This window comes from Achromobacter anxifer, assembly GCF_903652925.1.
Lineage (GTDB): Bacteria > Pseudomonadota > Gammaproteobacteria > Burkholderiales > Burkholderiaceae_B > Achromobacter > Achromobacter anxifer.
Window position 1 is genome coordinate 332,813 of sequence record NZ_CAHLAR010000001.1, and the last position, 821,244, is coordinate 1,154,056.

Consider the following 821,244-nt stretch of genomic DNA (forward strand, 5'->3'; position numbering starts at 1 on the left):
ATGGGGGAACCGTGATGGGCGGCCAGAGACGCGGCGATGACGGCCAGGTCGGCCGAAAGCTCCTGCGGCCCTTCATAGGGGGCGGCGGCGACGGTGCTGCGCCGGGCCAGGTCCTGGCCGGTCAGGCGTTGCGCGGTGGCGGCCAGGCGGGCGTAGACGCCGACCAGCGCGCGGCGGTAGGGCTCGTCGCGGCGGTGGGGCGAGTCGTCGCCGCTGGCATCGGCCAGCGCCAGCAGTTCGGCGTTGACGCCGATCAGCAGGGTGGTGACGGACAGTTCCGCGCCCAGCGCGTGGACCTCTTGCAGATAGTGTTCGAACAGGACGGTGGCCTGGCGCAGCAGCGCGCGTTCCAGCGTGCCGGCGTCCACGTTGGGATTGCCGTCGCGGTCGCCGCCGATCCAGCTGCCCATGCGCAGGAAGGGTTCCAGCGGCGGCGGCGGAGCCGCGAAGGGCTTGGCGGATTCGCGGCTCAGCAGCTTGGACAGGTCGCCGTAGACGCGCGGAATGACTTGCAGGAAGGTGCTGCGGTAGTACGACAGCGCGTTCTCGATCTCGTCGGCCACCGTCAGCCGCGTGTAGCGCAGCATGCGGGTCTGCCACAAGGTGGCGACGCGGCCCAGCAGGGACGCATCCAGGTCGGCCAGCTCTTCCGGGGTGAGCGTGCCTTCGCGTTGCGTCAGCGCGCTGGCGATCTCGCGGTGTACGTCCAGCGTGCTCTTGCGTTGCACTTCGGTGGGGTGCGCGGTCAGCACCGGCATCACGCAGGCCTCGGCCAGCAGGCGGCGGATGCGCGCCACGCCCACTCCCTGGCGGCCCAGGGTCTGCACGGCGTCGCGCAGGCTGCCGCGTTCCGGCGCGCCGCTGGCGATGGCGCGGGCGCGCTGGCGGCGGTTCTGGTCGCGGTCCTCGGCGATGTTGGAAAGGTGCAGGAAGTAGCTGAAGGCGCGCGCCACCGAGTTGGGGTCGCTGCCCTGCAGGCGCTTGACGCGCTGCTCCAGCAGCTTGCCGTCGGCGTCGTTGCCTTCGCGGCGGAATTTCACGGCCGTGCGGCGCAGGGTTTCGATGGTGTCGAAGACGCGCTTGCCTTCGCATTCCTCTATGACGGTGCCCAGTAAGCGGCCTAACAGCCGGATATCGTGACGCAAGGGTTCTGCTGAATCGGACTGCGGGCGCATGGCATTCATCTGGCGGGGATCCGTCGAGGCTGCTGAAGGGAAAGGAAGGAAGTAAAAGGCGTTGCAGGTAAACCGGGAAAAAGAATCTGACCGACGATTTTACGCAGCGATCCTTACGGCGACGCCCGGCCGCTGCGGTAAAGTCCGACTTAGTCCCTTCGTCTTTTCCAGAAGCCCCCTTTATGCAAAATCATCAACGTCGCGCGCTCGTGCTGTTTTCGGGCGGCCAGGATTCCACCACCTGCCTGGCCTGGGCGCTGGACCGCTATGCCCATGTGGAAACCGTGGCGTTCGATTACGGACAGCGCCACCACATCGAACTGTCCGCGCGCCTGAATGTGCTGCGCGAAATTCGCGGCAACTTCCCCGATTGGGCGCCGCGCCTGGGCGAAGACCATCTGCTGGACCTGAAGGTGCTGGGCCAGGTGGGCGACACCGCCATGACCAGCGACCGCGCCATCGAGATGCATGCCAACGGCCTGCCCAATACCTTCGTGCCCGGCCGCAACCTGCTGTTCCTGACACTGGCCGCGGCCCTGGGCTATCGCCGCCAGTTGGACGTTCTGGTGGGCGGCATGTGCGAAACCGATTTCTCGGGCTATCCCGATTGCCGCGACGACACCATCAAGGCGCAGCAGGTGGCGCTGGGCCTGGGCCTGGGTTCCCGGGTCACGATCGAAACGCCGCTGATGTGGATCGACAAGTCCGAAACCTGGGCGCTGGCGCATCAGCTGGGCGGCGACGCGCTGGTCGAGACCATCGTCGAGGAAAGCCATACCTGCTACCTGGGCGAGCGCGGCGCGCGCCACGATTGGGGCTATGGCTGCGGCGAATGCCCGGCCTGCAAGCTCAGGAAGATCGGCTGGGAAAAATGGGTGGTCGCGTCCGCGGCCGAAGGCTGAGGCTAGCCGGCGCCGCGCCGCCGGCGACGATGGAGACCCTATGTTTGAACACGACGCTGCCCGCAACACGGGGCAGGCATCGCGCGGCGGCATCCCGGACGGGAACGCCGCCGGAGAGCCGGCAGACGTTTTCACGATTGTGGCTCCGATCGACCTGGAGGTGCGGATAGCGGCGGCGCTCTACGCCTTTGCCGACATGTTCGCGGCGGCGCGCAGACGCCTGCTGTACCTGCTTGGGCTGGTGGCGCTGCTGATGCTGCTGGCGGTGGGCGTTTCCACCTGGCAGAAAAGCGTGCGGGAGGGGGCGGACGGCTTTGTTCCCGCCTTTTTCCATGAGCTGTTCGGCCCGGGCGGCATTGCCATACTGTTCGTTGCCATACCGACCCTGATCTATTACGCGCTTCAGCCCGCGCTGGTGCGCAGCCGCTTGAAACGCTGGTGCCGCGACGAGCATCTCGACCGGCCCATCACCGTGACTTACCGCTTCGGGCCGGACGGCCTGAGCGTGACCCAGCCCGGACGCAATACCGTGCTCGCCTGTCCGCGCCTCGACGGCGTGGCAGAAGCCCATGGGCATCTCATCATCCGGCTCAGGAACATCGAGGATGCCTACGCGCTGCCGTTGAGCGCGCTGTCCGCCGCGCAGGTCGCGGATATCAAGGCGTGGGCCGCGAGCTGCCATGCAGGCGCGGGCGGGGCCGTCGGACTTCCGCGGGAACAGGACACGGCTGCCTCCTCGCCGCCGTTGTTCACGTCCCGGTTCGCGTATACCGAGGAAGACCGCGTCGTCGCGCTGCGCTGGCAAATGGAGCGACCTGGCATGCAGCGTCGCCGCCGTCGCGGCTATTTGCTGACCTTCCTGATCACCGCGCTCCTCGTCCCGCTGTTCTTCATCATGCTTTGGCTGCTGGATCCGGCGAGGGTGCCGTTCCGCTACGCCTTTCCGCTGTTCGTCGAGATGTTCGCGAGCACCTTCTGGCAGTATGCGCTCGGTCTCTGGGCGTTTGCCGCGGCCGTCATCGTCCTGCAACCCTGGGCGCGACGCCGGCAGGCGCAGACGCTGGCGCGGCGGCTGCACCAGCGGATGCAGGCCGAGGAGTACGAGCTGCGGCTGCACGAGGACAGGCTCGACGTCTGGCAGAGCGACTGGTGCAACAGCTTCGACGCGGCCAGCTTTGCGGGCGTCCAGCACCATGGCGAGCATCTGATCCTGCTGCGGCGCGAAAGCGAACCCCTGATCCTGCCCCTGCGCGCACTGGACGGCGGCCAGCTCGCCCTGCTCGAGCGCGTCGTCGGCCGCCGCGCCGGCGGAGCAGGCGGTCAGACGGAGCAGAACGCATGAACAAGCCGGGCGTCATCCATCTTGCCGCGCTGTGCACCGCGCTGGCGCTGGCGCTGGCCGGGTTGGCGAAAAGCGCCAGCGCCGAGAGCGTGGCCCTGCCCCAGGGGGGTTCGATCGAACTGCCCGAAGGCTGGGTAGTGGATGGTCCGCCGGAGGGCGAGCTTTCCAGGAGCGGCCTGCGCCGCGTGTGGTTCGCCTGCGAAAGCGAGGCCTGCGAGCAGACGCAGGAGACCTGCACCATCCTGATGAGCGCCGAGCCCCTGGACGGCGAGGGGGATGCCGGCAAGCTGCGGGAAATGTACGCGTCGCCGCTCAAGCGCTACGCCCGCCTGCGCGCCGTGCTGCAGGGGAGCGGCAGGGACGCCCAGATACGCAAGCCTCTGGAGCGCGTGCGCATCGGCGAGCGGGACTGGTATCGGGTCGAGACGGATGCGCGCCACAACTACAAGTCCGGCCTGTATGCCGAGACCGTCATCGACGGTCTCTATGTCGGCGCGATCTGCAAGTCCTGCGAGACCGGCGAGGAACGCCATTCGGCCGCTTTGCAGATCCTGCGGAGCATGACGCGGGACGTCGCGCCACGCTGAGGCGGGCACCGGTCAGCGACGCGCCACATCAAGGCAGCCGCAGGTCAACGGTCGCGCTGAGGCATCTGCCGGTCAACAACGCGCAATGAACTTGCATCGCAACGCGAACGCCGCCGCGCAGATCACCGTTGCCAGGCCCAGCGACAGCGCCATCGCGCCGCGCGAGCCGTGGCTTGCGGCCATGTAGGCATACGCCACCGGCGCGGCCGCGGTCAGCAGGAAGCTGGGGACCAGCAGGGCGCCGACCAGCGCGCCATAGCTGCGGAAATCGAACAGCGCCAGCGGCAGGGTGCCGCGCGTGATGGTCAAGAGGCCGTTGCAGGCGCCATAGAGCAGGGCGTAGGCGGCGCTGGCGTAGAGGTTGCCGCCGGACAGCAGCGCCAGCAGAAAGCACAGCGGCAGCACCACGCAGACCGCCAGCGTCAGGGTCAGCGGATGCAGGCGCGACCCCAGCGCCACGTCGGCCAGCCGGGCCGCGAACTGGCCCACGCCCCACAGGGCCGCGACGCTGACCGCCGCCGCCGCGGCCAGTCCCAGGCCGGACAGCAGCGAAATCAGGTGGGCCGCGTTGCCCGCCGCCAGGAAGTTGGTCAGCATGGCGATCAGCGCATACAGCACGCCCGCCAGGCGGCGTTCGGCGGCGTTGCGGGCGAGGCCCGCCGACGTCTTGTCCTTGCCGTCCGCTTTTGCGGCGTAGCGCTGGCGCGGCAGCGCCAGGTATAGCGGCAGGGTGGCCAGCGCCAGGCCGGCATAGGCCAGCACCGCGCCGCGCCAGCCCAGCCACTCCGACAGGGCATGGCCCACCGGCCACATCACCGTGGACGCCAGTCCGCCGAACAGCGTGATCTGCGACATGGGCCGGCGGGCGGTCGGACCCGCGGCGCGCGCCAGGGACGCGAACGCCGCGTCGTACAGGCAGAGCCGCATGCCCACGCCGAGCACGATCCAGGCCAGGAAGTACAAGGGGACGGCATGCGCCACCGACAGCGTCGCGCAGCCCAGCGCGCTCAGCGCCGCGCCGACCGGCATCACTCGATGCCCGCCCCAGCGGTCCACGGCCCGGCCGGCCAGCGGCGACACCAGGGCCATCACCACGATGGCGGCGGAGAAGCCGCCATAGACGGTGGCCGCGTTCCAGCCCAGGTCGGCGGCCATGGCGGGACCCAGGGCGCCGATCAGATAGAACGTCACGCCCCAGCCGACCAGTTGGGTCAGGCCCAGGCAGACGATGGCGCGCGGCGGGATCACGGCCGCTGCGGCGGCGTGGCGTCGCCCTCGCCCAGCGCGCGCTGCATCAGCACCGTGTCGCGCCATTCGCCGTGCTTGTGTCCCACCGAGCGCAGGGTGCCGGCGGGGTGGAAGCCCTGGCTGGCGTGCAGGGCCAGGGACGCGGCGTTGCGGCTGTCGCCCACCACTGCCAGCATCTGGCGCCAGCCGGCGGCGGTGCAGCGTTCGATCAGCGCGGCCAGCAGCTTGCCGCCTATGCCCAGGCCGGAGCGGCCCGCCTTCACGTACACCGAATCCTCCACCGTGTGCCGGTAGGCCGGGCGCGGGCGGTAAGGCGTGACGTAGGCATAACCCACGACCTCGCCGTTGATTTCGGCCACCAGGTAGGGCATGTCCTTTTCCAGCACGCCGGCGCGGCGCTGGCGCATTTCCTGGATGGACGGCGGATCCAGCTCGAACGAGGCGGTGCCGTGCTGCACATGGTGGGCGTAGATGGTCTTGATGGCGGGGAGATCGGCTTCCGCGCTGTCGCGGATGAGGACGGTGGGGGCGGGGGACGACATGATCGGGCGGTGTCAGTGTGAGTGCGGGAACAAGCTGCCAGTGTCGCGCAGGCTTATTTATTAATAAAGCTTTGGTCTATTATGATTTTCATAAGTGAAACTTTTGATACAGCGATGCGCGGCCTCAATCTGGACCATCTGCGCACCTTTGCGCAGGTGATCGAACTGGGCAGTTTTTCCGCCGCCGCCGAACGGGTCGGCGTGACCCAGCCTGCCGTCAGCCTGCAGATCCGCCAGCTGGAGCGGCGCTTCGGCCTGAAGCTGGTGGAACGCGTGGGCCGCCGGGCCGGCCCGACCGCGGCCGGGCTGGAGCTGCTGGAGCACGCGCGGATCATCGACGCCGCGCTGGCGCAGGCCGAACTCGCCATGACCGCGCACGCATCCCAGGTGTCCGGCCGCATCCGGCTGGGCACGGGGGCCACCGCCTGCACCTATCTCCTGCCGCCGATCCTGGCCGATCTGCGCCGGCGCTTTCCGGCCCTGGACATCGTGGCCAGCACCGGCAACACGGCGGACATGTTGCGCGGCCTGGAGAACAACACGCTGGATATCGGGCTGGTGACCTTGCCCGCGCCGGGACGCATGTTCGAGGTCACTCCCGTGCTGGAGGACGAGTTCGTGGCGATCTTCCCGGCGGACGATTCCGCGTCCATCCCGGACGCCGCGACGCCGCAGGCCCTGGCGCAACTGCCGCTGGTGCTGTTCGAGCCCGGCGCGCGCACCCGCCGCCTGGTGGACGACTGGTTCGAGGAGGCCGGCGTGGCCGTCAAGCCGGTAATGGAACTGGGCAGCACCGAAGCCATGAAGGAGATCGTCGCGGCCGGCCTGGGCTGCGCGATCTTGCCCAGGCTGGCGGTGTCGGGCGCGGGCCGGCGCAAGGCGCTGGCGGTGCGTTCGCTGACGCCGCGCCTGTCGCGCAGCCTGGCCATCGTGCTGCGGCGGGACAAGCCGCTCGGCCGGGGGCTGCGGCATCTGCAGGAGTCGCTGCTGGCCTTGCGTGGGTGAACGCTGGCGGCGTCGATCCGGCGCAGGAGGGCGGCAAGCGCGGACGGAGCGGCGCGCGCGATGGGTACACTGGCGCAGACCATCTCACGCCATTCGAATCGCAATCATCGCAAAATGGACAAACCCGCTGCCCGCAAGCCCTACAAGCCCGCGGACCTGGATCTGTTTCCCTACGAATCCTCGCGGCGCCCGGTGGCCGGGCTGGCGGTGGACTACGAGGACGGCCACCGCGTCCGGCGGCACCGGCACCGCCGCGCCCAATTGCTCTATGCGATTTCCGGCGTGATGGTGGTGGATACCGACGCGGGGATCTGGGTGGTGCCGCCCACGCGCGGCGTCTGGGTGCCGGCCTGGGTGTCGCACGGCCTGCGCATGAGTGGCGAGCCGCGCATGCGTACCGTGTTCGTCGAACCTGGCGCCGCCGCGCACCTGCCGTCCAGCTGCTGCGTCCTGTCGATTTCGCCCCTGCTGCGCGAGCTGATGGTCGCGGCGGCCGAGGTGCCGCTGGACTGGGCGCCGGACACGCGCGACGGCCGGCTGATGATGTTGCTGCTGGACGAACTGCGCCAGGAGCCCGTGCTGCCGCTGCACCTGCCGCAGCCGACGGAGCCGCGCCTGGCGCGCATCTGCCGCGCCATCGTGCGCCACCCGGAACGCCAGGACGGCGCGGCCGACTGGGCGCGCGCGCTGGGCGTGGACCCGAAGACGGTGCACCGCCTGTTCCTGCGGCACACCGGCATGACCTTCGGCCGCTGGCGCCAGCAGGCGCGGCTGCTGGCGGCCATGGAGCGGCTGGCGCGCGGCGAGCGCGTGCTGGAGGTGGCGCTGGACCTGGGCTATGAAAGCCCAAGCGCCTTCGCGGCGATGTTCCGCAAGGCCGTGGGCGAGCCGCCCAGCGCCTTCGCGGCCCGGGGCGTGGCGTCCGCCTGATGGCCGCGAGGGCGTCCCAGGGGCGGCCGCAGGGCGGGGGCGCCCGGAACCAGCGTATTATTTAACGTTTTGCCGCCTACGCTAACAGCTACAGCCAGAGACAAACCATGCCGCACTACCGCTCCCGCACCTCGACCCACGGCCGCAACATGGCCGGCGCCCGCGCCCTGTGGCGCGCCACCGGCATGAAGGACGGCGATTTCGGCAAGCCGATCATCGCGGTAGTGAACTCGTTCACGCAGTTCGTGCCGGGCCACGTGCACTTGCGCGACCTGGGCGCGCTGGTCGCCAAGGAAATCGAGGCCGCGGGCGGCGTCGCCAAGGAATTCAACACCATCGCCGTGGACGACGGCATCGCCATGGGCCACGGCGGCATGCTGTATTCGCTGCCCTCGCGCGAACTGATCGCCGACTCGGTCGAGTACATGGTCAACGCGCATTGCGCCGACGCCATGGTCTGCATCTCGAACTGCGACAAGATCACCCCGGGGATGCTGATGGCCGCGATGCGCCTGAACATCCCGGTCGTGTTCGTGTCGGGCGGACCGATGGAAGCGGGCAAGGTCAAGTCGCCCACCGATGGCAAGGTCATCGCCAAGATCGACCTGATCGACGCCATGATCAAGGCCGCCGACCCCACCGTGTCGGACGCCGACGTGGCTGAAGTCGAGCGCAGCGCCTGCCCGACTTGCGGCTCCTGTTCCGGCATGTTCACCGCCAACTCGATGAACTGTCTGACCGAAGCCATCGGCCTGGCCCTGCCGGGCAACGGCACCATCGTCGCCACGCACGCCTGGCGCAAGGGCCTGTTCGAACAGGCCGGCCGCCTGGTCGTGGACCTGTGCCGCCGCTACTACCAGGAAGAGGACGAGTCGGTCCTGCCGCGCAACATCGCCACCAAGAGCGCGTTCCAGAACGCGATGGCGCTGGACGTGGCCATGGGCGGCTCGACCAACACCGTGCTGCACCTGCTGGCCGCGGCGCAGGAAGCGGGCGTGGACTTCACCATGGCCGACATCGACCGCATTTCGCGCAAGGTGCCGTGCCTGTGCAAGGCGGCGCCCGCCACCGACAAGTACCACATCGAGGACGTGCACCGCGCCGGCGGCATCCTGGGCATCCTGGGCGAACTGGCGCGCGCCGACCTGCTGGACCTGTCCTGCGGCAACGTGCACAGCGGCACGCTGGGCAACGCGATCAAGCAGTGGGACGTGGCTGGCGGCGCCGGCGAGGAAGCGCAGAAGTTCTACCGTGCGGCGCCTGGCGGCATCCCGACCACGGTGGCCTTCAGCCAGGACGCGACCTTCCTGACGCTGGATACCGACCGCAAGACGGGCTGCATCCGCAGCAAGGAAAACGCCTATTCGAAGGACGGCGGCCTGGCGGTGCTGTATGGCAACCTGGCTGAGAAGGGTTGCATCGTGAAGACGGCGGGCGTGGACGAGTCGCAATGGGTCTTTACGGGCCGTGCGCGCGTGTTCGAAAGCCAGGACGATGCGGTGGAAGGCATTCTGGGCGACAAGGTCGTTCCGGGCGACGTGGTGGTGATCCGCTACGAAGGCCCGAAGGGCGGTCCGGGCATGCAGGAGATGCTGTATCCGACGTCGTACCTGAAGTCCAAGGGCCTGGGCAAGAGTTGCGCGCTGTTCACGGATGGCCGTTTCTCGGGCGGTTCGTCGGGTCTGGTGATCGGCCATGCCTCGCCGGAAGCGGCGGAAGGCGGCACGATCGGCCTGGTGGAAGAGGGCGATGTGATCGAGATCGATATCCCGAACCGCAAGATGCATCTGGCCGTTTCCGATGAGGAACTGGCGCGCCGTCGCGCGGCGATGGATGCGCGTGCGGACGGCTGGGAGCCGGTGGGGCGTGAGCGCGTGGTGTCGCAGGCCTTGCAGGCTTATGCGGCGTTGGCGACTTCGGCGGATCGTGGGGCTGTGCGGGATTTGTCGCAGCTGAAGCAGAAGGGTAAGCGGTGATTGTTGCTTGCTGACGTTTTGAGAAGAGCGGCGCTTTTGGGCGCCGCTTTTTTTTGTGTGCTTGGTTTGGTGCTGGTGCGAGTGTGGGGCAGGCGTGGCTGTAGATGCCCGTGCCGGCGTTGCTCTCGGTGCTGTGGCCGTTGTGCTTCGTAGGTCGCCCGTCGTCGCGGACGGCTGGGTGGCGAGCGCCCACGATTGCGGTCCGGAGCCTTCGCTCCGGACTGCCCCTTCGTCATCTTCGTCAAGGCCTGCGGCCTTTCCTTCAGATTCCCTCGGGCGCATCGAGGTTGCTCGCCACCCAGCCGTCCGCGACGACGTGCTGCGTGCGTTTTGGCCTGGTGCGCTGCTGGAGCTGTGGTCGGGGGCGAGTCTTGGGTTGCCCGTCATTATCGGCCGCCCGGGCGGCCGAGAATGACATACGTGATTTATTGGATTGCTATTGTGGTCGCTGGCGCGGATGCGGGCAGGCGCTTGCTATTGGTCTTCAGCGCCAACCTTGGCATCGTAGGATGGGTGTGGCGCAGGCGAGCCGGCGCAAGCCCGATTGCCGGGCGCGCGTAACCCGTCGCTCGCTGGCAAGCCAGCATCTCGCAAGCTTTAAGCCCAAGCCCAAGCCCAAGCCCAAGCCCAAGCCAAAAGCGTCCCCATTTATTCCCCCCAAACTATCTAGATACTTTCCCCATTTGCACCCCGCCATCTTCAGGTATATATTTCAAGCCTAAACTATCCAGGTTTAAATATCTGCGGCCCCCAGCTCCAGGAAGACAGAGCGGTCGTCGCGTACCACGGAGCGTTACGGCAATGAAAATAGTCTGCATCGGCGGCGGTCCCGCCGGCCTGTATTTCGGTCTGCTCATGAAGCTGCAGGACCCGGCCAACGAAGTCACCGTGATCGAGCGCAATCGACCGTACGACACCTTCGGTTGGGGCGTGGTGTTCTCGGACGCCACCATGCAGAACCTGCGTGAAGCCGACCCCGTTTCCGCCCAGACTATTGGCGATGCCTTCAACCACTGGGACGACATCGACATCAACTTCAAGGGCCGCAGCATCCGCAGCGGCGGCCATGGCTTTATCGGCATTGGCCGCAAGAAGCTGCTGAACATCCTGCAGGCGCGCTGCGAGGACGTGGGCGTGAAGCTGGTGTTCGAGCAGTTCATCCAGGACGACCAGGCCATCGCCCGCGAATACGACGCCGACCTGGTCATCGCCTCGGACGGCATCAACAGCCAGGTCCGCACCCGTTACGCCGACACCTTCCATCCGGACATCGACCAGCGCCGCTGCCGTTTCGTGTGGCTGGGCACGAAGAAGGTGTTCGATGCCTTCACCTTCGCCTTCGTCCAGACCGAGCACGGCTGGTTCCAGGCGCACGCCTACCGCTACGAAGACGGCATGTCCACGTTCATCGTGGAAACGCCCGAGGAAACCTGGCAGGCCGCCGGCATCGAGCAGATGAGCCAGGAAGAGGGCATCGCCTACTGCGAAAAGCTGTTCGCGCCCTGGCTCGACGGCAATCCCCTGATCAGCAACGCCACGCACCTGCGCGGCTCGGCCATCTGGATCCGTTTCCCGCGCGTCATCTGCAATACCTGGGTGCACTGGAACAAGCTGGAAACCGCCCGCGGCCAGCGCCGCGTGCCGGTGGTGTTGATGGGCGACGCCGCCCACACCGCCCACTTCTCGATCGGCTCCGGCACCAAGCTGGCGCTGGAAGACGCCATTGAACTGGCGCGCTGCCTGAGCGGCGCCGAAGGCAGCGTGGAAGCGGGCCTGAAGCACTACGAGGAAGTTCGCAGCGTCGAAGTGCTGAAGATTCAGAACGCCGCCCGCAACTCCACCGAATGGTTCGAGAACGTCGAGCGCTACGCCGACCTGGAACCCGAGCAGTTCGCCTATTCGCTTTTGACCCGCTCGCAGCGCATCTCGCACGAGAACCTGCGCCTGCGCGATCCGGCCTGGCTGGAAGGCTTCGAGCGCTGGATCGCGGAACGCGCCGGCGCTGCGGCTGCGCCCGGCCAGCGGCCCGCCATCCCCATGCTGACGCCGTACCAGGCGCGCGGCGTGCGGCTGAAGAACCGCATCCTGGTGTCGCCGATGGCCATGTACTCCTGCACCGATGGCGTGCCGGGCGATTTCCACCTGGTGCACCTGGGCGCGCGCGCCATGGGCGGCGCGGGCCTGGTCATGGTCGAGATGACCTGCGTGTCGCCGGACGGCCGCATCACCCCGGGCTGCCCGGGCCTCTGGAACGACGAGCAGCGCGACGCGTTCGCGCGCATCGTGGGTTTCGTGCACGGCAATAGCGACGCCCGCATCGGCGTGCAGCTGGGCCATGCCGGCCGCAAGGGTTCCACCCAGCTGGGCTGGCAGAAGATCGACCATCCGCTGGCCGAAGGCAACTGGCCGCTGATGTCGGCGTCCGCCCTGCCGTACATCGAGGGCGTGTCGCAGACGCCGCATGCCATGACGCGCGCCGACATGGACGACGTGCGCGACAACTTCGTCGCCGCGGCCCGCCGCGCCGGGCAGGCCGGCTTCGACTGGCTGGAGCTGCACTGCGCCCACGGCTACCTGCTGTCCAGCTTCATTTCGCCGCTGACCAACCATCGCGACGACGAGTACGGCGGCAGCCTGGAGAACCGCCTGCGCTACCCGCTGGAGGTGTTCCACGCCGTGCGCGCGGTCTGGCCCGAAGACAAGCCCATGTCGGTACGGATCTCCGCCAGCGACTGGGTGGAAGGCGGCATCACCGCCGACGACGCGGTGGAGATCGCGCGCCACTTCAAGGCTGCCGGCGCCGATATGATCGACTGCTCGTCCGGCCAGGTCAGCAAGGAAGAAAAGCCGGTCTACGGCCGCATGTTCCAGACCCCGTTCGCGGACCGCGTGCGCAACGAGGCCGGCATCCCGACCATCGCGGTGGGCGCCATCTTCGAGGCCGACCACGCCAACGGCATCATCGCCTCGGGCCGCGCCGACCTTTGCGCGCTGGCGCGTCCCCATTTGGCTGACGCCTCCTGGACGCTGCGCGAAGCGGCGCGGGTGGGCTACCGTGATGTTTCGTGGCCCAGCCAGTACTTCGCCGGCAAGCGCCAACTGGAAACCAACTTCGAACGCGCCGCCGCCATGGCGCAACTGGATATCAAATGAACGCAATCCCGCTCCCGCTGGCCGGACGCCACGCCCTGGTGACGGGCGGCGCCCGCGGCATCGGGCTGGCCTGCGCCCGGGCGCTATTGCAGCGCGGCGCCCGCGTCACGCTGCTGGGCCGCGATGGCGCGGCGCTGGACGCGGCGGCCGACAGCCTGGCCAGCCTGGGCCAGGTGCAGGCCGTCAGCGCCGACATCGCGGACGAGACCTCCGTGCGGGCGGCCTTTGCCCAGGCCGAGGCCGAGTTCGGCCCGGTGCTGGTGCTGGTGAATAACGCCGGCCAGGCCGTCAGCCAGCGCTTCGACCGCATGGACGCTGCCTTGTGGCAGTCCATGATCGCCGTCAACCTCACCGGCACCTACCACTGCATCCAGGCCGCCTTGCCCGGCATGCTGCAGGAAAAGTGGGGCCGCGTGATCAACGTGGCCAGCACCGCCGGCCTGATCGGCTACAGCTACGTCAGCGCCTACTGCGCGGCCAAGCACGGCGTGATCGGCCTGACGCGCTCGCTGGCGCTGGAAACCGCGCAGAAGGGCGTCACGGTCAACGCCGTGTGCCCAGGCTACACCGAGACCGACATCGTGCGCGGCGCGGTCACGAACATCGTCGAGAAGACCGGCATGACGCCGGACGCCGCCCGCGCCAAGCTGGCCGAGCGCAACCCCCAGGGCCGCCTGGTGCAGCCCGAGGAAGTGGCCGAGACGGTCGCCTGGCTGGCCTTGCCGGCCTCGGCCTCGGTCAACGGCCAGTCCATCGCCGTAGACGGCGGCGAAGTGATGACCGGCTGAAGCCGGCGCCCCATCCACCCCGAAATCCACGAACGGAGACACCATGAGCACCCAGCCCGAAGAGCACACCATGAAGCACCACAAGCGTCCGTTTGCCGGCTACCAGGCGAAGGCGTTCCTGTGGCAGGTGTCGGCCGACGGCAAGATCGGCACGGTGACGCTGAACCGTCCCGAGCGCAAGAATCCGCTGACGTTCGATTCCTACGCCGAACTGCGCGACCTGTTCCGCGCGCTGGTGTACGCCACCGACATCAAGGTCGTGGTGGTGACGGGCGCGGGCGGCAACTTCTGCTCCGGCGGCGACGTGCACGAGATCATCGGGCCGCTGACCAAGATGAGCATGCCCGAGCTGCTGGACTTCACCCGCATGACGGGCGATCTGGTCAAGGCCATGCGCGCCTGCCCGCAGCCCATCGTGGCGGCGGTGGACGGCATCTGCGCCGGCGCGGGCGCGATGGTGGCGCTGGCGTCCGACATGCGCCTGGGCACGCCCGCCGCGCGTACCGCCTTCCTGTTCACGCGAGTGGGCCTGGCCGGCGCCGACATGGGCGCTTGCACCCTGCTGCCGCGCATGATCGGCCAGGGCCGCGCCTCCGAACTGCTTTACACGGGCCGCGCCATGACGGCGGAAGAGGGCGCCAGCTGGGGCTTCTTCAATGCCCTGCATGAGCCGGCCGCGCTGGCCGACGCCGCCCAGACGCTGGCGGCGCAGCTGGCCGCGGGCCCGACCTTCGCCCACGGCGTCACCAAGAAGCTGCTGCACCAGGAATGGAACATGGGCGTGGACGAGGCCATCGAGGCCGAAGCCGAGGCCCAGGCCATCTGCATGCAGACGCGCGATTTCCGCCGCGCCTACGAGGCCTTCGTGGCCAAGCAAAAACCCGTTTTCCAAGGGGACTGAGCATGCGCGACGCAAGCTGGCTGGATTGGCCGTTTTTCGACGGTGCGCACCGCAAGCTGGCGCATGAGGTCGACGCCTGGTGCGAGGCGTCCCTGGGGGACGTGGATCACCATGACGCCGACGGCGCCTGCAAGAAACTGGTGCGGGCCATGGGCGAGGCCGGCTGGCTGCGCTACGCGGTCGCGGGCGGCCCTGGCGGCGCCTGGGGCGGCGCGCTGCCGGAAGTGGATTCCCGCGCCGTCTGCATCCTGCGCGAAACCCTGGCGCGCCACGAAGGGCTGGCCGATTTCGCCTTCGCCATGCAGGGCCTGGGCAGCGGCGCGATTTCGCTGATGGGCTCGGACGAACTGCGCCAGCGCTACTTGCCGCGCGTCGCGCGCGGCGAAGCCATTGCCGCCTTCGCGCTGTCCGAACCCGATGCCGGATCGGACGTGGCTGCGCTGGCCTGCGAGGCCACGCTGGACGGCGACCATTATGTGCTGAACGGCGCCAAGACCTGGATTTCCAACGGCGGCATCGCGGACTTCTATTGCGTGTTCGCACGCACCGGCGAAGCCCCGGGCGCGCGCGGCATCAGCGCCTTCGTGGTGGACGCCGACACGCCGGGGTTCGAGGTCAGCGAACGCATCGAGCTGATCGCGCCGCACCCGCTGGCCACCATCACCTTCGACAACTGCCGCATTCCGGTGTCGCACCGCCTGGGCGACGCGGGCCAGGGCTTCAAGCTGGCCATGATGACGCTGGACATCTTCCGCGCCTCGGTGGCGGCGGCGGCATTGGGCTTTGCGCGCCGGGCGCTGGACGAAGGCCTGGCGCGTTCCAAGTCGCGCCGCATGTTCGGCCAGACCCTGGCCGACCTGCAGCTGACGCAGGCCGCGCTGGGCGACATGGCAACTTCCATCGACGCGTCGGCGCTGCTGACGTATCGCGCCGCCTGGATGCGCGACGTGCTGAAGCAGCGCACCACGCGCGAGGCGGCCATGGCCAAGATGACGGCCACGGAATCGGCGCAGACCGTGATCGACCGCGCGCTGCAGATGTTTGGCGGCGCGGGCGTGGTGTCGGGAATGCCGGTGGAAAAGCTTTACAGGGAAATACGAGCGCTGCGGATTTACGAAGGCGCGACAGAAGTGCAGAAGTTGATCATTGCCCGTGAACTGCTGAAGGCGTAAGGAAGCCACCGAGCTCCGTCGTCCCGGCACAGCAAAAACACCGCACCAGCCAAGGGGAATTTCATGGAAGCATCCGCCCACATCGACACTTTCGCCCGGGACAATCTGCCCCCGGGCGAACAATGGCCAGAGTTCCTGCTCGACGGCCCCGACGTGGCCTATCCGAAACGCTTCAATTGCGCGGTCGAGCTGGTGGACGCCATGGTCGAGTGTGGCCACGGCGAGCGCGTCGCCCTGCGCTGGAGCCAGGACGGCAAGCCGGCCACGATGACCTATCGCGAGCTGGCCGCGCTGAGCAACCGCATCGCGCGCGTGCTGAGCGAGGACATGGGGCTGGTGCCCGGCAACCGCCTGCTGCTGCGCGGGCCGAACAACCCCATGATGGCGGCGTCCTGGCTGGCCGCGATCAAGGCGGGGCTGGTGACCGTGCCGACCATGCCGCTGCTGCGCGCCAAGGAGCTCAAGCAGATCATCGACAAGGCGCAGATCCAGGCCGTGCTGTGCGACATACGCTTGAAGGACGAGGTGGAGTTCTGCGCGCAGGCCACGCACGAGCATCACTGCCCCGGCCTGACGAAGATCATGTATTTCAACGACACGGCGCCTGCCGCGCTGGACGCGCTGGCCGCGGCCAAGCCGGACGACTACAAGGCCTGCGACACGGCGGCCGACGACGTCTGCCTGATCGCCTTCACCAGCGGCACCACCGGCGCGCCCAAGGGCTGCATGCACTTCCACCGCGACGTGCTGGCGATGTGCGACCTGTTCCCCAAGCACGTCATCAAGCCGGGGCCGGACGACATTTTCTGCGGCACGCCGCCGCTGGCCTTCACCTTCGGCCTGGGCGGACTGCTGTGCTTCCCGCTGCGCGTGGGCGCCAGCACGGTGCTGGCCGAGAAGCTGTCGCCGGAAAGCCTGCTGCAGCTGATCCAGGATTTCCGCGCCACCATCGTGTTCACCGCGCCCACCTTCTATCGCCAGATGGCGGCGCTGGTAGACAAGTTCGACCTGTCGTCGCTGAAGAAGAGCGTGTCGGCGGGCGAGGCCCTGCCGGACGCCACCCGCCAGCTCTGGAAGCAGGCCAGCGGCATCGAGATGATCGACGGCATTGGCGGCACGGAAATGATCCACGTGTTCGTGTCCAGCCCGCCGGAATCGGTCCGGGCCGGGGCCATCGGCCGGGTGGTGCCGGGTTATGTGGCGCAGATCGTCGATGACGACATGAATCCCGTGCCCAACGGCACCGTGGGCCGGCTGGCGATCAAGGGCCCCACCGGCTGCCGCTATCTGGCCGACGAGCGCCAGCTGCGTTTCGTGCAGAAGGGTTGGAACCTGCCGGGAGATACCTTCCTGCAGGACGACGACGGCTACCTCTTCTATCAGGCGCGCAATGACGACATGATCGTTTCGGCGGGCTACAACATCGCCGGACCCGAGGTCGAGGACGCGCTGCTGCGCCACGAGGCCGTGGCGGAGTGCGGCGTGGTAGGCGCGGCGGACGACGAGCGCGGCCAGGTGGTCAAGGCTTTCGTGGTGCTCAAGCCGGGCTATCAGGCCGGCAGCGAACTGGTGGCGACGCTGCAGCAGTTCGTGAAGGCGAATATCGCGCCCTACAAGTATCCCCGCGCCATCGAGTTTGTCGACGCGCTGCCGCGCACCGAAACCGGCAAGCTGCAGCGCTTTGCGCTGCGCAAGATGGCCTGAACCGGCAACAAGGAATTTCCATGGCAGCCCCTTTCATCAGCCAGGTCGAAGTCCGCTTCCGTCATTGCGACCCGGCGGGCATCGTGTTCTACCCGCGCTATTTCGAGATGATCAATGACTTTGTCGAGGAGTGGTTCGACAAGGGCATGGGCCTGCCGTTTCATGCGCTGCACGTGGAACGGCACATCGGCACGCCGATGGCGTCGGTGCAGTGCGATTTCAGCGCGCCCAGCCGCTGGCACGAACGTTTGCGCCAGGTGCTGGAAGTGCAGCGCATCGGCGGCGCGTCGTTCAAGGCGCTGGTGCGTTTCGAGGGGCCGGATGGCCAGTTGCGTTTGTCGGCGACGCTGACGATCGTGACGGTGGATTTGCGGACCATGAAGTCCACACCGCTGCCTGCGGATCTGCGGGAACGCATGCAGGCTTATCTGGTTCCCGCGGCGTAAGCGGCGGGGATCGTTTGCTTTACTCAAATATAGGATGACGTTATGAAGATTCTGCAACCGCCGGATTGGATGGCGCCCCGGGGCTATTCGAATGGCGTGCTCACCGAAATGCAGGTGGGCAGCAAGCTCGTGTTTGTGGGCGGACAGGTGGGGTGGAATGGCCAGCAGCAGTTCGAGTCGGACGATCTGGCTGACCAGGTGCGCCAGACGCTGGCGAACATCGTCGCGATTCTGGCCGAGGGTGGCGCCAAGCCTGAGCATATCGTCCGGATGACGTGGTACGTGACGGACAAGAACGAGTATGTGGCGGCTTATCCGGCCATCGGCAAGCACTACCGCGAGTTCATCGGGCGGCATTTTCCGGCGATGACGGCGGTGGAAGTGGCGGATCTGGTCGAGGACCGCGCCAAGGTGGAGATTGAGGTTACCGCCGTGGTGCCGGCGCAGTAATCGCGGGTTGCTCCTGAGCGCCGACGGCCAGTCGTGTTCTGGCCGTCGGCGTTTTTTTGGCTGCCCGGGATGCCCCGGGCGCATTCCTACTTGGCCGCCACGGTCTCGGGCGGCACGGGATTTTCCCAGCCGCCGCCGATGGCGCGGATCAGGCCCACGGCGGAGCGGGCCTGTTCGCCGCTGAGCTGCACGGCGACGCGCTGCTGCAGCAGCACGCTGCGGTCGGCTTCGATCACGTCGAGATAACTGATCGAGCCTTCGCGGTATTGCGTGTGCGAGAGCTTGGCGGCGCGGGCGGCGGCGTCGACGGCAGCGTCCTGAGCCTTGGTCTGGTCGGCCAGGATGCGCAGGTTGGCTAGATTGTCTTCCACCTCACGGAACGCGTTCAGCACGGTCTGGCGGTAGACGGCCACGTCTTCCTCGTAGACGGCGCGGGCGCGGTCCAGGCCGGCCTGGCGGCGGCCGCCGTCGAAGATGGGCATGGACAGGGCGGCGCCGACCAGGGGACCCAGCAGGAAGGTGCGGCTGGACCACTGGAACAGGTTGCCGAGTTCCGAGGACTCGTAGCCGAAGGCGCCGGTGATGTCCAGGCGCGGGAAGAAGGCGGACTTGGCCGCGCCGACGCGGGCGTTGGCGGCGGCCATGGCGCGTTCGGCGGCGGCGATGTCGGGGCGGCGTTCCAGCAAGGTGGACGGCAGGCCGGCCGGGATCGATAGTGCGACCTTCTGGATCGGCTGCGCGGGCATGGCGAAATCCGCCGGGGCGCGGCCCAGCAGCACGGCCAGGGCGTGTTCGGACGCGGCGCGGCGGCGGTCGATGCCCAGGGCCTCGGACTGCGCGCTGGCGAGCTCGGCCTTGGCGCGGGCCAGGTCGAGCTCGCTGATGTCGCCGGCGTCGTAGCGGCGCTGGATCAGTTGCAGGGTGTCGGTGCGCAGCTTGACCGTCTGGCGGTAGAGCTGCGATTCGGCGTCCTGTTCGCGCACCAGGAAGTAGGTGGTGGCGACGTCGGCCTGCAAGGCCAGCAGCACCGAGCGGTACAGCGCCTCGCTCTGTTGCGCATCGGCGCTGGCGGCGTCGTAGGTGGAGGCCACGCGGCCGAACAGGTCCGCTTCGTAGGACACCGCGCCCTGCACGCGCCAGGTGGTGACGGCGTTGGTCGGGGTGCCGTCGGGCAGGCCCTGCGACACGGCCGAGGGGCGCTGGCGGTTGGGGCCGAAGGCGGCGTCCAGGTTGGGGAAGAAACCGGCGCGGGCCTCGCGTTGCAACGCGCGCGACTGGGTCAGGCGGGCGGCGGCGGCCTGCAGGTTCTGGTTGGCCTTCTGGGCTTCTTCCTGCAACTGGTTCAGGCCTTCGTCGCCGAAGACCTTCCACCAGGCGCCGCGCAGCGCGTCCTCGGACGGCTCGGCGGTTTTCCAGGTGCCGGCTTCAGAAGCGGGCAGGGCGGCTTCCTTGAAGGCCGCGGGCACCGCGGCCGAGGGCCGTTCGTAGGTGGGGCCCGCCGCGCAGCCGGCCAGCACGAGCAGGACGGCAAGCAGGGCGGAACCGCGGGTCAGTCTTTTGATCATGATGACTATTCTCTTGTGGGCGCCTTCCGCCGCCGGGGGCGGAAGGCGCTGGCTATGCTTCTTCTGGTCTGCCGGCTCAGGCGTGGGGCTGCGGGGCGGGCGGCGCGTTCGGGTCCAGGTGCGGCACGCACACCGGAGCCTCGTGCGGCGCGGCGGAGTGCAGCTTTTTGCCGCCCAGCGTGCGCAGCAGCACGTAGAACACCGGCGTCAGGAACAGGCCGAACAGGGTCACGCCCAGCATGCCGAAGAACACGGCGATACCCATGGCCTGGCGCATCTCGGAGCCCGCGCCCGAGGACAGCACCAGCGGCACCACGCCCATGATGAACGCGATGGACGTCATCAGGATGGGGCGCAGGCGCAGGCGGCTGGCTTCGATGGCGGCTTCGAGCGCGCTGCGGCCGTTCATTTCCAGTTCGCGGGCGAATTCCACGATCAGGATCGCGTTCTTCGCCGACAGGCCCACCAGCACCATCAGGCCGATCTGCGTGAAGATGTTGTTGTCGTTGCCGGTCAGGTAGACGCCCGTCAGCGCGGCCAGGATGCTCATCGGCACGATCAGGATCACGGCCAGCGGCAGGGTCAGGCTTTCGTACAGCGCGGCCAGCACCAGGAACACCAGCAGCACGCTGATCGGGAACACCCACAGGCCGGCGTTGCCCGCCAGGATCTGCTGGTAGGTCAGGTCGGTCCATTCCATCTTCATGCCGCGCGGCAGGGTCTCGGCGGCCACGCGTTCGGCCGCGGCCTGGGCCTGGTCGGACGAATAGCCGGGCGCCGGACCGCCGTTGATGTCGGCGGCGGTGTAGCCGTTGTAGCGAACGACCATTTCCGGACCATAGGTCTGCTTGACGGTGACCAGCGAGGACAACGGCACCATTTCGCCGGCGGCGTTGCGGGTCTTCAGTTGCAGGATGTCGTCGGAGTGCGCGCGGAACGGCGCGTCAGCCTGCGCCCGCACCTGGAAGACGCGGCCGAAACGGTTGAAGTCGTTGACGTACATCGAGCCCAGGTAGATCTGCATGGTGTCGAACACTTCCGTCACCGGCACGCCCAGCTGCTTGGCCTTGACGCGGTCCAGGTCCACGTCCAGCTGCGGCACGTTGATCTCGTAGCTGGAGAAGGCGGGGCCCAGTTCCGGCGTCTGGCGCGCCTTTTCCAGGAAGGCTTGCTTGGCCTTGTCCAGTTCGGCGTAGCCGGCGGCGCTGCGGTCCTCGATCTGGAACTTGAAGCCGCCCAGCGTGCCCAGGCCCATCACGGGCGGGGGCGGGAACACGGCGACGAACGAGTCCTGGATGGCCGAGAACTTCTGGTTGAGCGAGCCTGCGATGGCGTTGCCCGACAGCGCGGCGCCCTTGCGCTCTTCGAACGGCTTCAACATGACGAACACGATGCCGGCGCTGGAGCTGTTGGTGAAGCCGTTGATCGACAGGCCGGGGAAGGCGATGGTGCTTTGCACGCCCGGTTCCTTCAGGGCGATGTCGCTCATGTGGCGGATCACCGCGTCGGTGCGGTCCAGCGAGGCGCCGTTGGGCAGCTGCGTGAAAGCGATCAGGTACTGCTTGTCCTGCGCGGGCACGAAGCCGCCGGGCACCAGGTAGGAGACGCCGAGGGTGGCGGCCACCAGCACCGCGTACACGCCCATGGCGCCGGCCTTGCGGCGGATCACGCGGGTCACGCCCGTGCCGTAGGACTCGGACGCGCGGCCGAACATATTGTTGAACCAGTTGAAGAAGCGGCCGAAGACGCGGTTCATGCCACGGGTCAGCCAGTCGGGCTTGTCGTGGTGGCTCTTGAGCAGGATGGCCGACAGCGCGGGCGACAGGGTCAGCGAGTTGAAGGCCGAGATCACCGTCGAGATGGCGATGGTCATGGCGAACTGCTTGTAGAACTGGCCGGTCAGGCCCGTCATGAAGGCCAGCGGCACGAACACCGCGCACAGCGTCAGCGCGATGGCGATGATGGGGCCGCTGACTTCACGCATGGCGCGATAGGTCGCGTCGCGCGGACTCAGGCCCGCCGCGATGTTGCGTTCCACGTTTTCCACCACCACGATGGCATCGTCCACCACGATGCCGATGGCCAGCACCATGCCGAACAGCGACAGCGCGTTGATGGAGTAGCCGAACATCAGCAGCAGGGCGAAGGTGCCCACGATGGACACGGGCACCGCCAGCAGCGGGATGATGGAGGCGCGCCAGGTCTGCAGGAACAGGATCACCACCAGCACCACCAGGGCGATGGCTTCCAGCAGCGTGGTCACCACGGCCTTGATGCTGGCGCGCACGAACTGGGTGGGGTCGTATTCGATGCGGTATTCCACGCCCGGCGGGAAATCCTGCGACAGCTCGGCCATCGCGGCGCGCACCTGGCTGGACACGTCCAGCGCGTTGGCGCCCGGCGACTGCATGATGCCCATGCCCACCGCCTGCTTGTTGTCCAGCAGCGAGCGCAGGCCGTATTCCTGCGCGTCCAGCTCCACGCGGGCCACATCCGACAGGTGCGTCACGGCGCCGTCGGGCGAGGTCTTCAGGATGATGTCGCGGAACTCCTCTTCGCTTTGCAGGCGGCCGCGCGCGTTCACGTTCAGCTGCAGCGGCACGTCGCCCAGGGTCGGGGACGCGCCGATCACGCCGGCGGCGACCTGCACGTTCTGTTCGCGGATGGCGGCGACCACTTCGCTGGCGGTCAGACCGCGCTGGGCGACCTTCTGCGGGTCCAGCCAGACGCGCATGGAGTAGTTGCCCGAGCCCCACACGGTCACTTCGCCCACGCCCGTGATGCGGGCCAGGCGGTCCTTCACGTTCAGGATGGCGTAGTTGCGCAGGTAGGTGATGTCGTAGCGGTCGTTGGGCGAGATCAGGTGCACCACCAGCGTCAGCGTGGGCGAGCTCTTGGCAGTGGTCACGCCCAGGCGCTGCACGTCCGGCGGCAGGCGCGGCAGCGCCTGCGACACGCGGTTCTGCACCAGCTGCTGGGCCTTGTCCGGGTCCACGCCCAGCTTGAAGTTCACCGTCAGGGTCAGGTTGCCGTCGCTATTGGCCTGCGACTGCATGTACAGCATGTCCTCGACGCCGTTGATGGATTCCTCCAGCGGCGAGGCCACGGTTTCGGCGATGACCTTGGGGTTGGCGCCCGGATACTGCGCGCGCACCACGACCGAGGGCGGCACCACTTCCGGATATTCGGAGATGGGCAGCTGGAACATGGCCAGCAGGCCGCCCAGCAGCACCAGGACCGACAGCACGCCGGCGAAGATCGGCCGGTCAATGAAGAATTTCGAGATATTCATGGACGTTCTCGTTAGACGCGCCGGCTCAGTTCAGATTGGCCGAGGCGGTCTTGACCGGGTTGCGTTGGGCCGCAACCATGGGGACCACGGTGGGGGTCACGGCGTCGCCGGGACGGATGCGCTGCAGGCCGTTGACGACGATGCGCTCGCCGGCGGCAAGGCCGGAATCGACCACTCGCAGGCCTTCCTGGTTGGCGCCCAGCTTGACCTGGCGGTAGACGGCATGGTTCTTGTCGTCCAGCACCAGCACGTAGCGCTTGTCCTGGTCGGTGCCGATGGCTTTTTCATCGATCAGCACGGCCTGGCGCGGCTCGCTGCCGCCCAGGCGGACGCGGGCGTACAGGCCGGGCAGCAGCAGGCCGTCGCTGTTGTCGAACTCGGCGCGAACGCGGATCGTGCCGGACGTGGCGTCCAGCCGGTTGTCCACGGATTGCACGACGCCGGTGCGCGAATAGCCTTCCTCGTTGGCCAGGCCCAGCTCGACCGGCACCGCGCCGTTGCGGCCGTTGCGCGCCGGGTTCACGTAGCGCAGGAAGGTTTGTTCGTCCACGTCGAACGAGGCGTACATCTTGGACACCGACACCAGGGTGGTCAGCGGCACGGACGCGGCGCCAGCGGCCACCACGTTGCCCACGGTGACTTCGGCGCGCGACACGCGGCCGGCCACGGGGGCTTCGATGCGGGTGTAGCCGAGGTTCAGGCGGGCATAGTCCAGCGCGGCCTGCGCGCCCTGCAGGTTGGCGGCGGCCTCGCGCGCGGCGTTCTGCTTTTCCTCGAAGTCACGGCGGGCGATGGCGTTGTCGGTCAGGAGGCGCTGGCCGCGGGCCAGTTCGCTGGCGGTGTACGAAGCGCGGGCCTTGGCGGCGGTCAGGGCGGCGGCGGCGCGGTCCACCTCGGCCGCGTAGGGGCGCGGGTCGATGGTGAAGAGCACGTCGCCCTTCTTGACGATGCTGCCGTCCTGGAAGTGCACGGCGGTCAGGGTGCCCGACACCAGGGGGCGGATGTTGACGCGGTCGATGGCTTCCAGGCGACCCGAGTAGCGCTGCCAGTCCACGATGGTCTTGTTCAGGACCTCGGCCACCTCGACGGACGGGGCGGAGGGAGCGGTTTGCGCCTGGGCGGCGTTGGCGCCGGCCGGGGCGCGGAACAGGGCGTAGCCGCCGCCGGCGGCGATGACGGCTGCGAATACGGCGAGAACAGCAATGCGATTGCGCGAAACCATGGTGTTTCCTTGAGAGATGATGGGGCGAAAGCGCGCTTGCCTTGGGGGGCCTGGGGGCGGGAGGCGGCTGCGGCGGCGGGGGGCAGGCCTGTCCTGGGGATCCGGCGGGAATGCTGCGATGCAACATGCAGCGGGGCTGCGCATCCCAGGCAAGGGCGCCTTGGCGGGGCGGGTCCTTGCGGGTACCGGAATCAGAGGATAGGCATGCCCTTTGATGACGCCTGGCGGCAAGGGCACTTCAAGATGGTTTGCATTCTGAGTGCTTTACGGGGTCGGATAAACCCTTATGTTTCGGCAACACTAGTCGTCAGAATCGACTAATCGATGTGGAAATCGGGTTATGCTCCGTCCACACCGACTTATTCCCAAAAGGACACCGTCGCCATGGACCGTTTTCAGGCTATGCAGGTGTTTGTGCGCGTCGTGGACGCCAATAGCTTCACCCGGGCGGCCGACAGCCTCTCGCTTCCGCGCACCACCGTCACCACCATCATCCAGAATCTCGAACGCCTGCTGGGCGTGCGTTTGCTCAACCGCACCACGCGCCGCATCGGGCTGACTCCGGACGGCGCGGGCTATTACCAGCACTGCGTGCGCATCCTGGCGGACGTCGAGGAAACCGAGGCCTGCTTCCAGGAAGCGGCGCTGCGCCTGAAGGGCCGGCTGCGCATCGACGTGCCGACCTGCATCGGGCGGCTGATCCTGATTCCTTCATTGTGTGATTTCCACGACAAGTACCCCGACGTGGAGCTGGTGCTGGGCCTGGGCGACCGCCCGGTGGACATGGTGCAGGAAGCCGTGGACTGCGTGATCCGCGCCGGCGACCTGGAGGATTCCAGCCTGGTCGCGCGCCGCATCGGCACCCTGCAGAGCGTGACCTGCGCCTCGCCCACCTATGTGGCGCGCCACGGCCTGCCGCAGACCCTGGACGCGCTGCGCGACCACCACGCCGTGCACTATTTTTCCAGCCGCACCGGGCGCAACTGCGCCTGGGATTTCAAGGTGGACGGCAAGCACCAGGAAGTGGAAATGAAGGGCACGGTGTCGGTGAACGAGGCCGGCGCCTACCTGGATTGCGGGCTGAAGGGCTTCGGCCTGATCCAGACGCCCCGCTACATGGCGCTGCCGCACCTGCAATCGGGCGAACTGATCGAAGTGCTGCCGCAGTGGAAGCCCAGCCCCACCGCGATCTCGGTGCTGTATCCGCAAAGCCGGCAGCTGTCGCCCAAGGTGCGCGCCTTTGCCGACTGGACCGCTGAATTGTTCGCCAGCTGCCCGTTGCTCAGCGGCCGCGACGAGACCGATCCGGCCGCCGCCAGTTGCGGCGTCTACGCGCGCCAGGTCAGCCAGGCCGGCACGCTGGCATCCACCGCGCCCAGGCCGGCGCTGGAGGAATACATGCCGCCGCGCCGCCGCAGCGCGCGTGAAGAGGCCGCGGAGTACGCGCTATAAGTATCCGGCGTGGAGGGCGGGCGCGCCCTCCACCCAGGGGAACACGGGAAACCCCGTAGTAAATACAGGCCTTGCGTCCCTCGAATTAAACGAAACGTCTGTATAGTCCGACAGTCAAAGCCTACAACAAACTTACTGTCGGTCCGCTCCATGCAGCCTGTACTACCCGCTTACCTGATCGCCCGTTGGCTGTTGTTGCTCGTGCTGTTGGCGGGGGTGTACTTCCTTAGCGGTTTCCTGGTCCCCGCGCTTGCCGCGCTCATCATCGGCCTGGCCAGTTGGCCCCTTTACCAGCGCCTGGTCGCCCGTTGCGGCGGCCGCACCGCGCTGGCCGCCTCGCTGGCGCTGCTGGTGGTGATCGTCGTGCTGATCGTGCCGATGTCGTTCGCGCTGTCCTACGCCATCAAGGAAGCCAGCACCTTCTTCGCCTGGGCCATCGCGGCCAACCGCCATGGCGTGGACGTGCCCAACTGGATCACCTCCATGCCCGTGGTGGGCGAACGCCTGGGCCAGTACTGGGAAGCCTATATCGGCCAGCCCCACGCGCTGGGCGCGCTGGTCGAGGCCGTCAGCGGCGAGCACCTGGGCAACATCTACCGCATGGTCCTGGCGGCCACCGGCAACGTGTTCCAGCTGCTGCTGACGGTGCTGTTCATGCTGATCACGCTGTTCTTCGTCTACAAGGACGGCATCCGCATGGTGGCCCAGCTGGACGTGCTGGGCGAACGCATCCTGCCCGCGCGCTGGCAGCGCTTCTCGCGCGTGGTGCCGGCCACCATCAATTCCACCGTCACCGGCATGGGCCTGATCGCCCTGGGCGAAGGCGTGGTGCTGGGCATTGCCTACTGGGTGGCCGGCGTGCCGTCGCCCGTGCTGCTGGGCGTGGTCACCGGCTTCATGGCGCTGATACCCGGCGGCGCGCCGCTGTCGTTCACCTTGGTGTCGCTGTATCTGGTGGGCTCGGGCCATCTGGTGGCGGGCATTGCCCTGATGGTCTGGGGCAGCGTGGAACTCTTCATCGTCGACAAGACCCTGCGCCCGCGGCTGGTGGGCGGGCCGGTCAAGCTGCCTTTCCTGCCGACCTTCTTCGGCCTGGTGGGCGGCGTGAAAACCATGGGCATCGTCGGGCTGTTCGTCGGTCCGGTGCTGATGGCCCTGCTGGTGGCGGTGTGGCGCGAATGGGTGCACCATGAAGTGCAGGAGCGCGACGCCGCCCGCATCAATCCTCCTGCGAGTCCTCCCGCGAATCCTCCCGCGACCTGAATGCCATGTTATTGCCTGATGATCAGATAGCCGTCCTGCGCGAGCAGGGCTTCGTGGTGGCGCGCCAGTTCGCCAGCCCGGAACAGGTGGCGGCGCTGCGCGCCGTGGCCGAACGCCATTTGCGCGACCACGTCGCGCCCATCGAATACGAAGCCGACCTGCGCTATCCCGGCGCGCCCGAGTCGCGCGCCGCCGAGGGCGGACTGACCGTGCGGCGCCTGCTCGGCGCCTACGGCCGCGATCCCTTGTTCGCGCAATGGGCCGCCGATGCGCGCATCGGCCAGTGGCTGGGACGCTACTTCGGCGAGACGCCGGTGCTGTCCACCGTGCACCACAACTGCGTGATGACCAAGCACCCCGCCTATGGCAGCCTGACGGGCTGGCACCAGGACATCCGCTACTGGTCGTTTTCCGATACGGACCTGGTGTCCACCTGGCTGGCGCTGGGCCCGGAAACCCGCGCCAACGGCGGCCTGTCCTTCATCCCGGGTTCGCACGCCGCCGCCTTCGCGCCGGAACAGTTCGACCAGCAGAAGTTCTTCCGCGACGACGCGCCCCAGAACGCCGAATGGATCGCCCGCGCGGTCTGTCCGGAACTGCAGGCGGGCGACGTGGTGTTCTTCCATTGCCGCACCCTGCACGCGGCACAGGGCAATGCCAGCGACCGCGTAAAGCTGTCGCTGGTGCACACCTACCATCCGCAGTCCTGTCATCCGCTGCCGGGCACGCGTTCGGCCAGCCAGCCGGGCGTGCCTTTGCCTACTAGGGCAGCCTGACGTAATGGGCAGGCGCCGCGTTCAGCGGCGCCGCCCTGTCCATCCTGGGCCGCATCCGCGGCGCCATTTTCCCGCCCGCCATTGCGCCGGGCGCGGCCACTCATGAATTGATCCCTGCCTGGGGCCGGACTCGCGCCCGGACGGGGAACGACCCTCTTTTTTTCTTCCGCATTGCGCGTCAAGGCGGGCCTGATCGCGCGCGTCTTTCGCAGGGGCTGGCGAGACTGTATTCACAAAATGGGCCTAGTCCTATGTCTTGCGCGCATCGGAGCGGACTAGCCCGATGGGCGGCCAAAGCGGCGAAATCTACGATGCAGTTGTTGAGTACGCGAACTGAAAAAGGCCAGTCCCCAACAGCCCTGCATCTGGAGTGTACGCAGCAAGGAACTGCCCGAAACGGCGATTTCTCCTCACCTCAAAACCCCAACTCAAAAGACTCATCATGAAAAAGACTCTCCTGACCGCCGCCCTGGCCATCGCCGGCCTGGCCTCCTTCGCCAGCGCCCACGCCGCTGACGGCACCATCGAATTCACCGGCAACATCACCGCCAACACCTGCTCCATCAACGGCGGCAACGGCGGCGAAAACTTCACCGTGGCGCTGCCCACCGTGTCGACCAAGGCGCTGGAAACCGCGGGCTCCACCGCCGGCCGCACGCCGTTCAAGATCGCGCTGAACGGTTGCACCACCGACCAGCCGGTTTCGGTGCACTTCGAAGGCGGCCCCACCGTTTCGCAGGAAACGGGTCGTCTGACCGTTGACGCAGGCGGCGCCACCAAGGTCGAACTCGGCCTGCTGAACGACTCGTTCGGCGAAATCAAGGCCGGCGCGGCCATCGGCCAGCAGAACTCGCAGACGGTGAACCTGGCCAACGGCAAGGCTGACCTGGACTACTTCGTCGAATACCACTCGCTGGGCGGCGCCACCGCTGGCGCAGCCAACTCGCGCGTGCAGTACTCGATCTCCTACCAGTAATGCGCCGCCTCGGCGGCCGCTTCCCGGGGCCGCCGAGGCAGGTGTTTCCCTGCAAGCCGTCTCACCCCGCTCCCCGAGACGGCTTGGAAGGAAACCGACCATACACGCAGCATCCACCACCAAGGGCTACATCATGAAAAATCTACGCCGCACCCTGATGGCCACCGCAGCGCTCGCAGCGGGCTGTTTCGCACTCCAGGCGCAGGCCAGCGTCGTGATCGCCAGCACGCGCGTGATCTATCCGGCGCAAGAGCGCGAGGTCACCATCAAGCTGAGCAACGACGGCCGCACGCCCGCGTTGGTCCAGTCCTGGCTGGATGACGGCAACATCACGGATGCGCCGGAAAAGCTGAAGGTTCCCTTCATGCTGACGCCCGCCATCTTCCGCGTGGACCCCGGCAAGGGGCAGACGCTGCGCCTGATCCATACCAAGGAAGCGATGGCGCAGGACAAGGAAAGCCTGTACTGGCTCAACGTGCTGGAAGTCCCGCCCAAGGCCCAGGCCGGCGAAGACGCCAACCGCCTGCAGATCGCTTTCCGCACGCGCATCAAGGTGATGTACCGCCCGCAAGGCCTGCCGGGCCTGGCTGAAGAGGCGCCGGCGCAGCTGCGTTGGGAGGTGGCTCCCGCCGCGGCGGGCAAGGGCTACGCGCTGAAGGCCAGCAATCCCACGCCCTACGTCGTGAATCTGGGCAAGGTGAGCCTGCAGTCGGGCGGCCAGTCCTTCGACGCCGGCGCCGGCTACGTCAAGCCGGGCGAGTCCGCGCTCTTCCCCATCGCGGGGATGACGTCCGCGCCTGCCGCCGGCGCCCAGGTCAAGTTCAACAGCATCAACGACTGGGGCGCCAATGTCGAAGGTTCGCTGCCTTTGACGGCGGGGCCCGCTCCCGCCGCGCGCTAAGTCGGCCTGCCGCGCAAGCGCGCGGCGCCACCTTCCAGAAAACCTCTTTGCGATGGATGCCGGCAACGGCATCCCGGGGAGGGGTTTGCCCAGCGTTTTCACCGACACCACTCTTTCAACGCCGCCATCATGAAGCAAATCCTTTCAAAGCTCCTGCATACGCGAGATTGCGCCAGCCTGCGCTTGACGCCCTTGTGCGCGGCACTGCTGGTGGCCCTGGCAGCGCATGACCAGGAGGCGCGCGCCGCCGACACCGCCGCATCCGGGAACATGGTGGCCTCGGTGGAGTTCGAGGACGCCTTTCTGATGGGGGGGGCGGGCCAGCGTACCGACTTGTCGCGTTTTGCCAAAGGAAATGCGGCGGCGCCCGGCAACTATTCGGTGGACCTGTTCATCAACCAGGGCTATGTCGGCCGTGTGGATGTGCCGTTTGCGCCGGTCGCCGGCGAGGCGGCGGCGCAGCCCGTGTTCGACCGCCAGCTGCTGCAACGCATCGGTGTCGACCTGGGCAAGCTGTCCGCCGAGGCGACCGACAAGCTGGCGCAAGGCGACAGCCTGCGTCTGGACGACATCGCCGCCGGCGCAGGCAGTGATTTCGACTTCGGCGACCAACGCCTGGACCTGAGCATTCCCCAGGCCTCCATGAGCCGTCACGCTCGCGGCTATGTCAGTCCGGAACTGTGGGACTCGGGCGTGAACGCGGCCATGCTGAATTACGACTTCAATCTGTACAACTACCGCAACAACGCCTTTGGCGGCACGCAGCGGCAGGGCTATCTGGGCCTGCGCGCGGGCGCCAACCTGGGCGACTGGCGCCTGCGCCACAATGGCTCCTACTCTTTCGATTCCCAGGGCCGCCGCCAATATCAGAACGTCTCGACCTACGCGCAGCGCGAGATCGTGGCGCTGTCGTCCCAGTTGACCCTGGGCGAAGCCTACACAAGCGGCGAACTGTTCGACTCCACGCCCTTCAAGGGCGTGCGCCTGGCCAGCGACGACCGCATGCTGCCCGACTCGATGCGCGGCTACGCGCCGGTGGTGCGGGGCGTGGCCAATAGCAACGCGCGCGTCACCATCCGCCAGAACTCGGCCATCATCTACGAAACCACGGTGGCGCCTGGCGCCTTCGAAATTACCGATCTGTACGCCACCGGCTACGGCGGCGACCTGGACGTGTCGGTCCAGGAAGCCGATGGCAGCGTACGCACGTTCTCCGTGCCCTACGCGGCCGTGCCGATGTCGCTGCGTCCCGGGGTGAGCCGCTACAGCGTGGCGGGCGGCGCCGTGCGCAACAAGCAGCTGTCGAAAAGCCCGCATTTCGTGCAGGCCACCTACCAGCGCGGTCTGTCCAACCTGGTGACGGGCTATGCCGGCGCCACCGTGGCGCAGAACTACACCTCGGCACTGCTGGGCGGCACCCTCAATACGTCCTTCGGCGCCGTGGGCCTGGACGCGACCCAGTCGCGCCTGTCGATGAATGGCGCCACGCATACCGGCACCAGCATGCGCGCCAGCTACGCCAAGAGCCTGCCCGCCACGGGCACCAACGTCTCCATCGCGGCGTACCGCTATTCCACTGGGGGCTTCTACGGCCTGAACGAAGCCATGAATTCGCTATACGGCTACGGCCAGTACCGTTATTCCGGCGGCATGGTGCGCGAGCGCAACCGCGCTTCGCTCGTCATCAGCCAGCAACTGGGCGGAGAGCGCGGCAGCATCAACCTTACCGGCTCGGCCGTGGACCATTGGAACCGCGACGGCCGCGACGTGAACTACAGCATTGCCTACGCCAACACCTACAAGAGCATGGGCTACAACCTGACCGTCCAGCGTCAGCGCGACAGCCGCCAGCAGATGGGCACCGCGGTGTATGCGACCTTCAGCATTCCGCTGGGCAAGAGCAGCCCGCTCAGTCTGTCGACCAATGCTGGACGCGATTCCAACGGGCGCATGCAGCTGCAAAGCACGCTGTCCGGCTCCACGGGCGAGGATCATCAGCTGTCATACAGTCTCAGCGCCGACCACGCTTCCGGCGGCTCGGGCGGCAGCATGAACGGCGGCAGCGCCAGCATGCTTTACCGCGCGCCGGTCGCCGATTTCATGGGCAGCGCGGGTGTGGGGACGGGTTATTCGCAAAGCTCGGTCGGCATGCGCGGGGCGGTCGTCGTGCATCCGGGTGGTCTCACGCTGTCCCAGCCGCTGTCGGAAACCTTCGGCATCGTCGAAGCGCCTGATGCGGAAGGCGCGCGCCTGCCCAACGCCTCCGGCGTGCGCGTCAACAGCCGCGGCTACGCCGTCGTGCCGCATCTGACGCCGTATCGCATGAACACGGTGGATATCGATCCCAAGGGCCTGTCCACCGACGTCGAGCTGCAGGTCACCAGCCAACAGGTGGCACCGCGCGCAGGCGCGGTCGCGATGCTGCGGTACGCCACGGTTTCGGGCCGGTCAGCGATGTTGCAGGTCCTGCGGGCCGACGGCAAGCCGCTGCCCTTCGGTGCCAGCGTGCAGGACGAGCACGGCGTCGAGGTCGGGCTGGTCGGGCAGGCCAGCCGTATCCTGGCCCGCGGTCTGCTGGACATGGGCCAATTGACTGTCAGATGGGGCGAGCAGCCTGACGACAGTTGCCGCATGAACTATGAGCTGCCAGTCATGGAAAAAGACACGCGTTCCGACGGCTATTGGCAGGTCGAAACCCGCTGCAATTAGCAGTTCCTCTCTATATCTATCGTCGATCGGAATCGCAAAATGAACACGTTTCGAAAGCTACTCTTACTTGGCGCCACGCTACTGGCGTTGGTCTTTTCCTCCAACGCCGCCGCTGATACTAGTTGTTTCAGGACCTGGCAAATGGGGTTGGTCCTTCCCGCCGAACTTGAGCTCGATCCCAACGCGGCTAACGGTGAGGTGCTGTGGTCAAGCACATTTGTCCCTCCGGTACTTAAAGTAGGCCTGTGCTCCTCGAGCGGCGAAAGCACCCTGACTTTCCGCGCCGCTCAGGAGTCGGGTCAGCCGGAGGGTGTCTACTCTTCTGGAATCCCGGGAGTAGGCGCACGCTTCAAAGCGAAATTTAGGAATTGTCCTCAGGGTTACTGGCCGGTAGTTTGCATAACCACCCTTAAGGAGGACCCAGGGCCGATCGAACTCTACATCGAACTGATCAAGATTGGGCCGTTTCGCCCAACGGTAGTTTCGTGCTGCGGGCCGCCGGTGGCTCTCTTGGACCTTCCCTACCCGGAAGCTGCTTACGTGGCTTTCACCTATGCGGGGAGAGTCTCCGTAATAATGAAGAGGCAGCCGACTTGCTCATTTCCATCGAACAGCAGTATTCAGGCTTCATTGGCCACTGTCTCCGCGGGCAGTTTTAGGGGTGTCGGTTCCACGTCACCTGAACGGCCCTTCAAGATTGATCTGACCTGCAAGGGTGGAGATGGCGTAACACCAATGGATGCGTACGTCACACTGACGGACGCCACCGATCCCGGCAACCGTTCCAACGCATTGACGCTGTCGCCGGAATCTGGCGCCAAAGGCGTCGGGGTCGAAGTCTTGAGCGGGACCACGGTGCTGGGATATGGCGCGGATTCGAATGAGCTTGGTAACCCGGGTCAGTGGAAGGCAGGCACCGTATCTCCCGGGACCAGCGTCTTTTCCATACCTTTGACGGCACGCTACGTGCAGACGGAATCGGTCGTGACGCCAGGAACCGCCAACGCCCGCGCCACCTTCACGATGAGCTATCAGTAGCGGCCTGGCCTGCTGGCGCGCGGCGGCCCAGCCGCCACAGCAGCGCCGCCGCGGCCAGGATCGCCGCGACGTTGAAGTGCATTGCGCTTGCGAACGCTTGCGCATGGCGTTCGGCGGCGCTTGCGTCGGCGTAGGCTTCCAACGTTCCGCTGAACAGCATGCCCGCCGCCGACACGCCCAGCGCCGCGCCCACCTGCTGCAAGGTGGACACCACGCCCGCCGCCATGCCGGCCTGCCGGTCCTCGACGAAGCCCAGTGCCAGGTTCACCAGCGGCGTATTGACCGCGCCCTGGGCCGCGCCCAGCCATACCAGCGCGGGTAGCAGCGACCACGGCGCGAGGCTGGCGCCAGCCGCGCCGACCTGCAGCATCAAGGTCGCGGTCGCCCCGCCGTACAACAAGGCAGCCAGCGCGATGGCGCGCGTGCCGAAGCGCGCCACCAGCCGCGGCGCCGCCATCGACCCGGCCACGAAGCCCACGCTGGCGGGCGCGAAGATCAGGCCCGCCGTCAGCGCGTCCAAGCCGAAGCCCGTCTGCACCAGCAGCGCATAGCAGAGGAACATGGCGCTGGCGGTGGAGAACACCAGCAACACCAGCAGGCAGCCCGCCGCGAAGCGCGGCTGCGTCAGCAAGGCCATGTCGACCAGGGGCGCGCCGCCGCGGGCCGCGATGCGGCGCTGCATGCGCGCGAACCACGCCAGCGCGACGACCGCGGCCGCGCCGCAAGCCAGGGTCCACGCGGGCCAGTGCCGCGAGGGGCCTTCGATCAGCGCCAGCAGCAGCAGGGTCAGGCCCGCTCCCGCCAGCGCCGCGCCGGGCCAATCCATGCGCGCGCCCGTAGGCTCGCGCGATTCCGGGATATGGCGGGCCAGGCGCCACGCCAGCAGGCCCACGGGAATGTTAAGCAGGAAGATGCTGCGCCATGCCAGTCCGAACAGGTCCGCGTGCACGATCCAGCCGCCCAGCACTTGCCCCGCGATGGCCGCCAGCCCCAGCGTCATGCCCAGCAGGCCGAAGGCGCGCTGTCGTTCATGGCCTTGGTAGCTGACGCGGATCAGCGCATACACCTGCGGAAACAGCATGGCCGCCGCAGCGCCTTGCAGCACGCGCGCGGCGATCAAGGCGTCGGCCGTGGGCGCGACACCGCACAGCGCCGAGGCCAGCGCGAACGCCGCCATGCCCAGCATGAACAGGCGCCGCCGGCCATGGCGGTCGCCGAGCCGGCTGCCCGCGATCAGCAGCACGCCATAGGCCAGCTCGTAGGCGGCGATGATGAAGCTGATCTGCGCGAAGCTGGCGGACAGGGTGGATCGCATGCTGGGGATGGCGACGTTCACCACGAACAGGTCGAAGATCGTGATGAAGCCGCCCGACAGCAGCACGGCCAGGCCCAGGCGGCCCAGGACGGGTTGCCGCTGCGCGGCGTGCAAATCAGGACAGGGGAGTGTGGAGGAAGACATGGAAAGCGCCATCGGAGTCTGAATGGGCGCTATTCTGGAGAGGCTTTTAGCCTTATACAATTTAGCTGCTTATGCTATTACTGGGTGCAATAGACTCATGACCGCGACCGTAGCCCCGAAGCGCCTGGAGCGCACCCGCGCCGATCTGTCCGAGTTCCTGCGGCTGCGGCGCGAACGGCTCAGTCCCGCCGAACTGGGGCTGCCCGCCGGCGGTCGCCGGCGCACGCCGGGCTTGCGCCGCGAAGAGGTCGCCGCGCTGGCCGGCGTGGGCCTGGCCTGGTACACCTGGTTCGAACAGGGCCGCAACATCAGCGTGTCGGCGGACTTTCTGGAAAACCTGGCGCGCGTGCTGAAGCTGGACGCGGCCGAACGCCGCCACCTGTACCTGCTGGCGCACCAGCGCCCGCCGTCGGAACCGGGCCGCACTTGGTGCACGGTGCCCGCGCAGGTGCGCCGCCTGATGGACGACCTGCCCGCGCGCCCCGCCTACGTGCTCAATCTGCGTTGGGATGTGGTGGTGTGGAATGCGGCCGCGGACCGCGTGTTCAATTTTTCCGCGCAGGCGCCGGGGCGCAGAAACCTGCTGTGGATGCTGTTCGCGGACCCGGCGATGCGCGAACTGTTCGTGGACTGGCCGGCGCAAGCGCCCGCCATGCTGTCCACGTTCCGGCGCGACTTCGCCAGCGCCGGCCGGGCGCCGGACGTCGGGGAACTGGTGGACGAGCTGGAGCGCGTGTCGCCGGACTTCAAGACCTGGTGGCGCGAACACGATGTGCACGGCTCCTGCATGGGCCTGCGCAGCCTGAGCTTGCCGGCCCTGGGCGAGCTGGCGTTCGAGCACTCCACGCTATCGGTGGACGAGAGCCGGCATTTGCGGCTGGTGGTCTACGCACCCGCGCCGGATGAACCGAAGACGAAGGATTTCGAACGCTGGCTGCGAGCCGCGGCGACGCGGCGCGCCAAGGCCGCGCGTGGCACCAGCGAATAAGCGCGCCGTGGGTCTACGGAGCTGCCGCGCGCGGCTCCTATAGTCGGGTCTTCCCCGCATTCCTGCGTCCTGGCGGACGCATTCTTCGCTCATGTCCACCGCCACGCTTTCCCGCCGCCACGCCTTGCTGCTGTTGGGCGTGGTGGTGCTGGCCTGGGGCTTCACCTGGATCGTCAACAAGCTGCTGCTGCATTACATGACGCCCATCTGGGCGGCCGCCGCGCGCAGCATCGCCGGCACGTGGGCGCTGCTGGCGCTGGGGCTGGCGTTGCGCCGCGTGGCGCGGCCGGTCAAGGCCGACATCCCCGTGATCCTCAGCGTCGGACTGCTGCACATGGGCGCCTTCGCCGCGCTGGTCAGCCTGGGCATGCTGTACGTGCCGGCGGGCCGCTCGGCGGTGCTGGCCTACACCACGCCGCTGTGGGTGATCCCTGGCGCCTGGCTCTTTCTGGGTGAATCCGTGGGCCGCGCGCGGCAAGCCGGATTGGCCCTGGGCCTCCTGGGCCTGGTCGTCATCTTCAATCCGCTGGACTTCGACTGGAGCAATCGCGACGCGCTGGTCGGCAATGGCCTGATCCTGCTGGCGGCGCTGTGCTGGGCGGCCAACATCGTCTACGTGCGGGCGCACCGCTGGGTGACGCCGCCGTTCGAACTGGCGCTGTGGCAGGCCTTGCTGGCCTCCATCGTGCTGTCCGCCGTGGCCTATGCGGCCGAAGGCGCGCCGCGGGTGACGTGGAGCGCGGAGCTGTCGTGGCTGCTGGGCTATGCGGGCGTCTTCGGCATCGCGGTGGCGCATTGGGCCGCCGTGAACGTGAACCGCTCGCTGCCCGCCGGGGTGACGTCCATCGGCCTGCTGGGCGTGCCCGTGTTCGGCCTGCTGTGCGCGGCCGTGGCCCTGCGCGAGCCGGTCAGCGTCTCGCTGCTGGCGGGCATGGCGCTGATCGTGGGCGGCATCGCGGCCGGGGTGATCGAACGCCGCGCTTGACTGCCGGACTATCACGGATATATCGTAAGATATATATCGTAAGATACATATCCGGAGATAGACCATGCGCGACTCCCAATTCATTACCGCATTCGTGCGCCGTGCCCGCCAGAAGCAGCAGGGCCACCATGGACATCCTCATCAACACCGCCATGGGGCGGAATTTGCGCATCACCGCCACCACGGCGAAGGCCATGCCCATCACCCGCGCCATGCCGGCGCGGGCGGCGACTGGTGTTCCGGCCCGGGCGACGAGCGCGGCGAAGGCGGCGGCTTTGGCGGAGGTTTCGGCGACGACGGCCGAGGCTGGACGCGCAGCCGCAAGGTCAGCGCCGACGATTTGCAGCTGATGCTGCTGGGCCTGCTGGAAAAGAACCCCAGCCACGGCTACGAGCTGATCAAGGCGCTGGGCGCGCTTAGCAACGGCTTCTACACGCCCAGCCCCGGCATGGTCTATCCCGCGCTGACCTACCTGGAGGAACTGGGCTACGCCACCGTCGAGCAGGAAGGCGCGAAGAAGCGCTACCACCTGGCGGAGCCGGGCCGCGCGCACCTGGACGGCAACCGCGAGCGCCTGGCGCTGATGTTCAACAAGCTCAAGCACGTGGCGCGCAAGATGGACTGGATGCGCCAGGCCTGGAGCGGCCAGCCGCGCAGCGTCGGCCCGGAAGGCGAGGACACCGCCACCGGCTGGCTGCCGGAGTTCGTGGCTGCGCGCCAGGCGCTCAAGCGCGCGCTGCTGGACCGCACCGACGCCACACCCGCCGAACAGCGCCGCATCGCGGCCATCCTGGCCCGCGCCACCGCCGAAATCAACGGCCAGGCCTGTTCCTGATGCCCCTATTCCTGGAGTTCCCATGACCCGCAACGACCTGAATGTCGAACGCGTCCGCCACGACCTGAAGATGCGCAGCTTGACCGTGGCCCGCGTCGAGCGCATCGCCGGCCTGCTGGCCCGCGTCACCTTCACCGGCGACGATCTGCAGGACTTCGTGTCCGCCTCGTTCGACGACCACGTGAAGCTGTTCTTTCCCGCCGATCCTGACCAGCCGCCGGCGCTGCCGGTCGCGACCGCGGACGGCATCAAGTTTCCCGAAGACGCGCCCAAGCCCGCCGCGCGCGACTACACGCCGCGCCGCTTCGATGCGGGGCGCAAGGAACTCGTCATCGACTTTGTGCTGCACGGCGATGGCCCCGCGTCCACCTGGGCCGAACAGGCCAGGCCCGGCCAACAGTTGGGCATAGGTGGGCCGCGCGGCTCCTTCGTGGTGCCCACGGGTTTCGACTGGCATGTGCTGATCGGCGACGAGACCGCCTTGCCGGCCATTGCCCGCCGGTTGGAAGAGCTGCCGGCCAGCGCGCAGGCGCTGGTGCTGATCGAGGTGCCCGACGCCTCCAACGAAATCCCGCTGCAGACCCGGGCCCAGGCTACCGTGCGCTGGCTGCACCGCAATGGCACCGCGCCGGGCTACAGCACCTTGCTGCTGGAAGCGGCGCGGGAATTGGCGCTGCCGGCGGGTGAAGGCTATTCCTGGGTCGCTGCGGAATCCGCCGCGGCCAAGGCCGTGCGCGAAATCATGGTGACGCAGCATGGCGTCGACAAGAGCCGCATCCGCGCCGCCAGCTACTGGAAGCGCGGCGCCACGGCCGTGCACGAGTCGCACGAAGGCTGAGCCGTTCCGACGCTGGTGTCCGATACCCTTGCCGCCCGGGTGTCTGGCGCCCGCGACTGGCGGCAACTAGGCCCGCCCGCTATCCCGCCGCCAGCGCCAGCAGGTTGCGCACGCGTCCGCCCGCGCCCTGTTCGCGCACGGCCAGGCCCAGCACCGCGCGCGGCCAGTCCAGCGCGAAGGGGCGGTACACCACGCCGTCGGGACGCAGATGGCGCAGCGATTCCGGCACGATGGCCACGCCCATGCCCGCAGCGACCAGGTTCACCGCCGAAGACAGCTGCGGCGCGCGCTGGCCGATCCGCGGATTCAACCCATGTTGGCGGCAGGCCGCCATGATGTCGGCGCTGAGCCCGTAGCCGGACTTGCGCGAATACAGGATGAAGCTTTCCTGCGCCAGGTCGGCGGGCGCCAGCCGCTTGCGCCGCGCCAGCGCGTGGCCCAGCGGCAGCGCCACCACCAGGGGTTCTGCCGCCAGTTGCGTAAAGGACAGGCCGCCGTTCAGCGCGAAGGGCGGGCGCACGAACGCGGCGTCGATGGCGCCGCTGCGCAATTGCGCCACCAGCGTTTCGCTATCGCCTTGCGACAGCGTCATCTCCACGTCGGGATACTGCTGCCGGTACAGGCGGATCAGCTCGGTCACCACGCCGCTGAAGGACGCGGACTCCGTGAACCCCAGCGTCAACTCGCCCACTTCGCCGCGCGCCGCGCGTTGCGCCGTCAACACCGCTGCCTGCGCGCGTTGCAGGATGTCCTGCGCGCAGACCAGAAAGGCACGGCCGGCGTCATTCAGCGCCACGCCGCGCCCCGTGCGGTCGAACAGCGGCGTGCCGACTTCCTGTTCCAGCTGGCGGATCTGCTGCGACAGCGGCGGCTGCGCCATGCCCAGCTGTTCCGCGGCGCGGGTGAAGTGCTGGGCTTCGGCGGTGGCGACGAAGTAACGCAGGTGGCGCAGTTCCATATCTGTACTTAAAAAGTATTGATCGTCAATTTTCCATATATTGGACATTCTAGTCCCGCAGGCCGATGATGGATGCATCGCTCAACGCCTGCAAGGAATCCGCATGAATGCCTCCGTCAAACCCAGCACCCTGTTGCGCCAGCACCTGGCCCAGGACATCGTCGTGGCGCCCGGCGCCTATGACGGCATGTCGGCGCGCCTGGTCGCCATGGCCGGCTTTTCAGCCGTCTACGCCAGCGGCGGCGCCATCGCGCGCGCGGCCGGCTATCCCGACATCGGCCTGCTCAGTTTCAGTGAAGTGATGGACCGCGTGGAGAAGATCGTGGACGCCAGCGGCTTGCCGGTAGTGGCCGACGCCGACACCGGCTTCGGCGGTTCGGCCAACGTGGAGCGCACCGTGCGCATCATGGAACGCGCCGGCGTGGCGGCCTTCCACATCGAAGACCAGTCCTTTCCCAAGCGCTGCGGTCACCTGGACGACAAGAGCCTGATCGATGCCGAGGAAATGTGCCGCAAGGTGCACATCGCGCGCCAGACCCTGAGCGACCCGGACGCACTGGTGATCGCCCGCACCGACGCCATCGCGGTCGAGGGCTTCGAGGCCGCGCTGTCGCGCGCCGAGCGCTACCTGAAAGCGGGCGCGGACATGATCTTCGTGGAAGCGCCCGAGACGCTGGAGCAGATCCGCGCCATCGCCGAGCGCCTGCCGGGCCTGAAGCTGATCAATATGTTCTACGGCGGCAAGACGCCGCTTACGCCGCTGCCCGACCTGGCGGCCATGGGCTACCGCCTGGCGATCATTCCGTCGGACCTGCAGCGCGCCGCCATCCATGCCATGCAGGCCACGCTGGCGGCGATCAGGCAGACGGGCGATAGCAGCGCGCTGGCCGATCAGCTCACCAGCTTCAAGGAGCGGGAAGAGATCGTGCAGACGCGCCGCTATCTGGCGCTGGACACGCAGTAGGCGCTAGCGGGCGCAGCGGCTGGGCAGCGTCAGCGGCCACAGCCGCTGGTTGTGCGAGCCGTACAAGGTCCGCACCCCGCATTCCATTTCCACGCGCGCCACCTGCTTGCCTGCGGAATCGATGATCATCGACTTCTCCAGCGTGGACACCACGGCGCGGCCGTTGTGGAACGGCCCGACCGCCCGGTACTCGGCGGGGATTACCAGCTTGCCCTGCGCATTGACGTAGCCAAAGCCATCTTCGGTGCCGGCCGGCGCCAGGCCTTCGCGCATCGGACCCAGCGTGTCGAACGCGGGGCCGACCAGCGCGCCCTTGTCGTTGATGGCGCGCATGCCGCGATTGGACACATGCGCCACGGCGAGGCCTTCCGAATAGCTGGAGGCATTGCCTTCGACGGAGAGCCGCTTCTTGCCGTCCAGGCCGACGTAGTCGGTCATTTCACGGTTGCCGGTGTAGTAATGCCGCAGCAGCGCATCCGAGCCTTCCGGCCAGCTCCATTCGCCGGTGGGCAACGTAACCACGGCCTGGCCCTGGTCGTCGATCAGGCGCGCGCCGCCTTCGCCCGTGAGCAGGGCGCGGGCGGGCTGGCCGCGGAACGTGCCGGCGGTCGCGGCCTGGGGTGCGATCTGCCACTGGCCCTGGCTGTCCAGATAGCCACTGCGCGGCGCGCGGCGCTGCAGCGTCCAGTCGCCCAGGCGCATGTAGTCCGTATCCTGCATGTCCACCGCGTCCGCGCCGTCCGGCGAGATGACCCAGCGCTGCTTCTCGTCGCCGGCCGCGATCGTGCCGTCGTCGTCCACGCCGACCGCCAGGCCGGGCCGGAAGCCGGTCAGCGCGCGGCCCTGCGCATTGAAGACGGCGGCGGGGCGGCGGTATTCCTCGTCCTGCGGGCCGGCCTGCTGCACTTTCCACACTTGGGCGGCGACGCGTTCGGCGCCGTGGTGGCTGGGCGGCACGATCCATTTGCCTTGCAGGTCCACGACGCCGACCCGGTCCGGGCCCAGCGAAGCCACGGCCTGCCCGTCCTGGAACACGCCGATGTCCGCGTACTCGGCCGGGGCGATTTCCTTGCCCGCGATGAAGTCGTACAGGCCCCAGGGCGAGCCTTCGGCCGCCGTCTTAAGGAAGCGCACCACGCCGGGGGCGACGACCTGCGCCTCGAAGAAGGCAGCGGGCAGGTCATAGGTCTTGCCGTCGCGGTCCAGCATCCGGCTCGCGCCGTTGGCGTAGGCCAGCGCATAGCCGTGGCGGAACGGGCCGATGTGCTGCTGTATGGGCAGGTTCATGGGCTTGCCGGCGGCGTCCAGCAGTAGCATGCCTGTGGCGGTCTGCGCCGCGTAACGCAGCTGTTCCGCCTTGAGCCCGGCGGCTTCCGCTTCGGCCTGCGCGCCGTAGTCGTCCTCGGATCCGTCCAGCGGAATGATGTCGCGCCAGGCAGGGTCGGAGGCGATGCCGCCGTCTGCCAGCAGCAGGCCGGCGCCGTCCTCGGAGCACTGGCAATGTTCCTGGCCGATCAGGCCCAGCGCGCTGCCCGGCACGTTCAGCGGCAGGCGCTTGAGCGAGCGGCTCTGCGCGGCCGCCACGGTTTCCGGCTTGAGCAGCACGCGGCCTTCGTCGTCCAGCACGTTGAGCAGGTCGCCTTCCTGTTTGAAGAGCCACAGCTTGCCCTGGCTGAACTCCATCCTGCCGACCTCATCCAGCCAGGAAGGGGCGGTCGCGCCGTACAGCCAGGCGCCCTTGGGCGTCAGCAGGCCGACCGGCAGCTGCTCCTGGCTGCTGAACAGCACGTAGCCTTGCAGTTCGTCGGCCGCGGTCAGGCCGGCGCCCAGCGTCAGCGGTTCCGCGCGCCCTGGAATCAACGCCACCTTCTTGTCGCCGGAGCGGTAGACGATGGCATCGCCGTAGCGGTGGGAATTCTCCGCCTCGCTGGATTTGAGCTTGGCCACCTGCGCGCCGGCGCGGTCCAGCACGACATAGTTGCCGCGGCCCAGTTCGGCGCTCCAGAAGGCCTTGGTCACCGGCATCAGGCCGCGGTAGCCCTGGTCCGCGCCTATGGTCTTGCCGTCCGCGTCCAGCAGCAGCTCGTTGCGGTCGGCATAAGCGACGGCCATCGAGCCTGCCTCGCCCGGCACCGAGATCTCGTGATAGGTGGGTTCCAGCACCCACTTCCAGTTCCGGTCCACCAGGCCGTACTGGCCGTCCGCGTTGGTGGCGATGTACAGGCCGTTGCCGTAGGCCCGCACGAGGCTGACGCCGCCGTCGTTGTAGCGGCGTTCGCCCGTGCTGGAGCGGTACTCGGGCTTGTACACGACCGTCGCCAGCGCCGGCACGCCGTCGTCCAGGCGGATCGCCCGCACGCTCTCGTCCAGCGGTTCGCCCACCGGTTGGCCCTTGCGGTCGATCAGCTGGAGACGGCCGTCGAGCGTGGCCACGGCCAGTCCGATCTCGGAGTAGTCCTGCACCGCGTCGTAGCGCGGCGCCACCGCCATCCGGCCCTTGGTGTCGATGAAACCCCACTTGCCCTTCCACTTCACCGCGGCCAGGCCATGGCGGAAATCGCCCACCGCTTCGAAGATGGGCGAGATCGCCAACCTGCCGTTCTGGTCCAGGAAACCCCAGGCGTGGCGGCGCAGCGATTCGTCGGCGGGCATGCGGCTGGTGTTCACCAGCGCGGACGGCAGCAGCACCGCGGCGCGCTGATCGGCCAGGGCGCGGATGCAGAGGTTGGCGTAGGCGCCGCCATCGTCGTAGTACGCCGACGGGCTGCTGCCCTTGTCCTCGATGCAGTACGAATTGCCGTATTGCGCCTGCGCGGACAGGGACGCGCCCAGCGCGGCCAGGGCGCAGGCAAGGCGGGTGGTGCGTATCGCGCGTGACTTCATGGTTGTTTCGCCTTGGCGTTGTCGGGGGCGAGCTCGATCTTGTCGGCCGCGGGGCAATCCATCTTCTGCAGCGGCCAGGTGATCCTGCCCTGGTCGTCCAGGATCGTCACCGTGTCGCACACCCAGGCGAAGGTGGCGATGGGCGCGCCCTTGGTGTCGATGTACTGCGTGTTCCTGTCCTGGAAATTGCTGCGCACCAGCGCGCGTTCCTCGCTGAAGTCCCCCGCCCAGGTAAAGACGGGCGGAATCGCATAGCGGCCGGTCAGGTCGACGTAGCCGTAGAGCTTGCCCGAGTACTGCAGGCGCCGGGCCGTGGCCAGGCCATTCTTCAGCGGACCCAGCGAATCGAAGTGCGGTCCCACGATGCGCTTGCCGTCCGCGTCGATGAAGCCGAGCCTGCCGTTGCCGGAACTGCTGCGGTAGGGCGCGACGCCTTCGCTGGCGTTGCGGTCTTCCACGCTGTACGTGCCGTCGATGCGGGTGATCTCGCGGCCCTGCAGGTCCGTCATGATGCTGACGGAGTTGTCCGAATCGTGGAACACGATGCGTTGCATCGTGGCCAGCGGCGAGCCGTCGCCCAGCTTGGGCAGCACTGTCTTGCCGTCCTGGTCGATCACGCGGTAGTCGGACCCCGTGTAGGCGCGCGCCAGGCCCTCCGGCTGCGCGAAGAAGGGATTGAACTCGCCGTAGATCGCGGGGACCTTCATGTTGCCCTGCGCGTCGATGGCGCCTTGCCGGTCTTCCTGTTCGACGTAGATCCAGTCCTGGTACATCTCCTTGCGCTTGGGCCGGCCGTCGGCCACGCGGGTGGCGTTGCCCTTGGCGTCGAACAGCACCGCGCCGGACCCGGCCAACTCGCCCAGGTAGCGTCCGTCCTTCATCTGCTCCGGCTTGCCGCTCAGCAGTTCGCTGGCGCGGCCGGTGCGCAGATTGACCAGGCGGTAGACCGTGCTGGAATAGCCGCCGCGGCGCTTGCCGGCGTCGGGATCCTCGACCAACATGAGGCCGTCGCCCAGGTAGTCCAGCTTGTACGAGCTGTCGAGGGTGGCGGGCACCATCCATTTGCCTGCGCGGTCGATCACGCCCCAGCGCTCCTTGTACTGGGCCTTGGCCCAGTCGTCCTCGAACTTCTCCATGCTTTCGTAGATCGGCTGGACCGCGGGCGCGCCCTTGGCGACGTTCCAGAGGCCCCAGCGGTTCTCGCGGTTCTCGTCCCGTGCGCGGTACTGGATCAGCTCGCCGTCGAATTCCATGGCGCCGTCCAGCACCGCGGCGGGGATCGAGGCGGTCTTGCCGCGAGCGTCCACGACCATGCCGTCGTCGCGGCGGCTGCGCTCTCCGCTTGCCATGGTGTAGGCGCCGTGGAACGGGCGGATGGAGCCGAAGCGCGGCGCGATGGCCCAGTTGCCGTCGGCGTCGATCGCGCCGGTCTTGCCGTTGGCGGTGCGGACCGGCAAGGGCAGTGCGGCATCGTAGCTGGAGATGTCCTCCCAGTCCGGGTTGGTCACGATCCTGCCCTTGGCCGTCAGGATGCCCTGGGGCTGCGTGTAGTCCAGCGGCTGCAGCAGCGCCAGCGGCAAGCTGTTCGCCGTGCTGCGGCCGCGGGCGGATTTGCTCGGGGACAGCGCCCTGATGTCGTAGGCCTGCAGCCGCGCGACGGTCTCGGCATTCAGCAGGGGCTTGCCGTCGCGGGCGTAGATCTGCAACAGGCCGCCGCCCACGTCGGCTGCGGCTGCGGCTTCGACGCCGGCCGCTTCCGCGGCGGCAGCGGCTTCCACCGCCGCGGAGGCCGCTGCCGCCCTGGCGGGCGTGGCGACGTCGACGGCCACGGTTGCGTCTATCGCGGCAGCGGCCGTCGCGTCATCTGCAGCCGCATCATCGGCCGCTGCCGCAGCGGCGGCAACGGGGCCGGCCGTCACGACGTCGGCTGCGGAGGCATCGGCTGCCGCAGTGCTGGCGTCATCCAGGGGAGCTCCCACGGCCGAGGCTTCCACCGCGACGCCGGGATCATCGCCGCCTGCCGCCATGGTGCCGGCCTCGGCGGCTTCCGCAGCCATTGCCGCGGCATCGGCGGCCGAGGCTGCTGCGTCGGCGGCGCCATCGGCGGCGCGCGCGGGCACGGAGGCCGTGATCCAGGCCTGCCCTCTGCTTATCTCCACGCGGCCATTGCGCGCCGCGATTTTCTGCAATTTGCCGGCGGGGTCGATCAGCAGCACGGTCGCGTCGTCGATCATGGAGCGCCAGCCGTCCTGTTCGTCCAGGCCGACATAATCGGCCGTGAACGCATGTTCGACGCCGAGCTTGGCGCCCAGCAGCAGCGCCTTGCCCGCGCCTTTCTGCTTGACCAGCCACAGCCCAGGGCCGGCCAGCTGGACGTGCTCGTAGCGTTGCTCATGGATCGCTTGGCCTTGCGGATTGACGAATTCCCAGCCCTCGTCGCGGCGCACCGCCAGCACGTTGCCGTCGCGCAGCGGCGCTTCCTGCGCGCGCAGCACGTCCGGCGTGATCGCCCAGCGGGCCTGGCTGTCCAGCAGCCCCCACCAGCCGCTGTAGCGCGAATCGCGCAACTGGGCCGGCAGATAGCCGCCGCTGGGCGCGCCCAGCGCCATCACGCCCGCGGGCAGCGTCGCGGCCTTGCCCGTGGCCGCGTTGAACAGACTCGGCGGCACGGGCATTTCCATCGAGGCCAGCTTCTGACCCCGCTCGAAACCCCAGGAGCGCGTGCCCAGCGGGAAGGTCTTGACGACTTTCCCGCTGCGGTCGATCAGCACGTCGTGCCCTTGCTCTTCGGCCAGGGCGGTGCCTTCGGCGTTGAAGCCGGTCGCCTCGCTGAAGCGCGGCTTGATGGCCCATTGGCCCTGGGTGTCGATATAGCCCCAGAGACCGTCCTGGCTGACAGCGGCCAGGCCGTTCTGGAAGGACTTGGCTTCCACGTAGGCCGGCGCGATGGCCATGCGGCCTTGCTTGTCGAGATAGCCCCAGCGGCCGCTGTCGTCGCTGGCCGCGCCGGTCAGCACGGCGGCCAGGCCGTCGCTGTAGCCCAGTTGGCAGTTCAGGTCGGTGCCGCCGTAGTCGTTGAAGCCGGGGGCGCAGCGGTCCGTCCAGCCGGCCTGCGCCGCGCCGGGGACGGCGGGCAGGGCGGCCAGCGCCAAGACCAGCGCCAGGGGTCTGAGGGCGAGCGTTGTCTTCATCGTGCAGCGGCGCGGGCGTAAGCCGCGCAAGCGTAGAGGCCGAGCCGGACGTGCCACATGGTCGTATGCCTGCCAGGAAAGTATGCGAAGGCAGCACTGTAACCACCGACGCCAGGCAATGGCGTGGCAAATGTAACTTTGAAAAACAAAGCGTTAACAAGCGCGGGCATCGGACCTGGACGCGCCGCTTTTCGCAGCGGCTCTGACATTCCCGCAGCGCATGCAGCGGACAAAAAATAATCGGTTGATGCGTTGGCTTCATCGCCCTGTAATGGATGCCTGTGCCTGCCTGAAAGGGGGCGACGTTCCACTGCCGAGGTTCGCCATGCCCGTGTCGCGCAAGTCTTCCCTGGATGCTTCCCAGCTGTGGCTGCTGGTGCTGGCCGGCGGCATCATCATGGGTCTGGCGCTGGGCGTGCGCCACGTGCAAGGCCTGTTCCTGCTGCCCGTCACGATGGACCGGGGCTGGAGCCGCGAGACCTTCGCCATGGCGCTGGCGGTGCAGAACCTGACCTGGGGCGTGGTCCAGCCCTTCACCGGCATGATTGCCGACCGCTACGGCTCGGCCAAGGTGATCGCGGCCGGCCTGGCGTTCTATGCGCTGGGTCTGGCGGGCATGGCGCACGCCGCCACGCCCGCGGGGTTCATGTGGACCGCGGGCGTCTGCATCGGCATTGCGCTGTCCGGCACCGCGTTCGCCACGATCTACGGCGCCTTGAGCCGGCTGGTGGCGCCCGAACGCCGCAGCTGGGCGCTGGGCGTGGCCGGCGCGGTGGGCGGCCTGGGCCAGTTCACCATGGTGCCCGCCGCGCAATGGCTGATCAGCGGCTGGGGCTGGGTCGCGGCCCTGCTGGTGTTCGCGCTGGTCCTGTGCATGCTGCTGCCCCTGGCGCTGCCGCTGCGCGAGCCGGCAGCGCGGCAGCCCGGCGCGGGCGCGGCGGATGCGGGGCTGTCCCTGTCCGACGCCATCCGCGAGGCCTTCGCCCGCCCGGGCTTCTGGCTGCTGAACCTGGGTTTCCTGGCCTGCGGCTTCCAGCTGGCCTTCATCGGCACGCACCTGCCGGCGTACCTGATGGACAAGGGCCTGCGTGCCTCCGACGCCGTGGCGGGCCTGGCCATCATCGCGCTGACCAATGTCATGGGCACCTACGTCTGCGGCGTGCTGGGCGGGCGGCATCGCCGCAAGTACCTGCTGGCGGGTATCTACCTGCTGCGCACGGCGGCCATCGCGCTGTTCGTGCTGGTGCCCTTGTCGACCTGGAGCGTGTACGTGTTCGCGGCGGTCATGGGCTTCGTCTGGCTGGGCACGGTGCCGCTGACCAACGGCCTGATCTCCCAGGTGTTCGGCGTGCGCTACATCACGACCCTGTTCGGCTTCGTGTTCTTCGGCCACCAGCTGGGTTCCTTCCTGGGCGTGTGGCTGGGCGGCGTGGTGTTCGAAGCCACCGGGTCCTATGACCTGATCTGGCTGGGCGCGATGGCGCTGGGCGTGCTGTCGGCGGCGCTGCACTGGCCCATAGACGACCGCGAGATCGCGCGCGTCCGAGCGGCGGGCGCCGCGGGCTAGCGGCGCGGGTTGGCGTGCGGGTTGGTCCGCACTACAGCGGCCGGTGCTGCGTGCCCGCGCCCATGGTGATGTGCAGCATGCGGCACGGGCCGGCCACCTTCAGCGTGTGCCAGATGCCCTTGCGGATGACGTAGGCGTCGCCCGCCTGCATCCGCACTTCCTGGATGCCGGTGGGCCATTCCAGCAGCAGATCCGCGGTGCCGGCCATCAGCCGCACGACCTCGTCGGCCTCGGGATGCATTTCCCATTGCGGCCAGTTCTTTTCGAAGGCGAACTCGGACACCAGCCAGCCGCGGCCGAATCTCTCCAGTTCCTCTGGCGGCTGCGACCAGAATGCATTGCCGCCTTCGACCGTGGCGCTGGCGCCCGAGGCGTCCAGCAGGACATAGTGGGATGACAGATCGGTAGTCATGGTGCGCTTCCTGGGTGTGGGGGCGTCGGGCCAGTGTAAAGCGATATCATCACGATCATCGGCTATAACAGGAGTGGGCGATGCGCCAGGGATTCGATGGGGTAAGGCCCGCGTCCGAGTCTTCCATCGAGATCGGTTTCTTCTACGAAGGCCGGCATTGCGTCGAACGCATCCGGGCCAAGCCCACCGCCGCCAACCTCAAGCGCGCCGCCGACCGGCGCGCCGCCATACTCGAGGCCATCGCGCGCGGCGAGTTCGACTATGACGCCGAGTTCCCCAAACGCGGCGGCGCCACCAAGCCATCACAGGGTTCCGCATGACGAGCGACAAGCAACTGGACATCAACGATCTGACGCCGGACGCCTTCAGGGCCTACGGCTGGATGCTGGGCAAGCCCATGCCGGACGGCCACGGCGTGCCGCTGTTCTCCAACCAGGCCACCGACTTCTGGCAGGAGCACCTGTTCAACACCGGCGCCGGCGGCGACGCCGAGCTGCTGTGGGTCAATTACCGCAGCCAGTCGTTTGAAATCGCCAGCCTGGAAAAGCATCTGCTGACGCAACAGGCCATCGTGCCGCTGACGGGCGAGATCATCCAGGTCGTGGCGCGCAGCGCCGCCGACGGCAGCCCCGACCTGGCCACCCTGGCGGCGTTCCGCGTGCCGCAAGGGCAGGGCGTGTGCATGCGGCCGGGCTGCTGGCACGCCACGCGCGTCACGGACGAGGAAGTCACCTGCCTGATGCTGACCCGCAGGTCCACCACGCTGGACCTGATCCAGCACCTGACCACGGACGCCGCAGCCAGCGAAAGCGCAATCGTGGCCATCCCCGTGCAGCGGCTCGAAGCGCAGGCCCAGACGGCTTGAGCGCAGGCGGGGGAATATGCCAGAATCCCCCGGAAATTCACGCCTTGCATGCGACGCCGCCATTCATGGGCGTTGCCGACATCACGAAATGTTGGAGCATTGAATGCGCGATCGTCAGACTGGCACCGGATTCTCTTGCGCGGCCCGGCTGCTGCTGGCGGCGCTGCTGATCGGCGGCGTGGCGGGATGCGCCGTCAATCCGAACGACGTCAGCGGGTCGCAATCGGTAGGCATACCTGGCGTCACCGCGCAGCAGGCGCGAAGCATTGCGCGCGAAGCCTATGTGTACGGCACGCCCATGGTCGCCAGCTACCAGACCATGCATGCCTTCAGCATCGACAAGAGCAACCCGCAGTACAAGGGCCCGTTCAATACCGTCAGCAACGTCGCGCGCGTCTTCACGCCCGAAGACACCGCCTTCGTCACGCCCAACGCCGACACGCCGTACACGTTCGCGGTCCTGGACCTGCGCGCCGAACCCGTGGTCATCAGCGTGCCCGCCATGGAGCCGCGGCGCTACTTCGTGCTGCAGCTGATGGACCTGTATACCTACAACTTCGCCTACATCGGCAGCCGCAGCACCGGCAACGGCGGCGGCAGGTTCCTGGTCGCCGGCCCGGGCTGGAAGGGCAAGGCGCCGGCCGGCATCACCAAGGTGATCAGGTCCGACACGGAACTCGTCAACCTGGTGGGACGCACCCAGCTCTTCAGTGCGGCCGACCTGCCCAACGTCAAGCGCATCCAGTCGCGCTACCGGATCCAGACCCTGTCCGCCTACCGCAAGCAGCGCGCGCCCGAACCGGCGCCGGCCGTGGACTGGATCGCGCCCGAGCCGTCCGCGCAGCTGCGCAGCTCGCTGGAGTTCTACAACCAGTTGGCCTTCCTGCTGCAATTCGCGCCGCTGCTGCCGGCGGAACAGTCGCTGCGCGAGCGCTTCGCCAGCATCGGCCTGAAACCTGGCGGGTCTTTTGACATGGCCAGCATGAACCCCGTCTTGCGGCGCGCCTTGCAGGAAGGCATGCACGACGGCCAGAATGACATCGACAAGAACCGCGAGGCCTTGCGCGGCAAGACCGACGGCCTCTTCGGCGACCGCAACACGCTCAAGAACGACTATCTGGCGCGCGCGACCGGCACGCAGGTCGGCATAGGCGGCAACAGCCGTGAGGAAGCGCTGTATCCCGTGCTGGAGAACGACAAGGCCGGCCTGCCGCTGGACGGCCGCAACCAGTACACCTTGCGCTTCGCGCCGCGCAGCCTGCCGCCCGTCCACGCCTTCTGGTCCATGACGATGTACCGGCTGCCCGAACAACTGCTGGCGCCCAACCCGCTCAAGCGCTACCTGATCAATTCGTCCATGCTGCCCTCCCTGAAACGGGACCCCGACGGCGGGGTGACGATCCACATCCAGGCGGAGTCGCCGGGCAAGGGCAAGGAAGCCAACTGGCTGCCCGCGCCGGCCGGTCCCTTCATGGTCACGATGCGCTATTACTGGCCCAAGCCGGCGCTGCTCAACGGCAAATGGACCTCGCCGGAGATCGAGCGTGTCAGCGAGGCGCCGCCGCGGGGGCGAAATTAGGGTGAGTCCCTGACTGCAATTGGCAGCTTGCGCGCACTGCATCGGAACCCTGGCTGGACTACAATTTCCCTAAGCCGGAACGCCCGTTCCGATGGCTATCCGATTACGCCGAAATCGCCTCCCCATGCTTGATATTCCGACCTTCCGCCCGCTGCGGGCCATGCAGCCCGGGCGCGGCCTGATCCGCCTGACGCAGGTGTCCGCATGAGCTACGTACTGGCGGTGGATCTGGGCGGCACGCGCTTTCGCGCCGCGTTGGTGGACGCGCGCGGCGCCATCGCGCACGCGAGTTTCATCGACAGTCCGGGCGCCGCGCCGGCGCAACATCCGGGCTGGGACGAGATCGACGCCGATGCCTGGTGGCGCGGCCTGCAATCCCTGGCGGACGCGCTGTCCGCGCAGGCCGGGGCCGCATTCGACGCGGTGGAGGCCATTGCGATCTGCGGCGTCACGCGCACGCAGGTTTTCATCGACGCGCAAGGCGCCGCGATCCGGCCCGCGATCACCTGGCGCGATACGCGCGCGGCGGCGGACGTGGGCGCGTGGCTCGCGTCCATGCCGGCGCCCCATCCCGAACATGCGCAGATCAACGCCTTCCATCCCTGGGCGCGCCTGGCCTGGCTGCTGCGCGCCGAGCCGCAGCATGCGGCCCGCGTGCGGCACGTGCTGGAACCCAAGGACTACCTGAATTTCCGCCTGACCGGGCGCGCCGCCAGCGACACGGTGTCGATGGCGCGGCTGGCGGCGGCTGCGGCGCCCGCGCCCGGCTGCGCCGACCTGTTGACGGCGGCGGGCGCCGATCCGGCCTGGGTGCCGCCCTTGCTCGATCCGCTGGACGTGGTCGGGCCGGCGCAGGCCGGCTTGCCGGGCGCGCTGGCGCGGCTGTCGGGACGCCCGGTGGTGGCTTGCGCCAACGACACCTGGGCGGCCGTGGCTGGTCTGGGCGCGTTGCGGCCGGGCTATGCCTACAACATCTCCGGAACCACCGAGGTCTTCGGCGCGGTGGGCGCCGAGCCGGTGCAGGCGCAAGGCCTGATGACCGTGGACTGGGGCGGCGGCCACCACCAGATCGGCGGGCCGGGCCAGAACGGCGCGGACACGGTGGCGTGGCTGCTGCCCTTGCTGGGCCGCCTGGGCGACGAAGGCATGGCCGGCGTGGGCGAGGCCATGGACGCCTTGCTGGACGCGCCGCGCGATCCGCAGCCGGCGCTGTTCCTGCCTTATCTGCAGGGCGAGCGCGTGCCTTACTGGGATCCGCATCTGCGCGGCGCTTTCCTCGGCCTGAACCGCCGCCATGGCCCCGGCGACCTGGCCTGGGCCGTGCTGGAAGGCGTGGCCTTCCTCAACCGCATCGTGCTGGAACGCGCCGAAAGCGCGCTCGGCAGCCCCGTGGGCGAAATCCGCTTCGGCGGCGGCGCGGCGTCCAACGCCCAGTGGTGCCAGGTCAAGGCGGACATCTGCGAACGCCCTCTGGTTGTCGGCCAGGCCGAGCAGCCTGGCGTGCTGGGCGCGGCCGTCGCCGCATGGACGGGCCTGGGGCGCTACGGCAGCTTTGCCGCGGCCCAGGATGCCCTGGTGCGCGTGGCGCAACGCTATGAGCCCCAGGCCGAACGGGCCCACGCCTATCGCCGCATGTACGGCCAGTTCCGCGCGGCCGAGGATGCGCTGGCACCCGTGTCGCGCGCGCTGGCCGGCATCCACATGGGCTGAGGCCGGGCGCCGCAGCGCCATCCGGCGTTCCTGCCCGGCGCACCCGGGTATAAACTACGACGCCATCGAGGCCGGGCAGGCGCGCGGCACAGGGGCGACGAGTGCGCCCGCACAATAATCATACGCAGCAAGGGTTGAGTCGATGCGCGGCATCCTGGAAAAGTACGGCACCGCAATCGCGGGATTGGTCCTGGTGGGCTTCTTCGCATTGGCGGCCCCGAATTTCGCGGCGCCCAACAATCTTCTGAATATCGCCAAGGAAACCAGCTTCCTGGCCATCATCGCCATCGGCTTCACGCTGGCGCTGGTGACGGCCGAACTGGACCTGTCCGTGGCCGACGTCGCCAGCCTGGCGGCGGTCGTCACCGGCGCCCTGGTGCATACCGGCCAGCCGGTGCTCCTGGCCATCGGCGCCGGCCTGGGCGTGGGCCTGCTTTGCGGGCTGGTGAACGGCATCGCCGTCACGCGGTTGCGCGTGCCCTCGCTGATCGCGACCCTGGGCATGGCGGCCATGGCGCGCGGCTTCGCCTTCATGCTGACCGACGGCGTGTCCTATGTGGGCCGCTGGCCCGCCGCGTTCACGGACCTGGCGCGCGGCAAGCCCTTCGGCATCCCCGCCCTGGTGCTGTGGATGCTGGGCGCGGTCCTGTTTGCGTTCTTCCTGGTCAAGTGGACCCGCACCGGCGCCCGCATGACGGCCACCGGAGAGGCCGGCGAATCCGCGCGGCTGGCCGGCATCAATATCCGCGCCATGAAGAGCATCGGCCTGGCCCTGTCCGGCCTGTGCGCGGGCCTGGCTGCCGTCCTGCTGACGTCCAGCCTGTCGTCCGCCGCGCCCAACATGGCCGGCGACTACTTCCTGTACGCGATCGCGGCGGTGCTGCTGGGCATGACCATGTTCAATCCCGGCCACGCCAACATTCCGGGCACGCTGGTGGCCGCGCTGATCCTCAAGGTGCTGGGCAACGGCCTGGTCCTGATGGGCGCGCCATATTACGTGCAGGACATCGTCCTGGGCTTCATCATCATCGCATCCGTCGCGGTGTCATCGGCCGTGCTGAAGAAAGCGGCTTTCAAATTCTGATCGGAAGGGGAAGAGAACCATGCGTAAATCCTTGCTGCGCAATCTGCTGTTGGCCGCGTTTTCCGTGCAGGCGCTGGCCCTGGGCGCCGCCGCGCACGCCTTCGACGTGGGCGTCGTCGCATTCCAGATGTCTTCGGAAACCCATGCGCGCGTCGCCAACGCGGCCGCCGAAGCCGCTCGCGCCAAGGGCTGGACCGTCACCCAGCTGAACGCCGAAGGCTCGCTGCCCAAGCTGGCCGAACAGCTCGACACCCTGGTCAACAAGAAGGTCGACGCCATCGTCATCGCCATGGGCAAGCCGGTCGAAACCGACGCCCAGCTGCAGGCCGCCAAGGAAAAGGGCATCCCCGTGGTCGGCGTGATGTCCGGCGCCAGCCCGCACATGCTGTTCGACGTGGAAGTCAACGAATACGCCACCGGCGCGCAGTCCGTGCTGTACCTGCTGGGCAAGATGGGCTACCAGGGCAACATCCTGTCCGCCCGTTTCGACGGCAACTCCGGCACCCGCATCCGCGGCAAGATGCTGGACTCGGTGTTGAGCGAGAACACGGCGGTCAAGGACCTGGCCAAGTTCAGCATGGCCCGCACCCAGAGCTGGCGCGACGATGTGCGCAACGGCATGCAGGCCCTGTTCCTGCGCCACCAGGGCCAGTTCAAGGGCGTCTGGGCCTCGTTCGACGGCCAGGCCTATGTCATCGACGATCTGCTGCAGGCCCAGGGCCTGAAGAAGGGCGACATCACCCTGGTGTCCGTCGACGGCAGTCCGGAAACCTACCGTCGCATCGCCGATTCCAACAGCCTGGTCACCGCCACCATGATGATTCCCTTCGAGCAGATGGGCGCCAAGGCCATCGACTCCATCGACCGCATCGTGGTCAAGAAGGAGCCCAAGGAAACCGTCGTCGCCGGTCCCTACCTGTTCATGGACTCCGTCCTGGTCGACGCCAGCAACGTCCAGAAATTCCTGCAACCCGCCAAGTAAGAGCCAGCAGCCATGACCGCCGCGTTGTCGCTACGCCAGATCAAGAAATCCTATGGCGCCGTCGAAGCCCTGAAGGGCGTGGACCTGGACGTGCCCCAGGGCAAGGTCATGGCCATCTGCGGCGACAACGGCGCGGGCAAGTCCACGCTGATCCGCATCATCTCCGGCGCGCAGGAGCCCAGCGCCGGCGCGCTCAGCCTGAACGGCAAGCCGGTCGTGTTCGGCTCGCCCCATGACGCTCTGGTGCAAGGCATCGCCACCATCTACCAGGACCTGGCCTTGGCCCCGCGCCTGTCGATCTGGGAGAACATCTTCATGGGCGCGGAGCTGGTGCGCCGCGTGGGCCCGCTCAGCATCCTGGACAAGCGCCGCATGGCCCTGGACGCCCGCGGCTACCTGCAGCGCCTGTCCGTACCCATCGAGGACATGGAACGGCCGGTGGAGCGCATGTCCGGCGGCCAGCGCCAGGCGGTCGCCATCGCCCGCGCGCTGCGCTGGGACGCCCGCGTCGTCATCATGGACGAGCCCACCGCCGCCCTAGGCGTCAAGGAAACCGCGCTGGTGCTGAACCTGGTGCGCAAGCTGCGCGAGGAAGGACGCACCGTGATCCTCATCAGCCACAACATGGCCGACGTGGTGGCGCTGGCGGACCGGGTCGCGATCCTGAAGAGCGGGATCAAGGTCATCGAGCGCGACGTCGCCGGGCTGGACGCGGATGCGTTGGCGCATATGGTGATGACGGGCAAGGAGTAGGGCCGCGTTTGGCCTCAAGGGCCAGACGCATGAAAAAGGCCGTCGCCAGGACAGACCCGGCGGCGGCCTTTTTCACATGACGGCGGATTCAGACCGGCGCTTCGTCCGCGTTGTAGCTGAACAGCCATTCATAGCGTTCGCGCACGCGCGCTTCGTTCCACTCGCGGTCCACGTAGTCGGCGGCGCCCTGTGCGTGCTCCAGCGCGGGGTTGTGGAAACGCCGGGCGTTTTCGGCCGAGCCGCGCACCACGCGCGAGGCCCGCTCCACGCGCACCGCTTCGTAGCGCTTGAAGGCCAGCGGAATATCGTCCGGATGCGCCTCCAGCGCGCGCGCCAGCACATAGCCGTCCTCGATCGCCATCGCCGCGCCCGAGGCCAGCATGGGCAGCGTGGGATGGCAGGCGTCGCCCAGCAGCGTCACGCGGCGCAGCGACCATACCGGCAGCGGTTCGCGCAGCATCAGCGCCCATTTGTAGGGTTCGTCCAGCGCCTGGATCAACGTCTGCACGTCCTCGTGCCAGCCCGCGAAGTCGCGCGCGCATTCTTCAACGCTGCCGCGCTCGGTCCAGGACTCTACCTGCCAGTCGTCGCGCTCCAGGATACCCACGAAGTTCACCAGCTTGCCCTGTCGCAGCGGGTAATGGATGACGTGCGCGCCCGGGCCCACCCAGTTGCAGGCATAGGGCTCGCGCAGATGCGCGGGCAGCTTCTCGGCCGGGATCACGCCGCGCCAGGCGACGGTGCCGGAGAACGTTGCCGCATCGGCGCCAAACAGCGCGGCGCGTACGTGCGAGTGCACGCCGTCGGCGCCGATGAGCGCCGCGCCTTCGATGCGCTCGCCCGACGCCAGCACGGCCGTGACGCCCGTGTCGTCCTGGGTGAACTGAGCGACCTTCGCGCCCAGCGTGATGGCTTGCGGATCATTGGCCTGCACCGCCTGCGCCAGGATCCGGTGCAGGTCGGCGCGATAGATGGTCAGGTACGGATAGCCATAGCGGGCCACGGATTCCGCGCCCAGGTCGAAGAGCGGCCAGGTCCGTCCGCTGGACCACAGCCGGATACGCTTGCCGGCCGTGGGACGCGCGACTTCCATCAAGGCGTCCTCCAGGCCCAGTTGATAGAGCACGCGGTTGGCGTTGGCGCTGAGCTGGATGCCCGCGCCGACTTCGCGCAGTTCGTGCGCCTGCTCCAGCACGCGCACGCGCAGGCCGCGCCGCTGCAGGGCCAGCGCGGCGGTCAGGCCGCCCAGGCCGGCGCCGGCGATGAGGTATGGGGGGATGGCGTTGTGGGACATATGCTGCGTGAGTATGGGTTAGTCAGGCTTGATGCCGGCTTGCTTCACGACCTGGGTCCATTTGGCCAGGTCCGTGCGGATCGATTGCGCGAACTGCTCCGGCGTATCGCCCACGGGCTCCAGGCCCAGGTCGGCCAGCTGGCGCTTGACCTCGGGATCGCGCGCCGCGGCAGCCAGCGCCTTGGTCAGGCGGTCGATCACCGGCTGCGGCGTGTGGGCGGGGGCCATCAGGCCGAACCAGGAATAAGCCTCGAAGGGCTTGCCCAGCACTTCCGCCACCGTGGGCACGTCGGGCAGCTGCGGATAGCGCTGTGCGCCGGTCACGGCATAGGCGCGCAGCTTCTGCGCCGCGATCTGCGGATACAGCAGCGTCACCGTGTCGAACAACAGATCCACCTGGCCGCCCAGCACGTCGCTCAGCGCAGGCGCGCCGCCGCGGTAAGGAATGTGCAGGATGTCCACGTCCGCGCTGCGATCGAACAGCTCGGCCGTCAGATGGCCGACCGAACCCGTGCCGGCCGACGCCACCGTCAGCGGCTGGCGCCGCGCCAGGTCGAGCAGCGTCTTGAGGTCCGTGCTGGGCAGGGCGGGGCGGCTCACCAGGATGAGCGGGCCGCGCACCGCCATGCCGATGGGCGTGAAGGAGGCGATGGGGTCATAGTCCAGCTTGGGATAGAGCGCCGGCGCTACCACCATGCTGCTGGTGCCGCCCCACAGCAGCGTGTAGCCATCGGGCTGCTCGCGCGTCACCGACGTGGTGCCCACCGACCCGCCCGCGCCCGCGCGGTTCTCCACGATGACCGGCTGGCCCAGCTGTTCGGCCATGGTCTTGCTGAAGAGGCGCGCGCTCGTGTCGGTCGGGCCGCCCGGCGGAAACGGCACCACCAGCCGGATCGGCTTCTCGGGGAAGCCCGCGGCCTGGACGGCGGATACGGGCACGAGGGCCGCGCACGCAATGGCGAACGCCGAAGCAATTCGCAGAGGGAATCGGAACATGCTTGTCTCCTGTAGGCGCATTTGCGCTTTTGTTTTGGGCCTGTCCGGACGGAAGGCGGCGTATTCCGCAATTGCAACGCAAACGGATAAACAAGTAAAACTGCGTTATCTTGTTCATTAACAAGGAATATTTATGAATTATCTGGTAGCCCAAGCGTGAATTTCTCCCTGCGCCAGCTGCGCGGCTTCCTGGCTGTCGCCGAACATGCCAGCTTCACCAAGGCCGCGGCCCAACTGCATCTGACCCAGGCGGGCCTGAGCGCCATGGTGCGCGAGTTCGAACAAAGCATAGGCAGCCGCCTGTTCGAACGCAGCACCCGCGCCGTGCTGCTCACCGATGCGGGACGAACGCTGCTGCCCGTCGCCCAGCGCATGGTCGAAGAATTGGGCGGTACGCTGCGCCAACTGGCCGCCGCCAACACGCCGCAGGCGCGCGTGCTGCGCATGGGCGTCACCCCGCTCATCGCCAGCAGCATCCTGCCGCAGGTGCTGCGCGCCTGTTCCGAGGCGCAGCCGGAATGGCGCGTCGAAGTCGCCGATATGGACCGCAGCCTGATCCAGCAGGGGGTGGAAGATGGCACCCTGGACGCCGGCTTCGGCGCCTTCTTCCAGAAGACGGCCGGCCTGCGCCGCCGCAGGCTGTTCCCGGCCGAACTGGTGCTGGCCCAATCGGCCGAACATGCCGCCCGGACCCGCCGCGCACCCTTGCCCTGGCAACGCCTGGACCCCGCCAGCCTCATCGTGCTGCCTCCGGGCAACCCCATCCAGCAGCTGATAGACCGGCACGTCCCCCGCATGCCAGATACCCCGGGCATTCCGCCGCGCCGCGTCTACAGCCACCTGGAGACCATCCTGGCCATGGTCGAATCAGGCCTGGGCCAGGCCGTCGTGCCCTCGTTCGCCGCGCTGACCGGCACGCGCTGGCGCGTACAGCTCAGGGCCCTCACACCCCGCGTCGCCCTGGACTACGCCATCGTCACCCGCAGCGGTCGCCGCGACAGCGCCGGACTGACCGCCTTCGTGGATTGCCTGCGGGCGGCGGCGCAGGCGAGCGAACCATGAAAAAAGCCGCCGCCAGTTGCCTGGCGGCGGCCTTCCTGGGATACAGCGGCGGGACTTAGTCCTTGCGGCTGGTCACTTCAACCAGGTGATAACCGAACTGGGTCTTCACCGGACCCTGGACCACGCCGACCGGAGCGCTGAACACCACGGTGTCGAATTCCTTGACCATCTGGCCCGGGCCGAAGGAACCCAGGTTGCCACCATCGCGCGAGGACGGGCAGCTGGAGTTTTCCTTGGCCAGCTGAGCGAAGTCGGCACCGTTCTCGATGGCGGTCTTCAGTTCGTTAGCCTTGGCTTCGGTGGAGACGAGGATGTGACGGGCGGAGGCTTGTGCCATTTGATGGCTCCTTGCGGACTTGAATTGGGGAGGGGGAGAGTAACGCATTCAGCGGACTGGCGCTGGAATGGCTAGCGTAACTCGCGGATGATGAAGCGCTTGCGACTGTTGTGTATCCCTTCAATACAAGATGCCTGGACGCCTGTGCAACAGGCTTTTTTGTCACATATCCATGGGCCACTTTGGCCTATGGATATGCTCAAACTGCAGGCCTTTCAGGTCCAACGCCGCCGACCCCGGCGCATCCGCATAAATCACATGCCGCGCCACCTTCGAAAACGAAGCCTGGAAGTGCTGCGCGGACTTCACCACGATCAGCGCCTTTTCCTCCAGCTGGCATCCCAGCTGGGTGAATACATCCGTATCCAGCGCCTGGGCGCGCACCGTGATCAGCACGATTTCGATGCCGTCGGCCTCGATCAGGGCGGAATTTCCGACCACGGCCGGCGAGCCTGACAGCCCGGTCATGACCATGTCCGGCACCAGCGCCTTGACCGTGCACATCAGGTCCACGGGCTCTCCCGACAGCGGACTGATCTTGCCGCCGATGCGCAAGGGCAGGCGCGCGCCCACGCCGGCGCTGAAGGCGATGCGGACGGCGACGGGGTCCCACATGGGACCTATTGCCGCGTTGCGCACGCCGCGTTCGCGCAGGCGGCGCAGCAGGAAGGTGGAGTCGCCCGCGCCGCCGCCACCGGGATTGTCGGAGGCATCGGCGATGACGACGGGCGTGGCGTCATGGGCCAGCGCCAGGTCTATGGCTTCGTCGGGCTTCGGGTACGCGGGCGTCAGGACCTCGCGCATGCCGATCAGCTCGTCGGCCAGTTGCCGTGCCAACGCCTGGGCGGCCTGCGCGTCGCCGTCGGCGTAGACCAGCAGCTTGGTGCCCATGTCGGGCACGTCGCCCCAGGCGAAGCTGTGCACGACGGAGACGGAGAGGATGCCGTTCTGGCCTTCCAGCGCGGTGATGCGGTCGATATAGCTGCGGGCCGGTTCTTGCGGCGTGCGGATGGTGACGACCATTTCGCAGTCGGCGACGGCGGCCACCGGCGCGATGCGGCGTTCGACGATGGCGGCGCAGAAGTCCACCAGTTCCAGCGCCCGCTCGCGGATGTCGGTGTGGGGGTATTCCTTGTAGGCGACCAGCATGTCGGCGTTCCCGACCATCGCATCCGACAGGTGGCAATGCGGATCGAGTTCGGCGCCGACGACGACATCCGGGCCGACGATGGCGCGGATGCGCGCCAGCAGGTCGCCTTCGCAGTCTTCATAACCGTCGGCCACCATGGCGCCATGCAGGCCCAGCACCACCATGTCGACGGGCAGGGCCATGCGCAGGTCTTCCAGCAGTTCCTCGCGCAGCGTTTCGTAGGCGTGGCGGGTCGTGATGCCGCCGGGCTGGGCGCCGGCGGCCATGCCTTCGATCACGGTCCAGCCGTGTTGCGCGCCGCGCTGGCGCGCCGCCCACAGAGGTCCGCTGAAGATGGTCATCTCGGGTGGATGGGTGCCAGCGGGGTAATAGCCCCGGTCGGCGAAGTCATCCAGCGAGGTGGGCAGCGGAGCGAACGTATTGGTTTCCGTGGACAGCGAACCGGTGAAAACGCGCATGGTACGAGGGCTTAGTCCACGGTTGCGCCAGAGGCCTTGACCACTTCGGCGTACTTGGTGATTTCGGAGGCGACGTGCTTGCGCAGTTCCTCGGGCGTGCCGCCGCCGGGCGTGGCGACCATGCCGGCGAGCTTCTCCTGGGTGTCCTTCTCTTCCAGGATCGCGTTGACTTCCTTGTTCAGCTTTTCGACGATGTCCGCGGGCGTGCCGGCGGGCGCGAACAGCGCATACCAGGAGGTCATCTCGTAGCCCTTGACGCTGGCGTCGATGGTGGGGATCTCGGGCGCGAAAGGCTGGGTGTTGGCGCTGGTGACGCCCAGCGCGCGCAGCTTGCCGCCCTGGATCAGCGGCATGACGGAAGGCGCGGTGTCGAACATCACCTGGATCCGGCCGGCCATCAGGTCGGTGAGGGCGGGCGCGCTGCCCTTGTACTGGACGTGCTCCATTTCCACGCCCGTCATCATCTTGAACAGCTCGGCCGACAGGCGGGTCGACGAGCCGGCGCCGGACGAGGCGAAGAAGATGCCCTTGGGATTGGCCTTGGCGTAGCTGATGAACTCCTGCACCGTTTTCACGGGCACCGTGTTGTTCACCACCATGATGTTGGGGAAGCGGGTCAGCAGCGCGACGGGCGCGAAGTCCTTCTGGAAATCGAAGGGCAGGTCCTTGTACAGCGACACGTTGATGGTGCTGGCGTTCGAGCCCAGCAGGATGGTGTAGCCGTCGTTGGGCGAGCGCGCCACGGTGGTGGCGGCGATGTTGCTGGCGGCGCCGGGGCGGTTCTCGACCACGAAGGTCTGGCCCAGCTTCTCCGACAGGCGGCTGGCCACCAGCCGGGCCACGGCGTCGGACGAGCCGCCCGGCGCGTAGCCGACAACGACCTTGACGGGCTTGTTCGGGTAGGCGGCGTCCGGCGCGGCGAAGGCGGCCTGTTGACTGAATACGCTCAGGGTTGCGGCAGCGAGGATCGAAGCGAAGAGTTTCATGCTTTAAGGCTCGAAATGGGCGTTACCTCGCATTGCCGGCCGAGGCTGGCTAGCAGCGTTCGACCGCAACCGAGCGGATTTGAAAGTACGCGCATTATTCGCAATCGCGGCCCTGTAAATCAATGTAAGCTCAGGGGAATTTTGTTGCCAAAAAGGCAACGGTTTAAGGAAATCGTGGAAATGGGAGTGGGAATGGACGGGGGCTTGAGCGCGCGGCGCTTGCAGTACTTCTTCGAGGCGGTCACCACCGGATCGGTGCGCGGAGCGGCGGAGCGCCTGGGCGTGGAGCCGTCCATCGTCAGCCGCCAGATCCAGTTGCTGGAGACCGAGCTGGGCGTGGCGCTGCTGGAACGCAAGGGCCGCGGCATCGTGCCCACGGACATGGCCGCCATCGTGATGGACCATTGCCGCGACCGCCAGGCCAGCGAGCAGGCCCTGCGCGCCCGGCTGGACGAGGTCAACGGCCTGCAGCGCGGCGATATCCAGATCGTCGCCAGCGAGGGCTTCGTGGACCTGCTGATGAGCGGCGTGGTGGACGAGTTCTGCCGGCAGCATCCGGGCGTGCGCGTGTCCTTGAAGGTGGCGGGCGCGTCAGACGCGGTGCGCGCGGTGGTGCATGACGATGCGCACATCGGCGTGGTATTCGGCGCGCCGGCGGATCCGGGCATACGCGTGGTCCACACGCGTAACCATCCGCTGTGCGTGATCGCCTGGCCGGACCATCCGCTGGCGCGGCAGCGCAAGCGGCCGGCGCTGAAGGACGTGGCGCGTTATCCGGTGGCGCTGATGGGGCCGGGCTTCGGCCTGCGCCAGTTGATCGAGATGGCGGAGCTGTCGGAGAACATCGTGCTGTCGCCCAGCTTCATCGCCAATTCGGTGGTGACGCTGAAACGCTATGTGGAGAGCCGCCTGGGCCTGACCTTCACGTCGGCGAATTCGGTGGTGAAGGAAGTCGCAAGAGGCGAGCTGGTGGCGCTGCGCACCACCAATCCCATCTTCGAGGCGGCGCAGACGCGCCTGATCGTGCGGGCCAACCGGCCGTTGACAAGCGCGGCGCGGGGCATGCTGGAACGGATCCAGGCATCGCCGCTGTTCCTCGGCGCGAAGCCGCAGCGGGCGATGCCTGGCAAGGCGTAGCAGTCCGCTCAGCGCACCGGCCAGCCGTACATCAGGCCGCCGTCGCGATAAGAGGCGTTCAGGCCGCGCGGCAGCTTCAGCGGGCTGCTGGGGCCCAGGTTCTTCTCAAAGCTCTCGCCGTAGTTGCCGATGTTCTTGATGATGTTGTAGGCCCACTTGTCGTCCACGCCCAGGTTCTTGCCCATGCCCGGCGTCACGCCCAGCAGTCGTTGCACGTTGGGGTTGGTGCTCTTGAGCATTTCATCGACGTTCTTGGAGGTGATGCCGTATTCCTCGGCCTCCAGCATGGCGAACATGGTCCAGCGGACCACGTTGAACCATTGCTCGTCGCCCTGGCGGACCATGGGGCCCAGCGGCTCCTTGGAGAAGTTCTCCGGCAGGATGTCGTACTTTTCCGGATTCTCCAGATTGCTGCGCGCCGCGGCCAGCTGCGACTTGTCGCCGGTGAAGGCATCGCAACGGCCCACCGCGAAGGCGCGGATGATCTCGTCCAGGCGTTCGACGACCACGGGCTTGAAGGCGATGTTCTGCGAGCGGAACCAGTCGGCCAGGTTCAGTTCGGTGGTGGTGCCGGGCTGCACGCAGACCGTGGCGCCGTCCAGCTCCTTGGCGCTCTTCACGTTCAGGGACTTGTTCACCATGATGCCCTGGCTGTCGTAGTAGTTCACGCCGACGCCGATCAGGCCCAAGGTGGTGTCGCGGGTCAGCGACAGCGTGGTGTTGCGCGGCAGCACGTCGACTTCGCCGGATTGCAGGGCGGTGAAGCGCTGCAAGGCGCTGACGGCCATGATCTTGGCCTTGGACGCGTCGCCAAACATGGTGATGGCCAGCGCGCGGCACAGGTCCACGTCCAGGCCGATCCAGCCGCCCTTGCTGTCGTTCACCGAGAAGCCGGCGACGCCGGTCGACACGCCGCATTGGACGAAGCCCTTGTTCTTGACGGCATCGAAAGTCACGCCGGCATGGGCGGTCCAGGACGAAATGAATAAGGCAGTGCCTGCCGCGGCCAGTTTGAGTGCTTTCATGATGTCTCCGCGCCATCCGGCGCATGTATGGCGATCAGCCGAAGGCTGAGGTGCGGCGAATGGTAGCCATCGGCACCAGGGGGGAGAATCAGGGAATTCCCGTTAAATCCGTGGGGCGGAATTTGTCCGGTCTCCGTCCGTAAGGGCCGGGGCCGGATTGCCGGTCCAGGGGCGATCGCCCATACTGGGCAGGCGCCCGGATCGTCATGCGGCGAGGCCGGGCGCGGAATTTCTCACCACACCGATCCATGGACAAGAACCAAGAACCCTCGGAGCGAGGCCCCGCTGCCTGGCGCGGATACGCCTGGACCCGGGCGCGGCTGCTGGGCATTTGGCGCGAACTGATCCGGGTCAACGCCAGCGACCGTCCCTGGGAAATGCCCCTGGCTGCTGCCCTGTCCTCCGGGCTGCCCCTGCTGGTGGGCGCCTATTTTGGCCGCATGGACTACGGCCTGATGTCCAGCCTGGGCGGCATGGTGTTCCTGAGCCTGCCCAATTCCTCGCTGCAGCACCGCATGATGATGTTGCTGGCGGCGTCCTTCGGCATGGTGGCCTGCTATGCCGTGGGCGCGCTGACGCAGTTCTGGCCCGCGGTCATGCTGGTGGCGCTGACCTTCATCGCCATGGTGGTGAACATGGTCTGCCGTTGCTACCGGCTGGGGCCGCCGGGCAGCCTGTTCTACATCATGGCGACCGCGATCGCGGCCTACACGCCGGGGCGCGTGGAAGAAATTCCCACACGCGTCGGCATGGTGGCCCTGGGCAGCCTGGTCGCGTGCCTGGTGGCGTTTGTGTACTCCCTGCACATGACGCGGGTCGCGCCGCCACCGCCTGAAACCGCGTTGCCCAGGCCCACGTTCGATTTCGTGGTCTACGACTCCGTGATCATCGGCCTGTTCGTGGGCGTGTCCCTGCTGGTGGCTGAACTGCTGCAGTTGCCGCGCCCCTACTGGGTGCCCGTGAGCTGCCTGGCCATCATCCAGGGGGCCAGCCTGATGGCGGCCTGGAACCGCCAGCTGCACCGCATCCTGGGCACGGCCGTGGGCCTGTGCGTGGCGTGGGCCCTGCTCAGTCTGCCGCTGAACGTATGGACCCTGAGCCTGGTGATGATGGCGTTGTCGTTCGGCATAGAAACGCTGGTGGTGCGCCACTACGCCAGCGCGGTGGTGCTGATCACGCCGCTGACCATCTTCCTGGCCGAGGCGCCGCACCTGGGCCAGGGCTATCCCGCGGCCGTGATCGAGGCGCGCTTCCTGGACACGGTGGTCGGCGCCTTCATAGGCGCCGTGGGCGCGGTGCTGCTGCACAACCAGCGCATCCGGCCGCGCCTGTCGCGCTGGATGCGGGCGGTGCTGCCCAAGCGGGTGAATTGAGGATGCGCGGCCTGCTCAGGCAGGCCGCTTGGCCAGTACCACCAGGGCGATGCCCAGCAGGATCAGCGCCGAGGAGGCCATCAGGATGCCGGTCACGGGCTCGTCCAGGAACAGGGCGCCGGAACCGATGCGGATGGCGACGAAGGTGGCGGGATCGATCGCGGTCTGCTTGAGCGCGAGGCGGCACAGCAGCGAATTGCCGGCAAAGGCCAGCATGGCAAGCAGGGTGAGCGCGAACAGGCGGGGTGTCATGGCGCGGTGTTTCCCTTGGGCGAGCGTTTCGCGGATCGTGGCTGAGACCGGATGCAGCGATGGCCAAATCGTAACGCGGAGCACCCGCCTGAGGGCTGGAGCCATGCGGCGTTGCGTTTCAGCCCTCGCGCGCCTTGGTGGATGTGTTGGAATGCGAGCCTGAGTTCACGTGCTTCCACAGCGCGCCGACAGCGACGGATTGCGTTCCCGCGGCGGAGCGCACCAGCCCGAACTCGCGGAGTGTCGCCGGCGCCAGAGGCAAGGCCCGCAATTGGCGCATGTCCGCCGGCAGGGTGGACTCGGGTACTACCGCAACCCCCATGCCTTCGCGCACCAGCGCGCAGGCGCTCGCCCAGTCGCGGACCGTGACGCGGATATCGCTGAGCGCCAGCCCGGCCTTGTGGGCCAGGCTCAGGCCATTCAACGCGCAGCCGCCGGTCGCCAGAATGAACGGCTCATCGGCCAGTTCAGCCAGCGCGATGCCGCGAGATGACGCGCGTCGGCTGTACGGGTGTGCGCCGGGCAGCAGCGCCATCCAACGGTCGCGGCCCAGGATCAACGCTTGCCTTGGCGGCGCGGGGTTCATCACCACGCCCAGATCGATGGCGCCGCTGGCCAGCCAATCTTCGACCTCCTCGTCGGTGCCTTCCAGCGCCACGACCTCGATGCCTGGGTGACGCTGTCTGAAGCCGTGCAAAAGAGGAGGCAGCAGCGTCGAGATGACCGAGGGAAAGCTGCCCAGGCGGATGCGGCCCTGCCGCAGTCCCTTGCTGTCGTCGGCAAGCGCGCGGATGGACTCCAGGTGAGACAGCATCGCGCGGGCGTGATCGATGACCTGCTCGCCCAGCGCCGTTACCGTCACTTCCTTGCGGGATCGCGCGAAAACCTGAATCCCCAGCGCTGCCTCCAGCTGCGCAATGGCCTGGCTGGCGCCGGATTGGGTAATGCCCACGCGCTCGGCCGCGCGGGAGATGTTGCCGGTGTCGGCCGTCGCAACGAGCAGGCGCCAATGTCCCAGGTTCAACATAAGCTGAGCTAATGATATGAAATTCGAGCATTAATTTTACCCAGGCACGATGGCGCGAGAGACTTCCCTGCTGTTCCATCGGAGATGCCATGAAGCTCTACTACGCCCCGCACACCTGTTCGCTGTCGCCGCACATCGTCCTGCGCGAACTCGACCTGCCGTTCGAACTGGTCAGGGTGAACAACCAGACCAAGCAGACCGCGGACGGCCGCGATTTCCGCGCCATCAATCCCAAGGGCTATGTCGCCGCGCTGGAACTGGACGACGGCGATGTGCTCACTGAAGGACCTGCCATCGTCCAGTATCTGGCGGACCTGCGGCCCGGCATGCGGCTGGCGCCGCCCAACGGAACGCGCGAACGCACGCGGTTGCAGGAATGGCTCAACTTCATCACCAGCGAGATTCACGCGGGATCGGCGCCCCTGTTTCAGGCGGCTTTGCCCGAAGCTGTCAAGGCGCATTTCCGCGAACGGCTTTTTAAACGCTTCGATTATCTGGACGGCATTTTGGCCGCGGGCAGCTACTTGATGGGCCAGCAGTTCAGCGTGGCCGATGCCTATCTGTTTACCGTGCTGGGTTGGTGCAGGTTCTTCGCGATCGACCTGGATCGCTGGCCATCCCTGGCGGCATACGCTGCGCGCATCGGAGAGCGCCCTGCGGTGCAGGCCGCGCTGCGCGCGGAGGCGCAGGGTTGAACGTCATACGGTCACGGCAATGGATGCATTAGGCTTGCTGGCGCGTGGCCGCCAGCACGATTTCACGCACGCACACCCCGTCCGGCTGTGCATAGGCGTAGTGGATGGCGTTGGCCACGTCCTCGGCGGCTAGCACCTTGCCGCCCATCTCGGCCTTCCAGGCTTCGTAGCCCGTCTTGATGTCCGCGTCGGTGGTATGGCCCAGCAGCTCGGTTTCCACGGCGCCTGGCGCGATGGTAGTCACGCGCACGTTGTGCGCCGACAATTCCTCGCGCAGGTTTTCCGACAGGCCGTGCACGGCGAACTTTGTCCCCACGTAGGCCACATGATTGGGGAAGGTCTTGCGCCCGGCTACCGAGCTGATGTTGATGATGCTGCCGCGCTTGCGCTGGACCATGCCCGCGGCGACCGCATGCACGCCGTTCAGCACGCCTTTGACGTTCACGTCCAGCATCCTGTCCCATTGATCCGGGTCCTGGCGCGTGATGTCGCCCAATAGCATGACGCCCGCATTGTTGATGAGCGCATCGGCCGGACCGAAGCGCGCCTCGCCCTTCTGCACAGCAGCGGCCAGCGCGGCGCGGTCGGTCACGTCGACGGATAGCGCGAGGGTGTCGGGCAGGGTCAGCGCCTGCATTTGTTCCAGCCGGCGGGCCAGTAGCAGCAACGGGTGGCCATGGGCCGAGAACAGGCGGGCGGCGGCCAGGCCTATGCCGGAACTGGCGCCCGTAATGATGACGAGAGGCTTTTTCGAGGTGGACATGGCGGACTCCTGGTATCGGTTTTATGTATGCTTGAGTGTTGGGAATCATTCTATTCCTGGGGATTTCCCCTGAGAAATGGTTTATTCCTTTGGAAGAAATCGGAAAATCTTATGGATAGCCGCCAACTCAAGGCCTTTGTCGCAGTCTTCGAAGAGCGCAACATCACGGCCGCCGCGCGTCGCCTGCACCTGAGCCAGCCCGCTCTGTCCGGCACGATCAAGAGCCTGGAGGACTTGCTGGGCACGCAATTGTTCGCGCGGCAGGCGCGGGGCGTGGCCGTGACGGAGGACGCCCGTATCCTGTATCCCCAGGCGCGCCGCATCCTGTCGCAAACCGACTCGATGACGCATCAGTTCCGCCATGGTTCGTCTGTGTCGCGCATCGAAATCGGCGTGGAGGCGGATATTGCGAGACAGGACATTGCCGCCTTCATGCGCGCGGCGCGGGAGGTCGTGCCGACGCTTTTCGTGAGTCTGCTTGAGGGGTGCCATGGCGATGCCCGGCTGGCGACCGAAGACGAGCGCTGCGAGGACGAGCTGTTCCTGCCGTTGTCCGTCGATCCCTACGTGCTGGCCAGACCGGCAGGCAGCCGCGCCGACGCCGCGTTGCCGTGGATCGTGTGTCCGGATCATCCGACGCATCAGCGTCTGCTTCCCTACTATGGCGCCGGGGCAAACACGCCGGCCGCGCACGCAGGATCGTTGCGCTTGGCATTGGCATTGACCGCAGCCGGCGCAGGCATTTGCGTGGCGCCGGATTCCCTCGCTCGCAGTCAGGCCGGCGTGGAGACCAGATCGCTGGAAGGGCTGGAGATGTCGCGGCGCATCGGGCTTTGCTATGCGGTGCAAGCGCTGGACAAGTCCGCCGTGGCAACACTGGTGGAGCGGTTTCGGGATCATGCGCTCCAGGCCACGCACGCGACATGAAAAAAGCCGGCCGACGCAACCGAGCGTCGCGGAAAGAAGGGCGCAGGACTGCAACTTCACTTGTTAAGTTGTAGTCTTGCGCCTTTCGCCAATAAACGTGGCCGCGCAGCGGCCGATAAGGGAGGAGATAACTATGACGTTGCTATCCGGCGCCAAGCTGGGCAGGACGGTACTGGGGCTGACGTTGGCCGCCGCGGCGCTTGCCGCATCGGTCTCCAATGCCTACGCGGACGACTATCCCACGCAGCCGATCAAGCTGATCGTGCCCTTTGCCGCCGGAGGCGGCAATGACGGTATCGCGCGTCTCTTGGGGCAGCTGCTGTCCGATGGCCTGAAGCAACCCGTGGTGGTGGAGAACCGGCCCGGTGCGGGCGGCAAGCTCGGGGTGGAGCAGGGCCTGAGGTCGGCGCCCGATGGCTACACCCTGACCTTGATTTCCAACAGCTATTCGGTCAACCCCAGCCTGTACAAGCTGCCGTTCGATCCCGTGGAGGACATGACGCCGATAGGCATGATCGCGCGCGCGCCGTTCTTTGTGTCGGTCAATCCCAATGTGCCGGCGGACAGCCTGGGCGATCTGGTGGCCTTGGCCAAGAAGAAACCAGGCGGGCTGACCTATGCCTCGTCCGGCACGGGCGGGATTTCGCATCTGGCGATGGAGGCCTTCCTGAAGACGGCCGGCATTTCCATGATCCACGTGCCCTACAAGGGGTCCGCGCCGGCCTTGACGGACACCGTCTCAGGCCAGGTCAACGTCATGCTGACCACCGCGGGCTCGACCCTGCCTTACCGCGAGGACAAGCGCCTGAAGGTATTGGCCGTGACCTTGCCGCAGCGCGTTTCCTCGGCGCCGGACATCCCGACGGTGCGCGAGGCCGGCGTGCCATACGACGTGACGGTGTGGTACGGCATCATCGCGCCCAAGGGCGTGCCGCCGCAGGTACAGGCCAAGCTCAACGCCGCGATCAACGCGGCCGTCGTGATGCCCGAGATGGCCGACCGTCTCAAGGCCACCGGGGAAGAGGCCGCGCCGGGCAGTCCGCAGGACTTTCGCGATCAGATCGTGAAGGAGATATCGCTGTGGGGCGATGTGGTGCGCGAGGCGGGCGTGACGGTGAATTGATCTGCTTTGCCGCGTGCGTGGATCTGGTGGTGTGCGGTCACGGACGCAAGGCAGGCATCCGTTCAAGTCGGCGTTGGTTGACGGACGCTTGAAGCGAGGTTTGGCCGGAACATGAAAAAAGCCGTTGACGGTAAACGTCAACGGCTTTTTGAATTCTGGTGCCCGGGGCCGGAATTCAAACTCCCTCCTGCGGCACCATCTTTTCCCTTATAAATCAAGGGAAATCAAGACCTTAGCAGTATCTGAGGGTGTTTGCGTGTGGTAATCTTTGGGGTTACCAGACGTGAGAGCTACCTTCGGCATTATCCAAGTGACAGTACCGTATACGTACCAGCGCGGGGGCACGATCTACTATCAGCGGGGCATCCCCGATGACCTCCAGGACCGCTACGGCGCGAAGCGGATCAAAGTCAATCTTGGTACTTCAGACATTCGGGTCGCGGCTAAGCGCGTCGAGGCTCTCAATCGAGAGGTCGAGGCCGAGTGGACCCTCCTCAGGGCCAGTCCGGAATCATCCCCTAAGGCGCTCAAGAAGCACGCTGAGGAGCTTCTCAAGAAGTGGGGCCTATCGCCCGCACCGACTCCGAATAACCCGGACGCGGTTGACCTCTTCCATGACCATTTGGAGCGGAAGCGCGAAGCCTACGCGGGAGACGATGAGGTAGCGTACCGGGAGGCTACGGGGGATGAGTATCTCAACCCGGTTGAAATCAAGGCCGCGCAACTCCTCGCGGGGACCATCAAGCCGCTCCTCAGCGATGCCCTAGAGCTTTACCTCGCGGTCCACCCGAAGCGCGACGATGAGAAGTTCGTCACGTACACCAAGCGCGCGTTCGACACGCTTACCAGTGCTATCGGAGACAAGGCGATTGAGGACCTCTCGCGAGAGGATGCGCACAAGTACGTAGCGGCTCAGACCAAGAGTGGAGCGAAGACCACCACCATTCGGCGGCGCTTGAATGTGGCACGGGTTGTTGTCGAGACGTGGTTTCGCGAGAAGGACATCAACCGCAAGAATCCATTTGCGCAGGTCCCGATTGCAGCCGAAGGGGCGGACGCTAAGAAGCGCGAGACATTCACCACCGAGGAACTCAGGACGCTAATCGCTGAGTGTAGGGCGAAGGATGATGATGTCCGTTGGCTCGTCGCCATCCTGGCAGACACGGGCGCACGGTTGGCAGAGGTTGCGGGCCTTGCCCTTGATGACATCGTTCTTGATGCGGAGACTCCACACATTGTCATTGAGGCCAGACCGTGGAGGGGCATCAAGAACACCGATAGTGCCCGCTCAGTGCCACTGGTAGGGGCCGCTTTATGGGCAGCACAGCGGGTCAAGGAAGAGGCCGCTGAAGGACAGCGTTTTGCTTTCCCGAGGTACACCAGCGCGGAAGAAACCAAGGCGGTTCACGCATCCGCGACGATTGCAAAGTGGATACGTAGCCTGAAACTGGATCACACCGCGCATGAGCTACGGCACACTATGGCGGATCGATTGAGGGATGTTCAGTGTCCCGAAGACATCCGCTTTGCTATCGGCGGATGGGCCTCGAAGGGTATTGGCTCGAAGTACGGCAAGGGCTACACGCTGCGAGTTATGGCGGAGTGGCTAAGCAAGGTGGTTGTGGATTGATTAGGAGGTCGAAATGACCGTCATTCTTCCCTGTGAGCGATGCGCGGGTACAGGTTACCTCACCGCTCAGCCTGATGATTCTCAACACAACGCACGCTGTCCGGCGTGCAACGGGAGAGGCTATATGGAAAGCACAGAGACACCTCCTCCCGATATTGGGACGCCTAAGGAGGTTCAAGCTAAAGTCAGCGCGCAGGTGCCTTCACGGCATTAACGAGCCACGACCTGTAGCCGTCCAACCCCTTGTCACCACCGTAACGAATAATGCCTCTAGTGAGAGAATCCAGGACGAAGGCAATATGCTGCGTGAAGAATACGAGCCACTGAACATCATTGGCAGGCTCCGGCCTCCCGGAGGCGGCACGCCATGGGCCGAAGCATGTTTTGATCGGCTCAATATCGGACGGCTCTATTTGCGCTTTCAGGTCGTGCGCAATCTTGTTTCGGAGACTATTGAGTGCGACCACCCCCGACCCGTGCAATTCAAGCAGACTCGCGGGGGGAATCCGCTTTATCTCCCACTTCTTGGCAAATCCCATCCGCTTTTTTTGTTTTGCTGTGAGGCCAGGATTAGCGACGGTCAAGTACCGATCCAAGAAGTGGTCAAGGATGAGGTGCGATAGCAAGACCTGCCCAATTAGGTCCCGATCCTTTTCAAGGTAGTTCAGGTACTCGCTATTGAACGCCGCTACTGCCTGTTCGTGATGGTGCGCATCCTCCAGCATGGTCCGGACGAATGCGGAGTTTAGGAAAGGCTTTGTTGATTCTTCAGATTCCATTTGTCGGCAAGCGAATCTCAGTGACGCAAAAATTTGAAAGCCCGACTCGATCCATGCCTTAGGACGGTTCCCCCCGTGGGGTGGTGGTCCCGGTGACCGAGATGCCACCAAGGAAAAGATCGCGCAAATCGGTAGGCATTGCACGGCGCGCCGTAGGTGTGCATAGCATTAGCCTAGCCGCTACATCTTGAATCCTCTGGGTCAAGTTTTGCAGTTCCTCCAGTTGAACCGGCTGGCTCTTTGGTGGCTGACCCATCTTGCCCTTTACCAGATTCGATATTCCGAGTCCGTTGTCTCCGGCTCCCCACTGCCAGTGAGCAAACTTGTTTCGTTGTTCGGTCAGTTGCCTAAGCTCCCTAAGTGCGGCCTTGAGAGTGGCATCGGCCTCAGCGTCATCAGACACCCTCAAGTCCAACAATTGCTCCGTAATGGCGGGCATGTCGGATACCTTGATCTTGCCGACATTAATGATGACGCGCGCCTGAGCCTCCTCCAGCCCGCAACAGTCCAAGAACACAGAAAAGACCACGGCCTCAGCCAGCGAATGCGCAGCAATCATTTGTCCGAGTTGCTGGGCATATTCGGGGGTTATGGCGTTGAAATGAGATGTCGTCATGGTTGTTGTCCCGCAGCTAGTTATGTTTTTAGCGAGATTATGCCGGCTAACGGCGGGTGGAGGGCCAAACGGTAATCCCGCTACGTGTCCTAAAGGGATCACTTACGTACACTCCGTTCAATGCATGTACGAAACTGAGGGTTGCATTGTTCCGTACACGTTGTATTATTCGTACATCCCTTTCGTACATAAGCGGCACAGCCGCCAAGAGAGCCCATCATGTCCCGTGTCTTCGCCTACTGCCGCGTGTCCACCGCTGACCAGACCACAGACAACCAAGTCCGAGAGATTGAGGCGGCAGGCTTTGCCCTCACTCCGCGCCGCACAGTCACCGAGCATATCTCCGGGTCTGTGTCCGCAATGGAGCGGCCCAAGTTCAAAGCCCTCAGCGAGAAGCTGGAGGATGGCGATGTCCTGGTGGTGACCAAGCTAGACAGGCTGGGGCGCAATGCGATGGATGTACGCTCTACGGTGGAGGCCCTTGCTACTGAAGGCGTCCGGGTTCATTGCCTTGCCCTCGGTGGCGTAGACCTCACCAGCGCAGCGGGGCGCATGACAATGCAGGTCCTCGCAGCAGTGGCGGAGTTTGAGCGGGACCTCCTGATTGAACGGACCAATGCCGGTATCAAGCGGGCCAAGGCGGACGGAAAGACGTTTGGCAGGCCCCCAGCGTTGACCCCGGAGCGGCAGCAGGAAGTGCGCCAGAAGTTGGCCGAGGGTGTCCCTGTGGCGCAACTGGCGCGGGACTACAAGACGACCCGGCAGACCATCATGCGGGTCCGGGAAAGGTCGGCTTGACGGGGCAAAACGTGTCTCCGCAACGCTTTGATTTATTTGATTATTTTTCATGGTGGCACAATAGGAAGGAGCCGCTTTATCCCGCCACACTAGGAAAGAGCGGCTTTATCTGCCAGGGCGCAATTGTCATCCCGGCACAATAGGACAGAGAACTCGCAGGTCTTGTCCATGATGGAATGGTTGCGGTGGCTATTCGGAGAGGCTTAGCCGTGGCGACCTGAAAGTGGTCCGCAGGGGGAAACCCTGTGGGCCATTTTTTATGTCCGTCTCTTTTCTCGTTTTCACGATGCGAAATGTTGCTGTCCGCGCTTGCGGGTAGCAGTTCGCACAGGAATTTTCTTTGGACCAACTAGGCACAATCATGACGAATGCTCCAACTATTCAGTACAGCAAGCGCCGCCCTCGGGGGACCGGCACAGACCAACTCAAGGTCACTCTCGAAGCCCCCCTAGCAAACGCCTTGCGCATTGCCCAGGACACCCCTGGACTCATCATCAAGGGGAGCCGCAAGCCTTCCCGCTCGCTCATCTGCCGCCGTGCATTGACGATGTACACCGCGTATCTCTCGCGGCTTACCCCGGAGCAGCTTCAGCGGGAAAGCGGCGAGCTTCACAAGCTGGCGTGATAGGTCGGTCCATATGCCGACAACGACACGAACGAAACTTGATGGGCCTATCGGCCTTGCTCATCCCGCACTGGGGAAAGCTGAGAGAGTCAACCTCGGGGACCTTAGGGTGGACCCTGAGCGGTTCCAAGTGCGGAATCCCCAGGCGTGCAGCTATGTCCTAGGAATCCTCAAGCAGCAGGAGTCGGCAGAGCTTGCCGGGTCTCTGCGACAGTTGATTGAGGATGGAGTTGATCTTGATCCCCTCATCGTATGGGAAGACCCTCAGGGCTCCCTATGGGTCCTCGACGGACACCACCGCATGGAAGCCCTCAGCGAGGCGGACGCGCCTCCTGATCTGAAGGTGTGGGTCCAACGATTCATCGGGACCAGCAGTGGCTCATCCCCCACTGAAGCGGAAGCCCGAGCGTTTGCCCTGGAGGTGAACAAGCGGCTTCACCTCAACATGGACCCTAAAGAGATTCGTGAAGCGTACTGGCGTGGTCTCCTCTGTGGGGAGACTCATGGCAGCGTGCGGGGTCGAGTGAAGCAGTACGGAATCAGCAAAAGCACGATTGAGCGGATGGACAAGGAGAAGCCCAAGGTCCTTGCTGAGTTGCAGCGATTGGCAGACTCCCAAGGCGTCCCGCTAGACCCTTCATTTATCCGCAGTAACGCGCCCCTTTGGAAACACCTAGCCGAATGGCGAGAGAACCCGGATGCGATGAAAACGGAAGACTTGGATAAGAAAGCGATTGAGCAAGTAGTCAGGACCCTCACGGTACGCCTTGGGGCTGAGGCGAGGGCACAGCCCATGACCGTAATCATGGCGTTCGAGCAGTTCATGCAGGAGGCCACAGGAAAAACGGTCTCTGTCAGTGTCCCTGATGCTGACTTCTGATACCCCGAGGTGTCTTCCTTAGGGTGTCCTCTTTGAAGACACCTTCACGACCACAGTAGCCCGCCATGAGCGGGTTTTTTCATGCCTGAAAACACGACATGCACATCACCACCGAACCTGTCTTGAAGCAGGACTGGCTTGACCGCGCCTTATGGGGTCGTCTTTACCGGGAGGCTGGTGTCCGCCAACCGCCTCACCGTCTCCCATGCACCCCGCGTCTCATGCGCCGATACCTGAAGAGGGTTGGCGTCAGCGTGGAGCAATACCGGGAAATAACCGGGTTTAGCACGCTGAAAGCCTTTCAGGAGGCAAACCCAAGCATTCCCCTATGGGCGTTCATTGGAATGGTTTTGGAGGCAAAAACTCCCTGTGAATACAGCCCATGACATCACCACAGCGAAGGCTCAGCATCCTCTATGCGATGCGCCAGACATACGAGCAGGTAATCCCCATAGCGTACCGGCCCCTTTTCATTCGGGACATTGACCGGCGCATCCGAAATATCGAGGGGGCACTACAGGGACTCCCCCAGTTGCCCACCCAAGGAGACAGCTTTGACGGCATCAACCAGTGAGGCCACAGCAGCCCCCAAGGAAAAGCGCAAGGGCAACTATCGGGGCCGACCGCGCACACCCGAGGATCACAAGGAAGTGCTCAAGCGAGTCCGGGAGTTCCTCGACAACCCCACCAGCCACGAGAAGCTAGCGAATGTCGTGGCGGTACTCATCAACCACGAAATCAAAGCCCGATTACCCGGCGCATCGCGCCATTAGGGCAGATAACCGAGCAAGGAAAATCATCATGCCGCATTACACCCCAGCCGAATTGATCGGCTTCCACCAAAAAGGGCTGCGCTTCTTCGTAGTCAACGCTGATGGCTCTTTCGGGGCAGCCTATGCAGACTTCGGCAGTGCAGCCAAAGCGGGCGGTCTCCCGACCCACGATGTTGCAGTTGTCAATTCTGAGGGGGCCGCAGTCGTATATGACCGCCAAGCGCCGGGCTTCTATGACTTCGGACAGCCGCGCCCTGTCGTTATCGAAACTCCCCATGAATGAAGACACGGTAGCCACAGTTAAGGGGGTTACCGCCAGCATACGGACGCTGGAAAAGCTGGGTCTTGTTAAACGAGCGGGCGGTTCATGGATCACGGCAGACCGCTACAGCACTCCGCTAGTCCCCGCAGCTATCCCTCAAAGCACCTTCAAGCCAGACCCCTATAGCCTGATCGGGCTGCAATTGCGCGGCTTCAGAGTCCTCCCCGGCGAGATGGCAGAAGACCATCGGGTAGAGATTGCAGGCGCATTTATCCGCATCACAGAGGCCCGCAAGAACGGCCTCATCTAATCAATAAGGAAATCATCATGGGCAATTTTCAATCGTATTCCGTTCATCAAGACACCGCCGATGGCCAGCCGGTAGATGCCATTGACACTAGCGGCTCACAGACCATTGGCAACCAGAGCGGCGTTCACTCGGTCACCATCCAAGGCGGCGAGATTGTCTCGTCCACCTCTGGTGTCTCCAGCTTTGACGCTGGCAAAGACTTCTCCCCGTATGCTCGGGAAGATTGGCGCAGCACTGCGCGGACCTCTTACGGTTCACCTACGAATGACATTGACGGTGACACTGTGGTCCGCATCGGTGGCGTGTCCGCCAAGGTGAGCAACTTCGTACAGACAGGCATCCTCATCAAACAGGGTGACGGCTACGTCCTGGCAGGCGGCGAAGACCAACAGCCGCGAGGCGCTCAGCTGGAGCAGCAGCAGGACCAAGAGCAAGGGCAGCATGATCCCGATTTGGCGGTGATGCCTGAGGAAGTTGTGAGCGGCATTGACCAAGCCGCAGCAGGCATCCCGCAAGCAGCGATTCAGAACGGCATGGCGTCCGCTATCGCTGGCGCGATGGGCGACATTCCGATGGAAGACATCGCGGTCGGTCTGGCACAGAACACCGGCATGGAATTGACCGAGGCGCAGGGACGGGCTCAGTTCATCATTGACGCCTATCAGGCACAGGCGGACACGTTCCTGACTTCTCAGATGGGCCTGTCTTCCGGCGAGCTTCAGGACTTCTACGAGTTCGCCCGTGAGCCCGGCAATAAGGACGCCCTCAGGGTTGCCCTTGAGGGGCAGCTTTACGGGAACAACATGGCGGGCTGGCGTCCGCTGATCACCCGCTACATGGACCAAGTTGCACCCAGCGCGGAGGCCCTACAGGTCCGAGGGTTTGAGACCAGGGTGTCCCCTGAGGGTGAGCAGATGGTACGCATTCAGGGAGTCTGGATGAGTACCCGAGCAGCAGCCCGAGCGGGGCTCATCTAAAGCGTAGAGCGGGGGGTGAGGGCTGTGGTAATCTGCGTGGTAATTTCACCACTGCCACACTCCACCCTCCAGTATTCATGCGGCTTTGCGGGCCGTTATGAGGTCAGTGGTGCCCGGGGCCGGAATCGAACCGGCACGCCTTGCGGCGGGGGATTTTGAGTCGGAGCGAGGCAGGCTTTGTTTAGGAACGTATGGCGTAGCTGAGCGTAGGTTCAAATAGGTAAAAGTAATTATAGATCAGCAGGTTAGCGTAGCTTCACGAAATTGGCGAAAGCTGATGTATGTACCGGTACTGTACCGAATTTAGACATCGAGGTGGAGATTCTTGCATCGCGCATTCTCCGCTAGAAGTCGAGATGTTTGCCACAGTGACCTATGACTAGCCGCCTTTCTGCGCCAATCCACTCGAAGTGAATTCGTAACGTCTCCGCAACACTATCCTTAATGCCGATCTTCAGATGACGCTCCATCAAGATATCGACACCTTGGTAGGTGAATGTCCGACGCTTTTTCCCTGGGTTACTCAGTGCTTGGCCTTCATTTTGCGCGTAATCGTTGGCACCAAATACGCGCTTGCCGATCAAGTCACCTTGTCCATTGGCCAACGCCGTCCAATAGTCGTTTGCGAGGCTCCACAGAAGATCGAAGGCCCGCCTCCCATACATGAACTCCTTCGAGTCTCGAGCCGACTCGTAGGCTGAGTCGAGCACTACGACTCGATCAGGGAAGAAAGTGCTAATGACAGTCAGTGATTGTTCTAACGACGGATTTCCGGCGACAAGACTAGTCACGGCATCGCGCAGAGGGCGCATGGCTTCAAGCTCATCTTCCGAAGCATCCCCCGAGGACCGCTGGCCTCTCAAGGCATGCTTCAAACCTAGAATGTCAGCTTGAAGTTGATGAACCTGCAACGCCCTCGCTTCTAGGTCTTGTTGAAGGCTATCGACCTCAATGTCTTTGGCGAGTAGTTCCTTGTCCGCTTCTCCAAGCAACTGGGCGTACTCGTGGGCATCGTCGCTGCTTTTTGCCTTTTGAATGCTCGCCGTAAGCTGACCGCGCAAGACCGCCTGGCTGACGACTTCCAGGGAAATATGCTTCCATGAGCAGGGCAGGTTCGTACGGTGAGTAACGGTCGCCAAAATTTCAGCGTCGATATTTTTTCCTACCGTTGTGAGGTCAGCTAGGTCTGCAGGTAGGTACAGAGTCCTGTCACAATAGACACCGCGGTCTCCAGTACGAGCCTGGAACAGAACGTTGATCGCGCCACCCCATGCACCATAGCGGCGGCTCACGATTTCTTCGATTTTGAAAGTATCAACGCCAGCCGGAACCTGCACGACTTCAGCGATACCTGCAAGCAGTGAACGTAGGCGCTCAGGCTGCACCGCGTAGTTGCCGTCGCGATTCGCACTGACGACGACAATGGGATACTGTCGTGCTTCGCGTTCAACCTCTACTACGAATGCTGCGGCACTTGATTCGTCCAGTTGCTTCACTCGAAGGCCAGGAGTGTTGGAGCTCGGCTCGCACGTTTCCATTAAGGTTTGGACGATTCGTGGCCGAGTCACCTGGATCTGTGCTGTTACTCGAGCACTGATTTCTTCGGTTCGAGACAGAACCGTACATTCGACTGGGCCGTCTTTCTCCAATTGTCGTAGGCCGATCTCGGTCAACCATCTGCGTCCAGCTACTTCGCTGTCGCCATGAGAGAGTTGTGCGCAGAACAAGAATGGATGGGTGAGGGCCGTTGCTGTATCCGAAGTCGTACGTGAGACGGCCATACTGCCATCTCTCAAGCGCTGCCTGAGACCTCCAATGAGTTGCTTGCCTTCAACAAAGCCCCCTGTCCGCTTACCCATCCATCGCGCAATGCAATCCACAATCTGCGTAGGACCATCTTTGGGTTCAAGTTGAAACCGATTGCTGTAGATCAGCATGTTCGCTTCTGCCGTTGGATTAGTTGTTTTTCGGAATGAACCCATGGCGTCCGTGCGACGCACCCGTGAACCGAATCGCGTTCACATCATCCCCTAAGTCGACGGGGGGATCTTCATTCTCGAATACGATGACTTGGGATGTTTGAAAGCCTCCGGCGATGGATCGATAGAATGCATCCTTTACGTCATGCGAGAAACCGCCTTCATCTGTGTCGGGCTCCCTATAGACGACAAGTGGGGAGTCCACAAGTACAAAGCCGGGATGTGGCATCTCCTGATCCACGCAGAGTTTAAGAAGCGCCAAGTTGAAGGCGGCATGGGCGATTGCTCGGACGCCTTTGCCGTGGCTTGCCCGGGGGCGACCAGATATCACGATATCTTGATCCCCCTCACTAAAGGTGACTCGATCTAGTCTCGGGAAATGCCAAGCACGCAGTAAAGACTCGACTGCTTTGCTAAAAGATTCAGCCTCGTTTGAACGGATACGGGCTGATTCAAGCTCAGAACCTTTGCCAGAGAGTGGCATGCCAATTTCATTCATCAGGCCCTGTAGCTCGCCTACACGCCCATGCAGTTCAAGTGCATGACGATAGGTGTCTCTTGTCGCTTGACTTTCACGCAAATTGAGCAACGCAACCTCGACCCGTGGTTTCAATTTATCCGTGAGTTGTGACGCGACCGAGCGGACGCGGTCCCGCGTTTGCTCGCAAAGGATTCGGAGGCGCTCAATCTCCCTATCGTTGCCCTCCTTAGTCAAACGCAAGTCTGAAATCAAACCTCGGATCTTGTCTGCTTCGGCGATACATGCCTGAGCTACGTTCTCGACGCCTATGTCCGCTACTTGGTGCTCGTGATCATGATGCTCTGCAATTGCACCGCATACAGGGCAACGCTCCTCGCTCATCTGATCCAAACGAAAGCCTGCCTCCGCAATGCTCTCGAGTCGCCGAAGATCTGAAAAATATTGTTGATCAAGCAAAGAGAATCTGCGCTGCAACTCAAGCAAGACGCTCGATCTCGATTCAAACTGGCGTAAGCGATTTAACTCTGCCCTGCGCTGATCTTCCAATATGGCAGCGTTCTGCTGTTCCGCAGCAAGTTCCTTTTGTGCTGCGTCATATAGAAACTCAATCTCCGACAACTTTCCCTGCCAAGCAGTCACATCACCTTCCAATTGCATTTCTACAATGCGACTCCTGGCTTTTTCTTGGAGAAACTCCAACATCTCTAACTTCCCCGCCACCTTCCCGCTGACAACTTTCGGGTCTTCGTTGGATACCAATTTGCTGTCGTCGGTGCCTGTCAGCAGAAGTCGAAAGACCGCACTTTCCGCTGTTGCGGTGGTGTACTGTCCAGTCAAGATTGGGGATCTTTCGCTGATAATGGTCTCTTCATCGACTAACACGAGTCGTGCGAGATCTCGAAAGCTCACATCGCGAGTGACCCCTTGTTTATTCCTGCGTACTTTCTTTCCGGTTAAACCGGATAGGCTCAGAAAATACTGTGATACGGAATCCTTGTCGCCAGCACTGTGTTTCGCAGAAAGTTTTTTCTCAGATTTCCCTTTGCAGATGAGTCTAAAGTTGCCGCCACGAATTGAGCGTTCCAGGATTGCTTCGCCATCTTCTGGCGACGTAACCGTGAGGCGAACCGTCTCATACCCCTCAGATTCCGGTATGGGCTTGGGAGCATCCTTGCTACCCAACATGAAATCAATGCATTGAACAATGAAGGTTTTCCCAGTGTCCGAGGGGCCTGACACAATATTCAGTCCTTCAACGAACCGAATTTCTGCATTGGGCTTTCCGTTCCCGATCAATGTCAAGGCGCGAAGCTGAAATCCATTTATTGCCATTCGGCATCCTCCACTTTCAGCACCGACTCCATTGCAAACTCAGCGCCCCACTCTCCAATGTGAGAGTTGGTGATTTTCAGTAATTCCTCATCCGAGGTTTTCGCAAATAATGAAATGAGCCATGCCGCTCTTTCTCTCAAAGTCAGAAAATATTCGGATGACAACGCATCCAAGAAAGAGGCTGTACGTTCTGTTGCTGAGAACGTCACCCCTGTTTCGGTATAGTGACGTTCAAGCAAACCTCTGCTTTGGTACAGCATTAAGCCCTGTTCCAGCACGGCACGGCGCACTAATAATTCGCTGCCACGATGTGGTGTCTTTGGGTGTAGGCCTGGTGGGCCGTCTGGCAGATCATCGGAATGGACGAGCAAATAGTCCGAAACGACGAGCCGCTGAAGCGAGCACATTAATGGATAAGACTCACTCAAGAGAGCCACAGCTCGCAAGCCAATTTCAATCGGACCATTGAACAGGGGGAGCATCCCACCATTAGTCGATTCGGTCATTTCACCCACTTGACCTTTCCATTGTTGGCGAGTTGATGGCAAATCCCCCCCCGATCAAACGAGGACAAGCGCTCCTTGAGCGCGTGGTCGGTGATCGGTAAGAGCTTGGCTGTTTTGACTACAGATAGGACCCGCCGATAGCCATCTTGATGATCGCCCCGGATCTCATCTTTGATGCCACCATGTACCTCGTTTTGTAGATCCTCAAATGCGCCAGGCGGCAACGTATCCCGAGAAAATGACCGTAGCGCCTCTGCGCTATAAAACTCCAGCCGAGCATCATTGAAGTGCTCTTGGGCATCGTTGTGGGCGGCTAGTGCGTCCACAGTGGGTATTGCGCATTTCAGGTGATCACCATACGCGTCTAACAGATGGCGGACATACGTAACTTCATTGTCAGCAACTGTTGCGGGAGGTGGGGCAATCTTTGGTCGGCTTGGAAGCCCACCACCAAACCGGGTCACATGCCAGCGTGTTTTTGCGTGCTGGTCAATGATTCGCAATGGAGACATTGCCTCGAAAATCGAGAAGTCCAGCTTGTTCAGATGCGCACGTAGATCAACATCCAGTTCGACATTGATCTTTGATGTTATTTCCGTTTTGCAGTGCTTATCCCAGTTCTCAATCAACTGTTCCTTCAGCTTGTCCGCTTTCCTTAGTAGATTTGAAAGTTTGGTACCGGCCCCTTGGGGCGCCATAAACACATACCTTCTCGGGTATGTGTATTCCTCGACGTAGGTGTAGTACACAAGCTTTCCGAGTTCGACCCAGATGTCACCAGGCGTCAAACCACTCTTGTAATGTTTGCACTGATAGTTATCCCAAATCGCATCGTCCGCCTTGTCAAAGGCAATGATGTCCCGCCCCATGTCCCCAGACCCGCCACATCGCTCAACAGAGTCATAAAGCTCTTTAAGCGAGTCGGCCCATTCGAGGATGAAGTCTTCCCATTGATCGGCGCTAAAGATCCGTATCCTTTCAATGGGGGGAATGGGAAGTCCAGATGCAACGACGTCGGCAGTCGGTGATGTTCCCCAAGATGGGGGAGGAAGAGGGTTCGATGAAATCATGCGGCTTTAAAGACGTTCATGGCCTCATCAGCCGATTGATTCGTGCAAGCGCACTAGGTATAGCCTTCCCGTACGCTGGCAGAAAAATGGAAGTATTGCAAAAAATAGTAACAGATCGGAGACATTGGACAACAAGCACGGGTGTGACATCTGCCGGCGACAGCCTATCCTGCACTAGTCCCCAAATCCTAAATTTCTTCGTCATGACGAAGACTTTGGGAGCGCTAAGGCGTCAGCGCGCGGCTGCACAAACTCTTGCAGGCTTATCTGACCATCGACGAAACGCTGAGCGTGGGCCTCATCTGCTTCACTGAGCGAGAAACCTTCTAGACCGACGGAGGCCCGCGCATAGTTAACTGCCGATTGCCGGCGGCTGCGTTCGGTATCCGATATGGTTTTGCGGGGCTGTTGCCTGCATTTACCCTTGCCAGCCATGGTGTCTCCTTGCCGTAGGTAACTCGATCTTACAAGAAGTACGGGTAATTTGGTTTAGGTACGCGCAGCCATAGAGGTGGTGCGCTGAAATTGTCTTGTTTTACCTGCTATGGACGCCAATATCGGCTGCGTGCTAGCCGTAGTTTCCAAAGAGGCGTTGCCTCTCTGGACTCTCCACCCTCGCCGGCGGGAGCCTCGGGAGCAGGGGTTGCGGGCCTTTGGCCCGGAACTCCTGCCCCCGGCATAGCGTGGGGCGCTCCTGCCGCGTCAAGGGGCCGTGTCCTCGCCCTGTGGGCTGCGGGCCGCACCAACCCCTTGACCCGTCATCCGCTTGACAGCACCGCTACTGACGCCGTTTGGCCGGAAGAGGCGTCAAGGGCGGGACCGGAAGCCGCAGCCCGAAGCGCAGCGCAGGGAACGGGTGAGGATCCCGGGCGAAGCCTTCACCCTTGATGCCTCTGGAAGCCATGCAGCCTGTCGGCCAGGGGAGGAACAAGGCGAAGCCGCTGGGCCTGCCCCCGCGGCCAGTCCGGCAAGAACGGACGCGGGATGCAACCGAAGGGGTTGCCCAAGCGTAGCGCGGAGATATGTGCGGCCATAAATGAAAAGGCCTCGCTGATGGCGAGGCCGATGCGGACGCAACATGCACATCACTTACCGTTGACGGAGCCGCCCGTTGCCGATCCCCAGTTCTTGCCCATGTTCTGCAAGACGTGTTGCCGATAGGCTGGGTTCCACATGGTGTTGCCTGCGATCATGTGGTTGGTTCGGCCAGCAGTAACCATCATGCCCGACTGCATATCGCGGCGAGTCGTCTTAGGATTCACCACGTTGCCAATACCCTGCGCCATGCTCCTGAATGTCACAGCGTCAAAGGCGATGCCGCCAGCCAGTCTCGCCCCTAAGCCGCTCGTTTTTCTCTGCGCGAAGAAGATGATCAAGGCAAGAACGATGATCTGCACAAACGAACTGATGGGATTGTCCGTGGTCGTACTTATTATCCTATCGAACAGCGCCTTGAATAGCGCCACACCGACAGATACGACAACCATTGTGATGGCAATTTCAAGTATGTAGGCTAGTGCCTGCTCAAACCATTTGTCGAACCATTTCGCGGTGGCTGGAAACATTAGCGCCGCGATAAACAGTGGTCCGAGACCAAGCATTATTCCGAGACCGAGCTTTGCCATGATGATGGTCGCGGCCGCAGGCAAATGAATAAGAAACACGGCAATGGCCATCATGAGTGCATTCAGGGCATCCCAGAACATATGACCTAGCTCGTAGAATTCGCGTTTTGCGACTTTGCCTAGCATGTCGTAAGCCACGTTAAGCCCTTTGTCCGCTGAGTTATCCAGCACCCGGTAGATGCTTGTCGCTTGAGCGTTAGACGTGAACATGATGTCGGCCAGACCTGTCTCCAGGCCTTGAATGGCCGAAACAACAGTGGCGGTGTAAGCATCAGCCGTCATGCAGAATGCGGTGATGATGAGGATCTTCATGCACTGCTTGATGAAGGTTTGAAACGGCGCCTCAACTACTCCTGTACTGATGGCGTAGCCAGTCAAGGTGATGTACAGCGTGACGCCGGTCAGCATCAGCATTTGAAAGCCGAGGATGACGTTCGAAGCGGTTTCCGATACGAAGGTGTTCAGCATCGCATCGACGCTGCTGCCTATCCACTGGAATAAGGCGAATCCCATGCTATTGCCCTCCCTTGAGCGGATTGATAGGTTTCAGGTCGAAATAGCCTCGCTTGTCGACTGCCAGATGGTTTGCTGCTGTCTTCGCGTTGATGCAGTTGGCGGACGCTGCGAGTTCTCCAGGACTGGCTTCGCATTTCGCGATCATCGCGTTGCGTTCAGGGGTGTGCGCCTTGTACCAATCGACGGTCTGAACAGGGGTGTTGTCGCCGCAAGCTGCAAGTGTGAGAACGATGAAGAAAGGGAAGAGGATGTTTTTCATTTGTGCGCCTCGCGTGCGTTGATGATGTCGAGTGCGTGGGCCACTTCGGCGGCCTCAATGATGCGTAACGCTGCAAGGGTTCGTACGACGCTTTCGCGCATGCCGCCCCATGTCGGCTGTGTGAAGCGATTTGGCGCGTTTATCCAAACGATGCCGATGCACGCAATGGAAGTGACGGCAGACAGGGTGATGTTCATCCAAGGCGGCAACGGTTCTTCATCAATGAACGGCAGTGTGAATCCAAACCAGCCCATAGCGGCGTAGTAGGCCGTGAAAGCGGCCATACCGATAGCCACGACATCAAGGGTTCTCATCAGCGGCGCGCGCCGCAAAAGCTCTCGGTAATACTCGGGACTCAGGCGGCGAGCGCAAGCCCAGAAGCGATAGATGGCAAGGCATAGCGTTACCACTGGAACCAGTGTGATTGCGTAGAACGGAGCCATGATGTTCTCCTTAGCGTGCAAGCGGGTTGAAGACTTGAAGAGTGGGGTAGCCCCGTTGATCCACAATCTTTGCGTTGATCTCCTTCCGCCGTTGCTGCTGTAGGCGGTCTTCGGCTGCCGCGACCATCTGGTACATCTGTAGCTTGGTCTGCTCGTTCTGAATCATGGCCTGCTCGGCCGCGATGCGGCCTTGCAGTTCAGCAATGGCTTTCGGGTCTTGTGTCTGGTTGATCTGCCGCATCAACTGGTCGATTTGGCTAAGGCGATTTTTCGCGGCGTCGTAGGCATCGAGTGCAAAGGCTTTGTCTTGCGCACCTTTGACGGCTTGCGCTTCGCAGCTCGTGCGTTGCTCCGTCGAGGCAAAGCCGGCGCAGGCGTCATACACCTTGTTGTCGTTGTAGATGGACTCAGCGCGCCCGCTCAGGCCAGCATAGCCGCCTGATTTGACGGAGTCGTAGACGCTTTGCCAATCGCGCGGCAGGTAGTCCCGCAACTGCGGGCTGTTGAACAGTTCGCCCATGCCGCGTGCGCCGGTGACCGCAGCGTATTGCTGTTTCATCTGGTCGATCTGGCTGACCATCTGGTCGTACTGCATCTTCCACTTCGCCATCGTTTCGATCTGGTTTTCCACGCTCTTGGCGATGGAAGCGCCATCTGTCACGGGGATTTGTGCGAAGGCGGCCGACGACGCGGCAATGCTGACGGCCAGAATGCAAGAGGCTGATAGTTTCTTCATGTTCGCCACTCCTGAGAGGTTGAGGGCGAACGTAGGACCGTGCTGTCCGGTCTGTCGGTCTGTTCAGGGACCGCGCCCAGTACGACTGTGCGTCCTTGGGGCGACTAAGCGGCCGATCTGCTCTCGGCGGTCGGAACCCTTCTTTTCGGGTCGGCACCCGGTACGCTAGGCGTCCTTGGGGCGGTGCAACGTTCGTTGTGGTTAAAGGTACAACCGAAGTTGATTGTACTTACGGTTAATGCAAAGTAGTTTCCGACTACGGCGACCACGCGCGACGGTCAATGATGATGCGGTCCGATAGATACGAGATGTTCGCCAGTTCCGCCAAGGCCATTTCTACTGTTCGGAATCGGTACGGTCGGCCTTTGTCGTCCATGACGTGGTGCTCCGTAGTGCCGTCCTGCACGGCCAGGGAAAAGCCCTTCCAGTAGTGCGCATACAGAATGACCTGCACGTCACCAGTGCGCGCTGGATCATCGCAGTAGTCTTGCAGGGCGTCGTAGCGTAAAGCCATCTTATGGTCCTTCTTGCGCAATCAATCAACGGCTCAGGTCGCCAGTGTCTGGATGGTTGATCCCATCCAGTCGATGGGCGTCCTTGGTCACTTCTGTGCTGCGCTGACTACGCTGTGGGACCTGTAGCGTTCTGTCCTGCGAGGGATCAAGGAACCGGACAATTTCCAGGGCGAGCGATTTGTCCTCTATGTCACCAGCGGCCAAGGCTTTCGCAATGTGCCCATAGCCATTTCTGATGGCACGTGAAACGCCGGAAAGCCCGCGTTGTTCCCGCTCGGCCGCTTTGGTGCTCTTACCACTCTTGGCGGCATGTCGCGTCGCCTGCTTGACCGTAGTGTGCGTGTTCGACCGTACCCTACGCGGTGTGGCGTTGGCCTCGATGCCTTGTTCACGCAGTGCCTCGGCGAAGCGCTCCCTCCAGCGTTGCAGGTCCGCTTTTCGTGGATTGAGCCGGCTGCCGTCGAGACCCAGCGCCTTAACGCAAAGGTGGCCGTGGGGATGGGCTTCATCGTCATGGATGGCGAAGACATACGCGTGGTTGGCGCCGAACTCCGTTTTCGCGAATGCACGGATAGCGTCATTCACTGCGCGTCGGTCGGTGCCGGGTGGCATGGACAGCACGATATTGAATGTTTCGCGGCGCGAGCCGTTATAGGGCAACCCGTACTGGCCGCTTTTCCATTCGTCGCGCACGTCCTGCACTGCCTCACGGCCAAGGATGATTTCACCGTCTTCGTTCTCCAACGCTACCAGGCCGTTGCGCGATATGTAGTCGAGGTGTGCTTTCACCTGCGCGATGCCTTTGCCGCCGCCGGAGATCTTCACCATGACTTCGGGCGCTTTGCGAGTGGTCAGCATCAACTTGTCGCGGACCCGAGCGCTGCCGGTCAGCAGCAGAGGCTTAGAGGGCGGCGAAGTGCGTGATCGCGTCACTGTGCGCTTTATGCCTTGGCTGGTCACGGGCTTGGTATAGATGCGTTCGCCCCAGTCCTTCAAAATTCCATCAATGACCAGACTCATTCCAACCTCCAGCGGTCAATGTTGGCGCGCATGATGTCTGCCACCCGCGCGGTGTGGGTTTTGATATGACGGGTCAGTGTGTCGATATGTTCAGTGGTTACCACCGTCTCCAGCGCGCGTCCTGCGTTCATATGCCGGGCGATCTGGTTCAGGTTGCGGCCGATGGCCAACAGCCGTGAATTCGATTCGCCCAGCGTCCGTAGCTCTGTCATGCCGAACTGTGGTTCCCCGCTGAGATTGGCCCGTATCAGGTGGATGACCCAGCGATTGGCGGACATGCCCTGCTGCAAGGCCAGTGCTTCGATACGGGCATATTCCGTCTCAGTCAGGCGGAGTTCCAAGCGGCGACGCGAAGTATCGGGCTGCTCATGTGTTGATGGAGTGGGCGAAGTTTCCGTTGGCGAACCGTTGAGAAGGCGGACAATGATCTGCCGCAGGCCGTCGCTGGGCGTGCTGCCTTGTCGAAGACAAAGTGCCTGCCAGCGCCGCTTCAGATCACCATCCAGGCGGATGCTGAGTGTGGTCTTGCGCGTCATTTCGGCATCCTTGTATGCAGCTCCAGTTGGGCTTTGATTTCTTGAAGCCGGGCTTGAGATTCAGCTTTGCTGAGTGGTGCTGATTCCGAAGCACGCGACATATCTTGGGTCGCTGCCAGGCGTTCCCTTCTGGTTGCTATCGAGATGCCAGCAGACGGCACGAATCCCCCTGTGCGGTGGCGTTCAAGGATTCCTTTGAAATAGGCGACCTTTGTCTTCCTGATGGTTCCGGGCGTCTTGATGGCTCCGTCCAGCTCGTCAAGCAATGCTTGCGCATCAACTGATTGGACGTCGGTAAGCAAGTTTTGGATCGACAGTTTCTCAGCGGGGACCAGCGCGGTAGGGTACTGAAGACCGTCGTCGGTCCTCGTTGTAGTAGTAGGGTTATAGATAGGGTTAGTGTTAGTAGTAGTGTTACCCGGCCCCCTGCCCATACCCTGGAGATAGGCTGTCGCTGCGGTATGCTCGTTGCTAATTGATTGATTTCTATGGATGTCTTTTGATTCGGCCGAAATGGACGTCCGGCCGTCGTCGGGGCCCGCATAGGGTGTCGATAGCCTATATGGACCGTATCCAAGGGCTTTGGCTACCGTATTGCGCAGCGGACCCTCGGTAGGCAGTCGATCGATAAAGTCATTCACGTAAGCGTCACGCCAGCCTCGGGGCAGTGCCGCTATTTGCTCGAGTGTCTTTTTCCTAAGGGTCGTTGCCACTGCCATCTTGGCGGAGTTGTGGTCCCACCAATCTTTGATCCAGATGTAATTCGCCTGCGGGTCAAAATCCAAGATGCCAGCATCGATGAGACGACGCATCACTGGCATCAGTTGTGAATCGGGGTCCCAGCCCATTTCTGAGGCTGCAACGCGAATAACGATTTCATAGGCGCCGATGACATTGCTGAATGGCGAGGTCAGGAAGTAGAACAGCGCATAGCGGTCTTCGACCGTGCAGCCTGACAGGCGATTTGAGCGCCATATCTGGTCGTTGATGGTTCTTTGTCGACTCATGAGCGAGGCCCTCGCGTAGCGGCCTCTGCGGGCGTGATTTCATCGTCTGCCGGTTGTTCCAGATTCAGGGCTTCCGTGATCTGCAACGTCCGAAAATAAACGCGGCGGCCGACCCGTAGCATGGCTGGTTTCAGCTTGCGCGAAAAGTCGGTATCGGTATAAAGCGCAACGCGGACACCATCGGGAGATCGGCCTAGCAAGGTGGCGACGTCAACGATGCTCATCAACGGTCCAAACCGTCCCAACAAATATTCTCCAGTAGTCATTCATATGCCTCACAAGTTCACCGTAGGTAATGCCAGTCTTTACCGTGAAGGCATGGATGTCAAACTTAAGTCATTGATTTTAAAGACCAAAATGGGGTGTCTATGAAAACCAAGATTAGGCATCGCCAAATGCCAAGATATGGCGCATTGGTGTTCTTGCGATGAAGCGATCAAGCAAAATTAATCTAGAAATCATGGGCTTAGGCGCGGTCAGAGATGTGCTCTGATTTTGGCGTCTGAAGCGTCGGTGGATAGGGAAAAATTTTGTGGAAAATTACCAACGATGTGAGCATGCTCACACTGTTGGCTCGCATTCGAAGTGATGGCACTAGGATCAGCGGATTACGTGTCACGCTGTAGGGAGGAGCCAAGTATCATGGGGCATGCATGACAAGTCGTTAGGGAGCTATATGGAATCTTGGAATGACGCCCGGTAATGTCCGAGTCCGGCGCTTTCAATTGAATGCCAACGGCCGTGATTTTGCGGTGGGTGACATCCATGGTCATTTTGGTCGGCTTGAGGTCGCGCTGGCTGCCGTAAAGTTCTCGCCAGAAAAGGACCGATTGTTTTCCGTAGGGGACCTTGTGGACCGAGGCCCTGAGTCAGCCGATGTTCTGAAATGGTTGGAGCGCCCTTGGTTTCACGCGATCTGTGGGAATCACGACCTGATGACGTGGCGACGGGCGATGGGCGATCCAATTCCGGATGTCGATCATCGCGTCCACGGCGGTGGATGGTTGGATGCCTGCGTTGGTGAGGTTCGTGAACGCATTGCGGCCAGCTTGAGCGCCTTGCCGCTGGCTATCGAGGTGGAAACGCCGAGTGGCGTGGTCGGTATGGTTCACGCTGACTTCCCGTATGACGATTGGCAGGCCATTCTCGGCGCTACCTTCAGTCCAGAGGACGAGGATGCCTGCCTATGGTCCGTAGATCGCTATCGAATGCAGTATTCCCAGCCTGTCCGCACTGTACGTGCGGTGGTCCATGGACATATGACGCTGCGCAAGCCTGCGCAGCTTGGCAATGTTTACTACATCGATACAGGTGGATGGCAGGATGCGGGGAGGTTTACGTTGCTGGACTTGCATACGCTTAAGTCGTGGCCGCGCTAGTTCCACTCTCCTACCTCTTAATACATGGCGCAGCCTCTAAAGGTCCGACATACGGGCAGATGAGAGAAGTGATCGGACAGGGCAAAAGAAAAGGTTCGTCGCCGACTTCTGGGGAAGGTTTCTCGCGTGACGTCTTCGAGATTACGCAATAGCAACCAGCGCGAGGACCTGATGATCTTGCGCGCCACTCCGTCGCCGCGTAGGTGGGGATGATTCGCTCAGGAAGACATAAGGCCGAGTTCGGCCAGTAGCGGTCAATCGCACTCGACCGATGTGATAACACCGGAGAGGAGATATCAAGAACGGGCCATCGCAGGGCTTACGTACGGATGCACTTTCACCAGTATTCGGCCAACTTCACGCGCTTGCTGCGGGGCTGATCGGCGACCAATGAACTTTCATTATCGGTGCCTCCGAATCTCAAGTGAAATCGAAAAATTCGGCCAATACAAGGTCGTTTCGCCTGCGATGCCGCCCGTCTACGCACACGGTTTCCAGTCGCTTGCCAATTCGCTGCAAAACGCCTAGCGGATCCTCTACACCGTCTGAACCAAAAATATCGTCATCGTCACAATGGTGGCTCGGCCACAAGGGCAAGGCCTGCACCCGCTCCGGGTCGAAATATTTGATGAAATTTCGAATAGCGGAAGCTGCGGTCGGTATATTTTTTAGCGGGTAAGGGTGCCGCGGACCATCGAAGCACCAACACCCATCGACCATCTTACCCTTTGTCTTTCCAATAAATTCACCTAGCATTTCTCCAGCCCTATTAGGCGAACTCAGGCGCCAATATAGCCGACGCTCGACACTGAGCCGGACGGCGTCACGAAGCCCCACGCTTTAGGTATTTCACCATTACTCCGAGCCGAGAATCATTGAACATTTACCGTAGCAAAGTGCTCTTTCCGAAATTCATACGCGTGGGGAGTATTCACAGAAGAAAACTGCGCAAAGCCGCATCATCTGCGGTACGTGGTGCGCAGTTCATCTAACGACGCGGACACCTGGCGCAATACCGGCCCCCAGGCTCGCGGCGCTGGCTGGCGAAAAAGGCGCATAGTTGGATACCAAGGCGAATCGGCGCGGCCGCGCAGCCAGCGCCAGTCCGGCGCGAATGGCAGCAGCACCCATACGGGGCATCCGAGCGCGCCGGCTAGATGAGCGGGCGAAGAGTCCACGGTCACCAGCACATCTAGCAGCGTAATGATTGCCGCGGTGTCGTCGAAGTCGCGGATGTCTTCGCGCAGCCGCAACAGCGACATGACCGCAGGCGGCCAGCCGGTTTCGGCGGCCGCCGGGCCCATTTGCAGGCTAATGAAGCTCGTGTCCGGTCGCGCCAGTGGCGCCAAATCGGCCAGCGCCATGGAGCGTTGCGCGTCATTGGGATGGCTGGGCCGGCCGGCCCACACCAGCCCGATCCAGGGCCGGGGCAACGCCGCCAGGCGCGCGCGCCAATGCGCTACCCGTTGCGGATCCGCGCGCAGATAGGCGATGCTGACGGGCAGATCGTGAAGGCGCAGTCCCAGGGCCAGCGGCAGGCTCATCAGCTCGCAGTGGCAATCGAATGCGGGCGGCACGGTGCCTGCGGGAATGATCAGGTCGAAACCGCCGCTGCGCGCGGCCAGCGCATGGCAGGCGGCGTTAACCTCCAGGATGACCCGGGCCCCGCTGCGCGCGCGAGCCAGGGCCACCAACCGCAGGAACTGGAACGTGTCGCCAAAGCCCTGTTCGTCGTGGATCAGCAAGGTCTGGCCCGCAATGGCCTGCCCTTCCCAACGCGGCTGCTGCATGGGGCGGCCCCGCATCACGGTATGCGGCATCTGATAGCGGAAGCGGTATTCGCGCCAGCCGGTCTCGAATTCGCCTTGCAGCAACAGCACTTCGGCCAGATCGAAACGGGCCCCCGCATCGCCTGGCGTGGCCGCCACTACCCTTTCCAGGATGACCCGCGCCTCATCGTCCCTGCCCAGCGCGCGCAGGGCCGCGATCCGTTGCCGCCAAAGCGCAATCGGACCGGTGCCGTCCGCCAGCGCCTGTTGCAGCAATGCCTCGGCGTCCGCGTGGCGCCCGGTCAGCAACAGGGTCTGAGCCTGCGCGTGCACGGCCTGAAAGGGCGCCAGCGCCGCCGGTTGCTGGGTGGCCGCGTACGTCGTTTCGAGGCTGGCGAGGATCTGGTGGGCTTGGGGCATCAGCGGGTCGACGTCGATGGCGCGCCGGACCGCGGCCAACGCCGCCTCATATTGGCCTTCGTCGCGCAGAAGCGCCGACAGGTTGCACAGCGCCAATACGTAGCGCGGGTTCAGCGCCAGTGCATGCTGGTAGTGCCGCAGCGCCTGCGCGTTGTCGCCCAGGAGCTTGCATGTGTTGCCCAGATTGTTGTGGGCTTCGGCGCTCTCCGGCAGCAGCGCGGCAACGCGTTGCAGGCATTGCAGGCTGGCGGCCAGTTGGCCTGCTTCCTGAAGGATGATGCCCAGGTTGTTCCACCCCTCGGCCAGATACGGGTCCACCGCCACGGAGCGCCGCGCCGCCCTTTCCGCTTCGTCGAGCAGGCCTTGCTGACGGCACATTTCGGCCAGGTTGCTGCAATAGAGGGCTGGCGCGGATGCGGGCCGGCAGGCCACCCGCAGGTGCGCAATGGCCAGGTCGGCCAACCCATAGGCATGCGCGATCACCCCCAGCAGATGCCGTGCGTTGGGCTGGTCTGGCGCACCTTGGAGGATCCGCAGGCAAAGCTGCTCGGCTTGGGGCGCCTGGCCCGCATTCCAATGCGCGTGCGCAGCCTGCAACGCCGCCGACAGCGTCAGCGGGGGAACAGCCGGATCGTTATGCTTGCCCACGCAAACAGCTCCACGGCGCTCAGGCGCGGCCAGAAAAGCGCAATTATCGCCGTAGAGCGGCGACGTGGTGCCAGACGCAAGACGGTGGGGCGCCGTGCCCAGGAACAGCGTGCTGGCCGCCCGCGCCAGGGGAGGTCGCCCGGCCAAATCGCCGAAATAGACGGCAAATTTCCCCGTTTTCTCTTGATCGACGGCATCGTAGACAAGTTATTAATTGACCCGGATTCACCCCACACATCAGCCGTCATTCCAGAAGCTTTGGTGCGCCTCTCTTGTGCAGGCGCGCTTTGGGGCCCGCGCTCGCCGCCGGCACACTGCCCGTGCACCCAGGAATGCCGCCATCGCCCCTGGAGAGCCCCGTTTTGAATCACACTTACCGGCTGGTATGGAATCGCAAGCTGCGCGTCTGGCAAGCGGCATCGGAATTGGCGGTGCAAGCGCGCGGCGGACGCTCGTCGTCAGGCGGGCGGGTCAGCGCGCGCGCGCCGCGCTATGCCTTGAGCGTGGCGCTGGCCATGGGGCTATCCAGCTTGAGCGCAGCGGTTCAGGCCACCTGTTCGCTGGTCGGCAGCAACGCCGTGTGCACCGGCGCCGCCAATCCGCTGTTTCCCGGCTACGCACTGGCTATCGACGGCACCGTCACGGTGGAGCAAGGCGCGACGGTAGGCGTTATACCGGGCGCAGGCGGCACGGCGATGAATCTGACCGGCAGCACCGTCACGCTGACCAACTCGGGCTGGATCGACCCGACCATTCTGGGCCCCTCTTCGGTCGTAGCGGCCGGGGTGGCCATGGGCAATGGTTCGGCCAACACCCTCAGCATCGTCAACACCGCGACGGGCACGATTGGGGGTGTCGTGGGGGGGGAAACCAGCCTGCCCGACCTGTCCAGCCTGGCCATCGCCGTGCACAACGGCGCGGGCGGCACGACCCGCCTGAGTAACGCAGGCTTGATCCGTAGCGACCCCCGCTCCGGACTGGGCATGGCACGCGCGGATATGCCGGTGATCGCCGCCTACGGCGGCGGCCAGGTGATGTTCGAGAACCTGTCCTCAGGAACCATCATCGGACGCATCGCGCTGGAAGCGGTCGCCACGTCCGGCCTGGGCCACAGCGTCGCCAATGCGGGCACGATCGTCGGGGGCATATCGTTCGGCCAGGGAAGCAACAACACTTTTACTGCCGTCTCGGGTTCGACGGTGTTGCGCGCATCGGGCACGGCGATGGCGGACCTGCCTGTGGACACAATTCCGGGGTTGTTCTTCGCACAGCCTGGCAGAGTCGATGGCGGCGCGGGGGCAAACAACACCCTGGTGCTGCAATCGGTGTTGCCGTCTGCCGGCACGGGCAGCGGCGCGGGCGGCTCCCCGACCGAAATCTCGGGGGACATGTACGTCAATTTCGACAATCTGGTAATCAATAGCGGCACCTGGAACCTGACCGGCCCCGCCGTGGTGGGCAGCGCCGTCACCCTGAACAGCGGCCTGGCCAATATCACCAACAACGACGTGCTTGGCAGCGCGCAGATCACGGCAAATGGCGGCACCATCACGGGCCCGGCCAGCGGCCTGCTCCTGGACAACGATTTCGTGCTTGGCGCCGGTGGCCTGACCCTGGCGGGCAACAACGACATACTGCTGGACGGCACGATTTCGGGCTCGGGCGGCTTGACCGTAGCAGGGCCGGCCGTGGTCGTCATGAATGGCCCCAACACGTACACCGGCCGGACCACCATCCAGTCCGGCTCGGCACTGGATACCGGCACGCAAAGCGTGCGGGGTGACATCCTCAACAATGGCTACCTGATGTTCCGGCAAGACACGAACGGCACGTATGCCGGAGACATCTCCGGCGCCGGCGGCTTGGGTAAGTCTGGAACCGGCACCGTGACCTTGACCGGCGCAAACTCTACCGGGACCTCAGTCTCCATCATGGCGGGCACGCTGGCGATCGGCACCGGGGGCAGCTTGAGCGCCCCGGCGGTCTCTCTGTCCATGGGTAGCACCCTGGATCTGTCCGCCGCAGGCAACCAGACCCTGGGCGCGCTCCAGGGCAATGGGGCCGTCCAGCTTGGCGCCAGCACGCTGACCTTGGGCAGCAACGCCAGCTACAGCTTCTCGGGGATCATATCGGGCGCGGGTTCGCTGATCAAAACCGGCACGGGCACGCAGACGCTGTCGGGGGCCAATACCTTCGGAGGCAGCGTGGCGATCAGCGGCGGCACCCTGGCGCTGGGCGCGGGAGGCAATCTGGCTCCGGCGGCAGGCGTTACGGTGAACGCGGGCGGCACGCTCGACCTGTCCGCCGGTGGTAACCGGGCCCTGGGATTGCTCTCGGGCTCGGGCACGGTTGCGCTGGGCGCCAATACGCTGACCCTACAAACGGGCAACTTCGCGGGCACGATCTCGGGCACTGGCGGCCTGGACAAGGCCGGGCCCGGCGCGCTGACCCTGTCGGGCATCAACACCTACACCGGCCTGACCCGGGTGCTGATGGGCGGCACCCTGATGGCGAATGGCACAATCGGCGGCAGCGTCGCGGTGCAGGACAACAGCACACTGGGTGGCTCGGGCCGCATCAACCAAAACGTCACGCTGACCGGCGGCATGCTGCAAGCCACGCAAGGCCAGACGCTCACAATCGGCGGCAACCTCCTAATGGACGGCACCAGCCGCGTCAACGTCAGCCTGGGCGCGGCCTCGACGGGCGCGCTCGTTCAGGTGGCTGGAGACCTTGGCCTGAACGGCACGCTGAACGTTGCCGACCAGGGCGGCTTCGGGGCGGGGGTGTACCGGCTGTTTGACTATAGCGGCACACTGACCGGCAACACCATGAGCGTCGGCGCCACGCCCAGCGGCATCGACGCGAGCGACCTGCGCCTGCAGACCGCCGTGGGCGGGCAGGTCAACCTGCTGTCGACCGCCGGCGCGACGCTGAGCTTCTGGGACGGCTCCAACGCGGCGCAGCGCGACAATGGCCTGATCGATGGCGGCACGGGCGCATGGCGCGCCGATGGCATGAACTGGACGGATGGCGATGGCGCGATCAACGGCCGGTTCCAGCCCAACCCGACCTTTGCGGTGTTTCAGGGCGCTGGAGGCACGGTGACGGTGGATGACACCGCGGGCGCCATCGGCGTGACGGGCATGCAGATCGCCACCGATGACTATCGCATCGAGGGCGACCCGATCGCGCTGCAGGGCGCGGGCGGCGAAAGCATTATCCGCGTGGGCACGGGCATGGCCGCGAGCGCCGGCATGCGCGGCACCATCGCCTCCAGCCTGAGCGGCGCCAGCACGCTGGTGAAGTCGGACTTCGGCACGCTGGTGCTGGCCGGCAACAACACCTATACCGGCGGCACCGAAGTCCGCCAGGGCACGTTGTCCGTGTCCGCCGACGTCAATCTGGGGGCGACGGCCGGCAGCGTCACGCTTAACGGCGGGACGCTGGCCACGACCGCCAGTTTCGACAGCGCGCGCGCGGTGTCGCTGCTGCAGGACGGCGTCATCGATGTCGACGCGGGCACCACGCTGGGCCTGCAAGGCAACATCAGCGGCGCGGCCGACCTGCAAAAGCAAGGTGCCGGCACGCTGACGCTGTCCGGCGCCAACACCTACGGCAACACGCGCGTAGAGGCCGGCACGCTGGCGGGCAACGCCAGCGCCATCCGGGGCAATCTGCTGAACAATGGCACGGTCGTATTCGAAGAGGCCGCCGGCGCGTCTTACGCCGGTCAACTGACGGGCACGGGCAGCCTGGTAAAGACCGGTGCGGGCCAGCTGCAATTGCTGGGCGACAGCCAGGCATTCGCCGGCCAGACCCAGGTGCAGGCGGGCACGCTGCGCGTGGCCGACGCGATGGGCGGCTCGGCCAGCGTCACGGGCGGACGCCTGCAAATCGATGGTCTGCTGCGCGGTAATGCGGCCGCCAGCGGCACCGGTGCCATCGCGGGCGCGGGCACCATCACGGGCAACGCCGCACTGACCGGCGGCGTGCTGGAAGGCGCACAAGGGCAGATGCTGACCATTGCGGGCGACTTGTCGCTGACCAACGCCAGCCAGGTCAATGTCGCACTGGGCAGCGCCCCAAGCGGTGGCCTCTTCAGTGTGGGCGGCGATCTCACCCTCGCCGGCAGCCTCAACGTCGCCGACCAAGGCGGCTTTGGCGCGGGCGTCTATCGCCTGTTCGACTATGCCGGCAGCTTGACCAACAACAACTTGGCCATCGGCAGCGCCCCTGCGGGCGTGGACGTCGATGCACTGACCGTGCAGACGGCCGTTGCCGGCCAGGTCAATCTGGCCTCGACCGCCGGCGCCGCGCTGGGCTTCTGGGATGGCGGCAACACCGCGCTGCATGACAACGCCGCCGTCGATGGAGGCGGGGGCACATGGCGCGCCGACACCCTCAACTGGACCAGCGTGGACGGCACGCTCAATGGCGTGTTCAAGCCGAACCCGACCTACGCCGTGTTCCAGGGGCAGGCCGGCACCGTGACGGTCGATGACACGGCGGGTGCCATCGGCGTGACCGGCCTGCAGATCGCCACAGATGGCTATCGCATCCAGGGCGACTCGATCACGCTGCAAGGCGCGGGCGGCGTCAGCATCGTCCGCGTGGGGACGGGATCGATCGCGGATGCGGGCATGACCGGCACCATCGCGTCGTCGCTCGAGGGCCACAGCACGCTGACCAAGACCGATTTCGGCACGCTCGTCCTGGCGGCGGACAACACCTACACCGGCGGCACCGACATCCGCCAGGGCACGCTGTCCGTGTCGCGCGACGCCAACCTGGGCGCGGCCTCGGGCGGCCTGATGCTGAGCGGCGGCATGCTGACCACGACGGCCAGTTTCGACACCGCCCGCGCCGTCAAGGTCTCTGCCGCCAGCGGCCTCGCGGTAAGCGCCGGCAGCACCCTGGGCCTGGGCGGGGCCATCACCGGCAATGGCGAACTGACCAAGTCGGGCGCGGGCACTTTGCGCATCTTCGGCAGCGGCAGCGCGTACACCGGCAACCTGCTGGTCGAAGCCGGCACACTGGACATCGCGTCGGCCGCCACGCTGGGGGGCTCCCTGGCGGTGTCCAGCGGCGCGCAACTGCAAGGCGCGGGCCAGGTCGGAACCACCACCCTGCGCAGCGGCGCCATCCTGGCCCCGGGAAACCTGGGCGGCGTCCTGACGGTGGCGGGCGACCTGACCTTGCTGCCGGGCTCCACCTACCAGGTGGCGGCGGATCCCGCGTCGTCCGACAGCGCGCGGGTAGCTGTCACAGGCGCCGCCAACCTGGCTGGCTCTGTCGTTCATATCGGCCCCGAGGGCGGTTTCGACAACACGCGGCAATACACGATCCTGACGGCGGGCGCCATCAATGGCCAGTTTGATACCGTGTCGTCCAATTACGCCTATCTGGCTCCCACGCTGCAATACGCCGCGCAAAACGTCACGCTGCAACTGGAGCGCAAGCAGGTGCCGGTCAATCCCGTCGACCCCGCCACGCCGCCACGCCCTATCGCCTTCGCGGATGCGGCGCAAAGCAGCAATCAACGCGCCGTGGCCAATGCGCTCGACAGCCTGCCCGCCGGCAACCCCTTGCATGAGTATGTCCTGACCTTGCCCGAAGGCGCGCCGCCCGCGGTCTTCAACAGCCTCTCTGGCGAAGCGCACGCCAGCGTGGCGTCCAGCCTTATGGGGGCCAGCGCCGCGACGCGCGCGCTGCCGCTGTCGCACCTGCGCGCCAACCTGAACGCCGGCATGCGTGCTGGCGCGCCCACGGCACAGGCCGGCGGCACCTTCCCCGCCTCCGCCCTGCCCTCATCCAACGCGCAGCCTGCCTGGGCCGAAGTCGTGGGCAATTGGCAAACGCTGCAAGGCGATGCCAACACGGCGCAGGTCCGGCAGCATACGGGTGGCGTCTTTGCGGGCGTCGATCACGCCGTGGGCAACGGCTGGCGCCTGGGAGGCGCGCTGGGCTACACAGACAGCAAGATCCGCGTCGATGGCCGCGCATCGCAAGCCGACGTGTCCGGCTACAGCGCCAGCGTGTACGGAGGCAAATCCTTCGCAGCCGGCGCGGGCAAACTCAACCTGCTGGCCGGCGCGGCCTACACCTGGCACGACGTCAGCACCGAACGCCATGCCACCGTGTCCGGCATCGAGCAGAAGCTAACCGCGGATTACGGTGCCAGCACGGCCCAACTCTTCACCGAACTGGGTTACGCGATGCCGCTGTCCGAACGCGCCAGCATCGAACCATTCGCCGGCATTGCCTGGAGCAATCTGCGCTCGCGCAGCTTCTCGGAATCTGGTGGTTCAGCCGCGCTGCACGGCCAAAGTAGCAGCGACAAGCAGACCAGTTCCACGCTGGGTCTGCGCGCCCAGACGGCCTTCATGCTGGGCCGCGCCGAAGGCCGCTTGCACGGCACGCTGGGCTGGCGCCACGCCTTCGGCGACGTGGCGCCTCAGTCAACCCTGGCGTTCGACGGCGGTCAGGCCTTCACCGTGTCCGGCACACCAATCGCGCGCAACGCGGCGCTGGCCGAGCTGGGCGCCGAAGTGGCCATGTCCGCCAACGCCGCGCTGGGCCTTTTCTACAGCGGGCAATATGGCGGCGGCAATCGAGAACACACCGGTTCCTTGACCGTGCGCTGGCGCTATTGATTCGGGGGAAAGACAGGAGAAAAGACACCAAGGGCGCCGTCCTTTGGCGGCCATCCATTGATCGAGGTGCGGCAAGGTTCAATCTTCGACTGAAGAAACGTTCCCCGTCGGGCCGGCAGCGATGGTCCAGATGCGCTCATAGTCAGCATGCCGCGCGCCGTCAAGCCCCTTGCCGTTCTAGTGAATCGTCCCGGCTTTCGCGGAGGCCATTTGGATAAATTAAACCGGCCTCGTCGACAGGCTTGCCGAGTTGGTTGCAGCTCTTGGCCTAAGCCCCATTTGCAGGCCCACGCTAGTACCGCAATACTATTGCAAGCGTTATCGAAGGCGCTCACCATCGCCCTTCCGCCCACCATTCTTTTGGAGGAACGGCAATGCATCCCGATGACATCGAAAAGCTCGGAGCGCAAGCTGCTCGCGACGGCTTTACTTTGTGGGATTGCCCTTACTTACTATCGGGCAACCGAAATGCCTGCCCACACTGGCGAAACCATTCCGAAATGGCGAGAAAAGGTTGAGGCATGGGAACGCGGCTGGCGAAAGCGCAGCGCGGTCGTATTAGTGGCCGCCCAAGCGAGTGCATATTTCAGTCACCGCGCAGATCTCCCCGCAGATAATCCTCCGACCCGTGCCAGGGTCCGGTAAGCCGACGCCCCAACGCTAACCAGTTGGTCACACTCTTCCTCGCGCACTTTCGGTTTGACCGCCACGATGCAATCGGCGAACTCGGTTAGCACCCTCCCCAATCGTCAAGGTTGCGATAAGGAGCAGGCGACCATTTTTGCAAGAAGCTCGTCTCGTAGCATTACGAACACCTCTGAGTTGTCAACCATGCACACCGCGGCAATTCGGATGCCCGAGTACGTCGATATTCGACTGGCGTGCCCGCATCGCTGCAGCGCCATGGTGCACGAGCACCTCTATTCATTAATGATTGGGAACAGCACTTGCTGAAAGACACGTTCTTACAAGGAGGATTCGCATGTCAGACGATCTAACGAACCGGGGCGGCCAGAAGCGGACGTCGATGAAGCACCACCGACAGTCCGCTTCGAAGGGGTTAGCCGCCGTCCAGTTCTCGCTATGACAGGAGAATTCTTGACGGCTTGAAGTGGCTACGTCATACGAAAGCTGGTTTGTCGCCGTCGGTATTGGGTTTGTTCACACCCACGTTGGCCCTTACCAAGGTATCGGGATGCTCAATCAGTTTTGTCACCAGCGCCGCTACGCTCTTGCGCGAGACTTCGGTGCCCCTGAAAAGTTCATCGCGACCGGTAATCTCGTAGTCCACCTCATCCTCGTCCTGCAGCCACGCAGCACGCAGGATGGTGTACTCGATATCGGAGGCCTCAATCAGATCTGCCGACTGGCGGTACGGCGGCAGATACTGGCCGATCTCCTTGCGGTTCCACTCGCCAAACTTGCCCGGAACTTCGTCGTAGATGCCCAACGAGTTGACGAAGATCAGGCGTTTGACGCCCTTGGACTTCATCACCGCAAGGACGTGGGCAGTCTGTTTGTCCACGTCGCCCGCCAGATTGGCGTAGACCACGTCCTGTCCTTCCATAAGCTGGGGCAGCAGTTTCTTGTCCATCACATCGCCGATGGCGATCCTGGCATTGGAGGGTTCGTTGCTGGTCAGCTTCTTGGGATCGCGCACGAGCAGAGTTTGCTCGACATCCTGGCACTCGCCCAGCATCTGCACGGCATGGCGAGCGATCTGGCCAGTTGCGCCCAGGATCAGTACTTTGGTTTTAGCTTTGGTCATGATGTAGTTCTCCAAAACAGATCGGCCATGCCGTTCCGGGCAGGGCCGATGGCTGTTTCATCTTCAGAAGGAGCCGGGCTGGGCCTTACAGGTTTTGCTGATAGAAGGGGATCAGCTTGGCCAACGCCTGACCGACAGGGCCCGGTTGGTCGTACAACTCGTAGTGCGAAGCACCCTCGACAACGACCAGTTCCTTAACCTTCGATGCGGCGCGCGCGTAGATCTCCAGCCCATCGCGATAGGCACCAAAGCCGCCCGGCTTGTCGCCGACCACCACCATCATCGGCGTCGTCAGCAGCGTCTCGGCCAGATGGAAGGCATCCCAGGCGGCAGAGGCAGCGCGGCGCGAAAACAGCGCGCGCGTGCCGGCGTTGTCGTTGATGCAGCGGTTACGGTAGTAGTCCGTGGCACCGAGTACATCGACGTCCGTGATGCCCGCCTGGGCAACCGCATCCATCGAAGGCGGAACGAACAGGTCAACCTTGAGCGCCTCGCCCCGAGCCTCTGCGGTGCGTTGCCGGGCCACGGCCTCCATCTGGCCAATCGGATCGAAGCCGCTGAAGCCTTCGCGGCACAGGCGGCCGTAGTTGACGCCGGTGATGCTGACCAGGGCCTTGATGCGACGCTCGATCATGGTCGCATTGATGGCATAGCCGCCACCGCCGCAGATGCCCAGCACCCCGATGCGGCCGGCATCCACATAAGGCAAGGTAACCAGGTAGTCCGTGACCCGACTGAAGTCTTCTACGGCCATCGCCGGGTCTTCGATGTAGCGGGGCTCGCCGCCGCTCTGGCCTTGCGTGCTGCGGTCGAAGGCGATGACGACAAAGCCGGCTTCTGCCAGTGCCTTGCCATAGACATTTCCAGCGGTCTGCTCCTTGCAACTGCCGATGGGGTGGGCGCTGATGATGGCCGGGTACTTCTTGCTCTGGTCGAAGTTGGGTGGGAAATGCAGATCTGCTGCTATATCCCAGTAGGTGGTCTTGATCTTGACGCTTTGCATGAGGGCTCCTTGTGGCCGCTGATTGGCCGCTGAGTGGAAATGGCCTGGTCATTGCCCTCCGGAGGCGTGCGGCCAAACACCGATGGATGAACTGTAGGCCGATCATTGGATTTCTCATAGCCATCAATCCGTAATACAGTTGTATTTTGAAATTGACAATTAGAATCCTATGGATCCGTCTCTGCTTCCCTCGCTGGCCTGGTTCGCCCATGTGGCCCACCACCGCAGCTTCACCAAGGCAGCGGCGGAAATGGGCGTCTCCCGCGCCAACCTGTCACAGAACGTGAAGGCGCTGGAGCGCCGCTTGAACGTCAAGCTGCTGTACCGCACGACGCGTGACATGTCGCTGACCGAGGAAGGCCAGCGCCTTTATGACGTGTGGTATCCGGCCCTGATCGCCGTGGAGCGCACGGTGCGCACCATGCATGACGCAGGTGACGAACCTTCGGGCCTGGTGCGCGTCAACACCTCGCGGGTGGCAGCCAAGACCCTGCTGGAGCCGCATCTGGGAGAGTTCTGTATGCGCTACCCCAGGCTGCAGCTGGAATTGGTCATGGACGATGCGCTGGCCAACATCGTGGCCGACGGCTGTGATGCAGGCATTCGCATCGGCGAGAGCCTGGCCGAGCATATGGTGGCTGTACCGATCACTCCGGCGCTGGAAATGGCGGTGGTGGCGACACCGGCGTACTTCGAGCAGCATGGGGTACCAAGTACTCCGGCTGATCTAGCCCATCACAACTGCCTGCGTTTCAGGCAGACGAGCGGTGCGATCCATGCCTGGGAGTTCACCTCGCCCGAGGCGGGTGGACACACCTTCATGGTGGAGCCAAAGGGCCGCATCATCACCAATGATGATGATGGGATGATCCGCGCCGCCCTGCAAGGGGCGGGCCTCATGCAGCACATCGACATTGCGGTGCGGCAGCATCTGGACTCCGGGGCGCTGGTGCGGGTGCTGCAATCCTGGTGTAAGCCCTTCGCGGGCTTTTACATCTATGCCCCGACCCGGGCGCAAATGCCTGCCAAGGTGCGGGCATTGATTGATTTTCTGGTCGAGAAGCGCGAGAACATGGCGGCCCTGCAGCAACCGCCTTCCAAAAAGCAGAGAGTGCGCTGAGCGACGCTCCCAGTCGTCATTGTCAATCTGAACTGAATACTGTTGTATAGATTGGAAATCTTGGCGTGCGGTCGCTTTGGCCTCAGATTGGAAGCCTTGTGACCTTCTTTTCTAAGCGCCTGCGCTGCGCCGAGACTTCTCCATGACTTCCAAATGCACCACCCTATTCCAAACCTTTGCCTTCGACAACGGCCTGACACTTCGCAACCGCGTAGTGATGGCGCCCATGACCACCTGGTCTGCCAATCCCGATGGCTCCATCTCGGATGCTGAACTGGACTACTACCGCCGCCGCGCCCAGGGGGTGGGCATGGTCATCACCGGCTGCACACATGTAGCGGAGAACGGCATCGGATTCACTGATGAGTTCGCCGCCTATGATGACCGCTTCATTCCCAGCCTGCGCCGATTGGCGGAAGCTGCCAAGAGCGGCAGCGCTCCAGCCGTCCTGCAAATCTTCCATGCAGGCAACAAGGCGGTGGTGGAGGCTGTGCCTGGCGGCGAACTCGTGAGTTCCAGTGCGGTCAATGCGCTGGCTGCCCCCTTCAACCGGGGCGACGTGACGCCCCGGGCCTTGTCGCATGTAGAGGTATCGGAGATGGTGCACGCCTTCGGAGAGGCCACCCGCCGTGCGATCGAGGCTGGGTTTGATGGCGTGGAATTGCATGGCGCGCACGGATTCCTGCTGCAGAACTTCTTCTCACCGCGCTACAACCAGCGCGATGATGAGTGGGGTGGCTCGCAGGACAAGCGCATGCGCTTCGCGCTGGCCGTGATCCGGGAGGCCAAACAGGTGATTGCAACGCATGCCAAGCGTCCGTTCTTACTCGGCTATCGCATCTCGCCCGAGGAGCGCGAGGACGGTGGCTATCGTGTGCCGGACATCTGCAACCTGGTAGATGCGCTGATCGCCGAAGGCATCGACTATCTGCATGTTTCTCTGAACGACGTTCTGGGAGCTCGGCCGCTCGGCACGGATACCCGGCTCACGGTGGAGCAGTTGATTGCGCACGTAAGTAACCGTGTACCGGTCTTGGCGGCAGGCATGCTACGTACACCCGAGCAGGCCCAGGCCGCCCTGAATCTGGGGCTGTCGCTGGTGACCGTGGGTAAAGGGTTGGTGATGAACCCCGATTGGGTGGGATTGGCAGAGTCAGGCTGTGGTTTTCAAATCCGCCAGGAGTTGGACCTCAATGAGCGCGAAAAGCTGTCTATCCCTGACGGCTTGTGGCAGGCTATCGCGGCAGCGCCAGGATGGATTCCAACAGGGGAGCTGGCCCCGCAGGTCAGCTAGTTTCAACGAGCTAACCGCATCCATGCGTGCGTGTGTGCGTGCTTGTAGACCAAAGCGCTGATTCGATGCTTTTCCGCGACTGGCACCGCCATCCTTTCCGCTCAAATAAAAATCAACGAAATTGACTTTCGACAGCACGAAAGAACCGGAGGATGCAGAAGATCAAGCGCCGATGCTCATCTTCGGCGCTCGCCGAAATCGAGAATATCACTATCGGCCGCGCACCCTGTCCCTCGCCTACCTCCGCGTCATCGATTCCAACTTCGATCTGCGCAAGAATCTGGGAAGCTTGTAAAGATTGGTGGATATCCGCTTTTCCTGCCCATCGTTGCCAAGCTTCTCGAAGTTCCAATGGCCACAATGTGGTCATTGCAAACTCGTCATTTCGAAGTGTCAGATCCAATCTGCTTAAGCACTGATTCTCTTCGATTCTCGCTTTAATACACAAGATTCTGAATATGCCGTCCTCCGCGCCTAGATGCTCGGAAAGCACACGAAAGCCGTCTTCTAAAAGATCGCCAGCTTTGATAACTTCGAATCCTCGCCGCGCGAGGCCACGCGTTTCTTGAAATGATGTCCGCATTCCGACAACCTCGACAGATCACTTTATTAAGCGCAATACATACGTCCTAGGAGTGGCTTGGAATCAGTTCGAGGGCAGCGCCTTATGGATTGGACGAACTAGACTTACTGCGCTTATGCGAGGCTGATGCAGTGCACGAGCAATAGCGCAATGCGAGCGGCCGTTTGCCATAACCACAGTTTCAACAGCCTGTCGGCAAATAGGCGGCGTGTGGCCTCATAGAAACTTGCTGGACCACAAGCTAAGAACAGCAGTACCAAGCAGGCCGTGAATTACCAGGAACCACACCTGAGCTTCGATTGTTTGTACGGCTCCTCACACTCACAACACTCGGGCTTCCTGTGCGCATTGTTGTAGAAATGATACCCCTTGTTGCCCTTCAAAAAAGTTACATATCGGCACACTAACCCAATCGGAACCTTACAAACAGTTGAATTTAAAGAATATTTTCATATTAATGAACATACAAAAATACAGAAGTGAATGACATTCACCAATTTAGGGTAAACCCTACCAATAGAATTCGTTGATGCATTAATTATTCCTCTGTGCACTGCAACTTATGCGGACTAGACGCAGATGGACGAGACAACTTCCTATCTTCCTCAATGTATTTGAGGTTGCCCTGGATTAGCAGGGTTAGAAGGAAACGAGCAAGTACAGTTCTTTCTTTGATGACGAAAGCATTACCGAAACGCAATGCTCGAGGGGAAAAACTCGTCTGTTGCGCATCAAACTGTGGGCAAAGAGATAACAATCCAATGGGAATTAACTGCGCCCTCTAACCACTGATCGTTATACGGCATTGTGGGGAAAATCCCTCCGACCGGGTTGATCAAGATAATGATCATCCTCTAGCCTCGTCAACCTTGATCAGAGGCGATCCTAGATGGCGAACGCAATGCTAATCGGCAATCAGTTTTGGACGGAAATGGCATTGCGCGAGGTTGTGAGTCAGCGGCCAGTCCCCTTTGCCACCTCAAGAAACTCGTACGGCTGACTGGCTGGCCGGAACTTCGCATGAAGAATACCGCACTGAGGCTCTGGCTCAGCAGCGTCGCAATGCCGCCATGCGAAACACGCGGAGAAAAAGCGCCTTGATCATTTCAAACGAGAATGTAGAGCTCTGGAAAATTCTAGAACATCTCCCTACAGAGGTGGTGTGGCTCAATCCAAGCTTACGTTGCAAATACGCTAATCTTCCCTTCAGCGATGTCTGCGGATTGTCGCAGCCTGAGCTGAAGGGGCAGCCCGTTCTAGGAGCATTACCCACGGAATGGCAACTCGCGCTTCTACCTGCCATCGAAAATGCCATTAACGGAAGAAGGTCGAGCGTCGAGTTTACGACTCAAAGCTCGCAGGGCGTCACAATGCACAAGCAGGCGGCTGTACTGCCGCAGCCGCGCGGGGAGCAAAGTTCCCAGTGCGACGTTTTGATATTAGTATCAGACCATACTGAGTCCGCCATGATGCGGCAGGCTCTGCGCACTTCAACCGATGCACTCGCAGATCTCAAAATCGCGTTGGACGCACACGCGATTGTGGCGGTGACGGATTCGCGAGGAATTATTACGTCCGTCAACGATAAGTTCTGCGCTATTTCGCAATTTCCGAGGCACGAGCTAATCGGAAAGACGCACCGCATCGTCAACTCTGGGATGCACCCGCCCGCCTTCTTCCGCGAGCTTTGGACAGCTATCTCTAGTGGGAAGATTTGGAGCGGGGATATTTGCAATCGCGCAAAAAATGGTTCCATCTATTGGGTGCAAACCACAATAGTCCCCTTTCTCAATACCTCCGGCAAACCGGTTCAGTACATCGCCCTGCGGGTCGATGTCACGCAGCGAAAACTTCTAGAAGAAGAGAGTGCTCGGCGCGCCTCGCTCGACGACCTGACCGGCATGCCAAACCGCCGGCTCATGAAGCAACGCCTGCAGGAAATGAAGATAGCCTGTTCTCGGACAGGATCGTTTGGCGCCTTGATGTTCTTGGACCTAGACAACTTCAAGGAGGTCAACGACACGCTCGGACACGAAAGCGGCGACGATTTGCTTATGCAGGTCAGTCAGAGGTTGGTGACCATACTCGATGACGCAGATACCGTCGCCCGTACTGGTGGAGACGAGTACGTCATTATTGCGGGCAATATGGGCCCCACAGAAGAGACTGCTGCCAACAGGGCTACTGCTCTAACGCAGGAAATACTTGAAGAATTTAAGCGACCATTCTATCTCCACCACGCAGAGGTTTATTCCTCCGCGAGCATTGGAGTGGTCTTGTTCTGCGACGACTCCATCTCCGACAGTGAAATCCTGAAGCATGCAGACATGGCGCTATATCAGTCGAAACAGCGCGGAAAAAATCAGTCGAGCCTTTTCGATCCCCAGCTCCAACAGCGCGTGCTGGAACGCGCCTCCATCCTATCCGATTTGCGAAACGCGACCGCGAATGAACAATTCCGGCTCTTTTACCAACCCGTCGTAGATATAGAAAGCAAGGTCATCGGTTATGAAGCGCTAATCCGTTGGTTCCATCCAACCCGGGGCGTAGTAATGCCCAACGACTTCATTCCCCTGGCTGAACAAAGTGGCCTTATTGTCGAGATTGGGACATGGGTTCTCCACAACGCGTGCGCACAATTGGGGCGATGGAGGGAAGGCCCTGAGAGCGCGCACTGGACGCTCGCTGTGAATATATGCGTCAGACAGATTAGAGATCCAAATTTTTTCTCAATCGTCACTCGTCTGATTGAGCAATATGGGATAGAACCCAGCCAGCTACGGCTTGAATTGACTGAGTCGATGTTTCACTCTCGCCCGGAACAGCTTGTGGAAATGATGGCCAAGCTCAAACAGATTGGGATTCGATTTTCGATGGATGACTTTGGCACGGGCTACTCCTCCCTCGCATTTCTCAAGGAAATGCCGTTTGACCAACTCAAGATTGACAGAGCATTCGTGACCGACCTTATGACTCATTCGAGAGGTAAGGCCATTGCGCAGATCATCCTTGACCTCGCCTATGCGTTGGACTTGCATGTTGTGGCGGAAGGCGTGGACTCGATCGAGCAGTTCCAATTCCTGAAAGAGCATGGCTGCCAAGCCTTTCAAGGATATTTCTTTGGCCGACCGGAGCCGCTACATGATGGATCCATGGCGCGATGACCCGTTCGGCAACCAAACGTAAGTTGGTCTGGACCGAACTCGCAGCGCACTGCCAATCGAAATCTCCTACTACAACGACCGCGCTGCATCCGCCAAATTCAGATGGTCAGCAACTCCGGAACTTTCGCGGTGTGCCGCCGTTAACACTAGTTCCGACCGAGACGTTCGTATCAATGCTAAATGACAATATCCGCGTACGCTGGCCGAAATTGAGCCACGAACTCGTACAGCTTGAGCATGTCCTCACATTGAAAGGACCGCAGGCGCAACTCCTCGTGCCTCAACACTTAGTTTATCCGGTAGCGGCGAGCATGACTGACCTGCGTAATCGTGGTGTCCATTGCGAGCCAATCCTTTCGTCAATCCGTGTCGATACAGCGCACTCAAATAAACAGATTGAATAGAAACTCCTTGTCACAGGAATATCGACATGAAGCGCCCAGAGGCCGCCCTATTTGATCAAGAGGTGATCAGTGAGTAAATAACGAATAAGTCCATTGAAATCAGTCGGATTCAACCGCACTTTCCCGCGCAGGTGGCTAAAACTCTTTTAGGGTCAAATTATGATAGAAAAAATACGCATCCGTACCGGGCTCGCTTGGGCCTTAGGGCTTTTCTTTGTTGCTTTGATGACCTCCACGCTCTTAGCGTCGTATGACTCAATGAAGTCGTACGAAGGCGTACGGCAGCTAAATCTTGTGTCCGTCGAACAGGTCGACCCGTTGTATGAAACGTATGGGCTTCTACTGAGATCCAGGGTTGCACTTGCGGGAGGGTTCGTCGAAATGACAGAGGGTCAGATGGATCGCTCCAGGGTGAGTTTGGAGCGCGCGACTGCGTTTCTTCATCAGGCGAAAGATTTTATCGAAAAATACATGGCAGTACCAAAAAGCGACGAAGGCAACCGTAGGGCGGGGGAAGTCGAGCGCACGTATAAAGCATACTCGGCAGCTATCGAAGGACAGGCTCAGGCCTTGGGAGCACGCTCCTCCTCCCAATATATCGCAGCGAATCTTCAGGCTCGCGAGGCGAATATCAACTTCGAGAAAGCAATGCGCCACTATTTCGAGCGCACTCAGGCGGTCAGTGAACATGAGCTGACCGATGCCGAACGTAGATATGACACTAGCCGGTTGGTCACTGTAATTCTCATCCTATTGGCCCTGAGCTTGGTGACGGCCTGTACCGTGTTTGTCCGTCGCGGTGTTCTGCAGCCGTTACGTAATGCTGCCTTGCAGTTCGACCGAATTGCACAGGGAGATCTTAGCGCCCATATCGCGCTGCGCTCCAAAAATGAGATTGGTGAGTTATTGACGGCCCTACGCCGTATGCAAGAAGGATTGAGCCGCACCATATCGCATGTGCGTCATGCCGCGCAGGAGATTGACATCGGCTCAGGCGAAATTGCGTCCGGAAATACCGACCTTTCTTCTCGGACAGAACAGCAGGCAGCGTCGCTGGAAGAGACGGCGGCGAGCATGGAGGAGTTGGCGTCAACAGTGAAGCAGAATGAGGAGAATGCTCAGCATGCCAATCAGCTTGCTATGCAAAGCAGTGGAGTTGCGATGCGCGGTGGCGAGGTCGTAAAGCAGGTTGTTAATACTATGCATGACATCTCAACCAGTTCACAAAAGGTAGCGGAAATCATAGGTGTGATAGACAGCATCGCGTTCCAGACCAATATCCTGGCCCTGAATGCAGCAGTTGAAGCGGCACGTGCTGGAGAACAAGGGAAAGGCTTCGCGGTGGTCGCTAGCGAGGTGCGCTCGCTAGCGCAACGTAGCGCCCAAGCGGCAAAGGAAATCAAGCAGCTAATCGACGAATCCGTCGCAAAGGTGGAGATTGGCTCGGCCCAAGCGGAAGAGGCAGGAGTCACGATGCAAGAGATTGTGGGATCTGTGCAGCGGGTCACAGACATCATGGGCGAAATCTCCGCCGCCTCGGAAGAACAGGCCAGCGGCATCAACCAAGTGAACGTTGCCGTATCGCAAATGGACGCAGTGACACAGCAGAATGCGGCACTTGTCGAGCAGGCGGCTGCCGCAGCCTCCTCGCTCAAAGATCAAGCCGGGGCCCTCGTGAGTGCAGTCGCCGTCTTCAAGCTCCCTTCGGCGCACGTCATCGATGCCCCCGAGGAGATCTCGGCGGCGGTTCCAGGCCATCGGGTTGCGGAACTCTCGATGCGTTAGGCGGCTCTGGGTTCATCGTCCTACACCCGATGAACCCCCGCGCCTCTCCTAGGAACACAGCTGAACACGGCCTGCGGCCGCAACGGCAACGCAGGTCGTGTCCTCCGTACCAACTCGTGGGCGTCGTCTTCCGCTGCAATCCCATACTTTCAATCCCTCGCACTAATGGTCGGACATGGACTTTTCAAGACTTCCTCAGCTGGCGACCTTCGTCCAGATCGCATCTCATCGGAGCTTCACTAAGGCCGCAGCCGAATTGGGAATAAGCAGAACGGCGGTCTCTCATAGCCTCGCCTCATTGGAAAAACGACTAGGCGTGAAGCTACTACAGCGGACCACACGGGACATGTCGCTCACAGATGCAGGAAAGCTGCTCGTCGAACAGCTACGCCCCGCACTCGCGGCCATTGATTCGGCGTTGCACAATATCCACGCCACTCAAGAGACACCGTCCGGGATTTTGAAGGTCAATACATCCCGTAGCGCGGCAAAATACTTTATCGAGCCCCATATGGGAGAATTCCTCGATAGATACCCCTTTTTGAGTATAGAACTCATCATGGACGATGGATTGGCGAACATCGTTGCCGAGAGCTGCGATGCAGGCATTCGCCTCGGGGAGAGCCTAAGTCCCAACGTAGTAGCCGTACCCATAACCGAAATGATGGAAATGGCAGTCGTCGCCTCGCCTGAATATTTGAAGCAGCATGGGACTCCTAAAACCCCCGCCGATCTCGCTACACACAATTGCATTTCGTACCGCCAAACTACTAGCGGTCTAGTCTTCAATTGGGAGTTCCATGAGCTGGGCGACGATGGGCGAGCGTTCACAATAACCCCCAATGGGCGCCTGGTAACAAACGATGATGAGTGTACGATACGCGCAGCATTACAAGGCCGGGGGGTAGCTCAACATATAGACTACGCAGTTCAGCAACATGTTGCGCAAGGTACGCTGGTGCGAATTCTGCGTTCTTGGAGCAGGCCTTTCCCAGGATTCTATCTATATACCCCCTCGCGAGATTTGCTTCCTCAGAAAGTCAAAGTATTGAAAGACTTTCTGATAGAAAAGCGTGAGGAGCGCTCTTCGAGTCAACGTTAACGAGGAAGATCGGTGCGAAGTACCGTTGACATACACTGAAACCCATCCAATTTTTTTCAAAGCTACTACGCCTGATGCAGTAAGATATTTCGCGCAAAGCAGCGGCTGGGCGCTGGTTGATATTCAGTGAACTCGTCGCGTAAATGCGATGGTGACGTTACACATGAAGATTACCAACGAATGGCTACTTCACTGGTAGACGGTCCGCGGCGCCTATACGAAGCGGCAGCTCGCTTTGTTGAACGTCTGCTGGCCCCCTAGGCGCGGCTGGAAACATGACGTTTTAGGAAAGGAACTCCCGGATACCGGTGCGCGCGAATTCGAATTAGCTTCCGGTAGAGTGACGGACATAGCAATCTGATCCGGCTGCTGAATATCTCATGTGCCTCGGGAGGTACTCGCGAAGATGCTGGCAGGAATTCTGACATTCCACGACCACAGGCCCACGTGACGTGTCTATCCAAACGCCCGCCTTCCAGCCATTTCTTGCCCTCTCTATGATCGCATCGAGGCCGAGCTGGCCGGCAGCTTCAGCTGCCGCCTCTTTCGCACGCTGATCCAAGTACTTTCCGGAGCCCGCCGCATTTTCCCGCAGCATACGCGAAAAACTGTAAACCGAGCGGTGAGATCGTTAGTACAGCCGGAGCATCACAGCACACCATAAGCTGCTCGCTATCTCGGCATCAAGGTCGACGATGCTCTTGAGATGGAAGAGCAAACCGAGGTTTGATGCGTCCTGGCCCGCGAACGGTCGCTTGTCGAACATTGCATGCGACACTGATTGATCCCGTCAGCTCAAAAATGACCGCGCTCATCCGGTCGCTTCCGGCCAGTTCCGGTCGTCCGCTTCAAGTGTAGCGATCGTTGTCAATCGTTACTCGGTTGGACGGGACCACTTATGCCGGGTCCATCTAACGTTTTCCAACGAGCTACTGTGTTAGTGCAATGGATGACGCCGGTGCCGTGTTGGCGATATTAAGGCCCATCGACAAACAGACCATTAAAAGCCGGAGGCGCATTGTCGACAACTGCTGAGATCACTTTTCCGCATACCACTCTTTAAAGTGATGACTGAATCGATGAGTCCCCTTGATTCCGTCAATACGGGTCTTGTGGATTAGGTGCCCGTTATTGGTGCGGATTTCAAACTCATACTGCTCTCGATCAACCAAGCCGGGAATGGACACCAAAATCACTCGATAGTCTTCAACATAAAGATTTTGATAATCATCGTCAAGATATCGTGGCTCTTTCTGATTTTCTTCCCGAGTCGGCCACCAGTAGGAATTGTCAATGGGATTTAGGACGTTTGGTTTGAAAATTCGGAAGAGGCGGTTGGGATTTCTGGTCGACTTGAATACAGCAAAGCTATGGATGACAGATGCAATGGAGCCTGGATTGAAGAGCACCAGCTTGACCAAGAAGTGTCCGTCCAGTTGTTCAGCGTTAATGTATTGGAGGACGATATTGCTACTTCGATGAAGTGCGCGGGTGACGCGATATGCTGACACTTGTGTCACCCGGTTCTTGATGGAGATGTAAAGCACGTAGAGGGAAATAAGCAAACCGATGATTGCGATGGCGAGCGTGATGAATTGCTGTGTCTCTTGATTCACGATGCGTAGTTAAACGGTTGATTGGCAGGAGCCTCGGGGAGCTCGTTGAATTAATCGGCGAACTTGTAGAAGTTCAGGATTATTTAATACGCGTTTCGAATATGCAAACGTGAACATTAATTTTCCTCCCGATTAATCACTGAGCGTCTGCTTCGGGTCGTTCCGTGACCCCTAACCACCCCGCAGATCGGCGTAGACCTAAAGAAAAGGCCCTTCACTCATAGGTGAAAGGCCTTTCGTTTTAGAACTGACTCAGAGCAGTTTATCCGCGTTTGAACAGGCGCTCGTGCATCCATCCATCATTGGTCAGGATGACTGCCGCCTTACCCTGTATCTCTCCCTGAGTCTGTTCCGCAAAATTCTTGTAATTGGCACGCAAGCCTTCCGATTTGGCCCAGTCATCTGCGCCTTCTACCTTGTAGCGGTAGTTCACCTGCGACAGCTTCACGCCCATCATGTCGCTGGGTTCAGTGAAGTTGCTCACTTCCACAACGGTGTACTTGCCGGTGCAGAAGGCATCTTGTCCAGCCATCGTGTTGGCACCATTGGCGACGAGGAATTTCTTGCCGGTGTCAGTGACTTGGTACTCGGTGGCCGGCTCCATCTTGTTGCCAAACATGGCTTTGACTTCGGTGTCTCGCTTCGTCAGCAGCCCGGCATCGACCAGCGCGTCAGCGCGCTTCTTGCTCTGACCGCCCAGCATGTCTTGATTCGCCAGGGTGAACGGCAAGCCCTTTGCAGGAATCGCAGCGCACAGGCCTTTCTGAGTATCCAGATATGCCTGTATGGCCTTGCTGAAGTTGCTCTTGTTGGCGTCCTTGGCGCTGCCGCACGCGGCAAGGGTAAGGGCAAGGCTACTGATGGCGACGATCTTGATTGCGGTTTGCAAAACTAGCTTCCTCCGTAGGTTAAGATAATCGGTTACTCATTATGGCAACGCGATGGAGCGATTATGCGTTGTTCTCTGTTTGGGAGTCGGCCTCACTCCGTTGTTTAGAAGTGGACGGCGCGCGACGCGCGAGGCGGTCCAGCTTCTGCACCAGGTCTTCGGCCCGCAGGTGCGTATAGCGCTTGAGCATCTGCATCGACTTGTGGCCGCTGATGGCCGACACCTCCTGATCGCTCAAGCCGGCTTCCACGAACCGGCTGACAGCTTCGTGTCGCAAGTCGTGAAAGCGGAAGTCTTCAAGGCCCGCTGCTCGCTTGGCATCGGTCCACGCTTTGTCGAACAGGTAGGGGCGTCGTATGCCATCCCGGCCGGGTTCGCCGAAGAACACCAGTTCGGTTTCGGCAGGTCGCAAGGGGTTGGCCAGTGCCTCGGTGAACACGCGCGTTGCCTCGGCAGTCAGTGGGACGGTGCGGGGCGAAGAGTTCTTGGTGTGCTCCAGCCGCACGACGCGCCGCTGGATGTCCACTTGCCGAATGCCTAGCGTCGCAATTTCGGACAGCCGCATGCCGGTCTGGACGGCAATACGGACGATACATCCGAACATCGGGTTCGAGTGCTTATCGACGGCTTGCAGCAGACGGTTCTGCTCTTCAGGAGTCAATCGCCGGTTGCGGCCCGAGCCGGGGGCCGGGCGGCGAATGTTGGACACGGGATTGAAGGGCAGGCCGATGCCCCATTCTTTGATCGCGACGGTGAACAGGTGGCCTAGCAGGGCCAGTTCCAAGCGTACCGTGTTGTTACTGCGAGGCCGTGGCTTGTCATTTTTGTCCGGGTCACCAGCCAGTCGCATGTCACGGAACTGCGCCACGATCTCGGCGTTCAATGCGGCCAGCGAGTACTTGCCAAGATGCCGGATGATGACCTGCGCCTTCTTGTGCTCGCCGGCTTGGGTCGAGGCCCGCTTGGTGGGTGTGACTTCTTTGAGGTAGCGGGTCAGTGCCGCTTCGACGGTCATGCGCTCGGCGGGTGCGCGCTGGATATATACGCCGCGCACCATTTCGTCTTCGGTACGGCGCGCCCAGTCTTCGGCGTCCCGCTTGGTACGGAACGTCTTGGCCGTGGCTGGCCAGCCGGTCTTGCGAATGAGGGCTTTCCAAGTGCCCGAGGAAGTCTTAACGATCGTAGCCATGAGTACTCCGTATGGGGCTAGCGCCGCATCACTGTACCGAAACTGTACCTGACCACAATTTTAGGAAAATCCCCCGGTGCGGGGCTTGTACTGCGAAATCTTCTAATGGCTTGAATTAGCAGAAGATTTGGAGATGGTGCCCGGGGCCGGAATCGAACCGGCACGCCTTGCGGCGGGGGATTTTGAGTCCCCTGCGTCTACCAATTTCACCACCCGGGCAAGGAGGTCGCGGACTCGTCCAGGTGACGGTCGCGGGAGAAGCGAAGACGGCGATTATATGCGGTCTGGAAAAAATTGTCAGGCGGCCAGGGGATCTGCCGCCTGACGGCGCCAGGTCCCGACGCTGCCTGCGGGCGTCTGCCAGGACCGGCGTTCTGGATGAAGCCTTACTTCTTCTCAGGCAGGAACCAGTTCATCACCAGCGCGCAGATGCCGCCGGTGGCGACGCCCGATTCCAGCACGTTCTTCACGGCGTGGGGCAGGTGGGACAGGATTTCCGGCACTTGCGACACGCCCAGGCCCAGGGCCAGGGAGACCGCGATGATGAGCAGGGCGCGGCGGTCCAGCTGGATGCCGGCCAGGATGTTGATGCCGGATGCGGCGACCGCGCCGAACATGACCATGGCGGCGCCGCCCAGCACGGGTTCGGGCACGGCCTGCAGGAGGCCGGCGACGGCCGGGAACAGGCCCAGCAGAACCAGCATGCCGGCGATCCACACGCCGACGTGGCGGCTGGCGATGCCGGTGAGCTGGATGACGCCGTTGTTCTGGGCGAAGACCGAGCTGGGGAAGGTGTTGAAGATGCCGGCCAGGAGCGAGTTGGCGCCGTTGACCAGGACGCCGCCCTTGATGCGCTGCATCCACAGCGGGCCTTCGACGGGCTGCTTGGAGACCTTGCTGGTGGCGGTGACGTCGCCGATGGCTTCCAGGGACGTGACCAGGTAGATGATCAGCATGGGAACGAACAGCGCCCAGGAGAAGCCCAGGCCGAAGTGCAGCGGGGTGGGGATCTGGAACAGGGCGGCCTCGCGGGCGCCGGTGAAGTCCAGGCGGCCCAAGTAGGCGGCGGCGATGTAGCCGACGGCCAGGGCCAGCACCAGGGCGGTGCTGCGTACCCACACGACCGGCACGCGGTTCAGCAGGATGATGGTGCCCAGCACCAGGCCGGACAGGGTCAGGTTCTCGGCGCTGGCGAAGGTGCCGTTGCCCATGGCGCTGTAGCCGCCGCCCATGCTGATGAGGCCAACCTTGATCAGGGTCAGGCCGATGAGCAGTACGACGATGCCGGTGACCAGCGGCGTGATCAGGCGCTTGACGAAGGGCAGGATGCGGCTGATGCCCATTTCGATGAAGGAGCCGGCGATGACCACGCCGAAGATGGCGGCCATGACGGTTTCGACCGGGGTGCCTTGCTTGACCATGACCGAGCCGCCGGCGATCAGCGGGCCGACGAAGTTGAAGCTGGTGCCCTGCACGATGAGCAGGCCGGCGCCCAGGGGACCGAAGCGCTTGCACTGGACGTAGGTGGCGATGCCGGAGATGACCAGCGACATGGACACGATCAGGGTGGTGTCGCGGGTGCTGACGCCGAGGGCCTGGCAGATCAGCAGGCCGGGGGTGACGATGGGAACCAGGATGGCCAGCAGGTGCTGCAGGGCGGCGACGAAGGCGACGGGAGGCGCGGGGCGGTCGTCGGGACCGTAGACCAGGTCGTGGCTGGGGTCGGCGTCGGACGCGTCGTGGGGGGCGGGTTGGGTCAGGGAGGCGGGTTGCATGGCGGATGGGCCGGCCAGGGGGCGGGGGGAGGGGGAGGAAAGTGCGGCATTTTAGCGGGGAAGGCCCCGCGCCGTCCGGGGACGGGCCAGGGAGGGATCGGGGACGGGCCGGGGTAGGGCTCAGCTGGGGGCAGGTTGAGGGCGGGTCGGGGCCGGGTTGAGGCCGATACCTCTGCCGATACCGCTGCCGCTGGTTAGAATCCCTGGTCGCCAATCAAGGGCCGTCAGCCTCCGCCTCTCCATGCAAAAACGCGCCAAGTGGACCGTGATTACCCTGGTCCTGTTCATCGTCGCGCTGCCGATGTTCCTGCTGTTCTGGCTGATGGACGGCGACGATTTCGCGGCGGTGGATCGCGGGCAGTCCTACGGCAACAGTATCTACAAGAACCATCAGGGCAACGTCTACGCCGCCGTTCCCAGCAACGGCTACTACCGCATGGACGAGGCCGAGCCGGCCAGTTTCGCGGTCTTCGATACGGGGGCCTTCGACGGCAGGCAGGCGGCCCGGGACCAGCGCCACGTGTATTGCGGCAACCAGGTCCTGCCGGATATGAAGCCGGCGACGACGCGCTACCTGGGCAACAGCTACTTCAGCGACGGCGCGGCCACGTATTTCTGCTCGATGCACAGCGTGCGCAACGAGGAGCTGGGCATGCTGGACGAGTTCTGGCAGAAGGTCCTGTACCGCGCGGACGCCGGCCCCAAGCCGCAGACCTACCTGTATCCCTACGTCGCCCTGCCGGCCAGCGCCCGGCCCTACCGGCCGCTGCTGGACCGCGAGCTGGCCACCGACGATGCGCGCGTGTTCTACCGCGGCCGTGAAATGCCACAGGCGGATCCGGCCTCGCTGCGCCGCCTGCCGGCGGGCAGGGATGGCGACGTGCGGCCCAGCGACGACTTCTTCGCCGATGGCCGCCGCGTCTATTTCCACGAGCAGTTGCTGCCGCTGCCGGACGATCCCGCGCTGTACACCTTCATGGTGGGCGACCTGTACCGCCAGCCCTATCTGCGTGACCCGCGCGACGGCATGGTGTACGTGGGCGCGCAGCCCTTCGACGCGGCGCACGCGCCGTACCGGCTGCTGAGTGAGCACGGCCGGCATGTTTACCAGGCGCTGTTCCGCAGCAAGGACGGCATCTATTTCTACAACTCGCAGACGCGGCAGGTGGAGCGGGCCGGCGACGATCCGTTGGCCTCGGGCGCATATGTCGCGCTGTCGCCCTACGTGTACACGGATGGCAGGCAGACGCTGTTCCTGCAGGCGCAGGAAGCCTGGGCCCGCAACTCTCGGGGCGGCGGTGGCGGGCTGGTGTCCCGCTCCACCTTGATCAACCAGCTGACGGATGCGCCGGCTGGCGAATGGAAAAAGCGCGGCGCGGTTTATCACAACTTCGGCACGGTCTGGCAGAAGGGCGAGACGCTCTATTACCTGGACGAGCTGGGGCCTACGCAGCTGATCTTCCATTCGATCTACAAGATCATGGACCGCGACGCGGCGGAGTTCCTGTTGGGCTCGCAAGAGACGCGGCAGATCACGACCAACGATATCCGCAAGCTGATCCGGGCAGGCAAGCTCGCGGTGCCGCAGAACGAAACCGTGCTGGAAGCCAAGACGCGCTACCGCAAGGTCTTCTCGATTTTCTAGGACAGGACAGGCGGCGATGAGTACGACGGTGCTTCTGTTTCTGATCGGGCTGGTGGCGCTGGGCCTCTGCGGCCCGCTGGTGGGCATGGCCGCGGTCAAGCGCGCCTATCCGTTCCTGATCAAGGACGGCCATCTGGTGGCGGGGCGCGTGGTCAGCAAGCGATACCCCCTGGGCGACATCGATCGCGTGGTGTTTTCAGCAGAGGGATCGGAGCGGGCCCGATACGTGGGTGTCTTCGTGGTCCGGACGCGGCAGGCCGGCAGCAGCGGGAAATACGTGTTCAGCGTGGACAACATCCGCTTCCGGCGCGCGCCGCGGGAAGAGCTGGAGGCCTATATCGAGACGCTGCGGAAGCAACTGGCGGACAACGGCATCGCCAGCGAGTACCGCGGCTGAAGCTGCCGGGGCTGCCAGGGTCCAATATTCGGGGTCGGATGATGGAGGCAGACGGCAGACGGCAGACGGATGGGCAGACAGGCAGACAGACGAGTGGACAGACAGGCGGGTAGGCAGGTAGGCGGGTAGGCAGGTAGGCAGGTAGGCAGGTAGGCAGGTGGAGGCGGCGGGCATGCAGCAGACAGGAACCGGATGGGCAGCAGATGAGCGCCACATGCGCCGCCCCTGCGCCGCCCACGGTCCGGCCCTTGAAAGTGCGCGATTGGCCCCCACATCAGTAGGGTTTCCCGGCGGCCGCGCGGGCCGAACGTCCCGGCAGCCAATCATTGTCCCCAATTTATTTACCTAGCCACGTAGAACTATGAGCCAAACCGCCACGCCTTCCACGTCCGAAACCCTGGGGTTCCAGGCAGAGGTGAAGCAGCTGCTGCACCTGATGATCCATTCGCTGTACAGCAACAAGGAAATCTTCCTGCGCGAGCTGGTGTCGAACGCGTCGGACGCCTGCGACAAGCTGCGCTTCGAGGCCATCGACCGCCCCGAGCTGCTGGAAGGCGACGGCGAACTGGCCATCACGGTCAGCTACGACAAGGCGGCCCGCACCATCACGATCTCCGACAACGGCATCGGCCTGTCGCGCGAAGAAGCCGTGGCCAACCTGGGCACGATCGCGCGTTCCGGCACGCGCGAGTTCTTCTCGCAGCTGACCGGCGACAAGCAGAAGGATGCGCAGCTGATCGGCCAGTTCGGCGTGGGCTTCTATTCCTCGTTCATCGTGGCCGACAAGGTCACGGTGGTCAGCCGCCGCGCTGGCGCCACGGATGCGATCCAGTGGGAATCCGACGGCCAGGGCGAATTCACCATCGCCGCCGCGGAAAAGGCCACGCGCGGCACAGACGTCACGCTGCACCTGCGAGCCGACGAAGACGAATTGCTCAACGGCTGGAAGCTGCGCGAGATCCTGCGCCGCTACTCGGACCACATCTCCCTGCCCATCCGCATGGCCAAGGAAGAGTGGGACCAGGAAAAGGGCGAGCAGGTCAAGACCGAAGAACTGGAAACGGTGAACCAGGCCAATGCGCTGTGGGCCCGCAACAAGTCCGACGTGACGGAAGAGCAGTACCGCGAGTTCTACAAGACGGTGTCGCACGACTACGACGACCCGCTGGCCTGGACCCACAACCGCGTCGAAGGCCGCAGCGAATACACCCAGCTGCTGTACGTGCCCAAGCACGCGCCCATGGACCTGTGGGACCGCGACGGCCGTCGCGGCGTGAAGCTGTACGTCAAGCGCGTCTTCATCATGGACGACGCCGACCAGTTGCTGCCCTCGTACCTGCGCTTCGTGCGCGGCGTGATCGATTCGGCCGACCTGCCGCTGAACGTGTCGCGCGAAATCCTCCAGGAAAGCCGCGACGTGCGCGCCATCCGCGAAGGTTCGGCCAAGCGCATCCTGTCGCTGCTGGAGGACCTGGCCGAGAACCGCAAGGACGACTACGCCACGTTCTGGTCCGAATTCGGCCAGGTGCTGAAGGAAGGCGCCGGCGAAGACCAGGCCAACCTGGAACGCATCGCCAAGCTGATGCGCTTCGCCTCGACCCACTCCGGCGACCAGGCGCAGACCGTTGCCTTCGCCGACTACGTATCGCGCATGAAGGAAGGCCAGGACAAGATCTACTACGTCACGGCGGACACCTTCGCCGCGGCCAGCAACAGCCCGCATCTGGAAATCTTCCGCAAGAAGGGCATCGAAGTCCTGCTGCTGTCGGACCGCGTCGACGAATGGATGCTGTCCTACCTGCGCGAATTCGACGGCAAGTCGCTGGTGTCGGTGGCCAAGGGCGGCCTGGATCTGGCCGAGCTGGCCGATGAGGAAGAAAAGAAGCACCAGGCCGAAGTGGCCGAGGACTTCAAGCCGCTGGTCGAGCGCCTGCAGAAGACCCTGGAAGACCAGGTCAAGGAAGTGCGCGTCACCCTGCGCCTGGTGGACTCGCCGGCTTGCGTGGTGGTGGGCCAGAACGAACTCAGCCCGCACCTGCTGCGCATGCTGAAGGCCGCCGGCCAGGAAGCGCCCAACGTCAAACCGGTGCTGGAAATCAACCCCGAGCACCCGCTGCTGGCGCGCATCCGCGCCGCCGAGGACGGCGAGTTCGACCAGTGGGCCCGCCTGTTGCTGGACCAGGCGCTGCTGGCCGAAGGCGCGCAGATCGCCGACCCGGCTGCGTTCGTGAAGCGGCTGAATGCGTTGCTGCTGAAGTAAGCGGGAAGTAGCTCAAGAAGAAAAGGCGCCTGTGACAGGCGCCTTTTTTTAATGGCCGGAACATGGCCATACTGTGAGGAGAAAACGTCCGCTTTTTTCGTGAGCGGCATGGGAAGGCGAGGTGGGCGGGCGGAACTGTGTGAGTATTCCCGCTCGGGAAGTTGCCACGGATTTCTTGATGGAAGTCCCCATCAACTGACCGTACGGTAATTTCTGGAGCTGCCGATGATCACAGAACCTCCTCTCCAAGTTTTCCCTGTCACGATCCGTACCTCGATCGAGGTAGGTGCATTTGTGAAGAGAACGCGCCGCTCGCAAGGCTTGCTGCAAATGGATCTGGCGGGCTTGTCAGGGTCGGGAAACCGGTATGTCGTGGATCTGGAAAGGGGCAAGCCCACACTGCAACTGCAGAAGGTGCTGGACATGCTGGATCTGCTGGGTTTCGAGGTGCAGGTAGTGCCCAAACGTGCGCGTCTGCCGTGATTGCAGGAGGAGGCGGAAAAAGCCGCGTCGCCGACCGCCTTCCTCTATCTAGATCCTCCCCGTCAGGACGCCTCCTCGCCCCGTATCACCACCGCATCCAGCGCCACCACCCCTTGCCCCTCGGGCAGCGCCAGCAAGGGATTGATCTCCATCGAACTGAAGTCCTCGCGGCGCGCGTGGGCGTAGCGGGAAAGGGCCGCCAGCGCGTCGGCCAACGCGTCGATGTCGCAGGGCGGCGCACCGCGCGCGCCTTGCAGCAGGGCGTAGCCCTTGATCTCGCGGATCATGGCCAGGGCTTCGTCGCGGCCGAAGGGGGCCAGGCGGAAGCTCACGTCCTTGAGCACTTCGACGAAGACGCCGCCCAGCCCGAACATGACGACCGGGCCGAACACCGGGTCGCAATGCACGCCCGCGATGCACTCCACGCCCTTGGGGGCCATGGGGGCGACCAGCACACCGTCGATGCGGGCGTCGGGCCGGTGCTGGCGCACGGCGGCCATGATGTCGGCATAGGCGCGCCGCACGGCGTCTTCGCCGCGGACGTTGAGCTTCACGCCGCCCACGTCGCTTTTGTGCGTGATGTCAGGCGATACCACCTTGAGCACAACGGGCACGCCGCCACTCGCGGCATCGCGGTCGGCCTCCAACGCGGCGACGGCGCGCACGGCCGCGTCGGCGTCGGCGGCCAGCGTGCAGGGCGAAGCCGGCAGGCCGGCCTGGCGCAGCAGCTCCATGGCCTGGACTTCGTTGTAGGCGTCCAGGAGCGGCGGCGTGTCCGCCGCCGCGGCCGCGGGGGATTCGTCATGCGCGTCGCTGTCCGCATGGGCAGCCAGCCCGGCCACCGCGCCTATGGTGCGGACGGCGGCGCTGGGATCGGCGAAGACCAGGCAGCCCAGGCGTTCCAGTTCGCGGCGGCGCGCGGGCGGAAACAGCGCGCTGATGGCCAGCGGCACGTCGGGGTGACGGGCCTGCATCTGCCGCGCGAAGGCCTCGAAGGTGGGCCACAGGGCTTCGGAAGACCCGGCGGCGGCCAGGAAGACGGCCAGGGCGTCGTAACGGCCGTCGGCCAGCATGTCGTCGGCGGTGGCCAGCAGCAGCCCGGGTTCGGACACGGCCTGGCCCGTGACGTCGACGGGATTGCGGCCGCTGGCGAAGGGCACGCGCTCCAGCAGGCGGGCCTGCGCGTCGGCGGCGGGTTCGGGCAGCGCCAGGCCGGTGTCGGCGGCCTCGTCGGCCATCAGCGCGCCCACGCCGCCGGAGATGGTGAAGATCCCCAGGCGCCGGCCTTGCGGCGGGTGCTTCCAGGTGTCCAGCGCATAGCCCAGGTTGAAGAATTCCTCGATGGTGCGCGCGCGCAGGGCGCCGTACTGGCGGAACAGCGCGTCGTACACCGCGTCGTCGCCGGCCAACGCGGCGGTGTGCGAGGCGGCGGCCTGCGCGCCGGCCTGGGTGCGGCCGATCTTGGTGACGACCACGAGCTTGCCGGCCGCGCGCGCCGCAGCCAGGGCGCGGCGCAGCTTGGCGCCGTCGCGGCAGCCTTCCATGTAGGCCATGATGACGCGGGTATCGGCGTCGTGCGTCAGCCAGGCGATGCAGTCGGCGACGTCGATGTCGGCCTCGTTGCCGGTGCTGATCCAGTGCGACAGGCCCAGGCCGCGTTCGCGCGCCATGCTGTAGGCATAGGCGCCGAAAGCGCCGCTCTGCGACACCATGCCGATACCGCCGGGAGCGACCACGCCGTTGGCGGGGGCGGGCGAGAAAGTGGCATAGACATTGCGCCGCACGTTCATGAAGCCCAGGCAGTTGGGCCCCAGCAACCGGATGCCGCGTTCGCGCGCGATGGCGCAGAGTTGCGCCTGTTGCGCGGCGCCTTGCGCGCCGGTCTCGGAAAAGCCGGACGTGAACACCACGGCGGCGCCGACCTGGCCGGGCCGCGCGCGCTCCAGCGCCTGCGCGGCATGGGCGGCGGGCACCGCCAGGATGGCCAGGTCCACCTCCGCATCCACGGCGTCCAGGGCCGCCACGGCGGGCAGGCCGGCGATGCTGTCCGCGCGCGGGTTGACGGGGATGATGCGGCCGGCATAGCCGTGCTGTTGCAGCAGGCTCACCGGCATCGCGCCGATCTTGCCGGGCGTGGCCGAGGCGCCGACGATGGCGATGGCTTGCGGGTTGAAGAGGCGGGAGAGCGAAGCGTCGGGAAGCTGGGTCATGGTGTGGCGATGAGCAATCAGGAGTAGCGCACGACGCTGCGGCCGGTGCTGCCGCGTTCGAGCATGGCGGCCAGCGCTTGCGGCAGGTCTCGGGGTTGGATGACGCGGGCGATCAGGTCCAGGCGCGCGGGGCGGTATTCGGCGGCGAGCTTGTTCCAGACCTGACGGCGCAAGGGCATGGGGCTGTTGGCGTTGATGCCCAGCAGCTTGACCCCGCGCAGGATGAAGGGGATGACCGAGGTCGGCAGTTCCGCGCCGCCGGCGTTGCCGAAGGCGGCGGCCACGCCGTCGGGCTTCAGGCTGGCCAGCGCGTGGGCCAGCAGCGGGCCGCCCACGGAATCGACCACGCCGGCCCAGCGCGCGCTCAATAGCGGCTTGATGCCGGCCGACAGGTCGGGCGGCGCGATCACCTCTTGGGCGCCCAACGAGCGCAGATAGGCTTCCGCGTCCGGCTTGCCGGACATGGCGCAGACGCGGTAACCGCGCTGGCTCAGGATGTCGATGGCGACGCTCGCGACGCCGCCGGTGGCGCCGGTGACCAGCACCTCGCCTTGCTCCGGCGTCAGTCCGCAATGTTCCATCCAGTGCAGCGACAGGGCGGCGGTATAGCCCGCCGCGCCCAGCACGGCGGCGTCGCGCAGCCCGATGCCGGCGGGCAGCGGCAGCACCCAGTCGTGGCGCACGCGGGCGTACTCGGCATAGCCGCCGTCGCAATCCACGCCGATGCCGAAGCCATGCACTACTACCTCCTGGCCCGGCGCCAGCGCCGGATCGGCGGAATGCACCACCGTGCCCGACAGGTCGATGCCGCCGATGCGCGGATACTCACGGATGATGCCGCCGCGTCCGGCCTGGGCCAGCGCGTCCTTGTAGTTGAGGCCGGCGTAAGCCACCTTGATGAGCGTGTCGCCCGCGGACAGCTGGGCCGCGGACAAGGTTTCGTAGCGGCCTTGTGGGGGCTGTCCCGCCGCGCCCGCGTGCAGGCGGTAGGCCTGGAATTCGGGGTTTTGCATAGTCGTCTCCTTGAGGGCTCAGGCCAGCAGCCGGCGCGCCAGCGTGGCGCGGTGCAGTTCGTTGGCGCCGTCGTAGATGCGGAAGGGGCGCATTTCCTGCCAGACCATGGACACGGGCGTGTCGTCCGACAGGCCCGATGCGCCCATCATCTGCACGGCGCGATCGGCCACGCGGTTCACGGCTTCGGACACGAAGACCTTGGCCATGGCGCTGTGCTGTTTGACCGACAGCCCTTCGTCCATGCGGCCGGCGCAGTCCAGCGTCATGAGACGGCTGGCGTGCAGGTCGATGTGCGAGTCCGCCACCATGGCCTGTATCTGCTGCAGATCGGCCAGGCGCGAACCGAAGGACTCGCGTTGCGTGACATAGGCCTGCGCCGTCTCCAGCGCGCGCCGGGCGCGGCCGATGTAGCGCATGCAGTGTGACAGCCTGGCCGGCTCCAGCCGCAGTTGCGCATATTCCAGGCCGTGGCCGGGTTCGCCCAGCACCGCGTCGCCGCCGACCTCGCAATCCTGCAGCACGATCTCGGCGTGGCCGCCGATCTGGTAGCCCGTGACCATGCCGATGTCGCGCACCACGCGGTAGCCCGGCGTGTCCGCGGGCACCAGGAACAGCGTGACGCCGCTCTCGGCGCGGGCCAGCACCAGCGCAAAATCCGCGCCCACGCCGCCGCTGATGAATTGCTTGTGGCCGTTCAGTACCCAGCGCGCGCCGCGCCGCTCGGCGCGCGTGCGCAGCATGGACGGGTCGGAGCCGGCGCCCGGCGCGGGTTCGGTCATGGCGAAGCAGGCCCGCTGCGCGCCCTGCACCAGCGGCGCCAGGAAGCGTTCCTGTTGCTCGGGATTGCCCAGGCGCAGCAGCGTCAGCATGTTGGGCTGGTCGGGCGCCGCGCAATTCAGCGCGGCGGGTCCGAGGAAGCCGCGCCCGGCTTCTTCCAGCACCTGGGCCAGGCTGCGCCAGCCGAGTCCCAGCCCGCCCCATGCCTCGGGCAATTGCGGCGTGTACAGGCCGGCCTCGCGGGCCTGTACACGCAGGCGGGCGACGCAGCGGTCCAGCGCGGCCACGTCGCGGGCGATGGCGGGGGACTCGGCGGGTATCGCCACCTCGTCGACGAAGCGGCGCACGCGCGCGCACAGGTCTTGCAGGGCGTCGCCGCCGTTGCGTTCTTGCTTGGACTGCATGGCTTATTCCTCGATCTTCACGCCGGCCTGCTTGACCACGGCGCGCCATCTGTCGGTTTCCTCGGCGATGTGCCGGCCAAAGGCTTCGGGCGTGCCGCCGGTGGCTTGCATGCCCAGCCCGGTGAAGTAGCTGCGCACCTCCGGATCGGCCAGCACGGCATTGATCTGCCGGTTCAGCAGCGCGATCACGTCTTGCGGCGTGCCGGCGGGCGCCATCACGCCCCACCAGGACGAGGCCGACAGCGGCACGCCCAGTTCAGTCAAGGTGGGCACGTCGGGCAACTCGGGGTTGCGCGTCTGCGCAGCGATGGCGACGGCCCGCAGGCGGCCGGCCTTGACCTGCGCGTACACCGGCGGCAGGTTGTCGAAGCTCATCTGGACCTGCCCGCCGATCAGCGCGGTGGCGGCTTCGCTGCTGCCCTTGTAGGGGATGTGGCGCAGCGCGATGCCGGTCTGGTGCGCGAACTGTTCACCCGCCAGGTGCGGGATGCTGCCCGTGCCCGCGGTGGCGAAGGTCAGGCCCTGCTGCTGCGCGGCGGCGCGTTTCAGGTCGTCCAGGCTGCGCCAGGGGCTGGCGGCCGGCAGCAGCAGGTAGACCGGCACGTCCGTGGCCCATACCACCGGCGCCAGGTTCTTCTTCACGTCATAGGGCAGCTTGGCGTACAGCACGCTGTTGGTCGCCAGGTTGGCGGTGCCCATCAGCAAGGTGTAGCCGTCGGGCGCGGCGCTGGCGACATAGGCGGTGCCGATCTGCGTGGCGCCGCCGGGCTTGTTTTCGACCACCACGGGCTGGCCCAGCAGGGGCGCCAGCTTGCGGGCGATCATGCGCGCCGCGGTGTCGGTGCCGCCGCCGGCCGCGTAGGGCACGATCAGGCGCACCGGCTTGTCGGGATAGGCGGCGGCCTGCGCCGCGCCGGCCGCGCCCAGCAGGGCGACCGCGCACAGCGCGCGCAGCGTACGGAGCAAGGGTTGCATGGCGCTCTCCCGGCGGGCTTATTGGATGCGGGTGCCGGTGGATTGCACCAGCTTGGCCCACCAGGCGGTTTCGTCCGCGATCTGCTTGGCGAACTCCGCCGGCGAGCTGGCCAGGGGTTCGGCGCCCAGCTCCTGGAAGCGGGCGCGCAGCTGCGGGTCCTGCAAAGCCTTGACCACGGCCGCGTGCAGTCGTTCGATGATGGCCGGGTCGGTGCCGGCCGGCGCCATCAGGCCTTTCCAGGCCATCACCACAAAGCCCTTCTGCCCGGCCTCGTCGAAGGTGGGGATGTCGGGCGCGGCGGTGGCGCGCTGGTCGCTGGGCACGGCCAGCGCGCGCAGCCCGCCCGCCTTGACCTGCGGCAGCAGCGCCGGCATGTTGTCGATCATGAAATCGATGTGGCCGGCCACCAGGTCCGTGATGGCCGGGCCGGTGCCCTTGTAGGGCACGTGTTCGGCCTGGATGCCGGTCTGCTGCTTGAGCAGTTCGCCGGCCAGCAGCGCGGGCGAACCGTTGCCGGGCGAGCCGAAGGACAGCTTGCCAGGGTTGTTGCGCGCGTACTGCAGGAACTCCTGCAGCGTCTTCACCGGCATGGACTTGGTCACCACCATCAGGTTGTGCTCGCGTTCCAGGCAGCTGATGGGCGCCAGGTCCTTGGCCGGGTTGAACGGCATGTTGGCGTACAGACTGGGGTTGATGACGGTGGGCCCCGCCGCCGCCAGCAGCAGCGTGTAGCCGTCGGGCGCGGCGCGCGCCACGAAGTCGCCGCCGATATTGCCGCCGGCGCCGGGCTTGTTCTCCACGATGACCGGCTGGCCCAGGATGGGATGCAGGGCCTCGGCCAGCAGACGTCCCAGGATGTCGGTCGAGCCGCCGGGCGCGAACGGCACGATCAGCCTCACTGGCTTGTCGGGATAGGCCGCGGCGGCCTGGGGCGGCAGCGCCGCGCAGGCGAGGGCGGCGGCGACGGCGCCGATCCACTTCGGCAGGTGCTTGTGCAGCATGATGGAGGTCTCCTTTGGTATGGCGGGCCGGAGGCTTCTTGTGGCCGCGGTCCCTGTGTGCCCTAGCGGCCGGGCGTGTAGCCCGCCTGGCTCAGCGTGTGGCGGGCAATGGTCAGTTGATGGATCTGGCTGGTGCCTTCGTACAGGCGGAACAGGCGCACGTCGCGGTAGAAGCGCTCGATGCCGTGGTCGGCGATGTAGCCGTAGCCGCCATGCATCTGCACGCAGCGGTCGGCGACGCGGCCGCACATCTCCGACGCGAAGTACTTGCAGATCGACGCGTTCAGCGTCACGTCCACGCCGGCGTCGCGTTCGCGCGCGGTTTGCAGCACCAGCGCGCGGGCGGCCTGGATCTCGGTCTGGCAGTCCGCCAGCATGGCCTGGATCAGCTGGAAGTCCATCAGCGGCTTGCCGAACTGCTGGCGTTCGGCCACGAAGCGCAGCGTGTCGTCCAGCATGCGGATGGCCGGGCCTATGCATAGCGCGGCCAGATGGATGCGCTGCTTGTTCAGCACCTTCATCGCGGTCTTGAAGCCCATGCCTTCCTGGCCGCCGATGATGTTGGCCGCCGGCACGCGGCAGTCCTGGAAGTGCACGGCGGACACGGGCGATCCGGCCTGGCCCATCTTGTCGTAGGGCTGTCCGGTGGACAGGCCCGGCGTGCCGCGTTCCACGATGAAGGCGGTGATGCCCTTGGCGCCTGCCGCCTGCGCATCGGTGCGCGCCATGACGGTGAACAGGCCCGCCAGCGGGGCGTTGGTGATGAAGCACTTCTCGCCGTTCAGCACGTAGTGGTCGCCGTCGCGCACGGCGGTGGTGCGCAGGGCGGTGGCGTCGGAGCCTGCTTGCGGTTCGGTCAGGGCAAAGCAGCCGGTCAGTTCGCCCGACGCCAGCAATGGCAGATAACGGGCCTTCTGCGCCTCGGTGCCGTCGGCCACCAGCGCCTCGGAACCGATGCCGGTGTTGGTGCCGACGCGGGCGCGGAACGCCACCGAGCATTGCGACAGTTCCATCGCGGCCAGGATCAGTTCCTCGGTCGTCATGCCGGCGCCGCCGTACTGCTCGGGGATGGAGTAGCCGAACAGTCCCTGGGCCGCCATGCCGGCGACCAGGTCCTGCGGCACCTCGTCCAGGCGGGCGACCTCGGCTTCGCGCGGCGCCAATTGCTCGCGCACGTAGCGGCGCAGCGAATCGAGGAATTGCGGGAAACCTTCGGGGTCCCTGATCATGGCTAGTCTCCGTTTCATCATGGGCGCTGATGCCTGCCGCGCCGTGTTGAATCCAGGCTAGCAAAAGGCCGCGGGATTTGAGACAAGTGTTTCGATATCTTGAATGCCTGCCGAGCTGCCGCTGCTCTATGATCGGCAGGAACGGAGCGCATTCCGCGCGCGCCGCGCCCAGGACTTCCGCCATGACCACCAGCCCCGGCCAGCGCCATGCCGACCCCGCCTTCGCCACCACGCTGGCGCATGGACTGTCGGTGCTGCAGGCCTTCAGGCATGGCGAACCCGCGCTCAGCAACCGCGAACTGGCGGACCGCACCGGCCTGTCCAAGGCCACGATTTCACGCCTGACCACCACGCTGATGCAGCGCGGCCTGCTGCGCTATGACAGCGGCCTGCGCCGCTACCGCCTGGGCACGGCTGTCCTGTCGCTGAGCTATCCGCTGCTGGCCAGCATCAAGGTGCGGCAGCTGGCGCGCCCGCTGATGAAGCGGCTGGCCGACGCGGCAGGCGGATCGGCTTCGCTGGGCATGCATCACGGCTTGAACATGGTCTATGTGGAAACCTGCCGCGGCCACGATGCCGTGTCGTTCCGGCCTGACATTGGCGCCTTGCTGCCGCTGCTGCCGTCGGCAATGGGCCGCGCCTGGCTGGCGCAGGCGCCGGCCGAAGAGGCGGAGCCGTTGCTGGCGGCGCTGCGGCGCCAGGAGCTGGCCGTGTGGCGCCGCCATGCGCCGGACTGGGAGCAGGCGCGGCGCGACTATGCGGAGCACGGCTATTGCGTGGGGCAGGGCGACTGGCATTCGGACGTGCACGCGGTGGCGGTGCCCATGTGCACGCGCGTCGATGGCCAGGCGCTGGTGTTCAATTGCGGCGTGCCGGTGACGCGGCTGCGTCCGGGCGACCTGCGCGGCCGCATCGCGCCGCGCCTGCTGACGCTGGTGGCGCGAGTGGAAAAACTGCTGGAGCGCCAGAATGAAGCATGAGCAGGACCGCGAATTCACCACCACGCTGGCGCGCGGCATCGATATCCTGGCCTGCTTTCGCGCCGACCGGCCGGTACTGGCCAACAAGGACTTCGCGCAGCAGACCGGCCTGTCGCGCAGCGCGGTGGCGCGCCTGACCCACACGCTGGTCGAGCTGGGCTTTCTGCAGCGCGAGGGCGAGCCCGCGCGCTACCGGCTGGGCGCGTCGGTGCTGGCGCTGAGCTATCCCTTGCTGGCCAGCATGCAGATCCGGCAACTGGCGCGGCCGCTGATGAAGCAGCTGGCCGACCACGCCCGCGGCGCGGTGTCGCTGGTGGTGCGCGACCGCTTGCAGATGGTGTACGTGGAAACGGCGCGCTCCAACGAGGCCCTGCAGACCCGGCCCGATATCGGCGCCGCGCTGCCGCTCCTGTCCAGCGCCGCCGGCAAGGCGTGGCTGGCGCGGGTGCCGGACGAAGAGCGGGCCGCCGTGCTGAACCAGTTGCGCGTGGCCGACGCCCGCCACTACGAGGCGCACATCCCCAATCTGGCGGCGGCGCGCCGCGACCTGGAGCGCAAGGGCTATTGCGGCAACAACCTGGAGTGGCGGCCGGACGCCTACGGCTTTGCCGCGCCGCTGGGGCGGCCCTACCAATCGCTGCTCTACGTCTTCAATTGCGGCGTGCCCTCGGGCGACGGTCCCTACCGCGAGCGGGCGGCCGACATCGGGCCGCGGCTGGTGGCCCTGGCGCGGGAGACGGAGCGGCTGCTGGGGCTGGCCTAGCCTCCTGCCCGGCGGTTACGCCCTTGGGGGCGCCCGCCATCGGCGTCGAAGACCTGGTCTGCCTCCGGAATTAATGACTACAGGTCAAAAGTGTTTCGCTGTTTCCTGGCTTTTTCTGCAAGGATGGCAGCGGCATACTGGGCGCCTGCTTTCCGATCGGGCCTTTCCGCAGCCCCGGCCATCCAGGCCGGTCCGCTCCCCAGTCTCCCCGGCCGGCGCAATCGAACCCAAGGAAACCCATATGCATCCCCAGGACTCCCAGCCGGCCAAGGCCGGCCTGCCATTGCTGGCGCTCGCCGTCGGTGCCTTCGGCATCGGCGTGACCGAGTTTTCTCCCATGGGCCTGTTGCCCGTCATCGCCGAAGGGGTGGACGTGTCCATTCCCAGCGCCGGCATGTTGATCAGCGCCTACGCCATCGGCGTGATGGCGGGCGCGCCGCTGATGACGCTGGCCCTGTCGCGCTGGTCGCGCCGCAACGCGCTGCTGGTGCTGATGGCGATCTTCACGCTGGGCAACGTGCTGTCCGCCTTGTCGCCCAACTACACGACCCTGCTGCTGGCGCGGCTGGTCACCAGCCTGAACCACGGCGCCTTCTTCGGCCTGGGTTCGCTGGTGGCGGCCAGCGTGGTGCCACGCCACAAGCAGGCCAGCGCCGTGGCCACCATGTTCCTGGGGCTGACCATCGCCAACGTCGGCGGCGTGCCGGCCGCGACCTGGCTGGGGCAGGCCATAGGCTGGCGCATGTCGTTCGCCGCAACCTCGGTGCTGGGCCTGATCGCGATGCTGTCGCTATGGTTCGCGCTGCCGGCCGGCGAGGCCGGGCGCCGTCCCGACATCCGCCGCGAGCTGGCCGTACTGAAGAGTCCGGTGGTGCTGGTGGCCTTGTTGACCACGGTGCTGGGTGCGGGCGCGATGTTCACGCTCTACACCTACGTGGCGCCGACCCTGGCCGAGCTGACCGGCGCATCGCCCAACTTCGTCACGGCCATGCTGGTGCTGATCGGCGTCGGCTTCACCATCGGCAATACGGCGGGCGGGCGCTTTGCCGACCGTTCGCTGGACGGCAGCCTGATCGCCTTCCTGGTGCTGATCATCGTCGACCTGCTGGCTTTCCCGTGGCTGGCCGCCACGCAGACCGGCGCGGCCATCGCGCTGCTGATCTTCGGTTTTGGCACCTTCGCCGTGGTGCCGCCGCTGCAGATGCGGGTGATGCGCGCGGCGACCGATGCGCCCGGTTTGGCCTCGTCGGTGAACGTGGGCGCCTTCAACCTGGGCAACGCGCTGGGCGCGGCGGCCGGTGGCGCGGTGATCTCGGCGGGCATGGGCTACGCCGCCGTGCCCGTGGCCGGCGCCATCATCGCCGCGGCGGGGCTGGGCCTGGTGCTGTGGCAGCGCGCCAGCAACCAGCGCCAGCGCAAGCTGGCGATGCAGGGCTGCTGAAGCTCGCCGTGCGATAAGAAAAAAGGGCGCCCGCACAGGCGCCCTTTTGCATGCGGGAAGCCAAAGCGCTCAGGCCTCGATCCGCTCCACCTTGCCCACCAGCAGGATGTACGACAGCGCGCCCAGCAAGGCCAGCGACGATACGTACACGATGGCGGGCGCGAAGCTCTCCTTCGTCACCAGGAAGCCGATCACGATGGGCGTGCAGATCGACGACAGATTGCCGACGAAGTTGAACACGCCGCCAGTCAGCCCCAGGAGGCGCACCGGGGCCAGCGTCGACACCAGCGACCAGGTGATCGAGGCCAGGCCGTTGCCGAAGAACGCCACCGCCAGGAAGAAGATCACCCAGGGCGTGGAGTCGGTGAAGTTGGCGCCGATCATAGACGTGGAGATCAAGAGGCCCAGGATGATGGGCAGCTTGCGCGCCAGGCCCACGGTGGCGCCGCGGCGGATCAGGAAGTCGGACAGCACGCCCGAGCACAGCACGCCGATGAAGGCCGCCAGGAAGGGCACCGACGCCAGGAAGCCGGACTTGATGAAGTCCATGCCGCGGTACTTGACCAGATAGGTGGGGAACCAGGTCAGGAAGAACCACAGCGTGGAGGTCAGGCAGAACTGGCCCAGGTACACGCCCCACAGCTTGCGCTTGCTCATGACCAGGCCCAGGTCGTTCCAGTTGAACGGGGCCTTCTTTTCCTTGACGCTGCGGTCCAGGTCGACCACGCCGCCGCCTTGCTGGATCAGCTCGATCTCCGCCGCGTTCGCACCCTTGAACTGGCGCGGCTCGCGGTAGATCATGAACCACAGCACGCCCCACACGATGCCCAGCAGGCCGGTGCTGACGAACACCATGTGCCAGCCGTAGTGGTGCTGCAGCCACGCCAGCACCGGCGTCAGGAACGCCAGGCCGACGAACTGGCCCGAGGTATAGAAGCCGATGGCGGTGGCGCGTTCGCGTTCCGGGAACCAGGTGGTGACGACGCGGTTGTTGATCGGATAGGCCGGGGCTTCCAGCGCGCCCACGGCCAGGCGCAGCACGAACAGGATGACGAAGCTGCCGGCGAAGCCCATGAAGAACGTGGCTGCCGACCACAGGATCAGCGCGGCCGCGTACAGCACGCGCGGCGACACGCGATCCACCAGCCAGCCGCCGGGGATCTGCATGGCGGCGTAGGTCCAGCCGAAGGCCGACAGGATCAGGCCTTCATGCACGGTGTCCAGGCCGAACTCGTCCTTGAGCGCGGGTGCTGCGATCGACAGGTTGCTGCGGTCCAGGTAATTGATGACGACGGTGATGAACAGCATCACCATGATGAGGTACCGGCTGCGCGTGGGGCGCTGGGCGCCCTGCAGGCCGGCGTGGGTGGCTGTAGACAAGGGATGTCTCCTCTTTCTCTTTATCTGTCGGCGGATTGCTGTCGGCTTACCATTCGGCGAAGCTGCCGTCGGCGTGGCGCCAGACCGGGTTGCGCCAGCGGTGGCCCACGGCGGCGCGTTCCTTCACGTATTCCTCGTTGACCTCGATGCCCAGGCCGGGGCCTTGCGGAATCGCGACCATGCCGTCTTCATAGGCGAAGACTTCGCGGTTGCTGACGTAGTCCAGCAGGTCGTTGGCGGCGTTGTAGTGGATGCCCAGGCTCTGTTCCTGGATGAAGGCGTTGTAGCAACCGGCGTCGATCTGCAGGCAGGTGGCCAGCGCGATCGGACCCAGCGGGCAGTGCAGCGCCAGCGCCACGTCGTAGGCTTCGGCCATGGCCGCGATCTTGCGGGTTTCGGTGATGCCGCCGGCGTGCGAGGGATCGGGCTGGATGATGTCCACATAGCCTTCGGACAGCACGCGCTTGAAGTCCCAGCGCGAGAACAGGCGTTCGCCCAGCGCGATCGGGGTGGAGGTCAGAGGGGCCAGCTCCTTCAGCGCTTCATAGTGCTCGCTCAGCACCGGCTCTTCGATGAACATGAGCTTGAACGGGTCCAGCTCCTTCATCAGCACCTTGGCCATGGGCTTGTGCACGCGGCCGTGGAAGTCCACGCCTATGCCGACGTTGGGGCCGACCGCGTCGCGCACGGCGGCCACGTTCTCCAGGCACTTCTCGACCTTGTCGAAGGAATCGATGTACTGCAGCTCTTCGGTGCCGTTCATCTTCACGGCGGTGAAGCCGCGCTCCACGGCGCTCTTGGCGGCCGCGGCGGTGTCGGCCGGGCGGTCGCCGCCGATCCACGAATACACGCGGATGCGGTCGCGCACGTTGCCGCCCAGCAGCTGCGACACCGGCACGCCCAGGTGCTTGCCCTTGATGTCCCACAGGGCCTGGTCGATGCCGGCCAGCGCGCTCATGTGGATGGCGCCGCCGCGGTAGAAGCCGCCGCGGTATAGCACGGTCCAGTGGTCTTCGATGTTGCGCGGGTCCTTGCCGATCAGGTAGTCGGACAGTTCCTCGACGGCGGCGGCGACCGAATGCGCGCGGCCTTCGACGACGGGCTCGCCCCAGCCGACAATGCCGGCGTCGGTTTCAATCTTCAGGAAGCACCACCGCGGCGGCACGATGTAGGTGGTGAGCTTGGTGATCTTCATGCTTGGGTCTCCTGGGCGGGATAGGCGCGTTGCCAGGCCGCGATGAATGCGCGCGCGTTCTGGCCGACTTGGGCGGCCGACAGGCCGGGTTTGTACAAGGCGGAGCCCAGGCCGAAGCCGCTGGCGCCCGCCTGGGCGTAAATGGCGATGTTGTCGGGCGTGATGCCGCCCACGGGCGCCAGCGCGATCGGCGGGCGCAGCACGGCGCGCCAGGCCTTCAGCACGGCGGGGCCGAGCTGCTCGGCCGGGAACATCTTCAGCACGTCGGCGCCGGCCGCCAGGGCGGCGAACGCCTCGGTGGGCGTGGCCACGCCGGGGCAGGAGGCCATGCCCAGTTCCTTGGCGCGGCGGATCACGGCGGGGTCGCTGTGCGGCATGACGATGAGTTCGCCGCCCGCCTGCTGGATGCGGGCGCAGTCGTCGGGGTTCAGCACGGTGCCCGCGCCGATCAGGCAATCGGTGGGCAGGGCCGCGCGCATGGCGCGGATGCTGTCCAGCGGGTCGGGCGAATTCAGCGGCACTTCGATCAGGCGGAAGCCCGCCGCGTAGAGTTCCTGCCCGATGGCTTCGGACTCGGCGGGGGTGATGCCGCGCAGGATGGCGATCAGGCCGCAGTGGGCCATGGCGGTTTGGAGGCCGGGATGGTTCATGTTCGATTCCTAAGCCGTGGTGGAAGGGGCGACCAGCCCGGCACAGACGGCCAGGTGCCAGAGGCCGCGCTCGGTGGCGTTCTGCGCCTGCTCGGGCGTGCCCAGGCCGTAGTGCTGCATGGCCTGGATGTAGCGCTGGCACAGCGCGGCGTCGCCGCAAAGCACGATGCGGGGCAGTTCGCCCTGCTGTTGCAGCATCTCGGCCAGCGCCGCGATCTCATGGCCGATGAGCAGGCCCGACAGGTAGTCGGCCTGCGATTCGGGCGCGAGTTCGCCGGTCAGGCCGAGCGCGCGCGTGCTGAAGATGGTGGACAGCACGCCGGCGCGGCCGGCGGGAGCGCCGGCCACCTTCAGGCCGCGCTCGAAGGCGGCCATGTCGGCGCTGGCGGCGTCGGCCATGGTCCGGCCCAGGATGGTGTGGCCACGCAGCGCGGCGTAGACCTCGCCGGTCATGAAGGTGTCGAAGTGCGTGACGCGGCCGCGGCGGGCGTTGACCCATTTCGAATGCGTGCCGGGCAGGCCGATCAGGACGCTGTCGGCGCTGCGGGCTGCCGGGTCCGCCATCACGCCGACGACCTGGGTCTCTTCGCCGCGCATGACGTTGGGCAGGCCGTGGCGCTGGATCAGGCCGGGCACGATGTGCACCGGCTGCGCGCCGCCGCGTTCGACCACGGTCAGCAGCGTGCCGATGCGTTGCAGGTCGACCGGCACGTCCAGGTAGGCGGCTTCCTGCCAGCCCTGGGCGCTGCCGACCATGCCGCAGGCGATCACCGGCAGGGCCGGCTCGGCCCGCAGCCAGTCGCCGCAAGCCTGTTCGAAGGCCAGCTCGAAGCCCGACAGCGTCGTGGTGGCGGCGCCGTCCTGCAGCGGCTGCGGCAGGCGCATGATGCCCCAGGGCAGATGGCGCGTATCCAGCGTGCGGCCGGCGGCGTCCAGCCGGTAGGCGCGCAGCGAGGAGGTGCCCCAATCCAGCGCGATGAGCGCCGCGCGGGCGGGAGATCCGGTAGTCATGAATCTGTCTCGTCTCTGGCGGCCAGTCCGGCTGCCGCTGTGCGCCGGGGGGCGGCGCGGGGCAGGGGGACTGGCAAGCCTTGTTGTCTGAAGCCCGCGAGGCGCGTAGGCGCGCGTAGCGGGCGATGGGAAAAATTCTAGATCAGCGCTTGAAAAATCTCAAAATATAGAATTAAATCCCACATACAGGGAATAATGAGACGAGCGACGGTTGCCGCGCCATGCTTTGAATTTCCTGAGGAATCGCGCGGAAAGTCCGCCTTTTCCCGGCATCCCGCCGCGATTGCGGCGGTTATGCTTGCATTCGTTCTCTTGTTGCCTGGCTCCGTTTTCATGACCCGTTCGCAGATTTCCGACCGTACCCCCACCCTGGATCCCGATGGCGCCGCACCCGCAGGCACGCAGACCTTGATGCGCGGCCTGGCCGTGGTGCAGGCCGTGTCCGGCGGCGCGCGCGACCTGAAGGAGATCTGCGCGCGCATCGGCGTGGCGCGCAGCACCACGCACCGGCTGGCCAGCTGCCTGGTGCAGGAACGCTATCTGCGGTCCCTGCCTGGCGTGGGGTATGTGCTGGGGCCCAAGCTGATCGAGCTGGGCTTTCAGGCGCGCGAGGCCTTTCCGATGGCGACGCTGGCGCGTCCCTACCTGGACAGCCTGGCGGAGCAGACGGGCGACACCATCCACCTGGCCGTGCGCGACAACGACGAGGTCCTGTACCTGGAAAAGATCCCCGGCAAGAAGGGGCTGGAAATGCGCTCGCGCGTGGGGCATCGCATGCCGCTGGCCGCCACGGGCGTGGGCAAGGCGCTGCTGCTGGATACCGAAGAGCCGCAATGGAAGGCGCTGTACCGCGTGGGCGCGCCGGTGTCGTCTCGCGCGGGCGGCGGCAGCCCGACCTGGGAGGCCTTCCGCGACCGCATGCGCGACTACGCCGCCCATGGCTATGCCTTCGACCTCGAAGACAACGAACCGTCGATCCGCTGCGTGGCGGCGCCGGTGCGCGACGCCTCCAGCGGCATCGTGGCCGCGATCAGCGTGTCCAGCACGGTGCCCTACATGTCGCTGGAACGCATGCGCGACATGGTCGCCGTGGTGCAGGGCGCCGCGGCGGGGATTTCAGCGGAATTGGGCTGGAAGGTGGACCGCGGCTGAGGCCGCGGTCCCGCGTTTTATTCCAGCGGCAGCGTCAGCACGCCCTGCGGGGCGGGACGCATCATGACGCGGCGGTACCAGGCCGACAGGGCCGGCGTATCGGGACGTTCGATCGGCAGGGCCAGCCAGCGATGCGCGGAACAGACCAGGGCGATGTCGCCCATGCTGAGGTGGCGGCCGGCGATGAACTCGCGGCCCTGCAGGGCCTGGTCCAGGATCTGGGCGCGCGCGTTCGAGCGCTTGACCGAATTCTCGATGGCGGCCAGGTCGCGCTTGTCCTCGGGCGTGCGGATCAGGCCCAGGAAGGCCGGGCCCATGGCGCCCTGCCATTCGGTGGCCTGCCAGTCCATCCAGCGGTCGGCGTCGGCGCGCATGCACACGTCTTCCGGCCACAGGCTGCCAACGCCGTAGCGCGCGGCCAGATAGCGCACGATGGCGTTCGATTCCCACAGCACGAAGCCGCCGTCGTCGATGACGGGCACCGTGCGGTTGGGGTTGAGCTTGGCGAACTCCGGCGTGCCGACCACGCCGAACGGGCCGCCTGCCTGGATGAAGGAATGCGGCAGGGCCAGCTCGCGCACCGCCAGCATGACTTTCTGAACGTTGACGGACGTCAGGCGTCCCCAGATCTTCAACATAACCAGTCCTTGTAGTGTCAGACGGGCGGCAACTGCCGCCGCGCAAAGTCGCTGTCGCGCGAGAAGCGCGTCCAGTTGAAAGCGGGTCCGGGATCGGTCTTGCGGCCCGGGGCGATGTGTTCATGGCCCCAGGCGGCCGCCAGCGGATGGCGCGCGCGCAGGGCCGGCGTCAGCTTGCGCAGCGCCAGATACTGCTCTTCGGCATAGGGCAAGGTATCCGTGCCTTCCAGCTCGACGCCGATGGAAAAGTCATTGCAGCGTTCGCGCCCCGCGTAGCGCGAAACGCCGGCATGCCAGGCGCGCTCGTCGGTCGATACGAACTGGATGATGCTGCCGTCGCGGCGGATGAAGAAATGCGCCGACACGCGCAGGCCGCGCAGCCGTTCCAGCCAGGGATGCGAACCGTAGTCCAGCGTGTTCAGGAACAGCCCCGCGACTTCAGGACCGCCGAATTGCCCTGGCGGCAGGCTGATGTTGTGCAGCACCAGCAGCGACACTTGCGCGCCGGCGGGGCGCGCGTCGCGGTTGGGAGAGGGCATGAGCGTGACACCCGGGGCCGGCGCCAGCCAGCCATGACGATCCAGAAGCAAGGCCATGGGAAGAGAGCATGCGTGTGGTTACCAACTACGCATTATGCCGTGCGGGGCGGCCAGCCTCTAATGGGCGGCCGGATCAGTGTTTGGCGGGTCCCAGCCGGGCGTGTTCCGCGCTGCACCAGGTCTGGCCGTTCTGCAGCAAGGCCTCGGAGCGCGGCAGATGGATGCCGCAATGGGCGCAACGCACCATGGATTCCAGGGGCGGGGGCTGGCGCGCACCGGCCTTGGCCTTCTTCGCGGCCTGCGCGCCGTCCTGCTTCGATGCCGCCATGCGCCCCGCCAGGCGGGCCACGAACAGCACCAGGATGATCAGAACAATCCAGAACAGCAACTTGCCCACGTCAACCTCGATGCAGAATCATTTCCAGCACGAACCGGCTGCCGGTATAGGCCAGAATCAGGAACCCGAAACCCGTCAGCGTCCAGCGCAGGGCCACGCGGCCGCGCCAGCCCCAGATGTGGCGGCCGGCCAGCAGCACGCCGAAGGTCAGCCACGACAGCAGCGTGAATACGGTCTTGTGGTCGAACGGCAGGATCTTGCCCGTCAGCTTCATGGACGCCACAGAACCCGTGCCCACGGCCAGCGTCAGCACGATGAAGCCGATCCAGATGATGCGGAACAGCAGCTGTTCTTGCACCAGCAGCGGCGGCTGGGAGTCCAGCACGCGGCCGATGATGCTGCGTTCGGCGGGAGCGTCCAGCGGGCGGTGCAGGTGGCGGTCCAGCAGCGCCATCATCATGGCGTGCAGGGCGGCGATGGTGATCAGGCCGTAGGCCGCCAGGGCGATCAGCAGGTGGACGCGCAGCCAGGAATCATTGGCGTGGGGCACGAACTGCCCCTGCGGGAACAGGGCGGCCAGAGCGCTGGCGAGGGCGGCGGCGGGCAGCAGCAGCAGTTGCAGGCCGTCTATGCGCACCAGCAGGCTTTCCAGCCAGAACACCACCATGCCCAGCCAGATCGCGGCGGACAGGGCCAGCGCCCAGCCGATGAACAGGTGCTGGGCCCCCAGCATCGATTGTTGCAGCCCGATTCCATGGAGAACCAGGGCTCCCAGCAGGCACAGGCGGGCGACCTTGCCCGTCTGTTCCACGCCGCCGGCGCCGGCCAGGCGGATCCAGAGCGACCCCCCGAGCACCGCGTACGCCAAGGCAGCCGCCGTGTGAAATACAATGCCTAGTGACATAGAAACCGTTGTCTGGATGGGGCCTGGGGGCGCATGCCGCCCGTAAGCGCAGAATCCGCGCCTGCGGCCACCGTTCAATCAATTAGTTTAAGCGGAAACGCCTCTCATGCTCGATAACCTAACTCAACGCCTGTCGCGCGTCGTCAAGACGCTGCGCGGGGAAGCCCGCCTGACCGAGGCCAATACCCAGGAGATGCTGCGCGAAGTGCGCATGGCGCTGCTGGAAGCCGACGTGGCGCTGCCCGTCGTGCGCGAGTTCGTCGCCCGCGTAAAGGAAAAGGCGCTGGGCGAAGAAGTCGCCAGCAGCCTCAGCCCCGGCCAGGCCCTGGTCGGCGTCGTCCACAAGGAACTGACTGCCCTGATGGGCGGCGACCTGGGCGCCGACTCCGGCGAACTGTCGCTGGCGGTGCAGCCGCCCGCCGTCATCCTGATGGCCGGCTTGCAGGGCGCCGGCAAGACCACCACCACCGGCAAGCTGGCGCGCTGGCTCTCCGAAGGCCAGCACACCCAGCACGGCCGCAAGACCGGCAAGAAGAAAGTGCTGGTGGTGTCCGCCGACGTCTACCGCCCGGCCGCCATCGACCAGCTCAAGAGCGTGGCGGCGCAGGTCGGCGTGGACTTCCTGCCCACCGACCCCAGCCAGAAGCCCGAGGACATCGCCCGCAACGCGGTGGACCACGCCCGCCGCCATCACTACGACGTGCTGATCCTGGACACGGCCGGTCGCCTGGGCATCGACGAGGCCATGATGCGCGAGATCCGCGCGCTGCATGACTTGGTCAAGCCGGTGGAAACGCTGTTCGTGGTCGATGCCATGCAGGGCCAGGACGCGGTCAATACCGCGCGCGCCTTCGCGGAAGCGCTGCCCCTGACTGGCGTGGTGCTGACCAAGCTGGACGGCGACGCCCGCGGCGGCGCGGCGCTGTCGGTGCGCCATGTCACCGGCAAGCCCCTGAAGTTCGTCGGCGTCTCGGAAAAGCTGGACGGCCTGGAGCCCTTCTACCCCGAGCGCATGGCGCAGCGCGTGCTGGGCATGGGCGACATCGTCTCGCTGGTCGAGCAGGCCCAGAAGAACATCGACATCGCCGAAGCCCAGAAGCTGGCCGCGAAGATCAAGTCGGGCAACAAGTTCGACCTGAACGACTTCCGCGACCAGCTCGGCCAGGTGAAGAAGCTGGGCGACATGGGCTCGCTGCTGGAAAAGCTGCCGGCCCAGTTTCAGCAGGCCGCGGGCCAGCTGCAGGGCGGCCAGGCTGAAAAGCAGCTGCGCCGCACCGAAGGCATCCTGAATTCCATGACCGCGGCCGAACGTGCCAAGCCAGAACTCATCAAGGCCTCGCGCAAGCGCCGCATCGCGGCCGGCTCCGGCGTGCCGGTGCAAGAGGTCAACCGCCTGCTCGCGCAGTTCGAGCAGATGCAGGGCATGATGAAGCAGATGAAGAAGGGCGGCATGGCGAAGATGATGCGCGCCATGGGCGGGATGAAGGGCTTGGGCCGTTTCGGCATGAAGTAAGGACCCCCACGCTTCGCTCACTGCGTGAGCTCTCTGCCCCCCGAGGGGGCGCTTTTTCCTTGGGGCGGCCCGGCGGAAAAAGGCCTTCTTGCATCGGACTGGAATGCCCCCTCCCGGGGGCATTTTTCATTGGGGATGCAGGCCCAAAAAAATGGCCAGACGTTGCGTCTGGCCAAGTACTCGCGGCTGGCAGGGGGCGCCTGCCGCGATGCAAGCCGGAAAGCGCATGGGTGCCTTCCGGCCTGTCCGATTCGGTGGTGATCAGGACAGCGGCGGGATGCGCAGCACCTGGCCCGGGTAGATCTTGTCGGGGCTGGTCAGCATGGGCTTGTTGGCTTCGAAGATCAGGTTGTTCTTCGCGCCCTGGCCCTTGCCGTATTGCGCCTCGGCAATCTTCCACAGGTTGTCGCCCTTCTGCACCGTGTACATCTTGGCTTCCGGCGCGGCCTGCTTCACCTTCAGTTGGTTGTCCACCTGGGCCACGCCCACGGTGTTGCCCAGCGCCAGAGTGATCTTCTCGGCGGCTTCCGTGCTGAGGGCCTCGCCCGCCACCGTGACCTTGTCGCCGTCGACCGAGATCTGCAGGCCGTCGGCATTCAGGCCGTGCTTATCCAGCTCTTTCTTCAATTCGTCCGCCGTCGCGGCCTTGGCCTCGCTGGCGCCGAAGAGCTTTTCTCCAACGTCCTTGATGAAATTGAGCAGACCCATAGTGTTTCCTTTATCTATGTTGCGGTGAGAGAAACAAGTGCCATCAGGGCTTTTGGCCCATGAACATCTTGCGCACGATGCCGGCGATCAAGGTCAGCACGGCGCCACCGACGCCGCCGCCGACCACGCTGCCGGCTATCGCGGAAAGATCCAATCCCGTGTTGCCTGCTGCAACCGCGCCTGCTCCCGCGGTAATCATCGGGGCCAGCCAGGAACCGCCCGCCAGGCCGCCGATGGCGCCCGCGATGGTGTTGCCCAATGGACCCAGATTGAATTGCTGGAGCATTTTTCCCAAGCCGTTGCCCCCGGCCGCGCCGGCGACAAGCTGGATGAGAAGGTTGATGATGACTGCGGTGTTCATGATGCCTCCTCTGCCCCTGGGGGCAATGTGCAACGTTAGAACAACAGCAAGACAAACGTACGAAACCAGCAAGAACGATTATGACTCGCACATTCGCCGTGCGACGAGGGGTTAACGTGTAACAGGTTGCTAGTCTTCTGGCAGACTACGCAAGAATGCTGGTCAGTTTGCAGGAATGGCGCGCGGCGGGTCTAAACCGCATCGGGTTCGCGGCCACATACGACTAGGGCCGCTATGCAGCGGCCCTAGTCTTTGCGGTGCTTCAGTGTGGTGCTGGCTTCAGCCGCCGCCCACGGCCACCACGATTTCGATCTGGTCGCCATCCGTCAGCGCGGTCTGCGCATGCTGGCTCTTGGGCACGATCTCGCCGTTGCGTTCCACGGCTACGCGCTTGCCGGCATAGCCCAGGGCTTCCAGCAGTTCATTCACGGTCGTGTCCAGGGGAAACTCCCGTGCGTCTCCGTTCAGGGTGATGTGCATGCAGGTCTCCTCAGTTATCGCGCGTAGGCGTCGGTGGCCGCGATCAGCCGCGCCAGCGTGCCGGGTTCATCGAAGGCGTGGCCCGCGTCCGGGACCAGATGGAAGTCGGCCTCGGGCCAGGCGCGGTGCAGGTCCCAGGCGGTGCGCGCCGGCGTACAGACGTCGTAGCGGCCCTGCACGATGGTGCCGGGAATGCCGCGCAGCTTGTGCGCGTCGCGGATCAGCTGGCCTTCGTCCATGAAGCCGCGGTTCACGAAGTAGTGGTTCTCGATGCGCGCGAACGCCAGCGCGGCGCGGTCGGCGGCGTGGCTTTGCTGATGGCGCGGGCTGGGCAGCAGCGTGATGGTGCTGTCTTCCCACTTGCTCCAGGCCTTGGCGGCGCGCAGCTGTTCGGCTGGATCGTCGCCCGTCAGGCGCTTGTGGTACGCCGCCACCAGGTCGCCGCGCTCGTCTTCCGGAATCGGCGCCAGGTACTCTTCCCAGCGGTCGGGGAACAGCCACGACGCGCCTTCCTGGTAGAACCAGCGGATCTCCGCCAGGCGCAATCCGAAAATGCCGCGCAGCACCAGTTCGCTGACATGGGACACATGTGTTTCGGCATAGGCCAACGCCAGCGTCGAACCCCAGGACCCGCCGAACACCAGCCACTTTTCCGCGCCCACGACCTCGGTGCGCAGGCGTTCGATGTCGGACACCAGATGCCAGGTCGTGTTGTTTTCCAGGCTGGCGTGGGGCTGCGAACGGCCGCAGCCGCGCTGATCGAACAGCAGCACGTTGTAGCGCTGCGGATCGAACAACTGGCGGTGCACGGGCGAGCAGCCGCTGCCCGGGCCGCCATGCAGGAACACTGCGGGCTTGCCCTGGGGGTTGCCGCAGAGCTCCCAGTAGATCTGGTGGCCGTCGCCGGTATCCAGCGTGCCTTGGCGGTAGGGTTCGATCGGGGGATAAAGCATCAGGCGACTCGCTTGAAGATCAGGTCCCAGACGCCGTGGCCCAGGCGCAGGCCGCGGTTCTCGAATTTGGTCAGGGGGCGGTAATCGGGGCGCGGCGCGTAGCCGTCCGCGGTGTTCGCAAGCTGCGGCTCGTTGCCCAGCACTTCCAGCATCTGCACCGCGTAGTCTTCCCAGTCGGTGGCGCAGTGGATGTAGCCGCCCGGCGCGATGCGGCTGGCCAGCAGCGAAATGAAGGCGGGCTGGATCAGGCGGCGCTTGTGATGGCGCTTCTTCGGCCACGGATCCGGGAAATAGATATGCACGCCGGCGAGCGAATCGGGGGCGATCATGTCGCGCACCACTTCGACCGCGTCGTGCTGGATGATGCGCAGGTTCTGGATGCTGGAGTCTTCAATGCGGCGCAGCAGCGAGCCGACGCCGGCGTTGAACACTTCCACGCCCAGGAAATTGTCGTCCGGGCGCGCCAGCGCGATCTTCTCGGTGGTCTCGCCCATGCCGAAGCCGATTTCCAGTACCGTCGGCGCCTGCCGGCCGAAGGCGGCGGCGGGGTCGAGGCGGCGCGGCGCATAGGGGATGGACCATTGGCCCATCAGGCGCTCGAGCGCGGCCAGCTGGCCCTGCGTAATGTGGCCGCGGCGGTGCACGAAACTGCGGATATGGGTCGCACCCGGGCTGTTGGGAGCGTGGGCGGTACTGGCCAGCGCCGCTTGCGTTTCCGGGGAAACGGCGGTCGACGAGGGCTCGCCGCCAGGCGCTGCGGGGGTGCTTGCGGCAGCCGGGGCCGGGGCGGCTGCGGGGTTGTTCTCGGGGGTGTTCGTATTCATAGCCCGAATTGTAGTGGCAGGCCCGGCGCGCCGCTGTCGTCCGGATGCACTAAATTGGGGACAGATTTGGTGCCTTCAGGTTGAGGCCTTGCGGGGGTGGGCGCCCGCGCAGCGCATTGCCATCCCTAGCTCCGTGTCCTGGTCAAAAAGTAATGGGCGGGCGAATCGCCGAAGGCGCGCCGGAACATGGCAATGAAGTTGCTGGGCGAGGCGTAGCCCAATTGTTCGGAAACATCCGTCACTGACGCGCCGTGCGCCAGCATTTCCAGCGCGTGGCCCAACTGCGCTTGCTGACGCCATTGCGCGAAACTCAAGCCTGTTTCGGACAGGATCAGCCGCCTCAAGGTACGGGCCGACATGGCGCCCCATTGTGCCCAGTCTTCCAACGTGCGCGGATTGCCGGGATCTTCCAGGATCGCTTGCGCCACGCGAGCCAGGCGCTGGTCGGAAGGCATGGGGATGTGCAGCGATTCGTGCGGCGCACGGCAGATTTCGTCGATGATGACCGCGGCGATGCGAGCCTGCTCCGGCGCCAGCAGCGCATGGCTATCCCAATTCTCGGCGCGCCGCACCAGGGCGCGCAAAACCTCTGAAATACCGATGACGCACGGCTGTTTCGGCAGCCGCCTTCCGCCATGCGGCGTGATGAGCAGGCTCCAGCCCGTCAGCGCGCCGCTCACCCGCACCTGGTGCGGGACGTTGGGCGGTATCCAGCCTGCCCGGTGCGGGGGCAGCAGCCACGAGCCATGCGGCGTCCTGACCTGAATCATCCCCGCGTCGACGCAGAAGACCTGGCCCCTCGCATGCTGATGCCAGTCGTACTCCCGCGTCCCCAGCTGGAATTCATTATCGGGGCTGTCATTGCCCCTCAGCGCGATAAGGGAAGGCCCTTCGAGCCACTCGCTGAGATCAACAGGCAGAGATGCGCGCACGGGTTCGGTCGTGTTGGCCATTTTTCACTATTTTTAGTCCATTTGCCGTTATATGAGTTTACCCGCCGTCCCACACAATGGCCTGTCCGCAGGTTGCACAACGATCGACACATTCGGGATCAGGCACACATGTCTTCCACCTCTACAGCAGTCATACCCCCATCGCTTTTGCGCGATGGAGTTTCAACCTGGGTTGCTACCTTGGTAGCTTGCCTGTGCGCCTTCATGGTGGTGATGGATGGCGCCATCGTGAGCGTTGCGCTTCCGGCAATGCGGGACGACCTGGACCTGTCCGCGGTACAGCTCCAATGGGTCGTCGACATCTATCTTCTGCTGCTGGGCGGCTTCATGCTGCTGGCGGCTCGCGCCAGCGACATCTACGGTCGCCGGAACGTGTTGCTATGGGGATTGGCCTTGTTCACCGGCGCAAGCCTGATGGGTGGCCTGGCGCAATCGGGAGCGGCCCTGTTGATCGCGCGCGCCGTGCAGGGGTTTGGCGCCGCGGCGCTGGCAACGTCGCCGTTGGCCGTGATCGTGGCTGCTCATCCCCGCGGAGCCAGTCAAGATCGCGCGATCGGTTGCTGGGCAGCGTGCGCCGCCATGGGCTCCGCTTTCGGCGTGGTGATCGGCGGTGCGTTGACCAGCCTGGTCGATTGGCGCTGGGTCATGTTCGTCAACGTGCCGCCAGGCTTGATCCTGTTCGCGATGGTCGCGCTCAGCCTGAGTCCCCAGCATCCGGACACGCTCCGGGCCAAGCTGGACATGCCGGGAGCCATCACGGTGACACTGTCCTTGGCATCATTTCTCTACGCGGTCTCGCAATCGGTACACGCAGGTTGGAACGACCAGATCGTATTCAATGCAATGGTTTTTGCACTGGTCATGTTCCTGGCCTTCGTGTTCAGGGAATTCTGCGCCAGGCAGCCGCTGATCCAGCTGGGCATTTTCCGATTGCGCAATGTCCCCATCGGCATGGTCATGGTCTCGGGGCTGGGCGCAATCCTCACGACCTCGACATTCTTCCTGTCCTTGGCGCTGCAACGCATTGATGGGCGCAACCCGCTTGAAACCGGCATGGCGCTGTTGCCGATGGCCGTCGCCCTGGCGATTGCAGCCATGGCATCACGCTCCTTGCGCGACGCCGGTTTCACGCGCTTGCCATTGATTGGCGGCTTGATCGCGGCAGCAGGGTTGATCTGGCTTTATTGGCTGCCCATGCATCCGGTGCATGCGACCGAATTGCTGCTGCCTACCCTGTTGGCGGGCGCAGGCAACGGCTTGGTGATGATGAGCGCGACCCAGGCCGTGCTGGCCGGAGTGCCCCGTCGTGATTCCGGATTGGCGGCGGGTCTGCAAAACACCTCACGCCAATTGGGCGGCGCCGTTGGCATTGCCGTTCTGGCTTCGGTGGCTCATGGCGTGACGACGGCCCGTCTCGCCGGTGGCGAGATGCCGCAAGTGGCTGAACTAGCCGGGTATCAAGCGGCATTCCTGATCGCGGGGCTGATCAGCATCGTCTCTGCCCTGGCCTCGTTGCTGCTTGATGTACGTCCACCGGAAGCTCAGTGATAAGCCTGCCGCGTCGAGCGTTGGCATTGCCCAGCGAAACGCGGTGCCGGAGTCATAGTGAAATGAAAAAAGGCGCGCTATAATCGCCGCCGCTGCTGCGGCTTTGGCCGCGGGCACGACACCCGAGCGGGTGTAGTTCAATGGTAGAACGGCGGCTTCCCAAGCCTCAAGCGTGGGTTCGATTCCCATCACCCGCTCCACTGCATCGTTCCAGGGAATTCTGAGGAAGTCCAAGAGGCATCGTAAGTCGTTGATTCTGTTTGAGTTTTCGACACCTCGATGTTCCAGTGGGCTCCACGGAAATCCACCTGAAGCCACGACGTTTATGTCCATTTTTGTGTCCATTTTTGCGGGCACGACGGCTTCCGGATTGTTGCTAGGGCGCTGAGGTCGATGGGTTAAGCATCTGGTTCCTGACTCATGTTCAGGAGCTAGAGCATGGCACTCTCAGACTTGGTGGTCCGCCAAGCCAAAGCCACCGGCAAGGCCTACACACTTCCAGACATCGATGGTCTCTCCCTGGCCGTGACGGCCACGGGCAGCAAGAGCTGGCACTTCCGTTACTACTGGATGAAGGAGCCCAAGCGCATGTCGCTGGGCACCTATCCCGAGGTGTCCCTTCGTGAGGCACGCGCCCTGCGTGACGAGGCGCGCGCCTTGGTGGCCAAGGACATCAACCCGCGCCTTCACCGCAAGCAAAAGCGCGCCGCGGTCAAACTCGCCGGTGAAAACACCTTCGAGGCGATCTACAAGAAGTGGCTTGCCCACCGCGAACTCGGCCTCAAGAAGGGCCGGCAGACCACCCTCTCGATCCTCCCTCGCGTCTTCGCCAAGGATGTGCTGCCCTTGCTGGGCAAGCGCTCGATCTACGACATCAAACGCCCTGACCTGCTGGAAGTGATCGCCAGGATCGAGCGGCGCAAGGCGCTCTCCGTCGCCGAGAAAGTCAGGACGTGGTTCAACCAGATGTTCCGCTACGCGCTGGTGGTCGTGCCGGGCCTGGAGCAGAACCCGGCTTCCGACCTCGACGTGGTGGCGCTGCCGCTGCCCCCGGTGAACCACAACCCGTTCCTGCGCATGGCCGAGTTGCCGAAGCTGTTGCAGCGCCTGCGCAAGTATCGTGGCCGGCTGCAGACCCAGCTCGGTCTGCGGCTGCTGCTATTCACCGGCGTGCGCACGGGCGAGCTGCGCCTGGCGACGCCGGATCAGTTCGACCTCGATCGCGGCCTCTGGATCATCCCGCCCGAGGTCGTGAAGCAGCTCCAGGTGGACATGCGCAGGAAGCGCCAGTTGCCCAAGGACATTCCACCCTACATCGTGCCGCTGTCGGTGCAGGCCATCGAGATCGTCCGGCACCTGCTCGAACAGCTCAAACCGGCCCAGCACTATCTGTTCCGCCACGACAGCGAGTTGAAGAAGCGCATGAGCGAGAACACGCTCAACGGCGCGCTCAAGCGCATGGGCTATCGCGACCTGCTGACCGGGCACGGCATCCGGGGCACGATGTCCACCGCGCTCAACGAGATCGGCTACCCGAAGGTGTGGGTGGACGCGCAACTCTCGCACGTCGATCCCAACAAGGTCAGTGCCACCTACAACCACGCCGAGTACGTCGAGCAGCGGCGGCGGATGATGCAGGATTGGGCCGACCGGCTCGATCTCTTCGAGCAGAACATGGTCGAGGCAGCGAGCATGCCGCTCACCATTCATTTGGAGGGCGTGCCCGTCCTCTCGGATGAGGAAGCCGCGAGTGCGCCACCCAAACCAGCGGCCGCGTCGGCGCCGCTCCTGATCGTGACCAGGCCGGGAGACGCGATGCCACTGGTGTCAGCCGAGACGCATCGGCTGCCCGCAGTGCCGTTGCCGCGTTCCGTCATGGAGGAACCGCTGTCCGACATACAGCGCCAGCGGATGGAACTGGTCGATGTCTTCGAGGCACCACACAACCTGCCAGTCGCCGAGTACGCGAAGATGGCGGGCAAGTCCCGCCGGTGGATCAGCTACGAGATCAAGGCCGGCAACCTGCTGGCGCTGAACCTGGGCAACCGTGGTCAGCGCGTGCCGGATTGGCATCTCGATCCGGTCAAGCACGCGCTGATCCAGGCGGTCCTCAAGCTGACCAGGGGCGCCGACCCTTGGCAGATCTACAACGCGCTCCTGCAGCCGCGCGCGAAGCTGCGCGGCGGCTCGGCTCTGGAAAGCGTCAGTGCCACAAATCTCGACAAGATCATCATGGCGGTGAGCACGACGGTGAAGGAAAGCGAGTGGTCCCCGCAGCAGGTGGCGTTTGCGTAGCGCGCCAGCGCCCAGCAGTGCGCGCCCCTGTCTCAGGACACGGAGCGCGCGCGGCGGGCGAATCTTTCCTGGGGCTCGGTCAAGGACGAGGACGGGCGAAGCAGGTAGGCCATCACGATGATGGGTGCGCCAGCCAATGGCCGCGCGGCGATGCCGCGACGCAGGTAGCAGGTCAGTCTCGCGGCGGGTGCGACGGCAATGCCGTAGCCCGCGGAGACGAGCGTCATCGCCATGTCGAAGGTGCTGACGGTCTGCTCATGGCCCTGCGGTGCATCCTCGACCAGGCCATGCGCCACCGCGCGCCACGGCTCGTCGGCCGTTGACTGCGCGCAGATCAACGGCTGCTTGAGCAGCTCTTGGCGAGGCACTTCACGGTAGGACAGCAGGTGCGAGCGCTTGGCGACGGCGACTGCCAGCGTGTCATGCCACAACGGCTCGCACACCCAGCCTGGCCACTCCCAGGCGGCTGTGGACAGGGCCAAGTCAAAGTTATCGTGCGGCAGTTCCTGCGCCTGCGCTGTGGAACTGCATCCGATCAAGGCGGTGGCGGTCTCTGGCTCTTCGGCGCGCTGCAACGCCAGCAAGTCGGCAAGCGGTGAAGGCACCCACTCGCCGAGCACAGCCACCCGGATTTCAGTGGAGGCATCGCTCGATTTCACGTCCAGTTCCTCCAGGCAGTGAACTCGCGGCGACCGATGAAGTCGCTTCTATTGAGTTAAGTTTAACGTGGTTTATATCGTGTCAATCCTCGACGCTTTTGGCAATGCAAAAGCGTTCGATTCAAAGAGGCCGGCCCACCGGGACAACAACCTACGAAGCGGAACCAGCCATCGCGTTTGGGGCCTCCGTGCGCGAAGAAAGAACCAGTCAAGGCATCGCCCAGGAAACGCTGGCTCATCTGTCAGGAATCGAGCGTTCGCACATGGGAAAGATCGAGCGTGGCGAGCATGTCCCCACGCTCCCCCTCATTCTCAAAATCGCCCGTGCGCTGAAATGCAGTTCTGCCCACTTGATGGCGCTGACTGAAGCCAAGCTGGCAGAGACGGCTCCGCCTAAATCAGCGGACTGAAGCCGGCCCGCGCCGTGGCTCCTTGTCTACCCCTGTTCGTTGTCGTTCTTATTACCGGCGGCTGAATTTTCGCGCTTTACGGCCTCGGTGAGGAGGCGCAGGTATGGATTGTCCGGAGGCATTTCCTGGAACAGCGCTTCGGGAGCGCTCAGCAGGTAGCCGTGCAGTCGCCTGGATTTGCGCGGCCCCGTGACTTCGCAGGTCCAGATATTCAGCCCGCTGGCTTGCTTGCGGTGCAGGCCTAGCTTCTCGAAACGCTTCTGCACCCACTGCCATCCCTCCAGGTTCTCCGGTTTCGCCAGTGCGGCGATTTGCAGATGTTCCTGCGCATAGCGCTGGAAGACGCCGGGGCTCACCAGGTAGGCCGTTCCGGCGACGCTGTGCACCAAGGCTTTGGCGTCGTTGATGATGAGCTTGTGCGTCTGGATGCCCTGACGCAGCCAGGCCATGAAATGCTCGCCGGATGGCTCCGGCCGATCCTGAAATGGCGCGAGGCTTATCTGCGGCAGCACCGTAGGCGCCGGTGGCGAGGCAGGCTCGGGTTCGCGCGGGGCCTCCGGCGCTACGGGTGGGGCCGTGTCACTCAGCAGATCGAGCAGCGCAGCCACGCCGTTGTCGGTGGGCATAGGGACGGTCGGCGCGATGCTTGGTGGCGCCGTATCGGCGCTTTCCAAGCCTGGCGCTTCGGATGCCGGTGCCTGCGGTGTCGGCGCCCCTTGTTCCTCGTCGGCCTGCACGCGACCCGCGAACGGCGCCGGCCGGTCGGCCGCATCCCAGACCATGGCCGGAGACAGTTTCAGGAAGGTGAAGCTGTGCGACCAGCCGGCATCGCTGGTGACGGTGGCCTTCCAGATCGCCTTGCCGTCCGGTGTGGCCAAGGCGATGCCGTGATCCTGCAGCACGTTGAACACCGCCGTGTTGCTGGCCGGGATGCCGTCGATGCCCTGCGACAGCAGATGCGCGCGCAGCTTGTCCGAGACGGTCTTGCTCACCAGCCAGAGCGCGTCCTGGGTCAGCCAGCCATCCGAGGCCTGGGGCTGGTTCAGCTTGAATTCTTCCTTCAGGAGGTAGCGCAGGCCATCGAGCAGCTTGCGCTGCAGTGCGTGCCGGGGCGCTGCCAGGGCCTTGCTCGGATCGCCGCCGAGTTCCTGGGCGACGGATGCCTGGTCCGCCTGCACGACCAGTTCGCCGAGCATGCCGGCGTGCTCGTACTGGCCGGCCAGGACGTACAGCAGCGCGGCCCACAGGTCGGGGTAGTCGGCGAGCCAGTCGAAGATGCCCGGATCGAGCAGCCGGGCGTAGAGCAGCCCGGTGGCGGCGCTGTGCAGCCGGTATTCGCGCTCCCTGCGGTAGCGGAAGCGGTACGGCCGCCGCAGCGGGCCGTGCCAGGGATGCCAGACCGTGCCGTCCGCGTACTCGACGTGCAGGTCGACCGCGATCTTGCCGATGTCGTGCAGCAGCGCAGCATAGGCGGTGCCTGCGGTCCAGGCCTCGGCCTGGGCGGCTTGCGCCTCCGGCGTGGCGCCGGCGGGCAGCAGATGCGACTGCCGCAGCTTGAGCGCGTAGGCGACGATCTCCAGGCCGTGGTCCAGCATGCCGCCCGGATAGGCGTGGTGATGGGCCTCCGACGCGGGGAATTGCTGGACCAGCTCGGCGTAGCGTTCCAGCGGGGCGAGGTACAGCGTGGCGAACTGCCGGCGCGACAGCGAGGTGCGCTGCCAGATGTGTTCCAGCAGCTTCTGCCGGCGCGGCGTCGCCAGCAGCGATGCGGCCGGCTCCGGCCGCATCAGCCCTTTGCCGGGCTCGGCGGGAGGTTTGGGCGGTGGCGCACTGGCGGCAGGTGGCACCCGTTTGCGTTGGAACAGCGAGAGCATGGCGAACCCCAGACGGCGGGCCGGTCGGGAGAGCCTTTTGGCCTTTTCGGGTAGGGCCTTTCCCCTTGGCCCCATTCCCTTGCCCCTTCCCCAGCCCTTTGGCCTTTACGGAAACCTTTGGATATAGGGCAACGACGCCTGCCGAACCACAACCAATGCGGGTTTGGCCCAAGTCGGATTGATGCGGGAAGGCTGGCTGTGCCGCCCCTACGATGGAGCCGTTTCATCGACCGGACGGAGCACCATGCACACCCAGATTGACAAGGTAAGGAAATTTCCTTACCATCCAGGCATTGCCATCAGGAGTGCCGCCATGCCCGAAATCCACGAAGTCGCGACGCTGACCTCCAAGGGTCAGATCACGCTGCCCAAGTCCATCCGGCAAGCGCTGGGCGTGGACACCGGCGGCAAGGTGGCGTTCGACCTGCGCGGCGGCGAAGTCGTCGTGACCCGCGCCGACGCCGACCATGAAGACCCGGCCATCGGCGCCTTCCTGGGGCTGCTGGAAGCGGACATCCGGGCCGGGCGGCACGTCCAGTCCCTGCCGGACGATCTGGCGCGGGCCATGCTGGCCAACGCGCACCACGCGGTGAACCTCGATGAAGACATCGAAGGCGAAGTGGCGCTCTGATGCAGCGGCACGGTTGGACGCTCCTGTTCCACGAGGGCGTGATCGAGCAGTTGCGCAAGCTGCACGCGGCCGCGGAACGGGCCGAACAGAACGACCCGCAGGGGTTCGAGAGCAACGCCAACGTCAAGCTGTTCCGGGCGTTGAGCCAGTTGATCATGGATGTCGTGCCGAGCGATCCTGCGCGCGACGAATTCCGCCAGGGCAACACCTTGGGGCCGGCCTACCGGCACTGGCGGCGCGCAAAGATCGGGAGGCGGTTCCGGCTGTTCTTCCGCTTCGACTCCAAGGCCAAGGCGATCGTGTTCGCCTGGGTCAACGACGAGCAGACCTTGCGGTCGTCGGGCAGCAAGTCCGACCCCTATGCGGTGTTCGAGAAGATGTTGGGACGCGGCAACCCGCCGGACGATTGGGCGGCGCTGGTGGCCGCAAGCCAGGCCGACTGGCGCGCAGCAGACAAGGACTAGACCGCGGTTGAAGAACAGCACAGGTTTCAATCGCGACACGGACAGGGATCACAGCCACACGACAGGATGAACATGAGGTAGCCACCATGAAGACCGCCGCACAGACCACCTTCGCAGAACGCCTCGGCCGGACACTGGGCCGGGCGTGGAGAGGCTGCGCGCGTCTGGATCGGCGGGCGCAGGGCTGGCTGCTCGCGCAGGGATGGGCGCCTGGCATTGCCAAGGCCGCGCTGCTGGCCGTCAAGCTCGCTGCGATCGGTGTCCTGCTCTACACCGCGTTCTGGCTGGCACTGCTGCTTGCGTTCGCGCTGGTCGGCGCCTGGGTAGTCCGCAACGACGATGGGAGCTACGACGAGGAACACAAGCCGGAATGGCGATACGGCCCTGCCGGGTACGGCCTCTACACCCATGACGATTACCGGATCGACCCCCACGATCCAGAAGACGAGCAAGCCTAGAGGCGTTACTTCGCTGCTTTCATAGCGACACCCGCACCCCTGCCGCCAGCAGCTTGGGCATCCCTGGTTCCTGCCGCCAGCCCTTGAATTGCCGTTCCCGCGCGCACGCCTACCCAGCCCAGCGCAGCCACCCAGAAGGTAGGCAGCACGATGAACATCGTCGCCATGACGAAGTTCAGCAGCATGTCGCCGAAGGCGTTGTTCAGGCCGATCAGCGGATCGAAGTTGCTGTGCGGCCGGTTCGCGCCGAACCCCCAGCCGTAGAGCGCGTCGAGGATCGTGCTGTCCAGCCAGCGCGCGAGCTGGAACCAGAAGTCCACGAAGAACAGCGCGAACTGCACGCAGCTCACCGCGACCAGCGCCTTCAGCTCGTAGGTGCCGAAGACCAGCACCAGCGGGATGCAGATCACCAGCGCCATCTTGAGCAGCGACAGCACCATCGGCAGCGCCTGGCGTACCACGTCCATCGCCGGAAAGAAGCCCAGCGAGCCCATGGTCAGCCCCAGGTCGCCGGCGCCGCGCGTCACGACGTTGGGCAGCGTCTTCTCGATCTGGCCGCCGTAGTCGGTGTAGACCGAGCCCTGGTTCATCTTCTGCTGCCGCGGCGAGACCACGGCGCGGATCACCGAGTCGTTCACCTCGCTCTGCGACAGGAAGCCCGCCCAGCGGCCGATGCGCGTCAGCAGGTCGGGATCGACCTGGGCCAGCAGGCGCGCGCGCAGGCCGCTGCCGCCGTCCGACCACCACTGCCGGCACGTGGGGTAGCCCCCGCCGCTATCCACCTGGGCCAGCCCCGCATCGCGCGTCGCGTCGTAGGGCCAGGCCGTGCGTGGCGTGTTCGAGTGGTAGGTGTCGTAGAAGCCCGCGTTGTTCAGGAAGTAGCTCGAACCGATCCAGGTCACGTCATTCATCTGCTCGTCGGAGAGCGTGGGCCGAGACATGAACAGCTTGGCGCGCGAGGGGCCGTAGCAGTCATGCACGAAGTCGCCGACCTCCTGGGCCAGCACCGGGTCATCGATGCGCGTGGCATCCACGTCCATGCGCATCTGACGCAGATCCGTTCCGCAGGGGATGGCCGCCACCGCGCCGCCCGTCACCGCCTTCGAGATGGCGTGCATGAAGAACCACCACACCGGCACCAGCGCGCTCTGGTTGTTGAGCGTGGTGTAGGCGTTCGACCAGCCCGTGTCGGTGGGCTGCGGGACGCTGACCTGGCATTGCGCGGAGCGCGTCGTGTCGAACTTGATGGTGCTGAGGTCGACCGGAATGAAGGGGATGCCGGCGAACAGGATGACGACGATCGCCACCCACACGCGGTTCTCGATGCGCATCGATGACAGCACCCCCTTGTTGCCCTCGTCCGCACCCTCGGCCCGCGCGCGCAGCCATTCCTGCACCACCATGACCACGAAGGGCAGCGCGAATACGCCGCTGGCCACGAGGATGTTCCAGATGCCGTTGCTGACGATCCACCCGACCAGGGTCAGGTAATACTCCAGGTAGTCCGTTGTGTTGAGCGTCATGGCGTTCTCCAGGGCTCAGCCATTGCGCAGTAGCTGGCTGCCTTCGAGCAGCACGAGGGTGGCGACGGCCGCGATCTCGGCGCGCAGCAGGCGCTGATGGGTCTCGGCCAATGGCTCGCGTTCGCGCAGGCGCCGACGCATCCACCACCAGCCGTAGGCCGTCGCCGCGTAGAGCAGCAGCCGCCAGACGAGGAAGTGGCCCGAGTGCTCGCGCAGCCACTGCTCCCAGCCGTCGATGCTGCCGACGATGTGGAGGCCGACGACGTTCACGCCGACCGCGATGCCCGCCACCAGCAGCACCCACAGCAGCACGATGCCGACGCGGCGGCCGAGCAGCCGTGCCGGCCGCAGCCAGGCCCGGCTGGTCATGGCCCGCTCCGCGGCTTCTGCACTTCCTTGAGCCGGTCGCGCGTCGTGTCGCCCTCGAAGATGCCGCGCGAGCCCGCGGCGCGGGTGCCGTGGCGCTGCACGATCGCCATCGCCGAATTGCCGGCCAGCGTGCGCCGCAGCTCCAGCTCGGTCTTGAGGTTGTTGATCTCCTGCTCCAGCGCGTTGTTCTCCTGATCGACCGCCTTCACGGCCAGCTCGTTGGCGGCGACGTTCGGCTCCTTCTTGCCGGTCAGCAGCGTGCGCTGCAACAGCAGGGCCTTCTCCAGCACGCTCGACAGCGCGGCTTCGGACGCCAGGCGCTTGCCGAGCAGGTCTTGATCGGGCTCGTCGCGCAGCGCCTCGATCACGCCGCGCGTGATCGGCAGCGAGTTGCTGCCGGCGGCTTCGAGGTTTGCCACCGTCATCGGCGTCGAGCCCGTCACGAGGCCCTGCAGTGCCTGCAGCTTGGTCTCGTACTCTTCCTGGATCACCGGCGTCAGGCCGACGCCAGGCGTGGTCTGCGTCTTGGTGCAGGTCTCGCAGGTGCGTTGCTCGCGCTCGCCGAGCACGCGGGTTGCGAAGTCCGCTGCGGCCTGCGGCGAGGACCAGGTTTGGCAGGTCAGCCGGTTGCCGCAGGACGCGCGCGGGATGGATGAGGTGTCGCTGACGCCGCGGCTGTTGAGCAGGTTGTAGCCGGCACGGGTCACGTCGCCGACCACCTTGATGGAACCCTGGCCCGAGCCGCCCGCGTTGCCGCCGCCCACCCAGGGCACGCCGTTGTTGCCCTTGTTCGATTCGGCCTGCTCGACGGCGGACACCGCATCGGTGCTGCTCACCGCATCGCGCAGCGCGAAACCTTCGGCGAGCTGATCCCACCCGGCCTGGCCGCCGGCCATGTCCGCCATCCGGTTGGCCATCGCCTTGCACGTCAACTTGCTGCGGTCGAAATCGAGCCGAGCCTGCAGCACGCCGTTGGTCAGCAGGTTGTAGAGGCCCGGATCGGCGCGCTGGATGATCAGGGCCGGCAGCGACGCCACGGCGCTGGTGGCGCTCTGGATCACCGAGGACATGATCTGCTGAAAGCCATTGGTGAGGCCGTTCAACTGGTTCTGCAGCGTCGTCGTGATGCTCATGTTTCCGCAGATCAGGTTGCTGTTCCAGCCGATGCCCACGCCGATGCTCTGCATGTTCCCGGCGCCGCCCATGGACACGGCCCGGCCGCCGCCGATGCTGTAGAGCACGTCGTCGCCGATGACGCTGCCGCTCACGCCGACGCCGGTGGGGCTGATGCGGGTCTGCGCCCACGCGACGCCGGCTGCGGCCGTGACGGCGCAGGCGAGCGCGATGCTGAGCGCGTAGGGCCTGGCGCGCTGTGCGAAACGGGAGAGAGACGCTTTCATCGGAATACCTCAGAGGAAATCGACGCTGCCGAGGAAGACCTGCCCGCGGCGCTGGCAGCAGGCATAGGGCCGCCACAGCGCCCAGGCGTAGTCGCCTTGCTGGGCCTGCACGCGCGTGTTGGAGTGGGGGAACACGGCGCAGGAGTTGGAGAGGGTCGGCGTCAGCTCCTGCCACTTGCCGGTGGAGGCATCGCTCTCCACCAGGGCGCCGGCCGGCCAATAGCCGTCGCTCGAACTCGCGAGCAGCGGCTGGTAGACGTGCGGCTGCATGCGCCGCGTGACGACATCGCCCGCGCGCTGCGCGACGACGGCGCCGCTCTTGTAGTCGTCGGTCTGATGCAGGAAGCCGCCGCGCGGATAGACGTTGCCCCACAGGTTGAGCGTCGTGCGGCCGCCGATCTCGCGCATGCCGGGGATCACCGCCTCGGGGTACACCATCTCCGGGACGTTGTAGCGCCAGGCCAGCGTGTCGAGGGTGCTCAGCAGGTACGGCATGAAGGCCGTGCCTGCGCCCTGGCAGGCGTAGCCGGACGCGCTGGCGAACTGGCTGAACACCGAACCGCCGGGATGCCCGATCACGTCGGCGTTCTTGAACTTCGCCAGGTTGTTCTCGTTGTCGTGGTTCGTCGTCCCGTCGCCGCCGGCCTGCGCCGTGGGATTGGGCATGCTCATGGCGCGCACCTCGATCCACGGGTTCTCGCCGGTGTTGCTGTAGCTCGACACCACCGCGTCGGGAATGTAGTGGCGCACCTTCACCGAGGTGCGCACCGTGCAGCCCGTCCAGGTGCAGAACAGCCAGTAGCAGATGCCGACGACGCGATATTCCAGGCAGTCGGGCGACAGGGCCGAGGACACGATGGTAGCCGTGTTCAGCGCGAAGCTCGAAGCGGCGCCGCCGAGCAGCACCGAAGCGATGGCAAGGCGGGCCCGGCGCGACGACGCCGACAGCAGGCGGTTCATGGCTGTGCCCTCCGATGTGATTCGATGCGTGCCACGGCGCGCGCGACATCGGGCTCGCCGTAGACCACGTAGCGGCGATCGACCACCACGGCAGGCACCTTGGCCAGCCCCAAGCCCCAGGCATCGGCGACGCCCTGGTAGGCGCTGCCGATGCGGCGCTGTAGTGCCTGGCTGCCATCGCGCAGGCGTTGCTGCACGAGCGCGGCCGCGCGGCCCGGATCGGCAGGCAGGCCCGCGGCCAGTTCGGCCTCGATGCGCTCGGGCAGATCCAGCTCGATCACGCGCGCGCCGGATGCGGACTGCACTGGATGGCGGCTGTCGGTCACGACCAGCACGTCGGCTGCGGATGCGTCCTGGCCGAGCAGGCACAGCAGCAGCCCTCCCGCGCAGGCGATGCGCGTACACCGCAGCCGCGGGATGGGTTTCAAGAAGGGAGCCGTCATGGCGGGCGTCCTGGGAATGAGAGCAAGGCTCTAGTCGAACGCCGAAGGCAGTCCAACCGCGACAAGGAATGCGCACCGCGCGCGCTCCGCTTTGGGCAGACAGGCGAAAGAAAAGCGGGAGCCGAGGCTCCCGCGGGGACCAGGCGGTCAGCGGCGCTACAGCAGGCCGGATTCGGCGAAGGAGTACGGCGTGCCCTTGCCGACGATGAAGTGATCCACCACCCGGACATCGACTATCGCCAGGGCGGCTTTGAGCCGGTCGGTCAGCGCCTGATCGGCGGCCGAAGGCACGGTCATGCCAGATGGATGCTGGTGGGCCAGGATGACCGCCGAGGCGTTGAGGGCCAGGGCGCGCTGCACCAGCACCCGCGGGTACACCGAGGTTTGATCGACCGTGCCCTTGAACATCGGCTCGTAGGCGAGGACTTGGTGCTGAGAGTTGAGGAACACGACGGCGAAGACCTCGTTGGGCTCCGCGACCAGCTTCAGATGCAGGTAGTCGCGCACGGCGGCGGGACTGTTCAGCATCGGGCCGGCCTTGAAGATGCGTTGTTCCAGCAAGGCGATGGCCTGGCGGATGATCCAGTCTTCGTGCTGGGCGGCGATCAGGCTGAGCGACTCGGGACGCGAGTCGGCGACGACATAGGACATGGCGAACCTCCACGGGATGAAGTCGGAGGACGCCTGTCCCGGGAGGGACAAACCCTCCGGGGACGATGAAGAACAAGCGGCAGAAGAGCGGGCATCCGCCACCGCATGCACAGTGGCTGTTCGCGTCCAGGGATGCGCAGCGAACGGGGTCGATCAGCACGGCCAAGCCGCGTCGTAGCCTTGAAGATCGTGGCTACCTGGGCATGTCTCCGAGAGACTCGGCAGGCATTTCCTTCGATGCGGGCTCGGCCGCTGCACTGGCCGCCAGCAGGTCGATCGCGGACAGCAAGGCATCTCCTTCGACCGGGCCGTGCAGCAGCAGCGTCTTGCCGGACTGGCGATCCTGCAGGCGCAGCGTGGGCGTGACCTTGATGCCCTCCTGCGCCGCGCTCGCCGACTGTGCGCGGATCAGCGCATTGGGGCGGTCGCTGTCGAGGCACTGCTGCGCGGCCGGCGTGAGGTCGGGATAGCGCAGGCCCTCGGGCAGGCCCTGACCGTCGCCGCGGGTGTGCGTGTAGACCCACTCGGCGGCCTGCCAGAACGCGGCCTGGCCGCCGGCCTCGCCGACGCACTCCACCAGGCGCGCACCGGCAGACGCGGCCGGCTCGTGCAACGGCAACGGCAGGTGATGCCATTGCCAGCTCACGTCCGGGTGCGCGTCGATCCAGCGCTTGAGCACTGCGAAGTAGGCGCGGCAGAACGGGCATTCGAGGTCGGCGTACTCGACCACCGTGAAGCGCGCATCGGCGCGGCCATAGCGCCAGGGCGGGCCGGCTGGTGCCGTTGCCGGCGCAGGCGTTGCTTCTGCCGAAGGAAAATCGGGTTCGGCGGGCGGCGACTGCGGCCGCAGGCCGAGCCATGCGGCCGTTGTCAGGGCCGCGGCCATCAGCAGCGCGACGACAAGGACGGTGCGGGACGGCGCGAAGCGAGGGATGCGCATCGTGGACTCCCCGTCACGCCAGCGCATCGAGCACCAGCGGCTCGATGCTGCGGGCGCGGTCGATCTTCTCGGCGATCTTGAAAGCGGCGTCCAGTTCGCCGATGCCGTACTGCTGCATCAACTGGAAACGCTCGGCCTTCTCTTCCGGCTCGGTCTGAGCCAGCGCCAGGTACAGGCTGGGCGGCACCGCGCGGAATAGCACTTCCATGCTCTTGGAAAGGATCACGCCCTCGCTGAACTTGCCGGCCTCCTTGCGGGCCGACAGCATCAGCGCCTTCTGCGCCGCGTTCAGCTCGCGAAAGCGCGCGATCTTCTCCACCTCGTCGGGCGGCATCGAGAGGCAGATCCACCACTCGATCATGTTGAGCATGGGCTCGGCGGCCTTGGGCAGGTCGTCGATGTTCTGCGTCGCCAGCCAGTACCAGGCGCCGAGCTTGCGCCACATCTTCGTGATCTTGACGACGTAGGGCGCAAGCAGCGGGTTCTTGGTGATGATGTGCCCCTCGTCCGTCACGTTGATGATCGGCCGGCCGAGGAACTGGTCGCGCTCGGCGATGTTGTTGACCGTGTTGATAAGGCTGATGTAGGCGATGGAAAGCTGCGCGTTGTAGCCCTCGCGTGCGAAGGTCGCCAGATCGACGATGGTGATGTCGGCCTCGGGCCAGGGCGTGCCGGGCCGGTCGAACATCTCGCCGTCCACGCCCTGGCAGAACATATCCATCGCGTCGGCCATTTCCAGCAGCCGCGCGCGCCGCACCTCGGGTAGTGCCGTATCGCGGGCGCGCTCGCGCAGCGCATCGCGCACGTCGCGCGTCAGGACGGTGCGCTGGTTGGCCACGCAACGCTGGGCCGCATCGAGGATGCACTGGCGGATCAGGCTGCGGTCGGCGCGCGTCATGCGCGCCTCTTCCTTGTCCTCGCCACCGGTGATCATCAGCCGCGCGGTGATTTCCAGCTCGCCGAGCACGTCGCGCTGCTCGTCCACTTCGTCGCTGCGGCTCGCCGCCTGCGCTGCGGGCTCCTGGTCCTCGTCCAGCGCATCGGCATCCAAGGTCTGCACCTGGCTGGGCGTATCGACCAGCCGGTGCGCGTCGGCGAACGGCGCGAGACTGACGCCGGCGCCGGGCGCGAGCTTCACGCGATGCACCTTGAGGCCGAGCCGCGTGGCGAAGTCGCCGAACAGACCGTAGCTATTGCCAGCCTCCACGATGAACAGCCTCGGCCGATAGATGGCCGTGACCTGGTTCAAGATGTTGTTGAGCGTTGCCGACTTGCCAGAGCCGGTCGGCCCGAACAGGAACAGGTGCGCGTTCATCTGGCGGTCGAGCCGGTTCAAGGGATCGAAGGTGATCGGCCCGCCGCCGCGGTTGAAGAACGTGATGCCCGGATGCCCCGTGCCCTGGCTGCGGCCCCACACCGGCGCAAGGTTCGCGGCGTGCTGCGCGAACATCAGTTGCGTGTACCACTGGCGCTTGTCCAGCGCCGGATCGAACACGCACGGGAGCCAGCGCAGGTAGCTGTTCAGCGGCGCCACCTCGTCTTCCTCGCGCACCGGCTGCAGACCGGCGTTGAGCATGACGTTGACCAGTTGCAGGCCGCGGGCGTCGAGCTGCGCCAGGTCGCGCCCGCGCAGGTAGAAGGCGAGCGCGCCGCGGTACAGCTTGTGCGCGCTGCCGATCAGCCCGCGCGCTTCCTGCACGTCGCGGCGTGTCTGCTCCGAGGCCAGCGTCTCGCCGACCGACTTCTTGCTCAGGTGGTTCAGGTGAGCTTCGAGCACGTCCTGCGGCGTCGCGACGACCGTCAGGCACATCACCGTGTCCTCGGGCATCTGGTCGAACAGCGCATTGACCGCATCGCCGCCCTTGCGGGTTTCGCCGGTGACGTGGCCGGTGGCGGGCGGCATGCGCAGCCGGTCCATCACGATGACCCGGTGCGGCATGCCGTCGAACACCCAGGTGCCGTTCGCCATGTCCGAGCGCGGCTGGCCGAAGAACAGGCGGTGCGCGAAGTCCCCGCTGGCCAGCTCGATCTCGCCTTGCTCGGTTTCCTCGGGGTAACGGGTCAGCTCGTAGAAGCGCTCGCGGTCATCGGCGCTGGGGCCGAGCAGCGTCGGGTGCGGGTTGAACCAGCGCAGCAGCCAGTCGTGGATGTCGTCGGCCGCCATGCGCCGGGACTTCACGCCCGCGTTGGCGAGGCCGCCCACGAGCCGGTCGCAGATCGTCGTCAGTGCCTGCTCGGGCGACTGACCGCGCCGCGATGCGGTCGTAGCGCTCGCACGCCGGTAGACCACCATGCGCACGCGCCGCACCTGGCCGCGCCACGGCAGGCGCGTCACCGTCGTGTCCTCGAACAGGCCGCCGGGCTTGGCGATGGCGCGCAGGTGATGGCCGAAGAAGCGCAGGTAGAAGTCGGTGAAGGCGCTGTCCTGGGCGCGCGGCCGAACGTAGTCGGCCAGCCCGCGCAGGTAGTTGTCCCAGCTCGATTCGTCCTGGGCATAGAGCTGCACCACCCAGGGGTTCTCGTCGAGTTCGTCGAAGGAGTCCTGCAGTGCGTTCTCCAGCGCATCGCGCGCCTGCCACAGCCAGGCCATCTCGCGGCCCTCGGTGCCCACCGGCGCCAGCTCGAAGAAGCCCGCCACCGACTGGCCGTCTTCCAGCAGCATGCTCTTGGAACCCGGCAGGTACTCCACCCAAGGCAGCAGGTCGGCGAAGGACGGCGCCACACCGTAGAGCGCCTGCTGGTCCGCCTCGGTAGCAGGACGGTGCAGCCGGTCATCCGCGACGGTGCCCGGCTCCGGGATGCCGTGTGCCGCCAGTGTCGTCACATGCCGCGACCAGGCATCCTCGTCGTGCAGCTCAGGGCCAGCCGATGCGAGGGCCTTGCGCGGCCAGGGCAAGGTCCAGGCCATCAGTAGTCCTCCAGGCGTTCGCCGGGCATGGCGTACTGGACCCTCTGATACAGGGGAAAGACGGTGGTGTAGCCAGGCACTGGCACCGGATCGCTGCCAGCCAGGTGCGGGAACACGTACATGACCAGATCGGGGTTGGGGAGCCGGTGGAACTGGCGGTAGATCTCGTTGGCCGCGGTGCGCGTGTAGGCGGTAGCGGCGGCGGGCGCCGCATGCACGTCGGCCTCCGTCAGCGGCCGGCGCAGGCCCTGGCGTGCATCGAGCAGTTGCCGCGCCGCTTGCCCGCCGCCGGCACTGCCGCCCGTCTCCTGGTTCCACACGTCGAGCATGGTGTAGTCGCCGTGCGGGAGTACCTTGTCCTTGCTGGTGGCGCAGCCGCCCAGCACCACGACCGCGCACAGCACCACGGCCGATTCAATCCAAATCCGACGCATGCTTGCCTCCGATGCGGTGATTGACCCGGCGCCCCTTGGCGTCGTAGTCGATGTTGAGCGGCTGCTCCAGGTGCACGGCGACCTTGGCGCCGGGGCGCACGTAGACGGCGGCGAAGGCCTGCCCGTAAAGCTTGTTGACCCAATCGGCCATGTCGCGCACACCGCCGGCCAGGATGCGGCCCATGGCCTCGTTGCCGGTAATGCCCACCGTGCCGAGCGAGCCGTTGCTGTTGGCGACCACGGCCACGCTGCCGTTGTCCGACTTGATGAGGGAGGCCGCACCGGCACCGGCCGCGGTGATGAGGGCCTGCGAACCGAGGTACTGCTGCGCGTTGCTGCGCCGTTCCCCGCTGACGCAGGGGACGCCGTAGGGGTCGCTGATCCAGCCCAGGCCGCCGTGCGTGGTGCTGTTCGCGTTGCCGCCCGAGCCGCCGTTCTGGTTGCGGTTGCCGTCCTCCGGCATGGTGCGCACCGTGCCGTCGTTGAAGACGAACGTCACCGAGCGGATTTGCCCGCGCACGCAGGAAAGCGTCCAGTCGCCCGAGGCCGTGCCGCTGACCACCGCGCCCGCCACGTCGGGAATGTCGATGCCGTTGGCGGTGAGGTTGTCCGGGCCGATCAGCACCTTGAAGGGGTACGGGTCGTTGACCGTGCCGTCGATCGGCACGCGGCCGATCAGCGCGGTCATCGCGATGGAGCCCATCAGCGTCGAGTTCGACGGCACCGTGTAGACCGGCTTGGACGACGTGCCCACGGCGCGGCTGCCTGCATCCGCGACGGTGCTGGCCACGTTGTCGGCCGTGTCGGAAAGCGTCTTCTGCGCCGGCCCGAAGCTGGTCGGAAAGTTCAGGCCGCCGCTGCTGCCGTTCTTCGCCGAAGGCTTCGCATCGTCCGGTTCCACCCAGCGCGTGCCGCTGGTGCTGCGCGCGGCGCCGCCCTGGCTGCCGCTGAAGCCCTTGCCGTCGCCGTCCTCCAGGCCGAGCCCGACCGGCAGATCGGCCTGGCCGCCCTTGCCGGAAAGCCCATCCAGGCGCCGCTGCAGGTCTTGCAGCAGGCCCTGGGTCTGCTGGCGGTCGCCGGCCAACTGCTCGCGGTCCTGCTGCAGGCGGCCGCGTTCACCATCCAGCGCGGACTGGATGCGCTGGTCGATCGCGCTTTCCCGCGCGCGCATACGCTCGTTCTCGCTCTTCTGGTTCTTGTTGTCGTTGAGCGCCGTCTGCAGCTCGTTGCGCAACTGCTTGACCTGGGCCACCAGTGTGGCAACGGTATCGCGCGGCGTGTCGCCCTCGATGCCCAGCGCCTTCATCTCTTCGGGCGTGAGCGAGTTGGCGCTGCCGGCCGGAACGGGCTTGGCGCCGCGATCCCCGGAGAACATCTTGATGCCGACGAACAGCAGCACCAGCGCCATCGGGATCAGCAGCCACTTCAGGAGGGGGTTACTTTTCATGGCGGGCACCTCCTTCGGCCTGGCCGGCCGCCGCGGCCGGCGGCAGGTTCACCGTCGCGTCGATCGGTGAGAGCTTGGGCAGCAGCGACTCGGCCAGGCCGTGGCCACGGGTCACGAGGTAGACCACCGTGGTGTCGGCGGCGCGGCCGGCCGGCGCCAGATTCGGGTGCTGGAAGGTCGCGGCGAGAAAGTCGCCCTGCAGCGCGCGGGGATCGAGGTCGAGCCAGCGCCCGGAGGCGTTGGTGAGCTTCACCGCCGTCACCCACTGGTCTTCGAGCCGCCAAGCGGCCAGCGCCTGCGCACGCACCGGCAGTGTGGGCAGCAAGGTGGAAAGCTCCAGCCCACGGCGCAGATTGACGCGGCCGAGGCCGGGAACGGGCTCCACGGTGCGCAGCGGCGCGTAGAGGTTCTGCGCCGCATAGCGCGTGAGCACAACCGCCACCGGCGTGGCGCGCTTCGCTGCGGGTACGGTGCGCTCCGCATCGTCGTCCGCCGGCTTGGCCGGCTCGCCGTAGCGCGTCGCCGGCACGTCGCCTTCGACGATGCGCACGGGTTCGAGTGCAGGCTGGCCCGCCTTCGCCGGCTCGGCCGCGATGTCCAGCAGGATCAGCGCGCCCGACTCCACGTCCTGCAGTTGCAGCCGTGTGGGCGGGATCGGCGCGCTCGCGCGCAGGTAGATCGCGCCACCAGCGCTCTGCACGCGCAACTGCTCGCCAACCGTGGGCGGCACACCGATGCGCACGTTGCGCTCGATGAACACCACGCGCTCCTGGCCGACCACCAGCGGCACCGCCAGCGGCAGGCGCTCCCAGCGCAGGATTTCGACGGCATGGGCCGCAGGCACGAAGGCCAGGCACAGCAGCAGGCCAGCCAGGGCCGCCGCAGATGAACGCTTCACGAGGGACTTCATGGGGTGTCTCCCTGCAAGTTGGAGCCGGCGCTTGCGGCCCGGCCGGGCGGCGCCGCAGGCGGCGGGGTCTCGATGCGCTCCGGCGCGCGTGCATGGCAGTCCAGCGCCAGGCCGAAGGGGTTGCGCTCGGGGTCCACGTCCATGCGCACAACCTTGAGTGCATAGCGCACGAGCGCGCGCTTGACCTGCTCGGCGCCCAGGTACTCGTCGGCGCTCACGTCCAGCGTGACGATCCAGTTGTTGGCCGACACGGTGCGCACGCGCATGGCCGGCTCGTCGCCGTAGCCGCGGCCGGGAATCTCGTAGATGCCGCGCACGCGCTGGCGTAGCTCGCCGTTGCTGCGCCGGAATTCGTAGTCCTGCTGCAGGAAGGCACGGCAGCTCGGCGTGAAGTACGCAGACAGTGCATGCAGGTTGCGCGGGTAGTCCTGCTCGCCATTGGTCGGCCAGCGCTGGGCCTGCTGCCAAATGTAGAAGGTGAAGGCGTAGACGCTCTCCGGCGGCACGTCCCACCACTTGCGCGTGCTGCCCGAGCGCAGGTCGGGTGGCACGTGGATGGTCAGGCTCTTGGGTGCGCTCCACCAGCCGAAGCCGAGCAGCAGCGCCACGACGAACAGTGCGGCGCCAGCCAGGCGCAAGGTCTTCACATGCGCCTGCAGGTGCGCGACCTCGTTCTTGAATCGGCTCATGGTCTACCTCGACGCAGGGACGGATCGGGCCGCAGGCGCCGCGTGGACCACCAGCCCGACCGGGTGATGAGCTGGCCCCCGCCCGCATGCGCAGCCAGCGCGGGGTAGCGCAGCGCGAGGCGCCACTGGAGCTGGCGGTACAGCCAGGTGTCGGGCCGGCCGCGCTTCCACCGCCGCAGCAGGCCGCCGCCCACGAAGACACCGACACCGATGCCGGCGACGATCAGCGTGGGCACCATCGCGATGCTGTGCGTCAGCCAGGCCAGCGGTACGCCGGCCACGAGACCGGCCGCGCCGGACAGCCCGGCGCAGACCCACAGCTCGTCGGCCGTGAGCCCGCGCACGACCACAGGGTGGCGGTTGAGGCGGTGCGGCAGGAAGGTCACGAGCCCGTCGCGCGACGGACTCTCCAGGGCGCCGGCCATCGTTGCCGGGCCTTACAGGACGCCGGTAGCCTTGGTCAGCAGCCAGATGCCGACGACCAGCAGGATCGCGCCCACCGCGACGGTCAACCCGAACTGCCCCCACGTTGCGCGGCCGGTGTGGATCTCGGCGTAGCGCGTGTAGGCGTGGTAGCAGACGCCGACGAACATCGAGGCGACGACGAGCAGCGCGATCAGCAGCACGATGTCGTAGCCGTAGTTTTGCAGCGTCTGCATGATGCCGCTGCCGGTGCCGCGCGACGGGTCTTCCAGCGTGGGAAGGTCGGCGAACGACGGCAGCGGCGTGGCGGCGATGCCCAGCGGGATCAGCAGCGCGGCGATGCGCGCGGCGGGCCGCGACGTGGGACGGCGAGAAGTAGCGGGAGCGTTCATGGCGAAGTACCTTTCATGGGGTCAGGACAGGAGGAAAAAGCCCAGCACCAGGTACATCGCGACGAAGCGCACGATGACGCCGAGGAACTGGCGTTGGGTCAGGTGGTGCTCGGCCCAGCCGACATAGGCAGTGCGCATCGCCCACACGCCCCACAGCAGCAGGATGGCGAAGACGAAGCCGAGCACGACGGTGGAGACGGCCCCGGGCGCGAAGCCGCCGTTGGCCGTGAAGGCGGCGACCTGATCGGCGGAAGGCGTCATGGCGACGGCGCCTCCTTGGGCGACGTCGCAGGCGCCGCGTTACTGCGCGTGTAGTCACCGGCCAGCGGCACGGGATCACGCGGCTGGGCGCGTTGCGGAACGAGGTAGTCGCGCACGCCGGTGCGCACGCGCTCCAGGTCGGCGCGCAGCCGCGCGTAGTCGAAGTGGTAGCGGGCGCGCTCCTGCGGCGCGGTGGTGGCGGCGTGCTCGGCGAGGCGGTCCAGCAGTTCGAGCTGGCGCGTTACCGCGGCGAGCATCTCGCGCTCCGCAGCGTTGTCGGAGGCGTCAGCGGCGATGGCGGGCTGCAATCCGGCAGCGGCAAGCAGCAGCGCGGCAACACGCACGGCCCAGGGTGCCTCGACGGCGAAGCGCCGAACCTGCGCGGGATTGCGAGTGGTTTCCATCGAGCCGTTCTCCGAGGGATGCGGATGGCTCGATGCTCAAACGGCCGGTCTTCCGGCGCCGCAATCAATCGGAACCGGCCAGCCACCGCTTTCCGCGGCAAACTCCGCTGCAGAGGAAGGAATTTCCCCGATGACGTCGTCTTTAATGCACTACCGTCTGAGTGGAGGTGCAAGTCAAGACGATGATGGTTGTTGCGCTATTGATCAGGCCCGTGCGTACTTGAATTTTTCTGCACCACCCTCAACTGGGATTCATGCAAGCAACCGACATGAGATCGCTGAGCCGCGAAGCGCGGCACGAACGCCGCGTTCAGGTCATCCGACTGCGCAAAGCCGGCAACACGTACGACGAAATCGCCGTACTCACCGGCCTGAGCCGCACGGGCGTCTTCAACATCTGCAAGCGCCATGAAGCGCTGGGCGCCAAGGCCTTGCACGACACCATCGGAGGCCGCAAGGTGGGAGAAAACCGCTTGCTCGATGCCGCGCAGGAGGGCCAGGTTCGCAAGCTCATTGCCGACAAGACACCCGATCAGCTGAAGATGCCCTACGCGCTGTGGAGCCGCGCTGCAGTGGCCCAACTCATCGAGCAGCGGTTTGGCATTCGATTGCAGGTGCGCACCATGGGCAAGTACCTGGCGCGCTGGGGCTTCACACCGCAAAAGCCGATGAAGAAGGCCTACGAGCAGTCACCGGCGGCCGTCAAGAAATGGCTCGATGAGGACTACCCCGCCATCGCCGCGCGCGCCAAGGCCGAAGGGGCGGAGATTCATTGGGGCGACGAGAGCGGGCTGCGCAGCGACGACGTGCGCGGCCGAGGTTTCGCGCCCAAGGGCCAGACGCCGGTGGTGCGGGTCAACAACAAGCGCCACGGCCTGTCTGTCATCTCTACCGTCACCAACAAGGGGCAGATGCGCTGGCGCATTTTTGACGGCGCGCTCAACACCACGATCCTGATCGACTTTCTGCGCCGCCTGATCAAGGGACAGACCAGAAAGCTATTTCTGATCCTGGACAACCTGCGGGTGCATCACGCCAGGCATGTCAAGGCCTGGCTGGCAGAGCATGCCGATGCCATCGAGGTGTTCTACCTACCGAGCTACAGCCCGGAGTTGAACCCGGATGAGATGGCCAATGCAGACATCAAGCAGGCGGTAACCAAGCAGGCGCCGGCGCGCACGAAGCTGCAATTGGTGAAGGCCGCCGCAAAGCACTTACGCAGCGTGCAACGCCAGCCCGAACGAATTCGCAAGTATTTCGAGCACGGCCCTGTTCGCTATGCAGCTTGATGCAAGTTCACAGGGGCCGGATCAATAGTGCTCTACTCCACGGGGAAGAATATCGACCCTTCGCCTGATCTCGGCACCAACTCTGCATACAGAGATCTACGCCCGATGATGACAGCGAGCACTGGCCGCTTGTCCCGACGCTGCGCTGCCAACAAAGTCCATTCAGATCTGTCAAGGCTAGAAGGCTGGGGATGGTCTTCCGGGTGGGTATGCCATTCGCCTAAATAGCGGACAGTTCCCTGACTCGCCGTCCATCGCGACAACGCAATAGCCTCATGACCAAACGGCATCCGCTCGAACAGATAGCGAAACCGCTTGTCCCACGCGGTAGGAACCGTCGCCTGCTCAATGAGCAAATGGGCTCCATGTACAGAACCAAGCAAGAGTCCGCCCGCTTCGCAGTCGGCATCACTAGCCTGGATATGCTGACTGAATGTCTCCAGCGTCTGGGTCGAAAAATGCAGCAACCTGCTCTTGTCGCCAGTTGCCCAGGACCCTAGGAATTGCATAGAGGGCAATCATGATCTCGCAGAGGATCGCAGTCAGGCGTGGCCAGATGATGGGTCTGGTCGATCAGCCGGGTCCGCAATGCAGGAGAGTGGACGCCCTTGACCCAATCAAGGGCCATCTCAGCACCCAAGCTGGCTGCCTGCACCGACACCGAAGCCGGAAATGGCACATACAAGCCCTCGCACCCGTGGCCTGCCAAGATGTTAGGCAGAGCATCAATGGTCGAGCGAAGTTCGCCTCTTCTGTGGCTCTGCCATAGGCATCGGTAGCACGCACCCGATGCGTTCGTTCTCAGGAGCGCACGCACAGCCGTTCCCGGCCCTTCGATCCAAACAGAAAGCATGGGCGTGGGAGCCCTGTAGCGGCCGCACAGCCAATGCCCGAGGGATTCTTCGCCGGTGGCATCGATGAGTAGGTCCAGCTTTCCCAGTTGGGCCTGTCTCACGTCCACGGGGAGCGCATGAACCTCGACGCCTGGCGACAAGCGCTTGAGTTCCTTCGCCATCGCCTCAGCCTTGTTCGACAACAGGTCCGGGAAGCCGAGCCGATGCCGTCCGATGTTCTGTGGAAGGAGGCCATCAAAATCCACCAGCGTGAGTTTCCCTCCGCATGATCCTGCCCCGGCCTTGACCAGCATGTCCGAGAGGTATCCGCCGATCGTGCCGCAACCCACAAGTGCGATTCGTTTCCCCGCCAACGTTTTCGACTTGGGGATGTTGCGCTGGGCCAGATACCGGTCATCGATCCTGATCACTGAGACGGGCATTACCTTCAGCCCAAAACTCGAATCCCTGCGATCAGCAAGCTTGGTCTTTTGACTCACTTGGTGGTCAAAGAGCACGGCAAAGCCGTAGGTCATCAGTGGCGATTCGATGATGATCAGGACGCCATTTGCTTTTTTGCTTTGCCCTTCCTTGATTCGTTCGTGAATCTTGCGCCGACACCGTGGGTCCAGGGTGCTTTGCCAAGCCAAGACGTCCCCCACCGTTTCGGGGGGCCAGTGGCTGGTTAGTGGGCGGGGTTGCGCGGTGGTCTTGACCCGGTATGTCAGCACCGTTTTATCAGTGACCTGGTAGCCGAGTGAATGCAACTTTCTTGTTGTTCGATCTTCGTTGTCGGTGATGAACCAGAGTGGATTCCCATTGGCTTGCGCAACGATACAGTTTTGTCGCCCCAGATCTTCGCCTTGCATGTCCACAAAACAAAGCCAGCCGTTCCAGTAGGCAAAGAACTCTTCGGCGAGATCTTCGATCATCTCGCCCTTCAAGATCTGCCCGAGCACCGCTGCCGCCCGTTGCAGGCACGCCAAGGACTGCCCTACAGGATCGTAGATGTCCAGCACGACAGTTCCCTTGGCCAGATAGCAAAGGCCGCCCTCCGCGCCAAGATGAGGAACTGCATTGGGCAGTTCAGGCGGAATTTCGAGCAGCCGAATGCGAGGCAGGTCGAAGAAGGTAGGGTCGAGCTGAACCTCACATGGAATGCCATCGTCCGCGCCGCACGGGATCAACGGCCCCCTCAGCTTGAACCAGCCGTCGTCCGTCTTGCCGACAAACTCGAAGCCTTGCAGCCTGAAGGCTTCGACCACATCGGAGACCACGGCGACGCTGCTCATCCGGCCTTCGTGCGCCCGACCAATTCGCTCGGACCAGCCGTAGCCGGCGCTGCGGCAATGGTGGCGACAACGGATACCACCTTGACCCGGTCCGGCTCGTTCGGAAAACGCGGACCGAATTCGCCTTGCATCCAGACGCAGGCCTGTGAAGGGCTGCCGGCGTTGGTGGCTCCGCGCAGCACTTTTTCGAATGCTTCGAACGCTTTCGCAGCCTCTTCGACGCCCTCTTTACCAAGGCGTGCAGTAAGCGACTCCGACTCATCAACGGGGTTGTTCACCCCCGCGCGCAGCCGGGCCGGCAATGCCGCGACGACATCCAGCAACGCCAGGTCGTCGCGCCGATCCCGCTTCTCGAATAGCGGAGCCGCAGCGGCCATCAACAGAATCGAAGCCGGTCCACCGCTCGACCACCGCCAATCGCGAAACGCCTTCAAGTAGCGAATCACGCGGCGGAACTGTTCGCCCTTGGCCTCCACCTCGCCCAAAAACCATTCCTTCACAGGCCTGGGGTCGGAGGGCATCCAGTTGCACTCGCGGTGAGCCAGGAGCACTTTATCAGCGGGCAATGCCGTCCAGGCATCCCGCTCTGCCATGTTCACCGCCTCCGTCAGCGAGTCATAGCCGTATCGCTCCATCGAGGCTTTCGCGAGCGTGACGAATTCTTCGTCGGGGATGGCGTACAACGGAATGTCGATGTGGGCATAGGCCGCAATGACAATCCGGATGCATGTCGGCTTGTCGGTGACAAGCTTCCAGTGCTTCTCCTCGACCAACAGCCTCAAGGCTTCTTCAGCAGCTGCAAAGAACACCGTTGTGGCCCTGCTGGGACGCTTCGTCTGCGAGACAAAACTCAACGGCAGATAGCAACCATCATCGACATCCGCCTGCTGGGGCCGTTGTGCCGGGCCGTTCAAGGTCTTGTACGCCCACGATCCTTGCGTGAAGAAGCGTGGCTGAGGCACGTCGTCCGTGTACCCGCGTTCGCGCAGCACGCGCGGAATTCCGGTGCGAAGGCAGTTCCTGACATCATTTCGGGCGCTGGCGATCCAGGCTCGTTGCTCGGGCGACAGATCCAGCTCGTCATGCATGCAGGATTCGTCATCGACGGTGGTAAAGAAAAGCGGGCTCAGGTTCAGCATTCGGCCTCCGGCACATTCTTGTTGGGGCCGTGATAGAAGGTGGGTGCGCCGGCCTGGTGCGCTCGAAACGGTTGGAAAAGAGGGTCGCCAAGCGCGCGCTGCGCTGCATGATTGCCGCGGTCCTTCAGCGTATTCGTGGCGCCGATGGAAACCCGGTCCAGCGCCTTTACGTCCTTGCTTTGATCGGGCGTGGCCTTGTCGTCGATCTGGAAGTAGTTGCTACCCAACGACTGGCGCAGCATGTAGTCCACCGACGACTCCTGGGCAGAGATCACCAGATCGAACAGCCCTCCGCGCCACTTGCCGAATCCGCGGTCGAGGCTGGCGCCGCCACGGACGGTTGCACCGATCGTCATCGTGCCGATGGACAGCACCCGGACCAGTGCATTCTGTTTCGGCGCGAGGAACGTATTGACTTCGTGCAGCCCGAACAGTCCTGGCGCATTGCCGACCAGTCCTCCATCCGCAAAGACGCCACGATCGTTGCGCGCTAGCGGAAAGTAAACGGGCGCAGCGGCGGTCGCCAACGCCACATCCACGATCCTCATGCGGTGGTCCATCTCAAATGAGGGATGGTGAGGCGTTTTGAAGAACTGGCCGCGCCCCGTCGAGTAGTTGACGGCTGGCACGAGAACGCGGTGCTTCAAGTTGCCGATCGTGGCGTCTTGAAAGCGCTCGGTCAGCACGCCCCGCAACCCTGCGGAGTCGTGCTTGGCGGTCAACCAGAAGCCCAGAAGGCGCCGAGCGAGACTTCGGCAACCAAAGATGCGGGAGCCCTGTCGTTCGAACAAGGCTTTGAGTTCAATGGCGGGGATTTCCGCGGCCAGCCCCAAGGCCAGCATCCCGCCTGCAGAGGTGCCGCAGATCAGGTCGAAGTGCGAAGCGATGGGGCGGCCTAGCACGGCTTCAAGCTCGGCAAGAACCGTCGCTGTGTACAAGCCGCGATAGCCGCCCCCAGACAGGGCGAGCACATGGTAGGTGGGCACGCCCATCATGGCACTCAGCCCTTCGGCGGGAAGGAGTCGTTACCGTGGCTGTCCTTGTCACGGATGCGACCGTCCGGACGGTGGATGACCAGTTCGGACTGCTGGTTGCGTGCGATGTCCCGCGCCGCGTCAATGGCCTGCTGCTGCGTATCGTGCACGGAGGTTGCCCGTTGATTGCCGGCACCCTTGACGGCCCAACCGTCCTGGTGAGGAACTACATGCTGATTTTTGCCTGTCATGGCGAATTTCCTAAAGTTGAACCATCGAGACCCCGGCCAGCCGGCCGGGTTGCCAATGACCACCGGTTGAAGCAAAATTCGTTGCTCTTGCAGACAACGGGCGAGTCAAGCCAAATCAACTTGCTGCAGTCGTAGAACTCACTTCTGTTGTCTGGCTGGACAACAATGTATCAGACTTGGTGCCAAGCTGCAAATGGTGGGCTTGGTGCCGCAGAACGCAACTGCTTCGGACCGGACACACACCGTTGTCCGCCGCAGCCACAAGGAACGGAACGGATGTCACAAACAGGCCTGGGCGTCGCCCTCAAGACGCTACGCGAGCGCAGAACCCTCTCATTGCGCGAAATCGGTCAACTGTCTTCGGTGGACCATGCCTATGTCCACCGGCTGGAGTCCGGCGAAAAGACAAATCCGTCAGTGGACTTAGTCGAGAAGCTGCTGAAGGTTCTCAAACCAGGTGAAAGAGATGCTGCGCTGGTGATGTGGCTTGTCGACCATGCGGAGGCCGATCCCCGCCTTGTTGAATTCGTGCTGAACGATCCTTCCATCAGCATCGACATCTTTTCGGCTGCAGCAGGCGTGAGGCATCGTGGAAATACAAGGCCCGATCCCGCGACACTGATCGCCCGGATACAGCGAGCATTCGAGGACGAGGACGACTGAATATGGATGAAGCGGATGTCACACAGAAAGCACGGGCCTTTGTTGCGAAGGTTGATGTGTCCGGCATCCGAGAAGACCTGACGCCCTATGTGGTCGCGGCCAACGCCAAAGTCAAGAAAGAGGAGCTTAGTGAGGGGGAGTCCGGCTACACGATCACCAAGCCGAATGGCAAGCACGTGATCACGGTGAATTCGCTGGAGACAGAAGAACGCCAACGCTTCACCATCTGCCACGAAATTGCGCATATCGTCCTTGCGCTGGAATCGAGCCACGAAGAGGTGCCGTCCTGGTCCTATGCGAAGCGGCATCCGAACGAAATCGCATGCGACACTTTCGCCGCCGAGTTGCTGATGCCGTATCAGCAATGGCTATCGCTTGTGCCCAAGGAAGAACCTTCGCTGGAGCTGATCCAGGGCATGGCGGCGCTTTTCAGCACATCATTTCCCGCCGCTGCGTCGCGGTTCGCCTCCCTCAGCGACATCCCTTGCGCCTTCGTCACCATGGAGCGCGGTGCAGTGCGCTACGCGGCACGCTCCACCAGTTTGCGACAGGCTGGGGCTTGGATATCTCCCAGGTCTGCCATTCCTGTCGGCTCTGTGGCTCACCGTCTCCGTTCTTCAGGCAGCAGTGCTGCCGACACAGATGAGGTTGCACAAGACATCTGGTTCGACAACTGGGAAAAGGGCCTCGATCTCTGGGAACTCTCCAGGCACTACGCACGTACTGACACCACGACCTCGCTGCTCTGGTTCGACAGCGACGATTTACCTGAGGTCGAAGTGAACCGCTTCGGTGTACGCGTCGAGGACGACGGTGGCTTGGCTGAACTCACTGGGCAGCTACCGTGGCCGGGACGCAGCAGGCGCCGCTGAGGCCATTTGCGTTCGTGTGTCTGAGTGGCCACATGGCCTCGAAGATGTAGGGTGGATGCAGTGTCAAAGGTCAAAAGATGTTTGGTGTCGATGAGTCGCCATGAAGAGTGAGACGGAGATTATCTTGAACCGCTTTCACAGATACTTCTTGAACGTCGCCGACGCGATGCACACCGCGACGCCGAGCAGCGCCGCGCTGGGCAGCAGGATCAGCAGCGGATGCACGCTGACCGGCAGCGCGAGGTAAGTGACCCAGGGCAGCACCGCCAGCGGCATCAGGCTGGCTCTCGCCCGGTGGTAGACGAAGCCCGATTCGCGGCCGGCGCCGAAGCCGCGCACGTCGCGGCGCACGAGCCCGTCCACCAGGCCGGTGAAGGCCGCCATCAGGAACAGCGGCAAGGTCAGGACCAGCACCAGCAGCCGCACGAGGAACACCAGCACTGTGTACGCCGAGGCGATCAGGTAGCTCTCGACATGCACGTAGAGCTGACCGATGTAGTAGCGGAAGTCCTGCGCCTGGCTGCGCGCGCCGGCACGCGATTGCGCCGCCGCGTCGCGTATCCAGTCCAGCAGGCCCGTTTTCACGAACAGTCCTTGGTTGGCCCACTCGACGAGCTGGAGGGCGCTGCGCCCCGGCTCCTGCACCAGCACGCTTTGCGTGAAATGCTCCGAGACCTGCGACAGCTCGTAGTTCAGCATGCCCTGCGCATGGCGCCAGCCCTGCTCGGGCCAGAAGAAGTGCATGCCGATGCACTCGATCGCGATGCACAGCACCAGCGAACCGGCCAACACCCCGAACAGCCGGAACGGGAGCGTGATGAGGCCTGCGATCAGGCCCTGCTGGCGAACCTGCTGGCGCTGGACGGCGACGGCGGGGTCGCTCATGCCGTGGCCCCTTCATCCGCGCTGGCCATCTGCTTGAAGTCGGCCAGCAGATCGTCGGGCAGCGCCTGGTCCTGCAGGCCGGGAAGCCCCTTGTTGTCCCACCACTCGCCGGCCTCGACGTAGTGCTGCCGCATGTAGCCGGCCAGTTCCTGCAGATCCTTGGGCATGGCCTCGTCGGGGTCGGGCGCCGGCAGTGGCATGCGCACCTTCCACAGGTGGCCGCCCTCGATCAGCGCGAAGCATTGGCCCTTGGGCAGGCCCACGACGTGCGCTGGTTCGATCAGCGGCACGCTGTTGCTGCTGATGCGGTCCTGCGTGTTCGACGTGAAGGCGGTGTTGCCGGTCGGGTCTGAGCTGTCGGTGGCGCCGCTCATCACCGTCGTCGTGTAGACCTCGACCTTGGGCAGTTGGCGCGTCAGCAGTTCGGCCGTGGTGGTCTCGCGCACGCGCAGCATGAACAGGTTGTTGAAGTTGCCGACGACCTGGCCCGCCTTCGCGCGGTTGCCGATGCGCGCCTCGATGTCCGAGAGGGTCTGCGTGTAGGCCGTGACCTGGACGCCCGCGCCGCCGCCCTTGTTGACCATGGGTATGAACTCGTCGCCCATGAGTTCGTTGAACTCGTCGGCATGGACGTTGATGGGCACCTTGATGCCCGTCGCGGCACCCGGCAGGCCGTCGTCGATGCCGAACTTGTAGATGTGACCCGCGACGGATACGAGGTCGGAGAACATCGAATTGCCGACCGCCGCCGCGACTTCCGCGTCCGACAGTGCATCGAGGCCGACATAGACCACGGCCCGCTTCCTGATGATCTGCATCCAGTCGAAGATCGGGCGTGGGTCGGCGAGGTCCGAATAGTTCGGCGCCAGCAACTGCGCGATCTTGCCGGTGGTCAGCTTCTCCAGCAGCGGTAGGAGCGATGCGACGATCTTGTCGAAGTACGTCCTGTCGTAGCGCACCGCGCTGCGCAGGCCGTCGAGCACAGGGTCGTAGATGCGCACCTGCGACAGGTACTGCTCCAGCGCGACGACGCGCTTCTCGCGGCCGATCATGTTGCGCGGGATGTTCTTGTCGTTCAGCTTGGCTTCGAGCTGGACGATGACCTCCCAGGCCTTGGGCTCGTTCCGGGCGAAGTAGTGCTGGGCGTACTCGATGAACAGCGCATCGATGTTGATGACATGGCGCTGGATCAGCAGGTAGTCGGGCCGCTGCCCCAGCTCGACCAACGCCCGCGCGATGATGTTGACGAAGCGCCAGGCGAACTCGCGGAACGCCGCGCTGTTGCCTTCACCGGAAAGCTGGCCGGCGATGCGCGTGGCAACTTCCGAGATGCGCCCGAAGCGTCCCACCGCGTTGTAGCGCGCGGAGATGTCCGGCCAGCCCAGGTGGAACACATAGAACTCGCCCTCGCGCCCGGCACGCTTGGCCTCCACGTACATGCGCTTCAGGAGGTCCGCATCGCCTTTGGGATCGAAGACGATCACGACCTCGTGCTGTCCGTTGAGCTTGCGCCGTATGTCCTGGGTGATGAACAGCTCGGCCAACCTCGTCTTGCCGACGCGGGTCGTACCTAACACCAGGCTATGGCCGACGCGCTCGGCCAATGGCAGCGTGACGTCGACCTCGTGCGGTTCGATACCGTGTAGCCGCGGCATACCGCCCACCGGCGGCAGCGGACGCGCCGGGTTGAGCGGGTTGTCCCAGGCCAGGGCCTTCGCCATCTTGGACAACGGGTACGGCGCGAACTCCAGGCGCTCTTCCATGCGCCGCGCCATCCGGTAGATCGCCGTCGGCTCGACGTAGCGTCGGAACTCCGGCCGGTAGGTCTGCATCAGCCGGTGCGTGTGGCGCTGGTCCCAGCGAAAGCCCCGGCCGACGAAGAGCCGCTGCTGGCTGACCGGCACGTCGCGGCTGGTCATCACATAGCGCGGCAGGCGCCGGATGTTGCGCCGGTAGCGCAAGATGGCCCAGGCGTCGTGCAAGCGCAGCGCGCCGAAGGTCAGGAAGGCCAGCGCGCTGCCCAGGCCCAGCAAGGGGCTCAGCGCGAGCGACCACGGGGCCACCAGGCACAGAAACGCGGCGCCCGCACAGACCGCGACGGTGTATAGCTCCACCGCTGGCCGCAGCAGGACTTCGACGGCTTGGGACTGGGCCATGGCGGGCGCTTCACGTCACGTCAGGGCTCGATGCCCGTGGCGGTGATCAGCACCGGGTAGTGCTTGATGCCCAGGCGTTGCGCCAGGTCGTCGCCCGAGACGGGCAACAGCACCAAGCCCGGCGCGAGGCGGCGCAGCGCGGCCAGTGCTTCGGGTGTCGCGACGTTGACCACCAGCCCCACGGCGCGCAGCGCCTGTAAGTCCTTGCCCCGCTGTTGGAGCCAGTCGCGCGAGCGGTCGTCGTCGCCGACCAGGAACAGCGGCGTCAGGCCCGGCGCGCGGATCACGCGGCGCGGCTCGTCGCCGGGTGTCAGCCGCATCGAGCGCACCGGCAGCATGGCCGCCTCGGCATCGGTCGGGCCGCCAATGCGCGGCCTGGATTGCGGCGCTGGTTGCGGCGTGGCTGGCTGACTGGGCTGCGCATCCTGCGGGTTCAAGGCCCGGTAGTGCGGCAGTGCCGAGCTGCCGCCCTTGTCCTCGACGACGATCAACGGCGGGGAGCTGCTCTTGATGACCGGGCCGCGGCCCTGTGCGTGGGCCGTGGCGGCCAGCAGTGCCGCCATGGCGGCAAGGAGGATGCGGTTCATGACATGGGGCTCCGGGCAGTGGGAAGTGCAGCGCCCGGCCCGAGCACGCGGGTCAGGTGCTGGTGGACACTGCGGCGGTAGCGGGCGGCAGGCGCCCCGCCCGCGGGGCGGTGGTAGCGGCCGATGGCGATCAACCAGTCCTCGCCCGGCGTGTGCTGCTCCTGCAGGATTTCCGCGGCGATGGCGAGGTTGCGGTACGGGTCGAGCAGTTCGCAGGGATGCTCGTAGCGCTGCGCGTGGTAGCCGAGGTTGACTTGGCCGAGTCCGGCGTCGATGCGATTGGCCGGCACGCGGGCGAGCGCCTGGCGAATGCCGGCGCAGGCCCCGGCCCGTGTGGCGTAGCGTTCGGCGCGGCCGGCGACGTTGAGCGTCCAAGGCCAGGGGATCAGGCGGCCACGCAGCCGCGCGCCGCTCTCCTGCAGCGCCACCGCGTACAGCACCGGCGACGGCACACCCGCCTGCTGGGCGGCGAGCTGGTAGGCGGGTGGTGGCACCTCCTGGCCGAAGGCGATGGCCGTGCAGGCGCAGAGCACCAGGGCCACTGCCGCGCGGCCGGCGCGGCGAGCCAAACTCGATGCCGCTATTGGCGCTGCCATTGGCCGTTGACCTCGCGCACCACGGCGGGCAGATCGCCGGGCAGGCCGAGTGACAGCCAGCGCCCGGCGTCATGGTTGAGCGTGATGGCGCGCGAGCGCACGCGGCCGGCGTCGATGCCAGCCTGCGTCGCCCACTGGCGGATGCGGGCGTCCTCCTGGCGGCTGCCGACCATGTAGAGGTCGAAGGCGGTGCCGGCCACCTGCAGCTGGCGCACGCGCTGCTCGCACGACGGGCACTCGGCCTTCACGAAAACCGCCAGCCGGCCCGAGCCCCGGTTGCCGGCGCCCGGCGCCTTCGCACCCGGCATGTTCACGCGCTGCTGTCCCGGATAGAGCCGCTTCCACGCCGCGTCGTAGGCCCGCTGGTAGGCCAGCGTCTTGCCCACGCGCTTCGATTCCGCCTGCACCTGCAGCTCCGCATAGCGGTTGCGTTCCTCGTCGCTGCGCGCCTCGATGCCCAGCGCCGTGAGCGGATCGAGGTTCGGGGAATAGATGCCCAGCGGCCCCTGCATCAGTTGGCGGTAGCGCGCCCACTCATCGGAGCGCAGGCCCCAATCGCGCGCCAGCCGTTCGTCCAGCGCGGCGTCGCTGCTGTTCTGAATCTGGGCGGGCACCGTGCGCGAGGACGCGACCGGCGCCGACTGTGCCGAGGCCGTGCCTGCCGTTCCTGCGACAGCGGCGAGGATGGCGGCGAAGCAGATCGCGGCGTGCTTCATGGCCGGCCCCTACGGCAGCGCGAGGCGCTGGGTCTGGCCGTCCACGCGGAACACGGCGGCGCGTGCCTCGATCGCCAGCAGATGCCACGCGCCCACGGCATCGCCTTCGCGCAGCAGCCACACGTCCAGCACCGACGACGCCTTGGGTGCCGTCACCGACAGGAAGCGCTCGCCGCCGCGCAGCTCCACACCCACGACGTTGAATGGCGGTTCGGGCACCTTGGGCTTGGCCGGCTCGGCGGTGCGCTGGGGTGCTGCGGCAGGCGCGGCGGTTCGCTTCATGCGGGCTTCGATGTCGCCCACGCGGGCCTGCAGCGCCTGCACGTCGCCGGCATGGGCGTCTGTGGCCTGGGCCTGCTCCACCTGTGCCAGGCGTTCGTCCAGCGCCTTGCGGGTGGCCTCGAAGTCGGGCTGGGTGACAGGCTTGGGCTGATTCTTCGAGGTCGCCGCCTGCTGTTCGAGTTCGGCGACGCGCGTGTTGAGCGCCTGCACGTGCGCGTCCTGGGCGCTGGCCTGGCTCTGCTCGCTCAGGCGCGACAGGCCCACGCTGTTGACCACCGCGAGGATGCTCACGAGCAGCAGCCACGCGGCCGCTGTGATCTTCAACCAGCGCGCGCGGCCGGCATTCTCGTCGGGAAGCTGCGGGATGGTCATGGCTGGGCCTCCTGGGGCACATGGGGATCGGCGGGTTCGTCGGCCGGCGCGCTCGGTGCCGGAGGCGCGGGAATCGGGCTTGCACTCGGCGCACGCGCAGTCGTCACGCGCGCGAAGCACACCGCGCGCGCAGCGTCATCGACGGACAACTCCCAGGCCGGCCCGGCGAGCGCCAGCAAGGCATCGCGCAACGGCAGTGGCCCGAGCCGCAGATGCGCCGCCGGCAGCGGCAGCGTGAACAGCGAAGCGGCGTCCGGCGCGTCGCAAAGGCGGTAGCCGGTGCGCAGCAGCACGTGCCGTAGCGCATCGCCGACGCTCGCGTCCAAGGTCGGCGGAATCGAAATCTCGATCACCTGCCGCAGCAGGTCGCGCTGCGCCGGCTCGGGCACCATCTCGACCAGCGTGTAGCGCCCGTAGCGCGCCACCGGGATCAGGTTCGGCTCAGACTCCGGGGCGATGGCCCTGACAAACGCCGAAGGCTCGGGCGCGGTGGCAGCGGCCGTCGGGGGATTCGCCACGCCCGTGGTGGCGCAGCCGGCCATCAGTACGCAGCCGGCGAGCAATGCAGGCACAGCCAGGCGGTGGGCGACGCAGGTGAGTGGTTGCATGGGGCAAGTTCCCTGGAACACGGAGCCCTCACCATCGCCGCCGCGAAGCGTTCGGGCAGCAAACAAAGGGAACTGGCAGGCGCCCGACTTCATCGCGCGCCATCGATGCACGGAAAAAAGAAGCCGGCGCCCCGAAGGGCAGCCGGCGTGGGTGGGTGGATCAGGCCGCGACGAGTTGCCGGGCCAGTGCTACCTCGACGGAATCACCGTCCTGGTTCAGCACGTCCAATCCCGACTCGGGCACGTCTCCCGACGTGCTCTGCGAGACCATGATCTTTCGCGCCATCAGCCCCAGGCAGGTCATCTGCGAGGAAGCCGCATAGCCGAGGTAGATCACGAGAACCGGCAGCTTCTGGCCGATGCGCCATGAGCGCCGGGCCGCCTGCTGCAGGCTGTAGACGTTGTAGCCCGACTGCATGAACACGATCGTCGGAAACTCCAACAGGTCGAGACCCGTCTTGACCAGCTCCGGGTTCGTGATCAGCACGTCGATGCCGCGGTCCAACTGCTCGGCGATCCAGTCCTCGCGGCGGGAGGCATCCACGCTTGCGCGCAGCACCGCCACCTTGAAGCCTTCCTGCTCCAGCAGCACCTTCAGGCGCGACGTGGTGTCGCGCGTGCCGGTGTAGACCGAATAGACCAGCGTCTTGCGACCCGCAGACTTCTCCTGCTTGCAGATCTCGATCAGCTCGCGCTCCTTGGGCATCACCTCCAGCTCGTTGAACTGAGCCGGAACGAAGGCCAAGGTCTGGCGCGTGCGCGGGTGCACCACCGCCTCCGACCGGAAGCAGCAATCCGGCCAGGCCAGCAGCACGTTGAGGACCACGCCGAGCAGCGTCGTGTCGCGCTTCGCCAGCGCTTCTTTCATCGCTGTGGTCAGCCGACCTGACAGATCGCGATAGGCCGCGGCTTGCGCCGTGTCCATCGCCACCTCGCGGAACTCCTCGTCGTAGGGCGACAGCACATTGCCGCCGATGTCCTTCAACTTGAGGAAGACCGTGAACGGCAGCACGCAACGCAGCACGCCCTTCGGGCCGAAGCCCGGCGCCTTGACGGTGCGCACCGAAATCTTGTTGCCCTTGGCCGTCTTGTGCGCCGTGCCGGTGCTCTCGGAATAGATGTCCTTGAGGACGCCGTGATCGCGCATGAACGCCATCGCGGCCGAGGTCATGCTGCCGCTCTTGGTCGGGCGGTAGCCATCTTCGATCATTCGCCCCGGCAGGGCTCGGAACAGCAGGTGGAAAAGGTCGTCGCCGTAGCCGCCCATCAGCGTGCCGGTGAGCAGCAGCGTCTTGCGTGCCTTGGCCGCCAACACCCCCATCGCTTGGCCCTGTGCGGAGCCGCCGTTCTTGTACTCGTGCGCCTCGTCGGCGATGAGCAGGTCGAACGTGCCTTGCGGCAGGTAGCGCTTGATGAACTCGGACGGCTGGTAGCCGCCCTCGCCGAAGCCGAACTCCATGTTCGCCATCGCCCGCTCCATGCGGTGCGCTTGGCGATCCGAGAAGACCAGCTCGCCGTTGGCATCCATGAGGTTGATGAACTCGTGGATGTTGTCGCCGAGCATGGACGCCAGGAAGGAGTCGCCGAACTTGCGCATCAGCTTCTGCGCGGTGACTTCCCCGATGGTCGGGATGCGCTGCAAGGCTTTGAAGACGGCCGTGGACTGGTCGCTGGCGGACAGGCTCCTCGGTCGCATCAGCGTCCACAGCGGTGCGGCGCAATGGCTGCACCGGCGGCGGTAGTCCTCGGCTTCGAGTTCGACCGGGTTGATCGGCTCGCCGTCGAGGTTGGTGATGACCTGGCCGCAGTCCGGGCATGCGCCTACTTCGCCGTGCCGCGTGCGCCGCACGTTGAAGACGGGCTTCCAGTGGAAACCCATGCGCATCCGCACGCGCCCGAGCACGAAGAACTCCTGGCCGCGCGCCGGTACGCCCAACTGCTCGCGCAGCTTGATGAGCTTGACCAGCGTGTCCGGGCCGTTGAGCACCCAGACCTTGGCACCGGCCACCGTCTCCTGGATTTCGCGGCGCCACTTGTAGACCAGGTGGGGCGGCGACAGCACCAGAGTGCGGCGGTAGCCTTCGGCGTGCAGCACGGCGGCCGTGGCGATGCCGACGGTCGTCTTGCCGCAGCCCATCTCGCCATTGACGATCGCGGCGCGTTCGCCACGGTCGGCCAACAGCTCGGTGACGGCATGTACCACCTCGGCCTGCGCCTGGAACAGCTTGCGCTTGAGACTGGCCAGCACGAGCTGGCGGTGCGACCGGGCCTGGCCGGTGTAGACGGGAGGGTTGGCGCGGTTGAGCGAATCCAGCAGCTCGTCGCCGAACTCGGCGACGAAATCCTGAAGGCTCAAGGCCAAGGGAGAAGCGGCCGCTTCGAGCAGGTCGCCCTGGATGGGCGTGCTGTCGGCGGCGGGAACAACGTCGGTATCGAGGGACATGGTGATGCTCCAAAGAAAATGGGGCATGCACCTCCCCTGCGGGGCGATGGCATGCCCCGGGGTGGGAAGAGGGGAACGGCGCGAAGCCGCAGTGGAAGAACAGATCGACGGCGAACCGTCAGGGAACAGCGATCAGCGGATGGTCAACACCTCGCCGCAGGTCGGCGAGCCTGGTGTCATGTCCCAGGCACGGATGACCGGCACGAACTTGTCGGTCAGGATGCGCGTCTCGGCCACGGAGCCGTCGTCGCGTTCGGTGTATTCCGTCTGCAGCGTCTTCTCCTTGTGGGTGTCGCCCTTGACGACGAGCACGCGGCCCGTCTTGGACTTCACCACGCCGGAGATCGCGCCGGCAGCAAGCGCCAAGGCAAGATGCCAGTGCGACAAGGCCCGCGCCGGAGGCCGCAGCGATTGCTGCGCGGCGCCCAGGTGCGTGTCGAGCGTCGGCCAGAGCCCTTGCAGCCGGCCGACTTCATCGGCGAACTGCTCGGGCTCCATCGTCACGCGGTAGAAGTGCTCCGGCTCGGCCGGGCTGGCAGGCACCGTGTACGGCAGGAACGGCCATTCGACCGGCAGCTCCTCCGCTTCGGCGTCGCCTTGCCCGATCTGCAGCAGCAGCGCGCGCGTGGCTTTGACCGAATCCGATGCCTGGTCGCGCTGACGAACACGGCGGCCGAAGATCACCACCTGCTTGAACTGCGCTTCCACCGCGCGGTAGATGCGCAGATCGGCGAAGTGCCGGGTCAGCCACCCGACCAGCTCGGCATCGAGCACGTAGTGCGGCACGATGTAGATCAGCACGCCGCCGTACTGCAGCAGTGGCAGCGCCTTTTGATAGAACAGCTTTTCCAGCCGCGCGCGGCCCTGGCCCTGGTAGCCGACGTTGCCGTTGGTGTCCTTGGCCAGGTCGCCATACGGCGGGTTGAGCCACAGCAGGCCGAAGCTCTGCCGACTGATCAGCGTGTCCATCAGGTCGCCGTGGATGCAGCGATCGACCAGTTGCCGGGCGTGGTGCGCACGCTCGGCCTCGTACTCGACGGCGAAGGCCTGGACCTGCTCGCGCCCGAGGGCGTGCGCGGCTTCGGCGATCGCCACGCCTTCGCCGGCGCAGGGATCGATGATGCACAGCGGCCCGTTCGAGGATTCGGCGGGCGCCAGTGCGGCGAGTGCTCTTTCGAGCGTGGGTTCATCCGTGGGGAAGTACCCGTTCTTGACGAAGTTGCGGGCGAGCCGCGGGAACATGAGGGCCATGGGAATCTCCTGGCATTGAAGATGAAGGGATGCGGACATGCGCGCGTGCATGTCCGATGCGAAAACCTCAAGCCACCGCTTCGAGCGGTCGTGCCGAAGGGGTGCGGCTGGCGGGTGTGCCCGCGACGAGCGCGCCGCTGCGGATCAGGCCGCCCAGCACCTGGGTCAGCGTCGGCACGTCGATGGCGAGTCGATGGCCCTCCAGAGGTCCGAGGGCGAACGGCAGGCGCGTCAGCATCGACTTCGCCTGCAGCAGCTCCAGCACGGGTTCGCGCCAGGGATCAAGAAGCGGCAGCGGGCAGGTATCCCGCACCAGCTTCCACAGCCGGTCGAGCCGGTGCGTGGAATCGCGAGGCAGGAGCGCCAGCGCGCTGGCGTTGGCCTTGTCGGGCTTGACGCAGCGCCGATCGAACAGCCAGATGTTGGTCAGCGAGCCGAACAGCGTGCGTCGGTAGGCGCGTGCGCTGCGCTTTTCCAGGTTCTCGACGTTGCTGACGAAGATCGGAATGCTCGCGCCCTGCTCGGTGATGAGGTGGAACTGATCCAGTCCCTGTTCGTCCCGGCCCAGGGTAAGGCGGGCCAGGAATTCCTGGACGGCGGTGTCGCGCGCCCAGAGGGAGATGAAGACCAGGTTGCCGTTCTCGTCACCGACGACGCCATCGGCCATCAGGTCGGGGCATTCGTCGATGCGATAGAGCGTCTTAGGGGAAGAAGGTGCAGGCATGGTGATGTCCTCGAAGTGAGCGGAGACAGCACCGCCCGCGAGGGCAGTCACTGCCCCAGGGGGATGGAAGAAGACGCGGTGAGCGTCGTGGTGAAGAATCAGACCGTGCGTCGCAACGCGCCGTAGCCTTGAAGGTCTGGGCTACCTGGGCATGTTGTCGGCAACGCCGACGGACATGGGACATAGCCTGCGCTAAGGTGCGCGTGTCGCGGGAGCGGAAAACCGACCCGGCGCGCAACCCTGTTTGCTCTGGCGCATCGCCCGCGGCGCCGGAAGGACGGCCACAAAAGAAAACCGCCCCGGGGACACCGAGGCGGCAAAGATGACTGCTTGGCTCAGGGAGGAAAAGCCAGGGAGGTATGCAGTCGAACCGCAATTTTCGCGGCGGCAGCGAATTGCCGCATTAGGGTTACACCGAGCCAAACTGAACGTGGTGCGCTGGCAGCACAGCGCCGCCAAAGAAAAAGCGGACCATGCCGCGAGGCACGATCCGCTTGTGGGTCAGGCTTTGAGCTGACGCAGGCCATCCGCGAGCAGCCAAAGCGCCCGGTTGAGCCGGACGTTCTGGTCGATGCCCTGAACGGGTCGCGTGCGCTGCTGGCGCCCGTTGGCGGCACAGCCGGTCAGGCCGCCCTTGACAAGGTTCTCCTGAACCCGGTTGAAGACCGACCAAAGATCGGCACGGTTGTCGTCGAAACGACGAGGCCGCAGGATCTGCGTCTCCGTGATGGGCAAGGCCTTGCCCGACTCGTCGTACTTTAAGGTCAGCGCCGACCTGGCGAAGACTTCGGCCTCGCCGTCGTCGAGGGTGATGACGCGCATGGCGTCGCGCGAGTCCTGCACGCGCTCGAAGCCGTGCAGCACCTCGTAGGCGCCTTCGATCACGTGATCGGTGACGTTGCCCTTGTGGGGCACGCGCACGTCGGCGAAGGTGTCGCCGCACACCAGACCGTTGTGGCAGACGAATCTGAACATGCCCGCGAGCATCTGGTAGCTGCTGGTGCCGTCGTGCGAGTTGAGCAGGATGATCTCGTTCGCCTCGGCGCCGTTGATCTGGCTGGCGTGGCGAAGGCGCAGCATGTGCTTGGTGTAGTCGCGGCGATCCTCGTGTCGCACGCGGGTCTGGCACACCATGAACGGCTGGAAACCTTCTCTGCGCAGTTCGGTCAGCACAGCCGCCGTGGGGATGTAGCTGTACCGTTCGGAGCGGCTTTCGTGCGGGGTGTCCGCGAAGATGGATGGGGCCACGGTGCGAATCTGATCGTCCGACAACGGATGGTCGGCGCGCAGCACCGGGGAACGAGGGGCGAAGCGGGATGCGAGTTGCATGATGATCTCCTTGCGGAATGGAGCAATCGGCATCCAGCGGCCGAGGCCGGATGCGCGCGATTGCGTAGGACGAAGAAAAGCCCTGCTGAACAGGGCCTGATGAAAGGGATGAAGAAGTGCGCCGCGTGAAGGCCGGCCTATGGGTTCGGAACCGGCTCCCAGCCGCGGCTGTGCGGGTTGAAGCAAAGCGCTTCCTGGCCTTTGAGGATCGGCGTGAAGCCGTCGAGGAAGACGTGTCGCAGGTACAGCGCGCGGTAGGTCAGTGCCTGCCACGCCTGTTCTTCGCTCAGGCCGTTGGCGATGAAGTGCTCGCGCAGTTCGTCGTCGTCGGAAACCTCGTTGTTGGCCAACTGGTCTTCGACGAAGCGAAGCAGCTCGGGCGGCAAGGACGACATGAGGGTGTCCATGTTCGCCTCAGTCGGTGGCTGCATCGCCGGCCGCTTTGCGCGTCGGCTGCTGGTGGAAGGCATGCACCCTTGCGCGCCAGGTGGCGCAGCGCTGCGGCGCCATGTCGAGATAGCGCAGCGGGCACGAGTAGTAGTACGGGTGCTCGGCCTCGACCAGGAACTTGTAGCCCCATTCGCGGCCCTCGCTTTCCAGCAGATGGCAGCCGATCAAGGTGGCCGACTCGCCGGGTGCGAGACCCAGGACGCCGGCCTGCTTGGCGGTGACGCGCGCCACCGTCCACAGCACGTTGCCGACCAGCGTGTGGTCGATGACCTCACTGCGCGACCGCTCGGTTTCCTCGGTTGCGGTCAGCTCGCGGATCAACTGATCGCGCGTCAATCGAACGAATGTCCAGCCCATGGAATGACTCCTGTGAGAAAGGGCCGGAGTCCTCCCGCCGGGGAAGGAGCCCCGGCGGGTGGTGGAAAGCCGCAGGCATGCGGCGTGAAATGGCGATGGGATCAGACCCTGGTGAGGTGCCAGTCCTGGGACAGCGGAGCGAACTCGTAGCCCAGGTCGCCGAGGCGGTCGCGCTGCTGACGCAGCACGCGCCGATCCACGGTGGCATCGAGCTTGACGACATCGCCCAGCGGCCAGAGTGTGCCGAACAGCGCCGCGTCGCCGTCGTCGTCCGCATGGGCCGTAGCCTCGGCAGACGCAGCAGCCGGCTCGCTGCCGAACGGCGTGGTATCGACCAGCGGGTCGCGCGAGCTGCGCGCCTTCTTCCGGCCGGCCGCCTTGGGGGCGGTCGTCGGCGTCGGCGTGGCGGTCTGCGCTTCCTCGTCGATCGGATCGACTTCCTGCGGACTCAGCCGGCGGGCGTCGTCACGGCTCAGGGCGTCGATGTTGGACAAAGTCATCCCACCCAGGAGGGCGCGGATCTCAATGACCATGCGGCCGTTGGCGGTGTACGTGGACGGGCGAATCTCCGCGATGGCGAAATCGCCCTCGTACTTGCCTTCGGCGTACTGGTCGAGTTCGGCGTTCTTCACGACGAACTCGCCGATGGAGGTCGCAAGGCGCCCGACGTTGAAGTCGCCGTTACGGCCGTGGATGGTCTTGATGGCCAATTGGCCGGGAATGGTGATCATGAAGAACTCCTGCGGACGAAGCTGCGATCACGCACACGGCCGTCATGGCGACGGTCGCATGCGCACGCGAGTGGGAAGAAGACAAGGCCCCAGGGGACGGGGCCTTGCGGATCAGAACGACTCGGCAACTTCCAATGCAGGCGCATCGGCAGTGGCTTCGTCGGCAGCTTCGGCGGCGGGCCTGGCGGGCTCGAACGCAGCGGCTTGCGGCTCAGCGAACGTCGCGGGGACATCCGTGTTACGCACGTCGCGTTCGTCGCGCTGGTCGGCATCGGTCGGCTTGGGCTCGGCCTTGTAGACGAGCTTGCCGTCGACCTTGATCCAACTGACGAACAGCAGGCGGGCCTTGAAGCTCACCCCCTGCTCGCCGGCACGCTTGCCCTTGGAGTAGGTGAAGGTGTCGGCCCACAGGTCGCCCAGACGGAAGCCGATCATCACTTTCTTCTCGGCATCGACCGCTTGGATGCAGCGGCGCACGAGGTGCTGCGCTTCGGAGCCCGAGACGCGCGTGTCGAAACGCACGTAGGCCACGTCATCGCTGGGGCCGTTGAGCGCCGCGATGTCGCAGGCCAGGAACGCATCGCCTTTCTTGGGCTTCACTTCGCGGATGCGATTGAGATACCCGAGTCCGGTGATGTGCAGGTCGAAGTAGGACTTGTCGGTGGAAGTGGTCATGGTGAATCTCCTGAGAACAATGAGGCGGAGACACACCCGACCCAAGGCGGGGAAGGTGTGGAACCCCCGCGTGGGTTGAAGGAACAGCTTGGGTGGCATCACCATCGGGAGAACCGATGGCTGTTCGCGCTGGGATGCCGGAGCGAACTGGTTGATCAACGCGGTCGGAACCGCGTCGCAGTCTTGAAGATCGAGACTGCCTGGGCATGCTGCTGACGGGCGTCAGCGGAACATGGCGGCAGCGTGGCGCCAGGCGCGCGCCCGCGCGAGCGGCAATCGGCACCGGCGGCTGTCCGCATTAGTGGCACCCTCTCGCCACCGGGTTGGGCAGGTACTGCCGCTTGCGGACCAGCATCTCGAAGGGCTCGCCCGCGCGGCTGGCGGTATCGAAGTCCACCACCACGAAGCCCGGTTCGATGGGCCGGTACTCCAGCCAGTGGATCGGCACTTGCCAGTGCTCGGCGCAGTCGCGCACGAAGCGCAAGGTGGCTTCCACTTCTTTTCCGGTGTTGGCGAAGCAGACGACGGCATCTGCGGGCAGGCCGCCGTTGGCTTGCAGCACGCGCCAGAGCATGTACGCGCTGGTGCGGCCGCCGCTGAAGCTGATGCAGGTCGGTTGCTCGATCTTGAACGGGTCTCGCATGCAGGCGTCACCAGGCGGTGGCACCGGCAGATGCCGGCGTGAGCGGCCCGAGCCGGACTGGAGACGAGCGCGTGCGATGCGGCCATGGGCCGCGGCACGAGATAAAGAGAAGCCCCCGTGAAGGGGGCTGGGAAGCAGTACGGTCAGTGGCCGGCCGGTGCAGCGGATACCGCCTGCATCGACAGGTGCGTGACCGTGGCCGACACTTCGAGGTCGTCCTCGCTGTGCAGGATACGGGTGAGGACCCGTTCCTGCAGGGCGAAGAACTCGCCGAAGTCGTCGCCGCCGAATTCGGCGCGCGCCAGTTCCCACCAGTCGTCGAACGCATCGACATCGGGGTTGCAGCCCACGGCGTAGGCGATGGTCTTGCGCCGCCCATCGGGCCGGCTCTCGCCGTGCTCGGCCATGAAATACACGCCCTGGTCCTTGACCAGGATGACGCGGCACTGGTTGGCCGCCGCCTCGGCAAGCACGGGCCGAAGCTCGGTGCCTTTGAATCGAACAGTCATGGAAGTGGTCTCCAACGGTGAAGGAAGAAGGTTTCCCGCCGCGAGGACGGGAAGCCGCTTGGGGACGTGAGGGGATCAGTGCTGGACGGGCTTGCGACCGGACAGGCGCTGTACGCGGATGAGGCGCCAGCTCCCGTCGTCGATCAGCCGCTCCAGCACCTGGCCCAAGGTGTCGAAGAACACTTCATCGACCCGCTCGACCAGCTCGCCTTCGCGATGCAGCTCCACCGCGTAGGTGTCGAGGCCGCGTTCGTAGAGCACGGTGACGCGCCCCTGGAACTTCGCCGAAGCGACGGTGAAGCCGATGGCCGGCGGCGTGGCGATGATGTTGCTGGGGCTCGGATCGACCACCGTGAAGTCCCGCGCGCCGGCATCCACCAGCAGGTGCGTGATGCGGCGGAATCCATCGGGCGCGGGCAACTGCTCCAGTTGGTGGATCAGCTCCTGCAGCTCGGGGCACTGCGGCTCGGGGATCGGCAGCTTGGCCGGCGCGGAACCCAGGATGAGCCGCTTCACCGTGTACGGCTGGCCGTCGGCGGTGAACTCAGTGCTCTCCTCGGGCGTATCCGCGCGCAAGCCGTCGAAGCGGCGCCGCGCATACGGTTCGACCTGCACCTTGGCGCCTTCGTCGGGCACGTCGGTGACGAGGGCCTTGTCGAGCACCGCGAACTCGGCCCGCCCCGTCTTGACGACGATGGCCTCGTCGGTGGTGGCGATGACCTTGCCCTCGAAGGGCTTGGGATCAACGTGGAAGCCCAGCGTCGAAACCTTGGGCTGGCCGTCGAAGATGTTGAACTTGAAGCTGCGGACGTTGGAAGGCACGTGGCCGCGAACCAGCGTCGGCATCTGTGCGCGGATGGCTTGGGTATCCATGGAAGACTCCTTGTGGCAACCAAGGGACTTCCGCCCGCAAGGGAGGTGTGTCCCTTGGGGGTGAGGTGGATGGACGCGACATGCGCCCGGAGAAGGAATAGCAACCAGCACGGCGAACCGTGCCGCAGCCTCGAAGGTCTCGACTGCCTGGGCATGCTTGCCGGCAACGCCAGCGAACATGCGAGCAGCGTGCGTCAGGCGTGGGCCAGCGACGCGGGGGAATCGGCACTGCGCGTCCACCGGCTTCGTCCAGAAAGAATACGAGCCCCGCGTGGGGGCTCGAAAGGTGGTGTCAGTCGTCGTAGATCGGCAGGCCGTCCAGCACCTGCGCATCGGCATCGAAGACCAGCATGCGCACGTCGGCGAGCGCGGCCAGGTGCAGCACGTGCATGAGGGATTCCGGCATGCCCTTCTTGCGATGCTCCTGCATCAGCCGCTTGGCCGTGATGCCTTCGACCACACGCAGGTTCTCGTCGGTCCAGGGCGTGGCGATCAGCTTCAACCCAATGGCCGGGCTGTACGGGATGCGGAAGGCGACGAACAGGAACAGCGTCGGCGTGGCGATGTCCGCCAGCTCGGCGAGGAAGCGATGCGCGTCGACGTCGAGGTGCGCGCTGCTGATCTCCCAGCACCGGCTGTAGTAGCCGGTCTCGAAGCGCAGGCGCTGCACGACTTCGCGGGCTGATTCCTCGGAGTAGGTATCGCCCACGTGCAGCGGCTTGCCTTCTTCCTCGGCCATGACGGCATAGACCACGTTGCGGGCGAGGCCGTGACTGCGGCATTGCGCTTCCAGCTCGGCAGGCACGGCCTGGTCTTCGGTGATTAGCGCGAAGTCGTCCGAGAAGACACAGCTACGCCGTTCGATCTGGCTGTCCGGTAGATTCGACTGCGAGGGATGCAGCGGCAGGTAGGTCAGTGGGCAGTCGTCATCGTAGGAGATGGCGAGCAGCCGCTCGACCGACAGGCCATCGTAGCCGCGGATAAAGGGATTGTTGTTCGAGTAGGACATGGGATTTCTCCAGCAGAGGATGGCCGAGGCGATCCCCTGCTGGGGATTGAACCCCAGCGGGTGGATAAAGTGGCAGCCGGTCAGTCGGCAGCGGTAGAGGACGGGTCGCCCAGCGCCTTCAACAGGTCGAGCAGGCCGCCATTCGCAAGCTGGTACAGGCGGTTGTAGTCGTCGCCGGTCGGCGCCTGCTCCAGGCGATCCAGCCGCGCATCCAGGTTGAGGATGCTCTGGTGCACGTTGCGGGCGATGCTCAGCGCGGAAGGTTTTCCGGCCGGCTTAGGTGCATCGAGCACCGAAAGGACTTCAGCGGGCGATGGGTAGCGGCAGTCGGGTCCGTACTCGACCGGGAACACCTCGCGCCCGGTCAATCCGGTATTCGGGGTTCCGCTGCTGACATGCAGCACATACTCGTCGGGCACATCATTGCCGGCGTAGTCGAGCACCACGATGCGCGGCTTGCGCACGTCGGCCGGCCAGCCTTCAAGGATGACCGCATCGATGTCGTCGTCGGTCACGAGCAGACCGATGGAAAAGTCAGGGGACATGAATCACTCCTTTCAAGAAAAGGAGGGACATGGCCCCATGCAGGGACGCATGTCCCTCGTGGGGTGGGAAGAAAAGAAGAACGTCGGCAGGCCGCAGCGCGGCTCACCAGCCGTTGTAGTTCAGCGTCAGGTCGGCGACGACCTTGCGCCGTTCCAGGTCGAGGCCGCCCAGGTCGGACAGACCCTCGAAGCCGCAACGCTTGAGCATCGCACCGCCCTCGCGGGCGTTGTAGAAGCTCACCATCGCGGACAGGAACATCCGCTGGCCGCTGCTCAGGACGCCGAGGGCATCGTTGAGCATCAGCAGCTTCGGCCGCAGATCCCACTTGGTGGTGGCACGCTGCAGGCCTTCGCGGGTGCCGTCGCCGAACCATTCGGCTCCGGCGATGTCGACGCCGCGTTTCCACGCCTCGAAGAAGGCTTGGGGCGCGGCGGCGAAGTGCTGGTGTTCCAGCTCGATCTGATCAAGTACCTCTTGAGGCAGGGCACGGTTCATGACATGGGCTCCTGGTGGTTGGACATCACGGGTGGAGGCGCTGCTGCCAGCGGCCCGTTTGCAGGGCGTGCTCGGCGGCGTGGTGCGAGCGGAAGTAGCTGACCGACTCCCGCGAGACCGGGCCGTCCGCATCGGCGGTGCCGATGTAGTGGCCGGCTGCGCTGCACAGCACTTGCAGGGGCAGGCGCTTGCCGACGCAGGCCAGGGCCTGGTAGCCGATGGATTCGGCTCGGGCCTGTTCAGCACTCAAAGGTGCCGATGCGAGCGCAAGGGACATGGTTTTCTCCTGTTGGTTGAAGACCGGGAGCACCACGCCCTGACGGGAGCGGATACCTCCCGAAGGGTTGAACATGAAAAGCACCCGCGTCGTGGCGACGCGCGTCCGCGGTGGTCGGTGCGAAGCGGACTGGATCGGTCAACGCGGCGAACCGCGTTGCAGCCTTGAGGACCGGGGCTGCCAGGGCATGGTGCTGACGACCGTCAGCGACACATGCGGGAAGAATGAAAGCGCGGCGGCACTCCGTCGCTGATCAAACGGAACCGAACGCCGTCCAGTTTGGGCCGAGCGCTGGCAAGAGCAGCGATGCACGATTCCGTTCGCCCACGACAAAGGCGCCGAAGCCTCGCAAGGCTTCGGCTGGAGAGAAATCAATCCACCTGTGGGCTGCAAGCAGGCCAGGCCATCGTCAAAGCCATTCGCTGCGTCAGCAATCTCACCCGGCCCGTTTCGTGGCTGGGGCCGGCATCCTCTGGCGTGTATCCACACACAAAGGGAACCCGTTGTTACGCCGGCGGGCACCGGCACCGAATACCGTCGACCGCAAACGGTCTCCTGACACCTCGCAGCCTTGCGGGCCAAGGCGTCAGGAGACCGCTCGCGGATGGACGGAAGCACGTCGATCAGCGGAATCGCGGCGAGCGCGATTCGATGGAACAATGACCTTCTCGCCCTGCCAGCCGTGATCGGCCCGTGCAGGACGCGCACACCGTTGCAGAAGGGAACGCGCGCTGGGGAGTCCCGCGAGGCGCGGGAGGTTTGCCCCGCCGTCGGCAGCAGCCGGCGTGGCAGAGGGAGATGGGGGCGTCAGTTCGCCCTGGGGCGCCGACGCGGTGGGCCTGATGCACGGCTGGATGCGCCGCGCTTGCCTGCTCCGGTATCTTCGACCGGCTGCGTGCCCTTGCAGTCCGGGTAGCGGCTGCAAGACCAGAACGCGCCGCTCCTGCCGCTGCGCTGGCGCATCGGTGCGCCGCACTGCGGGCAGCTCGGTGCGGGCGGCAGTTTGAGGTTCAGCGTGGCGCCGCGGTACTGCTGCACGAGCTGGGCGACCCAGCTCGATTGCTTGGCGATGAAGGTGTCCAGCGTCATCTGGCCGACCTCGATCATGTCCAGCGCCTGCTCCCACACCGCCGTGGTGCCCGGGTCGGCGATGGCCGCAGGCACGGCGTCGATCAGCGTGAAGGCGGCATCCGACGCGCGGATGGACCGACCCCTCTTCAACAGATAACCGCGGGCCAGCAGCCCGCTGATGATGTTGGCGCGCGTGGCCTCGGTGCCAATGCCCGTGGTGTCCTTGAGCTTCTGCTTCAGGCGCGGGTCGGTCACGAGCTTTGCGACGCCCTTCATGGCCTTGACCAGCTCGCCTTGCGTGTAGGGCTTGGACGGCAGCGTCTTCAACGCCTTCAGTTCGACCTGGCCGACCTGGCAGGCGGCACCTGTCTGCAGCGCCGGCAACACCTGTCCGCGCTGTGCATCCTCACCGTCACCGTCACCGTCACCGTCCTCGGGCTCAGGCGCCGCCAGCACCTGGCGCCATCCGGCCACCGCGATCTGCTTGCCGACCGCCACCAGCGACTGCCCGCCGCACGTGAGCTGCGGCACCGTCCGGTCGAACTCGTGGTGCGGCAGGAACTGCGCGAGGTAATGGGCGCGGATCAGCCGGTAGACGGCCAGCTCCTTGTCGCTCATTGCCGAGAGATTGGCCGGCTCCAACGTCGGAATGATGCCGTGGTGCGCCGTGACCTTGCCGTCATTCCAGGCCCGCGAACGCTGCTGGCGGTCCAGGCGGTCGATCAGCGGCCGCAGACCGGGATCGGTCTTGACCAGGCTGTCGAGGACGGCCGGCACCTCGGCCAGCATGCTCTCGGGCAGGTAGCCCGAATCCGAGCGCGGATAGGTCGTTGCCTTGTACGTCTCGTACAGCGCCTGGGCAATGTCCAGCGTCTCCTGCACGTCGAGGCCCAACTGCTTGGAACACACTTCCTGCAAGGTGCCGAGGTCGAACGGCAGCGGCGGGCCTTCGCGCACGCGCTCGGTCTCTACCGACAGCACCTGGGCGGTGCCGGCCGCGCGCAGGCGTTCGGCGGCCTGCTGCGCCACCGGCTGCTGCAAGCAGCGGCCGGCGTCGTCGGTGCTGCCCTGTGGCGGCGTCCAGCTTGCAACGAAGGACTGGCCTGCATGCGAGAGCGCGACCTCGATGGCCCAGAACGGCACCGAGACGAAGCGTGCGATCTCGCGATCACGGTCCACGACCAGCTTGAGCGTCGGCGTCTGCACGCGCCCGACCGACAGCACGCCGTTGTAGCCGGCCTGGCGGCCCAGCAGCGTGAACAGGCGGCTCAGGTTCATCCCGATCAGCCAGTCGGCACGCGATCGGGCGAGCGCGGAGAAGTACAGCGGCAGTGTCTCGGCGGACGGCTTGAGCGTGCCCAGGGCCTTGCGGATCGACGCATCGTTGAGCGCCGACAGCCACAGGCGCTGGATCGGGCCGCGGTAGCCGCACAGCTCGATGATCTCGCGGGCAATCATCTCGCCCTCGCGGTCGGCGTCGGTCGCGATCACCAGTTCGCCCGCCTTGGCGACGAGCTGCTGCACGACCTTGAACTGCGCCGCGGTCGCCGCCTTGGGCTCGACACGCCAACGCTCGGGAAGAATAGGCAGTTGCTCGATGCCCCAGCGCTTGTACTGCTCGCCGTAGCCTTCGGGCGGAACCGCTTCGACCAGATGACCGATGCACCAGGTCACGACGACACCCGCACCGCTGTAGCAGCCGTTGCCGCGTTGGCCGGCGCCCAGCACACGGGCGATGTCCTTGCCCTGGGACGGCTTCTCGCACAGGAACACGCGCATGAAGCCTCCTTGGAAGTGTGCGGTCATCGGATGGCCCCAGCTTGGCCGGGCCAGCGGATGACGGCAGCAAGGAAGCCGATTGGCGCAGACACCGCTTTGTGATCGGCAGGCGATGCGTTGCCGCAGCGGCATGCGCGAAGCCGCAACGGCTGGCGCAGCGGGAGCGTCGTTTCGGGAGGGCGGCTGGAACCCGGTGGAACACCCTGGAGCTATCCCCTGGGGATAGCTGGTGCATGGCGGGCGTCTGACGGTTGCTACAGCCGCCCCCTGCGGGGAATCAGCCCTTGGCCTTGGTTTCCTTCGACGCCTTCGTCCCCTTGGTCTCCTTCGGCGGCGGTACTGCGGCCTCGGGTTCCAGCGTCCTGGCGCTGAGGGTCACGGCCTGGATGCGGTACGGCAGAATGCCGATGCGGCGGGCCTCGATCTTGAAGGTCGTGCGCTCGTTGTCGTCGGCGTCCTCCCACTCGTCCTTCACCGTGCGGCCTTCTACCAGCACGCGCATGCCCTTCTGGTACAGGTCTTTCCAGTGGTCGGCGTCGCGGTGCCACAGCTCCACCGGCGCCCAGAAGCCGCCGCGGTCCTCGAATTCACCGTCCTTCTTTGGGATCGGGTTGTCGAAGTAGACGTTCAGGCGCAGCAGCCGGCGCGGCTCGTCGTTGCCGTTAGGGAATTCGCGATAGTCCGGCGCGGAACCGATGTTGCCCTCGCCGACGAAGTGCGTGCTCATGGAGACTCCTTGGGGGTGGTGGATGGAACCGACGCGGCATGCCCGTGGACACGTCGCAGGTAAGCCGCTTCGGCCTGCGCGGCCTTGCTGGCGCACTCCTGGGCCTGGCGGCCCAGCGTGTGAAGGAGGCTGATCTGCATGTTCAAAGCGATGCGCTGCAGCTCCATCGCGTACAGGTCGTCGATCAGCGAGGCCGGCGTCGCCGGGCGGTCGAGCAGCGATTCCCACAGCGCCACGCCCATGGAAGAACGGTCGTGGTTGCGCCAGCGCAGGAAGGTCGTGCCTGCGCCAGTGGTCTGCTGGGCCAGTTGCACGTCGAGCAGCGAGAAGGGGTAGGCCCGCGCCTGTTGCAGCACGCGCCGCTGCGCCAGCCCGATTAAGTCGTCGCGCAGCGCCGTGCACTGGTTGGCCCAGGCCTCCAGACTCCCCTTACCTTTAAAAGGCTGTAAAAGGCCTTTTAGGTAGGAGCCGTGTTCCAGGCGCTGGAAGTCCGCCTGTTCCAGCGGCAGGAAGCGCGCCGGTTGGCCGGTGGAAGACGATGCTGTCATGCCTTCGTGCCTTCGCCGTCATGGTCGTGGTCGTCGTCCGCCACGTCGGCTGCGCCAGCGCTGGGTGCGGCATCCGCGGCTGTACCAGGCTTGCCCGACCGCCGTGCGATCGGTGGCGCAAAGCGCGAGCGGCGCGTGCCTTCGAGCACGTCCTGCGGCAACTCGCCGAACTTCTCCAGCGCCGCCCGCGCCACCGCGTTCTTCGAGGCGAAGTCGTCGCGCGTCGCGCCGGAGTAGCGGTACTGCTGTGCCAGCGAGAACAGGCTGCGCAGCGCATGCGCGCCGTCGTTGAGCCAGCGTTCCAGCGTGCTGCGGTCGATCAGCGCGGTGTGGTGGGCGAGGATCAGCTTGCGGGCCAGGTCGTCGTAGTCGGCCAGCAGGTACACCGCCATGAAGCCGAGCTGCGCATTGACGAACAGCGGCAGCTTCACGGGCTGCACGTTCATGTTCTCGCCCAGCGACAGCGCGGGCGGCACGTCGGCCAGCGCCTGGTCCACCTGCTCACGCAGCGCCTGCAAGCTGTCCTTGGTCTGCGTCAGCTTGTCCTCGATGCGCAGCATCCAGAAATCCGAGTAGGGATCGTCCTGCTCGGCGCCGCGCTTCATCTTGTTCATCACGCTGATGTATCCGTTCAGGCCGATGATCCCGGGCCGGCCCTCGGCAGGCGCTCGGCCATGCCAGATGCGTGAAGCGTGGTGGGTGTGCAGCGTCAGCGACATCGCGCTGCGCAGCGATCCGAGATTCAACTGCAGGGGCGGCTGGGATTCATTGGCCATGGTGACGACTCGCGGTACGGGAACGAGCCGCCAGCATCGGCATCGCCCGGAAGGGCGTCAGTCAACAAACCGCAGCGGGTGCGCTCCCGGTTGTCGCCCCGGAAGGTCGCGTGTTCCGTCTATCCCCAGGGGATAGGTCCGCGCCGGGCTGCGACCGTGCGACGCATGACAGAACCGAAGCCGATGCCTGGAAGGCTTCGTGTCCCAGCTATCCCCTGGGGATAGCTGCTCAGGAATCGCCCAGGGTTGAACGCAGTTTCGCCAGGTAGGCCCGCGCTGCCTCGCGGCCAGGGCCGTTCGGCGCGGGCGGTGGCGGTGCAGACGGTGCCGGTGCGGCTGGCCGTGGCGGCGGCGCAGGCGGCGTCGATGGCGAACCGCCTTCGCCGGCCCAGGCGTTGAACTCGCCGCGGATCGCCTTCTGGATGATGCCGAACAGATAGCCGGCCGGGTTGCGTACCGCGCTGTTGCGGCAGCGCGCATCCCATTCGTCCAACACCGCCTGCCGCAGCGACTCGTCCACCTGCTGCAAGGCCACCATCGCGCCGCTTTGCTGCTCGTCCTTCAAGCGCAGCAGGCGCTCGGGCAGGCGCAGGTGCTGCAACGACTTCGCGCGCGGTACTGTACGTACTTGATTTATACGATCCATACGTACAGTACGGTCCTCCTTCGGATTCCGAAGTGAGCCGTCTGGCGCGGATTTCAGCCCTGCTTCGGATTCCGAAGACGGGCCTTCGAGATTCCGAAGCAGGCCGTCCTGGCCTTCTTCGGATTCGTGATCCACAGGCGCTTGTGGATAACTCGCGTCCGCCCATTCGTTGCGCGCCATGCGCTGTGCCAGCACCTGCAGCCGCGTGGGCAGCGTGCGGCCGTTGAGCATCGGGTCTTCGGCGATCTCGCGCAGGGTGTTCATGCCGACGATCTGCACCGCCTTCGCCGCATGGGTCAGCGCCTGGCCGACCAGGCCGAGGTAGTCGGGGTCGAGCTGCATCGCCTCGAAGGGTGTCAGCGGTTCGTCGTGCAGCATGTAGAGGTTGCTCAGGATGCGCCCGGTCTTCGGGTCGCGGCGCCGTCGCACCAGGCTCAGCCAGCGCGTCAGCCGCAGCAGCGTCAAGGCGCGCGCCACGGTCTCGTGCGAGGCCTGCGCCGCGCAGGGCATCGAGGCGAGGTAGGGGCGAAGCTGGTCGTAGGTCGGGAACGCCGTCACGCCGTCGCTCTGGAGCTGCAGGCGGAGCACCTGCCAGGCGTTGCGCTCCAGCGGCGTCAGGCGCCGGTCGAGGAACAGCGCACGCGGCACGCTCTCGTGCCGGTTGCCGCTGTAGAGGAAGCCGTCGCTGACCGGCGCGGCCGGCGATGCAGCAGCAGCGCCGCGCGGGGCTGGCGGTGTCGGTGGTGCCCGTGGCACCAGTTCCCGCAGCGCGTCGTCGAACAGTGCCGACAGCGCCACGGGGCCATCGCGCCGGGGTGCGCCGCCGGTCGCCATGGCCTACACCAGCCCCTGGTCGATCCAGTTGCGTATCGCCGACCAGATCACCGACATCGGCAGGTTCAAGGTCTCGGCCAGGTCCATGGTCAGCGTCAGCATCGCCACCTCATCGTCCAGCGCGATGCCGCGCTCCATGACGCCGGCCTTCCACTGCTTCCACAGCGCCGTGTCCTGCGCCTCGTCCAGCACCGGATGCCGCCCCTTGCGCTTGGGCAGGCCGAGGATGTCGCGGCGCAGGGCCACCTCCTGGTGCGTAAGCCCGTAGAAGCGGCTGACCATCTCCGTGCTGGCGCCCAGGCGCAGCATGCGGTCGACCGTCGCGATCTCTCGCTCCACGTCGTGCACTTGGCTCAGCAGCCGCTTCAGCACATCGCGGTTCACCGACACCGAACACCACGACACCGTGGCGTTCACCAGCATGCTCACGAGTTCGGGGTGCTTGAGCGCGTCCAGCTCCTCCTCGCCGAAGCCCATCGCCTTGCAGCGCCGCAGTTGCCCATTGCGCAGGTCGTGCAGCGCCTGTGCGATGACGGCCTGGTTGAGCGGATGCGGTGCCGACATGATGGCCTCTGCTCAGGCGCCGTGGCCGGGGTTGCTGGAGGCCGCGCCGGTCTCCAGATCCAGCAGCCGGCGCGCCATGCGCAGCAGCCGGAACAGCTTTACCAGCCCGGCATCGCTCAGGCGCGGATATGCGCCGCCGCCATGCAGCAAGGCCGCCAGGTCGTCGGCCAGCCGGGCGCCATCGAAGCCGGGGGCGGGTCGGGGCGCGGCGCACAGCGCATGCAGCAAGGTCAGCACCGCACACGCGAACGGAGGCAATGCGCGCACCGCCGGGGGCGCCACGCAGACGAAGCCCATGCCGCCTTCGCTGGGTTCGACCTGCCCGGCCACGTCGGCTTCCTCGGCGATCTCGCGCGCGAACTGCGCGATGTGCACCCGCAGCCGATCCGGCACATCCAGGCCGGGCTCGATGTACCAGACATCCGAGATGGGGTAGAGCCCGCCCGCCTGCACAGGGATCGCGCGCAGCGCGTCGGCCTCGAAGTCGGGCAGCTTGTCGCCCATCTGATCGGCCACCATGCGCTGGATGGATTGCAGGCGTTCGGTGGTCGGGGCCGGGGACACGATGTGACCCTGCAGGCGTTCGTCATCCTGCTGCATGCCCTTGTCGCTGGCGGCCGGCGTGGAACCGGCCTGCGCAGCCTGGCCAGGGCCAGGCTCCGACGACTGCACCGAGGGGCCGGGCGGCAGCGAAGGCGGTGACGGTGGTCGCGGTGGCCCGGCCGGCACCGCAGGTCTTGCCGCCTGCAGCGGCGCAGGATCGCTGGTCAATGCGCGCTGCCGGCTCTCGCTGTCGTCGATTTCCAGGCTCAGCGTGTCGTAGTCCGCTTCCAGCAGCTCGGCCATCTGGCCGACCAGCTCGTCCTGCACCCGCTGCGGTGAGAAGTTGTCGGGCTGCGTGTCGAACTGCGCCAGCACGTCCTGGAACAGCGTAGCGAAGTCCATCGACAGGTTGCGCCTCAGGGCACGCCGCTCCCAGGTGCGTTCGCAGGCCTTGCGCAGCACCGCGAGCCGTTCCACCTGATGCCGGCCGAGCCCGCCGTACAGCAGCGTGGGGATCGCCGGGAGCAGGTAGTGCACGGCGTCCTGCATGCGGCTGATGTGCGACTGCGGCAGCGGGAAGCCATCGGCCGTAAGCCGCCGCGCCAGCTCGCTCTGCGACAGCGGCTGGCCGCTGTCCCGCCCCATTTCCTGCTCGTAGAACTCGCGCGCCTTCTCCACGCCCAAGGCCCGCTCGATGAAGCTGAGCCCGCCGCGCAACTCGTTCTCGGCCAGGTGCCCGGTCAGCATCACCACTTCGCCGCGCTGCGGCCACGGGCGGAACAGGCAGGGGATGCGGAAGAACCGTTCGTCTTTCGTCTCGCTCCACAGCTCGCGCAGGATCGCCAGGCGCGTGTTGCCGCCGTTGCGGATGATGTAGTGCGGTTCGCCGGGCCGGCGCGTGATCGCGGGCGGCGCATCGAGCCCGCGTTCGCGGATCGAGGCCTTGATGTCCTCGTAGGCCGGGTTGCGCGTCACGCGCGGGTCGTGGTCGTAGGGGCGCAACTGGTCCAGCGTCACCACCATCGGCGTGTCGGCGATGGGGTCGCTCAGGGCCGCGACCGAAGGGCCGTTGCGCTCGAAGCCCGAGGCCAGCAGATTGGCGGCCATGTCCTGCGGCGTCAGGTCAGCCACGGCCATTCTCCTGAGATGCTGCAACACCCTGGGCCGCCTGTCGGTCGGCGCGGCGAAGCTGCGCACGGGCGTTGCGCTCGGCGCGGTGGTCGCTCGCCGTCGAGCTGGTGTAGATCGGCGCGCAGCCTTGCTTCGTGAACAGCAGGTGCCCGCCGCGGGTGCGCACCACCTTCCAACCTTCTCCCAGGGCGAACTCGATCAGCCCTCGCAGCCGCTTGTGGCCGCGGGCCAGGTCATGTGCGCTGGCCATGGCCGGCCCCTCCCGCGTCGCCTCGGCCGGTGACGAGCGCAAAGCGCTCCTGCCACGCCGGGAACAGCTCGCCGGCCAGCGCGCGCATGGTCTCCAATGCGGCAGGTGCCGTGCGGCCCGCCGGCTGGCGGTATTCCACCCGATGCACCGGCAGTCCGCGCGTCGCGGCGCGCTGATAGGCTTCAATCGCCGGCACGTCGGTGTCCAGCACGCGCACGCCAGGCTGCTCCTGGAATACCTGACGCAGCGCCTGCTGGATCAGCCGCGCATTCGACGACACCGGATGCACGCGGTTGATGAGCAGGTGCAGCGGCGGCGGCTCGATGCCGAGGTGGCGGTACGGCGCGATGTCCTCGATGAGTTGCAGCGTGCCGCGCCGCAGCTCGCGCGCCGCGAGGATTTCCGGCGTCACCGGCGAAAGCGCCAAGTTCGAGGCCAGCACCGCCATCTCCAGCAGCACGCTGCGCGCGCCCTGGGTGTCGATCAGCAGCAGGTCGTAGTGCGGCGCCAGCGTGGGCAGCAGGTGGCGCAGCCGCAATCTGCCATCGGGCGCGTGCAGCAGCAGCGTGTTCAGCTCGCCGCGGTCGTCGTTCGAGAGCACCAGGTCAAGCCGCTCGATCGCGGTGCGCGACACCAGTTGCTCGGCGCGCTGCTCGTTGTAGGCCAGCATCTCGTAGATGCCGGCCGGCGCGCGCTCGGCCAGCGTGAAGTAGCTCGACAGCGTGGGCTGCACGTCCAGGTCCAGCAGCAGCACGCGCAGCCCGGTGTCGGCTGCGAAGCCGCCCAGGTTGGCCGCCGTCGTGGTCTTGCCGACGCCGCCCTTGGTCGAAATGATGGACACCACCTGCATGGGCCTCTCCCGGTTGAATGGCATGTACCGAGGAAAAGCGTCAGGCGCGCTCATCGAGGCGATCGGCGATCCACTGCTCGACCTCCGCCGAGTCCCAGCCCACGGCGCGCACGCCCAAGCGCAGCGCCTTGGGGAACTTGCCTTCTTTCATCAGGCTGTAGATGTGCGCGCGCTTGAAGCCGGTTTTGGCCTCGACTTCGGCGCGACGCAGGATGCGGTGCTCGGCCGGCACTGCCGGCGCGGTGGTCTGCGAAGACATGAGAGACACTCCTTGACGCTCACTGGCGCTGTTCGGAAAGTGCCTCGTATTCAATACACCGCGGTCGCCGAAATCACTGCAATTGCAGAAGCAGCGACTGCAATTGCAGTGCGCCGCATCGGCATCATGCTGGCCGCGTCGTCAGCGCGACGCCTCCAGGTGGCGCCGCGCCTGCGCGAGCTTGCTCCACAGCGTCCGCTCGCTGAGACCCGGCCGCCCCTCATGGTGTGCGATCAGCGCGCTGACCACGGCATCCATGCTGCGGAACGACGAATAGGCCGCGCCTGACGGCGAATTGCCCAGCAGCAGCGTCAGCAGTCCGCCGATGATGTTGAGGTAAGTCGTCTCGCTGCGCAGGCCAGGCTCGCGCGCCTGTTCGTCGTTGGCCGCGCGCGTGGCATGTTCCTTCGCCAGTGCTTCGTGCGCGGTGCGCAGCGTTTCATGCACCAGGGCAAGTTCGGCAAGTTGCGACTTCGCTGCTTCGCGATCGGCCAGCAGAATGTTGAGCGTGTCCACGCTCACCGCCGGATGCACCGCGCGTTCGATGCCGTCAAACAAAAACCCCGGCCGATCGCCGGGGTAGAACTGCGACATCCACGCTTTCAAGTCCACGTGGCGCACGGTCAACTCGGGGTCGTCGAGCGCCGGCCGCTGCGAGTCCAGCACGATGCCGGCCTTGCCACCGGGCAATTCGCCATGCGTCAGCGCGTCGAAGATGCGCTCGGCATACAGGCGCAGCAGCGGCCAGCGCGGGAATTCGCCGGGCTCCGGCATGGCACGCTGCTCCAGCGCCTCCAGAATACGCTGCTCGAAGCGCAGGAGACCGCACCAGCGGACGGCCGCCTCGATCGGTCGGTAGTACGTCTTTGCGCCAAAGGCGTGGCTGCTCGATTTCGGCATAACGCGCTCTTCCCATCGTCGGATCGACACATGGCAAGCGCGCGCGGCCCACATGGGCGCAGCGATTGCCCAAAGAACCCGATAAAGCGCGAGCCGGTCGGCATCGTGGTGGACGTTGGGTGCGGCGATGTCGCCGAGCGTTACGCAGGGGGCAAACCTCCTTGCGGTGCCCGCTACACCTCAACCATAATGCACCTGCGAAAAATCTTGTTACCGGCGCAACGGTCTGAAAAGCCGCGCATCCAAGTTCGATCAGGAAGGGATGCCGCGCTTTACCGGAAAACCAGGGCAAAGTTTTCGTAGGAATACGGGCGGGGTAAAGCGCCAATGCGACTTCCGGCTGAGCCGGTTTGCATCCAGCAAGGGCTCATGCGTTCTGCGTCACTGCTGTGACCTCGACAGCTTGAAGGTGCCTTGCTTGATGCCGGGTGGATAGGCCCGATTCGCCATCCATGCCCGTGACGCAAAAGGTCGGCCGCCGATGCAATGCGGGTCAAGGTCCAGACCGAAAGGGAATCGTACCGTCCAAAATCCCCGCGTCACATCGGGCGTTGATCGGTGCCTTGCGGGCGTCCGACACGCTCCACGCGGTCGATGAACTGCCGCAGCGGCTCCATGATTTCGCCTTCGGGTCGCAGTAGATAGGTCGTCAGCGAAGCGGTCTCGTCGGCCAGCGGCCGCACGACGACATCGGCCTGATGGCAACCCGCCAGATGCGCCGCGCTCGAAAAGCCCACGCCGTAGCCGGCGGCCACGAGGGCCAGCATCAGGGAATGGGTCTTGACGTACTCGGCTACCGTCGGCTGCGCATCCACCGTGCGGAGCAGCCGTTCGCGCTGCCGGCTGCAACCTTCGCAGACCTGGGGATCGCACAGCACCAGCGGATAGCTCGCCACTTCCTCCAGCGGCACTTCCTTGAAAGCCAGCAGCGGATGCCTGGCGGGCAAAGCCACCACCAGCGGGTCTCGCCACACCGGCATGGCGACGATGCCGGCGTCCATTTCACCAGCCAATGCAAAACCTGCGTCATACAAGTCGTTGCGCAGTCCAGTCACCAACTGCGCCAGTGGCGTTTCAAATATCCGAATGCCGACCTGTGGTGCCTCCTCGCGGCAAAGCGCAAGCAACGCCGACAAGCGGGCCTGCCCCATGTCACCAGATAGTGCGATGCGCAACGTGTTCCGCTGGTTCGCTGCGGCGCGTGCCTTGGTCTGCGCTTGCTCGAAGGCCAGCAGTACGCGCCGGGCTTCTTCGAGGAAGACCTGTCCCGCCGGTGTGAGACGAACACTGCGTGGCAAGCGGTTGAGCAGCGGCACCCCTAAATCCGCCTCCATCTGGCGGATCGTGCGCGACAGTGGAGACTGTTCGATGTGCAGCCGTCGAGCAGCCCGGCCGAAGTGCAGTTCCTCGGCTACGGCGATGAAGCAGCGAAGATGGCGTAAGTTCATGCTTTCTCCCTACCGATGTGATCAGTCCATATCATCGTAGGGAGCCGAATAGTGCGGAGGATTCACCTCTGTATCGAGATGAGAGCCATCCTGGGGGGTGATGCTCGGATGCTTTTCGCCCATGTCGGCGCCTACGGCGAAGCTCTCGTTCGAGATCGCCCAGCTGCGACGCCTGAAGTTCGGCAAGAAGAGCGAGCAGCTCGATGCCGAACAACGCGCGCTGTTCGACGAGGCTCTGGACGCCGACCTTGCCGCGGCTGAGGCGCAGCTCCAGGAACTGCTGGGCAAGAAGAAGCCGCCGGCTACGCCTGGCGCGATGCCTAAGCGCACCGCCTTGCCGGCGGACCTGCCGCGCGTGGACTGCCACCACGAGCCCGAGAACACCCGCTGCGCGTGCGGCTGTGCGCTCAAGCGCATCAGCGAGAAGCTGGACTACACGCCGGGCGTGTTCACGGTCGAGTGCCACATCCGCAGCAAGTGGACCTGCGCATAGGTGCCGAACGCTGACCCAGGCGCCGGTCCCGGCGGAGATCATCGCCAAGGGCATCCCCACCTCCGGGCTGCTCGCGTAGGTGCTGGTCGCAAAGGACTCCGACCATCTGCCGCTTACATGGTCGTCCCTAGGCAAGCAGGAATAAGCTGCGTGAGTGAATCGGGAGGTTTGCGTAGCTGATGGCTGGCCAGCAGCGTCTGCGCCGGCGGCTTCACCGGCACGAAGCGCATGTGCGGGCGGGTTGCCGCCTCGCAGATCGCTGCGGCATCGGCCGCACCGTTCTTGCGTCCCTTGCCGGCCATGCGGTAGGGCGTGACGAAGTGGCCTGCAATCAGCCGCGCATCCAGCCCATAGCCGCGCAGCTTGCGTGCCCAGTGATGCGCACCGCCGCAGGCCTCCAGGGCCACCAGGCAGCCGGGAGGCAGCTCCGCGCACCAGGCCGCAAACTTGTCAGCGGCCAGCGCCTTGGCAACCACCACGCGCGCATCCACCGCATGCACCTAGATAACCCGCTTGGCCAGATCCACCCCGACTCGGGCAATCTCGTTCATGGACTTCCCCTTTCACATGGCTGCAGATTGATGACTTGGGGAGCACCATCGCGGTGGCAGCCAACATTTGTTTCCTGGCTGCTTACGATTGAGTCACATCAATCGGCCAGCAGGTCGCTGGATGTTGACTCTTGACTTTCGGCATATTAGGCGCAATATCTCGCAAAGTCTTGCAAGAATTTCCTCGAGCGAGGCCGCGTGACGACGGAACTTGTGGGGGTGGTATGACAGCGCGCCAGCAGGCGATCTTCACACTCGACGAGTTGGCTACCTACTTAAAGGTCGGCAAGCGGACGCTTTACCGGCTCGCCGCGCACGGGGAAATTCCGGCCTTCAAGGTCGGCGGGACGTGGCGGTTTCGTCAAAGTGAAATCGATCAATGGATCAATGATCAGATCCAAGCAGGCAGAAAGAAGGAGGTGATACGCACAGATGAGCAGCCGAAGTCAGCGAAACATCCCGTGTTGCCTGGGCGCGCTATCCATAGCCGCAGGCAAACGGATTGAGTGAGTCTTCAATTGATTTCTGGAGGTATGACATGGACATTGATTTCAAGAAATTGGCTCCCTGGAACTGGTTCAAGAAGGAGCAGGAAGAACAACAGAGCACTGCCTCGCTCCCGGTGCAGCGCAATGACCTGCCGGTGGCGGGTGGGCCCGTCAGTCCCATCCTGCAATTGCATCGCGAGATCGACCGCCTGTTCGACGACGCGTTTCGAGGCTTCGGCTTCCCGACGCTGGCCATGCCACGCTGGCCGTCGGACTGGCCGGGCATGCTGAAGCCGGCGCTGGACATCCAGGAGACCGACAAGCAGTACAAGATCGCCCTGGAAGTACCCGGCATCGAGGAAAAAGACATCCAGATCACGCTCGACAACGACGTGCTGCTGGTGCGCGGTGAAAAGCGTCAGGAGCAGGAAACGAAAGACGGCGGTTTCCACCGGGTGGAGCGCTCCTACGGCAGCTTTCAGCGCGCTCTGAACCTGCCGGCCGATGCCAACCAGGACACGATCAAGGCCGCTTTCAAGAACGGCGTGCTCACGATCACGATGGAAAAGCGCGAGGCCAGTACGCCCAAGCAGGGGCGCTCGATCCCGATCAACGGCTGACGCGGGGCAGCGCGTTTTTCTCAAAAACCACAAAGAGATGAGGCACCGTGATCGGCGGTGCCTCGTCAGATCAATCTTTACAGGAGCATCAGCATGGCCAGAAAACAATGCGAAGTCTGCGGCCAGCCCGCCACGGTGCGGGTGGAAGCCAATCTCAATGGTCGCCACAGCACCATGCTGTTGTGTGACGATCACTATCGCCAACTGGTGCGCCAGCAAAAGCGCACCGTCTCACCGCTGGAAGCCTTGTTCGGCTCGCGCAGCGGGCTGTTCGAAGACTTCCTTGGCAGCGACTTCTTCCGCATCGGTGACGACGCACCGTCCATGGCGGCCGATACCGACGAGGTCGTCGATGCCTCGTTCGGCGAACCCGCCCCGGCCGGTACGGGCACCGCGCGCCGTCGCGGCAGTGGGCTCGCCAGCCGTATCAGCGAACAGTCCGAGGCCCTATTGCAGGAGGCCGCCCGACACGCTGCAGAGTTCGGGCGCGCCGAAGTCGATACCGAACACCTGCTCCTGGCGCTATCCGACAGCGACGTGGTCAAGACCATCCTGGGGCAGTTCAAGATCAAGGTCGATGACCTCAAGCGCCAGATCGAATCCGAAGCCAAGCGCGGCGATAAGCCGTTCGAGGGCGAGATCGGCGTGTCGCCCCGGGTCAAGGACGCGCTCAGCCGTGCTTTCGTGGCCTCCAACGAACTCGGCCACTCTTATGTCGGGCCGGAGCATTTCCTGATCGGGCTCGCCGAGGAAGGCGAAGGTTTGGCGGCCAACCTGCTGCGCCGTTACGGCCTCACGCCGCAAGCGCTGCGCCAGCAGGTAAGCAAGGTGGTCGGCAAAGGGGCCGAGGATGGCCGCGCCGAGACGCCGACCAACACGCCGGAACTCGACAAGTATTCGCGCGACCTCACCAAGATGGCGCGCGAGGGCAAGCTCGATCCGGTCATCGGCCGCGCGCAGGAGATCGAGACGACCATCGAAGTGCTGGCCCGGCGCAAGAAGAACAACCCGGTGCTGATCGGCGAGCCCGGCGTCGGCAAGACCGCCATCGTCGAAGGGCTGGCGCAGCGCATGGTCGCCGGCGAAGTGCCCGAGACGCTGCGCGACAAGCGTCTGGTCGAACTCAACATCAACGCCATGGTGGCAGGCGCCAAGTACCGCGGCGAGTTCGAGGAGCGCGTGCAGAAGGTGCTCAAGGAAGTGACCGAGCACCAGGGCGAGCTGATTCTCTTCATCGACGAGGTGCACACCATCGTCGGTGCAGGCCAGGGTGGCGGCGAAGGCGGGCTGGACGTGGCCAACGTGTTCAAGCCGATGATGGCGCGCGGCGAACTGAACCTGATCGGCGCCACCACGCTCAACGAGTATCAGAAGTACATCGAGAAGGACGCCGCGCTGGAGCGTCGCTTCCAGCCGGTGATGGTGCCCGAGCCGACGGTAGCGCAGACCATGATGATCCTGCGCGGCCTGCGCGACACGTTCGAGGCGCACCACAAGGTCAGTATCACAGAGGACGCGATCATCGCCGCCGCCGAGTTGTCCGACCGCTACATCACCGCCCGCTTTCTGCCCGACAAGGCAATTGACCTGCTCGACCAGGCTGCCGCGCGTGTGAAACTGTCGGCCACGGCCCGCCCAGTGGCCGTACAAGAGCTGGAGTCCGAACTGCACCAGCTGCGGCGTGAGCAGGACTATGTGGCCTCGCGCAAGCAGTACGACAAGGCCGCCGAGCTGGGCAAGCACATCGAGACCAAAGAGGCCGAACTCAAGAAGCTTGTCGAGGAATGGGAACGCGAGCGCGCCTCGGGCAGCGCCGAAGTCAAAGCCGAGCATGTCGCGCAGATCGTCTCGCGCCTGACCGGCATTCCGGTTAACGAGCTGACGGTGGAAGAACGCGAGAAGCTGCTGCATCTGGAGCAGCGGCTGCACGAGCGCCTGGTGGGCCAGGACGAAGCGGTGCGCGCGGTGGCCGATGCCGTGCGTCTGGCGCGCGCGGGCCTGCGCGAAGGCGGCAAGCCAGTGGCCACCTTCCTGTTCCTCGGGCCGACGGGTGTGGGCAAGACCGAACTCGCCAAGGCGCTGGCCGAGTCGATCTATGGCGATGAAGGTGCGCTGCTGCGCATCGACATGTCCGAGTACGGTGAACGCCATACCGTGGCACGCCTGGTGGGCGCGCCTCCGGGCTATGTGGGCTATGACGAGGGGGGGCAGCTCACCGAGAAAGTGCGGCGCAAACCCTACAGCGTGTTGTTGCTCGATGAGATCGAAAAAGCGCACCCCGACGTCTACAACATCCTGTTGCAGGTATTCGACGACGGGCGGCTCACCGACGGCAAGGGCCGGGTGGTGGATTTCACCAATACCATCATCATCGCCACCTCGAACTTGGGCTCGGACATCATCCAGCGTCGGCTGAAGGCCCGTGGCGCCGCCGGCGAGGAATACGAGAAGACCAAGTTCGAGGTGATGGACGTGCTGCGCGGACACTTCCGCCCCGAGTTCCTCAACCGCATAGACGAAATCATCGTCTTCCACGCGCTGGGCAAGGAGGAGATCCGCCATATCGTCGGCCTGCAGCTCGATCGTGTGGCCCGCAACGCCGCCAGCCAGGGCGTGACGCTGACCTTCGATCAGACCTTGATCGATCACTTCGCGGAGGAAGGCTACAAGCCCGAGTTCGGCGCGCGCGAGCTCAAGCGGCTGATCCGCAGCGAGCTGGAGACCGCGCTGGCGCGCGAGATGCTCGGTGGCGGCATCGGCAAGGGCGATCACGCCAGCGCTCGCTGGGATGACAAGGCCGAGCGGGTGGTTTTCGAGCGTAAGGAGCCACCCGCGAAGCCGGCCGAGCCTGAGAAGCCCGATGCCGCGAACGCGGCCGAGACGCCGCCTAGCGACGCGAGCAAGCCTGCGCGCAAGAAGAAGTCAGCGGGCGGCGAATCTTGAGCGATGGGAGGCTGTCGTGTCCGACCCCAACGGGCTGACATGGGCAGCCACCCTCGTGTCGCTGGCGGTCGCTATCCCCACAGCGGGGCACGCGGTCATCTACAAGCGTGACCCTCGATCGGCCACGCTGTGGGTACTGCTGATCGCCTTGTTGCCGCTGGGCGGTTCGCTGCTGTATGGGCTGTTCGGCATCAACCGTTACCAGCGGCGGGCGCGGCGGCTCTTCCCGGGGGCAGATCCTGCTGTTCGGCAGGACCTCTCGCCCACGATGCCCGAGGCTGTATCGCCGCCGCTTGCCGGTCTGGCGCACCTGGTGGGACGCGCCACCGACCAGTCGCTGACCGGCGGCAACCGCATCGAGCCGCTTGTCGATGGCGAGCAGGCCTACCCGGCCATGCTCGCCGCCATCGAATCGGCGCGGTACAGCGTCGCCTTGGCCTCGTACATCTTCGACAGCCAAGGTATCGGGGCGCAGTTCGTCGATGCGCTGCGCCGGGCTCATGAGCGCGGCGTGCATGTGCGGGTGCTGATCGACGACGTGTATGCCCGCTGGACGCCCCGCAGCGCCTACCGCGCCTTGCAGCGCGCCGGCGTTCCGGCGGCGACGTTCAACCCGACGTTGATTCCCGCGCGCCTGCATGCCGCGCATCTGCGCAATCACCGCAAGCTGCTGGTGATCGATGGCGAGACGGGTTTCACCGGCGGCATGAACATCTTCAGCCCGTATTGGCGGCCCGATTCGCCGGGCCGGGCCTGTCACGATTTGCACTTTCGTCTGCGTGGGCCGGTGGTTGCGCATCTGATGCGGTGCTTCACCGACGATTGGTGCGATACCACGGGCGAGCGGCTCAACGAGGGTTTCTGGGGCGAACCGCCCGCAACGGCTGATGAGCAAGGAACCTCTTGGGCGCGCGGCATCGAGGCCGGTCCCGATGAGGCCCTGGACCGGCTGCGCTGGACCTTCATGGGCGCTTTGAGCGCGGCGAAGCATTCGGTGCGCATCTGGACACCTTACTTCGTGCCCGATCAGCCGATGATCGCGGCGCTGAGCACGGCCGCGTTGCGCGGCGTGCGTATCAACGTGCTGACGCCCGCAAACGGCGACCATCCCACGGTGCAATGGGCCGCACGCGCCCACTACTGGCAGGTGCTGGAGCACGGTGTGCGCATCTTCGAACGGCCGGGCCCGTTCGACCACAGCAAGCTGATGCTGGTAGACGGAGCGTGGTGCTGCCTGGGTTCGGCCAATTGGGATGCGCGCAGTTTGCGCCTCAACTTCGAGTTCAATGTGGAGGTGTACGACACCGCGTTGTCTACGCGGCTGTCATCCCTTTTTGATGCCGCTCGTGATGCGTCGGGCGAGATATCGGCGAAGGCGTTGCGGGCCCGCCCGCTGGCCATCCGCTTGCGCGACGGGGTGGCCCGTCTGTTCACCCCCATTCTCTAGCGACACGACTTGCGAGGAACATTGCCCATGGAAAAGAAAGATCAATGGAACATTGGCTACTGGATCGTCGCCGGCCTGTTGCTGCTGACGCTGCAGAACTACTGGCAGGCGGCCAAGACCGTCGAGCCCGTGCCCTACAGCGAATTCGAGAAGGCGCTGGCCGAGGGGCGCGTCGCCGAAGTGCTGGTGTCGGACCGCACGGTCACCGGGCGCCTGAAATCGCCGGACAGCCGGGGCAAGACCACCATCGTGGCCACCCGTGTCGAACCCGACCTGGCCGAGCGGCTGTCCAAGTACGACGTGCCCTATGCGCGGGTGGTGGAAAGCACCTGGCTGCGTGATGTGCTCTCCTGGATTCTGCCGGCCGTGGCCTTCTTCGGCGTCTGGTTCTTCCTGTTCCGTCGCTTCGCCGAGAAGCAGGGCATGGGCGGTTTCCTGAGCATCGGCAAGAGCCGCGCCAAGGTGTTCATGGAGAAGAACACCGGCGTCACCTTTGCCGATGTCGCGGGTGTGGATGAAGCCAAGGCCGAGCTGGTCGAGATCGTCGATTTTCTGAAGAACCCGCAGGACTACGGTCGTCTCGGCGCGCGCGTCCCGAAAGGTGTGTTGCTGGTTGGCCCGCCCGGCACGGGCAAGACCCTGCTGGCCAAGGCCGTGGCGGGCGAGGCCGGGGTGCCGTTCTTCTCCATCTCCGGCTCGGAGTTCGTCGAGATGTTCGTCGGCGTGGGGGCGGCGCGCGTGCGCGACCTGTTCGAGCAGGCCCGCGGGCAGGCGCCGGCCATCATCTTCATCGACGAGCTCGATGCGCTGGGCCGCGCGCGCGGCGTCGGCGGCCCCATCGGCGGCCACGACGAGCGCGAGCAGACCCTCAACCAGCTGCTCACGGAGATGGACGGCTTCGACAGCTCGGTCGGGCTGATCATCCTCGCCGCCACCAACCGCCCCGAAATCCTCGACCAGGCGCTGCTGCGCGCCGGTCGCTTCGACCGTCAGGTGCTGGTGGACCGGCCCGACAAGAAGGGACGGCTGGACATCCTGAAGGTGCACGTCAAGAAGGTTACCCTGGCCAGTGATGTCGATCTCGAACAAGTCGCGGCGTTGACGACCGGCTTTTCTGGTGCCGACCTAGCCAACCTGGTTAACGAAGCGGCGCTGGCTGCCACCCGGCGCAAAGCCCGTGCGGTCGAGCTGCAGGACTTCACTGCAGCGATCGAGCGCATCGTCGCCGGCTTGGAGAAGCGCAACCGTGTCCTCAACCCGAAGGAGCGCGAGACGGTGGCCTATCACGAGATGGGCCATGCCTTGGTGGCGCTGGCGCTACCAGGCGCAGACCCGGTACACAAGATATCGATCATTCCGCGCGGCATCGGCGCACTGGGCTACACGCTGCAACGCCCCACCGAGGACCGGTTCCTGATGACGCGCGCCGATCTGGAGCACAAGATCGCCGTACTGTTGGGCGGGCGCGCCGCAGAGAAGTTGGTGTTTGGCGAACTGTCGACCGGTGCCGCAGACGATCTGGCGCGAGCCACCGACATCGCGCGCGACATGATCACCCGCTTTGGCATGGACGAGGGGCTCGGCTACATCGCGTTTGAGGCGCAGCGGCCACGCTTTCTCGATACGCCGGAACTGGTCCACGGTGGCTGCCGGGTGGCTGAATCGACCCAGACGCGCATTGATCAGGCCGTCCGCGACATCGTGATGGGCGTGTTTGAGCGCGCCTACCGGATCCTCGACACCAACCGCGCGGTGCTGGAGCGTTGTGCGCGCGAACTGCTGGCGCGGGAAACGCTCGACGAGAACGACATCCTTCAATTGACCCAAGGACTTATTCTAGATAGAAACGAAAAGTAGTAGGCGCTATTCAGAGTGAGCCGGCGGCTCTGTTCGGTGCGTCATCCAATTCGCCGGCATTGTTCAAGGAGAACCGATATGTCTGCATTGACTCCGTGGGACCCCTTCCGGGAACTGGATGAATTGCACAACCGCCTGGCGACGATGTTGGGACGGACACCCCAGCGACAGGGCGCCCGTACCGGCAACGAAGCCATGACCACAGCGGACTGGGCACCAATGGTGGACATCAGCGAGGATGAGAACGCATTCATCCTCAAGCTGGATCTGCCGGAGGTCCCCAAGGATGCCGTGCGCGTCAGCGCGGAAAACGGCGTGCTCACCATCAGCGGCGAGCGCAAACTGGAAAAAGAGGAGCAGGGCAAGAAGTTCCACCGCATCGAACGTGCGTATGGCCGCTTTGTGCGCAGCTTTGTCTTGCCTGACAACATTGATCCGACCAAGGTGACGGCTTCGATGAAAGACGGCGCACTGGAAGTGCGGCTTGTCAAGGCCGAGCAAGCCAAACAGAAACAGATTGAAATCTCAGTCAACTAACTTTACTTAGGAGCCCAATATCATGAATATCAAACAGCCCCAATCAACCTTCTCCGCACTTGCCCTGGCGGTCGTCGTCGGACTGAGCGGACCGGCTCAGGCCCAATCGGCGGCAGGTTCTAGCCCAGGTGCTGCAGCACCCTCTGCCGCTTCCAAGGCGGCGCAGCCACAGGTAGATGACAAGGCCGCCCGGGAAGCCGAAAAAAAGCGTGCTGAGCTCACTCAGGACGCCATCACGGCGCTCACCAAGACCCAGGAGGCTTTGACACTCCTTGATGCAAAGAAGACCAAGGAGGCGCTCGCTGCGCTGGAACTGGCCAGCGGAAAGCTGGAACTGGTATTGGCACGCGACGCCAAACTTGCTTTGGCGCCGGTCAATGTACGCGTCATCACCCGCGATATCCACGCCAACGTGGAAACGGTGAAGAAAGCGGTCAAGTTGTCTCGGGAGCTGTTGGGTGATGGCGAGGTGCAAAAGGCCCGGCCCATCGTCGCCAATCTGGCCAGCGAAATCGTGATCGAAACCGACAACCTGCCGATGGCAACGTACCCGGCAGCGATCAAGTCGGCCGCACGGCTCATCGACAGCGGCAAGATCGACGACGCCAAGGCGGAACTCGCCCGAGCACTGAACACGCTGGTGGTGACCTCGGTCGCCCTTCCTCTGCCCGTGCTACGGGCTGAAGCCGCGATGGCAAAAGCTGAAAAGCTGGCCGAGACCGACAAGCGCGATGCCAAGCAGAACGAGGAGCTCAGCACCTTGCTGTCGTCCGTGCGCACGGAGATCGAAATGGCGCAGATCCTGGGTTATGGCAAGAAGGCGGATTTCAAACCCATCTTCGATCATGTGAAGTCCATTGAGCAAAAGTCGGCTGGTGGCAAAAGCGGCAAGGGATGGTTCGACGAGTTGAAGACGCGCCTCCAAAAGCTGTTTTGAGGTGATGAAGGGGCCGACTGTTCGGTCGGTCCGTCTCGCGATGTTCGCAGTCAGCCCCAATAGATTCGCCTATTTTCACTAACTCACACGAGGCATATCACCATGAATGAGCAAACATCGAATCCCAATGCGACGAACAAAGAAATAAACGAACAGGCCGCGGTAAGCAGCCTTCCTGTCAGTCCAGAGGCCAAGGCTGAAGTCGTCACGGAGGTACAGCCTGAGGTTCAGAAAGAAACGGACTCGCAGGCGGCAGACAAACGTAAACAAGTCCTCGATGAGGCCGTCTCGGCCTTGGCGCTGACCAAATCAGCGCTGGCCGCACTTGACGGCAAGGACGCTGCACGCGCATTGGCAACGCTGGCCGAAGTGACGGGAAAGCTGGAGCTGATCGTTGCGCGCGAACCCACGCTCGCCCTGGCCCCCGTTGATGTGCGCACCATCGTGCACGACTTGTTCGCCAACACGGAAACCATTGAGGCGATGACCGACGAGGCGCTGGATGCCCTCAAACATGGCGAGGTGCAACAGGCACGTCACGTGCTGGCTTTGCTGGCCAGTGAAATCGTGATCGCGGTCACCAACATCCCTCTGGCGTCCTATCCCGCAGCCGTGAAGGCAGTCGTGCCGCTGATCGATCAGGGCAAGATCGAAGAAGCCAAAGCCGCGCTGCAGTCAGCGCTCAGCACGCTGGTCGAGGAGCGCAGCGTGCTTCCGCTGCCCGTCCTGCGTGCGAAGCTGCTCCTGAAGCGCGCCGAGACCTTGGTAGAAGATGGTCAGCGGAGCGAAGCGTCCAATGAGCGCCTGGAGGCATTATTGAACGAAGCGCGGCAGCAGTTGGAAATGGCAGAACTGCTGGGCTATGGAAAGAAGAAGGACTTTGAGCCCCTGTATGCTGAACTCAAGAAAGTCAAGCAAAAGACGGCTGGGGGAGGCGGCGGAAAAGGCTGGCTCGATGAAATCAAGGCAAAACTGTCCAAGTTGTTCTGAAACCCCTGGATAGGGCGTAAGAGGGGCGCATAGCGCCCCCTCTCTTGTCCCATGAGTGTTTGATTTTTTATTTTGTATAGATCTTTAGGAGATATTGCATGAACACAGACACCATCGCTAATTCCAATGCGGATGACCCCACCAAAGCACTGTGTTCGCTGAGCCAAAATTGGTGGCTTTTTGTGCTGCGCGGTGTCTTGGCATTGATTTTTGCAGCCCTTGCGTTCTGGATGCCACAATCGGCTCTATTGGCCATGACCATCATGTTCGGCGCATTTTCCTTGGTCAATGGCGCTTTCAACTTGGTTGCAGCGGTGCGCCATATCCAGAAAAAAGAGCGCTGGGGCTGGCTGCTGTTCAGCGGCATTGTCGGCATACTTACCGGCGTCGTCGTCCTGGTTGCTCCTTGGGTCGCCACGATGGTCATGGCTTCTTTTTTATGGGCTAGCGTGGGGTTCTGGGCGATTTTCACCGGTGTGCTGGAAATATCCGCCGCCGTTCGGCTGCGTCAAGAAATCAAGGGTGAAATCTGGCTTGCCTTCAGTGGACTGCTCTCGATTGTCCTTGGCGCAATCGTCTTGTGGATATTTTTTTCCCGTCCGGTCGAGTCATTCCTGGCCGCAGGCTGGCTGTTGGGCTTCTATGCGGCAGTCTATGGTGTCACGCTTTTGTTCTTGAGTTGGCGTCTTCGCAAAACGCGCCAGGGATAAGAGCGGGTCAAACTAAATTCTATGGATATGAACATCCTCGATTCATACCTCCATAGAAATGACATCGAAGGAGTCATACATGCAGATGCAATATAGCTATCGAGCTATCGACAAAGAGTTTCATGAACCTTGGCAGAGAGCTTGGGGAAATGTGATCGAGCACGCCCTCAAGCCATTGCTCGACAAACACACTAAAGATTCAGTGCGACTTCAAATCGTCCTTGATCGCGACAAGACCAAGCGGCAATTTCTGGCCAGTGGCTATATGCACCTGCCCGGCAAAAAGATTGTCAGCGTTACTGCATCACATGACGAGCTGACGCCCCTCGCGCAGATGCTCGCACAGTCGTTGTTCCGTCAGGCCAAGAAGCATTTTGACCGGCTGCATGCTCAGGATCAAATCAAGCGCAAAGCACGACGCGAGCGCTTGCGCGAGCTCAAGGTGCGGATTGCCGCAAAACCCGCGTCAGCCGCCCATGAGGCCAAAGTGACCCGAATGCCTCTACTGTCGAAACTTGAGGCTGTCGCAAGGCGTGAGCTGGCTTATCTGCGTGCCGTCGGCGATTTACCGCGCGATTATCCGACGCTGCGCGACGTGGTGGATGAAGCGATTGTCCAAGCTGAGGTGGAATGGCAATCCGTGCCGGAAGAAAAAGCGGCTTACATCGGTCTTCTGAAGCATCTGTTCGCCGTCCTGGATCACGAAGTGGCAAACAGCCGGCAATTTGGCGAATTCGTTTCTCTGGACGCGCCGGTCGAAGCGGATGCCCAGGACGTCGCCGAGGCCATGGTGGAAGAGGAAGTCTTCGAATTTTATCAGCCCGATGACACACTCAGGCTGGCCGATATCATCGCTGACAGTCAGCATCCCGATGCCGCAACGATCGCGGAACAGGAGGAGCTAGTTGATCGGTCGAGCGAGTTCGCTTTTGCATTCGACCTACTGAAGGACATGCCGCGTTTGTGGCGGCGCATTTTTCTGCTTATCCGTGTGGACGGGCTGGATGCCAGCAGCGTCTCTGAAATCCTGCTGATTCCTGGTAAGGAAGATACTGTCCAAAGGTGGCTCGTGCAGGCCGAAGCGTTCATCGCTGCTCATTTGGAAGAGGCCGGAGTAAGCAAAGACGGGAACGATTGGCTCCAAGGCGTTGATTGGTCGGCATTGTCTGTGACCCGAAGCGAGACGGCCTCGCTGTTGTCCAAGGAGGCGAACCATGAAGAATGATCTTCACCTCGTCTGTCCGCATTGCCAGTCCATCAACCGCGTACCGACTGCGAAGCTATCGGAACATCCCAACTGCGGCCGCTGCCAGCAGCCCTTGTTCACGGGCGAACCCATCGAGTTGACCACGGCGACGTTCTCGCGCCACGTGGAGCGCAGCGACCTGCCACTGTTGGTCGATTTCTGGGCACCTTGGTGCGGGCCGTGCAAGATGATGGCCCCGCAGTTCCAGCAAGCGGCGCGCCAGCTCGAACCCAGGATCCGGCTGGCCAAGGTCAATACCGAGGCTGAGCCCCACCTGGCCGCGCAGTTCGGTATCCGCAGCATTCCGACGCTCGCCCTGTTCCAGGGCGGACGTGAGATCGCACGCCAGGCAGGCGCCATGGGCGCGCAGGACATCGTGCGCTGGGCATCTGCACATGTGGGACGCTGACCGATGCAGGATTTGCTCGGCACTACCCTGATCCTGCTGGCGGCGTGCAGCCTGGCGGCGGTGGCGACGGCGGCTTTCAGAGTACCCGCCTTGCTGGGTTACCTCGCCGTCGGCGCCTTGCTGGGCCCCACGGTCAGCGGTGTGATCGCGCCGGGAGAAGCGCTTGATTTTCTGTCCGAGCTGGGCGTGGCCCTGCTGCTGTTCATGGTTGGGCTGGAATTCTCCCTCGGGCACTTTTGGCTCACTCGCAAGACCGTACTGGTGGCTGGCAGTTTGCAGATGGTCGTTGTGGCTGCGCCACTGACCCTGGTGCTGATCGGGTTGGGTCAGCCAGCCCAGAGCGCTGCACTGCTCGGCGCTGCGGCGGCCATGTCTTCCACGGCGCTGGTCAGCCGGCAGTTGGCCGACCAAGGCGAGCTCACCACCCGCCACGGCCGCAGCGCCATCGGCGTGCTGGTCTTTCAGGACCTGGCCAGCGTGCCCCTGCTGGCCCTGCTGGCGATCTGGGCGCGCGGCGAGTCGCCGAAGATCGAGAGCGTGCTGCTCGAAGTGTTGGGCGTGCTGATGTTGTTCGCGGCAGCGGCCCTCGCCTCCCGTCGTCTGTTGCATGGCCTGCTGGGCTGGGTGGCGCGGCAGGGCCACGAAGAATCCTTCGTGCTGGTTTCCTTGTGCGTGGTGGTGGCTGCCGCCGCTGCTGCACACGCGGTCGGCGTATCCGCCGCCCTGGGTGCGTTTTTGGCCGGCATGGTGCTGGGCGAGAGCGACGTCCGGCACCACATGGAAAACCACCTCAAACCGTTTCGCGATGTGTTGTCGGGGGTGTTCTTCGTGACTGTCGGCCTGCAGCTGGACGGAGCACAGATTCTTTCGGCACCGCTGACGGTGTTGGCGTGGCTGGCAGTGCTGGTACCGGTCAAGATCGGGCTCAACACCCTGGCCTTGCGGGCGACGCGCCTGTCCGCCCTCGATGCCTGGCGCACGGGCATAGCGTTGGGGCATGGCGGCGAGTTCGCCCTGCTGTTGTTGGGCATGGTCTTGCAGCAGCATCTGATTCCCGCGACCGTCGTACAACCCATGCTGGTTGCGCTGGTGCTCAGCATGGCCTTGGCACCGCTACTGATCCGCCATCACGATGTACTTGCCCGGTTCTTGAGCCGCACCGGTGGCGTCATTCAGCCACCCCAGGCTGAAGAAGTCGAGATCGCCGCGCAGACGGCGCGATATCGAGACCATGTCATCGTTTGCGGCGCGGGCGAGCTTGGCCTGACAGTCAGCGAGATTCTTCGCCACGCCGGCGTGGCGCATCTGCTGCTGGAGGCGGACGCGCAGAAGGTCGAGGCCGCGAGTGCCGCCGGCGCGCCGGTGTTCCATGGCGATGCCAGTCGGCCCGATACCTTGCTGGCTGCCGGGTTGGCGCAAGCGCGTCTGGTGGTGCTGACGTTCGACCATGCCCAGCAAGCGTTGCGCATCGCCCAGGCGATTGCCGAGCGCCGTCCGGCGCTGACCTTGTGGGTGTCATGCAGAAGTACGACCGCGGCCGATGCATTTCGCGCCATGCCCAACGTGCGCGTGTACCAGCAATCCTTTGCCGCAGCTATTGGGCTGGCGGAACAGGTGATGTCGACGCTTGGCATGTCGACCGAGCTGATTGAAGGACACATCAGCGCAATGCGCCGCCGTCTCGACAGCAGCCGTTTTCCAGGGAGTCCATCTTCATGAAATCAACACGCCTCAACCCATTTCAGGTCTTGCGTGACCAATGGGCCATCATGAGTTTTTACGAGCGCTTCGAGCAGGTCGTCGCCCTCGTTCTGTCGGCAGTAATTGCCGTCATCATCGTGGTGTCGCTGTTCCAGCTCATCGCCATCGTCTTCACGCTGCTGGTCCTCGATGCCTTCAATCCCCTGGATCACAAGGTATTCCAGAGTGTGTTCGGCATGATCATGACGCTCTTGATCGCGATGGAGTTCAAGCATTCCATCGTGCGCGTGGCGCTGCGTCGGGACAGCATCATCCAGGTCAAGACCGTGATACTCATCGGCCTGATCGCGCTGGCGCGCAAGTTCGTGATCCTTGACCCCGAGGCGAGCCCCGCAAAGATAGCCGCGCTGGCAGGCGCCACGCTGGCTCTGGGTGCGACCTACTGGCTGCTGCGCGAGCGCGGCGACCGCGCCGCCGCGACCTCTGAGCATGACCCGTCATCATCCCAGTGATCCGCGCACGGCGCTGTTGCAACACCGCTGGCTCAACCGCCTGCAGACCGGGCTGTTGGTCCTGACCCTGGTCGGGATCGCAGCCGCCGCAGGAAGCCCGCTGTTCGGGAAAAGCGGCCTGTGGCTCGCGCTGTTTGCCGTTGCAGGCACGCTGCTGCTGGAACCGGCAGCCGCATCCGCCTTGACCTTGCGCCTGTACCGCGCACGGGCTTTGTACCCGCACGAAGCCCCCGAGATTTGGGCCATGTTGCGCGAACTGTCCGCCCGTGCCGGTTTGTCCGCCACGCCGGTGCCGCACTACGTGCCCAGTGCCGTCGTCAACGCCTTCGCTATCGGCTCGAAGCAGCATGCATCGATCGCCCTCACCGATGGCCTGCTGCGCAACCTGAGTTCGCGCGAACTGGCGGGTGTGCTCGCGCACGAGGTCGCGCACATCGCCAATGAGGATCTGCGTGTCATGGGGCCGGCGGATTCCGTCAGTCGCCTCACGAGCCTGCTGGCGATGGTCGGACAGATCGCTATTGTGTTCAGCTTGCCCGCACTGCTGGCCGGCGCGGTGGCGGTCAATTGGCCTGGACTGCTTCTGCTGGCCGCCTCGCCCCAGCTGGCCCTGCTCGCACAGCTCGGCTTGTCTCGCGTGCGTGAGTTCGACGCTGACCGCCTCGCGGCGGAACTGACCGGCGACCCGCAAGGGCTGGCGTCCGCGCTGGCGAAGATCGAGCGGGTCAGTCGCTCATGGCGTGCCTGGTTGTGGCCGGGACGGGGCAATCCCGAACCCTCCTGGTTGCGCACGCATCCGGCAACGCAAGAGCGCATCTCACGCCTACTGACGTTGGCGCCTGGGCCAGCATCAGCGTTGCCATTCCACGCGCCCCATTTCTTGCCGGAATCCGCTGTGACGCCGCGCCCGCCGCGCTGGCACCCGAGCGGGCTGTGGCGCTGATTGCCTATCAACAGGAGACTTCTCATGGCCTACCCCGACCCGTACCAACGTCCCGCGCCGGACCACTTCGTCCGGCGCTGGCTCTTCATCACCGCCTGTATTGCCACGCTCATGCTGGTGTGGCAGTTCCTGCCCGCCATCGAGGCCTGGTTCAGTCCGCGCGAGGCGGCAGATCGCACCGTGACGGCGCGTGGCGATCTGGCGGCGGACGAGAAAGCCACCATCGAACTGTTCGAAGAATCGCGCGCTTCGGTGGTCTACATCACCACCGCGCAGCTGGTGCGCGACGTCTGGACTCGCAATGTCTTTTCCATGCCGCGCGGCACCGGTTCGGGCTTTATCTGGGACGATGCCGGCCACGTCGTCACCAACTTCCACGTCATCCAGGGTGCTTCTGAAGCCACGGTCAAACTCGCCGATGGCCGCGACTACCAGGCCGCGCTGGTGGGGACGAGCCCAGCGCACGACATCGCCGTGCTCAAGATTGGCGTCGGTTTCAAGCGCCCGCCGGCCGTGCCGGTCGGCACCAGTGCCGACCTCAAGGTGGGTCAGAAGGTGTTCGCTATCGGCAACCCCTTCGGCCTGGACTGGACGCTCACCACCGGCATCGTCTCCGCGCTCGACCGCTCGTTACCCGGAGAAGCGGGCGGCCCGGCCATCGATCACCTGATCCAGACCGACGCCGCCATCAACCCTGGCAACTCCGGTGGGCCGCTGCTCGATTCGGCAGGAAGGCTCATCGGCATCAACACGGCGATCTATAGCCCCTCCGGCGCCTCGGCCGGGATTGGTTTCGCCGTGCCGGTGGACACCGTCATGCGCGTAGTCCCGCAACTCATCAAGACCGGTAAGTACATCCGTCCGGCGCTGGGCATTGAGGTGGACGAACAGCTCAATCAGCGCCTGCTTGCACTGACCGGAAGCAAGGGCGTGTTCGTGTTGCGTGTTACCCCTGGTTCGGCAGCGCACAAGGCCGGCCTCGCGGGTGTCGAAGTCACGCCGCAAGGCATCGTGCCGGGCGACCGCATCATCGATGTTGATGGCAAGGCGACGGACGATGTGGCCAAGCTGCTCGCGCGGCTAGACGACAGGAAGGTCGGCGATGTGGTGGTCTTGTCAGTGGAACGGGCCGGCAAATCGCGCGAGGTGCGTGTGGAGCTGCAACCCGGGAATTGATTGAACTGAACCTGTGGATCAGGCGGTAGTGCAGCGTCGCGGTGATTGAGGTTCTCAGGTCTTCGGCCAGGTAGCGTTCCGCCTCAACCTCCGTAATTTTCGGATGCGATCTGCCTATCCGAATAGGCAAGCATGCAACGCCGGAACCTCTTGCCAATCATCGAAGGAGAAAGCGAGGCGCAATCCGCATGAGGTGGACGCAGGCCAGGAACGAGGCAAACAGGAGGCCGCATTGGAACTCAGACTACTGCGCTATTTCGTTGCGGTCGCGGAAGAACTGCATTTCGCGCGAGCGGCCGAGCGCCTTGGCGTAGAACAATCGCCTGTGTCGCGCGCAATGCGCAATCTCGAAGCCACGCTCGGCGTGCAGTTGTTCGACCGCAGCGCGCACCAGACGCGACTGACCTGGGCCGGTCAAGTGTTCCTCGGTGAGTGCCGGCGTGTGCTGGCCACCGTGGAGCAGGCGGTGAGTGCCGCAAAGGCGGCGGCGCAGGGCTATCAGGGTTATCTGCGCATCGCCATCTGCGACAGCTTGGCGCAGCCCCACATTGCCACCTTGCTGGCGCGCAGCCGCGAGGAAGAGCCCGAACTGGAGATTCGCGTCTTCGAGCTGCCTTTCGCGCAGCAGCTCAAGGGCCTGCACAACGATCTGCTGGACATCGGCTTTGCGCTGTCGGACGCGGTGAGCGAAGGCCTTGTCGCCGAGCCCGTGTGGACCGATCCTCTGTCGGTGATCGTGCCCGTGCGCCACCCCTTGTTGGCGCACGCGGAAGTGCCATTGGATGAAGCCTTGAAGTTTCCGTTGGTACTGTGCCATCCGGACGCGGGATCGGGCTGCCACCACCAGATCCAGGCGGTGCTTCAAGGTGCGTCCAAGCCGCTCAAGCTGGTAGATCAGGTGACGAGCCTAGGCGTGATGCTGACTCTGGTCGGTGCCGGTTATGGCCTAGGTTTCGCCATTGCCTCGCAGGTGCAGACCCTGAACCGCCCCGACATAACCGTTCGCCCCTTGGCCGGCACGCCGCCCATGCTGTCCACCTACCTGCTGCGCCGCAGCGCCGAACCCTCTGAGCCCATGAAGCGGTTTCTGCAGCGCGCCCGCGAGGAGTTCCTGCCAAAGGGAGATGAACCGGCCTCGTGACGTTGAGCGCTCGGGTACATTGGCTACTGCTGGCTGTCCATGGCTCGCACTGGACTTGCTCGGAGCGCGCGTTGACCAAGCGTGGTTTTTCAGTCCATAATTATGTCCATCTCGGTTCGCCGAGTGCGGAAAACTCGTTATCAATCAACGAGTTGGGAACACGATGATGTTCCCTTCACCCGCTCCAAAATCCCTGATCTTCAAGGCTTGGTCCGTCATCGGGCGTATCGGCTGCTTCAAGGCTGCCACGACATGCCTGTCGATCCGGATGGACGGTGACGGAACGCCGGCTTCCGCCACACCCTTCCAGACCGGACGAACTACAGATGGAAATCGCCAGCGGCTTCGGGCTGGTAAAGCACTTTCCTGATCCCGATCCGGCGGGTCCGGTCCGAAATGCGCCAGTCGATGGAGTCCCCTTCCTGATAGCCCAGGATGGCGGCGCCGACGTCGGAGCATACGGAAAACTTCCCGGCGCTGCTGTCGGCGTCTTCCGGGTAGACCAGGGCCACTTCCATTTCTTCGTCGTCCAGTTGCAGCAAGGCCCTGGAGTTCATCGTGACCACGTTGCGCGCCACCTGCTGCGGCTTGACGACGATGGCTCGCTCAAGCTCGTGCTCAAGTTCGACTACGGCCGGTCCTTGCTCGAGTTCGATCAGCTCCTTGAGCCGCGCCTTGTCGATCTCGGTGATGTAGATATCGGTCGAGTCGACAATGACGCCTTCGCGCAGGAGCCGCAGATAGCGCCCTGCGGTCATGGCAAATGACTTCAGCGTCGGCGTTTCGCTTTCAAGCAGAAAGCCGCTGCGCAGAAAGGTCTTCAGCGAGCGCGCGTTGTCCGGATGGATCTTGGCGATGAGCTTCTCCGCCCGCATGTCGAGGAAGGCCAGCTTCATGCCTTCGCGGATCGTGCTGGCGCCCAGGTTTCGGCCCCAGTTGTCGCAGTCTCCGATGACCAGGACGATCTCGCAGTCCGGGCCGGTCTTGACGAGGCGGACGAAGCCTACCGGGGCGTCATGCCGGTCATAGGCCATGAAGAAGCGGCCGCCCTGGTTGAAGAGATGGGTCAGGATCGGCAGCTGGGTCCGATCGATGGCTTGCTCGATGAAGCGGGAGACGTTGCGCGAATCGCTCAGGTAGCAGGTAACGCGCTCGTCTTCCAACCAGTCCATCAGAGTCAGCGCATGCGCCCGAGTGATCTCCGGGCACAGCGAAATGAAAGGCTTGTTCATCTTCACCACACTTATTCGTAAAGGATGAAAGCCCTTCATGGCTACGGCCATGACGGTTCTTTCGGCAAACCGCGCATTTTAGGCCGGAATGCGATTGGATGCCGAAGAGCGCCGGGCAGGAGCAGCTACAGTCCGGTGCACCCACGGGTGCTAACGTAATCGTTGATGAGGCCAACGATCCGGAATTTCCGCACGACGCAATGGAGGACTCCAACATGACCGACGACGAAAAAGCGATCCGGCAAGTGGTAGAGACCTGGATGACCGCGAGCAAGGCTGGAGATCTCGAGACCGTCCTGACCTTGATGACCGACGATGTGGTGTTCTCGGTGCCCGGGCAGGAGCCGTTTGGCAAAGAGGCCTTTGCCGCGGCTTCGCAAGGCATGGGCGGCATGCGGATTGAGGGCAACAGCCACATCGTCGAATTGCAGCTTCTGGGAGACTGGGCGTTCATCCGCAACCGCATTGAAATGACGGCGACGCCGCCCGGCGGAAAATCCATCCGGCGCTCGGGATACACGCTGACGCTACTGCGCAAGGAGTCCGATGGAAAGTGGCGGCTTGCGCGTGATGCCAATATGCTGACCGTTCAGCCCTGAGGCTGGCCGCTGGCCAGTCTCCTGCATGTCCATGCGAGCTGCCGAAGTTTCGCAAGGGCGTGGAAGCTTCGCCAGTTCCTAGGCCTCGCTTCCGTACTTCTCCATCTTCCACCGCGCCCGCGGCCCCCGCTGCGTGTATTCGCGCCGGTAATCCGCGGGCGTCAGGCCGAACTTGCGCTTGAAGGCGCGCCGGAAGGCCGCCACGTCCAGATAGCCGCAGTCATTGGCAATGTCCTCCACCGAGCGCAGCGTCACCTCCAGCCACATCTGGCTCTTCCGCATCCGTATGTCGGTGAGGAACTCATGAGGCGTGGTCGCCAGGTGCAGCCGGAACAGGCGAGCCAGGGTTCTCTCGCTGACCGCCGCATGTTGCGCGGCGTCGCCTATGGTCACCGCTTCCTGCGCATGCGCCAGCAGCCATTGCACGGCCCGGTACAGCGGGCTGTCCCGCGTAAGGCCGCTGACTTTCTCTATGGGCAGGGTCGAAGCGATGAACTGCCGCGCCGGATCGAAGACGAGTTTGTCGCGCGACGCGCCTGCCAGCCCGGCGATCCCCGTTCGTTCCATCAATTCAAGCACGCAGTCATAGGCCAATGAGGGCGCGTTGGCCAGCAGGATGCGTTCGCCGGCCCAGACTAGCGGGTCATTGGCTATGGCCAGGTCCGGGTGGGTACGCGCGAAACCGGACTGGTAGGCCCATTGCACCGGCGCCTGCATCCGGTCCAGCACGCCTGCCGCCGCGACCAGCCATACCCCTGTGCCGACGGCGCAGACATAGCGTTTGTCCGCCACGGCGGCGCGGATTTCGCGCAGCACGGCTTCGTTGCCGGCCACGCAGGCGCGCAGTTGCGGCACCGAGACCGTTTCCAGGGGCGGCACGAAGATGGCGCGTTCCTGCGCGGCGTCCGGCGCGCCCGGCGGCATGAAGCGGAGGTGGTCGGCTGCCGGTTCCGTGTCCGCGGACGGCGCTTCGCCCGCGCAGCGCCAAGTCACCACATGGCCGGATGCCTGCCCGCTGCGGCTGCGGGCAATGCCGTTGGCGGTGCGGAACGTGTCGATCGCGGCGTGGATGGGGCCATTCAATCTGCCCGCGGGCTGCAGCAAGTCCACGTGTAGAGGGTAGTTGTCTGAAGCGGCACCCATGATGTCTGTTTGGAGCGCGGTCTTTCCGCAGGGGATCGAACAAAATCAATCCGCAAATATTAGATCAACCGACCCTTGCAAGGAGCCTTCCGTGCCATACGCAATCGCGCCCGACGACACCCGCATCTACTACGAAACCTATGGCGACGGCGCGCCCGTGCTGTTCATCCATGGCGGCGGCGGCAACACCATCTGCTGGTACCAGCAGGTGCCATTCTTCGCCAGCAAATACAAGGTCATCGTGATGGACCTGAGGGGCTTCAAGAACTCGCCCTGCGCGCCGGAACGCAATCATCCGCAGCATTACCCGGACGACGTGCTGGCCATTCTTGAACAGGAAGGCATAGGCAGGATCAATCTCGTGTGCCAGTCGCTTGGCGCATGGGCCGGCCTGCCGCTGGCCGTCAGACATCCCGGGCGCGTCCAGACGCTGTTCATCAGCGGTTCGCCGACGCCAGCCTATTCGCCGGAAACCTGGGAGATCCTGCGCAAGGCGGGCAAGACCTTCGATGACGGCCGTCACGACCTGCGCAGCAAGAGCATCGGCTGGAACCGCAAGAACGTCGAGGTCAGGCCCGAGATGCTGCACCTGTACGGCTGCATCAAGGCGCTCAACCCCAAGGGCTTCCTGGCGCTGACCATGCAGGCCGACGACGTCAAGATCCACCCGGCCGAGTTCGAAGGCTACCGCGTGCCGACCTTGATGACCGGCGGCAGCCACGACGATTTCCTGACCCCGGACAGCCACCATCTGGTGGCCAGGCTGCTGCCGGGCAGCCAGAAGTACACCTTCGAGGACTCGGGCCATTCCCCGTACTTCGAAACGGCGGACGAATTCAACCGCGTCGTGGGCGAGTTCCTCGACGCGCACAACTAGCCACTGCCCCGTGAATCCGCGGAGGAGACAAAATGAAAACCATCAAAAATACACTGAAATTCGGCCTGGCGTGCGTCATGGCCTTGGGATGCGCCGCAGCCATGGCGCAATCGGCCTATCCCGACAGGCCCATACGCTGGATCGTGCCATCGCCCGCCGGTGCGCCCATCGACGCCATCGGGCGCAAGCTGGGCGAGCTCATGTCCGCGCAACTCGGCGCGCCCATAGTGATCGAAAACAAGCCTGGCGCGGCCAGCACCATAGGAGCCGCGGAAGTCGCGCGCGCCAAGCCGGACGGCTACACCTTGATGCTGAGCGTGGGCGACGCGCTCATTTCTTCGGTCGTCACCATGAAGGTGCCTTACGACCCGCAGCGCGATTTCACCCTGATCAGCAAGATCGCCGCGTCCGGCCCGGTCCTCATCGTGAGCAAGTCGATGCCGGCAGGCGACCTGACCGCCGCGGTCCAGGCGGCGCGAACCGCGCAGATCCCGCTGGCCTATGGCTCGTATGGTCCGGGCTCGTATCCGCAGCTGATCATGGAGAGCCTGGCCAGACAGGCGTCGGTCAATCTCATCGAAGTGCCCTACAAGGGCTCGCCGCCCGCCATGACGGATTTGCTGGGCGGGCAACTGACGTTCACGTTCACCTCGACCAATCTGGCGGCGCCGATGGTCGCGGACGGCAAGGTCAAGGCGATTGCCGTCATCGGCGACAAGCGCTCGGCGCTGCTGCCCCAGGTGCAAACCTTTGCGGAAGCGGGATACGACAGCTTCGTCTTCAAGAACAAGGCCTGGGTCGGCCTGAGCGGCCCCGCGGGCATGCCCGCGGAGGTGGTGCAGAAGCTGGCCGCGGCGGCGCAGAAGGTGGTGCGTTCCCCCGAGTTCGGCAAGTACCTGGAGAACATCGGCTTCGACGCTGTGGGTAACACGCCAGAAGAGTTCCTGAAGGAATATCGGGAGGAGTATGCGGTCGTGCCCGGGCTCATCAAGGAGCTGGGCGTGGCGGCGCATTGAGGCCGCTACGCAAGGGGTGCCCTATGGTAACGTCTGGCTTTCATTTTCCGCCCTCGTTGCCTGCCCATGTCTGCATATGTCAAACCCAGATGGTTACGGGACACGCTGCGATTCCTGCCGCTGAAAAGCCAGTTCGTGCTGTCCGGCAATGTGCGCGATCTGCAGGCCTGCGAGGTTGCGCCGGGCCTGGTGGCGGCGCAGCCGCTCGTCAGCACTCTGGCCGACAACCTGCGCGAGGCCGGTTACGCCCAGTTGGTCGTCTGGAACCCCGTGACGGGTTTCACGGTGCCCGACAGCCGCGAGGCGCCGGCCGAGCCGCCTGACGAGACCTTGCGCCGGCTGGGCTTGACGCCGGCGGACGGCGCCGCGCCCGGCGGCATGGACGCGTTGACCGCCTGCCTGGAACGGCTGGTCGGCCTGGCAGGCCAGCCCGTGGCCTTGATCATCGATTTCGCGTCGCGCCTGGCCGTGCGCAGCGAGACGCTCAGCGCCGCGGAACATGCCTTGTTCACCCGGGCGCTGGTGCTGGCGCATAGCGCCGCCGCGCGCCCCGCGGGCGAGTCGCGGCGGCCGTTCTTCAATACGGTGATCTGGATCGTCGACAAGGAAGGCGATCTGCCCGACTGGCTGCTGATCGAGAATCCCCGCATTCGCCATGTCCCGGTGTCCAAGCCGGACAGCGCCGCGCGCCGCGCCCTGGCGGGCGCCTTGCTGCGCGGCGTTCCCGGCGCCAGGGACGCGACGCCCGAGGCGCTGGCCGAGGCCGAATCGGCCTTCGTGGATGGCTCGGAAGGCCTGCTGCTGGCGGACATGAACGCGATCGCCACGCTGGCGCGTGTGGAAGACGTGCCCATCACCAACATCGCGGACGCGGTACGGCGCTACAAGGTCGGCGTGACGGAAGATCTCTGGCTGCGCATCGACCGCGACAAGATCCGCAATGCCGACTCGTTCATACGCCGCCGGGTCAAGGGCCAGACGCATGCGGTGACGCACATGCTGGACCTGGTCAAGCGCGCCATGACCGGCGTGGGCACGCAGCGCAAGGGCAACCGGCCGCGCGGTGTCGCCTTCCTGGCCGGGCCGACTGGCGTGGGCAAGACCGAGCTTGCCAAGACCGTCACCAGCCTGCTGTTCGGCGATGAAAGCGCCTATATCCGCTTCGACATGTCGGAGTTCAGCGCCGAGCACGCCGACCAGCGCCTGATAGGCGCGCCGCCCGGCTATGTGGGCTATGACGTGGGCGGCGAGCTGACGAATGCGATCCGCGAGCGCCCGTTCAGCGTGGTGCTGTTCGATGAAATCGAGAAGGCGCATCCGCGCATCCTCGACAAGTTCCTGCAGATCCTCGATGACGGCGTGCTGACCTCGGGCCGCGGCGACCGCGTGTATTTCTCCGAGGCGCTGATCGTGTTCACGTCCAACCTGGGCATATACCGCCAGGACGAGACCGGCCAGCGCGTGGCGAACGTCCATCCCGGCGACAGCTTCGAGGATATCCAGAAGAACGTGCTGGGCGAGATCCAGCGGCATTTCAAGCTGGTGCTCAATCGCCCCGAAATCCTGAACCGTATCGGCGAGAACATCATCGTGTTCGACTTCATCCGCAAGGATGTGGCGACCGAGATCTTCGAGCAGATGGTGAACTCCATCCTGGCGGACATCGCTGCCCTGGGCATTACCGTGGAGCTGGCCGAGGCCTCGAAGGCAGCGCTGCGGCAACGCTGCATTGGCGACCTGTCCAATGGCGGCCGCGGCATCCGCAACCAGCTCGAAGCGCACCTGCTCAATCCGCTGGCGCGCGGCCTGTTCGATCAGGATGCGCAGTCCGGAGACCGCTATCTGATCTCGGGCCTGGACGCGGAGGCCTTTCAACTGGAAAAGCGCGGGCCATGAACATCCAGATCTCGCGCCTGCATTTTCCCGTGACCACGCTGGGACCAGGGCGCCGGATCGGAATCTGGTTCCAGGGCTGTTCCATACGCTGCCCCGGCTGTATTTCGATGGATACCTGGGCGCAGGCCGGCGGTGAAACCACGGTCGACGCCGTATTGGCGCAGTTGGCCGCCTGGCTGCCGCAGGCCGACGGCTTCACGGTTTCCGGCGGCGAACCCTTCGACCAGCCCGAGGCGCTGCTGGCGCTGTTGCGCGGCCTGCGGCGCCTGTCGGCGGGCGACATCCTGGTTTATAGCGGCCATGCGGCGGAACGGCTGGCGGACACGCTGGCCGATGCCGACGGCCTGATCGACGCCCTGATTTCCGATCCATTCGATCTGGCCGCGCCACAGACGCAGGCGCTGCGCGGCAGCGACAACCAGCGCCTGCATTGCCTGACGCCGCTGGGACGCCAGCGCTTTGCCGCGCTGCCCGCGGGCGCCAAGGCGCTGGACGTCATGTTCGACGACGACGGCAGCGTATGGCTGGCGGGAATCCCGTCACGCGGCGACTTCCAGCGCCTGCGCGAGCTATTGACCGGTCAGGGCCATCACGTCCGGACCAGCGCCGCCAAGGCGCCATAAAAACAAGACAGGAATCAGCAGTCATGATGCGTTTTTGCCCGAACTGCCACACCGAGCGCTCGGTGGACGAGTTCTACTGCGCCGGCACGGTCAATGGATCCTCTTGCGACTGGGACCTGTCGCTGGTGCCCATACGCGCGGATGGCTGGCGGCCGCAGGAAGTCAGGACGGCCGAGCCGCGGACGGAAGACCAGCCGGGTCCGGCCTTGGCGTGCGTCAACGGCCATCCCATGAACGAAGGCGATCTGATGTGCCTGGAGTGCGGCGCGGATGCCGCCGGCGCGCCTTCGGCCACGGACGAGGCCGCTACGGATCCCGGCGAGACCCGCATCGACGGCTGGCGGCTGCTGCGCCAGATATCGAGCACCGACGGCGTGCGCGAGCGCTACCTGGCGCAACAGCAGGACACCGCCCGCCAGGCCGTGCTGACGCTGTACCGCCCCGGCGCGGAACCCGACCCTGCCGTCTACGACGTGCTGCGCCGCCTGCCGACGGGCCACGTGCCGGAGATCATCGCTACCGGCCGCTGGGACGGCCGCGCCTATGAGGTCGCCGAAGAAATGAGCGGCGGCACGCTGGCCGATCTGGGCATTGCCATGCATGACGTCGAGGCGATCAGGCACGTCGTGGACGAGCTGGGCCGCGCGCTGCATGCGTTTTCCGAAGTCGGGCTGCGGCATCGCGATCTGCGGCCGGCGACCCTGCTGGTGCGCAGCCGCGATCCGCTGGACCTGGTCATCAGCGGCTTCGGCTCGGCGCGCCTGTCGGAGTTCGACCTGGACATCGTCTCGCCGCTGGAAACGACGCGCTACATGGCGCCCGAGGCCATCGCGGGCGGCGTGGCGGCGGCGTCGGACTGGTGGAGCCTGGGCATGATCCTGCTGGAACAGCTTACCCACGGCCGCTGCTTCGAAGGCATCAACCCGCACGCCTTCCTGATTCACGTGCTGGCCAACGGCGTGGCGCTGCCCGATGACCTGGAGCCCTCGTTGCACCTGCTGCTGCGGGGCCTGCTGGCCCGCGACCGCCACGAACGCTGGCAGTGGCCGCAGGTAAAGGCTTGGTTGGACGGCGCGCCGGTGGCAGCGCCTTCGGCCAGCGCCACGGAAGCCGATGCCGCGGAAGGCGCCACCATTGTCCTGGGCCAGCGACAGTTCCGCCGGCCCGCGGTGTTCGCCCTGGCGGCCGCGGAACGTGAAAACTGGGACGAGGCCCGCGACCACCTGAACCGCGGCGTGGTGCTGACCTGGGCCGAACAGGCGGGCGCTGGCGCCAGGACGCTGGCGGGATTGCGGCAGGCCATGCAGCTTGAGGGCGTCGACGATGACGGTCGTTTGATGGTTGCGCTGAAGCTGCTGAATCCCGACATGCCGCTGATCCTGCGGGGCGACATCGTCACGCCCGGCTGGCTGTTGCAGAACCCGCTGGAGGGCTACGACCTGGTGACCGGGCCGATCCCGGATTTCCTGGCCAAGCTGGATACGGAAAGCTGGATTTCCCGGATGCGCACGCGCGCGGAACAGGTGCGGCAACGCGCGCGCAATCTGGACATCCAGCTCGATGAGGACATGGTCCGCGTCGCCGTGTTGTCGACCTCGCGCGCCTTGTTGGCGGCGCAGTGGGAAGAGCGGCGGCTGCTGCTGCCGGATTCCGAGCACCCGGGCCTGTTGTCGCTGTCCGAGCGGCGCACCTTCAGCGAAGAGGACCTGATTGTCCTCTTGAGCGCCTCGATTTCGCAGTTCCGCTCGGTCGAGGAAATCCTCGACCAGGCGGCCGGCGCGGCGCAGCGCGAGAGCATCCTGCTGTTCGAGCGTGATGCCGCGCGCGCCTTGCTGGCGCTGTCCCGGGCCGATCTGTTCCGCGCCGTGGACGAGCGGATCGCCGGGTTTGCGCGCACCGGCAACCAGGCGCTGGACGACTGGGCGGACGAGTTCCGCCTGGAGCGCCGTCTGCCCCTGCACGAAGCGCTGGTCCTGCTGGCGGTGCCGTCCGAGCAATGGCTGGAGCCGCAGAAGCAGCAGTACGTGGCGCAAGTGCTGGATTTCTTCGAGAAGAAAGTCGCGACCACCGTGTTGCGCGGTCCCCTGGTGCGGATGGGCATAGGAAAGACCACGGCCCGGGTCGATTTGCGCGAGTTGAACGGCGACCGGGTTTCCAGCAGCGCCTTGCTGGATCATCTGGTGGGACGCAATGCCCAGTCGGTGACGGTGGACCCCGCCGTGCTCGGCGCGGCGCCCATGCTGGATAACCGCCTGCACGCGCTGTACCGCCAGACCTCGCTCTATAAGCGTGACACCGGGATAGATGGCCTGTACCTGGGCTTCCCGTTCCTGCTGTACCGCGAGCATCGTGCCACGGTCCGTCCTCGCATCGCGCCGGTGCTGCTGTGGCCCGCCAAGCTGCTGATGGAAGCGGGCGCGCGCGGACAGGTCGCGGTGGCCTTCGACGGCGAGCGCGAGGAAGTGCGCCTCAACCCGGCGCTGGAAGGACTGCTGGGCCGCGAGGCGGTCAAGGCCTGGCGGGCGGCCGCCGACGACGTGCTGGGGCGGTCGGCGTTGAAGGCGGGCGACGTGGTTGACGCCTTCGGCCTGCTGGCCGACGTGACCAGCCGCCAGCTTGGCGCCTTGCCGCCGCTGTCCCTGGAGATGCCCGCCGGCAGCGCCCGGATCGCCTGCGCGGCGGTGCTGTTCCATGTGGACTTCGCGGGCCAGGCCATCGGCGAGGACCTGCGCCAGCTCAAGCAGTTGTCGCCGTCGGGCACGGCGCTTGAATCCATGCTGCGGTTGAAGGACAAATCGGCTTACGGAGCGCCGGTGGCGGAGTCGGCCGAGATCGACCGCTACCTGACGGTGGCGAGCGACCCCTCGCAAGAGGCCGCCATCCTCCAGGCGCGGCAGGAGCCGGGCCTGCTGGTGGAAGGGCCGCCGGGGACCGGCAAGAGCCAGACCATCGTCAACATGGTCGCCGACTCGATCGGACGCGGCCAGAGCCTCCTGATCATCTGCCAGAAGCATGCGGCGCTGGATGTGGTCCACAAGCGCCTGGTGGCGGAAGGCCTGGGCGATCGCGTCGTGATGCTCAACGACGTGAACAAGGACCGGGAGCCGACCATACGCGCCGTGCGCGAACAGCTGGACGCGATCCTGCGCGGCACGGCTTTCGATCACAGCTGGATACGGCAGCGCGAGCGCATGGCGGCCAGGATCGAGTCGCTGGAAGGCGAGCTGGACCGCCAGCACGCGGCGCTGCATCAGGTCGACGCGCAGACGGGGCTGAGTTTTCGCGGCCTGCTGGGCGAGTTGATCCAGCTCGAAGCCGGAACGCCGCCCGTCAGCGTCCCGCAGCTGCGCGGCAAGCTGGCCGCGCTGGATATCTCGGCCTTGGCCACGCTGGAAGAGCAGTGCGCGCCGCTGACGCGCTATTGGCTGCCGGCGAAATTCGAAGGCAGCGCGCTGTCGCAGCTCCAGTCGTTTGCGACGGATGCGGCGACGCTGGACGGCTTCAACGCGCTGTACGCCGCGTTCCGCGAAGCGGAGCGTCTGCGCGTTGAGACGCTGGCCGCGCATCCGGCGCGTTTCGATATCGACGATCCCGTGCCCTACCACGCCTGGCTGGACGTCCATGCCAGCCGCCTGGTGGCTTTGGACGACACGCAACGCAAACGCTTGGCGCAATGGTTGCCTCTATTCCGGCCCGCCGGAAACCCGGACGCCGAAGGGCAGCGCCTGTACGCGGCCCTGGCTGCGCTGCATCGCGAGCTGGCGTCGCGCGCTACCGGCGATCACGATCCCGCGCTGTCGCCCGCCGTGGCCCGCCTGAGCGATCAGGAACTGGATCGCCTGGCGGGCAAGGCCGCCTTGGCGACGCGGATGCCCACCTTCTGGTCGCGCCTGAATCCGCTGAGCTATCTGCGCCGCGCCAGCCTGATGACTTTCCTGAAGTCCGCGGGCGCTGCCCAGGATGATGCTGGCCTGCGCAGGCTGCTGGCGGTGAGCCGGCTGGAGCAGGGCCTGCGGCCACTGCGCGCCGACCTCAATCGCATGAGCCGTGAACTGGGCCTGGATGCGGTGTCCCCGGACGAGGTGCAGGGCCTGGCGGACGCTTGCTTCACGCGCCTACGTCAGCTTGAAGAAATCCGCGAACTCGCCCAGCATCTTTCAGCCGCGCCGCGCGGCGACGAATTCGAATCCGCGGTCATGACGGGGAACCGCGAGCCGGTCGAGCAATTGATCGACGGCTTCGAGGCGGCATTCGTGCGCCACAACGCCCGCCAGCACAGCCAGGGAGCCCTGGCCGTGCTGGAGGAATTCCTGTCGCCGGAACTGGCCGCGGGCTGCCGCCAGGCCATCGCACAGAACATCAGCTATCAGGCGCCTTTGAACCGGATCGGCGATGCCTTGCCGACCCTGGCCGCCTATCAGCAGTTCCGGACCCGCGCGCGTCATCTGGGCGACGCCGCGCTGGAAGTGTTCGCGATCCTGCGCGGCCATGAGGAAGCGCTGGCGCAGGTGCCCGCCGCTGATCTGGACGAGGCGGTGCGCCGCCTGATCAATCGCGAGGCGCGGCTGGGCTGGAAGCGCCGCATGGAACAGGACAATCCGGAGCTGTTGCTGGACCAGACCGAGACGGAGGCCAAGGTCCGTGCGCTGGCCGAGGCGGACCAGAAGATGCGCGAGCTCAACCGCGAGGTGTTGCGCAACGGCATAGACCGTTCGCGCCTGGGCACGGCGCGCGCCTGGGAAGACGTGACGCGCCTGACCGGCCGGCGTTCGCGGCGCTTGCGCGAGTTCATCGAATTGGGCTCGGATCTGGGCCTGATGGCATTGCGGCCGGTCTGGCTGATGAATCCGGACGTGGCCAGCCGCGTGTTGCCTTTGAAGCCGGGCCTATTCGACGCGGTCGTCTATGACGAAGCCTCGCAGATGCCGGTCGAATACGCCATTCCGACCTTGTTCCGGGGCAGTCTTTCGATCGTCAGCGGCGACGAGAAGCAGATGCCGCCCACGGCCTTCTTCTCCAGCCGCGCGGAAAGCGACGAGGCCGAGGTCTACGACGGCGAACAGCCCGACGAAGCCGCGACGGAAGACGAGCGCGAGCGTTTCGAAGACACCTGGAACCGGCGCGAGATCAAGGATTGTCCGGACTTGCTGCAGTTGGCGCGCAGCGCCTTGCCGGTATCGACCCTGCAGATCCACTACCGCTCGGCCTATCGCGAGTTGATCGGCTATTCGAACGCGGCCTTCTACGAGAACAACCTCAGCGTGCCGGTGCGCCATCCCGACGCCACGGTGCGCGAGGTCCGGCCGCTGGAGCTGATCCAGGTGGATGGCTTGTACGAACAGCAGACCAACAGCGCCGAAGCGGACCGCGTGGTCGATTACCTGGCCGGCGTCTGGCGGCAGCCGGCCGCGCAACGCCCGTCGCTGGGCGTGGTTACCTTCAACCGCAAACAGGCCGATCTCATCCAGGAGCGGCTGGAATTGCGCGCCGAAGCCGACGCGGCTTTCCGTGATGCCTACCGCGCGGAGCTGGAGCGGATGGACCGCGGCGAGGACATGGGGACCTTCGTCAAGAACGTGGAGAACGTGCAGGGCGACGAGCGCGACATCATCGTGTTTTCGACCACCTTCGGCCGCAATGGACAGGGCACGTTCCGGCGCCTGTTCGGCGTGCTGGGCCAGCGAGGCGGCGAGCGGCGCCTGAACGTGGCCGTGACGCGGGCCCGCCAGAAGGTGGTGCTGGTCACGTCCATGCCGATACGCGAGATCTCCGACATGCTGACCACGCAGCGCCGCCCGGCCGCGCCGCGCGACTATCTGCAGGGCTATATGGAGTACGCGCGCGCCATGTCCAATGGCGAGCTGGCCGCGGGCCGCGCCCTGATGGGGCGGATGGGCAGCGAACGCGCGCATGCCAGGACGCGGCAGGGAGAGGCCGCCGATGGTTTCGCGGCCGACGTGCTCGCCTATCTGAAGACGCTGGGCGTTACGCCCGTGCCGGCGCAGGAAGGCGATGCCTTCGGCATGGATTTCGCCATCGCCGACCCCGAGACCGGGCTGTATGCGCTGGGCATCGAATGCGATGCGCCGCGTCATCCGCTTCTGATGCGAGCCAGGGCGCGCGAAATCTGGCGTCCGTCGGTGCTGGGACGCGCGATTCCAAGACTGCATCGCGTGTCCTCGCAGGCCTGGTATCAGGATCCCGAGGCCGAGCGCGCGCGGCTGAAGACGGCAGTCGAACTTGCGATGGTTCAGGAGGTGGCGGCATGAGTGGCCCGAAGGTAGTGGTGCTGGTTACGCGAGAGCAGATGCTGGAGATCGCGGACGGCCTGTTGAAGCGCCTGGACAAGGCCATCGCCGCCTGGATCACCGAGGGCCAAGGTTGCGGCATGCTGTCGGACGATGAAATCGCGGCGACCTGGCGGCGGCGAGCGGCGCTGGCCGCGCTGGTTGAAACCAGCGAACTGGTGCGGTTGGAGAAGGGCGTGCCGGATGAGATTGCCTTCCTCAGGGCTGACACGGCGAGGCGGCAACAGGCGGCAGCCGACAAGGCGGAGCAAGCCGCCCGGCGCCAGCGCCACACTCGCCATGGCGCGGCGACCGTGCTGGGTGCGCTCGAAGCGAAGGGCATCGCAGTTCCGGCGGAACTGGGCGCATCGCTGACGCGCATGCGCGATGGCCAGCTGCTGGATGACGCCGATGCCGTGTTGGCCCGGGCATTCGGGTTGTTGACGCCCGAGGCCGCGAAAACGCTCAGCGCCGCGCAGGAGAGCTTGGCCCGCGCCCTGGGTTCCGCTGAACCGGTCATGGAGCTGCAAGCCTGGAAAGCGGCTAATGCCGCGCTGGACCGGGATCCGGCGATTGCCCGGCTGGACCGCCATATCGGCGAGGCCGGCGTCCATCTGGGGCAGGCCGAGGCGGCTGGATACGCGACCAGGCTGGTGGCGGTGGAACAGGAAGCGAACGATGCCCGCCGCAGGCTCCTGCTGGACAGCTTGACCCTGGATCTGGCTGCCGCGATCGACGCGGCCCGCAAGCAGCGCGCGGCCCGCCAGGCGCTGGACGAACTGGGCGCCGAGATGAGCGCCTACGCGACGTCCGAAGCGGCGGCCTTCGTCGAGCAAGTCGCGCAGCTGGACCCGGCAGCCGCCACGCCAGCCGTGATGGCGCTGGTCGAGTCCGGGCAAGCGCTGCTTGCACAGGTCCAGCAACAACAGGCGGCCGCCGCCCGCCGCCGCGCGATCCTGGGCGGCCTGGCGAAATTGGGCTATGAGGTCCACGAAGGCATGGAAACGGCCTGGGCCGATGACGGCCGCGTGGTGGTCAAGAAATCCTCGGTGCCCGACTACGGCGTCGAAGTCGGCGGCCAGACCGGCCGCATGCAGGTGCGCGTGGTGTCCACCGACGCGAACCGCGACGTGTCGCGCGACCGGGACGTCGAGTCCATGTGGTGCGGCGAATTCGGCCAGCTGCAGGACCTGCTGGCCGCGCAGGGCGACGAGCTGCGGATAGAACGCGCGCTCGGCGTGGGCGCCGTGCCGCTCAAGGTGGTGGCCGAAACGGAAGGAATGCAAGGCAGCGCGAGTCTGGCTCGCGGTATGAGGTAGGCGTTTGAGGGGCTGCCTGATCTGATACCCATTCAGTATCAAAACTGAAATTCTTAATATTAGACAGCCCCATCATGCACGCATAAAGTCATCCGCTGGACCCCAAGGCCAGGACCGCCGTCTAGAGCGGCCGGCCATCCACCTAAGGAGACTTCCATGCTGCATCGCAGACAAATGCTGACGGCCATGCTGGCCGTTGCGCTGCTTGGCGCCGCCGGCCATCAGGCCGCCGCGCATGCCGACACCTTTCCTTCGCGGCCGATCAAGTTCGTCGTGCCGTTCGGCCCGGGCAGCGGCACCGATACCTCGGCGCGCTATTTCGCCCGCCAGTTGCAGGAATTGACGGGACAGCCGGTGGTGGTGGAGAACAAGCCGGGTGCCAATGGCTTCATCGCGGTGAAGAACGTGCTGTCAGCGCCGGCGGACGGCTACACGGTGTTCATCGGCAGCAATTCGACGCTGGCGGTCAATGCGGCGCTGTTCAAGGCGCTGCCCTACGATCCCGTCAAGGATTTCGCGCCGCTGACCATGATGATGCGTTCGCCAGCCATGCTGGCCGTCAGCCCGCAGGCGCCCTATGGCACCCTGAAGGACCTGATCGCCTATGCCCAGGCCAATCCCGGCAAGGTGAACTTCGGCGCGGGATCGGCGGGCTACCAGCTGATGGGCGAATTGCTGAACGACAGCGCCAGCCTGAAGACGGTGCACGTGCCGTTCAAGGGCGCCAGCGAAGCCATCACGGCCGTGGCCTCGGGCACGGTGGACTACACCTTCGCCGAGGTGACGGCGGTGCAGGAACTGGCCAAGGACGGCCGGGTGAAGGTGGTGGCGGTGGCCTCGGACCAGCGTGTCGGGACCTCGCCCGACGTGCCGACCGCGAGCGAAGCCGGGCTGCCTGGGTTCGAGGCCTACACCTGGGTCGGCGCGATGGTCAGCGCCAAGACGCCGGCCGAGCAGACCGAACGCCTGGCGGAACTCTTCACCCGCATTTCGAAGATGCCCGAAACCCGCGCCTTCTATGAACGCCTGGGCGCCACGCCGATGACGGGCGGCCCCGCGCAGATGCACGAGTTCCAGCAGAAGGAGATCGCGCTATGGCAGCGCATCGTCAAGAAAGCCAACGTTCCCCAACAATGACGGAAGAGGCGTCCATGACGGCACCAGCCCTGCGGAATGTGAAGGTGCTTGACCTGTCGCGCGTGCTGGCCGGCCCTTGGGCCGCCCAGACGCTGGGCGACCTGGGCGCTGAAGTGATCAAGGTGGAGCGGCCGGGCACGGGCGACGACACCCGTGCCTGGGGGCCGCCCTACGTGACCGATGCTGCGGGACAGCCCACGGGCGAGTCGGCCTACTACATGTGCGCCAACCGCAACAAGCAGTCGGTCAGCATCGATTTCACCAAGCCGGAAGGGCAGGAGCTGGTGCGGCGCCTGGCACGGCAATGCGACGTGCTGATCGAGAACTTCAAGACCGGTGGCCTGGCGCAGTACGGCCTGGACTATGCCTCGTTGCGCGAGCTGAATCCCCGGCTGGTGTATTGCTCCGTCACCGGCTTTGGCCAGGATGGCCCCTATGCGCACCGCGCCGGCTACGACTTCCTGATTCAAGGCATGGGCGGTCTGATGAGCATTACCGGCCTGCCGGACGGCGTGCCCGGAGGAGGTCCCATGAAGGTGGGCGTGGCGCTGACCGACATCCTGACGGGGCTGTACGCCAGCACCGCCATCCTGGCTGCGCTGCAGGCGCGCGAGCACACCGGGCGCGGCCAGCATATCGACCTGGCCCTGCTCGACGTGGGCGTGGCCTGCCTGGGCAACCAGGCGATGAACTATCTGTACAGCCAGCAGGCCCCGCAACGCATGGGCAATGCCCATCCCAACACGCTGCCATATCAGGACTTCCCGACGGCGGACGGCCACATGATCCTGGCGGTCGGCAACGACGGCCAGTTCGCGCGGCTATGCGCCGCGATAGACCGGCCGCAATGGGCCCAGGACGAGCGGTTCGCGCGCAACGCGGCGCGGATCGCGCATCGGGATGAACTGATCGAAGGCCTGCGCGCCATCACCGTGACCCGCAGCACGCGCGAGTGGATCGCCTTGCTGGAGCAGCACGGCGTGCCTTGCGGGCCCATCAACACCATCGCGGACGTGTTCGAGGATCCGCAGGTCCAGGCGCGCGGACTCAGGATGAGCATGCAGCACCCGCAGGCCGGCGAAGTGCCGCTGGTCGCCAGTCCGATACGTCTGTCGGACACGCCGGTGAGCTACCGCCATGCGCCGCCGCAGCTGGGCCAGCACACCGACGCGATCCTCGCGCGCCATCTGGGCCTGAGCCCGGAAACCCTGCATACGTATCGAGTCAATGGAGTCCTGGGATGACAGCCCTGAATTCACTCGCCTTGCCGCTGACGCGCATTCCGCCCGAGGACGAGGCGTTGCGCCCCGTCGTGCGCGCCTTTCTGCAGGAAGCCGTGCGCGACATGCCGGCGCATCTGCGGGCGCGCTCCTGGGGCGGCTACGACACCGCTTTCAGCCGGCGCATCGGCGAGCGCGGCTGGATCGGCCTGACCCTGCCGCCCGAGTACGGCGGCGGCGGGCGCAGCGCATTCGCGCGCTATGTGCTGGTGGAGGAATTCCTGAACGCCGGCGCACCCGTCGGGTCGCACTGGATTGCGGACCGCCAGAGCGCGCCGCTCATCCTCAAGTACGGCACGGAAGCTCAGAAACGCTTCCATATTCCGCGCATCTGCCGCGGCGAGTCGTTCTTCTGCATAGGCATGAGCGAGCCGAACTCGGGTTCGGACCTGGCCAGCGTGCGCACGCGCGCCGTGCCCAATGAGGGCGGCTGGCTGCTCAATGGGCAGAAGATCTGGACCACCAACGCCCACCACTGCCAATACATGATCGCCCTGGTGCGTACCTCGGGCGCGCCGGAGGACCGGCACAAGGGCCTGTCCCAAGTCATCGTCGACCTGTCCTTGCCAGGCGTGACGGTGCGGCCGATCGAGGACCTGTCGGGCGACAGCCATTTCTGCGAAGTGTTCTTCGACAACGTGCAGCTGGGCTCCGACGCGCTGATCGGCGCCGAAGGGCAGGGCTGGGAGCAGGTGACGGCCGAACTGGCGTTCGAGCGCAGCGGTCCGGAACGGCTGTACTCCAGCATCGTGCTGTTCGATCAGTGGCTGGACTATGCGCGCCTGCCGGCCAATCGCACGTCCTCTGCGCAGCGGCTGGCCGGCAAGGTGCTGGGCCAGTTGACGCCGCTGCGCGCCATGTCGGTATCGGTGCAGGAGAAACTGACGCGCGGCGCCAGCCCCATCGTGGAGGCGGCGCTGGTCAAGGAATTGGGCACCACGCTGGAGCAGATGATCCCGGCCTGGATTGCTGAAGACCTGTACTCGCGCGAGGCCGAGGACATTCCGGTGGAATTGCTGATGACCTTGAAGTACGTGACGGAGGCCTCGCCTTCGTTTTCCTTGCGGGGTGGCACTCGCGAGATCCTGCGCGGCATGATCGCGCGCGGCCTGGGCTTGCGCTGAGGGAGCATGACATGAGCGACAACGATCTGTACGCCGATGCCGCGCGCCAGGTGCTGGCGGACCATTGCACGCCGCAGGCGGTGCGCGACATCGAGGCTGGCGGTGAGTCCGCCGGTCGGCTCTGGCGGCAGCTGGAGGAGGCCGGTCTGGCCGATGCGCTGGTGAGCGAAGACGAAGGCGGTTCCGGGTTGAGCCTGGAGCAGGTGTTCGGCGTGCTGGAGCAGTGCGGCGCGCATGCGTTGCCGTTGCTGCTGGGCGAAACCATGATCGCGCGCGCGCTGCTGCCGGCGCAGCTGCGGCCGGCGGGCAGCATCGCCCTGGCTCGCGGCCAGCAGCAGGAGGACGGCGGCTGGCATTGCGCGCTGGTGCGCGGCGGCCGCATGGCGGACAGCGTGCTGGCGCAGGCGGACGACGCCTGGCGCCTGCTGGATGCCGCGCAGGCGCGCCGGGAGCCGCAAGCGTTGGCGCTGGACGTCGCCATGCGCTGGGATGCGGCCCAGGTCGCGGCTGCGCCGATCGTGGCGCTGGACGCGGCGATCGACGTCCGCACCTTGCAGGCTTGCGTCGTCGCGCCGCAGATGGCCGGCGCGCTGGGCAGCGTGCTGGAACGCACGCTGCAGTACGCCAACGAACGCCAGCAGTTCGGCAGGCCCATCGGCAAGTTCCAGGCCATCCAGCATCAGTTGGCCGTGATGAGCGAGCACGTTTGCGCCGCGCGCATGGCCGCGCAGCTGGGATGCCATGCCCAGGGCGCGGTCCCGGATCGGCTGCGGGTCGCTGTCGCCAAGGTGCGCTGCAGCGAAGCGGCGCTGGCGGTGGCCGAACTTGCGCATGCGGTGCACGGCGCCATCGGTTTTACCGAGGAGTACGATTTGCAGCTCTACACGCGCCGCCTGCATGCCTGGCGCCAGACGGCGGGCAGCGAAGCCTACTGGCACGACGTGGCGGGAGAGGCGCTATTCGCGCACCATGGTCCGACCCTGGACCTGGTGCGCTTGATTACCGACGTTCCGGCCTGAGCCCGGCTTTCAGGAGATTCTTGCATGGCCTTTCTGCAGATTGAACGCGAGGGCGGCATCGTCGTCGCCACCATGAACCAGCCGGAAACACGCAATGCGCTGACCGGCAATACCGCGATCGAAGAGATCGTGCAGCTGTGCGCCGACATCCGCCAGGACGCGGGCGTGAAGGTGCTGATCCTGACCGCCACCGGGCCGATCTTCAGCTCGGGCGGCAATGTGAAGGACATGCGCCGCTACTTCGACGACGCGCTGACACCCGAGCGCATCTGCGAGGAGTACCGCCAGGGCATCCAGCGCGTTCCGCTGGCACTGCATGGCCTGGACGTGCCGGTGATCTGCGCCGTCAACGGCCCGGCCATCGGCGCCGGCCTGGACATCGCCTGCATGTGCGACATCCGCATCGCCGCGGACACGGCCACGTTCGCCGAGAGCTTCGTGCGCGTCGGCATTGTGCCCGGGGACGGCGGCGCCTGGTTGCTGCCGCGCGCGGTGGGCATGGCCCGCGCAAGCGAAATGGCCTACACGGGCGAGGCCATCAGCGCGCAGGACGCGCTGGCCTGCGGCTTGGTCAGCCGGGTGGTGCCGGCGGCGGATCTGCTGCCAACGGCGAAGACGCTGGCCGCCAAGATCGCTGCCAATCCGGGCGGCGTCATGCGCATGACCAAGCGTCTGCTGCGCGAAGGCCAGCACAGCAGCCTCGCGTCCTTGCTGGAGCTGTCCGCCAGTTATCAGGCGCTGGCTCACAAGACCGCGGAACACCGCGAGGCCGTTACTGCCTTCATTGAAAAGCGCGCGCCGCGGTTTTGAATGGCGGCGCCGCTGATGCGACGTTGCATCGGCAGCGCCGGATTTTGGCATCCGCAGCCTACTGCCCGCCCATATACGTCAGCGCGGAAGCCACCAGCGCCCGCACACCGACGCGCAGTGCGCTTTCATCGATGGCGAACTCCGGCGAATGGTTGGGCGCTCCGCTCTTGTCGCCGTAAGGTGAGGCATTGATGAACCAGAACACCGATGGCACTTTGCCGCTGACGCCATAGGCGCCGAAATCCTCGCTGCCCGTCGACGGCGCCGGCAGTTCCACGGCCTTGCCGGCTCCCGCCGCCGCCTGCCACGCTGGTATCAGTTTTCCGGTCAGGGGCTTGTCGTTGTCGACGACTTCGTAGCCTGTGTATATGTCCACCTTGGAATTCAGGCCGTAGGCTTGCGCGATGTGCTCGGCCCGCGCGCGGATGGCCTCGTGCACGATGCGCTGGTTGCGCGACGATAGCGAGCGCACGGTGCCCGCGAGTTCGGCGTTCTCGGGCAGGATGTTCGGGCGTCGTCCGCTTTGCAGCATGCCTAGGGATAGCACCGTGACGCCGTCGGATTGGTCCACCTTGCTGCTGGTTATGCCTTGCAAGGCCAGCGCCAGTTCGGCGGCGGGGACGAGTGCGGAGTTGGCGGTCCATGGCCTGCCGCCGTGCCCGCCGTTGCCATGCAACGAGATCTCGAAGCGATCGCCGCTGGCCATGGCGGGGCCGGCAAGGTAAGCGATGGTGCCGGACGGGGCACCGGCGCCGATGTGCTGGCCGAACACCACGTCCACTTTGGGATTCACCAGTACGCCTTGGGCAATCATGGCCTTGGCGCCGCTGGGTTCCTTGTCTGGGCCCCATTCTTCGGCGGGCTGGAACAGGAAGACGATGGTGCCCGGAAGCTCCTCGCGCATGGCCGAAAAGGCCTGGGCGGCGCCGAGCAGCATCGCGACGTGCGTGTCGTGGCCGCAGGCGTGGGACACCGATACCTGCTCGCCGCGCCAGGTGGCCTTGGCCTGGGAACGGAACGGCAGGTCGTTGCGTTCCTCGACGGGCAGGGCATCCATGTCGGCGCGCAACGCCACCACGGGCCCGGGCTTGCCGCCCTTGAGCACGGCCTTGATGCCGGTGCGCGCGATCCCGGTTTCGACCGTGATGCCCGGCATGGCGCGCAGGGCGTCGGCGATGTACTTCGCCGTTTCGGTTTCCTGATACGACAACTCCGGGTGCTGATGAATGTGGCGCCGCCACGCGATCACCTCAGGTTCGGTCTTGTCGGCCAGAACGAGGCCGGTCTGCAGCAGGTCCGTGCCGGCGGTGAAGGCGGGCGCCGCCAGGGTCATGCCCAGAGCCAGGCCGAGGCTCGCGGAAAACAGGCGGGGGATCGTGGTCATGCCTTGCTCCAGAAGAACGTTGCATTAGCCCCGTGGAGGGTGTCTAGCGGCGCGTCACCGCGGCGATGGCGCGCGCAACATACTCGATGTTGCAGTCGGTCAAGCCGGCCACGCACAGCCGGCCGGATTTGAGCAGGTAGACGGCGTGTTCCCGGCGCAGCGTGTCGACTTGCGGAGGACTCAGCCGCATATAGCTGAAAAGCCCCTGCTGCTGTTCGACGCAACGCCATGTCTCCGGCTCGCCGGTCAGTTGCGCCAACTCCATGGCCAGGCGGCCACGCAAGCCGGCCAGCCGCGTGCGCATTTGCTCCAGCTCGTCGGCCCAGAGTTGCCGCAGCGCCGGATCGTTCAGGACGGTGGCCACCAGCGCGGCGCCAAATGTGGGCGGGGTGGAGTAATTGCCCCGGATCAGCGACTTGAGCTGGCCGAGGGCGCTGTCCGCCGCGCCTTCATCGCGGCAGATAACGTGCAGCGCGCCGCAACGTTCGCCGTAGAGCGAGAAATTCTTGGAAAAGGAACTGGCGACCAGGCATTCCATACCGGCGCGAGCCATCATCCGGATAGGGGCGGCGTCCGCGTCCAGGCCGCCTCCGAACCCTTGGTAGGCAAGGTCGAAGAAGGGAATCAGCCTCTGCCGCGCAAAGAGCGCGGTGAGAGCGTCCCATTGGTCCGCGGAAAGGTCCACGCCGGTCGGGTTATGGCAACTGGCGTGCAGCACGACGATGGAACCGGCAGGCAGCGCCTGCAGGGCGGCCTGCATCTGCGCGAAGCGCACGGTGGCCGTCGCGGGGTCGTAGTAGGGATACTCGTGCACCGCGAAGCCCGCCTGGCGAAAGATCTGGCCGTGGTTCTCCCAGGTCGGATCGCTGACCCAGACCTCGGCCTCGGGGCAGGTGCGGCGCAGCAGGTCTGCGCCCAGTTTCAACGCGCCCGTGCCGCCGACGCTTTGCACGGTCACGATCCGTTCCGGTTCCGCGCTGTCCGTCCCGAACACCAACGATCTCGCGGCGTTGCGGTAGGGCGCCGATCCCGGGATGGGCAGGTAGGGATGCGGCTTGCCTGCCTGCAGCAGCATGTCGCTGGCCTGGCGCACGGCGCGCATTACCGGGATGCTGCCGTCCTCGGCGAAGTAGGTGCCGATGCTGAGACTGACTTTGTGGGGCGCGGGATCATTCTGGAAAGCTTCAACCAGCGCGAAGATCGCATCGCCGGCCTCGGCCGGCTGGGGAGAGAAAAGGGACTGCATGGAACTGCCTCATGGATGGGATGGCGGCCATGGCCAGGCCGGGATGTCAGCGCGACGGCTGTATTTGCACCGCCAAGGTGCCGATGCCTTCGATCGTCGCGCTGATTTCATCGCCGATCTTCAGGAAAGTGCCTTGTGGCGCGCCGACGCCGGCGGGCGTGCCGGTCAACACCAGGTCGCCGGGCTCCAGTGTCATGATGCGGCTCAGGGTCGCCAGCTGTTCGCGGATGTCGAAGACCATTCCGCTCGTGCGCGCGTCCTGCTTGAGCTGGCCGTTGACGCTGAGCTTCATCCCCAGGTCCATGGGGTCGCGGATGAAGGCGGCGGGTACCAGCCGCGGTCCGAGCGGGCAACTGGTGTCGTGCGCCTTGCCGGCCACCCAGTCCAGCTTGTAGAAGGTGTCGGGAGCCTTGTTGAGGTCGCGGGCCGACATGTCCACGGCAACGGTGTACGCCGCCACATGGTCCAGCGCTTCCTCCGGGCTGAGGTTCCGGGCGGTTTTGCCGATGACGAGCGCCAGTTCGATTTCCCAATCCAGGCGCTCGCAGGCGATGGGCATGCGCACCGTGGGGCCTTCGCCGACCACGGCCTGCCGCGGCGGCTTGAAGAAAAAGAACAGCCGCTGCGCCGACTTGTCGGCCGCGTTCGGCACGTTCATTTCCGCTAGGTGGTCGTGATAGTTCGCGCCGGCGCAGAGCACCTTGCCTGGATACTGCAGCGGAGCCAGGTGGCGGACCGGCTCGGCGATTTCGTGGCCGGCCAGCGCCGCGCGGCGAGCGGCCGCCTGTTCAAGCAAGGCCAGCGAACCCGGCCAGTCATCGAACAGATTCCGTACCGATGTGTCCAGGGCTGGCAGATCCAGCGCCCGGGCGCAGGCGGCCAAGGGATAGTGCTTGCCTTCGAGTTCCAGGCAGGCGACGGGACGCGAATCCACGTCCAGGGTAGTCAGAGCGAACATGGGTGATGATCCTGCGGGATTGAGTAAAAGACGGCGGCCGGATTCAATCGGCCACGAAGCCGGATTGGGCCACGGTGTCGCGCCATTGTTCGAACTGCTCGCGCGCCAGCGCATCGACTTTCTGCGGCGGTCCGCCGGCAGGTCGCATGCCCAGTTCGGCGATGCGGGCAGCCACGTCGGGGAGGGCAAGGATATCGGTCACCGCCGCGTTCAATTTGCCGATGACAGGCTCCGGGGTGCCGGCCGGTACATAGAGCCCAGCCCAGCCCGAGGTCTCCAGGTCGCCCAGGCCCAGTTCGCGCATGGTCGGCGTCTGAGGCAAGGCGGGTTCGCGTTGGGCGCTGAACGTCGCGAGCGTGCGCAGCTTGCCTGCCTGCGCCAGTGGCACCACTTCGCCAGCGTCCATCACGATGGCGTTGATATGGCCGCCCAGCAACGCGGTGACGGCGTCCTTGCCGCCCTTGAAGGCGACGTGCTCCAGCGGCGTGCCCAGGCGCTTGGCCAGCGATACGCCCAGAAAATGCTGCAGGCTGCCGGTGCCCGAGGTGCCGTAGAACGTCTTGTCGGGGTTCTGCCTGGCCCAGGCGCGGAATTCCTCGAACGAGGTGATGGGCGAATCGGCGGCCACGGCGAGCACGATGTCCCAGCTCACCAGCTGGGTTACGGGCTTCAGGTCGGTGAATGGCGCATAGCTGAGTTGCCGGAACAGATGCGGGTAGAGAAAGATGGCCACGCCGGGCGCCACCAACAGCGTGTTGCCGTCCGGGGCCGCGCCCTTGACCGCTTGAACGGCGATGCGCGTTTGCGCGCCAGGGCGGTTTTCAACCACCACTGGCCGATCCAGCCGACTGGGCAGTTTCTCCGCCACGATCCGGGCGATGCTGTCGAACGAGCCGCCCGCGGGCAGGCCGACAACCAGCTTGGCGGGCTGTTGCTGCGCATGGCTGGCCGTCGCCGCAAGCATGCTTGCCAACGCCAGGAACTTGAGGCGGGAAATCAGGGAGCATCGGCGGGGCGAGCCGCAATTTTCCTTGCGGATGGCGGACTGCGGACGAGCCGGATCAGGCTGCGCGGTGCCAGCGTCAGGCATGGCTATCTTCATTTTGTCTCCACGGTCTTTTTATTGGAATCGACCCTGGCGGTGATTTTAGGCGGATGGTGAAAACCGTCTAATGAAGATAAATCATCTGGTGAAAGCTAAATGGAATTCATGTGCGGAAGCCCTGCCGCAGCCGCCCAGACCTCGACCCGGTTGCGTCCCGCGTTCTTCGCCTGGTACAGGGCCTGGTCGGCCTTGGCCATCACCTGTTCCACGTCAGGGTCGTCGGACGGCCACAGCGCGACGCCGATGGACACCGTGATGTGTCCCGCCGCCTGCGGCATGGCGTGGCCGGCCGTTGCCGCCCTGATGCGCTCGGCGACCTTTTCGGCGGTGTCGCGCGAGGCGTCCGGCATCAGGACCAGGAACTCTTCGCCGCCGACGCGGCACGGCGCGTCTTCCGTCCGTACGCTGGCCCTGAGGATCGCGGCCAGCGCGATCAGGACCTGGTCTCCGACCGCATGCCCGAAGGTGTCGTTGACGCGCTTGAAGTGGTCCAGGTCCAGCGCCAGCGCCGCGAACGGCTGTAGCGTCTGCTGCTGGCGCGCGACCGCCAGCGCCAGGCCTCTGCGGTTGAAAAGGCCGGTCATGGGGTCGGTGATGGTGTCGGAGTTCAGCTTGTCGATGCGCCGGGTCTGGGAACTCTGGCTGGTCGTCACGGCATTCCTGAGGCGCGCCGCTTCGTAGTACCAGCCTTTGATCTTGCCGAGGTCGCTGGCGGAAGCGTCGGGCTGGTCCCGTTCAATGACCTGCGCCAGTTCCTCTAGGGGCCGGGAAATCCAGCGGCCCAACAGGTAGATCGCCAGGAACATGATCAGGCCCAGGGGCAAGGCGTAGAGCACGACCCGGCTCGTCAGGCTTTGCAGGGGGCGCAGCGTTTCGTCCAGCGGCCGTTGCGCCACTACGCCCCAGCCGCCGTGCTTGAGCGCGGCGTAGCCGGCCAGCATGTGATTGCCCAGGGTGTTGACCACGGGCATTGCGCCGGTCTCGCCGCGCAGCAGGGCGTCGACGGCCGCGTTGCTCTTTTCGCTGGTGCCGATGCGTTCCTTGTCCTTGTGGTAGATGATGGTCCCCGTGCCGTCGACGACATAGAGATAGGAGCCGTCGCGGTAGAAGTGTTCTCCCACCAGCTTGTCGAATTCGTTGCCTTGCCGCAGCGGCATGGCGGTGATGATCGTGCCGGCATAGGCGCCATGCGCGTCGGTGTAGGGTTCGGAAAAGGCCAGGACGAGCTTCCCCGCCATGCCTATGTAGGGCGTCGATATCTGGCCCTTCATGCGTTGGGGGCCGGACGCCAGTTGTTGCCGCACCAGCGTCTTGCCGTCGAAGCCGAGGTTGGGCGGCGCGGTGGCCAGGATGGTGCCATTCTTGTCGGTGATGGCCGCGGTCATGACGCCGTCGGCTTGATGGACCAGGCGCGCCAGCTCGTCTTCCAGCGCCGTCTTCGATCCCTGCAGGTGCGGCGCCCGCTCGGCGGAAAGGATCAGCTGCCGCTGTATGGATTCGATGTACAGGTCGGTGACTTCGGCCAGCTTGACCGCATAGGCCCTGTTGGCCTCGAGCGTGTTGGCGATCAGTTGTTCGCGCTGGACCAGATAGGCCGCGTAGAGCGTATTGACGAAGGCGATCAACCCGCTCGCCAGCGCCAGCACGGTGACGAGCCGGCGCAACTTCAGTCTGGGCATTGCAGCAGTGGCCAAGGCGAAGCTCCTTCAACAACGCTTCTGATCGGTGAATCGGGGCCCTTCGCGCCGGGCCGTGCCTGTTCGGCGCGCGTATGGAGCTTGCAGTTTTGCGGCAAGCCTGCGTCAAGTCAAGATGCCGGACCTGGCGACGTTTGGTCGAGGCAATTCCACGTTTCGTCGAAAAAAACGTGATCTCTCGCGGGCTCTGGAAAAAAATCGATCCGTTTTCGATTTGAGCCGATACAGCCGGGCCGGCGCGGGCGGGCCCAGGTTGCCAGCAAGGGATGAAACATGAAGAAGCCGACGAGCCGCAAGGCGGCGCGCAACTACACGCTTGCCGCATTCGGACAACCAACGCGTGCGATATGGCCCCAGCTGGGCTGGCTGCCGTCGATGTCGGCCACCGCCATCGGCCTGCTACTGGCACAGCCGGCGATGGCCGACATCACCTGTCCGCCGCCCAGCTCTTCCACGTCCGCCTCGTGCACCGTCTATTCCGACCAGAGCGGCAACGTGATCGTCGACTACACGGCGAATGCGGGCAGCGGTACCGGCGACGGCGGCTATGGCGGCAATTACCTGGTGGACAACGACGGCATGCTGGGGCCCAATCCGCCGCAATCGCCGTTGTTCGTGCGCCTGAAGGGCGGGGCGGGGTCGCCCGACGGCAATAGCGGCGGCACGGCTGGCGGCAATGGCGGCTACATCATCATCTCCAGCACCGGCTCCTCGTACATCAACGGCACGCCCGCGGAAACGGCGCAAGGCACGGCCCCGGGGATCTGGGACGACGCCAGCGCGCAGTTCGGCATCTATGGTGCGTCGGTGGGCGGCGTGGGCGGGACGCCGCCGGATGCGGTCCTGGGCGGCGGCAATGGCGGCCGGGGGGGCGATGGTTCGCTCGTCAGCATCGGTAACGCCGGGGAGGTGCAGGTGGTGAGCTTGCCCTATGGCGGCGTGGGCATCTACGGCGCGAGCATAGGCGGCGCGGGCGGCAACCAGGACAACATTGCCGGCAGCGATCAGGTGGGCGGCCACGGCGGCGACAGCAATGCCGCCAACATTACGAATACCGCAAGCGTCAGCGTATCTTCCAACAAGGCGGGCCGCTATGCCTGGGGCATAGGCGCGGAGTCCATTGCGGGCGACGGTGGCGTCTACAACGGCAAGGGCGGCACGGCGGGCGCGGCCAACACCGCCAACGTCACGATGATCACGAACAGCGGCAATGTGCAGGTCTCCGCGGATCTGCCGGGCGGCTCCACCAGTAATGCCTTTATCAACGGCGTGCGCGGCCTGTACGCCGCCAGCCAGGGCGGCGCGGGCTATACCTCCAGCGACGGCAGCGACGACGGCGGCGATGGCGGCGGCTTCAGCGCGGTCGCGGTCTTCAACCAGGGCAAGGTATCGGTCTCCAGCAATTCGGTCCCGCAGCCGGCCAGCCTCGCGGGGCTGTCGGGCGGCATCGTGGTGATCGGCCGGGGCGGCAATGGCGGCAAAGGCCCGCAGACCATCGTCGGCAGCAACGGCAGGGTGGGCGGCAAGGGCGGCTCGACCTCCATGACAGCCACCGTCGCGCTGAGCGACGGATCGTCGGTTGCCACCACCGGCGATTACCTGCCTGGCGTAAGCGTGGTCAGCGTGGGCGGCAATGGGGGCGCCGGTCGCGAAGACAGCGACGGCGCCAACGGCGGCAACGGCGGCACGGTGCAGGTCAGCATGGATGGCAGCGCCAGCATTTCGACTTCCGGCACGCAGTCCCACGGGATCGCCGCGCGCAGCTACGGCGGCACGGGTGGCGGCGTGGAGACCAGCAGCGGCGTGGTGGATTTCCGGCCGGAGAATGCCGGCGTCGGCGGAGCGGGCGGCACGGTCAACGTGACCACGGGCGACGCTTCCAGCGGCAGCGCGGGCGGCAAGATCCAGACCCAGGGCGGCTATGCGATCGGGATCCTGGGCCAATCGATGGGCGGGATCGGCGGTACCACCACCGACAGCTTCGAGCTGTTTGGCAACGCAGGAGCCGATGCCGGCAACGGCGGCGCCAGCGGCACGGTCAACATCGATAGCCGCAGTTCCATCTCGACCATCGGGGTCTCGTCCCACGGCATCGTGGCGCAAGCCATCGGCGGCGGGGGCGGCACGGCGGGCGCCAGCGGCGGCATCATCGCGGTGGGCGGCGGCGGCGGCAGCGCGGTCGCCGGCGGCACCGCGATGGCCACGCAGAACGGCCTCTTGAGCACCAGCGGCTCCGCGGCCATGGGCATGGTCGTGCAGTCGATAGGCGGGGGCGGCGGCGATGGCGGCAGCGCCAATGGCGTGGCGGTGGTGGGTGGCACGGGCGGCGGCGGCGGCGCGGGCGGCCAGGCGACCGCGAACCTGGGCAGCTACTCGGTCCAGACCCAGGGCGACCATGCCTACGGCATCGTGTCGCAGGCGGTCGGCGGCGGCGGCGGCACGGGGGGCGCGGCTTCCGCCTACGACGCCGGCGTGGGCTTCACCATGGCGGTCGCAGTGGGCGGCACGGGAGGCGGTGGCGGCGCCGGCGGCGTGGCGGCCGCCAATGTGACCAACGCCACGGTCTCGACAGGGGGCAGCGACGCGCATGGCGTGATCGTGCAGTCGGTCGGCGGCGGTGGCGGCGCGGGCGGCGCCTCGGTGGCGCAGGCGCTGACCCTGGCCGTGCCCGCCCCCGACGCCTCGTTCGGCGTGGCGGTCAGCTTCGCCGTGGGCGGCTCGGGCGCCAACGGCGGCGCCGGCTCCAGCGCCGTGGCCGTCTTGGACAATGCCACCATCGCGACGCAGGGCGCCAATGCGCAGGGCGTCATCGTGCAATCCATCGGCGGCGGCGGCGGCCTGGGCGGCAGCGCGTCCGCCACGTCCACTGTAATTGGAACCGGCGATTCCATCGGAGGATCGCTGCAGGCGGCATTGGGCGGCAGCGGCGGCTCAGGCAGCCCGGGCGGCGCCGCGTCGCTGACCATGAAGGGCGGCAGCGCCACCACCTGGGGCGACTCCGCCAATGCGATCCTGGTGCAGAGCGTGGGCGGCGGCGGAGGCGCCGGCGGCATAGGCTCGGCCACGGGCCGCAGCGCGGGCACGGCAGCCAACGTCTCGATCACGGCGGGCGTGGGCGGCATAGGCGGGGGCGGCGGCGATGGCGCGGCCGCCAACCTGGCGACGGATGCCGACAGCTGGCTGACCACCCATGGCGACGGCGCGCGCGCCGCGCTGGTGCAATCCATAGGCGGGGGCGGCGGGGCGTCGCAGGGCGGCCAGGTCGGCCTGCAAGTGAGCACCGGGGAAGAAGACGGCAACATCGATTTTTCGGGATCGGTGTCGGTGGGGCGCGGCGGCCTGGCAGGCGGCAACGGCGGCGCGCTGGCGCTCGACAGCGACGGCAAGATCATCACTTACGGCGCCGACGCGGACGGCCTGCTGGCGCAAAGCATAGGCGGCTCGGGCGGCCTGGGCGGCGCGGTCGGCGGCGATAGCGGCGGCTCCAATTCCCTGCCCGAGGTGGACGATGCCGGAACCGGCTACAAGCTGGACGTCTATGTCGGCGGTTCCGGCGGCAAGGGCGGCAATGGCGGCGCCATCGGCAGCAGCAGCGCGCCGGCCAGCCTGGGTGCCTACATCCAGACCTATGGCGACTACGCCGACGCGGCGGTCCTGCAGTCCATCGGCGGCGGCGGCGGAGCGGGCGGCGCGTCCACGGTGTCCTCCAGCGTCTCGACGTCCAGCGTGACGCTGGCCGTGGGCGGCCGGGCAGGCGGCGGCGGTTCGGGGGGCGACATCACGGCCTTCCTGAACGGCAATGGCGGCAACAGCTTCAATACGCAGGGCTATGGCGCGATGGGCCTTGTGCTGCAGTCGGTCGGCGGCGGGGGCGGCACGGCCGGTTCCGGATCGCCGCGGGCCAGCGGCCAGATGTCGCTGGGCGGGCTGGGCGGCGCCGGCCAGACTGGAGGAAACATCACGGTCACCGGCGGCAGCTGGGCCAGCATCCTGACCCAGGGCGACAGCGCTTACGGCATGGTGATGCAATCGATCAGCGGCGGCGGCGGCATCGCGATGGCGGGCAGTTCAGCATCGGCCGCGAATCCAGGCAGCCTGCAGTTCGGCATGACCGCGGGCAACGTCAGCGGAGGCGGCGGCAATGGCGGCGCCATCAATGTCACGACCGGACTGGACCTCAGCACCCATGGCGCCCGGGCCATCGGCGTGATCGCTCAGTCCATCGGCGATGGCGGCGGCATAGCCACCACTGGCGCCGCAAGCGGCGTCGGCTCGATCGGGCTGGGCAGCCGGCGCGCCTCGGGCGACGTCTCGAACGGCGGCAGCGTCACGCTGGACCTGAGTTCCAGCGTGACGACGTATGGCGCGGGCGCGCACGGCATCGTCGCCCAGTCCATCGGCGGCGGCGGGGGCATCGTGGGCGACGTGGCCCAGCCCATCCAGCTGAATCCCGCGGGCTTCGCCACGCCGTCGATTGCCTTCTACGGCGGCGATGGCGGGGCGGTCAGCGTGAAGTACGACGGCTCCCTGCTGACCAATGGCGACCAGGCCTACGGCATCATCGCGCAATCCGTCGGCGGCGGCGGCGGGCTGGCGGGCGGCCCGCAGGGCGGCTTTGCGGGGTCCGTCGGATACGGCGGCGTCGCGGGTCCCGTGTCGGTCACGCAGTCCGGCACCCTGAAGGCGAGCGGCTCGGGCTCGGTCGGCATCTTTGCGCAAAGCGACGGCGGCGACGACGCGCAGGCGGTCAATGTCGTGGTCAACGGCGCCGTGCAGGGCGGGTCGGGCGCCGGCAGCGGCGTCTGGATCGTCGACGGGGCAAGCAACCGCCTGACCGTCAACGCCGGCGCCACGCTGGCCGCGCTGTCGGGCGTGGCGGTGCGCTATGACGGCTGGTCCGGCGTGGCCATCGACAACTACGGCACGCTGTCCGGCAGCGTGCTCTGCTCCAGCACCGGCTCTGGCGGCGGGTGCTCGCTAAGCAACCACGCGGGCGCAACGGCCACCGATGGCGTCACCTATGACGCCAAGGTTGCCAACGAAGGCCTGATCGTGCTGGGCGAGCCGGCCCAGTTCCAGACGCTGACGGTCAGCCGCAGCTTCAGCCAGACCGGCGGCGGCGTGCTGCGCGCCGACGTGGATTTCGACGCCATGCAGTCTTCGCGCATGGTGGTGCAGGGCGACGCCGGCCTGGACGGCGCGGTGGACGCGCGGCCGCGGGCGCTGCTGCCCAACCGCGAGCTCGCCGTCGTGACGGTGCAGGGCAATTCGCAGGGCGCATTGCAAGCCGTCGACAGCCCGGTCTACGACTATCAGACGCGCCAGGTCGGACAGGACACGCGCATCACCGTCGCGTCCGCCGATTTCAATGCGCCGTCCATGGACTTGAAGGCGAACCAGAGCCAGGTGGCGAACCACCTGCAACGCATCTGGAACGCCGGCGGCAACTCGGCGCTGGCGCCGTTGTACGCGCAGCTGGATCTGGCGTCGCGCCAGGGCGCCAGCGCCTATCGCGACAGCGTCGCCAGCCTGTCGCCGGGTGTGACGGTCGCGCCGGCGCTGCAGTCGGCCGTGAACCTGGGGCAATTCACCGGCGCGATGATGTCGTGCCCGACCTTCACGGCGGCGGATGCGCTGACGGGCGAACAGAACTGCTTCTGGGGGCAGGTCAGCGGCCGTTCCACCAGGCAGGACGGCAGCCGCGGCACCTCGGGCTTCGACTACGACACCGTCACGTACCAGTTCGGCGGCCAGCGCGAGATCAGCCCGGGCTGGTTCCTGGGCGGTTCGGCCGCCTACGAGAGCAGCCGCGTGCGCGCCAGCGACGGCAGCGTGCGTGGCAGCGGCGACAGCGGCTACGCCGGCGTGGTGGTGAAGCGCCAGGACGGTCCGTGGGTCTACGCCGCGGCGCTGGGCGGCGGTTACGGCGGATACCGCATGGACCGGAACATCGGCATCGCCGGCTACCAGGAGACCGTGAACAGCCGCCCGGACGTGTACGGGTTCAACGCGCGCCTGCGCGTCGCGCGCAGCTTCGTGCATGGCGACCTGTACGTGAAGCCCTACGTGGACCTGGATTTCAGCTACACGCGCATGCCGGCGTACCAGGAGTCCGGCTCCAATCCGCTGGCGCTGTCGGTCGACAGCAACGACCAGTTCGTCGTGGGCGTGTCGCCCATGATCGAACTGGGCGGCCGCGCGGAACTGAAGAACGGCGCCATGCTGCGCCCGTTCCTGTACGCCGGGGCTTCCATACTTTCGCAGAACGATTGGACCTCCAGCGCCAGATTGCGCGGCGCTCCGGCCGGGACGGGCATGTTTGGCACCTCGCTGCCCATCGATGACCTCGTCGCCCGGCTCGGCGCGGGCCTGCAGGTGATGAAGGCGGGCGGCGTGGATTTCCGCCTGCAGTACGACGGCGTGTTTTCCGAGCATGTGCGCAGCAATAGCGCCACGCTGAAGGTGTCGGTGCCGTTCTGACCGCGTCAGCGTTGCGCCACCGCGCGCCGCAGCCGCTGCGACGCGACCCGGCCCAGCACGACGGGGGCGACGCCGTTGTTGAAGGCCACCTCTGTCTGCGCGCCAGGAAGCTGCGACACATGGGAGATATGTTCCAGATTGATGATGACGGACCGGGACAGGGCGCAGAAGGGCGGGCAGGGCAGTTGCGCGGCCAGGCGCTTGAAGGTGATGTGCATCAGTTCGTTGGCATGGACTGCGCTGCAAAGCAGCACGTAGTCTCCCTGAGCCTGCGCCAGGCTCAGCTCATGGACCTTGATGAGCTTGGTGCCGCTGCGGGTGCGCAGCGCGAGATGGCCGGCGGCGCGTGGACGCAGCCGCGCCAGCGCCTGCGCGAGCCGGTCCGGTCCGACTGGCTTGAGCAGGTAGTCCACGGCGGCAATGTCGAAGGCGCGGGCGGCGTAGTCGCTGTGCGCCGTCACGAAGACGACGGCGGGCGGGGTTTCCAGGCCGTCCAGCAGATCGAAGCCGGTGCCGGTGGTCAGCTCGATATCCAGGAACATGGCGTCCGGGCGATGCTCGCGGATCAGTGTCCGCGCCTGTTCGGGCGTAGCGGCTTCGCCCGCGACATGGACATCGGCCTCGGCTTCGAGCAGCCGGCGCAGGTAGCGTCGCGCCGGGGCTTCATCGTCGACGATCAGCACGCGCAGCATTTTTCTCCCAGGCGCCTTGCAGTGGCGGGTATAGTCGTCCGGTCTGGCACGCGGGTAAATATAAGGCCTGCGCGCCTTCCAGAGAACCCTTTGCATGACGTCAACGAGCGGGCCCGGAGGGCGTGTCCATGAAGCTCACATCCATCAGCCAAGGCTTGAGTCCTGGAGAATCTTCGCTCGGATTCTGGCGGGCCCAGACGCTGGGCTGGCTGTTTCTGGCGATCGTGGGCTTCTTCATCCGGCTGGCGGTATTCGGCAATGCCACGGCGGCCTTCTGGCTGACGGCGGCCCTGGAGCCGCTGGCCTTTGCCCTGACCAGCGGGGCAGCCGTGCTGCACGGACGCCGCTCGGAGCAAGATGATCCGCCGCTGCTGGTCCTGGCCTGCGCGGTGCTGTTCTGCCTGACGGCCTCGGCGCTGTTGGCTTCTATTGCCTACGGGGTCCACAGCCTGTTTCCGCCCGGCACGATCCGGGTCTTGCCGGGCAATCAATACCGGTTGGGCTTTCTCTACTACATGGGCATGCTCTCCATCTGGACGCTGATCTACTTCGGCGTGTCGGCGGAACTGAGCGCGCGCACCGAACGCCTGTCCAAGATGAGGGCTGAAGCGCGCTCCCTGAAGCTGGAACTGGAGCACCTGCAGTTGCAGATAGAGCCTCACTTCCTGTTCAACTCGCTTAACACCATCGTGGCGGAAATCGCGGAGCGTCCCGCCATCGCGGAAGAGATGACCCGCAGCCTGGCCGAATACCTGCGCTATTCGCTCGACAGGCGCGGGCGCGGACTGTCCAGGCTGGAGGAAGAGATCGAGGCCGCGCAGGCCTATGTGCGCATACAGGCGTTGCGCTTCGACAAGCGGCTCGAATGCCGCTGCCACATCGATCCCGCCACGCTGGAAATCAACATCCCGCGCATGACGCTGCAGGGTCTGGTGGAAAACGCCATCAAGCACGGCATGCGCGCCGAACACGAGGATTTTCCGATCTGCATCCGTACGGGGTTGCAAGGAGGCGATCTGGTGATCGAGGTCGACAACCCCGGGCGTCTGCGCGCGCCTTTCGATCTTGCCAACGGGGGCGGCGGCTTGGGGAATCTGTGCCGCCGCCTGGCGCTGCGCTATCCGGACAGGCACGAGTTCCTGCTGGAGCAGCGTGGAGCGATGACTGTTGCTCAAGTCAGGCTCAGGGGCGAGCCTGATTCCGTCTAGCGGACGGCGTCCGTTGCCAATGAAACTGGAGGCGCGGGCTGGAATCGAACCAACCTTTGCGGATTTGCAATCTGCTGCATAGCCACTCTGCCACCGCGCCGTTTATTTTGTCATAGGACATATATAATTATGTTCGAGTGCAGAAAAAAGCGCAAGCGGCAACCCACAGACAGAGGACAGCAATGCAGTTCCAGTTTCCCATCGTCATCATCGACGAGGACTTCCGCTCGGAAAACACCTCCGGCCTGAGCATCCGGGTTCTGGCCGAAGCCATCAAGGCCGAAGGCTTCGACGTGCTGGGAACCACCAGCTACGGCGATCTCAGCCTGTTCGCGCAGCAGCAAAGCCGCGCCAGCGCCTTCATCCTGTCCATCGACGACGAGGAGCTTGCGCACGGCGAGGGCGTGGCGCCGGCGCTGCTGGCGTTGCGGGAGTTCATCAACGAAGTGCGGCGGCGCAACGCGGACGTGCCGATCTACGTCTACGGGGAGACCAAGACCGCGCGGCATATCCCGAACGACATCCTGCGCGAGTTGCAGGGCGTGATCCACATGTACGAGGACACGCCGGAGTTCGTGGCGCGGCATCTGATCCGCGAGGCCCGGGCCTACCTGGAAGGCGTCAAGCCTCCATTCCTGAAGGCGCTGCTGGATTACGCCGAGGACGGCTCCTATTCCTGGCACTGCCCGGGGCATTCCGGCGGCGTGGCGTTCCTGAAGAGTCCGGTGGGCCAGATGTTCCATCAGTTCTTCGGCGAGAACATGCTGCGCGCCGACGTCTGCAACGCGGTGGAAGAGCTGGGCCAGCTGCTGGACCACAATGGCGCCATCGGCGCAAGCGAGCGCAACGCGGCGCGCATCTTCAATGCGGACCATTGCTACTTCGTCACGAACGGAACCAGCACCAGCAACAAGATCGTGTGGCATCACATGGTGGCGCCTGGCGACGTGGTGCTGGTGGACCGCAATTGCCACAAGTCGATTCTGCACAGCATCATCATGACGGGCGCCATTCCCGTGTTCCTGCGCCCCACGCGCAACCATTTCGGCATCATCGGCCCGATACCACGCAGCGAGTTCGACGTGGCGGCCATCCGCCAGAAGATCCGCGCCCATCCCTTGCTCCAGCACGTGGATGCCGACGAGGTCCGTCCGCGCGTGATGGCGCTGACGCAGTCCACCTACGACGGCATCATCTACGACACCGAGGCGATCAAGGCGGCGCTGGACGGCTACGTGGACGCGCTGCATTTCGACGAAGCCTGGATGCCGCACGCGGTCTTCCACCCGTTCTATGGCGCATATCACTGCATGGGCAGGCAGCGCGCGCGGCCCATGGAGTCATTGGTGTTCTCCACGCAATCCACGCACAAGCTGCTGGCGGGCATCAGCCAGGCCAGCCATGTGCTGGCGCAGGACTCCATGACGCGGAAGCTGGACCGGCACCTATTCAACGAAGCCTACTTGATGCATACCAGCACCAGTCCGCAGTACGCCATCATCGCCAGCTGCGATGTGGCCGCGGCCATGATGGAGCCGCCGGGCGGGACGGTGCTGGTGGAGGAGAGCATTGCCGAGGCGCTGGATTTCCGGCGCGCGATGCGCGAAGTCGGCACGCATTTCGCGGCCGATGATTGGTGGTTCCAGGTGTGGGGGCCGGAGACGCTGGCGCCCGAAGGCATAGGCACCCCCGAGGACTGGATCATCCGTGCCGGCGACGGCGGCGCGTCCTGGCACGGCTTTGGAGAGCTGGCCGACGGCTTCAACATGCTGGATCCGATCAAGTCCACCATCGTCACGCCGGGGTTGGACCTTGAGGGAAACTTCGCCGCCAGCGGCATTCCCGCGTCCATCGTCACCAAGTTCCTGGCCGAGCACGGCGTGATCGTGGAGAAGACCGGTCTGTACAGCTTCTTCATCATGTTCACGATAGGCATCACCAAGGGCCGCTGGAGTTCGCTCCTGACGGCGTTGCAACAGTTCAAGGACGACCATGGGCGCAACCAGCCGATGTGGCGGATCCTGCCGGAGTTCTGCCGCAAGCACCCCCGCTACGAGAACATGGGCCTGCGCGACCTGTGCCAGCACGTGCACCAGACCTATGCCAGGCACGACATCGCCCGGCTGACCACGGACATGTACCTGACGGACGTGACGCCCGCGATGAAGCCCTGCGACGCCTATACCTGTATCGCGCAGCGGCGTACCGAGAGGGTGGAAATCGACCACCTTGAGGGCCGCGTCACCACCAGCCTGATCACGCCGTATCCCCCGGGCATACCCCTGCTGATTCCGGGCGAGGCGTTCAACCGGACCATCGTCGATTACTTGAAGTTCTCCCGCGAACTGAACCGGGAATGTCCGGGGTTCGGCACGGACATCCACGGCTTCGTGGAACAGCGCGATGCCGACGGAAACCTGCGCTATTACGTTGATTGCTTGCGGTGAGCACGCTTTATGCGGACCGGAAATCCATGTCAAACTTACGCCTCGGATTGGCCCGCATTGACTCGACGCGGCCCGGTCTTTGTCAGTGCCAGGAACGGGATTGTCTTAGGACTCTATGAAAATACAAGGAAAGACCGCCGGGGAGATCTTCGATTGCGTGCGCGCGCTGGCGCAGTCGGGGCAGTTGCCGCCGGGCCAGACGCTGCCGCCGGTGCGCGATCTGGCGGTCGAACTGGACATCAACCGCAATACCGTCGCCGCCGCGTACAAGCGGCTGGTGACGGCCGGCATCGCCCTGACGCAGGGACGCCTGGGCACCATCATCCGCGACCAATCCGGCCCCGGCGAACAGGAAGGCGCGTTGTCGGACTCGCCGCTGGCAGACCTGGCCAGCGGCAATCCCAATCCGGCCTGGCTGCCGGATCTGGCCGCCGCGCTGGCCATCCGGCCTTACCGGCCGCGGCTTTACGGTGAACCCACGGTCAACTCGGGGCTCGAAAGCTATGCCCGCGCCTGGTTCGCGCCGGACTGTCCGGCGTCTTTCGAGATCAACCTGACCCACGGCGCGGTGGACGCCATCGAGCGGCTGCTCAGCTCGCACCTGGTGGCTGGCGACAAGGTGGCGGTCGAGAATCCCTGCTTCCTTAGCAGCATCAACATGCTGCGCATCGCCGGCCTGCAAGCCTTGGGCGTGCCGGTCGACGCCGAAGGCATGCAGGCGGCGGCCCTGGAAGCGGCGCTGGCCAAGGGCGCGCAGGCCGTCATCCTGACGCCGCGAGCCCATAACCCCACGGGCTGCAGCCTGAGCGAAAGGCGGGCCAAGGCATTGGCGCGGGTGCTGGCCAGGTATCCCCATGTGATGGTCATCGTGGACGATCACTACGCCCTGTTGTCCGGCAAGGACTACCACTCGGTCTTGCCTTCCGGCGCGCAGCGGTGGGCCCTGGTGCGCTCGTTCTCCAAGACGCTGGGCCCCGACGTGCGACTGGCCATGGTGGCCAGCGATCCTGCGACGTCGCGCCAGCTGCGCCTGCGGCTGGCCTCAGGCACCAGCTGGGTCAGCCATTTGCTGCAGGACATGGTCGAGGTGACGCTGGGCCGTCCCGAGGTCGCCAGGCAGATGGCCCAGGCCCGCAAGGATTATGCGCAGCGCCGCAAGGCCCTGGAAAACGCCCTGCAGGAGCAGGGCGTACCCTGCGCGGCGGAGGGCGACGGCCTGAACCTCTGGGTGCCGCTGGATACCGACGACCAGGCCGTGGCGCTGGCCCTGGCCCACCGCGGCTGGCTGGTGCGCCATGGCGACGCCTTCGGGGTCCAGGACCCGGTCCGGGGCTTGCGCATCACCATCTCGGCGATCGAACCCGGCCAGTGCCGCAAGCTGGCGCGGGACATCCGGGAAAGCATGGTCTAGCCGCTGCCGGCATCAACGCCGGTCGGCCATGGCCTGGCCCAGCCTGACGGAGCGCCCCGTCGTCCAAGCCGGACGGAAGCGCCAGGCGCTGCCCGGCATCAGTACCACCACGGTGGAACCCAGCTGGAAATGTCCCATTTCGGCGCCTTGTGGCAGGCTCGGGCGCGCCTGTTTGTCATAGTCCCACTGCTGTATGCGCCGCCCATGCGGAGCCACCAGGCCATGCCAGACCGTGGCGATGCGGCCGACGATGGCGGCCCCGACCAGCACCATGGCATAGACGCCATATAGGGGATGCTCGAACCAGCAGACCAGTCGTTCGTTGCGCGCCAGCAGGCCGTTCATGCCCTGCACGATCTCGGGCCGGACGGAGTACAGCGTCCCCGGCACGTAGCGCATGCCCAGCAGACGTCCCTCGCAAGGCATGTGCACCCGATGGTAGTCGCGCGGACTCAGATAGATCGTGGTGAACCAGCCGCCTCCCAATGCGCGCGCCAGATCCGCGTCGGCCAGCAGCGCGGCCGCGCTGTATTGGCGCTGCTTGGCCTGGATCAGTTGTCCCAGGCTGATGCGGCCGAACTGGCTGATGGTGCCATCCGCGGGGCTGGTCCAGTCCGCGTCGGCCTGCTTGCGGGCGCCTGGGCGCAGGGCACGTGTGAAGAAGGCGTTGAAACTGTCGTAGGCCTTCGGATCAGGATGCAAGGCCTCGTTGAGATCGATGCCATACCATCTGGCATAGCTGCGGATCAGCGGCTGGGCTACCCAAGCCTGACGGCATGAGGCCAGCCGGCCGGCGCAGCGCGTCAGCCAGAGCTTGGGCGCGGCGCGCTGGAACAACAGGGAAAGAGACGTAGGCATGAAGCTCGCGGTTGCTGCGGGAACGGCGCTTGCGCGGCGTGGCGGTTATTGTCATGAATCGTAGTGTAGTATGGCATGGGACAAAAATATCGAGCCATCCGTTCATTGCTTACCGAGAGGCCGTTGCCGCAACATCATGGTTTCCCTACACAGCCCGCGCGTTGAAACCTTGTCGCCCTATGTGCCCGGTGAGCAGGCGCCGGGCGATGGATGGATCAAGCTCAATACCAACGAGAATCCCTATCCGCCGTCACCCGCCGTGATAAAGGCCATCGCCGCCGCGGCAGCGGAAGGCCTGGAGCGTTATCCGGATCCACAGGCCAGGCATTTGCGCGCCGCCATCGCGCAGTACCACGGGGTGCCGGTGGAGCAGGTCTTTGCCGGCAACGGTTCGGACGAAGTGCTGGCGCTGGCGTTTTGCGCCTTCTTCCAGCACGGCGTGCAACCTTTGCTGATGGCGGACGTGACCTACGGCTTCTACGAGGTGTATTGCCGCCTGTTCGGCATACGCTGTGCGCAGATCGCGGTGGACGACGGCCTGAGGCTGGACCTGGACGGATTCGCGGCGCTGGGCGCGGCGGACGCAGGCATCGCCGGCATGGTCATCGCCAACCCTAATGCGCCTACCGGGGAGTTCCTGCCGCTGGAGCGCGTGCAGCGGTTGCTGGAGATCCAGCCCCGCCGGCTGGTGCTGGTGGACGAGGCTTATATCGACTTCGGCGGGCAGTCCGCCATCGCCCTGGTGGAGCGGTATCCCAACCTGCTGGTGGTCCAGACCCTATCGAAGTCCCGGGCGCTGGCCGGGCTGCGGGTGGGGTTCGCGATTGGACAGGCGCCGTTGATCGATGCGCTGGAGCGCGTGAAGAACAGCTTCAACTCCTATCCGCTCGGCCATCTGGCGCAGGCGGGCGCCGCGGCGGCGTTCCTGGATCGCGCCTACTTCGAGGAGACGCGGCAGGCCGTCATCGGCACCCGTACCTTGCTCTGCGCGCATCTGCGGCTGATGGGGTTCGACGTGTTGCCGTCACAGGCCAACTTCCTGTTTGTCCGCCATCCGCGCTTCGATGCGCGCGAGCTTGCGGCCGGCTTGAAGCACGCGAAGATATTGGTGCGCCATTTCCCGCGTCCGAGAGTGGAACAGTTCCTGCGCATCTCCGTGGGCAGCGAGGACCAGGCGGCTAGTCTGGTGCGCACGCTGCGCGCCTTGCTCCAGCCATAGCATTGCCGGAGCAGGCTGCCGCGGACGCAGCGCGATGGCGCGCCGCAGCCGCGGTTGCGGGCTTACGCTGCCCGGCGCAGTTTCACGGCGGGAAAATCCACCGGCACGGCAAAGGCCACGTTGACGTAGTTGGTGAACAGATTGAGTGCGACGTGCGCCAGGATCTCGACGATCTCCTGATCGCTGTAGCCTGCCGCGTGCACGGCCAGCACGTCGGCGTCGTTTACTTGCCCGCGCGCTTCCACCAGCTTCAGCGCGAAGCGCAGCGCCGCGGCGGTTTTGGGATCGGCGGCATCGCCGGCTTGCGCGGCGGACATTTCCTCGGCGCTGGCGCCGGCCTTGCGGCCCAGGGCCGTGTGAGCCGCCAGGCAGTATTCGCAAGCATTGCGGTCGGCCACCGCCACGGCGATCTGTTCGCCCAGCTTGGCGGGGATGACGCCGCCGTCCAGGGCGCCGAACGCGCCCCACATGCTTTGCAATGCGGCCGGCGAATTGGCGACGGCCCTGAACATGTTCGGCGTTGCGCCAAAGGCGCCGTGGATCTGCGTGAGCAGCGCCTTGCGGTCAGCGGTGGCGCTGCTGGCATCGATGAGAGGAACTCGGGACATGTCGGTAACTCCTGGAAAGAAAAAAGACGCCGCCGGTATCGGACGGGCTGGAGAAATCGTACGTAGAATGGCTGGACGAAAGGTGCTGTTTAATCCATGAAAATTGTCTTTAAGTCCAAAATATGAGTGATCCTGTTCCTCTTCAGGTTGACCGGCTGTCGGGCTTGCTGGACCGGTTCCGGGTGCGCGCCACGCTGTTCCACACGGGCGCGCTGTGCGGCACCCAGGCCTTCGAAGCCGTGCCGGGGCGCGGCTTTCTGCACGTGTTGCGGCGGGGCCAGATGGAAGTGCGGCACCGCCCTGGCGAGACCGACACGCCGCGTCTGCGCCTGGCCGAACCGACCCTGCTGTTCTATCCGCGCGCCGTGCATCACGAGTTCGTGAATCCTCCGCGCGACGGTTCGGACTTCACCTGCGCCGCGCTGGATTTCGACGGCGGCGAACGCAATCCCATCGTCCAGTCCCTGCCGTCCGTGCTGCGGATTCCGCTGGACGCGGTCGAAGGCTTGCGGCCCGCGCTGGACCTGCTGTTTGCCGAGGCGGACCAGGTGCGCTGCGGTTCGCGCCTGTTGGCCGACCGCCTGTTCGAGGTGGTGCTGATCCAGTTGCTCAGATGGATACTTGACCATCCGGAGGAAGCGGGCGTGACCAGCGGTCTGGTGATGGGCCTGTCGGATCCGCGCCTGGCCAGGGCGCTGGCAGCGCTGCACCGTTCGCCCTATGAAGACTGGACCCTGGCCAGGATGGCGGCGATGGCGGGCATGTCGCGCAGCGCCTTCGCGGCGGCCTTCAAACAGGCCACTGGCGCGACACCCGCGGCCTACCTGACGGATTGGCGGTTGAGCCTGGCGGCGTCCATGATGCGATCGGGCCGCGCGGTCAAGCTGGTGGCGGCGGAACTGGGGTTCGCCAGCGCCTCGTCGCTGTCCAAGGCGTTCCGGCAACGGATGGGGGTATCTCCGCGCGAATGGCTGGCTGCCAACGCCTAGCGCCCGCAGGCCAGCTCCGGCACCAGCGTGATAATATTGACCTATGACAAAACTGCAAGCGGCATAAGCGTATCGGAAGACGCCAGCCGTTACTCCCACGCGAGGTTCAGGCATGAGCGAGCAAGGCCCAGATCAAGACAACGGCACCCAGACCCAACACGACCAGCATGGCCGCTGGCCACAGGCGCAGTCGGTGGAGGACTTCCGCCGCAATCTGGCCACGGTCAACGGCCGCATTGCGGACGCGGCGCGGCGCGCCGGGCGCGATCCGGCAACGATCCGCCTGCTGCCCGTCAGCAAGACGGTGGAAGAAGCGCGCATCCGGCTGGCCTACGAGGCCGGTTGCCGCTACCTGGGTGAAAACAAGCTGCAGGAAGTGTCCCGCAAGTGGGAAGCCATGGCCGATCTCACGGACCTGCGCTGGTCCGTCATCGGTCACCTGCAGACCAACAAGGCCAAACTGGTGGCGCGTTATGCGGCGGAGTTCCAGGCGCTGGACAGCCTGCGGGTGGCGGAAGCGCTGGACCGGCGGCTGCAGGCGGAAGGCCGCCAGCTGGACGTGTTCGTGCAGGTCAACACCTCGGGCGAAGCGAGCAAGTATGGGCTGCAGCCGGACGAGACGGCGGCTTTCCTGCGTGAACTGCCCGCGTTTTCGGGGCTGCGGGTGCGCGGCCTGATGACGCTGGCGCTGTTCTCGGCCGAAGCGGCGCGGGTACGCGAATGCTTTGTCCTGTTGCGCACGCTGCGCGAGCAGTTGCGCCAGGACGCGCCCGCGGGCATAAGCCTGGATGACTTGTCCATGGGCATGTCGGGCGACTACGAGATCGCCATCGAGGAAGGGGCCACCGTGGTCCGCGTGGGCCAGGCCATCTTCGGCGCGCGCAACACGCCCGACTCCTATTACTGGCCTGCCGACGAGGGTGCGCAAGCGGGCGCGTCCGACGCAAAGGAGTAGCCATGCCGGTCTATCGACTCGTGATCAAGCGCGATGGCCGCTTGATCGGCCACTTCGAATCGACCGCCGCGTCGGCGCTGGATGACAGCCGCGACATCGCGGCGCGCCTGCCGGCCAAGGACGGCTACCAGCTCAGCCTGCTGGTGGCCGAGGGCGAGCGACGCCTGCTGGAAAGCACGCCGCACGGCATCCGGCTGCTGGCTTCCGAGAACCTGTACACCGCAACCCCCGAAGGTTTGCTGGGCGGCCTGGACCGCCATCCAAGCCAGCAATAGGAATTCCTGCAATGAGCCTGAACGCATTGGCGATCCGCCACGTCCCCTTCGAAGACCTGGGCATATTGGCGCCCGTATTGGCGGAGCGCGGCTACGGCGTGCAATATCTGGAAGCCGGCGTGGACGCCATCGACGCCGCCGCCTTGAGCGATGCCGACCTGGTCGTGATCCTGGGCGGGCCCATCGGCGTCTATGAAACCGGCCGCTATCCCTTCCTGGAACAGGAGCTGCACGCCATCGGGCAGCGGCTGCGCCAGGACAAACCGACTCTGGGCATCTGCCTGGGCGCGCAGCTCATGGCGGCCGCGCTCGGCGCGGAAGTGGCCTCCACCGGCCGCGTGGAGATCGGCTACGCGCCGCTGACGCTTACGGCGCAAGGACAGGAGTCGGTGCTGAGCGCTGTGCAATCCGTGCCGGTGCTGCATTGGCACGGCGACCAGTTCGCCATCCCCGAGGGCGCGTCGCGCCTGGCCGAAACGCCGGGCTTCCCGAACCAGGCGTATGCGCTGGGACCCAGGATATTGGGCTTGCAGTTCCACCTGGAGGCGGACTCCTCGCAGATAGAGCGCTGGCTGATCGGCCATGCCTGCGAACTGAGCTTGCGCCAGATCGATCCCGCGGTCATCCGCGCAGACGCTCGGCGGTACGGCCCGCAGCTGGAACGCTGCGCGCGCTTGGCAATGGAGCGTTGGCTGGACCAGATCTGAGTTTGTCCTGTGCCCTGGCGCCTTCCGGCGGCAGGGTGCTCCCCACTCCCCGCCTTGCATAGGCAGCCGGGGCGCGCCGCGCCCCGTTCCGACCCGCCGCCTCCCGCGGCCATAGGCGTTGCGCCCGGTCGTGATTCTTTCCGCCGAATCTAAGGGTTAAACCCAGTAGCCGCCTTGATGTGCGATCAATAGGATCCCGTTTTATATAAATGGGATCCCGTTTGGGGTTTGGCAATTTTCGTTTGCCAATTCCTGTTTGCCACTTTCATCTCTTACGGACGGACTGCACATGACCAGCATCGACACCATCACAGGCAAGAAGATCATCAATGAGGGCGGCCGGGGCGGCCCGCTGACCGAAGACCACCAGGGCATGCGCGCCCATCACGAGGACGACCTCGAATGGACCAACCTGCGCTACGAAGGCCAGTTCGCGAAGATGATGTTCCATCCCACGGCGGAAGATCCGACGATTCCGAACGCGGGCATCGTCCGGTACGAAAAGGGTTCGGGGCATCCGCTGCATAACCACTACTTTGCGCAGATCTGGTACATCCTGGACGGCAAATTCCTCATCGAAGGCAAGCTCTACGGCAAGGGTTCGATGATCTTCCATCCCGACCCCCACTTCGAAAGCGAACTCCAGACCATCGAGGCCGGCACCATCCTGTACGTGCAATACGTCGGCCCGCACACGCGCCAGGGCGCGATCTACGAAGGCCGCTTCAACGTCGACGAACGAAAGAGCCTGGCTGAAGAAACCACGGCTGTGTAGCCGGGCGACCGGCCTGCCGGCACCCGCTGCGCGCATTTGTGCGCAGCGGGTCCGCGCCGGGCTGCCGGTTCAGACGCCAGGTCCAGCCGACCATTCGTCGCGGGCCAGGCGCAATAAAAAATATTGGAGACCAGAGATGAAAACCATCTCAAAACAGCCGTCCTCGCATTCCAGGAAGCACTACGTGACCGCGGGCCTGTCCAGCATGATAGGAACGACCATCGAGTGGTACGACTTCTTCCTCTATGGCATTGCGGCGGCGCTCATATTCAACAAGATCTACTTTCCCGCGATCGATCCGATCAGCGGGACGCTGGCAGCCTTCGGCACCTACGCCGTGGGCTTCATCGCCCGGCCGCTGGGCGGCATTGTGTTCGGCCATTTCGGCGACCGCGTCGGCCGCAAGTCGATGCTGATGATCAGCCTGATGCTGATGGGCGTGCCCACCATCCTGATCGGTCTGACGCCGAGCTACGAGGTGATTGGCTACTGGGGCGCCGTGGCCTTGGTGTTCTTCCGCTTCCTGCAGGGGCTGGCGGTGGGAGGCGAGTGGGGCGGCGCCGTGCTGATGGCGGTGGAACATGCGCCTGAAGGCAAGAAAGGCCTGTTTGGGAGCCTGCCGCAGGTGGGCGTCGCGCCCGGCCTGATCCTGTCCTCGCTGGCCATGGGCGCGGTGTCCAGGCTGCCGGAGCCGGAGATGCTGAGCTGGGGCTGGCGCCTGCCATTCCTGGCCAGCGTGTTCCTGCTGCTGGTCGGCTGGTACATCCGGGCCAAGGTCAGCGAATCGCCTGAATTCAAGCAGGCGCAGGCGCAGCCGAAGCAGGACGCGCTGCCGCTGAAGACCGTGCTGAGGCACCACAAGGTTCCCGTGCTGACGGCCCTGGTTGCCTGCATCTCCGAGAAGACCTGGTTCTACACCATCGCGACATTCTCGTTGACCTATGCCGTGGGCACGTTGGGGTTGCCGCGCGAAACCATATTGACTGGCGTCATCTGGGGGGCGGTGGGGGCGTTGTTTACCATCCCCTTGTTCGGACTGCTGGGCGACGTGATCAGCAAGCGCGCGATCTTCATCGCCGGGGCGCTGGGGATTTCCCTGTTCAGCGCGACCTTCTTCTCGTTGCTGGACGAGAAGACGGCGTATCACACCAATATCGCGATGCTGGTGGCCTTCGGCGTGGTCTATGCCGCGATGTATGCGCAGGAATCCAGCCTGTTCTCCAGCATGTTCCCGCCGGCGGTCCGCTACACGGGCATTTCGCTCGCCGTGCAGATAGGCGGAGCGATCGGCGGCGGCACCGCGCCGCTGGTGGCGACATACCTGCTGTCCCTGGGCGGGGGATCGCCGAAGCTGATCGTGCTGTATCTGGCCGGACTCGGACTGATCGCGGCGGGATGCGGCGTGCTGATGCGTCCCTATGGGCAGCAGCGCGGCGCGGGCGCGGCCAAGCTGGCTAGCGCCGCGTCTCCATCCATTCGATGACGAGCTCGGTCGTCCGAGAGATGTGGGTGGCCATCGCCTCGCGAGCGGCGGGGCCATTGCGCAGGGTCAGCGCAGCGATGATGTCTTCGTGCTGCTTGATGTTTTCTTCCATCAGGCGGGGCGGCATCTTCGAGGCGAAGCCCAGCACGTTGGAAACGATGCTGCCCTGCAATTCGGCGACCAGCTCATGCAGGCGTTCGTTGTGGCTGGCTTGGGTGATGAGGCTGTGGAACTTGGCGTTGAACTTCAGCCAGTCGGAACCGCTCTCGCTGCGCACGCGCGAACGCAGGGCGTCCGCATAATGCTGCTGGTACTGCGCCAGCAATTCCAGGTCCTTGTCGTCGATCCAGTCCACCGCCAGCTGCGCGGCCAGCCCTTCGAGTTCGGCGCGGATCTGGAAGGCTTCGCGGATGGCGCGGATGGACGGCACGGTCACCACGGCGCGGCCGGTGCTGGTCAGCGTGATGGCGCGCCGCGCTTCCAGGAACCTCAACGCTTCCCGGATGGGCGTGCGGCTGGTTTCGAACTCGGCGGCGAGCTCATACTGGCTCAAGGCGTCGCCGGGCAGGTATTGCCCGTTCCTGATCCGCCGCAGGATCTCTTCCGAGATCTCTATCGAGGATCTAGACGTGTTCCTGGTCTCGCTCATGCTCGAATCCGTGTCGCTTCCTGTGCGTGTCGGCAGGCGCGTTGCGGCTTGCGGATTGCCAGGCTGCCGGATGCGCCTGGCGCTTGCGGTGCGCCCTTCCGCCGGCATGGTAGCACGCGGCTTTCGGGGAATCGGGGGGCGGCCCTGGACGTTGAGACAGACGCTGCCGCGCCTGTCCGCGAGGGGAGGTGCTACCTGGGCGGCTTGCGGCTTTGCGGGCGCTTTTGCAGCCATTCGACCACGAACTCTCCCGACTCGTGGATGTGCGCACGCATGGCGGCGCGCGACGCGGCGGCATCGCGCGCCGTGAGCGCTTGGACGATGGCCGCATGGTGCTCGATGTTCTTCTTCATGCGGTTCTCGTACATGCCCAGCACGGTCATGTTGAGAATGTTCTTGGTGTAGTCGGTATGCAGGTCCCTGATGATCCGTTCCAGCGAAGGATTGCCGGCGGCGCGGAAGATCAGGGCGTGGAATTCCTGGTTCTTGACGACCCAGTGCTGCATGGGCGCGGCGGCCTGACGCGGCCCGGCCTGACGCGGCGCGGCAGCGTTGCCCGCATTGACTTCGGCGTACAGCGCGGACACGGCGTCCGCGCATTCGGCATGGACGGCCTGCAGCCGCTTGAGGTCCGCGTCGCTGATCCAGCGCGCCGCCAGCTCCGCGGCCATGCCTTCCAGTTCGCCGCGCAGCCAGTAGTTCGCGCCTATGTCCTTGATGGTCGGCGCCACCACGGTGGCGCCGTAGCGCGGCTGCTGCACGATCAGGCCCTTGATCTCCAGCTGCCGCAAGGCCTCGCGCACCGGCGTGCGGCTGACGTCGAACTCCTCGGCCAGCGCTTCCTGCCGCAGCTTCTGTCCGGGCGCATAGGCGCCATTGAAGATCTTGGCGGATATCGAATCCACCAGATGCTGCACCAGTTCTTCCGTGGCGGGACGTGCGCGATCCATGGCCTGATTTCCCTGTCCGTTGTGGTTGAGCGGCTATTTTCCCGGTTCGGCGGAAAACACCTGCCGCCATTTCTTTTCTTCCTGGCGCATGCGCTCCAGGAACAGCCGCGATCCCGCCGGCATGGGCTGGCTGCCCTGCGCGTACAGCTGCGCCATGCCGTCGCTCTGCGCAACCGCCTGCATGGCGCTTTCCAGCCGGGCCAGGATGTCCTCGGGCGTCGCGGCGGGCGCTACCAGGCCGGATATCGAGCCTACATCGAAATCGGCGCCGAGGCTCTCCCGGGCGGCGGGAACCTCGGGCAGGTTCGGCACCCGTTGGGCCGACGTGACGCCCAGGGCGCGCATCTTGCCGGACTGGATGAACGGGCCGACGACCACCGTCTCCACGGCGGTCACGTCGACGACGCCGGACAGCAGGGCGGTGGCGGCTTCCGCGCCGCTCTTGTACGGCACGTGCATGAGCGTCGTGCCGGTCTGCTGCTGCATCAGGGCGAATACCTGATGTATCGACGTGCCCTGGCCGGAGCTGGCAAAGGAAATCGCGTCCGGCCGGCTGCGGGCCCGGCTGATCAAGGCGGGAAGGTCCTGGATCTGCGAATTTTCAGGCACGACCAGGGCCAGGGGCGTGTTGGCGATCATGGAGATGTAGGCGAAATCCTTGAGCGCGTCGTAGTTGAGCTGCTTATGGATGAGCGGATTGACCGCGACCATGCCATTGGTGATGACCATCAAGGTGTAGCCGTCGGGTTTGGCCCGGGCGACGATGTCGGCGGCGATGTTGCCGCCCGCGCCGGGCTTGTTCTCCACCACCACGGGCTTGCCCAGCTCGGCCTGCAGCTGTTTGGCCACGGTGCGCGCGGTGAGGTCGGTGATGCCGCCGGCGCCGAAGGGCACGACCAGCGTGATGGGCCGGTCGGGCCAGGCGGCGGCCTGGGACGGGCCGGCCAGCGCGAACGACAGCGAAAGCGCCAATGGCGCGAGGCGGGCGCGCAGGAAGGGGGCGTGCATGGTGTCTGTCTCCTTGGAATGTTCTATTTCTTGTGCGCAGGCCGGCAGCGGCCAGCCTGCTGCGGACGATTGCCGTCCGTGGCGCCGCCGGTATCAGTGCTCCAGATCCTGCGCGGTGATTTCCGGCAGGTCGCCCTTGATGTTCATGCGGCCTTCGTACACCGGCCGGCCGCCGGTGGCGGGTCCCTGGTACTGGACGAAGAACAGGGTGCCGCCTGTCTCGGTGCTGAGCGCTTCCTCGATGTGCGGGTCCGGATGGAAGACCACCGTGCCAGGACCGTACATCTTTCCGCCCATGTTGAATTCCCCTTCGATCACGTACCAGACCTGGGCGAAGTCGTGCTTGTGCAACCGGAAACCCGCGCCCGGTTCGTAGCGCAGAAAGCCGGCATTGGGTTCGGTAGGGCGTTCTTCCCGTGTGTGGAACAGGAATTTCGTCTTGTTCTTGAAGCGGCCCATTTCCCATTCCATGTCTTCGGGCCGGCGGTACTCGGGCATGTGATGGGTTTGCGCCGGGTCGATGAGGTCGTTGCTGCTCATGGCTTGCTCCTTCGTGAATTGGCCGGGAAAGTCTATCGGCTCGGCGCGGGAATTACTGGATACAAGATTGGCCTGCGCGGCAGCGCGGGCCGAAGGTATCAGGCGCCCAGGAAATCGGTATTGGACCGGCCTGTTTCGCCTTCCTAGACTGCAAGCCGTCATGGAGAACGAGCTATGCATTTGAAGGGAATCATCGGCTACCTGCTGACGCCTTGCGACGCAAGCGGGCAGGTGGACCACGCGCTGCTGGCGGCGCATGTGGAACGGCTGATCGGCGAGGGCGTGCACGCGCTGGCGCCGCTGGGCAGCGTGGGCTGCCTGCCGTATCTGGACGATGGCGAGCGCGAAGCCGTCATCGACACGGTGGTTGGCGCGGCGGCGGGGCGGTTGCCGGTGCTGGCGGGTGTTTCCAGCCTGGGCACCGCCAGCACCGTGCGCCACGCGCGCTATGCCGAACGCGCGGGCGCGGCGGCCTTGCAGTTGCTGCCCAGCACGTACTGGAAGCTCACGCAGGCGGAGATCCTTGCCTACTACCGCGAGGTCTGCGAGTCGGTCTCCACGCCAGTGATGGTCTACAACAATCCGTTCACCACGGGCATGGATCTTCCCGTCGAGTTCCTGGCCCGCCTGGCCGAGCTGCCCAATGTCACGATGATCAAGGAAAGCAGCCCGGATCCGACCAAGATCGCGCGGCTGCGCGCGGCCTGTCCCGCCAGGACCGCCGTGTACATCGGCCTGAACTGCATGGCGCGCACGGGATTCGCGCAAGGCGCGGCGGGCTGGTGCACCGCGTCGGCCAATGTCAGCGCGTCCTATGCCCTGAACCTCTACCGCTGCGCGCTGGCCGGCGACGCGCGCGGCGCGGACGAGTGGTTCGCCCGGCAGATCGATCTGCTGAATTTCCTGATGGACCACGGCCTGCCCAGGACGGTGGCCGCCAGCCTGCGGCTGCGCGGCCACGACAGCGGACGGCTGCGCGCGCCGCTGGCGCCGCTGGACGCGGACCTGGAACAACGACTTCTTGAAATCCTCAAAAAAATGGAGATAGCCGGATGAACAAGGGAATGCGCCGCTGCATGGCGGCATTGATGGGCGTGCTGTTGCCGGCCGCCGCGGTCTGGGCGGGCGGATATCCGGACCAGCCCATCCGCCTGGTCGTGCCCTTTGGCGCAGGGGGTGTCACCGACACCACCGCGCGCGTATTCGCGGAAGGATTGACGCGGGAACTGGGCCAGCCCGTGGTGGTGGAGAACCGGGGCGGCGCGGGCGGCTCCATCGCGGCGGGGGCGGTGGCGAAATCGCCGGCCGACGGCTACACGCTGCTGGTGATCACCAACGGAATGATCGCGGTGAATCCGCTGATCTACAAGAAGCTGCCCTACGATCCGAACCGGGACTTCACTTACGTCGCGATGCTGGCCAATACGCCCACCGTGCTGGCCGTGGGCGCGGACAGCCCCTACGCGTCGCTGCAGGAAATCATCAAGGCGGCTTCCGTCCAGGCGGACAGGATCGCGTTTTCCACGGCGGGCGAGGGCTCGGACAACTATCAGGTCCTGGAGCTGTTGCAGCGGGCGACCGGTGTGAAGATGCTGCACGTGCCGTACAAGAGCGGATCGGAGTCCATGACCGCGGTGATGAGCCGCAACACGGACCTGACGGCCATTTCGGCCGTGACCGCCGTGGGCTTTGTCGAGGCGAAGCAGATACGCCCGTTCGCGGTGACCTCGTCGCGGCGTCTGGCAAACCTGCCCGACATCCCCACGGTCAAGGAGGCGCTGGGACAGGACGTCGAGGGCGGGTCGCTGTCGGGCATTGCCGTGCCCAAGGGCACGCCGCCGGATGTGGTGACGCGCCTGAACGCCGCGATCGCCGTGGTGGCCAGGAGCGCATCGGTGCAGGACAAGATCTACTCGCGCGGCAGCGAACCTGTCGACGGGTCCCAGGAGGCATTCGAACGCAGGGTCGTCGCCGAACAGCAAAAGTGGTCAGCCATTCTTGCCCGCGCGGCGAACTGACGGCGGATCCGGCTCCGCTTGCGCGCCCAGCACCTCGCGCGCCGTGTCGATGAACCAGCGCACGGCCGGGTTCATGGATTCGGCGTGCGCCGCCAAGGCCATGGCGTAGCTCAGCGGCATGCCGGACTCGTCCGCAAGGTCCACGTAGGCCACGTTGTCGATGGCGATCCTGCGCAGCGCCGCGGGCACGATGGCGACGCCCAGGCCCGCCGCGATGAGCGGCAGACTGATCAGGGCGTGGGACGATTCCTGCAAGACCCGCGGATGGAATCCCGCCCGCTGGCAGGCCGCGAGGATTTCTCCGGCGAATCCGGGGCTGTCGGAATGCGCCAGCGTGACCAGCGCGTCGTCCGTCAGGTCGGAAAGCCGGGCGCACCGCATGCCTGCCACCCGATGGTTCGCCGGCACGGCGAGCGCCAGCGGTTCCCGCGGCAGGGCGGTCATGGCAATGCCCGGCACGCCCGAGGCGGGCGGCACCAGGAAGGCCGCGTCCAGTTCGCCGCGTTGCAGCGCGGCCAGGATGCCCACGGTGCTGCCGCTGGTCAGGCGCAGGCGGATATGCGGAAAGCGCTGCGCAAAGGCCGGCAGGACCCGCGGCAGCAGGGCCAGCGCCGCACTGGGCACCGCGCAAACCCTCAGCGTGCCCTTGCGGCCCTCGGCCGCGTCGCGGGCGGCCTGCAACGCGGCGTCGGCGCCGTCCAGCAGGCGTTTGGCCTCGCGCAGGAACGCGCCGCCGGCGACGGTGAGGCGCACGCCCAGCCGGTCCCGTTCGAACAGGTCCGCGCCGATCTCGGTTTCAAGCCGCTTGATGGCGACGCTCAGCGGCGGCTGGGTCATGTGCAGCCGCGCGGCTGCCTTGCGATAGTTCAACTCCGTGGCAAGCACCACGAATTGCCTGAGCTGCCTGAAATCCACGCCGGTCTCCGCCTGTTGTATGCCTGTACGCCGGCCTCAGCCGCGCACGCGCTGGAAGTCGGCCATGAAGTCGGCCAGGGCGGCCGCCGCGGGCAGGTCGACCGCGTTGTACAGGCTGGCACGGATGCCGCCGGCGGACGAATGGCCCTTGAGCCCCATGAGTCCGGCGCTCTCGGCCTGCCGCAGGAAGACGGATTCCAGGGCTGTATCCGCCAGAAAGAACGGCACGTTGTTGATGGAACGGAATGCAGGCAGCACCTTGTTGGCATAGAAGCCGCCGCTGGCGTCGATGGCGCGGTACAGCAGTCCGGCCTTGACCTGGTTGGCTTGATGGATGCGGTCCAAGCCGCCCGTGCGCAGTATCCAGCGCAACGTCAGCCCGGTCAGATACCAGGAAAACGTGGCGGGCGTGTTGAGCATGGAGTCCGCTCGCGCCGCCTGCGCGTAGTTCAGCACGTCGGGGGTGATGGGCAGCGCGCCGTCCAGCAAGGCTTCGTCCACCAGCACCACCGTCACGCCTGCCGGTCCCATGTTCTTCTGCGCGGCGGCGTAGATCAGCCCGTGCCGGGAAACGTCGATGGGCTTGGACAGCAGGCTGGAGCAGGCGTCGCATACCAGCGGAACGGACGCCTCGGGCGCGGCGGGGAACTGCACGCCATGCACCGTCTCGTTCTCCGTGTAGTGCAGGTAGGCGGCGCCGGGATCGAGCCGCCATTCTTCAGGCGCGGGCACGCGGTCGAAGCCGGTCGGCGCGCTGCTGCCCGCGATGCGCACTGCGCAATAGCGCCGTGCCGCCTCGATGGCCTTGCCGGACCAGAGGCCGGTGTGCAGGTAGTCCGCGCGCGTTCTTCCGCGCAGCAGGTTCATGGGAACCTGAGAAAACTGCAGCGAAGCGCCGCCTTGCAGGAACAAGACCTTGTAATTGTCGGGCACGTTCAGGATGGCCCGCAGGTCGGCCTCGGCCTGGCGGGCGATATCGATGAAGACGCCCGAACGATGGCTGATCTCCATCACCGACATGCCGGTTCCCGCGAAATCGAAGAATTCCTCGTGCGCTTCCTGCAGCACTTCCAGCGGCAGCGCGGCAGGGCCTGCGCTGAAGTTGTATGACCTTGCCATTGTTTCCTGATCCTGCCCCGCGCGGCGGGTTGCTGCATGGACGCCGGCGGCTGCCGTGGCGACTGGGTTCAGTCTACGGATAGAATGGCCGGCCTGGGCAGGCCAGTTTTCACACGATGGGCAGACCGCATGACTAAGACATTCGAACTGGACACGCTGAAGATGCGCATGGGCGACGCTGAGCTGCAGCGCCTGGATCTGCATCAGCGCATCCACCGGGCGCTGCGCGCGCTGATCCTGGACGGCGCGCTCGGTCCGGGCGTCAGGCTGCCCGCGACGCGCACTCTGGCGAAGTCGCTGGGCGTGGCCCGCGATACAGTGGAGAACGCTTACGTGCCGTTGCACCGCGACGGCTACATCGTGCGCCGCGAGGGCTCGGGCAGCTACGTGTCCGAGACGGTGGGCGCTGAATTGCGCGGCGCGGCCCGCAGGCGGGCGAAGCTGGATCACAAGCGCGGTTTAGAGCTGCCGGGCGCGGGCCTGAGCCGCCGCGGCCGCGCAATCCTGGATAGCGGCGGGGTCGCGGACCAGCAGGTCATCAAGGCGTTCGCCACCGGCCTGCCCGAGACCCGCACGTTTCCCACCGATGTCTGGGAGCGCCTGCAACGCCAGGTATTGAAGGACTACCGCGCCCATGTGCTGCTGCATGGCGACCCGCAAGGGGCAGAGCCCCTGCGCCGCGCCATCGCTGCCTACTTGAACCTGGAGCGCGGCGCCAAGGTCTTGCCCGAACAGGTGCTGGTGCTGAGCAGCACCCGGCAGGCCCTGTTCCTGTGCGCGCAATTGCTGGCGGACGCCGGCAAGCCGATCCTGATGGAGAACCCGGGCTATTTCGGCGCCCGCAAGGCGTTTGAAGCGGCCGAGACACGCATCGCGCCCATAGATGTCGATGCGCAAGGCATACGCATGGACCTGCTGCGCGCGGACCGCAGCGGCGCCAGCTGCGTGTACGTGACGCCGTCGCACCAGTACCCCACCGGCGTGACGCTGTCGCTGGAGCGCAGGCTGGAACTGATCGGCTGGGCCGCCGACCATGGCAAGTGGATCATCGAGGACGACTACGACAGCGAGTTCCACTACGACGGCCTGCCCACCGCCTGCGTGCAAGGCCTGGACCCGCAACAGCGGACCATTTACCTGGGCACGTTCAGCAAGACGCTGTATCCCGGCCTCAGGATGGGATACATGGCGCTGCCCCCGGGGCTGGTCGATGCCTTCGCGCGCGCGCGCAGCATCATGGACGGCCATACGCCGCAGATCCTGCAGCTGACGCTGGCGCGCTTCATGGAAGACGGCCATTACAACTCGCACGTGAGGGCGATGCGCAAGCTGTATGCGGGACGGCGGCAGGTGCTGCTCGAATCGCTGGGCAAGCAGCTGGGCGGCATAGTGCAGGCCGTGAGGCCGCCGGGCGGCTTGCAGATCCCTTGCCTGCTGGAGCGCGGCTGGTCCGAGGCCAAGACTATCCGGCAGGCGGAGGCCGTCGGCCTGCGCCTGCCCGGACTGAGCCGGCTGTATGCCGGCGCGCACAAGCAGCAGGGCTGGCTGTTGGGCTATGCCTCCCTGACGGCGTACGAGATCGAAGCCGCGGTGCTGCGGCTGTCGAACGCCCTGAGGAGGGCGTAGCTTCAGTAGGGCAGGGGGAAGCGCTTGGACAGCCCCGCCACGCCGGCGAGGATGGCGCTTTCCGTGCGGGCGTCGACTGCCCCGGCGCGCACGCCGCCCAGCAAGGCCAGGATCATGTCGCCGATTTCCTGGAACTCGGCCGGGCCCATGCCGCGCGAGGTGCAGGCGGCGCTGCCCACGCGTATGCCGGAGGTCACGGCGGGCTTGGCCGCGTCATTCGGCACGGCGTTCTTGTTCAAGGTGATGCCGACCTGCTCCAGGGCGTGTTCGGCCGTGTTGCCCGCCAGGCCCCAGGGCCGCAGGTCGACCACGCCCAGATGGCAGTCGGTGCCGCCGGACACGATGGACAGCCCGCCTTCCGCCAGCCGCCGGCACAGGACCCGCGCGTTCTCGACCACGGCGTGGGCATAGGCGCGGAACGAGGGTTGCAGCGCTTCGCCCAGCGCCACCGCCTTGGCGGCGATGATGTGCATCAGCGGACCGCCCTGCAGGCCGGGAAATACCGCCGCATCGATCTTGCGGGCCAGTTCGCCGTCATTGGTCAGGATCATGCCGCCGCGCGGTCCGCGCAGCGTCTTGTGGGTGGTCGTGGTGGTGACGTGGGCATGAGGCACCGGCGAGGGATAGGCCCCGGCCGCGGCCAGGCCGGCGAAATGCGCCATGTCCGCCATGAAGATCGCGCCCACCTCGTCGGCGATGGCGCGGAAGCGCGCGAAGTCCAGCGTGCGCGAATAGGCCGAACCGCCGGCGATGATGAGCTTGGGCTGTTCGCGGCGGGCGATGCGCTCCACCTCGTCCATGTCGACCAGATGGGTGGCCGGATCGACGCCATAGCTCAGCGCCTGCAGCCAGCGGCCCGACATGTTGACCCTGGAGCCATGCGTCAGGTGCCCTCCGGACTTCAGGTCCAGGCCCAGGATCTTGTCGCCCGGAGCCAGCAGCGCCAGATAGACCGCCTGGTTGGCCTGGCTGCCGGAGTGGGGCTGCACGTTGGCGTGGCGGGCGCCGAACAGCCGGGTGGCGCGCTCGATGGCGATCTCCTCGGCGATGTCGGCGTTGACGCAGCCGCCGTAGTAGCGGCGGCCCGGATAGCCCTCCGCATACTTGTTGGTCAGCACCGAGCCCTGGACTTCCAGCACGGCGCGGCTGACGAAATTCTCGGAGGCGATCAGTTCGATGGACTGCATCTGGCGGCGCCGCTCGGCGTCGATGGCGCCCCAGATGCCGGGATCGGCCTGGGCCAGGGGTTGCGCGCTGACTGCGGGCAGCGCGAGGCTGTCCGGATGGGCAAGGGTGGTCATGGTGATTCCAGTATCGATGGGAAAAAGGACTCAGGGCTTGGCCGGATTGGCGGCCAGGGAGCGCTGGCCGCCATGGATCAGCAGATGCGCCGTCAGGCCGGCGACCAGGCCCCAGAAGGCGCCGCCGACGCCCAGCAGGGTGACGTTGGCGGCGGTGGCCAGGAAGGTGATGAGCGCGGTTTCGCGGGTGCGCGCGTCGGCCATGGCATTGGCCAGGCTGCCGCCGATGGCGCCCAACAGGGCCAGCCCGGCCAGCGTGGTGATGAATGCCTTGGGCAGCACCATGAACAGGGCCGCGAGCGTGACGCCGAAGGTGCCCACCAGGATGTAGAACACACCGCAGGCCAGGCCCGCGATGTAGCGCTTGGCGGGGTCTTCATGCGCGTCGCGGCCGGTGCAGATCGCCGCGGTGATCGCGGCCACGTTGAAGGCGTGCGCGCCGAAGGGCGCCATGACGAGCGAACCCAGCCCGGTCACGGTGAGTATCGGATTCGCGCTGGTCAGGTAGCCGTCGTTGCGCAGCACCAGCATGCCGGGCATGTACTGTCCCGTCAGCGTGATGATGAATAGCGGCAAGGCCACGCCCAGCAGCGCCTGCAGCGAGAACCGGGGCATTTCGAACACGGGCGAGGCCAGGCTGAGATGGACAGCCGAGAAGTCGATGCGGCCCTGCCCGATCAGCAATCCCAGGCCGATGGCCAGGATGCCGACCACGGCGAAGCGCGAGGTAAAGCGCTTGAGCAGGGCGTAGGAGACCACCAGCACTATCACCAGCAGCGGATCGGCGCTGGCGCCGCCGAAGGCATTGACGCCGAACTGCAGCAGGATGCCGGCCAGCAGGCCCGCGGCGATGCCGCCGGGAATCATGCGCACCAGCTTGTCGAAGGCGCCGGACAGGCCCAGCGCGATGAAGCCCAGCGCCGACAGGACGTAGGCGCCGATGACCTCGCCATAGGGCGTGTAGGGCATGACCGTGGCCAGGAACGCCACGCCGGGCGTGGACCACGCGGTGATGATGGGCGCCTTGTAGCGCCAACTCAGCAGCGCGCCGGTGATGCCGACGCCGATGGAAACCGCCCATACCCAGGAAGCGGTCTGGGCCGGCGATAGCCGGGCCAGCTCCGCCGCCTGGAACACCAGCACGAAGGTGCCGCCGTAGTTCACCAGCACCGAAATCAGGGCGGCAATGGTGGGGGAAAGAAGATCGGCGGGTCTGATGCCTGCCGGCGATGCGTTCATGAATCACTCCGCGTTCGTGGTCGGACCCGGCGGCGCGGCCGGGCTTGAACGTGGAGTCTAGGATGGGCGCGGTATGTCGATTCATGCCACATTCGTGGCAACGGGCAGACCGCTTTGCGCGATGTGGTTGGGCCACCGCCCTGGCGCGCAGGGTGGCCGCAATCAGTCCCAGGCCTCCCGCACGGCCTGCGCGATCGCGCTGGCCTGGCGCAATCCCGCCTCGGCAGCCGAGGCGCGGCGGGCCGGGTCCAGCACGTTGTCGCCGATGGCGAGCTCGCTGGCCGGGTCGGGCAGCACCGCGTGCGCCAGGCTGCCGGCCGCGTGCAGCGCCCGCAGTTCGCTGCGCAGGTGGCCGCTTACCGGATTGCCATCGCGGTAGCCCAGCGGCGCCAGCACCACGACACGGCGGAATCCGGCGGCCAGGTCGGCATTGGTCATGGAGCGTATGCCGCCGTCCATATAGGCCGCGCCGCCGATGGGCACGGCCGGCCAGGCCCCAGGCACGGCGCAGCTGGCGGCGATGGCATCGATGAAATCCACCTGGTCGGCGGCGCTGAAGCTGCGCCCCGCGCCGGTGTGGGCGTCAACGGCGACCACGCGCAGGGGGCGGGCGGGCCAGTCGGCGGCGTCCAGTCGGGCGGCGATGATGGCGCGGCGCTCGGCCAGCGTGGGCGTGGCGCTGCGCAAGGCATAGGCGCCGATGCGGCGGCGCGCCTGTTCCAGGTCCGAGCCGGTTTTTTCGTACAGCTCGCGGTTCTTGTCGTCGGCGGCTTGCTGCGAGTAAGGCCGGAACTGTTCGGCGCCTGCCCCTCCCAATTGCGTCGCCAGCAGCTGCGTGGGCGGGACGCCCGACGCCAGCTGCGCGCCAGCGACGGAGCCGGCGGAGCAGCCGATGAGCAGGTCCGCCGCCGCAAGGTCGATGCCCTGGCGGGCCAGGCCCGCCAGGATGCCGATCTCCCAGGCCAGGCCGGTCACGCCGCCGCAGCCCAGGACCAGGCAGCGATCGTTGTGGGCGGACGGCATTCAGGCGGCCTCGACGCCGGCAGGCACGGGCGCGTCGGCGGCCGTCGCCGGACGGTAGAGGTAGTCGCCCATGTCGGTCTTGCGCAGCATGTGCCAGTAGTCGTCGTTGCGGAAGGGCGTGGGCGCGACCACCTTGCCGTGCGCGTTGCGGTACCAGTTGCTCATGCCCTTGTGGGTCCAGATCATGCGGTCGTGCGCGGCCTGCACCCGTGCGTTGTAGGCGTCGTGCCGGTCCTTGCGCACCTCGATTTCGAAGCGCCCACCGGCGCGTGCCAGCCCTTGCTGCAACAGTCCCATGACATAGCGCACCTGCGTCTCCAGCAGGGCGACGACGCTGCCGCCGTGGCCCAGGGCGGTGTTGGGGCCGGCCAGGATGAACAGGTTGGGAAAGCCCGGCGCCGCCACGCCCATGAAGGCTTCGGCGCCCTTCTCATCCCAGGCCTCGCGGATGGAACGTCCGCCGCGGCCATACAGCTTGAACGAGGACAGCAGATTGATCGCGTCGAAGCCGGTGGCAACGACCAGCACGTCCAGTTCGTGCGTCTCGCCGCTGTCGCTGACCACGGCGTGCTCCGTGATCCGGGAGATGCCGCCGGTGACCAGCTTGACGTGGTCGCGCGCCATGGTGCGGAACCAGCCGTTGTCCATCAGCATGCGCTTGCCGAAGGGCGGATAGTCGGGCAGCACGTCGGGCAACAGGTCCTGGCGTTCGCCCAGCTCGGCCTTGATGTAGCTGGTGAAGTGCTCGCGGTGCCGGTCGTTGACCTGGTTGATGGCGCGCTCGGGGTGCGGCCAGTCCGGATCGATCTGCAGGGTCGCGTGGACCCGGTCGTTGAAGATCCAGGCCAGGCGCTGGCGGTACCACTCCTGGTAATACGGCACCTCGCGCAGCAGGAAGCGCACGTCCTGGGGCACCGGCTTCTGGAATTTCTCGAAGGGCGCGGCCCATTGCTTGGAACGCTGGAACACGGTCAGGGACCGGACCTGGTCGGCGATGGCGGGCACGACCTGCATGGAGCTGGCGCCGTTGCCGATGATGCCGACGTTCTTGCCGCGCAGGTCCATGCCTTCGGGCCAGTGCGCCGTATGGAAGCAGGGACCCTTGAAGCTGTCCAGGCCCGGGATGGGCGGCAGCTTGGGCACGTTCAGCAGGCCCACGGCGCTGATGACGATGTCGGCCACGTAGTCCTGGACCTGGCCGTCCTGTGCCACTGTGCGCACGTTCCAGCGCAGCGACGCTTCGTCGTAGCGAGCCGATTCGACGCGCGTGTTGAAGCGGATGTTGGCGCGCACGCCGTACTGGTCCGCCACGCCTTCGAAATAGCCCTGGATCTCGCCCTGCAAGGCGAAGTAGCGCGACCAGTCATGCTTGGCGAAGGAGTACGAATAGATGTGGTTGGGCGTGTCCACGCCGGCGCCGGGATAGCGGTTTTCGTACCAGGTGCCGCCCACTTCCGCGTTCTTTTCGATCACCACGTAGGGGATGCCGGCGCCTTGCAGGCGGATGGCCGCGCACAGGCCGGCCACGCCGGCGCCGATGACCAGCACGCGATAGTCCTGCGGCGTCTGGAAGGCATGGCGCTGTTCCAGCGCGAAGTCCGGGTCCAGTCCCAGCCAGGCGCCGATCATGGGGCCGTAGGAGTCGGGGACTTCCTCGCCGATGCTGGTGTGCAGCATGGCGACCAGCTGCTCGTGCGAGGGTGCGGGCAAGGCGGGCTCGCGGCCCTGGCGGGCCTGCAGGATGGCCGCCAGGGCCGCCTGGCGGATTTCATCCTGCACCTCGTCGGGCAGGCCGCCGGGATCGTTGTCTTCGAGGCCGCGGATGCGCGAGCATTGATAGCGCCCGGACAACCATTGCGTGTCGCCCGTCAGGTGCACCAACACCATGAGCAGGGTCGGGATGTTGGCGCTGGCGAGCGCGCGCTTCAGAGTGGCCTCCCACCCGTCGTTGACGGGCGGGTTGTCCGAGGCCGGAGTATCGCGATGCATGTAACGGTCCTTCCAGGAATGGCGTGATTGGTAATCGGATTCAGGCCTACTCGGCGGTTGCGCCGGACTTCTGGATCAGCTCGGCCCATTTGGCGCTGTCGCTGACGATGAAGGCGCCGAAGTCGGCGGGCTTGCTGAACAAGGGATCCAGGCCCATCTTCTTGAACTGTTCCTGCACGTCGGGCGACGCCTTCATCTTTTGAAGCGAGGCCTGCAGGCGGTCGACGACCGCGGGCGGCGTGCCGGCCGGCGCCACGATGCCCAGCCAGGGCATGGCGTCGTAGCCCGGCAGTCCGGACTCTTCCACGGTGGGCAGGTCGGGCAGCACCGAGGACCGCGTCTTGGTGGTGACGGCCAGCGGGCGCACCTTGCCGCCGTCCAGGAAGGGCTGGGCGGCGGCGATGTCCACGAACAGCAGGTCGACTTCGCCGCTGGCCAGCGACGTCAGCGCCGGCACGCTGCCCTTGTAGGGAATGTGCGTCATCTTCAGCCCGGTCAGCGCGGCGAACAGCTCGCCTTCCAGGTGGTTGGAGGTGCCGTTGCCGGAAGACGCGAAAGTCGCGGACTTGCCATCCTTCTTGAGCGTGGCGATCAGTTCCTTGACGCTGCCGGCCTGCACCTGCTTGCCCGTCACCAGCACGTGCGGCACGCTGGCGATCAGCGACACCGGCTGGAAGTCCTTGACCGGGTCGTAGTTCGCGGTGGCCTTGTACAGGCTGGGAGCGATGCCGAGGGACGAGGCGGCCATCAGCAGCGTGTAGCCGTCGGCCGGGGACTTGGCCACGTAGGCCGAGGCGATCATGGTGCCGGCGCCCGGCTTGTTGACCACCACCACGGGCTGGCCCAGATCGCCCTGCAGCTTGGCAGCGATCTGGCGGGTCATCACGTCGGTCACGCCGCCCGGCGTGAAGGGCACCACGATGTTGATGGGCTTGGTCGGATAGTCCTGGGCGTGGGCGGCGGCGCCCGCGCAGATCAGGGTAGCGGCCAGGCCGCGGGATAGCCATTTCATGTGTAGTCTCCTGTGATTTTCTGGGCTTGGTTTTCAAGTGGAACCGTGTTGAGGTTCCGGTGCCGGACCAGTCCCCAGACCATGTTGGCGTAGGGCATGTCCAGGTTCAGCTTGGCGGCGATCTCGATCAGGGCGCCGACCAGGGCGTCGATTTCCAGCGGTTTGCCTTGCAGCGCGTCCTGCAGCATCGAGGTCCTGGCCGCGCCGGCGCTGGCGGCGGCCTGCATGCGTTGTTCCACCGTCACGGGCAGCGTCAGCCCCAACGCGGTTCCCAGCGCCAGGTATTCGCCCAGCATGGCGCGCGCCAGCCGGCCCAGGTACGGGTCGCGGACCATGGCTTCCATGGTGGCGTGGGCCAGCACGCTCAAGGGATTGAAGGTCGCGTTGCCCATGGCCTTGATCCAGACGGCCTGGTGGATGCGGTCGCTGACCTCGCATTGCAGGCCCGAGGCCGTCAGCAGGCCGGCCAACCGGGTGGCGCGCGCGGACCTGCTGCCGTCGGGCTCGCCCAGGATGAGGTTGTTGCGCGCGTTCTGCGCCGCGACGCCGGGCGCGGCGGCGTGCGCTGCGATGTACACCACCGAGCCCAGCACCCGCTCCAGCGGCAGCGCGCGCCTGAGGATGCCGCGGCCGTCGACGGATTGCAGCGGCGCGTCGCCCAGCGGGCTGGCCAGCGTGGGCAGATACCACCAGGGGATGCCGTTCACGGCCGGCACCACGGTTCCCTGCGGCGCCAGCATGGGCGCAAGGTGCGCGCCGATCTCGTCCAGCGCCTGCTGTTTGACCGCAAGGAACAGGTACTCCACGTCGCGCACCTGGCGCGGATCGTCGGTGGCGCGCACTGCGTGGTGGCGTGTGACGCCGTCCACCGTCAGGCCTACGCCGCGTTGCCGCAGGGCGGCCAGCGTCTGTCCGCGGGCGATCATGGTCACCTCGCAACCTGCCTGGGCCAGGCGCGCGGCCAGCAGACAGCCGATCGCGCCCGCACCATATACCGCGACGCGGCATTGATGAGCATCTTTCATTTGAACTCTGCGAAAAGGGCCGCCCGGATGGCGGCGCGGTTGCCGCTACTGCTGGTACTCGGGCCGGATGCGTTGCAGCAGCCGGAGCAGGGGAGGCCAGTGCTTGTGGCGGGACGGGCGGTCGAGACGGTCGAACTGGCGACCGACCTTCTCGGCGACTTCGGCGGCAGGCGTCACCAGCGGCAGGCCGCCAGCCAGCGCCGCCACCTGCGCCTGGCAGGCGCGCTCCAGGTAGAACATGGCGTCGAAGGCATCGGGCACGCTCGTGCCGCAGACCAGCAGGCCGTGGTTGCGCAGGATCATCGCGCTGTGCGGTCCCAGGTCGGCGACCAGCCGCTGCTGCTCGTCCATGTCGAGCGCGACGCCTTCGTAGTCGTGGTAGCCGATGCGATTGTGGAAGCGCATGGCGTGCTGCGAGATCATGAGCAGGCCGGCCTCTTGCGCGGACACGGCGATGCCGGCGGCGGTATGCGTGTGCATGACGCAGGCCGCGTCGTGACGGACGCGATGAATGGCGCTATGGATGACGAAGCCGGCGGGGTTGATGCCCAGGCCGGTCTGGTCCAGCAGGATGTCGCCGTCGATGTTCACCTTGACCAGGTTGGAAGCGGTGATTTCGTTGAACATCAGGCCGTAGGCGTTGATCAGGAAGTGCGGTTCGGCGCCGGGCACGCGGGCCGATATATGCGTGTAGATGTGGTCGGTCATGCGCATCTCGACCGCGAGGTTGTAGGCGGCGGCGAGGTCCACCCGCACTGCCCATTCCTCGGCCGAAACCTGGTCCCTGATCGATGCCTCTTGCACGGCTGCTCCTCCGGTCATGCGTTCTTTTCCTGTCTGGTTGCGCCGGTCCTGCCTGGCGTCTTTGAACCGGAGTATAGGTTTTCCCGCCGCCGCCGACTAAGCAAACGTTTTGATGGAAACGCATAAATCCCATCAATGATTCGGCCCTGCGGCAACGCATCAGAAACCTCGATGTATATGCATAAAAACGTTTAGCTAGTGCGGCGCAATACCGCTTCCTATACTGATTTTCTTACCGAGAGGCGCGGCCGGACGGAGCCGGCGCGCCATGGAAAATCAGAAACGCCGGAGGCTGGATGGACGCTGCAGGAAACCGCACGATCACGGATTTGCTCGATGAACAGGCGCTATGCCACGGGCATCGGGTGGCGATCGTGCACGAATACCAGAATGGCGACATCAGCCAGCTGAGCTTCATCCAGCTGCGCGAGGCTGCGCGCGCTTTTGCGGCAGGCTTGCAGGCCCGCGGTGTGAAACCGGGCGACCGTGTTTTCGTGTTCATGGGCAACACCGCGGAGTTCGTGCCGCTATGGATGGGGCTGATGCTGGCGGGCGCCGTCATCGTCGCCGGCAACATCTACCTGACCGCGCCCGAGGTGGCCTACCAGCTGGAACATTGCGAGCCAGCGTTGGCGCTGGTGGAGCCCGCGCACGAGGCGCTGGTGCGCGAAGTCTGCGCCGGGCTGGCGCAGGCGCCCGACATCGTGGCGGTGGCGCGCGGCAGCCTGGGCCCGGAAGGACTGGGCGGGGCCTGGGCGGGATCGCCCGGGGATTACCAGCCGCCCGGGCAGTGCAGCGACGACCTGGCGCAGATCCTCTATACGTCGGGCACGTCGGCGCGGCCCAAGGGCGTGATGCTGACCCAGGCCAACCTGCTCTGGTGCGGCCAGGCCGGCGCCGCCAACAGCGGCCTGGGCCGCGCGGACCGCGTCTTCAACAACAAGCCCCTGTTCCACGCCAACTGCCAGGAGACGGTGCTGTCCTGCCTGACGGCAGGCGCGACTGCGGTGATCGGCGAACGCTACAGCGCCACGCGCTACCTGCGCCAGCTCATCGAGCACCGCATCACGATATGCAGCCTGTCCGGCATGCTGTGCCGCACGCTGCTGAACCAGCCCGCCACGCCTTTCGATACCGCGCACCAGGTGCGCTACGCGGGCTATGCCATCAATATCTCGGAAGCCGAGATCGCGGCCTTCATCGCGCGTTTCCGCATACCGCTGCGCAACGGCTATGGCCAGTCCGAGTCCATGCTGTACATCACCCTGCAGCAGCACGCCGCGCCGTCGACCTATCCCTCCATCGGCAGGCCCACGCCCGACCGCGAGGTGTTCGTGGTCGATGACGACAACCAGCCGGTGGCCGCGGGCGCCGTGGGCGAGATCGTGGTGCGGGGCCGTCCCGGGCGCACGCTGACGCTAGGCTATTACCGCGATCCCGTCGCGACGCGGGCCGTGTTCGAAGGCGGTTGGCTGCACACGGGCGACCTGGGATATCAGGACGCCAAGGGGAATTTCTTTTTCTTCGGCCGAAAGAAAGAGGTGATCAAGCGCGCCGGCGAAAACATCTCGGCGGCGGAAGTGGAAGAGGCGCTGATGGGGCATCCCGACGTGCGTGACGTGGCGGTGGTGGGCATCCCCGATCCGGTGCGCGACCAGTCAGTCAAGGCCTTCATCGTGCTGCACGGCGACCGCCAGCAGGACGCCGCCGCGATCAAGGCCTATTGCGCCGAGCGGCTGGCGTATTTCAAGGTGCCCGAGCACGTGCAGTTCATGGCGGAGCTGCCGCGCAACGCCAGCGGCAAGGTGCAGAAGCGGGCGCTGCTCGACGCCTGAGCGCCGGGGCGGACCTTCAGGCCTGGCGCGTGGCGGCCTTGCCCAGCCGGGTCAGGGCTTCGACGACCTGATGGACGATGGCCTGGCCCTGGTTGCGGTGGGTGGCGATGGTGAATTCCAGCGTCAGCGGCGTAAGCGTGGGATCAACCAGCACCAGCGTGCCGGCCTGCACTTGCCGGGCCACCATCATTTCCGGCAGCTGCGCGATGCCGCCGCCGGCCTCGACCACTTCGATCAGGCTGTTCAGGCGATTGCAGCTGCAGATGTTGTCCAGGTTGGCGCCCATGTCGCGCAGCTCGTCCTGCGCCGGACCGAAGAAGCCGGAGGGGCGGGACACGCACCACAGCGGCTCGGTCTGCAGCAGCGATTGCATGGTGCGCGGCTGGCCGTCAGCGCAGGTCAGCAGCCGCGACGAGACCATCCACGACATGCGCGTCGTGCCCAGCGATTCGCAGATGAACTGGTCGTCGCGCAGATGGTTGGCCATGATGGCGATGTCCAGCGCGCCGGACGTCAGGTGTTCCTGCAGCTTGACCGCCAGGTCCAGCTCGATCTCGTAGGACACGCGGGGCAGGGCCCGGCGCAGTTCGGGCACGATGCGCGAAAACCAGGTCATGGAAATCTCGCCCATGCCGATGCGCACGGTGCCGGCTGCGTTGTTCACGGCTTCCGCATCAGTGAAGGCGTCTTCCACCGCCAGCAGCAGGGGCTCCACGCGCTCGACGAAGCGGCGCGCGGGCACCGTCAGTTCCAGCCGGCGGCCGCGCTTTTCGAACAAGGGAAAGCCCAGCGACTGCTCCAGTTCCTTCATGCGCGCCGACACGGCGGGCTGCGAGGTGTGCAGGCGTTCGGCCGCGGCGCGGAAGCTGCCCAGCCTGGCGATCTGGCACAGGGTTTCGGCGTTGGTCAGATTCGGACGGGGCATGGGCGGACGGTGGTGGTTTTCGGCCGTATGTTAAAGGAAAGCGGTTAAAGGAAACCGCGGCGCGGTCTCACGGGGACTGCACGCTTGCTTCGCGCAGTATCTGTCCCAGGCGGCGCGCACCAGGCCCCGCCGCGTCGGGATCGGGATAGACCAGGTACAGCGCGCCCCAGCGTTGAGCGCCCTCCAGCAAGGGCAGCGGCTTCAATTCGCCCGAGTCCAGTTGCGCGCGGATCCAGTCCTCCGGATACCACGCGAAACCCATGCCCATGCAGGCGGCGCGTATCGAGGTGCTTTTGTGGCTGAAGGTGATGCGCTGTTCGGTGACGTCCCAGACGCTGGGACGCACGCGTTGGCTGCCGCTGTCGCGGATGACCAGATGGCGCTGTCCCTTGAGGTCTTCCAGCGATAGCGGCCGGTTCATCTGGTGCAGCGGATGCGAGGGCGCGGCCGCCGCGATGGCGCGGTAGCGCAGCAACGCGTCGCCGACGTGGCCTGCCGGAATGTTGTCGGCGCAGATGGCGAGATCGGCCTCGCCGGAGACCAGCAGTTCGTCGGTGCCGCCCATGACCGATTCGTGCAGTTCGATGCGGGTCTCGGGGAACTCGGCGGCGAACGCATCCAGGCAGCGCAGCAGCAGGTCCGTCGGGAACAGGCTTTCGACGGCCAGGGTCAGCATCTGCTCGCGCCCCTGGGCGAGATGCGCCGCCGCCCGCTCCAGGCGCTGGGCCTCACCCACCAGCGACTTGCCGCGCCGGTAGAGGATCTTGCCGTCGTCGGTCAGCAGGGCGCGGCGTCCGTCCATGGCGAACACCGCCACGCCCAGCCGGTCCTCGATCTGGCGGATCGCGTAGCTGATGGTCGATTGCGATTTGCTGAGCGCTTCGGCGGCCTGGGCGTAGCCGCCCGCGTCCACTACCGCGACCAGGGCCTGCCATTGCTCCAGCGAGATTCTAGGCGGCATATATATCTACCAATTAGATTGTTTTAACCGAAATATTGAACTATTTTATCTAATCATTGGATGATTCAATGGGTTCATCGTCACCGCGACACAAGGAACCCAAATGAACATCCTGGTTATCGCCGCCAGCGCGCCCGCTGGCTCCTACTCAGCGGCGCTGGCCGAACGCTACGTGGCCGGCGCCAATGCCGGCGGCCAGGCGCGCGTCGTGTGGGCCGATCTGGACGCCGAGTCCTTCGATCCGCGCATGACGGCGGCCGACCTGGCTTTCTACCGCGGCCAGGGGGCCTTGCCCGGCGACGTGCGGCGCGAGCAATTGCGCGTGGAGGCCGCGGACCTGATCGTCCTGGCGTTCCCGATCTACTGGTGGTCCATGCCGGCGCTGGTCAAGGGCTGGATCGACCGCGTCTTTACCAAGGGCTGGGCCTTCGGCGGCGGGCAGCCCGCACGCCTGGCCGGCAAGCGCCTGCGCTTGCTCGCGACAGGCGGCGCAGGCGCACAAGCCTATGACGGGCATGGCTACCGCGCCGCCATCTCCACCCAGATCGAGCACGGCGTCTTCCATTACAGCGGCGTGAGCGACGTGCGCACGCATCTGTTTCTGGACGCGGAAAGCGGCGACGAGGATGCGCGCTTGCGCAGCCTGTCCGATGCGCACGCGTTCGGCCTGTCTCTCGCAGCATCCGGCGCCGCGGACTCTCCCGCGCGCTGAACCATTCCCTTCCTGTTTCTTGATGAGGTTCGCCATGTCCATCGTTACCCGAGAAATCCACCTGAAGAACCGTCCCGCTGGCCTGCCTACGCCAGACGATTTCGCGCTGGTTGAAACCAGCTTGCCCGCACCCCGGCCTGGACAGATCCTGGTGCGCAATATCTGGATGTCGGTCGACCCTTACATGCGCGGCCGGATGGACGACCGCAAGAGCTACATCGCGCCGTTCGCGCTGGACCAGGCGCTGGAAGGCGCGGCGGTCGGCGTGGTCGAGCAGAGCGCCGATCCGCGCTTCGCGGCCGGCGACCGCGTGGTGCACTTCGCCGGATGGCGCGAGCACGCGCTGATCGACGCGGCGCACGCCTCCGCGGTCGCCGACGACGGCATCGCCTTGCAGACCTATCTGGGCGCGCTGGGTTTTCCGGGCCTGACGGCCTACGTGGGGCTGACGCGGATCGCCGCGGCGAAGGCGGGCGAAACCATCTTCGTGTCCGCGGCCAGCGGCGCGGTGGGCAGCGTCGTGGTCCAGATGGCCAAGCTGATGGGGCTGCGCGTGGTGGCATCCGCCGGGTCCGAGGACAAGGCGCGCTGGCTGCGCGAAGTGGCCGGCGCCGACGCGGTCATCGATTACCGCGCCGCGCCCGATCTCGCCGCGGCGCTGGCGCAGGCCGCGCCGCAAGGCATAGACATCTATTTCGACAACGTCGGCGGCGACCATCTGGACAGCGCGCTGGCCCTGGCCAATGACCACGCGCGCTTCGTGCTGTGCGGCATGATCGCGGGCTACAACGAGGGCAAGCCGGCCATCGGCATACGCAACCTGTTTTCGGCCATTGAAAAGCGCATCAAGCTGCAAGGCCTGATCGCGTCCGACCACGTCGACCTGCTGCCCGAGTTCCTGCCCCGCATGAGCGCGTGGATCAAGGCCGGCCAGGTGCAGCTGCGGGAAACGGTGGTGGACGGACTGGAGCGCGCGCCCGAAGCCTTCATTGGCCTGTTCAAGGGCGCCAACACCGGGAAGATGCTGGTCAGGCTGACCAAGTCCTGAAGATCCGGCCCGCGCGCGGCCGGCGGCTCGGTGAAATCCGCCATTTCCCGCCGCCGGGCCCGCCGATACACTGGCCGCTCGCAATCCTGACGAGACAGCCATGAGACACCTACTTCCCGCCCTGGGCGCAGCGCTTGCCTTCACGTTCGGCGCCCAGGCATCGGCCCAGCAGGCCCAGCCCGCGGCCTCGCCGCCGCGCGACCCGTTCTTCTGGCTGGGCGAAATCAACAAGGCCACCGCCGTGATCAACACGGACGAAGGACTGCTGGACAAGTCCATGGCGCCGCGCCTGGCCGCCGGCGTGGCGAAGGTGATCAACGACGGCAACCAGCCCGGCGCCAAGCGCCCGTCCAGCGTCATCACCTTCGAACCGCTCCTGATCAAGGCGGCGGGCGAGGACGTCACGCTGCTGCACGCGGGACGCTCCAGCCAGGACATGCACGCGACCTACCGCAGCGCCATCCTGCGCGACAAGCTGCTGGACCTGGCCGACCAGCTGAACGCCACCTCCACCACGCTGGTGGAACTGGCGGGCAAGCACGCCGCGACCATCGTGCCGAACTACACCAACGGCGTGGCGGCGCAGCCCAACAGCTATGGCCACTACCTGCTGGGGCAGGCCGCGGGCCTGGCGCGCGACGCCCAGCGCATCCGCGAAGCCTATGTGCGCATCGACCGCTCGCCCATGGGCACCACGGTGCTCAACGGCACCAGCTGGCCGCTGGACCGCAAGCGCATGGCGCAGTACCTGGGCTTCGAGGCCCTGGTCGACAACGCCTATGACGCCTCGCAGATCTCGTCGATGGACCAGCCCGTGGAGGTCGCCTCCATCGTCACCAGCATCGCGCTGCGCACGGGCAACTTCGTCGAGGACGTGATGACGCAGTACGCGCAGCCGCGTCCCTGGATCCTGCTGGAAGAGGGCGGCGGCAATACCTATGTGTCCAGCGCCATGCCGCAAAAGCGCAACCCCGGCCTGCTCAACGACACCCGCAGCGAAGCCTCGACCGCGGTGACGCTGGCCATGGGGCCGGTGGTGCAGACCCATAACATCACGCCCGGCATGAGCGACCCCAAGGACGTGAAGCAGAATTCCGCCATGGTCGACGCCGGCATCCTGACTCTCAAGCGCTGGGACCGGGTGCTGAAGGCGCTGGTCATCAGCCCGGACCGTGCGCTGGAAGAGCTGAACAGCGACTGGACGGCTTCGCAGGAATTGGCCGACGTGCTGATGCGCAAGTACAAGCTGCCGTTCCGCGACGGCCATCACTTCGCGTCCGAGGTCGTGAGCTATGCCAAGACCAACAACATCAAGCCGCTGGACTTCCCCTATGAGCAGGCCCGCCGCATCTATGCGGACGCGATGAAGGACTCGAAGTACGGCACCGAGCTGCCGATGAGCGAGGCGGAGTTCCGCTCCACGCTGGATCCGGTGGCCATCGTCAAGAACCGCGCCACCATAGGCGGTCCGCAACCCGCGGAAATGGAACGCATGATGAAGGAGGCGCGGGCCCAGCTGGCCGCGCAGGACGCCTGGATCAAGGAACGCCGCGCCCACATCCGCGATTCGCTGGCGGAACTGGACAAGAAATTCGGCGCGCTGGTGGCCAGCGCGCCGAAGGAGAAAAGCCAGTAAGCGGTAAAGCCGGGCGCGCTTTCCGGTCCTGTCCGGAGCGGCGCGCCTGGTTTCAGGCCCGGGCCGGGAAGGGCGCCGCGAAGCGGCGCAGCCGCAGCGCGTTGCTCAGCACGAACACGCTGGACAGGGCCATTGCGCCAGCCGCGAACACCGGCGACAGCAGGCTGCCATTGACCGGGTACAGCAGGCCCGCCGCCACCGGGATCAGCGCCACGTTGTAGGCGAAGGCCCAGAACAGGTTCTGCTTGATGTTGCGGATGGTGGCCTTGGACAGGGCGATGGCGTTGGGCACGCCGCCCAGGTCGCCCGACATCAGCACCACGTCGGCGGCCTCGATGGCGATGTCCGTGCCGGTGCCGATGGCCAGGCCCACGTCCGCTTCGGCCAAGGCCGGGGCGTCGTTGATGCCGTCGCCCACGTAGGCGATGGGGCCGTATTGCTGCTTCAGGCGTTGCACGGCCGCGACCTTGCCGTCGGGCAGCACTTCGGCCACCACTTCATCGATGCCGAGCTGGCGGGCGATGGCCTCGCCGGTGCGGCGGTTGTCGCCGGTGATCATGGCGACCTTCAGGCCCAGGTCATGCAGGGCGCGGATGGCGGCGGCCGTGGTTTCCTTGATGGGATCGGCCACGGCGATCATGGCGGCCAGCTTGCCGTCGATGGCGGCATACAGCGGCGTCTTGCCTTCGTCGCCCAGGCGGGCGGCATCGGCGCCGAAGGATTCGACGCTCAGGCCCAGTTCACGCATGTAGCGGTCGGCGCCGATCTGCACCAGCGCGCCGTCCACCAGGGCGCTCACGCCGAAGCCCGTGACCGATTCGAACTGCGAGATCGCGCCCAGCGCGATGCCCTGCTCGCGGGCCGCATCCAGGATGGCCTGCGCTATCGGGTGCTCGGACTTGGCTTCCACCGTGGCGACCTGACCCAGCACGGCGGCGCGTTCAAAGCCCGCGGCCACGATCAGGTCGGTCAGTTCGGGGCGGCCCTTGGTCAAGGTGCCGGTCTTGTCCACGGCCACGACCTTTGCGTCCTTCAGCGATTGCAGCGCTTCGCCCTTGCGGAACAGCACGCCCATCTGCGCGGCGCGGCCGGTGCCCACCATGATCGAGGTCGGCGTGGCCAGGCCCATGGCGCAGGGGCAGGCGATGATCAGCACGGCGACGGCGTTGACCAGCGCGAAGGTCAGCGCGGGATCGGGGCCGAAGACCAGCCAGATGATGAAGGTGGCGACGGCGGCCGCCATCACCGCCGGCACGAACCACATCGTGATGCGGTCCACCAGCGCCTGGATCGGCAGCTTGGAGCCTTGCGCCTGTTCGACCATGCGGATGATCTGCGCCAGCACCGTGTCGCCGCCGACCTTGGTGGCGCGGAACGTCAGCGCGCCGTTCTGGTTGACGGTGCCGCCCACCACTTCGGAACCGGGCTGCTTTTCGACCGGCACGGGTTCGCCGCTGATCATGGATTCGTCGATGAAGCTGTTGCCTTCCACGACTTCGCCGTCCACGGGGATGCGTTCGCCGGGGCGGACTTCGATCAGGTCGCCCGCGACGACTTGATCGATGGCGAGTTCCTGCGTCGCGCCGTTGCGCACCACGCGCGCGGTCTTGGCCTGCAGGCCAAGCAGGCGCTTGATGGCTTCGGACGTATTGCCCTTGGCGCGGGCCTCCATGTAGCGGCCCAGCAGGATCAGCGCCACGATGACTGCGGCGGCCTCGTAATAGACGTTGACGGTGCCGGCGGGCAGCAGCCCGGCCGCGAAGGTGGCGACCACCGAATAGGCATAGGCCGCCGAGGTGCCGACCGCCACCAGCGAGTTCATGTCGGGCGCGCCGCGCAGCAGCGCCGGTATGCCCTTCTTGAAAAAGCGCAGGCCGGGGCCGAACAGCACGATGCTGGCCAGCGCGAATTGCAGGTACCAGCTGTTCTGCGTGCCGATGGTCTGGGCGATGACGTGATGGAACGCCGGCACGATGTGGGCGCCCATTTCCAGGATGAACACCGGCAGCGCGAAGATCGTGGCGATGGTCAGGGAGCGCTTGAGCGACTTCAGCTCGGCGGCCTGGCGCTCGGCCACGGCGTCGGTGTCGCTGGATTCCGCGGCGATGGCGCGCGCTTCGTAGCCCGCCTTGGCCACGGCCTGGATCAGGGCCGCGGACGACACGCCGCCGGCGGCGGTGATGCTGGCGCGCTCGGTGGCGAGGTTGACCGTGGCGTTGCTGACGCCGGGCACGGCCTTCAGGGCCTTTTCGACCCGGCCCACGCAGGAGGCGCAGGTCATGCCGGTGACCGACAGTTCCACCGTGGTTTCGGCGACGGTGTAGCCCGCCTTCTGCACCGCCTGCACGGCGGCGGCGACGTCCGGCGTGCCGTCAAAAGTGATGTCGGCGCGCTCGGTTGCCAGGTTGACGCTGGCCTGGCTGATGCCGGGCACGGCCTTCAGGGCTTTTTCGACGCGGCCCACGCACGAGGCGCAGGTCATGCCTTCGATGGGAAGGCTGACCGCGACGCTGTCTGCTGTGATGGCACTCATATCCGCTCCTTGAAAACTTCAAATTCCTTGGCGATGGAGTGACTATAAAGATTCCCATGATGGCAAGGTCAAGCCCTGGATCGACGGGTTTGTTTCAGCGCAAAAAAAGACCGCCCCGGGGGCGGTCTGAGAATTAGGGACAGATTTCCGTCCGCATCGGCGGGTCAGAACCAGATGCGCACACCGGCCAGGATCGCGCGCTCGGAGCGGCTTTCTCCGGCTTCGCTGGCATAGCTGGCCGTCTTGCCGAATTTGCGGCCGAACGATACGCCGACATAGGGCGCGAATTCGCGCGTCACTTCATAGCGCAACCGCAAGGAAAACGAGGCGTCGGACAGGCCGGAGCCCACTCCGCGTTGCTCGTCGTTCTTGCCGTACAGGCTGGCCTCGATCTCGGGCGTGAGGATCAGGCGTTGCGTCAGCAGCAGGTCGTACTCTGCCTTCAGCGCCAGCGCGGTCCTGCCGGACCCGCCCACATAGCCGGTGATCTCGGTTTCGATGCCGTAGGGCGCGACGCCCTGCACGCCGAACGCGGCCCAGTTGCGCTTCGGACCCGTGCCGAAGTCGCGCCGCGCGCCCAGCTGCAGGTCCCAGAACGGTGAAATGGTGTGGCTCCAGAAGGCTTCGATCTTGGCGTCCGTGCTGCCGTTCAGGCGATCTCCCTCGCTCTTGATCCACAGCTTGTTCAGGTCGCGGCCGATCCAGAACTGGCCGTCCCATTGCAGGCTGGTCTGATCATTGCGGTCATAGGCGACGCCGAGCTTGTCGAACAGCAGATGGCTGGTGACGACGTTGTCCATCATGTGCGGATGGATGCGGTAGGCGGCGTAGCGCTGGTCCGTGGAGCCGTCGCTGGAGGGCAGGGAACCCACGGGCGGGCCGCTGGGGGGAGCGTCGTTCATGGCGGGCATGGCGCTGTGATCCATGCCCTGCATCGCGCCGTGGTCCATGCCCGGCATCGATCCATGATCCATGCCCTGCATCGAGCCGGCGGACGTCTGCGCCATGGACATTCCGGCGACGGAGGAAAGGAGGACGGCGCCCGCGACGAGCCCGGGCCAGCGCTTTCTGGATGTCGTTGTTCTCATGTTTCCCCCTTATTCCACGACGACCGCGCGGAACATGCCGGCCTCCATGTGGAACAGCAAGTGGCAGTGATAGGCCCAGTTGCCGCGCGCATCCGCGCTGACGCGGTAGCTGAGGCGCTGCGCCGGGTTCAGGCTGATCGTGTGCTTGCGCACCTGGAAGTTGCCGTCGGCGGATTCCAGGTCGCTCCACAGGCCGTGCAGGTGGATGGGGTGCGTCATCATGGTGTCGTTGACCAGCACGAAGCGCACGCGCTCGCCGTACTTGAGCACGATAGGCTTGGCCTCGGTGAACTTCAGGCCGTTGAAGGACCACATGTAGCGGTCCATGTTGCCGGTCAGGTGCAGTTCGATCTCGCGGGTCGGCGGGCGGTTGTCGGCGGGTTCGACCATGGAACGGAGATCGGCGTAGGTCAGCACGCGGCGGCCGTTGTTGCGCAGGCCCACGCCGGGATCGTCCAGCCGCGTCGATACCACGTCGGGCAGCATGGAGTGGGCGGGGCTGCGCTCGGCTGGATAAGGGTGCTTGATCTCGACCATGCCGCCTTCGCTTGCGCCCGCGCCGGACGGCGCCGCACCGTGGTTCATGCCGGCATGGTTCATGCCTGCCATCGCGCCATGGTCCATGCCGCCCTGGGAGCCATGATTCATCGCGCCCTGCGAGCCGTGGTCCATCGCGCCCGCCTGCGATCCGCCCATGTCCATGCCGGGCATGTCGTGCGCCATGCCCATGTCCATCATGGTCAGCACCTGCACCGGGTCCAGCGCCGGGACTTCCGCCTGCATGCCCTCGCGCGGCGCCAGCGTGCCGCGCGCGTAGCCGGAGCGGTCCATGGCCTGCGAGAAGATGGTGTAGGCGCGCTCGTCCTGCGGCTCGACGATGACGTCATAGGTCTCGGCCACTGCGATGCGGAATTCCTCGACCTCCACCGGCCTGACGGCCAGGCCATCGGCGGCCACCACCGTCATCTTCAGGCCGGGGATGCGCACGTCGAAGTACGTCATGGCCGAACCGTTGATGAAGCGCAGCCGGATCCGCTCGCCGGGCCGGAACAGCCCGGTCCAGTTGCCGGCCGGGGACTTGCCGTTGGTCAGGAAGGTGTAGGTTGCGCCCGAGACGTCGGCCAGGTCGGTCTGGTTCATGCGCATCTGCTGCCACATCAGGCGTTCGTTCAGCGCGTTCTTCCAGCCGGACTTTTTCGCATCGTCGATCAGGCTGCCGACGGTGGGCTGGATGTAGTTGTAGTAGTCGGGCATCACCTTGAGCTTGCGGAACACGCTCATGGGATCCTCGTCGGTCCAGTCGGACAGCAGGACCACATAGTCGCGGTCGGCGCGCACGGGGTCGGGGCGCTTCGGTTCGATCACGATGGCGCCGTACAGCCCCGTCTGCTCCTGGAAGCCGGAATGGCTGTGATACCAGTAGGTGCCGCTCTGGTTCACGTCGAACTGGTAGGTAAAGGTCTCGCCGGGTGCGATGCCGGGAAAGCTCAGCCCCGGCACGCCGTCCATTTCGGTGGGCAGGATGATGCCGTGCCAGTGGATCGAGGTGTCCTCGCGCAGGCGGTTGGTGACGCGCAGCGTGACGCGGTCGCCTTCGCGCCAGCGCAGCGTGGGCGCGGGCAGGCTGCCGTTGACCGTGGTCGCGATGCGGGCGGCGCCGGTGAGGTTGGCGGGGCTCTCGCCGATCTCCAGGTTGAACTCGGTGCCCGACAGCTCGGTCTGCCGGTTCGAGCCGGACTGCGCCCACGAGTAGGGGCTCCACAGGCCCATGCCGGCCAGCGCCCCGCCGGTCGCCAGGCCCTGCACGAACCGGCGGCGCGGATTCGAAACTGCTCTGCTCATGCTCTATCTCCCCGGTCAGCCGTGCCGGCGTCCCGGCTGTGGATTACTTGACGGAAACGGCGCCCTTCATGCCGGCGGGATAGTGGCCGGGCTCCAGGCAGCCGAAGGCGACCGAGCCGGCCTTGTCGAAGGTCCAGACGATGTCGCCGGTCTTGCCCGCTTCCAGCGACACGGAGTTCGGTTCCTCATGGCGCATGCCGGGATCCTTGAGCATCATCTGGTAGTGGCCGTCCAGGTCGGCGGGCGTGCCCAGCACCATTTCGTGGCGGATCTTGCCCGAGTTGGTGACCTTGAAGCGGATGGTTTCGCCCGCCTTGACGTCGATCTTGTCAGGGGTGAAACGCATGGCGTCGGTCATGTCCACGGCGATGGTGCGCGAGACCTTGGCCGGATTGCCGGGCTTGCCTATGGCGGCGGGCTGGCTTGCGCCATGGCCGCCGCCATGGTCGGCGCCGTGGCCGGGGGCGGCCATGACGCCGAAGGAAAGCAAAAAGGCGCCCGCTGCGACGGCGCCCTGCGCGAGGTTCACCAGTTTTTTCATGCGCATCCTCTAGACTCGAAATGGGGGTAGGAGGCGCCACTGTAGTGACGCGCCCCGCACCACAACCTTTCGGGAGGATTACTTTCCTGTAATGTTGCCCGCCCACGGCCCGGCGCCGCGGGCCGTGGGCGGGCTGGCGGCTTGCCGGGCGCTCAGACCATGGACTTGCCGCTGCGCCTGGCGGCGCGGATGTCGCGCCATAGCGTGACGCACAGCAGCGCCAGGATGAGGGCGGAAATGGCGGGCCACACCAGAAAGTAGAACGTCAACCACATATCAATCTCCTTGTTCCTGTCTGTTCATGCTTGCTTCCGGGCGGCTCAGCCTTGGGCCGGCTGGACCGCGGGACGCGGCGCGGACGCCGGGGCCATCGCGTCCTGCGCTTCCTGGAAGGAGGTCACACGGTCGGCCAGCAGGCTGAAATCGAAACGCTGCTGGTTGAGCAGGCTGAGGCCGGCGCACACCGTCGCGCTCACGCCGTAAGCGGTCAGGGATCCCATCAGCACGATGTATTCGCGCAGCGTGCCCATGAACACGGGCAGCATGACGGCAATGCCGGCCGCGCCCACGATGAAGGCGAGCCTGCGGCCGAAGAAGCCGAAGGCCATGAGGCCCAGGACCACGCCGCCGCCGATGGCCGAGCAGATCTCGAAGAACACGGCGATGGCGCCGGTGATGGGGATCAGTTCGAAGCGCACGATGGTGAACAGGACCACGGCGCTGAGCACGGCGCTGACGAAGGCGCGGTTGTCGACGCGGTCCCAGTAGAAGCTGGCGATGACCGGGAACACGATGGCGCCCCACAGCGCGCCGACGAATACCAGCATGACCAGGATGTCCAGGCGCATGCTGGCGAAGATGACGCCGATCATCGTGGCGACGATCATGGTGGCGCGGCCCCACCACAGCATGCGGCGCGGATCCGGGCGGCCGCCGGCAAGGTTCTTGGCGTAGACGTCGGTCATCACGATGGCCGACAGCGCGGCCAGGTCGGAGTCGGCGGTCGACGACAGCGAGCCCACCACCAGCAGAAAGAACAGCGCGATGCCGAAGGGCGGCAGATAGGTCGAGGCCATCTGCGGAATGATGTTGTTCATGTCGCCGTTGGCCGGCTCCAAGCCCACGAACAGCGCCAGCAGCCCCAGCATGCCCAGCCCGATCACGACGGCGCCGTAGCCGGCCGTGGCGGTCAGGAAGGTCGGCTTGATCAGGTCTTCGCGCACCGCGAACAGGCGCTGGGCGATGGTCTGGTTGCCGATGGCGTAGGCCAGCACCGCCACGAAGTAGGGCGCGCCCTGTTCCAGGATGGCGCGGGTGGAATAGAAGTCGGCCTGGTCGGCGCTCAGGCGCCACATGTTCGCCGACAGCGCGTCGGGACCGCCCGCATTGAAGAAGATGAGCGGAATGATGACGACCGCGGCAATGATCATGGCGGCAAGCTGGGCGAAGTCCGTCATCACCGAGGTGCGGAATCCCGACCACAGCGTATAGGACAGCACGCCCAGGCCGGCGATGAGCACGCCCTGGATGAACGTCAGCGGACTCAGGATCGAGACCAGCGCGCCCGCGGCGGTGAAGTTCACCATCAGGCTGATGCAGCTGCCCACGATGTTGGACACCGCCATGATCATCTGGCTGGAGGTGCCGTGCCGCGCGTGTATGACCTCGGCCAGCGTGTGGGCCTTGGGCGCCAGCTTGCGGAAGCGCTTGCCGAAGGGATAGATGAAGAGAATCATCAGCGCGCCCCAGAAGCCGTAGTGCAGCGGGCCCGACAGGCCGTACTTGTAGCCCGAGGTGGCGCTGGCGTAGAACGATGCGGCCCAGATCCAGGTGGCGATCATGCTGGCGGTGGACAGGCCGAAGCCGACCGCGTTGTTCGACACCATGTAGCCGTCCACGTTTTCGTTCTTCTGGCTGATGAGCAGCGACATGAGGAATGTCGCGCCGTAGAAGCCCACGAGCAGCAGGATGGCGGTAGTGCCGGATAGCTGAAAGAATTCTGTCTCTTGCATCGTCTTCGTCCTTTCTCCTTGACAGCGTGTTCATGACGGACAGTCATGGCTGCATGAAGGCCGTTTCCGCGGGATGCGATGGGCGGCAAACCCCTGTGACGCAGCCGAAACACCGGGCGAGCGGCCGTAGGCGCGATCGCATGCCTGCCCGGCGCGGGCGCGGCAGGCGCAGCCCTCGGACGGACAGCAATAAGGCACACCGTGTAGGTGTCTTGCTGCCGCATTGCGCAGAACGCTGATTGCCTGGACGTTGCCCGATGCGGCGAGCGATGTTCCTGCCTGGTAAGCAGGGAGTTTGTTCCGCGGCCTGGAGGCCGGGTTTGGGTGTTTCGGCGTTACACGCCGGGCCGCTGTGCGCGACCTTATGTCGGATGCCTCCAAGCGACGTGCGTCGTCTGGCGGCATGCTTAATGAGCTACAACAGGCGCAAAGTATAGGGACATACCCCGCGCGAGTCCAGCCGGCGTTCATCAGGCGTACATGCGGCCTGCATGCGGCCTGCAAGTGGCGCGGGCTGCGTCATCGCGATTCGCATTGGCCGGTATCGCAACATTTAATTGGCCGCGGCGGGCGTGCTTCGATAAGGTGGTAGGCCTGAGCAGAAGGCCATGCCGGCGGCATGGCCCCGCGCAACACCAAGGCGAAACATGACAGACCGCGTATACATCAATGCCGTCGATTGCGACGGCAATCCCCTATCCCTGAGCGTGCGCGACGGGCGCATCGCCGCGCTGGGCGCAGAACCTCCCGCCGCGGGCGCGGCGCAGGTGATCGACCTGCGCGGGCATCTGCTGCTGCCGGGCTTCGTCGATGGCCACATCCATCTGGACAAGAGCTTCGTTGGCGGCCGCTGGCGGCCGCACCGCCCCGCGGGCAGCCTGCGCGAGCGGCTGGCCATCGAGAAGGAAGAACTGGCCGCCGCGCCGCCGATGCAAGAGCGAGCGGATGCGCTCATCGCGCAGGCGGCGGCGTTCGGCACGGTGGCGATGCGCAGCCACGTGGACGTGGACGCCACGACTGGCCTGGTCAATCTGCACGCTGTGATGGCGGCGCGCGAGAAATGGCGCGGCATCGTCGATATCGAACTGGCGGCCTTTCCGCAGGCTGGCGTGATGTCCTGTCCGGGCACCGCGCAACTGCTGGAAGCGGCCGTGCGTGAAGGCGCCGCGGTCGTGGGCGGCATCGATCCCTCCACGCTGGACGGCGACGCGGATGGGCAGCTGGATTGCGTGTTCGGCATCGCCGACAGGCTGGGCGCGAAGATCGACATCCATCTGCACGAGCCGGGCATGGAGGGCGTGGCGCAGATCCTCCGCATCGCCGAGCGCGCGCAGGCTCTGGGCCTGGCGGGCAGGGTCGCCATCAGCCATGCCTATGCGCTGGGCGACGTCGGCCTGCAGGCGCTGGACGAGGCGGCGCGCAAGCTGGCCGACGCCGGCGTGGCGATCATGACGAATGCCCCGGGCGACCGGGCCTTCCCGCCGGTGCTGCGGCTGCGCGAGGCCGGCGTGCGCGTGTTCTCGGGCAACGACAACATCCAGGACAGCTGGTGGCCCTATGGCAATGGCGACATGCTGCAACGCGCGATGCTGATCGGCTACCGTTCGGGCTTCTACACCGACGGCGAATTGCTGACGGCATTGCACATGGCGTCGCACGCGGGAGCGCAGGTGCTGGGCCTGGAGGGTTACGGCCTGCAGGTCGGTAACGAGGCGACCTTCGTGGCGCTGCCCGCGCCCAACGGCGCAGCCGCGGTTGCCGCCGCGCCTGCGCAGCGCTTCCTGTTTCGCAAGGGCGAGCCCGTGGGCGAGGCCGCCACGGTCTTCGGCGTCGTCAGCCCGGCGGCGTGACGCCGAGCGCGCGAGCCGCGCAGAAGTCGGTCAACGCTTGCCGCAGCGCGTGCCCCGCGTCGCTGAGGCGGGAGCGCGCGTAGAGCGACAGGTGCAGGCCCCCAGGCGTGGGAAAGCCTTCTTCCGGCGTGAGCTGCCGGTGTTCCGAAGTGGCGCAGGCGGCGGGCAACAGGCTGATGCCCAAGCCCGCCGCGACCGCCGCGCTGAGGCTGGGCAGGCTGGGACTGGAGAAGCGCACGTGCCAGGGCTTGCCGCAGGTCTCCAGCATGGCCGTCATCTCCTCGCGGTACAGCGCGCCCGCCGGAAAGGCCACCAACGGCACGGCGGTGTCGGGCGCGGGAGGCGGAGAGCCGCTGGCGGTGATCCAGCTGAGGGGCTCGGGCCAGTGCGCGTGGCAGTCGGCATCGACCTCCCATTGCTTGACCAGCAGCAGATCTAGCTCGCCATCGCGATAGCGCCGCAGCAGTTGGTGGCTGAGGCCGCCCTCGACTTCCACGCGCAGCCGCGGATAGGCCGCTTGCACCGCGGCCAGCACTGGCATCAGCGTCGCGCCCATGAAGTCCTCGGGGGCGCCCAGGCGTACCACCGCGCTGGCCTGCGCGGCGGCAACGTTCTCGCGGGCTTCCTCGGCCAGGCGCAGGATGCTGCGCGCATAGCCCAGCAGGCGCTCGCCTTCCTCGGTAGGCAGGACATGGCGCTGCGTCCGATCCAGCAGGCGGCAGCCCAGGTTCTCCTCCAGCCGGATGACGTGCTGGCTGACGGTGGACTGCGTCAGGTGCAGGTGTTCGCTGGCGCGGGTGAAGTTGCCCGTATCCACGACGGTGAGGAAGCTGCGCAGCAGGACTGGATCTAGCATTGGGATGTCCACTCGAATCTATCAAGCCAATTAATTTCATAATACTTGGCCCTGTCGCCATACTAGGGCCCATGCAGGGCGGCGCGGGGCCGCCGATCTGGAGGAATCATTCATGCATATCTTTCGCGCAGGCCGTTTCTGGCTGGCGGCATTCCTGTTGAGCATGGGCGGCGGGGCCGCGGCAGCCGCTCCGGACGCGGCGTTGCTGGCGGCGGCGGGCAGCGGCGATGCCGCCCGCGTCAAGCAACTGCTGGCGCAGGGCGCGGCCGTCGACGCGCGCGATGCGGAGGGCAACACGCCGCTGCTGCGCGCCACCCAAGGCAATCACGTCGAGGCCGCCCGCGCGCTGATCGAGGCGCGGGCCGACGTCAACGCGCAAAACTCGATTCGAGATAGCGCCTACCTGCTGGCCGGGGCCCGCGGCTATCGCGAGATCCTGGCGCTGACGCTGGAGCACGGCGCTGATCTCAAAAGCACCAATCGCTACGGCGGCACCGCGCTCATCCCCGCCTGCGAGCGCGGCCACGTCGAAGTGGTGGACATGCTGCTGCGCGCGGGCGTGGACCCGGACCATGTGAACAACCTGGGCTGGACCGGCCTGCTGGAGGCGGTGATCCTGGGCGACGGCGGTGCGCGTCACCAGGCGATCGTGAAGCGGCTGATCGAAGCCGGGGCCGACGTCAACCTGGCCGACGGCAAGGGCGTGACGCCGCTGCGGCATGCGCGCGAGCGCGGTCAGCCGGAAGTGGCGCGGCTGCTGGAAGCGGCGGGGGCCAAGGGTTGAGCATGGCTTGGTGATTTTTACCTAGGACAAGCTGACTATGGCCGCCGCGAAAGCGGCTCTATAAACTGATTCCCGCGCGCTGTGCCCATCAGGAATCGATCCGCAATGGATCGGTTCGCGGTTTCTTCAACCGGACGACAGGACAGAACAATGCAGATAAGCGCAGGGGAGTTGCAGGTGTGGCAAGCCATCGGTTCGGTGCTGGAGCAGGAAGAGCCCGCCGAGTATGAGCTGCTGCCCGACATCGTCGAAGCCAGGGCGGCGCCGGCAATAGGCCGTCAGCCCGGAGCGTTCGACGCCGGCGAGATACCGCTGATGGCGGCCGCGTTGTTCAGCGTGGCTGCGCCGGTGATGCAGGCGATCTGGCCGAAGCTTTTCGATGCGGCGCTGGACGTGGGCAAGGACGCGCTGAAGAAGGCGCTGGACCGCAGGGCGGCGAAAGCGGCTCCCGCGCCGATGTCGCCAGCCGCCGTGGCGGCGCCTGCGGTGCCGGTGTCGGCGCAGCAGATCCGCGCTGCCATTGCGCAGGCTGCAGCGGCGCGTCAACTCAGCCCCAGGACCGCCGAATCACTGGCTGACGCCTTGGTCGCGCGATTCTTCGGGGCGTCGGATGGCCAGCCCGGAAAGACGGCTTGACCAGCTTCGCCTTGCCGACGACACGGCGTTCGGCTTGCTGCTGGTGTGGCTGTACATGGTCCTGGATGCGACGCAGCAGAACGGTGTCGTCTCTCAGTGGCTGATCCGGTGGACGGACGGGGCGGCGGCGGATTCGCGCTGGACGGCGTTGCCAGACCTGGCGCAGGCGGGGGTCATGCTGGGGCTGGCGGCGCTGATCGGCTATGTCCGCCTGCGCCGGCTGCTGCGCCGGGTCCGCCCGCGAAAACTGTCGGAGATGGACGCGGCATTCGATGACGATGCGACAGCCATCGCCCGGCGCCTGGTCAGGCGCAGCCCGCTTTTTCTGGCGACACCAAGCCTGACGGATACCAACGCCTGCTGCGTGCTGCGATTCCCCAGGCAATACGTCATCGTCGGCGGCGGCTTGCGGCTGCTGTGGCGCAAGGCGCCCGCGCAGGCAGGCAGCATCCTGGCTCACGAGTGCATGCACCTGGCCAAGCGCGACACGCTGTTGCTGATCGGGACGTGGTACACGTTCATCGCGTATTGCCTCCTGCTGGGCCTGGACCTGGCGCTGCGCCAATGGGTGTTCTGGGGCAAGGTTGCGGATGCGGTACCTGCCTGGCAGGCGGCTGGGCTGGACGCGTTCAGCGGAATATTGCGGAACATGCTGGTGATGGGGCTGGTGGGCTTCCCTTCCCTGGTCGGTGCGTTGGTGGTCGGCCTGGTCCTGCGCCACATGATGCGTCTGCGCGAGTTCATTGCCGACGAAGGCGCGGCGCAGCAGGGCTACCGGCAAGGCATTGCCGACAATCTGGCGCTGGCGGCCCGGAGCGAGTCTCCCGGTTTCCGGTTGCTCCGCTCGTTTCATCCTTCGGCGCGCGACCGGCTGGAGCGGGTCGTGGCGGGAGAGGGCTGGGCTCGCGTCGATCGCCTGTTCTGCGTGGCGGGCGGGCTGATCATCGCCCGGATGCTGGCCGCGTTGCCTGCCCCCGCGGGCGTGTCCTGCGCGGGGCCGGGCGCCGGCCAGGAAGTCTGGAGCGCATTTGTCGCCTGTGCGCAGTCCGACGCGCACGTCTGGTTCGCGATCGCGCTCTACGCGCTTGTTCTCGTGAGCATGGGTTTTCTGATTGTTCACCACGCCTACAGGACCCTGATGACGCGCCGCGCGCGGCGGCGCGATTGGCGCGATATCGTGCTGGCCGTCTGCGAAATCTGGGCTTTTTCGGCATTGGGAGCGGTGCTGGGGGGAATGACGACGACGGACGTTTTGACCGCCGCCACCCGGATCGTTGTTTACGACTCGGTGCCGCCCACGGACAGTTTCGACCATGCCATGGTGCCAGCCATTTCGGTTGCGGTCGTGCTGCTGCAATTGGTCGTCGCTTGCGGTCTGGTGGTCAGGTTCACGGCCAGGCGCTTTCATGCATCCAGGTGGCGCAGGGCGCTGGGATTCAGCGCCGCCATGGCCGTCGCGCTGGTGTTGTCGTATCCCTTGCTCAATGTTCCCATGGTGTTGATCCACGAATTCATTCCATCGTTCAGGATGGAGCATGTCGCGGGATGGGAGCGCTCAACCACCGCCATCATGCAGGACACGCCGAATCCTGCGGAGACCCTCTTGTACTGCGCAATGCTGGTCCTGGCTGCGGCGGCCTGGGCATATGGCTGGGGCCTGATCCGCGGCGACGGGCCGCGATTGCCCGGAGACGTGCATCCGGCGCGGTTGCTGCAGGAGACGGACTGGCCCTTGCTGGACAGCGCCTTGCCCGTTGCGGCGGAAAGGCCCGCAGGCAAGGCTTGGCGGAGGTGGGCATTGCTGTCGTCGGCAGTCGTCGCCTGCGTGGCGGTCCTGGTGGCGGTGCTGGCTCCTTCCGGTGTGGCGCCGCCGGCAGCTGTGCCTCCCGTGAAATTCAGCTTCGATTATCCGCACGGCGAGCAGAAGGGGACACGCAGTTGGATCCGGCAAGATGACGGCCTCTGGGCGGAGAAGTATCCGGACGGAAGAGTCTGGAGCACCTTCCGCGAAGCTGGCCGCATGCGCCACAACGGCTGCGGCGGCACCCTCGTCGAGCGGCAGGATGCGCCGTCCTTCCGGATTCTCATTCCGGACAAGGGCTGCAAGACAATGGAGTTGTGGGCCAGGAACGGCGAGGACGCTTGGGGATTCCTGGGCGTGATGAGGGACGTGGAGTAGCGGCCCTTACCCCAGGGGCTCACCGGCGGGCAGGACGCCCGCCGGCGTATTGGCTTGAGCTTTAGAACCCTGCGCGCGGCACGTGCACGCGGCCTTCCATCAGCACGCGCGCGCTGCGGCTCATGATGGCCTTGGTGACCTTCCATTCGCCGTCCACCAGCTTGGCCTCGGCGCCGACGCGCAAGGTGCCTGACGGATGGCCGAAGCAGACGTTGTCGCGTTCGCCGCCGCCCGCGGCCAGGTTGACCAGCGTGCCCGGCACCGCCGCGGCGGTGGCGATGGCGACGGAGGCGGTGCCCATCATGGCGTGGTGCAGCTTGCCCATGGACATGGCGCGCACCAGCACGTCGATGTCGCCCTGGCCGATCTTCTTGCCGCTGGAGGACACGTATTCCCTGGGCTTGGCCACGAAGGCGATCTTGGGCGTGTGCTGGCGGCCGGCGGCTTCTTCCAGGGTCTTGATTAGGCCCATGCGCAGCGCGCCGTGGGCGCGGATGGTCTCGAAGCGCGCCAGCGCGGCGGCGTCGCCGTTGATGTCGTCCTGCAGTTCGGTGCCCTTGTAGCCCAGCGCTTCGGCATCCAGGAAGATGGTGGGGATGCCGGAGTTGATCATGGTGGCCTTGAAGGTGCCGATGCCGGGCACTTCCAGGTCATCGACCAGCTTGCCGGTGGGGAACATCGAGCCGCCGTCGCCTTCCTCGGCCGGGTCCATGAATTCCAGGCGCAGCTCGGCGGCGGGGAAGGTCACGCCGTCCAGTTCGAAGTCGCCGGTTTCCTGCACGGCGCCGTCGGTCATGGGCACGTGGGCGATGATGGTTTTCTGGATGTTGGCCTGCCAGATGCGCACGACGGCGACGCCGTTGTGCGGCACGCGGGCCGGATCGACCAGGCCGTTGGTGATGGCGAACGGGCCCACGGCGGCCGACAGGTTGCCGCAGTTGCCGCTCCAGTCCACGAAGGGTTGGTCGATGGAGACCTGGCCGAACAGGTAGTCCACGTCATGGTCGGGGCGCGCGCTCTTGCCGATGATGACGGTCTTGCTGGTGCTGGAGGTGGCCGCGCCCATGCCGTCGATCTGCTTGCCGTAGGGATCGGGGCTGCCGATCACGCGCATCAGCAGCGCATCGCGCGCGGCGCCGGGCGTGCGCGCGGATTCGGGCAGGTCGTCGAGCTTGAAGAACACGCCTTTGCTGGTGCCGCCGCGCATGTAGGTGGCGGTTATCTTGGTCTGGGGAGCATGGGTCATGGGGCAGTCCTGATGTTGGGTGTTGGGGGCGGGCGCCGCGGCGCCCGCCCGGCCGATGGCGGATCAGCCGGCCTTCTGGTCGGCGCCGGAGGCTTCCAGGAAGTCCTGGGCGAAGCGCTGCAGCACGCCGCCGGCTTCGTAGATCGAGACTTCCTCGGCCGTGTCCAGGCGGCAGGTGACGGGGACCTGGACGGTTTCGCCGTTGCGGCGATGGACTACCAGCGTCAAGTCGGCGCGAGGCTTGCGTTCGCCGATCACGTCATAGCTTTCGGTGCCGTCCAGGCCCAGCGTCTTGCGGTTGACGCCGGGCTTGAATTCCAGGGGCAGCACGCCCATGCCGATCAGGTTGGTGCGGTGGATGCGCTCGAAGCCTTCGGCCACGATGGCTTCCACGCCGGCCAGGCGCACGCCCTTGGCGGCCCAGTCGCGCGACGAGCCTTGGCCGTAGTCGGCGCCGGCCACGATGATCAGCGGCTGCTTGCGGTCCATATAGGTCTCGATGGCTTCCCACATGCGCATGACCTTGCCTTCGGGCTCGACGCGGGCCAGCGAGCCCTGCTGCACCGTGCCGTCCTCGTTCTTCACCATTTCGTTGAAGAGCTTGGGGTTGGCGAAGGTGGCGCGCTGCGCGGTGAGGTGGTCGCCGCGGTGGGTGGCGTAGGAGTTGAAGTCCTCTTCGGGCAGGCCCATCTTGTGCAGGTATTCACCCGCGGCGCTGTCCATCAGGATGGCGTTGGACGGCGACAGGTGGTCGGTGGTGATGTTGTCGCCCAGCACGGCCAGCGGCAGCATGCCGCGCAGCGTGCGCTCGCCGGCCAGCGCGCCTTCCCAGTACGGAGGACGGCGGATGTAGGTGCTTTGCGGGCGCCATGCGTACAGCGGGCTGACGCCGGCCTGGCGCTCGTTCTGGATGCCGAACATGGGCGCGTAGACCTTGCGGAAGTGCTCGGGCTTGACCGCCGACTTGACCACGGCGTCGATCTCTTCGTCGCTGGGCCAGATGTCCTTCAGGCGGATCTCGCGGCCGCTGGCGTCGGTGCTCAGCACGTCGCGCTCGATGTCGAAGCGGATGGTGCCGGCAATGGCATAGGCCACGACCAGCGGCGGCGAGGCCAGGAAGGCCTGCTTGGCATAGGGGTGGATGCGGCCGTCGAAGTTGCGGTTGCCGGACAGCACGGCGGTGGCGTAGAGGTCGCGGTCGATGATTTCCTGCTGGATGACCGGATCCAGCGCGCCCGACATGCCGTTGCAAGTGGTACAGGCAAAGGCCACGACGCCGAAGCCCAGCTGCTCCAGTTCCGGCGTCAGGCCGGCTTCGTCCAGGTACAGCGACACGGCCTTGGATCCGGGGGCCAGGGAGCTCTTCACCCAGGGCTTGCGGGTCAGGCCCGCGCGGTTGGCGTTGCGCGCCAGCAGGCCGGCGGCGATGACGTTGCGCGGATTGCTGGTGTTGGTGCAGCTGGTGATGGCGGCGATGATCACGGCGCCGTCGGGCATCTGGCCGGGGTTGTTTTCCACCACGCCGGAGATGCCGCGCTCGGCCAGGTCGCTGACCGGCAGGCGGCGGTGCGGATTGGACGGACCGGCCAGGGTGCGCACCACGCTGGACAGGTCGAAGCGCAGCACGCGTTCGTACTCAGCGTGCTTGAGGCTGTCGGACCACAGGCCCGCGGTCTTGGCATAGTTCTCGACCAGGGCGATCTGCTTGTCCTCGCGGCCGGTCAGGCGCAGGTAGTCGATGGTCTGCTGGTCGATGGAGAACATCGCGGCGGTGGCGCCGTACTCGGGCGCCATGTTCGAGATGGTGGCGCGGTCGCCCAGCGTGAGGCTGGCGGCGCCTTCGCCGTAGAACTCCAGGTAGGCGCCCACGACCTTTTCCTTGCGCAGGAATTCGGTCAGGGTCAGCACGATGTCGGTGGCGGTGATGCCGGGCTGGGCGCGGCCAGTCAGTTCCACGCCGATGATGTCGGGCAGGCGCATCCACGAGGCGCGGCCCAGCATGACGTTCTCGGCTTCCAGGCCGCCCACGCCGATGGCGATCACGCCCAGCGCGTCGACGTGCGGCGTGTGGCTGTCGGTGCCGACCAGCGTGTCGGGGAAGGCCACGCCGTCCTGCGTGTAGATGACGGGCGACATCCGCTCCAGGTTGATCTGGTGCATGATGCCGTTGCCCGGCGGCACGACTTCGATGTTGCGGAAGGCCTGCTTGGTCCAGTCGATGAAGTGGAAGCGGTCTTCGTTGCGGCGGTCTTCCACCGCGCGGTTCTTGGCGAAGGCGTCGGGGTCGTCGCCGCCGTATTCCACCGCCAGCGAGTGGTCGACGATCAGCTGCACCGGCACCACCGGGTTGACCTTGGCGGGGTCGCCGCCCTTGTCGGCGATGGCGTCGCGCAGGCCGGCCAGGTCCACCAGCGCGGTCTGGCCCAGGATGTCATGACAGACCACGCGCGCCGGGAACCACGGGAAGTCCAGGTCGCGGCGGCGCTCGATCAGCTGCTTCAGCGCATCGGTCAGCATGGCCGGGTCGCAGCGGCGCACCAGGTTTTCGGCCAGCACGCGCGAGGTATAGGGCAGGCGGTCATAGGCCCCGGGCGAGATCGCCTCGACGGCGGCGCGGGTGTCGAAGTAGTCCAGGCGGGTGCCAGGCAGGGGCTTGCGGTAGTTTTGGTTCATGCCTCGGTGCGCTGCAGGTTGCCCTGCGCGATCTGCTGTTCGATGTTGAGACGGGATACGCGGATGTGGCGGCGCATCAGGATTTCAGCCAACTCGCCGTCGCCGTCGGCGATGGCGTCAAGAATGCGGTGATGCTCGGCATAGGCCTGCCGGGGGCGGTTGGGAGTGGTGGAGTACTGGATGCGGTACATGCGCGCCAGTTGGTAGAGCTCGTCGCACAGCATGCGGAACAGCATCTGGTTGCCGCTGCCTTTGACGATGCGGTAGTGGAAATCGTAGTCGCCTTCCTGCTGGTAATAGCCCAGCCCGGCCTGGAAGGCGGCGTCGCGTTCGTGCGCTTCCAGCACGGCGCGCAGCTCGGCGATCTCCGACGGCGGCATGCGCTCGGCGGCCAGGCGGCAGGCCATGCCTTCCAGCGATTCGCGGATTTCGTAGAGTTCGGACAGTTCCTGCTGCGACAGGGACACCACGCGAGCGCCGGCATGGGGCACGCGCACCAGCAGCTTCTGGCCTTCGAGGCGGTGCAGGGCTTCGCGCAGCGGGCCGCGGCTGACGCCGTGGATGCGGGCCAGCTCGGGCTCGGAAATCTTGCTGCCGGGGGCGATTTCGCCCTTGACGATGGCGGACTGGATCTTGCGGAAGATGTGTTCCGCAAGCGTCTCGCCATCGCCGGAATCGGCGCCCGGCAGGGTCAGCACCTTGCTCATTGTGTTGACAATCTGTCCTGAAAATATCAAAAACAGGGTATTTGAAGCGTTGGCTTCACAAGATTGTCAACAATTTACCCTCGCTCGCCGCCAGGCGCAAGCGCGGATGCGGCTTTTCAGCCGGCGGCCTCCAGCGCCATCTCTTGTTCGGCCTGCAGGCGTTTCTGCACCCAGGCGGCTTCGCGCCTGAGCATGGCGACGATGGCGGGGATGCGTTCGGGCGGCATGCGCGCATGGAAGGTCGACAGGCTGAATGCGGCGAAGGGCGTGCCCTCGCCGTCCAGGATGGGCACGGCCACCGTGCGCACGTCGATGCCGCGGATGTCGCGCTGGGCGTAGCCCTGGCGGGTGAACTGCGCCAGTTCCTCGTAATAGCGCTCGTCCGGCGCCTGCTCGAACAGCGCGATGGTCCTGGCGTTGGCGTCGAGGATTTCGCGCGCCTCGGCGAGCGGCAGCGCCGACAGCAGCGCCAGGCTGCTGCCGCCCACGCCCAGCGGGCGGCGCACGCCCACGTCCAGCACGAAGGCCTGGGACGGATGGGTGCCCGAGCGCCGGTCCACGCACACCATGTCCAGGCCGCTGCGGCGCGAGGCGAACACGGTGTCCTCGCTCTCCGCCGCCAGGCGGCTCACCGAAGCCCGGAACAGATCGCTGGTGTCGTAGCGCGCGGCGGCGGTCAGGCCGAATTCCGCGATGACCTGGCCCAGGAAGTAGCGCTTGCTGTCCCGGTCTTGCGCGACCAGGCCTTCGTTCATCAGTCCGGCGAGTATCCGGTGCACCGTGGGCTGGGCCAGGGCGGTGGCCGTGGTGATGTCCGTCAGCCTGGCGCCGGCCCGATTGTGGTGGCTGACGATGCGAAGTATCAGGACTGCTCTTTCCAGGCTTTGCGCGCCAATCATAGGTTCTCCATATGGTGGAATATAAATTGATATTTATCGGATGAATTTTTTATTGACTCTGCATTTTTACGGGAATAGGCTGTGATTTCATTGATTTACCCGTTTTAATTAACTCCATAATATGGACTTTATTTGGAAAAGGCAATGAGCAATATGCACAGCACCCCCAATACCCCCGGCGCCCGTTTCCGCGCCGCCCTGCGCGAAGAGTCGCCGCTGCAGATCGTCGGCGCGATCAATCCCTATACCGCGATGATGGCCAAGACGCTGGGGTACCGGGCGCTGTACCTGGCCGGCGCCGGGGTTGCCAATTACTCGCACGGGTTGCCGGACCTGGGCATCACCACCTTGAACGACGTGCTGGGCGATCTGCGCCGCGTGACCGACGCCTGCGACCTGCCGGTGCTGGTGGACGTGGACACGGGTTTCGGCGGCGCGTTCACCATCGCGCGGATGATGAAGGGCCTGATCAAGGACGGCGCGGCGGCGCTGCACATGGAAGACCAGGTGCAGCTCAAGCGCTGCGGCCACCGTCCGGGCAAGGAGATCGTCAGCAAGGAGGAAATGCTGGACCGGATCAAGGCGGCCGTGGACGCGCGCACCGATCCCTCTTTCTTCATCATTGCGCGCACCGACGCGCTGGCGATCGAAGGGCTGGACCGGGCGCTGGACCGCGCCGAAGCTTATATGGAGGCCGGGGCCGACATGATCTTCGCCGAAGCCTGCACCACGCTGGACGAGTACAGGGCTTTCGTCAGCCGCCTGAACCGTCCGCATTCGGTGCTGGCCAACATCACCGAATTTTCCAAGACGCCGAACTTCACGACCGATCAATTGGCGGACGTGGGCGTGTCGGCCGCCTTGTATCCGCTGTCCGCGGCGCGCGCGATGAACGCCGCCGCGCTGAAGGTCTATGAAGCGATCCGCCACCAAGGCACGCAGAAGGACACGCTGGGCATCATGCAGACGCGCGAGGATCTCTACAAATTCCTCGACTACCACTCGTATGAAGCGCGCATCGACGCGCTGTTCTCGAAAGCAAAGTAAGGCGGGCGTCCGACCCGTCCCTGGAGGAGACAGAAAATGATCACCGCAATGCTCAGGCGGCTCGGCCTGGCCGCGCTGCTGGGGGCGGCGGCCGCCGGGCCGGCCGCGGCCGCCCAGCCCGCCTATCCCACGGGGCCGATCCGTCTGGTGGTCCCGTTCGCCACGGGCGGAGGCACCGACGTCGTGTCGCGGGTGCTGGCCAAGGAGTTGACGAGTTCGCTGGGGAAGACCGTGTTCGTCGACAACAAGCCGGGCGCGAACGGCACCATCGGCACCATGTCCGCGCTGCAGGCCGCGCCCGACGGCTACACGCTGCTGCTGGCCATCGAGGCCACGGTCGCCATCAATCCCGGCCTGTACAAGTACGTGAAGTACCGGCCGGGCGACTTCGAGGCGATCTCGCTGGTGTCCAAGCAGCCCTACCTGATCGTGGCCAATCCCGCGCTCAAGGCCGGTTCGCTGTCCGAGCTGGTGGCGCAGGCCAAGGCCGAGCCGGGCAAGCTGAACTACGCCACTGGCGCCAGCGCGGCCTTCCTGGCGGGCGAGCTGTTCAAGTCCACGGCCGGCGTCGACATCGGCAACGTGCCCTACAAGGGTTCGGGCGAAGCGATCACGGACGTGCTGGGTGGCCGCGTGGAGCTGATGGTGGCCAGCCCCGTCTCCGTCATGCCCCAGATCAAGAGCGGCAAGCTCAAGGTGCTGGCGGTGACCAGCGCGCACCGCTATGCGCTGTTGCCGGACGTGCCCACCGTGGCCGAGCAGGGCTACCCCGGCTTCGACGCCGAGGGCTGGTACGGCCTGGTCGCGCCCAAGGGCACGCCGGCGCACATCGTCGCGACGCTTAACGCCAAGATCGCCGCCGCGATGCAGTCGCCGGAACTGCAGGCCCAGTTCCAGACCGCCGGGGTCGAGCCCGCGCAAAGCGGCGCGGCCGAGTTCGCCGACTACATGCAGTCCGAGTCCGCGCGTTGGGCGGGCGTGATCAAGCAGGCGGGCATAGAACCGCAATGAAGCGCCGGAGCCCCGGCGCACACACATTCAACCCAGGAATCAAGGAGACCATCGTGCCGCACGCATGGATCGAATACAGCGCGAACATACAGCAGGAACCCGAAGTGCAGGCCTTGAAGCAGACCCTGCGCGACGCCATCGTGGAAGCGGGCATCTTTCCGCTGGCCGGCGTGCGCATCCGCGCCGCCGCCATCGATGACTATCTGGTGGCGGACGACGATCCCGAAAACGCCTTCGTGCACGTGGTGCTGCGCGTGGGCGCGGGCCGCGACGAAGCCACCCGCAAGAAGGCGGCCGACGGCATCTTCGCCCGCATCACCGCGGCGCTGGCGCGTCTGAGCGCCGCCGGCCCGCTGGCAATCGCCTTTGAAGTGCAGGAAATGGACAAGCTGCTGAACTACAAGGCCAACAACCTGCACGACTACCTGAAACGCCGCGCCGCCGCGTGACGGCCTGTTCCAACCTTACTTTCATCCCATGACTATGCAATTCGTTTCCTATCTGCGCGATGGGCAGGCCGGCTTCGGCCTCATGTCCGGCAACGGCCAGGGCATCATCGAACTGGGCGCCCGGCTGGCCGATTGCGCCACGCTGCGACTGGCCATCGAAACCGACCGCCTCGACGCGCTGGCCGAAAAGTACGGCGCGCGCGCGGCTGACCTGGACACCGCCGCCGTGACGCTGCTGCCTCCGGTGCCCCAGCCCGACAAGATCCTCTGCGTCGGCGTCAACTACGGCGAACGCAACGCCGAATACAAGGACAACTCCGACGCGCCCAAGTACCCCAGCCTGTTCCTGCGCACGCCGGGCACGGTCGTGGGCCACCGGGTTCCGCTGGTCAAGCCCGCGGTATCCGATCAGTTCGACTACGAAGGCGAGATCGTGCTCGTCATCGGCAAGGAGGGGCGCCACATTCCCGAGAACCGGGCGCTGGAGCACGTGGCTGGCCTGAGCATCGCCAACGAAGGCTCGGTGCGCGACTGGCTGCGCCACGGCAAGTTCAACGTGACGCAGGGCAAGAACTTCGAGCGCAGCGGCAGCATCGGCCCTTGGATGACGCGGGTCGGCTCGCCCCGCGAACTGCAAGGGCTGACGGTCAGCACCCGTGTCAACGGCGAACTGCGCCAGCAGGACACGACGGACAATATGATGTTTCCGTTCGCGCGCCTGATCCACTACATCTCCACGTTTGCGCGGCTCCTGCCGGGCGACCTGATCCTGACGGGCACGCCGACTGGCGCCGGCGCGCGCTTCGATCCGCCGCGCTATCTCAAGGCGGGCGACGTGGTGCGGGTGGAAGTGTCCGGCGTGGGGGCGCTGGAGAACGAAGTGGTGGACGAGGCCGCGCCCGCCGCGGCGCGCTGAGCGCCGCGGACGTCCGGCGTCTTGCCGGGCGTCCGCGGGACGGGCGCTAGCGCGTGTGGTGCACCTGTTGCAGGCCGTAGACCTGCACCGGCATGCCCACCTGCCGCGCTTTCAGCTGCAGCGACAGGTATTGCGAGTAGTGCCGCGACTGGTGCAGGTTGCCGCCGTGGAACCAGAGCGCCTCCTGTTGCGTGGGCTTCCACATGTTGCGCTGTTCGCCTTCCCAGGGGCCGGGGTCCTTGGTGGTGTCGGAACCCAGGCCCCAGCACTTGCCGACCTTGTCCGCGACCTCGCGGCTGATCAGGTCCGCGGCCCAGCCGTTCATCGAACCGTAGCCGGTGGCGTAGACCACCAGGTCCGCCGGCAGCTTGACGCCGGACTTCAGCACCACGGCGTCGCGCGTCAGGTGGCTGACGTCGGTGCGCGATTGCAGCTTGATGCTGCCGTCGATGATCAGGTCGCAGGCGCCCACGTCGATGTAATAGCCGGACCCGCGCCGCAGGTACTTCATGAACAGGCCCGAGCCGTCGTCGCCCCAGTCCAGCATGAAGCCGGCTTCCTCCAGCTTGGCGTAGAACCCGGCGTCGCGCTCGCGCATCTGGTCGTAGAGCGGGATCTGGAACTGCGCCATGATCTTGTAGGGCAGGGAGGCGAACGTCAGGTCGGCCTTGCGCGTGGTCATGCCGTTGGCCAGCGCCTGTTCGGAATACAGACCGCCCAGGCCGATGTCCATCAGCGTTTCGGATCGCACGATATGCGTGGACGAGCGCTGCACCATGGTGACGTTGGCGCCGCCTTCCCACAGCGCCGCGCAGATGTCGTGGGCGGAGTTGTTGGCGCCGATCACGACGACATTCTTGCCGCGGTAGGCGTCGGGCCCGGGGTGCTGCGAGGAATGCTGCTGTTCGCCCTGGAACTCGTCCTGGCCGGGGAAGCTGGGAATGTTGGGCTTGCCCGACATGCCCGTGGCCAGCACCAGCTGCTTGGGCCGCAGCACCGCCGGCTTGCCCTCGCGCAGCACCGTGACCTCCCATTCCTGCTTCTGCTCGTCGTAGCGCGCCGACTGGCACACGGTGGAGGTCCAGTAGTTCAGCTCCATGATGCGGGTGTACATCTCCAGCCAGTCGCCGATCTTGTCCTTGGGCGCGAACACGGGCCAGTTCTCGGGGAAGGGGATGTAAGGCAGGTGGTCGTACCACACCGGGTCATGCAGGCACAGCGACTTGTAGCGCTTTCTCCAGCTGTCGCCGGCGCGTTCGTTCCTTTCGATGATGATGGTGGGCACGTCCAGCTGGCGCAGGCGCGCGCCCAGCGCGATGCCGCCCTGGCCGCCGCCGATGATGAGCACGTAGGGCTGGGTCTGGTAGCCGAGTTCGGCGGCCTCCTGTTCGCGCTTTTCCAGCCAGGTCTGGCGGCTGCGGCTGCTGCCGTGCTCGGCGCCCTTGGGACGCCGCACGCCGCTGGGTTCCTCGTGCCCCTTGAGTTCGGACATGGTGGTCAGCAGGATCCAGATGCGGCCGTCCTGGACGCGGATGTGGCCGTAGCCGCGGGCGCGGTTGGTCTCGATCTCGATCCAGCCTTGCAGCAGGCCGGCGTCTTCGGACACGGCTTCTTTCGGGTCCAGGCTGAAGCGCACCGGCTCGACCTGCGACAGCTGGCTTTGCAGCATGTCGCGGATCTGGTCCTGGCCTTCCATCGTGCGCAGGTTCCAGGTGAACAGCACCAGGTCGCGCCAGTAGCAGTCGTCCTGGAACAGGCCGGCGACGCCATCGATGTCCTTGTTGCCCAGCGCGGCGTTCAAGCGCGCGAGCACGGCGTCCAGGGCGGCGCCGGCTTGATCGGTCTGCATGTCTAGTCTCCTTGCCCGTGGCGGGCGATCGTTGTCGTGGCGGACCGGGGCATGGTCCGCGGGCGGCCCCGGCCTGTGCCGGCCGGTGGGCGTCCCAGACGATCAAGCAATTGCCGTGCCACCCTGCGCGCGCCCCTGGCGCGCAGGCGGACGGCGGAGAATACTGTGGCGGCGTGCCACACCTGTGGCGCCAGGGTGTGGCGTTCGGGGTGTGGCGCCCGGCTGTAGCGCCCGGCTGTAGCGCCTCGGAAGCGTCTCAGGAGCGCGAGGCGAGCCCGTGGCGCCGCATCTGGCGATGCACGGTGGAGCGGTCCACGCCCAGGCGTCTTGCGGCTTCAGACACATTGCCGCCGCAGCTGGCCAGCAGGGCGCGCAAGGCGGCCTCTTCGGGACTGGCGGCTGCCGCGGGCGGCGCCAGCGCATCGGGCAGGTCGGCGGGTTCGATGACGCCGTTTTCGCACAGCGCGGCGGCGACCGCGATGGCGTTGGCGAGTTCGCGGATGTTGCCCGGCCAGGCGTGCGCCTTCAGCGCCATCAGCGCGGCCGGCGCCAGCACGGGGGCGCCGGATTCGTCCTGGTGGCGCGCCAGCACGCGTGCGATCAGCCATTCCAGGTCGTCGCGCTCGCGCAGCGGTGGCACGGTCAGCGTGGCGGCGTTGATGCGGTAATAGAGGTCTTCGCGGAAGCGCCCCTCGCGCACCAGCGCGGCCAGATCGCGGTGCGAGGCCGACACCAGGCTGAGGCGCACCGCGCGCGGCGCGTTGGCGCCGATGGGCGTGACCTCGGATTCGGCCAGCACGCGCAACAGGCGGCTTTGCAGCGCCAGCGGCATGTCGCCGATCTCGTCCAGGAACAGGGTGCCGCCGTCGGACTCTTCGATCAGACCCTTGCGGCCCTTGGCCGCCGCGCCGGTGTAGGCGCCCGGCAGGTAGCCGAACAGCTCGCTTTCGATCAGCGATTCCGGGATCGCCGCGCAGTTCACGGCGACGAAGCGCCCGGCGCGCTGGCTGCCGTCATGGATGGCGCGCGCCAGGTATTCCTTGCCGACCCCGGTTTCGCCCTGCAGCAGCATGGGCAGTCCTTGCCGCGCCAGCTTGGCGGCTCGCGCCAGCATGGCCGCCATGCGCGCGTCGCCGCCTTCCAGGCCGCGCAGGGCGGAAGGCGCGCCGCGCACCGCGACGCTGGCGCCGCGCGCGTGGCGGTTGGGCTCGATGGCGTGCGCGAACAGGGCATTGCCGTCGCGGGCCACGATCAGGCGCTGTTGCGGCGCGTGGGCGCGGGTGTAGCGCGGCAGGTCGTCCAGCTGCACGTCGAAGAAGCGGGTGACGGGCTGGCCGATCAGCCCGGCGGGGCTGCGCCAGTCCAGGCCGGCGGCGCGCGCCAGCAGCTTGGCGCCCGTGTGCGTCATGCCCAGGATGCGGCCGGCGCCGTCCAGCGAGACCGCGGCCTCGGGGTCCACGTCCAGGAACTCGGGCGAGCGCGCGAAGCGCAGCACCCATTCGTTGCTGGTGCGCGCCATCAGGTTGGCCATCTCGATGCGCCGCGTGGTGCTGGTGACCAGGTGCAGCGCCAGGTTCTGGCTGGCTTTCAGGATGGGCGAGCTGAGCAGCGATATGTCCAGCACGGCCGCCAGTTCGCCGTCGGCGTTGTAGATCGGCGCGGCGGTGCAGGACAGCGGCGTGTGGGTGTTGTCGAAGTGATCGGTCTGGTGGATGGTGAGGGCTTCGCCGCTTTCGAGGCAGGCGCCCACGGCGCAGGTGCCGGCGCGCTGTTCCGACCATTCTGACCCCAGATAGAGCCCGGCCTTGCGCAGGCTGGCGGTCTGCTGCGCGTCGCCCAGGAACTCCACCGTGACGCCCTGGCGGTCGGCCAGCAGCAGCACGTAGTTCTGGCCGGCGACCTGGCGGAACAGATGGTCCAGCCCGGACCGCGCAATCGAGATCAGCGCTTCGGATTGCTGGCGGTGTTCGCGCAGCCGGCCATCCGGCACGATATAGGCCTCGCAGGCCTGGGCGGGGTCCAGCCGGTACTGGTCCAGGCAGCGCAGCCAGCTGCTGACCACGTGCGCGTCGCGCTGCGTGGGCCGGCCCTGGCCGACTTGCTCGATCTCGCGGATATGGGCGGAGTGCAGGGATTCCTGACTAGGCATGTCGTCTCCATGTTGCGCCCGATCTGCGCCGGATCAACGGGCAGCATGCACAGAGGACGACAGGCCTGTAAATGCTGGTTATCCAGCACTCAGGAGAAAGGGGACGCTACAGGTCGATCTTGACCTTGCCGGCCTGCACCAGCCCCGCCACGTCGCGTATTTCCGCCAGCAGCGCCTGCTGCAGCTGCGCGGGCGTGCCGCCGGTGGGCTGGAAGCCCTGTTCGCCCAGCTTGGCGCGCACCGTCTCGGTTTGCAAAGCGCGGTTGATGCCCTGGTTCAGCGCGGCGATGGCGGCCTCCGGCGTGCCGGCGGCGCAATAGGTGCCGAACTGGATCTGCGCCGAGAAGCCGGGATAGCCGCTTTCGGCCACCGTCGGAATGTCCGGGTACTTGGGCAGGCGCTCCGGGCTGGTCACGGCCAGCACGCGCAGGCGTCCGCCTTGCAGGTAGGGTTCCACGGCGGCGACCGTGGCCACCACCAACTGGATCTGTCCGCCCAGCAGGTCCGTCATCATCGGGCCCGTGCCGCGGTAGGGCACGTGCAGCATGTCGATGCCGCAGGCGGCTTGCAGCAGTTCGGTGGCCAGGTGCTGCGGGGTGGCGTTGCCGGGAGAGCCGAAGGTCAGCCCCTTGGGCTCGCGCTTGGCCTGGGCGACGAGTTCGGCCAGGGTCTTGGCCGGCAGGTCGGCGTTGACCGCCACCATGTAGGGCGAACGCGCGATGGGGCAGACGGGCGCCAGTTGCTTGAGCACGTCCTCGGGCGGCTTGGCGTAGTAGCGCACCGAGGGCACCAGGCCGGCGAACAGCAGCACGCTGCCATCCTTGGCGCCGTTGGCGGTGTAGTCCGCGCCCAGCATGCCGCTGGCGCCTGGCTTGTTTTCGACCACCACCGAGCGGTCGAGCGCGCCTTCCAGCGTGGCGGCGATGACGCGGCCCAGCACGTCGGTGCCGCCGCCCGGCGGGAAGGGCACGATGACGCGCAAGGGCGCTTCGCGCGCGCTGGCGGCGCTGCTGAGTGCCGCGCTCAGCGGCGTGAGGGCCAGGGCTGCCAGGTTCTTCAGGATGGTTCTGCGATTCATTTTTTTGTCTCCGTATCCACTCTACGCGGGTCAGGCCGATGGCGCTGCGCCGGCCACCGGCAGAAAAAATCCTTGCAGCGCCGACGCCACGATGGCGGGTTCTTCCACCGGCAGCATGTGCCGCTGGCCTGGTACGACCTGCGCCTTGCCATGGGGCAACGCCCCGGCCAGTTCCCGCGTCATGCGCGGGGTCGAGCCCACGTCCAGCTCGCCGGTCAGCGCCAGGGCGGGGCAGGCGATGTGGGGCGCGGCCTGCGCCAACACCGGGTCGCCCAGCGCGAACACGCGGTAGGCGGCCAGGAAGTGGGCGCGGTTGTTGCGCACGAGGCGCTGGCCGATGCTGGCCACCCGTTCCGGGCGGCGCGCCTGGAAGGCGGGCGTGAACCAGCGTTGCAGCGAAACCTGGGCGGCGGCTTCGGGATCCTGCGTGGCCGCCGCCTCCAGCCGCGCCAGCACGGCGCGCGTTTCGTCGGGGCTGCGGCGGAACACCGTGCTCATCAGGGCCAGCCGGGTGACGCGCTGCGGGCGGGCGGCAGCATAGGCTCCCGCGATCAGGCCGCCCATGGAATAGCCCAGCACGTTGGCGCTTTGCCAGCCGGCGCGGTCCAGCTCCGCGTCCAGCTGCGCGATGTAGTCCTGCACCGTCACGCCTTCGCCAACGCCGGGGGCGTGGCCATGGCCCAGCATGTCATAGCGCAGCACGTCGAAATCCGCTTCCAGCAGCGGCGCCAGGTCGTCCCACAAGGTATGGTCCAGCCCGACGCCATGCAGCAGCACCAGCGGCTGGCCGCGGCCCGAACGCCGAGAATGCGCGCTCATTTGGCTTGCGCCTCGCGTTCCAGTTCCTGCAGGTCGGAGTAGCGGTTGCCGATGCGGTGATGCGGGCGGCCGGAGGTGGCCGCGCCCAGGGCGATCACAATCTCATCGGGCGCGGGTGCGTCGTTGATGGTGGTCTGCACGGTCAGGTAGTGCGAGCGCAGGCCCTCGTCGAGCTTGTGCATCAGTGGCACGGTGATCACGCAGCCGGGGCCGCCGCGCATATTGGTGAAGCTGAGGTAGCTGGTGCCGCCGACCGCGCCGCGGTAGGCGTTGCCGAAGCGCAGCGTGTGGATCAGCGCCGAGGCGTGTTCGACCTCGCCCGCGGTGCCGACCACGGCGGCCTTGCCATAGGCTTCGACCTGGTCGGCGGAGCCGGCCTGGCGCAGGATCTCGGCGACCAGCAGTTCGCCCAGCGGCGGCGCGGCTTCCAGGATCTTCGGCCGCAGGTCTTCCTGGAACGGCTGTCCGGCCCAGGGATTGCGGATCACGGCCGCGGCGATGATCATCACCAGCGGGCGCTCGGCCGCGCGGCCGCCCTCGATCAGGGTTTTTTCCACATAGCTGACTACCTTGCGCACTTGCAAAGACATACCGCTGCTCCAGTACCGGTTGGATGAAAGACGCGGCCATTGTTGGGTTCGGGGCGGAGTTTTGACAATCCAAATTAACTCAAGTTAATTTCGGAAAATCCGAATTTTTAGCGTTTCATGCCATGTCCTCGCCCCTGAAGATCCAGCACCTGCGCCAGTTCCTGCTGGCGGCCGACCACGGCAGCTTCCGCCTTGCGGCCGAAGGCACCTTCCGTTCGCAGGCGGCCGTGTCGGCCGCCATGCAGGACCTGGAGCAGCAACTGGGCGCGCCCTTGTTCGAGCCCGGCAAGCGCGCGCAGCTCACGCCCCTGGGCCTGGCCGTGGCGCCGCTGTTCCGCGAGCTGTTGTCCACCCACGACCGGGTGCTGGACGCGGCGCGCCAGTTCGGCCTGGGCAGCCAGGGGCCGGTGTCGCTGGCGGTGATGCCGTCGCTGGCCGATGAATGGCTGCCGCGCCTGCTGGAACGCTATGCGCGCAGCCACCCAGCGATCCGCATCCGCGCCATCGACGAGTCCTCGCAGGACGTGCACCGGCTGGTGCTGAGCGGCGAGGTCCAGGTCGGCGTGGCGGGCCAGGTGCCGCGCACCGCCGAGGTGGCGTTCGCGCCGGTGGCGCGCGACGCCTTCGGCCTGGTGTGCCGCAAGAGCCATCCGCTGGCGCGGCGGCGCGGGCCGGTGCCCTGGTCGGCGCTGGCCGGCGAACGCCTCATCGGCAATGCCACCTTCGACACGCTGAAGAACCGGCAGCTGGGCGAGGCCATCGAAGACCCCTTCATGGTGGTGTCGAACCGGGCCTCGCTGCTGGCCAGCGTGGTCAGCGGCCTGGGCGTGACGGTGCTGCCGGTGCTGGCGCGGCCGGCGGCCGCGACCGGGCTGGCCTTCGTGCCTTTGGCCGAGCCCACGGTCGAGCGCATCGTCGGCGTGTTGACCCGCAAGGAAGAAACGCTGCTGCCGTCGGTGGCGGCCATGCATGAGCTGGCCTTGCGTTCACTGGCCCAGTTCACCCGCCGCAAGGGCGCGATCCTGGTGTAGCGGCGCGCAGGGGCCCCGCCCTAGACGCCGCAGGCGTAGATCATGAACTGGCGGAAAGCCTCGGCCGGCTTGGCCAGGCGCGCCTGCGGATGCCACAAGAGGCCGGCTTCCATGAGCGGCACGGCGTCGGTAATGGGCACGGCCTCGATCTTGCGGCCTTCCAGCGACCAGGGGCGGTAGACCATGTCGGACAGCATGGTGACGCCGAAGCCATGCGCCACCAGCCCGCGCAATGCTTCCATCGAGCGGGTGCGGAACGCGATGTCGGGCTGCAGGCCGTGGGCGCGCCAATAGGCCAGGGCGGAGCGTTCGCCTTCGTCCATTTCCAGCAGGATGTAGGGGTAGCCGGCGATATCGGTCAGCGACGGCGCCGCGGCCTGCGTCAGCGGATGGCCGGATGCCGTCCACAGCTGCCGCCGCGATCGCACCAGCACCTGATGCCCGAAGCGCTCGCGCTTTTCCACGTTGGACAGCAGCGCCACGCCCAGCTCGACCTCGCCGCTGGCCACCGCGGCTTCGATGTCGGGCCGGTCCATGTCGACCAGGTCCAGCTCCACGTCGGGATAGCGCCGCCGGAAGCGCGCCAGCAGGTCGGGCAGGAAGTAGCCCAGCACGGTGTAGGACGCCGCGATCCGCACCGCGCCGCGCAGCGCATAGCGCTGGAAGCCCGGTTCGCGTAGCGCATCGTCCAGGGAATCGAGCACGTCGCGCGCGCGCTGGTGGAAGTTGTGCCCTTCCGGCGTCAGGGTGACGCCATGCGGATGGCGGTCGAACAGGCGCACGCCCAGCTGCGCCTCCAGCGCCAGGACGGCATTGGTGACCGCGGATTGCGAGACGTGCTCGTCGGCCGCGGCCATGGAGAACCGGCCGGTCCGGGCGGCCGCGGCGAAATACCGCAGCTGGCGCAGGGTGACGTCATTAGCCATCTGTTTATCGAATAGCTGATACCTGAATATATGAATATACGATATCTAGCACGCTTCCTACACTGCGGCAAAACACCAGAACCGGAACGCAGGAGACAAGCGTGGACACCCCCCTATCCGCAGGCGCGGCCGAGACCCATGGCCTGACGCTGGACGACAAATACACCCGGACCCACGGGCGCATCTACCTGAGCGGCACCCAGGCCCTGGTGCGGCTGCCGCTGCTGCAGAAGCAGCGCGACCTGCAGGCGGGTCTGAACACCGGCGGCTATATCTCGGGCTATCGCGGCTCGCCGCTGGGCGGGCTGGACCAGGCCCTGTGGAAGGCCAAGCGCCACCTGCAGGCCAGCGACGTGGTGTTCCAGCCGGGCGTGAACGAGGACCTGGCCGCCACGGCGGTATGGGGTTCGCAGCAGCTCAACCTGTTCCCGGGGGCGGCGCGCGACGGGGTGTTCGGCATGTGGTACGGCAAGGGGCCGGGCGTGGACCGCTCGGTCGACGTGCTCAAGCACGCCAATTCCGCCGGCAGTTCGGCGCACGGCGGCGTGCTGATGCTGGCGGGCGACGACCACGCCGCCAAGTCCTCGTCGGTGGCGCACCAGTCCGAGCACGTGCTGATCGCCAGCGGCATCCCGGTGCTGTATCCGTCCAATGTGCAGGAGTACCTGGACTACGGCCTGCACGGCTGGGCCATGAGCCGCTACACCGGGCTGTGGGTGGCGATGAAATGCGTGACCGACGTGGTCGAGTCCAGCGCTTCGGTGGAGGTGGATCCGGACCGCGTGCAGGTGGTGCTGCCCGAGGATGCGCTGCCGGAAGGCGGCCTGAACATCCGCTGGCCCGATTCGCCCCTGGCGCAGGAGGCGCGCCTGCTGGACCACAAGTGGTACGCGGCGCTGGCCTATGTGCGCGCCAACAAGCTGAACCGCGTGGTGCTGGATTCGCCGCAGGCGCATTTCGGCATCATGACTGCGGGCAAAGCCTATCTGGACGTGCGCCAGGCGCTCAACGACCTGGGTTTGGACGAGGCCGCCTGTCGCGAGGCCGGCATCCGCGTGCTGAAGGTGGGTTGCATCTGGCCGCTGGACGCGCAGGACGCGCGCGAATTCGCCACGGGTCTGAAAGAGATTCTGGTGGTGGAGGAAAAGCGCCAGATCCTGGAATACGCGCTGAAGGAAGAGCTCTACAACTGGCGCGACGACGTGCGGCCGCGCGTCTACGGCAAGTTCGACGAACGCGACAACGGCGGCGGCGAATGGTCCACGCCGCGCGGCGGCTGGCTGCTGCCCGCGCGCCATGAACTGTCGCCGGCGCTGATCGCGCGCGCCATCGCCGCGCGCCTGGAGAAAGCCGAACTGTCCGGCGCGCTGCGGGCGCGCATCGCGGCGCGGCTGGCGGTGATCGACGCCAAGGAGCGCGAGGCCGCCCGGCCCACGCTGGTGGAGGAACGCAAGCCCTGGTTCTGTTCGGGCTGTCCGCACAACACCTCCACCCGCGTGCCGGAAGGCTCGCGCGCGGTGGCCGGCATAGGCTGCCACTACATGGCGATGTGGATGGACCGCAAGACCGACACCTTCAGCCAGATGGGGGGCGAGGGCGTGGCCTGGCTGGGCCAGAAGGACTTCACGTCCGAGCGCCACATCTTCGCCAATCTGGGCGACGGCACCTATTTCCATTCGGGCCTGCTGGCGATACGCGCCGCCGTGGCGGCGCGCGCCAGCATCACCTACAAGATCCTCTACAACGACGCGGTCGCGATGACCGGCGGACAACCGGTGGACGGCGTGTTGACCGTGCCGCAGATCGCCGCGCAGATGCAGGCCGAAGGCGTGGTCAAGACCGTGGTGGTGACCGACGAGCCCGAAAAGTACGCCGGCGCCGCCGCGCTGCCGCAAGCCGTGGAAGTGCACCACCGCAAGTCGCTCGATGACGTGCAGCGAGCCTTGCGCGACATCGCGGGCACCACGGTGCTGATCTACGACCAGACCTGCGCCACCGAGAAGCGCCGCCGCCGCAAGCGCGGCGAGTTTCCCGATCCGCCGCGCCGCGCCTTCATCAACGAGGCGGTATGCGAGGGCTGCGGCGATTGCTCGGTGCAATCCAACTGCCTGTCCGTCGAGCCGCTGGACACGCCCTTGGGCACCAAGCGCCGCATCAACCAGTCGTCCTGCAACAAGGACTTTTCCTGCGTCGAGGGCTTCTGTCCCAGCTTCGTCACGGCCGAAGGCGCGACCCTGCGCAAGCCCGGCATGGCCCGCAACACGCCTGCGCTACCCGAGCCGCCGCAGCCCGTTGCAGCGGCCATCGGCGAGCTTGCGGCCTATCGCGTGGTGATCGCGGGCGTGGGGGGCACGGGCGTCGTGACCATAGGCGCGCTGCTGGGCGCGGCCGCGCACATCGAAGGCAAGGGCGTCACGGTGCTGGACATGGCCGGCCTGGCGCAGAAGGGCGGCGCCGTGCTCAGCCACGTGCAGCTGGCCAACCGCCCCGAAGACCTGCACGCCACGCGCGTGGCGCTGGGCGAGGCGGACCTGGTCATAGGCTGCGACGCCCTGGTGTCGGCTTCGCCCGAGGTGCTGTCGCGCTTGCGGCCGGACCATGGCCGCGCGGTGGTGAACAGCACGGCGGCGCCGACCGCCGCCTTCCTGTCGCAGCCCGGCTGGCGCTTTCCCGGCGCGCAGGCCGAGGCCGCGCTGGCGCGCAGCACCGGCGGGCACTGCGATTTCATCGAAGCCGGGCCGCTGGCCGAGGCCTTGCTGGGCGACGGCATCTACGCCAATCCCTTGCTGCTGGGCTATGCCTGGCAGTGCGGCGGCCTGCCCTTGTCGCGCGACAGCCTGCGGCGCGCGATCGAACTAAATGGCGTGTCCGTCGAGAAGAACCTGGCCGCCTTCGAACTGGGCCGCCAGGCCGCATATCACGGCGCGGATGCGCTCAAGCCCGCGCCGCAGGCCCGGGTGGTGGCGATGCCGGAGTCCCTGGACGGTCATATCAAGCGGCTGGCGGACCATGTGCGCGCCTATCAGGACGAGGCCTACGCGGCACGGTTCAAGGCCGCGGTCGACGCCGTGCGCGTGCGCGAGGCCAGCCTGCCGGATCCGCAGCGCTTCGAGGTCACGCTCGCGGTGGCGCGCAACCTTGCCAAGCTCATGACCTACAAGGACGAATACGAAGTGGCCCGCCTGTACGTGGACCCGCCCTTCAAGGCCCGGCTGCGCGAACAGTTCGAAGGCGAGCCGGGACGCGACTACCAGCTGCGCTACCACCTGGCGCCGCCCGCGCTGGCGCGCCGCGACGCGCGCGACCGCCTGCGCAAGCGCGTCTATGGTCCGTGGATGGCGCTGGCGTTCCGCGCCCTGGCGCCCATGAAGCGGCTGCGCGGCACCTGGCTGGACCTGTTCGGCAAGACCGCCGAGCGCCGCATGGAGCGGCAGCTGGCCGCCGATTACCTGGCGCTGGCGGAGGAATTCTCGCGGACCCTGGACGCGGCCAATCGCGACGCGGCGCTGGAGTTGGCCGCGCTGCCGGATGCGATCCGCGGCTATGGCCACGTGAAGGAGCAGAGCGTGGAGCGGGCACGTCAACAGCAGGCTGCGCTGTGGCAGCGCTACCGGACGCCCGCCAGGGAGGAACTTGCCGCCTGAGGCGCGCTCGGGCGTTTCCCACAGGGCGGCCGGCGGCCGCCCTTTTTCTTTCTGCGCCGGCCATTAGGGATTCCCCGCCGCTTTGCGCCGGCCGAAGCCATGCTTAAGCAATTCTCAATAGGCATGCGCCAGGGCTTGAGTCAGAGTTCCTGTTCATGAAAACGGCCGCCAGACGCCGTTGCCAGCCGTGCAGCCAGGCGCGGCGGCCGTCATGCCCGCACACAGAAGATTGCCTGCCTTTGCACGCCAGCGGCGAACCCGGGAGACACCGGGCGCCAGCTGATCGGCCGTTGCCGTCCGGCACCGGTCCCTGTTGGATCGAGGAGACAACAATGAGCAAGAGTTGGAAAACGCTGTTGGGCGCGGTGGCGGTAATGGCGGGAGGCTGGGCCCATGCGGCCGACGCGCCGCCCGACATCAAGCTGATGCAGCTGTCCGTGGGCAAGATCGAGCTGGACAAGGGCTTCATGACCGCCATGGTGGACGTGGGCACCAAGATCAAGATTCCCGTGCCGGCCTACGTGATCCAGCATCCCCGCGGACTGGTGCTGTTCGACACCGGCATGAACCAGGCCACGGCCGACGGCAACTGCGCCAATTACTGGGGGCAGGGCCTGTGCGGCGCGTTCAATTCCATCCAGGGGCGCGACGAAGTGGTGGACCGCCAGCTCAAGGCCGCCGGCTTTGACGTTAACGACGTGAAGTACGTGGTCTATTCGCACTTCCACCTGGACCACGCCGGCAATATCAAGATGTTCCCCAAGGCGCGCCACGTGGTGCAGAAGGCGGAGCTGCGCGCCGCCTGGTGGCCCGAGAAGTTCCAGCGCGCGGCCTATGTCATGAAGGACTTCGACACCACGCGCGACTACGACTTCATCCAGGTCGAAGGCGACTTCGACCTGTTCGGCGACGGCAGCATCGTGCTGCTGGACACCAAGGGCCACACGCAAGGCCACCAGTCGCTGCAGGTCAAGCTGAAGAACACCGGCACGGTGCTGCTGGCGGCGGATGCCATCTACACGGGCGAGAACGAGGCGGGCGTGATTCCGGGCATTACCTGGAACACGGCGGCGTCGATGCTGGCCATCGACCGCCTCAAGCAGATCCGCGACGCGCGCCAGGGCCAGCTCTGGTACAGCCACGACGCGGAACAGCACGCGCAGAACGCCAAGACCAAAGTCTTCGACTGAGGACAGCGCCATGCAGCCGGTAGTCGCCTTGCATGAGGTCTGCAAGTCGTTCGGGCCGCGGCAGGTCCTGCACTCCCTGAGCCTCACGGTGGGGCCGGGCGAGATCGTGGGCCTGCTGGGGCCGAACGGCAGCGGCAAGACCACCACCTTGCGCCTGATGGCAGGCTTTTACGCGCCCGACAGCGGCCGCATCACGATCCGCGGCCGCCAGCCGGCCGCGGGGCGCGGCAATGCCGATATCGGCTATCTGCCCGAACGCGCGCCGCTGTACGACGCGCTGACGGTATCGCAGTACCTGGAGTTCGTCGCCGGCGTCAAAGTCGCGGGCGGCGCTGGCGCCCGGCGCCAGGCGATCGAACGCGCCATCGACGGCTTTGACCTGCAGGGTGTGGCGCGTTCAGTCATCGGCCGGCTGTCCAAGGGCCAGCGCCAGCGCGTCGGCCTGGCGCAGGCCGTGTTGAACGATCCGCCGGTGCTGCTGCTGGACGAGGCCACCAATGGCCTGGATCCGGTGCAGATCGTCGAGGCGCGCGCCATGATCCGGCGCTGCGCGGCGGGGCGGGCGGTGGTGTTCAGCAGCCATCTGATGCAGGAAGTTGAAGCCTTGTGCACGCGCATCGCCATCCTGCGCCAGGGGCGGCTGGTGGAAGACGCTGCGCTGGGCGAGACGCCGGCCGCGCTGCAGCTTAGTTTGACGCTGCCGCAGGCGCGGCATGGGGCCCTGCGCGCCGCCTTGTGCGCCTGTCCGGGCGTCAAGGGCGTCGATGCCGAGGCGGTCGACGCGATGCACAGCAAATGGCGCATAGGCTGGGACCGCCGCGAAGGTGGCGAGGCGACTTGCGACGCGGTGCTGCGCATCGTGCTGGCCCATGCCGAATTGCGCGCCGTGCTGTCCATGCACGATGCGGTCGAAGCCCGCCTGCTGGCCGCGCTGGCGCCCAACGACGCGCCGTTGCGGAGGCGCGCATGAAAGGTTTTCTGGCTTTGTACCGCAAGGAACTGCGCACCGACTTCGGCTCGCCCGTGGCGCTGGTGGTGGTGGCGGTGTTCTGGGCGCTGTCGGGCTATCTGTTCAGTTTCAACCTGTTCTTCGTCAGCACGGGGCAGATGGTGACCGCCTTCCACAACATGACCATCCTGCTGATCCTGGTGATGCCGCTGGTCAGCATGCGGGCCTTCGCCGAGGAAGCCCGGCAGGGCACGCTGGAACTGCTGCTGACCTTGCCCCTGCCGGATGTCACGCTGGTGGCGGCCAAGTACGCGGCCGGCCTGACCGTGCTGGCGCTGATGCTGGCGGGAACCGCTTCCGCGGTGCTGCCGCTGGCCTGGTACGGACAGCCGGACTACGGGCCCATCGCCGGCGGCTACATCGGGGTGTTCCTGTATGGCGCGCTGTTCCTGGCCATCGGTATCGCCATGTCAAGCGCCTGCACCAACCAGATCGTGGCGGCCAGCGCCACCTGGGGCGTGCTGGTGCTGTTGTGGTTCATAGACTACCCCGCGGCGCTGGACGCCTTTCCGGCGCTGTCGCCGTTCTTCCAGGCGCTGTCGCTGTCGGCGCAGCATGTGGACTTCATACGCGGCGTGCTGCCCGGTCCTGCCACGGTCACGCTGGCCAGCCTGACGCTGCTGGCGCTGATGGTGGCGGCCGTCAATCTCAAGCGCTGGAGGCTGCGATGAACCGCCAGGCCGCGCGCCGCGCCGGGCGGCGCCTGGGGCTGTGGCTGCCCGTGATGGCGGTGGCGGCGCTGCTGCTGGCTCTCAATCTGTGGGCGTCGCGCCACCTGGGGCGGTTGGACCTGACCGCGCAGCGCCTCTACAGTTTGGCGCCCGAGAGCATCGAGGCGGCGCGCCAGATCGGTTCGCCAGTGGAGGTGACCTGGTTCTATGACCTGCGCAACAAGAGCATGGTCGACGCGCTGGAGCTGCTGCGCCAGTACGAGCGCGCCAATCCGCTGATCCAGGTGCGCGGCGTGGATCCGGCGCTGCGTCCGGCCGAGGCGCGCGAGGCCGGCATCCAATTCGCCGGCAGCGCGGTGCTGGCGTCCGGCGAGCGCCGCATGACCATCAACGGCGGCACCGAGACCGATTTCACCAATGCGCTGATCCGCATCAGCCAGCGCGGCGCGCAGACGGTCTGCTTCACGCAGGGCCATCGTGAGGCCGCGCTCGACAGCCTGACTTCGCTGGACGATCTGGAAGAGCACGATGGCGATGAAAATCTGGTCGCCCGGGTCGAGGTGCATGAGCAGCACGGCATGGCGATGGCGCGCAACGCCCTGCGCACATTGGGCTTCGCCACTCGCGGCGTGAACGCGGGCAGCCTGGCGCAGGCGCTGCCGCAATGCGTGGTGCTGGTGGCAGCCGGTCCGCGCGCGCCGTTCGGCCAGGACGATGCGCAGGCGCTGCGCGCCTGGACCGGCGCGGGCGGCAAGACCTTGCTGCTGTTGGAGCCGGATGCGCCCCATGGCCTGGATGGACTGCTGGGCGATTTCGGCATCGCGCGAGCGCCGGGCGCACTGTCGGACCCGGCCAGCCACTACCGCAACGATCCCGGCAGTCCGGCCGTCAGCGACTACACGCGCCACAAGATGACGCGCGGGCTGCCCCTGAGTTTCTTCCCCGGCGCGGCGGGCCTGGAACCTGCGGGCGACAGCCTGCCCCGCGGCGTGGTGGTGACGCCGCTGGCGCAAACCTCCGACCAGGCGCAACTGCCCGGCCGGCCCGCAATGCGCTACGCGCTGATGGCTCTGGCGACGCGCAACGCGCAGGCCGCGGGCGACGAGGGCGCGGCGCTGCCCATGCTGCTGGTGGCGGGAGACAGCGATTTCGCGACCAATCGGCATTTCGCCACGCTGGGCAACGGCGCGCTGTTCACCAACGCGGTATCGCTGCTGGCGGGCGAGGACGCGTTGCTGACGATCCGGCCGCGCCACTATGAAAACCGCCGCGTGGAACTGAGCAACCGCCAGATGCGCGCGGTCTTCTGGACCAGCACCGTGGCTTTGCCCTTGCTGGCGTTGATGGCCGGGCTGCTGCTGTGGTGGAGGCGGCGTTGAACGGCGCGCGCGCCGGCTGGGCGATTTTGCTGGCAGCAGGCGTGGGCCTGTCGCTGTGGCAGTGGCACGATGCCGCCGGTTCGCCGGAACGCCACGGCGGCCATACCCATCTGCATGACGATGCCGGCAAACCGGCGCGGCTCTATGCCTGGGATGCGGCCGAGGCGGCGCAGGTGGTCCTGGCCACGCCCGCGGCCACGCTGAGGCTGCAGCGGAGCGGGGAAGGCTGGGCCTCGACGCCGCCCGGGGCGGGCGCGAGCTTCGATGCCGGAGCGTTCTTGGCGCTGTTCTCGCAAGCGCGCAGCGATCGCACGCTGGCGCCCCAGTCGGACCAGCCCTATGGGCTGGCGCCGCCGCAATTGCGCATCGACGTGCGCGATGCCGCTGGCGCCACGCTCGCGAGCCTGGACGTGGGCGCGCTTGCCCCGGATGGACTAGGCCGTTATGTGCAGGTGCCGGGCGAGCAGGCGATAAGAATCGTCCCCGACTACCAGACCCGCGCGCCGCTGGCGGCGATGGCGCCGAAGCGGCCTTGAGGCAACGGCACTCTATCGGCCGCGAAGCCGGGCTTGCACAAAGATAAATAGGCGCTGAATAGGCGCATACCTATACTTCAAAACCATTAACGGGCGGGTTGCGATGGTGCCGAAAGGCGCTTGCGCAATCCGCCGAATAAGCGCCTTCCGGGCTGCCGCGCGATGCACTGCGGGCGGACGCGGCAAGGTTGATAACGAGACTAGGGCGCGCCGCGCGCGCCAGGGCGACGGCCCGCACAGCCAGGCTTGCGATTGACGTTGCAGGGGCAACGCATCCGCGGGCGGGGACGGTGCACAGCGCTTAGGGAGAAAACGCTTGAGTTTGGATCTACTGCCTCTCGCCCTGGTGGACGGCGTGGCGTACGCCAGTCTGCTGTTCCTGGTATCAATGGGGTTAACCCTCGTGTTCGGCGTGATGGGCATCCTGAACGTCGCCCATGGCGCCTTCTATGCGTTCGGAGGATATGCGGCGGTCAGCTTCGTCATGTTCCTGGCGCCCAAGACGGACTCTCCCTTGCTGCTCTTCGCGGCGCTGTTCGCCGCCGCCGTGGTGGTCGGCCTGGCGCTGGGCAGCATCATGGAATTCCTGTTGATCCGACGCGTCCAGAACTACGACCCCATCCTCAAGCTGCTGCTCACCTTCGGCGGCTTCCTGATGCTGGAAGACATCCAGCGCATGCTGTGGGGCGCGCAGCCCTACAGCGCCAGCGAGGTGGTCAACCGGCTGGGCAATATCGAGATCGGCGACATCACCTACACCACTTACCAGCTGGTGGTGGTGCCGGCGACGGCGCTGCTGGCCTATGTGTGCCTGGAGTTCTTCCTGCGCCACACCAAGCTTGGCAAGCAGACGGTGGCGACCACGCACAACCGCGAGGTGGCGACCTCCCTGGGTATCAATGCCAAGAAGATCGGCTACGTCACCTTCGTGATCGCCACGATGCTGGGCGCGCTGGGCGGCGCCATGGCCGCGCCGACCACGTCGCTGGTGCCGGGCGCGGGCACCGACATGACCGTGCTGTCGTTCGCGGTGGTCGCCACGGCCGGCCTGGGCCAGATCACGGGCGCGCTGATCGCCGCGCTGCTGATCGGCATCATCCGCGCCATCGCCGTGTATGCGGCGCCGGAACTGGAAGTGGCGGTGCCGTACATCATCATGGTGCTGGTGCTGATCATACGTCCGCATGGCCTGTTCACCGTGGCGCAAGCGAGGACGATCTGATGAAAGTGCCCGTTCTCAGCCTGCTGGCCGCGCTGGCCACGCTTGTTATCGGCTACTCCTATTCCTGGACCATCACGCCCATCGTCATCGGGCTGACCTACGCCATCGCGGCGCTGGGCGTATCGGTGATGGCCCGCGCGGGGCAGATTTCCTTCGGTCACGCCATGTATTCCTGCATCTCGGCGTATACGGTGGCCTTCCTGGCCCGCGCCGTGCCGGGGGCGGATGCGCTGACCCTGATCCTGGCCGGCGTGCTCGCCAGTTTTCTCGCGGCGGTGGTGATCGGCCTGTTCGTGGTGCGCTATCGCGGCATCTTCTTCGGCATGCTGAACCTGGCCCTCAGCATGGTGCTGTTCGCCTTGCTGGGCAAGCTCTACACCCTGACGGGCGGTTCGGACGGCCTGCGCATCGTGCGCCCGGCGATGGCCGGCTTCGTGATGGAACGGGAGTCGTTCGAGCGCGCGCTGCTGGTATTGACATTGGTCCTGTCGCTGGCGCTGGCCTGGTGGGTGCAGCGCTACTTCCGGTCCGGCAGCGGCCAGGCCCTGTCGGCGATCAAGACCAATGAGACGCGCCTGGAGTATCTGGGCTTCTCCGCCTACCTGATCATGTGGAAGGGCTATCTGCTGTCGGCCGTGGTGGTGGGATTCTCAGGCGCCATCCTGGCGCTGATGCAAGGGCTGGTCACGCCGGAGATCGGTTCCTGGCTGCGGTCCGGCGAGTTCGTCTTCATCACCATCCTGGGCGGGGCGGGCCATGCGGCGGGCGCGTTCCTGGGCGCGGTGGGCTTCGAATCCGTGAAGCTGATCTCGGCCGCCTACTTCCCGGGCCTGTGGCAGTTCCTGCTGGGCCTGACCCTGATCCTGGTGATCTTCATGTTCCCCACCGGCTTCGTCGGCCAGCTCATGAAGCGCGCCGCGGCGCAAAAGCGCGAGCAGAGCCGCGCGCGGACCCGCGCGGAATCCCCGGCCCGGATCCCGGTGAGGAATTGAAGATGAAGCCCCTCATTAAAACCACAGACCTGTACCTGGCCTTCGGCGGCGTGGTGGCCGCCGACAACATCAACTTCGAACTGCACGAGGGCGAGCGCCTGGCGGTGATCGGACAGAACGGCGCCGGCAAGACCACCTTCATCAACATCTGCACCGGTTATCTCGCGCCGTCCAAGGGCAAGGTCTATTTCGACGGCCGCGACGTCACGGCGATGGCGCCGCGCAAGATCGTGCGGTTGGGCCTGGGCCGTTCGTTCCAGCTGCCGCAGCTGTTCACCGAGCACACGGTGCGCCAATGCGTGCAGATCGCCGCAGCGCGGCGCAACAAGGAGCTGAGCTGGTTCCGCTCGCTGGAAAGCACCATAGACGAGAAGGAAGTCGACGCCACGCTGGACCTGGTCGGCCTGCTGCCGGAGGCCGACGAGATTTCCATCGGGCTGCCCGAAGGCAAGCGCAAGCTGCTGGACGTGGCGATGGCGCTGGCCCTGCGGCCCAAGCTCCTGATCATGGACGAGCCCACCAGCGGCGTGGCCTCGGAGGACAAGTTCGGCCTGATGGAAACCGTGATGCGCGCGCTGGACGAGCGCCGCGTGACCAGCTGGTTCGTCGAGCACGACGTGGACATCGTGTCGCGCTATGCCACGCGGGTCGCGGCCTGGATTTCGGGCAAGGTGGCCGCGGACGGCACGCCCGAGGAAGTCTTGAACAACGCGCAGATCAAAAGCGAAGTGCTGGGGGCCTGAAACCATGCTGAACCTATCGGGCGTCAATGTAGACCTGGCTGGCAACCGCATCCTGCGGGATGTCAGCGCCAGCTTCGAGCCTTCCAAGACCATCGGTATCGTCGGCCGCAACGGCGCGGGCAAGACCACGCTGTTGCGCACCATCATGGGCCTGACCCGGATCAAGTCCGGCAGGATCGCCTTCGATGGCACCGACCTGACCGCGTTGCCGGGACACCGGCGGGCGGCCCTGAAAGTGGGTTATGCGCCCGAGGACCGCGTGATCTTCCCCACCATGACCGTGGAAGAGAACCTGCACCTGCCTTGCGAGGTACAGGGCCAATCCCGGGCCGAGATCGAGGCGCGCGTCGCCACGGTGCTCAAGGTGGTGCCGCAGCTGGAACCCATGCTCAAGCGTTCCGGGTCAGCGCTGTCCGGCGGCCAGGGCAAGATGGTGGCGCTGGCGCGCGCCGTCATGGTGGGCACGCGTCTGCTGATGCTGGACGAACCCTTCCAGGGACTCGCGCCCAAGCTGGCGCGCGACTACACCGAAGCCCTGGCGCGCCTGAAAGAGCTGCAGCCCGACTTGTGCGTGGTGATCACCGAATCCAACGTCAAGCTGCTGGGCGACATCCCCGACCAGATATGGACGATCGAGCGCGGCTCGATCACGCTGAACTGATTCAACGGAGACATACATGACGCAGATGATCATCGACGGCCGCCAGGTCGACGCGGCCGACGGCCGCAGCATCGAGGTGGTTTCGCCGGTAGACGGCAAGGTGTTCACCACCATCCCCCGCGGCCAGCAGGCCGACGTGGACGCGGCGGTGCGGGCGGCGCGCGGCGCGCTGGACGGCGGCTGGGGCAGCATGACGGCGCTGGAGCGCGGCCGGCTGCTGTTGCGCCTGGGCGAAAGCGTGCTGGCCCACCACGAAGAACTGGCGCAGCTGGAATCGCGCGACACCGGCAAGCCCATGTCCACCGCGCGCGCCGACATCACGGTGCTGGCGCGCTACTTCGAGTTCTATGGCGGCGCGGCCGACAAGGTGCACGGCCAGACCATTCCCTTCCAGAAGGACTATTCGGTCCAGCTGATCCGCGAGCCGTTGGGCGTCACCGCCCACATCATCCCGTGGAACTATCCCGCGCAGATGTTCGGCCGTAGCGTGGCGCCGGCCCTGGCGATGGGCAACGCCAGCGTGGTCAAGCCAGCCGAGGATGCCTGCCTGTCCATCATCCGCGTGGCCGAGCTGGCGCTGGAAGTCGGCTTTCCGGCCGGCGCGCTGAACATCGTGACGGGCCTGGGCGAAGAGGCTGGCGCCAGCCTGTCGCACCATCCGGATATCAACTTCATCACCTTCACGGGCTCCAACGAGGTCGGCGTGCTGATCCAGCAAGCGGCTGCGGTCAACGCGGTCAAGTGCGTGCTGGAGCTGGGCGGAAAATCCGCGCACATCGTGTTCGACGACGCCCGCTACAAGCTGGCCATCCCGGCCATCGTCAAGGGCATCGTCCACAACACCGGCCAGACCTGCACCGCCGGCAGCCGCCTGCTGGTGCAGAAGGGCATCTATGCGGACTTCATGAAGGCGCTGGCCGAGGAATTCTCCAAGGTGCGCGCGGGTACGCCGGACATGGACCTGACCTGCGGCCCGGTAGTCAACAAGGCGCAGTACGACCGCGTCAACCGCTACATCGCCAAGGGTTTGGCCGACGGGCTCAAGGTGGTGGCGGAAGGAGCCATCGCCGATGGCGTGCCGGAGGGCGGCTACTTCGTCAAGCCGACCCTGTTCAGCGCGGCCACCCACGACAGCGATCTGCTGACCCAGGAAATCTTCGGACCGGTGCTGGTGGCGCTGCCGTTCGATACCGAGGCCGACGCCATCAGGCTGGCCAATGCCACCGAATACGGCCTGCTGGGCGCGGTCTGGACCGAGAACGGCGGCCGCCAGCAGCGCGTGGCGCGCGGCATCAAATGCGGCCAGGTCTACATCAACGGCTTTGGCGCGGGCGGCGGCGTGGAGCTGCCGTTCGGCGGCGTGAAGAAGAGCGGGCACGGCCGCGAGAAGGGCTTCGTCGCCCTGGAAGAAATGAGCACGACCAAGACGCTTATCCAGTACTACGGCGAATGATCGCCAGATTATCCGGAGACAATTCATGAGTCAGTTGCAAGGCAAGGTCGCCATCGTCACGGGCGGGGGCAGCGGTTTCGGCGAGGGCATCGTCAAGCTGTACGCCAAGGAAGGCGCCCGTGTGGTCATCGCCGACATCAACAAGGAGGCGGCCGACCGCGTGGCCGGAGAGGTTGGCGCGGCCGCATTGGCCGTGAAGGCCGACGTCTCCAGCCGCGCCGACGTCGACAACACGGTGCGCGCCTGCCTGGAGCAGTTCGGCTCCGTCGACATCTTGGTCAACAACGCCGCCATCACCCACAAGAACCAGCCTATGCTGGACGTGGACGAGGCCATGTTCGACCGCATGTTCGACATCAACGTGAAGTCCATCTATCACATGGCGCAGGCCGTGGTGCCTGTCATGCGCAAGCAGAAGCGCGGCGTGATCCTGAACGTGGGCTCCACCGCGGGCATCCGTCCGCGTCCGGGACTCAGCTGGTACAACGCGTCCAAAGGCGCGGTCAATGTGCTGTCCAAGTCCATGGCGGTGGAGCTGGGGCCCGACGGCATCCGCGTCAACGCGATCTGCCCGGTGATGGGCATCACCGGCATGTTCGAGCTGTTCATGGGCCTGCCCGACACGCCCGAGAACCGCGCCAAGTTCGTGTCGACGATTCCGCTGGGCCGCTTCTGCCAGCCTTCGGACGTGGCGGCGGCCGCGCTGTTCCTGGCCAGCGACGCCGCCGAGTTCATTACGGGCGTCGAGTTCCCGGTGGACGGCGGCCGCACGGTCTAGCCTGCCGCGCCCGGGTGCGCCCGGGCGTTTCTTCCTTTTTCTGTGGATGACTGGCGTATGAAAATCAGAGCGGCGCTGTTGAGGGAAGTCGGGGTCGAAGGCCCCTATGCCCAGACCCGGCCATTGAGCATTGCCGAGATCGAACTGGATCCGCCCGGCACGGGCGAGGTGCTGGTCCGCATCAAGGCGGCGGGCCTGTGCCATTCGGACCTGTCGGTCATCAATGGCGACCGGCCGCGCGGCGTGCCCATCGTGCTGGGCCACGAGTCTTCCGGGGAGGTGGTGGAAACCGGCCCCGGCGTGACCGACCTGAAGCCGGGCGACCACGTCGCCATGGTGTTCGTGCCCAGCTGCGGCTGCTGCAATCCCTGCATGGAAGGCCGGCCGGCCCTGTGCGAGCCGGGCGCCGCGGCCAATACCAAGGGCACCTTGCTGGGCGGCGAACGCCGCCTGCACATCGGCGACGAATACATCAATCACCACACCGGCGTATCCTGCTTCGCGGAATACGCGGTGGTGTCGCGGCGCTCCTGCGTCAAGGTCAACGTGGAACTGAGCCACCGCGAGGCCGCGCTGTTCGGCTGCGCGGTGTTGACGGGCGCGGGCGCGGTGCTGAACCGGGCCCGCATCAAGGCGGGCGACACCGCCGCCATCGTCGGCCTGGGCGGGGTGGGGCTGAGCGCCTTGCTGGCCGCCGTGGCGGCCGGCGCGCGCCGCGTGGTGGCGGTAGACCTCAGCGACGAGAAGCTGGCGCTGGCCAGGGAGCTGGGCGCGACGCATGTGGTCAATCCCAGGCAAGTGAAGTCGGACGACGACCTCTATGACCTGGCCGGCGGCCGGGTGGACTATGGCTTCGACATGGCGGGCGCGGTGCCGGCCTTCGAGACCGCCTACAAGCTGACCCGCCGCGGCGGCGCCACCGTCACGTCGGGCCTGCCCAATCCCAAGTTCAGCTTCCCCCTGTCGCTGTCGCAGATGGTGGGCGAGGAGCGCGAGATCCGGGGCAGTTACCTGGGTTCCGGCGTGCCGGCCATCGACATCAGCCGCTACATCGACCTGTACAAGGCGGGCCGGCTGCCGGTCGACCGCATGATGGGCAAATCGTTTTCGCTGGACCAGATCAACGAGGGGTTCGATCACCTCGCAACCGGCGGCAGCCTGCGCGACGCCATCGTTTTCTAAGGGCACAGACCCGTACCTACACTGGAGACAAGACCATGAAGACTTCTAGACTGGCGGCGCTGCTGGGCGCCACCCTGCTGTCGGGATTCGCGGCGCTGGCAGGCGCGGCGGACAAGCCCAAGGAACTGAACATCGGGATTTCGACCTATCTGTCGGGCTCGGCGTCGGTGTTCGGCGTTCCTGCGCGCGACGCCGCCGAAATCCTGATCCAGGACATCAATGCCAACGGCGGCATCGACGGCGTGAAGCTGGTGCCCAGCTACATCGATGAAGGCGGCGGCGGCGAGAAACTGCTGTCCGAATACCGCCGCCTGGCCGAAGGCGGCACGCGAGTCATGCTGTCGGCCATCTCCAGCGGCCACTGCAACATCGTCGCGCCGGTGGCGGAAGACCTGAAGGTGCTGAACGTGCTGTGGGACTGCGGCACCGAGAAGGCGCTGGAAGGCAAGAAGTACAAGTACGTGGTGCGTACGCAGGCCAACGCCACCACCGAAATGGTTGCCCAGGTGCTGTACCTGATGAAGGTCAAGCCGGATTTCAAGACCATCGCCATCGTCAACCAGGACTACGCCTGGGGCCGCGATTCGCGCGACATCTTCCTGGCCGCGCTGAAGAAGTTCAAGCCTGACGTCAAGGTCGTGGCCGAGATGTTCCCCAAGTTCGGCGCGGCCGACTTTTCCACCGAGATCAGCCGTCTGCAGGCCCTGCGTCCCGACGTCATCGTCTCCACTTCGTGGGGCGGCGACCTGGACAACTTCGTGCGCCAGGCCTCGCAGCGCAATCTGTTCAAGAACTCGACCTTCGTGCTGTCGCTGGCCGAAAGCTCGCTGGAACGCCTGGGCAACGCGCTGCCGGAAGGCGTGTACGTGGGCGCCCGCGGCGACCACTACTTCCTGCATCCGGAAACCAAGGACGATCCGCAGCACCAGGCCTTCGTGAAGAAGTTCCACGACAAGACCGGCGCCTATCCGATCTACTCGGTCTATCACATGGTGCAGGCGATCCAGGGCCTGAAGGCGGGCTACGAGAAGGCCATCAAGGACAACGGCGGCGCCTGGCCCAGCCCGGAGCAGGTGGCGGCGGCCATGCATGACGTGACCTTCAAGGGCTACGGCCGCGAGGTGCAGATGCACCGCGCCGACGGCCAGGGCCTGGAAGCGCAGCTGTTTGGCGTGACCAAGAAGAGCGACAAGTATCCGTTCAAGGTGCTGGCCGACATCACGATCGTCCCCGCCGAACTGGTGACGCCGGGCGTGTCGGACACGTCCATGGAATGGATCGAGAAGAGCCTGACGCCCGATGTCCTGAAGAGCGATCAGATCAAGGTGTACTCGAACTGAGCAAGCAGGCTGTAGCTGGCGTTGCCCCGGCAGGATATCGCCGGGGCTTTTTTTTCGGATTGGGTCTGCGGCTGCCCGGCGCGGCGGCTCAGGCCGCGGCTTCCAGCAGCACGCAGTCGCGGCCATTGAGCTTGGCCTTGTAAAGCAATTCGTCGGCGCGGCGGGACAGCCCATCCAGCGCCGCGGCGTCGAAACCCCGGGCATAGGCGACGCCGAAGCTCGCGGTCATGCTGAAATGCGTGCCGTCGCCGTCGCCGGCGCTGATCCGCGTGGCCGATATGTTCAGGCGCATGCGCTCGGCGATGTCCAGCGCGCGTTCGGGGCTGCTGCCGCGGCACAGCACCGCGAACTCCTCGCCGCCCACGCGCGCGACCACGTCCGATTGCCGGAAGGTCTTGCGGCAGAGTTCAGCCACGATCTTGAGCGCTTCGTCACCCGTGGCGTGGCCATGGGTGTCGTTGATGGACTTGAAGTGGTCGATGTCGAACAGGATGAAGGCCAGGCCCGAGTCGGTGTCGCGCAGGTCGCCAAGCGTGGCTTCCAGGCGCTTTTCAAAGGCGCGCCGGTTCAGCAAGCCGGTCAGGAAGTCGGTCTCGGCCATCACCGCCAGATCCTGGATCAGGCGGTCGCGCTCCTGTTCCAGCTTGCGCAATTCGGCGGCATTGTCGTTCAGCACGTTCAAGGCCTTGAACATGCCGTTGACTTCGCCGCGGTACTTGTCGACCGGAATCCGGGGAACCTCGCCGCCCTTGGCGATCGCGTCGATGATGTCGGTGGCCTGGACGAAGGGGCCGATGACGCGCTTGCGGAACATGCTCAGGCCGAGAATGAGCGCAGCAGTGAGCATGGCGGCCGCGGCCAGGGTGGTGAGCAGGACTCGGATCGCGGCGGCGCGGCTTTCGCCGATGCGCCGTTCGACCTGGCTGAGCATGAGGTCGCGGAAGCGCGAGATCGATTGCATCAGCGGCACGTAGTTGGCGCCCAGCTCATACATGGACACCAGGGATTCTTCGGAGGACAGCTCCGCCATGGCCCGCACGCTGTCGATGTAGTTCAGGCCATCGCCGAAATACTGTTGTTGCAGGCCGCGGTAGGCGGCCGAGGTGGAGTTGCGCGGCATGCTGGCGATATTCGCCTCGATCAGCGCGCGCAGCTCGTCGATGCGGCCGATCACGCGCTCGATGCGCAGCTGGTCGTTGTTGGTGAGCGTGCGGCGCTTGGTCAGCGCGGGCGCGAAGGTGGAGCCCAGCAGCCCGGCCTGTTCGCGCAGTTCGCCGGCCAGCAAGGCCAAGGTCAGCAGGTCGAAATCTTCGCTCTGGTTCCGGGCTACCAGGCCGATGCCGTCGGACATCGCCGCGCGCAGTTCCGGCACCAGCGCGACCATGTCGCCGACCACGGTCCACAGGTTGAAGCCCGAGACGCTGGCGCGGGGCGTGGCGATCGCTTCGTCGGCGCTGGCTCGCGCGTCCAGCAGGGACTGGCGGATGCGCTGGAGGTTGGTGAATTCCCGGGCGCCATTGGGATTGAGCGGGGCGCGGTACAGGGCGAGCAGGTCGGCAAGTTGCGCATTGGTGCGCAGGCGGGCGTCTTCCAGCGAGCGCAGGATGCTCTTGGGGACCGGCAGGTCGGAGCCCAGCGCCGCGTTCATGGGGCCGCGTTCGGCGGATACCGCTTCCATCGTCATCAAGGTCGTGCGGACCACGATGAAGCCTTGCATTGCGTCGTCGGTGGAGGTCAGGGAACGCCAGTTCTGTTGCACCACGATGGCGGTCAGCATGGAGACAGGCAGCGCTACGCCCGCAGCCAGCGTGAGGAAATACCTCTCCAGGGATTTAAGAGCGAAGACATTGCGGAACATGCGAAAACATAGGCTCGGGACAATGACTGGTGGCCGGAGATTACTTGAAATGGACCGTAGCCAGCATTGTTTTCCCGCACGATTCCGACGGATGGAAGTTTGTATCGCATTAAGTCGTTATGTCTCATTTCCGAGCGCATTGCGTCACTCTGTTGCGGCCTCTTTTGTCGGGAGACGACAGGTATTTCACGGCTTGGCGGCAGGGAGTTTTTCCAGCGCGTCCTTGAAGTCCGGATACTCCTTCAGGAACTCCTGGCTGCGCGCAAAGCGCTTCAGCAGCCTGTCGTCGACCGTCAGGTTCAGCACCGTCGCGTGGTCCCACAGCCGGGGCCGTTTCTTCACGTGGATCAGCACCTTGTCGGTGAATTCCCGGTAGGAGTCGTGCGGCTCGCATTGTTCGTAGTCGGTGGCGACGCGCTGGGCCATGCCGGCCTCCAGGCCGGCGGCGCGGGCCTTTTCCTGCAGCCATGAAGCGGGCAGCGTCTGCAGGCTGCCGTCGCGGTAGCCGCCGCCCACGTCCGAGTGCGCGCCGATGAACCAGCGTTGCTCGACGGGACGGTCGGGCGGGCGCGGCTCGGAGTTGGCCAGGCGGGTCCACAGGGTGGGGAAGTAGGGCTCGCGGTACTCGTTGGTGGCGATGGCGTGATAGGCGTGGTGGACGTGGTTGCTGAGTTCGGTGTCGTGGAAGTGATAGAAGCTGGAGAAGCCGGGAAAGGGTATGCCGCCCACCGGTATGCCCAGCGCGCCGACCGTGTCCCACACGCCGACGAAATGCACGTCGGTCTCGCGCGAGAACCGGTCGCGGAAGGTGGTGGCCTCCAGCGACGCGGGAGGGCTGTCGTCGCGATAGAGCGAGTAGGCCTCGGCCACGTTGGCATCGGTGGGATCGTTGAGCAGGCCGCATTTGCGGACCATGCCGGCCAGGCTGCGGGCGGAATAGGCGCCGCGGCTGAAGCCGAACAGGAAAATGCGGTCCAGCGGCTCCTGGCGCTGGCACAGCCAGCGGTAGCCCGTGCGTATGTTGGCCGACAGGCCGGCGCCGAAGGCTCCGCCGGCGAACTTGTCGATCGCGGCCCACAGGCCCTGGCCTTGCGTGCCAACGCCTTCGATGTAGAGGGTTTCCTGCGTGGAGGTCTCGGGCGCCGCCTTGTAGAGCTCGTAGACGTTGGTGCGGTCGTTGGGTTCGTTCCAGGTCCCGTCGAAGAATACGGCTAGATTCTTCACCATGATCTTTCTCCACAGATTGAGTCTTGCGATGAATCTGCTTGCTGCATGGCCCGCATCCTGCGCGACGTAAGCTAGCACGCCGCGCAAGATGCGCCGGGGGCGTGGTTTCCCTGCTGCATGGGCATACACAGCACTTCTGACTAGTCATTTGGTAGCAATCCAGCGCGCACGCTGGATCCGCCGGCGGCGCACGCGCAGGGGGAAGCCTGAACTACATCGAAAGTCGCAATCCAGGCCGCCGGGGAGCGCGTTGGCGGCGGGGCCCCGCTTGGGGTATGTTGCGGGCTGCGCGGCTTGGGGCCGCATACGAAAGATTGAGAACATGCACACCGGACGCCTCGCCATACTTGGCGCATTGCACGAAGAAATCGCCGACCTGCTCGCGGCGATGGATCCGGGCGCGGTCATACATCGTGTCGCCATGCGCGACTTCCACGTCGGCACCTTGTGGGGCACGCCCTGCGTGATCGCGCTGAGCCGGATCGGCAAGGTGGCCGCGGCCGCGACGGCGTCCATCGTCATCCAGGAATTCCAGGCCTCACGCGTGATCTTCACGGGCTTGGCGGGCGGCCTGCATCCAGACGTGGCGGTGGGCGACGTGGTGGTCGCCAGCGCGCTGATGCAGCACGACATGGATGCGCGCCCCTTGTTCCCGCAGCATGAAATCCCTTTGCTGGGACGCGAGGACTTCGCTGCGGATCCCGTCCTGAGCGCACGCCTGCTGGACAGCGCCGGACAATTCGCGCGCGGCCATGCGGGCTTGCCGGCGGGGCAGGGCGCGCGCCGGCCGAAGGTGCATCACGGCCTGATCGCCACCGGCGACGTCTTCGTCAACGACAACGACTACGCGCACCGGCTGCGCCAACGCCTGCCCGAGGCGCTATGCCTGGAGATGGAGGGCGGGGCGATGGCGCAGGTCTGCTACGAGTTCGGCGTTCCGTTCGCGGTGCTGCGCGTGATCTCGGATCAGGCCGACCATGCCGCCAAGACGGATTTCACCGATTTCCTGGTGAACCTGGCGCGGGTCTACACCGCGGGGGTCCTGGCACCCTTGTTGCAATCCGGCGCGTTCCGGCAGGATTGAGGGCCGCGGCGCTCAGGGGCCGGTGTCGGGATAGTTGGGGCCGGGGTCGCTGAACCCGCCGCTGCTATAGGGATTGACCGCGCCCGGATGAGGCGGGCCGCCTTCGCCCGGCGCGCAGCCAGCCAGGAGCATGGCCGTAGCCAGAAGCGTAAGCAGGCGGGTCAGAGCGGATTTCATGATGGTCTCCTGCACGGGCTCCGAGGCAGGGTTTGCCTCGTGTCCATGTTGCTCATTTTACGCTCCGGGGAGGGCGCTGCGCCGGGTCTTGTCCTTGGCCACGGGGATGGAGCAGCGCTTCTGGTAGGCGCTCGCCGCGGCGGAATTCGCCGGCTGGAAGTAGGGATGCGGATAGCGCGCCTCGCGCAGCGCCTCGTACATGCGCTGGCCCCACACGCATTGCGCCTGTGCCTGGTCCCACAGGCGCGTGGCTTGCCCGCGTTGGCCGTGGCGCCACAGCGCCAGGCCGTAGTCGGCCACGATTTCCTCGTTGCGCGGGATCTCGCGGTAGGACAGCTTCATCAGCGCCAGGCCGCCGTCGACATCGCCCCTCAGGGCCAGGATCCAGCCCAGCGTGCCCTGGTTGTAGGGGCCGGCCCCAAGGGTGTCGATCGACTGGCGCGCCTGGGCCTCGGCTTCGGCCAGATGCTCGGGAAAATCCGCCAGGAAGTAGGCGATGTCGTTGTGCCAGTCGGGCTCGTCGTCCGCCTGCGGCGCCTGGGCCTGCCGGCGCTGCAGCTCGCGGGCGTCGGCCAGGGCTTGCGCCGGCATGCCCAGCAGGCGCTCCAGCTTGTAGCGCTCCTGCAGCGTTTCCTGCTCCAGGGGCTTGGGCGGTTCGGCCGCGGGCTGCACGCGAGTGCGTTCCAGCCATTGCCGCGCCAGGTCGTTGCGGCCGGACATCAGCAGCAGGTTGGCCATGTCCAGTTGATGCTGCGGCTGCCCGGTGCAAGTCGCGGCGTCCACCAGCCGCAGCGCGCCCTCGGCGTCGCCCTGGTTGAACTTGCGGTTGATGGCGTCCAGCTCGTCGAAGCACTCGCGGTCCTCGGTCGCGGTCGCTTCGAGGGAGATCGACAGCGTGCCTGCCGGCAGGCTGTGGCTGAAGTACGCGGTGTTGCCCTGGGCGTCGCTGTAGCCCAGGTCCGCCCAGCGCTCGCCCCAGCGCACGCGCATGGTGGTGAGGTAGGGCCGGCCTTTTAGCGGCGCCTGGTCCCAGCTCGATTGCAGCTGGAACACCTGGCCCCAGGGGCCGTCGCCGATGCGCCGGATCAGGGTGTAGTCCCGGGCGGCGTGCGGCTCGCGTGTCCAGATCCAGGCGCTGCGGCCCAGCGCGTCGGTGACGCCGTGCACGATGCCGTCGTGGTCGGGCGTGCCCTCGATGGAATGCTCCTTGGCCGTGAGGAACAGGCGGTAGGGCATGTTGGGTGCGAGGGCGTCGCCGCGATCATTTTCCAGCCGCAGGACCAGGTAGCGGCCATGCTCGCCCTTGCCGTATTGAGGCATGCCCTGGGGCGGCGCGGCGGGTGTGCTGCGGGTGGTGGTCTTGCGGGGCGCGGCGTTGTTCATGGCGTAGGCGGGCGAGGCTGCCTGCGCGGGCATCGCCAGCGCAAGCGCGAGAGCGAGCGCGCCGGGCAACAACGGAGGGGACAACCTGGATTGCGGGAGCGTCATGGGTGCTGCTTGATGTCTCGGCGGTGGGGCCCTTCGGGCCAGGCGGCCATTCTCTCAGAGAACCGGCGCGTACTGCGGGGATACAGGCCATGTCGCGGGCCGGGAGATAGAGTCGATGCGGCGCGCGCCATCCTATGGCATGCTCGCGCACGTCCATCCGCTGCTTCAAGCGGCGCACTCCCGTTCCACAATGCCGAAACTGATCCTGCGTATCTGCGATTTCCTGCTGCTGTCCGCGGCCGCCGCGCTGTTTGGCGCCTGCCTGACTTCGGTGCTGAAGACCGGGGCCTATGGCTGGTTGCTGCCGGACGCGCCCTACACGTACGAGCCGCAAGATTTCTACGTCGATGCGGCCATGGCGGGGCTGCTGGGCCTGCTGGTGTTGATCCTGGCCGAGCGCGTGGGGCGCGTGCGCCGGTCGGCGCCGTGGCGGGCGGCGGCGACCCTGCTCGCCGCGCTGGTGGCGTTATACGCCGCGCCGCCCGATCCCCGGGTGTTCGGCAATACCTGGGCGCCGGGCGAGGCCACGATGGAATTGTTCGTGGAACAGCTGCACATGGTGCTGCCCATCGCGTTCGCGGTGCTGGCGTTGCGGTGGGGGCTGTGGCGCCTTTGCGCGCCGTCCGCCGCGTAGCGGCCTGGGGCGGTCGCGCGGCTGCGGGCGCAATGCCCGCGCCTAGCCTTGCTCCAGCCGGTAGAACTGCTGGCTGGCGATCAGCGTGGCGCCGCAGGACGTCTTCATGCCTTCCAGCGCCGTGCGCCGGTCCGAGCTGACGGCGGCCGCGCCTTCGACGATGGTGTGCGTGCCGCTGCACTTGGGGCAGGTGACGCGGTCGCCCAGGCGGGCCATGGGCTGGCCGAAGATCATCACCGTTTCGTCGCCCGTGACGACCACGCCGCCGTGGGAGGTGCGGTCGCCCTTGCGTATCACCGATAGCTGCGCCATGACTGCCTGTTGCCCTGTCAGATTTGTTATGTGTGCTTACAGATAGGTGCCATCCGGGGCCTGCCGCGGCGTGCCGATGACGAAGCTGCCGTCGGGCGCCATGCGCACCGGACCGTCGCCGCCGAGGTAGCGGCCGTCGGGCGCGCGCTGCGGCTTGCCGGCCACATAGGTGCCGTCGGGGGCGCGCGTGATGGGGCCGCCGTCGCCGACGTAGCTGCCGTCGGGGCAGCGGCGCGGCTTGCCAATGATGAAGCTGCCGTCGGGCATCATGTGGAATGACTTGTTCATCGCGGTTCCTTTTCTGGGGAACCCGCATGATATCCAGGGTCCGTGATGCGTTTTGTAATAGGACGTGTCATCTTCAAACGCAACGTCGTTACAGATATGGGAGGATCGGTCCTCTTCTCGCCGCCGCCGTAGCGCGGCGTTTGCGATCCTGCCATCCGACCAGACTTATATGAGCGATATCGACACACTGCTGCAGCCCATTCCGGGCGACGCGCCTTGTGGCGACGACATGGTGTTTTCCGCCGAGTTCGACGCCATCCGCGAAGCCCGCCGCCACGATGATCCGAACCTGGACCAGGGCGACTGGGTCATCGACATCAAGGAGGCCGACTGGCCCGAGGCCATCCGCATCTGCACAACGGTGCTGCGCGACCGCAGCAAGGACGTGCGGGTGGCGGCCTGGCTGGCCGAGGCCTGGGCCAAGACGCGCGGCTTCGCCGGCCTGCGCGACGGCTACCTGCTGGTGGACGGCCTGTGCCGCAATTACTGGGACGGCCTGCATCCGGTGCCGGACGAAGGCGACGTGCAGCAGCGCGTGGGCAACCTGGCCTGGCTGCTGTCGCGGTCGCAGCAGCTGATCCGCGAATTGCCGCTGACGCAGTCCGAGGGCGGGCGCTATGGCGCGGCCTTGTGGGACAGCGCCACGCACCTGGCCAACGCCGTCAAGCGCGCGCCCCAGAACGCCGCCGAGATCACGCGCGGCAAGCTCACGCTGGACCAGTTCGACGCCGCGCGCCGCGACACACCGCCGGCCTTCTATTCCGAACTGGAAGGCAATCTGCAAGGCTGCTTTGCGGCGCTGGACACGCTGGAGCAGACGCTGGCCGAGCGCCTGGGCGATGACGGCCCGGCCTTTACGCCGGTGCGCGAAGCCCTGCGCGATGTGACCGAACTGACCCGCCGCTTCGCCCGCGACGCCGGCTTGCTGGTGCGCGCCGACACGGCCCCGCCGGCCGCCGTGGCGCCCGTTGCGGCGCCTTCCCCCACACGCCTGGAGCCGACCTTGCCCGCCGCCGAGCCCGTATCCGCCGCGCCCGCGCGCGGCCCGCTGCAGACCCGCGATCAGGCCCTGGCGCAACTGCGCGAAGTGGCGGAATTCTTCCGCCGCACCGAGCCTCACAGCCCGGTGGCCTATCTGGCCGACAAGGCTGCCAGCTGGGGCGAGATGTCGCTGCACCTGTGGCTGCGCACCGTCCTCAAGAACAACGATGCCCTGTCGGGCCTGGAAGAGCTGCTGGGCGTGCCCAAGCCGCCGGACAGCAACGGCTGAGCGCCGCTTGAGCCAGCGCCGGCCCGTGAGGGCCGGCCTGCAATTCAGCGGCTGGCGCGGAACTCGATGCGGCGGTTCTTGGCGCGGCCTTCCGCGGTGGCGTTGGTGGCCACCGGCTGGTCGGGCCCGGCTCCCAGCGTCTCGAAGCGCGCGGGCGGCAAGCCCTTGTCCACCAGATAGGCCCTGACCGCGTCCGCGCGCGCCTGGCTCAGCGCCAGGTTGGTGCTGCGGCTGCCGGAGCTGTCGGTGTGGCCGATGATCTGCACCTTGTCGCTGTGCAGCTTGGGCACCACGTCCGCCACCTTGTCCAGCAGTTCGCGTCCGCGCGCCGTCAGCGTGGCGCTGCCGGTCTCGAATTCCACCACGCGGTTGGTCAGGACCTGGTCGAGCAGTCCCTGTTCATCCTTGCTGGCCGATACGCGCAGCCCGTTGACGATCTTGTAGGTGGGGTTGAGCGAGGTCGCGAAGGCGCTGGCGATCTGCTGGCGCGAGGCTTCGTTCTGCACCTCGCCGCGCAGGCGGATCTGGGTGCCGTCGATTTCCAGCTGGCCGCGATTGATCTGTTTCAGCGGTTGGCCGATGAGCTTGCCGACGTGTTCGGACCAGTTCGGCGGCGCGACCACGCCGCCCACGTCGATCTGGTCGATCACATTGCCCACGCCGTACACCTGCTGCAGCCGAGCCAGCACGTCGGCCTTGGTGGCCTCGTCCGGCACGGCGCCGCTGGCCACGACCTGGCCGGGCTGGGGGATGACATTGGCGGGCACCACCGTGGCCGCGTCCTGGGCCGCCGCCGAAAAGGCGCACAGCGCCGCCATGAGCATGAAGGAAAGGCGCATGGTCAGGCTCCGGTAAAGACTTCGAGAAAGGTGTCCAGCGCCAGGCGCAGGGACAGCCGCGGCTGGTCCAGATAGCTGGACAGCTTGGCCAGGCCGTGGCTGGCCGACACGTGGTTGCGGACCCAGGGCGCGTCCTCCAGCACGATGTGCTGGTCGGCATACGCCTGCGGCGTGGACAGCAGGCTGGCCAGCGTCTGCGGCGAGGCGCCGCGGAAATCCACCGCAAGCCGGTGCTTGCCGGCGATGCGGCCGATGAAGATGGTGATCTCGAAGTCCGCGCGCGACAGGAAGGGCGAGATCAGGGCCATCCAGTAGGCGGCCACCAGGTTGATGTAGAGCGGATCGTCCGGCAGCGGCAGCGACAGGCCCTTGTCCAGCTGCGAGGAGCCGCTGGACATCACCGGCTCCAGCAGGATGCCCAGCGCCAGGATGATGTCGTGCACGCGCGCGGCGTGGCCATTGCCGCGCAGCATCGCTTCCAGCCGTTCCAGGGTCTGCAGGTCGACGAAGGCGTCGAAGCCGTCGTCGGCCGCCGTGCGGATCTCGCCTTCCAGCTCGTTGAGCGTCTGCAGCGCCGAGGCCGGGTCGCTGTCATGCATCAACACTGCGGCGGCGCCGCTCATGCGGTTCCACATGCGGCTGAAGGCGATGGGGCTGCGGGCGATGAAGGCCAGCGGCTTCTGCACTTCCACCGAGGTGGCGGACAGGAACGGATAGCGGCGGCCCGACAGATCCTGGCTGGGTTGCAGATGCCCCGCGATGGCCAGCTTGCCGCGCGATCCCAGGATGGCGAACGGCATGGGTTCGGCCTCGTCGTACAGCGCCTTCCAGTGCGGCTCCTGCGCCAGCATCTCCATGGTGTCGGCGACCCAGGCGTCCAGCGTGGCCATCAGCTGCGGATGCGACGTGTTCTTCACGAAATCGCCGCGGCTGGGGATCTTGCCGAAGTAGGCCGTGCGGAACAAGGGGGACTGCGGGTTGCTCATTGCGGCGCTCCGGGTTGCGTCTGGGCGGAGGATTCGGGAGAAGCGCCGACCACGGACGAGGGCAGGCGCAGGTTGCGCAGGCCCTGGCTGCCGCCGGGCTCGCTGCCGCCGGCGCCGGGCGCCTGGGCGTTGCTGATGATGCGCAGCTTCACCGGCACCGTCACGTTGGACTTGCCCCAGCTCATGTTGAAGCTGCCGTCGGGGTTGGCGGTGCGCTGGGCGGTGGAGATCAGGCGCTCCAGGCCAAAGCGGCCCGGTTCGTTGACGATCTCGACCACGCTGCCGTCGAAGGTGGTGGCGGTGATGCGCGCGCCGGGCGCGCCCTGGGCGTTGGGCCACACGAAATTGACCCATTGCGGCGGGGTATTGCGGTAGCGCAACTGCTGCCCGTCGATCTCGATGGTGTACTCCGTCACGCCGGAAGCCGGCTTGGGCTGGATCTGGAACAGCGTCTGCGGCTGGCTGGCCGCGCCGCTGCCCGCCGCGCCGCCCGAGAGCGGCGCCACCCACTGCGCGAAGTTGGCGGTGAAGGTGGGTTGCAGGCTCACGCCCATGTCGCCCCAGGTGCGCGCCGTCAGGATGTCGCCGCGCCGCACGGTCAGCGGGCCCAGCGTGTCGTTGACGTACTTGGCGATGCTGCCTTGCGGGCCGAACACCTGGCCGATCTCATCGCTGCTGGCCTCGACGCTGGCGCGGCTGGCAAAGGGATACTTCTCCGCCAGGGTCTGGTTGAACGGCCGGTAGACCTGCGCGTTCCAGACTTTGTTCAGCTCGGACTCCGCCGGCTGCATGGTCACGGCGTAGGCCTGGATCAGCGGGCGCACCAGCAGCGGGCGCAAGGTCTCGCGCTGCGTCGCGGACATGCCGGCCAGCATCTGCTCGTCCACCAGCTTCAGCGCGTCGGCCAGTTCCGAGTCCTTGCCTTCCAGCGTCTGGCGCATCAGCGTCAGCGCGCCGGGGCCGGGATCGCCCTGGTTGTTCAGCAGGTTGAAGCGGGTGCGGATCTTCGACAGCGCGCCCATGTAGTTGCCCAGCAACGACTGGTTGTCGCGCGTCACCACCAGGCGGGCGACGTCGGAGAACTCGCGGCCCACCGGGCCCATGGGTATCGCCTCGCCGTTGGCGGCGGTGGCGGGCGCCGCGGAAGGCGGCGTCTGGCGCAGGATCACGCGCTTGAACCAGCCGACCACGCCGCTCTGCGCCTGCTGCAGCCCGGCGTTGATCAGCGAGGGATTGTCCCAGGAGGTCTGCTCATACGTGGTGTTGATGAGCTTGGCGATGGGCGAGGTCTGCGGATCGCCCAGGCGGTTCATCGCGCCGACCGACTGGTCGAAGCTGGTGAAGGGCTTGATCGTCACGCCGCGCAGGAACTTCTGCCATTCCTCGGCGTACTCGGTCTTGTACATCGCCGCCAGGCTCTTCTGGATCTGTTCGGGGCTGCCTTCCAGGGTCAGGTCGTCGCGGGCGTTCACGCCCAGCACCCAGTCGCTGGTCTGCACTTCCTTCTTGGCGGCCTCGCTGATGGCGGGCTGGATGTACTGCTCCCACGCCTCGCGGGTGAAGGTGCCGGGGATGGCATAGCTGCCGGCGACGACGCCGGCGTCGTTCTCGCCGACGATGCGCGCCACCGTCATGGCCTGGAAGCGGGTGGCGGCGCGGGCCTTGAGCGTGGCGTAGGCGCGTTCGCGCGCCGGCATGCCCTGCATCACGGCGCGCAGGCTGCCGCGGGTCTTCTCGACCAGCGCCAGGTTGGTGTCGATCTGCGGCCAGCCCTGGTCCTGCGCGCGGCCGACGTAGAACGAGATCAGGCGTTCGGCGCTGCGGATCAGCTGGTCGCGCGGCATGGCGCCGCGGTTGGTCTCCAGCCAGCCGCGCCAGAAGCGCGTGATCTGGTCGGACAGATGCGTCGGGTCGACGTGCTGGTGATTGGCCATCATCAGGTACGTCTTGAGCGCGTTATAGGCGTCGTCCGCGTTGGTGGGCGAGGCGTCCTGGAACAGGGTGTCGCCGTTCGCGGCATGCGTGGCGCGGGCCTGTTGCGGCGCCGGCTGCGGCGCGCCGCCGGCGGCCGCGGCGGCCGAGATGTCGACCTTGGCCAGGAAGTCCTCCAGGCTGGTCTTCACGGGCGCCAGCATGAACTGGCGCGCGCCGTTGTAGTACTCGGCCAGCAGGCGCTCCTTCAGCACGTCGCCCTGGTACAGGCCCAGGCCCAGCGACCACGGCCGGCTGGAAGAGTAGCGGTCCAGCTGTTCGATGCGGTCCTGCAGGATCTCCATGGCTTCCAGGCGGCTTTGCAGGTCGGTGCGTTCGCTCTGCAGCCGCACCACCTTGTCCAGGTCGGCCTGCACGTTTTGCGCCAGCTGGCGGTTGCCCAGGTACGACCAGCTCCAACCGCCCAGCACCAGGCCCAGCGCCAGCACCAGGCCGAAGAAGGCCAGGTAGCGCATGCGGGTCTTGGCGGGACTGGCGTGCTGGCGCACCAGCTTCTTGTCCGCGAAGATCACGCTGGAGAACAGGTCGCGCAGGAAGAAGCCGTTGTTCGAGGTCACGCTGCGCGTCTGCGCGCGCGCCGCGGGGCGCAGCTCGAAACGCTCGGCCAGCTTCTCGGTGGAGGTACTCTGCGTGATGCCTTCCTGCAGCGCGCTGGTGAAGTAAAAGCCGCGGAACACCGGCTTGTACTGGAACGGATTGGTCTCGAACAGCGTCGACAGGAAGGTGCGCAGCGCCGGTTTGATGCCGGCGAATTCCAGCGGGAACGTCAAGAGGCCCGGCGGCAGGTCGCGGCTGTTGCGCAGCGAGATCTGCGCCGTGCCCATTTCCTTCAAGCCTTCGTACAGTTCGTCGAAGCGGCTGTCGAACAGGGCCAGCACATCGCGGTTTTCCTCGGCGCCGTAGGGCAGGGTCGCGCCCCACACGCGGTCGCGCTCGCTCTGGTCGCTGTCGGAGAAGAATTCGCTGAAGCCCGAGATCAGGTCGGCCTTGGTGAAGATGATGTAGACCGGCGCGAACACTTCCAGGCGGTCGGTCAGTTCCTGCACGCGCTGGCGCAGGTTCTTGGCCAGGTTGATCGCGAACTCGGGCCCGGCGCCCATCAATTCGTCGATGCTGGCGGCCACGATGATGCCGTTGATCGGCGCCTTGGGACGATGCCGCTTGAGCAGGTCCAGGAAGCCCATCCATTCGTTGCGGTCCTCTTCATGCACCGAATAGCGCCCGGCCGTATCCAGCAGGATGCCTTCGGTGGTGAAGAACCAGTCGCAGTTGCGCGTGCCGCCCACGCCGCGCACCGCCGCGCCGTTCTTGTCGGCGAAGGGGAACTGCAGGCCGGAATTGATCACGGCGCTGCTCTTGCCGGCGGCGGGGTTGCCGATGACGATGTACCAGGGCAGCTCGTACAGGGCCTCGTTGCCCGAGGTCTGGCCGATCTTCGAGGTCTTGATGGTGCGCACCGCCTGCACCAGCCGCGTGCGCAGCGCCTCCACATCGTTGCGGTTGGCGGCGGCCGCGCCCGTCTGCACCTGCTGTTCCAGCATGTCGCCCAGGTTCTTGTTGGCCTTGCGCGTGCGCCGCCGGCGCCACAGATAGGCGCACAGCCACAGCAGCAGGCAGACGCCCAGGGCGATGCCGGCCCAGGCCAGGCCGAGTTCGACCGTGTCGGCGAACAGGAACAGGAATATCACCAGGGCGACCAGCCCGAGCGCCATGAAGGTGCGCGGGTTGGCCAGCACGCGCGAGGACCAATGTCGGCCTTCGCTGATGGCGCGGGATGTGCCGGAGAGGAGATCGGATGGACTGCGCATGGTTATGGGCTATGTTCTTGTGGGTCAGGCGGGGAGAGATTCGGAGGAAGACACCAGCACCAGCGTCCGCAGCGCGGGGTCCTGGGTCATGAGAGCGAGCACGGGCGCGCCGGCTTGCGCGCAGGCGGCGCCGGCGACGGCCACGGTCAGCAGATGCGCGGCGGCGCCGGTATGGCCGCAGCCGGAACCGACCGCGAGGCAGTCCTGGTTGGGGTCCAGCGCCGGAAACAGCTCCGAAGCCAGGCCCGCGGTTTCCAGCGGGCGGCTGCCCCGGTGGTCGGCGTCGCTGACCAGCGCGGCGATGGCGTCGGCGGGCTGGCCATGTTGTTCGAGGAATTGCGTGGCCAACTCGGTCAGCCGGGGTTCATGGCGCGCGCCGCGCGAGTCGGCGCCGACCGCGCGCGGCGCCTGCGCCGACAAGGTCAGGGACAGCGCGCTTTCGGCGGGCGCAGGCGTGGCGCCGGGGGCGGGGGGAGCCAGGTCCAGCAACAGGCCGGCCGCGGCTTCCCCGGGAACCCGGCCCTGCGGGTTGGTATTGGACATGAGGGTGCCGGCCGCGTCCCACTCCTGGACCCGCGCGGCGTCGATGTAGGAATCGGCCACGGCGACCAGGCGCAGCGTGGCGCTGCGCGCGGTCAACGGCTCCTGCGCCAGCTGGCGCAGCAGGCTGTCGCAGGCGAGCGCGCCTTGCGCCGCATGCAGGCGCTGGATGGTGCGGCTGGCGGGCCATGCCGCGGCCGCGAGCGCCTGGCTCGCGGCATGGTCGCGCACGGCGTCGGGCCAGTCCGCGGGCAGCAGCAGTTCCAGCTGCAGTTGCGGCCAGGCGTCATCGCGTTGCGGTTCGCCCTGGCTCAGCACGATGCCGCGCGCTTCCCGCGACAGCGCTTCCACCACTTCCGCCAGCAGGGCGGCGGCGCGCAAGCGCTCTTCGTCCAGCGCCGCGGCGGGCGCGCCGGCCTCGCGCGCCGCGGCGCGCAAGGCATCGGTGTCGAGTTGCGGCGCGCGGGCGCTGAAGACCGGAAAGCCCTGCACGTTCTTGAAGGACGGGTCCAGGTCGGGACGTTGCTGCGCGGCCAGCGCGGCGTGGATGGCGGCGGGCTCGCTACCCATGGCGGCGCTGGCCGCGCTGGCCAGCAGCCGCAGGCTTGCGGCCTCGGGAGCGGGTTCGGCGGTCTGGGCGGCAGCGTCCTGCGCGGGCTGTGCAGGCGCGGCGCGGGCCTCGCGGCGCGCCCGCACGATGCGCGCGCCGCCCCATATGGCAGCGATCAGCGCCAGCGGCAGCGCAAACAGATAGAGGCCGATGTCCACACCCGTGGGCAGCGTGCGCGACTCCTGCCACCAGATGATGACGGCAAGCCAGACCACGCCGAAGACGAGGGCCAGCAACAGCCCGGTTTTGAGGATGCGGCTCATGAATGCGGTCCGACAGTTTCTGGGTTGATCATTGCGCGGCTCCGCCGCCGCGCTGCAGGACGCCGGGCCGGCGCAATTCGGTGTGGCCGAAGTCCATCATCTTCCAGCGGCCGCCCCAGGTCAGACCGACGCGCTCGGCGGTCTCGCCAAACAGTTCGTAGCCGCGCATGGCCCAGGGATCCTTCTCGGACACCACCACCTTGCCCTCGCGCAGGAAGGCGCTGTCGGCGGCCAGGCCGAACTGGTGATAGCTCTGGTAGGCGCCGGCATTGGTCACGTGAGTGCCCATCTTGGCCAGGTCGGCCTGCCGCTCGGGGCTGCGATAGCCTTCGATCAGCACCATTTCATAGCCGTGCTCCTCGCGCATCACGCGGTACGCGGCCAGCAGGCGCTGGCGGTAATCGGCGTCCAGCAGATTCCAGTCGCGGCTAGCGCCGCCCAGGTTCGGACGCACCAATTCCACCTCGCGCGTGGTGAAGGCTTCGGGCGGCAGCGGGGGCGGCGGAACCAGTCTTTCGCCGGTCAATAGCGCCTGGATGCGAGGGTCCGGACCTGCCGTCCGATCCTCGTAAAAAAATGTGTGATTGTGTCGCATGACGAAAGCGAAAAGTGACGGAAGCAACACCACCAGCAAGCCCGCGGCGATGTGCCAGCGGTATGCGGCAAATGCGCCGCCGGCCTTTCCGAAGCCTGCGCGCACGACCTGCGCGGAGCCGCCGACGGCCTCTCCGGCCTGACCCGCGCCGCGCGCCATTCCCCGCCGTATTCCCTGTGCGAGCGCGCGCGCGCCCCGCGCCGTAGCCTCCCGCAGAGAGGGGAAGACGAGCAGCGCGGACACGCCTATGGCGATCAGGAAATACAGGGGCAGCAGGAGCAGCAAGGAGGTCCCTCGGTTACGAAGGCGTAATCTTTTGTTCTATTCAGGATTCAGGCAAGCGCTTGGACGTTGCAAAACGCGTCTGTGGCTTAGAACTCGTAACAAGAAACGATGATGCGGAAGAACTCATCGGGTATTCTCGAACCCCTTGGTTACAGGGGTGCAAACCGCCCCTGCAGACACGGGACTTCGCATGACAGAAGACGAAAAAAGATCGCGATCACCGACCTCCGTTCCCAGTTTGCTCGCAGGCCGCTCACCGTCTCCGGATGAGCGCGCGGCGTCGCGCATCCTGGCCGCCCTGGAAGGCCGCGTGCCCGATGCGGAGGTCAAGCACCTGGCGCCCAAGCGCCGTTCCCGTTTGCCGCTGGCATTGCTGCTGCTGTTGCTGACCGGCGCCGCGGGCGCTGTGTTGTACAGCGTGTTCGATGCGCCTGCCTTGCCCGTGGTGGCGGAGTCCGGCGCGCCGGCGGCGCAAGCGCAGCAGCCCGCTGCCTCGGCTCCTGCGCCCGTGGCGGTCGCGCGCGCGCCCGAAGCCGAAGCGCCGCCTTCTGCCGCGGCCATCATCGAAGACCACCCGCTGGCGCAGCTGACGCGTCCGGATGCCGATGCGGACCGTGTGCCGGAGAACCCCTTGTCGGCGCTGGCTGTCACCGCCGCGCCGCCGCAGCCGCGCGCTGCATTGCAAGCCCAGACCCAGGCGCCCGCGCCGGCCGCCGCGCCCAAGGCCGGCGGACCCGCGGCACAGCACGCGGAGCATGCCGCCAACAGCGCGCGCGCCGCCGCGTCGCGGGCCGCGCCCAAGGGCGGCAAGACGCCCAGCAACGACTCCGACGCGGCGTTGCTTGCGGCGCTGATGTCCTACGGGCTGCCGCCCGCTTCGCCGCCCGGGACCAAGGTCTACAAGAACGATGGCGTCTTCGTCCGCGAACTGCCGGGCTCGCCCCTGACCGCGCGCCTGGAGCAGTGCCGCAAGCTGGGGTTCCTGGAAAGCGAGCAATGCCGCTTGCGGGTTTGCTCGGGCTATTGGGGTACCGCGCCCGAATGCCCCAATCCGCAAGCCAACGTCGAACCCTGAGTCTTCAGAGAAGGTTTTTTTCCGCAATGGATCCGACTGCAACGCCCGGCCTGTTCAGCTCAGACGCCCGCCTCTACGGCCTGGAAGGCGAGGGCGCGCTCGCCTCGCTGCAGGTCGAAGGATGGATCGCGCGCGAAGCCTTGTCCGGCATCGCGCAGATCCGCCTGGTGGCGCTGTCCGACAGCGCCGGCCTGGACCTGGGGGACATGATCTCGCGGCCTGTCACGCTGTGGACCACGCGCGCCGACGGCAGCCGCGCGGGCCGCAGCGGCCTAGTGCGTGAAGCCGAGCTGCTGTCCGGCGACGCCGGACTGGCGCGCTACCGCCTGACGATCGCGCCGTGGCTGTGGCTGGCCACGCAGCAGCGCAACAGCCGCGTGTTCGAAGCGCGTTCCGTGCTGGACATCGTCGGCCACGTGCTGGGTGGCTACGAAGGTTATGTGCATCGCGTGGGCGCCGACGCGACCGAGGCGCTGGCCCGCGTGGCGTCGCGCCCCTACACCACGCAGTACCGCGAAACCGACTATGACTTCATCAGCCGCCTGCTGGTCGAGGCGGGCCTGGGCTGGACGGTGGTCGAAGACCCAGAAGTGCCCGCGCGGCACGTGGTGCTGATCTTTGCCGACAGCCGCGGCCTGGCAGAAGACGCCGAGTCCGCCAGCGGCGGTGTGCGCTTTCACCGCGCAGGCGCGACCGAATCGCGCGACACCGTGCAAGCCATGGTGCGCCAGTGGCGGCGCGGCCCCGACCGCGTCACGGTCCTGGGCTGGCACGACGGCGGCAAGCGCGCCGTGGCGGCTGAAGCGCTGGCGCGGCCCGCCGACGGTAGCGAAGAGACCGGGCTGGAATGGTACGAGGTGGCGGGCCATGGCGGCTTCGCCGACGAGGCCGAGGCCCGGCGCCAGGCCAACCTGGCCATCGAAGCGGTGCAGGCCGGCGCGGAGACCTTCGTCGGCCTGGGAGGTGTGCGCACGTTCCGTTCCGGCACCCGCTTCACCCTGCAGAACATGTCGGCGCTGGGACCGGCGGGCGAAGAGGGCTTCGAGCCTGTCTTCGCGCTGGACCGGGTCGAGCACATCGGCATCAACAACCTGCCGCCCGAGACCCGCGCCTCGCTGGCGCAGCGCCTGGGCGGACTGGACGCGCACCTGACGCTGGATGCGGAGGCGCTTGCGCCTCCCGGCGCAGCGCGTCCGAACGCGGACCTGCCGCAAGCCGACGCCGCCGTGCTGGCCAAGGCGCGCGAGGTCGGCTACGCCAACCGCTTCCAGGCCGTGCGCTGCGACCGCCCCTGGCGTCCGGCCTTGCCGCAAGCGCGCGGCGCGCGTCTGAGCGGCGCGCCGTCCGTGCATGGCGTGCACACGGCCATCGTGACCGGCGCCGACGGCGCCGTGCAGGCCCAGGGCGGCGACGAGATTCTGCGCAACAAGCGCGGCGACGTGCGCATCCGCTTCCATTGGCAGGCCGATGGCGATGAAGGCCTGGCAAAGAGCCGCTGGGCCCGCGTGGCGCAGCGCCAGTCGGGCGCCGGCATGGGCATGAGCTTCGTGCCGCGCATCGGCCAGGAGGTGCTGGTGCGCTTCCTGGACGACGACGTGGACCAGCCCATCGTCGTGGGCGCGCTGTACAACGGCCGCGGCGAGGGCGGCACGCCCGCCACGCCGGGCGGCCGCGACGGCGGGCAGTCCGATACGCAGGTCTATGCCGCGGCCCGCGACACCGCGCCCAGCGCCCAGGCCAACCTGGCGGGGGGCAACGCGCCCGCCTGGCATGGCGCCGGCGGCGGCGAAGACAACCATCGCAACGCCGCCGCGCTCAGCGGCTTCAAGAGCAAGGAATTCGGCGGCTCCGGCTACAACCAGATCGTGTTCGACGACAGCGACGGCCAGATGCGGCTGCAGATCAAGAGCAGCCTGGAAGCCAGCGAGCTGAACCTCGGCCATCTGATCCACCAGGCCGGCAACTACCGCGGCGGACTGCGCGGCCTGGGCGCCGAACTGCGCACCGACGCCTATGGCGCCGTGCGCGGCGGCGCGGGCGTGCTGCTGAGCACCTACGTCGGCGCCGGCGGCAACGCAGGTCCCGCCGGCGAGGCCGCGGGGCTGCAGGCGCTGGCCAGCCAGGCCGACCAGATGGCGCGTTCGCTGGATGGCGTGGTCGGCGCGCACCAGGGCTTGCGCCTGGCGAGCGCGCTGGGCGCCAAGGGCGCGGACGCCAGCGTGCTGGACGACGGCAAGGCGCCTCTGGCGGCCATGCACCGCGCCGTTTCGGGCACCGTTGCGGGCGACAGCCTGGACGGCGCGCGCAGCGACGCTTCCGCCAAGCACACCCAGGCGGCCGACGGCAAGGTGCCGCACCTGACCGATCCGGTCGTGCTGATGGCCGCGCGCGCCGGCCTTGCGCAGGTCTCCGGCGAACACATGCAATACACCGCCGGCGAGACCGTGCACTGGTCGTCCGGCAGGGACCAGAACCTGGCCGTGATGGGCGCGTTGCGCGTGCACACCGGGCAGGGCCTGGGCATCGTCGCCGGCCTGCAGCAGGGCGGCGCGGACTCGGGCCTGGACCTGATCTCCGCCACCGGCGACGTGCAGGTCCAGGCGCAGCACGACATCCTGCGCGTGCAGGCGCAGAAGGACATCACCATGGGCAGCGCCAAGACCTCGGTCGAATACGCCGCGCCCAAGCGCATCCGCATCGCCACCGCGGCCGGCGCCAGCATCGTGCTGGAAGGCGGCAACATTACCGTGACCGCGCCGGGGCGGATCGATGTGAAGACGGGGAACAAGCAGTTCGCCGGACCGGACCAGATGTCCTATGCCTTGCCCGTGTTCGTGCAGAGCGCTCCGGAACCGATGAAGCTGGCCCTGCGCCTGCAGGACATGCCGGGGGCGCACGGCATCGCGCCGGAAGGCGAGACCTGGCGGATCGTGAAGGTGCCCGCGGGGCTGACGGTGGTGCAGTCGGGAGGGCGTATCAATCCCCAGGTGTTCGACTCCTCGGAGTGGTCGGAGGTCCTGAGCGAAGGGAAGACGCCCGCCAGCGGCGAACTCGGCCTGACGGAAGCGCAGCAGTATTCCGTCCACAGCGAGGTGATGGCGAATCCCGGCCGCGTGTGGCTGATCAGCGGTCTGACCGCGCAGGCCATGACGCCCGCGCGCTGGACGACGACCTCGGAACAGGCGACGTCGGAGCGGATACTCGATGCCCTGAATTTTGCGCGCAAGGGTTCGGAACTGGACACGGCGCACGCCGACTGGCTGTCCGAGCATGCCCTGGCCGACGGGTCGGCGCAGGGCATGGAGACGCTCAAACCCAAGACGAAGGCATAAGGCGGCCGCCCGCCGGCTTGCGCTCAAGAAAGAGGCCATGGATAAACTCGACATAGACCAGTACACCGCGCAGATCGTCCCGGACACGATGACGACGGTATCGGGCCAGTACTTCGACCTGAACCAGCCCTTCGCCATGCCGCGCTATGGCAACCGCTGCGAGTCCTACATCACCGGCCGGGACTACATGGCGGCCGTGGCGGCGGCGATCCGCGGCGCGCAAAGCTTCATCATGATCGCCGACTGGCAGATGGACTACGACGTGGAGCTGGAGCGGCGCGGCGAGAGCGGCCATCCGGGCCGCCTGTCTACGTTGCTGGCGGCCGCGATACAGCGCGGGGTGCACGTGCGCATCCTGCTCTACGATTCGATCAGTATGGCTCTCAATACGCACGATGACACGACACAGGACATGCTGCATGGCTTGCCCAAGGGCAAGGGATCCATCCGCGTCATGCTGCAGAACCCCAATACGGGCCGGGTTCCAGCCACAAACAGTCTTTTTTCCCATCATCAGAAGTTCGTGCTGGTGGATGGAAAAAAAGCCTTCCTGGGCGGAATCGATCTGGCCTATGGCCGGTGGGAAACGCCGTCCTTCGATGTCGTCATCGATCCGAAAATACACGTGCTGAACGACGCGTATAACGCGCAGCTGGTGGCGGCCAGAAAGCCGACCCAGGCCGAGCAGAATCTCACGCGGGCTTCAGGCGGACTGCCGGGTTTCGAGCCGGCGCTCGGCGGCAAGCTGTTGGATCCCCTGCGGCAACCGCGCGAACCCTGGGAGGACGTGGCCCTGAAAGTCGAGGGGCCGGCCGCCTTCGACGTCTTCCTGAACTTCGTGCTGCGCTGGAACAGCTTTGCGCGCGTGGATACCAACGTGTTCGATCCCAGCATGGACGCGAGCTGGTTCGACCGCGCCAAGGGACCGGAGCATTTGCTGGATCCGCAGGTGCGAGGCAGCGGCAACGCCACGGTACAGATCTGCCGGTCGGCCTCCTCCAAGCAGTTGCAGGATGAGGTGAAGCTGTGGGGCGACAATTACAAGTACATCAACGACGACTGGAAGGTGCCCAACGCGAAGCGCCGGAAGATCGTTCAGGCTGCCCGTGCGCAGTGGAAGGCCAACCACCAGACCAGCATCCGGGATGCGATGGTCAACTGCATCCGGTCGGCGCAGGCCTACATCTACATCGAGAACCAGTTCTTTATTTCCGATTGCGGCCAGGACCAGACCGGCAAGAGCACTTCGCCGGGAACGAATCCCATCATCCCGGAGCTGGCCAATGCCATCGGCGCAGCCATCTACGCGGGCCGCCCCTTCCATGTTTGGCTGGTGCTGCCCGAGCATCCGGAGGGCTTGATGGAAGATGCCGCGACCAGTTCGCAGACTTGGTGGGCGCTGCAAGGCGTCAAGCGCGCGCGCAACAGTCTGGTGAACCGGATCAACGCCACGCTGTACGCCAAGCACCGCCGGACCCGCAATGTGACCAAGCCCGCCCAGACGAACGCGGACATCGCGGTCGCGCTTGCCAATTGGGGCATGGCGGAAGAGTGGCGCAAGTACCTGACGGTCTTGAATCTGAGGAACTACGGTTCGACCAAGGTGGGCGTCGTCACTGAGATGGTCTATGTGCACAGCAAGCTGACCATCGTCGACGATGCGGTCGCCATCATCGGCAGCGCGAACATCAATGATCGCAGCCTGAACGGGAACGGCGACACCGAGCTGGCGGCCGTGGTGGTGGACGATGACGGCGCGGCAATGACCGATGTCGGCGCCGGGGTGAGAGTCGTGACGCGCAAGTTCGCCCGGGACCTGCGCATGAAGCTCTGGCGCAAGCACTTTGGCATGATGGTGGAGGGCGGATCGACAGGCGTCCAGAAAGCCGCCGGCGTGCCGCAGGGGATCAGCCTGGAGAGACCTTTGGAACTTTCCAGCATCCAGGCCTTGCAGAAACTCGCGCACGACAATCGCGAGGCCTACAGCACCGTGTTCCGGCATACGCCCCGCAACAGCTTCCGCAATCTGCTGGATGGCCGCAGGGCCTTTCCTCCCATCTACAAGCAGGTCAAGAAGTACGAGGTGAATGGCGTGCCCATCGGCAACGTCGGCCCGGACGGCCGGCTGCGTGACGGGTACATCCTGGTCGACGGGCCGCCCACCGGCAAGTACGACTTCACCAAGCTGCCCGATCTGCAGCCGAATTACATGGAGGGCAGGGACCACAAGATCGAACAGGCCATCGCCTATTTGCGCTCCAAGGTGAAGGGATTCTTCGTTGAAATGCCGCTGGCATGGGGCGACGGCGAAAAGGACTCGCCGAAGCCGCCTCTGCGCATGGACCCGATGATTGCGGAGCAACGAGACAGGAAGTCCCAGGAAGACATCCTAGAAGGCAGGACGGAAGAGCAGGCGGCCTGATGTCCGCCGTGTTCAGCAAGGCGGCTCCTGCCGCCACGGGAAGTCTTAGGAGAGGGTTGTGCGCGAATTGATGATCGGGTCCACCGAGCTGGTGTTTCAGATGGGGCGGATCCTGGCGTATGTGCTGCCTCTGGTCTGCCTGCTGGCAATCGCGGTCCATGTCTGGCCGGGCCGCTTCGCGGCGTTGGGCACGTCGGCGGCGCGTACGAGCCTGGTCGCGGTCATGTGGGGCGTCTGGCTGTTCGCGGCCGTGGGCTTTTTTCTGCTCTACTACGTTTCGCAGAACTACGACCGGTCGTACGGCTTCGGTTTCATTCCCTTCGCCATCTACATGGGGCCGTCGCTGATTCTGTCGGTGATCTGCCTGGTGCTGCGGTACAAGTCGCCCTGAGCTCAGGGGAATGGCCAAGGAGAAGGGCTTGCGTGCTGGCCTTGCTGCGCTAAAACAAGACAGAAGCACAGACCACATGATGAGGCGCTTGCTCGCAGCGGGGCAATTGGTGCTGCCAGTTGACGCCCTGGGAGATAAGTCGTGCGTGAATTCTTGATCTGGGCTGCCGACATGGCGTTTCAGACCGCGTACGCGCTGGTGTACGTGCTCCCTCTGGTCTGCGCGGTGGGGATTGCGGTTCACGTCTGGCCGCGTCGCTTCGGTGTGTTGGGATCGTCGGCCTCGCGTACGGGTTTCGCGATTGTCATGGCGGCTGTATGGTTGTTGGCGGTCGTGGGAGGGGGGCTGCTCTTCTATGTTTCGCAGAACTATTCCCGGGAACATGGTTTTGTCCTGATCGCTTTGATTGCCTATATGGCGCCATCGCTGATTCTGTCTTTGATTGGATTAATCCTCCGATACAAGACTCGCGCCAGGAGCGGAGAAGATGATTGACGTTCCGCTTACGCTGCTAAAGGCGGGAGAGGCCTTCGCCACGGAAACGATATCGTTGCTGCCGGTGGCATGGGCCATCGGCTTGCTGTTGTGTATCGAGTCCGACTTGCCCTTGCTGCGCTCGACGACCTGGCGTCTCTTGCGCAATGTGATCGTGGCGCTGATGGCGCTATTTCTGGTGTACGTAATTGTCTACGCAATATACGGCTTGGCCGTGGCTGTTTATTTCGACGATCACGGGTTTACGAACCTGACTCTACGCACCTTGTCCACGATGTGGGTGTCGATCGCGTTGGCATCGGCAGGAGTTGCGCTGTGGATTTATCGTCGATCCAGACAGAACGCATGATTTCCGCTCGGATTGCCCTACTATCTGGGGGCTATCGCTGATCCTGTCGCTGATCGGCCTGCTGCTGCGGCACAGGTTGCGTTGAGAGCGTAGGTTCTTGCCCCGGGAGAAGAATTTGCGCGAAGTCCTTGCCACGATTGCCGAGTCCGGCATGCTGATGGCCCAGTCGACGGCCTACCTGGTGCCGGCAGCCGGCATCCTGGCGCTGATCATCTGCCGCTGGCCCCAGCATTTTGGCCGGCTGGGGACGCCGTCCTTCAGACGCGGGATATCGGCAGGAATGCTGGCCGTCTGGATTTTTGCGCTGGTCCTGCTGGGCATGTTCTATTGGCTGGCGACCAACCATGACAGCGGCTACGAGTTTCCGCTGCTCGGGCTGATGCCGTACATGAGCCCGTCTCTTCTGACCGCCCTGGTTGTGCTGCTGGTCCATCGGAGAATGGCGAAGCGGGAGCGCGGCCATGAATGAGGTCTATCCCGCCAACTTCCTGCAGTCCGGCGAATTGCTGGCCTGGGGGATTTTCCAGAAAGTTCCGCTCTTGTGGGGCGCAGGGCTCCTGCTGTGCGTGGAGTCCAATCTTCCGGGACTGTCGCCCAGAGCCTGGCGCGCCGTGCGCGACGCCATGATCGCGCTGATGGCTGTATTCCTGCTGGCCTGCATTGCGTACGCCATCTTCGGCTATGCCGTCGCCGTCCAGTTCGATAAGCCGGCCTATTTCGACAAGGCGCTCGAGGCCTTGCGCTTGCTATCGCTGTCGATCTGCATGGCGGTGTTCGGGCTGGCGGTGCGCGCGCGTATCGGGCGCGGCGCCGTTTCCCGCAGCGGCTAAAATCCCGCCATGCTTTCGCCTCAAGTCCTCGTCGCCCTTTTCGTCCTGCTGCTGGCCGTCGTCATTCCGCTGTTCGCGGTGGTGGTCCAGCTCAGCCGCTACATCCATTGGTCCTTCTGGGCCGACCGCGCCACGCGCGGCGAGCGGCCGCATTTCACGGGGCCGGTCCTGGCGCTGATCTTCAGTTCGCTGGCTGCCAGCGATTTCGTGGGCTATGAACCCTTCGCGACGATTTCGGCGCTGAATCCGGTGCCGCTGGAGGGCAGGGCCTATTTCACGGTCGCCATGCTGGCGCTGGCGGTCTGGTGCTGGGCCTACGGGCGCTCCATCCGGGATCGCGCGCTGGGCATGCTCCGGTCCGGAACCTCTTAACCGCCGCCGGCAGGGGCGCATGATTTCGATCTTCGATATTCTTGCGTTGGGCGCCCTGGTCCTGGCCATCTGGGTGCCGTTCGCCGCGGCGGCGATACAGCTGGCCCGGCTCATCTGGTTCGTCACGGGCGACAAGGAGACGCGCGGCCGGCGTCCGCGTTTTACGGGGCTGGTCGTGGCGATGTTCTTCAGCGCGCTTGCCGCGACCGAGCTCCTGTCGGTGGAGCCTTTCCCGACCTTGTCCTACCTCAATCCCGTGCCGCAACAGTATCGGGTGGAGTTCATGGTCGCGATGCTGGCGCTGGCCCTTGCGGGCTGGATCTGGGGCGGCTCGATCCGCAATCGCGTGCAGGACGCGATCCGCCGGCGCCGCCAACCTGGCGGCTGAGGCTGGCGCCGCGGTCAGCGGCGTTACTTCGCCGCCTGCACCTCGATCTTGACGGTGTTCGAGCGCACGCCATTGGACTCGATATACACCTCGTAGACCGCCGGATCCTTGGGCAGCTGCACCTGCGCCGCCAGGTCGGTGCTGAACTGCGTGCCCACGCTGGTGCCCGGGTTGATGGGGATGCCCTTGGGCGGACGCGAGCTCGGAATCACGTCGACTTCCACGCCTGGGCGCTTGCGCGGCTTGTACTCGTAGGCGACGCCTTCGTAGACCGCCTTGGTCTGGGTGTTGACCGCGACGAAGCGGGGCAGCTTCTGGTTCTGCGAGACGGGGATGATGCCCTGCGCGCACACCGGAATGACCAGCGCGCCGGAGTCTTGCGGACGTACGCGCGCGGGTGCGGCGATGTTGAGCTGGTCGTCGCTGCCGTGGTTGGGCGGGATGCAGGCGTGGTCGTTCACCGTGCCGATGGGGGCGGTGGCGAACGAGGGCGGATCGATCCAGTCGGTGTTCATTGTGGTCTTCTGGGTATGAGGGTTGGGGCGCGCGGCCTGGGCCGTGGCCGCGTGCGGCGCGGCGAAGGCCAGCGCCGCGGCAAGCAGCAGGGCGAGCGCGGGCGCCAGCCGGCGCCGCGCGTCAGAACGAGGGCCAGCCATTGGACATATCCGTTTTGCGCACCGCCTGGGCGCAGCCAGCGCAGAAGCGGATGCTGACGCAGTCGCCGCCGAACATGACGCAGGAGCCGACGTGGCTGGGATCGGCCTCGCTGGCGGGCAGGCCGAAGTGGCAGTGGTTGCCGAACTGGGAATAGAAGTACTGACCCTTGTCGAGCTTGGACGAGTCCATGTCGGCCTCGTCCGGGTGGGCCCGCGCCCATTCCGGGCCGCTGGGCACCATGCCGATCAGGTGACCGATCTCGTGCACCAGCGTCTGCTGCTGGTAATCCAGCGTGTTGGGTTCCCAGGGGTCCATCGCCGCCACGCCCAGAAGGTTGGTGCCGGGGAAGGCCACGCCGCCCGCGGAGCTTTCCATCAAGCGGACCTTCAGGATGATCTTGCCTGCGGTCGTGACGGGAACCAGGCCGGCCATGCGGATGTTCAGGGCATCGCAGGCCTTGGGTTTCGCCGGATCGTAGGGCACCGGGGTCATGCGGTCCTTGGGTATGGGCACATGCCTGATGCCGGCCGCGGGGTCGGTGTACTCGAACTGGCCGTCGACGTACCAGTCCACGCCGGGCTCGATGTGATGCCACAGGAAGCTGAGGGTGCCATCGGCGTTGACGAACTGCACCTGCTTGTCGGCTGCGCCGGGACCGGCTGAGGCCTGCACGTAGATGGGCTGGACGGGCAGCATCGAGGCCAGCCGGTCCAGGTGGCAGACGACGAGGGTATAGGGCTCGCGGTCCGGGCCCTGCGAGCTGGGGTAGACGGAGGCGGCCAGCCGGCGCAGGCGCTCATAGCCGTCGTCCGTGAACACGTCCGAGTTGGCGTCGCCGCGCGCGCTGACCGGCGGCAATTGCACGATGTCCACGCCGTGCCGCGCATACTCCGTCGCGGTCGGCTGGAAGCCGTGGCGGCGCGCCAGGGTCTCGGGCCCGGGCAGCATGATCTCCTGCAGATACAGGCGTCTTGCGGTCTCGACCTGTTCCGTGGCGATGGTCTGGTTCTTGTCGTCGATCACCTCGAAGGTATAGGTGTTCAGGCCGGCGGCCGGCAGGGTGATGTTGTTGACCACCTTGGTGCCGTCGGCGTCGGTCACGTAGCTGTAGGAACGCGGGGTGGGCTCACGGTACAGCGGCTGGCGGCTCTGTTCGCGCGCGGAGTACACGGCATTGCCCGCGCGCGGGCTGACCTTGACGGTGAAGCGGTGCTGGCCGGCCTTGTTGAAGCGCACGCGGATCCTGGGCTTGTTGGTCTGGCGGTCCAGGCTGTCCAGCGCCTGGCCGTCGTTCCAGACCTCGTCCTCTTCCTGCAGGTTGACGTACTGGAGCTTGGCGCCGCTTCTGGACCGGTAGGCGGACGGCGTGGACGCGCCGGCGTCCGGCGCGCCGCCCGCGGCGGGTGCGCCAGCACCCTCCGCGCCGGGCGCGCCAGCGGGCCTGGCGACGGCGCCGGGCAGGCCGATCCCTGCGGCTTCCATCACCCGTTTGGCCATGGCCGGGTAGGGCGAGTTCGCCACGGCGGGAATACTCATGATCGTCTCCGCCACCTTGGGCAGCGTGACGCTGGAGATCGTGGGCGATTGCAGGATCGCGCCGACCACCGACGGAACCGCGGATTCGGTCAGCCCCGGCGTGCTGAGGATGGCGCCCGCCACGGCCGGCAGATTGCTCTGGTTGACGTCCGGCATGGTCAGCAGCGAGTTCACCGCCGTGCTCAGCGCCGCGGGGCGGCCGCCCATGGCGCCCATGGCCTGGGTCATGACCGGGCCGATGGCCGCGCCCACGCCGCCGCTGCCGGCGGCTGTGAGGCTGGAGGCTCCGGCCAGGGCCGATGCCGCCGTGGCGCTGCCCGCTGCCGCAGCGGCGCCGGAGGCGCCGGACAGCATGCCCGAGGCGGAGGCGCCCGTAGCGGATCCGGCGGCGGGCGTGGCCAGGGCCGATGCCTGCGACGCCGCGCCGCTGGCCTTGGAGATGGCTCCCGCCGTGTCCGTCAGCGCCTGAGGCATGGATACCGCGCCTGCCAGCGCGTCGGTGGGAGCCTGTGCCAGGTTCATGGTGGAGAGGCCGCCGTCCATCAGCGAAGGCGTCGCCATGCTTGGCAAGGACGCCGTGGCGCCGGACATCAGCCCCGCGCCCGCCTGGCCCGCGGCCTGCATGGTCTTGCCGGCCATCGCGCCCAGTTCCTGCACGGGCTTGAGGGCGTCGCCTGCCATGGCCTTGGCCTTGTCCAGCATGCTGGACGCGCCCTCGGCGGCGGTGGACAGGCCCTTGGATATGGCGCTTGCGCCGCTTGCCAGCGCGGCGCCGGCGTTGCCGAGCATGGAGCCCTGCGATCCGGCAGCCGTGGCGGCTGCGGGCGCCGTGGAAGCAGCGGCGCTGGCCGCGCCGGATGCGCCGGCGGCGTTCAATGCCTGGCCGGAAGCGGCTTGCGCCTGCAGCTTGGCCTTGGGCCGGTGCACCAGTTCGGCCGTCACCATCATCGGGTCGCCGACCTGGGTGGAGGGCAGGGCGGGCAGCGTGGCGGCGTCGCTGGCCGGTCCGATCAGGCTGTGCGACGCGCCCTTGACCGAGAACATGCCGGGACCCTTGAACAGGATGTCGCCGCCGTCCAGGACGATGCTGGCGCCCGCCGCCTGCAGGGTGATGGTCTTGTTCGCCAGGATCTCGATGCTGTCGGTCGTGGAGGTGACGGTGACGTCCTGGCCCGCAAGCATCTCCAGCATGTCGGTGTGCGCATGGATCGACACCGGCGATTCGGCGGCGACGGCGCGGATGCCGCCGTCCTGCACGAACAGGCTGGTCGAGCGCCCCGAGGCGCTGGCGAAGGTCTGGCGCGCAGCGACGTGGCCGTCCGCCTGCGCCGTGACGTGCAGGTTTTCGCTGGCGTGCAGGATGGCGGAGGCAGGCGTGGCGAAATTCAGCGACGAGGGCGCGTCGATCAGCATGCGCGCGCCGGCTATGCGCTCCACCGCTTCCGTGCCGCCGCGTTCGCCGCCGCTGGCCTTGACTGCCTGCTGGCCGCCCACGCTGCCCGGATAGCGGCCATCCTCCTTGGGGTCGATGGCGCGGGTCAACGCGTCGTATTGGCTGGTGGCCGCGAGCGCGCGCGCCTGGCGCCGCGTGCCGGCGGCATCAAGGCGCTGCGCCGCATGCTGCGCGCCGCGCAGCCGCTTCAGCGCATCCTCCACGTCGGCCTGGGTGGAGCGGGCGTCCTCGCGCGCGCTGGCGGACAGCAGCATGCCTTGCCCCGAGCGCACCACGGTCCAGGCGTCCGAGCGCAGCTCGAAGCCGGTGCCGCGCCATGCGCCGCGGCTGGATTCTTCGGGGGCCTGGTCCACCAGATAGCCCAGGCCCAACTGCGTGGCGCCTATGGAACTGGACAGGCGCGTGCGCATCTGGCGGGTCGTGTCGTCGAACAGCCATTGGCTGTGGCCCTGGTCGTCCAGGCCCTTGCTGTGCCAGCCGCTGAGCGTGCCGGGATGATTGGCCCCGGCGTCCTCGCCGGCAGACCAGGGCGGCAGGTCAGAGTCGTTGTAGAGCTGCGCCGAGGCCACGGGCTGGTCGATGTCGCCGTCCAGGAACTCGACCAGGATCTCGGTGCCCTTGCGCGGCAGATGGTGCGCGCCCCAGTTGGGGCCTGCCTGGGCGCCGGCCACGCGCAGCCAGGTGCCGGAACTGTCGTCGCCCGGCGCATTGCCGGCGTCGTCGCCATGGCTGCGGTGCGCCAGGCCGCCTTGCAGCGGCTGCGCGCCGCGCTGCCAGGGGAATTGCACCTTGATGCGCAGGTCCCGGCCCGACGAGATGGGCGCGTCCTGGGCGGACACCACCACGGCCGCCAGGCCTTCCGGGGCGGTGGGCTTGGCGCGCCAGTCGGGCATCAGCGGCGCGGCCGCGGGCAGGGCGCTGAAATCGTTGCGGTAGGTGCCGTGCTCCAGCTCCGGCGCTCCCAGCACCTGGGCCGCCTGGCTGCCAAGGTTATTGGCGGCCTCGTGCTCGACGCGCAGCAGCGTGTAGCGGTTGCCGCCCATCTCATCGATGGCCTGGCCCGAGCCCGCTGCATAGCGGCTGTGCTGCGTCAGCGTGAAATCGTGTCCGGGCATCATCTGGCGGGCGGTGCCGCCGCCGTCGAAGCGCACCATGCGCGCCTCGTGGGCCAGCAGGCTGCGCGCGGCCGCGCTTTCCGCGGCGTCGCCGTCCGCGTAACGGCCGTGGCCGTCGTAGTCGTAGTCTTCCAGCACCGGCAGGGCGCCCGCCTTGACGTCGGACTGGGCATGCGCCGCATGCGCCAGCAGCTTGCGCTCGTCCCAGGCCAGGCGCGTGACGGCGTTGGGCCGTACCGCGCGCGTGGCGCCGAAGCGGGTGACACTGTCTTCGGTCTCGGTGGCGTCGCTGCGGTGAAAGCGCAGCGTCGCATCGGGGCAGGCCGGCCGCGCCGCGTGCGTGTCGAATACCACCAGCCGGTGCCGCGCGCCGCCGGAGGCATCGTCCTGCTGTTCGCCCTGTTGATGGTCGAAGCGGAAGCTGAGGCCGGCTTCGGCCATCAGGCGCAGCACGAAGGCCAGATCGGTTTCGCGGTACTGGGTGCGCAGCGGACGCGGCGCGGGCGGTTCGGCGATGTCGAACGAATAGGCCGCCTGCGGGTAGTCCGCGAAGATCTCGGCGAGGATGTCGGTGACTGACTTGTCTTGGTACAGGAAGCTGTCGCGGCGCAGGCCCAGCGCTGCCAGCCAGGGGGCGGCGTGCAGCCTGTAGCGCGCCAGGCCGCCGTCCGCGCCCAGCGCGTCCACGCCTTCCACCACCGCATGCCATTGGCGCCTGCCGCCGTCGGCCAGCAGCAGGCTGACGCTGATCTCGCGGCCCAGCAGGGATTGGACGTCCAACTCGGCCGAGGAGGCCAGGCAGTCCAGCGTCAGGGTAAACAGCTCTGACACGCCTTCCCGCAGGCTCATGCGCTCTGCGGCGAGTTCCTCGCCCAGCGGTGTGCGCAATTGCAGCAGGCGGGCGTTCTGGGAAAGGGCGGCGGCATCCAGGCTGCTGAAGCCGGCGGGCGCGAGGGAACGGTCGGTCATGGTGCTGGGCGGTCGGCCTGCGGCCTTCAGGGGAGCGAGATGGTCAGGTGCGCGGCGCGCGGTCCGATCTTGACGATGTCATGGTACGGAGCCATGGCGGTCTGCATGTCGCGGTTCAGGAAGTGGCTCATGCCCAGGTAGGCCAGCAGCCCCAGCAGCGCGAACAGCGCGCCGATGCTCCACAGCGGCACGTCGCGCTTGAGGGTGTGCGCGATCTTGTCGGGCAGGGGCCAGTGCGGCGCGAAGCCCGAGCGCTTGCCGCGCAGCAGCGTGATCTCGTCGCCCAGCCTGGCGGTCAGATAGCCGAGCTTTTCCTGGCCTTCGATCATGTACTTGCCCTGGAAGCCCAGCAGCAGGCACATGTAGAACACTTCCAGCGATTGCAGGCGCGGCGCGCCTTGCGCGCGCAGGTCTTCCAGGCGCGCAAAGAAGTTCTCGCCAGCAAGCTGCTCGCCGAACAAGGTCAGCTGCAGCGGCTGCAGCATCCAGGCGTCGCGGATCGCAAAGCCGGAGTTCAGCACGGTCTCGTCCACCGCGGCGCAAAAGGCGTACTTGGTGGCGTACACGTCTTCCGCGGGGATATCCATCTTCTTGGCGCTGCGCTCGAAGTCGGCCAGGAACTGCTGCACGCGCGCCGAGAACGAGGCGGCGTCGACAGGCTCCTGGCCGCTCTTCAGCAGGAACAGCATCAGGAAGCCGTCGTACAGCAAGTCCAGCAGGGATTTCGCGGGGCGCGAACCGTAAAAGTCGGCGGCTCGGGGAGGGAGCGAGGCTCCCGGCATCAGGGAAGGCGCGTCGGCGGTCATGGGCAGGCTCTAGCGGGTGACGGCGATGAGGTCCAGTTTCAGTTCGGGGATGCCCGAGGGGGCATAGATGGCGATGCTGCGCGCCTGCAGCATGCGGTCGTACAGCGAGCCGCGCGTCTGCAGGGTGAAGTAGCACGCGCCCGGCTTGACGGGCACGGCGGGCGGCACTTGCGGCGTGTAGACCAGCTGCACGCCGGGCATGGCCGAAAGCACCAGTTTTTCCACGTCGTCGGGCGCGCCCACCTTGAAGCGCAGCGGCACGGTCTCGGCCAGTTCGCTGGCCGGCGTGGCGGCGGACACCGACAGGTACAGCGCGGTGGTTTCGTCGAGCTTGCCGGAGTCCAGGCGGCCGACGTGGAACGAGGGGCGCAGCTCTTCCAAAAGAATGGAGAAGTAGCGCGTGGAGATGACGGTGTCGAGCAGGTCGCGCAGGATCTCGTCCAACTGCGCGAACGCGGCGCCGGGCGCATCGTGCTGGTAGGCCGGCAGGTCCGCCAGCGTGTGGACCTTGGAGAAGGTCATGAGCGCGCCGGCCAGCCGCAGCATCTCCTGGAACAGGCGTTCGGGATGCAGCTGCGGGTTATGGAACAGGTGCGACAGCGCCGAGTAGGCCTCGTTGCAGGTGTGCAGCAGCCAGAAGGAGGCCACGTCGCCCGAGCGGAACTCGATGATGTTCTTGTTCGGCTCGCGGTGGAAGCCATAGAGCGCATTGACCTTGGCTTGCAGCGCGTCGAGCAGGCGGCGCAGCTGCTCGAAGAGCGCGCTGCAGGCCTGCACCGTGATGCTGGGGGCGATGAAACTGGTGTCCAGCTCGTAGCCGGCGCTGGCGGTGCGGCGCACGCGCGCGACCGGAATGGTCAGCAGCGCATCGCGCGGCTCGTGCTCCGAGAGCAGGCGCACGTTCTTGCGCAGGAACGCGAGTTCGGCCGTGCTGGCATTGGTATAGAGATCCGGCGCGGGGCTGTCCTGGTGCGCATAGCGGGCATCGAAGCCTTGCGTCTCGCGCGTGTCGCGGTAGTTGCCGCCGATGTCCTTCATCGGATGCAGCGCCAGGTAGAACACCGCCGTGCTGGCGCCGTCCAGGCCGTCCAGCGCCACGGCGGGCGGCAGGTCGTCGTTGTGGGGCGCGCTGTAGATTTCGCCGTCGGGGAAGATCGCGGACAGCTCGGTGGCGCGCAGCATGCCATTGGCCAGCGCGGCCGCGTCGAAGCGCGCCGCGCGCAGGCCCCATGAATAAGGATGCAGCGCGCGGCTCATTTCCGCGAGGCGGGCCTCATGGTAGGCGTCCTGGCGCTGAAAATGCTGGGGCCGCAGGAACAGCCCCTCTCCCCACAATATCTTCGCTGAATGACTCACGTTGGCAGGCTCTTTCTTATTGATATGGACAGGGCGTTTTCATCACGGCAAGGCGCGTTCAGCTCGGGCATTGCACTGAACCGAGGCGGGCCGGATCGAAATTGGGCACGCCTGGCGGCAATACTATTTTTCCGGTGACCACGGTCATTGCGCAGGCATGCGCGCCCATGACGATGCCGCTGTCCTCGGCGGGTTTCACTTCGAATACATATTTCCAGCGCTGCGGCGCGGGCGCGTAGAACAAGCCCGCGACAGCGATATAGGTAGCGTCCTTGGGCACCTTTTCCAGGTGCTCGTAACGCTGTCCCGGCGTCAGAGTGACTTCGCGCGATGTGATGAGGCTGTCGCCCAACGCCGACTTTTCGCCGTCAGTATCAACCAATTGCGTGAGCGGTGCGCGCTGAAATGCCTCGGCATTCTTCAAATAGTATATTTTCGTAACGACGGCCATCGGCTGGCCGCTACTCGCATTCAAATTTTCTCCGGCGTGTATCGCCAATTTCACATCGACGGGCGCATTCGGGTCTTTTTTAAGACCCGTCATATCCATCACGCCGCCGGTCATTCCCGCCACTGCTCCGATCGCTGAAACCGCTGCGCAACCGCTGATAACGGGGCTTGCCGCGATGACGGCCGCAGCTGCCATGCACCGAGAAAAATAGAGATGTTTTGACATGGCTCTTTATACCGGAAGGCTGCGACAACAAACAGATCGCGTCACGATGAACGAAGTTTCGTTGTGAGTTACATGAAGAAATGCACTGTAGTGCTGTGCTAACAAATGGTTGGTGAAATACGCGCCCTTGGTTACACCCTCCTACACACCCAAAAAATGCACATATCCCGGGTTCTCCTCATCAGCGGAATGCTGGCCTTCCTCGCGGGTTGCGCCACGTCCCCCAAGCCTCAGACGGACGCTCAATACAAGCAGTCCATGACCCATGCGTCGGAGACCTTGGCTACCAAGGGCAACGACCAGGCCGTCGCTGAATTCCAGGAAATCGCCCTGCTCAATCCGGCGCGCGGAGAGCCATGGTCGTACATCGCGAAGATCCGCTTCGACGAGCAGAAGTACGGCGAAGCCATCGTCGCGGCCGACGAAGCCCTGAACCGCGATCCGGAGGACTTCACCGCCAAGACCGTGCGCGCCGTGGGCGGCCTGCGCGTGGCGATGCAGTCGCTGGCCGACCTGCGCGCCAACGCGCTGCTGGCGGGCAACGCCCGTAGCGATGCGGTGGCGCTGGCCGCCGCCATGCGCGAAACCCTGGGGCAGGATGTGCTGTTCCCCGAGGGTTACAAGCCGCCGCGTCCGCGTCAGCCGCGGCGCAACGATGCGCAGGGCGCAGCCGCCGGGCAGCAGGCCAAGCCTGCCGCGGGCGCGGCGGCGTCGGGCGCGGCCACCGCAGCACCCGTCACGGCAAACCCGGCGGCAAACCCGGCGGCATCGTCCGCGACGCCTGCCACGACGACTCCCCCCGCATCGTCCACTGCGCCCGCTACCGCGGCGCAGGGCGCAGCCTCCGCGGGATCCGCCGCCGCATCGGGCGGCCGCGCGCCGGATCCTTTCGGCAATCTCCTCAAACCCTGATCGGGCCCTCGGCCCCGTCACTATGCACTTCGCTTGGAGCCCCCATGGCTAAGAAAGAAAGCGTTCAGAAAAGACTCCAGAAAGTACGTCCGCCGCGCGTGCAGCTGACCTATGACGTCGAGAAGGGCGACGCGATCGAGCAGAAGGAGCTTCCTTTTGTCGTGGGTGTGGTCGGCGACTTCAGCGCGCAGTCGGAAGCCGATCTGCCGCGCCTGAAGGACCGCAAGTTCGTCAATATCGACGTGGACAACTTCGACGACGTGATGCGTGGCCTGGAGCCGCGCGCCGCCTACCGCGTGAAGAACCGCCTGACCGACGAGGGCGGTACCTTCGGCGTGGACCTGAAGTTCCGCTCGGTCGAGGACTTCCGTCCCGAGGCCGTGGTGCAGCAGATCGAGCCGCTCAAGGAGCTGCTGGAAATCCGCACCAAGTTGGCCGACCTGCGCAACAAGCTGGCCGGCAACGACAAGCTGGAAGACCTGCTGGGCGAGGTGCTCAGCAGCACGGAAAAACTGCAGCAATTGACCAGCGAAGCCGGCAAGAACGGCAAGGGAGGCAGCAATGAGTAATTCCGCCGCCGCGCAAAACGCATCCGCGCCCGCCGCCGAAGCCGACTCGGGTCTGCTGGACCAGATCGTCGAGCAAAGCCGCGTGGCCAAGTCCACGGCCGAGCACGACCGCGCCAAGGATCTCATCGGCGAGCTGGCCCGCGAAGTCATGAAGGGCACCGTCGTCGTCTCGGACAACCTGTCCGCGATGCTGGACGCCCGCGTGGCCGAACTGGACCGCCTGATCTCGGCCCAGCTGAGCGAAGTGATGCATGGCGCCGAATTCCAGAAGCTGGAAAGCACCTGGCGCGGCCTGCATTACCTGTGCCAGGAGAGCAACACCGGCCCGATGCTGAAGATCAAGGTGCTCAACGTCACCAAGCGCGACCTGGTGCGCGACTTCCAGACCGCCATCGACTTCGACCAGAGCCTGATGTTCAAGAAGGTCTACGAAGAAGAGTTCGGCACCTTTGGCGGATCGCCCTTCGGCGCGCTGCTGGGCAACTTCGAGATCACGCGCCAGCCCGAGGACATGTACTTCATCGAGCAGATGTCGCACGTGGCCGCGGCCTCGCACGCGCCGTTCATCGCCTCGGCCTCGCCCGAGCTGCTGGGCCTGGACAGCTTTGCCGACCTGGGCCGTCCGCGCGACCTCGCCAAGGTGTTCGACACCGTGGAATACACCAAGTGGCGCAGCTTCCGCGATTCGGAAGATTCGCGCTACGTGGGCCTGACCATGCCGCGCTTCCTGGGCCGCCTGCCCTACGACCCGAAGGAAGGCACTTCGGTGGAAGGCTTCAACTTCGTCGAGGAAGTGGACGGCACCGATCACGCCAAGTACCTCTGGTGCAACGCCGCGTGGGCTTTCGGCGCGCGCCTGACCGCCGCCTTCGCCGACTTCGGCTGGTGCGCGGCGATCCGCGGCGTGGAAGGCGGCGGCCTGGTGGAGAACCTGCCGACCCACACCTTCAAGACCGACGACGGCGAGATCGCGCTGAAGTGCCCGACCGAAATCGCCATTACCGACCGGCGCGAAAAGGAACTGAGCGATCTGGGCCTGATTCCGCTGGTGCATTGCAAGAACTCGGACTACGCCGCGTTCTTCGGCGCGCAGTCGGTGCAGAAGGCCAAGAAATACAACACCGACAGCGCCAACGCCAACGCGGTGCTGTCGGCGCAATTGCAGTACATCTTCTCGGTCTCGCGCGTGGCCCATTACCTGAAGGCCATGATGCGCGACAAGATCGGCAGCTTTGCCTCCGCGCAATCTGTCGAGAGCTTCCTGAACCGCTGGGTCTCGCAGTACGTGCTGCTGGACGACAACGCGAACCAGGAGCAGAAGGCGCAGTTCCCCTTGCGGGAGGCATCGGTGCAGGTTGCCGAAGTGCCGGGGCGTCCCGGCGTGTTCCGGGCCGTGGCGTTTTTGCGGCCTCACTTTCAGCTCGATGAGCTTTCGATTTCGTTGCGCCTGGTTGCGGAACTCCCCGCTCAGGCACAGAAGTCGTGACCACCGTCGGATTCGACGATTTTTAACTGGAGAGGCTATTAATGAAGGACATCTACGTCAAATTCGGCAACCCCGCGCTCAAGGGCGAGTCGCAGGACAAGGACCATCCGGACTGGATCGAAGTCGGATCGTGGCGCCATGAGATCATCCAGCCGCGCTCGGCTACCGCCTCCACCTCCGGCGGCCATACCGCCGAGCGCACCGAGCACGGCGAGATGGTCTTCACCAAGGACCTGGACGTGGTCAGCCCGCTGCTGTATCAGCACGCTTCCGGCGGCACGACGTTCGACGAAGTGACCATCGATTTCTTGCGCGCCGACGGCGAAGGCAACCGCGTCAAGTACCTGGAAATCAAGCTCAAGTACGTGATCATCTCGCGCGTGGCGCCGGAAGTCGTCAGCGAAGGCCTGCCGCACGAATCGTTCTCGCTGAAGTACGCCGCCGTGCAGTGGAAGTACACGCAGCAGAAGGTGGGCGGCAACCAGGGCGGCAACTCCCAGGGCGCCTGGAGCCTCACCAAGAACGACAAGACGTACTCGGTCTGAACCTGACCGCATAGACGGCAAAGGCCCCGGTCCCTTCCGGGCCGGGGCCTTTCCTGAATGAGGCCGAGATGAAAGGATTCGAACCCAGCCTGTTCGACAAGCTGTTCGACGGCGACGGGCAGACACCGCATGCGCTGCGCCGCCTGTCGGTTGAAGAAATCAAGGAAACGGTCGCGCGCGACATCGAAGCCCTGCTCAACACGCGCATGGTCTTCAGCGAGGAGTCGCTCAAGCGCTACCCGAACTGCCAGCGGTCCATCCTGACCTATGGCCTGTCGGATTTTTCGGGCCTTAGCCTGGCCAGCCATTACGACCGCGAATTCATCTGCCGGTCGTTGGAACAGGCCATTGCCCGCCACGAACCGAGGCTGACGCACGTGAGGGTGCTGCTGCAAGTCGACAGCCGAGCGACCTCGGTGCTGTATTTCGCGATTACCGCGATGCTGGACGTGGGGCCTGCCCACGAGCCGGTGACGTTCGACGCGACGCTGCAGCCGTCCACTTTGCAGTACTCGGTGAGCAAGGGCCGGGCCAAGGCCGCGGCGGCCGCCTGATAACAAACCATGCACGCGGGCGCTGGCGGCATGCCGCTAGCGAAGAAGGGAAAGATGGAAGAACTGCTGCCATATTACGAACGCGAACTGGGCTTTCTGCGCGGTTCGTCGCGCGACTTCGCGCAGCGCTATCCCAAGATCGCCGCGCGCCTCGGGCTGTCCGGCGAAACCTGCGAGGATCCGCACGTCGAGCGGATGATCGAATCGTTCGCCCTGCTGGGCGCGCGCATCAACAAGAAGCTGGACGACGACTATCCGGAATTCACGGAAGCGCTGTTCGAGGTCATGTACCCGCATTACCTGCGCCCGTTCCCTTCGTGTTCGGTGGCGCAGTTCGACATGGGCGGCATGGCCTCGCAACTGACCGCGCCCGTGCGCATGGCGCGCGGCACAGAATTGAAATCGCACCCGGTGCGCGGCGTGGCCTGCCGCTTCCGCACGGCGTATGACGTGACGCTGGCGCCGGTGAGCATCCGCCAGGCGACGTTCGCGGCCACGGCCAACGCGCCGTCCTCGACCAGCCTGCCGGCTGGCGTGACGGGCCGGCTGTCGCTGACGCTGGCCTGCCTGGCAGAAACCCAGAATTTTTCCACCCTGGCGGTGGACCGCCTGCGCGTCTACCTGCACGGCGAACCGTCGTTCGTCGCCGCGCTGCGCGACTGCCTGTTCCTGCGCACGGCCGCGGCTTATCTGGAAACGCAGCCCGGCCGCTGGAGCCGCCTGCAGGACGTGCCGCTGTCGCAGGTGGGGCTGTCCGAGGAAGAAGCCCTGATCGATTTTCCGGCCAGCTCCCATCCGGCTTACCGGCTGCTGGCGGAGTACTTCGCGTTTTCCGAAAAATTCAATTTCGTGGACATCGACCTCGCGGCGTTGCGCCGCGCGGCGGGCCCGGTGCGCGAGATCACGCTGCATCTGGCAATGAAGGGCGTGCGCGCGGATTCGAACACCGCGCGTCTGCTGGAGTCCGCCACCCCGGACAATTTCCGGCTGGGTTGCACGCCGGTCGTCAACCTGTTCGAACAACGCGCCGACCCCATCCGGCTGACGCACGCGCAGGCCGCCTATCCCGTGGTGGCCGACGCACGCCGCGCCTATGGCTATGAGGTCTATTCGATCGACCGCGTGCGCCAGGTGCGGCAGAACGCGCAGGGAGATTCGGTGGTGGAGTTCCGGCCGTTCTATTCGCTGCACCATGGCGAAACGCCGGAAGGCGCCGGGCACTACTGGACGGCGCGGCGCAATTCCATGGTGGCCGAGCGCAGCCCCGGCTACGAGATGGAGCTGTCCATCGTCGATATCGACTTCGATCCCTCGCTGCCGCAGACCGAGACCCTGAGCCTGGAACTGACCTGCACCAACCGCGACCTGCCTTCGCATCTGGCGGTGGGGCAGCCGGGCGGCGACCTGTTCCTGGAGGGCGGCTCGATCGCGCGCGAGATTCGCATGCTGCGCCGGCCCACGCACAGCCATCGCTTCCAGCAGGGGCGGGCGGCGCACTGGCGTCTGATTTCGCACCTGGCGCTGAACCATCTGTCGCTGGTGCATAGCGGCCTGCCGGCACTGAAAGAGACGCTGCGCCTGTACGACCTGTCGCATTCGGCGGTGGCGGCGCGCCAGATCGAAGGGCTGGTCGGACTGGATTACAAGCCCGCCACGCACTGGATGCCCGGCGAACCCTTCGCTACCTTCGTGCGCGGCATCGAGATCCGGCTGACGATCAACGAGGACAACTTCGTCGGCACCAGCCTGCATGCCTTCGTCGCAGTCATCAATCGTTTCTTCGGCCTGTACGTGCATGCCAACAGCTTCGTGCAACTGGTGGTGCTGTCGCGCCGCGGCGCGGAAGAAATCCTACGGTGCCCCCCATGCAACGGCGACGCGATCCTAGCGTAATCGAGGCGCTGCTGGCCGAGCCGCAGCGCTTCAAGTTCTTCCAGGCCGTGCGGGTGCTGGAGTCGTGGTTCGCGCGGCAGGAAGGCAGCCGCGCGCGCCAAGCCGTGCCGGTGCACCTGCGTTTCCTGAACTCCTCATCGCTGAGCTTTCCCGCCAGCGAGATCGCCGCGCTGACCGCATACGACAAGCAAGGCCAGGCGCTGGAGGACACCGAATCCAGGCTGGCGGCGCTGGCCGCCGGCAACCTGGGGCGGGTCGAGATAGAGCCCGCCTTCTTCGGCCTGCTGGGCGCGCAGGGCGCCATGCCGCTGCACTACACCGAGATCCTGAGCACGCGCGAAAGCTCGCGCCGGGACCGCGGCGCGCGCGCGTTCTTCGACATCTTTTCCAACCGGGCGGCGGCGTTGTTCTACGCGGCCTGGAAGAAATACCGCATGCCCTTGCGGCACGAGACTGAGCAGGACCATCACTATCTGCCGCTGCTGCTGGCGCTGGGCGGCATCGGCCATCCGGCCCTGCGCGACCGCCTGCAGGCGGGGCAGGGCCGCGTGTTCGACGAATCGTTGGCGCATTACGCCGCGGCGGCACGCCAGCGGCCGGTATCGGCGGCCTATCTGCAACGGGTGCTGGCGGATTACTTCCAGGTGGCGCTGCGGGTGGAGCAGTTCGTGGGGCGCTGGTATCACGTGCCGCCGCAGAACCGCACGCAGCTGGGCATGCCCGGCGCGGTGCTGGGCGTGTCCGCCATGGCCGGCGATCGCATCTGGCAGCGCGACATGCGCATCCGGCTGTGGATCGGCCCGCTGTCCAAGGCCGCGTTCACCGATTTCCTGCCCGGCGGCGCGCGCGCCCAGGCGCTGGAGAAGCTCCTGACCATGTTCGGCGGCATGAGCTTCGAGTACGAAGTGCGGCTGGTGATGGCGAAGGAAGACGTCGGCGGCAGCGTGCTGGGCGAGGACGGCGGCGCGCGCCTGGGCTGGAACTCTTTCCTATGCACCGAACCGGTGGCGTCCGATCGCGACGACGCCAGTTATGAATTGCACACCATTCACTGAGCAAAGTAGACCTGGAATATGGCCACACCCTTGAAAACCCTGATTGGAAAGCTCAACCAGACCTGCCGCCAGGCGGCCGAGCGCGCCGCCAGCCTGTGCATGGCCCAGGGGCACTACGAGGTGGACCTGGAACACCTGTTCCTGGCGCTGCTGGAAAAGCCGGCCAGCGATTTCAGCATCGTGGCCCGCCGCAGCGGCATCGAGGCCTCGGTGCTGGAAGCCGACCTGAATGCCGAGATCCGCGGCTTCAAGAACGGCAATACCCGCACGCCGGTGTTCTCGCCGCATCTGCCGCGGCTGTTCGAGCATGCCTGGCTGATCGCCTCGCTGGACACCCAGACCACCCGCATCCGTTCGGGCCATCTGCTGCTGGCGCTGCTGACGGAGCCCGACCTGGCGCAGCTGGCGCGGCGCGGTTCGCGCCTGTTCGAATCGTTCCGGCTGGATGAGCTGAAGCATGATTTCGCCGCGTTGACGGCGGGCTCCGAGGAAGCGGGCCAGGCGGTGTCCCTGGGCGACGGCGCGCCGGGCGATGCCGCGCAGGACGGCGTGGCGCCCGCGGCCGCCCTGTCCAAGACGCCGGCGCTGGACCAGTACACCGCCAACCTGACGGAGCGCGCGCGCGAAGGCAAGATCGACCCGGTGATCGGCCGCGACGCCGAGATCCGCCAGATGATCGACATCCTGACGCGCCGCCGCCAGAACAACCCCATCCTCACCGGCGAGGCCGGCGTGGGCAAGACCGCGGTGGTAGAAGGGCTGGCGCTGCGCATCGTGGCGGGCGACGTGCCGCCGGCGCTGGCTGGCGTGGCGCTGCGGGTGCTGGACATGGGCTTGTTGCAGGCCGGCGCCAGCGTCAAGGGCGAGTTCGAGAACCGCCTGAAGAACGTGATCGACGAGGTCAAGCAAAGCCCCACGCCCATCATCCTGTTCATCGACGAAGCCCACACCATGATAGGCGCGGGCGGACAGGCCGGACAGAACGACGCGGCCAACCTGCTCAAGCCCGCGCTGGCGCGCGGCGAGCTGCGCACCATCGCCGCCACAACCTGGAGCGAATACAAGAAGTACTTCGAAAAGGACGCCGCGCTGGCGCGCCGCTTCCAGGTCGTGAAGGTGGAAGAGCCCAGCGAGGAACTGGCCGCCAGCATGCTGCGCGGCATGGCGCCGCTGATGGAACAGCATTTCGGCGTGCGCGTCCTGGACGAGGCCATCGTGGCCGCGGCGCGCCTGTCGCACCGCTACATCAGCGGCCGCCAACTGCCGGACAAGGCGGTCAGCGTGCTCGATACCGCTTGCGCGCGCGTGGCCCTGGGCCGCAGCGCCACGCCGGCCCTGATCGACGACGCGCGTCATCGCCTGACGCGCCTGGAGACCGAGCATGCCGCCTTGCGCCGCGAAGCGGCGGCGGGCGCGGCGCAGTCCGCGCGCCTGCGCGAACTGGAACAGGAAATGGACGCGACTCGCACCGCGCTGGCGGAGGCGGAGGCCCGCCTGGCGCAGGAAAGCGAACTGGTCAGGCAGATCCACGCGCTGCGCGTGGAACTGGAGGCGGCGGGAGAGCCCGCCGCGCCGGAGCCCGCCGGCAAGCGCCGTTCGGGCAAGGCGGCCGAGCCCCAGGCCACGCCCGGCCAGACGCAGCTGGCCGAGTTGCAGCAGCAGTTGCGCGCCTTGCAGGGCGAAGCGCCGCTGGTGCCCGCCTTCGTGGATGCGCAGGTCATCGCCGAGATCGTGTCGGCCTGGACCGGAATTCCGCTGGGCCGCATGGTCAACGACGAAATCCGCACCGTGCTGGAATTGCAACCCCTGCTGGCCGAGCGCGTCATCGGCCAGGACCACGCGCTGCATGCCATCGCCCAGCGCGTGCGCACGGCGCGCGCGGGCCTGGAAGACCCGAACAAGCCCAAGGGTGTGTTCCTCTTCATCGGCCCCTCGGGCGTGGGCAAGACCGAGACCGCGCTGGCCGTGGCGGACGTGCTGTACGGCGGCGAACGCAAGCTGGTCACCATCAACATGAGCGAGTACCAGGAAGCCCACAGCGTCTCGGGCCTGAAGGGTTCGCCGCCGGGCTATGTGGGCTACGGCGAAGGCGGGGTGCTGACCGAGGCGGTGCGCCGCCAGCCCTATAGCGTGGTACTGCTGGACGAAATCGAGAAGGCTCATCCGGACGTGCTGGAGCTGTTCTTCCAGGTGTTCGACAAGGGCGTGATGGACGACGCCGAAGGCCGCGAGATCGACTTCCGCAATACGCTCATCATCCTGACCTCGAACGTCGGGTCCTCGGCCATCATGCAGGCCTGCCTGAACAAGAGCGCCGAGGAACGGCCGGATCCCGAGGCCTTGCAGGAACTGCTGGCGCCGCAGCTGTACAAGGCCTTCAAGCCCGCCTTCCTGGGCCGCATGAAGACCATCGCCTACTACCCGGTGGACGACGACGCGCTGGCGCGCATCATAGGACTGAAGCTGGGACGCATTGCGCAACGGGTCCAGGCCAACCACCGCGCCGCGTTCGAATGGGACGAGGCCCTGGTCGAGGCCGTGCTGGCGCGCTGCACCGAGGTCGATACCGGCGCGCGCAACGTGGATCACATCCTCAATGGCACGCTGCTGCCGCAGATCGCCGAACAGGTGCTGGGCCGCATGGCGCAAGGCGAGCCCATCGCGCGCATCCGCGTCACCGCCGGCAAGAACGGCGATTTCCGCTATCGCCTCACCTGAAGCCGGAGCCTGACATGCCTTTAGACTATGCCGGCCTTTCCCGCATGTCGATCGCCTCGATAGACCAGGCCAACCGCCTGCTGGACCTGCGCACCCCGCTGGGCCCGAACCGGTTGGTTGCGGAGACGCTGCTCGCCACCGAAACGCTGTCGGACGGCGCGTTCCGGCTGGAGCTGAGCGCCTTGTCCGACGACGCCGGCATCCCCTTGTCCGATCTGCTGGGCAAGCCGGTGACTCTGAACCTGCAGACCGCGCTGGGCCGCGACCAGCCCCGGGTCTGGAACGGCTTCGTGACCGCCGCCGAGTTCCGCGGCGCCAACGGCGGACTGGCGCGCTACGGCCTGACGGTGGAACCCTGGCTCGCCTTCCTGCGCGCGCGCCGCGACAGCTACGCCTATCAGGACCAGAGCGTCTTCGAGATCGTCGACAGCATCTTCGGCGACTACAAGGACCAGGGCGGGCTTGCGCCGCAATGGCGCTGGGACGTGAAGGACCGCGCAGCCTACCCCAAGCGCAGCCTGACGGTGCAGTACCGCGAAACGGATTACGACTTCGTCGAGCGCCTGCTGGCCGAGGAAGGCTTGTTCTATTGGGCCGAGCACGAGGCGGGCGAGGGCGAGGGCGGGGGCAGCCACACCCTGGTCATCGCCGACCATAACGACGCGTTCCAGCCCGGCTCCCAGGCCAGCGTGCGCTTCGCCCGCGCCGACGTCACCGAGACCGAGGACAGCGTCCAGCAATGGAGCCGGCGCGCGCGCTGGCAGACCAACGCGGTGCGCATGGCCAGCTGGGACTACCGCGGCGTGCAGGCCAGGCCGGTCGCCGCGCAGGCCGATGGCGGCGGCGCGAAGGACGCGATGGACCTGGTCGTCAATGACTATCCCGGCCAGTACGCCTACGAAGACAGCGCGCAGGGCGAACGCCTGGCGCACATCGCGCTGGCGGCGCTGCGCGTGGGTCAAGACAGCTGCGAAGGCGCTGGCACCGTGCGCACGCTGGCGCCGGGCCTGCGCTTTGAACTGACCGGGCATTACCAGCAGGGCGGCGCCGCCTATGTCGCGATCGCCGTGCGGCACGCGGCCCGCAACAACTTCGACGAAGACCTGGGCCGCGCCGTGCGCGAGGCGCTGGGCGATGGCGGCTCGGAAGCGGGCGAGGCCGATTTCTACCGCAATACGTTCACCTGCATCGGCGCCGACACGGAGTTCCGTCCGGCCACGCGCGACGGACATGGCGCGCGCCTGCATCCCCGGCCCACCGTTCATGGCGCCCAGACCGCGCTGGTGGTGGGCGCGGAGGCGCCCGTGCATACCGACCGCGACCACCGCGTCAAGGTGCAGTTCCATTGGCAGCGCGGCAAGGCCTCCAGCAGCCGCCTGGAACATCCTTCGGGCGACGAGAACGCGCCCGCCAAGGACGAGCTGGGCACCTGGGTACGGGTGGCGGAGCCCGTGGCGGGCGGTGATTGGGGCGGCAACTTCGTGCCGCGCGTCGGCCAGGAAGTGCTCGTCGAGTTCCTGCACGGCGACATCGACCGTCCGGTGGTGGTGGGCGCGCTCTACAACGGCGAGGGCGCCGAGGACGCGTCGCACAACCAGGTGCAGGCCGGGGCCGCCAACGCCACCGGCAATGCGCCGGCCTGGTTCGCGGGCAGCGCGGACGGCCATGCGCACAATGTGGTGATGTCCGGATTCAAGACGCAGGAACTGGCCAGCAGCGCGCAGGGCACCGGCGGCTACAACCAGCTGGTGCACGACGACACGCCCGGCCAGTCGCGCCTGACCGCGTCGACCACGCAGGCCGACAGCCGGCTGAACCTGGGCCACATCAAGCAGCAGCGCGACAACGAAAGACTGCAGGACCTGGGCCACGGCGCGGAGCTGTCGACCCGGGAAGCGGTGGCGCTGCGCGCCGGCGCCGGGCTGCTGATCAGCGCGGACCTGCGCGCCAATGCCAAGGGCGCGCTGCTGGACAGCTCGGAAGCGGGTGTGCAGATCGAGAACGCCATGCAGATGGTGAAGGAATTGACGCAGTCGGCGGTCCGCCAGAAGGCCGCGCTGGAAGGCGACCCCGAGACGCTGCCGGCGCAGGACGCCTTGAAGCACGTGCTGGAAGTGGTCGATGCGCGGCAGGATGCGCCGGACGGCAAGCCGGTCGCTGCCTATAGCGAACCGCAGCTCCAGGTGAGCGCGCCCAGCGGCATCGGCCAGTACACGCCGGGCGACGCCTTCCTGGCGTCCGGCGCGACGCTGGCGCAGGTGGCGCCGGACGTGAACTGGGTCAGCAGCGCCAATCTGGCGATGGGCGTGGCCGGCGGCGCGGTGCTGTTCACGCAGGGCCGCAAGGCGTCCGGCAGCCGCCCGGTGCAGGGCCAGGGATTGCTGCTGCATGCGGCCGGCGGCAAGCTGCGCCTGCACAGCCAGGACGCCAAGCTGACCTTGTCGGCGGAAAAGGCGGTGACGTTCGCCTCGGCTCAGGCCGGCGTGAACGTGCAGGCCGCCAAGCGCGTGCTGGCGACGGCTGGCGGCGCCTACATGCGGGTCGAGGGCGGCGGCATCCAGCTGCATGCGCCGGGCAAGGTGGAGCTGAAGGCGGGCGTTCACAACTGGGTGGGCCCGGAAAGCAGCCAGGCGAACCTGGTCTTCAACGAAGCCAGTCCCTTGTGCGAAGCGCGCGTGCGCGGCGCGGCCCAGCGCGGCGGCGCCGTGGTGCCGCTGGGCTGACGCGGGAGGAAGGCGGCATGCTTGATTACCAGGCCTTCAGCGCCTACGGCTACGGCCTCATCCAGGACGAGCGCACGGCCGGCGTGCCGGCGTTCGTCCAGGCCGAGGCCCTGGTGCCGCCCGCGCTGCGGAAAATGCCCGGGCTGATGCCCCGGCTGGTCGACCTGTCCGCGATGCAGGCGACGGACAAGGCGCAGGCTTTGGCCAGCCTGAATCAGGCGCTGGTCGATGGCGAGGACCTGTGGCTGGGGCTGCTGCTCCAGTCCGGCCAGCCGGCCGAAGCGGTGGCCGCGCATCTGCGGTCGCGCATGATCGTCGACATCGCAGAGCAGGGGCCGTGCTTCTTCCGCTTCTTCGATCCGCGCGTGCTGGCGCAACTGCCGTGGCTGCTGGACCCGGCGCAGCTGGCCTGGCTTTGCGGGCCGGTAGAGCGCTTCATGTTCCGCCTGGACGGCGAGTGGCTGGCGGTGGAGCGGCCGGATGCCGCTCCGGCGGCGCGCCCGCGGCTGAGCGTGGAGCAATCCTTCGCGCTGACCCAGGTGCAGGCCCTGAACGAAGTGCTGGCTGGACTTGAAACATTGGAACCCCAGGGACGCGCCGCTCTGGGTCAGGCCGTGATGGGGCATTTCCGCACCGCCCGCGACCTGGGCCTGGAGTCGGCGGAGGAACGCAAGGCGTTCGCTCGCCACGCCCTGGAGATACACCCCGCCTTCCACCGGCACGAGCGGATCCGCGCTTGCCTGGCGGCGATGCAGCCTGAAGACGATTACCCCTACCTGGCCGCGGTCCAGGACCTGTTGGATGAAGACTGGTCCCGGGTGCGCGCGGATATGGAACGAATTGGAGAGCCCGATGGCCGATGATGCAAAGAACTGCGGAAAGAAGCGCTCGTCGCTGGATTGCGGAGAGGATTGTCCGTTTCACCGGATCGGCCTGCCCATCATGCCGTTGCGCTACGCCGTGCTCAAGAACGACAGCGGCATTCCGGCGCTGGACGCCGACTTGAGCACCCCGCAGTTGAATGAAAGGCCCTTGGGCGGCAGCGCGCGCTATGGCGTGCGCTTGCTGCGTCCGGGCTATCTGTACGTCTACGACGAGGCGCGCTCGGAGCTGAAGGGCTACTACGTCAACGAAAACGCCACTCTGTACAACTTCGACCTCGACAAGCCGGTGCAGGACTGCGACCGGGCCTTCACCTGCACGATGGACCACGAGGCGAGGGCGTCGCTGTTGACCATCCCGAACGCCAAGAAGGCGACCTATGTCTGGCTGGCGTACTCGGACGTGCAGTGGACCAAGGATGTATGCAAGGCGCACAAAGGCAAGAAGGGCGCCGAAATGCGCGAGCGGCACATGTTCAAGTTCGATGTGCAGGCGTGGCTGAGCAACAAGAAGCACCCTCAGGCCAAGAGCATCAAGACCCTGAAGGACACCGCCGCTGACTATGTGGTCCATCGCAAGCGTGACCTGGATCCCTATGGCAAGCAGCAGCTGCTGGGCTGGAGCACCATCGGCTACTACGACGTGAAGGGCTGGATGGGCGAGATGATCGAGAATGCCGCTGAAGCGTTCTCGCCGGGAAATGGGCTGATGCTGGCGCTGCCGGACACCACGGGCATCATGCAGGACCTGGCGAGGTTGATGCGCATTCGTTTCGATGAGTTCGTCTCGAACGTGGAAGACAAGCGTCCGCTTACCATTTCGAAGTCGATCGAGTCGCTGCGCGAGATCGTGATGCAGAGCGCCGAGACCGATTTTCTTCGGAAAAGGAGCAACGATGCGGTGAATCAAGGCGTCTTCGGCACGACTTCGCCCAACATGGCGGCAGGCGCGGGAGGAAACGCCGCCCCAGGCCTGGCCGCAGGGAAGTTCCTGGCGGACTTGTTGATACCGGGACACGAGGAGAAGAACAAGGCGAAGGCGGAAGAGCTCCGCTATCCGACAGCCAAGGAAAAAAATCAGGTCCGCTGGGATTCCTGGAAGAAGTATCTCGAAAAGTACGATGAAAATGCGCGCGTTGAGTGGCAGAACGGGTTCGACGCACGCATGGCGAAGTTCGATACCGACACCATAGTCCCGATGGCACAGGCGCACGTGGCCTGGATGAAGTGCGAAAGCACGATCTCGTCGTTTGAATGCAACTACGATTCCCGGAACGTGGATAGCGGCGAGGTTTTTCAGACCGTATTCGCCCTGTGCATCGACGGAACGCAAGACAAGCGCGCCTGCTTTGACCTGTATGTCGAGTGGTTGCAGGGTGATCCGGTGGATACCCGGAATCTGTTGTTGCGCGCCATGTTCCACAATCAGGATCTGATTGCCGAGAAGGTTCTGGAGGCGCATGAGGCGGCCGTGGATTGGAAGGCGATTCCCTGGGGGAATCTGCACGAGAGCTACAAGAGCGCCCTGAACGTGCTGAGCAAGAACCAGCTGGACAAAGGGGCGCGCCTGGTCGAGCAGATCATGGGTCCGATAACGCGAGTGCTCAAATTCGGCGTGGATAGCGGCGCTGCTCGAAAGCTGGCCATGTACCTGGGCATCCTGTCGCAGAAGAGCGTGACGATCGTCGAGGTCGAAGGCGGTAAAAAGGCCTTCCGGGCAGCGTTGATTCGGGAGCTTCTGCGCCAGCACGGGACCAATGTGGAAATACGCAAAATGGAACAGGCCGTGGCGGATGAACTGCGGCGTTTGGAGGTGAAGGGGGAGAAGCTGGAAGGCACGGACAAGAAGAAATGGTTCATGTTGGTCGATCGGGAGGCAGCGGCAAACGTGCCGGTTGATGCCCGCGGCGCCGAAAGAGCTCGGGCGCTGGCGCAGTCCACCATGACTCTCGAAGCCTACGAAGCGCAGGAAATGTCGCGTTGGCGCACTGTCATCAATACTGATGTCAGGGTCGGCGTGGTCAGCGGCGTTTTCCAGGCTGTGACGTTGTACAAACTCTGGAATGACATGGAGTCCGCCATGTCGCATGAACGCAGCGACGCCAGCTGGAAATTCGTCGTGGGAATTGCCGGAGCCGGCGGATCGCTTGCCGATACGGTTGGCGCGGTCTTGAAATCGCGTGCCAACTTGGGGATGCGGCTGGGGGCGGGCGCAGGCCTTGAGAGCACAGGGCTATTGCTTGCGCGGTTTGGCTCCTCCGCCGGGGTGGTTGCCGGCGTGATCATGGCGGTATTCGACCTGAAAAGCGGCGTCGAGCAAGTGACCATAGAAAAGAATGGCTTCATGGGAGGGCTCTATTTCGCTTCTGCGGGGTTAAGCCTCTTTGTTATTGCGGCTTTCATGGCGTCGTGGACGGTGGTGGGTCTGGTCGCATCGGCTATCTTGATTCTGATCGCGATACTTATCGAGTCGTTCAAGGACAACAAGATCCAGGAATGGCTCAAGCGCTGCCTGTGGGGCGTCAATCAAAAGAAGGAAGGGGCAGACGTGTATCACGGCGTTCAGGAAGAAGTGAATAATCTGCGTGTCGCGGTGGGCGGGGGAGGCTGATGGACTACACGGGACTGACATCCAAATTTCCGAACGACAGGCCGCTGACCGATTTCGAGAAACAGCATCATCTGAAGCAAAAGAGCCGGCTTGATGTGCCGCTGCTGGCGCAGTTGTGTGTCGTGAAAATCGATTCAAACCGGCTTGTTTCGGTGGACAGATGGTATGGATGGCGTGGTTTTCTGGCCCTGGTAGGAGGGGTGATAGCGTTGATCGGCCTGGGCGCCGTGCTCATGTTCTGCGGCCTGCTCATATTTGGCAATGTGCCCAACGAGAACGGCTTGTGGGAGGCGCTTTTCTTCGGAATCGCCATGTTTCTTGCCGTGCTGGCGCTGGGCGCATGGATGGCGGGCAAGGAGATGTTCCGCTGGACCTACTATCCCATCGTGCTGGATCGCAAGCGCAGGCTGGTGCACATGTTCCGGCTGGACGGCAGCGTCTTGACGGCGCCCTGGGACAAGATCTATTTCACCCTGGGCCGGGGCAAGGGCCCGGTGGGGCAGTTCAACTGGGATATCCGCGGCCTGATCCTGGCCGAGGACGGCGTCACCGTGAAGGAGACCTTCGCATTCTGTATCGCCACCAGCCGCGTCGAAAATGCCCATTCCCACTGGGAGTTCCTGCGCCGGTACATGGAAGAGGGGCCCCAGGCGGTGCTGGATGCGGTCCTGTACTGCATGCCCGTCGACGGCAAGCGCGAGAGTTTCGCCTTCAGCAAGGAGCGCATCTTCGCCAATGACGCGCAGAGCCCAGGCATCATGTATGTGCTCATGGCGCCCTTCAACTACCTGCATGCCATCATGCGCTGGGCAGTGATGCAGACCAGCAAGATCCCGGTGTTTCCGCCGGAGATCGAGGCTACGCTGCAGCCGGAACCGGGCGACAAGTACGCGCGCGATGCGTCGATGAATCCCGAAGACCTGCGATAGGAAGCCAGGGAAATATCAAGGATGGCGCGTCGCGAAACACGCCGCCATCCGGGGAGCGTGCCGTATGAGTCGGACCAGCCGGTATCGGCGTTCCGGTGAAATGATTCCGGAAAGAAGCGGCGCGTGGGGCCGGCTGCTTCCCGTGGGGCGCATACGCGGGCGGACCTATCCCGACGCGGGCGACGCCGTGGTGGAGATTTCGCCCGCCTGCTTGCGCCTGGCCAGTCCGACGGATTCCTTGCGCGGCTATGGGGCGGCGGTGGCCTGGCTGTTCGGCATCGCCATGGCCGTTGCGGCGATCCTCTTCGTGACCCGATTCGATGCCACGGGGCGCGGTTATGCACGGGATTTCTTCGTGGTCTCGTCGTTGCTGATCGCGCTTGCCGCAATCGGCCTGACGGCGGGATACAAGATGACCTTTGATCCGGTAGCGGAGACGGCGATCATCAGCCGCCGCTTGCGCCGCATCTATGCCTGGACGAAGCGGACGGGCTGGGTCTTCATCGACTACGACCGCGCGATCGCGATTGTGCGCAAGCGGCGGCTTACAACGACGACGGGCTCCACGATCCTGTACCCCCTGGGCGTGGCGGAGCTTTGGCCCGACGAGCGCCGCGCGAGGATCGGGATAACGCTGACCAGCCCATTCCCGAGTCCGCAGCCCGCCGCGGAACTATGGGATTTCGTCCGGTGCTATATGGACGAAGAACCCGAAAGGGTGACGCCGGTGCGGCTGACGCCGGATCATCGCGTCAACGCCTATGCGTGGATGGACAGGGAGCTGTACGCCGATGCGGTGGACCGGCAGCATCACCTGACCGGCTTCGGCGGCGTGGCGTTCTGGTTTTTTGCCAGCATGTTCTATGGAGGCAACTGGCTGGAGTACTGGATCAGGAACCACGCGCCCCGGCCGGCGCTGCCGGCGGAGCTGGCGGAGGCCTTGAAATGGGACGGAGAGAATCCGTATCGCATCATTCCGCCGACTCAGGAAGAGCAGCTGGCCGCCGAGGGCAGGTTACCGCACTTGAAGAAACGCTGGCGCATCGTGAGCTTTTTCGGGTTGCTGTTCTGGGGCGTCTTGCCGCTACTGTTCTTCTCGGCGTTCCTGTTCGGGGGTTGAGGCTTGCCGCGCCACGGTCCGGATTTGCGCTAGGATTACCCCGACCAATCCGCCCCTCCCCCTGGAGCCCCCCGCATGACCGACCTCAGCGCCTTCCCCATCACCAAGAAGTGGCCCGCCCGCCATCCCGACCGCATCCAGCTGTATTCGCTGCCCACGCCCAACGGCGTGAAGGTGTCGATCCTGCTGGAGGAAACCGGGCTGGCCTACGAGGCCCACCGCGTCAGCTTCGACGCCAAGGACCAGTTTTCGCCTGAATTCCTGTCGCTCAGCCCGAACAACAAGATCCCGGCCATCCTCGATCCCAACGGTCCCGAGGGCAAGCCGCTGGGCCTGTTTGAGTCCGGCGCCATCCTGATCTATCTGGCCAGCAAGGCGGGCAAGTTCCTGCCGGCGGACACGGCGGGGCGCTACGAGACGCTGCAATGGGTCATGTTCCAGATGGGCGGCATCGGCCCGATGTTCGGCCAGCTGGGCTTCTTCCACAAATTCGCGGGCAAGGACTATGAAGACAAGCGTCCGCGCGACCGCTACGTGGAAGAATCCAAGCGCCTGTTGGGCGTGCTGGATCAGCGCCTGGAAGGCCACGACTGGGTGATGGGCGATGAGTACACCATTGCCGACATCGCCATCCTGCCCTGGGTGCGCAACCTGGTGGGCTTCTACGGCGCGGGCGAGCTGGTGGAGTTCTCGCGGTTCAAGAACGTCGCCCGCGTGCTGGAGGCGTTCGTGGCCCGTCCGGCGGTGGTCCGGGGCCTGACGATACCGGCGTAAGCCTTGCGGGCCGCGGCCGCCTTCAGAGCGGCCGTGGGACCCGGCAAACCCGCCGCTGGCGGCGGGTTTGCGGCAAATCAAACAAGCCCGCAAGTTATATGTTTTTCGGTCATTAACTTATTACTGAAAGGCGTAAGCTTCCTCCATAAGCTGGACAGGCCGTACGAACACCCCGACGTGCACGCTGCCCAGCGTGCAACGGAGGGCAGTAATGAAGAGGATCGGGATCAAGGTCGTGGCGGGCCTGCTGGCGGCCGCGGGCCTGGCCATAGGCGGCGCGCAGCTGCTGACCGCGAATCGCAAGGTCGACGCGGCGGCGTCCGTCGACGTCAACGACAGGCGGCTGGCCGAAGCCGGCGCCTACATCGCGCGCACGGGCGACTGCGTGGCCTGTCACAGCGTGCCCAATGGCAAGCCCTTCGCGGGCGGCCTGGCGATGCAGACGCCGGTGGGCACCATTTATTCGTCGAACATCACGCCCGACAAGCAGACGGGCATCGGCGGCTACAGCTACGCGGATTTCAAGAACGCCGTGCAGCATGGCATCCGCAAGGACGGCACGCCCCTGTATCCGGCCATGCCGTACCCCTCTTACGCGATCATGCCGGACGCGGACATCCAGGCGCTCTACGCCTACTTCATGTCGCAGGTCGAGCCGGTTAATCAGCCCAGCGTGGATTCCACCATTCCGTGGCCGCTGAACATGCGCTGGCCCATGGCCTGGTGGCAGCTGCTGTTCGCGGGCAAGCGCGATTTCGCGGCCCCCGCCGGCGCCGACGAAAAGCTGGTGCGCGGCGCCTATCTGGTCGAAGGTCCCGGCCATTGTGGCGCCTGCCATACGCCGCGCGGCCTGGCCTACCAGGAACAGGCGCTGTCCCTGGCGGACGGCGAGGCCTTCCTGACCGGCGCCGTGATCGACGGCTGGCGCGCCAAGAGCCTGCGCGGCGAGGCCCAGGGCCTGCAATCCTGGAGCGCGCAGGACATCGAGATGTTCCTGAAGACGGGCCGCACCGACAAGGTGGCGGCATTCGGCGCCATGGCCGACGTAGTGGAGCACAGCACGCGCCATTTCACCGATGGCGACATCGCCAGCATCGCCGCCTACCTGAAGCAGCTGCCCGCCGCGAGCGGCAAGCTCGCCGTCTTTCCGGCCAAGGCAGACAGCACCACGGCTTCCCTGCGCGACGGCCGCTACGACACGCGCGGCGCGGTCATCTACGCGGAGCAATGCGCGGTCTGCCACCGCGCCGACGGGCAGGGCATGCCGCGCATCTTCCCGGCCCTGGCCGGCAATTCGGCGGTGTTTGCGCAGAACCCGCAATCCATCATCCAGATCACGCTGGAGGGCGGCAGGATGCCGTCCAACGATATGGACGCGATGGCGTTCGCGATGCCGGGCTTCAAGCACCTGAGCGACCAGGACATCACCGACGTCATCAACTTCATCCGCACGGGATGGACCAACCAGGCGCCCGCCATCGGCGAGAAGGATGTCGCGCACATCCGCGAGTTCCTGGCCAGCAAGAAGCCGAACATCGGCGGAGGCAAGCATGAGTAAGCACATCAGGATCGCCGCGCTGCTGGCGGCCATGGTCGCCGTGGGCGGCTGGACCGCTGCCGCGGCGCAGCCCGAGGCCGGGGCGCCGGGCGCGCGCAATACCTTCCAGGTGCTGGATAAGGACGGCAAGCGCCTGCCGGACTACACCATCCCCTCGGACACGCAGATCTCGGCCCAGCCCAACGCGGAGCAGATCAACTACGGCAAGCGGCTTTTGACCGAGACGCGCCGCCTGCTGCCGCAGAACACCGGCGCCAGCATGAATTGCAACAGCTGCCACGTGCAGGGCGGCAAGAAGCCCATGGGCGCACCCTACATCAACACGGTCAACACCTTCCCGCAGTTCAATCCGCGCGCCAACCGGGTGGTGACGCTGGAGGACCGCATCAACGGTTGCTTCATGCGTTCGATGAACGGCAAGCCGCTGGAGAAGGACTCCGCGGAAATGAAGGCGATGATCGCCTACATGAAGTGGCTGGCCCAGGACGTGCCGCACGGTGCCCGCGTACAGATCGAGAACGCCTGGCCCATAGACACCAAGCTGGTGCCCGATCCGGTGCGCGGCAAGAGCTTGTATGCCGCGCAATGCGCGTCCTGCCACGGCGCCAATGGCGAAGGCAAGCGCGACCGCTCGGGCGACATCGCCTTCCCGCCCTTGTGGGGCGACGAGTCCTTCAACATCGGCGCGGGCCTGGCGCGTACCTACAAGGCCGCGGCCTTCATCCGCAACAGCATGCCGGTGGGCGTGAACACGCACGGCAGCTGGGGCGAGGGGGGCGTGCTGTCCGACCAGGACGCGGTGGACGTGGCCGAGTACTTCACCCACATGCCGCGTCCGGACTTCGCCGGCAAGGACAAGGACTGGCCGCAGGGCAAGAAGCCGAAGGACGCGCGCTACTGAGGCGCGGCGGCCTAGCCTCTACAATCGGCCCTGTCATTCCCTCCGGCAAGCCAGGGCCGCTCATGGAACTCCGCCAGCTGCGTTACTTCGTCCGCGTCGTGGAAGCGGGCAGCATCGGCCGCGCCGCGCAGTCCATCGGCATGGTGACCTCCGCGCTCAGCCAGCAGATCAGCCGGCTGGAGGGCGAGCTGTCCACGCGGCTGCTGCGGCGCAGCGCCAGCGGCGTCGAACCCACCGATGCGGGCCTGGCGTTCTTCCGCCAGGCGCAGCTGGCCTTGCGCCATGCCGACGACGCCGTGCAGGCCGCGCAGCAGGCCAGGCTGGCCGGCCACGTCAGCGTGGGCCTGCCGTCCACCACTGCCGCGATCCTGGGCGCGCCCTTCGTGCAGGCCATGAACGAGCGCTATCCGGACATCCGCCTGCACCTGGTGGAAGCCTTGTCCGGGCATCTCAGCGACATGCTCAACGGCCGCCTGCTGGACCTGGCCATCGTGTTCCAGGCCGAATCCGCGCGGCGCTGGAGCGTCACTCCCCTGTTGGACGAACCGCTGTTCCTGCTGGCGCGTCCCGGCATGCCGGGATTGCCGGCAGGCGACGCCACGCGCATCGAGGCCATCGCGCACCTGCCGCTGGTCCTGCCCAGCGGACGCCACGGGTTGCGGGCCCTGGTCAACAACGCGTTTCAGCAGTCGGGCCGCACGCCCCTGGTGACCGTGGAGGTGGACGGCCTGCCGGTGCTGATGGACGTGGTGCAGCTGGGCCATGTCGCCACCATCCAGCCCAGTTCCGCCATGGCGCGGATCGCGCCGGGCCAGCTGCACATGGCGCGCATCGACGATGCGCATCTGTTCCGTCCCAATCTGCTGGCCAGCCTGTCCGAGGACGAGCTCTCGCCCGCGGCGCTGGCCGCGCGCCTGGTGCTGGCGGACGTCTCACGCGCGCTGGCGCGCGAGGGCAAGTGGCCGGTCGTGGCCCTTCACGATTCATGAAGACCTGTTGACGCCTGGCTGATATCGGCGGATCGCCCCGCTGGCTACAGTCTGTTCCTTGGAAGAGGAACGATGGCATGGTCGATGTCTTGGTGGTGGGAGGGGGCAACGCGGCGCTGTGCGCTGCCCTGATGGCGCGCGAGGCAGGCGCCAGCGTGCTGCTGCTGGAAGCGGCGCCGCGCGAATGGCGCGGCGGTAATTCGCAGCACACGCGCAATCTGCGCTGCATGCACGACGCGCCGCAGGACGTGCTGGTCGACGCCTACCCCGAGGAAGAGTACTGGCAGGACCTGCTCAAGGTGACGGGCGGACTGACCGACGAGCATCTGGCGCGGCTGGTCATCCGCGAGTCCTCCACCTGCAGGGACTGGATGCGGCGCCACGGCGTGAACTTCCAGCCGCCGCTGTCCGGCGCGCTGCACGTGGCGCGCACCAATGCCTTCTTCATGGGCGGGGGCAAGGCCCTGGTCAACGCCTACTACCGCAGCGCCGAGGCGCTGGGCGTCCAGATCCGCTATGACGCGCCGGTCGATGCGCTGGAACTGGACGGCGGGCGCTTCGTGGCGGCGCGCATCGGCGACGAGCGCATCGAGGCCCGTGCCTGTGTGCTGGCGGCCGGCGGCTTCGAATCCAACCGCGAGTGGATGCGCGAGGCCTGGGGCCAGAACGAGCGCGGCGAATGGCCGGCCGACAACTTCCTGATCCGCGGCACGCGCTACAACATGGGCGTGCTGCTGAAGTTCATGCTGGACGCGGGCGCGGACAGCATCGGCGATCCGTCGCAGTCGCATTGCGTGGCCATCGACGCGCGCGCGCCGCTGTACGACGGCGGCATCTGCACCCGCATCGACTGCGTGTCGCTGGGCGTGGTGGTCAACCGGGAGGCCCGGCGCTTCTATGACGAGGGCGAGGATTTCTGGCCCAAGCGCTACGCCATCTGGGGCCGCCTGACCGCGATGCAGCCCGGGCAGATCTCCTATTCCATCATCGACGCCAAGGCCGTAGGCCGCTTCATGCCGCCGGTGTTCCCCGGCGTGCAGGCCGACACCTTGCCCGAACTGGCCGTGAAGCTGGGCCTGGACCCAGCGGCCTTCGAGCAGACCCTGCGCGACTACAACGCGGCCTGCCGCGTCGGCAAGTTCGATCACACCGCGCTGGACGACTGCCATACCGAGGGCCTGGAGCCCGCCAAGACGCATTGGGCGCGGCCCATCGATACCGCGCCCTTCTATGGCTACGCCTTGCGGCCCGGCATCACCTTCACCTACCTGGGCTTGAAGGTGGACGAGACCGCCGCGGTGCGCTTCAACGGCGAGCCCAGCGACAACCTGTTCGTCGCGGGCGAAATGATGGCCGGCAACGTGCTGGGCAAGGGCTATACGGCGGGGGTGGGCATGTCCATCGGCACGGCCTTCGGCCGCATCGCCGGCACCCGGGCCGCCGCCGCCGCGCGCGGCCACAACAACGCGGAAGCACAACATGAAGCAGCTTGAAGCCCTGGCCCGCGAGGCGCAGTCCTTTTCCGGCTCGGGGCCGGCGATGACGGAACAAACCATTCAATGGCATGGCTCGAAGCCCCAGTCCGCTGCGCTAACGGACAACGAGGCCGAGGTCGCGCGCGTCATGCAGATTTGCAACGCCTGTCGCTACTGCGAAGGCTTTTGCGCGGTGTTTCCCGCCATGACGCGCCGCCTGGAATTCGGCAAAGCCGACATCAACTACCTGGCCAATCTTTGCCATAACTGCGGCGCCTGTCTGCACGCCTGCCAGTACGCGCCGCCGCACGAGTTTGCGGTGAACGTGCCGCAGGCCATGGCGCGGGTGCGCATGCAGACCTACACCGACTATGCCTGGCCCGCCGCCCTGGGTTCGCTCTACAAGCGCAACGGCCTGGCGCTGTCCCTGGCCACTGCCGCGGGCCTGGCGCTGTTCCTGGTCCTGGCGGTGCTGACGGGGGGCGGGTTATTCCACGAACCCATGGCCGGCAATTTCTACGCGGTGTTCCCGCACAACACGCTGGCGCTGCTGTTCGGCGCGGTGTTCGGCCTGGCGATGCTGGCCCTGGCGGTGGGCGTGACGCGCTTCTGGCGCGACGTCAGCCCGGGGGCCGCGTCCGGGGCGGCGGTGACCGAGGCTGCGCACGATGCCTTGCGGTTGCGTTATCTGGACGGCGGCCATGGCAAGGGCTGCAACAACGCGGATGACGCCTTTACGTTGTGGCGCCGGCGCTTCCACCATTTCACGTTCTACGGCTTCATGCTGTGCTTCGCCGCTACTTGCGTGGCCACGCTGTACCACTACCTGCTGGGGTGGCAGGCGCCATATCCCTTACTGAGCGCGCCGGTGCTGCTGGGCACCGCGGGTGGCATCGGCCTGCTGATCGGGCCGGCGGGCCTGCTGTGGCTGAACCTCAAGCGTCATCCGCTGCAGGGCGACGCGGCGCAGAAGCCCATGGACCGCGGCTTCATCGCGCTGCTGTTCCTGACCAGCGCCACCGGCCTGGCCTTGCTGGCGGGCCGCGACGGCGGGGCGATGGCGCTGCTGCTGGCCATCCACCTGGGCGTGGTGATGGCGCTGTTCCTGACGCTGCCCTACGGCAAGTTCGCCCACGGCATCTACCGTTCGGCCGCGCTGTTGAAGTGGGCCATAGAGAAACGCCAGCCCAACAAGCTGCAACTGGGCTCGGATTGAAGTACCGCGCAGCCGCGCGGCCATGACGGCGTCCGTCGACGGCGCCGCGACCGACAACAAACCAGGAGACTTCAATGTTCCGTACTTCCCTGCTGGCGCGCGCCGCGCTGGCCGCCTGTCTGCTGCCGGCGCTGCCGGCCGCGCAAGCCCAGTCCTTTCCCACGAAGCCGATCACGCTGGTCGTGCCGCACTCCGCCGGCGGCACCTCGGACATCCTGGCGCGCACCGTGGCGGCCGAGGCCGCCAGGACGCTGGGCCAGACCATCGTCATCGACAACAAGGGCGGGGCCAACGGCACCATCGCCGCCAAGCAGGTGGCGACTTCCGCGCCGGACGGCTACACGCTGTTGCTGGCCACCGCCAGCACGCATGGCATCAATCCGTCCTTGTACTCGCGGATTTCGTATGACGCGGTCAAGGACTTCACGCCGGTGACCTTGCTGGCCACCGTGCCCAACGTGCTGGTGGTGGGCAAGCAGGTACAGGCCTCCAACGTGGCCGAATTGATCGCCTACATCCAGTCGCAAGGGGACAAGATCAACATGGGTTCTGCCGGCGCGGGAACGCCTGGCCACCTGGCCGGCGAGATGTTCAAGAGCGCGGCCAAGCTGCGCTTCACGCACATTCCGTACAAGGGCGGCAGTCCCGCCATCACCGATCTGATCGGCGGGCAGATCGACTTCATGTTCACCACCATCCCTGGCGTGCTGCCGCACGTGAAGGCCGGCACGCTGCGCGCCCTGGCGGTCACCTCGCCGCAGCGTTCGCCCGCCATGCCGGACATCCCGACCATGGCGGAATCGGGGTTGCCCGGCTTCCAGGCGGTGTCGTGGCACGGCATCGTCGCTCCGGCCGGCACGCCGGACGCCGTGGTCGCCACGCTGAACCAGGCGCTGAGCGGCGCGCTGGCGGCGCCGGCCGTCAAGCAGCGGCTGATGGAGGAGGGCGCGCAGGCCTCCAGCCTGAACACGGCGGCGTTTGGAGCCTTCATCCAGAGCGAGATCGCGGCCTGGGCCAAGGCCGTCAAGGACTCGGGCGCCACGGCGAACTGAGGCCGAGGGTGTGGCGGGGCAGTGTCCTAGAATGGCGCATGCTCATGACTGCCCTGCTCACCATGCTGGCCCTGGCAACAGGCAACGCGGCCGCCTTTGAACTGTCCTGCTTCTATTCGGACAAGACCGACGAGGGCGTGTTCGACAACGCGGAACATTGCGCCCGCGAGGAAGGCGGCGGCATCGTCTTCAATCCCGACATCCTGCGCCGCATGCGGTTCGGCTCCGATGGCCTGGCGCCCGCGGCTGTCGCCGGCTGGCGTTGGGTGCGGCCGGATGGCCGGTCGGTGTCCGTGATTACCTACGACAACGGCCCGGACGAGTTCGAGGAAGGGCTGGCGCGCGGGCGCAGGCCGGAAGGCATGGCCTACTACGACAAGCAGCTGAACCTGGCGCTGGCCACTTCCTATGCGTGGGCCGAGCCTTTCAGCGGCGGCCTGGCCGCGGTCTGCAGCCATTGCGTCAGCGTGCCGGATGGCGAGCATTCCGTGATGGTAGGCGGCGACTGGGGCGCCATCGACCGCAAGGGCGCCCTGGCGCTGCCCCTGCGGCCGGACGCGGCGTCCTTGCGCAGGGACCTGGAGGCCGCGAGAAAGCGCTGAGCGACGCGGGCGGATCAGCCGCCCGCCAGCAGCTTGCCCAGCGTCGCCATGCCTTGCTCCATCTCCGGATTCCAGGGATGGCCGCCGTTCAAACGCAAGAAATTGCCGAAGCCGCCGGATGCCGAAAACAGCGGGCCCGGGGCGATGCTGATGCCGTGCCCCAGCGCGGCGCGGTGCACCTTGAGCGTGTCGATATGGGCCGGCAGTTCCACCCACACGAAGTAGCCGCCCAGCGGCCGCGTGGCGCGCGTGCCCTTGGGGAAGTAGCGGGCGATGGCTTGCAGCAGTTCGGCTTGCTGCTGGGCCAGCGCCTGGCGGAATTGCCGCAGGTGGCGGTCGAAGCCGCCTTTTTCCAGATAGGCGGCAATGGCGGCCTGGGTGGGCGCGGCGGTCGCAAGGCTGGTGGTGAGCTTGTTGCGCATGATGCGCCGCGTGTAGCGGCCGGCGGCCACCCAGCCCACGCGGTAGCCGGGCGCCAGGGTCTTGGAGAACGACGAGCAGTGCATCACGATGCCGTCGCGGTCGTAGGCCTTGGCGGGGCGCGGCCGCTGCTCGCCGAAGTACAGTTCGCCGTAGACGTCGTCCTCGATCAGGGCCACGTCGTGGCTGGCCAGCAGGCGCACCAGCGCTTCCTTCTTGTCGTCCGGCATCAGGCTGCCCAGCGGATTCTGGAAGGTGGTCATGAGCCAGCAGGCCTTGGGACGATGGCGCAGGATGGCCTGCTCCAGCGCCTGCAGGTCTATGCCCTCGCGCGGATGCGTGGCGACTTCGATGGCGTGCAGGTGGTTGCGCTCCAGCGATTGCAGCGCGGCGTAGAAGGTCGGGGATTCCACGATCACCGCATCGCCGGGGTTCGTGACCGCGGCCAGGCTCAGGTTCAGCGCGTCCAGCGCGCCGTTGGTGATGATGATGTCGTCCACCGGCACCGACATGCCGTCGGCCAGATACCGCAGCGCGATGGCGCGGCGCAGCGCCGCATCGCCGGGGCTGAGGTCGTCGATGGAGCCCCAGGGATCCAGGCGCTGCACCGTGGAGGCCATGAACTTGGCCAGCCGTCCGTAGGGCAGCAGCGACGGGTTGGGAAAGGCCGAGCCGAAGGGCAGCATGTCGCGGCGCAGGGTGGCGTTGAGCACCTGCAGCACGTTGTCGCTGACGTCCACGGGATGGCGGCCCGCGCTGGCGCTGGACAGACCGTCCAGTTCGGGCAGTGCTGCGTGCGGCGCGCGCAGCACGTAGTAGCCGGAGCGGTCGCGCGCGCGGATCAGGCCGCGCGCTTCCAGCAGGTAGTAGGCCTTGAACACCGTCGACGGGCTGACCCCGCGGCTGGCGCTGGTCTGCCGTACCGAGGGCAGGCGGTCGCCCGCCTGCAGCAGGCCCGATCGGATCGAGGCGGTGATTTCTTCTGTCAGCCGTTCATAGCGCTTCATGGGCGGGTCCGTTTGCGTGGGTCGTATTCAGGTCGACATGCCGATGGATCTCATCACCAGGCGCAGTGCGTAGGCCGCCACGCCCAGCGCCGCGACGCTGCATGCCCAGATCATCGCCAGCCAGAGCAGGCGGCTGCGCCACGAGGGCAGGGAGGGTTGGGAGCCGTTCATCAGTGGAACTCCTCGCCGAGGCGCACCTTGCCCCGGAACACGTAGTACGACCAGGCGGTGTACATGAGAATAATCGGAATGATCACCAGCGCTCCCACCAGCGCGAAGCCCTGGCTTTGCGCGGGCGCGGATGCGGTCCAGATGGACACGTCCGGCGGGATGATGGCGGGCCAGATGCTGATGCCCAGGCCGCTGTAGCCCAGGAACAGCAGCGCCAGCGACAGCACGAAGGGGCCGGCGTTGGGCATGCCCCTGACGCGGCGAATGAGATCGAAGCCGGCTATCGCAACCAGCAGCGGCACCGGCAGGAACCAGAACATGTTGGGCAGGCTGAACCAGCGCTGCGCGATCTGCGGCTGCGCCAGCGGCGTCCAGAGGCTGAGCGCGGCGATCACGGCCAGCAGCGCCAGCGTGAGCGGCCGCGCGATGTCGCACATGTGGCGGTGCAGGCGGCCTTCGGTCTTCATGATGAGCCAGGTGCAGCCCAGCAGCGCGTAGGCCACCACCAGCCCCGCGCCGGTAAACAGCGAGAAGGGGCTGATCCAGTCCCAGGCTCCGCCCTGGTAAGCGCGGTCCACGACCGGGATGCCTTCGATGTAGGCGCCCAGCGTCACGCCCTGGAAGAACGTGGCGCACACGGAGCCGAGGACAAAGGCGCGGTCCCACAGCGGGCGGTGGTGCTCGTCCGCCTTGAAGCGGAACTCGAACGCCACGCCGCGGAAGATCAGGCCCAGCAGCATGAACACCAGCGGCAGGTGCAGCGCGCTCAGGATCACCGAGTAGGCCAGCGGGAACGCGGCCATCAGGCCGGCGCCGCCCAGCACCAGCCAGGTTTCGTTGCCGTCCCACACGGGCGCCACGGTGTTGACCATGACGTCGCGCTCCTCGCGGTCGGAGATCAGCGGAAAGAGGATGCCGATGCCCAGATCGAAGCCATCCATGATTACGTACATCATCACGCCGAACAGGATGATGACGGCCCATACCAGTGCAAGGTCGATGCCCATGGCCTCAGACTCCTGAATGCTTGCGTTGCGCGGGCTCGATGCCCGCCAGGGTGGAGGCGGCCGACAGCGGCCGCGACGGCTGGCGCGGTTCGCCCGGACCGCCCGACAGCGGCGCATGGCCGGAGGCGGGGCTGGGGCCCATGCGGATCAGGCGCAGCATGTACGAGACGCCCGCGCCGAACACCAGCAGGTACACCACCACGAACAGCGCCAGCGTCAGCGTCAGTTCACCCAGACCGTGCGGGGTGGCCGCGTCGGCGGTGCGCATCACTCCGTACACCACCCAGGGCTGGCGGCCGATCTCGGTCACGTACCAGCCGGCCAGGATGGCGATCAGCCCGGACGGCCCCATCCACAGCGCGAAGCGGTGCAGCCAGCGCGATTCGTACAGCCGGCCGCGCCAGCGCGACCAGGCCGCCCAGATGGCCAGGGCGATCATCAGCATGCCCAGGCCCGCCATCACGCGGAACGACCAGAACACGGCCGTGGCGTTGGGCCGGTCTTCGGGCGGATAGGACTTCAGGCCGGGGAACTGGCCGTCCCAGCTGTGCGTGAGGATCAGGCTGCCCAGGCGCGGAATGTTCAGCGCGTAGCGCGTTTCCTCGCGCTCCATGTCGGGAATGCCGAACAGCGTCAGCGGCACGCCGGCGCCGGGTTCGTTTTCCCAATGGCCTTCGATGGCCGCGATCTTGGCGGGCTGGTGCTTCAGCGTGTTCAGGCCGTGGAAGTCGCCCACCACGGCTTGCAGCGGGGCCACCAGCAACAGCATGCTCATCGCCATCGCGAACATCTTCTTCACGGCCGGACTGCGGTCGCCGCGCAGCATGTGCCAGGCGCCGGAGGCGCCTACCATCAGCGCGGTCGCCAGGAAGGCGGCGATGCCCATGTGCGCCAGGCGGTAGGGGAAGGACGGATTGAAGATGACGGCCAGCCAGTCGGTGGGCACCACCCGGCCGTCCAGGATTTCGTAGCCCGCGGGCGTCTGCATCCAGCTGTTGGACGCCAGGATCCAGGTGGCCGACACCAGCGTGCCCAGCGCCACCATCACGGTCGAGAAAAAGTGCAGGCCCGGCCCCACGCGCGACCAGCCGAACAGCATCACGCCCAGGAAGCCGGCTTCAAGGAAGAAGGCGGTCAGCACTTCGTAGGCCAGCAGGGGCCCGGTCACGCTGCCGGCGAAATCGGAGAAGAAGCTCCAGTTGGTGCCGAACTGGTACGCCATCACCAGGCCGGACACCACGCCCATGCCGAAGTTGACGGCGAAGATCTTGGTCCAGAAATGGTAGAGGTCGCGGTAGACGGTGTTGCGCGTGCGCAGCCACAGGCCTTCGAGCACGGCGAGATAGCTGGCCAGGCCGATGGTGATGGCGGGAAAGATGATGTGAAAGGAGATGGTGAAGCCGAACTGTATTCGGGCAAGCAATAGCGCGTCGCTATCCATGGCGGTATTCCTGACTTCGTCGCCAGCGCGCTGCAACCATCACAAGACGGCCTGCGCTGACGGGTGTTTGAGCTACACCACGAAGTTAGAGCCGCGGGCGTTATCAGTACAGATTCAGAAAAGAATGAAAAAAGCGGATCAGTTTGGCCAGACTGATCCGCCTATGCACGGTTTTCATAGGGAAAGCCGCTGTGCTGAAGCCGGCTCTTTCGCTTTCAAGTTACAAAAAAAGCAGCACAGAGAGAGCGGGTGCGTCCCCTGATCCGCCAGGCCGGAACGCGCCCGCCAGGGCGGCGCGGGATGTTCACGACGCGCAGGAACGCGCGGCCTCGTCGATCAATCCGGCGACCTCGCCGGCGCGGGACGCGAGCGACGCGTGGCTGGCATCCAGGGTGATGGTCTTGCGCGTGTTCATGCGCGCGGCCATCCGTGTCTGGTTCTCGGGGGCGATCATGTGATCCTGGCTGGAGATCTGATACCAGGACGGTTTGCTGCGCCATGCGGGGACGGATACCGTCTGGCCAAAGGTGCTGGCCAGCGGCGCTTTCTGCGTGACGGCCATGACCAGGCCTTCGTCGGCGGACAGGTCCTGGCAGAAGCTCTCGTGGAACTTGTCCGGACGCAGCCACAGGTAGCCGTCGCTATCGGGCGCCAGATTGGGAGCGGCCGCCGGCAGGTGTTCCTGCGTGATGCCGCCGGGGCTTTCGCCCGCGTCCGGCGCGAAGGCGGCGATGTACACCAGGCCGGCCACATTGGGCTGATTGCCGGCTTCGCTGATGACGGCGCCGCCATACGAATGGCCCACCAGCAGCACAGGCCCCTTTTGTTGCGCGATCATCTTGCGCGTGCGTTCGGCGTCGTCGGCCAGGGACGTTAACGGCATCTCCACGGCGTGCAGGTCTTGATAGCCCTTGCGGGCCAGTTCAAGAATGACCCGGGTCCAGTGGGCGGCGCCGCCCCAGAAACCGTGGACAAGAATGATGCTGGGTTTGCTGCTCATGGTGCGGCTCCTTCCAGGGATGGAGCAACGATCATGCACTTGGCGAGCCGGCGCCGCCATCTTTTTTTGGACGCCGGCTTGCCTGGACGTGTTACAGCGGCCGGGGCGCCGGCGCCGGCGCGGCACGGCGCTGGGCGCGCTGGCTCAGCCACACGCTGGCGACCACGATCACCATGCCGGCGATCTGCGCGGCGCTCAGTTGCTGGCCCAGGATGCCCCAACCCAGCAGTACGGCGGTGATGGGACTGAGAAAGCCTAGCGAGGACACCACGGCAGGTTCCAGCCGCGCCACGCCGCGGAACCAGAGCACATAGGTCAGCGCCGCGCCGATAAGGCCCAGATAGGCGATACCGGCCATGTTCAGTACGGAGAGCGGCGGCAGGGCGGGTTCGGCCGCGAGCGCCAGCGGCACCAGCAGGATGCCGCCCGCCGTCAGCTGCCACGAGGTGAAGGTGAGCGCCGACACCGGCGGCTGCCAGCGGCGGCTGAGCACGGTGCCCAGCGCCATCGAGACCGCGCTGATCAGGCCGGCCGCGATGCCGACAGGGTCCAGCGCCGCCTTGGGCGTCAGCACCAGCAGCGCCACGCCGCCCAGGCCGCCCAGGGCCGCCAGCACCGACAGGCTACGCACCGGCGTGCCCAACAGGCTGCGCGCCAGCATGATCACCACCAGCGGCTGGATCGCGCCCAGCGTGGCGGCCACGCCGCCAGGCAAGCGGTACGACGCCACGAACAGCAGGGCCCAGAAGACGGAGAAGTTCAGCGCGCCCAGGATGAAGGCGCGCAGCCACCAGATGCCTTGCGGCAGCTGGCGCACGGCCAGCAGCAGCAGGATGCCGGCCGGCAGGGCGCGCAGCATGGCCACCGTCAGCGGGTAGTCCTGCGGCAGCATCAGGGTGGTGACGACATAGGTGCTGCCCCAGATGGCGGGCGCCAGGGCAGTCAGCAGCAGATCGGAACCGCGGTTCATGGTGTGCGCTCCGGCGGGGCTCAGGCGAGTTCGAGGACGTCGTTGACGGGGCGGCGCGGCTTTTGCGGCCAGTTGCCGTCTTGCGCGTAGCCCATGGCGACCAGCATGACCGGCACTTCTTCCTGGCGCAAGCCGAAGGCCTCGGCCACGCCCGGCGCGTCGAAGCCCGTCATGGGGCTGGCGGCCAGGCCCCGCGCCTGGCCCGCCAGCATCAGCGTCGAGGCGCCGAAGGTGGCGCTGCGCACAGCCTCGTCGCGGCGGGTCTGCGGAGAATCGGCATAGAGGCGGCTGGCGGCAGCCTCCCACGAGGGCACCATGGCCGCGGGCATGAAGCCGGCGTCCACCGAGGGCTGCAGGCGGTCGGCCATCCAGGCGGCCTGCGGCAGCACGCCCAGCACGATGAAAGTCACCGCGGCCTCGCTCACCTTGGGTTGGTTCCAGGCCAGCTCGCGCAGGCGGCGCTTGCCGTCCTGGCTGCGCACGGCGATGAAGCGCCAGTTCTGCAGGTTGAAGGCGGTGGGGGCGCGGGTGGCCCAGGAGATCAGGGTGTGGATGTCGTCGTCGTCCACGCCGCGGGCGGGGTCGAAGAAGTTGGCGGAAGTGCGTTGCGCGATGGCGTCGGTCAGGGCGTGGTTCATGGCTGCGTCCTTGGGATTTGCTGCGATTGCCGGCTCGCCACATGCGCGCCGGATCCATGTCCACAGGCTAATTGAATCGCGCCACGGCGATAATATCCAATTCAATGGCAATATCATTTACCAAGGGTGAATAATCCATGGATCATCTGACGGCGCTGAAGGTGTTCAGGCAGGTGGTGGAGCGAGGCGGCTTCGCGGCCGCGTCGCGGCGGATGGGCTTGTCGCCCGCCGCGGTCAGCAAGAACATCGCCGAGCTGGAAGCCCACCTGGCGGCGCGGCTGCTTAACCGCACCACCCGCCGCATGAGCCTGACCGAGGCCGGCGCGCGCTACTACGAGCAGGTGGCGCGCATCCTGGACGACCTGAACGAGGCGGAGCAATCGCTGGGGCCCTTGCAGCAGGCGCCGTCGGGCACCTTGCGGGTCAGTGCGCCCATGTCCCTGAGCCTGGTACGGCTGTCCGCCGCCATGCCGCGCTTCCTGGCTCGCTATCCGCAGGTGTCGCTGGACCTGAACCTGGAGGACCGCCGCATCGACATCGTCAAGGAAGGTTACGACCTGGCCATACGCGGCACCGACAGGCTGGAGGATTCCAGCCTGGTGGCGCGCAAGCTGATGACGCTGGACCATGTGCTCTGCGGCGCGCCGGCCTATTTCGAGCGCCACGGCGCGCCGGCCTCGCCCCTGGCGCTGCGCGGCATGGAGTGCGTGCAGTTCACCTTGTCCGGCCATGCGGCCGAATGGACCTTCAAGCGCGGGGAGCAGACCGAGCGCGTGCCGGTGCGGGGGCGCTACAAGGTCAGCTCCAGCCTGGCGGTGCGCGATGCCTTGCGCGCGGGCTTCGGCGTCAGCCTGGTGCCGCGCGTGTACGTGCAGCAGGACCTGGACAGCGGTGCGCTGCAGGCCGTGCTGGAGGACTGGACGCCGGACGAAACCTTCATCTACGCGGTGTATCCGTCGCGCCGCCACATGGTGGCCAAGGTGCGCGCCTTCGTGGACTTCCTGCTGGAAGAACTGGACGCGCCGCGGGAATAGGCCCGTGGCGCGTCCGTGCCGCGTCAGTACATGTGCTGTCCGCCGTTCATGGCGACATTGCTGCCTGTCATAAAGCCGGCGGCATCGCTGCAGATGAAGGCGACCAGCGCGCCGATCTCCTCCGGCCGGCCCAGCCGGCCCAGGGGAATCTGCGGCAGTATCTTTTCCTTCAGAACCTCTTCCGGCACGGCTTCGACCATGCGTGTCGCCAGGTAGCCGGGCGACACGGTGTTCACGGTCACGCCCTTCTTGGCCAGCTCCAGCGCCAGGGATTTGGTGAAGCCGTGTATGCCGGCCTTGGAGGCCGCGTAGTTGGTCTGGCCGAACGCGCCCTTGCTGCCATTGACGGACGAGATGTTGACGATGCGGCCCCAGCCGCGGTCGGCCATGGCGCCGCACAAAGGCTGCGTCATGTTGAACATGGAGTCCAGGTTGTTGCGCAGGACGTCGGTCCAGTTGTCGTAGCTCATCTTGCGCAGGCTGGCGTCGCGGGTGATGCCGGCATTGTTGACCAGGATGTCGATCTGGCGGCCGTCTTCCTCCAGGCGCCGGGCCAGCGCCTGGCAGGAGTCATAGTCCGCCACGTCCACCTTGTACATGGCGTAGCGTCGGCCCTGGGCCGCCTCCGCGTCCACCCAGGCGCGCGCGGCGTCCTCGCTGGAGTGGTAGGTGATGATGACCTGGTGGCCGGCATCATGCAGGGCGCGGGCGATGGCCTGACCCAGGCAGCCGGCGCCGCCGGTGACCAGCGCGCAGCGTTCAGCCGTCATGGTGGGCTCCCGGCTGGCTGGCGTCGCGCATGGCCGAGCAGGCGGTCGCCATCTGGCTGGACAGGGTTTTCCAGATCTGCGCCATGGGCGTGGCGTCCACGCCCATGGCGCCGCCGGTGGCCTGCTTCAGCCAGCCGGTCATGGCTTCGCTCATGCCGGCGGCCAGTGTGGCCTGTTCTTCGAGCAGCGCGTGCGTGATGGCCTGGCTGGCTTCAAGCTGGCATTGCCATTGCTTGCGCGTGATTTCGCCCAGCGCGGGAGCGATCTCCTGCCAATTGCCGGACTGTTGTAGCGGCGCCAGCGTGGAGAGGTATTTTTCGGCATTGTCGCCGGCCAGGCGGCGGCCCAGTTCGAGCCAGCGCTGCTGGCTTTCCTGGGCAAGCTGGGCCATGCGCTGGCAGTAGGCGGCATTGGCGCCGGCAAGGCCCTGAGGCGTGGAGGCAGTGGTCTTCTTCATCATCCGTCCTTTTAAGAGAGTGGTAAGGGGTAACGAATACACAGGCCTCAAGCCATCTGGCTGAGGGTCTTGCGAAAGCGCGCCAGGGAGAACGCGAACAGGACCGAACCTATCAGCGCCAGCGCGAGGAAGGGCTGCCATACGACGCTGATACCCGCGCCGCGGTAGAGAATGGCCTGGCCGAGTTCCACGAAGTGGGTGGTGGGGGCGGCCAGCATGATGTCCTGTACGAATTGCGGCATGCTTTCGCGCGGCGTCGTGCCGCCCGACAGCATTTGCAGGGGCAGCAGCACTAGTACCAGCAGCATGCCGAACTGGGGCATGCTGCGTGCAAGCGTGGCCATGAAAATGCCCATGGAGGTCGTAGCGAAGAGATGCAGCGCCGCGCCAACCAGGAACAGCGCCACGGACCCTTCGATAGGCACGTGCAGCAAGCCGCGTACCACGAAAGTCAACGATAGCCCAGCAGACGCCAAAACCACCAGCCCCATGGACCAGACCTTGGCGACCATGATTTCAGTGGGCGTCACCGGCATGACCAGCAGGTGCTCGATGGTGCCGTGCTCGCGCTCGCGGATCAGGGCTGCGCCGGTCAGGATGATGGAGAGCATGGTGACGTTGTTGATGATCTCCATCAGCGCGCCGAACCAGGCCTGGGTCAAATTGGGGTTGAAGCGCATGCGCACGGCCAGTTCCACCGGCAGTTCGGTGGGCGCGCGGTAGCGTTTGACGAATTCGTTGATTTCGTCGGTGATGATCTGCTGGATGTAGCTGCTGCCCGTGAATGCCTGGCTCATGCGCGTCGCGTCCACGTTGAGCTGGATCTCCGCGGGCCTGCCGGCCAGCACGTCGCGCTGGAAATTGGGCGGGATGTTGACCGAGAACGTGTAGCGCCCCGAGTCCATGCCGGCATCGGCCTGGGCAGAGGTCGTCAGGTCCGGCGGCGTGAAATGGGGCGGGTAGAAGGCCGAGGCAATGCGCGTGGACAAGGGCGAGACGTCCTCGTCGATCACCGCGATCGGGGCGTTGTGCAGCGTTTCCGGCACCGCCGTGGCGGCCGTGTAGATCATCAGCGTGAACGACACGAGGATCAGGATCAGCATCATCGGATCGCGCGCCAGGCTCCACAGCTCCTTCACGCCCAGGCGGTAAATGTTGGCCAGGTGCCGCATCTCAGGTCTCCTGTTTCTTCAGCAGCAGCGTCGAGGCGCCCAGGATGACGGGAATGGCGATCAGCAGCGGCCAGAACGAGCTTTGCAGGTTGGAGAAGTCCAGGGCCTTGCTGAAGACGCCACGGCTGATGGTCAGCATGTGCGTGGCCGGGTAGATCTGCCCGATCAGGCGTCCGGCGCCTTCCAGCGACGATACGGGGTTGAGCAGGCCGGCGAACTGCACCGCGGGCACCAGCGTGCCTATCATGGTGAAGAACAGCGCCGCGATCTGGCTGCGCGTGAAGGTGGAGGCCAGCAGCCCGATGGCGGTGGCCACTACGTTGTAGATCAGCGCGGCCGCCAGCAGGGTCGGGAAGCTGCCGGTGATGGGCACGCCGAACAGCGTCACGGCCAGCAGCGTCATCAGCAGGAAATTCAACATGGCCAGCGCCACGTAGGGCGCCTGCTTGCCCAGGAGGAACTCCAGCCGCGTCACCGGCGTGACGTACAGATTGATGATGGAACCCAGCTCCTTCTCGCGCACCACCGCCAGCGCGGTCAGCATCGCCGGCATCATCAGCAGCAGCAGCGGAATCACGGCGGGCACCATGGCGGGCAGGCTGCGCACGTCGGGGTTGTAGCGGAAGCGCGTCTCTATGCTGACCGGCAGGGTGGCGCTCGCGCCCAGCCGCTCGCGCGCCTGCTGCATCAGCCAGCCTTGATGCATGCCCAGTACGTAGCCGCGGATGGTCTCGGCGCGCTGCGGCATGGCGCCGTCGATCCACACTCCGATCTGCGCGCCGTTGCCGCGTTCAGCGTCGCGGGCGAAGCCCTGCGGGATCTCGATGGCCAGGGACAGCTCGCCGCTGCGCATGCGCGCATCCATCTCTTCGTAGCTGGAGATGGGCGGATGCTCGATGAAGTAGCGCGAGCCCGCGAGATTCAGGCTGTAGTTCTGGCTCAGGCCGGTCTGGTCGCGGTCCATGACCGCGTAGCGCAAGTCTTCCACGTCCAGGCTGATGCCAAAGCCGATCACGAACATCAGCAGTAGCGAACCCGCCAGCGCCAGCGTGGCGCGCACCGGATCGCGGCGCAGTTCCAGCGATTCGCGCCACATATAGCTCAGCATGCGCTGCAGGCTGAAGCCGCGATGGTCCGGCGTCTCGGCGCTCGCGGGCTCCATGGCGGGCGCGGCCTCGGCGGGCGCGTCTTCTGCCTTGGTGCCGGCGCCAGCATCGATCAGGTAGGCGATGAAGGCTTCTTCCAGCGTCCTTGCGCCGCGCATCCGCGTGATCTCGTCGGGCGAGGCGCTGACCAGCACCTTGCCCGCATGCATCAGCGACATGCGGTCGCAGCGCTGGGCCTCGTTCATGAAGTGCGTGGAGATGAAGATGGTGACCTGGTCCTGCCGCGCCAGCGCGATCAGCAGCCGCCAGAAATTGTCGCGTGCGACGGGATCCACGCCCGAGGTCGGTTCGTCCAGGATCAGCAGTTCGGGCTTGTGCACCATGGCCACGGCCAGCGACAGGCGCTGGCGCACGCCCATGGGCAGATTCTCGGGCAAGGTGTCCAGCACGTCGCCCAGGTCGAAGCGCCGCACCATCTCGTCCACGCGCGCGGGGATCTCGGCTTCCGGCACGTGGAACAGGCGCGCGTGCAGCACCAGGTTCTGCATCACGGTCAGTTCGCCGTACAGCGAAAACGCCTGCGACATATAGCCGACGCGGCGGCGGGTATCGATGTTGCGCGGATCGACCTCGGCGCCGAACAGCCAGGCCTGCCCCTCGCTGGCGGGCAACAGGCCCGTCAGCATTTTCATGGTGGTGGACTTGCCGCAGCCGTTGGATCCCAGGAAGCCGAAGATCTCGCCTTTGCGGATGCGGAAGTTGACATGGTCCACGGCGACGAAATCGCCGAAGCGCATGGTCAGGTCGCGCGCCTCGATGGCGATCTCTGCGTTTTCGTCGATGGCCAGCGGCACGATCTCCACCGGCTTGTGGCCGCGCCGCTTTTCCTCCGGCAGCAAGGAGATGAAGGCGGCTTCCAGCGAGTCCGCGCCGGTGCGCTGCTCCAGTTCGGCGGGCGTGCCGGTGGCCAGCACCCGGCCCTCGTCCATGGCGATCAGCCAGTCGAAGCGCTGTGCCTCATCCATGTAGGCCGTGGCCACGATGACGCTCATGCCGCTGCGTTCGCGGCGGATTTCGTTGATCAGGTCCCAGAACTGCGCGCGCGCCAGCGGATCCACGCCGGTGGTGGGCTCGTCCAGGATCAGCAGGTCGGGATCATGGATCAGGGCGCAGCACAGCCCCAGCTTCTGCTTCATGCCGCCCGACAGCTTGCCGGCGGGACGCGACAGGAAGGCCGACATGCCGGTGCTGCGCGTCAGGCTGTCGATGCGTCGGCGGCGTTCGGCCTCGTCATGGCCGAACAGCCGGCCGAAGAACTGCAGGTTCTCTTCGACGGAGAGCGTGGGATAGAGGTTCTTGCCCAGGCCCTGCGGCATGTAGGCGATTCGCGGGCACACGTCGTCGCGGTGGCGGCGGCTGGCCATGTCGCCGTCCAGCACGTCCACCTTGCCTTCCTGCACCGCGCGCGAACCTGCGATCAGGGCCAGCAGGCTGGACTTGCCCACGCCGTCGGGGCCGATCAGGCCCACCATGCGGCCGGCGGGGATGTCCAGGGTGATGCCGTCCAGCGCCACGGCCTTGCCATAGCGCAGACTGACGCCGGACAGCTTCACGACGGGCGCGGTGTCCGGGGCGGTCATCAGGGCACCTTGACTTCAAGGTTGGCGGGCCATTGGGCATCGGCGTCCAGCTTCAGCCAGGCCACGCCGGGCAGGCCGGTCTTGACCTGCTTCAGGTGTCGCTTAAGCAGTTCGGGGCTGATCTGCGCCTTGACGCGGAACATCAGCTTCTGCCGTTCGCTGGCCGTTTCCACCGTCTTCGGCGTGAATTGCGCGGTGCTGGCCACGAAGGACACCTTGGCGGGGATGACGTATTGCGGCGCGGCGTCGAGGATGATGCGCACGTCCTGGCCCAGCGCCACGCGGCCGGCCGCCTGCTCGGGCAGGAAGAAGGTCATGTAGACATCGGTCAGGTCCACCATGTTCAGCACCTTGCCGCCCGCGCCCAGCACTTCGCCCGGCTGCGCGACGCGGTACTGCACGCGGCCGTCGCGCGGCGCGCGCAGCTCGCTATCGGCGATGTCGGCTTCGATGCGGGCGATGGTGGCCTGCGCCGCGCTGACGGCGGATTGGGCGCCGATTTCGGCGGCGCGCGCGGCGTCGATGGCGGCCTGCGCGGCCTTGACCTGCGCGCGCGCGGCGTGCACCGAGGCTTGCGCGCTGCGCACGCGGGCGCGGTCGTCATCCAGTTCCTGGATCGACGACGCGCCTTCCTTGGACAGGGTTTCGGAGCGCGCCAGGCGGCGGCGCGCGGCATCCAGTTCGCTTTCGCGTTGCACGACCACCGCCTCCGCCGCCAGCTTGTCGCTTTCGCGCTGCGCGACCTGGGCGCTGGCGCTGGCCGCGCCGTTGACGGCTTGCTGGTGCTGGGCGCGGGCTTCCTCGCGCTGCGCTTGCAAGGTGTCGATCTGCATGCGCGCCAGCGGCTGGCCGGCGCTGACGAAATCGCCCTCCACGGCCAGCACGTCCTGCACGCGGCCGGCCAGCTTGGCGGCCACGTCGATCTCGGTGGCCTCGATGCGGCCGTTGCCGCTGATGAAGCCCGCGCCTGGACCGGTGTTGGACAGCAGCCGCCAGCCGTAATAGCCGCCAGCGGCGACCGCCAGGGCGATCAGGACAGGGACCAGTTTTCGGGTGGGCAGGCGCATCGGGGATCCTTGAGTCTGGGTTTATCGGGGGCTGGCGTCTTGCGCGCTGGCGGCGGGCGCCTCGGCGGGGACTTGCGTGCCGCCGCCCAGCGCCGCGTACAGCCGGACGCGGCTGGACAGCAGCGCGCGGCGGGTCTGCGCCAGCTTTTGCTGGGCGGCCAGCAGATCGCGCTGCGCGTCCAGCACTTCCAGGTAGGGAGAGGCGCCATGGTCATAGCGCAGCTGCGCCAGGCGCGCGCGCTCGGCCTGCGCGGCCACGGTGGCGCGCAGCACGTCCACCTGTTCGGCGAGCCAGTAGCGGGCCGATAGCGCATCGGACACGTCCTTGAACGCGGTCTGTATGGTCTGTTCGTAGGCGGCGACCGCCTGGTCGCGGCGCGCTTCGGTCAGGTCCAGGTTGGCCGAGCGGCGGCCGGCGTCGAAGATCGGCAGGTTGATGCTGGGCGCGAAGTTCCAGGCGCGGCTGCCGCCCGCGAACAGGCCGTCCAGCTCGCTGCTGGCGGTGCCGAACGCGCCGGTCAGGGTGATGCTGGGCAGGAAGGCGGCGCGGGCCGCGCCGATGTTGGCGTTGGCGGCCTTGAGCTGGTGTTCGGCTGCGACGATGTCGGGGCGGTTGACCAGCAGGTCCGAGGGCAGGCCGGCCGGCAATTCGCGCATGACGGCGCCATCGTCCAGGCGCGCGGGCAGCTTGGGCAGGTTGAGCGGCGCGCCGACCAGCAGCTCCAGCGCATGGGCCTGGGAGGCGCGGGTCTGTTCGAGGTCCGCGCCCAGCGCCTTGGCCTGCTGCCACAGCGTTTCCACCTGGGTCAGGTCCAGCTTGGATATTGCGCCTTCCTCGAAACGGCGGCGGAAGATGCGCAGCGATTCCTCGCGCGAGGCGATGGTCTCGCGCGTCAGCGTCAGGCGTTCGTCCAGTTCGCGCAGCGACAGGTAGCTGTCCGCCACTTCGGCGATCAGGCTGAGCGTGGCGGCTCGGGCGGCGGCGTCGGAGGCCAGGTAGTTCTGCAGCGCGGCATCCTTCAGGCTGCGCACGCGGCCCCAGAAGTCCAGTTCCCAGCTGGCCATGCCCAGGCCCACCTGATATTGGCTGGAGACCAGCGGTTGCCCGGTGAGGTTCAGGTCTCCCGGCACGCGGGAGCGGGAGCCGTCGGCTTGTGCGCCGATGGTGGGGAACTGGTCCGCGCGCTGGATGCCGTACAGGGCGCGCGCCTCTTCGACCCGCAGCAGGGCGCGGCGCAGGTCGCGGTTGTTGTCCATGGCGGTGGCGATCAGCGCTTGCAGCGCGGGATCGGGGAAGTAGGCGCGCCAGCTGATTTCGGCGGCCGCCGCTGCGGTCGCAGCCGAGGTTGCAACGCCTGGGGCCGGGGCCGTGTAGGCGGCGGGCACTGGCAGGGCGGGGCGGTCGTAGTCGGGCGCCATGGAAACGCAGCCGCCGGCCAGCAGCGCCAGCAGGGCTGCGGGTGCGAAGCGCGCGGCGATCGTGGCCGGAAACGGGCGGCGTGTCATGCGTAGTCTCTCCAGCGCGGGGGCCGGGCGCGTCCCTGGGCAAGGCGGGCTTGTGGCGCCGCGCCGGGGGCGGACCCGGTACCGGGTTCATGCTTGGATGTATTGTGCAGCGCGGCGGCTGAGCATTCCTTGATCAGAATCAAAGTAACGACTGACCGGTCGGTTTTTAATGGAATCCATACGCACAGGGAGTAGAAGGATGGGCATGCAGCGCCGTCGTCTTCCTCCGGCCGTGCGGGTCGGGCAGATCCTCGATGCCGCGCTGCAGGAGTTCTCGCAAGCAGGCTATGCCGGCGCCAGGATGGACGACATCGCGCTGCGGGCCGGGCTGTCCAAGGGCGGCCTCTATGCGCATTTCGACAGCAAGGAAGCGGTCTTCGAGGCCCTGCTGGCGCGCCACCTGAGCCCCTCGCGGCTGGACATCGAGGCTGTGGTGGATGGCGCGGGCTCGCCGCGCCATCTGGCGGAACGCATCGTCAACCATCTGCATGTCAGCCTGGGCAATCCGGCCATGATCAGCACCATGCGGCTGCTGCTGGCCGAGAGCGGCCGCGTGCCCCATCTGGCGGCGCGCTGGCGGCAGGAGACCGCGGACGCGCACCAGGCCGACATTGCGGCGCTGCTGGAACGCGCGCGGGCCCGCGGCCTGTGCGCCGATTGCGTGGCGCTGAAGCACCCCTGGCTGCTGCTCTCGCCCATCGTGCACACGCTGGTCATGTCGGTCCTGCTGGGACCGGACGAACGCATCGACTTGCCCGAGCGGCGCCAGGCGCACGTGGCGCTGATCTGCGAACTGCTGCGTCCGGCGCATGCCTGAAGGGGCCGGCAAAGGGTTTCTTGACGCTGCGGCCGGCTTGGTGTCCTATCCAGAGTGGTCGCGCCGCGGCCATGCACGATCTGGGCAGCGAGGTGACATGGCGACATCGGGAGTGACTAGCGACGCACCGGCCTGGCGTTATCTGCCAGTGGCTTTGGCATTGATCCTGCCCATCCTGGCCTGCGTCGGCTGGACCTGGCTGCAGGCCAACAGCGCGCAGCGGCTCGAAGGCGAAACTACCGCGCGCATCGTGCTCGCCCAGACCGAAAGCATCCTGACCCAATCCCATGACATGCTGGAGCGGGTGACGGAGCAGGCGGGCAAGCCCTGCGCCGAGGTGCTGCCCGCCCTGCAGCGCTGGGGCACGCTGAATCCGTATTTCCGCTCGCTGGTCCTGCTCAGGAAGGAGCAGGTGTATTGCTCGTCGGCGGTGGGGCCGGTCAGCGCCACGATCGATGATTTCAGCCGCTGGAACGTCGAGCTGTCGCCGGACCGCTGGCAGATGTCGGTGACGGGCACGCCGCTGGCGCCCGACCGTCCGGCCATCCTGCTGGGCAAGTCCAATGCGGAGGGCAACAGCGGCATGGTGGTGGTGGACGGCCGCTATGTGCAGGATCTGCTGAACGCGGTAGCCACCATGGACGACCTGCAGCTGGAGCTGATCGTCGGCGGGAAGGGCGCGCCGATACGCAGCGATTCCTGGGGCGGCGCGGCGGCGCGCGCGGTGGCGCTGCATCAGGAAAGCGCGGACGAGGACGATGGCGTGGCGTTGACCGTCAATGTCGTGGCGCCTCCGGAGAACCTGGTGCGCGCCTGGTCTCGCTCCATGGCGACGTACCTGCCGGTGGCGCTGCTGCTGGGCGTGATCCTGGCGCTGGGCACGCACCGGCTACAGGCCAGCAGGCGATCGTTCAGGGAGCAGTTGCGCCGCGCCATGCGGGCCGGCGAGTTCCTGGTCCATTACCAGCCGGTGTATTCGCAGGCCACGAGCCGCTGCGAGGGCGTGGAGGCGCTGATGCGCTGGGAGCGGCCGGGCATCGGGCCGGTGCGCCCGGATGTGTTCATCGCGCAAGCCGAGACGGACGGCATGATCATCGAACTGACCCAGCACCTGCTGCGGCTGATCGAACGCGACATGCGGACCTGGACCATGCCGCCGCACTTCCATATCGCCGTGAACATCGCGGCCGAACACTTGTCCAGCGCGGAACTGCTGCCCGACGTCCAGGCCTTCGCGGCGCAGGTCGCGGCAAGCCAGCCGCTGGTGGTGCTGGAGATCACCGAACGCAGCCTGATCACCGACAACGGCCAGGCGCGGCGCAATATCGACGCGCTGCGCGCCCAGGGCGTGCGCGTGGCCATCGACGACTTCGGCACGGGGCACTGTTCCCTGTCATACCTGCAGAAGTTTCCGGTGGACTACCTGAAGGTCGACCAGGGCTTCGTGCAGGCCATCGGGCCGGCCGGCGAAGAGGCGCCGGTGCTGGACGCCATCATCACGCTGGCGCACCGCCTGGGATTGTCGGTGGTGGCCGAGGGCGTGGAAACCGGATATCAGTTCGATTACCTGAAGGCGCGCGGCGTGGCGTTCATCCAGGGCTATCTGTTCGCGCGGCCCATGCCTTCGGCCGAGTTGCTGCGCTGGTATGCCGGGCACCAGCAGCCGGGCGCCGCGGCCTGGGCCGCGTAGCCACGCCGCTCAGGCGGTCTTGGCGTCCGGCTCGGCCTTGGCGAAGAACAGGTCGGTGATGCTCTTGCTGTCCAAGGGTTCGCCGTTGATGGCGCGGGTCAGCAGTTCGGCGCCCAGCAATTGCAGCGAGAACACCAGGTCGGGCCGCACGCGGCGGATCTTTTCCAGGTGCTTGCTGGTGTTGACCAGCGCCACGGTCTTGACGCCGTTCTCGCCGGTTGCTTCCTTGGCGGCCATCACAATGAAGGCGTTTTCGGCGTCGTCGGCGCGCAGCGCCAGCACGTAGCGCGCGCGGGTCACGCCCGCGTTGCGCAGCACTTCCACGCTGGACGGGTCGCCTTCGATCAGGTCCGTGGCTGCGGGGTATTCCTGCGGCGTGCCGGCGGGCACGATGACGGTGACTTCGTCGCCGCGGCGGCGCAGGCCGTCGTAGACGCTCAGGGCCAGGGGCGTCGCGCCCGCGATGATGATGTGGTTTTTGCGCATGGCGGTGGAGAACCTGCCTTTGACCAGCCGTTTCAGATTGCCGCCGATCACCGGTCCGGCGATCGCGCTGATGGAGGTGGCGAAGATGGTGATGCCCAGGATGATAATCGACGCGGTGAACAGCCGCGCGGTGCCGCTGTGCGGCGTGATGTCGCCATAGCCCACCGTGGACATGGACACGATGGAGAAGTAGAGCGCGGTGGTGATGTCGGTGATGGGCGGGTTGAATTCATCGCCCAGGTAGAGCGTGCCGAACACCGCGTAGATCAGCAGCGACAGCATGCTGACCAGGGCGAACAGCGAACCCGCCGTGACGCTGGCGCGGTCGAAGCGGCGCCAGTAGGCGATCAGCGCGACGATCAGGACCAGCGTGTAGATCCCCAGGCCGGCGCGGCCGCTGTCGCCCATGATGGCGAAGGTGCCGATGCCGATCAGCAGCACCAGCGAAAACGCCCAGGCGATGCGGGCCTTCAGGATCAGGCCCAGCGCGATGACCTGCAGCCCCACGCCGAGTACCAGGCGTGGTATCTCCAGGAGGCCGACCACGCGCATGACTTCCTGCCAGTTGTCGATGGCGAGCCAGAAGTCGTATTCGCGCGCGCGCACTTCGCGCAGCACCGGATGCATGAACGCATAGCCGTCCAGCGCCACCAGGATGGCCAGGCACCAGTTGGGCGGGAACAGCGCCAGCACCTTCCGGAGGCGGTGCGCGAAGGGAACGTGCAGTGTGGGCATGAGGTTAGTCGGGAACGGGTCCCAAGTCCTTTGCCGGCATTGTAGGCGGCAGCCGGAGCTATACCAGATATGTATGGAAGGCTATCAACAAAGAATTACTGCAAACCTGGCCGGCGTCCTAAACTTCCTTCATCACGCGGCTATTCATAAGGAACGCCGCTGATAAGGGCGGGACGCCCGCTGTTCTTCAAGCGGATGAATCGCCTGGCGTTGATCACGTTGCAGCTTGTGCAGGGACTAGAGACCCGGCTCAGGTTCACGGTCTGACCGTACGTGAGCAGTATGAGGCACGAATGTTGGAATCGCGTGATCCAGGTAGTAGGCATCAGTGCCGGCTGATGACTCCAGGTTCACGTGTTGTTTTAGCGCGGCGTCTTAACCTTTCGGGGCAGCGCCGCGTTTTTTTCGTCCGGCCGCCGGGCTCGCCAGGGCCAGGCTTCAAATTCAAGCCGACGCGTTCGCGTCCGCCGTTTCATGGCGCCAGTCATCCTGGGCCTCCGGCCGGCTTTCTTCCCCAGTCACCCGAAAATCCAGGTCCAGAGCGATGTCCGCCGCGAACATGTAGCCCCAGCCGTGCACGGCGCGGATCGGCAGTGTCATCTGGTGGGCCGTCGCCTTGCGCCGCAGGCGGCTGATCATGACGTCGACGAAACGGCGCCGCGTGATGCCGCCGTCGGCTTCGTCGGCGCCGTCAGGGTAGAAGGCGTCGCGGCTGATCTTGCGGTCGGGGGCGTTCACCAGCCGCGACAGGAAGTCGCGTTCGCCCGTGGTCAGGCCCAGGGCCCGGCCCGTGGGGCTGATCAGCGTCCAGCCCTTGTTCGCCAGGCGCCAGGTTTCCTGCGCGGGTTCATCCTGCGCGTGCCCGTCCGAGGCGGCCGCGTCGCTGCTGTCCAGGCCGACCGCGCGGCGCACCAGCGCCTGCAGCGCCGCGGCCAGCTCCAGCCCCGTGACGTCCGACGGCAGGCAGGCGTCCGCGCCGCAGAGCAGGGTGCGGATGCGGCTTTCGGCGTCGGTGAAGGTGGCGATGGCGACGATGCCCAGGCCGCGGTCCACCGCGCGCAGCCGGACGGCGGCGTTGTGGATGTCTGGCAGCGGCGCCTTCAGCACGACCAGGGGGCTGGGGCGGCGGGAGTATCTGTCGTAGACGTCGGCCAGGTCGTGGCAGCGGCGGACATTGAAACCCAGGTGGGAAAGGGCTTCGACGAGTCCGGCATGCCTGGCGTCGTCATGGCCCAGAAAGATGACATCCAGCGTGTTGTTCATTGATGCTTCCAATGGGGAGGCAGGGCATGGCTGCGGGGCCCGATGCCTAGCCGTGGCGGTGCGTGTCATGCCCCCCTCTCCCTGTGCTGCGCGCCGCGGCGCGCAAGCGCCGGACGGTGTTGTTCGGATGGGCGCGACGCCGGGCCCTTGCCCAGGTTTCATGCCGTCGCCGATGGCCGCCCATGCTTCGATGCTGCTTGGAAGTCACGCCCGTGTTTCATTTAAACACGGGCGTGTTTTTTTGTGAAGATACGTATCTCTAGTTTCTGACAGTAACAGAAAGCCTGGGTGCAGCGCCATGGAAACGCTTGAAATAGTGTTTGTTTTGTCATCATGGTCCGGCGCCGATTATGTATCGCCGATACATTATTTTCGATTTTTAATATTCGAAACGCCATAAACTTGCGCAGGTTTTCCTCCACGGCGCTACGATGCCGGCTTGGCTATGCAAGCCAATGATAGATATGGTTTTTTTGACGCCGCGCCAGGGGCGCGTCGAGACGCCCGCGCGGACCGGAGAGGCGCGCGGACAGCCGGTTGCCGCGATTTGCGGATTAGCCCGGGAATTGGGGGGCAATCCGTTTATTTGGCGCCAGTATTGAAATGCTTTAATCAAAAAATAAATTCTTATTAATGTCTCGGGTTGATCGATTGGACACGTTTAGCCATCGTCTGCGCAGCGCAAGAATGCTTCAGGGATGGACTCAAAAGGACTTGGCGGTCGCGAGCAACCTGTCGCAAAGCGCTATCGGCAACTACGAAAGCGGGCAACGCCGACGGCCGTCGAGCGATGCGCTGATCAAGCTGACGCGCGCGCTGAGCGTGAGCCCCATGTGGCTCAGCACCGGCGAAGGGCCGATGCTGAGCTCGGGGCCCGAAGCCGCCCAGGCCGGCGCGGATCGGCTGGCGCAGCCTGCGGCCTGGCCTTTCGAAACCATCTCCTATGCCACGTATGCCCGCCTGAGTTCCCAGGAAAAGCGGCAGATCGAGCACGTGCTGGCCGCCTACATCAAGGCGCGCGGCGAATAGAGCCGATAGGCTGCGCGGGCGCGGGCGCTGGCGCGCCCGTGGGCCGCCGCCTGGCGTCGGCAGCCGGCGTCTGTTCGCCGTCGTCGGAACGCAGGCGCCTGCGCAGCCGTTCCACCGGATCGGCGATGACGCTGTTGAGCAGGGCTGAAAATGCGATGGTGCTGGTGATCACCAGCGCCGAGAACAGCAGCGGCTGGTCCAGGTGCGCCTCTTCCAGCAGCCAGGTGAAGAACAGGATCACCAGCGAATGGCAGATGTAGATGGGATAGCTCAGTTCGCCTATCGCCTTGTCCAGGCGGTGGCGCGATTGGAACAGGAAGGCCAGCGGCAGCAGCGCCACGAACAGCAGCACGGCCAGGCCGTCACGCACGTTGTGGTTGATGGCGATCGAGAAATGCAGCAGACAGTAGACGGCCAATACGGCGGTGCCCAGCTCGGGCAGACGCTTGATCCGTTGCGTCCAGGCCTTGTAGCGCGGCAGCAGCACCTGGTGCGATAGCGAGCCGAGCAGGAACAGCGCCAGTTCCGTCGGAAAGAAGCGGTAGGTCCAGGGGTCGTTGGTGCCGATGCCTGCTGCGACCAGCACCGCGCGCAACGCCAGCGATGCCGCCAGCAGGACCAGCAGCCGCCGCGGCGAGCCCAGAATGAAGGGAGCCACCAGGTAGAAGCTCATCTCGACGCCCAGGGTCCAGGCCTGGGGCACCAGCAGGCCTTGATACAGCGGCACTTCGCTGTGCGCGAAGCTGCCGGTGAACGCCAGTGTGGAATTTTCGATGCCGAAGAACATCAACCAGTCCTGGCCGATGATGAAAATGTTCGACAGCACCAGGAACAGTTCCGCATTGAAGGGCAGGGCGTCGTAGATGCGGAAGAAGGCGCCGCCGCTCATGACGTGAGCGGCCAGCGTCAGCGCCGCAACGGCCAGGTAGATCGGGAACAGGCGCAGGAACCGGTTCGCATAGAACTTGCCCACCGCACCCTGGTAATGGTCGGTCGCGGTCAGCACATAGGAAATCAGGAAGCCCGAGATCACGTAGAAAAGCTGCACCGCCAGGCGGCCGCCTACCAGATGGTCGGCGTTGCCTCCGCCCAGATGGTCGAGCACGACTGACAATGCCAACAAGGTTCGTAGAAAGCCCATCGCTGTGTCTCCCGGATTGATCTTATTTTTGGCTTCCAGAGAAGCCGGACACCTGCGCCCGCGATACTTGCCGATCGGCTCCTTTTTCCTCGCGTTGTCCGGCGCGGCAGGGATTGCGATCTGCACTGATTCTGCGCGTCGACGACCGCCGCCGCCATGCGGCGTACGATGCAGCAGGCCATGCTATTGGCCTGTAGGGCAGGGGAGGCCGTGCTGCTTTTGGATACCGCTTATGGGCTGAGGACACGCGTGCCGCGCTCCCGGGCCGGTTACAGTCGGGATATGTGAATTGTTTGGAGTCCAGTACATGCCTATCCTCCTGTCCATGCCTCGCCGCCTGCTTTGCCTCAGCCTCCTGAGCGTGGCGTTGGCTGGTTGCGCCGGGTCGACCGGGGGCGCGCGCCCGCAAGGCGCCGCCGCGGCCAACGCTGCCAGCAGCGCCGATTCGCTGGCCCAGACCAGCTGGGAGCTGGTGCGCTGGACCCAGCCGGGCGGCGCGCTGCGCGACATTCCCCATGGCGACAACGGCGAGCCCGTGCGCCTGACCTTCCTGGCGCAGGGCAAGCAATACCGCGTCAATGGCTTTGCCGGCTGCAACCGCTACATGGGCACCTACAAGCTGGAAGGCGGCAAGCTCCACATCGATGCGCCAGCCGCCACGCGCATGGCCTGCGCCGCGCCGGAACGCGCGCGCCTGGAGGCGGACTACCTGCGCGGCCTGACCTCGATCGATACCTTCACGCTCGACAATGGCGGCGCGCCGCGGCACCTGACGTTCAATCTGCGCGGCGGGGACGTGCTGGAATTCGAGCGTCGCCAGGACCCGCCCACGCCGTAGCGCCTGGGCGTCAAAACGCGTTTCAAAGCGTGTTAAGCGGTGAAAAATGGTGCCGGGCCCGGCCTACAATGGCGCGGTCCGGCCCGGCGGCATATTGCGGGCGCGGCAGTCCTTGATTGTCCCGGGAGATCCTCATGTCCATATCCTCGTCCCTGCGCTGGCTGGCGCCTTGCCTGTTGTCCATCGGCCTTGCCGCCTGCTCTTCGCCGCCGCAGCGCGCCGCGGACGGGCAGGATCCCCGTTTCCAGCCCGCCTCCGCCTCCGACATGCTGGCGCAGACCAGTTGGGATTTGGCGCGCTGGACGCTGCCGGGCGGCGCTTTGCGCTCGATCCCGCACCCGTCGACCAATTCGCGCCCGCTCACGGTCAGCTTCGTCCATGACCAGGGCCGCCCGCGCATTTCGGGCTTTGCGGGCTGCAACCAGTACAACGGCGCCTACACCGTCGCCAACGGCCTGCTGATCGTGCAGGGGCATCCGGCCTCGACCCGGATGGCCTGCGCCTCGCAGAACATGCAGCTGGAACAGGATTTCCTGGCTGCCCTGACGAGCATCACGGCCAGCTCGGTGGACAACCCCAATAATCCCCAGCGCATGAGCTGGGTCCTCAGCTCGGGCGACAAGCTGGACTTCGGCCGCCGCGCCGATCCCATCGCCGGCGGCCAACAGGGCCCCTCCAAGCTGGTCTACGTGAATTCGGAGCGCGTGCCCTGCACCTCGGGCGCGGGCCGCGGCATGTGCTACCAGGTGCGCGACAGCGCGGCGCAGCCCTGGCAGCTTTGGTACGGCGACATCACCGGCTTCAACTTCCAGCCCGGCGTGCGCTACCGGCTGCGCGTGGTCGAAGTGCAGAACCCGAATCCGCCGGCCGACGCGTCGACGGTGCAATGGGTGCTGGACGCGGTGGTCGAACAGGAAATCGTCAATCGTTGAGCGGGATCAAGCGCGGCGGGGGGCGGGTAAAACCGCCCAGCGATTACTATTACGCCTTTCGCCGCCCGCTTTTTTCCGCTTTTCCATGACTGCCGTCGTCAATATCGCCGCTTACAAATTCGTTTCGCTGGACTCCCTGCCGGAACTGCGCGCCCGCCTTCTGGATGAGGCCGGCCAGGCCGCGCTCAAGGGCACCATCCTGTTGGCCGAAGAGGGCATCAACCTGTTTCTGGCGGGTTCGGCGGATGGCATCGATGCCTTCCTGCGCGCGCTGCGCGCGGATCCGCGCTTCGCTGATTTGGAAGTGAAGTTCAGCCACAGCGACACGGTGCCGTTCCGCAAGCTCCTGGTGAAGATCAAGCGCGAGATCATTCGCATGGACCACCCGGCGATCCGGCCCGAGGCGGGCCGCGCGCCCGGCGTGGACGCGCAGACGCTGGCGCGCTGGTTGGAGCAGGGCGTGGACGACGCGGGGCGGCCCGTAGTCATGCTGGACACGCGCAACGCCTTCGAGGTCGATGAAGGTACCTTCAGGAACGCCATCGACTGGCGCATCGAACGCTTCACGCAATTCCCCGCGGCGGTGCAGGCGCATCGCGCCGAGCTCGAAGGCAAGACCGTGGTCAGCTTCTGCACCGGCGGCATCCGCTGCGAGAAGGCCGCCATCTACATGAACGAGGCCGGCATCGAGAACGTCTACCAGCTCGACGGCGGCATTCTCAAGTATTTCGAGGAAACCTGCGGCCCGGGCTACGACGGCAAGTGCTTCGTGTTCGACGAGCGCATTTCGCTGGATCCGGGGCTGGCGCCCAGCAAGGCCTGATGCCTGGCCTGCAATAAAAAAAGCCCGCCGGTCGGCGGGCTTTTTTTGCATGTTGCGGGCTTGCGGAATCAGCGCACGCGCATGCCGGGCTTGGCGCCGGGGAACGGCTCCAGCACGTAGATGCCGGCGTCCACGGACTCGTCCGCATGGCTGGCGGCCAGCACCATGCCTTCGGATACGCCGAACTTCATCTTGCGCGGGGCCAGATTGGCCACCAGGACGGTCAGCTTGCCGATCAGGTCTTCCGGCTTGTAGGCCGACTTGATGCCCGAGAACACGTTGCGGTGGCGGCCTTCGCCCGCGTCCAGCGTCAGGCGCAGCAGCTTGGTCGAGCCTTCCACGTGTTCGCAGTTGACGATCTGCGCGATGCGCAGGTCGACGCGCGCGAAGTCGTCGATGGAGATGGTCTCGGCGATGGGCTCGCCGCCGGGCACCACCACGGGGGCGGCGGGCGGCTCGAACAGGTCTTCCAGCATCTGCGGTTCGACGCGCTGCATCAGGTGCTTGAACGGCGCCACGCGCTGCGGCAGCACCGCGGCGTCGGCCCAGGTGAACGGCGCCTGCGCGCCGAACAATTCGAGCGCCACGCGTTCCGACAGGGCCGGCAGCACCGGCGCCAGCATCACGGACAGCGCCTTGAAGCCGGCCAGCGAGCGCGAGCAGATGTCCTGCAGGGCGGCCTTCTGCGCGTCATCGGCCGTGGCGATGCCCTTGGCCAGCACCCAGGGCTGGGCCGTGTCGAACGCCTGGTTGATGCGGTCGGCGTAGGCCATGATTTCGCGGATGGCGCGGTTGTATTCGCGCGCTTCGAAGGCGGCGCGGATCGATTCCGCCTGTTCGGCGTACTCCGCGGCCAGCGCCGCGGTGTCGCCCGAATAGCCGAGGACGCCGTCGAAATGCTTGGTGATGAAGCTGGCGGCGCGACTGGCGATGTTGACGTACTTGCCGATCAGGTCGCTGTTGACGCGGGCGATGAAGTCCTCGGGGTTGAAGTCCATGTCTTCGACCCGGGCGTTCAGCTTGGCGGCGATGTAGTAGCGCATCCATTCGGCGTTCATGCCGAGTTCCAGGTAGCGCAGCGGCGAAATGCCGGTGCCGCGGCTCTTGGACATCTTTTCGCCGCTGACGGTGATGAAACCGTGCACATTGACCGCGTCCGGCGTCTTGCGGCCGGCGAACTTCAGCATCGCGGGCCAGAACAGCGCGTGGAAGTACACGATGTCCTTGCCGATGAAGTGGACCTGTTCGGTGGGGCCGGCGGGGTCCAGCAGCTTGTCGAAATCCAGGCCCTTGACGGCGCAATACGACTTCAGCGAGGCCAGGTAGCCCACCGGCGCGTCCAGCCAGACGTAGAAGTACTTGCCCGGCGCGTCCGGGATCTCGATGCCGAAGTAGGGCGCGTCGCGGGAAATATCCCAGTCGCCCAGCTTGGCCTCGCCGTCATCCGAACCCAGCCATTCGCGCGTCTTGGCCAGCATTTCGGGCTGCAGGTGCTTGCCGCCGGCGGCGTTGCTGCCGGTGGTCCATTGCTGCAGGAATTCCACGCAGCGCGGGTCCGACAGCTTGAAGAAGAAGTGGTCCGAGGACTTCAGCACCGGGGTGGCGCCGGTCAGGGCCGAGTACGGATTGATGAGGTCGGTGGGCGCGTAGACCGCGCCGCAGACCTCGCAGGAATCGCCGTACTGGTCCTTGGCGTGGCACTTGGGGCATTCGCCCTTGATGTAGCGGTCGGCCAGGAACATGCCCTTGACCGGATCGTAGAACTGCTCGATGGAGCGGGTTTCGATCAGGTCCTGGGCCTTGAGCGCGCGGTAGATGTCCTGCGACAGCGCGACGTTCTCGGCGGAATCGGTGGAGTGCCAGTGGTCGAAGCGGATGTGGAAGCCGTTCAGGTACTGCGGGCGCTCGGCGGCGTAGCGGGCCACCAGGGCCTGCGGCGTGATGCCTTCCTTTTCCGCCTTCAGCATGATGGGCGCGCCGTGCGCGTCGTCCGCACCCACGAAGTGCACCGTGTGGCCCGCCATTCGCATCGAACGAACCCAGATATCGGCCTGGATGTACTCCATGATGTGGCCGATGTGGAAAGATCCGTTGGCGTAGGGCAGCGCAGTGGTGACAAAAAGGGTGCGAGACATGGTTGTCGGTCGAGGTTGAGGGAAAAAGGGGTAGGCCGGCCATTTTAGGGCAAGCGCCGGGACTTGCCCGGCGGCGGTCCGTCAATGACTCAACCCGCCCTTCGCGGCTGGCGAATCAGGCGGGTTGCGGTAGTGGGCGCCAGTCAGGGCGCCGGAAAGGGCGCGGAGGCGGCGGTCCGGGGGTTCAGGCCCGCGGATGCAGCGGCCCATGGCCCGCCCGCGCCGGCAGGCGCGGGCATGGCGGCATGCCGTCAGCGGATCTCGCGGGCTTCGACGTCGATCACATCGCCGCGCGGCTGCGTGGCGAAGGGCGCGGAGGCGGACTGGAACGGTCCCGGGCGGGCGCCTTGGCGCTGGCTCCAATAGGCGCGCACGCCGAAAGGCTTGCCGCGCACTTTGGCGACCACGTACAGGATCGCCACGGCGATCGCCGTGGAAAGCATGAACACCAGCGCCATCGCCATGCCGATCAGGGCCAGGGCGGCGAATAGGACGGCACGAAAGAAGCGGATAAGTGTGTTGGTCATGAGGATCGGATGCAAAACGCAGCGAAAGGTTCCCGGCTATCCGCTATCCTTTAGGGGATGGCGGCCCGCAGAAGCCGCGCTGCCTACGGAACCATAGTGACATGAGTATAACGATAGAACAAATTCGCGCCGCGCTGCGCGCCGCGCAGGACCCGAATACCGGTATGGATTTGGGTGTTTCTGTAAAAGATCGTGACATCAAGCTGGACGGCGGCCGCGTGGCGCTGTCGCTGGAACTGGGCTATCCCGCGGACGCCGCGCGCGCGCAGGTCCGGGACATCGCCGTGGCGGCATTGGCCGCCGCCGGCATCGCCGGCGCCCAGGTCGACGTGACCTGGAAGGTCGCCGCCCATGCGGTGCAGAAGGGCCTGAAGCCGCTGCCCAACGTGCGCAACATTATTGCAGTGGCCTCCGGCAAGGGCGGCGTGGGCAAAAGCACCACCGCCGTCAACCTGGCCCTGGCCCTGGCGGCCGAGGGCGCCAAGGTGGGCGTGCTGGACGCGGACATCTACGGCCCCAGCGTGCCGACCATGCTGGGCATTTCGGGCCGTCCCGAAAGCCTGGACAACAAGAGCATGGAGCCCCTCACGGGCCACGGCCTGCAGGCCAACTCCATCGGTTTCCTGATCGACGCCGATTCGCCCGCCATCTGGCGCGGCCCCATGGTGACGCAGGCCCTGGAGCAACTGCTGCGTCAGACCAACTGGCGCGACCTCGATTACCTGATCGTCGACATGCCCCCGGGCACCGGCGACGTGGCCCTGACGCTGGCGCAGAAGGTGCCGGTGGTGGGCGCCGTCATCGTCACCACGCCGCAGGACGTGGCGCTGCTGGACGCGCGCAAGGGCTTGCGCATGTTCCAGAAGGTCGACGTGCCGATCCTGGGCGTGGTCGAGAACATGGCGATCCACATCTGCTCGCAATGCGGGCACGCCGAGCACATCTTCGGCGAGGGCGGCGGGCAGCGCATGGCCGAGCAATACCACACGCCCTGGCTGGGCAGCCTGCCGCTGACCCTGGCGATCCGCGAACAGACCGACGCCGGTTCGCCGACCGTGGTGTCGGATCCGGGCAGCGAAGCCGCGGGCCTGTACCGCGGCATCGCGCGCAAGCTGGCGGCGGGCATTGCGGCGCTTCCCCGCGACATGGCCGGAAAATTCCCGTCCATCGTCGTGCAGCAGCCGACCTGACGCATGCGGTGGGCAGCCCGCGCCTTCTTGGCAGGACTTTTTGTGATGACGGGCGAGGCCATGGCCAAGCGTCCGGAAATCATCGTGGACCCCGGCGGCGTGCCGCCGGCGGCATTGCAGGCGATCACCGAGGCCGTCGACGCGATCGCGCGGCTGGCCGAGGACCAGGACGGCGGTGAAATCAACCGCCTGCGCCGGCGCGCGCGCGACGCGACGCTGGCGGCCCTGGCGACCCAGGGCTATTTTTCACCCACGGTGAAGCTCGAAGCCGGCACCGATATCGGCGGCGAGACCTGGGACATCAGCATCGTTTCCGGCAAGCGCACCACCGTCACGTCGGTGGACCTGAATTTCACCGGCCGCATCACCCGGCCCGAGTTCGCTCCACGGGTACAGAAGCTGCGCGACGACTGGCTGCTCAAGACGGGCCAGCCCTTCATCAACGCCGACTGGAACAAGGCCAAGGCCAACCTGCTGGACGAGATTTCCTCGCGCGACTTCATGCTGGCGCGCATGACGGCCTCGCAGGCCGAGATCGAGGCCGATTCGGCCACTGCCGCGCTGCGCGTCACCATAGACAGCGGCCCCCAGGTGCGCATGGGCGAACTCAACACCGAAGGCCTCAAGCGGGTGCCCGAGAAACTGGTCGAGCGCTACGTGCGCTATTCGCCGGGCGCCGCGTATGACCAGAACCGGCTGGACACCTGGCAGCAGGACCTGCAATCCACCGCCTTCTTCCGTGGCGCGTTCGTGTCGCTGGAGCAGCCCGGCGGCGCGCAGCAGCAGACGCCGGCGCCCAACGCCGACCGCGCGCGGGCGCCGGGATCGACCGACCTGGCGGCATCGACGCCGGCGGGCGACCCCTCCGTGTCCGGCGCCATGCCGCCTCCGCCTCCCGTCTATGACTCCAATGGCGAGGTGACCTTGCCCGTGCAGGTGCGGGTGGTCGAAGCCCCGCCCAAGCGCTTCACGGGTTCGATCGGCGTGGACGACGAGGCTGGCGTGCGCCTGGAGTCGCTGTACCGGCAGAACGTGGTGTTCGGCCAGCCGCTGACCCTGGAAACCGGCTTCAGCGTGGACCGCCTGCAGCAGCGCGTCTACGCCGATTTCCTGCTGCCGCCGAACGAGCGCGGCTACAAGGATTCCTTCGGCGCCCTGTACGACCATTCCGACATCCAGGGCCTGGAGGTGACGCGTTACGCCCTGGGCGCGACGCGCCTGCAGGAGCGCAAGGGCGCGGGCGACAGCCGGGTCGAATACGAAACCCGCTGGGGCCTGCTGCTGGCGCAGGACCACGTGAAGATCGACGGCGGCGACGAGTACACGCTGCCGACCCTGACCGCGACGGCCGAATGGCTGCGGCGCGACGTGGACAACAAATACGACCCGCGCGAGGGCAACCTGATCGCGGTGGGCGGCGGCGTGGGCGTGACGCTGGATACCGGCGAACCCTATACCCGCGCGCGGCTGCGGGCCCAGAAATGGTGGCCCATCGGCAAGCTGGACGTCCTGACCGTGCGCGGCGAGGTCGGCCGGGTGTGGTCAAACAGCAAGGTGCGGGTGCCGGACGATTTCGGTTTCCGCACGGGCGGCGCGCGCTCGATCCGGGGCTACAAGTACCAGAGCATAGGCGTGCAGCAGAACGACGCCGTGGTGGGCGCGCCCACGCTGCTGGTCGGCAGCATCGAATACGACCACTATTTCAATGAGCGCTGGGGCATGGGCGTGTTCGTGGACGCGGGCGATGCGGCGCAGTCGTTCGGCGACATGTCGATGGCCGTGGGCTACGGCGTCGGCGCGCGCGTGCGCACCCCCGCCGGCCCGCTGTTCCTGGACCTCGCCTACGGCCAGCGCGAACGCGATCTGCGCCTGCATTTTTCCTTGGGGATCGCGTTTTGAAGGGCTTGCGCAAATTCCTGCGCCAGGTGCTGGTGTGGTGGTTGCCCGGATTGGCCATGCTGGCGGTGCTGGCTGGCGGCTTCCTGTTCTGGCTGGTGGGTTCGCAGAACGGCACGCGGCTGCTGCTGACCACGGCCGCCCAGCAACTGAACGGCCAGGCGCTTGACGTGCAGGGTTCGCTGCTGCGCGGCGTTTCGGTGGGCAAGCTGGACCTGGACGTGGGCGGAACCCGCATCGACGTCACCGATCTGCGCCTGGACGTGCATTGGCGCGCCCTGGGCGACCGCCTGCTGCACGTGCGCGAGGTGTCGGCGGGGACGGTGCACGTCGGGCTGACCTCGACGCCCGAGACCGTGCCAGCCGAAGACAGCGGCGAGCCGTTCTCGCTGCCCGAGCTGCCGGTGGACATCGCCGTGGACAAGGTGGCGCTGGGTGATTTCCAGCTGGAGCAGGACGGCCAGCCTCTGCCCGTGACCTTGGGCAACCTGGACGCAACCTTCGCCGCCGGCAAGCAGGGCGCGCAGCTGCGCATTGCCAGCCTGCGCGTCGGGCATGAAGTGGGGCAGGCGGATGTGTCCGGCCAGGCCGAACTGCAGGGCATGGCCGATCCCTGGCCGTTCACCGCGCGCCTGGACGTGACCGCCCAGGGCGCCGGCCCGGATTCGCCGCTGTGCGAGGCCGACAAGCTCAGCGGCGTGTTCGATGCGCAGCAGGGCGGCGGCAAGAAGGCGGATCCTAAGGCCGGCGCGAAGGCCGATGCCAAGGCTGATCCGAAGGGCGACGCCAAGGGAAATCCCAAGGCCGACCCCAAGCTTGCCGCCAAGGCCGATCCCAAGCGCGACCCCAACGCCAAGGATGCCGAGCCGGCGCTACCGCCCGAGCCGCCCCGGCCCGCGTGCCAGGTGGTGCTGCGCGCGGACGCCGCCGGTTCCCTGGACGGGATCCAGGCCAAGCTGGACGGCGAGGGCTCCGGCATGCGGTTGGATCTGAGCGCCGACCTGGCACCGCGCACGGCGCTGGTCCTGCGCAGCGCCCGGGCGCAGGCCCAATTGCCGGACAAATCGACCCTGTCCGCCCAGCTCGACCTGCAATCCGATGGCGCGCAAGGCACCGGCCGCGACCGCATCTCCGGCACGGTAAGCGCCCAGCGCCTGGACCTGGCGCCCTGGCTGGGCAGGGACATTCCGCCCGCCGTGCTGACGGTGCGTGGCGACGTGCAGGCCGATATCGAGAACCTGAGCCAGCTGCGCCATGCCGCGGTCGACCTGCGCTTCGAGGAAGGCACGCGCTGGAACAAGCAGCCGCTGACGGGCTCGCTCAAGGCCCAGGTGGATATCGCGGCGGTGGGAAATGCCGCGCAGGCCGATTCCGCGACGTCAGCTGCCGCTACGCCCTCGGGCGCTGCTTCGGCCGTGGCCGCTCCGGCCTCAGCGGCTCCAGCCTCCGCCGCTTCAGCCTCCGCTGCTTCGACCTCCGCCGCTTCAACCCCCGCCGCTCCGGGCGCGGCCGAGCCCGAGACCGATCCCTTGGCCGGGCTGCGCATCCACGGCCTGGCGGTGGACCTGAAGCTGGGCCGCAACCGGATCCAGGCCACGGGCGAGCTGGACGCCAAGGACGGCGCGCTGTCGCTGGATGCCCAGGCGCCTCAGTTGGACGCGTTCTGGCCGGGCATTCCCGGCGGCGCGGAACTCAAGGGCAAGTTGACCGGCACGCTGGCCGGGCACCGCGGCGAACTGGCGGCCGGCTACACGCCGGCCAAGCCGCGCCCCGGCGTGCTGGGAGAGGCTCCCGCCAAGGCCAACATCGCTTTCGCCGGCTCCTGGGGCAAGGGGCCGGCCGGCACGCCAGACGCGGCCCTGACGGGATGGCGCGGCACTTTCTCCCGGCTGACGGCCGATACGGCGGGCTTCACCGTGGCGGCGGACCGGCCGGTCACCTTGGCCTTCCTGCCTGGCGCCGTGGAGCCCCAATGGCAATGGCAGGTGGGGCAGACCGCCCTGAGCCTGACCCTGCCCGGCAAGGAGCGCGTGATCCTGGCGCACCGGGGTTCACGGGGGGGCGGCAAGCGCTGGGAAACCGCGGGCCAGGCCGACAACCTGGTGATCACGGCCGCCATGGCCCGCCAGGTGATAGGCGCGGTCGATCCCGAGGCCGCGGCCAAACTGGGCAAGCGGCCCGCCCGCGTGAACGCCATGATTCCCGAAGGCCAGCGCCGCATCGCGCTGGACGTGCTGTGGGACCTGAAATTCGACGGCCGGCTGGCCGGCCGCGCGCGCATCGCGCGCCGCGAAGGCGATCTGCTGATTCCTGGCGACCCGCCGATTCCGCTGGGCCTGAAGGCGCTGGTGCTGGACCTGACCGCCACGCCGACTGCCGCCAACGCCAGCCGACTGGACGCCAAGGTGAACCTGGCGACCGACAAGATGGGCCTCATCAACGGCACCGGCAGTGCGGTGCTGCTGGTGGACGCCAAGGGAGGCATGGGGCTGGACCCGCGCCAGCCGCTGCGCGCCAAGCTGGACGCCGACATCGCCGACCTGGCCTGGGTCGGCCTGTTCGTGGGCGATTCGATGGAGGTCGGCGGCACGGTCAAGGCCAATCTGGAAGCGCAAGGCACGCTGGCTGGCAAATGGTCTGCCAGCGGCAACATCCGCGGCGACAAGCTGCGCGTGGTGCGCATCGACGACGGCGTGCGCCTGATCGACGGCACCCTGGCCGCGCGCCTGGACGGCGACCGGCTGGTGCTGGACAGCCTGCGTTTCCCGGCTTCGCTGCGGGTGATGCCCGCCGAGTGGCGCACCAAGGAATGGATCACCACCAATCCCGAGGCCAAGGGCGGCTACGCCGAGGCCAAGGGACAGTGGAATTTCATCGACGGCGGCGGCGACATCAAGCTGACCCTGTACCGCTTCCCGGCGCTGCAGCGCTCGGACCGCTATGCCATGGTGTCGGGCGTCATCGACCTGAAGGCCGCCATGCCGCGCATCGACATCGTGGGTGACCTGAAGGCGGACGCGGGCTGGTTCAGCCTGGAGATCCTGCAGGGCGTGCCGTCGCTGGACGACGACGTCAAGGTGCGCCGGCCCGGCGACGACCCGGGCACTGTGTCCACGCCGCTACAGACCAGCATGAACCTGAAGTTCGACATGGGGCCGCGCTTCTACATCACCGGCATGGGGCTGGACGCCGGCCTGCTGGGCTCCATCCAGATCATGCTGAACGACGGGCGGCTGACCGGCGTGGGCGCGCTGCGCACCCGCGGCGGCGGCATCGAGGCCTACGGCCAGAAGCTGCGGCTGAGCCGCGGCACGCTGACCTTCCAAGGGCGCCTGGACAACCCGCTGCTGGATATCGAGGCCCTGCGCACGGGCGAACAGGTCGAGGCGGGCGTGAAGGTGGTCGGCACGGCGCAACGGCCGCGCATCGACCTGGTGTCCTATCCGGACGTCAGCGACGTGGAAAAGCTGTCCTGGCTGTTGCTGGGGCGGGGGCCGGACGAAAGCGGCGGCGACGCCGCGCTGCTGATGTCGGTGGGCACGGCGCTGCTGGGCGGCGGCCAGCCGTTCTACAAGCAATTCGGGCTGGACGACGTCAGCATCAAGACGGGCAACATCGGCAGCTCCGGCAGCATCCTGCCGGACCGCACGGTGGCCGGCGACGTCAACCGGGATAGCGACAGCCAGTTGGCCACGCAATTCCTGGTGGCGAGCAAGACCTTCGCCAACGGCATCACCCTGAGCGTCGAACAGGCGCTGGCGGGCAGCGACACCGTGGGCCGGGCCAGCTACCGGCTGGCGCGCGGCCTGTCGGTGGACCTGAAGGGCGGGGCGGTCAACGGCATCGCGCTGGTCTACCGGACCTTCTGGGGGAACTGAGGCCAAGCCGGGCGGAGCCGTTCCGCCCGGCGCGCCGGCGGGGCGACCGCGCTCGGGATAAAATGGCGTCCATTCCATTCCCTAGCACCATTCCCACCATGAGCATCAAGAGCGACCGCTGGATCCGCCGCCAGGCCGAAGCCGGCATGATCGAACCCTTCGAAGCAGGGCAGGTCCGCACAGCCAATGGCGGGCGCATCGTCAGCTACGGCACCAGCAGCTACGGTTACGACGTGCGCTGCGCCGATGAATTCAAGATCTTCACGAACATCAATTCCACCATCGTCGACCCCAAGAATTTCGACGAAGGCTCGTTCGTGGACTTCAAGGGCGACGTCTGCATCATCCCGCCCAATTCCTTCGCGCTGGCCCGCACGGTCGAGTACTTCCGCATTCCGCGCAGCGTCCTGACCGTCTGCCTGGGCAAGAGCACGTACGCGCGCTGCGGCATCATCGTCAACGTCACGCCGCTGGAACCCGAATGGGAAGGCCACGTGACGCTGGAATTCTCGAACACCACGCCGCTGCCGGCAAAGATCTACGCGGGCGAAGGCTGCGCGCAGATGCTGTTCCTGGAAAGCGACGAAGTCTGCGAAACCTCTTACCGCGACCGTGGCGGCAAGTACCAGGGCCAGCGCGGCGTGACGCTGCCGCGCACCTGAAGTCTCAGTCCGCCGGCGGCGGTGCGGGGCGCAGGTAGTCGATGTCCCATTCGCTTTCGCCGGTCTGGACGAATCCGTGGCGGCGGTAGAAGCGGTTCGAATCGCTGCCGCGCAGGGCGCCCAGGCGCACCGGCAGGCCCTGGCGGTCCGCCTCCTGCAGGATCATCCGCATGACCTGGCCGCCCAGTCCCGCGCCCTGCGCAGCGGGACGGATGTACAGGTGATCCAGGCGCAAGCCGTCGCCCTCCGGGCGCAGCGCGTAAAAGCCTATCCGTTGCCCGTCCTGCTCGATGGACCAGGTCTGTTCCGGCCGGAAGGTGCTGCGCAGGCGCGAGCGCGCGCGCTGCGGATCGAAGCGCCCCAGGCGCTCCAGGCTCTCGCGCATGGCTTCGATGCGCAGCGCCAGCAGGTCCTCGAAATCCGCTTCCGAAACGGGGGCGTATTGCAGCTGTGGCGCGGACAGCTCTTCGTAGCCCCGTCCCAGGAACTGCAGGATGCAGATGCCGTGGCCATAGGGGTCGCTCAGGTGCGCGATGCGGCCCCAGGCGTGCGAGACGGCGGGATCCTCCAGCCGCGCGCCCGCCGCGACCGCCTGTTCGACCGCGCGGTCGGCGTCCTCCACCACCACGTCCAGATGCACCGGCGTCCAGTGCCGCGCATAGTCGCGCGGCTGGCGCGCGGCGCCTGCGGCAGGCGTGCCGGCGGCTTTTTCCAGCAGGTAGATGGGGGCCTCGGCGCCCAGCATCTCGGCGGCCTTGGGACCCAGCCGGCGTCGCAGCGTCAGGCCGAAAGCGCGGTGATAGAAGTCGATGGCGTGTTCGAGATCGGGCACGTCGATGTTGACCAGGATGCGCATTGGGAGTCCGTCTGCTGAGTAGGGGCGTAAAACACGTAGAGGCAAAAAAAATAGCATGGCCGCCGCGCCCGGTGTTACTGGCGAATGCGCTAAAGAACCCCGCCGCCGCGTCCGTAAAAGACAGTACATGTGTTTGCCGATTTGGCGACGTCATTTCCGCAAGCGTGAAAAAGCCCCGATCCGTGCGTTACCCCCATATCCCTTGGCTGCCCCTGTTGTTCTATCCCGCGCTGCCCGTGGCGGCCGCGGTGGGCCTGCTGTTGTGGCGGGAATGGCCGCCGGCCCTGACGCAGATCGTGCCCTTCGTGCCCTGGGTGATGGCGCTGATCGGCGTCGCGGTCTGCCTGATGTACCAGCGCGCGCAGACCATGGTGCTGATGCTTAGCGTGCTGGCCGCCACCGCGGCCTGGCCGGCCCTGGCCCGGGAAGCGCCCTGGGCTGTCGGCCCGGCGCTGGCGTGGTGGTCGCTGGCCTACACCATCAACGCCCTGTGGTCCGAACGATCCAGCATGCTGCTGGACCTGGCCGCCCGCATAGGCATGATCGCCGCCGGCGCGGCGGCGATTGCGCTGAGCGGCAAGGAAGGCATGACCGACCTGGTCGGCATACTGTCCGTGCAAGGCCGGCTGGCGCACCTGAGCGTGCCCATCGAAGGGCTGATCGCGCTGCTGGCCACCGGCCTGACCCTGACGCTGCTGCTCCTGCGTTATGGGCGCCCGCAGCAGGCGGGTCAGTGGCTGGGCTTTGTCTGCATGGCCTGGGCCCTGCCGCGCGGGGCGGAGCATCCCGTCGAATTGGCGCTGATGTCCACCGCGGCGCTGACCGCGCTGTGCATTTCGCTGGCGCATGAAGGCTTCCACATGGCCTTTCGCGACGAGCTGACCGGCTTGCCGGGCCGGCGCGCGCTGAACGAACGGCTGCAGCGCATGGGCCGCGTCTACACGCTGGCGATGGCCGACGTCGACCACTTCAAGGCGTTCAACGATACCCACGGCCACGACGTGGGCGATCAGGTGCTGCGCATGGTGGCGGCCCAGTTGCGCCGCGTGCCGGGCGGTGGGCGGGCCTACCGCTACGGCGGCGAGGAATTCACGCTGGTGTTCCCGGGCAAGACGGCGGCGGAAAGCATTCCGCACCTGGAGAGCGTCAGGCGCTCGATCGAGGCCTACCAGATGCGCTTGCGCGACAAGCCCGCGCGTCCCAAGGCGGACCAGATCGGGCAGCGCCGCCGCGGCGGGCGCGATGCGCGCAATGCGCGGCCGCTGCGCGTAACCGTCAGTATTGGCGTGGCCGAGCGCAACGATGCGCTGCGCGCGCCGGAAGCGGTGATCAAGGCTGCGGACCAGGCGCTGTACCAGGCCAAGGACGGCGGCCGCAACCAGGTGCGGTCCTACGGCACGCGGCGGCGGACCGGCGCAGCCTGAGGCGCCGCTATCTGCCCTCCAGCGGCAGCGCCATCAGCGCCTCGTCGTAGTACTTGCCGTTCACGCACAGCGCTTCGAGCTCGCGTCCGTACTCCGTGAATCCCAGGCTGAGATACAGCGACGTCGCCGCCTGGTTGTCGGCCGTCACGCTCAATTGCACCTGGCGGATGCCGCGCATGCCCGCGGCGTGGTCGATCGCCGCCTGCATCAGCTGCCGGGCCAGCCCCTGGCCGCGCTGCGCGGGAGCGACATACATGCTCCAGATGTGCGCCTTGTGGCGCATCTTCAGCCTGCGTTGCCGGCCCACGCCGACGATGCCGGCCAGGACTTCCCCGCAGAATGCGCCGAACATCGCGCTATCGTCAGAAGGCTGGATCCATTCGCGGATGTCCTCCAATGTCAGCGTGTGTTCCTCTTCGTAACTCGATCCGAATGATTCCGGGGTTTCCACCAGCGCGTCCAGGCGCAGCTGGCGCAACGGCGCGGCATCTGAGGGAACAAGGCGTCGGACTATGGCGGCAGGCATGGAGCAAGTGTTGGGAATAGGGAACGTTTGGATGCAGTTTGGGCAGTATAGGGGGACGCGCTGCCTATAATGGTTCCAACGCCGCTTGCGGTTTTCACAAAGGAGCCAATGATGTTCGGTTTCCTCAAGATAAACCAGGACGCCAAGCGCGACGAAGTCCAGGAAGAGTTCGTGGCGCGCGTGGCGGATGCCGCGCAGGACTTTGTCCAGGCCGCCGGTCCGACCGGCGCCGTGCTGGACTACACCCCGTCCAGCGTCCATGCGCTGGACGAAGCCCTGGAGGCCGCCCATCTCGGGACCTTGCCTCTCACTCCCATGCAGACGGTCGGCGCCGCCGCCTACCTCTACGAGGTCGGACGCCGCGCGCATGGCGGCCTGTACGAAGTCTGCGACGACGAGGATCCGGTGGTGCTGGTCTGCGGCGAACCCGGAACCGAGGTCTGCTTCGGCGCGATCGCCAAGATCGAAAGGCGCATCCGCTACGGCGCCGCCGAGGCGATCCCGCCCTATTTCGAGCAGTTCACGGCGGCGTTGCAGGCGGGCGAACCCTGCACCATCCGCTAGGATCCGGCCTCGCCGGGCACGCGATTTGCTCCCCCTCCGGGTCCGGGCCTCTGTGCTGAAAGCGTCCGTTTTGGCGCCCTGACAACGGCCGTCCGGACCTTCTGGGGATTTCCCTTAGGACTGTAAGAAAAACAGCCCTACAATTCCGCCATTCCCGCCCCCCCTGGCGGGTGCTCGCGCCGTCTGTCATCAGGCGGATTTTTACTAGAAGTACACTCGCGCCGCGATCAGCGTCCGATCCCGCCTTGCCCCCAGGAGCGCCTGCATGAAATTCCGCTTCCCCATTTTCATCATCGACGAAGACTACCGTTCCGAGAACGCGTCCGGTCTGGGTATCCGCGCCCTGTCCGCGGCGATCGAGGCCGAGGGCGTCGAGGTGATCGGGGTGACCAGTTACGGCGACCTGAGCTCGTTCGCCCAGCAGCAGAGCCGGGCCAGCGCCTTCATCCTGTCGATCGACGACGAAGAGTTCGACGTGGATTCGCCGGAAGACGTGGCCAGCGCCATCAAGAACCTGCGCGCCTTCATCGGCGAGCTGCGCTTCCGCAACGCCGACATCCCCATCTATCTGTACGGCGAGACGCGCACTTCCGAGCACATCCCGAACGACATCCTGCGCGAGCTGCACGGCTTCATCCACATGTTCGAGGACACCCCCGAATTCGTGGCGCGCCACATCATCCGTGAAGCCCGCAGCTACGTCGACAGCCTGCCGCCGCCGTTCTTCCGCGAACTGGTCAAGTATGCGCAGGACGGTTCGTACTCCTGGCACTGCCCCGGGCACTCGGGCGGCGTGGCGTTCCTGAAGAGCCCGGTGGGCCAGATGTTCCACCAGTTCTTCGGCGAGAACATGCTGCGCGCCGACGTCTGCAACGCCGTCGACGAACTGGGCCAACTGCTGGACCATACCGGCCCGGTGGCCGAATCCGAGCTCAACGCCGCGCGCATCTTCCACGCCGACCACTGCTTCTTCGTGACCAACGGCACCTCCACCTCGAACAAGGTGGTGTGGCATGCCAACGTGGCCGCGGGCGACGTGGTGGTGGTGGACCGCAACTGCCATAAGTCGATCCTGCACGCCATCACGATGACGGGCGCGATCCCGGTGTTCCTGCGCCCCACGCGCAACCACCTGGGCATCATCGGTCCGATCCCGCTGGAAGAGTTCCACCCGGACAACATCCGCAAGAAGATCGAGGCCAACCCCTTCGCGCGCGAAGCGGTGAACAAGAATCCGCGCATCCTGACGCTGACGCAGAGCACCTATGACGGCGTCATCTACAACGTGGAAATGATCAAGAAGCAGCTGGGCAGCTACGTCGACACGCTGCACTTCGACGAAGCCTGGCTGCCGCACGCCTCGTTCCACGAGTACTACCAGGACATGCACGCCATCGGCGTGGACCGCCCGCGCAGCCAGGACGCGATGGTGTTCGCGACCCACTCCACGCACAAGCTGCTGGCCGGCATTTCGCAGGCTTCGCAGATCATCGTGCAGGAGTCCGAGACCCGCAAGCTGGACCGCAACGTCTTCAACGAAGCTTATCTGATGCACACGTCCACCTCGCCCCAATACGCGATCATCGCGTCCTGCGACGTGGCCGCCGCCATGATGGAGCCGCCGGGAGGCACCGCGCTGGTCGAGGAAAGCATCCGCGAAGCCCTGGACTTCCGCCGCGCCATGCGCAAGGTGGAGTCCGAGTTCGGCAAGAACGACTGGTGGTTCAAGGTCTGGGGCCCCAACCGCCTGGTTTCCGAAGGCATCGGCAACCGCGACGAATGGATCCTGGAATCCAACGACCACTGGCATGGCTTCGGCGAAATGGCCGAAGGCTTCAACATGCTGGACCCGATCAAGGCCACCATCATCACCCCGGGCCTGGACATGTCGGGCAGCTTCGGCGAAACCGGCATTCCCGCCGCGCTGGTCTCGAAGTACCTGACCGAACACGGCGTGGTGGTCGAGAAGACCGGCCTGTATTCGTTCTTCATCCTGTTCACCATCGGCATCACCAAGGGCCGCTGGAACACGCTGCTGACCGCGTTGCAGCAGTTCAAGGACGACTACGACCGCAACCAGCCGCTGTGGCGCATCCTGCCGGAATTCTGCCGCGACCATCGCCGCTACGAGCGCATGGGCCTGCGTGACCTGTGCCAGCAGATCCACGAAGCCTACCGCGAGCGCGACGTGGCCCGCCTGACCACCGAGATGTACCTGAGCGACATGGTGCCGGCGTTGAAGCCGTCCGACGCCTTCGCGCGCATGGCGCACCGCGAGGTCGAGCGCGTCGACATCGACAAGCTGGAAGGCCGCGTCACCGGCGTGCTGCTGACGCCGTATCCGCCGGGCATCCCCCTGCTGATTCCGGGCGAGCGCTTCAACCGCACCATCGTCCAGTACCTGCAGTTCGCGCGCGAGTTCAACCAGCGCTTCCCGGGCTTCGAGACCTACATCCACGGCCTGGCCGACGAAGTGGGTCCGGACGGCGAAAAGCGCTACTACGTCGACTGCCTGATCGAAGACTGATGTTCGATGTAGCAGTACTCGGCGCTGGCGCCGCTGGCATGATGTGTGCCGCGGTCGCCGGCCAGCGCGGCTTGCGCGTGGTGCTGGTCGACCACGCCGAGCGCCTGGCGGAGAAGATCCGCATTTCCGGCGGCGGCCGCTGCAATTTCACCAATATCGGCGCCGGCCCCGCCAACTTCCTCTCCGACAACCCGCATTTCTGCCGCTCGGCATTGGCGGGCTACACGCCGCAGGATTTCCTGGCGCTGCTCAAGCGCCACCATGTCTCCTGGCACGAGAAGCATCGCGGCCAGCTGTTCTGCGACGATTCCAGCGAGTCCATCATCGAGCTGCTGCGCGCAGAGTGCGACGCAGGCGGCGTGCAGTGGCGCATGGGCTGTTCGGTGGCCGAGATCGGCCACGGCGAGCAGGGCTTCGAGCTGCGCACCAGCCAGGGGCCGATCCGCGCCGCCAAACTGGTCGTGGCCACCGGCGGCATGGCGATTCCGCAGCTGGGCGCGACCGACTTCGGTTTGAAAATCGCACGCCAGTTCGGACTGAAGGTGGTCGAACCCCGGCCCGCCCTGGTGCCGCTGACCTTCGATGCCGCGCAGTGGCAATCCTTGTCCGAACTGTCCGGCGTGGCGCTGGAGGTCAATCTGCACACGGGGCAGGGCAAGGCCCGCGGCGAATTCCTGGAAGACCTGCTGTTCACGCATCGCGGCCTGTCCGGCCCGGCCATCCTGCAGATATCCAGCTTCTGGAAACCGGGCGAGCCCATCGTGGTGGACTTGGCGCCGGGCCGCGACCTGGCGGAGGAACTGCTGGCGTCCAAGTCCGGCAACCGGCAACAGCTGCACACGGTGCTGGCGGGCTTGTGGCCCAAGCGCCTGGCCGACCGCTGGCTGCATCTGGCGGAGCAGGGCGGCAAGCCCGGGCTGGCGTCGCTGCGCTTGGCGGATGCGCCGGACAAGACCTTGCGCGCGCTGGCGCAGGACATCCATCAGTGGACCCTGGTGCCCAGCGGCACCGCCGGCTACAAGAAGGCCGAGGTGATGCGCGGCGGCGTGGACACGCGCGGCCTGGACCAGAAGTCCATGCAGGCCAAGACCACCGCAGGCCTGTACTTCATCGGCGAAGCGGTGGACGTCACGGGCTGGCTGGGCGGCTACAACTTCCAGTGGGCCTGGGCGTCGGGCGTCGCCTGCGGCAAGGCGCTGTAGTTTCCGCAGTAATTCCCGCTGTAATCCCGTAAGACCATGGCGCCGATAGGCCGGCGCTATGGTCTGGATTGGAACAGCGCCATTGTCATCTTAAATAAAAATAAATATCATTTACGTTTTCGAGATAGGCCCGAGCCCAGACTGGCAAGGGCCCCCACGGAGACATGCATGGCCTATACCCTTCCGTCCCTGCCATACGCCTATGACGCGCTGGAGCCTCACATCGACGCGATGACGATGGAGATCCACCACAGCAAGCACCACCAGGCCTACGTAAACAGCCTGAACGCGGCGCTGGAAGGGGCGGGCATCGCCACCGGCGAGCCGGTGGAGTCCCTGGTGGCTCGGCTGGAGCAGTTGCCCGAGGCCGTACGCGGCGCGGTGCGCAACCACGGCGGCGGCCACGCCAACCACAGCCTGTTCTGGCAGGTCATGTCGCCCGAGGGCGGCGGCGAGCCGGACGGCGAACTGGCCGCGGCCATTGAATCCGACCTGGGCGGAATGGCGGCCTTCCGCGACGCCTTCACCAAGGCCGCGCTGACCCGTTTCGGCAGCGGCTGGGCCTGGCTCTCGGTCACGCCTGCCGGCAAGCTGACGGTGGAAAGCAGCGCCAACCAGGACAGCCCGCTGATGCACGGCAATACGCCCATCCTGGGCCTGGACGTGTGGGAACACGCCTACTACTTGAAGTACCAGAACCGCAGGCCCGAATACATCGGCGCCTTCTACAACGTCGTGAACTGGCCTGAAGTGGCGCGCCGCTACGCGGCGGCCAAGCGCTGAGCGCGTCTTTCGCAAGGAGGGCTGCGGCAATGAATACCTTCAGCCGTCATCGCGTGCGGCCAGCGGCCACCAGCATCAGCGTTTGGACGCTGGCCGTCATGGTGGCCTGCCTGGGCCTGCACCAGCTATGGGCCTATCTGGACGTGCGCGCGCCGCACGTGGGGGATGCCCTTCTGGGCGGGCTGGTCGCCGCCGGCGCCACCGCGCTGGGCACCTTGCCCATCCTGTTCGCGCGGACCATCCCCCAGAAAGTGCAGGACAGCATGTTCGGCTTCGGCGCCGGCGTGATGCTGGCGGCCAGCGCGTTTTCGCTGGTGGCGCCGGGCATCGCCGCGGGCCGCGACCTGGGCTACGGCCCCTGGGGGGCGGGGCTGACGGTGGGCGCCGCCGTCCTGCTGGGGGCGGCCGTGCTGCTCCTCATGGACCGCACCTTGCCGCACGAGCATTTCATCAAGGGCAGGGAAGGCATCGAGGCGCACCGCTTGCGCCGCACCTGGCTGTTCGTCTTCGCCATCACCCTGCACAACCTGCCCGAGGGTCTGGCCATCGGCGTGGGCTACGCGGGCAACGATCCGCTGCGCGGCACCGCCCTGGCCACCGGCATCGCGATCCAGGATATTCCGGAGGGGCTGGTGGTGGCGGTTGCGCTGTTGGCCGCCGGCTACCGGCGCGCCTTCGCCGTGGCCCTGGGCATGCTGTCCGGCCTGGTTGAGCCCCTGGGCGCCGTACTGGGCGCGGCCGTGGTGGGCTGGTCGGAACCTCTGCTGCCGTGGGGGCTGGGCTTTGCCGCGGGCGCCATGCTGTTCGTCATCAGCCACGAGATCATTCCGGAATCGCACCGCAAGGGGCACGAGGTCTATGCCACTTGCGGCCTGATGCTGGGTTTCGTGCTGATGATGCTGCTGGACACGGCGCTGGGCTAGCGCCCTGTCCGGCGGATACGTCCGGGGCAGGGCGCGGGTTGGCGGGCATTCCCTGGCTGCGGCTTTCGTTGTATGCTTTCGCCGCTGTCACGCATGTTGCGGGAGAGAGCGGCCTGTACGTCCGGCCGCCGCCGAAGGCGCAATTCGCCCGGAATCGCTCAGGTAACCCATACCGCCCATGCTTGCCCTGTCCCGGTTTTCACCGTGCGGACGCGGCAAAACAGCACTCTGGAGAGACCTGGCGCCGCCCCTGATCTAGGGACACAGCGAGCAGCCCAGGCGCCGAAGGTGCAAACCCGCCACGCGGGGCAACTCTCAGGCAAAAGGACAGAGGGGCGGAAGATTCAGCCGTTGTGCAAGCGCAGCCCGCTTGGCGCCAACGGCATTCCGTAACCCTGGCAACATTGCCGCCCCGGAGTTTCCGCGCATGTCCGCAACCCTCAAACGCACCCCGCTGGCCGAAGAACACATCGCCTCTGGCGCCCGAATGGTCGACTTCGGCGGCTGGGACATGCCCCTGGCCTACGGTTCGCAGCTCGAAGAGCACCATGCCGTGCGCCAGGACGCCGGCATGTTCGACGTGTCGCACATGCTGAACGTCGACGTGACTGGTCCGGACGCCTACGCGTTCCTGCAGCGCCTGGTCGCCAACGACGTGGCCAAGCTGACCGTGCCCGGCAAGGCGCTGTACAGCTGCATGCTGAATCCGCAAGGCGGCGTGATCGACGACCTGATCATCTATTTCTTCGCCGTCGACGAATGGCGCGTCGTGGTCAATGCCGGCACGGCCGACAAGGACATCGCCTGGATGCAGCGCGTCAAGCAGGCCGGCCGGTTCGACGTGGCCGTCACGCCGCGCCGCGACCTGGCCATGGTCGCCGTGCAGGGCCCCAACGCCCGCGCCAAGGTCTGGGCCGCGCGCCCGGCATGGCAGGCCGCCAGCGAACCGCTGACTCCCTTCGTCGCCGCCCGCGTGGGCGACGAGACCCTGGTGGCCCGCACCGGTTACACCGGCGAAGACGGTTTTGAAATCGTGCTGCCCGCCGCCGAGGTCGTGCAGCTGTGGCGCGACCTGGTCGCCCAGGGCGTGCGTCCCTGCGGCCTGGGCGCGCGCGACACGCTGCGCCTGGAAGCCGGCATGAATCTCTACGGCCAGGACATGGACGAGCTGACGCAGCCCGACCAGGCCGGCCTGACCTGGACCGTTTCCCTGAAGAACGCCGAGCGCCGCTTCATCGGCCGCGACGCGCTGGAACAATTCGCCACCCCGGCCACCTTCATCGGCCTGAAGCTGCAAGAGCGCGGCGTCATGCGCGCGCACATGGCCGTGCGCACCAAGGAAGGCACGGGCGAGCTCACCAGCGGCACCATGTCGCCCACGCTCGGCGTGTCCATCGGCTTTGCCCGCCTGCCGCAAGGCGTGAAGCCGGGCGACACGGTCGAGGTCGACATCCGTGGCAAATGGGTGCCCGCCCTGGCCTGCAAATTGCCGTTCGTCCGTAACGGCAAAGCGGTCGAACACTCGTAAACTCGAAGCTTCGCGCGAGCCGCCGGCCCCTGGGGCGACGGCCGCCCGCGCGAGGCGCGCAACACCATTCATCTACCCGCATTCCCTCAGGAGTTCCCATGAGTCTGCCCACCGATCGCAAGTACACCGAGTCCCATGAATGGGTCAAAGCCGAAGGCGACGTGTTCGTCGTCGGCATCACCGACACCGCCCAGGACCAATTGGGCGACCTGGTCTTCGTTGGCGACGTGAAGGTCGGCGCCAAGCTGAACGCCGGTGAAACCGCTGGCGTGGTCGAGTCGGTCAAGGCCGCCTCCGACATCTACGCGCCCGTGGCCGGCGAGATCGTCGCGTTCAACGAAGAGCTGGAAAACAACCCCAACCTGATCAACGAATCGGCCTTCACCGCCTGGATCTTCAAGATCAAGCCGGTCAACGCCGCCGACGCCGACAAGCTGCTCGACGCCGCCGGCTACGAAGCCGTCGCCAACGGCTAAGCCGCCTGGCCGGAACGGACGCGGCGCCGCAAGCCCCGCGTCCGTTCCGCAAGATGCATTACCGTCCGTCCCCCGACGACACCCGCTATCCCGAGATCCTCCATGTCGCGCGCCCTAGACACCCATACCGACTTCATTCCCCGCCACATCGGCCCTTCCGACGCCGACCAGGCCGCCATGCTCGCCGTCATCGGCAGCGCCAGCCTGGACGCCTTGATCGAAGAAGTCGTGCCGCCCAAGATCCGCAGCCAGGCCCCGCTGGCGCTGCCCGCCTCGCGCAGCGAAACCGACGTGCTGGCCGAGCTGAAGCAGATCGCCGGCCGCAACAAGGTCTACCGCAGCTACATCGGCCAGGGGTACTACGGCACGCAGACGCCCAACGTGGTGTTGCGCAACATTCTTGAGAATCCCGCTTGGTACACGGCCTACACGCCCTACCAGCCCGAGATCTCGCAGGGCCGTCTCGAAGCCCTGCTGAACTACCAGACCATGGTCGCCGACCTGACCGGGTTGGACATCTCCAACGCCTCGCTGCTGGATGAAAGCACCGCCGCCGCCGAAGCCATGACGCTGGCGCGCCGCAGCGCCAAGTCGAAGAGCCCGGTGTTCTTCATCTCGCGCCACGTGCATCCCCAGACCATCGAAGTCGTGCGCATGCGCGCCGAAGGCCTGGACATCGAAATCACCATCGGCGACGAGGCCGAAGGCCTGCCCGAGTGCTTCGGCGTGCTACTGCAGTACCCGCACAGCACCGGCTCCGTGGCCGACTACCGCAAGCTGGCCGAGGCCGCGCATGCGCAAGGCGCCATCGTGGCCGTCGCCACCGATCTGCTGGCGCTGGCACTGCTGGCCGCGCCCGGCGAATGGGGCGCGGACATCGCCATCGGTTCGGCCCAGCGCTTCGGCGTGCCGTTCGGCTTCGGCGGCCCGCATGCCGGCTTCATGGCCTGCAAGGACGCCTTCAAGCGCAACATGGCCGGCCGCCTGGTCGGCGTGTCCAAGGACGCGCAGGGCAACCCGGCCATGCGCCTGGCGCTGCAGACGCGCGAACAGCACATCCGCCGCGAAAAAGCCACTTCCAACATCTGCACCGCGCAAGTGCTGCTGGCCGTGATGGCCGGCATGTACGCGGTGTGGCACGGCCCGGCTGGCATCCGCCGCATCGCCGAGCGCGTGCAGCGCGCCACCGCGATCCTGCGCGCCGAGCTGGTCAAGCTGGGCGTGAAGGTCGTCAACGACACCTTCTTCGACACGCTGCTGCTGGAAACCGGCGCGGCCACGCCCGCCATCCTGACCGCCGCCGATTGCGCGCACATCAACCTGCGCCGCGTCGACGGCGCCCGCCTGGCGGTGTCGCTGGACGAGACCGTCACCGCCGCTGACCTGCAGGCGCTGGTCAACGTCTTCGCCGCCGGCCTGGAACGCGACGACGTCGAGCTCGACATCGACGCGCTGGACGCGGCCGCCGCCGGCGGCATTCCCGCCGGCGTGGCGCGCGAAAGCGCCATCCTGACGCATCCGGTGTTCTCCAGCGTGCAGTCCGAAACCGACATGCTGCGCTACCTGCGCAAGCTGGCCGACAAGGACCTGGCGCTGGACCGCACCATGATCCCGCTGGGCTCGTGCACCATGAAGCTCAACGCGACCGCCGAGATGATCCCCATCACCTGGCCCGAGTTCGCGCTGATCCACCCGTTCGCGCCCGCCGCGCAAAGCCAGGGCTACAACGAGCTGATCGACCGCCTGTCGGCTGCGCTGTGCGAAATCACCGGCTACGACAATATCAGCCTGCAGCCCAACTCGGGCGCGCAGGGCGAGTACGCCGGCCTGTTGGCCATCCGCGGCTACCACCAGGCCAACGGCCAGCATCAGCGCAACATCTGCCTGATCCCGTCGTCGGCGCACGGCACCAACCCGGCCTCGGCGCAACTGGCCGGCATGGACGTGGTGGTGGTGGCGTCCGATGCCAACGGCAACGTCGACCTGGCCGACCTGCGCGCCAAGATCGAACAGGTGGGCGACAAGCTGGCCGCCCTGATGATCACGTACCCGTCCACCCACGGCGTGTTCGAGGAAGCCGTCACCGAGATCTGCGATCTGGTGCACCAGGCCGGCGGCCAGGTCTACCTGGACGGCGCCAACATGAACGCGATGGTGGGCGTGGCCCAGCCGGGCAAGTTCGGTTCGGACGTGTCCCACCTGAACCTGCACAAGACCTTCTGCATTCCGCACGGCGGCGGCGGCCCGGGCGTGGGCCCCGTGGCGGTGCGCGCGCACCTGGCGCCGTACCTGCCGGGCGTGGTGAACGAGCAGGGCAAGCTGCCCGGCGACGCCAAGGTCGGCCCCGTGTCGGCCGCGCCGTTCGGCTCCGCCGGCATCCTGCCGATTCCGTTCGTGTACATCTCGCTGATGGGCGCCGACGGCCTGCGCCGTGCCACCGAAGTCGCGATCCTGAACGCCAACTACATCGCCACCCGCCTGCGCGACCACTATCCGGTCCTGTACGCGGGCCGCAATGGCCGCGTGGCGCACGAGTGCATCCTCGACGTGCGTCCGCTCAAGGAAACCAGCGGCATCAGCGCCGAAGACATCGCCAAGCGCCTGATGGACTACGGCTTCCATGCGCCCACCATGAGCTTCCCGGTGGCTGGCACGCTGATGGTCGAACCGACCGAGTCGGAAGGCGTCGCCGAACTGGACCGCTTCATTGACGCGATGATCTCGATCCGCGAGGAAATCGCCCAGGTCGAGCGCGGCGAACGCGATGCCGAGGACAATGTCCTGAAGAACGCGCCGCACACCGCGCAGATGTTGCTGGCCGAGGAATGGCTGCACGACTACCCGCGTCAGCAGGCCGCCTATCCGGTGGCTTCGCTGCGCGACGCCAAGTACTGGCCGCCGGTTGCCCGCGTGGACAACGCCTACGGCGACCGCAACCTGGTGTGTGCCTGCCTGCCGATCGAAGCCTACGCCTGAGCGCTTGCGGCAAGGCCCGGCGCAAGCCGGGCCAGGGCAAAAAAAATCCCCCATCTGCACGATGGGGGATTTTTTTGTCTTGCGCGCCGGAGCTTACTTCGCCGGCGCCGCCTTGCTGGCAGCGGAGAAGTCTTCCGCGATGCTGAAGAACGTGTTCAGCATGATCTGCAGGTTTTCCTTGCCGATGCCGCCTTCCGCGTTCATGTCCATCTGCAGCACGGCCCGGTTCTTGTCGTCCAGGTAGATGCGCGTCCAGCGGTATTCCTGGTTCCAGGCGTTGATGGTCTTGAGCGAGACCGGCTTCTTGCTGCTGTAGGTCGCGGTCACCACCAGGTCCAGGCACTTTTCGGTGAAGTCGTTGCACAGGAACTCGGCGCGCAGGTCGCTGGCGCCGGTGTTGCCCGGATCCAGCACCAGCACGGGGCCTTCGTCGCCGTCCTGCTTGCGCGGGCTGTACGACATGTCTTCCAGCATGGCCGTGACGGTGTCCACGTCGAAGTCCTGCATCACGCCGGCCGCGGATGCCGTCGTCGCGTCGGGGGCGGCGCTCAGCTCCATGCCTTCCTCGGGCTCGCCTTCCTCGTCCATGTCGTCGTGCATGCCGCCCGCGCTCAGCAGGCCCGCGAACAGTTCTTCCGCGGGAATCTTCTGGCCGTTCAGGTCGCCCATGCCGTCGGCGAAATGGAACTTGCCGACGATGTTGTCGCCGTCGTTCTTGCCGACGTTGAACATTTCAGCCATGCCGGACATCGAACGCATTTGCTCGTCGGCTTGCTGGCCCGCCTTCTCGGCGTCCAGGCCTTCCTTCTTGACGGCGTACTGCACGATCAGGTCGCGCACCATGGGTTTGGAGATGACCAGGGTGGCGTCGATCTGCTTGATGGCCTTGACCAGGATTTCCTGCGGCGTCAGGTTCTTGACGTCAGGCGGGTTGGCCAGGTCCAGCGCGAAGGTCAGCTTGCTTTCGCCCTTGTCGGTCTTCCAGCTGATCGGGTCGATGCTGAACGACGGGTTGCCGTTGAGCAGCTTGCTGGCGCTTTCCAGCACCACGTCGAACTGCTCGTCCTTCAGGCCTTCGTCGGTGGCGCCCATCATGTATTGGCGCACGATCTGGTTGTAGGTGTCCGACAGCTGCTTGACGGCGGCGCCGTCCAGTTTGGCGAGCTTGATAACGGCCTGGCCGTTGCCCAGCGCCACGTCGTTCAAGGTGATGTTGCCGGTCTGGTAGGTGGCTTCGACGTTGACGTTCTTGTCGTCCTCGCCCAGCTTGACGCCATAGCCCAGGTTGTCCAACGAGACCTTGATGTCATCGTCGGCCCTGCTCACGTCCAGGCGCTTGAGCTTGACGTTGGAGTCGCCGATGGACAGGCCGAACTTGCCCATCTTGCTGTTGACGTCCATGGTCAGGCCGGACAGCGTCAGCTTGACGGGATCATCCGACTTTTCGCCGTCGACCGAGAGCTTTTCCATCAGGGCGTGCGCCGTGACGGCCTGCAGCTTGCGGTCGTAGCTGCCGTTGATCTGCATGCCGCTGAAGTCGAGCTTGTTGCCGTCGTGCGTGACCTGCACCGGGGCGATCTGGGCGGTGGACGTGCCGTAGCCGCCGAAGCTGATGATGCCGTCGGCGCTCAGGGGCGTCACGCCCTTGGTCAGCTCGAACAGTTCCTTGATGTTGTCGGTCTTGGCCAGCTCGACGTGGGTGAACGCCAGCTTGGGCGCGATGGCGCCGCGCGCCAGGGCGCTCTTGGGGAAGGGGCCGTGTTCGATGGTGGCGTCGAACTCGACCATGCCCTTGGGCGGCTCGTCGGCGCTCTTGTCGCTCTTGACCAGCGACAGGCCATAGCGAGCCTGGGTCGAGAACAGGCCGCGTTCGTACTTCAGCTGATCGATGCGCAGGCCGAATACGGGCGTGATCTTGGCCAGTTTTTCGTTGGCTTCCGCCAGGTGGCGCTGCGAGCTTTCCTCGATGCGCTTGCCGGTGTACCACGTGGCCCCGACCCAGCTTCCCGCTCCCACTATGACCACGCCCAGGGTGATCGCTACGCTCTTTTTCATCGTTCTGCTTGTATCGTTGATTATCGAGTCATACCCGGTGAACCGCGGCTGCTTTTGGCCGCCGGACGCTTGTTGCTGGCGTCCGCCATCGGAATACGCGTATTCATCGGCTTGTAAGGCCCGCGGCGAGTATACCGAGGCCCATGGTCATGTGACCGCGCTCCCAGTTACAGAAGATTTCAAAATGAAAGCCGGCGCGCAGGCGCCGGCTTTTTCGTCTGGCTGAAGACGCGCAGGATTATTACATCGGGTCCAGCGGATAGATCGGGCGGCGCACGTGCTTGAACTCAAGCTGGCCGTAGTCCGAGGTGGTGACGCCCACGCCCGTGCATTCGATGACCTGGGTCGCCATGTCGGAGAAGCCCGCGCGCCAGTGCACCCGGCTCTTGAGCACGACATAGCGCTTTTGCAGCGGATCGATGCCGGCCGACAGCAGGCAATTGATGTCGAAGGGCTCCTGGTGGCGCGACACCACCACGATCTCGACGCGGCCCGTGTCGATCACGACGGTCAGGCCGGTGTCGTTGCGCACGCCGCGGTACATGGGGCCGCGGTTCAGGTAGACGCCGTCGAACACCAGTTTGACGCGGCCGGTGACTTCCAGCGGCTCGCTGGGCTCCTTGATGGCGGGCATGGCCATCTTGCCGCCGAGCTTGAGCGTGATGGTCTGGCCCACGCCGGCCGCCGCGGCCTGTTGCGCGGCCTGCGGGTCGCAGATCGCGTAGAAGACGACGTTCTCCAGCTCCTGGCGCAGCACTTCGGCCAGGACGGCGGTGGTGTCCATCGTGCCGCCCGAACCGGTGTTGTCGTAGTGGTCCAGCAGTACGACCGGGCCTTGTTCGATGGCCTTGGCGCGCGCGATGGTGGGAGCCAGCGGTTCCGGATGGAACACCCAGTCGGCGCGGCCGGTCCAAGCCCGGTCCAGCAGTTCGTCGCGGTAGCGCTGGGCATCGGCCAGATTGCCGTCGGTACAGACCACGGCGCTCAGGCCGGCTTCGCGGATGTCGGCATGCGGAAAACCGACGAAGACCGAGGCGGCCAGCACGCCTCCGGCTTCCAGTTCCTGGCAGCGCTCCTGTAGCGGCTTGTTGGGCGCCGCATGCGTGCCCTGGCACATGATGTGCGGCAGCATGGGCTTGTTGGCCCAGGACATGACGGGCTTGATTTCGCCCTTCAGGGTGCGCGCGATGACGTTGGCGGCGCGCAGGCCCGCTGCACGGATGTCCACGTGCGGATAGGTATGGAAGCCGCTGATGACCGTCGCATGCTTGACGATGTCATCGTAGATGTTGGCATGCATGTCCAGAGTCACGGCCACGGGCGTGTGCGGATCGATCTCGCGCAGGCGGCGCAGCAGGTCGCCCTCGGCGTCTTCCACGCCCTCGGCCACCATGGCGCCGTGCAGGTCCAGCAGGATGGCGTCGTAGCCGCCGCGCTTGACCTCGTCCAGCACCAGCTTGCACAGCTGTTCATGCGTTTCGGCGCTGGCGGGTCCGCTGGGCCAGGATTCGGCCGCCACGGGCACCACCATCTCGGCGCCTTCGCGGCGCGCGACTTCGATGTAGCCGCCCAGGCCGCTGTCGGTGTTCTCGTAGGCCTTGATGGCGCGTTCGCCGGCCAGCACTTCGGGATTGCCGCGGAAGAAGCGTTCGAGCGGGGTGGGCACAGGCGAAAACGTGTTCGTCTCGTGCTTGATCATTGCCAAAAGCCAACGCATGGGAATTCCTGTGGGTTTGCTGTGGAGGAGATGTCAGGCCGCCTTGGGAGGCTGGGGCCAGGGATGCTGTTCGGGCCGCATGGTTTCCCAGGCGCGCGCCATCCGCAGCACGCCCAGGTCATCGAAGCGCGGGCCGGCGATCTGCAGGCCGATGGGCAGGCCCGTCTTGGTGTAGCCGCAATTGACGGACGCCGCCGGCTGTTCGCTCATGTTGTAGGGCAGCGTGAAGCCGATGTGGTGCATCGTGGTCGCCACTTCGTTGGTGGGCGAGGGCCATTCGGCGTTGTAGGCGACCACCGGAGCCACGGGCGAAATCACGTAGTCAAAGGGCGCGCAGGCCGCCACGGTCCGGGCGCGCACGTTCATGGTCTCGTAGTAGCTGCGGAACACGGCCTCGCCGGACTGGCCGCCGCCGCTTTCTGCCCAGGTGCGGATGAAGGGCAGGATCTTGTCGCGGCGGGCCTGCGGCAATGCTGCGAGGTCGATGGCCGAACGGGTGCGCCAGAAGCGGTCCACGCCCTCCAGCATGTCCGGCGTCATCCAGGGCTGCATGGGCGTCACGATGGCGCCGGCGGCCTCGAAGGCGCGGGCCGCGGCCTCGACCGCTGCGCGGATTTCCGGGTCCAGGGGCAGGCCGCAGCCCGCGTCCATCAGCAAGCCGATGCGCAGGCCGCGCAGGTCGCGCTCCAGGTCCAGCCAGTCGAAGTCCTGGTACGGCAGGCTCATGTGGTCGCGCGCGTCCGGCTGCGACAGCACGCCCATCATGAGCGCGGAATCGGCGACGGTGCGCGTCATGGGGCCGGCGCAGCGGCCCATGAACGGAGGATCGATGGGAACGCGTCCCAGGCTGGGCTTGAGCGTGGAGATGCCGCACCAGGCCGCCGGCAGGCGCACGGAGCCGCCGATGTCGGTGCCGATGTGCAGCGGGCCGTAGCCGGCCGCCGCGGCTGCGCCCGCGCCGGCGCTGGAACCGCCCGGATTCTTGGACAGGTCCCAGGGATTGCGCGTCAGTTCGTGGAAGCTGGACAGCCCCGAGGACAGCATGCCGAAGTCGGGCATGGTGGTCTTGCCCAGCAGCACGGCGCCGGCCTCGCGCATGCGGGCGGCCGGTGGCGCATCGGCGGCGGCAGGCGTCAGCTCGGTGGCGGCGGTGCCCAGCGGCACGGGAACGCCGCGCGTGGCGATGTTTTCCTTGATGGTGGCGGGCACGCCATCCAGCGTGTGGCCGCCGGCCGCGAGCGGTTCGCCTTTCATCCAGCGGGCTTCGGAAGCGCGGGCCATGGCCAGCGCGCCCTCCGGATCCAGCGCGTAGGTAGCCTTTAGCTGCGGTTCCCAGCGCGCGATGTGTTCCAGCACCGAGCGGGTGACTTCGACGGGCGAGAGCGACTTCTCGCGGTAGGCCTGGAGCATCTCCACGGCGGACAGTTCATGCGGTTGCGGCATTGCGGTTCCAGTGTGTGTACAGGCCCCGGGCGCGTCAGGGCGCGGCGGCGTGGCCCAGGCCGGCCGCGACGGGCCGGAAGTTGCGGAAGTCCCAGTCGCGGCCGGGCGCGGCGTCGATCAGGGCGCGCGTGTATTCGTGGCGCGGCTCGGTCAGCACGGTTTCGGCGGAGCCGGTCTCGACGACCTTGCCCCGTTGCATCACCATGATGGTGTCGCAGATCTGCGCGGCCACGCGCAGGTCGTGGGTGATGAACAGCACGCCCACGCCGGTGCGCTGGCGCACCTGTTCCAGCAGTTCCAGCACCTGCGCCTGCACCGACACGTCCAGCGCCGAGACGGCCTCGTCGGCCACCAGCACTTCCGGGTCCATGACCAGGGCGCGCGCGATGCAGATGCGCTGGCGCTGGCCGCCGGAGAACTGGTGCGGGTAGCGGTTCATCGCGTCAGGGCTCAGGCCCACGACGCTGAGGGTTTCGCCGGCGCGCTTCAAGGCCTGCTCGCGGGCCACGCCGAAATTCAGCAGGCCCTCGATGATGGATTCGCCGACGGTGCGGCGCGGGTTCAACGACCGGTACGGGTCCTGGAACACGATCTGGATGCGGCGCCGCACGGGGCGCAGGGCGCCGCCGGACAGGGTGCTGAGATCTTCGCCGCCCATCATCATGTGGCCGGCGGTGGGTTCGATCAGGCGCACGATGCAGCGCGCCACGGTGGACTTGCCGGACCCGGATTCGCCCACGATGCCCAGGATCTCGCCCTTGCGCAGGGTCAGGTTCACGTCCGCGGCGGCGATCACGCTATGCCCCGCCTGGCGCGAGAACAGCGAGCCCTTGGTGCCGTAGGTGCGGCCCAGACCCTTGACGTGCAGCACCGGCAGGCCGGCGGGCGGCTCGCGCCGCGTGGGCACCAGGCTGGGCACGGACGACACCAGGCGGCGGGTATAGGACTGCTTGGGTTCGGCCAGGATCTCGTTGCGGGTGCCGCTTTCTATCAGGTCGCCGCGGTTCATGACGACGATGCGGTCGGAGATCTCGGCCACCACGCCGAAGTCGTGCGTGATGAACAGCACCGCGGTCTGGTGCTTGACCTGCAGTTCCTTGATCAGCGCCAGGATCTGCTTTTGCGTGGTGACGTCCAGCGCCGTGGTCGGCTCGTCCGCGATCAGCAGCTTGGGCTCCAGGATGAGCGCCATGGCGATGACGATGCGCTGGCGTTGGCCGCCCGACAGCTGGTGCGGGTAGGCCTCGAAGATGCGCTCGACGTCCGGCAGGTGTACCGAGCGGAACATGTCCAGCACCTTGGCGCGGCGTTCCGCGGCCGACATCTGCTTGCGGTGCAGGCGCAGCACTTCGTCGACCTGCTTGCCCACGGTGTGCACCGGGTTCAGCGCGGTCATGGGTTCCTGGAACACCATGGCCATGCGGGTCGCGCGCATTTCGCGCAGGCGGCGCTGCGTGGCGGTGACCACGTCTTCGCCTTCCACGCGGATCGAGCCGGCGCTCACGCCCAGCACGCCGGGCGGCAGCAGGCCCATCACGGCCAGTGACGTGACTGACTTGCCCGAGCCAGATTCGCCGACCACGCATACGGTTTCGCCCGCGTGCACGTCCAGGCTCAGGTTGCGCACGACGCGGTTGCCCGCGCCGGCGACTTCGACCGAGAGGTTGCGGATGGCCAGGATGGCGGACGAGGTGTCGCCCGCGGGGGGAATGGGAGAGTAGGTCATCGGCATCAGATCCTGCGCACCATTTTCGGGTCCAGCGCATCGCGCAGGGCGTCTCCCAGGATGTTCACGCTGAGCACCGTCAGCGACAGGAACAGGCCGGGAAAGAGGATCAGCCCGGGCAGCATGCGGAAATACATGCGGCCTTCGGACATGATGTTGCCCCAGGAGGCGATCTCGGGCGGGATGCCCGCGCCCAGGAAGCTGAGAATGGCTTCGGTGAGCATGGCGGAAGCGAACACGTACGTGCCTTGCACCGTCAGCGGCGCGATGGTGCTGGGCACCATGTGGCGCCACAGCAGCAGCGGCAGCGGCGTGCCCAGGGCCAGCGCGGCCTCGACATAGGGTTCGCCGCGCACGGTCAGGATCTGCCCGCGCACCAGCCGCACCACGCGCGGGATTTCCGGGATGGTGATGGCCACCAGCACGGTGGTGATGCTGGCGCCGGTGACAGACACCAGGGCGATCGCCAGCAGGATGCCGGGGATGGCCATGATGGCGTCCATGGTGCGCATGATCAGCCCGTCCAGCGAACGGAACCAGCCGGCGATCACGCCGATGACCAGGCCGATGGTGACGCTGACGAGCGCCGCGCCCAGGCCGGCGATCAGCGAGACGCGCGCGCCGTAGGCCACGCGCGACCAGACGTCGCGGCCGAAGGCATCGGTGCCGAACAGATAGTCGGAAAAGGGCGGCTTGAGGCGCGCGCCCGGGTTGATCAGGGTGGGGTCGACGGTGCCCAGCAGCGGCGCGAACAGCGCGATGGCGACGACCGCCACCAGCACGATCAGCGCCACCATCACGGGCCAGCTCTTGAGCCCCTGGCGGATCTGCCGCCAGGCGGTAGCCTGGGGCGTGCCGCCTCCGGGGAGATCGGCCGCTTGCGCGGCGTCGGTTGGCGTTTGCATGGTGTTAGTACCTGATCCGAGGGTCGAACACCGTGTAGGCGCAATCGACAACAAGATTGATGAACACGTAGACGAACGCGAAGAAGAGCGTCAGGCCCTGGATCACCGGGTAGTCGCGCGCGAGCACGGCTTCCACCACCAGCCGGCCCAGGCCGGGGATGTTGAATACCGATTCGGTCACGACCACGCCGCTGATCAGCAGCGCGATGCCCAGGCCCACCACCGTGGCGATGGGCACGGCGGCGTTGCGCAGGGCATGGCCCAGCAGCACGCCGGTTTCGCCCAGACCCTTGGAGCGGGCCGTGCGGATGAAGTCCTCGCCCATGACCTCGATGACGCTGGTGCGCGTGATGCGCGCGATCAGCGCCACGTAGACCGTGGACAAGGCCAGCGACGGCAGGATGAGGCGGTGCAGATAGGGCCAGAAACCCTTGTCCAGCGGCGCATAGCCTTGCACGTTGAACCAGCCCAGCTTGATGGCGAAGAGCCAGATCAGCAGGTAGCCCGTGACGAATACCGGCACCGAGAATCCCAGCACCGAGAAGCCCATCACGGCGCGGTCTAGCAGCTTGCCCTGGCGCCAGGCGGCGAGCACGCCCAGCGGAATGGCGACGATCAGGGTGAAGACCAGGGTCAGCACCGCCAGGCTGAGCGAAGGTTCGAGGCGCTGCCCGATGAGCTTGGTGACCGGCACGCCCGACATGAGCGAGGTGCCCAGGTCGCCTTGCAGCAGCTTGCCGCCCCAGATGAAGAACTGCTTGATGACCGGCTGGTCCAGGCCCATCGTCTGGCGTATCTGGACGATACGTTCGGGCGTGGCGCCATCGCCCGCCATGATGATGGCCGGATCTCCCGGGCTGAAACGCAATATCGCGAAGACCACCACCGCGACCATCACCAGAACGGGGATGGTCGCGAGGAGCCGGCGTGAGACAAATGCCAGCATGTGTTTCCCCCTAACTACTGCCCGTCAAGGGGCTTTCTTTACATTCCAGAACGCGAAGACAGGCGCGTGCACCAGGCCGGACAGCTTGGTCGAATAGACGGTGGGCACGGACATCTGGCCCAGCGGCACGTACAGGCCTTCATCGATGCCGATGCGCTGCACTTCGTCGGCGATCTTCTTTTGTTCCGCGGGATCGGAGGTCAGCGCCATCTTGGTGCGCAGTTCCTCGATCTGCGGGAAGTCAGGCCAGCCGAACCAGGCGTTGTCGCCGTTGGCGGCAGCGGGCGCGGAGCGGACCGGATCCATCACGTCGGTGGCGTACCAGTTGGTGTTGTGGATGTTCCAGCCGCCTTCCGCGGGCGCGGCCTTGGAGGCGCGGCGGGTGGCCACGCTCTGCCAGTCCATCGCGGCCAGGTTGACGTTGAAGCCTGCCTTGCGCAGCGCCTGGGCCATCACCACCGGCTGGGCGGACAAGGTGCCGACGTCGGTCGCGTGCATGACCAGGATGGGCGTGTTGTCGTAGCCCGCTTCCTTCAGGAGGGCCTTGGCCTTCTCGATGTTGGACGGAACGACCATGTCCTTGCCGATGTCGCTTTCGAACGGCGTGCCGCAGCCCCACAGCGACGCGCAGGTCTGCCAGTACTTCGGATTGCCGACCAGCGCCTTCATCACGTCTTCCTGGCCAATGGCGTACATCGCGGCCTGGCGGATCTTCTTGTTGTTGAAGGGCGGGTACTTGAAGTTGAAGCGGTACATCGTGAAGTAGCCGACCGGGCTGAGGGTCTCTTCCTTCAGGTCCTTGTTGCCTTCGATCATCGGCAGCAGGTCGTACGGGAACTGCTCGACGAAGTCGATTTCGCCACCCAGCAGCGCGTTGGCGGTGGTCAGGGCGTCGGGCATGACGTCCCATTCGACCTTGTCCACGTTCACGACCTTGCCGCCAGCCAGGGCGCTGGCGGGTTCCTTGCGCGGCACGTAGTCGGTGTTCTTGGCGTAGACCGTCTTTACGCCGGGCTTGAATTCGATGACCTTGAACGGACCCGAGCCGGTCATGTCGGTGATGGGCTGGCCGATGGCCTGTTCGGCGATGCGCTTGGGCATCATGAACGGCGCGGTGCCGGTGGGCTTGGACAGGGCGCGCAGCGCCAGGTCCGTGGGTTCCTTCATGACGATGCGGAAGTTCTTGTCGTCGATGACTTCGATCTTGTCGGTGAACTTCAGCAGCGTGCGGCCCATGCCGTCGCCAGCGGCCCAGCGCTTGATCGAGGCGACGCAATCCTCGGAAGTCACGGGCTTGCCGTCATGCCATTTCTGGCCGTCGCGCAGGGTCATGGTGTAGGTCTTGCCGTCGGGCGAGACTTCCCATTTTTCGAGCATCTGCGGCTGGATCTTGTTGTTGGCGTCGGTGGCCAGCAGGGTGTCGTAGATCATGTAGCCGTGCCACGTCGTGATGTACGCGGTGGTGGCATGCGGATCGGTCAGGCGCAGAGGCGAGTGCATCACCGATTTGATGACGGTCTCGGCGTAGGCGCCGTGAGCCATCATGAGGGTGGCGCCGGCCAGCGCGGCCGCTCGGACGTACTTCAGCATGAATGTTCCCCTTGATGCGTAATGAGCGGCGCCATCGCGCCGCTGCGTCGGTAACCCGCCGCGCATGGGCGGCGTGCGAGGTTCAGGCGGTAGCCGACCGGCCGGCAAAGACCGGTCCGCAAGGCGCCATTCTGATGCCGGGACGCAACCGTGTCCATGGTTGTTTTGCCGCATCCATCAGCATGGAACCCGGGGCCGCGCAAACCAGGATCGTTTGCGCGATATCGGTGAAATCCGCGCGAAAGTGCGCCGAACTCTTTACCACCAGGATTGCGGCGCGGCGCGGCTCCACGCCGGCGAAACGGAACATTTCCTGGTCGGCCATCTGCACCTTGTTGGACGCCACGATGATGCGCACGCCGCCCACGCGCAGGCAGGCGCTGGGACCCAGGTCCATGTGGAAGCCGCGATAGAACGCGCCATGCGTATCGAAGCGGCCATCTGAGGTTTTCTCGACGGTGAATTCCATGTCCAGCGGCTCGTCGTCGGGAATACCCGAGTGTCCACCCAATGCAATCCGTACCTTGTTTCCAGCGCCCGCGCGATGGGCCGCCAGCGCGGCCGCGGGATCGACGATCAGGCCGATGGCGGTGTCGCGGGCATCGTGTCGGATCAGCGCGCGCAGTACGCCCGTGGTGTCCGAGCTGCCGCCCGCGCCGGGGTTGTCCTGCGCATCGGCGATGACCACCGGCTTGTGCGCGTCGCGCGCCAGGCGCATGGCTTCCTGCACGGCCTCGTCGGGCGTGTAGAGCCTGCCGCCGAAATCGCGCTCCGCGTCGAGCACGGCGCGCGTCATGGCATCGGCCGCGGCGTCGGCTTCGGCCTGCGTTGCGCCGTAGGCCCACACCGTGGGCGCGCATTCGGGGAAGTCGGCTGCGGGAAAACCCGTGGCGAATGACAGGCTGAGCGCGCCGCGCTTCTCAATGTCATCCACCCGCTGATACAGGCTGCGCCCGGGCTCGATGTCGGTGGACTGCCAGCACAGCGAGATCAGGTAGGGCAGGGCGCGCAGGGCCGCATGGGGCCGCGGCGCGCCGGCCAGCCGGGCCGACAGCAGGCCGGCTGCGCGTTGGCCGGTTTCGGCCATGTCGATGTGGGGATAAGTGCGGTAGCAGACCAGCGCGTCCGCGTGCTGCACCATGGCGCGGGTCACGTTGGCGTGCAGGTCCAGGCTGGCGACGACGGGCACGTCCGGCCCCACCAGCTCGCGCACGCGCCGCAGCAGCTCGCCTTCGCCGTCGTCCAGGTGCTCGGTGACCATGGCGCCGTGCAGGTCCAGGTATACGCCGTCCAGCGGCAGCGCCAGCGACAGGCCCTGCAGGATCATGGCGCTGATGCGTTCAAACGCATCCTTGGTGACCGGCCCCGAGGGACTGGCCGCGGCCCAGGTGGTGGGCAGCAGCGTGTGCCGCCCCATGGCTTCGATAAAGCCCGCCACCGGTATGTTGGCGCCCGCCACCGCCTGGAACATCGCGGGCCCGCTGACCAGCTTGGGCCAGCCGCCGCCCTTCTCGGCAAAGTCTTCCCACGCCGCGCGCGAAGGCGCGAACGTATTGGTTTCATGCTGAAAGCCGCCTATCCCGATGCGCATCAGGATTCCCCTTGTCGTTTTTGATGTCAGGAAGGCGCGGGCCAAGCCGCGCCCAAGTCAGTTCTAAAGTGGCGCCAGGGCACCACCAGTCACGCATAAAACAGGCACAACGAAAACAGGCACAACGCCGCAATCAGGCAAAACGTTCCCCAAGCGGGGTCGCGCGGATCCGGCTCCGCCGGTCCGCAGCGACGCCCCCCTGGGGGGGAAGCGCGCAGCGCTTCGGGGGGGGGACCCTCACTTAGCTACAGGCATGGTGAATTCCGCGCCCTTGGCGATGCTGTCGGGCCAGCGCTGCATCACGCTCTTGTAGCGTGAATAGAAGCGGATGCCTTCTTCGCCGTAGGCGTGGTGGTCGCCGAACAGCGAACGCTTCCAGCCGCCGAAGGAGTGCCAGGCCATGGGCACGGGGATCGGCACGTTGATGCCGACCATGCCCACCTTGATCTGGCGGGCGAAGGCGCGCGCCACGCCGCCGTCGGACGTGAAGCAGGCCACGCCGTTGCCGAACTCATGGGCGTTGATCAGTTCCACGGCGGAGGCGAAGTCCGGCACGCGCACGACGCACAGCACCGGGCCGAAGATCTCTTCGCGGTAGATGTTCATCGCGGGCTTGACGTGGTCGAACAGCGTGCCGCCCAGGAAGAAGCCCTTTTCATTGCCCGGCACCTTCAGGCCGCGGCCGTCGACCACCAGCGTGGCGCCGGAGGCGATGCCGTCCTCGATGTAGCCCACGACCTTGCCGCGATGCTGCGAAGTGACCAGAGGGCCCATTTCCGCATCGCCCTGCATGCCGTCCTTGACCACCAGCGCCTTCACGCGCGGGGTCAGGCGCTCGACCACCTTGTCGGCCACGTCGCCCACCGCCACGGCCACCGAAATCGCCATGCAGCGCTCGCCGGCGGAACCGTAGGCCGCGCCCATCAGCGCATCGGTGACCTGATCCAGGTCGGCGTCGGGCATGACCACCATGTGGTTCTTGGCGCCGCCCAGCGCCTGCACGCGCTTGCCGCGGCGGGTGCCTTCGGCATAGATGTATTCGGCGATGGGCGTCGAGCCGACGAAGGACAGGGCTTCGATGTCCGGATGCGCGATCAGCGCGTCCACCGCCTGCTTGTCGCCGTGGACGACGTTGAACACCCCCTCGGGCAGGCCGGCTTCGGCCAGCAGCTCGGCCAGGCGCACGGAGGCCGACGGGTCGCGCTCGGAAGGCTTGAGCACGAAGGTGTTGCCGCAGGCGATGGCCACCGGGAACATCCAGCACGGCACCATCATGGGAAAGTTGAACGGCGTGATGCCGGCCACCACGCCCAGGGCCTGGCGCATGCTCCAGTTGTCGATGCCGCCGCCGATCTGGTCGGAGTACTGGCCCTTCATCAGCTGCGGAATGCCGCAGGCGAATTCCACGATCTCGATGCCGCGCGTGACTTCGCCCTTGGCATCGGAGAAGACCTTGCCGTGTTCGCGGGTAATGAGTTCAGCCAGTTCGTCCTGGTGCTTGTCCAGCAGCGCCTTGAAGTTGAACAGGATGCGCGCGCGCTTGAGGGCCGGGGTTTCAGACCAGGCCGGAAAGGCCGCCTTGGCGGCGGCGACGGCCAGCGCCACTTCGTCGTTGGACGCCAGCGGAATCGAGGAGGTGACTTCGCCGGTGGCGGGATTGAAGCCGTCGGCGTAGCGGTTGCTGCGGCCGTCGTAGTGCTGGCCGTTGATGAAATGCGGGATCTTCTTCATGAGGACGCTCGAATCTGGGACTTGCTGAAATGCAGGAGGGCGGCCTGGGGCCGCCCGGAGAAAGAGCCGCCCCTCGCGGGGCGGCGCGCCGTTATGCGACTTCCTTCAGGACGCGGCCGATCTGTTCGAAGATCTGGCCGATCTGGGCTTCTTCGATGATCAGCGGGGGCGAGATCGCGATGATGTCGCCGGTGTAGCGCACCATCAGGCCGCTGTCGAAGCACTTCTGGAAGACTTCGGCGGCGCGGGCGCCGGGCGCCCCTGCGCGCGGCGCCAGCTCGATGCCGCAGACCAGGCCCAGGTTGCGCACGTCGATGACGTGCGGCGCGCCCTTCAGGCCGTGGGCGGCTTCCTGGAAGGCGCCGGACAGCTTGCGGGCGCGGCCGAACAGGTCGTCGCGGCGGTAGATGTCCAGGGTCGCCAGAATGGCGGCGGCGGCCAGCGGGTGCGCCGAATAGGTATAGCCGTGGAAGAACTCGATGCCGCCGGCGGGGCCGTTGACGATGGCGTCATGCACCTCGCGCTTGACCGCGACCGCGCCCGCGGGCACGGCGGCGTTGCTGACGCCCTTGGCCATCGCGATGATGTCCGGCGTGACGCCGAAGAACTCGGACGCGGTGGCGGCGCCCAGGCGGCCGTAGGCGGTGATGACTTCGTCGAAAATCAGCAGGATGCCGTGCTTGGAGGTGATCTCGCGCAGCTTTTCCAGATAGCCCTTGGGCGGGATCAGCACGCCGGTCGAGCCCGCCATGGGTTCGACGATGACCGCGGCGATGGTGGACGGATCATGCAGGGCGACGATGCGCTCCAGTTCATCGGCCAGGTGGGCGCCCCAGGCGGGCTGGCCCTTGGAGTAGGCGTTCTGCTCGATGTTGTGCGTGTGCGGCAGATGGTCCACGGCGGGCAGCAGCGCGCCGGAGAAGGTCTTGCGGTTGGTCGAGATGCCGCCCACCGAGATGCCGCCGAAGCCCACGCCGTGGTAGCCGCGCTCGCGGCCGATGAGGCGGGTGCGCTGGCCTTCGCCGCGGGCGCGGTGATAAGCCAGGGCGATCTTCAGGCAGGTGTCGACGGATTCGGAACCCGAGTTCGTGAAGAAGACGCGGTCCAGGCCCTGCGGCATCATGCTGGCGACGGCGGTCGCCGCCTCGAAGGCAAGCGGATGGCCCAGCTGGAAGCCCGGCGCGTAGTCCATGACGCCTGCCTGCTTGGCGATCGCGGCGACGATTTCCTCGCGGCCGTGGCCGGCGTTCACGCACCACAGGCCCGCGGTGCCGTCCAGGATCTGGCGGCCGTCGGTCGAGGTGTAGTACATGCCCTTGGCGGTCGCCAGCATGCGCGGGTGGGCCTTGAACTGCTTGTTGGCAGTGAAGGGCATCCAGAGATGGGACAGGTCGGGCAATTTGTCGGGGGCGTTCATGGCGGCTCCAGGGGACGAACAAGCGCTGGACTTGGGCGACGGTTGTGCAGCCAGCGGGATTGAAATGATTCTGGTGCGTCCTGGGGGGAATGAAAATATACGATCCGCGCAAATGCGGCTAACTGTATAGTTGTGGGCAGCACAACTGTACAGTTATCTTCGTGATCGATTTCCAGCCCAACCGCGCCCGTGGCCGCGGACTGGCGCCGACCCTGGTCGAGCAGCTGGTCGCCGCCATCCTGCGCGCCATCGAGGAACAGACGCTGCGTCCGGGTATGTCCCTACCCTCGGTGCGCGAGTTCGCGCGCCTGTACGAAGTCAGCACCTTCACTGTGGCCAGCGCCTACAGCCGGCTGGTGTCGCAGGGCTGGCTGGCGGCGCGGCCGGGCGCGGGCTACCGGGTCGCTACGCCGGACGCGCCGGCGCGCCCCAGCCAGCCGCCCTCCTGGGAGCCGCCGCGGCTGAACGCCGGCTGGCTGCTGTCGGACATCTTTGCGGACCATTCCATCCCCATCAAATCGGGTTGCGGCTGGCTGCCGGGCGAATGGCTGAACGAAGAAGGGCTGCACATGGCCCTGCGCCACATGGGGCGGGTGCCGGCCATGCGCATCGCCAACTACGGCCATCCCTACGGCTACGCGCCGCTGCGCGAGAGCATCGCGGCCAGCCTCAGCGCGCAGGGCATGGAGGTCGAGGCGTCGCAAGTCCTGCTGACCCAGGGCGTGACCCATGGGCTGGACATGGTGATACGCACCTTGCTGCGGCCCGGAGACACGGTGGTGGTGGAACAGCCCGCCTATGCCAATCTGCTGCAGATGCTGCGCCTGGCCGGGCTGCGCGCGGTGGCCGTGCCGCGCACGCTGGAAGGGCTGGACTGCGATGCGCTGGAGGCCGCGGTGGCGCGGCACCGGCCCAGGGCCCTGTTCGTCAATACGGCCCTGCAGAATCCCTCGGGCGCCAGCATCAGCATGGCCAACGCCTTCCGCATCCTGCAGGCGGCCGAGAAGCACGGCCTGTGGGTGGTGGAAGACGACATCTCGCGCGAGCTCGCGCCTGGCGTGACGCCGATGCTGGCCGCGCTGGACGGGGCGCGGCGGGTGGTCTACCTGGGTGGCTATTCCAAGGTCATCAGCCCGTCGGTGCGGGTGGGCTACGTGGTGGCGCACCGCGATCTCGCCCGCGACATTGCGCGCACCAAGATGGCGGTGGGACTCACTTCGCCGGAGATCATGGAGCGCATCGTCCACCAGGTCATCCGCGAAGGTCGCTACCGTGCCCACATCGCCCGCACCCGCGAGCGTCTGGCGGCGGCGCATGCGACCGTGGCCGAGCAGATGGCGCAGCATGGGTTCGAGATCTATGGGCGGCCGCAGGGCGGCCTGTTCCTGTGGGCCAAGGTGGCGGGCCAATGGCGCGAACGCGGCGCCAACGGCCTGGCGGAATTGGCGCTGAAGGACGGCATCTGGCTGGCGCCAGGCTCCTACTTCGAAGCGGACGAGGCCAACACGCCCTGGGTGCGCTTCAACGTGGCCTATTCAGAGGCGCCGGCGCTCTGGCGCTTCATGCGCAACGCCGGAGCCACGCCCGTTGCCCCGGCTCTTACTGACGCTCGTACGTGACGAAATCGTATTCGTAGCCGTTTTCGGCCGGCTGGGCTTCGCGCGCGGTTTCCTTCCATTGGAAGGCGGGCAGCAGCGGGAAGAAGGCATCGCCTTCGACCTCGGCGTGGACTTCGGTGGCCAGCACGCGCCGGGCCAGGGGCAGGGCGTGCGCGTAGATCTGCGCGCCGCCGATCACGAAGGCCTGGTCGATGGCGCCGCAGGCTTCGATGGCCGCCTGCAGCGACGGCACCACGATGGCGCCCGTGGCTTCGAAGCCGGGGTTGCGGCTGATCACGATATTGCTGCGGCCCGGCAACGGCCGGCCCAGGGATTCCCAGGTCTTGCGGCCCATGATGATGGGATGGCCCAGCGTGCTGCGCTTGAAGTGCGCCAGGTCGCCCGGCAGTTTCCAGGGCAGGGCGTTGTCGCGGCCGATGGCGCGGTTGGTGGAATAGGCGACGATGAGGGTAAGGCTGGCGGACATGCGGATTTGCGACGTTAGGGTTGCGGCCGGTTGGATACGGCAAGCGTAGCAAATTTGCGCGGCGGCCTGCGCCGCGCGCGCTTCAATCCGTCGCGTGTTCGAGGAATTCGGTGGCGGGCATGGGTTTGCCCAGCAGGAAGCCCTGCAGGGAATCGCAGCCCAGCCCCGTCAGGAATTGCTGCTGCGCCGGCGTTTCCACGCCCTCTGCCACGATGCGCAGGTTGAGCTGCTGCGCCAGCGCGACGATGGCCGACACGATGGCGGCGTCTTCGTTGTCGTTTTCCAGCTGGTTGACGAAGCCCCGGTCGATCTTCAGTTCGGTCGCGGGCAGGCGCTTCAGGTAGAGCAGGCTGGAATAGCCGGTGCCGAAGTCGTCGATGGAAATCGTCACGCCCAGGTTCGACAGGCGCTTGAGCACCGTCAGGCTGGCCTCGGCGTCGCGCATGGCGGTGGATTCAGTCACTTCCAGGGTCAGGCAGGCCGGCGGCACGCCATGGCGTTCCAGCGCCGAACGCACCGTTTCCACCAGACTGGCGTGGGCGAACTGCAGCGCCGAAATATTGACGGCGATGGTCCAGTGGCCCTGGCCGGCATTGATCCATTCCCGCATCTGGCGGCAGGCCTCGTTGATGACCCATTCGCCGATGGACAGGATCAGGCCGGTCTTTTCCGCAGTGGGGATGAACTGGTCCGGGCCCACCAGGCCGCGCGTGGGATGGTTCCACCGCAGCAGCGCCTCGGCGCCGATGATCGGGCCGGCGGGCGCTTCGTACTTGGGCTGGTAGTGCAGGACCAGCTGGTTGCGCTCCTGCGCCAGGCGCAGGTCGTGCAGCAGTTCGATCTGTTCGTGCGCGTCGGCGTTCATGGACGGCTCGAAGAAGCTGTAGCCGGTGCCGCCCAGGCGCTTGGCGTGGTACATCGCCGCGTCGGCGTTGGTCAGCAGGGCATGGGTGTCCTGGCCGTCGTTGGGATAGATGGCGATGCCCACGCTGGAGGTCACCATCACTTCATGTCCGTAGACGGTGACCGGCTGGGCGATGGCGTCGATCAGGCGGTCGGCCACGTTGGCCGCGTCGGTGGGTTCGACCACTTCGCTGAGCACGATGAATTCGTCGCCGCCCAGGCGCGCCACGGTGTCCTGGGTGCGCAGGGTCTGGCGGATGCGCTGCGCCAGGTCGATCAGCAGGGCGTCGCCGGTGTGGTGGCCGTAGGCGTCGTTGACCGCCTTGAAACCGTCCAGGTCGAAGAACAGCACGGCGAAATAGCCCTTGCGCCGGGTCGCGCTTTCGATCGCCTGTTCCAGCCGGTCTTCCAGCAGGATGCGGTTGGGCAATTTGGTCAGCGTGTCGTGCAGCGCCAGCTGCACCAGTTCCTCATTGGCTTCGGCCAGCGAGGACGCCAGGGCCGAGGTGCGGGCCTCCAGCCGGTTGTCCAGCACGGCGACCAACAGAGCGATGGCCAGCACGCTCAGGGTGACGGCAGTGACGGCGATGGCCAGCCAGCCGGCCGAAATGCCGCTGTTGGCCGCCATGCAGATGCTGCCGGCGGGGAATCCGGCGGCGGCCATGCCGGTGTAGTGCATGCCGACAATGGCGATGCCCATGACGACGGCGGCCAGCGGCCGCGACCACGCCACGCGCGGGCCGCCGTGGCGCAGGCGGTAGGTGATCCAGAGCGCGGCGCCGGACGCGGCCACCGCGATCACGATGGACAGCGCGAACCATTTGGCGTCGTAGACGATGCCGGGCTCCATGAGCATCGCGGCCATGCCGAGGTAGTGCATCGCCGCGATGCCGGCGCCCATCAGCAGGGCGCCGATCATAAGCCTGCGGCGGGGCAGTTCGTCCTTGCTCACGGTCCAGAGCGCGAAGGCGGAGCAGCCGATGGCGATGGCCAGCGACAAAACGGTGAGAGACAGGTCGTAGCCCATGGCGATGGGCAGGCTGAAGGCCAGCATGCCGACGAAATGCATAGACCAGATGCCCAGGCCCATCGCGAAGGCGCCGCCCGCCAGCCAGTAGCGCGCACTGGGCAACCCGTTCGAGGCCCTGACGCGGTTGGCCATGCCCAACGCCGTGTACGACGCCAGGATGGCGACTCCTAGGGATACGAGGACGAGCGAAGGGTTATAAGTTCCGACGAGCATTTGTGGGGTGTCCTGTCCTTAGCGCTTACTGCCGCCGCGCGGGCTTCATATCAAATCAATTGGTAGTCTATGGTTGCAAGCCGGTCGCAAGACAAGTTCCGCGGTCGACGCTGATGATGCACGTGCTCTCTTATCGGGAAGGGGGATGCGGCTGCGCAGCGCCGGCGGACGGCGCTGCCGGGCGGATTGCCCGGTTTCGCGGCGAGCGACAGGCACGGCGCGGCAAGTGCCGGTCGGAAGCAATGACGCGCAACGCATTCTGGACGCGCGTCCATGGCTAAGGGATGGGTTATACCGAAAACGCGCTTCCAGAAGCTCACCAATCTTCACTTGCGGCCAGAGGAGCGCAGGCGGAACCGTGGCGCGGGCGGATGCCCTGGCGCCTGCCTGCCTTGTCCGTCCCGCAGGCAGTCGCCGGGACGGCCTCCCTTGCTGCCCCCTAGACGGCCATGGCCGCCGTGAGCGGGGCGTGGTGGGTATAGCCGGACAGGGAGAAATCGCCCGGTTCGACCTTTTCCAGCCATTCGGGCTCGTAGCGTCCGGTGACCGCGAAATCGGGAATGCGGTCGGATAGCACCAGCTTGGGAGCCTCGTAAGGCGTGCGCGTGAGTTGCTCGCGCAGCATGGGCAGGTGGTTTTCGTAGATATGGGCGTCGCCGATGAAATAGGTGAACCAGCGCGGCGTGTAGCCCGTCAGGCGGCCGACCAGGTGCAGCAGCGCCGCGCCCTCGGTCAGGTTGAAAGGCGTGCCCAGGCCGACATCGTTGGAACGGATGTACAGGCACAGGGATATTTCGCGGGTCGTGGCGTTCGGCAGGAACTGGTAGAGCAGGTGGCAAGGAGGCAGGGCCATTTCCTCGATCTGCGCCCAGTTCCAGCCATGGAACAGGATGCGGCGGTCGCCGGGGCGTTCGTGGATGGTGTCCAGGCACTGCCGCAACTGGTCCACAGCCTTGTACAGCAGGACCTTGGGCGCGCCGTCCTCGTCCAGCTCGGCCACCTTGGCGTAGCCGCGCGCCAGGGCGTCGGCGATCTGCGCCGGACGGCTCGCGTCCAACATCTTGTAGGCCGGCCACTGGCGCCACTGGACGCCATACACCGGGCCCAGGTCGTCAGGCCCTTCCCGGTAGGGGTTGGCCAGCCACTGGCTGTTTTCATTGGCGTTCTGGTCCCAGACCTTGCAGCCGAGGTCGCGGAATTCCGCCGCGCTGCGCGAGGCGCGCAGGAAGCCGACCATCTCGCCGATGGCGGACTTGAATGCCAGCTTTTTGGTGGTGACCGCCGGGAAGCCCTTTTGCAGGTCGAAGCGCAGCGACGCGCCCGGCATGCTCAAGGTGCGTATGCCCGTGCGGTTTTCCTGCCACGCGCCGGTGTCCAGGATGGATTGAACGAGGTCCAGGTATTGTTTCATGGCGGTCCTTGCGTACGCTCGCCCGACGGGTGACGCAGACAGGCCGCCGCGAACGGATCGCGGCGGCGCTCATAAGTTAGGGATGGATGAATTACACCACGCGGGCGCGGTTCAGGCGGCGGCCGGCGTTTCCTGCGTGTCGACGATGTCGACCGAGAAGGTCAGTTCGGCGGTTTTTTCGAGCATGGCCGAGGCCGAGCAGTACTTTTCGTGCGACAGCTGCACCGCGCGTTCCACCGCGGCGCGAGGCAGGTTGCGGCCCGTGACGGTGAAGGCGAAATGGATGCGAGTGAAAACCTTGGGGTCGGCATCGGCGCGGTCGGCCTGCAGCTTCACGCTGCAGCCGCTGACGGCGTGGCGCCCACGCTTGAGGATCAGCACCACGTCGTACGCGGTGCAGCCGCCGGTGCCGGCCAGCAGCATTTCCATCGGCCGGGGGGCGAGATTGTGTCCGCCGCCGTCCACGGCGCCGTCCATGACGGCCACGTGGCCGCTGCCCGTGCTGGCGGTGAAGAGCATGCCGTTCGGGCCGCCCCAGTCGATCGTGCATTCCATGTTGTCTTGTCCTTGAGCTTGAGCGCTGTCAATGGCTGATGATACCTGTTGCGTACAATTCCGGGCATGAGAGCCCCGCCCCGCATCAGGGGCGTGCGCCAGTCTTGCCAGGAGTTGCCCATGTCCACCGCTCTGTCCCGACCCAGCCCCGTTTCCTTCCTGCGCCGCATCAGTCCCGTGGATGCCCTGCTGGCCGAGGCGGACCGCGCGTTGCGGGTGCTGTCTGGCAACGCCACCGCGGGCCGGCCCTATCCGGCCACCGCCGAGGAGGCGCCGCAAGCCTTGTCGGCCCAGGAAAAGCGCCACGCCGCGGGCTTGATGCGGGTGAACCACGTGGGAGAGGTCTGCGCCCAGGCGTTGTACCGCGGCCAAGCCTCGGTGTGCCGCGAACCCGCGCCTCGGGCCTTGCTGCTGAACGCGGCGTCCGAGGAGGTGGACCATCTGGCCTGGTGCAATCAGCGGCTGACCGAGCTGGGCAGCCGCCCCAGCCTGCTGAACCCGGTCTGGTACGCGGGTTCGTTTGCGCTGGGCGTGCTGGCCAGCTATGCCGGGGTGCCCCGCAATCTGGGTTTCATGGCGGAAACCGAGAAGCAGGTCGAGGCGCATCTGGAAGAGCATCTGCGCACCTTGCCGGTGCAGGACGAACGTTCGCGCCAGATCGTCCAGAAGATGAAGGAAGACGAGGCGCAGCATCGCGCCAGCGCGGAAGCGGCGGGGGGCGTGCCTTTGCCTACGCCCGTGAAGGCCGCGATGCGGGCCATGTCCAAGGTCATGACGACCACCGCCTACTGGATCTGAAGCTGCCGAAAAGTAAAATATTGCAATGCACAAAAAAACGATGCAAGTTGGTGCTTGACGCACCGTTCGGGTGCAAAAAACAGAGGGGGATTACCCGATGCGAGCTAGGGTAAGCCCCGGGCGGGTTTACCCATTTGGCGGAAACCCGGTTTTTTCAGCAGGCATTGATTGGCGCGGGTTTCCAGAGGGATGGGGCGAGTTTTGCGGCAAAAATGCAACGCCAAAAAACTCTTGCGCCTCAGGCTAAAAAATTTCTTGCATCGCACAAAAAACCTAGGTACTATTCACTCATCGGATGTTGAAACGCAGTCGGCGCGGTGCAAAACCCCGGAAGCGTAGCGAGCGGAAAGCCAGCTCCCAACATGCCACGGTTGTCTCCTCCACCCTCCTCCTTTGGTGGATTTAGCCCGAGATCTTACGATCTCGGGCTTTTTTTTCGACCGCTTAAATGTGTCCCTATTTAATTGGCGAAAATGATTGGGGACCCGCCGCAGCGGTGCTAGCCCCTAGGGAGATCTTCGCGTTTTCCCTTGGATATTTCGCGTGCGCATGGGCGGAAAGTTCTACAATCGTTCCATGAAATCCGTATTTCCGCGCGTTCGCGGTTTTGCCGTTCCGGGCCCGTCAAGTCGCAGTCCCGGCTGCGGTCGGACGGCATGGCGCGGGGCGTTACGTTCTGTGCCGGTGAATTGCACTTCCTTATCCCTCCCATATATGGGCGTTACACCTGCCTCCGATAATGGCGGGCCTGTCTCGATAGACCAACCTGAGGTGATTCGGTGACCTGGCTGTACATATGCGTGGTCGCATTCATGGTGGGGGGACTCATCGTGGCGTCGGAGCGCTGGCATGGCGCCTTTACCGGCGACAGCGACCTCAACAAGCCCCAAGCCAACCATTCCCGCGCCACGCCCCGCGTCGGCGGGCTGGCCGTTCTTGCGGGCACGCTGGCTGGCCTGCTGGTGCTCGGCCCCAGCAACATGACCCTGACCTGGCTGTGGCCCGCGCTGTTCGTCGCGGCGCTGCCCGTGTTCGTGGCCGGCCTGCTCGAGGACATCACCAAGGACATCGGCGCCAGCAAGCGCCTGCTGGCCGCGTTCCTGTCCGCCGCGATCGCCTGGTGGCTGCTGGGCGGCGTCAGCCGCGTCGGCATGGCCCCGGTGGATTACGTGCTGTCCTTCTGGCCGGTGTCGTTGCTGTTCACCATGTTCGCGGTGGGCGGCTGTACTCATGCGCTGAACATCGTGGATGGCATGAACGGCCTGGCCGGCATGGTTGCGACGCTGATGGCCGTGTCGATCAGCCTGGTGGCGCTGCAAGTGGGCGACGTGCCGATTTTCCTGGTGGCGGCGGCCCTGGCTTCGGCCACGCTGGGCTTCCTGGTCTGGAACTTCCCGTTCGGGCGTGTGTTCCTGGGCGATGGCGGCGCGTACTTCCTGGGCTTCATGCTGGCTGAACTGGCGGTCCTGCTGGTGGTGCGCAACCCCTCGGTGTCGCCGTTCTATGCCTTGGCAGTGTTGTTCTACCCCGTGTTCGAAACCGGCTTTTCCATCTGGCGCCGCCGCTTCAAGCGCGGCGTGCCGGTGGATCAGCCGGATGCGCTGCACCTGCATCAGCTGGTGTTTCGCCGTCTGGTGCGGGTCACGTTCAGCCGGGGCCGGCGGCACGCCGTGCCGGCGCTGTGCAACGCGCTGGCCTCGCCCTACATGTGGGTGCTGGCTCTGATCGGCCTGGTGCCTGCCACCATCTGGTGGGACAACGCCTGGGCGCTCTGCGCCAGTCTGGTGGTGTTCGCCGGTGTCTACATCTGGCTGTACGCGCGCCTCGTGTCCTGGCGCCGGCCGGGCTGGCTGTTGCTGCCTTCCGTTTTGCGGACCTCCGATTAGTTTTGGGCGCCCCGGCGACGTCCGCCGGGGGCTCGGTAATCTACTTTTTAATTACCCGACCATATTTTGAAATGCCGTAATCGTTCTACGGTGAAGGGAGAGTTATGTTGCGAATTCAGGATGTGAAACTCGCTGTCGTCGGCCTCGGCTATGTCGGCCTGCCCCTGGCGGTGGAATTCGGCAAGAAGCGTTCGGTCATCGGTTTCGATATCAATACGCGCCGCATCGACGCGCTCAAGGCGGGGCATGACCACACGCTCGAAGTCAGCGACGAAGAACTGAAGGAAGCGACCCAGCTGAGCTACACGGCCGACCGCGCCGAGCTGGGCCAGGCCAACGTGTTCATCGTGACCGTGCCGACCCCCATCGACGAATATAAGCAGCCGGACCTGACCCCGCTGGTCAAGGCCAGCGAGACCATCGGCGCGGTGCTCAAGCGCGGCGACATCGTCATCTATGAATCCACCGTCTATCCGGGCGCCACGGAAGAAGATTGCGTGCCCGTGCTGGAGCGCGTCTCGGGCCTGAAGTTCAACGTCGATTTCTACGCGGGCTACAGCCCCGAGCGCATCAACCCGGGCGACAAGGATCACCGCGTCAGCACCATCAAGAAGGTCACCTCCGGCTCCACGCCCGAAGTGGCCGAGCTGGTGGACCAGCTGTACAAGCAGATCATCACCGCTGGCACGCACAAGGCTTCCAGCATCCGCGTGGCCGAGGCCGCCAAGGTGATCGAGAACACGCAGCGCGACGTGAACATCGCGCTGATCAACGAACTCGCCCTGATCTTCAACAAGATGGGCATCGACACCGAAGCCGTCCTGCAGGCCGCCGGCACCAAGTGGAACTTCCTGCCGTTCCGTCCGGGCCTGGTGGGCGGCCACTGCATCGGCGTGGATCCGTACTACCTGACCCACAAGGCGCAATCCATCGGCTACCACCCCGAGATCATCCTGGCGGGCCGCCGCCTGAACGACTCGATGGGCAGCTACGTGGTGTCGCAGCTGGTCAAGGCCATGACGAAGCGCCGCATCCACGTGCAGGGCGCCCGCGTGCTGGTCATGGGCCTGGCCTTCAAGGAAAACTGCCCCGATCTGCGCAACACGCGCATCGTGGACATCGTGAAGGAACTGGGCGACTACAACGTGGATGTGGATGTCTATGACCCGTGGGTCGACGCCGAGGAAGCCGTGCATGAATACGGTCTGACTCCGGTCGCGAAACCCGAGGAGGGCAAGTACGACGCCGTGATCCTGGGCGTGGCGCACAATCAGTTCAAGGCGATGGGCGCGGAAGGTATCCGCAAGCTCGGCAAGCCGCAGCACATCCTGTACGACCTGAAGTACGTGCTGTCGCCCTCCGAATCCGACCTGCGCCTGTAAGGAGAGCCCATGACTTCGCGTTTTGAAACCACCAAGAAGGAACTGGCGGCTGCGCCGCGCAAATGGCTGGTAACTGGTTGCGCTGGCTTCATCGGCTCGAACCTGCTGGAAACGCTGCTGAAGCTGGACCAGACGGTGACCGGCCTGGACAACTTCGCCACCGGCTTCCAGCACAATCTGGACGAAGTGCGCAATTCGGTCACGCCCGAGCAGTGGGCGCGTTTCACCTTCATTGAAGGCGACATCCGCGAGCTGGACGCATGCCGGCGTGGGGTGGAAGGCGTGGACTTCGTGTTGCACCAGGCCGCCCTGGGCTCGGTGCCGCGTTCGCTGAACGATCCGATCACGACCAATGGCGTGAACATCGGCGGCTTCCTGAACATGCTGGTGGCGGCGCGCGACGCGAAGGTCAAATCCTTCGTCTACGCGGCCTCCAGCTCCACCTACGGCGACCATCCGGCGTTGCCCAAGGTCGAGCAGAACATCGGCAAGCCGCTGTCGCCCTACGCGGTCACCAAGTACGTCAACGAGTTGTACGCGGACGTGTTCGCGCGCTGCTACGGATTCGAGACCGTGGGCTTGCGCTATTTCAATGTGTTCGGCAAGCGCCAGAACCCCAATGGCGCATACGCGGCCGTGATTCCGAAGTGGACCGCCGCGATGATCCAGGGCGAAGACGTCACGATCAACGGCGACGGCGAGACCAGCCGAGACTTCTGCTTCGTGGAAAACGCGATCCAAGCCAATATCCTCGGGGCCGTAGCCGCGCCGGAAGGCCGCAATCAGGTCTATAACGTGGCCGTCAGCGGCCGCAGCACCCTGAACCAGCTGTTCGGGTTCCTGGTGCAAACCCTGGGCACCGAGGGCGTGGTCTACACCAAGAAGCCGGTCTACGCCGATTTCCGCGCGGGCGACGTGCGGCACTCGCAAGCGGACGTCAGCAAGGCTGGCCGCTTGCTGGGCTACGAGCCGACGCATACCGTACTGCAAGGCCTGGAAGTGGCCATGCCCTGGTACACGCAATTCCTGCGTTGATTTGAAAGCACTCGTCAGAAAACTCGGCAGCATCCACCCGGACCATCAGCGCATCTTCAAGGGCGCCTTCCGGGTGGCGGTGTTCCTGCTGCTGGGCAAGGCCGCCGGCGCCATCAAGGAGATGGCGGTGGCGTACCGCTACGGCGTCAGCGACGCCGTGGACGCCTATCAGTTCACGATGACCATGGCCACCTGGCTGCCGGTCACCATCGTGGGCGTGCTGTCGGTGGTCCTGATCCCCGTGCTGGTGCGCCTGCGGCGCGCCGACAGCGCCGAACGACACCTGTTCATCCGCGAACTGCAAGGCTGGGTGGCTGCCGCAGGCATCGCGCTGGCGCTGCTCACCTGGTTCGCCTGGCCGCACGTGCTGGGCGCGCTGGGGCAGGGGCTGTCGGCCCGAGTGGGCGACATGACCGGCCAGCTGCTGGTGGCCTTTGCGCCGGTGTCAGCGCTGCTGCTCATCGCCGGCATCAGCGCCGCGCGGCTGCGGGCGCAGGAAAGACACGTCAATACCCTGCTGGACAGCGTGCCCGCCGTGGCCACGCTGGCCTGGGTCATGCTGGCCGTCAGCGCCGACGGCGTCGGGCCGCTGCTGTGGGGCACGCTGGTGGGCTACGCCATCCAGACTGTTTGGCTGGCCTGGCTGGCGGCGCGCGCCGACGGCGGTTTCTGGGGGGCGCCCAAGCTGTCGCTGAAGTCGCCGCACTGGCCCGAACTGCTGAGCGCCGCCGGCGTGATGCTGATCGGCCAGGTCGCCATGAGCTTTGTCGGCCCGCTGGACCAGTACGCCGCCGCCAATCTGGGCGCGAATGCCAACGCCACGCTGGGCTACGCCAGCCGACTGCTGTCCCTGCTGCTGGGCATAGGCGCGGTGTCGGTGGGACGCGCGGCGCTGCCCGTGCTGGCCGATGTGCAGGCGCGCGGCGATACCGCGCGCGCACGCGGCATGGCCCTGAAATGGTCGGTGCTGATGGTGGCCGCGGGCGCCGCCGCCGTCGCCGTGGGCTGGGTATTGGCGCCCTGGGGCGTGTCGGTGCTGTTCCAGCGGGGCGCCTTCACGGCCGAGAATACCGAGGCCGTCGCGCACGTGTTGCGCTGGGGGCTGCTGCAGCTGCCGTTCTATTTCGGCGTGCTGATCCTGGTGCAATTGCTGGCCAGCCAGAACCGCTATCGCGTGATGGCTGCCATCGCGGTCGCCAATTTCGCGTTGAAGGCGGCGTTGAACACCGTACTCGCGCCCCGGATGGGCGCGGCTGGCATCATGCTGGCGACCAGCCTCATGTACCTGCTGTCCTTCGCATGCTATCTGGTGGTTGCGTTGCGCAAGGCCAAACCCAAAGAGGCCGATTGAATGTCCGTGACCGATGTTGGCCCGGCGCCGCGAATCCTGTTGTTCATCCATTCGCTGCACGGCGGCGGGGCCGAGCGGGTGACCGCCGATCTGAGCGCGCACTGGGCTGGCATGGGCCGCGAGGTCATGGTGGTGACCCAGGAAGGTGCGGACGGCGATGTCTATGCGCTGGATCCGAAAGTGCGCCGCGAAGTGCTGCACACTGCGGGCGAAGGCGGTGGCCTGCGTGGAATCTGGAGCAATGTGCAGCGCGTGCGAGCGCTGCGCCGCGTGATCAAGTCGTTCCGTCCGGACATCGTGCTGGGCATGATGACGACGGCGTCCGTGCTTTCCGTCCTGGCCGCCGCAGGCCTGCCCTGCAAGGTGATCGCGACCGAGCACGCGCATCCGCCGTCGCAGACCCTGTCGGGCTTCTGGCGGCGCTTGCGGCGGCTGACCTATCCGCGTGCGGCTAGCGTGGTCGCGCTGACCCGAGGTACCGCCGACTGGCTGTCCATGCATGTGCCGGGCAGCCGGCTGACCATTATTCCCAATGCGGTTCGCTATCCCCTGCCGCGCGCCGAGCCGGTCCTTGCGCCTGCGTCGAACGACGGCCGCAAGCGTTTGCTGGCGGTGGGGCGCCTGCATCCCGACAAGGGGTTCGACCTGCTGATCCAGGCCTATGCGCGGCTGGCGGCATCGCATCCTGACTGGGATCTGGTTATCCTGGGCGAGGGCGGCGAGCGGGCCGCGCTGCAAGAGCAGGTGCGCGAGGCTGGTCTGGAGCCGCGCATCTTCATGCCAGGGCGCGTCGGCAATGTCGGCGACTGGTATGACAGCGCCGACCTGTACGTGCTGAGCTCGCGCTTTGAAGGGCTGTCCAATACCTTGCAGGAATCCATGGCGAGCGGACTCGCCGCGGTATCGTTCGATTGCGATACCGGACCGCGCGAAATTGTGCGCGACGGTGTGGATGGCGTGCTTGTGCGGCCCAATGGCGACGTGCAGGCGCTGAGCCTGGCGCTGGACGCCGTCATGAGCAATGACGCGGAACGCCAGCGCATGGCGCAGGCGGCGACCGACGTGCGCGACCGCTTTTCGGCCGCGCGCGTGCTGCAGCAATGGCAAGAACTTTTTGACGGCGTGCGCGCCACGGGCCGCTGAGCCTGCGCGTCACGCCGTTGCTACGGTGACAACGAGAACTTCATCATGTGCGGAATAGTCGGGATTTGGGGCCCTATCGGGAACAAGGCGCAGGTGCTGGCGGAAAGCTGCCGCCGCATTCGTCACCGCGGGCCCGACAGCAACGGCTTCTGGGAAGACAGCGAGGCCGAACTAGCGCTGGCGCACGTGCGCCTGGCGATCCTCGACCTGACCGAAGCGGGCCATCAGCCCATGATCTCGGCCTGCGGCCGTTACGTCATGGTGTTCAACGGCGAAATCTACAACCACCTGGACATCCGCAAGCAGCTCGAAGAATCGGCGCTGGCGCCGTCCTGGCGCGGCCATTCGGACACGGAAACCCTGCTGGCGGGCTTCACCGCGCTGGGCATCGAGGCCACCTTGCAAGCCGCGGTGGGCATGTTCGCCATCGCGCTGTGGGACCGCGCCTCGCGCAAGCTGGTGCTGGCGCGCGACCGCATGGGCGAGAAGCCGCTGTACTACGGCTATTCGGGCGCCGAGCTGGTGTTCGCATCCGAACTCAAGGGCCTGACGCCGATTCCGGGATTCGGCCGCGAACTGAACCGCAATGCGCTGGCCTCGTTCATGCGGCACAACTACATCCCGGCGCCGCAATCCATCTACCAGGGCATCGCCAAGCTGCCGCCGGGCACCTGGGTCGAATTCACGGCCGATGACACCCGCAGCCGCCGCATGCCCGAGCCGCGCGTGTACTGGTCGGCGCGCGAGGCCGCCGATACGTCGGCGCAGTCGCTGCTGTCGTTCGAATCCGACGCGCAAGCCACCGACGCGCTGGAAGGCGTGCTGTCCAAGGCGGTCGGCGGCCAGATGCTGTCGGACGTGAGCCTGGGCGCCTTCCTGTCGGGCGGCATCGACTCGTCCACCATCGTGGCGCTGATGCAGGCGCAGAGCTCGCAGCCCGTGCGTACCTTCGCCATCGGCTTCCACGAGAAAGGCTACGACGAGGCGCAGCACGCCAAGGCCGTGGCCACGCACCTGGGCACCGACCACACCGAGCTGTACGTGACGGCGGAGGATGCGCTGGCCGTGGTGCCGTCGCTGGCCGACATGTATGACGAACCGTTCGCGGATTCTTCGCAGATTCCGACCTCCCTGGTCACGCGCATGGCCCGTCAGCACGTCACGGTGGCCTTGTCCGGCGACGGCGGCGACGAGCTCTTCGGCGGCTATTCGCGCTATTTCCGCGTGAACAACTGGTGGCAGCAATGCGAGCGCGTGCCCGGCTTGCTGCGCAAGCCGGCGGGCGCGCTGCTCAGCGCGTCCACGCACCTGCCCGGACGCGGCGCCTGGCGCGGCAAGGTCGGCAAGCTGGGAGAGCTGCTGCGGGCCGACTCGCGCGGCGAGTTCTACCGCCTTTTCGTGTCGTACTGGTCCGATCCGGCCAGCGTCGTGAAGGGCGGGGTGGAGCCCGTGTCCGAATTTGCGCGGGCGATGCAAGGTTCCACCTTCGAGGCCATGATGAAGCTGGACACGGTGACCTACCTGCCGGACGACATCCTGGTCAAGGTGGACCGCGCCGCCATGGCCGTCAGCCTGGAAACGCGCGTGCCGCTGATCGACCACCGCGTCTATGAATTCGCCTGGAGCCTGCCGCACCAGTACAAGGTGCGCGGCAATACGGGCAAGTGGCTGCTGCGCCAGGTGCTGCATCGCCACGTGCCGCAGGCGCTGGTTGACCGTCCCAAGCGCGGCTTCGCCGTGCCGCTGGCCGCGTGGCTGCGCGGCCCCTTGCGCGAATGGGCCGATGCGCTGCTGGACCCGTCGCGCCTGCGCCAGGAGGGGTGGTTCGAACCCGAACCCATCCTGCGCAAATGGCGCGAGCACACCTCCGGCCATCGCAATTGGGACAGCCACCTCTGGGGTGTGCTGATGATGCAGGCCTGGCTGGACCGTTATCGCGATGCCGGTCATCAGGAGGGATCGGTTGGGAGTCTTTGACGCATGAAGATATTGATGCTGGTCAGTTCCATGCACGCGGGCGGTGCCGAACGGGTCGCCGCGACGCTGGTCAACGCATGGGCCGAGCGTGGGGATAGGGTCACCTTGACTCCCACCTACTCGTCCAAGGGAACCTGCTTCTATCCGCTCTCGGACAAGGTCGAGCTGAAGTGGCTGGCGGATCTGGCGGGAACGCGCGCGTCGGGCCCGATGGCCGCGTTCAAGCGCCTGCTGGCGCTGCGCCGGCACATCCGCGAGTCCAAGCCGGACGTGGTGGTGTCCTTCCTGACTAACGTCAACGTGGCAGCGATCCTGGCCACCCGCGGCCTGGGCGTGCCGCTCATCGTCTGCGAGCGCACCAATCCGGTGGCCGAGACCACCACGGGCCAGGTATGGCGCAGGCTGCGCCGCGTCCTGTACCCGCGCGCCGACATGGTGACGGTGCAGGCGGAAGACACCGCCGGTCCGTTCGCGCGCCAGGTGCCCGGGATCAAGCGCCTGGCCGTCATTCCCAACCCCTTGCCCGCCCCGCTGCTGGACGCGCCGATGGTGCCGCAGCGTGAAGACGGCGGCCCGCGCGAGCTGCTGGCGATGGGACGCCTGGTCACCGACAAGCAATTCGACCTGCTGATCGACGTCTTCGCGCAACTGGCGCCCGATTTCCCGGATTGGAACCTGCGCATCTGGGGCGAAGGCCCCGAACGCGGCGCGCTGGAGCAGCAGATCGCGCGCCTGGGCCTGCAATCGCGGGTGAGCCTGCCCGGGCGCACCGAGGCGCCGTGGGAAGAACTCGCGCGCGGGCAGGCTTTCGTGCTGAGTTCGCTGGTCGAAGGCTTTCCCAATGTGCTGCTGGAGGCCATGTCTCTGGGCTTGCCCAGCGTGGCATTCGACTGCCCCAGCGGGCCGCGCGAAATGACGCGCAATGGCGAGGATGCCTTGCTGGTGCCGGCCGGCAACCGCGAGGCGTTGCGCGATGCCCTGCGCCGGGTGCTGTCGGACCCGTCCTTGCGGCGGCAGCTGGGCGCGCGCGGCGCGGCCGCGGTGCGGCAGCGCTATGCGCTGGCCAGCGTGCTGATGGAATGGGACGAATTGTTCGACGCCGTGCGGGAGGAGCGATGAACGCCCGGACGTTGAAGATTCTGCATGTCATCACCGGCCTGGGGCAGGGCGGCGCGGAGTCCGTGCTGTTCCGCCTGGCCACCTATCCGGACGCGGGCGTGGAGCACATCGTCGTGTCGCTGACCGACGAGGGCATCTACGGCGAGCGCCTGCGCGCCGCCGGCGTGACCGTGCATGCCCTGGGCATGGCGCGCGGGCGCGTCAGCCTGGGCGGATTCATGGCCCTGCGCGGGCTGATCTCCCGTACGCGCCCGGACGCGGTGCAGACCTGGATGTACCACGCCGACCTAATCGGCGGCGTGGCGGCCCGGCTGGCGGGCGTGCGCGCCATAGCCTGGGGCATCCGCAATTCCGGCGAACATCTCGAACGCAGCAGCCGTTCGGCGCGCATGGTGTTGCGCGCGTGCGCGCTGTTGTCGGGCCGCGTGCCCAAGGCCATCGTGTGCGCGGCCCAGAAGGCGGCCGACCGCCATGCGGACAAAGGCTATGAGCGCGGGCGCATGGTGGTGATTCCCAATGGCTACGACCTGTCGCGCTATGCGCCCGATAGCGAGGCGCGCGCGCGCGTGCGCGCGCAATGGGGCTTGCAGGAAGACGCGCCGGTGATCGGCTGCGTGGCCCGCTGGGACCCTTTGAAGGACCACGCCAATCTGCTGCGCGCCGTCGCCGCGCTGGTGCGCGACGGGCGCGATGCCGGCCTGCGCTGCGTGCTGATAGGCCGCGGCATGGATGCGGACAATGCCGAGCTTGGCGCACTGATCGACAAGCTGGACCTGCGCGACCGGCTGGTGCTGGCCGGACCCAGCGATGACGTGCCCGCGGCCATGAATGGCCTGGACCTGCACGTGCTGTCCAGCTGCGCGGAGGGCTTTCCGAACGTGGTGGCCGAGGCCATGGCCTGCGGCGCCTACTGCGTCGTGACGGACGTGGGCGACGCGGCCTACATCGTCGGCGACACCGGCGTGGTGGTGCCGCCCGAGCAATCCGAAGCGCTGGCTCGAGGCATCGAAATGGCCTTGCGCGAGGTGGCCTCGCGCGGCCGTGCGCGCGCGGGCGAGGCGGGCCGCGCCCGCGTGCTGGAGCTCTTCGACCTCAAGCGCATGGTGCAGGCTTACATCGCGGTATGGCGCCGCATTTCTGGAGTGCAAGCATGAGCGCCGGGCGCCGTCTGCTGTTCGTGGTCAACAATCCGGCCTTTTTCATGTCGCATCGGGTGCCGGTGGCGCTGGCTGCGCAGCGCGCGGGCTATGAGGTCCATGTGGCCACGATGGATGGGCCGGCCGTGGCCGATATCCAGGCGTTGGGCATGACGCACCACGCCATCCCGATGACGCGCAGCGGCAAGCATCCCTTGCAGGAATTGGGCACGCTGCTGGCGCTGATACGCCTGTTCCGCCGGCTGCGGCCGGACATCGTGCACCTGGTCACGATCAAACCGGTGCTTTATGGCGGCATCGCCGCGCGCCTGACGCGCGTGCCCGGCATGGTCGCGGCGATTTCCGGGCTGGGCTTCGTGTTCCTGTCCAATTCGCTGAAGATGAAGCTGGTGCGCGCCGTGGTGGCGCGCCTGTACCGGTTGGCGCTGGGCCATCCCAACAGCCGCGTGATTTTCCAGAATGGCAGCGACCGCGACCTGCTCAAGTCGCTGGGCGCGGTGCGCGATGCCCAGGTCGTGATGATCCGCGGCGCAGGCGTGGACCTCAACGAGTACCGGGCCCAGCCTGAACCGCCCGCGCCGCCGGTCGTGGTCACCATGGTGGCGCGACTGCTGCGCGACAAGGGCGTGCAGGAATTCGTGCAAGCGGCAAGGCTGCTGCGCGAGCGCGGCCTGCCCGTGACGATGCAGCTGGTGGGTGGCGTGGATGCGGGCAATCCGGCTTCGGCGACGCAGGCCGAGGTGGACGCCTGGCAGCGCGAGGGCTGCGTACTCGCGTTGGGCGAGCGTTCGGACGTGGCGGCGCTGTACGCGGCATCGCATATCGCCGTGCTGCCGTCCTATCGTGAAGGCCTGCCCAAGTCGCTGATCGAGGCCGCGGCCTGCGCGCGCGCGGTGGTAACCACGGACGTGCCGGGTTGCCGTGACGCGATCGAGCCCGGAGAGACGGGTTTGCTGGTGCCCGTGCGGGACGCGCAGGCGTTGGCGGATGCCATCGCCCGCCTGGCCGAGGACGCAGCATTGCGGCAGCGCATGGGTGCGGCGGGCAGGACGCTGGCCGAGCGCGAGTTCAACATCGAGCGGGTCGCGCGCGTCCAGGTGGAACTTTACGACGCGCTCAGCGCCTGAGGCGCGCGGGGCCAGCGTTGTCAGGCGCTGGCCGCGCTTCTCAATGGCGGCGCGCGATGGCGTCGATCCAGAAGCGGGTGGAGGGGTCCTGCTGGCTGGCCTGCGGCGAATTCAGTTCGTGCATGATGCCTTTGGCCAACGCCTTGCCGAACTCCACGCCCCATTGATCGAAGGGATTGATGCCCCAGATCACGCCCTGCGTGAACACCTTGTGTTCGTACAGCGCCAGCAGCGCGCCCAGCGTGTAGGCCTCCAGGCGCGGCAGCACGATGAGCGAAGAGGGGCGGCCGCCCGGATGGACGCGGTGCTGCGCCAGCAGCCGTGCGCGTGCCGGATCGCGTTCGGTGGCGGAGGTTTCGGCCAGCGCTTCCTCGAAGGACTTGCCGCGCAGCAGTGCCGAACGCTGCGCCAGGCAATTGGCGATCAGCAGCTCGTGATGGCGCGCGTAGGCATGGTCGGGCTGTTCGCACAGGATGAAGTCGACGGGCGCGCCCGCCGTGTCCTGATGCAGCCACTGGAAGAAGGTGTGCTGGCAGTCGGTGCCCGACATGCCCCAGACCGCGGGGCCGGTGGGCACGCCAGCCGGGCTGCCATCGGCCGTGGCAACCTTGCCCAGCGATTCCATTTCCAACTGCTGTGCCCACGGCACGATGTGATAAAGCCGTGAATCGTAGGGCGCGATCACCAGGGAGTCATAGCCCAGCACGCTGCGGTTCACGACGCCGGCCAGCGCCAGCTGCACGGGCGCGTTCTCATGGAGGGGCGCGTTGCGGAAATGCTCGTCCATGGCGGCCGCGCCAGCCAGCAATTGGTCGAAGGTGTCCGTGCCCAATGCCAGCGCTACCGGCAGTCCGATAGCCGACCAGAGCGAATAGCGGCCGCCCACCCAGTCCCATATCTGGAAAATGTGGTCGGGCAGGATGCCCAGGTTCAAGGCCGCCTCGACGTTGGCGGTGACCGCCACGACTTGCCTGATAGGGTCCGCCACGCCCGCTTCGCGCAGCCAGTTCATGGCGACTTCGGCGTTGGCCAGCGGTTCGGTGGTGGTGAACGATTTGGAGGCGACGATGACCAGGGTGTCGTGCGGATCCAGCCGGCTCATCGCATCCGCCACGGAGTGCGAGTCCACGTTGGAGGCGAAGCGCACTTCGCGCTTGGCGCCGCCGTGGCGCAGCGCGCGCGTCACCAAGCGAGGCCCCCAGTCGCTGCCGCCTATGCCCAGGTGCAGCACGCAGCCATAGCGTCCGGCGGCGTCAGCCTGGCGGACGAATTCGCGCATGCGTTCGCGTTCTGCCAGGACAGCCTTGGCGACCCGGGCCGGTGGCGCGGGCGCCCTCAGGGCCGTGTGCCAGGCGGCGCGCTCTTCGGTCCAGTTGGCGTTGCCGCCGTCGAACAGCCGGGCCCGCGCCGCGTCGAATCCCTGTTGCTCCAGCAGCGCGGCCTCGGCCTCTTGCAGGGCCGGCGAATACGCCTGCGCGCTCAGGTCCAGGCGCAGCCCCGGGGCATTGATGAGGCGCAACTGCTCGCCGCGCCGCGGAGCGGCATTGGTCGCCGCGATGAACTGTTGCCAGGCTGGGCTGTGCGATAAAGACATAGGCAATCTAGAAAGGCAGGGTGGCTTGCGGCGCGAGCTTGTTCAATTCGCGCCGGAAGTCGGCTTGTATGCGTTCCAGCGCCTCGGGCGTTTGCGCTTCGAAGCGCAGCACGACGACGGGAGTGGTGTTCGAGGGGCGGGCCAGGCCGAAGCCGTCCGGATATTCCGCGCGCACGCCATCGATGGTGATCACGCGCTGAGCGCCAGGGAATTGGCCCTGGTCTTGCAAGGCCTGGACCAGGGTGAAGGGCTGGCCTTCTTCCATCTCCAGCTTCAGTTCCGGCGTGGAAACGTCCTGCGGCAAGGCTTCCAGCATGGCGCAAGGGTCGGCCGCGCGCGACACGATCTCCAGCAGGCGGGCACCTGTATAGAGCCCGTCGTCAAAGCCATACCAGCGTTCCTTGAAGAAGATGTGGCCGCTCATTTCGCCGGCCAGGGGCGCGCCGGTCTCTGCCAGTTTGGCCTTCACCAGCGAATGCCCCGTCTTCCACATCAGCGGGACGCCGCCGGCGGCCTCGACCGACAGGCCTACGTGGCGGCTGCATTTCACGTCATAGATGATGGTGGCGCCAGGGTTGCGGTCAAGCACGTCGCGGGCGAACAGCACCAGCTGGCGGTCCGGCCAGACGATCTGGCCGGATTTGGTGACCACGCCCAGGCGGTCGCCGTCGCCGTCGAAGGCCAGGCCGAGTTCGCAGTCGGTCTCGGCCACGCACTTGATCAGGTCTTGCAGGTTCTTGGGTTCCGCGGGGTCGGGGTGGTGGTTGGGGAACGTGCCGTCCACTTCGCAGAACAGTTCGGTGACTTCGCAGCCCAGCGCGCGGAACAGCGCGGGCGCGACGGCGCCGGCCACGCCGTTGCCGCAGTCGATCGCGATCTTCATGGGGCGCGCCAGCTTGATGCCGGACGCGACGCGCGCGATGTAGGAAGCCACCAGGTCCAGCTGCCGGCGCACGCCGGGCCGCGCCGCCGGCGCGGAAGCGGCGCCGTTCATGCTGGCGGCCAGCGCCTGCACGTCCTCGCCGTAGAGCGCGCGGCCGCCCATCATCATCTTGAAGCCGTTGTACTTGGGCGGGTTGTGGCTGCCGGTAATGGCTACCCCCGAGCCGCTCTGCATGACGTTGGCGGCGAAATAGACCAGGGGCGTGGGCACCATGCCGATGTCCAGGGTGTCGACGCCGCCTTCCAGCATGCCTTCCTGCAGCGCCACCGACAGCATTTCGCTGCTCAGGCGGCCGTCGCGGCCCACCACCAGCGTCTGCACGCCCTGTTCGCGCGCGCGGGCGGCCAGCGCCACGCCCAAGGCGCGGGCGAAGCGGGCGTCGATCAAGTCCGGCACGGTGCCGCGGATGTCATAGGCCTTGAACACCGAGCCCGGAAATTGCGTGTTGTTGCCCACGGCGCTTCCTAGATGAGAGATTGCAGTTTGGGTTCTGGCAGCGGTTCCTGGTAAACCCGCATATCAAAACGCCTCTGGCTGGGGATTAAACCGGAATTATCCTCCATTGGCGCTGCTCCTTCATCCGGCAGACGGAGTAGGGCGTTTTCCGCTTGCGCGCCGCGCAAGGCCATGCGCCCTGATCTGGTGCGTGCGCCCGGGCGGCCGCGCCTTGTTCTGGTGCGGTAAACCCCAGCGCCCCAGGGGCTTGCCCTGGAGCCAGCGCATGGCATAAAACTTGCTCGTCGTCCGAAGGTGATACGCTTGCTATGCAAGCAGAAAGACCGGGAGGGGCCATGGGCGCCAAAGTTTCTACTGTCATGTCATCCAGGGGCGCCTCAAACCGGCGAGGCCCGCCCACGGATCACGCCGGCCCGGCCGCGGGCCGCGAACGCCGGCTCGACATCCACGTCTTCGTCTCCGAATCCGGCAGCCTGGCCACCGGCCGCGCCTGGGAGCGCTGCGTCTGGCGCGATGCCCGCGTCCTGATCGCCGAATGCCCGGCGCCGCAATTGCCGGTTTCCGTGGAAAGCGCATTGCGCATCGTCGCCGCCGACGTGGCACGGGACCGCGGCTGGCAGGGCATGGGCACGGTGGCTTTTGCGCTGGATGACCGCAGCGGCGTGTTCCGGGTGCTCGACGCGCAGGCGCAGGCGCATACGGATTCGGGCACGGCCGTGGACGACTGCGATCCCGTCGCCGCCCATGCGCTGGAATTGCGCATCGACGGCTGCGTGGACCGCCGCCTGCCGTGCACGCGGCTGCTGGTATGCGGCGCCACGCGCGGCGAGGTCCTGCGTCGCGCGTATCGCGCCTTGTCCGAGATGCCCGGACCCGCGGGCGTGGACCGCGCATTCCTGATGAACCGCATCGCCTCGCGGGCCTATTGCTCGGGCCTGACCGGCGCCCGGCTGGACCAGGCGGTCGGCTAGCGCTGGCGCGCCGGCGGGCTGCGCATGCCTGCCGCGCCGCAATCCTGGGCATTTCAGCCCCTACAATAGGCCGCATATCCCTAGGGCGCCTGGGCATGGCCAGGCCTTACTTGTGCGGCATATATGACCTTGCTGAGCGATCTACAGTCCCTTCTGGGCGCTTCCCACGTGCTGACGGGCGCGGACGCCGACACCTATGTGCTGGATTGGCGCCGCCGCTACCGGGGCGCCGCGCTGGCGGTGATCCGCCCCGGCTCGACCGCGCAAGTGGCGGCGGCCGTCAAGCTGTGCGCCCGGCATGGCGTGCCGGTAGTGCCGCAGGGCGGCAATACCGGACTGTGCGGCGGCGCCACGCCCGACGGCTCCGGCAGCGCCGTGATCCTGTCCACGACCCGCCTGACCGCGGTACGCGCGCTGGATACCGACAACGATACGATCACGGTGGAAGCGGGCTGCGTGCTTCAGGCCGTGCAGGAAGCCGCCGCGCAGGCTGGCCGGCTGTTTCCGTTGAGCCTGGCCGCCGAGGGCAGTTGCACCATCGGCGGCAACCTGGCCACCAACGCCGGCGGCACGCAGGTGCTGCGCTACGGCAATACGCGCGAGTTGACGCTGGGCCTGGAGGTCGTGACCGCGGAAGGCGAGATCTGGAACGGCCTGCGCGGCCTGCGCAAGGACAATACCGGCTACGACCTGCGGGATCTTTACATCGGCAGCGAAGGCACGCTGGGCATCATCACCGCCGCCACGCTCAAGCTGTTTCCACGGCCGGTGGCTTCATGCACAGCGCTGCTGACGCTGGACGGCATCGACCAGGCCGTGGAGCTGCTGTCGCGCGCGCGCTCGGGCTTCGGCGCCGCGCTGACCGGCTTCGAGCTCATGAGCGGCGCCTGCCTGCAGTCGGTCGTGCGCCTGTTCCCGCAGCAGCGCCTGCCGTTCGAGGGCGAGTCCGCCGCGTCGCCGTGGTTCGCCCTGCTGGAGCTGTCCGACAGCGAAAGCGAGGCGCATGCGCGCGAGCGCTTCGAGGCCGTGCTGGGCGAGGCTCTCGAGAGCGGGCTGGTGAGCGACGCGGCCATCGCCGCCAACGTGGCGCAGAGCAAGGCGTTGTGGCATCTGCGCGAGAGCATCCCCTTGGCCGAGGCCGAGCTGGGCAAGTCCGTCAAGCATGACGTGGCGATCCCGATCTCAGGCATTGCGGGCTTTGTGCACCAGACCAATGCCTTGCTGCAAGCGCGCTTTCCGGGCGTGCGGCACGTGATCTTCGGCCATCTGGGCGATGGCAACCTGCATTACAACGTCGCCCATGCGCCGGGCCAGACCGAGGCCGAACTGCTGGCGCTGCAAGGCGATATCTACGGCGTGGTGCATGACAGCGTGCACGCCCACAACGGTTCGATCAGCGCCGAACATGGCGTGGGCCAGCTCAAGCTCGACGAGCTGCCGCGCTACAAGAGCGCCGTCGAACTGGACCTGATGCGCAGGATCAAGCGCGCGCTGGACCCGCAAGGGCTGATGAACCCGGGCAAGGTGCTGCGGCCCTAGGCCGGCGCGCCCGTACAACACGGAGAGCCGCAACCATGGCAACCAGTTCCGCCCCAGGCGCGAATTGCAGAGTGTTGATCGCCGAGGACGATCCCGTCATCTCCGGCAATCTTTATACCTTTCTCGAGGCGCGCGGCTTCCTGCCCGATGTCGCCTACTCGGGCCCCGCCGCGCTGGAGCGCCTGAAGGAACAGCGCTTCGATGCCCTGATCCTGGACATCGGCCTGCCGGGCATGGACGGCAACGCCGTGCTGCACACGCTGCGCAACGAGAGGCGGGTGGACGTGCCGGTACTGGTGCTGACCGCGCGCGACAGCCTGGAAGACAAGCTGGCCGGCTTTTCGCATGGCGCCGATGACTACCTGACCAAGCCCTTCGCCCTGCTCGAAGTCGAGGCGCGCCTGATTGCGCTGATCCAGCGCGCCAAGCGGAACACGGTGGATTGCGTGCGGGCCTTCGGCCCGCTGTCCTACGACACCCGCAGCCGCGCCGTGTCCGTCAACGGCAGTCCCGTGCATCTCACGCGCAAGGCGGGCCTCATCATCGAGGCGTTGCTGCGCGATCCCGGCAGAGTGGTGTCGCGGGAAGAGCTGGAGTCCACCTTGTGGGGCAACGAGCCGCCGTCCTCGGACGCGCTGCGCAGCCAGGTCCACCTGTTGCGCCGCGCGCTGGCCGATGCCGGGTTCGATGGCATCGAGACCGTCCACGGGACCGGCTGGCGCCTGTCGCTGGAAGGCGGGGCGGTGCGATGACCGGCGTTGCCTCAACGCCGGCCGGCGGCACCCTGACCCAGCGCGTGGTGTGGGCGCTGACCGGAACCGTGGCGCTGTTCGTGACGGCGTTGGCCTTGCTGGCCTATCTGACCTTCGACCAGATGGAAGACGATCTGGTCAACGACATCCTGAACACCGAAATGGACCGGCTGGTGCAGCACGCGCGTGTCAGCGACGGCTTCCTGCCGCGCGACGGCGTGCGCGAGTTGGGAGGCTCCATGCGCGCCTGGGTCAGCGTGGACGGCAAGCGGCCTCCGGGCATGCCCCAGGAGATCGAGTCGCTGGAAAGCGGCCTGCATCTGGTCGAGCCGGGCGCCTATACCTGGCACGTGATGGTGGCCGAGACGGGGCGCGGCAAGGTGTACCTGCTGTACGACGCTACCGAGAACGAAGGGCGGGTGCATGACTTCGGCCTGATCGTGCTGGGCGTGGGCGCCATCTGCGTGGTGGGCGCCTATGCCTTGTCGCGGCGCGTGGCCGCCGTGGCGGTCGGCCCGTTGCTGGATCTGACCGACCGGCTGGCGACCTGGGCGCCGGGCTCGCCCGATATGGCGGTGACGCGCGACGACGAGGCGGGCCGGCTGATAGAGGCCTTCAACCGGGTGCAGAACCAGGTGGACAGGTCGATCGCCCGCGAGCGCGAGTTCGCCGGCAACCTCAGCCACGAGGTGCGCACACCCTTGGCCGCGATCCGCTCGGACAGCGAATTGATGTTGCTGACCCAGCAACTGACCCCGGACCAGCGCCAGCGCCTGACCCGGGTTGTGGACAACGTGGACGACGTGATCGTGTCGCTGGAGAGCGCGCGGTCCATGGCGCGGGACGAGTTGCGCGCGCCGGAACCCGTCGACATCGCCGAGTGCATGGACAACGCCTGGCGCGGCTACGAAGCCCAGGCGGGCTTGGCGGGCCTGGATTTTGAAAACCGGATCGATGCCGGCCTGGTCCGTTCGCTGGACCGCTACGCCCTGTTGACCGTGCTGCGCAACCTGATCCGCAACGCGGTGGAACATGCCGCGCCGGCGACGCTGACGGCCAGCATTGCGGCCGACGGGGCCTTGGAATTGCGCGATGATGGCAAGGGTATCGCCGCCGACGATCTGCCATTCCTGTTCCGCCGCTATTACAGCGGCCGCATGCGGGACTCGGGGGCGGGCAGCCCCGATGAAACGGCGCGCGGTTTGGGGCTGGCGATCGCCAAGCGCGTATGCGACATGCAGGGCTGGTCGCTGACGGTCGATTCCTCGCAGCAGGGCGAGTCGCGCGGCACGCGCTTCACGCTGCGTTTCGAGGCCGACGAGAGCCAGGCGACGGCCATGGCTGGCAGGGCGCAAGGCCAAATTTGACGAAAGTTCGACTGTGGGCGGCATAAAGTCCTTGTTTGCCTGACGGACCAGCCTGTCGCCCCAATCATGCCGCCTTTATCGCCGCCCGCGCTGCGCAAGCCGACGCCGGCCTCCTACCTGTTCAGCCATGTGCTTGCGGTCACGCTGGCGCTGGCCTGCCTGGCCTGGTGGGCCAATGCTTCGGGGCTGGACCTGCGCATCGCACGGGCGCTGTTCGATCCGGCTCTGGATGATTTTCCGCTGCGCTTGAACCGCTGGCTGGACCTGATCGGCCATCGCATGGTGCTGGCCCTGCCCATCGGGATAGGACTTGCCGCCGTGGGCGTGGCGGCGGCGAGCTATCGCATCCCGGCCTGGCGGCCGTGGCGCGGACCGGCGCTGGCGCTGGCGGCGACCTGCCTGACCGGGCAGGTGCTGGTGAACCAGCTGAAGCATTACACGACGCTGCCCCGTCCCTATGACCTGGATTCCCTGGGCGGCTACACGCCCTATCCGTTGCACTGGTGGACCTGGGTGCGGGCGCAGGCGGGCGGCGCCTTGCCCAGCGGCCATGCCGGCGCGGGCTATTCGATGTTGACCCTGTATTTCGTCGGCTGGGCGCTGGGGCGTCCCGCCTGGCGCTGGGGCGGGCTGGCGCTGGGGATCGCGGCCGGCGTGGGTTTTTCCGTGGTGCGCATTCTCCAAGGCGCCCACTTCCTGAGCCAGACGCTCTGGTCCGCGACCTTGCTCTGGTTCCTGGCCGCATTGTTTTTCTATCCGCTCATCGTGGCCCGTCCTGCTGACGGAGGGCCTAGCCGGAAGTCGCGGAACGCCCTGGGAACGCCCGCCAAGCCTGGCGAAAACGTCGGCGTGTAGGACGCCGCTGGCGTCATTGCTGGCGCGCAAGCTCGCGGCCGGCCCCAAGTACAATGGGCGCCGACGCTCGACCCTCGGGCCGAGCTCAACCGCTTTCGGATAATTCCTGATGAACGCTCCCGCCGATTCTCCCGTCACGCCGCGGCGTCGTCCCCGGAACCTGGCTCAGGGTCTGGTCGACAGCATCACGGAACGCATCCGCGGCGGTGAAATCCGGCCCGGCGACAAGCTGCCGACCGAGTCCGAGATCATGCGGGAGTTCGGCGTCAGCCGCACCGTGGTGCGCGAGGCGCTGTCCCGGCTGCAGGCATCGGGCCTGGTCGAGACCCACCACGGCGTGGGCACCTATGCGCTGGAACCCAGTGGTGGCAACGACTTCCGCGTGGATCCCGCCGATATCGCCACCGTGCGCGATGTGCTGGTGCTGCTGGAATTGCGCATCTGCCTGGAAAGCGAGGCCGCGAGCCTGGCCGCGGCCCGGCGCAACCAGGCGCAGCTGCATGAGATGCGGCGCGCGTTGGATGCTTTCCGGAGCGCGCTGGACACCAGCGGCGATACGGTCACGCCGGATTTCCAATTCCATCTGCTGGTTGCCCAAGCCACGGGCAACCGCTATTTCGCGGATCTCATGTCGCATCTGGGGTCTGCCATCATTCCGCGCACCCGCATCAATTCCGCGAAATTCGCTCACGAGGATCGCGCCGCCTACCTGGAACGCGTGAACCTGGAGCACGAGGACATCTACGGCGCCATCCTGCGCCAGGATGCGGAGGCCGCGCGCGCGGCCATGCGCACGCATCTGAGCAACAGCCGCGAGCGCCTGCGGCGCGCCCAGTAGCGCTGCGGCCGGCCGGTGCCCCACGCGCAAAACCGCGTTAACCTTTGCGCGTTTTCATCTTTCGGACGACGAGGCGGCATGGCTCTGCTCGGCACATACGGCGGCATCTTTTCATCTGAGCGGGTCTTCCCGCGCCAGCGGAGGGCCGTCGCATGCGCCGTCTGACGCTAAGGTTCATTATTGCCATCCTGGCGCTGCTGACGCTGTCGCGCCTGAGCCTGGCCTTCTGGATGTGGGACCGGGTGGAGGCGGCCGGCGGGTTGGCGCCGCTGCTGCTGGGCGGGCTGCGCATCGATGTCTGCCTGCTGTCCATGGTGATCGCGCTGCCGGCGGTGTTCTCGCCCTGGTTTGGGCACAGGCCGCTGGCGGCCCGCATCACGGCCTGGTGGTTCCGCGTCTGGTGGATGCTGTATGTGCTGCTGGAAGTTTCCACGCCGCAGTTCATCGCGGAGTACGACACCCGGCCCAACCGGCTCTATTTCATCTATCTGCTCAACCCGAAGGAAGTCGGTTCGATGCTGTGGCAGGGCTACAAGGGCGTGCTGCTGGCGGCCTTCGTGGTGCTGGCGCTGGCGGCCTGGTTGTCGGTCCGGCTGTTCCCCTCGCGCGTGCGCGATCCCTTCATGTCGTGGTGGAAGCGGCCGGTGGCCTCGTTCGTGATCCTGGCGCTGGTGGTCCTGGGCGCGCGCGGCACGCTGGAACACCGTCCGATCAATCCGGCCAAGGTCGCCTACAGTTCCGATTCCATGGTCAATGCGCTGGCGCTGAATTCGCTGTACAGCGTGTTCGACGCGGCCTACCGGATGCGCGACGAGCGTTCATCGGCGGCGATGTATCCGAAGATGGCCGTGGACCAGATGAACGCCATCGTGCGCGAGACGGCGGGGCTGACCGGCGCGCCGCTGGATCCGCGCTATCCCAGCCTGCATGAGCAGAAGGCCACGGTGCGCCGGGACAAGCCGCTGAACGTGGTGATCATCCTGCAGGAGAGTCTGGGCGCGCAGTATGTGGGCAGTCTGGGCGGACGCGACCTGACGCCCAATATCGACAGGCTGGGCAAGGAGGGCTGGATGTTCCATCGGGCCTATGCGACGGGCACGCGCTCGGTGCGGGGCATCGAGGCGGTCACGGCGGGTTTCCTGCCCAGCGTGGCCGACGCGGTGGTGAAGTTGCCGCGTTCGCAGACGGGCTTCTTCACGTTGGCGCAGGTGCTGCGCAAGCATGGCTTCCATTCGCGCTTCGTCTACGGCGGGGAGTCGCACTTCGACAATATGCGGGCGTTCTTCCTGGGCAATGGTTTCGACGAGGTCGTGGACCGGCCGAAGTTCGTGAATCCGGTGTTCGAGGGTTCCTGGGGGGCGTCGGACGAAGACATGTTCAACCAGGTGGACCGGCTGCTGCGCGCGGATGGCGACAAGCCGGTGTTCACCCTGGCTTTCTCGGTGTCCAACCATTCGCCTTGGGAGTATCCGGAAGGGCGCATCAAGCCTGTGGGCGATCCGGCGACGGTGGACAACACGGTGCGCTATGCGGACTGGGCGCTGGGGCAGTTCTTCGACAAGGCGCGCCAGGCGCCTTACTGGGACAACACGGTATTCCTGGTGATCGCGGACCATGATTCGCGCGTTTATGGCTCCATTCCCGTGCCGGTGCGGCATTTCCAGATTCCTGCGTTGATCCTGGGGGCGGGCATCGCGCCGCGGCAGGACGAGCGGCTAGTGAGCCAGATCGACATGGCGCCGACCTTGCTGTCGCTGATCGGGCTGGACAACGTGAATCCGATGCTGGGCGCGGATCTGACGCAGCGGGATCCGAACCGGGCGATGATGCAGTACGCGGATAATTTCGGGTATCTGCGGGGGGATCAGCTGCTGGTGCTGGAGCCTTCCAAGGCGCCGCGGCAGTTCCGGTATGAGGCGGCGCCTGTGGGGCGGGATGAGGTTTATGCGCCGGTGGAGCCGTTGGATGCGGGGCTTTCTGATGTGGCGTTGGCGCATGGCTTGTGGGCTAGTTGGGCTTATCGGGAAGAGCGGTATCGGTTGCCTTGATGCGGTTCTTAAGGCGCTTGGGGCGTCGGGGGCCTGGGGCGCGCGGGGCAACGATTGCGGTCCGGAGCCTTCGCTCCGGACTTCCCCTGCGTCATCTTCGTCACCGCCTTTGGCGGTTCCTTCAGATTCCCTCGGGCTTATCGAACGCCCCGCGCGCCCCAGGCCCCCGACGCCCCAAGCTCCAGTGTTTGAAACTTGACGGTTGCCGGGGCGAGTCGTGTGCTTGGCATTCTTGGCGCTAGCGGGGTGTGGTGGAGGGGCTTGTGGGGCCCGTTTCATGAGGCCGCCCGGACGGCCTCATGAAACATACGTGGTGTCTTGCGGTGGCCGATGCCGCTGCGCGTGGGGGCGGGGTTGATTCTGCGCAAGTTGGGATTTTGTTGAAGGTAGGAAACTGGGGATATGACTATTTCTGAATCGTCTTTGGGGGAGGTTCGCGCTGCTGCTACAGCTACCGCTGCTACCTCTACAGCCTCCGCCGTCGCTACAGCTACAACCCCTGCTGGGGCCACAGCAACAACAACTGCTGCTGCCTCTATCCCCCCTGCCGTCGCCATAGCTACAGCCTCTGCTGCCGCTGCAAATACTGCTCCTGCTGCTTCTAGTGCGGCTGCTACTGCCGCTGCTGCCACGGCTACTGCTGCTGCCGGCGCTGAATCAAACACTCTTTCTTCCAAGGATTCCGTTCGGCGCCGCGTGCTGCCCTTGCCGCGCGGGCGGTTCGGATGGGTGACGGGTGTCGTCAGTACCGTCTGGCTGGCGGCCAGCACGGTGTTCTGGTGCTTGCTGCTGTTTCCGCTGGCCTTGTTGAAGCTGCTGCTGCCGTTCGCGGCGGTCAGGAGGGGGATCGATCCGGTGCTCAATGCCATCGCGACGGCCTGGGTGTCGTGCAATGCGGGGTGGCTGGCGAGGATCCAGGATGTTGCCTGGGACGTGCAGGGCAATGCGGGGCTGCGTTACGCGGACTGGTATCTGGTCAATTGCAATCACCAGTCATGGGTGGATATCTTCGTGCTGCAGCAGTCGTTGAACCGGCGCATTCCGTTGCTGAAGTTCTTCCTGAAGCAGCAGCTGATCTATGTGCCGGTGATCGGGCTGGCCTGGTGGGCGCTGGATTTTCCGTTCATGAAGCGCCATGGCAAGGCGGCGCTGCGGCGCAATCCGGATCTGGGGCGGCAGGACCAGGAAACGGCGCGGCGGGCTTGCGCGAAGTTTTCGCTGGTGCCGACCAGCGTGATGGTGTTTGCGGAGGGCACGCGCTTCAGTCCTGCCAAGCGCGATGCGCAGGGGGCGCCGTACCGTCATCTGCTAAAGCCCAAGGCGGGCGGGCTGGCGGTGGCCTTGAATGCGATGGGCAAGCGGTTTCGCTCGATGGTGGACGTGACGATCGTCTATCCGGATGGCGCGCCCAGTTTCTGGGATCTGGCCTGCGGCCGCGCCGGGCGGGTGCTGGTGCGCATGCGGCAGTTGCCGGTGCCGCCGGAGTTCTGCGAGGGCGACTACTCCGGCGACAAGGCTTTCCGCACGACCTTTCATCACTGGCTGGGCCAGCAGTGGCAGGCCAAGGACGATGAGATCGAGGCGTTGACGGCGCCCGCCAGGGCGGACGCCGACGCGGTTTAGGCGCGGGCCGGCAGGACCGTGCCGGAGCATGCGCCGAAACCGATGCGCGGATAGCCAGCCTTCACGCATTCGGCGCGGATGATGACCTGGTCGCCATCCTGCAGGAACGTGCGCTTTTCGCCCCAGGGCAGGTCGATCGCCTGCTTGCCGCCGTTGCTCAGTTCGAGCAGCGAGCCGGCTTCCGAGGGTTGCGGGCCGGACAGGGTGCCGGTGCCCAGCATGTCGCCCGGTTGCAGGTTGCAGCCGTTGACGGTGTGGTGCGTGATCAGCTGGGCCACGTTCCAGTAGGCGTCTCGGAAGTTGCTGCGCGACAGGAAGGCGGGCGGCTGCTTGTCGGCGCGCGATTTCTCGGTGGTCAGCAGCACTTCCATCTGCACGTCGAAGGCGCCCTTGGCGCGGTTGGCGTCGGAGGCCAGGTAGGGCAGGGGCTGAGGCTCGCCGGCGCCGCGGATCCACTGCGTGCGGAACGGCTCCAGCGCTTCCATGGTGACGATCCAGGGCGAGATCGTGGAGGCGAAGTTCTTGGAGAGGAAGGGGCCCAGGGGCTGGTATTCCCAGGCCTGGATGTCGCGCGCGGACCAGTCGTTCAGGATGCACAGGCCGAACACGTGCGAATCGGCTTCGGCCAGCGGGATGCGGTCGCCCTGGGCGTTGCCGGAGCCGACGAAGATGCCCAGTTCCAGTTCGTAGTCCAGGCGGGCGCAGGGACCGAATTGCGGCGCTTCGCCTTCATTGGCGGGGCGGGTCTGGCCCACGGGGCGGGGGAACTTCTGGTCCACGCCGATGCTGGAGGCGCGGCCGTGGTAGCCGATGGGCACCCACTTGTAGTTCGGCAGCAGGGGATTGTCGGGGCGGAATTGCTTGCCCACGGCGGTGGCGTGGTGCACCGAGATGTAGAAGTCGGTGTAGTCGCCGATGCGGGCGGGCGTGGTGTATTCGGCGTCGGCCTGGGCGACCAGCAGCGGCTCGACAGTGCCGCGCAGGGCGGCGCCTTCGCGTAGCGCGCGCGACAAGGCCAGGCGCAGGGCGCTCCAGTGGGCCTGGCCGAGGGCCATCAGGGCGTTCAGGCTGTCCGTGGCGCAGGCGGCCAGGGCTTCGGCGGCCGGGCCTTCGAAGGGCTGCTTGGCGGCCAGCGCGGCCAGGTCCAGGATCTGGTCGCCGATGGCCACGCCGGGGCGGAACGATTCCGTGGAGCCCTTGCGGCGGAAGGCGGCGTAGGGCAGGTTCTGCACCGGGAAATCCGACTCGCCGGTGTTGGCGCTGGCGATCCAGCTCTTCAGGGACGGGTCGTGGGTTTCATTGATGGTGGTCATGGCTGCGTGTCTCTTTCAGTGTGGTTATGCGGTGGCTGAGCGCAGGGCGCCGGAAAAAGCCAAATGCCAAGCGGCGATGAGCTTGCGCTCATCGCCGCGGGCGTGGAAAGCGGGGATATCCTGCGTCACGCCTTGCTGGGGTCGAAATGCTTGGCGATGCCCTGCCAGCACCGGTAGTAGTCGCCCTGCAATTCTACCGAGGCCAGCGCCTGCTCCGTGGGGCGGATGACGCGTCGCGTCTCGAACATGAACGCCATCGTGTCGCGGATGTAGTGGGCCGTGCTGGTGTCGGCGTGGGAGGCCTTCTCGAAGGTTTCGGCGTCGGGGCCGTGGCCGCTCATGCAGTTGTGCAGGCTGGCGCCGCCCGGCGCGAAACCTTCGGCCTTGGCGTCGTAGACGCCCTGTATCAGGCCCATGAATTCGCTGGCGATATTGCGGTGGAACCAGGGCGGACGGAAGGTGTTTTCCATGGCCAGGATGCGCGGCGGGAAGATCGCGAAGTCCATGTTGGCCGTGCCCGGGGTATCCGATGGCGCGGTCAGGACCGTGAAGATCGAGGGATCGGGATGGTCGTAGCTGATGGAGCCGATGGTGTTGAAGTTGCGCAGGTCGTACTTGTACGGGGCATGCGTGCCGTGCCAGGCCACCACGTCCAGCGGCGAATGCCCGATGGCCGCGCGCCAGAAGCCGCCGGTGAACTTGGCGATCAGTTCAAAGTCGCCTTCCAGGTCTTCGTACCAGGCCACTGGCGTCTTGAAGTCGCGGGCATTGGCCAGGCAGTTCGAGCCGATGGGGCCCAGTTCGGGCAGGCGCAAGGCCGCGCCGAAGTTTTCCAGCATGTAGCCGCGCGCGCTGCCGTCCAGCAGTTCCACACGGAAGCGCACGCCGCGCGGGATGACGGCGATTTCCAGCGGTTCCAGGTCGATCAGGCCGAGTTCCGTGGCCAGGCGCAGGCGGCCTTGCTGCGGCACCAGCAGCAGCTCGCCGTCGGCGTTGTAGAAGTAGCGTCCCTGCATCGAGCGGTTGGCCGCGTACAGATGGATGCCCACGCCGCCCTGCTCGTCGGGGCCGCCGTTGCCGCCCCAGGTCTTCACGCCTTCCAGGAAGTCGGTAGGGGCGGTGGGGATGGGTAGCGGGCTCCAGCGCAGCTGGTTCGGCGTCACGGGGCCATGGCCGAAGGCGCTTTGCCAGCCGGCGGCGCCATCAAAGGCCTCGAACGGCTTGTGCTGCGCGCCCGGGCGAATGCGGTAGAGCCAGGAGCGGCGGTTTTCGCTGCGCGGCGCGGTGAAGGCGGTACCGGACAGTTGTTCGGCGTACAGGCCGTAGGGGCATTGCTGGGGCGAATTGCGGCCCAGCGGCAGCGCGCCGGGCAGGGCCTCGGTGGCGCAATCGTTGCCGAAGCCGGTCTGGTATTGCAGTTCCATGGAATCCTCCTGGGCGGCGGCGCGGTGCTTGGCCGCGCGGCCTGATGCGGGTGGCCCGCAAGGAAGGGTTCCGCGGGGCCGATACGTCATTGTCGGAAAAAATCCCCGCTAAGGCTATGGGAATGCAAAAATAGAGACTATAAATTTTGTGAATAGTAGGGGGGTGAGCATGGCCGAGTTGCGCGACGTCGATCTGAATCTGCTGCTGCTCTTCCAGCACCTGCTGGAGGACCGCAACCTGTCGGCCGTGGCGCGGCGCATGGATTTGTCGCAACCCGCCGTCAGCAATGCGCTGCGCCGGCTGCGCGAAGCGTTTGGCGACGAGCTGTTCGTGCGCACCGCGCAGGGCATGCAGCCCACGCCGCGCGCGCAGCGCCTGGCCGGCCCCGTCAGCGAGGCGCTGACCGTGTTGTCGCAGGCCTTGAAGGATCAGGACGTGTTCGACGCCACGACTAGCACGCGCCGGTTCCGGGTGGCGATGACGGACGTGGGCGAAATCCACTTCATGCCGCGTCTGATGGAGGTCTGCGTGCAGGTGGCGCCGCTGGTGCGCATCGACTCCGTGCGGGTCCAGGGGGCGGATTTGCTGCGGGAGATGGAGGCGGGGCGCGTCGATCTGGCGATCGGCGCGTTCGATGAGATGGGGGCGGGCACGCTGCAGCGCATGCTGTTTCGCCAGGGCTACGCGACCCTGTTCCGGCAGGCCCATCCGACGGCGCACGCCGGCATGGGGCTCAAGGCGTTCCGCGCCGAGCGGCACCTCATCGTGTCGCGCGCCGCGCCCTATGGGCAGGTCAACCAGTCCATGGAACGCGCCGGCGTGGACCTGGCGGAGCACTTCAGCGTGCCGCATTTCTCGGCCGTGCCGTACATCGTCAGCGCGACCGACCTGCTGGCCACCGTGCCCGAAAAACTCGCTGCCAGCGCCGCGCCGCCGTTCGGCCTGCGCTACATGACGCCGCCGATAAGAGTGCCGGCGCTGCAGACCAATATGTACTGGCAGCGCCGGGTGGACCGCGATAGCGGCAACCAGTGGCTGCGCGCTTTGATCGTCAATACGTTCGCGGTCGGGGCGTGAGCGGAACTACGGCGCCACGGACGCCCGCGCCTGGCGCAGCGCTTCGCGCAACACCTCCATGTCGCCCAGGTGGTTGGCCAGCAGCAGGATCAGCGCCGCGTTGAGTTCCTGGCTCTGCTCGTTGGTGAGGTCGCGGTGAGTCTCGATCAGCGCTTCGTAGAAGTCGTCCGGCGAGACCAGGTTGGTTTCGGTAATCAGCATGATGAAGTGATCTCGAAGTTCAGGCCCGGCCCGTGGCGCGGTTGACGGCCGCAGTGACGGCAGCGGAGTCGAAGGCGCGCCAGCGGGCGGTGATGTGCTGGTCGGGGCGGATCAGGTAGGCCGTGCCGGCTTGCGCGTCATAGCGCTTGCCCAGGCAGCCTTCGCGGTCCGTGACGGCGGGCAGTTCCTTGGGCAGCGCGGACAGGTCGCACTGCGGGCTGGCCACCAGCACGGCCTTGACCGGCACGGGCGCCATGCGCAGGGCCTGCAGGGCAAGCAGCGTGTCGCGGCCGGGCAGGGCGTCGCCGCAGAACAGGGCCAGCACGAAATCGCCGTCCAGCTGCGCCAGCCACCAATCCTGCTCGTTCACGGGAGCGTCCAGTGCCACCGCGCCGGGCACCATGCGGCCGCTGAAGGCGTCCGCGTCCGGGGTGTTCAGCGGTGAACCCGCATAGGTTGCGGGCAGGGACAGGCGGCCGCTGTTGACCAGCGAGCGTGCGAAGGGATGGGTCTTGGCCAGATTCAGCACCGCATTGCGGAAGTTGCGGCTGATGTCGCTCTTGGGCGTGATGAAGTCGGTGGCGCGCGAGGAGTTCAGGATGTTCTCGTCGGCGGCGTACTCGCGTTCGGCGCTGTAGCTGTCGATCAGCGCCTCGGGCGCCTGGCCGGCCAGCACCAGCTTCAGTTTCCAGGCCAGGTTCTCCGCGTCCTGCACGCCGCTGTTGGCGCCGCGGGCGCCGAACGGCGACACGCGGTGGGCGGAGTCGCCTGCGAAGACGACGCGGCCATGGCGGAACTTGTCCATGCGTTCGCACGCGAAGGTATAGACGCTGACCCATTCCAGTTCGAAACGCGCGTCGGGGCCCAGCAGGGCGCGGATGCGCGGCAGCACGTTTTCCGGCTTGACCGCTTCGACAGGGTCGGCGTTCCAGCCCAGCTGGAAGTCGATGCGCCAGACGTTGTCGGGCTGGCGGTGCAGCAGCACGGACTGGTTGGGATGGAAGGGCGGGTCGAACCAGAACCAGCGTTCGGTCGGAAAGTCCGCCTGCATCTTGACGTCGGCGATCAGGAAGCGGTCGCGGAAGATGCGGCCGTGGCTTTCCTGGCCGATCAGCTTGCGCACCGGCGAACGCGCGCCGTCGCAGGCGATGAGCCAGTCGGCATGTAGCGCATAGGCGCCGTCGGGCGTCTCCACGTTCAGGACCACGCCGTCATCGCGCTGTTCCAGGCCGGCGACCTTGTTCTTCCAGCGCAGATCGATATTGGGTTCGTGCCGCGCCTGCTCGTACAGATAGCCTTCGGCGTAGTACTGCTGCAGGTTGATGAAGGCCGGGCGGCGGTGGCCGGGTTCGGGCAGCAGGTCGAAGCGCCAAACTTCCTGTTCGCGGAAGAAGACCTTGCCCACGTTCCACGACACGCCCTTGTCGATCATGCGCTGGCCCACGCCCAGGCGGTCCCAGATCTCCAGCGTGCGCTTGGAAAAACAGATGGCGCGGGAGCCGGTGGACAGGCGGAAGTCGTCGTCCAGCACCACCACGCGCACGCCCTGGCGGGCGAGATCCAGCGCCGTGGTCAGGCCGACCGGGCCGGCGCCCACCACCACCACCTGGTGCCGCGCCAGCGCGCTGGCAGCCTGGTCGGCGTGCTTTTCATAGGCGAATTCCATCGCCTGATAGTCGATGTCTCCCACGGTCGTCTCCTGTGTGGGTCATATTGTTTTTATGTCGCGAAGCCGCGCGCCGCCTTGCGGCGCGCGTTCCGGTTGCAGCGGAGCAGGGCCGCCTGGGGCGGCCTGCCGGGATCAGCCTTCCAGCTGCGCCCACATCTCCAGGTCGCGCTTGTCGGTCCAGATGCGCGGGTGGGTGTGGCCGGTGGCCTCGTCATAGGCGCGCGACACGTCGAACGGCATGCAGTGGTCGAAGATCACCCAGTCGCTGTAGCGCGGCTTCATGAAGTCGTAGACCTCGCGGTAGATGGTCTTCAGGTCCTTGCCTTCGGCCACGCCGCGGTTCACCGCGCCGTACAGGTCGGTCAGGAAGGCGCGCGTGCCGGCCAGGCCCTGGCGGACCTCGGTGGCGTTCTTCAGCGCGGGGCCGCGGCCCGGGACCATCTTCTCGGCTTCGAAGCCCGACAGCGCGTCCAGCGTGCTGGGCCAGTCGCGGAAATAGGCGTCGCCGCAGTAGGGGGTGGACTGGTATTCCACCAGGTCGCCCGCGAACAGGATTTTCTGCTCGGGCAGCCAGGCGATGGTGTCGCCCTTGGTGTGGCCGCGGCCCACCTGCAGCAGCTTGACTTCCAGGTTGCCCAGGTCGACGGTCATCTCGCCCTTGAACGTCATGGTCGGCCAGACCAGGCCCGGCGGGATCGATTCGGCGTTGCGGAACAGGCGCGGGAAGCGGCCGATCTCGCTGGCCTTGTCCTGCTCGCCGCGTTCGGCGATCAGGTCGTAGGTGTCGCGGCTGGCCAGGATTTCCTGGGCGTCGTAGGCCGACGCGCCGAACACGCGCACGGCGTGGTAGTGCGACAGCAGGATGTACTTGATGGGCTTGTCCGTGACTTCGCGGACGCGGCGGATCACGTCCTGGGCCATCACCGGGGTGGCCTGGGTGTCGACCACCATGACGGCCTCGTCGCCGATGATCACGCCCGAGTTGGGGTCGCCTTCGGCCGTGTAGGCATAGGCGTTGTCGGACAGTTTTTCGAACGAGACGACCTTGTCGTCCAGGTCGGCGTGCGAGGCGAATTGCTTGCTCATGGAGGCTCCTTCCACTTTTATAGGAATAGGGTGTGTGGAAGGAATATAGCCCGGCGTTAGTGTTTGTGCAATACGTTTGCTATAAACGAATGGCCTTGTTTTTACAGGGATTTCCCGCGGGTTTCGGGGGCGGCGGCGGTCAATTCCTCTGGCATTTCGGGCAGTAATAGGTGGCGCGCTGCCCCTGGACGATGCGCCGTATCGGGGTGCCGCAGACCCGGCAGGGCTGGCCTTCGCGCTCGTAGACGGCCGCGTGGATCTCGAAGTAGGCGCCCGGTTCGCCGGTGGCTCCGACATAGTCGCGCAGCGTGCTGCCGCCCGACGTCAGGGCGTCGGCCAGGGTGGCGCGCACCATGTCGGCCAGGCGCTCGCAGCGGGCGGGCGACAGCTTGTTGGCCGGGGTCTTGGGATTGATGCGGGCCCGGAACAGGCTTTCCGATGCGTAGATGTTGCCCACGCCCACCACGGCCATGCCCGCCAGCAGCACCTGCTTGATGGCGGCGCTGTGGTTCTTGAAGTGGCGGTGCAGCCAGGCGCCGTCGAAGCGCGGGTCGAAGGGCTCGATGCCCAGCTTGGCCAGCAGTGGATGGGCTTCGATGGGGCCGTCGGACTCGGGGTGCCACAGCACGGCGCCGAAGCGGCGCGGGTCGTGCAGGCGCAGGACGGCCTGCTCGAAGACCCATTCGACGTGGTCGTGCTTGCGCAGGAATTCGCCGGGGGCGACGCTGCGCAGCGATCCCGACATGCCCAGATGCACGATCTGGGTGCCGTGCTCGAACCGCAGCAGCAGATATTTGCCCCGGCGCCCGCATTCCAGCACGGCGCGGCCACCGACGATGGTCGGCAGATCCGGCGGGATCGGCCAGCGCATGCGGGATTCGTGGACGACCAGGCGCGTCAGCGTCCGGCCAGTGATGACGGCGTCGATTCCCCGACGCGTGGTTTCGACTTCAGGCAGTTCCGGCATGAGCCAGTGTAAGATCATTAATTGCGTGTACGAAGATTGTGCCATCAACCGGACGGGCCGCGTGAAGTCGTCTTTCAAACCTATAAATATCGGGATCACCGCGCTAGCGCTTGCGCTGGCAGCAATACTGACCCCGCCGGCCCAGGCCGCCGACAGCCGGACTCGCGATGCGACCGGGCCTCGAATGGCGCCTCAGAGCCGTCATCCTGAAACCGAGGTAATAAGGCTGCGCCCGGGGCAATTGCCCTATGTGTCGCTGACCGCGGACATCTTTTATCGTGTGCTTGCCTCCGAGATCGCCGCCCAGCGCGGCATGTACGGCTCGGCCGCAACCACCATGATCGGCCTGGCGCGCGACACCGGCGATCCGCGCCTGGCTCGCCGCGCCCTCGAATTCCAGTTGGCCGGCGGCAATCTGCCGGGCGCCCTGGAGGCCGCCCGAGTCTGGGCGCGCCTGTCGCCCAATGACGTCGAGGCCAATTCCACCGAGCTGGCGCTGGCCGCCGCCAACGGCCAGACCAAGGGCCTGGCGCAGGCCCTGCGCAACCGCATCGATTCCTCGCGGGACAAGCCGGCCGCCATCGGCCAGGCCCTGGCCGTGCTGAGCCGCCTGAATGATCGCCGCCTGGCCCTGCGCATTCTGGACGAGTCCCTGAGCGACAGCGTGCGCAAGCTGCCGGCCGCGCATCTGGCGCTGGCCGACGTGGCTTCCGCCGCGGGCGACTACAACCGCGCCGCGCAGGAATCGCGCGCGGCACTGGCCGCGGAACCCAAGTCCGAAGCCGCCGCCCTGCGCGTGCTGGAATACGGCTACAAAGTCGATCCGCAGCGCGCGCAGACCGAGGCGCGCGCCTATATCGCCCGCAATCCCAACGCCCGCAAGGTGCGCCTGATGCTGGCTGGCCAGTTGGCCGACAGCGGCGACTACAACGGCGCGCTGGCGGAATTGCAGGCCATGTCGCGCCGCTCGCCGGAAGATTTCGACCTGCTGTTCATGCAGGCGCAGCTGGCCTACAAGGCCGGGCAACTGCCGCAGGCCAAGAATCTGCTGCAGCAGTATCTGGACGTGCAGCAGCAGCGCCAGCGCGCCACCGTGCCGGGCGCGACCGACGCCGGCGCGGCCGCGGCCGATGCCCACGTGCTGCTGGCACGCATCGCCGAAGATCAGGGGCAGTACGACGAGGCCATCAATGAGCTGGGCCGCATCGACGATCCGACCTTGCGCTACTCCGTGCATATGCGTCAGGCTGCCTTGCGCGCCAAGAGCGGCCGCGTCGACGACGCGCTGGCGATGATCGACGCCGCCGGCCCCCAGGATGACGAAGAGCGCACGCTGGGCGTCTTGACCAAGGCCCAGATCCTGCGCGACGCCGATCGCGTGTCGCAGGCCGTGTCGGTGCTGGAAGCGGCCGACCAGGCCCTGCCCGACACGGTCGAGATCAAGTACGAACTGGCCATGCTGTACGAGCGCCAGAACCGCCTGGCCGATCTCGAGCGCATGCTGCGCCAGGTCATCGCGCTGGATCCGGACCATGCGCATGCCTACAACGCGCTGGGCTACACGCTGGCCGACCATAACCAGCGCCTGCCCGAAGCCCTGGACCTGATCACGCAAGCGCTGGAGCTGGCGCCCAACGATCCGTTCATCCTCGACAGCATGGGCTGGGTCAAGTACCGCATGGGCGATTCCGCGGCCGCGGCCGACTATCTGCGGCGCGCCTACAGTGTGCGTCCGGAAGCGGACATCGCGGCCCACCTGGCCGAGGTCCTCTGGACCCAGGGCAAGCGCGACCAGGCCGTCGAACTGCTGCGCGCGGCGCTGATGAAGGATCCTAAGAACAAGACCGTCCTCGACGTGGCCAAGCGCCTGGGGATCAGCCTGTGACCGCAGCAGTCCGAGGCATGCCCGGCGCGGCTGCGCCGCTACGCTGGTTCCTGATGGCGCTGCTGGCGGCGCTGCTTGCCGCCTGCACCACGCCCAAACCCATCGAAGGCGTCAGCGCCGATGCGTTTTCGCGCATCGGCCGCTTCGCCATCACCGTCAACGAGGAAAGCGGCAAACAGAACGCCGTGCAGGGCGGCTTCTCGTGGTCGGACGACGGGCGCCATTACGTGCTGGACCTGACCAATCCCCTGGGCTCGACCGAGGCGCGCGTCGAGGGCCAGCCCGGCGCGGCCAGCCTGACCAAGTCCGACGGCACGCGTCTGGTGGCCGACAATCCCGACGCCCTGGCCGCCGAGGCGCTGGGCAGCAGCATGCCCGTGTCCGGGTTGCGCGACTGGCTGCGCGGCAAGCTGGCCGCCACACCCGAGGCCACCGAGGTCTCGCGCGACGAGCTGGGCCGCGTGGCGGCTTTCGAGCAAGGCGGCTGGCGCGCGCGGCTCTCGCGCTACGACACGCTGGGCCCCCAGTTGCTGGTGCTGGAGCGCCAGGAACCGGGCCGCCGCATCATGCTGCGCCTGGTCGTCAATCAGCCTTGAATAGATAGGGCCGTCCTGGCCCGGAATTGGCGGTCGCCCGGTAAAATCGGGCGACCGCTTTTTTTTCGCCCTGCCGTGACTCTCTACGACGTACCCGCTCCCGCCAAGCTGAATCTGTTCCTGCACGTCGTCGGCCGCCGCGCCGATGGCTACCATCTGCTGCAGACCGTGTTCCGCTTCATCGACCTGTGCGACACGCTGCATTTCGACGTGCGCCACGATGGCGTCATCAGCCGCGCAACGGAGCTGCCTGGCGTGCCTGAAGAGCAGGACCTGACCTTGCGCGCCGCGCATGCGCTGCAGCGCGCGACAGGCGTGAAGCAGGGCGTGCAGATCGGCCTGGAAAAGCGCATTCCGCAAGGCGGCGGCCTGGGTGGAGGTTCCAGCGATGCGGCGTCGGTGCTTATCGCGCTGAACAGACTGTGGGGCACGGGCTTGTCGCGGCGCGAGCTCATGGATCTGGCCCTGCCATTGGGCGCCGACGTGCCCGTCTTCGTCTTCGGTCAGTCGGCGTTCGCACAGGGCGTGGGTGAGGACCTCACTGCGGTGACCCTGCCGGAGAAGGCCTATCTGGTGGCGCAGCCGGACGCCAGCGTGCCCACTCCTCAAATATTTTCCGCACCCGATTTGACAAGGGATTCTTCTTCCATCAAAATAGCGGTCTTTCTTGCTTCGCCTACTTCCCGCTTCGGCAGGAATGATTTGGAGCCGGTGGTCTACCGCCTTTACCCAGAAGTGCTTGGGGCATCGCGGTGGCTTGCTGAACAGGGAATCCTTCGTGGAACCCCGGTTCGCATGTCGGGATCTGGTGCGTGTTTATTCGCCGAGTTTTCCGAACTTTCCGAAGCCGTTTTGGCAGAAGCAGAAATATCCGCTATAATGCGCGGCGCTGATAAAACATTCAGCCAAACGCATCCACGGTTTCGGTTAGTGCAGGCATGTACTGGGTTAGCTGAACATCCGTTGCGGAATTGGATTGCAAGATAGTTGGGGAGTCGCCAAGCTGGTTAAGGCACCGGATTTTGATTCCGGCATGCGAAGGTTCGAATCCTTCCTCCCCAGCCAACCGAATACATAAAAAAGCTGTTGAACACGCCTGTAAGACACTGGCCCGGGTTCAGCAGCTTTTTTATTTTCCGGGTCCGCTGATGCATCACTCCGCATCACCTCGTTAGTGTCTTGAAACGACCATCGCATCATCCATCATGGCAAACGATAGCTTCATGATTTTCACGGGTACAGCCAACACTCGGCTGGCCGTGGACGTAGTCAACCACCTCGATATGTCCCTGGGCAAGATGACCGTCGGTCGCTTCTCGGACGGCGAAGTGATGGTCGAGATCAACGAGAACGTGCGCGGCAAGGACGTTTTCGTCCTGCAGCCCACCTGTGCCCCCACCAACGACAACCTGATGGAAATCATGGTGATGGTCGATGCCCTGCGCCGCGCTTCCGCTGGCCGCATCACCGCCGCGATTCCCTATTTCGGCTATGCCCGCCAGGACCGCCGCCCGCGCTCGGCGCGCGTGGCCATCTCGGCGAAGGTCGTGGCCAACATGCTGCAAGTGGCTGGCGTCGACCGCGTCCTGACGATGGACCTGCACGCCGACCAGATCCAGGGTTTCTTCGATATTCCCGTGGATAACATCTACGCGGGTCCGATCCTGCTGGGCGACATCTGGCGCCGCAATTTCTCGAACCTGGTCGTCGTGTCCCCGGACATCGGCGGCGTGGTGCGGGCCCGTGCGCTGGCCAAGCAGCTGGAGGCCGATCTGGCCATCATCGACAAGCGCCGTCCGCGCGCCAACGTGTCGGAAGTGATGAACATCATCGGTGAAGTCGACGGCCGAACCTGCATCATCATGGACGACATGGTCGACACCGCCGGCACGCTGTGCAAGGCGGCCCAGGCCCTGAAGGACCGCGGCGCCGGCGCCGTTTACGCCTATTGCACGCACCCCGTGCTGTCGGGCGGCGCCATCGACCGCATTGAAGCGTCGGAACTGGACGAGCTGGTCGTCACCGACACCATTCCGCTCTCCGAGCAAGGCCAGGCCAGCGGCAAGATCCGCCAGCTGTCGTGCGCCGCGCTGCTGGGCGAGACCATCCTGCGTATCTCGAACGCGGAATCGGTCAGCTCGCTGTTCGTCGACTAAGACGCAGCGGCCCTCGGACGGGCAGTCCGGACACAGAGTTTTGCGCCTTGCTGGTCGCGGCAAGGCGCAACAAACACGGCGCGCATTTCGCGTGCCGTGCACCAACCGGCGGAGTCTCTTCGCCATTATTGTTTTTGGAGTTTTCCATGAAATTCAATGCCACTGCGCGTAGCGTCCAGGGTTCGAGTGCGAGCCGCCGCCTGCGCCGCGCGGGCCGCGTTCCCGCCATCGTTTATGGCGGTACGGCTGCCCCGCTGAACATCGAACTCGACCACAACGAGATCTACCACGCCCTGCGCAAGGAAGAATTCCACGCGTCGATCCTGCAAATGGCGCTGGAAGGCGCAGCCAAGGAAGAGCAAGTCCTGCTGCGTTCGGTTCAATGGCACGCCTACAAGCCGCAAGTCCTGCACGTGGACTTCCAGCGCGTGGACGCCAACCAGGCCCTGCACACCAAGGTCCCGTTCCACTTCATCAACGCTGAAGTCTCGCCGGCCGTTAAGCTGGGCGGCGCCATTATCAGCCACGTCCTGACCGAACTGGAAGTCACCTGCCTGCCGGCAGCGCTGCCCCAGTTCATCGAAGTGGACCTGAAGGATCTGCTGCCTGGCGCTTCGGTCCACCTGGCCGACATCAAGCTGCCCAAGGGCGTGACCTACGTCCCCCACGGCGGCGACGCCAACCCGCTGCTGGCCGCCACGGCCGTGGTGCGTGGCGCTGCTGCCGCCGACGAAGGCGAAGCCGAAGCCGAAGCTCCGGCTGCCTAAGTCCTGCCGGGAAGCCTTCGGGCTTTCCGCGGCTGATGCCGAAACCCTGCGTGTGCATTTGCATGCGCAGGGTTTTTTGGTTTAAACACCCCCATCATGTCTACTCCTATACGCCTCATCGTCGGACTGGGTAATCCGGGGCCCGACTACGAAACCACCCGGCACAACGCCGGCTTCTGGCTGGCCGACCACCTGGCGGACGACCTGCGCGCTTCTTTCGCGCTGGAGAAATCCTTCTTCGGCATGGTGGCCAAATCCCGCCTGGGCGCGGACAACGTGTTGCTGCTCAAGCCCAATACCTACATGAATCGTTCCGGCCAGGCGGTCGGCGCCTTGGCTCGCTTCTACAAGCTGGTGCCCGAACAGGTGCTGGTACTGCACGACGAACTGGATCTGATGCCCGGCCAGGTGAAACTGAAGCAGGGTGGCGGGCATGCCGGCCACAACGGCTTGAAGGACATCCAGGCGGCGCTCGGCAGCCCTAATTTCTGGCGGTTGCGCATCGGCATCGGCCATCCGCGCACCCTGGGCCTGGCCCAGCAGGTCGCCGACTTCGTGCTGCATCCGCCGCGCCGCGAAGAGCAGAAAGAGATCGAAGCGGTCATCGACCGTTGCCGGGCCGTGGTGCCCGCGATGCTGGCCGGCGATTTCCCGCTGGCGACGCGCCAGCTCCACAGCGGCAACGACGCCTGATGACTGGCCAGCAACGGTCCGCGGCCGGCGGCAAACTGCGTTTTCGCAGTGAAATCGTCGACTTCTGGCGTTTCATCCGCCATCCGCATCCGGTTTCGCGCTTGCCGGGGCGGGCGTCCGCCAGCGGACTAGTGGCGGATTGGTGGCCGGGTATCGGCCCTGGTCGCCTGCTGGCCTGGGCCGCGCTGCTGTGGGCCGTGAACCTGTTTGCGCTGGGACCGGTGGCCGTTGCGGCGGCCGGGCTGGGCGGCGTCACCCACCGGCTAGATCCCACCAACATTCCCTGGCTGACCGCGGTGCTCTGGGCGCCGTTGGTCGAAGAGATGCTGTTCCGCTATGGCCTGCGCCGTCCCAAGCAGACGCTGTGGCTGATTCCGGCCATGGTGCCCGTGGTGCTCTGGGGCCCCAAGGTCTGGACCGGCCTGCTGCTGGCCGCCTGGGTGATCCTGGCCTGCTGGGGCGCGCGTCAGCGCGCGGAACCGCTGCAGGGCTGGGACACGACCTGGCGACGCTACTACCTGAAGCATTACGGCCTGGTGTTCCACCTGGTCGCGCTGACCTTCGCCGCGGTGCACCTGACGAATTTCGTCTACAGCAAGACGCCGTACTGGCTGCTGCCCCTGCTGGTGTTGCCGCAATGGCTGACCGGGCTGGTGCTGGGCTGGATGCGCGTGCGGCGCGGCATCGGCGCGGCGATACTGCTGCATTCCGTCTTCAACGCTGGCCCCATTTTGATGATCTGGGTCCTGATGCGCTGGGTGCCCTCCGCGGCAACCTAGCGTCCTGCCCCGCAGGCTCGCACGGCTTGCCGGCGGAGCCCTGACGCCGGTCACGGAAACGAACCCATTTCCCGGCCGGGGTAAACTAGAACGTTAACGATCAATACCGTACTTACACAGGATTCCCATGGCTCTGCAATGCGGCATCGTCGGCCTGCCCAACGTAGGCAAATCGACACTCTTCAACGCTCTGACCCGCGCCGGCATCGCCGCCGAGAACTACCCGTTCTGCACCATCGAACCCAACGTCGGTGTGGTCGAGGTGCCGGATCCGCGCCTGCAGAAGCTGGCTGAAATCGTCAAGCCTGAGCGCATCCTGTCCGCCACCGTCGAATTCGTCGACATCGCGGGCCTGGTCGCCGGCGCGAGCAAGGGCGAAGGCCTGGGCAACCAGTTCCTCTCGCACATCCGCGAAACCGACGCCATCGTCAACGTGGTGCGCTGCTTCGAGGATCCCAATGTGATCCACGTGGCCGGCAAGGTCGATCCCATCGCCGACATCGAAGTCATCGAAACCGAACTGGCCCTGGCTGACCTGCAGACCGCCGAAAAGGCCCTGCAACGCCACCAGAAGACGGCGCGCTCGGGCGACAAGGAATCGCAGCGCATCGTGGCCGTGCTGGAAAAGTGCGTGGCCCAGCTGAACGACGCCAAGCCCATCCGCGCCCTGGACCTCTCCACCGAGGAAAAGGCCGACATCGCCCAGCTCTGCTTCATCACCGCCAAGCGCGCGATGTACGTAGGCAACGTGGCCGACGACGGCTTCACCAACAACCCGCTGCTCGACCGCCTGACCGAATTCGCCGCCGCGCGCAACGCGCCCGTGGTCGCCATCTGCGCCGCCATCGAATCCGAAATCGTCGACCTCGACGACGCTGACCGCCAGGCTTTCCTGTCGGACATGGGCATGGAAGAACCCGGCCTGAACCGCCTGATCCGCGCCGCCTTCAAGCTGCTTGGGCTGCAAACCTACTTCACCGCCGGCGTGAAGGAAGTGCGCGCCTGGACCGTGCCGATCGGCGCCACCGCGCCCCAGGCCGCGGGCGTCATCCACACCGACTTCGAGCGCGGCTTCATCCGCGCCCAGACCATTGCCTATGACGACTACATCACCTACAAGGGTGAACAGGGCGCCAAGGAAGCGGGCAAGATGCGCGCGGAAGGCAAGGAATACATCGTGCAGGATGGGGACGTGATGAACTTCTTGTTCAACGTCTAAAGCACGGCGCAGCATTCCACTATGCACCCCGAAGATTGGACCAAGGTCCGGTCGTCGGGGTGTTTTTCATGGTGCAACCTGATCAGCCGAGCGAGCTGACTGTATGCGGCGCAAGACTGGCTATTCGCCGTGGATCTCGCGGTGAATATGTGGCTGCGCTTATGGCTCGCAAACACGCAAATTCTCCAGCGGCACCCAGCCCGCCATCCCATCCGCAAGCCGGACCGCCCACACCCACCCGTTCAGCTCGCGTTCGCCGCGCAGCATGTCGCCTGCCGCGGCATCCAGTTCCTTATTTGTGAAATCCTCCAGCATTGTGGCGCTGCCGTCGGCGTGGCGGTCGAGGAATTGCGCCGGCACGAAGCCGGCCTCCTGGTCCGCGGGCGTGCACAGATACCAGTCGGGCCAGCCTTCGGGGCCGTCGTAGCGTTCGCCGATGGAAACGCGGTCGCCCTTGCGCACCGACATGGGCTGGGGAAACTCGCTGGCATGGGCCTGGATGACGAGATAGTGGCGTTCGGAGTTCATGGACAGTCCTGATTCGTGCCGTGGCGGCATGCGCGGAACTATGCCATGCGTTCCAGCAGCCGCGGCACCGCCGACGCCAGCAACGCCACCCCCGACCCCGTCAGCAAGCCCAGCACGATCTGCCGGAAGCGCGCTTCGCTGATGCCGATGTAGAGCTTTGCGCCGAGCAGCGCGGGCACCAGCATTGCGGCGGCGACGATGGCGAACAGGGGCAGCATGTCGCGCGTGACGATGCCGGTTGCCAGGTAGGTGCCCATGGTCACCAGCAGCACGGACAGGTTGAAGTTCTGGATGACGGCGCGCTGCGCGTTCTTCTCGAATCCGCGCAGGGTGCACCACAGCGTGGGCAGGGTGCCCGCGAAGCCGCCGATGCCGCCCAGCACGCCGCCAGCCATGCCCACCGCCGCATCCGCGGCGCGTCCGCCCGCCGAAATCCTGGGCAGGTTCTTTGCGAACAGCATGGCGGGACACCAGAGCACCAGCAGGACGCCGAGCGTGGCCTTGAACCAGTCCATGTCCAGGCGCGGCAGCAGCATGACGCCCAGCGGAATGCCAAGCAGGCCGCCCAGCACGAAGGGCAGCAGCCGTTGCAGGTCGAAGCCGCGCCGCACGGTGATGGCGGCGATGATCTGTCCGACCAGGGCGCCGAAGACGGCGAGCGTCGCCGCCATGCGCGGGTCCAGCACCCAGGCCCAGAACGACATCGCCACCAGGCCGAAGGCGAAGCCCGACAGGCCCTGGACGAAGCCCGCGATGACCGCGCCCAGGGTGACCACCAGAAATACGGAATCCATTGCCGTCCTTGTTGTGGCTTGTGCGGAAAGGTTCTGTATTCTGGGCGATCCCCGGGGCTGCGGAATCCTGTTTTGCTATGGGCCGATATCGCGGGTCTTATGGCTGCGGGCTATTCCAGGCCGAGGCGGCGCAGGGTGTCTGCCAGCCCCAGCAGCTCGGTCGTGTAGACGCCCTGCTCGATGGCCTTGCGTTGTGCGGCTTCCTTCTCCTCGCGTGCGAGGCTCCGGGCAACGGTCTGTTCGAGTTCGTCCTTGGGGACCACGGCAACGCCGTCACGGTCGCCGACGATGTAGTCGCCGGGATGGATGACCGCGTCGCCTATGGAGATAGGCACGTTGATCCGGCCGGGCTGGAATTTTCCGGTGCCCTTGATCGACAGGCCGCGGCAGAACACGGGGAAGCCCAGTTCGATGATTAGGTTCGCGTCGCGCACGCAGCCGTTGATCACCAGGCCGGCGATGCCGACCTGCATGGCCTGCAGCGTGAGCACGTCGCCCCAGGGGCCGGCTTCCAGGTAGGCCTTGGCGTCGACCACCAGCACGTCGCCCGGGCGTGCTTTTTGCACGGCATAGTGCAGCATGAGGTTGTCGGCAGGGCGGCAGTCGACCGTGAGGGCCGGGCCGGCAAGGCGCACCGTCGGATCGATGGGCTTGATGCCGTGGTCCAGCGCGCCCTTGGCGCCCTGTGCTTCGTAGATGGTGGCCGCGCCTAGCTGGCGCAGGGTGGCAAGCAGATCATTCATGTCAGTCGACCTTCGCGCCGGTTCGCTTGACCAGGGATTCCCAGTAGGGCAGTTCCTTGGCGATGAAGCTGGCGAACTGTTCCGGCGTGCCGGCCACGTCATCCGAGCCCATCTCGTCCAGGTTCTTGGCCAGCGCCGGACTCTTCAGCGTCTTGACCACGCCCTGATTAAGGCGCTGGATCAGCGCCGCAGGCGTCTGCGCGGGGGCGAAGATGCCATACCAGTTCTCGATCACGAAATTGGCGTGGCCGAGCTCCTTCATGGTCGGCACGTCCGGCAGGCCCTTGGAACGGGTTTCGCCGGTGGTGGCCAATGCGCGGATGCGGCCCGAACCGAGCTGCGGCGCGATGGCGGTGGTGGTTTCAAAGGCCACCGGCACCTGGCCGGCGATCACGTCGGCCAGCGCCGGACCCTGGCCGCGGTAGGGGATGTGTGTCATGTCCAGCTTCATGTCGAGCTTGAGCATTTCACCCATCAGGTGCTGCGGACTGCCGCTGCCGCCGGACGCGAAGTTGAATTCGCCCGGCTTGTTGCGGATCAGCGCGAAAAGCTCGTTGGCGGTCTTTGCCGGCACGCCGGCGTTGACGTAGAGCACCAGCGGAACCGCGGCCACTTCCGCGACCGGCGCCAGCGTGCTGACCGGGTCGTTGCGCAGCTGGTACAGGTTGCGGTTGATGACGACGCCGGTGTTGTTGCCCAGCAGCAGCGTGCAGCCGTCCGGCGCGGCGGTGGTGACGTACTGGGTGCCGATGTTGCTGCTGGCGCCGCCCTTGTTTTCGACGATGACGTTGGTGCCGAGTTCGTCGGCCAAGCCGGGCGCAATCAGGCGCGCCAGGATGTCGGTGGTGCCGCCGGGAGGATAGGGCGAGATGATCTTGACGAGCTGGCAGGGGTAGGGGGCTTGCGCCAGGACGGGGGCGGCGAAGGTGGCGGCTGTCAGGCCGAGGGCCGCCGCGCCCAGAATGCGGGTGATCGACATCATGTCTCCTTGGATTATGTAGTTGTTGTCGGCGCGGGCTTCAGGCCAGCTTGTCCGGCGAGCGCTGCAGCGTGTGGTAGCCGAACTGCTTGCGCGCTTCGGTCAGCGGCATTCCGCCAAGCGCGGCGTCGAGGATCCGGCTTTCCAGCGCGCGCGTCTCCATGGCCTTGGCCAGCACTTCCTCCATGCGTGCGCGGGGCACCACCACCACGCCGTCGGCGTCGCCGACAAGCAGGTCTCCCGGGCACACGCGCACGTCGCCCAGCGTCACGGGCTCTTCATATGCCTGCACCTGCACGCGGTCCTTGCCGGTGCGCATGAAGGCGCCGCGGGCGTACAGGGGATAGCCTGCCTCGTCGGCCTCGGCGGTGTCGCGGCACACGCCATGCACCACCGTGCCGGCGATGTGCTTGTGCGCGGCCAGGCGGCTGAGTATGCCGCCCCAGACGGTGCAGTCCATCCGGCCGCCGTTGTCCAGGACGGCGACGGTGCCGGGCGTGAGCCTGTCGATGAAATCGCCGACGGTGCCGGGTTGGGCGTGGTCTATCGGCGCGAAGCGGACGGTGTAGGCAAAGCCGAACAGCCTGGCCGGGCCGGCCACCGGACGGATGCCCAGGGCGCTGCCTGGAAGCTCGTGGTAGTCGAGCGCGTCGGACACCTCGGCAGTGGAAAGGCCGCGGGCCAGACGCAGCCATTCGGGTTCATTCAAATCGGGAATCAACGGGGTCTCCAGTTCCAGCGCATGGATGCGTGCGTGTGATTCCATGTTCAGCTAACGAAAAGTGGAAGGCAACTAAGCGTTTTTGAGCGTAAGATCAATTTCCATGAACTTGAAATCCCTGCAGTTCTTTTGCGAGGTGGTCGAGACCCGCAATGCCAACCTGGCGGCGCAGCGTCTGCACGTGGTGCCCACGGCGGTCAGCATGCAGCTCGGCCAGCTGGAGGCCATGCTGGGCGCGAAGGTGTTCGACCGGTCCACGCGGCCCATGACGCTCACCCCATTGGGGCGCTTCATCTATCCCAAGGCCAAGGCGCTGCTTGCCGATGCCCAGCGCCTGTTCGACGAGGCACAGGACATGGCTTCAGGACATTTCGGCTGGCTCAGCATTGGCTTCACGCGCTCGACCATTTTTTCGGTGCTGCCCGATGCGGTGCGCAGGATGAAGGCGGACCTGCCCAAGGTGCGCATCGACCTGACCGAGATCCTCAGCGAGCACCAGGCAGAGGCCTTGCGCAGCGGCCTGATCCATGTCGGGCTGTCGCGCGTCATGGGGCCGCGGGCCGAAGAGGACGATCTGGATTACTTCCCTCTGTTCGATGATGCGCTGGTCGCGGCGGTGCCGGCGTCGGGCTCATATGCCAAGCGCAAGCGGCTTACGCCGAACGATCTGGCCGGCATGGCCTTCGTCAGCTATCCCAAGGATCCGGAAAGCAGCTTTGCGCGCTCCACCATTCAGGCGCTGGAGCAGGCCGGGGTCAAGGTGCGGGTGGGTTATGAGGCAAAGGAGATCCACACCGCATTGGGCCTGGTGGCGGCCGGCCTGGGTTACGCGCTGGTCGGCCGGTCGGTGGCCGACGACAGCCGCGGCGACATCCTGTTCCTGCCGGTGCAAGGGCTGGCGGCCACGGCCCAGGTATACGCGGTGCGGGCGAAAGGCGCTTCACACCAGCTGGCCGACGATTTCATGAAGATCATCGCGCAGCAGTCGCGCGTGCGATGAACGCCGCGGCGCTCAGGCTTGCGGCGCCTTGTCCGCGGCCGCCCGTAGGAAGTTCGCTTCCAGCACGCTGAGCACGCGGTTCAAGGTATCGATGTCGGCGGCCGACAGGCCCTTGAGCGACTCTTCGAAGAAGGCCGCGCGCTTGGGCAGGGCCTGGCCCACCACGGCCTGCCCGGCGGGCGTGAGGCTGGCGTTGGTCAGGCGGTTGTCTTGCGGATCGACGGCGCGCGCGATCCAGCCCAGTTTCTGCATGGCCTGCAATTGGCGCGTGAGCGACGCGGGATCGAGCCGGCAACGTTCGGCCAGGTGCTTCTGCGAACACTGCCCGCATTCATGCAGGGCCAGGAGGATGCGCCAGCGTGGCAGGGCATGGCCCACCTTGCTGCTGAACGCGCTCTGCATGCCGCGATAGGCCTGTCCCATGTGCTGGATGACCTGCAGGCCTTGTTGTTGTTTGGGCAAAAGCTATTCTCCGACGCCGGCCGGCTCTGGTTTGGTGGGGCGGATCAATTGGACCGGCGGCACGCGCCGCACGCACCACAGCGCAAACACGGCGACCGCCAGGGCAATGAGCTGCCCCTCGTGGATCGCGCCCACAAGCGCAACGCGCGCAATCTCGATCAGCGAGGTTCCATCCTGGCCTTGATGCGCCAATTGTGCCAGGAACTGAGTCTGGGCCTGCGGATTGACCAGCATCTGGGGATCGTTCAGCTCCGGCAGCCAGCGGGCCGCAGCCCCGCGCAGCGTGGATTCGACGCCGCTGAAATAGCTGTGGCTGACCATGGTGCCGACGATCGCCGTACCCAGCATGCCGCCGATCATGCGCAGCGACTGCAGCAGCGCGGTGGCGATGCCCAGGTGGCTGCGGCCGGCGGTCTGCTGTGCGAAGACGGTGAGGTTGGGCATGATGAAGCCCATGCCCAGGCCGGCCATCAACATGTATGCGGCGATGAGCGCATGTGACGTATAGCTATGGGTGGTAACTATGCCCAGGCACGACAGCGCCATCAGGATGAAGCCGGCGTACAGCATGCGGTTGGGATTGCGGATGCGGGTGATGATGCGGCCGTTGACGATGCTGCCCACCGTGATGAAGACCACCATCGGTGTGATCAGCAGGCCGGCGTCCTGGGGCGACAGCCCGAAGCCGCCTTGCAGCAGCAGCGGCGCGTAGAACAGCAGCGAATACATGGTCACGCCCACCAGCAGGGCCAGCGTGAAGAGCATGGCCAGGCCGCGGTTGCGGAACATGTCCAGGGGCAGCAGCGGATGCGGGCAGCGCTTCTCCCACCAGAACAGCACGGCGAAGGCGAGCACGCTGGCCGCGCCCAGTAGCATGAGGGAGGCGCTGAACCCTTCCTTGGGCAGCAGTTCGACCAGCAGTTGCAGGCTGCCCAGCGCCAGGGCGATCAGCAGCGCGCCCTGCCAGTCCAGGCGTACGCGGCCGGTGGTGTGGTTGCGCAGGTGGGGCAGGTAGCGGCTGACGAACCAGAGGCCGAGGATGCCGATGGGCAGGTTGACGTAGAACACCGAGCGCCAGCCGTAGTGCTCGGTCAGCGCGCCGCCCAGGGTCGGGCCGATCGCGTTGGCGATGCCGAAGGCGGAGCTGAGCATGACCTGCCAGCGCAGCCGCACGTGAGGGTCGGGAAACAGGTCGGGGATGGACGCGAAGGCCGTGCCCACCAGCATGCCGCCGCCTACGCCTTGCAGCGCCCGCGCCAGGACCAGCGTGAACATGCTGTCGGCCGCGCCGCAAAGCACCGAGGCCAGGGTGAACAGCACGATCGCCGCCACCACGAAGGGCTTGCGCCCGTAGTAGTCACCCAGGCGTCCGAAGATGGGTACGGTGATGACGGAGGTCAGCAGGTAAGACGTCGCTACCCATGCATACAGTTCGAAGCCCTTGAGTTCGGCCACAATGGTCGGCAACGCGGTGCCCACCACGGTCTGGTCGATGGCGACCATCATCATGACGAAGCACATGCCCAACATGGCAAGCAGGGTTTGGCGGAAAGGAAGCACCTGACCGGGCGAATGTGGGGTGCTGGGAGCGGGGGCGGACATCTGTGGACGTATCAATGATTGATGTATCAAACATTCTAGTCCTACAATCCGCCAGACAGAAAGTTGTCAGGTCCGGCGCCGGATTTCCCGGCCGGGGCGGTCAGCCATAGGGATGATTTTGCGCCGGCTTGCCCGGCGGCTCTCGCGAAGCCGGCCCGATTTGTTACGATAGCGCTATCTGTACGCTGGCCCTGCTGGCGTCTTCATCAGGCTTTCCTTGGCAGATCCCCCTTCAAGGCGCCGAAGCTCCGGCTTCGGCAAGAGATCGGGCACGCCCTGAAAGACCGATGGCGTGACAGGCCGGGTGATTTTTTCACCGGCAAAGCTCCTTCCCCGTGCCGGGCGCGGCGGATGGCATTCAAGGATTTCCAGTCGAGGTACCGACGGGGCAGCAATGAAAACGTGGTTCAAGCGCATTTTGATAGGCCTGGTTGTGTTGGTTGTCGTGGCCGTCGTTGGCCTGGCCATCTTCTTGCTGACATTCGACCCCAACGCGTACAAGTACAAGCTGGAAGAGCTTGTCCAGCAACGCTATCACCGCACGCTCACGATCGATGGCGAGATCGAGCTCTCGCTCTTCCCGCGCATCGGCCTGTCGGTGCAGGGTGTGTCCCTGTCCGAGCCCAATAGCACGGAAACCTTCGCGTCCATCGACAGCACGCGGCTGGCGGTGGCCGTGTGGCCGCTGCTGTCCAACAGCTTCGTGGTCGACCACGTGGCCATCAGCGGCCTGAAGGCGCGCGTGGTGCGGGACAAGCAGGGCATGTTCAATTTCAGCAATCTCGTGGGCGGCACCGCGCCGGTCACGGCGGCGCCGGAGAATCCCGCCGAGGCGCTGGCGGGCGCGGCCCAGACCGCGGTCCAGGCCATCGCCAACGGCAACCTGCCGCAGTCGCGCAACAACATGCAGATCGACATCGCCGGCCTGGACTTGAAGGACGGGCAGGTGCAGCTACAGGACGCCATCTCGGGCATGGCGGTGGCGGTCACCAAGATCAACGCCAATACCGGCCGCGTCACCTTCAACCAGCCGTTCGACGTGCGCCTGACCGCGCGCGTCGAAGGCGGCGATCCGCGCGTGGACGCCAACCTGACCGGCCAGGCCCTGTTGACGCTGGATCCTTCCGCCAAGCGCTACGCCGCGCAGAAGCTGGATCTGCGCATGGACGGCAAACTGCCGGGCGCCGAGGCCAAGAGCCTGGCCGTGCGCGGCAACCTGGCGTTCAACGGCCAGAAATCGGCGCTGGATGTGGCCGGCCTGGAAGTTGTGTTCCAGGGTGACGTTACCGATCCCTCGGCGCGCGCCACCAATGTGGAGGCCAGCGTGGCCGTGCCCAAGCTGTCGATCGATCCGCACAAGAACCAGCTGCAGATCGAGAAGCTGGCGATCCGCGCCAAGGGCGGCGTGACCGACGGTCCGTTCGAGTTCGCCGTGGACGCGCCCGCGCTCAATATCTCTCCGGCGTCGGCCACCGGCGAAGCGCTGACCGGCCGAGTGCGCATCAGTGGCCTGGACGCGAGCTTCGGCCTGAACGGCATCAGCGGCAACGCTGGCGAGCTGGACATCAAGGAAGCCAAGCTGGACAGCACGTCCAAGAAGGGCGAGCGTATCGTCAAGTTGAACTTCGCCTCGCCGCTGTCGTTGAACCTCCTGCAGCGCAGCGGCGGCCTGTCCGGCCTGCGCGGCGACGTCAACATCACCGATCCGGGGCTGCCCAAGGGCAGCCTGCAGATTCCGGTGATCGGCAGCGTGACGGCGGACCTGCGCAAGGACCAGGCCACCAGCAAGATCAACGCGGTGCTGGAAGGCGGCAAGTTCGACCTGAGCGCCGACATCAACAAGCTGAGCGAGTCGCCGCAGGTGAATTTTGCGCTGGCCGTGGATACGCTGGACCTGGACAAGCTGGTGCCGCCTGTGGCGGCCGCGCCCGCCGCCCAGCCCGCGCCCAAGCAGCCGGCCGAAGCCAAGAAGGAAGACGGAAAGCCGGCGCAACCGGCGCCCGCTCCGGCGCCTGCCCCAGCCAAGCCCGCCGACGACACGATCGACCTGTCGGCGCTGATCGGCCCGAGCGTCAATGGCACGATCAAGATCGGCAAGCTGGTCGTGCGCGGCCTGAAAGCCGATGACGTCGGCGCCGCCGTGAAGCTGGACAAGGGCAAGCTGGACATCTCCAGCCTGACGGCGGGCCTCTACGGCGGCAAGCTGGCGGGTGCGCTGTCGGTGGACGCCGCGCAGGGCAACCAGCTGGCCACCAAGATGTCGCTTGCCGGCATCGCGATCGAGCCCTTCCTGATGGACCTGGCGCGCCAGAACGTGCTGAGCGGCACGGGCAGCCTGGCGCTCGACCTGAAGACGGCCGGCGCGAATGCCTATGCCATGAAGAGCGGCCTGGGCGGCACCCTGCAATTGCGCCTGCGTGACGGCGCGGTCAAGGGCATCAACCTGACGCAGACGCTGCGCGAACTGAAGGCCGCGTTCCAGCCGGACTCACAGAATGAAACCGTCGCCGCCGACACCAGCAAGCAGACGGAGTTCTCGGAAATGGACGCCGACCTGGCCTTCACCAAGGGCGTGGCCGCGGTCAAGCGCCTGAACGTCGTGTCGCCGCTGCTGCGCGTGACGCAGGGCGATCCGGCCACCATCGACTTCGTCAAGAACGAACTGGACCTGGTGGCGCGCGCCCGCGTCGTCAATCCGGCCGCCGACCCGGCGGGCCAGGAACTGATAGACCTGAAGGACGTGACCATCCCGGTGCACGTCAAGGGCCCGTTCGACAAGCCGACCTACACGCTGCTCTGGAAGGACGCCATCGGCGGCATTCTCAAACGCAGCCTTGAGAACAAGCTGCGCGACGCGGTCACGGGCAAGGGCAAGGGCGGCGCGGCCGTCGACAAGGCTCTGAAGGGATTGCTGGGCAAATGAACGCCGGACACTTCCAGCCGGTGGCCGAATGCGGCGCCACCACGCAGCCCGATGCCGCCAGCTACCATCGCCAGTGGCTGGTCGCCAACGATTCCGGCCAGTGGCTGAACCGGGAACTGTGCCCGCGGCTGGCGGACGTCTCGGTCGAATTGCGGCTGGGTTATCTGGTGCTGAAGGCGCCGGGCATGCTGCGCATGGACATTCCGCTGGACGTCATCGAAGACGACGACAGCGTGCGTTACAGCATGAAGGTTGGCGAGCAGGTCATCGACGTGATCGACGAAGGAGAGCTGGCCGCGGCCTGGATCTCCAACTTCGTGCAGGTGCCTTGCCGCATCATGAAGGTGCACCCGGAAACACCGGTCACCGATTGGCCGGCCTGATTGCGCCGCGACGCGCCGGCCGCCTCAGGCCTGCGCGTGCGACCGCTTGAATTCGAATGCCGCGTGGGCCAGCAGGCCCGCCGCCAGGCCCCAGAAGGCCGATCCGATTCCCCAGAAACTGAAGCCCGATGCCGTGGCCAGCAGCGTGATGAGCGCGGCCTCGCGGCGTTGCGGGTTGGCCATGGCCGCGGCCATGCCGCCCATGATGGTGCCCAGCAGCGCCAGCCCGGCCAGCGCCGCCAGCAGGGCGGCGGGCAAGGCCTGGAAGAACACGGCCACGGCGCCCGCCACGACGCTCAGCACGACGTAGCCCAGCCCGTAGGTGGCGGCGGCGATATAGCGCTTGGATGGATCCGCATGCGCTTCCGGACCGGTGCAGATGGCGGCGCTGATGGCACCCATCGTGACGCTGTGCGCGCCGAAGGGGGCCGCCAGCAGGCCCAGCAGGCCGGTGGCCGCCACCAGACGCGAAGCGGGCGGCTGATAGCCGGCCGCCTGCAGGATGGCCAGGCCAGGCAGGTTCTGCGAGGCCATGGCCACGACGAACAGCGGGATGCCCAGGCTGACCGCGGCCTGCGCGCTGAAGGCGGGCGTGGTCCAGACGAATTCGGTCAGGCGCCAGTCCAGCAGGTCCAGCTGGATCAGGTTGAGCCCGAAGGCGATGGCAATGGCCACCAGCATGACCACCAGCACCGCGTAGCGCGGCGCCCAGCGCCGGCACACCAGGTAGGCGGCGCACATCGCCAGCACCAGCGCGGGCTGCTGCTTGATGCTGCTGAAGACGCCCATGCCGAAATTGAGCAGCACCCCCGCCAGCATGGCCGCGGCGATTTCGCCGGGGATGCGGCGCAGGATGGGGTCGATCCAGCCGAACAGGCCGCAGGCCAGCGTCAGCGCCGCCGCCAGGATGAAGGCGCCGATGGCTTCGTTGAAGGGAACGCCGGCTAGCGCCGTGACGAGCAGGGCCGCTCCGGGCGTGGACCAGGCCATGACGATGGGCAGGCCGGTGCGCAGGCTGTAGACGGCGCCGCCCAGGCCGAACGCCAGGCTGAGCGAGCCGATCCAGGAGCCGATGCGGGCGGAGTCCAGGTCCGCGGTATGGCCTGCCTGCACCATCAGCACGGCGGTGCCGCCGAAGCTCACCAGAACGGCGACCAAGCCGGCGGCGATTGCCGACGCGGACAGGTCGCGGCGGGCGTGGTGGCGAGGAGGAGGGAGGTCGATGCTGGATTGCGCGGCGTCGCTCATGCGGCACCGGTCAGGCGACGGTACTTGGCCATGAGCTGTTCCTGGCCTTCATTCCATTGCGGGTGCAGTTCGATGCACTCCACCGGGCATACGACCTTGCATTGCGGTTCGTCGTGGTGGCCCACGCATTCCGTGCAGCGGTCAGGGTCGATGACGTAATAGTCCTCGCCCATGGAAATCGCTTCGTTCGGGCACTGGGGCTCGCAAACGTCGCAATTGATGCATTCTTCGGTGATGGTCAGGGCCATGGCGGGCTGCGGTATGGGCGGGAAAGGCTGAAGGCATTGTACCGCCGCCGCGCGTCCCGGCCGCGCAGCGCAAGAAGGGCGCGATGCGCGCCCTTCGAGGGAGAAGATCAGTGCCCGGGGCGGATTCAGCCCGGCCAGGACTGTTCGCGGCGTTCCTTGGCCTTTTCCTGGAGCCAGCGCTCGACGGACGGGAACACGAACTTGCTCACGTCGCCGCCCAGCTGCGCGATTTCTCGCACGATGGTGCCCGAGATGAACTGGTACTGGTCCGAGGGCGTCATGAACAGCGTTTCGACGTCGGGCAGCAGATGGCGGTTCATGCCGGCCATCTGGAATTCGTATTCGAAGTCGGACACGGCGCGCAGGCCGCGCACGATGACGCGCCCGCCCTGGTCGCGCACGAAGTCCTTGAGCAGGCCGCCGAAGCTCTGCACTTCCACGTTGGGGTAGTGGCCCAGCACCTCGCGCGCGATTTCCACGCGCTCTTCGATGCTGAAGAAGGGCTTTTTGTTGCGGCTAATGGCGATGCCCACCACTACCTTGTCGAAAAGCGTGGCCGCGCGGCGGACCAGGTCTTCGTGGCCTCTGGTCAGCGGGTCGAAAGTGCCGGGATATACAGCGGTGATCATGCGAGCTCCGTACCGTTATTAGTGGTGTACACCATCCTCCGAAGCTCGGATTATTGACCTATTTGCGCAATGCAGCAAATTCCAGAAGATGGTAGTGGACCGCACCTGCCTTGTCCTGCCGCAGGATGGTGAATCCTTCGGGGGCTTCGATGGGGCTTTCCGCCTCTACGTAGACTAGCCCATGCTCGGTCAGAATGCCCGGGAGAATGGGCCACAGGCGTGGCAGCCAGCCCTGGCCGAAGGGCGGATCCAGCAAGATCAGGTCAAATCGGGACGCATCCATGCGTTCGGCCACCTGCATGGCGTCGCCCACGTGGATGCGTATCATGTCGGCTTTGAGCTTGTCGCGCAGTGTCCGCAGCGCGGACGCGGCGGTCTTGTCCCGCTCGACCATCTGCACATGCGCCACGCCGCGCGAGGCCGCCTCGAAGCCCAGGGCGCCGCTGCCGGCGAACAGATCCAGCACCTGCTTGTCGGCGAAGTCGCCGCCCCACAGGTGATTCAGCCAGTTGAACAGCGTCTCGCGCACCCGGTCGGGCGTGGGGCGCAGCGTCTCCACGTCGGGCACGACGATGGGGGTGCGCCTGTATTGGCCCCCGACGATACGAATATACTTGTTACCCATGTTTAGCCGCTTCTTCAAGAAAAAATCCCCTCCGCCCGCCGCGCCGGTCCAACCCGCGCCGCCGCCGGAGGCCGCAGACGCCGTAGCCGCGCCTGCCGAGCCCGCCGCCGCACCGGCCATTCCCGCGCCGCCGGCGCCGGTCGCCACCGAATTACGCCGCGAACCGAGCATGGAACCTCCCGCAGCAGCAGCCACGCCTGCCGCTGCGCCGGCTGCCGTGCCGCATGTGCCGCCGGTGGCAGCGCCCGCGCCGGTTTCACCAGCTCCGGTCACGCCCGCGCCGGTTGTACCTGCGCCGGTCGCACCTGCACCATTTGTGCGGACTCCGGCTCCGGCTCCGGCTCCGGCTCCGGCTCCGACTTCGGCTCCGACGCCCGCGCCGGCAACTGCGTCCCAGCCAACCGCAGCGCCCGCGCCTGCTCCCACTCCGGTTTCCGCGCCCGCTCCGGTGCAGGCTGCCGCGCCGGCCCCGGCCCCGGCCCCGGCCCCGGCCCCGATCGTTGCACCGGTCCCGGCCGCCGCACCGGCTCCGATCCCCGCCCCGGCTCCCGCGCCCGTCGCCGAAGCGCCCAAGAAGGCCTCGTGGCTGTCCCGGCTCAAGCAGGGCCTGTCGCGCACGGGCCAGAGCATTGGCGGCATCTTCGTCGGCGTCAAGGTCGACGAAAACCTGTTCGAGGAACTGGAATCGGCGCTCATTATGGCCGATGCGGGCCTGGAGGCCACCGAAAAGCTCCTGACCGCGCTGCGCGCCCGGGTGAAGAAGGAGCGCATCGAAGACCCCGCCAAGGTGAAGGCGGCGCTGCGCCAGTTGCTGGCCGACCATCTGCGTCCGCTGGAGCGCGCGTTCGATCTGAAGCGCACCCAGCCGCTGGTCGTCATGATCGCCGGCGTCAACGGCGCCGGCAAGACCACCTCGATCGGCAAGCTGGCCCACACCTTCCAGCGCCAGGGCGCCAGCGTGCTGCTGGCCGCGGGCGACACCTTCCGCGCCGCCGCGCGCGAGCAGCTCATCGAATGGGGCAGCCGCAACAACGTGACGGTGATTTCACAGGACGGCGGCGATCCGGCCGCGGTGGCGTTCGACGCGGTCAACGCCGGCCGCGCGCGCGGCATGGGCGTGGTGATGGTGGATACCGCAGGCCGCCTGCCCACGCAGCTGCACCTGATGGAAGAACTGAAGAAGATCCGCCGCGTCATCGGCAAGGCGGACGCCGCTGCACCGCACGAAGTGCTGCTGGTGGTGGACGGCAATACCGGGCAGAACGCCCTGGCGCAGATCCGCGCCTTCGACGCCGCCATCAATCTGACCGGCCTGGTCGTGACCAAGCTGGACGGCACCGCCAAGGGCGGCACGCTGGCCGCCGTGGCCGCGGGCAGCCAGGGTGTGCGCCCGATTCCGGTGTACTGGATCGGCGTGGGCGAAAGCCTGGAAGACCTGCAACCCTTCGTGGCGGACGAGTTCGCCGGGGCCTTGCTGGCGGATTGATGCCGCAGGATCCGGCGCGTTGGCGCCGGCCAAAACAAAAGGGACGGCAGCGCCGTCCCTTTTGCATTCAAGCCCGCATCACTTCCAGAACGGCTTGCTTGCGGCCAGGTCGTCGAAGGCGCGCTGCGCGTCTTCCGCCAGCTCTTCCAGGCGGGCGCTGATCCAGCCCAGCGCGAACCAGGCCTGGGGGTGGGTGGCGGTGCAGGACTCGTAGTAATCCTTGGCCACCGCCAGATCGTTGATCTCGCCCAGGATGTCCTGCACCCGCGACAGCAGCTTGCGATAGCCGCGCAGCTTGCCGGCGGGCAGCAGCGATTCCGCGAACGCCAGGCTGTAGCGCAGGCGCTTGCCGCGCTTGCGCAGTTCGTGGCGCGTGGGGATGTCCAGCGTGGAGAACTGCGTGCCCTGGTCGGCGACCTTGCTGTGCCAGCGATGCAGGCGCCGCGCCAGTTGCTTGTGCAGACGCCGCGGATCGGGTTCGGGCGCCAGCATCGGAATGATGGTGGGCCTGACGCTGGGCGCCGCCACGCCGCCTTCCAAGCGGATGGCGGGCTCGGGCGCGGTGTCGCTGGGCGTGCCGTTGGCGATCGTCTGGCCTTCGGTGGACGGCAGGGCGGGCGGCACGTCCAGGCTCCATTCCAGCAGTTCCAGCAGCCAGGCCTGGAACGCCTTGCCGCCGGCGATGCTGCGGGCATCCTGTTCGGGCGGCGCGGCTTCCATGGGGATGACCGGCATGCCTGCGCGCATCAGCGCGGGCGCCACGGTTTCGTTCAGCACGTCCTGGTCGCGGTTGGCGCCGAAGGCGGCGAAATGCGTGCGCACGCCTTGCAGCAGGGCGTCGGGGATCGGCGCGATCCAGCCGTCGAACAGCTTCCAGCCCGAGCGCAGCCGGCGCACGCCCACTCGCAGTTGGTGCACGTGTTCGGAGTTGCCGGCGCGGTACACGCCTTCCGTGTCGACCTCGGCCAGCACCGCGGCGTTGCGCGCGATCTGGTCCAGGCATTCCGCTGCGATGCGCGCCATGGCCTGCGAGGGCGTCATGTCTTCGCGCAGTTTCACCGAGGCCGCGCCGCGCGGCGCCCAGAATTGCGCGATGGCTTGCGCGCGGCGGGTTTCGAGATCGTCGCCCGGGATCGCGTCGACGTCGGCCAGGCGCTGCGCCAGCAGGGCCAGCGCGTCGCCGCGTTCGGACTTGCTGCGCGGGTCCAGCACCAGGCCGTGGCGTTGCTGCCAGCCGCGGGCCGCGGCGAAGATGGCGGCGGGGCGGCCCGACACCAGTTCGAATTCCAGTTCGGAGATGGGCAGTTCAAGCGCCCCGGCGCGCAGCAGGCCGGTGTCGTAGGCCAGTTCCACCGTGCCGTAGCGCGTGCGGACCTTGCGCAGCAGCCGCTGCACGTCGGTTTCGTAGCGCAGGCCCAGCTCGCCCTTGACGGCCGCCAGCGCGGCTTCGACTTCCGTGCCGGCATACACCGACAGGTCCAGCACCGGGCCCGGGCGCGGATGGTTGAGTTCGATGCGGGTGATGGCGTTGATGCCGGGCATCTTCAGCGTCTGCACCCAGTCGCGGCCTTCCTGGCGCAGGCGGATGGCGATGCGCGCCCGCGCAAGCTCGCGTTCCGGCGTATCGAAATACATGGCGTGCAGGCGGATGCGGGTCGCCTCGCGCTGCTTGATCTCTCGCTGCACGGCCTGGCGCGAAGCCGCGGGCACGTGCAGTTTCAATTCCTGTTCCGACATGGCGGCGGGTGTCCAACGGCAAAAGCCGAGATCTTAATCAAACGGGAAGGGCGATTTGATGACCGGTCATATTTATTTCACATGGAGCATAGACGTGTTTGCGGCGCATCAACAACCTGGCCCGAAGCCGGAGGACCCCAGGGAAGGCTGGCGGCGAGCGCTTGCATGTCCGGGAAGCGCGGCGGGGCCGGTCTGGCGAACCAGCCCCGGCAAGATGCCTGGCCGCGCACGGTCTTTCAATTTGTAATCGGCCGACGGCAGGGGCCGCGCCGGCATTCATCCAAAAAAAACCGCCCGTTTCCGGGCGGAGCAAAGGAACGCTGTATGAGTCCGCAATCACATCAAAGAATGCGTTTGCGGACCTGGGTAATGATGATTTCGGCCACGATGACCACCATGAAGATGGCGGCCAGCACCAAGGCCACGCGGTCCCACTGGAACAGGTTCAGCGCGGTGTCCAGCGCCATGCCGATGCCGCCTGCGCCCACCAGCCCGAGCACGGCCGATTCGCGCACGTTGATGTCCCAGCGCAGCAGCACGATGGACCAGAAGGCGGGGCGGATCTGCGGCCAGTAGGCGTACCAGATCACCGACGCCTTGCTCGCGCCGGTGGCGGTGACGGCTTCGATCGGGCCACGTTGCGCTTCCTCGATGGCTTCGCCCACCAGCTTGCCGACGAAGCCGATGGAGCGGAACGCGATGGCCAGCGTGCCGGCCAGGGCGCCCGGCCCGAAGATGGCGATGAACAGCAGCGCCCACACCAGCGAGTTGACCGAGCGGCTGGAGACCAGGATCAGCCTGGCCAGCATGTTGACGGTCTTGCTGGGCGTGAGGTTGTTGGCCGCCAGCAGGCCCACCGGCACGGCCATCACCACGGACAGGATGGTGCCCAGCGTGGCGATGTGCAGCGTTTCGATCAGCGCGCCGTGCACGCCTTGCGGGTAGTAGGCCCAGTCGATGGGCCACATGCGCTGGAACAGATCGGCCATCTGCTCGGGCGCGTCGTACAGGAACTCCGGAATGATCTCGACGCCGCGGATCGCCTGCGCGATGGCTGCGACCACCAGCAGGTAGAGCGCGAAGCGCAGCAGGCGCTGGCCCATGCTGTAGCGCTGCCAGACGCGTGGCGCGCCCGCCGGATTCAGGGTGGATGCGTGGCTGTTCATTCGTCCGCCTCCGCCTTGCGCTTGACCGGCGTGGCGCCGATGCCGCGCGCGCCGCTGAAGCGGCCCTGCAGGATGCGTTCGAAGCCCAGGTTGTCCAGGAACACCGCGCGCACGAAGCCGGCAAGGATTTCACCCAGCATGATGATGGCGATCAGGGTCAGCAGGATGGCGCTGACGAAGTCGTAGTCGAAGCGCTGGAAGGCCGAGAACAGGGTGCCGCCCACGCCGCCCGCGCCCACGATCCCCACCATGGTGGAGTTGCGCAGGTTGGAGTCGAACTGGTAAGTGGCGAAGCCGATAAAGCGGGCGAACACCTGCGGCAGCACGCCGAAGATGATCACGTTGGCGAAGGAGGCGCCGGTGGCGCGAACGGCTTCCACTTGCTTCAGCGAAATCTCTTCGATGGCTTCGGTGAACAGCTTGCCGATGAAGCCGACCGAGGCGACCGTCAGCGCCAGGATGCCGGCCAGCGCGCCGAAGCCCACGGCCTTGACGAACAGGATGGCGACGATGACGGGGTGCAGCGCGCGGCACAGCGCCACGACGGCGCGAGCGGGCCACGACACCCAGGTGGGCATCATGTTGCGCGCGCCCAGCAGGCCGATGGGCAGGGCGATGATGATGCCCAGGACCGAGGCCAGCACCGCGATTTCCAGGCTCTCCGCGATACCCTTCCATAAGGTGGCGGGCTTTTCGAAGTTGGGCGGGAACATGCGTGCCAGGAACGTGGACGCGTGGCCCATGCCGGTCTCGAAGCGCGCCCAGCTGAAGTCCAGCTGCGCGCCGGCGTACAGCGTATAGGCCAGCAGCAGCAACAGGCCGGCCTTGGCGCGCCCCGACATGGCGAAGGGCCGTGCGCCCTTGGGTTGGATCATTCCAGCCAAGACTCGCCTCCGTAGATGGTCTTGAGCATGGCGGCGTCCAGTCCCTGGCCGTCGCCGTCATAGACCACGTGCCCGCCGGACATGCCGACGATGCGGGTGGCGTAGCGGCGCGCCAGCTCCACGTCGTGGATGTTGACGATGACGGGGATGCCGCTGGCGCTGCCCTGCTCGGACAGCAGCTCCATGATCTCGACGGAGGTCTTGGGATCGAGCGAGGAGGTGGGCTCGTCGGCCAGCAGCAACTGCGGACGCTGCATCAGCGCGCGGGCGATGCCCACGCGCTGGCGCTGGCCGCCCGACAGCGCGTCGGCGCGCTGGTCGGCAAAGCCGGCCAGGCCCACGGTATCCAGCAGCTTGTAGGCGTGCTGGATGTCTTCAGGATCGAAGCGGCGCATCCAGGCATTGACGGCCGAGGTGTAGCCCAGCCGCCCGGTCAACAGGTTTTCCATCACCGTCAGGCGTTCGACCAGGTTGTATTCCTGGAACACCATGCCGATGCGCCGGCGCGCGCGGCGCAGCGACGCGCCGCGCACGCGGGCCAGGTCCACGGACCCCTCCTGCGATTGCAGGACGATCTCGCCCTTGGTGGGTTCGATCAGCCGGTTGATGCAGCGCAGAAGCGTGCTCTTGCCGGTGCCGGAGGGGCCGATGATGGCGGTCAGCCCCTGTCCCGCGATCTGCAGGTCGATGCCGTTGAGTACCGGCCGGCCGGCCCGGTATTCCTTCACCAGGCCGGAAATGCGTAGCGACGTCGTCATACGGAATTACTTCTTGCTCTTGGCGGATTCGCGGTCGTAGGCGGCGCGGTTGAAGCTCTCGCCGCCGGATTCGGCGACCTGGCGCACGATGGCCCAGTCCTTCTGGTAGGTCACCGGATAGAAGCGGTCGGCGCCGTCGAAGGCCTTCGACATTTCCGCCGGGAAGCGGTAGTCGTAGAAGCACTTGAGCATCTGGTCGCGGAACTTCGGCTCCAGGTCATGCGCGTAGGCGAACGACGAGGTCGGGAATTTCTCGCTCTTGTAGATCACGCGGAAGTCGGCTTCCTTGACCTGGCCGCGCTCGACCATGCGCTTGAACACGTCCGAGGCGACGGCGGCGGCGTCGTAGTCGCCGGAGTTCACGCCCATGACGGACTGGTCGTGCTTGCCGGAGAAGATGACCTTGTAGTCCTTGTCGGGCGTCAGGCCTTCCTTGGGGAACAGCGCCACGGGCGCCATGTGGCCAGAATTCGAGGACGGCGCGGTGTGCGCGAGCTTCTTGCCCTTGAGGTCGGTCAGCTTCTGGTAGGGGCTGTCCTTCTTGACGATGACGATCAGGTTGTAGCCCTGGAAGCCGTCGGCGTAGCCCTTGACCGCGAACGGCACGGCGCCCGCGATGTTCACGGCGAAGGCGGTGGGGCCGGTCGAGAAGCCGCCCACGTGCAGGCGGCCCGAGCGCATGGCCTCGATTTCTGCCGCGTTGCTCTGCACCTGGTAGAACACCACGCGCTTGCCCGTGCATTCGGACAGATGCTTGGTGAAGGGCTTGAAGATGTCTTCGTAGACCGCCGGGTCTTCCACCGGGGTGTAGGTGAACACCAGGGTGGACGGCGTTTTCAGCTTGGCCGGATCGGTGGGCGTGTCGGCCACCAGGTCCTTGTTGGCGTCGCAGTACATCTGGTCCAGGTCGCCGCGGTTGCTGCAGGTGTCGGCGGCTTGCGCGGCGGACGCTCCCAGGGCGAAGGCGGCCAGCGTGGCCGCTTGAAGCAGGCGCAGAGCTTGCATCTTGTGTCTCCTCTTTCTATGTATATGTGACGTGTCACTGAATTTCAGTTGAATTCAAACATGGAAAGAGGAGGGGCCGCACTCGGGAAAGTCCCTGTGTTTCTTTTCGGCTTTTGTTCGCTTTTTTCGGTTTATTTTCGTTTTTGCGCGAAGCCGGGACTTAGCTCCGGTAGCCGAGCTTGCGCGAGATTTCCTGCGCGCAGGCCAGCAGCGGCCGGGCGATGGCGCCGTCCCAGGCCACGTCGAACAGGCCGGTGGGGCCCAGGCTGGTCAGGGCCAGGACGATGTTGCCGGTGTTGTCGAACACCGGTACCGACAGCGCGTCCACGCCCGGCAGCGGGTTGCCCAGCGCGCGCGCCATGCCGTGCACGCGGATGTCCGCCAGCTGCGCCTCGATGTTGGCGCGCGAAGCCTTGCGCGGGGGCGGCACGCTGGCGATGACGGCGGTATCGCCTTCCTCGCGCGCGATGTAGTGTTCGCTGACCTTGGGCGGCAGCCAGGCCGCGAACACCAGGCCGGTGGCCGTGTGCAGCATGGACATCACCGTGCCCTTGCGCATGTTCACGTGGACCGGATAGCTGGCTTCAGTCATGTGGATCATGGTGGGGCCGTGCGAACCTAGCACGGCGATGCCCAGGGTATGGCCGATTTCCGATTGCAGCTTGGCGATCTCCGGCATGGCCACGCGCACGGGGTCCAGCCGTTGCAGGCTGACCAGCCCCATCTGCAGGGCGAAGGGGCCGAGCTCGTACTGGCCGGTGCTGGCGTCCTGCTGCACCAGGCCGACGCGGATGAAGCTGACCAGGTAGGGGTGCGCCTTGGCGGAAGTCATGCCGGCGCCCGCGGCCAGGTCGCGCAGGGTCAAGGGCTTGCCGGCGTCGACCAGGGCGGCCAGCAGCGGCACGCCCACTTCGATCGACTGGATGCTGCGGCGGCCGTCGTTGGCGGCGGGGGAGGAAGCGGAGGGGGATGTCGCCACGGTGTGCGGACCTCAGGCCGGCTGTGCTTGGGTGGACCGCGCGGCCAGCAGCCGGTCGGCCATTTCAACGAAGCCCGCGCCGCCATGGAAGGCGGCGACGAAGGCCGGGCGGTGCGTCAGGCGGTGCAGTTGGGCCTGGATGTTGGCCACGCCGACCGAGATCGGGAAGTAGGCGAACATGGGTTCGTCGTTGGGGGAATCGCCGATGAACAGGGTGCTGTCCAGGGCGCCGGCCACGTCCGCGCCGAACTCGCGCTGGAACATGGTGCGCGTCATGGTGAGCTTGTCGTAATCGCCGAACCAGCCGTTGACGTGGATCGAGCTGACCTTGGCCTGGGCGCCGGCTTCCTCGAAGATCCGGACGATCCGGCTGATGTCGGAATCGGGCAGGGCGGGCACGTCCTCGCAGAAGTCGATGGCCAGGTCGGCCACGCGGTAGTCCTGGTCGCTGGCGACGGCGGCGCCGGGCACTTCGGCCAGGACGCGGTCGCGGATGGCGTCGAGCTTGCGGCGGCTGGCCTGGCGCGAGGCGGCGTCGGTCCAGTAGTGGGTGGTCATGCGGCGGGCCTGGCGGTCATAGGCGTAGTAGAACGCGCCGTTTTCGCCGACCACGGCGCGCACCGGCCACATGCGGGCGATATGGTCGCACCAGCCGGCCGGGCGGCCGGTAATGGGCACGACCTGGATGCCGGCCTGTTCCAGGCGCTCCAGCGCCGCATAGGCGTCCGCCGGCAGGCGGCCCTCGGTGGTCAGCGTGTCGTCGATGTCGGTCAGCACGACGCGGACGGCCGCCGCGACGGTCAAAGGCATGGCCGCAAGGGCTTGCATGTGGGGTTTCCTTGGCTCGATTTTCAGGGGGTGGTCTCCGGGCGAAAGTTTACCGGACACCCCCGGCGGACGGGGCCGGCAGGGCGGGATAGGGGTTCGGCCCCGAGGGGCGGTAAAATCCGGGCTTTCCCGCCTGGTTTACGTGCCTCCCATGTCCGTCCAGTTGTCCTCTTTGCCCGGCTCCGAGCCGGAATCCTTCGGCATCGCTTCGGTCGCCGAGATCATTGCCGAGCTGCGCGCCGGCCGCATTGTCATCCTGGTTGACGAGGAAGACCGTGAAAACGAAGGCGACCTGGTCATGGCCGCCGAGTTCGTCACGCCCGAAGCCATCAACTTCATGGTGACCCACGGCCGCGGCCTGGTGTGCCTGACCCTGACCGAAGACCGCTGCCGCCAGCTGGACCTGCCGCTGATGGCGGCCCGCAACGGCACGCGCTACGGCACCAATTTCACCCAGTCGATCGAGGCCGCCGAAGGCGTCGAGACCGGCATTTCGGCCGCCGACCGCGCCCGCACCATCCAGGTGGCGGTGGCGCGCGACGCCAAGCCCTCGGACCTGGTTCAGCCGGGCCACATCTTCCCGGTCCGCGCGGTGCCCGGCGGCGTGCTGGTGCGCGCCGGCCACACCGAGGCCGGCTGCGACCTGACCGCCATGGCCGGCCTGACGCCGGCCGCCGTGATCTGCGAAATCCTCAAGCCGGACGGCACCATGGCCCGCCTGCCGGACCTGGTGCAGTTCGCCCGCGAGCACGGCCTGAAGATCGGCACCATCGCCGACCTGATCCAGTACCGCAGCGAACACGAGTCCATCGTCAAGCGCGTGGGCAAGCGGACCATGCAGACGGCCTGGGGCGAATTCCAGGCCGTGGCCTACGAAGACGCCGCCACCGGCTCCGCCCATTTGGCGCTGGTGCATGGTAACGTGACCCCCGACGCCGAAACGCTGGTGCGCGTGCACGAGCCGGCCTCGGTGCTGGACGTGCTGGACACTGGCGCCAGCCCGCACAGCTGGGGCGTGGCGCAGGCCCTGCAGGCCATCGCGGCGGCCCCGGCAGGGGTGCTGGTACTGATGAATTGCCAATCGTCCACCGAACACCTGTTTGGCCAGATCGCTGGCTGGAACGACCCGAAGGCCCAGGCCAATCCCGGCAATGCCGACCGCTACGGCCTGCGTACCTACGGGATAGGCGCCCAGATTCTGCGCGACCTGAACGTGGGCCAGATGAAGCTGCTGGCCCGGCCGCGCAAGATGCCCAGCATGGCGGGCTTCTCGCTCACCATTACGGGTTACGATTGCGACCCTCCGAACACTCCCGCAACACACTGAAGGCCGACACATGAACCCTTACATCCTTACCCCCGACCTGAACGGCGAAGGGCTGCACATCGGCATCGTACGCGCCCGCTTCAACGAGGAAATCGGCCAGGCCGAGCTCGAAGCGTGCCTGAAGGAACTGGCTGAACTGGGCGTGGACGAGCGCGACGTGATGGTCGCCACCGTGCCCGGCGCCCTGGAACTGGGCGTGGCCCTGTCCCACATGGCCGAAACATTTGAATTCGACGCCTTGATCGCGCTGGGCGCGGTCATCCGCGGCGAGACCTATCACTTTGAAGTGGTCAGCAATGAAATGGCCACTGCAATCACCCGTATCTCCCTGGAAACCGGCATCCCCGTCGCCAATGGCGTGCTGACCGTCGACACCGACGAGCAGGCGCAGGCGCGCGCTGCCGGCAAGGGCCGCGATTGCGCCCAGGTGGCCGTTGAAATGGCTAACCTGGTGGCGGCCCTGGAACCCGAGGAAGAAGACGACGAAGACGACGAGGACGAAGATTTTGACGACGAAGAAGACGACGACCAGCGCTGATAGCGCGGCGCAGGCCCGCGCCAACGCGCGCAGCGCGCGCCGCCGCGCACGCGAATTCGCCCTGCAGGGCGTGTACGCGTGGCTGCTGCGCGGCGGCGAGGGCACGCAGGACGCCGGCGAGATCGACGCCCATTTGCGCGACACCGAGGACTTTTCCGAGGCCGACGCGCAGTGGTTCAAGACCTTGCTGCACGGCGTGCTGCGCGAGGCGCCCGCGTTGCGTGAGCGTTTCACGCCCTATGTCGACCGTCCGCTGGCCGAACTCTCGCCTGTCGAGCATGGCATCCTGCTGATCGGCAGCTTCGAACTGATCCATCACGTCGAAGTGCCGTACAAGGTCGCCATCAATGAAGCCGTCGAACTCGCCAAGTCCTTTGGCGGCACGGACGGTTTCAAGTTCGTCAACGGCGTGCTCGACAAGCTGGCGGCCGACGTGCGCTCGCACGAAGTCCAGGCCAAGAGGTAACCCCCCCGAAGCGCTGCGCGCTTCCCCCCCAGGGGGGCGCCGCTGCGGACCGGCGGAGCCGGATCCGCGCGGCCCGGATTCGTGGGAGCACCTGTTTCTTGCGCGCGGGGTGGGGAGCATCTCTTTCTTGCGTGCGAAGTGCGGAGCTCCTGTCGCTTGCGTGCAGAGTGGGTGGGGGCTCATCCCCGCTTATGTTGGGGCGCAGCGCATGATTTTTTGGGCTGTCGTTCCCCGTGGGATTCAATGCCGACTGCGGAGTTGCCTTGGCGTCCGAATTTGACTTGATCGCGCGCTATTTCACCCGCGCGGCGCCTGCCGGCCTGCTGGGCGTGGGCGATGATTGCGCCCTGTTCCCGGTCCCGCCCGGCGAACAGGTGGCCACCAGCACGGACCTGCTGCTGGAAGGCCGCCATTTCTTTCCCGACGTGGATCCGCGAGCGCTGGGGCACAAGGCCCTGGCGGTCAATCTTTCCGACCTGGCCGCCATGGGCGCGCGTCCCATCGGCTGCGTGCTGGGCCTGGCCTTGCCGCGCCTGGACGAGCCCTGGCTGGCGACCTTTGCCGAAGGCTTCCATGCGCTGGCCGCGGCTCACGGCTGTCCGCTGATTGGCGGCGACACCACCCGCAGCGCCCATGACCTCGCCATCAGCGTCACCGTGTTCGGCGCCGTGCCCGCCGCGCAGGCCTTGCGCCGCGACGGCGCGCAGGCTGGCGACGATATCTGGGTGTCGGGCGAGCTGGGGGCGGCGGATGTCGCCTACCGGCTGCTGGACGGGCAGTACCCCGCCGATGCGGCGCTGCTGGCGGCGACCCGCGATGCGCTGGAATGGCCGCAGCCGCAAGTGGAGTTGGGGCTTGCGCTGCGCGGCATTGCGCATGCGGCCATCGACATTTCCGACGGCCTGCTGCAGGACCTGGGCCACATCCTGGCCGCCAGTCGCGTGGGCGCCACGCTGCACTACGCGCAGATGCCCGTGGCCGCGGCCCTCGCGTCGCTGGACGAGGCGCCGCTGCGCCGCGCCGTGCTGGGCGGCGGTGACGTCTACCAGCTATGCTTCACCGCGCCCGCGTCCCGGCGCGAGGCCGTGCTGGCTGCCGCGGCCACGGCTGGCGCGCGCGTGACCCGTATCGGGCAGATCCAGGCGCAATCCGGCCTGTCCGTGCTGGACGCCCAGGGCCAGCCGCTGGCCGAGCTGCCCGCCGGGTTCGATCACTTTCCCGCGGCTTGATCCGCCGCACTCCCATCTGCCGACCCATGCCTCCGACCGACACCCGTCCCACCTCCATGCGCGACCGCGCCCGGACCGCGTACCCCTCGTTGTCCTGGGTCTGCCGCGATCCGGGACGGCTCATCGCGTTCGGCTTCGGCAGCGGCCTGATCCGCCCGGCCTCGGGCACCTGGGGCACGCTGCTGGCCTGGGCGATCTGGGTCGCCGCCGCGCCCGCCGCGTCGGATTGGGCCATCGGCGCCTTCCTGGCGCTGGCTTTTCTGTATGGATGCTGGGCCTGCCATCGCGTCGGCCGTGAACTCCAGCAGCCGGATCATGTCGGAATGGTCTGGGACGAGATGGTGGCGTTCTGGCTGGTGCTCTGGCTGACGCCCGCGGGCTGGTTGCCGCAGGCGCTGGCGTTTGTGCTGTTCCGCACGTTCGACATCGTCAAGCCGCCTCCCATCAAGTTCTTCGACGCCCATATCAAAGGCGGTTTCGGCGTGATGTGGGACGATATCGTGGCGGCCGGATACGCCTTGCTCGTCATGGCGCTGGTCGTGCGCACAGGAGTCTTGGGATGAGCGGACAACAAGAAAGCACCCGGCCCAATCTGTCGGCCGAGCAACTGGCGCAAGCCACCTCGCTGGCGCTGGCCGAACGGCTGGGCGACACGCTGCGGCGCAAGGGCTGGATGCTGGGCACGGCCGAATCCTGCACCGGCGGCCTGCTGGCCGGGGCCATGACGGCCGTGGCCGGTTCCAGCGACTGGTTCGAACGCGGCTTCGTCACCTACAGCAACGAAGCCAAGGTCTCCGAGCTGGATGTTTCGCCCGACGCCTTGCATCACTTCGGCGCGGTCAGCGAGCCGGTGGCGCTGGAAATGGCCAACGGCGTGCTGCTGGCCTCGCCCGCCGCGCATGTGGCCGTGTCCACGACCGGCATCGCCGGCCCCGGCGGCGCAACGCCCGGCAAGCCGGTGGGCATGGTGTGCTTCGGTTTCGCGCTGCGGGCGGGCGACGGCATCAGCAGCCGCGCCGTGACGCACGTGTTCCCGGGCGACCGCGCACAAGTGCGCCAGGCAGCGGTGGATTTCGCGCTGCGCGGCGTGCTGGAACTGTTGGGAGCGCCGGTCAACCGGCGATGAAGAGATGAATCCGCGCGGCAGGGGGCGCCAGGCCCCCGTGCCGCAAACCGCGGATCAGCGCACGGCGTTGATCGCGTCGCGCAGGCCCTTGGCCGCCTCGCCGGCGGCTTGGCGCCAGTCGTCGCCGCCGCTGGCGTAGATGATGGCGCGGGACGAATTGATCATCATGCCGCTGCGGGCGGCGTTGGCGCCCGCGTTGACGGTGGCGGTGATGTCGCCGCCCTGGGCGCCGATGCCGGGCACCAGCAGCGGCACCGCGTCGCCGATGCGTTCGCGCACCGCGGCCAGTTCATTCGGGAAGGTCGCGCCCACCACCAGGCCGCATTGGCCGTTGGCGTTCCATTTGTCGGCCACCAGGCCCGCCACGTGCAGGTACAGCGGCTCGCCATTGTCCATCTTTAGGAACTGCAGGTCCGAACCGCCGGGGTTGGAGGTGCGGCACAGCACGATCACGCCGCGGTCGCGCCAGGCCAGGTAGGGTTCGACCGAATCCAGGCCCATGTAGGGGCTGACCGTGAGCGCGTGCGCCTGGTAGCGCTCGTAGGCTTCGCGGGCGTAGTTTTCGGCGGTGGAGCCGATGTCGCCGCGCTTGGCGTCCAGCACGATGGGCAGGTCCGGATGCTTTTCGCGGATGTGCTGGCACAGCGCTTCCAACTGGTCTTCGGCGCGGTGCGCGGCGAAGTAGGCGATCTGCGGCTTGAAGCTGCAGGCGTAGGGCGCGGTGGCGTCCACGATGTCGCGGCAGAACTGGAAGATGGCGTCCGGCTTGTCCTGCAATTCGCGCGGAAAGCGCTGCGGATCGGGGTCCAGCCCGACTTGCAGGAGCGAGTTGCTGGTGGTCCAGGCGTGTTCGAGTTTTTGCAGGAAATTCATGGGAGTTCAGTGCAGTTTGACCCGTGGGCGTGTGCGCCGCATGAGCAGGCGGGCCAGGGCAAGGGAGGCGGTGCGTGAGATGCCGAGCACCGCTTTGTGGTGCATCAGGTGCAGACTCATGTACATCAGGCGTGCCAGTGTACCGCTTACGAACAATCCCCGTCCGGCCAGCTTGCCCATCAGGCTGCCGACGCCGGCGTCCTGGCCCAGCGACACCAGCGAGCCGTGGTCCTCGTAGACGTAGGGGCCGGTGGGTTCAGGCGCGTGGCGCAGGCGCGCGGTGAGCTTCTTGGCCAGGTAGTCGGCCTCCTGGTGCGCCGCCTGGGCGCGGGCCGGCACCGTGCGGCCGTTGCGCCAGGGCGCGGCGCAGCAGTCGCCCAGCGCCAGGATGTGCGGATCGGCCGTTTCCAGCCGCTCGTTGACCTCCAGCTGCCCCAGCTTGTTCAGCGGCAGGCCCAGCTCGGCCAGCAGCGCCGGACCCTGGATGCCGGCCGCCCACATGCACAGTTGGGCCGGAAAGGTGCGGCCGTCAGCGGTCTTGACGCTGTCGGCGGTGACCTCCGAGACCCGGCAGGACGCTTCCACCCGGATGCCCAGCTCGGTCAGCCGGTTGGTGGCCGCCACCGAGATCTTCTCGGGCAGGGCCGACAGAATGCGCGGAGCGCCTTCCACCAGGGTGATGGCCAGGTCGCGCTCGGCGCGGAAATTGGGCAGGCCGTAGGCGCTGACCACGTGGCTGGCCTCGACCAGCTCCACCGCCAGCTCGACGCCGGTGGCGCCGCCGCCCACGATCACCAGGTCCAGCCGGGCCGAGGGATCGCGCACCTTGGCCTGGTCCACCAGGGCCATGGCCTTGAGCATGGTCAGGCGGAACTGTTCCGCGTTTTCGGTGGTGTCCAGCGTGACCGCGTGTTCCGCGGCGCCGGGGGTATTGAAGAAATTGGATGTGCTGCCCATCGCCAGCACCAGCGTGTCGTAGCCGAGTTCGCGGCGCGGCAGGACTTCCTGGCCCTGCGCGTCTTTCACGGAATCCAGGGTGATGCGGCGCTGTTCGCGGTCGATGCGTTCCAGGCGCCCCTGCGCGAACGAAAACCCGTTCATGTGGGCCAGCATCAGGTAGGACAGGCCTTCCTGGTGGATGTCCAGCGTGCCCGCCGCCGCTTCGTGCAGAGAGGGCTTCCAGATATGGAAGGGGCGGCTGTCGACGAGCGTGATGTGCTGCCGGCCATGGATGCGGCCAAGCTTGGCGGCCAGTTCCAGGCCGCCTGCGCCGCCGCCGACGATGACAATGCGCTCAGAGGGGTCGGGCGTTGATCTAGGCATCATGGCTCCCAGTATAAATAGCGCCGCATCTCCCCGGAGATGACGGGCGGTGTCAATGCATGACGAAACGGCTGATGGCCACGCCGATCCAGACCGCCCCGGCGAAGATCAGCAGCAGCATCACGGCGGCGCTGCCGAGATCCTTGGCCCGCCCCAGCAGCGGATGCGATTCCACGGAAAGCGCGTCGGCCAGCGCTTCGATGGCGGAATTCAACAGCTCCGCCGCCAGCACCATGATCACCGTGCCCACCAGGAAAAACACTTCGACGGTCGTCCGGCCCAGGAAGAACGCGGCCGGGATCATCAGGACGGCCAGCGCCAGTTCCTGGCGGAAGGCCGCCTCGTACTTGATGGCGGCTTGCAGGCCCTGCAGCGAGTAGCGCAGAGCATTCAGGATGCGGCGCAGGCCGCCGGTGCTTTTGTAGGGCGAGTGGTGCGGATTCTGTGACATGGTCGGGAGAAGAGGCCGGGTGTGGCGGCTTTTTAACAGATATGGATTGCCGGCGTGGACAGTTTCGCGGGCTTTGGGCTGACCCTAATTGTGAGGCATCCCGCGGCGCCGCGGGAACCGGGCCGGCAGACAGCGACTTTACCTGCCGCGCGCGGGCCGGAGGGCGCGCTTCGGGAAGCTTGCGCGGCGATATGGCGATGCCGGCCGGGGCATGCTATACCCTGGCGCACTATTCCGCACTCACTGGTCATCCATGCTTGAACGTTTGAACACGGAGTCGTTGCCGCGTCTGCCCGCAGATGTGGAGAAACCCGCCTATGACCGCAGCCGGCTCACGCCTGGCATCGTCCACCTGGGAATGGGCGCCTTTCACCGCGCGCACCAGGCGGTGGTCACGGACCTGGCGATGCAGGCCAGCGGCGACCTGAGCTGGGGCATCCTGGGCGTGTCCCTGCGCAGCCCGGCCACGCGCGACGCGCTGGAGCCGCAGGACGGGCTGTACTCGCTCGCGCTGCGCGACGCCGGCCCCGAGGGGCAGCCGCGGGAGCAGTTGCGCGTGGTGGGCTCGGTCTTGCGGGTCATGGTGGCCGAGGAAGATCCCAATGCCGTGCTGGAGCGCATCGCCTATCCGCAGACCCGCATCGTCAGCCTCACGGTCACTGAAAAGGGCTACTGCCACGAACCCGCCACCGGCTACCTGCGTTGGGACGATCCCGACATCCTGCACGACCTGGCGAATCCGGACCGGCCGCGCAGCACCATAGGAATACTGGTCTACGGCCTGGCGCTGCGCCGCGAGCGCGGCTTGCCGCCGGTGACGCTGATGTCCTGCGACAACCTGCGCGGCAACGGCGACACGCTGCGCAATCTGGTTCTGGCCTTCGCCCTGCGCGTGGACGTGGCCCTGACCGGCTGGATCGACACGCATTGCACCTTTCCGAACACGATGGTGGACCGCATCGTGCCCCGCACCGAGGACGGCGACCGCGAACGCATCAACCACCGCCTGGGCCTGGAGGACGCCTGGCCCGTCGTCGGCGAGCCCTACCTGAACTGGGTCATCGAAGACAAGTTCGCCGCGGGGCGCCCCGCCTGGGAAACCCAGGGCGGCGCGACCTTCGTGCGCAAGTCCGCGCCCTATGAACGGCTGAAGCTGCGCATGGTCAACGGGCCGCATTCCGCCTTGGCGTACCTGGGGGCGGTGATGGGCCATTCGACCATTGCGGACGCCGTCAACGAGCCGGCCTTGCGCCGCTACGTGGAAGACATGATGCGCCTGGAGATCGGACCCACCCTGAAGGGGATTCCGGACGTTGGCCTCGAAGACTACCGCCGGCGTTTCCTGGCGCGCGTCGCCAATCCGGCGCTGCCGCAGCGCGCCCAACAGGTCGCCATGGATGGTTCGCAGAAACTGCCGCAGCGCCTGCTGGACACCATTCGCGACCGCATGCGCAACGGCGACGACACCAACCTGCTGTGCCTGGCCGTGGCGGCATGGCTGCACTATCTGCGCGGCGAGGACGAGCAGGGCGGGCGCTACGCCATCCAGGATCCGATGGCGCCGGCGCTGGCCCGGCTGCTGCGTCGCGCCGACGTGGCGGCCCAGGCCGCGGCGCCATCGCAGGCGGCGCACCGCCGCGCGATGGTGCTGGCGAGCTTCAAGCCCGTGTTCGCCGATCTGGGCGAGGCGCAGGAGTTCGTCTCCAACGTGGCCCGGCACCTGGAAGCGCTGCGCCAGCATGGCGTGGCGCAGGCGGTGGGCGCCGCCTGAGGCGGGGTCTTCCGAAGCACTGAAGCGGCGCGAGGCCGCTTCAGCGGTCCAGGCCGAAGAACGCCAGCGTGTTGCGCGCCAGGATCTTCCGCTGCACTTCCGGCGGCAGGTCCGAGTTGGCCACCAGCTTGCCGACTTCCTGTTCGCCCAGCGGATAGGGATAGTCCGAGCCCAGCAGCACGCGGTCTTCGCCCATCACGTCGATCAGCAGGCGCAGCGCGCGCGGATCGAACACCGCGCTGTCGGTGTAGAAGCGGTCGGTATAGGACGAGGGCAGCTGCGGACAGTCCTGGCGGATGATGTCGCGATGGCGCCAGGCGTTGTCCACGCGCCCCAGCAGGAAGGCGAAGCTGCCACCGCCGTGGGCGAAGCAGAGCTTCAGGCTGCGCGGGATGCGCTCGAACGCGCCGGACAGGATTAGCGACAGGATGCCCAGCTGGGTTTCGGCCGGCATGGAAACCAGCCAGGGCAGCATCCATTTCTTCATGCGGCCGTCGGTCATCATGTCCCAGGGGTGCACCAGGACGGGAATATCGTTGTTGGCGCAGTGGATCAGGAACTGCACCAGGGTCTCGTCGTCCAGGTCGCGCGGGCCGACGTGGTTGCCGATCTGCACGCCCAGGTGGCCGGCGGCGCGCGCGCGGGACGCTTCCTTGCAGGCCAGTTCCAGGTCCTGCAGCGGCACTTGCGCCAGCGCCTTCAGGCGCGACGGCGCGTGGGTGCAATGCTCCAGCGCCAGGTCGTTCATGCGCGCCGCCCAGTCCGCGGCGGCCTGCGCAGGATAGGAGTAGCCGAACATGACGGGCGTGGCGCACAGGATCTGCAGGTCCACGCCATTGCGGTCCATCTGCTCCAGGCGCAGGGCCGGGTCCCACAAGGTGGCGTCCACCGGGCGGAACGGGCGGTCGCCCGCCATGATCTGGCCGGTGGCGCCGTCGCCGTCGAGCCGCAGCCAGGGCGCGTTGACGGGATCCAGCGCCGCCGCCTCCTGCCGCGTGATCGGCGGGAAGAAGTGCGCGTGCATGTCGATTTTCTGGGTCATGTGCGAATCGGGAAGGAATCGGGAACGAGTCGGGAACGAATCGGGAAAGGGCGCGCATGCACCTGGCAGCTGCGGGGCGTGGTCGCCTTCTAGGCCGGCGCCGCCTGGGCGGCAGGCGCATGTCCCTTGCCGGGATGGAGCTCGCCGCAACCGGGACAGGTGCGCTTTTCGGTGCTGGAGTAGAAGGCCTGGAACAGCGGCGGCAGGTCGGTCACGATGCTCTTGAGCTGCACTTCCACGCGATGCACCAGGGTGCCGCACTGCGGGCAGTACCACTCGAAGCCATCCAGCAGGCCCTGGGGGCGCTGGCGCTCGATGACCAGGCAGGCGCTGTCGGTTTCGGGCCGCTGCGGCGAATGCCGCACGTGGGGCGGCAACAGGAAGATGTCGCCTTCCTTGAGGTCCACGCGCTCGGGCTTGCCGTCCACCCAGAGCGACAGCCAGGCGTTGCCGCGCAACTGGTAGAAGAACTCCTCCAGCGGGTCGTCGTGATAGTCGGTGCGGTGGTTCGGGCCGCCAACCACGGTGACGATGAAGTCGGCGTCCTGCCAGATCTGCTGGTTGCCGACCGGCGGCTTCAGCAGGTGCGCGTGATCGTCTATCCAGCGCTGGAAATTCAACGGCGGGCCATAGGCGGGCATGAGGATCTCCGGAAGTCGGGGGGCGGACCGGGGCTGCCCCATAGCCCGCAGTCTAGGCGGGACCTGATGGGCCTGCACAATAGAAATTACGCCGCTGGGTATGCCTGCTGTCTATTGCGGGATAACCCGGGTGCAGCGTTTCATGCGCCGTTTCCGGCATCCGCCGGTTCGCGCTGCGCCGCGATCTGCTGCAGATACTCCACCAGCCGCAGGCAGGCGGGCGTCAGAGGCCGGTCGGCCCGCACCGAGTAGCCGACATCGCCGAAGGCGCCGAAGGCGTCGGTGGGCAGGCGCACCAGCATGCCCATGGACAGGAATTGCGCCGCCGCGTCGTAGGGAATCAGCGCCAGCGCGTCGCTGTGCATGAGCACGCCGATGTTGGTCAGCAGGGACAGCGATTCGATATGGCGGGCGGGCAGGCGCAGGCCGGCGTTGAAGAAGCTGCGCTCGATCGAGGCGCGCAACGGCGAGGCCGGCGCCGGCAGGATCCAGATATGGTCGGCCAGGTCGGCCAACGCCACCCGCGCCGCGCTGGCCAACGGGTGGGCGGCGCGCGCCACCAGGGACAGTTCCTCGCGATACAGCTTGTGGTGGTCCAGAGCCACGCCGGCGGTGGACGCCATGTCGGCGCCGGGCAGGCGGCCGACCACGATGTCCAGGTCGCCGGTGGCGAGCTCCGGCAGCAGTTGCGCGGCCGGTCCTTCGCGCACGCTGACCTGGATGCCGGGGTGCTCGGTCATCAGGCGCGCAATGGCTTCCGGCAGCAGCTTGGCCGACGCGGCGATGAGCGTGCCCACCACCACGTGGCCGCTGGCGCCGCCCAGCACCGCGTCGATGTCGTCGGCCATGTAGCGGATCTCGGCCATCATGGCGTGCACGCGGCGGCCCAGCACCAGGGCCAGCTCGGTCGGCGTGACCCCGCGGTTGGAGCGTTCGAACAGCGTGGCGCCGAAGAAAGCCTCCAGTTCGTGGATGGCCTTGGTGACGGTCGGCTGGGTCAGGTGCATCTCGCTGGCGGCGCGCGACAGCGAGCGGCGCGCCAGCACGCGCTCGAAGATCTGCAGCTGGTGCAGCTTCAGCTTGCGGCTGAGCGCGTTGGGCGTGATGCGGAAGTGGGACATGCGCTACTAGCGCGCCTGCGGCTTGTAGGCGACGGCCTTGATCTCGATCAGCAGCTGCGGATGCGGCAACTGGTGCACCGCGACGGTGGTGCGGGCCGGGCCGTCGGAGTCGAAGTACTCGCCGTACACCTGGTTGTAGCCGCCGAAGTCGTTCATGTTGACCAGGAAGGTGCTGATCTCGACCACGTCGGCCAGCGTGGCGTCGGCCGTGGCCAGGATGTCGCGGATGTTTTCGATGACGGCTCGCGTCTGCACCCGGATGTCCAGCGTGGCGGTGCCCATCGCGTCGACCTCGGCGCCCGCGATGCGGTTGTCGGGCAGGCGCGAGCTGGTGCCGGAGACATACAGGAAATCGCCGGCGCGCTTGATGTGCGGGTACTTGCCGCGCGGCGTGGCCTTGCCGGCGACGACGGTGGCGCTGACGCCGGGCTGGCCGGCTGGGGCGGCCTGGTCGGTCCGGGGTTGGGACTGGTTCATTGCGTCTTCCTTTGCGTGGGGTGGCTCAGAGCTTAATGCAGACGTTGGTGGGTTCGGTATAGAAATGCAGCGAATGGCGTCCGCCCTCGCGGCCGATGCCCGACAGGCCGCTGCCGCCGAAGGGCGTGCGCAGGTCGCGCAGGAACCAGCAATTGACCCAGGCCAGCCCGGCCTTCATGGCCTGTGCCACGCGGTGTCCGCGCGTCAGGTTCTGGGTCCAGACGGCGGCGGCCAGGCCGTAGCGCGTGTCGTTGGCCAGGCGGATGGCCTCGTCCTCGGTATCGAAGGGCGCCACGTGGCAGACCGGGCCGAAGACTTCCTCCTTGATGCAACGGGCGTCCTCGGCCAGGCCGGTCCAGATCGTGGGCTCGACATAGGCGCCCTGGTCGCGCGCGTCGCCGAACACCGGCACGCCGCCGCCCGCCACCACCGTCGCGCCTTCGGCGCGCGCCAAGGCGAAGTACGACAACACTTTCTCGCGGTGTTCGCGCGATACCAGCGGACCCATCTCGGTGGCCGGATCCATGGGCCAGCCGATGCGCAAGGCCCGGGCCCGCTCGGCCAGCGCCGCGACGAAGCGTTCATAGATCGGGCGTTCGACGTAGACGCGCTCGGTGCACAGGCAGACCTGCCCGCAATTGGCGAATACCGATTGCGTCACGCCGTCCACCGCGGCATCGAAATCCGCGTCGGCGAACACCAGCGCCGCGTTCTTGCCGCCCAACTCGAACGACACCGGCTTCACGCCCGGCGCCACCGCCCGCATGATGGCCGCGCCCGTGGCGGATTCGCCGGTAAAGGTGATGCCGTCAATGTCAGGGTGAGTAGTCATGAACTCGCCCGCCGAGTCCGGGCCGAAGCCGTGCGCCAGGTTCAGCACCCCCGCCGGCAGCCCGGCCTCATGCGCAACCTCGGCCAGCAGGGTGGCGGTGGAAGGCGTGACTTCCGACGGCTTCATGATCACCGTGTTGCCGAACGCCAGCGCCGGCGCCACCTTCCAGGTCAGTAGCAGCAGCGGCAGGTTCCAGGGCGAAATCACGCCCACCACGCCCAGCGGCTTGCGGTAGGCGTAGTTCAGGGCCTGCCTGCCGTCCGGCGTGTCCGTCATGTAGCTTTCCATGTCCAGCGTGCGGGCCAGTTCGGCGAACACGCGGAAATTGGCTGCGCCGCGCGGAATGTCGATCTTGCCGGCCCAGCCCACCGGCTTGCCGGTGTCGCCGATTTCGGCCTGCAGGAAATCGTCGAAGCGCCTTGTGATGCCGTCGGCCAGGGCCAACAAATGGTCGGTGCGCGCAGCAACCGGCAGTCCCGCCCAGGCCGGCAGGGCCCGGTGCGCCGCCGCCACGGCGCGGTCCACCTGGTCGCGGCCGGCCTCATGGACCTGGGCGATCAGGCGGCCGTCCACCGGGCTGTGCTTGTCGAAGGTGGTCGCGCCGTCTTCGAAACGGCCGTCGATGTAGTTGCGCAATTGTCGGATCGTCATGCTGGGCTCGGTCGGAATGTAAAATAAATACGTATACGTACTATATTTGCGGATCATAGGCAGCGCCCGCCTTCAAGTCAATGCCCGTTTTCGCGCAAGCCTGCGCCTACAATCGCCAGGCGTATCCCATGGAAGCCCGATGACCTCCACCGCCAGACCCGACCGCGCCGGCCCGGCCGCAAACACGGCCTTGCAAGCATTCGACCTGACCCAGGTCGCGTCCCATCTGCTGCGCCGGGCCCATTTCCGGGCCGAGGCCCTGTTCGTCCAGGCCTTCCCAGACGAAGACCTGACCCCGCGCCAGAAGGCGCTGTTGATCACGGTCTATCAGAATCCCGGCGCGAGCCAGAACCGCATCGCCGAGCTGATCGCCCTGGACCGCAATTCCTTCGCCGAAATGATCGCCCGCATGACCAAGAAGGGGTATGTACGCCGCAAGCGCTCGGCCCAGGATGGGCGCGCCTACGCGCTGGAGATCACGGAAGAGGGCATCGCGCTGCTGGCGCGCATCCTGCCGCAGGACGCGGCCGTCGAAGCTGAGGTGCTGGCGCCCATTCCCGAGGAACTGCGCCCGATGTTCCTGAAATGCCTGCGCCTGATGGCGGGGCTGGAACAGGCGGGCGGCCCGGCTTAGTCCTCAGGCGCCCGGCGCGGACGTCGAATCCGTGGGCGCCGCCGCAGGGGCGGTCTTGTCGCGGCCGAAGCGCAGCGCGAACTGGCGCGTGAACACGGCGCCGAAAAAGAAGATCTGCGCCGAATAGTAGATCCACAGCAGCAGTGCGATCAGCGAGCCCGCCGCGCCATAGGCAGACACGGCCGCGCCCCGGCTGAGGTAGACGCCGATGCCCCATTTGCCGACCAGGAACAGCGCCGCCGTCACGATCGCCCCGGGGATCACGTCCGGCCAGGAGATCTTGGCGCTGGGCAGCAGCTTGAAGATCACCGCGAACAGCGCCACCACGATCGAGAAGGAAAACAGGTTGGAGATCCACTCCGCCACCAGGGCGAAGGACGAGGCGGTCCACAGGTCCCCGTAGTAGCTGCGCGCCGCGGCCAGGCCCGCGTTCACGCTCAGCGAAACCAGCAGGAACAGCGCCAGCACCAGCACCAGCCCGAACGACAGCATGCGGCTGCGCACCATGCCGTGCAGCCCGCTTTTCTGGTTGGCCGAGACTTCCCACAGTTCGTCCAGGCTGGCCTTCAACTCGGCGAAGGCCGTGGTTGCGCTGAAGATCAGCACGAAAATCGAAATCAGCGCGGCGATCCAGCCCTTGCCCGATTCATGGGCGCTGGCCAGCACCGTCTGGATGACTTCGGCGCCGCGCTCGCCGGTCAGGTCGCGCAACTGCGCGAACAGTTCCGAGCGCACCGCGTCCTCGCCGAAGAAGGCGCCCGCCACCGCGATCACCAGGATCAGCATCGGCGCCAGCGAAAACACCATGTACAAGGCCAGCGCCGCGCCCTTGCTGGACGCGCGATGGGCGGACCACTGCTTGGCGGAGTCCATCAACAGCCCGCCGATCTCGGACGGACGCAGGGCGCGCAACAGGGTCTTGGGAAAACGCATGGGACTCGGCTCGTTCTGGGGGAGCCTTCATTGTAGGGACGCATGCGCCACGGCGAAACCCGCAGATTGTGCGCAAACGTATTCCCGACGGGGCCTAGTTCCCCGCGGAAAAAGAAAAACCCCCGGGGCGAAGGACCGGGGGTTTCTCGGGATACTGCATTCCCGGCCGAAGCCGGGGAGGCCTTGCAAGGAAGGCGGGACTTAGAAGTCCATGCCGCCCATGCCGCCCATGCCGCCGGGCATGGCCGGAGCAGCGGGCTTGTCTTCGGCCAGTTCGACCACGGCAGCTTCGGCGGTCAGCAGCAGGCTGGCGACGGAAGCGGCGTTCTGCAGGGCGGTGCGGGTCACCTTGGTGGGATCCAGCACGCCTTGCTCGACCAGGTCGGTGTACTCGCCGGTCGCGGCGTTGTAGCCGTAGTTGCCCTTGCCGTTCAGCACGGTGTTGACGACCACGCTGGCTTCTTCGCCGGCGTTGGTGACGATGGTGCGCAGCGGCTCTTCCACAGCACGCAGGATCAGCTTGATGCCGGCGTTCTGGTCAGGCGTGTCGCCCTTCAGGTCAGAGATGGCTTGCTTGGCGCGCAGCAGAGCAACGCCGCCGCCAGCCACAACGCCTTCTTCCACTGCGGCGCGGGTAGCGTGCAGGGCGTCTTCGACGCGAGCCTTCTTTTCCTTCATTTCGACTTCGGTGGCAGCGCCAACGCGAATCACGGCAACGCCGCCGGCCAGCTTGGCCACGCGTTCTTGCAGCTTTTCACGGTCGTAGTCGGAGGTGGCTTCTTCGATCTGGACGCGGATTTGCTTGACGCGAGCTTCGATCGACTTGCTGTCGCCAGCGCCGTCGATGATGGTCGTGTTTTCCTTGCCCACTTCGATGCGCTTGGCTTGGCCCAGTTCAGCCAGGCCGGCCTTTTCCAGCGACATGCCGGTTTCTTCGGAGATCACCGTGCCGCCCGTCAGGATGGCGATGTCTTCCAGCATGGCCTTGCGGCGGTCGCCGAAGCCAGGAGCCTTGACGGCGGTCGTCTTCAGGATGCCGCGGATGTTGTTCACAACCAGGGTGGCCAGGGCTTCGCCTTCGACGTCTTCAGCGATGATCAGCAGCGGACGGCTCGACTTGGCAACTTGTTCCAGCACCGGCAGCAGGTCGCGGATGTTGCTGATCTTCTTGTCGAAAATCAGGACAAACGGATCTTCCAGGGCGGCAACTTGCTTGTCCGGGTTGTTGATGAAGTAAGGCGACAGGTAGCCGCGGTCGAATTGCATGCCTTCGACGACGTCCAGCTCGTTTTCCAGCGACTTGCCGTCTTCGACGGTGATGACGCCTTCCTTGCCGACCTTGTCCATCGCGTCAGCGATGATCTGGCCGATGGAGGTGTCGCTGTTGGCGGAGATCGAGCCGACCTGGGCGATTTCCTTACTGGTCGTGACCGGCTTGGATTGCTTCTTCAGTTCAGCGACGGCGGCGGCGACAGCCTTGTCGATGCCGCGCTTCAGGTCGATCGGGTTGAAACCGGCGGCAACGTACTTCAGGCCTTCCATGACGATGGCTTGAGCCAGCACGGTGGCGGTGGTGGTGCCGTCACCGGCGTTGTCGGAGGTCTTGGAGGCAACGTCCTTGACCAGCTGGGCGCCGATATTCTCGAACTTGTCCTTCAGTTCGATTTCCTTGGCGACGGACACGCCGTCCTTGGTCACCGTCGGGGCGCCGAACGAGCGCTCCAGCACGACGTTGCGACCCTTGGGGCCCAGGGTGGTCTTGACGGCGTTGGCGAGAACATTCACGCCACGGACGATGCGCACGCGGGCGTCGTCACCGAACAGTACTTGCTTGGCAGCCATTTCTTAGCTTCCTTCGAAAATTCGTTTGAGGCGGGGTTTACTGGACCACGGCGAGGATTTCGTCCTCGCGGATGACGAGCAGCTCTTCGCCGTCAACCTTCACGGACTGGCCGGCGTACTTGCCGAACAGCACCTTGTCGCCAGCCTTCAGGTCGACCGGCAGGATCTTGCCGTCTTCGGTCTTCTTGCCGGGGCCGACGGCCACGACTTCACCCTGATCGGGCTTTTCGGCGGCGCTGTCGGGGATAACGATGCCCGATGCAGTCTTGCGCTCGTTTTCGAGGCGTTTGACGATCACGCGATCGCCCAGGGGACGCAAGGCCATGAGGAACTCCTGTTGCAAAAAAGAGAAGGAAATGATCGGTTAGGCCCGGGAACGCTGTTAGCACTCACCGGTGTCGAGTGCTAATTATAGGGATGATGTTCCGGGGTTCAAGGGGGAGGGGGCGGGCTGTTACATATTCGGCGAGGCAGCCTGGGCTCGCGGCACTGGAGCCCCGCGTCGAATGGTTGTCGAAACTCATCCAACTTGGGATTTACGTCATCCAGTTTGGGAATCGAGAATTCTCGATATACAAGGACTGGCGCGGTCCACTGCCGGATTTCGCCTCTGGAGGTCCGATTTCCTGCGTCAGGTTCAGGGTGACGCGCCGTTCTTCCCGGGATGGAGCCTTTGCCTGCGGCGGGCGACGCGAGGCACCTGACTGACACCGGCCCCAAGCCGGTGTTTTCTCAAGCCGCCTCGGCCTGCACTTCAGGCAGCGGCCCACTGGCCGCTGCCTGGGCGGCTGCTGGGCGTCTCTTCTTCATCGGCATATCCATGATCTTTAGTCCTCATGATATGCCTCGCACACAAAATCACGGATAGGCCGGGGCGCTTACCATCAACCGCCATAGCATTGCGCGTAAGTAAAGTCGACCAAGCGCTTGTCTGAGGCATCCTGTGGCGTGGACGGCTCTACTTGGAAATGCCCGAACATATCGTCGTTGCAGATCCTCACGTTCTTGCGCTGCGTACCTTCCTGCAATACGCAGGAGCCGCCAAAACTGTGATTACTCCCAGCGACGCCAACCGGTAGATCAATCAGCCGGCTACAACCGATGATTCGGCCGTTTTGCTTCTGATGCGCCAACGATTGGTTGAACGATTCAACACGGGAGTTGGGATCACGAATCGGCACAACATTAACGCATTCGCCACTAACGGTTTGGTTGCCCGGCAGCTTGCAGTCTGAGTACACCTTGCCATTGGCAATATGTTCCTCATTACGCGCCAGCATGGCGATGCGGGTTGTGTATGCTTGCTGCAGGCAGGCGCTGTCTTGACAAATGTCACGAGCGTATTTGATCCAGTTGCGCTGTTCCTTAGCCAACTCTTTCTTGCCATAGGCATCGGTTGCGGCTAGTGCTGTTTTATAGGCCCCTTGCAATTTTCCATCCAGCGCGGATGTCTCGGCATCGCTACAGATCAACCTTTCCGTAGTGCTCACGGCCTTGTTGCAATCAAAACTTGCGGCTTGGGCGCCAGTCCATAGAGTTGCAAGGCCCAACGTAAAGAGAAGCTTCATCGCAGGTGCGTACCGCATCTTCAGTGCGTAAGCGGGTAGGCGTGTTGAATGCGGCTGGGTCATGATCCTATCTTCTCAAGTTGTATGTCGATGATGTCTTGCGTACAGCACAACACATCTCCCTCGTGACACGTCAAATCAGCTTAGCCGAGCTAATGCACATCTCTGGTCTTGTGATCTTGTCGCTGGAGCATCAGAGGCGTTCTTATTCCAATACGCGGCTCAGTTTTTACCAGATCCAAGCTGACGCCCGTGCCTTTACCAACTAAAGCGGCGGCTCCATCACCATCTTCGGGAATTGCCGAGGGAGAATTCGAGCGCGACATCAGTACGACCCTTCGCGCCATCTACTTCGCGGCATCGGGCGACGCCGGGCCGCGTGACGACCCCGGCACGCCCAATCCGTTTGGCATGGTAGCCGCTGGCCGGGGCCTGCTCCATGCGCTGCCTGTCCCCCAGACGTTGCCCGCCTGGCTCACTCCGTCGGACCTGGCAATTCCCGGCATGGATCAGATCATCGCAGCCATGCCGGCCCTGGTTCCCCGACTGCGCGCCGCTGAAGTCATTCCCGGCGCGGGGCATTGGTTGCAACAGGAAGCCTCCGAGGCAGTCAACAAGGCGCTCGTCGATTTCCTGAGGGGCCTTTGACCGTGCGAAGGAGCCATAGTGGTGCAATATCGCGTTGAAACTGCGGCCGACACCCATTTTCTCTGAATCAGCGGAGCATCGGTTCACGGCCAACCGCCAACGGTTGCAACCGCCGGCTGTCAGCCAAGCGCCAGGGAGCTACCGCTACACTTTCGGCTTCCTGCGCCGATGGCCGCCGGACCGGCCCCATGCGCAGAGGCAAGGCGGCGGGCAGGCGGTCGAGCTCTCATTCTCCCGTCATGTCGCAACCCGATTCGTTCAATCTGAAGCAGATCGCCGTGCCGGCGTTCGGCCCGTCGTTGCTCTATGGCATCAGCAACGGCGCCATCCTTCCCGTGATCGCGCTCACCGCGCGCGATCATGGAGCGTCAATGGCCACCGCCGGCCTGATAGCCGCCCTCATCGGGGTCGGCTCGTTGCTTTCCAATATTCCGTCCGCGCTGATCACCGATCGCTTCGGCGAGAAGCGCGCCATGGCCGGCGCGGCTGTGTTGAGTGTGGTCGGCCTGCTGCTCGTGATTGGCGTGCCCAACCTCTGGGTGCTGGCGCTGGCCATGCTGATGCAGGGGTGCGCGCAGTCGGTGTTTCAGCTGGCGCGCCAGAGCTACATGATTGAGGTTGTGCCGCTGGCGTACAGAGCGCGCGCCCTGTCCACGCTGGGCGGCACGACGCGGATCGGTACGTTCTTCGGCCCCTTCGCGGGTGCGGGGCTGATTTATTTCCTGGGGCTCGACGGCGCCTATTGGGTGGCCATCTGCGCCATGCTCGGCGCGGGAGTCATTGCCATCAAGGCGCCTGATATCGAGCCCTCGGTTGGTGCGGGCGCGGGCGCTCCGCGTGCGCGCATGGGCGAGGTCGCGCGCGACCATCGCGGCGTGTACGCCACGCTCGGCGTGGGGGTGATGCTGATCAGCGCGCTACGCGCGTCGCGCCAGGTGGTGATTCCCCTGTGGGCAGACCATCTGGGCCTCGACGCCACCACCACCTCGCTCATCTACGGGCTGGTCGCCGCAGTCGATATGTCGGTGTTCTATCCGGCGGGCAAGGTGATGGACCAGCGCGGCCGCTTGTGGGTGGCGCTGCCGTGCACGCTGCTGATGGGGCTGAGCCTGATGGCGATCCCGCTCACCGACGGGGTGGCGAGCTTCATCCTGGTGTCGGCGCTGCTGGGCTTCGGCAACGGCATTGGATCGGGCATCGTGATGACACTGGGCGCCGACGCCGCGCCGGCGGGCGCGCGTACGCAGTTCCTCGGCATCTGGCGTTTCATGGCCGATCTGGGATCGAGCGGCGGCCCAGTGGCGCTGTCGGTGCTAACCGCCCTGGCATCGCTCGGCGGCGCATCGTTCGGCGTTGGCACCTTGGGCCTGGTGGCGGCGGGCGTATTCTGGCGCTGGCTGCCGCGCCACGCGCGGGCTTGAGCGCCTTGCGCATTGACGGCTGTCACGGATGGACCAACCTTGATGCGTTGCGATGGCACCGTCGCCTCGCGCGACCACCGCAGTTCACCTTCTTGACGGGGGGGGCGTCAACAGCCCCATTGCGCTGCGATATCAGCCATAATCAATTCAACCTGGCCCCGAGCGACGGCAGGCGTTCAGTTTTCGCTCCCACATGAACCGGTAGCGGGTGGGCCGTAGCGTACTCAGTGCGGAGGATCTCAATAATGACTCCGGAAACGCCAGACGACGACTTGGTACGGACCCGCAGCCCCAGGCCACGTGAACTGCCTCAGGGCTTTCGGGCGGGATTGATTACGGCCATCACGGTATTGCTGGGCTTTTCGCTGGGTTTCCTGCGCTACTGGGGCTTCGACGCGCCGGGCGATTGGAGTGCGCTGTCCGTGCTGCCGGGCCTGTCCTTGGTGCTCGCCAGCCTGTTGCAGATCATCGCCCTTTACCGCGCCTTGCGTTTGGAGGATGAAGCCGAGAATGAATACCGGAAAACCGTGCGATGGTTCATGGCGTCGGCGATTCTGCTGTTGCTGGGTCTGACAGCCGCGTTGTGGGAGGTGGCGTGATAAATGACGGAACACGCATGAAACGCGCGGTTTCTCGCCATCAAGTCTCACTCATGGATGCCACGGCGCTTCACATTCGGGTTCGTGTGCAATGCTCCGTGAATCAGGAAAGTCCTGAAGCTCAGTCGCGCAGCGCCACGGAGTCATCCTTCCGTGCGCGCCGTAATCTGCGCGGCAAGCTCGGCGAGCGATTGCGCGCCCAGGCGTTGCAGCAAGGCATGCTCGCCGTCGCGCAGGGAATCCGCCACTAATTGGTTCGCCGCCCGTTCGACGGGACAAGCAGGATTGTCGTCGGCTGGCCCGATGGCAAACACCGTGCCGCGCGCGATGGCCTCATGGACATCGCGCGCGGTGATGGTTTCCAGTCCCTTGGTCAGTACCCACCCGCCGTTGCGCCCGCCCGTGGAGGTCACCATGCCGGCGGCGCGCAGCGCCGCCATGGATCGGCGCACCACGACCTCATTCGTATGCAGCATCTGGGCCAGCGTTCCGGAAGTGGTCGTGCCGCCGCGCAAATGCATGTGGATCAAGACATGCAGCAAACGGGCAAGGCGGGTGTCATAGGCCATGGGATCAATTTACCGTAACTTATAGTGTTACGGTATTATAGCTGCACCGGATACTTCCAGCGAGCTTCCCCGATGATCGACCTTGAAACACGCGATGTGGCCGTCAACGGCATCACGCTCCATGTCACCGCCCAGGGCGAAGGCCCCCTCGTCGTGCTGTGCCACGGTTTCCCCGAGACCGCCTATGCCTGGCGCCACCAGCTCCCTGCCCTGGCCCGGGCGGGCTTTCGCGCCGTGGCCCCGGATTTGCGCGGTTATGGTGCCAGCGACAGTCCGGCGGATGCGGCGGCTTTCACGACGCTGGATGTCATTGGCGACCTTGTCGCGCTTATCGAAAGCGAGGGCGCCGATGACGCGGTGATCGTGGGGGGCGATTGGGGGGCCAGCATTGCATGGCAGGCAGCCCAGTTGCGCCCTGACCGTTTTCGGGCCGTCGTCGCCCTGGGCGTTCCGATGATGCGCAGAGCGCCGGTCGCGCCCTGCCGCCTGTTCCCGAAAACCGAGTCCGCCGCGTTTTACACGCACTACTTCAACGAGCCGGGGGTCGCCGAAAGCGAATTCGAGCGCGACATCAGCGCGACGCTTCGCGCCATCTACTTTGCGGCATCGGGCGACGCCGGGCCGCGTGATGATCCCCGCACGCCCAATCCGTTCGGCATGGTAGCCACTGGCCTAGGCCTGCTCCATTCGCTGCCCGTCCCCCAGACGCTGCCGGCCTGGCTTACTCCGTCGGATCTGGCTGCCTTTGTCCAAAGCTATACCACCAGCGGCTTTCGCGGCGGCCTCAACTATTACCGGAATCTGGACCGCAATTGGGCGCTGCAGGGGGCCCTGGAGGGGAAGAGGGTGGAAGTGCCCGCGCTCTATCTCGTAGGGGAACGGGATACTGGCCTGGCGATTCCCGGCATGGCTCAGATCATCGAAGCGATGCCGGCCCTTGTTCCCCAACTGCGCGCCGCTGAAGTCATTCCCGGCGCGGGGCATTGGTTGCAGCAGGAAGCCCCTGAGGCAGTCAACAAGGCGCTCGTCGATTTCCTGAGGAGCCTTTGACGGGCGCGGAGGACCCGGCATTGAGACTATCGTTTCGCGCTTCGCGAAGCTTGTACATGATGTTCATCCACCGACATGCTGAGGTTTTTGACCTAGCCGGCCGCGCAACCCCCACAAGCCAGCCAGCGCCAGCAGGGCGAACCCCGCGCCGGCGAGGAACGTGGCTGGCGGGCCGCCTATATCCCACAGCGCTCCGGCAAGGACGCTCGCCACGAGCACGGCTACGCCTGTGATCAGGTTGAAGACGCCGAACGCGGTGCCGCGCAGTTCTGGCGGCGCGACATCGGCGACCAGTGTCGTCAGGAGTCCCTGGGTAAAGCCCATGTGCAAGCCCCAGAGTGCGACGCCGACAGCGACCCCGGCGATGCCGTTCGACCAGGCCAGCACCAGATCTGCCAGCACCAGCACCGCCAGGCCGATGGCTAGAACGGCAGGTCGGTTCATGCGATCGGACAGGATTCCCACCGGATAGGCTGAGACTGAGTACACAAGGCTCATGATCACCATTACCAGCGGGACCAGCGTCAGCGACACCCCCGCCGATTGGGCCCGCAGGATGAGAAAGGCTTCGCTGAAGCGCGCGAGCGTAAACACTGCCGCTACGACGACCACATACCAGAAGCCCGCGCCCAGACGGCGCAACTCGTCGGGGTGCAGCGGTACCCGCACCCGCCGCAGCGCCGGGGAGCGTTCGGGCTCGCTCACCCCGACCACGATCAATACCACTGCCAGGAAGGCCGGCACGACGGCAACCCAGAACACGGTTCGGAAGTGATCCGCGGTCAGCCACATGAGGCCGATGGCCAGCAGGGGGCCCAGGAAGGCGCCGACGGTATCCAGCGACTGCCGCAGGCCGAAGCTGGCGCCGCGCAGATGCGGGGGAGAAAGGTCGGCGACGAGCGCGTCGCGCGGCGCGCCCCGGATACCCTTGCCGACCCGGTCGACGAAGCGAGCCGCGAACAGCCATTCAACGGACGAAGTCAGAGGGAAGACCGGCTTCGTCAACGCCGCCAGCCCGTAGCCGATCGCCGCCAGGAGCTTGCGCTTGCCGAGCCAGTCGCTAAGCGCCCCGGAAAAGACCTTGGTTATCGATGCAGTTGCCTCGGCGATCCCCTCGAGCACGCCCACCGTCAGCACGGAGGCGCCCAGCACGGTGACGAGATAGGCCGGCAGCAGCGCGTGAATCATCTCCGAAGAGATATCCATCAGCAGACTGACGCACCCCAGCGCCCACACCCCCGGCGGGATCTCCCGCCAAGACGCCCGTTTCCGGCCATCCGTGCCGTCCGACGTGCCCTGCTTACTCGTCTTCGATCTCATTGCGTTCCACCTTGGCGCCGAATCAGGCTACGCATTCCCCTTCGCGTACCGCGCGCCGGCTCCCGGCCCGGGCCTCATCTGGCGGGGAGACCGAGCCATCCGTTCAGCCCCACATAGATGCCCACGGCGATGATCAGCAGGCTGGAGAGATAAGGCGCCCGCCGGGCTACCGCGCTGAACCATGGCGCGCGCTTGTTGACCTGGCGCACGCTGAGCGCCGCAACGGCTCCAACCGTCACCAGCGTGATGGCCAGGCCGATCGAGAAGCACAGCACCAGCACGGCACCCAGTGTGAACTCCTTTAGCTGCAGGCACAACAAAAGCACGGTAATCGCCGCCGGGCAAGGGATCAGTCCGCCGGTCAGGCCGAACAGGGCGATCTGCCAGTTGGTCACGTTCCGGTTCGTGAAGCGCCGGCGGATGTCATTGGCATGCGCGAGCTGGTGAGCATCCTGGTATCCCTCGCCCGCAACCTCCAGTCCTCGCAGCTCTTCGTGCAGGTGGTCATGCTGGCGCTCATCCGGCTCCATGAACGCGAGGTCATAGCTATGGACATGGCCGCCGTGGCCCAGGGTCAGGCGCGCCATGAACTCGTGCGGTTCGGGTATTTCTTCAAGCGATTCCAGATAGCCGTGCTTCTGCGCAAAACGGAATTCATGGCGCGTTCCGTCAACCCTCTCGGTCGTCACGGAAACGTCCTGTGCTTGCCAGCTGCCGCCCCGCAGGCTGCTTAGCCTCCAGCGCGGCGGAACGCCGTCCTCGAACACCTCCAGCGCGACCAGGCCGTGTCCGGTATCGATCTCGTGCCGTTCCGCGCCATGGGAATGGCCCTCATGCCCGTGGCCGTGGCGGTGATCGTGGTCATGATGATGATCATGATGGGCCTGGCCCGCGCCATGCTGATCGCGCCAGGTCCGCCAGAACATCCATGCCGCGATCAGCACGATGATCACCCCGGACGCCAGTTGGAAATAAGGCTCCAGCTCCTCCGCGTCGACCCCGCGCCAGAGGTACATTCCGCCCAGGCCGATCCCCCACACGATCAGGGTGTGCGAAATGGTCGCAGTGATGCCCAGCAGCGCCGCCTGCCACACCGATCCCCGGATCGCGACGATGAACGCCGCCATCATCGTCTTGGAATGGCCGGGTTCCAGCCCGTGCAGAGCGCCCAGCAGAATGGCGCTGGGGATAAACAGCCAGGCGTGCGACGCGCCCTGGGCGAGCAGATCGGAAAACGACAACATGGATAGTGTTCTTTCTTAGAGATACTTGGTGATTTCTTTGAATTCGTCGATCGTGCGCTGCCTGTCTTCGTTCAGCTCGCCCACCGCATCCTGCAGGCAGTGGTCGATATGGTCCTGAATCAGGATCTTCTTGGCTTGGGAAATGGCACGCTCGACCGCGTACAGCTGTTGAGCCAGCTCAAGGCAGGGGCGGTTTTCTTCCATCATCGACAGAATGCTGCGCAAATGCCCTTCGGCCCGCTTGAGACGTTTGGCCACGGCGTCGTGATGATGATGAGGATCGGGTTTGTTCATGCGTGGATCATATCCCCCCGGGGGGGATAATGCGGAAGAAACCACGAAGCCGATCGGGGGAAATCGAAAAAAAACTGTCGTAGCGATCTCCGCATGATTGCAGCGATCACGACGATTTCTTGTTCTGGATGGACTCCCCGCTTACATCTTCCGTGCTTGGCTGTTCCTGGCAGCCGCCGAGATGGCAGGCATCCACGCTAGACCCAGGAAAAACATAGAATCGTGGCGAGTTCCGAGATTTTTTCGAATCAGGGGGTAGGGATGACGCCGGATGCCAAGGCTCTTATCGGGAAGTTGCATGATCTTTGGAATACCGGAGACCTGTCGCGTATTCCCGAAATTGCCCACGCCTGCCTCTGATGGTGACGGCAGCAGATCATCGCGGCGTCCAGTCCGCATCAAGGAGTCTATGAATGACGGAGCTGGCCTACGCCTATCTTGCCCCCTCCGAGTTCGCCCAGCGCCAGGGCCAGGCCGACCTGAGCCTGGCCACCAGCGGCGGCGTTGCGCCGTCGGGCGCGGTGGCGCATCCCTTCTTCTTTTCCGGATTCGTGGCGCAGCCTGCCGTGGTGGCGCAAGCGCTGCTGATGCTGGCGCGGGTGGCGCGCACGCGGTTCTATGTGCCGCCGAATACGCTGGCGGCGGTGCTGCGGGCGGCGGATCCGGTCGTGACGTCCACGCCCGAGGGCCTGCGCTTCGAGTCGTTCAGCGTGTGCTGCGGCGTGTATGCGCGCCTGGACGTGGACGCGGCGGCGCTGGACGCCACGCATTTTGCGCCGGGCGTCACCAATGTGGACGTGAATCCGCCGCTGCGCCAGGCGCTGGCGGGGCTGCGCGCGTCGGAGCCCTTGCATCTGAACGTGGGCAGCGATGCGCTGCGGGTGGCGACGCAAGCGGGCGAGATCGTCGAAGAGAAAGTGCCGCTGCCCACGCGCTGGCTCAAGGGATTTGCCGAGACGCAGATGCTGTCGGCGGGCATGGCGTGCCGCCATGAACTGACGGGAGCGGCCCTGCGCCAGTTCGTGCAGGCCTTGCCGCGATCGTCGGCGACCAAGACCGTGATGTGGGCGACCCAGGCCGCCCGTACGCTGCGGCTGGCCACGCAGGCGACGCCCGGCGCGGTCTGCGTGGCGGGACCGGAGCGGCTGCGTGTGTTGGAACCCCTGTTGCGCCATGCCACCGCGCTGCGCGCCTATGGCGCGGATACCGCGGCGGGCGCGCTGCCGCAGGCCAGCGCCTGGGTGCTGGAGCTGCCTGGCGCGCGGGTCACGCTGGGCCTCAGCCCGGAAAAGGCGCGAGGCTTCTCGGGCGAGGGGGCGGTGCTGCACCTGGTCGCGGGCGGCGATGCGAATGAGGATGCGGCGTTCGTCTCCACACTGCTGGCCTTCGAGCCGCGCATCGACATTGCGCGGCTGGCCGAAAGGGCCCTGTTGCCGGAGCAGCAGATCCTGTCCGCCCTGAGCGTGCTGGCATCGTCAGGCCAGGTGGGCTTCGACCTGGCCGCGGGCGCGTACTTCCATCGTCCGCTGCCGGTGCAGGCGGGGCTGCTAGACACGCTGCATCCGCGGCTGGCCGAGGCGCGCAAGCTGGTGGCCGGCGGCGGCGTGCGGCTGGAAGGCGAGGGGCAGTACTCGGTGCAGTCGGCGCAGCAGCGCTACCGGGTCGCGCTGGGCGCCGAGCCCGCGCAGGACCGCTGCACCTGCCCCTGGCACGCCAAGTACCAGGGCACGCGCGGGCCTTGCAAGCACACGCTGGCCGTGCGCATCTCCCTTGATCCACTCAATGCGCCTGGAGCCGACGCATGACTTTGAGCCTTACCGAACGCCGCGCGGCGCTGCGCGAGGCCGCCAGCGGCGGCGACGTGGCGGATATCGCACCCTTTGCACGCGCGCTGGAAGGCGCCAGCGAGGAAGACCGGGCGACACTGGCCAAGGCCCTGCCGCCATCGCGCCTGTTCAGCGCGGAGGGGCCAACGCCGCGGGCGTGCTTCGTGTTGGCGGCGCTGGGCAAGCCCAAGCTCGCGGCGGATACGCTGGCGCCGGCGGACATGGAGCGCAAGCGCGAGTATGGCGCGCGTCATGGCGAGATGACGCCGGCCGTCGTCGACGCGGCGGCTGGAAGGGACGCGCCGTGGCGCGCCGCGTTCGTCGAGCTGCTGGCGGAACAGCACTGGTGGGCCGAGCATCTGGCGTGGCCGGTGTGCCACGCGCTGGTCCGGCTGGACGGCGACGCGCCTTTGTCCGTGGCCTATCTGCGCTGCTTCGTGCAGCAGGTCAGCGCCATCGGCGCGGACGGACAGTTGGACGCGGACCACGGCAGGCTCATGGCCGCGCATCTGCAGGCGCACCCCGACTGGGTCGAACGCGAGTTCTGGGCCCTGTTCCGCGTCGAGGGCATGGGCGCCGATTACCACCTCATCGAGCGCATCGGGCCGGCATGGGACGCCGCCGTCCTGACGCTTTGCCAGGACAGCCACGCGTTCCGCGACCGCCTGCTCGCCGAGTCGCGGGAGGCCCTGCTGCGCGATTTCTCCGCCAAGACCATTGCCTGGTACTTGCGCATGCATCGTCTGGCCGATCCGGCCGCGCATGAGGTCGCGGCCGGGCAACACACGTATTTCGCCGTGCTCGGCACGGCGCCCAGCACGGCGGTCGGCTTGGCCCAGGACATGCTGAAGCGTGCCGTGGGCCAGTTGGACGTAGACGCGATGATCGAGGCCGGGGCAGCCGTCCTGACGCGTTCGGAGAAGAAACTCGTCAAGGCCCAGCTCGGGTTGCTTGCCGCGCTCAAGACCGATGCCGGCCAGCGGGAGCGCATCTCGCGGATCGTCGGCGACGCGCTGGAAGGCATGTCCTTGGACCTCGTCCCGCTGGCGCGCAAGCTGATGGTTGATTCCGACGAGACGCAGGCGACCGATGCGGGCGGCGAGGCGCGCGCGAAGGCTGACGGCGAGGTCCGGACGATCAAGATGCCCGGGCCGCGCCGCGAGCCGCTGCCGGATCTTTCCGACCAGGCGCCCGCCATAGTCGGCGACGAGGAACTGCATGCCTTGATCGGAGCGCAGCTGGAAGGCTCCGGGCACGGCGCCGACTTGCCGCGCATCTTCGATTACCTGGCCAGCCGTCCGCGGATGCCGATGCCGGAGGCGCTGCAACACCGCGCCGCCGAGATCATCGAGTCGGTGTGGGATGAACGCAATGCCTCGCCGCGACGCCTGCTGGCCGCCGCGCTGCTGGGCAGGGACGACGTCGGTTTCCAGGGCTATGCCCGCTATGTCGTTGCCCGCGCGGACAAGCCGGATCCCGTGGGCGTGGCGTTGCAGGAGCAGACGTACACCAGCAGCAGCTACGACGCGGAGACAGGGGGCTGGAAGGTCCATGAGACCTGGACCTCGCGTTCGGGCTACCAATACCTGCCGACGCGTGCGCCGCTGGCCCTGCTGGCCGGCGCTTTCCGCGACCTGCGGTCGAGCCGGGCGCAGGGCCAGCCGTTCAGTCCGCCGGCGCCCGTGCCCGGGCAGCGCTTCGTCTGGGAGCGAGTGCTGGCCGAGCCGGGCGAGGGCACGTTCTCGCGCGACCTGGCCGTGTTGGGAGAGGGCCCCAAGCCGTTCTGGATGGCGACAGACGCCGGCGGCGCGGTGGGCGCATCCATCCCGCCCACCCTGGACGTCGCCGGCGTGCCTGCCGAATTCACGTTCCGCGCCCAGGAGGCGCGGGAGCTGGATTGCTACGACCAGGTCGTGCAATGGACCGCCTGGCTGCTGCGGTCCAACCCCGACACGCTGGCCGCCCATTTCCATCCAATGCTGTGCGCGGCGGTGCAGGTGATCAACGTGCGCGGCCTGGGGCCGCTGCTGGCGGCGCTGGGCGCGTCACGACTGGCGCCGGGCGGGCCCGTCTACTCGGCCTTGGCGCTGGCCGCATCGGCGAAGATGACCGAGCAGCGCGCGCAGGCGGCGGAGGCGATCGCGCGGCTGGCCGACTCCGGCCTGCTCGATCCCGCGCCGTTCGCCGCGCAGATCGCGGCGCATCTGGCGCAAGGTTACGCCTTGGCCGGGCGGCTGGCGCAGACACTGGCCGACGCCGCGTCGATCAGCGCGCTTGCCGGTTGCCGCGCGCTCCAGACGCTGGAAGCGCTGCTGCCGCAGCTGTTCGATGCGGAAGGCAAGCCGCTGGCCCAGGCCGGCAAGCTCATCGAACTGGCCGCGCGCCTGTCCAACGACTACGGCATGCCGATAGCGTTGCCGGCCACGCTGGCGGCGCGGCGCAAGGGCGCGTCCGTGCTGGCGGTGACCTTGCGCAGCCTGGAAGCCGTGGTGCCTCGCGCGACGCCCTTGGCCGAAACCGCCGCTGCCGCCGCGCAGCGGACTCATGAGGAATAGCCGCTCGCATGACTACCTACGCAAATCTTTGGAACTACTACAGCGATACGGCGCGGCTGATCGAGGAAGGCGCGGACTTGCGCGCGCTGTACGACGCCATGCTGGGCGTGCAATCGGAAGACATGCGCGTGGTGGATGCCTCGCCCAAGCGGCTGCGCGAGATGGCGCAAGGCTGGTCCCAGCGCCCGAATTTCGTGCCGATCCGCCTGAACGAGCTGTTCAACGGGCTCCAGGTCGAGCACACGGATGACTACGTGCTGGCCCTGGTCGGCGGGCTGGGCGGGCGGCGCGAACAGGAAGTGCGCCTGTTCATGCTGCGCCACGACCACGCGCTGCGCGACAAAGTGTTCTGGCGGGTCTTCGAGGTGGAAGGCGGCGGCGAGATCTCGCTGGCCAACATCGACAAGTTCTCGCGCGAGGAATTCAACTGGCACAACACGGTCGTGCTGCTGGCCAACGACGGCACGCTGGACCGGCGCCGCGTGCTGCGCGGCTGCCTGGAGGCGCTCAACCGGGATTTCTCCGCCTATCGCGCCGGCTGGTTCTCGCGCGTGTATGCGACGCTGGCCCCCACGCCCGAGGAGGCGGCGGCCGACCAGCGGCTGTTGCGCCTGAGCCTGGGATCGCCGATCACGGCCACCGTGTCGCTGGCCGTGAAGCAATTGGAGACGCTGCACAAGCACGGCCTGCTCGACGCCGCGCCTTTCGTGGACGCCTGCGGCGGCGCATTCTCCGGGCCCAAGGCCGCGGCGCTGTCGGTGTTGCGCATCCTGGAGGCGCTGGGCGCGCAGGCCAGGGTGGAGCCCGAAGCCCTGGCGCAGGCGTTGGCCCTGGGCCTGGGGCATCCGCATGCCGACGTGCAGCGGGCGGCGGTGAAGGCGCTGGCGAAGCTGGGCCGGGAGGACCTGGCGCAGCAACAGCGCGACGCGCTGGCGCCGGCGGTGGCCGTCCTGCTGCCGGCCGACGCGGCCGCCGTGGGCGCGGCTGAGGAAGGCCACGCGGAAGGATCCAATGCCCAAAGTGCGTCGGGCATGCCTTCCGGCTTGCCGCCGCCTGGACCGCTGCGGCCCTGGACTGACGATGACGCCCAGGAACGCTATGCCGCGCTGCTGGAAGCGCCCGGCGATGCCCTGGAATTCGAGCTGGCGCTGGCGTGGCTGGCGACGTCAGGTCAGGTGGCCGCCACGATCGCGCCCTTGGCAAAGCGGGCGAGCCGCCTGGTCGAACGAGACGAACAGCACTACGCGGCGGCGCTGCTGCTGGCGGCCCACGATCCCGAGGGCGCGTTCCTGCCGCAGAAGTACTGGCAGAAAACCAAGAGCCGGCTGGTCGATGGCGCATGGGTGCAGGAAAACGTGGGCGAACCGCAGGCGCTGCCGAGCGCCGAGGCATCCACCATGCTGCCCAGCTTCATCACCCGGCTGCGCGAGGTGGCCGGGATCGTGCAGGGCAGGGCGGCACGCCGTCCGCTGCTCGCCACGCCCACCGACACGCAGGGCTGGGTCGATGCCGATGTCCTGCTGGCCCGTTTCGAGGCGGGCAGGGAGAGCGGCGCGCCATTACCGGTGGATCTGACCCAGGCCTTGCTGCGCGTACCTCCCGAGCAGCGCGCGCGAGTAGTCGAGGCTACCGGCGGCGCATGGCCGCAGATCACCGACACCCTGCGGATCGAGTGGCGCAGCCGCGGATCGGACACCTTGAAGGCCGACGGTTCGCCGCAATGGGTGTGGTGGAGTCCGGAGGTCCAGGCCGCGCCGGACGAAGCGCCTTCGGCCACGCAGCCGGCGCTGATTCCGTCGGGCTCGCCGCGATACAACGACAGCGTCGACGCCCATGCGCTGGTGTGCGCCGAACTGGGCCTGGCCCATCCGGCGTCGACCTTGCCGCTGGCCGCGGCCAACATGGTGATCATGAACGTTGCGGCGGGCGACGATGCCGAGCATCGCGCGGCCGCCATCCTGCGCGTCCTTGCCGTGCATCCGGGCGCCTGGCATTCGGAAACGGTCCAGCTGCTGGCCCTGGGCATGGCGGCCAAGCAGGCCGAGGTGCGCGCGCAGGCGGTGGAAGCGTTTGCCGCCGCGGTACCGGGCCGTATCGACGCGATGGCCGCGGCGCAAGCCTACGCCGCCTGCGCGCCGGCCGTCGTCCTGACCCGCTGGGCGCAATCCTTCGCCGATGCGGCGACGCTGGCGCCCGCCGCCGTCATTGCCGTGCTGGGCGGCCTGTTGCCGCGCCTGGACTACAAGGCGCGCGGCATAGGATCGCTGCTCGCGGTGCTGCTGGACGAGTCGCTGCGCCATGCGCAGCCGGTCGCGGCCGCGGACCTGCGCGGCTGGCTGGCGGGCTTCACTGGCGCGTCCGCCGCCGCCAAGGCCGCCAAGGCGCTGTTGGCGCTGGGGAAGCCCTAGCGCGTCCGTTCGCGTCCGCCGGGCCGCCGCAATCAGGGATATAGTGGTGCGCCTTCAAGCTTGCCGCCTTTGCGGCGAGCCAGATTTTTTTCTTAGCTTCAGGGTGCTTGCATGACCATGACCGCCGAACAGTTTCACGCACGTATTTGGGAAATCCTGGATCCCGTGGACGGCGATCATTTCGAGGTGGTGGCCGCGCCCGCGCCCGACGCGCAAGCGATCGCCGCCTTGGAGGCCGCTGTCGGCTTTCCGCTGCCGGCGGCGTTTGCGGCCTTCTGCCAACGCACCAACGGCCTGTGCGTGATGGCGCGCGAGGAAGCTTGGCCGCATGCGAAGGAGTTCGAGGTCGGTCCCGCCTGGACCTTCTGGCGCGGCCTGGTGCTGCTGGGCATCGACGCGCCCGAGTTGCCCGAATGGGCCAGCATCTCGGCGCAGCAGCGCCAGCTCGCCGAGGCCGGCTTGCCCGGCATCCTGCCCGTGATGAAGATCGTCGGCGATGGCAGCCGGATCTGGGGCCTGGATCAGGCGGGGACGGTCGTGGTGATCGATGACCTGACCGACCCTGAGACGCTGGGCGGCGACCTCACCGACCTCTACGCCGAACAGATCGCCGAACTGATGCAGCGCCAGCAGGACATGGCGCAGCGCTTGGCTGAACGCGCGACGCGCAAGAAGGGCAAGCTGCCGGGATAAGGCACCCGAGGGCAGTTATCATCGCGGCACGGCATGATGATGGAGATGGCGGTACGAGCATGAGCGCAACCCTGCAAGTCACGGAAGAACCGCTGTCCGACGAGGACCTCCAGCTGCTGCGCCGCAGCCGCGGCGGCAGATCGCTGACGGTCGTGTTCGCCGGCCTGATGTTCCTGCTGCTGGTGAGCAGCGTGGTCCTGTTGGTGGTTGTGATCGTGTACGACCGCAGCTTGCTCCGTGGCGGCGACGGCGTGGTGATCGTGGCGTGCACGATGGGGATGGCCGCCTTCGCGGTCTTTCTTGGGCGAAAGTTGCTGCGTGTGCCGCAAGCCTGGCGCCGTTTCAACCGGGTGTTGAAGGGGCGCGTGTCCAAGCAGATCGTTTCCGGCCACCTGACCGGCTTCGGTCTGGCCGAAGGCCGCGGCATCAGCTACGTCTTCGGCGAGCAGCGCGTGGACGTGGCCCTGCCGTTCTGGAACGAGATCAACAGAGACACCCGGGACGGCTTCCGACCGCTGACGGCCATGGCGCTGACGGACCTGCCCGTGCGCCTGCATCTGCTGACGCTGCAGCCCGACGGGCCGCCCGCGCTGTTGCGGGCCGAATACCCGATGAGCGCGGAGGTCTGGAATTCGGTCGAGGAAATCAGCGATGCCGACCGCGACGCCGTGCGCAAGGAGGAGCTGAGCTTGCGCAAGTTCTTCTATATGGTCGCCCTGGTGCCGCTGGTCGGCAGCCTGTTCCTGGGGCCCCTGATCCTGCTGGCCGCATTCCTGGCCCTCATGGGACTCGTGCTGGGCATGCGCAGCCCCCGGCTGAAGCGCGCCCGCTACAAGCGCGGGGTGCGCGGCGTGGTCGAGGAGGCCGTGACCTACCGGGTGCGCACCACCAATTCAAACGTTTCCACGCTGGTCCAAAACTATCGCATCGGGGGCGTGATGCATCGGGTCGAGCACTTCGGCGAGGTCGCCACGCCGGGCCAGCGCGTCGCGTTCGAGTATCTGGACGCGAAGGGCATCATGGGGCCCAGCCCCTTGTCCTTCCAGATCGAAGACCAGCCGGTCATGATGCTATGAGCGTGCCTTGCGCGACTATCGCGGCTTACCTTTGAAACACACATGAAAAACACATTGATGGCCACGCACTTGCGCCTGGTCGGCATGGCGGCGCTCTGGGGCGCGTCGTGGTCCTGGGGCAAGGTCGTCACCCAGACCATGGCCCCGCTGGCCGCGGCCAGCCTGCGATTCCTGTTTGCCAGTGTGGTGCTGGTCCTGTGGATGCATCGCGCTTCGGCGCTGCGGGGCCTTAGGTCCCTGACGCGCAATCAATGGCTCGGCCTGGCCGCCGCCGCGCTGGCGGGCGTCTTCGGCTACGCCAGCTTCTTCATGCTGAGCCTGCAGCTGGTGCCGGCCGGCAAGGCCGCGATCGTGGTGACGCTGAACCCGGGCGCGACCCTGCTACTGGCGGCGATCCTGTTTCGCGAACACCTCAATGGCGCCATCCTGGTCGGCATGGTTCTGTCGGCCATCGGCGCCTATATTGCCATCGGCGGCGGATCGCAGGCCGCTTCGGGCCTCGGCGTGGGCCTCGGCGAATTGCTGCTGCTCGGCTGCGTGGCCTGCTGGGTGGCCTACACCCTGATCGGCCGGCTGGTGCTCAGGGGCGTGGATGCGCTGACCACCACCACGGTCACCACCGTGATCGGCGCGCTGATGTTGCTGCTCACCAGCCTGATCGTGGAAGGCCTCCCTGCCTGGCAGAAGCTGGGACAGGCCCCGGCCAGCGCCTGGGGCAGCCTGCTGGCCTTGGCCTTCGGAGCCACCGCGGTCGCGTACGCCTGGTACTTCGAAGGCGTGAAAGCGCTGGGCGCCGGCGCGGCCTCGGGCTACATCACGCTGGTGCCCGTCTTCGGCGTGCTGTTCTCCAGCCTCTGGCTGGGCGAAGCCACGCCCGCCAACCTGTTCATCGGCGCCGCCCTCGCGATCTCGGGTATGGCGATCATGCACGGCGGCCGGCGTCGGGCCGAGGCGCGGCAGCGCCGATAGCCCGCCGCGCCACGTCCCTCACGACCGCACTACACTTTCATCGTCCCTTCGAGGAGGCCCACATGACTCCGCAGCTGCAACGCATCTTGGATCATCTTGCCGCCCACGGCTGGACTGTGTTGCGGAGCGCGCCCGGCATGACGCCGGAGACCGCGTGGCCGGACGACGCGCCCGGCTATGGCGCTTTCCTGGCGACCTTCACCGAATTGCACAACGCGGACCAGACGCGCTGGTTCCTCAGCGCGGCGGATCATGCCGGCGCCACAGACAGCGCCTTCCCCTGGCACGCCCTGCGCGACATCAGCCTGGAAGCGGCGCTGGACGACGCCGGCCGGCAAGCGGTCCTGGACTTCTGGCAACGCCACATCCCGATCTACATGAGCGTGGCCGACGCCTACGAGTTTCTGGCGATAGACCGTGAATCGGGCCGCATCGTGCATGGCATCGAACCGGAATTCGAGGAGACCAGCGAGGTCGCCGCGGGCCTGGGAGCCCTGTTCGAAGACATGATGGCGGGCCGTGGCGCGGCGGCGCTGCTGGCTTGATGCATACCCCCATGCAGCTCTGCACCCACGACGACATGCCGGCCCGGGAAACCTGGCTGGACTGTGCAACCGCCGACGGCGGCCGGCTGCGGGTGGTGCTGCTTGCAGCGGATCCACAGGCAGCGGCGCCCTTGCTGGCGCGGGCCCGCTCGATCGCTCATGCCCTGGCCATGCACCGCGACGCGGCGCTGCGTTTCCTCTGGGACGCGGGGCGCGACAGCGGTGACCCCGAAGATCCCCCCGCGACGTTCCTGGAGAACTTCACGCCATCGGACCTGATCGTCGCGAGCGACAGGGGCTATGTGCTGCATCTGGCGCCGCGCGACGCGACCTGGTTCATGGAAGGCTATTGGCCGTCCGTGCGCTTTGCGGCGGACGACCAGCCTGCGGACTGGGTCTGCGAATCCTGATCCGAGATTACAGGCTACCGCGCAGCAGCCAGGAACTCTTCGATCAACCCGACCGTAGCCTTGGGGCTCTCTTCCATCAACCAGTGCCCGGCCCCCGGCACGACTTCTCCGCGCACATTGGTCGCGGCATTGCGCATGACGACCGCCATGTTGTCGCCGAAGGACTTCTCTCCGCCGATGGCGAGGACGGGCATGGCAAGCTTGGTCTTGGAGAATGCGATGTTGTCGGCGACATCGTTCTTGGCGATGGTGTTGAACTGCGCGAAGGCCGCGCGCATCGCGCCCGGCTGGGAATAGAGTTTGGCGTAGTGGCGTCGTGTGGCCTCGTCGATTTTCGAAGGCGTGCCCGCGAATTCGTTCCAGAAACGGTCGAGATAGATGCGCTCCCTGCCGGCGACAAGCCGTTCAAAATCGGGGCCGCCGGCGTTGAAGTGCCATAGCGCCGGCCACAGAATGATCTCGTTCCACGGTGCGATGCCGGGCACGGGCGCGTCCATCACCACGAGCTTGTCGACCTTGTCGGGGTAGCTCGCCGCATAGGCATAGGCCACCATCGTGCCGATGTCATGGCCGACGACGGCGGTCTTGTCTTGCTTCAACGCTGTCACGACCGCGCGTATGTCGGCAGCTTGCGACTTCTTGTCGTAGCCACTGGCGGGCTTGGACGATTTACCCATGCCGCGCAGGTCCGGCACGATCACCAGGTGCGACTTGGCGAGCTCCTTCGCGAGCGGCGCCCACATGTCGCCCGTGTCGCCGAACCCGTGGATGAGCACCACGGCGGGGCCGGTCCCCGCGGAGCGCACGAAAATGCGTGCGCCGTCCGCCATGGTGACGGTCTGGTTCTTGAAGGTGCCTGGAAATGCAGGTTGTGCCGTGCCATTAGCCATGCACAGCACGCCAGCCAACAGCGCCAATACCATTGCGAAGTGACTTTTCATGTCAGCACTCCTATATCGGGGATAGGAACCGCGCAAGATATTGTGAGGCTTTGTCGCGCTCGCCGGTGAAGATTTTCGGTTTCAGCCGATTGGCCGAGATCTGCTTCCTCGTCCCCGAGGGAGCTGGTTGTCGCGTTGCGGGCGAGAAATTGGTCCAACTACAATCCGGCTGTCCAGACGCTGAAAAATCGCAGTCTGACACCTCTTCTACTCAGTCTGACACCTCTTCTACTCAGCAAGGTGCCGCCGCTTTGTTTCTCTATTACCGGATCAGCTTCGTCTTGAGCGTATTGGCGCTCGCCGCCTGGACGTTCGGCGTTGCGGCCTATGAGGCGCCGCGCGCTGGCGACGGGTACGGCCCTGATCCCCTTGGTGTTCTGCTTTATTTGGCGATATGGCCCGTGGGCCTTCTGCTGGCGCATTCGGGCCTGCTGGCCTGCCTCGTGCGCGCCAGGCAACCCGCGACGATTCTGCAAGGCCGGCAGGGAATCCCCATCCATCTCGCGCTCGGAGCGGGATTCCTCGCCTACGCCCTGTACCAGTTCTATCCGGGCTGAGCTTCCGCTCAGCGCACCGCGAACCAGTCGCCCTGCAGGCTGCCGTTCATGCCGCAGAAGGGCGGGCCGAAGCCGTCCCCCTTCACGCCGGCGGGCGGCACTTCGCGGGCCACCAGTACGGCGCCCCGGCGCGTCAGCGAGAGGATCCATGGCGGACCGTCCTGGTAGGTGACCTGCAGGCTGTCGCCGGAGACAACCGCCTTGCCGCTCATATCGCAGACCCAGCGGCCGTTGTAGGGCTGGGCCGAGTTGGCTGCCACGGATAGTTGGCCATCGGCGGCTTGAGTGATCTCGATTTCGCCTTCGACGTTCTTCCACCTGCCGACGAAGCCGGCAGGCGGCTGCGGATTGATGGACTTCAGGAAATCCAGGCGGTAGCGCATGCCCTGGCCGATCTCCTTGGCCGGCGTGCTGCCCTGGTAGGGTTCGGCATAGACCTGGTCGCGAACGCTCAGGAAGTACTTTTGATCGTCGGTCAGCGATTTGGCCGCGTCAGTGTCGAGTTTGCTGCGCAGGTCCTTGTATTGCTGCGCGATGGCCGCATCCTGGCTGGCCAGCCCCGGGTTGGCGCATATGGCCTTTTCCACTGGCGTGGCGGCCTTGGCGCAGTTGAAGGAAGGGGCGGCGACAGCGCTGCCTGCCATGGTCAGCGATGCCGCAAAGACCAGATGACGGATCATGGAGTGAAGCCCTTCAGGCTGTGAATGGGAAAGGCGTCAGTCTGCCACTTTTTTACTGACAATTCTTTTACGGTCAATCAGGCAGCGCGATGGCACACCGCTTCGACGTTGTAGCCGTCGGGGTCCAGGACGAAGGCGCCATAGTAGTTCGCGTGATACTGCGGGCGCAGCCCCGGGCCGCCGTTGTCGCGGCCGCCGGCTGCCAGCGCCGCGCGGTGGAAGGCGTCGACCTCGGCGCGGCTGCGGGCGCGAAACGCCACATGCACGCGCGGCGTGCTGGGCGTGCCCTGGTGGATCCAGAATTCGCTGCCCGGGTCGCCGGCGTCATCGGGTTCGCTTGACCCGAAGCCCACGCCGGTGGCCAGCTCCTTGCGGGGAACGCATCCCACGGCCGCGAGCGCGCTCAGGTAGAACGTCCGGCTGCGCTTGAAGTCGCTCACGTGAATTTCGATATGGTCCAACATGCCGTGCTCCTCGGAATGGCGGCCGCAACGGGCCGGACAGACCAGCATAGGCCAGCAGGGCGGGGCAGGAGGCTTCGATTTGCAACGCCGGGCCAGGCGCCGCGTCCGGCGGATTCAGGCGCAGGCGCGTCGAAGCTCAATGCACGATCTGCTGCAGGAAGGCGATAGCCCGTTCGTGCTGCGGCCGCGTGAAGAATTCCTCGGGCGTATTGATCTCCACGATCTGCCCCGCATCCATGAACACAACGCGATCCGCGACCTTGCGGGCGAAACCCATTTCATGAGTGACGCACAGCATGGTCATGCCGTCCTGCGCCAGGGATGTCATGGTGTCCAGCACTTCCTTGACCATCTCGGGATCGAGCGCGGAGGTCGGCTCGTCGAACAGCATGATCTTCGGCGCCATGCACAAGGAGCGGGCGATGGCGACCCGCTGTTGCTGTCCGCCCGACAACTGCCCCGGATACTTGCCGGCCTGATCGGGGATGCGGACGCGCGACAGATAGTGCATCGCGACGTCTTTCGCCTCGGCCTGGGACTTCCTCTTTACCCACATGGGCGCCAGCATGCAGTTTTCCAGCACGGTAAGGTGAGGGAACAGGTTGAAGTGCTGGAACACCATGCCGACTTCCATGCGTATCTCGTTCAAGCGTTCGAGGTTGTCGTCCGCCTCGGATCCGCCGATCCGGATCTCGCCTTCCTGGTGGCGTTCAAGCTGGTTGATGCAGCGGATCATGGTCGATTTGCCGGAGCCGGACGGCCCGCACACGACGATCTTCTCGCCCTTGGCAACTGTGAGATCCACGTCGCGCAGCACATGGAAGTTGCCGTACCACTTCGACACCTTGCGCATTTCCACAGCGGGGTGGCGCTCGAAGTCGATGGCGGATGGCCGGTCCTTGGTAAACAGCTTGCGTAGGTCCATGTTTTCTACCTCTTTTCCGAGCGCGCCAGGGCCCGCTCTACGGAACGTGAATAGCGCGACATCGAATAGCAACACGCGCAGTAAAAGAACGCGAGGAACGCGTAGCCGGTGTAGCGCGTGACCGGCGTCGCCCAGGCTGGGTCGTTGATCGCCACTTCCACCACCTTGAGCAGATCCAGGATGCCGACCATGGCGACCAGGGTCGTGTCCTTGAACAGGCCGATGAAGGTATTGACGATGCCGGGAACGACGATGCGCAAGGCTTGTGGCAGCACGATGAGAAAGGTGGTCTGCCAGTAGCCGAGCCCGAGCGATTGCGCGCCCTCGAATTGGCCCTTGGGCAGGGCCTGCAGGCCGCCCCGCACCACCTCGGCCATGTAGGCCGACGCGAACAGCGTGACCCCGACCAGCGGCCGCAATAGCCGATCCGGGCGCAGCCCTTCAGGCAGGAACAGCGGCAGCATGGTGTTGAACATGAAGAGCACGGTGATCAGCGGCACGCCCCGGCCCAGTTCGATGGCGAGGGTGCAGACCAGCTTGACGAAGGGCAGTTCCGATCTGCGTCCCAGCGCCAGCGCGATCCCGATGGGCAGGGAGAACACGATGCCCACCAGCGACACCACCAGGGTCACGAGGACACCGCCCCACAGGTCGGTGGAGACCTGCGCCAGGCCCAGGGTTTCGGCCCCGGCCAGCAGGCAATACGAGACCACGGGCAGGACGGCGAAGAAATAGACGGCCCCAATGCGCTTGGCGGGAATGCGCCTGGACAGCAGCCACACCATCCCGACCGCGGCGAGCGCGAAGAACAGCAGGACGCGCCACCTTTCCTGCGGCGGGTAGCCGCCGAACACGAAGTAGCCGAGCTTGGCATTGATGAAGGGCCAGCATGCGCCGTAGCGTCCGTTGGCAATGGACGCCTGGCAGGCCTGGACGGAGCCGCCGGACCAGGTCGCGTCCAGCACCAGGAAGTCCAGCAGCCCGCGCAGAACCCGGTAGAGAATTGCCGCGCAAACCAGGGTGAGCGCGAAGGTCTTGGGGGATTCGAAGACGTGCTGCCTTAGCCAGGCGTACACCGTTCCGGCCCGGTGCGGAGGGAGGCGTCCCGGCAAGGCGCGTTCCTGCACGAACGCCGCGTTCTTCAGCGTTGAATTATCCATAGCGCCACCACTATCGTTCAATCAACCGTACGCGCCGGTTGTATATGCCCATGAAGACTGACGTGACCAGGCTGATCGCGAGATAGACCGCCATCGTGATGCTGACGATCTCCACCGCGCGGCCGGTCTGGTTCAGCACGGTGCCCATGAAGACCTGCACCAGGTCCGGATAGGCGATGGCCACCGCCAGCGACGAATTCTTCGTCAGATTGAGGAACTGGCTGGTAAGCGGCGGAATGATGACCCGCAAGGCCTGAGGCGTGATCACCAGCGACTGCGTCTGCTTGGCCGACAGCCCGAGGGCGATGGCCGCTTCACGCTGTCCCGAGCCCACCGCGCTCACTCCCGCGCGCACGATCTCCGCAATGAATGCGGCCGTGTACGTGGACAGCGCGACCACCAGGGCCACCATTTCGGGATAGACCCGGAGGCCGCCGGACAGGCCGAACCCCCGGAACCTGGGCAAGTCGGCGGACGCCTCGGGGCCGGCAGCCCAGATGCCGCCGGCCAGGATCAGGATGAAAGCTGCCCATCCCATGGCCCGCGCCGGGTAGGCGCGTCCGCCGCGCAGGCGCTCGCGCGATGCCCAGCGGCGCACCAGGATGCAGCCCAGCGCCGCCAGCGCCAGCGCCAGCCAGATCGGCCAGGCCGGGCCGGCGAGCTTGATCATCGGCAGATACAGGCCGCGATTGTTCAGGAACACCCAGTCCGCAAGATTCAGCGACTCCTTGGCGGCCGGCAGCGTTACCAGCACCGCGGAATACCAGAAGAAAATCTGCAGCAGCAGCGGCAGGTTCCTGAGCGTTTCCACATACAGGCTGGCAGCCGCGGAGACCACGACGTTGGACGACAGCCTGGCGATGCCTATGACGAAGCCGATGGCCGTCGCCAGGACGATGCCGGTCACCGCGACCAGCAGCGTGTTCAATAGCCCGACCACGAAGGCGTCGGCATACGTCGAGGACGCGCCGCTGTACGGTATCAGCGACTGGTTGATGTCGAAGCCTGCGGTGTTGCCCAGAAAGCCGAAGCCGGATGCGATGTTCGCAGCCTTCAGATTGGCGACCGCATTGGACACGCCGGCATAGCCCAGCCATAGAAGGAGCGCCGCCAGCAGCACTTGCAGCAGCATCCCTCTGACTTTGCGGTCATGGATCCAGGACAGCAGCGGCCGGACGGGCCGGCCGTCCCGGAGCTTGGGAGCGAGGGTGGAGTCTTGCATGGGTCACGAATCCGTTTGCCAGGCCTCAGCGGAAAGGCGGGGTGTAGAACAGCCCGCCGTTCTGCCACGAGGCGTTGATCCCGCGCTCCAGCTTGAGCGGGCTTGCCGCGCCGAGGTTCCGGTCGAACAGTTCCGCATAGGAGCCGACCTGGGCCACGACCTGGTAGGCCCAGTCCGGGTTCAGTCCAAGCACCTTTCCTAGGGTGCCTTCCTTGCCCACGAAGCGCAGGATCTCCGGATTCGTCGTGGTCTTGGCGGTCTCCGCGATGTTCTTCGAGGTCAGGCCGAATTCCTCTGCCGCCTGCAAGGCGAAGATGGACCAGCGGACCACGCTGAACCATGCGTCATCGCCCTTGCGCACCGCAGCGCCCAGCGGTTCCTTCGACAGCCGGTCGGCCAGGATCACGTGTTCATCGGGGGCCTTCATCTTGCTGCGCAGCGCCGCCAGGATGCCGGCGTCGGCGCTCCAGGCATCGCAACGGCCGGATTCATAGGCGTTGGCGGCTTCCTGCACGGTGGCGAAGGTGATCACCTCGTTCTTCACCTTGTTTGCCCGGAAGAAATCGACCAGGTTGAGTTCGGTCGTGGACCCCTGGTTGGTGCAGATGGCTCCGCCGTCCAGCTCCTTGGCCTGGGAGATGGTGTTCTTCTTGACCAGCACGCCCTGGCCGTCGTAGTAGGTAATGCCTGCGTACAGCGCGCCCGCGCCTTCGCGCGACAGCGTCCAGGTCGTGGTGTTGAACAGCACGTCGACTTCGCCAGACTGCAACGCGGTGAAGCGCTGGGTCGGATTGAGGACGACGATCTTGTAGCGCTCCGAGTCGCCGAAGACGGCCGCCGCGATGGCGCGGCACACGTCGACTTCCAGGCCGTGGCGTTTGCCCGAGTCGTCGGGCATGGAGAACCCGGGAGACCCGGTGGTGGAGCTGCAAAGCAGATGTCCCCGCGCTTTCACGTCTTCCAGGGTGCCGGCGGTCGCTGCCGATGCCGTAAACGCTGCCGTGGCGGCAAGAATGGCGGTAAGGCTTTTTTTCACTTTTCGCTCCTGAGTCAGGCTTTGGGGAGACGCGCGCGAGCGATGGCAACAAAGAATCCCACGCCATAGGGAATCGCGTCGTCGTTGAAGTCGTATGCGGGGTTGTGCAGGGCGGCGCTCTGGCCGTTGCCGAGATTGACGTAGCAGCCGGGAATGCGCCTGAGCAGCTGGGCAAAGTCCTCGGAGCCGTTGCTGGGCGCGGCGGCCGAGTCCATGGCGTCGGCGCCGAACCGGGCCTTGATGATCTGGTCGACCGCGGCGGTGATCTGCGCGTCATTGATCGTAGGGATGAAGACGCGGCTGTAGTCGACCTCCGAGGTGCAGCCGTAGCCGGCCGCCACATGCTCGGCGACGCGCCGCATTTCCGCCTCGATCAGGGCGCTGGTCTCGGGCTTGAACGAGCGGCAGTCGCCGCTGATGACGACTTCCCCGGTGCTTACGTTGCGGGTGCCCGATGTCGTCATGTCGGTGCAGGAGACGATTGCGAACTCGCCGGGAGGCACGACGCGCGACACGATGGTCTGCAATGCCACGATGATGCCGGCCGCCGCCACCAGCGCATCGCGCCCCAGGTGCGGGCGGGCCGAATGCACGCCGCGGCCCGATACCCTGATCTCGAAGTTGTCCTCGGCGGACTTGAACACGCCGGCGCGCGTCTCGAATCTTCCGACGGGCACGCCGGGCGCGTTGTGCAGCGCATATCCCTCGCTGGCCGGAAACCGTTCCAGCAGGCCGTCGTCCAGCATGGCCAGCATGCCTTTGCCCCATTCCTCGGCGGGCTGGAAAACGAAGTGTATGGTGCCGTCGAAGTCCTGGCTCTGCGCCAGCGATTGCGCCGCGCCCAGCAGCATCGCGGTGTGGCCGTCATGGCCGCAAGCGTGCATGTAGCCGTCGTTTCTGGAAACGTGCGGGCGGTCCTCGGCCGGCGCCTCGGTGATGTGCAACGCGTCCATGTCGGCGCGCAGGATGATCGCCTTGGCGCTGCTGCCGCATTTGAGCGTGCCGACCACGCCGGTTCCGCCCACGCCTTCGGTGACGTCCATGCCATAGGCTCGCAGCAAGGCGGCTACGCGCTTGCTGGTCCGGCTCTCCTGGAAGCCGAATTCGGGGTTTGCATGGATGTCCTGGCGGATTGCGCGCAGTTCCTTGAATAGCGCATCGGGGCTGAATGAGGTTGCCACACGTCTCTCCATCGAGTCTGCTGTTCTCGTCGCGGCAAATCCGCCGCAGCCTTCCGGGGTTCATGCCTGCCAGATTTGCAGCGGCAAGGACCGTCAAGGCAGCCGAAATTCTAGAGAGAGGGCGGCGCGCAATTGATGCGTTGTTGCGAGGCCGGGCGCAATATCGTCCCGTTTTGGCATGCAGGAGGTTGAAAGTTGCGGGTTTACCCGAAAATGCCCGCCGCGCGATGGCAACAGGCGCGGGACAAACTTGCGCAGGAGCACATGAACTAGCGCATTTTTCCCGGACCCGCGGGCCTAGAATTTTTGGCGTGCCGATGTAAGTCGTTCAAAAATCCGCAACCATCATTCGAGAAACCCATGCTGCTTCTAAACACCCATCCCGACCGCAACAAACCGTTTGAAGAACTGGATCGGGAAGTCTTTGCGCCGTCAGCGGTGAACGAAGCCCTGCAGTACGCCCGGGCACGGCCGGGCTACGCGCCGACGCGCCTGGTGGAGCTGCCGGAGCTGGCGCGCAAGCATTGCGTCGCGGCTGTTCATGTCAAGGACGAGAGCACGCGCTTCGGCCTGGGAAGCTTCAAGGCCCTGGGCGGCGCCTATGCCGTGATACGGCTGGCGTTGGAGCAGGCGTCCGATGCGCTGGGCCGCATGGTCGCCATCGGCGAGCTGCAATCGGAGGCCGTGCGCGCCGTGGCGGCGCGCATGGTCGTGGCCTGCGCCACCGACGGCAATCACGGCAAATCGGTAGCGCAAGGCGCGGCGCTCATGGGAGCCCGGTCCGTCATCTTCGTGCATGCCGGCGTCAGCCAGGCCAGGATCGAAGCCATCGCCCAGTTCGGAGCCGAGATCGTCCGCGTCGACGGCAATTACGACGATTCGGTGGCAGAAGCCACCCGAACCGCGCAGGAAAAGGGCTGGACCATCGTATCGGATACGTCCTGGCCGGGCTACGAACGCATTCCGTCGCTGGTGATGCAGGGCTACACGACATTGCTGCTTGAAGCGGTGCAGGAATTGCCGCAAGCGCCCACCCATGTCTTCATCCAGGCGGGCGTGGGCGGCATCGCGGCGGCCACGGCGGCTTTCATGAGCCTGGCGTACGCGGCGGCTGGCACTGTGGCACCCAGATTCATCGTGGTCGATCCGAAGCGCGCTGCCTGCCTGCTGGAAAGCGCGCGCCAGGGCGAGCGGGTGCGGATCGAAGGGCAGGAGCCGACCATCATGGCCATGCTCGAATGCTACGAACCGTCCCTGGTGGCCTGGCGCATACTCACGCGCGCGGCGCATGCATTCATGACGGTCGATGAGCAGGACGCCGTGCATGCCATGCGCACCCTCGCGGCTCCCATTGGCGCTGACCGTCCCATCGTGGCGGGAGAAAGCGGCGGCGTGGGCCTGGCCGCGTTCCTGGTCGCCGCGCAGGACGCGGACATGCGTCGCTCCCTCGGCATTGACGACGCTTCACGCATATTCGTCATCAACACCGAAGGCGCCACCGACCCCGAGCAATATCAGCGGATCGTGGGCCGGTCGCCGGAAGCCGTGTTGGGCTGAGCAGGAGTCCATTCGCGGCACGCCTTGTCGGCAGGACTACATCGAGTGTCCTCGCCATTCCCCATGGGCCATGGGGGAAGTGGGCGCGCAATTTTGTACCGGAAAACCGGAATTCTTCGGGAATAGTTCGCGTCCTGACGCAATAAACTACTGCCAGCGGTCATGCCTGCCGCTGGCAGTCGTCGTTCGTGCCCGCCACGGCGATGGCCAGGATCCAGGGATCCGGATGCTTCACTGGCGATCCGGATGCCGGCACCAAGACCTGTTCGGGCAGCCTATTGCTATTGAGGACTATGGCTATCTCACTCGATGCCTACGATCGAAAGATCCTGGAACTGCTGCAGGAAGACAACCGGCTTTCGCAGCGCGAGCTGGCGGACTCCGTGAATCTCTCCGCTTCCGCCGTCAACCGCCGTATCGCAGCCCTGGAGGCAAACAAGGTCATCCGCGCCAGCGTCAGCGTGGTGGACCCGCAACTGGTCGGCCGGCCGATCACGCTGATGGTGGAAGTGAAAATCGAAAACGAACGCCTGGACCTGCTGGACGAGGTCACCAATCGATTCGTCCGGTGCCCCCAGGTGCAACAGGTCTATTACGTCACGGGCGACTTCGATTTTCTGCTGATCATGAACTGCAAGGACATGACGGAATACGAGCGGCTTACGCGGGAGCTGTTCTTCGCCGCGGGGAACGTCAAGAAGTTCCGGACGGTGGTGGCCATGAATGTCGCGAAGTCGACGCTCAAGGTGCCGATGTTTGAAAGTCCGGAGTAACGCCTCAGTTCCCGAAACGATCGACGGTCAACCCTTCCAGATCGATCTCCGGCTTGCGTCCGCACACGATATCCGCGACCACGCGCGATGTGCCGCAAGCCTGTGTCCAGCCGTTGGAGCCGTGCCCGCTGTTCAGAAACAGCCCGTCCCAACCCGAAGCCCCAAGTATCGGAGGCCCGTCCGGCGTCATGGGGCGCAGGCCGGCCCAGAAGGTGGCCTTTTCATAGTCGATGCCGTTGGGGAACATGTTCCGCACGGCGCGGACCAACACCGCCTTCTGCCTGGGTTTCAGCGACAGGTCATGGCCGACCAGCTCGGCCATGCCGGCGGCGCGGATTCTGTTTCCCAGCCGGGAGACCATGACCTTGTTGTGTTCGTCCATCACCGACATGTTGGGCGCGTGCTCGCCATCGGTCACCGGCATCGTGATGGAAAACCCCTTTAGCGGGTACACGGGCAGCCTGATGCCCAGCGCAGCGACCAGCGCCGGAGCCTGATTTCCCAGGGCCACCACGGTGGCGTCGGCCTTCAGAATGCCTGCGGAGGTCTCCGCGCCTACCACCCGGCCGCCTTCCCGCAACAGGCGCCTGACCTCGGTTCCGAAACGGAAGCGTACGCCAGCATTCGCGAGCCAGGCAGTCATTGTCTGGCAGAAGACATGGCTGTCGCCCGATGCGTCGGCCGGCAGGTGCAGCGCGCCTTCGATATTGATCGCGGCGTCGCGCAAGGCAGGCTCCACCGCCATCGCGCCCCGTCCGTCCAGGACGCTGTGGGCAATGCCGAACTCCTTCAGGGCGCTGGCGGCGATGTCGCCGTAGCGGCATTCCGCCTTGGTCTGGAACAGCTGCAGGACGCCGCCCGCGTGAAAGTCGAACGCGACGCCGGTCTCTCCCATCAGTTCCCGCAGGCAGGCCAGGCTGTAGTGGGCGACGCGCTGCATGCGCAGCTTGTTGACGCGGAATTGCGCCGCGTTGCACTGCTTGAGCCACTGGCGCGTCCAGCGCAGCCGCGCCGGTTCGGGCCAGAGCGAAAAGCGCACGGGGGCGTCGGCCTTCAATGCCATCTTCAACACTTTGACCGGCATGCCGGGCGCGGCCCAGGGGGCGGCGAAACTGGGGCACAGTCCGCCCGCATTGCCGAAGCTGGTCTCCATGGCCGCGCCAGGATGGCGTTCCACGACCTCGACGTCGTGGCCCTCGCGGGCCAGGTAGTAGGCAGTGGAGATTCCGACCACGCCGGCGCCCAGGACGAGGATCTTCATGGTTTTGTTTTCTCTATGAGGAATCCTGCAAGCGTAAGAGACCCAGGAGAGAAATTTATTTCCTTTTGCCGGCGTCACTCGCGAGAACAGGAAAGAACATTCACCTGTTGCATGTCCGATTCGGTCGCCTGGCCGCCCGCCTTGGGATCAGGCGGGGAGATGGCTTGCTCAGGACGCGGCGCGCTTTCGGCTTGCGGCCGGCTTGCGGGCCTTGAGGGGTTTGCAACGGTTGCCCCGCTCTTCGACGGATTTCGCCAGCACTTCCAGGCATAGCTTGTACAGCGACTGGACGTAGGGATTCGAGCGCAGGTACGCCGCTTCGCCAAAGTAGATGGGAATCTTCGGGGTATTGGTCAACGCTGCGCACTGGATGCGGTCGTCGGTTTCCTCGATGCACCAGGCGGGCAGCAAGGCGAAGCCCAGGCCTTCATCCACGCATCGCTTGGCGCTTGCGCTGGTGGAGGTCGAGACCACGACCCTGGGCTGTTCGTTGTCTACCGAGAGGTATTCCAGCGCCATGTTGCGCAGCATCTGTCCGGGCTCGTAGGTGATGAGCGGCCGCCCGAGAGCCCATTTGGGCACTGCGGCTTCGTTGGCGGGCAAGGGCCAGCCGGCAGGGCATACCAGCGCCGGCTGGTAGTGGCAGATCACCCGTTGCGACATGACGGTGTTGCCGAAGTAGCGTTCGCTCAGGCAGACGTCCAGCGTGCCGCTGTAGATCAGCTCCGGCAGCGAGACATCACGCTCGTAGCCCACGATTTCAACATTGGGGTGCAGTTGCCGGAATGCCGTCAGCACCGGCGCAAGCAGATAGAAAAAGATTGCCTGCGGCATGCCGATGCGAATGACCGGGCGCTCTTTGTCGATCATGCTGCCGAGCCGCGCCAGCATGGCATCGAATTCGGGTTCCAGCAGCCGGTAAAGACTGGTGCCGCGCGGCGTCAGGGAGATGGACTTGGCGCCGCGTTTCGCGACGACCAGCTTTTCGCCGACGCGCTGCTCCAGGCGCCGGATGTGATTGGCCACGGACTGGTAGGAAATATTCAGGCGCCGGGCGGCCGCCGAATAGGTGCCTTCCTGCGCCGCAAGGAAAAAGGTCTGCGTGAGAGTGAGATTGACCTCTTGCATGGCGTCCTCCAGTCCAGGGCCTACTTATAAATATGGTTATAAGTTTAAGCCTATGAATTGTATCGTTGCGACCGTATTCCGTACATAAAATGAGTGTCAGCCAAAAGTTAGGTGCAAGGTCAGGCAGCAGGTGGCAGCTCAGCGCTATGGACAAGAAAGATCGCAGCATTCTTGAATTGCTTCAGAAGGACGCACGCCTGTCGAACAACGACATCGCCGAACAGGTGCATCTCTCGCCGACGGCGTGCTGGAAGCGCATTCAACACATGCTGGAGTCGGGCCTGATCCGGCGCCAGGTGTGTCTGCTGGACAGCTGCAAGGCGGGACTCGGCGTCACGGTGTTCGTGTCGATAAAGACGGGCTGCCACGATTTGCAGTGGCTGAAGAAATTCTCGCTGGGCGTGAAGGACATGCCCGAGGTGGTGGAGTTCTATCGATTGAGCGGCGACACCGACTATCTGCTCAAGGTGGTGGCGCCGGACATCGCGGGATTCGACCTCGTCTACAAGAAACTCATCCAGGTGGCCGAGCTGTTCGACGTCAGTTCGAGCTTCGCCATGGAAGAGATCAAGTACACCACGGCGCTGCCGCTCGACTACCTTTGAGCCATGTCTGCACTGAAAAAATGCCTGGGACGCGCGGAGATAAATTTTCTCTTTTTCGGATATCCGGCTTGCCAGAATCGAAAAGTTTTCTCCAGGCGCGCTCCTAGACTACTCCAGAACATCAGCGGCGATTGACCGTGTTCAGACCGCCCATTCTTGGAGATAGAAAGTCATGAAGCAAGATACCCAATTGGTCAGCGCCGGAAGGCACCCGGAACGGTTTGGCGGCTTGGTGAATACGCCCATCTGCAGGGCCTCCACCATCCTCGCGGGCTCCATGGCTGAATGGGAAGAGATGAAGCGCGCGCGCGCCGCCGAAGAACCTGGAGCGACCACGTACGGTCGCTATGGAACGGCCACCGCCCATGCGTTCGAGGAGGCCATCGCCGCATTGGAAGGCGGCCACCGCTCGCTCGCGTTTCCTTCGGGCCTGGCCGCCATCGTCACGACGCTGACCGCATTGCTTTCGGCTGGCGACCACGTGCTGGTGACATACAGCGCGTATTCGCCGACGCGCTCGTTCCTGGATCAGGTGCTGAGCCGCCTCGGCGTCGAAGTGGAGGTCTACGATCCCGCCTGCGGCCGGGAAATCGAATCGCTGATGCGCGCCAACACGCGCGTGGTGTACGTCGAATCGCCGGGCTCGGAAACGCTGGAGATCCAGGACATTCCAGCCATCGCGGCGGTGGCGCATGCCCGCGGGGCGTTCGTCGTCATGGACAACACCTGGGCGACGCCGCTGTTCTTCAAGCCTTTCGAGCACGGCGTCGACGTGTCTATCCACGCCGCGACGAAGTACATCGTGGGTCACTCCGACGCGATGCTGGGGGTGGTGACGTGCAATGAAGCGACCTGGACCCAGGTCAAGAAGACCACGCAATACATGGGCCAGATCGCCGGGCCCGACGATATCTACCTGGCGCTGCGCGGTCTGCGCACCATGGGCGTGCGCTTGCAGCGGCACTGGGAGTCCGGGCTGCGCGTCGCGCAGTGGCTGGAGGGGCGGCCGGAGGTCGAGGCGGTGGTGCATCCCGCCTTGCCGTCGCATCCCGGCCACGCGCTCTGGAAGCGCGATTTCAAGGGCGCAAGCGGCCTGTTCACGCTGGTGCTGCGCGCAAGCGGCGACGAGTCGGTGACCGCCTTCGTCGACGCCTTGCAGCATTTCGGGATCGGGGTGTCGTGGGGCGGGTATGAAAGCCTGGCCATTCCGTTCACGCCGGGAAAGCACCATGGGCCGCGCTGGCCGTATAGCGGCAAGGCGGTGCGCCTGCACGTGGGCCTGGAAGACCCGGAAGACCTTATCGCCGATCTGCGCGCGGGCCTGGAGGCCATGGCCGCCCGGGAGTCCGCGCTTCAAGGCGCCGAGCGCGCCGCCGTATGACCTGAGCATTCCACAACACTCACTCAACATGACCGTCAAGGGAACAAGCATGAGCAAGATGAAAATCACTGGTTCTTTCGTGGCCCTGATCACGCCCTTCAACAAGGATGGCAGCGCCGACTTCGAGGCTTTCCGCGAGCTGCTCAAGTTTCATGAGGACAACGGCACCAGCGCCGTGCTCATCATGGGGTCCACGGGCGAAGTGTCCATGCTTTCGCAGCAGGAGCGCTACGACATCATCGCCCGCACCGCGAAGATGAAGACGGGCAAGATGAAGATGTTCTATGGCTGCACCGGCAACAACACCGAGACGACCAAGGACTATCTGCGCTTTGCCCGCGAGAACGGCGCGGACGGCGCCATCCTGGCCGCGCCGGCCTATATCTGCGCGTCCGAGGCAGACATCGAGAGCTATTTCCTCGAAGTGGCCGATGCCACCGATCTGCCCCTGGGGATCTACAACAACCCGCCGCGCGTCAAGAGCGATCTGCACTGGGACCAGCTGCTGCGCATTTTCAAGCATCCGAACTACGTGGTCCACAAGGAGTCCACCACGCGGGTGGGCCAGGTGGCGCAGGTGCTGCGCGGCGCGCCCGACGTTTCCGTGATGTGCTGCGATTCGCCCAACCTGGGCCTGGTCGTGCCGACCATGAGCCTGGGCGGCCACGGCACGGCCAACATGACGGGCAACATCGCGCCGGCGGAGATGGCGCTGATCTCCAAGCCCTGGACCTCGCCCGAGGTCAGCACCAGCTTCCGCGAAGCCTACCTGCGCAATCTGCAGTTGCTGCACTACTCGTACTCGGCGATCAACCCGGTGGCCATCAAGTCCCTGATGAAGGCGGTGGGCCTGCCGGCTGGCGATCTGCGCAAGCCTTTGCGCGGGCTGGAAGGCGAGGCGCTGCAGAAGGGGCTGCGCGTGGTCAAGGAGCTGGAGCTGGACAAGAAATACGGCTGGAGCTCGCCGGAACTGAAGGCCGCCTGACGGGCGTATCCCCGACAGGGTCGAAAGGAGATAGGCATGGATCTGGGAATTCGCGGCCGCCGTGCGCTCGTGTTTGGCGGCAGCAGGGGGATGGGGCGCGCCTGCGCCTCCCAGTTGGCGGCCGAAGGCGTCGAGGTGGTCATCGCCGCGCGCACCGAAAGCACGCTGGCAATGGCAGCTGAAGAGATGAGCGCCGCGGCCGGAGTCCCGGTCCGGTATGTGGTGGCCGACATCACGACGGACGCGGGGCGGGAGGCGGCGCTTGCTGCCTGCCCCAGCCCCGACATCCTGGTGAACAACGCGGATGGCGCGCCTCCGGGCGACTTCCGTCAGTGGACCCAGGCCGATTGGCACGACGCGCTCGACGCGATGGCGCTCGGACCGATAGACATGATCCGGCGGGTCGTCGATGGAATGATGGAGCGCCGCTTCGGCCGCATCGTGAATATCGTCTCGCGCAGCGTCAAGACGCCGCAACTCGAACTGGGTCTTTCCAACGGCGCTCGATCCTGCCTGGTGGGATTCGTTGCGGGCCTGGCCCGCCAAACCGTGCGGCACAACGTCACCATCAACAATCTCCTGCCGGGCGTGTTCGCCACCGATGCCCAGCGCCGCCACATAGAGGGCATGCTGGAACCCGGCGGCAAGACCTTTGACCAGCTTTGGCAGGCGCGCGGCACAGACAACCCCGCGGGACGGTACGGCGAGCCCGAGGAACTGGGCGCGCTATGCGCGTATGTGTGCTCCGTCCAGGCCGGCTATGTCTGCGGGCAGAACATCTTGATCGACGGAGCGGCCTATCCAGGCACCTACTAGCCGCTCCTTTTGCTGAAACATCCCGGCGCCCCATGTCGTGGGGCGTCGGGACCGTTGTTTACACATTCACTCATCTTCAATGAGACCGTCATGCGAAAGCCCCATTCATACTCTCGCCGCATTTGTGTAAAAACCTTGGCCGCCGCGATCGGCGGCCTGGCGTTGCTGGGCGCGGCGCATGCCCAGGCGAATGCCGATGCCGCCTATCCCAGCCGCCCGATCACCGTGGTGGTGCCGCATCCGCCGGGAGGGTCCGTGGACGGCCTGGCTCGCATCTTCGCCGTCAAGCTGGGCGAGGAACTGAAGCAATCGATCATCGTGGACAACCGGGCGGGCGCGTCGGGCATGGTGGGCGCCAGCGTGGTCGCGCGGTCGGCGCCGGACGGCTATACGCTCTATCTCAACGCTTCGATCCACAACATCAACCCGCTGCTTTATCAGAAGAAGATGACCTTCGACGCGGTGAAGGACTTCACCCCGATCAGCGGTCTGGCCCAAGGGGCGTTGATATTCAGCGTGAGCAACACGGTCCCTGCCAAGACGGTCCGGGAATTCGTCGGCGCGGTGAAGGCCGCCCCTGGCAAGTACAGCTTCGCAACGACGGGCTTCGGCTCGGCGGGGCATCTTGCCATCGCGCAGTTCGCCTATGAGGCGGGCCTGGCCGATCTGCAGATTCCCATCGTGCTGTACAAGGGCGGCGGCCCGGCCTTGAGCGACCTGGCCGGCGGGCAGGTGCAGGCGCTGATCGATCCGATGCTGTCGTCATTGCCCATGGCCAAGGCGGGCAAGATACGGCCGTTGGCGGTCACTGGAAGCAAACGCAGCCCGCTGCTGCCTGACGTGCCGACGATGCAGGAAGAGGGGCTGAAGAACTTCGAGTTCTATTCCTGGTACGGCCTGTGGGCGCCCGCCAAGCTGCCGGATCCGATCCGCCAGAAGCTGGATGCCGCCACGCAAAAAATCATGACGGATCCGAGCATGAAGGCGCAGCTGGAGAATCTGGGATTCGAAAGCGGCTACAGGAACAGCGCCGACTTCACGCAGTACATCGCATCCGAGACAGGGCGCTACCGCAGCATCATCGAGAAGGCGAACATCACCGCGGAATGATGGCGGCGTTCTTGCATGGACGCTGCTGGACTGCAATCCAGCAGCTGGACCAGGCGTCTAGACGCCGCGGTCCAGCTGCGTGATCGCCGGTGTTTCCAGAACCCGAACCATGGGGGCCGCTTCGTTCCAGCGCGCCACCTCCACCAGCGCGGACTGCGCGCTGCTGCCCTGCGTCAAGCGGGACGTGCCCACATCCATCGTCAACACGTTCGGATTGCCGTGCCGCTCCAGGCGCTCGTCGGCGGCGTCGAACCAGGCTCCGGTGGGCAGCATCACCACGCCGGGCTTGAGGCCGGCGTCGATCACGGCCGTCGCCAGGCAGGCGCCCCGGTCGTTGTAGACCTTGACCAGATCGTGCTGGGCTATGCCCCGGCTTTCGGCGTCGTCAGGCGAGATCAGCAGCGCTTCGCGGCCGTTGATCTTGAGGTCCGTCGAGGTCTTGCCGCCGTCCATCTGGGAGTGGAGCTTGCCGGCGGGCTGGGGGGTCAGCAGATGCAGCGGCCAGCGGGCAGCCACGGGCGATCCCAGCCACTCCGCCGGCGCCAGCCAGGCGGGGTGGGGCGGGCAATCCGCATAGCCGAAGCCGGCGATCTTTTCCGAGTACAGCTCGATCCGGCCGGAAGGCGTGCGCAGCGGATGGGCCGCGGGATCCTGGCGGAAGTCCTCGAACAGCACGAAGGGCCGTTCGGGTTCGGGTATGGAGGCGTAGCCCTGGTCCCAGAAGGCGTCGAAACCGGGCGCCTCATGGCCGCGGTCATGCCACGCGCGGCTCATCGAGTCGTAGATGTGCCGCACCCAGGCCATTTCGTCGCGGCCTTCCGTGTAAGCCTGTTCATAGCCGCCCAGCGCGGCCAGTTCGCGATAGATGTCGAAATCGTTGCGGCTGCCGCCCACCGGCGCCAGCGCCTGATGCATGGCGAACACGTAGCGGTCGCGGGTCGATCCGCCTATGTCGTTGCGTTCCAGGGTGGTGGTGGCCGGCAGCACGATGTCCGCGCGGCGCGCCATGGGCGTCCACCAGATTTCGTGCGCGATGATGGTTTGCGGCCTGGCCCAGGCCCGGTTCAGGCGGTTCAGGTCCTGCTGGTGATGGAAGGGGTTGCCGCCAGCCCAGTACACCATCTTGATGTCCGGATAAACGCTTTCGCGGCCATTGAATTCGTAGGCCTGGCCCGGGTGCAGCAGCATGTCGGTGACGCGGGCCACGGGGATCACCGAGCCTGTCGGATTGCGTCCGGATTCCAGGGCAGGCCCGGCGATCTCCATGCGCGGGTTGCCGACGCCATTCATGGAGGCATGCCCGAACGCCACGCCGCCGCCCGGCATGCCGATATGTCCCAAGGCCGCGGCCAGCGCGATGCAGGCCCAGTAGGGCTGTTCGCCGCGATGGGCGCGCTGCAATGACCACGCGCAGGTCAGCATCGAGCGCACGTCGCGGGCCTGGCGCGCAAGCTCGCGGATCACCGTCGCGGGCACGTCGCAGATGGCCTGCGCCCACTCGGGCGTCTTGGGCACGCCGTCCGTCTTGCCTTCTAGGTAGTCACGCAAGGCGTCGAAGCCGACGCAGTGGGTCCGCAGGAACGCCTCGTCGTGCATGCCGTCGGCGATCAGCGCCTGCATCATGGCCAGCATCAGCGCGGCATCGGTGTTCGGCCGGATGGGAATCCAGCGCGCATCCAGGCCGGCGGGGATGTCCCGCCGGGTGGGGCTGATGACCACGAACTCGACGCCCGCGGCGCGCGCGCGTTCGAGCTGCCCGGACACGGGGTGGTCGCCAGCCCCGCCCGAGGTGATCTGCGTATTTCTCAGCGGTATGCCGCCGAACGCGATGAACAGCCGGGTATGGGCCGCCACGCTGTTCCAGTCGGTCACGCGTCCGGTGACCGGCGTGTAGCTTCCGATTACATGGGGCAGCAGGAATTGCGCGGTGCCCCAGCTGTAGTTGCCCGCCTGATTGGTGCAGCCGCCGCCGGCATTCAGGAAGCGATGCGTCTGGGTGCGCGCATGATGCAGCCGGCCCGCCGAAGACCAGCCATACGAGCCGCCGAATATGGCCTCGTTGCCATGTTCGGACCGCACCCGCTGAAGTTCCGAATGGACCGCCGCGAGCGCCACGTCCCAGCTGACTTCTACGTAGTCGTCGCGTCCGCGTTCGCTGCCGTCGCTCAGATGCCTGTCGCGCAGCCAGCCCCTGCGGATGGCGGGGCGGTTGACGCGCAGCGGCGAATGCACCATGGCCGGCATCGAACGCAGGATGTCCGACGGCGCGCTGTCATGGGCGAAAGGCTCGCAATCGACAAGGCGGCCGCTTGCGACGACCGCCGTGAATGCGCCCCAGTGGGAGAGGGAAGGAAAACGGCGAATTTTCTCGGACATGATCGGCCAACATTCGTTATCGCGGGCAGCGGCTCGGGGCCAACCCATCATACAAACGTTGCCGGAGAATGTTCTTTCGAATCCGGGCCGGTCGCGACGGGATAAAGGAAAGAAGTTTCACCGCAACGCCTTCTGCTCAGGCCCGCGTATCCACCGCCCCGTCCAGGAACAGCTTCTGCACCATGGAAGCCATGCCGAGAGGAGCGATCTCCCCGCGCTGAGCCGCGTCCATGGCCGCGTACAGCAGGCTGTCGTACGCCCTGACCAGCCACATGGATGGCACGTCTATGCGGAAGACGCCGGCCTTCTGGCCGTTCAGGAAGAAGGCGTCCAGCGCGTCCCCGAAAAACGAAGGGATCTGTACGTCGGCGTCCTCGTTTCTCGCGTCTATCAGCCGGGTCCAATGGGCATGGTTCCAGAACAGGTAGTACTCCCGGCCCTGGACTACCGCCTCGGTCAGGCGCTGGAGCGCCGCCGCGTGGGGCGGGGCGTCCAGGTCGGCCCGGACCAGCGCCTCCTGCAAATGCTGGCTGGCCCGTTCCATGAGCAGGTCGATGACCCCCTCGCGGGTGGGCGATATCCGGTACAGCGTGGCCTTGCTGATCCCGGCGCTGCGCGCCAGCTGTTGCAGATTGGCCCGAGGCTGTTGCGCGACGGATAGGGCCAATGCGCGAGCGAGTTTGTCGTCGAGGCCTTCAGACATGGGGTTCTCCTGTCGATCGGTACGAATGAGTCTTTTTGAATTCAATCGTGGTGAAAAACATACGGATAAAGTCTACTACGAATCTAAAGAATCCAATAAATATCTAATGAATCGATATTGACTCATTTAAATCCAATAAGTACTATCGGGTCCTAGATCGCCTCAACCTGAGGCGGCATTTGGATGTCAGAGGACAACATGACCCGATACAGAGCCAGCGCCGCGGCGCTAAGCCTGCTCGCCGTTCTCGCCGGGTGCGGCAGTCAGGAACCGCAGGCGGCGCAAGAGCAACCCGTTGAAGTCGCACCGCTAGTCATTGCGCCCCGCGCGCAGGCGATCGTGGCCGACCTGCCAGGGCGGATCACGCCGGTACGCGTGGCGGAAGTGCGCGCGCGGGTCGCGGGCATCGTCCAGAAGCGGCATTTCGAGGAAGGGGCCACGGTCAAGGAAGGCGATCTGCTGTTCACCATCGAGCCGGCCCCCTTGGAAGCGGCGCTGGGCAGGGCGCAAGGCGCGCTGGCGCGGGCCCAGGCCCAGGTCAGGCAGGCCCAGGCCCTGGTCAACCGCTACCAGCCGCTGGTGAAGATCGAGGCCGTCAGCAAGCAGGAATACGACGACGCGCTGGCTGCGCTCCAGACCGCGAAAGCCGATCAGCAGTCCGCCCAGGCGGAGGTCAATACGGCGCGGCTGGACCTGGGCTATGCCAGCGTGCGCGCGCCCATTTCGGGTCGCATCGGCCGCGGCCTGGTGACCGAAGGCAGCCTGGTCGGGCAGGGCGAATCGACGCCCATGGCGCTGATCCAGCAGATCGATCCCATCTATGCGGACTTCCGGCAACCCGCCACTGCGGCGCTCAAGTTGCGCGCAGCCGTGGCGGACGGCTCGACGCAGGCCGCCGGCCAGGCCGAGCCGGCGGTGAGCATCCGTGTCGATGGCACGAACCACACGGCCAAGGGCAAGTTGCTGTTTTCTGATGTCTCGGTGGATCCGGGCACGGGCCAGGTGTTGTTGCGCGGCCAGTTCAGCAACCCCGACGGATTGCTGCTGCCGGGCATGTACGTGCGGGTCAGCGCCGAGCAGCGCATGGACCACAACGCCATCTTCGTGCCCCAGCGCGCCGTCATGCGCGGCGCCGACGGGCAGGCCAGGCTGTTGCTGGTGTCGGCCGAAGGCAAGGCGGAAGAGCGCGCGGTGCAGACCGGCGCGATGCAGGGGGCGGAGTGGCAGATCACGCAGGGACTGGCCGCGGGCGACCGGGTCATCGTCGACGGCGCCGCCAAGATTCCGGCCGGCACGCCCTTGAGCGTCAAACAAACCGGCGCGCAAGCGCCCGGCCAGGAACCCGCGCGATAAGCGCGCCCGCGCCGCGCCGCGCCATGCGCGCCGCGCCGCGGGCAGCTTGAGCCCAGACGGATCACATCATGCCGAATTTCTTCATCCAGCGACCCAACTTCGCGTTGGTCCTCGCCATCTTCATTTCGCTGGCGGGCCTGCTCGCCATTTCATCGCTGCCCGTGGCGCAGTACCCCAGCGTTGCGCCGCCCCAGGTCATCATCAAGGCGACCTATCCGGGCGCGTCCGCCGAAGTCATCAACAACACCGTCATCAGCCTGATCGAGGAAGAGCTCAACGGCGCCAAGGGCTTGCTCTACTACGAATCGCAGAGCAACAGCTCGGGCGTGGCGGAGACCACGGTCACCTTCGAGCCCGGCACCAATGCCGACCTGGCGCAGGTCGACGTGCAGAACCGCATCAAGCGGGTGGAGTCGCGCCTGCCGCAGGCGGTCATCCAGCAGGGCTTGCAACTGGAGCAGGCCAGCTCCAGCTTCCTGCTGATCTACGCGCTGACGTACAAGGAAGCGGGCAAGGACCAGGTGGGCCTGGCGGACTATGCCGCCCGCAACATCAACAACGAAATCCGCCGCGTGCCGGGCGTGGGACGGGTGCAGATGTTCGCCGCCGAGCGGGCGCTGCGCATCTGGATCGATCCGGCCAAGCTGGTTGGCTACGGCCTGTCGGTCGACGAGGTCAACAAGGCCATCGCCGCGCAGAACGTGCAGGTGTCGGGCGGCTCCACCGGCGAGCAGCCCAGCCCGTCGACGCAGGAAATCACCGCGAGCATCATGGTCCAAGGCCAGCTCACGACGATTCCGGAATTCGAAGGCATCGTGCTGCGCGCCAATCCTGACGGCTCCATGGTGCGCCTGGGCGATGTCGCCCGCATCGAGATGGGACGCCAGGACTACCGCATGTCCAGCCGCCTGAACGGCCAGCCGGCCGCAGCCATGGGCGTGCAGCTGGCGCCCGGCGCCAATGCGCTGGAAACCGCCAAGGGCATCAAGGCTCGTCTGGCCGAGCTGTCCAAGGGTCTGCCGAGCGACATGACGTACAGCGTGCCGTTCGACACCTCGATCTTCGTCGAGGTCGCCATCTCCAAGGTGCTGATGACCCTGGCCGAAGCCGTGGTCCTGGTGTTCCTGGTGATGCTGTTGTTCCTGCAGAATTTCCGCTACACGCTGATCCCGACCATTGTCGTGCCTATCTGCCTGCTGGGGACGCTGGCCGTCATGCTGCCTCTGGGCTTCTCCGTCAACATGATGACCATGTTCGGCATGGTGCTGGCCATCGGCATCCTGGTGGACGACGCCATCGTGGTGGTCGAAAACGTCGAGCGGCTGATGGCCGACGAGGGCCTGTCGCCGAAGGAGGCGACCATCAAGGCCATGGGGCAGATCAGCGGCGCCATCGTCGGCATCACGCTGGTGCTGGCGGCGGTGTTCCTGCCGCTGGCCTTCATGACGGGCTCGGTCGGCGTGATCTACCGCCAGTTTTCGGTGTCGCTGGCCGTGTCCATCCTGTTCTCGGGCTTTCTGGCGCTGACCTTGACGCCGGCGCTTTGCATCCTGTTGCTCAAGCCGATCGAAAAGGGGCACCACGAGAAGAAGGGCTTCTTCGGCTGGTTCAACCGGGTGTTCGCGCGCATGACCGAGCGCTATTCGGCCACCAACGCGCGCCTGCTCGCGCGCACCGGCCGCATGATGGTGCTGTACGCGATCCTGGTGGGGGCGTTGGGCTACGTCTATACAAGCGTGCCGTCGGCCTTCCTGCCGACCGAGGACCAGGGTTACATGAACACGGACATCCAGCTACCGCCGGGCGCCACGCTGTCGCGCACGCTGGAAACGACGCAACAGCTTGAGGGATATCTCGAAGCGCGGCCGTCCGTATCCGATGTCATCACGCTGCAAGGCTTCAGCTTTTCCGGCCAGGGGCAGAACGCGGGCCTGGGCTTCGTGATGTTCAAGGATTGGGCCCAGCGCGGGAAGAACGAATCGGCCATGGCCGAGGCGGACCAGGCCAATCTGGCCCTCGCGGGAGTGCCGGACGGGACGCTGTTCTCGGTGGTGCCACCTTCGGTGGAAGGTATGGGCAATTCCTCGGGCTTTGCGCTGCGCCTGCAGGACCGCGCCGGCCTGGGCCGCGAGGCCTTGTTGTCGGCCACCGAAAGCCTGATGCAGAAGGTGTACGCGAACCCCAAGGTCTTCTCCTACATCCTGATCGAAGGGCTTTCCGACGCGCCCGAACTGGACCTGCGGATAGACCGCAACAAGGCCGAGGCCCTGGGCGTTTCGTTCGATTCCATCAACTTGGCCTTGTCCACCGCCTTTGGTTCCGCGCTGGTCAACGAGTTCCCCAACCAGGGCCGCATGCAGCGCATCATCGTGCAGGCCCGGCCCGAAAGCCGGGACACGCCGGAATCCATCGCCAAGCTCAACGTGCTCAACCGTGCAGGCGAGCTGGTGCCTATGGAGTCCTTCAGCGAGATAGGCTGGAAGCACGGCCCGGTGCAGCTGATCCGCTACAACGGCTACCCCAGCATCAAGCTGATAGGCGACGCCGCGCCTGGCGGCAGCACGGGCGAGGCGATGAAGCAGATCGAACGCCTGATTGCCGAACTTCCCCAGGGCATCGGCTTCGAGTGGACCGGCTTGTCGTTCCAGGAAAAGGCCACGGGCTCGCAAGCTCCCATGCTGTTCGCGCTGGCGCTGTTGGTGGTGTTCCTGGTGCTGGTTGCGCTGTACGAAAGCTGGAAGATACCCGCGTCGGTGCTGCTGATCGTGCCGGTAGGCGCGCTGGGCGCGGTGGCCGCGGTGATCGTGGCCGGCATGCCCAACGACGTGTACTTCAAGGTGGGCCTGGTGACCGTCATCGGCCTGGCGGCCAAGAACGCCATCCTGATCATCGAGTTCGCCAAGGATCTGCATGAACAGGGGCGCTCGCTGAAGGAAGCCGCAATCGAAGCCGCGCGCCTGCGCTTCCGTCCCATCGTGATGACCTCGGTCGCCTTCATCCTGGGCGTGGTGCCGCTGGTCATCGCGACGGGCGCGGGGGCCACCAGCCAGCGCGCCATCGGCACCGGCGTGCTGGGCGGCATGCTCAGCGCCACCATCCTGGGCGTGCTGTTCGTGCCGGTGTTCTTCGTCTGGACGCTGTCGCTAGCCAAGGGGCGCAAGCCGCAGGCTAGCCCGAGCGCGGCCGCCGCGACGCCGGAGGGCAAGGCATGAAACTCATGAGCGTCCTTGCCATGCTGAACGTTCGCAATGAGGCGGGCCTGGAGTTGCTCGCCGTTTCAGGCGCCATGTGCGCGGCCGCGCTTTGCGCCTGGGCGTATGCCCTGGCCGCGCGCCGCCAGGCGCGTCCCGGCATGGGCCGGACTGTGTCGAATCAAGGAAAGTGAACGATGAAATCGATGAACCGTACCCTCATGCGGCTCAAGCCGCTGGCCGCCGCCGCGGCGGTCGTGGCGCTGCTGTCGGGCTGCGCGCTGGCGCCGACCTACGAGCGTCCCGCCGCACCTGTTGCGCAGCATTGGGGCGCCGAAGGCCAGGCGGACTTTGCGTCTGGCCAGGGATCGGCTGCCGCCACGCTGGACTGGCGCGGCTTCGTGACCGACCCGTCGTTGCGCGGGCTGATCGAAACGGCGCTGGCCAACAACCGGGACCTGCGCCGGGCCTTGCTCAACGTCGAGGCGGCGCGCGCGATGTACCGAGTGCAGCGTTCGGAACAGCTGCCGTCCATCGGCGCGCAGGCCAGCGGCGCGCGCCAGCACAATCCGGCGGACCTGAACGCCAACGGCGTGTCCGGCGTGCAAAGCGAGTGGCGCGCCGGCGTGGGCGTCACGGCCTTCGAGCTGGACCTGTTCGGCCGCGTGCGCAGCCTGTCGGAGGCGGCGCTGGAAGAGTATCTGGCTTCTGACAACGGCGCGCGCAGCGCGCGGATCAGCCTGATCGCGGAAGTGATAGACGCCTACCTCACGCGCGAAGGCGCGCGCCAGCGCGGCCTGCATACCGAGCGGACCCTGGCATCGCGCGAGCAATCGCTGCAATTGATTGCCAGACGCCGGGCCGAAGGCGTCGGCAGCGCCCTGGATTATGAGCAGGCGAAGGGCCTGGCCGACCAGGCGCGCGCCGATCTGGCACGCATGGAACGGCAGTACCGGCAGTCGACCAATGCGCTGACATTGCTGGCCGGCGTCAGCGACATGAGCCCTTATCTGGCTCCCAATGACGCCGCCGCGCCGATGTTGGTGCAGCAGCTGGCGGCAGGCGCGCCGTCCGAGCTGTTGACGAACCGTCCGGACATCCTGGCGGCGGAACACCGCCTGCGGGCGCGCAACGCCGACATCGGCGCCGCGCGTGCCGCTTTCTTTCCCCGGATTTCGCTGACCGGCATGTTCGGCAGCGCCAGCGCGGACCTGTCGGATCTGTTCTCGGGCGGCCAGCGCGCCTGGTCCTTCGCGCCGCAGATCAACCTGCCCATCTTCGACGGCGGCCGCAACCTGGCCAATCTGGAGCTGGCCAAGGTCCGGAAGGAAGCCGCGGTGGCCGAGTACGAACAATCCATCCAGACCGCATTCCGCGAGGTCATGGACGGACTGGCCGCGACCGATACCCTGCGCAGGCAGGAGGACGCGCTGCGCGCGCAGAGCGACAGCAGCCAGGCCGCGCTGCGCCTGTCCGAAGCGCGCTATCGCGGCGGCGTGGACAACTATCTGCGCTACCTGGATGCGCAACGCAGCGACTTCGCCAATCAGATCGCGCTGATCGAAGTGCGGACGGAGCGCCAGATCGCGCTGGCCTCGCTGTTCCGCGCCTTGGGCGGCGGCTGGCGCGGCGAAGACGCCGCCGCGAAGGCGTTGCCTGCGCCATCCGCGGGCTGATCTGGCGTGGCGCCCGGTCCCGGCGCGGTGACGCGAGCCGGGCGTCAGGCGTCCTGGGCCGATGCCGGATCCGGGCGCTTGGACGCACGCGCCCTGGACAGCTGCACGTTCATGCGCGGCATGGCCGGCTCCAGCCCGGCCTGGTCCAGCCGGCGCCGCAGGCGCATGTTGAAGGCGCGCTGGACTTCCCATTGGCGCAGCGGCGCGGTCTTGAAACGGAAGCGCAGTATGGCCTGCCCGCTGTCGAAGCTCTCCACGCCTTGCAATTCCATGGGCGACCACAGGAAGGGATAGATCGCCGGATCGGTGCGCAGCTCCATCGCGACCTCGCGGACCAGCGCCACCGCATCGTCGATCGGCATGGTGGCCGGCACCGGCCAGCGGAACATGGCGTAACCGAACTCGCGCGAGTAGTTCTTGATGGTCTTGATCTGGCTGAACGGAATCGTGTGCACGACGCCGTCCAGGTCGCGCAGGCGCACGGTGCGGATGGTCAGACCCTCGACCGTGCCCAGGTGGTTGCCCACGTCCACGTAGTCGTCGATGGACAGGGAGTTCTCGATGATGATGAACAGCCCCGTGATCAGGTCGGCCACCAGCGATTGCGCGCCGAAGCCGATGGCCAGGCCGATGACGCCGGCGCCGGCCAGCAGCGGCGTGACGTTCATGCCCATGTTGGCCAGCGCGACGATCACGGCAATCACGAAAATGGTCGCGAACAGCACGTTCCGGATCAGCGGCAGCATGGTCAGCGCGCGGACGTTGGCGCGGTTCCTGCCGCTTGCGCCCAGGGCATGCTGCAAGGCGGTGTCCGTCAGGATCCAGGCCAGCCAGGCCGCCAGCAGGGTGCCGGCGACGCTGGCCACCCTGGGGCCGATCTGAGAGCCGCTGCTTTCCATGAAGCCGATCAGCGACAGGCCCAGCACGCGCAGGCCGATTTCCAGGAACAGCAGCAGGTTGGCGAGCCAGAGCAGGCTGTAGCCGAAGTACCTGAGCTGTCCCAGATAGGCGGTGCGCCGGTTGGCGGCCCGGTTGGAACGCAGGTAGGCGCGGCGGATGGCGCCGCCCGCGATCATGCCCGCGATCGCGACCAGGGCGCAGAGCAGCGCCCGTCGTATCACCTGGTCGCTGTCGTCGGCGGTGGCGAGCGTGGTGAACAGCGAGATGCCCACCAGCAGCAGGAAGGGGATGAACCACAGCGATCCGACCAGCCGTAGCACCTTGGAAAGCCCCTGGCGCTGGGCCCGGCGCTCCCGCGACTGGTTGCGGATCAGGTGGGAGACAGGGCGGCGGAACCGCAGGATGAACAGCGCGGTGAGCGTGGCGGCGGCGACGTTGGCGAGCAGGCCGAAGAACTGGGCGACGCCCAGCCCGATGACGCTGGTGACCTCCGGGTCGTGCAGCGCGTCGCCCAGCGCGGCCAGGCTGCCGATCAGCCACAGCGGCAGGGCCGCGCGCCGCTTCAGGATGTTCAGCGCCTGCTTGCGGTGCGGGCCGTCCAGCAAGGTCAGAGCGATCAGGCAGAGCGAAGAGAACAGCGCGCCGACGAGCAGCACGTAGGCCAGCACCAGGGCGCCGAGCCGGCCTACAGAGTCGGGCGTCACCACGGAAAGCGAAAGCATGATCACGAAGGCAATGGCCCAGGGCGTCAATTGCCGTACGACCAGCCAGAGCAGTTGGCGGGTCTGCGAGCCGCCGGGCGGCGCGTCCGCCGGCGCCGGGCGCTGCCGGAAGCGGCGTCCGATCCAGCGCAGCGCCAGGGCCAGGCTGGCCCAGATCGCCAGGACGATCAGGAAGTCGGCGATCAGCGTGGGCCATTCGCGCCACGCGGGCAGGCCGGTGGTGATGTCGGCGCGCGCCTGCCGATACAGCATGCCCCAGCGGGTAAAGGCGCCTTCGGGGCCGTCCAGGCGTTTCTCGAGGTTTTCGGCGGTGTCGCGGATGAGCGCGAGGATGCCGTCCTTTTCGCTTTCGGCGCCAGGCTTGGTCGCGTCGCGCAGCTGCTTGAGCTGGTTCAGCAGGTCCGCGCGCTGCTTATCGTTTTCCAGCGTCTGGATGACCTGGTCCAGCGACTGGTTCAGTTGCGCGCTGTCGACCGGCTTGCTGGCGCTGGAGCCGGAGCCTCCCAGGCCGGGCAGAGACAGGGCGGCGGCAGAGGGGTGAACCAGGCTCAGCGCGAGGAGGATCAGCGGCAGGCATAGTCGGAGATAAGACAGGACTGAAGCGCGCAAGACCGGCTCCCGGGTGATGATACGGATACGTTTTAGAGGAGTCCTGTCCGGGACGCAAGACGCGCCGCGCCGCCCGGCGGATCGGTGCGGCTCAGCCGGCCGCGGCGGCGTCCGTTTCCTCGGATACCGCGCCGTTGTCTTCCCACCAGCCGCCCAATGCGTCCAGCAGCGGCACCAGCGTCTTTCCCGACGGCGTGAGCTCGTATTCCACGCGCCGCGGATAGCCTTCGAAATCGGTGCGCCGGACGATGCCGGCCAATTCCAGCTTGCGCAGTTCCAGCGTCAGCATCCGGTGCGAGATCGTCGGATTGTCGCGGCGCAGGTCGCTGAAGCGTTTGGTGCCTTCCTTGAGGTAGTAGATCAGCAGCGTTGGCCATCTGCCGCTCAGGACCTGCATGATCTCTTCGATGGGGCAGCGCGAAATCAGGTCTTTCATGGGCGGGCCATGGTCACAAAAATGTGCGTAGTTTACTTGGCAAGCCAGGTCCGTAGAATCGAATCCGCTGCGCAGCGAGACCATTATTTACGGAGAAAAAATCTTGGAACCCATTCTTGTTTATGGCTTTCCGCTCGGAAGCTCCATGGGGCTCGTTGCCGCGCTGGAGTGGCTGGGCCAGCCCTATCGCCTGTGCCGCGTGGACATGCTCGGAGAAATGCGGCTGCCTTCCTATGCGCGGATCAATGCGCGCCACGAGACTCCCGCTTTTGTGAGCGAGCAGGGCGCTGTTTTCACGGAAACCATGGCGATTGCGCGCTGGATCGAGAACCGGGACAGCGAGCGGCGCCTCAGCTTCGATCCGCTGTCGCCGCAATCCGATCGCATGCATCAGTTCATGGCATTCCTGAACACCGGCTTCACGGCCGCCTTCACGCCGCACTGGATGGCGCTGGAAATGGACCCGCCCAACCCTCCGTTGCAGAAAACGCTGCGGGAATGGGGCGCGAAACGCGTCATCGAACGGCACGACAAGCTTGAGGCGATGCTGGGCGATACGCCGTTCCTGGTCGGTGAGCGTCCGACGCTGGCCGATGCGGTGCTGGTTGGCGTGGCGCGCTGGCTCGACTTCCATGAAGTCGCTCCCAAGTCCCGCTGGCCCCGGCTGGCCAGGCTGCGGCAGCGCCTGGAGGACGACCCGGCGGTCAGGTATGCCGTCGCGCTGGAAAGCGGTGAAAGCCCCGGCGGCTCGGGACTGTGCAAGGGCCATGTGCCCCTGGAAACGCTGATCGGGACGTACGGCAAGTAGACAGGCTGAAGGTCCTCCCGGCCAGGGGCCGTCTGCCGCGCGTACCCTGGCCGGACTTCGATGCCCAGTAAGACCAAAGTCCCATGCGCGACCTGACGCCGGTGGCTATCCTGCGGGCTTGCTGCCACGGGCAGAGCACAGGAGGAGGTGGCTCATGAGTGTCATTCTGGGTAAGACAATACTGGATGCGAAGGCGACAAAGCGGGTGCGGCGCAATCCGGAGATGCTGGGGCAGTATTTCTCCAAACCTGAGCCGCCGAAAGGCTGGCGCATAGGCCAACTGATGCCTGGCGAGTCTCTCTTGCTCTGGGCGTACGACCTCCAGCACTTGATGATCTGGATGGACAACTCCAAGCCTGGAAGCCTGGGGGCCGTTCCGGGCAGCGATCAGTACGTCTCGACCTTCTACGAATACAGGCGCGCGCCCGAAAACGAGACCCTGTATGACATGAAGACCGCTGCGAAAGTCTGCTATGCCGCAAGTGTCGGACTGCTGGTGGCCGAATGCCGCCAGTTGGTGAATCGCGGGGAGTTCCTGCCTGCCAGCCATCTGGAAGCGCTGCGCCTGGGAAGACCGGCAAGGGACATGGGCATGGCCCGCTCCTGCCTGCTGGTGACGAAGCGGGCGCCGGTGGTGAATGCCCATGCTGCCGCGGCCGATGCCCCCGAGGCCAATGAGTTCGTGTCCCGCACGGGCGATCCGAAGGAAGTGGTCCAGAGCATCCAATGGATGTCGGCCCAGCCCAGGGGGAATTTCCTGGCTCGGACGCGTTCCCCCGCGAAACCGGGCTGATGCGGGGCGAACGCGGCCGTATCAGGGCGGAGTGCTAAGCCGTTTTTCATCCAAAAGCAGGATTGAGATTTCCGATAATTTCAAAATCCTACGACTAAAGTCCGATGTGGCCCCCGAAGGCCGGCGCTATTGTTCGCACCTGCAAAGCGCGCAGCGCTCGCTGCGCGGTACGAATACGGTTCCTTCGGAGAGGGTCATGTCCAATAGCTTGCAGAAATGGGTGGGCCGCAACCGCCCGCCGCGGGTGCAGATCACGTATGACGTTGAAACCGGCGACGCGATCGAGAAGCGCGAGTTGCCGATGGTGGTGGGCGTGCTGGCCGATCTTTCGGGCCAGCCGGCCACGCCGCTGCCCAAGCTGAAAGAGCGCCGCTTCGTCGAGATCGACCGCGACAATTTCGACGAGATCATGGGCAAGATCCGCCCGCGCCTGGACCTGTCCGTGCCCGATACCGCCAAGGGCGAAGGCAATCTGCGCATCGAGCTGAACTTCGAGAAGTTCGCCGATTTCCATCCCGAATCCCTGGTTGACCAAGTGCCGCGGCTGTCCAAGCTGCTGGAGGCGCGGCATCAGCTGCGCGACCTGCTGGCCAAGCTCGATGGCAATGACGAGCTGGACTCCATCCTGGAGCGCATCGTGCGCAGCACTGAAGAGCTCAAGGCCGTCAAGAGCGAAGCCCAGGCTGGCGGTTCGGCCGGCGATGCGGCTGAGCCGGCCAGTACGGCGCCGTCGGCGTAAAGCGGGCAATCTCAATTCTCAGGGTGGCGAACATGGCAAGCAAACAGACGGCCGATACGGCGGCAGTTGGCGGCAACGCAACGCAGGAAGCGGCGCAGGCGGGAGAACTCAGCCTGCTGGACCGCATCGTGCAGGAAGGCAATATGGCGGTGGAGCCGTCGCAGAACTCCTACGCCAAGAAACTGCTGGGGCAGCTGGCGTCGCAGATACTGGACGAAGGCATGCGCACCAGTCCGGACAAGTCGGTGGTGGCGATGATCAATGAGCGCGTGGCGGAAATCGACCGCCTGCTGACGGATCAGCTGAACGCCATCATGCATGCGCCGGAATTCCAGGCGCTGGAGGCGTCGTGGACCGGTTTGCACGACATGGTCTATGGCACCGAGACGAGTTCGCGCCTGAAGCTGCGCCTGCTGAACGTCAAGAAGAAGGAATTGCTGAAGGACCTGGAATCGGCCGTCGACCACGACATGAGCCTGCTCTTCAAGAAAGTCTATGAAGACGAGTACGGCACGTTCGGCGGCAGCCCCTATTCCGTGTTGATAGGCGATTACGCATTTGGCCGCCATCCGCAGGACCTGGCGCTGCTGGAGCGCATCTCCAAGGTCGCGGCCGCCGCGCACGCGCCGTTCATCGCCTCCGCCGCGCCCAGCCTCTTCGACCTGAAGTCGTACACGGATCTGGGCGTCACGCGCGATCTCTCCAAGGTGTTCGAAAGCGCCGAGCTCGCCATGTGGCGCAGCTTCCGCGAGTCCGAGGATTCGCGTTACGTGGCGCTGGTGCTGCCGTCCTATGCGGCGCGCCTGCCCTACGGCGCCAAGACCAAGCCGGTCGATACGTTCAACTTCGAAGAGGACGTGGACGGCTCGGATCATGGCAAGTATCTGTGGGCGAATTCCGCGTACCAGCTGGGCCTGCGCATCACCGACGCCTTCGCCAAGTACAGCTGGGCCACCGCGATCCGCGGCGTGGAGGGCGGCGGCAAGGTGGAAAGCATCGCCGCCCATGCCTACAAGACCGATGAAGGCGATATCGCGCTCAAGTGCCCGACCGAAGTGACGATCACGGACCGCCGCGAAAAGGAGCTCAGCGACCTGGGATTCATCGCCTTCGTGAACGCCAAGGGCTCGAATCAGGCCACGTTCTTCGGCAGCCAGACCGCGAACCGGCCCAAGGTCTACAACAAGGATGCCGCCAACGCCAACGCGCAGCTGTCTTCGCGCCTGCCGTTCGTGCTGGCCGCGTCCCGTTTCGCGCACTACATCAAGGTGATGATGCGCGACAAGGTCGGCAGCTTCCAGTCGCGCACGGATGTCGAGAACTATCTGAACAACTGGATCGCGGACTACGTGCTGATCAATCCCTCCGCCTCACAGGAACAGAAGGCCAGCTATCCGCTGGGCGAGGCGCGCGTCGACGTGACGGAGGTGCCCGGAAAGCCCGGCGCCTACCGCGCCACCTGCTTCATCAAGCCTCATTTCCAGATGGAAGAGTTGACCGCGTCGATCCGCCTGGTGGCGGACCTGCCGGCCGCGGCCGCCTGACCTTGCGCACCGCGCGCCGCCGGCCGGCGGCGCGCGCCAACCGAACCTTCTTCGAGTACGGAACTCCATGGATACCATCCTGCTTCAGATCAAGAACATCAAGGGCAACTCCACGCTGGACGGCTACGCCGACGCGATCATCCTTACGACCGTCTCGCACGGCGTGATCCTGCCGGTGTCCATGGACATGGCCAATACCGAGCGGGCGCTGGGCCGGCCCACCTTCACGGAAATGACGTTTACCAAGGCGATGGACCAGTCCTCGCCGGCGCTGTATAACGCCTGCGCCTCGGGCGCCAAGCTGAACGACGCGACGATTCTCGTCGGTCGCAACGAGAGCGGAAAATTCCTGCTGCATGTGAAGTACGTGCTGGGCAATGCCATGGTCTCGTCGATCAGCTCCGGCTTGGGCGGCGGCGGCAGCAGCGACAGCTTCAGCCTGTGCTTCAGCAAGATCTCCATCGAATACACGCAGCAAGCCGCTGCCGGCAACAAGGCTGGCACGGCGTCCTTCGGCTGGGACCTGGCGACGAATAAGTCGACCGCATCCAAGAAGTAATGCCGCGCGCCGCTTCCGCGAGTGCGGGGGCGGCGCCGGCGCCTGTACAGGAACGCCCGCAACATGCCGACCGCCACCCTCTATTCGCCCGTGCCCCTGTTTGACCGTCTGGCGGCCGACGCGGAGTCGCAGCTGGCGGGAGCGGACGCGCAGCGGCTGGCGGTTGCCAGGGACCTGGAGCGTTTGCTGGCCACGCGCTCGCGCCTGGACTTCGATGCCTTTGCACGCTCGGCGGCCTCGGTGATCGACTACGGAGTGCCGGACTATTCGGCGCGGTCGCCGGTGTCGGCCGCGGACCGCGAGGCCGTCGCCGCCGTGGTCAAGCACGCCATTGCCCTGTATGAACCGCGCCTGTCCAACGTGTCGGTGGACATGACGCCCGCGGCGAACGGCATCGGCCCGTGCCGGCTGGAGATCCGCGCGGACATGGCGGTGGGCGGCGCGGTGAATCACGTGGCGTTTGAGTTGCTGGCCGGCGCGCAGAGCGGGACCGGAGGCGGGTCATGAGCGATCTGGCATCCGACGGCATCCTGCATTACTACAAGCGCGAACTGTCCTATCTGCGCAATCAGGGAGCAGACTTCGCGCTGCGCTATCCCAAGGTGGCATCCCGGCTGGCTCTGCATGGCACGGAGTCGCCCGATCCGCACACCGAGCGCCTGATCGAAGCCACGGCGTTCCTGGCGGCCCGGGTGCATCGCGACCTGGACCAGGAGTTTCCGCAAATCGCCGCCGCGATGCTGGACAACGTCTGCCCCACGCTGGTGCAGCCCATCCCGTCGATGACGGTGGTGCAGCTGGCTTTGGACGGCAGCCAGGGCAAGGTGACGGCTGGACTGCCCGTCGCGCGGCATAGCGGCCTGGCGGCGCGGACCGAGGCCGGCGAGCTTTGTCGCTTCCGGACGGCCTGGGACACCACGCTATGGCCCTTGAAAATGGTGGGCGCCGGCTTCTCCGAGGACCAGGCCTTGCGCCTGGAACTGGAATGCGATGCCGGCGTGGAACTGTCCGAGCTCGAAATCCGCACGCTGCGCATACACCTGCAAGGCGACTGGATGGTGACCATGCCGCTGTACGAACTGCTGGCGGCGGGCGTGGCCGGCATTTCGTTGTATGCGGAAGGAGGCGGCGTGGCGCCGTTGCCGCTGACCGCCTGGCGGGAAGTGGGGTATGCGCCCGAGGACAGCGTGCTGCCGCAGCCGCCGCACGGCTTGCCGGCGCACGGCCTGATGCAGGAGTACTTCGCCTTTCCGCGCAAGTTCCATTTCTTCGACCTGGACTTGCCGCGAGGCTTGCCGTTCAAGGGACGCCGCTGCGAGGTCGCGCTGCACCTGGACCGGCGGGCCCGTGGCCTGGGCGCCATCGGCGCGCAGCATTTCCGCCTGGGCTGCACGCCGGTGATCAACCTGTACGCGCAGACCAGCGAACCGGTCGCGATCGACGACAGCCACTACGAGTACCGCCTGGTGGCGGACAAGCGCCGCGACGAGACGACCGAAGTGCATTCCGTGTTGTCGGTGATCCTGTCCGACCCGGCGGCCGAGCGGGCCATTCCGGTGCCCAGCTATGCCGAGGTCGAGCACGCGGACGCCGCCCGCGGCACGCTGTTCTGGTCCGCCCGCAGGGAATACAGCCTGCGCGACCGCGTGGGCGGCACCGACATGTTCCTGAGCTTCGTCGACGCCCGCAATGAGATCCGCCAGCCTGCCGAACCGGTGGTCTACGCCAACCTGCTTTGCACCAACCGGCGCCTGGCCGAGCAGGTGCCGGTGGGCGCCCGTATGGTGTTCGAACGCGTGGCGCAGAACGTGTCGGTGCAATGCCTGTACGAGCCCACGGCGCAGCGCAACCCGCCCTTGGGCAGCGATGCGCTGTGGCGGCTGGTGTCGCTGTTGACGCTGAACCAGCAATCGCTGGTGGATGGCGCGACCGGACACAAGCGCCTGCAGCAGATCCTGCAACTGTTCGCTTCCGGCAGCACGCGCGAACAGGACCTGATACGCGGCTTGAAGGGCGTCAGCTCGCGTCCCGTCACGGCGCACGTGGGCAAGGAGGCATGGCGCGGCTTCTGCCACGGAACCGAAGTCACCGTGGAGTTCGACGCCGATGCGTTCGTGGGAGGATCGCCGCTGCTGCTGGGCGCGGTGCTGGCGCGGTTCTTCGCGATGTATACCTCGGTCAACTCGTTCGTGCGGCTGGCGGTGCGCCGGGGCGACGAAACCTGGAAGCAGTGGCAGCCCATGACGGGCTGCCAGCAGTCGCTATGATCGCCCGGCTGCTCTCCCGCCCGCAACGCTACAACCTGTTCCAGGCGATCGCGCTGCTGGAACGCGCAACGCCCCATGCCGCGCCCCTGGGCCGGGGCAACGGCGACGGCGAGGGAGTGCGCCTGCATGGCCACGTGTCGGTCGCCTTCGAGGCCAGCGACGTGCGCGCCGTGACCCAGAGGCAGGAAACGGGGCGTTGGGGTCAGCCCATGCAGACCCGCTACGCCCTGATCACGCCCGTGATGACGCTGGCCGGCGCCAGCAGTCCGCTGCCCCTGGCGTACACCGAATTGGTGCTGCAACGCCGGGCGGCGCGCGATCACGCCACCGCTGAGTTCCTGGACATCTTCAATCACCGGTTCCTGTCCTTTTTCTACCGGGGCCGCAAGAAGCACGCACTGGGTCTGAATGCGTCCGCGCCGCAGGCTTCGGCGTTGGTGGGCTGCCTGGACGCATTGAGCGACCTCGGTTATGCCCGCGATGAGACAGGACCCAAGGGGCAGCGCCTGTGGGTCAGGCACGCCGGCTTTCTGGGCATGGCGACGCGCTCCATGAGCGGATTGCTGGCGTTGCTGGCGGACCGCCTGGACCTGAAGGTGCGGGGCCAGCAGTTCGTGGGGCAATGGCGGACGCTGGATGCGCAGGACCATTCGCGCCTGGGCGGCAAGGGGTTGGCGCTGAATGCATCGCGCGCGCTGGGCCGCCGGGTATGGGACCAGGCCGCCGGCATCCGCATCGAGTTCCTGGACCTGAGTCCCGCCCGGTTCGAGCGCCTGCTGCCCGGGGGCGACGACCACGAGCTGGCGCTGTGGCTGATTCGCAGCCACCTCCGGCGCGACCTGAACGTGGATTTCGTGCTGCACGCGCAGCCGCGCGCGGGCGCGAGCGCGCTGGGTGGCGTGGCCGGGTCCAGGCTGGGCTGGACCAGCTGGGCGACCGCGTCGCCGCGGACCGTCACTCCGACGCCCGTGCGCCTGTCGGCGCGCATGGCGTCTGCTTCCTCATCGGCCAACCGTACATAAGGCAAATCAGGCATGGATATCGACATCCGCACGCTGCTGTCCCGGCTTAACCCGGTCTGCAAGCACGCGATGGAACTGGCGGCGCAGCAATGCGTGCGCCAGACGCATTACAACGTGGATGTCGAGCACCTGCTGCTGACGCTGCTGGATACCGCCGCGCCGGATCTGAACGCGGTGCTGGACCATTATCAGATCCGGGCGGAAGACGTGTCGGCACAATTGCAGCGCGCCCAGGAGCAGTTCAAGCGTGGCAATGGCCGCACGCCGGCCTTGTCGCCGAACTTTTCTCCCTTGTTCCAGGAAGCGTGGCTGCTCAGCTCGATGCTGCTGGGACAGCAGCAGATCCGATCCGGCACGCTGCTGCTGGCGCTGCTGGAAGTCGACAGCCTGCGCGGGCTGCTGCTGGAGTCGGCGCCGGGCCTGCTGAACATCTCGCGGGCCGGCTTGCGCGCCGCGTTGCCGTCGATCCTGGCCGGCAGCGCCGAAGACGCGGGGAACCCTTCCACGCAGTCCGAGCCAGGGGCCGAGGCCCTGCCTGCTGGCGGCGAGTCCGCCATGCCTACGCCGGGCCAGGGGGCGGCGCGCCAATCCGCGCTGGAGTTGTACACGGTGGACCTGACAGCGCAGGCGCGCGAGGGGGCGATCGATCCCGTGCGAGGGCGCGATGGCGAAATCCGCCAGCTGATCGACGTGCTGCTGCGCCGCCGCCAGAACAATCCGATCCTGACGGGCGAGGCCGGCGTGGGCAAGACCGCCGTGGTCGAGGGCTTCGCGCAGCGTGTCGTGCAAGGCGACGTGCCGCCGGCCCTGCGCAATGTGTCGGTACGGTCATTGGACCTGGCGCTGTTGCAGGCCGGGGCTGGGGTGCGCGGCGAATTCGAGAACCGGCTGAAGTCGGTGATCGGCGAGGTGAAGGCGTCGGCGATGCCGGTCATCCTGTTCATCGACGAGGCCCATCAGCTGATCGGCGCCGGCGGCAGCGAAGGGCAGGGCGACGCCGCCAATCTGCTCAAGCCGGCCCTGGCGCGCGGCGAATTGCGCACCATAGCCGCCACGACCTGGGCCGAGTACAAGCGCTACGTTGAGCGCGATCCGGCGCTGGCCCGGCGCTTCCAGGTCGTCAAGGTGGAAGAGCCCACCGAGGCGGCGGCCGTGGAAATGCTGCGCGGCATGGTGCAACGGCTGGAAGCCCATCACGGCGTCGAGATCCTGGATTCCGCGGTCCGGGACGCCGTGAAGCTGTCGCACCGCTATATCTCCGGGCGGCAGCTGCCGGACAAGGCCATCAGCGTGCTGGACACGGCTTGCGCCAGGGTGGCGATCGGCCAGAGCGCGGAGCCGGAGGAAATCGAGGCCCTGGGGCGGGCGATCGAGTCCGCCGAAAACCAGTTGCGAATCCTGCGCCACGAGGCAGCCACGGGCGCGGACCGCGCCGACGCGATCGCCGCGACGCAGCGCCAGATCGAAGAGCAACGCGAACAGCATCGCCGGTCGGGAGAAAAGCTGGCGGCCGAGCGCGGCGCCGTGGCTGAAATCCTGGGCTGGCGCCGCCGCATCGCGGAGCGCATCGCCGCCGATGGCGGCGCGACGGCGGACGAGGAGGACCTGGACGCGCTGACCGCCAATCTGACCCGCCTGGAAAAGGGCCTGGAGGCAGTCCAGAACGACGAGCCCATCGTGCCAGTGTGCGTGGATTCCTCGGTCGTGGCGAAGGTGATTTCCGGCTGGACCGGCATTCCAGTGGGCCGGATGCTGGCGGATGAGCTGCACACGGTCCTGTACCTGCAGGACAAGCTGTCCGGGCGCATCGTAGGGCAAAACGAAGCTCTCGACGCCATCGCCCGGCGCATCCGCACCTTCCGCGCGGACCTGGACGATCCGGGCAAGCCGGTGGGCGTGTTCCTGCTGCTGGGCCCCAGCGGCGTCGGCAAAACCGAAACCGCGTGCGCGCTGGCCGATACGCTATATGGCGGCGAACGCAACATGATCACCATCAACATGTCGGAGTTCCAGGAAGCGCATAGCGTTTCCGGCCTGAAAGGCGCGCCGCCCGGGTACGTGGGGTACGGCCGGGGCGGCGTGCTGACCGAAGCGGTGCGGCGCCGGCCCTATAGCGTGGTGCTGCTGGACGAAATGGAGAAGGCCCACCCCGACGTGCTTGAGCTGTTTTTCCAGGTGTTCGACAAGGGGACCATGGAGGATGGCGAGGGCGTTTCGATCGACTTCAAGAACACCCTGATCCTGCTGACGTCGAACGCTTCGCAGGACGTCATCACCGATGCCTGCCGGGGCGGGGAGCGCCCTACGCCCGAGGCTTTGATCGAGCGCTTGCGCGCGCCCTTGCTGCGCCAGTTCAGCCCGGCGTTCCTGGGGCGGCTGGTGATGGTGCCGTACTACCCGCTGGGCGATGCCCAGATCAACGCCATCGTCAACCTGAAGCTCGGACGCCTGGCGCGGCGCTTCGAGCGCAATCATCACGCCCGTCTGGGCTGGGACGATGCCGTGGCGCAGTCGATCGCGGCGCGTTGCAAGGAAGTGGACAGCGGGGCGCGCAATGTGGACCACATCCTGACCCAGGCGGTGCTGCCGGAGCTGGCGCGCCAGGTGCTGGAACGCATTTCCGTGGCGGCGCCGTTCGGCGGTGTCCATCTGGGCCTGACGCCGGCGGGCGCGATCGATTTCCAGTTCCACGACGCGGAGGCGGGGTAGTTCCATGGCCACCGACCAGACTCAAGCCAATTGGTTCGCCTCGGTAGCCACCCCGTTCGGCAAGGACGTCCTGCTGCTGGATTCCTTCAGCGGGCGCGAAGCGATGTCGGAGCTGTTCCGGTTCGATCTCAGGATGCGGTCGGCCAACAAGGCGCTGGATGCGCGGGCCATCGTCGGCAAGGCGGTCACGGTGACCTTGCAGCGTCCGCGCCTGAGGCCTCGCTACTTCAACGGGATCGTGACGCGCTTCGTGCATCTGGGCGCGGATCGCGGGCATGCCTACTACCAGGCCGAATTGCAGCCGCGCCTGTGGCTGCTGACCCTGGGGCGGGACCGGGTCATCCACCAGAACAAGACCGCGCCGGAGATCATCAAGGAAGTGCTGGGACGCTACGAGGTGGCGTTCGAAGCCCGGCTGGGAGCGGGCGCCTATCCGCAGCGTCCCTATTGCGTGCAGTACGACGAAAGCCCGTTCGACTTCATTTCCCGCCTGATGGAGGAGGAAGGAATCTTCTACTTCTTCGACGGCGCCGATGGCAAGCACACGCTGGTGCTGGCCGACAGCCCTGCCGCGCACCCCGTGAACACGCACGCGGCCCGCCTGCAGTGCGCGCTGGACGAAGACCACGCGGCCGATCCCGACCGCGTGCAGACCTTCGAGATGGCGCACGGCATCGTGGCGCCGGGGCACGTGCTGGCCGATTACGACTATCTGACGGCGACCACCTCGCTTGCCGCTACGCGCAAGCCGGCGCTGTTGCCCGGGGCCCGGCACTACGTCTATCCCGGCAAGTACGCGGACGCGGCGGACGGCGACCGCAAGGCCGCCATCAGGCTGGCGGCGCAACAGGCCGATGGACAGGTGGGCAACGGCGTGAGCGGATGCCATGGCCTGTCCGCGGGGTCCCGCTTTGAACTGGCCGGCCATCCGGACAATGCCTTGAATGTTCAGTACGTCCTGCGGGCCGTCATGCACGACGCCACCCAGGAGCGGTACCGCAACCGCTTCGAAGTGCAGCCCGAGGCCGTGCCGTTCCGTCCCAGGCTTCTTACGCCGCGGCCCCAGGTCACGGGGACGCACACGGCCCGGGTCGTGGGACTGGCGGGCGAGGAGATCTGGACCGACGCGCACGGACGGGTGAAGCTGAAATTCCATTGGGACGACGGTCCGGCGCGCGACCAGGACAGCTCCTGCTGGGTCCGCGTGTCGCAGACCCTGGCCGGCCAGGGCTGGGGGCACTGGTTCCTGCCCAGGGTGGGGCAGGAGGTGGTGGTGAGCTATGTCGACGGAGATCCTGACCGGCCGCTGGTGACCGGCACGGTCTACAACAAGCAGCAGACCTTGCCGGTGCAGCTGCCGGCCGCGCAGACGCAGAGCGTGATGCGGTCGCGCTCGTCCAAGCGCGGGGTGGCGGGCAATGAAATCCGCATGGAAGACAAGCTCGACGCGGAAGAGCTGTACCTGCACGCGCAGAAGGACATGCGGGTCGCCGTCGAGGACGCACTCGCGACGGAGATCGGCGGCGACGAAAGCCGCATCGTCAAGCAGGGCGATCGCCGCATCGAGGTGCAGAAGGGCAAGGAGTCGCATCGGGTGAAGGGCGCGCGCAGTGTCGAGGTCGGCGGCGACGAAACGCACGCCAACCGGGCGGCCTTCAGCCAGGACGTCGCTGGCAACTACACGCTGAAGGTCAGCGGCAATCTCGTCATCGACGTCACGGGGTCCATCAGCTTCAAAAGCGGATCGACGTTGACGGCGCAAGCCGGAACGACGCTCAGCACCAAGGCGCTGACGATGGAACACAAGGCGACGGCGACGCAGACCGTCGATGGCGGCGGCATGTTGGCGCTCAAGGGCGGCCTGGTCAAGATCAATTGAGGCGCGACATGCATAGCCCCGACATCTCACCGCCCGAGGCCCGGAACGAAACCCGGATCGTGGAAGAGCTGGACGAGAGCGGCCGTCTGGTGGCGCGCAGCGCCTGGCAGAACGGCGTGGCGCAAGGCCTGTTGACACGCTATGGCGCGGACGGAGAGGTGCTGCTGCAGGCGGAGTTCCAGCAGGGTTGCCTGTCCGGCACGCTGCGGGTGTACGACGAACGGGGCGGATTGCTGCGCGCAGCGTCCTACGCCGGCGGCAAGCTGCACGGCGAAGTGCTGTCCTACCGCGATGGAAAGCTGGCGTCGAGCCAGCGCTATGAGCTGGGAGTCTTGCACGGCGCATGCGTGTCATACGCGCCATCCGGCCTGGAGACGCTGCGGCAGAACTATCTGGCGGGCAAGCTGGATGGCGTGGCCGAGTACCTGCAAGATGATGTGGTGGTTCGCCGCGAGACCTATAGCCTGGGCGTGCTGGAGGGTGAAACGCGTGATTACGCGCCGGACGGCGCGTTGCAGGCAGTATCGCCATACCGCGCAGGGGTGTTGCACGGTATCGCCCGCCGCTACGGCCCGGATGGCGCGGTGCTGGCCGAGCGCCGCTATGTGAATGGCGTGCCCGCGCAGCCTTGGCGCCTCCTGGCCGAGGTCAGCGCCGAGCCTGCGCCTCCCACCCTGGGCGCGCGGCTGGAAAAGTGGGTCAGGGGATAGCCATGGCCTTGCAAATCACTACCGGCTCGGCCGTGATGTGCAGCTTTGGCGCGGCGCCGTCGGTGCTGAACGTGATGCCGGCGGGCGTGCTGGCGGGCGCGCTGCCCGCGGCCACCATCATGGATCACGCGCCCATCGCCAACGTGGCGCCCTTCGGCATGTGCAGCTGCCTGGGCAACCCGACGGTCGCGGCCGCCACCGCCGCGGCTGCGGGCGTCCTGACGCCCATGCCTTGCATGCCCGCGACGCCGGGACCGTGGCTGCCGGGTTCACCCACCGTGCTGATCGGCGGAAAGCCCGCCTTGCAGGACGCGTCGATGCTGATGTGCGTCTGGGGTGGGGTGATCCGGATCACGGCGCCCGCGCAGGTCACGACTTTGGTTCCCTGAGGATCTGAACGCATGTCTTACGTATTCTCCCTGACCCCTCGCATGTTGACCGTCACGCTGGCCTGCGCCGGCCTGCTCTGTGTCCTGTTGTTCCTGCTGGGCTTCCAGATCGGAGCCCGCCTGTCGGAACCGCCGGCGCCGCCGCCGGGCATCGCCGCCGCTGCGTCCGCGACGAGCGACGGCGATGCCGCGGTGCCCAAGGTGGACCGCCATGACTGAGTCCCCGGGTTTCTTCCTTTGGCTATCAACAGGCCGGAGTCTTGCATGCAGCACCTATTGAAAGTGATTTCCCGGTCCGCCCGCTGCGCCGCGCTGGCGGCGTTCTTCTGCGTGGCGTCGGCAGTGGCCTGGAGCGCAGCCGCGCAGGCCCAGACCGGCGTGGTCCGCATGGACAACGGCGTGCTGCTGGCGCCCGAGTTCGCCCGGATCATCAACCGGGGGGAGCTGGTGGTGGCATTGCTGGGGGTGGACCAGCCTCCGTTCTTCGAAGAGAAGAACGGCAAGCTGAGCGGTTTTGACGTGGATTTCGCGCGCGAGATCGCGCAGAAGCTGGGAGTGCGGGTGCGCTTCAACCGCCAGGCCCAGACCTTCGACGGCGTGGTGACCCTGTTGGCCGAAGGCCAGGCGGACGTGGCCATCAGCAAGCTGTCGCGCACCCTGTCGCGGGCGCGGGTGGTCAGCTTCAGCGCGCCGTACCTGTCGCTCAAGCGCGCCCTGTTGCTGAACCGCGTCAAGTTCGCGCAGTTGGCGCGCGGCCGCTCGGTGCCGGAGGTGATCCGCGCCTACACCGGCACCATAGGCGTGGTGGCCAACTCCTCGTATGCAGACTACGTGAAGGCCAATTTTCCGCAGGCCGACGTGCGCCAGTACCCCACTTGGCCGGCCGTGCTGTCGGCGCTGGACAGCGGGGAGGTCACCGCCGCCTATCGCGACGAATTCGAGGTCAAGCGCGTGCTGAAGATCGACCCGACCGCCTCATTGCGGCTGCGGGTCGTGACGCTGCAGGACCTGGAGGACACCCTGGGCATGGCGGTCAATGCCTCGGACCAGGCGCTGCTGGGCTTCATCAACCTGTACCTGGCAGACCGCAGCGAGCGGTTCGACGTCAACGTGGTCCTGCAGGCCACCAATCACTGAGGCAGGCGCAAGCTGGATCATCATGACTCTGAAACGACTCTACGCGATTGTTCTGAACCCTTGGCTGGTGCTGGGCAGCCTGGTGCTGGGCGGCCTTGCGGGGTTCTACCTGCCGGCGTTTGCCCGCAGCCTGTCGCTGATCGGCGAGGTGTACGTTGACTTCCTGAAGATGACGACCTTGCCGTTCATGATCTCGGCGGTGATCTTCAGCCTGCAACGCCTGTTCCGCGATGGCGGCGCGTCGCGCCTGTTCCTGCGCGTGCTGGCGGTGTTCGCCGGCACGGCCCTGCTGGTGGCGCTGGTGGGGGCGGCTGTCCTGCTCATCCTGAATCCGGGCGCGGACCTGTCCAACGCGACCTTGCAAGCGTTCGGCCTCATCGTCGGCAGCGATTCGGCTTCCAGCGTCACGGTGATGAACCTGTACGGCGCCGACGTGCCAGCCAAGACCCTGACCCTGGCCGACCTGCTGGGCAGCTTGGTGCCGACCAACATCTTCGCCGCGCTGGCCAGCGGCGACGCCTTGAAGTCGCTGGTATTCGCGCTGCTGTTCGGCGTGGCGGTGGGCTATGTGCCGGAGCGCATTTCGGTGGGCTTGAGCCAGGTGCTGGAAACTGTCTATTGCGCCTGCCAGAAGCTGATGCACTGGCTCAGCCTGCCCCTGCCTCTGATCCTGTTCTGCATGAGCGCCTCGCAGATGGCCAAGTCGGGCATCGAGCCCTTGCAGGCGATGACGCAGTTCGTGCTGGCGTTCTTCGCGGTGGCGGTGCTGTTGCTGGCGCTGGCGGTGGTGGTCATCTGGAAGCGCTCGAACCAGCCGCTGGCCGTCACGCTGGAGGCGCTGCGCGCGCCCTTCGCGCTGGCGCTGGCGACGCGCAACAGCGCGGCCTGCATGCCGAGCATGATCGAGAGCCTGGCGGACAAGCTGGGGTTTGCGCGGGCGCGGGTGGAATTGCTGGTGCCTCTGGCCGTTTCGCTGTTGCGGGTCGGGCCGATGGTCTATTACGTGTGCGCGACGCTGTTCATTGCGCAGCTGTATGGACGGCCGCTGGGCGTGGCCGAAGTGGCCACGGTATTGCTGGTATCGGTGCTGGCGGGGTTCGCGTCTGCCGGCATGACCGGCCTGGTGACCGTGTCGCTGATCGGCATCACCTGCGCCTACCTCGGCTTGCCGTTCGAGGCGGCCTTCATCCTGTTCCTGGCGATCGATCCGCTATGCGACATGCTGCGCACGCTGATCCTGGTGATCGGGAACTCCGCGGCGGTTTCCGTCATCTGCCCGCGGCCGTTGCGGGTATAGGGGACCGCCATGACCATGATCGGAGTGCTGGGGGGCATGGGGCCGTTGGCCACGGTGGACTTCATGGGCCGCGTCGTCCGCCTGACGCAAGGCGCGCGCGACCAGGACCATCTGCCCATGATGGTGGCGAACCTGCCTCACACGCCGGACCGTTCTTCCGCCATCCTGGGCGACGGTCTGGATCCGCTGCCGGCGCTGTATGCGGGCGTCGACCTGCTGAACCGCAGCGGCGTCGGCCTGCTGGTGGTGCCGTGCAATTCGGCCCATCATTGGTACGAACAGATGCGCCGGCGCAGCGCCGCGCCCATGTTGCACATCGGCGAGGTCTGCGCCGACGCCGTGCCGCAAGGCAGCGGGAAAGTCGCGGTGCTGGCCACGCGCGGCACGCTGGTTTCGGGCTTTTACCAGGCGAGCCTGCGCGAGCGCGGCATTGATTTCCTGGTGCCAGATGCCCTGGAGCAGGCGCGGATCAGCGCCTGCATCGCCCAAGTCAAGGCGGGAGACCTGGCGGCAGCCGCCAGACTGCTGGAGCAGGCGTTGCGGAGGCTCGAAGCCGGCGGGGCGACGGCGGCCGTGATGGGGTGCACGGAGATTCCCCTGGCTGCGGGCGCGATTCCGCAGGCGCCCATGCCGCTGATCGACAGCACGCAGGAGTTGGCGGCTGCAACCGTGCGCTATGCGCTGATGCGCGGCTGGAACGTGTCCGCATGAGCACCTTGAACCGCCTCTCCGGCAGCACCGTATTGCTGGCTTTCTGCATGGCGACGGGCGCGTTGGCGGGCGTCATGGCGCAGCCGCTGGGGCACGCCGCCTACCTGGTGGGCAAGCTCTACCTGGTGGTGGTGAACATGGCCGCCATACCCTTGCTGGTGGTGGCGATCTTCTTCGGCTTGCGCCAGGTGCTGGATCTGCCGCATCCCGGCCGTAGGATCGCGCTGACCGCGGCCCTGGCGGTGGCGCTGGTGGGCGCCTGCGCCGTGGGTGGAACCCTGCTGGGCGCGGCCGTCATGCCGGGCAAGCACCTGAACCCGCAGGAGCATGGCCAGTTGGGCGAGTTGGTTTGGCGCCAGGGCAACGCGCTGTCCGAGGACAACGTCAGCCTGCTGGCACCGCCGAATGGCGGCGCGGCAACGGGCGATGGCGCGTCGCGCCGGGAGAGCGTGATGCGAGGGCTGCTGCCCGACAACTTCTTCCGCGTGCTGGCGCAGGGGAACACGTTGGGGATCCTGGTGGCGACGCTGTTGTTCGGGCTGGCCTTCGCCTCGCTGTCGCGCGAGCGCACCGCGCTGCTCGATGGAATCTTCGAAAGCTCGTACCGGGCTTTGGGAATCATCATCGACCGCGCCAATCTGCTGATTCCGGTGCTGGCGTTTGGCGCCAGCGCCTATCTGACGAGCAACGCGCAGGCGGCCACGCTGGGAGCCATGGGCGGATTCCTGCTGTGCTTCATGCTGTCGGCGATCGCGCTGTCGGTCGCAGCCATGGCCGTGATCTCGTCCCGCGCAGGCTTGCCCTTCCTGTCCGTGCTGGCGGAGATGAAAGGGCCGCTGCTGGTCGGGTTGGCGTCGGGCAGCGCCACGGCGCCGGTCCCGCACGCCATAGAAGTCATGAGCGCGCGGCTGGGATTCAGCCGCGGCGTGGCCGAGTTGGCCCTGCCGTTCGGTGCGGTATTCCTGAGAGCCGGGGCGGCGCTGTACTTCGCCTTGGTCACCTTGTTTGTCGCCAATCTCTACGGCAGGCCGCTAGGCGGCGCGGACCTGGCGCTGGTGGCGGCGGGGGCGACCGCGGCGGCCTTCGTGTCGGCAGGGCAAAGCGGCGTGGCGAACGTGGCGTTCGCCAGCCTGACGCTGGGCCTGCTGGAACTGCCGGTGGAAGCGGCGGGCGTGCTGTTGGTGGCCATCGACCTGCTGTGCGACGGCTTGCGGACGGTGCTCAGCCTGCTGTGCGTATGCGTGGTCGTGGCCTGGGTCTCGGACGGGCTGTCGTCCGAGAGGGCGGCGGCGCGCGACGGGAGCGCGGGCCGCGCGCCTTTGCAGCTGGCATTTTCCGGCGTGCAGCTGATGCTGGTGGGCAGCTGCATGGTGCTGGCGGGATTGCTGATTGTGTTGTTGGGTATCGGGTTGGGAGCCAGGTGATGAAAGCGACAGGATGGGCGCGGCGGGCGGGGCTAGGCGGAGCATTGATACTGTTGGCGGCCCTGGCGGGATGCTCCGCGTTGGGGCTGGACTATTTCAAGGGCGAAAAGCCGGCATGGAAACAGGTCGTCGTGTCCGCGGCCGATGACGCCAACGGCGATAGCCCGGTGGCGGTCGATCTGGTGCTGGTCAAGGACGAGACCCTGCTTGCGCGCTTTGCCGAACTGACGGCAGCCAAGTGGTTTGCCGGCAGGGCCGACCTGCTCAACACCTATCCGCAGGGGTTGCGGTACGAGGGCTGGGAGGTGGTGCCGGGACAGCACCTGACCGTGCCCGGCGAGAAACTCGAAGGTCCGCGCGTGGCGGGCGCGTTCGTCTTCGCGCGCTATGCGGCGCCGGGCGCCCATCGGGCGCGGGTGGACGCGTTCAGCGGCCGGCTGCTGATCCGCCTGGAGAACAAGGGATTCACCGTGACTGCGAGCCAATGATGAGCATGCCGCGATTCTTGCTTCGCGCGCCAGGCGCGCCTGCCGGGAGGGCCGTCGCATGACGCACCTTCAACCCGTGGTGACCGACGCCGTCGAATGGCATGAAGGCATGCTGCTGGCGCCGCAGCATTTCCAGCTGCTGGCCTCGCGCGTCGACACGCTGGTGGCGTGGCAGACGCTGGCGGCGGCGCCGTTCAGCTGGGGCGTGCGCCGGCTGGTGCTGGACAACGGATTGTTGCCCGCCGGCATCGTGCGCGTGCTGGAGCTGTCGGCGATCATGCCGGACGGCACCGCAATTGCCTACGCCGCACAAGCGGACTCGGCGGAAAGACTGGAACTGGCGCTGGAGTCCCATGCTGCACAACTGGCCGACGGCCCGATGGATTTCTACCTGACCTTGCCCGCCGCCACCCTGGCGCGGCGCGAAGGGCAGGTGCGCCGCTTCCGCTCCGTGGCCGGGACGCCGGTGGAGGACCAGGTGTCCGAAGCGCCCGCCGCCGATATCTCGCGCCTGCTGCCGAACCTGGCGCTCTCGGCCGGGACGGTGCCTCCCGCGCAGTTCGTGGCGCTGCGCCTGGGATCGCTCTACAAGGACAATGAGGTCGTCAAGGTCGGCGAACGCCAGCCTCCGCTGCTGGAGGTGTGCCAGGACAATCCGCTGTGGGTCGCGGCGTCGGCCCTGGTGGGGCAGTTGCGCGGCAAGGCCGCCTTCATTGCCCGGCAGACGGCCAATCCCTCGTCCCGGGTGGACGATCGGCTGACCCAGCTGGAACTCAAGGACAAGCTGCGCAGCCTGCTGGCGGGCCTGCCGCTGGCCGAGGCCGTGCTGCGCACTCCCCACCTGCACCCATGGACCCTGTATCTGGCGCTGGCGTCGCTGGCCGGGTCGCTGTGCCTGCTCAAACCCGGCGCGATAGCGCCGCCACCGCCCGACTACGACCATGGCGATCCGCTTTCCGTCTTCACGTCCATGCTGCGCTTCCTGCGGGAAGCCAGCTCCGAGATCAACGAGGACTTCCGCCAGTACAAGTTCGACTTCGATCATGGCGCCTTCGAGCTGAAGCTGCGCCCGGAGTGGATAGGAGAGCGGCTGGTGGTCGGCGTCCGCGGGCAATCGGACCGCGACCTGCTGGCCTGGATGGCGGGGGCGGTCATCGGATCCCGGCCTGTCTATCCGTCGCTGCGCAGCCGCCGCGTGCTGGGGGCGGTCAGGCGCAACGTCGAGTACGCCGAAGAACTGGGCCTGCGTTCGGGTTCGGGATACCTGCTGTTCGAGATTCAGGTCGCCTCGGGCCTGGTACTGGGGGATGAGCCGCTGCTGATCGCCAATTCGAATGAGGGCGAAAGCGCGCAGCGGCCCCAGGAAATGCTGTTGTTCGTGAAGGGCTGAGGAGAAAAAATCATGGCGAATCTGGCACGCAACCGCCCCGACGGCGACGAGGACGACCTGGTGACCGAGCAGTTCCGCGGCTTCCTGGACGAGCTGGAGAAAGTGCGGGCACGGGTCTCGGCAGGGGGCGCGGCGTCGGCCGAAGCGGCGGCGCAGGAACTCAGCCGGCACATGCTGAGCCTGCTGGAGATCCAGACATTGCAGGCGCGGCGCGACAGCACGCGGTTCGACGCCGAGAACCTGGCCGACGCGCGCTACCTGAAGGCGGTCCTGGCCGATGAAATCCTATTGAACGCGGATTGGGCAGGGCGCGAGCGTTGGACCGCCTATCTGCTGGAATCCACGCTGTTTCGCAGCAATGTGGCGGGCGACCTGGTGTTCCAGCGTATCGAACAATTGCTGTCGGGCCGTGAGCCGTCGCGCCGCAGCATCGCGCGCCTGTACCTGTTTGCGCTGGCCGTCGGATTCCAGGGGCGCTACCGCGGCGCCGACGCGGCGCAGCGGCTGCGGGGCTACCGCGAAGAGCTGTATGAATTCGTGTATCAGCGGCGGGCAGACCTGGGCGGGCGCGACCGCGTCCTGGCGCCCGCGGCGTACTCGAACATCCTGTCGCACGTGGCGCCGCGCAAGCTGCCGACGGTCAGCCGCTGGACCTTCATTTTCCTGCTGGGCATGGTGTCGCTGCTGGCCGTGTCGGAAATCGCCTGGCTATGGCAGTCGTGGCCAGTGCGCCAGGCCCTGCATGCAGATGCCGCGCAGGACTGACGCCATGCAGATCAACCGAGACGTAAACCGGGGAGCGCTTCCATGCTGACCAGCAATCTGTTCCTACTGTCGGTCGTCGTGCTGACTCTGGTCGTGCTGGCCGTGCTGGGCATCGTTCTGTACTTCGCCCGGAATGGCGCGCACAAGAAGCCGGAGCAGGACCGCAAGGTCCTGCGGCTGCGCTCCGATTCCCTGCGCAATGCGTTTCGCCAGGCGGTCGAACTGATCGAAGCCAATATCGCCGCCCGCGGCGAACGCTACCGCATCCCATGGATCATGGTGCTGAACGAGGGAGATGGCAGCGGCGGCCTGCCCATCGCCCAGGCCGGCGTGCCCAGCGTGCTGGGCTCGGAGGCGGCGGGGCCGACCTCGACGCAGGGCATTTCGTGGAACTTCTTCGACCGCGGCATCGTCATCGATATCAAGGCGGCCTATCTGGACGCGCCGGGGCAGGACAGCAATGAAAAGCCCTGGGACGAGTTCCTGGGCCTGTGCCGGGGGTATCGCCCGCAGCGGCCGTTCGATTCGGTGGTGATCACGGTGCCCGCCAGCATGCTGCTGGCGACCGACACGGATTCGCAGCTGGAGCTTGCCCGGCGGGCCAAGCTGGCGCACCGGCGACTGTGGCTGGCGCAGAACCGGTTTGCCATGCGGTTTGCCGTTTATGTGGTGGTTACGGACTGCGAAGCCCTGGAAGGTTTCAGCGAGTTTGCCGCAGCCTTGCCGGAGCCGCTGCGGGCCAGCATGCTGGGCTGGTCTTCGCCTTACGACCTGTCCACCACCTATCAATCGGATTGGGTGGAAGCGGCCATGCGCTCCATCACCGGCGCTGTGTCGGACGCCAGCGCGGAGCTCTTCGCGGTCGACGCGGGCACGGCGGACGCGCGGGGCTTCCTGCTGTTGCCGGCGCGCATCCAGGCCTTGCAGGCGCAACTGCAACTGTACGTGGACGAGCTGCTGCGTCCCAGCGCCTACCACGAGCCGTTTTTCTTCCGGGGCATCTATCTGACGGGAGACAGCGGCGAACTGGCGGCGCGCACGATGGGGCGGCAAGCCGAGCCTGGACCGCAGGCGGAGGCCGAGGACGCCGAGCCCTACGTGGGCGGCGGCCGGGAGGGCGTGGGCCCCGCGCTGGCCGACCTGCTGCGTCAACCGGCCTTTCTGCGCGATCTGTTCGAGCGCAAGATCTTCCAGGAATACGGACTGACTCGGCCTTCGCGTTCGCAGCATCTGACCCGGCCCGTGCTGCACCGGGCGCTGCGCTGGGGCGGCATCGCCTTGCTTGGCGTGTGGGGCGGCGGGCTGGTCATCGCCACGGTCGAACTGGGGCGGCACAACGGGCCGCTGGTCGCCGCGCTGGAGGAAACGCGGCGCGACGCGCGCGAGCGCGCCGTGGCGTTGCAGCAAGGCCAGGAGCTGCCGGCGGAATGGTACCGGCGGCGCGCGCTGGCCTTGTTGACCCTGGACCAGGGGCTGCAGGTCGATTCGGCCTGGACCGTCTTCATGCCGGGGTCCTGGTCGCGCATCGACGACCTGAATCCCCGCGTGCGCGCACGCTTCGCCCGCGAGTTCGGCGAGATTGCCGTGACGGCGATCCAGCGCGAGCTGGCCGCGCGCGCCTCGCAGCTGACCGGCGTGGGGCTGGACCCGGTGAGCGGCACGCTGTTGCCGGACGGACTGTGCGCCGCGCCCGCCGTCCTGGATGGCGACGAGGGCAAGGTAGCAAGCCTGGGCATCGATGAGCAGCCCGAGCTGCGGGCGCTGCAGCGGTACGTGGCGGGCGCCGACCAGTTCGATGCCGCCCTGCGGGCCTTTCAGCGCTTGCGTCAACCGGGCGGCGGCAACGCCGACGCGCTGCGGCTGGTGGTGCGTTACGCGCTGGGCGCGGATCTGCAGGGCGATCTGGGCAATGTGCTGCCATACTTCAGCCGCGGCCGCGAACGCAATGTCTCTTACAGCATGACGCCGGCGGGCGAGGAGGGCGTGGCCGGCCTGCAGCAGGCATTCGGCTGCGCTTTCGAGAAGGCGTCGGCGCAGCTGAACCGGCGCTTGTTCTCGAACAATCCGCTGCTGCTGGCGGAGCGCGCCGTGGCGCAGTCCACGCGCCAGATCACCGACGCGACCATGAACGCGGAGGACGCGGCGCAAGTGGGCGACAGCTATCGCAGGCTGGTCGCCGCGATCACCGCCCAGCAGGACCTGCTGGCTGCCGGCAAGGGCGGATGGATGCGCCAGGCCTCGTTCACCCCCGGCGCCGCCTATGACCGCGTGATGTCCCGCGCCGCGCAGAACCGCTTGCTGGGAGCCGAGGCGGCGGCGCAGGCGCGCGAGCGCGACCGCGCGGATTTCGAGGGTTTCAAGAGCGAAAGGGCATTGCGCTTTGACGGACCGGACAGTGGCCTGCTGTGGCAGGAGAAAGAGGCGCGCTACGCGCTGTCTCCCGCCCGGCTGGCGTTGCGCGACGCGTTCGCGGGTCTGCTGGCGCAGCCTTTCATGGCGCTGCCCCGCGACCTGCAGCCGCCCGTCCTGGACGGTGCGGCGGTCATCGTCTGGAACCGCGTGCAGCTGGATCAGGCGCTGACGCTGGGCGAAGTGCGCAAGCGCTTTCTCGCGGACGGCCTGAAGAGCGTGCCGCCCGTCTTGCTGCCGGTGGTGGAACGGGCGCTGGACGTGCAGTTCGGCCGGCTGGTGTTCGACCAGACCATGGCGGCGGCCACGCCGGCCCAGGCCGATGCGGGAGAAGACAGCGCCGCCTTCACCGCCGCGCGCAATCGCCTGCTGCGGATACGCGCCTTGCTGGCCGAACTGGGCGCCAGCCGGCAGGCGGACACGCTGGACACGCTGGTGTCGCGCGACGCGATGGAGCATTTGCGCCAGGTGGACCGGCGCCTGCAGCGTTCCGAGCTGTACGCGACCCGTCTCGACGCGGAAATCGCCGTGCCGGCCGCGCGTACTTCCGTGCTGGCGATGTTCGGCGTGGCGGACGCGGCGGGCCTTGGCCCTTATCTGGACCATCAGTCTGGCCGCGCCCTGACGCTGGGCGCGGAGGCGGGGGTGTACCTGGCGGCGCTGGATCCCATCAGCGCGGCCTCGCCGCTGGCGCAGCGCTGGCGCGCCATCAACCAGGATCTGGAGCGGTATCGGCTGCGCAACCCCAACAGCAGCCTTCTGCGCCTGGAGCAGTTCGTGCAGGCGGTGGCGGACCCGGCCACGGGCGGCTGCAAGTCACGCCCGGCCGGCACGGCGCCGCCCGGCGGCGACGACTATTTCGGTGCTGTGTACGCCCGCCTGTACAGCGCGCTGCAAGGGCGTTGCAATCAACGCTATGTTTCGGACCTGCGCCAGCAATGGGAGGATTTTGCCGCGACCTTCAACGTGCTGGTGGCCGGCCGCGCGCCGTTCAGCGACGGCGCGGCCGGTCCGGTTGCGCGGTACGCCAGCGTGGGCTCCGTCGGGGGGCAGAGTCCGTCGGGATTGGCGTCGGCGGACTATGGCCAGCTGGGGCAGACGCTCAAGCGCTATGACGGCGTGGCGGGAACGTATCGCGATGCCGACGGCGAGGCGCGCGGCGCGACGCCGTCAGGCTCGGTCACGCGCTTCATCGACAACTTCGCGCAGGTCCGATCGCTGTTCGCGCCCTTGTATCCGTCGGAGGAGGGCGGGCCGGGGGGGTATGACCTGAATGTGGAGTTCCGCGCCAACCGGGGCGGCGAGTTGGCCGCCAATCAGTTGATCGACTGGACGCTGGCCATGGGCGGGCAGAGCCTGTCCCTGGGCGACGCGCCCAGGACCTTGCACTGGAATTACGGCACGCCGGTCACGCTGACTCTGCGGTTTGCCAAGGATTCGCCGCTGATCGCGATGGCCGATCCGAGACAGCCAGCTTTGACCACCGACGGGCGCATTCTGACGTGGCAGTTCAGCGACCCCTGGGCCTTGATCTCCCTGATGCAGCGCCATCAGGCGGCCGACTCCGGACCGCGCGGGGCGGGGCCGCTGCTGCGCTTCGATTTTCCTTTGGGCATGGCCAACGCGGCCAGAATGGCGCAGGTGCCGGACCTGGAAGAGGGGCGGGTGTTCCTGCGCATGGCGCTGATGCCGGCCGGCAAGAAGACGCCGCTGCAATGGCCTAACAGTTTCCCGGCGCGCGCGCCGGAATGGAGCGCGCAATGAACGGGCGTGTAGCAATGGCGGACGAGGATACGGTAATGGAGGCCTTGCTGGCGCGGCTGCCGCAGGAGGGCGGCGCGGGCATGGCGCTGCGTTATGAGCCCGTCTACCAGCAGATCCAGGAGGCGCGCCAGCAGGACGACGCCAGCCTGCCCATGGGCGATTGGGACCGGCCGCTGCAAAGAGCCGATTGGCGCCTGGTCGCGGCCCTGTGCCAGGAGGCATTGGCGACGCAGGGCAAGGACTTGCAGGTGGCGGCATGGCTGTGCGAGGCCTGGATGCGTCTGAATGGCCTGGAAGGCCTGGTGGCGGGCATCCGCGTGCTGGATGGCCTGGCCCAGCGCTACTGGGAAACCGCCTGGCCGCGGATGGAAGACGAGGACGATGCCGAGGCGCGCTGCGCGCCTTTCAGCTGGCTGGACGCCACCGTGTCGCTGGCCTGCACGCTGCATCTGCCCCTGCTGAGGATCGAGGACGGCGATCCGCCCGAGATCAATCTGTATGACTGGGAGCGCGCGCCGATCGCGCCTGTTGCCGCGCCGGATCCCGAAGCCGGCGAGGCATCGGCGGCCGTCGAGCCCGCGCTCAGCCGGGACGCGCTGATGCCGTACGCGGCGCAACCTGCCAACCGCGCGGCGCTCCAGTCCCTGCTGGAATTCGCGGGCATGGCCGAAGCCGCATGGGCCGGGCTGGAACGCGGGCTGGACAAGCGGTTGGGGCAGGCAGCGCCGAGTCTGCGGCGCACGCCCGAGGCGCTTGCGCGCCTGGCGCGCGTGGCCGGCGGCCTGCTGGCGGGGCACAGCGTCGGGCACAGCAGCAGGCCGGGGCGGGCCGATCCAGCCATGGCGAGTGCAGGCAGGATTGCGCCGGCGCTGGCGATGCCAGGCGGGACGCGCAGCGGCCACGAGGCAGATGCTGCCCATGATGCCGCCGATGCCTATGCGGGGGCCGATGCCGGCGTCGTGGCGTCGTTGGGCCAGCTGTCCAATCGCGCGCAGGCCTACCGGCAGTTGTCGCGCATCGCCGACTACCTGGCGGCGATCGAACCGCACAGTCCCACGCCCTATCTCTTGCGTAAGGCGGTGGCATGGGGCGACATGTCGCTGTCGGATCTGATGAACGAAGTTGCGCAGGAAGAAGGGGGGATGGCGCGCTATCTGTCGTTGTTGAACGGATAGCGGGGCGCTTACTTGGGTTTGCCCAGCAAGCCGCCGCGGCGCGCCAGCAGCGTCGCTTGCGTGCGGTTCTGCACGCCCAGGGTCGACAGGATGGCGGTGATGTGCGCCTTGACTGTCTTCTCGGCCACGTCCAGCTGCTGCGCGATCTCGCGGTTGCCTATGCCGGCGCATATCAGGCGCAGCACGTCGCCTTGCCTGGGCGTCAATTCGCTCAGCAAGGCGATTTCATCCGTTTGGGCAGCGTTCGGCGTCGCCGCCGCCGCGCGCGGCGGGGGCGCGCAAGCCCCCTGTGGCGACTGGATCTCTTGCAGCGCCGCCAACAGCATCTGGCTGCTGGCGGATTTGTGCAGGAACCCGCGGGCGCCTGCCATCAGCGCGCGGTCGCGGTCGTTCACGTCCTCGGAGGCTGACATCACCAGAACGCGGATGCCGGGACGCAGCTGGCGCAGGCGCTTGAGCAAGGCGCTGCCGCCGATGTCCGGCAGGTAGTAATCCATGATGACGCAACTGATGTCCGTGCGCGATTCAAGTATCGAGATGGCCTCGTTGCCGCTCGACGCCAGGCAGATTTCGAGGGTGGGCGCCAGGCGGGCGATGGTCAGTTTCAGGCCCTCGCGAAACATTGCGTGGTCGTCGACCATCAACACAGCCGTCATGGGGATCTCCGGGTGGGGCGCCAGCTGCCGGCGGGGCGGTGCTGGCTCCGGCGCGCTACGGAGCACCCTGCGCGGGGCAATTCGGCGATGACATAATTGGTAAAGAAATTATCAAATCAAGACGTAACGGTCAATGCGTCCATGCCGGGCTATGCGCGCGGCGCGTCGTCTTCCTCGCGCGCCTCCAGTTCATTGCCCAGCACCTCGGACGAGTCCTCGCCGCGCGGCGCTGGCTCCAGCGGGCGCTGCGTGTGTCCCGCCGCGCGGGCGTTCTCGCCCTCGTCGGGACGTTCGGGCTGCATGACCACGTTGGCCGGGGGCGCGTATCCGCGCTTGTCCTGGCCGAAGTACAGCACGGTGTGCGGGTAGGGCAGCTCGATGCCGGCGGCGTCGAAGTGCTTCTTCAACAGCCGGTTGTAGCCGCGCTGCACGGCCCACTGCATGCCGGGCGTGGTCTTGATCAGGATGCGGATGGTCACGCCCTTTTCGTTGACGGCCGTGACGCCGGCCACCGTGATGTCCTCCAGGATTTCCGGACCCAGCACCGTGTCGGTCATCAGCTCGGCGAAGGCGGCGCGCAGGTGCACGATGGCGTCGTCCACGCTCTCGCGATGCGCGATGGTGTATTCGCCCAGGTGATACGAGAAGTCGCGCATGTGGTTGGTCACCACGTCGACGGAAGAGAACGGCACCAGGTGATAGCCGCCGTCCAGCGTGCGTATGCCTACCGAGCGTATCGTCATCTTCTCGACCGTGCCGAACACGCCCGCGACCTGCACCACGTCGTTTTCGTTCATGCCGTTTTCAAGCTGGATGAAGACGCCGGTGATGATGTCCTGGACCAGCTTCTGCGCGCCGAAGCCGATGGCCAGGCCGACCACGCCGGCGCCGGCGATCAGCGGTCCCACGTCGATGCCGATCTGCGACAGCAGCACCATCAGCGTCATCGTCACGATGACGATCAGCGAGGCGTTGCGAAACAAGGCCAGCAAGGTGCGTTCGCGCGCGCTGGGCATGCCGCGCCCCTCGCGCTGGCTGAGGCGGTGTTCGATGATGCTGGCGATCACGGTCCAGGCCAGCGCCGCGATCAGCAGCACGATGACGATGTTCACCGTCATCCTGATGGCCGCGCCGCCGGCGTCCGAGGCCAGCCAGCGCGACAGGTCGAAGGCGCGCCAGGCGTCGAGAACCAGCAGCACCAGCACGATGCGGATGATCAGGCCGAGCAGTTTCAGCGTGGCGGGCACGTAGGCATTCACGCGCGCCTCCAGCAGCGGCAGGCGCTTGCGCAGGTCCGCTGGCAGCCTGATCGGCTTGGCCAGCACGGTGTTGAGCAGCAGGATCAGCAGGCTGCCCACGCCGATGACCAGCAGGGTCTGCGCGGTGGCGCGGGCCATGAAGGGCAGCGCGTTGGTCGGGTCCACCTGGCTGACCACCAGCAGGATGGTGAAGTAGCCTATGCCCAGCACGTGCCACACGCGCGACAGGAAGTGCAGCCGCGTAACCATGAACGTGGTCGCGCTGGCGGCGCGGAGGTCCAGGCGTTCGCGCACCGACTGGCGGTTGCGCCAGATGACGCGCACGGCATACACGTACACCGCCAGCATGATGAGCATGTTCGCCAGCCGGCCCAGCGCGGGCGACAGCGATGCCGACACCACGGGGTCGATCAGCAGCGTGCCGTAGCCGGCGGCCGTGGCGATGCGCAGCAGCCAGGTATTCCAATAGGCGGCCAGCTCATCGGACATGGGCAGCAGGCGCAGGTGGGGATGCTTGACGGCAAAGACCATGCGGATCAGCACCTTGACGATCTCCACTGCCACAAAGGCCCGCAGGAATACGGCGGCCAGCGTGTCCAGCGCGCCGCGTCCCGGCGTGCCCCACAGGGCTGCCGCGCCGCCAGCCATGGCGGCCAGCGCCACCACGCCCGCGTCGATGGCCACCGCGCCCACGATGGCGCCCATGCGGCGGGAAAGCGCGCGCACGGACGCGGGCGGGCCGCGTTTGGCGGGCGCGGCGGGTTCGGGCCTGGCGGGCGCCTGGGACTCGATGCCTTGCCGCGCCACCCACCGGTCGATCCGGGTGTAGATGAACATGGCGATCATCCGCAGCAGGATGAAGGCGATGATCGTGGCCGCCGCGGCCAGCGCCAGGGGCAGCAGGGCATGCCCCGCGGCATCGCTGTCCATCCGCAGGCTGCGTCCCGAAGCCAGCGCGCGCATGTCGTCCACGCCCTGGCCCATATCGGTGGCCAGGCCGGTCAGGAAGCGCTGCACGTTGTCGGCCATGCGTTCCTGCAGCCCGGGTTCCGCCGGCTGCGCAGGCGCGGCGGCCGCGCCGGCTGTGCGCGAGGCGGCCGGCTTGGCGCCGCCCGCCTGCGCGCGCAACTCGTCCACCAGGGCCTTGCGCGCCTCGGGATTCTCCAGCAGGTCGGCCAGCGCGGCCGGGGTAAGGGCCGAGGCCGAGGCCGATGATGAGGCCGCCGCGGGTTGCGGCAGCAGCAGTCCCGCGGCCCGGGCCTGCCATGGGTAGGACAGGCAACACAGCATCGCCGCCAGCAGCAGCACCGCCAGCCAGGGCCTCTCCCGTCGGCGCCGCCGGAGCAGGGCGGCATGGGGACGGGACGGATGGGGAATCGATGCTGTTGTTGCGGATCCAACCACTAGGGAATCTCCTGTGCGATATGGGACAAAAAAAGGGGGCGGGATGGCGCCGCGCTTAAGAAGCGCTGCGCGGCGCCGTTAGTGCAAGAAGCTCAACTCTGGTCCGGAGCTTTCCATGGCTTCCAAGTCTCTCTTCCCGGCGTTGGGACTCGTGCTGGCGGGCAGCGCCGGATTGGCGGCCCATCAGGCAAGGTCCGCGCCGCTGGCGCCCATGCTCGTGCGCTTCACCGTTCCCAGCCTCTGTACCGTTGGCCAGGGGCCGGAACGCCCGGCGGTGCGCTGTTCACTGGCGACGCCCTGGCGCCTGCAGCGCGCGGCAGGCGATCCGTACTGGACGGTGGTGTTCTGACCATCAGAATTCGATGGTGGCCGTCACCACGTCGCTGTATTGGCCGGGAGCAGGCGCCGTCTGCGCCGGCACCCGCCCATAGACCTGAACCTGCTGGATGTTGCCGGTCCCGGTGCCGGTGACGAATGCCGTGCCCGCGGTGCCGTCGCCCCAGGGCACCGTGCGGTCCGCCGAGGTGTGCAGGTCATACCTTACCAGCCGCGTGCCGGTGGTGTCTCGCATGTAGCGCTGGCTCACTGTGCCGTTCTGGCCGCCGTTCAGCCGTATCCGGTAGGCGTCGTTGTTCGTGCAGCGCACCGCCAGCGCCGTGTTGGCCAGGCGCGCAACGCTGAAGTCGGCCATCGAGCCGAAGCTCAGGGGCGCGGCCGAGATCGTGCAGTTGTTGGTGACGTTGGCGCTGGCCGTGAAGTTGTAGCTGCCATGCGAGGTCAGCGTCGAGCACGCGGGCCGGACCAGTATCGTGAAGCCGTAGTCGAAGGTCGCCGCGGCGGGGAATGTTTCCGTATAGGCGGTGGTGGCGTTGTTGGCCGTGGGCACGGTGTATTGGCCAGGCAGGACCTGCCCGGTTATGGGCTGGTTGAAGGTGACCTGGCCGCCCAGCAGCGGCCGGGTGAAATCGATGACGATGGGCGTGGTGCCGGTGGCGGCCGATCCCCACAGCGGACTCATGGAGGAACTCTGTGACAGCCGGTATTGCAGGCGATTGACGCCATTGGCCATTTGCCGCGGGTCTTGCGCCGTCGATCCGCTGCCTATGCCCAGGTTCACGCACACCCGCGCGTAGCCGGCGGTGAGCAGGCCCCAGTTGCAGGTCACCGTCAACGTGCCGGTCTGCGTGACCGACGCGCCCAGCACCGGATTGACGTTCGGAAACGCCATGGGAGTCATGGACACGGAACAGGTCTGCGCCTGCGCGCCGTTCGCGCCCAGCCACAGCGCGGCCAGCAACAACGCGGCAAGCACCCGCTTCATGGCCGCCGCTCCACGCAGGCGACGGGCCCCACGCGCGGCAGGCTGCCGTCGTCCGGCGCCAGGAAGGCGAAGCGCGCGGTGCAGGCCAGGTCCTGCAACTGCACGTCCAGATGGTTGAGCTTGCCCAGATTGCGCACGAAGGTCTGGCTGCCGTAGCCCACCACGCCTTCGGCGCCGCTTTCCCGATGCACGACCCGCGCGCCCACCGGCAGCGGCTTGCCCTCGCCGTCCACCAGGTCGACCGTGGCTGAAGCCTCGCGGGTGATGCCGAATTCCGCCAGCACGCCGGAGCGGGCTTGGGGCACCACGTCGAGCGAGTAGGCCGAGACTTGGGCGTTGGGCGGCAGGTCCAGGCCGTCGATTTCCAGCGTGTTGGTCTGGTAGCTGTTAAGGTCCGGCACCACCAGGTGGCCGCCGGAGCCGGTATGGCCTATGACGCGGTTCTGATGCAGGATGGGCAGGCCGGGCTCGCCGGCGGAGACCAGCGCGAAGCTGTCGTCGATGCGGCGGGACGCCTGCGCCACGCCATCCATGAAGACCAGGGCGCCGTTCACGTCGAGTTCGCCCGTGGCGCGTCCGTCGTAGCGCTGCGCGCCCACGGTGATTTCGCCATAGCGTCCCAGGTAGCGGCCCCAGGCCTGTTCGTACCGGCCTGCTTCATAGGTGCCGGCCTGGACGCCCCAGCCGAAGCCGCCGCCATAGTCGGGGCTGCGGATGGCGCTGACGTTGGTGTAGGCGCCGCCGTCCTGGCGTCCGGCCATGGCATTGAGCGAGGTATCGCCCAGCGTGATGCCCAGGCTGAGAAATGCGCCCCGGCTGCCGCTGTCGTTGAAGTCCTGGTAGGCGCTCATGGTCAGCGTGGCGCGATTGCCCAGCCGCGTGCTATAGGCGACCGAGCCGATATGGGCGGCGTCGGCGCCGGGATAGCGTTGCCCGATGTAGCTCAGCGATACCGTCTGCCCGCCGCCCAATGGCACGGCCAGCGTCGCCCTGTCGCTGGCGCGCGGCACGGGGATGCCGTCGTTGGCGGCCAGGTCCGCGTAGTCCGCGATCGCGCGCAGGGTCTGGATGTCGATGGAATAGCGCTCGTCCACATACTGGTAACCCAAGCCGGCCTGCAGGCCGGAGTTGCGCCCCGCGCTGCCCGACAGGGAGGCGTTGACGACGCCCGCCATGCCCAGCTTCGCCAGCATGCCGGCGCCGGCGTTGTACACGCCGGCGCTGGCTTCGCCATGGGCTTCCAGCGTCAGGGCGTTCGACACGCCGTACTGCCAGGTCCCGCTGAATGCCGGATCGTCCTTGTAGTCGAATGAGCGCCAGCCATAGGCGCGGCGCAGAAAACCCGCCTCGACCGAATAGCTGGACATGCCCTGCGCCAGCAGCCGCGTATCGATGTAGATGGGCACCGATTGCGATACGGGCCTGCCCAGCGCGTCGCGCGTGATCAGGTTGGCCTGGCCGAAGCCGGTGATGCCCGCGACGTTGTCCACCACGAAGGGGCCGCTGGGCACGTCGCCGGAATAGCGGCGGATGTTGTTGATGTAGACGTCGACGGCGGAGGGCACCACGGCGCTGCCGGCGAAGTCCGGCATGGGGAAGGTCACCAGGTCGGGCCGCAAGGAGAAGTTGCGCCGCCATTGCAGTCCGCCCATGCGTATCGACCGCGACCACGCCAGCGATCCGGAAATGGTGTCGCCCACCTGCGTGGCCGTGAGCGTGGCGGGATCGGAATGGGTCCAGCTGGAGTCGTAGCGGACGTAGCGCCGCATGTCGCGGTACAGATAGGCCGTGCCCGTGTTGCTCAGGACTCCGTTGCTGTCGAAGTAGCGTTGCTCGCTCCAGATGGCCAGCGGTGTTTCGCGCTCGGTGCGGGCATAGAGGTCGTAATTGATCAGAAAGCCCCGGTCCGCCCTGGCCGCGGCAACGGGAGCCAAGCCGCGCGCATCGATGCGGTTCGGGATGCGAAGGCGGGCCGGCATGTCAATATCGACGTCCTGCGCGGCGGCGTCGTAGCGATACTTCAGGCCGGGTATCTGGTCCAGGGCGACGCGCGTCTCGTCCGATGCGCCGAGCGCATGCGTATCGATGCCGATGCCCCGCAAGTCGGCGCCGCGCGCCCACAGGCGGCCGTGTTCGTCTTCGAAGCGCGCGATCCGATGGCTGGGCTGGCCATTGAAGCTGACGTTCAGATAGACATCGGCGGCGGCCCGCTCCAGGGCCGCGACGGGAACCGGTTGCGCGCGCGCGCCGCCATGAACTGCTGCGGCCGCGAGCATCAGTGTCAGCGGTAAGGCGCGCGCGCAATGTTTCACTTCCCGGTATCGGTTTGCACGTCGGCCTGGACCGGCACGCTGTTGACCCGGGCCTTGACCGAGACCGCGCCGCGCGTGGCGGGCTGGAAGGGCAGGGGCCATTGACGCGCGCTGCCGCCCAGGACGTAGCCGAGCAGGCCGTCCCGCAGGCTGCGGCTCTTGCCGTCGATGACGAGCGCCACGTCGCTGAGCTGCGCGCGGTGCGTGCCGCTGTTGTCGACGCGCAAGGCCCAATTCGGGCCGTCGCGCACCAGCGACCATGCAAGGTGCCGCTGCGCGGGGCTTTGCGGCGCGGCCCCCACGAACACCGGCACCGAATAGCGCAGCCGCACCTGCACGCCCGTGGCGCGCATCGGGTCGGGCGGCGCGATCTCGTCGATGATGAGACGGTACGAGGTCTCGCCCGGGCGGCTGGCGGGCTCGGGCTGCAACAGGCGGACCACCTGCGTGCCGCCTGGCGCGATCTGGATCATGGGCGGACTGGCGACCAGCGCCGAGGTTTCCTGCAGCACGTCTTCGGTCATGGTTTGCCGCCACGCATAGACGCGGACCTGGCCATAGATGGGCTCGGGGCCTTCGTTGCGCAACGTCATGCTGGTGGCGCGTTCCGCGCCGTTCATGTTCAGGATGACCGGCGAGATCTGCAGGCTGGCGGCATGCGCTTGCAGCGCCATGCCGAGCAAGCAGGCCCCCGCCGCCTGGCGAACGATCCCAAGCGTCGTCATGTCGTTCCGGGGTCAGAAGTAGACGGTGGCCGTGACCGTCGATTGATAGGTATCCGGCTTGGGGGCGGCCTGGGCCGGCACGCTACCGTAGACGGTCAGCGTCTGGGCCGCGCCCGTGCCGGTGCCACCCACGGTGTCGGTGCCCTGGGTGTTGCCCCAGACCGTCGTGCGGCCCGCGTTCTGGTACAGCTGATAGCCCACGGTGGTGGTGGTGTTGCCCGGCGCCGTGCCCACCAGCAGGCGATTCGCAACCGTCGAGCCCGCCGCCGTGCCGGCGTCCAGGCCCACGTTGTAGGGCGTGGTGTTGGTGCAGGTGACTCGGACCGTCGTTTGCTGGTTCACCGCGGCGCTCAACAGGCCGGTGGAAGGAAACACCAGCGGATCGGCCGCAATGGTGCAGTTGGCCTGCACGGTCAGGGAAACGTTGAAAGTCGCCGTCGCGGTGCCGTTCTGGTAGACCTGAGCCAGGGCCGCGGCGGGCAGGGCAAAGCCGATAGTTGCAGACAGAATCGCAGCAGAACCGATGGCCTTCATGTTCGCTCTCCTCCAAGTCATGGCTTGGACGACCTTAGCGGACGGTTCAGTGCAATTTATTTCGCATTATTTCAATCTTCGTCGGTTGCTGTCGCCGGCGCGGATTTTCCGCGCCGGCTCAGCCCCGTTTATGCCTCTGTCGAGACAGACAGGGCCTTTGTTCCATCCGTCATGCAAAGCAGAAATTAAACGACACAACTTCGGGACGGAAAAATATAAGAAATTGCGGCGGCGGCGTTATTGCGTGCGCATTTGCGATACGGCCTTGAGCTGCGCGCAGGTCTTTTCCTTGTCGGCCGCGCTCAGCGAGCCCAGTTGCCCCTTGGTCGCGGTGTACGACTGCGTGAAGGCGGAATCGAAATCCGCGGCGGACAGGCCCTGGGCGCCTGCGGCGGTCTTCTGCTGCTGCTTCATCTGGTCGAGCTGCGCGGCGGTGTATGCGTTGCAGTACTCGGCGGCGGCGTGCATCTGGCCGCTCAGCGCTGCCAAGTTCGGCATCTGACCCGGCGCGGCCTGTTGCGCCAGGGCGGCGCTGCTGCCCAAGGTCAGGGCGGCGGCCACCAGGGCGGCCTTGCGGTGGCGAGAAACACGGGCGCAAGCTTGCTTGAAAGTCGGCAATTCAGTCTCCAGTTCGATAAGGGGGTAGGCGGTCATGCCGCCTGTATGGCGCGAGCAATATGCCCGATTCATTGTTATGGGCTTATGAATCGATGCAACACGATGTATCTGGCGGGTGCCGAGGGCCGGAATCGTGTCGCTGTGCTCTCAGCGCAAGGACGGGCGGCACCGGCCGCGCCTCTCGTGCTCGGTCCGCTTGCCGTGCCCAATGCGTTGCGCGGACTATTTGCTGCGCTTGACCATCGCCACGATGGTATCCATCAGTTCATCCCGCGCCTGCTCCGCGCTGATGTCACCGGCGACGGCGGCGTCGGAAAGGCCGTCGGCGGCGCCGAGCATCGCCCACATGCCGGCCGCCGGAATGCCGGCGGGGCCGGCGTAGGGCGCAAGCACGCGCTGGCATTTCTCGATGAAGGCCTGCTGGTAGCGGCGCTTGACCGCGGCCAGTTCCGGCGAACCGCCAAGGGCGGCGAGCACGCCGGGAATTTCGCGTCCTTGGGTCATGACGCATTGGACGTAGCCGGCCGCGATCACGCCGGCCTTGTCCTTCAGGGACGGTTTGCTGGCGGCAATCGCGGCGTCGATGATCGCGGTCTGGCGGACATCGAAGTCCTCGTACAGCGCCACCAGCAACCCATTGCGCGTGCCGAAGTGGTCGTAGGCCACGGGCTTGGTGACGCCGGCCTCGGCGGCCAGGCGGCCCAGCGTGAGCGTGTCCGCGCCTTCGTCGCTGATCAGCTTCCAGGCGACGTCCAGCAATTGGCGCTGGCGCTCGTAGCGCGACAGGCGGCGCTGGGGGGCGGCTTGGGCGGCGCGCGATGTTTGTGCTGTCATGGTTCGGCTTCCTCCTCGCGGATTACATCACGCGAGGAGAAAATCTTCTCGCCGATGGCCCGGGCGGCCGCGAGATGCGAGGCGGGAAAGCCCGCGTCCGAAGGCAGCAGCAATTCCGACGTGACCACGCTGGCGCCGCAGTAGCCGAAAATGCCGTGGTCGATCTGGGTTTTCATGGCGCCGAAATAGCCGTGGCGCGCATAGGTGCGCTGATTCGCGCCGCCGAGCGCCACCAGATGGACCTTCAGGCGCTGCAGTTTCTTGACCAGTCCGCCGTCCGCATCCTCATAGGCCCAGCCCTGGGTGAATACCCGGTCGATCCAGCCTTTGAGCAGTCCCGGGAAGGACCACCAGTACACGGGGTACGCCAGCACCAGCGCGTCCGCGCGTTCCAGCCGCGCATGTTCCGCCGCGACCTCGGGCAGCGGTTCGCCCTTGGCCTGGGCCAGGAGGGTATCGGGCTGGGTGAACCTGGGATCGAATCCCTCCGCGGCCAGGTCGGCGATTTCAAAGGTATGCCGCGGATCGGACGCGGCGATGCCTTCGGCTATCCGGTTTGCCACCGCATGGGTGAGCGAGGCGGGATCAGGGTGTGCAACAACGATAAGCGCATGCATGGCTGGGCCGCTCCATCAAGAATTAACCTACCAATAGTAACTTACCTTTGGTAGGTTTTGTTCTCGACGTGGAGCGTCCCTGGCGTCAGGGACGCTGCAAGGCTGTCTTCGAAGTGGCTGGCCCTAGTGGCTTGGAATCTGCGCCAACACCAGCTGGGTGGTCTGGCGCAGGTGTTGCGCCAGCAGTTCGGCGGCGGTGTCGGCGTCGCGGGCCAGCGCGGCTTCCAGCAGCTGGCGGTGTTCGTCGGTCACGTTGCGCTCCTTGCCTTTCTTCGGGGCAGCGGCGCGGCGAGTCCCGGCGTTGTGCTGCACCGACAGGTAGCGGTAGCGCGCCGTCTGGTCGCGCAGCAGCTCGGCGATGGCGATGAGCGACTTGGAATCGCTGCCGCTGATCAGGGCCGAGTGGAAGGCGGAATGCGCCTGTTCCCATTCGGCGGACAGCCCCGACCCGTCGGGCGCATGCAGGGGCAGGCGGCTCAGGCGGTAGTGCGCGCCGGCCAGCCGCTCTTCCCAGTCCAGGCTGCCGCGCGCGATGGCGCGGCGCAAGGCTTCGCATTCGATGTGGATCCGGGTTTCGGTGATGTCCAGCAACTCTTCGGCGGATACGTCCGCCACGCGGAAGCCGCGCTGGTCCTCCGCGACCACGAATCCGCTGGTGGCCAGGCGCGAAAGCGCTTCCCGCAAGGGGATGGCCCCGCTGTCGTAGCGCTCGCATAGATCCTTGATGCGCAAGCGCGTCCCGGGGGGCAGGTGTCCCGTGATGATGTCCGCGCGTATGTCATTGGCCAGGGCCGATGCCGCGGTACGGAAAGGAGTGGAAGCGGAAGTCATGCGGCACGATAAGGTTTTTATCTATGAATCTCAAGTTATCCAGGGAAAACCAGAATATATATATTTTATTAGATTAAATATTCTTCGGACAACCATCATCATCAGGAGATCACGTGAAACTGGCCACCCTACAAATCGACGGCGCGCCCCGCGCCGCCGCCCTCGTGCAGGGCCGTCTGGCGCTGCTTTCCGCTCCCGGCGTCGACCTGGGCACGCTGCTGCGCCAGGGCAAGACGCAGGCCGACCTGGAACGCCTGGCGGCCGCAGCCACGCAGTTCATCGAGCCCGACGGCGCGACCTTCCTGTCGCCGTCGATCGAGCCCCCCAAGATTTTCTGCGTTGGCCTGAACTACGCGGACCACACCAAGGAAAGCCCGTACGACCAGCCGGATTACCCGACGCTGTTCCTGCGCGTGTCGACCAGCCTGGGCGCCCATGACGCGGTGGTGGAGCGTCCGGCGCTCAGCGACACGCTGGACTTCGAGGGCGAGATGGTCGTGGTGCTGGGCAAGGGCGGGCGCAGGATCGCCAAGGAAAACGCGCTGGACCACGTGTTCGGCTACGCCGTGGGCAATGAAATCTCGGTGCGGGAATACCAGTTCAAGTCGCCGCAGTGGACGGTAGGCAAGAACTTCGACGGCACCGGCACTTGGGGACCATACGTGGTCACGGCCGATGAGCTGCCCGCGGGCGGCAGCGGGCTGCGGATCGAGACCCGCCTCAATGGCGAGACCATGCAATCGTCCAACACCCGCGACATGCTGTTCGACGTGGCCACCGTGATCTCCACGATCAGCGAAGCGATCACGCTGCAGGCCGGCGACATCATTTTCTCCGGCACGCCGGCAGGCGTCGGTTTCGGCCGCACGCCCAAGCTCTACATGAAGGACGGCGATACGGTCGAGGTGGACATCGAGCGCATCGGCGTGCTGCGCAACCGCATCCGCGACGAGGCGCGCTCCGCCTAGGCTGTTCATCAAGCATCCAGCGGCTCCGGCGCCAGTCATGGCGGCGGGGCGCGCGGCCACGACCCTCTTCAGGAGCTCCACCCATGCGTATCGCAGCTTCCTTCATGCACAGCGCCGTGACCCAACCCGCCCGGCGCCGTTGGGCCAGACTGTTGTTGGCGGCGGGCCTGGCGGCCAGCCTGGGCGCGGCAAACGCCGCGGATTGGCCGGCGCGGCCGGTGAAGATCGTCGTGCCCTTCGCCGCCGGCGGCACCACCGACCTGATCGCGCGGCTGATCGCGACGCCCATGTCGCAGCAGCTGGGCCAGCCGGTGGTGGTCGAGAACCGGCCCGGCGTGGGCGGCCTGCTGGGCGCCGACGCGGTCGCCAAGGCGGCGCCCGACGGCTACACGGTGCTGATGGCGAATATCTCGTATCCCCTGGCCGCGCTGGTGGCGCAGGGCGCGAAGCGGCTCAACTTCGACCCCCTGGGCGATCTGCGCAGCGTGAGCGTGGTGGCGAACGTGCCGCTGGTCATCACGTCCACGCCTTCGGTGCCGGCCCGCAACCTGAACGAATTCGCGGCGCTGCTCAAGCAGAATCCGTCCACGCATTACGCCTATGGTTCCACGGGGCCCGGCTCGTACATCCACGTGTTCGGCGTGTGGTTCCAGGAGCAGGCCGGCGTCAGCATGACGCACGTGCCGTTCAAGGGCGCCGCGCCGCTCAAGAGCGAAATGCTGGCGGGCCGCATTCACATGGGGGGCGATCAGCTGTCGTCGTCGTTGAGCGATATCCGCGCCGGTTCGTTGACCGCGCTGGCCGTCACGTCGCCGCAGCGTTCGCCGTCGCTGCCCGATACGCCCACCGCCAGCGAGCTGGGCTTCAAGGGCATCGATACCGAAGGGTGGAACGGCTTGCTGGCGCCGGCGAAGACACCGGACGACATCGTCGCGCGGATCGGCGACGCGGTGGCCAAGGCGGTGCAGCAGCCCGCCATCCGCCAGCGCCTGGCAGAACTGGGCGCGGAGCCTAGCGGTTCGAGCCCGGCGCAAATGAGCGCGCTGCTGCAAGGGCAGTTCGCGCAGTTCGGCCCGATGGTCTCGCGCCTGCAACTGGACTGAAGCCCAAATGAAATCACTACGCAACGGCGTTTTCGCAAGCCTGCTGTCCCTGGCTGCCACCGGCGCGCACGCCCAGGCGGACGCGCAGCCCGTGTCCATCGTGGTGCCGCAGCCGGTCGGCAACCCGACCGACGGCGTCGCCCGCAAGCTGCAGCCGCTGTTGCAGGCGGCGCTGGGAAGGACCATCATCGTTGAAAACCAGCCTGGCGCGGGCGGCTCCATCGGCACGCAACGGGTATTGAATGCCCCCGCGGACGGACGCATGATCCTCATCGCCTCGCAGACCGAACCGATACTGACGCCGGCCACGATGCAGCATGTGAAGTACCGGCCGGAACATCTGCGCGCCGTCGCGGTGGTGGCGCGCCTGCCGTACATCCTGACCGGCGGCAACGCGCTCGCGGCGAAGGACCTGGGCGAGCTGACCCGGCTGGCCCGGGACCAGGGAGACAAAGGGCTGAACTTCGGCCACATCGGGCCGGGCTCCATGATTCATCTGCTGGGCGAGCAATGGGCGCGGCAAAGCGAATTCAAGCTCAACCACGTGGTCTACCGCGGCGTTCCGCCGGTGACGCAGGACCTGATGGGCGGGCAGATCGACCTGAGTTTCCTGCCGCTGGGCGGGTCGACGCTGGACTTGATCGAATCTGGACGGATACGGGCCTATGCGACGACCGCCGCGGCGCCCAGCGCCAAGCTGCCGCAGGTTCCGCCGCTGTCGGCCGCCAGCGAGCAATTGCGCGACTTCGTCTATGGGACCTGGATCGCCTTCTTCGTTCCCGCCAAGACGCCGGACGCGACCGTCGCGAATCTGAACCGCGCCATCGTGGACGCCATGAAGGACGCTTCGTTCCGCGAGTATGTGATGGAGACGGGCATGGAGCTTGCCACGCAGAACACGGTGGCCGACATGCGCGATTTCTACGAGGCGGAAACGTCCTTGTATCAGGGCCTGGCGCAGAAGGTGGCCGTCGAGCAGTGAGCGCTGGCTGATTACAAGAAAACTTGGAGAGAGACATGCAATCGAATGCGCAGACAGCGCCGCCCGCCGTGCACTCGGTGGACGAGTTCGTGTTCAGCGTTCCCGATCTGGAGCAGGCCCGGCACTTCTATTCGAACTTCGGCCTGGACGTGCGGGACGAGGGCGAATACCTGGCGCTCTACACCGACGGCCATCCGCAGCGCTGGGCGCGCATCCGGCAGGGCGAGCGCAAGCGACTGCTGTGGATAAGCATGGGTATCCACGCCGAGGACGCGGAGCGCTTCGCCGCGCACTTGGACGGCATGGGCGTGGCGCGCATCGCCGCGCCGCCGGGCGCGGATCCGGCGGGGCTCTGGATCGAAGCGCCCGACGGGCTGGCGTTGCAGCTGCGGGCCGCGCCCAAGTCCTCGCCTTCGGCGCCCGCGCCGCAAACGCCGCCGCAACCCATGGGCAGCGCCGGCCGCGCGCCGGCGCGCAGCCAGGTGCGGCAGGTAAGGCCGCTGTACCTGTCGCACATCCTGCTGTTCAGCGCCGACGTGCCGCGGGCTTCGCGCTTCTATCTGGACGCGCTGGGCCTGCGCATGTCGGACACCTCGGGCGACGCCATCGCATTCATCCACAGCCCCCACGGCAGCGACCATCACCTGATCGCGCTGGCCAAGTCGCATGGCCTGGGCCTGCATCACAGCAGCTGGTGCGTGCCGTCCATCGACGCGGTCGGGCTGGGCATGGAGCAGATGGGCGCGGCGGGCTATGCCGACGGCTGGGGCGTCGGCCGCCACGTGCTGGGATCCAACTACTTCCGCTATGTGCGCGATCCCTGGGGCAGCTACGCCGAGTATTCCTACGACATCGACTTCATTGCCCAAGGCCAGCAGTGGCCGTCGGGCGACTATCCGCCAGAGGACTCCCTGTACGTGTGGGGCCCGGCCTTGCCGCCGGACTTCATCATCAACCACGAGCGGGACGACTGAGCGCAGCGGACGGGGCTGGCCGCGGCGGCGCGCGCCTGTCCGCCGCGCCCGCCGCTCAGGCGATGGCGTTCATCCCCAGGATCTCGCGCCCCGCGATCAGGGTCTGGATTTCCGTCGTGCCTTCGGGAATCATGCCGCCGCGCGTGTCGCGGAAGATGCGCTCTATCGGGTATTCCTCCGAATAGCCCAGCCCGCCGTGCACTTGCAAGGCCATGTTGGCCACTTCGTGCGCGGCCTCGGTGGCGTAGAGCTTGGCGATGGAGCAGGCCTGGCGCACGTCCTTGCCCGCTTCCAGCGCATGGGCGGCGCGCATGCCCAGGGCGCGCGCCGCCTCGACGCGGACCGTCATGTCGACGATGTGCTTCTGCACCAGCTGGAAGCTGCCGATGGGACGGCCGAATTGCTCGCGCTGCTTCGCATAATCGGTGGACAGGTCCAGCGCGGCCTGCGCGGCGCCGACCGCGCCCATGGCGATGTTCAGGCGAGCCGCATCCAGGCCCTTGAGCGTGCCGGCCAGCGCCGCGCCTTCGACTCCCACCAGGTTTTCCTTCGGAATGCGCACGTCGGCAAAGCCCAGTTCGGCCGTGCCGGTGCAGCGCAGCACCATGGTGTCGAGCTTGCGCACGTCATAGTTGGCCAGGGCGCGTTCGACGATGAAGGTCGACAGCTTGCCTTCGCAGGTGGGGCTGAAGGTGCGCGCCACCACCATGGCGAAGTCGGCGTCGCAGCCGTTGGTGATCCACAGCTTGCGGCCGTTCAGCACCCACTCGTCACCCACCAGGTCGGCGCGCGTCTGGATGCCGGCGATGTTGGAGCCGGTGTTCGGCTCCGTCAGGCCGGTGCAGGCCTTGAGGTGGCCGGCCATGAGCGGCTTGAGGTACTTCTCCTTCTGCGCGGGCGAGCCGTGGGCGGCCAGGCGCTTGATGGAGCCGTTGGTGATGTTGACGATGGTGCGCAGCGACAGCCAGTGGTAGCCCAGCTCTTCCATCATCATGGCCCAGGTGGGCATGTCGATGCCGTGTCCGCCCTGGTCCTCCGGCAGGTTGCCGCCCAGGTAGCCGAGCTCCGCCAGCTTCGGCATCAGTTCGAACGGAAAGGTCCGCGCCTTTTCATGCTGCGCCACGAGCGGCGCCACTTCCGCCAGCATGAAGCGGCGGATGCTGTGCTGCAGCTCTTGTTGTTCGGGCGTCAGGTCGATGTTGCTCATGCGTTTACTCCAGCTTCAGGTTGGCGCGTTCCACCAGGTCGCGGGTCGCTTCGCGGTGCTCGGCCCAGAACTTGGCGAAGGCCTCGGGCGAGCTGCTGACCAGCGGAGTGGCGATGCGTTCGAACCGTTCCTGCACGATGGGCATGGCGGCGGTTTCCTCCAGGGCCCGGGCCAGCTTGTCGATGATGGGCTTGGGCGTGCCGGCGGGCACGACCACCGCCTGCCAGGTGGTGACCTTGAAGCCCGGCACGCCGGACTCGGCGATGGTGGGCAGGTCGGGCAGGTCCTTGACGCGGCTGGCGCCGCTGACGGCCAGGGGGCGCAGCATGCCGTCCTTGATGTAGGGCAGCGAGCTGGAGCGGCTGTCGATCATGAACGTCAGCCGTCCGGCGATAAGGTCCTGCAGCGCGGGCGCGCTTCCCTTGTAGGGCACGTGCGTGAGCTTGGTGTTCAGCGCCAGCGCGAGCGAGGAGGCCGCGGTGTGCGCCGAACTGCCGTAGCCCGGCGAGCCGTAGGTCAGCGTGGCGTGCTTGTCCGCCTTGATGGCCGCGATCAGGTCCGCCATGGTCTGGTAGGGCGAATCCTTGGGCACCACCACCACCAGCGGCGAATCGGTCAGCTGCGCGACGGGCGCGAAGGCCTGGGCCGGATCGACCTTCAGGTCCTTGTACAGGTACTGGTTGACGGCGATGGTCGCGGCGTTGGTCCAGAGGATGGTGTAGCCGTCAGCGGGCGCGGCGGCCGCGGCCAGCAGCGACAGATTGCCGTTGGCGCCCGGCTTGTATTCGGGGATGACGGGCTGGCCGAGCTTCTTGCTCAGCTCGTCCTGCATCATCTTGAACGCGATGTCGGAAGGCCCGCCGGGCGCAAACCCGATCACCGCCCGGATCGGCTTGTCGGGCCATTCCGCGGCCGAGGCCGCCGTCGCGAAGCCGGCGGCCAGCAGGGCTGCCGCAACCATCTTGCTGAACTTCATTCCTGTCTCCTGTTTTTCTGGGTTGGGTCGCGCTGGTAGGGCGCGGGCGGACTTCTTGCGCGGTCCGTTTATAATTCGCTCTACGAATTAATAATTCGTTTAATGAATTGATGATACTTGGGCTCGCGGGACGCCGCAATGGGCGGACCGTCAGCGCGTGGCCGGAACGAGGCCGATCGGGCATGAAAAATCCCTGCCGCGCGCGAGGCGGGGCAGGGATGCGGAAGGTCTGGAATCTCGCTGGCGCGGGCAGGGCTTCAGGCGGAATCGACCATGCGCCTGAAGCGCGCGCTGGCCTCTATGCATTCCAGCTGCAGCCGCCGCACGATGCTTTCCACGGGCTCGATGCCGCGCGCGAAACCCACCGCCGGTCCCATGGACAGCATGCCTTCGTCGTGCTGGCCGGCCTGGTAGGCCAGGGCCTGGGTGCGTTCGCCGCTGATGAGTTCGCCGAAGTCGGCGTAGCTGCGCGCGCCGGCCTGTTCCAGGGCGGCGACCTTGCGGGCGTTTTCGTTGTCGATGATGCGCCAGGTGTCGCCCAGGCTGCCGAGCACGGCGCGGGTGCCGTGCTCGTCGGTGTCGACCACGCGCTGCTTGTAGGCCTCATGCGCCGGTGTTTCCTGCGCTGGCGTGAAGACGCTGCCCATCACCACGGCATCGGCGCCCAGCGCCAGCGCCGCCGCGATCTGCCGGCCGTGGCCGATGCCGCCGCCCAGCGCCAGCGGAATGCGCAGCTGTTCCAGGGCGTAGGCGCCGTTGAGGAAGGTGGGCAGCTGGTTGCTGCCGGGATGGCCGCCTTCTTCCATGCCGACCAGGGTGACCGCGTCCACGCCCATGTTTTGCGCGGCGACGGCATGGCGCACGTGCGCGCACTTGTGGATGACCACGGCGCCGGCCTCGCGCAGCGCGGGCAGCAGCGGCGTGGGCGGCAGCCCCGCCGTTTCAAACAGCCGCACGCCTTCGTCGAGCGCGATGCGCAGCCGCGTCAGCATGATGTCGTTGCTGGCCGCGCGGCGCGACAGCGTGAGGTTGACGCCGTAGGGCTGGCCGCCAGTCAGTTCGCCGCAAGCGCGCAGCGCCTGCCTGAAGTCATCGTCCGTGCGCGAGCTGCGGGCCGTGATGAAGCCCATGCCGCCGGCGCGGACCATGGCCGCCACCAGGCGCGCATCGGACAGCCACATCATGCCGCCCAGCAGCAGCGGCCAGCGTATGCCCAGCAGTTCGGTGATGCGGGTGGGCCAGTGTTGCGGAATCGCGGGCGCGCAGGCCGACGCGGAAAGCTGGCTCACACGTGCCTCCCCATCAGCAGGATGGGCTGCAGTTCGCCCGCCAGCTGCCGCAACGTGGGGCCGACTTCGTCGAGCATCAGCGCCTGCGGCAGCAGCGCCGCCGGGCCGCCGCAGCTGACCACGTAGCGCTCGTCGGCCGGCAGTTCGATGGCGGCGGCGACCGTGTTGATCTGGTAGGCGGGGCGCTCGTGATAGACGAAGCCGCGCTCCGCGTAGCGGGCGATGGCCTCGGCCATGGCCTGCTGTTCCGCGGCGTCGCCGACCTTGCCGGCTTCGCGCGCCTGTTCCAGCAGTGCGGCGCGCTCTTCGGGCGAGCAGCAGGCCAGGTAGGCCCAGCCGATGGCGCTGTGGAACAGGGGAATGCGCGAGCCTACCCGCAGGTTCATCAGCAGCGGCGAGTTCCCCTGGCAGCGCAGCAGGTAGACGATGCTGTCGCCGTCGCGCCGGCCCAGGGCCACCGCCACCTGGTAGCGGTCGGCCAGCGATTGCAGCAGCGGCCGGATGACGTCCAGCGCTTCCTGGCCCGCCAGCGCGGCGCCGCCCAGTGCGATGGCGGCGATGCCCAGTTGAAGCTTGTCCTTGCCCGGCACGGCGGTAAGGAAGCCGGTTTTCTGCAGGGTGTGGCACAGCCGCCAGACCGTGGGTTGCGCCAGCCCGGTCAGGTGGGCGAGTTCGGTCGTGCCCAGCATGCGCCGTTCGGCGCTGAAGCAACGCAGGATGTCCAGCCCGCGGGCAAGCGCGGTGACGAACTGGCGGTCGGGTTCGGCGGATTCTTCGATGGCGTCTTTGGCGGACGCGCGGGGCGAGGCTCTTGACATGGGCAAGCTCCTTTTTTTATGATCAATTCACTAAATGAATTATAAATTCGCATAGCAAATTATGCAAGATCAGGAGGACGATGTGAGCGGTCAGCAAGATTGTGCGCTCCAGGCCCAGGGTGTCATGGCCTGGCCCGGAGTTTGCCACTGGGGCGCGGACGCCCTGGCCCGAAGCGTGGCGGCGGCCGGCGCGCGGCTGCGCCTGCCGCTGGTGGTGACCGACGCCGGCACCTGGCGCGCCGTGGGTCCGGCGGTCGAGGCCGTGCTGTCGGCCGTGCCCGGCCTGCAATGGCAGGTCTATGACGGCGTGGTGCCCAACCCGGCGATGGCGCAGGTGCGCGCGGCGCTGAGCCAGGCGCGCGGCCAGGGCTGCGCCAGCATCGTGGCCGTGGGCGGCGGCAGCGCCATCGACGTGGCCAAGGCGGTGTACGCCTGCCTGGCCGGCGGGCTGGAAGCCGACGAATTGCAGACGCCGCGCGGACAGGCCTGGCTGGATTCCGCGGCCGAGGCCGGCGATCCGCTCTTCATCGCCGCACCCACCACTTCGGGCACCGGCAGCGAAAGCAGCTCGGCCGCGCTGATACAGGGCGACGATGGCCGCAAGCGCCTCTACCGTTCTCTGCGCACGCGCCCGTCCCTGGTGGCGCTGCAGCCCGGGCTGACGCTCAGCCTGCCGCCGCGCCCCACGGCGCAGGGCGGCTTCGACGCGGTGCTGCATGCCCTGGGCGCCTGGATCAATACCGATCCCTCTCCCGTCGGCAAGGCCATGGCGCTGCAGGCCCTGCGCCTGTGCATGCGGGCGCTGCCCGAAGTCCTGCGCGCGCCGGACAGCTTGCAGGCGCGGGCCGACATGCAGATGGGCGCCTACATGGCGGGCGTCGCCATCGGCATGAGCAAGGTGGACGCCGTGCATGCCATGTGCACCCCGCTGGAATCCCGCGTGCACATGGCGCACGCGGAAGTGCTGGGCCCGATCTTCAGCGTAGTGGCGCGCCATACGGCGCAGACCGCGGCCGCGCCCTATGCGGCAGCCGCTCGCGCCCTGGGCATCGCCGCGACGCAGGACGAACAGCACGACGCGCTGGCCCTGATCGAGTCGGTGGAGTCGCTGGCGCGGCTGGCCGGCATTCCCTTGCGTTTCGAAGGCCTGACCTTGTCGGAGCAGGACGCCGCGCTTCTGGCCAGCCAGGCCATGCTGAGCGCGTCCATGCCCATCAATCCGCGCGCGCTCGCGCCGCAAGAAATCCAATCCCTATACCTGCAAATGGCCGCGTAAGGAGCGCCCGCATGGATGTCATTGATTCCCGTCCCTATGAACTGCTGATCGGGGCCGACTGGCGCGCCGGCGCCGCAGGCCGCACGTTCGATACCTACAACCCGGCCACGGCGCAGGTGCTGGCCCGCGTGCACGAAGCCACGGAAGCCGACGTCGACGCCGCGGTATTGGCTGCGCACACCGCCTTTGAGACCCATTGGCGCAAGACCACGCCGGCCCAGCGCGGCAAACTGCTGCGGCGCCTGGCCGAGCTGTTCGAGCGCGACCGCGAGAAGCTGGCCTGGATCGAAACGCTGAACGTGGGCAAGCCCATCACGCATTCGCTGGATTCGCTCAAGGGCATGCCGGCGTCGCTGGAGTATTTCGCCGGCATCATTCCGGCCCTGCGCGGCGAGACCATTCCGGTGGGCAATGCGGACGTGCTGAATTTCACGCTGCGCGAGCCGCTGGGCGTGTGCGCGCTGATCATGCCGTGGAATTACCCGATGACGCTCACCATCAACAAGCTCGGTCCGGCGCTGGCCGCGGGCAACACGGTGATCATCAAGCCCTCGGAGGTGACGCCCCTGTCCACCATGGCGCTGGCGCGGCTGTTCGAGGAAGCCGGCTTTCCGCCCGGGGTGATCAACGTGGTCAACGGCTCCGGCGCCACGGTGGGCGAACGGCTGGTCACGCATCCCCTGGTGGCGCGAGTGTCGTTCACGGGCGGCACCGTGACGGGCGCGCGCATCCAGGCCGCCGCGGCGGCCGACGTGAAGCGCGTCACGCTGGAGCTGGGCGGCAAGTCGCCGCTGATCGTGTTCCAGGACGCGCCGCTGGACAAGGCGGCGGCCGTGGCCGCGGGCGACATCATCAAGAATTCCGGGCAGGTGTGCATAGCCTGCACGCGCTTGCTGGTGCAGGAATCGGTGCGCGAGGAATTCCTGGGCCTGTTGCAGCAACGCCTGGACGCCGTGCGCATCGGCTCGCCCACGGATCCGGCCACCGAAATGGGGCCCCTGGTCAGCGCGGCCCAGAAGCAGCGCGTCGAGAAATACGTGGGGCTGGCGGCGGAAGAGGGCGCGCTGCCTTCGCGCCACGGCCAGATGAAGCTGGACGGCGGCTCGGACCAGGGCTACTTCGTGGCGCCCACGCTGCTGCTGAATTCGCATGCGCGCATGCAGAGCGCGCAGGACGAAATCTTCGGGCCGGTGCAATCCGTCATCGGCTTCAGCGACGAGGCCGACGCCTTGCGCATCGCCAACGACACGCGCTACGGCCTGGCCGCGGTGCTGTACACGCGCGACGGCGGCCGCGCCCTGCGCATGGCGCGCGGCCTGCAATCGGGCAGCGTGGCCATCAATACCGGCCTGCGGACCTCGTTCGACGCGCCGTTCGGCGGCTACAAGCAGTCCGGCGTCGGCAAGGAGCGCGGGCTGGAAGCCATCTACGAAAACACGCAACTCAAGAACATCAAGTACGACACGACGCTCTAGCGTGTCGGCAAACCAGGAGACAACATGAAGTTCATCGTCAAGCTGGCCACGGGCCTCGCCGCCTGCATGCTGGCCGCCGGCGCGCACGCGGAATGGCCCGACAGGCCGATCCGCATGGTCATCGGTTTCGCGCCGGGAGGCGCTTCGGATATCGCTTTCAAGATGGTGCAGGACGAGCTGTCGAAGAAGCTCGGACAGCCGATAGTCCCGATCTACAAGCCGGGCGCCAACGGCAACATCGCCAACCAGGCCGTGGCCACCTCCGATCCCGATGGCTATACGGCGCTGTGGGCCAACGTCGGGCCGCTGGCCATCAACACCTATCTCTACAAGGGCGTGCAGCTCGACCCCGGCAAGGCTTTCGTGCCGGTCACGCAAGTGACGGATTCGCCGCTGGTGGTGGTGGTGCCGAAGACCTCGCCGTTCCACACCATGCAGGACCTGGTGCAGGCGGCGAAGAAGCCGGATGCCGGGCTGTCCTACGGGTCCGCCGGACATGGCAGCTCCATGCACGTGGCCGGCGCCGCGCTGTCGCTGGCCCTGGGGGCGCCGATGACGCACGTGCCCTACAAAGGCAGCGCGCCGGCGCTGCAGGACCTGATCGCCGGACGCCTGTCCTTCATGGTGGACAGCCGTTCCACCACCGCGCCCTTCATCAAGGAAGGCACGCTGCGCGCGCTTGCTGTCAGCGGCGACCAGCGCGTGGCCGACATGCCCGACGTGCCCACGGTGGCCGAATCCGGCGTGCCCGGCTTCAAGGTGACGACCTGGCAGGCCGTGGTCATGCCGGCAGGCACGCCCCAGCCCATCGTCGACAAGTTCTCCAAGGCGTTGCGCGACACCTTGCAGATGCCCGAAGTGCAGGAACGCTTCGCCCGTATCTACACGCCGCTGGTGGGCAGCACGCCTGAAGCCTTCGCGGCCTTCTGGGCCAAGGAGCGGGCCGGCGCCCAGGCGCTGGTGGAAAAGGCACGGCTGCAGGTCGATTGAACGCGGGGCCCGGGCGGGCCCGGCGGGGCAGGAATATTGAAACTTGAATGGAATGGCATCATGGATCTGGAACTGAAGGGTTGCACCGCTTTCATCACGGGCGGCGCGGGCACGCTGGGCATGGCAATGGCCAGGCGCTTCGTGCAGGAAGGCTGCAACGTGGCGGTGTGCGACGCCAATGAAGAGGCGATCGAGTCCGCCTGCGCCGAGCTGTCGGCCTTGGGCGGCAATGTCCTGGGCGTGCGCGCCGACGTGACGAACAAGGACGAGGTGGGCCGGGCCGTGCAGCAGGCGGCCGAGCGCTGGCAGAAGGTGGACATCCTGGTCAACAACGCCGGCTTCGCGCGCGACCGCTACCTGACCAAGATGTCGGAGGAAGACTGGCACGCGGTGCTGGACGTGACGCTGCTGGGCGCTTTCCACTGCTCGCGCGCGGTGCTGCCGCTGATGATGGAGCAGCGCTTCGGCCGCGTCATCAACATCGCCTCGCGCGCACACCTGGGCAATCCGGGGCAGACCAACTATTCCGCGGCCAAGGCCGGCCTGATCGGCTTCACCCGTTCGCTGGCGCTGGAATCCGGCAAGTTCGGCATCACCGCCAATGCGGTTGCGCCGGGCGTCATTTCCACGCCGCGCATGCAGAAGCGGCCCGACTACGAAGAACTGACGGAGCGCGCCAAGACCAACACGCCGGTCGGCCGCCTGGGCGATCCGGCCGACGTGGCCGCGACGGTGGCCTTCCTGGCGTCGCGCCTGGCGGGCTTCACCACGGGCGAGACCGTGCACGTGACCGGGGGGCGCTACGCATGAGCACGCCTTTCGATCTGGACGAACACCTGGGCCGGCGCCTGTACTTCGAGGACCTGGTTCCCGGGCAGTCCTGGGAAAGCCCGCGCCGCACGGTGACCGAGGCCGACGTGGTGCAGTTCGCCGGACTGTCCGGCGACTACAACGCGCTGCACACGGACGCCGTGTTCGCGGCCGGCCATCCCTTCGGCCAGCGCGCCGCGCACGGCATGCTGACCCTGGCCATCGCTTCCGGGCTGACCACGCGCATGCCGGTGTACCGCCTGATGGACGGCACCCGGCTGGCGCTGACCGAGCTGCGTTGCCAGTGGCGCAAGCCCGTGTTGATCGGCGACACCATCCATGTAGAGCTGCGCATCGGCGACAAGACGCTGTCGCAGAAGCGGCCGGGCACGGGCCGCGTGACCATGTTGCGCACCGTGAAGAACCAGAACGGCGAGGTGGTGGCGGAAACGGAATGGACCACCTTGATGAAATGCCGACCGGAGGCCGCATGAGCGCCAGTCCTTCCCAATTCGATCCCAACGTGCGCTTCGACGATCTGGTGGAGCTGACGCGGCCGCGCTCGGTCATGATCGTGGGCGCATCGAGCAAGCCGGGCACGCTCGGCCACACCACCGTGGTCAACGTGCTGGAGCACTCGGACTTCGACGGCGAGGTGTACCTGGTCAACCCCAAGGGCGGCGAGCTGTTCGGCAAGCCCTTGCACGCCAGCGTGGCAGCGGTGCCGGCGCAAGGCATAGACGTGGCGCTGCTGCTGGTGCCGGCGGAATCCGCCGTTGACACGCTACGCGCCTGCGCCGATAAGGGCGTGCGCTACGTCATCGTGTTCACGGGCGGCTTCGCCGAGCTGGGCGAAGCCGGGCGAACGGTCGAGGCCGAGATGCTGGCGCTGGCCCAGCGCAGCGGCATGCGGCTGTACGGCCCCAACTGCGCCGGCATGACCATGCTGGCGCCGCGCCTGGGCCTGACCTTTTCCACGGAATTCCGCAACGATGGCAGGACCGGCAAGCTGTCGAGCATCGGCCTGGTGACGCAGGGCGGCGGCCTGGGCCGTTCGCTGATGCAGGGCAACGAGCGCGGCGTGTGCTTTTCGCGCTGGTTCTCCACCGGCAATGAGCTGGACCTGGACAGCGCCGACTTCATCAACTGGCTGGCGCATGATCCGGGCACCGACCTGATCTGCACGGTGATGGAAGGCATACGCAGCGGCCCGCGCTTCATCGCGGCCGCAGCCGCCGCCCGCCGCGCGGGCAAGCCGCTGATCGCGCTGAAGATCGGCCGTTCCGATTTCGGCAAGAAGGCGGCGCAATCGCACACCGCGTCCCTGGCCGGCGAGGACGCCGTCAACGACGCGGTGTTCTCGCAGTACGGCGTGATCCGGGTGGAAGACCTGGACGAGCTGCTGGACGTGGCCAGCCTGATCTCGCGGGTGGGCGCGCGCAGCCTGCGCAACATCTGCGTGTATTCCTCGTCGGGCGGCGCGGGCGTGCTGTCGGCCGATAAGGTGGGCGAAGCCGGCCTGTCCATGGCCGTGCTGGCGGACGAGACGGTGGCCGAGATGGCGCGCCACGCGCCCGCCTACGCGGCGCTGACCAATCCGGTGGACCTGACCACCAAGGCGCTGACCGATCCGGACCTGGCCCGGCGTTGCCTGGCGCCGCTGTTCGCCGACCCGGGCGTGGATGCGGTGCTCTATCCCATCACCTCCAACTACTCGGCCAGCACCGAAGGCCTGGTTCGCAACATGCTGGCCGTGGCGCAGGGCGGGGCCAAGGCTTTCGTGCCGGTGTGGATGAGCAGCCGTCGCGGGCCGGCCCATGACCTGCTCATCCAGGAAGGCTTTGCGCCGGTCTACAGCCTGCGCAACGCCATGCTGGCGCTCAAGCGCGTCAGCGGCTATGCGGCGCAGGCGGTGGAAGTGGCGCAGGCGGCGGGCGGCGTCGAGGATACCGCGCCCGCCGGCCTGCCGGCCGCCGCGCCCGCGGTGCAACTGCCTTGCAATGAAGCACAGGCCAAGGCCTTGCTGGCGCAGTACGGCGTGCGCGCGCCGCGCGAATCCCAGGCCGCCACCGCCGAGGATGCGGCCGAAGCGGCGCGCGCCATCGGCTTCCCGGTGGCGCTCAAGCTGGTGGCCGACGGCGTGCTGCACAAGAGCGAGATCGGCGGCGTGCAGCTGGGCCTGCGCGACGAAGCCGAGGTGCGCGCCGCCTTTGAGCGCATCCTCGCAAACGCGGCGCGGCATCAGGTGCCGGCCGCCGCCATCCGCGGCGCGCTGGTATCGGAAATGGTGGTGAACGGCGTGGAAATGCTGGTGGGCCTGCATCGCGACGAGGTCTTCGGCCCGGTGCTGAGCGTGGGTGCGGGCGGCGTGTGGGTGGAGGTCGATGCCGACGTGGCGCGCTGCCATCTGCCGGCTAGCCGCCAGCAGATCGAACACGCGCTGGACCAGACCCGCATCGCCCGGCGTCTGGCCAGCCATCGCGGCCTGCCGGCGCGCGACAGGGCGGCCCTGGTGGACGCCGTGCAGCGCATCGCGGCCTTGTTCACCGCCCTGGGCGACGGCGTGCAGTCGCTGGAGGTCAACCCACTGGTGGTGCTGGACGCAGGGCGCGGCGTGGTGGCGCTGGACGCGGTCATCGAATAGCAGGCCGGCGCGGCGGCTGTCCCCATCCGGGCGGCCGCTGCCTGCAAACAATACGGAGATTTCAGATGTTCGACAGCAAGATCGGCGGCGGCGACGCCCATACCATCCTCGTGCGCGGCCATGACCTGGTGCATGACCTTTTCAAGCGCGACTTCATCGACGTGCTGACGCTGGAACTGCTGGGCGAGTTTCCCACGCCCCAGCTCAAGACCATGCTCAACCTGTTCCTGGTGAGCGCGACGGACCACGGGCTCACGCCCAGCGCGCTGTCGGCGCGCTTGACCCTGCACGGCGCGCCCGAGGCCATGCAAGGCGCGCTGGCCGCGGGCCTGCTGGGAGCAGGCAGCCGTTTCCTGGGCGTGATCGAATACGCCGCTCGCTTTCTGCGCGACGCCTTGCCCAAGCAGGACAGCTACACCGACGAGGAGCTGCGCCGCTATGCCGAGGAATGCGTCGCGGCCAACAAGGCGGCCAAGCGCAAGATCCCCGGCGTCGGGCATCCGATACACGTGGACGGCGATCCGCGTTGCGAGAAGATGTTCGAGATCGCCAAGGACTGCGGCTATTACGGCAACTACTCGCGCTTCGCGGTGGAACTGGCCGCGGCAGCCGCGCGCCAGTCGGGCCGCAAGATTCCGCTGAACGCCACCGGCGCCAAGGGCGCCATCGTGCTGGACATGGGACTGACGCCGGAACTGGGCAAGGCCCTGACCATGATCGGCCGTTCGGTCGGCCTGATGGCCCACATCATCGAGGAGCAGAAGAATCCCATCGCCCAGAAGGTGTGGGACATGGCCGCCGGCAACGAATGAGGCCGGACCGGCCGGGACTCAGTCCCGGTCCGGCGCGCCCAGCGGGAACAGCGGCCGGTACGGCCGCGCTTCCTCCACGGCGCGCGCGAACGAGGGGCGCGCCAGCAGCCGCGCCCGATAGGCGCGCAGCACCGGGTAGGTCTCGGCGATCCGGTGCGTCCAATCGCCATAGAACAGCGAGGGCGCGGCGGCGCAGTCCGCCAGCGTGAAGTCCGCGCCGGTAGCCCAGGTCCTGCCGGCCAGGTGCGTTTCCAGCCAGGCGTAGGCGATTTCCAGCTTCTCGTCGGCAAGCGCCCGGGTTTCCAGGCGCTTGCCCTCGTCTCCCGAGAGCGCGCCGCCCACCGCATGCTGCGTCCAGTTCATGACATGCAGGTCGAAGAACCGGTCCAGGAAGCGCACCTCCAGCGCCGCCTTGGGATCGCCGGGCAGCAGCCGCTGCGGCCCGGGATGCTCCAGCTGCAGGTGCTCGATGATGATGCTGGTCTCGGCGATATTGCGGTCGCCGTCTTCCAGCAGCGGGAACTTGTGCAGGGGCCAGCGCCGCAGCCATTCGGCCGCGTGTTGCGGCGTGTCGGGGCCGATGCAGCGGAACTCGAACGGCGTGCCGTTTTCATACAGCGCGATCAGGACCTTCTGCGTGTAGGAGGAGAAGGGATGGCCGTATAGCGCGAGTGACATGGCGGTGTCTCCGAACGGAATCGCGTGGGGTGATGCCTAGCATCGCCGAGACGCGATGTAATCGCAATAGAGATCTGCGTGCTTAGTCTATCCCCCCTTTGGGCGGCGACGACAGGCCTTTGAGTATGTCGAGCAGCTCCTTGACCGGGAGGCGCATGGCTTCCGGGCCGCTGCGCGCAATCAATGCCAAAGGCGGCATCGTGACCACGGGCCTGACGTCCAGGGTGACAATTTCCTTGTTCAGCCTGGTCTCTTCCAACGCATGCTGTTCCCGCATGGGCCCGATGCTGTTTGGGTCCAGGCGCAGAAAGGTCAGCACGGTCAGCGTGGACAGGCATTCGATGCTGGGCTGCGGCGGCGTGACCCCCTCGGCCAGGCAGGCTGCTATGACGGCGCGCCGCAGCAGCGATCCGCGCGGCGGCAGTATCCACTCCTGCCTGGACAGTTGCTCCCAGCTGATTCTCTTCTTGCGCGCAAGCGGGTGCGTCCTGCTCGCGACCACGCTGAGCCGGTCGCTGGCCAACAGATTGACTTGCAGCCTGTCCAGGCGCTCATTGTTGAACTCGTCCGGCGCAAGGGCGCCGACGATGCAATCGAGTTCTCCCCTGAGCAGCTCTGCAATCAACAGATCGATCTGGAACTCGCGTATCTGCACGACCAGATTGGGCATGCGGCGGCGCAGCGCGACGATGCCGGCTGGCAGCATGCTGGCGCCGGAGAACGTTCCGATCCGGATCAGCCCGGACCCACCGGACCTCATGATGGCCGCCTCTTCCTGGGCGGCGCCCAGTCCGGCCATCAGCACATCCGAACGGCGTATCAGTTCCGCGCCGATATGGTTCGCGGCTATGCCGCGCGCCATGCGGTCAAACAGCGGGCCGCCGAAGACTTCCTCGATCTCCTGGATCATGCGCGTCACCGCAGGCTGGGAAAGATGCATGCGTTCGGCAGCGGCGTGCACGGTCGAAACCTCGCGCAGGTGGCTGAGCAGTTCCAGGTGGCGGATCCTGAGGCGTTTGAGCAAATTGGCGTCGGCGTTTTCCATCATTCTTCCGATCCGTTTTCCGTATCGATGTATCAGATTAAATGAATAGTGGATTATTGATCGGATTCCTAGAATCTGGGTCATTGCGTAGATGAGATGACACCGTGACTGCCATGCCCGCCTCCGTACCTGCCTCTGCCATAGTCGAACGGCTCGACGCCGGCGGCTTCCACAAGATCGTGACCGTGCCGGACTTCGTACAGCTCTCTGTCCATGAGCTGCTGGACAGGACGCCGCGCTTCCAGGTCATCCGGTGCTCGGACGAGAACCAGGCGATCCATGTCGCGGGGGGACTCCATATTGGGGGCCATAAGGTCGCCGTGCTGATACAGAACCAGGGCTTGCTCAACTGCCTGAACAGCTTGCGGGCGATCGGCCTGGATGCGGGGCTGCCCATGTTGCTGATGATCGGGCAGTTCGGCAGGGAGTTCGCCAATGTGGGGCAGGATCCCTCCCAGTCGCGGCGCCGCGTCGTCAATCTGGTGGAGCCCGTCCTGGACGTCATGGGCATAGGCCACTGGCGCCTGGATACGCCGCAGGAGTTGCCGAACATCGACCTGGCCATCGAGTCCTGCGCCGCGCGCTCGGGTCCCGCCGCGGTATTGATCGGCCACTACACAGCCTGGAACTAGCCATGAGCATTTCTACGCAGGACGCCTGCAAGATCATTCAAGAAGCCAAAGCTGGCGCCATCGTGGTCAGCACGATGTCCGCCATGCATGGCATGGATCAGATCGACCCTGACTACGCCTTCGGTCTTTCGTCGGTTCCCCTGATGGGCGGCGCGGCCGGCCTGGGGCTGGGTTTGGCGTTGTCGTTCCCCGAACGGAAGGTCATCGTTCTGGATGGCGACGCCAGCCTGCTCATGGAGCTTGGCGTCTTGGCGACGGTAGCGGGCATGCGCCCGGCAAATCTCTACCACTTCGTGTTCGCTAATGGCGTGCAGTTCAATGGCGGCGCCAACTTGCCGGTGGCGGGCGGGGGCGGCGTCGATTTCTGCGCGACGGCGCTGGCCTCGGGCTACGTCGGCGCGGTGCGCTTCGCACAGGCGGATGCGCTGCGTTCAGGAATAGGCGCATGGCTGGCGGCGCCGGCCCCGGCGCTGATCGAACTTGATATCGAGCCGACGCCGCCCCGGCTTGGCCCGCAACAGACCCAGCCGGAGCAGGGCGACGCGCGTTTCGCGCGCATGGGAGCGGAAGCGCGGCGGCTGATGCGCGCGCTGGGAACGGCACGATGAATTCGCCAGACATCTTGGATTATGTGGTGATCGGCGGCGGGTCGGCAGGTTGCGCAGTCGCGGCCGGATTGGCTCGCTCCGGCAAGCACAGCGTCATGCTGCTTGAAGCCGGCGAGGCCAGGCGCAGCATCTGGATCAGGGTGCCTGCCGGGGTGGCCTACCTGATACGCGACGAACGGGTCGTGAGAAAGTTCTACACGCAGCCGGAAGCCCGCCTGAAGGACCGCCCGATCTACTGGCCGCGCGGCCGCCTGCTGGGCGGATCATCTGCCGTCAACGGCATGATCTGGGTGCACGGGGATGCCAAGGAATACGACCGCTGGCGTGACGAGCACGGCCTTGCCGGCTGGGACGGCGAGTCGTTCAAAGCCTATCTGCGGCGCGTCGAGAGCTTCCAGGCCGGGGACCCGGCGGTCCGCGGCCGGCAAGGTCCCGTGGCGATCAGCGAGTATGGCCCGCGGCAGCCGCTGATGGATGCGTTCGTCGCAGCTTGCGTGCAAGCCGGCATACCTCGGAACGCCGACTACAACGGCAAGGACTATGAGGGCGTCGGATACCTGCAGATGAACACGCGGCGAGGCCTGCGGGTCAGCGCCCGCGACGCCTATCTTGCGTCGTTGCCGCGCGGCAGCGCATTGCGCGTGGAAACGGGCGCGATGGCGGAGCGCATTCTGTTCGAGGGCAACCGGGCGTGCGGCGTCGAATACCGCAAGAACGGCGTGCGCCGCCGCATCCTGGCCGCCAAGGAAGTGATCCTGTCCGCGGGCGCGCTGCAATCGCCGCAATTGCTGGAACTGTCTGGAATAGGCGATTCGGAGCGCCTGTCCGGGCTGGGAATTCCTGTGCAGCACCATGCGCCGTCAGTGGGCGAGGGTTTGCGCGACCATCTTCATGTGCGCCTGACGTATGAATGCCGCAACGCGCGCACGCTCAATCAGATTGTGCCCAGTCCTTGGCGCAAGGCGCTGATGGCCTTGCGTCTGGCGGCAAGCGGCGATGGCCTGATGAGCAGCGCCAGCGCGGTCGCCCATGCCCTGGTCCGGACCGATCCAGGCCAGCAGCAGCCCGACGCCAAGCTGCAGTTGCACTATCTGTCCAGCGAGGACGCCAGGACCGCGGGCAAGCTGGTGCTCGATGATTTTCCCGGATTCTCCATCGGCACCTTTGCGCTGAGGCCGAAGTCGCAAGGCTCGGTCCACATCGCGTCGAAGGACCCGGAGGCGGGTCCCGTCATCCATGGCAACTACCTCCAGCATCCCGACGACGTGCGCTCGACGCTGGGAGCGCTGCGGCTTGCGCGGCAGGTAGCCGGACAGCCGGCCCTGTCGGGATTCGTGGTGCGGGAGACGAGGCCTGGTCCCGCCTGCACCTCGGACGAGACCCTGCTGGACTACGTCGGCTCGCTGGGGCAGACCTCGTATCACCCCATCGGCTCTTGCCGCATGGGAAGCGATGCGGGATCGGTCGTGGATGCGCGCCTGCGCGTGCGGGGCGTGTCCTGCCTGCGAGTCGCGGATGCCTCGGTCATGCCGACGATGCCGTCGGCAAACACCAATGCGCCTTCGATCGCCATCGGAGAGAAGGCGGCGGACCTGATTCTGGAAGATGCCAGAAACGCTTAACAACTTTCGAGACAAACCATGAAAAAGCACATCAGAGGACTGATCGTTCTTGCGTCACTTTGCAGTCTCGCGGCGCCTGTGTGGGCGCAAGGAGAGGCCGCCTATCCCACGAAGCCGATCAGGCTGATCGTTCCATCTCCGGCGGGCGGGGAGCCTGACACGTTGGCGCGCCTGGTGGCCCAGCAGATGAGCGCCGATCTGCGGCAGCCGGTCATCGTGGAGAACAAGCCGGGCGCGGGCGGATTGATAGGCATCGCCGCGCTGGCCAACTCCAAGCCCGATGGCTACACCATAGGCGTCTCCTATCAGGCGGCCTTGTCCCTGTCGCCGCATTTGCTCGTGAAGAAGCTCTTCGATCCTTTGAAGGACATCGCGGGAATCGGGCTGATTTCGGTGTCCGGAAACGCATTGATGGTTCCCGCAAAATCTCCGATCTCTTCCTATGCCGATCTGGTGCAGCGGGCCAAGGCCAGCCCGGGAACGATGAACTTCGGTTCCTGGGGAGACGGCAGCGCCGGACACATCAGCGGCGAAATCATGAAGCGTTACGCCGGCATAAGCATGCAGCACGTCGCGTACAAAGGATCGAGCGAAGCGTTGATGGGCATGCTGGCCGGCGATCTGGACGCGACCTTCGGAGGCTGGGCGCTTGCGTCGGCGCAGGTCAAGGCCGGCGCGGTCCGCGTTCTGGCGGTGACGTCGCCCGAGCGGGCCAGCATGTTTCCCGACGCGCCGACCTTCCAGGAGCTCGGCATACCTTTCGGTTTGAACTCATGGTACGGCGTGATTGCGCCCGCCGGCGTACCGGCGCCTGTCGTCCAGCGCCTGCAGGCTTCGGTGGAGCGGGCGGTGGGCCAGGAGTCGGTGGCTGCCAGCCTGAAGACGATGGGCATGCAGCCGCAGTCGTCCACGGCCGAACAGTTGCAGCAGCGCATCAAGACTGACTATGAGGTCTGGGGCAAGGAGATTTCCGCGGCAGGCATCCAGCCGCGCTAGGTCAAGAAACTGTCTTCGAGCAGGAACGGAAAGGAAATAAGCGTTATCCTGCCGCCAGACTAGATCCTCGGCCGCCATGTGCATTACCGGCAGGCGCCGAGATCGCAACTGGCGAGGACATCGCACTTGAAGCCCCTCCGGCACTATCTGTTCGGCATAGTCGTTTCCTTCCTGCTGGCCGCATTGCTGGCGTTCCTCGGCATCTCGCTCGTCTCCAACCCCAATCTCGGCTGGGGCGCGCAGGCGTTGCTGAGCTACGGCCTGTTGTTTGGCGGGCCCTTGGCTGTGGTGCTGGCGCTGTGCTGGATCGTGTACATGGTGCGCGACAAGGGGCAGGTGCCGGGACGCGTGCATGCGCTGCTGCTGGCGCCCACGGCGCTGGCGCTTGCCATCGTGCCCGTCAGCGATTCCATCGACCGCAGCCGGCAGGACAGCTTCCGCGCGTCGAACCCCGCGATCCAGGAGGTGCACGTCAACCTGAGCGGCCGCAGCATCGGGCTGGACATGCGCGAGGCGTCCACGTCTTCGGGCGGCGCGCGCAGCACCATGGAGCCCGGGTCGGCGGAGCAGCGCATGTATTCCAGCTTTCCCCGCTATCCGGGCCAGGCAGCCATAGCCAGCGGGAGCTTTCCCTATGACGGCGCGCGCCTGAAGGATAGCGTCGACCATTACCAGTACTTCAACCTGGACGGGACGCCCGGCGCCTCGCTGCCCTTGCGCCGCCTGCCGTATCCCGATCTGGGCAAGCTGCCGTCCGCGTATCCGTATGGCGAGGCCGGGCTGGTGGTCTACCAGTATTTCCACTACGCCGATCACGTCGAGGTGGCGCCCGGCATTGCGCGCTTCAGTGGCATGACCGAGGATCGGATGGCGTCGGCGCGCATCCCCGGGCTGGCGATCTTCGGCCTGGAAAACCATACGCCGCAGACCATCGCCCGCGTGGAGATCAATGGCCAGACCTACGACATGGGCTCGTATGCCGCGCGCAGCCTGTTGTCGCAGCCTTGCGATCCGGCCCGTGGCGGCAGCCCGGCGTTGCTCGATCTGGAGCGGCCGGTGCAGGTGCGTTGGCAGACCATGGAGGAGCCTGGCGTGTGGCGCAAGGCGACGCTGACGGTGCCGGCCTTCAGCGCCGCGAGCCGCAAGGATCCGGATGGCGGCCTGCTGCGCGTGCTCCTGTACTTCCTGCCGGACGGGACGGTGGCCGCCGAGCGCTACAAGGAGATCCGCGTGCGCGACGAACTGTCCATACGCGCCACCGGACTGCCCGCTGCCGCCAAACCCTATACGGGCTGCGGCGGCGCGTACTACGGCTACAACCCGCAGACCGTGAAACTGCTGGCCAACTGAGTCCGGCGTGGGCCTACACGTCTTCGACGCGTTGCGACGGCGCGTAGGGCGTGCCCAGGTTCAGGATGGCGTAGATCCGTTGCGTGAACCGCTGGCGGCGGGTGGGCTTGCCCATGCGCCAGCGCGTGTCCAGCCACAGCAGGGGCAGGGCAAAGACCAGCCACACGACGCAGAACAGCGCCAGCATGAAGATCGCGAACTCGGGGAAGTCCCGCGATGAAGCGTCATCCGATCCCGTGTAGAAGTGCAGGCCGACCACGAACAGCCAGGCCGCCAGCAACAGCCCGCCGATCTGCTTCAGCATGCGCGCGCGCTGGCCCATGCCGACCCGGACGGGCGTGTCCTTGCCCGGCGCTCCGCCGAAGAAGCGGTGGCACATGTAGCAGCGGCCGTCCTCCAGATTGCGCAAGGCATAGACGGCGCGGTGCTCAGGCTGCACCGGGCCGGCAGGCACCGCCATTTCAACGCGGTCGTCTTCCGCCAGGAAGGGCAGCGCGTCGCCAAAGTTCTCCAGGGCGATCATGGCGTAGCTGGCGCGGTCGACGGTGAAACGATAGATGGCGAAATTTGGCCCCTTGTGGACATGGTGCATTTCATGCGTAAGGCCGGCCAGGTGGCCCTGGACGCGCGCAATCGGCGGATCGCCCTCGTCCTGCGCCGTCAGCGCGCGCAGGCGGGGTATCGCTTGCGGCGGCCCGGCGTCGCCGCCCGCGGGCCGCTGCTTGGGGTCGAATTGCGCCTCGCTGGCCAGGATCAGCGGGCGGTGGCGGCGGTTGTGCCAGAGGCCGTGCAAGGCCGATCCTGCGACCACCAACCCAACCAGCGCCGCGACCAGCGAGAAGACCATCAGGAACACCCGCGTCAGGCTGTCGATGCCGAGCAGCCACGCCAGCCACAGGCATGCCAGGCCCGCCGCGCCGCCGATGGCGGCTTCGCGCCAGCCCCGCTTTTTTTGCGTCTGGTAGCCGCGCGGAGGAATCGGCTGGCCCCGTGCCGGCACGGCCCAGGAGAAGACGGGGACTCCTTCCGCGCCGTCCATCACACCCATGCGCAGCGGCATTCCTTGTTGGTGCAGGCGTTGCAGCAGGTTGAGGTGTTCCGGCTCCAGCCCGGCGGCGATCACGGTCTCGCCGCCGAGCCGCAGGCTGGCGTCGCGCCGCACCACGGGCACGGCCAGCCGGACCTGGTCCAGGGTTCCTTCAATGATGCGGGCGGAGTGTTGCGCGGAGTGTTGCACCATGCGGGAGGGGCTTGAAAATCAAACCGCCAAGAATAGCGTAGGAGACAGCCGGACGCCGCTACCAGTCCGCAGGCAGCGTCGCCGGCCCCTCATGCGCGGGAAACTGCGGCAACACGTCCTCCGCCAGTTCCTGGATCACCTCCGCCGCGGGCCGCTGCGAGAACTGGATGCCGAGCGCGGCGTGATTCACGCCGGCCGCCCGCCATTCCTCCAGCAGGGCGATCAAGCCCTTTCTGCCCGTGCGCAACACGAATCCGCCGCGCAATGGCGTGCGCGGATGATCGGGGTCGTCGCTCAGGTCCAGCCATTCGTTGGTCATGTGCGGACGGAAACCGTCGTCGGGTATCAGGTTGCGCCAGGCGCTGATTTTTCCGGCCAGGCGTTGCGGTCCCTCGGACGTATGCGTGGCGTCGGGATAGGTCAGCCAGCCGTCCGCATGTTCGGCGATCCACGGCAGCGATTGTCCCGACGAGCTGGTGACGATCAGCGGAATGGCGCCGGCGGCGGGCTTGGGCAGGAACTCCGCGCGGTTGAAGCGTCCCAGCGGCGAGTCGATCTCCAGATGTCCCGGGCGCATCAGCTGGCGGAAGTACGACACCGCCTCGGCGAAGCGCGCCGCGCGCTCGCCATGCTCCAGCCCGTAGGCGGGAAACTCGACCGGCCGGTCCCCCGACGCAACGCCCAGGACCAGCCGGCCGCCCGACAACTGGTCGATGGTGCTGGAAGCCTTGGCCAGGTCGATGGGATGGCGCAGGGAGAAGATGGCGCTGCCGGTGGCCAAAGCGATTTTCTTCGTGTGCGCGGCCAGGAATGCCAGATAGGTGAACGGATCGAAGACCTGTCCGGCGTCGCCGAAGGAAGGGGAGTACAGGGGCACGTCGCGTACCCAGACGGCGGCAAATTCGTGCCGGTCGATCTGCCGCACCAGCTCCGACTGGCCCGCCAGAGTCGCCATGCTGCCTTCGTAAAAGCGCAGCGGCAGGAAGATGCCCAGGGTCAGGCGGCCGGGCGCGAACATGCGCCGGTAGCCGGGGTGCGCCGAGAAGGCGGGGTAGGAGGCGCCTGTCGCGCCGTGCAGCGGGAGAGTGGTATCCATGTCGAATATCCTCCTTCCCCTCACGCACCCGTCGCCGGCTCGGGCAAGGTGATGCCCTTGGCCACCGCCGGCCGCGCCGCCACGCGCTCGTGCCATGCGCTCAGATGCCGGTGATGGCTGAAATCGAAATCGATGATCCGCGCGATATGGCTCCAGCCGAAATGCGCAATGTCGGCGATGGAATAGGCGTCGCCTGCCAGGTAGGGGTGTTCGGCCAGCCTGCGGTCCAGCACCGCGAACGCATCCTCGGTCAGGCGCTGGTAGCGTTCCAGCGCGGCGGGGTTGCGCGCCTTGTCGAACACTTCAAAGTTCACGCGCTGCCCGATGATGGGGCCGACGCTGCTGGAATGGAACTGCAGCCACTTGATCGCTTCCCAGCGGCCCTTGGCGTCGGCGGGCAGCAGCTTGCCGGTTTGCTCCGCCAGGTACAGCAATATGGTCGCCGATTCGAACAGCACGATGCCGGTTTCCTCGTCGCTGAGAACCGGAATGCGGCCATGCGGATTCAGCGCCAGAAAGCCGGGCTGGCGGTGCTCGCCTTGCGAGATGCGCACATGATGCAGGCGGTAAGGCAGTTCCAGTTCCTCCAGGGCGATGGTGGCCTTGTAGCCATTGGGAGAACTATCGGTGTATAGATTCAACATGGGCTTGCTCATTTAAGATTGGCTAAATATTCAGGATCCCCTGCGGTCCAGAAATTCTCCTTCTATGAAGAGCGCGGGTACAGCGATCATTTCTCACAATTGAATTTAGGAAAACTAAAATGTCGGCCACGCTTCCACTGCAGGCGCTGCGCACTTTTGTCGAGGTGTCCCAGCGCGGCAGCATCACGGCGGCGGCCCAGGCGTTGCACGTCACGCCTGGCGCCGTCAGCCAGCAGATCCGGCTGCTGGAAGAGCGGCTCGGCCTTGCCCTGCTGGTGCGCGAACGCCACGGGATGCGCATGACCGAGGCCGGCGCCGACGTGTATCCGATGCTGAGCGCGGCATTCGCGCAGATCGACAAGGCGGTGGACGCGCTGGAGGCGATGAAGACGCGGCAGAGCCTGACCGTCAGCACGGTGGCGACGTTCGCGGCGTCCTGGCTGGTGCCCCGTCTGGGGCGTTTCAAGGAACGCCATCCCCACATCGAAGTCCGGGTCGAGGCAACGCCGGCCCTGGTCGATCTGCGGCGCGATCATGTCGACATCGCCCTGCGCCATGGGCTGGGGGACTATCCCGGATTGGACGTGGTGCCGCTGATGGCGCCGGTGCTGGTGCCGGTGGCCGCGCCGGGCATGCTGGCCGCGGGGGCCAAGCTGGCCACGCCGGCCGACTGCCTGGCTCACCCGCTGCTGCATGACGCGGACCGCGCCGACTGGCCGCTGTGGCTGCGCGCCCATGGCGTGGCCGACGATCCGCGCGCGCGGCGCGGCGATGCCTACGATGACGACTTCCTGTTGATCCGCGCGGCGGAAGCGGGGCAGGGCCTGGCGCTGGTGCCCGTGGCCTATGCGCGGGAAGAGATCGCGGCCGGACGTCTGGTGCAAGTGCTGGACAAGCCCTGGCCCGCCAGGTTCGCCTACTACGCCGTGAGCAGGCCCGGCGCCGCCAGGCGTCCCGAGGTCCGCGCCTTCATCGACTGGATCGTGGAGGAGGCCGCGGCGTGACGCGCCGGCCTGGCTTCAATCGAGCGGCTTGTCGAACGCCAGCAGATTGGCCTTCACCAGGCTCAGCATGTCGGCCAGCTGATGGCGCTGCGCCTGGCTCAGGCCTTCCAGTATGGCTTCGCTCATGCGGTCGCTCTTGCCGCGCATCCGCTCGATCATGGCCACGCCGTCGGCGGTAAGAAAGACCAGCTTGGCGCGGCGGTCCTGGCCGTCGGCGCCGCGGCGCACCAGCCGCATGGCTTCCAGCCGGTCGATCAGGCCGCCCAGCGCGGCGCGGCCCAGGTCCAGGCGGTCGGCGAGGTCGCTTTGCGACATGCCGTCGTGGCGCGACAGGTGGGCCAGCACCCACCACTGGGAACGGGTGATGCCCTCGGGCTTCATGACTTCGTCGAAGACCTTGCGGCGCAGCCGGGAGACGTCGTGCATCAGGAAGCCGAGGCGTTGATCCCAGTTTTCCGCGGCGCCGCGCTCGGGGGCGGAAGATTTTTTTTCAGCCTTGTTGGCCATGTGCTCATTCATCGTTGGAGGTCAGGCGGATAAGGCGCTTGCCGAAGTTGCGGCCGGCGTAGAGATCGGCGATGGCTCCCGGGGCGCTTTCCAGGCCGTCCTGTATTTCTTCCCTATAGCGTAGCGCACCGCTGCGCACCAGCGGCGCCAGGTGCGCGACGGCTTCCTCGTAGCGGTGCTCGTAGTCCCAGACCAGAAAGCCCGCCATCTGCGCGGCCTTGTTGAGCAGGTGGCGTTCGACGCGGGGGCCTTCGGGCCAGGGATCCCAGCTGGCGATGGCCGCGGTGCCGCACACCACGATACGCGCGTGACGGTTGATGCGGGGCAGTACCGCATCGCTGATGCGGCCGGCGGTATTGTCGAAGTAGACGTCGACGCCGTCCGGACAGTGCTGTTCCAGGGCCTGCGCCAGGTCGCCGGCGCGATAGTCGATGGCGGCGTCGAAGCCGAATTCTTCCACGCATATGCGGCGCTTTTCCTCGCCGCCAGCAATGCCCACCACGCGGCAGCCGGCCAGCCGGCCAAGCTGGCCGACGATGGAGCCGACCGCGCCGGCGGCGGTGGACACCACCAGCGTTTCGCCGGGCTGCGGCCGTCCCAGCGTGGACAGCGCGAAATGCGCCGTGATGCCGTTGAGTCCGAGCACGCCCAGCGACAGCGACAGCGGCAGGTCGGTTTCACGCACGATGCGGCGGATGGGCTTGCCGTCCGTCACCGCGTAATCCTGCCAGCCCAGCATGCCCATGACGTGCATGCCCGCGGCGTAGTCGGGATGGCGCGACTCCACCACCCGGCCCACGGCGAAGGAACGCATCACTTCGCCCACCGCGACGGGGTCGGAGTAATTGGCGGCGGCATTGACCCAGCCGCGCATGGCGGGGTCGACCGAGAGATAGAGGTTCCTGACCAGCAGTTCTCCAGGCTGTAGCGCAGGCAGCGCGCTTTCGCGGATGGCGAAATGTTCGGCCTGCGGAATGCCATGGGGGCGGGACGTCAGGACGACCTGGCGATTGACGGGCATGGGGGTCTCCTCGGGTTCCTACTTATATTGTATGCATGCATACATTATGTTAGCGTAAATTAAAGCGCAAGCGTAGGGACTGGCTTGCCGCGACCGCGGGACACACCGCCAAGGAGACAAGAATGGCAGGGCTGTATTTCGAGCAGTTCCATGTCGGCCAGCGCTTCGTGCACGACGTGCGGCGCACCGTCACCGAGACCGACAACGTGCTGTTCACCACGATGACGCACAATCCGGCCGCCATCCACCTGGACGCGGAGTACGCCAAGACCACCGAGTTCGGCCGGCCCTTGATGAACAGCGCGTTCACGCTGGGGCTGATGGTCGGGATCTCGGTGGGGGACACCACGCTGGGCACCACGGTGGGCAACCTGGGCTGGGACGAGGTGCGCTTTCCCCTGCCGGTCTTTGCCGGCGACACCTTGCGCGCCGAGTCGCGCGTGCTGGAGCTGCGCGACAGCAAGTCGCGTCCCGCCAACGGCATCGTCATCTTCGAACACCTGGCCTACAACCAGCGCAACGAGCTGGTGGCCTCGTGCCGGCGCAGCGCGCTGATGCTGCGCCAACCGCAGGCCTGAGGGAGCGCGCGATGGACTTTTCCTTGAACGAGGACCAGTTGGCGATCCAGCGCGCCGTGCAGGAAACGGTGGCGCGCTTCGACGACGAGTACTGGTTGGAACGCGACCGCGAGGGCGGCTTTCCCGAGGATTTCTACCGCGCCATGGCCGGCGCGGGCTGGCTGGGCGTGGCCATGCCCGCCGCCTATGGCGGCGCCGGCCTGGGCATCCTGGAGGCCGCGCTGATGATGGAAACCGTGTCGGCCAGCGGCGCGGGACTGAGCGGCGCTTCCGCGATCCACATGAACGTGTTCGGCCTGCACCCGGTGGTCGTGCACGGCAGCGAGGAACAGAAGGCCCGCTGGCTGCCGCCCATCATCAGCGGCGAACAGCGCGCCTGCTTCGGCGTGACCGAGCCGAACACCGGCCTGAACACCTTGAAGCTGCGCACCCAGGCGGTGCGCCGCGGCGACCGCTATGTGGTCAACGGCCAGAAGATCTGGATCTCCACGGCGCAGGTGGCCAACAAGATCCTGCTGCTGGCGCGCACCACGCCGCTGGACCAGGTCACAGAACCGGGCGGCGGACTGAGCCTGTTCTACACCGACCTGGACCGCAGCCGCGTCAGCGTGCGCGAAATCGAGAAGATGGGCCGCAAGGCGGTGGACTCCAACGAGCTCTTCATCGACGGGCTGGAAGTCCCGGTCGAGGACCGCATCGGCGAGGAAGGCAAGGGCTTCTCCTACATCCTGCACGGCCTCAATCCCGAGCGCGTCCTGCTGGCGGCGGAAGCCACCGGCCTGGGCCGCGCGGCTCTGCGCAAGGCCGCGGGTTATGCGGCCGAGCGCGTGGTGTTCGACCGCCCCATCGGCAAGAACCAGGGCATACAGCATCCGTTGGCGGAACGCTGGGTGGACCTGGAGGCGGCCGAACTGCTGTACCGGCGCGCGGCCTGGCTGTACGACCAGGGCCGGCCTTGCGGCGCGGAAGCGAACGCCGCCAAGTTTTTCTGCGCCGAGGCTGGGTTCCGCGCCTGCGAGACCGCGGTGCTGACGCACGGCGGGATGGGCTACGCGAAGGAATACCACGTCGAGCGTTATCTGCGCGAGGCGATGCTGCCGCGCATCGCGCCGGTCTCGCCCCAGCTGATTCTTTGCTACATCGCCGAGAAAGTGCTCGGCCTGCCGAAATCCTATTGAACCGGCTTCAAGGAGGCCAGCCATGCGTAAATCGCCGAAGGTCATCATCACCTGCGCCGTGACGGGATCGATCCACACGCCGTCCATGTCGCCGCACCTGCCCATCACGCCGCAGCAGATCGCCGACGAGGCCGTGGCCGCGGCCGAGGCCGGCGCGGCGATGGTGCACCTGCATGCCCGCGATCCGCAGACCGGCCAGCCCGACCAGACGCCGGAGCGCTTCGCGCAGTTCCTGCCCGACATCAAGGCGCGCTGCAACGCGATCATCAACCTGACCACCGGCGGCGGGCTGGGCATGACGCTGGACCAGCGGCTGGCGCCGGCGCTATGGGCCAAGCCCGAAGTGGCCTCGATGAACATGGGCTCGCTCAATTTCAACATCGCGGGCGCCGGGGAACGCATCAGCCAGTTCAAGCACGAATGGGAAAAGCCCTATCTGGAGATGACGCGCGACTTCATCCTGTCGAATACCTTCAGCCAGATCGAGCGCGGGTTGCGGACCATGTCCGACAACGGCACCCGCTTCGAGTTCGAGTGCTATGACGTGGGGCATCTGTACAACCTGGCCCACTTCGTGGACCGCGGTCTGGCCAAGCCGCCGTTCTTCCTGCAATGCATCTTCGGCATCCTTGGCGGCATAGGCGCCGACCACGACAACCTGATGCACATGCGGCTGATCGCGGACCGGCTGTTCGGCGACGACTACTACCTGTCGGTGCTGGCCGCCGGCCGCCACCAGATGTCCTTCGTGACGGCCAGCGCGCTGCTGGGCGGCAATGTGCGCGTGGGCCTGGAGGACAGCCTGTACCTGGGACGCGGGCAGCTGGCCGCGTCCAACGCGGAGCAGGTGACGAAGATCCGCGGCATCCTGGAAGCACTGTCGATGGAGATCGCCAGCCCCGCCGAGGCCCGCGCCATGATCCAGACCAAGGGCCGCGACCAGGTCGCATTCTGAGCAGGAGCCAGACATGATGGACGCGCTTTCCGGCATGCGGGTAGTGGATTTTTCCAAGGTGCTCGCCGGCCCCCTGTGCACGCAGTACTTGGGCGACATGGGCGCCGAGGTGATCAAGGTTGAGCCGCCGAGCGGCGACGATACCCGGCGCTGGCCGCCGTTCCGCGGCGAGGACGGGACGGTGTTCCTCAGCGCCAACCGCAACAAGCGCAGCGTGGTGCTAGACCTGAAATCCGACGCCGGCCGCGAGGCGGCCCAGCGTCTCATCGCCAGCGCCGATATCGTGGTGGAAAGCTACGGCCCCGGTGTGGCGAAGAAACTGGGGATCGATTACGACAGCGCGCGCGAGCTGCGTCCGGACATCATCTACTGCAGCATCTCGGGCTTCGGCACGCAAGGGCCGCTGAGCCAGGCCAAGGGCTACGACGTCATCCTGCAGGCGTTCAGCGGCATGATGGCGCTGACGGGTGAAGAAGAGGGCGCGGCGGTGCGCAGCCCGATCTCCCCCATCGACCAGGCCACGGGTATGCACGCGGCCATCGGCATCCTGGCCGCCGCGCTGCGCCGCCAACGAGGCGGAGAGGGTTGCCGGATCGAGGCTTCGCTGTTCGATACCGCGGTGGGCTTCATGGCCTACGTGATGCAAAGCTATTGGGAGCGCGGCACCGAGCCGCGCCGCTGGGGCTCGGCCCACGAGTCGCTTTGCCCCTACCAGGTGTTCGAGGCCAGCGACGGCCCGTTTCTGCTGGGCGTGGCCAACGACGCGCTGTGGCGCGCCTTCTGCAAGGAGACCGGCCGCGAGGACCTGGCTGCCGACCCGCGCTACGCCACCAATGCGCAGCGCGTCGCGCACCGGCCGCAGGTGCTGGAGGAAGTGGGCAGGATCCTGCGAACCGACACGCGCGACCGCTGGATCGTACGGCTGGGCAGCGCCGGCATTCCCTGCGCGCCCATACACAGCCTGGGTGAACTTGTCGCGCATCCGCATACGCAGGCCAGCGGCATGGTCCAAGCGCTTGTCGATCCTGCGCGCGGCAGCCTGAACGTCGTGTCGCAACCGCTGCGTTTCGATGGCCAACGCCCGCAACCCAGCGCGCCGCCGCCCGTGCTGGGCGCGCATACCGGCGAGGTGCTGCGCGGGCTCGGCTATGACGAGGCCGCCATGCAACGCGATTTTTCGTACGCCCAGGAGCAGCGCTGATGCCTATCCGGTTTGAAGTCGAAGACGCCATCGCCCGCATCACCATCGACCGGCCCGAGCGCCGCAACGCGCTGGACCAGGAGCACTACGACGCCTTGTCGGCCGCCTGGTGCCGGGTGCGCGACGACACGGCGATCCGGGCGGCGGTCATCACCGGGGCCGGCGACCAGTCCTTTTGCGCCGGGGCCGATCTGAAATCCTTCGTGGGCGCGCCGCCCTCGCTGGCCGCCTTGGCGATGACGCAAAGCGGCCAGCTGCTGAACCGCGGGCTGGAAGTCTGGAAACCCGTGGTCGCCGCGGTCAACGGCTACTGCCTCGGCGGCGGCATGACGCTGCTGCTGGCGACCGACATCCGGGTCTGCGCGCCCCACGCGAGCTTCGGCCTGACCGAAGTGAAGCGCGGCGTGTTTCCCGCCAACGGCGGCACCCAGCGCATCGCGCGGCAGTTGCCGCACGCCATCGCCATGGAGCTGCTGTTGCTGGGCGACGCCTTCGATGCGGAACGCGCCGAGCGCTGGGGATTGGTCAACGCCATCGTCCCGCAGGACCGCCTGATGCCAGTGGCGATGGACTACGCGCGGCGCTTGGCGGCCAACGCGCCCCTGGCCGTGCAGGCGGCCAAGGAGCTGGCGGTGCGCAGCCGCGACCTGAGCCTGACGGAAGGGCTGCGCATGGAGCAGCTGTTCCTGCGGGTGTTGCAGGGCTCGGAAGATGTGATGGAAGGCGTCAAGGCGTTCGCCGAGCGCCGCGCGCCAGTTTTCAACGGAAGATGAGGTAGCCATGGCAATGCGTTCTCTTTTATTCGTACCGGGCGACAGCGAGCGCAAGCTGGAGAAGGCGCTCGCCAGCGGCGCCGACGCGCTGGTGCTGGACCTGGAAGACTCGGTGGACGCGGCACGCCTGCCGCAGGCGCGCGGCATGGTGCGCGAGTACCTGCAGGCGCGTCCGGCAACCGGGCCGGCGCTGTGGGTGCGCGTCAATCCGCTGGACTCGGGCCTGGCGCTGGACGATCTGGCGGCTGTGATCCGCGCCGCGCCCGACGGCATCCTGCTGCCCAAGTGCGAGGGACGCGCGGACATCGTGACCCTGGACCATTACCTGCGGGCGCTGGAGGCCCGCGAGGGACTGGCCATCGGCGCGACAGGCATCATTCCCGTGGCGACCGAGACCCCCGCCGCCATGTTCAACCTGGGCAGCTACGCGGACTGCAGTGCGCGCCTGCGCGGCCTGACCTGGGGCGCGGAAGACCTGGCCGCCGCGGTGGGCGCCATCAGCAACCGCGAGGAAGACGGCGAGTATGAGTTCAGCTACCGGCTGGCGCGCTCGCTCTGCCTGCTGGGTGCGCAGGCCGCCGGGGTGATACCCATCGATACCATCTGCGCGAATTTCCGCGACGCCGAGGGCCTGCGCCGCGATGCCAAGCGCGCCCGGCGCGCGGGCTTTCTGGGCAAGATCGCCATCCATCCGGACCAGGTCGCCATCATCAACGAGGCGTTCACGCCTTCCGCGGACGAGATCGCCAAGGCCCGCAGGATCGTGGCGGCGTTCCATCAGTCGCCGGGCGTGGGCACGCTGCAGCTCGACGGCGAAATGCTGGACCGTCCGCATCTGAAACAGGCCTTGCGCGTCCTGGCGGGAGCGCCTGACATGTCGTAGTGCACCCAACGCGACCGCCTGGCGACAAGGGCGGCGTATCACCAAAGGAGACTGAGATGATGCATTCCGCAGCAAGACGGCTATGTGCCGCCGTCGCCGTGTTCCTGGGGGCGGCGTCGGCCGCCGCGGCCGCCGACTTCCCGAGTCAGCAGCCCATCAAGATGATCACCGCATTCGGGCCGGGCAGCGCCAGCGACATCGTCGCCAGGATGATCGCCGAACGGCTGCAGACGCGGCTGGGCCAGGTGGTCATCGTCGAGAACCGCCCGGGCGCGTCCGGGCAGGTCGCGGCCGATCTGGTGGCGCGGTCCCAGCCCGATGGCTACACCATCATGCTGGCCACCAACACCACGCATTCGTCCAACCCCTTCCTGTACAAGAGCCTGCGCTACGATCCGCTCAAGGATTTCACGCCCCTGGCGCAGGTGTGCAACTTTCCCTTCGTGCTGGTGGTCAGCGACAAGCTCGGCGTATCCAGCGTGCAGGAGCTGCTCAAGTACAGCAAGGCCAATCCCGACAAGGTCAATTACGCCTATGGCAACAGCACCGGGCAGATCTCGGCCGCGTCGTTCGACAAGCTGACGTCCATGCGCGCCGCCGCCATTCCCTACAAGAGCACGCCGCAGGCCATGACCGACATCATCGGCGGCCGCTCGACCTTCATGTTCGTGGACCTGGCTTCGGCGGCGGGGCAGATCAAGGCTGGGAGCCTCAAGGCGCTGGCCGTCACCACCGAGAAGCGCAGCGCGCTGGCGCCGGACCTGCCCAGCATGTCGGAGGCGCTGGGGCAGCCGGGCTTCGACCTGGCGGCCTGGGTCGGCATCTTCGGCCCGGCCAAGATGCCCGCGCCGGTCAGCAAGCGGCTGGCGGACGAACTCTATGCCGTCGTGTCGTCCGAGGACGTGAAGCAGAAGCTCACCCAGATGGGCGCGGAGCCCACGCCGGCGCCGGCCGAGAAGCTGGGGCCGTTCGTGGCGCAGCAGCTGAAGGTCTGGGGCGAGAAAGTGCAGCAGGCTGGCATACAGCCGGAATGACGCGGCTTAGCCGCGCCCGCGGGCATCGAAGCGCCGCGCCGCCTGCAACAGCAGGCGTTCGCTGCCCGCGGGGCCCAGCAGTTCCAGGCCGACGGGAATGCCGCTGGCGGTGAAGCCCATGGGCACGCTCAAGGCCGGCAGACCCGTCACCGCCGCCAGCAGGCCATTGCCGCCGCGCTGCGGTTCGCCCAGCAGCACGGGCGCGCCGCGCACGCTGGGATAGGCCAGCAGGTCCAGCCGGTCCCGCTCCATCGATGCCAATATCTCGTCGCGCAAGGCGCGGGCGCGCGCCAGCACCGCCAGGCGCGCGGTGCCGTCCGCGTCGCGCAGCGCATCGCGCTCGCGCAGCAGCGGCGCGACTTCGGGATGGGCATAGCCGCCGTCCAGGATGTCGCCCAGGCTGCGCACGGGCAGGCCCGCATCGCGCAGGCAGGCGGCCAGCGCGTCGCGGAACTCGTAGCCGGTGACGTTGGCGGCCGTCAGGCGCGTGTCTTCCAGGTCAAGAGCCACCGGTTGAACGTGCGCGCCGCCGGACTGCCAGCCGGCGAGCGCCATCCGGACATGCCGGGATACCTCTTCCTGTTCTGCATCGGCGCGGCCGAAGAAAGCGTCCAGCGCGCCTATGCGCCAGCCCTGATCCGCGCGGCGGGCGTCATCCTGTTCGTCGGGATCGGACATCGCCGACCACAGCGCCGAGAGATCGGCATGGCTGCGGGCCAGGGGGCCTACCGTGTCCAGCGTGGGCGACAAGGGCACCACGCCGGCGTTGTCGTGGCGCCCGGCCGTGGGCCGCAATCCCCAGACCTGGTTGAAGGCCGCCGGAATGCGGATCGAGCCGCTGGTGTCGGTGCCGATGGCTGCCGCCGCGTAGCAGGATGCCGCCGCCACGGCGCTGCCGCCGCTGGAGCCGCCCGGCACGCGGGCGGCATCATAGGCGTTGCGCGTGCGGCCGGAGAGCGAGGATACATTGGTGATGCCGCAAGCCAGTTCGTGCAGCGTGGTCTTGCCCAGCACCACGGCGCCGGCCGCGCGCAAGCGGCGCACGACCTCGGCGTCGCGCTGCGGCCGGCGCTGCGCCAGCGCCAGCGAACCCGCGGTGGCGGGCATGCCGGCGACGTCGATGTTGTCCTTGAGCAGTAGCGGAATGCCGTGCAGCGGGCCCAGCGCCGCGCCGCGCTGGCGGGCGGCGTCGCGCTGTCCGGCCTCGTCCAATGCCTGCGGGTTCAGGGCCAGCACCGCATTCAGCGCAGGCCCGGCCTGGTCGTAGGCGGCGATGCGCGCCAGATAGGCGCGTACCAGTTCCACGGCGCTGAGGCTGCCGGCCGCCATGGCCGCTTGCAGCTCGGCGATGCCGCGGCCGAAGACGGGATCGCCATGCGCCAGCGGTCCGGCCAGCAGGCGTGGCGCGTTCATCGGAAGTGGCACGCCACCCAGTGCTGCCCGGCGTCCGAGTCGCCGGCGCGCTGCGCCAGGGCCGGCTGCTGTTCCTTGCAGACCGGCTGCGCCAGCGGACAGCGCGTGTGGAAGCGGCAGCCACTGGGCGGATTGGCCGGGCTGGGCGGATCGCCTTGCAGCAGCTTGCGCTGCGCGGGCTTGTGCGGATCCGGGACCGGCACGGCCGACAGCAGGATCTCGGTGTAGGGATGCAGCGGACGCGAGAACAGCGTGTCGCGGTCGGCGACCTCGACGATGCGACCCAGGTACATCACCGCCACGCGGTGGCTGATGTGGCGCACCACGGCCAGGTCATGCGCCACGAACAGGTAGGCGATGCCCATTTCCTCTTGCAGGTCCATCAGCAGGTTGATCACCTGCGCCTGCACCGACACGTCCAGTGCCGACACCGGCTCGTCGCACACGATCAGCTTGGGCCGCAGCGCCAGCGCGCGCGCGATGCCCAGGCGCTGCCGTTGGCCGCCGGAGAACTCGTGCGGAAACTTTTTCATCGCCTCCGGACGCAGGCCGACCTTGGAGAACAGCCAGGCGATCTCATCGGCACGCGAGCGGCCGCCGGAGGCCGGGAAGTTCTGCAGCGGCTCGCCGACGATGTCGCCTGCCGTCAGCCTGGGGTTCAGCGACGCGTACGGATCCTGGAAGATGATCTGCATGTCGCGCCGGCGGGTACGCATCTGCTCGGCCGACAGCGCCAGGATTTCCTCGCCTTCCAGCCGCACCGATCCCGAGGTCGGCTGGATCAGGCGTAGCACCGATTTTCCGGTGGTGGTCTTGCCGCAGCCGGATTCGCCCACCAGCGCCAGGGTTTCGCCCTTGTCCACGGTGAACGACACGCCGTCCACGGCCTGGATGACCTTGCGGCGCGGCTTGAACCAGCCGCCCGCGCCGGGGTAGTGCATCTTCAGGTCGCGCACGTCCAGCAAGGGCGTGACCGGGACGGCGGGCTCGTTGCGGGCGCTCATGCTTGGACTCCAGTCAGGGCGGCGCCAGGCGTCGCGGAAGCCGCCGCCTGCGGGGCGGGTTGCGCGGCGACGCGCGCCGCTTCGTGACAGGCGACCACGTGGTCGCTGCCATGTTCCATCAGTTCCGGCGCTTCGGCGCGGCAGCGTTCGGTGGCGTAGGCGCAGCGCGGGGCGAAGCTGCAGCCCTTGCCCAGCTCGCTGGGCGCAGGCACCATGCCGGGAATTTCGGCCAGGCGCTGCGTCGAGGTGTTCATCGACGGCATCGACGCCATCAGCGCCCGCGTGTACGGGTGCAGGGGCCGGTCGAACAGTTCGGTGACGGGGGCTTCCTCGACCTTGCGGCCGGCGTACATCACGGCCACGCGGTCACAGCATTCGGCCACCACGCCCAGGTCGTGGGTGATCAGCACGATGCCCATGCCCAGGTCCCGCTGCAGGCTGCGCAGCAGGTCCACGATCTGCGCCTGGATGGTCACGTCCAGCGCCGTTGTCGGCTCGTCGGCGATCAGCACCTCGGGATTGCAGGCCAGGGCCAGCGCGATCATCACGCGCTGGCGCATGCCGCCGGACAGCTGGTACGGATACTCGTGCACGCGCCGCTCGGGTTCGGCGATCTGCACCAGGCGCAGCATTTCCTCGGCGCGGCGGTAGGCCTCGCGGCGGCCGAGCTTTTGGTGCAGCATCACCGTTTCCGCGATCTGCCGGCCCACCGTCAGCACGGGGTTCAGCGAGGTCATCGGTTCCTGGAAGATCATCGAGATCCGGTTGCCGCGGATCTGGCGCATCTGCTTTTCGGTCAGGCCCAGCAGGTCCGTGCCGCGATAGCGGATCTGGCCGCCGGCATAGCGCCCGGGCGGCGTGGGGATCAGCCGCAGGATGGACAGCGCCGTGACGCTCTTGCCGCAGCCGGACTCGCCGACCACGCCGAGCGTGCGGCCTGCCCGCACCTGGTAGGACACGCCGTCCACCGAGCGCACGGTGCCGGACACGGTATCGAAGTAGGTGCGCAGGTTGTCGACTTCGAGCAGCACGTCGCCAGGGGCGACGGCGGCGGGAGAGATTGCCATGGCGTGCTCCTAGCGTTGGTTGGTCAGGCGGGGGTCGAGCGCATCGCGCAGGCCGTCGCCCATCAGGTTGATCGCCAGCACGGTGATGGCCAGCAGGATGCCGGGATACAGGATGGTGTAGAACGCCACCGCCACGTAGTTGCGGGCGTCGGCCATCATGTTGCCCCAGCTGGGAACCTGGGCCGGCACGCCTACGCCCAGGAACGACAGCACCGCCTCGGTCAGCACCGCGGTGGCGGCGATGAACGTGGCCTGCACCACCAGCGGCGTGACCATGTTGGGCAGCACGTGGCGGCGCAGGATCACCGGCAGGCGCGTGCCCACGGCGTGGGCGGCCTCGACGTAGAGCTGCTCGCGCAGCGTCAGCGCCAGCGAGCGCACCAGGCGCACCACGCGCGGCACCTGCGGAATGGCGATGGCGATGACCACCGTGGTCAGGCTGGCGCGGATCACGGCCATCAGGGCGATGGCCAGCAGGATGTCGGGGATGGCCATCATGCCGTCCATGATGCGCATGATGATGGCGTCGGCCCAGCGCACGAAGCCCGCCAGCAGGCCCAGCACCACGCCGACGGCGGTGGCGATCAGCGCCACCACGATGGCCACCACCAGCGACACGCGGCCGCCCCAGACCACGCGGCTGAACACGTCGCGGCCCAGCGCGTCGGTGCCGAAGTAGTGCTCGGCCGAAGGCGGCTTCATCCGTTGCAGCGGATTGATGTTGATGGGGTTGTGCGTGGCGATCCAGGGCGCGGCGATGGCCAGGCCCGCGACGATCAGCAGCAGCGCCAGGCCCAGGATCAGGGTGGGGTGCTTGCGTACCCAGCGCCAGCGGCGGCCGCTGGCGCTGAGCGCCTCGTGCAGCACCACGGGCGGGCTGGTGGAAATCGAACTTTCTGACATGATTCTTTCCTGCGGCGGCTCAGTAACGGATGCGAGGATCGAACAGCCGGTAGCTGAGGTCGATCAGCAGATTGATCACCACGTAGGTGCCGGCGGATAGCAGCAGCACGCTCTGGATCACCGGATAGTCGTGGTGCTGGACCGCGTCGATCACCAGGCGGCCGATGCCGGGAATGGCGAACACCGTCTCGGTCACGACCACGCCGCCGATCAGCAGCGCGATGCCCACGCCCACCGTGGTGGCGATGGGAATGGCGGCATTGCGCAGCGCATGCTCCAGCACGGGCAGCACGGCCAGCCCCTTGGCGCGGGCCGTGCGGATGTAGTCCTCGTGCAGCACTTCCACCACGGTCGCGCGGGTCATGCGGGTGATCAGCGCGATATACACCAGCGCCAGGTTGATGCAGGGCAGGGTCAGGTTGCGCAGCCAGGGACCCACGCCCTCGGACAGGCTGACATAGCCCTGCACCGGCAGCCATTGCAGCTTGATGGCGAAGCCGTAGATCAGCAGGTAGCCGACCAGGAACACCGGCACCGAGAACGCCAGCACGGCGAACAGCATCACCAGGCGGTCGATCCAGGTGCCGGCGCGGTAGGCGGCCAGCACGCCCAGCGGCACGGCCACGATGATGGAGACCAGCATCGTGAGCGCGGCAATGGACAACGTGGGTTCCACCCGCTGCGCCAACAGCTGCGTCACGGGCACGTGGGTGAAGATGGACGTGCCCAGGTCGCCTTGCAGCAGTTTGCCCGCCCACAGCCCGAACTGCCGCCACAGCGGCTCGTCCAGGCCCAGCGCCAGGCGCAGCTTGGCGATGTCGTCGGCGGAGGCGAAATCCCCGGCGATGAGCGCTGCCGGGTCTCCCGGCGACAGGTGGATCAGCAGGAAGACGATCACCGCCACCACTGCCATGACAGGCACGATGGCTAGCACTCGCCGGATGATGTAACCCATGGTTGTCTCGCGTATCGATTAGGCTGAAGGCGGACTACTTGTCCAGCACCCACAGGTTCGGCAGGCTCCAGATCTTTTCCGCGTTCTTCAGGCTGTTGTGCGAGGCGAATGCCCGCGAATACTGGCCCACCGAGATCGCGGGGAAGACTTCATAGGCGCGCTCCTGGAACAGGTCGAGCACGCGCTTGCGCTCGTCCGAGCTGGTGGCCGCGATCCACTGGGCGCGCAGTTCGTCCAGCTTCTTGTCGCAGGGCCAGCCCGGCAGGCTGTTGCCGCACACCGCGCCCAGGTAGGTGTTGCTGATGGGCGAGTCGACGTTGAACTCGGACGCGGCCGACAGGAAGATGTTCCAGCCGCCCTTGTCTATCGGTTCCTTGCGGGCGCGGCGGGCGGTCAGCGTGGCCCAGTCCATGGACTGGATGTCGAGGTTGACGCCGATGTCCTGCAGCGCCTGGATGGCGACCAGGGTGGCGGAGTTCAGGTAGGCCAGGTCGGTGGGCAGCAGGATCGCGATCTTCTCGCCCTTGTATCCGGCTTCGGCCAGCAGCTTCTTGGCCAGGGCGGGATCGGGCTTGGCGTAGGGTGCCGCGCCGGCGTTGGTGTCGTTGGGGCCGCCGCAGATGAAGACCGTGGCGCAGTACTTCATGCGCAGGTCGTCGGGGTAGCCCATGGCGGCGGTGAACTTGTCCTGGTCCACCAGATGCGCGACGGCCTGGCGCGCCTTCTCGTTGTTGAACGGCGGCAGGGACTGGTTCAGGATGATGTAGCCCTGGGCGCGTTCCATCACGCCGATCTTGACGTTCTTGTTGCCGCGCAAGGCGTCGATGTAGTCCGCCGGCGCCTGTTCGATCATGTCGACTTCGCCGTTGGTCAGCGCGGCCGTGGCGCTGTTGGAATCGGGCAGCACGCGCCATTCCACGCGCGGGATGTGCGGGGTCTTGTTGCCGGCCAGGCCGTCGGCCTGGGCCTTGGGGCCGACATAGTTCGGGTTCTGTTCGAACACGATCTTGCTGCCGGGCACCCATTCGGCGCGCTTGAAGACGTAGGGGCCGGAGCCCACGACCTCGGTCAGCGGGCGGTCGGCCGGCTGCGAGGCCAGGCGCTGGGGCAGGATGAACGCCGGATAGCTGGACACCTTCGCCAGGCCTTCGAGCACCAGGTCGAACGGCTGGTCCAGCGTCAGCTTGAAGGTCTTGTCGTCGACCGCTTCCCACTTGCCGCCGGCGCGGGTGATGGCCTGGCCGATGTTGTCGCGCGCGGACCAGCGCTGCAGCGACGCGATCACGTCGGCGGTGGTCAGCGGCTGGCCGTCGCTGAACTTCAGGCCGGGCAGCAGCGTGAAGGTCCAGTTCTTCTTATCGTCGCTGGCCTGGTACTTTTCGACCATCTGCGGCTGCGGCTTGCTGTGCGAGTCCATCGCGAACAGCGTGTCGTACACCATGTAGCCGAAGTTCCGCGTGATGTAGGCGGTGGTGAAGGTCGGGTCCAGCACCTTCAGGTCGGCGTGCGGCACGATGCGCAGGGTCTTGGCCTGCGCGTGCGCCGGGGCGGCGCCAAAGGTAAAGGCCAGGCCGAGCGTGGCCGTCGAGAACAGGCAAAGCAGGCGTTTTTTCATCGCGCTAGGCTCCCATCGTGTTTATGGAGTTGCCGGCGTCAGCGCGCCGGCTGGTTGTCAGAGCGGCCACTTGGGCAGCCGGATATTGCGGTACGTGAGCGTCTTCCAGTCGGGCGTGGCGACGCCCTTGCCGCCGACATAGATGATGTGGCGGGCGACCTTCGAGAACGAGGCATGGAAATGCTGGGCCGACTTGACCACCACGATGCGCTTGGAGGCAAGGTCGCAGCCCAGCTGCGTGAACAGGTCCATGTTGATGGCCTGGTTGCGCAGCGAGGTCAGCACGATCTCGATGCCGTCGGCCTCGACCAGCGCGCAGTCGCCCATGGCCGCCGGCGCGCCGGACAGGCCCGTCATGATCATTTCGGCGTGGATGGCCTTGACCGTGCAGCGCAGGTCCAGCGGATCGCCGGACAGCGGGCCGACCTTGCCGCCGATGCGCAGGTCCAGCACGGCGCCGGGGCCGGCATCGAAGGCGATGCGCGCCGCCACCGGATCCCACATGGGGCCCAGCGCCGCGTTGGTCACGCCGCGTTCCAGCATGCGGCGCAGCACGAAGGTGGCGTCGCCGGGCGCGCCGCTGCCGGGATTGTCCGGCCGGTCGGCCAGCACCACAGGACCGTCGCCGAAGGCCAGGGCTTCGTCCAGCGCCTGGTCCACGCTGCGGTACGGCACCATCAGCTGTTCGCGCATGGCGATGAGTTCATCGGCCAGCTGGCGCGCCAGCGTCCGGGCGCGGGCCGCGTCGCCGTCGGCGTAGACCAGTACCTTGGTGCCCATTTCCGGCACGTCGCCGGTGGCGAAGCCTTGCGCCGCCGAGATCGACAGGATGCCGTCGCGGCCTTCCAGCGCCTTGATGCGGCTGACGAAGCCCTGCGCCGGTTCGCGGGTGGTGTGCATCGGCACGATCATTTCGCAATCGACCAGCGCGGCCACGGGCCGCGTGCGGCCGGCCTGCGCGTCCAGGCACAAGGCCAGCAGGTCTTCCGCGCGTTCGCGGATGTCGGTGTGCGGATATTCCTTGAACAGCACCAGCACCGTGGCCTGTTCCACCATCAGCGGACTCAGGTGGGCGTGCGGGTCCAGCTCCGCGCCCACCACCACGTCGGGGCCGACGATCTCGCGCACTCGGCGCAGGATGTCGCCCTCGCAATCGTCATAGCCGTCGGCCACCATGGCGCCGTGCAGGCCCAGCAGCACCATGTCCACCGGCATGGCCGCCCGCAGGTCCGCCAGGATCTGGTCGCGCAGCGTCTCGTAGGCGCTGCGGATGGTCGTGCCGCCGGGCTGGGCGGAGGTGACCAGGCCTTCGGCCAGGGTCCAGCCGGCTTCGCGGCCGCGCTGGCGTGCCACATACAGCGGCGCGCCGGCGAAGGTCACCGTGTCCGGATGCGTGCCCGCCGGGTAGTAGTCGCGGTCCTGGAAGGCGGCGAGGCTGGTGGGCATGGGGGCGAAGGTATTGGTTTCCGTGCCCAGGCCGGCGCTGAAGATCTTCATGCGCGGGCTCCCGGACAGGCTGCTGCATGCGCCGCGGCGCGCGCGGCGGTCCAGTACGACGACATAGTTTTCCCCTTGTATGGATCGGATGTCCGTCACTGCCGCCACACGAAAAGGGGGCACTGCGCTCCGTACCGCGGATGATCGGCGGCACACCAGCGCGGCACAAATAGCTAACGTGTTCCCATGGATAACCCAAGGTTATGGTGTGCGCTTTTTCGGGGAAAATCGCGGTGAAAAGCGCGCAGATCGGCAGCTTTTAAGGGAAAACGATAGGCCGGCCGGAAGCCCTCGCGCGCGCATATGAAAGGTTATGGACAGTTCATGATTTGGAATTGGCAGGCCGGGCGGGCGGCGCTCAGAATCTGGAGCTGTTGCGGGCCGGCGGACATGCCGCCGGGCCCGCTATCTTCAAACCGCTAGCGGCGCGCCGCGCCCTGGAGTCGCCCATGCGCATATTCACCGGCGCCCTCGCCACCGAAACCAACACGTTCTCGCCTTTGCCTACCGGCCTGGCCGCCTTCAAGTCGCGCGAATACCTGCCCGGCGGCACCCATCCCGACCACATGACGTTCTATGCGGGGCCGCTGTGGGCTGCGCGCCAGGGCGCAGGCGAGGGCGGCTGGACGCTGGTCGAAGGGCTGGTCGCTTCGGCCCAGCCCGGCGGCACCACCACGCGCGCGGCCTATGAGACCTTGCGCGACGAGCTGCTGGCCGACCTGCGCGCGGCGCTGCCGGTGGACATGGTGCTGCTGGGCCTGCACGGCGCCATGGTGGCCGACGGCTACGACGATTGCGAGGGCGACATCCTGCGCCGAGTGCGCGAGATCGTCGGACCCGGCGTGGTGGTGGGCGCGGAACTGGATCCGCACGCGCATCTGACGCCGCTGATGGTGGAACAGGCCACGGTGCTGGTCCTGTTCAAGGAATATCCGCACACCGATGTGCTGGAGCGCGCCGAGGACCTGCTGGCCTTGTGCCTGGACGCGCAGGCCGGCCGCACGCGGCCGGTGGCCGCGCTGGTCGATTGCGAAATGATCGTGCCGATGCACACCACCCGCGAACCGGCGCAGGGCTTCGTCAGCCGCATCAAGGCGCTGGAAGGCCGCGACGGCATCCTGTCGATCTCGGCGGCGCAAGGCTTCGCCACCGGCGACGTGCCGGAAATGGGCACCAAGGTGCTGGTCTACGGCGACGGCGACGCGGCCCGCGCCCAGATGCTGGCGCGCCAGCTGGCCGACGAACTCATCGCCATGCGCGAACAGCTGATGGTGCCGTACCGCAGCGTGGACCAGGCGCTGGACGAAGCCCTGGCCTTCGGTGACGGCCCCATCGTGCTGGCCGACCGCTCGGACAATCCCGGCAGCGGCGCCGCCGGCGATTCCACCTATCTGCTGGCCAGGATGCGCGAACGCGGCATACGCAATGCGGCCATCGGTCCCCTGTGGGATCCGGTGGCGGCGCGCATCGCCTTCGACGCCGGTCCCGGCGCCACGCTGGACCTGCGCATCGGCGGCAAGGTGGGACCGCTGTCCGGCAACCCCGTGGACGCGCGCTGCGTCGTGGTGGCCACGCATGCCGACATGACTATGACGGGCAACTCCAATACCCGCATCGCCCTGGGCGACTGCTCGCTGGTGGACGTGGACGGCATCCTGGTCGCGCTGGTGTCGCTGCGCACCCAGGCTTATCACACCGACCTGTTCACCCAGCTGGGCTGCGACCTGACGGCCCAACGCCTGATCGTGGTGAAGTCCGCGCATCATTTCCATGCCAAGTACGCGCCCTTGGCCAAGGCCGTGCTGTACGTGGCGGCGCCCGGTTCGGCCAGCCCGGACTGGCGCAGCCTGCCCTACCGCAAGGCTAGGCTGCCGAAGTGGCCTATCGCCTGATCGTGTCGCGCGGGATCAGTAGCGGACCGCGGGCATCGAGGCCAGCGCGATCATGAGGACGGCTATCGCCAGCCACGCGGGCCAGCTGATGAGGCTGGCAGCGAAGAAGCTGATCGATTGCGCCTTGCCGCGGAACCTGCCGACGGCATAGGCGCAGGCCGCGGCGCAGAGCGTCAGCCAAGCCAGGGGCGCCGCCAGGGAGGCGGCGTCCGTGGCTTCCTTGGAGTCAACGAAGAGCTGCTGCAGCCCCGGATCCACCAGCGACGCCCAGACCAGCACAAAGCCGGCGCTGAACAGCAGGCCCAGCGAGCCCCAGGCCAGGGCAAGCTTGAGCTTGCGCTGGCGCAGCGCGACGGCCAGGCCGATGACGAGGGCCGTGGCGCAGCCGAGGATGAGCAGGAGAATGAACTGACGCGGATGCATTGTTGCGGCCATTGCGGGGGAAGCCGCCGGCAAGCATAAAGAAAAATGAGCTGGCGCGTCACCACCGGTGCTGGTAGGTCAGCGTCAGCACGGCTCCCGCGGCCGGGAGCCGGCTGGTGTTGGTATTGCTGCGCAACAGCTGGCTGTACAGTGGGTAGTAGTCGCGGTTGAACAGGTTCTCGACGCCGAGGATGAAGGTGTTGCGCGGGTCGGGCTGATAGCGGCCCATGAGATCCACGGTGAAGTAGCTGTTCACGTCCCTGCGGCCGAAGCTCTCCTTGCCGTCCAGGCGATAGTCCTTGGCGCCGAAGTAATTGGCCTGCACGCGGCCGCTCCAGCGCTCGTTCGGCCGGTATTGCAGATAGGCCGTCAGCTTGAGCGGCGGAACCCGGTAGCCGGTCATGCCTTGCCAGCTGCCGCCATCCGGTTGCTCGCGGCCCTTCATCCAGGTGAAGGTGCCGCCGGCGCCCCATTTCTCGTCGTCGGTGCTGGTGTCGATGGTGCCTTCGACGCCGTAGATGCGCTCTTCCGTGCGCGTGAGGATCAGGCCATTGTTGAAGCTCTGCACGTCGCCGAGTTTCGACGTGGTGTAGAACACGGCCAGGGACGCTGAGGTGTTGCCCGCGCCGCCGCGCCAGCCCAGCTCGTAGTTGTTGGTCTTGACCGGCTGCAGGTCCGACGAGCCGATGTCGAAGCCCGGGCGCGCATTGCGCATCTGGACCCCGATGTCGGGCAGCTGGAAGCCCTGGCTGAAGTTTGCGTAGAGCTCCTGGCCGCGCACGGGCGCGTAGGCGACGCCGACGTTCCACAGCAGCGCGTCATAGTTGACGGAGCCTCCCTGGACCGTGGCGGGCGAGGGCACGCGCAGCTGCGACAGGGGCACGAAATCGCCGAACCGCGCGGAGGCGTATTCGTAGCGCGCGCCTCCCTGCACCGACCATTGCTCGTTGAAGCGGTGTTCAAGCTGCGCGAAGAGACCGGTGCTGCGGGTCGTCAATTCGGGCATGTAGGTGAGGCTGCCGATCCTGTTGAATACCCGTCCGCCGCTGCGGTCGTAGGCCACCGGATCGAAGATGTCGATCGGCATGTCGCTGCGTTCCTGATTGAAGTCCGCGCCCCACAGCACCTTGGATTGCTCGCCCAGCGGCGTGTCCACGGTGAGTCGGCTGCCGAACACCTTGGTGTTCTGCGTCACCTGGTCGACGTTGTTGCCGCGCGTGACGACGGCGCGGGCGTCGAAGGGCGTGAAGCGGGTGAAGTAGTCGCGGTAGTACATCTGCGCCGTGACCTTGCTGCCCAGCAGGTTCAGGTGTTCGTATTCCAGGTTCAGCAGCGTGTTGCGGATCTGGTTCTGGTCGGCCAGTTGCAGCCCGCTCATGGGCAGCGCGCGCGCCGATCCCGGCGGCAGGCGGCCGACGGAAGGATCCGAGGTGTAGTCGGAGTCCTGGTCCGCGTTGTAGTAGCTGGCGGACAGTTGCAGGCGCTGCTTGTCGTCGATGCGCAATCCCAGCTTGCCGCCCAGGCTGTAGATGTTGGAGTCGAACAGATCGCCCTGGCTGGGCTCGGGCGCGATGCGCCTGCCCTGCGCGTCATACGAGGCGCCGTTGTGACGGGCGCCCAGGTCCAGCGAATAGTCCACCATGCCCTGGCTGCCCGCGAAGTGCTGCTGCAGCTGTCCGCCCAGGCCGTCGGCGCGCAGGCGGCTCAGGGGGCTGACCGCCGTCACCGTGGTCTCGGATACCGGTTCTCCGCCGGCTGGCCGGGTGGTGATGGAAACGATGCCGCCGGTTGCGCCGGCGCCGTAGATCGAGCTGCTGCCGCGCAGCACTTCGACCCGCTCGATTGTGGCAGGGTTGATGTTCGCCAGATTGCGTGAAGAGTCGCGGTTGGTGTTGAGCGGAATGCCGTCCACCAGCACCAGCACGCCGCGGCCGCGCAGGGTCTGGCCGTAATCCGTCATGGTGCGGCTGGAGTCGGCCATGCCGGGCACGGTCTTGGAGAGCACGGTGGCCAGGCTGTCTGAACCCGTGCGCAGTTCCTGCAAGGCATCGCGGTCCAGCACGATGGTCTGCTGCACCGGGCTGACCAAATTGCTGGACGTGCGCGATGCGGAGACTTCGATGGGCGCCATGACCTGGGGCTGGCCCGCGCTTTCCGGCTCGATGATGGTCGCGGCGCCGTCCTGGCGCACGCGCAAGGGCCGGTCCTGCAACAGCGCGGACAGCGCCTGCTGCGGCGTCATGGTTCCAGAGACGGCCGGCGCCTGCATGCCCGCGACGGTCTGCGGCGCATAGAAGATCTGCAAGCCGTGGGTCTGGGCCAGCGTGCGCAAGGCCTGGTCCAGCGATTGCGCGGGCATGTTGATCGCTACCGGCGCGGCCTGCGCCAGGGCGCCCGCGGTTCCCGTCATCAGCGCCGCCGCCAGCGCCGTCGTTGCCAGGCCTCGCATCCGCGCGCGCCTTCCCCATGTTTTGCGATCCACTTCCTGTGCTCCTGAAGCCTGTGGGCGGGCACCATGCCCGCCTGGTTATCAGGAAGAAGACGCAATACGCAGAAAATACCTGAATGCCGTGGCGGCTTTTTTTGTAACAGCGATGGCTGCCCGCCTCAGCGGGCGACGATTTCGGTCTGGCCGCCGGGCAGGCGCCGCACCGCGACGGGCAGGATGTGCGGCAAGGCCGTCAGGAAGGCTTCCGTGTCCGCGGTCTGGAACACGCTGGTCAGGCGCAGCGCTTCCAATCCCTGGCGCGGCGCCAGGGTGATGGCCTGCTGCCGGTAGCGCGACACCTCGCGCACGGCGCTGGCCAGGTCGGTGTCGGCGAATACGATCTGGCCCTGGCGCCAGGCGAGCGCGGCGGCGACAGGGTAGGCCTGGACCTCGCCGGCATGACCGCTGACATCGATGCGGACCGCGCTGCCGGCGCGGACGGGCACTGCGGTCTTGTCCGCGCTGCCGGCCACTTCAACCGAACCCGACTCCACCACGACGCGCAATTGGTCCGCGTCGCGGCTCACGTCGAAGCGGGTGCCGGTCACCTTGGCGCTGCCCAGCCCTGCATCCACGATGAAGGGCCGCGCGGCATCCTTTTCCACCGCGAACAGGGCTTCGCCTTCTTGCAGCAGGACCAGGCGCCGGGCGCCGTCGAAGCGGACCTCGATCCGGCTGCGGCTGTTCAGTTCGGCGGTGGATCCGTCCGGAAGCGTGACGCTGCGCCGTTCTCCGGCTGCCGTGCGGTATTCCTGCATGGGATCGGCGTGCAGCCAGAGGCCCGCCGCAATCGTTGCCGCCGCCATGCACAAGCCCAGGCCCAGAGCCCACCGGCGCGCCGGACGTTGCGCTCGCCGCGGCTCCTGCGCCAGCGCGCGCAGCCGTTCCTCGGGAACGGTGGCGGCCGCTTGCCAGATCGATTCCAGCATTCGGTACTCGGCGGCGTGGCGCGGATCCGCGGCAATCCAGGCATCGCGTTCGGCCTGCGCGGCCGCGTTCCATTCGCCGGAGTGCGCGCGCGCGAACCAGCGTGCCGCCACCTGGCGGACAGGATCGGCGCCGGTCTCGGGCGGTTGGAGTGGATTGTCAGTGCGGGGCATAGGCTCCCAGCCGTTCGCGCAGATGCAACGCGGTGCGAATCATGTACTTCTCGACCATGTTCTTGCTCAGGCCCATGCGTTCCGCGATCTCGGCTTGCGTCAGGCCTTCCAGGCGCTGCCAGACGAATACCTGGCGGCACTTGAGCGGCAGCTCGGCAAGCGCCGTTTCCAAAGCCAGGCTCAGTTGTTCGGTGCGGACCTGGGCGAGGGGATCGCCCCAGTCGCTGGGATGGCCGGCTATGGTATCAAGCGGTACCCATTCTTGCCCGTCCGTCCGCCGGAAGTTGTCCACGGCCATGTTGCGCGCGGCCTGATGCAGATAGGCGCGCGGCTGCGTCACGCGTTCGGGATCGGTTTCCAGGCATTTGACCAGGGCGTCATGCGCGAGATCGCGAGCGGCATCGCGGCAGCCCAACTTCCGGGTCCAGACCGCAAGCAGCTCTTCGTAGTAGGCCAGGAAGCCTTGCGAACGGGGGGGACGTGATGACATGGCGCGGGGTCGGCTGGGCTTTCATGATAATGCTTTTTATTTGCATTGAAAAGCGAGCCGGCGGAGGCGCCTTGGTCTTGCGGCAGCAGGCGAGACCTCGCGGCCCCGCCTCAGGCTTCGATGGTGACGATGTCCCCCGCGTGCCGCGCATACTCCAGCGCGTACGCCATCTCGCTGCGCGTCTGCGCATGCAGATACAGCCAGGGCTGCCCGCGCGCGACCTCGTCGCCCAGCCGCGCGTGCAAGGACACGCCGGCGGCCGGCCGTTCCGGCGCGCCGGCCAGCTTGGCCAGGCGCGACAGCTTGCGGTTGTCGATATGGGTCACGCGGCCGGCCTGCAGCGCGACCAGGGGTTCGACGTGCGCGGCCCGCGGCGGTTCGCGCAGCCCGCCCTGGGCCGCGCAGATGCGCGCGAATTTTTCCCAGGCCTGGCCGCTGTCCAGCGTGCGTAGCGCCAGCGCAATGCCTTGTCCAGGCGGCGCCGCGCCGCCGATTTCCAGCACGGCGCCGGCCACCAGCGCGGCGCGTTCGCGCAGGTCTTGCGGCTGGTCGGCTTCGTTGTGCAGCACGGCCAGCACATCGCGGGCCTCCAGCGCCGGGCCGATGCCGCGGCCCACGGGCTGGCTGCCGTCGGTGTACAGGCAGCGCAGGGTCAGGCCGAAGCGGGACGCCGTCTCTATCATGTGGCCCGCGAGACGCTCGGCCGCCTCGCGGCTGCGGATCTTGGCGGTGGGGCCGATAGGAATGTCGATCACCACGTGCGTGGCGCCGGCGGCAATCTTCTTGGATAGCACCGAGGCGATCAGCTGGCCCTCGGTGTCGATGTCCAGCTCACGCTCGACCCGTACGAAAATGTCGTCGGCCGGACTCAGGTGCATGGCGCCGCCCCAGGCGACGCAGCCGCCCTCGGCCTCGACCACGCGCCGCAGCTGGTCCATGTCCAGGTCCACCGGGGCCAGCATTTCCATGGTGTCGGCCGTGCCGGCGGGCGAGGTGATCGCGCGCGATGAGGTCTTGGGCATGACCAAGCCGTTGGCCGCGGCGATGGCGACCACCAGCGGAGTCGTGCGGTTGCCCGGCAGGCCGCCCACGCAATGTTTGTCGACCACGATGGGAGCCTGCCAGCCCAGGCGGTCGCCGACCTCGACCATGGCCTTGGTCAGGAAGATGGTTTCGTCGATGCTCAGCGGCAGCGTGGCCGTGGCGGTCAGGAAGGCCGACAGGTGCACGTCGGTGTAGCGGCCGCGCACCACGTCGCGGACGATGGCGGCCAGATCCTCTTCGCCCAGCCGGCGGCCGTAGATGCGCTGGCGCACGCCGGCCAGGGATTCCAGCACCGGCGGGTGCCGCACTTGCACGCTGTCGCCGTCGCGTATCGCCAGGGCGTCCCAGGCATCTTCGGATAGCGCGACCTGATCCAGCGCCAGCAGGTCGCTGTCGATCTGGTAAAGCTGGGCCTGCACCTCGTGGCCGTTCGACGTGATCAGCACCTGCGAGCGCGATGCCAGGCCCTCGGAGCGGCAGACGTGGCAGTCGGCGCGCATCAGCGCGATGGGCTGGTGCTGCGCGTGCAGGCGCATGCGCGTGGCGCGCAGCGCGGGCGGCTTCAGTTCGGCGACGCGGCTCACAGTTCGTACCTTTGGTCCTGCAGCGGCACGGTGGCATGCCAGTTGAGTTCGCGCTGGATGCGTTCGCGCAGGGCTTCGGAGGCCTCGGGCTCGCCATGGACGATGAAGACCCGCCGCGGCGCCTCATGAAATCCGGACAGCCAGCGCATCAGCCCGTCGCTGTCGGCGTGCGCCGACAGCATGGGCAGTTCGGCGATCTCGGCGTTGATGGGCGTCCACTGGCCGTAGATCTTGGTTTCCGTGGCGCCGTTGAGCAGCTTGCGGCCGCGCGTGCCCGCAGCCTGGAAGCCGGAAAAGAGCAGCGTATTGCGGTGGTCGGTGCCAAAGGCGGCGATGTGGTGCAGCACCCGTCCGCCGGTGGCCATGCCGCTGGCCGAAATGATGATCTTGGGATAGCGGTTGGCCGACAGCGTTTTGGACTCCTCCACGTCGCGCACATAGGTCACGGCGGAGCAGGCGGCGTCGTACTCGCGCGCCGACAGCTTGTGTTCGCTGGCGTGGCGGTCGAGCAGTTCGGTGGCGCTGGTCGCCATGGGGCTGTCCAGGTAGACCGGAATGTTCTCCAGCCGGCCCGCCTGGCGCAGCTTCCAGAGCGCGTAGATCAGGGTCTGCGCGCGGCCGACGGCAAAGGCGGGGATCACGACGGTTCCGCCGCGCTGCACGGTGCGTTCGATGACGGCCGCCAAGGCTTCGATGGGATCGGCCGTGTCGTGGCGGCGGTTGCCGTAGGTGGATTCGATGACGATGTAGTCGGCGCGCTGAACGGGCTCGGGGTCGTGCATCACGGGGTCGTTGTAGCGGCCCAGGTCGCCCGAGAACACCATGCGCATGCCGGCGATGTCGATCTGTGCGGTGGACGCGCCCAGGATATGACCAGCGCGGCGCAGGGTCAGCTTCGCGCCGCCGGGCAGGGCGGTCTCCTGGTGCAGCGCGACGTCCGAAAAGTGCGTCATCGCGCGCTCCGCGTCCACGACGCGGTACAGCGGCAGCGCCGGCTTGTGTTTGGAAAAGCCCTTGCGGTTGGCGAAGTCGGCGTCTTTTTCCTGGAGATTGGCGCTATCCAGCAGGATCAGTTCGGCGACGTCGCGGGTCGCGGGCGTGGCGTGGATCTTGCCCTTGAAACCGTCCACCACCAGCCGCGGCAGATAGCCGCAGTGATCGAGATGGGCGTGAGTCAGCACCACCGCGTCTATGTTGGCCGGAGAAAAGGGCAGCCGTTGCCAGTTCAGTTCCCGAAGGTTCTTCAGGCCCTGGAACAGGCCACAGTCCACCAGCAGGTGGGTGTCTTCGTGGCTCAGGAGATGTTTGGATCCGGTGACGGTGCCGGCGCCGCCGAGGCAGGTCAGTGAGAGCATGGTGTCCTCGTGGGGTATCAGGATGTGAAGGCGAGGTCGGCGGGATTGCCTATGCCGTCGATGGCGCGCAGCTGCTTCGCCTCGAGCACGTCCGCGCGGCGCCAGCCGGCCACGGCCGCCGCCGCGTCGACCGCATGCGCCCAGGTGCAGCGGTTGGCGAACAGCATGCCGGGCACGTCCAGCGTGCCGCCGCGGCTGATATAGCCTAGCGCGCGGGTACGCGCCGGGCCGCCGTCCAGCCGGCGCAGCACGCCCAGCATGGGTTCGGGGCGCGCATGGCAGAGCAGCACGCGCGGCAGGCCGGACGGGAACAGGGCCTGGACGGCATCGTCGGGCAGCGTGAATGCGGCTTCGAGTTCGTCGCGCGGGGCGCGCAGGCGGCCCGGCTCCAGCACCACGGACACGCAGCACTCGCGGCCCAGCGCGGCCAGATGGGCGCGCGCCTTCAGCGCTTCTTCGAGCTGGTAGGCGCCGATGGCGACGAATTGCAGGACGCTGGCTTGCGGGTCGCCGGCGACGTGGGCCGCGCCTTGCTCGACCAGCGCCTGCGCCGCCCGGGCGTCGAAACGCTGCTTGCCGTCGCGCTTGGACACGACCAGGCAGGCCACCTGGGCGCGCTGCGCATAGACCGCGCGCAGCGCCGCCGCGGCGCTGTTGCCGTCCACCGGGAACAGTACGCGGGATGTGTCGGACATTTCGCCCAGCAAGGCTTCGCCTATGGTGGGGTCCTGGTGCGACTGTTCGTTCTTGGCGTTCTCCCAGGTATGGGAGGTGACCACCAGCGGCACCGACAGCCAGCCGGGCGCCTGCCCGAGTTCCTTCTGGCGGCGCGCGAAGATGATCTCCTGGCGCAGCAGGCCCAGCATCTTCACCGCGAAGGCCTCGTAGCTGACGATGAGGTTCAGGCCGCCCTTGTTCGCCAGCGCGGCGGCGGCCACGGCCTCTTCGTTCAGGGCCGTGATGACGGCGCCGTGCTGGTCTTCCGCTACGCCGGCTTCGGGATGGTCGACGCGGTGCTTGAGCAGGGCCAGCGTGGCGCCCATCTTGTTGCTGGCCAATTCGTCCGGATTGCCGATGCGCACGCGCAGCCCCGGATTGGCGCGCACCAGTTCGACGAACCAGCGGTCCAGCGTGGCCATGGCGCTGCCCTGGCTGCCCGCGGTTTCCCAGGCGGGCTCGGGCAGCGCGGGCGCAGCGGGATTGCGGTGCGCCATGGGATGCCCGCTTTCCAGCGGACGTTGCTGCGCGCCGTGATTGGCCAGCGCGGCCAGGGCCACATCCAGTTCCGCTTGCGGCACGAACAGCCTGGCGGCGCTGGCGTTGAAGGCCTCGCGGGCCGCGCCGTCGGTATGGGGATTGCCACCCAGCGGCAGGTTGTGCGCGGCGTTGGTGCCGGCGCCGGGAAAGCCGAATCCCTTTTCGGTTTCGGCGATGACATAGGGCAGCCGGGCGGGGTATTGGAAGTCCGGCGCCGCCAGGCTGGCGGCCAGCGCCTCTTCCGCCGCCAGGATGGCCCAGGCGATGGCGGCCGGATCGCGGCCGTCGACGATGAGCGGATCGAAGCCGTTGTGGCGCAGGTCCTCGGCCAGCCAATGCGCGCCGCCTTCCTGCACGATCTGCGTGCGCTGCTCGATGCGGCGGCCATTGAGGATCATGACCGGCACGGCCTGGCCGCAATCCTCGGCGCGCCACCAGCGCGTGGCCCAGTCCGAGCCGCGCTGTTCCTCGAACGCGCCGTCGCTCAGGAAGGCCACCAGGCTCTCGCCCGGCAGCGGCATGTGCACGTACTGCAGGCCGGCGAAGCCCAGATAGCCGCCCTCGGACACGGCGCCCGCCGTGTTGGGGCCGGCATGGCTGCCCAGCGGCACCGCGGGCAATCCCCGCGCGTCGATGGCGTAGGAATAGAAGTCCGTGATGAGCCGTCCCAGCCCGGCCTCGCTGCGGTCATAGCGGCCGCGCTGCGCCGGAGAAACGTCGCCAGTCAGGGCGTTGACGGCTTCGATGGCGGCCACGCAATGGCCCTGACCCATCAGCCAGCCGCGGGTCTTGCCCGTCAGCGCATTGGCCAGCAGATAGGCGACGAAGGCCGGCACCATGTTCAGCGAGCCGCCCGTGTGGCCCTCGGGATTGGGTTTGAAGTCCGCGGCGGCCAGGGGCACGCCGTTCAGGTCGATGCGGCGGGCGTAGGTCATGTGCGCCACCACATTCATCGCGGCGCAGCTCAGCCGGTCGGCCGCGGCCAGCATGGCGTAGGCTTCGTCCGCGCTGGCGTTGCCGCCGCCGCCCGCCAGGCGCCGTACCAGCGCGTCCACGCGTTCGATGGTGTCGGCGCGGTGTTGGATGGGGCCATGACCGGATAGCCAATGCTCGCGGAGATTCATCGCGTCATTTCCTTTGAGTTCGGGTGATCAATCGTGCAAACCGCGCAGCAGCGCGTTGGCCAGCAGCGGCGCCAGTTCGATGCGGTTGCTGGGATGAGGCACGGCGTCGGTGGAGACGACGCGTTCAAAGCAGGCGGATACCTGGGACCAGGCGTCCTCGGCGAACAGGGCGTGCACCACCACGCACTGCGGCGGCCGCAAGCCCGCCAGCTTGCCGGCCGCCACCACCAGGGTGCGGCCGGAAGAGGCGATGTCGTCCACCAGCACCGGCGTGCAGTCGCGCCAGGCGGAGAGGTCGGGCACTTCGATGTCGACCTCTCGGTCCCCATGGCGGGTCTTGCGCAGCACCACGTGCGGCGCGCCGATGCGCGCCGCGATGGAGCCGGCCCACTGCTCGCTTTCCTCGTCCGGGCCGACGATCAGCGGCGCCTGCACGTTGCCGGCGATCCAGCTGGCCAGGCGCGGTGCGGCATGCAGCGTGGTCGTGGGAATGGTGTACAGCGCCGACAGCGAGGGGTGCCGGTGCAGGTGCGGATCGACGGTCAGCAGCCGGTCGAAGGTCGAGGACACCAGGCGGGCGAATGACAGCGAACTGATGCTTTCGCCGTCCTGGAAGCGCTTGTCCTGGCGCATGTAGGCCAGGTAGGGCGCAATCAGGTTGACCTCGGTGGCGCCCAGGTCGCGCGCGGTGTCGGCGGCGAAGATCAGGCGGAGGAAATCGGGATCCGGCCGGGCCAGCGTGCAGACGATGTCGACCGCGCGGCCGCGCGGGTCGCCGTGCAGGCGCACATAGCTTTCGCCGTCAGGGAAGCGGCGGGTTTCCACCGCGCCGAGTTCGCCTTGGCACAGGGCGGCAAGGCGCTTGGCGAATCCTTCGTTGCCGGGGAGCGGGAGGATAAGTCTTTGCATGAATGCCGGGTCCGCCTGATCGAGGTTGGGGAAACCGAAGAGGCCGGGTGGGCCTCGCGCGGCCCTGTAAGGGCCGCGGCATTCTGATTATGGCGCAGAGGGGGCGCCGCAAGGCGCCGTCCAAGGGGCAAACCTTGATGTAACTCAAAGGTTATGCCTGGCGGGCCAGCCAGATATTGGCGCCGCCGCAAACAGGGTCACCCTCGATGTGGCGGACCACCTCGAACCCGGCCTCGCGCAACAGCTCGCGGTACTCCGCGCTGTCCAGGCTGCCGTGGTACAGCGGCTGGCCTTCGAACTGGCCGATGGCTTCTCCCAGATGGGTGCCGCTGGTGAACATCAGCGCTGCGCCCGGCGCGGCCAGGCGCTCGAAGACCTGGAACATGGGCCTTTGGTCCTCGGGCTTCAGGTGAAAGAAGCTGTGCCATGCGATCAGCCCCTGGAAAGAGCCCAAGGGCGGCAGGTTGCGCATGTCCGCGTCGATCCAGGCGTGTCCGGGGAACGCGGTCCTGGCACGCGCCAGCAGGGCATCCGAGGCGTCCACCCCGGTTACCCGGCAGCCGCGTTCGATCAGATGGCGGGCTATCGGCACGCCGGTGCCGCAGCCCAGGTCCAGCACGGCGGGATCGGGGCCCGGCAGCAGTGCGAGGAAGTCTTCCAGCCAGCCGCGCTCGACCAGCCGGGCGCCGCGCAGCCGTACAAAGGCGTCGGCATGTTCCCGGTATAGCGAAATGACGTTGTCAGCGGGAGAGGCGGGCATGTGGGACTCATCAGCAGGGATGGTTGATTCGTCATCCCGGACTTGTGGCGCGGGCGGCGAACGGCGATTTTCTCTATCTGCCTATTTTCGCCGCAACCGTCATGACCCTACCGCAAGACACTCCCAAGCCCGGCCGCAACGGCTTGCGGCTGACCTGGCTGGCGCTGCTGTTGCAGGCAGGAATTTCCACCGTGTACGTTTTCGGGCGGCCGGCGTCGGCGCAGACCGCGCCGCTGGTCTACCAGTTCCGGGGCGCGGACGGCACCTGCTGTTCCAGCGGCGAATACCCGAACAACGGCCATGACGGGCAATGGGGGCAGCGCGACTTCGTCCAGACCGACAGCAACCAGCGCATTCAGGCCGACGCGCCCCGCCAGACCGGCATCCTGATCGACGTCAGCGGCGGCAAGGGCGGCAATGGCCGGGATTCCAATGTGAATCACTGGGGTGGCAACGGCGGCGGCGGACGCATCATCGACTACACCTTGTCGTCCAGCACCGTCACCGCGGCGGGCCGCGGCATAGACCTGTACTCGGCGGGCGGCAACGGCGGCCTGTGGGGCAACGCGGACGGCCCTTACGGCGGCTACGGCAGCGGCGGCGACGGACATCAGGCCCGGGTCACGCTGAACAACGCCACCGTGATCGGGACAGGCTTCGGCGTCGCCGCGCAATCCTGGGGCGGCGCGGGCACCGACAGCGCCATCGTCGGCGGCTTTGGCGGCGGCAACAATGCCGGGCGGGGCGGTAGCGCCGGCCTTGCGTCGGTGATTCTGCAAGGCACGACCTCGGTGACCGCGCGCGGCCCGGGGCCGGACGACGTCAGCGCGGGCGTGGGCCTGATCTCGTCGGGCGGCAGCGGCGGCGCGGCGGAGCATACCGGCGACTTCGGCGGGCACGCCGATGCGGGGCGCGGGGGCGATGCTTCCACCGTGTCCTTCACGTCGGTGGCGGGGGCTTCCGTCCAGGGACTGGGCGATGGCGTGTACGGCGTGATCGCCCGGTCGATTGCCGGCAACGCGTCGATAAACAATGACGTCGACACCAAGGCCGCCGCGGGCGGCAACTCGGGCCAGGTCTCCATCGCCAACGGCGGCTCGATCAAGACGGGCGGCAACCGCGGCATCGGCGTGTATGCGCTGACCCAGGGCGGCAATGGCGGCAACGGCGGCAACGGTTCCTGGGCCGGCGGGCACAACGGCGGCGCCGGCGGCACGCCCGGCGCCATCGCCATCACCAATACCGGCACGATCACGACAGGCGCCAACGGCACCGTCGGCGCCAAGGGCATCATGGCCAGCGTGCTGGGCGGAGAAGGCGGCCGCGGCGGCGACAGCGGCGCGTTCGGACCGGGCGGCAACGGCGGCGCCGGCGCGGTCGCGGGCCAGGCGATCACGATCACCAATGCGGGGAGGATCAGCACCTACGGCAACGACGCGGCTGCCGTGATCGCGAACAGCGCGGGCGGAGGCGGCGGCCTGGCCGCGTCCAGCAACGGCATCATCTCCGTGGGCGGCGGGCACGGCGGCGCCGGGGGCTCGGGCGGCGGCATTGCCATGGCCAATAGCGGCGGCATCGATACCTCGGGCGACAACAGCGCGGCCGTGGTGCTGCAGAGCATCGGCGGAGGCGGCGGCGTGGGCGGCGACGCCAACAGCACCGGGGTGATCACTTCGATCGCCATTGGCGGCGCGGGCGGCGCGGCGGGCAACGGCGGCCTGGTGCAGTTTTCCTCGCAAGGCTCGATCCTGACGCGCGCCGGCAATGCCTCGGGCGTGGTGCTGCAAAGCATAGGCGGCGGTGGCGGCAGCGGCGGATCGGCCAACGCGGTCGGCGTGGGCGTGGGGCTGAACGTGACGGTGGCGACCGGGGGCAAGGGCGGCAGCGGCGGTTCGGGCAGCACGGTGTCGTTCACCCAGGCCAGCCAGGGAACGATCACGACGCAGGGCGCGCATAGCAATGGCGTGCTGGCGCAAAGCATAGGGGGAGGCGGCGGCAACGGCGGACTGGCCAACTCCCGCGCGATCACGATCGCGCCGCCGCTGGGAGACAAGCCCAGCGGCACCGTCACGGTGGCCGTGTCGAATGGCGGCGTGGGGCAGGGGGCGGGCGACGGCGGGACCGTTGCGCTCACGAACGCCGGGCGCATCCAGACCGGGGCCGCGCAGAGCAACGGGGTGGTGGCCCAGAGCATTGGCGGGGGCGGCGGCAATGGCGGCGGGGTGCTGGCGCCGGTCAAGATTCCGACCATCGGCAATTCGCTGGTCGATCTGCAGCTGACCGTGCGCCATGGCGGGCAGGGCGGACAGGGCGGCAGCGGCGGGCAGGTGCAGGCGGCCAACGACGCCACCGGCATCATCGCGACGCAGGGGACGGGATCCGCGGGCATGGTTGCGCAAAGCATCGGCGGTGGTGGAGGCAACGGCGGCATCGTGCAGGCGCACGACGCCAACTCTTTCAACGACATCCTGGGGTCGCCGGCCGAACTGGCCAGCCTGCTGGAAAAGGCGGCCAACTGGCTGGAGCAAGGGCCGAAGCTGGCATTCAGCAAGGCCGTCAGCCTGTCCGTCGGCGTTACGACGGGCGGCAGCGGCGGCGCCGGAAACGGTGCCAGCGCCTTCAATGTGCGCAATGACGGCGCCATATCGACGGCGGGTGACCACGCGCCCGGCATCGTGGCCCAGAGCATAGGCGGAGGCGGCGGAAACGCCGGGGCCATAGCTTCGGCGGGCGCGTCCAGCCTGCTGTCCAGCCTCGACGCGCTGATCAAGGCCGCCGCGTCGGGTGTGCAGAACCTGTACACCGTCGCGCTGCCGCAGACCAACATCACCCACCAGACCGGCGGCAGCGGCGGCGCGGCGGGGGATGGCGGCGGCTCCGCCTCCGATCCGGCCATCGTTTTGAACACGGGCACGATCACCACGCAGGGCAGCGGTTCGGCGGGCATCGTGGCCCAGAGCATCGGCGCGGGAGGGGGCAGAAGCACCGCCAGCGGCCAGGATCTGCAGACGATCGTATCCGCCGCGGCCGGCAGCCAGGCGCCGGAGATCATCGACAAGATCACCCGCATCGTGAGCTTCCTGGGAACCAAGGGCGGCAGTCTCCTGGGTTCCCTCATCGATGTGCGTAACGGCGGGGTGGACGGGGCCGGCGGCGCCGGCGGCACGGTCGTGGTCGATGCCAGCGCCGCGACCAGCCGCATCACCACGCAGGGCTACCAGGCGCCAGGCATACTCGCGCAGAGCGTGGGCGGGGGCGGCGGCGTTTCGGCGGTCGACCAGCCGTTGTTCCTGTGGAGCCAGACCGCCGCGACGATCGCGCTGGGCGCCGTGGGCGGCCAGCATCAGGGCATCTCGACCAGCACGGGCGGCGCGGTCAGCGTGACGCATGGCGGCATGCTCGCGACCCGCGCGGGCGGCTCCGCCGGGATCGTCGCCCAAAGCGTGGGCGGCGGGGGCGGGATCAGCACGCTAGCCCTGCGCAACGCCACCACGGCGGCCATCCGGCAGGAGGCCACGCTGGCTATCGCATTGGGCGGCGAATACGCATCCAGCACCAGCGGATTCGGTCTGGCTCAGGTGGCCGGCGGCGCGGTGAGCGTGGCCAACAACGTGGGCCGCATCGCCACGCAGGGATGGTTTGCGCCAGGGATACTGGCGCAGAGCGTGGGCGGCGGGGGCGGAGTGGCGGCGGTGTCCTCCAGCGCGTCTCTTGGCAGTATCGATATCCAGCTGGGCAGCACGGCGACAGCCGGGGGCGGCCCCTTCCTGGGCAGTGTCACCGGCGCCGGGGGCAGCGTCACCGTGGCGAACACAGGCGGCAGCATCGCCACGAACGGCGCGCTGTCCTTCGGCGTGCTGGCGCAGAGCGTGGGCGGCGGCGGGGGCCTGGTCATGGTGGACAACGGCGCGGGACCTGCCGCGAACCCGGCGAATCTCACGTTCGGTTCCAATTCGCCGATGGTCGGCGCAGGGGGCAGCGTCACCGTGACGCAGGACGTGGGCGGCAGCATCGTCACCGCCGGCACGAATTCGCATGGCATCGTCGCGCAGAGCATCGGCGGCGGCGGTGGCATTGCCGGGCTGGCGACGCGGCCCGGCCTGGCGACCTTGAAAGCGGTGGGGACTCCCGCGGCAGGCGGCGACGGCGATACCGTCAGCCTGTCCATCGCGGGCACGGTAGCGACCTCGGGCAACGGCGCCGCCGGCATCCTGGCGCAAAGCGTGGGCGGCGGCGGCGGGCTGGCGGGCGACCAGTCGTCCGCCCGGTACGGCACGGACCTGATCCAGAACGCAGGATTGACCGGCGGCCAGGGCAATGGCGGCAGCGTCGACGTGGCGATCGGCACGGGCGGCACGGTCCGGACAGCCGGCGCGAACGCGCCCGCGATCCTGGCGATGAGCGTGGGCGGGGGCGGCGTGTTCAAGGATGGCGCGCTCTATCAATACAGCACGCCCGGCAATGCGCTGGCCTACGGCGGGCCGGTAAACATCGCGGTCGGCCATGCCGCGCAGGTGGTCGCCACGGGCGCCAATTCGCCGGCCGTGGTGGCGATCAGCAATGGCGCCTACGGCGGCGGCCGCGCGATCTCGGTCAGCCTGGAACAGAATGCCCTGATCAGCGCCGATGCCGAATCCGGCACCGGCATCCTGGCGATTGCGCCGCTGGCCGTCACCACCATCACCAACGCCGGAACCATACAGGCGAAGACGGCGATAGACGTGGCCGGCCAGGCTGTCGTCAACAACAACGGGACCGTGGCGGGCGACGTGCTGCTGGGCAGCGGCAGCGTGTTCCACAACAATGCCGGCGCCAACTTGTACAGCGGCGCCCGCTTCCAGGGCGATCTGGCCAGCGCGGGCGTCCTGAATCCGGGCGGGCCGGGCGTGTACGCGGCGACCCGGATCACGGGCGCGCTGAACCATACCGGAACCTACCGGCCCGACCTGGACTTCGGCGGGCACAACAGCGACTTCATCTCGGTGTCGGGCGCGTCGACCTTCGCGGGCACGGTGCAGCCGGTGCTGCGCAATCCGGTGAAGAACGTCTGGCTGGGCATCGGCCATTTCGATGCCGCGCAGACCAGCATTCCGGCCACGGCCAGCGACAGTCCCCTGTTCCAGTACACCTTGAAGAACAACGGCGGCGCCGGCATGCGCGATCCGCTGATCTCGGTGGACGCCAATTTTTCGCCGTCGGCGTTTCCGGTCAACGCGGACCGCCGGGGCATTGCGGCGTCCTTGCAGGAACTGTGGGACCGGGGCGACAGGAACAACGCTTCCGCGTTCGACAAGCTGACCGGAGTCCAGACCGCCGGGCAGTACCGCGATGCCCTGGACAGCATCGCCCACGACGGACAATTCGCCCGCGCGTCGAACCAGATGCATGCGTCCTACGCGTCGATGAACCGGATGATGAGCTGCCCTGACTTCGTGGGAGAAAGCACCATCCTGCGCGAGGGCGATTGCGTCTGGACGCGGCTGGACACGAACTGGACGCAGCGCAAGGCCACCTCGGACGACGAGGGCTACCGCATCCGCCAGAGCACGCTGACGCTGGGCGCACAGCGTGAAATCGCCAGCAACTGGTTTCTGGGGGGATCGCTGAGCTATGCCTATGGCAAGACCACCTCGGCCGCCGACTTCTCGGGCAACAGCGACACCTACGCGGGCGGCCTGGCCTTGAAGTACAACAATGCGCCGTGGCAGGTCTCGGTCGCCGTGCACGGCGGCGTGGAAAAGAGCCGGATGTCGCGCGGCACGCTGGACGGGACCGCGAAGAGCAAGCCGCAATCCTCGTTCCTGGCGGCCAGGCTGCGCACGGCCTACGAGTTCAGCCAGCCGTCCTGGTATCTGCGGCCCTATGTGGATTTCGACGTGAACCACATCCGGCAGGACGGCTATGCCGAGCAGGGCGCCGGCGCGTTCAACCTGAAGGTCCGCGGCAACGACACGACCTCCTTCATGGCCTCGCCCATGATCGAGCTGGGCGGGCGCAAGGACCTGGCCGACGGGTCGACCTTGCGGTCCTATGTGGCCGGCGGGATGAGCTTCCTCGGCGGCGGCGATGTGGTGACGACCATGCAGCTCGACATCCCGGGCGGCACGCCGTTCAAGCTGAGGTCCGGCATGCCCAGGACCTACGGCAACCTGGCGGCAGGCTTGGAGTACGTCACGCCCAAGGGCGTGGAGCTGAAGACGGAGTACGCGCTGCGCGGCAATGGGCAATACCGCGACCAGTCCCTGACCCTGCGCGCCGCCTATCGTTTTTGATGCGGCGGCGCGCCTGGCCGGCTACTTGCTGGTCCAGGTCCCCAGGCCGCTGTCGCCGTAGAACTTGATGTCGAAGCCCTGGGCGCGTCCCTGGTCCATCTTGAAGACGATGGAGGCCAGCGAGGCGACCAGTTCGGCTTCGCCCGCGGGCGCGAAAGCGTAGGTATCGCCGTCCCAGTGCCGCAAGGGGAAGCGCATGCCCTTGGGGCCCAGCACCAGGGTCAGCGCGCCCTGGGCTTGCTGGATCTCGGCGGGGCCGTAGTAGGGGTTGTCGAACCTGCCCGTGTATTGCGACGGGGCTTTCGCCGGCGCGGGCTTGGCGGGATCGGGCTGGCCGGACAGATCGGCCTGGGGGGCGAAGAAAGCCTTCATGGCGCCGTTGTAGGCCGCGTACCAGTCGCGCGTGGGCTTGCCGTACAAGGCCGTGTCGATGAAGGTGGCGGCGACGGATTCGGCCGCGCCCACGGGCGCGCCGTTGGTCAGCACCACGATGCCGATGCCGGCGGACGGCACGATCCTGAACGTGGTGCCGGTGCCCATCAGGAAGGCCCCGGAATGCCCCATCGAGGGGCGGCCGCCCAGTTCCGTATTGACGTTGAAGCCATAGCCATAGAAGCCGGAGCGCGAATCCAGGTCGTGGGCGCGCGCGCTGAACGCCTGGGGCGACAGGGCGGGCAGCAGCGCGCCGGGGGCGATCAGCGTCTTGCCCTGATACTGCCCGTCGGCCAGCAGCAGCTTCAGCCACTCCGCCAGATCGACGACCGTGGAGGACACGCCGCCCGCGGGCGCCTGCTGGTCCGCGTCGCGCTGGCCCGAGGGCACGAAGGCGCCGTGCTGGTAAGCATGCAGTACGGCGCGGTTGCCGCGCGCCTCGAAGTCGGCGTAGCGGTAGCTGGTTGACTTCATGCCCAGCGGCTGGAACAGCTGTTCGTCGGCCAGCGTTTCCCAGGGCTGCCCGGCGGCCTTGGCCACGGCTTGCGCGCCTATCGTGGTGCTGAAGTTCGCGTAGTGGTATGACGTGCGGAAGGCGTCCAGCGGCAGCAGGCGCAGGCGGGCGATGACCTCGTTGCGGCTGTAGCCCAGGTCTTCCAGGTCGTCTCCCGCCGTGCCCGGCAGGCCGGAGCGATGCGCGAAGAAATCCCCTATGGTGGCGCGTTCGGACACGTAGGCATTGCTGAGCCTGAAGTCCGGCAGGTAGCGGGATACCGGATCGTCCCAGGCGGCCTTGCCCTTAGACACTTCGATGGCGGCCACGGTCGCCGACAGCGACTTGGAGATCGAGGCGATCTGGAACACGGTCTGCGCGTCCACGGGCGCCTGCTTGCCGGCCTCGCGCGTGCCGTAGCCCTGCGTCAACACGGTCTTGCCGTCGATGACCACGGCCACGGCCATGCCCGGCACCTTGCTGCGCTTCATGATGTCTTCGACGACGCGCGGCAGATCCTGCACCGCCTGTTGCTTGCCGCCGGCGGGAATGGCGACGGCGTCGGCCGGCGGCGTCGGCGCGTTGGCTATCGGTACCGGCTGCGAACGGGCCGCGGCGGCGCTGCCCAACGCAACAATGATCATCCCGGCAATGAGCGTCTGTCTGCTGTTCATGAGGGCCTCAGAATCCTGCTTGGTAAGCGATGCGTACAACGCCTTGGTTGATGTGCAGAGCCTGGTCGCGCTGATGCGTCAGGCCCGCCTGCACAATGAATCCGATTGGAGTGACATAGGTGACCGCGCCCGAAACCGCCCAATCCGTATCGTCCAGCAGGCCGTATTGCGCCAGTTTCTGGCCGCTGCCGGACAGCTTGCGCACGGCGGCGGTGGCGGTCAGCTGCCAGCGCTCGCGGGACAGCGAGACCGAGGTGACGCCGTTGCCGTTGGCGACGGGGGCGCCGCGAAAGGCGGTGGCGTAGGTGGCCTCGTTGAACCAGCTCAGGTTCCACGCATTGCCCAGGGGCGCGTCGTAGCGCAGCCGGGCCGATACTGTGTTGGCGCTTTCCCCTTGCGCCGGATCGAGATGCAGCCGGCCGGCGTCGATGCCGCCCGATAGGCGCTCCAGTCCCGGCAGGTCGCGGAAGTCGTAGGAGAGGATGAATGACTTCAGCTGGTCGCTGAAGGCGGGCGGCTGGTCGGGGCGGAGGAAGCCGTCTTTCAGGCTCAGCCGCCGGTTCATGGCGGTGTTGTCGCTCTTGAACAGCACGGCCGCCACCGAGTGAGTGCCGCGGCCCGCGTTGTCGAAGGTGTAGCGTCCGCCCAGGCCGATGGAACCGCGGAATTCCGAGTTCTCGTTGAAGCCTGTGTACAAGCCGTCGATCACGTGCCAGGCGTCGCCGAAGCCCAGGTCCATCTTGCCGCCGTACAGCGCGTAGTTGTCGGCGGTGTAGGCGGCGAACAGGTTGTCCAGGTCCACGCCCAGGTCGGAGAAGGCGTTGTCCTTGGTGTCGTTGGTGGCCGAGTTGAACGTGGCCTTGGTGCGGATCGACAACTGCCGCGTCAACTGCAGCACCAGGGCGGCTTCGGCCGTGGGCTGCACGCTGCTCCAGTGCGAGCGGGGCAGCTGGCCGTTGTCGTCCTGGACGCCGAAGAAGCCGGTATAGCCGGTCATCAGCAGGAACCTGCCGTTCAGGCGCGGATAGGCGTCGCCGCCGTCGCCCAGCTCGCTGTACGGCGTCAGGAATATTTCGGTCTTGAAGATGTCGCGGGCCTCTTGCGCGCACGCGGCCTGCGCCGCCACGACAAGCAGCGCCGCCGTCAGGGCGGCGCAAGTCGAGGGGCTCACCGCGCCAGCTCGGCCGCCAGTTCGCGCACCTGGGAATGGATGTTGCCGAACATGGCGAAGTTGACGCGGCTGGCGACGACGAACACGCCCAGCCCGCGGTTGGGCGACAGCACGGCATAGGACATGAAGCCGCCCAGGCCGCCGCTCTTGCCCAGCAGCAAGGGCGTGCCGTTGCGCGGCAGGGTCATCACCCAGCCCAGGCCCATGCCGTCGCCATCGGTGACCTCCGTGCCCACGACCGACTTCAGTCCGTCATACGGCAGCCACATCGTGTGGGCCAGCACCGAGGCTTCCTTCGATTGCCGCGCGCCGTCCAGATGCCAGCGCATCCAGCGCACCATGTCGTCGGCGGTGGAATAGATGCCGGCGCTGGCGTACATCACGTCGGGCACCACGGCATTCGGGTCCGGCTTGCCGAACGGGTCCAGGCCCGTCATCAGGCGCTTCTTTTGCGCATCGTTCAGCGCATTGCCGGTGTCGGTCATGCCGGCCGGCTTCAGCACTTCGTTGGCCAGCACGGTCGAGTAGTCCGCGCCGCCGGCCTTGGCCAGCGCGTCGCCCAGCAGTCCGAAGCCCAGGTTGGAGTACAGAGTGGTGGTGCCGGGGACATAGGCCGGCGCGTGGCTGCCGACCCACTTCCAGTAATAGGCGCGGTCGAACGCGGCAAAGGGATTGTCGGACGGCTTGACGTCGGGGTTGGGCAGTTCGCGCGGCAAGCCGGCCGAATGCGTGGCCAGGTCCAGCAGGGTCAGCGGACGGCCGTTGCTCTCGACCTTGGCGCTGTCGGGCGCGTACTTGGCCAGCGGATCGGTCAGCTTGAGCTTGCCCTTGGCGGCAAGCGCCGCCAGCACGTCGCCGGCAAACACCTTGGACACGGAAGCGATGCGGAAAATGGAGCGGCCGTCGGGTTCGACGCCGCTGCCGGGCGCGGTTTCGCCATAGCCCTGGATGACGACCTCGTCGCCGCGCACCGCCGCGATGATCAGGCCGGGTGCGCCGGAGTTCAGGTACAGCTGCATGCCGGCCATGGACACGGCGTCCTGCAAGGCCAGGTCGGTCGCGCGGGCCTGGCTTGCGCCCAGGAAGCAGGCGGCGCTCAAGGTCATGGCGGTGATGCGGGACAGGATACGTGGCGTAGGCATGCGGTGTGCTCCAGGTGACTCGGGGAACGGCCGTTCCTCCGCATGCGCGATGATCCCAAAAACTCGATGCGCGGCCACTTCCGCAAGGACGAAACAACATTGCGGCATGACGAACTGCATATTGCCGGGCGGCCGCGGCCGGCCCGCGGGGCTCAGATCCCCATGCGTTCGCGCAGCGGCTTGCGGTACGAGCGCGACACCGGCCAGGTCTCGTCCACGGCCCGCATCCTGATCAGCCACTTGTCCACGCTTCTGCGGTCGACGTCCATGACATGCAATGCGTTTGCAATGGCGGTGCGGTGGACGCGGAAGAAGGTCTTTTCCGGCAGCAGGGTGGACCAGATGCCGAGGGCGCGGGAGTCCAGCACCATCGAGCCGTCTTCAAGCCAGATCTCGCTGTAGTTGCCGGCGGAGCGCACGCCGACGATGGCCTCGGGCTGTACTCCGCGAACCACGCCGCGCATGCTGAGATAGATCACCGACGTGGAGCTTTCATAGTGCGGTGTCCTGCCGTGGTCGCGGTTGTTGCCGTACTTGGCCTGGCCGATCAGGTTGGCGCATTGGAACAGGGCGCCGACTTCGCCAGGCGTCCAGGTGCGGTGCCGCACGGTGGTGTCGAAGCCGATGATGCCGTGCAGTTTGCCATCGTGAAAGATCGGCACGCTCAGCACGCTCTTGTCGCCCTGGCGCAGGAACTCGGCCTGGATGGCGCGCGCGGTGCGGGGCAGGTCGTTGACGTCGTGTATGGCGACTGCCAGCCCCTGCACCATGAACTTGTGCAGCCAGGCGATCAGCGTGGTCGGCACGTCCTGCAGTTCGGCGACGAAAGGCTGGGTCTGGCCCCGGCACCATTCGTGGGTATTGCGCAGGCGCAGCATGTCGGGGCGGTATTCGATCATCCAGGAACGGTCCACGTCCGAGGTCTCGCCCATATAGGCCAGCTGCTCCGAGATTGCTTCGTCGACCGGACGCTTGAGCAGGCTCATCGCGCAGTGGTAGAGCCAGTCCGATGCGGGGTCGGGTTCAAGCACGGTGGCTGAGTGCGTCTGGTACTGGCCTGCGTCCTTCACGTGCAATTCCCCTGGCGTCTTTACCGCGCTGCGTTCCAGCGCCGGCTGCGCCGCGCCTAGCGGGGATTTTCCCTCCAGTAACCAGGGATTACAAGGGACATCATTGCGTCTTCGTCGGCGTGGCGGCGTGCGAGGCCTGGGTCGGCATGCGCCCCACGCTCAGCGTGCCGGGATTGTCGGGCGACGGGCGCACGACCGCGGCGTTGTTGGCGTCGTTGGGCGCAAGATTGGGCAAGTCGACGGGGCGCGCGGCCACGGTCGCGAAGGGGCCGCCGCCGCTGGCGGGCACGCCGTCCAGGGTCAGGCCATGGGTCCAGTTGCCGTCGCGGCGCGACAGCACTTCGTAGCGCTGCGGGCCGCCGGTAGTGCGGGCGACGACGTAGAGCGTGTCGTTGATGAGATGGATCGCCGGGGGCGAGGCGGCCTCGGCGTCCAGCTTGGCGGGCCTGCCATGTTCGACCAGCCAGAGCTGTCCGCCGGCGCGTTCCAGGACGGCGACCATGACATTGCCGCGGGCGTCGGCGCTGATGGCCGGGCGGCCGATGTAAGGCACGCCCATGTCGGTCGGGGCGCTCCAGTCCATGTCCAGGTCGGTGGTGTCGCCGGCTTCCACCAGCCGGGTCAGGTGGTTGCTGCCGCGCTGGCGGAAATAGAGTTCGACGCGGTTTTCATGGTTGCGGATCGCCGCCAGCCCGCCCGCCGCCTGCGGCGCGGGGACGCGGCGCCAACTGTGCCATTCGGGGCGATGGCCCTTGGCGGCCGGCAACTGGCGGGTGTAGAACAGCTCGCCCGCGGCGGTGGTGGCGAAGACGACGTAGCGGCCGTCGCCGCCCAGCGCCGCGGCCGGCGAGCCGGTGACGCCATCCAACGGCGGCAGGTCCTGCCAGGCGCTCCAGCTGCCGTCGATGCCGGACGGCGCGATCCAGTGCAGCAAGCCGTCGTAGCCCAGCGCCACGGCGGCGGCTTCGCCGCGCGGCGCCACGGCCGGGATCTGGGTCACGCGCAGGCCGCCCAGCGCCTGCCAGCCCTGCCAGGTGCCGTCATGGCGTTGCTTGTTGGCCCATACGCCGCCCAGCGGGTCGCGCGCCATCAGACCGGCGGTGCCGTCGGCGTGCGTGAACGAGACCAGCGGGCCGCTGGTGCGGCCTCCCAAGCTTTGCCAGCGGCGCTCGCCAGTGTCCCAGCGATTCACCGCGCCGTTGGTTTCACCGGCGGCGAACACCACCAGGCCGCCGCGTCCGTCCGGGTAAAGCTGCGGCGCGATGTCCTGGCGTGACACGTAATACGCGCGTTGCACCCAGGCGGCGGCCGGTCCGGCGGGTTCCTTGCAGCCGGTGGGGCCGGCGCAATAGTGGTAGTCGTTCCAGGCGTAGTGCTGGAAGATCAGCGACTTGCTGGCGATCTCCGCCTCGTTCAGATTGGTGGCGCGTTCCTGGCTGGGGTAGTCGATATAGCCCATTTCGGCGTAGTTGCCGGGGGCGCGCAGCATGGCCTCGCGCGCCAGCCGGGCGCTGGCGATGTGGTCGGGATGGCCATGGCCGACGCAGCGCCAGCACAGCTGCGTGTAGGGCACGGTGATGGTGTCGTCGAGGTGGCGCACGGTGGTCGGCGCGTACTGGCGGATCATGTCGGCCAGGGTGTCGATCAGCTGCTCGCGGGTGTAGGACTCGGCAAAGGGGCCCAGCGTGTCGACGTTCTGCCCGGGTTCGGATTCGGTGCGGCTCAGCGGCGTCAGGCTGCCCCAGCCCTTGCCCAGCCAGGGGTCCTTCAGGCGCATGTGCCACAGCTGCACGCGCGGATTGCCCTGCAGGGTGAAGCGCGCGATGCGGTGTCCGGCGGCGGTGCCGGAATCCTCCTTCCACTGGTCGGGCTGATGCGCCATGTAGGCATAGGCGGCGCGCACCCCGCGCTCGCGGCCCAGCATGTAGGTTTCGCCTTCGCCGGCGTCGCTGGCGGTCAGGTAGACCACCCGCACGCAGCCGCCTGCTTCGACGTTGGAAGCGACGTCGGGGTTCATGAACAGCAGGTCGTCGTCCAGGTGGGCGACGAACGCCAGATCCTTGATGCCATGGCATTGCGCCAGCGTGGGCGGGGCGGCATGGGCCTGGACGGAGAGCAGGGCGGCAATGGTGCAGAGTAGCGCCCGGCCTGAGGGGCGCAGCAAGGCCAGCAGTACGGACATAACAGGGCGCCGCAGAAAAGGCGCGGCGCTGAAAGGTATTGAGGTCAGGCCAGTATAGCGGCGTGGGATTGCAATAATTGGGGGCGGTATGGGCCGCGCCGCGGCCGCGCTGGCGGCGCGGGGCCGTTCGGGGGCGCGTGGGGATGCGTGGGCGCGCGTGGGTTCGCGCTCTAGCGGCCGGGAGCGTTCGCCGCTGCGCCGGCCGTGTACGGGCTGAGGTCCAGGCCGGCCTTCTGGAAGCGCCGCACCACGGCGGGCAGCTGCTTGCTTCGGCTGGCGGTGTCGACGGCCAGGACGGCCTGGCGGCATTTGTCCACGTCCTTGGGGCAGCCGTGGCCGGGCGGCAGCAGGCGAGCGTAGACCGATATGTTGACGGCCAATTGCGAAACCGGCGCGGCGGTCGGCTTGCCCTGGTAGAAGCCGTTCAACTCGGCCTTCAGCCGGTCGGCTTCCTGCTTGCCGGCCAGGACGCCGTCTCGGCAGTCCATGAAGGTCGGGATGCCGTCCGCCAGCGCCATGCGGCCGCAGGCCAGGGCCAGATGTCCGGCCGCCGCCAGGCCCGGCGGCAGGTAGGCCCGGACCGCCGGTGCGTTGGCCGTGGCGAACGACACGGTCTGCCCGTCCGCGGAACCGCTGGCGGCTTCGCCGACGATCAGCATGGCCCGTTCCAGCGTGGCCGGAAAGCGCGCCGTGGGGCCGTGGACATAGGCCTGGGAAACGGCTTCGGCGGTCACGGCGGGCAGGTCGAGCCGCTTGCCGATGAGGCTCTGGCCGCCCTCGATATAGGTGTCCAACTCGTCGCGCAGCACCGCTTCCTGCACCGCGGCTTCAGTGGCGGAAAGGCTGTAGGCGGCGCTTGCCAGCGCCGGGACCATGAGGCCCAGCAGCGCGCAGATTTTCTTCATGGATACGTCGGGGACGGGTTGCGTGACGCGCAAGGGTAACCCGCGGCCGGGGTCACTGCGCTCCGGCGCTGGCCAGCAGCCAGTCGCGCAAGCGCTGCGGCGCGGCGTCGGCGCGTCGCGCGTCCTGGCGCAGGCACAGGCTGAAGGCTGCGCCGCTTTCGACGAAACCCAGCGGGGCGGCCAGCCGGCCGCGATGCAGCTCGGCTTCGACCAGCACGGCGGGCGCGATGGCGACGCCCAGGCCCGCCGCGGCGGCTTCCAGCATGTGGCCCAGATGGTCGAATTCACGCCCCGGCTGCCGCGGCGCCAGCGCCATGCCCTGGTGCGCCGCCCAGTCCTTCCAGGCGTCGGGCCGCGAACTGGTGTGCAGCAATGGCGCGTCCAGCACGTCGGCCGGCTTGGCGATGCGCGCGGCCCAGGCGGGCGTGCAGACCGGGCCTATGGTTTCGGCGAAGAGCGGCGTGACGTCCCATTCCCCGGGCCAGTCGCGGCCGGCCAGGATCAGCGCGTCCACGCGCTGCGTGTTCAGCAGGGCGGCGTCGGCGGCCGTCTGCAGCCGGATGCGTATGTCCGGATGCGCGGCTTCGAAACGTTCGAGCCGCGGGATCAGCCAGTTGGAAAGAAAGCTGGCCGGCGCGCCCACCGCCAGTTCCGCGGGCTGGGTGCTGCGCTTGAGCTCGTCGCAGCGGCGTTCCAGCAGGTCGAACGCGTCATGCGCGGCGCGCTGCAGGTCCAGCCCCGCCGCGGTCAGCTGGACGCGGCCCGCGCGGCGTTCGAACAGCGCGCAGCCCAGCCATTCCTCCAGTTGCCGGATCTGCTGGCTGACCGCGCTGTGGGTCACGCACAGCTCCTTGGCGGCCAGCGTGAAGCTGGATTGGCGGGCCGCGCTGTCGAAGAAGCGCAAGGCGTTGAGAGAGGGCAGTCGTCGCATGCTTTATCTGTTAGTTGTACTTACATGATTGATAAACAAATCATTGATTCAAATAAGTTTTTATCGAAGATAGCATAAGGAAAAATTCCTGCCCTATTTGCCACGGAAGAACAGAGCCATGCCATCTTTCTCTCATCCGGACGCGCCCGACGGCCGCGGCCAGTTCGGCCCTTACGGCGGCCGCTACATGCCCGAAACGCTGGTCCCCGCCCTGGACGAGCTGGAACGCCATTTCAAGGCGGCGTTGGCGGACGAGGATTTCTGGCAGGCCTACCGCGGCATGCTGGCCGACTACGTGGGCCGGCCCAGCCCCTTGTTCCTGGCCCAGGGCGTCACGCAGGAACTGGGCGGCGCGCAGATCTACCTCAAGCGCGAAGACCTGAACCACACCGGCGCGCACAAGATCAACAACTGCCTGGGCCAGATCCTGCTGGCCCGGCGCATGGGCAAGCGCCGCATCATCGCGGAAACCGGCGCGGGGCAGCACGGCGTGGCGACCGCCACGGTCTGCGCCCTGCATGGCCTGCAATGCGTGGTCTACATGGGCGCCGAGGACATGGCGCGCCAGTCCGTCAACGTGCGCCGGATGCGCATGCTGGGCGCCGAGGTGCGCGCCGTCCACGCGGGCACGGCCACGCTGAAGGATGCGATGAACGAAGCCCTGCGTGACTGGATCGCCCATCCCGCCGACACCTATTACCTGCTGGGCACCGGCGCGGGGCCGCATCCCTATCCCTGGCTGGTGCGCGAGTTCCAGAAAGTGATAGGCGAGGAAACGCGCCAGCAGATCGCCGCCAAGACGGGACGCATGCCGGATGCCATGGTGGCCTGCGTGGGCGGGGGCTCCAATGCCATGGGGTTTTTCTATCCCTTCCTGGAGCTGGAGGACGTGCGCTTGTACGGCGTCGAAGCCGGCGGGCTGGGCCTGGCCAGCGGCGCGCACGCGGCCAGCATCAGCGCAGGCCATGAAGGCGTGCTGCACGGCTGCCGCAGCTACTACCTGCAGGACGGCGACGGGCAGATCGTGAACGCGCATTCGATCTCGGCGGGGCTCGATTATCCGGGCGTCGGCCCCGAACATGCCTTGCTGCATGACCGCGGGCGCGTGGACTACGTGTCCGTGACGGACGCGCAGGCCGTGGCGGCCTTTCATTGGCTGACGCGCAAGGAAGGCATCCTGCCCGCGCTGGAAAGCGCGCATGCGCTGGCCTATGTGCGCGAGCTTGCGCCGCGCTTGGCGCGCGACCAGATCCTGGTGGTGTGCCTGAGCGGACGCGGCGACAAGGACCTGGACACGGTGACGCAATTTGGCGAGGAGGTAGCGGCATGACACGGCTCGACCACACTCTATCCGCGCTGCGCCAATCCGGCCGCAGCGGCCTGGTCACGTATTTCGCGGCGGGCGATCCCGATCCCGGCGCCTGCCTGGAGCTGTTGCGCGGCCTGCGCGCGGCGGGCGCCGACGTGATCGAACTCGGCATGCCGTTCAGCGATCCGGTCGCGGACGGTCCCGTGCTGCAACAGGCCAACGTGCGCGCGCTGGCCGGCGGCCAGACCTTGATGCGCACGCTGGCCCTGGTGCGTGACTTCCGAAAGAAGGATGCGGACACGCCGCTGGTGCTGATGGGCTACCTGAATCCCATCCTGCGCCACGGCGTGCCGGCCTTCATCACGGACGCGGCCGCGGCGGGCGTGGACGGGCTGATCATCATCGACCTGCCGGTGGAGCATGCCGACGAACTTGGCCAGGAGGCGCGCGCGCAAGGCCTGCACCTGATCCGCATGTCGGCGCCGACTTCCGAGGACGCGCGGCTCGCCAGCCTGCTGGCGGACGCAAGCGGCTTCGTCTATCACATCATGCTGGCCGGCACGACCGGCGCGGACCTGCCCGACGAGCGCCGCATCGCGCGCGACCTGGACCGCCTGCGTTCGCACACGCGCTTGCCGGTGGCCGCGGGCTTCGGCGTGCGTTCGCCCGACGAAGCCCGGCTCGTCGCCAGGCATGCCGATCTGGTCGTGGTGGGTTCGCGGCTGGCGCAGGTGTTGGCCGAGCAAGGCGTGGCGGGCGCCCTGGACGAAGTGCGCGAGCTGGCGGCGGCGTTGCGGCAACGAGGGGACGCCGCATAGTCAGGCCGCCCGGCCGATGTCAGTCCGGAGCATGTCAGCCCGGAGCATGTCAGCCCCGGCGCATGTCACTGCACCTTGAGCTCGATGTCCCGCGCGACCTCTCCCAGGCGGGTGAAATCCGCCTGCGCGCGTTCCCTGGCCTGTTGCGGCGTGTTGGCGACGATGACCCAGCCCAGATCCTTGAGCTTGCGTTCGGTGTCCGCGCCCCTCAGTCCGGCGACCAGCGCGCCGTGCAACTTTTCGATCACGGCATCGGGCGTGCCCTTGGGCGCGGCCAATCCGAACCAGCCCGCCGGCACCAGGCCGGTGATGCCCAGCTCCTTGGCGGTGGGGACTTTGGGATAGCCGTCGAATCGATAGTCGCTGGTGACGAACAGGGCCGTGGTCTTGCCCGCGCTGACGTAGGGAATCTGCGAGGCCGCGTTGTCCATCATCGAATCGATGTGGCCGCCCATCAGGTCGTTGACGGCGGGCGCGGCGCCCTTGTACGCGACGATGTTCAGATTCAGGCCGGCCTGCTTGGCGAAGGCGGCCTGCGTCAGGTGGGCCTGCGTGCCCAGGCCGGCGTTGGCGGAGGTCAGGCCTGCGGGCTTTTGCCGCGCCAGCGCCTGGAAGGCGGCATAGTCCTGCGCGGGGAAGTCCTTGTTGACCACGAAGACGAAGGGCACTTCCACCGCGATGGAGATATGCGCCAGATCGTTCACCGGCTGGTAGCGCAGCTTGTAGATGTGCGGATTGACGGCGATGGTGCCGCTGGCCGACAGCAGCAGCGTATAGCCGTCGGGCGCCGCGCGCACCACGTGCTCGGTGGCGATCGAACCGCCGGCGCCCGGCCGGCTTTCGACGATGACGGGCTGGCCCAGCTGCTTTTGCAGCGACTCCGCGATCAGGCGCGTCAGCGTGTCGGAAGCGGAGCCGGGCGCGTAGGGATAGACGATGGTGATCGGCTTGGCCGGGTAGGCGTCCGGCGCCGCCTGGACGGCGGCGGGGCCCAGGCACAACAGCAGGGCGGCGATATGGCTGCGTAGGCGCTTCATGATTTCCCCTTGTGGTTTTGGGAGGTTCGGATGATGTCCTGTACTACGGGTATGGCCAGCGCCGCGTACCAGCCCAGTTCCGCGAGCATGTCGCGCCGGTACCAGCCGGCCTGGTGCAGCAGATTCAATGAGCCCAGCGTCCGTCCGTTCCAGCGCACCGGCACGTTGACGGCGCTGGCGCAGCCCAGCGAGGCGATCAGTTCATGGTCGGGAAAGGCCCGTTCGCAGTCGTCGCGATCCATGCACAGGCGCGCTTCGCCTTGCTGCACCACGGTGGCGAAGAATTCGCTGTCCTGGCGCATCGGCTTGCTGCCGCCGGCGGGATAGGCCGCGGGCTGGCTGGAGTAGTAGCGACGGTTCAGGCCCGCCTCCCAGTCCAGTACCAGCACGGTGAACAGGCGGTAGCCGATGCGCTGCTGCAGTGCCAGGCCCAGCGCGCGCAGGCCGGCGCCGGGCTGGCCGTCCAGGGCCAGGCCGCAGGCCACGGCTTGCAGGGACGATTCGGAGGAAATGGAGACTGCGGTCATGGGGCCATCTGGGGCGATTCGGGAGGTGCCCATTTTGGGCATGAAGCCCATAGACGGCCAATGAATAAACCTGAGATATCCATTACCATTTCCGCATGATTGCCCCTCTCTCCGAATTGCTCTGGACGCGGCGCCTGAAGCTGCGCCATCTGGAAGTGCTGATCGCCCTGGAAAAGGCCGGAACCGTCACGGCCGCGGCCAAGGCCATGCACATGACACAGCCCGCGCTGTCGCACTGGCTGAGCGATATGGAAGACATGGTGGGCACGCCGCTGTTCGCGCGCGGCAGGACGCTGGCGCTGACCGAAGCGGGGCGCTCGTTGTGGCGCTACGCCTGCCGCGTGCTGGGCGACACCGCGCGCACGGGCGAGGAGATCGAGGCGGTCAAGGCCGGCGTCGCCGGCCGCCTGCATATCGGCACCATCCTGTCGGCCGCGCCGGTGCTGTTGCCGCGCGCCATCGCCACGCTGCACCAGCGCGCGCCGGACGTGCAGATCGAACTGGTCGAAGGCCTGCTGGATCCGCTGATCGAACGGGTGGCGCGCCACGAGATCGATCTCATCATCGGGCCATTGGATCTGCGCGCCAGCCGCTCCGGCTTGTGCGGACAGTGGCTGATGACGGACAGCTTCAGCCTGGTGGCGCGGCGCGGACATCCGCTGGCCGGCCTGGCCGCGCCGCAGTGGGCGGACACGCAGGGCTATCCCTGGATCCTGCCGCCGCCGGGCGTGCTGTCGCGCGTCAGGCTGGACCAGGCGCTGGTGGACGCGGGCCTGACGCCGCCCAAGCCCGCGGTGGAAACGAGTTCGCTGGTGGCCCTGCTATCGCTGCTGCAGGACAGGGAGTACGTCGCGACGCTGGCCAGCTCCGTGGCCCACATGTACGAAAGGCTCAACCTCATCAGCATCGTGCAGGCGCCGACGCGCCTGGAGTTCGGTCCCATAGGCATGCTGTGGGCCGCGGATTCGCCCAGCATCGTGCTGCCCTGGTTGCGTGAAATCCTGCGCGACGAGGCGCAGGATCTCGCGCAGGAAGCGTCCGGGGCCGGCCAGCCTACCTGACGGTGGCGTATTCCAGCGTCTTGGGCGTGCCGGTCAGCACGCGCGGCGTATCGCCCACCACTACCGTATCGTCCAGGCGGAATCCGCCTATGCCATAGGCGTAGATGCCAGGCTCCGCGGAATACACCTCGTTGGCCAGCAGCGGACGCTGGCAGAAGGCCATGTCTTCCGGGTATTCGTGGTGGATGATGCCGACGGCATGCCCGGTGCGATGGCGGATGAAGTTGGCGTAGCCGGCCTTTTCGATCTCGGCCTGCGCGGCGGCGTCCATCATGCACACCGGATTGCCGGTGCGGGCCGCGGCGATGGCCGCTTCGTTGGCGGCCTTGGCCGCGGACCAGAGCCGGGTTTGCTCCGCGGAGGGCGCGCCGCAAAACCAGGTGCGCTCATTCTCGATGGTCAGCCCGTTCAGGCGCGGGATGACGATGTTGACCAGCACGTCGCCTTCCTTGATTCGCGCGCCGCAGGAGGCGCCGTCGCCATGCGGCGAGGCGGACGCCGGGCCGCTCAGCGTCCAGCAGCGGATGACTTCGAATTGCTCGCCCGGAAAGCGTTCGGCGGCTTCCTGCACGAACAGCGAGGCCATGGCGAAATCCAGTTCCTGGACCAGCCGGCCGGGGCGGATGTTCTCGCGGTACCGGTCCTGTATCCAGTCCGAGATCGACGCGGCGGCCGCCATCACGGCAATTTCTTCCTCGTGCTTCTGCCAGCGCAGCGAACGGCATTCCGCCGTGGCCGCGCGCAGCGTCAGGTCGGGCAACAGGCGGCCCAACTGCGCCAGCACGGGGCTGCCGCCTTCGACCGCGATGCGCGAACGCGCCAGCCCGGCCTGCCGCAGGCGTTCCGCCAGCACTTCCGGCAGCTGGGTAATCAAGGGCAGGCGGTCGGTGACGCGCGGGTGCTCCGCGTAGTAGGTGATGTCGGTGATCCAGACCTTGCCTTGCTCTTGCGAGAAGCGCATGTGATGGGTCGACAGTTCGTTCATTACCAGGAAGGGCGTGCCATTGCGCGGCACCACCGCGAAGATGGGGCGTTCCCAGGGCAGGACGTCGGTGTGGAAGTTGGTGGCGAACTGGAAGAAATCCGCCGAGGTGAACACGATGGCATCGACGGCCAGGTCGTCCATCAGTGCCGTCATTTTTTCGTGGCGATAGCGCCAGACGGCGTTGCTGAGCTTGGGCATGTCTTTCCTTTCCGGGTTGGGGTCAGTCGTTGCGCGATGGCATCCGGCCGATTATGGGGAAGGGGGTTATGCGTGCCCAATGAAAAAAGCTGAGGGCGCCATTAGCGTTATTGCATGGGCGCCCGTCAGCGCGATGGCCGAAGGCTAGGCGTAGCGCTCCAAACGGAACGGTTGGATATCCACCGGCGTCTGCTTGCCCTGGATCAGGGCGGCCATGGTCTCGCCCACCGCCGGGCCGATGCCGAAGCCGTGGCCCGAGAAGCCCGAGGCCAGGTAGAGCCCGGGCGCCTGGGCGACGGGGCCGATGACCGGCATGGCGTCCGGCGTCACGTCGATGTAGCCGCCCCAGGACTGCGCGATGCGCGCCTGCTGGAACACCGGGAAGGCGCGCAGCAGGCGCTCCCAGGCCTGGTCGATGCCACGCTTGTAGGGCGCGGGATCGAGCACTCGGCAGCGCTCGTAAGGGGTCTCGCGGTCGGCCGGAAAGCGGCGCGGCGTGGCCAGTTCCTCGAAGAAGCGCTTGCTGAAGCGGATGCGTACCAGCGAATTGTTGGCGATCCAGGCGCGCAGGAACTTGCTCATCAGGCGGAAGCTGTCCGGCACCAGCTCGGCCAGCGAGGCCGAGAACTGCGAGACGGTATAGCCGCCGTCGGCGCGCTTGCGGCAGGTGAAGTCCTTGCCGTTGATGGCCAGCGATACCCCGGCGTCGAACGGTTCGGTGCGCAGCACCGAGCCGCGCACCTTGAGCTGCGGGAAGTCCACGCCCAGGTTGCCGCAGAACAGGCGCGACCAGCCGCCGGCCGCCACCAGTACCGCCTGCGCGCGCAGCGCTCCGCGTTCGGTGAAGACGGTGTCGACGCGGCCGGCGCTGGTTTCCACGCCGCGCACGGCGCAGCGCTCGAAGATCAGCGCGCCGGCCTCGCGCGCCAGCGCCGCCACGCCTTGCGTGGCGATCTGCGGTTCGGCCACGCCGTCGGCCGCGCTGTACAGGGCGCCCGTCCAGGCGCGTCCCGTGCCGGGCAGCAGGCGCAGCGTGGCCTCGCGTCCCAGCATGTCGGCCTGCACGCCATGGGCGCGGGCCTTGTCCAGCCAGGTTTCATGGTCCGCGGCGTCGGCCTCGTTCTCTTGCAGGTAGACCAGCCCGTTGCGGCGGTAGCCGACCTCGACCTGGCCCTGGATCTCGCTCCAGAGCTGGTTGGCGCGCAGCGCCAGCGGCACTTCGGGCAGGTCGCGTCCCAAGGTGCGCACCCAGCCCCAGTTGCGCGAGGACTGTTCGCAGGCCAGCGTGCCTTTTTCGAACAGCGCGCAGCGCACGCCGGCGCGCGCCAGGGCCAGCGCGGTGCTCACGCCTATGATGCCGCCGCCGATGATGGCCACGTCCACCGTGGCCGGAAATTGCGTTTGTGTCGTCATGACGATGTGTAGGCGCCAGGGCAGGGGTTCAGGCAGGATAGCCCAGCGCATCGCGCAGGCGGTACCAGTTGATGGCCAGCGAGGCGCCGAATTGCCGCGCTGGGTAGAAGGGCATGCGCTCGATGGGCGTGACGGGAAAGTCGAGTTCGCCCGCCGGCACGCCGCGGATGGCGTCGGTCAGCACGCGGCCCAGCGCCGTGCCCATGGCCACGCCGCGTCCGCAATAGCCATAGGCGGTCCAGATGCCAGGCGCCAGGCGGTGCACGCGCGGCAAGTCGTCCATGGTCATGCCCACGCGGCAGGCCCAGCCGTGGCGCCAGGAGGCGTCGGCCAATTGCGGGAAGCGCGCGATCGCGGCGCGGCGCAGCTGTTCGCTGGTCGAGGGATCCAGATGCTCGGACGAGTGGCCGCGCCCGCCGATGACGAAGCGGCCCGCGGGATCGATGCGGCAGTAGTAGGTGATCTTGCGCGTTTCGGAGATGCCGGCGCGCAGCGGCAGCAGCTGTTCCTGCAGCGCTTGCGGCAGCGGGTCGGTGGCGATCTGCGCGCTGGAGACATTGACGTAGGACTGCGCCACGGCGGGCCACAGCCGGTCGGTGTAGGCATCGGTCGCCAGCACCACGTGGCGCGCCTGCACGGCGTGGCCGTTGACGGTCAGCGTCGCGCCGCCGTTCGGCGCGGGCGCGATGGCCGATACCGGCGAATGGTCGTGCACGGCCGCGCCGGCATCGGCGGCGGCGCGCGCCAGGCCGCGCGCGAAGGCCAGCGGCTGCACCGCGCCGGCGCGTTTCTCGCGCAGTCCGGCCGGCCAGAAGGTCGAGCCGGTGGCTGCGCGCATCGCGTCGGCGTCCAGGTATTCGACGTCGCCGCCGTGCGCATTCAGTTCCTGGGCGCGGCTCTTGAGATAGGTTCCCGAGGCGGCCGAAAACGCGCCCTGGATCCAGCCGTTGCGGGTGGGCGAGCAATCGATGCGCAGGCGTTCCGCCAGCTCGAACAGATAGTCCGCGTTGCCGTAGGCGAAGCGCATCATCCGGGCCGCCGCGTCCGCGCCGAAGCGGCGGATCAGCGCGGCGGGACCGGGCTTGAAGCCCGGCACTACCTGGCCGCCGTTGCGGCCCGAGGCGCGGTGGGCGACTTCATGGGCTTCGAACAGCGCCACCTTGAAGCCGGCGTGGGCCAGGTGCCAGGCGGCCGACAGGCCGGTGAAGCCGCCGCCGACCACGGCGGCGTCGACGCTGAGCGGACCGGCCAGGGCCGGCGAGGCGGCGCGCGCAGGCGCGGTCGCGGCCCACAGCGAGGCTGCGGGCGAAAACAGATCGTTGTTCATGGTGCCGGAGCTACTGGGCGTGGGTGACGCGTTTGAGGAAGTCGCGCATGCGTTCGTTGCGGGGATTGGTCAGCACGTCGCGCGAGGGACCTTGTTCGGCGATGCGGCCGTTTTCCAGGAACAGCACGCGGTCGGAGACGTTGCGCGCGAAGTCCATCTCGTGCGTGACGATGACCATGGTCATGCCTTTCTCGGCCAGCGTGCGCATGACCGACAGCACTTCGCCCACCAGTTCCGGGTCCAGCGCCGAAGTCGGCTCGTCGAACAGGATGGCCTCGGGCTCCATGGCCAGCGCGCGGGCGATGGCCACGCGCTGCTGCTGGCCGCCGGAGAGCTGCTGCGGATAGTGGTTCATCTTTTCGGCCAGGCCGACCGAGGTCAGGATCTCGCGGCCGCGCGCGGTGGCGGACGCCAGGCTCTCGCCCTTGACGTGCACCGGGCCTTCGATGACGTTTTCCAGCGCCGTGCGGTGCGGGAACAGGTTGAAGCGCTGGAACACCATGGCCACGCGCTGGCGGATGTCCTGGATTTCCTTGCGGCGCGCGTCCACGGTGACGCCGTCTATCGTGATGTGGCCGCCGTCGTAGCGTTCCAGGCCGTTGATGCAGCGCAGGAGCGTGGACTTGCCGGAGCCGGACGGCCCGATCAGGCAGACCACCTCGCCCTGCTGGATTTCGGCGTTGATGCCTTCCAGCACGCGGTGGGCGCCGAACGATTTGCTGAGGTTTTCGATCTTGATCATTATCGGCGGCCCAGGCGGCGTTCAAGTTTGCCGATGAAGTACATCATGGGCAGGCTCATGGCCAGGTACATGAGGGCGACCAGCGTGAAGATGGTGGCGCTCTTGAAGGTGGAGGAGGCGATCAGCTTGCTTTGCATGGACAGCTCGACCACGGTGATGACCGCCGTCTGCGAGGAGTCCTTGAGCATCATGACCACGTTGTTGCCGTAGGGCGGCAGCGCCACCTTGAAGGCCTGCGGCAGCACCACGCGGCGCATCAGCTTGGCGCGCGACATGCCCAGCGACTGGGCCGCCTCGAACTGGCCCGGATCGACCGCGTCGATGCCCGAGCGGAACACTTCCGACATGTACGAGGAGTAGGCGATGCCCAGCCCCAGCGCGCCGGCCTGGAAGGCGGTCAGGCTGATACCGATTTCCGGCAGCACGAAGTACATGTAGAACAGCACGACGATGATGGGCACGCCGCGGATGATGTTGGTGAGGATGCGGCTGGCGTGCGACAGCGGCGCCACGCCGCTGACCCGCAACAGGGCCCAGAACAGGCCGAGCGCCGTGGCGATCACCAGCGCCGCCGCAGTGATGGCGATGGTCGTCAGCACCCCCTGCATCAGCACCGGGAAGAACTCCGCGGCGTCACTGAAAAAAGACTGGAACATCTTGATTACCTGTTAGGCGGCGCGCCGCGGCCGACGGGGGCCGCCGCGGCGCACGGGATCAGGGCGCGACGCCCCATTTCTTCATGATGGCGGCGAGGGTGCCGTCCTGGCGCAGCACGTCGATGGCGGCGTTGAGCTGCTTGACGCGCTCGGTGTCGCCCTTGCGCACGGCCAGCGCGATGTTGGTGGGCATCGCGGGTTGATAGCTTTCGACGTAGCGCACGTTGCGCACGCCCTGGGTGCGCACCTGGTAGGAGATCACCGGACCGTCGCCGAAGGCCGCGTCCAGGCGTCCCAGCGCCACGTCGCGCACCAGGTCGGACATGGTTTCGTACATCTTGACTTCCTTCAGGCCGGGCGCAGCCTTCAGGGGTTCGACGTAGAGGGTGCCGATCTGCACGCCGACGGTCTTGCCCTTCAGGTCGGCGATGCTCTTGTAGTCGGTCTTGTCCTTCTCCGGCACGATCAGCGCTTCGCCGTACTCGACCACCAGCTGCGTGAAGTCCACTACTTCGGCGCGCTGCGGCGTCTTGGCGAAGGCCGAGGCGATGATGTCGATCTTGTTGGTCTGCAAGGCCGGCACCAGCGAGGCGAAGGGGATGGGCATCACTTCCGCCTTGAAGCCGGCCTGCTTGCCCACGGCCTGGGCGATGTCGATCATCACGCCCTGCAGGGTATTGGTCTTCGGGTCCAGGAAGTTGAACGGCACCGCGGTGGGCGTGGCGCCCACCTTGACGGTCTGGGCATGCGCGCCCGACAGCGCGGCGGCGCACAGCGCCGTCGCCAACAACGTTTTCAACACTTTGTGCAGCATCGGAATCCCCTTGGAAGCCGGAAGCGCGCGCCTGCACGGTCTATTGGACGTCCGATTTCGTCCCTGTCAGGTGCGCATTATCGTATCGAATAGCGATAAGCATGTATCGCATGTAGATTTTATAATCCGCGCATGGAAAGCCTGTCAACAAACCCGTCATCACGCTAAGCGCTTTTTATTTAAGGGTTTTCCCGAAATAAAGCAGTGCCAAAAAGGTAGAATGCATCAAAGAAACCCGCGCTTTTTCTTGCATTCATTCGAATTGGAATGCAATCTGTGCGTATCGAACACTAATAGCCTCGCGGCACAGGCCGCTCAGCCCAGCCATGAACCCGGAATCCTCCACGCTGTACGTCCAATCCCTGGCCACCGGCATCGCCGTGCTCGATGCCTTCGATGCCGAGCACACCTCCATGAGCCTGCCGGACATCGCTGCGGCCGCGGGCATCACCCGCAGCGCCGCGCAACGCTTCGCCTTCACGCTGGAAGCGCTGGGCCTGCTCAACAAGGATCCGGTCAGCAAGCGCTATTCGCTGTCCTCGCGCACGCTGGACACCGGCTGCCGCTACCTGGAATCCCATCCGCTGCTGGACCGCGCCAATCCCTTTCTGCTGGAACTCAACCGCAACGCGGGCGAAACGGTGAACCTGGCGGAGCCGTCGGGCCAGGACATGATCTACATCGGCCGCTTCCCCAGCCCGCTGCGCCTGCTGGTGCACATGCCGGTGGGCCGGCGCATCCCCATGTACTGTTCCTCGACCGGACGCGTCTACCTGGCGGGCATGAGCGACGAGCAGGCCTACGAAGCGCTGGCGGCCAGCGAGCGCGTGAAGTACACGGCCAACACGCTGACCGACGTGGATGAGCTGATGGCGCAGATCCACCTGTCGCGGGAGCAGGGCTACGCCTGCTGCAAAGAGGAGTACTACCGGGGCGATCTGGCGCTGGCGGTGCCGGTCTACGACCTGAACCAGCGCGTGGTGGCGGGGCTGCAGTTGTCGGTGTCGGCGGCCAAGTGGACCGTCAAGCGCGCGGTGTCGCGCTTCGTGCCGATGATGCTGGAGACTGCCAGGCAGATCTCCACCTCGCCGCCCACGCCGCGCGCCCTGACCGCGTTCGGCGGCGGGGCCGCGCGCGACCTGCACGCCGAGCCGCCGGGGAAGGTCGGCGGGCGCAAGGCCTAAGCTTCGCGCCGCCTTGCCGTGGCGGCCTCAGGCCGTATGCGGCGCCTGGTCGTCCGGCTTGTTGCGGCGGCCAGGCTTGCCGTACAGCAGGCGCGCGCACAGGAATGCGCTGAACGCGCCGGGCGCCGCGCCGATGCTCAGGCAGAAGCCGAAGGATTCCTGCCATGGCCTGTTGCTGCTGCCGAAGCCAAGCAGAAACACGAAGCCGTAGACCGCGCCGATCAGCGCCATGCCGGCGCAGGCTAGCCAGGACGGCTGCGCCGGCCGCAGCGCGCCGGCCACGATGCCGCACAGCAGGGCGGGAACGAAGCCGAAGATGTAGAACCACGGCAGGGCGTAGACCAGCATGAGCAGCGTCTCCGGGTCCCGCGTGATGGCGGTAAGGGCGAGGATGACGCCCGCGCCTCCGATCGGCGGCGCGGCCACGCCGTACAGCGCGCCGCCCGAGACCAGGTCGCCGCCGAGGCGCCGGCCGGCTTGGCCGGGCGCGTCGCGCTGTGCCCGGCGGTATGCGATGGCGGCGAAGACGCCCACGAGCAGGATGGCGACCGAGATGTATGGGTTCATCGCCCGATGATACCGTGGGCGCCGGCCTGCCCGGATCGCGCGGCGTCCTGTGCGGCACGCTCGCGATGCGCGGGCGGGGAATCAGGGTTCCTGCTTGCCGGCGCGCGCTTCGGTGTTGTCGCCGATGGCGTTCGCGCGCGCGGCCGGGTTGACCTCGTTGGACCTGCGCCGGTCGGCCGTGCGCCGCATCAGCTGCTTGCTCACCATGGCGGCGACGAAGGCATTGCGCCGGGCCGCGTCGTAGCCGGGTTGGTTGAGCGCGTGCACGTATTCGTTGATGATGGGTTTCATGGGTATCCTCTCGTCGCCTTGGCGCCGGCCTGGGGCCGCGGACCGGAAACTGGACGACGAGGCGCAAGCGCCTCAGGAACGCGTCGTCCAGGTTGCACTTCAAATTCGCGGCCTGCATTGCCAGGCCGCGGTACGACTCCATGCCTTGCAACTGGTAGCTGACTTCGATGTTGGCGTAGCGGTCGTGGCTGTCCCTGACTTCCGGGCGCTTGCCGAAAAGCGCATCGGCTTCGTCGAACAGCAGGATCGCGCCGCTTGCTTCCGTGGCTTCGAACAGGCGGCGCAGGTTCTTTTCGGTTTCGCCGATGTATTTGCCGACGATGCTGGACAGGTCGACGCGGCGCAGTTCCAGCCCCGTCTCGCGCGCCAGCGCCTCGGCGCTTGCGCAGGCCTGCGCCAGGGCTTGGGCCCGGCTCTGGCTGCCGTCATCCCACAGGGCCAGGATGCGCGCTTCGGCCGGGACGTTCATGGCTGCCGTCCTTCGAGTTGTCCGGCCCGTTGCTGGATGCGGATGACGACGAATTCGGCGGGCCTGAGCGGGGCGAACCCGACCAGGATGTTGACCACGCCCCGGTCGATGTCCGCCTGCGTGGTGGTTTCGCCGTCGCACTTGACCAGGTAGGCGTCGCGCGGCGTGCTGCCCTGGAATGCGCCCTGGCGGAACAGCGTGTTCATGAAGTTGCCCGCGTTCAGCCGGATCTGCGCCCACAGCGGTTCCTCGTTGGGTTCGAACGCGGTCCACTGCGTGCCGCGCCGCAGCGAGTCCTCCAGATAGAGCGCCAGGCGGCGCACCGGCACGTACTTGTATTCCGAGGCGAAGTGGTCCGCGCCCTGCAGGGTCCTGGCGCCCCAGCACACCGTGCCGCGGCCGGGGAAGGTGCGCAGGCAATTGACGCCCAGCGGATTCAGGTTGCGGCTTTCGTCGTCGCTGACCACGGCGGCCAGCGAGACCACGCCGGCAAGGCTGGCGTCGACGCCGGCTGGCGCCTTCCACACGCCGCGATTGCCGTCGGTGCGCGCATAGAGGCCGGCTATGGTGCCGCAGGGCGGCGTCAGTCGCGGCTGGCCGCCAGCCAGCGGATCGGCCACCTGGGTCCAGGGAAAATACACCGCGGCGTGGTCGGAACGCGGCAGGGCGGTATCCATGGCCGCCGCCATGGAGGCGGAGTCGCGGGCCGCCGGCGGCGCGTCGACGATCATGAAGGCGCGCCGTTCCTTGCAGTAGGAAACTGCGTCGGCCAGCACGCCGCTATCCGTGACGGCCGGCAGGCACAGCAGGTTGAAGTGGTCCGCGCCGTCCAGCGCGTAGATGCCGCGGCGCCGCGCGCGGTCGGAGACGTAGGCGGCGCGCATATCGTCCGGCGCGTCCGCCGGTGCCGCCACGCGCACCGCCCAGGCGTCGCTGCCGCCGTTCAGGAAGAACTGGCGCACCGCGTAGCCGAGCTCGAAGCCGTTGGCCAAGCCGCCGAAGGCGCGCTCATAATCGGAAAAGGCGCGGATCCGCAGCGCCGTGTCGGCTGGACCGTCAGGCGCCGCGCCCACGAACGCCGCGACCGAGGTCGGCACGCCGGCGATGTCGCGCGCACCGCCAGTCATCTCCTGGATGTACACGCCGGGGGACGGGACGGGGGCCATGGACTGCTCCTTTCACGACTTCTGAATGAAGTGTTCTTGCAGCAGGCGATTCGGTGAGGACGGCCCGTGGGCCGTGGGCTGGAGGTCAGGCGCTGGCGCGGCGCGCGGCGGGACCGGCATGTGGCGGGCGTTGCGCCGCGCTTCTAGTTCTATTGCAGCGGAAAGGCAATCGGGCAAAAGTGGGAGCCCAGTCAGAAGCGTTATAGAAGGTCTGATAAAAGCGGGCAATAGCTTTTCCGGAGTGTTAACGTTCTGTTGCTTATTCCCAGGAGCGCGAGATGTATAGCCTGACCCGTATGTGGCGTGTGCATGCTTTCCCGACTCTCTCCTGCGCGCTTGCGGGCCCGCCCGGACGCCGCGCGCGGCTCGCCCTGGCCGTGGCCGGCGCCTGCCTGGCGCTGGCAGCGGCGGCGCAGCCCCAGCCGCAAGTCCCGTCGCAAGTCCCGTCGCAAGTCCCGTCGCAGGTCCCGTCGCAGGTCCCGTCTCAGACCCCGGCGGCCGCGCCCGCCCAATCCGAATCCCAGGCGCAGGCCTCGCAGGCCGACGCCGTGCGCTCGCTGCAATGGCCGCGCAGCTTCGAGGCGCCCGACGGCACCAAGGTCGAGCTCTACCAGCCGCAGATCGACACCTGGACCGCGGATCGCATCACCGGCCGCATGGCGGTGGCGGTTGGCGCGGCCAAGGGCAGCCCGACCTACGGCGTGGCCGATTTTTCCGCTCGGGCCGAGGTCAACAAGCCGGCGGGACTGGTGCATCTGTCGGACATCCGGGTCGAGCGCGTGCAGGTGCCCACGGCGCCGCAAGAGGCCGCCAAGCTGCGCAGCCTGCTGCAGGCCCGCTTGCCGGCCAAGGGCGTGGTCACGCGGCTTGATGCGCTGCAACTGAGCTATACGCTGTCCCAGAACAATCCAGCCGCCAAGACCGTGCCGGTGGAGAACGCGCCGCCGCGCATCGTCTACCGTACCGTCCCCAGCGTCCTGGTGCTGATCGACGGCGAACCCGCCTTGGCCGAGGTGGCCGATGCCGCGGGCTGGCGCCGGGTCGTCAACACCCGCGCGCTGATGCTGGTCAATAGCGCCGGCCGCTATTTCCTGCAGGCCGCGGGACATTGGTATGAAGCGGGCGGCGCCTCCGGGCCATGGACGGACCTGTCCCAGCCGCCGGCCGCGCTGCTGTCCGCCGCCGACGCGGCGCGCCGCAAGGCCGCGCCCGATCCACTCATGCCGCATGGCGGCCAGCCGCCGCAGCGCGCGCCGGCGATCGTGGTTTCCACCGCGCCGGCCGAACTGCTGATTACCGTCGGCCAGCCTGAACTGCGGCCGGTGCCGGGCACTTCGCTGCTGTCGGTGGCCAACGCCGACCATGCCTTGTTCATGAATCCCGGCGACAACCGCTATTACCTGCTGGCGTCCGGCCGCTGGTTCCGCGGCGCCAGCCTGGACGGCCCCTGGTCCTTCGTTCCCGGCAAGCAGTTGCCGCGCGACTTCGCGCGCATTCCGCCGCAGGATCCGCAGTCGGGCGTGCTGGCCTCGGTGCCGGGCACGCCGCAAGCCAAGGAGGCGCTCATCGCCTCGACCATTCCGCAGACCGCCACGGTGTCGCGCAGCGACGCGAAGCTGCAGGTCGACTATGCGGGCGGTTCGCCGACGCTGCGGCCCATCCAGGGCACCGCGCTGTACTACGCCGCCAATTCCCAGGTGCCGGTGATCCAGGCCGAAGGCCGCTACTACGCGCTGTCGCGCGCGGTCTGGTTCGTCGCCGATTCGCCCCTGGGCCCGTGGCGCGTGGCCGATCATGTGCCCGCGACCATCTACGCGATTCCCGCCAGCTCGCCCCTGCATTACGTGACCTATGTGCAGGTGTACGGTTCCACGCCGCAAAGCGTGGTGTTCGGCTACACGCCCGGCTACATGGGCGTGGTGGTCAGTCCGGACGGCACCGTGGTCTACGGCACCGGCTATGCGTATCCGCCGGTGATCGTGCAGGACACCTGGGTCGGCTATCCGCCCAGCTATGGCTACGACGCGGCGTTCGACATGGCCGCGGGCTTCGCCTTCGGCTTTGTCGCCGGCGAGACCTGGGGCGGCGCGGCGCCGTATTGGGGGCCCTATTGGGGCGCGCCCTACTGGGGCGGCGTCAACGTGAACCAGGTCGACGTTTATGGCGCCTGGGGCGGTTCCGGCGTGGTGACGCACGCGGCGGGTTGGAACGGCTGGACCGGAACCGAATGGCAGGGCACTCACGCCGAGGGCTACAACCCGCAGACCGGAGCGGCCTTCGAAGGCACGCGCGGCGCGGCTTACAACGAATACACCGGCAACGCCGCAGCGGGACGGCGGGACGCCTATACCAATCCGACGACCGGCGCGTCCGGCGCGGGCCGCGCCGGCGTGGTCGCCAACGACGACGGCCAATGGGCCGCGGGCCGCCAGGACGTGCGCACCAACTCGAACACCGGCCGCAGCACCATCTCCTCCGCCACCGCGACAGGCACAGCGGGCCAAGGCGTGGACAACGTGGACCGCCGCGGCGCCACCTACAACCGCAACACCGACAGCGGCATGGCCTGGAACAACGGCAACGTCTACGCCGACCGCAACGGCAATGTCTACGAGCACACCGACAACGGCTGGCAGAAGCACACCAGCTCGGGTTGGCAGCCCGTGCAGCCGGCCGCGCAATCCGGCGGCAACTACCTGAACGGCCAGCGCCAGGCGCGCGATTTCTCAGGCGACCGCATGGGGGGCGCGGAGGGAGGCTGGCAGGGGCGTGGCGCGGGTGGCATGGAGGGAGGCGGCTGGCAGGGTCGGAGCATGGGGAGCATGGGTGGCGCCAGGGGAGGCTGGGGCGGAGGGTTCCATGGCGGAGGATTCCGCCGCTGAATCGGGCGCCGCTTGTGGCGCTCGCAGGGGAGTGCAGTCACGCGGCGTCGCCGCAAGTCGCTGGCGCCCCATTTGCGCAGCCCCGCGGCCCGGGACTAGACTGGCCGCTTCCTTATTCCTCACGCATTCCGCCATGGCGCTGCATAGCTGGCTCATCTACCTGGTCGCCGTTATTGGCTTGTCCGTGACCCCCGGTCCCAACACTCTGCTTGCCCTGACGCATGGGGCGCTGCATGGCCACCGCAAGGCGCTGTGCACCATCGCCGGCGGCGCGGTGGGCTTCGTCGCGCTGATCGCTTTGTCGATGCTGGGCATCAGCGCCTTGCTCAAGGCCTGGGGCCCCGCGCTGACGGTGCTGAAGTGGGCGGGCGGCGCCTACCTGATCTGGCTGGGCATCCAGCTCTGGCGTTCGCCCGGTGTGCAATTGCAGCCCGCGCCCGACATGCCGCGGATACGCGGCATACGCATGTTCAGCCAGGGCCTGCTGTCGGCCATCTCCAATCCCAAGGCGCTGCTGTTCTACGGCGCCTTCCTGCCGCAGTTCATCGATCCGGCCCGCAGCCTGTACACGCAATTCGTGATCATGGCGGCGACCTTCGTGGCGGTCGAGTTCATGGTCGAGTATGTGCTGGCGCGCATGGCGCATCGCGTGCGTCCGTGGCTGGAACGCGCCGGCCGGCGCTTCAACAAGGTATGCGGCGGCCTGTTCGCCGCCATGGGCGCGGCGCTGCCGGGGTCCTGAGCGCGGCAGTTGCAGCTGCGCGTTCCGCACAGTTCAGCGGTTTCACCGCTCCAGCAACCACAAGCCGGACTCCGGGTCGACCGTGGCGCGCGCGCCGTCCGCCCGGACCTGTTCCTCGTCCAGCCGCGACGCGGTAGCGGCGTCGATATCGAAGCCGATCCCGAGTGCGCGCGAGACGTTCGGATCCTCGATGGGCAGCTCCCAGGTCAGGAACAGCTGAGCCAGATCCATGCCGGCCGCGAAGTCGGCCTCGCGAAAGCCGTTGCCGCGACGCAGGATGACGCCATGCGGCTGGCCGGTATCGAAGACCATGGCGGTGCCGCGTACCAGCGGAATGCGCAGGCCGGCGGCCGGGAAGTGCACGTCCAGGCCCCGGTCGTCGCTCAGGAACAGATTGCAGAAGGCGGCGCCGCCATATTGCGCGCCGTCGTGGTGGTATCTGGCGCCGCGGCAGGCCATGAGGGCGATGTCGGCGGCCGCCAGCGCGCCGGATAGTCCCAGCGTCCCGGTCCAGTCGCGCATGGCCTGCAGGCACAGGCCGTATTCCGGCCAGCGGGCCTGCGTGCGCGCCAGGGGCATCTGTTCCACGTCGCCGGGTTCCAGGCACAGGCGCGAGGCCATTTCCCTGTCCCAATCCGCGTGCACGCGCAGGGGCGGCGCGGGCAGGTCCAGCGTGCCGGTCAGCACGGTGCTGCTGACGCTGCGGCTGCGCATGGCGTCGCCGCTCCAGTAGTAGGAGGCGAGACGGTTGGCATGACGCGATGGCGGATCGTGGCTCATCGGGGGAGTGGCGGTTCCAGGCACGGCGGTGCCGAGCTGGAGCCGCGGGGGAATGCGGTGGTGGAAAGCCGATATGTTAAAGCCGTGGGCTTGAAGCAGTGGCTTTGACGCAGCGGGCCTGACGCCGCAGGCTTGAAGCAGCGGCCCTGAAGCGGCCGCCTTGCAGCGGCGGCCCTGAAGCAACGACCTTGAAGCCGCAGGACCGGCGCCCAGCCCCGCGGCTACACGGCGTCTCAATCCCCCAGCAGCGCGGCCAGCCGCTCCACTTCAACCGCCTGCCGGTAGGCACGCTTCAGGTAGAGCTGGGCGTCGTGCTCCCACGAGAAGCCGATGCCGCCATGGACCTGGATGCCCAGCTTCACGGCGCGGCGCGCCGCGCCCGCGGACAGGCGGGCGGCCAGGGATGCCAGTTCCGGATCGGCCGGGGCGCGAGCCTGCAGCAGCGCCTCCACGGCGTAGCGGCTGTTGTCCAGGCCCGTCCAGGCGTCGACCAGGGCGTGCTTGACCGCCTGGAATTGCCCGATGGGCCGGCCGAACTGTTCGCGCTCCTTGGCGTAGGCGATGGCCAGGTCCAGGGAGGCGCCCGCCGCGCCGATGAGCTGCGCCAGCTGGAAGGCCAGATGGTTCTGCAGCGCAGGCAAGACCATTGCCGCCGGCAGCGCGGCCTGCGCGACGGCCGGCCCGCGCAGGCAGGCCAGCGCCACGGTGGGGTCCAGGCCTTGCACGGATTCCAACATCGCCGGGTCGTGGCGGGCCAGCAGCCAGCCCTCGCCCTGCCTGCTCAGGCGCAGGTACTGGGCCGAGGGGCCGTAGTCGTCTATCCAGCCCTGTTCGTCGCCAGCGCGGTCGCAACGGATGCTGGCCGGATGCTCGGCCTGGAAGGCTTCCGATCCCGCTTCCAGCCAGCCGCCGTCGGCCAGCTCCTTCCACAGCGCACGTTGGGCTTCGTCATGGGCCGGCAGGGCGAGGCGCGCGTAGGCGGCGGGATGCTGCTGCTCCAGCAGCCGGCCAAAGGTCGAGGACAGCAATGTCCTGATTTCGCTATGCATGTTGTCCCCTGTCCTTGGGCAGGCCGAGCAGGCGTTCGCCCACGATGTTGCGTTGGATTTCCGAGGTGCCGGCCACGATGGTTTCGGCGCGCGACCACAGGAATTCGCGCATTACGCTGGCGGCGCCGGCATGCGGTGCGGCGGCCTGCGGGCCAATGATGGCGGCTTCGCCCAGCAACTCCACGCGGTGTTCCCAGATCCGCTGGCGGGTTTCGCTCCACAGCAGCTTGAGCATGGCGCCATCGATGCCTGGCGTGTTGCCTTCGGCCACCTGGCGCAGCACGCGGTCCACGCGCCAGCGGATGACCTGGCACAGATCCGAAAGCTCGCGCACGCGCCGCGCTTGCACGGCGCGTTCGTCCTCGGCCAGCGCGGCCTGCGTCAGCGCCTGGGTCAGTTGGCGCAACTCGTCTTCCAGCTGGACCACGCGCGGCATGAAGTAGATGCCGCGCTCGTATTCGGCGGCGGCCATGGCGATGCGCCAGCCTTCGCCGGGTTCGCCCAGGATGCGGCCCTCCGGCACCGGCGTGGCGTCGAATAGCACCTCGTTGTAGTCGGCCTCGCCTGTCATCTGGCGTATGGGTTCGACCCGCAAGCCTTCTGCCTGCATGTCGATGAGCATGAAGCTCAGGCCGCGGTGGGCCTGGCTGTCGGGATCGGTGCGCACCAGCGCGAAGCACCACTTGGCCAGATGCGCCTGGGTGGTCCAGATCTTGCGGCCGCTGACGCGCCAGCCCGGGCCTTCGGGTTTGGCGCGGGTGCGCACTGACGACAGGTCCGAGCCGGTCTGGGGTTCGGAATAGCCCTGGCACCAGATTTCGCTGCCGTCGCGGATGCCGGGCAGGAATTGCACCTTCTGCGCAGGCGTGCCGAAGCGCAGCAGGGTGGGCGCGAGGATCGCGTGGGCGATGCTGTTGATGGGCTGCGGCGCGTGCAGGTGCGCGCACAGTTCATGGAAGGCGATGAGCGTGGCGGTGCTGAGTTCGCGGCCGCCGTACTCGCGCGGCCAGGTGAGCGCGATCAGGTCGGCCTCGCACAGCATGCGGTTCCAGGCCTGGCGGCATTCCTGCGTGTGCGAGGCGGTGACCGGATGCTGCTGGCGCAGCTCTGCCAGCGCGGCGCGCAGCCAGGCCTCGGCGTCTTCGAGAAAATGTTCGGTGCGTATCATGGCTGAAGGGAATCAGGGGTTGGGATGCAGCACGCGCGGCGCGCCCTCGATGCGCACGGGCGCATCGATCCAGCGGTCCAGCCCGGCAGGCGGCAGGCCGTCGACCAGGGCCAGCGGCACGAAGGCGCCGTCGCGCAGGTCGAAGATGCCGATGTCGGCATAGACGCGCCCGACCACGCCCGCGCCGGTCAGGGGCAGCGTGCAGCGGCTGCGCAGGCGCGGCGCGCCGTCGCGGGTCAGCGCTTCCATCATGACCCAGACGTTGCGCGCGCCCACGGCCAGGTCCATGGCGCCGCCCACCGAGGGCATGGGATCGTCCGCGCCCAGCGACCAGTTCGCCAGGTCGCCGTGGCAGGAGACTTCGAAGGCGCCCAGCACGGTGATGTCGATGTGGCCGCCGCGCATGATGGAGAAGGAATAGACGTGGTCGAAGATGGCGGCCCCTTCGGTCAGGGCGATCGACTGCTTGCTGGCGTTGATGAGGTCGCCGTCGGCGGCCTCGTTGCTTTCAAGCAGGCGCATGCCGAGGATGCCGTTCTCGCTGTGCAGCTGTACGCCGCGCGCGGGGTCGAGACGGTCGGTGACCATGGTGGGCATGCCTATGCCCAGGTTGACCACGGCGCCGGCCGGCAGGTCGCCGGCCACCAGCGCGGCCAGTTGCTCGCGTGACAGTCGTTTCATTGCGGGTTCCCCAACAGGCGGTGGACGAACAGGCTGGGCGTGACGATGGCATCGGGATCCAGCGCGCCGCAGGGCACGATCTCGTCGACCTCGACGATGGTGCTGCGCGCGGCCATGCACATGACCGGGCCGAAGTTGCGCTGGGCGCGGCGGTAGACCAGGTTGCCCAGCGGATCGGCCCGATGCGCGCGGACGAAGGCGAAGTCGGCGCGCAGCGGTTCCTCCAGCACGTAGCCGCGGCCGCCGAACACGCGGGTCTCGCGGCCTTCGGCCAGCGGCGTGCCGTAGCCAGTGGGCGAGTAGAACGGTCCCATGCCTGCGCCGCCGGCGCGGATGCGCTCGACCAGGGTGCCCTGGGGCATCACCTCCACCGCCAGGCTGCCCGCCTGCACTCGTTCGCGGATCACGTCATTGCCCGGCATGCGCGGGTAGGAGCAGACGATGCGGCTGACGCGGCCCGTGGCCACCAGCGCGAGGAAGCTGGCCTCGCCCGCGCCGGCATTGTTGTTGATCAGGGTCAGGTCGCCCACGCCCGGCTTGGCCAGCAGGCCCGCCAGCAGGCGCGCGGGGATGCCCGAGCCGCCGAAGCCGCCCACGAAGATCACCGCGCCGGATTGCACGTCGCGCAGGGCGTCTTCCACGCTTGCGCAAGTCTTGTCTTTCATTGTTCCTCCTTGGTCCAGGCCGCGCGGCCCTGGGCGCACAGGGCGCCGGCCTGATGGCAGGCCAGGGCCACGCCTTGCGGCTGCCGCCATAGCGACACCGCCACGTCCAGGCCGGGATAGACCGGCGCCATGAAGCGCAGGTCCAGTTCGCCCAGGCGCAGGCCGGGCGTCTGCCGCAGCGCGGCTTCCAGCGCGCGGTTGACCATGCCCAGCAAGGCCGCGCCATGCAGGATGGGGCGCGCGTAACCCGCGCGCCGGGCGCTGGCCGGGTCCACGTGCAGCGGATTGCGATCGGCGTTCAGACGGTACAGCGCGGCCTGGTTGCGGCTGGTGGGCAGCACGATGACGCTGTCCGGCGGCGCGGCGGGGGGCGCGGGGATGGGCGCGGCCAGCGCGTCGCTCAGCGCGGCGTCGCCGCCCGAATAACCACCGTCTCCGCGGCAGATGTTCAGTTGTTCGATGACGGCGATTTCCCGTCCGGTGGCCGCGTCGCTCAGCGTGCGCCGCGTCACGACGAAGGCGCCGGGGCTCTTGTCGGCGATGCGCGCGACTTCCATCTGGCACACGACTTCGCCGCGCGTTGGCAGGCTGCCGGGGAAGCGCATGCGTTGCTCGCCGTGCACCACCTGGCTCCAGTCCAGCCCGTGGCGCGGGTCGCGCATCCAGAAGCCGGGGTAGGCCAGCACGCAGGCCATGGCCGGCAGGGCGCGCAGGTCCTGTTCGTAGAGGTAGCGGGTTTCGTCGCCCACGGCCTCGTCCTCGGCCAGGCCCGCGCCCACGCCCAGGGCGTAGAGGATGCAGTCATCCTCGCCATAGGCCTGGCGCTCGGGCGCGAAGATGTGGGACTTCAGGCTGCGGTAGTCCAGCGCCATGGCCGCCTCAGACCGGATCCCAGGCGAATACCTGGGCCGAAGTGTCCAGCGGCATGAAGGAGGCGCGCAGCGCAGCCATGCCGTGGTCGGCGATGCTCTCCGTGGTCCAGCCGTCCGAACGGTGCACCGAGCGCACGGGGCGCGACTGGCTCATCAGGAAGATCTCGTTCAGGCGGATGGCGAACACCTGGCCCGACACGTCGGCGGAAGCGTCGGAGGCCAGGTAGCAGATCAGCGGCGCAATGGTTTCGGGGCCCATGCGGCGGATCTTCTCGACGTGGCGCGCCTGTTCCTCGGTCTTGGCGGGTATGGTCTCCGTCATGCGGCTCCAGGCCAGCGGGGCGATGCAGTTCGAGCGCACGTTGAAGGCGGCCATGTCCAGCGCCATGGCCTTGGACAGGCCGACGATGCCGAGCTTGGCCGCGCAATAGTTGGCCTGGCCGCGGTTGCCGATGACCGCCGAGTTCGAGGTCATGTTGACCAGGCTGCCGCCGCCCTGTTCGCGGAAGTGCCGCGCGGCGGCGTGGCTCAAGTTGAAGCAGCCGTACAGATGCACCTTGACCACGGCGTCGAAGTCCTCGGGCGTGAGCTTGTGGAACATCTTGTCGCGCACGATGCCGGCGTTGTTCACCACGGCGTCGACGCGGCCGTAGGTGTCGGCGGCGGCTTCGATGATGCGCTGCGCGCTGGCGTACTCGGCCACCGAGTCGCCGTTGGCGATGGCCTCGCCGCCCGCGGCGCGGATTTCCTCCACGACCTGGGCGGCCGTGCTTTGCGAGGCGCTGGTGCCGTCCAGCGATACGTTCAGGTCATTGACCACCACGCGGGCGCCCTGCGCCGCCAGGGCCATTGCCGCGGCGCGGCCGATGCCGTTGGCCGCGCCGGTGACGACCACCACTTTTCCTTCCAGCATGTCGAATCTCCTTCAGTCCATCCAATTGGTTAGCACGGTGGTGGCCTGGGCGCTCAGCCCCCCGCCGTTGCCGTGCACGAGCGCGGTGCGCGCCTGTTTCACTTGACGTTCGCCGCAGTCACCGCGCAGCTGGCGCACGGCTTCCACCAGGCCGAACATGCTGTACATGCCGGGATGCACGCAGGACAGTCCGCCGCCGTTGGTGTTCACCGGCAGTTCGCCGCCGGGGGCGATGCGCCCGCCCGACACGAAGGCGCCGCCTTCGCCCTTGGCGCAGAACCCCATGTCTTCCAGGAACAGGATGGGATTGATGGTGAAGGCGTCGTAGAGCTGCACCAGGTCGATGTCGGCCAGGGCCACGCCGGCCCGTTCGCGCGCCAGGTCGGCGCTTTGTCCGGCCACGGTGCGGGTCAGGTCCGCCATGCAGGCGATCTGGCGGTGCGAGTGCGCCATGGCCGTGCCCTGCACGTAGACGGGGCAGTCCGTTTCGGCGCGCGCGGCGGCCGTCACCACGATGGCGCCCGCGCCGTCCGTCACCAGGCAGCAGTCGCGCGCGGTCAGCGGCGAGGAAATCACGCGCGCGGCCAGCACTTCGGCGATGGACAGCGGCTCGCGCTTGTAGGCTTCCGGATTCAGCCTCGCCCAGGCGCGCGCGGCCACCGCGACCTCGGCCAGCTGTTCTCGGGTGGTGCCGTATTCATGCATGTGGCGGCGCGTCGCCAGGGCGTAGCTGGTGGGCGGGTTGAAGGGCTGGAACGGCTCCTCGTAGGGAAACGGATCCAGTCGGGCGCGCGCGCCGGAAGTGGCCGACACGCCATTGCCGCCGCGCGGCGCCGCGCCGTAGGCGATGACGACGTTGCGGCACAGCCCGGCCTGAATGGCCGCCGCGGCGGTCAGCAGATGGCCGACGAAGGACGCGCCGCCGATCTGGGTACTGTCCATGAAGCGCGGAAACAGGCCCAGGTATTCAGACAGCTTGTTCAGCCACATCGACGAGGACAGGCTGGCGCTCATCAGGCCGTCGATGTCCTCCATGCGCAAGCCTGCGTCGCGCACCGCGGCATGCATCGCCAGCGAGGTGAGTTCCAGGTCGTTCAGGCCGCCCGCGTCGCCGATGCCCGCCGTGGCGCAGCCGGTAATGGCGATGGCGCCGCGCAGGTTCTTGTTCCAGTCCGTCATGACGCCTCCGGTCCGAACACCACGCGGGCGCGCTGCGGATCGGGCCGGGCCGTCAGCCGCATGCCGATGCGCAGCTCGCCTTCGTCCAGCAGCGTGGACATCATGCGGAAGCCTTCGTCCATGTCGGCCAGGATGACGTTGCGGGCGGGCGCCTGCGGCGTGGCCGGAATTTCCGAATAGGAATAGAGCGTGGCGCCCGCGCGCATGGGCCGCCAGGCATAGTCCTGCGAACGGCAGTGGGTGCAGTGCGTGCGCGGGAAGAAGAACGAGAGCCCGCAGCTGCGGCACACCTGGACTTCCAGCCGCCCCGCGCGCAGCGCCTCGGAGAAATACGCTTCCGGCGACGGCGAGCCGATGCGGACCTCACTCATCCTTGACCCCGGCCTGGGAGATGACGGCCTGCCACTTGTCCATCTCGTCGCTGACGAATTTGGTGTATTGGGCCAGGTCCATGTCGCCGGGTTCGGAGCCGGTGGAGCGGATGTACTCCTGCGTGGCAGGCTGCATCACCGATTTGCGTATTTCGCTGTTCAGGGTCTGCTCGATGTCGGCGGGCGTGCCGGCGGGGGCATAGACGCCCACCCAGGTGCTGAGGTCGAAGCCCTTGTAGCCGAGTTCGTTGAGCGTGGGCACGTCGGGGTAGCGCGGCTGGCGTTGCGCGGACGCGATGGCCAGGGGCACGATCTTGCCGGACTGCAGATAGGCGTTGGCGGTGACGGATTCGGCCATGCCGAAGGGCACCTGTCCAGATACCAGGTCGGTCATGGCCGGGCCCGCGCCGCGGTAGGACACGTGCATCAGCGGCAGGCCGCTCTGCTCGCGCAGCAGCTCGCCGACGATGTGGGGCGCGCCGCCGGCGCCGGCCGTGCCGTAGGGCACCGAGATCTGCTTCTGCGCGTAGGCCTTGAATTCGGCGAAGGTCTTGATGCCTTGGTTGGCGTTGACCAGCAGGAAGTTGGGGCTGACGGCCAGCAGCGCCACGGGAGCGAAGTCCTTGCGGGCGTTGTAGGGCAGCTTCTTCATGGCCGGGTTGATGACGTGGCTGGTCGCGCCCACCAGGATGGTGTAGCCGTCCGCCTTCTGCCGCGACACGTACTCGGTGGCGATCTGGCCGGTGGCACCGGGCCGGTTCTCGACCACGAAGGGCTTGCCCAGGCGGGTCTGCAGATCGGCGGCGATGCGCCGCGTCAGGATGTCGGTCATGCCGCCCGGGGCGTAGGCCACCACCAGGGTGACGGGCTTGGCCGGATAGGTATCGGCGGCGGCGATGGCGGGAAGGACGGCGAACAGCGTCAGCAGCTGCTTCAGGCCAGGCTTGAGTTTCATGTCGGGGGTCTCCTCGTCCGGCGGGCTTGTCAGCCCTGCTTGGTTATGGCGTCGAGGTGACCATCCAGATGGCGCGTGGTTGGCGGGCTGCCTGGAAAGCGGGCCTCGACGCGCTAATGATGGGAGCGGCCCATCATGCAAACAATTGATTAATTGTCATGAAGGCATTCAAGAAAGAGATGAATGACCGGCAGGCGCCGGTTGCCCCTGTTTGTCCAGATGCGCTTCGAAGGCCGCGAGAAAGGCGCTCGCGGCGCGCGACAGCCGGTAGTCGGCGCGGCGCAGGATGGACAGTTCGTGCAGGCTCTGCGGCCGGTCGGCGATGCACAAGGCCTTCAGGCCCATTTCCTGGCAGACGGCGCGCACGTAGCCCGGCATGACCGTGATGCCCATGCCACCGCGGACCATGGCGAAGGCGGTGGTCAGGCTGCCGGTCTGCGCCACGCTGCGCACCACCAGTCCCTTGTCGCGCAGGATCTGGTCCATCTTGCGGCGCACGGTGTAGGCGCCGCGCAGCAGGATGTGGGGATAGCGCGCCAGTTCCCGCCAACGCGCCTGCTCGCCTTGCGCCAAGGGGTGGTCGGCCGGCACCACCGCGTACATCGGTCCGCGGTAGACGACCCGGCAATCCAGCCTGGGGTCCTGGCTCTCCATCGCCACCAGGCCCAGGTCGGCCTTGCCGTGCAGCACGCGCTCGGTGGCCTCGTCGCCGGTGAGCTCGTGCAGGTCGAAGACGATGTTGGGATGGCGCGCATGGAATTGCGTCACCACCGGCGCGATCAGGGTGTGCATCATGATGGGCGAGGCGGCGATGGCGACCTCGCCGCGCTCCAGACCGGCCAGGCTGCTCAGGCTGCGTTCGGCCGCGCGCAGCGAGCCGAAGGTTTCCTGCGCGTAGGCATAGAGCTCGGCCGCGCCCTCCAGCAGCTCGACCCCGCGGGCGGAGCGTTCGAACAGCGCCATGCCTATGGCCTTCTCCAGTTCCGAGCAGAGCTTGCTGACGGTGGACTGGGTCAGGTTGAGCGCCTCGGCGGCGCGGGTGAAGTTCTTCAGCTCGTAGACGGCGCAGAAGGCCCGAAGCTGGCGCAGCGTGATACCCATGGTGCGACTCCCGCAAGAGGCGGCTATCGTACCCAAGCCGCCCGGGCTTTTGTATTTATTCCATTCCAGACTTATTTCATGAAAATTACTCGTTTGTTGTGATGAAACCTCGCCCTTAGCATCGGTGGCATAACCCTAGCTGGAGTTTCCATGACTGCGCCCATTCCCGCCTTCGCCCATGCCCTCGTGACCCGCGACGAGCGCGGCGTCTATACCCTGCAGATCCACGACGCCAAGAGCCTGAACATCCTGGCTTCGGCGGTTACCCTGAGCCTGACCGAGGCCGCCCGCTGGATCGCGGCGCAGGACGATGCCCGTGCGGTCGTCATCCGCGGCACGGGCGAGCGTGCCTTCGTGGGCGGCGCCAACATCTATGAAATGGCCGAGCTCGATCCGCAAGGCGCGCGCGAGTTCATCACGCGGCTGCGCGACCTGTGCGACGCCGTGGCCGCGATTCCCGTGCCCACCATCGCCCGCATTCCGGGCTTCTGCCTGGGCGCCGGCATGGAGCTGGCCGCGGCCTGCGACATCCGCCTGGGCTCGGCGGACGCGGTCTTCGGCATGCCCGAAGTGCGCGTGGGCATTCCGTCGGTGATCCATGCCGTGCTGCTGCCGGCGATCATCGGCCCCGGCCCCACCAACTGGCTGCTGCTGACCGGCGAGACCGTGGACGCGGCCCAGGCCCATCAATGGGGCTTCCTGGAGTTCGTCAGCGAGACCGGCGCGCTGGACGCCCTGGTCGAACGCACCGTGGCGCCCATCGCCGAAAGCGGCCCGATCGCCGTGCGCTCGCAGAAGGCCCTGCTGCGCTACTGGAGCGAGTCCAGCGTCGAAGCCGGCCTGGACCGCAGCGTGGCGGCGTTCGGGGAGGCCTTCACCACCGACGAGCCGCGCCGCTACATGGCGCCCTTCGTCAACCGCAAGAAGCACCAGGAGGCCAAGTAATGGCCGGCCCGCTCGCGGGCGTGCGCGTCATCGACATGACCTCGGTGGCCATGGGGCCGTACGGCACCCAGATCCTGGCCGACATGGGCGCGGAGGTGATCAAGGTCGAGTCGCCCGAAGGCGACGTGTTCCGCACCTCGGCCCCGGCCGCGAGCCCGGGCATGGGGCCGGCCTACCTGAACCTCAATCGCAACAAGTACAGCGTGACGCTGGACGCCAAGACGCCGGCCGACCGCGACAGCCTGCTGCGCCTGATCGACGGCGCGGACGTGTTCGTGTCCAACGTGCGTCCGGCCGCCCTGGCGCGGCTGGGCCTGGACGCGGACACGCTGCGCGCGCGCAACCCGCGCCTGATCCATTGCTCGGCCGTGGGCTTCGGCCAGGACGGGCCCTACGCGGCGCGTCCGGCCTTCGACGACATCATCCAGGCCATGAGCGGACTGGCCGACCTGCAGGGACGCAACAGCGGCGCGCCGGCCTATGTGAACACCATTCTTGCCGACAAGGTGGCGGGGCTGACGCTGGCCTACGCCATTCCCATGGCCCTGTACGAGCGCGAACGCTCGGGGCAGGGACAGGCGGTGGAAGTCCCCATGTTCGAGACCCTGGTGTCCTTCACGCTGATCGAGCACATGAGCGGCCACAGCTTCGTGCCGCCCAAGGGACCCATGGGCTACAGCCGCGTGCTGTCGCCGCAGCGGCGTCCCTATCGCACGCGCGACGGCTACCTGGCCCTGCTGCCGTATACCGACGCGCAGTGGCGACGTTTCTTCGCCCTGGCCGAACGCGCCGATCTGGCGGCGGATCCGCGCTACGTCGACGCGAGCTCGCGCGCGCGGCATTTCGATGAGCTCTACCAGGACCTGGCGGACATCGTCGCGCTGCGCGGCACCGAGGAATGGCTGGCGCTGCTGGCGGACGCCGACATCCCGCATTCGCGCGTGAACACGCCCGAGGCCCTGTTCGACGATCCGCACCTTCAGGCCACCGGCTTTTTCCAGCGCGTGGAACACCCGACCGAGGGACCGCTGATGGCGGCCGGCATTCCGGTGCGTTTCTCGCGCACGCCGGGCGAGATCCGGCGCCAGGCGCCGCGCCAGGACGCCGATCGCGATATGCTCGAGCCTGCGCGCTGAGGCCGGCATGGCCGGCGGCGCCTGGCGGCGACTTCGACCATGAACATCACTCTCAAGCAACTGCGCGTGTTTTGCGCGCTTTACGAACTGCGCAGTTTCACGGCCGCCGCCCGCGCGGCCTTCGTGACCCAATCGGCCGTCAGCAAGCTTTGCGCCGAACTGGAGGCCGAAGTCGGCCAACCCTTGTTCGAGCGCTCCACCCGCAGCGTCACGCCTTGCGATGGCGCCGCCGATTTCTATGCCTACGCCCAGGAGATCCTGGGCACCGTGCGCGCCGCCGAGCGCAGCATGTCGGGCCTGCGCACGCTGGAGCGCGGCACCGTGGGCGTGGCCACTTCGCCCTTGATGATGGTAGGCCTGCTGGGCGATGTGGTGGCGGACTATCACCGCGCCCATCCCAGCGTGAAGCTGGACCTGTTCGAACTCTCCACCGACGACACCATCGAACACGTGCGCAACGGCCGCGCCGACTTCGGTATCGTCTCGGTCGAAACGCCCTCGGAAGAACTGGCCACACGCGTCATCTACCGCGACACCATGTACGCGGTGTGCGCGCCGCGCCACGCCCTGACGCGCAAGCGCTCGGTGTCCTGGGCCGACGTGGCCGCGCACGACCACGTCATGCTGCGCAACGTCTACAGCGTGCGGCGCAGCCTGGACCGCGTGGCGGCCGACCTGAACCTGGAATTCCGCTACCGCATCGAGGCCGGCATGCTGACCTCGGCGCTGAAGCTGGTGGGCGCCGGGCTAGGCATCACCGTGGTCCCGGGCTATGCCTGCGACCTGGCGCGCCAGCTGGGCCTGCGCATATTGGCCATCGACGGCGCGCGCAAGCACGGGCATGAGCTCTGGCTGATCCAGCGCCGCAATGCGCGGCTGTCGCTGGCGGCCTCGGCTTTCCTGCAGGCCACCGAGGACTATCTGCGCCAGCGCCAGGCCGACGGCAATTAAATCTGATCTGGAATAAGTCTATGAAAATTAGTCCCTTGTTGGGATAAGCGGGTCGCACGCATCATACGGTCAGAGTTGAAGAGGCCGACCCGCGGCCCCTGACAGGAGACAAGCATGACTCGACCGTTCGGCGCCCGGCGCCGCCTGCTGGCCGCAGGCAGCCTCACCGTCCTGACCGCCCTTGCTGGCGCGCTGCCCGCCGCCGCGCAGGCCCAGCCGGCCTACCCCGACAAGCCCATCACCATCGTCGTGCCGTTCTCGCCCGGCAGCGCCACCGACACCAGCGCGCGCATCATCGCGGAAAAGCTCGGCCCGCGCCTGAACGTGCCCGTCGTGATCGAGAACAAGCCCGGCGCGTCCGGCACCATCGGTTCCTCGTTCGTGGCGCGCGCCCAGCCCGACGGCTACACGCTGATCCTCACCAGCAGCTCGACCCATTCGGCGACCCCGGCGCTGTTCCGCAAGCTGCCGTTCGACCCCACCGGCGACTTCATCCACGTCATTCGCATCGCCACCATTCCGATGATGCTGGTGGTGCGCGAGGACGCGCCCTACAAGACGCTGCAGGAACTGGTCAAGGCCACGCAGGCCAAGCCCCTGAACTACGCCTACGGTTCGCCCACCAGCCAGATCGCCGGCGCCACCTTCAATACCGTGGCCGGCGCTGCCGCCAACGGCGTGCCCTACAAGAGCCAGCCGCCGGCCGTGACCGACCTGCTGGGCGGACATGTGGATTATCTGTTCGCCGACCTGTCCGTCGTGACCTCCTTCATGCAGAGCGGCAAGTTGCGCGGCCTGGCCTACACGGGCCACGAGCGCGCCAAGGAATTCCCGGCCGTGCCGACGCTGGCGGAGCTGGGCTACAAGAACTTCGACCTGGTGGTGTGGGTCGGCGTGGCCGTGCCGGCCAAGACGCCCGACGCCATTGCGCAGAAGCTGAACCAGGAAGTCGCCGCCATCCTGCGCGAACCCGACGTGCTGCAGCGCTTCGAGTCCCTGGGCATGCAGGTCTCGCCCAATACGCTGGCCGAACACCAGGCCTTCGCGCAATCGCAGCGCCAGGTCTGGACCCAGCGCGCGGTCGATGCCAAGATCGAACCGCAATAAGCAGCGGGAACCGAAGAGGGCGCCGATGGGCGCCCTTTTTGCATGGGGCGGGGTGACCGCTGCCTGGCCGCGCGGCGTGCCGGCCGCGGGCAAAACGAATAAAGTGCCAGACAGCGCCCGCGCGGATGCCGCGGGCAATCATCGAAAAATGGAGACGGTATGGATACGGTAGGCAAGGCGGGCGCCAGCGTGCGCGAACAGGTCAGCGCAACGGAATGGGAGGTCCGCAAGGACCTGGCGGCGCTGTACCGGCTGGTGGCGCTGTTCGGCTGGGACGACCTGATCTTCACGCACATCACGGCCAAGGTGCCCGGGACGGAGCACTTCCTGATCAATCCCTACGGCATGATGTTCGACGAAATCACGGCCTCCAGCCTGGTCAAGATCGATCTGGACGGACGCAAGGTCATGGAGTCGGAATACGACATCAATCCGGCCGGCTTCACCATCCACAGCTGTATCCATGCCGCGCGCAAGGACGCCATGTGCGTGCTGCACACGCATTCCATCAACGGGGTGGCGGTGTCGGCGCAAAAGGCCGGGCTGCTGCCGCTGTCGCAGTTCGCGTTCATCGTGCTGCGTTCGCTCAGCTATCACGACTACGAAGGCCTGGCGCTCAATCCCGAGGAACAGCCGCGCCTGGTGCGGGACCTGGGCAGCAATACCTATCTGATCCTGCGCAACCACGGCCTTTTGACCGTGGGGCAGAGCATGGCCGAAGCCTTCCAGGCCATGCACAGGCTGGAGGCCGCCTGCATGGCGCAGGTGCGGGCCCAGGCCGGCGGCGGCGAGCTGACCTACATCCCAGAGGAAATCCTCAAGAACGCGACGGTGGAGTCGCAGGCCGATCGCGCGCACAAGGCCAAGCTGGCCTGGCCGGGACTGCTGCGCCGCCTGGACCGCCGCAACCCCGGCTACGCGGAGTAGCCGGGCGCGGGCCCCGCGCGACGCGGGGCCCGTCAAACGGGATCAGTACTTGCCCATGTAGTCGCGCTTGCCGATTTCCACGCCGTTGTGGCGCAGGATGTCGTAGGCCGTGGTCACATGGAAGAAGAACTGCGGCAGGCCATAGTGCAGCAGGTAGGCGCTGCCGCTCAGCTTCTTTTCCTTCGGCGTGCCCGGACGCAGCACGATTTCGCGCGCTTCGGCTTGCGCGAACTGTTCTGGGCCGAACGAGCCGACGTGTTCCAGGGTCTTGGCGATCAGCGCCTGCAGGCCCGCGAAGCTGGCTTCGCTATCCGGCCACGACGGCACTTCCGCGCCAGCCAGGCGCGAGGCGATGCCTTTGGCGAAGTCCGAGGCGATCTGCACCTGGCGCACCAGCGGAAACATGTCGGGGAACAGGCGGGCGCCCAGATAGGCTTCCGGATCGATGTTCTTTTCCGTGGCGTGGGCTTCCGCCTTCTTCAGCACGTCGGACAGCGCCGACAGCATTTGCGTCAGGACGGGGACGGAGGCGCTATGCATAAAACTGCTCATGTCGAATCTCGCTTGATGGTTGCAGCCGGCGCGGGAGGCGCCGGACGGGCCTGGGAAGACTACCAGCAGTCTGCTTGCGGCGTTCGCTTCGGCGGTGAGGATTACATCATCACGACATCATGATGTTATGATGTCCATATGCAAAACGAATCCGACTATGCCCCTCTATACGCACGGGTGGAAACGGCGCTGGCCGCGGAAATCACCGCCGGCAGCCTGTCTCCCGGCAGTCAGCTGCCCACGGAAGACCAGCTGATCCAGCGTTTCGCCGTCAGCCGCACCACCGTGCGCAAGGCGGTGGAAAACCTGGTGGCGCGCGGGCTGGTGGAAATCCGGCGCGGCAAGGGCACCTTCGTCACGGAACCCAAGCTGACCCAGGCGCTGACCGGCCTGAGCGGATTCGTCGAGGACATGGAGGCGCTGGGCCGCCGCGCCACGGCCAGGCTGCTGGACAAGCGGCCGGTGCCGGCCACCGAGGACGTTGCGCGCCAGCTGGGCGTGGCGCGCGGCGCCATGGTCTATCGCATCGAACGCGTGCGCCTGGCGGACGGCGTGGCGCTGTCCTTCGATGAAACCTATCTGCCGTTGGACATAGGTGAAAAGGTCGCCAGCAACGACCTGGAAGCCGAGCCCATCTTTGACCTGCTGGAGCTGCGCTACGACCTGCCGCTGATCGAAGCCGAATACCAGCTGGAAGCCGTGACCGCGGACGAGCGCGTCGCGCTGGCGCTGGGCATCGCGGCGGGCAGCCCGATCTTCCTCATCGAGCGCACCTCGTACACCGAGGGCCAGCGGCCCGTCGATTACGAAAAGCTCTATTACCGCGGCGACCTGATCCGCTTCTCCACCCGCCTGTCCCGCCTGCCACGCAAGCGGGCCTGAGCTGGCGCATGGAGACCTCCACGATCCTCTGGCTGTTTGCCGCCGCCTTCGGCGCCAGCGCGCTGGGCGGCGTGCTTGGCATGGCCAGCGGCATCTTCATCGTGCCCATCCTGACGCTGCTGTTCGGCGTGGACATCCACGTGGCCATCGGCGCCAGCATCATCTCGGTGATCGCCTGTTCCTGCGGCAGCGCGGCGCCATTCCTGAGAGGGCGGCTGACCAACGTGCGGCTGGCCATCGTGCTGGAAACCGCCACCACGCTGGGCGCGCTGACCGGCGTGTTCCTCATCGGCATCGTCTCCACGCAATTCCTCTATGGGCTGTTCGCCGTGATCCTGGCCGTGTCCGCGCAGCAGATGCTGGCGCGCCGCCGCGAGGCTGCCGCCATCGCGCCCGACGCGGCAAGCTGGGCCACGGCGCTGCGCCTGCACTCCAGCTTTCCCGACCGTGCGCGGGGCACGGAGGTGCACTACCAGGTGGACCGCGTGCCGTTGGGCCTGTCGCTGATGTATGGCGCCGGCCTGATCTCGGCGCTGCTAGGCATAGGCTCGGGCGTGCTCAAGATCCCCGCCATGGACGCCGCCCTGAAGCTGCCCATCAAGGTCTCGTCCGCCACCTCCAACTTCATGATCGGCGTGACCGCCGCCGCCAGCGCGGGCGCGTACTTCGTGCGCGGCGACATCGATATCGGCATCGCCGGGCCCGTGGCGCTGGGCTCGGTCGCGGGGGCGCTGCTTGGCGCCCGCATGCTGATGGGCCTGCCGGCGGACAAGCTGCGCGTTTTCTTCGTGATCGTGCTGGGCCTGCTGGCGGTGCAGATGCTGTTGAGCGCGCTGGGCGTGCAGGTTCCGGGAGGTCCGGCATGAGGCAGGCGGCGGACAAGCAGGCAGCGGACAGACAGGCGCGGCGCGACCGCCTTATCGCCGGGCTGTTGTGGCACGGCACCTGGCTCGCCTGCGCGCTCATCGCCGCAGGCATGGCATTCGACTTTTTCGCGCCGGGCAATGCCGTTTTGCGCGGACTCGAACTGGTCAAGGCTGGCGTGGCGCTCTTCATCCTGCTGCCGGTGGCGCGGGTGGCGCTGATGCTGGCCATGTTCCTGCGCGAACGCGACTACGCCTACACCGCCATCTCCGCCCTGGTGCTGCTCGTGATCGCGGCCGGCGTCGTCTCCGGGCTGCGGTGAGGCCGCCGGCTTTCCTATAATCGGGGCGCGATGCGATGGCGCGTCGGCGCATTCACTCCCAGGACTTTTTCATGCTTGCCATTACCAGCCAGGATGTCTACGTGCACACCAGCCAGGGCCGCCTCTTTGCGCGCCGTTGGGACCCCGCTGGGGAGGAGGTGGCGGGGGCGCCCATCGTGCTGTTCCACGACTCGCTGGGTTGCGTGGAGTTGTGGCGGGATTTTCCTGAGCAACTGGCGCAGGAAACCGGGCGCAGCGTCATCGCCTACGACCGTCTCGGCTTCGGCCGTTCCGATCCCAACACCGCCGTGTTCGAGCCCGGCTTCGTGGCGGAAGAGGCGCAGGGCGGATTCCGCAGCCTGCGGGAAGAGCTGGGCATCGGCCCCTTCGTGGGCTTTGGACACAGCGTGGGCGGCGGCATGGCGGTGTGCAGCGCCGGCGTCTACGCGGACGATTGCCAGGCGCTGATCACCGAGTCCGCGCAGATGTACGCCGAGGACCGCACGCTGCAAGGCATCCGCGCGGCCAAGCTAAACTTCGCCGAACCGGGCCAGCTGGACCGCTTGAAGAAGTATCACGGCGAGAAGGCCGCCTGGGTACTGGGCGCCTGGATCGACACCTGGCTGGCTCCTGAATTCGCTGATTGGAACCTGGACGAGCAATTGCGCCAGGTCCGCTGCCCGGTGCTTGCCCTGCATGGCGAGGAAGACGAATACGGCTCCCCGCTGCATCAGGACAAGATCGCGGCGCTGGCAGGCGGACGCGCCGTGCTGCTGGAAAACTGCGGCCATGTGCCGCATCGCGAGCAAAGCCGCATCGTGTTGGACGTGGTGGGCCAGTGGCTGAAGACGATAGGGTGACCGGTGGCGTGCATCCTGTCGCAGTCCGCGCTTAGAATCGGACTAGACTTTTCCGCGCCCAGCGCCTGTTTTTCGAGGTCCCGATCCGATGTCCGTCCGTCAGCCAGAATGCCAAGCCGTACACAATTCGACCAACCGTCACGCCATCTTCCTGGTCGCGACGCTCAATGAGGGCGCCGCCGCAGCGGAGACCGTGCGCGGCTGGTGCGCCGACGTCGCGGCGCTTACCCGTACTGTGGCGACCCGCTCTCCCGAACAGAATCTGTCCTGTGTCTGTGCCTTCGGTTCCAGCGCCTGGGACCGGCTGTTCGGCGCGCCGCGTCCCGCGTCGCTGCATCCCTTCCGCGAATTCGGTTCGGGCGAACGCCTGGCCATGGCCACGCCGGGCGACCTGCTGCTGCACATCCGCGCGGACTCGATGGACTATTGCTTCGAGCTGGCGACGCTGCTGCTGGGCGCGCTGGGCGACGCCGTGACCGTCGTCGATGAAGTCCATGGCTTCCGCTACTTCGACCGGCGCGCCATCATCGGTTTCGTCGACGGCACCGAGAATCCCGAGGGCCAGGAGGCGGTCGATTTCACCGTCATCGGCGACGAGGATGGGGGGTTCGCCGGCGGCAGCTACGTCCTGGTGCAGAAGTACCTGCACGACATGGCGGCCTGGAACGCACTGTCGGTAGAGGGCCAGGAAGGCGTCATCGGCCGCCACAAGTTTTCCAACGTGGAGCTCGATGATGACATCAAGCCCGCGTCGTCGCACAGCGCGCTCACCACCATCGAAGAGAACGGCCAGGAAGTGAAGATCTTGCGCGACAACATGCCGTTCGGACGCCCGGGCTCGGGCGAGTTCGGCACCTACTTCATCGGCTATGCGCGCTCGCCGCGTCCCATCGAGCTGATGCTGGAGAACATGTTCGTCGGGCGCCCGGCCGGCAACTATGACCGCCTGCTGGACTTCAGCCGGGCGGTAACCGGCGGCCTGTTCTTCGTGCCGTCGGCCGATCTGCTGGAGGAGCTGGCGGAGCGCGAGCCGGGCGCCAGCGCGCAGGCAGGCGAGCCGGCGGCGGCAGCGCCCGTGGCGGCAGGCAAGGCCAACTGACGCGGAGAGGCGGGGCCGCGCGCCAGCGCTAGCGGTCCTGCTCCAGCGTCGCCTTCATCCGTATCATGCTTTCCTGGCTGACCTTGATCACGCCAGTGGCGGGCTCCGCCGGTCACGATGAATAGCAGGTAGAACACGGGCTCGGGCACGTGGTTTTCCAGTTTCAGGTCCTGGAAAAGCGACTTGGAGTAAGGTGTCGCTTCCCATGTAAGCGACACCGCACGGAGCAGAAATTGAAATACCGCAAACTCGGCCGTACCGACCTGGATGTGAGCCTGATCGGATTGGGCACCATGACCTGGGGCGAGCAGAACACCGAGGCCGAGGCGCACCAGCAACTGGACTACGCGCTGGAGCGCGGCATCAACCTGGTCGACACCGCCGAGATGTACCCGGTGCCTCCCAAGCCCGAGACCCAGGGCCTGACCGAGACCTACATCGGCACCTGGCTGGCGCGCAGCAAGCGCCGCCAGGACATCGTGCTGGCCAGCAAGGCGGCAGGACCCGTGCGCGACGCCAAGCGTCCCGGCCACATCCGCGACGGCAAGACCTTCCTGGACCGCAAGAACCTGACGGCGGCCCTGGACGCCAGCCTGAAGCGCCTGCAGACGGACTACCTGGACCTGTACCAGTTGCACTGGCCCGACCGCACCACCGCCACCTTCGGCAAGCTGACCTATCCCTGGGTGCAGGATGAGCACACCGTGCCGATCGAGGAAACCCTGGAAGTGCTGCACGACTTCGTGCGCGCGGGCAAGGTGCGCCACGTCGGCGTGTCGAACGAAACGCCCTGGGGCGTCGCGCAGTTCCTGCGGCATGCCGAGAACAAGGGCCTGCCGCGCATCGCGTCGATCCAGAACGCCTACAGCCTGCTGAACCGCGTCTACGAAAGCGGGCTGTCCGAGTTCTCGCACCACGAGGGCGTGGGCCTGCTGGCCTATTCGCCGCTGGCCATGGGCATGCTCTGCGGCAAGTACCTGGACGGCGCGCGCCCGGCCGGCGCGCGGCTGACGCTGTACACGCGCTTCACCCGCTACAGCAACGAGCAGGCCGAGGCTGCCACCCGCGCCTACGTCGAACTGGCGCGCCAGCACGGCATTTCGCCTACCCACCTGGCCCTGGCCTGGGTCAACCAGCGTCCCTTCGTGATCAGCAACCTGATCGGCGCCACCACGCTGGAACAGCTGAAGGAGAACATCGACAGCATCGATGTGACCCTGTCGGCCGAGGTGCTGGAAGCCATCGACAAGATCCACGCGCGCCAGCCGAATCCGGCGCCTTGATGCGCTGACCGCCGCGCCAGCGGTCTCCGAACCCATGTCGCTCCCGGGGGGCGGCATGGGTTTTTTCATGGGCGTAAAGTTGTCCGCAGGACCCGTGGATACATTTTTTTTCGTGGCCCTTGTCGATTTGGCCTGGCGCGGTTCGTCGTGTCGATGGAGCATGCAAGTTCCGACACCCAGAAAAGGAGACCGATATGAAATTCATGGTTCAAGTCAGGGCCACCGCCGATAGCGAGGCGGGGGTGTTGCCCACCAGCCAGCTGCTGGAGGACATGGGGCGGTACAACGAGGAGCTGATCAAGGCGGGAGTGATGCTGGCGGGCGATGGCCTGAAGCCTAGCTCCAAGGGCGCGCGGGTGCATTTTTCGGGCAGCAGCCGGCAGGTGATAGACGGCCCCTTCGCGGAGACCAAGGAGTTGATTGCCGGCTACTGGCTCTGGGAGTGCGCCTCCCTGGAAGAGGCGATCGAATGGGTCAAGCGCTGTCCCAATCCGATGCCGGGTCCGTCCGACATCGAAATTCGCCCGCTGTACGAGGCGTCCGACTTCGGCGAGGCCTACCCGGAGGAGATGCGCGCGCAGCACGAAAAGATGCGTGAGCAGATAAAGAAAACGTCCGGGGAGTGACCGTTGCTCCAGGGCGGGGCAGGAAACGTCTCAGTTAATAATATAATTGCGAATCAGTCGCATTCATTAAAATGACAGTTTCCTTCCCTCCCGCTCTGGAGATTTCAACGTGGTCCGTTCCGCTTCCGCCAGGAAGTGCCGCGCGCGCAAGCAAGCGCGGCAAGCCGTAGCGCCTTATGCCCTCGCCCTGACCCTGGGCATAGCCCATTCCGCGGGCGCCCATGCCCAGACCGCCGCGGCCCCGCCTTCCTCAGGCGCCAGCGATGGCCAGGGCGTCGCCCAGCTGCCCGCCGTCACCGTCAACGCGACGGCGGTGGACGATACGCTGGAGCACCTGTCGGCGCCCGTGAACAGCGGCGCGCTGGGCAACCGCAGCCAGCTGGAGACGCCGTTCTCCACGACCGTCGTCACCGCCGCGGACATCGAGGAGCGGCAGGTCAACAAGCTGGGCGACGTGTTCGCCCTGGATGCGTCCGTGACCGACAACAGCGCGTCGTACGGCGCCTGGGCCAGCTATCTCAGCGTGCGCGGCCTGCCGCTGGATTGGCAGAATTCCTACCGCATCGACGGCAAGCCTTTCATCAGCTATGTCACGACCCTGCCTTACGAGCACTTCGAGCAGATCGACCTGCTCAAGGGCGCGTCGGGCTTCATGTACGGCTTCGGCTCGCCGGGCGGCCTCATCAACTACGTCACCAAGAAGCCCACCGACGAGCCGGTGCGCAGCATCGAGCTGGGCTATGTGTCCAAGGGACTGCTGCGCGAGCACGTCGACCTGGGTGGACGGGTCGGCGACGGCAGGTTCGGGTATCGCCTGAACGCCACGCACGAAGAGGGCAACACCTACAACGGCGGTTCGCTGTACCGGGATTCGGTGTCGCTGGCGCTGGATGCGCGCCTGACCGACAAGCTGAGCTGGGACTTCCAGTCCATCTATCAGAACCGCAAGGCGATCGGCCAGGAGCCGACCATCTACGCCGGCCGGATGGCGGGCAGCGAGTTGCCGTCGCCCGTGCGCAATGACAATGGCCGGATGGTGGGCGAGGGTCCGTACGCGGACAACAAGTTCCGCTTCTATTCGACGGGACTGAAGTACCAGCTGTCGTCCGACTGGTCGGTGCGCACCGACTACAGCTACAGCTCCACGCGCACCCGCCGCAACGAATCCGTGCTGTTCCTGCAGAACCAGGCCGGCGACTACCAGGACTACCGTTCGGACTATGCCGAAGCCTATGCCTACAACCAGTGGCAGGCCATGCTCGAAGGCAAGTTCAACACCGGTCCCCTGAAGCACCAGGTGGTGGCCGGCGCTTCGTGGCAGAAGCAGAAGAACGACTACAGCGCCGACGGCGTCTATCAGCTGCAGGGCACGGGCAATCTGCGGTCGCAGAACACCAACACCTACTACAGCCAGGGTGGCCTGGACCTGTATCGCGCCGCCGAGATCACGCAGAAGGCGCTGTTCGCGAGCGACACGATAGACCTGACCGGCGGCTGGTCCGTGCTGGGCGGCCTGCGCTACACCGATTACGAGCAGGTCGGTTTCGACGCGACGGGCGCGCGCAATTCGCGCTACGACAAGAACGGGGTGCTGACGCCGACGGTGGCGCTGATGTACAACATCACGCCGCAGACCATGGCCTACGTCAGCTATATCGAATCGCTGGAGCCGGGCTCGACGGTGGGCAACACCTACGCCAACTACGGCGCCATGCTGAACCCGCTCAAGAGCAAGCAGTACGAGCTGGGCATCAAGACCGGCCAGGAAGATTGGGCCGCCACGGCGGCGCTGTTCCGCATCGAGAAGAAGGCGGAATACACCAACGCCGCCAACGAGCTGGTGCAGGACGGCAAGTCGATCTACCAAGGCCTGGAGCTGGGGGCGTCGACCCGCATCGCCACCAACTGGAACGTGGGCGGCAGCCTGATGTTCCTGGACACGGAATACAAGAAGGGCTCCGCCTACACCGGCAACCGCGTCGCGGGCGCGCCGAAGTTCACCGCCGCGGCCCAGGTCGCGTATTCGGTGCCGCAATTGCCGGGCCTGAAGCTGCGGGCCGACGTGAAGTACACCGGCAGCGCCATGCTGGGCGCGTCCAACGCGGTGCGGGTGCCGGACTACGCCATCGTCAACATCGGCGCCACCTACGACACGCGCATCTACGGCTACGAGACCACCTTCCGCGCGGGCATCAACAACCTGGCGGACAAGCGCTACTGGCTGTACCAGTCCGCGGACTACGTGAAGGCGGGCGATCCGCGCACCTATGCCTTGAGCGCAAGCCTCAAGTTCTAGGCGCCGCCACTTCCCACAGGCGGTCGGGCGCGAAATCCTGCTGCTCGCCCTTCTTGGCATAGCCCAGCGGGTTGGCCACGATGCGGCAACCGTCCTTCACATAGTCCTGCGGACAGTGGAGGTGGCCGTGCATCCAGACATCGGCCAGGGGCAGCAGGGCGTCCAGCGCGTTGCAGAAGCCGGCGGTGCCCGGGGTGACGCCGTAGCGCGGATCCGCGCTGGCCAGCGTGGGGGCGAAGTGGGTGACCGCCACTGTCGGGCCGTCGAAGGGCTCGCGCAGGGCGGCTGCCAGCCATTGCTGGCAGGCCAGCCCCTGCTCGCGCATCTGTTCGGCCATGAAGGGCGCGCCGTTGCGCCGCATCTCGGCTTTCTCCAGATAGAAGTCGGCGGCGCGGTAGGCCTTCTCGCGCTTTTTCAGCGCGGCGCCCACCGTGTCTTCGCTGGCGGCCAGCGCGTCGAAGTCCGTCCACAGCGTGGTGCCGATAAAGCGCACGCCATCGATGACCAGCGTCTCGCGTTCCAGCCAGTGGATGCCCAGCTCGGCGCACAGCTCGCGCAGGCGTGCGTGCGTTGCGTCGAAGTCGACGTTGTCGTATTCGTGGTTGCCGGGCACGTACAGCACGGGAGTGGGCCAGCCCTTGCGCGGCGCATAGCTGCCCAGGCCGAAGTCGTCGCCGGTCATCAGGGAGCCGCGGCGATACGAGCCGATGTCGCCGGCCAGCACCAGGAGGTCGGCGCCGGGCGCGGGTCGGGCCAGGAAATCCGGTTCGGTTTCCAGGTGCAGGTCTGAGAGCAGTTGGATCTTCATAGCCGCCATCTTAGGCCACGGCGACGCTGGCCGCCGCTGCGGCGGGCAGGGGTTCCATGCGACACTTTCCCGGATCACCGCGCAGACAGGAGGAATTTCATGCGTATCGCCATCATGGCCGCCGCCTTGGCACTGACAGCAAGCGTGCAGGCACAGCCGCAGCCGCTGGATTGCGGCAACGCGGCCACGCAGACGGACATGGGCTTGTGCGCCGACCAGGCCTACCGCAAGTCCGACGCGGACTTGAACGCGGCCTACAAGGAAGTGACGGCGCGCCTGAAGCACGACAAGGATGCCTCCGCCAAGCTGCAGTCCGCGCAGAAGGCCTGGCTGTACTTCCGCGACGCGGAGTGCGCCTTCGCGTCCGGCGGCACGACCGGCGGCACGGCCTATCCGATGGTGCTGAGCCTGTGCCTGGACAAGCTGACGCAGGCGCGCACCAAGGAATTGCGGGCCTATCTGAAGTGCGAGGAAGGCGACATGAGCTGCCCGGTGCCGGGCAAGCAGTAAACCGGATCAGGAAGACGAGATGAGCGAGAGCAACCCGGGCCTGATCACGGACCCGCAGGGCGTGGCGCGCTGCTTCTGGCAGCCGTCCATGCCGGATTACCACGATCACGAATGGGGCCTGCCGGTGGCGGACGACCGCCGCCTCTACGAAAAGATCTGCCTGGAAGGCTTCCAGGCCGGCATGGCCTGGATCACGATCCTGCGCAAGCGCGAGGCCTTCCGCGCGGCCTTCGACGACTTCGACTTCGAGCGGGTGGCCCGCTACACCGAGAGCGACGTCGAACGCCTGATGGGCGACGCGGGCATCGTGCGCAACCGCAGCAAGATCCTGTCCGCCATCAACAATGCCAGGCGCGCGCGCGCCCTGGCGGACGAAACGGGTTCCTTGTCGGCCTGGCTCTGGCGCCATGAACCGCAGCAGCAGGACCGGCCCGCGACGGTGGACCTGGACTACTGGAACGGCAATCCCACCTCGCCGGCGTCGGCGGCCCTGTCGCGCGACCTGAAGAAGCGCGGCTGGACCTTCGTCGGTCCGACCACCATGTACGCCTTCATGCAGGCCGTGGGCATGGTCAACGACCACATGAGCGGCTGCGTCTGCCGCCAGCAAGTCGAAAAGGCGCGGGCCGGCTTCAAGCGGCCGAAGTAGGGCGCGCCGGCGCATTCGTCCGGTCTGCCGAAAATCCTTGAATTGGTTGCGACTCGCAAGTATATTGGTTGCGATCCGCAACTTTTATGCGCGTCATTTTGAGGTGCGCCATGGACTTGATCGATTTCCCCTCCAAACCCCGCGACCAGACCATCCGCGACCTGCGGGAATTCTCTCGCAAGCTGGTGCGCGAACTGGGCTTCATGCGAACCTCGCTGGCCGGCAGCGACATGGCGCCGTCCGCGGTCCACGCCATCATCGAGATCGGCCTGCAGCCGGGGATCCAGGCGCGCGATCTGGCCGCGATTCTCAGGCTGGACAAGTCCAACACCAGCCGCCAGGTGGCCAAGCTGGAATCGGCCGGGCTGCTGACGCGCGAGACGGACAGCGCCGACGCGCGCTCATCGCGGCTGTACCTGAGCGAGGCGGGCGTCAAGCTGCGCGGCCAGATCGACCAGTTCGCCACCGATCAGGTTTCACGCGCCTTGCGCCAGCTGACGCCGGCGGACCAGGAATCGCTGATCCGCTTCCTGTCCCTCTACGCCGACGCCCTGTCGCACGAAAACCCCAACACCGCGCCGGCCGCGGCGGGCGGCGGCATTGGCGATCAGATCCGCGCCGGCTATCTGCCCGGCTGCATCGGCGACGTGGCCAGCCTGCATGCGCGCTATTACGCGCAGGCTTCGGGCTTCGGCGTCTACTTCGAGCGCAAGGTGGCGAGCGAGCTGGCGGAATTCGCCGAGGGCCTGCCCGCCGCGGGCAAGAACATGTGGCTGTACGTGGACAATGGCCGGACCCTGGCCTCCATCGTCATCGACGGCGACCTCGCCGCGCGCCAGGCGCATCTGCGTTGGTTCATCGTCGACGAATCGCTGCGGGGCATGGGCGTGGGCCGCGCGCTGCTGGACCGAGCCATGGACTTTGTCGACGCGCACTACGACGAAACCTATCTGTGGACCTTCAAGGGCCTGGACGCCGCCAGGCATCTCTATGAGGCCGCGGGCTTCACCCTGGCCGAGTCCGCCGAAGGCCGGCAATGGGGCAGCGTGGTGGTGGAACAGCGCTTCGTGCGCCGCCGCGGCGGCTCAGATCACGCTGATGCGTAGCTCGGCCAGCAGGGCCGCCGCCTGAGTCTTGGAGATAGTGGCGCCGGCCAGGCGCGCGGCCGAATTCAGGTCCAGGCCGCCCAGGTCGGCTTCGCGCAGGTCCGCGCCCTCGAAGCGCGTATTCTTCAGCACGGCGTTGCGCAAGCTGCCGCCATGGAACACGGTATCGCGGAAGTCGCTGCCGCTCAGATCGGCGTCCGAGAAGTCCAGCTGCCGCACGTCGGTCTTGCGGAAGGACACGCCGCGCAGCAGCGCGCCGACCAGCAGGCATTCGTGCAGCGTCCAGCCCAGGCAGGCGATGCCGTCGAAATCGCTGCCGGTGAGCTTGCAGCCCTGGTAGCGGGCGGCTGCCAGCCTGGCGCGTCGCCAGTTGGCATTGTTGAGATCGCAGTTTTCAAACACGGCGTCGCTGGCGTCGGCCGAGGCGAAGTTGACCTGGCCTCCGCGGCAGCGCAGCCAGCTGGAGTCCGCCAGGTTGGCGCCCTGGAACGAGGCGCCCGCGATCGCGCAGCCCGTCAGCTGCGCGCCGCGCAGATCCAGGCGCGAGAAATCCGCATCCTGGAAATCGCAGTCCTGGAACGACAGCGGGCGGCCGCCGGACTGTTCGATCAGGGCCTGCATCGTCTTGCGGTCCACTTCCTGGTCCGTCACCGTCCCGATTGCTGCTTGCGTCATGCCGCGCGTTCCTGCCTGAAATTCCGTAAGACCGGACAGCCTACTGGAATATTTCGCTTTCGACGCAGAAAGCGATCAGTTCCTGGTCGGTGCGGACATTCAGCTTGCGCATGGCCGAGATTTTCTGGCCGCTGACTGTCTTGACGCTGCGCTTCATGGCCTCGGCCACCTGCATCATGGAGCCGCCGCGGATGAAATGCCGCAGCACTTCGAATTCCTTGGGCGACAGGCTGTTGATGCGTTCGCCGATGAACTTGCTGCGCTCGTCGGTCGCGCCGTCGCGCTGGAAACCGGGCGGATAGTACTTGCGGCCCGCGTGCAGCGTTTCCAGCGCGGTCATGATCTCGGTGAGGTTGTCGCGCTTGAGCACCACGGCCGCCACGCCGGCATCGTAGAGCGCCGAAATGATCATGGAATTCGACACCATGGTCAGCACCACGATCTGTACCTGCGGATAGTGCCGCGCCAGGTACTTGACCAGCCGGATGCCATCTCCGTAGGTATCGTCGCCGGGCATGGAATAGTCGGTGATGACCACGTGCGGAGCGTCGCGCTGCAGGTGTTGGACCAGCGCCGTCGGCCCGGACAGGGTGGCCGCGACCTGGAAATTGAGGTCCTTTTCCAGCAGGTCGCGCATCCCCATCAATACCAGGGGATGGTCGTCGACCAGGACGATGCGGAGTCTTTCCATGCGAGCGGATGCAGTCAGGCGAGCCCTGGTTGGCGTGGCGATCCCGGCGGGCTCGGGGTTGATGGCGAAGGCCAGCCGATAGCGTAGTGGTTTTTATGCGGACGCGCCCCGCAGCGGGGGCGTGACGCAGGGCGATGTGCGGGGCCTCAGCTGGCCGCTTCTGCTTGCAGGCGGCCCAGGATGAAGCCGTCGACCGCGCTGGTGCGGCCGCGCCACAGCGTGGGCTGTCCCGCGATGGGAGTGCCGTCGGCCGTGAAGAACAGGGCGTCGGCAAGATGGATGTAGTTCGGCAGCGGGTCCGCCGGCTGCGGCAGCCGGAACACGTCACCCAGCTCCGCCAGAGAGGCATGGACGGTCTTGCGGGTGGTGTCGTCCACGGTCTCCAGGGACCCCGTGAAGCTGGCCGCGAAGCTGTCGAAGTAGTCGGCGCCGGACACGATCGAGCCGGAAACCAGCATGCCGCCCATCTGCAGGGTAACGCCGATGCTTTCGATCTGGCTGCCGTTGTTCACCAGGTTGACCAGGAATTGCAGGAAGGCGTCGGCGTCGGGCGCCGCGCCGGCGCTAGGAACGTTGCTCATGGGGTGGGTTCTCGGCAAATTTGGGAAAGCAGCCAAGATACTCGAATCGCGGCCAAATGGGGCAGGATGCTATAGGCCGAAAAACAGCCAAATCCAAGCACTATCCGTCTGCTTCCTGGACAGGCATTCTTTCCAGGCTGCGCGCCAGGCGTTCGCCTGCTAGCCGCAAGCGGCCCCGCAGCGCCAGCGGAGCCAGCACCTCGAATTCCACGTCCAGCGCCATGAGCCAATACACCAGCGCATCCGGCGAGTGCACGTCGCATTGCAGCAGGCAGCGGGTCTCGTCCAGCGCTTCGAGCTGGCCGGCGTCCGCAGGGATGCGGGCGGCCATGACGGCTTGCGGCGCGTGCAGGATCACCCGTGCCGCTTCGGCTTGCGTCGTCATCCGCACCGAGCGCGCGACGAAGGCGCGCAGGTCGCCGCCGGCCGGCGAGGGGCGCGGCGCGAAATGCGCGCCGATTTCCGGCTCGCCCGCGATGCGGTCGATGCGGAAGGTGCGCCAGTCGTCGCGCGCCGGGTCCCAGGCCACCAGGTACCAGCGGTGCCCGGTATGCGCCAGGCCTTGCGGTTCGACCAGCCGGGTGCTGGCCTGGCCCTTGCCGTCGGCATAGCCGAAGCCCACCCGCAGCTGGTCGCGGCAGGCGGCTGCCAGCGTGGCCAGCAGCGTGGCGTCGACCGCGGCGCCGCCGCGCGGCACCGGCACGATGGCTGAGCGGAGCGCGTCGACCCGGTGGCGCAGGCGCTGCGGCATGACCTGCTCCAGCTTCACCAGCGCCCGCAGCGCGGTTTCCTCGATGCCGCCCACCGTGCCCGCGGCAGCCGTGCGCAAGGTGAGCGCCACGGCCAGGGCCTCGTCGTCGTCCAGCAGCAGGGGCGGCACCGCGTGGCCGGCGCGAAAGGCGTAGCCGCCCGCCACGCCGCTGCTGGCATGGATGGGATAGCCCAGCTCACGCAGCTTGTCGATGTCGCGCCGCAGCGTGCGGGGATGGATGGCCAGCGTCGCGGCCAGTTCGGTTCCGGCCCAGTGGCGGCGGGTTTGCAGCAGCGAAAGCAGGCGCAGGAGACGGTTGCTGGAGGTAAGCATGGCGGCACGATAGCGTGTATCGAGGGCGGAATCTGTCCTCAATGGATTCTACAGTGGCTCCCGTAGTCAGCGGCAAGGGCCGCGGCGCCAACCCCCCTTCGAATCGGAGATCCATCCATGTCTATCGTCTTCTATTGGCACCCTATGTCCAACGCCACCCCGGTCGCCAGCGCGCTGGCCGAACTGGACATTCCGCACCAGCGCATCAAGGTGGATATCAAGGTCGGCGAGCAGCATCGCCCGGAATTCCTGGCGCTGAACCCGAACGGCAAGGTCCCGACGCTGACGGTGGACGGCGCGCCCATGTTCGAGACCCTGGCGATACAGCTGTGGCTGGGAGAACGCTATGGCGTGGAGCGCGGCCTGTGGCCCGCGGCCGGCACGCCCGAACGCCTGCTGGCGATGTCGTGGTGCGCCTGGGCCTACGTGAGCTACGGGGCGGTGGTGTCGCGCCTGCATCTGGCCACGCACCATGCGGATGCGCTCGACAGCGCCGGGGTGGAAAAAGTGCTGGACCACGCGGATGATCTGCTGGCGGTGCTGGACGGCCATCTGTCGCGGCAGCCGTGGATGCTGGGCGCGGCGTACTCGCTGGCCGACCTGGTGGTGGGTTCGGTGATCGGCTACAGCGTCTTCCTGGGCGCGCGCGCGGCGTCGCATCCGCATGTGCGGGCCTGGCTGGACCGGGTCCAGGCCCGGCCTGCCATGCGGATCGACGCCTAGCGCGCTGTCCGGCGGGCCGGACGGCGGCGGCTTACCAGCCCCAGCAGGTGCCCGCCGCGGGCTTGCCGCAGCTGCGGTAGTTCACGGCGAACCACAGCTTGCCGGCGCCGCGCGGGGTGCCGTCGGCCTTGGCGTCGTTGCGCGGCAGCTCTTCCAGGGTGTCGCGCGCCTTCTTGGTGGCCGAGCCGCTGGCGGCGTCCGGCACCAGCACGATGCGCCCCAGGCCGGCGGCGTCGCGGTCCTCGAACACCAGGTCGGTGTCCTTCAGGGCCGCCATTTTCAAGGACGCGTCGCGCACCGCCGCGGGGTAGCTGTCGTTCGCGCCGGCGGGCGCCAGGGTCTTGTCCAGGGTGCTGGCGGCAAGAATCTGCGCGGGCGTGGCCGGCGCCATCATCTTGTACTGGTCCAGGCCGGGCAACTGGCCGCCCGCGGCCTGGCGGCGCAGCCAGTCGCCCCACAGGAACTCGGCGTACTCGGGCAGGTTGCCGTTGCTGTAGGAGATGTCGCGGGTGAAGTACACCAGCGAGCGGTAGCGGTCTTCCTGCATGCCGCCGGCCTCCTGGGCGCTGGCCAGTCCCAGGCGCTTGGGCAACTGGTCCACGGTGATGGGCTGGTTCTGGCCGTCGCGCAGCCAGACGCGGCGGTCGTCGACCATGCGCTGCCAGAAGGCGGAGGCGTTGGCGAGGTTGCTGTAGTTGGCGTCCACCTTGACCCAGACCGGCAGCTTGGGGCCGCCATCGCCGATTTCACGCAGCGACGAGAAGGTGTGGTGGCCGTCGGTCAGGTAGAGATTGCCGTCCCAGCCCACCACCACGGTCTTGAGGTTGGCCGCGTTGGTGCCGGGCGCGTCCTTGCAGGTGAAGGAGGCAGGCTGGTCAAGGCGGGCGGCGCGCGCTTCGGCGATGGTCTGGAAGGCCTGTGCGCGCTCGCTGCCGCCCATGTCCTCGCAGTAGTCGTCGAATTTCTTGCCGACGGTGCGGTTCAGGTAGTCCAGCTGCTGCGCCGGCTTGTCCGCCCAGGTCTTGCGTTCGAAATCGCCTTGCCAGCGGCCCAGCTTGTAATAGACCTGGTCGTAGCCGATGGCTGCCTGCGTGGGATGCAGTTCCTCGATGCGGACCTGGATCACGTCGCCCGGCTTGGCTTGCAGATAGGCGGTGTTGCGCGGCGGCGTGGTTTCGGTGGGCGGCGGGGTTTCCTCGGCGGGAGGAGGGACGACGGCTACGGGTTCATCGTCATTGTCGTCGCCACCGCCATTGCAGGCGGCCAGGGCCAGGGGCAGCAAGGCCGCGGCCAGGGCGCGCAGCAGGCGCTGTTGAGTGGAGAGCGCCGCGCGCGCAGGTAGGGGAGTCGGGGTCATGGTCCGTTTCAGGATCTGGTTTGAAGATATCAGATCATGAAGGATGCGTGTTTCCCGAAGATTGCACTGGCGCGGGTTGCCATGAATAAAGCCGGTCCATGATGCCGCGTACCGCGTCGGCGAGGTCGTGGACCTTGGCGGCGGCGCGCGCGGACAGGCCCGTCGCGACCTCGTCCTCAAGCGCTTCGAAGCGCGAGGCCGGCGCCCGCATCTGCAAGGCCAGCAGCGCGCCCTGGATGCGGTGCAGCATCTGCGCGACCGCGATGGCATCGGGCTTTTCGGCGGCCTGTTCCAGGGCGTCGAGATCCTGGTTCATGGTTTCCTTGACCAGCCGGCGATGGTCGGGCGCCAGCGCGGCGAACACGGCCAGCGTGGCGGCGGCGGGGGCCGCGGGGGTAGGGGGGAACGGTTTGTGCATGGGAGCCTCCAAGACGTACATGCTGATGACGTCAGGCTCGGGGGCGATATTAAAGAAAGCCCGGCTCCCGGGGTCCGGTAATCGGACGGATTCGCGGGGCGGCCGCCTGGCCGCACCCGTTACGCCGTTTTTAGAACGTGTGGCGCACGCCGATGCCGGCTGCCGTGCTCTTCAAGCCGTCGATGAACGCATAGTCCTTGCCGTACGAGCCATAGGCGTACAGATTGGTGCGCTTGGACAGGTCGTAGGTGTAGCCCACGCTCCAGACGTTCATGTTGGCGTCGCCGCCGGTCAGCTTGTCGTTGTTCGGCGAAACGTGTTGCCACGACGCGAACAGGCTGGAGGCCGCGCCCAGCGGCAGGGTCGCGCCCAGCATGTAGGAATTGGCCTTGAAGCCGTCCACGAAGCGGTTGGTGCCGAACTCATCGCTGAAGGGCGTGCCGGCGGGCAGGTCCTGGCCGACGAACCAGCCGTCGGTGGTGCGGCCGTAGGCGGCGGCGAGCTTCAGGACTTCCAGGTCGTAGGACACGCCCAGCGCGTACTGGCGCGGCGTGGCGTCGTGGTCGATGGCGCCGCGGTTGGAACCGTTGAGCTGGTCATAGGTCAGCGCGACGTTCAGCGGACCCTGCACGTAGCGCAGGCCGGCGGTGATGCCGCGGGTGTTGTCGGCGGTACGAAAGCCCGTCTGGTCGGCGGTCGTGTCGTCCGCATTGAACGAGTAGCCGATGCCCAGCTCGAAGCCGTTCACCGAAGGCGTCTTGTACATCACCATGTTGTCCCAGCGCATGGTGTTGGCCGCGCTGAAACCCAGGCCCATGTTGGACTGCGTGTAGCTGGTGTAGAAGGGATCGATGTCGGCCAGGTAGTTCGAGCCTATCGTGGCCTGGCGGCCGAATTCCAGCGAGCCCCAGGCATCGTTGGCCAGCCCGATGGTGGCCTGGCGGCCGAACAGACGGCCGGATTGTCCGCGCTGGCCGTTGGCGGAGTCGAATCCGCTTTCCAGCGTGAACGTGGCGCGCAGGCCGTCGCCCAGGTCGTCGGAGCCGCGCAGGCCCCAGCGCGAGCCGGCCTGGATGCCGTTGATCATGCCCAGCTTGCTACCGTCGTATCCATCGCCCTTGATCTTGTTGTAGCCGATGCCGGTGTCGATGACACCATAGAGAGTTACCGACGATTCTGCCTGAGCAACGCCTGCAAAAGTGGTGAACATTGCGGCTGCGAGCAGCGTCTTTTTCATCCTTGGGGACTCCTGTAGAGGGGGGTAAAAAAACAAAAGGGAACAGCACGCGAGCATGTAGCCCAGCGCTGTTCCCAGCCCTCATTGTAGGACACCGGCCGCGGCCGGCCGCGTCAGCCCTTGCGGCGCGAGCGCTTTTCCTCGCGCACGAAGATGAATACGCCGACCAGCACCATGGCCGCCAGCGCATACCAGGTGATGGCGTAGCTGAGGTGGTTGTTGGGGAAGTTCAGCACGGTCAGGCCGCCCACCGGCGCGGTGCGGCCGCTGGCGTCCTTGTTGCCCGTGGCGTCGGCGTCGATGAAGTAAGGCGCCACGTCGGTGAGGCCGCGCGCCGCGGCGATGGCCGGCAGGTCGCGCGAGTACCAGAGGTTGGCGGCCGGATCGTTGTTGCGCAGGAAGCCATGGCCGGGCTCGCCCATGCGCAGCAGGCCGGTGACGCTGGCTTGCTCGGGCGTCTGCTGGATTGCGGACTTGCTCTTGCGCCAGTCGGGCAGCACGAATCCGCGGTTGACCAGCACCGTGCCGCCCTCGGGCAGCTGCAAGGGCGTCATGACCCAGTAGCCGCTGCCCAGTTCGGTCGCCGCCTGCACCAGGGTCTGGCGGTCGTACAGATAGGTGCCGGTGGCGGTGACGCGGCGGTATTCGGCGTTGTCGGACGTCAGCGCGGGCCAATCGGCCTGGGCCGGCGCGGGCGAGGGCGCCGCGTGGGCGCGTTGTTCGACCTGCGCGATCAGGGTGCGCTTCCAGGCAAGCCGGTGCACCTGCCAGGTGCCCAGGGCGCAGAGGCCCGCGAAAATGGCGACAGCAAGCACCCCCAGGATGGCCAGGGTGATCTTGCTGCGCGGATTACGAGGGGAGGTGTCGCTGGAAATGGAGTCTTTTACTGCAGCCATCAGGGCATTTTCCGCATGTCGTGGGTAGACATGGGCATCATGTTGGAGTTCAGGTGATACATGATCCAGATGGATCCGCTGAGCGTGATTACGACCAGCACCAGCGTGAATATTAACGCCAACATGTTCCAGCCGCTTTCGGACTTGGTGTCCATGTGCAGGAAGTAGATGATGTGGACCACGATCTGCACGACGGCGAAGGCCAGGATCACGAGCGCGGTGGTGCGGGAATCGGGAAAGACGCGGTTCATGACCAGCCAGAACGGGATGGCGGTGAGGATGGCCGCCAGCACGAAACCCGTCACGTAGCTCTTGAAGGTGCCGTGGGCCGCGCCGTCATCGTCGTCATGGTGGTCATGGCCGTGGCCGGCGGAATGATCCAGATGCGCGCTCATGGCAGCACTCCCATCAGGTACACGAAGGTGAACACGCCCACCCAGATCAGGTCCAGGAAGTGCCAGAACATCGACAGGCACATCAGGCGACGGCGGTTTTCGGGGATCAGTCCATGCATCTGGACCTGGATCATCATCGTCACCAGCCACACGATGCCGAAGGTGACGTGCAGCCCGTGGGTGCCGACCAGCGTGAAGAAGGACGACAGGAAGGCGCTGCGCTGCGGACCGGCGCCCTGGTGGATCAGGTGCGCGAATTCGTACAGCTCCAGCGACAGGAAGCCCAGGCCCAGGATGCCGGTCACGGCCAGCCACAGCTGCGTGGCGCCGATGCGGTTGCGCCGCATCTCCAGCATGGCGAAGCCGTAGGTGATGGACGACAGGAGCAGCAGCGCGGTGTTCACCGCCACCAGCGGCAGGTCGAACAGGTCGGCGCCCGAGGGGCCCGCCGCGTAGCTGCGGCCCAGCACGCCGTAGGTCGCGAACAGGCAGGCGAAGATGAGGCAATCGCTCATCAGGTAGACCCAGAACCCCAGCAGGGTGCCGTTCTTGGGATGGTGTTCGCCCGCGACGTGGAACAGGGGTTCCGCGGGCGGCGCGGCGCCTGCGGGCGGATTGGGAGCCAGGGTATCAGACATTTTTCGCTAGCAACCTTGTGCGGGCGTCTTCGGCGCGCACGACCTCTTCGGCCGGCACGTAGTAGTCGCGCTTGTAGTTGAAGGTATGAACGATCGACACCAGGATCAGCGCCGCGAACGACAGCACGACCAGCGGCCACATGTGCCAGATCAGCGCAAAGCCCATCACCACGCTGATGCCCGCGAGCACGATGCCCGCCCAGGTGTTCTTGGGCATGTGGATGGGAATGAATCCCTGCTGCGGCCGCTCGTAGCCGTGCTGCTTCATCTGCCACCAGGCGTCCAGGTCATGCACGCGCGGCGTGAAGGCGAAGTTGTAGTTGGGCGGCGGCGACGAGGTCGACCATTCCAGCGTGCGTCCGTCCCAGGGATCGCCGGTGTCGTCGCGCAGCGACTCACGGCGGCGGTAGCTCACCACCAACTGGATCAGGAAGCAGGCGATGCCGCAGGCGATCAGCAGCGCGCCGAATGCCGCCACCTGGAACCAGATCTGCAGGGACATGTCCTCGAAGTGGTTCACGCGGCGCGTCACGCCCATCAGCCCCAGCACGTACAGCGGCATGAAGGCGACGTAGAAGCCCACCAGCCAGAACCAGAACGAGCACTTGCCCCAGAACGGATCTAGCTTGTAGCCGAAGGCCTTGGGGAACCAGTAGGTGATGCCTGCCATCAGCCCGAACAGCACGCCGCCGATGATCACGTTGTGAAAGTGCGCGATCAGGAACAGGCTGTTGTGCAGGGCGAAGTCGGCGGGCGGCACGGCCAGCAGCACGCCAGTCATGCCGCCGATCACGAAGGTCACCATGAAGCCCAGCGTCCACAGCATCGGAACTTCGAAGCGGATGCGGCCGCGGTACATGGTGAACAGCCAGTTGAAGATCTTGGCTCCGGTCGGGATCGAGATGATCATGGTCGTGATCCCGAAGAACGAGTTCACGCTGGCCCCTGACCCCATGGTGAAGAAGTGGTGCAGCCACACCAGGTACGACAGCACCGTGATAACGACCGTGGCGTACACCATGGACGCGTAGCCGAACAGGCGCTTGCGGCAGAAGGTGGACACGACTTCCGAGAAGATGCCGAAGGCCGGCAGGATAAGGATGTAGACCTCGGGGTGGCCCCAGATCCAGATCAGGTTCACGTACATCATGGCGTTGCCGCCGAAGTCCGCCGTGAAGAAGTTGGTGCCGACGTAGCGGTCCATGGACAGCAGGGCCAATACCGCGGTCAGCACCGGGAAGGCGGCCACGATCAGCACGTTGGTGCACAGCGCGGTCCAGGTGAAGATGGGCATGCGCATCATGCTCATGCCGGGGGCGCGCATCTTGACGATGGTGACCAGCAGGTTGACCCCGGACAGCAATGTGCCCACCCCCGCTATCTGCAGGGCCCATATGTAGTAATCGACGCCCACGTCCGGACTCTGCAGGATGCCCGATAAAGGCGGATACGCCAGCCAGCCGGTGCGCGCGAATTCGCCCACGAACAGCGACATCATGACCAGGATCACGCCGCCCGTGGTCATCCAGAAGCTGAAGTTGTTGAGGAAGGGAAAGGCCACGTCGCGCGCGCCGATCTGCAAGGGCACGATGTAGTTCATCAGCCCGGTGACCAGCGGCATGGCCACGAAGAAGATCATGATCACGCCGTGGGCGGTGAAGATCTGGTCGTAGTGGTGCGGTGGCAGGTAGCCCATCGAATCGCCGAATGCCACCGCCTGCTGCAGGCGCATCATGATGGCGTCGGCAAAGCCGCGCAGCAGCATCACGATGCCCAGGATGACGTACATGATGCCGATCTTCTTGTGGTCGATGCTGGTGAACCACTCGCGCCACAGATAGCCCCATTTGCCGTAATAGGTGATGGCGCCCAGCACCACGATCCCGCCTATGGCGACCGCGATGAAGGTGAACAGCAGGATCGGCTCGTGGAAGGGAATGGCTTCCCAGGTCAACTTACCGAAGATCAGCTTGGTGAGGTCTGGTTGGTCAGGCATCTCGATTCCAGCAAAAAGACCGCAATTTCACGAAGCCCTTGCATCATCCGGATCGCCGCGATCCGCTACAGGACCAATCCTTCGGTGGCCGTGCACATGGCGCCCACATACTTGCGCGGCGGCGTGCCGGTCAGGCCCAGGCGCTCGCGCGTGCCGGCGTCCAGGCTGGTGACGTTGAGCGCGCCCGGGATGCCCATGCCGCCCTGCGCGTCGATGGCCATCGCGTCGCGCATGCACATCCGGTTGGGTTCCACGCAGCGGTTGACGATCGCTTCGAACAGGCCCGGTGCGCTGGATGCATAAAGCTGCACCGGATTGCGCTCGCTGGGCTGCTCCAGTTTGAGGTAGGTATCGCGGCTGAGCGCGGCGCCGGAGGCGCGCGCGCTTGCGACCCACTTGTCGAAGCCTGGTTCGTCCACACCGTGGAACTTGAAGCGCATGCCCGAGAAGCCAGAGCCGCTGTAGTTGGCGGAAATGCCTTCGTATTCGCCGGGGTGGTTGATCACGGCGTGCAGCGTGGTCTGCATGCCCGGCATGGCGTAGATCTGGCCTGCCAGCGCCGGCACGAAGAAGGAATTCATCACCGTTGATGAGGTGATCTTGAACTGGATGGGGCGGTCGACGGGCGCCGCCATTTCATTGACCGATGCGATGCCTTGCTCGGGATAGATGAACAGCCATTTCCAGTCCAGCGCCACCACTTCCACCACCAGCGGCTTGGTGCCGGCGGGCACTTCGCGGCCTTCGGACAGGCGCGCCAGCGGACGGTAGGGATCGAGCTGGTGGGTGCTGACCCAGGTCAGCGCGCCCAGCGCGATGATGATCAGCAGCGGCGCGGCCCAGATCAGCAGCTCCAGCATGGTGGAGTGGTTCCAGTCGGGGTCGTAGTGCGCTTCCTTGTTGCTGGCCCGGTAGCGCCACGCGAACAGGAACGTCAGGAAGATTACCGGCACGATGATGAGCAGCATCAAGCCGGTGGAAATGATGATCAGGTTGCGCTGCTGCAAAGCGATGTCGCCCGATGGCGAGAGCAGGACCGCATTGCATCCGGCGAGCAATGGCAGAGCGGCAACCATGATCAATCCGCGGAACCTTGGGAAGGACGGCATGACCATACCCCGAAACGTAACCGTGGGAAGTAAACGCAACACTACGCTGGAAGCCGCGAAAAATCTAGGGTAAAAAGAACAAAAATGTGCAGGGCGACGCGCGCGGACCAGGGCTGCATCCCAATAACGGGGCGGCTCTGCGCGATACAGGCTCCGGGCGCGCTGGTGTGTTTCAGGATTGCAATCCACGTATTCCGAACCTCCTTACAGCGAGCATTCACATGGCGACCACCACGCAATATCCCGGTCATGCTCCTTCACTTCCCACGGCCGGCGGCGGCAGCCACGCCAAGGTGGCGCCCGGGGAGATCGCGGTGGGCGTGGTGGTGGGGCGCGCTTCCGAATACTTCGATTTCTTCGTCTTCGGCATCGCCTGCGTGCTGGTTTTTCCGCAGGTCTTCTTCCCGTTTGAACCCCGGCTCGAAGGCACTCTCTGGTCCTTCGTCATCTTCTCGTTTGCTTTCATCATGCGGCCCATCGGCACCGCGCTGTCGATGGCGGTGCAGCGGCGCTGGGGCCGCGCCACCAAGCTGACCATCGCCTTGTTCCTGCTGGGCACGGCCACGGTGGGCATGGCTTTCCTGCCTGGCTACAACGTCATCGGCGCGCATGCGATCACGCTGCTGGCGGTGTTCCGCTGCCTGCAGGGCCTGGCGCTGGGCGGCTCGTGGGACGGCCTGCCGTCGCTGCTGGCCCTGAATGCGCCGCCCAACCGCCGCGGCTGGTACGCGATGCTGGGGCAACTGGGAGCGCCGGTAGGCTTCATGGTGGCCAGCGCGCTGTTCCTGTTCCTGCACATCACCCTGACCGAGGCCGACTTCCTGGAATGGGGCTGGCGCTATCCCTTCTTCGTGGCGTTCGCGATCAACGTGGTGGCGCTGTTCGCGCGGCTGCGGCTGGTCGTCACCGAGGAATACACGCAGCTGCTGGAAGAGGGCGAGCTGGAGCCCATCAGCGTCGCGCAGATGGTGCGCGAACAGGGCTACAACCTGTTCATCGGCGCGTTCGCGGCGCTGGCCAGCTATGCCTTGTTCCATCTGGTCACGGTGTTCCCGTTGTCCTGGATCGCGGTGAGCGCCACGCAGCAGATCCAGGACGTGCTGGTGGTGCAGATCGTCGGCGCGGTGCTGGGCATCCTGGGCACCATCGCCTCCGGCTGGCTGGCCGACCGCATTGGCCGGCGCACCACGCTGGGCCTGCTGGCGGTGCTGATCGCCGTGTTCGCGCTGTTCACGCCGTGGCTGCTCGGCGGCGGCCCGAAGGCGCAGGATGCCTTCATCCTGGTGGGCTTCGTGCTGTTGGGACTGTCCTACGGCCAGGCCTCGGGCACCGTCACCGCCAATTTCACGCGGCGCTTCCGCTACACGGGTGCCGCGCTGACCTCTGATATGGCCTGGCTCATCGGCGCCGCGTTCGCGCCGCTGGTGGCCCTGGGCCTGTCCGCGCGCTTCGGGCTGGTGGCGGTCAGCATCTATCTGCTGTCCGGCGCCGCGTGCACCTTGCTGGCGCTGCGCATCAACAAGGTCCTGGAAACGCGGGATTGAACCGACAAGGAAAAGCGCCCGTGGAGTTCCCGCGGGCGCTTTTTCATTGCGTGATTGCCTGTCTACCGCACGGGCCACCCATACATCAGGCCGCCGTCGCGCCATTGCGCATTCAGCGCGCGCGGCAGCTTCATCGGGCTGCTCATCCCCAGGTTGCGCTCATAGCTTTCGCCATAATTGCCGACCTGCTTGACGATGTTGTAGGCCCATTTGTCGTCCACGCCCATGTTGCGCCCCATGCCGGGCGTGACGCCGAGGATGCGCTGCACGTTGGGGCTGTTGGCCTTCAGCTGCGCATCCACGTTCGATGAGGTGATGCCGAATTCCTCGGCCTCCAGCATCGCGTTGAGCGACCAGCGCACGATGTTGACCCAGTTATCGTCACCCTGGCGCACCATGGGGCCGAGCGGGCTCTTGGAAATGTTCTCGTCCAGGATCACGTAGCTGTCGGGGTTCTCCAGCGTCATGCGCGAGGCGGCAAGTTGCGACTTGTCGGATGTGAAGGCGTCGCAACGCCCCGCCGAGAACGCGCGGAGGATCTCGTCGTACTTCTCGATGACCACCGGCTTGAAGCGCAGCGATTGCGAACGGAACCAGTCGGCCAGGTCGAGTTCGGTCACCGTGCCGGGTTGCACGCAGATGGTCGCGCCGTCCAGCTCGCGCAGCTTCTTGACTCCCAGCTTGTTCGACACCATCACGCCCTGGCTGTCGTAGTAGTTGACGGCCACGCTCAGCAGGCCCAGCGTGGTGTCGCGCGCCATCGTGGGCGTGACGTTGCGTGTCAGCACGTCGACCTCGCCGGATTGCAGCGCCGTGAAGCGCGCCTGGGTCGTGAGCGGGGTCAGGCGGTACTTGGTGGCGTCGTTGAATACCGTGGCCGCGATGGCGCGGCACATGTCCACGTCCAGTCCATGCCAGGCGCCCTTGCTGTCGGGGGCCGAGAAGCCCTGGATGCCGGTGGACACGCCGCATTGCAGGTAGCCGCGTTTGCGGACGGTGTCCAGCGTGGGGCCGGCGAGCGCCTGGCTGGATACGGCGGCCAGCGCCAGGGCGCAGATGGCGTATGTGCGTCGGTGCATGTCGTTCTCCTGCCGGGCGGGCCGGCGCCGGATGGGTTGCTGTAGGGGCAGGCGTCAGGCGGCGCGCGCGGCGGGCCGGGCGATCTTGTCCAGGCTTTCGGTCAGGGCCTGGTCCAGGATCGCGATGGCGCGGTCGATTTCCGTGTTGCTCACCGTCAGCGGCGGCGCGATCCGCCAGACCGAGCCGCGTTCGGGGCGGCGCCGGATGTTCATGGACAGGCCCAGTTCGAAGCAGCGTTGCGTGGTCAGGGCGCCGAGCTGGTGGAAGGGCTCGCGCGTGTCGCGGTCGCGCACCAGTTCCACGCCCAGCAGCAGGCCCAGGCCGCGCACGTCGCCGATGGCTTCATGGCGTTGCTGCAGTTCCAGCAGGCTGCGGCGCAGGTAGTCGCCCTGGGTGCGGGCGCGTTCGATCAGGCCCTCGCGCTGGATGGTATCCAGCACGGCCAGGCCCACGGTGGCCGGCAGCGGGTCCGATACGTGGCTGGTGTAGAAGGTGAAGCCCTTTTCATGCACGTCTTGCTCGATGGCGGGAGTGGTGATCGCGGCGGCCAGCGGCAGGCCGCCGCCCAGCGTCTTGGAAACGCTCATGATGTCGGGCGTGACCCCGAAGTACTCCGCGCCGCTGCGGTGGCCGATGCGGCCGAAGGCGGTTTGCGCTTCGTCGAAGATCAGCAGCATGCCGCGGGCGTCGGCCGCCTGCCGCAGCGCCTGCATGTAGGACTTGGGCGGCACCAGCACGCCGCCCGCGCTGATGACGGGTTCGACGATGATGGCCGCCGGCCTGCCGGCCGATGCCATGTCGAACATCTTCAGGCCGATCTCCAGGCAGGCCAGCGCGGATTGCTCGGCGTCCATGCCGGCGATGTAGGGGCGGTAGGCGTTGGGCTCCGGCATGACGAACACGCCGGCCGGCGGCACGCCATAGCCCTTGCGGTCGCTGGCATAGGACACCGAGCCCGCGCCGCTGGTCACGCCATGCCAGGATCCGCCGATGGCCAGGATCTCGAAGCCGCTCTTGTGCATCTTGGCCATGCGCAGGGCGATTTCATTGCTTTCCGAGCCGGTGTTGACGAAGATCGATTTCGTCAGCCCGGCGGGCATCCAGTCGCGCGCCACCTTGGCCGCCAGTTCGGCCACCGCCTCCGGGATCATGCCGCTGAAGAAGTGGAAGGCGGTTTCGCCCGCCTTGTGCACCGCCTCGACGATGGCGGGATGGTTGTGGCCGATGGTGGCGCACATCTGGCCCGAGGTGAAGTCCAGGATTTCGCGGCCGGTGTCGTCGCGCACGACGGCGCCCTTGGCGGACGTGAACAGGTTGGGGAAGGTATCGCCGCCATAGCGCACGAGATATTCGCGGGCGGCGGCGCGCAGGGTTTCATCCATATTTACACTCCGGGGCGTGTGGGCTCCAATGCGGAACCGATGGGCGCAGTGTCCGGCAGGGCGCGGACCTCGTCCAATGCGAACTAAGCATGCGGCGCGATGCGTCCCGCGCATGGCCGATGCGCGTCGCGCATGACGCAAGGAACCCTATGGATACCCGCTGGCTGCAGGACTTCATCACGCTTTCGGAAGTGCGCAATTTCACGCGCGCAGCGGAAGCGCGCAATCTTTCGCAGGCCGCGTTCAGCCGCCGCATCCAGAGCCTGGAGAACTGGGCCGGCGCGCGCCTGATCGACCGCACGGCATTCCCCACCCAGCTCACCGAGGCGGGCGAACGTTTCCGCGGCGCGGCGATAGAACTGATCAACCAATTGGCCGAGGCGCGCGCCGGCATTGCCGGCGTGCCCGCGCAGAACCAGCTGCGGCTGGCGACTTCCTATGCATTGGCGACCGCGCATCTGCCGAAGTGGTGGCGGACCTGGAGCGAAGGCAGGCTGCTGAGCTGCAGCCTGCAGACGGGCAATGTGCATGACACCGTGTCGGCTTTCACATCGGGCGCGGCGGATTTCCTGGTGTGCTTCCATCAGGTGGCCCAGCCCTTGCCGCTGGATCCCGCGCGCTACGATTGCCTGACGCTGGGCCGAGAGCTGATCCGGCCTTACGCCGCGCGCGCGCTGATCGAGCGCACCGGCCTGGATCTGCCCGGCACGGCGGCCAACCCGGTGCCTTTGCTGATGTATTCGGCCAATGTCTACTTTGCGCGCCTGATCGATGCGGCGATAGAAGGCGCGGCGATGCCGTTGCATGGCGTGCGGGTGTTCGAGGCCGAGATGTCCGACGTGCTGGGCGACATGGCGGCGCAGGAGCTGGGCGTGGCCTGGCTGGCGGACAGCGCCTTGAAACGGCTGGCATCGGCGGATCTGGCGCCGCTGGCCAGCCGCCTGTGGGACATCGAGGTGTCCATCCTGGCGTTCAGGGACCGCGCCGACTCGCGTCCAGCGGTGGACGCGATGTGGCAGCGGATGCGTGCGACGGCTCAGCCGGCGTAGCCTTCCAGCACGTTGGCAACGTTGATGCCCACGTCCGCGACGGCGTAGCCGCCTTCCATGGTGAAGACCGCGGGCAGGCCCAGGCCGGCCAGCAGGCGGCCCACTTGCAGGTAGTCGGCGCTCTTGAGCTGGAACTTGGAAATGGGATCGCCTTCGTAGGTATCCACGCCCAGCGCGATCACGACCGCGTCCGCCTTGAAGGCGCGCACGGCGGCAAGGCCTTGTTCCAGCGCCTGCGTCCAGGCGGCGAAGCCGGTACCCGCGGGCAGAGGCAGGTTGAGGTTGGCGCCCAGGCCGGCGCCCGCGCCGGTTTCGTCGGCGTAGCCCAGGTAGAAGGGGTATTCGGTGGTCGGGTCGCCGTGGACCGACACCGTCAGCACGTCGGCGCGCTCATAGAAGATGCTCTGCGTGCCGTTGCCGTGGTGGTAGTCCACGTCGACGATGGCGACTCGTTCGGCGCCAGCTTCGCGCAGCGCCTGCGCGGCCAGGGCCGCGTTGTTCAGGAAGCAGTAGCCGCCGAAGAAATCGTGACCCGCATGGTGGCCCGGCGGGCGCGTGAGCGCCATTGCGGCGCGGGGGCCGCCCGTGGCGGACACGGCGCGCGCGGCGTCGATGGCGCAGGCGGCGCCGGCGGTGGCGGCCTCCCAGGTGCCGGCGGTCAGGGGGCAGCCGCTGTCGAACGAGAACAGGCCGACCCGCGCCGCGAAATTGGTGGGCGAGATGTCGTGGCGAAAGCCGCGCACCGGCCAGACCGAAGGCAGGATGTCCAGGCTGGCGTTGGCCGGGTCCAGCGCGACCCAGTCGCGCCAGGCGCTGGCCAGGAAGTCCACGTAGCGCGGAGCGTGCACGCGCTTGACCAGGTCCAGATCGACCGCGGACGGCGTGCGCAATTCTCCGATGCCGCGCTGGCGCAGCGCGTCCAGCACGAACTCCAGGCGCGCCGGGGTTTCGTGGCAGGGCACCAGCTTGCCGCGGAACATTTCCTGCCGGCCAGCATGTTTCTCATGGACAGGGTTGTGGAAAATCAGCACGGCGGGGGTGTCCTTGGACGTAGAGCCTGGGAGGCGGAAGCGCAACTATAGCGGCGGCGGGGCGCTCAACGCGCGGGCCGGGCTCCGCATTTTCCATTCTTTGCGCCCGGATGCGGCATCCGCTTCTCGGCCTCGCCCCGGCGCATCCTCCAGGACACGGCTTGCGCCGTGCCGTCAGGGCACACCAGGTAGTCTTCGAAGCCATAGGTGTCGGCGCTGTAGCGGCAGGCCACGGCGAAGGCGGGCCTGGCGGCGTCGAAGACCGGATTGACGAAGCCGTGGCAGGGGCTGGCCGCCGGGTCCGGGTGCGTCACCTCGTGGTAGCGGCCGTCCTGCGGGCGATACAGGAAGATGCGCGAAATGGCCTGGCCGCTGCCGCCGCTCTGGCCGATGACGAAGTCGCGGTAGCCGTCATGGTCGACGTCCACGTCCTGGAACTGGTCGACTTCCTCGTCGCCGCCGATGCTGGCGATTTCCTGCTCGGGGCCGTCGCCCACGCGCGAGCTCAGGCGCTGCTCGGGCATGTCGGAGACCGTCACCACCGCGGACAGGCCGGGCCGGACGGAATACGAATACTCGCGCGCCACCGCGTTGTGGCACAGCGCTGATAACGCCGCCAGTGCAGCCAGGGACAGGAATCCTCTCATGCCGGCATCCTCCGCGCCGTTGATTCGGTGAGGCATTATGCCTTGGGCCTTGGATCCTGGACCCTGTGCAGGGCATCATTCGGTCGCCGCGGCTGCCGCCCGCTTGCGGGGAAACGAGCACTTGCCGCGCGGCGGGCGGCGCGGGATCCTGGGTAGAATTCCCAGATACCCCAGATACGCAAGATCGCCCGCGACGCGCTACGCCCGCCATGAATTTTCCGTTTCCCATCCGTCAGGAATGCCCGCCGGGCGCATGCGTGTGCGACCGCGACCGGCTGTTGGCCGATCCGGCGGCGGACATCCGCGTGCTGCGGCTGACCAAGGACGAAGAGAAGCGCCTGGTGGCCCGGCTGGAGAACATCAGCAGCCTGGAAGACCTGCGCGCCATGCAGGGGCGCATCCATGCGCAGTTGGGGATCGTGATCCACATCACGCCCAGCGAGAACGAGGTGCGCACCTCGCGCGGCATCGCCATCCAGCTCGACGAACTGCCGGGGCTGTGCCGCAAGACGCGCACGGCGATACCCGCGGCCATCCGCCGCGGCTTCGACAACCGGCCCGAGATCGTCTATGCGCTCCTGAACGAGCGCGACCTGCTCAGCGGGACCTGAGTCCGCTCAGGATTTCTTGCCGGACGGCGCGGCGGGGCAGGGCGCCAGTCGCACCACGTCGGCGGGCGAACGCCCGGCGTCGGGGCGCGTGGGGTCCCGCTTCCTGCCCGGCGCGACGGGGTAGATCAGCAGCACGGCGCTGCCGGCTTCCAGCTTGGGATCCTGCTTGCTGCCGTAGGCCACCGTCCAGCCGCGCACGGCCAAGGGGGCCAGCGTGTACTGCAGGGCCGAGCCCGGCGAGACATGCGCCACCTTGCCGGCGAACAGATCCTGTTGATGCGTTTCCGCGCCGTTGGCGGTCACGTAGGTGCCGATGCTGACCAGCGCGGCGCCGCTGCCGGGGCGGCCCAGCACCGCGGTCTTGTACTTGCCGGGGGGAATGTCGGTGAGGTTGACGGTCAGCGGCCCCGCTGGCTGGCCGCTGGCATCCAGGCTGACGCCCGTGACCTCGGCGCGCGCCAGCGGCGCGGTCCCCGTGTTGCGCACGCGCACGCTGTATTCCCCGGAAGTGCCCGTGACCGTGCAGACCTCGACGCCATAGGGCGCGGGCGAGGCGTGGGCCAACTGCGCCGCGGCGGCCAGCAGGGCCGCCAGGAACAGTTTCGGGGCAGGGGAAGGGACGGTATGCACGGCACGCTCCTGTAAGAGGAGGCAGCGCGCCGGATTGCCGCGTTGCCTGCCCTATTACACCACTTGGCGGCCGGGGGCCTCGGCCTGCTCGCGCTTGCCGGCCAGCCAGTGCAGGATCAGCGCCAGCACCAGCAGGCCCACCATGATGAAGCCCCAGAAGATCCAGGCCAGCACCGAGATCAGGGTGCCCAGGCTGCCGGCGAAGGGCAGCATCTGGTTCAGGCCCTGCGCGGCCCAGACCAGGCCGGATTGCAGCGTTTGCAACCAGGCGGGATCGACCCAGGCCGCGGCCCAGGCGGGCGGCACCCATTGCGAGGTATCCAGCGCCGTGCCGGGCACCTGGGTCGTGGCGATGGTCGACAGCACCCAGTTGGTCAGCTGCAGCGTCAGCGCAACCAGCCCGGTCCAGAGTGCGGCAAGCACGGCGAAAGCGAGCCAGATGATCTTTTTCATTGAGGTGGTACTCCGATGTTTCAAAAAAGAGGGTCCACGATAAGGCGGATTCTATTTCTGAAAAACCAGCGTGGTTGTGACAAACATTAAGAAAAAACCGAAGTTTTTGCTGCCGCCAGAATGATCTGGACCAGCGGATGGTGCTGCCCGCGGCGGTTGCGGATGGCGTGGATTTCCTCGTGCACGTCGTCGCAGCGGGCCAAGGGGCGCAAGCCCCGCAACACGCCGATGTCGCCGCCGCCCAGGCGGCTCAGCGGGAATACGCCCAGGCCCCGGGCCGCGAACACCGACATCAGCGCGCTGTCTTCGAATTCCCCCACCACGTTGGGATAGATGCCTTGCTCGCCGAACCAGCGGTCCAGCGTCTGGCGCAGCACGGAATGGCCCGTGGGCAGCAGCACCGGCAGGCGTTCCAGGCATTGCGGGAAGTCCTGCGCGTCGGACTTGCGCACCAGCTTGGCGGGGCCATACCAATCCACCGGCGAGGACACCAGGCGGTCGCTGGTAAGGCGCAGGTTGGGGTTGGCGGGCGCGCCCTGGCCGGCCAGCACCAGGTCCAGGTGATGCTGGGCCAGTTCGCCCAGCAGTTCCTCGACCTCGCCTTCGTGGCAGGTCAGGCGCAGGTCCGGGGTATGCAGCACCGGCCCCAGCAGGGCCTGCGCGGCCAACTTGGAAATGCCGTCCGACAGGCCCACGGACAGGCGCATGGCAGGCTTGGTGGCGGCCGCGCGGACCTCCTGGGGCAGCACCTGGCCGATCTGGAAGATCTCTTCGGCGCGGGCGAAGGCGGCCTCGCCCGCGTCCGTCAGCGCCACGCCGCGCCCGGCCGGCTTGAGCAACTGGTGGCCCAGGTTCTTTTCCAGTTCGCGCACTTGCGCGCTGATGGTCTGGATGGCCATGTCCAGCCTTTCGGCGGCGCGGGAAAACCCGCCTTCCTTGGCGACCATCCAGAAGTAGTACAGGTGTCGGTAATTGAGCATGGCAGGAATCACTTCGGTTTTTTCGAACCTTAACTCACTTTCAGGCTGATTTCTCCATCAGCCTCGGATCCGGATCATGAGGCCCTTCGAACACAAGCGGGAACATCATGGACACCTTGCTCACCTTACTCTCCGCCGATTTCTTCGGCACTCCGGCCTGGAGCTGGCTGCTTTTCATCGGCATCGTGGTTGCGCTGCTGGCCTTCGACCTGGGCGTGCTGCACAAGGAAGACCGGGAGATCGGCGTGCGTGAGAGCCTGCTGCTGTCCGCCGGCTACATTACGGCGGCGTTGCTGTTCGGCGCCTGGGTCTGGTGGCAGATGGGTTCCGCCAGCGGCATGGCCTACTACACGGGCTTCATGATCGAGAAGTCGCTGTCGATGGACAACGTCTTCGTGATCGCGCTGATCTTCAGTTTCTTCGCGATTCCGCGCCAGTACCAGCACCGCGTACTGTTCTGGGGCATCCTCGGCGTGATCGTGCTGCGCGCCATCATGATAGGCCTGGGCGCGGCGCTGGTCAGCAATTTCGGCTGGCTGCTGTACCTGTTCGGCGCCTTCCTGGTGTTCACGGGCATCAAGATGTGGATGATCGCGGACCAGACGCCCGACATCGCGTCCAACCCGATCCTGAAGTTCCTGAAGCGCCATATGCGCGTCACGGAAGGCCTGCGCGGCAACGCATTCTGGGTGACCGAGCCGGATCCCGCCACGTCGAAGAAGGTGCGCTGGGCCACGCCGCTGCTGTTGGCGCTGGTGTTGATCGAGTTCGTGGACCTGTTGTTCGCGGTGGACTCCGTGCCTGCGATCTTCGCCATCACGACCGACCCGTTCATCGTCTACACCAGCAACATCTTCGCCATCCTGGGCCTGCGCGCGCTGTACTTTGCCCTGGCTGCGATGATCCACCGCTTCCACTACCTGAAGTACGCGCTGGCCCTGGTCCTGGTCTTCATCGGCAGCAAGATCTTCCTGGTCGGCTTCATCGGCAAGGTGCCGGCTGCCTTGTCGCTGTCGGTGACCTTCGGCCTGATCCTGGGCGGCGTGTTGTTCTCCTTGTGGAAAACCCGCTCGGACGCCTCCAAGCAGGAACTCGCGGCCGAATAAGCGCCGCGGCCCGACGCCCAGCGCCCGCCATATCCCACGGATATGGCGGGCGCTTTTTTTGGGATTTGTCGCGTCGATGCGGCGGGCGTAGAGTGCAGGGCAATCCACAAGCCGCAAGGAGCCGCCATGACCAGCTGGTCCGCCAAACAGTATTCCGCCTTTGAAAACGAACGCACCCGTCCGGTGCGGGACCTGGTCGCCGCCTTGCCCAACCAGGACGTGAAGCGCGCCGTGGACCTGGGTTGCGGCCCCGGCAATTCCACCGAGGTACTTGCCAGCCGCTATCCGGATGCCGAGGTCAGCGGCATGGACAGCTCGGAGGACATGCTGCAGTCGGCCAGAAAGCGCCTGCCGGGCCTGCAGTTTGACCTGGCCGACATCGCCACGTGGAACCCGCCCAAGACCTACGACGTGATCCTGGCGAACGCCGCCCTGCAGTGGGTGCCGGACCACGCGACGCTGTATCCGCGGCTGGTCGGCAAGCTGGCTCCGGGCGGCAGCCTGGCGGTGCAGACGCCCGACAACCTGGAAGAACCGGCCCACCGGCTGGCGCGCCAAGTCGCCGGGGAGGCGCCCTGGGCCGCCGCGATCGGCGGCTTCAAGCATCCGCCGCGCCATAGCGCGTCCTGGTACTACGAATTGCTCAAGCCGCATTGCGGCTTGCTGGACGTGTGGCGCACGACCTATCACCACCCGCTGGCAGGCGCGGCGGCAGTCGTGGAGTGGTTCAAGGGCACGGCGCTGCGGCCGTATCTGGACCGGTTGGACGCCGCCGGGCAGGCCAGTTTTCTGGCCCGCTACCAGTCGCTGATCGAAGAGGCCTATCCGGCGCTGGCCGACGGCACCGTGCTGCTGCCGTTCCCGCGGCTGTTCATCGTGGCAGGTCCGAAACAGGGCTGAGGTTCAATCGGCCGCGTCGGCCTTGTCCGCGAAGTAGCGCGCGGGCGTCTTGCCCAGCGCCTTGCGGAACATGGTGATGAAGGCGCTGACGGATTCGTAGCCCAGGTCTTCCGCCGTGCGCTGCACCGAGACGCCCGCGGAAAGGCGCTGCAAGGCCTGGATGATGTGCATCTGCTGGCGCCAGCGGCCAAAGCTCATTCCGAGTTCCTGCCGTACCAGCCGCGCCAGGGTGCGTTCGCTCATGGCGACGCGTTCGCTCCATTGCGCCACGGTGCTGCGGTCGGCGGGGTCGGCGTGCAGCGCGTCGGCGATTTCGCGCAGACGCGGGTGTTCTGACATCGGCAGGTGCAGCTGTTCGGCCGGCATGCGCGCCAATTGCTCCACCAGCACCTCGGCCAGCTTCCTGGTGGCGGCGGTCGCGGTGGCCTCGGGCGCCAGGTCCGCCAGATGGATGATCAGTTCTCGCACCAGCGGCGAGATGGCCAGCGTGCAGCACTGTTCTGGCAGGCCGGTAGCGGCGGGAGGCACGAACAGGAAGCACACCCGCCCGTTCTGCGTGACCCGGTTGCTATGCGGCACGCCGCCAGGAATCCAGACGCCGCATTGGGGCGGCACCATCCACAGCCCTTGCGGCACCGAGCAGGTCACGCCGCCTTGCAGGGACAGCACCAGCTGGCCCATGGCATGCCGGTGCAGGGGGGATTCCTGGCCGTTTTCGGTCGCGTGCACGCGCATGGCATGGGGCCATTGCGAGTCGACCTCGGGGCCGAGGAATGGAACGGGATCGTCCTGGCGGTGCATGGAATATCGCTATGGCGGAATTTAGGGATAATTTGTCATTATCTCGAAATTCAGCGAAAGCGGCCATGCGTAAGCTTGACGCATGAACTCGCATTCCATCACTTCCAAACTCCCCGCCAGCAATTCCGCGCTGCTGATCGCCGGCATACTTTGCATCTCCATGGCGCTGCGCGCGCCCATTACCGGCGTGCCGCCGCTCACGGCCATGATCCGCGAGCAGCTGGGGCTGAGCGCCATGGCCGCCGGCATGCTGATCACCCTGCCGTTGCTGGCTTTTGCCGTGGTCTCGCTGTTCGCTGCCGGCATGGCGCGCCGCCATGGCCTGGAGCGCACCTTGTTCGCCGCCTTGCTGCTGATCGCGGGCGGCATCGCGCTGCGCACGCTGGGGCCGGCCTGGAGCCTGTTCCTGGGCACGGCGGTCATAGGCTCCGGCATCGCCATCGGCAATGTGCTGCTGCCCAGCTTGTTGAAGCGCGACTTCCCGCAACAACTGGCGGGCCTGACCTCGGCCTACGTGCTGACCATGAGCCTGGCCGCGGGCCTGGCGTCGGCCGTCGCGATTCCGCTGGCAGGCCTGTCCGATGCGACCTGGCGGTTTTCCACGGGTTGCCTGCTGCTGGTGCCGCTGGCCGGCGTCCTGCTGTGGCTGCCGCAACTGGCCAATCACACCGCGCCCGCGGCGTCCACGGCGCATGCGCCGCATGGCGGCCGCCTGTGGCGTTCTCCGCTGGCGTGGCAGGTGACGCTGTTCCTGGGCATCAATTCCTTCGTGTTCTATGTGGGCGTGAGCTGGCTGCCGGCCATTCTGCGGGACGCCGGCTATACGGCTGAACGTGCCGGCGCGCTGCATGGCCTGCTGCAACTCATGTCGGCCGTGCCGGCCCTGTTCCTGGCTCCCGCGGTGCGGCGCTTGCGCGATCAGCGCGGCGCGGCGTTCCTATCGGCCGCCGCTTCCCTGGTCGCGTTTGCCGGCCTGGTCGTGGCGCCGCGCTGGGCGACGCTATGGGTGGTCCTGATGGGCCTGGGCACCGGCGGGGGCATCATCCTGGGCCTGGCATTCGTGGGTTTGCGCGCCAGCCATGCGCAGCAGGCGGCGGCGCTGTCGGGCATGGCGCAATGCGTCGGCTACCTGTTCGCGGCCACCGGCCCGGCCCTGGCGGGCACGCTGCATGACGCCTTGGGCAGTTGGAGCGTGGCCTTGGGCCTGTGCGCAGCCCTGTGCCTGGCGATGGCGCTTGCCGGTTTGTACGCAGGCCGTTCGATCCAGATCGGTCAGTACCGGGATGACTCGCTCAAGGCTGCCCGGCCTGGCTCTTCCACAAGCGCACCAATGCCTGCGGCGCATCGGCCTCAGGCACATCGAAGCTGATGTCCGCCACGGCGTCGCTCTGATACCTGACTTCGACGTGGAAGTAGCGCTGGTCGCCGCCAGCGCCGGCGCAGCGTTCAACCGCCACGGGCGCCGCGCTTTGCAGGGCGTCGCAGACCTCCTGCCGCAGGCCGGGCGGGCAGGTGGCCAGGTCGATGCTGCGCGGCTGCGCCAGCGCCGGCAGATAGGCGAGTCCGCCTTCGCGGCTCAGGCGCACCAGCTGGGCCAGGTCCAGCGACGGCAGTTCGATCATGTCTTGACTCCCACGTCGGCCCAGGCGCGGGCAATGGCGTCGCGCACGGCCGCGTCATGGCGTTCGGCCGCCACCGCCAGCGTCAGCTTGGCGAACTGCGCGAAGTCCGCGTCGTGGCGCAGCCGCTTGTCGCACAGCGCGTCGTACCAGACGCGGCCGGCGCCGGCCCACGCGGGTCCTTCCAGCGCGGTGGCCGCCAGGTGGAAGGCGCGGTTGGGGATGCCGGAATTGATGTGCACGCCGCCGTTGTCGTTCGGCGTGTCCACGTAGTCGCGCATGTGCGCGGGCTGCGGATCCTTGCCCAGCAAGGGATCGTCATAGGCGCTGCCGGGCTGCGCCATGGAGCGCAGCGCGCGGGCTTGGATCTTGGGCTTGAACAGTCCGGCGCCCACCAGCCAGTCGGCCTGCCGCGCGTCCTGGCCCAGCGCGTATTGCTTGACCAGCGCGCCGAAGACGTCGCACAGGGATTCGTTCAACGCGCCGGACTGGCCCTGATAGAGCAGGGCTGCCTCGGCGTCGATCACGCCGTGCGTGAGTTCGTGGCCGATGATGTCGACCGCGATGGTGAAGCGGTTGAACACTTCGCCGTCGCCGTCGCCGAACACCATCTGCGCGCCATTCCAGAAGGCGTTGTCATAGTCTTCGCCGTAATGCACGGTGCCGACCAGCGGCAGCCCCTGGCCGTCGATGGAGTTGCGCTGGTAGATGTCCCAATACAGCTTGTAGGTCGAGCCCAGGTGATCGTAGGCTTCGTCCACCGCGGCGTCGCCGCTGGCGCGGGCGCCTTCGGCGCGCACCAGCTTGCCGGGCAGGGTCGTGGTGTTGGCGGCATCGTGCACGGCCCGTTGGGGCGTGCCGGCGGGGGAGGATTTCTTGCCGCGGGCTGGCTTGGCGCGCGGCGGCTGGACCGCCATCTCGCGCAGGCTGCGCTGTTGCTGGTCGATGATCAGCGTTTTGACCGCGGGCATGCTGACCCGCGAATCGGCATGCTGCGCCAGGCGATCCAGCATGTAGGGAGGGATCACGCCGATCAGCGGCGCGGACTCGGAAGGACGTGGCATGCGCGGTCTCCGTCGTGGACGCCGGGCCAGGGCCGCGGCGCTAGGCTTCTAAACCGTAGCAGATAGGTCCCCGGCAGGGACGTAACAGTGTGCGGCCTGATGCTAGAAACGTTACGCGCCGCGCGGCCGCGTCCGGCCCTAGTCGAACACGCCCGCGAGTACGTCGGCGACCACGGCGGTGGCGATGGCGACCAGGATCAGGTCATTGCCCGCGACGCGCCATTCATAGCCGGGGTGCACGGGCAGGCGCGCCAGCATGGGGCCGGGCACCATTTTCTTGGCGATGCCCGGGGGCAGCGGCTTGCCGCGAGCCAGGTTCTTGCGTATGCCGGGCGGCAACGAACCGTAGCCGGTCGCGCCCGCCTGCACCGCGTAGCCGCGCGCGGTGGAAACGGTGATGCCGGCGGTGCTGAGCGTGACGCTGACGCCGCCGTCCTGGCTTTTATTCTTGCCATTGCCATTGCCATTGCCATTGCCATTGCCCTGGCCGGCATGGTCCGGCTTGCCCTTGCCTTCGGGAGGCGCGGCATGCGCCGGCGCGGCAAGCGCGATGGCACAGGCGAGGGTGGCAATCATCATCGAGGGTTTGCTGCGCATCGTGTCGGATCCTGCAAGAGACGGGAGCACTAGCGTAGCGCCGGGGCCGCGCAAACGCCACAGCCGTACGGCGCAGGGATTGCAACAATCGCCACAATTCGTTTGACTTCCACTCGCGATAGAATCCCCTGCTTATTTTCCGGGGGGAACGCGATGAGGTATTTCCTGATCTTGGTTGGGGCGGCCGTGGTCGCCTACTTGTTGGCTCGCGGCATTGCCGCCGTGCTCTCGGACCGTAAACGTTCAAAATCAGAAAGGGATTCGAAGTGAAGCCGACAGATATCCAGATGGTCAAGACGATAGGCGACATGAAGCCGCGCGGTTTCAAGATCGCGATAATCACGGCGGTGCTGTTCCTGCTGATCCTGTTCCTGGCTTTCGACTCCTGGTTCCAGGTCGATCAAGGCGAGCGCGGCGTGGTGCTGCGCAACGGCAAGCTGGTGCGCGTGTCGGAACCGGGCCTGGACTTCAAGACTCCGTTCATCGACAACGTGATGACGGTGTCGGTGCGCGACCACACGTTCGTGTTTGAAAAGCTGGAAGCCTACAGCTACGACCAGCAGCCGGCGACGCTGCGCGTGTCGGTGACCTACCGCGTGCCGCCCGAGCACGTGGCCGAGCTGTACTCGGAGTACGGCACCATCAGCAATCTGCAGATGCGCGTGCTGGAGCGCAAGACGCCCGACTCGGTGAAGAACGTGTTCGGCCAGTACACCGCGGTGCGCGCCATCCAGGAACGCCAGAAGCTGGGCCTGGACGTGAACGCGGCCGTGCTCAAGACCATGGAAGGCGCGCCGGTGCAGGTGGTGGGCGTGCAGATCGAGGAAGTCGGTTTCTCGCAGGCCTATGAGCACTCGATCGAACAGCGCATGCTGGCGCAGGTGCAGATCGAAACGACTCGCCAGCAGAAGGAAACGGCGATGATCAACGCCGAGATCCAGGTGGTCAAGGCCAAGGCTGAAGCCGATGCGCGCCGCCAGCAGTTCACGGCCGAGGCCGACGGCATCCGCATGCGCGGCGACGCCGAGGCTGCCGCGATCCGCGCCAAGGCCGAGGCCCTGGCCGCCAACACCAATCTGGTGAGCTTGAACGCCGTGGAAAAGTGGGACGGCGTGCTGCCGACCACGCAGGTGCCGAACGCGGCGCTGCCGTTCATCGGCATCAAGTAGGCGTTGCGGGCCAGGGCTGCGCCCGCAAGGGCGGCCCGGCCTGCCGCCGGCGGGCGAATTCCATCAGCTGTTCGCCCGACAGGGCCTTGCTGTAGTACCACCCCTGCACGATGATCTCGGCGGGGGATTCCAGCGCCGTCAGCTGCTGGTCCGTCTCCACGCCTTCCACCACGATCTGCAGGTTCAGCGCTTCGCAGAAGCGCAGCAGGCCGTTGAGCACCAGCGCGCCCCTGTCGCTGTCCTGGGCGCTGACGAAGCTGCGGTCGATCTTCACCGCGTCGATCTCGAACTGGTGCAGATAGCTCAGCGCCGAATAGCCGGTGCCGAAATCATCGATGTAGACCCGGGCGCCGATCGCATGCAGGCGGTCGAAGGCGGTGTGCAGGGCCTGGGTGTCTTCCACCAGCGCGTCCTCGGTCAATTCCACCGATACCTGCCCGCCGGCCTGCGCCAGCACCTTGATCAACTTTTCCAGGTAGTCCTCGGATGTGAGCGTGCCTGCCGTGACGTTGATGGTCACCGGCAGCGTGAAGTCGTGCTTGCGCCATTGCTGGCATTGCAGCACGGCCTGCCGGGCCACCCACAGGTCGACCTCGCGCATCAGGTCCGCCTGCGCCAACCAGCGCAGGAATTCCAGCGGAGTCTGTTGCTTGCCGTCGGGGCCGGTGGCGCGCAACAGGGCCTCGCAACCCGTGCACAAGCCGCTGCGCAGCGACACCTGCGGCTGGAATTCCAGGTGGAAATCGTATTGGCTGATGGCGCGGATGCGCGTGTTTTCGGCATTGCGGCGCGCGCGGTCGGCGTAGGTCTGCACCACGGGGTCGTGCGCGTACAGCAGCGATTCTTCCTGTAGCCGGGTAAAGGTCGTGTCCAGCGATTTGAAATAGACCGTGGCGCTTTCCTGGCGCTGGCGCTCCAGCGCGACCACATAGGGGGCGTACACGCAGGCGCCGATCGCCACCAGCGCCAGTTGCAGCACCACGCCGCCGAGGCTGCCGCCGGCCGCGACATAGGCGTTGAACAGCACCGGCGAGGTCAGCGGCAACGTGGTGGCGGCAGAGGGCAGCCAGCCCATCTGCACCACGGCCAGCGCCAGGACGGCATTGGCCGCGGGCGCCAGGATGAACGGAATGAGCAGGCGCGGATTGAGGATCAGGGGCAGCCCGAACAGCAGGATTTCATTCACGTTCAGCAGCGCCACCGGCAGGCTGGCGAGCGCCAGCACGCGCAGCGATTCGCTGCGCGCGAACACCAGGATGGCCAGTACCAGCGACAGCGTCGCGCCCGATCCGCCGATGAAGACGAAGGCTCCAAGCAAGGTGCTGTTCAAGGCGTACATGCCTTCGTAGCCGGCCGTCTCGCTGGCGGAGTTCAGCATGGCCGCCTGGTCCATCACGCTCATCAGGGGCGCCAGCGCGTGGTAGCCGTGTATGCCGAAGAACCAGAGCAGGGAATCCAGCCCCGCCACCAGCGTGCCCGCGATGAAGGGGCTATCGAGCGAGGCCAGGCTCATGGGGATGTTGAATTGCGCGACGGCGGGAATCCGCAGCGCGGCGGACAGCGCCAGCACGACCAGGCCGGCCGCCACCAGGCCCGGCACGACCATGTTCAGCGTGTCGCGGACGTTCTCGCTGATCAGCCCGTCAGGCGCCAGGTGGGACCAGCGGCGGCGGTGCAGCCACGCCATCAGGGGCACGGTCAGCAGGGGCGAAACGATGGCGATGAACAGCACCAGGGTGACGGCCGCCTGCGGGTAGGGCGCCATCAGGCCCTCGGCGATCACCACGTACGACAGGCACAGAAAGGCGGTGGGCAGATGCGGGACGCGGTGGCGGAACGACAGCATGTAGCCGATGGACGTGCCGACCAGCACCGGCATGATGCCCGCGAGCTTGTCGTGGACCTCGGTCAGCAATTCGACCACGGCGGCGGGCAGGCCCAGCTGGCGGGCGATGACGGACAGGACCAGGAACAGCGCCGTGACCAGCAGGCAGGGCATGGTCCACAGCAGGCCTTCGCGGATGGCGCGCAGGGAGCTGGCGCTCGCCAGCGCGGTCAAGCGGTCTTTCGGAGAGCGCATCAAGGCCAGTTTCGGCATGGCGGTTCGCCCTGTGTTCCGTGCAAGCGACTATCACCGCTTCCGTGTTTGTAAAAATCTTTTGCCACATCCTAGCCGCACTTTTCCCGGTTTAGCAATTGCGATCCCGCTTCCGCATGCGGCCGCTGACAGAATCTCAGGGATTCCCCTCTATCAAGAATTGCAAAGCGGGCGCAAGGTGACAGTACAGGCGCGCGGCGCCGCTATACGATCGAGCGGCGGCGCGCCTATGGCGCGGGGCCACAAGCTTCAGAATGAGGAGACATGGATGTCTCAGTTGGATTGGACGTCCGGCGATACCAAGCCGGATCGGCAGGGCTATTACGAAACGCGATACGACACAGGATGCACTGCCATCACGCTGTACAGCGTGCTGGGTTGGATGCCGATGAAAACACCCGGCAACATGGTGGGCTGGCGGCCCCTGCCACCCGCCGTCGAACGAGAAGAGGCCGAACGCCACATACAGGAACTGCGGGCGGCGCAAAGCCACGTCCCCATGGATTACTAGCCGGCGCGGCCCCTGGTCCGGCGTCGGATGCGATAGAATGCAAACGGTTCCTATTTGCATTCTATCGCCAGGTGCGCCTTGCCTCCGCCCGATTCCCTCCCCGCCGACAACGTCACGCAACTCTATCGCGAGCACCATGGCTGGCTGTCGGTCTGGCTGCGCAGAAAACTGGGCAATTCCTTTGACGCGGCGGACCTGGCCCACGATACGTTCGTGCGGCTCATGGCCGGGCGGCGCAGAACGGAGACAGGCGCCGAGCCGCGCGCGCTGCTGACCCACATCGCGAAGGGCCTGGTGGTGGACCATTGGCGCCGCCGCGCGGTCGAAGAGGCCTATCTGGCCGCGGTCGCGCTGCTGCCCGATCAACAGGCGCCGTCGCCGGAAGCGCGCGCCCTGATCCTGGAAACCCTGCGCGCCATCGACGCGGCATTGCGGACGCTGTCCGCCAGGACGCGCGAGATTTTCCTGATGTCCCAATTCGACGGCCTGGGCTACGACGCGATCGCGCAGGGCCTGGGCGTGTCGCTGTCCACCGTCAAGCGCCACATGCAGGCCGCGCTGACCGCGTGCCTGATCGCCAGCCAGGCCGACGCGTGATCGATCCCGCCATCCTGGAGGAGGCGGCCGGCTGGCTGGTGCGCTTCCAATCCGAGTCCCTGTCGTCATCGGACCACGCGGCCTTCGAACGCTGGCGCGGGCGCAGCGCGGCCCATGCCGCGGCCTGGCAGCGGGCCGAGGAAATGCTGCGCGGATTCGGACAGGTTCCGTCCCGCGTCGCTGGCGACGCCTTGCGGCGGCTGGATCGTCCGCGCCGCCGCCAGGCCGTGCGAGCGTTGGCCGGCCTGCTGGTTCTTGGTCCCACGGCCTGGCTGGGCTGGCGCGAGCTGCCCTGGCGGGAATGGAGCGCCGATGCGCGCACGGCGACCGGGCAGCAGCGCCGCATGAAGCTGGCTGATGGCACGCAGCTGGTGCTCAATACCGCCAGCGCCGTGGACATCGAGTACACCGCGCAGCAGCGCACGCTGTGGCTGCGGGCGGGTGAAATCCTGTTGACGACGGGCAGGGACTCGCCGCAGCTGCATCGCCCCTTCATCGTCCAGACCTCGCAAGGCGCGATACGCGCGCTCGGCACGCGCTTCATGGTGCGCGACGAAGGGCGCGCCGTGCGCGTGGCGGTGTTCGAGGGCGCGGTGGAGATCCGGCCCGGAGCCTCGCCGGACGCCAGCCAGGTGCTGCCGGCCGGGCGCCAGTCCGTCTTCAATCGCCGGGAGACCGGGCCCCAGGTTCCGGCGGACGCGATGGAGGCGTCATGGGAGCAGGGCATGCTTGCCGTGCGCGATTGGCGGCTGGCCGATCTGGTCGATGAGCTGGGACGCTATCGCCGCGGGGTGCTGCGTTGCGATCCGGCGGTGGCGGATTTGCGCGTGTCGGGAGCCTTCCCCTTGAACGACATCGATGCCAGCCTGCGCCTGCTGGAGAAAACCCTGCCCGTGACCGTAAGCCGCGTCACGCCGTACTGGGCGACGGTGACGCCGGGCAGCGGAGTTACAAATTAATCGCCGATGGACTGACACTTTTTTCCGCTTCGTCCGGTGTACCGGGTGAATCGCCGCGAACCGCGCGCCACCCCGACCCCTACGAAGGATAGTTCCATGGTTTCCCGATACTCCCGTTCGCCGCGTCCGGCCCGCCGCGCAGCCGTCCTGCCGCCGCTGGCGGCAATGGCGCGGGCAGCCGGCATGGGCCTGGCGCTGCTGGCGGCGTCCGCGGCGGCGCTGCCGGCGATGGCCGCCGATGCCGTCAGCGCCACGGCCCGCAAGTCCTATTCGATTCCAGCGGGTTCCCTGGGCGACGCGCTGGCCCGCTTCGCTGCCGCCGCCGGCGTGCCGCTGTCCTTCGATCCGGCCATGGTGTCGGGAATGCGCAGCGATGGGCTGGACGGCGCCTACACCGTGAAGGAAGGCTTTGCGCGCCTGCTGTCCGGTTCGGGCTATGCCCTGTCGGAGCAGGGCGGGGGCGCCTATTCCTTGCGCAAGCTGCCGGCGCCGGATGAGTCGGCGACCATGCTGCCGGCCGTCACCGTGGCCGGCGCCGTCGCCGCGCCCTACGCCTTGCCCGCCGAGTTCGAGGGCGGCCAGGTGGCGCGTGGCGGACGCCTGGGGCTGTTGGGCAACCGCGACGTGATGGACACGCCGTTCAACGTCACCAGCTACACGTCCGACCTGCTGGCGAACCGCCAGGCGGTGACGTTGGCCGATGCCTTGAATGTCGAACCATCGGTGCGCTTCACCGGGCAGATAGGCGGCGTGACGGATTCGTTCTACATCCGCGGCTTTCCGATAGGCGAAGGCAATCTGGGCGAGATCGCGTTTGACGGGGTGTATGGCGTCGCGCCGAACTATCACGTCTTCACCGACTACATCGAGCGGGTCGAAGTGCTGAAAGGGCCGGCGGCGCTGCTGTACGGCATGTCGCCCAACAGCGGCGTCGGCGGCGTGATCAACATGGTGCCCAAACGGGCCTTGCCCGAGGACCTGAGCCGCGTTTCCGCCGACTACGTGGGCGACTCGCAATTCGGCGCGCGGGCGGATTTGAGCCGCCGCTTTGGCAAGGACGGCGAATGGGGCGTGCGGGTCAACGGCATGCACCGCAAGGGCGATACGCCGCTGGACAATCTGTATTCGCGCACCGACATCGGTGCCTTGTCGCTGGACTACCAGGGCGAGCGGCTGCGCGCCTCGCTGGATCTGCTGGTGCAGAATGAAAAGATCGACGCGCCCACGCGGCCTTTCCTGGTGGCGGCCGGCATCGACGTGCCGCAGGCGGCGGACGGCCGGCGCAATGCCACCCAGCCCTGGGGCTGGTGGCAGTCAGATGGGCAGTCGGCGCTGCTGCGCCTGGAATACGACATCAGCGACCGCCTGACCGTATTCGCCGACGCGGGCGGCTCGGACACCAGCGTGGCGCGCCTGTCGGACCAGACGCCCACCATCGTCAACGCGGCCGGCGACACGGTCGTCACGCCGAACAACTTCAGGTTCGAGGTCAACCGCAGCACCTACAACGCAGGGCTGCGCGCCAAGCTGGACACGGGGCCGGTGCGCCATGCCATCAGTTTCATGGGCAGCCTGTACAGCGACCGGAATCTGCAGGCCAGCGTGGCGGGCACGCCGCTGACTTCCAACATCTACCACCCGGTCACGCGGCCGCAGCAGTACATCCCGGCGCCCGCCAACGTGCCCAAGATTTCCTCGTCGGATCTTTCCGGCCTGGCGCTGGCCGATACGCTCAGCATCCTGGACGAGCGCGCGCAGCTGACCCTGGGGCTGCGCCAGCAACGCATCCAATCCCGCAATTTCAACCCCGCCACCGGCGCGCGCACCGTCAGCTACGACGAAAGCGCGACCACGCCGCTGGCGGGCATCGTCATCAAGCCCTGGAGCAACGTCTCGCTGTACGCCAACTACATCGAAGGCCTGAGCAAGGACGACGTGGCGCCCGCCACCGCGTCCAACGCGGGCCAGGTCTTCAAACCCTACAAGGCCAGGCAAAAGGAAGTGGGCGTGAAGGTGGACCTGGACAGCGCCATGCTGACCCTGAGCGCCTTCGAGATCACCAAGCCCAGCGGCCAGCTGACCAACGGCGTGTACGGCGCGGACAGCGAGCAGCGCAACCGCGGCCTGGAACTGAATCTGGCCGGCGAACCGTGGCGGGGGCTGCGCTTGCTGGGCGGGGTGACCTTGCTGGACGCGGAGCTGACGCGCGCGGGCAACAGCGCCGTGGTGGGCAACCGACCGGTGGGCGTGCCCAAGGTATCGGTCAACCTGGGCGCGGAATGGGATACGCCCTGGGTCGCGGGCCTGACCCTGACCGGCAGCGTGATCCACACTGGCAGCGAATACATCAACCAGGCCAACACGCAGTCGGTGCCGTCGTGGACCACCTTCGACCTGGGCGCGCGCTATGCCACCAAGGTCTACGGCAAGGACGTCACGCTGCGGGCGAATGTGGTCAACGTGTTCAACCGCGCTTACTGGTCGGGCGTGGCCTCGTACGGCACGATTTCGCAGGGCGTGCCGCGCACCGTGATGTTGTCGGCGTCGATGGACTTCTGACCCGGCGCCACCGCCTGCGCCTGGACTAGGACGCGAGCAGGCCGCTGATGCGGGCCAGGTTGTCCAGCGTGCTGCGCAGATGGCTGGCCAGCGCCTCGGCGGCCTCTGCGTTGCGTTCGCGTTCCAGCAGATCCAGGATGGCCAGGTGCTGGTCGCAATGCTGGCGGTAGCGGCTGCGGTCCTGCATCGAGCGGTACGAGAGCAGGCGGCGCACGCGGTTCACGCGCTTGATGGCGTCGATGAAGAAGGGATTGCCCGAGGCTTCCACCAGCGATTCGTGAAAGCGCACGCCGCGTTCGTGCAGCTGGTCCGCGGTATCGGTGGCGATGCCGCCATCCAGCAGATGCCGTTCGGCCGCGCGGCAGCGCGCCAGCACCTGCCTGTCGATGCGATAGCCAGGTTCCAGCAGCGCCGCCGGCTCCAGCGCCAGCCGCAGCCGATAGGACTGCAGCAGGCTGTCCGGCGTGGTCATCATGGACGAGAATTCCCAGCCGTAGCCGGGCCTGCGCTGGCCCCAGCCTTCTTGCGCGATGCGTCCCAGCAGGGCCTGGGTCTGCGCCGCCGTCAGCGCGTAGCGCGCGCGCAGCAAGGCCTCGCTGCATTGCATGGGCAGTTCGCCGCGCAGCAGTTCGTCGGCCAGCCGGAAATAGGCGTGCGTGACGATGTCGTCCACGGACGGCGGCGCGGCGTCCTCGCCGTCGTCCGCCAACGTGGCGTGGTCCTGTTCCAGGAAGTAGCCGCGATTGGGCTTGCGCGAGACCACGCCGCGCTGTTCCAGCACGCCCAGCGCGTCGTTGACGGGCGAGCGCGACAGGCGCAGCCGGTCGGCGATTTTCTGCGCGGTCAGGTGCGCGCCCGCGGGCAGGCGGTCTTCCCTGATCAGGGCCAGGATTTTCGTGACGGTATTGGTCTGGGCGCTCATGGGCGGCGGGCGGCCGGATTGATGGTGTCCGAGAGGATAGCGGGAATCACGCCGCCCAGGCGCAGCAGTCTGATTTCCAGCCGGGTCTCGACCGCGGCTGTGGCGCGCAGCGCATCGGCCGCGCCGTCCGCGCGCAGGATGCGCACCGCCACGGACCCGCGCGGCGTCAGCGCCGCGGCCTGGGCGTCGACCTCGATCCGGTCGCCCGCCCGCAGCCGCAGCGTGGCGGGCGTGACGCCCTCGGGCAGGCGCAGCGGCAGGATGCCCATGCCGATCAGGTTGGAGCGATGGATGCGTTCAAAGCTGACCGCCAGCACCGCGCGGATGCCCAGCAGGCGCTGGCCCTTGGCGGCCCAGTCGCGCGAGGACCCGGTGCCGAAGCGTTCGCCCGCCACCAGCACCACGGCCTGTCCGGCGCGCGCGTAGCGGCCGGCGGCCTCCCAGATCGACTCCACCCTGCCGCTGGGCGCGTGCAGCGTGTGGCCCACGGGGGCGTCGGGACAGAGCAGGTTGACCAGGCTTTTGCTGTAGAACGCCGCGCGCATCATGACCTGCCAGTTGCCGCGGCGCGAGGCGAACACGTTGAGGTCGCCGCGGTCCTCGCCACGCTCGACGAGGAAGTCGGCGATGGGGCTGTCGGGCGGAATGGCGCTGGCGGGAGACAGGTGGTCGGTGGTCACGTCGTCGCCCAGCACCAGCAAGGGATGCGCGGCATAGCGGCCCAGCTGGCTGGATTCGCCGGCGCCGGCGAAGGGCGGGCGGCGCAGCGCATTGGAGGCGGGGTTCCAGGGAAAGCGCGCCGTGTCGGGCGATTGCAGGTCCTGCCAGACGGGGTTGGCGCTGGCCGCCTGGAAGGCGCTGCGGTAGTCGGCCGGCTGCTGGCCGGCGGCCAGCGCGGCGTCGATGTCGGCGTCGTCGGGCCAGAGTTCGCGCAGGTAGACGGGACGACCGTCGGGCGCGGTCTGCACCGGCTCGCAGCTGAGGTCGCGCTCCGCGTCGCCCGCCAGCGCGTAGGCGATCACCAGCGCCGGCGACATCAGGAAGCCCAGGTCCAGGTCGGGATGGATGCGGCCCGCGAAGTTGCGGTTGCCGGACAGCACCGCTACCGGATGCACCGAGCCCGCCGCCATGGCCTCGCACACCGCCGCGGGCAGCGGGCCGGAATTGCCGATGCAGGTGGTGCAGCCGTAGCCCACGATGTCGAAGCCCATCGCGGCCAGGTCTTGCAGCAGGCCGGCGCGACCCAGGTATGCGGCGGCGGCGGGCGAACCCGGAGCCAGCGACGTCTTCACCCAGGCGGGCACGCGCAGGCCGGCCTGGCGCGCCTTGCGGGCCAGCAGGCCGGCCGCCGTCAGAAGCCGCGGGTCCGAGGTGTTGGTGCAGCTGGTGATGGCGGCGATGGCGATGGCGTGGCGCGGCAGGGTACCGCCGGCAGCGGGGGCGGACGGCAGCTCCGCCAGGATGCGCCGGGTGTGGCTATAGGGATGCAGGTCCTGCGGCCGCCTGGGGCCGGCCACGTGCATCTGCACCTGGTCCAGCGCGATCTCGACCACGCGGGTATAGCGCGGCGCGGCGGCCGGGTCGTAGGCAATGCCGGCGCGTTCGGCGTAGGCCCGTACCCGCGCGATCAGCGACTCCGGGCGGCCCGTCTGGCGCAGATAGTCGAGCGTGGCCGCGTCGATCGGAAAGTAGCCGGTCGTGGCGCCGTACTCCGGCGCCATGTTGGCCACCACGCAGCGGCTGCCGGCCGACAGTGCGGCCACGCCCGGCCCGTAGAACTCGACGAACTCGCCGGACACCTGGATTTCGCGCAGGCGCTGGGTCACGGTCAGCGCCAGGTCGGTTGCGGTCACGCCCGGCGCCAGGGCGCCGCTCAGGCGCACGCCGATCACGTCGGGAATGCGCAGCAGCGTGGGCATGCCGAACATCACGGTCTGCGCCTCCAGCCCGCCCACGCCCCAGCCCAGCACGCCGATGCCGTTGATCATGGGCGTGTGGCTGTCGGTGCCTATCATCATGTCCGGATGCAGCGCGATGCCGTCCGGGCCCGCCCGTTCGCAGACCACGGTGGCCAGCTGTTCGAGGTTGATGGTGTGCATGATGCCGGTGCCCGGCGGATGGATGCGCACATTGGACAAGGCCTTGGAGGCCCAGCGCAGGAAGCGGTAGCGCTCCGCGTTGAGGCGCAGCTCCAGTTCCAGGTTCTGCGCCGCGGCGTCGGGGCGGCCATAGGCCTGCACCGCCAGCGAATGGTCCACCGACACGTCCACCGGCAGCACCGGATTCAACGCGGCGGGATCGACGCCGGCTTCGGCCAGCGCGTCGCGCATCGCGGCGATGTCCACCAGCGCGGGCGTGCTGGTGGTGTCGTGCATCAGCACGCGCCCCGGCTGGAAGGCGATCTCGGCTTCGCTGGTGCCGTGCTCAAGCCAGCCGAACAGTGCCGCCACCGCGGCATCGCGCTCCGCGTCCTGCATGTTGCGCACTGCGTTTTCCAGCAGCAGCCGCAGCACCACGGGCAGGCGGAAGTACTCAGGTCCGTACGTGCCGGGCAGGTCGGCGCAGGTGTGGCGGACGCCGTCCAGCGTGAAGCTGGCGCGAAGAGGGGCGGCGGTGGTCGTATCCATGGCCGCTATTTTGCATATTGGATTATTAAAATGCAATTAAGAAGAATAGGGGGCGTATGGAGCAGAACGCCAGCGCTGCCGCTGGTCCTCCAGGGACAGCGGGTAGCCTTGCAGTATGCTTACCCGCTTCATGGACACTCCGAAGTTGCCTGCAATGACTGATTTCCCCTTCGATGCCGTGCTGTTCGACTGCGACGGCGTGCTGGTCGATTCCGAACCCATCACCAGCCGCGTGCTGACCGAGATGCTCAATGAACTGGGCTGGGGCATCACGCATGCGGAAACCATGCAGATCTTCACGGGCAAGGCGGTCAGGGACGAACTGCCGCTGATCGAGTCCCGCACGGGCGCGAAGATCACGCCGGACTGGTTCGACCAGTTCCGCCAGCGCCGCAATGCCGCGCTGGACCGTGACTTGCTCGAGATTCCGGGCGCGCCTGACGCGGTGCGGGCCCTGCACGTGGCGCTGGACGGCCGCATCGCGGTCGCTTCGGGCGCGGACCGCCGCAAGGTGGAATTGCAGCTGGCCAAGGTCGGCATCGCCGACTGCTTCCGCGAGCGCGTCTTCAGCGGCCATGAAATGCCGCGCAGCAAGCCCTATCCCGACGTGTACCTGGCGGCCGCGCTGGCGCTGGGCGTGGAGCCCGGCCGCTGCGCCATCGTGGAAGACACGGTGACCGGCGCCACCGCGGGCGTGGCAGCCGGCGCCACGGTGTTCGGCTACAGCCCGGACGCCAACGGCCATAGCGGCGCCGAGGCCTTGCGCGACGTGGGCGTGGCCCACGTGTTCACCGACATGAAGCAACTGCCGGCGCTGCTGGCAGCCTGGAAGCTGGCCAGCTAGGGCTCTGCTTTCCAGGGCGCGCAGGCCCAGGCCTGCCGCCCGCGCGCCGCGCGCCGCGCGGATTTCAGCGCGCGTACTGCTCGCCGCCATCCAGGTCTATCACCGTTCCGCTCAGGTAGCCGGCGCGCGGCGAGGCGCCGAACACGATCATGTCGGCGACTTCATCGGGTTCCATCAGGCGGCCGAAGGGCAGGTCCGACAGCGTTTCCTGCCAGCGGTTTTCGTCGCCCCAGCGAGCCTGCGCGCGCTGCTTCGCCAGGGTCAGCACGCGGTCGGTGCGGGTGCGCGAAGGATTCACGCCGAACACGCGCACTCCGTGGCGCGGCGCATCTCCGCCCAGGGCGCGGGTGAAGGCGATGAGCGAGGCATTGGCCGCCGCGCCGCAGATGTAGTCGGCGCGCGGCGCCGAGCCCGCCATGCCGATGATGTTGGCGATGACGCCCGCGCCGGCCTCGCGCATGCGCGGGTAGTAGTGGCGCGCCAGGCTGATGTAGCCGTGCACCTTCAGTTCCCAGCCGGCGCGCCAGCGCTCTTCCTGTACCTGGTCGAGCGCGCCGCCGGGCACGGCGCCGGCATTGTTGACCAGGATGTCGATGTCGCCCGCTTCCTGGCTCAGGCGTTCCGCCGCGCCGGGCTGCGCCAGGTCCAGCGTGACGGCCCGGGCCTGCCTGCCGGTCTGCTCGCGTATCGCGTCGGCGGCCGCGCGCAGCGCCGCATCGTCGCGCGCCACCAGTATCGGTTCGGCGCCTTCGCGCGCGAAGGCGAGGGCGCAGGCCAGGCCTATGCCCTTGGATGCGCCCGTGATGAGCACGCGTTTACCGTCCAGCTGCAAATCCATGAACTCCTCCCGTTTTTGTCGTCGTCCGTGCGCGGTGCCGCCGCACGCCAGCTTGGTTGTAAACCAGTTGTGCCGATATGTGCCAGTGCGTGCGCGGCAGGGCGGCATGGGCGCGCCGGCTGCTATGCTGGCTCGACCCCTGACCGCAAGGAGACGGCGATGGCGGAAATCTGGCTGGAAATCTGGTCCACCACGCGCAGCGAGTTTGCCGACATCCCCGACGTGGGCGAGGCGACCCGCATCGTGCTGCGGCTGAGCGTGGCCATGCTGCTGGGCGGCCTGCTGGGCTACGAGCGCGAGCGCAGCGGCAAGGCCGCCGGGCTGCGTACCCATATGCTGGTGGCGCTGGGCGCGGCGATCTTCGTGCTGGTGCCGCTGCAAGGCGGCATGGAGGTCGGCGACTTGAGCCGGGTGCTGCAAGGCGTGATCGCCGGCATTGGCTTCCTGGGGGCGGGCGCTATCATCAAGTTGAGCGACGAGCGCGAGATCCGCGGGCTGACCACGTCGGCCGGCATCTGGATGACGGCCGCGATCGGCGTGGCGGCGGGCATGGGGCGCGAGGCCACCGCCGTGGTCAGCACTCTGATGGCGCTGTTCGTGCTGGCCGTGTTGCGGCGCGTCGAGGCGCGCATCGCCGCGCGCCACGAACACAAGGTCATCGCTTCAGGCGTCAAGTAGGGCCGGCGCCTCAGCTGCCGCCCGACACGTCGATGAAGGAGCCGCTGGTGTAGCCGGCCTCGTCCGAGAACAGCCACATCACGGCCCCTGCCACTTCGTCCACGGTGCCGCCGCGGCGCAGCGGGATCGCGCCCTTGAGGCGGTCGACGCGGCCCGGCTCGCCGCCGCTGGCGTGCATGTCGGTGTAGATGGTGCCGGGCCGCACGCCATTGACGCGGATGCCTTCCGGCGCGACTTCCTTGGACAGGCCTATGGTCATCGTGTCCAGCGCGCCCTTGGACGCCGCGTAGTCCACGTATTCGTTGGGCGAGCCAAGCCGGGCCGCGGCGGACGACACGTTGACGATGGCGCCGCCCTGACCGCCGTGGCGCGGAGACATCCGCCGCACCGCTTCGCGGGCGCACAAAAAGGCGCCGATCACATTGGTGGACAGCACGCGCAGCAGGCGCTCGGCGCTCATTTCGTCCACGCGCATCTGCCGTTCCAGGATGCCGGCGTTGTTGACCAGCGCGTCGATGCGGCCCAGCTGCCGGTCGAGCTCGCCGTACATGCGCAGCACCTGGTCTTCTTGCGAGACGTCGGCCTGCAGCGCGACGGCGCGGCCGCCGCCGCGCACGATGTCCGCGACGACCGCATTGGCGGCGTCCGCGTCGGACCGGTAGTTGACGCCTACCGCGTAGCCGCGCCGGGCGGCCAGGCGCGCGACCGCGGCGCCGATGCCGCGGCCGCCGCCGGTGACAAGCATGATTTTGGACATGGCTGGCTCCTTGTGGTCCTGCACCTTAGCAGAAGGCCGCCGGGTTCAGATCCAGACGTCGTTCGGCGCGCTGCGATCGCCGCCCTGGTCGCCGGTGTTGCGCACGCCGCGCGGCTCGATCAGCAGCAATTTCACTTCCTCGGGCGCGCAGGGCTTGTGCTCCACGCCTTTGGGGACGACGGCCATTTCGCCCGGCCCCAGGTCGATGTGCCCGTCGCGCAGCGCGATGCGCAGGCGGCCTTCGATGACGATGAAGGTCTCGTCGGTGTCGGCATGGCTGTGCCAGATGAACTCGCCCTGGATCTTCACCAGCTTGAACTGGTAGTCGTTCATTTCGGCGACGACCCGGGGCATCCAGTGGTCGGAGATCAGCGCCAGTTTGTCGGCGAAGTTGATGGCGCGGATATCGGGCATGGCGGCTTGTCCGGAAAGAATTGAGCAAGCTTCAGGATAGAAGGCCGCGTTCGCGCCGTCTTGTACGATCGTGCAGCTTTTTGGCGCCCGCGGTTCAGAGGCGCAGCATCCGGCGCCAGCGGTCCGGCGGCATGCCGTAGGTCTCGACGTGGCGGCGCGTCAGGTGGCTCTGGTCGGTGAAGCCGGCAGCGGCCGCGGCCTGCGCCAGCGGCATGCCCGCGGCGATGAGGCGGCGCGTCTGGTCCAGGCGGCGCAGCATCACATAGCGGTAGGGGCTGGTGCCGAACAGCGCGCGGAAGTCGCGCGAGAGGCTCCAGCGGTCCGTGCCCGCGGCGTTGGACAACTGTTCCAGCGTGATGGGCTGTTCGAGCGATGCATGGATGTACTGCCGCGCGCGCTCGGCCGCCGCGTAGTCGGGGCGGCGGCGCGTCGGCTTGCCGCCGGCCGCGGCGCACAGGGCATGGCTCAGCTCGTACAGCGCGTCGTCTTCCAGCAGCGGGTCGACGAGGTCATGCGTGTCCCGCAGCAATCTCGTGCTGGCCGCGCGCAGCCGGGGATCCGCCGAGATGCCGCCCGCGATGTAGGGCAGCGGCTGGCCGCCCAGGACCTGCTGGATCAGTGCGGGCTCCACATAGATCATGCGGTAATGAAAGCCGGCATCGGTGCCCGCCTGGCCGTCGTGGATCTCGTCGGGATGCAGCACGATGGTGCCGCCGGGCAGGCTGTGCCGCAGCCCGCGGCGGTAATGGAAGCTCTGTACTCCCGCCAGCGTGTGGCCGATGGCATAGGTGTCGTGGCGGTGCATGCCGTAGCCCAGCCCGCCGAAATAGGCCTCGATGCGCTCCAGCTGGCCCGAGGGCGCGGCGCGCAATATCCAGTCCTGCTTCGGCGTGGTGGAAGGCATGAGGGGCTAGGTCGAGATCGTGCTTGCAGCCATTTTAGGCCTTGCCCCGGCGGCCGCGGCTCCGCCTCAATCCGCCTCGCGCAGCAGCCGCATGCCGACCAGCGGATAGCGCGTTTCCTGCGTGTTCCAGTTGCGGTAGGAGGCGCGCGTGTACAGCGCCCAGGTATGCCAGGAACCGCCGCGCCGCACGCGCACGTTGCCCGTGGCCGGGCCTTGCGGATCGTCCACGGGCGATTGCGCGTAATAGTCCTCGCCGTACCAGTCCGAGACCCATTCCCAGGCGTTGCCGTGCATGTCGTACAGGCCGAAGGCGTTGGGCGCGTAGCTGGCGACCGGCGCGGTGAAGGCATGGCCGTCGTGGCGGGCCGAGGCGTAGGTCTGCCATTTGGGCCAGTAGGGCGCGGCATCGGCGTCGAAGCCATTGCCCACGTCGGGCATGGCGGCGGGATCGTCGCCGTTCTGGTAGCGGGTGCGCGCGCCGGCGCGGCAGGCGTATTCCCATTCGGCTTCGGTGGGCAGGCGGTAGACCTTGCCCTCGGTCTGGGTCAGCCAGCGCGCCAGCGCGGTGGCGTCGTTCCAGCTGATGTTGACGACGGGATGGTCGTCGCCCTGCGCAAAGCCGGGGTTGCGCCAGGAATAGCGGCGGTCGCGGCCTTCGAAGGCGTCGCCGCGTTCGGACTTGTCGGGATCGTATTGCGCGTTGTAGCCATAGCCGCCGGTGCCGTCGGCCTCCGATTCGGGCACGTAGCCGGAGGCTTCGATGAAGCGGCGGAACTGGCCCACGGTGACTTCGGTGCGTTCCAGGTAGAACGGACGGGTGATGCGCACGGTATGGACCGGCGCCTCGTCGGACAGCTGGGCATAGCGGTCGGCGGGGTAGTGCGGATAGTCGCGCGCCAGCGCTTCGGGCGCTTCATCGCTGCCCATCTGGAAGGTGCCGGCGGGCACGAGCACGAAGCTCATGCCCAGCGAATTTTCCAGCCGGGCCGGCGCTTCGCCGGACCAGGCGGAGGTTGAAGCCAGGGTACAGAGCAAAGCCAAGGCAGAGCGTGTGCGCATGGGAATCCGGCAGGCGAGGCATGAGGGTGCGCAATAGTAGAGCGGCCGCGTCCGGGCGGCCAGTAGAGGGGAACCCTCATGCCGCAGGCCAGGATTCAGCCGGCCTTGCGGATGGTGAAGTTGATGCGCCGGCTGCCCAGCCGCGGATGCGGCAGGTCCTTCATGGGCATGATGCCGTGGTAGCGCAGCCGGTCGACGCCGCCCCAGACCGCCACGTCGCCATGGAACAGCGGCGTGCGGCTGGCCTTGTCCGTGCGCTGGTCGCCGCCGAACAGGAACATGGCCGGCATGCCCAGCGAGACGGACACGATGGGCGCGCCGTAGTCGCGCTCGTTCCTGTCCTGGTGCAATGACAGGCGGGACCCAGGCTCGTAGCGGTTGACCAGGCACGCATCGGGCTCGAAGCCGGGGAAGCCGGCCTCGGCCGCGGCATCCCGGGCCAGCCGCAGAAAGGCCTCGGGCATGTCGGGCCAGGGCAGGCCGGATTGCGGATCGGTGCGCGTGTAGCGATAGCCGCGAGCGTCGCTGGTCCAGCCCAGCTGGCCGCAGTTGGTCAGCGCCACGGACATGGTGTAGCCGCCTGCCGTTTCCATGTGGCGGAAGGGCGCCTGCGCCGCCACGGCGTCGACGCCGGCGAGCAGCGCCTCGGCCACGGGCAAGGCATAGCCGCGCAGCACCATGGCTTGCGGGCCCAGCAGGATGCGTCCGCCTTGCGCGGCGCCGGCGCCGTCGTCGTGGTCGCCGAAGAGGTCCAGGTTGGTCGCCATGTCAGCCTACAGCAGGGGCTCCAGCGGCAGCAGGGACACGAACCAGACCGACAGGCGCTGCCAGACCGTGGTGCCGGGTTCGGTGTCGTGGCGGATGGTCTCGCTGTTGCGCTGTTCCAGCCAGTAGAGCTGGCCCTTGTCGTCCAGGCAGACGCGGTAGGCGGTATTGGGGATGTCGCGCTCGAAGGCCTGGGCGATGCGGCCGGCCAGCGTGGGGCTGTCGATGACGAAGCCCAGTTCGGTGTTCAGCTTGGCCGAGCGCGGATCGAAGTTGAAGGACCCGACGAAGATGCGCTGGCCGTCCACGGCGAAGGTCTTGGCGTGCAGGCTGGAGCCGGAGCTGCCGAAGGGGCCCATGCTCTTGTTGTGCTCGACCTCGCCCATGCGCTTCATTTCGTACAGTTGCACGCCGCTGGCCAGCAGGTCCTTGCGGCGCTTGGCGTAGCCGGAATGCACCACCGCCACGTCGGTGGCTTCGAGCGCGTTGGTCAGCACCTTGACCTTGACGCCGCTTTGCGCCATCTGCGCGAAGGCCTGGGTGCCGACGGCCGTGGGCACGAAGTAGGGCGACACCAGGTCCAGCTCACTGGAGGGCGTGCCCAGGATTTCGTGCAGCTGGTGCGGCAGCATGGCCTCGGGCGGCGCGGTGCCCAGCGTCTTGCGCGGGTCGTCGCTGACCATGCGCGTGTCGGCCCATTCCAGCGTCAATTCGCCGCGCAGCAGCTGCTGGATGAAGGGCAGCTTGCGCATCGCTTCGGCGTAGGCGGCGGCTTCGGGCGAATGCTCGACGCGGACGGCGCTCTGCTCCAGCGCGTCCAGTTCGCCAGGCTCGGGCTTTTTCAGCAGGCGATCCACCGGATAGGCCGAGTCGCTGGCCCAGTAGCGGTCGAAGTCCGTCGACACTTCATTGACCGCGGCGCCGATGGCCAGCACGTCCAGGTCGGTGAAGAGCACGCCGCTGGCTGCGCCAAAGTATTCGTCACCGACGTTGCGGCCGCCGATGATGGTGGCCTGGTTGTCGGCGGTGAAGGACTTGTTGTGCATGCGGCGGTTCAGGCGGCTGAAGTCCGTCACGTAGCCCAGGGGCTTGGGCCAGCGCAGCACGAAGGGGTTGTACAGGCGCACTTCGATGTTCGGGTGCGCGTCCAGCGCCGACAGCTCCCGGTCCAGCCCGGAGGTGCCGTTGTCGTCCAGCAGCAGGCGCACCCGCACGCCGCGGTCGGCCGCCGCGTGCAGGGCTTCCAGCAGCATGGTGCCGGTCATGTCCTTGTGCCAGATGTAGTACTGCACGTCCAGGCTGCGCTCGGCCGCGCGCGCCAGCAGCATGCGGGCGGCGAATGCGTCGTAGGCGTCGGGCAGGGGGTGGATGCCGGACTTGCCGGGGTGGGCTACCGCCATGGGCGCGATGGCCCGGCCCAGCGGGGTGTCTTGCGCCGCTTCGGGCGTCAGGGCGCGGGATTCGCTGCGGTTGTTGAGCGGCGGCAAGCCGCAGCCGCTGAGGAAGCTCAGGCAAAGGGCGGTCATCATCAGGGGTTTGGCCAGGTGCATGTCCCGTATTGTGCCGAAATCGCGGCGCGGGCTGGAGCCGCCCCTGTCTGAGCGGCATTCCGCCAGAGGGGGCTTGACGATTTTCCGTATTTGAGAGAAATTCTCTAATATGGAAAATCAAATCATCCCCGACGCCGATCTGGACCGCCGCATCGCAGGCCGGCTCAAGGCGCTGCGCCTGGAGCGCAGCTGGTCCCTGGACGAGCTGGCCGCCCGCGCCGGCCTCAGCCGCGCCACCTTGTCCCGCCTGGAAAACGCCGAGGTCAGCCCCACCGCCAGCGCCCTGGGCAAGCTGTGCGCCGCCTACGGCCTGACCATGTCGCGCCTGATGCTGATGGTCGAGGACGACTTCCTGCCGCTGGTGCCCGAGCAGGCGCAGGCCGTGTGGATCGACGACAGCGCGGGCTTTCGCCGCCGTTCGGTGTCTCCGCCCGCGCAGCAGCTGGCGGGAGAGGTGCTGGCCTGCGAACTGGCGGCCGGCGCGCGCATTGCCTACGACCGTTCGCCGCGGCCCGGGCTCGAACACCATCTGCTGATGCTGGAAGGCGAACTGGTGATCACCGTCGACGGGCAGGCGTACCGCCTGTCCCGCGGCGATTGCCTGCGCTACCAGTTGCTCGGTGCCAGCGAATTCTCAACCCCGCCGCATAGCGGCGCCCGCTACCTGCTCTTCATCGTCTGAACCCGCCATGTCCCATCCGAATCCCGAACTGATCCTCCTGCCGGCCGACGTCGCCGGCGCCATCGTGCCCGAGCTGGGCGAACTGCTGCATGCCTGCGTGCATGGCGGCGCCAGCGTCAGCTTCGTGCTGCCGTATTCGCAGGAGGACGCGCAGGCCTTCTGGCGCGCCAAGGTCTTGCCGGCCGTCGCCGGGGGCAAGGCGGCGCTGTGGGTGGCGCGGCAGGACGGCCGCATCGCAGGCGCGGTGCAGCTGGACTGGGACACGCCGCCCAATCAGCCGCATCGCGCCGAGGTGCGCAAGCTGCTGGTGCATCCGGATTTCCGCCGCCGCGGCATCGCCCGCGCGCTGCTGGCGGAAGCGGAAGCCATGGCGGTGCGCCAGGGCCGCAGCCTGATCACGCTCGACACGCGCACTGGCGACAGCGCCGAGCCGCTGTACGTGTCGCAGGGCTACCAGGTCGTGGGGGTGATACCGGGATTCAGCCGCGATCCGCACGATGCCGCCAAGCTGCACGGCACGACCATCATGTACAAGCAGCTGTAATGGACGCCGCCGCCCCGCAGGCGGCGGCAGGCTGGGCTCAGGCCAGCGGCTTGATGCCCACGCTGTAGGGCGGCGCGTTGCCGCGGGCGGGAGCCTTGATCTTCAGCATCGAGCCGCCGGAGGTGAACTCGAATTCCTGGTAGGGCACTTCAAACCACTGGTGGAAGCTGGTGCGCGAGAATTCGGGCACCCAGACCTTGGCGCGCTTGGCGTCGCAGTGGAATTCCACCAGCGTGCGGTCTATGCCCAGCGGCCGGGTGTTGCCGATGCGGTAGCTGACCTTCAGTTCGGCGCGTTCGGTCGAGCCGGGGCGCCATGCCAGGCCGATGGATTCCATGAATTTTTCGATCGCCTCGATACCGCGATGCATGACTGACTCCGAATGCGGGCGCATGGCCCGGAAAATTGCCATGCCCGCGGCGCCGCGGGCAATACCGGATTATCCGCCATTCCTGGCCGGGACGCCTCCCGGCTTGCATGCCGTCAATCGGCGCCATTGAACAAAGCAAATGGACGGCGCGCGTCCGCGCCCGCACCATGGCTGCCATGTCCTCTATAAGACCCGCGCAGCCCGCGCCGGTCCGGACGCGATATCCAAGGAGTCATCATGGCAAATTTCATACTGGCATTGGTCAACGCGGAACTCTCTCTTTTTGGCGTGGACACGCCGGGCACGGCGCACGAGGCGCCGGCCGCGCCGCCGGCGGCAAGCGCGCCCAGCTTCGACAGCGAGCACTACCGCAGCGCGCTGGGCTGAACGGGCGCGGAACACAGCGTTGCAGGAATAGGCAGGATTCACGCAAGAACGAGCCTGTACGCGCGGGCTCCTGATTCTTACCATCCTTTCCAGGTTTGAAGTTGCGCGCCGATAGCGGGCGCGCGGCTTCGGCCACGCTGCCGGGCGCGTTGCCGGCGCTGTACGCAAGGGAAGGAAATCGCATGGATACCGCAAAAATCTGGTTGGTGACGGACGCGTCGGCAGGGCTGGGCCTGGTCCTGGTGAAGATGCTGCTGGACTCGGGGCACAAGGTGGCGGCCACGGCGCGCGACGGCGACGCGCTGCTGGACGCGGTCGGCGCCAAGCTCGACGGCCAGTTCCTGCCCCTGACGGTGGATCTGGCGGATGCGCGCAATGTGCAGCGCGCGGTGGACGCCGCCGTGACGGCTTTCGGCGGCCTGGACGTCGTGGTGAACAACGCCGGCCATGGGCTGCGCGGCGCGCTCGACAGCCTGCCCGACGAGGAGCTGCGCGGCACCTTCGACATCAATGTGTTCGGCACGCTGAACGTGATACGCGCGGCGCTGCCGCGCATGCGCGCGCAGCGCGGCGGGCATGTGTTCAATATCTCGTCCATCCTGGGCTTTGACGGCGGCCGCGCCGATTGGGGCGCCTACAGCGCAGCCAAGTTCGCCGTCAGCGGCCTGACCGAGGCGCTGGCCGCCGAGGCCGCGCCCTTCGGCATTCGCGTGTCGCTGGTGTATCCCGGCGCGCAGCGCGCCGCGGACGGCGCGGAGGCGCCAGAACGGGCGGCGCGCAATGCGCAGGCGCGTGAAGCGGACGGCGATCCGGCCAAGATGGCGCGGGCGCTGATCAACGCGGCCGAGGCGCAGTACGCGCCCCTGCACCTGTTCCTGGGGCGCGACGCCTTCGACCAGGCGCGCGCCAAGATCCAGTCGGTGCAGCAGGAGCTGGCGCGCTGGCGCGAGATGTCCGTGTCCATCGGCTTCGTGGACGAAAGGCGCCTGGCCGCGTGAGGGCGCGCGCCAGGCGCTCGATGGCTGGCGTCTGGCGCTCGATGACGAGCATCAGGTGTAACGCCGCGAACGCCAGCGGCTAGGCCGTCCAGCCCTGCACCGCCTGGTAGGCGCCCAGCACGGCCAGGCTCACCATGAAGCAGCGCTTGAACGCCAGGGCCGACATCTTGCCGCGCAGCCATTGGCCCAGGGCCATGCCGGCCAGCGCGGGCAGCAGCATCAGCACGGACGAGCCGGCGGCTTCCAGCGTGTAGCCGCCATTCAGGCCCAGACCGGCCGCCAGCGCCACGGTCGATACGGTGAACGAGATGCCCATGGCCTGGATCAGGCCGTCCTTGCCGAGGTTCAGGGCTTGCAGATAGGGCACGGCGGGAATCACGAACACGCCGGTCGCCGCGGTGATCACCCCGGTGATGACGCCGACGGCGGCGCCCACCAGTCCCTGGCGGCGTTGCGGCGGATTGGGCGGCGAGCCGAACAGGCCCCAGGCGGCGTAGGCCACCAGTGCGATCCCCAGGCTGACGCTGGCCCAGTGCCCGGAAGGCGGACCCAGCCACAGCGCGCCGGCTATCGTGCCTACGCAGATGCCCGCCTGCATCCAGGCGACGCGGCGCAGCACCTGGGGCAGCGTGGCCCAGGGCCGGGCCTGCCACAGATTGGTGATCAGGGACGGCACGATCAGCAGGGCGGCGGCCTGGGCGGGCGCCATGACCAGCGCCAGCATGGCCATGGAAATGGTGGGCAGCCCCAGGCCGACCACGCCCTTGACCACGCCGGCCAGGATGAACACCGCCACGGTGACTGCGAGCAGGGCGGGCGTGCCGCCGGGAAACAGATCCGTGAGACTCATGCCGGCTCGCAATGGGCGGTGAGGCTGCCGCGGGGGCGGCCGAACAAGGCATAGGCCACATCGCCCGCGCCCGCATCGTCCTGGCGCGCGGCGCGCAGCAGCCAACGCCGCGCTTCGCACAGGTCGGCGCGCACCGAGTCGCCGTACAGCGCCGGGCCGCCCAGCAGCGCGATGCCCAGCATGCGCTGCGCGGGCGCGTGGCCGTCGCTGGCGGCGGCGCGCAGCCACTGCGCCATGGCCGCATAGTCGCCCTGGGTCTGGGCTTCCAGCGCCAGCGCGTACTTCTGCGCGGGCGTGGTGTGCGGGTCCAGGCCGCCGGCTACGGCCATGCCTGAGCCATGCAGGCTAAGGACCAGCAGGGCCAGCGCGGGCCATTGGGGCGGGGCGTGGCGCGGTTTCAAGGTTTCCATGGTTTTTCCCGGGTGAAAAGGGCAGGGATTTCATTGTCGTCTCCAGGGCCCTTGAACCCGCATCGGGATCTCGCGTAGCAGGCCTATGGCACAGCCTGAGGATGGCCGTGCTACGCTTTTCGCATGCGATTCGACCTGACCGATCTGCGGCTCTTCCTCAATGTGCAGGAAACCGGCTCCATCACGGCCGGGGCCCGGCGTTCCCACATGACGCTGGCGTCGGCCAGCGAGCGCATCCGCGGCATGGAGGACACGCTGGGCGTGCCGCTCCTGCTGCGCGAGCCGCGCGGCGTCGAGCCCACGCCCGCTGGCCGCACGCTGGCGCACCATGCGCGCGTGGTGCTGGCGCAGATGGACCGCATGCGCGGCGAACTGGATCACTACGGGCACGGCCTGAAGGGGCATGTGCGCGTGCTGTGCAACACCACGGCGCTGAGCGAATACCTGCCGCCGGTGCTGGGCGCGTTTCTCAAGGACCACCCCCGCGTTTCCGTGGACCTGGAAGAGCGCCTGAGCCACGAGATCGCCGACGCGCTGCGCGCAGGGGCCTGCGACATAGGCGTGCTGGCCGACTCCGCCGACCTGCAGGGCCTGCGCACCGTGACCTTCCGGCACGATCCCCTGGCGCTGATCGTGCCGCCCGACCATCCTCTGGCGGGCCGCCAGGCGGTGCTGCTGGCGGACGTGGCCGACCAGGAATTCGTCGGGCTGGTCGAGGGCAGCGCCTTGCAGGAACATATCGCGCATCATGCGCGTCGCGGCGGCAGGGCCTTGTCGTACCGGGTGCGCCTGCGCAGCTTCGACGCCGTGTGCCGGATGGTGGGGCAGGGCGTGGGCATCGCCATCGTGCCGCGCGTGGCCGCGGCGCGCTACGGCCGGGCCGCCGGCGTGCGGCGCGTGGCGCTGGCGGACGACTGGGCCGTGCGCGACCTCGTGCTGTGCGTGCGCGATGCGCTGCCGGCGTATGCGGCGGAGCTGGTCGAGTACGCGCTGCGCGATGCCCCGGGACTGCGACGCGCTGCGTCCGCAGCCGAGATCGACGCGTCCGCGCCTCAGCGCGAGGCGTCCGAGTCCCCGCGCGCTATGGACGCGCGTACAACCCGCGCTTCCGCGCAAAGCCGCGCTCGAACCAGGACCCCGACGCCACGGCGGCCAGGATGACCAGTCCGTAGACGCACATGGCCAGCGCCGCAATGGCGAAGAACAGGCTCAGCGATCCCGTCAGGCGCAGCGCGACGCCGCCGGCGCCGATGGCTAGCAGCAGCCGCAGCAGGCCCGCGAGCAGCGGCCACTTGAGGCGGCCGGCGCCCTGCGACGCGAAGTACATCGAAAAGCCCAGCGCGAAGAAGCCATAGAGCGGCCCCACGATGCGCAGATAGCTGGCGCCGGCTTCAAGCATGTGATCCTGCGCGCCGAACAGGCGCAGCCAGGCCTCGGGAAAGAATGCCGCCGCCAGGCCGATGGCCTCGGCCAGCACGAAGGCCATCGCGCCGCCAGTGAGCGCGATGCGCATCGCGCGCTCGGGCTGGCCGGCGCCGATGTTGGAGCCCACCATCGCCACCATGGGCGCGCCCAGCCCGAAGGCGATGGGCATCAGCAGGTACTCCAGGCGCACGGCGATGCCGTAGCCGGCGACGGCCGCCGTGCCCGCGTAGGCGCCGACCAGGGCGGCGGTCAGCGCCACCAGGGCATTGGTCAGCAGCGGATTGATCGTGGCCAGCGCGCCTACATTGAGGATGTTGCGCATCAGGCCCAGGTGCAGTCGGCTGGGCACCAGCCGCGCCGGATTGCGTCCGCTGGCGCAGTACAGGCCCAGGATCAGGGCGCCCAGCGCGTAATAGATCACCAGCGCCCAGCCGCCGCCGGCCACGCCCAGCGCGGGAAACGGGCCCCAGCCGAAGATCAGGCAGGGCGACAGGGGAATCAGCAGCATGGCCCCGCCGCAGATCACCGCGCCCGGCACCAGCATGTTGCCGGTGCCGCGGATGACGCTGGCGAACGCGTTCATCAGCCACATCAGGACGATGCCGCCGAAGATGACGTTGGAGTACGCCAGGGCCGCCTCCAGCGCCTCGCCCTCGGCGCCCAGCGCGCGGTACAGCTGCGGGCCGAACGCCAGCAGCAGCGCGCAGAAGGCCAGCCCGAGCAGCGCGTTCAGCACCACCGCATGCAGCACCAGCTGGTCGGCCTCCTGTTGCCGGCCGCCGCCCAGCGCCCGGGCCACCGCGGCCGAGATACCGCCGCCCATCGCGCCCTGCGACATGTTCTGCATCAGCATCAGCACCGGCACCACCAGGGCCACGCCGGCCAGCACCGGCGTGCCCAGGCGTGCCAGGAACCAGGTCTCGATCAGGCCGGTGGAGGACTGCGCCAGCATCATCAGGATGTTGGGCCATGCCAGGCGCGCCAGCGTGGGCGCGATGGGGGCGTGGAGCATCGCTTGCAGACGCGCGTTGGCTGGGCGGGGCGGCGGGGTCGCGGACATGGAGTGGACCGGTGGATGAGGTCCGGATATTTACGTGCATATGCCAATAAATGTCAATATAGGCTAGACTCGTGCCCAACCCGGCGGTAGCGTTGAGTCCTTCCCGCCTTCCTCTTCCCGTTGCGCCAGCCATGTCCGAAGAACAGTCCTCCGCTCCCGCTGCTTCCATTGCTCCCGACCCGCTCGTCTGCAACGGCGCCGCGCTGCGCAAGGCGACGCGGCGCGTGTCGCAGCTGTACGACACGGTGCTGGCGCCTTGCGGCCTGAAGGTCTCGCAGCATTCCATCCTGGTGCACATCGCCCGCGCGGGCGAGCCGTCCATGACGGATCTGGCGCGGGCCATGGTGTTGGACCGTTCGGCGCTGGCGCACAACCTCAAGCCGCTGGAGCGCGACGGCTACGTGCAGATGTCGCGCGATCCGCTGGACGGGCGCAGCCGCCGCGTGGCGCTGACCGAAAAGGGCCGCGCCAAGCTGGCGGAATCCAAGCGCCTGTGGAAGGACGCGCAGCGCCGCTTCGAGACCGCCTATGGCGCCGAGCGGGCGGCGGCATTGCGGCGCTCGCTGGCCGACATCTTTTCCGAGGAGTTCGCGCTGGCCTTCAGCCGCGGCTAGCGCGGGTCCGCGCAACGCCCGGCGGTCCCGGGCGCGGCAGCAGGCGGCTTGCCGTGAGCGCGCAGCCCGGACCAGCCCGACGCCAGGACCGCGCCCAGCACGCAGGCCATGCCCGACGCTTGCGCGGCGGACAACGATTCGCCCAGCAGGCCGGCGGCCAGCGCCACGGCGGACACCGGCGCCAGTGCCGTGAACAGGGCGGCCTCGGCGCCGTTGACGCGGGCCGCGCCTGCATACCAGAGCAGGAAGCCGCCCACCGTGGGCGCCAGCGCGTAGTAGGCCACCGCCATCAGCGCGGAGGCGGGCAGAGGCAGCGTCCATGGCGCTTCCGCCACGCTGGCCGCCGCCGAGAACGCCAAACCGAAGCCGGCCATGAGGGTCGACAGCGCCAGCGGCGCCACCGGCTGGCGCAGCCGCTTGTTGAGCAGGATGAACAGCCCCTCGCACAGCACCGCGCCCAGGATCAGCGCATTGCCCGCCAGCGACCGCGCGCCGCCCGCGCCGGCGGCGTGGCTCATCATGAGCCAGACGCCAAAGCCCGCCGCGGCGATGGCGGCCAGCGTGGCCTTGCCCGGCCGTTCGCCCAGCAGCAGGATGGCGATGGCCGCCGACACCAGGGGCAGGGTGCCCAGGATGATGCCGCCATCGACCGCCGAGGCGCGCTGCAATCCGGCGATCAGCAAGGTGGTGTAGCCGACGCTGCCGGCCGCGGCCTGCGCGACTAGCAGCAGCCAGTCGCGCCGCTCCAGCCGCGGCAGGCGCGCGCCGGTCAGCGCCATCAGCAGCGCGAAGCAGGGCAGCGCGATGGCGAAGCGCAAGGCCGTCGCCGTGAAGGGCGGCAGGCCCGATCCGATGATCTTGCTGGCCGCCACCGTGCTGCCCACCAGCACCATGGCCGCGGCCAGATAGCAGTAACCCCGCATGCGACTGTTCATGTACCGACCCGCGCTTCGTCCAGAAAAGACGCACAGGCTAGGCGGCAGGGCGGGGGCGGGTCTTGAACGAAATTGCAGCGCTCAGCCGGCGGCCAGCGCGTAGCGGCGGGGCGACACGCCATAGGCGCGCACGAACAGGCGGGTCATGTGGCTTTGGTCGGCGAAGCCGACCGCCGCCGCCGCGTCCGCCAGGGCCGTGCCCTGCCGGATCAGGCTGCGCGCCAGAAGCAGCCGGCGCTGCACCTGGTAGGCATGGGGCGTGAGCCCGGTGGCGCGGGCGAAGGCCCGCAGCACCTGGTAGCGGCTCAGTCCGCTGGCCGCCGCGAGGTCGGCCAGCGACAGGGACGCGGCCGGGTCGTCGTCGATCAGGGCGCGCGCATACCGGATGGCATCGGGCACGGCGCGCGGCAGCTCCAGGCGGCTGGCGCCGCCATCGCGCGCCTGCGCCAGTATGCGCAGCAGCAGCGCGTCGCAGGCCAGGGGCGCGGCGCCCGCGGTGGCCTGCGCATACAGCGCCAGCACGTCGCGCGCCAGCGCGGGCCGGTCCTGCGCGGGGTGTTCGAATTCGTAGCCTTGATTGCCCGCATCAAGTTCGGCCGCGGCCTGGGCGACCACGGCGGGATCCAGGTACAGCATCTGCCAGGCGCGCACGCCGTCGCCCAGGGGAGCGCCGTCGTGCACTTCGCCGGGATTGACCGTGATGACGTGCCCGGGGCCGGCCTCGACCTGGCCGCGGCCGCTGTGCGAGACCTGGGCGCCCAGGCGCATGACGCCGATGCCGAACTGCTCGTGCGTGTGACGCGAGAACGCATGCCGGCTGTGCGCGGCCACGGCCTGCACGCCGGCGAGCGCGCTGCGTTGCATGAGGAACTGGCCTGGGCTCATGGTGATGGCGATGAAGTGGGAGGCTTGCAGGCAGTATCACCCGCCAGTCATGGGGCATCAAGCGGCAGGCGACCCTGCGGCAGGCGTTCCTGCGGCAGGCGACCTTGAGGTAGGCGGCTCTGCGACAGGCGACCCCGTGGCGGCCGCTGCTGCGGCAAGCGTTCCCGCGGCCCGCAGCAGCGTTGCGATCGGCCTATTGCAGCCCGTTCCAGCGCGCCACCGCGGGCTCGGCGGCGGCCCATTTCCACTGGCCGCCCGCCTGCTGGCAGATCGTGCTGGTGTAGGCGGGGGCGGGCGCGTCCTTCTGTTCCACCGTGAACAGCACTTCGCGGCAATGGGCCAGCGGCGTGGCGATGTCGCGCACCACCTGGATGCCGCCGCGCTCGTTGCCCACGGGCAGCGAGTGGCGGATTTCCCACTGCCGGACCTGGCCGATGGGCAGCGCGCCGGCCGCGTTGGCCATGACGTTCTGCTGGTCGTTCTTCCATTCGCGCAGCACGTATTTGACGGTGGCGTCCACGGCCGCCTGCACCGTGACGCCGATGGCGTAGCCGGCCACCGGATTGGCGGTGGCCGCGCCGCTGACGGTGCCGACCACGGCGCCGCTGACGCCGCCGATGGAGGAACTCTGGCAGCCGGCCAGGCCCAGGCAGGCGGCCAGCGCCAGCAGACTCGCGGCGCGCCTCACTGCAGGGAGCCCCAGCGGGCGGTGGCGGGCTCGGCGCTGGCCCAGCGCCAGTGCTCGCCGTCGCGGCAGACGGTGGTGACGTAAAACTCGCGTTGGGGATCGGCGCCGGCCTTGTCGGCGGGCGTGTCGATGGAGAAGACCACTTCCTTGCATTCCAGGTTCACGCCGCCGATCAGCCGGCTGACGGTGACCTGGCCGCGCGCGTCGCTTTCGATGGGGAGCTGGTGCTTGACCTGCCAGTCGGCCACCTTGCCCACCGCCAGCGGACCGGCCGCCATGGCGATGGCGTCCTGTTCCTCGCCGCGTGTCTTGCGCTGCGCGTACGCCAGCGCGGCCTTGGCGCCTGCCTGCACGCCCAGGCCGATGCCGGTGGCGACGGTGGCGTTGTCCGTGACTTTGTTGGCGATGGCGGTGCCGGCGATACCGGCGGCGGCGCCGGTGCCTTCGTTCAGCAGCGAATTGCAGCCGGACAGGCCGGCAAGCGCGGCCAGGGCGATGAGGGCGACCGCGCCGCGGGCCGCGTTGATGGGCGGTGGTGTGAACAAACTGCGTGCCCTCCTGCTTGATGCTTGGCGCGGGAAGTATAGGAGGGCGCGCGGCCGCGGCGCGAGCGTATTTGCATTTGTTGGCAATTTTCCCGGCGGCTGCCGCCCGTCGCCCGCGACCCTGGCGGGTGCGCGTGGCGTTGGGCTCCGGGGTGCGCGCCTTTGGCCTCAGGCGGGCGCGCGAGCGCCCTTGGTGTAGGCCTCGCGCAGCGCCGCGGCGAACAGCGCGTCGACGTTGCGGCGCAAGCCCCCCGCGCGCGTGAACAGCGCGATCGGCGGCAGGGTCCAGTCGAAGGAGTACGGCACGATGGCGGCGCCGGCGATGCGCACCAGTTCGTCGGCGATGTCGGCGGGCAGGATGGCGACGGCGCGGTCGCTGGCCACGATCATTTCGCCGATCAGCTTGGAGGAGTCGCTCTGCACCGACGGGGTCGGAGGCGCCAGGCCGGCCCGCAGGAAAATCTCGGCCACCTGCTCGCGGATCGGGCTGTCCGGCGTGCCCAGGATCCAGTCCAGGTCGGCCAGCCGGTTCCATTCCAGCTTGGAGCGGCCCAGACGGGCGGCCAGCCGGCGGCTGGCGATCAGGCGCGGCTGCTGGTGGTAGAGCACCTCGAAGCCGAGATTGTCCATGTCCACGGAGGGCGTGGCCCAGCCCACCACCATGTCCAGCGTGTGGTCGCGCAGCTGGCGTAGCAGCGCGGGCCCCTGGCCCTCATGGATGGTGGCGGTGATGCGGCGGCCCTGGGGCAGGGTGCGGCCGATGGCCGACGACAGCATCTGCCCGGACACGAAGGGAATCACGCCGATATGCAAGTGGGCGGCGTGGCCGGCCGCCACGGCCTCCATTTCCTGAACCAGGTGGCCCAGGTCATGGACCAGGGCGCGGGCCCGGGCCAGCACCACGGCGCCCAGCGGCGTGGGCGTCATGCCGCGCACCGAGCGCTCGAACAGGGGCACGTCGAACATGCTTTCCAGTTCCGCCAGGGCGTTGGTCACGGCCGGCTGGCTGGTGGCCATGTGCTCGGCCACCCGGGTCAGAGAGCCGTGCTGCTCGATCTGCAGCAGCAACACCAGGTGGCGCATCTTCAGCCGGGAGGTCAGTTTCCGGATGACGAGGTCCGGATCAAAGGCTGTCATAGGCGGTGCATAAGGTAAAGATTATGGGACGATATGGAATCTGAATGATCTTCTTATGTATTGGAGCCTAGAATTTTTCCTATATCAAGACAAGGAGGCTCTGCCCCATGAATACGCAATCGGACCGCCAGGCAGCACTGGACTATCACGAGTACCCCACCCCAGGGAAGATTTCCGTCGTGGCGTCCAAGCCGCTGGTCAACCAGCGCGACCTGGCCCTGGCGTATTCGCCCGGCGTGGCGGCGGCCTGTGAGGAAATCGTGGCTGATCCGGCCAATGTGTACCGGTACACCGGCCGCGGCAATCTGGTGGGCGTGATCACCAACGGCACCGCGGTGCTGGGCCTGGGCAACATCGGCGCGCTGGCCTCCAAGCCGGTGATGGAAGGCAAGGCGGTGCTGTTCAAGAAGTTCGCCGGCCTGGACGTGTACGACATCGAGATCAACGAGACCGACCCGGACAAGCTGGTCGAGATCATCGCCGGCCTGGAAGCCACCTTCGGCGGCATCAACCTCGAAGACATCAAGGCGCCGGAGTGCTTCACCGTCGAGCGCAAGCTGCGCGAGCGCATGAAGATTCCCGTCTTCCATGACGACCAGCACGGCACGGCCATCACGGTGTCGGCGGCCTTCATCAACGGCCTGAAGGTCGTGGGCAAGGACATCAAGCAGGTCAAGGTGGTGACGTCGGGCGCGGGCGCCGCGGCGCTGGCCTGCCTGGACCTGATGGTGGACCTG

728 protein-coding genes, 4 tRNA genes, 6 pseudogenes and 2 riboswitches (1 of these 740 running past the window's edge) are annotated in these 821,244 nt (G+C 66.7%); of the genes and pseudogenes, 355 read left to right on the forward strand and 383 right to left on the reverse strand.

The window, feature by feature from the left end; genetic code table 11:
- Positions 1–1,184, reverse strand: partial view of a phosphoenolpyruvate carboxylase gene (gene ppc, locus HWY37_RS01600; RefSeq protein ID WP_176087690.1) — the 5' end (the start) only. Its footprint begins 1,666 nt before the window's first position; the window shows 1,184 of its 2,850 coding nt (coding positions 1–1,184); it begins with the start codon at positions 1,182–1,184; its stop codon lies off the left edge, out of view.
- Positions 1,185–1,357: 173 nt separating this feature from the next.
- On the opposite strand from ppc, the gene queC reads away from it, so the two are divergent.
- Genes queC through HWY37_RS01615 form a run of 3 tightly spaced genes read left to right on the forward strand, consistent with a single transcriptional unit; the run spans position 1,358 to position 4,006 of the window.
- Positions 1,358–2,077: a 7-cyano-7-deazaguanine synthase QueC gene (gene queC, locus HWY37_RS01605; RefSeq protein ID WP_176087691.1), complete on the forward strand. Its 720-nt coding sequence runs from the start codon at positions 1,358–1,360 to the stop codon at positions 2,075–2,077.
- 40 nt (positions 2,078–2,117) lie between these two features.
- Positions 2,118–3,419, forward strand: coding sequence for a YcxB family protein (locus HWY37_RS01610; RefSeq protein WP_176087692.1), 1,302 nt, complete (start codon positions 2,118–2,120; stop codon positions 3,417–3,419).
- Entirely contained in the window at positions 3,416–4,006 is a 591-nt protein-coding gene (locus HWY37_RS01615; RefSeq protein WP_176087693.1) for a PH domain-containing protein, read from the forward strand. The genes HWY37_RS01610 and HWY37_RS01615 overlap by 4 nt, the downstream gene beginning before the upstream one ends.
- A gap of 72 nt (positions 4,007–4,078) precedes the next feature.
- Here HWY37_RS01615 and HWY37_RS01620 read toward each other — a convergent pair whose 3' ends face one another.
- The gene (locus HWY37_RS01620; protein WP_176087694.1) at positions 4,079–5,254 is read right to left on the reverse strand and encodes an MFS transporter; all 1,176 of its coding nucleotides are present in this window, start codon (positions 5,252–5,254) and stop codon (positions 4,079–4,081) included.
- Positions 5,251–5,796 carry a GNAT family N-acetyltransferase gene (locus HWY37_RS01625; RefSeq protein ID WP_175207528.1) on the reverse strand — a complete coding sequence of 182 codons (546 nt, stop codon included), beginning with the start codon at positions 5,794–5,796 and terminating at the stop codon, positions 5,251–5,253. The genes HWY37_RS01620 and HWY37_RS01625 overlap by 4 nt, the downstream gene beginning before the upstream one ends.
- 114 nt (positions 5,797–5,910) lie before the next feature.
- On the opposite strand from HWY37_RS01625, the gene HWY37_RS01630 reads away from it, so the two are divergent.
- The 10 genes from HWY37_RS01630 (at position 5,911) to HWY37_RS01675 (ending at position 18,321) form a co-directional block, all read left to right on the forward strand.
- Positions 5,911–6,801 (forward strand): LysR family transcriptional regulator, encoded by an 891-nt coding sequence (locus tag HWY37_RS01630; protein ID WP_176087695.1) that lies wholly within the window; start codon positions 5,911–5,913, stop codon positions 6,799–6,801.
- A gap of 114 nt (positions 6,802–6,915) precedes the next feature.
- Entirely contained in the window at positions 6,916–7,731 is an 816-nt protein-coding gene (locus HWY37_RS01635) for an AraC family transcriptional regulator (RefSeq protein ID WP_175207530.1), read from the forward strand.
- A 107-nt stretch (positions 7,732–7,838) separates the two neighbouring features.
- A complete protein-coding gene (gene ilvD, locus HWY37_RS01640; protein ID WP_176087696.1) occupies positions 7,839–9,707 on the forward strand; it encodes a dihydroxy-acid dehydratase in 1,869 nt (622 codons plus the stop codon).
- 801 nt (positions 9,708–10,508) lie between these two features.
- On the forward strand, positions 10,509–12,860 hold the full coding sequence (locus tag HWY37_RS01645; RefSeq protein WP_176087697.1) for a bifunctional salicylyl-CoA 5-hydroxylase/oxidoreductase: 2,352 nt from the start codon (positions 10,509–10,511) through the stop codon (positions 12,858–12,860).
- A complete protein-coding gene (locus tag HWY37_RS01650; RefSeq protein ID WP_176087698.1) occupies positions 12,857–13,648 on the forward strand; it encodes an SDR family NAD(P)-dependent oxidoreductase in 792 nt (263 codons plus the stop codon). Before HWY37_RS01645 ends, HWY37_RS01650 begins: the two co-directional genes overlap by 4 nt.
- Positions 13,649–13,691: 43 nt before the next feature.
- A complete protein-coding gene (locus tag HWY37_RS01655) occupies positions 13,692–14,549 on the forward strand; it encodes an enoyl-CoA hydratase family protein (RefSeq protein ID WP_176087699.1) in 858 nt (285 codons plus the stop codon).
- A 2-nt stretch (positions 14,550–14,551) separates the two neighbouring features.
- Positions 14,552–15,721, forward strand: a complete 1,170-nt coding sequence (locus tag HWY37_RS01660) for an acyl-CoA dehydrogenase family protein (protein WP_176087700.1) — start codon at positions 14,552–14,554, stop codon at positions 15,719–15,721.
- A gap of 63 nt (positions 15,722–15,784) precedes the next feature.
- A complete protein-coding gene (locus tag HWY37_RS01665) occupies positions 15,785–17,425 on the forward strand; it encodes an AMP-binding protein (protein WP_176087701.1) in 1,641 nt (546 codons plus the stop codon).
- Between the two features lie 20 nt (positions 17,426–17,445).
- Positions 17,446–17,871, forward strand: coding sequence for an acyl-CoA thioesterase (locus tag HWY37_RS01670; RefSeq protein ID WP_175207537.1), 426 nt, complete (start codon positions 17,446–17,448; stop codon positions 17,869–17,871).
- 42 nt (positions 17,872–17,913) lie between these two features.
- Positions 17,914–18,321, forward strand: coding sequence for a RidA family protein (locus HWY37_RS01675; RefSeq protein ID WP_175207538.1), 408 nt, complete (start codon positions 17,914–17,916; stop codon positions 18,319–18,321).
- An 86-nt stretch (positions 18,322–18,407) separates the two neighbouring features.
- Here the strand turns inward: HWY37_RS01675 and HWY37_RS01680 are convergent, their stop codons facing one another.
- The 3 genes from HWY37_RS01680 to HWY37_RS01690 all read right to left on the reverse strand — a co-directional run bounded on the left by HWY37_RS01680 (position 18,408) and on the right by HWY37_RS01690 (position 24,400).
- A complete protein-coding gene (locus HWY37_RS01680; RefSeq protein WP_176087702.1) occupies positions 18,408–19,886 on the reverse strand; it encodes an efflux transporter outer membrane subunit in 1,479 nt (492 codons plus the stop codon).
- A gap of 76 nt (positions 19,887–19,962) precedes the next feature.
- Entirely contained in the window at positions 19,963–23,178 is a 3,216-nt protein-coding gene (locus HWY37_RS01685; RefSeq protein ID WP_175207540.1) for an efflux RND transporter permease subunit, read from the reverse strand.
- Between the two features lie 25 nt (positions 23,179–23,203).
- Entirely contained in the window at positions 23,204–24,400 is a 1,197-nt protein-coding gene (locus tag HWY37_RS01690; protein WP_176087703.1) for an efflux RND transporter periplasmic adaptor subunit, read from the reverse strand.
- Between the two features lie 384 nt (positions 24,401–24,784).
- Here HWY37_RS01690 and HWY37_RS01695 point away from each other — a divergent pair, with 384 nt between their 5' ends.
- The 7 genes from HWY37_RS01695 to HWY37_RS01725 all read left to right on the forward strand — a co-directional run bounded on the left by HWY37_RS01695 (position 24,785) and on the right by HWY37_RS01725 (position 33,515).
- The gene (locus HWY37_RS01695; RefSeq protein WP_176087704.1) at positions 24,785–25,852 is read left to right on the forward strand and encodes a LysR family transcriptional regulator; all 1,068 of its coding nucleotides are present in this window, start codon (positions 24,785–24,787) and stop codon (positions 25,850–25,852) included.
- A gap of 150 nt (positions 25,853–26,002) precedes the next feature.
- Positions 26,003–27,115 (forward strand): AI-2E family transporter, encoded by a 1,113-nt coding sequence (locus HWY37_RS01700; RefSeq protein WP_175207543.1) that lies wholly within the window; start codon positions 26,003–26,005, stop codon positions 27,113–27,115.
- A gap of 5 nt (positions 27,116–27,120) precedes the next feature.
- Entirely contained in the window at positions 27,121–27,891 is a 771-nt protein-coding gene (locus HWY37_RS01705; RefSeq protein WP_420872158.1) for a phytanoyl-CoA dioxygenase family protein, read from the forward strand.
- A gap of 442 nt (positions 27,892–28,333) precedes the next feature.
- Positions 28,334–28,867, forward strand: coding sequence for a fimbrial protein (locus tag HWY37_RS01710; RefSeq protein WP_175207544.1), 534 nt, complete (start codon positions 28,334–28,336; stop codon positions 28,865–28,867).
- Between the two features lie 133 nt (positions 28,868–29,000).
- Entirely contained in the window at positions 29,001–29,768 is a 768-nt protein-coding gene (locus HWY37_RS01715) for a fimbrial biogenesis chaperone (RefSeq protein ID WP_175207545.1), read from the forward strand.
- 129 nt (positions 29,769–29,897) lie between these two features.
- The gene (locus HWY37_RS01720) at positions 29,898–32,477 is read left to right on the forward strand and encodes a fimbria/pilus outer membrane usher protein (RefSeq protein WP_176087705.1); all 2,580 of its coding nucleotides are present in this window, start codon (positions 29,898–29,900) and stop codon (positions 32,475–32,477) included.
- 39 nt (positions 32,478–32,516) lie between these two features.
- Positions 32,517–33,515, forward strand: a complete 999-nt coding sequence (locus tag HWY37_RS01725; RefSeq protein ID WP_176087706.1) for a fimbrial protein — start codon at positions 32,517–32,519, stop codon at positions 33,513–33,515.
- Here the strand turns inward: HWY37_RS01725 and HWY37_RS01730 are convergent.
- On the reverse strand, positions 33,496–34,974 hold the full coding sequence (locus tag HWY37_RS01730; RefSeq protein WP_176087707.1) for an MFS transporter: 1,479 nt from the start codon (positions 34,972–34,974) through the stop codon (positions 33,496–33,498). The genes HWY37_RS01725 and HWY37_RS01730 overlap by 20 nt on opposite strands.
- Before the next feature lie 97 nt (positions 34,975–35,071).
- Here HWY37_RS01730 and HWY37_RS01735 point away from each other — a divergent pair, with 97 nt between their 5' ends.
- The 4 genes from HWY37_RS01735 (at position 35,072) to HWY37_RS01750 (ending at position 38,620) form a co-directional block, all read left to right on the forward strand.
- A complete protein-coding gene (locus tag HWY37_RS01735; protein ID WP_176087708.1) occupies positions 35,072–35,962 on the forward strand; it encodes a helix-turn-helix transcriptional regulator in 891 nt (296 codons plus the stop codon).
- Between the two features lie 91 nt (positions 35,963–36,053).
- The gene (locus HWY37_RS01740) at positions 36,054–36,947 is read left to right on the forward strand and encodes a DMT family transporter (RefSeq protein WP_176087709.1); all 894 of its coding nucleotides are present in this window, start codon (positions 36,054–36,056) and stop codon (positions 36,945–36,947) included.
- A gap of 64 nt (positions 36,948–37,011) precedes the next feature.
- Complete coding sequence (locus HWY37_RS34590; RefSeq protein ID WP_246302159.1) at positions 37,012–37,782, forward strand: PadR family transcriptional regulator; 771 nt, start codon at positions 37,012–37,014, stop codon at positions 37,780–37,782.
- A 22-nt stretch (positions 37,783–37,804) separates the two neighbouring features.
- Entirely contained in the window at positions 37,805–38,620 is an 816-nt protein-coding gene (locus HWY37_RS01750; protein ID WP_176087710.1) for a siderophore-interacting protein, read from the forward strand.
- 79 nt (positions 38,621–38,699) lie between these two features.
- Here the strand turns inward: HWY37_RS01750 and HWY37_RS01755 are convergent, their stop codons facing one another.
- On the reverse strand, positions 38,700–39,578 hold the full coding sequence (locus tag HWY37_RS01755) for a LysR family transcriptional regulator (RefSeq protein ID WP_176087711.1): 879 nt from the start codon (positions 39,576–39,578) through the stop codon (positions 38,700–38,702).
- Between the two features lie 103 nt (positions 39,579–39,681).
- On the opposite strand from HWY37_RS01755, the gene HWY37_RS01760 reads away from it, so the two are divergent.
- Complete coding sequence (locus HWY37_RS01760) at positions 39,682–40,542, forward strand: isocitrate lyase/PEP mutase family protein (protein ID WP_175207164.1); 861 nt, start codon at positions 39,682–39,684, stop codon at positions 40,540–40,542.
- 3 nt (positions 40,543–40,545) lie between these two features.
- Here the strand turns inward: HWY37_RS01760 and HWY37_RS01765 are convergent, their stop codons facing one another.
- Both HWY37_RS01765 and HWY37_RS01770 read right to left on the reverse strand, forming a co-directional pair.
- Positions 40,546–43,425 carry a WG repeat-containing protein gene (locus HWY37_RS01765; protein ID WP_176087712.1) on the reverse strand — a complete coding sequence of 960 codons (2,880 nt, stop codon included), beginning with the start codon at positions 43,423–43,425 and terminating at the stop codon, positions 40,546–40,548.
- Complete coding sequence (locus HWY37_RS01770) at positions 43,422–46,616, reverse strand: WG repeat-containing protein (RefSeq protein ID WP_176087713.1); 3,195 nt, start codon at positions 46,614–46,616, stop codon at positions 43,422–43,424. Before HWY37_RS01770 ends, HWY37_RS01765 begins: the two co-directional genes overlap by 4 nt.
- A gap of 325 nt (positions 46,617–46,941) precedes the next feature.
- On the opposite strand from HWY37_RS01770, the gene HWY37_RS01775 reads away from it, so the two are divergent.
- A complete protein-coding gene (locus HWY37_RS01775; protein WP_175207161.1) occupies positions 46,942–48,183 on the forward strand; it encodes an MFS transporter in 1,242 nt (413 codons plus the stop codon).
- 31 nt (positions 48,184–48,214) lie between these two features.
- Here the strand turns inward: HWY37_RS01775 and HWY37_RS01780 are convergent, their stop codons facing one another.
- Positions 48,215–48,595 (reverse strand): cupin domain-containing protein, encoded by a 381-nt coding sequence (locus HWY37_RS01780; protein ID WP_176087714.1) that lies wholly within the window; start codon positions 48,593–48,595, stop codon positions 48,215–48,217.
- Between the two features lie 80 nt (positions 48,596–48,675).
- On the opposite strand from HWY37_RS01780, the gene HWY37_RS01785 reads away from it, so the two are divergent.
- The 7 genes from HWY37_RS01785 (at position 48,676) to HWY37_RS01815 (ending at position 55,568) form a co-directional block, all read left to right on the forward strand.
- Entirely contained in the window at positions 48,676–48,915 is a 240-nt protein-coding gene (locus HWY37_RS01785; protein WP_175207159.1) for an Arm DNA-binding domain-containing protein, read from the forward strand.
- Positions 48,912–49,460 (forward strand): ureidoglycolate lyase, encoded by a 549-nt coding sequence (locus HWY37_RS01790; RefSeq protein ID WP_175207158.1) that lies wholly within the window; start codon positions 48,912–48,914, stop codon positions 49,458–49,460. The genes HWY37_RS01785 and HWY37_RS01790 overlap by 4 nt, the downstream gene beginning before the upstream one ends.
- Positions 49,461–49,563: 103 nt before the next feature.
- The gene (locus tag HWY37_RS01795; RefSeq protein ID WP_176087715.1) at positions 49,564–51,039 is read left to right on the forward strand and encodes a DUF1254 domain-containing protein; all 1,476 of its coding nucleotides are present in this window, start codon (positions 49,564–49,566) and stop codon (positions 51,037–51,039) included.
- Between the two features lie 204 nt (positions 51,040–51,243).
- Entirely contained in the window at positions 51,244–52,749 is a 1,506-nt protein-coding gene (locus tag HWY37_RS01800) for a xylulokinase (protein WP_176087716.1), read from the forward strand.
- A gap of 142 nt (positions 52,750–52,891) precedes the next feature.
- A complete protein-coding gene (locus HWY37_RS01805) occupies positions 52,892–53,833 on the forward strand; it encodes an ABC transporter permease (protein WP_175207155.1) in 942 nt (313 codons plus the stop codon).
- A gap of 19 nt (positions 53,834–53,852) precedes the next feature.
- Positions 53,853–54,815 (forward strand): sugar ABC transporter substrate-binding protein, encoded by a 963-nt coding sequence (locus tag HWY37_RS01810; RefSeq protein ID WP_175207154.1) that lies wholly within the window; start codon positions 53,853–53,855, stop codon positions 54,813–54,815.
- 12 nt (positions 54,816–54,827) lie between these two features.
- Positions 54,828–55,568, forward strand: coding sequence for an ATP-binding cassette domain-containing protein (locus tag HWY37_RS01815; RefSeq protein WP_176087717.1), 741 nt, complete (start codon positions 54,828–54,830; stop codon positions 55,566–55,568).
- Positions 55,569–55,656: 88 nt separating this feature from the next.
- Here the strand turns inward: HWY37_RS01815 and HWY37_RS01820 are convergent, their stop codons facing one another.
- Both HWY37_RS01820 and HWY37_RS01825 read right to left on the reverse strand, forming a co-directional pair.
- Positions 55,657–56,862, reverse strand: coding sequence for an FAD-dependent monooxygenase (locus HWY37_RS01820; RefSeq protein WP_176087718.1), 1,206 nt, complete (start codon positions 56,860–56,862; stop codon positions 55,657–55,659).
- 18 nt (positions 56,863–56,880) lie between these two features.
- Positions 56,881–57,858 carry a Bug family tripartite tricarboxylate transporter substrate binding protein gene (locus HWY37_RS01825; RefSeq protein WP_176087719.1) on the reverse strand — a complete coding sequence of 326 codons (978 nt, stop codon included), beginning with the start codon at positions 57,856–57,858 and terminating at the stop codon, positions 56,881–56,883.
- Between the two features lie 156 nt (positions 57,859–58,014).
- Between HWY37_RS01825 and HWY37_RS01830 the strand changes: the two genes are divergently transcribed.
- On the forward strand, positions 58,015–58,920 hold the full coding sequence (locus HWY37_RS01830) for a LysR family transcriptional regulator (protein ID WP_176087720.1): 906 nt from the start codon (positions 58,015–58,017) through the stop codon (positions 58,918–58,920).
- A 55-nt stretch (positions 58,921–58,975) separates the two neighbouring features.
- On the opposite strand, the gene HWY37_RS01835 is transcribed toward HWY37_RS01830, so the two are convergent.
- The 3 genes from HWY37_RS01835 to HWY37_RS01845 all read right to left on the reverse strand — a co-directional run bounded on the left by HWY37_RS01835 (position 58,976) and on the right by HWY37_RS01845 (position 61,851).
- Positions 58,976–59,257 carry a peptidylprolyl isomerase gene (locus tag HWY37_RS01835; RefSeq protein WP_173145302.1) on the reverse strand — a complete coding sequence of 94 codons (282 nt, stop codon included), beginning with the start codon at positions 59,255–59,257 and terminating at the stop codon, positions 58,976–58,978.
- Between the two features lie 162 nt (positions 59,258–59,419).
- Entirely contained in the window at positions 59,420–60,865 is a 1,446-nt protein-coding gene (locus HWY37_RS01840) for a M81 family metallopeptidase (RefSeq protein WP_176087721.1), read from the reverse strand.
- An 11-nt stretch (positions 60,866–60,876) separates the two neighbouring features.
- A complete protein-coding gene (locus tag HWY37_RS01845; RefSeq protein WP_175207146.1) occupies positions 60,877–61,851 on the reverse strand; it encodes a tripartite tricarboxylate transporter substrate binding protein in 975 nt (324 codons plus the stop codon).
- A 180-nt stretch (positions 61,852–62,031) separates the two neighbouring features.
- On the opposite strand from HWY37_RS01845, the gene HWY37_RS01850 reads away from it, so the two are divergent.
- Positions 62,032–62,988, forward strand: a complete 957-nt coding sequence (locus tag HWY37_RS01850) for a LysR family transcriptional regulator (protein WP_246302160.1) — start codon at positions 62,032–62,034, stop codon at positions 62,986–62,988.
- Between the two features lie 8 nt (positions 62,989–62,996).
- Here the strand turns inward: HWY37_RS01850 and HWY37_RS01855 are convergent, their stop codons facing one another.
- Positions 62,997–64,013: an amino acid ABC transporter substrate-binding protein gene (locus HWY37_RS01855; RefSeq protein ID WP_176087722.1), complete on the reverse strand. Its 1,017-nt coding sequence runs from the start codon at positions 64,011–64,013 to the stop codon at positions 62,997–62,999.
- Positions 64,014–64,261: 248 nt separating this feature from the next.
- Between HWY37_RS01855 and HWY37_RS01860 the strand changes: the two genes are divergently transcribed.
- Positions 64,262–65,386, forward strand: a complete 1,125-nt coding sequence (locus HWY37_RS01860; RefSeq protein ID WP_176087723.1) for an FUSC family protein — start codon at positions 64,262–64,264, stop codon at positions 65,384–65,386.
- Between the two features lie 105 nt (positions 65,387–65,491).
- Here HWY37_RS01860 and HWY37_RS01865 read toward each other — a convergent pair.
- Positions 65,492–65,638, reverse strand: a pseudogene (locus HWY37_RS01865) (EamA family transporter); the annotation flags it as partial.
- Between the two features lie 118 nt (positions 65,639–65,756).
- On the reverse strand, positions 65,757–66,665 hold the full coding sequence (locus HWY37_RS01870; RefSeq protein ID WP_176087724.1) for a LysR family transcriptional regulator: 909 nt from the start codon (positions 66,663–66,665) through the stop codon (positions 65,757–65,759).
- A gap of 89 nt (positions 66,666–66,754) precedes the next feature.
- Between HWY37_RS01870 and gstA the strand changes: the two genes are divergently transcribed.
- Positions 66,755–67,360, forward strand: coding sequence for a glutathione transferase GstA (gstA, locus tag HWY37_RS01875; RefSeq protein WP_176087725.1), 606 nt, complete (start codon positions 66,755–66,757; stop codon positions 67,358–67,360).
- Positions 67,361–67,388: 28 nt separating this feature from the next.
- Here gstA and HWY37_RS01880 read toward each other — a convergent pair whose 3' ends face one another.
- Entirely contained in the window at positions 67,389–68,123 is a 735-nt protein-coding gene (locus HWY37_RS01880; protein WP_176087726.1) for an SDR family oxidoreductase, read from the reverse strand.
- A gap of 111 nt (positions 68,124–68,234) precedes the next feature.
- Here HWY37_RS01880 and HWY37_RS01885 point away from each other — a divergent pair, with 111 nt between their 5' ends.
- The 3 genes from HWY37_RS01885 (at position 68,235) to HWY37_RS01895 (ending at position 71,803) form a co-directional block, all read left to right on the forward strand.
- Positions 68,235–69,050 (forward strand): LysR family transcriptional regulator, encoded by an 816-nt coding sequence (locus HWY37_RS01885; RefSeq protein ID WP_176087727.1) that lies wholly within the window; start codon positions 68,235–68,237, stop codon positions 69,048–69,050.
- Positions 69,051–69,183: 133 nt separating this feature from the next.
- Positions 69,184–70,173 (forward strand): tripartite tricarboxylate transporter substrate binding protein, encoded by a 990-nt coding sequence (locus HWY37_RS01890; protein WP_176087728.1) that lies wholly within the window; start codon positions 69,184–69,186, stop codon positions 70,171–70,173.
- A gap of 283 nt (positions 70,174–70,456) precedes the next feature.
- Complete coding sequence (locus HWY37_RS01895; RefSeq protein ID WP_176087729.1) at positions 70,457–71,803, forward strand: DUF6538 domain-containing protein; 1,347 nt, start codon at positions 70,457–70,459, stop codon at positions 71,801–71,803.
- A 185-nt stretch (positions 71,804–71,988) separates the two neighbouring features.
- On the opposite strand, the gene HWY37_RS01900 is transcribed toward HWY37_RS01895, so the two are convergent.
- Positions 71,989–72,582 carry a hypothetical protein gene (locus HWY37_RS01900; protein WP_176087730.1) on the reverse strand — a complete coding sequence of 198 codons (594 nt, stop codon included), beginning with the start codon at positions 72,580–72,582 and terminating at the stop codon, positions 71,989–71,991.
- Positions 72,583–72,640: 58 nt separating this feature from the next.
- Positions 72,641–73,198 (reverse strand): hypothetical protein, encoded by a 558-nt coding sequence (locus HWY37_RS01905; protein WP_176087731.1) that lies wholly within the window; start codon positions 73,196–73,198, stop codon positions 72,641–72,643.
- Between the two features lie 219 nt (positions 73,199–73,417).
- Between HWY37_RS01905 and HWY37_RS01910 the strand changes: the two genes are divergently transcribed.
- From HWY37_RS01910 to HWY37_RS01940, 7 genes are all read left to right on the forward strand, one after another.
- On the forward strand, positions 73,418–73,996 hold the full coding sequence (locus tag HWY37_RS01910; protein WP_176087732.1) for a recombinase family protein: 579 nt from the start codon (positions 73,418–73,420) through the stop codon (positions 73,994–73,996).
- Between the two features lie 361 nt (positions 73,997–74,357).
- Positions 74,358–74,621, forward strand: coding sequence for a hypothetical protein (locus HWY37_RS01915; RefSeq protein ID WP_176087733.1), 264 nt, complete (start codon positions 74,358–74,360; stop codon positions 74,619–74,621).
- 301 nt (positions 74,622–74,922) lie between these two features.
- Positions 74,923–75,501: a hypothetical protein gene (locus HWY37_RS01920; protein ID WP_246302161.1), complete on the forward strand. Its 579-nt coding sequence runs from the start codon at positions 74,923–74,925 to the stop codon at positions 75,499–75,501.
- 554 nt (positions 75,502–76,055) lie between these two features.
- Complete coding sequence (locus HWY37_RS01925; protein ID WP_176087735.1) at positions 76,056–76,274, forward strand: hypothetical protein; 219 nt, start codon at positions 76,056–76,058, stop codon at positions 76,272–76,274.
- A gap of 28 nt (positions 76,275–76,302) precedes the next feature.
- Positions 76,303–76,557, forward strand: coding sequence for a hypothetical protein (locus HWY37_RS01930; RefSeq protein ID WP_176087736.1), 255 nt, complete (start codon positions 76,303–76,305; stop codon positions 76,555–76,557).
- Positions 76,550–76,846, forward strand: a complete 297-nt coding sequence (locus HWY37_RS01935) for a hypothetical protein (protein ID WP_176087737.1) — start codon at positions 76,550–76,552, stop codon at positions 76,844–76,846. Before HWY37_RS01930 ends, HWY37_RS01935 begins: the two co-directional genes overlap by 8 nt.
- Before the next feature lie 17 nt (positions 76,847–76,863).
- A complete protein-coding gene (locus HWY37_RS01940; RefSeq protein WP_176087738.1) occupies positions 76,864–77,823 on the forward strand; it encodes a hypothetical protein in 960 nt (319 codons plus the stop codon).
- A gap of 344 nt (positions 77,824–78,167) precedes the next feature.
- Here the strand turns inward: HWY37_RS01940 and HWY37_RS01945 are convergent, their stop codons facing one another.
- The 14 genes from HWY37_RS01945 to HWY37_RS02010 all read right to left on the reverse strand — a co-directional run bounded on the left by HWY37_RS01945 (position 78,168) and on the right by HWY37_RS02010 (position 90,072).
- On the reverse strand, positions 78,168–79,760 hold the full coding sequence (locus tag HWY37_RS01945) for a hypothetical protein (RefSeq protein WP_176087739.1): 1,593 nt from the start codon (positions 79,758–79,760) through the stop codon (positions 78,168–78,170).
- Between the two features lie 19 nt (positions 79,761–79,779).
- Complete coding sequence (locus HWY37_RS01950) at positions 79,780–81,615, reverse strand: ATP-binding protein (RefSeq protein WP_176087740.1); 1,836 nt, start codon at positions 81,613–81,615, stop codon at positions 79,780–79,782.
- Positions 81,606–82,121 carry an ABC-three component system middle component 2 gene (locus HWY37_RS01955; RefSeq protein ID WP_343060929.1) on the reverse strand — a complete coding sequence of 172 codons (516 nt, stop codon included), beginning with the start codon at positions 82,119–82,121 and terminating at the stop codon, positions 81,606–81,608. The genes HWY37_RS01950 and HWY37_RS01955 overlap by 10 nt, the downstream gene beginning before the upstream one ends.
- On the reverse strand, positions 82,118–83,191 hold the full coding sequence (locus tag HWY37_RS01960; protein ID WP_176087742.1) for an ABC-three component system protein: 1,074 nt from the start codon (positions 83,189–83,191) through the stop codon (positions 82,118–82,120). The genes HWY37_RS01955 and HWY37_RS01960 overlap by 4 nt, the downstream gene beginning before the upstream one ends.
- 201 nt (positions 83,192–83,392) lie before the next feature.
- Positions 83,393–83,626, reverse strand: a complete 234-nt coding sequence (locus tag HWY37_RS01965; RefSeq protein WP_052097482.1) for an antitoxin VbhA family protein — start codon at positions 83,624–83,626, stop codon at positions 83,393–83,395.
- A 650-nt stretch (positions 83,627–84,276) separates the two neighbouring features.
- Positions 84,277–85,329 (reverse strand): TrbL/VirB6 family protein, encoded by a 1,053-nt coding sequence (locus HWY37_RS01970; protein WP_176087743.1) that lies wholly within the window; start codon positions 85,327–85,329, stop codon positions 84,277–84,279.
- A gap of 1 nt (position 85,330) precedes the next feature.
- Positions 85,331–85,591, reverse strand: coding sequence for an EexN family lipoprotein (locus HWY37_RS01975; RefSeq protein ID WP_176087744.1), 261 nt, complete (start codon positions 85,589–85,591; stop codon positions 85,331–85,333).
- Positions 85,588–86,034 (reverse strand): hypothetical protein, encoded by a 447-nt coding sequence (locus HWY37_RS01980; RefSeq protein WP_176087745.1) that lies wholly within the window; start codon positions 86,032–86,034, stop codon positions 85,588–85,590. Before HWY37_RS01980 ends, HWY37_RS01975 begins: the two co-directional genes overlap by 4 nt.
- 10 nt (positions 86,035–86,044) lie before the next feature.
- On the reverse strand, positions 86,045–86,770 hold the full coding sequence (gene virB5 / locus HWY37_RS01985; protein ID WP_176087746.1) for a P-type DNA transfer protein VirB5: 726 nt from the start codon (positions 86,768–86,770) through the stop codon (positions 86,045–86,047).
- A gap of 256 nt (positions 86,771–87,026) precedes the next feature.
- Complete coding sequence (locus HWY37_RS01990) at positions 87,027–87,284, reverse strand: hypothetical protein (protein WP_246302162.1); 258 nt, start codon at positions 87,282–87,284, stop codon at positions 87,027–87,029.
- Positions 87,285–87,309: 25 nt separating this feature from the next.
- Positions 87,310–88,305: a relaxase/mobilization nuclease domain-containing protein gene (locus HWY37_RS01995; RefSeq protein WP_176087748.1), complete on the reverse strand. Its 996-nt coding sequence runs from the start codon at positions 88,303–88,305 to the stop codon at positions 87,310–87,312.
- On the reverse strand, positions 88,302–88,841 hold the full coding sequence (locus HWY37_RS02000) for a plasmid mobilization protein (RefSeq protein ID WP_176087749.1): 540 nt from the start codon (positions 88,839–88,841) through the stop codon (positions 88,302–88,304). Before HWY37_RS02000 ends, HWY37_RS01995 begins: the two co-directional genes overlap by 4 nt.
- The gene (locus HWY37_RS02005; RefSeq protein WP_176087750.1) at positions 88,838–89,848 is read right to left on the reverse strand and encodes a hypothetical protein; all 1,011 of its coding nucleotides are present in this window, start codon (positions 89,846–89,848) and stop codon (positions 88,838–88,840) included. Before HWY37_RS02005 ends, HWY37_RS02000 begins: the two co-directional genes overlap by 4 nt.
- Positions 89,845–90,072, reverse strand: a complete 228-nt coding sequence (locus tag HWY37_RS02010) for a hypothetical protein (RefSeq protein WP_343060910.1) — start codon at positions 90,070–90,072, stop codon at positions 89,845–89,847. Before HWY37_RS02010 ends, HWY37_RS02005 begins: the two co-directional genes overlap by 4 nt.
- Before the next feature lie 465 nt (positions 90,073–90,537).
- Here HWY37_RS02010 and HWY37_RS02015 point away from each other — a divergent pair, with 465 nt between their 5' ends.
- Positions 90,538–91,227, forward strand: coding sequence for a metallophosphoesterase (locus tag HWY37_RS02015; protein ID WP_176087752.1), 690 nt, complete (start codon positions 90,538–90,540; stop codon positions 91,225–91,227).
- Positions 91,228–92,186: 959 nt separating this feature from the next.
- Here HWY37_RS02015 and HWY37_RS02020 read toward each other — a convergent pair.
- Positions 92,187–94,064, reverse strand: coding sequence for a tetratricopeptide repeat protein (locus HWY37_RS02020; RefSeq protein ID WP_246302163.1), 1,878 nt, complete (start codon positions 94,062–94,064; stop codon positions 92,187–92,189).
- A gap of 362 nt (positions 94,065–94,426) precedes the next feature.
- On the opposite strand from HWY37_RS02020, the gene HWY37_RS02025 reads away from it, so the two are divergent.
- Positions 94,427–100,720 (forward strand): autotransporter domain-containing protein, encoded by a 6,294-nt coding sequence (locus HWY37_RS02025; protein ID WP_176087753.1) that lies wholly within the window; start codon positions 94,427–94,429, stop codon positions 100,718–100,720.
- A 468-nt stretch (positions 100,721–101,188) separates the two neighbouring features.
- A complete protein-coding gene (locus tag HWY37_RS34830; protein WP_343060930.1) occupies positions 101,189–101,365 on the forward strand; it encodes a CrpP-related protein in 177 nt (58 codons plus the stop codon).
- Between the two features lie 475 nt (positions 101,366–101,840).
- On the opposite strand, the gene HWY37_RS02030 is transcribed toward HWY37_RS34830, so the two are convergent.
- Both HWY37_RS02030 and HWY37_RS02035 read right to left on the reverse strand, forming a co-directional pair.
- Positions 101,841–102,488: an SDR family oxidoreductase gene (locus HWY37_RS02030; protein WP_176087754.1), complete on the reverse strand. Its 648-nt coding sequence runs from the start codon at positions 102,486–102,488 to the stop codon at positions 101,841–101,843.
- Between the two features lie 85 nt (positions 102,489–102,573).
- Positions 102,574–103,491, reverse strand: coding sequence for an alpha/beta hydrolase (locus HWY37_RS02035; RefSeq protein ID WP_176087755.1), 918 nt, complete (start codon positions 103,489–103,491; stop codon positions 102,574–102,576).
- A 169-nt stretch (positions 103,492–103,660) separates the two neighbouring features.
- Here HWY37_RS02035 and HWY37_RS02040 point away from each other — a divergent pair, with 169 nt between their 5' ends.
- The gene (locus HWY37_RS02040; protein WP_176087756.1) at positions 103,661–104,611 is read left to right on the forward strand and encodes a LysR family transcriptional regulator; all 951 of its coding nucleotides are present in this window, start codon (positions 103,661–103,663) and stop codon (positions 104,609–104,611) included.
- Between the two features lie 142 nt (positions 104,612–104,753).
- Entirely contained in the window at positions 104,754–105,905 is a 1,152-nt protein-coding gene (locus tag HWY37_RS02045) for an NADH-dependent flavin oxidoreductase (RefSeq protein WP_176087757.1), read from the forward strand.
- 112 nt (positions 105,906–106,017) lie between these two features.
- On the opposite strand, the gene HWY37_RS02050 is transcribed toward HWY37_RS02045, so the two are convergent.
- The gene (locus HWY37_RS02050; protein WP_176087758.1) at positions 106,018–106,275 is read right to left on the reverse strand and encodes a hypothetical protein; all 258 of its coding nucleotides are present in this window, start codon (positions 106,273–106,275) and stop codon (positions 106,018–106,020) included.
- Between the two features lie 1,184 nt (positions 106,276–107,459).
- Between HWY37_RS02050 and HWY37_RS02055 the strand changes: the two genes are divergently transcribed.
- The 3 genes from HWY37_RS02055 (at position 107,460) to HWY37_RS02065 (ending at position 112,943) form a co-directional block, all read left to right on the forward strand.
- Positions 107,460–109,652 (forward strand): sensor domain-containing protein, encoded by a 2,193-nt coding sequence (locus HWY37_RS02055; protein WP_176087759.1) that lies wholly within the window; start codon positions 107,460–107,462, stop codon positions 109,650–109,652.
- Positions 109,653–110,215: 563 nt separating this feature from the next.
- Positions 110,216–111,841: a methyl-accepting chemotaxis protein gene (locus HWY37_RS02060; RefSeq protein ID WP_176087760.1), complete on the forward strand. Its 1,626-nt coding sequence runs from the start codon at positions 110,216–110,218 to the stop codon at positions 111,839–111,841.
- A 175-nt stretch (positions 111,842–112,016) separates the two neighbouring features.
- Entirely contained in the window at positions 112,017–112,943 is a 927-nt protein-coding gene (locus tag HWY37_RS02065; RefSeq protein ID WP_176087761.1) for a LysR family transcriptional regulator, read from the forward strand.
- 1,037 nt (positions 112,944–113,980) lie between these two features.
- Here the strand turns inward: HWY37_RS02065 and HWY37_RS02070 are convergent.
- From HWY37_RS02070 to HWY37_RS02090, 5 genes are all read right to left on the reverse strand, one after another.
- A complete protein-coding gene (locus HWY37_RS02070) occupies positions 113,981–114,559 on the reverse strand; it encodes a hypothetical protein (protein ID WP_176087762.1) in 579 nt (192 codons plus the stop codon).
- Positions 114,560–114,821: 262 nt separating this feature from the next.
- Entirely contained in the window at positions 114,822–115,448 is a 627-nt protein-coding gene (locus HWY37_RS02075; RefSeq protein ID WP_176087763.1) for a hypothetical protein, read from the reverse strand.
- Positions 115,449–115,509: 61 nt separating this feature from the next.
- Complete coding sequence (locus HWY37_RS02080; protein WP_176087764.1) at positions 115,510–116,637, reverse strand: site-specific integrase; 1,128 nt, start codon at positions 116,635–116,637, stop codon at positions 115,510–115,512.
- 134 nt (positions 116,638–116,771) lie between these two features.
- Positions 116,772–116,856: transfer RNA gene (locus HWY37_RS02085), tRNA-Leu, on the reverse strand.
- Between the two features lie 167 nt (positions 116,857–117,023).
- The gene (locus tag HWY37_RS02090; RefSeq protein ID WP_175207126.1) at positions 117,024–118,412 is read right to left on the reverse strand and encodes a uracil-xanthine permease family protein; all 1,389 of its coding nucleotides are present in this window, start codon (positions 118,410–118,412) and stop codon (positions 117,024–117,026) included.
- Between the two features lie 241 nt (positions 118,413–118,653).
- On the opposite strand from HWY37_RS02090, the gene HWY37_RS02095 reads away from it, so the two are divergent.
- The 4 genes from HWY37_RS02095 (at position 118,654) to HWY37_RS02110 (ending at position 123,197) form a co-directional block, all read left to right on the forward strand.
- Positions 118,654–120,057 carry a DKNYY domain-containing protein gene (locus HWY37_RS02095; protein ID WP_176087765.1) on the forward strand — a complete coding sequence of 468 codons (1,404 nt, stop codon included), beginning with the start codon at positions 118,654–118,656 and terminating at the stop codon, positions 120,055–120,057.
- Positions 120,058–120,073: 16 nt separating this feature from the next.
- Entirely contained in the window at positions 120,074–120,454 is a 381-nt protein-coding gene (locus HWY37_RS02100) for a hypothetical protein (protein ID WP_176087766.1), read from the forward strand.
- 361 nt (positions 120,455–120,815) lie between these two features.
- Positions 120,816–122,714, forward strand: coding sequence for a molecular chaperone HtpG (htpG, locus tag HWY37_RS02105; RefSeq protein WP_175207123.1), 1,899 nt, complete (start codon positions 120,816–120,818; stop codon positions 122,712–122,714).
- Positions 122,715–122,939: 225 nt separating this feature from the next.
- On the forward strand, positions 122,940–123,197 hold the full coding sequence (locus HWY37_RS02110) for a helix-turn-helix domain-containing protein (RefSeq protein WP_175207122.1): 258 nt from the start codon (positions 122,940–122,942) through the stop codon (positions 123,195–123,197).
- A 62-nt stretch (positions 123,198–123,259) separates the two neighbouring features.
- Here HWY37_RS02110 and HWY37_RS02115 read toward each other — a convergent pair whose 3' ends face one another.
- The 6 genes from HWY37_RS02115 to HWY37_RS02140 form a co-directional block, all read right to left on the reverse strand.
- Positions 123,260–125,407, reverse strand: coding sequence for an acetate--CoA ligase family protein (locus tag HWY37_RS02115; RefSeq protein WP_176087767.1), 2,148 nt, complete (start codon positions 125,405–125,407; stop codon positions 123,260–123,262).
- Positions 125,408–125,424: 17 nt separating this feature from the next.
- Positions 125,425–126,420, reverse strand: coding sequence for an acrylyl-CoA reductase family protein (locus tag HWY37_RS02120; protein WP_176087768.1), 996 nt, complete (start codon positions 126,418–126,420; stop codon positions 125,425–125,427).
- 18 nt (positions 126,421–126,438) lie between these two features.
- A complete protein-coding gene (locus tag HWY37_RS02125; protein ID WP_176087769.1) occupies positions 126,439–127,602 on the reverse strand; it encodes an acyl-CoA dehydrogenase family protein in 1,164 nt (387 codons plus the stop codon).
- 3 nt (positions 127,603–127,605) lie between these two features.
- Entirely contained in the window at positions 127,606–128,577 is a 972-nt protein-coding gene (locus HWY37_RS02130; protein WP_176087770.1) for a Bug family tripartite tricarboxylate transporter substrate binding protein, read from the reverse strand.
- 18 nt (positions 128,578–128,595) lie between these two features.
- Positions 128,596–129,579, reverse strand: coding sequence for a Bug family tripartite tricarboxylate transporter substrate binding protein (locus HWY37_RS02135; protein ID WP_176087771.1), 984 nt, complete (start codon positions 129,577–129,579; stop codon positions 128,596–128,598).
- Positions 129,580–129,641: 62 nt separating this feature from the next.
- Positions 129,642–130,808 (reverse strand): acyl-CoA dehydrogenase family protein, encoded by a 1,167-nt coding sequence (locus HWY37_RS02140; protein WP_175207116.1) that lies wholly within the window; start codon positions 130,806–130,808, stop codon positions 129,642–129,644.
- 182 nt (positions 130,809–130,990) lie between these two features.
- Between HWY37_RS02140 and HWY37_RS02145 the strand changes: the two genes are divergently transcribed.
- The 3 genes from HWY37_RS02145 (at position 130,991) to HWY37_RS02155 (ending at position 133,992) form a co-directional block, all read left to right on the forward strand.
- Positions 130,991–131,788 (forward strand): IclR family transcriptional regulator, encoded by a 798-nt coding sequence (locus HWY37_RS02145; protein ID WP_175207115.1) that lies wholly within the window; start codon positions 130,991–130,993, stop codon positions 131,786–131,788.
- Positions 131,778–132,551: an IclR family transcriptional regulator gene (locus HWY37_RS02150; protein ID WP_175207114.1), complete on the forward strand. Its 774-nt coding sequence runs from the start codon at positions 131,778–131,780 to the stop codon at positions 132,549–132,551. The genes HWY37_RS02145 and HWY37_RS02150 overlap by 11 nt, the downstream gene beginning before the upstream one ends.
- Positions 132,552–132,792: 241 nt before the next feature.
- The gene (locus HWY37_RS02155; RefSeq protein WP_176087772.1) at positions 132,793–133,992 is read left to right on the forward strand and encodes an MFS transporter; all 1,200 of its coding nucleotides are present in this window, start codon (positions 132,793–132,795) and stop codon (positions 133,990–133,992) included.
- A gap of 69 nt (positions 133,993–134,061) precedes the next feature.
- Here the strand turns inward: HWY37_RS02155 and HWY37_RS02160 are convergent, their stop codons facing one another.
- The 4 genes from HWY37_RS02160 to HWY37_RS02175 are packed head-to-tail and all read right to left on the reverse strand — an operon-like array spanning position 134,062 to position 138,228.
- Positions 134,062–135,372, reverse strand: coding sequence for an MFS transporter (locus tag HWY37_RS02160; protein WP_175207112.1), 1,311 nt, complete (start codon positions 135,370–135,372; stop codon positions 134,062–134,064).
- 46 nt (positions 135,373–135,418) lie between these two features.
- Positions 135,419–136,567 (reverse strand): galactonate dehydratase, encoded by a 1,149-nt coding sequence (dgoD, locus tag HWY37_RS02165; protein WP_175191762.1) that lies wholly within the window; start codon positions 136,565–136,567, stop codon positions 135,419–135,421.
- Complete coding sequence (locus HWY37_RS02170; RefSeq protein WP_176087773.1) at positions 136,564–137,217, reverse strand: 2-dehydro-3-deoxy-6-phosphogalactonate aldolase; 654 nt, start codon at positions 137,215–137,217, stop codon at positions 136,564–136,566. Before HWY37_RS02170 ends, dgoD begins: the two co-directional genes overlap by 4 nt.
- Before the next feature lie 9 nt (positions 137,218–137,226).
- On the reverse strand, positions 137,227–138,228 hold the full coding sequence (locus HWY37_RS02175; RefSeq protein WP_176087774.1) for a 2-dehydro-3-deoxygalactonokinase: 1,002 nt from the start codon (positions 138,226–138,228) through the stop codon (positions 137,227–137,229).
- Between the two features lie 333 nt (positions 138,229–138,561).
- On the opposite strand from HWY37_RS02175, the gene HWY37_RS02180 reads away from it, so the two are divergent.
- Positions 138,562–139,380 carry an IclR family transcriptional regulator gene (locus tag HWY37_RS02180; protein WP_175207109.1) on the forward strand — a complete coding sequence of 273 codons (819 nt, stop codon included), beginning with the start codon at positions 138,562–138,564 and terminating at the stop codon, positions 139,378–139,380.
- Positions 139,381–139,397: 17 nt separating this feature from the next.
- On the opposite strand, the gene HWY37_RS02185 is transcribed toward HWY37_RS02180, so the two are convergent.
- The 4 genes from HWY37_RS02185 to HWY37_RS02200 form a co-directional block, all read right to left on the reverse strand.
- The gene (locus tag HWY37_RS02185) at positions 139,398–140,018 is read right to left on the reverse strand and encodes a glutathione S-transferase family protein (protein ID WP_175207108.1); all 621 of its coding nucleotides are present in this window, start codon (positions 140,016–140,018) and stop codon (positions 139,398–139,400) included.
- Positions 140,019–140,035: 17 nt separating this feature from the next.
- Positions 140,036–140,614, reverse strand: coding sequence for a 1,6-anhydro-N-acetylmuramyl-L-alanine amidase AmpD (gene ampD / locus HWY37_RS02190; RefSeq protein WP_176087775.1), 579 nt, complete (start codon positions 140,612–140,614; stop codon positions 140,036–140,038).
- A gap of 76 nt (positions 140,615–140,690) precedes the next feature.
- On the reverse strand, positions 140,691–140,954 hold the full coding sequence (locus HWY37_RS02195) for a PP0621 family protein (RefSeq protein ID WP_176087776.1): 264 nt from the start codon (positions 140,952–140,954) through the stop codon (positions 140,691–140,693).
- 1 nt (position 140,955) lies between these two features.
- Positions 140,956–141,798 carry a cytochrome C assembly family protein gene (locus HWY37_RS02200; protein WP_176087777.1) on the reverse strand — a complete coding sequence of 281 codons (843 nt, stop codon included), beginning with the start codon at positions 141,796–141,798 and terminating at the stop codon, positions 140,956–140,958.
- A 106-nt stretch (positions 141,799–141,904) separates the two neighbouring features.
- On the opposite strand from HWY37_RS02200, the gene ffh reads away from it, so the two are divergent.
- On the forward strand, positions 141,905–143,311 hold the full coding sequence (gene ffh, locus HWY37_RS02205; RefSeq protein ID WP_175207104.1) for a signal recognition particle protein: 1,407 nt from the start codon (positions 141,905–141,907) through the stop codon (positions 143,309–143,311).
- 261 nt (positions 143,312–143,572) lie between these two features.
- On the opposite strand, the gene lysM is transcribed toward ffh, so the two are convergent.
- From lysM to HWY37_RS02235, 6 genes are all read right to left on the reverse strand, one after another.
- Positions 143,573–144,019 (reverse strand): peptidoglycan-binding protein LysM, encoded by a 447-nt coding sequence (lysM, locus tag HWY37_RS02210; RefSeq protein ID WP_013396414.1) that lies wholly within the window; start codon positions 144,017–144,019, stop codon positions 143,573–143,575.
- 43 nt (positions 144,020–144,062) lie between these two features.
- Positions 144,063–144,380, reverse strand: a complete 318-nt coding sequence (locus HWY37_RS02215; protein ID WP_175207103.1) for a hypothetical protein — start codon at positions 144,378–144,380, stop codon at positions 144,063–144,065.
- Between the two features lie 279 nt (positions 144,381–144,659).
- Complete coding sequence (thiS, locus tag HWY37_RS02220) at positions 144,660–144,860, reverse strand: sulfur carrier protein ThiS (protein ID WP_054459345.1); 201 nt, start codon at positions 144,858–144,860, stop codon at positions 144,660–144,662.
- A gap of 14 nt (positions 144,861–144,874) precedes the next feature.
- Positions 144,875–145,813 (reverse strand): prolyl aminopeptidase, encoded by a 939-nt coding sequence (gene pip / locus HWY37_RS02225; protein WP_175207102.1) that lies wholly within the window; start codon positions 145,811–145,813, stop codon positions 144,875–144,877.
- Positions 145,813–146,637: a tRNA (guanosine(46)-N7)-methyltransferase TrmB gene (gene trmB / locus HWY37_RS02230; RefSeq protein ID WP_176087778.1), complete on the reverse strand. Its 825-nt coding sequence runs from the start codon at positions 146,635–146,637 to the stop codon at positions 145,813–145,815. Before trmB ends, pip begins: the two co-directional genes overlap by 1 nt.
- Positions 146,638–146,762: 125 nt before the next feature.
- The gene (locus HWY37_RS02235; protein WP_175207100.1) at positions 146,763–147,590 is read right to left on the reverse strand and encodes an AraC family transcriptional regulator; all 828 of its coding nucleotides are present in this window, start codon (positions 147,588–147,590) and stop codon (positions 146,763–146,765) included.
- Between the two features lie 108 nt (positions 147,591–147,698).
- On the opposite strand from HWY37_RS02235, the gene HWY37_RS02240 reads away from it, so the two are divergent.
- The 3 genes from HWY37_RS02240 (at position 147,699) to HWY37_RS02250 (ending at position 151,433) form a co-directional block, all read left to right on the forward strand.
- Positions 147,699–149,138 (forward strand): MFS transporter, encoded by a 1,440-nt coding sequence (locus tag HWY37_RS02240; RefSeq protein ID WP_176087779.1) that lies wholly within the window; start codon positions 147,699–147,701, stop codon positions 149,136–149,138.
- A 126-nt stretch (positions 149,139–149,264) separates the two neighbouring features.
- A tRNA-Gly gene (locus HWY37_RS02245) sits at positions 149,265–149,338 on the forward strand.
- A gap of 238 nt (positions 149,339–149,576) precedes the next feature.
- A complete protein-coding gene (locus HWY37_RS02250; protein ID WP_003454710.1) occupies positions 149,577–151,433 on the forward strand; it encodes a tyrosine-type recombinase/integrase in 1,857 nt (618 codons plus the stop codon).
- A 32-nt stretch (positions 151,434–151,465) separates the two neighbouring features.
- Here the strand turns inward: HWY37_RS02250 and HWY37_RS02255 are convergent, their stop codons facing one another.
- Complete coding sequence (locus HWY37_RS02255) at positions 151,466–152,092, reverse strand: LysR substrate-binding domain-containing protein (protein ID WP_003454711.1); 627 nt, start codon at positions 152,090–152,092, stop codon at positions 151,466–151,468.
- A 104-nt stretch (positions 152,093–152,196) separates the two neighbouring features.
- Here HWY37_RS02255 and HWY37_RS02260 point away from each other — a divergent pair, with 104 nt between their 5' ends.
- Positions 152,197–152,502 carry a helix-turn-helix domain-containing protein gene (locus tag HWY37_RS02260; RefSeq protein ID WP_003454714.1) on the forward strand — a complete coding sequence of 102 codons (306 nt, stop codon included), beginning with the start codon at positions 152,197–152,199 and terminating at the stop codon, positions 152,500–152,502.
- 26 nt (positions 152,503–152,528) lie between these two features.
- Here the strand turns inward: HWY37_RS02260 and mobH are convergent, their stop codons facing one another.
- On the reverse strand, positions 152,529–154,376 hold the full coding sequence (gene mobH / locus HWY37_RS02265; RefSeq protein ID WP_176087780.1) for a MobH family relaxase: 1,848 nt from the start codon (positions 154,374–154,376) through the stop codon (positions 152,529–152,531).
- A 313-nt stretch (positions 154,377–154,689) separates the two neighbouring features.
- Between mobH and HWY37_RS02270 the strand changes: the two genes are divergently transcribed.
- From HWY37_RS02270 to HWY37_RS02280, 3 genes are all read left to right on the forward strand, one after another.
- Positions 154,690–155,007, forward strand: a complete 318-nt coding sequence (locus HWY37_RS02270; RefSeq protein ID WP_003454724.1) for a type II toxin-antitoxin system PrlF family antitoxin — start codon at positions 154,690–154,692, stop codon at positions 155,005–155,007.
- Positions 155,007–155,471: a type II toxin-antitoxin system YhaV family toxin gene (locus HWY37_RS02275; protein ID WP_003454727.1), complete on the forward strand. Its 465-nt coding sequence runs from the start codon at positions 155,007–155,009 to the stop codon at positions 155,469–155,471. Before HWY37_RS02270 ends, HWY37_RS02275 begins: the two co-directional genes overlap by 1 nt.
- A gap of 86 nt (positions 155,472–155,557) precedes the next feature.
- Positions 155,558–155,929 (forward strand): DUF3742 family protein, encoded by a 372-nt coding sequence (locus HWY37_RS02280; protein WP_003454730.1) that lies wholly within the window; start codon positions 155,558–155,560, stop codon positions 155,927–155,929.
- A 5-nt stretch (positions 155,930–155,934) separates the two neighbouring features.
- Here HWY37_RS02280 and HWY37_RS02285 read toward each other — a convergent pair whose 3' ends face one another.
- From HWY37_RS02285 to HWY37_RS02360, 16 genes are all read right to left on the reverse strand, one after another.
- Entirely contained in the window at positions 155,935–157,452 is a 1,518-nt protein-coding gene (locus tag HWY37_RS02285; RefSeq protein ID WP_003454733.1) for a conjugal transfer protein TraG N-terminal domain-containing protein, read from the reverse strand.
- 15 nt (positions 157,453–157,467) lie between these two features.
- Complete coding sequence (locus HWY37_RS02290) at positions 157,468–157,821, reverse strand: hypothetical protein (protein WP_004265620.1); 354 nt, start codon at positions 157,819–157,821, stop codon at positions 157,468–157,470.
- Complete coding sequence (locus tag HWY37_RS02295; RefSeq protein WP_003454739.1) at positions 157,818–159,221, reverse strand: integrating conjugative element protein; 1,404 nt, start codon at positions 159,219–159,221, stop codon at positions 157,818–157,820. The genes HWY37_RS02290 and HWY37_RS02295 overlap by 4 nt, the downstream gene beginning before the upstream one ends.
- Positions 159,222–159,230: 9 nt before the next feature.
- A complete protein-coding gene (locus HWY37_RS02300) occupies positions 159,231–160,181 on the reverse strand; it encodes a TIGR03756 family integrating conjugative element protein (protein ID WP_003454742.1) in 951 nt (316 codons plus the stop codon).
- A complete protein-coding gene (locus HWY37_RS02305; RefSeq protein ID WP_003454745.1) occupies positions 160,178–160,624 on the reverse strand; it encodes a TIGR03757 family integrating conjugative element protein in 447 nt (148 codons plus the stop codon). The genes HWY37_RS02300 and HWY37_RS02305 overlap by 4 nt, the downstream gene beginning before the upstream one ends.
- 156 nt (positions 160,625–160,780) lie before the next feature.
- Complete coding sequence (radC, locus tag HWY37_RS02310) at positions 160,781–161,275, reverse strand: RadC family protein (protein ID WP_003454748.1); 495 nt, start codon at positions 161,273–161,275, stop codon at positions 160,781–160,783.
- Positions 161,276–161,468: 193 nt separating this feature from the next.
- Entirely contained in the window at positions 161,469–162,215 is a 747-nt protein-coding gene (locus HWY37_RS02315; protein WP_176087781.1) for a DsbA family protein, read from the reverse strand.
- 13 nt (positions 162,216–162,228) lie between these two features.
- Positions 162,229–165,123: a conjugative transfer ATPase gene (locus HWY37_RS02320; protein WP_003454755.1), complete on the reverse strand. Its 2,895-nt coding sequence runs from the start codon at positions 165,121–165,123 to the stop codon at positions 162,229–162,231.
- On the reverse strand, positions 165,123–165,557 hold the full coding sequence (locus HWY37_RS02325; protein WP_033873709.1) for a TIGR03751 family conjugal transfer lipoprotein: 435 nt from the start codon (positions 165,555–165,557) through the stop codon (positions 165,123–165,125). The genes HWY37_RS02320 and HWY37_RS02325 overlap by 1 nt, the downstream gene beginning before the upstream one ends.
- Positions 165,538–167,004, reverse strand: a complete 1,467-nt coding sequence (locus tag HWY37_RS02330) for a TIGR03752 family integrating conjugative element protein (RefSeq protein ID WP_003454772.1) — start codon at positions 167,002–167,004, stop codon at positions 165,538–165,540. Before HWY37_RS02330 ends, HWY37_RS02325 begins: the two co-directional genes overlap by 20 nt.
- Entirely contained in the window at positions 166,994–167,914 is a 921-nt protein-coding gene (locus HWY37_RS02335; RefSeq protein WP_003454777.1) for a TIGR03749 family integrating conjugative element protein, read from the reverse strand. The genes HWY37_RS02330 and HWY37_RS02335 overlap by 11 nt, the downstream gene beginning before the upstream one ends.
- Positions 167,911–168,603 carry a PFL_4703 family integrating conjugative element protein gene (locus HWY37_RS02340; protein WP_003454780.1) on the reverse strand — a complete coding sequence of 231 codons (693 nt, stop codon included), beginning with the start codon at positions 168,601–168,603 and terminating at the stop codon, positions 167,911–167,913. The genes HWY37_RS02335 and HWY37_RS02340 overlap by 4 nt, the downstream gene beginning before the upstream one ends.
- Entirely contained in the window at positions 168,600–169,028 is a 429-nt protein-coding gene (locus tag HWY37_RS02345) for a TIGR03750 family conjugal transfer protein (RefSeq protein WP_003454784.1), read from the reverse strand. Before HWY37_RS02345 ends, HWY37_RS02340 begins: the two co-directional genes overlap by 4 nt.
- Before the next feature lie 12 nt (positions 169,029–169,040).
- A complete protein-coding gene (locus HWY37_RS02350) occupies positions 169,041–169,418 on the reverse strand; it encodes a TIGR03745 family integrating conjugative element membrane protein (protein WP_003454787.1) in 378 nt (125 codons plus the stop codon).
- Positions 169,419–169,439: 21 nt separating this feature from the next.
- Positions 169,440–169,679, reverse strand: a complete 240-nt coding sequence (locus tag HWY37_RS02355; protein WP_003454790.1) for a TIGR03758 family integrating conjugative element protein — start codon at positions 169,677–169,679, stop codon at positions 169,440–169,442.
- Entirely contained in the window at positions 169,676–170,083 is a 408-nt protein-coding gene (locus HWY37_RS02360) for an integrative conjugative element protein, RAQPRD family (protein ID WP_003454792.1), read from the reverse strand. The genes HWY37_RS02355 and HWY37_RS02360 overlap by 4 nt, the downstream gene beginning before the upstream one ends.
- 254 nt (positions 170,084–170,337) lie before the next feature.
- Between HWY37_RS02360 and HWY37_RS02365 the strand changes: the two genes are divergently transcribed.
- Positions 170,338–171,372, forward strand: a complete 1,035-nt coding sequence (locus tag HWY37_RS02365; protein WP_176087782.1) for an IS630 family transposase — start codon at positions 170,338–170,340, stop codon at positions 171,370–171,372.
- 32 nt (positions 171,373–171,404) lie between these two features.
- On the opposite strand, the gene HWY37_RS02370 is transcribed toward HWY37_RS02365, so the two are convergent.
- The 5 genes from HWY37_RS02370 to HWY37_RS02390 are packed head-to-tail and all read right to left on the reverse strand — an operon-like array spanning position 171,405 to position 175,861.
- A complete protein-coding gene (locus HWY37_RS02370; RefSeq protein WP_003454794.1) occupies positions 171,405–171,881 on the reverse strand; it encodes a Mov34/MPN/PAD-1 family protein in 477 nt (158 codons plus the stop codon).
- On the reverse strand, positions 171,869–173,497 hold the full coding sequence (locus HWY37_RS02375; protein ID WP_003454796.1) for a ThiF family adenylyltransferase: 1,629 nt from the start codon (positions 173,495–173,497) through the stop codon (positions 171,869–171,871). Before HWY37_RS02375 ends, HWY37_RS02370 begins: the two co-directional genes overlap by 13 nt.
- Entirely contained in the window at positions 173,494–174,636 is a 1,143-nt protein-coding gene (locus HWY37_RS02380; protein ID WP_003454798.1) for a CBASS cGAMP synthase, read from the reverse strand. The genes HWY37_RS02375 and HWY37_RS02380 overlap by 4 nt, the downstream gene beginning before the upstream one ends.
- Positions 174,630–175,631: a CBASS cGAMP-activated phospholipase gene (locus tag HWY37_RS02385; RefSeq protein WP_003454800.1), complete on the reverse strand. Its 1,002-nt coding sequence runs from the start codon at positions 175,629–175,631 to the stop codon at positions 174,630–174,632. The genes HWY37_RS02380 and HWY37_RS02385 overlap by 7 nt, the downstream gene beginning before the upstream one ends.
- A 5-nt stretch (positions 175,632–175,636) precedes the next feature.
- Entirely contained in the window at positions 175,637–175,861 is a 225-nt protein-coding gene (locus HWY37_RS02390) for a DUF2188 domain-containing protein (RefSeq protein WP_003454802.1), read from the reverse strand.
- A gap of 276 nt (positions 175,862–176,137) precedes the next feature.
- Between HWY37_RS02390 and HWY37_RS02395 the strand changes: the two genes are divergently transcribed.
- Entirely contained in the window at positions 176,138–176,524 is a 387-nt protein-coding gene (locus HWY37_RS02395) for a helix-turn-helix domain-containing protein (protein WP_003454804.1), read from the forward strand.
- A gap of 2 nt (positions 176,525–176,526) precedes the next feature.
- Positions 176,527–177,396, forward strand: a complete 870-nt coding sequence (locus HWY37_RS02400) for an ImmA/IrrE family metallo-endopeptidase (protein ID WP_003454806.1) — start codon at positions 176,527–176,529, stop codon at positions 177,394–177,396.
- Between the two features lie 135 nt (positions 177,397–177,531).
- Here HWY37_RS02400 and HWY37_RS02405 read toward each other — a convergent pair whose 3' ends face one another.
- The 34 genes from HWY37_RS02405 to HWY37_RS02570 all read right to left on the reverse strand — a co-directional run bounded on the left by HWY37_RS02405 (position 177,532) and on the right by HWY37_RS02570 (position 208,236).
- The gene (locus tag HWY37_RS02405) at positions 177,532–178,281 is read right to left on the reverse strand and encodes a TIGR03747 family integrating conjugative element membrane protein (RefSeq protein WP_003454808.1); all 750 of its coding nucleotides are present in this window, start codon (positions 178,279–178,281) and stop codon (positions 177,532–177,534) included.
- Positions 178,278–180,437: a type IV conjugative transfer system coupling protein TraD gene (traD, locus tag HWY37_RS02410; protein ID WP_003454810.1), complete on the reverse strand. Its 2,160-nt coding sequence runs from the start codon at positions 180,435–180,437 to the stop codon at positions 178,278–178,280. Before traD ends, HWY37_RS02405 begins: the two co-directional genes overlap by 4 nt.
- Positions 180,438–180,457: 20 nt before the next feature.
- Positions 180,458–181,024 (reverse strand): integrating conjugative element protein, encoded by a 567-nt coding sequence (locus HWY37_RS02415; RefSeq protein WP_059889462.1) that lies wholly within the window; start codon positions 181,022–181,024, stop codon positions 180,458–180,460.
- Complete coding sequence (locus tag HWY37_RS02420; RefSeq protein ID WP_033873711.1) at positions 181,021–181,620, reverse strand: lysozyme family protein; 600 nt, start codon at positions 181,618–181,620, stop codon at positions 181,021–181,023. The genes HWY37_RS02415 and HWY37_RS02420 overlap by 4 nt, the downstream gene beginning before the upstream one ends.
- Positions 181,605–182,336 (reverse strand): TIGR03759 family integrating conjugative element protein, encoded by a 732-nt coding sequence (locus tag HWY37_RS02425; RefSeq protein WP_003454822.1) that lies wholly within the window; start codon positions 182,334–182,336, stop codon positions 181,605–181,607. The genes HWY37_RS02420 and HWY37_RS02425 overlap by 16 nt, the downstream gene beginning before the upstream one ends.
- 9 nt (positions 182,337–182,345) lie before the next feature.
- Positions 182,346–182,990: a hypothetical protein gene (locus HWY37_RS02430; RefSeq protein WP_003454833.1), complete on the reverse strand. Its 645-nt coding sequence runs from the start codon at positions 182,988–182,990 to the stop codon at positions 182,346–182,348.
- Complete coding sequence (pilL2, locus tag HWY37_RS02435) at positions 182,987–183,598, reverse strand: PFGI-1 class ICE element type IV pilus protein PilL2 (protein WP_003454835.1); 612 nt, start codon at positions 183,596–183,598, stop codon at positions 182,987–182,989. Before pilL2 ends, HWY37_RS02430 begins: the two co-directional genes overlap by 4 nt.
- A gap of 160 nt (positions 183,599–183,758) precedes the next feature.
- Entirely contained in the window at positions 183,759–186,041 is a 2,283-nt protein-coding gene (locus tag HWY37_RS02440) for a DEAD/DEAH box helicase family protein (RefSeq protein WP_003454844.1), read from the reverse strand.
- A gap of 132 nt (positions 186,042–186,173) precedes the next feature.
- Positions 186,174–187,292 (reverse strand): DUF6094 domain-containing protein, encoded by a 1,119-nt coding sequence (locus tag HWY37_RS02445; protein ID WP_003454847.1) that lies wholly within the window; start codon positions 187,290–187,292, stop codon positions 186,174–186,176.
- A gap of 67 nt (positions 187,293–187,359) precedes the next feature.
- Positions 187,360–188,016, reverse strand: a complete 657-nt coding sequence (locus HWY37_RS02450; RefSeq protein WP_003454850.1) for a hypothetical protein — start codon at positions 188,014–188,016, stop codon at positions 187,360–187,362.
- A 501-nt stretch (positions 188,017–188,517) separates the two neighbouring features.
- Positions 188,518–189,345 carry a DUF932 domain-containing protein gene (locus tag HWY37_RS02455; RefSeq protein WP_003454853.1) on the reverse strand — a complete coding sequence of 276 codons (828 nt, stop codon included), beginning with the start codon at positions 189,343–189,345 and terminating at the stop codon, positions 188,518–188,520.
- A 137-nt stretch (positions 189,346–189,482) separates the two neighbouring features.
- Positions 189,483–189,752, reverse strand: coding sequence for a hypothetical protein (locus HWY37_RS02460; protein WP_003454871.1), 270 nt, complete (start codon positions 189,750–189,752; stop codon positions 189,483–189,485).
- A gap of 7 nt (positions 189,753–189,759) precedes the next feature.
- Positions 189,760–190,152, reverse strand: a complete 393-nt coding sequence (locus HWY37_RS02465; RefSeq protein WP_003454873.1) for a hypothetical protein — start codon at positions 190,150–190,152, stop codon at positions 189,760–189,762.
- A 101-nt stretch (positions 190,153–190,253) separates the two neighbouring features.
- Positions 190,254–190,883 carry a DUF3275 family protein gene (locus tag HWY37_RS02470; protein ID WP_003454876.1) on the reverse strand — a complete coding sequence of 210 codons (630 nt, stop codon included), beginning with the start codon at positions 190,881–190,883 and terminating at the stop codon, positions 190,254–190,256.
- Positions 190,884–190,994: 111 nt separating this feature from the next.
- Positions 190,995–191,558 carry an STY4534 family ICE replication protein gene (locus HWY37_RS02475; RefSeq protein ID WP_003454879.1) on the reverse strand — a complete coding sequence of 188 codons (564 nt, stop codon included), beginning with the start codon at positions 191,556–191,558 and terminating at the stop codon, positions 190,995–190,997.
- Between the two features lie 298 nt (positions 191,559–191,856).
- On the reverse strand, positions 191,857–192,201 hold the full coding sequence (locus tag HWY37_RS02480) for a hypothetical protein (protein ID WP_003454883.1): 345 nt from the start codon (positions 192,199–192,201) through the stop codon (positions 191,857–191,859).
- A 143-nt stretch (positions 192,202–192,344) separates the two neighbouring features.
- Positions 192,345–192,710 carry a DUF3085 domain-containing protein gene (locus tag HWY37_RS02485; protein WP_003454886.1) on the reverse strand — a complete coding sequence of 122 codons (366 nt, stop codon included), beginning with the start codon at positions 192,708–192,710 and terminating at the stop codon, positions 192,345–192,347.
- A 75-nt stretch (positions 192,711–192,785) separates the two neighbouring features.
- Positions 192,786–193,583, reverse strand: a complete 798-nt coding sequence (locus HWY37_RS02490) for a hypothetical protein (protein ID WP_003454887.1) — start codon at positions 193,581–193,583, stop codon at positions 192,786–192,788.
- 292 nt (positions 193,584–193,875) lie between these two features.
- On the reverse strand, positions 193,876–194,592 hold the full coding sequence (locus tag HWY37_RS02495; protein WP_003454888.1) for a DUF5983 family protein: 717 nt from the start codon (positions 194,590–194,592) through the stop codon (positions 193,876–193,878).
- A gap of 80 nt (positions 194,593–194,672) precedes the next feature.
- On the reverse strand, positions 194,673–195,137 hold the full coding sequence (locus HWY37_RS02500; protein WP_003454889.1) for a hypothetical protein: 465 nt from the start codon (positions 195,135–195,137) through the stop codon (positions 194,673–194,675).
- A 103-nt stretch (positions 195,138–195,240) separates the two neighbouring features.
- A complete protein-coding gene (locus HWY37_RS02505; RefSeq protein WP_003454890.1) occupies positions 195,241–195,633 on the reverse strand; it encodes a hypothetical protein in 393 nt (130 codons plus the stop codon).
- Between the two features lie 25 nt (positions 195,634–195,658).
- Entirely contained in the window at positions 195,659–195,910 is a 252-nt protein-coding gene (locus HWY37_RS02510) for a hypothetical protein (protein ID WP_003454891.1), read from the reverse strand.
- Positions 195,911–196,717: 807 nt separating this feature from the next.
- Entirely contained in the window at positions 196,718–198,760 is a 2,043-nt protein-coding gene (locus HWY37_RS02515) for a DNA topoisomerase III (RefSeq protein ID WP_003454892.1), read from the reverse strand.
- 277 nt (positions 198,761–199,037) lie between these two features.
- Entirely contained in the window at positions 199,038–199,487 is a 450-nt protein-coding gene (locus HWY37_RS02520; protein ID WP_003454893.1) for a single-stranded DNA-binding protein, read from the reverse strand.
- Positions 199,484–200,035, reverse strand: a complete 552-nt coding sequence (locus HWY37_RS02525; RefSeq protein ID WP_003454894.1) for a DUF3158 family protein — start codon at positions 200,033–200,035, stop codon at positions 199,484–199,486. The genes HWY37_RS02520 and HWY37_RS02525 overlap by 4 nt, the downstream gene beginning before the upstream one ends.
- Positions 200,032–200,811 (reverse strand): PFL_4669 family integrating conjugative element protein, encoded by a 780-nt coding sequence (locus HWY37_RS02530; protein WP_003454895.1) that lies wholly within the window; start codon positions 200,809–200,811, stop codon positions 200,032–200,034. Before HWY37_RS02530 ends, HWY37_RS02525 begins: the two co-directional genes overlap by 4 nt.
- A 229-nt stretch (positions 200,812–201,040) precedes the next feature.
- Complete coding sequence (locus tag HWY37_RS02535; RefSeq protein WP_003454897.1) at positions 201,041–202,291, reverse strand: STY4528 family pathogenicity island replication protein; 1,251 nt, start codon at positions 202,289–202,291, stop codon at positions 201,041–201,043.
- 3 nt (positions 202,292–202,294) lie between these two features.
- Positions 202,295–202,855, reverse strand: a complete 561-nt coding sequence (locus tag HWY37_RS02540; RefSeq protein WP_003454899.1) for a DUF2857 domain-containing protein — start codon at positions 202,853–202,855, stop codon at positions 202,295–202,297.
- Between the two features lie 12 nt (positions 202,856–202,867).
- Positions 202,868–204,529 carry a ParB family protein gene (locus HWY37_RS02545; RefSeq protein WP_003454909.1) on the reverse strand — a complete coding sequence of 554 codons (1,662 nt, stop codon included), beginning with the start codon at positions 204,527–204,529 and terminating at the stop codon, positions 202,868–202,870.
- Positions 204,522–204,779: a hypothetical protein gene (locus HWY37_RS02550; protein ID WP_003454921.1), complete on the reverse strand. Its 258-nt coding sequence runs from the start codon at positions 204,777–204,779 to the stop codon at positions 204,522–204,524. Before HWY37_RS02550 ends, HWY37_RS02545 begins: the two co-directional genes overlap by 8 nt.
- The gene (locus tag HWY37_RS02555; RefSeq protein WP_003454923.1) at positions 204,763–205,629 is read right to left on the reverse strand and encodes a ParA family protein; all 867 of its coding nucleotides are present in this window, start codon (positions 205,627–205,629) and stop codon (positions 204,763–204,765) included. Before HWY37_RS02555 ends, HWY37_RS02550 begins: the two co-directional genes overlap by 17 nt.
- A gap of 40 nt (positions 205,630–205,669) precedes the next feature.
- On the reverse strand, positions 205,670–205,888 hold the full coding sequence (locus HWY37_RS02560) for an AlpA family transcriptional regulator (RefSeq protein ID WP_003454927.1): 219 nt from the start codon (positions 205,886–205,888) through the stop codon (positions 205,670–205,672).
- Positions 205,889–206,029: 141 nt separating this feature from the next.
- On the reverse strand, positions 206,030–206,788 hold the full coding sequence (locus HWY37_RS02565; protein WP_003454930.1) for a hypothetical protein: 759 nt from the start codon (positions 206,786–206,788) through the stop codon (positions 206,030–206,032).
- Positions 206,789–207,327: 539 nt separating this feature from the next.
- The gene (locus HWY37_RS02570; RefSeq protein WP_012761385.1) at positions 207,328–208,236 is read right to left on the reverse strand and encodes a LysR family transcriptional regulator; all 909 of its coding nucleotides are present in this window, start codon (positions 208,234–208,236) and stop codon (positions 207,328–207,330) included.
- A 139-nt stretch (positions 208,237–208,375) separates the two neighbouring features.
- Between HWY37_RS02570 and HWY37_RS02575 the strand changes: the two are divergent.
- Positions 208,376–208,805 (forward strand): annotated as a pseudogene (locus tag HWY37_RS02575) (transposase domain-containing protein); the annotation flags it as partial.
- A gap of 121 nt (positions 208,806–208,926) precedes the next feature.
- On the opposite strand, the pseudogene HWY37_RS02580 reads toward HWY37_RS02575, so the two are convergent.
- Positions 208,927–209,220: pseudogene (locus tag HWY37_RS02580) on the reverse strand (IS110 family transposase); the annotation flags it as partial.
- A gap of 284 nt (positions 209,221–209,504) precedes the next feature.
- Between HWY37_RS02580 and mads1 the strand changes: the two are divergent.
- The 16 genes from mads1 (at position 209,505) to HWY37_RS02660 (ending at position 226,937) form a co-directional block, all read left to right on the forward strand.
- A complete protein-coding gene (gene mads1 / locus HWY37_RS02585) occupies positions 209,505–209,786 on the forward strand; it encodes a methylation-associated defense system helix-turn-helix domain-containing protein MAD1 (protein ID WP_024973322.1) in 282 nt (93 codons plus the stop codon).
- 32 nt (positions 209,787–209,818) lie between these two features.
- Positions 209,819–210,388, forward strand: coding sequence for an Hsp20/alpha crystallin family protein (locus HWY37_RS02590; RefSeq protein ID WP_016446189.1), 570 nt, complete (start codon positions 209,819–209,821; stop codon positions 210,386–210,388).
- Between the two features lie 93 nt (positions 210,389–210,481).
- Positions 210,482–213,331, forward strand: coding sequence for a heat shock survival AAA family ATPase ClpK (gene clpK, locus HWY37_RS02595; protein ID WP_176087783.1), 2,850 nt, complete (start codon positions 210,482–210,484; stop codon positions 213,329–213,331).
- A gap of 16 nt (positions 213,332–213,347) precedes the next feature.
- Complete coding sequence (cls, locus tag HWY37_RS02600) at positions 213,348–214,778, forward strand: cardiolipin synthase (protein ID WP_176087784.1); 1,431 nt, start codon at positions 213,348–213,350, stop codon at positions 214,776–214,778.
- Between the two features lie 27 nt (positions 214,779–214,805).
- The gene (ftsH, locus tag HWY37_RS02605; protein ID WP_176087785.1) at positions 214,806–216,635 is read left to right on the forward strand and encodes an ATP-dependent zinc metalloprotease FtsH; all 1,830 of its coding nucleotides are present in this window, start codon (positions 214,806–214,808) and stop codon (positions 216,633–216,635) included.
- 78 nt (positions 216,636–216,713) lie between these two features.
- Positions 216,714–217,172 (forward strand): small heat shock protein sHSP20-GI, encoded by a 459-nt coding sequence (gene hsp20-GI, locus HWY37_RS02610; RefSeq protein WP_176087786.1) that lies wholly within the window; start codon positions 216,714–216,716, stop codon positions 217,170–217,172.
- Positions 217,173–217,194: 22 nt separating this feature from the next.
- Positions 217,195–218,109: a heat resistance protein YfdX1 gene (gene yfdX1, locus HWY37_RS02615; protein WP_176087787.1), complete on the forward strand. Its 915-nt coding sequence runs from the start codon at positions 217,195–217,197 to the stop codon at positions 218,107–218,109.
- 102 nt (positions 218,110–218,211) lie between these two features.
- Positions 218,212–219,099, forward strand: coding sequence for a heat resistance protein YfdX2 (gene yfdX2 / locus HWY37_RS02620; protein ID WP_176087788.1), 888 nt, complete (start codon positions 218,212–218,214; stop codon positions 219,097–219,099).
- A gap of 98 nt (positions 219,100–219,197) precedes the next feature.
- Entirely contained in the window at positions 219,198–219,809 is a 612-nt protein-coding gene (gene hdeD-GI / locus HWY37_RS02625) for a heat resistance membrane protein HdeD-GI (protein WP_066785458.1), read from the forward strand.
- 79 nt (positions 219,810–219,888) lie between these two features.
- On the forward strand, positions 219,889–221,034 hold the full coding sequence (locus tag HWY37_RS02630) for a hypothetical protein (RefSeq protein WP_176087789.1): 1,146 nt from the start codon (positions 219,889–219,891) through the stop codon (positions 221,032–221,034).
- Positions 221,024–221,464: a heat resistance system thioredoxin Trx-GI gene (trx-GI, locus tag HWY37_RS02635; RefSeq protein WP_176087790.1), complete on the forward strand. Its 441-nt coding sequence runs from the start codon at positions 221,024–221,026 to the stop codon at positions 221,462–221,464. Before HWY37_RS02630 ends, trx-GI begins: the two co-directional genes overlap by 11 nt.
- A 3-nt stretch (positions 221,465–221,467) precedes the next feature.
- Positions 221,468–223,183 (forward strand): heat resistance system K+/H+ antiporter KefB-GI, encoded by a 1,716-nt coding sequence (gene kefB-GI / locus HWY37_RS02640; protein ID WP_176087791.1) that lies wholly within the window; start codon positions 221,468–221,470, stop codon positions 223,181–223,183.
- Complete coding sequence (gene psiE-GI, locus HWY37_RS02645) at positions 223,180–223,677, forward strand: heat resistance protein PsiE-GI (RefSeq protein WP_176087792.1); 498 nt, start codon at positions 223,180–223,182, stop codon at positions 223,675–223,677. The genes kefB-GI and psiE-GI overlap by 4 nt, the downstream gene beginning before the upstream one ends.
- Positions 223,655–224,620: a zinc metalloprotease HtpX gene (locus HWY37_RS02650; protein ID WP_176087793.1), complete on the forward strand. Its 966-nt coding sequence runs from the start codon at positions 223,655–223,657 to the stop codon at positions 224,618–224,620. The genes psiE-GI and HWY37_RS02650 overlap by 23 nt, the downstream gene beginning before the upstream one ends.
- A gap of 24 nt (positions 224,621–224,644) precedes the next feature.
- On the forward strand, positions 224,645–225,796 hold the full coding sequence (locus tag HWY37_RS02655; RefSeq protein ID WP_023101533.1) for a S1C family serine protease: 1,152 nt from the start codon (positions 224,645–224,647) through the stop codon (positions 225,794–225,796).
- 232 nt (positions 225,797–226,028) lie between these two features.
- Positions 226,029–226,937, forward strand: a complete 909-nt coding sequence (locus tag HWY37_RS02660) for a LysR family transcriptional regulator (protein ID WP_003141085.1) — start codon at positions 226,029–226,031, stop codon at positions 226,935–226,937.
- Positions 226,938–227,257: 320 nt separating this feature from the next.
- On the opposite strand, the gene HWY37_RS02665 is transcribed toward HWY37_RS02660, so the two are convergent.
- On the reverse strand, positions 227,258–228,220 hold the full coding sequence (locus HWY37_RS02665) for a bifunctional GNAT family N-acetyltransferase/nucleoside diphosphate kinase regulator (RefSeq protein ID WP_176087794.1): 963 nt from the start codon (positions 228,218–228,220) through the stop codon (positions 227,258–227,260).
- 164 nt (positions 228,221–228,384) lie between these two features.
- On the opposite strand from HWY37_RS02665, the gene HWY37_RS02670 reads away from it, so the two are divergent.
- Positions 228,385–228,768, forward strand: coding sequence for an SgcJ/EcaC family oxidoreductase (locus HWY37_RS02670; protein WP_176088051.1), 384 nt, complete (start codon positions 228,385–228,387; stop codon positions 228,766–228,768).
- A gap of 78 nt (positions 228,769–228,846) precedes the next feature.
- On the opposite strand, the gene HWY37_RS02675 is transcribed toward HWY37_RS02670, so the two are convergent.
- Complete coding sequence (locus tag HWY37_RS02675; RefSeq protein WP_176087795.1) at positions 228,847–229,911, reverse strand: GlxA family transcriptional regulator; 1,065 nt, start codon at positions 229,909–229,911, stop codon at positions 228,847–228,849.
- A gap of 91 nt (positions 229,912–230,002) precedes the next feature.
- On the opposite strand from HWY37_RS02675, the gene HWY37_RS02680 reads away from it, so the two are divergent.
- From HWY37_RS02680 to HWY37_RS02730, 11 genes are all read left to right on the forward strand, one after another.
- Entirely contained in the window at positions 230,003–230,788 is a 786-nt protein-coding gene (locus HWY37_RS02680) for an alpha/beta fold hydrolase (protein WP_176087796.1), read from the forward strand.
- Between the two features lie 32 nt (positions 230,789–230,820).
- Positions 230,821–231,804: a Bug family tripartite tricarboxylate transporter substrate binding protein gene (locus HWY37_RS02685; RefSeq protein ID WP_176087797.1), complete on the forward strand. Its 984-nt coding sequence runs from the start codon at positions 230,821–230,823 to the stop codon at positions 231,802–231,804.
- A 66-nt stretch (positions 231,805–231,870) separates the two neighbouring features.
- Positions 231,871–233,700 carry an AAA family ATPase gene (locus HWY37_RS02690; RefSeq protein ID WP_176087798.1) on the forward strand — a complete coding sequence of 610 codons (1,830 nt, stop codon included), beginning with the start codon at positions 231,871–231,873 and terminating at the stop codon, positions 233,698–233,700.
- A complete protein-coding gene (locus tag HWY37_RS02695) occupies positions 233,697–234,323 on the forward strand; it encodes a 4Fe-4S cluster-binding domain-containing protein (protein ID WP_175207092.1) in 627 nt (208 codons plus the stop codon). The genes HWY37_RS02690 and HWY37_RS02695 overlap by 4 nt, the downstream gene beginning before the upstream one ends.
- A gap of 23 nt (positions 234,324–234,346) precedes the next feature.
- Positions 234,347–240,592, forward strand: a complete 6,246-nt coding sequence (locus HWY37_RS02700) for an AAA domain-containing protein (RefSeq protein ID WP_176087799.1) — start codon at positions 234,347–234,349, stop codon at positions 240,590–240,592.
- Entirely contained in the window at positions 240,589–241,929 is a 1,341-nt protein-coding gene (locus tag HWY37_RS02705) for a hypothetical protein (protein ID WP_175207090.1), read from the forward strand. Before HWY37_RS02700 ends, HWY37_RS02705 begins: the two co-directional genes overlap by 4 nt.
- Positions 241,930–242,085: 156 nt before the next feature.
- Positions 242,086–243,066 (forward strand): Bug family tripartite tricarboxylate transporter substrate binding protein, encoded by a 981-nt coding sequence (locus HWY37_RS02710; RefSeq protein WP_175207089.1) that lies wholly within the window; start codon positions 242,086–242,088, stop codon positions 243,064–243,066.
- Positions 243,063–244,310, forward strand: coding sequence for a CaiB/BaiF CoA transferase family protein (locus HWY37_RS02715; RefSeq protein WP_175207170.1), 1,248 nt, complete (start codon positions 243,063–243,065; stop codon positions 244,308–244,310). Before HWY37_RS02710 ends, HWY37_RS02715 begins: the two co-directional genes overlap by 4 nt.
- On the forward strand, positions 244,307–245,470 hold the full coding sequence (locus HWY37_RS02720; RefSeq protein WP_176087800.1) for an acyl-CoA dehydrogenase family protein: 1,164 nt from the start codon (positions 244,307–244,309) through the stop codon (positions 245,468–245,470). The genes HWY37_RS02715 and HWY37_RS02720 overlap by 4 nt, the downstream gene beginning before the upstream one ends.
- Positions 245,471–245,481: 11 nt before the next feature.
- Positions 245,482–246,489 (forward strand): acyl-CoA dehydrogenase family protein, encoded by a 1,008-nt coding sequence (locus tag HWY37_RS02725; RefSeq protein WP_175207087.1) that lies wholly within the window; start codon positions 245,482–245,484, stop codon positions 246,487–246,489.
- Positions 246,490–246,513: 24 nt separating this feature from the next.
- Positions 246,514–247,299, forward strand: a complete 786-nt coding sequence (locus HWY37_RS02730) for a crotonase/enoyl-CoA hydratase family protein (RefSeq protein WP_176087801.1) — start codon at positions 246,514–246,516, stop codon at positions 247,297–247,299.
- Positions 247,300–247,357: 58 nt separating this feature from the next.
- On the opposite strand, the gene HWY37_RS02735 is transcribed toward HWY37_RS02730, so the two are convergent.
- The 5 genes from HWY37_RS02735 to HWY37_RS02755 all read right to left on the reverse strand — a co-directional run bounded on the left by HWY37_RS02735 (position 247,358) and on the right by HWY37_RS02755 (position 253,686).
- Entirely contained in the window at positions 247,358–248,683 is a 1,326-nt protein-coding gene (locus HWY37_RS02735; RefSeq protein WP_343060911.1) for a M20 metallopeptidase family protein, read from the reverse strand.
- Positions 248,684–248,726: 43 nt separating this feature from the next.
- Entirely contained in the window at positions 248,727–249,929 is a 1,203-nt protein-coding gene (locus HWY37_RS02740) for an amino acid aminotransferase (RefSeq protein WP_175207084.1), read from the reverse strand.
- Positions 249,930–249,975: 46 nt separating this feature from the next.
- The gene (locus HWY37_RS02745) at positions 249,976–250,887 is read right to left on the reverse strand and encodes a fumarylacetoacetate hydrolase family protein (protein ID WP_176087802.1); all 912 of its coding nucleotides are present in this window, start codon (positions 250,885–250,887) and stop codon (positions 249,976–249,978) included.
- Between the two features lie 43 nt (positions 250,888–250,930).
- Positions 250,931–251,989, reverse strand: coding sequence for a Bug family tripartite tricarboxylate transporter substrate binding protein (locus HWY37_RS02750; protein ID WP_176087803.1), 1,059 nt, complete (start codon positions 251,987–251,989; stop codon positions 250,931–250,933).
- A 95-nt stretch (positions 251,990–252,084) separates the two neighbouring features.
- Positions 252,085–253,686, reverse strand: a complete 1,602-nt coding sequence (locus tag HWY37_RS02755; RefSeq protein WP_176087804.1) for a sensor domain-containing diguanylate cyclase — start codon at positions 253,684–253,686, stop codon at positions 252,085–252,087.
- A gap of 276 nt (positions 253,687–253,962) precedes the next feature.
- Here HWY37_RS02755 and HWY37_RS02760 point away from each other — a divergent pair, with 276 nt between their 5' ends.
- A complete protein-coding gene (locus HWY37_RS02760; protein ID WP_176087805.1) occupies positions 253,963–260,169 on the forward strand; it encodes an autotransporter outer membrane beta-barrel domain-containing protein in 6,207 nt (2,068 codons plus the stop codon).
- Positions 260,170–260,174: 5 nt separating this feature from the next.
- On the opposite strand, the gene HWY37_RS02765 is transcribed toward HWY37_RS02760, so the two are convergent.
- Complete coding sequence (locus HWY37_RS02765; RefSeq protein ID WP_175207633.1) at positions 260,175–260,861, reverse strand: LytR/AlgR family response regulator transcription factor; 687 nt, start codon at positions 260,859–260,861, stop codon at positions 260,175–260,177.
- A gap of 128 nt (positions 260,862–260,989) precedes the next feature.
- On the opposite strand from HWY37_RS02765, the gene HWY37_RS02770 reads away from it, so the two are divergent.
- Complete coding sequence (locus tag HWY37_RS02770; RefSeq protein WP_176087806.1) at positions 260,990–262,069, forward strand: sensor histidine kinase; 1,080 nt, start codon at positions 260,990–260,992, stop codon at positions 262,067–262,069.
- 26 nt (positions 262,070–262,095) lie between these two features.
- On the opposite strand, the gene HWY37_RS02775 is transcribed toward HWY37_RS02770, so the two are convergent.
- A tRNA-Cys gene (locus HWY37_RS02775) sits at positions 262,096–262,169 on the reverse strand.
- An 82-nt stretch (positions 262,170–262,251) separates the two neighbouring features.
- On the opposite strand from HWY37_RS02775, the gene HWY37_RS02780 reads away from it, so the two are divergent.
- The gene (locus HWY37_RS02780; protein ID WP_176087807.1) at positions 262,252–264,516 is read left to right on the forward strand and encodes an Orn/Lys/Arg family decarboxylase; all 2,265 of its coding nucleotides are present in this window, start codon (positions 262,252–262,254) and stop codon (positions 264,514–264,516) included.
- A gap of 115 nt (positions 264,517–264,631) precedes the next feature.
- Complete coding sequence (ptsJ, locus tag HWY37_RS02785; protein WP_176087808.1) at positions 264,632–265,927, forward strand: MocR-like B6 salvage transcription factor PtsJ; 1,296 nt, start codon at positions 264,632–264,634, stop codon at positions 265,925–265,927.
- A gap of 12 nt (positions 265,928–265,939) precedes the next feature.
- On the opposite strand, the gene asd is transcribed toward ptsJ, so the two are convergent.
- On the reverse strand, positions 265,940–266,785 hold the full coding sequence (gene asd / locus HWY37_RS02790; RefSeq protein ID WP_176087809.1) for an archaetidylserine decarboxylase: 846 nt from the start codon (positions 266,783–266,785) through the stop codon (positions 265,940–265,942).
- A gap of 136 nt (positions 266,786–266,921) precedes the next feature.
- On the opposite strand from asd, the gene hisC reads away from it, so the two are divergent.
- The gene (gene hisC, locus HWY37_RS02795) at positions 266,922–268,004 is read left to right on the forward strand and encodes a histidinol-phosphate transaminase (RefSeq protein ID WP_176087810.1); all 1,083 of its coding nucleotides are present in this window, start codon (positions 266,922–266,924) and stop codon (positions 268,002–268,004) included.
- 62 nt (positions 268,005–268,066) lie between these two features.
- Here the strand turns inward: hisC and HWY37_RS02800 are convergent, their stop codons facing one another.
- A complete protein-coding gene (locus HWY37_RS02800) occupies positions 268,067–268,612 on the reverse strand; it encodes a carboxymuconolactone decarboxylase family protein (protein ID WP_176087811.1) in 546 nt (181 codons plus the stop codon).
- A 122-nt stretch (positions 268,613–268,734) separates the two neighbouring features.
- On the opposite strand from HWY37_RS02800, the gene HWY37_RS02805 reads away from it, so the two are divergent.
- The 6 genes from HWY37_RS02805 (at position 268,735) to HWY37_RS02830 (ending at position 273,796) form a co-directional block, all read left to right on the forward strand.
- Positions 268,735–269,601: an AraC family transcriptional regulator gene (locus HWY37_RS02805; protein WP_176087812.1), complete on the forward strand. Its 867-nt coding sequence runs from the start codon at positions 268,735–268,737 to the stop codon at positions 269,599–269,601.
- Positions 269,602–269,713: 112 nt separating this feature from the next.
- The gene (locus tag HWY37_RS02810; RefSeq protein ID WP_176087813.1) at positions 269,714–270,556 is read left to right on the forward strand and encodes a YggS family pyridoxal phosphate-dependent enzyme; all 843 of its coding nucleotides are present in this window, start codon (positions 269,714–269,716) and stop codon (positions 270,554–270,556) included.
- Between the two features lie 2 nt (positions 270,557–270,558).
- Positions 270,559–270,831 (forward strand): cytoplasmic protein, encoded by a 273-nt coding sequence (locus HWY37_RS02815; RefSeq protein ID WP_176087814.1) that lies wholly within the window; start codon positions 270,559–270,561, stop codon positions 270,829–270,831.
- Between the two features lie 11 nt (positions 270,832–270,842).
- A complete protein-coding gene (locus HWY37_RS02820) occupies positions 270,843–271,538 on the forward strand; it encodes a glutamine amidotransferase (protein ID WP_176087815.1) in 696 nt (231 codons plus the stop codon).
- A gap of 289 nt (positions 271,539–271,827) precedes the next feature.
- Positions 271,828–272,313: a cupin domain-containing protein gene (locus HWY37_RS02825; protein ID WP_176087816.1), complete on the forward strand. Its 486-nt coding sequence runs from the start codon at positions 271,828–271,830 to the stop codon at positions 272,311–272,313.
- Positions 272,314–272,449: 136 nt separating this feature from the next.
- The gene (locus HWY37_RS02830; protein ID WP_176087817.1) at positions 272,450–273,796 is read left to right on the forward strand and encodes an MFS transporter; all 1,347 of its coding nucleotides are present in this window, start codon (positions 272,450–272,452) and stop codon (positions 273,794–273,796) included.
- Here HWY37_RS02830 and HWY37_RS02835 read toward each other — a convergent pair.
- From HWY37_RS02835 to HWY37_RS02850, 4 genes are all read right to left on the reverse strand, one after another.
- Complete coding sequence (locus tag HWY37_RS02835) at positions 273,768–274,445, reverse strand: GntR family transcriptional regulator (RefSeq protein WP_175207620.1); 678 nt, start codon at positions 274,443–274,445, stop codon at positions 273,768–273,770. The genes HWY37_RS02830 and HWY37_RS02835 overlap by 29 nt on opposite strands.
- Positions 274,446–274,636: 191 nt before the next feature.
- On the reverse strand, positions 274,637–275,395 hold the full coding sequence (locus HWY37_RS02840) for a GntR family transcriptional regulator (protein WP_175207619.1): 759 nt from the start codon (positions 275,393–275,395) through the stop codon (positions 274,637–274,639).
- 33 nt (positions 275,396–275,428) lie between these two features.
- The gene (locus tag HWY37_RS02845; protein WP_175207618.1) at positions 275,429–276,403 is read right to left on the reverse strand and encodes a Bug family tripartite tricarboxylate transporter substrate binding protein; all 975 of its coding nucleotides are present in this window, start codon (positions 276,401–276,403) and stop codon (positions 275,429–275,431) included.
- A 93-nt stretch (positions 276,404–276,496) separates the two neighbouring features.
- Positions 276,497–276,943, reverse strand: coding sequence for a cupin domain-containing protein (locus HWY37_RS02850; protein ID WP_175207617.1), 447 nt, complete (start codon positions 276,941–276,943; stop codon positions 276,497–276,499).
- Between the two features lie 174 nt (positions 276,944–277,117).
- On the opposite strand from HWY37_RS02850, the gene HWY37_RS02855 reads away from it, so the two are divergent.
- Together HWY37_RS02855 and HWY37_RS02860 are read left to right on the forward strand one after the other, a co-directional pair.
- A complete protein-coding gene (locus HWY37_RS02855) occupies positions 277,118–277,999 on the forward strand; it encodes a dihydrodipicolinate synthase family protein (protein WP_175207616.1) in 882 nt (293 codons plus the stop codon).
- Entirely contained in the window at positions 277,996–278,961 is a 966-nt protein-coding gene (locus HWY37_RS02860) for a Bug family tripartite tricarboxylate transporter substrate binding protein (RefSeq protein WP_175207615.1), read from the forward strand. The genes HWY37_RS02855 and HWY37_RS02860 overlap by 4 nt, the downstream gene beginning before the upstream one ends.
- Here HWY37_RS02860 and HWY37_RS02865 read toward each other — a convergent pair.
- Together HWY37_RS02865 and serC are read right to left on the reverse strand one after the other, a co-directional pair.
- Positions 278,932–279,876: a LysR family transcriptional regulator gene (locus HWY37_RS02865; protein WP_175207614.1), complete on the reverse strand. Its 945-nt coding sequence runs from the start codon at positions 279,874–279,876 to the stop codon at positions 278,932–278,934. The genes HWY37_RS02860 and HWY37_RS02865 overlap by 30 nt on opposite strands.
- 36 nt (positions 279,877–279,912) lie before the next feature.
- Positions 279,913–280,995 carry a 3-phosphoserine/phosphohydroxythreonine transaminase gene (serC, locus tag HWY37_RS02870; RefSeq protein WP_176087818.1) on the reverse strand — a complete coding sequence of 361 codons (1,083 nt, stop codon included), beginning with the start codon at positions 280,993–280,995 and terminating at the stop codon, positions 279,913–279,915.
- Between the two features lie 129 nt (positions 280,996–281,124).
- Between serC and pdxR the strand changes: the two genes are divergently transcribed.
- Entirely contained in the window at positions 281,125–282,621 is a 1,497-nt protein-coding gene (gene pdxR / locus HWY37_RS02875) for a MocR-like pyridoxine biosynthesis transcription factor PdxR (RefSeq protein WP_176087819.1), read from the forward strand.
- A gap of 2 nt (positions 282,622–282,623) precedes the next feature.
- Here pdxR and HWY37_RS02880 read toward each other — a convergent pair whose 3' ends face one another.
- The 7 genes from HWY37_RS02880 to HWY37_RS02910 all read right to left on the reverse strand — a co-directional run bounded on the left by HWY37_RS02880 (position 282,624) and on the right by HWY37_RS02910 (position 291,032).
- Positions 282,624–283,922, reverse strand: coding sequence for a serine hydroxymethyltransferase (locus HWY37_RS02880; RefSeq protein ID WP_176087820.1), 1,299 nt, complete (start codon positions 283,920–283,922; stop codon positions 282,624–282,626).
- A gap of 30 nt (positions 283,923–283,952) precedes the next feature.
- A complete protein-coding gene (locus tag HWY37_RS02885; RefSeq protein WP_176087821.1) occupies positions 283,953–285,161 on the reverse strand; it encodes a benzoate/H(+) symporter BenE family transporter in 1,209 nt (402 codons plus the stop codon).
- Positions 285,162–285,323: 162 nt separating this feature from the next.
- Complete coding sequence (locus tag HWY37_RS02890; protein WP_175207609.1) at positions 285,324–286,184, reverse strand: patatin-like phospholipase family protein; 861 nt, start codon at positions 286,182–286,184, stop codon at positions 285,324–285,326.
- Positions 286,185–288,173 carry a flavin-containing monooxygenase gene (locus HWY37_RS02895; RefSeq protein ID WP_175207608.1) on the reverse strand — a complete coding sequence of 663 codons (1,989 nt, stop codon included), beginning with the start codon at positions 288,171–288,173 and terminating at the stop codon, positions 286,185–286,187. It abuts the gene before it with no gap.
- 46 nt (positions 288,174–288,219) lie between these two features.
- On the reverse strand, positions 288,220–289,185 hold the full coding sequence (locus tag HWY37_RS02900; protein WP_175207607.1) for a Bug family tripartite tricarboxylate transporter substrate binding protein: 966 nt from the start codon (positions 289,183–289,185) through the stop codon (positions 288,220–288,222).
- A complete protein-coding gene (locus tag HWY37_RS02905; RefSeq protein ID WP_176087822.1) occupies positions 289,182–290,210 on the reverse strand; it encodes a ketopantoate reductase family protein in 1,029 nt (342 codons plus the stop codon). The genes HWY37_RS02900 and HWY37_RS02905 overlap by 4 nt, the downstream gene beginning before the upstream one ends.
- A gap of 45 nt (positions 290,211–290,255) precedes the next feature.
- Positions 290,256–291,032: a class II aldolase/adducin family protein gene (locus tag HWY37_RS02910; RefSeq protein WP_175207605.1), complete on the reverse strand. Its 777-nt coding sequence runs from the start codon at positions 291,030–291,032 to the stop codon at positions 290,256–290,258.
- 278 nt (positions 291,033–291,310) lie between these two features.
- Here HWY37_RS02910 and HWY37_RS02915 point away from each other — a divergent pair, with 278 nt between their 5' ends.
- A complete protein-coding gene (locus HWY37_RS02915; protein WP_176087823.1) occupies positions 291,311–292,849 on the forward strand; it encodes a class I adenylate-forming enzyme family protein in 1,539 nt (512 codons plus the stop codon).
- A gap of 16 nt (positions 292,850–292,865) precedes the next feature.
- Here HWY37_RS02915 and HWY37_RS02920 read toward each other — a convergent pair whose 3' ends face one another.
- Positions 292,866–293,774: a LysR family transcriptional regulator gene (locus HWY37_RS02920; RefSeq protein WP_176087824.1), complete on the reverse strand. Its 909-nt coding sequence runs from the start codon at positions 293,772–293,774 to the stop codon at positions 292,866–292,868.
- A 67-nt stretch (positions 293,775–293,841) separates the two neighbouring features.
- Complete coding sequence (locus HWY37_RS02925; RefSeq protein WP_176087825.1) at positions 293,842–294,735, reverse strand: LysR family transcriptional regulator; 894 nt, start codon at positions 294,733–294,735, stop codon at positions 293,842–293,844.
- A 103-nt stretch (positions 294,736–294,838) separates the two neighbouring features.
- On the opposite strand from HWY37_RS02925, the gene HWY37_RS02930 reads away from it, so the two are divergent.
- The 3 genes from HWY37_RS02930 to HWY37_RS02940 all read left to right on the forward strand — a co-directional run bounded on the left by HWY37_RS02930 (position 294,839) and on the right by HWY37_RS02940 (position 298,131).
- Positions 294,839–295,447: an NAD(P)H-dependent oxidoreductase gene (locus HWY37_RS02930; RefSeq protein WP_176087826.1), complete on the forward strand. Its 609-nt coding sequence runs from the start codon at positions 294,839–294,841 to the stop codon at positions 295,445–295,447.
- 34 nt (positions 295,448–295,481) lie between these two features.
- The gene (locus HWY37_RS02935) at positions 295,482–296,495 is read left to right on the forward strand and encodes an NADP-dependent oxidoreductase (RefSeq protein WP_217706376.1); all 1,014 of its coding nucleotides are present in this window, start codon (positions 295,482–295,484) and stop codon (positions 296,493–296,495) included.
- Positions 296,496–296,595: 100 nt separating this feature from the next.
- A complete protein-coding gene (locus HWY37_RS02940; RefSeq protein WP_175207602.1) occupies positions 296,596–298,131 on the forward strand; it encodes an argininosuccinate lyase in 1,536 nt (511 codons plus the stop codon).
- A gap of 52 nt (positions 298,132–298,183) precedes the next feature.
- On the opposite strand, the gene HWY37_RS02945 is transcribed toward HWY37_RS02940, so the two are convergent.
- From HWY37_RS02945 to HWY37_RS02965, 6 genes are all read right to left on the reverse strand, one after another.
- Positions 298,184–300,664, reverse strand: a complete 2,481-nt coding sequence (locus HWY37_RS02945; RefSeq protein WP_176087828.1) for a heavy metal translocating P-type ATPase — start codon at positions 300,662–300,664, stop codon at positions 298,184–298,186.
- Between the two features lie 164 nt (positions 300,665–300,828).
- A complete protein-coding gene (locus tag HWY37_RS02950; protein ID WP_425485004.1) occupies positions 300,829–301,677 on the reverse strand; it encodes a copper resistance protein B in 849 nt (282 codons plus the stop codon).
- An 84-nt stretch (positions 301,678–301,761) separates the two neighbouring features.
- Positions 301,762–303,594: a copper resistance system multicopper oxidase gene (locus HWY37_RS02955; protein WP_176087829.1), complete on the reverse strand. Its 1,833-nt coding sequence runs from the start codon at positions 303,592–303,594 to the stop codon at positions 301,762–301,764.
- A gap of 43 nt (positions 303,595–303,637) precedes the next feature.
- A complete protein-coding gene (locus HWY37_RS02960; RefSeq protein WP_175207598.1) occupies positions 303,638–304,135 on the reverse strand; it encodes a cupredoxin domain-containing protein in 498 nt (165 codons plus the stop codon).
- A 152-nt stretch (positions 304,136–304,287) separates the two neighbouring features.
- Positions 304,288–304,410: a putative transporter small subunit gene (locus HWY37_RS34520; protein WP_217481298.1), complete on the reverse strand. Its 123-nt coding sequence runs from the start codon at positions 304,408–304,410 to the stop codon at positions 304,288–304,290.
- Between the two features lie 45 nt (positions 304,411–304,455).
- Positions 304,456–306,147: a sodium:solute symporter family protein gene (locus HWY37_RS02965; RefSeq protein ID WP_175207597.1), complete on the reverse strand. Its 1,692-nt coding sequence runs from the start codon at positions 306,145–306,147 to the stop codon at positions 304,456–304,458.
- Positions 306,148–306,794: 647 nt separating this feature from the next.
- On the opposite strand from HWY37_RS02965, the gene HWY37_RS02970 reads away from it, so the two are divergent.
- Positions 306,795–307,997 carry an amidohydrolase family protein gene (locus HWY37_RS02970; RefSeq protein WP_175207596.1) on the forward strand — a complete coding sequence of 401 codons (1,203 nt, stop codon included), beginning with the start codon at positions 306,795–306,797 and terminating at the stop codon, positions 307,995–307,997.
- Here the strand turns inward: HWY37_RS02970 and HWY37_RS02975 are convergent.
- Complete coding sequence (locus tag HWY37_RS02975) at positions 307,981–308,853, reverse strand: LysR family transcriptional regulator (protein ID WP_175207595.1); 873 nt, start codon at positions 308,851–308,853, stop codon at positions 307,981–307,983. The two genes, HWY37_RS02970 and HWY37_RS02975, sit on opposite strands and share 17 nt — an antisense overlap.
- Positions 308,854–308,965: 112 nt before the next feature.
- On the opposite strand from HWY37_RS02975, the gene HWY37_RS02980 reads away from it, so the two are divergent.
- The 3 genes from HWY37_RS02980 to HWY37_RS02990 all read left to right on the forward strand — a co-directional run bounded on the left by HWY37_RS02980 (position 308,966) and on the right by HWY37_RS02990 (position 312,452).
- Positions 308,966–309,637, forward strand: coding sequence for an ankyrin repeat domain-containing protein (locus tag HWY37_RS02980; RefSeq protein ID WP_176087830.1), 672 nt, complete (start codon positions 308,966–308,968; stop codon positions 309,635–309,637).
- 105 nt (positions 309,638–309,742) lie between these two features.
- A complete protein-coding gene (locus HWY37_RS02985) occupies positions 309,743–310,273 on the forward strand; it encodes a hypothetical protein (protein ID WP_175207593.1) in 531 nt (176 codons plus the stop codon).
- Positions 310,248–312,452 (forward strand): M48 family metalloprotease, encoded by a 2,205-nt coding sequence (locus HWY37_RS02990; protein ID WP_176087831.1) that lies wholly within the window; start codon positions 310,248–310,250, stop codon positions 312,450–312,452. The genes HWY37_RS02985 and HWY37_RS02990 overlap by 26 nt, the downstream gene beginning before the upstream one ends.
- Before the next feature lie 61 nt (positions 312,453–312,513).
- Here HWY37_RS02990 and prpF read toward each other — a convergent pair whose 3' ends face one another.
- From prpF to HWY37_RS03010, 4 genes are all read right to left on the reverse strand, one after another.
- On the reverse strand, positions 312,514–313,698 hold the full coding sequence (gene prpF, locus HWY37_RS02995; protein ID WP_175207591.1) for a 2-methylaconitate cis-trans isomerase PrpF: 1,185 nt from the start codon (positions 313,696–313,698) through the stop codon (positions 312,514–312,516).
- A gap of 63 nt (positions 313,699–313,761) precedes the next feature.
- Entirely contained in the window at positions 313,762–316,371 is a 2,610-nt protein-coding gene (gene acnD / locus HWY37_RS03000; RefSeq protein WP_176087832.1) for a Fe/S-dependent 2-methylisocitrate dehydratase AcnD, read from the reverse strand.
- Entirely contained in the window at positions 316,368–317,078 is a 711-nt protein-coding gene (locus HWY37_RS03005; RefSeq protein WP_175207589.1) for a GntR family transcriptional regulator, read from the reverse strand. The genes acnD and HWY37_RS03005 overlap by 4 nt, the downstream gene beginning before the upstream one ends.
- A 116-nt stretch (positions 317,079–317,194) precedes the next feature.
- Positions 317,195–317,977 carry an IclR family transcriptional regulator gene (locus HWY37_RS03010; protein ID WP_175207588.1) on the reverse strand — a complete coding sequence of 261 codons (783 nt, stop codon included), beginning with the start codon at positions 317,975–317,977 and terminating at the stop codon, positions 317,195–317,197.
- Positions 317,978–318,130: 153 nt separating this feature from the next.
- Between HWY37_RS03010 and prpB the strand changes: the two genes are divergently transcribed.
- From prpB to HWY37_RS03030, 4 genes are read left to right on the forward strand one after another with little or no spacing between them, the layout of a single operon-like run.
- The gene (gene prpB / locus HWY37_RS03015; RefSeq protein WP_175207637.1) at positions 318,131–319,024 is read left to right on the forward strand and encodes a methylisocitrate lyase; all 894 of its coding nucleotides are present in this window, start codon (positions 318,131–318,133) and stop codon (positions 319,022–319,024) included.
- Positions 319,025–319,060: 36 nt separating this feature from the next.
- A complete protein-coding gene (locus tag HWY37_RS03020) occupies positions 319,061–320,035 on the forward strand; it encodes a Bug family tripartite tricarboxylate transporter substrate binding protein (RefSeq protein ID WP_176087833.1) in 975 nt (324 codons plus the stop codon).
- 53 nt (positions 320,036–320,088) lie between these two features.
- The gene (locus HWY37_RS03025; protein ID WP_176087834.1) at positions 320,089–320,484 is read left to right on the forward strand and encodes a 5-carboxymethyl-2-hydroxymuconate Delta-isomerase; all 396 of its coding nucleotides are present in this window, start codon (positions 320,089–320,091) and stop codon (positions 320,482–320,484) included.
- Between the two features lie 28 nt (positions 320,485–320,512).
- Complete coding sequence (locus HWY37_RS03030; RefSeq protein WP_176087835.1) at positions 320,513–321,400, forward strand: fumarylacetoacetate hydrolase family protein; 888 nt, start codon at positions 320,513–320,515, stop codon at positions 321,398–321,400.
- A gap of 46 nt (positions 321,401–321,446) precedes the next feature.
- Here the strand turns inward: HWY37_RS03030 and HWY37_RS03035 are convergent, their stop codons facing one another.
- The 5 genes from HWY37_RS03035 to HWY37_RS03055 form a co-directional block, all read right to left on the reverse strand.
- Positions 321,447–323,249 (reverse strand): NAD(P)/FAD-dependent oxidoreductase, encoded by a 1,803-nt coding sequence (locus HWY37_RS03035; protein ID WP_176087836.1) that lies wholly within the window; start codon positions 323,247–323,249, stop codon positions 321,447–321,449.
- 256 nt (positions 323,250–323,505) lie between these two features.
- Positions 323,506–325,398: a sigma-54-dependent Fis family transcriptional regulator gene (locus HWY37_RS03040; RefSeq protein WP_175207583.1), complete on the reverse strand. Its 1,893-nt coding sequence runs from the start codon at positions 325,396–325,398 to the stop codon at positions 323,506–323,508.
- A gap of 106 nt (positions 325,399–325,504) precedes the next feature.
- Positions 325,505–326,476 (reverse strand): Bug family tripartite tricarboxylate transporter substrate binding protein, encoded by a 972-nt coding sequence (locus tag HWY37_RS03045; protein WP_175207582.1) that lies wholly within the window; start codon positions 326,474–326,476, stop codon positions 325,505–325,507.
- A gap of 30 nt (positions 326,477–326,506) precedes the next feature.
- Positions 326,507–327,295 carry an alpha/beta fold hydrolase gene (locus HWY37_RS03050; protein ID WP_176087837.1) on the reverse strand — a complete coding sequence of 263 codons (789 nt, stop codon included), beginning with the start codon at positions 327,293–327,295 and terminating at the stop codon, positions 326,507–326,509.
- Positions 327,292–327,885: an amino acid synthesis family protein gene (locus HWY37_RS03055; protein WP_175207580.1), complete on the reverse strand. Its 594-nt coding sequence runs from the start codon at positions 327,883–327,885 to the stop codon at positions 327,292–327,294. The genes HWY37_RS03050 and HWY37_RS03055 overlap by 4 nt, the downstream gene beginning before the upstream one ends.
- 122 nt (positions 327,886–328,007) lie before the next feature.
- Here HWY37_RS03055 and HWY37_RS03060 point away from each other — a divergent pair, with 122 nt between their 5' ends.
- A complete protein-coding gene (locus HWY37_RS03060; protein WP_176087838.1) occupies positions 328,008–328,916 on the forward strand; it encodes a LysR family transcriptional regulator in 909 nt (302 codons plus the stop codon).
- A gap of 20 nt (positions 328,917–328,936) precedes the next feature.
- On the opposite strand, the gene HWY37_RS03065 is transcribed toward HWY37_RS03060, so the two are convergent.
- Positions 328,937–329,842, reverse strand: a complete 906-nt coding sequence (locus HWY37_RS03065; RefSeq protein WP_175207578.1) for a LysR substrate-binding domain-containing protein — start codon at positions 329,840–329,842, stop codon at positions 328,937–328,939.
- A 101-nt stretch (positions 329,843–329,943) separates the two neighbouring features.
- Between HWY37_RS03065 and HWY37_RS03070 the strand changes: the two genes are divergently transcribed.
- The 14 genes from HWY37_RS03070 (at position 329,944) to HWY37_RS03135 (ending at position 346,642) form a co-directional block, all read left to right on the forward strand.
- A complete protein-coding gene (locus tag HWY37_RS03070; RefSeq protein ID WP_176087839.1) occupies positions 329,944–333,486 on the forward strand; it encodes an indolepyruvate ferredoxin oxidoreductase family protein in 3,543 nt (1,180 codons plus the stop codon).
- Between the two features lie 332 nt (positions 333,487–333,818).
- A complete protein-coding gene (locus tag HWY37_RS03075) occupies positions 333,819–334,676 on the forward strand; it encodes an N-acyl homoserine lactonase family protein (protein ID WP_175207576.1) in 858 nt (285 codons plus the stop codon).
- A gap of 10 nt (positions 334,677–334,686) precedes the next feature.
- Positions 334,687–335,646: an ABC transporter ATP-binding protein gene (locus tag HWY37_RS03080; RefSeq protein ID WP_175207575.1), complete on the forward strand. Its 960-nt coding sequence runs from the start codon at positions 334,687–334,689 to the stop codon at positions 335,644–335,646.
- Positions 335,643–336,356 carry an ABC transporter permease gene (locus tag HWY37_RS03085; RefSeq protein WP_175207574.1) on the forward strand — a complete coding sequence of 238 codons (714 nt, stop codon included), beginning with the start codon at positions 335,643–335,645 and terminating at the stop codon, positions 336,354–336,356. The genes HWY37_RS03080 and HWY37_RS03085 overlap by 4 nt, the downstream gene beginning before the upstream one ends.
- Positions 336,353–337,735, forward strand: a complete 1,383-nt coding sequence (locus tag HWY37_RS03090; RefSeq protein WP_176087840.1) for a GldG family protein — start codon at positions 336,353–336,355, stop codon at positions 337,733–337,735. The genes HWY37_RS03085 and HWY37_RS03090 overlap by 4 nt, the downstream gene beginning before the upstream one ends.
- 26 nt (positions 337,736–337,761) lie before the next feature.
- Complete coding sequence (locus tag HWY37_RS03095) at positions 337,762–338,271, forward strand: DUF4340 domain-containing protein (RefSeq protein ID WP_246302164.1); 510 nt, start codon at positions 337,762–337,764, stop codon at positions 338,269–338,271.
- Between the two features lie 316 nt (positions 338,272–338,587).
- A complete protein-coding gene (locus HWY37_RS03100; RefSeq protein WP_176087841.1) occupies positions 338,588–339,493 on the forward strand; it encodes a branched-chain amino acid ABC transporter permease in 906 nt (301 codons plus the stop codon).
- Complete coding sequence (locus tag HWY37_RS03105) at positions 339,493–340,485, forward strand: branched-chain amino acid ABC transporter permease (protein ID WP_175207570.1); 993 nt, start codon at positions 339,493–339,495, stop codon at positions 340,483–340,485. The genes HWY37_RS03100 and HWY37_RS03105 overlap by 1 nt, the downstream gene beginning before the upstream one ends.
- Positions 340,486–340,487: 2 nt before the next feature.
- On the forward strand, positions 340,488–341,228 hold the full coding sequence (locus HWY37_RS03110; RefSeq protein WP_175207569.1) for an ABC transporter ATP-binding protein: 741 nt from the start codon (positions 340,488–340,490) through the stop codon (positions 341,226–341,228).
- Between the two features lie 4 nt (positions 341,229–341,232).
- The gene (locus HWY37_RS03115) at positions 341,233–341,889 is read left to right on the forward strand and encodes an ABC transporter ATP-binding protein (protein ID WP_175207568.1); all 657 of its coding nucleotides are present in this window, start codon (positions 341,233–341,235) and stop codon (positions 341,887–341,889) included.
- A gap of 16 nt (positions 341,890–341,905) precedes the next feature.
- Positions 341,906–343,342: an aldehyde dehydrogenase family protein gene (locus tag HWY37_RS03120; protein ID WP_176087842.1), complete on the forward strand. Its 1,437-nt coding sequence runs from the start codon at positions 341,906–341,908 to the stop codon at positions 343,340–343,342.
- Between the two features lie 25 nt (positions 343,343–343,367).
- Positions 343,368–344,120, forward strand: a complete 753-nt coding sequence (locus HWY37_RS03125; protein WP_176087843.1) for a glucose 1-dehydrogenase — start codon at positions 343,368–343,370, stop codon at positions 344,118–344,120.
- 57 nt (positions 344,121–344,177) lie between these two features.
- Positions 344,178–345,302 (forward strand): zinc-dependent alcohol dehydrogenase family protein, encoded by a 1,125-nt coding sequence (locus HWY37_RS03130; protein WP_175207565.1) that lies wholly within the window; start codon positions 344,178–344,180, stop codon positions 345,300–345,302.
- Between the two features lie 35 nt (positions 345,303–345,337).
- Positions 345,338–346,642, forward strand: a complete 1,305-nt coding sequence (locus HWY37_RS03135) for an ABC transporter substrate-binding protein (RefSeq protein WP_175207564.1) — start codon at positions 345,338–345,340, stop codon at positions 346,640–346,642.
- An 88-nt stretch (positions 346,643–346,730) separates the two neighbouring features.
- On the opposite strand, the gene HWY37_RS03140 is transcribed toward HWY37_RS03135, so the two are convergent.
- Positions 346,731–348,500: a GGDEF domain-containing protein gene (locus HWY37_RS03140; protein ID WP_176087844.1), complete on the reverse strand. Its 1,770-nt coding sequence runs from the start codon at positions 348,498–348,500 to the stop codon at positions 346,731–346,733.
- Positions 348,501–348,686: 186 nt separating this feature from the next.
- Positions 348,687–349,727: a DUF2235 domain-containing protein gene (locus tag HWY37_RS03145; RefSeq protein WP_176087845.1), complete on the reverse strand. Its 1,041-nt coding sequence runs from the start codon at positions 349,725–349,727 to the stop codon at positions 348,687–348,689.
- A 322-nt stretch (positions 349,728–350,049) separates the two neighbouring features.
- Here HWY37_RS03145 and HWY37_RS03150 point away from each other — a divergent pair, with 322 nt between their 5' ends.
- Positions 350,050–350,811 carry a 5'-methylthioadenosine/adenosylhomocysteine nucleosidase gene (locus HWY37_RS03150; RefSeq protein WP_176087846.1) on the forward strand — a complete coding sequence of 254 codons (762 nt, stop codon included), beginning with the start codon at positions 350,050–350,052 and terminating at the stop codon, positions 350,809–350,811.
- A gap of 12 nt (positions 350,812–350,823) precedes the next feature.
- Here HWY37_RS03150 and HWY37_RS03155 read toward each other — a convergent pair whose 3' ends face one another.
- On the reverse strand, positions 350,824–350,988 hold the full coding sequence (locus HWY37_RS03155) for a hypothetical protein (RefSeq protein WP_175207560.1): 165 nt from the start codon (positions 350,986–350,988) through the stop codon (positions 350,824–350,826).
- Between the two features lie 57 nt (positions 350,989–351,045).
- The gene (locus tag HWY37_RS03160) at positions 351,046–352,476 is read right to left on the reverse strand and encodes a tetratricopeptide repeat protein (RefSeq protein ID WP_246302165.1); all 1,431 of its coding nucleotides are present in this window, start codon (positions 352,474–352,476) and stop codon (positions 351,046–351,048) included.
- Positions 352,477–352,666: 190 nt separating this feature from the next.
- On the opposite strand from HWY37_RS03160, the gene HWY37_RS03165 reads away from it, so the two are divergent.
- Positions 352,667–353,110 (forward strand): hypothetical protein, encoded by a 444-nt coding sequence (locus tag HWY37_RS03165; RefSeq protein ID WP_175207559.1) that lies wholly within the window; start codon positions 352,667–352,669, stop codon positions 353,108–353,110.
- A 42-nt stretch (positions 353,111–353,152) separates the two neighbouring features.
- Here the strand turns inward: HWY37_RS03165 and HWY37_RS03170 are convergent, their stop codons facing one another.
- Both HWY37_RS03170 and HWY37_RS03175 read right to left on the reverse strand, forming a co-directional pair.
- Entirely contained in the window at positions 353,153–353,422 is a 270-nt protein-coding gene (locus HWY37_RS03170) for a PAAR domain-containing protein (RefSeq protein ID WP_042795237.1), read from the reverse strand.
- Positions 353,423–353,458: 36 nt separating this feature from the next.
- Positions 353,459–353,710: a hypothetical protein gene (locus tag HWY37_RS03175; protein ID WP_175207558.1), complete on the reverse strand. Its 252-nt coding sequence runs from the start codon at positions 353,708–353,710 to the stop codon at positions 353,459–353,461.
- Positions 353,711–353,879: 169 nt separating this feature from the next.
- On the opposite strand from HWY37_RS03175, the gene tssA (HWY37_RS03180) reads away from it, so the two are divergent.
- Positions 353,880–354,980 carry a type VI secretion system protein TssA gene (gene tssA / locus HWY37_RS03180; RefSeq protein WP_175207557.1) on the forward strand — a complete coding sequence of 367 codons (1,101 nt, stop codon included), beginning with the start codon at positions 353,880–353,882 and terminating at the stop codon, positions 354,978–354,980.
- A gap of 44 nt (positions 354,981–355,024) precedes the next feature.
- Here tssA (HWY37_RS03180) and HWY37_RS03185 read toward each other — a convergent pair whose 3' ends face one another.
- The 5 genes from HWY37_RS03185 to HWY37_RS03205 form a co-directional block, all read right to left on the reverse strand.
- On the reverse strand, positions 355,025–355,819 hold the full coding sequence (locus tag HWY37_RS03185) for an OmpA family protein (RefSeq protein WP_175207556.1): 795 nt from the start codon (positions 355,817–355,819) through the stop codon (positions 355,025–355,027).
- A gap of 2 nt (positions 355,820–355,821) precedes the next feature.
- Positions 355,822–356,805: a type VI secretion system-associated protein TagF gene (tagF, locus tag HWY37_RS03190; protein WP_175207555.1), complete on the reverse strand. Its 984-nt coding sequence runs from the start codon at positions 356,803–356,805 to the stop codon at positions 355,822–355,824.
- Positions 356,802–360,509: a type VI secretion system membrane subunit TssM gene (tssM, locus tag HWY37_RS03195; protein ID WP_175207635.1), complete on the reverse strand. Its 3,708-nt coding sequence runs from the start codon at positions 360,507–360,509 to the stop codon at positions 356,802–356,804. The genes tagF and tssM overlap by 4 nt, the downstream gene beginning before the upstream one ends.
- A 120-nt stretch (positions 360,510–360,629) precedes the next feature.
- On the reverse strand, positions 360,630–362,018 hold the full coding sequence (locus HWY37_RS03200) for a hypothetical protein (RefSeq protein WP_175207554.1): 1,389 nt from the start codon (positions 362,016–362,018) through the stop codon (positions 360,630–360,632).
- A gap of 28 nt (positions 362,019–362,046) precedes the next feature.
- A complete protein-coding gene (locus HWY37_RS03205) occupies positions 362,047–362,898 on the reverse strand; it encodes a M15 family metallopeptidase (RefSeq protein ID WP_175207553.1) in 852 nt (283 codons plus the stop codon).
- Positions 362,899–363,208: 310 nt separating this feature from the next.
- Between HWY37_RS03205 and HWY37_RS03210 the strand changes: the two genes are divergently transcribed.
- The 10 genes from HWY37_RS03210 to HWY37_RS03255 all read left to right on the forward strand — a co-directional run bounded on the left by HWY37_RS03210 (position 363,209) and on the right by HWY37_RS03255 (position 372,552).
- Complete coding sequence (locus HWY37_RS03210) at positions 363,209–363,973, forward strand: hypothetical protein (protein ID WP_176087847.1); 765 nt, start codon at positions 363,209–363,211, stop codon at positions 363,971–363,973.
- A gap of 26 nt (positions 363,974–363,999) precedes the next feature.
- Complete coding sequence (locus HWY37_RS03215; RefSeq protein ID WP_176087848.1) at positions 364,000–367,305, forward strand: type VI secretion system Vgr family protein; 3,306 nt, start codon at positions 364,000–364,002, stop codon at positions 367,303–367,305.
- A 37-nt stretch (positions 367,306–367,342) separates the two neighbouring features.
- Entirely contained in the window at positions 367,343–369,727 is a 2,385-nt protein-coding gene (locus HWY37_RS03220) for a phospholipase D-like domain-containing protein (RefSeq protein WP_175211732.1), read from the forward strand.
- 58 nt (positions 369,728–369,785) lie between these two features.
- Positions 369,786–370,118: a hypothetical protein gene (locus HWY37_RS03225; protein ID WP_175211730.1), complete on the forward strand. Its 333-nt coding sequence runs from the start codon at positions 369,786–369,788 to the stop codon at positions 370,116–370,118.
- Between the two features lie 141 nt (positions 370,119–370,259).
- Positions 370,260–370,613 carry a hypothetical protein gene (locus HWY37_RS03230; protein WP_175211728.1) on the forward strand — a complete coding sequence of 118 codons (354 nt, stop codon included), beginning with the start codon at positions 370,260–370,262 and terminating at the stop codon, positions 370,611–370,613.
- On the forward strand, positions 370,606–370,962 hold the full coding sequence (locus HWY37_RS03235; RefSeq protein WP_175211726.1) for a hypothetical protein: 357 nt from the start codon (positions 370,606–370,608) through the stop codon (positions 370,960–370,962). The genes HWY37_RS03230 and HWY37_RS03235 overlap by 8 nt, the downstream gene beginning before the upstream one ends.
- A gap of 115 nt (positions 370,963–371,077) precedes the next feature.
- Positions 371,078–371,431 (forward strand): hypothetical protein, encoded by a 354-nt coding sequence (locus HWY37_RS03240; RefSeq protein WP_175211724.1) that lies wholly within the window; start codon positions 371,078–371,080, stop codon positions 371,429–371,431.
- Positions 371,424–371,792 carry a hypothetical protein gene (locus HWY37_RS03245; RefSeq protein WP_175211722.1) on the forward strand — a complete coding sequence of 123 codons (369 nt, stop codon included), beginning with the start codon at positions 371,424–371,426 and terminating at the stop codon, positions 371,790–371,792. Before HWY37_RS03240 ends, HWY37_RS03245 begins: the two co-directional genes overlap by 8 nt.
- 9 nt (positions 371,793–371,801) lie before the next feature.
- On the forward strand, positions 371,802–372,164 hold the full coding sequence (locus HWY37_RS03250; RefSeq protein ID WP_176087849.1) for a hypothetical protein: 363 nt from the start codon (positions 371,802–371,804) through the stop codon (positions 372,162–372,164).
- Between the two features lie 19 nt (positions 372,165–372,183).
- A complete protein-coding gene (locus tag HWY37_RS03255) occupies positions 372,184–372,552 on the forward strand; it encodes a hypothetical protein (RefSeq protein WP_176087850.1) in 369 nt (122 codons plus the stop codon).
- A 23-nt stretch (positions 372,553–372,575) separates the two neighbouring features.
- Here the strand turns inward: HWY37_RS03255 and HWY37_RS03260 are convergent, their stop codons facing one another.
- Genes HWY37_RS03260 through tssJ form a run of 5 tightly spaced genes read right to left on the reverse strand, consistent with a single transcriptional unit; the run spans position 372,576 to position 381,120 of the window.
- Complete coding sequence (locus HWY37_RS03260; RefSeq protein ID WP_175211717.1) at positions 372,576–373,208, reverse strand: hypothetical protein; 633 nt, start codon at positions 373,206–373,208, stop codon at positions 372,576–372,578.
- Positions 373,189–378,282, reverse strand: a complete 5,094-nt coding sequence (locus tag HWY37_RS03265) for a type VI secretion system Vgr family protein (RefSeq protein WP_176087851.1) — start codon at positions 378,280–378,282, stop codon at positions 373,189–373,191. The genes HWY37_RS03260 and HWY37_RS03265 overlap by 20 nt, the downstream gene beginning before the upstream one ends.
- A 26-nt stretch (positions 378,283–378,308) precedes the next feature.
- Positions 378,309–379,088, reverse strand: coding sequence for a type IVB secretion system protein IcmH/DotU (icmH, locus tag HWY37_RS03270; protein ID WP_175211763.1), 780 nt, complete (start codon positions 379,086–379,088; stop codon positions 378,309–378,311).
- 9 nt (positions 379,089–379,097) lie between these two features.
- Positions 379,098–380,444 carry a type VI secretion system baseplate subunit TssK gene (gene tssK / locus HWY37_RS03275; RefSeq protein ID WP_175211765.1) on the reverse strand — a complete coding sequence of 449 codons (1,347 nt, stop codon included), beginning with the start codon at positions 380,442–380,444 and terminating at the stop codon, positions 379,098–379,100.
- A 58-nt stretch (positions 380,445–380,502) separates the two neighbouring features.
- Positions 380,503–381,120 (reverse strand): type VI secretion system lipoprotein TssJ, encoded by a 618-nt coding sequence (gene tssJ / locus HWY37_RS03280; protein WP_246302166.1) that lies wholly within the window; start codon positions 381,118–381,120, stop codon positions 380,503–380,505.
- 258 nt (positions 381,121–381,378) lie between these two features.
- Between tssJ and HWY37_RS03285 the strand changes: the two genes are divergently transcribed.
- The 21 genes from HWY37_RS03285 to HWY37_RS03385 all read left to right on the forward strand — a co-directional run bounded on the left by HWY37_RS03285 (position 381,379) and on the right by HWY37_RS03385 (position 407,683).
- Positions 381,379–382,032: a hypothetical protein gene (locus tag HWY37_RS03285; protein ID WP_246302167.1), complete on the forward strand. Its 654-nt coding sequence runs from the start codon at positions 381,379–381,381 to the stop codon at positions 382,030–382,032.
- 44 nt (positions 382,033–382,076) lie between these two features.
- On the forward strand, positions 382,077–382,601 hold the full coding sequence (gene tssB, locus HWY37_RS03290; protein ID WP_175209891.1) for a type VI secretion system contractile sheath small subunit: 525 nt from the start codon (positions 382,077–382,079) through the stop codon (positions 382,599–382,601).
- Entirely contained in the window at positions 382,594–384,087 is a 1,494-nt protein-coding gene (gene tssC / locus HWY37_RS03295; protein ID WP_175209889.1) for a type VI secretion system contractile sheath large subunit, read from the forward strand. Before tssB (HWY37_RS03290) ends, tssC (HWY37_RS03295) begins: the two co-directional genes overlap by 8 nt.
- 41 nt (positions 384,088–384,128) lie before the next feature.
- Positions 384,129–384,632: an Hcp family type VI secretion system effector gene (locus HWY37_RS03300; protein WP_006384074.1), complete on the forward strand. Its 504-nt coding sequence runs from the start codon at positions 384,129–384,131 to the stop codon at positions 384,630–384,632.
- Between the two features lie 68 nt (positions 384,633–384,700).
- Positions 384,701–385,186 carry a type VI secretion system baseplate subunit TssE gene (gene tssE, locus HWY37_RS03305; protein ID WP_175209887.1) on the forward strand — a complete coding sequence of 162 codons (486 nt, stop codon included), beginning with the start codon at positions 384,701–384,703 and terminating at the stop codon, positions 385,184–385,186.
- Positions 385,187–385,240: 54 nt separating this feature from the next.
- A complete protein-coding gene (tssF, locus tag HWY37_RS03310) occupies positions 385,241–387,079 on the forward strand; it encodes a type VI secretion system baseplate subunit TssF (RefSeq protein WP_175209885.1) in 1,839 nt (612 codons plus the stop codon).
- Positions 387,043–388,134: a type VI secretion system baseplate subunit TssG gene (tssG, locus tag HWY37_RS03315; protein WP_175209882.1), complete on the forward strand. Its 1,092-nt coding sequence runs from the start codon at positions 387,043–387,045 to the stop codon at positions 388,132–388,134. Before tssF (HWY37_RS03310) ends, tssG (HWY37_RS03315) begins: the two co-directional genes overlap by 37 nt.
- An 18-nt stretch (positions 388,135–388,152) precedes the next feature.
- Positions 388,153–390,852, forward strand: a complete 2,700-nt coding sequence (gene tssH, locus HWY37_RS03320) for a type VI secretion system ATPase TssH (protein ID WP_175209880.1) — start codon at positions 388,153–388,155, stop codon at positions 390,850–390,852.
- A gap of 14 nt (positions 390,853–390,866) precedes the next feature.
- Positions 390,867–393,575, forward strand: a complete 2,709-nt coding sequence (locus HWY37_RS03325) for a type VI secretion system Vgr family protein (RefSeq protein ID WP_176087853.1) — start codon at positions 390,867–390,869, stop codon at positions 393,573–393,575.
- A 17-nt stretch (positions 393,576–393,592) separates the two neighbouring features.
- Complete coding sequence (locus HWY37_RS03330) at positions 393,593–394,438, forward strand: DUF4123 domain-containing protein (RefSeq protein ID WP_176087854.1); 846 nt, start codon at positions 393,593–393,595, stop codon at positions 394,436–394,438.
- Positions 394,428–397,067 (forward strand): T6SS effector BTH_I2691 family protein, encoded by a 2,640-nt coding sequence (locus HWY37_RS03335; protein WP_175209875.1) that lies wholly within the window; start codon positions 394,428–394,430, stop codon positions 397,065–397,067. The genes HWY37_RS03330 and HWY37_RS03335 overlap by 11 nt, the downstream gene beginning before the upstream one ends.
- Positions 397,067–397,996 carry a DUF6708 domain-containing protein gene (locus HWY37_RS03340; protein ID WP_176087855.1) on the forward strand — a complete coding sequence of 310 codons (930 nt, stop codon included), beginning with the start codon at positions 397,067–397,069 and terminating at the stop codon, positions 397,994–397,996. Before HWY37_RS03335 ends, HWY37_RS03340 begins: the two co-directional genes overlap by 1 nt.
- A gap of 64 nt (positions 397,997–398,060) precedes the next feature.
- Positions 398,061–399,116 (forward strand): hypothetical protein, encoded by a 1,056-nt coding sequence (locus HWY37_RS03345; RefSeq protein ID WP_246302168.1) that lies wholly within the window; start codon positions 398,061–398,063, stop codon positions 399,114–399,116.
- A gap of 75 nt (positions 399,117–399,191) precedes the next feature.
- Complete coding sequence (locus tag HWY37_RS03350) at positions 399,192–399,890, forward strand: glutathione binding-like protein (RefSeq protein ID WP_176087856.1); 699 nt, start codon at positions 399,192–399,194, stop codon at positions 399,888–399,890.
- A 211-nt stretch (positions 399,891–400,101) separates the two neighbouring features.
- Positions 400,102–401,448: a c-type cytochrome gene (locus tag HWY37_RS03355; protein ID WP_176087857.1), complete on the forward strand. Its 1,347-nt coding sequence runs from the start codon at positions 400,102–400,104 to the stop codon at positions 401,446–401,448.
- A complete protein-coding gene (locus HWY37_RS03360; RefSeq protein ID WP_176087858.1) occupies positions 401,441–402,349 on the forward strand; it encodes a c-type cytochrome in 909 nt (302 codons plus the stop codon). Before HWY37_RS03355 ends, HWY37_RS03360 begins: the two co-directional genes overlap by 8 nt.
- 62 nt (positions 402,350–402,411) lie before the next feature.
- Positions 402,412–403,338, forward strand: a complete 927-nt coding sequence (locus HWY37_RS03365) for a LysR family transcriptional regulator (protein ID WP_176087859.1) — start codon at positions 402,412–402,414, stop codon at positions 403,336–403,338.
- Between the two features lie 77 nt (positions 403,339–403,415).
- Positions 403,416–404,831 carry an FAD-dependent tricarballylate dehydrogenase TcuA gene (tcuA, locus tag HWY37_RS03370; RefSeq protein WP_175209866.1) on the forward strand — a complete coding sequence of 472 codons (1,416 nt, stop codon included), beginning with the start codon at positions 403,416–403,418 and terminating at the stop codon, positions 404,829–404,831.
- Positions 404,818–406,029, forward strand: coding sequence for a tricarballylate utilization 4Fe-4S protein TcuB (gene tcuB, locus HWY37_RS03375; RefSeq protein WP_175209865.1), 1,212 nt, complete (start codon positions 404,818–404,820; stop codon positions 406,027–406,029). The genes tcuA and tcuB overlap by 14 nt, the downstream gene beginning before the upstream one ends.
- Positions 406,030–406,103: 74 nt before the next feature.
- Entirely contained in the window at positions 406,104–407,081 is a 978-nt protein-coding gene (locus tag HWY37_RS03380) for a Bug family tripartite tricarboxylate transporter substrate binding protein (RefSeq protein WP_175209864.1), read from the forward strand.
- Between the two features lie 44 nt (positions 407,082–407,125).
- A complete protein-coding gene (locus tag HWY37_RS03385; RefSeq protein ID WP_246302169.1) occupies positions 407,126–407,683 on the forward strand; it encodes a WG repeat-containing protein in 558 nt (185 codons plus the stop codon).
- A gap of 14 nt (positions 407,684–407,697) precedes the next feature.
- Here the strand turns inward: HWY37_RS03385 and HWY37_RS03390 are convergent, their stop codons facing one another.
- The 7 genes from HWY37_RS03390 to HWY37_RS03420 all read right to left on the reverse strand — a co-directional run bounded on the left by HWY37_RS03390 (position 407,698) and on the right by HWY37_RS03420 (position 414,337).
- Entirely contained in the window at positions 407,698–409,110 is a 1,413-nt protein-coding gene (locus tag HWY37_RS03390; RefSeq protein WP_175209862.1) for an aminotransferase-like domain-containing protein, read from the reverse strand.
- A gap of 27 nt (positions 409,111–409,137) precedes the next feature.
- Positions 409,138–409,281 carry a DUF2474 domain-containing protein gene (locus HWY37_RS03395; protein ID WP_076815610.1) on the reverse strand — a complete coding sequence of 48 codons (144 nt, stop codon included), beginning with the start codon at positions 409,279–409,281 and terminating at the stop codon, positions 409,138–409,140.
- Complete coding sequence (cydB, locus tag HWY37_RS03400; RefSeq protein WP_175209860.1) at positions 409,281–410,288, reverse strand: cytochrome d ubiquinol oxidase subunit II; 1,008 nt, start codon at positions 410,286–410,288, stop codon at positions 409,281–409,283. Before cydB ends, HWY37_RS03395 begins: the two co-directional genes overlap by 1 nt.
- 4 nt (positions 410,289–410,292) lie before the next feature.
- Positions 410,293–411,729, reverse strand: a complete 1,437-nt coding sequence (locus HWY37_RS03405; RefSeq protein WP_175209859.1) for a cytochrome ubiquinol oxidase subunit I — start codon at positions 411,727–411,729, stop codon at positions 410,293–410,295.
- 304 nt (positions 411,730–412,033) lie between these two features.
- Positions 412,034–412,729, reverse strand: coding sequence for an alpha/beta hydrolase (locus HWY37_RS03410; RefSeq protein WP_176087861.1), 696 nt, complete (start codon positions 412,727–412,729; stop codon positions 412,034–412,036).
- Positions 412,730–412,820: 91 nt separating this feature from the next.
- On the reverse strand, positions 412,821–413,699 hold the full coding sequence (locus tag HWY37_RS03415; RefSeq protein WP_176087862.1) for an EamA family transporter: 879 nt from the start codon (positions 413,697–413,699) through the stop codon (positions 412,821–412,823).
- 20 nt (positions 413,700–413,719) lie between these two features.
- Complete coding sequence (locus HWY37_RS03420; RefSeq protein WP_175209855.1) at positions 413,720–414,337, reverse strand: nitroreductase family protein; 618 nt, start codon at positions 414,335–414,337, stop codon at positions 413,720–413,722.
- A 137-nt stretch (positions 414,338–414,474) separates the two neighbouring features.
- On the opposite strand from HWY37_RS03420, the gene HWY37_RS03425 reads away from it, so the two are divergent.
- Positions 414,475–415,371 (forward strand): LysR family transcriptional regulator, encoded by an 897-nt coding sequence (locus tag HWY37_RS03425; protein ID WP_175209854.1) that lies wholly within the window; start codon positions 414,475–414,477, stop codon positions 415,369–415,371.
- Between the two features lie 23 nt (positions 415,372–415,394).
- On the opposite strand, the gene phbB is transcribed toward HWY37_RS03425, so the two are convergent.
- From phbB to HWY37_RS03455, 6 genes are read right to left on the reverse strand one after another with little or no spacing between them, the layout of a single operon-like run.
- Positions 415,395–416,141, reverse strand: a complete 747-nt coding sequence (phbB, locus tag HWY37_RS03430) for an acetoacetyl-CoA reductase (protein ID WP_175209853.1) — start codon at positions 416,139–416,141, stop codon at positions 415,395–415,397.
- Entirely contained in the window at positions 416,131–416,601 is a 471-nt protein-coding gene (locus HWY37_RS03435; RefSeq protein ID WP_175209852.1) for a hypothetical protein, read from the reverse strand. Before HWY37_RS03435 ends, phbB begins: the two co-directional genes overlap by 11 nt.
- A gap of 44 nt (positions 416,602–416,645) precedes the next feature.
- Positions 416,646–417,770, reverse strand: a complete 1,125-nt coding sequence (locus HWY37_RS03440) for an ABC transporter permease (protein ID WP_176087863.1) — start codon at positions 417,768–417,770, stop codon at positions 416,646–416,648.
- Between the two features lies 1 nt (position 417,771).
- The gene (gene rbbA, locus HWY37_RS03445) at positions 417,772–420,516 is read right to left on the reverse strand and encodes a ribosome-associated ATPase/putative transporter RbbA (protein ID WP_176087864.1); all 2,745 of its coding nucleotides are present in this window, start codon (positions 420,514–420,516) and stop codon (positions 417,772–417,774) included.
- Positions 420,516–421,583 carry an HlyD family secretion protein gene (locus HWY37_RS03450; RefSeq protein ID WP_176087865.1) on the reverse strand — a complete coding sequence of 356 codons (1,068 nt, stop codon included), beginning with the start codon at positions 421,581–421,583 and terminating at the stop codon, positions 420,516–420,518. The genes rbbA and HWY37_RS03450 overlap by 1 nt, the downstream gene beginning before the upstream one ends.
- 21 nt (positions 421,584–421,604) lie before the next feature.
- Positions 421,605–423,089 (reverse strand): efflux transporter outer membrane subunit, encoded by a 1,485-nt coding sequence (locus HWY37_RS03455; RefSeq protein WP_175207378.1) that lies wholly within the window; start codon positions 423,087–423,089, stop codon positions 421,605–421,607.
- A 199-nt stretch (positions 423,090–423,288) separates the two neighbouring features.
- On the opposite strand from HWY37_RS03455, the gene HWY37_RS03460 reads away from it, so the two are divergent.
- The gene (locus HWY37_RS03460) at positions 423,289–423,906 is read left to right on the forward strand and encodes a TetR/AcrR family transcriptional regulator (protein WP_175207377.1); all 618 of its coding nucleotides are present in this window, start codon (positions 423,289–423,291) and stop codon (positions 423,904–423,906) included.
- 112 nt (positions 423,907–424,018) lie between these two features.
- Positions 424,019–425,596, forward strand: coding sequence for an EAL domain-containing protein (locus HWY37_RS03465; RefSeq protein WP_343060914.1), 1,578 nt, complete (start codon positions 424,019–424,021; stop codon positions 425,594–425,596).
- Positions 425,597–425,605: 9 nt separating this feature from the next.
- On the opposite strand, the gene kch is transcribed toward HWY37_RS03465, so the two are convergent.
- Together kch and HWY37_RS03475 are read right to left on the reverse strand one after the other, a co-directional pair.
- On the reverse strand, positions 425,606–426,817 hold the full coding sequence (gene kch / locus HWY37_RS03470; RefSeq protein ID WP_176087867.1) for a voltage-gated potassium channel protein: 1,212 nt from the start codon (positions 426,815–426,817) through the stop codon (positions 425,606–425,608).
- A gap of 444 nt (positions 426,818–427,261) precedes the next feature.
- Complete coding sequence (locus tag HWY37_RS03475; RefSeq protein WP_176087868.1) at positions 427,262–428,080, reverse strand: winged helix-turn-helix domain-containing protein; 819 nt, start codon at positions 428,078–428,080, stop codon at positions 427,262–427,264.
- A gap of 633 nt (positions 428,081–428,713) precedes the next feature.
- Between HWY37_RS03475 and HWY37_RS03480 the strand changes: the two genes are divergently transcribed.
- On the forward strand, positions 428,714–429,109 hold the full coding sequence (locus tag HWY37_RS03480) for a helix-turn-helix domain-containing protein (protein WP_175207373.1): 396 nt from the start codon (positions 428,714–428,716) through the stop codon (positions 429,107–429,109).
- On the opposite strand, the gene HWY37_RS03485 is transcribed toward HWY37_RS03480, so the two are convergent.
- Positions 429,090–430,250: an acyltransferase family protein gene (locus HWY37_RS03485; RefSeq protein ID WP_176087869.1), complete on the reverse strand. Its 1,161-nt coding sequence runs from the start codon at positions 430,248–430,250 to the stop codon at positions 429,090–429,092. The genes HWY37_RS03480 and HWY37_RS03485 overlap by 20 nt on opposite strands.
- Before the next feature lie 307 nt (positions 430,251–430,557).
- On the opposite strand from HWY37_RS03485, the gene HWY37_RS03490 reads away from it, so the two are divergent.
- From HWY37_RS03490 to HWY37_RS03500, 3 genes are all read left to right on the forward strand, one after another.
- Positions 430,558–431,088 carry an META domain-containing protein gene (locus tag HWY37_RS03490; protein ID WP_175207371.1) on the forward strand — a complete coding sequence of 177 codons (531 nt, stop codon included), beginning with the start codon at positions 430,558–430,560 and terminating at the stop codon, positions 431,086–431,088.
- Between the two features lie 134 nt (positions 431,089–431,222).
- Positions 431,223–432,020, forward strand: coding sequence for an META and DUF4377 domain-containing protein (locus HWY37_RS03495; protein ID WP_176087870.1), 798 nt, complete (start codon positions 431,223–431,225; stop codon positions 432,018–432,020).
- Between the two features lie 85 nt (positions 432,021–432,105).
- Entirely contained in the window at positions 432,106–432,843 is a 738-nt protein-coding gene (locus tag HWY37_RS03500; protein WP_176087871.1) for a sulfurtransferase, read from the forward strand.
- A 68-nt stretch (positions 432,844–432,911) separates the two neighbouring features.
- Here HWY37_RS03500 and metG read toward each other — a convergent pair whose 3' ends face one another.
- Both metG and HWY37_RS03510 read right to left on the reverse strand, forming a co-directional pair.
- Positions 432,912–434,978 carry a methionine--tRNA ligase gene (gene metG / locus HWY37_RS03505; protein WP_176087872.1) on the reverse strand — a complete coding sequence of 689 codons (2,067 nt, stop codon included), beginning with the start codon at positions 434,976–434,978 and terminating at the stop codon, positions 432,912–432,914.
- 251 nt (positions 434,979–435,229) lie between these two features.
- A complete protein-coding gene (locus tag HWY37_RS03510) occupies positions 435,230–435,505 on the reverse strand; it encodes a hypothetical protein (protein WP_008166740.1) in 276 nt (91 codons plus the stop codon).
- Positions 435,506–435,606: 101 nt separating this feature from the next.
- On the opposite strand from HWY37_RS03510, the gene apbC reads away from it, so the two are divergent.
- From apbC to dcd, 4 genes are all read left to right on the forward strand, one after another.
- Positions 435,607–436,695 carry an iron-sulfur cluster carrier protein ApbC gene (gene apbC / locus HWY37_RS03515; RefSeq protein WP_175207367.1) on the forward strand — a complete coding sequence of 363 codons (1,089 nt, stop codon included), beginning with the start codon at positions 435,607–435,609 and terminating at the stop codon, positions 436,693–436,695.
- 3 nt (positions 436,696–436,698) lie between these two features.
- Positions 436,699–438,594 (forward strand): autotransporter assembly complex protein TamA, encoded by a 1,896-nt coding sequence (locus HWY37_RS03520; RefSeq protein WP_175207366.1) that lies wholly within the window; start codon positions 436,699–436,701, stop codon positions 438,592–438,594.
- The gene (locus HWY37_RS03525) at positions 438,591–442,469 is read left to right on the forward strand and encodes a translocation/assembly module TamB domain-containing protein (RefSeq protein WP_425485002.1); all 3,879 of its coding nucleotides are present in this window, start codon (positions 438,591–438,593) and stop codon (positions 442,467–442,469) included. The genes HWY37_RS03520 and HWY37_RS03525 overlap by 4 nt, the downstream gene beginning before the upstream one ends.
- Before the next feature lie 98 nt (positions 442,470–442,567).
- Positions 442,568–443,131, forward strand: coding sequence for a dCTP deaminase (gene dcd, locus HWY37_RS03530; RefSeq protein ID WP_041654363.1), 564 nt, complete (start codon positions 442,568–442,570; stop codon positions 443,129–443,131).
- A gap of 4 nt (positions 443,132–443,135) precedes the next feature.
- On the opposite strand, the gene HWY37_RS03535 is transcribed toward dcd, so the two are convergent.
- Positions 443,136–443,987: a GNAT family N-acetyltransferase gene (locus HWY37_RS03535; protein WP_175207364.1), complete on the reverse strand. Its 852-nt coding sequence runs from the start codon at positions 443,985–443,987 to the stop codon at positions 443,136–443,138.
- A 182-nt stretch (positions 443,988–444,169) separates the two neighbouring features.
- Here HWY37_RS03535 and HWY37_RS03540 point away from each other — a divergent pair, with 182 nt between their 5' ends.
- Positions 444,170–445,411, forward strand: a complete 1,242-nt coding sequence (locus tag HWY37_RS03540; protein ID WP_176087873.1) for a GGDEF domain-containing protein — start codon at positions 444,170–444,172, stop codon at positions 445,409–445,411.
- Between the two features lie 7 nt (positions 445,412–445,418).
- On the opposite strand, the gene HWY37_RS03545 is transcribed toward HWY37_RS03540, so the two are convergent.
- Positions 445,419–445,937, reverse strand: coding sequence for a GNAT family N-acetyltransferase (locus HWY37_RS03545; RefSeq protein WP_175207362.1), 519 nt, complete (start codon positions 445,935–445,937; stop codon positions 445,419–445,421).
- Between the two features lie 111 nt (positions 445,938–446,048).
- On the opposite strand from HWY37_RS03545, the gene HWY37_RS03550 reads away from it, so the two are divergent.
- From HWY37_RS03550 to gcvP, 8 genes are all read left to right on the forward strand, one after another.
- Positions 446,049–446,501 (forward strand): hypothetical protein, encoded by a 453-nt coding sequence (locus HWY37_RS03550; RefSeq protein WP_176088055.1) that lies wholly within the window; start codon positions 446,049–446,051, stop codon positions 446,499–446,501.
- 265 nt (positions 446,502–446,766) lie between these two features.
- Positions 446,767–449,028, forward strand: coding sequence for an arginine/lysine/ornithine decarboxylase (locus HWY37_RS03555; protein WP_175207361.1), 2,262 nt, complete (start codon positions 446,767–446,769; stop codon positions 449,026–449,028).
- Positions 449,028–450,230: a BaiN/RdsA family NAD(P)/FAD-dependent oxidoreductase gene (locus HWY37_RS03560; RefSeq protein ID WP_176087874.1), complete on the forward strand. Its 1,203-nt coding sequence runs from the start codon at positions 449,028–449,030 to the stop codon at positions 450,228–450,230. The genes HWY37_RS03555 and HWY37_RS03560 overlap by 1 nt, the downstream gene beginning before the upstream one ends.
- 168 nt (positions 450,231–450,398) lie before the next feature.
- Positions 450,399–451,013, forward strand: coding sequence for a superoxide dismutase (locus HWY37_RS03565; protein WP_176087875.1), 615 nt, complete (start codon positions 450,399–450,401; stop codon positions 451,011–451,013).
- Positions 451,014–451,042: 29 nt separating this feature from the next.
- Positions 451,043–451,936, forward strand: a complete 894-nt coding sequence (locus HWY37_RS03570) for a ZIP family metal transporter (protein WP_175207358.1) — start codon at positions 451,043–451,045, stop codon at positions 451,934–451,936.
- 89 nt (positions 451,937–452,025) lie between these two features.
- Positions 452,026–452,121: riboswitch (glycine riboswitch) on the forward strand.
- Positions 452,122–452,154: 33 nt separating this feature from the next.
- Positions 452,155–452,277: riboswitch (glycine riboswitch) on the forward strand.
- Between the two features lie 86 nt (positions 452,278–452,363).
- Positions 452,364–453,464: a glycine cleavage system aminomethyltransferase GcvT gene (gene gcvT, locus HWY37_RS03575; RefSeq protein ID WP_176087876.1), complete on the forward strand. Its 1,101-nt coding sequence runs from the start codon at positions 452,364–452,366 to the stop codon at positions 453,462–453,464.
- A 98-nt stretch (positions 453,465–453,562) separates the two neighbouring features.
- A complete protein-coding gene (gene gcvH / locus HWY37_RS03580) occupies positions 453,563–453,940 on the forward strand; it encodes a glycine cleavage system protein GcvH (protein WP_042795177.1) in 378 nt (125 codons plus the stop codon).
- 102 nt (positions 453,941–454,042) lie between these two features.
- A complete protein-coding gene (gene gcvP, locus HWY37_RS03585) occupies positions 454,043–456,916 on the forward strand; it encodes an aminomethyl-transferring glycine dehydrogenase (RefSeq protein WP_176087877.1) in 2,874 nt (957 codons plus the stop codon).
- Between the two features lie 93 nt (positions 456,917–457,009).
- Here the strand turns inward: gcvP and HWY37_RS03590 are convergent, their stop codons facing one another.
- The 10 genes from HWY37_RS03590 to aptA form a co-directional block, all read right to left on the reverse strand.
- Entirely contained in the window at positions 457,010–458,971 is a 1,962-nt protein-coding gene (locus HWY37_RS03590; protein ID WP_176087878.1) for a DUF945 family protein, read from the reverse strand.
- Between the two features lie 241 nt (positions 458,972–459,212).
- On the reverse strand, positions 459,213–460,688 hold the full coding sequence (locus tag HWY37_RS03595; protein ID WP_175207354.1) for a M81 family metallopeptidase: 1,476 nt from the start codon (positions 460,686–460,688) through the stop codon (positions 459,213–459,215).
- 33 nt (positions 460,689–460,721) lie between these two features.
- Positions 460,722–462,131 (reverse strand): amidase, encoded by a 1,410-nt coding sequence (locus tag HWY37_RS03600; RefSeq protein WP_176087879.1) that lies wholly within the window; start codon positions 462,129–462,131, stop codon positions 460,722–460,724.
- Between the two features lie 34 nt (positions 462,132–462,165).
- Positions 462,166–463,857 (reverse strand): ABC transporter ATP-binding protein, encoded by a 1,692-nt coding sequence (locus HWY37_RS03605; RefSeq protein ID WP_175207352.1) that lies wholly within the window; start codon positions 463,855–463,857, stop codon positions 462,166–462,168.
- Positions 463,858–463,862: 5 nt separating this feature from the next.
- Complete coding sequence (locus tag HWY37_RS03610) at positions 463,863–464,762, reverse strand: ABC transporter permease (protein WP_175207351.1); 900 nt, start codon at positions 464,760–464,762, stop codon at positions 463,863–463,865.
- A 4-nt stretch (positions 464,763–464,766) separates the two neighbouring features.
- Positions 464,767–465,708 (reverse strand): ABC transporter permease, encoded by a 942-nt coding sequence (locus tag HWY37_RS03615; protein WP_175207350.1) that lies wholly within the window; start codon positions 465,706–465,708, stop codon positions 464,767–464,769.
- A gap of 24 nt (positions 465,709–465,732) precedes the next feature.
- Complete coding sequence (locus HWY37_RS03620) at positions 465,733–467,298, reverse strand: ABC transporter substrate-binding protein (RefSeq protein WP_175207349.1); 1,566 nt, start codon at positions 467,296–467,298, stop codon at positions 465,733–465,735.
- Between the two features lie 82 nt (positions 467,299–467,380).
- Positions 467,381–468,889, reverse strand: coding sequence for a M81 family metallopeptidase (locus tag HWY37_RS03625; RefSeq protein WP_175207348.1), 1,509 nt, complete (start codon positions 468,887–468,889; stop codon positions 467,381–467,383).
- 237 nt (positions 468,890–469,126) lie between these two features.
- On the reverse strand, positions 469,127–470,620 hold the full coding sequence (locus HWY37_RS03630) for a CoA-acylating methylmalonate-semialdehyde dehydrogenase (protein ID WP_175207347.1): 1,494 nt from the start codon (positions 470,618–470,620) through the stop codon (positions 469,127–469,129).
- A gap of 91 nt (positions 470,621–470,711) precedes the next feature.
- Entirely contained in the window at positions 470,712–472,037 is a 1,326-nt protein-coding gene (gene aptA / locus HWY37_RS03635) for an omega-aminotransferase AptA (protein ID WP_175207346.1), read from the reverse strand.
- A gap of 161 nt (positions 472,038–472,198) precedes the next feature.
- Here aptA and HWY37_RS03640 point away from each other — a divergent pair, with 161 nt between their 5' ends.
- Positions 472,199–473,656: an aminotransferase-like domain-containing protein gene (locus HWY37_RS03640; protein WP_176087880.1), complete on the forward strand. Its 1,458-nt coding sequence runs from the start codon at positions 472,199–472,201 to the stop codon at positions 473,654–473,656.
- Here HWY37_RS03640 and HWY37_RS03645 read toward each other — a convergent pair.
- The 4 genes from HWY37_RS03645 to HWY37_RS03660 form a co-directional block, all read right to left on the reverse strand.
- Positions 473,637–474,122, reverse strand: coding sequence for a dihydrofolate reductase (locus HWY37_RS03645; RefSeq protein WP_176087881.1), 486 nt, complete (start codon positions 474,120–474,122; stop codon positions 473,637–473,639). The two genes, HWY37_RS03640 and HWY37_RS03645, sit on opposite strands and share 20 nt — an antisense overlap.
- Before the next feature lie 82 nt (positions 474,123–474,204).
- Positions 474,205–476,268 (reverse strand): putative bifunctional diguanylate cyclase/phosphodiesterase, encoded by a 2,064-nt coding sequence (locus HWY37_RS03650; protein ID WP_175207343.1) that lies wholly within the window; start codon positions 476,266–476,268, stop codon positions 474,205–474,207.
- Between the two features lie 439 nt (positions 476,269–476,707).
- Positions 476,708–477,679: a thymidylate synthase gene (locus HWY37_RS03655; protein ID WP_175207342.1), complete on the reverse strand. Its 972-nt coding sequence runs from the start codon at positions 477,677–477,679 to the stop codon at positions 476,708–476,710.
- 111 nt (positions 477,680–477,790) lie between these two features.
- Positions 477,791–478,234 carry an OsmC family protein gene (locus tag HWY37_RS03660; protein WP_175207341.1) on the reverse strand — a complete coding sequence of 148 codons (444 nt, stop codon included), beginning with the start codon at positions 478,232–478,234 and terminating at the stop codon, positions 477,791–477,793.
- Positions 478,235–478,354: 120 nt separating this feature from the next.
- Between HWY37_RS03660 and coq7 the strand changes: the two genes are divergently transcribed.
- From coq7 to HWY37_RS03710, 10 genes are all read left to right on the forward strand, one after another.
- Positions 478,355–479,032, forward strand: a complete 678-nt coding sequence (coq7, locus tag HWY37_RS03665; protein WP_175207340.1) for a 2-polyprenyl-3-methyl-6-methoxy-1,4-benzoquinone monooxygenase — start codon at positions 478,355–478,357, stop codon at positions 479,030–479,032.
- Positions 479,033–479,811: 779 nt separating this feature from the next.
- Positions 479,812–480,918 carry an MraY family glycosyltransferase gene (locus HWY37_RS03670; RefSeq protein WP_175207339.1) on the forward strand — a complete coding sequence of 369 codons (1,107 nt, stop codon included), beginning with the start codon at positions 479,812–479,814 and terminating at the stop codon, positions 480,916–480,918.
- Between the two features lie 104 nt (positions 480,919–481,022).
- Positions 481,023–482,300, forward strand: a complete 1,278-nt coding sequence (gene tviB, locus HWY37_RS03675; protein ID WP_175207338.1) for a Vi polysaccharide biosynthesis UDP-N-acetylglucosamine C-6 dehydrogenase TviB — start codon at positions 481,023–481,025, stop codon at positions 482,298–482,300.
- A 9-nt stretch (positions 482,301–482,309) separates the two neighbouring features.
- Positions 482,310–483,335, forward strand: coding sequence for an SDR family oxidoreductase (locus HWY37_RS03680; protein WP_175207337.1), 1,026 nt, complete (start codon positions 482,310–482,312; stop codon positions 483,333–483,335).
- Position 483,336: 1 nt separating this feature from the next.
- Positions 483,337–484,686, forward strand: a complete 1,350-nt coding sequence (murJ, locus tag HWY37_RS03685) for a murein biosynthesis integral membrane protein MurJ (RefSeq protein WP_175207336.1) — start codon at positions 483,337–483,339, stop codon at positions 484,684–484,686.
- Positions 484,687–485,829 (forward strand): glycosyltransferase family 4 protein, encoded by a 1,143-nt coding sequence (locus HWY37_RS03690; protein ID WP_175207335.1) that lies wholly within the window; start codon positions 484,687–484,689, stop codon positions 485,827–485,829.
- A gap of 45 nt (positions 485,830–485,874) precedes the next feature.
- Positions 485,875–487,806 (forward strand): asparagine synthase (glutamine-hydrolyzing), encoded by a 1,932-nt coding sequence (asnB, locus tag HWY37_RS03695; RefSeq protein ID WP_176087882.1) that lies wholly within the window; start codon positions 485,875–485,877, stop codon positions 487,804–487,806.
- Positions 487,807–487,809: 3 nt separating this feature from the next.
- Positions 487,810–488,925 (forward strand): glycosyltransferase family 4 protein, encoded by a 1,116-nt coding sequence (locus tag HWY37_RS03700; RefSeq protein ID WP_176087883.1) that lies wholly within the window; start codon positions 487,810–487,812, stop codon positions 488,923–488,925.
- Positions 488,922–490,079 carry a glycosyltransferase family 4 protein gene (locus HWY37_RS03705; protein ID WP_176087884.1) on the forward strand — a complete coding sequence of 386 codons (1,158 nt, stop codon included), beginning with the start codon at positions 488,922–488,924 and terminating at the stop codon, positions 490,077–490,079. Before HWY37_RS03700 ends, HWY37_RS03705 begins: the two co-directional genes overlap by 4 nt.
- A complete protein-coding gene (locus HWY37_RS03710; protein ID WP_175207331.1) occupies positions 490,076–491,209 on the forward strand; it encodes a glycosyltransferase family 4 protein in 1,134 nt (377 codons plus the stop codon). The genes HWY37_RS03705 and HWY37_RS03710 overlap by 4 nt, the downstream gene beginning before the upstream one ends.
- A gap of 40 nt (positions 491,210–491,249) precedes the next feature.
- Here the strand turns inward: HWY37_RS03710 and pgi are convergent, their stop codons facing one another.
- Together pgi and HWY37_RS03720 are read right to left on the reverse strand one after the other, a co-directional pair.
- Positions 491,250–492,803: a glucose-6-phosphate isomerase gene (gene pgi, locus HWY37_RS03715; protein WP_175207330.1), complete on the reverse strand. Its 1,554-nt coding sequence runs from the start codon at positions 492,801–492,803 to the stop codon at positions 491,250–491,252.
- A gap of 7 nt (positions 492,804–492,810) precedes the next feature.
- A complete protein-coding gene (locus HWY37_RS03720) occupies positions 492,811–494,202 on the reverse strand; it encodes a phosphomannomutase/phosphoglucomutase (RefSeq protein WP_175207329.1) in 1,392 nt (463 codons plus the stop codon).
- Positions 494,203–494,537: 335 nt separating this feature from the next.
- Between HWY37_RS03720 and HWY37_RS03725 the strand changes: the two genes are divergently transcribed.
- The 8 genes from HWY37_RS03725 (at position 494,538) to HWY37_RS03760 (ending at position 504,195) form a co-directional block, all read left to right on the forward strand.
- Positions 494,538–495,173, forward strand: a complete 636-nt coding sequence (locus tag HWY37_RS03725; protein ID WP_175207328.1) for a BPTD_3102 family carboxylase-like protein — start codon at positions 494,538–494,540, stop codon at positions 495,171–495,173.
- Between the two features lie 123 nt (positions 495,174–495,296).
- Entirely contained in the window at positions 495,297–496,712 is a 1,416-nt protein-coding gene (locus tag HWY37_RS03730; RefSeq protein WP_175207327.1) for an FAD-binding oxidoreductase, read from the forward strand.
- 35 nt (positions 496,713–496,747) lie between these two features.
- Positions 496,748–497,464: a response regulator transcription factor gene (locus HWY37_RS03735; protein WP_175207326.1), complete on the forward strand. Its 717-nt coding sequence runs from the start codon at positions 496,748–496,750 to the stop codon at positions 497,462–497,464.
- Positions 497,461–498,831 carry a sensor histidine kinase gene (locus HWY37_RS03740; protein ID WP_175207325.1) on the forward strand — a complete coding sequence of 457 codons (1,371 nt, stop codon included), beginning with the start codon at positions 497,461–497,463 and terminating at the stop codon, positions 498,829–498,831. The genes HWY37_RS03735 and HWY37_RS03740 overlap by 4 nt, the downstream gene beginning before the upstream one ends.
- A 66-nt stretch (positions 498,832–498,897) precedes the next feature.
- Positions 498,898–499,686: a phosphatase PAP2 family protein gene (locus HWY37_RS03745; protein ID WP_246302172.1), complete on the forward strand. Its 789-nt coding sequence runs from the start codon at positions 498,898–498,900 to the stop codon at positions 499,684–499,686.
- A 109-nt stretch (positions 499,687–499,795) separates the two neighbouring features.
- Complete coding sequence (locus tag HWY37_RS03750; protein WP_175207324.1) at positions 499,796–500,524, forward strand: FadR/GntR family transcriptional regulator; 729 nt, start codon at positions 499,796–499,798, stop codon at positions 500,522–500,524.
- Positions 500,525–500,676: 152 nt separating this feature from the next.
- Positions 500,677–502,572, forward strand: a complete 1,896-nt coding sequence (locus HWY37_RS03755; RefSeq protein WP_176087885.1) for an LTA synthase family protein — start codon at positions 500,677–500,679, stop codon at positions 502,570–502,572.
- Positions 502,573–503,277: 705 nt separating this feature from the next.
- A complete protein-coding gene (locus HWY37_RS03760) occupies positions 503,278–504,195 on the forward strand; it encodes an acyltransferase (RefSeq protein ID WP_175207383.1) in 918 nt (305 codons plus the stop codon).
- On the opposite strand, the gene fahA is transcribed toward HWY37_RS03760, so the two are convergent.
- The gene (gene fahA / locus HWY37_RS03765; protein WP_175207322.1) at positions 504,192–505,508 is read right to left on the reverse strand and encodes a fumarylacetoacetase; all 1,317 of its coding nucleotides are present in this window, start codon (positions 505,506–505,508) and stop codon (positions 504,192–504,194) included. The two genes, HWY37_RS03760 and fahA, sit on opposite strands and share 4 nt — an antisense overlap.
- A gap of 125 nt (positions 505,509–505,633) precedes the next feature.
- Entirely contained in the window at positions 505,634–506,932 is a 1,299-nt protein-coding gene (hmgA, locus tag HWY37_RS03770; protein WP_175207321.1) for a homogentisate 1,2-dioxygenase, read from the reverse strand.
- 169 nt (positions 506,933–507,101) lie between these two features.
- On the opposite strand from hmgA, the gene HWY37_RS03775 reads away from it, so the two are divergent.
- Entirely contained in the window at positions 507,102–508,010 is a 909-nt protein-coding gene (locus tag HWY37_RS03775) for a LysR family transcriptional regulator (protein ID WP_176087886.1), read from the forward strand.
- A 6-nt stretch (positions 508,011–508,016) separates the two neighbouring features.
- Here the strand turns inward: HWY37_RS03775 and HWY37_RS03780 are convergent, their stop codons facing one another.
- The 4 genes from HWY37_RS03780 to mutM form a co-directional block, all read right to left on the reverse strand.
- On the reverse strand, positions 508,017–508,211 hold the full coding sequence (locus HWY37_RS03780; RefSeq protein ID WP_054451956.1) for a DUF2783 domain-containing protein: 195 nt from the start codon (positions 508,209–508,211) through the stop codon (positions 508,017–508,019).
- A gap of 19 nt (positions 508,212–508,230) precedes the next feature.
- Positions 508,231–509,901 carry an FAD-dependent oxidoreductase gene (locus HWY37_RS03785; RefSeq protein ID WP_176087887.1) on the reverse strand — a complete coding sequence of 557 codons (1,671 nt, stop codon included), beginning with the start codon at positions 509,899–509,901 and terminating at the stop codon, positions 508,231–508,233.
- Between the two features lie 111 nt (positions 509,902–510,012).
- Positions 510,013–510,966, reverse strand: coding sequence for an MBL fold metallo-hydrolase (locus HWY37_RS03790; protein WP_176087888.1), 954 nt, complete (start codon positions 510,964–510,966; stop codon positions 510,013–510,015).
- Positions 510,967–511,105: 139 nt separating this feature from the next.
- Entirely contained in the window at positions 511,106–511,933 is an 828-nt protein-coding gene (mutM, locus tag HWY37_RS03795) for a bifunctional DNA-formamidopyrimidine glycosylase/DNA-(apurinic or apyrimidinic site) lyase (protein WP_176087889.1), read from the reverse strand.
- Between mutM and HWY37_RS03800 the strand changes: the two genes are divergently transcribed.
- The 9 genes from HWY37_RS03800 (at position 511,932) to ychF (ending at position 520,028) form a co-directional block, all read left to right on the forward strand.
- Positions 511,932–513,818, forward strand: coding sequence for a tetratricopeptide repeat protein (locus tag HWY37_RS03800; protein ID WP_175207316.1), 1,887 nt, complete (start codon positions 511,932–511,934; stop codon positions 513,816–513,818). The two genes, mutM and HWY37_RS03800, sit on opposite strands and share 2 nt — an antisense overlap.
- Before the next feature lie 17 nt (positions 513,819–513,835).
- A complete protein-coding gene (gene lolB / locus HWY37_RS03805; RefSeq protein ID WP_176088056.1) occupies positions 513,836–514,414 on the forward strand; it encodes a lipoprotein insertase outer membrane protein LolB in 579 nt (192 codons plus the stop codon).
- Positions 514,415–514,489: 75 nt separating this feature from the next.
- Positions 514,490–515,401 (forward strand): 4-(cytidine 5'-diphospho)-2-C-methyl-D-erythritol kinase, encoded by a 912-nt coding sequence (gene ispE, locus HWY37_RS03810; RefSeq protein WP_176087890.1) that lies wholly within the window; start codon positions 514,490–514,492, stop codon positions 515,399–515,401.
- 1 nt (position 515,402) lies between these two features.
- Positions 515,403–515,479 (forward strand) — tRNA-Gln (locus tag HWY37_RS03815).
- Positions 515,480–515,619: 140 nt separating this feature from the next.
- Entirely contained in the window at positions 515,620–516,570 is a 951-nt protein-coding gene (locus HWY37_RS03820) for a ribose-phosphate pyrophosphokinase (RefSeq protein WP_006227587.1), read from the forward strand.
- Between the two features lie 146 nt (positions 516,571–516,716).
- Positions 516,717–517,337 carry a 50S ribosomal protein L25/general stress protein Ctc gene (locus tag HWY37_RS03825; protein WP_176087891.1) on the forward strand — a complete coding sequence of 207 codons (621 nt, stop codon included), beginning with the start codon at positions 516,717–516,719 and terminating at the stop codon, positions 517,335–517,337.
- A gap of 96 nt (positions 517,338–517,433) precedes the next feature.
- Positions 517,434–518,030 (forward strand): aminoacyl-tRNA hydrolase, encoded by a 597-nt coding sequence (gene pth / locus HWY37_RS03830; protein ID WP_175207313.1) that lies wholly within the window; start codon positions 517,434–517,436, stop codon positions 518,028–518,030.
- A complete protein-coding gene (locus HWY37_RS03835; RefSeq protein WP_176087892.1) occupies positions 518,030–518,809 on the forward strand; it encodes a CPBP family glutamic-type intramembrane protease in 780 nt (259 codons plus the stop codon). The genes pth and HWY37_RS03835 overlap by 1 nt, the downstream gene beginning before the upstream one ends.
- Positions 518,810–518,936: 127 nt before the next feature.
- Complete coding sequence (ychF, locus tag HWY37_RS03840) at positions 518,937–520,028, forward strand: redox-regulated ATPase YchF (protein ID WP_176087893.1); 1,092 nt, start codon at positions 518,937–518,939, stop codon at positions 520,026–520,028.
- 159 nt (positions 520,029–520,187) lie between these two features.
- On the opposite strand, the gene HWY37_RS03845 is transcribed toward ychF, so the two are convergent.
- The 5 genes from HWY37_RS03845 to HWY37_RS03865 all read right to left on the reverse strand — a co-directional run bounded on the left by HWY37_RS03845 (position 520,188) and on the right by HWY37_RS03865 (position 523,838).
- Positions 520,188–520,556, reverse strand: coding sequence for an SH3 domain-containing protein (locus HWY37_RS03845; RefSeq protein WP_175207311.1), 369 nt, complete (start codon positions 520,554–520,556; stop codon positions 520,188–520,190).
- 38 nt (positions 520,557–520,594) lie between these two features.
- On the reverse strand, positions 520,595–521,350 hold the full coding sequence (locus tag HWY37_RS03850; protein ID WP_176087894.1) for a sulfite exporter TauE/SafE family protein: 756 nt from the start codon (positions 521,348–521,350) through the stop codon (positions 520,595–520,597).
- A 110-nt stretch (positions 521,351–521,460) separates the two neighbouring features.
- Positions 521,461–522,093, reverse strand: coding sequence for a 4-carboxy-4-hydroxy-2-oxoadipate aldolase/oxaloacetate decarboxylase (locus tag HWY37_RS03855; RefSeq protein WP_175207309.1), 633 nt, complete (start codon positions 522,091–522,093; stop codon positions 521,461–521,463).
- Position 522,094: 1 nt separating this feature from the next.
- Positions 522,095–523,075, reverse strand: a complete 981-nt coding sequence (locus HWY37_RS03860) for a Bug family tripartite tricarboxylate transporter substrate binding protein (RefSeq protein ID WP_246302173.1) — start codon at positions 523,073–523,075, stop codon at positions 522,095–522,097.
- Between the two features lie 37 nt (positions 523,076–523,112).
- On the reverse strand, positions 523,113–523,838 hold the full coding sequence (locus HWY37_RS03865) for an RraA family protein (protein WP_176087895.1): 726 nt from the start codon (positions 523,836–523,838) through the stop codon (positions 523,113–523,115).
- A gap of 58 nt (positions 523,839–523,896) precedes the next feature.
- Between HWY37_RS03865 and HWY37_RS03870 the strand changes: the two genes are divergently transcribed.
- Positions 523,897–524,793, forward strand: coding sequence for a LysR family transcriptional regulator (locus HWY37_RS03870; protein WP_176087896.1), 897 nt, complete (start codon positions 523,897–523,899; stop codon positions 524,791–524,793).
- Positions 524,794–524,805: 12 nt separating this feature from the next.
- On the opposite strand, the gene HWY37_RS03875 is transcribed toward HWY37_RS03870, so the two are convergent.
- Both HWY37_RS03875 and HWY37_RS03880 read right to left on the reverse strand, forming a co-directional pair.
- Positions 524,806–525,255, reverse strand: a complete 450-nt coding sequence (locus HWY37_RS03875; protein ID WP_176087897.1) for a MarR family winged helix-turn-helix transcriptional regulator — start codon at positions 525,253–525,255, stop codon at positions 524,806–524,808.
- A 3-nt stretch (positions 525,256–525,258) separates the two neighbouring features.
- A complete protein-coding gene (locus HWY37_RS03880) occupies positions 525,259–526,857 on the reverse strand; it encodes an MDR family MFS transporter (RefSeq protein ID WP_176087898.1) in 1,599 nt (532 codons plus the stop codon).
- Between the two features lie 394 nt (positions 526,858–527,251).
- Here HWY37_RS03880 and HWY37_RS03885 point away from each other — a divergent pair, with 394 nt between their 5' ends.
- Both HWY37_RS03885 and HWY37_RS03890 read left to right on the forward strand, forming a co-directional pair.
- Complete coding sequence (locus HWY37_RS03885) at positions 527,252–529,780, forward strand: AsmA family protein (protein WP_176087899.1); 2,529 nt, start codon at positions 527,252–527,254, stop codon at positions 529,778–529,780.
- Positions 529,777–530,163: an MOSC N-terminal beta barrel domain-containing protein gene (locus tag HWY37_RS03890; protein ID WP_176087900.1), complete on the forward strand. Its 387-nt coding sequence runs from the start codon at positions 529,777–529,779 to the stop codon at positions 530,161–530,163. The genes HWY37_RS03885 and HWY37_RS03890 overlap by 4 nt, the downstream gene beginning before the upstream one ends.
- A 24-nt stretch (positions 530,164–530,187) precedes the next feature.
- Here HWY37_RS03890 and HWY37_RS03895 read toward each other — a convergent pair whose 3' ends face one another.
- The 4 genes from HWY37_RS03895 to rsmD all read right to left on the reverse strand — a co-directional run bounded on the left by HWY37_RS03895 (position 530,188) and on the right by rsmD (position 532,913).
- Positions 530,188–531,411, reverse strand: a complete 1,224-nt coding sequence (locus HWY37_RS03895; RefSeq protein WP_176087901.1) for a benzoate/H(+) symporter BenE family transporter — start codon at positions 531,409–531,411, stop codon at positions 530,188–530,190.
- The gene (locus HWY37_RS03900; protein WP_042795127.1) at positions 531,408–531,659 is read right to left on the reverse strand and encodes a YfhL family 4Fe-4S dicluster ferredoxin; all 252 of its coding nucleotides are present in this window, start codon (positions 531,657–531,659) and stop codon (positions 531,408–531,410) included. The genes HWY37_RS03895 and HWY37_RS03900 overlap by 4 nt, the downstream gene beginning before the upstream one ends.
- A gap of 125 nt (positions 531,660–531,784) precedes the next feature.
- A complete protein-coding gene (gene coaD, locus HWY37_RS03905; protein ID WP_043546238.1) occupies positions 531,785–532,288 on the reverse strand; it encodes a pantetheine-phosphate adenylyltransferase in 504 nt (167 codons plus the stop codon).
- Positions 532,289–532,346: 58 nt separating this feature from the next.
- Complete coding sequence (gene rsmD, locus HWY37_RS03910; RefSeq protein ID WP_175207302.1) at positions 532,347–532,913, reverse strand: 16S rRNA (guanine(966)-N(2))-methyltransferase RsmD; 567 nt, start codon at positions 532,911–532,913, stop codon at positions 532,347–532,349.
- Between the two features lie 448 nt (positions 532,914–533,361).
- Here rsmD and ftsY point away from each other — a divergent pair, with 448 nt between their 5' ends.
- The gene (gene ftsY / locus HWY37_RS03915) at positions 533,362–534,399 is read left to right on the forward strand and encodes a signal recognition particle-docking protein FtsY (RefSeq protein WP_425485003.1); all 1,038 of its coding nucleotides are present in this window, start codon (positions 533,362–533,364) and stop codon (positions 534,397–534,399) included.
- Positions 534,400–534,477: 78 nt separating this feature from the next.
- Here the strand turns inward: ftsY and HWY37_RS03920 are convergent, their stop codons facing one another.
- From HWY37_RS03920 to HWY37_RS03950, 7 genes are all read right to left on the reverse strand, one after another.
- Positions 534,478–536,136 (reverse strand): CYTH and CHAD domain-containing protein, encoded by a 1,659-nt coding sequence (locus tag HWY37_RS03920; RefSeq protein WP_176087903.1) that lies wholly within the window; start codon positions 536,134–536,136, stop codon positions 534,478–534,480.
- Between the two features lie 341 nt (positions 536,137–536,477).
- Positions 536,478–537,302 (reverse strand): phosphonate ABC transporter, permease protein PhnE, encoded by an 825-nt coding sequence (gene phnE, locus HWY37_RS03925; RefSeq protein WP_175207716.1) that lies wholly within the window; start codon positions 537,300–537,302, stop codon positions 536,478–536,480.
- Positions 537,299–538,177, reverse strand: a complete 879-nt coding sequence (phnE, locus tag HWY37_RS03930) for a phosphonate ABC transporter, permease protein PhnE (RefSeq protein WP_176087904.1) — start codon at positions 538,175–538,177, stop codon at positions 537,299–537,301. The genes phnE (HWY37_RS03925) and phnE (HWY37_RS03930) overlap by 4 nt, the downstream gene beginning before the upstream one ends.
- On the reverse strand, positions 538,174–538,944 hold the full coding sequence (gene phnC / locus HWY37_RS03935) for a phosphonate ABC transporter ATP-binding protein (protein ID WP_175207715.1): 771 nt from the start codon (positions 538,942–538,944) through the stop codon (positions 538,174–538,176). The genes phnE (HWY37_RS03930) and phnC overlap by 4 nt, the downstream gene beginning before the upstream one ends.
- Before the next feature lie 6 nt (positions 538,945–538,950).
- A complete protein-coding gene (phnD, locus tag HWY37_RS03940; RefSeq protein ID WP_176087905.1) occupies positions 538,951–539,949 on the reverse strand; it encodes a phosphate/phosphite/phosphonate ABC transporter substrate-binding protein in 999 nt (332 codons plus the stop codon).
- A gap of 160 nt (positions 539,950–540,109) precedes the next feature.
- The gene (locus tag HWY37_RS03945; protein ID WP_175207713.1) at positions 540,110–540,928 is read right to left on the reverse strand and encodes an IclR family transcriptional regulator; all 819 of its coding nucleotides are present in this window, start codon (positions 540,926–540,928) and stop codon (positions 540,110–540,112) included.
- A 12-nt stretch (positions 540,929–540,940) separates the two neighbouring features.
- Positions 540,941–541,756: an HAD-IIB family hydrolase gene (locus HWY37_RS03950; RefSeq protein WP_176087906.1), complete on the reverse strand. Its 816-nt coding sequence runs from the start codon at positions 541,754–541,756 to the stop codon at positions 540,941–540,943.
- A gap of 151 nt (positions 541,757–541,907) precedes the next feature.
- Between HWY37_RS03950 and ribBA the strand changes: the two genes are divergently transcribed.
- The 6 genes from ribBA (at position 541,908) to HWY37_RS03980 (ending at position 546,442) form a co-directional block, all read left to right on the forward strand.
- Positions 541,908–543,083: a bifunctional 3,4-dihydroxy-2-butanone-4-phosphate synthase/GTP cyclohydrolase II gene (gene ribBA, locus HWY37_RS03955; RefSeq protein WP_175207711.1), complete on the forward strand. Its 1,176-nt coding sequence runs from the start codon at positions 541,908–541,910 to the stop codon at positions 543,081–543,083.
- A gap of 10 nt (positions 543,084–543,093) precedes the next feature.
- Positions 543,094–543,621, forward strand: coding sequence for a 6,7-dimethyl-8-ribityllumazine synthase (ribH, locus tag HWY37_RS03960; protein WP_175207710.1), 528 nt, complete (start codon positions 543,094–543,096; stop codon positions 543,619–543,621).
- Positions 543,590–544,087, forward strand: coding sequence for a transcription antitermination factor NusB (nusB, locus tag HWY37_RS03965; protein WP_175207709.1), 498 nt, complete (start codon positions 543,590–543,592; stop codon positions 544,085–544,087). The genes ribH and nusB overlap by 32 nt, the downstream gene beginning before the upstream one ends.
- Positions 544,088–544,350: 263 nt before the next feature.
- Complete coding sequence (gene thiL, locus HWY37_RS03970; RefSeq protein WP_176087907.1) at positions 544,351–545,316, forward strand: thiamine-phosphate kinase; 966 nt, start codon at positions 544,351–544,353, stop codon at positions 545,314–545,316.
- A gap of 56 nt (positions 545,317–545,372) precedes the next feature.
- The gene (locus HWY37_RS03975; RefSeq protein ID WP_175207727.1) at positions 545,373–545,879 is read left to right on the forward strand and encodes a phosphatidylglycerophosphatase A family protein; all 507 of its coding nucleotides are present in this window, start codon (positions 545,373–545,375) and stop codon (positions 545,877–545,879) included.
- Positions 545,876–546,442 (forward strand): CinA family protein, encoded by a 567-nt coding sequence (locus tag HWY37_RS03980; protein ID WP_176087908.1) that lies wholly within the window; start codon positions 545,876–545,878, stop codon positions 546,440–546,442. The genes HWY37_RS03975 and HWY37_RS03980 overlap by 4 nt, the downstream gene beginning before the upstream one ends.
- A 54-nt stretch (positions 546,443–546,496) precedes the next feature.
- Here the strand turns inward: HWY37_RS03980 and pyrF are convergent, their stop codons facing one another.
- The 3 genes from pyrF to HWY37_RS03995 are packed head-to-tail and all read right to left on the reverse strand — an operon-like array spanning position 546,497 to position 549,089.
- Positions 546,497–547,315, reverse strand: coding sequence for an orotidine-5'-phosphate decarboxylase (pyrF, locus tag HWY37_RS03985; protein ID WP_175207706.1), 819 nt, complete (start codon positions 547,313–547,315; stop codon positions 546,497–546,499).
- A 6-nt stretch (positions 547,316–547,321) separates the two neighbouring features.
- Positions 547,322–548,641: an NAD(P)/FAD-dependent oxidoreductase gene (locus tag HWY37_RS03990; protein WP_176087909.1), complete on the reverse strand. Its 1,320-nt coding sequence runs from the start codon at positions 548,639–548,641 to the stop codon at positions 547,322–547,324.
- Positions 548,642–548,690: 49 nt separating this feature from the next.
- Positions 548,691–549,089 (reverse strand): diacylglycerol kinase, encoded by a 399-nt coding sequence (locus HWY37_RS03995; RefSeq protein ID WP_175207704.1) that lies wholly within the window; start codon positions 549,087–549,089, stop codon positions 548,691–548,693.
- 253 nt (positions 549,090–549,342) lie between these two features.
- Between HWY37_RS03995 and HWY37_RS04000 the strand changes: the two genes are divergently transcribed.
- Complete coding sequence (locus HWY37_RS04000; RefSeq protein ID WP_176087910.1) at positions 549,343–550,860, forward strand: mannitol dehydrogenase family protein; 1,518 nt, start codon at positions 549,343–549,345, stop codon at positions 550,858–550,860.
- Between the two features lie 40 nt (positions 550,861–550,900).
- Here the strand turns inward: HWY37_RS04000 and HWY37_RS04005 are convergent, their stop codons facing one another.
- The 5 genes from HWY37_RS04005 to HWY37_RS04025 form a co-directional block, all read right to left on the reverse strand.
- Positions 550,901–551,902 (reverse strand): amidohydrolase family protein, encoded by a 1,002-nt coding sequence (locus tag HWY37_RS04005; RefSeq protein ID WP_175207702.1) that lies wholly within the window; start codon positions 551,900–551,902, stop codon positions 550,901–550,903.
- 89 nt (positions 551,903–551,991) lie between these two features.
- The gene (locus tag HWY37_RS04010; protein ID WP_175207701.1) at positions 551,992–552,543 is read right to left on the reverse strand and encodes a 3-hydroxyanthranilate 3,4-dioxygenase; all 552 of its coding nucleotides are present in this window, start codon (positions 552,541–552,543) and stop codon (positions 551,992–551,994) included.
- A gap of 140 nt (positions 552,544–552,683) precedes the next feature.
- A complete protein-coding gene (locus HWY37_RS04015) occupies positions 552,684–553,664 on the reverse strand; it encodes a LysR substrate-binding domain-containing protein (RefSeq protein ID WP_176087911.1) in 981 nt (326 codons plus the stop codon).
- Between the two features lie 6 nt (positions 553,665–553,670).
- A complete protein-coding gene (locus tag HWY37_RS04020; RefSeq protein WP_176087912.1) occupies positions 553,671–554,141 on the reverse strand; it encodes a RidA family protein in 471 nt (156 codons plus the stop codon).
- A gap of 25 nt (positions 554,142–554,166) precedes the next feature.
- Positions 554,167–555,624, reverse strand: coding sequence for a 2-hydroxymuconic semialdehyde dehydrogenase (locus tag HWY37_RS04025; RefSeq protein ID WP_176087913.1), 1,458 nt, complete (start codon positions 555,622–555,624; stop codon positions 554,167–554,169).
- 139 nt (positions 555,625–555,763) lie between these two features.
- Between HWY37_RS04025 and HWY37_RS04030 the strand changes: the two genes are divergently transcribed.
- Positions 555,764–556,258: a MarR family winged helix-turn-helix transcriptional regulator gene (locus HWY37_RS04030; RefSeq protein WP_176087914.1), complete on the forward strand. Its 495-nt coding sequence runs from the start codon at positions 555,764–555,766 to the stop codon at positions 556,256–556,258.
- Between the two features lie 3 nt (positions 556,259–556,261).
- Here HWY37_RS04030 and HWY37_RS04035 read toward each other — a convergent pair whose 3' ends face one another.
- The 4 genes from HWY37_RS04035 to HWY37_RS04050 all read right to left on the reverse strand — a co-directional run bounded on the left by HWY37_RS04035 (position 556,262) and on the right by HWY37_RS04050 (position 560,664).
- Positions 556,262–557,191, reverse strand: coding sequence for a YihY/virulence factor BrkB family protein (locus tag HWY37_RS04035; RefSeq protein WP_176087915.1), 930 nt, complete (start codon positions 557,189–557,191; stop codon positions 556,262–556,264).
- A 201-nt stretch (positions 557,192–557,392) separates the two neighbouring features.
- Positions 557,393–559,033: a chaperonin GroEL gene (gene groL, locus HWY37_RS04040; RefSeq protein ID WP_175207695.1), complete on the reverse strand. Its 1,641-nt coding sequence runs from the start codon at positions 559,031–559,033 to the stop codon at positions 557,393–557,395.
- Between the two features lie 37 nt (positions 559,034–559,070).
- A complete protein-coding gene (gene groES, locus HWY37_RS04045) occupies positions 559,071–559,358 on the reverse strand; it encodes a co-chaperone GroES (protein ID WP_006221616.1) in 288 nt (95 codons plus the stop codon).
- A 559-nt stretch (positions 559,359–559,917) separates the two neighbouring features.
- A complete protein-coding gene (locus HWY37_RS04050; protein WP_246302174.1) occupies positions 559,918–560,664 on the reverse strand; it encodes a lysozyme inhibitor LprI family protein in 747 nt (248 codons plus the stop codon).
- A gap of 441 nt (positions 560,665–561,105) precedes the next feature.
- Between HWY37_RS04050 and HWY37_RS34600 the strand changes: the two genes are divergently transcribed.
- The 3 genes from HWY37_RS34600 (at position 561,106) to HWY37_RS04065 (ending at position 563,269) form a co-directional block, all read left to right on the forward strand.
- Positions 561,106–561,249, forward strand: coding sequence for a hypothetical protein (locus HWY37_RS34600; protein WP_246302175.1), 144 nt, complete (start codon positions 561,106–561,108; stop codon positions 561,247–561,249).
- Between the two features lie 239 nt (positions 561,250–561,488).
- On the forward strand, positions 561,489–562,670 hold the full coding sequence (locus HWY37_RS04060) for an MFS transporter (protein WP_175207694.1): 1,182 nt from the start codon (positions 561,489–561,491) through the stop codon (positions 562,668–562,670).
- A gap of 245 nt (positions 562,671–562,915) precedes the next feature.
- Positions 562,916–563,269: a hypothetical protein gene (locus HWY37_RS04065; RefSeq protein WP_175207693.1), complete on the forward strand. Its 354-nt coding sequence runs from the start codon at positions 562,916–562,918 to the stop codon at positions 563,267–563,269.
- Between the two features lie 143 nt (positions 563,270–563,412).
- Here HWY37_RS04065 and HWY37_RS04070 read toward each other — a convergent pair whose 3' ends face one another.
- On the reverse strand, positions 563,413–563,838 hold the full coding sequence (locus tag HWY37_RS04070; protein ID WP_175207692.1) for an RrF2 family transcriptional regulator: 426 nt from the start codon (positions 563,836–563,838) through the stop codon (positions 563,413–563,415).
- Positions 563,839–563,910: 72 nt separating this feature from the next.
- Between HWY37_RS04070 and HWY37_RS04075 the strand changes: the two genes are divergently transcribed.
- Positions 563,911–564,888: an alpha/beta fold hydrolase gene (locus HWY37_RS04075; RefSeq protein WP_176087916.1), complete on the forward strand. Its 978-nt coding sequence runs from the start codon at positions 563,911–563,913 to the stop codon at positions 564,886–564,888.
- 63 nt (positions 564,889–564,951) lie between these two features.
- Here HWY37_RS04075 and HWY37_RS04080 read toward each other — a convergent pair whose 3' ends face one another.
- From HWY37_RS04080 to HWY37_RS04090, 3 genes are all read right to left on the reverse strand, one after another.
- Entirely contained in the window at positions 564,952–566,208 is a 1,257-nt protein-coding gene (locus HWY37_RS04080) for an MFS transporter (RefSeq protein WP_175207690.1), read from the reverse strand.
- Between the two features lie 74 nt (positions 566,209–566,282).
- Positions 566,283–567,452, reverse strand: coding sequence for a nickel/cobalt efflux transporter (locus HWY37_RS04085; RefSeq protein WP_175207689.1), 1,170 nt, complete (start codon positions 567,450–567,452; stop codon positions 566,283–566,285).
- 15 nt (positions 567,453–567,467) lie between these two features.
- Positions 567,468–567,746, reverse strand: coding sequence for a metal-sensing transcriptional repressor (locus HWY37_RS04090; protein WP_176087917.1), 279 nt, complete (start codon positions 567,744–567,746; stop codon positions 567,468–567,470).
- A gap of 413 nt (positions 567,747–568,159) precedes the next feature.
- Between HWY37_RS04090 and HWY37_RS04095 the strand changes: the two genes are divergently transcribed.
- The 8 genes from HWY37_RS04095 to HWY37_RS04130 all read left to right on the forward strand — a co-directional run bounded on the left by HWY37_RS04095 (position 568,160) and on the right by HWY37_RS04130 (position 578,228).
- A complete protein-coding gene (locus HWY37_RS04095) occupies positions 568,160–569,551 on the forward strand; it encodes an SWIM zinc finger family protein (protein ID WP_175207687.1) in 1,392 nt (463 codons plus the stop codon).
- A complete protein-coding gene (locus HWY37_RS04100; protein WP_175207686.1) occupies positions 569,548–572,127 on the forward strand; it encodes a DUF6493 family protein in 2,580 nt (859 codons plus the stop codon). Before HWY37_RS04095 ends, HWY37_RS04100 begins: the two co-directional genes overlap by 4 nt.
- Before the next feature lie 8 nt (positions 572,128–572,135).
- Positions 572,136–574,535 (forward strand): DUF6493 family protein, encoded by a 2,400-nt coding sequence (locus HWY37_RS04105; RefSeq protein WP_176087918.1) that lies wholly within the window; start codon positions 572,136–572,138, stop codon positions 574,533–574,535.
- 111 nt (positions 574,536–574,646) lie between these two features.
- Positions 574,647–575,228: an SMI1/KNR4 family protein gene (locus tag HWY37_RS04110; RefSeq protein ID WP_175207684.1), complete on the forward strand. Its 582-nt coding sequence runs from the start codon at positions 574,647–574,649 to the stop codon at positions 575,226–575,228.
- Between the two features lie 59 nt (positions 575,229–575,287).
- Positions 575,288–576,304 (forward strand): hypothetical protein, encoded by a 1,017-nt coding sequence (locus tag HWY37_RS04115; RefSeq protein WP_176087919.1) that lies wholly within the window; start codon positions 575,288–575,290, stop codon positions 576,302–576,304.
- 42 nt (positions 576,305–576,346) lie between these two features.
- A complete protein-coding gene (locus HWY37_RS04120; protein WP_246302176.1) occupies positions 576,347–577,273 on the forward strand; it encodes a DMT family transporter in 927 nt (308 codons plus the stop codon).
- A gap of 62 nt (positions 577,274–577,335) precedes the next feature.
- On the forward strand, positions 577,336–577,818 hold the full coding sequence (locus HWY37_RS04125) for a hypothetical protein (protein ID WP_176087920.1): 483 nt from the start codon (positions 577,336–577,338) through the stop codon (positions 577,816–577,818).
- An 11-nt stretch (positions 577,819–577,829) separates the two neighbouring features.
- Positions 577,830–578,228, forward strand: a complete 399-nt coding sequence (locus tag HWY37_RS04130) for a hypothetical protein (RefSeq protein WP_175207681.1) — start codon at positions 577,830–577,832, stop codon at positions 578,226–578,228.
- A gap of 14 nt (positions 578,229–578,242) precedes the next feature.
- On the opposite strand, the gene HWY37_RS04135 is transcribed toward HWY37_RS04130, so the two are convergent.
- Complete coding sequence (locus HWY37_RS04135) at positions 578,243–579,169, reverse strand: alpha/beta fold hydrolase (RefSeq protein ID WP_176087921.1); 927 nt, start codon at positions 579,167–579,169, stop codon at positions 578,243–578,245.
- Between the two features lie 65 nt (positions 579,170–579,234).
- On the opposite strand from HWY37_RS04135, the gene HWY37_RS34605 reads away from it, so the two are divergent.
- Positions 579,235–579,726, forward strand: coding sequence for a hypothetical protein (locus HWY37_RS34605; protein ID WP_246302177.1), 492 nt, complete (start codon positions 579,235–579,237; stop codon positions 579,724–579,726).
- A gap of 8 nt (positions 579,727–579,734) precedes the next feature.
- Here HWY37_RS34605 and HWY37_RS04145 read toward each other — a convergent pair whose 3' ends face one another.
- The 7 genes from HWY37_RS04145 to HWY37_RS04175 all read right to left on the reverse strand — a co-directional run bounded on the left by HWY37_RS04145 (position 579,735) and on the right by HWY37_RS04175 (position 586,394).
- A complete protein-coding gene (locus tag HWY37_RS04145; RefSeq protein WP_176087922.1) occupies positions 579,735–580,406 on the reverse strand; it encodes a lysozyme inhibitor LprI family protein in 672 nt (223 codons plus the stop codon).
- Positions 580,407–580,483: 77 nt separating this feature from the next.
- Positions 580,484–580,870, reverse strand: a complete 387-nt coding sequence (locus tag HWY37_RS04150) for a VOC family protein (protein ID WP_176087923.1) — start codon at positions 580,868–580,870, stop codon at positions 580,484–580,486.
- Between the two features lie 136 nt (positions 580,871–581,006).
- Positions 581,007–581,723, reverse strand: a complete 717-nt coding sequence (locus HWY37_RS04155; protein WP_175207723.1) for an amino acid ABC transporter ATP-binding protein — start codon at positions 581,721–581,723, stop codon at positions 581,007–581,009.
- A 77-nt stretch (positions 581,724–581,800) separates the two neighbouring features.
- On the reverse strand, positions 581,801–582,955 hold the full coding sequence (locus HWY37_RS04160; protein ID WP_175207677.1) for an amino acid ABC transporter permease: 1,155 nt from the start codon (positions 582,953–582,955) through the stop codon (positions 581,801–581,803).
- A gap of 10 nt (positions 582,956–582,965) precedes the next feature.
- Positions 582,966–584,177: an amino acid ABC transporter permease gene (locus HWY37_RS04165; RefSeq protein ID WP_176087924.1), complete on the reverse strand. Its 1,212-nt coding sequence runs from the start codon at positions 584,175–584,177 to the stop codon at positions 582,966–582,968.
- A gap of 25 nt (positions 584,178–584,202) precedes the next feature.
- Positions 584,203–585,213 carry an amino acid ABC transporter substrate-binding protein gene (locus HWY37_RS04170; protein ID WP_176087925.1) on the reverse strand — a complete coding sequence of 337 codons (1,011 nt, stop codon included), beginning with the start codon at positions 585,211–585,213 and terminating at the stop codon, positions 584,203–584,205.
- Between the two features lie 14 nt (positions 585,214–585,227).
- A complete protein-coding gene (locus tag HWY37_RS04175) occupies positions 585,228–586,394 on the reverse strand; it encodes a M20 aminoacylase family protein (protein WP_176087926.1) in 1,167 nt (388 codons plus the stop codon).
- A 360-nt stretch (positions 586,395–586,754) separates the two neighbouring features.
- Between HWY37_RS04175 and HWY37_RS04180 the strand changes: the two genes are divergently transcribed.
- Entirely contained in the window at positions 586,755–587,951 is a 1,197-nt protein-coding gene (locus HWY37_RS04180; protein ID WP_176087927.1) for a diaminopropionate ammonia-lyase, read from the forward strand.
- Between the two features lie 293 nt (positions 587,952–588,244).
- Positions 588,245–588,724, forward strand: coding sequence for an Lrp/AsnC family transcriptional regulator (locus HWY37_RS04185; protein ID WP_175207672.1), 480 nt, complete (start codon positions 588,245–588,247; stop codon positions 588,722–588,724).
- A gap of 4 nt (positions 588,725–588,728) precedes the next feature.
- On the opposite strand, the gene HWY37_RS04190 is transcribed toward HWY37_RS04185, so the two are convergent.
- Together HWY37_RS04190 and HWY37_RS04195 are read right to left on the reverse strand one after the other, a co-directional pair.
- A complete protein-coding gene (locus HWY37_RS04190) occupies positions 588,729–589,985 on the reverse strand; it encodes a D-amino acid dehydrogenase (RefSeq protein WP_175207671.1) in 1,257 nt (418 codons plus the stop codon).
- Between the two features lie 168 nt (positions 589,986–590,153).
- The gene (locus HWY37_RS04195) at positions 590,154–591,113 is read right to left on the reverse strand and encodes a LysR family transcriptional regulator (RefSeq protein WP_176087928.1); all 960 of its coding nucleotides are present in this window, start codon (positions 591,111–591,113) and stop codon (positions 590,154–590,156) included.
- A gap of 146 nt (positions 591,114–591,259) precedes the next feature.
- On the opposite strand from HWY37_RS04195, the gene HWY37_RS04200 reads away from it, so the two are divergent.
- The 5 genes from HWY37_RS04200 to HWY37_RS04220 all read left to right on the forward strand — a co-directional run bounded on the left by HWY37_RS04200 (position 591,260) and on the right by HWY37_RS04220 (position 596,010).
- Entirely contained in the window at positions 591,260–591,718 is a 459-nt protein-coding gene (locus HWY37_RS04200) for an Lrp/AsnC family transcriptional regulator (protein ID WP_175207669.1), read from the forward strand.
- 172 nt (positions 591,719–591,890) lie between these two features.
- Positions 591,891–593,099 carry a cystathionine beta-lyase gene (gene metC, locus HWY37_RS04205; protein ID WP_175207668.1) on the forward strand — a complete coding sequence of 403 codons (1,209 nt, stop codon included), beginning with the start codon at positions 591,891–591,893 and terminating at the stop codon, positions 593,097–593,099.
- 49 nt (positions 593,100–593,148) lie between these two features.
- A complete protein-coding gene (locus HWY37_RS04210) occupies positions 593,149–594,084 on the forward strand; it encodes a 4-hydroxy-tetrahydrodipicolinate synthase family protein (RefSeq protein ID WP_175207667.1) in 936 nt (311 codons plus the stop codon).
- 36 nt (positions 594,085–594,120) lie between these two features.
- Positions 594,121–594,900 (forward strand): SDR family oxidoreductase, encoded by a 780-nt coding sequence (locus HWY37_RS04215; protein WP_175207666.1) that lies wholly within the window; start codon positions 594,121–594,123, stop codon positions 594,898–594,900.
- 90 nt (positions 594,901–594,990) lie between these two features.
- Positions 594,991–596,010: a Bug family tripartite tricarboxylate transporter substrate binding protein gene (locus tag HWY37_RS04220; RefSeq protein ID WP_175207665.1), complete on the forward strand. Its 1,020-nt coding sequence runs from the start codon at positions 594,991–594,993 to the stop codon at positions 596,008–596,010.
- 57 nt (positions 596,011–596,067) lie between these two features.
- On the opposite strand, the gene HWY37_RS04225 is transcribed toward HWY37_RS04220, so the two are convergent.
- Together HWY37_RS04225 and HWY37_RS04230 are read right to left on the reverse strand one after the other, a co-directional pair.
- Entirely contained in the window at positions 596,068–598,386 is a 2,319-nt protein-coding gene (locus HWY37_RS04225; protein WP_176087929.1) for a molybdopterin-dependent oxidoreductase, read from the reverse strand.
- A 136-nt stretch (positions 598,387–598,522) separates the two neighbouring features.
- Positions 598,523–599,089, reverse strand: a complete 567-nt coding sequence (locus tag HWY37_RS04230; RefSeq protein WP_175207663.1) for a TetR/AcrR family transcriptional regulator — start codon at positions 599,087–599,089, stop codon at positions 598,523–598,525.
- A 198-nt stretch (positions 599,090–599,287) separates the two neighbouring features.
- Between HWY37_RS04230 and HWY37_RS04235 the strand changes: the two genes are divergently transcribed.
- The 4 genes from HWY37_RS04235 (at position 599,288) to HWY37_RS04250 (ending at position 605,309) form a co-directional block, all read left to right on the forward strand.
- Positions 599,288–600,442, forward strand: a complete 1,155-nt coding sequence (locus tag HWY37_RS04235) for an efflux RND transporter periplasmic adaptor subunit (RefSeq protein WP_176087930.1) — start codon at positions 599,288–599,290, stop codon at positions 600,440–600,442.
- 68 nt (positions 600,443–600,510) lie between these two features.
- On the forward strand, positions 600,511–603,654 hold the full coding sequence (locus HWY37_RS04240) for a multidrug efflux RND transporter permease subunit (RefSeq protein ID WP_176087931.1): 3,144 nt from the start codon (positions 600,511–600,513) through the stop codon (positions 603,652–603,654).
- Positions 603,651–603,827 (forward strand): hypothetical protein, encoded by a 177-nt coding sequence (locus tag HWY37_RS04245; RefSeq protein ID WP_175207660.1) that lies wholly within the window; start codon positions 603,651–603,653, stop codon positions 603,825–603,827. The genes HWY37_RS04240 and HWY37_RS04245 overlap by 4 nt, the downstream gene beginning before the upstream one ends.
- A gap of 12 nt (positions 603,828–603,839) precedes the next feature.
- On the forward strand, positions 603,840–605,309 hold the full coding sequence (locus HWY37_RS04250; RefSeq protein WP_281371945.1) for an efflux transporter outer membrane subunit: 1,470 nt from the start codon (positions 603,840–603,842) through the stop codon (positions 605,307–605,309).
- 44 nt (positions 605,310–605,353) lie between these two features.
- Here HWY37_RS04250 and HWY37_RS04255 read toward each other — a convergent pair whose 3' ends face one another.
- On the reverse strand, positions 605,354–607,540 hold the full coding sequence (locus tag HWY37_RS04255; protein WP_176087932.1) for a mechanosensitive ion channel family protein: 2,187 nt from the start codon (positions 607,538–607,540) through the stop codon (positions 605,354–605,356).
- 91 nt (positions 607,541–607,631) lie between these two features.
- On the reverse strand, positions 607,632–607,976 hold the full coding sequence (locus tag HWY37_RS04260; protein WP_176087933.1) for a winged helix-turn-helix transcriptional regulator: 345 nt from the start codon (positions 607,974–607,976) through the stop codon (positions 607,632–607,634).
- Between the two features lie 103 nt (positions 607,977–608,079).
- Between HWY37_RS04260 and HWY37_RS04265 the strand changes: the two genes are divergently transcribed.
- From HWY37_RS04265 to tssA (HWY37_RS04370), 22 genes are all read left to right on the forward strand, one after another.
- Positions 608,080–608,784 (forward strand): glutathione S-transferase family protein, encoded by a 705-nt coding sequence (locus HWY37_RS04265; protein WP_176087934.1) that lies wholly within the window; start codon positions 608,080–608,082, stop codon positions 608,782–608,784.
- A gap of 154 nt (positions 608,785–608,938) precedes the next feature.
- Complete coding sequence (locus HWY37_RS04270; RefSeq protein ID WP_176087935.1) at positions 608,939–609,577, forward strand: hypothetical protein; 639 nt, start codon at positions 608,939–608,941, stop codon at positions 609,575–609,577.
- Between the two features lie 196 nt (positions 609,578–609,773).
- Positions 609,774–610,316 (forward strand): type VI secretion system contractile sheath small subunit, encoded by a 543-nt coding sequence (tssB, locus tag HWY37_RS04275; RefSeq protein WP_175207655.1) that lies wholly within the window; start codon positions 609,774–609,776, stop codon positions 610,314–610,316.
- Positions 610,317–610,348: 32 nt separating this feature from the next.
- Positions 610,349–611,860 carry a type VI secretion system contractile sheath large subunit gene (gene tssC, locus HWY37_RS04280; protein WP_176087936.1) on the forward strand — a complete coding sequence of 504 codons (1,512 nt, stop codon included), beginning with the start codon at positions 610,349–610,351 and terminating at the stop codon, positions 611,858–611,860.
- A gap of 67 nt (positions 611,861–611,927) precedes the next feature.
- The gene (locus HWY37_RS04285) at positions 611,928–612,419 is read left to right on the forward strand and encodes an Hcp family type VI secretion system effector (protein ID WP_175207653.1); all 492 of its coding nucleotides are present in this window, start codon (positions 611,928–611,930) and stop codon (positions 612,417–612,419) included.
- A 63-nt stretch (positions 612,420–612,482) separates the two neighbouring features.
- The gene (gene tssE, locus HWY37_RS04290) at positions 612,483–612,926 is read left to right on the forward strand and encodes a type VI secretion system baseplate subunit TssE (protein ID WP_175207652.1); all 444 of its coding nucleotides are present in this window, start codon (positions 612,483–612,485) and stop codon (positions 612,924–612,926) included.
- Positions 612,923–614,686, forward strand: coding sequence for a type VI secretion system baseplate subunit TssF (tssF, locus tag HWY37_RS04295; protein WP_246302179.1), 1,764 nt, complete (start codon positions 612,923–612,925; stop codon positions 614,684–614,686). The genes tssE (HWY37_RS04290) and tssF (HWY37_RS04295) overlap by 4 nt, the downstream gene beginning before the upstream one ends.
- Positions 614,683–615,708 (forward strand): type VI secretion system baseplate subunit TssG, encoded by a 1,026-nt coding sequence (gene tssG / locus HWY37_RS04300; RefSeq protein WP_246302180.1) that lies wholly within the window; start codon positions 614,683–614,685, stop codon positions 615,706–615,708. Before tssF (HWY37_RS04295) ends, tssG (HWY37_RS04300) begins: the two co-directional genes overlap by 4 nt.
- 12 nt (positions 615,709–615,720) lie before the next feature.
- Positions 615,721–618,417, forward strand: coding sequence for a type VI secretion system ATPase TssH (tssH, locus tag HWY37_RS04305; RefSeq protein ID WP_176087937.1), 2,697 nt, complete (start codon positions 615,721–615,723; stop codon positions 618,415–618,417).
- A gap of 4 nt (positions 618,418–618,421) precedes the next feature.
- Entirely contained in the window at positions 618,422–620,296 is a 1,875-nt protein-coding gene (locus HWY37_RS04310; RefSeq protein WP_175207650.1) for a type VI secretion system Vgr family protein, read from the forward strand.
- Positions 620,297–620,304: 8 nt separating this feature from the next.
- On the forward strand, positions 620,305–621,006 hold the full coding sequence (locus tag HWY37_RS04315; RefSeq protein ID WP_175207649.1) for a toxin-antitoxin system YwqK family antitoxin: 702 nt from the start codon (positions 620,305–620,307) through the stop codon (positions 621,004–621,006).
- A 2-nt stretch (positions 621,007–621,008) separates the two neighbouring features.
- Positions 621,009–621,395, forward strand: a complete 387-nt coding sequence (locus tag HWY37_RS04320) for a DUF4280 domain-containing protein (protein WP_175207648.1) — start codon at positions 621,009–621,011, stop codon at positions 621,393–621,395.
- Between the two features lie 12 nt (positions 621,396–621,407).
- Positions 621,408–621,614, forward strand: a complete 207-nt coding sequence (locus HWY37_RS04325; RefSeq protein WP_175207647.1) for a hypothetical protein — start codon at positions 621,408–621,410, stop codon at positions 621,612–621,614.
- Positions 621,615–621,659: 45 nt separating this feature from the next.
- A complete protein-coding gene (locus tag HWY37_RS04330) occupies positions 621,660–622,532 on the forward strand; it encodes an ABC transporter substrate-binding protein (RefSeq protein ID WP_246302181.1) in 873 nt (290 codons plus the stop codon).
- Positions 622,533–622,554: 22 nt separating this feature from the next.
- Positions 622,555–623,829: a dicarboxylate/amino acid:cation symporter gene (locus tag HWY37_RS04335; RefSeq protein ID WP_175207646.1), complete on the forward strand. Its 1,275-nt coding sequence runs from the start codon at positions 622,555–622,557 to the stop codon at positions 623,827–623,829.
- Positions 623,830–623,838: 9 nt separating this feature from the next.
- Complete coding sequence (gene cuyB, locus HWY37_RS04340; RefSeq protein ID WP_176087938.1) at positions 623,839–624,540, forward strand: cysteate racemase; 702 nt, start codon at positions 623,839–623,841, stop codon at positions 624,538–624,540.
- Positions 624,537–625,964, forward strand: a complete 1,428-nt coding sequence (locus HWY37_RS04345; RefSeq protein WP_176087939.1) for a dicarboxylate/amino acid:cation symporter — start codon at positions 624,537–624,539, stop codon at positions 625,962–625,964. The genes cuyB and HWY37_RS04345 overlap by 4 nt, the downstream gene beginning before the upstream one ends.
- Entirely contained in the window at positions 625,964–626,452 is a 489-nt protein-coding gene (locus HWY37_RS04350; RefSeq protein ID WP_175207643.1) for a hypothetical protein, read from the forward strand. The genes HWY37_RS04345 and HWY37_RS04350 overlap by 1 nt, the downstream gene beginning before the upstream one ends.
- Before the next feature lie 58 nt (positions 626,453–626,510).
- The gene (gene tssK, locus HWY37_RS04355) at positions 626,511–627,842 is read left to right on the forward strand and encodes a type VI secretion system baseplate subunit TssK (protein ID WP_176087940.1); all 1,332 of its coding nucleotides are present in this window, start codon (positions 626,511–626,513) and stop codon (positions 627,840–627,842) included.
- 21 nt (positions 627,843–627,863) lie between these two features.
- Positions 627,864–628,607, forward strand: a complete 744-nt coding sequence (locus HWY37_RS04360; protein ID WP_176088059.1) for a DotU family type IV/VI secretion system protein — start codon at positions 627,864–627,866, stop codon at positions 628,605–628,607.
- 42 nt (positions 628,608–628,649) lie between these two features.
- On the forward strand, positions 628,650–632,780 hold the full coding sequence (locus tag HWY37_RS04365) for a type VI secretion system protein (protein ID WP_176087941.1): 4,131 nt from the start codon (positions 628,650–628,652) through the stop codon (positions 632,778–632,780).
- Complete coding sequence (gene tssA / locus HWY37_RS04370; protein ID WP_176087942.1) at positions 632,777–633,955, forward strand: type VI secretion system protein TssA; 1,179 nt, start codon at positions 632,777–632,779, stop codon at positions 633,953–633,955. Before HWY37_RS04365 ends, tssA (HWY37_RS04370) begins: the two co-directional genes overlap by 4 nt.
- A gap of 8 nt (positions 633,956–633,963) precedes the next feature.
- Here the strand turns inward: tssA (HWY37_RS04370) and HWY37_RS04375 are convergent, their stop codons facing one another.
- Both HWY37_RS04375 and HWY37_RS04380 read right to left on the reverse strand, forming a co-directional pair.
- Positions 633,964–634,611 carry a response regulator gene (locus HWY37_RS04375; protein ID WP_176087943.1) on the reverse strand — a complete coding sequence of 216 codons (648 nt, stop codon included), beginning with the start codon at positions 634,609–634,611 and terminating at the stop codon, positions 633,964–633,966.
- Between the two features lie 149 nt (positions 634,612–634,760).
- The gene (locus HWY37_RS04380) at positions 634,761–637,160 is read right to left on the reverse strand and encodes a mechanosensitive ion channel domain-containing protein (RefSeq protein ID WP_176088060.1); all 2,400 of its coding nucleotides are present in this window, start codon (positions 637,158–637,160) and stop codon (positions 634,761–634,763) included.
- Positions 637,161–637,389: 229 nt separating this feature from the next.
- Here HWY37_RS04380 and HWY37_RS04385 point away from each other — a divergent pair, with 229 nt between their 5' ends.
- The gene (locus HWY37_RS04385) at positions 637,390–637,623 is read left to right on the forward strand and encodes a hypothetical protein (protein ID WP_176087944.1); all 234 of its coding nucleotides are present in this window, start codon (positions 637,390–637,392) and stop codon (positions 637,621–637,623) included.
- Positions 637,624–637,626: 3 nt separating this feature from the next.
- Here the strand turns inward: HWY37_RS04385 and HWY37_RS04390 are convergent, their stop codons facing one another.
- The 8 genes from HWY37_RS04390 to HWY37_RS04425 form a co-directional block, all read right to left on the reverse strand.
- Positions 637,627–638,595 carry a Csu type fimbrial protein gene (locus tag HWY37_RS04390; protein WP_176087945.1) on the reverse strand — a complete coding sequence of 323 codons (969 nt, stop codon included), beginning with the start codon at positions 638,593–638,595 and terminating at the stop codon, positions 637,627–637,629.
- Positions 638,592–640,871 carry a fimbria/pilus outer membrane usher protein gene (locus tag HWY37_RS04395; RefSeq protein WP_176087946.1) on the reverse strand — a complete coding sequence of 760 codons (2,280 nt, stop codon included), beginning with the start codon at positions 640,869–640,871 and terminating at the stop codon, positions 638,592–638,594. Before HWY37_RS04395 ends, HWY37_RS04390 begins: the two co-directional genes overlap by 4 nt.
- A gap of 32 nt (positions 640,872–640,903) precedes the next feature.
- Positions 640,904–641,632: a fimbrial biogenesis chaperone gene (locus HWY37_RS04400; protein WP_175211276.1), complete on the reverse strand. Its 729-nt coding sequence runs from the start codon at positions 641,630–641,632 to the stop codon at positions 640,904–640,906.
- Between the two features lie 12 nt (positions 641,633–641,644).
- Entirely contained in the window at positions 641,645–642,166 is a 522-nt protein-coding gene (locus HWY37_RS04405; protein ID WP_175211274.1) for a Csu type fimbrial protein, read from the reverse strand.
- Between the two features lie 237 nt (positions 642,167–642,403).
- Positions 642,404–642,820, reverse strand: a complete 417-nt coding sequence (locus HWY37_RS04410) for a hypothetical protein (RefSeq protein ID WP_246302182.1) — start codon at positions 642,818–642,820, stop codon at positions 642,404–642,406.
- Positions 642,821–643,006: 186 nt separating this feature from the next.
- Positions 643,007–643,618 (reverse strand): TetR/AcrR family transcriptional regulator, encoded by a 612-nt coding sequence (locus HWY37_RS04415; protein WP_176087947.1) that lies wholly within the window; start codon positions 643,616–643,618, stop codon positions 643,007–643,009.
- Positions 643,615–644,235, reverse strand: a complete 621-nt coding sequence (locus HWY37_RS04420) for an NAD(P)H-dependent oxidoreductase (RefSeq protein WP_176087948.1) — start codon at positions 644,233–644,235, stop codon at positions 643,615–643,617. Before HWY37_RS04420 ends, HWY37_RS04415 begins: the two co-directional genes overlap by 4 nt.
- A gap of 123 nt (positions 644,236–644,358) precedes the next feature.
- The gene (locus HWY37_RS04425) at positions 644,359–645,066 is read right to left on the reverse strand and encodes a GntR family transcriptional regulator (protein WP_176087949.1); all 708 of its coding nucleotides are present in this window, start codon (positions 645,064–645,066) and stop codon (positions 644,359–644,361) included.
- A 113-nt stretch (positions 645,067–645,179) separates the two neighbouring features.
- On the opposite strand from HWY37_RS04425, the gene HWY37_RS04430 reads away from it, so the two are divergent.
- From HWY37_RS04430 to HWY37_RS04445, 4 genes are all read left to right on the forward strand, one after another.
- Positions 645,180–646,034: a fumarylacetoacetate hydrolase family protein gene (locus HWY37_RS04430; RefSeq protein ID WP_176087950.1), complete on the forward strand. Its 855-nt coding sequence runs from the start codon at positions 645,180–645,182 to the stop codon at positions 646,032–646,034.
- A gap of 83 nt (positions 646,035–646,117) precedes the next feature.
- Complete coding sequence (locus tag HWY37_RS04435) at positions 646,118–647,137, forward strand: Bug family tripartite tricarboxylate transporter substrate binding protein (RefSeq protein WP_246302183.1); 1,020 nt, start codon at positions 646,118–646,120, stop codon at positions 647,135–647,137.
- Positions 647,138–647,144: 7 nt separating this feature from the next.
- Complete coding sequence (locus tag HWY37_RS04440; protein WP_176087951.1) at positions 647,145–648,119, forward strand: Bug family tripartite tricarboxylate transporter substrate binding protein; 975 nt, start codon at positions 647,145–647,147, stop codon at positions 648,117–648,119.
- A 35-nt stretch (positions 648,120–648,154) separates the two neighbouring features.
- On the forward strand, positions 648,155–649,093 hold the full coding sequence (locus HWY37_RS04445; protein ID WP_175211266.1) for a VOC family protein: 939 nt from the start codon (positions 648,155–648,157) through the stop codon (positions 649,091–649,093).
- Positions 649,094–649,148: 55 nt separating this feature from the next.
- Here the strand turns inward: HWY37_RS04445 and HWY37_RS04450 are convergent, their stop codons facing one another.
- The 4 genes from HWY37_RS04450 to HWY37_RS04465 all read right to left on the reverse strand — a co-directional run bounded on the left by HWY37_RS04450 (position 649,149) and on the right by HWY37_RS04465 (position 653,383).
- Entirely contained in the window at positions 649,149–650,300 is a 1,152-nt protein-coding gene (locus HWY37_RS04450) for an acyl-CoA dehydrogenase family protein (RefSeq protein ID WP_176087952.1), read from the reverse strand.
- Between the two features lie 4 nt (positions 650,301–650,304).
- A complete protein-coding gene (locus HWY37_RS04455; protein ID WP_175211262.1) occupies positions 650,305–651,276 on the reverse strand; it encodes a Bug family tripartite tricarboxylate transporter substrate binding protein in 972 nt (323 codons plus the stop codon).
- Between the two features lie 257 nt (positions 651,277–651,533).
- A complete protein-coding gene (locus tag HWY37_RS04460) occupies positions 651,534–652,565 on the reverse strand; it encodes an NAD(P)H-dependent flavin oxidoreductase (RefSeq protein WP_176087953.1) in 1,032 nt (343 codons plus the stop codon).
- Positions 652,562–653,383: an IclR family transcriptional regulator gene (locus HWY37_RS04465; protein WP_176087954.1), complete on the reverse strand. Its 822-nt coding sequence runs from the start codon at positions 653,381–653,383 to the stop codon at positions 652,562–652,564. The genes HWY37_RS04460 and HWY37_RS04465 overlap by 4 nt, the downstream gene beginning before the upstream one ends.
- An 82-nt stretch (positions 653,384–653,465) precedes the next feature.
- Between HWY37_RS04465 and HWY37_RS04470 the strand changes: the two genes are divergently transcribed.
- From HWY37_RS04470 to HWY37_RS04500, 7 genes are all read left to right on the forward strand, one after another.
- On the forward strand, positions 653,466–654,659 hold the full coding sequence (locus HWY37_RS04470; protein WP_176087955.1) for an iron-containing alcohol dehydrogenase family protein: 1,194 nt from the start codon (positions 653,466–653,468) through the stop codon (positions 654,657–654,659).
- Between the two features lie 11 nt (positions 654,660–654,670).
- Positions 654,671–656,134 (forward strand): aldehyde dehydrogenase family protein, encoded by a 1,464-nt coding sequence (locus HWY37_RS04475; protein ID WP_175208716.1) that lies wholly within the window; start codon positions 654,671–654,673, stop codon positions 656,132–656,134.
- Positions 656,135–656,158: 24 nt separating this feature from the next.
- Positions 656,159–657,124: a Bug family tripartite tricarboxylate transporter substrate binding protein gene (locus HWY37_RS04480; RefSeq protein ID WP_175208717.1), complete on the forward strand. Its 966-nt coding sequence runs from the start codon at positions 656,159–656,161 to the stop codon at positions 657,122–657,124.
- Positions 657,125–657,184: 60 nt separating this feature from the next.
- On the forward strand, positions 657,185–657,934 hold the full coding sequence (locus tag HWY37_RS04485) for an SDR family NAD(P)-dependent oxidoreductase (protein ID WP_175208718.1): 750 nt from the start codon (positions 657,185–657,187) through the stop codon (positions 657,932–657,934).
- Positions 657,931–658,428, forward strand: a complete 498-nt coding sequence (locus HWY37_RS04490) for a MaoC family dehydratase (RefSeq protein ID WP_175208719.1) — start codon at positions 657,931–657,933, stop codon at positions 658,426–658,428. The genes HWY37_RS04485 and HWY37_RS04490 overlap by 4 nt, the downstream gene beginning before the upstream one ends.
- Positions 658,425–660,578: an acetate--CoA ligase family protein gene (locus HWY37_RS04495; protein ID WP_175208720.1), complete on the forward strand. Its 2,154-nt coding sequence runs from the start codon at positions 658,425–658,427 to the stop codon at positions 660,576–660,578. The genes HWY37_RS04490 and HWY37_RS04495 overlap by 4 nt, the downstream gene beginning before the upstream one ends.
- 65 nt (positions 660,579–660,643) lie before the next feature.
- Positions 660,644–661,390 (forward strand): citryl-CoA lyase, encoded by a 747-nt coding sequence (locus HWY37_RS04500; RefSeq protein WP_176087956.1) that lies wholly within the window; start codon positions 660,644–660,646, stop codon positions 661,388–661,390.
- An 18-nt stretch (positions 661,391–661,408) separates the two neighbouring features.
- Here the strand turns inward: HWY37_RS04500 and HWY37_RS04505 are convergent, their stop codons facing one another.
- Together HWY37_RS04505 and HWY37_RS04510 are read right to left on the reverse strand one after the other, a co-directional pair.
- Entirely contained in the window at positions 661,409–662,068 is a 660-nt protein-coding gene (locus HWY37_RS04505) for a glutathione S-transferase family protein (RefSeq protein ID WP_175208722.1), read from the reverse strand.
- An 82-nt stretch (positions 662,069–662,150) separates the two neighbouring features.
- Positions 662,151–663,197 carry a LysR family transcriptional regulator gene (locus HWY37_RS04510; RefSeq protein WP_176087957.1) on the reverse strand — a complete coding sequence of 349 codons (1,047 nt, stop codon included), beginning with the start codon at positions 663,195–663,197 and terminating at the stop codon, positions 662,151–662,153.
- 29 nt (positions 663,198–663,226) lie between these two features.
- On the opposite strand from HWY37_RS04510, the gene HWY37_RS04515 reads away from it, so the two are divergent.
- The 5 genes from HWY37_RS04515 to HWY37_RS04535 all read left to right on the forward strand — a co-directional run bounded on the left by HWY37_RS04515 (position 663,227) and on the right by HWY37_RS04535 (position 668,321).
- Positions 663,227–663,745 carry a thiamine pyrophosphate-binding protein gene (locus HWY37_RS04515; RefSeq protein WP_246302195.1) on the forward strand — a complete coding sequence of 173 codons (519 nt, stop codon included), beginning with the start codon at positions 663,227–663,229 and terminating at the stop codon, positions 663,743–663,745.
- Between the two features lie 2 nt (positions 663,746–663,747).
- Positions 663,748–664,353, forward strand: a complete 606-nt coding sequence (locus tag HWY37_RS04520) for a thiamine pyrophosphate-dependent enzyme (RefSeq protein ID WP_175208725.1) — start codon at positions 663,748–663,750, stop codon at positions 664,351–664,353.
- Positions 664,350–665,975 carry a GMC family oxidoreductase gene (locus tag HWY37_RS04525; RefSeq protein WP_175208726.1) on the forward strand — a complete coding sequence of 542 codons (1,626 nt, stop codon included), beginning with the start codon at positions 664,350–664,352 and terminating at the stop codon, positions 665,973–665,975. Before HWY37_RS04520 ends, HWY37_RS04525 begins: the two co-directional genes overlap by 4 nt.
- Positions 665,976–665,993: 18 nt before the next feature.
- Complete coding sequence (locus HWY37_RS04530) at positions 665,994–666,971, forward strand: Bug family tripartite tricarboxylate transporter substrate binding protein (RefSeq protein ID WP_175208727.1); 978 nt, start codon at positions 665,994–665,996, stop codon at positions 666,969–666,971.
- Between the two features lie 126 nt (positions 666,972–667,097).
- Positions 667,098–668,321, forward strand: a complete 1,224-nt coding sequence (locus HWY37_RS04535) for a hypothetical protein (RefSeq protein WP_176087958.1) — start codon at positions 667,098–667,100, stop codon at positions 668,319–668,321.
- A 13-nt stretch (positions 668,322–668,334) separates the two neighbouring features.
- On the opposite strand, the gene HWY37_RS04540 is transcribed toward HWY37_RS04535, so the two are convergent.
- The 3 genes from HWY37_RS04540 to HWY37_RS04550 all read right to left on the reverse strand — a co-directional run bounded on the left by HWY37_RS04540 (position 668,335) and on the right by HWY37_RS04550 (position 671,301).
- Entirely contained in the window at positions 668,335–669,561 is a 1,227-nt protein-coding gene (locus HWY37_RS04540; RefSeq protein WP_176087959.1) for a hypothetical protein, read from the reverse strand.
- Positions 669,562–669,619: 58 nt separating this feature from the next.
- Positions 669,620–670,579 (reverse strand): LLM class oxidoreductase, encoded by a 960-nt coding sequence (locus HWY37_RS04545; RefSeq protein WP_425485005.1) that lies wholly within the window; start codon positions 670,577–670,579, stop codon positions 669,620–669,622.
- 98 nt (positions 670,580–670,677) lie between these two features.
- A complete protein-coding gene (locus tag HWY37_RS04550; RefSeq protein ID WP_176087961.1) occupies positions 670,678–671,301 on the reverse strand; it encodes a glutathione S-transferase family protein in 624 nt (207 codons plus the stop codon).
- A 119-nt stretch (positions 671,302–671,420) separates the two neighbouring features.
- On the opposite strand from HWY37_RS04550, the gene HWY37_RS04555 reads away from it, so the two are divergent.
- Positions 671,421–672,305, forward strand: coding sequence for a LysR substrate-binding domain-containing protein (locus HWY37_RS04555; RefSeq protein ID WP_175208732.1), 885 nt, complete (start codon positions 671,421–671,423; stop codon positions 672,303–672,305).
- Positions 672,306–672,320: 15 nt separating this feature from the next.
- Here the strand turns inward: HWY37_RS04555 and HWY37_RS04560 are convergent, their stop codons facing one another.
- A complete protein-coding gene (locus HWY37_RS04560) occupies positions 672,321–672,812 on the reverse strand; it encodes a MarR family winged helix-turn-helix transcriptional regulator (RefSeq protein WP_246302184.1) in 492 nt (163 codons plus the stop codon).
- A 4-nt stretch (positions 672,813–672,816) separates the two neighbouring features.
- A complete protein-coding gene (locus HWY37_RS04565) occupies positions 672,817–673,833 on the reverse strand; it encodes an NADP-dependent oxidoreductase (protein ID WP_176087962.1) in 1,017 nt (338 codons plus the stop codon).
- 122 nt (positions 673,834–673,955) lie between these two features.
- Between HWY37_RS04565 and HWY37_RS04570 the strand changes: the two genes are divergently transcribed.
- From HWY37_RS04570 to HWY37_RS04600, 7 genes are read left to right on the forward strand one after another with little or no spacing between them, the layout of a single operon-like run.
- Entirely contained in the window at positions 673,956–674,411 is a 456-nt protein-coding gene (locus HWY37_RS04570) for a MaoC family dehydratase (protein ID WP_175208735.1), read from the forward strand.
- 11 nt (positions 674,412–674,422) lie between these two features.
- Positions 674,423–675,589, forward strand: coding sequence for an acyl-CoA dehydrogenase family protein (locus HWY37_RS04575; protein ID WP_175200698.1), 1,167 nt, complete (start codon positions 674,423–674,425; stop codon positions 675,587–675,589).
- Between the two features lie 22 nt (positions 675,590–675,611).
- Positions 675,612–676,544: a 3,5-dioxohexanoate:acetyl-CoA acetone transferase gene (gene kce, locus HWY37_RS04580; RefSeq protein WP_175208736.1), complete on the forward strand. Its 933-nt coding sequence runs from the start codon at positions 675,612–675,614 to the stop codon at positions 676,542–676,544.
- A gap of 13 nt (positions 676,545–676,557) precedes the next feature.
- Complete coding sequence (locus tag HWY37_RS04585) at positions 676,558–677,745, forward strand: CaiB/BaiF CoA transferase family protein (RefSeq protein ID WP_175208737.1); 1,188 nt, start codon at positions 676,558–676,560, stop codon at positions 677,743–677,745.
- Positions 677,745–678,518 (forward strand): enoyl-CoA hydratase/isomerase family protein, encoded by a 774-nt coding sequence (locus HWY37_RS04590; protein ID WP_175208738.1) that lies wholly within the window; start codon positions 677,745–677,747, stop codon positions 678,516–678,518. The genes HWY37_RS04585 and HWY37_RS04590 overlap by 1 nt, the downstream gene beginning before the upstream one ends.
- Positions 678,519–678,525: 7 nt before the next feature.
- A complete protein-coding gene (locus HWY37_RS04595; RefSeq protein ID WP_217706377.1) occupies positions 678,526–679,401 on the forward strand; it encodes an HpcH/HpaI aldolase/citrate lyase family protein in 876 nt (291 codons plus the stop codon).
- 56 nt (positions 679,402–679,457) lie between these two features.
- Complete coding sequence (locus HWY37_RS04600; RefSeq protein WP_176087963.1) at positions 679,458–680,435, forward strand: Bug family tripartite tricarboxylate transporter substrate binding protein; 978 nt, start codon at positions 679,458–679,460, stop codon at positions 680,433–680,435.
- Between the two features lie 6 nt (positions 680,436–680,441).
- Here the strand turns inward: HWY37_RS04600 and HWY37_RS04605 are convergent, their stop codons facing one another.
- From HWY37_RS04605 to HWY37_RS04635, 7 genes are read right to left on the reverse strand one after another with little or no spacing between them, the layout of a single operon-like run.
- Positions 680,442–681,848 (reverse strand): amidase, encoded by a 1,407-nt coding sequence (locus HWY37_RS04605; protein WP_175208741.1) that lies wholly within the window; start codon positions 681,846–681,848, stop codon positions 680,442–680,444.
- Positions 681,845–682,852 carry an ABC transporter ATP-binding protein gene (locus HWY37_RS04610; protein ID WP_176087964.1) on the reverse strand — a complete coding sequence of 336 codons (1,008 nt, stop codon included), beginning with the start codon at positions 682,850–682,852 and terminating at the stop codon, positions 681,845–681,847. Before HWY37_RS04610 ends, HWY37_RS04605 begins: the two co-directional genes overlap by 4 nt.
- The gene (locus HWY37_RS04615) at positions 682,849–683,919 is read right to left on the reverse strand and encodes an ABC transporter ATP-binding protein (RefSeq protein WP_175208743.1); all 1,071 of its coding nucleotides are present in this window, start codon (positions 683,917–683,919) and stop codon (positions 682,849–682,851) included. The genes HWY37_RS04610 and HWY37_RS04615 overlap by 4 nt, the downstream gene beginning before the upstream one ends.
- A 9-nt stretch (positions 683,920–683,928) precedes the next feature.
- A complete protein-coding gene (locus HWY37_RS04620; RefSeq protein WP_176087965.1) occupies positions 683,929–684,822 on the reverse strand; it encodes an ABC transporter permease in 894 nt (297 codons plus the stop codon).
- A gap of 19 nt (positions 684,823–684,841) precedes the next feature.
- Positions 684,842–685,777, reverse strand: coding sequence for an ABC transporter permease (locus HWY37_RS04625; RefSeq protein ID WP_175208745.1), 936 nt, complete (start codon positions 685,775–685,777; stop codon positions 684,842–684,844).
- 34 nt (positions 685,778–685,811) lie between these two features.
- A complete protein-coding gene (locus HWY37_RS04630; protein ID WP_176087966.1) occupies positions 685,812–687,392 on the reverse strand; it encodes an ABC transporter substrate-binding protein in 1,581 nt (526 codons plus the stop codon).
- A gap of 57 nt (positions 687,393–687,449) precedes the next feature.
- Entirely contained in the window at positions 687,450–688,889 is a 1,440-nt protein-coding gene (locus HWY37_RS04635) for a M81 family metallopeptidase (protein WP_175208747.1), read from the reverse strand.
- A gap of 449 nt (positions 688,890–689,338) precedes the next feature.
- On the opposite strand from HWY37_RS04635, the gene HWY37_RS04640 reads away from it, so the two are divergent.
- Complete coding sequence (locus HWY37_RS04640; RefSeq protein ID WP_176087967.1) at positions 689,339–690,781, forward strand: M81 family metallopeptidase; 1,443 nt, start codon at positions 689,339–689,341, stop codon at positions 690,779–690,781.
- 15 nt (positions 690,782–690,796) lie between these two features.
- Here HWY37_RS04640 and HWY37_RS04645 read toward each other — a convergent pair whose 3' ends face one another.
- The 9 genes from HWY37_RS04645 to HWY37_RS04685 all read right to left on the reverse strand — a co-directional run bounded on the left by HWY37_RS04645 (position 690,797) and on the right by HWY37_RS04685 (position 702,315).
- Entirely contained in the window at positions 690,797–691,216 is a 420-nt protein-coding gene (locus HWY37_RS04645; RefSeq protein WP_176087968.1) for a hypothetical protein, read from the reverse strand.
- 46 nt (positions 691,217–691,262) lie between these two features.
- A complete protein-coding gene (locus HWY37_RS04650; protein ID WP_176087969.1) occupies positions 691,263–693,653 on the reverse strand; it encodes a TonB-dependent receptor in 2,391 nt (796 codons plus the stop codon).
- A gap of 158 nt (positions 693,654–693,811) precedes the next feature.
- Positions 693,812–694,792 (reverse strand): FecR family protein, encoded by a 981-nt coding sequence (locus HWY37_RS04655; RefSeq protein ID WP_176087970.1) that lies wholly within the window; start codon positions 694,790–694,792, stop codon positions 693,812–693,814.
- A complete protein-coding gene (locus HWY37_RS04660; RefSeq protein ID WP_176087971.1) occupies positions 694,779–695,282 on the reverse strand; it encodes a sigma-70 family RNA polymerase sigma factor in 504 nt (167 codons plus the stop codon). The genes HWY37_RS04655 and HWY37_RS04660 overlap by 14 nt, the downstream gene beginning before the upstream one ends.
- Positions 695,283–695,392: 110 nt before the next feature.
- Positions 695,393–696,910 carry a thymidine phosphorylase family protein gene (locus tag HWY37_RS04665; protein ID WP_246302185.1) on the reverse strand — a complete coding sequence of 506 codons (1,518 nt, stop codon included), beginning with the start codon at positions 696,908–696,910 and terminating at the stop codon, positions 695,393–695,395.
- Positions 696,907–698,265, reverse strand: coding sequence for an MBL fold metallo-hydrolase RNA specificity domain-containing protein (locus tag HWY37_RS04670; protein WP_175208761.1), 1,359 nt, complete (start codon positions 698,263–698,265; stop codon positions 696,907–696,909). Before HWY37_RS04670 ends, HWY37_RS04665 begins: the two co-directional genes overlap by 4 nt.
- Positions 698,266–698,282: 17 nt before the next feature.
- Entirely contained in the window at positions 698,283–700,646 is a 2,364-nt protein-coding gene (locus tag HWY37_RS04675; protein WP_176087972.1) for a phosphoketolase family protein, read from the reverse strand.
- 27 nt (positions 700,647–700,673) lie between these two features.
- On the reverse strand, positions 700,674–701,555 hold the full coding sequence (locus HWY37_RS04680; RefSeq protein ID WP_175208763.1) for a ribose-phosphate pyrophosphokinase: 882 nt from the start codon (positions 701,553–701,555) through the stop codon (positions 700,674–700,676).
- A 151-nt stretch (positions 701,556–701,706) separates the two neighbouring features.
- Positions 701,707–702,315 (reverse strand): class I SAM-dependent DNA methyltransferase, encoded by a 609-nt coding sequence (locus HWY37_RS04685; RefSeq protein WP_176087973.1) that lies wholly within the window; start codon positions 702,313–702,315, stop codon positions 701,707–701,709.
- A 101-nt stretch (positions 702,316–702,416) separates the two neighbouring features.
- Here HWY37_RS04685 and HWY37_RS04690 point away from each other — a divergent pair, with 101 nt between their 5' ends.
- A complete protein-coding gene (locus tag HWY37_RS04690) occupies positions 702,417–708,587 on the forward strand; it encodes an autotransporter outer membrane beta-barrel domain-containing protein (RefSeq protein ID WP_176087974.1) in 6,171 nt (2,056 codons plus the stop codon).
- Positions 708,588–708,608: 21 nt separating this feature from the next.
- On the opposite strand, the gene HWY37_RS04695 is transcribed toward HWY37_RS04690, so the two are convergent.
- From HWY37_RS04695 to HWY37_RS04725, 7 genes are all read right to left on the reverse strand, one after another.
- A complete protein-coding gene (locus tag HWY37_RS04695) occupies positions 708,609–710,186 on the reverse strand; it encodes a serine hydrolase (protein ID WP_176087975.1) in 1,578 nt (525 codons plus the stop codon).
- A 7-nt stretch (positions 710,187–710,193) separates the two neighbouring features.
- Positions 710,194–711,357, reverse strand: a complete 1,164-nt coding sequence (locus tag HWY37_RS04700) for a hypothetical protein (RefSeq protein WP_246302186.1) — start codon at positions 711,355–711,357, stop codon at positions 710,194–710,196.
- Positions 711,354–712,499 carry a D-alanyl-D-alanine-carboxypeptidase/endopeptidase AmpH gene (gene ampH / locus HWY37_RS04705; RefSeq protein WP_246302187.1) on the reverse strand — a complete coding sequence of 382 codons (1,146 nt, stop codon included), beginning with the start codon at positions 712,497–712,499 and terminating at the stop codon, positions 711,354–711,356. The genes HWY37_RS04700 and ampH overlap by 4 nt, the downstream gene beginning before the upstream one ends.
- Positions 712,500–712,651: 152 nt before the next feature.
- Positions 712,652–713,569 (reverse strand): GAF domain-containing DNA-binding protein, encoded by a 918-nt coding sequence (locus HWY37_RS04710; protein WP_246302188.1) that lies wholly within the window; start codon positions 713,567–713,569, stop codon positions 712,652–712,654.
- A 100-nt stretch (positions 713,570–713,669) separates the two neighbouring features.
- The gene (locus tag HWY37_RS04715) at positions 713,670–715,751 is read right to left on the reverse strand and encodes a DUF8189 domain-containing protein (RefSeq protein WP_175208768.1); all 2,082 of its coding nucleotides are present in this window, start codon (positions 715,749–715,751) and stop codon (positions 713,670–713,672) included.
- Positions 715,752–715,921: 170 nt separating this feature from the next.
- Positions 715,922–716,656 carry a hypothetical protein gene (locus HWY37_RS04720; RefSeq protein WP_176087977.1) on the reverse strand — a complete coding sequence of 245 codons (735 nt, stop codon included), beginning with the start codon at positions 716,654–716,656 and terminating at the stop codon, positions 715,922–715,924.
- Between the two features lie 52 nt (positions 716,657–716,708).
- Positions 716,709–717,587, reverse strand: coding sequence for a LysR substrate-binding domain-containing protein (locus HWY37_RS04725; RefSeq protein ID WP_176087978.1), 879 nt, complete (start codon positions 717,585–717,587; stop codon positions 716,709–716,711).
- Between the two features lie 118 nt (positions 717,588–717,705).
- Here HWY37_RS04725 and trpB point away from each other — a divergent pair, with 118 nt between their 5' ends.
- Together trpB and trpA are read left to right on the forward strand one after the other, a co-directional pair.
- A complete protein-coding gene (gene trpB / locus HWY37_RS04730; RefSeq protein ID WP_176087979.1) occupies positions 717,706–718,917 on the forward strand; it encodes a tryptophan synthase subunit beta in 1,212 nt (403 codons plus the stop codon).
- Entirely contained in the window at positions 718,914–719,714 is an 801-nt protein-coding gene (gene trpA / locus HWY37_RS04735) for a tryptophan synthase subunit alpha (protein WP_176087980.1), read from the forward strand. Before trpB ends, trpA begins: the two co-directional genes overlap by 4 nt.
- Positions 719,715–719,779: 65 nt before the next feature.
- On the opposite strand, the gene HWY37_RS04740 is transcribed toward trpA, so the two are convergent.
- Both HWY37_RS04740 and HWY37_RS04745 read right to left on the reverse strand, forming a co-directional pair.
- On the reverse strand, positions 719,780–720,751 hold the full coding sequence (locus tag HWY37_RS04740) for a Bug family tripartite tricarboxylate transporter substrate binding protein (protein ID WP_175208773.1): 972 nt from the start codon (positions 720,749–720,751) through the stop codon (positions 719,780–719,782).
- Positions 720,748–721,278 (reverse strand): GAF domain-containing protein, encoded by a 531-nt coding sequence (locus tag HWY37_RS04745; RefSeq protein ID WP_176087981.1) that lies wholly within the window; start codon positions 721,276–721,278, stop codon positions 720,748–720,750. Before HWY37_RS04745 ends, HWY37_RS04740 begins: the two co-directional genes overlap by 4 nt.
- 95 nt (positions 721,279–721,373) lie before the next feature.
- On the opposite strand from HWY37_RS04745, the gene HWY37_RS04750 reads away from it, so the two are divergent.
- Positions 721,374–722,339 carry a LysR family transcriptional regulator gene (locus HWY37_RS04750; RefSeq protein ID WP_175208775.1) on the forward strand — a complete coding sequence of 322 codons (966 nt, stop codon included), beginning with the start codon at positions 721,374–721,376 and terminating at the stop codon, positions 722,337–722,339.
- Here the strand turns inward: HWY37_RS04750 and HWY37_RS04755 are convergent.
- The 6 genes from HWY37_RS04755 to HWY37_RS04780 form a co-directional block, all read right to left on the reverse strand.
- Positions 722,332–723,522, reverse strand: a complete 1,191-nt coding sequence (locus tag HWY37_RS04755) for a M24 family metallopeptidase (protein WP_175208776.1) — start codon at positions 723,520–723,522, stop codon at positions 722,332–722,334. The two genes, HWY37_RS04750 and HWY37_RS04755, sit on opposite strands and share 8 nt — an antisense overlap.
- Before the next feature lie 144 nt (positions 723,523–723,666).
- Positions 723,667–724,935 (reverse strand): NAD(P)/FAD-dependent oxidoreductase, encoded by a 1,269-nt coding sequence (locus tag HWY37_RS04760; RefSeq protein ID WP_176087982.1) that lies wholly within the window; start codon positions 724,933–724,935, stop codon positions 723,667–723,669.
- Between the two features lie 28 nt (positions 724,936–724,963).
- Positions 724,964–726,262: an NAD(P)/FAD-dependent oxidoreductase gene (locus HWY37_RS04765; protein ID WP_176087983.1), complete on the reverse strand. Its 1,299-nt coding sequence runs from the start codon at positions 726,260–726,262 to the stop codon at positions 724,964–724,966.
- Positions 726,263–726,272: 10 nt separating this feature from the next.
- The gene (locus HWY37_RS04770) at positions 726,273–727,004 is read right to left on the reverse strand and encodes an amino acid ABC transporter ATP-binding protein (protein WP_176087984.1); all 732 of its coding nucleotides are present in this window, start codon (positions 727,002–727,004) and stop codon (positions 726,273–726,275) included.
- The gene (locus HWY37_RS04775) at positions 727,004–727,660 is read right to left on the reverse strand and encodes an amino acid ABC transporter permease (RefSeq protein WP_175208491.1); all 657 of its coding nucleotides are present in this window, start codon (positions 727,658–727,660) and stop codon (positions 727,004–727,006) included. Before HWY37_RS04775 ends, HWY37_RS04770 begins: the two co-directional genes overlap by 1 nt.
- A 58-nt stretch (positions 727,661–727,718) precedes the next feature.
- Positions 727,719–728,474 (reverse strand): substrate-binding periplasmic protein, encoded by a 756-nt coding sequence (locus HWY37_RS04780; protein WP_176087985.1) that lies wholly within the window; start codon positions 728,472–728,474, stop codon positions 727,719–727,721.
- Positions 728,475–728,800: 326 nt separating this feature from the next.
- Between HWY37_RS04780 and HWY37_RS04785 the strand changes: the two genes are divergently transcribed.
- Positions 728,801–729,658 carry an IclR family transcriptional regulator gene (locus HWY37_RS04785; protein ID WP_176087986.1) on the forward strand — a complete coding sequence of 286 codons (858 nt, stop codon included), beginning with the start codon at positions 728,801–728,803 and terminating at the stop codon, positions 729,656–729,658.
- Positions 729,659–729,685: 27 nt separating this feature from the next.
- Here the strand turns inward: HWY37_RS04785 and HWY37_RS04790 are convergent, their stop codons facing one another.
- The 4 genes and pseudogenes from HWY37_RS04790 to HWY37_RS04805 all read right to left on the reverse strand — a co-directional run bounded on the left by HWY37_RS04790 (position 729,686) and on the right by HWY37_RS04805 (position 732,151).
- Positions 729,686–730,225 (reverse strand): hypothetical protein, encoded by a 540-nt coding sequence (locus tag HWY37_RS04790; RefSeq protein WP_176087987.1) that lies wholly within the window; start codon positions 730,223–730,225, stop codon positions 729,686–729,688.
- A gap of 81 nt (positions 730,226–730,306) precedes the next feature.
- Entirely contained in the window at positions 730,307–730,516 is a 210-nt protein-coding gene (locus tag HWY37_RS04795) for a hypothetical protein (RefSeq protein WP_175208495.1), read from the reverse strand.
- A gap of 55 nt (positions 730,517–730,571) precedes the next feature.
- Positions 730,572–730,985: pseudogene (locus HWY37_RS04800) on the reverse strand (AAA family ATPase); the annotation flags it as partial.
- Positions 730,982–732,151 (reverse strand): phage tail sheath family protein, encoded by a 1,170-nt coding sequence (locus tag HWY37_RS04805; RefSeq protein WP_176087988.1) that lies wholly within the window; start codon positions 732,149–732,151, stop codon positions 730,982–730,984. The pseudogene HWY37_RS04800 and the gene HWY37_RS04805, both read right to left, overlap by 4 nt.
- Positions 732,152–732,429: 278 nt before the next feature.
- Between HWY37_RS04805 and HWY37_RS04810 the strand changes: the two genes are divergently transcribed.
- Together HWY37_RS04810 and HWY37_RS04815 are read left to right on the forward strand one after the other, a co-directional pair.
- Positions 732,430–735,033 (forward strand): carbohydrate-binding family V/XII, encoded by a 2,604-nt coding sequence (locus HWY37_RS04810; protein ID WP_176087989.1) that lies wholly within the window; start codon positions 732,430–732,432, stop codon positions 735,031–735,033.
- A gap of 133 nt (positions 735,034–735,166) precedes the next feature.
- The gene (locus tag HWY37_RS04815; protein WP_175208499.1) at positions 735,167–735,775 is read left to right on the forward strand and encodes a LysE family translocator; all 609 of its coding nucleotides are present in this window, start codon (positions 735,167–735,169) and stop codon (positions 735,773–735,775) included.
- A 42-nt stretch (positions 735,776–735,817) separates the two neighbouring features.
- Here HWY37_RS04815 and HWY37_RS04820 read toward each other — a convergent pair whose 3' ends face one another.
- The 11 genes from HWY37_RS04820 to HWY37_RS04870 form a co-directional block, all read right to left on the reverse strand.
- On the reverse strand, positions 735,818–736,555 hold the full coding sequence (locus tag HWY37_RS04820; protein ID WP_176087990.1) for a hypothetical protein: 738 nt from the start codon (positions 736,553–736,555) through the stop codon (positions 735,818–735,820).
- Between the two features lie 233 nt (positions 736,556–736,788).
- Entirely contained in the window at positions 736,789–737,604 is an 816-nt protein-coding gene (locus HWY37_RS04825) for an acyl-CoA dehydrogenase family protein (RefSeq protein WP_176087991.1), read from the reverse strand.
- Positions 737,597–738,772: an acyl-CoA dehydrogenase family protein gene (locus tag HWY37_RS04830; RefSeq protein WP_176087992.1), complete on the reverse strand. Its 1,176-nt coding sequence runs from the start codon at positions 738,770–738,772 to the stop codon at positions 737,597–737,599. Before HWY37_RS04830 ends, HWY37_RS04825 begins: the two co-directional genes overlap by 8 nt.
- 12 nt (positions 738,773–738,784) lie before the next feature.
- On the reverse strand, positions 738,785–739,453 hold the full coding sequence (locus tag HWY37_RS04835) for a CoA-transferase (protein WP_176087993.1): 669 nt from the start codon (positions 739,451–739,453) through the stop codon (positions 738,785–738,787).
- The gene (locus HWY37_RS04840) at positions 739,450–740,118 is read right to left on the reverse strand and encodes a 3-oxoacid CoA-transferase subunit A (RefSeq protein WP_176087994.1); all 669 of its coding nucleotides are present in this window, start codon (positions 740,116–740,118) and stop codon (positions 739,450–739,452) included. The genes HWY37_RS04835 and HWY37_RS04840 overlap by 4 nt, the downstream gene beginning before the upstream one ends.
- Positions 740,115–740,990: a MaoC/PaaZ C-terminal domain-containing protein gene (locus HWY37_RS04845; RefSeq protein WP_176087995.1), complete on the reverse strand. Its 876-nt coding sequence runs from the start codon at positions 740,988–740,990 to the stop codon at positions 740,115–740,117. The genes HWY37_RS04840 and HWY37_RS04845 overlap by 4 nt, the downstream gene beginning before the upstream one ends.
- Positions 740,991–740,997: 7 nt before the next feature.
- Positions 740,998–741,903: an SDR family NAD(P)-dependent oxidoreductase gene (locus HWY37_RS04850; protein ID WP_176087996.1), complete on the reverse strand. Its 906-nt coding sequence runs from the start codon at positions 741,901–741,903 to the stop codon at positions 740,998–741,000.
- Between the two features lie 12 nt (positions 741,904–741,915).
- The gene (locus HWY37_RS04855) at positions 741,916–743,082 is read right to left on the reverse strand and encodes an acetyl-CoA acetyltransferase (protein WP_176087997.1); all 1,167 of its coding nucleotides are present in this window, start codon (positions 743,080–743,082) and stop codon (positions 741,916–741,918) included.
- Positions 743,079–743,453, reverse strand: coding sequence for a Zn-ribbon domain-containing OB-fold protein (locus HWY37_RS04860; protein WP_176087998.1), 375 nt, complete (start codon positions 743,451–743,453; stop codon positions 743,079–743,081). Before HWY37_RS04860 ends, HWY37_RS04855 begins: the two co-directional genes overlap by 4 nt.
- Complete coding sequence (locus HWY37_RS04865; protein ID WP_176087999.1) at positions 743,446–744,408, reverse strand: Bug family tripartite tricarboxylate transporter substrate binding protein; 963 nt, start codon at positions 744,406–744,408, stop codon at positions 743,446–743,448. Before HWY37_RS04865 ends, HWY37_RS04860 begins: the two co-directional genes overlap by 8 nt.
- A gap of 168 nt (positions 744,409–744,576) precedes the next feature.
- Positions 744,577–745,509, reverse strand: coding sequence for a LysR family transcriptional regulator (locus HWY37_RS04870; protein ID WP_176088000.1), 933 nt, complete (start codon positions 745,507–745,509; stop codon positions 744,577–744,579).
- A 150-nt stretch (positions 745,510–745,659) separates the two neighbouring features.
- Here HWY37_RS04870 and HWY37_RS04875 point away from each other — a divergent pair, with 150 nt between their 5' ends.
- The 5 genes from HWY37_RS04875 to HWY37_RS04895 all read left to right on the forward strand — a co-directional run bounded on the left by HWY37_RS04875 (position 745,660) and on the right by HWY37_RS04895 (position 750,575).
- Positions 745,660–746,454 carry an enoyl-CoA hydratase gene (locus HWY37_RS04875; RefSeq protein ID WP_176088001.1) on the forward strand — a complete coding sequence of 265 codons (795 nt, stop codon included), beginning with the start codon at positions 745,660–745,662 and terminating at the stop codon, positions 746,452–746,454.
- The gene (locus tag HWY37_RS04880; protein ID WP_176088002.1) at positions 746,454–747,590 is read left to right on the forward strand and encodes a CaiB/BaiF CoA transferase family protein; all 1,137 of its coding nucleotides are present in this window, start codon (positions 746,454–746,456) and stop codon (positions 747,588–747,590) included. Before HWY37_RS04875 ends, HWY37_RS04880 begins: the two co-directional genes overlap by 1 nt.
- A 39-nt stretch (positions 747,591–747,629) precedes the next feature.
- The gene (locus HWY37_RS04885; protein WP_175208502.1) at positions 747,630–748,541 is read left to right on the forward strand and encodes a LysR family transcriptional regulator; all 912 of its coding nucleotides are present in this window, start codon (positions 747,630–747,632) and stop codon (positions 748,539–748,541) included.
- Positions 748,542–748,655: 114 nt separating this feature from the next.
- Complete coding sequence (locus HWY37_RS04890) at positions 748,656–749,648, forward strand: Bug family tripartite tricarboxylate transporter substrate binding protein (RefSeq protein ID WP_175208503.1); 993 nt, start codon at positions 748,656–748,658, stop codon at positions 749,646–749,648.
- Positions 749,649–749,807: 159 nt separating this feature from the next.
- Positions 749,808–750,575: a class II aldolase/adducin family protein gene (locus HWY37_RS04895; RefSeq protein ID WP_175208504.1), complete on the forward strand. Its 768-nt coding sequence runs from the start codon at positions 749,808–749,810 to the stop codon at positions 750,573–750,575.
- A 42-nt stretch (positions 750,576–750,617) separates the two neighbouring features.
- Here HWY37_RS04895 and HWY37_RS04900 read toward each other — a convergent pair whose 3' ends face one another.
- Entirely contained in the window at positions 750,618–751,127 is a 510-nt protein-coding gene (locus HWY37_RS04900; RefSeq protein ID WP_175208505.1) for a DUF1993 domain-containing protein, read from the reverse strand.
- 138 nt (positions 751,128–751,265) lie between these two features.
- On the opposite strand from HWY37_RS04900, the gene HWY37_RS04905 reads away from it, so the two are divergent.
- The 8 genes from HWY37_RS04905 to HWY37_RS04940 all read left to right on the forward strand — a co-directional run bounded on the left by HWY37_RS04905 (position 751,266) and on the right by HWY37_RS04940 (position 759,359).
- Entirely contained in the window at positions 751,266–752,009 is a 744-nt protein-coding gene (locus HWY37_RS04905) for a GntR family transcriptional regulator (RefSeq protein ID WP_176088003.1), read from the forward strand.
- An 8-nt stretch (positions 752,010–752,017) separates the two neighbouring features.
- Positions 752,018–752,875, forward strand: coding sequence for a sulfite exporter TauE/SafE family protein (locus HWY37_RS04910; protein WP_217706378.1), 858 nt, complete (start codon positions 752,018–752,020; stop codon positions 752,873–752,875).
- Positions 752,872–753,195, forward strand: a complete 324-nt coding sequence (locus HWY37_RS04915) for a DUF1634 domain-containing protein (protein WP_175208507.1) — start codon at positions 752,872–752,874, stop codon at positions 753,193–753,195. The genes HWY37_RS04910 and HWY37_RS04915 overlap by 4 nt, the downstream gene beginning before the upstream one ends.
- Before the next feature lie 71 nt (positions 753,196–753,266).
- Positions 753,267–754,055 carry an alpha/beta fold hydrolase gene (locus HWY37_RS04920; protein ID WP_175208508.1) on the forward strand — a complete coding sequence of 263 codons (789 nt, stop codon included), beginning with the start codon at positions 753,267–753,269 and terminating at the stop codon, positions 754,053–754,055.
- An 88-nt stretch (positions 754,056–754,143) separates the two neighbouring features.
- Positions 754,144–755,154, forward strand: a complete 1,011-nt coding sequence (locus tag HWY37_RS04925; protein WP_176088004.1) for a Dyp-type peroxidase — start codon at positions 754,144–754,146, stop codon at positions 755,152–755,154.
- Between the two features lie 233 nt (positions 755,155–755,387).
- Positions 755,388–756,437 carry an NADP(H)-dependent aldo-keto reductase gene (locus HWY37_RS04930; protein WP_176088005.1) on the forward strand — a complete coding sequence of 350 codons (1,050 nt, stop codon included), beginning with the start codon at positions 755,388–755,390 and terminating at the stop codon, positions 756,435–756,437.
- A 194-nt stretch (positions 756,438–756,631) separates the two neighbouring features.
- Positions 756,632–757,063 carry a YciI family protein gene (locus tag HWY37_RS04935; RefSeq protein WP_175208511.1) on the forward strand — a complete coding sequence of 144 codons (432 nt, stop codon included), beginning with the start codon at positions 756,632–756,634 and terminating at the stop codon, positions 757,061–757,063.
- Positions 757,064–757,250: 187 nt separating this feature from the next.
- Positions 757,251–759,359, forward strand: coding sequence for a TonB-dependent siderophore receptor (locus HWY37_RS04940; protein ID WP_246302197.1), 2,109 nt, complete (start codon positions 757,251–757,253; stop codon positions 759,357–759,359).
- On the opposite strand, the gene HWY37_RS04945 is transcribed toward HWY37_RS04940, so the two are convergent.
- Positions 759,349–760,167, reverse strand: coding sequence for a metallophosphoesterase (locus HWY37_RS04945; RefSeq protein ID WP_176088006.1), 819 nt, complete (start codon positions 760,165–760,167; stop codon positions 759,349–759,351). The two genes, HWY37_RS04940 and HWY37_RS04945, sit on opposite strands and share 11 nt — an antisense overlap.
- A gap of 99 nt (positions 760,168–760,266) precedes the next feature.
- Between HWY37_RS04945 and HWY37_RS04950 the strand changes: the two genes are divergently transcribed.
- From HWY37_RS04950 to HWY37_RS04960, 3 genes are all read left to right on the forward strand, one after another.
- Positions 760,267–760,677, forward strand: a complete 411-nt coding sequence (locus HWY37_RS04950; protein ID WP_176088007.1) for a lysozyme inhibitor LprI family protein — start codon at positions 760,267–760,269, stop codon at positions 760,675–760,677.
- 19 nt (positions 760,678–760,696) lie between these two features.
- A complete protein-coding gene (locus HWY37_RS04955) occupies positions 760,697–761,326 on the forward strand; it encodes a DNA-3-methyladenine glycosylase I (protein ID WP_176088008.1) in 630 nt (209 codons plus the stop codon).
- 110 nt (positions 761,327–761,436) lie between these two features.
- Positions 761,437–762,432 (forward strand): bifunctional helix-turn-helix transcriptional regulator/GNAT family N-acetyltransferase, encoded by a 996-nt coding sequence (locus HWY37_RS04960; protein WP_176088009.1) that lies wholly within the window; start codon positions 761,437–761,439, stop codon positions 762,430–762,432.
- Here HWY37_RS04960 and HWY37_RS04965 read toward each other — a convergent pair.
- The 4 genes from HWY37_RS04965 to HWY37_RS04980 form a co-directional block, all read right to left on the reverse strand.
- Positions 762,412–763,107 carry a pentapeptide repeat-containing protein gene (locus HWY37_RS04965; protein ID WP_175208517.1) on the reverse strand — a complete coding sequence of 232 codons (696 nt, stop codon included), beginning with the start codon at positions 763,105–763,107 and terminating at the stop codon, positions 762,412–762,414. The genes HWY37_RS04960 and HWY37_RS04965 overlap by 21 nt on opposite strands.
- A 40-nt stretch (positions 763,108–763,147) precedes the next feature.
- Positions 763,148–763,798 (reverse strand): response regulator, encoded by a 651-nt coding sequence (locus tag HWY37_RS04970; protein WP_176088010.1) that lies wholly within the window; start codon positions 763,796–763,798, stop codon positions 763,148–763,150.
- A 146-nt stretch (positions 763,799–763,944) separates the two neighbouring features.
- A complete protein-coding gene (gene gvpU, locus HWY37_RS04975) occupies positions 763,945–764,379 on the reverse strand; it encodes a gas vesicle accessory protein GvpU (RefSeq protein ID WP_175208519.1) in 435 nt (144 codons plus the stop codon).
- A gap of 100 nt (positions 764,380–764,479) precedes the next feature.
- Positions 764,480–765,463: a helix-turn-helix transcriptional regulator gene (locus tag HWY37_RS04980; RefSeq protein ID WP_175208520.1), complete on the reverse strand. Its 984-nt coding sequence runs from the start codon at positions 765,461–765,463 to the stop codon at positions 764,480–764,482.
- A gap of 117 nt (positions 765,464–765,580) precedes the next feature.
- Here HWY37_RS04980 and HWY37_RS04985 point away from each other — a divergent pair, with 117 nt between their 5' ends.
- A complete protein-coding gene (locus HWY37_RS04985; RefSeq protein WP_176088011.1) occupies positions 765,581–766,186 on the forward strand; it encodes a glutathione S-transferase family protein in 606 nt (201 codons plus the stop codon).
- Between the two features lie 31 nt (positions 766,187–766,217).
- On the opposite strand, the gene HWY37_RS04990 is transcribed toward HWY37_RS04985, so the two are convergent.
- The 8 genes from HWY37_RS04990 to cyoA all read right to left on the reverse strand — a co-directional run bounded on the left by HWY37_RS04990 (position 766,218) and on the right by cyoA (position 774,232).
- Positions 766,218–767,543 carry a ParB/Srx family N-terminal domain-containing protein gene (locus HWY37_RS04990; RefSeq protein WP_176088012.1) on the reverse strand — a complete coding sequence of 442 codons (1,326 nt, stop codon included), beginning with the start codon at positions 767,541–767,543 and terminating at the stop codon, positions 766,218–766,220.
- A gap of 34 nt (positions 767,544–767,577) precedes the next feature.
- On the reverse strand, positions 767,578–767,961 hold the full coding sequence (locus tag HWY37_RS04995) for an Hpt domain-containing protein (protein WP_176088013.1): 384 nt from the start codon (positions 767,959–767,961) through the stop codon (positions 767,578–767,580).
- A gap of 130 nt (positions 767,962–768,091) precedes the next feature.
- Complete coding sequence (locus HWY37_RS05000; protein ID WP_175208524.1) at positions 768,092–769,198, reverse strand: porin; 1,107 nt, start codon at positions 769,196–769,198, stop codon at positions 768,092–768,094.
- A gap of 113 nt (positions 769,199–769,311) precedes the next feature.
- Positions 769,312–770,094, reverse strand: coding sequence for an SURF1 family protein (locus HWY37_RS05005; RefSeq protein ID WP_175208525.1), 783 nt, complete (start codon positions 770,092–770,094; stop codon positions 769,312–769,314).
- The gene (gene cyoD / locus HWY37_RS05010; RefSeq protein WP_175208526.1) at positions 770,094–770,489 is read right to left on the reverse strand and encodes a cytochrome o ubiquinol oxidase subunit IV; all 396 of its coding nucleotides are present in this window, start codon (positions 770,487–770,489) and stop codon (positions 770,094–770,096) included. Before cyoD ends, HWY37_RS05005 begins: the two co-directional genes overlap by 1 nt.
- Entirely contained in the window at positions 770,486–771,127 is a 642-nt protein-coding gene (gene cyoC, locus HWY37_RS05015; RefSeq protein WP_175208527.1) for a cytochrome o ubiquinol oxidase subunit III, read from the reverse strand. The genes cyoD and cyoC overlap by 4 nt, the downstream gene beginning before the upstream one ends.
- Positions 771,120–773,123, reverse strand: coding sequence for a cytochrome o ubiquinol oxidase subunit I (gene cyoB / locus HWY37_RS05020; RefSeq protein WP_176088014.1), 2,004 nt, complete (start codon positions 773,121–773,123; stop codon positions 771,120–771,122). The genes cyoC and cyoB overlap by 8 nt, the downstream gene beginning before the upstream one ends.
- 65 nt (positions 773,124–773,188) lie before the next feature.
- On the reverse strand, positions 773,189–774,232 hold the full coding sequence (gene cyoA, locus HWY37_RS05025) for a ubiquinol oxidase subunit II (protein WP_176088015.1): 1,044 nt from the start codon (positions 774,230–774,232) through the stop codon (positions 773,189–773,191).
- A gap of 221 nt (positions 774,233–774,453) precedes the next feature.
- On the opposite strand from cyoA, the gene HWY37_RS05030 reads away from it, so the two are divergent.
- Positions 774,454–775,776: an MFS transporter gene (locus HWY37_RS05030; protein WP_175208530.1), complete on the forward strand. Its 1,323-nt coding sequence runs from the start codon at positions 774,454–774,456 to the stop codon at positions 775,774–775,776.
- A 62-nt stretch (positions 775,777–775,838) separates the two neighbouring features.
- On the opposite strand, the gene HWY37_RS05035 is transcribed toward HWY37_RS05030, so the two are convergent.
- Both HWY37_RS05035 and HWY37_RS05040 read right to left on the reverse strand, forming a co-directional pair.
- The gene (locus HWY37_RS05035) at positions 775,839–776,855 is read right to left on the reverse strand and encodes an amino acid ABC transporter substrate-binding protein (protein WP_176088016.1); all 1,017 of its coding nucleotides are present in this window, start codon (positions 776,853–776,855) and stop codon (positions 775,839–775,841) included.
- Between the two features lie 54 nt (positions 776,856–776,909).
- Positions 776,910–778,238, reverse strand: coding sequence for an aspartate aminotransferase family protein (locus tag HWY37_RS05040; protein WP_176088017.1), 1,329 nt, complete (start codon positions 778,236–778,238; stop codon positions 776,910–776,912).
- 149 nt (positions 778,239–778,387) lie between these two features.
- Here HWY37_RS05040 and HWY37_RS05045 point away from each other — a divergent pair, with 149 nt between their 5' ends.
- The gene (locus tag HWY37_RS05045; RefSeq protein WP_176088018.1) at positions 778,388–779,287 is read left to right on the forward strand and encodes a LysR family transcriptional regulator; all 900 of its coding nucleotides are present in this window, start codon (positions 778,388–778,390) and stop codon (positions 779,285–779,287) included.
- Here HWY37_RS05045 and HWY37_RS05050 read toward each other — a convergent pair.
- On the reverse strand, positions 779,275–780,318 hold the full coding sequence (locus HWY37_RS05050) for a histone deacetylase family protein (protein ID WP_176088019.1): 1,044 nt from the start codon (positions 780,316–780,318) through the stop codon (positions 779,275–779,277). The genes HWY37_RS05045 and HWY37_RS05050 overlap by 13 nt on opposite strands.
- A 65-nt stretch (positions 780,319–780,383) precedes the next feature.
- Positions 780,384–780,965, reverse strand: a complete 582-nt coding sequence (locus HWY37_RS05055) for a hypothetical protein (RefSeq protein ID WP_176088020.1) — start codon at positions 780,963–780,965, stop codon at positions 780,384–780,386.
- Between the two features lie 209 nt (positions 780,966–781,174).
- Here HWY37_RS05055 and HWY37_RS05060 point away from each other — a divergent pair, with 209 nt between their 5' ends.
- Positions 781,175–781,576: a hypothetical protein gene (locus HWY37_RS05060; protein WP_175208536.1), complete on the forward strand. Its 402-nt coding sequence runs from the start codon at positions 781,175–781,177 to the stop codon at positions 781,574–781,576.
- A 6-nt stretch (positions 781,577–781,582) separates the two neighbouring features.
- Here HWY37_RS05060 and HWY37_RS05065 read toward each other — a convergent pair whose 3' ends face one another.
- The 3 genes from HWY37_RS05065 to HWY37_RS05075 form a co-directional block, all read right to left on the reverse strand.
- Positions 781,583–782,206 carry a hypothetical protein gene (locus HWY37_RS05065; protein WP_176088021.1) on the reverse strand — a complete coding sequence of 208 codons (624 nt, stop codon included), beginning with the start codon at positions 782,204–782,206 and terminating at the stop codon, positions 781,583–781,585.
- A gap of 54 nt (positions 782,207–782,260) precedes the next feature.
- On the reverse strand, positions 782,261–782,659 hold the full coding sequence (locus HWY37_RS05070) for a hypothetical protein (RefSeq protein WP_176088022.1): 399 nt from the start codon (positions 782,657–782,659) through the stop codon (positions 782,261–782,263).
- Positions 782,660–782,745: 86 nt separating this feature from the next.
- Positions 782,746–783,639 (reverse strand): LysR family transcriptional regulator, encoded by an 894-nt coding sequence (locus HWY37_RS05075; protein ID WP_176088023.1) that lies wholly within the window; start codon positions 783,637–783,639, stop codon positions 782,746–782,748.
- Positions 783,640–783,746: 107 nt separating this feature from the next.
- Between HWY37_RS05075 and HWY37_RS05080 the strand changes: the two genes are divergently transcribed.
- Positions 783,747–784,745, forward strand: a complete 999-nt coding sequence (locus tag HWY37_RS05080) for a TerC family protein (RefSeq protein WP_176088024.1) — start codon at positions 783,747–783,749, stop codon at positions 784,743–784,745.
- Positions 784,746–784,871: 126 nt separating this feature from the next.
- Positions 784,872–785,645 (forward strand): trans-aconitate 2-methyltransferase, encoded by a 774-nt coding sequence (gene tam / locus HWY37_RS05085; protein ID WP_176088025.1) that lies wholly within the window; start codon positions 784,872–784,874, stop codon positions 785,643–785,645.
- Between the two features lie 3 nt (positions 785,646–785,648).
- Here the strand turns inward: tam and HWY37_RS05090 are convergent, their stop codons facing one another.
- Positions 785,649–786,446 (reverse strand): AraC family transcriptional regulator, encoded by a 798-nt coding sequence (locus HWY37_RS05090; RefSeq protein ID WP_176088026.1) that lies wholly within the window; start codon positions 786,444–786,446, stop codon positions 785,649–785,651.
- Between the two features lie 82 nt (positions 786,447–786,528).
- On the opposite strand from HWY37_RS05090, the gene HWY37_RS05095 reads away from it, so the two are divergent.
- A complete protein-coding gene (locus HWY37_RS05095; protein ID WP_176088027.1) occupies positions 786,529–787,815 on the forward strand; it encodes an MFS transporter in 1,287 nt (428 codons plus the stop codon).
- Here HWY37_RS05095 and HWY37_RS05100 read toward each other — a convergent pair.
- The 3 genes from HWY37_RS05100 to HWY37_RS05110 all read right to left on the reverse strand — a co-directional run bounded on the left by HWY37_RS05100 (position 787,739) and on the right by HWY37_RS05110 (position 789,726).
- Complete coding sequence (locus tag HWY37_RS05100; protein WP_176088028.1) at positions 787,739–788,068, reverse strand: protealysin inhibitor emfourin; 330 nt, start codon at positions 788,066–788,068, stop codon at positions 787,739–787,741. The two genes, HWY37_RS05095 and HWY37_RS05100, sit on opposite strands and share 77 nt — an antisense overlap.
- Positions 788,065–789,129 (reverse strand): M4 family metallopeptidase, encoded by a 1,065-nt coding sequence (locus HWY37_RS05105; RefSeq protein ID WP_176088029.1) that lies wholly within the window; start codon positions 789,127–789,129, stop codon positions 788,065–788,067. The genes HWY37_RS05100 and HWY37_RS05105 overlap by 4 nt, the downstream gene beginning before the upstream one ends.
- 138 nt (positions 789,130–789,267) lie before the next feature.
- Positions 789,268–789,726, reverse strand: a complete 459-nt coding sequence (locus tag HWY37_RS05110) for an anti-virulence regulator CigR family protein (protein ID WP_176088030.1) — start codon at positions 789,724–789,726, stop codon at positions 789,268–789,270.
- Positions 789,727–790,034: 308 nt separating this feature from the next.
- Here HWY37_RS05110 and HWY37_RS05115 point away from each other — a divergent pair, with 308 nt between their 5' ends.
- Positions 790,035–790,895, forward strand: a complete 861-nt coding sequence (locus HWY37_RS05115) for a prohibitin family protein (RefSeq protein ID WP_175208574.1) — start codon at positions 790,035–790,037, stop codon at positions 790,893–790,895.
- Here HWY37_RS05115 and HWY37_RS05120 read toward each other — a convergent pair.
- Positions 790,888–792,993 carry a PTS sugar transporter subunit IIC/EAL domain-containing protein gene (locus HWY37_RS05120; protein WP_175208547.1) on the reverse strand — a complete coding sequence of 702 codons (2,106 nt, stop codon included), beginning with the start codon at positions 792,991–792,993 and terminating at the stop codon, positions 790,888–790,890. The two genes, HWY37_RS05115 and HWY37_RS05120, sit on opposite strands and share 8 nt — an antisense overlap.
- Before the next feature lie 268 nt (positions 792,994–793,261).
- On the opposite strand from HWY37_RS05120, the gene HWY37_RS05125 reads away from it, so the two are divergent.
- From HWY37_RS05125 to HWY37_RS05140, 4 genes are all read left to right on the forward strand, one after another.
- Positions 793,262–793,504: a hypothetical protein gene (locus HWY37_RS05125; RefSeq protein ID WP_175208548.1), complete on the forward strand. Its 243-nt coding sequence runs from the start codon at positions 793,262–793,264 to the stop codon at positions 793,502–793,504.
- A 78-nt stretch (positions 793,505–793,582) separates the two neighbouring features.
- Positions 793,583–794,101 (forward strand): sigma-70 family RNA polymerase sigma factor, encoded by a 519-nt coding sequence (locus tag HWY37_RS05130; protein WP_176088031.1) that lies wholly within the window; start codon positions 793,583–793,585, stop codon positions 794,099–794,101.
- On the forward strand, positions 794,098–795,060 hold the full coding sequence (locus HWY37_RS05135) for a FecR domain-containing protein (RefSeq protein ID WP_176088032.1): 963 nt from the start codon (positions 794,098–794,100) through the stop codon (positions 795,058–795,060). Before HWY37_RS05130 ends, HWY37_RS05135 begins: the two co-directional genes overlap by 4 nt.
- 96 nt (positions 795,061–795,156) lie before the next feature.
- Positions 795,157–797,619, forward strand: a complete 2,463-nt coding sequence (locus HWY37_RS05140; RefSeq protein ID WP_176088033.1) for a TonB-dependent receptor — start codon at positions 795,157–795,159, stop codon at positions 797,617–797,619.
- Positions 797,620–797,644: 25 nt separating this feature from the next.
- Here the strand turns inward: HWY37_RS05140 and HWY37_RS05145 are convergent, their stop codons facing one another.
- Together HWY37_RS05145 and acnA are read right to left on the reverse strand one after the other, a co-directional pair.
- Positions 797,645–798,541 carry a GntR family transcriptional regulator gene (locus HWY37_RS05145; RefSeq protein WP_175208552.1) on the reverse strand — a complete coding sequence of 299 codons (897 nt, stop codon included), beginning with the start codon at positions 798,539–798,541 and terminating at the stop codon, positions 797,645–797,647.
- Positions 798,538–801,168: an aconitate hydratase AcnA gene (gene acnA, locus HWY37_RS05150; RefSeq protein WP_176088034.1), complete on the reverse strand. Its 2,631-nt coding sequence runs from the start codon at positions 801,166–801,168 to the stop codon at positions 798,538–798,540. Before acnA ends, HWY37_RS05145 begins: the two co-directional genes overlap by 4 nt.
- Before the next feature lie 154 nt (positions 801,169–801,322).
- On the opposite strand from acnA, the gene HWY37_RS05155 reads away from it, so the two are divergent.
- The gene (locus HWY37_RS05155; protein ID WP_175208554.1) at positions 801,323–802,012 is read left to right on the forward strand and encodes an HAD family hydrolase; all 690 of its coding nucleotides are present in this window, start codon (positions 801,323–801,325) and stop codon (positions 802,010–802,012) included.
- Positions 802,013–802,076: 64 nt separating this feature from the next.
- Here HWY37_RS05155 and HWY37_RS05160 read toward each other — a convergent pair whose 3' ends face one another.
- Positions 802,077–802,850, reverse strand: coding sequence for an SDR family oxidoreductase (locus HWY37_RS05160; RefSeq protein WP_176088035.1), 774 nt, complete (start codon positions 802,848–802,850; stop codon positions 802,077–802,079).
- A 159-nt stretch (positions 802,851–803,009) separates the two neighbouring features.
- Between HWY37_RS05160 and HWY37_RS05165 the strand changes: the two genes are divergently transcribed.
- Complete coding sequence (locus HWY37_RS05165; RefSeq protein ID WP_176088036.1) at positions 803,010–803,528, forward strand: MgtC/SapB family protein; 519 nt, start codon at positions 803,010–803,012, stop codon at positions 803,526–803,528.
- Between the two features lie 10 nt (positions 803,529–803,538).
- Here the strand turns inward: HWY37_RS05165 and HWY37_RS05170 are convergent, their stop codons facing one another.
- From HWY37_RS05170 to HWY37_RS05195, 6 genes are all read right to left on the reverse strand, one after another.
- A complete protein-coding gene (locus HWY37_RS05170) occupies positions 803,539–804,285 on the reverse strand; it encodes an SDR family oxidoreductase (protein ID WP_176088037.1) in 747 nt (248 codons plus the stop codon).
- 45 nt (positions 804,286–804,330) lie between these two features.
- Positions 804,331–804,699, reverse strand: a complete 369-nt coding sequence (locus HWY37_RS05175; RefSeq protein WP_176088038.1) for a cupin domain-containing protein — start codon at positions 804,697–804,699, stop codon at positions 804,331–804,333.
- A gap of 94 nt (positions 804,700–804,793) precedes the next feature.
- A complete protein-coding gene (locus tag HWY37_RS05180; protein WP_175208559.1) occupies positions 804,794–805,603 on the reverse strand; it encodes an AraC family transcriptional regulator in 810 nt (269 codons plus the stop codon).
- 66 nt (positions 805,604–805,669) lie between these two features.
- On the reverse strand, positions 805,670–806,662 hold the full coding sequence (locus HWY37_RS05185; protein WP_175208560.1) for a formylglycine-generating enzyme family protein: 993 nt from the start codon (positions 806,660–806,662) through the stop codon (positions 805,670–805,672).
- Between the two features lie 95 nt (positions 806,663–806,757).
- Entirely contained in the window at positions 806,758–807,429 is a 672-nt protein-coding gene (gene alkB, locus HWY37_RS05190; RefSeq protein ID WP_246302189.1) for a DNA oxidative demethylase AlkB, read from the reverse strand.
- Between the two features lie 6 nt (positions 807,430–807,435).
- On the reverse strand, positions 807,436–808,977 hold the full coding sequence (locus tag HWY37_RS05195) for a phospholipase D family protein (protein ID WP_281371980.1): 1,542 nt from the start codon (positions 808,975–808,977) through the stop codon (positions 807,436–807,438).
- A gap of 109 nt (positions 808,978–809,086) precedes the next feature.
- On the opposite strand from HWY37_RS05195, the gene HWY37_RS05200 reads away from it, so the two are divergent.
- A complete protein-coding gene (locus HWY37_RS05200) occupies positions 809,087–809,659 on the forward strand; it encodes a helix-turn-helix domain-containing protein (protein WP_176088039.1) in 573 nt (190 codons plus the stop codon).
- A gap of 7 nt (positions 809,660–809,666) precedes the next feature.
- The gene (locus HWY37_RS05205; protein ID WP_176088040.1) at positions 809,667–810,203 is read left to right on the forward strand and encodes a GNAT family N-acetyltransferase; all 537 of its coding nucleotides are present in this window, start codon (positions 809,667–809,669) and stop codon (positions 810,201–810,203) included.
- A gap of 37 nt (positions 810,204–810,240) precedes the next feature.
- Here the strand turns inward: HWY37_RS05205 and HWY37_RS05210 are convergent, their stop codons facing one another.
- Positions 810,241–810,573, reverse strand: a complete 333-nt coding sequence (locus HWY37_RS05210; RefSeq protein WP_175208563.1) for a hypothetical protein — start codon at positions 810,571–810,573, stop codon at positions 810,241–810,243.
- 237 nt (positions 810,574–810,810) lie between these two features.
- On the opposite strand from HWY37_RS05210, the gene HWY37_RS05215 reads away from it, so the two are divergent.
- Complete coding sequence (locus HWY37_RS05215) at positions 810,811–810,960, forward strand: hypothetical protein (RefSeq protein ID WP_175208564.1); 150 nt, start codon at positions 810,811–810,813, stop codon at positions 810,958–810,960.
- A gap of 182 nt (positions 810,961–811,142) precedes the next feature.
- Entirely contained in the window at positions 811,143–811,958 is an 816-nt protein-coding gene (locus HWY37_RS05220; protein WP_176088041.1) for an SDR family NAD(P)-dependent oxidoreductase, read from the forward strand.
- Positions 811,959–812,037: 79 nt separating this feature from the next.
- On the opposite strand, the gene HWY37_RS05225 is transcribed toward HWY37_RS05220, so the two are convergent.
- Entirely contained in the window at positions 812,038–812,808 is a 771-nt protein-coding gene (locus tag HWY37_RS05225) for a sulfite exporter TauE/SafE family protein (protein ID WP_176088042.1), read from the reverse strand.
- Complete coding sequence (locus HWY37_RS05230; protein ID WP_246302199.1) at positions 812,805–813,137, reverse strand: SEL1-like repeat protein; 333 nt, start codon at positions 813,135–813,137, stop codon at positions 812,805–812,807. Before HWY37_RS05230 ends, HWY37_RS05225 begins: the two co-directional genes overlap by 4 nt.
- A gap of 204 nt (positions 813,138–813,341) precedes the next feature.
- On the opposite strand from HWY37_RS05230, the pseudogene HWY37_RS05235 reads away from it, so the two are divergent.
- Positions 813,342–814,223, forward strand: a pseudogene (locus HWY37_RS05235) (LysR family transcriptional regulator); the annotation flags it as partial.
- A 76-nt stretch (positions 814,224–814,299) separates the two neighbouring features.
- Here the strand turns inward: HWY37_RS05235 and HWY37_RS05240 are convergent.
- On the reverse strand, positions 814,300–815,655 hold the full coding sequence (locus tag HWY37_RS05240) for an MATE family efflux transporter (protein ID WP_246302190.1): 1,356 nt from the start codon (positions 815,653–815,655) through the stop codon (positions 814,300–814,302).
- Positions 815,656–815,834: 179 nt separating this feature from the next.
- Here HWY37_RS05240 and HWY37_RS05245 point away from each other — a divergent pair, with 179 nt between their 5' ends.
- On the forward strand, positions 815,835–816,317 hold the full coding sequence (locus tag HWY37_RS05245; RefSeq protein ID WP_175208569.1) for a MarR family winged helix-turn-helix transcriptional regulator: 483 nt from the start codon (positions 815,835–815,837) through the stop codon (positions 816,315–816,317).
- Here HWY37_RS05245 and HWY37_RS05250 read toward each other — a convergent pair.
- From HWY37_RS05250 to HWY37_RS05270, 5 genes are all read right to left on the reverse strand, one after another.
- The gene (locus tag HWY37_RS05250) at positions 816,314–817,252 is read right to left on the reverse strand and encodes a DMT family transporter (protein ID WP_176088045.1); all 939 of its coding nucleotides are present in this window, start codon (positions 817,250–817,252) and stop codon (positions 816,314–816,316) included. The genes HWY37_RS05245 and HWY37_RS05250 overlap by 4 nt on opposite strands.
- Positions 817,253–817,333: 81 nt before the next feature.
- Positions 817,334–818,137 (reverse strand): AraC family transcriptional regulator, encoded by an 804-nt coding sequence (locus HWY37_RS05255; protein WP_176088046.1) that lies wholly within the window; start codon positions 818,135–818,137, stop codon positions 817,334–817,336.
- Between the two features lie 193 nt (positions 818,138–818,330).
- Complete coding sequence (locus HWY37_RS05260) at positions 818,331–818,825, reverse strand: hypothetical protein (protein ID WP_175211822.1); 495 nt, start codon at positions 818,823–818,825, stop codon at positions 818,331–818,333.
- Positions 818,822–819,370 (reverse strand): hypothetical protein, encoded by a 549-nt coding sequence (locus tag HWY37_RS05265; protein ID WP_175211824.1) that lies wholly within the window; start codon positions 819,368–819,370, stop codon positions 818,822–818,824. The genes HWY37_RS05260 and HWY37_RS05265 overlap by 4 nt, the downstream gene beginning before the upstream one ends.
- 168 nt (positions 819,371–819,538) lie before the next feature.
- Positions 819,539–820,507, reverse strand: a complete 969-nt coding sequence (locus HWY37_RS05270; RefSeq protein WP_175211826.1) for a LysR substrate-binding domain-containing protein — start codon at positions 820,505–820,507, stop codon at positions 819,539–819,541.
- A 107-nt stretch (positions 820,508–820,614) separates the two neighbouring features.
- Here HWY37_RS05270 and HWY37_RS05275 point away from each other — a divergent pair.
- Positions 820,615–821,244, forward strand: a pseudogene (locus tag HWY37_RS05275) (NADP-dependent malic enzyme); the annotation flags it as partial.

Excerpts from the sequence above, each read along its gene's own strand:
- HWY37_RS04525 (WP_175208726.1), top strand. The coding sequence starts at position 664,350 with ATGAATTCGCCAGACATCTTGGATTATGTGGTGATCGGCGGCGGGTCG.
- HWY37_RS02710 (WP_175207089.1), top strand. The coding sequence starts at position 242,086 with ATGCTGCATCGCAGACAAATGCTGACGGCCATGCTGGCCGTTGCGCTG.
- HWY37_RS02960 (WP_175207598.1), bottom strand. The coding sequence starts at position 304,135 with ATGAAAAAACTGGTGAACCTCGCGCAGGGCGCCGTCGCAGCGGGCGCC.
- HWY37_RS01815 (WP_176087717.1), top strand. The coding sequence starts at position 54,828 with ATGACCGCCGCGTTGTCGCTACGCCAGATCAAGAAATCCTATGGCGCC.
- HWY37_RS03425 (WP_175209854.1), top strand. The coding sequence starts at position 414,475 with ATGGATCATCTGACGGCGCTGAAGGTGTTCAGGCAGGTGGTGGAGCGA.
- HWY37_RS04835 (WP_176087993.1), bottom strand. The coding sequence starts at position 739,453 with ATGAAACGACTGTCACGCGAGCAACTGGCCGCGCTGGTGGCCGGCGAC.
- HWY37_RS04080 (WP_175207690.1), bottom strand. The coding sequence starts at position 566,208 with ATGAGATCGAAGACGAGTAAGCAGGGCACGTCGGACGGCACGGATGGC.
- HWY37_RS05230 (WP_246302199.1), bottom strand. The coding sequence starts at position 813,137 with ATGGCCGTAGCCGGCGGCCTGGACCCGCACACCACGCCCGCGCAGAAG.
- HWY37_RS02835 (WP_175207620.1), bottom strand. The coding sequence starts at position 274,445 with ATGAGCGAGACCAGGAACACGTCTAGATCCTCGATAGAGATCTCGGAA.
- tssC (WP_175209889.1), top strand. The coding sequence starts at position 382,594 with ATGAGTAATTCCGCCGCCGCGCAAAACGCATCCGCGCCCGCCGCCGAA.
- HWY37_RS02250 (WP_003454710.1), top strand. The coding sequence starts at position 149,577 with ATGGCACTCTCAGACTTGGTGGTCCGCCAAGCCAAAGCCACCGGCAAG.
- HWY37_RS03890 (WP_176087900.1), top strand. The coding sequence starts at position 529,777 with ATGAACGCCGGACACTTCCAGCCGGTGGCCGAATGCGGCGCCACCACG.
- HWY37_RS04830 (WP_176087992.1), bottom strand. The coding sequence starts at position 738,772 with ATGATACGCACCGAACATTTTCTCGAAGACGCCGAGGCCTGGCTGCGC.
- HWY37_RS03870 (WP_176087896.1), top strand. The coding sequence starts at position 523,897 with ATGAACTTGAAATCCCTGCAGTTCTTTTGCGAGGTGGTCGAGACCCGC.
- HWY37_RS01935 (WP_176087737.1), top strand. The coding sequence starts at position 76,550 with ATGAATGAAGACACGGTAGCCACAGTTAAGGGGGTTACCGCCAGCATA.
- kefB-GI (WP_176087791.1), top strand. The coding sequence starts at position 221,468 with ATGCAGGATTTGCTCGGCACTACCCTGATCCTGCTGGCGGCGTGCAGC.
- HWY37_RS02295 (WP_003454739.1), bottom strand. The coding sequence starts at position 159,221 with ATGAAAGCGTCTCTCTCCCGTTTCGCACAGCGCGCCAGGCCCTACGCG.
- tssG (WP_246302180.1), top strand. The coding sequence starts at position 614,683 with ATGATCGCCCGGCTGCTCTCCCGCCCGCAACGCTACAACCTGTTCCAG.
- HWY37_RS03625 (WP_175207348.1), bottom strand. The coding sequence starts at position 468,889 with ATGCGCATCGGGATAGGCGGCTTTCAGCATGAAACCAATACGTTCGCG.
- HWY37_RS04440 (WP_176087951.1), top strand. The coding sequence starts at position 647,145 with ATGAAATCACTACGCAACGGCGTTTTCGCAAGCCTGCTGTCCCTGGCT.
- HWY37_RS02445 (WP_003454847.1), bottom strand. The coding sequence starts at position 187,292 with ATGGCCCTCATGTTCCCGCGGCTCGCCCGCAACTTCGTCAAGAACGGG.
- HWY37_RS04985 (WP_176088011.1), top strand. The coding sequence starts at position 765,581 with ATGTCTATCGTCTTCTATTGGCACCCTATGTCCAACGCCACCCCGGTC.
- HWY37_RS03080 (WP_175207575.1), top strand. The coding sequence starts at position 334,687 with ATGCAGCCGGTAGTCGCCTTGCATGAGGTCTGCAAGTCGTTCGGGCCG.
- HWY37_RS05200 (WP_176088039.1), top strand. The coding sequence starts at position 809,087 with ATGGAAAATCAAATCATCCCCGACGCCGATCTGGACCGCCGCATCGCA.
- HWY37_RS02540 (WP_003454899.1), bottom strand. The coding sequence starts at position 202,855 with ATGTCGGCACCGCATCCGCTCAACCAGGCCGTCATCGCACAGGCGCTG.
- HWY37_RS03450 (WP_176087865.1), bottom strand. The coding sequence starts at position 421,583 with ATGCGCCTGCCCACCCGAAAACTGGTCCCTGTCCTGATCGCCCTGGCG.
- HWY37_RS02840 (WP_175207619.1), bottom strand. The coding sequence starts at position 275,395 with ATGGATCGCGCACGTCCCGCCACGGAAGAACTGGTGCAGCATCTGGTG.
- HWY37_RS03385 (WP_246302169.1), top strand. The coding sequence starts at position 407,126 with ATGACTGCCCTGCTCACCATGCTGGCCCTGGCAACAGGCAACGCGGCC.
- HWY37_RS04015 (WP_176087911.1), bottom strand. The coding sequence starts at position 553,664 with ATGTCCCACTTCCGCATCACGCCCAACGCGCTCAGCCGCAAGCTGAAG.
- HWY37_RS04650 (WP_176087969.1), bottom strand. The coding sequence starts at position 693,653 with ATGCGAGGCCTGGCAACGACGGCGCTGGCGGCGGCGCTGATGACGGGA.
- HWY37_RS02095 (WP_176087765.1), top strand. The coding sequence starts at position 118,654 with ATGCAAAAACGCGCCAAGTGGACCGTGATTACCCTGGTCCTGTTCATC.
- HWY37_RS04085 (WP_175207689.1), bottom strand. The coding sequence starts at position 567,452 with ATGTTGTCGTTTTCCGATCTGCTCGCCCAGGGCGCGTCGCACGCCTGG.
- HWY37_RS04415 (WP_176087947.1), bottom strand. The coding sequence starts at position 643,618 with ATGACAGCACAAACATCGCGCGCCGCCCAAGCCGCCCCCCAGCGCCGC.
- HWY37_RS03495 (WP_176087870.1), top strand. The coding sequence starts at position 431,223 with ATGTCCATATCCTCGTCCCTGCGCTGGCTGGCGCCTTGCCTGTTGTCC.
- HWY37_RS01805 (WP_175207155.1), top strand. The coding sequence starts at position 52,892 with ATGCGCGGCATCCTGGAAAAGTACGGCACCGCAATCGCGGGATTGGTC.
- tssF (WP_246302179.1), top strand. The coding sequence starts at position 612,923 with ATGAGCGATCTGGCATCCGACGGCATCCTGCATTACTACAAGCGCGAA.
- HWY37_RS03615 (WP_175207350.1), bottom strand. The coding sequence starts at position 465,708 with ATGCTGGCATTTGTCTCACGCCGGCTCCTCGCGACCATCCCCGTTCTG.
- HWY37_RS04895 (WP_175208504.1), top strand. The coding sequence starts at position 749,808 with ATGGATACGGTAGGCAAGGCGGGCGCCAGCGTGCGCGAACAGGTCAGC.
- cuyB (WP_176087938.1), top strand. The coding sequence starts at position 623,839 with ATGACCATGATCGGAGTGCTGGGGGGCATGGGGCCGTTGGCCACGGTG.
- HWY37_RS02155 (WP_176087772.1), top strand. The coding sequence starts at position 132,793 with ATGCATCCCCAGGACTCCCAGCCGGCCAAGGCCGGCCTGCCATTGCTG.
- HWY37_RS02690 (WP_176087798.1), top strand. The coding sequence starts at position 231,871 with ATGTCTGCATATGTCAAACCCAGATGGTTACGGGACACGCTGCGATTC.
- HWY37_RS02430 (WP_003454833.1), bottom strand. The coding sequence starts at position 182,990 with ATGACCATCCCGCAGCTTCCCGACGAGAATGCCGGCCGCGCGCGCTGG.
- HWY37_RS02215 (WP_175207103.1), bottom strand. The coding sequence starts at position 144,380 with ATGAACACCGCAGTCATCATCAACCTTCTCATCCAGCTTGTCGCCGGC.
- HWY37_RS05255 (WP_176088046.1), bottom strand. The coding sequence starts at position 818,137 with ATGAGCCCAGGCCAGTTCCTCATGCAACGCAGCGCGCTCGCCGGCGTG.
- HWY37_RS02860 (WP_175207615.1), top strand. The coding sequence starts at position 277,996 with ATGAACAAGGGAATGCGCCGCTGCATGGCGGCATTGATGGGCGTGCTG.
- HWY37_RS04670 (WP_175208761.1), bottom strand. The coding sequence starts at position 698,265 with ATGCTCTCACTGACCTGCCTCGGCGGCGCCGGCACCGTCACCGGATCC.
- HWY37_RS02125 (WP_176087769.1), bottom strand. The coding sequence starts at position 127,602 with ATGCAGTCCAAGCAAGAACGCAACGGCGGCGACGCCCTGCAAGACCTG.
- pdxR (WP_176087819.1), top strand. The coding sequence starts at position 281,125 with ATGACTAAGACATTCGAACTGGACACGCTGAAGATGCGCATGGGCGAC.
- HWY37_RS03125 (WP_176087843.1), top strand. The coding sequence starts at position 343,368 with ATGAGTCAGTTGCAAGGCAAGGTCGCCATCGTCACGGGCGGGGGCAGC.
- ribBA (WP_175207711.1), top strand. The coding sequence starts at position 541,908 with ATGTCCGTCCAGTTGTCCTCTTTGCCCGGCTCCGAGCCGGAATCCTTC.
- HWY37_RS01760 (WP_175207164.1), top strand. The coding sequence starts at position 39,682 with ATGAATGCCTCCGTCAAACCCAGCACCCTGTTGCGCCAGCACCTGGCC.
- HWY37_RS03700 (WP_176087883.1), top strand. The coding sequence starts at position 487,810 with ATGAAGATATTGATGCTGGTCAGTTCCATGCACGCGGGCGGTGCCGAA.
- HWY37_RS04600 (WP_176087963.1), top strand. The coding sequence starts at position 679,458 with ATGATGCATTCCGCAGCAAGACGGCTATGTGCCGCCGTCGCCGTGTTC.
- HWY37_RS04455 (WP_175211262.1), bottom strand. The coding sequence starts at position 651,276 with ATGAAGTTCAGCAAGATGGTTGCGGCAGCCCTGCTGGCCGCCGGCTTC.
- HWY37_RS04380 (WP_176088060.1), bottom strand. The coding sequence starts at position 637,160 with ATGCTGTGTTGCCTGTCCTACCCATGGCAGGCCCGGGCCGCGGGACTG.
- HWY37_RS02340 (WP_003454780.1), bottom strand. The coding sequence starts at position 168,603 with ATGAGCCGATTCAAGAACGAGGTCGCGCACCTGCAGGCGCATGTGAAG.
- HWY37_RS02290 (WP_004265620.1), bottom strand. The coding sequence starts at position 157,821 with ATGACCAGCCGGGCCTGGCTGCGGCCGGCACGGCTGCTCGGCCGCCGC.
- HWY37_RS03520 (WP_175207366.1), top strand. The coding sequence starts at position 436,699 with ATGCGGTGGGCAGCCCGCGCCTTCTTGGCAGGACTTTTTGTGATGACG.
- HWY37_RS05000 (WP_175208524.1), bottom strand. The coding sequence starts at position 769,198 with ATGAAAAAGACGCTGCTCGCAGCCGCAATGTTCACCACTTTTGCAGGC.
- groL (WP_175207695.1), bottom strand. The coding sequence starts at position 559,033 with ATGGCTGCCAAGCAAGTACTGTTCGGTGACGACGCCCGCGTGCGCATC.
- HWY37_RS01655 (WP_176087699.1), top strand. The coding sequence starts at position 13,692 with ATGAGCACCCAGCCCGAAGAGCACACCATGAAGCACCACAAGCGTCCG.
- HWY37_RS03600 (WP_176087879.1), bottom strand. The coding sequence starts at position 462,131 with ATGCCGCAACCGCATGAACTGTCCGCCGTGGAGATGCTCCAGGCCTAC.
- HWY37_RS05090 (WP_176088026.1), bottom strand. The coding sequence starts at position 786,446 with ATGCACCGCCAGGACGATCCCGTTCCATTCCTCGGCCCCGAGGTCGAC.
- HWY37_RS03740 (WP_175207325.1), top strand. The coding sequence starts at position 497,461 with ATGACCGGCGTTGCCTCAACGCCGGCCGGCGGCACCCTGACCCAGCGC.
- HWY37_RS01740 (WP_176087709.1), top strand. The coding sequence starts at position 36,054 with ATGTCCACCGCCACGCTTTCCCGCCGCCACGCCTTGCTGCTGTTGGGC.
- HWY37_RS03030 (WP_176087835.1), top strand. The coding sequence starts at position 320,513 with ATGACTATGCAATTCGTTTCCTATCTGCGCGATGGGCAGGCCGGCTTC.
- tssB (WP_175209891.1), top strand. The coding sequence starts at position 382,077 with ATGGCTAAGAAAGAAAGCGTTCAGAAAAGACTCCAGAAAGTACGTCCG.
- HWY37_RS01790 (WP_175207158.1), top strand. The coding sequence starts at position 48,912 with ATGACGAGCGACAAGCAACTGGACATCAACGATCTGACGCCGGACGCC.
- HWY37_RS04285 (WP_175207653.1), top strand. The coding sequence starts at position 611,928 with ATGGATACCATCCTGCTTCAGATCAAGAACATCAAGGGCAACTCCACG.
- HWY37_RS02970 (WP_175207596.1), top strand. The coding sequence starts at position 306,795 with ATGACAGACCGCGTATACATCAATGCCGTCGATTGCGACGGCAATCCC.
- cyoD (WP_175208526.1), bottom strand. The coding sequence starts at position 770,489 with ATGAGCGCGCATCTGGATCATTCCGCCGGCCACGGCCATGACCACCAT.
- HWY37_RS03990 (WP_176087909.1), bottom strand. The coding sequence starts at position 548,641 with ATGATGCCTAGATCAACGCCCGACCCCTCTGAGCGCATTGTCATCGTC.
- HWY37_RS03410 (WP_176087861.1), bottom strand. The coding sequence starts at position 412,729 with ATGAGCAGCAAACCCAGCATCATTCTTGTCCACGGTTTCTGGGGCGGC.
- HWY37_RS03035 (WP_176087836.1), bottom strand. The coding sequence starts at position 323,249 with ATGCAGACCGATCAAGCCGGCGCCGCCCTGGACGCCGTGCTCGCGCGC.
- HWY37_RS03790 (WP_176087888.1), bottom strand. The coding sequence starts at position 510,966 with ATGAGCAAGCAATTCGCCTCGCACGCCGACCTGGACGACAAGGTCGTC.
- HWY37_RS04845 (WP_176087995.1), bottom strand. The coding sequence starts at position 740,990 with ATGGCGCTGGACTACCGCAGCCTGAAGTCCCACATCTTCGCGCCCGAG.
- HWY37_RS04660 (WP_176087971.1), bottom strand. The coding sequence starts at position 695,282 with ATGTCATCACGTCCCCCCCGTTCGCAAGGCTTCCTGGCCTACTACGAA.
- rsmD (WP_175207302.1), bottom strand. The coding sequence starts at position 532,913 with ATGGGTAACAAGTATATTCGTATCGTCGGGGGCCAATACAGGCGCACC.
- phnD (WP_176087905.1), bottom strand. The coding sequence starts at position 539,949 with ATGCAAGCTCTGCGCCTGCTTCAAGCGGCCACGCTGGCCGCCTTCGCC.
- ffh (WP_175207104.1), top strand. The coding sequence starts at position 141,905 with ATGCTCGATAACCTAACTCAACGCCTGTCGCGCGTCGTCAAGACGCTG.
- HWY37_RS04680 (WP_175208763.1), bottom strand. The coding sequence starts at position 701,555 with ATGCAAAGACTTATCCTCCCGCTCCCCGGCAACGAAGGATTCGCCAAG.
- HWY37_RS02065 (WP_176087761.1), top strand. The coding sequence starts at position 112,017 with ATGGACTTTTCAAGACTTCCTCAGCTGGCGACCTTCGTCCAGATCGCA.
- HWY37_RS04640 (WP_176087967.1), top strand. The coding sequence starts at position 689,339 with ATGCGCATATTCACCGGCGCCCTCGCCACCGAAACCAACACGTTCTCG.
- HWY37_RS04240 (WP_176087931.1), top strand. The coding sequence starts at position 600,511 with ATGCCGAATTTCTTCATCCAGCGACCCAACTTCGCGTTGGTCCTCGCC.
- HWY37_RS04515 (WP_246302195.1), top strand. The coding sequence starts at position 663,227 with ATGCCCGCCTCCGTACCTGCCTCTGCCATAGTCGAACGGCTCGACGCC.
- HWY37_RS04775 (WP_175208491.1), bottom strand. The coding sequence starts at position 727,660 with ATGTTCCAGTCTTTTTTCAGTGACGCCGCGGAGTTCTTCCCGGTGCTG.
- HWY37_RS02005 (WP_176087750.1), bottom strand. The coding sequence starts at position 89,848 with ATGAGTCGACAAAGAACCATCAACGACCAGATATGGCGCTCAAATCGC.
- HWY37_RS02000 (WP_176087749.1), bottom strand. The coding sequence starts at position 88,841 with ATGACGCGCAAGACCACACTCAGCATCCGCCTGGATGGTGATCTGAAG.
- HWY37_RS02415 (WP_059889462.1), bottom strand. The coding sequence starts at position 181,024 with ATGAACCGCATCCTCCTTGCCGCCATGGCGGCACTGCTGGCCGCCACG.
- HWY37_RS03730 (WP_175207327.1), top strand. The coding sequence starts at position 495,297 with ATGACCTTGCTGAGCGATCTACAGTCCCTTCTGGGCGCTTCCCACGTG.
- tssJ (WP_246302166.1), bottom strand. The coding sequence starts at position 381,120 with ATGTCAAAACATCTCTATTTTTCTCGGTGCATGGCAGCTGCGGCCGTC.
- HWY37_RS02530 (WP_003454895.1), bottom strand. The coding sequence starts at position 200,811 with ATGGCCAATGAATCCCAGCCGCCCCTGCAGTTGAATCTCGGATCGCTG.
- HWY37_RS03565 (WP_176087875.1), top strand. The coding sequence starts at position 450,399 with ATGGCCTATACCCTTCCGTCCCTGCCATACGCCTATGACGCGCTGGAG.
- HWY37_RS02300 (WP_003454742.1), bottom strand. The coding sequence starts at position 160,181 with ATGAACCGCCTGCTGTCGGCGTCGTCGCGCCGGGCCCGCCTTGCCATC.
- HWY37_RS02885 (WP_176087821.1), bottom strand. The coding sequence starts at position 285,161 with ATGAACGCATCGCCGGCAGGCATCAGACCCGCCGATCTTCTTTCCCCC.
- HWY37_RS04260 (WP_176087933.1), bottom strand. The coding sequence starts at position 607,976 with ATGAAAGACCTGATTTCGCGCTGCCCCATCGAAGAGATCATGCAGGTC.
- HWY37_RS02145 (WP_175207115.1), top strand. The coding sequence starts at position 130,991 with ATGACCACCAGCCCCGGCCAGCGCCATGCCGACCCCGCCTTCGCCACC.
- HWY37_RS02980 (WP_176087830.1), top strand. The coding sequence starts at position 308,966 with ATGCATATCTTTCGCGCAGGCCGTTTCTGGCTGGCGGCATTCCTGTTG.
- HWY37_RS04770 (WP_176087984.1), bottom strand. The coding sequence starts at position 727,004 with ATGATCAAGATCGAAAACCTCAGCAAATCGTTCGGCGCCCACCGCGTG.
- HWY37_RS03755 (WP_176087885.1), top strand. The coding sequence starts at position 500,677 with ATGCGCCGTCTGACGCTAAGGTTCATTATTGCCATCCTGGCGCTGCTG.
- mutM (WP_176087889.1), bottom strand. The coding sequence starts at position 511,933 with ATGCCGGAACTGCCTGAAGTCGAAACCACGCGTCGGGGAATCGACGCC.
- HWY37_RS02370 (WP_003454794.1), bottom strand. The coding sequence starts at position 171,881 with ATGCAATTCCTAGGGTCCTGGGCAACTGGCGACAAGAGCAGGTTGCTG.
- HWY37_RS04875 (WP_176088001.1), top strand. The coding sequence starts at position 745,660 with ATGACTGCGCCCATTCCCGCCTTCGCCCATGCCCTCGTGACCCGCGAC.
- phnE (WP_176087904.1), bottom strand. The coding sequence starts at position 538,177 with ATGATCCAACCCAAGGGCGCACGGCCCTTCGCCATGTCGGGGCGCGCC.
- HWY37_RS05270 (WP_175211826.1), bottom strand. The coding sequence starts at position 820,507 with ATGACAGCCTTTGATCCGGACCTCGTCATCCGGAAACTGACCTCCCGG.
- HWY37_RS02050 (WP_176087758.1), bottom strand. The coding sequence starts at position 106,275 with ATGACCACATTGTGGCCATTGGAACTTCGAGAAGCTTGGCAACGATGG.
- HWY37_RS02275 (WP_003454727.1), top strand. The coding sequence starts at position 155,007 with ATGCAGCGGCACGGTTGGACGCTCCTGTTCCACGAGGGCGTGATCGAG.
- HWY37_RS04990 (WP_176088012.1), bottom strand. The coding sequence starts at position 767,543 with ATGACCCCGACTCCCCTACCTGCGCGCGCGGCGCTCTCCACTCAACAG.
- pth (WP_175207313.1), top strand. The coding sequence starts at position 517,434 with ATGTCTACTCCTATACGCCTCATCGTCGGACTGGGTAATCCGGGGCCC.
- HWY37_RS01885 (WP_176087727.1), top strand. The coding sequence starts at position 68,235 with ATGGATAGCCGCCAACTCAAGGCCTTTGTCGCAGTCTTCGAAGAGCGC.
- hisC (WP_176087810.1), top strand. The coding sequence starts at position 266,922 with ATGGTTTCCCTACACAGCCCGCGCGTTGAAACCTTGTCGCCCTATGTG.
- pilL2 (WP_003454835.1), bottom strand. The coding sequence starts at position 183,598 with ATGCAACCACTCACCTGCGTCGCCCACCGCCTGGCTGTGCCTGCATTG.
- radC (WP_003454748.1), bottom strand. The coding sequence starts at position 161,275 with ATGTCCTATGTCGTCGCCGACTCGCGTCCCGAGTCGCTCAGCCTGATC.
- tcuB (WP_175209865.1), top strand. The coding sequence starts at position 404,818 with ATGAAGCAGCTTGAAGCCCTGGCCCGCGAGGCGCAGTCCTTTTCCGGC.
- HWY37_RS34520 (WP_217481298.1), bottom strand. The coding sequence starts at position 304,410 with ATGTGGTTGACGTTCTACTTTCTGGTGTGGCCCGCCATTTCCGCCCTC.
- HWY37_RS01910 (WP_176087732.1), top strand. The coding sequence starts at position 73,418 with ATGTCCCGTGTCTTCGCCTACTGCCGCGTGTCCACCGCTGACCAGACC.
- HWY37_RS04880 (WP_176088002.1), top strand. The coding sequence starts at position 746,454 with ATGGCCGGCCCGCTCGCGGGCGTGCGCGTCATCGACATGACCTCGGTG.
- HWY37_RS02705 (WP_175207090.1), top strand. The coding sequence starts at position 240,589 with ATGAGTGGCCCGAAGGTAGTGGTGCTGGTTACGCGAGAGCAGATGCTG.
- HWY37_RS03285 (WP_246302167.1), top strand. The coding sequence starts at position 381,379 with ATGACCCATGCGTCGGAGACCTTGGCTACCAAGGGCAACGACCAGGCC.
- trpA (WP_176087980.1), top strand. The coding sequence starts at position 718,914 with ATGACACGGCTCGACCACACTCTATCCGCGCTGCGCCAATCCGGCCGC.
- cyoC (WP_175208527.1), bottom strand. The coding sequence starts at position 771,127 with ATGTCTGATACCCTGGCTCCCAATCCGCCCGCAGGCGCCGCGCCGCCC.
- HWY37_RS04405 (WP_175211274.1), bottom strand. The coding sequence starts at position 642,166 with ATGAAGGCCATCGGTTCTGCTGCGATTCTGTCTGCAACTATCGGCTTT.
- HWY37_RS04755 (WP_175208776.1), bottom strand. The coding sequence starts at position 723,522 with ATGCCCAAGCTCAGCAACGCCGTCTGGCGCTATCGCCACGAAAAAATG.
- HWY37_RS05070 (WP_176088022.1), bottom strand. The coding sequence starts at position 782,659 with ATGAAAAAGATCATCTGGCTCGCTTTCGCCGTGCTTGCCGCACTCTGG.
- cyoA (WP_176088015.1), bottom strand. The coding sequence starts at position 774,232 with ATGCCGTCCTTCCCAAGGTTCCGCGGATTGATCATGGTTGCCGCTCTG.
- HWY37_RS02780 (WP_176087807.1), top strand. The coding sequence starts at position 262,252 with ATGCAGTTCCAGTTTCCCATCGTCATCATCGACGAGGACTTCCGCTCG.
- HWY37_RS04060 (WP_175207694.1), top strand. The coding sequence starts at position 561,489 with ATGTCGCAACCCGATTCGTTCAATCTGAAGCAGATCGCCGTGCCGGCG.
- HWY37_RS05095 (WP_176088027.1), top strand. The coding sequence starts at position 786,529 with ATGAACTCGCATTCCATCACTTCCAAACTCCCCGCCAGCAATTCCGCG.
- HWY37_RS01765 (WP_176087712.1), bottom strand. The coding sequence starts at position 43,425 with ATGAAGTCACGCGCGATACGCACCACCCGCCTTGCCTGCGCCCTGGCC.
- HWY37_RS01785 (WP_175207159.1), top strand. The coding sequence starts at position 48,676 with ATGCGCCAGGGATTCGATGGGGTAAGGCCCGCGTCCGAGTCTTCCATC.
- HWY37_RS04920 (WP_175208508.1), top strand. The coding sequence starts at position 753,267 with ATGCTTGCCATTACCAGCCAGGATGTCTACGTGCACACCAGCCAGGGC.
- lysM (WP_013396414.1), bottom strand. The coding sequence starts at position 144,019 with ATGGGTCTGCTCAATTTCATCAAGGACGTTGGAGAAAAGCTCTTCGGC.
- HWY37_RS04465 (WP_176087954.1), bottom strand. The coding sequence starts at position 653,383 with ATGTCAAGAGCCTCGCCCCGCGCGTCCGCCAAAGACGCCATCGAAGAA.
- HWY37_RS04110 (WP_175207684.1), top strand. The coding sequence starts at position 574,647 with ATGACCATGACCGCCGAACAGTTTCACGCACGTATTTGGGAAATCCTG.
- HWY37_RS04740 (WP_175208773.1), bottom strand. The coding sequence starts at position 720,751 with ATGAAGCGCCTACGCAGCCATATCGCCGCCCTGCTGTTGTGCCTGGGC.
- HWY37_RS03010 (WP_175207588.1), bottom strand. The coding sequence starts at position 317,977 with ATGATTGGCGCGCAAAGCCTGGAAAGAGCAGTCCTGATACTTCGCATC.
- HWY37_RS02475 (WP_003454879.1), bottom strand. The coding sequence starts at position 191,558 with ATGACCACTTCCACCGACAAGTCCTACTTCGACCTGCACATCACCGGA.
- HWY37_RS02555 (WP_003454923.1), bottom strand. The coding sequence starts at position 205,629 with ATGCAGGTGGTGTCCATCATTTCGACCAAGGGCGGCGTCGGCAAGACC.
- HWY37_RS05220 (WP_176088041.1), top strand. The coding sequence starts at position 811,143 with ATGGATACCGCAAAAATCTGGTTGGTGACGGACGCGTCGGCAGGGCTG.
- HWY37_RS03220 (WP_175211732.1), top strand. The coding sequence starts at position 367,343 with ATGGATAAACTCGACATAGACCAGTACACCGCGCAGATCGTCCCGGAC.
- HWY37_RS03060 (WP_176087838.1), top strand. The coding sequence starts at position 328,008 with ATGTCCTCGCCCCTGAAGATCCAGCACCTGCGCCAGTTCCTGCTGGCG.
- HWY37_RS04970 (WP_176088010.1), bottom strand. The coding sequence starts at position 763,798 with ATGGAAAGACTCCGCATCGTCCTGGTCGACGACCATCCCCTGGTATTG.
- HWY37_RS04530 (WP_175208727.1), top strand. The coding sequence starts at position 665,994 with ATGAAAAAGCACATCAGAGGACTGATCGTTCTTGCGTCACTTTGCAGT.
- tcuA (WP_175209866.1), top strand. The coding sequence starts at position 403,416 with ATGGTCGATGTCTTGGTGGTGGGAGGGGGCAACGCGGCGCTGTGCGCT.
- HWY37_RS04645 (WP_176087968.1), bottom strand. The coding sequence starts at position 691,216 with ATGGCCGCAACAATGCATCCGCGTCAGTTCATTCTCCTGCTCATCCTC.
- gcvT (WP_176087876.1), top strand. The coding sequence starts at position 452,364 with ATGTCCGCAACCCTCAAACGCACCCCGCTGGCCGAAGAACACATCGCC.
- HWY37_RS02325 (WP_033873709.1), bottom strand. The coding sequence starts at position 165,557 with ATGCGTCGGATTTGGATTGAATCGGCCGTGGTGCTGTGCGCGGTCGTG.
- HWY37_RS02455 (WP_003454853.1), bottom strand. The coding sequence starts at position 189,345 with ATGCAACTCGCATCCCGCTTCGCCCCTCGTTCCCCGGTGCTGCGCGCC.
- fahA (WP_175207322.1), bottom strand. The coding sequence starts at position 505,508 with ATGACCACCATCAATGAAACCCACGACCCGTCCCTGAAGAGCTGGATC.
- HWY37_RS04070 (WP_175207692.1), bottom strand. The coding sequence starts at position 563,838 with ATGGCCTATGACACCCGCCTTGCCCGTTTGCTGCATGTCTTGATCCAC.
- HWY37_RS03300 (WP_006384074.1), top strand. The coding sequence starts at position 384,129 with ATGAAGGACATCTACGTCAAATTCGGCAACCCCGCGCTCAAGGGCGAG.
- gvpU (WP_175208519.1), bottom strand. The coding sequence starts at position 764,379 with ATGAGCAACGTTCCTAGCGCCGGCGCGGCGCCCGACGCCGACGCCTTC.
- HWY37_RS04075 (WP_176087916.1), top strand. The coding sequence starts at position 563,911 with ATGATCGACCTTGAAACACGCGATGTGGCCGTCAACGGCATCACGCTC.
- HWY37_RS04615 (WP_175208743.1), bottom strand. The coding sequence starts at position 683,919 with ATGGCAATCTCTCCCGCCGCCGTCGCCCCTGGCGACGTGCTGCTCGAA.
- HWY37_RS01940 (WP_176087738.1), top strand. The coding sequence starts at position 76,864 with ATGGGCAATTTTCAATCGTATTCCGTTCATCAAGACACCGCCGATGGC.
- HWY37_RS04720 (WP_176087977.1), bottom strand. The coding sequence starts at position 716,656 with ATGAAGAAAATCTGCGCGCTGCTGGGCCTCATGGTCCCGGCGCTGGCA.
- mobH (WP_176087780.1), bottom strand. The coding sequence starts at position 154,376 with ATGCTCTCGCTGTTCCAACGCAAACGGGTGCCACCTGCCGCCAGTGCG.
- trmB (WP_176087778.1), bottom strand. The coding sequence starts at position 146,637 with ATGAATACGAACACCCCCGAGAACAACCCCGCAGCCGCCCCGGCCCCG.
- HWY37_RS03265 (WP_176087851.1), bottom strand. The coding sequence starts at position 378,282 with ATGACCGACCGTTCCCTCGCGCCCGCCGGCTTCAGCAGCCTGGATGCC.
- HWY37_RS04095 (WP_175207687.1), top strand. The coding sequence starts at position 568,160 with ATGACGGAGCTGGCCTACGCCTATCTTGCCCCCTCCGAGTTCGCCCAG.
- clpK (WP_176087783.1), top strand. The coding sequence starts at position 210,482 with ATGGCCAGAAAACAATGCGAAGTCTGCGGCCAGCCCGCCACGGTGCGG.
- tssA (WP_175207557.1), top strand. The coding sequence starts at position 353,880 with ATGAGCGATATCGACACACTGCTGCAGCCCATTCCGGGCGACGCGCCT.
- HWY37_RS04595 (WP_217706377.1), top strand. The coding sequence starts at position 678,526 with ATGGCAATGCGTTCTCTTTTATTCGTACCGGGCGACAGCGAGCGCAAG.
- HWY37_RS01710 (WP_175207544.1), top strand. The coding sequence starts at position 28,334 with ATGAAAAAGACTCTCCTGACCGCCGCCCTGGCCATCGCCGGCCTGGCC.
- tssH (WP_175209880.1), top strand. The coding sequence starts at position 388,153 with ATGGCCACACCCTTGAAAACCCTGATTGGAAAGCTCAACCAGACCTGC.
- HWY37_RS04810 (WP_176087989.1), top strand. The coding sequence starts at position 732,430 with ATGTATAGCCTGACCCGTATGTGGCGTGTGCATGCTTTCCCGACTCTC.
- HWY37_RS03545 (WP_175207362.1), bottom strand. The coding sequence starts at position 445,937 with ATGCCTGCCGCCATAGTCCGACGCCTTGTTCCCTCAGATGCCGCGCCG.
- HWY37_RS05185 (WP_175208560.1), bottom strand. The coding sequence starts at position 806,662 with ATGCGCACACGCTCTGCCTTGGCTTTGCTCTGTACCCTGGCTTCAACC.
- HWY37_RS02800 (WP_176087811.1), bottom strand. The coding sequence starts at position 268,612 with ATGTCCCGAGTTCCTCTCATCGATGCCAGCAGCGCCACCGCTGACCGC.
- HWY37_RS04765 (WP_176087983.1), bottom strand. The coding sequence starts at position 726,262 with ATGAACAACGATCTGTTTTCGCCCGCAGCCTCGCTGTGGGCCGCGACC.
- HWY37_RS03560 (WP_176087874.1), top strand. The coding sequence starts at position 449,028 with ATGTTCGATGTAGCAGTACTCGGCGCTGGCGCCGCTGGCATGATGTGT.
- HWY37_RS03950 (WP_176087906.1), bottom strand. The coding sequence starts at position 541,756 with ATGCAAGCCCTTGCGGCCATGCCTTTGACCGTCGCGGCGGCCGTCCGC.
- HWY37_RS04955 (WP_176088008.1), top strand. The coding sequence starts at position 760,697 with ATGAGCGAGAGCAACCCGGGCCTGATCACGGACCCGCAGGGCGTGGCG.
- HWY37_RS04225 (WP_176087929.1), bottom strand. The coding sequence starts at position 598,386 with ATGTCCGAGAAAATTCGCCGTTTTCCTTCCCTCTCCCACTGGGGCGCA.
- HWY37_RS03360 (WP_176087858.1), top strand. The coding sequence starts at position 401,441 with ATGAGTAAGCACATCAGGATCGCCGCGCTGCTGGCGGCCATGGTCGCC.
- HWY37_RS03595 (WP_175207354.1), bottom strand. The coding sequence starts at position 460,688 with ATGCGTTGGCTTTTGGCAATGATCAAGCACGAGACGAACACGTTTTCG.
- HWY37_RS02235 (WP_175207100.1), bottom strand. The coding sequence starts at position 147,590 with ATGGCCAACACGACCGAACCCGTGCGCGCATCTCTGCCTGTTGATCTC.
- HWY37_RS03415 (WP_176087862.1), bottom strand. The coding sequence starts at position 413,699 with ATGAACCGCGGTTCCGATCTGCTGCTGACTGCCCTGGCGCCCGCCATC.
- HWY37_RS03475 (WP_176087868.1), bottom strand. The coding sequence starts at position 428,080 with ATGAACAACACGCTGGATGTCATCTTTCTGGGCCATGACGACGCCAGG.
- HWY37_RS04570 (WP_175208735.1), top strand. The coding sequence starts at position 673,956 with ATGGCAGGGCTGTATTTCGAGCAGTTCCATGTCGGCCAGCGCTTCGTG.
- HWY37_RS02150 (WP_175207114.1), top strand. The coding sequence starts at position 131,778 with ATGAAGCATGAGCAGGACCGCGAATTCACCACCACGCTGGCGCGCGGC.
- HWY37_RS03780 (WP_054451956.1), bottom strand. The coding sequence starts at position 508,211 with ATGCTGATTACCGAAACCAACCTGGTCTCGCCGGACGACTTCTACGAA.
- HWY37_RS04425 (WP_176087949.1), bottom strand. The coding sequence starts at position 645,066 with ATGACTTCCGCTTCCACTCCTTTCCGTACCGCGGCATCGGCCCTGGCC.
- HWY37_RS04675 (WP_176087972.1), bottom strand. The coding sequence starts at position 700,646 with ATGAATCTCCGCGAGCATTGGCTATCCGGTCATGGCCCCATCCAACAC.
- HWY37_RS02100 (WP_176087766.1), top strand. The coding sequence starts at position 120,074 with ATGAGTACGACGGTGCTTCTGTTTCTGATCGGGCTGGTGGCGCTGGGC.
- HWY37_RS04860 (WP_176087998.1), bottom strand. The coding sequence starts at position 743,453 with ATGAGTGAGGTCCGCATCGGCTCGCCGTCGCCGGAAGCGTATTTCTCC.
- HWY37_RS01965 (WP_052097482.1), bottom strand. The coding sequence starts at position 83,626 with ATGGCTGGCAAGGGTAAATGCAGGCAACAGCCCCGCAAAACCATATCG.
- HWY37_RS03335 (WP_175209875.1), top strand. The coding sequence starts at position 394,428 with ATGGCCGATGATGCAAAGAACTGCGGAAAGAAGCGCTCGTCGCTGGAT.
- HWY37_RS04050 (WP_246302174.1), bottom strand. The coding sequence starts at position 560,664 with ATGACCCAGCCGCATTCAACACGCCTACCCGCTTACGCACTGAAGATG.
- HWY37_RS01780 (WP_176087714.1), bottom strand. The coding sequence starts at position 48,595 with ATGACTACCGATCTGTCATCCCACTATGTCCTGCTGGACGCCTCGGGC.
- HWY37_RS04825 (WP_176087991.1), bottom strand. The coding sequence starts at position 737,604 with ATGCATAGCGAAATCAGGACATTGCTGTCCTCGACCTTTGGCCGGCTG.
- phbB (WP_175209853.1), bottom strand. The coding sequence starts at position 416,141 with ATGACGGCTGAACGCTGCGCGCTGGTCACCGGCGGCGCCGGCTGCCTG.
- HWY37_RS02110 (WP_175207122.1), top strand. The coding sequence starts at position 122,940 with ATGATCACAGAACCTCCTCTCCAAGTTTTCCCTGTCACGATCCGTACC.
- HWY37_RS01995 (WP_176087748.1), bottom strand. The coding sequence starts at position 88,305 with ATGAGTCTGGTCATTGATGGAATTTTGAAGGACTGGGGCGAACGCATC.
- HWY37_RS02385 (WP_003454800.1), bottom strand. The coding sequence starts at position 175,631 with ATGATGGGCGTGCCCACCTACCATGTGCTCGCCCTGTCTGGGGGCGGC.
- HWY37_RS03800 (WP_175207316.1), top strand. The coding sequence starts at position 511,932 with ATGAGCCAGTGTAAGATCATTAATTGCGTGTACGAAGATTGTGCCATC.
- HWY37_RS01825 (WP_176087719.1), bottom strand. The coding sequence starts at position 57,858 with ATGTTCCGATTCCCTCTGCGAATTGCTTCGGCGTTCGCCATTGCGTGC.
- HWY37_RS04390 (WP_176087945.1), bottom strand. The coding sequence starts at position 638,595 with ATGAAGCGGGTGCTTGCCGCGTTGTTGCTGGCCGCGCTGTGGCTGGGC.
- HWY37_RS01835 (WP_173145302.1), bottom strand. The coding sequence starts at position 59,257 with ATGGCACAAGCCTCCGCCCGTCACATCCTCGTCTCCACCGAAGCCAAG.
- ftsH (WP_176087785.1), top strand. The coding sequence starts at position 214,806 with ATGGAAAAGAAAGATCAATGGAACATTGGCTACTGGATCGTCGCCGGC.
- HWY37_RS02845 (WP_175207618.1), bottom strand. The coding sequence starts at position 276,403 with ATGCACGCCCCCTTCCTGCGCGCCCGCCTCGCGCCATTGGCGCTTTCG.
- HWY37_RS04120 (WP_246302176.1), top strand. The coding sequence starts at position 576,347 with ATGAAAAACACATTGATGGCCACGCACTTGCGCCTGGTCGGCATGGCG.
- HWY37_RS05045 (WP_176088018.1), top strand. The coding sequence starts at position 778,388 with ATGGATACCCGCTGGCTGCAGGACTTCATCACGCTTTCGGAAGTGCGC.
- HWY37_RS04745 (WP_176087981.1), bottom strand. The coding sequence starts at position 721,278 with ATGACCGCAGTCTCCATTTCCTCCGAATCGTCCCTGCAAGCCGTGGCC.
- HWY37_RS05105 (WP_176088029.1), bottom strand. The coding sequence starts at position 789,129 with ATGCCACGTCCTTCCGAGTCCGCGCCGCTGATCGGCGTGATCCCTCCC.
- HWY37_RS03500 (WP_176087871.1), top strand. The coding sequence starts at position 432,106 with ATGACTGCCGTCGTCAATATCGCCGCTTACAAATTCGTTTCGCTGGAC.
- HWY37_RS02130 (WP_176087770.1), bottom strand. The coding sequence starts at position 128,577 with ATGCAACCCTTGCTCCGTACGCTGCGCGCGCTGTGCGCGGTCGCCCTG.
- asd (WP_176087809.1), bottom strand. The coding sequence starts at position 266,785 with ATGCCTACGTCTCTTTCCCTGTTGTTCCAGCGCGCCGCGCCCAAGCTC.
- HWY37_RS04540 (WP_176087959.1), bottom strand. The coding sequence starts at position 669,561 with ATGGTGCAACACTCCGCGCAACACTCCGCCCGCATCATTGAAGGAACC.
- HWY37_RS04135 (WP_176087921.1), bottom strand. The coding sequence starts at position 579,169 with ATGAAAAGTCACTTCGCAATGGTATTGGCGCTGTTGGCTGGCGTGCTG.
- psiE-GI (WP_176087792.1), top strand. The coding sequence starts at position 223,180 with ATGAAATCAACACGCCTCAACCCATTTCAGGTCTTGCGTGACCAATGG.
- HWY37_RS04400 (WP_175211276.1), bottom strand. The coding sequence starts at position 641,632 with ATGACGACGCTTGGGATCGTTCGCCAGGCGGCGGGGGCCTGCTTGCTC.
- HWY37_RS03105 (WP_175207570.1), top strand. The coding sequence starts at position 339,493 with ATGAAAGTGCCCGTTCTCAGCCTGCTGGCCGCGCTGGCCACGCTTGTT.
- HWY37_RS03090 (WP_176087840.1), top strand. The coding sequence starts at position 336,353 with ATGAACCGCCAGGCCGCGCGCCGCGCCGGGCGGCGCCTGGGGCTGTGG.
- HWY37_RS02820 (WP_176087815.1), top strand. The coding sequence starts at position 270,843 with ATGAGCCTGAACGCATTGGCGATCCGCCACGTCCCCTTCGAAGACCTG.
- HWY37_RS03610 (WP_175207351.1), bottom strand. The coding sequence starts at position 464,762 with ATGCAAACGCCAACCGACGCCGCGCAAGCGGCCGATCTCCCCGGAGGC.
- HWY37_RS01870 (WP_176087724.1), bottom strand. The coding sequence starts at position 66,665 with ATGTTGAACCTGGGACATTGGCGCCTGCTCGTTGCGACGGCCGACACC.
- HWY37_RS02390 (WP_003454802.1), bottom strand. The coding sequence starts at position 175,861 with ATGACAGGCAAAAATCAGCATGTAGTTCCTCACCAGGACGGTTGGGCC.
- HWY37_RS03480 (WP_175207373.1), top strand. The coding sequence starts at position 428,714 with ATGTCTCGGGTTGATCGATTGGACACGTTTAGCCATCGTCTGCGCAGC.
- HWY37_RS01860 (WP_176087723.1), top strand. The coding sequence starts at position 64,262 with ATGGACAAGAACCAAGAACCCTCGGAGCGAGGCCCCGCTGCCTGGCGC.
- HWY37_RS02355 (WP_003454790.1), bottom strand. The coding sequence starts at position 169,679 with ATGACGCCTTCCGCCGATCAGGTCGCCGCCTTCACGGCCAACGGCGGC.
- HWY37_RS05245 (WP_175208569.1), top strand. The coding sequence starts at position 815,835 with ATGTCCGAAGAACAGTCCTCCGCTCCCGCTGCTTCCATTGCTCCCGAC.
- HWY37_RS02880 (WP_176087820.1), bottom strand. The coding sequence starts at position 283,922 with ATGACCACCCTTGCCCATCCGGACAGCCTCGCGCTGCCCGCAGTCAGC.
- HWY37_RS04565 (WP_176087962.1), bottom strand. The coding sequence starts at position 673,833 with ATGCCCGTCAATCGCCAGGTCGTCCTGACGTCCCGCCCCCATGGCATT.
- HWY37_RS34600 (WP_246302175.1), top strand. The coding sequence starts at position 561,106 with ATGGATCAGATCATCGCAGCCATGCCGGCCCTGGTTCCCCGACTGCGC.
- HWY37_RS04575 (WP_175200698.1), top strand. The coding sequence starts at position 674,423 with ATGGACTTTTCCTTGAACGAGGACCAGTTGGCGATCCAGCGCGCCGTG.
- HWY37_RS04315 (WP_175207649.1), top strand. The coding sequence starts at position 620,305 with ATGCATAGCCCCGACATCTCACCGCCCGAGGCCCGGAACGAAACCCGG.
- HWY37_RS04725 (WP_176087978.1), bottom strand. The coding sequence starts at position 717,587 with ATGCGACGACTGCCCTCTCTCAACGCCTTGCGCTTCTTCGACAGCGCG.
- HWY37_RS02945 (WP_176087828.1), bottom strand. The coding sequence starts at position 300,664 with ATGAGTGCCATCACAGCAGACAGCGTCGCGGTCAGCCTTCCCATCGAA.
- HWY37_RS01950 (WP_176087740.1), bottom strand. The coding sequence starts at position 81,615 with ATGGCAATAAATGGATTTCAGCTTCGCGCCTTGACATTGATCGGGAAC.
- HWY37_RS03130 (WP_175207565.1), top strand. The coding sequence starts at position 344,178 with ATGAAAATCAGAGCGGCGCTGTTGAGGGAAGTCGGGGTCGAAGGCCCC.
- HWY37_RS02685 (WP_176087797.1), top strand. The coding sequence starts at position 230,821 with ATGAAAACCATCAAAAATACACTGAAATTCGGCCTGGCGTGCGTCATG.
- HWY37_RS03255 (WP_176087850.1), top strand. The coding sequence starts at position 372,184 with ATGATTTCGATCTTCGATATTCTTGCGTTGGGCGCCCTGGTCCTGGCC.
- HWY37_RS02320 (WP_003454755.1), bottom strand. The coding sequence starts at position 165,123 with ATGGCCTGGACCTTGCCCTGGCCGCGCAAGGCCCTCGCATCGGCTGGC.
- HWY37_RS02905 (WP_176087822.1), bottom strand. The coding sequence starts at position 290,210 with ATGAAAGATGCTCATCAATGCCGCGTCGCGGTATATGGTGCGGGCGCG.
- asnB (WP_176087882.1), top strand. The coding sequence starts at position 485,875 with ATGTGCGGAATAGTCGGGATTTGGGGCCCTATCGGGAACAAGGCGCAG.
- HWY37_RS02830 (WP_176087817.1), top strand. The coding sequence starts at position 272,450 with ATGAAAACCATCTCAAAACAGCCGTCCTCGCATTCCAGGAAGCACTAC.
- tssA (WP_176087942.1), top strand. The coding sequence starts at position 632,777 with ATGAACGGGCGTGTAGCAATGGCGGACGAGGATACGGTAATGGAGGCC.
- HWY37_RS04215 (WP_175207666.1), top strand. The coding sequence starts at position 594,121 with ATGGATCTGGGAATTCGCGGCCGCCGTGCGCTCGTGTTTGGCGGCAGC.
- HWY37_RS02590 (WP_016446189.1), top strand. The coding sequence starts at position 209,819 with ATGGACATTGATTTCAAGAAATTGGCTCCCTGGAACTGGTTCAAGAAG.
- HWY37_RS03055 (WP_175207580.1), bottom strand. The coding sequence starts at position 327,885 with ATGTCTTTGCAAGTGCGCAAGGTAGTCAGCTATGTGGAAAAAACCCTG.
- HWY37_RS02900 (WP_175207607.1), bottom strand. The coding sequence starts at position 289,185 with ATGAAATGGCTATCCCGCGGCCTGGCCGCTACCCTGATCTGCGCGGGC.
- HWY37_RS04005 (WP_175207702.1), bottom strand. The coding sequence starts at position 551,902 with ATGACCCAGAAAATCGACATGCACGCGCACTTCTTCCCGCCGATCACG.
- HWY37_RS04510 (WP_176087957.1), bottom strand. The coding sequence starts at position 663,197 with ATGACCCAGATTCTAGGAATCCGATCAATAATCCACTATTCATTTAAT.
- phnE (WP_175207716.1), bottom strand. The coding sequence starts at position 537,302 with ATGAACAGCCACGCATCCACCCTGAATCCGGCGGGCGCGCCACGCGTC.
- HWY37_RS04915 (WP_175208507.1), top strand. The coding sequence starts at position 752,872 with ATGAGGCAGGCGGCGGACAAGCAGGCAGCGGACAGACAGGCGCGGCGC.
- HWY37_RS04150 (WP_176087923.1), bottom strand. The coding sequence starts at position 580,870 with ATGTTGGACCATATCGAAATTCACGTGAGCGACTTCAAGCGCAGCCGG.
- HWY37_RS05040 (WP_176088017.1), bottom strand. The coding sequence starts at position 778,238 with ATGGATGAAACCCTGCGCGCCGCCGCCCGCGAATATCTCGTGCGCTAT.
- HWY37_RS01845 (WP_175207146.1), bottom strand. The coding sequence starts at position 61,851 with ATGAAACTCTTCGCTTCGATCCTCGCTGCCGCAACCCTGAGCGTATTC.
- htpG (WP_175207123.1), top strand. The coding sequence starts at position 120,816 with ATGAGCCAAACCGCCACGCCTTCCACGTCCGAAACCCTGGGGTTCCAG.
- HWY37_RS03150 (WP_176087846.1), top strand. The coding sequence starts at position 350,050 with ATGCACACCGGACGCCTCGCCATACTTGGCGCATTGCACGAAGAAATC.
- HWY37_RS02270 (WP_003454724.1), top strand. The coding sequence starts at position 154,690 with ATGCCCGAAATCCACGAAGTCGCGACGCTGACCTCCAAGGGTCAGATC.
- HWY37_RS04065 (WP_175207693.1), top strand. The coding sequence starts at position 562,916 with ATGACTCCGGAAACGCCAGACGACGACTTGGTACGGACCCGCAGCCCC.
- HWY37_RS04870 (WP_176088000.1), bottom strand. The coding sequence starts at position 745,509 with ATGGGTATCACGCTGCGCCAGCTTCGGGCCTTCTGCGCCGTCTACGAG.
- HWY37_RS03050 (WP_176087837.1), bottom strand. The coding sequence starts at position 327,295 with ATGAGCGCGCATTCTCGGCGTTCGGGCCGCGGCCAGCCGCTGGTGCTG.
- HWY37_RS05075 (WP_176088023.1), bottom strand. The coding sequence starts at position 783,639 with ATGCTCAATTACCGACACCTGTACTACTTCTGGATGGTCGCCAAGGAA.
- HWY37_RS04180 (WP_176087927.1), top strand. The coding sequence starts at position 586,755 with ATGCTGCTTCTAAACACCCATCCCGACCGCAACAAACCGTTTGAAGAA.
- HWY37_RS03705 (WP_176087884.1), top strand. The coding sequence starts at position 488,922 with ATGAACGCCCGGACGTTGAAGATTCTGCATGTCATCACCGGCCTGGGG.
- HWY37_RS03630 (WP_175207347.1), bottom strand. The coding sequence starts at position 470,620 with ATGAAGAAGATCCCGCATTTCATCAACGGCCAGCACTACGACGGCCGC.
- HWY37_RS04130 (WP_175207681.1), top strand. The coding sequence starts at position 577,830 with ATGCAGCTCTGCACCCACGACGACATGCCGGCCCGGGAAACCTGGCTG.
- HWY37_RS03325 (WP_176087853.1), top strand. The coding sequence starts at position 390,867 with ATGCCTTTAGACTATGCCGGCCTTTCCCGCATGTCGATCGCCTCGATA.
- HWY37_RS01715 (WP_175207545.1), top strand. The coding sequence starts at position 29,001 with ATGAAAAATCTACGCCGCACCCTGATGGCCACCGCAGCGCTCGCAGCG.
- HWY37_RS04105 (WP_176087918.1), top strand. The coding sequence starts at position 572,136 with ATGACTACCTACGCAAATCTTTGGAACTACTACAGCGATACGGCGCGG.
- HWY37_RS02015 (WP_176087752.1), top strand. The coding sequence starts at position 90,538 with ATGACGCCCGGTAATGTCCGAGTCCGGCGCTTTCAATTGAATGCCAAC.
- HWY37_RS03120 (WP_176087842.1), top strand. The coding sequence starts at position 341,906 with ATGACGCAGATGATCATCGACGGCCGCCAGGTCGACGCGGCCGACGGC.
- HWY37_RS02500 (WP_003454889.1), bottom strand. The coding sequence starts at position 195,137 with ATGTCCCCTGACTTTTCCATCGGTCTGCTCGTGACCGACGACGACATC.
- HWY37_RS02035 (WP_176087755.1), bottom strand. The coding sequence starts at position 103,491 with ATGCAAAGCGTCAAGATCAAGACCACCTACTGGGATATAGCAGCAGAT.
- HWY37_RS02805 (WP_176087812.1), top strand. The coding sequence starts at position 268,735 with ATGAGTGATCCTGTTCCTCTTCAGGTTGACCGGCTGTCGGGCTTGCTG.
- HWY37_RS01800 (WP_176087716.1), top strand. The coding sequence starts at position 51,244 with ATGAGCTACGTACTGGCGGTGGATCTGGGCGGCACGCGCTTTCGCGCC.
- ribH (WP_175207710.1), top strand. The coding sequence starts at position 543,094 with ATGAACCCTTACATCCTTACCCCCGACCTGAACGGCGAAGGGCTGCAC.
- tviB (WP_175207338.1), top strand. The coding sequence starts at position 481,023 with ATGTTGCGAATTCAGGATGTGAAACTCGCTGTCGTCGGCCTCGGCTAT.
- HWY37_RS04250 (WP_281371945.1), top strand. The coding sequence starts at position 603,840 with ATGAACCGTACCCTCATGCGGCTCAAGCCGCTGGCCGCCGCCGCGGCG.
- HWY37_RS02450 (WP_003454850.1), bottom strand. The coding sequence starts at position 188,016 with ATGCCTGCACCTTCTTCCCCTAAGACGCTCTATCGCATCGACGAATGC.
- HWY37_RS01980 (WP_176087745.1), bottom strand. The coding sequence starts at position 86,034 with ATGGCTCCGTTCTACGCAATCACACTGGTTCCAGTGGTAACGCTATGC.
- HWY37_RS01770 (WP_176087713.1), bottom strand. The coding sequence starts at position 46,616 with ATGAAGACAACGCTCGCCCTCAGACCCCTGGCGCTGGTCTTGGCGCTG.
- HWY37_RS01970 (WP_176087743.1), bottom strand. The coding sequence starts at position 85,329 with ATGGGATTCGCCTTATTCCAGTGGATAGGCAGCAGCGTCGATGCGATG.
- HWY37_RS03115 (WP_175207568.1), top strand. The coding sequence starts at position 341,233 with ATGCTGAACCTATCGGGCGTCAATGTAGACCTGGCTGGCAACCGCATC.
- HWY37_RS02345 (WP_003454784.1), bottom strand. The coding sequence starts at position 169,028 with ATGGCCGGCGCCCTGGAGAGTCCGTCGCGCGACGGGCTCGTGACCTTC.
- HWY37_RS05210 (WP_175208563.1), bottom strand. The coding sequence starts at position 810,573 with ATGCATCGCGGTATCGAGGCGATCGAAAAATTCATGGAATCCATCGGC.
- HWY37_RS02185 (WP_175207108.1), bottom strand. The coding sequence starts at position 140,018 with ATGTTGAAGATCTGGGGACGCCTGACGTCCGTCAACGTTCAGAAAGTC.
- HWY37_RS03045 (WP_175207582.1), bottom strand. The coding sequence starts at position 326,476 with ATGAATCGCAGAACCATCCTGAAGAACCTGGCAGCCCTGGCCCTCACG.
- HWY37_RS05240 (WP_246302190.1), bottom strand. The coding sequence starts at position 815,655 with ATGCTCCACGCCCCCATCGCGCCCACGCTGGCGCGCCTGGCATGGCCC.
- HWY37_RS02520 (WP_003454893.1), bottom strand. The coding sequence starts at position 199,487 with ATGAGCACGCACTTCGTCGGCGAGGGCAACATCGGTTCCGCGCCGGAC.
- HWY37_RS02480 (WP_003454883.1), bottom strand. The coding sequence starts at position 192,201 with ATGCGAGACCCGTTCAAGATCGAGCAACCGACCTGCATCAGCTTCAGC.
- HWY37_RS01920 (WP_246302161.1), top strand. The coding sequence starts at position 74,923 with ATGGAAGCCCTCAGCGAGGCGGACGCGCCTCCTGATCTGAAGGTGTGG.
- HWY37_RS04780 (WP_176087985.1), bottom strand. The coding sequence starts at position 728,474 with ATGCTGCACAAAGTGTTGAAAACGTTGTTGGCGACGGCGCTGTGCGCC.
- HWY37_RS03135 (WP_175207564.1), top strand. The coding sequence starts at position 345,338 with ATGAAGACTTCTAGACTGGCGGCGCTGCTGGGCGCCACCCTGCTGTCG.
- HWY37_RS01725 (WP_176087706.1), top strand. The coding sequence starts at position 32,517 with ATGAACACGTTTCGAAAGCTACTCTTACTTGGCGCCACGCTACTGGCG.
- HWY37_RS03710 (WP_175207331.1), top strand. The coding sequence starts at position 490,076 with ATGAGCGCCGGGCGCCGTCTGCTGTTCGTGGTCAACAATCCGGCCTTT.
- aptA (WP_175207346.1), bottom strand. The coding sequence starts at position 472,037 with ATGAACGCCCCCGACAAATTGCCCGACCTGTCCCATCTCTGGATGCCC.
- metC (WP_175207668.1), top strand. The coding sequence starts at position 591,891 with ATGAAGCAAGATACCCAATTGGTCAGCGCCGGAAGGCACCCGGAACGG.
- HWY37_RS03380 (WP_175209864.1), top strand. The coding sequence starts at position 406,104 with ATGTTCCGTACTTCCCTGCTGGCGCGCGCCGCGCTGGCCGCCTGTCTG.
- HWY37_RS04145 (WP_176087922.1), bottom strand. The coding sequence starts at position 580,406 with ATGATCCGTCATCTGGTCTTTGCGGCATCGCTGACCATGGCAGGCAGC.
- HWY37_RS01855 (WP_176087722.1), bottom strand. The coding sequence starts at position 64,013 with ATGAAAGCACTCAAACTGGCCGCGGCAGGCACTGCCTTATTCATTTCG.
- HWY37_RS04890 (WP_175208503.1), top strand. The coding sequence starts at position 748,656 with ATGACTCGACCGTTCGGCGCCCGGCGCCGCCTGCTGGCCGCAGGCAGC.
- cydB (WP_175209860.1), bottom strand. The coding sequence starts at position 410,288 with ATGGGCATCGACCTTGCACTGGTATGGGCCGTCATCATCCTGTTCGGC.
- HWY37_RS03110 (WP_175207569.1), top strand. The coding sequence starts at position 340,488 with ATGAAGCCCCTCATTAAAACCACAGACCTGTACCTGGCCTTCGGCGGC.
- HWY37_RS03980 (WP_176087908.1), top strand. The coding sequence starts at position 545,876 with ATGAGCGGACAACAAGAAAGCACCCGGCCCAATCTGTCGGCCGAGCAA.
- HWY37_RS03020 (WP_176087833.1), top strand. The coding sequence starts at position 319,061 with ATGATCACCGCAATGCTCAGGCGGCTCGGCCTGGCCGCGCTGCTGGGG.
- HWY37_RS05115 (WP_175208574.1), top strand. The coding sequence starts at position 790,035 with ATGAAGCCGCGCGGTTTCAAGATCGCGATAATCACGGCGGTGCTGTTC.
- HWY37_RS03550 (WP_176088055.1), top strand. The coding sequence starts at position 446,049 with ATGTTCGGTTTCCTCAAGATAAACCAGGACGCCAAGCGCGACGAAGTC.
- HWY37_RS01905 (WP_176087731.1), bottom strand. The coding sequence starts at position 73,198 with ATGACGACATCTCATTTCAACGCCATAACCCCCGAATATGCCCAGCAA.
- HWY37_RS01890 (WP_176087728.1), top strand. The coding sequence starts at position 69,184 with ATGACGTTGCTATCCGGCGCCAAGCTGGGCAGGACGGTACTGGGGCTG.
- coq7 (WP_175207340.1), top strand. The coding sequence starts at position 478,355 with ATGTCCACCGCTCTGTCCCGACCCAGCCCCGTTTCCTTCCTGCGCCGC.
- HWY37_RS02935 (WP_217706376.1), top strand. The coding sequence starts at position 295,482 with ATGTCCATCGTTACCCGAGAAATCCACCTGAAGAACCGTCCCGCTGGC.
- HWY37_RS03900 (WP_042795127.1), bottom strand. The coding sequence starts at position 531,659 with ATGGCCCTGACCATCACCGAAGAATGCATCAATTGCGACGTTTGCGAG.
- HWY37_RS03005 (WP_175207589.1), bottom strand. The coding sequence starts at position 317,078 with ATGAGCAAGGTGCTGACCCTGCCGGGCGCCGATTCCGGCGATGGCGAG.
- HWY37_RS02740 (WP_175207084.1), bottom strand. The coding sequence starts at position 249,929 with ATGCAGTCCCTTTTCTCTCCCCAGCCGGCCGAGGCCGGCGATGCGATC.
- tssH (WP_176087937.1), top strand. The coding sequence starts at position 615,721 with ATGGATATCGACATCCGCACGCTGCTGTCCCGGCTTAACCCGGTCTGC.
- HWY37_RS03590 (WP_176087878.1), bottom strand. The coding sequence starts at position 458,971 with ATGAAAAAGAGCGTAGCGATCACCCTGGGCGTGGTCATAGTGGGAGCG.
- HWY37_RS04655 (WP_176087970.1), bottom strand. The coding sequence starts at position 694,792 with ATGCCCCGCACTGACAATCCACTCCAACCGCCCGAGACCGGCGCCGAT.
- HWY37_RS04750 (WP_175208775.1), top strand. The coding sequence starts at position 721,374 with ATGATTGCCCCTCTCTCCGAATTGCTCTGGACGCGGCGCCTGAAGCTG.
- HWY37_RS02950 (WP_425485004.1), bottom strand. The coding sequence starts at position 301,677 with ATGTCCATGGCGCAGACGTCCGCCGGCTCGATGCAGGGCATGGATCAT.
- HWY37_RS04925 (WP_176088004.1), top strand. The coding sequence starts at position 754,144 with ATGTCCGTCCGTCAGCCAGAATGCCAAGCCGTACACAATTCGACCAAC.
- kch (WP_176087867.1), bottom strand. The coding sequence starts at position 426,817 with ATGCCCACACTGCACGTTCCCTTCGCGCACCGCCTCCGGAAGGTGCTG.
- HWY37_RS02670 (WP_176088051.1), top strand. The coding sequence starts at position 228,385 with ATGACCGACGACGAAAAAGCGATCCGGCAAGTGGTAGAGACCTGGATG.
- HWY37_RS01670 (WP_175207537.1), top strand. The coding sequence starts at position 17,446 with ATGGCAGCCCCTTTCATCAGCCAGGTCGAAGTCCGCTTCCGTCATTGC.
- HWY37_RS03820 (WP_006227587.1), top strand. The coding sequence starts at position 515,620 with ATGGCAAACGATAGCTTCATGATTTTCACGGGTACAGCCAACACTCGG.
- HWY37_RS03170 (WP_042795237.1), bottom strand. The coding sequence starts at position 353,422 with ATGGCGCAGCTATCGGTGATACGCAAGGGCGACCGCACCTCCCACGGC.
- HWY37_RS02850 (WP_175207617.1), bottom strand. The coding sequence starts at position 276,943 with ATGAGCAGCAACGACCTCATCGACCCGGCGCAAACCCATCACATGCCC.
- HWY37_RS04335 (WP_175207646.1), top strand. The coding sequence starts at position 622,555 with ATGACTCTGAAACGACTCTACGCGATTGTTCTGAACCCTTGGCTGGTG.
- HWY37_RS03860 (WP_246302173.1), bottom strand. The coding sequence starts at position 523,075 with ATGATGTCGATCACCCGCATTCTGGGCGCGGCGGCCCTCGGCCTGACA.
- HWY37_RS01675 (WP_175207538.1), top strand. The coding sequence starts at position 17,914 with ATGAAGATTCTGCAACCGCCGGATTGGATGGCGCCCCGGGGCTATTCG.
- trpB (WP_176087979.1), top strand. The coding sequence starts at position 717,706 with ATGCCATCTTTCTCTCATCCGGACGCGCCCGACGGCCGCGGCCAGTTC.
- HWY37_RS03140 (WP_176087844.1), bottom strand. The coding sequence starts at position 348,500 with ATGTTCCGCAATGTCTTCGCTCTTAAATCCCTGGAGAGGTATTTCCTC.
- HWY37_RS02175 (WP_176087774.1), bottom strand. The coding sequence starts at position 138,228 with ATGACTACCGGATCTCCCGCCCGCGCGGCGCTCATCGCGCTGGATTGG.
- HWY37_RS02260 (WP_003454714.1), top strand. The coding sequence starts at position 152,197 with ATGCAAAAGCGTTCGATTCAAAGAGGCCGGCCCACCGGGACAACAACC.
- HWY37_RS02420 (WP_033873711.1), bottom strand. The coding sequence starts at position 181,620 with ATGGCAGCGCCAATAGCGGCATCGAGTTTGGCTCGCCGCGCCGGCCGC.
- HWY37_RS02170 (WP_176087773.1), bottom strand. The coding sequence starts at position 137,217 with ATGAACCATCCCGGCCTCCAAACCGCCATGGCCCACTGCGGCCTGATC.
- dcd (WP_041654363.1), top strand. The coding sequence starts at position 442,568 with ATGAGCATCAAGAGCGACCGCTGGATCCGCCGCCAGGCCGAAGCCGGC.
- HWY37_RS02510 (WP_003454891.1), bottom strand. The coding sequence starts at position 195,910 with ATGTCCCTTGCGCTCGCATCGGCACCTTTGAGTGCTGAACAGGCCCGA.
- HWY37_RS02665 (WP_176087794.1), bottom strand. The coding sequence starts at position 228,220 with ATGGCCGTAGCCATGAAGGGCTTTCATCCTTTACGAATAAGTGTGGTG.
- HWY37_RS03605 (WP_175207352.1), bottom strand. The coding sequence starts at position 463,857 with ATGACCTACTCTCCCATTCCCCCCGCGGGCGACACCTCGTCCGCCATC.
- HWY37_RS04715 (WP_175208768.1), bottom strand. The coding sequence starts at position 715,751 with ATGTCCGTACTGCTGGCCTTGCTGCGCCCCTCAGGCCGGGCGCTACTC.
- HWY37_RS02675 (WP_176087795.1), bottom strand. The coding sequence starts at position 229,911 with ATGGGTGCCGCTTCAGACAACTACCCTCTACACGTGGACTTGCTGCAG.
- HWY37_RS04365 (WP_176087941.1), top strand. The coding sequence starts at position 628,650 with ATGCTGACCAGCAATCTGTTCCTACTGTCGGTCGTCGTGCTGACTCTG.
- HWY37_RS02990 (WP_176087831.1), top strand. The coding sequence starts at position 310,248 with ATGGCCAGCCCGGAAAGACGGCTTGACCAGCTTCGCCTTGCCGACGAC.
- HWY37_RS03850 (WP_176087894.1), bottom strand. The coding sequence starts at position 521,350 with ATGGATTCCGTATTTCTGGTGGTCACCCTGGGCGCGGTCATCGCGGGC.
- HWY37_RS02930 (WP_176087826.1), top strand. The coding sequence starts at position 294,839 with ATGAACATCCTGGTTATCGCCGCCAGCGCGCCCGCTGGCTCCTACTCA.
- HWY37_RS02915 (WP_176087823.1), top strand. The coding sequence starts at position 291,311 with ATGGACGCTGCAGGAAACCGCACGATCACGGATTTGCTCGATGAACAG.
- HWY37_RS01720 (WP_176087705.1), top strand. The coding sequence starts at position 29,898 with ATGAAGCAAATCCTTTCAAAGCTCCTGCATACGCGAGATTGCGCCAGC.
- HWY37_RS01625 (WP_175207528.1), bottom strand. The coding sequence starts at position 5,796 with ATGTCGTCCCCCGCCCCCACCGTCCTCATCCGCGACAGCGCGGAAGCC.
- HWY37_RS01945 (WP_176087739.1), bottom strand. The coding sequence starts at position 79,760 with ATGCTGATCTACAGCAATCGGTTTCAACTTGAACCCAAAGATGGTCCT.
- HWY37_RS04030 (WP_176087914.1), top strand. The coding sequence starts at position 555,764 with ATGACCTCCACCGCCAGACCCGACCGCGCCGGCCCGGCCGCAAACACG.
- HWY37_RS01810 (WP_175207154.1), top strand. The coding sequence starts at position 53,853 with ATGCGTAAATCCTTGCTGCGCAATCTGCTGTTGGCCGCGTTTTCCGTG.
- hsp20-GI (WP_176087786.1), top strand. The coding sequence starts at position 216,714 with ATGTCTGCATTGACTCCGTGGGACCCCTTCCGGGAACTGGATGAATTG.
- HWY37_RS02745 (WP_176087802.1), bottom strand. The coding sequence starts at position 250,887 with ATGTTCGCTCTGACTACCCTGGACGTGGATTCGCGTCCCGTCGCCTGC.
- HWY37_RS04385 (WP_176087944.1), top strand. The coding sequence starts at position 637,390 with ATGGCTTCCAAGTCTCTCTTCCCGGCGTTGGGACTCGTGCTGGCGGGC.
- HWY37_RS03235 (WP_175211726.1), top strand. The coding sequence starts at position 370,606 with ATGATTGACGTTCCGCTTACGCTGCTAAAGGCGGGAGAGGCCTTCGCC.
- HWY37_RS01930 (WP_176087736.1), top strand. The coding sequence starts at position 76,303 with ATGCCGCATTACACCCCAGCCGAATTGATCGGCTTCCACCAAAAAGGG.
- HWY37_RS03085 (WP_175207574.1), top strand. The coding sequence starts at position 335,643 with ATGAAAGGTTTTCTGGCTTTGTACCGCAAGGAACTGCGCACCGACTTC.
- trx-GI (WP_176087790.1), top strand. The coding sequence starts at position 221,024 with ATGAAGAATGATCTTCACCTCGTCTGTCCGCATTGCCAGTCCATCAAC.
- HWY37_RS02770 (WP_176087806.1), top strand. The coding sequence starts at position 260,990 with ATGAAGCTCACATCCATCAGCCAAGGCTTGAGTCCTGGAGAATCTTCG.
- yfdX1 (WP_176087787.1), top strand. The coding sequence starts at position 217,195 with ATGAATATCAAACAGCCCCAATCAACCTTCTCCGCACTTGCCCTGGCG.
- groES (WP_006221616.1), bottom strand. The coding sequence starts at position 559,358 with ATGGCCTTGCGTCCCCTGGGCGATCGCGTGATCGTCAAACGCCTCGAA.
- HWY37_RS02985 (WP_175207593.1), top strand. The coding sequence starts at position 309,743 with ATGGATCGGTTCGCGGTTTCTTCAACCGGACGACAGGACAGAACAATG.
- ampD (WP_176087775.1), bottom strand. The coding sequence starts at position 140,614 with ATGGCCTTGCTTCTGGATCGTCATGGCTGGCTGGCGCCGGCCCCGGGT.
- HWY37_RS04230 (WP_175207663.1), bottom strand. The coding sequence starts at position 599,089 with ATGTCTGAAGGCCTCGACGACAAACTCGCTCGCGCATTGGCCCTATCC.
- HWY37_RS04790 (WP_176087987.1), bottom strand. The coding sequence starts at position 730,225 with ATGAACCCATACATCTCGGTCGCCATCCTGCTCGTGGGCGTCTTCGCC.
- acnA (WP_176088034.1), bottom strand. The coding sequence starts at position 801,168 with ATGGATACGACCACCGCCGCCCCTCTTCGCGCCAGCTTCACGCTGGAC.
- HWY37_RS04090 (WP_176087917.1), bottom strand. The coding sequence starts at position 567,746 with ATGAACAAACCCGATCCTCATCATCATCACGACGCCGTGGCCAAACGT.
- HWY37_RS01990 (WP_246302162.1), bottom strand. The coding sequence starts at position 87,284 with ATGGCTTTACGCTACGACGCCCTGCAAGACTACTGCGATGATCCAGCG.
- HWY37_RS03340 (WP_176087855.1), top strand. The coding sequence starts at position 397,067 with ATGGACTACACGGGACTGACATCCAAATTTCCGAACGACAGGCCGCTG.
- HWY37_RS02485 (WP_003454886.1), bottom strand. The coding sequence starts at position 192,710 with ATGACTGTTCGATTCAAAGGCACCGAGCTTCGGCCCGTGCTTGCCGAG.
- HWY37_RS02080 (WP_176087764.1), bottom strand. The coding sequence starts at position 116,637 with ATGGCTACGATCGTTAAGACTTCCTCGGGCACTTGGAAAGCCCTCATT.
- HWY37_RS05225 (WP_176088042.1), bottom strand. The coding sequence starts at position 812,808 with ATGAGTCTCACGGATCTGTTTCCCGGCGGCACGCCCGCCCTGCTCGCA.
- HWY37_RS01915 (WP_176087733.1), top strand. The coding sequence starts at position 74,358 with ATGACGAATGCTCCAACTATTCAGTACAGCAAGCGCCGCCCTCGGGGG.
- hdeD-GI (WP_066785458.1), top strand. The coding sequence starts at position 219,198 with ATGAACACAGACACCATCGCTAATTCCAATGCGGATGACCCCACCAAA.
- HWY37_RS04475 (WP_175208716.1), top strand. The coding sequence starts at position 654,671 with ATGGATGTCATTGATTCCCGTCCCTATGAACTGCTGATCGGGGCCGAC.
- HWY37_RS05170 (WP_176088037.1), bottom strand. The coding sequence starts at position 804,285 with ATGTCCAAAATCATGCTTGTCACCGGCGGCGGCCGCGGCATCGGCGCC.
- HWY37_RS04025 (WP_176087913.1), bottom strand. The coding sequence starts at position 555,624 with ATGACGATCCGACAATTGCGCAACTACATCGACGGCCGTTTCGAAGAC.
- HWY37_RS02925 (WP_176087825.1), bottom strand. The coding sequence starts at position 294,735 with ATGCCGCCTAGAATCTCGCTGGAGCAATGGCAGGCCCTGGTCGCGGTA.
- HWY37_RS01695 (WP_176087704.1), top strand. The coding sequence starts at position 24,785 with ATGGACCGTTTTCAGGCTATGCAGGTGTTTGTGCGCGTCGTGGACGCC.
- HWY37_RS02460 (WP_003454871.1), bottom strand. The coding sequence starts at position 189,752 with ATGGACACCCTCATGTCGTCCTTGCCGCCCGAGCTGCTTCGCTTCGTC.
- HWY37_RS02955 (WP_176087829.1), bottom strand. The coding sequence starts at position 303,594 with ATGAGCAGAGCAGTTTCGAATCCGCGCCGCCGGTTCGTGCAGGGCCTG.
- HWY37_RS02465 (WP_003454873.1), bottom strand. The coding sequence starts at position 190,152 with ATGGGCTGGACATTCGTTCGATTGACGCGCGATCAGTTGATCCGCGAG.
- HWY37_RS02695 (WP_175207092.1), top strand. The coding sequence starts at position 233,697 with ATGAACATCCAGATCTCGCGCCTGCATTTTCCCGTGACCACGCTGGGA.
- HWY37_RS04935 (WP_175208511.1), top strand. The coding sequence starts at position 756,632 with ATGAAATTCATGGTTCAAGTCAGGGCCACCGCCGATAGCGAGGCGGGG.
- HWY37_RS05160 (WP_176088035.1), bottom strand. The coding sequence starts at position 802,850 with ATGGATTTGCAGCTGGACGGTAAACGCGTGCTCATCACGGGCGCATCC.
- gcvP (WP_176087877.1), top strand. The coding sequence starts at position 454,043 with ATGTCGCGCGCCCTAGACACCCATACCGACTTCATTCCCCGCCACATC.
- HWY37_RS02200 (WP_176087777.1), bottom strand. The coding sequence starts at position 141,798 with ATGTCACTAGGCATTGTATTTCACACGGCGGCTGCCTTGGCGTACGCG.
- HWY37_RS04235 (WP_176087930.1), top strand. The coding sequence starts at position 599,288 with ATGACCCGATACAGAGCCAGCGCCGCGGCGCTAAGCCTGCTCGCCGTT.
- HWY37_RS04590 (WP_175208738.1), top strand. The coding sequence starts at position 677,745 with ATGCCTATCCGGTTTGAAGTCGAAGACGCCATCGCCCGCATCACCATC.
- tssC (WP_176087936.1), top strand. The coding sequence starts at position 610,349 with ATGGCAAGCAAACAGACGGCCGATACGGCGGCAGTTGGCGGCAACGCA.
- HWY37_RS01955 (WP_343060929.1), bottom strand. The coding sequence starts at position 82,121 with ATGACCGAATCGACTAATGGTGGGATGCTCCCCCTGTTCAATGGTCCG.
- HWY37_RS03920 (WP_176087903.1), bottom strand. The coding sequence starts at position 536,136 with ATGTCGGAACAGGAATTGAAACTGCACGTGCCCGCGGCTTCGCGCCAG.
- HWY37_RS04685 (WP_176087973.1), bottom strand. The coding sequence starts at position 702,315 with ATGCCCGCCTCTCCCGCTGACAACGTCATTTCGCTATACCGGGAACAT.
- HWY37_RS02135 (WP_176087771.1), bottom strand. The coding sequence starts at position 129,579 with ATGCTGCACAAGCACCTGCCGAAGTGGATCGGCGCCGTCGCCGCCGCC.
- HWY37_RS04195 (WP_176087928.1), bottom strand. The coding sequence starts at position 591,113 with ATGCAAGAGGTCAATCTCACTCTCACGCAGACCTTTTTCCTTGCGGCG.
- HWY37_RS04635 (WP_175208747.1), bottom strand. The coding sequence starts at position 688,889 with ATGAAGATCTTCAGCGCCGGCCTGGGCACGGAAACCAATACCTTCGCC.
- HWY37_RS04950 (WP_176088007.1), top strand. The coding sequence starts at position 760,267 with ATGCGTATCGCCATCATGGCCGCCGCCTTGGCACTGACAGCAAGCGTG.
- HWY37_RS01665 (WP_176087701.1), top strand. The coding sequence starts at position 15,785 with ATGGAAGCATCCGCCCACATCGACACTTTCGCCCGGGACAATCTGCCC.
- tssK (WP_176087940.1), top strand. The coding sequence starts at position 626,511 with ATGACGCACCTTCAACCCGTGGTGACCGACGCCGTCGAATGGCATGAA.
- ptsJ (WP_176087808.1), top strand. The coding sequence starts at position 264,632 with ATGAAAATACAAGGAAAGACCGCCGGGGAGATCTTCGATTGCGTGCGC.
- HWY37_RS02825 (WP_176087816.1), top strand. The coding sequence starts at position 271,828 with ATGACCAGCATCGACACCATCACAGGCAAGAAGATCATCAATGAGGGC.
- HWY37_RS05060 (WP_175208536.1), top strand. The coding sequence starts at position 781,175 with ATGAATTTTCCGTTTCCCATCCGTCAGGAATGCCCGCCGGGCGCATGC.
- HWY37_RS01775 (WP_175207161.1), top strand. The coding sequence starts at position 46,942 with ATGCCCGTGTCGCGCAAGTCTTCCCTGGATGCTTCCCAGCTGTGGCTG.
- HWY37_RS02395 (WP_003454804.1), top strand. The coding sequence starts at position 176,138 with ATGTCACAAACAGGCCTGGGCGTCGCCCTCAAGACGCTACGCGAGCGC.
- pgi (WP_175207330.1), bottom strand. The coding sequence starts at position 492,803 with ATGTCTTTATCGCACAGCCCAGCCTGGCAACAGTTCATCGCGGCGACC.
- HWY37_RS05055 (WP_176088020.1), bottom strand. The coding sequence starts at position 780,965 with ATGAGAGGATTCCTGTCCCTGGCTGCACTGGCGGCGTTATCAGCGCTG.
- HWY37_RS02425 (WP_003454822.1), bottom strand. The coding sequence starts at position 182,336 with ATGAAGCACGCCGCGATCTGCTTCGCCGCCATCCTCGCCGCTGTCGCA.
- HWY37_RS04610 (WP_176087964.1), bottom strand. The coding sequence starts at position 682,852 with ATGAGCGCCCGCAACGAGCCCGCCGTCCCGGTCACGCCCTTGCTGGAC.
- HWY37_RS02565 (WP_003454930.1), bottom strand. The coding sequence starts at position 206,788 with ATGCCGAAATCGAGCAGCCACGCCTTTGGCGCAAAGACGTACTACCGA.
- HWY37_RS02280 (WP_003454730.1), top strand. The coding sequence starts at position 155,558 with ATGAAGACCGCCGCACAGACCACCTTCGCAGAACGCCTCGGCCGGACA.
- HWY37_RS04445 (WP_175211266.1), top strand. The coding sequence starts at position 648,155 with ATGCAATCGAATGCGCAGACAGCGCCGCCCGCCGTGCACTCGGTGGAC.
- HWY37_RS03260 (WP_175211717.1), bottom strand. The coding sequence starts at position 373,208 with ATGGCTGGCCCTCGTTCTGACGCGCGGCGCCGGCTGGCGCCCGCGCTC.
- HWY37_RS01630 (WP_176087695.1), top strand. The coding sequence starts at position 5,911 with ATGCGCGGCCTCAATCTGGACCATCTGCGCACCTTTGCGCAGGTGATC.
- HWY37_RS04585 (WP_175208737.1), top strand. The coding sequence starts at position 676,558 with ATGATGGACGCGCTTTCCGGCATGCGGGTAGTGGATTTTTCCAAGGTG.
- HWY37_RS04980 (WP_175208520.1), bottom strand. The coding sequence starts at position 765,463 with ATGCTTACCTCCAGCAACCGTCTCCTGCGCCTGCTTTCGCTGCTGCAA.
- HWY37_RS03075 (WP_175207576.1), top strand. The coding sequence starts at position 333,819 with ATGAGCAAGAGTTGGAAAACGCTGTTGGGCGCGGTGGCGGTAATGGCG.
- HWY37_RS02045 (WP_176087757.1), top strand. The coding sequence starts at position 104,754 with ATGACTTCCAAATGCACCACCCTATTCCAAACCTTTGCCTTCGACAAC.
- HWY37_RS04500 (WP_176087956.1), top strand. The coding sequence starts at position 660,644 with ATGTTCGACAGCAAGATCGGCGGCGGCGACGCCCATACCATCCTCGTG.
- acnD (WP_176087832.1), bottom strand. The coding sequence starts at position 316,371 with ATGAACCAAAACTACCGCAAGCCCCTGCCTGGCACCCGCCTGGACTAC.
- HWY37_RS04375 (WP_176087943.1), bottom strand. The coding sequence starts at position 634,611 with ATGACGGCTGTGTTGATGGTCGACGACCACGCAATGTTTCGCGAGGGC.
- HWY37_RS04350 (WP_175207643.1), top strand. The coding sequence starts at position 625,964 with ATGAAAGCGACAGGATGGGCGCGGCGGGCGGGGCTAGGCGGAGCATTG.
- HWY37_RS03835 (WP_176087892.1), top strand. The coding sequence starts at position 518,030 with ATGACTGGCCAGCAACGGTCCGCGGCCGGCGGCAAACTGCGTTTTCGC.
- HWY37_RS05180 (WP_175208559.1), bottom strand. The coding sequence starts at position 805,603 with ATGCCTTCCACCACGCCGAAGCAGGACTGGATATTGCGCGCCGCGCCC.
- HWY37_RS04840 (WP_176087994.1), bottom strand. The coding sequence starts at position 740,118 with ATGAAAGACAAGACTTGCGCAAGCGTGGAAGACGCCCTGCGCGACGTG.
- phnC (WP_175207715.1), bottom strand. The coding sequence starts at position 538,944 with ATGACGACGTCGCTACGCATTTCCGGCCTGGTGAAGGAATACCGGGCC.
- HWY37_RS02360 (WP_003454792.1), bottom strand. The coding sequence starts at position 170,083 with ATGGAAACCACTCGCAATCCCGCGCAGGTTCGGCGCTTCGCCGTCGAG.
- HWY37_RS04550 (WP_176087961.1), bottom strand. The coding sequence starts at position 671,301 with ATGTTGAATCTATACACCGATAGTTCTCCCAATGGCTACAAGGCCACC.
- HWY37_RS02400 (WP_003454806.1), top strand. The coding sequence starts at position 176,527 with ATGGATGAAGCGGATGTCACACAGAAAGCACGGGCCTTTGTTGCGAAG.
- HWY37_RS01880 (WP_176087726.1), bottom strand. The coding sequence starts at position 68,123 with ATGTCCACCTCGAAAAAGCCTCTCGTCATCATTACGGGCGCCAGTTCC.
- HWY37_RS03365 (WP_176087859.1), top strand. The coding sequence starts at position 402,412 with ATGGAACTCCGCCAGCTGCGTTACTTCGTCCGCGTCGTGGAAGCGGGC.
- ilvD (WP_176087696.1), top strand. The coding sequence starts at position 7,839 with ATGCCGCACTACCGCTCCCGCACCTCGACCCACGGCCGCAACATGGCC.
- HWY37_RS03440 (WP_176087863.1), bottom strand. The coding sequence starts at position 417,770 with ATGCGGCACCTGGCCAACATTTACCGCCTGGGCGTGAAGGAGCTGTGG.
- icmH (WP_175211763.1), bottom strand. The coding sequence starts at position 379,088 with ATGACCGCCGACGCGCCTTCCCTGATGCCGGGAGCCTCGCTCCCTCCC.
- HWY37_RS02285 (WP_003454733.1), bottom strand. The coding sequence starts at position 157,452 with ATGACGCTCAACACAACGGACTACCTGGAGTATTACCTGACCCTGGTC.
- HWY37_RS04965 (WP_175208517.1), bottom strand. The coding sequence starts at position 763,107 with ATGACGCAAGCAGCAATCGGGACGGTGACGGACCAGGAAGTGGACCGC.
- HWY37_RS01755 (WP_176087711.1), bottom strand. The coding sequence starts at position 39,578 with ATGGAACTGCGCCACCTGCGTTACTTCGTCGCCACCGCCGAAGCCCAG.
- HWY37_RS04995 (WP_176088013.1), bottom strand. The coding sequence starts at position 767,961 with ATGCACAAACCGTTCCCCCCTACCCCCGCGGCCCCCGCCGCCGCCACG.
- metG (WP_176087872.1), bottom strand. The coding sequence starts at position 434,978 with ATGTCTCGCACCCTTTTTGTCACCACTGCGCTGCCCTACGCCAACGGA.
- HWY37_RS05205 (WP_176088040.1), top strand. The coding sequence starts at position 809,667 with ATGTCCCATCCGAATCCCGAACTGATCCTCCTGCCGGCCGACGTCGCC.
- thiS (WP_054459345.1), bottom strand. The coding sequence starts at position 144,860 with ATGCACATCACCCTGAACGGAGACGCACGGGAGTTTCCCCTGGACACG.
- HWY37_RS34830 (WP_343060930.1), top strand. The coding sequence starts at position 101,189 with ATGCCTGCCCACACTGGCGAAACCATTCCGAAATGGCGAGAAAAGGTT.
- HWY37_RS03775 (WP_176087886.1), top strand. The coding sequence starts at position 507,102 with ATGGCCGAGTTGCGCGACGTCGATCTGAATCTGCTGCTGCTCTTCCAG.
- HWY37_RS02350 (WP_003454787.1), bottom strand. The coding sequence starts at position 169,418 with ATGAACGCTCCCGCTACTTCTCGCCGTCCCACGTCGCGGCCCGCCGCG.
- HWY37_RS02115 (WP_176087767.1), bottom strand. The coding sequence starts at position 125,407 with ATGACCCAGCTTCCCGACGCTTCGCTCTCCCGCCTCTTCAACCCGCAA.
- HWY37_RS04620 (WP_176087965.1), bottom strand. The coding sequence starts at position 684,822 with ATGTCAGAAAGTTCGATTTCCACCAGCCCGCCCGTGGTGCTGCACGAG.
- HWY37_RS02120 (WP_176087768.1), bottom strand. The coding sequence starts at position 126,420 with ATGCAAAACCCCGAATTCCAGGCCTACCGCCTGCACGCGGGCGCGGCG.
- HWY37_RS01610 (WP_176087692.1), top strand. The coding sequence starts at position 2,118 with ATGTTTGAACACGACGCTGCCCGCAACACGGGGCAGGCATCGCGCGGC.
- kce (WP_175208736.1), top strand. The coding sequence starts at position 675,612 with ATGCGTAAATCGCCGAAGGTCATCATCACCTGCGCCGTGACGGGATCG.
- HWY37_RS02650 (WP_176087793.1), top strand. The coding sequence starts at position 223,655 with ATGACCCGTCATCATCCCAGTGATCCGCGCACGGCGCTGTTGCAACAC.
- HWY37_RS03330 (WP_176087854.1), top strand. The coding sequence starts at position 393,593 with ATGCTTGATTACCAGGCCTTCAGCGCCTACGGCTACGGCCTCATCCAG.
- HWY37_RS01645 (WP_176087697.1), top strand. The coding sequence starts at position 10,509 with ATGAAAATAGTCTGCATCGGCGGCGGTCCCGCCGGCCTGTATTTCGGT.
- HWY37_RS04560 (WP_246302184.1), bottom strand. The coding sequence starts at position 672,812 with ATGGCCAACAAGGCTGAAAAAAAATCTTCCGCCCCCGAGCGCGGCGCC.
- HWY37_RS01730 (WP_176087707.1), bottom strand. The coding sequence starts at position 34,974 with ATGTCTTCCTCCACACTCCCCTGTCCTGATTTGCACGCCGCGCAGCGG.
- HWY37_RS04820 (WP_176087990.1), bottom strand. The coding sequence starts at position 736,555 with ATGAGCCACGATCCGCCATCGCGTCATGCCAACCGTCTCGCCTCCTAC.
- HWY37_RS03745 (WP_246302172.1), top strand. The coding sequence starts at position 498,898 with ATGCCGCCTTTATCGCCGCCCGCGCTGCGCAAGCCGACGCCGGCCTCC.
- HWY37_RS03880 (WP_176087898.1), bottom strand. The coding sequence starts at position 526,857 with ATGTCCGCCCCCGCTCCCAGCACCCCACATTCGCCCGGTCAGGTGCTT.
- HWY37_RS03535 (WP_175207364.1), bottom strand. The coding sequence starts at position 443,987 with ATGCGCATCCTGGTCAACATCGACGTGCCCGATCTCGAACACGCCATC.
- HWY37_RS04345 (WP_176087939.1), top strand. The coding sequence starts at position 624,537 with ATGAGCACCTTGAACCGCCTCTCCGGCAGCACCGTATTGCTGGCTTTC.
- HWY37_RS04605 (WP_175208741.1), bottom strand. The coding sequence starts at position 681,848 with ATGAACGCGCCACGCCTGCTGGCCGGACCGCTGGCGCATGGCGATCCC.
- HWY37_RS03175 (WP_175207558.1), bottom strand. The coding sequence starts at position 353,710 with ATGAACAAGTCATTCCACATGATGCCCGACGGCAGCTTCATCATTGGC.
- HWY37_RS04555 (WP_175208732.1), top strand. The coding sequence starts at position 671,421 with ATGTCGGCCACGCTTCCACTGCAGGCGCTGCGCACTTTTGTCGAGGTG.
- alkB (WP_246302189.1), bottom strand. The coding sequence starts at position 807,429 with ATGGCGACCAACCTGGACCTCTTCGGCGACCACGACGACGGCGCCGGC.
- traD (WP_003454810.1), bottom strand. The coding sequence starts at position 180,437 with ATGGCCCAGTCCCAAGCCGTCGAAGTCCTGCTGCGGCCAGCGGTGGAG.
- HWY37_RS04630 (WP_176087966.1), bottom strand. The coding sequence starts at position 687,392 with ATGAAAAAACGCCTGCTTTGCCTGTTCTCGACGGCCACGCTCGGCCTG.
- HWY37_RS02855 (WP_175207616.1), top strand. The coding sequence starts at position 277,118 with ATGCATTTGAAGGGAATCATCGGCTACCTGCTGACGCCTTGCGACGCA.
- HWY37_RS34590 (WP_246302159.1), top strand. The coding sequence starts at position 37,012 with ATGCGCGACTCCCAATTCATTACCGCATTCGTGCGCCGTGCCCGCCAG.
- HWY37_RS04785 (WP_176087986.1), top strand. The coding sequence starts at position 728,801 with ATGAACCCGGAATCCTCCACGCTGTACGTCCAATCCCTGGCCACCGGC.
- HWY37_RS02380 (WP_003454798.1), bottom strand. The coding sequence starts at position 174,636 with ATGCTGAACCTGAGCCCGCTTTTCTTTACCACCGTCGATGACGAATCC.
- HWY37_RS02630 (WP_176087789.1), top strand. The coding sequence starts at position 219,889 with ATGCAGATGCAATATAGCTATCGAGCTATCGACAAAGAGTTTCATGAA.
- HWY37_RS03455 (WP_175207378.1), bottom strand. The coding sequence starts at position 423,089 with ATGACACGCCGCCCGTTTCCGGCCACGATCGCCGCGCGCTTCGCACCC.
- HWY37_RS04485 (WP_175208718.1), top strand. The coding sequence starts at position 657,185 with ATGGATCTGGAACTGAAGGGTTGCACCGCTTTCATCACGGGCGGCGCG.
- HWY37_RS05145 (WP_175208552.1), bottom strand. The coding sequence starts at position 798,541 with ATGAGCGCCCAGACCAATACCGTCACGAAAATCCTGGCCCTGATCAGG.
- HWY37_RS02525 (WP_003454894.1), bottom strand. The coding sequence starts at position 200,035 with ATGACAGCATCGTCTTCCACCGGCCAACCGGCGCGCTTCCTGCCGCTG.
- HWY37_RS04435 (WP_246302183.1), top strand. The coding sequence starts at position 646,118 with ATGCGTATCGCAGCTTCCTTCATGCACAGCGCCGTGACCCAACCCGCC.
- gcvH (WP_042795177.1), top strand. The coding sequence starts at position 453,563 with ATGAGTCTGCCCACCGATCGCAAGTACACCGAGTCCCATGAATGGGTC.
- HWY37_RS03155 (WP_175207560.1), bottom strand. The coding sequence starts at position 350,988 with ATGAAATCCGCTCTGACCCGCCTGCTTACGCTTCTGGCTACGGCCATG.
- HWY37_RS03645 (WP_176087881.1), bottom strand. The coding sequence starts at position 474,122 with ATGTCCGCCAGCCTTACCCTCATCGTCGCCTATTCCACCAACCGCGCC.
- HWY37_RS04520 (WP_175208725.1), top strand. The coding sequence starts at position 663,748 with ATGAGCATTTCTACGCAGGACGCCTGCAAGATCATTCAAGAAGCCAAA.
- HWY37_RS03865 (WP_176087895.1), bottom strand. The coding sequence starts at position 523,838 with ATGGAATCACACGCACGCATCCATGCGCTGGAACTGGAGACCCCGTTG.
- HWY37_RS01650 (WP_176087698.1), top strand. The coding sequence starts at position 12,857 with ATGAACGCAATCCCGCTCCCGCTGGCCGGACGCCACGCCCTGGTGACG.
- HWY37_RS02305 (WP_003454745.1), bottom strand. The coding sequence starts at position 160,624 with ATGACGGCTCCCTTCTTGAAACCCATCCCGCGGCTGCGGTGTACGCGC.
- HWY37_RS02920 (WP_176087824.1), bottom strand. The coding sequence starts at position 293,774 with ATGCCCCGTCCGAATCTGACCAACGCCGAAACCCTGTGCCAGATCGCC.
- HWY37_RS02365 (WP_176087782.1), top strand. The coding sequence starts at position 170,338 with ATGCAAGCAACCGACATGAGATCGCTGAGCCGCGAAGCGCGGCACGAA.
- HWY37_RS04760 (WP_176087982.1), bottom strand. The coding sequence starts at position 724,935 with ATGACGACACAAACGCAATTTCCGGCCACGGTGGACGTGGCCATCATC.
- HWY37_RS02910 (WP_175207605.1), bottom strand. The coding sequence starts at position 291,032 with ATGACCGGAGGAGCAGCCGTGCAAGAGGCATCGATCAGGGACCAGGTT.
- HWY37_RS05175 (WP_176088038.1), bottom strand. The coding sequence starts at position 804,699 with ATGCCCGATATCCGCGCCATCAACTTCGCCGACAAACTGGCGCTGATC.
- rbbA (WP_176087864.1), bottom strand. The coding sequence starts at position 420,516 with ATGACCGCCCCGGACACCGCGCCCGTCGTGAAGCTGTCCGGCGTCAGT.
- HWY37_RS05120 (WP_175208547.1), bottom strand. The coding sequence starts at position 792,993 with ATGCCGAAACTGGCCTTGATGCGCTCTCCGAAAGACCGCTTGACCGCG.
- HWY37_RS01750 (WP_176087710.1), top strand. The coding sequence starts at position 37,805 with ATGACCCGCAACGACCTGAATGTCGAACGCGTCCGCCACGACCTGAAG.
- HWY37_RS03690 (WP_175207335.1), top strand. The coding sequence starts at position 484,687 with ATGTCCGTGACCGATGTTGGCCCGGCGCCGCGAATCCTGTTGTTCATC.
- HWY37_RS02570 (WP_012761385.1), bottom strand. The coding sequence starts at position 208,236 with ATGAACTTACGCCATCTTCGCTGCTTCATCGCCGTAGCCGAGGAACTG.
- HWY37_RS03350 (WP_176087856.1), top strand. The coding sequence starts at position 399,192 with ATGACCGACCTCAGCGCCTTCCCCATCACCAAGAAGTGGCCCGCCCGC.
- HWY37_RS02330 (WP_003454772.1), bottom strand. The coding sequence starts at position 167,004 with ATGAAAAGTAACCCCCTCCTGAAGTGGCTGCTGATCCCGATGGCGCTG.
- HWY37_RS02040 (WP_176087756.1), top strand. The coding sequence starts at position 103,661 with ATGGATCCGTCTCTGCTTCCCTCGCTGGCCTGGTTCGCCCATGTGGCC.
- HWY37_RS04410 (WP_246302182.1), bottom strand. The coding sequence starts at position 642,820 with ATGACCGCCTACCCCCTTATCGAACTGGAGACTGAATTGCCGACTTTC.
- HWY37_RS02760 (WP_176087805.1), top strand. The coding sequence starts at position 253,963 with ATGAAGAAGCCGACGAGCCGCAAGGCGGCGCGCAACTACACGCTTGCC.
- HWY37_RS02490 (WP_003454887.1), bottom strand. The coding sequence starts at position 193,583 with ATGGATACCCAAGCCATCCGCGCACAGATGCCGACGCTGGTTCGCGGC.
- HWY37_RS01795 (WP_176087715.1), top strand. The coding sequence starts at position 49,564 with ATGCGCGATCGTCAGACTGGCACCGGATTCTCTTGCGCGGCCCGGCTG.
- HWY37_RS03250 (WP_176087849.1), top strand. The coding sequence starts at position 371,802 with ATGCTTTCGCCTCAAGTCCTCGTCGCCCTTTTCGTCCTGCTGCTGGCC.
- HWY37_RS03735 (WP_175207326.1), top strand. The coding sequence starts at position 496,748 with ATGGCAACCAGTTCCGCCCCAGGCGCGAATTGCAGAGTGTTGATCGCC.
- HWY37_RS01735 (WP_176087708.1), top strand. The coding sequence starts at position 35,072 with ATGACCGCGACCGTAGCCCCGAAGCGCCTGGAGCGCACCCGCGCCGAT.
- prpF (WP_175207591.1), bottom strand. The coding sequence starts at position 313,698 with ATGACCCATGCTCCCCAGACCAAGATAACCGCCACCTACATGCGCGGC.
- HWY37_RS04020 (WP_176087912.1), bottom strand. The coding sequence starts at position 554,141 with ATGAACCAGTCCCAACCCCGGACCGACCAGGCCGCCCCAGCCGGCCAG.
- HWY37_RS03885 (WP_176087899.1), top strand. The coding sequence starts at position 527,252 with ATGAAAACGTGGTTCAAGCGCATTTTGATAGGCCTGGTTGTGTTGGTT.
- HWY37_RS04115 (WP_176087919.1), top strand. The coding sequence starts at position 575,288 with ATGAGCGCAACCCTGCAAGTCACGGAAGAACCGCTGTCCGACGAGGAC.
- tssE (WP_175209887.1), top strand. The coding sequence starts at position 384,701 with ATGAAAGGATTCGAACCCAGCCTGTTCGACAAGCTGTTCGACGGCGAC.
- ampH (WP_246302187.1), bottom strand. The coding sequence starts at position 712,499 with ATGCCTACGCCACGTATCCTGTCCCGCATCACCGCCATGACCTTGAGC.
- HWY37_RS04865 (WP_176087999.1), bottom strand. The coding sequence starts at position 744,408 with ATGAAACTCAAGCCTGGCCTGAAGCAGCTGCTGACGCTGTTCGCCGTC.
- dgoD (WP_175191762.1), bottom strand. The coding sequence starts at position 136,567 with ATGAAGATCACCAAGCTCACCACCTACATCGTGCCGCCGCGGTGGTGC.
- HWY37_RS04850 (WP_176087996.1), bottom strand. The coding sequence starts at position 741,903 with ATGCTGGAAGGAAAAGTGGTGGTCGTCACCGGCGCGGCCAACGGCATC.
- HWY37_RS02470 (WP_003454876.1), bottom strand. The coding sequence starts at position 190,883 with ATGATCACCATTCCCGGCCAATTGGCCATCAAGACCATCCACGGCCGT.
- HWY37_RS03660 (WP_175207341.1), bottom strand. The coding sequence starts at position 478,234 with ATGGAATGCACGATCGACTGGGGCGGCCCGAACGGCATGCTCTTCACC.
- apbC (WP_175207367.1), top strand. The coding sequence starts at position 435,607 with ATGAGTATAACGATAGAACAAATTCGCGCCGCGCTGCGCGCCGCGCAG.
- HWY37_RS04910 (WP_217706378.1), top strand. The coding sequence starts at position 752,018 with ATGGAGACCTCCACGATCCTCTGGCTGTTTGCCGCCGCCTTCGGCGCC.
- HWY37_RS02335 (WP_003454777.1), bottom strand. The coding sequence starts at position 167,914 with ATGAAGTCCCTCGTGAAGCGTTCATCTGCGGCGGCCCTGGCTGGCCTG.
- HWY37_RS04490 (WP_175208719.1), top strand. The coding sequence starts at position 657,931 with ATGAGCACGCCTTTCGATCTGGACGAACACCTGGGCCGGCGCCTGTAC.
- HWY37_RS01900 (WP_176087730.1), bottom strand. The coding sequence starts at position 72,582 with ATGGAATCTGAAGAATCAACAAAGCCTTTCCTAAACTCCGCATTCGTC.
- gstA (WP_176087725.1), top strand. The coding sequence starts at position 66,755 with ATGAAGCTCTACTACGCCCCGCACACCTGTTCGCTGTCGCCGCACATC.
- HWY37_RS03570 (WP_175207358.1), top strand. The coding sequence starts at position 451,043 with ATGAATACCTTCAGCCGTCATCGCGTGCGGCCAGCGGCCACCAGCATC.
- pyrF (WP_175207706.1), bottom strand. The coding sequence starts at position 547,315 with ATGAATTTCCTGCAAAAACTCGAACACGCCTGGACCACCAGCAACTCG.
- HWY37_RS03975 (WP_175207727.1), top strand. The coding sequence starts at position 545,373 with ATGCGCGACCGCGCCCGGACCGCGTACCCCTCGTTGTCCTGGGTCTGC.
- coaD (WP_043546238.1), bottom strand. The coding sequence starts at position 532,288 with ATGATCACCGCTGTATATCCCGGCACTTTCGACCCGCTGACCAGAGGC.
- HWY37_RS02940 (WP_175207602.1), top strand. The coding sequence starts at position 296,596 with ATGAGACACCTACTTCCCGCCCTGGGCGCAGCGCTTGCCTTCACGTTC.
- HWY37_RS05165 (WP_176088036.1), top strand. The coding sequence starts at position 803,010 with ATGGCGGAAATCTGGCTGGAAATCTGGTCCACCACGCGCAGCGAGTTT.
- HWY37_RS03355 (WP_176087857.1), top strand. The coding sequence starts at position 400,102 with ATGAAGAGGATCGGGATCAAGGTCGTGGCGGGCCTGCTGGCGGCCGCG.
- HWY37_RS04160 (WP_175207677.1), bottom strand. The coding sequence starts at position 582,955 with ATGGATAATTCAACGCTGAAGAACGCGGCGTTCGTGCAGGAACGCGCC.
- HWY37_RS04420 (WP_176087948.1), bottom strand. The coding sequence starts at position 644,235 with ATGCATGCGCTTATCGTTGTTGCACACCCTGATCCCGCCTCGCTCACC.
- HWY37_RS02535 (WP_003454897.1), bottom strand. The coding sequence starts at position 202,291 with ATGGCGACCGGCGGCGCACCCCGGCGCGATGGCCCCGTGGCGCTGTCG.
- HWY37_RS05215 (WP_175208564.1), top strand. The coding sequence starts at position 810,811 with ATGGCAAATTTCATACTGGCATTGGTCAACGCGGAACTCTCTCTTTTT.
- HWY37_RS01700 (WP_175207543.1), top strand. The coding sequence starts at position 26,003 with ATGCAGCCTGTACTACCCGCTTACCTGATCGCCCGTTGGCTGTTGTTG.
- HWY37_RS04395 (WP_176087946.1), bottom strand. The coding sequence starts at position 640,871 with ATGCTCGCGGCCGCAGCAGTTCATGGCGGCGCGCGCGCGCAACCGGTT.
- tssF (WP_175209885.1), top strand. The coding sequence starts at position 385,241 with ATGGAAGAACTGCTGCCATATTACGAACGCGAACTGGGCTTTCTGCGC.
- HWY37_RS02505 (WP_003454890.1), bottom strand. The coding sequence starts at position 195,633 with ATGAACCGTGCCCTGCCTCAAGAGGTACTTGATCAGATCGAGCTGGAA.
- lolB (WP_176088056.1), top strand. The coding sequence starts at position 513,836 with ATGCCCGGCGCGGCTGCGCCGCTACGCTGGTTCCTGATGGCGCTGCTG.
- HWY37_RS02890 (WP_175207609.1), bottom strand. The coding sequence starts at position 286,184 with ATGCCGTCCGCCCACAACGATCGCTGCCTGGTCCTGGGCTGCGGCGGC.
- HWY37_RS02765 (WP_175207633.1), bottom strand. The coding sequence starts at position 260,861 with ATGCTGCGCGTGCTGATCGTCGACGATGAAGCCCCGGCGCGACGCTAC.
- HWY37_RS04480 (WP_175208717.1), top strand. The coding sequence starts at position 656,159 with ATGAAGTTCATCGTCAAGCTGGCCACGGGCCTCGCCGCCTGCATGCTG.
- HWY37_RS04450 (WP_176087952.1), bottom strand. The coding sequence starts at position 650,300 with ATGAGCAACATCGACCTGACGCCCGAACAACAAGAGCTGCAGCACAGC.
- HWY37_RS03490 (WP_175207371.1), top strand. The coding sequence starts at position 430,558 with ATGCCTATCCTCCTGTCCATGCCTCGCCGCCTGCTTTGCCTCAGCCTC.
- HWY37_RS02180 (WP_175207109.1), top strand. The coding sequence starts at position 138,562 with ATGACCCGTTCGCAGATTTCCGACCGTACCCCCACCCTGGATCCCGAT.
- HWY37_RS02240 (WP_176087779.1), top strand. The coding sequence starts at position 147,699 with ATGTCTTCCACCTCTACAGCAGTCATACCCCCATCGCTTTTGCGCGAT.
- serC (WP_176087818.1), bottom strand. The coding sequence starts at position 280,995 with ATGGCAAGGTCATACAACTTCAGCGCAGGCCCTGCCGCGCTGCCGCTG.
- HWY37_RS02655 (WP_023101533.1), top strand. The coding sequence starts at position 224,645 with ATGGCCTACCCCGACCCGTACCAACGTCCCGCGCCGGACCACTTCGTC.
- HWY37_RS04035 (WP_176087915.1), bottom strand. The coding sequence starts at position 557,191 with ATGCGTTTTCCCAAGACCCTGTTGCGCGCCCTGCGTCCGTCCGAGATC.
- HWY37_RS01820 (WP_176087718.1), bottom strand. The coding sequence starts at position 56,862 with ATGTCCCACAACGCCATCCCCCCATACCTCATCGCCGGCGCCGGCCTG.
- HWY37_RS03555 (WP_175207361.1), top strand. The coding sequence starts at position 446,767 with ATGAAATTCCGCTTCCCCATTTTCATCATCGACGAAGACTACCGTTCC.
- HWY37_RS03485 (WP_176087869.1), bottom strand. The coding sequence starts at position 430,250 with ATGGGCTTTCTACGAACCTTGTTGGCATTGTCAGTCGTGCTCGACCAT.
- HWY37_RS04000 (WP_176087910.1), top strand. The coding sequence starts at position 549,343 with ATGCTTGAACGTTTGAACACGGAGTCGTTGCCGCGTCTGCCCGCAGAT.
- HWY37_RS03420 (WP_175209855.1), bottom strand. The coding sequence starts at position 414,337 with ATGAACCACGCCCTGACCGACGCCATCGCGCAACGCACTTCCGCCAAC.
- HWY37_RS04695 (WP_176087975.1), bottom strand. The coding sequence starts at position 710,186 with ATGAACAGCAGACAGACGCTCATTGCCGGGATGATCATTGTTGCGTTG.
- HWY37_RS03040 (WP_175207583.1), bottom strand. The coding sequence starts at position 325,398 with ATGCCTAGTCAGGAATCCCTGCACTCCGCCCATATCCGCGAGATCGAG.
- HWY37_RS03390 (WP_175209862.1), bottom strand. The coding sequence starts at position 409,110 with ATGAAGCGCTATGAACGGCTGACAGAAGAAATCACCGCCTCGATCCGA.
- HWY37_RS04945 (WP_176088006.1), bottom strand. The coding sequence starts at position 760,167 with ATGAAGATCCAACTGCTCTCAGACCTGCACCTGGAAACCGAACCGGAT.
- HWY37_RS03845 (WP_175207311.1), bottom strand. The coding sequence starts at position 520,556 with ATGAACTCCGAACGCCACTATCTCGTCATCCAGGCCCATGCCAGCGAG.
- HWY37_RS04010 (WP_175207701.1), bottom strand. The coding sequence starts at position 552,543 with ATGCCCGCCTATGGCCCGCCGTTGAATTTCCAGCGCTGGATAGACGAT.
- HWY37_RS02735 (WP_343060911.1), bottom strand. The coding sequence starts at position 248,683 with ATGACCACGATCCCCCGCCTGTTTTCCGCGAGCCTCGGCCTGGCTCTG.
- HWY37_RS05035 (WP_176088016.1), bottom strand. The coding sequence starts at position 776,855 with ATGCACCGACGCACATACGCCATCTGCGCCCTGGCGCTGGCCGCCGTA.
- HWY37_RS03655 (WP_175207342.1), bottom strand. The coding sequence starts at position 477,679 with ATGAAACAATACCTGGACCTCGTTCAATCCATCCTGGACACCGGCGCG.
- hmgA (WP_175207321.1), bottom strand. The coding sequence starts at position 506,932 with ATGGAACTGCAATACCAGACCGGCTTCGGCAACGATTGCGCCACCGAG.
- HWY37_RS02720 (WP_176087800.1), top strand. The coding sequence starts at position 244,307 with ATGACAGCCCTGAATTCACTCGCCTTGCCGCTGACGCGCATTCCGCCC.
- HWY37_RS04625 (WP_175208745.1), bottom strand. The coding sequence starts at position 685,777 with ATGGGTTACATCATCCGGCGAGTGCTAGCCATCGTGCCTGTCATGGCA.
- tssE (WP_175207652.1), top strand. The coding sequence starts at position 612,483 with ATGCCGACCGCCACCCTCTATTCGCCCGTGCCCCTGTTTGACCGTCTG.
- HWY37_RS02440 (WP_003454844.1), bottom strand. The coding sequence starts at position 186,041 with ATGTCCCTCGATACCGACGTTGTTCCCGCCGCCGACAGCACGCCCATC.
- HWY37_RS02725 (WP_175207087.1), top strand. The coding sequence starts at position 245,482 with ATGAGCGACAACGATCTGTACGCCGATGCCGCGCGCCAGGTGCTGGCG.
- HWY37_RS04245 (WP_175207660.1), top strand. The coding sequence starts at position 603,651 with ATGAAACTCATGAGCGTCCTTGCCATGCTGAACGTTCGCAATGAGGCG.
- HWY37_RS01635 (WP_175207530.1), top strand. The coding sequence starts at position 6,916 with ATGGACAAACCCGCTGCCCGCAAGCCCTACAAGCCCGCGGACCTGGAT.
- HWY37_RS05110 (WP_176088030.1), bottom strand. The coding sequence starts at position 789,726 with ATGCGCAGCAAACCCTCGATGATGATTGCCACCCTCGCCTGTGCCATC.
- HWY37_RS05195 (WP_281371980.1), bottom strand. The coding sequence starts at position 808,977 with ATGCACCTGGCCAAACCCCTGATGATGACCGCCCTTTGCCTGAGCTTC.
- HWY37_RS02750 (WP_176087803.1), bottom strand. The coding sequence starts at position 251,989 with ATGAAGATAGCCATGCCTGACGCTGGCACCGCGCAGCCTGATCCGGCT.
- HWY37_RS04310 (WP_175207650.1), top strand. The coding sequence starts at position 618,422 with ATGGCCACCGACCAGACTCAAGCCAATTGGTTCGCCTCGGTAGCCACC.
- HWY37_RS01850 (WP_246302160.1), top strand. The coding sequence starts at position 62,032 with ATGGGAGTGGGAATGGACGGGGGCTTGAGCGCGCGGCGCTTGCAGTAC.
- HWY37_RS05125 (WP_175208548.1), top strand. The coding sequence starts at position 793,262 with ATGTCTCAGTTGGATTGGACGTCCGGCGATACCAAGCCGGATCGGCAG.
- HWY37_RS04690 (WP_176087974.1), top strand. The coding sequence starts at position 702,417 with ATGACCCTACCGCAAGACACTCCCAAGCCCGGCCGCAACGGCTTGCGG.
- HWY37_RS03680 (WP_175207337.1), top strand. The coding sequence starts at position 482,310 with ATGACTTCGCGTTTTGAAACCACCAAGAAGGAACTGGCGGCTGCGCCG.
- HWY37_RS02895 (WP_175207608.1), bottom strand. The coding sequence starts at position 288,173 with ATGCATCGCGATACTCCGGCCTCGGACAACCCGCCCGTCAACGACGGG.
- pip (WP_175207102.1), bottom strand. The coding sequence starts at position 145,813 with ATGCTTTATCCCCCGATCGAACCCTACCGCCAAGGCACGCTGGATACC.
- HWY37_RS03995 (WP_175207704.1), bottom strand. The coding sequence starts at position 549,089 with ATGTCACAGAATCCGCACCACTCGCCCTACAAAAGCACCGGCGGCCTG.
- HWY37_RS01685 (WP_175207540.1), bottom strand. The coding sequence starts at position 23,178 with ATGAATATCTCGAAATTCTTCATTGACCGGCCGATCTTCGCCGGCGTG.
- HWY37_RS03650 (WP_175207343.1), bottom strand. The coding sequence starts at position 476,268 with ATGCTCGTCGGAACTTATAACCCTTCGCTCGTCCTCGTATCCCTAGGA.
- cyoB (WP_176088014.1), bottom strand. The coding sequence starts at position 773,123 with ATGCCTGACCAACCAGACCTCACCAAGCTGATCTTCGGTAAGTTGACC.
- HWY37_RS04330 (WP_246302181.1), top strand. The coding sequence starts at position 621,660 with ATGCAGCACCTATTGAAAGTGATTTCCCGGTCCGCCCGCTGCGCCGCG.
- HWY37_RS02375 (WP_003454796.1), bottom strand. The coding sequence starts at position 173,497 with ATGAGCAGCGTCGCCGTGGTCTCCGATGTGGTCGAAGCCTTCAGGCTG.
- HWY37_RS05030 (WP_175208530.1), top strand. The coding sequence starts at position 774,454 with ATGGCGACCACCACGCAATATCCCGGTCATGCTCCTTCACTTCCCACG.
- HWY37_RS02495 (WP_003454888.1), bottom strand. The coding sequence starts at position 194,592 with ATGTCCTACTCGAACAACAATCCCTTTATCCGCGGCTACGATGGCCTG.
- HWY37_RS01660 (WP_176087700.1), top strand. The coding sequence starts at position 14,552 with ATGCGCGACGCAAGCTGGCTGGATTGGCCGTTTTTCGACGGTGCGCAC.
- HWY37_RS04905 (WP_176088003.1), top strand. The coding sequence starts at position 751,266 with ATGCAAAACGAATCCGACTATGCCCCTCTATACGCACGGGTGGAAACG.
- HWY37_RS03435 (WP_175209852.1), bottom strand. The coding sequence starts at position 416,601 with ATGATGAAGAAGACCACTGCCTCCACGCCTCAGGGCCTTGCCGGCGCC.
- HWY37_RS03215 (WP_176087848.1), top strand. The coding sequence starts at position 364,000 with ATGGATCCGACTGCAACGCCCGGCCTGTTCAGCTCAGACGCCCGCCTC.
- HWY37_RS04325 (WP_175207647.1), top strand. The coding sequence starts at position 621,408 with ATGTCTTACGTATTCTCCCTGACCCCTCGCATGTTGACCGTCACGCTG.
- virB5 (WP_176087746.1), bottom strand. The coding sequence starts at position 86,770 with ATGAAGAAACTATCAGCCTCTTGCATTCTGGCCGTCAGCATTGCCGCG.
- HWY37_RS03065 (WP_175207578.1), bottom strand. The coding sequence starts at position 329,842 with ATGGCTAATGACGTCACCCTGCGCCAGCTGCGGTATTTCGCCGCGGCC.
- HWY37_RS04795 (WP_175208495.1), bottom strand. The coding sequence starts at position 730,516 with ATGAAACCCATCATCAACGAATACGTGCACGCGCTCAACCAACCCGGC.
- HWY37_RS02975 (WP_175207595.1), bottom strand. The coding sequence starts at position 308,853 with ATGCTAGATCCAGTCCTGCTGCGCAGCTTCCTCACCGTCGTGGATACG.
- HWY37_RS04125 (WP_176087920.1), top strand. The coding sequence starts at position 577,336 with ATGACTCCGCAGCTGCAACGCATCTTGGATCATCTTGCCGCCCACGGC.
- tssM (WP_175207635.1), bottom strand. The coding sequence starts at position 360,509 with ATGGCGCTCGGGCTGGTCGCCCTGGTGATATTCCTGTTCCTGTTCGCC.
- HWY37_RS02515 (WP_003454892.1), bottom strand. The coding sequence starts at position 198,760 with ATGCGCGTGTTCCTGTGCGAGAAGCCGTCCCAGGGCAAGGACATCGCC.
- HWY37_RS04855 (WP_176087997.1), bottom strand. The coding sequence starts at position 743,082 with ATGACGGACTGGAACAAGAACCTGCGCGGCGCCATCGCCATTACCGGC.
- HWY37_RS03855 (WP_175207309.1), bottom strand. The coding sequence starts at position 522,093 with ATGAATGATCTGCTTGCCACCCTGCGCCAGCTAGGCGCGGCCACCATC.
- HWY37_RS01840 (WP_176087721.1), bottom strand. The coding sequence starts at position 60,865 with ATGCGCGTTTTCACCGGTTCGCTGTCCACGGAAACCAATACGTTCGCT.
- HWY37_RS05140 (WP_176088033.1), top strand. The coding sequence starts at position 795,157 with ATGGTTTCCCGATACTCCCGTTCGCCGCGTCCGGCCCGCCGCGCAGCC.
- HWY37_RS03200 (WP_175207554.1), bottom strand. The coding sequence starts at position 362,018 with ATGAGCCGCATCCTCAAAACCGGGCTGTTGCTGGCCCTCGTCTTCGGC.
- HWY37_RS01690 (WP_176087703.1), bottom strand. The coding sequence starts at position 24,400 with ATGGTTTCGCGCAATCGCATTGCTGTTCTCGCCGTATTCGCAGCCGTC.
- HWY37_RS03145 (WP_176087845.1), bottom strand. The coding sequence starts at position 349,727 with ATGGTGAAGAATCTAGCCGTATTCTTCGACGGGACCTGGAACGAACCC.
- HWY37_RS02965 (WP_175207597.1), bottom strand. The coding sequence starts at position 306,147 with ATGCAAGAGACAGAATTCTTTCAGCTATCCGGCACTACCGCCATCCTG.
- HWY37_RS05100 (WP_176088028.1), bottom strand. The coding sequence starts at position 788,068 with ATGATCGAACTGCCGTCGCTGGACCTGGCCCAGCTGGTGCGCCTGAGC.
- HWY37_RS04200 (WP_175207669.1), top strand. The coding sequence starts at position 591,260 with ATGGACAAGAAAGATCGCAGCATTCTTGAATTGCTTCAGAAGGACGCA.
- queC (WP_176087691.1), top strand. The coding sequence starts at position 1,358 with ATGCAAAATCATCAACGTCGCGCGCTCGTGCTGTTTTCGGGCGGCCAG.
- HWY37_RS01705 (WP_420872158.1), top strand. The coding sequence starts at position 27,121 with ATGTTATTGCCTGATGATCAGATAGCCGTCCTGCGCGAGCAGGGCTTC.
- HWY37_RS02700 (WP_176087799.1), top strand. The coding sequence starts at position 234,347 with ATGATGCGTTTTTGCCCGAACTGCCACACCGAGCGCTCGGTGGACGAG.
- HWY37_RS02090 (WP_175207126.1), bottom strand. The coding sequence starts at position 118,412 with ATGCAACCCGCCTCCCTGACCCAACCCGCCCCCCACGACGCGTCCGAC.
- prpB (WP_175207637.1), top strand. The coding sequence starts at position 318,131 with ATGCACAGCACCCCCAATACCCCCGGCGCCCGTTTCCGCGCCGCCCTG.
- HWY37_RS04960 (WP_176088009.1), top strand. The coding sequence starts at position 761,437 with ATGGACTTGATCGATTTCCCCTCCAAACCCCGCGACCAGACCATCCGC.
- HWY37_RS03725 (WP_175207328.1), top strand. The coding sequence starts at position 494,538 with ATGGGCGCCAAAGTTTCTACTGTCATGTCATCCAGGGGCGCCTCAAAC.
- HWY37_RS03185 (WP_175207556.1), bottom strand. The coding sequence starts at position 355,819 with ATGCGCCTTTCCTTCATGCTCATGGCGGCGCTGTGCGCCTTTTCGGCG.
- mads1 (WP_024973322.1), top strand. The coding sequence starts at position 209,505 with ATGACAGCGCGCCAGCAGGCGATCTTCACACTCGACGAGTTGGCTACC.
- HWY37_RS04320 (WP_175207648.1), top strand. The coding sequence starts at position 621,009 with ATGGCCTTGCAAATCACTACCGGCTCGGCCGTGATGTGCAGCTTTGGC.
- HWY37_RS04190 (WP_175207671.1), bottom strand. The coding sequence starts at position 589,985 with ATGAAGATCCTCGTCCTGGGCGCCGGCGTGGTCGGAATCTCCACTGCC.
- HWY37_RS03160 (WP_246302165.1), bottom strand. The coding sequence starts at position 352,476 with ATGACGCTCCCGCAATCCAGGTTGTCCCCTCCGTTGTTGCCCGGCGCG.
- HWY37_RS03395 (WP_076815610.1), bottom strand. The coding sequence starts at position 409,281 with ATGAACGGCTCCCAACCCTCCCTGCCCTCGTGGCGCAGCCGCCTGCTC.
- HWY37_RS03460 (WP_175207377.1), top strand. The coding sequence starts at position 423,289 with ATGGGCATGCAGCGCCGTCGTCTTCCTCCGGCCGTGCGGGTCGGGCAG.
- HWY37_RS04900 (WP_175208505.1), bottom strand. The coding sequence starts at position 751,127 with ATGAGCAGTTTTATGCATAGCGCCTCCGTCCCCGTCCTGACGCAAATG.
- HWY37_RS01975 (WP_176087744.1), bottom strand. The coding sequence starts at position 85,591 with ATGAAAAACATCCTCTTCCCTTTCTTCATCGTTCTCACACTTGCAGCT.
- HWY37_RS03510 (WP_008166740.1), bottom strand. The coding sequence starts at position 435,505 with ATGACCAACACACTTATCCGCTTCTTTCGTGCCGTCCTATTCGCCGCC.
- HWY37_RS04100 (WP_175207686.1), top strand. The coding sequence starts at position 569,548 with ATGACTTTGAGCCTTACCGAACGCCGCGCGGCGCTGCGCGAGGCCGCC.
- HWY37_RS05250 (WP_176088045.1), bottom strand. The coding sequence starts at position 817,252 with ATGAACAGTCGCATGCGGGGTTACTGCTATCTGGCCGCGGCCATGGTG.
- HWY37_RS02060 (WP_176087760.1), top strand. The coding sequence starts at position 110,216 with ATGATAGAAAAAATACGCATCCGTACCGGGCTCGCTTGGGCCTTAGGG.
- HWY37_RS01680 (WP_176087702.1), bottom strand. The coding sequence starts at position 19,886 with ATGATCAAAAGACTGACCCGCGGTTCCGCCCTGCTTGCCGTCCTGCTC.
- HWY37_RS04155 (WP_175207723.1), bottom strand. The coding sequence starts at position 581,723 with ATGCGCAAGGTGTCGAAGTGGTACGGCAACTTCCATGTGCTGCGCGAC.
- HWY37_RS04805 (WP_176087988.1), bottom strand. The coding sequence starts at position 732,151 with ATGGCCCCCGTCCCGTCCCCCGGCGTGTACATCCAGGAGATGACTGGC.
- HWY37_RS01960 (WP_176087742.1), bottom strand. The coding sequence starts at position 83,191 with ATGATTTCATCGAACCCTCTTCCTCCCCCATCTTGGGGAACATCACCG.
- HWY37_RS03345 (WP_246302168.1), top strand. The coding sequence starts at position 398,061 with ATGAGTCGGACCAGCCGGTATCGGCGTTCCGGTGAAATGATTCCGGAA.
- HWY37_RS04220 (WP_175207665.1), top strand. The coding sequence starts at position 594,991 with ATGCGAAAGCCCCATTCATACTCTCGCCGCATTTGTGTAAAAACCTTG.
- yfdX2 (WP_176087788.1), top strand. The coding sequence starts at position 218,212 with ATGAATGAGCAAACATCGAATCCCAATGCGACGAACAAAGAAATAAAC.
- tagF (WP_175207555.1), bottom strand. The coding sequence starts at position 356,805 with ATGAGCAACCCGCAGTCCCCCTTGTTCCGCACGGCCTACTTCGGCAAG.
- HWY37_RS03405 (WP_175209859.1), bottom strand. The coding sequence starts at position 411,729 with ATGGATAGCGACGCGCTATTGCTTGCCCGAATACAGTTCGGCTTCACC.
- HWY37_RS02550 (WP_003454921.1), bottom strand. The coding sequence starts at position 204,779 with ATGGCCAGCGCACATGACCTGGCCCGCGGCCACAAGCGGCTGCGAGGG.
- HWY37_RS04185 (WP_175207672.1), top strand. The coding sequence starts at position 588,245 with ATGGCTATCTCACTCGATGCCTACGATCGAAAGATCCTGGAACTGCTG.
- HWY37_RS03165 (WP_175207559.1), top strand. The coding sequence starts at position 352,667 with ATGCCGAAACTGATCCTGCGTATCTGCGATTTCCTGCTGCTGTCCGCG.
- HWY37_RS05005 (WP_175208525.1), bottom strand. The coding sequence starts at position 770,094 with ATGGCTGCAGTAAAAGACTCCATTTCCAGCGACACCTCCCCTCGTAAT.
- HWY37_RS04815 (WP_175208499.1), top strand. The coding sequence starts at position 735,167 with ATGGCGCTGCATAGCTGGCTCATCTACCTGGTCGCCGTTATTGGCTTG.
- HWY37_RS04545 (WP_425485005.1), bottom strand. The coding sequence starts at position 670,579 with ATGTTCGCGCCCGGCCGCCTGACCCTGGGCATCTTCCTGCCGCTGCGC.
- HWY37_RS02010 (WP_343060910.1), bottom strand. The coding sequence starts at position 90,072 with ATGAGCATCGTTGACGTCGCCACCTTGCTAGGCCGATCTCCCGATGGT.
- HWY37_RS03620 (WP_175207349.1), bottom strand. The coding sequence starts at position 467,298 with ATGCTGAAGTACGTCCGAGCGGCCGCGCTGGCCGGCGCCACCCTCATG.
- HWY37_RS02810 (WP_176087813.1), top strand. The coding sequence starts at position 269,714 with ATGAGCGAGCAAGGCCCAGATCAAGACAACGGCACCCAGACCCAACAC.
- HWY37_RS03895 (WP_176087901.1), bottom strand. The coding sequence starts at position 531,411 with ATGAGCGACGCCGCGCAATCCAGCATCGACCTCCCTCCTCCTCGCCAC.
- HWY37_RS02315 (WP_176087781.1), bottom strand. The coding sequence starts at position 162,215 with ATGCGCATCCCTCGCTTCGCGCCGTCCCGCACCGTCCTTGTCGTCGCG.
- HWY37_RS05080 (WP_176088024.1), top strand. The coding sequence starts at position 783,747 with ATGGACACCTTGCTCACCTTACTCTCCGCCGATTTCTTCGGCACTCCG.
- HWY37_RS05155 (WP_175208554.1), top strand. The coding sequence starts at position 801,323 with ATGACTGATTTCCCCTTCGATGCCGTGCTGTTCGACTGCGACGGCGTG.
- HWY37_RS04495 (WP_175208720.1), top strand. The coding sequence starts at position 658,425 with ATGAGCGCCAGTCCTTCCCAATTCGATCCCAACGTGCGCTTCGACGAT.
- HWY37_RS01615 (WP_176087693.1), top strand. The coding sequence starts at position 3,416 with ATGAACAAGCCGGGCGTCATCCATCTTGCCGCGCTGTGCACCGCGCTG.
- HWY37_RS03750 (WP_175207324.1), top strand. The coding sequence starts at position 499,796 with ATGAACGCTCCCGCCGATTCTCCCGTCACGCCGCGGCGTCGTCCCCGG.
- HWY37_RS02140 (WP_175207116.1), bottom strand. The coding sequence starts at position 130,808 with ATGATCAGGGACCCCGAAGGTTTCCCGCAATTCCTCGATTCGCTGCGC.
- HWY37_RS04505 (WP_175208722.1), bottom strand. The coding sequence starts at position 662,068 with ATGTCACTCGCGCTATACGGCCATCCCTTCTCCTCCTACACGCAGAAG.
- tam (WP_176088025.1), top strand. The coding sequence starts at position 784,872 with ATGACCAGCTGGTCCGCCAAACAGTATTCCGCCTTTGAAAACGAACGC.
- HWY37_RS04885 (WP_175208502.1), top strand. The coding sequence starts at position 747,630 with ATGAACATCACTCTCAAGCAACTGCGCGTGTTTTGCGCGCTTTACGAA.
- HWY37_RS03825 (WP_176087891.1), top strand. The coding sequence starts at position 516,717 with ATGAAATTCAATGCCACTGCGCGTAGCGTCCAGGGTTCGAGTGCGAGC.
- ychF (WP_176087893.1), top strand. The coding sequence starts at position 518,937 with ATGGCTCTGCAATGCGGCATCGTCGGCCTGCCCAACGTAGGCAAATCG.
- HWY37_RS04210 (WP_175207667.1), top strand. The coding sequence starts at position 593,149 with ATGAGCAAGATGAAAATCACTGGTTCTTTCGTGGCCCTGATCACGCCC.
- HWY37_RS02405 (WP_003454808.1), bottom strand. The coding sequence starts at position 178,281 with ATGAGCGACCCCGCCGTCGCCGTCCAGCGCCAGCAGGTTCGCCAGCAG.
- HWY37_RS04270 (WP_176087935.1), top strand. The coding sequence starts at position 608,939 with ATGAGTGTCATTCTGGGTAAGACAATACTGGATGCGAAGGCGACAAAG.
- HWY37_RS02560 (WP_003454927.1), bottom strand. The coding sequence starts at position 205,888 with ATGTCTTCGCAGACCACCGCGCCGGCAGTGCCGGCCGAGCACCGCATC.
- HWY37_RS02715 (WP_175207170.1), top strand. The coding sequence starts at position 243,063 with ATGACGGAAGAGGCGTCCATGACGGCACCAGCCCTGCGGAATGTGAAG.
- tssB (WP_175207655.1), top strand. The coding sequence starts at position 609,774 with ATGTCCAATAGCTTGCAGAAATGGGTGGGCCGCAACCGCCCGCCGCGG.
- HWY37_RS02030 (WP_176087754.1), bottom strand. The coding sequence starts at position 102,488 with ATGACCAAAGCTAAAACCAAAGTACTGATCCTGGGCGCAACTGGCCAG.
- HWY37_RS02815 (WP_176087814.1), top strand. The coding sequence starts at position 270,559 with ATGCCGGTCTATCGACTCGTGATCAAGCGCGATGGCCGCTTGATCGGC.
- HWY37_RS03245 (WP_175211722.1), top strand. The coding sequence starts at position 371,424 with ATGAATGAGGTCTATCCCGCCAACTTCCTGCAGTCCGGCGAATTGCTG.
- HWY37_RS02730 (WP_176087801.1), top strand. The coding sequence starts at position 246,514 with ATGGCCTTTCTGCAGATTGAACGCGAGGGCGGCATCGTCGTCGCCACC.
- HWY37_RS04165 (WP_176087924.1), bottom strand. The coding sequence starts at position 584,177 with ATGCAAGACTCCACCCTCGCTCCCAAGCTCCGGGACGGCCGGCCCGTC.